Annotated in this window: 657 protein-coding genes, 6 tRNA genes, 2 other RNA genes, 3 pseudogenes, 1 CRISPR repeat array and 1 riboswitch (1 of these 670 running past the window's edge); of the genes and pseudogenes, 325 read left to right on the top strand and 343 right to left on the bottom strand. The window is 69.0% G+C overall.

Annotation, left to right across the window (positions count from 1 at the left end; translation table 11 throughout):
- On the bottom strand, nucleotides 1-428 hold the 5' end (the start) of the coding sequence (gene pheA, locus PIQ37_RS00510) for a prephenate dehydratase (RefSeq protein ID WP_017916069.1). 721 nt of this gene lie to the left of the window's left edge; the window shows 428 of its 1,149 coding nt (coding positions 1-428); it begins with the start codon at nucleotides 426-428; its stop codon lies off the left edge, out of view.
- 79 nt (nucleotides 429-507) lie between these two features.
- Complete coding sequence (gene serC, locus PIQ37_RS00515; protein WP_342071949.1) at nucleotides 508-1,593, bottom strand: 3-phosphoserine/phosphohydroxythreonine transaminase; 1,086 nt, start codon at nucleotides 1,591-1,593, stop codon at nucleotides 508-510.
- A 154-nt stretch (nucleotides 1,594-1,747) separates the two neighbouring features.
- Here serC and msrP point away from each other — a divergent pair, with 154 nt between their 5' ends.
- On the top strand, nucleotides 1,748-2,716 hold the full coding sequence (msrP, locus tag PIQ37_RS00520; RefSeq protein WP_342071950.1) for a protein-methionine-sulfoxide reductase catalytic subunit MsrP: 969 nt from the start codon (nucleotides 1,748-1,750) through the stop codon (nucleotides 2,714-2,716).
- A gap of 105 nt (nucleotides 2,717-2,821) precedes the next feature.
- Nucleotides 2,822-3,451, top strand: coding sequence for a protein-methionine-sulfoxide reductase heme-binding subunit MsrQ (msrQ, locus tag PIQ37_RS00525; protein WP_043092131.1), 630 nt, complete (start codon nucleotides 2,822-2,824; stop codon nucleotides 3,449-3,451).
- Here the strand turns inward: msrQ and PIQ37_RS00530 are convergent.
- A complete protein-coding gene (locus PIQ37_RS00530; RefSeq protein WP_342071951.1) occupies nucleotides 3,420-4,217 on the bottom strand; it encodes an FHA domain-containing protein in 798 nt (265 codons plus the stop codon). The genes msrQ and PIQ37_RS00530 overlap by 32 nt on opposite strands.
- A 116-nt stretch (nucleotides 4,218-4,333) precedes the next feature.
- On the opposite strand from PIQ37_RS00530, the gene PIQ37_RS00535 reads away from it, so the two are divergent.
- On the top strand, nucleotides 4,334-4,609 hold the full coding sequence (locus PIQ37_RS00535) for a polyhydroxyalkanoic acid system family protein (protein WP_342071952.1): 276 nt from the start codon (nucleotides 4,334-4,336) through the stop codon (nucleotides 4,607-4,609).
- A gap of 334 nt (nucleotides 4,610-4,943) precedes the next feature.
- Here PIQ37_RS00535 and PIQ37_RS00540 read toward each other — a convergent pair whose 3' ends face one another.
- Nucleotides 4,944-5,663 (bottom strand): FFLEELY motif protein, encoded by a 720-nt coding sequence (locus PIQ37_RS00540; protein ID WP_342071953.1) that lies wholly within the window; start codon nucleotides 5,661-5,663, stop codon nucleotides 4,944-4,946.
- A gap of 87 nt (nucleotides 5,664-5,750) precedes the next feature.
- On the opposite strand from PIQ37_RS00540, the gene PIQ37_RS00545 reads away from it, so the two are divergent.
- From PIQ37_RS00545 to PIQ37_RS00555, 3 genes are all read left to right on the top strand, one after another.
- On the top strand, nucleotides 5,751-7,016 hold the full coding sequence (locus tag PIQ37_RS00545; RefSeq protein WP_342071954.1) for a patatin-like phospholipase family protein: 1,266 nt from the start codon (nucleotides 5,751-5,753) through the stop codon (nucleotides 7,014-7,016).
- A gap of 127 nt (nucleotides 7,017-7,143) precedes the next feature.
- Nucleotides 7,144-7,794 (top strand): phasin family protein, encoded by a 651-nt coding sequence (locus tag PIQ37_RS00550; RefSeq protein WP_342071955.1) that lies wholly within the window; start codon nucleotides 7,144-7,146, stop codon nucleotides 7,792-7,794.
- Nucleotides 7,795-7,994: 200 nt separating this feature from the next.
- Nucleotides 7,995-8,993: a restriction endonuclease gene (locus PIQ37_RS00555; protein WP_342071956.1), complete on the top strand. Its 999-nt coding sequence runs from the start codon at nucleotides 7,995-7,997 to the stop codon at nucleotides 8,991-8,993.
- A gap of 103 nt (nucleotides 8,994-9,096) precedes the next feature.
- On the opposite strand, the gene PIQ37_RS00560 is transcribed toward PIQ37_RS00555, so the two are convergent.
- The 3 genes from PIQ37_RS00560 to PIQ37_RS00570 all read right to left on the bottom strand — a co-directional run bounded on the left by PIQ37_RS00560 (nucleotide 9,097) and on the right by PIQ37_RS00570 (nucleotide 13,567).
- Nucleotides 9,097-11,085, bottom strand: coding sequence for an SDR family oxidoreductase (locus PIQ37_RS00560; protein ID WP_017911925.1), 1,989 nt, complete (start codon nucleotides 11,083-11,085; stop codon nucleotides 9,097-9,099).
- Nucleotides 11,086-11,388: 303 nt separating this feature from the next.
- Nucleotides 11,389-12,120 carry a histidine utilization repressor gene (gene hutC, locus PIQ37_RS00565; protein ID WP_026144128.1) on the bottom strand — a complete coding sequence of 244 codons (732 nt, stop codon included), beginning with the start codon at nucleotides 12,118-12,120 and terminating at the stop codon, nucleotides 11,389-11,391.
- 49 nt (nucleotides 12,121-12,169) lie between these two features.
- Nucleotides 12,170-13,567: a formimidoylglutamate deiminase gene (locus PIQ37_RS00570; RefSeq protein WP_342071957.1), complete on the bottom strand. Its 1,398-nt coding sequence runs from the start codon at nucleotides 13,565-13,567 to the stop codon at nucleotides 12,170-12,172.
- 63 nt (nucleotides 13,568-13,630) lie between these two features.
- Between PIQ37_RS00570 and hutI the strand changes: the two genes are divergently transcribed.
- The 7 genes from hutI to PIQ37_RS00605 all read left to right on the top strand — a co-directional run bounded on the left by hutI (nucleotide 13,631) and on the right by PIQ37_RS00605 (nucleotide 21,021).
- Nucleotides 13,631-14,851 carry an imidazolonepropionase gene (gene hutI / locus PIQ37_RS00575; protein ID WP_342072404.1) on the top strand — a complete coding sequence of 407 codons (1,221 nt, stop codon included), beginning with the start codon at nucleotides 13,631-13,633 and terminating at the stop codon, nucleotides 14,849-14,851.
- Entirely contained in the window at nucleotides 14,848-16,386 is a 1,539-nt protein-coding gene (hutH, locus tag PIQ37_RS00580) for a histidine ammonia-lyase (protein WP_342071958.1), read from the top strand. The genes hutI and hutH overlap by 4 nt, the downstream gene beginning before the upstream one ends.
- Nucleotides 16,387-16,496: 110 nt before the next feature.
- Nucleotides 16,497-17,360 carry an N-formylglutamate deformylase gene (gene hutG, locus PIQ37_RS00585; protein WP_342071959.1) on the top strand — a complete coding sequence of 288 codons (864 nt, stop codon included), beginning with the start codon at nucleotides 16,497-16,499 and terminating at the stop codon, nucleotides 17,358-17,360.
- 51 nt (nucleotides 17,361-17,411) lie between these two features.
- Nucleotides 17,412-19,079 (top strand): urocanate hydratase, encoded by a 1,668-nt coding sequence (gene hutU, locus PIQ37_RS00590; protein ID WP_342071960.1) that lies wholly within the window; start codon nucleotides 17,412-17,414, stop codon nucleotides 19,077-19,079.
- 140 nt (nucleotides 19,080-19,219) lie between these two features.
- Nucleotides 19,220-20,044, top strand: coding sequence for a hypothetical protein (locus tag PIQ37_RS00595; RefSeq protein WP_342071961.1), 825 nt, complete (start codon nucleotides 19,220-19,222; stop codon nucleotides 20,042-20,044).
- A 93-nt stretch (nucleotides 20,045-20,137) separates the two neighbouring features.
- On the top strand, nucleotides 20,138-20,395 hold the full coding sequence (locus PIQ37_RS00600) for an acyl-CoA-binding protein (RefSeq protein ID WP_010342548.1): 258 nt from the start codon (nucleotides 20,138-20,140) through the stop codon (nucleotides 20,393-20,395).
- A complete protein-coding gene (locus tag PIQ37_RS00605) occupies nucleotides 20,395-21,021 on the top strand; it encodes a TetR/AcrR family transcriptional regulator (protein ID WP_152181377.1) in 627 nt (208 codons plus the stop codon). The genes PIQ37_RS00600 and PIQ37_RS00605 overlap by 1 nt, the downstream gene beginning before the upstream one ends.
- A gap of 42 nt (nucleotides 21,022-21,063) precedes the next feature.
- Here the strand turns inward: PIQ37_RS00605 and PIQ37_RS00610 are convergent, their stop codons facing one another.
- From PIQ37_RS00610 to PIQ37_RS00620, 3 genes are all read right to left on the bottom strand, one after another.
- Complete coding sequence (locus PIQ37_RS00610) at nucleotides 21,064-21,552, bottom strand: GNAT family N-acetyltransferase (protein ID WP_342071962.1); 489 nt, start codon at nucleotides 21,550-21,552, stop codon at nucleotides 21,064-21,066.
- A gap of 157 nt (nucleotides 21,553-21,709) precedes the next feature.
- Complete coding sequence (locus tag PIQ37_RS00615; RefSeq protein WP_342071963.1) at nucleotides 21,710-22,408, bottom strand: SGNH/GDSL hydrolase family protein; 699 nt, start codon at nucleotides 22,406-22,408, stop codon at nucleotides 21,710-21,712.
- Nucleotides 22,409-22,567: 159 nt separating this feature from the next.
- The gene (locus PIQ37_RS00620) at nucleotides 22,568-22,984 is read right to left on the bottom strand and encodes a hypothetical protein (RefSeq protein ID WP_342071964.1); all 417 of its coding nucleotides are present in this window, start codon (nucleotides 22,982-22,984) and stop codon (nucleotides 22,568-22,570) included.
- 162 nt (nucleotides 22,985-23,146) lie between these two features.
- Between PIQ37_RS00620 and PIQ37_RS00625 the strand changes: the two genes are divergently transcribed.
- Complete coding sequence (locus tag PIQ37_RS00625) at nucleotides 23,147-24,001, top strand: tetratricopeptide repeat protein (RefSeq protein WP_342071965.1); 855 nt, start codon at nucleotides 23,147-23,149, stop codon at nucleotides 23,999-24,001.
- Nucleotides 24,002-24,318: 317 nt separating this feature from the next.
- Here PIQ37_RS00625 and PIQ37_RS00630 read toward each other — a convergent pair whose 3' ends face one another.
- The 7 genes from PIQ37_RS00630 to ligA all read right to left on the bottom strand — a co-directional run bounded on the left by PIQ37_RS00630 (nucleotide 24,319) and on the right by ligA (nucleotide 35,992).
- A complete protein-coding gene (locus PIQ37_RS00630) occupies nucleotides 24,319-26,754 on the bottom strand; it encodes a membrane-bound PQQ-dependent dehydrogenase, glucose/quinate/shikimate family (protein WP_342071966.1) in 2,436 nt (811 codons plus the stop codon).
- 291 nt (nucleotides 26,755-27,045) lie between these two features.
- Nucleotides 27,046-29,862 carry a DNA gyrase subunit A gene (gyrA, locus tag PIQ37_RS00635; protein WP_342071967.1) on the bottom strand — a complete coding sequence of 939 codons (2,817 nt, stop codon included), beginning with the start codon at nucleotides 29,860-29,862 and terminating at the stop codon, nucleotides 27,046-27,048.
- A 211-nt stretch (nucleotides 29,863-30,073) separates the two neighbouring features.
- On the bottom strand, nucleotides 30,074-31,138 hold the full coding sequence (gene mtnA, locus PIQ37_RS00640; RefSeq protein WP_342071968.1) for an S-methyl-5-thioribose-1-phosphate isomerase: 1,065 nt from the start codon (nucleotides 31,136-31,138) through the stop codon (nucleotides 30,074-30,076).
- A gap of 61 nt (nucleotides 31,139-31,199) precedes the next feature.
- Entirely contained in the window at nucleotides 31,200-31,907 is a 708-nt protein-coding gene (locus PIQ37_RS00645; RefSeq protein ID WP_407136315.1) for a DUF3011 domain-containing protein, read from the bottom strand.
- Nucleotides 31,908-32,043: 136 nt separating this feature from the next.
- On the bottom strand, nucleotides 32,044-32,994 hold the full coding sequence (gene epmA, locus PIQ37_RS00650) for an EF-P lysine aminoacylase EpmA (RefSeq protein WP_342071969.1): 951 nt from the start codon (nucleotides 32,992-32,994) through the stop codon (nucleotides 32,044-32,046).
- Nucleotides 32,994-33,479 (bottom strand): GNAT family N-acetyltransferase, encoded by a 486-nt coding sequence (locus PIQ37_RS00655; RefSeq protein WP_342071970.1) that lies wholly within the window; start codon nucleotides 33,477-33,479, stop codon nucleotides 32,994-32,996. The genes epmA and PIQ37_RS00655 overlap by 1 nt, the downstream gene beginning before the upstream one ends.
- The gene (ligA, locus tag PIQ37_RS00660; RefSeq protein WP_342071971.1) at nucleotides 33,476-35,992 is read right to left on the bottom strand and encodes an NAD-dependent DNA ligase LigA; all 2,517 of its coding nucleotides are present in this window, start codon (nucleotides 35,990-35,992) and stop codon (nucleotides 33,476-33,478) included. The genes PIQ37_RS00655 and ligA overlap by 4 nt, the downstream gene beginning before the upstream one ends.
- Before the next feature lie 505 nt (nucleotides 35,993-36,497).
- On the opposite strand from ligA, the gene PIQ37_RS00665 reads away from it, so the two are divergent.
- Nucleotides 36,498-37,628, top strand: coding sequence for a pyridoxal phosphate-dependent aminotransferase (locus PIQ37_RS00665; RefSeq protein WP_342071972.1), 1,131 nt, complete (start codon nucleotides 36,498-36,500; stop codon nucleotides 37,626-37,628).
- Nucleotides 37,629-37,986: 358 nt separating this feature from the next.
- Here PIQ37_RS00665 and zipA read toward each other — a convergent pair whose 3' ends face one another.
- The 6 genes from zipA to PIQ37_RS00695 form a co-directional block, all read right to left on the bottom strand.
- Nucleotides 37,987-38,724, bottom strand: a complete 738-nt coding sequence (gene zipA, locus PIQ37_RS00670) for a cell division protein ZipA (RefSeq protein WP_152182579.1) — start codon at nucleotides 38,722-38,724, stop codon at nucleotides 37,987-37,989.
- A gap of 114 nt (nucleotides 38,725-38,838) precedes the next feature.
- A complete protein-coding gene (smc, locus tag PIQ37_RS00675; protein ID WP_342071973.1) occupies nucleotides 38,839-42,342 on the bottom strand; it encodes a chromosome segregation protein SMC in 3,504 nt (1,167 codons plus the stop codon).
- Nucleotides 42,343-42,673: 331 nt separating this feature from the next.
- Nucleotides 42,674-43,123: a 50S ribosomal protein L9 gene (rplI, locus tag PIQ37_RS00680; protein ID WP_342071974.1), complete on the bottom strand. Its 450-nt coding sequence runs from the start codon at nucleotides 43,121-43,123 to the stop codon at nucleotides 42,674-42,676.
- A 192-nt stretch (nucleotides 43,124-43,315) separates the two neighbouring features.
- Nucleotides 43,316-43,546, bottom strand: coding sequence for a 30S ribosomal protein S18 (gene rpsR / locus PIQ37_RS00685; protein WP_002804494.1), 231 nt, complete (start codon nucleotides 43,544-43,546; stop codon nucleotides 43,316-43,318).
- A gap of 11 nt (nucleotides 43,547-43,557) precedes the next feature.
- The gene (gene rpsF / locus PIQ37_RS00690; protein WP_010342529.1) at nucleotides 43,558-43,992 is read right to left on the bottom strand and encodes a 30S ribosomal protein S6; all 435 of its coding nucleotides are present in this window, start codon (nucleotides 43,990-43,992) and stop codon (nucleotides 43,558-43,560) included.
- Nucleotides 43,993-44,414: 422 nt separating this feature from the next.
- Nucleotides 44,415-44,762, bottom strand: a complete 348-nt coding sequence (locus PIQ37_RS00695; RefSeq protein WP_342071975.1) for a HesB/IscA family protein — start codon at nucleotides 44,760-44,762, stop codon at nucleotides 44,415-44,417.
- A gap of 137 nt (nucleotides 44,763-44,899) precedes the next feature.
- Between PIQ37_RS00695 and asnS the strand changes: the two genes are divergently transcribed.
- Genes asnS through PIQ37_RS00715 form a run of 4 tightly spaced genes read left to right on the top strand, consistent with a single transcriptional unit; the run spans nucleotide 44,900 to nucleotide 47,564 of the window.
- Entirely contained in the window at nucleotides 44,900-46,294 is a 1,395-nt protein-coding gene (asnS, locus tag PIQ37_RS00700; protein ID WP_017907179.1) for an asparagine--tRNA ligase, read from the top strand.
- Between the two features lie 22 nt (nucleotides 46,295-46,316).
- Nucleotides 46,317-46,622 (top strand): hypothetical protein, encoded by a 306-nt coding sequence (locus PIQ37_RS00705; protein WP_017907180.1) that lies wholly within the window; start codon nucleotides 46,317-46,319, stop codon nucleotides 46,620-46,622.
- A complete protein-coding gene (locus tag PIQ37_RS00710; protein WP_342071976.1) occupies nucleotides 46,619-46,933 on the top strand; it encodes a hypothetical protein in 315 nt (104 codons plus the stop codon). Before PIQ37_RS00705 ends, PIQ37_RS00710 begins: the two co-directional genes overlap by 4 nt.
- A gap of 10 nt (nucleotides 46,934-46,943) precedes the next feature.
- A complete protein-coding gene (locus PIQ37_RS00715; RefSeq protein WP_342071977.1) occupies nucleotides 46,944-47,564 on the top strand; it encodes an FMN-binding negative transcriptional regulator in 621 nt (206 codons plus the stop codon).
- 75 nt (nucleotides 47,565-47,639) lie between these two features.
- Here the strand turns inward: PIQ37_RS00715 and PIQ37_RS00720 are convergent, their stop codons facing one another.
- The 9 genes from PIQ37_RS00720 to PIQ37_RS00760 form a co-directional block, all read right to left on the bottom strand.
- Nucleotides 47,640-48,350, bottom strand: a complete 711-nt coding sequence (locus PIQ37_RS00720; RefSeq protein WP_148828588.1) for a response regulator — start codon at nucleotides 48,348-48,350, stop codon at nucleotides 47,640-47,642.
- 334 nt (nucleotides 48,351-48,684) lie between these two features.
- Nucleotides 48,685-49,605 carry a hypothetical protein gene (locus PIQ37_RS00725; protein ID WP_407136456.1) on the bottom strand — a complete coding sequence of 307 codons (921 nt, stop codon included), beginning with the start codon at nucleotides 49,603-49,605 and terminating at the stop codon, nucleotides 48,685-48,687.
- A 174-nt stretch (nucleotides 49,606-49,779) separates the two neighbouring features.
- Nucleotides 49,780-50,562, bottom strand: a complete 783-nt coding sequence (locus PIQ37_RS00730) for a hypothetical protein (protein ID WP_342071979.1) — start codon at nucleotides 50,560-50,562, stop codon at nucleotides 49,780-49,782.
- Between the two features lie 41 nt (nucleotides 50,563-50,603).
- Entirely contained in the window at nucleotides 50,604-50,792 is a 189-nt protein-coding gene (locus PIQ37_RS00735) for a hypothetical protein (protein WP_017910929.1), read from the bottom strand.
- The gene (locus tag PIQ37_RS00740; RefSeq protein WP_342071980.1) at nucleotides 50,785-51,243 is read right to left on the bottom strand and encodes a hypothetical protein; all 459 of its coding nucleotides are present in this window, start codon (nucleotides 51,241-51,243) and stop codon (nucleotides 50,785-50,787) included. The genes PIQ37_RS00735 and PIQ37_RS00740 overlap by 8 nt, the downstream gene beginning before the upstream one ends.
- Nucleotides 51,243-51,503 carry a hypothetical protein gene (locus tag PIQ37_RS00745; protein ID WP_048492013.1) on the bottom strand — a complete coding sequence of 87 codons (261 nt, stop codon included), beginning with the start codon at nucleotides 51,501-51,503 and terminating at the stop codon, nucleotides 51,243-51,245. Before PIQ37_RS00745 ends, PIQ37_RS00740 begins: the two co-directional genes overlap by 1 nt.
- A 46-nt stretch (nucleotides 51,504-51,549) precedes the next feature.
- The gene (locus PIQ37_RS00750) at nucleotides 51,550-52,176 is read right to left on the bottom strand and encodes a DUF2589 domain-containing protein (RefSeq protein WP_342071981.1); all 627 of its coding nucleotides are present in this window, start codon (nucleotides 52,174-52,176) and stop codon (nucleotides 51,550-51,552) included.
- Nucleotides 52,177-52,188: 12 nt separating this feature from the next.
- A complete protein-coding gene (locus PIQ37_RS00755; protein WP_342071982.1) occupies nucleotides 52,189-52,767 on the bottom strand; it encodes a DUF2589 domain-containing protein in 579 nt (192 codons plus the stop codon).
- Nucleotides 52,768-52,837: 70 nt separating this feature from the next.
- The gene (locus PIQ37_RS00760) at nucleotides 52,838-53,377 is read right to left on the bottom strand and encodes a glycoside hydrolase family 108 protein (protein ID WP_342071983.1); all 540 of its coding nucleotides are present in this window, start codon (nucleotides 53,375-53,377) and stop codon (nucleotides 52,838-52,840) included.
- Between the two features lie 194 nt (nucleotides 53,378-53,571).
- Between PIQ37_RS00760 and can the strand changes: the two genes are divergently transcribed.
- The 8 genes from can (at nucleotide 53,572) to PIQ37_RS00800 (ending at nucleotide 62,733) form a co-directional block, all read left to right on the top strand.
- Nucleotides 53,572-54,234 carry a carbonate dehydratase gene (gene can, locus PIQ37_RS00765; protein ID WP_342071984.1) on the top strand — a complete coding sequence of 221 codons (663 nt, stop codon included), beginning with the start codon at nucleotides 53,572-53,574 and terminating at the stop codon, nucleotides 54,232-54,234.
- 37 nt (nucleotides 54,235-54,271) lie between these two features.
- Nucleotides 54,272-54,793, top strand: coding sequence for a 3-hydroxyanthranilate 3,4-dioxygenase (locus PIQ37_RS00770; protein ID WP_342071985.1), 522 nt, complete (start codon nucleotides 54,272-54,274; stop codon nucleotides 54,791-54,793).
- 31 nt (nucleotides 54,794-54,824) lie between these two features.
- Nucleotides 54,825-56,948, top strand: coding sequence for an FUSC family protein (locus PIQ37_RS00775; RefSeq protein ID WP_342071986.1), 2,124 nt, complete (start codon nucleotides 54,825-54,827; stop codon nucleotides 56,946-56,948).
- 161 nt (nucleotides 56,949-57,109) lie between these two features.
- Nucleotides 57,110-58,381, top strand: coding sequence for a kynureninase (gene kynU, locus PIQ37_RS00780; RefSeq protein WP_342071987.1), 1,272 nt, complete (start codon nucleotides 57,110-57,112; stop codon nucleotides 58,379-58,381).
- Between the two features lie 46 nt (nucleotides 58,382-58,427).
- Nucleotides 58,428-59,792 carry an FAD-dependent oxidoreductase gene (locus PIQ37_RS00785; RefSeq protein ID WP_150409249.1) on the top strand — a complete coding sequence of 455 codons (1,365 nt, stop codon included), beginning with the start codon at nucleotides 58,428-58,430 and terminating at the stop codon, nucleotides 59,790-59,792.
- A gap of 169 nt (nucleotides 59,793-59,961) precedes the next feature.
- Nucleotides 59,962-61,401, top strand: a complete 1,440-nt coding sequence (sbcB, locus tag PIQ37_RS00790; RefSeq protein ID WP_342071988.1) for an exodeoxyribonuclease I — start codon at nucleotides 59,962-59,964, stop codon at nucleotides 61,399-61,401.
- Nucleotides 61,398-62,084 carry a DUF2461 domain-containing protein gene (locus PIQ37_RS00795; RefSeq protein WP_160960284.1) on the top strand — a complete coding sequence of 229 codons (687 nt, stop codon included), beginning with the start codon at nucleotides 61,398-61,400 and terminating at the stop codon, nucleotides 62,082-62,084. The genes sbcB and PIQ37_RS00795 overlap by 4 nt, the downstream gene beginning before the upstream one ends.
- A 112-nt stretch (nucleotides 62,085-62,196) precedes the next feature.
- Nucleotides 62,197-62,733: a DUF2939 domain-containing protein gene (locus PIQ37_RS00800; protein ID WP_342071989.1), complete on the top strand. Its 537-nt coding sequence runs from the start codon at nucleotides 62,197-62,199 to the stop codon at nucleotides 62,731-62,733.
- Nucleotides 62,734-62,871: 138 nt separating this feature from the next.
- Here PIQ37_RS00800 and PIQ37_RS00805 read toward each other — a convergent pair whose 3' ends face one another.
- The 5 genes from PIQ37_RS00805 to PIQ37_RS00825 form a co-directional block, all read right to left on the bottom strand.
- Nucleotides 62,872-63,684 (bottom strand): fused MFS/spermidine synthase, encoded by an 813-nt coding sequence (locus tag PIQ37_RS00805; protein ID WP_342071990.1) that lies wholly within the window; start codon nucleotides 63,682-63,684, stop codon nucleotides 62,872-62,874.
- The gene (locus PIQ37_RS00810; RefSeq protein ID WP_017907609.1) at nucleotides 63,681-64,646 is read right to left on the bottom strand and encodes a 5'-nucleotidase; all 966 of its coding nucleotides are present in this window, start codon (nucleotides 64,644-64,646) and stop codon (nucleotides 63,681-63,683) included. Before PIQ37_RS00810 ends, PIQ37_RS00805 begins: the two co-directional genes overlap by 4 nt.
- A gap of 134 nt (nucleotides 64,647-64,780) precedes the next feature.
- On the bottom strand, nucleotides 64,781-65,551 hold the full coding sequence (locus PIQ37_RS00815; protein ID WP_026143327.1) for an NAD kinase: 771 nt from the start codon (nucleotides 65,549-65,551) through the stop codon (nucleotides 64,781-64,783).
- Between the two features lie 201 nt (nucleotides 65,552-65,752).
- Entirely contained in the window at nucleotides 65,753-66,646 is an 894-nt protein-coding gene (locus PIQ37_RS00820; RefSeq protein WP_342071991.1) for a hypothetical protein, read from the bottom strand.
- A 12-nt stretch (nucleotides 66,647-66,658) separates the two neighbouring features.
- Entirely contained in the window at nucleotides 66,659-71,776 is a 5,118-nt protein-coding gene (locus PIQ37_RS00825) for an NAD-glutamate dehydrogenase (protein ID WP_342071992.1), read from the bottom strand.
- A 241-nt stretch (nucleotides 71,777-72,017) separates the two neighbouring features.
- Here PIQ37_RS00825 and PIQ37_RS00830 point away from each other — a divergent pair, with 241 nt between their 5' ends.
- From PIQ37_RS00830 to PIQ37_RS00840, 3 genes are read left to right on the top strand one after another with little or no spacing between them, the layout of a single operon-like run.
- Nucleotides 72,018-72,671 (top strand): TetR/AcrR family transcriptional regulator, encoded by a 654-nt coding sequence (locus PIQ37_RS00830; RefSeq protein WP_342071993.1) that lies wholly within the window; start codon nucleotides 72,018-72,020, stop codon nucleotides 72,669-72,671.
- Complete coding sequence (locus tag PIQ37_RS00835; protein ID WP_342071994.1) at nucleotides 72,668-73,951, top strand: efflux RND transporter periplasmic adaptor subunit; 1,284 nt, start codon at nucleotides 72,668-72,670, stop codon at nucleotides 73,949-73,951. Before PIQ37_RS00830 ends, PIQ37_RS00835 begins: the two co-directional genes overlap by 4 nt.
- A 12-nt stretch (nucleotides 73,952-73,963) precedes the next feature.
- Nucleotides 73,964-77,137 (top strand): multidrug efflux RND transporter permease subunit, encoded by a 3,174-nt coding sequence (locus PIQ37_RS00840; protein WP_342071995.1) that lies wholly within the window; start codon nucleotides 73,964-73,966, stop codon nucleotides 77,135-77,137.
- Between the two features lie 329 nt (nucleotides 77,138-77,466).
- On the opposite strand, the gene PIQ37_RS00845 is transcribed toward PIQ37_RS00840, so the two are convergent.
- Nucleotides 77,467-78,615 (bottom strand): acyl-CoA dehydrogenase family protein, encoded by a 1,149-nt coding sequence (locus tag PIQ37_RS00845; RefSeq protein WP_267094252.1) that lies wholly within the window; start codon nucleotides 78,613-78,615, stop codon nucleotides 77,467-77,469.
- A gap of 126 nt (nucleotides 78,616-78,741) precedes the next feature.
- Here PIQ37_RS00845 and PIQ37_RS00850 point away from each other — a divergent pair, with 126 nt between their 5' ends.
- From PIQ37_RS00850 to PIQ37_RS00865, 4 genes are all read left to right on the top strand, one after another.
- The gene (locus PIQ37_RS00850; RefSeq protein ID WP_342071996.1) at nucleotides 78,742-79,731 is read left to right on the top strand and encodes an ArsR/SmtB family transcription factor; all 990 of its coding nucleotides are present in this window, start codon (nucleotides 78,742-78,744) and stop codon (nucleotides 79,729-79,731) included.
- Complete coding sequence (locus tag PIQ37_RS00855; protein ID WP_342071997.1) at nucleotides 79,728-80,870, top strand: homocysteine S-methyltransferase family protein; 1,143 nt, start codon at nucleotides 79,728-79,730, stop codon at nucleotides 80,868-80,870. Before PIQ37_RS00850 ends, PIQ37_RS00855 begins: the two co-directional genes overlap by 4 nt.
- Before the next feature lie 103 nt (nucleotides 80,871-80,973).
- The gene (metH, locus tag PIQ37_RS00860) at nucleotides 80,974-83,739 is read left to right on the top strand and encodes a methionine synthase (protein ID WP_342071998.1); all 2,766 of its coding nucleotides are present in this window, start codon (nucleotides 80,974-80,976) and stop codon (nucleotides 83,737-83,739) included.
- Between the two features lie 74 nt (nucleotides 83,740-83,813).
- Nucleotides 83,814-84,725: an NAD-dependent epimerase/dehydratase family protein gene (locus tag PIQ37_RS00865; protein WP_342071999.1), complete on the top strand. Its 912-nt coding sequence runs from the start codon at nucleotides 83,814-83,816 to the stop codon at nucleotides 84,723-84,725.
- A 250-nt stretch (nucleotides 84,726-84,975) separates the two neighbouring features.
- A CRISPR array of direct repeats spans nucleotides 84,976-85,598; the repeat unit is 31 nt; unit sequence GTCGCGCCCTCACGGGCGCGTGGATTGAAAC.
- A gap of 121 nt (nucleotides 85,599-85,719) precedes the next feature.
- Here the strand turns inward: PIQ37_RS00865 and PIQ37_RS00870 are convergent.
- The 7 genes from PIQ37_RS00870 to PIQ37_RS00900 form a co-directional block, all read right to left on the bottom strand.
- Complete coding sequence (locus tag PIQ37_RS00870) at nucleotides 85,720-86,577, bottom strand: transporter (RefSeq protein WP_342072000.1); 858 nt, start codon at nucleotides 86,575-86,577, stop codon at nucleotides 85,720-85,722.
- 39 nt (nucleotides 86,578-86,616) lie between these two features.
- On the bottom strand, nucleotides 86,617-88,761 hold the full coding sequence (locus PIQ37_RS00875; RefSeq protein WP_342072001.1) for an acyltransferase family protein: 2,145 nt from the start codon (nucleotides 88,759-88,761) through the stop codon (nucleotides 86,617-86,619).
- Nucleotides 88,762-88,763: 2 nt separating this feature from the next.
- On the bottom strand, nucleotides 88,764-89,459 hold the full coding sequence (locus PIQ37_RS00880) for a DUF2058 domain-containing protein (protein ID WP_342072002.1): 696 nt from the start codon (nucleotides 89,457-89,459) through the stop codon (nucleotides 88,764-88,766).
- A gap of 27 nt (nucleotides 89,460-89,486) precedes the next feature.
- Complete coding sequence (locus PIQ37_RS00885) at nucleotides 89,487-89,723, bottom strand: SlyX family protein (RefSeq protein ID WP_017908102.1); 237 nt, start codon at nucleotides 89,721-89,723, stop codon at nucleotides 89,487-89,489.
- Nucleotides 89,713-91,059, bottom strand: coding sequence for a UDP-glucose dehydrogenase family protein (locus tag PIQ37_RS00890; RefSeq protein WP_342072003.1), 1,347 nt, complete (start codon nucleotides 91,057-91,059; stop codon nucleotides 89,713-89,715). Before PIQ37_RS00890 ends, PIQ37_RS00885 begins: the two co-directional genes overlap by 11 nt.
- A gap of 15 nt (nucleotides 91,060-91,074) precedes the next feature.
- Nucleotides 91,075-92,025 carry an FKBP-type peptidyl-prolyl cis-trans isomerase gene (locus PIQ37_RS00895; RefSeq protein WP_152237280.1) on the bottom strand — a complete coding sequence of 317 codons (951 nt, stop codon included), beginning with the start codon at nucleotides 92,023-92,025 and terminating at the stop codon, nucleotides 91,075-91,077.
- A 100-nt stretch (nucleotides 92,026-92,125) separates the two neighbouring features.
- Nucleotides 92,126-92,692 (bottom strand): glutathione peroxidase, encoded by a 567-nt coding sequence (locus tag PIQ37_RS00900; protein WP_342072004.1) that lies wholly within the window; start codon nucleotides 92,690-92,692, stop codon nucleotides 92,126-92,128.
- Nucleotides 92,693-92,821: 129 nt separating this feature from the next.
- Between PIQ37_RS00900 and PIQ37_RS00905 the strand changes: the two genes are divergently transcribed.
- The 7 genes from PIQ37_RS00905 (at nucleotide 92,822) to PIQ37_RS00935 (ending at nucleotide 97,352) form a co-directional block, all read left to right on the top strand.
- On the top strand, nucleotides 92,822-93,064 hold the full coding sequence (locus PIQ37_RS00905; protein WP_342072005.1) for a hypothetical protein: 243 nt from the start codon (nucleotides 92,822-92,824) through the stop codon (nucleotides 93,062-93,064).
- A gap of 2 nt (nucleotides 93,065-93,066) precedes the next feature.
- Nucleotides 93,067-93,429, top strand: a complete 363-nt coding sequence (locus tag PIQ37_RS00910) for a GntR family transcriptional regulator (protein ID WP_017908106.1) — start codon at nucleotides 93,067-93,069, stop codon at nucleotides 93,427-93,429.
- Complete coding sequence (locus PIQ37_RS00915) at nucleotides 93,426-94,307, top strand: ABC transporter ATP-binding protein (protein ID WP_017908107.1); 882 nt, start codon at nucleotides 93,426-93,428, stop codon at nucleotides 94,305-94,307. Before PIQ37_RS00910 ends, PIQ37_RS00915 begins: the two co-directional genes overlap by 4 nt.
- Nucleotides 94,304-95,296 carry an ABC transporter permease gene (locus PIQ37_RS00920; protein WP_342072006.1) on the top strand — a complete coding sequence of 331 codons (993 nt, stop codon included), beginning with the start codon at nucleotides 94,304-94,306 and terminating at the stop codon, nucleotides 95,294-95,296. The genes PIQ37_RS00915 and PIQ37_RS00920 overlap by 4 nt, the downstream gene beginning before the upstream one ends.
- A gap of 43 nt (nucleotides 95,297-95,339) precedes the next feature.
- Entirely contained in the window at nucleotides 95,340-96,161 is an 822-nt protein-coding gene (locus PIQ37_RS00925) for a DUF4097 family beta strand repeat-containing protein (RefSeq protein ID WP_342072007.1), read from the top strand.
- A 41-nt stretch (nucleotides 96,162-96,202) separates the two neighbouring features.
- The gene (locus PIQ37_RS00930; RefSeq protein WP_342072008.1) at nucleotides 96,203-96,757 is read left to right on the top strand and encodes a DUF2884 family protein; all 555 of its coding nucleotides are present in this window, start codon (nucleotides 96,203-96,205) and stop codon (nucleotides 96,755-96,757) included.
- A 154-nt stretch (nucleotides 96,758-96,911) separates the two neighbouring features.
- Complete coding sequence (locus PIQ37_RS00935; RefSeq protein WP_342072009.1) at nucleotides 96,912-97,352, top strand: hypothetical protein; 441 nt, start codon at nucleotides 96,912-96,914, stop codon at nucleotides 97,350-97,352.
- A gap of 261 nt (nucleotides 97,353-97,613) precedes the next feature.
- On the opposite strand, the gene PIQ37_RS00940 is transcribed toward PIQ37_RS00935, so the two are convergent.
- Nucleotides 97,614-99,047, bottom strand: coding sequence for a class II fumarate hydratase (locus PIQ37_RS00940; RefSeq protein ID WP_342072010.1), 1,434 nt, complete (start codon nucleotides 99,045-99,047; stop codon nucleotides 97,614-97,616).
- Between the two features lie 391 nt (nucleotides 99,048-99,438).
- Nucleotides 99,439-100,431, bottom strand: coding sequence for a YiiG family protein (locus tag PIQ37_RS00945; protein ID WP_342072011.1), 993 nt, complete (start codon nucleotides 100,429-100,431; stop codon nucleotides 99,439-99,441).
- Nucleotides 100,432-100,829: 398 nt separating this feature from the next.
- Here PIQ37_RS00945 and PIQ37_RS00950 point away from each other — a divergent pair, with 398 nt between their 5' ends.
- The 9 genes from PIQ37_RS00950 to PIQ37_RS00990 all read left to right on the top strand — a co-directional run bounded on the left by PIQ37_RS00950 (nucleotide 100,830) and on the right by PIQ37_RS00990 (nucleotide 113,510).
- Complete coding sequence (locus PIQ37_RS00950) at nucleotides 100,830-102,143, top strand: hemolysin family protein (protein WP_342072012.1); 1,314 nt, start codon at nucleotides 100,830-100,832, stop codon at nucleotides 102,141-102,143.
- Nucleotides 102,144-102,343: 200 nt separating this feature from the next.
- Nucleotides 102,344-103,711, top strand: a complete 1,368-nt coding sequence (gene purB / locus PIQ37_RS00955; protein ID WP_342072013.1) for an adenylosuccinate lyase — start codon at nucleotides 102,344-102,346, stop codon at nucleotides 103,709-103,711.
- Between the two features lie 66 nt (nucleotides 103,712-103,777).
- A complete protein-coding gene (locus PIQ37_RS00960; protein WP_052250739.1) occupies nucleotides 103,778-104,380 on the top strand; it encodes a DUF3060 domain-containing protein in 603 nt (200 codons plus the stop codon).
- A gap of 286 nt (nucleotides 104,381-104,666) precedes the next feature.
- Entirely contained in the window at nucleotides 104,667-105,908 is a 1,242-nt protein-coding gene (locus tag PIQ37_RS00965; RefSeq protein WP_342072014.1) for a ribosomal protein uL16 3-hydroxylase, read from the top strand.
- A gap of 7 nt (nucleotides 105,909-105,915) precedes the next feature.
- The gene (locus tag PIQ37_RS00970) at nucleotides 105,916-106,803 is read left to right on the top strand and encodes a GNAT family N-acetyltransferase (protein ID WP_342072015.1); all 888 of its coding nucleotides are present in this window, start codon (nucleotides 105,916-105,918) and stop codon (nucleotides 106,801-106,803) included.
- 185 nt (nucleotides 106,804-106,988) lie between these two features.
- The gene (locus PIQ37_RS00975) at nucleotides 106,989-109,814 is read left to right on the top strand and encodes a 2-oxoglutarate dehydrogenase E1 component (RefSeq protein ID WP_342072016.1); all 2,826 of its coding nucleotides are present in this window, start codon (nucleotides 106,989-106,991) and stop codon (nucleotides 109,812-109,814) included.
- A 47-nt stretch (nucleotides 109,815-109,861) separates the two neighbouring features.
- Nucleotides 109,862-111,076 carry a dihydrolipoyllysine-residue succinyltransferase gene (gene sucB, locus PIQ37_RS00980; protein WP_342072017.1) on the top strand — a complete coding sequence of 405 codons (1,215 nt, stop codon included), beginning with the start codon at nucleotides 109,862-109,864 and terminating at the stop codon, nucleotides 111,074-111,076.
- Nucleotides 111,077-111,261: 185 nt separating this feature from the next.
- Nucleotides 111,262-112,698, top strand: a complete 1,437-nt coding sequence (gene lpdA / locus PIQ37_RS00985; protein ID WP_342072018.1) for a dihydrolipoyl dehydrogenase — start codon at nucleotides 111,262-111,264, stop codon at nucleotides 112,696-112,698.
- Nucleotides 112,699-112,916: 218 nt separating this feature from the next.
- Nucleotides 112,917-113,510, top strand: coding sequence for an LOG family protein (locus PIQ37_RS00990; RefSeq protein ID WP_017913415.1), 594 nt, complete (start codon nucleotides 112,917-112,919; stop codon nucleotides 113,508-113,510).
- A gap of 492 nt (nucleotides 113,511-114,002) precedes the next feature.
- Here the strand turns inward: PIQ37_RS00990 and PIQ37_RS00995 are convergent, their stop codons facing one another.
- Complete coding sequence (locus PIQ37_RS00995; RefSeq protein ID WP_342072019.1) at nucleotides 114,003-116,888, bottom strand: bifunctional diguanylate cyclase/phosphodiesterase; 2,886 nt, start codon at nucleotides 116,886-116,888, stop codon at nucleotides 114,003-114,005.
- 217 nt (nucleotides 116,889-117,105) lie between these two features.
- Between PIQ37_RS00995 and PIQ37_RS01000 the strand changes: the two genes are divergently transcribed.
- From PIQ37_RS01000 to PIQ37_RS01020, 5 genes are all read left to right on the top strand, one after another.
- A complete protein-coding gene (locus tag PIQ37_RS01000; RefSeq protein WP_160946038.1) occupies nucleotides 117,106-117,660 on the top strand; it encodes an RNA polymerase sigma factor in 555 nt (184 codons plus the stop codon).
- A complete protein-coding gene (locus PIQ37_RS01005; RefSeq protein ID WP_342072020.1) occupies nucleotides 117,657-118,817 on the top strand; it encodes a hypothetical protein in 1,161 nt (386 codons plus the stop codon). The genes PIQ37_RS01000 and PIQ37_RS01005 overlap by 4 nt, the downstream gene beginning before the upstream one ends.
- Nucleotides 118,818-118,878: 61 nt before the next feature.
- Entirely contained in the window at nucleotides 118,879-119,472 is a 594-nt protein-coding gene (locus PIQ37_RS01010; RefSeq protein WP_342072021.1) for an IMPACT family protein, read from the top strand.
- Complete coding sequence (locus PIQ37_RS01015) at nucleotides 119,469-121,235, top strand: ABC transporter transmembrane domain-containing protein (RefSeq protein ID WP_342072022.1); 1,767 nt, start codon at nucleotides 119,469-119,471, stop codon at nucleotides 121,233-121,235. Before PIQ37_RS01010 ends, PIQ37_RS01015 begins: the two co-directional genes overlap by 4 nt.
- 118 nt (nucleotides 121,236-121,353) lie before the next feature.
- Nucleotides 121,354-121,566 (top strand): hypothetical protein, encoded by a 213-nt coding sequence (locus tag PIQ37_RS01020; protein ID WP_043092188.1) that lies wholly within the window; start codon nucleotides 121,354-121,356, stop codon nucleotides 121,564-121,566.
- Nucleotides 121,567-121,896: 330 nt separating this feature from the next.
- Here PIQ37_RS01020 and PIQ37_RS01025 read toward each other — a convergent pair whose 3' ends face one another.
- The 6 genes from PIQ37_RS01025 to hrcA all read right to left on the bottom strand — a co-directional run bounded on the left by PIQ37_RS01025 (nucleotide 121,897) and on the right by hrcA (nucleotide 129,433).
- Nucleotides 121,897-123,009: a prephenate dehydrogenase gene (locus PIQ37_RS01025; protein WP_342072023.1), complete on the bottom strand. Its 1,113-nt coding sequence runs from the start codon at nucleotides 123,007-123,009 to the stop codon at nucleotides 121,897-121,899.
- Nucleotides 123,006-123,926 (bottom strand): pyridoxal kinase, encoded by a 921-nt coding sequence (gene pdxY / locus PIQ37_RS01030; RefSeq protein WP_342072024.1) that lies wholly within the window; start codon nucleotides 123,924-123,926, stop codon nucleotides 123,006-123,008. The genes PIQ37_RS01025 and pdxY overlap by 4 nt, the downstream gene beginning before the upstream one ends.
- A 394-nt stretch (nucleotides 123,927-124,320) precedes the next feature.
- A complete protein-coding gene (gene dnaJ / locus PIQ37_RS01035; RefSeq protein WP_342072025.1) occupies nucleotides 124,321-125,451 on the bottom strand; it encodes a molecular chaperone DnaJ in 1,131 nt (376 codons plus the stop codon).
- A gap of 158 nt (nucleotides 125,452-125,609) precedes the next feature.
- Nucleotides 125,610-127,535 carry a molecular chaperone DnaK gene (dnaK, locus tag PIQ37_RS01040; RefSeq protein ID WP_342072026.1) on the bottom strand — a complete coding sequence of 642 codons (1,926 nt, stop codon included), beginning with the start codon at nucleotides 127,533-127,535 and terminating at the stop codon, nucleotides 125,610-125,612.
- A gap of 145 nt (nucleotides 127,536-127,680) precedes the next feature.
- Nucleotides 127,681-128,202 (bottom strand): nucleotide exchange factor GrpE, encoded by a 522-nt coding sequence (gene grpE / locus PIQ37_RS01045; protein WP_017913573.1) that lies wholly within the window; start codon nucleotides 128,200-128,202, stop codon nucleotides 127,681-127,683.
- A 172-nt stretch (nucleotides 128,203-128,374) separates the two neighbouring features.
- On the bottom strand, nucleotides 128,375-129,433 hold the full coding sequence (gene hrcA, locus PIQ37_RS01050; protein ID WP_342072027.1) for a heat-inducible transcriptional repressor HrcA: 1,059 nt from the start codon (nucleotides 129,431-129,433) through the stop codon (nucleotides 128,375-128,377).
- A 111-nt stretch (nucleotides 129,434-129,544) separates the two neighbouring features.
- On the opposite strand from hrcA, the gene recN reads away from it, so the two are divergent.
- On the top strand, nucleotides 129,545-131,206 hold the full coding sequence (gene recN, locus PIQ37_RS01055; RefSeq protein ID WP_342072028.1) for a DNA repair protein RecN: 1,662 nt from the start codon (nucleotides 129,545-129,547) through the stop codon (nucleotides 131,204-131,206).
- Between the two features lie 328 nt (nucleotides 131,207-131,534).
- On the opposite strand, the gene fur is transcribed toward recN, so the two are convergent.
- Complete coding sequence (gene fur / locus PIQ37_RS01060) at nucleotides 131,535-131,957, bottom strand: ferric iron uptake transcriptional regulator (protein ID WP_026143876.1); 423 nt, start codon at nucleotides 131,955-131,957, stop codon at nucleotides 131,535-131,537.
- A gap of 103 nt (nucleotides 131,958-132,060) precedes the next feature.
- Here fur and PIQ37_RS01065 point away from each other — a divergent pair, with 103 nt between their 5' ends.
- On the top strand, nucleotides 132,061-132,459 hold the full coding sequence (locus PIQ37_RS01065; protein ID WP_017908545.1) for an outer membrane protein assembly factor BamE: 399 nt from the start codon (nucleotides 132,061-132,063) through the stop codon (nucleotides 132,457-132,459).
- 27 nt (nucleotides 132,460-132,486) lie between these two features.
- Here PIQ37_RS01065 and PIQ37_RS01070 read toward each other — a convergent pair whose 3' ends face one another.
- Both PIQ37_RS01070 and PIQ37_RS01075 read right to left on the bottom strand, forming a co-directional pair.
- A complete protein-coding gene (locus PIQ37_RS01070) occupies nucleotides 132,487-132,741 on the bottom strand; it encodes an RnfH family protein (protein WP_267114402.1) in 255 nt (84 codons plus the stop codon).
- Nucleotides 132,742-132,746: 5 nt separating this feature from the next.
- Nucleotides 132,747-133,178 carry a type II toxin-antitoxin system RatA family toxin gene (locus PIQ37_RS01075; RefSeq protein ID WP_026144297.1) on the bottom strand — a complete coding sequence of 144 codons (432 nt, stop codon included), beginning with the start codon at nucleotides 133,176-133,178 and terminating at the stop codon, nucleotides 132,747-132,749.
- A gap of 59 nt (nucleotides 133,179-133,237) precedes the next feature.
- On the opposite strand from PIQ37_RS01075, the gene smpB reads away from it, so the two are divergent.
- Complete coding sequence (smpB, locus tag PIQ37_RS01080) at nucleotides 133,238-133,741, top strand: SsrA-binding protein SmpB (protein WP_017908548.1); 504 nt, start codon at nucleotides 133,238-133,240, stop codon at nucleotides 133,739-133,741.
- 620 nt (nucleotides 133,742-134,361) lie between these two features.
- On the opposite strand, the gene PIQ37_RS01085 is transcribed toward smpB, so the two are convergent.
- Complete coding sequence (locus PIQ37_RS01085) at nucleotides 134,362-136,611, bottom strand: S8 family peptidase (protein WP_342072406.1); 2,250 nt, start codon at nucleotides 136,609-136,611, stop codon at nucleotides 134,362-134,364.
- 579 nt (nucleotides 136,612-137,190) lie between these two features.
- Here PIQ37_RS01085 and ssrA point away from each other — a divergent pair.
- The 8 genes from ssrA (at nucleotide 137,191) to PIQ37_RS01125 (ending at nucleotide 149,227) form a co-directional block, all read left to right on the top strand.
- Nucleotides 137,191-137,542: a transfer-messenger RNA gene (gene ssrA, locus PIQ37_RS01090) on the top strand.
- A 249-nt stretch (nucleotides 137,543-137,791) separates the two neighbouring features.
- Nucleotides 137,792-140,209 carry a type I restriction-modification system subunit M gene (locus tag PIQ37_RS01095; RefSeq protein WP_342072029.1) on the top strand — a complete coding sequence of 806 codons (2,418 nt, stop codon included), beginning with the start codon at nucleotides 137,792-137,794 and terminating at the stop codon, nucleotides 140,207-140,209.
- A complete protein-coding gene (locus tag PIQ37_RS01100) occupies nucleotides 140,200-141,471 on the top strand; it encodes a restriction endonuclease subunit S (RefSeq protein ID WP_342072030.1) in 1,272 nt (423 codons plus the stop codon). The genes PIQ37_RS01095 and PIQ37_RS01100 overlap by 10 nt, the downstream gene beginning before the upstream one ends.
- Nucleotides 141,472-141,495: 24 nt before the next feature.
- A complete protein-coding gene (locus PIQ37_RS01105) occupies nucleotides 141,496-143,373 on the top strand; it encodes a DUF262 domain-containing protein (RefSeq protein WP_342072031.1) in 1,878 nt (625 codons plus the stop codon).
- Nucleotides 143,366-146,467: a type I restriction endonuclease subunit R gene (locus PIQ37_RS01110; protein WP_342072032.1), complete on the top strand. Its 3,102-nt coding sequence runs from the start codon at nucleotides 143,366-143,368 to the stop codon at nucleotides 146,465-146,467. The genes PIQ37_RS01105 and PIQ37_RS01110 overlap by 8 nt, the downstream gene beginning before the upstream one ends.
- Nucleotides 146,467-147,168 carry a M48 family metallopeptidase gene (locus PIQ37_RS01115; RefSeq protein WP_342072033.1) on the top strand — a complete coding sequence of 234 codons (702 nt, stop codon included), beginning with the start codon at nucleotides 146,467-146,469 and terminating at the stop codon, nucleotides 147,166-147,168. The genes PIQ37_RS01110 and PIQ37_RS01115 overlap by 1 nt, the downstream gene beginning before the upstream one ends.
- A 384-nt stretch (nucleotides 147,169-147,552) precedes the next feature.
- Entirely contained in the window at nucleotides 147,553-147,726 is a 174-nt protein-coding gene (locus PIQ37_RS01120; protein ID WP_342072034.1) for a hypothetical protein, read from the top strand.
- Between the two features lie 508 nt (nucleotides 147,727-148,234).
- Nucleotides 148,235-149,227 (top strand): GGDEF domain-containing protein, encoded by a 993-nt coding sequence (locus PIQ37_RS01125; protein WP_342072035.1) that lies wholly within the window; start codon nucleotides 148,235-148,237, stop codon nucleotides 149,225-149,227.
- A 379-nt stretch (nucleotides 149,228-149,606) separates the two neighbouring features.
- Here the strand turns inward: PIQ37_RS01125 and PIQ37_RS01130 are convergent, their stop codons facing one another.
- The 6 genes from PIQ37_RS01130 to PIQ37_RS01155 all read right to left on the bottom strand — a co-directional run bounded on the left by PIQ37_RS01130 (nucleotide 149,607) and on the right by PIQ37_RS01155 (nucleotide 157,331).
- Complete coding sequence (locus PIQ37_RS01130) at nucleotides 149,607-151,064, bottom strand: efflux transporter outer membrane subunit (RefSeq protein WP_342072036.1); 1,458 nt, start codon at nucleotides 151,062-151,064, stop codon at nucleotides 149,607-149,609.
- Nucleotides 151,058-151,792 (bottom strand): SDR family oxidoreductase, encoded by a 735-nt coding sequence (locus tag PIQ37_RS01135; RefSeq protein ID WP_342072037.1) that lies wholly within the window; start codon nucleotides 151,790-151,792, stop codon nucleotides 151,058-151,060. The genes PIQ37_RS01130 and PIQ37_RS01135 overlap by 7 nt, the downstream gene beginning before the upstream one ends.
- 31 nt (nucleotides 151,793-151,823) lie before the next feature.
- A complete protein-coding gene (locus PIQ37_RS01140; RefSeq protein ID WP_342072038.1) occupies nucleotides 151,824-154,994 on the bottom strand; it encodes an efflux RND transporter permease subunit in 3,171 nt (1,056 codons plus the stop codon).
- A gap of 140 nt (nucleotides 154,995-155,134) precedes the next feature.
- Nucleotides 155,135-156,325: an efflux RND transporter periplasmic adaptor subunit gene (locus PIQ37_RS01145; RefSeq protein WP_407136457.1), complete on the bottom strand. Its 1,191-nt coding sequence runs from the start codon at nucleotides 156,323-156,325 to the stop codon at nucleotides 155,135-155,137.
- 11 nt (nucleotides 156,326-156,336) lie between these two features.
- The gene (locus tag PIQ37_RS01150; RefSeq protein WP_342072039.1) at nucleotides 156,337-157,110 is read right to left on the bottom strand and encodes an SDR family oxidoreductase; all 774 of its coding nucleotides are present in this window, start codon (nucleotides 157,108-157,110) and stop codon (nucleotides 156,337-156,339) included.
- The gene (locus PIQ37_RS01155) at nucleotides 157,107-157,331 is read right to left on the bottom strand and encodes a hypothetical protein (protein ID WP_342072040.1); all 225 of its coding nucleotides are present in this window, start codon (nucleotides 157,329-157,331) and stop codon (nucleotides 157,107-157,109) included. The genes PIQ37_RS01150 and PIQ37_RS01155 overlap by 4 nt, the downstream gene beginning before the upstream one ends.
- Nucleotides 157,332-157,457: 126 nt before the next feature.
- On the opposite strand from PIQ37_RS01155, the gene PIQ37_RS01160 reads away from it, so the two are divergent.
- Nucleotides 157,458-158,561, top strand: coding sequence for a LysR family transcriptional regulator (locus tag PIQ37_RS01160; protein ID WP_342072041.1), 1,104 nt, complete (start codon nucleotides 157,458-157,460; stop codon nucleotides 158,559-158,561).
- Nucleotides 158,562-158,651: 90 nt separating this feature from the next.
- On the opposite strand, the gene PIQ37_RS01165 is transcribed toward PIQ37_RS01160, so the two are convergent.
- The 3 genes from PIQ37_RS01165 to PIQ37_RS01175 all read right to left on the bottom strand — a co-directional run bounded on the left by PIQ37_RS01165 (nucleotide 158,652) and on the right by PIQ37_RS01175 (nucleotide 162,423).
- Nucleotides 158,652-159,356, bottom strand: a complete 705-nt coding sequence (locus PIQ37_RS01165) for an OmpA family protein (RefSeq protein WP_026143200.1) — start codon at nucleotides 159,354-159,356, stop codon at nucleotides 158,652-158,654.
- A gap of 94 nt (nucleotides 159,357-159,450) precedes the next feature.
- Nucleotides 159,451-160,905, bottom strand: a complete 1,455-nt coding sequence (locus tag PIQ37_RS01170) for a WS/DGAT/MGAT family O-acyltransferase (RefSeq protein WP_017909015.1) — start codon at nucleotides 160,903-160,905, stop codon at nucleotides 159,451-159,453.
- Between the two features lie 96 nt (nucleotides 160,906-161,001).
- Nucleotides 161,002-162,423, bottom strand: a complete 1,422-nt coding sequence (locus tag PIQ37_RS01175; protein ID WP_342072042.1) for a cryptochrome/photolyase family protein — start codon at nucleotides 162,421-162,423, stop codon at nucleotides 161,002-161,004.
- Nucleotides 162,424-162,921: 498 nt separating this feature from the next.
- On the opposite strand from PIQ37_RS01175, the gene PIQ37_RS01180 reads away from it, so the two are divergent.
- Nucleotides 162,922-163,434, top strand: a complete 513-nt coding sequence (locus tag PIQ37_RS01180) for a hypothetical protein (protein ID WP_342072043.1) — start codon at nucleotides 162,922-162,924, stop codon at nucleotides 163,432-163,434.
- A gap of 82 nt (nucleotides 163,435-163,516) precedes the next feature.
- On the opposite strand, the gene PIQ37_RS01185 is transcribed toward PIQ37_RS01180, so the two are convergent.
- From PIQ37_RS01185 to PIQ37_RS01210, 6 genes are all read right to left on the bottom strand, one after another.
- On the bottom strand, nucleotides 163,517-164,935 hold the full coding sequence (locus tag PIQ37_RS01185; RefSeq protein WP_017909018.1) for a replicative DNA helicase: 1,419 nt from the start codon (nucleotides 164,933-164,935) through the stop codon (nucleotides 163,517-163,519).
- A 262-nt stretch (nucleotides 164,936-165,197) separates the two neighbouring features.
- On the bottom strand, nucleotides 165,198-165,752 hold the full coding sequence (locus PIQ37_RS01190) for an NADPH-dependent FMN reductase (RefSeq protein WP_017912795.1): 555 nt from the start codon (nucleotides 165,750-165,752) through the stop codon (nucleotides 165,198-165,200).
- A 52-nt stretch (nucleotides 165,753-165,804) separates the two neighbouring features.
- The gene (locus PIQ37_RS01195) at nucleotides 165,805-166,482 is read right to left on the bottom strand and encodes a glutathione S-transferase family protein (protein ID WP_342072044.1); all 678 of its coding nucleotides are present in this window, start codon (nucleotides 166,480-166,482) and stop codon (nucleotides 165,805-165,807) included.
- A gap of 37 nt (nucleotides 166,483-166,519) precedes the next feature.
- Complete coding sequence (locus PIQ37_RS01200; protein ID WP_342072045.1) at nucleotides 166,520-167,059, bottom strand: GNAT family N-acetyltransferase; 540 nt, start codon at nucleotides 167,057-167,059, stop codon at nucleotides 166,520-166,522.
- Nucleotides 167,060-167,107: 48 nt separating this feature from the next.
- Nucleotides 167,108-168,283, bottom strand: coding sequence for an acyl-CoA dehydrogenase family protein (locus tag PIQ37_RS01205; protein ID WP_342072046.1), 1,176 nt, complete (start codon nucleotides 168,281-168,283; stop codon nucleotides 167,108-167,110).
- 99 nt (nucleotides 168,284-168,382) lie between these two features.
- Complete coding sequence (locus PIQ37_RS01210) at nucleotides 168,383-169,198, bottom strand: glycine zipper 2TM domain-containing protein (protein WP_342072047.1); 816 nt, start codon at nucleotides 169,196-169,198, stop codon at nucleotides 168,383-168,385.
- Nucleotides 169,199-169,371: 173 nt separating this feature from the next.
- Between PIQ37_RS01210 and PIQ37_RS01215 the strand changes: the two genes are divergently transcribed.
- The 3 genes from PIQ37_RS01215 to PIQ37_RS01225 all read left to right on the top strand — a co-directional run bounded on the left by PIQ37_RS01215 (nucleotide 169,372) and on the right by PIQ37_RS01225 (nucleotide 172,319).
- Nucleotides 169,372-169,608: a DUF6116 family protein gene (locus tag PIQ37_RS01215; protein ID WP_017912800.1), complete on the top strand. Its 237-nt coding sequence runs from the start codon at nucleotides 169,372-169,374 to the stop codon at nucleotides 169,606-169,608.
- 6 nt (nucleotides 169,609-169,614) lie between these two features.
- Nucleotides 169,615-170,409, top strand: a complete 795-nt coding sequence (locus PIQ37_RS01220; RefSeq protein ID WP_342072048.1) for a TatD family hydrolase — start codon at nucleotides 169,615-169,617, stop codon at nucleotides 170,407-170,409.
- Nucleotides 170,410-170,882: 473 nt separating this feature from the next.
- On the top strand, nucleotides 170,883-172,319 hold the full coding sequence (locus PIQ37_RS01225) for a putative bifunctional diguanylate cyclase/phosphodiesterase (protein WP_342072049.1): 1,437 nt from the start codon (nucleotides 170,883-170,885) through the stop codon (nucleotides 172,317-172,319).
- On the opposite strand, the gene PIQ37_RS01230 is transcribed toward PIQ37_RS01225, so the two are convergent.
- Nucleotides 172,316-173,128, bottom strand: coding sequence for a tRNA threonylcarbamoyladenosine dehydratase (locus PIQ37_RS01230; RefSeq protein ID WP_342072050.1), 813 nt, complete (start codon nucleotides 173,126-173,128; stop codon nucleotides 172,316-172,318). The two genes, PIQ37_RS01225 and PIQ37_RS01230, sit on opposite strands and share 4 nt — an antisense overlap.
- Before the next feature lie 132 nt (nucleotides 173,129-173,260).
- On the opposite strand from PIQ37_RS01230, the gene PIQ37_RS01235 reads away from it, so the two are divergent.
- Both PIQ37_RS01235 and PIQ37_RS01240 read left to right on the top strand, forming a co-directional pair.
- Entirely contained in the window at nucleotides 173,261-173,695 is a 435-nt protein-coding gene (locus PIQ37_RS01235; protein WP_342072051.1) for a hypothetical protein, read from the top strand.
- Between the two features lie 251 nt (nucleotides 173,696-173,946).
- Entirely contained in the window at nucleotides 173,947-174,429 is a 483-nt protein-coding gene (locus PIQ37_RS01240; protein ID WP_342072052.1) for a glycine zipper 2TM domain-containing protein, read from the top strand.
- Nucleotides 174,430-174,514: 85 nt separating this feature from the next.
- Here PIQ37_RS01240 and PIQ37_RS01245 read toward each other — a convergent pair whose 3' ends face one another.
- Nucleotides 174,515-174,733: a cold-shock protein gene (locus PIQ37_RS01245; protein ID WP_017909030.1), complete on the bottom strand. Its 219-nt coding sequence runs from the start codon at nucleotides 174,731-174,733 to the stop codon at nucleotides 174,515-174,517.
- Between the two features lie 239 nt (nucleotides 174,734-174,972).
- Between PIQ37_RS01245 and PIQ37_RS01250 the strand changes: the two genes are divergently transcribed.
- Both PIQ37_RS01250 and PIQ37_RS01255 read left to right on the top strand, forming a co-directional pair.
- Nucleotides 174,973-175,458, top strand: a complete 486-nt coding sequence (locus tag PIQ37_RS01250) for a DUF456 domain-containing protein (protein WP_342072053.1) — start codon at nucleotides 174,973-174,975, stop codon at nucleotides 175,456-175,458.
- A gap of 142 nt (nucleotides 175,459-175,600) precedes the next feature.
- The gene (locus PIQ37_RS01255; RefSeq protein WP_026143478.1) at nucleotides 175,601-176,752 is read left to right on the top strand and encodes a phospholipase A; all 1,152 of its coding nucleotides are present in this window, start codon (nucleotides 175,601-175,603) and stop codon (nucleotides 176,750-176,752) included.
- A gap of 262 nt (nucleotides 176,753-177,014) precedes the next feature.
- On the opposite strand, the gene PIQ37_RS01260 is transcribed toward PIQ37_RS01255, so the two are convergent.
- From PIQ37_RS01260 to PIQ37_RS01275, 4 genes are all read right to left on the bottom strand, one after another.
- On the bottom strand, nucleotides 177,015-179,069 hold the full coding sequence (locus tag PIQ37_RS01260) for a TonB-dependent copper receptor (protein ID WP_342072054.1): 2,055 nt from the start codon (nucleotides 179,067-179,069) through the stop codon (nucleotides 177,015-177,017).
- 35 nt (nucleotides 179,070-179,104) lie between these two features.
- Nucleotides 179,105-179,503: a DUF2946 family protein gene (locus PIQ37_RS01265; RefSeq protein WP_407136340.1), complete on the bottom strand. Its 399-nt coding sequence runs from the start codon at nucleotides 179,501-179,503 to the stop codon at nucleotides 179,105-179,107.
- Nucleotides 179,504-179,879: 376 nt separating this feature from the next.
- On the bottom strand, nucleotides 179,880-180,515 hold the full coding sequence (locus PIQ37_RS01270) for a glutathione S-transferase family protein (RefSeq protein ID WP_017915531.1): 636 nt from the start codon (nucleotides 180,513-180,515) through the stop codon (nucleotides 179,880-179,882).
- A gap of 109 nt (nucleotides 180,516-180,624) precedes the next feature.
- Nucleotides 180,625-182,145, bottom strand: a complete 1,521-nt coding sequence (locus tag PIQ37_RS01275) for a fumarate hydratase (protein ID WP_342072055.1) — start codon at nucleotides 182,143-182,145, stop codon at nucleotides 180,625-180,627.
- Between the two features lie 101 nt (nucleotides 182,146-182,246).
- On the opposite strand from PIQ37_RS01275, the gene PIQ37_RS01280 reads away from it, so the two are divergent.
- The 3 genes from PIQ37_RS01280 to PIQ37_RS01290 all read left to right on the top strand — a co-directional run bounded on the left by PIQ37_RS01280 (nucleotide 182,247) and on the right by PIQ37_RS01290 (nucleotide 184,822).
- Nucleotides 182,247-183,128, top strand: a complete 882-nt coding sequence (locus tag PIQ37_RS01280; protein WP_342072056.1) for an RNA polymerase sigma-70 factor — start codon at nucleotides 182,247-182,249, stop codon at nucleotides 183,126-183,128.
- An 84-nt stretch (nucleotides 183,129-183,212) separates the two neighbouring features.
- Entirely contained in the window at nucleotides 183,213-183,653 is a 441-nt protein-coding gene (locus PIQ37_RS01285; RefSeq protein ID WP_342072057.1) for a carboxymuconolactone decarboxylase family protein, read from the top strand.
- A gap of 266 nt (nucleotides 183,654-183,919) precedes the next feature.
- The gene (locus PIQ37_RS01290; RefSeq protein WP_342072058.1) at nucleotides 183,920-184,822 is read left to right on the top strand and encodes a dimethylarginine dimethylaminohydrolase family protein; all 903 of its coding nucleotides are present in this window, start codon (nucleotides 183,920-183,922) and stop codon (nucleotides 184,820-184,822) included.
- A 269-nt stretch (nucleotides 184,823-185,091) separates the two neighbouring features.
- Here the strand turns inward: PIQ37_RS01290 and PIQ37_RS01295 are convergent, their stop codons facing one another.
- Entirely contained in the window at nucleotides 185,092-185,352 is a 261-nt protein-coding gene (locus PIQ37_RS01295; RefSeq protein ID WP_342072059.1) for a hypothetical protein, read from the bottom strand.
- 149 nt (nucleotides 185,353-185,501) lie between these two features.
- Between PIQ37_RS01295 and PIQ37_RS01300 the strand changes: the two genes are divergently transcribed.
- The 3 genes from PIQ37_RS01300 (at nucleotide 185,502) to PIQ37_RS01310 (ending at nucleotide 188,690) form a co-directional block, all read left to right on the top strand.
- On the top strand, nucleotides 185,502-187,385 hold the full coding sequence (locus PIQ37_RS01300; RefSeq protein ID WP_342072060.1) for an ABC transporter ATP-binding protein: 1,884 nt from the start codon (nucleotides 185,502-185,504) through the stop codon (nucleotides 187,383-187,385).
- 25 nt (nucleotides 187,386-187,410) lie between these two features.
- Nucleotides 187,411-187,809, top strand: a complete 399-nt coding sequence (locus tag PIQ37_RS01305; protein WP_342072061.1) for a hypothetical protein — start codon at nucleotides 187,411-187,413, stop codon at nucleotides 187,807-187,809.
- 101 nt (nucleotides 187,810-187,910) lie between these two features.
- On the top strand, nucleotides 187,911-188,690 hold the full coding sequence (locus tag PIQ37_RS01310; RefSeq protein ID WP_342072062.1) for a ferredoxin--NADP reductase: 780 nt from the start codon (nucleotides 187,911-187,913) through the stop codon (nucleotides 188,688-188,690).
- 238 nt (nucleotides 188,691-188,928) lie between these two features.
- Here PIQ37_RS01310 and PIQ37_RS01315 read toward each other — a convergent pair whose 3' ends face one another.
- On the bottom strand, nucleotides 188,929-189,420 hold the full coding sequence (locus tag PIQ37_RS01315; protein WP_342072063.1) for a glutathione peroxidase: 492 nt from the start codon (nucleotides 189,418-189,420) through the stop codon (nucleotides 188,929-188,931).
- Nucleotides 189,421-189,753: 333 nt separating this feature from the next.
- On the opposite strand from PIQ37_RS01315, the gene PIQ37_RS01320 reads away from it, so the two are divergent.
- On the top strand, nucleotides 189,754-191,943 hold the full coding sequence (locus PIQ37_RS01320) for a M3 family metallopeptidase (protein WP_342072064.1): 2,190 nt from the start codon (nucleotides 189,754-189,756) through the stop codon (nucleotides 191,941-191,943).
- Nucleotides 191,944-192,126: 183 nt separating this feature from the next.
- Here PIQ37_RS01320 and PIQ37_RS01325 read toward each other — a convergent pair whose 3' ends face one another.
- Both PIQ37_RS01325 and PIQ37_RS01330 read right to left on the bottom strand, forming a co-directional pair.
- Nucleotides 192,127-192,909, bottom strand: a complete 783-nt coding sequence (locus PIQ37_RS01325; RefSeq protein ID WP_342072065.1) for a hypothetical protein — start codon at nucleotides 192,907-192,909, stop codon at nucleotides 192,127-192,129.
- A gap of 104 nt (nucleotides 192,910-193,013) precedes the next feature.
- The gene (locus PIQ37_RS01330; protein WP_342072066.1) at nucleotides 193,014-194,309 is read right to left on the bottom strand and encodes a S8 family serine peptidase; all 1,296 of its coding nucleotides are present in this window, start codon (nucleotides 194,307-194,309) and stop codon (nucleotides 193,014-193,016) included.
- An 81-nt stretch (nucleotides 194,310-194,390) separates the two neighbouring features.
- Here PIQ37_RS01330 and PIQ37_RS01335 point away from each other — a divergent pair, with 81 nt between their 5' ends.
- Nucleotides 194,391-194,924 carry an RNA polymerase sigma factor gene (locus tag PIQ37_RS01335; RefSeq protein ID WP_017907990.1) on the top strand — a complete coding sequence of 178 codons (534 nt, stop codon included), beginning with the start codon at nucleotides 194,391-194,393 and terminating at the stop codon, nucleotides 194,922-194,924.
- On the top strand, nucleotides 194,921-195,703 hold the full coding sequence (locus PIQ37_RS01340; RefSeq protein WP_342072067.1) for an anti-sigma factor: 783 nt from the start codon (nucleotides 194,921-194,923) through the stop codon (nucleotides 195,701-195,703). Before PIQ37_RS01335 ends, PIQ37_RS01340 begins: the two co-directional genes overlap by 4 nt.
- A 263-nt stretch (nucleotides 195,704-195,966) precedes the next feature.
- On the opposite strand, the gene PIQ37_RS01345 is transcribed toward PIQ37_RS01340, so the two are convergent.
- The 3 genes from PIQ37_RS01345 to PIQ37_RS01355 all read right to left on the bottom strand — a co-directional run bounded on the left by PIQ37_RS01345 (nucleotide 195,967) and on the right by PIQ37_RS01355 (nucleotide 197,859).
- Nucleotides 195,967-196,500 carry a MarR family winged helix-turn-helix transcriptional regulator gene (locus PIQ37_RS01345; protein WP_342072068.1) on the bottom strand — a complete coding sequence of 178 codons (534 nt, stop codon included), beginning with the start codon at nucleotides 196,498-196,500 and terminating at the stop codon, nucleotides 195,967-195,969.
- Nucleotides 196,501-196,642: 142 nt separating this feature from the next.
- Nucleotides 196,643-197,470, bottom strand: coding sequence for a DUF3298 and DUF4163 domain-containing protein (locus PIQ37_RS01350; RefSeq protein ID WP_342072069.1), 828 nt, complete (start codon nucleotides 197,468-197,470; stop codon nucleotides 196,643-196,645).
- Between the two features lie 104 nt (nucleotides 197,471-197,574).
- Nucleotides 197,575-197,859 (bottom strand): GNAT family N-acetyltransferase, encoded by a 285-nt coding sequence (locus PIQ37_RS01355; RefSeq protein ID WP_342072070.1) that lies wholly within the window; start codon nucleotides 197,857-197,859, stop codon nucleotides 197,575-197,577.
- A gap of 216 nt (nucleotides 197,860-198,075) precedes the next feature.
- Between PIQ37_RS01355 and PIQ37_RS01360 the strand changes: the two genes are divergently transcribed.
- Nucleotides 198,076-198,282 (top strand): hypothetical protein, encoded by a 207-nt coding sequence (locus PIQ37_RS01360; RefSeq protein WP_017909505.1) that lies wholly within the window; start codon nucleotides 198,076-198,078, stop codon nucleotides 198,280-198,282.
- Nucleotides 198,283-198,433: 151 nt separating this feature from the next.
- Here PIQ37_RS01360 and PIQ37_RS01365 read toward each other — a convergent pair whose 3' ends face one another.
- Together PIQ37_RS01365 and PIQ37_RS01370 are read right to left on the bottom strand one after the other, a co-directional pair.
- Nucleotides 198,434-199,069: a rhomboid family intramembrane serine protease gene (locus PIQ37_RS01365; protein ID WP_017909504.1), complete on the bottom strand. Its 636-nt coding sequence runs from the start codon at nucleotides 199,067-199,069 to the stop codon at nucleotides 198,434-198,436.
- Nucleotides 199,070-199,077: 8 nt separating this feature from the next.
- Nucleotides 199,078-200,634 carry a POT-type proton-dependent oligopeptide transporter gene (locus PIQ37_RS01370; RefSeq protein ID WP_148829726.1) on the bottom strand — a complete coding sequence of 519 codons (1,557 nt, stop codon included), beginning with the start codon at nucleotides 200,632-200,634 and terminating at the stop codon, nucleotides 199,078-199,080.
- 214 nt (nucleotides 200,635-200,848) lie between these two features.
- Here PIQ37_RS01370 and PIQ37_RS01375 point away from each other — a divergent pair, with 214 nt between their 5' ends.
- The 3 genes from PIQ37_RS01375 to PIQ37_RS01385 all read left to right on the top strand — a co-directional run bounded on the left by PIQ37_RS01375 (nucleotide 200,849) and on the right by PIQ37_RS01385 (nucleotide 206,012).
- Nucleotides 200,849-202,621, top strand: a complete 1,773-nt coding sequence (locus tag PIQ37_RS01375; protein ID WP_342072071.1) for a M14 family metallopeptidase — start codon at nucleotides 200,849-200,851, stop codon at nucleotides 202,619-202,621.
- A 75-nt stretch (nucleotides 202,622-202,696) separates the two neighbouring features.
- Nucleotides 202,697-204,946, top strand: coding sequence for a beta-glucosidase family protein (locus PIQ37_RS01380; protein WP_342072072.1), 2,250 nt, complete (start codon nucleotides 202,697-202,699; stop codon nucleotides 204,944-204,946).
- Between the two features lie 178 nt (nucleotides 204,947-205,124).
- The gene (locus tag PIQ37_RS01385; protein ID WP_342072073.1) at nucleotides 205,125-206,012 is read left to right on the top strand and encodes an endonuclease/exonuclease/phosphatase family protein; all 888 of its coding nucleotides are present in this window, start codon (nucleotides 205,125-205,127) and stop codon (nucleotides 206,010-206,012) included.
- Between the two features lie 554 nt (nucleotides 206,013-206,566).
- On the opposite strand, the gene PIQ37_RS01390 is transcribed toward PIQ37_RS01385, so the two are convergent.
- Nucleotides 206,567-207,178 carry a superoxide dismutase gene (locus tag PIQ37_RS01390; protein WP_048492197.1) on the bottom strand — a complete coding sequence of 204 codons (612 nt, stop codon included), beginning with the start codon at nucleotides 207,176-207,178 and terminating at the stop codon, nucleotides 206,567-206,569.
- Nucleotides 207,179-207,473: 295 nt separating this feature from the next.
- Between PIQ37_RS01390 and PIQ37_RS01395 the strand changes: the two genes are divergently transcribed.
- Both PIQ37_RS01395 and PIQ37_RS01400 read left to right on the top strand, forming a co-directional pair.
- Entirely contained in the window at nucleotides 207,474-207,944 is a 471-nt protein-coding gene (locus PIQ37_RS01395; RefSeq protein ID WP_342072074.1) for a ribonuclease domain-containing protein, read from the top strand.
- Complete coding sequence (locus PIQ37_RS01400; protein ID WP_342072075.1) at nucleotides 207,941-208,384, top strand: barstar family protein; 444 nt, start codon at nucleotides 207,941-207,943, stop codon at nucleotides 208,382-208,384. The genes PIQ37_RS01395 and PIQ37_RS01400 overlap by 4 nt, the downstream gene beginning before the upstream one ends.
- A 278-nt stretch (nucleotides 208,385-208,662) precedes the next feature.
- Here PIQ37_RS01400 and PIQ37_RS01405 read toward each other — a convergent pair whose 3' ends face one another.
- Nucleotides 208,663-210,561, bottom strand: coding sequence for an ATP-binding cassette domain-containing protein (locus PIQ37_RS01405; protein WP_342072076.1), 1,899 nt, complete (start codon nucleotides 210,559-210,561; stop codon nucleotides 208,663-208,665).
- A 320-nt stretch (nucleotides 210,562-210,881) separates the two neighbouring features.
- On the opposite strand from PIQ37_RS01405, the gene dbpA reads away from it, so the two are divergent.
- Together dbpA and PIQ37_RS01415 are read left to right on the top strand one after the other, a co-directional pair.
- Nucleotides 210,882-212,258: an ATP-dependent RNA helicase DbpA gene (gene dbpA, locus PIQ37_RS01410; RefSeq protein ID WP_342072077.1), complete on the top strand. Its 1,377-nt coding sequence runs from the start codon at nucleotides 210,882-210,884 to the stop codon at nucleotides 212,256-212,258.
- Nucleotides 212,255-212,773, top strand: a complete 519-nt coding sequence (locus PIQ37_RS01415; protein WP_342072078.1) for a DUF6985 domain-containing protein — start codon at nucleotides 212,255-212,257, stop codon at nucleotides 212,771-212,773. The genes dbpA and PIQ37_RS01415 overlap by 4 nt, the downstream gene beginning before the upstream one ends.
- Before the next feature lie 133 nt (nucleotides 212,774-212,906).
- Here the strand turns inward: PIQ37_RS01415 and PIQ37_RS01420 are convergent, their stop codons facing one another.
- The 3 genes from PIQ37_RS01420 to PIQ37_RS01430 all read right to left on the bottom strand — a co-directional run bounded on the left by PIQ37_RS01420 (nucleotide 212,907) and on the right by PIQ37_RS01430 (nucleotide 217,837).
- Entirely contained in the window at nucleotides 212,907-213,464 is a 558-nt protein-coding gene (locus tag PIQ37_RS01420) for an adenine phosphoribosyltransferase (protein WP_342072079.1), read from the bottom strand.
- Between the two features lie 83 nt (nucleotides 213,465-213,547).
- A complete protein-coding gene (locus PIQ37_RS01425; RefSeq protein ID WP_342072080.1) occupies nucleotides 213,548-216,670 on the bottom strand; it encodes an efflux RND transporter permease subunit in 3,123 nt (1,040 codons plus the stop codon).
- Between the two features lie 6 nt (nucleotides 216,671-216,676).
- Complete coding sequence (locus tag PIQ37_RS01430; protein WP_267087049.1) at nucleotides 216,677-217,837, bottom strand: efflux RND transporter periplasmic adaptor subunit; 1,161 nt, start codon at nucleotides 217,835-217,837, stop codon at nucleotides 216,677-216,679.
- Between the two features lie 137 nt (nucleotides 217,838-217,974).
- Here PIQ37_RS01430 and PIQ37_RS01435 point away from each other — a divergent pair, with 137 nt between their 5' ends.
- Nucleotides 217,975-218,604: a TetR/AcrR family transcriptional regulator gene (locus PIQ37_RS01435; RefSeq protein ID WP_342072081.1), complete on the top strand. Its 630-nt coding sequence runs from the start codon at nucleotides 217,975-217,977 to the stop codon at nucleotides 218,602-218,604.
- Between the two features lie 19 nt (nucleotides 218,605-218,623).
- On the opposite strand, the gene PIQ37_RS01440 is transcribed toward PIQ37_RS01435, so the two are convergent.
- Nucleotides 218,624-220,195 (bottom strand): protein adenylyltransferase SelO, encoded by a 1,572-nt coding sequence (locus tag PIQ37_RS01440; RefSeq protein ID WP_342072082.1) that lies wholly within the window; start codon nucleotides 220,193-220,195, stop codon nucleotides 218,624-218,626.
- Nucleotides 220,196-220,771: 576 nt separating this feature from the next.
- On the opposite strand from PIQ37_RS01440, the gene PIQ37_RS01445 reads away from it, so the two are divergent.
- Nucleotides 220,772-221,665 (top strand): alpha/beta hydrolase, encoded by an 894-nt coding sequence (locus PIQ37_RS01445; RefSeq protein WP_342072083.1) that lies wholly within the window; start codon nucleotides 220,772-220,774, stop codon nucleotides 221,663-221,665.
- A gap of 21 nt (nucleotides 221,666-221,686) precedes the next feature.
- On the opposite strand, the gene PIQ37_RS01450 is transcribed toward PIQ37_RS01445, so the two are convergent.
- Together PIQ37_RS01450 and PIQ37_RS01455 are read right to left on the bottom strand one after the other, a co-directional pair.
- Nucleotides 221,687-222,379 (bottom strand): glutathione S-transferase family protein, encoded by a 693-nt coding sequence (locus PIQ37_RS01450; protein ID WP_017909326.1) that lies wholly within the window; start codon nucleotides 222,377-222,379, stop codon nucleotides 221,687-221,689.
- 204 nt (nucleotides 222,380-222,583) lie between these two features.
- A complete protein-coding gene (locus PIQ37_RS01455) occupies nucleotides 222,584-222,793 on the bottom strand; it encodes a cold-shock protein (protein WP_017909327.1) in 210 nt (69 codons plus the stop codon).
- 489 nt (nucleotides 222,794-223,282) lie between these two features.
- Here PIQ37_RS01455 and PIQ37_RS01460 point away from each other — a divergent pair, with 489 nt between their 5' ends.
- The 3 genes from PIQ37_RS01460 to PIQ37_RS01470 all read left to right on the top strand — a co-directional run bounded on the left by PIQ37_RS01460 (nucleotide 223,283) and on the right by PIQ37_RS01470 (nucleotide 227,285).
- On the top strand, nucleotides 223,283-223,828 hold the full coding sequence (locus PIQ37_RS01460; protein WP_342072084.1) for a YaeQ family protein: 546 nt from the start codon (nucleotides 223,283-223,285) through the stop codon (nucleotides 223,826-223,828).
- A complete protein-coding gene (locus PIQ37_RS01465) occupies nucleotides 223,825-225,021 on the top strand; it encodes a BaiN/RdsA family NAD(P)/FAD-dependent oxidoreductase (RefSeq protein ID WP_342072085.1) in 1,197 nt (398 codons plus the stop codon). Before PIQ37_RS01460 ends, PIQ37_RS01465 begins: the two co-directional genes overlap by 4 nt.
- Before the next feature lie 191 nt (nucleotides 225,022-225,212).
- Entirely contained in the window at nucleotides 225,213-227,285 is a 2,073-nt protein-coding gene (locus PIQ37_RS01470; RefSeq protein ID WP_342072086.1) for a GGDEF/EAL domain-containing response regulator, read from the top strand.
- Nucleotides 227,286-227,380: 95 nt separating this feature from the next.
- On the opposite strand, the gene htpX is transcribed toward PIQ37_RS01470, so the two are convergent.
- Nucleotides 227,381-228,268 carry a protease HtpX gene (gene htpX, locus PIQ37_RS01475; protein ID WP_342072087.1) on the bottom strand — a complete coding sequence of 296 codons (888 nt, stop codon included), beginning with the start codon at nucleotides 228,266-228,268 and terminating at the stop codon, nucleotides 227,381-227,383.
- Between the two features lie 103 nt (nucleotides 228,269-228,371).
- Here htpX and gluQRS point away from each other — a divergent pair, with 103 nt between their 5' ends.
- From gluQRS to phaR, 3 genes are all read left to right on the top strand, one after another.
- Nucleotides 228,372-229,298: a tRNA glutamyl-Q(34) synthetase GluQRS gene (gene gluQRS, locus PIQ37_RS01480; RefSeq protein ID WP_342072088.1), complete on the top strand. Its 927-nt coding sequence runs from the start codon at nucleotides 228,372-228,374 to the stop codon at nucleotides 229,296-229,298.
- A 62-nt stretch (nucleotides 229,299-229,360) separates the two neighbouring features.
- The gene (gene phbB, locus PIQ37_RS01485) at nucleotides 229,361-230,101 is read left to right on the top strand and encodes a beta-ketoacyl-ACP reductase (RefSeq protein WP_017909333.1); all 741 of its coding nucleotides are present in this window, start codon (nucleotides 229,361-229,363) and stop codon (nucleotides 230,099-230,101) included.
- Nucleotides 230,102-230,309: 208 nt separating this feature from the next.
- Nucleotides 230,310-230,828: a polyhydroxyalkanoate synthesis repressor PhaR gene (phaR, locus tag PIQ37_RS01490; RefSeq protein WP_017909334.1), complete on the top strand. Its 519-nt coding sequence runs from the start codon at nucleotides 230,310-230,312 to the stop codon at nucleotides 230,826-230,828.
- A 481-nt stretch (nucleotides 230,829-231,309) separates the two neighbouring features.
- On the opposite strand, the gene PIQ37_RS01495 is transcribed toward phaR, so the two are convergent.
- The 6 genes from PIQ37_RS01495 to PIQ37_RS01520 form a co-directional block, all read right to left on the bottom strand.
- Nucleotides 231,310-232,287, bottom strand: a complete 978-nt coding sequence (locus PIQ37_RS01495; protein WP_342072089.1) for a TraB/GumN family protein — start codon at nucleotides 232,285-232,287, stop codon at nucleotides 231,310-231,312.
- Nucleotides 232,288-232,300: 13 nt separating this feature from the next.
- A complete protein-coding gene (locus PIQ37_RS01500; protein ID WP_342072090.1) occupies nucleotides 232,301-233,230 on the bottom strand; it encodes a DUF1684 domain-containing protein in 930 nt (309 codons plus the stop codon).
- The gene (gene mutL / locus PIQ37_RS01505; protein WP_342072091.1) at nucleotides 233,230-235,110 is read right to left on the bottom strand and encodes a DNA mismatch repair endonuclease MutL; all 1,881 of its coding nucleotides are present in this window, start codon (nucleotides 235,108-235,110) and stop codon (nucleotides 233,230-233,232) included. The genes PIQ37_RS01500 and mutL overlap by 1 nt, the downstream gene beginning before the upstream one ends.
- A gap of 134 nt (nucleotides 235,111-235,244) precedes the next feature.
- Nucleotides 235,245-236,825, bottom strand: a complete 1,581-nt coding sequence (locus PIQ37_RS01510; RefSeq protein WP_342072092.1) for an N-acetylmuramoyl-L-alanine amidase — start codon at nucleotides 236,823-236,825, stop codon at nucleotides 235,245-235,247.
- A gap of 80 nt (nucleotides 236,826-236,905) precedes the next feature.
- The gene (gene tsaE / locus PIQ37_RS01515; RefSeq protein WP_342072093.1) at nucleotides 236,906-237,388 is read right to left on the bottom strand and encodes a tRNA (adenosine(37)-N6)-threonylcarbamoyltransferase complex ATPase subunit type 1 TsaE; all 483 of its coding nucleotides are present in this window, start codon (nucleotides 237,386-237,388) and stop codon (nucleotides 236,906-236,908) included.
- Nucleotides 237,385-238,872, bottom strand: a complete 1,488-nt coding sequence (locus tag PIQ37_RS01520; protein WP_342072094.1) for an NAD(P)H-hydrate dehydratase — start codon at nucleotides 238,870-238,872, stop codon at nucleotides 237,385-237,387. Before PIQ37_RS01520 ends, tsaE begins: the two co-directional genes overlap by 4 nt.
- Nucleotides 238,873-238,895: 23 nt before the next feature.
- Here PIQ37_RS01520 and queG point away from each other — a divergent pair, with 23 nt between their 5' ends.
- Genes queG through PIQ37_RS01535 form a run of 3 tightly spaced genes read left to right on the top strand, consistent with a single transcriptional unit; the run spans nucleotide 238,896 to nucleotide 241,802 of the window.
- The gene (gene queG, locus PIQ37_RS01525) at nucleotides 238,896-240,020 is read left to right on the top strand and encodes a tRNA epoxyqueuosine(34) reductase QueG (protein ID WP_342072095.1); all 1,125 of its coding nucleotides are present in this window, start codon (nucleotides 238,896-238,898) and stop codon (nucleotides 240,018-240,020) included.
- Between the two features lie 26 nt (nucleotides 240,021-240,046).
- Complete coding sequence (gene xseA, locus PIQ37_RS01530; RefSeq protein ID WP_342072096.1) at nucleotides 240,047-241,387, top strand: exodeoxyribonuclease VII large subunit; 1,341 nt, start codon at nucleotides 240,047-240,049, stop codon at nucleotides 241,385-241,387.
- Nucleotides 241,388-241,415: 28 nt separating this feature from the next.
- A complete protein-coding gene (locus tag PIQ37_RS01535) occupies nucleotides 241,416-241,802 on the top strand; it encodes a hypothetical protein (RefSeq protein ID WP_342072097.1) in 387 nt (128 codons plus the stop codon).
- A gap of 267 nt (nucleotides 241,803-242,069) precedes the next feature.
- Here the strand turns inward: PIQ37_RS01535 and PIQ37_RS01540 are convergent, their stop codons facing one another.
- The 3 genes from PIQ37_RS01540 to PIQ37_RS01550 form a co-directional block, all read right to left on the bottom strand.
- Nucleotides 242,070-242,615 carry a lipocalin family protein gene (locus tag PIQ37_RS01540; protein ID WP_342072098.1) on the bottom strand — a complete coding sequence of 182 codons (546 nt, stop codon included), beginning with the start codon at nucleotides 242,613-242,615 and terminating at the stop codon, nucleotides 242,070-242,072.
- Between the two features lie 95 nt (nucleotides 242,616-242,710).
- The gene (locus PIQ37_RS01545; RefSeq protein WP_342072099.1) at nucleotides 242,711-242,959 is read right to left on the bottom strand and encodes a hypothetical protein; all 249 of its coding nucleotides are present in this window, start codon (nucleotides 242,957-242,959) and stop codon (nucleotides 242,711-242,713) included.
- Between the two features lie 368 nt (nucleotides 242,960-243,327).
- Nucleotides 243,328-243,403, bottom strand: a tRNA-Phe gene (locus tag PIQ37_RS01550).
- Between the two features lie 698 nt (nucleotides 243,404-244,101).
- Between PIQ37_RS01550 and PIQ37_RS01555 the strand changes: the two genes are divergently transcribed.
- The 5 genes from PIQ37_RS01555 to PIQ37_RS01575 all read left to right on the top strand — a co-directional run bounded on the left by PIQ37_RS01555 (nucleotide 244,102) and on the right by PIQ37_RS01575 (nucleotide 248,723).
- Nucleotides 244,102-244,578 (top strand): NDR1/HIN1-like protein, encoded by a 477-nt coding sequence (locus tag PIQ37_RS01555; protein ID WP_017909054.1) that lies wholly within the window; start codon nucleotides 244,102-244,104, stop codon nucleotides 244,576-244,578.
- Nucleotides 244,579-244,860: 282 nt separating this feature from the next.
- Entirely contained in the window at nucleotides 244,861-245,358 is a 498-nt protein-coding gene (locus PIQ37_RS01560) for a MarR family winged helix-turn-helix transcriptional regulator (RefSeq protein ID WP_342072100.1), read from the top strand.
- A complete protein-coding gene (locus tag PIQ37_RS01565; RefSeq protein WP_342072101.1) occupies nucleotides 245,355-247,526 on the top strand; it encodes an FUSC family protein in 2,172 nt (723 codons plus the stop codon). The genes PIQ37_RS01560 and PIQ37_RS01565 overlap by 4 nt, the downstream gene beginning before the upstream one ends.
- Complete coding sequence (locus PIQ37_RS01570; protein WP_017916033.1) at nucleotides 247,510-247,716, top strand: DUF1656 domain-containing protein; 207 nt, start codon at nucleotides 247,510-247,512, stop codon at nucleotides 247,714-247,716. Before PIQ37_RS01565 ends, PIQ37_RS01570 begins: the two co-directional genes overlap by 17 nt.
- 8 nt (nucleotides 247,717-247,724) lie before the next feature.
- Nucleotides 247,725-248,723 carry an HlyD family secretion protein gene (locus PIQ37_RS01575; RefSeq protein WP_342072102.1) on the top strand — a complete coding sequence of 333 codons (999 nt, stop codon included), beginning with the start codon at nucleotides 247,725-247,727 and terminating at the stop codon, nucleotides 248,721-248,723.
- A gap of 298 nt (nucleotides 248,724-249,021) precedes the next feature.
- Here PIQ37_RS01575 and PIQ37_RS01580 read toward each other — a convergent pair whose 3' ends face one another.
- Nucleotides 249,022-251,502: a S8 family serine peptidase gene (locus PIQ37_RS01580; protein WP_342072103.1), complete on the bottom strand. Its 2,481-nt coding sequence runs from the start codon at nucleotides 251,500-251,502 to the stop codon at nucleotides 249,022-249,024.
- A 617-nt stretch (nucleotides 251,503-252,119) separates the two neighbouring features.
- A complete protein-coding gene (locus PIQ37_RS01585) occupies nucleotides 252,120-253,523 on the bottom strand; it encodes a S8 family serine peptidase (protein ID WP_342072104.1) in 1,404 nt (467 codons plus the stop codon).
- Between the two features lie 243 nt (nucleotides 253,524-253,766).
- On the opposite strand from PIQ37_RS01585, the gene PIQ37_RS01590 reads away from it, so the two are divergent.
- The 8 genes from PIQ37_RS01590 (at nucleotide 253,767) to dxs (ending at nucleotide 264,901) form a co-directional block, all read left to right on the top strand.
- The gene (locus PIQ37_RS01590) at nucleotides 253,767-254,594 is read left to right on the top strand and encodes a DUF6689 family protein (RefSeq protein WP_342072105.1); all 828 of its coding nucleotides are present in this window, start codon (nucleotides 253,767-253,769) and stop codon (nucleotides 254,592-254,594) included.
- A gap of 46 nt (nucleotides 254,595-254,640) precedes the next feature.
- Nucleotides 254,641-255,492 carry an FHA domain-containing protein gene (locus PIQ37_RS01595; RefSeq protein WP_342072106.1) on the top strand — a complete coding sequence of 284 codons (852 nt, stop codon included), beginning with the start codon at nucleotides 254,641-254,643 and terminating at the stop codon, nucleotides 255,490-255,492.
- Nucleotides 255,489-258,725, top strand: coding sequence for a protein kinase domain-containing protein (locus tag PIQ37_RS01600; protein WP_342072107.1), 3,237 nt, complete (start codon nucleotides 255,489-255,491; stop codon nucleotides 258,723-258,725). The genes PIQ37_RS01595 and PIQ37_RS01600 overlap by 4 nt, the downstream gene beginning before the upstream one ends.
- Nucleotides 258,722-259,441: a sensor histidine kinase gene (locus tag PIQ37_RS01605; protein WP_048489945.1), complete on the top strand. Its 720-nt coding sequence runs from the start codon at nucleotides 258,722-258,724 to the stop codon at nucleotides 259,439-259,441. Before PIQ37_RS01600 ends, PIQ37_RS01605 begins: the two co-directional genes overlap by 4 nt.
- A gap of 88 nt (nucleotides 259,442-259,529) precedes the next feature.
- Nucleotides 259,530-260,177 (top strand): response regulator, encoded by a 648-nt coding sequence (locus PIQ37_RS01610; protein ID WP_017911263.1) that lies wholly within the window; start codon nucleotides 259,530-259,532, stop codon nucleotides 260,175-260,177.
- 103 nt (nucleotides 260,178-260,280) lie between these two features.
- Nucleotides 260,281-262,065, top strand: a complete 1,785-nt coding sequence (locus PIQ37_RS01615; RefSeq protein WP_342072108.1) for an acyl-CoA dehydrogenase C-terminal domain-containing protein — start codon at nucleotides 260,281-260,283, stop codon at nucleotides 262,063-262,065.
- 112 nt (nucleotides 262,066-262,177) lie between these two features.
- Nucleotides 262,178-262,837 carry an HNH endonuclease gene (locus PIQ37_RS01620; protein ID WP_026143548.1) on the top strand — a complete coding sequence of 220 codons (660 nt, stop codon included), beginning with the start codon at nucleotides 262,178-262,180 and terminating at the stop codon, nucleotides 262,835-262,837.
- Between the two features lie 150 nt (nucleotides 262,838-262,987).
- Nucleotides 262,988-264,901: a 1-deoxy-D-xylulose-5-phosphate synthase gene (gene dxs / locus PIQ37_RS01625; RefSeq protein WP_342072109.1), complete on the top strand. Its 1,914-nt coding sequence runs from the start codon at nucleotides 262,988-262,990 to the stop codon at nucleotides 264,899-264,901.
- A gap of 123 nt (nucleotides 264,902-265,024) precedes the next feature.
- Here dxs and PIQ37_RS01630 read toward each other — a convergent pair whose 3' ends face one another.
- From PIQ37_RS01630 to thrS, 22 genes are all read right to left on the bottom strand, one after another.
- The gene (locus PIQ37_RS01630; RefSeq protein ID WP_342072110.1) at nucleotides 265,025-266,092 is read right to left on the bottom strand and encodes a TraB/GumN family protein; all 1,068 of its coding nucleotides are present in this window, start codon (nucleotides 266,090-266,092) and stop codon (nucleotides 265,025-265,027) included.
- Nucleotides 266,092-266,562 (bottom strand): cupin domain-containing protein, encoded by a 471-nt coding sequence (locus PIQ37_RS01635; RefSeq protein ID WP_048489941.1) that lies wholly within the window; start codon nucleotides 266,560-266,562, stop codon nucleotides 266,092-266,094. The genes PIQ37_RS01630 and PIQ37_RS01635 overlap by 1 nt, the downstream gene beginning before the upstream one ends.
- A 74-nt stretch (nucleotides 266,563-266,636) precedes the next feature.
- Nucleotides 266,637-267,428 (bottom strand): WecB/TagA/CpsF family glycosyltransferase, encoded by a 792-nt coding sequence (locus PIQ37_RS01640; RefSeq protein WP_342072111.1) that lies wholly within the window; start codon nucleotides 267,426-267,428, stop codon nucleotides 266,637-266,639.
- On the bottom strand, nucleotides 267,415-268,206 hold the full coding sequence (locus PIQ37_RS01645; protein ID WP_017910240.1) for a polysaccharide pyruvyl transferase family protein: 792 nt from the start codon (nucleotides 268,204-268,206) through the stop codon (nucleotides 267,415-267,417). The genes PIQ37_RS01640 and PIQ37_RS01645 overlap by 14 nt, the downstream gene beginning before the upstream one ends.
- A gap of 51 nt (nucleotides 268,207-268,257) precedes the next feature.
- Nucleotides 268,258-269,445 carry a GumK N-terminal domain-containing glycosyltransferase gene (locus tag PIQ37_RS01650; RefSeq protein WP_342072112.1) on the bottom strand — a complete coding sequence of 396 codons (1,188 nt, stop codon included), beginning with the start codon at nucleotides 269,443-269,445 and terminating at the stop codon, nucleotides 268,258-268,260.
- Nucleotides 269,446-269,497: 52 nt separating this feature from the next.
- Entirely contained in the window at nucleotides 269,498-271,000 is a 1,503-nt protein-coding gene (locus tag PIQ37_RS01655) for a lipopolysaccharide biosynthesis protein (protein WP_017910242.1), read from the bottom strand.
- Nucleotides 270,997-272,046, bottom strand: coding sequence for a glycosyltransferase (locus PIQ37_RS01660; protein ID WP_342072113.1), 1,050 nt, complete (start codon nucleotides 272,044-272,046; stop codon nucleotides 270,997-270,999). The genes PIQ37_RS01655 and PIQ37_RS01660 overlap by 4 nt, the downstream gene beginning before the upstream one ends.
- Nucleotides 272,043-273,176, bottom strand: a complete 1,134-nt coding sequence (locus PIQ37_RS01665) for a glycosyltransferase family 4 protein (protein ID WP_342072114.1) — start codon at nucleotides 273,174-273,176, stop codon at nucleotides 272,043-272,045. The genes PIQ37_RS01660 and PIQ37_RS01665 overlap by 4 nt, the downstream gene beginning before the upstream one ends.
- Nucleotides 273,177-273,219: 43 nt before the next feature.
- A complete protein-coding gene (locus PIQ37_RS01670; protein ID WP_342072115.1) occupies nucleotides 273,220-274,317 on the bottom strand; it encodes an acyltransferase family protein in 1,098 nt (365 codons plus the stop codon).
- Nucleotides 274,314-275,585, bottom strand: coding sequence for a polysaccharide biosynthesis protein GumE (locus PIQ37_RS01675; RefSeq protein ID WP_407136365.1), 1,272 nt, complete (start codon nucleotides 275,583-275,585; stop codon nucleotides 274,314-274,316). The genes PIQ37_RS01670 and PIQ37_RS01675 overlap by 4 nt, the downstream gene beginning before the upstream one ends.
- Nucleotides 275,586-275,760: 175 nt before the next feature.
- Nucleotides 275,761-277,221, bottom strand: a complete 1,461-nt coding sequence (locus PIQ37_RS01680; RefSeq protein WP_017916111.1) for an undecaprenyl-phosphate glucose phosphotransferase — start codon at nucleotides 277,219-277,221, stop codon at nucleotides 275,761-275,763.
- 309 nt (nucleotides 277,222-277,530) lie between these two features.
- Complete coding sequence (locus tag PIQ37_RS01685; protein ID WP_342072116.1) at nucleotides 277,531-278,967, bottom strand: GumC family protein; 1,437 nt, start codon at nucleotides 278,965-278,967, stop codon at nucleotides 277,531-277,533.
- Complete coding sequence (locus tag PIQ37_RS01690) at nucleotides 278,964-279,653, bottom strand: polysaccharide biosynthesis/export family protein (RefSeq protein WP_342072117.1); 690 nt, start codon at nucleotides 279,651-279,653, stop codon at nucleotides 278,964-278,966. The genes PIQ37_RS01685 and PIQ37_RS01690 overlap by 4 nt, the downstream gene beginning before the upstream one ends.
- 570 nt (nucleotides 279,654-280,223) lie before the next feature.
- A tRNA-Pro gene (locus PIQ37_RS01695) sits at nucleotides 280,224-280,300 on the bottom strand.
- Between the two features lie 103 nt (nucleotides 280,301-280,403).
- A complete protein-coding gene (locus tag PIQ37_RS01700; RefSeq protein ID WP_009597860.1) occupies nucleotides 280,404-280,760 on the bottom strand; it encodes a MerR family transcriptional regulator in 357 nt (118 codons plus the stop codon).
- Nucleotides 280,741-281,040, bottom strand: a complete 300-nt coding sequence (locus tag PIQ37_RS01705) for an integration host factor subunit alpha (protein ID WP_003466661.1) — start codon at nucleotides 281,038-281,040, stop codon at nucleotides 280,741-280,743. The genes PIQ37_RS01700 and PIQ37_RS01705 overlap by 20 nt, the downstream gene beginning before the upstream one ends.
- A 23-nt stretch (nucleotides 281,041-281,063) precedes the next feature.
- Nucleotides 281,064-283,442 carry a phenylalanine--tRNA ligase subunit beta gene (pheT, locus tag PIQ37_RS01710; RefSeq protein WP_342072118.1) on the bottom strand — a complete coding sequence of 793 codons (2,379 nt, stop codon included), beginning with the start codon at nucleotides 283,440-283,442 and terminating at the stop codon, nucleotides 281,064-281,066.
- A gap of 122 nt (nucleotides 283,443-283,564) precedes the next feature.
- Nucleotides 283,565-284,560, bottom strand: coding sequence for a phenylalanine--tRNA ligase subunit alpha (gene pheS / locus PIQ37_RS01715; protein WP_010342858.1), 996 nt, complete (start codon nucleotides 284,558-284,560; stop codon nucleotides 283,565-283,567).
- Between the two features lie 202 nt (nucleotides 284,561-284,762).
- Nucleotides 284,763-285,122 carry a 50S ribosomal protein L20 gene (gene rplT, locus PIQ37_RS01720; protein ID WP_010342859.1) on the bottom strand — a complete coding sequence of 120 codons (360 nt, stop codon included), beginning with the start codon at nucleotides 285,120-285,122 and terminating at the stop codon, nucleotides 284,763-284,765.
- Between the two features lie 10 nt (nucleotides 285,123-285,132).
- Entirely contained in the window at nucleotides 285,133-285,330 is a 198-nt protein-coding gene (gene rpmI, locus PIQ37_RS01725; RefSeq protein WP_010342861.1) for a 50S ribosomal protein L35, read from the bottom strand.
- 368 nt (nucleotides 285,331-285,698) lie between these two features.
- A complete protein-coding gene (infC, locus tag PIQ37_RS01730; protein ID WP_081613216.1) occupies nucleotides 285,699-286,238 on the bottom strand; it encodes a translation initiation factor IF-3 in 540 nt (179 codons plus the stop codon).
- A 48-nt stretch (nucleotides 286,239-286,286) separates the two neighbouring features.
- Nucleotides 286,287-288,191, bottom strand: coding sequence for a threonine--tRNA ligase (gene thrS / locus PIQ37_RS01735; RefSeq protein ID WP_017911219.1), 1,905 nt, complete (start codon nucleotides 288,189-288,191; stop codon nucleotides 286,287-286,289).
- Nucleotides 288,192-288,533: 342 nt separating this feature from the next.
- On the opposite strand from thrS, the gene PIQ37_RS01740 reads away from it, so the two are divergent.
- On the top strand, nucleotides 288,534-289,604 hold the full coding sequence (locus tag PIQ37_RS01740) for a LacI family DNA-binding transcriptional regulator (RefSeq protein WP_342072119.1): 1,071 nt from the start codon (nucleotides 288,534-288,536) through the stop codon (nucleotides 289,602-289,604).
- Between the two features lie 132 nt (nucleotides 289,605-289,736).
- Here PIQ37_RS01740 and PIQ37_RS01745 read toward each other — a convergent pair whose 3' ends face one another.
- From PIQ37_RS01745 to PIQ37_RS01755, 3 genes are read right to left on the bottom strand one after another with little or no spacing between them, the layout of a single operon-like run.
- Nucleotides 289,737-291,410 (bottom strand): alpha-amylase family glycosyl hydrolase, encoded by a 1,674-nt coding sequence (locus PIQ37_RS01745; protein ID WP_342072408.1) that lies wholly within the window; start codon nucleotides 291,408-291,410, stop codon nucleotides 289,737-289,739.
- Nucleotides 291,411-291,418: 8 nt separating this feature from the next.
- On the bottom strand, nucleotides 291,419-292,903 hold the full coding sequence (locus PIQ37_RS01750) for an MFS transporter (protein WP_342072120.1): 1,485 nt from the start codon (nucleotides 292,901-292,903) through the stop codon (nucleotides 291,419-291,421).
- On the bottom strand, nucleotides 292,900-295,092 hold the full coding sequence (locus PIQ37_RS01755; RefSeq protein WP_342072121.1) for an alpha-L-rhamnosidase-related protein: 2,193 nt from the start codon (nucleotides 295,090-295,092) through the stop codon (nucleotides 292,900-292,902). The genes PIQ37_RS01750 and PIQ37_RS01755 overlap by 4 nt, the downstream gene beginning before the upstream one ends.
- A 250-nt stretch (nucleotides 295,093-295,342) precedes the next feature.
- On the opposite strand from PIQ37_RS01755, the gene PIQ37_RS01760 reads away from it, so the two are divergent.
- The gene (locus tag PIQ37_RS01760; RefSeq protein ID WP_407136369.1) at nucleotides 295,343-297,451 is read left to right on the top strand and encodes a glycoside hydrolase family 97 protein; all 2,109 of its coding nucleotides are present in this window, start codon (nucleotides 295,343-295,345) and stop codon (nucleotides 297,449-297,451) included.
- A 485-nt stretch (nucleotides 297,452-297,936) separates the two neighbouring features.
- Nucleotides 297,937-300,687, top strand: a complete 2,751-nt coding sequence (locus PIQ37_RS01765; protein ID WP_342072122.1) for a TonB-dependent receptor — start codon at nucleotides 297,937-297,939, stop codon at nucleotides 300,685-300,687.
- Nucleotides 300,688-301,663: 976 nt separating this feature from the next.
- On the opposite strand, the gene PIQ37_RS01770 is transcribed toward PIQ37_RS01765, so the two are convergent.
- The 20 genes from PIQ37_RS01770 to uvrB form a co-directional block, all read right to left on the bottom strand.
- Nucleotides 301,664-303,274, bottom strand: coding sequence for an alpha-amylase family glycosyl hydrolase (locus tag PIQ37_RS01770; protein WP_342072123.1), 1,611 nt, complete (start codon nucleotides 303,272-303,274; stop codon nucleotides 301,664-301,666).
- A gap of 226 nt (nucleotides 303,275-303,500) precedes the next feature.
- Nucleotides 303,501-303,836 carry a hypothetical protein gene (locus tag PIQ37_RS01775; protein WP_342072124.1) on the bottom strand — a complete coding sequence of 112 codons (336 nt, stop codon included), beginning with the start codon at nucleotides 303,834-303,836 and terminating at the stop codon, nucleotides 303,501-303,503.
- A gap of 164 nt (nucleotides 303,837-304,000) precedes the next feature.
- A complete protein-coding gene (locus PIQ37_RS01780) occupies nucleotides 304,001-304,546 on the bottom strand; it encodes a DUF4189 domain-containing protein (RefSeq protein ID WP_342072125.1) in 546 nt (181 codons plus the stop codon).
- A gap of 124 nt (nucleotides 304,547-304,670) precedes the next feature.
- Complete coding sequence (locus PIQ37_RS20640; RefSeq protein WP_407136371.1) at nucleotides 304,671-305,075, bottom strand: DUF4189 domain-containing protein; 405 nt, start codon at nucleotides 305,073-305,075, stop codon at nucleotides 304,671-304,673.
- Nucleotides 305,076-305,281: 206 nt separating this feature from the next.
- A complete protein-coding gene (locus PIQ37_RS01785; RefSeq protein WP_342072126.1) occupies nucleotides 305,282-305,791 on the bottom strand; it encodes a DUF4189 domain-containing protein in 510 nt (169 codons plus the stop codon).
- Entirely contained in the window at nucleotides 305,788-306,861 is a 1,074-nt protein-coding gene (locus tag PIQ37_RS01790; protein WP_342072127.1) for a type IV secretion system protein, read from the bottom strand. The genes PIQ37_RS01785 and PIQ37_RS01790 overlap by 4 nt, the downstream gene beginning before the upstream one ends.
- A gap of 81 nt (nucleotides 306,862-306,942) precedes the next feature.
- On the bottom strand, nucleotides 306,943-307,719 hold the full coding sequence (locus PIQ37_RS01795) for a hypothetical protein (RefSeq protein ID WP_342072410.1): 777 nt from the start codon (nucleotides 307,717-307,719) through the stop codon (nucleotides 306,943-306,945).
- Between the two features lie 66 nt (nucleotides 307,720-307,785).
- A complete protein-coding gene (locus PIQ37_RS01800; RefSeq protein WP_342072411.1) occupies nucleotides 307,786-310,257 on the bottom strand; it encodes a VirB4 family type IV secretion/conjugal transfer ATPase in 2,472 nt (823 codons plus the stop codon).
- Between the two features lie 168 nt (nucleotides 310,258-310,425).
- Nucleotides 310,426-310,737 carry a type IV secretion system protein VirB3 gene (locus tag PIQ37_RS01805; protein WP_010340363.1) on the bottom strand — a complete coding sequence of 104 codons (312 nt, stop codon included), beginning with the start codon at nucleotides 310,735-310,737 and terminating at the stop codon, nucleotides 310,426-310,428.
- Nucleotides 310,730-311,125, bottom strand: coding sequence for a TrbC/VirB2 family protein (locus PIQ37_RS01810; RefSeq protein ID WP_342072128.1), 396 nt, complete (start codon nucleotides 311,123-311,125; stop codon nucleotides 310,730-310,732). Before PIQ37_RS01810 ends, PIQ37_RS01805 begins: the two co-directional genes overlap by 8 nt.
- 73 nt (nucleotides 311,126-311,198) lie before the next feature.
- Nucleotides 311,199-312,083 (bottom strand): lytic transglycosylase domain-containing protein, encoded by an 885-nt coding sequence (locus tag PIQ37_RS01815; RefSeq protein WP_407136372.1) that lies wholly within the window; start codon nucleotides 312,081-312,083, stop codon nucleotides 311,199-311,201.
- A 134-nt stretch (nucleotides 312,084-312,217) separates the two neighbouring features.
- The gene (gene virB11 / locus PIQ37_RS01820) at nucleotides 312,218-313,261 is read right to left on the bottom strand and encodes a P-type DNA transfer ATPase VirB11 (RefSeq protein ID WP_267111512.1); all 1,044 of its coding nucleotides are present in this window, start codon (nucleotides 313,259-313,261) and stop codon (nucleotides 312,218-312,220) included.
- A gap of 19 nt (nucleotides 313,262-313,280) precedes the next feature.
- A complete protein-coding gene (locus PIQ37_RS01825) occupies nucleotides 313,281-314,459 on the bottom strand; it encodes a TrbI/VirB10 family protein (RefSeq protein ID WP_342072130.1) in 1,179 nt (392 codons plus the stop codon).
- A complete protein-coding gene (locus PIQ37_RS01830) occupies nucleotides 314,456-315,217 on the bottom strand; it encodes a TrbG/VirB9 family P-type conjugative transfer protein (protein ID WP_017911235.1) in 762 nt (253 codons plus the stop codon). Before PIQ37_RS01830 ends, PIQ37_RS01825 begins: the two co-directional genes overlap by 4 nt.
- On the bottom strand, nucleotides 315,214-316,227 hold the full coding sequence (locus PIQ37_RS01835) for a virB8 family protein (protein WP_342072131.1): 1,014 nt from the start codon (nucleotides 316,225-316,227) through the stop codon (nucleotides 315,214-315,216). The genes PIQ37_RS01830 and PIQ37_RS01835 overlap by 4 nt, the downstream gene beginning before the upstream one ends.
- A 61-nt stretch (nucleotides 316,228-316,288) precedes the next feature.
- A complete protein-coding gene (locus tag PIQ37_RS01840) occupies nucleotides 316,289-316,711 on the bottom strand; it encodes a hypothetical protein (RefSeq protein ID WP_017916128.1) in 423 nt (140 codons plus the stop codon).
- Between the two features lie 400 nt (nucleotides 316,712-317,111).
- Nucleotides 317,112-318,746, bottom strand: a complete 1,635-nt coding sequence (locus PIQ37_RS01845; RefSeq protein WP_407136375.1) for a type IV secretory system conjugative DNA transfer family protein — start codon at nucleotides 318,744-318,746, stop codon at nucleotides 317,112-317,114.
- 294 nt (nucleotides 318,747-319,040) lie between these two features.
- Nucleotides 319,041-319,298, bottom strand: coding sequence for a hypothetical protein (locus PIQ37_RS01850; RefSeq protein WP_342072132.1), 258 nt, complete (start codon nucleotides 319,296-319,298; stop codon nucleotides 319,041-319,043).
- 152 nt (nucleotides 319,299-319,450) lie between these two features.
- Nucleotides 319,451-319,525 (bottom strand) — tRNA-Val (locus PIQ37_RS01855).
- Between the two features lie 98 nt (nucleotides 319,526-319,623).
- The gene (uvrB, locus tag PIQ37_RS01860) at nucleotides 319,624-321,654 is read right to left on the bottom strand and encodes an excinuclease ABC subunit UvrB (protein WP_342072133.1); all 2,031 of its coding nucleotides are present in this window, start codon (nucleotides 321,652-321,654) and stop codon (nucleotides 319,624-319,626) included.
- Between the two features lie 147 nt (nucleotides 321,655-321,801).
- On the opposite strand from uvrB, the gene PIQ37_RS01865 reads away from it, so the two are divergent.
- Entirely contained in the window at nucleotides 321,802-322,338 is a 537-nt protein-coding gene (locus tag PIQ37_RS01865; RefSeq protein WP_342072134.1) for a GspH/FimT family pseudopilin, read from the top strand.
- A gap of 44 nt (nucleotides 322,339-322,382) precedes the next feature.
- Here the strand turns inward: PIQ37_RS01865 and PIQ37_RS01870 are convergent.
- The 7 genes from PIQ37_RS01870 to PIQ37_RS01900 all read right to left on the bottom strand — a co-directional run bounded on the left by PIQ37_RS01870 (nucleotide 322,383) and on the right by PIQ37_RS01900 (nucleotide 329,308).
- A tRNA-Asn gene (locus PIQ37_RS01870) sits at nucleotides 322,383-322,459 on the bottom strand.
- 91 nt (nucleotides 322,460-322,550) lie between these two features.
- A complete protein-coding gene (locus tag PIQ37_RS01875) occupies nucleotides 322,551-322,973 on the bottom strand; it encodes a type IV pilin protein (protein WP_342072135.1) in 423 nt (140 codons plus the stop codon).
- Nucleotides 322,973-326,731 (bottom strand): pilus assembly protein, encoded by a 3,759-nt coding sequence (locus PIQ37_RS01880; RefSeq protein WP_342072136.1) that lies wholly within the window; start codon nucleotides 326,729-326,731, stop codon nucleotides 322,973-322,975. The genes PIQ37_RS01875 and PIQ37_RS01880 overlap by 1 nt, the downstream gene beginning before the upstream one ends.
- Before the next feature lie 10 nt (nucleotides 326,732-326,741).
- Nucleotides 326,742-327,320 (bottom strand): pilus assembly PilX family protein, encoded by a 579-nt coding sequence (locus PIQ37_RS01885; protein WP_342072137.1) that lies wholly within the window; start codon nucleotides 327,318-327,320, stop codon nucleotides 326,742-326,744.
- Complete coding sequence (locus tag PIQ37_RS01890) at nucleotides 327,317-328,285, bottom strand: PilW family protein (protein ID WP_342072138.1); 969 nt, start codon at nucleotides 328,283-328,285, stop codon at nucleotides 327,317-327,319. The genes PIQ37_RS01885 and PIQ37_RS01890 overlap by 4 nt, the downstream gene beginning before the upstream one ends.
- Nucleotides 328,282-328,758: a type IV pilus modification protein PilV gene (gene pilV, locus PIQ37_RS01895; RefSeq protein ID WP_017911244.1), complete on the bottom strand. Its 477-nt coding sequence runs from the start codon at nucleotides 328,756-328,758 to the stop codon at nucleotides 328,282-328,284. The genes PIQ37_RS01890 and pilV overlap by 4 nt, the downstream gene beginning before the upstream one ends.
- Nucleotides 328,759-328,783: 25 nt before the next feature.
- On the bottom strand, nucleotides 328,784-329,308 hold the full coding sequence (locus tag PIQ37_RS01900) for a GspH/FimT family pseudopilin (protein ID WP_342072139.1): 525 nt from the start codon (nucleotides 329,306-329,308) through the stop codon (nucleotides 328,784-328,786).
- Between the two features lie 197 nt (nucleotides 329,309-329,505).
- On the opposite strand from PIQ37_RS01900, the gene PIQ37_RS01905 reads away from it, so the two are divergent.
- Nucleotides 329,506-330,543, top strand: coding sequence for a sensor histidine kinase (locus PIQ37_RS01905; protein ID WP_342072140.1), 1,038 nt, complete (start codon nucleotides 329,506-329,508; stop codon nucleotides 330,541-330,543).
- Here PIQ37_RS01905 and ppnN read toward each other — a convergent pair.
- From ppnN to grxD, 5 genes are all read right to left on the bottom strand, one after another.
- Nucleotides 330,533-331,921 (bottom strand): nucleotide 5'-monophosphate nucleosidase PpnN, encoded by a 1,389-nt coding sequence (gene ppnN, locus PIQ37_RS01910; protein WP_342072141.1) that lies wholly within the window; start codon nucleotides 331,919-331,921, stop codon nucleotides 330,533-330,535. The genes PIQ37_RS01905 and ppnN overlap by 11 nt on opposite strands.
- Nucleotides 331,922-332,034: 113 nt before the next feature.
- A complete protein-coding gene (locus PIQ37_RS01915) occupies nucleotides 332,035-335,256 on the bottom strand; it encodes a TonB-dependent receptor (RefSeq protein WP_342072412.1) in 3,222 nt (1,073 codons plus the stop codon).
- Between the two features lie 406 nt (nucleotides 335,257-335,662).
- Complete coding sequence (locus PIQ37_RS01920) at nucleotides 335,663-336,262, bottom strand: MarC family protein (RefSeq protein ID WP_342072142.1); 600 nt, start codon at nucleotides 336,260-336,262, stop codon at nucleotides 335,663-335,665.
- A complete protein-coding gene (locus PIQ37_RS01925; protein ID WP_152182729.1) occupies nucleotides 336,259-336,999 on the bottom strand; it encodes an SDR family NAD(P)-dependent oxidoreductase in 741 nt (246 codons plus the stop codon). Before PIQ37_RS01925 ends, PIQ37_RS01920 begins: the two co-directional genes overlap by 4 nt.
- Complete coding sequence (grxD, locus tag PIQ37_RS01930) at nucleotides 336,996-337,316, bottom strand: Grx4 family monothiol glutaredoxin (RefSeq protein ID WP_010342114.1); 321 nt, start codon at nucleotides 337,314-337,316, stop codon at nucleotides 336,996-336,998. Before grxD ends, PIQ37_RS01925 begins: the two co-directional genes overlap by 4 nt.
- Before the next feature lie 125 nt (nucleotides 337,317-337,441).
- Between grxD and PIQ37_RS01935 the strand changes: the two genes are divergently transcribed.
- Nucleotides 337,442-338,020: a superoxide dismutase gene (locus PIQ37_RS01935; protein WP_342072143.1), complete on the top strand. Its 579-nt coding sequence runs from the start codon at nucleotides 337,442-337,444 to the stop codon at nucleotides 338,018-338,020.
- A gap of 96 nt (nucleotides 338,021-338,116) precedes the next feature.
- Here the strand turns inward: PIQ37_RS01935 and PIQ37_RS01940 are convergent, their stop codons facing one another.
- On the bottom strand, nucleotides 338,117-339,265 hold the full coding sequence (locus PIQ37_RS01940) for a 5-(carboxyamino)imidazole ribonucleotide synthase (protein WP_342072144.1): 1,149 nt from the start codon (nucleotides 339,263-339,265) through the stop codon (nucleotides 338,117-338,119).
- Nucleotides 339,262-339,765 (bottom strand): 5-(carboxyamino)imidazole ribonucleotide mutase, encoded by a 504-nt coding sequence (gene purE, locus PIQ37_RS01945; RefSeq protein ID WP_342072145.1) that lies wholly within the window; start codon nucleotides 339,763-339,765, stop codon nucleotides 339,262-339,264. The genes PIQ37_RS01940 and purE overlap by 4 nt, the downstream gene beginning before the upstream one ends.
- 58 nt (nucleotides 339,766-339,823) lie before the next feature.
- Here purE and PIQ37_RS01950 point away from each other — a divergent pair, with 58 nt between their 5' ends.
- From PIQ37_RS01950 to PIQ37_RS01965, 4 genes are all read left to right on the top strand, one after another.
- Nucleotides 339,824-340,093, top strand: coding sequence for a Trm112 family protein (locus tag PIQ37_RS01950; protein WP_010342118.1), 270 nt, complete (start codon nucleotides 339,824-339,826; stop codon nucleotides 340,091-340,093).
- Nucleotides 340,090-340,968: a carboxylating nicotinate-nucleotide diphosphorylase gene (gene nadC, locus PIQ37_RS01955; RefSeq protein ID WP_342072146.1), complete on the top strand. Its 879-nt coding sequence runs from the start codon at nucleotides 340,090-340,092 to the stop codon at nucleotides 340,966-340,968. The genes PIQ37_RS01950 and nadC overlap by 4 nt, the downstream gene beginning before the upstream one ends.
- Nucleotides 340,969-341,261: 293 nt before the next feature.
- The gene (locus PIQ37_RS01960; protein ID WP_342072147.1) at nucleotides 341,262-342,410 is read left to right on the top strand and encodes a DUF2272 domain-containing protein; all 1,149 of its coding nucleotides are present in this window, start codon (nucleotides 341,262-341,264) and stop codon (nucleotides 342,408-342,410) included.
- A gap of 259 nt (nucleotides 342,411-342,669) precedes the next feature.
- A complete protein-coding gene (locus PIQ37_RS01965) occupies nucleotides 342,670-343,014 on the top strand; it encodes a DUF3301 domain-containing protein (RefSeq protein ID WP_342072148.1) in 345 nt (114 codons plus the stop codon).
- A 267-nt stretch (nucleotides 343,015-343,281) separates the two neighbouring features.
- On the opposite strand, the gene PIQ37_RS01970 is transcribed toward PIQ37_RS01965, so the two are convergent.
- The 7 genes from PIQ37_RS01970 to PIQ37_RS02000 all read right to left on the bottom strand — a co-directional run bounded on the left by PIQ37_RS01970 (nucleotide 343,282) and on the right by PIQ37_RS02000 (nucleotide 349,395).
- Nucleotides 343,282-343,713, bottom strand: coding sequence for a ClpXP protease specificity-enhancing factor (locus PIQ37_RS01970; RefSeq protein WP_152236429.1), 432 nt, complete (start codon nucleotides 343,711-343,713; stop codon nucleotides 343,282-343,284).
- 73 nt (nucleotides 343,714-343,786) lie between these two features.
- Entirely contained in the window at nucleotides 343,787-344,422 is a 636-nt protein-coding gene (locus tag PIQ37_RS01975) for a glutathione S-transferase N-terminal domain-containing protein (protein ID WP_010342124.1), read from the bottom strand.
- A 170-nt stretch (nucleotides 344,423-344,592) separates the two neighbouring features.
- Nucleotides 344,593-345,339: a cytochrome c1 gene (locus PIQ37_RS01980; RefSeq protein WP_317845003.1), complete on the bottom strand. Its 747-nt coding sequence runs from the start codon at nucleotides 345,337-345,339 to the stop codon at nucleotides 344,593-344,595.
- On the bottom strand, nucleotides 345,332-346,594 hold the full coding sequence (locus PIQ37_RS01985) for a cytochrome b (RefSeq protein WP_342072149.1): 1,263 nt from the start codon (nucleotides 346,592-346,594) through the stop codon (nucleotides 345,332-345,334). The genes PIQ37_RS01980 and PIQ37_RS01985 overlap by 8 nt, the downstream gene beginning before the upstream one ends.
- A gap of 3 nt (nucleotides 346,595-346,597) precedes the next feature.
- Entirely contained in the window at nucleotides 346,598-347,227 is a 630-nt protein-coding gene (gene petA / locus PIQ37_RS01990; protein WP_026143542.1) for a ubiquinol-cytochrome c reductase iron-sulfur subunit, read from the bottom strand.
- A 146-nt stretch (nucleotides 347,228-347,373) separates the two neighbouring features.
- On the bottom strand, nucleotides 347,374-348,330 hold the full coding sequence (locus tag PIQ37_RS01995; protein ID WP_342072150.1) for a lytic transglycosylase domain-containing protein: 957 nt from the start codon (nucleotides 348,328-348,330) through the stop codon (nucleotides 347,374-347,376).
- Nucleotides 348,331-348,396: 66 nt separating this feature from the next.
- Nucleotides 348,397-349,395: a helix-turn-helix transcriptional regulator gene (locus tag PIQ37_RS02000; RefSeq protein ID WP_342072151.1), complete on the bottom strand. Its 999-nt coding sequence runs from the start codon at nucleotides 349,393-349,395 to the stop codon at nucleotides 348,397-348,399.
- A 76-nt stretch (nucleotides 349,396-349,471) separates the two neighbouring features.
- On the opposite strand from PIQ37_RS02000, the gene PIQ37_RS02005 reads away from it, so the two are divergent.
- Nucleotides 349,472-350,089, top strand: a complete 618-nt coding sequence (locus tag PIQ37_RS02005) for a glutathione S-transferase family protein (protein WP_342072152.1) — start codon at nucleotides 349,472-349,474, stop codon at nucleotides 350,087-350,089.
- 4 nt (nucleotides 350,090-350,093) lie between these two features.
- Here the strand turns inward: PIQ37_RS02005 and PIQ37_RS02010 are convergent.
- Nucleotides 350,094-350,168, bottom strand: a non-coding RNA gene (locus PIQ37_RS02010) — sX9 sRNA.
- Between the two features lie 132 nt (nucleotides 350,169-350,300).
- On the opposite strand from PIQ37_RS02010, the gene miaB reads away from it, so the two are divergent.
- Complete coding sequence (gene miaB / locus PIQ37_RS02015; RefSeq protein WP_342072153.1) at nucleotides 350,301-351,725, top strand: tRNA (N6-isopentenyl adenosine(37)-C2)-methylthiotransferase MiaB; 1,425 nt, start codon at nucleotides 350,301-350,303, stop codon at nucleotides 351,723-351,725.
- Nucleotides 351,726-351,742: 17 nt separating this feature from the next.
- Here miaB and PIQ37_RS02020 read toward each other — a convergent pair whose 3' ends face one another.
- Nucleotides 351,743-352,405 carry an ArsR/SmtB family transcription factor gene (locus PIQ37_RS02020; RefSeq protein ID WP_342072154.1) on the bottom strand — a complete coding sequence of 221 codons (663 nt, stop codon included), beginning with the start codon at nucleotides 352,403-352,405 and terminating at the stop codon, nucleotides 351,743-351,745.
- 71 nt (nucleotides 352,406-352,476) lie between these two features.
- Here PIQ37_RS02020 and PIQ37_RS02025 point away from each other — a divergent pair, with 71 nt between their 5' ends.
- The 10 genes from PIQ37_RS02025 to PIQ37_RS02070 all read left to right on the top strand — a co-directional run bounded on the left by PIQ37_RS02025 (nucleotide 352,477) and on the right by PIQ37_RS02070 (nucleotide 360,668).
- On the top strand, nucleotides 352,477-352,974 hold the full coding sequence (locus tag PIQ37_RS02025; protein ID WP_342072155.1) for an OsmC family protein: 498 nt from the start codon (nucleotides 352,477-352,479) through the stop codon (nucleotides 352,972-352,974).
- The gene (locus PIQ37_RS02030) at nucleotides 352,971-353,387 is read left to right on the top strand and encodes an ACT domain-containing protein (RefSeq protein ID WP_242160833.1); all 417 of its coding nucleotides are present in this window, start codon (nucleotides 352,971-352,973) and stop codon (nucleotides 353,385-353,387) included. The genes PIQ37_RS02025 and PIQ37_RS02030 overlap by 4 nt, the downstream gene beginning before the upstream one ends.
- Nucleotides 353,388-353,737: 350 nt before the next feature.
- The gene (locus PIQ37_RS02035) at nucleotides 353,738-354,724 is read left to right on the top strand and encodes a PhoH family protein (RefSeq protein ID WP_342072156.1); all 987 of its coding nucleotides are present in this window, start codon (nucleotides 353,738-353,740) and stop codon (nucleotides 354,722-354,724) included.
- A complete protein-coding gene (locus PIQ37_RS02040) occupies nucleotides 354,721-355,287 on the top strand; it encodes a hypothetical protein (protein WP_342072157.1) in 567 nt (188 codons plus the stop codon). Before PIQ37_RS02035 ends, PIQ37_RS02040 begins: the two co-directional genes overlap by 4 nt.
- A 195-nt stretch (nucleotides 355,288-355,482) precedes the next feature.
- Nucleotides 355,483-355,968, top strand: coding sequence for an rRNA maturation RNase YbeY (gene ybeY / locus PIQ37_RS02045; protein ID WP_342072158.1), 486 nt, complete (start codon nucleotides 355,483-355,485; stop codon nucleotides 355,966-355,968).
- A 53-nt stretch (nucleotides 355,969-356,021) separates the two neighbouring features.
- Nucleotides 356,022-356,516, top strand: a complete 495-nt coding sequence (locus PIQ37_RS02050) for a hypothetical protein (RefSeq protein WP_342072159.1) — start codon at nucleotides 356,022-356,024, stop codon at nucleotides 356,514-356,516.
- Nucleotides 356,517-356,735: 219 nt separating this feature from the next.
- Nucleotides 356,736-357,338 carry a hypothetical protein gene (locus PIQ37_RS02055; RefSeq protein WP_342072160.1) on the top strand — a complete coding sequence of 201 codons (603 nt, stop codon included), beginning with the start codon at nucleotides 356,736-356,738 and terminating at the stop codon, nucleotides 357,336-357,338.
- A 111-nt stretch (nucleotides 357,339-357,449) separates the two neighbouring features.
- Nucleotides 357,450-358,331: an HlyC/CorC family transporter gene (locus tag PIQ37_RS02060; RefSeq protein WP_267101400.1), complete on the top strand. Its 882-nt coding sequence runs from the start codon at nucleotides 357,450-357,452 to the stop codon at nucleotides 358,329-358,331.
- Nucleotides 358,332-358,351: 20 nt separating this feature from the next.
- Complete coding sequence (locus PIQ37_RS02065) at nucleotides 358,352-359,623, top strand: lipoprotein N-acyltransferase Lnb domain-containing protein (RefSeq protein WP_342072413.1); 1,272 nt, start codon at nucleotides 358,352-358,354, stop codon at nucleotides 359,621-359,623.
- Nucleotides 359,624-359,672: 49 nt separating this feature from the next.
- Nucleotides 359,673-360,668 (top strand): magnesium and cobalt transport protein CorA, encoded by a 996-nt coding sequence (locus tag PIQ37_RS02070; RefSeq protein WP_342072161.1) that lies wholly within the window; start codon nucleotides 359,673-359,675, stop codon nucleotides 360,666-360,668.
- 142 nt (nucleotides 360,669-360,810) lie between these two features.
- Here the strand turns inward: PIQ37_RS02070 and PIQ37_RS02075 are convergent, their stop codons facing one another.
- From PIQ37_RS02075 to PIQ37_RS02125, 11 genes are all read right to left on the bottom strand, one after another.
- Entirely contained in the window at nucleotides 360,811-362,175 is a 1,365-nt protein-coding gene (locus PIQ37_RS02075) for an NAD-dependent succinate-semialdehyde dehydrogenase (protein ID WP_342072162.1), read from the bottom strand.
- Nucleotides 362,176-362,384: 209 nt separating this feature from the next.
- Nucleotides 362,385-363,236: an ABC transporter permease subunit gene (locus PIQ37_RS02080; RefSeq protein ID WP_048489875.1), complete on the bottom strand. Its 852-nt coding sequence runs from the start codon at nucleotides 363,234-363,236 to the stop codon at nucleotides 362,385-362,387.
- Nucleotides 363,233-364,195, bottom strand: a complete 963-nt coding sequence (locus PIQ37_RS02085) for an ABC transporter permease subunit (RefSeq protein ID WP_152236417.1) — start codon at nucleotides 364,193-364,195, stop codon at nucleotides 363,233-363,235. Before PIQ37_RS02085 ends, PIQ37_RS02080 begins: the two co-directional genes overlap by 4 nt.
- Entirely contained in the window at nucleotides 364,192-365,334 is a 1,143-nt protein-coding gene (locus tag PIQ37_RS02090; protein ID WP_342072163.1) for an ABC transporter ATP-binding protein, read from the bottom strand. Before PIQ37_RS02090 ends, PIQ37_RS02085 begins: the two co-directional genes overlap by 4 nt.
- A 174-nt stretch (nucleotides 365,335-365,508) precedes the next feature.
- A complete protein-coding gene (locus tag PIQ37_RS02095) occupies nucleotides 365,509-367,011 on the bottom strand; it encodes an efflux transporter outer membrane subunit (protein WP_342072414.1) in 1,503 nt (500 codons plus the stop codon).
- 13 nt (nucleotides 367,012-367,024) lie between these two features.
- Nucleotides 367,025-368,602, bottom strand: coding sequence for a DHA2 family efflux MFS transporter permease subunit (locus PIQ37_RS02100; RefSeq protein WP_342072164.1), 1,578 nt, complete (start codon nucleotides 368,600-368,602; stop codon nucleotides 367,025-367,027).
- Entirely contained in the window at nucleotides 368,599-369,951 is a 1,353-nt protein-coding gene (locus PIQ37_RS02105; protein WP_455570444.1) for an HlyD family secretion protein, read from the bottom strand. Before PIQ37_RS02105 ends, PIQ37_RS02100 begins: the two co-directional genes overlap by 4 nt.
- 481 nt (nucleotides 369,952-370,432) lie before the next feature.
- Nucleotides 370,433-371,554, bottom strand: a complete 1,122-nt coding sequence (locus PIQ37_RS02110) for a polyamine ABC transporter substrate-binding protein (RefSeq protein WP_342072166.1) — start codon at nucleotides 371,552-371,554, stop codon at nucleotides 370,433-370,435.
- A 91-nt stretch (nucleotides 371,555-371,645) separates the two neighbouring features.
- The gene (locus PIQ37_RS02115; RefSeq protein ID WP_342072167.1) at nucleotides 371,646-373,010 is read right to left on the bottom strand and encodes an aspartate aminotransferase family protein; all 1,365 of its coding nucleotides are present in this window, start codon (nucleotides 373,008-373,010) and stop codon (nucleotides 371,646-371,648) included.
- Between the two features lie 923 nt (nucleotides 373,011-373,933).
- On the bottom strand, nucleotides 373,934-375,316 hold the full coding sequence (locus tag PIQ37_RS02120; protein ID WP_342072168.1) for a glutamine synthetase family protein: 1,383 nt from the start codon (nucleotides 375,314-375,316) through the stop codon (nucleotides 373,934-373,936).
- A 4-nt stretch (nucleotides 375,317-375,320) separates the two neighbouring features.
- Nucleotides 375,321-376,076 (bottom strand): gamma-glutamyl-gamma-aminobutyrate hydrolase family protein, encoded by a 756-nt coding sequence (locus PIQ37_RS02125; RefSeq protein WP_267092493.1) that lies wholly within the window; start codon nucleotides 376,074-376,076, stop codon nucleotides 375,321-375,323.
- A 268-nt stretch (nucleotides 376,077-376,344) separates the two neighbouring features.
- On the opposite strand from PIQ37_RS02125, the gene PIQ37_RS02130 reads away from it, so the two are divergent.
- The 3 genes from PIQ37_RS02130 (at nucleotide 376,345) to PIQ37_RS02140 (ending at nucleotide 380,531) form a co-directional block, all read left to right on the top strand.
- Nucleotides 376,345-377,724, top strand: coding sequence for a glutamine synthetase family protein (locus PIQ37_RS02130; protein WP_342072169.1), 1,380 nt, complete (start codon nucleotides 376,345-376,347; stop codon nucleotides 377,722-377,724).
- Between the two features lie 106 nt (nucleotides 377,725-377,830).
- On the top strand, nucleotides 377,831-379,105 hold the full coding sequence (locus tag PIQ37_RS02135) for an NAD(P)/FAD-dependent oxidoreductase (protein ID WP_342072170.1): 1,275 nt from the start codon (nucleotides 377,831-377,833) through the stop codon (nucleotides 379,103-379,105).
- Between the two features lie 88 nt (nucleotides 379,106-379,193).
- On the top strand, nucleotides 379,194-380,531 hold the full coding sequence (locus PIQ37_RS02140) for a GGDEF domain-containing response regulator (protein ID WP_342072171.1): 1,338 nt from the start codon (nucleotides 379,194-379,196) through the stop codon (nucleotides 380,529-380,531).
- Here PIQ37_RS02140 and PIQ37_RS02145 read toward each other — a convergent pair.
- From PIQ37_RS02145 to PIQ37_RS02175, 7 genes are all read right to left on the bottom strand, one after another.
- Nucleotides 380,512-381,792, bottom strand: a complete 1,281-nt coding sequence (locus PIQ37_RS02145; RefSeq protein WP_342072172.1) for an MFS transporter — start codon at nucleotides 381,790-381,792, stop codon at nucleotides 380,512-380,514. The two genes, PIQ37_RS02140 and PIQ37_RS02145, sit on opposite strands and share 20 nt — an antisense overlap.
- Nucleotides 381,793-381,886: 94 nt before the next feature.
- On the bottom strand, nucleotides 381,887-382,822 hold the full coding sequence (locus PIQ37_RS02150) for a diguanylate cyclase domain-containing protein (protein WP_342072173.1): 936 nt from the start codon (nucleotides 382,820-382,822) through the stop codon (nucleotides 381,887-381,889).
- Nucleotides 382,819-387,675 (bottom strand): PAS domain S-box protein, encoded by a 4,857-nt coding sequence (locus PIQ37_RS02155; RefSeq protein ID WP_342072174.1) that lies wholly within the window; start codon nucleotides 387,673-387,675, stop codon nucleotides 382,819-382,821. The genes PIQ37_RS02150 and PIQ37_RS02155 overlap by 4 nt, the downstream gene beginning before the upstream one ends.
- A 244-nt stretch (nucleotides 387,676-387,919) precedes the next feature.
- Nucleotides 387,920-388,186, bottom strand: a complete 267-nt coding sequence (locus tag PIQ37_RS02160) for a hypothetical protein (RefSeq protein WP_342072175.1) — start codon at nucleotides 388,184-388,186, stop codon at nucleotides 387,920-387,922.
- Complete coding sequence (locus PIQ37_RS02165; protein ID WP_342072176.1) at nucleotides 388,176-390,524, bottom strand: FdhF/YdeP family oxidoreductase; 2,349 nt, start codon at nucleotides 390,522-390,524, stop codon at nucleotides 388,176-388,178. The genes PIQ37_RS02160 and PIQ37_RS02165 overlap by 11 nt, the downstream gene beginning before the upstream one ends.
- Complete coding sequence (fdhD, locus tag PIQ37_RS02170; RefSeq protein WP_342072177.1) at nucleotides 390,521-391,375, bottom strand: formate dehydrogenase accessory sulfurtransferase FdhD; 855 nt, start codon at nucleotides 391,373-391,375, stop codon at nucleotides 390,521-390,523. Before fdhD ends, PIQ37_RS02165 begins: the two co-directional genes overlap by 4 nt.
- A 15-nt stretch (nucleotides 391,376-391,390) precedes the next feature.
- Nucleotides 391,391-393,073: an OFA family MFS transporter gene (locus tag PIQ37_RS02175; RefSeq protein ID WP_342072178.1), complete on the bottom strand. Its 1,683-nt coding sequence runs from the start codon at nucleotides 393,071-393,073 to the stop codon at nucleotides 391,391-391,393.
- A gap of 297 nt (nucleotides 393,074-393,370) precedes the next feature.
- Between PIQ37_RS02175 and PIQ37_RS02180 the strand changes: the two genes are divergently transcribed.
- Nucleotides 393,371-393,961, top strand: coding sequence for a hypothetical protein (locus PIQ37_RS02180; RefSeq protein ID WP_342072179.1), 591 nt, complete (start codon nucleotides 393,371-393,373; stop codon nucleotides 393,959-393,961).
- A gap of 62 nt (nucleotides 393,962-394,023) precedes the next feature.
- Here the strand turns inward: PIQ37_RS02180 and PIQ37_RS02185 are convergent, their stop codons facing one another.
- From PIQ37_RS02185 to PIQ37_RS02195, 3 genes are read right to left on the bottom strand one after another with little or no spacing between them, the layout of a single operon-like run.
- Complete coding sequence (locus PIQ37_RS02185; protein ID WP_342072180.1) at nucleotides 394,024-394,623, bottom strand: DNA-3-methyladenine glycosylase I; 600 nt, start codon at nucleotides 394,621-394,623, stop codon at nucleotides 394,024-394,026.
- A 31-nt stretch (nucleotides 394,624-394,654) separates the two neighbouring features.
- Entirely contained in the window at nucleotides 394,655-394,987 is a 333-nt protein-coding gene (locus PIQ37_RS02190) for a YciI family protein (protein WP_342072181.1), read from the bottom strand.
- Nucleotides 394,984-395,556, bottom strand: a complete 573-nt coding sequence (locus PIQ37_RS02195) for a TetR/AcrR family transcriptional regulator (protein WP_342072182.1) — start codon at nucleotides 395,554-395,556, stop codon at nucleotides 394,984-394,986. The genes PIQ37_RS02190 and PIQ37_RS02195 overlap by 4 nt, the downstream gene beginning before the upstream one ends.
- Before the next feature lie 388 nt (nucleotides 395,557-395,944).
- Here PIQ37_RS02195 and PIQ37_RS02200 point away from each other — a divergent pair, with 388 nt between their 5' ends.
- A complete protein-coding gene (locus PIQ37_RS02200; protein WP_342072183.1) occupies nucleotides 395,945-396,442 on the top strand; it encodes a DUF1203 domain-containing protein in 498 nt (165 codons plus the stop codon).
- 163 nt (nucleotides 396,443-396,605) lie between these two features.
- Here PIQ37_RS02200 and PIQ37_RS02205 read toward each other — a convergent pair whose 3' ends face one another.
- Together PIQ37_RS02205 and PIQ37_RS02210 are read right to left on the bottom strand one after the other, a co-directional pair.
- The gene (locus PIQ37_RS02205; RefSeq protein ID WP_342072184.1) at nucleotides 396,606-398,108 is read right to left on the bottom strand and encodes an aldehyde dehydrogenase; all 1,503 of its coding nucleotides are present in this window, start codon (nucleotides 398,106-398,108) and stop codon (nucleotides 396,606-396,608) included.
- Nucleotides 398,109-398,178: 70 nt separating this feature from the next.
- Nucleotides 398,179-398,727: a cupin domain-containing protein gene (locus PIQ37_RS02210; RefSeq protein ID WP_342072185.1), complete on the bottom strand. Its 549-nt coding sequence runs from the start codon at nucleotides 398,725-398,727 to the stop codon at nucleotides 398,179-398,181.
- A gap of 187 nt (nucleotides 398,728-398,914) precedes the next feature.
- Between PIQ37_RS02210 and PIQ37_RS02215 the strand changes: the two genes are divergently transcribed.
- The 8 genes from PIQ37_RS02215 to PIQ37_RS02250 all read left to right on the top strand — a co-directional run bounded on the left by PIQ37_RS02215 (nucleotide 398,915) and on the right by PIQ37_RS02250 (nucleotide 411,429).
- Complete coding sequence (locus PIQ37_RS02215) at nucleotides 398,915-400,303, top strand: aspartate aminotransferase family protein (RefSeq protein WP_407136387.1); 1,389 nt, start codon at nucleotides 398,915-398,917, stop codon at nucleotides 400,301-400,303.
- A 64-nt stretch (nucleotides 400,304-400,367) separates the two neighbouring features.
- Entirely contained in the window at nucleotides 400,368-401,480 is a 1,113-nt protein-coding gene (ald, locus tag PIQ37_RS02220; protein WP_342072187.1) for an alanine dehydrogenase, read from the top strand.
- Nucleotides 401,481-401,506: 26 nt separating this feature from the next.
- Nucleotides 401,507-403,015, top strand: coding sequence for a CoA-acylating methylmalonate-semialdehyde dehydrogenase (locus PIQ37_RS02225; protein WP_342072188.1), 1,509 nt, complete (start codon nucleotides 401,507-401,509; stop codon nucleotides 403,013-403,015).
- Nucleotides 403,016-403,258: 243 nt separating this feature from the next.
- Nucleotides 403,259-403,573 carry an EthD family reductase gene (locus PIQ37_RS02230; protein ID WP_342072189.1) on the top strand — a complete coding sequence of 105 codons (315 nt, stop codon included), beginning with the start codon at nucleotides 403,259-403,261 and terminating at the stop codon, nucleotides 403,571-403,573.
- Between the two features lie 148 nt (nucleotides 403,574-403,721).
- On the top strand, nucleotides 403,722-404,573 hold the full coding sequence (locus PIQ37_RS02235; RefSeq protein WP_342072190.1) for a ParB N-terminal domain-containing protein: 852 nt from the start codon (nucleotides 403,722-403,724) through the stop codon (nucleotides 404,571-404,573).
- A 91-nt stretch (nucleotides 404,574-404,664) separates the two neighbouring features.
- On the top strand, nucleotides 404,665-405,966 hold the full coding sequence (locus tag PIQ37_RS02240) for a DUF445 domain-containing protein (RefSeq protein WP_407136389.1): 1,302 nt from the start codon (nucleotides 404,665-404,667) through the stop codon (nucleotides 405,964-405,966).
- A gap of 297 nt (nucleotides 405,967-406,263) precedes the next feature.
- A complete protein-coding gene (locus PIQ37_RS02245) occupies nucleotides 406,264-410,340 on the top strand; it encodes a CHASE domain-containing hybrid sensor histidine kinase/response regulator (protein ID WP_342072191.1) in 4,077 nt (1,358 codons plus the stop codon).
- 45 nt (nucleotides 410,341-410,385) lie between these two features.
- The gene (locus PIQ37_RS02250; protein WP_342072192.1) at nucleotides 410,386-411,429 is read left to right on the top strand and encodes a response regulator; all 1,044 of its coding nucleotides are present in this window, start codon (nucleotides 410,386-410,388) and stop codon (nucleotides 411,427-411,429) included.
- 230 nt (nucleotides 411,430-411,659) lie between these two features.
- Here the strand turns inward: PIQ37_RS02250 and rlmKL are convergent, their stop codons facing one another.
- From rlmKL to PIQ37_RS02275, 5 genes are all read right to left on the bottom strand, one after another.
- The gene (gene rlmKL / locus PIQ37_RS02255; protein WP_342072193.1) at nucleotides 411,660-413,834 is read right to left on the bottom strand and encodes a bifunctional 23S rRNA (guanine(2069)-N(7))-methyltransferase RlmK/23S rRNA (guanine(2445)-N(2))-methyltransferase RlmL; all 2,175 of its coding nucleotides are present in this window, start codon (nucleotides 413,832-413,834) and stop codon (nucleotides 411,660-411,662) included.
- A gap of 412 nt (nucleotides 413,835-414,246) precedes the next feature.
- A complete protein-coding gene (locus tag PIQ37_RS02260) occupies nucleotides 414,247-415,860 on the bottom strand; it encodes an ABC-F family ATP-binding cassette domain-containing protein (RefSeq protein WP_342072194.1) in 1,614 nt (537 codons plus the stop codon).
- Nucleotides 415,861-416,031: 171 nt separating this feature from the next.
- Nucleotides 416,032-416,553: a GNAT family N-acetyltransferase gene (locus PIQ37_RS02265; RefSeq protein WP_342072195.1), complete on the bottom strand. Its 522-nt coding sequence runs from the start codon at nucleotides 416,551-416,553 to the stop codon at nucleotides 416,032-416,034.
- Nucleotides 416,550-417,077, bottom strand: coding sequence for an alpha/beta fold hydrolase (locus PIQ37_RS02270; protein ID WP_342072196.1), 528 nt, complete (start codon nucleotides 417,075-417,077; stop codon nucleotides 416,550-416,552). Before PIQ37_RS02270 ends, PIQ37_RS02265 begins: the two co-directional genes overlap by 4 nt.
- Complete coding sequence (locus PIQ37_RS02275) at nucleotides 417,074-417,565, bottom strand: MOSC domain-containing protein (RefSeq protein WP_342072197.1); 492 nt, start codon at nucleotides 417,563-417,565, stop codon at nucleotides 417,074-417,076. The genes PIQ37_RS02270 and PIQ37_RS02275 overlap by 4 nt, the downstream gene beginning before the upstream one ends.
- Nucleotides 417,566-417,587: 22 nt before the next feature.
- On the opposite strand from PIQ37_RS02275, the gene PIQ37_RS02280 reads away from it, so the two are divergent.
- On the top strand, nucleotides 417,588-418,163 hold the full coding sequence (locus PIQ37_RS02280) for an N-acetylmuramoyl-L-alanine amidase (protein ID WP_342072198.1): 576 nt from the start codon (nucleotides 417,588-417,590) through the stop codon (nucleotides 418,161-418,163).
- A 99-nt stretch (nucleotides 418,164-418,262) separates the two neighbouring features.
- Here PIQ37_RS02280 and PIQ37_RS02285 read toward each other — a convergent pair whose 3' ends face one another.
- The 4 genes from PIQ37_RS02285 to PIQ37_RS02300 form a co-directional block, all read right to left on the bottom strand.
- A complete protein-coding gene (locus tag PIQ37_RS02285) occupies nucleotides 418,263-419,198 on the bottom strand; it encodes a DUF1684 domain-containing protein (RefSeq protein WP_342072416.1) in 936 nt (311 codons plus the stop codon).
- Between the two features lie 57 nt (nucleotides 419,199-419,255).
- Complete coding sequence (locus PIQ37_RS02290; protein ID WP_342072199.1) at nucleotides 419,256-420,137, bottom strand: sulfurtransferase; 882 nt, start codon at nucleotides 420,135-420,137, stop codon at nucleotides 419,256-419,258.
- Nucleotides 420,134-420,934 (bottom strand): NUDIX hydrolase, encoded by an 801-nt coding sequence (locus PIQ37_RS02295; protein WP_017913753.1) that lies wholly within the window; start codon nucleotides 420,932-420,934, stop codon nucleotides 420,134-420,136. The genes PIQ37_RS02290 and PIQ37_RS02295 overlap by 4 nt, the downstream gene beginning before the upstream one ends.
- 113 nt (nucleotides 420,935-421,047) lie before the next feature.
- Nucleotides 421,048-421,749 carry an FKBP-type peptidyl-prolyl cis-trans isomerase N-terminal domain-containing protein gene (locus tag PIQ37_RS02300; protein WP_242159305.1) on the bottom strand — a complete coding sequence of 234 codons (702 nt, stop codon included), beginning with the start codon at nucleotides 421,747-421,749 and terminating at the stop codon, nucleotides 421,048-421,050.
- Nucleotides 421,750-421,909: 160 nt separating this feature from the next.
- Here PIQ37_RS02300 and PIQ37_RS02305 point away from each other — a divergent pair, with 160 nt between their 5' ends.
- Genes PIQ37_RS02305 through nth form a run of 3 tightly spaced genes read left to right on the top strand, consistent with a single transcriptional unit; the run spans nucleotide 421,910 to nucleotide 423,788 of the window.
- Nucleotides 421,910-422,692: an enoyl-CoA hydratase/isomerase family protein gene (locus PIQ37_RS02305; RefSeq protein ID WP_342072200.1), complete on the top strand. Its 783-nt coding sequence runs from the start codon at nucleotides 421,910-421,912 to the stop codon at nucleotides 422,690-422,692.
- Nucleotides 422,693-422,703: 11 nt separating this feature from the next.
- A complete protein-coding gene (locus PIQ37_RS02310; RefSeq protein ID WP_342072201.1) occupies nucleotides 422,704-423,102 on the top strand; it encodes a hypothetical protein in 399 nt (132 codons plus the stop codon).
- Nucleotides 423,099-423,788, top strand: a complete 690-nt coding sequence (nth, locus tag PIQ37_RS02315) for an endonuclease III (protein ID WP_342072202.1) — start codon at nucleotides 423,099-423,101, stop codon at nucleotides 423,786-423,788. The genes PIQ37_RS02310 and nth overlap by 4 nt, the downstream gene beginning before the upstream one ends.
- 467 nt (nucleotides 423,789-424,255) lie before the next feature.
- Here nth and PIQ37_RS02320 read toward each other — a convergent pair whose 3' ends face one another.
- From PIQ37_RS02320 to PIQ37_RS02335, 4 genes are all read right to left on the bottom strand, one after another.
- A complete protein-coding gene (locus PIQ37_RS02320; RefSeq protein WP_407136394.1) occupies nucleotides 424,256-425,830 on the bottom strand; it encodes a SulP family inorganic anion transporter in 1,575 nt (524 codons plus the stop codon).
- Between the two features lie 9 nt (nucleotides 425,831-425,839).
- Nucleotides 425,840-426,529, bottom strand: a complete 690-nt coding sequence (locus PIQ37_RS02325) for a carbonic anhydrase (RefSeq protein ID WP_019801843.1) — start codon at nucleotides 426,527-426,529, stop codon at nucleotides 425,840-425,842.
- Between the two features lie 104 nt (nucleotides 426,530-426,633).
- Nucleotides 426,634-426,951, bottom strand: coding sequence for a hypothetical protein (locus PIQ37_RS02330; protein WP_342072203.1), 318 nt, complete (start codon nucleotides 426,949-426,951; stop codon nucleotides 426,634-426,636).
- A gap of 196 nt (nucleotides 426,952-427,147) precedes the next feature.
- Nucleotides 427,148-428,398, bottom strand: a complete 1,251-nt coding sequence (locus PIQ37_RS02335) for a porin (protein ID WP_342072204.1) — start codon at nucleotides 428,396-428,398, stop codon at nucleotides 427,148-427,150.
- 258 nt (nucleotides 428,399-428,656) lie between these two features.
- Between PIQ37_RS02335 and pstS (PIQ37_RS02340) the strand changes: the two genes are divergently transcribed.
- The 13 genes from pstS (PIQ37_RS02340) to PIQ37_RS02400 all read left to right on the top strand — a co-directional run bounded on the left by pstS (PIQ37_RS02340) (nucleotide 428,657) and on the right by PIQ37_RS02400 (nucleotide 439,210).
- Entirely contained in the window at nucleotides 428,657-429,670 is a 1,014-nt protein-coding gene (gene pstS, locus PIQ37_RS02340) for a phosphate ABC transporter substrate-binding protein PstS (protein WP_342072205.1), read from the top strand.
- A 284-nt stretch (nucleotides 429,671-429,954) separates the two neighbouring features.
- Nucleotides 429,955-431,052 carry a phosphate ABC transporter substrate-binding protein PstS gene (gene pstS / locus PIQ37_RS02345; RefSeq protein ID WP_043092425.1) on the top strand — a complete coding sequence of 366 codons (1,098 nt, stop codon included), beginning with the start codon at nucleotides 429,955-429,957 and terminating at the stop codon, nucleotides 431,050-431,052.
- A 213-nt stretch (nucleotides 431,053-431,265) separates the two neighbouring features.
- Nucleotides 431,266-432,240, top strand: coding sequence for a phosphate ABC transporter permease subunit PstC (gene pstC / locus PIQ37_RS02350; RefSeq protein WP_342072206.1), 975 nt, complete (start codon nucleotides 431,266-431,268; stop codon nucleotides 432,238-432,240).
- Between the two features lies 1 nt (nucleotide 432,241).
- Complete coding sequence (gene pstA, locus PIQ37_RS02355; protein WP_342072207.1) at nucleotides 432,242-433,108, top strand: phosphate ABC transporter permease PstA; 867 nt, start codon at nucleotides 432,242-432,244, stop codon at nucleotides 433,106-433,108.
- A gap of 19 nt (nucleotides 433,109-433,127) precedes the next feature.
- Nucleotides 433,128-433,955 (top strand): phosphate ABC transporter ATP-binding protein PstB, encoded by an 828-nt coding sequence (gene pstB, locus PIQ37_RS02360; RefSeq protein WP_152247536.1) that lies wholly within the window; start codon nucleotides 433,128-433,130, stop codon nucleotides 433,953-433,955.
- 130 nt (nucleotides 433,956-434,085) lie between these two features.
- On the top strand, nucleotides 434,086-434,796 hold the full coding sequence (gene phoU, locus PIQ37_RS02365) for a phosphate signaling complex protein PhoU (protein ID WP_017914020.1): 711 nt from the start codon (nucleotides 434,086-434,088) through the stop codon (nucleotides 434,794-434,796).
- A 179-nt stretch (nucleotides 434,797-434,975) separates the two neighbouring features.
- Nucleotides 434,976-435,377 carry an HvfA family oxazolone/thioamide-modified RiPP metallophore gene (locus PIQ37_RS02370; RefSeq protein WP_342072208.1) on the top strand — a complete coding sequence of 134 codons (402 nt, stop codon included), beginning with the start codon at nucleotides 434,976-434,978 and terminating at the stop codon, nucleotides 435,375-435,377.
- Nucleotides 435,364-436,230, top strand: a complete 867-nt coding sequence (locus PIQ37_RS02375; RefSeq protein ID WP_342072209.1) for an HvfB family MNIO-type RiPP peptide maturase — start codon at nucleotides 435,364-435,366, stop codon at nucleotides 436,228-436,230. The genes PIQ37_RS02370 and PIQ37_RS02375 overlap by 14 nt, the downstream gene beginning before the upstream one ends.
- Entirely contained in the window at nucleotides 436,227-436,973 is a 747-nt protein-coding gene (locus PIQ37_RS02380) for an HvfC family RiPP maturation protein (RefSeq protein WP_342072210.1), read from the top strand. Before PIQ37_RS02375 ends, PIQ37_RS02380 begins: the two co-directional genes overlap by 4 nt.
- Before the next feature lie 41 nt (nucleotides 436,974-437,014).
- Nucleotides 437,015-437,668: a ribonuclease T gene (gene rnt, locus PIQ37_RS02385; protein WP_342072211.1), complete on the top strand. Its 654-nt coding sequence runs from the start codon at nucleotides 437,015-437,017 to the stop codon at nucleotides 437,666-437,668.
- 107 nt (nucleotides 437,669-437,775) lie between these two features.
- Nucleotides 437,776-438,108: a low molecular weight protein tyrosine phosphatase family protein gene (locus PIQ37_RS02390; RefSeq protein WP_342072212.1), complete on the top strand. Its 333-nt coding sequence runs from the start codon at nucleotides 437,776-437,778 to the stop codon at nucleotides 438,106-438,108.
- Nucleotides 438,109-438,183: 75 nt separating this feature from the next.
- Nucleotides 438,184-438,765 (top strand): hypothetical protein, encoded by a 582-nt coding sequence (locus PIQ37_RS02395; protein WP_342072213.1) that lies wholly within the window; start codon nucleotides 438,184-438,186, stop codon nucleotides 438,763-438,765.
- A 16-nt stretch (nucleotides 438,766-438,781) separates the two neighbouring features.
- Nucleotides 438,782-439,210: a hypothetical protein gene (locus PIQ37_RS02400; protein ID WP_342072214.1), complete on the top strand. Its 429-nt coding sequence runs from the start codon at nucleotides 438,782-438,784 to the stop codon at nucleotides 439,208-439,210.
- A gap of 70 nt (nucleotides 439,211-439,280) precedes the next feature.
- On the opposite strand, the gene PIQ37_RS02405 is transcribed toward PIQ37_RS02400, so the two are convergent.
- The 5 genes from PIQ37_RS02405 to PIQ37_RS02425 form a co-directional block, all read right to left on the bottom strand.
- Nucleotides 439,281-442,223, bottom strand: coding sequence for a ligand-binding sensor domain-containing diguanylate cyclase (locus PIQ37_RS02405; RefSeq protein WP_407136400.1), 2,943 nt, complete (start codon nucleotides 442,221-442,223; stop codon nucleotides 439,281-439,283).
- 952 nt (nucleotides 442,224-443,175) lie between these two features.
- Nucleotides 443,176-443,922: a 23S rRNA (guanosine(2251)-2'-O)-methyltransferase RlmB gene (rlmB, locus tag PIQ37_RS02410; protein ID WP_017913459.1), complete on the bottom strand. Its 747-nt coding sequence runs from the start codon at nucleotides 443,920-443,922 to the stop codon at nucleotides 443,176-443,178.
- A gap of 335 nt (nucleotides 443,923-444,257) precedes the next feature.
- Nucleotides 444,258-444,731, bottom strand: a complete 474-nt coding sequence (locus PIQ37_RS02415; protein WP_342072215.1) for a GFA family protein — start codon at nucleotides 444,729-444,731, stop codon at nucleotides 444,258-444,260.
- 101 nt (nucleotides 444,732-444,832) lie between these two features.
- Nucleotides 444,833-447,259, bottom strand: coding sequence for a ribonuclease R (gene rnr, locus PIQ37_RS02420; RefSeq protein WP_342072216.1), 2,427 nt, complete (start codon nucleotides 447,257-447,259; stop codon nucleotides 444,833-444,835).
- A gap of 139 nt (nucleotides 447,260-447,398) precedes the next feature.
- Nucleotides 447,399-447,483, bottom strand: a tRNA-Leu gene (locus PIQ37_RS02425).
- 354 nt (nucleotides 447,484-447,837) lie between these two features.
- On the opposite strand from PIQ37_RS02425, the gene PIQ37_RS02430 reads away from it, so the two are divergent.
- Nucleotides 447,838-448,287 (top strand): VirK family protein, encoded by a 450-nt coding sequence (locus PIQ37_RS02430; protein WP_152245914.1) that lies wholly within the window; start codon nucleotides 447,838-447,840, stop codon nucleotides 448,285-448,287.
- 96 nt (nucleotides 448,288-448,383) lie between these two features.
- Nucleotides 448,384-448,468: transfer RNA gene (locus tag PIQ37_RS02435), tRNA-Leu, on the top strand.
- A gap of 74 nt (nucleotides 448,469-448,542) precedes the next feature.
- On the opposite strand, the gene PIQ37_RS02440 is transcribed toward PIQ37_RS02435, so the two are convergent.
- Complete coding sequence (locus PIQ37_RS02440) at nucleotides 448,543-448,740, bottom strand: hypothetical protein (protein ID WP_010343993.1); 198 nt, start codon at nucleotides 448,738-448,740, stop codon at nucleotides 448,543-448,545.
- 248 nt (nucleotides 448,741-448,988) lie between these two features.
- Here PIQ37_RS02440 and PIQ37_RS02445 point away from each other — a divergent pair, with 248 nt between their 5' ends.
- Nucleotides 448,989-449,336, top strand: a complete 348-nt coding sequence (locus tag PIQ37_RS02445) for a helix-turn-helix domain-containing protein (protein ID WP_017910998.1) — start codon at nucleotides 448,989-448,991, stop codon at nucleotides 449,334-449,336.
- A 181-nt stretch (nucleotides 449,337-449,517) separates the two neighbouring features.
- Here PIQ37_RS02445 and PIQ37_RS02450 read toward each other — a convergent pair whose 3' ends face one another.
- The 5 genes from PIQ37_RS02450 to PIQ37_RS02470 form a co-directional block, all read right to left on the bottom strand.
- On the bottom strand, nucleotides 449,518-451,050 hold the full coding sequence (locus tag PIQ37_RS02450) for a GDSL-type esterase/lipase family protein (protein ID WP_342072217.1): 1,533 nt from the start codon (nucleotides 451,048-451,050) through the stop codon (nucleotides 449,518-449,520).
- A 241-nt stretch (nucleotides 451,051-451,291) separates the two neighbouring features.
- Nucleotides 451,292-452,869, bottom strand: a complete 1,578-nt coding sequence (locus PIQ37_RS02455; RefSeq protein ID WP_342072218.1) for a DHA2 family efflux MFS transporter permease subunit — start codon at nucleotides 452,867-452,869, stop codon at nucleotides 451,292-451,294.
- A gap of 8 nt (nucleotides 452,870-452,877) precedes the next feature.
- Nucleotides 452,878-454,059, bottom strand: coding sequence for an HlyD family secretion protein (locus PIQ37_RS02460; RefSeq protein WP_342072219.1), 1,182 nt, complete (start codon nucleotides 454,057-454,059; stop codon nucleotides 452,878-452,880).
- A 10-nt stretch (nucleotides 454,060-454,069) separates the two neighbouring features.
- On the bottom strand, nucleotides 454,070-455,557 hold the full coding sequence (locus tag PIQ37_RS02465) for an efflux transporter outer membrane subunit (RefSeq protein WP_342072220.1): 1,488 nt from the start codon (nucleotides 455,555-455,557) through the stop codon (nucleotides 454,070-454,072).
- Between the two features lie 10 nt (nucleotides 455,558-455,567).
- Nucleotides 455,568-456,017, bottom strand: coding sequence for a MarR family winged helix-turn-helix transcriptional regulator (locus PIQ37_RS02470; RefSeq protein ID WP_342072221.1), 450 nt, complete (start codon nucleotides 456,015-456,017; stop codon nucleotides 455,568-455,570).
- A 141-nt stretch (nucleotides 456,018-456,158) separates the two neighbouring features.
- Between PIQ37_RS02470 and PIQ37_RS02475 the strand changes: the two genes are divergently transcribed.
- The 3 genes from PIQ37_RS02475 to PIQ37_RS02485 all read left to right on the top strand — a co-directional run bounded on the left by PIQ37_RS02475 (nucleotide 456,159) and on the right by PIQ37_RS02485 (nucleotide 460,302).
- Nucleotides 456,159-457,043 carry an AraC family transcriptional regulator gene (locus tag PIQ37_RS02475; RefSeq protein ID WP_342072222.1) on the top strand — a complete coding sequence of 295 codons (885 nt, stop codon included), beginning with the start codon at nucleotides 456,159-456,161 and terminating at the stop codon, nucleotides 457,041-457,043.
- Between the two features lie 57 nt (nucleotides 457,044-457,100).
- Nucleotides 457,101-459,344 carry a DNA topoisomerase IV subunit A gene (parC, locus tag PIQ37_RS02480; RefSeq protein ID WP_342072223.1) on the top strand — a complete coding sequence of 748 codons (2,244 nt, stop codon included), beginning with the start codon at nucleotides 457,101-457,103 and terminating at the stop codon, nucleotides 459,342-459,344.
- A 64-nt stretch (nucleotides 459,345-459,408) separates the two neighbouring features.
- The gene (locus PIQ37_RS02485) at nucleotides 459,409-460,302 is read left to right on the top strand and encodes a hypothetical protein (protein ID WP_342072224.1); all 894 of its coding nucleotides are present in this window, start codon (nucleotides 459,409-459,411) and stop codon (nucleotides 460,300-460,302) included.
- A gap of 166 nt (nucleotides 460,303-460,468) precedes the next feature.
- Here the strand turns inward: PIQ37_RS02485 and PIQ37_RS02490 are convergent, their stop codons facing one another.
- From PIQ37_RS02490 to bfr, 11 genes are all read right to left on the bottom strand, one after another.
- Nucleotides 460,469-461,131 carry a TetR/AcrR family transcriptional regulator gene (locus PIQ37_RS02490; protein WP_017914915.1) on the bottom strand — a complete coding sequence of 221 codons (663 nt, stop codon included), beginning with the start codon at nucleotides 461,129-461,131 and terminating at the stop codon, nucleotides 460,469-460,471.
- A 165-nt stretch (nucleotides 461,132-461,296) separates the two neighbouring features.
- A complete protein-coding gene (locus PIQ37_RS02495; protein WP_342072225.1) occupies nucleotides 461,297-462,739 on the bottom strand; it encodes an aldehyde dehydrogenase family protein in 1,443 nt (480 codons plus the stop codon).
- A 125-nt stretch (nucleotides 462,740-462,864) separates the two neighbouring features.
- Nucleotides 462,865-464,016, bottom strand: coding sequence for an MFS transporter (locus PIQ37_RS02500; protein WP_342072226.1), 1,152 nt, complete (start codon nucleotides 464,014-464,016; stop codon nucleotides 462,865-462,867).
- An 84-nt stretch (nucleotides 464,017-464,100) separates the two neighbouring features.
- Nucleotides 464,101-464,739 (bottom strand): hypothetical protein, encoded by a 639-nt coding sequence (locus PIQ37_RS02505; protein WP_342072227.1) that lies wholly within the window; start codon nucleotides 464,737-464,739, stop codon nucleotides 464,101-464,103.
- 3 nt (nucleotides 464,740-464,742) lie between these two features.
- Nucleotides 464,743-466,191, bottom strand: a complete 1,449-nt coding sequence (locus PIQ37_RS02510) for an aspartate aminotransferase family protein (RefSeq protein WP_342072228.1) — start codon at nucleotides 466,189-466,191, stop codon at nucleotides 464,743-464,745.
- 49 nt (nucleotides 466,192-466,240) lie between these two features.
- Nucleotides 466,241-466,882, bottom strand: coding sequence for a class II aldolase/adducin family protein (locus PIQ37_RS02515; RefSeq protein WP_342072229.1), 642 nt, complete (start codon nucleotides 466,880-466,882; stop codon nucleotides 466,241-466,243).
- Nucleotides 466,869-468,512, bottom strand: coding sequence for a xylulokinase (locus tag PIQ37_RS02520; protein WP_342072230.1), 1,644 nt, complete (start codon nucleotides 468,510-468,512; stop codon nucleotides 466,869-466,871). Before PIQ37_RS02520 ends, PIQ37_RS02515 begins: the two co-directional genes overlap by 14 nt.
- A gap of 3 nt (nucleotides 468,513-468,515) precedes the next feature.
- Nucleotides 468,516-469,409: a TorF family putative porin gene (locus PIQ37_RS02525; RefSeq protein WP_342072419.1), complete on the bottom strand. Its 894-nt coding sequence runs from the start codon at nucleotides 469,407-469,409 to the stop codon at nucleotides 468,516-468,518.
- 117 nt (nucleotides 469,410-469,526) lie between these two features.
- Complete coding sequence (locus PIQ37_RS02530) at nucleotides 469,527-469,952, bottom strand: DUF2147 domain-containing protein (RefSeq protein WP_342072231.1); 426 nt, start codon at nucleotides 469,950-469,952, stop codon at nucleotides 469,527-469,529.
- A gap of 74 nt (nucleotides 469,953-470,026) precedes the next feature.
- On the bottom strand, nucleotides 470,027-470,245 hold the full coding sequence (locus PIQ37_RS02535; protein ID WP_342072232.1) for a hypothetical protein: 219 nt from the start codon (nucleotides 470,243-470,245) through the stop codon (nucleotides 470,027-470,029).
- Nucleotides 470,246-470,535: 290 nt separating this feature from the next.
- Complete coding sequence (bfr, locus tag PIQ37_RS02540; protein WP_026143459.1) at nucleotides 470,536-471,027, bottom strand: bacterioferritin; 492 nt, start codon at nucleotides 471,025-471,027, stop codon at nucleotides 470,536-470,538.
- Between the two features lie 191 nt (nucleotides 471,028-471,218).
- Between bfr and PIQ37_RS02545 the strand changes: the two genes are divergently transcribed.
- The 4 genes from PIQ37_RS02545 to PIQ37_RS02560 all read left to right on the top strand — a co-directional run bounded on the left by PIQ37_RS02545 (nucleotide 471,219) and on the right by PIQ37_RS02560 (nucleotide 477,462).
- Nucleotides 471,219-473,609, top strand: coding sequence for a penicillin acylase family protein (locus PIQ37_RS02545; protein WP_342072233.1), 2,391 nt, complete (start codon nucleotides 471,219-471,221; stop codon nucleotides 473,607-473,609).
- Between the two features lie 82 nt (nucleotides 473,610-473,691).
- Entirely contained in the window at nucleotides 473,692-474,738 is a 1,047-nt protein-coding gene (locus tag PIQ37_RS02550; RefSeq protein ID WP_342072234.1) for a right-handed parallel beta-helix repeat-containing protein, read from the top strand.
- A 294-nt stretch (nucleotides 474,739-475,032) separates the two neighbouring features.
- Nucleotides 475,033-476,109 (top strand): GGDEF domain-containing protein, encoded by a 1,077-nt coding sequence (locus PIQ37_RS02555; RefSeq protein WP_342072235.1) that lies wholly within the window; start codon nucleotides 475,033-475,035, stop codon nucleotides 476,107-476,109.
- A gap of 267 nt (nucleotides 476,110-476,376) precedes the next feature.
- Complete coding sequence (locus PIQ37_RS02560) at nucleotides 476,377-477,462, top strand: GGDEF domain-containing protein (protein WP_342072236.1); 1,086 nt, start codon at nucleotides 476,377-476,379, stop codon at nucleotides 477,460-477,462.
- A gap of 76 nt (nucleotides 477,463-477,538) precedes the next feature.
- Here PIQ37_RS02560 and PIQ37_RS02565 read toward each other — a convergent pair whose 3' ends face one another.
- From PIQ37_RS02565 to map, 9 genes are all read right to left on the bottom strand, one after another.
- Complete coding sequence (locus PIQ37_RS02565) at nucleotides 477,539-478,156, bottom strand: LysE family translocator (RefSeq protein ID WP_342072237.1); 618 nt, start codon at nucleotides 478,154-478,156, stop codon at nucleotides 477,539-477,541.
- Nucleotides 478,153-479,844: an asparagine synthase B gene (gene asnB, locus PIQ37_RS02570; RefSeq protein WP_342072238.1), complete on the bottom strand. Its 1,692-nt coding sequence runs from the start codon at nucleotides 479,842-479,844 to the stop codon at nucleotides 478,153-478,155. Before asnB ends, PIQ37_RS02565 begins: the two co-directional genes overlap by 4 nt.
- A gap of 282 nt (nucleotides 479,845-480,126) precedes the next feature.
- Entirely contained in the window at nucleotides 480,127-481,257 is a 1,131-nt protein-coding gene (gene dapE, locus PIQ37_RS02575) for a succinyl-diaminopimelate desuccinylase (RefSeq protein ID WP_342072239.1), read from the bottom strand.
- Nucleotides 481,258-481,416: 159 nt separating this feature from the next.
- Nucleotides 481,417-481,875: a GNAT family N-acetyltransferase gene (locus PIQ37_RS02580; RefSeq protein ID WP_342072240.1), complete on the bottom strand. Its 459-nt coding sequence runs from the start codon at nucleotides 481,873-481,875 to the stop codon at nucleotides 481,417-481,419.
- Nucleotides 481,872-482,228 (bottom strand): arsenate reductase, encoded by a 357-nt coding sequence (locus PIQ37_RS02585; protein ID WP_342072241.1) that lies wholly within the window; start codon nucleotides 482,226-482,228, stop codon nucleotides 481,872-481,874. The genes PIQ37_RS02580 and PIQ37_RS02585 overlap by 4 nt, the downstream gene beginning before the upstream one ends.
- A 229-nt stretch (nucleotides 482,229-482,457) precedes the next feature.
- Entirely contained in the window at nucleotides 482,458-483,240 is a 783-nt protein-coding gene (locus PIQ37_RS02590) for a hypothetical protein (RefSeq protein ID WP_342072242.1), read from the bottom strand.
- Nucleotides 483,241-483,906: 666 nt separating this feature from the next.
- Nucleotides 483,907-484,902: a 2,3,4,5-tetrahydropyridine-2,6-dicarboxylate N-succinyltransferase gene (dapD, locus tag PIQ37_RS02595; RefSeq protein WP_342072243.1), complete on the bottom strand. Its 996-nt coding sequence runs from the start codon at nucleotides 484,900-484,902 to the stop codon at nucleotides 483,907-483,909.
- On the bottom strand, nucleotides 484,902-487,502 hold the full coding sequence (locus tag PIQ37_RS02600) for a [protein-PII] uridylyltransferase (protein ID WP_342072420.1): 2,601 nt from the start codon (nucleotides 487,500-487,502) through the stop codon (nucleotides 484,902-484,904). Before PIQ37_RS02600 ends, dapD begins: the two co-directional genes overlap by 1 nt.
- 29 nt (nucleotides 487,503-487,531) lie before the next feature.
- A complete protein-coding gene (gene map, locus PIQ37_RS02605; protein WP_267083159.1) occupies nucleotides 487,532-488,308 on the bottom strand; it encodes a type I methionyl aminopeptidase in 777 nt (258 codons plus the stop codon).
- 226 nt (nucleotides 488,309-488,534) lie between these two features.
- On the opposite strand from map, the gene PIQ37_RS02610 reads away from it, so the two are divergent.
- The 24 genes from PIQ37_RS02610 (at nucleotide 488,535) to PIQ37_RS02725 (ending at nucleotide 516,783) form a co-directional block, all read left to right on the top strand.
- The gene (locus tag PIQ37_RS02610) at nucleotides 488,535-489,038 is read left to right on the top strand and encodes a Csu type fimbrial protein (RefSeq protein ID WP_342072244.1); all 504 of its coding nucleotides are present in this window, start codon (nucleotides 488,535-488,537) and stop codon (nucleotides 489,036-489,038) included.
- A 14-nt stretch (nucleotides 489,039-489,052) separates the two neighbouring features.
- Nucleotides 489,053-489,793 carry a fimbrial biogenesis chaperone gene (locus PIQ37_RS02615; protein ID WP_342072245.1) on the top strand — a complete coding sequence of 247 codons (741 nt, stop codon included), beginning with the start codon at nucleotides 489,053-489,055 and terminating at the stop codon, nucleotides 489,791-489,793.
- The gene (locus PIQ37_RS02620; RefSeq protein WP_342072246.1) at nucleotides 489,744-492,113 is read left to right on the top strand and encodes a fimbria/pilus outer membrane usher protein; all 2,370 of its coding nucleotides are present in this window, start codon (nucleotides 489,744-489,746) and stop codon (nucleotides 492,111-492,113) included. The genes PIQ37_RS02615 and PIQ37_RS02620 overlap by 50 nt, the downstream gene beginning before the upstream one ends.
- Nucleotides 492,110-493,132, top strand: coding sequence for a Csu type fimbrial protein (locus PIQ37_RS02625; RefSeq protein ID WP_342072247.1), 1,023 nt, complete (start codon nucleotides 492,110-492,112; stop codon nucleotides 493,130-493,132). Before PIQ37_RS02620 ends, PIQ37_RS02625 begins: the two co-directional genes overlap by 4 nt.
- A gap of 81 nt (nucleotides 493,133-493,213) precedes the next feature.
- Nucleotides 493,214-493,534 (top strand): hypothetical protein, encoded by a 321-nt coding sequence (locus tag PIQ37_RS02630; protein ID WP_342072248.1) that lies wholly within the window; start codon nucleotides 493,214-493,216, stop codon nucleotides 493,532-493,534.
- On the top strand, nucleotides 493,534-494,259 hold the full coding sequence (locus tag PIQ37_RS02635; protein WP_342072249.1) for a fimbrial biogenesis chaperone: 726 nt from the start codon (nucleotides 493,534-493,536) through the stop codon (nucleotides 494,257-494,259). The genes PIQ37_RS02630 and PIQ37_RS02635 overlap by 1 nt, the downstream gene beginning before the upstream one ends.
- A gap of 276 nt (nucleotides 494,260-494,535) precedes the next feature.
- On the top strand, nucleotides 494,536-495,333 hold the full coding sequence (rpsB, locus tag PIQ37_RS02640; RefSeq protein ID WP_017908839.1) for a 30S ribosomal protein S2: 798 nt from the start codon (nucleotides 494,536-494,538) through the stop codon (nucleotides 495,331-495,333).
- Between the two features lie 151 nt (nucleotides 495,334-495,484).
- Nucleotides 495,485-496,363 carry a translation elongation factor Ts gene (gene tsf / locus PIQ37_RS02645; RefSeq protein ID WP_267102341.1) on the top strand — a complete coding sequence of 293 codons (879 nt, stop codon included), beginning with the start codon at nucleotides 495,485-495,487 and terminating at the stop codon, nucleotides 496,361-496,363.
- A gap of 118 nt (nucleotides 496,364-496,481) precedes the next feature.
- Nucleotides 496,482-497,978, top strand: a complete 1,497-nt coding sequence (locus tag PIQ37_RS02650) for a GGDEF domain-containing protein (RefSeq protein ID WP_342072250.1) — start codon at nucleotides 496,482-496,484, stop codon at nucleotides 497,976-497,978.
- An 81-nt stretch (nucleotides 497,979-498,059) separates the two neighbouring features.
- Nucleotides 498,060-498,782 carry a UMP kinase gene (pyrH, locus tag PIQ37_RS02655; RefSeq protein ID WP_160970848.1) on the top strand — a complete coding sequence of 241 codons (723 nt, stop codon included), beginning with the start codon at nucleotides 498,060-498,062 and terminating at the stop codon, nucleotides 498,780-498,782.
- Between the two features lie 203 nt (nucleotides 498,783-498,985).
- Complete coding sequence (frr, locus tag PIQ37_RS02660; protein WP_048491231.1) at nucleotides 498,986-499,543, top strand: ribosome recycling factor; 558 nt, start codon at nucleotides 498,986-498,988, stop codon at nucleotides 499,541-499,543.
- Nucleotides 499,544-499,581: 38 nt separating this feature from the next.
- Complete coding sequence (gene uppS / locus PIQ37_RS02665) at nucleotides 499,582-500,322, top strand: polyprenyl diphosphate synthase (RefSeq protein WP_160970844.1); 741 nt, start codon at nucleotides 499,582-499,584, stop codon at nucleotides 500,320-500,322.
- The gene (locus PIQ37_RS02670; RefSeq protein WP_017911571.1) at nucleotides 500,319-501,143 is read left to right on the top strand and encodes a phosphatidate cytidylyltransferase; all 825 of its coding nucleotides are present in this window, start codon (nucleotides 500,319-500,321) and stop codon (nucleotides 501,141-501,143) included. The genes uppS and PIQ37_RS02670 overlap by 4 nt, the downstream gene beginning before the upstream one ends.
- Before the next feature lie 4 nt (nucleotides 501,144-501,147).
- Nucleotides 501,148-502,353: a 1-deoxy-D-xylulose-5-phosphate reductoisomerase gene (gene dxr / locus PIQ37_RS02675; RefSeq protein WP_150408999.1), complete on the top strand. Its 1,206-nt coding sequence runs from the start codon at nucleotides 501,148-501,150 to the stop codon at nucleotides 502,351-502,353.
- Nucleotides 502,354-502,379: 26 nt separating this feature from the next.
- Nucleotides 502,380-503,738 (top strand): RIP metalloprotease RseP, encoded by a 1,359-nt coding sequence (rseP, locus tag PIQ37_RS02680; RefSeq protein WP_342072251.1) that lies wholly within the window; start codon nucleotides 502,380-502,382, stop codon nucleotides 503,736-503,738.
- 80 nt (nucleotides 503,739-503,818) lie between these two features.
- Entirely contained in the window at nucleotides 503,819-506,239 is a 2,421-nt protein-coding gene (gene bamA / locus PIQ37_RS02685; RefSeq protein WP_342072252.1) for an outer membrane protein assembly factor BamA, read from the top strand.
- Between the two features lie 513 nt (nucleotides 506,240-506,752).
- Complete coding sequence (gene lpxD / locus PIQ37_RS02690) at nucleotides 506,753-507,775, top strand: UDP-3-O-(3-hydroxymyristoyl)glucosamine N-acyltransferase (protein WP_342072253.1); 1,023 nt, start codon at nucleotides 506,753-506,755, stop codon at nucleotides 507,773-507,775.
- Nucleotides 507,772-508,227 (top strand): 3-hydroxyacyl-ACP dehydratase FabZ, encoded by a 456-nt coding sequence (fabZ, locus tag PIQ37_RS02695; protein ID WP_242159360.1) that lies wholly within the window; start codon nucleotides 507,772-507,774, stop codon nucleotides 508,225-508,227. The genes lpxD and fabZ overlap by 4 nt, the downstream gene beginning before the upstream one ends.
- 19 nt (nucleotides 508,228-508,246) lie before the next feature.
- Entirely contained in the window at nucleotides 508,247-509,038 is a 792-nt protein-coding gene (gene lpxA / locus PIQ37_RS02700; RefSeq protein ID WP_017908793.1) for an acyl-ACP--UDP-N-acetylglucosamine O-acyltransferase, read from the top strand.
- The gene (gene lpxB, locus PIQ37_RS02705) at nucleotides 509,035-510,345 is read left to right on the top strand and encodes a lipid-A-disaccharide synthase (protein ID WP_342072254.1); all 1,311 of its coding nucleotides are present in this window, start codon (nucleotides 509,035-509,037) and stop codon (nucleotides 510,343-510,345) included. The genes lpxA and lpxB overlap by 4 nt, the downstream gene beginning before the upstream one ends.
- Nucleotides 510,342-511,034: a ribonuclease HII gene (locus tag PIQ37_RS02710; RefSeq protein WP_342072255.1), complete on the top strand. Its 693-nt coding sequence runs from the start codon at nucleotides 510,342-510,344 to the stop codon at nucleotides 511,032-511,034. The genes lpxB and PIQ37_RS02710 overlap by 4 nt, the downstream gene beginning before the upstream one ends.
- A 158-nt stretch (nucleotides 511,035-511,192) precedes the next feature.
- Nucleotides 511,193-514,783 carry a DNA polymerase III subunit alpha gene (gene dnaE / locus PIQ37_RS02715; RefSeq protein WP_342072256.1) on the top strand — a complete coding sequence of 1,197 codons (3,591 nt, stop codon included), beginning with the start codon at nucleotides 511,193-511,195 and terminating at the stop codon, nucleotides 514,781-514,783.
- Nucleotides 514,784-514,838: 55 nt separating this feature from the next.
- Nucleotides 514,839-515,708, top strand: a complete 870-nt coding sequence (locus tag PIQ37_RS02720) for a hypothetical protein (protein ID WP_342072257.1) — start codon at nucleotides 514,839-514,841, stop codon at nucleotides 515,706-515,708.
- A gap of 115 nt (nucleotides 515,709-515,823) precedes the next feature.
- Complete coding sequence (locus PIQ37_RS02725) at nucleotides 515,824-516,783, top strand: acetyl-CoA carboxylase carboxyltransferase subunit alpha (RefSeq protein WP_342072258.1); 960 nt, start codon at nucleotides 515,824-515,826, stop codon at nucleotides 516,781-516,783.
- Between the two features lie 155 nt (nucleotides 516,784-516,938).
- On the opposite strand, the gene PIQ37_RS02730 is transcribed toward PIQ37_RS02725, so the two are convergent.
- A complete protein-coding gene (locus tag PIQ37_RS02730) occupies nucleotides 516,939-517,394 on the bottom strand; it encodes a CopD family protein (protein WP_342072259.1) in 456 nt (151 codons plus the stop codon).
- 81 nt (nucleotides 517,395-517,475) lie between these two features.
- Between PIQ37_RS02730 and PIQ37_RS02735 the strand changes: the two genes are divergently transcribed.
- Together PIQ37_RS02735 and PIQ37_RS02740 are read left to right on the top strand one after the other, a co-directional pair.
- Nucleotides 517,476-518,081 (top strand): class I SAM-dependent DNA methyltransferase, encoded by a 606-nt coding sequence (locus tag PIQ37_RS02735; RefSeq protein WP_010344055.1) that lies wholly within the window; start codon nucleotides 517,476-517,478, stop codon nucleotides 518,079-518,081.
- A 63-nt stretch (nucleotides 518,082-518,144) separates the two neighbouring features.
- Nucleotides 518,145-519,455: a polyhydroxyalkanoate depolymerase gene (locus PIQ37_RS02740; protein ID WP_342072260.1), complete on the top strand. Its 1,311-nt coding sequence runs from the start codon at nucleotides 518,145-518,147 to the stop codon at nucleotides 519,453-519,455.
- Between the two features lie 67 nt (nucleotides 519,456-519,522).
- Here PIQ37_RS02740 and PIQ37_RS02745 read toward each other — a convergent pair.
- Together PIQ37_RS02745 and PIQ37_RS02750 are read right to left on the bottom strand one after the other, a co-directional pair.
- Nucleotides 519,523-520,437 (bottom strand): annotated as a pseudogene (locus PIQ37_RS02745) (sensor domain-containing protein); the annotation flags it as partial.
- Entirely contained in the window at nucleotides 520,434-520,799 is a 366-nt protein-coding gene (locus PIQ37_RS02750; protein WP_342072261.1) for a PadR family transcriptional regulator, read from the bottom strand. The pseudogene PIQ37_RS02745 and the gene PIQ37_RS02750, both read right to left, overlap by 4 nt.
- Nucleotides 520,800-520,970: 171 nt before the next feature.
- Here PIQ37_RS02750 and PIQ37_RS02755 point away from each other — a divergent pair, with 171 nt between their 5' ends.
- Both PIQ37_RS02755 and PIQ37_RS02760 read left to right on the top strand, forming a co-directional pair.
- The gene (locus PIQ37_RS02755; RefSeq protein WP_342072262.1) at nucleotides 520,971-522,740 is read left to right on the top strand and encodes an XVIPCD domain-containing protein; all 1,770 of its coding nucleotides are present in this window, start codon (nucleotides 520,971-520,973) and stop codon (nucleotides 522,738-522,740) included.
- A gap of 101 nt (nucleotides 522,741-522,841) precedes the next feature.
- Nucleotides 522,842-523,762: a peptidylprolyl isomerase gene (locus tag PIQ37_RS02760; RefSeq protein WP_342072263.1), complete on the top strand. Its 921-nt coding sequence runs from the start codon at nucleotides 522,842-522,844 to the stop codon at nucleotides 523,760-523,762.
- 25 nt (nucleotides 523,763-523,787) lie between these two features.
- Here PIQ37_RS02760 and PIQ37_RS02765 read toward each other — a convergent pair whose 3' ends face one another.
- Nucleotides 523,788-524,300 carry a DinB family protein gene (locus tag PIQ37_RS02765; protein WP_342072264.1) on the bottom strand — a complete coding sequence of 171 codons (513 nt, stop codon included), beginning with the start codon at nucleotides 524,298-524,300 and terminating at the stop codon, nucleotides 523,788-523,790.
- Between the two features lie 50 nt (nucleotides 524,301-524,350).
- Nucleotides 524,351-525,277 carry a DMT family transporter gene (locus PIQ37_RS02770; protein ID WP_295955746.1) on the bottom strand — a complete coding sequence of 309 codons (927 nt, stop codon included), beginning with the start codon at nucleotides 525,275-525,277 and terminating at the stop codon, nucleotides 524,351-524,353.
- Between the two features lie 222 nt (nucleotides 525,278-525,499).
- Between PIQ37_RS02770 and PIQ37_RS02775 the strand changes: the two genes are divergently transcribed.
- On the top strand, nucleotides 525,500-526,441 hold the full coding sequence (locus PIQ37_RS02775; protein WP_342072265.1) for a LysR substrate-binding domain-containing protein: 942 nt from the start codon (nucleotides 525,500-525,502) through the stop codon (nucleotides 526,439-526,441).
- Nucleotides 526,442-526,550: 109 nt separating this feature from the next.
- On the opposite strand, the gene PIQ37_RS02780 is transcribed toward PIQ37_RS02775, so the two are convergent.
- On the bottom strand, nucleotides 526,551-526,937 hold the full coding sequence (locus PIQ37_RS02780; protein WP_342072266.1) for a hypothetical protein: 387 nt from the start codon (nucleotides 526,935-526,937) through the stop codon (nucleotides 526,551-526,553).
- An 83-nt stretch (nucleotides 526,938-527,020) separates the two neighbouring features.
- Between PIQ37_RS02780 and PIQ37_RS02785 the strand changes: the two genes are divergently transcribed.
- The 5 genes from PIQ37_RS02785 to PIQ37_RS02805 all read left to right on the top strand — a co-directional run bounded on the left by PIQ37_RS02785 (nucleotide 527,021) and on the right by PIQ37_RS02805 (nucleotide 531,328).
- A complete protein-coding gene (locus PIQ37_RS02785) occupies nucleotides 527,021-528,256 on the top strand; it encodes a sensor histidine kinase (RefSeq protein ID WP_342072267.1) in 1,236 nt (411 codons plus the stop codon).
- Entirely contained in the window at nucleotides 528,253-529,032 is a 780-nt protein-coding gene (locus PIQ37_RS02790) for a LytR/AlgR family response regulator transcription factor (protein ID WP_342072268.1), read from the top strand. Before PIQ37_RS02785 ends, PIQ37_RS02790 begins: the two co-directional genes overlap by 4 nt.
- 157 nt (nucleotides 529,033-529,189) lie before the next feature.
- Nucleotides 529,190-529,504, top strand: a complete 315-nt coding sequence (locus PIQ37_RS02795; RefSeq protein WP_017909067.1) for a metalloregulator ArsR/SmtB family transcription factor — start codon at nucleotides 529,190-529,192, stop codon at nucleotides 529,502-529,504.
- Nucleotides 529,505-529,534: 30 nt separating this feature from the next.
- Nucleotides 529,535-530,968: a DUF2867 domain-containing protein gene (locus tag PIQ37_RS02800; protein ID WP_342072269.1), complete on the top strand. Its 1,434-nt coding sequence runs from the start codon at nucleotides 529,535-529,537 to the stop codon at nucleotides 530,966-530,968.
- Between the two features lie 66 nt (nucleotides 530,969-531,034).
- Nucleotides 531,035-531,328, top strand: coding sequence for a hypothetical protein (locus tag PIQ37_RS02805; protein WP_048492159.1), 294 nt, complete (start codon nucleotides 531,035-531,037; stop codon nucleotides 531,326-531,328).
- 482 nt (nucleotides 531,329-531,810) lie between these two features.
- On the opposite strand, the gene PIQ37_RS02810 is transcribed toward PIQ37_RS02805, so the two are convergent.
- Entirely contained in the window at nucleotides 531,811-532,641 is an 831-nt protein-coding gene (locus PIQ37_RS02810; RefSeq protein ID WP_342072270.1) for a DUF4349 domain-containing protein, read from the bottom strand.
- 312 nt (nucleotides 532,642-532,953) lie between these two features.
- Here PIQ37_RS02810 and PIQ37_RS02815 point away from each other — a divergent pair, with 312 nt between their 5' ends.
- Nucleotides 532,954-534,768: a DUF885 domain-containing protein gene (locus PIQ37_RS02815; protein WP_342072271.1), complete on the top strand. Its 1,815-nt coding sequence runs from the start codon at nucleotides 532,954-532,956 to the stop codon at nucleotides 534,766-534,768.
- A 481-nt stretch (nucleotides 534,769-535,249) separates the two neighbouring features.
- On the opposite strand, the gene queA is transcribed toward PIQ37_RS02815, so the two are convergent.
- Nucleotides 535,250-536,299, bottom strand: coding sequence for a tRNA preQ1(34) S-adenosylmethionine ribosyltransferase-isomerase QueA (gene queA / locus PIQ37_RS02820; RefSeq protein ID WP_342072272.1), 1,050 nt, complete (start codon nucleotides 536,297-536,299; stop codon nucleotides 535,250-535,252).
- Nucleotides 536,300-536,443: 144 nt separating this feature from the next.
- On the bottom strand, nucleotides 536,444-536,875 hold the full coding sequence (locus PIQ37_RS02825; RefSeq protein ID WP_017909210.1) for an Lrp/AsnC family transcriptional regulator: 432 nt from the start codon (nucleotides 536,873-536,875) through the stop codon (nucleotides 536,444-536,446).
- A 127-nt stretch (nucleotides 536,876-537,002) separates the two neighbouring features.
- Between PIQ37_RS02825 and PIQ37_RS02830 the strand changes: the two genes are divergently transcribed.
- The 5 genes from PIQ37_RS02830 to PIQ37_RS02850 all read left to right on the top strand — a co-directional run bounded on the left by PIQ37_RS02830 (nucleotide 537,003) and on the right by PIQ37_RS02850 (nucleotide 544,450).
- A complete protein-coding gene (locus PIQ37_RS02830) occupies nucleotides 537,003-538,499 on the top strand; it encodes an aminotransferase class III-fold pyridoxal phosphate-dependent enzyme (RefSeq protein ID WP_342072273.1) in 1,497 nt (498 codons plus the stop codon).
- Between the two features lie 225 nt (nucleotides 538,500-538,724).
- Nucleotides 538,725-539,768: a glycoside hydrolase family protein gene (locus tag PIQ37_RS02835; RefSeq protein WP_342072274.1), complete on the top strand. Its 1,044-nt coding sequence runs from the start codon at nucleotides 538,725-538,727 to the stop codon at nucleotides 539,766-539,768.
- A gap of 550 nt (nucleotides 539,769-540,318) precedes the next feature.
- Nucleotides 540,319-542,613 carry a catecholate siderophore receptor Fiu gene (locus tag PIQ37_RS02840; RefSeq protein ID WP_342072275.1) on the top strand — a complete coding sequence of 765 codons (2,295 nt, stop codon included), beginning with the start codon at nucleotides 540,319-540,321 and terminating at the stop codon, nucleotides 542,611-542,613.
- A gap of 63 nt (nucleotides 542,614-542,676) precedes the next feature.
- A complete protein-coding gene (locus tag PIQ37_RS02845; protein WP_342072276.1) occupies nucleotides 542,677-543,369 on the top strand; it encodes a Fe2+-dependent dioxygenase in 693 nt (230 codons plus the stop codon).
- A 160-nt stretch (nucleotides 543,370-543,529) separates the two neighbouring features.
- Nucleotides 543,530-544,450: an FAD:protein FMN transferase gene (locus PIQ37_RS02850; protein WP_342072421.1), complete on the top strand. Its 921-nt coding sequence runs from the start codon at nucleotides 543,530-543,532 to the stop codon at nucleotides 544,448-544,450.
- Nucleotides 544,451-544,612: 162 nt separating this feature from the next.
- Here the strand turns inward: PIQ37_RS02850 and PIQ37_RS02855 are convergent, their stop codons facing one another.
- The 3 genes from PIQ37_RS02855 to PIQ37_RS02865 form a co-directional block, all read right to left on the bottom strand.
- Nucleotides 544,613-545,305, bottom strand: coding sequence for a response regulator transcription factor (locus PIQ37_RS02855; protein ID WP_017909205.1), 693 nt, complete (start codon nucleotides 545,303-545,305; stop codon nucleotides 544,613-544,615).
- Nucleotides 545,306-545,437: 132 nt separating this feature from the next.
- Complete coding sequence (locus tag PIQ37_RS02860; RefSeq protein ID WP_267109371.1) at nucleotides 545,438-546,046, bottom strand: HutD/Ves family protein; 609 nt, start codon at nucleotides 546,044-546,046, stop codon at nucleotides 545,438-545,440.
- Between the two features lie 230 nt (nucleotides 546,047-546,276).
- Nucleotides 546,277-546,609, bottom strand: a complete 333-nt coding sequence (locus PIQ37_RS02865) for a ComEA family DNA-binding protein (protein WP_017909203.1) — start codon at nucleotides 546,607-546,609, stop codon at nucleotides 546,277-546,279.
- 204 nt (nucleotides 546,610-546,813) lie between these two features.
- Between PIQ37_RS02865 and PIQ37_RS02870 the strand changes: the two genes are divergently transcribed.
- From PIQ37_RS02870 to murU, 4 genes are all read left to right on the top strand, one after another.
- Nucleotides 546,814-548,304, top strand: a complete 1,491-nt coding sequence (locus PIQ37_RS02870) for a M20 family metallopeptidase (RefSeq protein ID WP_017909202.1) — start codon at nucleotides 546,814-546,816, stop codon at nucleotides 548,302-548,304.
- A 247-nt stretch (nucleotides 548,305-548,551) separates the two neighbouring features.
- The gene (locus tag PIQ37_RS02875) at nucleotides 548,552-548,821 is read left to right on the top strand and encodes a GlsB/YeaQ/YmgE family stress response membrane protein (RefSeq protein ID WP_342072277.1); all 270 of its coding nucleotides are present in this window, start codon (nucleotides 548,552-548,554) and stop codon (nucleotides 548,819-548,821) included.
- Between the two features lie 73 nt (nucleotides 548,822-548,894).
- Nucleotides 548,895-549,923 carry an aminoglycoside phosphotransferase family protein gene (locus tag PIQ37_RS02880; RefSeq protein WP_342072278.1) on the top strand — a complete coding sequence of 343 codons (1,029 nt, stop codon included), beginning with the start codon at nucleotides 548,895-548,897 and terminating at the stop codon, nucleotides 549,921-549,923.
- A complete protein-coding gene (gene murU / locus PIQ37_RS02885; protein ID WP_342072279.1) occupies nucleotides 549,920-550,651 on the top strand; it encodes an N-acetylmuramate alpha-1-phosphate uridylyltransferase MurU in 732 nt (243 codons plus the stop codon). The genes PIQ37_RS02880 and murU overlap by 4 nt, the downstream gene beginning before the upstream one ends.
- Before the next feature lie 104 nt (nucleotides 550,652-550,755).
- Here the strand turns inward: murU and hda are convergent, their stop codons facing one another.
- The 3 genes from hda to PIQ37_RS02900 are packed head-to-tail and all read right to left on the bottom strand — an operon-like array spanning nucleotide 550,756 to nucleotide 553,753.
- Nucleotides 550,756-551,487, bottom strand: a complete 732-nt coding sequence (hda, locus tag PIQ37_RS02890; protein ID WP_342072280.1) for a DnaA regulatory inactivator Hda — start codon at nucleotides 551,485-551,487, stop codon at nucleotides 550,756-550,758.
- A complete protein-coding gene (locus PIQ37_RS02895) occupies nucleotides 551,484-552,653 on the bottom strand; it encodes an AI-2E family transporter (RefSeq protein ID WP_342072281.1) in 1,170 nt (389 codons plus the stop codon). Before PIQ37_RS02895 ends, hda begins: the two co-directional genes overlap by 4 nt.
- On the bottom strand, nucleotides 552,650-553,753 hold the full coding sequence (locus PIQ37_RS02900) for a DUF2066 domain-containing protein (protein ID WP_342072282.1): 1,104 nt from the start codon (nucleotides 553,751-553,753) through the stop codon (nucleotides 552,650-552,652). Before PIQ37_RS02900 ends, PIQ37_RS02895 begins: the two co-directional genes overlap by 4 nt.
- 106 nt (nucleotides 553,754-553,859) lie before the next feature.
- Here PIQ37_RS02900 and purM point away from each other — a divergent pair, with 106 nt between their 5' ends.
- From purM to PIQ37_RS02930, 6 genes are all read left to right on the top strand, one after another.
- The gene (gene purM / locus PIQ37_RS02905) at nucleotides 553,860-554,918 is read left to right on the top strand and encodes a phosphoribosylformylglycinamidine cyclo-ligase (protein ID WP_342072283.1); all 1,059 of its coding nucleotides are present in this window, start codon (nucleotides 553,860-553,862) and stop codon (nucleotides 554,916-554,918) included.
- A gap of 5 nt (nucleotides 554,919-554,923) precedes the next feature.
- Nucleotides 554,924-555,553 (top strand): DUF2238 domain-containing protein, encoded by a 630-nt coding sequence (locus PIQ37_RS02910; RefSeq protein ID WP_342072284.1) that lies wholly within the window; start codon nucleotides 554,924-554,926, stop codon nucleotides 555,551-555,553.
- Between the two features lie 8 nt (nucleotides 555,554-555,561).
- On the top strand, nucleotides 555,562-556,008 hold the full coding sequence (locus tag PIQ37_RS02915; protein ID WP_342072285.1) for a hypothetical protein: 447 nt from the start codon (nucleotides 555,562-555,564) through the stop codon (nucleotides 556,006-556,008).
- Nucleotides 556,005-556,658: a phosphoribosylglycinamide formyltransferase gene (gene purN / locus PIQ37_RS02920; protein WP_342072286.1), complete on the top strand. Its 654-nt coding sequence runs from the start codon at nucleotides 556,005-556,007 to the stop codon at nucleotides 556,656-556,658. Before PIQ37_RS02915 ends, purN begins: the two co-directional genes overlap by 4 nt.
- A gap of 62 nt (nucleotides 556,659-556,720) precedes the next feature.
- A complete protein-coding gene (locus PIQ37_RS02925) occupies nucleotides 556,721-557,575 on the top strand; it encodes a DUF3108 domain-containing protein (protein WP_342072287.1) in 855 nt (284 codons plus the stop codon).
- 2 nt (nucleotides 557,576-557,577) lie between these two features.
- A complete protein-coding gene (locus PIQ37_RS02930; protein ID WP_017910671.1) occupies nucleotides 557,578-558,261 on the top strand; it encodes a DUF3108 domain-containing protein in 684 nt (227 codons plus the stop codon).
- A gap of 414 nt (nucleotides 558,262-558,675) precedes the next feature.
- Here the strand turns inward: PIQ37_RS02930 and PIQ37_RS02935 are convergent, their stop codons facing one another.
- Genes PIQ37_RS02935 through PIQ37_RS02945 form a run of 3 tightly spaced genes read right to left on the bottom strand, consistent with a single transcriptional unit; the run spans nucleotide 558,676 to nucleotide 560,549 of the window.
- Entirely contained in the window at nucleotides 558,676-558,990 is a 315-nt protein-coding gene (locus tag PIQ37_RS02935; RefSeq protein ID WP_010344096.1) for a hypothetical protein, read from the bottom strand.
- Nucleotides 558,987-560,261: a UDP-N-acetylglucosamine 1-carboxyvinyltransferase gene (gene murA, locus PIQ37_RS02940; protein ID WP_010344097.1), complete on the bottom strand. Its 1,275-nt coding sequence runs from the start codon at nucleotides 560,259-560,261 to the stop codon at nucleotides 558,987-558,989. Before murA ends, PIQ37_RS02935 begins: the two co-directional genes overlap by 4 nt.
- A 45-nt stretch (nucleotides 560,262-560,306) precedes the next feature.
- On the bottom strand, nucleotides 560,307-560,549 hold the full coding sequence (locus PIQ37_RS02945; RefSeq protein WP_010344098.1) for a BolA family protein: 243 nt from the start codon (nucleotides 560,547-560,549) through the stop codon (nucleotides 560,307-560,309).
- Between the two features lie 52 nt (nucleotides 560,550-560,601).
- Here PIQ37_RS02945 and PIQ37_RS02950 point away from each other — a divergent pair, with 52 nt between their 5' ends.
- The 5 genes from PIQ37_RS02950 to lptB all read left to right on the top strand — a co-directional run bounded on the left by PIQ37_RS02950 (nucleotide 560,602) and on the right by lptB (nucleotide 564,093).
- On the top strand, nucleotides 560,602-561,603 hold the full coding sequence (locus tag PIQ37_RS02950) for a KpsF/GutQ family sugar-phosphate isomerase (RefSeq protein WP_342072288.1): 1,002 nt from the start codon (nucleotides 560,602-560,604) through the stop codon (nucleotides 561,601-561,603).
- Nucleotides 561,604-561,691: 88 nt separating this feature from the next.
- Nucleotides 561,692-562,240: a KdsC family phosphatase gene (locus PIQ37_RS02955; protein ID WP_017910666.1), complete on the top strand. Its 549-nt coding sequence runs from the start codon at nucleotides 561,692-561,694 to the stop codon at nucleotides 562,238-562,240.
- Nucleotides 562,237-562,803 carry an LPS export ABC transporter periplasmic protein LptC gene (gene lptC, locus PIQ37_RS02960; protein ID WP_152182017.1) on the top strand — a complete coding sequence of 189 codons (567 nt, stop codon included), beginning with the start codon at nucleotides 562,237-562,239 and terminating at the stop codon, nucleotides 562,801-562,803. The genes PIQ37_RS02955 and lptC overlap by 4 nt, the downstream gene beginning before the upstream one ends.
- The gene (gene lptA / locus PIQ37_RS02965; RefSeq protein ID WP_043091258.1) at nucleotides 562,781-563,374 is read left to right on the top strand and encodes a lipopolysaccharide transport periplasmic protein LptA; all 594 of its coding nucleotides are present in this window, start codon (nucleotides 562,781-562,783) and stop codon (nucleotides 563,372-563,374) included. The genes lptC and lptA overlap by 23 nt, the downstream gene beginning before the upstream one ends.
- Nucleotides 563,374-564,093, top strand: coding sequence for an LPS export ABC transporter ATP-binding protein (lptB, locus tag PIQ37_RS02970; RefSeq protein ID WP_295919966.1), 720 nt, complete (start codon nucleotides 563,374-563,376; stop codon nucleotides 564,091-564,093). The genes lptA and lptB overlap by 1 nt, the downstream gene beginning before the upstream one ends.
- 2 nt (nucleotides 564,094-564,095) lie before the next feature.
- Here lptB and PIQ37_RS02975 read toward each other — a convergent pair whose 3' ends face one another.
- On the bottom strand, nucleotides 564,096-564,764 hold the full coding sequence (locus PIQ37_RS02975) for a hypothetical protein (RefSeq protein ID WP_342072289.1): 669 nt from the start codon (nucleotides 564,762-564,764) through the stop codon (nucleotides 564,096-564,098).
- A 530-nt stretch (nucleotides 564,765-565,294) separates the two neighbouring features.
- Between PIQ37_RS02975 and PIQ37_RS02980 the strand changes: the two genes are divergently transcribed.
- The 12 genes from PIQ37_RS02980 to PIQ37_RS03035 all read left to right on the top strand — a co-directional run bounded on the left by PIQ37_RS02980 (nucleotide 565,295) and on the right by PIQ37_RS03035 (nucleotide 577,119).
- Nucleotides 565,295-566,716 carry an RNA polymerase factor sigma-54 gene (locus PIQ37_RS02980; protein ID WP_407136424.1) on the top strand — a complete coding sequence of 474 codons (1,422 nt, stop codon included), beginning with the start codon at nucleotides 565,295-565,297 and terminating at the stop codon, nucleotides 566,714-566,716.
- A 48-nt stretch (nucleotides 566,717-566,764) separates the two neighbouring features.
- On the top strand, nucleotides 566,765-567,082 hold the full coding sequence (hpf, locus tag PIQ37_RS02985) for a ribosome hibernation-promoting factor, HPF/YfiA family (protein ID WP_152236581.1): 318 nt from the start codon (nucleotides 566,765-566,767) through the stop codon (nucleotides 567,080-567,082).
- A gap of 21 nt (nucleotides 567,083-567,103) precedes the next feature.
- Nucleotides 567,104-567,556 carry a PTS sugar transporter subunit IIA gene (locus PIQ37_RS02990; protein ID WP_017913815.1) on the top strand — a complete coding sequence of 151 codons (453 nt, stop codon included), beginning with the start codon at nucleotides 567,104-567,106 and terminating at the stop codon, nucleotides 567,554-567,556.
- Complete coding sequence (gene hprK / locus PIQ37_RS02995; protein ID WP_017910661.1) at nucleotides 567,553-568,503, top strand: HPr(Ser) kinase/phosphatase; 951 nt, start codon at nucleotides 567,553-567,555, stop codon at nucleotides 568,501-568,503. The genes PIQ37_RS02990 and hprK overlap by 4 nt, the downstream gene beginning before the upstream one ends.
- Nucleotides 568,500-569,378, top strand: coding sequence for an RNase adapter RapZ (rapZ, locus tag PIQ37_RS03000; protein WP_017915555.1), 879 nt, complete (start codon nucleotides 568,500-568,502; stop codon nucleotides 569,376-569,378). The genes hprK and rapZ overlap by 4 nt, the downstream gene beginning before the upstream one ends.
- Nucleotides 569,379-569,532: 154 nt before the next feature.
- Complete coding sequence (locus PIQ37_RS03005) at nucleotides 569,533-569,925, top strand: PTS sugar transporter subunit IIA (RefSeq protein WP_184645748.1); 393 nt, start codon at nucleotides 569,533-569,535, stop codon at nucleotides 569,923-569,925.
- Complete coding sequence (locus tag PIQ37_RS03010; protein ID WP_010344110.1) at nucleotides 569,918-570,187, top strand: HPr family phosphocarrier protein; 270 nt, start codon at nucleotides 569,918-569,920, stop codon at nucleotides 570,185-570,187. Before PIQ37_RS03005 ends, PIQ37_RS03010 begins: the two co-directional genes overlap by 8 nt.
- Before the next feature lie 58 nt (nucleotides 570,188-570,245).
- Nucleotides 570,246-571,964 carry a phosphoenolpyruvate--protein phosphotransferase gene (gene ptsP, locus PIQ37_RS03015; protein WP_342072291.1) on the top strand — a complete coding sequence of 573 codons (1,719 nt, stop codon included), beginning with the start codon at nucleotides 570,246-570,248 and terminating at the stop codon, nucleotides 571,962-571,964.
- Between the two features lie 614 nt (nucleotides 571,965-572,578).
- Nucleotides 572,579-573,937 (top strand): magnesium transporter, encoded by a 1,359-nt coding sequence (mgtE, locus tag PIQ37_RS03020; protein ID WP_017913818.1) that lies wholly within the window; start codon nucleotides 572,579-572,581, stop codon nucleotides 573,935-573,937.
- 211 nt (nucleotides 573,938-574,148) lie between these two features.
- Nucleotides 574,149-574,967 carry a carboxylesterase family protein gene (locus tag PIQ37_RS03025; RefSeq protein WP_017915553.1) on the top strand — a complete coding sequence of 273 codons (819 nt, stop codon included), beginning with the start codon at nucleotides 574,149-574,151 and terminating at the stop codon, nucleotides 574,965-574,967.
- Between the two features lie 174 nt (nucleotides 574,968-575,141).
- The gene (locus PIQ37_RS03030) at nucleotides 575,142-575,591 is read left to right on the top strand and encodes a hypothetical protein (RefSeq protein ID WP_342072292.1); all 450 of its coding nucleotides are present in this window, start codon (nucleotides 575,142-575,144) and stop codon (nucleotides 575,589-575,591) included.
- Between the two features lie 259 nt (nucleotides 575,592-575,850).
- Complete coding sequence (locus tag PIQ37_RS03035; RefSeq protein WP_342072293.1) at nucleotides 575,851-577,119, top strand: arsenic transporter; 1,269 nt, start codon at nucleotides 575,851-575,853, stop codon at nucleotides 577,117-577,119.
- A gap of 390 nt (nucleotides 577,120-577,509) precedes the next feature.
- On the opposite strand, the gene PIQ37_RS03040 is transcribed toward PIQ37_RS03035, so the two are convergent.
- Nucleotides 577,510-578,886, bottom strand: coding sequence for an amino acid permease (locus tag PIQ37_RS03040; protein WP_342072294.1), 1,377 nt, complete (start codon nucleotides 578,884-578,886; stop codon nucleotides 577,510-577,512).
- Between PIQ37_RS03040 and PIQ37_RS03045 the strand changes: the two genes are divergently transcribed.
- Together PIQ37_RS03045 and PIQ37_RS03050 are read left to right on the top strand one after the other, a co-directional pair.
- Complete coding sequence (locus PIQ37_RS03045; RefSeq protein WP_342072433.1) at nucleotides 578,807-579,190, top strand: hypothetical protein; 384 nt, start codon at nucleotides 578,807-578,809, stop codon at nucleotides 579,188-579,190. The genes PIQ37_RS03040 and PIQ37_RS03045 overlap by 80 nt on opposite strands.
- 213 nt (nucleotides 579,191-579,403) lie before the next feature.
- The gene (locus PIQ37_RS03050) at nucleotides 579,404-579,886 is read left to right on the top strand and encodes a hypothetical protein (protein ID WP_043095737.1); all 483 of its coding nucleotides are present in this window, start codon (nucleotides 579,404-579,406) and stop codon (nucleotides 579,884-579,886) included.
- 178 nt (nucleotides 579,887-580,064) lie between these two features.
- Here PIQ37_RS03050 and PIQ37_RS03055 read toward each other — a convergent pair whose 3' ends face one another.
- The 7 genes from PIQ37_RS03055 to PIQ37_RS03085 all read right to left on the bottom strand — a co-directional run bounded on the left by PIQ37_RS03055 (nucleotide 580,065) and on the right by PIQ37_RS03085 (nucleotide 591,567).
- On the bottom strand, nucleotides 580,065-582,317 hold the full coding sequence (locus tag PIQ37_RS03055; protein ID WP_342072295.1) for a methyl-accepting chemotaxis protein: 2,253 nt from the start codon (nucleotides 582,315-582,317) through the stop codon (nucleotides 580,065-580,067).
- 797 nt (nucleotides 582,318-583,114) lie between these two features.
- Entirely contained in the window at nucleotides 583,115-585,373 is a 2,259-nt protein-coding gene (locus PIQ37_RS03060; RefSeq protein ID WP_342072296.1) for a methyl-accepting chemotaxis protein, read from the bottom strand.
- Between the two features lie 449 nt (nucleotides 585,374-585,822).
- The gene (locus PIQ37_RS03065; protein WP_342072297.1) at nucleotides 585,823-586,887 is read right to left on the bottom strand and encodes a pectate lyase family protein; all 1,065 of its coding nucleotides are present in this window, start codon (nucleotides 586,885-586,887) and stop codon (nucleotides 585,823-585,825) included.
- Between the two features lie 420 nt (nucleotides 586,888-587,307).
- Nucleotides 587,308-589,317, bottom strand: a complete 2,010-nt coding sequence (locus PIQ37_RS03070) for a M1 family metallopeptidase (RefSeq protein ID WP_342072298.1) — start codon at nucleotides 589,315-589,317, stop codon at nucleotides 587,308-587,310.
- 211 nt (nucleotides 589,318-589,528) lie between these two features.
- On the bottom strand, nucleotides 589,529-590,476 hold the full coding sequence (locus PIQ37_RS03075) for an aspartate carbamoyltransferase catalytic subunit (RefSeq protein ID WP_342072299.1): 948 nt from the start codon (nucleotides 590,474-590,476) through the stop codon (nucleotides 589,529-589,531).
- Between the two features lie 19 nt (nucleotides 590,477-590,495).
- Entirely contained in the window at nucleotides 590,496-591,008 is a 513-nt protein-coding gene (ruvX, locus tag PIQ37_RS03080) for a Holliday junction resolvase RuvX (RefSeq protein WP_407136429.1), read from the bottom strand.
- Nucleotides 591,001-591,567 carry a YqgE/AlgH family protein gene (locus PIQ37_RS03085; protein WP_342072300.1) on the bottom strand — a complete coding sequence of 189 codons (567 nt, stop codon included), beginning with the start codon at nucleotides 591,565-591,567 and terminating at the stop codon, nucleotides 591,001-591,003. Before PIQ37_RS03085 ends, ruvX begins: the two co-directional genes overlap by 8 nt.
- 105 nt (nucleotides 591,568-591,672) lie before the next feature.
- Here PIQ37_RS03085 and PIQ37_RS03090 point away from each other — a divergent pair, with 105 nt between their 5' ends.
- The 3 genes from PIQ37_RS03090 (at nucleotide 591,673) to PIQ37_RS03100 (ending at nucleotide 595,041) form a co-directional block, all read left to right on the top strand.
- On the top strand, nucleotides 591,673-593,466 hold the full coding sequence (locus PIQ37_RS03090; RefSeq protein ID WP_342072301.1) for a DUF4153 domain-containing protein: 1,794 nt from the start codon (nucleotides 591,673-591,675) through the stop codon (nucleotides 593,464-593,466).
- Nucleotides 593,467-593,480: 14 nt separating this feature from the next.
- Nucleotides 593,481-594,020, top strand: coding sequence for a DNA-3-methyladenine glycosylase I (locus PIQ37_RS03095; protein ID WP_160959985.1), 540 nt, complete (start codon nucleotides 593,481-593,483; stop codon nucleotides 594,018-594,020).
- 85 nt (nucleotides 594,021-594,105) lie between these two features.
- Nucleotides 594,106-595,041, top strand: a complete 936-nt coding sequence (locus PIQ37_RS03100) for a DUF72 domain-containing protein (protein WP_342072302.1) — start codon at nucleotides 594,106-594,108, stop codon at nucleotides 595,039-595,041.
- 250 nt (nucleotides 595,042-595,291) lie between these two features.
- On the opposite strand, the gene PIQ37_RS03105 is transcribed toward PIQ37_RS03100, so the two are convergent.
- The 9 genes from PIQ37_RS03105 to PIQ37_RS03145 all read right to left on the bottom strand — a co-directional run bounded on the left by PIQ37_RS03105 (nucleotide 595,292) and on the right by PIQ37_RS03145 (nucleotide 607,674).
- Entirely contained in the window at nucleotides 595,292-596,434 is a 1,143-nt protein-coding gene (locus PIQ37_RS03105) for an FAD-dependent monooxygenase (protein WP_342072303.1), read from the bottom strand.
- On the bottom strand, nucleotides 596,421-598,523 hold the full coding sequence (locus PIQ37_RS03110) for a LodA/GoxA family CTQ-dependent oxidase (protein ID WP_342072304.1): 2,103 nt from the start codon (nucleotides 598,521-598,523) through the stop codon (nucleotides 596,421-596,423). Before PIQ37_RS03110 ends, PIQ37_RS03105 begins: the two co-directional genes overlap by 14 nt.
- Before the next feature lie 37 nt (nucleotides 598,524-598,560).
- Nucleotides 598,561-599,859 (bottom strand): hypothetical protein, encoded by a 1,299-nt coding sequence (locus PIQ37_RS03115; RefSeq protein ID WP_342072305.1) that lies wholly within the window; start codon nucleotides 599,857-599,859, stop codon nucleotides 598,561-598,563.
- Between the two features lie 617 nt (nucleotides 599,860-600,476).
- Nucleotides 600,477-601,151: a YitT family protein gene (locus PIQ37_RS03120; RefSeq protein WP_017913917.1), complete on the bottom strand. Its 675-nt coding sequence runs from the start codon at nucleotides 601,149-601,151 to the stop codon at nucleotides 600,477-600,479.
- A gap of 176 nt (nucleotides 601,152-601,327) precedes the next feature.
- On the bottom strand, nucleotides 601,328-601,927 hold the full coding sequence (locus tag PIQ37_RS03125) for an MFS transporter permease (protein WP_342072306.1): 600 nt from the start codon (nucleotides 601,925-601,927) through the stop codon (nucleotides 601,328-601,330).
- A 525-nt stretch (nucleotides 601,928-602,452) separates the two neighbouring features.
- The gene (locus tag PIQ37_RS03130) at nucleotides 602,453-603,952 is read right to left on the bottom strand and encodes a GGDEF domain-containing protein (protein WP_342072307.1); all 1,500 of its coding nucleotides are present in this window, start codon (nucleotides 603,950-603,952) and stop codon (nucleotides 602,453-602,455) included.
- Complete coding sequence (locus PIQ37_RS03135; protein WP_342072308.1) at nucleotides 603,949-605,226, bottom strand: WD40 repeat domain-containing protein; 1,278 nt, start codon at nucleotides 605,224-605,226, stop codon at nucleotides 603,949-603,951. Before PIQ37_RS03135 ends, PIQ37_RS03130 begins: the two co-directional genes overlap by 4 nt.
- A 159-nt stretch (nucleotides 605,227-605,385) precedes the next feature.
- Nucleotides 605,386-606,516 carry a PilT/PilU family type 4a pilus ATPase gene (locus PIQ37_RS03140; protein ID WP_010344137.1) on the bottom strand — a complete coding sequence of 377 codons (1,131 nt, stop codon included), beginning with the start codon at nucleotides 606,514-606,516 and terminating at the stop codon, nucleotides 605,386-605,388.
- A gap of 120 nt (nucleotides 606,517-606,636) precedes the next feature.
- Nucleotides 606,637-607,674: a type IV pilus twitching motility protein PilT gene (locus PIQ37_RS03145; RefSeq protein ID WP_010344138.1), complete on the bottom strand. Its 1,038-nt coding sequence runs from the start codon at nucleotides 607,672-607,674 to the stop codon at nucleotides 606,637-606,639.
- 121 nt (nucleotides 607,675-607,795) lie between these two features.
- Here PIQ37_RS03145 and PIQ37_RS03150 point away from each other — a divergent pair, with 121 nt between their 5' ends.
- The 4 genes from PIQ37_RS03150 to PIQ37_RS03165 all read left to right on the top strand — a co-directional run bounded on the left by PIQ37_RS03150 (nucleotide 607,796) and on the right by PIQ37_RS03165 (nucleotide 611,384).
- Entirely contained in the window at nucleotides 607,796-608,452 is a 657-nt protein-coding gene (locus tag PIQ37_RS03150; protein WP_407136458.1) for a YggS family pyridoxal phosphate-dependent enzyme, read from the top strand.
- Nucleotides 608,453-608,768: 316 nt separating this feature from the next.
- Entirely contained in the window at nucleotides 608,769-609,797 is a 1,029-nt protein-coding gene (locus tag PIQ37_RS03155) for a hypothetical protein (protein ID WP_017913913.1), read from the top strand.
- 131 nt (nucleotides 609,798-609,928) lie between these two features.
- Nucleotides 609,929-610,774 carry a pyrroline-5-carboxylate reductase gene (gene proC / locus PIQ37_RS03160; RefSeq protein WP_342072309.1) on the top strand — a complete coding sequence of 282 codons (846 nt, stop codon included), beginning with the start codon at nucleotides 609,929-609,931 and terminating at the stop codon, nucleotides 610,772-610,774.
- A gap of 157 nt (nucleotides 610,775-610,931) precedes the next feature.
- Nucleotides 610,932-611,384 carry a DUF4426 domain-containing protein gene (locus tag PIQ37_RS03165; protein ID WP_342072310.1) on the top strand — a complete coding sequence of 151 codons (453 nt, stop codon included), beginning with the start codon at nucleotides 610,932-610,934 and terminating at the stop codon, nucleotides 611,382-611,384.
- A gap of 875 nt (nucleotides 611,385-612,259) precedes the next feature.
- On the opposite strand, the gene soxR is transcribed toward PIQ37_RS03165, so the two are convergent.
- A complete protein-coding gene (gene soxR, locus PIQ37_RS03170) occupies nucleotides 612,260-612,697 on the bottom strand; it encodes a redox-sensitive transcriptional activator SoxR (RefSeq protein WP_267085740.1) in 438 nt (145 codons plus the stop codon).
- A 101-nt stretch (nucleotides 612,698-612,798) separates the two neighbouring features.
- Between soxR and PIQ37_RS03175 the strand changes: the two genes are divergently transcribed.
- Entirely contained in the window at nucleotides 612,799-614,184 is a 1,386-nt protein-coding gene (locus PIQ37_RS03175; protein WP_342072311.1) for an MFS transporter, read from the top strand.
- 259 nt (nucleotides 614,185-614,443) lie between these two features.
- Here the strand turns inward: PIQ37_RS03175 and PIQ37_RS03180 are convergent, their stop codons facing one another.
- Together PIQ37_RS03180 and pdxH are read right to left on the bottom strand one after the other, a co-directional pair.
- On the bottom strand, nucleotides 614,444-615,244 hold the full coding sequence (locus PIQ37_RS03180) for a cobalamin-binding protein (protein WP_342072423.1): 801 nt from the start codon (nucleotides 615,242-615,244) through the stop codon (nucleotides 614,444-614,446).
- A gap of 70 nt (nucleotides 615,245-615,314) precedes the next feature.
- A complete protein-coding gene (gene pdxH / locus PIQ37_RS03185; RefSeq protein ID WP_017910874.1) occupies nucleotides 615,315-615,914 on the bottom strand; it encodes a pyridoxamine 5'-phosphate oxidase in 600 nt (199 codons plus the stop codon).
- Nucleotides 615,915-616,048: 134 nt separating this feature from the next.
- On the opposite strand from pdxH, the gene PIQ37_RS03190 reads away from it, so the two are divergent.
- Complete coding sequence (locus PIQ37_RS03190; RefSeq protein WP_017910873.1) at nucleotides 616,049-616,591, top strand: shikimate kinase; 543 nt, start codon at nucleotides 616,049-616,051, stop codon at nucleotides 616,589-616,591.
- Nucleotides 616,588-617,697: a 3-dehydroquinate synthase gene (gene aroB / locus PIQ37_RS03195; protein WP_342072312.1), complete on the top strand. Its 1,110-nt coding sequence runs from the start codon at nucleotides 616,588-616,590 to the stop codon at nucleotides 617,695-617,697. The genes PIQ37_RS03190 and aroB overlap by 4 nt, the downstream gene beginning before the upstream one ends.
- 78 nt (nucleotides 617,698-617,775) lie before the next feature.
- On the opposite strand, the gene PIQ37_RS03200 is transcribed toward aroB, so the two are convergent.
- Nucleotides 617,776-618,594, bottom strand: a complete 819-nt coding sequence (locus tag PIQ37_RS03200; protein WP_342072313.1) for an AraC family transcriptional regulator — start codon at nucleotides 618,592-618,594, stop codon at nucleotides 617,776-617,778.
- A gap of 111 nt (nucleotides 618,595-618,705) precedes the next feature.
- Between PIQ37_RS03200 and PIQ37_RS03205 the strand changes: the two genes are divergently transcribed.
- A complete protein-coding gene (locus PIQ37_RS03205; RefSeq protein ID WP_342072314.1) occupies nucleotides 618,706-619,731 on the top strand; it encodes an alpha/beta hydrolase in 1,026 nt (341 codons plus the stop codon).
- Between the two features lie 71 nt (nucleotides 619,732-619,802).
- On the opposite strand, the gene PIQ37_RS03210 is transcribed toward PIQ37_RS03205, so the two are convergent.
- From PIQ37_RS03210 to PIQ37_RS03230, 5 genes are all read right to left on the bottom strand, one after another.
- The gene (locus tag PIQ37_RS03210; RefSeq protein WP_342072315.1) at nucleotides 619,803-621,248 is read right to left on the bottom strand and encodes an efflux transporter outer membrane subunit; all 1,446 of its coding nucleotides are present in this window, start codon (nucleotides 621,246-621,248) and stop codon (nucleotides 619,803-619,805) included.
- Nucleotides 621,248-624,448 carry an efflux RND transporter permease subunit gene (locus PIQ37_RS03215; protein WP_342072316.1) on the bottom strand — a complete coding sequence of 1,067 codons (3,201 nt, stop codon included), beginning with the start codon at nucleotides 624,446-624,448 and terminating at the stop codon, nucleotides 621,248-621,250. Before PIQ37_RS03215 ends, PIQ37_RS03210 begins: the two co-directional genes overlap by 1 nt.
- Complete coding sequence (locus PIQ37_RS03220) at nucleotides 624,445-625,476, bottom strand: efflux RND transporter periplasmic adaptor subunit (protein ID WP_342072424.1); 1,032 nt, start codon at nucleotides 625,474-625,476, stop codon at nucleotides 624,445-624,447. The genes PIQ37_RS03215 and PIQ37_RS03220 overlap by 4 nt, the downstream gene beginning before the upstream one ends.
- Nucleotides 625,477-625,984: 508 nt before the next feature.
- A complete protein-coding gene (locus PIQ37_RS03225) occupies nucleotides 625,985-626,308 on the bottom strand; it encodes a cupin domain-containing protein (protein ID WP_342072317.1) in 324 nt (107 codons plus the stop codon).
- The gene (locus tag PIQ37_RS03230) at nucleotides 626,305-626,928 is read right to left on the bottom strand and encodes a cysteine hydrolase family protein (protein WP_342072318.1); all 624 of its coding nucleotides are present in this window, start codon (nucleotides 626,926-626,928) and stop codon (nucleotides 626,305-626,307) included. The genes PIQ37_RS03225 and PIQ37_RS03230 overlap by 4 nt, the downstream gene beginning before the upstream one ends.
- 92 nt (nucleotides 626,929-627,020) lie before the next feature.
- On the opposite strand from PIQ37_RS03230, the gene PIQ37_RS03235 reads away from it, so the two are divergent.
- The 4 genes from PIQ37_RS03235 (at nucleotide 627,021) to mdtD (ending at nucleotide 631,087) form a co-directional block, all read left to right on the top strand.
- On the top strand, nucleotides 627,021-627,974 hold the full coding sequence (locus tag PIQ37_RS03235) for a GlxA family transcriptional regulator (protein ID WP_342072319.1): 954 nt from the start codon (nucleotides 627,021-627,023) through the stop codon (nucleotides 627,972-627,974).
- A 66-nt stretch (nucleotides 627,975-628,040) separates the two neighbouring features.
- Nucleotides 628,041-628,295, top strand: coding sequence for a WGR domain-containing protein (locus PIQ37_RS03240; RefSeq protein ID WP_254460865.1), 255 nt, complete (start codon nucleotides 628,041-628,043; stop codon nucleotides 628,293-628,295).
- Between the two features lie 10 nt (nucleotides 628,296-628,305).
- The gene (gene hemE / locus PIQ37_RS03245) at nucleotides 628,306-629,373 is read left to right on the top strand and encodes a uroporphyrinogen decarboxylase (RefSeq protein ID WP_267098238.1); all 1,068 of its coding nucleotides are present in this window, start codon (nucleotides 628,306-628,308) and stop codon (nucleotides 629,371-629,373) included.
- A 283-nt stretch (nucleotides 629,374-629,656) separates the two neighbouring features.
- Nucleotides 629,657-631,087: a multidrug transporter subunit MdtD gene (gene mdtD, locus PIQ37_RS03250; RefSeq protein WP_342072320.1), complete on the top strand. Its 1,431-nt coding sequence runs from the start codon at nucleotides 629,657-629,659 to the stop codon at nucleotides 631,085-631,087.
- A gap of 162 nt (nucleotides 631,088-631,249) precedes the next feature.
- On the opposite strand, the gene PIQ37_RS03255 is transcribed toward mdtD, so the two are convergent.
- Nucleotides 631,250-634,849 (bottom strand): hybrid sensor histidine kinase/response regulator, encoded by a 3,600-nt coding sequence (locus PIQ37_RS03255; protein WP_342072321.1) that lies wholly within the window; start codon nucleotides 634,847-634,849, stop codon nucleotides 631,250-631,252.
- Between the two features lie 68 nt (nucleotides 634,850-634,917).
- Nucleotides 634,918-638,484 carry a hybrid sensor histidine kinase/response regulator gene (locus PIQ37_RS03260; protein ID WP_342072322.1) on the bottom strand — a complete coding sequence of 1,189 codons (3,567 nt, stop codon included), beginning with the start codon at nucleotides 638,482-638,484 and terminating at the stop codon, nucleotides 634,918-634,920.
- A 231-nt stretch (nucleotides 638,485-638,715) separates the two neighbouring features.
- On the opposite strand from PIQ37_RS03260, the gene PIQ37_RS03265 reads away from it, so the two are divergent.
- The 3 genes from PIQ37_RS03265 to PIQ37_RS03275 are packed head-to-tail and all read left to right on the top strand — an operon-like array spanning nucleotide 638,716 to nucleotide 640,529.
- Nucleotides 638,716-639,384, top strand: coding sequence for a YceI family protein (locus PIQ37_RS03265; RefSeq protein WP_150409433.1), 669 nt, complete (start codon nucleotides 638,716-638,718; stop codon nucleotides 639,382-639,384).
- Entirely contained in the window at nucleotides 639,381-639,947 is a 567-nt protein-coding gene (locus PIQ37_RS03270) for a cytochrome b (RefSeq protein WP_342072323.1), read from the top strand. Before PIQ37_RS03265 ends, PIQ37_RS03270 begins: the two co-directional genes overlap by 4 nt.
- A gap of 12 nt (nucleotides 639,948-639,959) precedes the next feature.
- Entirely contained in the window at nucleotides 639,960-640,529 is a 570-nt protein-coding gene (locus tag PIQ37_RS03275; protein ID WP_342072324.1) for a YceI family protein, read from the top strand.
- Between the two features lie 76 nt (nucleotides 640,530-640,605).
- Here PIQ37_RS03275 and PIQ37_RS03280 read toward each other — a convergent pair whose 3' ends face one another.
- Nucleotides 640,606-640,845 carry a glutaredoxin family protein gene (locus PIQ37_RS03280; protein WP_342072325.1) on the bottom strand — a complete coding sequence of 80 codons (240 nt, stop codon included), beginning with the start codon at nucleotides 640,843-640,845 and terminating at the stop codon, nucleotides 640,606-640,608.
- 87 nt (nucleotides 640,846-640,932) lie between these two features.
- Here PIQ37_RS03280 and PIQ37_RS03285 point away from each other — a divergent pair, with 87 nt between their 5' ends.
- The 5 genes and pseudogenes from PIQ37_RS03285 (at nucleotide 640,933) to PIQ37_RS03305 (ending at nucleotide 648,976) form a co-directional block, all read left to right on the top strand.
- Nucleotides 640,933-642,315, top strand: coding sequence for an L-serine ammonia-lyase (locus tag PIQ37_RS03285; protein ID WP_150409435.1), 1,383 nt, complete (start codon nucleotides 640,933-640,935; stop codon nucleotides 642,313-642,315).
- A 195-nt stretch (nucleotides 642,316-642,510) separates the two neighbouring features.
- Nucleotides 642,511-645,516: a ligand-binding sensor domain-containing protein gene (locus PIQ37_RS03290; RefSeq protein ID WP_342072326.1), complete on the top strand. Its 3,006-nt coding sequence runs from the start codon at nucleotides 642,511-642,513 to the stop codon at nucleotides 645,514-645,516.
- Nucleotides 645,517-645,584: 68 nt separating this feature from the next.
- Nucleotides 645,585-646,589, top strand: a complete 1,005-nt coding sequence (locus PIQ37_RS03295) for an alpha/beta fold hydrolase (RefSeq protein WP_342072327.1) — start codon at nucleotides 645,585-645,587, stop codon at nucleotides 646,587-646,589.
- Between the two features lie 335 nt (nucleotides 646,590-646,924).
- Nucleotides 646,925-647,386: pseudogene (locus PIQ37_RS03300) on the top strand (Ig-like domain-containing protein); the annotation flags it as partial.
- 351 nt (nucleotides 647,387-647,737) lie between these two features.
- Nucleotides 647,738-648,976, top strand: a complete 1,239-nt coding sequence (locus PIQ37_RS03305) for a glycoside hydrolase family 18 protein (protein WP_342072425.1) — start codon at nucleotides 647,738-647,740, stop codon at nucleotides 648,974-648,976.
- Between the two features lie 60 nt (nucleotides 648,977-649,036).
- On the opposite strand, the gene PIQ37_RS03310 is transcribed toward PIQ37_RS03305, so the two are convergent.
- From PIQ37_RS03310 to metX, 3 genes are read right to left on the bottom strand one after another with little or no spacing between them, the layout of a single operon-like run.
- Nucleotides 649,037-650,086, bottom strand: a complete 1,050-nt coding sequence (locus PIQ37_RS03310) for a homoserine dehydrogenase family protein (RefSeq protein ID WP_342072426.1) — start codon at nucleotides 650,084-650,086, stop codon at nucleotides 649,037-649,039.
- A gap of 32 nt (nucleotides 650,087-650,118) precedes the next feature.
- Nucleotides 650,119-651,336, bottom strand: coding sequence for an O-succinylhomoserine (thiol)-lyase (locus tag PIQ37_RS03315; protein ID WP_017909760.1), 1,218 nt, complete (start codon nucleotides 651,334-651,336; stop codon nucleotides 650,119-650,121).
- Complete coding sequence (gene metX / locus PIQ37_RS03320) at nucleotides 651,333-652,370, bottom strand: homoserine O-succinyltransferase MetX (protein ID WP_152238177.1); 1,038 nt, start codon at nucleotides 652,368-652,370, stop codon at nucleotides 651,333-651,335. Before metX ends, PIQ37_RS03315 begins: the two co-directional genes overlap by 4 nt.
- Nucleotides 652,371-652,440: 70 nt before the next feature.
- Nucleotides 652,441-652,559: riboswitch (SAM riboswitch) on the bottom strand.
- A 148-nt stretch (nucleotides 652,560-652,707) separates the two neighbouring features.
- Between metX and PIQ37_RS03325 the strand changes: the two genes are divergently transcribed.
- From PIQ37_RS03325 to PIQ37_RS03355, 7 genes are all read left to right on the top strand, one after another.
- On the top strand, nucleotides 652,708-653,538 hold the full coding sequence (locus tag PIQ37_RS03325) for a M23 family metallopeptidase (protein ID WP_342072328.1): 831 nt from the start codon (nucleotides 652,708-652,710) through the stop codon (nucleotides 653,536-653,538).
- A gap of 67 nt (nucleotides 653,539-653,605) precedes the next feature.
- The gene (locus PIQ37_RS03330) at nucleotides 653,606-653,995 is read left to right on the top strand and encodes a GntR family transcriptional regulator (RefSeq protein WP_342072329.1); all 390 of its coding nucleotides are present in this window, start codon (nucleotides 653,606-653,608) and stop codon (nucleotides 653,993-653,995) included.
- Between the two features lie 7 nt (nucleotides 653,996-654,002).
- On the top strand, nucleotides 654,003-654,899 hold the full coding sequence (locus PIQ37_RS03335; protein WP_407136459.1) for an ABC transporter ATP-binding protein: 897 nt from the start codon (nucleotides 654,003-654,005) through the stop codon (nucleotides 654,897-654,899).
- A complete protein-coding gene (locus PIQ37_RS03340; protein WP_342072331.1) occupies nucleotides 654,896-656,284 on the top strand; it encodes a hypothetical protein in 1,389 nt (462 codons plus the stop codon). Before PIQ37_RS03335 ends, PIQ37_RS03340 begins: the two co-directional genes overlap by 4 nt.
- A gap of 75 nt (nucleotides 656,285-656,359) precedes the next feature.
- Nucleotides 656,360-657,964: a peptide chain release factor 3 gene (locus tag PIQ37_RS03345; protein ID WP_017912942.1), complete on the top strand. Its 1,605-nt coding sequence runs from the start codon at nucleotides 656,360-656,362 to the stop codon at nucleotides 657,962-657,964.
- A gap of 109 nt (nucleotides 657,965-658,073) precedes the next feature.
- The gene (gene trhA / locus PIQ37_RS03350) at nucleotides 658,074-658,745 is read left to right on the top strand and encodes a PAQR family membrane homeostasis protein TrhA (RefSeq protein WP_152181821.1); all 672 of its coding nucleotides are present in this window, start codon (nucleotides 658,074-658,076) and stop codon (nucleotides 658,743-658,745) included.
- Between the two features lie 51 nt (nucleotides 658,746-658,796).
- Nucleotides 658,797-660,755 (top strand): AsmA family protein, encoded by a 1,959-nt coding sequence (locus PIQ37_RS03355; RefSeq protein ID WP_342072332.1) that lies wholly within the window; start codon nucleotides 658,797-658,799, stop codon nucleotides 660,753-660,755.
- A gap of 139 nt (nucleotides 660,756-660,894) precedes the next feature.
- Here PIQ37_RS03355 and PIQ37_RS03360 read toward each other — a convergent pair whose 3' ends face one another.
- The 3 genes from PIQ37_RS03360 to mtgA form a co-directional block, all read right to left on the bottom strand.
- Complete coding sequence (locus PIQ37_RS03360) at nucleotides 660,895-661,323, bottom strand: CBS domain-containing protein (RefSeq protein WP_342072333.1); 429 nt, start codon at nucleotides 661,321-661,323, stop codon at nucleotides 660,895-660,897.
- The gene (locus PIQ37_RS03365; protein WP_342072334.1) at nucleotides 661,283-662,305 is read right to left on the bottom strand and encodes a glycosyltransferase family 2 protein; all 1,023 of its coding nucleotides are present in this window, start codon (nucleotides 662,303-662,305) and stop codon (nucleotides 661,283-661,285) included. The genes PIQ37_RS03360 and PIQ37_RS03365 overlap by 41 nt, the downstream gene beginning before the upstream one ends.
- 385 nt (nucleotides 662,306-662,690) lie before the next feature.
- Entirely contained in the window at nucleotides 662,691-663,443 is a 753-nt protein-coding gene (gene mtgA / locus PIQ37_RS03370; RefSeq protein ID WP_342072427.1) for a monofunctional biosynthetic peptidoglycan transglycosylase, read from the bottom strand.
- 81 nt (nucleotides 663,444-663,524) lie between these two features.
- Here mtgA and hslO point away from each other — a divergent pair, with 81 nt between their 5' ends.
- The 5 genes from hslO to PIQ37_RS03395 all read left to right on the top strand — a co-directional run bounded on the left by hslO (nucleotide 663,525) and on the right by PIQ37_RS03395 (nucleotide 670,987).
- Nucleotides 663,525-664,418: an Hsp33 family molecular chaperone HslO gene (gene hslO / locus PIQ37_RS03375; RefSeq protein WP_026144672.1), complete on the top strand. Its 894-nt coding sequence runs from the start codon at nucleotides 663,525-663,527 to the stop codon at nucleotides 664,416-664,418.
- A gap of 115 nt (nucleotides 664,419-664,533) precedes the next feature.
- Nucleotides 664,534-665,394: an XOO1806 family protein gene (locus tag PIQ37_RS03380; protein WP_148827644.1), complete on the top strand. Its 861-nt coding sequence runs from the start codon at nucleotides 664,534-664,536 to the stop codon at nucleotides 665,392-665,394.
- A gap of 227 nt (nucleotides 665,395-665,621) precedes the next feature.
- Nucleotides 665,622-668,507 (top strand): TonB-dependent receptor domain-containing protein, encoded by a 2,886-nt coding sequence (locus tag PIQ37_RS03385; RefSeq protein ID WP_342072335.1) that lies wholly within the window; start codon nucleotides 665,622-665,624, stop codon nucleotides 668,505-668,507.
- A 78-nt stretch (nucleotides 668,508-668,585) separates the two neighbouring features.
- Nucleotides 668,586-670,424 carry a tetratricopeptide repeat-containing sulfotransferase family protein gene (locus tag PIQ37_RS03390; RefSeq protein ID WP_342072336.1) on the top strand — a complete coding sequence of 613 codons (1,839 nt, stop codon included), beginning with the start codon at nucleotides 668,586-668,588 and terminating at the stop codon, nucleotides 670,422-670,424.
- The gene (locus PIQ37_RS03395; protein ID WP_148827641.1) at nucleotides 670,421-670,987 is read left to right on the top strand and encodes a 2OG-Fe(II) oxygenase; all 567 of its coding nucleotides are present in this window, start codon (nucleotides 670,421-670,423) and stop codon (nucleotides 670,985-670,987) included. The genes PIQ37_RS03390 and PIQ37_RS03395 overlap by 4 nt, the downstream gene beginning before the upstream one ends.
- A gap of 41 nt (nucleotides 670,988-671,028) precedes the next feature.
- Here the strand turns inward: PIQ37_RS03395 and PIQ37_RS03400 are convergent, their stop codons facing one another.
- Both PIQ37_RS03400 and PIQ37_RS03405 read right to left on the bottom strand, forming a co-directional pair.
- Complete coding sequence (locus PIQ37_RS03400; protein ID WP_342072337.1) at nucleotides 671,029-672,318, bottom strand: aspartyl/asparaginyl beta-hydroxylase domain-containing protein; 1,290 nt, start codon at nucleotides 672,316-672,318, stop codon at nucleotides 671,029-671,031.
- Nucleotides 672,318-672,929 carry a TetR/AcrR family transcriptional regulator gene (locus PIQ37_RS03405; RefSeq protein WP_017910473.1) on the bottom strand — a complete coding sequence of 204 codons (612 nt, stop codon included), beginning with the start codon at nucleotides 672,927-672,929 and terminating at the stop codon, nucleotides 672,318-672,320. Before PIQ37_RS03405 ends, PIQ37_RS03400 begins: the two co-directional genes overlap by 1 nt.
- Before the next feature lie 139 nt (nucleotides 672,930-673,068).
- Between PIQ37_RS03405 and PIQ37_RS03410 the strand changes: the two genes are divergently transcribed.
- The 3 genes from PIQ37_RS03410 to PIQ37_RS03420 all read left to right on the top strand — a co-directional run bounded on the left by PIQ37_RS03410 (nucleotide 673,069) and on the right by PIQ37_RS03420 (nucleotide 677,023).
- Complete coding sequence (locus PIQ37_RS03410) at nucleotides 673,069-673,989, top strand: alpha/beta fold hydrolase (RefSeq protein WP_342072338.1); 921 nt, start codon at nucleotides 673,069-673,071, stop codon at nucleotides 673,987-673,989.
- Nucleotides 673,986-676,472 (top strand): acyl-CoA dehydrogenase, encoded by a 2,487-nt coding sequence (locus PIQ37_RS03415; protein WP_342072339.1) that lies wholly within the window; start codon nucleotides 673,986-673,988, stop codon nucleotides 676,470-676,472. Before PIQ37_RS03410 ends, PIQ37_RS03415 begins: the two co-directional genes overlap by 4 nt.
- Nucleotides 676,473-676,540: 68 nt before the next feature.
- Entirely contained in the window at nucleotides 676,541-677,023 is a 483-nt protein-coding gene (locus PIQ37_RS03420) for a hotdog fold domain-containing protein (RefSeq protein WP_342072340.1), read from the top strand.
- A 35-nt stretch (nucleotides 677,024-677,058) separates the two neighbouring features.
- On the opposite strand, the gene PIQ37_RS03425 is transcribed toward PIQ37_RS03420, so the two are convergent.
- Together PIQ37_RS03425 and PIQ37_RS03430 are read right to left on the bottom strand one after the other, a co-directional pair.
- On the bottom strand, nucleotides 677,059-677,412 hold the full coding sequence (locus PIQ37_RS03425; RefSeq protein WP_342072341.1) for a DUF1304 domain-containing protein: 354 nt from the start codon (nucleotides 677,410-677,412) through the stop codon (nucleotides 677,059-677,061).
- A gap of 82 nt (nucleotides 677,413-677,494) precedes the next feature.
- Entirely contained in the window at nucleotides 677,495-678,841 is a 1,347-nt protein-coding gene (locus PIQ37_RS03430; RefSeq protein WP_342072342.1) for an NTP/NDP exchange transporter, read from the bottom strand.
- Between the two features lie 208 nt (nucleotides 678,842-679,049).
- Here PIQ37_RS03430 and PIQ37_RS03435 point away from each other — a divergent pair, with 208 nt between their 5' ends.
- Nucleotides 679,050-680,648 carry a GMC family oxidoreductase gene (locus PIQ37_RS03435; RefSeq protein ID WP_342072343.1) on the top strand — a complete coding sequence of 533 codons (1,599 nt, stop codon included), beginning with the start codon at nucleotides 679,050-679,052 and terminating at the stop codon, nucleotides 680,646-680,648.
- A 319-nt stretch (nucleotides 680,649-680,967) separates the two neighbouring features.
- On the top strand, nucleotides 680,968-682,356 hold the full coding sequence (locus tag PIQ37_RS03440) for a serine hydrolase domain-containing protein (protein WP_342072344.1): 1,389 nt from the start codon (nucleotides 680,968-680,970) through the stop codon (nucleotides 682,354-682,356).
- Between the two features lie 1,618 nt (nucleotides 682,357-683,974).
- On the opposite strand, the gene PIQ37_RS03445 is transcribed toward PIQ37_RS03440, so the two are convergent.
- The 11 genes from PIQ37_RS03445 to nudE form a co-directional block, all read right to left on the bottom strand.
- The gene (locus PIQ37_RS03445; RefSeq protein ID WP_010344200.1) at nucleotides 683,975-684,430 is read right to left on the bottom strand and encodes a hypothetical protein; all 456 of its coding nucleotides are present in this window, start codon (nucleotides 684,428-684,430) and stop codon (nucleotides 683,975-683,977) included.
- Between the two features lie 323 nt (nucleotides 684,431-684,753).
- Nucleotides 684,754-685,203: a hypothetical protein gene (locus PIQ37_RS03450; protein ID WP_342072345.1), complete on the bottom strand. Its 450-nt coding sequence runs from the start codon at nucleotides 685,201-685,203 to the stop codon at nucleotides 684,754-684,756.
- Nucleotides 685,204-685,653: 450 nt separating this feature from the next.
- Nucleotides 685,654-686,049, bottom strand: coding sequence for a glycine cleavage system protein GcvH (gcvH, locus tag PIQ37_RS03455; protein ID WP_017910465.1), 396 nt, complete (start codon nucleotides 686,047-686,049; stop codon nucleotides 685,654-685,656).
- Nucleotides 686,050-686,141: 92 nt separating this feature from the next.
- Entirely contained in the window at nucleotides 686,142-687,248 is a 1,107-nt protein-coding gene (gcvT, locus tag PIQ37_RS03460) for a glycine cleavage system aminomethyltransferase GcvT (protein WP_342072346.1), read from the bottom strand.
- 433 nt (nucleotides 687,249-687,681) lie between these two features.
- A complete protein-coding gene (locus tag PIQ37_RS03465; protein ID WP_342072347.1) occupies nucleotides 687,682-688,113 on the bottom strand; it encodes an NfeD family protein in 432 nt (143 codons plus the stop codon).
- Between the two features lie 3 nt (nucleotides 688,114-688,116).
- Nucleotides 688,117-689,082: an SPFH domain-containing protein gene (locus PIQ37_RS03470; protein ID WP_026144668.1), complete on the bottom strand. Its 966-nt coding sequence runs from the start codon at nucleotides 689,080-689,082 to the stop codon at nucleotides 688,117-688,119.
- A gap of 65 nt (nucleotides 689,083-689,147) precedes the next feature.
- Nucleotides 689,148-689,450 carry a DUF962 domain-containing protein gene (locus PIQ37_RS03475; RefSeq protein ID WP_017910461.1) on the bottom strand — a complete coding sequence of 101 codons (303 nt, stop codon included), beginning with the start codon at nucleotides 689,448-689,450 and terminating at the stop codon, nucleotides 689,148-689,150.
- A gap of 501 nt (nucleotides 689,451-689,951) precedes the next feature.
- Nucleotides 689,952-690,275 carry a YnfA family protein gene (locus PIQ37_RS03480; protein WP_017916569.1) on the bottom strand — a complete coding sequence of 108 codons (324 nt, stop codon included), beginning with the start codon at nucleotides 690,273-690,275 and terminating at the stop codon, nucleotides 689,952-689,954.
- Complete coding sequence (gene mazG / locus PIQ37_RS03485) at nucleotides 690,272-691,048, bottom strand: nucleoside triphosphate pyrophosphohydrolase (RefSeq protein ID WP_342072428.1); 777 nt, start codon at nucleotides 691,046-691,048, stop codon at nucleotides 690,272-690,274. The genes PIQ37_RS03480 and mazG overlap by 4 nt, the downstream gene beginning before the upstream one ends.
- Before the next feature lie 127 nt (nucleotides 691,049-691,175).
- On the bottom strand, nucleotides 691,176-691,976 hold the full coding sequence (cysQ, locus tag PIQ37_RS03490) for a 3'(2'),5'-bisphosphate nucleotidase CysQ (protein WP_342072348.1): 801 nt from the start codon (nucleotides 691,974-691,976) through the stop codon (nucleotides 691,176-691,178).
- The gene (gene nudE / locus PIQ37_RS03495) at nucleotides 691,973-692,527 is read right to left on the bottom strand and encodes an ADP compounds hydrolase NudE (protein ID WP_026143746.1); all 555 of its coding nucleotides are present in this window, start codon (nucleotides 692,525-692,527) and stop codon (nucleotides 691,973-691,975) included. The genes cysQ and nudE overlap by 4 nt, the downstream gene beginning before the upstream one ends.
- 74 nt (nucleotides 692,528-692,601) lie before the next feature.
- Here nudE and bioA point away from each other — a divergent pair, with 74 nt between their 5' ends.
- Both bioA and PIQ37_RS03505 read left to right on the top strand, forming a co-directional pair.
- Entirely contained in the window at nucleotides 692,602-693,993 is a 1,392-nt protein-coding gene (gene bioA / locus PIQ37_RS03500) for an adenosylmethionine--8-amino-7-oxononanoate transaminase (RefSeq protein ID WP_342072349.1), read from the top strand.
- Entirely contained in the window at nucleotides 693,984-694,715 is a 732-nt protein-coding gene (locus tag PIQ37_RS03505; RefSeq protein WP_152237210.1) for a 16S rRNA (uracil(1498)-N(3))-methyltransferase, read from the top strand. The genes bioA and PIQ37_RS03505 overlap by 10 nt, the downstream gene beginning before the upstream one ends.
- Before the next feature lie 139 nt (nucleotides 694,716-694,854).
- Here PIQ37_RS03505 and PIQ37_RS03510 read toward each other — a convergent pair whose 3' ends face one another.
- Nucleotides 694,855-695,877, bottom strand: coding sequence for a glucokinase family protein (locus PIQ37_RS03510; RefSeq protein ID WP_342072429.1), 1,023 nt, complete (start codon nucleotides 695,875-695,877; stop codon nucleotides 694,855-694,857).
- Nucleotides 695,878-696,750: 873 nt separating this feature from the next.
- On the opposite strand from PIQ37_RS03510, the gene PIQ37_RS03515 reads away from it, so the two are divergent.
- The 22 genes and pseudogenes from PIQ37_RS03515 to PIQ37_RS03620 all read left to right on the top strand — a co-directional run bounded on the left by PIQ37_RS03515 (nucleotide 696,751) and on the right by PIQ37_RS03620 (nucleotide 733,187).
- A complete protein-coding gene (locus PIQ37_RS03515; protein ID WP_026144664.1) occupies nucleotides 696,751-699,411 on the top strand; it encodes a TonB-dependent receptor in 2,661 nt (886 codons plus the stop codon).
- A 99-nt stretch (nucleotides 699,412-699,510) separates the two neighbouring features.
- On the top strand, nucleotides 699,511-701,205 hold the full coding sequence (locus tag PIQ37_RS03520) for an alpha-L-fucosidase (RefSeq protein WP_342072350.1): 1,695 nt from the start codon (nucleotides 699,511-699,513) through the stop codon (nucleotides 701,203-701,205).
- Nucleotides 701,205-702,257 (top strand): glycosyl hydrolase family 18 protein, encoded by a 1,053-nt coding sequence (locus PIQ37_RS03525; protein WP_342072351.1) that lies wholly within the window; start codon nucleotides 701,205-701,207, stop codon nucleotides 702,255-702,257. The genes PIQ37_RS03520 and PIQ37_RS03525 overlap by 1 nt, the downstream gene beginning before the upstream one ends.
- 161 nt (nucleotides 702,258-702,418) lie before the next feature.
- On the top strand, nucleotides 702,419-704,869 hold the full coding sequence (locus PIQ37_RS03530) for a family 20 glycosylhydrolase (RefSeq protein ID WP_407136444.1): 2,451 nt from the start codon (nucleotides 702,419-702,421) through the stop codon (nucleotides 704,867-704,869).
- A 16-nt stretch (nucleotides 704,870-704,885) separates the two neighbouring features.
- The gene (locus PIQ37_RS03535; RefSeq protein WP_342072353.1) at nucleotides 704,886-707,585 is read left to right on the top strand and encodes a beta-mannosidase; all 2,700 of its coding nucleotides are present in this window, start codon (nucleotides 704,886-704,888) and stop codon (nucleotides 707,583-707,585) included.
- 11 nt (nucleotides 707,586-707,596) lie between these two features.
- A complete protein-coding gene (locus PIQ37_RS03540) occupies nucleotides 707,597-710,272 on the top strand; it encodes a glycoside hydrolase family 3 C-terminal domain-containing protein (RefSeq protein ID WP_342072354.1) in 2,676 nt (891 codons plus the stop codon).
- A 632-nt stretch (nucleotides 710,273-710,904) separates the two neighbouring features.
- Nucleotides 710,905-713,877, top strand: a complete 2,973-nt coding sequence (locus tag PIQ37_RS03545; RefSeq protein WP_342072355.1) for a TonB-dependent receptor — start codon at nucleotides 710,905-710,907, stop codon at nucleotides 713,875-713,877.
- Between the two features lie 1,033 nt (nucleotides 713,878-714,910).
- On the top strand, nucleotides 714,911-716,830 hold the full coding sequence (locus PIQ37_RS03550) for a beta-galactosidase (RefSeq protein WP_342072356.1): 1,920 nt from the start codon (nucleotides 714,911-714,913) through the stop codon (nucleotides 716,828-716,830).
- Nucleotides 716,827-718,203: an APC family permease gene (locus PIQ37_RS03555; protein ID WP_342072357.1), complete on the top strand. Its 1,377-nt coding sequence runs from the start codon at nucleotides 716,827-716,829 to the stop codon at nucleotides 718,201-718,203. The genes PIQ37_RS03550 and PIQ37_RS03555 overlap by 4 nt, the downstream gene beginning before the upstream one ends.
- The gene (locus PIQ37_RS03560; RefSeq protein WP_342072358.1) at nucleotides 718,200-719,135 is read left to right on the top strand and encodes a carbohydrate kinase family protein; all 936 of its coding nucleotides are present in this window, start codon (nucleotides 718,200-718,202) and stop codon (nucleotides 719,133-719,135) included. The genes PIQ37_RS03555 and PIQ37_RS03560 overlap by 4 nt, the downstream gene beginning before the upstream one ends.
- Nucleotides 719,110-720,552 carry a 6-phospho-beta-glucosidase gene (locus PIQ37_RS03565; RefSeq protein WP_342072359.1) on the top strand — a complete coding sequence of 481 codons (1,443 nt, stop codon included), beginning with the start codon at nucleotides 719,110-719,112 and terminating at the stop codon, nucleotides 720,550-720,552. Before PIQ37_RS03560 ends, PIQ37_RS03565 begins: the two co-directional genes overlap by 26 nt.
- 171 nt (nucleotides 720,553-720,723) lie before the next feature.
- Complete coding sequence (locus PIQ37_RS03570) at nucleotides 720,724-722,163, top strand: glycoside hydrolase family 125 protein (RefSeq protein WP_342072360.1); 1,440 nt, start codon at nucleotides 720,724-720,726, stop codon at nucleotides 722,161-722,163.
- A 111-nt stretch (nucleotides 722,164-722,274) separates the two neighbouring features.
- A complete protein-coding gene (locus tag PIQ37_RS03575) occupies nucleotides 722,275-724,617 on the top strand; it encodes a GH92 family glycosyl hydrolase (protein WP_342072361.1) in 2,343 nt (780 codons plus the stop codon).
- Nucleotides 724,618-724,737: 120 nt separating this feature from the next.
- On the top strand, nucleotides 724,738-726,582 hold the full coding sequence (locus PIQ37_RS03580; RefSeq protein WP_342072362.1) for a glycoside hydrolase family 35 protein: 1,845 nt from the start codon (nucleotides 724,738-724,740) through the stop codon (nucleotides 726,580-726,582).
- 641 nt (nucleotides 726,583-727,223) lie between these two features.
- The gene (locus tag PIQ37_RS03585) at nucleotides 727,224-728,189 is read left to right on the top strand and encodes an ATP-binding protein (protein ID WP_342072363.1); all 966 of its coding nucleotides are present in this window, start codon (nucleotides 727,224-727,226) and stop codon (nucleotides 728,187-728,189) included.
- Nucleotides 728,190-728,254: 65 nt separating this feature from the next.
- Nucleotides 728,255-728,605 (top strand): hypothetical protein, encoded by a 351-nt coding sequence (locus tag PIQ37_RS03590; RefSeq protein ID WP_342072364.1) that lies wholly within the window; start codon nucleotides 728,255-728,257, stop codon nucleotides 728,603-728,605.
- 324 nt (nucleotides 728,606-728,929) lie between these two features.
- Nucleotides 728,930-729,064 (top strand): annotated as a pseudogene (locus tag PIQ37_RS03595) (ClpX C4-type zinc finger protein); the annotation flags it as partial.
- Nucleotides 729,065-730,698: 1,634 nt separating this feature from the next.
- Nucleotides 730,699-731,175, top strand: a complete 477-nt coding sequence (locus PIQ37_RS03600) for a YcxB family protein (protein WP_342072365.1) — start codon at nucleotides 730,699-730,701, stop codon at nucleotides 731,173-731,175.
- Nucleotides 731,176-731,232: 57 nt separating this feature from the next.
- A complete protein-coding gene (locus tag PIQ37_RS03605; RefSeq protein WP_342072366.1) occupies nucleotides 731,233-731,613 on the top strand; it encodes a hypothetical protein in 381 nt (126 codons plus the stop codon).
- A gap of 151 nt (nucleotides 731,614-731,764) precedes the next feature.
- A complete protein-coding gene (locus PIQ37_RS03610) occupies nucleotides 731,765-732,295 on the top strand; it encodes a hypothetical protein (protein WP_342072367.1) in 531 nt (176 codons plus the stop codon).
- Nucleotides 732,296-732,414: 119 nt separating this feature from the next.
- A complete protein-coding gene (locus PIQ37_RS03615; protein ID WP_342072368.1) occupies nucleotides 732,415-732,771 on the top strand; it encodes a hypothetical protein in 357 nt (118 codons plus the stop codon).
- Between the two features lie 20 nt (nucleotides 732,772-732,791).
- A complete protein-coding gene (locus PIQ37_RS03620) occupies nucleotides 732,792-733,187 on the top strand; it encodes a hypothetical protein (protein WP_342072369.1) in 396 nt (131 codons plus the stop codon).
- A 115-nt stretch (nucleotides 733,188-733,302) separates the two neighbouring features.
- On the opposite strand, the gene PIQ37_RS03625 is transcribed toward PIQ37_RS03620, so the two are convergent.
- Nucleotides 733,303-734,178, bottom strand: coding sequence for a hypothetical protein (locus tag PIQ37_RS03625; RefSeq protein WP_342072370.1), 876 nt, complete (start codon nucleotides 734,176-734,178; stop codon nucleotides 733,303-733,305).
- Nucleotides 734,179-734,409: 231 nt separating this feature from the next.
- Nucleotides 734,410-735,417, bottom strand: a complete 1,008-nt coding sequence (locus PIQ37_RS03630) for a zinc-dependent alcohol dehydrogenase family protein (RefSeq protein WP_342072371.1) — start codon at nucleotides 735,415-735,417, stop codon at nucleotides 734,410-734,412.
- Between the two features lie 148 nt (nucleotides 735,418-735,565).
- Here PIQ37_RS03630 and PIQ37_RS03635 point away from each other — a divergent pair, with 148 nt between their 5' ends.
- Nucleotides 735,566-735,952, top strand: a complete 387-nt coding sequence (locus tag PIQ37_RS03635) for a winged helix-turn-helix transcriptional regulator (protein WP_267083659.1) — start codon at nucleotides 735,566-735,568, stop codon at nucleotides 735,950-735,952.
- 225 nt (nucleotides 735,953-736,177) lie between these two features.
- On the opposite strand, the gene PIQ37_RS03640 is transcribed toward PIQ37_RS03635, so the two are convergent.
- The 5 genes from PIQ37_RS03640 to PIQ37_RS03660 form a co-directional block, all read right to left on the bottom strand.
- On the bottom strand, nucleotides 736,178-737,032 hold the full coding sequence (locus PIQ37_RS03640) for a Crp/Fnr family transcriptional regulator (protein WP_342072372.1): 855 nt from the start codon (nucleotides 737,030-737,032) through the stop codon (nucleotides 736,178-736,180).
- A gap of 216 nt (nucleotides 737,033-737,248) precedes the next feature.
- On the bottom strand, nucleotides 737,249-737,590 hold the full coding sequence (locus tag PIQ37_RS03645) for a RebB family R body protein (RefSeq protein ID WP_152237187.1): 342 nt from the start codon (nucleotides 737,588-737,590) through the stop codon (nucleotides 737,249-737,251).
- Between the two features lie 71 nt (nucleotides 737,591-737,661).
- Nucleotides 737,662-737,988 carry a RebB family R body protein gene (locus PIQ37_RS03650; protein ID WP_043091830.1) on the bottom strand — a complete coding sequence of 109 codons (327 nt, stop codon included), beginning with the start codon at nucleotides 737,986-737,988 and terminating at the stop codon, nucleotides 737,662-737,664.
- A gap of 491 nt (nucleotides 737,989-738,479) precedes the next feature.
- On the bottom strand, nucleotides 738,480-739,043 hold the full coding sequence (locus PIQ37_RS03655) for a hypothetical protein (protein ID WP_342072373.1): 564 nt from the start codon (nucleotides 739,041-739,043) through the stop codon (nucleotides 738,480-738,482).
- A gap of 44 nt (nucleotides 739,044-739,087) precedes the next feature.
- Nucleotides 739,088-739,561, bottom strand: a complete 474-nt coding sequence (locus PIQ37_RS03660) for a hypothetical protein (RefSeq protein ID WP_342072374.1) — start codon at nucleotides 739,559-739,561, stop codon at nucleotides 739,088-739,090.
- Between PIQ37_RS03660 and PIQ37_RS03665 the strand changes: the two genes are divergently transcribed.
- Entirely contained in the window at nucleotides 739,545-739,994 is a 450-nt protein-coding gene (locus PIQ37_RS03665; RefSeq protein ID WP_342072375.1) for a hypothetical protein, read from the top strand. The genes PIQ37_RS03660 and PIQ37_RS03665 overlap by 17 nt on opposite strands.
- Nucleotides 739,995-740,046: 52 nt before the next feature.
- Here PIQ37_RS03665 and PIQ37_RS03670 read toward each other — a convergent pair whose 3' ends face one another.
- The 4 genes from PIQ37_RS03670 to PIQ37_RS03685 form a co-directional block, all read right to left on the bottom strand.
- Nucleotides 740,047-740,280 (bottom strand): RebB family R body protein, encoded by a 234-nt coding sequence (locus tag PIQ37_RS03670; RefSeq protein ID WP_010343225.1) that lies wholly within the window; start codon nucleotides 740,278-740,280, stop codon nucleotides 740,047-740,049.
- 162 nt (nucleotides 740,281-740,442) lie between these two features.
- Entirely contained in the window at nucleotides 740,443-740,997 is a 555-nt protein-coding gene (locus PIQ37_RS03675; protein WP_152237184.1) for a sigma-70 family RNA polymerase sigma factor, read from the bottom strand.
- A 252-nt stretch (nucleotides 740,998-741,249) separates the two neighbouring features.
- Nucleotides 741,250-741,534, bottom strand: a complete 285-nt coding sequence (locus PIQ37_RS03680) for a hypothetical protein (protein WP_342072376.1) — start codon at nucleotides 741,532-741,534, stop codon at nucleotides 741,250-741,252.
- A 1,069-nt stretch (nucleotides 741,535-742,603) separates the two neighbouring features.
- Nucleotides 742,604-743,980 (bottom strand): alpha-L-fucosidase, encoded by a 1,377-nt coding sequence (locus tag PIQ37_RS03685; RefSeq protein ID WP_342072377.1) that lies wholly within the window; start codon nucleotides 743,978-743,980, stop codon nucleotides 742,604-742,606.
- A gap of 112 nt (nucleotides 743,981-744,092) precedes the next feature.
- Between PIQ37_RS03685 and PIQ37_RS03690 the strand changes: the two genes are divergently transcribed.
- Complete coding sequence (locus PIQ37_RS03690; protein WP_342072378.1) at nucleotides 744,093-745,181, top strand: sialidase family protein; 1,089 nt, start codon at nucleotides 744,093-744,095, stop codon at nucleotides 745,179-745,181.
- 260 nt (nucleotides 745,182-745,441) lie between these two features.
- Here the strand turns inward: PIQ37_RS03690 and PIQ37_RS03695 are convergent, their stop codons facing one another.
- The 12 genes from PIQ37_RS03695 to pilG all read right to left on the bottom strand — a co-directional run bounded on the left by PIQ37_RS03695 (nucleotide 745,442) and on the right by pilG (nucleotide 766,054).
- Nucleotides 745,442-746,161: a copper homeostasis protein CutC gene (locus PIQ37_RS03695; protein WP_342072430.1), complete on the bottom strand. Its 720-nt coding sequence runs from the start codon at nucleotides 746,159-746,161 to the stop codon at nucleotides 745,442-745,444.
- A 14-nt stretch (nucleotides 746,162-746,175) separates the two neighbouring features.
- Nucleotides 746,176-747,240: a N(4)-(beta-N-acetylglucosaminyl)-L-asparaginase gene (locus tag PIQ37_RS03700; RefSeq protein ID WP_342072379.1), complete on the bottom strand. Its 1,065-nt coding sequence runs from the start codon at nucleotides 747,238-747,240 to the stop codon at nucleotides 746,176-746,178.
- Nucleotides 747,241-747,471: 231 nt separating this feature from the next.
- Nucleotides 747,472-747,840 (bottom strand): hypothetical protein, encoded by a 369-nt coding sequence (locus PIQ37_RS03705; RefSeq protein ID WP_342072380.1) that lies wholly within the window; start codon nucleotides 747,838-747,840, stop codon nucleotides 747,472-747,474.
- Between the two features lie 298 nt (nucleotides 747,841-748,138).
- Nucleotides 748,139-748,651: a hypothetical protein gene (locus PIQ37_RS03710; protein ID WP_342072381.1), complete on the bottom strand. Its 513-nt coding sequence runs from the start codon at nucleotides 748,649-748,651 to the stop codon at nucleotides 748,139-748,141.
- A gap of 1 nt (nucleotide 748,652) precedes the next feature.
- Nucleotides 748,653-753,371, bottom strand: a complete 4,719-nt coding sequence (locus PIQ37_RS03715) for an RHS repeat-associated core domain-containing protein (RefSeq protein ID WP_342072382.1) — start codon at nucleotides 753,369-753,371, stop codon at nucleotides 748,653-748,655.
- 42 nt (nucleotides 753,372-753,413) lie between these two features.
- Nucleotides 753,414-753,890 (bottom strand): chemotaxis protein CheW, encoded by a 477-nt coding sequence (locus tag PIQ37_RS03720; RefSeq protein ID WP_342072383.1) that lies wholly within the window; start codon nucleotides 753,888-753,890, stop codon nucleotides 753,414-753,416.
- A gap of 72 nt (nucleotides 753,891-753,962) precedes the next feature.
- Nucleotides 753,963-755,300, bottom strand: coding sequence for a chemotaxis protein CheB (locus PIQ37_RS03725; protein ID WP_342072384.1), 1,338 nt, complete (start codon nucleotides 755,298-755,300; stop codon nucleotides 753,963-753,965).
- Nucleotides 755,287-762,552 carry an Hpt domain-containing protein gene (locus tag PIQ37_RS03730; RefSeq protein WP_342072385.1) on the bottom strand — a complete coding sequence of 2,422 codons (7,266 nt, stop codon included), beginning with the start codon at nucleotides 762,550-762,552 and terminating at the stop codon, nucleotides 755,287-755,289. The genes PIQ37_RS03725 and PIQ37_RS03730 overlap by 14 nt, the downstream gene beginning before the upstream one ends.
- A 111-nt stretch (nucleotides 762,553-762,663) precedes the next feature.
- Nucleotides 762,664-764,700 carry a methyl-accepting chemotaxis protein gene (locus PIQ37_RS03735; protein WP_150411104.1) on the bottom strand — a complete coding sequence of 679 codons (2,037 nt, stop codon included), beginning with the start codon at nucleotides 764,698-764,700 and terminating at the stop codon, nucleotides 762,664-762,666.
- Between the two features lie 40 nt (nucleotides 764,701-764,740).
- Nucleotides 764,741-765,271, bottom strand: a complete 531-nt coding sequence (locus PIQ37_RS03740; RefSeq protein ID WP_017914762.1) for a chemotaxis protein CheW — start codon at nucleotides 765,269-765,271, stop codon at nucleotides 764,741-764,743.
- Nucleotide 765,272: 1 nt separating this feature from the next.
- A complete protein-coding gene (locus PIQ37_RS03745; RefSeq protein ID WP_010343242.1) occupies nucleotides 765,273-765,635 on the bottom strand; it encodes a response regulator in 363 nt (120 codons plus the stop codon).
- 17 nt (nucleotides 765,636-765,652) lie between these two features.
- Complete coding sequence (pilG, locus tag PIQ37_RS03750) at nucleotides 765,653-766,054, bottom strand: twitching motility response regulator PilG (RefSeq protein ID WP_003472648.1); 402 nt, start codon at nucleotides 766,052-766,054, stop codon at nucleotides 765,653-765,655.
- Between the two features lie 242 nt (nucleotides 766,055-766,296).
- Between pilG and gshB the strand changes: the two genes are divergently transcribed.
- From gshB to PIQ37_RS03765, 3 genes are all read left to right on the top strand, one after another.
- The gene (gshB, locus tag PIQ37_RS03755) at nucleotides 766,297-767,247 is read left to right on the top strand and encodes a glutathione synthase (protein ID WP_342072386.1); all 951 of its coding nucleotides are present in this window, start codon (nucleotides 766,297-766,299) and stop codon (nucleotides 767,245-767,247) included.
- Entirely contained in the window at nucleotides 767,244-768,125 is an 882-nt protein-coding gene (locus PIQ37_RS03760) for an energy transducer TonB family protein (protein ID WP_342072387.1), read from the top strand. The genes gshB and PIQ37_RS03760 overlap by 4 nt, the downstream gene beginning before the upstream one ends.
- A gap of 680 nt (nucleotides 768,126-768,805) precedes the next feature.
- Nucleotides 768,806-771,805 carry a TonB-dependent receptor gene (locus PIQ37_RS03765; RefSeq protein ID WP_342072388.1) on the top strand — a complete coding sequence of 1,000 codons (3,000 nt, stop codon included), beginning with the start codon at nucleotides 768,806-768,808 and terminating at the stop codon, nucleotides 771,803-771,805.
- 59 nt (nucleotides 771,806-771,864) lie between these two features.
- On the opposite strand, the gene PIQ37_RS03770 is transcribed toward PIQ37_RS03765, so the two are convergent.
- The 5 genes from PIQ37_RS03770 to mrcB form a co-directional block, all read right to left on the bottom strand.
- The gene (locus PIQ37_RS03770; protein ID WP_342072389.1) at nucleotides 771,865-772,785 is read right to left on the bottom strand and encodes an ADP-ribosylglycohydrolase family protein; all 921 of its coding nucleotides are present in this window, start codon (nucleotides 772,783-772,785) and stop codon (nucleotides 771,865-771,867) included.
- Nucleotides 772,782-773,486, bottom strand: coding sequence for a tRNA (adenosine(37)-N6)-threonylcarbamoyltransferase complex dimerization subunit type 1 TsaB (gene tsaB / locus PIQ37_RS03775; RefSeq protein ID WP_342072390.1), 705 nt, complete (start codon nucleotides 773,484-773,486; stop codon nucleotides 772,782-772,784). The genes PIQ37_RS03770 and tsaB overlap by 4 nt, the downstream gene beginning before the upstream one ends.
- Before the next feature lie 61 nt (nucleotides 773,487-773,547).
- The gene (locus PIQ37_RS03780) at nucleotides 773,548-775,557 is read right to left on the bottom strand and encodes an ATP-dependent DNA helicase (protein ID WP_342072391.1); all 2,010 of its coding nucleotides are present in this window, start codon (nucleotides 775,555-775,557) and stop codon (nucleotides 773,548-773,550) included.
- 170 nt (nucleotides 775,558-775,727) lie between these two features.
- Nucleotides 775,728-776,249, bottom strand: coding sequence for a tetratricopeptide repeat protein (locus PIQ37_RS03785; protein WP_267100132.1), 522 nt, complete (start codon nucleotides 776,247-776,249; stop codon nucleotides 775,728-775,730).
- 23 nt (nucleotides 776,250-776,272) lie between these two features.
- A complete protein-coding gene (mrcB, locus tag PIQ37_RS03790) occupies nucleotides 776,273-778,705 on the bottom strand; it encodes a penicillin-binding protein 1B (RefSeq protein WP_342072392.1) in 2,433 nt (810 codons plus the stop codon).
- 93 nt (nucleotides 778,706-778,798) lie between these two features.
- On the opposite strand from mrcB, the gene PIQ37_RS03795 reads away from it, so the two are divergent.
- Entirely contained in the window at nucleotides 778,799-780,895 is a 2,097-nt protein-coding gene (locus PIQ37_RS03795; RefSeq protein WP_342072393.1) for a glycosyltransferase, read from the top strand.
- A gap of 427 nt (nucleotides 780,896-781,322) precedes the next feature.
- Here PIQ37_RS03795 and PIQ37_RS03800 read toward each other — a convergent pair whose 3' ends face one another.
- Both PIQ37_RS03800 and PIQ37_RS03805 read right to left on the bottom strand, forming a co-directional pair.
- Nucleotides 781,323-782,735 (bottom strand): hypothetical protein, encoded by a 1,413-nt coding sequence (locus PIQ37_RS03800; protein WP_407136460.1) that lies wholly within the window; start codon nucleotides 782,733-782,735, stop codon nucleotides 781,323-781,325.
- Between the two features lie 228 nt (nucleotides 782,736-782,963).
- Complete coding sequence (locus PIQ37_RS03805) at nucleotides 782,964-785,120, bottom strand: RelA/SpoT family protein (RefSeq protein WP_342072394.1); 2,157 nt, start codon at nucleotides 785,118-785,120, stop codon at nucleotides 782,964-782,966.
- Between the two features lie 181 nt (nucleotides 785,121-785,301).
- Here PIQ37_RS03805 and pqqA point away from each other — a divergent pair, with 181 nt between their 5' ends.
- The 7 genes from pqqA to PIQ37_RS03840 all read left to right on the top strand — a co-directional run bounded on the left by pqqA (nucleotide 785,302) and on the right by PIQ37_RS03840 (nucleotide 790,997).
- Nucleotides 785,302-785,463 (top strand): pyrroloquinoline quinone precursor peptide PqqA, encoded by a 162-nt coding sequence (gene pqqA / locus PIQ37_RS03810; protein WP_342072395.1) that lies wholly within the window; start codon nucleotides 785,302-785,304, stop codon nucleotides 785,461-785,463.
- A gap of 64 nt (nucleotides 785,464-785,527) precedes the next feature.
- Nucleotides 785,528-786,427, top strand: a complete 900-nt coding sequence (gene pqqB / locus PIQ37_RS03815) for a pyrroloquinoline quinone biosynthesis protein PqqB (RefSeq protein ID WP_342072396.1) — start codon at nucleotides 785,528-785,530, stop codon at nucleotides 786,425-786,427.
- Between the two features lie 34 nt (nucleotides 786,428-786,461).
- On the top strand, nucleotides 786,462-787,208 hold the full coding sequence (pqqC, locus tag PIQ37_RS03820) for a pyrroloquinoline-quinone synthase PqqC (protein WP_342072397.1): 747 nt from the start codon (nucleotides 786,462-786,464) through the stop codon (nucleotides 787,206-787,208).
- Nucleotides 787,205-787,483: a pyrroloquinoline quinone biosynthesis peptide chaperone PqqD gene (pqqD, locus tag PIQ37_RS03825; RefSeq protein WP_342072398.1), complete on the top strand. Its 279-nt coding sequence runs from the start codon at nucleotides 787,205-787,207 to the stop codon at nucleotides 787,481-787,483. The genes pqqC and pqqD overlap by 4 nt, the downstream gene beginning before the upstream one ends.
- Nucleotides 787,480-788,601 carry a pyrroloquinoline quinone biosynthesis protein PqqE gene (gene pqqE / locus PIQ37_RS03830; protein ID WP_342072399.1) on the top strand — a complete coding sequence of 374 codons (1,122 nt, stop codon included), beginning with the start codon at nucleotides 787,480-787,482 and terminating at the stop codon, nucleotides 788,599-788,601. Before pqqD ends, pqqE begins: the two co-directional genes overlap by 4 nt.
- A 96-nt stretch (nucleotides 788,602-788,697) precedes the next feature.
- Entirely contained in the window at nucleotides 788,698-789,210 is a 513-nt protein-coding gene (locus PIQ37_RS03835; RefSeq protein ID WP_342072400.1) for a hypothetical protein, read from the top strand.
- An 11-nt stretch (nucleotides 789,211-789,221) separates the two neighbouring features.
- On the top strand, nucleotides 789,222-790,997 hold the full coding sequence (locus tag PIQ37_RS03840; RefSeq protein ID WP_342072401.1) for a chloride channel protein: 1,776 nt from the start codon (nucleotides 789,222-789,224) through the stop codon (nucleotides 790,995-790,997).
- Nucleotides 790,998-791,448: the final 451 nt, after the last annotated feature.

The raw sequence follows: 791,448 nt of genomic DNA on the forward strand, positions 1-791,448 counted from the left end.
GTGGCCATCGGCAGGCCCACCGCCGAGCGGCCGAAGTGCTTGAGCACCGCCTGCTGGCTGAAGGTGCCCTCCGGCCCCAGGTAGCCGATCTTCAGCGGCTCCTGCTGCGCCAGGCACGCGGACATGATCTCGCGGAACACGTGCACCAGCACTTCGTCGCTGAGCGGGCCCTGGTTGCGGTCCACCACCATGCGCAGCACCTGCGCCTCGCGCTCGGGCCGGTAGTAGTCCACCGCCGCGGCAAGCTTGCCCTTGGCCTTGCCGACCTGGTGCGCGAACTGCGCACGCTCGGCGATCAACGCCTGGATGGTGCGGTCGATCTCGTCGATCTTGGCGCGCACATCGGCCAGGGCCGGCGTGGCAGCGGGTTTCGCGGACTTGGCCGGCTTGGCGTCGGCGGCGGGGGATTTCTTAGGCTTTGCGGCCATGGATCGGGGGTTCCTCGGTGGTCCGGATCGCCGGCGCGATCCGGTCGCGGCTGAAGCCGCTCCTACAAAAATCGGCGACTCAGCCGTGGCGCTGCTGGAAGTCGTGCATGAACGCGACCAGCGCCTGCGCGCCGGCCAGGGGCATGGCGTTGTACAGCGACGCGCGGATGCCGCCGACCGCCTTGTGGCCCTTCAGCGCCAGCAGGCCGGCCGCCTTGGACTCGGCGACGAAGCGCGTGGTCAGCGTCTCGTCCGGCAGGAAGAACGGGATGTTCATCCGCGAGCGCACCGCCGCCGCGACGTCGTTGCGGTAGAAACCGCCGGAGGCGTCGATCGCCGCATACACCAGCGCCGACTTGGCCTGGTTGCGCGCGGCGAACGCCTCCACGCCGCCCTCGGCCAGCATCCACTTGAACACCAGCCCGGCCAGGTACCAGTTCCAGGTCGGCGGGGTGTTGAGCATGGAGTCGCGCGCCACGTGCGAGCGGTAGTCGAAGATGTCCGCGCGCGGTTGGCCGGCGCGTTCGAGCAAGTCGCGGCGGATGATCACCACCGTGACGCCGACCGGGCCGAGGTTCTTCTGCGCGCCGGCATAGATCAGCGCGTACCTGGACACATCGATCGGCTCGGAGGCGATGCTGGAGCTGAAGTCGGCGAACAGCGGCACGTCGCCGACGTCCGGCGTGTCGCGGAACTCCACGCCGTGGATGGTCTCGTTGGCGGTGATGTGCACGTAGGCGGCATCGTCGCGCAACTGCCAGGCGGCGCGCGGCGGGATGTCGCGGAAGCCGTCGGCCTCGCTGCTGGCGGCCACGTGCACGTCGACGTACGGCCCGACCTGCTTGATCGCGGTCTTGCCCCAGTGCCCGGTCACCACGTAGTCGACGGTCTGCCCGGGCGCGGCGAAGTTCAGCGCCAGCAGCGCCTGCTGGGTGGTGGCGCCACCGGCCAGGAACAGCACCGCATAGTCGTCGGGAATGCCGATCAGCCGGCGCAGGTCGGCGTCGGCCTGCGCCGCCACTTCCATGAACTCGGCACCGCGGTGGCTCAGCTCCACGATCGAGGCGCCCACGCCGTTCCACTCCAACATCTCCGCCTGCGCCTGGCGCAGGACCGATTCCGGCAAGGCAGCGGGGCCGGCACTGAAATTGAACGCGCGCGTCATGGGGCACCTATCGGACAGGACCCCTAGTATGCCGCAGCGCAACAGCTTGCGGCCCGGGCAATTTAGGTTGCATTTGCATCCATTCGCCCTGCGCATGCGTAGTCTGTGTTGAAGTCCCCGCCACTGCTCGCCCCCTTCGCTCCAGGAGTCCGCCATGTCGTTGCACGATGCCCTCACCGTCCCCAGCCGCGATATCACCGACGAGGCGGTCTACCGCGACCGGCGGCGCCTGCTGCAGGCCCTGGCGCTGACCCCGCTGTCCGGCCTGGTCGGCTGCGCCGACGCCGAGCCGCCGGCCCCGCCGAAGACCGTGGTGACGCCGGAGCAGGCACGCAGCGGGTTCCGCACCAACGAGGAGCTGACCCGCTACGAGGACGTGACCAGCTACAACAACTTCTACGAGTTCGGCACCGACAAGACCGATCCGTCCAAGGCGGCCAAGACCCTGCGCACCTCGCCGTGGTCGGTGAAGGTCTCCGGCGAATGCGAGAAGCCCGGCACGCTGTCCCTGGACGACCTGCTCAAGGGCCATACGCCCGAGGAGCGGATCTACCGGCTGCGCTGCGTGGAAGGCTGGTCGATGGTGATCCCGTGGCTGGGCGTGCCGCTGGGCGACGTGCTCAAGCGCTTCGCGCCGACCTCCAAGGCCAAGTACGTCGCCTTCACCACCCTGGCCGATCCGCAGCAGATGCCCGGCATCCGCTACAGCTCGATCGACTGGCCGTACAAGGAAGGCCTGCGCATCGACGAGGCCATGCACCCGCTGACCCTGCTCGCCACCGGCCTGTACGGCAAGCCGCTGCCGCAGCAGAACGGCGCGCCGCTGCGGCTGGTGGTGCCGTGGAAGTACGGCTTCAAGAGCATCAAGTCGATCGTCGAGATCCGCTTCGTCGAGCGCATGCCGGAAACCGCCTGGCACGAGCTGCAACCCTCCGAGTACGGGTTCTTCTCCAACGTCAATCCGGCGGTGGACCACCCGCGCTGGAGCCAGAAGACCGAGCGCCGCATCGCCGGCAAGGCCAGCAAGCTGTTCGCCGAACGCATTCCCACCCGCCCGTTCAACGGCTATGCCGACCAGGTGGCGTCGCTGTATGCGGGGATGGATCTGAAGAAATGGTATTGAGCCGGGATTGGGGATTCGGGAGTGGGGATTCGTCGAGCGGTCGCTGCGCGCGGCGGGTTTGCGCGTCCTCCCTGGCATCGTTGGCGCGCATTGGTTTGAGACTGCATGGCTAAGACCTCCGCTTCGTTGATCGCTGCCAAGGCGGTGGTGCATGCGCTGGCGCTGGCGCCGATGGCGTACCTGGGCTGGCAGTTCTGGCAGGTGTGGCAGACCGGCAGCGATGCGCTCGGTGCCGATCCGGTGGCCGAGGTCGAGCACCGCACCGGGCTGTGGGCGCTGCGGCTGTTGCTGCTGACCCTGGCGATCACGCCGCTGCGGCAGTTGACCGGGCAATCGGTGCTGCTGCGTTTCCGGCGCATGCTCGGGCTGTACGCGTTCTTCTACGCGACCGTGCATCTGGCGGCCTATCTGGGGCTGGACCTGCGCGGCTACTGGACGCAGATCTTCGAGGAGATCGTCAAACGCCCGTACATCACCGTCGGTTTCCTCGCCTGGCTGCTACTAGTGCCGCTGGCGATCACCTCCACCCAGGGCTGGATGCGCCGGCTCAAGCGCAACTGGGGCAAGCTGCACAAGGCGATCTACGCGATCGGCGTGCTCGCCGTGCTGCACTTCTGGTGGCTGGTTAAATCGGACATCCGCGAACCGCTGCTGTACGCGGCGATCCTGGCGGTGCTGCTGGGCTGGCGCGGCTGGCGGGCGCTCAGCGCGCGCCGAACCACAGCAGGCCGCTGAGCGCGGCGGCCAGCAGCAAGGCGCTGAGCAACAGCCACGGCCAGCGCCGCGCGGTGGCCGGGCGCGGCGCCACCGCCGAGGTCAACGCCAACGCGGCCAAGGCCTGGTCGTCGCGCAGCGGCTCGGCACCGACGACCTGCGGCACTTCCAGCACGAACCGGTGCTGGGCATCGAACACCACCTGGTCGCCGGGCTGCAGCCAGCAGCTGCGCACGGCGACGCCGTTGACCTGGGTCTGCGCATCGCCGAAGCCGCGCAGCAACACCCGCTCGCCATGCCGTTCCAGGCGCGCATGCTGCTCGGCGCAGGCCGGATCGTCGATGCGGATGTCGCACTCGCGCAGGCGGCCGATGCTGCGTACGCGGTCCACGGTGAAACTGCGGCCATGGTGCGGACCGCCGACGCCGCGCAGCACCAGGCGCGGATCGTCGTGCTCGGCCTCGCTGACCTCGGGCAGCCGCTGCAGCGGCTCGCACTTGCCCTGCACCACCATTTCGACGCCGTCGGCGTAGACCGCGTCGCCGGCGCGCAGCAGGGCCATGCGCCGCACCGGGCGGCCGTTCACGTGGATGCCGCGGCTGCCATTGGCGACCTGCAGCCACAGGCCGCGCCGGTCCAGGCAGAACTGCGCCAGCAGCAACGCGCCCTGGGTGTCGTCGACCACGCTGACCTGGCCGGAGGCCAGCCGCACGATGCGATGCACGCCCGCGCGCAGGGGCCGGTCGGGATGTTGGCGGTTGCTGAAATGGACTTGCAGATCGAGCACGGCGGGCAGCCTAGCAGGTTGCCTGCGCGTGCAGAAGCGCGCGTGCTGGACAATGCACCGCGCATACGCACAATGCCTGATCGTTCACGCGGGCACCCGCCCGTACAGGAGCCAGCATGTCCAGCATCGACATCCGCCACGACCACACCAAGACCCCCGCGCAGGCCCGCAAGGCCATCGAAACCGCCGCCAAGAAACTGTCCGAGCGCTTCGACCTGGAATCGCACTGGGATGGCGATTCCCTGCTGTTCTCGCGCTCGGGCGTGGACGGACGCATCGAACTGCTGCCAAAGCAGGTGCACGTCACCGCCGAACTGGGCTTCCTGCTCTCGGCGATGAAGGGCACGGTGGAAAGCGAGATCCGTCGCGTGCTGGCGGAGAAGCTGGCGTAAGTGGATCTAGCCCCCTCCCGCTGGGAGAGGGGTTGGGGCGAGGGTGCGGCATCAAGCGCTAGCGCAATCGACTGCACGAGGCTTCGCCCGGACCCTCATCCGCCCCTGCGGGGCACCTTCTCCCGAGGGGAGAAGGGAGAAGCCGAAGCCCCTCTCCCACCGGGACAGGGGTTGGGGTGAGGGGGCGGCGTCAAGCGCTAGTGCAATCAACTGCACGAGGCTTCGCCCGGACCCTCATCCGCCCCTGCGGGGCACCTTCTCCCGAGGGGAGAAGGGAGAAGCAAAGCCCCTCTCCCATCGGGAGAGGGGTTGGGGTGAGGGTCCGACCGCTGACTCACTCCAACGCAAACGGATCCGGATCGCCCGCGAACAACCGCCGCGACACGGCACGTTCGGTGCTCTCGATATCGCCAATGAACCCCTCGGCATCGCCCAGGGTGGAAAACGCGTCGAAACCGCGCTCCAGAAACCCCTGCAGTTCCGACAATCCCGCCGCCTTGGCCGGGCCGCGGGCGAAGCGCAGCAGCATGCGCACGCCCGGTGTGTGTACCGCCTTGGCCAGGCCCAGGCCGACGCGGGCGATCAGGTCGATCTGGCGCTGGCGCAGCCGCGGCAAGCCGGTCTGCCGATAGGCCTCGGCATACAGCGCCTCGTCCAGGCGCTTGCGCCGCGGCGCCAGGGCCTGCAGCGCCTCGGCCATGCGCAGGTCCAGGGCGTGGGTCAGCGCGCCCAGTTCGATGCCGTCGGCGACCGTGTCCAGCAACGACGCCGGCATCAGCCGCTGCATCATCGGCAACACCTTGACGATGTCGGCGTCGCGGCGGCTGAAGTCGCGGTCGCCATAGACGTCGGTGAGAAAGAACATCGCCGCCGGACGCCGCTGCGGATCCTCCAGGAAATGCTCGAAGCTGTGCTCCAGCCGCTGCGACTGCCAGCGCCGCAGCTCCTGCAGCCAGCGCAGCGTGTTGCGCGGTTCGCGCGCGGGGTCGTGCAGCGCCTGGTGCCATGCCAGGCGGCGGCCGAGTCGTTCCAGGACGGGAGTGCTGCGCGCCATGGGCGCCGATGATGGTCGCAGCCCGGCACGACCGCAAGCGTCACGGCGCTCGGCTACACTCGCGCCACTGTCTCCTGCGGACCGCGCATGCTTTCCCTCCACAGCGCCTCGCCCCGTCCCCATTCCAACGGCCGCATCGGCCTGGCCATCGCCGGCGGCGGCCCGATCGGCGGCATGTACGGCCTCGGTGCGCTGCGTGCCCTGGACGAGGCGCTGGACGGACTGGACCTGACCCGCCTGGATTGCTACGTGGGCGTCAGCTCCGGTGCGTTCCTGACCGCCGGTCTGGCCAACCGCATCAGCAGTGCCGAGATCTGCCGGATCTTCGTCACCGGCAACAGCGACGATGCGCGGTTCCGCCCGGAAGACTTCCTGCGGCCCAACGTCTACGAATACCTGCGACGCGCCGCGACCCTGCCGGGGCTGGCCTACGGCTGGTGGCACGACCTGCTCACCGAACCGCGCAAGACCCGCTGGTCGGACCTGATCACCCGCTTCGGCGGACTGGTGCCCAGCGGCCTGTTCGACAACGCCGGGGTCGAGCGCTTCCTGCAGGACGTGTTCAGCCGCCGCGGCCGCAGCAACGATTTCCGCGACCTCGACGCCAATCTGTTCGTGGTCGCGGTGGACCTGGACAGCGGCGGCGCGGTGCGCTTCGGCGAGCCGGGCATGGACCACGTGCCGATCTCGCTGGCGATCCAGGCCAGCGCGGCGCTGCCGGGGCTGTATCCACCGGTGCAGATCGACGGCCGCCATTACGTGGACGGCGCGCTGCGCCGCACCATGCATGCCTCCACCCTGCTGGAGCGCGGCATCGACCTGATGATCGGGATCAACCCGCTGGTGCCCTACGACGCCACCCACGCGCCGCGCCGCAACGGCCACGTCGACCGCGCGCGACTGCTCGCCGGCGGCCTGCCGGCGGTGCTGTCGCAGACCTTCCGCACCCTGCTGCAATCGCGCATGCAGGTGGGGCTGGAGAAGTACGCGCGGCAGTACCCGCAGGTGGACCAACTGGTGTTCGAGCCCAACGCCGACAACGGCGAGCTGTTCTTCACCAATCTCTTCAGCTATGCCGCGCGCCACCGCGTGTGCCAGCTCGCCTACCGCAACACCCTGTCCGACCTGCGCCGCAACGCGCAGACGCTGGAACCGCTGCTGGCTGCGCACGGCATCGCGCTGCGCCACGATATCCTCAACGACCGCAAGCGCACCTTCCTCGATGGCGTGGACGTGCAGCCGCGGCGCATGACCGAGACCACCGCGCGGCTGCGGCGTGCGCTGGACGACGTCGACCAGGTCATCGCCGGCCGCCGTGCCACGCGCCGCACCCGCCGTTCGCCGGAGGCGTAGCGCGTGCCGCCCAGGCTGACGGCGCCATCGCACCCGGCGCACTTCCCGCGCACGCTGGTGTGATTACTCTAGTCACAGTCCCGAGTCTCGAACCCCGCCACTCACCCGCCGAAGGAACCGCACCGTCATGGCCACTCTGAAGAAGTCCGCCCGCAAGAAGCGCAGCACCGCCGCTGCCGACGACACCCTGCAGGCGCAGGCGGAAAAGCTGTCCAAGCGCCTGGGCGAATCGGCGCAGCAGGTCTGGCTGGCCGGGGTCGGCGCGTTCGGCCGTGCGCAGGCCGAGGGCGGCAAGCTGTTCGAGACCCTGGTGAAGGAAGGCCTGAGCCTGGAGCAGAGCACGCGCAAGCTGGCCGGCGGCGGCGTCGACGCAGTGCGCGATGCGGTGGAGAACCGGGTCGGCCAGGCCCGCGAGCGCGCTGCCGACACCTGGGACCGCCTGGAGAAGGTGTTCGAGGACCGCGTGCAGCGCGCCCTGCGCCGCCTGGAAGTCCCCAGCCGCGAGGACCTGGGCGCGCTGATCGAGCGCGTGGACGCGCTCAATGGCGAACTGCGCCATCTGCGCGGCGGCCGGGCGTCGCAGGCGGCGGGCAAGGCGCCGGCGGCGAAGAAGGCCGCCAAGAAGACCGCCGCGCCGCGCCCCGCCACGGCCAAGCGCGCGGCACCGGCGCGCCGCCGCGCCGGCCCGGTGGTCGCCAAGGTCGCGCCCGCCCAGCGCGCAACCGCGCCCAAGCGCGCCAGCCGCAAGCGCAGCGAGACGCCGACCACGGCCGAGTAACCGGATTGTTGCAAAGCAGCACGTTTTTCCAGACAATCGAAACGGACCCGCCAGTCCATCAGAAGACCGTTTGCTCCCCTCCCCTCTCGGCTTCGGACTGGCGGGTCTTTTTTGTCCGCCTTCCACCGCTGTCGCCTTGCCGGCGCCGTGACACGCTGGCGATACACTGACTTCCTTACGGCGCGTGTGCGGGTGCGAGCATGTTTTCCTGGATAGCGGCAGCGGTCTTGGCAGTCGCAGCATGGCTGGCGGCCAGCCTCTACCTGTGGCTGGTACGGCGCCGCGAGAATGAGGCCATGGCCGGGCTGCATGCGCTGGCCGGCCTGCACTGGCGCGATTTCTCCTACATGGTGCGGCGCGCGATGCGCGAACAGCGCGACCTGCAGGACGCCACCGTCGACGAGCACGCGAGCCAGGAACCGCAAAGCGACTTCGTGATGACCCGCGGCGACGCGCGCTGGCTGCTGTCGTGCAAGCACGGCCGGGCCTACCGGATCGGCTCGGCCGCGGTCAACGAACTGGGCGCGGCGGCACGGCTGATGGGCGCGCAGGGCGGCATCCTGATCACCGAAGGCAAGGTGCAGCGCGACGGCATCGCCGCGGCCGAGAAGCAGGCGGTGGAAATCCTCGACGGCCGGCGCATCTGGCCGATGCTCAAGCCCTACCTGCCCAGCGAACTGGAAGACGGGGTGATCGGCGCCAGCCGCCGCCGCGCACAGCGCCACATCGCCATCGCCGGCCTGGCCTCGCTCGCCCTGGGCGTGGTGACAGGCGTCGGTGCGCTGGCGTTGCAGCAGCCCGCAGAGCAGCCGGCAGCCGTGGCCGCGCCTGCGCCACCACCCATGCCCGCCGGCGCTGCCGCCCCCACACAGGCGCCAGCCACGCCGACGACGACCGCCGCCGCGCCCCAGCCGGAGCTCGACGACGCCGGCGACCTGGCCGACCCCGATCCCGCCACCGAACAGCGCAACCGCCAGGAACTCTCCAAGGCCCTCGCCGGCACTCCGGGCGTGATCCGCGGCATCTGGCAGACGCAGATGACCCTGGTGGTCGACCGCAGCGGCGACGACGCCCAGGTGTGGCCGCGCATCTGCCGCGAAGTGGAGCGCTACCCTTCCCTGCGCACCGTCCGCATCCAGCTCAACCCGCGCCCGGGCAAAGAGGAACCGGTGCGCTGGCGGCAATGTAGGACGTTTTGAGCGGGGATTGGGGAGTCGGGATTGGGGATTGGTAAAAGCGGATCAGCGCGCCGGATGTGCGCCTCTGCGAATCCCCAATCCCAACTCCCCAATCCCCGCCCCATCACCAATGGACGCCCCGCATCAGCGCGGCAAACGCGATCTGCTCCTGGCTGGGTTTGGTCTCGCGTAGCGCCTTGCGGTCGCCCTTGGCCGCGGCCGAGTCGGGGAACAGTTCGAAGGCGGTGTTCATCACCACCTCGTAGGCCTTCGGCGCCACGGCGTTGACCAGGGCGGCGAAGATGCCCAGGCGCGTGGCCACGCGGCTGGGGCGTTCGATGATCGCCTTGACCATCAGGTCGGCGGCCTCGTCCACGCTCAGCGTCGGCACGCTGTCGTACATCTTGGTCGGGGCGATCATCGGGGTCTTCACCAGCGGCATGTTGACCGTGGTGAAGCTGATGCCCTTGCCTGACAGCTCGCCCTGCGCGCAGCGGCTCCAGGCGTCCAGCGCGGCCTTGGAGGCGACGTAGGCGGAGAAGCGCGGCGAGTTGGCCAGCACGCCGATCGAGCTGACGTTGATGATGTGGCCCTTGCGCCGCGCGGTCATGCCCGGCAGCACGCCCATGATCAGGCGCAGGCTGCCGAAGTAGTTCAACTGCATGGTCCGCTCGAAATCGTGGAAGCGGTCGTAGCTGAGTTCGATCGAGCGACGGATCGAGCGGCCGGCGTTGTTGATCAGCACGTCGACGTGGCCATGCGCGTCCAGCACGGTCTTGAGCAGGCGGTCGCAGTCGGCCAGGTCCGACAGGTCGGCAGTATAGGCGAAGACCTTGCCGCCCTTGGCGTTCATCGCGTCGCGCGCGGCATGCAGTTCCTGCTCGCCGCGGGCGACGATGACGGTGATGGCGCCGGCCTCGGCGACGCGCTGCGCGGTGGCCAGGCCGATGCCCGAGGAACCGCCGGTGATCAGCACCACCTTGCCGCGGACCTTGCCCTTGAGCGAGCGGTCGACGAACAGGTCCGGATCCAGGTGCCGTTCCCAGTGGTCCCACAGGCGCCAGGCGTAGTCCTCCAGCCGCGGCACGGCGATGCCGCTGCCCTTGAGCGCGCGCTCGGTCTCGCGGCTGTCGAAGCGCGTGGGATAGGTGATGAACTTCAGCACCTCGCGCGGGATGCGGAAGTCGCGCAGCAGCATGCCGGTGAAACGACGGATCGGCGGCAGGCTGCCGACCGCGGCGCGGATGCTCGAGGGCACGAACGCGAACATGCGCGCGTCCACCCGCAGGGTCATCTCCGGGGCGTGGCCGGCGCGGCAGAACACGTTGAGCACCTCGCCCACGCGCAGCGGCTCGGGGTCGGTGAGGTGGAAGGTGTGGCCGTCGAGCTTGGGCTTGTGCGCGATGTGGTCCATCGCGTCGGCGACGAAGTCCACCGGCACCAGGTTGATCCGCCCGCCCTCGATGCCCAGCATCGGCGCCCACGGCGGCAGCAGCTGGCGCAGTTTCTTGATCAGCGGGAAGAAGTAGTACGGACCGTCGATCTTGTCGATGGCGCCGGTGCGCGAATCGCCGACCACCATCGCCGGGCGGTAGATGCGCCACTTGATCCGGGTCTCGGCGCGCACCAGCGCCTCGGCATCGTGCTTGGTGCGCAGGTAGGGATCGTCCAGGCCCTCGGCTTCCTCGAACATGTCCTCGCGGAAGATGCCCGGGTACAGCCCGGCCACTGCGATCGAACTGGTGTGGTGGAAGATGCCGGCGCCGAGCTGCGCGGCCAGCTCCAGCGCGTTGCGGGTGCCGTCGAGGTTGGCGATGCGCTGGTCCTCGGCCTTGGCGGTGAGGTCGTACAGCGCGGCCAGGTGGAAGAAATGCTTGACCTTGCCGTGCAGCGCCTTGCGCTGCGCCGCAGACAGCCCGCAGTACTCGGCACCGACGTCGCCGTGCAGCACCACCAGGCGCTTGGGATCCCAGCCCTGCTCGCGCACCAGCGCGTCGAACTTGCGCTGCGACTCCTTGCGCAGCAGGACATGCACGACGCCCTTGCGCCGCATCAGCTTGGCCATCAGGTAGCGGCCGATGAAACCGGTGGCGCCTGTCACGAAATACGTCATGCCGAACCATCCCTCGTTCCGCGGCCACGGCCCCTCGCCCGGCCCCGGCGCTAACTTGCCAGAGTGCGGCGGGCAGGACAAACGCACGCCGGCGTATGGCGAACGTGCGGCATCGCAGCATCGCGCAGCGCCAAGGCGACTGCCGGTGCCCCTCGTCGCCTGCACTCGTCGCGCGTCGTGTCGTCCGGAAAACGGCGTCAGCCGCAACGGCCTTCCACGGACAACGTCGTCGCGGCTGAAGCCGCTCCTGCACGATGCTTCCGGGAGTAAGTGAGTTACCTGCAGTGGCCGTGCGCGCCAGGCTCAGCGCGCGCCGGGCGAGAACCGCGCGACCAGGTCGTAGGTGTCGCCGAGGAACACCTGACGCACGAAGGTCACCGCCTGCTCGCCGCGCCAGGTGCGGCGGTCGATCAGTAGACACGCGGTGCCGGCCGGCACCTGCAGCCGTGCCGCCTGTGCGGCACTGGCCCCGACCGCGCTGATGCGGTGCTCGGCGCGGGTCCAGGGCACGTGCTGCAGCAGCCAACTGCCGGGCACGGTGACCGCGAAGTCCATCTGCAGGGCCTCCGGCACCGCCACCGGATTGATCACCCGCTCTTCCAGCGCGAACGGACGGCCGTCGGCGTAGTGCAGGCACTGAAGCGCCAGCAGGCTGCCGCCCGCGGCGACCTCGGCCTCCTGCGGCAGCGCCGCGCGCGGGGCGCGCTGCTGCCGCTCCAGCAGTTCGAAGCGATAGGCATGGCCACGCGCCGCGACCTCGACCGGGATGTCCGGGATCTCCAGCGCCACCTGCTCCATGTGCGGATGCGGCCGCGCCACGAACGAACCGGCGCGGCGCCGGCGCTCGATCATGCCGGCGTCGGCGAGCAGCGCCAGCACCTTGTTGACGGTCATCCGCGAGCAGCCGTACTGCGCCATCAGTTCGTGCTCGAACGGAATGCGGTGGCCAGGCGGCCACGCGCCGCTGCGGATGTGCGCCTCGATGTCGCGGCGGATGCGCTGGCTGAGCGGCAGCGTCGGCGCGGCCGGGGTCATCGGCAGTCCGTGCCACGGCAGGCAGCGCACAGCACGCGCGGGTCGCGGCTCATGCGTCCAGCAGCCGGGTCAGCGCACGCGCGTAGCGGGCGGCCACGCCCTCGCGCTGCAGGTGGCGGCCCTCGCGTACCAGCGCACGCCCATGGCGCCAGACCGAACGCACCGCGCCGCCGCGCGCGGCGAACAGCCAGCTGTCGAGCCAGGCGTCGCCGTCGCGCGCCTGCAAGGCCGGATGCGTGGCGTCCAGTTCGACCAGATCGGCCGACGCGCCCTCGCACAGGCCCTGGACGACGCCGAGCGCCTGCGCCGCGCCCTGTGCGGCGGACTGGAACAGGAAGCGGCCGCTGGACAGCGCGGTGTCGCCGGTGAGCACGTTGCGCCCGCGCAGACTCAGGCGCTGGCCGTACTCGAGCAGGCGCAGCTCTTCGGCCGCGTCGATCAGCACGTTGGAGTCCGACCCCACGCCGAAACGGCCGCCGGCGCGCAGGAAGTCCTGCATCGGGAACAGGCCGTCGCCGAGGTTGGCCTCGGTGATCGGGCACAGCCCGACCACCGCGCCGCTGGCGGCGATGCCCTGCACTTCAGCGGCGTCGACATGGGTGGCGTGCACCAGGCACCAGCGCGCATCCACCGGCGCGTGCGCCAGCAGCCACTGCACCGGCCGCTGCCCGCTCCAGGCCAGGCAGGCGTCGACTTCGCGGGTCTGCTCGGCGATATGGATGTGCACCGGGCCGTCGCACAGCGGCAGCAGCGCCGCCAGTTCGTCCGGGGTGACCGCGCGCAGGCTGTGCGGGGCCAGGCCCAGCACCGCGTCGTCCAGCCCCTGCAGGGCGCGGCGGCTGCCGTCCAGCAGTGCGGCGAACCCGTCGACGTCGTGCAGCAGGCGCTGCTGCGCCGGGTTCGGCGCGGCGCCGCCGAAGTCGGCATGCGCGTAGAACACCGGCAGCAGGGTCATGCCGATCCCGCTGGTCTGCGCCGCGGCAGCCAGGCGCTGCGCCATCTCGGCGCGGTCGGCATAGGGCCGGCCGTCGGCGGCGTGATGCACGTAATGGAATTCGCCGACCCGGGTGAAGCCGGCCTCGAGCATCTCCACATAGGCCTGCTCGGCGATGGCCTGCAGATCGTCGGGGCTCAGCCGCTGCAGGAAGCGGTACATCAGTTCGCGCCAGCTCCAGAAGCTGTCGCCGCTGCGCCCGCCGATCTCGGTCAGGCCGGCCATGCCGCGCTGGAAGGCGTGGCTGTGCAGATTGCCCAGCCCGGACACCACGATGTCCAGGCGCTGATCGCCCAGGGCCGCGGCCACGCCGCGCTCCACCGTGGCGATGCGGCCGCCGCGCACGCCGATGCGCACGTCGCGCGCCCAGCCCTGCGGCAGCAGCGCGTGCGCGCACCAGAAATCGCCAGATCCCGCGTTGCCGTTGGCCTGCTGCTGCGCCTGGGTCTGCACTGGACACCCTCTATCGACCACAATATTGTATATACAAAATAACCGACGAGCCTGCCCGTGACCATGCCCTGCGACACGCTCTGGCACAACGACACGCTCTGGCACAACGCGCACCTGATGACGCTGGACGCCGAGGACGGCGGATTGGGCCTGGTCCACGACGGCGTGGTGGCCTGCCGCGACGGCCGCATCGTCTACGCCGGCGCCGCCGCGCAGTTGCCCGGCCCGCTGTCGGCGCAGCGCAGCATCGATTGCGGCGGACGCTGGATCGGCCCCGGCCTGATCGATTGCCACACCCACCTGGTCTATGCCGGCAACCGCGCCGGCGAGTTCGAGCAGCGCCTGCTCGGCGCCAGCTACGCCGACATCGCCCGCGCCGGCGGCGGCATCGTCTCCACGGTGCGCGCCACCCGCGCCGCCGACGAGGACGCCCTGCTCGCCGCCAGCCTGCCGCGGCTGGACGCGCTGCTGGCCGAAGGCGTGACCACCGTGGAGATCAAGTCCGGCTATGGCCTGACCCTGGACGACGAACTGCGCCTGCTGCGCGTGGCGCGGCGCCTGGGCGAGCTGCGCCCTGTGGCGGTGTCGCCGACCTTCCTCGGCGCGCACGCGGTACCGCCCGGCGGCGAGGCCCAGGCCTACATCGACGAAGTCTGCGAGCGCATGATCCCGGCGGTGGCCGCACAGGGCCTGGCCGAGGCAGTGGACGTGTTCTGCGAGCACCTGGCGTTCACCCCGGCGCAGACCGAGCAGGTGTTCCAGGCCGCGCAACGCCATGGCCTGGCGCTGAAGATCCACGCCGAGCAGCTGTCCAACCAGGGCGGCGCGGCGCTGGCCGCACGCTACGGCGCGCGCTCGGCCGACCATGTCGAATACCTGGACGCCGCCGGCGTGGCCGCGATGGCCGCCGCCGGCACCGTCGCGGTGCTGCTGCCGGGCGCGTTCTATTTCACCCGCGACACCCAGTTGCCGCCGATCGCCGCGCTGCGCGCCGCCGGCGTGCCGCGCGCGCTGGCCACCGACTGCAACCCCGGCACTTCGCCGCTGACCAGCCCGCTGCTGGCGATGAACCTGGCGGCGACGCTGTTCCGGCTGACCGTGGCCGAGTGCATCGCCGGCTTCACCCGTGAGGCGGCGCGTGCGCTCGGGCGCCAGGACCAGGTCGGCCGGCTGCGCGCCGGGCTGGCCTGCGACCTGGCGATCTGGGACATCGCCGAACCGGCCGAATTGGTCTATCGCATGGGCTTCAACCCGCTGCATGCGCGTATCTGGAGAGGACAATGAGCGACGACGAGATCCTGCTGCGCCCCGGCGCGGTCAGCCTGGCGCAGTGGCGCGCCGTGTACCGCGGCGCCAGCGTGCGCCTGGACCCGGCCTGCGCCGACGCGGTGCTGCGCAGCGCGCGCACCGTGGAGGCGATCGTCGCCACCGGCGCGCCGGTGTACGGCATCAACACCGGCTTCGGCAAGCTGGCCAGCGTGCGCATCGAGCGCGAAGACCTGGAGGCCCTGCAGCGCAACATCGTGCTGTCGCACGCAGCCGGGGTCGGCGCGCCGATGCCGGTGCCGGTGGTGCGGCTGATGATGGCGCTGAAGCTGGCCAGCCTCGCCCAGGGCGCCTCCGGTGTGCGCCCGGAAACCTTGTCGATGCTGGAAGCGCTGCTGCAGCACGAGGTGATCCCGGTGGTGCCGTGCCAGGGCTCGGTCGGCGCCTCCGGCGATCTGGCGCCGCTGGCGCATCTGGCCACGGTGATGCTCGGCGTCGGCGAGGCCTTCGTCGGCGACGCACGCCTGCCGGCGGCGCAGGCGCTGGCGCAGGCCGGGCTGCAGCCGCTGACGCTGGGCGCCAAGGAGGGCCTGGCCCTGCTCAACGGCACCCAGTTCTCCACCGCCTACGCGCTGGCCGGGCTGTTCGAGATCGAGCGCGTGTTCCATGCCGCGCTGGTCGCCGGCGCGCTGTCCACCGAGGCCGCGAAAGGCTCGGACACCCCGTTCGATCCGCGCATCCATGCGCTGCGCGGCCAGCCCGGGCAGATCGCCACCGCCGCGGCGCTGCGCGATTTGATGCACGCCTCGGCGATCCGCGATTCGCACCGCGACAACGACGTGCGCGTGCAGGATCCGTACTGCCTGCGCTGCCAGCCGCAGGTGATGGGCGCGGCGCTGGACGTGATGCGCCAGGCCGCCACCACCCTGGCCACCGAGGCCAACGGCGTCTCCGACAACCCCCTGGTGTTCAGCGACACCGGCGAGGCGCTGTCCGGCGGCAACTTCCACGCCGAGCCGGTGGCCTTCGCCGCCGACATGCTGGCGCTGGCGGTGTGCGAGATCGGCTCGATCAGCGAGCGCCGCGTCGCCATGCTGGTGGATCCGGCGCTGTCCGGATTGCCGGCGTTCCTGACCCCCAAGCCCGGCCTCAACTCCGGCTTCATGATCCCGCAGGTCACCGCCGCGGCGCTGGTCTCGGAGAACAAGCAGCGCGCCTATCCGGCCAGCGTCGACTCGATCCCGACCTCGGCCAACCAGGAAGACCACGTGTCGATGGCCGCGCACGGCGCGCGCCGCCTGCTTGCGATGGCCGAGAACGCGGCCAACGTCGTCGGCATCGAACTGCTGGCGGCCGCGCAGGGTTGCGACTTCCACGCGCCGCTGCGCTCCAGCGCCGCCCTGGAAGCGGCACGCGCGCTGCTTCGCGCCCGCGTCCCGGCCCTGCAGGACGACCGTTACTTCCACCCGGACATGCTGGCCGCGACCGCGCTGGTGCGCGACGGCGCGCTGGCTGCGGCGGTGGGGATGCGGCTGCCCGAGGTGAGCGCCTGATCCGATGAACCCGTCGTAGGAGCGGCTTTAGCCGCGAACGAGGCTTTACCGGGTAATGCCCCGTTCGCGGCTGAAGCCGCTCCTACAGAACACGCACAACGCGAGGCCGTATGACATCCCTGCCCGACTGGCTCAGTGTGCACCGCGGCGATGCGCCGCTGATCCTCAGCTTCCCGCATACCGGCACCGAACTGCCGGAGGCGCTGGCCGACCGCTTCGTCTCGCCGTGGCTGGCGCAGCGCGATGCCGACTGGTGGGTGCACCTGCTGTACGACTTCGCCGAATCGCTCGGCGCGACCACCGTGCGCACCGCGATCTCGCGCTCGGTCATCGACGTCAACCGCGACCCGGCCGGGGTGTCGCTGTATCCCGGGCAGAACACCACCGGGTTGTGCCCGCTCACCACCTTCGACGCGCAGCCGCTGTACCGGCCCGGCGCCGAACCCGACGCTGACGAGATCGACGCGCGCCGCACGCGCTGGTTCGCGCCCTACCACGCCGCACTGGACGCGGAGATCGCGCGCCTGCGCGCGCTGCACCCGGCGATCGTGGTGTACGACGCGCATTCGATCCGCTCGCGCATCCCGCACCTGTTCGACGGCGAGTTGCCGCAGTTCAACATCGGCAGCGCCGGTGCCTCCGGCGCGGTGGACAGCAGTTGCGCGGCAGCGCTGACCGATGCGGTCGAACGCGTCTGCGCCGTCGGCGGCTTCAGCCACGTGCGCAACGGCCGCTTCAAGGGCGGCTGGAGCACCCGCCACCACGGCGCGCCGGCCGACGGCGTACACGCGATCCAGATGGAACTGGCCTGCCGCGGCTACATGCACGAGCCCGACACGGTAGACCCCAGCAACTGGCCCTCGCCGTGGCAACCCGACCACGCCGCGCCGTTGCGCGCGGTGCTGCAGCAGGTGCTGCAGGCCTGCCTCGACTTCGCCCGCCGCCCCGCCGCATCCAGCCGCGCCGCCGACTGACGCGCGCGCACCGCGCTTTCGCCTTCCGCGCATCCACCTGAGGATTCCCGCATGACCCGCCTCGACGCCACCCGCACCATCCAAGCGCCCACCGGCAGCACCCTCACCGCCAAGAGCTGGCTGACCGAGGCGCCGCTGCGCATGCTGATGAACAACCTGCATCCGGACGTGGCCGAGCGTCCGCAGGAACTGGTGGTGTACGGCGGCATCGGCCGCGCCGCGCGCGACTGGGAGAGCTTCGACGCCATCGTCGAGACGCTCAAGCGGCTGGACGACGACCAGACCCTGCTGGTGCAGTCGGGCAAGCCGGTCGGCGTGTTCCGCACCCATGCCGACGCGCCGCGGGTGCTGATCGCCAACTCCAACCTGGTGCCGCGCTGGGCCAACTGGGACCACTTCAACGAGTTGGACAAGAAGGGCCTGGCCATGTACGGGCAGATGACCGCCGGCAGTTGGATCTACATCGGCGCCCAGGGCATCGTGCAGGGCACCTACGAAACCTTCGTGGAAATGGGCCGGCAGCACTACGGCGGCGATCTGTCCGGCAAGTGGCTGTTCACCGGCGGCCTCGGCGGCATGGGCGGCGCGCAGCCGCTGGCCGCGGTGATGGCCGGCGCCTCGTGCCTGGCGGTGGAGTGCCGCAAGAGCAGCATCGACATGCGCCTGCGCACCGGCTACCTCGATACCTGGACCGATAATCTGGACGAGGCGCTGCGCCTGATCGCCGAATCGTGCACGGCGAAGACGCCGCTGTCGGTCGGCCTGCTCGGCAACGTCGCCGACGTGCTGGACGAACTGCTGGTGCGTGGCGTCAAGCCGGACCTGCTGACCGACCAGACCTCCGCGCACGACCCGGTCAACGGCTACCTGCCGCAGGGCTGGACGGTCGAGCAGTGGGACGCCAGGCGCGTCTCCGCACCGAAGGAGGTGGAACAGGCCGCGCGCGCCTCGATGGCCAACCACATCCGCGCCATGCTCGGCTTCCACGCCCTGGGCGTGCCGACCGTGGACTACGGCAACAACCTGCGGCAGATGGCGCTGGAGGAAGGCGTGGCCAATGCCTTCGACTTCCCGGGCTTCGTCCCCGCCTACATCCGCCCGCTGTTCTGCCGCGGCGTCGGCCCGTTCCGCTGGGCCGCGCTGAGCGGCGACCCGGAGGACATCGCCAGGACCGATGCCAAGGTCAAGGAACTGATTCCGGACGATGCCCACCTGCATCGCTGGCTGGACATGGCCGCCGAGAAGATCCAGTTCCAGGGCCTGCCTGCGCGCATCTGCTGGGTCGGCCTGGGCGACCGCGACCGCCTGGGGCTGGCGTTCAACGAGATGGTCGCCAACGGCGAACTGAAGGCGCCGGTGGTGATCGGCCGCGACCACCTGGACAGCGGCAGCGTCGCCTCGCCGAACCGCGAGACCGAGGCCATGGCCGATGGCTCCGACGCGGTCTCCGACTGGCCGCTGCTCAACGCCCTGCTCAACACCGCCAGCGGCGCCACCTGGGTCTCGCTGCATCACGGCGGCGGCGTCGGCATGGGCTTCTCGCAACACGCCGGCATGGTCATCGTCTGCGACGGCACCGAGGCGGCGGCCAAGCGCATCGCCCGTGTGCTGTGGAACGACCCCGCGACCGGCGTCATGCGTCATGCCGATGCGGGGTATGCCATCGCCCTCGACTGCGCCCGCGACAAGCACCTGGACCTGCCCGGCATCCTGCGCTGAGGCCGGCACCCGCCCGCCGCCTGCGCGCGGCGGGCGGGCGCACGACGCGGCAAAGCGGAACTGCGTCACCGCTCGCACGATGCAGCCTCAAGTTCGGCCGAGATGCGCCGACAAGGGATGCATCGTTTCAAGGAGCCTGCATGGGCATCCTGATCTACCTCACTCCTGCCGTGGCGCTGTGGGCTGCCGTTGCCACAGCGTTCGCGCATGGCTTGTTCCAGCGTCTGGGGCATGCCTATCGGCGCGACGCGACTGCGAAGGAGACGATCGCGCGGTATCAGGCGGCGCTGAGCCAGCTGAAGGCGCAGGCCGCCGCCAGCGCGCAGGAACTGGAAACGCTGCGCCAGGACCACGAGCGCCTGCGCGCGACCTACGAGTACGAGGCGGCGCCCGCGGCGGCGGCGTCCGCCACTGCCGCACCGGCCGCGGCGCCTTCGTCCGCCCCCCCGAAGCCGGCGCCGGCACCGGCGGCGTCGCCGGCCGCGCCGCCATCGACCATCGCCCTGGCGCAGATCGACATCGCCGACGAAGTCGGCACCCTGCTCGCCCACGTCGCCCGCGTGGCGCGCAGCATTCGCCGCTACAGCGCCTACAGCCGCGGCCACAACGGCCCGGAGCCGGCCAGCGCGCGCTACGACCTGCACTGGCTGTCCGACTGCCTGCACAACCTGGACCAGGTCGGCCATGCGCTGGCGCGCAACAACATGGAAACCCTCACCGCCGCCTGCACCGAACTGCTGACCATGTACGAGCAGTACCTGCGCGACGGCTCCGGCTACAACAGCCGCGACACCTTCCAGCGGCTCAGCACGCAGGTGCCGCTGGCCGAAGTCACCGACGCGATCCGTTCCATCGCGGCCAAGGCCTCGCTGGCGCGGCAGGCGCAGGCCGCGCACGAAGAGGCCGCGCATGCGCACGAACGCGTCGCCGACAGCCGCCAGGCCGACGCACTGTCGATGCTGTGACCACGGCATCCGCGCCGGCCACCGGCCGCGGCCCGCGTTGACCCGGCCTCCCGCCCGTGCTGTGATGCCTGCCGGTCAGGGCGGAGCGGGATCATGGCAGACAGCAAGGCGGCCTTCGAGAAAGCGGTCCAGGACATCAAGCAGCGGGCCGAGCGTCCCGACAACGACACCCTGTTGCGGCTGTACGCGCTGTACAAGCAAGGCTCCGAGGGCGACGTCAGCGGCGCCAAGCCGGGCTTCTTCGACTTCGTCGGCACCGCCAAGTACGAGGCCTGGGCCAAGCTCAAGGGCATGCCGCAGGCGGACGCGCAGAAGAAATACGTGGACCTGGTGAAGAAGCTGCTGGCCTGATGGCCCGCGACACCCGGCGGCGCATCCTCGAGACCGCCCTGGCGATGTTCAACGCGCAGGGCGAGCCGCACGTCACCACCAACCACATCGCCGACGAGCTGGAGATCAGCCCCGGCAACCTGTACTACCACTTCCGCAACAAGGACGACATCATCGAGCACCTGTTCGCGCGCTACGAGGAGCGCATGGACACGGCGCTGGCGCTGCCGAGCACGCGCCTGCCGGGGCTGGAGGATATCTGGCTGCAGTTGCACCTGGTGTTCGAGTGCATCTGGGACTACCGCTTCCTGTACCGCGACCTGGTCGAGATCCTCAGCCGCAGCCGGCGCCTGCGCCTGCGCTTCGCGCGCATCCTGCGCCGTGCCGACGCCAGCGTGCAGGCGGTGTTCGAGGGACTGGCGCAGACCGGCGCGATGCGCGCCAGCGCCCAGGAACGCGGCGGCGTGGCCACCAACGTGCTGGTGGTGGCCACGTTCTGGCTCAATTACGCGGCCGCGCGCGGCGAAAAGGACGAGCAAGTGGCGATCCGCCACGGCATCGTGCAGGTGATGCAACTGATCGCGCCGTTCCTGCGCGATGCCGAGCGCGCACACCTGGCCGCGCTGATGGACGCCTATCTGGACTGAAGCGCCCTACCCTGCGCGCAAGCACAGGCGGAGCGGTGCCGCTCAGTCGGCGGCGGCCTGCGCGGCTGGCCCGTCGAGCCGATAGACCTTGCAGACCAGGCCCGGCGGGGTGCGGTAGGTGCGAAAGCCGATGGCCTCGTAGTACGCCTGCCCGAGCGCATTGTCGGCGGCGATGCTGGCGTCGATCTGCACCAGCCCGGCGCTGCGCGCGGCCGCACAGGTGGCCCGGAACAGCGCGCTGCCGACCCCACGGCGCGCCGCGCGCGGATCGACGTGGGTGCCGATGATGCCCCAGCCCTCGGCCACGTCGTAGGCATTGCCGGGACGCGCGATGCGCAGCGACTGGAAGCCGAGGACACGCCCGTCGGCGTCCTCGGCCAGCACGCACTGGAGACGATCGGGATGTTGCAGATAGGTCGCGCGCACCGTCGCCAGATCGGTCGGCGCCTTGCGCAGCCCGGCGGCGAAGATCGCAGTCTGCACCGCGACCATCGCCTCGGCATCGTCAAGCGTGGCGGGCCGGATCTGCATGGCGTCGGCGTCTCGGGTCTGTGGTCGCCGGCAAGTATGCCCGAGCGCGGCCCGTCCTGCGCCGGCGCGAATCCGCACGCCAGGTCATGCGGGTGGAATGCCCAGCGGGAGTGACCGCAGGTTCCTAGGGCACAGCGGCAGCGCCGATCCGCAGCGGCTACTTGAGCAACTCGACCACTTTGTCGGCGATGAGCTGATGCCCCTTGGCATTCGGATGATTCGACTGCGCCATCAGATCTTGCCGATTCCCCTTGTAAGCCGCAAAGGCCGCGTAGGAATCGACCAACGAGACACCTTGCGTCTTCGCGAGCTTGCGGATCATGTCGACCTGTTCGAGCAAGGTCGACTTGGCTGCCGGCGGATCGCCCTTCAGATCGATGCTCGGCGTCATCAGCACCACGCACGCCTTCGCCGCACGCGCCTCACGGATCATCGCGGTGAGGTTGGAGCGCGCCTGCGCGACAGTCAAATTGCGGTCGTTGAGGCCATAGTCGATCGTGATCACTTTCGGCCGATGCCCCAGTCCTTCCGCGGCGAACCGGCTGATCCCCTGACTGGAATTCTCCCCGCCCACCGCCGAGGTGATCACGTTGATGACCGCGGTCGGGTAAAGCTGCTCCAGCGCATCCGCGACACGTTGCGGATACGCATCCTTGCTATGCACTGCCGGAACGACGAAATATCCAGCGGGTACGCTGTGCCCGAAGGTCACGATATTGATCGTCTGATTCTGCGGCCAAGCCAGTCTGAGCTCTTGCTTGACGGCGCCAAGACACGTTCCGCCATCCGCGGAAGTGGCGGCATGGGCAACAAAAGGAGCGGCCGCCAGGCAGCTCAACAGCAGAATCGTTTTCATCCCTTATTGTGATCAATAGGAACTGTTTTTGCGAGCATGCAACCGATCCCCGAACCGCATGCAAGGGCCAATGGCAGGACCCGCATGCAAGGCGCCGCGTGCGCCGCTGCAACACGGCGGCAGCCGCGCTGACACCATTCCATCTGCGCCTGTGCTCGGCTATCGCACCCCAGCGCTGCGCTTGCCGGCGCTGCGTGGGCGCCGCGCGACCACGCGCTTTTTGGCCGCAGGCTTGGCCGGCTTGGGCGCGGCCTTACGTTTGCGCGAGGTGGCGCGCGGCGCGGCCTGCAACCCCAGCTTGACCAGCACCGGCTGCAGGCGCGCCTCGACCTCGGCGCTCAGCGGCTGCACCTGGCCGCGCAACGCCGCGGCGCCCTCGCGCACGCTGCTCTCGGCCTCGTCGGCCAGCTGCGTGGCCAGCGCCTTGAGCGTGGCAGCGCCCTGCGCGGCATCGGCGGCGGCGGCCAGCGCGCGCTTGCGGGTCAGCGCGACCACGCCCAGCCCGGCCAGCCACAGGTGCCGCGGGTTCAGCCGGTCCGGCCGCAGCGCGGAGGTGGAACGCTTCTTGGTCGCCATCGCAGGATCTCCAGAGGGGGCCGGCAGTGGCCCCGATGCGCACCATGCTGGCGCCGGCGGCTTGAGCAAACACACTATCGGCGCCCCACCCTTGCCACGCGCCGGCAGCGGCGCCATGCTCGGCGCGGACGCCGTGGCCCGGCGCCGCACAGGGAGATCCGCATGGCAGCAAAATCGGGCGCGTGGGCGCCGTTTCCGTACGACGCCAAGGCCTACGCCTACGCCGGCGATACGCTGAAGAAAGCCTGGCCCAAGCTGCACGCCGGCGACCGCGAACCCTATCCGGACCCGGCGCGCGCTCAGGCGCTGCTGGATGCCGCCGGCAAGGCCGGCAAGGGCCACGACGCACAGACCCTGTCGGCCGCGCTGATCGAAGCCTGGCGGGCGTTCCACCACGGACAGTTCCAGCAGGCCTACGAGGCCGGCAAGGCGCTGGGCGTGTTCGGCGCCTCGGTTGCGGTCAAGGCGATCGGCATCCACGCCGGCTATCTGGTCGAGGACGAAAAAGAGCAGTTGCAGCGGCTGCAGCAGGCCGCAACGCTGGCCGAGGCGGCGATCGCCGCGCTGCCGGACGAGGCCAACAGCCACTACCGCCACGCCTTCGCGCTGGGTCGCTACAGCCAGGGCCTGAGCATCGTCAAGGCACTCAAGCAGGGCATCGCCAGCAAGGTGCGTGCCTCGCTGGAAGCGGCGCTGGAGCTGGAGCCCAAGCATGCCGAGGCGCACATGGCGCTGGCCCTGTACCACGCCGAGATCATCGGCAAGGTCGGCGCGATGATCGGCGGCCTGACCTACGGCGCCAAGGCCGCCGCCGCCGAACAGCACATCCAGCAGGCGCTGAAGTTGGTGCCGGATGCGCCGATCGCCCACGTCGAACACGCCAACGTGCTGCTGTTGCTGTACGGCGACAAGCGCGAGGAGGACGCCGCCGCGGCGTTCGAGAAGGCCGCCAAGCTCAAGCCGCGCGATGCGATGGAAGCGCTGGACGCGGGGTTTGCGCGCGACCAGTTGGAGTAAGCGCAACCCTGCGGATGGCAGCGTGACATGGGCGCGGGCAGACACGTCATTTGCCGCGCCTGCCTTTGCGATCGCAATGCGCCGCCGACACTATCGTGTCTCGCAGGAGCGGCTTCAGCCGCGACAGGTTTTACCGGGAAAGCCTGTCGCGGCTGAAGCCGCTCCTACGTGCAGCTTGCAAATCGCACACGCCTCGCACGGACAGCTCGCGACACAATGCTGCTCGCGGGCTCGGCAGGCGACCGAACACGCCCTTCCCACGCCCACCGCGTCCCGCCGCCGCGAAGCCGCATCGCGACCCGCAGCGGCAGCCCGCATCACCCTGCCGGCGGCAGCGCGTAGGCGATCACGTCGTCGCCGCGCTTGGTCTCCATGAAATGATGGCCAGCGGCGACGATGACCAGATACTCGCGACCGTCGACCGCATACACCATGGGCGTGGCCTGGCCGCCGGCCGGCAGCTTGGCCTGCCACAGGGTCTTGCCGCTGGCCAGATCGATCGCGCGGATCATGTCGTCGGTGGCCGCGGCGATGAAGATCAGGCCGCTGGCGCTGACCACCGCGCCGCCGTTGTTGGGCGTGCCGATCTCGATCGGCAATCCCGAGTGGATGCCGAACGGGCCATTGCCGCGCGCGCTGCCGAACGGACGGTCCCACAGGGTCTTGCCGCTGGCCAGGTCGATCGCACGGATGCCGCCGTAGGGCGGCTGCTTGCACAGCAGCCCGGTGAACGGCAGGCGCCAGCCGGCGTTGACGTTGATCGCGTACGGCGTGCCCGCCTGCGGATCGCCCGCGCCCTCGGCACCGCCGCTGTCGCCGCGCACCTGGTCGCGCGGCGCCCAGCCCAACTTGTCGGCCTTGGCCCGCGGCACCAGCCGGTTGTAGTTGGGCATGTCGTTATAGTTGGCGACGATCACCCCGCGCTGCGGGTCCACCGCCACGCTGCCCCAGTCAGAGCCGCCGTTGTAGCCGGGATACTCGATCGAATGGCGATCGGCCTCGGGCGGCGTGTAGATACCCTTGTAGCTGGCGCTGCGGAACTGGATGCGGCACACCAGCTGATCGATCGGGGTCATGCCCCACATGTCGCGCTCGGTCAGGTCGCGCTTGCGCAGCGAGTGATACAGCGAGAACGGCTGGGTCCTGGCGCGGCGCTGCGGTTCCACGCCGCCGCCGGGCACCGCACGTTCCTCGACCCCGACCAGCGGCTTGCCGGTGCGCCGGTCGAGCACGTACAGCTCGCCCTGCTTGCTCGGCAGCAGCACCGCCGGCACGGTCGTGCCGTCGTGCGGGAAATCCAGCAACGTCGGCTGCGAACCCAGGTCGTAGTCCCACACGTCGATGTGGGTGGTCTGGAAGTTCCACACCGGCTTGCCGGTGGCGACGTCCAGCGCGACCAGCGAGGTCGCGTAGCGATCCTCCTGCGGGGTGCGCGAACTGCTCCAGTAATCGGCCGAGGAATTGCCCATCGGCAGGTACACGTAGCCGAGCCGTTCATCGCCGGCGGCGCTGGTCCACATGTTCGGCGTGCCGCGGGTCCAGGTCTGCCCCGGCGGCGGCGCGCCGGTCCAGTCCGGATGGGTCATGTCCCAGGCCCAGCGCAGCGCGCCGGTGACCGCGTCGAAGCCCTGGATCACGCCGGACGGTTCGTAGCGCATCTGTCCATCCAGCACCTGGTGGCCGGTGACGACCACGCCGCGCACGATGGTCGGCGGCGAATTGATCGACACATAGCCGGGCGGCGTGGAACCCATGCCGACGGTGATGTCGACCTGGCCGTGCTGGCCGAAGTCCTCGCAGGGCTTGCCGTCGGCGGCATCGACCGCGATCAGGCGCCCGTCCAGCGTGCCTTCGATGATGCGATGGCGGCACGCGGTCGACGCCGTCGCCTCGGCCTCGGCCTCGGGCACCGCGTAATAGCTGACGCCGCGGCAGGCGGCGGTGTACGGGATCGCCTTGTCGGCCACCTTGGGATCGTAGCGCCAGCGCTCGCGGCCGCTGCGCGCATCCAGCGCGATCAGTTGGTTGCGCGCACTGCACAGATACAGGCTGTCGCCGATCTTCAACGGCGTGGTTTCCGCACCCCAGCGCTTGTCCGGCAAGTCGCCGGTGCGGAAGGTCCAGGCGGTGCGCAACTGCGCCACGTTGCCCGGGGCGATCTGCCGCAGCGGCGTGTAGCGGCTGCCGGCATTGTCGCGACCGTAGGCGGCCCAGTCGGCATCGGCGGGCGCGTCGGCCGGCTGCGCGCCGGTGCGCGGGGTCGCCAGCGCCGCGGCCATGCCGGCCGCATGCGCCAGCGTGCCGTCGGCCTCGGTCACGCCGTACGGCAGGAACGCCAGCGCGAACGCGCCGACGAACACCAGCGCCAGCACTGCGGCGAGCGTGCGCGACAGCGTGCGCGAGAATGGCCGGTCCAGCCGCGGCAGGAGTAGCGCCAACAGCAGCGCCAGGAACACCATCAGGCCCATGCGCGGCACCCAGCGCCAGTAGTCGGCGCCCGACTCCCATGCCGCCCACAACAGCGAGAGCAGGAAGGTCGCCGCAAACCACAGCGCACCATTGCGCCGCGCGCGCCACAGCTGCACGCCGGAGATCGTCAGGCCGAGGCCGGCGACCAGGTAGTACCAGGAGCCGCCTATCGCCAGCAGCCAGGCGCCACCGATCGCCAGCACCACGCCGATCAGCACGCAGGCGCCGCCGAGCAGGCGCAGCGGCCAGCCGCCGCGACGCTGCGTTCGTTCGAATTCGTTCATTGCCACTCCTTGCAGGACACGGCCACGCGGAACATCCGCCGTGGCAGCGGCGCATGCGCGCCGCGCATCCTTATCCCAAGCGGCCGGTGAATGCCGCGCGTTTCCTGCTGACACACGCTGACACGCAACCTTGTCGTCCCCGTGATCCAACGTCGACCTGGGCATCACGCGGCCTGTGTCGTCGAGAGCGACGACGACCCGACGGCATGTGCATCCGCATCGTCGCGGTGGCCATCCCTAAAAACGACGACGCCGGCACAAGGCCGGCGTCGTCGTTCGCTCAGGAGCGGATCACTCCTGTGGTGGTGCCGCCTCGCCAGCGCCTTCGGCGACGCCGTCCTCGCCCGGCAGCACGTCCTCCTCGACCAGCGAGCCATCCAGGCGTTCGACCGCCTGCAGCTTCTCGCCCTTGGACAGGCGGATCAGGGTCACGCCCTGGGTATTGCGGCCGACGCGGGAGATTTCCGAGGCGCGGGTCCGCACCAGCGTACCGCCGTCGGAGATCAGCAGCACTTCGTCGCGGGTGCTCAGCAGCACCGCACCGACCAACTTGCCGTTGCGCTCGCTGGTCTGGATGCCGATGACGCCCTGGGTGCCGCGGCCCTTGCGCGGATACTCGCCCAGCGGGGTGCGCTTGCCGTAGCCGTTCTCGGTCGCGGTGAGGATGTAGGCATCGGCCTCGTCGCCGTTGCGCGCCTCGGCATCGACCTCGGTGTCCGCTGCGGCGTCGACGTCCTCGGCGTCCTCGTCCTGGCCCACGGCCGGCTCGGCCACGATCAGGCTGACCACGTACTCGCTCTTGGCCAGGCGGATGCCGCGCACGCCGCGGCTGCTGCGCCCGGTCGGCTTGACACCGCCGCGGCTCTTGCGACGCGCGCCACGGGCGTCGTCGCCCTCCTCGCCCGCGGCCTCGTCGTCGGCCACGGCGCCGTCGTCGGCACCGGCCTCGTCGACGACCGCATCATCGGCCTCGTCGTCCTTGGGCCGTTCGGAGAAGCGCACGGTCTTGCCGTTTGAGGCGAACAGCAGCACGTCGCGCTCGCCGTCGGTGAGTGCCACGCCGACCAGGGCGTCGCCCTCGTCCAGATTGATCGCGATCTTGCCGATCTTGCGCTGGAACGCGAACTCGCTAAGCGGGGTCTTCTTGACCATGCCGTTGCGGGTGGCGAAGAACACGTAGCGGCCCTCGGCGTACTCGCGCACCGGCAGCACCGCCTGCACGCGCTCGCCGTTCTCCAGCGGAATCCAGTTGACGATCGGGCGGCCGCGCGCGTTCGGCCCGGCCTCGGGCAACTGGTGCACGGGCAGCCAGAACACCTTGCCGCTGCTGGTGAAGGTCAGCAGCGTGTCGTGGGTGTTGACCAGCCACAGCTGATCGATGAAATCCTCTTCCTTGGTCGCCGCCGCGCTGCGGCCGCGACCGCCGCGGCGCTGCGCGCGGTAGGCGCTGACCGGCTGGCGCTTGGCGTAGCCGGCATGCGACAGGGTCACCACCACGTCTTCCGGCGCGATCAGGTCGAGGATGTCCAGATCCTCTTCGCTGTGGCGGATCTCGGTACGGCGCGCATCGCCGTATTCCTCGCGGATGTTGACCAGTTCCTCGCGGATCACCTGCAGCAGCACGTCCGGGTTTTCCAGGATGCGGATCAGCCCGGCGATGGCGTCCAGCAGCTGCTTGTATTCCTCGGTCAGGCGCTCCTGCTCCAGGCCAGTCAGGCGGTGCAGGCGCATTTCCAGGATCTGCGTGGCCTGCACTTCGGTCAGCTGGTAGCCGCCGCCGACCAGGCCGACGCCGCTGGGCAGGTCTTCCGGGCGCGAGGCCTCGGCGCCGGCCGCATTGAGCAGCGCACCGACCAGGCCCGGCTGCCAGGTCTTGGCCAGCATGCGCTCGCGCGCTTCGTTCGGATTCGCCGAGGTCTTGATCAGCTCGATCATCTCGTCGATGTTGGCGAGCGCGACGGTCAGGCCTTCGAGGATGTGCGCGCGGGCGCGCGCCTTGCGCAGTTCGAAGATGGTGCGGCGGGTGACCACTTCGCGGCGGTGGCGGACGAACGCCTCCAGCATCTGCTTGAGGTTCATCAACTGCGGGCGGCCGTCGACCAGCGCCACCATGTTGATGCCGAACACCGACTCCATCTGGGTCTGCTGGTACAGGTTGTTCAGCACCACGTCGGCGGCTTCGCCGCGCTTGACCTCGATGTAGATGCGCATGCCGTCCTTGTCGGACTCGTCGCGCAGCTCACTGATGCCTTCGAGCTTCTTTTCCTTGACCAGCTCGGCGATCTTCTCGATCAGCCGCGCCTTGTTGACCTGGTACGGGATCTCGGTGACCACGATCGCTTCGCGGCCGTTGTCCTGGATCTCGATCTCGGCCTTGGCGCGCATGCGCACGCGGCCGCGGCCGGTGCGGTAGCCGGCGACGATGCCGGTGGTGCCGTTGATGATGCCGGCGGTCGGGAAATCCGGGCCGGGAATGTGCTCCATCAACCCGTCGACGTCGATCTGCGGGTTGTCGATCAGCGCCAGGCAGGCGTTGATCGACTCGGTCAGGTTGTGCGGCGGGATGTTGGTGGCCATGCCCACCGCGATACCGGCCGAGCCGTTGACCAGCAGGCTCGGGAAGCGCGTCGGCATCACCGACGGTTCCTGTTCCTTCTCGTCGTAGTTGGGCTGGAAATCGACGGTTTCCTTGTCGATGTCGGCCATCATCTCGTGCGCGAGCCGCGACATGCGCGCCTCGGTGTAACGCATCGCCGCCGCGGAGTCGCCGTCGACCGAACCGAAGTTACCCTGCCCGTCCACCATCAGGTAGCGCAGCGAGAACGGCTGCGCCATGCGCACCAGCGTGTCGTACACCGACTGGTCGCCGTGCGGGTGGTACTTACCGATGACGTCGCCGACGATACGCGCCGACTTGTAGTAGGGCTTGTTGCTGTGCGCGCCCAACTCGTTCATCGCGAACAACACGCGGCGATGCACCGGCTTGAGGCCGTCGCGCGCATCCGGGAGGGCACGCCCCACGATCACGCTCATGGCGTAATCGAGGTAGCTCTTGCGCATCTCGTCTTCCAGGTTGACCTGGATGATTTCCTTGGCGGATTCTGCCATTCGGGTTCCGTAAGTCTGGTGGCGGATCGACCACCACGCGGGCCCGCGACAGGCGGGTCCGCCGCGGCCGCACGCCTAGGGCGCACGGCGGTCGATCGAACCGCCGGATTCTAGCATGACGGGCGCCCGATTGCCCGGTTTTTGCCGGCGCGAACAAGCACTTGCGCGCCATCGGCAGCCTCTGCCGGGCGCGGCGGCGCCCCCCTGGAACTCAGCCGCCGAAGGCGGCGCGCATGCGTGCCGGGTCCGGCTGCTCGATCACCCCGCGCTCGGTGACGATGGCATCGATCAGCGCCGCCGGGGTCACGTCGAACACCGGGTTCCAGGCGGCGATGCCGTCGGCCACGGTGCGCGTGCCGCCGACGCCGAACAGTTCGCCCGGGTCGCGCTGCTCGATCTCGATCTGCGCGCCGTCGGCGGTGTCCATGTCCACGGTGGACGACGGCGCCACCACCATGAATTTGACGCCGTGATGGCGCGCGGCGATCGCCAGCTGGTAGGTGCCGATCTTGTTGGCGGTGTCGCCATTGGCGCAGATGCGGTCGGCGCCGACGATCACCCACTGCACCGCCCCGGTCTTCATCAGGTGCGAAGCCGCCGAATCGGCGATCAGGGTCGCATCGATGCCGTCCTGCTGCAGTTCCCACACGGTCAGCCGCGCGCCCTGCAGCCAGGGCCGGGTCTCGCCAGCGAACACCTTGGCGATGCGCTGCTGGGCGACGCCGGCGCGGATCACGCCCAGCGCGGTGCCGAAGCCGGCGGTGGCCAGCGAGCCGGTGTTGCAATGGGTCAGCACGCCGCTGCCCGGCACGATCAGGCCGGCACCGAGCGCGCCCATGTGCCGGTTGGCGGCCAGGTCCTCTTCGGCGATCGCCTGCGCCTCGCGCTCCAGCACGGACTGCCAGTCGCTGCCGGCCGCGCCCAGCGCGCCGCGCATGCGCGCCAGCGCCCAGGCCAGGTTGACCGCGGTCGGGCGCGCGGCATTGAGCCGCTGCAGGGCCGGCTCCAGCTTCAGCAGCGCCTCGGCGCCGTCCTCGGCCTGCACCTCGCGTGCGGCCAGCACCGTGCCCCAGCCGGCAGCGATGCCGATCGCCGGCGCGCCGCGCACGGCCAGGGCGTGGATCGCCGCGGCGACCTGGTCGCTGTCGGTGCAGCGCACGTGTTCGACCGCGAACGGCAGCTTGCGCTGGTCCAGCAGCTCCAGCGCGTCGCCGGTCCACAGGATCGGGCGGATATGGTCGTAGCGGGCGTAATCGATATCGAGGGCGGCGTTCATCGCGCCATTGTAAACGCCGGCGATTGCGGATTGAGGACGGCGCGCCACCGCGCCGGCGTGCTCAGTTGACGCCGAACTCGGCGCGGCATCCCTTGTCGACCCAGATGCCGTCGCGGTCCCAGCCCCAGCTGTCGTCCTGCACGCAGGGCGCGCCGGACAATTGTCGGCGCAGTTCGACACGCTCCTGCACGCTGACGCCGCAGCGGCGCCGCGCCTTGCCCTTGGATTCGCACAGCACCGGCCGCGGGCCGGCGGGAAAGCCGGAGCCATCGGCGGCGCCGATCTCGAACTCGCCGCGGCAACCGCGCGCGACCCAGATCTCGTTGCGGCGCACGCCCCAACTGCGCTCCTCGCGGCACGGCACCGACGACAGTTGCCGCATCAGCCGCACCGGCGCCCCGCGCAGCATCACCGGGCAGCTTTCGAGGCGTCCGTCGGACTCGCAGCGCAACACGCGGCGCATCGCGCTGCGCGGCGCTTCAACCGGATTCGGACGGAACTCGGCGCGACAGCCCAGGGTCACCCACACGCCGGTGGCGTCGGAGCCCCACTCGCTGCCGCGGATGCAGTCGTTGTCGGAGAGCTGCCGCACCAGTTGCACCCCCTGGTCGGTGGGCATCGGGCAGTGCACCCAGGTCATGTCGCGCGACTCGCAGCGCACCACCGCGGCGTCGTACGCGTCGGCGGTCTGCGCCGGCGATGGCATCGGCCACGCGCTTGCCGCCAATCCCAGCCAACACCAGCCACCGAGCCCGTACGCCCACTTCATGCTTGGCTCTGCCCCTATGCCTAGAACCTGAACAACGAAGACCTGCTGGCGCGCAGCGTGCGCTTGCCGTGCCCGATCAAACCATCATCGGTGTGGACAACGCAACAACGCGCCGCGGCGATTCGTGACGGCCCGTTCAGGCATGCGCGAAATCGTAGGCGAGCACCTCGCCGATCTGCGCAGTGCCGCGCATCGCCATCAGCAGCCGGTCCACGCCGACCGCGACGCCGGCGCAATCGGGCAAGGCAGGCAATGCCTGCAGCAGGTGTTCGTCCAGCGGCGGCAGCACTGCGCCGCGCGCCTGGCGCAGCGCATGGTCGCGCAGGAAGCGCCGGCGCTGCTCGGCCGCATCGTTGAGCTCGTGGTAGCCATTGGCCAGTTCGTAGCCGCCCAGGTACAGCTCGAAGCGCTCGGCCACCGGCGGATCGCCATCGCGAATGCGCGCCAGCGCGCACTGGCTGGCCGGCCAGTCGTGGACCACGGTGAGGCGGTCGGCCGGGAACCCCGGCTGCAGGCAGTGGGTCATCAGCAGGTCCAGCCAGTCGTCGCGGCCCAGACCGTCGCCATCGATGCGGATATCGCGTAGCGGCTGCTGCAGCGCCTCCAATGGCGCAGTGAATGGATCCAGGCCCAGCCCCTGCTGAAACAGCTCGCGGTAGCTGAGCACCTGCAGCGTGGCGCTGCGTTCGACCAGGGCCAGCGCGGTGCGCACCAACTCCACGGTCTCCTCGATCAACTGCCCGTGATCCCAGCCGACCCGGTACCACTCGAGCATGGTGAACTCGGGATTGTGACGGCCGCCGGCCTCGCCGTTGCGGAACACCCGCCCCAGTTCGTAGCAGTCGCCGATGCCGGCGGCGAGCAGCCGCTTCAGCGGGTACTCGGGCGAGGTGCGCAGCCAACGCAGCGCCGGACCGGCGTCGACGTGGCCGCTGAAACGGGTCTGGAAGCTGTCGATGTTCGGCTCGGTGTTGCCGGCCGCCGACAGCATCGGCGTCTCCACTTCCAGCACGCCGCGCGCGGCGAAGAAGCCGCGGATAGCGGCATTGAGCCGGGCGCGCAACTGGAGAGTTGCCAGTAGGTCCATCAGCGCGCCGTGTCGAGCCGGCGGCTCAGTTGGTCGCGCGCGTCGTCGCGGTAGCCCAGGCCCAGGTACAGGCGCTTGGCGGCGGCGTTGTGGTGATTGACCTCCATCCGCAGCACGTCCACGCCCAGCGCGCGGGCGCGCGCCTCGACCAGCGCCACCGCGCGCCGACCCCAGCCGCGGCCGCGTGCGGCCGGGCCCAGGTACAACTCGTCGAGCAGCAGATAGCGCCCGCCCAGTTCGACGCTGAAACAGGCGGTGATCAGCGCATAGCCGACCACCGCGCCGTCCGGCGCCAGCCACAGCAGCGCCTCGCCCAGTGCCGGCTGCGTCAGCAGCGCCTGCAGGCCGCGCGCTACGCGCTCGGCATCGAAGGCGATACCGTCTTCGGCGTAGAACGCCTGCAGCATCGCCAGCAGGGCCGGCTGATCGGCCGCGCCGGCAGTGCGCCAGCGCAGTTCCTCCTGCGTGGTGCCAAGCGCACTCATGCGCCCTGCCCCTGCGACTGCAGGAACGCCAGCAACTGCGCCTCGTCCCACACCGCCACGCCCAACTCCTGCGCCTTGTCGAGCTTGGAGCCGGCGGCCTCGCCGGCGACCACGAAGGCGGTCTTCTTCGACACGCTGCCGGCGACCTTGGCGCCCAGCGCCTCCAGTTGCGCCTTGGCCTCGTCGCGGGTCAGCGCGGTCAGGGTGCCGGTCAACACCACGGTCTGCCCATCCAGCGGGCCGGCGCGACGCTGCGTCTGCGCCGGCGCGGCATCGAGCAGGCGTTGCATCGCCGCCTCGGCGTCCAACAGCGCCTGCTTCTGTGCCGGATCGGCCAGATACGCGGCCAGGTTGGCGGCACCGGCCGTGGACAGGCCCGCCCCGGTCCAGCCGCTTTCGTTGGCGCGCAGCAGCGCGTCGAGGGTGCCGTAGGTGGCGGCCAGACGCTGCGCACTCTTGCCGCCGAGCTTGTCCACCGGCAGCGTGCCGAGCAGATGCGCCAGATCCAGGCGCTCGCGCAGTTCCGCCGGCGGCTTGCCCTCGTCGGAGAAGCCGATACCGGCATCGATCAGCGCATCGACCACCGCGGCGTTGCCGGGCTGCTCGAAGAAGGTCGCGATCGAGCGCGCCACTTCGCCGCCGATGTCCGGCAAGGCCTGCAGCAGCACCGCCGGGGTGCTGCGCACGAACGCCAGCGAGCCCAGCCAGTAGGCCAGCGCCTTGGCCGTGGTTTCGCCCAGGTGCGGAATGCCCAGCGCGAACAGGAAGCGCGGCAGCGTGGTGGCGCGGCTGGCGTCGATGCCGGCGACCAGGTTCTCGGCCCACTTGGTCGCCAGCTTGCCGCTCAGGTCCACCGACAGGTGCGCGCGCAGGAAGTCGGCGCGCCGCCACGACGTGGTCTCGTCCTCCAACGCGGCGCGTCCGGCCGCGTCCAGCGCCAGCGCGCCCTTGCTGTCCTCCACCGCCTGCAGCAGGTCGGCGGCGGTGGCCGCGTCCAGCGCGGCCTTCATCCGCACCAGGTCCTCCACGCTCAACGCGTACAGGTCGGCCAGCGACTGCACGAAACCGAACTCGACCAGGGCATCGGCCTGGCGCTCGCCCAGGCCTTCGATGTCCAGCGCGCGGCGCGAGGCGAAGTGACGCAAGGCTTCCTTGCGCTGCGCGGCGCAGGCCAGGCCACCGCTGCAGCGCCAGGCCACCGCGTCCTCCTCCTTGACCAGTTCCGAGCCGCACACCGGACACGCCGCCGGCATCGTCCACGGCACGGTGCCGGGCGGACGCCGTTCCTCGATCACCCGCACGACCTCCGGGATCACGTCGCCGGCGCGGCGCACGATCACGGTATCGCCCTCGCGCACGTCCAGCCGCGCGATCTGGTCGGCGTTGTGCAAGGTGGCGTTGGTGACGGTGACGCCAGCGACCTGCACCGGCTCCAGCCGCGCCACCGGGGTGACCGCGCCGGTGCGGCCGATCTGCACCTCGATCGCACGCAGCACGGTGGACTGCTCCTGCGCCGGGAACTTGTGCGCCAGCGCCCAGCGCGGCGCGCGCGAGACGAAGCCCATCGCCTGTTGCTGGTCGTAGTCGTCGAGCTTGTAGACCACGCCGTCGATGTCGTACGGCAAGGTATCGCGGGCGGCGCCGATGCGGCGGAAATAGGCGATCAGGCCATCGAAGCCGGTGGCGGTGTCCGCCTCCGGGGCGACGGGGAAGCCGTAGTCGCGCAGCAGTTGCAGGGTCTGCGAGTGGGTTTCGGGCAGTTCCAGGCCGCGCACCTCGCCCACCGAGTAGGCGAAGAACGCCAGCGGCCGGCGCCGGGTGACCGCTGGATCGAGCTGGCGCAGCGAGCCGGCGGCGCCATTGCGCGGGTTGGCCAGCAGCTTCTCGTTGCGCTCCAGCGCCTGCGCGTTCCAGGCGGCGAAGGCGGCGCGCGGCATGTAGATCTCGCCGCGCACCTCCAGCACCGCCGGCGGCGGCGCGCCGAGGTCGCGCAGCTTCAGCGGCACCGAACGCACCTGGCGCAGGTTGGCGGTGACGTCCTCGCCGGTGCTGCCGTCGCCGCGGGTGGCGCCCTGCACGAACACGCCATCCTCGTAGCGCAGGCTGATCGCCAGGCCGTCCAGCTTCGGCTCCACCGAGAACACCGGCGCGGCCAAGTCCAGTTCGCGCTCGATGCGGCGCTCGAAATCGGCGACCTCGGCGAAGCGCGTGCGATCGTCGGCGTCCTCGGCCACGCCAGGCGTTTCGAAGGCATTGGCCAGCGACAGCATCGGGATCGCATGGCGCACTTCCGGGAAGCCGCCGTCCGGCCGCGCACCGACCTTGCGCGTCGGCGAGTCCGCGCTGGCCAGCTCCGGGTGCGCGGCTTCCAGCGCCTCCAGCTCGCGCATCAGCGCGTCGTACTCGGCATCGGGAATCGTATTGTCGTCGAGCACGTAGTAGCGGTGATTGGCGTCGTCGATGCGCTGGCGCAGGTCGGCGGCACGCTGCTGGGGATCGGGAGTTGCGGTCATGCGCAGCGGAAATGGGGGTAACGGAGAGGGGGGCGATAGTAGCTTGAAGGCGGGATTGGGGAGTCGGGATTGGGGATTGGCTTGACGGCTGGGATTGGCGATTTGGGATTGGGGATTCGCTTGACGGCCGAGATTGGCGATTCGGGAGTGGGGATTCGCTTGATGGCCGAGATTGGCGATTCGGGAGTGGGGATTCGCAAGAGCCCAAGCTCGGACTTCTCGCGTTGTTGGCGGTCGTACCCTCATCCGCCCCTGCGGGGCACCTTCTCCCAAGGGGAGAAGGGAGAAGCCAAAGCCCCTCTCCCGCCGGGAGAGGGGTTGGGGTGAGGGTACGGGGCGCGCAGCGCCATCGACGTCACCACCCGGCTTTTCCCAATCCCCAATCCTCAATCCCGGCCTCAAGCCCATCCCGAAATCCCAAATCCCGAATCCCGGCCCCTCACTCCCTTGCCCCACCATTAACACCTCGTTAACGTGACATCCCCCGCCCGCTCTGGAGAGCTACGTGTCGCTACCGGTCTCGCGCCGTTCCTTCCTGTCCCTGGCTACCTCCGGTCTGGCGCTCGGCGCCGTGGGCCTGGCGCCCGTCGCCGAGGCGGCGCGGCGCAAGGCCGCCGACACTGCAGCGGCAACACCTGGCGTAGTGCCAGCAACCGGCACGGTGTACCTGAACTTCAACGAATGCCCGCTGGGCCCTTCGCCCGCGGCGCTGGCCGCGGCACAGGCGATCCTGCCGCGCAGCGGCCGCTACCTGTTCGAGCTGTCCGACGAGCTGAGCGCCGCCTTCGTCGGCCAGCAGCGCCTGCCGGCCGACCACGTCGCCGTGTATCCGGGCTCCAGCGAGCCGCTCGCGCGCGCCGCGCGCGCCTTCACCTCGCCGCGCGCCGGCGTGGTGGTGGCCGATCCGACCTTCGAGGCGGTGGCCGATGTGGCCGCCGCGCACGGCGCGCCGGTACGGCGGGTGCCGCTGCGCGCCGACGGCGCGCACGACGTCAAGGCCATGGCCAGCGCCGATCCGAATGCCGGCCTGATCTACCTGTGCAATCCCAATAACCCGACCGGCTCGATCACCAAGCGCGCCGACATCGAATGGCTGCTGGCCAACAAGCCGGCCTCCAGCGTGCTGCTGGTCGACGAGGCCTACCTGCACTACAGCGACGAGCCGTCGGTGATCGACCTGATCGGCCAGCGCCAGGACCTGCTGGTGCTGCGCACCTTCTCCAAGCTGTACGGCATGGCCGGGCTGCGCCTGGGCCTGGCAGTGGCCGCGCCGGGGCTGCAGACCAGGCTGGCCACGTTCGGCCAGAATCCGGTGTCGGTGCCTGCGCTGGCCGCCGGCATCGCCAGCCTGCAGGACCTGCAACTGGTGCCGACCCGCCGCGCCGAGAACGCGCGCATCCGCGACGCCACCATCGCCTGGCTGCAGAGCAAGGGCTACAAGTGCCTGCCGTCGCAGGCCAACTGCTTCATGGTCGACGTCAAGCGCGACGGCGCCGCGTTCGCCGCGGCGATGGCCAAGCAAGGCGTGATCGTCGGCCGCAGCTGGCCGATCTGGCCGAAACTGGTGCGCGTCACCGTCGGCACGGAGGCGGAGATGCTGCGGTTTCGGGAGGCGTTTGGGAAGGCGCGCAAATAGCGCGCGCCTGGGATTGGGGAGTCGGGATTGGGGATTCGTAAAAGCGGGGCTGCGGCGTCGCTGAAGCTTGGCTGGTTTTGCTCTGGCCTTCTCGTTCCCCATCAACACGATTCGCTAGTTCTGGCGCCAGCGCGCCAGGAGTGGGGAGCAGGAATTCGGAGATGAGAATTGGGGATTCGCGAGAGCCAAAGTCAGGCTTCTGGCGTCGGCGGCGGTCGTACCCTCATCCGCCCCTTCGGGGCACCTTCTCCCGAAGGGAGAAGGGAAAGGCACGCGGGGGAACCAGCACCAGGAACTCGCTTTTACGAATCCCCAATCCCGACTATCCAATCCCGGCGCCGCGCCACCGGCGCGGCGCTCACCAGCGCGGCGCCTTCGTCAATGGCGGCGCCTGGTGCTGGCGGTCGTAGGCGCGCAGGTCGTCGCGAATGTGGGCGATGCGCTGGCGTCCGAGGGCATTGCGGCTGTCGTCCAGGACCACGCCGTCGAGCAGTTCGCCCATGCGCTGCACGGTCGGCAGCATCTTCTCCCAGGCATCGAGCGCGGTCAGCGGCGCCGGCAGGGTCAGGAAGAAGGCGATCGCCGGGGTCTCCATCTCACGGATGTGCGCCATGTCGAAGCTGCCCGGCTTCATGATGCTGGCCATGCTGAAGATCGGGCCGCGCTCGGGATGCCCTTCCACCAGGCGGTGGAACACGTTCATGTGGCCGAAGGTCAGGCCGGTCTTCTCCGCGGCCACCACGATGTCCTCGCCGCGCAGTACCTGACCGGCGCGGGCGGCGACGTACAGCGAGACGATCTTGTCGAAATCCTGGCTCGGCCGCTTGCCGAGGTCGGCGCCGGGCGCCTCCGCCGCAGGCAGGCCCAGGTCGGGCTGGTGTGCTTCGCCGTCCGCGCCGGGCGCGACCAGCGCGTCATCGCCGGCGGCCGGGGCGGCGTCGCCCAGCGAGGGTTCGCGGCGCGGCGCGGCCGGATCGGCCGGCTCCACGCGCCGGCCCTGGCTCGGTTTCTTCGGGCGGCCGAACAGGAAGATCGCCGCAATCAACAGCAAGCCGGCGGCGAGGATGCCGATGCGTAGCATTGCCATGTCGGACATTCAGGGGTTACTCCGGCAAGGGTACACAGGGGGAAAACAACTGCTGGGTGCGCATCGGGTCCGCCAACGCGGGAACCAGGCCTCGACGCGCATCACGTCCTTTAGCATGTCACGTCAGGCCGCGCCCGCCAAACGCGCGGCCTCCTCGAGGTCCACGCTGACCAGGCGGCTGACGCCGGGCTCGCGCATGGTGACGCCACTGAGCTGATGCGCCGCCTCCATCGTCGCCTTGTTGTGGCTGACGAACAGGAACTGCACTTTCTCGCTCATTTCCTTGACCATCGCCGCCAGGCGGCCGACGTTGGCCTCGTCCAGCGGCGCGTCCACCTCGTCGAGCAGGCAGAACGGCGCCGGGTTGAGCTGGAAGATCGCGAACACCAGGGCAACCGCGGTCATCGCCTTCTCGCCACCGGACAGCAGCGAGATGCTGGACACGCGCTTGCCCGGGGGCCGCGCCATGATCGCCACGCCGGTGTCCAGCAGGTCCTCGCCGGTCAGCTCCAGGTAGGCGTGGCCGCCGCCGAACAGGCGCGGATACAGCGCCTGCACGCCGGAGTTGACCCGGTCGAAGGTGTCCTTGAAGCGGCCGCGGGTCTCGCGGTCGATCTTGCGGATGGCGTCTTCCAGGGTCTCCAGCGCGGTGTTCAGGTCGACGTCCTGCGCTTCCAGGTACTCGGCGCGCTGCGCGGCCTCGCCGTACTCGCTGATCGCCGCCAGGTTGACCGGCTCCAGCCGGCGCATGCGCCCATCGATCTGCTGCACCGCCTGCTCCCATTCGGCCGGGTCGGCGTGTTCGGGCAGGCCGTTGATCACGTCTTCGAGCACGAAGCCGGCCTTGACCACCGCCGCCGACAGCTGCTCGGCGCTGAGCACCAGCGCCTGCTGGTCGAGCCGGCGCTGGGCGATGCGTTCGCGCTGGGCCAGTGCCTGTTCGTCGCGCTGCTGGCGGGTCTGCTCGAGCGCGCGCAATTCGTTGTCGATGCCGTCCAGCAGCGCGCGCGCCTCGCCGAGCGCGCGGTCGGTGCGCACGCGCTCGCTCAGCGCGGCCTGGTGTTCGGCCTCCAGCGCCAGCACCGGCGAGTCGCCCTCGTTCAGTTGTGCGCTGAGTTCGCCCAGGCGCGCGTCCAGCTGTCCGCGCTGGTTGCCCATGCGCTCCAGCGCCTGGCTCAGCGAGGCGATCTGGGTGCGCTGCGATTCCAGGGTCAGCGCCAGGGCGTGCGAGGCCTCGCGCACCCGCCGCGCGGCGTCGCGGGCCAGGTCGCGGGCCTCGGTCAGCTGGCGGCGCTCGCTTTCCAGCGCATGCCGCACCGACTCCAGGTCGCCCATGCTGGTGACCGCGTCTTCCAGCTTGGAACGCGCCTCGCGCGCCTGCTCGCGGCTGCTGTCCAGGGTTTCCAGCAGTTGCGCGACCTCCAGCTCGATGCGCTCGATGCGGGTGCGAGCGGCGTCGACCTTGCCCTGCTGGCTCTGCAACTGCCCGGCCAGTTCCGACACGCTGCGGTGCGCCTGGTACAGCTGGCGCTGCGCGTCCTCGCGCTGCTGCTCGCCGGCCAGCAACTGCGCGCGCATCTCGCCGAGGCGGTGTTCGAGGTCGGCCTCGCGCTCCTGCAAGGTCTCGATCTGGCCGCGCAGGCTCTGGATCTCGCGCTCACGCAGCAGTGCGCCCTGCTTGGCCGCGCCGGAGCGCGACACCCGCAGCCAACCCTGGCCCAGGCGCGCGCCATCGCGGGTGACGATGGAATCGCCCTCGCCCAGTTGCGGCAGCAGCGCCCGTGCCGCAGTCAAATCCTCGGCCGCGTGCAGCCGCGCCAGCAGCCGGCGGATCGCGATCGGCCCCTGCACCTTGGCCGCGAGCGAGGTCGGCGCGAAGGTCTCGGCCGCCTCGGCGCCGCTGACCAGGGCGATGCGGCCTTCGCCGAGTTCGCCAAGGGCGTCGACCAGGGTTTCCGGCGCCTCCACCAGCACGCCTTCGATCAACTGCCCGAGCGCGCCTTCGACCGCGTTCTCCCAGCCGCTCTCCACGCTGAGCCGCTCGCCGACGCGCGCCGCCGAATCCAGCCCGCGCGCCTGCAGCCAGGCCACCGCCGCACCCTGCTCCTGGCCGAGCGCGGCCTGCTGCAGGGTCTCCAGCGACGACAGCCGGCCCCGCGCGGCCTGCGCCTGCTTGCGCACGTCGGCCAGTTCGGCCTGGGCGGTGCGCTGCTGGTCCTGCAGCGCCGCGACCGCCTGCTTGCGCGCCTCGACCTGCTCGTTCAGGCCGTCCAGCGCGGCGCGCTGGGTCTCGTGCTGCAGTTCCAGTTGCGCGAACGCCTCGGCCAGCGCGTCCAGGTCCAGCCCGGCGCGCTCTGCCACCAGCGCCTCGCGGCGGCGCTCGGCCTCCAGCGACTGCCGGTCCAGGTAATCGACGCGGGTGCGCTCCACTTCGCCGGCGCGCGAGGCTTCGGCGGTATTGCGCTGGTGCGATTCCCAGCGCTGCTGCCAGTCGGCCAGGCGTGCCTCGGCCTCGCGCAGCGCTTCCTGCTTGTATTCGTTGTCCTCCTGCAGCTGCTCCAGCTGCGGGCCGGCCACGTCGACCGATTCGCGCAACAGCGCCAGCTTGGCCTCGTCGGTGCCGATGTGCTGGCCGAGTTCGGCCAGCGCCAGCTGCGCCTCGTCGCGCGCCTTGTGCAGGCGCTGCGACAGGTCGCGCTGGTGCTGGATCTGCTGTTCGATCCGGGCCAGCGTGCTGCCGACCTTGTAGACCTCGGCCTGCGCGGTGCTCAGCGCTTCGGCGGCCTCCTCGCGACGCACGCGGCCGGTCTCGATGCGCGCCTCGGCATCGCGCTGCTCGGCGATCAGCTGCTGCAGGCGGGTCTCTTCCTGGCCCAGCGCCTCGCGCAGGCCCTGCAGGCGCCCGTCCAGGCCGCGGTATTCCAGCGCCTTCCACTGCGCGTCCTTGATCCGCCGCTCTTCCTGCAGCGCCTGGTACTGCTCGGCCTGCCGCGCCTGCCGCTTGAGGTGCTCGAGCTGCTTGCCGATCTCCTCGCGCAGGTCGCCCAGGCGCTCCAGGTTCTCGCGGGTGTGGCGGATGCGGGTCTCGGTCTCCTTGCGCCGCTCCTTGTACTTGGAGATGCCGGCGGCCTCTTCCAGGTACACGCGCAGGTCTTCCGGGCGCGCCTCGATGATCTGGCTGATCATGCCCTGCTCGATGATCGAGTAGCTGCGCGGGCCCAGGCCGGTGCCCAGGAACAGATCGGTGATGTCGCGGCGCCGGCACTTGGTGCCGTTGAGGTAATAGCTGCTGCTGCCGTCGCGGCTGACCTGGCGCTTGACCGAGATCTCGTTGAACGAGGCGTACTCGCCGGCGATGGTGTGGTCGGTGTTGTCGAAGATCAGCTCCACCGTGGCCTGCGACACCGGCTTGCGCGCCGAGGACCCGGAGAAGATCACGTCGGTCAGCGAATCGCCGCGCAGCCGGCTGGCCGAGCTTTCGCCCATCACCCAGCGCACCGCGTCGATGATGTTCGACTTGCCGCAGCCGTTCGGACCGACGATGCCGGTCATGTTGGTCGGCAGGTGCAGCGTGGTCGGATCGACGAAGGACTTGAAGCCGGACAGCTTGATGGTCGACAGGCGCATGGTGCGGGCAATCCATGGCAGACGCCGCCGGCATTCCGAGCTGCGCTGCCGCTAATGAAGATCCAGGTGAGGTCCTGCGTCCAACCCATTGATGCGGCTACACCGCCGGGCCGACATCGGACACGAGTCGCTGAGTATAGCGGCCCCCGCGCGGCACTGGGGCGGCCTGCGCCGGGCGGCGGTGATGCGACGGCGGTCGCACTCGCAGCCGACGGGTCTTGCGCCGGCCGCGCCCGACCAGGGCCGCATGGCCCGCCGAGGGCGGCGCCGGTCGGCAAAAACGACACGGGCACCTTGCGGTGCCCGTGTCGGTACAGCGATGACGCAGGGATCAGGCGTCGGCTTCGACCACGACCTTGACCGTGGTTTCCACGTCGGCGTGCAGGCGCACCAGCACCTCGTACTCGCCGATGTTGCGGAACGCGCCTTCGCCCAGCACCACTTCGCCCTTCTCCAGCGGCATGCCGGCGGCGGTGAAGGCCTCGGCGATGTCGCGGGGGCCGACCGAGCCGTACAGCTTGCCTTCGGTCGACGCGTTGGCCTTGACGGTCACGCTGGCGGCTTCCAGCTTGGCGGCGCGGGCTTCGGCGTCGTCGTGGATCGACTTGGCCTTGGCTTCGTACTCGGCGCGCTTGGCTTCGAACTCGGCGATGTTGGCGGCGGTGGCCGGCACGGCCTTGCCCTGCGGCACCAGGTAGTTGCGGCCATAGCCCGGCTTGACGTCGACCTTGTCGCCGAGGCCGCCCAGGTTGGTCACTTTCTGCAGAAGAATCAGTTGCATGGTCTTGCTCCGTTATTCGTTAGCGTCGGCACGCGGCCGCCGCAACGGGTGCTGTCCGAATAGGAGAAGCCGGGATTGGGGATTGGCGAGTCGGGATTGCGCCCGACCGACACCGCACTTTTCTAATCGCCAGACTTCGCTTGAATGCCCGCACCGGAGGGTGCGGGCCGTATCGCTCCGGGAGACCCGGAATTAGACGTCGTGGTTGTCCGTGTACGGGATCAGCGCCAGGAAACGCGCGCGCTTGACCGCCGTGGCCAGCTGACGCTGGTACTTGGACTTGGTGCCGGTCACGCGGCTCGGCACGATCTTGCCGTTCTCGGTGAGGTACTGGCGCAGGGTGTTGAGATCCTTGTAGTCGATCTCCTTGACGCCCTCGGCGGTGAACTTGCAGAACTTGCGACGACGGAAGAACTTGGACATGAGCGTGCTCCTTAGGCGGCTTCGGCGGCGTCGCCGTCGGTTTCGGTGGCGGCGGCGGGCGCATCGCCCTCTTCGTCGTCGCGACGACGGCGCTCACCGCGCTCGGGCTTGTCGGCCTTCTCGTCCTTGCTCTTCATGATCAGCGACTGCTCGGTGTCGGCGCCGTCGCGCTTGATCACCAGGTGGCGCAGCACGGCGTCGTTGAAGCGGAAGCTCTCGACCAGCTCGCTCAGCACGGCCTGGTCCACTTCGATGTTCAGCATGACGTAGTGGGCCTTCACCAGGTTCTGGATCGGGTACGCCAGCTGGCGGCGGCCCCAGTCTTCCAGACGGTGGATGGTGCCCTTGCCGTTCTCGACCAGCGACTTGTAGCGCTCGATCATGGCCGGGACCTGCTCGCTCTGATCCGGGTGGACCAGGAACACGATTTCGTAATGACGACTCATGGTGTTTACCTTTCGGATGTGGCCTTGCGGCCGGACAGCCCCCCGCGGTGCGACGGCGGTGGGGCAAGGACTCCTGCCGGGAAGGCAGGAAGCCGCACATTATGGCGCAGAAGTGCCGCTGCGGACAAGGTGCCGTGGCGGGCCGCCGGGTGATGTCCTGACTCGATGACGCCGGGACCCGGGACCCGGGGCCCGGAATAGCGAGACCGACCAGCGACTGCGGGCCATCGCCGGCGCAGCAGAACGGCCCCTCGTAGCGCCAGGCGCGGGGTCCGCCTCAGCAATCGCAGACGCCGTGTTCCTGCGCGAAGCACAGCGCTTAGGCATGTGGTGATGGAGGAACTCAGGCAGTGGCATGCGAAAACCGGACCGCCCCCCCCCGCGTCCTCCACAAGGAGGCCGCGCCGCCGCAGCGGCGACGCTCAGGCCGTGCCGGCGTGCGCGGCGTCGGTGGTGAAGCTCTCGCCGCAGCCGCACTCGGCGGTGGCATTCGGGTTGCGGAACACGAAGGTCTCGCCCAGGCCCTGCTTGGCGAAGTCGATCTCGGTGCCGTCCACCAGCGGCAGGCTGGTGGCATCGACATAGATGCGCACGCCGTCCTGCTCGAACACCGCGTCGTCCGGACGCGCCTCGCGCGCCAGGTCGGTGACGTGGCCCCACCCCGAACAGCCGGTGCGCTCCACGCCGAAACGCAAGCCCAGCGCGCCAGGCGTCTGCGCGACGAAGCGCTGCACGCGGGCGTGGGCGACGGGGGTGAGACGGATGGCCATGACGAACGACTCCGGCGACTGCGAGCGGACATTATAGGAAGGTTGGCGACCGATCGCCGCCACGCCTCGCAAGCGCTGCGCTCCAGCCAGTACACTTGCCCCTTCCATATCGAGTCGCTGCGGCGAGGATTCAAGTCATGACGGTGGTGAGCGTTGCACATGCGCTGGCCGGGAAGATCCCGGAAGGCGGCGAAGTCACGGTACGGGGATGGGTGCGCACGCTGCGCGGATCTGCCGGACTGGCTTTCATCAACGTGTCCGACGGCTCCTGCTTCGCCCCGATCCAGGTGGTGGCGACCGATGCCCTGCCCAACTTCGACGAGGTCAAGCGGCTCACCGGCAGCTGCTCGCTGATCGCCAAGGGCGTGCTGGTGAAGTCGCAGGGCAAGGGCCAGTCGTACGAGATCCAGGCCAGCGCGGTCGAGGTGGTGGGCTGGGTCGAGGACCCGCTGACCTACCCGATCCAGCCCAAGCCGATGTCGCCGGAGTTCCTGCGCGAGGTCGCGCACCTGCGCCCGCGCACCAACCTGTTCGGCGCGGTGACGCGCATCCGCAACTGCCTGGCGCAGGCGGTGCACCGCTATTTCCACCAGAACGGCTACAACTGGATCAGCACGCCGATCATCACCACCTCCGACGCCGAAGGCGCCGGGCAGATGTTCCGCGTCTCCACCCTGGACATGGCCAACCTGCCGCGCGACGCGCAGGGCCAGGTCGACTTCGGCCGCGACTTCTTCGGCAAGGAGACCTTCCTGACCGTGTCCGGCCAGCTCAACGTCGAGGCCTACTGCCTGGCGCTGAGCAAGGTCTACACCTTCGGCCCGACCTTCCGCGCCGAGAACAGCCACACCACCCGGCACCTGGCCGAGTTCTGGATGATCGAGCCGGAGATCGCCTTCGCCGACCTGGCCGAGGACGCGCGGGTCGCCGAGGACTTCCTCAAGTATCTGTTCCGCGCGGTGCTGGACGAGCGCGCCGACGACCTGGCGTTCATCGCCGAGCGCGTGGACAAGACCGCGATCAGCAAGCTGGAGACCTTCATCAACTCGCCGTTCGAGCGCATCGAGTACGGCGACGCAATCGGCCTGCTGCAGAAGTCCGGGCAGAAGTTCGAGTTCCCGGTGGAATGGGGCCTGGACCTGCAGACCGAGCACGAGCGCTGGCTGACCGAGCAGCACGTCGGCCGCCCGGTGGTGGTGACCAACTACCCCGAGCACATCAAGGCCTTCTACATGCGGCTGAACGACGACGGCAAGACCGTCGCGGCGATGGACGTGCTGGCCCCCGGCATCGGCGAGATCATCGGCGGCAGCCAGCGCGAGGAGCGCCTGGACGTGCTCGACGCGCGCATGCTGCAGTTCGGCCTGGATCCGCAGCACTACGGCTGGTACCGCGACTTCCGCCGCTACGGCACGGTGCCGCATGCCGGCTTCGGCCTCGGCTTCGAGCGGCTGGTGGTGTACGTGTGCGGGCTGAGCAACATCCGCGACGCCATCCCCTACCCGCGCGCCCCGGGCAGCGCCGAGTTCTGAGCGGGCACGGGGAGCGCGCGCCATGATCCTGTTCTTCGCGCTGTGCTTCGTCGGTGTGGCGATCGCCGGGGCCAGCGCGTTCCTGATCTTCTGGCCGCTGACCCTGGTGCACATCCGCGACCGCCATCCGCCGCTGGTGGCGGCGTTCGGCCCGGGCGCCTTCCTCAAGCCGGTCGCGCTCGGCTGGCTGCTGGCGCGGCGCTACCGTCCGCTCGGCGACCGCGGGCTCTCTGGGCTGGCGACGCCGGCCTGGCTGTCGCTGATGACCATCTTCTTCGGCCTGGGCATGGCCGCCCTGCTCTGGCTGCTTTCCCTGGTGATTCCATGACCTCAGATTCTCCCGCCCACGATCAGTGGTACCTGGCCAGCCTCGGCCGCCTGCTGGTGTGGGCACGCCTGCGCGTGCGCGAAGCTGGCACCGCCGAGGTGCTGGACAGCGACGGCAACACCCTCAGCTACGACAGCGAGGACACCGCCCGCGCGGCGCTGTTCGATGCCGAATTCGTCGCCTTCGATGGCCTGGACGAGGACGATGCGCGAGCGCGCGGCTTCTCGCTGGGCGAGGTGTCGCCGCCGCAGGCCGACGACGACGCCGGCCTGCGCGGGCGCATGACCCAGACCCTGGGCGCGCGCGCCTGATCCTGCTGCGATGCACGTTGCGCCCGCCTTCGCCGAACACGACCTGGGCGCGCTGGACGCGCTGATCGCGGACCACCCGTTCGCCACCCTGGTCACCGTCGCCGACGGCCTGCCCTGCGCCACGCCGTTGCCGGTGCTGTACCGGCGCGACAGTGAACGCATCCTGGTCGAAGGCCATTGGTCGCGGGCCAACCCGCAGGCGCGGCACGCCGGGCCGGCCTTGCTGATCGTGCACGGCCCGCATGCCTACGTCTCCCCGGGCTGGTATCCGGACAAGGAGACGATGGCGCGGGTGCCGACCTGGAACTACGCCACCGCGCACTTGCACGGACACCTGCAGCCCAGCGACGACGAAGCGATGCTGGCCGATGTGGTGGCGCGGCTGAGCGAACGCCACGAACGCGCGCTGGGCAGCGACTGGCGCTACGAGCCGGACAACGACGCGCACCGGCGCCAGTTGCGCGGCATCGTCGGCTTTCGCCTGGAGGTCGAGCGGGTCGAATTGAAGTTCAAGCTCAGCCAGAACCATCCGCCAGCGAACCAGGCCGCGGTACGCGAGGCGCTGCAGGCCCGGGCCGACACCGGCGCGCAGGCCGTCGCGGCGCTGATGCACGCGCGACGTCCGGACTGAACCACGCCGCCACGCAGCGCGGCCGACCATGCAGTTGTGCGCACCGCTACAGGGCCCGCGGCGGCGTGCGCCGCCTCACCCACAACGGCTGGCCGGTCCTTGCCGGTCGTGCCCGACATGGCGCGCACTGGCCCTGCCTCCCTCCAGCGGCGACAGACCTTCGCGGATCGCATAGCGCGTCAGTTGCGCGATGCTCTGCATGCCCAGCTTGAGCATGATGTGTTCGCGGTGGGTGCCGATGGTCTTGACGCTGATGTGCAGGCGCGCGGCGATCTCCTTGGTCGACAGGCCCTCGGACAGCAACTGCACGATCTCGCGTTCGCGCGAGGTCAGAAGCGTGTAGGCGGAGACGGCATCGCCGGGCGGACAGCGGTACTCGCTGACCAGCGACTGCGACAGTTGCGGGCTGATGTACAGCTGATCGTTGCCGACCTGCTGGATCGCACGCAGCAATTCGTGGAAGGTGCTGTTGCGCGCCAGGTAGCCCTTGGCGCCGGCATCGATGGCGGCGCGCACGTTGGCCGCGGCATCGGAGGCGGCGATGCAGATCGCCTTGCTGCGCGGGCTGCGCTGCAGCAGCCGGCGGGTGGCCTCGATGCCGTTGAGGCCCGGCAGCATCACGTCCATCAGCACGATATCCGGCTGCCGTCGGGTCACCAGTTGCACGCACTCCAGTCCGTCGACCGCGTGGCCGACCACGTCGATGTCCGGCGTGTTGTTGAGCAGGGCCACCATGCCCTCCAGCACGATGCTGCGTTCGGCGGCAATCACGATACGTGTGTTCATTCTCTACCTGTGTTGGCAATGGAACTCCCAACGCGCGACCGCGCGGCAACCCGCGTCCCCCTGCAGCGCGACGCGCCCCTTTTTCAATCGATGCGACAGCGCTGAACCTGCGCTTGCGCTACGTTCTCAGCTTGTCACGCCGTGTCATGGCGGCCATCGGCTTCAGGCTGATATGAATGGCGACGACGGCTGAACTTGTGCGGATTGCCGCATTCGTCTCGGTTCGTAGACAGAATCCCGTGCTACCGCGCACGCGCTGTGACGCAGAACGAAGTCCTGCGCCGACGCATGATGATGGGAACACCGGCGATGCGCCGGTACCGCGCCGTCGGGTTCAGTCCGCTGCCGGCGATGGCGATGGCGGCGGTGGCAGACGCGCGGCTTCCACCTGCAGCATCCCGCGGGCGAACTCGGCGAGCCGCTGCTGGATCGCCGCCGGCGGCGTGCCGGCCTCGATCGACTGCTGCAGCGCCATCAACTGCGCGGCCAACTCGCCTTGCCAGCGCATGCGCTCGGTGTCGTTGCTGGCGCGCTGCACTTCCAGCGACGCCTGCGCCTGCGCCGAGGTATCGCCGCGCACCAGCGTCTCCATCAGATCGACCAGACGCTGCAGCAGGCGGTACACCGCGGTCGCGGAGAAGCCGCCCAGCATCGCCAGGGTCGGCTTGCCGAAACTGCGCATGCTGCCGCTTTCGAACAGATCCGGCGGCAACACTTCGACCAGGATCAGCCCGGCGATCAGGCCCAGGATCATGCGCGCGCCGTAGGAGGCGTCGTACTTGGGGTCGTAGCTGGCGTCGGCGACATAGCGGTGCACCTGGAACAGCGAGGAGAACGAGGCGCCCAGGCCGGCGCAGAACAGCAGGAACAGCGCATTCCACAGCAACACGCTGCCCGAGGAATCCAGGAAGCCCAGGCGCACGTTGTCCGCGCTGACCTTGCTGGACAGGGCCGTCGCCACCACCGCGAACAGGAACAGCAGCGAGGTCGTGGTCAGCGCGCGCACCAGCGGCAGCGGGCCGAGCAGGGTCGCCCAGTGCGGGCGGCGGCGCTCGGCGTCGAGCAGGAACACCGCCTGCGGCGTGGCCGGGCGGATCAGTTGCGCCAACCGCCGGTGGGTGAGCGCCAGTTCGTGCGCGTGCACCTCGATGTCGCCGCCATCGGCGTCCGGCGTGCCGGCGCCCAGCAGCGCCGACAGACGGGCGATCAGCTCCGGCGGCACCGCCATGCCGTGCTCCAGCGCATAGCGCGCCATCGCTTCGCACTCGGCGCGCAGTTGCGGCAGGATGCCCGGCGGCGGCAGACGCGGTCCGGCACGACGGGCCGCGGTGAGCCGGCGCCACGCGGCGCCGGCCAGCGTCTTGATCCAGACGAGGTTCATCGCACGACTCCTGGATGGAAACGACGGCCGGCGCGTCTGCGCAGTGGATTAAGGGTTGGCGGGGACGCGTTCAAGCAGCGCGCTTTCCCGCCCCTTCCCGCCGCCGTCAACGGTCTGCAGTTCGAGCTCGCCGTCCGGCCTGGCGCGCAGGGTCAGCTGGCCGTCGCTCAAACGCGTGCAGACACCCTGATTGTTCATGTCCAACGCGTACAGCGCGTCTCCTTCGCGCATGCCGAGGTAGCGGCCCTGCACCCTGCACTCGCGCGGCGCGCCGTAGCGCAGCTGCACCGTGGCGCTGCCGGGAGCCTGAGGGGTTGCAGCGACACTCAGTTGCACGGCGACGACCCTATTGCTGTAGTCGGTATGAATCACTCCGCGCCACGTGCCCTGCAGCGGGCTAGGCTGGCCCGGATCGCCATGCAGCACCACCGGCAGGTCCTTGCCGTCGACGTTCAAGCGCAGGTCGTCGCCGCTGCGCTGCACGCGCAGCGGCTTGCCCATCAGCTTGTCGCAGTAGGCGCCGCCATTGATCGATTCCAGTGCGAAACCGGCGCCCGGTTGCGGCTTGACCAGCAAGGCGCAGTTCAACGGCGAGCCGAACATCAGCCTGGCCTTGTCGTCGCGCTGGGCCAGGCGCACGGCGGCCAGGCGCTGCGCATCCAGCGCCAGGGTGCCGCTCCATTCGCCGGGCGGCAGCGCGTCTGCGTTGGCCGCTGCGGCCGGCGCAGCAGGCGTCGGCGCCTGCGGTGCGGCACCGGCGGCGAACGGCATGGCCAGGCACAGCGCCAGCCAGAGCGGGAAACGCGCAACACCACGCGAACGGATACGCATGCGACTCTCCTGTTGGATACGAAAGGAAACGACGGGCGCGGTCAGGACAGACCGAACCAGAGCAGCGCCACCACGGCCGCCACCAGGCACAGTACGGCAAGCAGCCACAGCGCCCGGCGTCGACGCCGGCGCAGCCGCTGCGCGCGGGCCAGCGAGCGCAGGTCGATGTGCAGTTCTCGGCACCACAGGTCGGTGTCGTGCCGGGACAGGATGAAGCCGTGTCTACGCATGTGCGGTCTCCTGGGCGGGATCGTGCGGGGCGGGCGCATCGGACAGCTGCCACAGCTTCAGCCGCTGACCGTCGAACAGCACCTCGCCGACCGGGGTGTGGGTGCCGCGGAACAGGATCTGCAGGCGGTGCCCGGGCCGCCGCGGCCGGCGCGGCAACACTTGCAGCAGCAGACGCGGCGCCTCGTCCGGCACCTCCTCCACGTCCAGTTCGACGTCGAAGGCCAGGGCCAGTTCGCCGATCTGCGGCAATTGCCAGGCGCGCAGCTCCCACAACGGGATCTGCAGCGTCGGCGGCTCGGCCGCGTCCGAGGCCACCGGCAGCGTCTCGCCTGCGCCGAAGCAGGCGCGCAAGGCCTGTGCGTGACGCGCTCGGCAGCGCCGCTGCGCATCCAGCAGGGCCGCCGACAGCCCCTGCAGCAGCAGGTCGAACTCGCAGCGCAGGCTGGCCATCAGTCGTCCTTCAGCCAGCCGGGCTTGCGCGGGAAGCCGACGTGGTAGCACAGCCACTGCATCACCACCTGGTGCTCGCCGATCTGCAGCACGGCGAAATTCTTCTCGGTGCCGATGATCGCGCCCTTCGGCGAATCGCTCAGGCAGCGGTTGAGCAAGGCCCGCGCGGCTTCGATCTGCTCGGGCGATTGCATCTGCGTCGGGTTGTCGCTGCCGACCACGACCCGCTTGACGAACTTGACTTCAGTAAGGTCGAACATCGTTGACGAGTCCCCCGACGAGATGGTTCAACGGACCGCTATGGACTTACGCGGGAACCGGCTCGGGCTTGCCGATCTTGCGCGGCGCCACCGAGGTCTGCAGGATGTCCAGCACCCGCGCCAGACCTTCCGGCGGTCCCTTGTCCGCGGCATGCACCGAGACGTGGTACTTGGCCGAGTTGTCCGAACTGCGCGTGTTCTCCTTGCTGGTGGAGACCGAGCCCTGGATATGCACCTTGGCCTTGAACAGGCCGAAGCCGTATTCCACGTCCGCCGACATCGACGCCGAGGCATCGGTCTTCTCCTTCGAGGAGAAGGACGACTTCACTTCCATGTCGAAGGTGATGTCCACGGTCTGGATGCTCAGGCTGGGCACGTTGACGATGGCCAGCAGCGGCACTTCCAGTTCGACCTCTTCCTCGGCGATGCCGCCGGCCTTGTCCGGGTCGTCGACCGGCCGCTTGAAGCGGAAGCTGGCGGTGCGGGTCGCGCCGCTGCCCTGCGGATCCTTGGGATCGGTGGGCGGCAGGAAGCCGATGACGCGGATGAAATCGGCGGTGGCGCGGGCCAGCTTGACCTGCGCGTCGCAGGCCGCATCGAGCGGACCGCCGATCAGGTCGCCCATCGGCAGACCCTTGAATTGACTTGACATATTGACGAGTTCGTCAGCCATTGCAGTGACTCCTTAGTTGGTGGGATTGGTTACATCGTCCGTGCCCGCGACGTCCGGCTTGTCGGCCATGACCGTCTTGAACACGCCCTGCGTCTGCGCCAGATGGTTGAGCAATCTGGCCGCTCCGTCAGTCGGTTCGGTCCCCTCCACGCGCAACACGACGTGGACGGCACTCTGGCGCTGGCTCCGCGCGCTGGCGCTGGTATCCACGCGCACGCTGGAACGGGTGGCGGTGCGCTTGGCCTGCCAGACACCGCGCGGGCCGGGCGACTCCGGCGCGAAGAAGCCGTCGGCGGACTGCAGGCCGCCGAGGTCGCCGAGCTGCGCATCGAAGCTGATCTCCACGTCCTTGATCCGCAGCACGTTGGTCGAGACCAGCGGCAGCAGCGGCGCGCGGTAGTAGTCCTCGTCGCCTTCGGCGGCCTGCGGGTGCTGCGACGGCAGGCGGATGATCACGCTCTTGGGCCGGTGGAACTCGTCGAAGTAATCGCCGAGGTTGGCCATCTGGTGCTGCTCGATGCGGTCCTGCGCCTCGATCACGGCGCCGGCCAGCGCTTCGATCAGGTCGTTCAATGCGGTCGGTCCAGCCATGGTCGCTCCTGGGGAAAGAAGGCCGCCGTCGGCGACGGCAGCGGATCGGCGACGCTTGCCGCGCGCGCGCTCAGCTCAGGTCGGGGAAGGAGTCGGTGCGCGCCAGCCAGCCCTTGAGGAACTTGCCGAGCGGCGGCCTGGCCGCGACCAGGCGCTGGTAGTAGTCGCGCCGGCCCTGCTTGTAGCGGGCATAGAGATCGCGCTGGTCGGCCGCCAGCAACGCCGCCAGCGTGGCCGGGCCGAGCTTGCCGTCCTCCGGCAGCTGCAGCGTCGGGGTCTGCGCGTTGAGCACGCGCTGCAGCAGCTTGATCGCGTTGTTGCCGGCGTTGACCTGGAAGTCGAACAGGATGTTGGCCAGCGGCTGCACCGCGATCTCATCGCCATGCACCGCGTTCCAGTAGCAGGTCTTGTAGATCACCCCGGCCTGCGCGTCGGTGAGCGCACGCAGGTTGTCCAGGGTCGGCTCCAGTTGCAGCAGGCTCTTGGCGTAGACGCGGAACGTCGCAAGGGTGATGCCCTTGTTGGTGGCGCCGCCCGGGTCCACCGGATCGTTGACGAAGCCGCCCTCGTGCTTGAGCAGGGTCGGAAAGAACGCGTTGAAGTCGGCCATGGGATCCTCCGCTGATGCCCGGTGTGGGCGTGGAGGAAGTCTGCGCAGCGGGCCGCATCGGCGGGATCGGCAAAAGCCCGATCCGGCGGCGCCTGCGCACTGAGGCGCCGCGTGCATGCGGATCCCGGCGATCCGGGCAGCGGCGTCGGCGCGCGCCGCGCACCGGCCGCGGGCTTCTGGAATAATGCCGGGCTATGAGCAAAATCGAACAACTGCTGGACAACAACCGCTCCTGGTCCGAACGCATCAACCGCGAGGATCCGGAGTTCTTCAGCCGCCTGTCCAAGCAGCAGACCCCGGAGTACCTGTGGATCGGCTGCTCCGACTCGCGGGTGCCGGCGAACCAGATCATCGACATGGCGCCGGGCGAGGTGTTCGTCCACCGCAACATCGCCAACGTGGTCGTGCACACCGACCTGAACTGCCTGTCGGTGATCCAGTTCGCGGTCGAGGTGCTGAAGGTGCGGCACATCCTGGTGGTCGGCCACTACGGCTGCGGCGGCGTGCACGCGGGCCTGACCCGCGCGCGGCTGGGCCTGGTCGACAACTGGATCCGCCACGTCACCGACGTGGCCGAGAAGCACGAGCACTGCCTGCAGCAGGCCGGCGACCTCAACGTGCAGCACGCGCGCCTGTGCGAGCTCAACGTGCTCGAGCAGGTGGTCAACGTCAGCCGCACTTCGATCGTGCTCGACGCCTGGGCGCGCGGCCAGGAACTGACCGTGCACGGCTGGGTCTACAGTCTGCGCGACGGCCGCGTGCACGACCTGGGCATGGAACTTGGCCGCATCGACGACCTGGCGCCGCGCTACGATGCCGCCCTGGCGCGCATCAGCCAGGACCGCGAGGACCGCTGAGCGGCGCGCCGCTCCGCCATCTCGATCAAGGATCCGCATGCTCCCCGGCCCGCTCAACCTGCACGCCTGGATCGACGCCCACCGGCACCTGCTGAAGCCGCCGGTGGGCAACAAGTGCATCCACGCCGGCGACTTCATCGTGATGGTGGTCGGCGGGCCGAACGCGCGCAGCGACTACCACTACGACGAAGGCCCGGAGTGGTTCTACCAGCTCGAAGGCGAGATGGTGCTGAAGATCCAGGAGGACGGCGCGGTGCGCGAGATCCCGATCCGCGCCGGCGAGACCTTCCTGCTGCCGCCGAAGGTGCCGCACTCGCCGCAGCGCGGCGCGAACTCGGTCGGCCTGGTGATCGAGCGGCGGCGCCTGCCGCACGAGCAGGACGGCCTGCTGTGGTTCTGCGAGCGCTGCAACCACCTGCTGTACGAAGCCTACTTCCCGCTGCAGAACATCGAGACCGACTTCCCGCCGGTGTTCGCGCGCTTCTACGCCTCCGAATCGCTGCGCACCTGCGCCAACTGCGGCCACGTGCATCCGCGGCCGGCGGCCAACGCGCCGTGACCGCCCTGCCCCCGCGCCGTTCCGGCTCGCGATGCTGCGCAGCCTGATCGCGCTCAAGCCGCGCGACGTGCCGGTGCGCGTGGCCCTGCGCAACACCGCCGCGGTGGTCGCGCCGCTGGCGCTGGGCGTGGCCGCCGGCCATGCCGAACTGGGCCTGGCGGTGTCCACCGGCGCGCTCAACACCATATTCTCCGACCAGCCCGGCCCGTACCGGGCGCGGATGCAGCGCATGCTGATGGCCGCGCTGGCGGCGGGCGTGGCCGCGCTGCTGGGCATGCTGATCGGCGCGCACACCTTGGCGCTGGCGCTGAGCGCGCTGCTGCTCGGCCTGGGCGGCGGTCTGCTGGTGGCGCTGGGCCCGGTGGCGGCGCGGGTCGGGCTGACCAGCATGATCCTGCTGGTGGTCAGCGCCGACGTACGCCTGCCGCCGCTGCAGAGCGTGGGCGTGGCCACGCTGATCTTCGCCGGCGGCGTGCTGCAGATGCTGATGGCGCTGGCCGCCTGGCCGCTGCAGCGCTACCGCCCGGAACGCTTCGCCCTGGCCGACCTGATGCGGCAACTGGCCGGCATCGCCCGCCAGCGTCCCGGCGCGACCGCGGCGCCGCCGGCGACCGAAGCGGTGCTCGAGGCGATGGTGATGCTGCACGGCGAGCACCGCTCGCGTGGGCGTGCGGTGCAGGCGTTCCGGGTCATCGCCGAGCTGTGCGAACGCGCGCGGCTGGAGCTGCTGACCCTGGCCGACCTGCACGGACGCCTGGACCCGGCGTCGCCCGCGCGGCTGCCGATCGAGCGCGTGCTCGAACGCAGCGCGGTGGTGCTGGACCAGCTCGCGCACGCGCTGGACACTGCCGAGGACCCGGCCGCGGCCACCGCGTCGATGACCGGGTTCGACGATCTGGTCGACGCCCTCGCGCAGGTGCAGGCGCAGGCCGAGGACACCCGCGAACGCCGCCTGCTGCGCATCGCCGTGGCCCGCGCGCAGGGCCTGGGCGGCCAGCTGCGCGCGCTGGCGCGCAATGGCCGCTGGGCCAGCAGCCGCGGCGAGATCCAGGCCGAACTGGCCGAGGCGCAGTTGCCGGCGGCGCTGCGTCCGCTGGCGCCGTTGCAGACCTTGCGGGCGAATCTGAAGCTGTCCTCGGTGGCGTTCCGCCATGCGCTGCGCTGCGGCGTGTGTCTGGCGCTGGCGGTGCTGTTCGCCCGCTGGCAGGCGATCCCGCACGGCTACTGGATCCCGATGACCACGGCGATCGTGCTCAAGCCGGATTTCGGCGGCACCCTCAGCTTCGGCGCGCTGCGCGTGGCCGGCACCTTCGGCGGGCTGTTGCTGGCCACCGTGCTGGCGCACTTCGTGATGGACGGGGCGGTGGTGCGGCTGCTGTTGCTGACCGTGTTCTGCCTGGGGTTCCGCCTGCTGACCCAGGTCAACTACGGGCTCGGCGTGGCCTGCCTGACCGGCATGCTGGTGCTGCTGCTGTCGTTCGAGGGCATGGCCCCGGGCGAGGCGATCGGCGAGCGCATCCAGGCCACCGTGCTCGGCAGCGCGCTGGCGCTGGCGGCCTACGCGCTGTGGCCGACCTGGGAACGCAAGCACATCCGCGCGATCCTGGCGCAGTTGCTGCTCGCCTACCGCGACCATCTCGACGCGGTGCTGGAGGGCCGCCTGCAGGCGCTGCCGGAGACCCGCGCGGCCTCGCGCACCGCGCGCACCAACGCGCAGGCCTCGATCGAACGCCTGCGCGGCGAGCCGCGGCGCAAGCGCAACCTGCGCGAACTGACCCTGGCCGAATCGGTGCTGGCCAACGGCAACCGGCTGATCCGCGCCTCGCTGGCGCTGGAGGCCGTGCTGCGCGATGCACCGCCATTGCCGCCCCTGCCGGAGCTGCAGCAGTTCCGGCAACAGGCGCATGCCGCACTGACCGAACTGGCCGAGAGCCTGCGCACCGGCACGCCGCCGGCGCAGGCCAGCCTGCGCGCGGACGAGCGGCGCCTGGCCGAGGCGCTGGCCGCGCAGCCGCAGGACGGCAGCGACGGCGGCGCGCTGCCCGCGCTGGCCGACACCAGCGACCGCGTCGCCGACAGCATCGGTACCCTGACCCACCTGGTCCGCAGCGCCTTGCTGCCGGCTGCCGCAGCCGCCAAGGAACAATCGCCGTGACCGCGCACCGCAGCGGATGAACGTGCCATCGCCTCGCGCCGGCCCGCGCGGTCGCTGTTGCAGAGGGACACGCGGCCTCGCCCCGCGCCATGCCACGCACTCACCTTCCGTCGTCCTACACGCTCTAGACTCTCGCCCTGCTTTCCCGGAACCCAATGCCGATGAACGAGATCCTGTCCCGCCAGCACGCCATCGCCCTCGACGCCGCCGATCCGCTGCGGGCCCTGCGCCAGGAATTCCTGTTCCCGCAGCATCAGGGCGCCGACCAAGCCTATTTCGTCGGCAACTCGCTGGGCCTGCAGCCGCGCGGCGCGCGCGCCGCGGTGCAGGAGGTGCTGGACAAGTGGTCGTCGCTGGCAGTGGAAGGCCATTTCAACGGCGATACCCAGTGGATGACCTACCACGAACTGCTGGCCGCGCCGCTGGCGCGCTTGGTCGGCGCGCATCCGCACGAAGTGGTGGCGATGAACACGCTGACGGTGAACCTGCACCTGCTCATGGTCAGCTTCTACCGGCCCACCCGCGAGCGCCCGGCGATCCTGATCGAGGCCGGCGCGTTCCCCTCCGACCAGCATGCGGTGGCCTCGCAGATCCGTTTCCACGGCTTCGACCCGGCCACCGACCTGATCGAAGTGCAGCCCGACGGCGCCGACGGCACCGTGTCGCTGGCGGCGATTGAGCGCGCCATCGCCGAGCACGGCCCGCGCCTGGCGCTGGTGCTGTGGCCGGGCGTGCAGTACCGCACCGGCCAGGCCTTCGACCTGGCCGCGGTGGCGCGGCTGGCGCGCGGGGTCGGCGCCGCGGTCGGCTTCGACCTGGCCCACGCCATCGGCAACGTGCCGCTGCACCTGCACGATGCCGCCCCGGACTTCGCGGTGTGGTGCCACTACAAATATCTCAACGCCGGCCCCGGCGCGGTCGCCGGCGCCTTCGTGCACGAGCGCCACGGCCACGGCGAGACCCCACGCTTCGCCGGCTGGTGGGGCCACGACAAGCGCACCCGTTTCCGCATGGCGCCTAAGTTCGTCGCCGCGCCCGGCGCCGACGGCTGGCAGCTGAGCAATCCGCCGATCCTGAGCATGGCCCCGCTGCGCGCCTCGCTGGACCTGTTCGAGCGCGCCGGGCTGGACGCGCTGCGGCAGAAATCGCAGCAACTGACCGGCTACCTGGAGACGCTGATCCGCGCCCGCCTGGCCGATACCCTGCAGATCATCACCCCCTCCGACCCGGCGCAACGCGGCTGCCAGCTGTCGCTGCGCGTGGCCGGCGGGCGGGAGCGCGGTCGCGCCCTGTTCGAATACCTGCAATCGGTCGGCGTGCTCGGCGACTGGCGCGAGCCGGACGTGATCCGGATCAGCCCGGTGCCGCTGTACAACCGCTACCGCGACGTCTACCGCTTCGTCGAGGAAGTGGAAACCTGGGCCGGCGTCTGAGCCGCCTTCTTCGCGCGGCGGCCTGCCGCGCCTTCCGGACACCGCATTGAACGCATCCCCCCGCAGCATCACCCTGATCGGCGCCGGCCTGGCCGGCTCCCTGCTCGCCATCCTGCTCTCGCGCCAGGGCTGGCAGGTCACCGTCTACGAACGCCGTGGCGACCCGCGCGTGCACGATTACGAGCGCGGCCGCTCGATCAACCTGGCCCTGGCCGAACGCGGCCTGCACGTGCTGCGCCAGGCCGGCGCCGATGCCGCGGTGATGGCCAAGGCGGTGATGATGCGCGGGCGCATGGTGCATTTCGCCGACGGCCACCAGCAGCTGCAGCGTTATGGCCGCGACGACAGCGAGGTGATCTGGTCGGTACACCGCAACGATCTCAACATCACCCTGCTGCAGCTCGCCGAACAGGCCGGCGCGCGCATCCACTTCTACCGGCGCCTGCACACCGTGGATTTCGATGCCGGCTATGCGCGTTTCATCGACGACCGCGACGACCAGCCGCACGACATCCGCTTCGACAGCATGATCGGCGCCGACGGCGCCGGCTCGGCGCTGCGCGCGGCGATGCAGCGCAAGGCGCCGATGGCCGAGCACATCGAGTTCCTCGACCACTCGTACAAGGAACTGGAGATCCCGCCCGGCGCCGACGGCGGCTTCCGCATCGAAGCCAACGCCCTGCATATCTGGCCGCGCGGGCACTACATGTGCATCGCCCTGCCCAATCACGAAGGCACCTTCACCGTCACCCTGTTCCTGCCCAACAAGGGCGAGCCCAGCTTCGCCACCGTGCGCAGCGGCGAGGAGGCACTCGCCCTGTTCGCGCGCGATTTCGCCGATGCGCTGCCGCTGATGCCGCAATTGGCCGAGCATTGGGAGCAGCATCCGCCGGGCCTGCTCGGCACGCTGCGCCTGGAGCGCTGGCACCTGGACGGCCGCGCGGTGCTGCTGGGCGACGCCGCGCACGCGATGGTGCCGTTCCACGGGCAAGGCATGAACTGCGCGTTCGAGGATTGCGCGGCGCTGGCCGCGCACCTGCAGCGCGAGCCGGACCTGGCGCGCGCCTATGCCGCCTTCGAGGCCGAGCGCAAGCCCAACGCCGGCGCGATCCAGCAGATGGCGCTGGAGAACTACGTGGAAATGCGCGACCGCGTCGGCGATGCCGGCTTCCTGCTGCAGCGCGAACTCGGCCAGGCCCTGCAGGCGCGGCATCCGACCCGCTTCGTGCCGCACTACACCATGGTCACCTTCCTGCGCACGCCGTACGCGCAGGCGCTGGAACGCAGCGAGGTACAGCGCGACATCCTGGTCCAGGCCACGCAGGGCCACAGCGACCTGTCGCGGATCGACTGGCACTGGCTGGAGCGCATCGTGCACGCGCGGCTGGCGCCGCTGGAGGGGGCGCATTGAACCGGCGTACCCTGTCAGGGTGTCCGCATCGTCGTAGGAGTGGCTCTACGTGGCCTGGGGCCATCGGCCGCGACCGCATGACCGGTGACGCCCGTCGCGGCTGAAGCCGCTCCTACACGCACTCCCACGCTTCGTGCCTCGCCTGCCTTGCCCGCACCATTCGACCCACATGCCAGACAGCTTCCTCTTCTACGACCTGGAAACCTTCGGCGCCGATCCGCGGCGCACGCGCATCGCGCAGTTCGCCGCGGTGCGCACCGATGCCGAACTCAACGTGATCGAGGAGCCGATCAGTTTCTTCGTCAAGCCGGCCGACGACCTGCTGCCCTCGCCGGTCGCCACCCTGATCACCGGCATCACCCCGCAGCAGGCCTTGCGCGAGGGCGTCAGCGAAGCCGAGGCGTTCGCACGCATCGCCGAGCAGATGGCGCGGCCGCAGACCTGCACGCTGGGCTACAACTCGCTGCGTTTCGACGACGAGTTCGTGCGCCATGGCCTGTTCCGCAACTTCTACGATCCCTACGAACGCGAGTGGCGCAACGGCAACTCGCGCTGGGACCTGCTGGACATGCTGCGGCTGATGCACGCGCTGCGCCCGGAGGGCATCGTCTGGCCGCAGCGCGAGGACGGCGCCACCTCGTTCAAGCTGGAGCAACTGGCATTGGCCAACGGCGTGCGCGACGGCGATGCGCACGAGGCGCTGTCCGACGTCTACGCCACCATCGGCATGGCCCGGCACTTCCGCCGCAGCCAGCCGCGGCTGTGGGAGTACGCGCTGAAGCTGCGCGACAAGCGCTTCTGCGGCGGCCTGCTCGACGCGGTGGCGATGCAGCCGGTGCTGCACGTGTCGATGCGCTATCCGGCCGCGCGCCTGTGCGCGGCGCCGGTGCTGCCGCTGGCGCGGCATCCGCGCATCGACAGCCGGGTGCTGGTGTTCGACCTGGAAGGCGACATCGAGCCGCTGCTGCGCTATTCGCCGGAACAGATCGCCGACCGCCTGTACACCCCGCAGGCCGACCTGCCCGAGGGCGAACAGCGCATCCCGCTCAAGGAAGTGCATCTGAACAAGGCGCCGGCGCTGGTCGCCTGGGCGCACCTGCGCGAGGCGGATTTCGCCCGGCTGCATCTGGACCCGGTGCAGCTGCTGGCCAAGGCCGCGCGCCTGCGCGAGGCCGGCCCGGCGCTGGCGGAGAAGGTGCGGCGGGTGTTCGCCAGCGAGCGCGCCACGGCGCCGGCCGATGTCGACGCCTCGCTGTACGACGGCTTCCTCGCCGATGGCGACAAGCGCACGATGGCCCAGGTCCGCGCCACGCCGCCGGCGCAGCTGGCCGCGTTGGAAGGCCAGTTCCGCGATCCACGCCTGCCCGAACTGCTGTTCCGCTACCGCGCACGCAACTGGCCGCAGAGCCTGTCCATCGCCGAGCAGGCGCGCTGGGACGACTACCGTCGTCAGCGCCTGCAGCAGGACAGCGGCCTGTCCGAACTGAGCTTCGACGCCTTCTACGCGGAACTGGCCGGTTTACGCCTGGCTCACCCGCAGGATGCTACCAAGCAAGCCCTGCTCGACCAGTTGGCCGCCTGGGGCCACGACCTGCAACGCAGCCTATGACCAGCTACTTCAGCGACGCCAGCTTCAAGTTCCTGCGTGCCCTGGCGCGGCACAACGACAAGGCCTGGTTCAACGACAACCGGCACAAGTACGAAGAACACGTGCGCCAGCCGTTCCTGCGCCTGATCACCGACCTGCAGCCGGACCTGGCCCAGGTCAGCGAGCATTTCCGCGCCGACCCACGCGGCGTCGGCGGCTCGCTGTTCCGCATCCACCGCGACGCGCGCTTCTCCCACGACAAGTCGCCGTACAAGACCTGGCAGGGTGCGCGCCTGTTCCACGAGCGGCGCAAGCAGGTGCCGGCGCCCTCGTTCTACATCCACCTGCAGCCGGGCGAGAGCTTCGTCGGCGCCGGGCTGTGGCATCCGGAACCGGACACGCAGCGCAAGGTGCGCCAGTTCATCTTCGACAATCCCGGCAGCTGGAAGGCCGCCGCGCATGCGCCGGCGCTGCGTCGCCGCTTCGACTTCGAGGAAAGCGAGATGCTGGTGCGGCCACCGCGCGGTTTCCCGGCCGACTTCGACTACATCGACGACCTCAAGCACAAGAACTGGGTGTTCTGGCGCCAGCTCGACGACGCGACCATGACCGGCCCGCGGCTGCGTACGCAGATCGCCGCCGACCTGCAGACGCTGGGCCCGTTCGTGGACTATCTGTGCGCGGCGCTGGACCTGGAATTCTAGAGAGGCAACGCTCCCCCGTAGGAGCGGCTTCAGCCGCGACAGGCATCCCCGATAAGCGCGTCGCGGCTGAAGCCGCTCCTACAGAAGACCCACACGCGCAAGGAGACATGCGATGAAGAAATGGCTGGCCTTGCTGTTCCTCGCCCTGCTCGCCCTCGGCGGCTACGTCGTGGCCGGGCCCTACCTCGCCATCCGCGGCATCGACCAGGCGCTGCGCGAGCGCGATGCCGCGGCATTGGAGCGCTATGTCGACTTCCCCACCCTGCGGGTCAACCTCAAGGCCCAGGTGGACGATGCGCTGGTGCGCCGCGCCGGCCCGGACCTGCAGTCCAGCCTGTTCGGCGGTGCGCTGCTGTCGCTGGCCGGCGGCCTTGGCGGCATGAGCGTGGATGCGATGGTCACCCCGGCCGGCATCGGTGCACTGATGCAGGGCGACGCGTTGTGGAAACGTGCCAGCGGCGACACCGTCGGCGGCGACACCTACGCCGCGCCGCGCCCGCCGCAACCGTTGCGCCAGGCCGAACACCGCTTCGAATCGACCACGCGCTTCGTCGCCACCGTGCACACCGCCGACGGCACCGCCGTGCCCTTCGTGTTCACCCGCGACGGCCTGCGCTGGAAGCTCAGCAACATCCTGTTGCCGTTGTAGGCGACTTGCCATTGTCCTGGCGCGTGGTGTCGCCAGGGACCGCATGCAGTGTCTCCCCCCGTCGTGCTTGCACCGGCGGCGGCATGGCGTGGACTGAACCGTCTGGCCGACGCGGCCATCCCCCGGCAGCAGCCCTGGCTAACGCACCCCGTCCGCTCCCGTCCTGCCGGCCATCGCCTGCTGCACGCGCCGGAACGGCGTGCGCAGTTGCCAACGCGCCGACCACGGCAGGCGGGCCAAGGCCGCGTGCGCATCCAGCGCAGGCAGTGCGCCGGTCCAGGCGAACACCACGTGGTTATCCATCTGCGGCTCGTCCAGGCGCAGCACGCGGCCGCCGAACAGCGCGCGCAGATGCGCCAGGTGGCGGCGCGTGTCGGTGTCGTACAGGTTCACCGCCAGCACCCCGCCCGGCGCCAGCGCCGCATGGCAGTCCTCGTAGAAGCCGCGGCTGAGCAGCGCCGCCGGGATGCCCTCGGCGTCGTAGGCGTCGAGCAGCAGCAGGTCGTAGCGGTCGCGCCGCTGCGGCAACAGCCGCGCACCGTCGCCGTGCACGGCCTCGAAGCGCGCATCGTCGTCCGGGATACGGAAGGCGGCGCGCAAGGCCAGCACGTCGGCGTCGGCCTCGATCGCCTCGATCCGCGCCTGCGGCAGGTGCCGGTAGCAGAACTTGGCCTGCGAGCCGCCGCCGAGACCGACGATACCGATCCGTCGCGGATCCGGGCGCAGCAGCAGCGCGCCGAGCATGCTGCGGGTGTAGCCCACCTGCAGCACGTCCGGCCACCAGGTGTACATGCGGCTCTGGGTCACCTCGCCCTTGAACTGCAGGCTGGTGTAGCGCCAGCCTTGGCGCACGTAAGGCCGCCCGGGACGCAGGTCGGCGGGCGCGTCCGCTCCCTGCCGCAGCAGGCGACGCAGCGCGGCCCAGCGGCCGCCGCTGGGCGCCGCACTCACGGCTTGGCGATGTCGTTGGCGACCCCGTGCGGCACATGCCCGGCGGCGACGCGCTCGCGGGCGGCGCTGTCGATGTTGTGCTGCGAATCGTCGAAGAAGATGTCCGCGCCGAACGCCTGCAGGAACGGCCCCTTGTGGCGGCCGCCGAGGAACAGCGCCTCGTCCAGGCGCACGCCCCATTCGCGCAGGGTGCGGATCACCCGCTCATGGGCGGGCGCCGAGCGCGCGGTGACCAGCGCGGTGCGGATCGGCGAGGCCTCGCCGGCCGGGAAGGCGGACTGCAGCGCATGCAGCGCCGACAGGAAATTGCGGAACGGCCCGCCGGTCAGCGGCTCGCGCGCGTTCTCGCGCTCGTAGCGGCCGAACGCCTCCACGCCCTGCTCGCGCGAGAAGCGCTCGCCCTCGTCGCCGAAGATCACCGCATCGCCGTCGAAGGCGATGCGCAACTGGGTGGACAGGCGGTCGGCGTCGATCGCGCCGGCGGCGGCGGCCGCTTCCTGCGCATGCTCGCCGGGCGGCTTGGGCAGGATCGTCGCCGCGGCGATGCCGTGGCTGAGCGCGCGCCGCACCGACTCCGGATTGGCCGAGAGGAATAGATCGGTGCCGAACGGCTTGACGTAGGGCCAGGTCGCCTCGCCGGAGGTGAAGGTGGCACGGACGATGCCCAGCCCGTAGTGCTGGATCGAATTGAAGATGCGCAGCCCGGTGTCGGCGGAATTGCGCGACAGCAGGATCACCTCCACCGGCGGCGTCTCCGGCGGCGTGCCCTGGTTCAGCGCCAGCAGCTTGCGCACCACCGGGAACGCCACTCCGGGCGCCAGCACATCGTCCTCGCGCTCGCGCTGATACGCGCTGTACGCCTCCACCCCCTCCCGCTCGAACAGGGCATGGCCCTCTTCCAGATCGAACAGGGCGCGCGAGGTGACCGCGACGGTGAGCAGACGGGGGGAGTTGTCGGACATGAGAGCAGGGATTCGGCAGTGGGGATTGGGGATTGGCAAGAGCGGGCAAAGGGATCGGACAGTGGATGCAGGACTGGGCAAGAAAGCGGATGCGCCGTTGCGAATCCCCAATCCCCAATCACGAATCCCCGCCCCTACACCATAAATTGCTCGCTCAAGATTCGCTCCTCCAGATTGTGTTCCGGATCGAACAGCAGGGTGACCAGGCGGTCGCGGGATTCGCGGATGGTGACTTCGACCACGTCGCGGGTCTCGTGCGAGTCGGCGGTGACGCTGACCGGGCGCTTGTACGGGTCCAGCACGCGGAAGCGCACCTCGATGTCGGCCTTGAGGATCGCGCCGCGCCAGCGCCGCGGCCGGTACGGCGCGATCGGGGTCAGCGCCAGGGTGTGCGAGCCCAGCGGCAGGATCGGTCCGTGCGCGGAGGAGTTGTAGGCGGTGCTGCCGGCCGGGGTCGACACCAGCACGCCGTCGCAGATCAGTTCGTCGACCCGGGTCTGGCCGTTGAGATCGATGCTCACGTGCGCGGCCTGGCGGGTCTGCCGCAGCAGCGAGACCTCGTTGTAGGCCAGCGAGCCGGTGGTGGCGCCGGATTCGGTCTGCGCCAGCATTTCCAGCGGGCGCAGCTTGGCCGGCTCGGCCAGGGCCAGGCGCGCGACCAGATCGTCGTCGCGGAACTGGTTCATCAGGAAGCCGACCGTGCCCAGCTTCATGCCGAACACCGGCTTGCCCAGGCTGCCGTGGCGATGCAGGGTCTGCAGCATGAAGCCATCGCCGCCGAGCGCACACAGCACATCGGCGTCGGCCGGCTCGCAATCGCCGTAGCGCCCGACCAGTTGGGTGCGCGCGTGCTGCGCCTCCGGCGCGACGCTGGCGAGGAAACAGATGCGGGGCGAGGACGGCAGGACGGAAGCATTCATGGCCCCGATCATACCCGGGGCGCCATGACCGGCGCGCGGCGGCGAACCGGCGGCACGCGATTGCAGCCGAGGCAGCGGCCAATCCGCGGCAGTTGCATGCCGCGTCCGCACCGCGATGTGATGGGATCTGTGGCGACAGCCATTGCAGGCCGGTGCCCGGTACCGGGCCGAGTCGCTCCGCCCGCCTTATCTGCCGGACATGAAATCGCGGCACGCAGTCTCTGCCGCCTGCTCCTCCATCGCCTGGCGCACCGATGCCGGCACCAGCGGACCCAGATGCTCCCGCACCTGCTGCGCCAGTTCCACCGACCGGATCTCGCCCATTCCCTGCTGCTTGCGCGCATCGGCCAGACACAGCCAATACCAGGCGCGCGCCAGATCCCGGCACGCTTCCGGGCCGCAGGCCTGGATCCAGGCCAGTTCGGGTTCCCAGCCGGCACCCGAGCACCAGCCGGGACGGCTCCATTCGGCCAGCAGCGCGGCATGGTCCGGAATGGTGCCCACGCCCAGGAAGCGACGGCGGCCGTACGCGCGCATCGCCACGCTGCAGCCACGGATGTCCAGCCAGGTGCGGGCATAGACCGCACGCTTCAGTGCCGCCAGTGCCGCGGCCTGCTCGCCGTTGGCGTCCAGTTGCAGAAACAGCGCATAGGCGGCATCGCCCACCGATTTCCTGGCAAGTGCGCGCAAGCCTCGCAGGTCGCCCTGCCGTGCCTGCTGCAACGCCCGCTCCAGCCGCAGCTCCAGCGGAGGCTGCCGTGCCAGGAAGACGATCAACAACAGGAGCACCGCGGGGATGACCAGGTACAGCATGTGCGCCTCGAACTGCGGCGCTGCAGCCGTGTGCTCGCCCGATGGCGCGGATCGTATCAGCGCGGGCTGCCAGAATCCCGCGGCCTTGCAAGACGCGGTCGGTCGCCGCAGCGGTGCGCCGCCGACCTGGCTCCAACGGGGAAAGTGGGGCAAACGCGGGTCCCCCACCAAGGACGCGTGACAGCAATCGCCTGCCACGCGCCATGCGTCACCATCGGGCGACGCGGTACCGCTGTGGGCCAGGCCCGCACGCGCGGGCCTGGCCATCGGCGCGATCGGTCAGACGCCGTGCGCCGCCAGCTGGCCGAGTCGCTGCACCGCCACCGACACCGTCGGGTAGTCCAGCGTCTTCTGCGCAGCCAGTTCCTGCAGCATGCTCAGGGTGAAGCGCAGGCTACTGTCGTCGCGCTGCAGCCAGTGCTGCACCTTGGCCTCGGCGGTGCCGCCCGGCAGGCTCAGCGCCTGGCCGGCCAGCACGCCGTGGTGCTTGGCCAGTTCGTCGCGCAGCACGCCGCGGGCCACCGCATGCCAGCGGCCGTTGACCTCCAGCGCGTCGATCTGCTCGAACAGCCACGGCAACTGCAGCGCCTCGCCGAGGCGGAAGTGCACCTTCGACACCTCCACCGGCTTGAGCTTGCGGGTGCGCGCCATCTCGATGATGTCGAACGCCGGCTCCAGGAAGCGCAGTTCCGACAGCTGCTGGGCGAGCGCCGGCGGCAGGCCCTTGTCCTGCCACTCCTGCACCAGCGCCTCGTAGCGCGGACGCTGCGAATCGGGCAACACACCGGAGGCGACGCGGATGTCGTTGAACGGCTCGTAGTAGCGCTCCACCGCCGCGGTGATGCCCGGCATCGGGCCCGGGCGGAACAGCAGCCAGCGCACGAAGGCGCGCTGCAGCGTCCAGATCACCTCCAGCGCGTCGATCTGCACCGACTCGGGTACCTTGCCATCCAGCGCGTCGATCTGCGTCCACAGCGCGCGCGCATCCAGCGTCTCGCGGCTGATGGTGTAGGCCTTGGCGACCTCGGCGATGCTGCGGCCGGTGTCTTCCTGCATGCGCATCAGGAAGGTGGCGCCCATGCGGTTGATGGTGGTGTTGGTCACCGCGGTGGCGATGATCTCGCGCTTGAGGCGGTGCCGCTCCATCGCGTCGGCGTACTTCTTCTGCAGCGGCTGCGGGAAGTAGCGCTGCAGCTCCTTGGACAGGTACGGGTCCTCGGGGATGTCCGATTCCAGCAGTTGCTGGAACGCCACCAGCTTGGAATAGGACAGCAGCACCGCCAGTTCCGGCCGGGTCAGGCCCTGGCCACGCGCCTTGCGCGCAGAGATTTCCGCGTCCGAAGGCAGGTATTCGATCTGCCGGTCGAGCAGGCCCTGCGCTTCCAGGGTGCGGATGAAGTGCTGCTTGGAGCCCAGGCGGGTGACGCTCATCCGCTCCATCAGGCTCAGCGCCTGGTTCTGGCGGATGTTGTCCCACAGCACCAGCTCGGCCACTTCGTCGGTCATCGACGCCAGCAGCTTGTTGCGCGCGTCCAGGGTCAGCTTCTTGGCCTGCACCACGTCGTTGAGCAGGATCTTGATGTTGACCTCGTGGTCGGACGTATCCACGCCGGCCGAGTTGTCGATGAAGTCGGTGTTGAGCAGCACGCCGACCTGTGCGGCCTCGATGCGGCCGAGCTGGGTCAGGCCGAGGTTGCCGCCCTCACCCACGACCTTGCAGCGCAGCTCGCCGCCGTTGACGCGCAGGCCGTTGTTGGCGCGGTCGCCGACGTCGCCGTGGGTCTCGCTGGCGGCCTTGACGTAGGTGCCGATGCCGCCGTTCCAGAACAGGTCCACCGGCGCCTTGAGGATGGCGTTCATCAGGTCGTTCGGCGAGAGCTGCTTGACGCCCGGCTCCAGGCCCAGCGCCTCGCGTACCGGCGCGCTGATCTCGATCGACTTGAGCGTGCGCGGGTAGATGCCGCCGCCGGCGCTGATCAACTTGGCGTCGTAGTCGGCCCAGCTGGAGCGCGGCAGCTTGAACAGGCGCTCGCGCTCGGCGAAGGACGCCGCCGCGTCCGGGTTCGGGTCGAGGAAGATGTGGCGATGGTCGAACGCGGCCAGCAGACGGATGTGGCGCGACAGCAGCATGCCGTTGCCGAACACGTCGCCGGACATGTCGCCGATGCCCACGCAGGTGAAGTCCTCGCTCTGGCAGTCGCGGCCCAGTGCGCGGAAGTGGCGCTTGACCGACTCCCAGGCGCCGCGCGCGGTGATGCCCATGCCCTTGTGGTCGTAGCCGACCGAGCCGCCGGAGGCGAACGCATCGCCCAGCCAGAAGCCGTGGTCCAGCGCCAGGCCATTGGCGATGTCGGAGAAGGTGGCCGTGCCCTTGTCGGCGGCGACCACCAGGTACGGGTCGTCCTGGTCGTGGCGCACCACCTGCGGCGGCGGCACGATCTTGCCGCCGACGATGTTGTCGGTGATGTCCAGCAGGCCCTGGATGAACAGCTTGTAGCAGGCGATGCCTTCGGCCAGCACCGCGTCGCGGTCGCCGCCGACCGGCGGGCGCTTGCAGAAGAAGCCGCCCTTGGCGCCGACCGGCACGATCACCGTGTTCTTGACCATCTGCGCCTTGACCAGGCCCAGCACCTCGGTGCGGAAGTCCTCGCGCCGGTCGGACCAGCGCAGGCCGCCACGCGCCACCGCGCCGAAGCGCAGGTGCACGCCTTCCACGCGCGGGCCGTACACGAAGATCTCGCGGTACGGACGCGGCTTGGGCAGGTCCGGCACCTTGGCCGAATCCAGCTTGAAGCTGATGCAGTGGCCCAGTCCGCCATCGGCGGTGCGCTGGTAGTGGCTGGTGCGCAGGGTCGCCTCGATCACACCCTTGAAGCTGCGCAGGATGCGATCCTCGTCGAGGCTGGCGACCTGGTCGAACAGCTTCAGCAGGGCGGCCGAGACCGCCTCCAGCTGCGCGTCGCGGTTGCCGCTGCGCGCATCGATCACCGGCTGCAGCGCCTTCAGCGCCGCGGCATCGTCCTTGGCCAGCAGGTGCAGTTGCGCCGTCAGCGCAGCCTGTCCCTCGGCGATCTGCGCCTTGCTCTCGTTGCCGGTGGCCGGATCGAAGCGCGCCTCGAACAGTTCCACCAGCAGCCGCGCCAGCAGCGGATAGCGGTTGCAGGTCTCTTCCACGTAAGCCTGCGAGAACGGCACGCCGGTCTGCAGCAGGTACTTGCAGTAGCCGCGCAGCACCGCGACCTGGCGCCAGCTCAGGCTGGCGCCGACGATCAGGCGGTTGAAGCCGTCGTTCTCGGCGTCGCCGCGCCAGATCCGCACGAACGCCTCGCACAGCGGCGCATCGGCGGCGGCCACGTCGATGCTGCCGGCCAGCGGCTCGACCTCGAAGTCCTGGATCGACAGCGCGGTGCCATCGACCACCAGCCGGTACGGACGTTCGGAGATCACCCGCAGGCCCAGGTTCTCCATCATCGGCAGCACGTCCGACAGCGGCAGGTCGTCGTGCTGGCGGTACAGCTTCAGGCGCAGGCTGTCGGCGCCGTCGCGGCGCAGCGCCTGCAGGCTCAGGTGCAGGTCTTCCGGACCGCGCAGCGCGGCCAGGCGCTCGACGTCGCGCGCGGCGATCTGCGCGGTCGACTCCTCGATGTAGCCGGCCGGCAGCGCGCGGCCGTAGCCGGCGGCCAGGCGCAGGCCATCGCGCTCGCCGCAGCTGGCCACCAGCGCCTCGCGCAGGTCGTCGTGCCAGTTGCGCAGCAGGTGCGCCAGGCGCGATTCCAGTTCGGTGGTATCGAACTCCAGCGCCTCGCCCGGCTTGGGCCGCACGATCATGTGCAGCTGCGCCAGCGGCGATTCGCCCAGCACCACGTTGGAATCGATGTACTCGCCGTGCAGCGCGTCCTTGAGCAAGGCCTCGATGCGCAGGCGCACGTCGGTGTTGAAGCGCTCGCGCGGGATGTACACCAGCGCGGAAATGAAGCGGCCGTACTTGTCGCGGCGCAGGAACAGGCGGCTGCGCACCCGCTCCTGCAGGCCGAGAATGCCCATCGCGGTGCGGTACAGCTCTTCCTCGTTGGACTGGAACAGTTCCTCGCGCGGCAGCGTCTCCAGGATATGGCGCAGCGCCTTGCCGCTGTGGCTGCTCGGGGTCAGCTCGGACTTGCGCATCACGTAGTCGAAGCGCTCGCGCACCAGCGGGATCTCCCACGGGCGGCGGTTGTAGGCGCTGGAGGTGAACAGGCCGAGGAAGCGCTGTTCGGCGACGATGCGGCCCTTGGCGTCGAACTCCAGCACGCCGATGTAGTCCATGTAGCCGCTGCGGTGCACCCGCGAGCGCGCATTGGTCTTGGTCAGGATCAGCGCTTCCTTGGTGCCGGACTCGCTGAGACCGTGTGCGGCCAGCGTGCGCACCGGCCGCGCCGGCGACTTGTCCTGCCCGCGCAGCAGGCCCAGGCCGCTGTCTTCCAGCGGCGCCAGCACGTCTTCGCCGCCCTGCTTCTCCACCCGGTACTCGCGGTAGCCGAAGAAGGTGAAATGGTCGGCCGTGGCCCAGCGCAGGAATTCCTGCGCCTCGCGCCGGCCCTTGTCGTCCACCGGCAGGCGCCGCGTGGTCAGGTCGTCGGCCAGCGCCAGCATCTTCTCGCGCATGCCGCCCCAGTCGCGCACGATGTTGCGCACCTCGCCGAGGATGCGCCGGATCGCCGCTTCCACCTGCGCCATGTCTTCCGGCGGCTGGCGGTCGATCTCCAGCGCCATCAGCGATTCCGCCTTGCCCTCGCCCACGTTCTCCAGCGTGCCGCCCTTGTCGCGCTGCATGCGCAGCACCGGGTGGCCGAGCACGTGCACGCCGATGCCCAGCTCGGCCAGCGCCATGCTCACCGAATCGACCAGGAACGGCATGTCGTCGTTGACGATCTGCAGCACCGTGTGCGACGACTCCCAGCCGTCGTCCTTCAGGTTCGGATTGAACACCCGCACGTTGACCGTGCCCGGCTTGCGCTTGCGTGCGAACTCCAGCATCGACGCGGCCAGCGCCGCCCACTCCTGCGCGCTGTGGTGGGGGAACTCGTCCTCCTCCATGCGCTTGTAGAACTCTTCGGCGAAGGTCTGCGCCTCCTCCTGGCGCGCGGCCGGATAGCGCTTGCGCAGCGCCGCGAACACCGGTGCCAGGCTGAAGGCGCTGGCGGCGGGCGCCGCATCGATCACCTTGGCGGTCGCCGGCACGGTCGCGGCCAGCTTGGGCGGCGTCGCCGCCTTGCGCGGGGCGGCGGACTTGGCCGGAGGCTTGGCCGCCGCCTTGGTCTTGGCAGGCGCCTTGGCCGGCTTGGTGGCGGACGGGGTCGCGGAGGTGCGGGTGGCGGCCGAAGATTTGGAACGGGAAGCGGCGTGTTTGGGTTTCATGACGGAGAGCAGCAACGATGCTCGATGGGAAAGCCGGAATTGTACCGGTGCTCCGTTCAACTACCTTGCTGCATCGCAAACCGACGGCGCGGCCGCGGCGACGCGCCAGATCGCGCAAAGCGACCGCAACACCATCATCACGCGGCGGTCACCATGCTTTGCCGGCCACGCTGTTGTCAGCAAGAACACCCCTGTGTCAAGGCTGTTCTAATTCTAAACTGGACGGTATAGTCCACAATCGATGAGCACTCCCCTCGCCTCCGCCGCACAGCGCCAGGCGCGCGACCAGCGCGTGTACGCTGCCGTGCGCGAATTGCTGGCCGAGGAAGGCATGGGCCTGAGCATGGATGCGGTGGCGGCACGCGCCGGCTGCTCCAAGCAGACCCTTTACAGCCGCTACTGCAGCAAGCAGGGCCTGCTGCGGCGGGCGATGCAGGATCACCTCGATCTGGCCACCGCGCACCTGGAGCCGGTGCAGGACGACCTGCGCGGCAGCCTGCTGCGCTTCGCCTGCGAGTACCTGGAACAGCTGTCCGAACCCCGTGTACTGCAGAGTTGCCAGCTGATCGCCGCCGAGTCGCGGCACTTCCCCGAAGAAGCGCGCGCCCTGTTCCGCGACAGCGCCGGCGCGCTGATGCAGCGCCTGAGCGAGCGCCTGCGCGGCGCCATGGCGCGCGGCCAGCTCCGGCATGACGATCCGCACTTCATGGCCGAGCTGCTGTTGAGCATGATCGTCGGCATGGATTTCGAGCGTCAGCGCTTCCACAGCGCGCATCGCGGCGACGCCGCCGCGCAGCGCGCCTGGGCCGAGTTCGCCGTGGACGGCTTCTTGCGCGCGTTCGCCGCCGCCCCTTTCCTTCCTTCTACAAAACCAGACCGGAGTACCACCCGATGACCTCCCCGTTGCGTTCTCTCGCCCTGGCCTGCGCCGTCGTGGTGGTGTTGGCATCCTGCAAGAAACAGGAGCAGCAGCAGGCCATGCCGCCGCCGGAAGTGGGCGTGCTGCAGGCGCAGCCGCAGACCGTGCCGCTTGAGCGCGAACTGGTCGGCCGCCTGTCCGCGTTCCGTAGCGCCGACGTGCGCGCCCGCGTGCCCGGCGTGCTGGAAAAGCGCCTGTACACCGAAGGCACCGACGTCAAGGAAGGCCAGCCGCTGTTCCAGATCGACCCGGCGCCGCTGCGTGCGACCCTGGCCTCGGCGCAGGGCCAGCTGGCCGCGGCCGAAGCCACCTACGCCAACGCCAAGGCCGCCGCCGCCCGCGCCCGCAGCCTGGCGCCGCAGGCCTACGTGTCCAAGTCCGACCTGGACAACGCCGAGGCCACCGAACGCAGCTCCGCCGCGTCGGTGCAGCAGGCCCGTGCGGCGGTGGAAACCGCGCGCATCAACCTCGGCTACGCCACCGTCACTGCGCCGATCGCCGGCCGCGCCGGCAAGCAGCAGGTCACCGAGGGCGCGCTGGTCGGCCAGGGCGACAGCACGCTGCTGACCACGATCGACCAGCTGGACCCGCTGTACGTCAACTTCTCGATGAGTTCCGACGAACTGGCGCAGCTGCGCCAGGCGCAGACCGAAGGCAACGTCGCCCTCAACGCCGAGGACAAGTCCACCGTGCAGATCAAGCTCGGCGACGGCAGCACCTATGCGCATGCCGGCACCCTGGACTTCTCCGGCGCCGCGGTCGACCCGAGCACCGGCTCGGTGACGCTGCGCGCGCTGCTGCCCAATCCGGACCGGGTGCTGCTGCCCGGCGCCTTCGTCAGCTTCTCGGCCAACCTGGGCCAGCGCAAGGACGTGTACCTGATCCCGCAGGCGGCCGTGCTGCGCGACGCCAAGGGCGCCTATGCGATGGTCGTCGGCAAGGACAGCAAGGTGGTGCGCAAGGATCTGACCACGGCCGGCCAGCAGGGCGACAAGTGGATCGTCAGCGGCGGCCTGCAGAACGGCGACCAGGTGGTGGTCAGCGGCCTGCCCAAGGTCAAGGAAGGCGCACCGGCCGTGGCCAAGCCGTGGAATCCGAATGCCGCCGCCCAGGGCCAGGGCCCGGGTGCCGGCGCAGCGCCCGGCCAAGGTGCCCAAGGCGCCGCGGCGCCGGCCAAGGGCGCCGCCCCGGCGCAGGGCGCAGCGCACGGCGATGCGCCGAACGCCGCCTCGTCTTCCGACCAGCCGAAGCAGTAACGGACTCCCCCCATGCCTAAGTTCTTCATCGAACACCCGGTCTTCGCCTGGGTGGTGGCGATCCTGATCTCGCTCAGCGGCGTGATCGCCATCCTCAATCTCGGCGTCGAGTCGTATCCCTCGATCGCCCCACCCCAGGTCACCGTCACCGCCACCTATCCCGGCGCCAGCGCCAGCACCACCGAACGCTCGGTCACCCAGGTGATCGAGCAGCAGCTGACCGGCATCGACCACTTGCTGTACTTCAGCTCGTCGTCGTCCTCCAGCGGCAGCGCCACCATCACCCTGACCTTCGAGACCGGCACCGACCCGGACATCGCCCAGGTGCAGGTGCAGAACAAGGTGTCGCTGGCGACCCCGCGCCTGCCCTCGGAAGTGACCGCGCAGGGCGTGGTGGTGGCCAAGGCCAACGCCGGCTTCCTGAGCGTGATCGCGCTGCGTTCGGACAACCCGTCGATCGACCGCGACGCGCTCAACGACATCGTCGGGTCGCGCGTGCTGGAACAGATCTCGCGCGTGCCCGGCGTCGGCAGCACCCAGCAGTTCGGTGCCGAGTACGCCATGGACATCTGGTTGAACCCGGAGAAGCTGCAGGGTTACCACATGTCCGCCACCGACGTGTACAACGCGATCCGCGCGCAGAACGTGCAGTTCGCCGCCGGTTCGCTCGGTTCGGATCCGGCGCCGCAGGGCCAGTCGTTCACCGCCACGGTCAGCGCCGAGGGCCGCTTCACCTCGCCCGAGCAGTTCGAGAACATCATCCTTCGCGCCGACGGCAACGGCACCGTGGTGCGGCTGAAGGACGTGGCCCGGGTCGCGTTCGGCCCGACCAACTTCGGCTTCGATACCCAGTACAACGGCAAGCCGACCGGCGCCTTCGCCATCCAGCTGCTGCCGGGCGCCAATGCGCTGAGCGTGTCCGAGGCGGTCAAGGCCAAGATGGACGAGCTGCAGCCCAGCTTCCCGCAGGGCGTCACCTGGTTCACGCCTTACGAGAGCACCACCTTCGTCAAGATCTCGATCGAGGAAGTGGTCAAGACCCTGGCCGAGGCGATCGTGCTGGTGTTCCTGGTGATGCTGGTGTTCCTGCAGAACTTCCGCGCCACCATCATCCCCACCCTGGTCATCCCGGTGGCGCTGCTGGGCACCTTCCTGGGCATGTGGGCGATCGGCTTCACCATCAACCAGCTGACCCTGTTCGCGATGGTGCTGGCGATCGGCATCGTGGTCGACGACGCGATCGTGGTGATCGAGAACGTCGAACGCATCATGTCCGAGGAGCACCTGGCGCCGAAGGCGGCCACGCACAAGGCGATGACCCAGATCACCGGCGCGGTGGTGGCCATCACCGTGGTGCTGGCGGCGGTGTTCATTCCGTCGGCGATGCAGCCCGGCGCGGCCGGCGCGATCTACAAGCAGTTCGCGATCACCATCGCCATGTCGATGGCGTTCTCCGCCTTCCTGGCGCTGAGCTTCACCCCTGCGCTGTGTGCGGCGTTCCTCAAGCCCACCCACAACGACAACCCGAACTGGGTCTACCGCACCTTCAACAAGTACTACGACAAGCTGGCGCACCGCTACGTCGGCGCGGTGGGCAACACCATCCGCCGCGCGCCGCGCTGGATGGCGGTGTTCGCCCTGCTGGTGGTGCTGTGCGGCTTCCTGTTCACGCGCATGCCGGGCAGCTTCCTGCCGGAAGAGGACCAGGGCTTCGCGCTGGCGATCGTGCAGTTGCCGCCGGGTGCGACCAAGACCCGCACCAACGAGGTGTTCGCGCAGATGCGCGGCGTGCTGCAGCAGCAGAAGGCGGTCGAAGGCATGCTGCAGGTGGCCGGCTTCAGCTTCCTGGGCCGCGGCGAGAACGTGGGCATGGGCTTCATCCGGCTCAAGCCCTGGGACGAGCGCGACATCGCCGCCGGTGACCTGATCCAGCAGTTGAACGGGATGTTCTACGGCATCAAGGACGCGCAGATCTTCGTGGTCAACCTGCCCACGGTGAACGGCCTGGGCCAGTTCGGCGGCTTCGACATGTGGCTGCAGGACCGCAGCGGCCAGGGCGAGGAAGCCCTGCTGCAGGCACGCAACATCGTGCTCGGCAAGGCCGCGCAGCGCCAGGACACCCTGGCCGGCGTGCGTCCGAACGGCCTGGAGAACTCGCCGCAGCTGCAGTTGAAGGTGGACCGCGTGCAGGCGCAGTCGATGGGCCTGTCGGTCAACGACATCTACCAGTCGATCCAGCTGATGCTGGCGCCGGTGTACGTCAACGACTTCTTCTACGAAGGCCGCATCAAGCGCGTCAACATGCAGGCCGACGCGCCGTTCCGCACCGGTCCGGAGTCGCTGCGCAACTTCTACGTGCCCAGCAGCACCGCCTCCGATAGCAGCGGCCTGCCGCAGATGATCCCGCTGAGCACCGTGGTGAGCTCGGACTGGATCTACAGCTCGCCGTCGCTGAGCCGCTACAACGGCTACTCGGCGATCAACATCGTCGGCAACCCGGCGCCGGGCGGCAGTTCCGGCCAGGCGATGAGCGCGATGGAGGACATCGTCAACAACGACCTGCCGCCGGGCTTCGGCTTCGACTGGAGCGGCATGTCGTACCAGGAAATCATCGCCGGCAACACCGCCACGCTGCTGCTGGTGCTGTCGATCGTGGTGGTGTTCCTGTGCCTGGCGGCGCTGTACGAAAGCTGGTCGATCCCGGTGTCGGTGCTGCTGGTGGTGCCGATCGGCGTGCTCGGCGCGGTGGCCTTCTCGCTGCTGCGTGGCCTGCCGAACGACATCTACTTCAAGATCGGCCTGATCACGGTGATCGGCCTGGCCGCCAAGAACGCGATCCTGATCGTCGAGTTCGCGGTGGAGCAGCGGGCGATGGGCAAGACCCTGCGCGAGGCCGCGGCCGAGGCGGCGCACCTGCGCTTCCGCCCGATCCTGATGACCTCGTTCGCCTTCATCCTCGGCGTGCTGCCGATGGCGATCTCCACCGGTGCCGGCGCCAACGCCCGCCACGCCATCGGTACCGGCGTGATCGGCGGCATGCTGTTCGCCACCGTGCTGGGCGTGCTGTTCATCCCGCTGTTCTTCGTGATGGTGCGGCGCATGCTCGGCGACAAGCTGGACGAGCCGTCGAAGGAGTTCACGCAGATGCAGGAAGCCGGCCTGGCGCGGCATCAGCCGGATCGCTGAGCGGCGGGGAGTGGGGATTCGGGAGTGGGGATTCGTCAGTCGAGTCCCACTCCCGGTCCTGATGCCTCTCTGTAGAAATAGACAAAAAGCGGCCGCAAGGCCGCTTTTTGTTTGGGGGAATACTGGCAGGAAGCCGAACGAACTCCTTCAACAGGCAGCGCAAGCCTGGAGAACCCTTGTGGGAGGGACTTCAGTCCCGACGCATTGCAGCCCGACGCCACGCATCCCTTTTCCACAAAAAGAAAAAGCGGCCTTGCGGCCGCTTCTCCTGAATCCTCAACCGATTCGGGAACCGGCGAATCCCGACTCCCGAATCCCCACTCCCGGCCTCACCGCAACCCCGTCTCGTTGCGCGCGATCACCAGGCGCTGGATCTCACTGGTGCCCTCGTAGATCTCGGTGATCTTCGCATCGCGGAAGTAGCGCTCCAGCGGCATCTCCTTGGAATAGCCCATGCCGCCGTGGATCTGCACCGCCTGGTGGGTGATCCACATCGCTGCCTCGGAGGCGGTCAGCTTGGCCACCGAGGCTTCGGTGGTGAAGCGCTGGCCCTGCCCCTTCAGCCAGGCCGCGCGCAAGGTCAGCAGCAGCGCCGCGTCCAGCTTGCACTTCATGTCCGCGATCTTGGCCTGGGTCATCTGGAACGCGCCGATCGGCGAACCGAACGCCTTGCGCTCCTTCACGTACTCCAGGGTGGCCTCGTAGGCGGCGCGGGCCAGGCCGATCGCCTGCGAGGCGATGCCGATGCGGCCGGCGTCGAGCACGCTCATCGCGATCTTGAAGCCTTCGCCCGGCGTGCCCAGCACCTCGTCGGCGCTGGCCACGTAGTCCTGGAACTCGATCTCGCAGGTGGCCGAGGCGCGGATGCCCAGCTTGGGCTCGGTCTTGCCGCGGTGGAAGCCGGGCTTGTCGGTGTCGACGACGAAGGCGGTGATGCCGCGCGCGCCCTGCTCCGGCTCGCTCATCGCGAACAGCACGATGTACTTGGCGACCGGGCCGGAGGTGATCCAGCTCTTCTTGCCGTTGATGACGAAGCTGCCGTCGTCCTGGCGCACCGCGCGGCACCGCATCGCGGTGGCGTCGGAGCCGGACTGCGGCTCGGTCAGCGCGAAGGCGCCGATCTCGCGGCCCTCGGCGATGGCGCGCACGTATTTCTGCTTCTGCTCCTCGTTGCCGTTCTTGAGGATGCCGGCGCAGAACAGCGAGTTGTTGACCGACATGATGGTCGAATGCGCCGCATCGCCGGCGGCGATCTCGACCATCGCCAGCACATAGGCGATCGGGTCCATGCCGGCGCCGCCGTATTCTTCCGGCACCTCGATGCCCATCAGCCCGTTCTCGCCCAGCAGGCGGATGTTCTCCAGCGGGAATTCGCCGGCACGGTCGTGGTGCTCGGCGCTGGGGGCGATGCGCTCCTGGGCGATGCGCCGCGCCACGTCCTGGATCATCAATTGCTCTTCGGTAAAGCTGAAATCCACGTCGAACCCCTCCCGGGCATATTGGTCCGGCCATTGTAGCCGTGCCGACCATACGCCGGCGTGTGCAACTTGACCGGAACCGCCGCGCGGACCAAAATATCTCTATATCGCGATAGGAAGATATTTATGGATCTAGAGGACTGGTCGTCCCGGCTGAAGGTCTTCGCCGACGCCACCCGCGTGCGCCTGCTGGCACTGCTGGAACAGGAAGAACTGACCGTGGCCGAGTTGTCGGCCATCACCCGCCTGGCGCAGCCGCGGGTCTCGACCCACCTGGCCAAGCTCAAGGAGGCCGGGCTGGTGCGCGACCGCCGCGCCGGCGTGTCGGCCTATTATCGCTTCGACGAGACCCTGCTGGACCCGGCCCAGCGTGCGCTGTGGCTGGCGCTGAGCACCGGCAGCGACGACCCGCTGCTGCGCCAGGACGCCGAGCGCGTGGCCGCGGTGCTGGCCAACCGCGCCGCCGACCAGAACTGGGCCGACTCGGTGGCCGGCGACATGGAGCGCCACTATTCGCCCGGCCGCACCTGGGAAGCGCTGGCACGCACCGCCCTGCCGCTGCTGGAGACCGGCGACGTGCTCGACATCGCCTCCGGCGATGGCGTGCTGGCCGAACTGGTGGCGCCGCACGCACGCCGCTACGTCTGCATCGACACCAGCGCGCGGGTGGTGGCCGCGGCCAGCGAGCGCCTGCGCCGGCTCGGGAATGTGGAAGTGCGCGAGGGCGACATGCATGCCCTGCCCTTCGCCGATGCCAGCTTCGACCTGGTGGTGATGATGCACGCCCTGACCTATGCGACCAAGCCGGCGCAGGCGGTCTGCGAATCGGCGCGGGTGCTGCGCCCGGGCGGCCGCCTGCTGCTGTGCAGCCTGGCGCGCCACGAACACAAGGCCGCGGTGCAGGCCTACGGCCACGTCAACCTCGGCTTTTCGGCCAAGGAATTGCGCAAGTTCGTCGGCAAGGCCGGGCTCGAGGTCTCCAGCCTGGAAACCGTGACCCGCGAGAAGCGCCCGCCGCACTTCGAAGTGATTTCGTTGATTGCTGGGAAGCCGGGATTGGGGAGTGGGGATTCGGGATTTGATAAGGCAAAAGCCAAAGCAGGAGCCGACGCATGACCAGCGCTTCTCCACCAATCCCCAATCCCCAATCCCCAATCCCGGCCTCCAACTGGCTGCACCCCCAGCGCGCCGAAGCGCTGCTGCAGGCCCTGTCCGAGCGCATCCTGATCATCGACGGGGCGATGGGCACGATGATCCAGCGCCATGGGCTGCAGGAGGCCGACTATCGCGGCGAGCGCTTCGCCGAGGGCTACGACGCGCAGGCCGTGCACGTGCACGGCCCCGGCTGCGACCACGCGCCGCAGGGCCACGATCTGAAGGGCAACAACGACCTGTTGCTGCTGACCCGGCCGGAGGTGATCGCCGAGATCCACCGTGCCTATCTCGATGCCGGCGCCGACCTGCTCGAGACCAATACCTTCAACGCGACGTCGATCAGCCAGGCCGACTACCACCTGGAACACCTGGTCTACGAACTCAACAAGGCCGGCGCGCAGGTCGCGCGTGCCTGCTGCGACGCGGTCGAAGCGCTGACGCCGGACAGGCCGCGGTTCGTGATCGGCGTGCTCGGCCCGACCAGCCGCACCGCCTCGATCAGCCCGGACGTCAACGACCCCGGCTTCCGCAACACCAGCTTCGACGAGCTGCGCGCCACCTACCGCGAGGCGATCGACGGCCTGATCGACGGCGGCGCCGACACGCTGATGGTGGAGACCATCTTCGACACGCTCAACGCCAAGGCCGCGCTGTACGCGATCGAGGAGGTGTTCGACGCGCGCGGCGGGCGCCTGCCGGTGATGATCTCCGGCACCATCACCGATGCCTCCGGCCGCACTCTGTCCGGGCAGACCGCCGAAGCGTTCTATGCCTCGGTCGCGCACGGGCGGCCGCTCTCGGTCGGGCTGAACTGCGCGCTCGGCGCCAAGGACCTGCGGCCGCATGTGGAGACCCTGGCACGCATCGCCGACGGCTACGTCAGCGCGCATCCCAACGCCGGCCTGCCCAACGCCTTCGGCGAGTACGACGAGACCCCCGAGGAAATGGCGGCGACCCTGCGCGAGTTCGCCGAGTCCGGGCTGCTGAACCTGGTCGGCGGCTGCTGCGGCACCACCCCGGCGCACATCCGCGCCATCGCCGAGGCGGTGCGCGGGCTGCCGCCGCGCGTGCCGCTGGCGGCGCCGGCGCAGGCCGCCTGATGTCCGCCGCGCGCACGCCCGCCGCCCCCGACCGCGCAGTCCTGCGCGGGCACGCTGGCGCCTGCGCGTGCGCCGGCACCTCCCCGTTTCCGGAACGCTGACCATGTCCTCCGCCCGCCACACCCGCCTGTCCGGCCTGGAGCCGTTGCTGCTGACCCCGGACCTGCTGTTCGTCAATGTCGGCGAGCGCACCAACGTCACCGGCAGCGCGCAGTTCCGCAAGCTGATCAAGGAAGAGCGCTACGAGGAAGCGGTGGAGGTGGCGCGCCAGCAGGTCGCCAACGGCGCGCAGATCCTCGACGTCAACATGGACGAGGGACTGATCGACTCGGAGAAGGCGATGGTGCGCTTTCTCAACCTGATCATGTCCGAGCCGGACATCGCTCGCATCCCGGTGATGGTCGACTCCTCCAAGTGGAGCGTGATCGAGGCCGGGCTGAAGTGCCTGCAGGGCAAGAGCGTGGTCAACTCGATCTCGCTCAAGGAAGGCGAAGTGCCGTTCGTCGAGCACGCGCGCAAGGTGCTGCGCTACGGCGCCGCGGCGGTGGTGATGGCCTTCGACGAGGTCGGCCAGGCCGACACCTGCGCACGCAAGGTGGAGATCTGCACCCGCGCCTACCGCATCCTCACCGAGCAGGTCGGCTTCCCGCCGGAAGACATCATCTTCGATCCGAACATCTTCGCCGTGGCCACCGGCATCGAGGAACACGACAACTACGCGGTCGACTTCATCGAGGCGACCCGCGAGATCAAGCGCACCCTGCCGCACTGCCACGTCTCCGGCGGCGTCTCCAACGTGTCGTTCTCGTTCCGCGGCAACGAGACCGTGCGCCAGGCGATCCATTCGGTGTTCCTGTACCACGCCATCGCCGCCGGCATGGACATGGGCATCGTCAACGCCGGCGGCATGCCGATCTACGACGAGTTGGACCCGGAACTGCGCGAGCGCGTGGAGGACGTGATCCTCAACCGCCGCCGCGATGCCACCGAACGCCTGCTGGAAATCGCCGAACGCTACAAGAAAGCGGGGAATCGGGATTCGGGAATCGGGAACCGGGAAAAGCTGGCGTGGCGTGAGAAGACCGTGCGCGAGCGGTTGAGCCACGCGCTGGTGCACGGCATCGACGAGTTCGTCGAGGTCGATACCGAGGAGGCGCGGCAGCAGGCCGCGCGGCCGCTGGACGTGATCGAAGGCCCGCTGATGGACGGCATGAACGTGGTCGGCGACCTGTTCGGCGCCGGCAAGATGTTCCTGCCGCAGGTGGTGAAATCGGCGCGGGTGATGAAGAAGGCCGTGGCCTACCTGCTGCCCTACATCGAGGCGGAGAAGCTGCGCAGCGGCGACACCGGCAAGTCCAACGGCAAGATCGTCATGGCCACGGTCAAGGGCGACGTGCACGACATCGGCAAGAACATCGTCGGCGTGGTCCTGGCCTGCAACAACTTCGACGTGATCGACCTGGGGGTGATGGTGCCGACCCAGACCATCCTCGATCGCGCCCGCGCCGAGAACGCCGACATCATCGGCCTGTCGGGGCTGATCACCCCGTCGCTGGAAGAGATGACCCACGTCGCCCGCGAGATGCAGCGGCAGGGCTTCTCGATGCCGCTGCTGATCGGCGGCGCCACCACCTCACGCGCACACACCGCGCTGAAGATCGACCCGCACTACGCGGCGCCGACGGTCTGGGTCAAGGACGCCTCGCGCGCGGTGGGTGTGGCGCAATCGCTGATCTCGCGCGAACTGCGCGCGGCCTTCGTCGCCGCCAACGACGCCGACTACGCCGAGATCCGCCAGCGCCACAAGAACCGCGGCGACGCCAAGCGCCTGGTCTCGCTCGCGCACGCGCGCGGGCAGCGCTTCGACGGCGGCTGGGACGCCTACACCCCACCGGCGCCCAGGCAGCCCGGCCTGCACGTGTTCGAGGACTACCCGCTGGACGACCTGGTCCCGCTGATCGACTGGACCCCGTTCTTCCAGGCCTGGGAACTGGCCGGCAAGTTCCCGGCGATCCTCACCGACGAGATCGTCGGCCAGCAGGCCAGCGAGCTGTACCAGGACGCACGGGCGATGCTGCAGCGGATCGTCGCGGAGAAATGGCTGACCGCCAAGGCCGTGTTCGGGCTGTGGCCGGCGCAGTCGGTGGGGGATGATGTGGAGGTGGTCCTGGCGGACCAGCGGGAGTCGGGAATCGGGATTGGGGATTCGCACACGCAGAGCGACTCCCCACTCCCGAATCCTGAATCCCGGCACCTCCTGCACTTCCTGCGCCAACAGGTCGACAAGCCCGCCGAGCGCCCGGACTTCTGCCTGGCCGACTTCATCGCGCCGCGCGACAGCGGCAGGCAGGACTGGATCGGTGCGTTCGCGGTGACCGCCGGCATCGGCATCGAACCGCACGTGGCGCGCTTCGAGGCGGCGCACGACGACTACAACGCGATCCTGCTCAAGGCCCTGGCCGACCGCCTGGCCGAGGCGCTGGCCGAGCGCCTGCACCAGCGCGTGCGCACCGAGTTCTGGGGTTACGCCGACGACGAGGCGCTGGACAACGAGGCGCTGATCGCCGAGCGCTATCGCGGCATCCGTCCCGCGCCCGGCTATCCGGCCTGCCCCGACCACAGCGAGAAGCAGACCCTGTTCGCCCTGCTCGATGCCGGTCGCAACGCCGGCATGTCGCTGACCGAGAGCTTCGCGATGCTGCCGACCGCGGCGGTATCCGGCTACTACTTCAGCCACCCGCAGAGCCAGTACTTCGTGGTCGGCCGGCTGGGCAAGGACCAGCTCGCCGACTACGCCCGGCGCAAGGGCGTCTCGCTGCAACAGGCCGAACGCTGGCTGGCCTCGAACCTGGACTACGATCCGGAGTGAGCCCACGCCGCCCGCAGGCGTGCCCCATAGCGCCTGTGTCGCCCCGCGTGCCTTCGAGTCCATCGCCGATGCCCATGTCCACTCCGTCCCCGCTGAAGATCGTGGTCACCGGCAGTGCCGGCCGGGTCGGCCGCGCGATCCATATCCGGCTCGCGCGTGAGTACCGCGTCAGCGGCTTCGACCGGACGCCCTGCTCCACCGCCGACTGGGTCGGCGACCTCGACGATGCCGCACTGCTGACACGCGCACTGCAGGGCGTGGACGCCGTGATCCACACCGCCGCGCTGCATGCCCCGCACGTTGCGCATGTGCCGGCGGCGCGCTTCCGCCAGGTCAATGTCGACGGCACGCGCCGCGTCCTGGATGCCGCGGCGGCGGCCGGCGTGCGCCGCATCGTGTTCACCAGCACCACCGCGCTGTATGGCGACGCCGCCACTCCCGACGGCAGCGCCGGCTGGGTCGACGAGACGCTGACGCCGCAGCCGCACACCATCTACCACCACACCAAGCTGGAGGCCGAGGCGCTGCTGCGCGAAGCGGCCGACCAGGGCGGGCCGAGCGTGCGCATCCTGCGCATGTCGCGCTGCTTCCCGGAACCGGTCAACGTGATGGCGGCATTCCGCCTGCATCGCGGCATCGACGCGCGCGACGTCGCCGAGGCGCATGCCGCGGCTTTGCGGCATGCCGGGCCGGCGAGCGCGACGTTCGTGATTTCCGGGGCCACGCCGTTCCTGCGCGAGGATTGCGCCGAGCTGCACACCGCGGCACCAACGGTCCTGCACCGCCGCGCGCCGGTGCTGGTGGCGGCGTTCGCGCAACGCGGCTGGGCACTGCCGGAGCGGATCGACCGCGTCTATTCGCCGCAACGGGCGCTGGACGCGCTGGGCTGGCAACCGCGCCATGGTTTCGCGGAAGTGCTGCACCAATACGACACGCACGTGCCCGAGGTGCTGCCGCCCAACGACGGGCGCGCCGTCAGCGACTGAGCGCCTGGCTCTGATCGGCACACCGGGTTCGGATGGCGGAGCAAGGACGTGCGCCGTCGGCGCGAACCGGAAGCGCCCGGTGTTTTACCGGCCGGTTCGCGAATCCCGATAAGCACTTGATCGAAAAAGTGAAATGCCTTGGCACCATGAAACCGGGCAAGACAGCCCCGCCCCCTGCACGTCGCCGCACGCCTGTTTCGCGAAATCGGCACTTTTTCCTTAGTCCCGGCCGGCAGTTATGCTGAGGGCTGTCGCGCTCTCACGGGCGCGTGGATTGAAACCAGGATGTCGACTTCGCCCTTCGCCGCGTCGAGTGTCGCGCTCTCACGGGCGCGTGGATTGAAACCGAGTTGCACTCAGCACCGCATGCACGCTGCTGTCGTCGCGCTCTCACGGGCGCGTGGATTGAAACGGGGACTTCTCCTCGGTGGTGCGTGAGGAGGTGCGGTCGCGCCCTCACGGGCGCGTGGATTGAAACCCTAACGGCGCCACGCAGGCCACGCATCCGCGATTGTCGCGCCCTCACGGGCGCGTGGATTGAAACTCGTTCCTCACGCCGACGGATGAGGTCTGGGTTGGTCGCGCCCTCACGGGCGCGTGGATTGAAACGTCCATCCGGTGCACGGCTCCGGCCTTTACCAGTGTCGCGCCCTCACGGGCGCGTGGATTGAAACAGCGCATGCACTAGCGGATGCTGCAGCATCCTGCGTCGCGCCCTCACGGGCGCGTGGATTGAAACCCCGTGCGGGACAGCTATGACAAGTACCAGGTGTCGGTCGCGCCCTCGCGGGCGCGCGGATTGAAACGACGATAAACGGCACCCGTTCTAATAGCATTCCCTCGTCACGTCCTCACCGGCGTGTGGATTGAAACTCCTTGCAGGCAGGGACTCACTCACGCATGCCTGTCCCGACATCCAAGGCGCCTGGGTGAAACCGTGCCAGGCCCTTGGTTGCGCGGAGGCGCGATTCACGCCATCACCGCACCATGGACCTCAGCGCAGCAATACCGAAATGCCGAGGCCGCCCTGCCAGTCCGGGGTCTGCGACGACAGGCCGCGCAGCACCGACAGATCCAGTTGCACGCGGTTGGCGAACAGCCAGGTGACGCCGCTGCCGAGCGCGCGCATCTCGTCCTCGCCGCCGCCGATGCCGGCCTCGACGTAGGCGCTCAGCGTGTCGCCCGCGTAGAAGGTGTAGCTCGGCGAGACGCTCCAGCCGGAGCCGTCCTCGCTGTCGCTGACATTGCCGTACAGCGCCAGGCTGCGCCCTTCGGGCAGATCCCAGCCGGCGCTCACGCCCAGGTCGTAGCGGTGGCCGGCATCGCCATACGGCGCGCGCCCGACCGGCAGGCTGGCGCTGCCGAGCAAGGCCCAGCTGACGCGGTCGCTGGCGCTGGGCAACGCCTGCTTCAAGCCGATGCTGGCGTCGCCACCACTGTGCCCGCGCTGGTCCTGCCCGCCGCCACGCACGCGCTGCCACACCTGGCTGTCGATCGCCAGTTGCAACTCGGTGCGCGCGCTCAGGCCGAACCGCAGCCGGCTGTTAGCGACGTACTCGGTGCTGCGCACGTCGCCGTCGCGGTCATAGCTGCCATCGAAGAACGCCTGCTCCCAGGCCAGCTGGCCACGCTGCAGGGTGGTCGGGGCGAAGCCGATACCGGGCCGGTCGAACGCCGGCGCGTCCTCGGCGCAGGCCACGCCGGCAATGCCGCTAGTGGCGGCCAGCAGCAGCGCCCCGCGCAGCAGCACATCGCCGCGGCGGCGCAACTGCGGCCGGCGGCCATGGCGGGTGGCGACGGACGACGGCACCGCCCGCGATCGCTGCGGCGCGAGAAAAGGCAGAACAGGCATGCGCGAACTCCTTGCGATGCGGGAGCGGAGGGCTGCGCCTCAAGGCGCCGGCGGCGAGTGTGCCTGGATCGCCGCGATGTGCGATGTGAAGCCCGGCAGCAGCACCCGGTTGCCGTAGCCGCTGAGGTGATCGGCATCGAAGAACAGCGGGCGCCCGTCGCGGCTGCCACTGCAGTGCTGCGCGTCGCACAGCAGCGGCAACGGATCCCACACCGAGGCATGCGGCAGCTGCGCGGCGATGCGCTGCAGGCTCTGCAGGACCGGCGCACGGTAACGCTCCATGGTCGCGCGTGGGATCGGGATGCCGCGCGCGCAGATCGGATTGCCGCGGTTGAACCCGTCCGAACAGCGATACGGCGGCGCACGCAGCACCGGCTTGGGCGCTTCGAAGACGATGCGCACGCCGCGCTGCGCCAGCGGCTGCAGCAGCGCGACCGCAGCCGCTTCGCCAGCGCTGCGCGCGGCCTGCGCCTCGGCCCCCTCCTGCTCGGCCATCGCCGCGGTCTCGTCGAACAGGCGGTCCTGATCGGCCAGGCGCAGCACGCGCAGGGCGGGCAGAAACAGCACATCGCCGTCGCGCGCGTGCGCGGCGACGTCGGCCAGGGTGCTGCGTTCATAGGCCTGGCAGCCGGGATTGCTGGCCTGCCAGGCCTGCAGGCCGACGATCGGGCAACCGCCGACACCGTAAAGCCGCACCGGCATCCCGCTCTGCAACGCGAAACGCCGCAGCAGTTCGTTGTAGGCCAGCGCATGCGAGTCGCCGGCCACGAACACCTGGCCGCCACCGCGTTGGTGCAGCGTGCAGGCGCCACGCTCGAACAGCTTGGCGCTGCCCACCTGCACCGGCACCTGGCGGGTCTGCAGCGCGCACTGCGGAAACTCCCGACGCAGGCCCTTGGCATAGGCGTACCAGTCCAGCGGATGCCGGCTGACCGTGCTCAGCCCGTAGTAGCGCTGGGCGTTCTGCAGCAGCGCATGGGTGCCGCCGGCGAGCAGCACCAGGCCCAGCCCGGCGACGATGGTCCGCGCCGGCGTACGCGCGCGGCCGATGCGGCCATGCCGCCACGGCAGCTCCACCCAGCGGTACGAAGCCAGCGCCAGCAGGGTGACCAGCAGCAGCGCCGCGGCCCTGGTCGGCGCCGATTCCAGACCGACGGTCCAGCGGAACAGCACGAACACCGGCCAGTGCCACAGATACAGCGAGTACGACACGCGGCCGATCGCCACCGGGACGCGGTGCGCCAGCGCGCGCCGGGTCCAGCCGGCCGGGGCGCCATGCAGCAGCGCCAGCAGGCCGAGTGTGCCCAGCACCGGCCACAGTCCATCCGGCCACGGCGAATGGCCGGGACGCGCGCACCACAGGCCGACCACCACCGCCGCCAGCGCCATCGCCAGCAACGGCGAACGCCAGCTCCAGGCGCCCGGCGGCGGCGCCTGCGTCCCGGCCTCGAAGCGTCCGCGCAGCGCCAGCACCTGGTACAGCAGCACGCCGCTGCCCAGTTGCCAGAAACGTGCGGTGGTCAGGTAGAACGCGGCCGCCGCATCGCCGGCGTCGCGGCTATGCCGCCAGGCGAACGCCAGCGAGGCGGCCGAGGCCAGCGCCACCAGCAGCGTCGACCACACCCGGCCGCGGCCGCCACGGTTCCAGGCCAGGAACAGCAGCGGGAACAGCAGATAGAACTGCTCCTCCACGCCCAGCGACCAGGTATGCGTGTACGGATTGAATTCGGCCTTGGGCGAGAAGTAATCGTTGCCGGTCGCGGCCAGCACCCAGTTGCTGAGGCCGACGAAGGCCATGCGTCCGGTTTTGGCGCTGGTCTCACTGAGCCAGGACTCGGGAATGAACAGGCCGCTGGCCAGGGCCGTGACCAGCAGGCACACCACCAGGGCCGGCGCGATGCGGCGCAGGCGCCGCGCATAGAACTGCGCGAACACACCCAGCTGTCCGGCCGCCGGCAGGCGCTGCAACGACGCGCTGACCACGAAGCCGGAGATCACGAAGAACATGTCCACGCCGGTGAACCCGCCCGGCAGCCATGCCGGATCGAGGTGGTAGGCGATCACCGCCAGCACCGCGATCGCGCGCAGCCCGTCCACGTACGGCAGATAGCCGCCGCCGGCCTGCGCGTGCGGCGGCGTGTGGCCGCGCGCGGCGGCCAGCGTGCCCGTCCCTGGCAGCGCCACGTTTACCAGACCAGGTCGTCGGGGATCTGGTACTTGGGATCGGCGTAGGGGTCTTCTTCTGCCGTCGCGTTCGGATCGACCCGCAGCGCCACCGCCGCCGGGAAGATCGCTTCGGCCTGGTCCAGCAGCGCCGCGGTCACCAGCAGGTAGCGGCCGTTCTGCTGCAGCACGCCCAACTCGCCGGCGTTGAGCGCCTTGAGCTGGTCGGCGGTGACGTAGATGCGCTTGATCTTGCCGCCATAGGGGAAATGGCGGGCGATGTCGGCCTCGGCGCGGTTCAGCGCCTGGCCCTTGAGCAGTTCGTCGAGCTTGGCCCGCGCCTCGCGGCGCAGGCGCGCCTCTTCCTGCTTCTGCCGCTCGGCCTCGATGCGCTCGTCCTTCTCGCGCTGGGCGCGGATCGCATAGGCCTTGGCCAGGTCGATGTCCTCGCGGCTGCGCGGCGGCCGCCCCGGCTGCCCGCCCGCGCCCTGCGGCTTGCCCTGGCCAGGGCCATTGCCATGCGGACGGCCGCGCCCGCCGCCGGGCTTGCCGGCGTTGGGCGCACCGCCGGGAGCGCGCTCGCCGCGCGCCCCGGCCGGTGCCGGGCGCTGGCCCGGCCGTCCCTGCGGCCGCGGCGCGGCAGGCGGGGCTTTGCGTTCGGGTTTCGGCGCGGGCTTGAAGCCCAGGCCCAGCAACTGCTCGCGGAGGGTATCGCTCATCGGGACGGCATCGGTCGGTTCGGGGGATCAGTAATGCGGCGGCGGCGGTTCGTCGGCCGGATCGGCGTAGAGCGTGCTGCGCACCTTGCCCAGATCTTCGAGCAGGTGACGCAGCAACTCGGCGTTGCGCTGGCTTTCGATACGCGCTTCGGCCAGGGCATCGCTCATTTCCGACAGCGCCTGCTCCTGGAAGGAGAGGCGCGTTTCCAGCTCGATCAGGCGGTTTTCCAGCAACCGATCCTGGGTGGAAAAATCATGCTGCATGGATCGAACGTCCGCGGCCGATGCCGTAGTACGCCAGGCCGAAGCTCTCGATTTCCTGCGGATCGTAGAGATTGCGGCCGTCGAACACCACCGCATCGCCGATCAGCTCCTTCATGCGGGTGAAGTCGGGGCTGCGGAACTGCTTCCACTCGGTGACCACCGCCAGCGCATCGGCGCCTTCCAGCGCGTCGAAGGCATCGTCGCAGAAATGCAGGTCGGCGCGCTCGCCGAAGATGCGCTTGGCCTCCTCGGTCGCCTCCGGATCGTAGGCGCGCACCGTCGCGCCCGCCTCCCACAGTTGCGCCAGCAGACGGCGGCTGGAGGCGGCACGCATGTCGTCGGTGTTGGGCTTGAAGGCCAGGCCCCACACCGCGAAGGTCTTGCCCTTCAGCGACTGCGCCGCACCGTAGTGGCGCTGGATCAGTTCGTACAGATGGCCCTTCTGCGCCTCGTTGACCGCTTCCACCGCGTCCAGCAGCCTCGGCGCATGGCCGTACTGCTGCGCAGTGCGCGCCAGCGCCTGCACGTCCTTGGGGAAGCACGAGCCGCCGTAGCCGGCACCCGGGTAGATGAAGTGCCAGCCGATGCGCGGATCCGAGCCGATGCCCTGGCGCACCTTCTCCACGTCGGCACCGACCCGCTCGGCGATGTTGGCGATCTCGTTCATGAAACTGATCTTGGTCGCCAGCATCGCGTTGGCCGCGTACTTGGTCAGTTCGGCCGAGCGCACGTCCATCTCCACGATGCGGTCGTGGTTGCGGTTGAACGGCGCGTACAGGCGACGCAGGCGCGCGGCCGAGCCGGGCTTGCTGCTGCCGATGACGATGCGGTCCGGGCGCATGCAATCGGCGACCGCATCGCCTTCCTTCAGGAACTCCGGGTTGGAGACCACGTCGAACTCGATCGCCTCGCCGCGCGCTTCCAGCTCGGCGGCGATCGCCGCGCGCACCTTGTCGGCGGTGCCCACCGGCACCGTCGACTTGTTGACCACGATGGTCGGCCCCTGGATGTGCTGGCCGATGGTGCGGGCCACCGCCAGGACGTACTGCAGATCTGCGCTACCGTCCTCGTCCGGCGGCGTGCCGACGGCGATGAACACGATATCCCCATGCGCGATGGCGCTGGCCGCATCGGTGGTGAAGAACAGCCTCCGTGCGGCGTGATTGGCCTTGACCATCGGCGAGAGGCCAGGCTCGTAAATCGGGACCACGCCCTTGTTGAGCCCATCCACCTTGGCTTGGTCGATGTCTACGCACACCACATGGTGGCCGACTTCGGCCAGACAGGTTCCGGTGACGAGCCCGACATAGCCGGTGCCGAATATCGCTACGCGCATGTAATCTCCTTTCGGTTATTGAAGGATGTTCAAAAGTTCCACGTCGAAGGTCAACATCGCATCCGGGCCGATCGGGCTGCCCGGCATTCCCTGCGGGCCGTAGCCCAGATTGGACGGAATCCAGAAGCGGTACTTGGACCCCACCGGCATCAGCGCCACGCCCTCGCTCCAGCCCGGCACGACCTGGTTCAGCGCGAACTCGGCCGGCTGGCCATTCTTGTAGGAGCTGTCGAAGACGGTGCCGTCGAGCAGCTTGCCCTCGTAGTTCACCCGCACCTTGCTGCTGGACGTGGGCCGCGCGCCGCTGCCTTCGCGCAGCACCATGTACTGCAGGCCGGACGGGGTGGTGATCACGCCCTTCTGGTTCTTGTTCTGCGCCAGGAAGGCATTGCCTTCCTGCTTGTTCTTGGTCGCCACCGCGGCCTGCTTGGACGCACCGAAGGCCTGCAGCGTGGCCATCGCCTGCTCCTGGGTCATCGCGGTCTGGCCCTTGGCGAACACCGTGCGCACCGCGCCCATCAGCGTCGGCAGATCGATGTCGTTCTGGATCCGCGCCAGCGACGGACCGACCGCACGGTCGCCCAGCATCAGGCCCACGTTCTCCTTGGACACCGGCGGCGGCTGCGCGCCCGGCGCCATGCCCGGCACCGGCTGGCCGTTGCGCGCGGCCAGTTGCGTGCGCAGCGCGGTGTCGGTGGCCTGGGTCTGCTCATCGGACAGCAGCGGCTTGCCCTGCTTGAAGGCGTTCTCGATCGCGCGCTGCATCGCGTCCACGTCGATGTCCTGGGCGATGGGCTCGAACGAACGCGCCACATCCATGCCGATCGCGTAGCTGACCTTCTGCTTCTCGGTGCTCAGCGTCGTCGCCGTGCCGCCGGCAGCCGGCGCCTGCGCGGACGCGTGACCGGCGACCATCGCCATCCCCACCACCAGCGACGCCACGGCGCCGCGCATTCCCATCTTCATTCGCTACTTTCCCTGGAAGTGAACTGTGAACTGGACGCGCCGAGCTGGCGCAGACAGAGGCCGGCATTGTCGCATGCGCGGCCGAGATGTTGACCCGCTTTCAGTGCGACGCCGGCTGCGCTTTCAGTTCGCGTTCGATGGCACTGCGCAAGGCCGGATCGTCGGGCGTGACCTTGCTCGGGAATTGCGCGACCACGCGCCCATCGCGCGCGATCAAATACTTGTGGAAATTCCAGCCCGGCGCCACGCCGGTGGCCTGGGTCAGTTGCTTGTACAGCGGCGTCGCCTCGTCGCCGATCACGTGCACCTTCTCGAACATCGGGAACTTCACCCCGTAGGTGAGCGTGCAGAATTCCTGGATCTGCTTCTCCGATCCGGGCTCCTGGCCCTTGAAGTCGTTGGACGGGAAGCCGAGCACGCTGAAGCCCTGCGCCGCGTACTGCTGCTGCAGCTTCTCCAGGCCGTCGTACTGCGGGGTGTAGCCGCACTTGCTGGCGGTGTTGACCACCAGCAGCACCTTGCCGCCGTAGGCCTTGTTCAGGTTCACCTTCTCCTTGCCGGCCAGCGGACGGTAGTCCCGGTCCAGCAGGGAGCCGGCCCAGGCACTGCCGACGGTGCCGACAGCAGCCAGGATCGCGAGGAAAAACAGACGCTTGGGAAGTTTCATGGGGCACCGTCGAGAAGGAGAAGGAAGTGGCACGCGACCAGGTCGGAAGTTGGGTCCACAGCGTGTTGACATGCCGTGTAACGGTGTTATAGTTAAATACAACACCACTCACCCAGAGCAGGTCCCACGATGAATCTCAAACGCCTCCAGCGCAGTCTTCCGGCCCTGGTCATCGTCGGCACCCTGCTCTTCGCGAGCTGGATCGGCGCCCAACGCCACCAGGGACGGCCGCTGGATTATGGCGCCAGCACGCCGCACGACGACAGCGCCGCCGGCGCCGCACCTTCTACCGTCCCGGCGGTGCGGCGTCTGCGGGCTTCGCTGTCCGTGCCTTATTTCTCCTTCGCGCGCACCCTGCGCCCACGGAGCTGACCATGAGCGATATCCAATGGAGCGACGGCGCTCCGATCTACCGCCAGCTGAAGGAGCGCGTCATCGCGATGATGCTCGACGGCATCCTCAAGCCCGGCGATGCCCTGCCCTCGGTGCGCCAGGTGGCCGCCGAGTACCAGCTCAACCCGATCACCGTCTCGCGCGCCTACCAGGAACTGGCCGACGAGGCCCTGGTCGAGAAGCGCCGCGGGCTGGGCATGTTCATGACCGAGGAAGCGGCGCAGAAGCTGCGCGGCAGCGAGCGCGAGCGCTTCCTCAACGAAGAGTGGCCTCTGGTGCTGGAACGCATCCAGCGCCTGGGCCTGACACTGCAAGACTTGTTGCCACCGGGGAAAACGCCATGACTGCCGCTGTCGCCGCATCCGAATCCGTCGTCTACGCGCAGGGGTTGCGCAAGACCTACAACAACAAGCCGGCGCTGGCCGATGCGTCCTTCGCCATCGCGCCGGGCCGCATCGTCGGCCTGATCGGCCCCAACGGCGCCGGCAAGACCACCGCGCTGAAGGCGGTGCTGGGCCTGACCGCCGTGGAAGGCGAACTGCGCGTGCTGGGCATGGACCCGCGCAAGCAACGCGACGCGCTGATGAACGAAGTGTGCTTCATCGCCGACGTGGCGGTGCTGCCGCGCTGGATGCGGGTGAGCGAGGCGATCGACTTCGTCGCCGGCGTGCATCCGCGCTTCGATCGCGCCAAGTGCGAGCGCTTCCTGGCCAACACCAAGCTCTCGCCCAAGCTGCGGGTGCGCGAGATGTCCAAGGGCATGATCGTGCAGTTGCACCTGGCCCTGGTGATGGCGATCGACGCGCGCCTGCTGGTGCTGGACGAACCGACCCTGGGCCTGGACATCCTGTACCGCAAGGAGTTCTACCAGCGCCTGCTGGAAGACTACTTCGACGAACAGAAGACCATCATCATCACCACCCACCAGGTGGAGGAGATCGAGCACATCCTCACCGACGTGCTGTTCATCCGCGACGGCCGCATCGTGCTCAGCGCCGACATGGAGCACATGGCCACCCGCTACACCGAACTGCTGGTGCCGGCCGAGCGCATCGAGGCGGCGCGCGCGCTGCAGCCGATCGACGAACGCGGCCTGCCGTTCGGCAAGTCGGTATTCCTGTACGACGGCGTGCCGCAGGCGCAACTGGCCGCACTCGGCGAAACCCGCACCCCCGGCCTGGCCGACCTGTTCGTCGCCATCATGAAGGGCACCTACGCATGAACGCTCCCGCCAAATCGATCTCTCCCGTGTCCACGTTCACGTGGCTGCTCAAGCGCGAGTTCTGGGAACACCGCGGCGGTTTCCTGTGGGCCCCGGTCATCACCGGCGGCATCGTCGCCACCCTGTACACGGTGCTGTCGATCATCGGCAGCATCGCCGGCCGCAACCATGGCGGCGGCGTGCATCTGAACGATGTGCAATGGGAAGGCCAGGTCAACAACGCCCACCAGATCATCGGCGCGGTCGGCGACGGCACCATGCTCGCCGGCGTGATCCTGGCCTGCATCGTGGTCGGCTTCGTGGTGTTCTTCTACGCGCTGGGCGCGCTGTACGACGACCGCCGCGACCGCAGCGTGCTGTTCTGGAAGTCGCTGCCGCTGTCGGACACCGGCACCGTGCTGTCCAAGGCCGCCTGGGCGCTGCTGCTGGCGCCGCTGCTGGCGATCGGCATCGGCCTGCTGATCGGCCTGGCGCTGTGGGTGGTCACCGCCCTGACCCTGTCGGTCAACGGCATCCCGCAGAGCACCGCGGTCTTCACCGAATCGCACCCGCTGCGCATCATCGGCATGGTCCTGGCCGCGCTGCCAGTGCAGGTGATGTGGTCGCTGCCGGCGATCGGCTGGCTGATGCTGTGCTCGGCCTGGGCGCGCAGCAAGCCGTTCCTGTGGGCGGTGCTGATCCCGATCCTGGGCTGCGTGATGGCCAGCATGATGGGCATCCTGCCGATGCTCAACGTCAACCACAACCTGATCTGGTACACCGTGGTCTACCGCGGCCTGCTCAGCGTGCTGCCCGGCAGCTGGGGCCCGGTGCTGAACGAGCAGGTGGCCGAGACCCACATCAGCGGTCCGCAGGATCTGGTCAATGCGATCCATCTCGGCGACAGCTGGGTGCTGTTCCGCGACCCCGACATCTGGATCGGCGCCGCGGTCGGCGTGGCCTTCATCGTCGCCGCGATCTACGTGCGCCGCTGGCGCGACGAAGCCTGATCGCACCTCCGTCCCTCTTCCCTTTTCCGCAAGGAGTTTTCCGATGCGCAAGACCCTCGCCCTGTGTGCCCTGCTGTCGCTGCCGGCCGTCGCCCTGGCCGACGACTGCAAGTATTCCGAACCGCGCGAACTGAAGCTGGACCTGACCGGGGTCAAGTCGGTGCTGCTGGACGTGCAGCAGAACGACCTCAAGCTCAGCGGCGCCAGCGGCGACTCCACCCTGCGCGGCCGCGCCTGCGCCTCCGACGCGGACATGCTCAAGGAGCTGACCCTGCGCCAGCGCCACGACGGCGACACCCTGGTGGTGACACTGAAGCACGAGGGCAAGATCCACGGCATCAGCGTCGGCAACCGCTACGCCTACCTCAACGTGGCCGGCAGCATCCCGGCCAACCTGCCGGTGCAACTGCAACTGGGCTCCGGCGATGCCGAGATCAGCGGCGTGGCCTCGCTCGACGCCAAGGTCGGCTCCGGCGACCTGCACGCGCAGAACATTCGCGGCGCGGTCAGCGCCACGGTCGGCTCCGGCGACATCGAACTGCGCAATGTCGGCAGCGTGGCCCTGCCGACGCTGGGCTCGGGCGACGTCAAGGCCGACCAGGTCGGCGGCGACGTCAAGGTCGGCACCGTCGGCTCCGGCGACCTGACCGTGCACGGCGTGCGCGGCAGCGTGCAGGTCGACAGCGTCGGCTCCGGCGACGTGCAACTGCGCGACGTCGCCGGCAACGTCGCGGTGCAGACCGTGGGCTCCGGCGACCTGGATGTCGGCACCGTCGGCGGCAACCTGAGCGTGCAGAAGGTCGGCAGCGGCGACGTCACCCACCGCGGCGTGCGTGGCAGCGTCAACCTGCCCAAGCCGCGCTGATCCTCCGCTCCGCCTTTTCCCTTTCGCACGAGGACACGCCCATGCAGTACCGTTCCCTGCCCCTGGCCGGCGTCGCCCTGGCCGCCCTGCTCGCGCTCAGCGCCTGCCAGCGCTCGTCGAACGACCGCGTCGTGGTCGATCACGGTGGCGCGCAAAGCCTGACCTTCCTCAACGGCGACCTCACCCTGAAGGCCAATGGCCAGCCGCCGGCCACCATCACCCGCGACGGCAAGCTGTTGATCGACGGCAAGCCGGTCGCGCTGGACGCCGAGCAGCAGCGCCTGCTGCTGGCCTACCGCAGCCAGATCGAAGCGGTGGGCAAGCAAGGCGTGGAGGTCGGCAAGGCCGGTGCGGCGCTGGGCGTGAAAGCGGCCGGCGATGCGATCAGCGGCGTGCTCAGCGGCGACACCGACCATATCGGCGAGCGGGTCGAGGCGCAGGCCGACAAGATCAAGCAGGCCGCGCTGAAGATCTGCGACCAGGTCGCGGCGCTGCGCGCCGCGCAGGATGCGCTGATGGAGAAGGTGCCGGCGTTCCGTCCGTATTCCACGCTGGAAGACAGCGACGTGCGCGACTGCAAGCACTCGGCGGCGTAAGGCCGCCACGCCGACCCGGTGCGCGCGCGCGTGCCGGGCCGGCCTTGCATGGCCTCGGGCGAGCGGTGGGCTGGTCCCTGCGACATGCGGCCGCACGCCGCACCACAGCCACACGCTCTAGAATGGGCGGCACTCTCCCCGCTCCATCGCCGCCATGAAGAAGACGCTGTTCGCCTGGTTCTCGCTGCTGTCGCTGTGCCTGCTGCTCGCCGCCTGCGGCGGACGCGGCGGCGAGACCGCCTCCTCGCGCGCCGAGCGCAGCAAGCCGCGGGTGGCGGTGGACAGCATGAACGTGATGCTGCGCCGCGCCCCGGCCGCCAACGCCACCATCGGCCCCGATGGCAGCCTGCGCATCGACGACATCGAACTGCCGCTGCCGCCCGCGCAGCGCACCGAACTGCAGCAGTTGTTCATGCACCTGCAGATGCAGCGCCAGCGCACCCTGGAGACCGCGGCGCCGGACCCGAACATGCGCTCGGTCGGCTTCGCGACGACCCCGGAAATCACCGAAGCGCAGGCCGCGGTGCTGCGCGACATTCCGTCGCTGCAACCGTACCGCGACAGTTTCGGCAACCTGCAGGCCGAACGCCGCTGAGGGCTGCCGGCGTCGGCAAGCCCGGCACGAGCGAGCCTCGGGCAAGGATTGGAGGTGCCCCTGTAGGAGCGGCTTCAGCCGCGATGGGCTTTACCGGGAAGGCCCATCGCGGCTGAAGCCGCTCCTACGGAGGCTTGCGGCGAGGTGTCCGGGCGCAATGTGGGAGGGGCTTCAGTCCCGGCTGCTTTCACCGTGCGATCGTCTGTTGCGCCTGGCACGACCACACGGCCGTGCCAGGCCTGCGTGCAGCGCTGGCGCGGCTCAGCCGCCGCCGCCCGCACCGGCATGGATGCCGCCTTCGGTCAGTGCGGCAGGGTCCAGCAGCCGGCGCAGCTCGTCCTCGCCGAGGCCGCTGTCCTCCTTGGCCACCTCCAGCACCGGCCGGTTCTCCTTGTAGGCACGCTTGGCGATCGCCGCGGCCTTCTCGTAGCCGATGATCGGATTCAGCGCGGTCACCAGGATCGGATTGCGGTCGAGCGCCTCGCGCACCCGCTCCTCGCGCACCTTGAGGCCGGCGATCGCCGAATCGGCCAGCAACACCGACACATTGCCCAGCAACTGAATCGAGTCCAGCAGGTTCGCCGCGATCAACGGCAGGGTCACGTTCAACTGGAAGTTGCCGGTCTGCCCGGCCACGGTGATCGCGGTGTGGTGGCCGATGACCTGCGCGCAGGCCATCACCGTGGCTTCGGGGATCACCGGATTGACCTTGCCCGGCATGATCGAGCTGCCCGGCTGCAGCGCCGGCAACTCGATCTCGCCGAGGCCGGCCAGCGGCCCGGCGTTCATCCAGCGCAGGTCGTTGGCGATCTTGATCAGCGCCACCGCCAGCGCGTTGAGCTGGCCGGACAGTTCCACCGCATCGTCCTGCGCGGCCAGGCCTTCGAACTTGTTCTCGGCGCTCTCGAAGGTTTGGTGGGTCAGCGCCGACAACGCCTTGGCGACCTTGCCGCCGAAGCGCGGATCGGCGTTGATGCCGGTGCCGATCGCAGTGCCGCCCAGCGGCAGCCGGCGCAGGCGCTTGAGGCTGTCGTCGATGCGCGCCTGCGCCGATACCAGCTGCGCCGACCAGGCACCGAACTCCTGGCCAAAGGTCAGCGGCATCGCGTCCATCAGATGGGTGCGCCCGGTCTTGACCACGCCCTGCAGTTGCTTGGCGCGCTTGTCGATCGTCTTGCGCAGGTGCTTGAGCGACGGCAGCAGGTGCTCGCGCGCCGCCAGCAGCGCAGCGACGCGGATCGCAGTGGGGACCACGTCGTTGGAACTCTGGCCGAGGTTGACGTGGTCGTTGGGATGCACCGTCGGCAATGCCTTGCTGCCGTTCTTGCCCTCGCCCTTGGCGGCGCGGTTGGCCAGCGTGGCAATGACCTCGTTGGCGTTCATGTTCGACGAGGTGCCGGACCCGGTCTGGTAGATGTCGATCGGGAAGTGCGCGTCGTGGCGACCGTCGGCCACCTCCAGCGCCGCGGCTTGGATCGCCTTGGCGACGGCCTTGGGCAACAACTCCAGGTCGGCATTGACGCCGGCCGCGGCGGCCTTGATCAGGCCCAGCGCGCGGATGAAGCCGCGCGGCATCGGCTGCCCGGACACCGGAAAGTTCTGTACCGCACGCTGGGTCTGTGCCCCCCACAAGGCATCGGCGGGCACCTGCAGTTCGCCCATGCTGTCGTGTTCGACCCTGAATGTGTCACTCATTGCGCAATCTCCGCATCTGCAAAAGGGAATCCATCGGCGCCGTCGTCGGACGTCCGGGGAGGCAGGCTGGCGGGACTGCGGCTGGCGCGCGCATTATCCGTGGCGCAGCGCCCGGCGTCAGCAGTGTGCGCCGGCGGATGTTAGGAATGTCTGGAGGCGCGGGAAGCTAGCGGGCTGCCGAAGTCGGCAGGCAGACATGCTCGAGGATCGATCCACTGAGCCCCGCAACGTGTACGGGGAATGATGCTCGCCCTGCAAGCGCACCAGCGGCGTGCTGCGTAAGGAGCACACCGCGCTCGTTTGCCGGCGAAAGACGAGACGACGGCATGCCGTGCCGCGGTGGCGACGGCACGGCCGGGACCAGCGGCGTGCGCCGCCGGCCCCCGCACTCTCAGCGCTGACGGTTGCTCTGGAACACCAGGTCGTTGTAGCTCTTGAGCAAGCGTGCCGGCGAACCCTCCGGCGCGACGATCGGATTGTCCAGCGAGCGCTGCTCGAATTCGCTGTACGGAATCTTCTCCGCCACCCGCTTGATGCGTGCCTTGGATTCCTTGCGGAAGTTCTCCGCCGCGCTCTCGAAACCACTCCAATCGGACTTGCCCGGCTCCTGGTTGGCGACCTTGGCGTGCGCCTCGTCGGACAGGCTGTTGAAGCCGGCCACCAATGCCGTGGCCTTGGCGGTGTCGAAGTCGTCGTCCTGCATCAGGCCGACGATGTCCTTGGCCTCGAGCATCATCGACAGCCGATAGAAGTCGCGGGTGCGGCCCTCGGCCTTTTCCATCGCCTTCAGCTGCTCGCGCTGCGCGGCGTCGTTCTGCGCCTCCAGTTCGTGGCTGAAGGCCTCGCTGGCCTCGTGGAATTCGGACAGCGCGGCCATCAGCGGCGCATGCAGTTGCTTGCCCTTAGCGAAGTGGTCGTCCTGGTAGTCCTCGCGGTCGTAGTAGTCGCGCGCCTGGTTGGCCAGCGGCTGCAGCGTCTTCAAGGCGGCCAGATAGCGCTTCGCCGCGGCATCCAGCGCCGGCAACGACGGCTTGGCCGCGATCGCCTGGGTCATCGGCGCGTCGCACAGCTTCATCGCGTACTCGTCGATCGGGGCGGGCCCGTACACGCTGGTTTCCTTGCCGGTGGGGCCGGCCTTGGGGTCGGCCATCCAGCGCACGTACTGTTGCGCGCCTTCGTGGATGCGCCCATCGACCTTGTTGAAGCATTCGATGTAGGCGTTGAGCTTGCCGGTCAGCGCCTGGTCCGCGTCGCTGGCGCCGGCATCGGCGGATACATGGTTGGCATCGGAACCGGCTGGCGTCGCCGCAGGCTTGCCACCGCAGGCGGTGAGAAAAACGGACGCAGCGGCGGCCAGCGCCGCCAGACGCAAGGAAGATTTCATGGGGGAATATCGAGGTTGAAAACGGTTACAGAAAGTCTAGCAAACGAAAAGATCGTCGCGGCGTGATGGCTGGAGGGCTGGGATGATCAGCCATTCGGCTGCTGAAAGGCCGGGGAGTCGGGATTGGGGATTCGCAACAGCGGTTGCGCGTCCTTCCACGGTATTCGTTGGCGACACTCGCCTGTGACGGACTGCGCGAGATGGCGCGCGCCTGCGGCGGCGACGCAGTGCATCGGCTAGACTGCGGCGACGTATCACCGATGGAACTCTCACGCCGCCATGGGCGACGATTCAGACTGTAGATGCCGGCGCACGCTGCGCCGGACCACGCACCCCGCCGTTTCCACCCCTCCCGCCCGGCGCCATGACGCGCCAGCGGCGCGCGCCGGGGAACGCACATGATCGGCAACCTCCTGCTGCTGGCGCTGGCGATGCTGCTGGTGCTGCTCAACGGCTTCTTCGTCGCTGCCGAGTTCGCCCTGGTCAAGCTGCGCCACACGCAGGCCGTGGGCCTGGCCGAGCACCACGGCTGGCGCGGCCGCCTGCTGCTCAACGTGCACGGCCACCTCGACGCCTACCTGTCGGCCTGCCAGCTCGGCATCACCCTGTCCTCGCTGGGCCTGGGCTGGGTCGGCGAGCCAGCCTTCGCGCACCTGCTGCAGCCGCTGTTCGACCTGCTGGGGCTGAGCGAAGAGGCGGCGCGCCTGAGCGCCTTCGTCATCGCCTTCAGCGTCATCTCGTTCCTGCACATCGTGCTGGGCGAACTGGCCCCCAAGTCGATGGCGATCCGCCGCCCGGAGCGCATGTCGCTGTGGACCGCCGCACCGCTGTACCTGTTCTACTGGGCGATGTATCCGGCGATCTGGCTGCTCAACACCAGCGCCAACGGCCTGCTGAAGGCCGCGGGCTGGGGCGATGTGGAGCACACCTCGCACCGCTATTCGCGCGAGGAACTGAAGCTGATCGTCGGCCGCCAGCAACCCGTCGGCGGCGCCCCCGATCACGAGCTGACCCTGATGAGCCATGCCTTGGAGCTGCCGGAACTGGTGGCCGGCGACCTGATGCGCGCGCGCGACCATCTGCGCGGGTTCCGCGAGGGCATGGCGCTGGACGCGGTGATGGCCGAGTTCGCCGACAGCCGCTACAGCCGCTATCCGTGGTTCGACCGCGACGGCGAGCAGGTGCTGGGCATCCTGCACATGAAGGACCTGCTGGTGGAGATCGCGCGCGGCCGCCGCAGCGACGACCTGCGTCCGCTGCTGCGCCCGGCCAACCTGATCGCGCTGGAAACGCCGGTACCGCTGGTGCTGGAGCGCTTCCGCACCGGCACCACGCACATGGCGCTGTGCGTGGACGAACACGGCCGCATCCTCGGCTACTTCACCCTGGAAGACCTGCTGGAAGTGGTGGTCGGCGACATCGAGGACGAGCACCCGCACGTGGTCAAGGACGCGCCGACCCGCGGCGCCGACGGCAGTGTGCTGGTGGCCGGCTCGACCTCGATCTTCCGCCTCGAACGCCTGCTCGGCCGCGACCTGCGCGCGCCGGAGCACCTCAACTCGGTCGGCGGGCTGATCGTGCACCAGTTGCAGCGGCTGCCCGAGGAAGGCGAGCAGTTGGAGATCGACGGCCACCTGTTCACGGTCAAGCGCATGGCCGGGCACCGCATCCAGGCGGTCATGGTTCGGCTGGGGTCCGTCATCCCTTCCTGAGGGGCTTCCCGCTGGCGTTGCGTGGCGCAGCGCCTGACTGACGGTTGGGTCATGCCACGCGGCACCGGCGACGCGCCTGCCAGGCCCAAGCCGAAGGGCCGCGGCGCGGCATACTCAGGGAGGGATGGCACACCTGGCGGGCCGCCGAGGCCGCGCCGACGTAGAATGGCGCCCCCGCCGACGCCACCCCACGCCCCGCCATGTCCGATTCCGCCCTGCTCGCCCTGTCCCCGCTCGATGGCCGCTATGCCGGCAAGGTCGACGCCCTGCGGCCGATCTTCTCCGAATACGGCCTGATCAAGGCGCGGGTGAAGGTGGAGATCGAATGGTTGCTGGCGCTGGGCGCCGAACCGGGCATCGGCGAACTGGCCGCCTTCTCGCCGGCAGCGGCGCAGCGCCTGCGCGCGCTGGCCGACGGCTTCGGCGTGGAGCACGCGGCGCGGGTCAAGCAGATCGAGCGCACCACCAACCACGACGTCAAGGCGGTGGAGTACTTCATCAAGGAGCAGCTCAAGGACGACGCCGAACTCGGCCCGGCCCTGGAGTTCGTGCATTTCGCCTGCACCAGCGAGGACATCAACAACCTCAGCTACGGGCTGATGCTGGAGCAGGCCCGGCGCGAGGTGCTGCTGCCGACCCTGGATGCGGTGATCGCCACGCTGCGCGCGCTCGCCCATGCGCAGGCCGCGCAGCCGATGCTGTCGCGCACCCACGGCCAGACCGCCTCGCCGACCACCCTGGGCAAGGAAGTGGCCAACGTGGTCGCGCGCCTGCAGCGGCAGCGCCGGCAGATCGCCGCGGTCGAGCTGACCGGCAAGATCAACGGCGCGGTCGGCAACTACAACGCCCACGTCGCCAGCTACCCGGACGTCGACTGGCCGGGCTTCGCGCAGCGTTTCGTGGAAAGCCTGGGCCTGGTGTTCAACCCGTACACCACCCAGATCGAGCCGCACGACAACGTCGCCGAACTGGGCGACGCCACCCGCCGCGCCAACACCGTGCTGATCGACCTGGCGCGCGACATCTGGGGCTACATCTCGCTGGGCTACTTCAAGCAGAAGCTCAAGGAAGGCGAAGTCGGCTCCTCGACCATGCCGCACAAGGTCAACCCGATCGACTTCGAGAACGCCGAAGGCAACTTCGGCATCGCCAACGCCCTGTTCGAGCACTTCTCGGCCAAGCTGCCGATCAGCCGCTGGCAGCGCGACCTCACCGACTCCACCGTGCTCCGCGCGCTCGGCACCGCCTTCGGCCATACCCAGGTGGCGCTGGACTCGCTGGGCAAGGGCCTGGGCAAGCTGACCGTGAACCCGGAGCGCCTGGACGCCGACCTGGATGCCGCCTGGGAAGTGCTGGCCGAAGCCGTGCAGACGGTGATGCGCCGCCACGGCCTGCCCAATCCCTACGAGCAGCTCAAGGCGCTGACCCGCGGCCAGGGCATCACCGCCGACTCGATGCGCGCCTTCGTCGAGACCCTGGACCTGCCCGAGGACGCCAAGCAGCGCCTGCGCGACCTGACCCCGGGCGGCTACGTCGGCCTCGCCGAGCGGCTGGCGCGCGGCGTCTGAGCTAGGTCCGTCCATCCTGGGTTAATCGGCCCGGGGCATGCTGGTGGCTCACAGCAGAGCCCCGCGATGAGACCCACCCCGTTGTTTGTGTTGCCGCTGCTGGTCCTGGCCGGCTGCGCGCAGGCGCCACGCCCGCCGGCCGGCGATGGCGCGCACACCGCCGCCCCACGCACCGTGGTCATGCCGGCCGCGCCGCCGATCGCGGCGGCGCCGTCGGCCGGCGACATCGCCGATGGCGACGAGCGCGACGCCGAGGCGCCGATCCGCATGGCCGCCTCGGCCAGCGGCGACATCGACTGCGACGGTCGCGACCTGAACATCGTCGGCCGCGACGCCACCCTGGTGCTGCACGGCCACTGCGCCACCGTCAGCCTGTTCGGCCGCAACGGCAACCTGCAGATCGAGCGGGCCGACACCCTGCGCGTGCTCGGCGACAACGCCCAGATCGCGATGCGCGGCGATGCCGGGCAGGTCGCATTGTTCGGCCGCCATGGCCGGCTGCAGATGGCACGTATCGCGACACTGGACGTATCCGGCGACCAGAACCAGCTGCAGGCCAGCGAGATCGACACCATCGCCCTGCAGGGCAACGGCAATGCCATCGTCCAGCGCAGCGGCAGCGCCCAGGTCGACGACGGCGGCCGCGACAACCGCATCCTCGTCCAGTAGCGCGAGCGGCGCTGCGTCCCCACTGCCCTGACCTCCCCCGGGGCGTCGCCGTCATCGCCCAGCCCGGATGCGCCTGGCGCCGACCATGGCCTGCGCGCACGGGGTCACCCGCTATGCGCGGTCGCGACACACCGCCAGGGCCTCCGAATGGCCGCCCATCCGCGCACGGCGGCGCACACGAAGGCCAGCGCGATGGCCCCACGCACCAAACCGGCGGACAATGGCGGGGTCGGCCGGCGCCGCTGCGCCTGCCCTTTACCTTCCGCGTCGCAAGGACCCACCGCACATGGCTGCCCGCAAGACCGCCGCTCCCGCCTTCGAACTCCACGCCCGCCCCGGGCAACCGCTGGGCATGCCCGCGGCGACCTTCCTGCGCGACTACTGGCACAAGCGCCCGTTGCTGATCCGCAATGCCTTCCCCGGCTTCGTCTCGCCGATCGAGCCGGGCGACCTGGCCGGCCTGGCCTGCGAGGAAGCGGCGCTGTCGCGGCTGATCGAGCACGACCGCGCCAACGACCGCTGGCGCGTGCGCAGCGGCCCGTTCCAGGAGCACGAATTCCCCGGCATGCCCGACCACGACTGGACCCTGCTGGTGCAGGACGTGGACAAGTGGGACCCGGACATCCGCGCCCTGCTCGAGCAGTTCCGCTTCCTGCCGCGCTGGCGGGTGGACGACGTGATGGTCAGCTTCGCCGCGCGCGGCGGCTCGGTCGGCGCGCACGTGGACCACTACGACGTGTTCCTGCTGCAGGCCCACGGCCATCGCCGCTGGCAGATCGACGCCAGCGTCGCGCTGGGCCGCCCGGCGCCGCCAACCGACTTCCGCGACGACGTCGAGCTGAAGCTGCTGCGCCAGTTCGACCCGACCCACGACTGGGTGCTGGGGCCGGGCGACATGCTGTACCTGCCGCCCTTGGTGCCGCATCACGGCGTCGCCGAAGACGCCTGCCTGACCTTCTCGGTGGGCATGCGCGCACCGTCCTCGGCCGAGCTGATCGCCGATTACCTGGACACCCTGATCGACGGCGCCGACGAGGCATTGCGCTACCACGACGAAGACCTGCAGGCGCCGGCCGACCCCTACGAGATCGATGCGGCGGCGATGGGCCGCGTGGTCGAGGCGCTGAACGCGCTGCGCATGAACGACCCGGACAAGCTGGGCGCCTGGTTCGGCCGCTTCATCACCACCTACCGCGCCGCCGGCGACATCCTGCCGCCGGCTGGCCTGCCCCCGGCGGAGGAGATCGCCGCCGCGCTGGAGCAGGGCCTTGTCCTGCAGCGGCACCCGTGGGCGCGGCCGGCGTGGCGGCGTACCAGCCGCGGCGCCATGCTGTTCTGCAGCGGCCAGGAGTTCGCGCTGCCGGTCAAGGACGCCAAGCGCCTGGCCGCGGCCGAACACATCGACGGCACCGACTACGCGGCGCTCTCGGCGGCCGGCAGGCAGACCCTGCTGGAGCTGATCGAAGGCGGCTTCTACCAGCCGCTGGAGGCCGAGGACGCGCCCGACGAGGACGCCGACCCGGCCTGATCCGACCATGTCCGGCCCCGGTGTCCGCATCGCTGCGCTCGACCCCGTCCGCGACGGCGCCGAACTGCGCGCGCTGCGTGCCGCGGCCGGCACCGCCGTGGACCTGGCCGACGCCGCCGACGCGCTGGGCGAGCATCTGGTCGCGCGCAGCGAGGACGGCCACGCGGTGGGCGCGGCCCGGCTCGGCGCGGACCGGCGGATCGCCGCGCTGGCGGTGCTGCCGGACTGGCGCGGGCGCGGCGTCGGCAGCGCGTTGCTGCGCGGCCTGATCGAGGAAGCGCAGCGCCGGCACTGGCCGCAACTGGAACTGCAGGTGCCGGCCGCGGCACTGGCGTTCTGCGCCCGCCACGGCTTCCTGCCGCCGCCGGGCGACGTGGCCGCCACCGCGGAGGCCGTGCCGCTGCGCCGCCGCTTCGACGGCGCCGTGGCGGTGGAGGACGCGGCGATGGCCCTCGCCGCCAGCATCGCGGTGCTGGCGCAGGCCCGCCGCCAGGTGCTGATCCACAGCCGCGCACTGGATCCGGGCCTGCTCGACGATCCCTGCGTGCTGGAGCAACTGCGCCGCTTCGCGGTCGCCGGGCATGCCAAGCAGGTGCGCGTGCTGCTGCACGACGCGGCCGCGCCGCAGCGTGCCGGTGCGCCCTTGCTGGGGCTGGCGCAACGCCTGCCCAGCGTGTTCCAGTTCCGCGAAGTCAGCGATCCGGTGGACCGCAGCGACGCCACCGCCTACCTGGTCAACGAGGGCGGCGGCTACTACTTCCGTGGACTCGGTCACCGTTACGACGGCGAGACCGACCTGCTCGGTGGCGGCCGCGCACGCCAGTTGCGCGCCACCTTCGACCGGGTCTGGGAGCGTGCGCGCCCATGCAGCGAACTGCGCGCCCTGGGCTGGTGAGGCAGCCGGACCGACGCCGCTGCGCGCGCCACGGATGAACCGGGATCGGCCTTGCCCACGCCGAATGCACACCCCGGCTGGTTCATGGGGGTATAATTTTTGCGCTTGATTACGCCCGTGCGGCCCTCGCGTCCGCCGGTTCCTGCCGCAAGCCACCCCAAACAAAGCGACCGCACCCCACCATCGTGGACAATCTACTCAAGCAGTTTGCGCAGTCATCGCAACTCGCCGGCGGCAATGCCGCCTATATCGAAGACCTGTACGAGCAGTATCTGGTCTCTCCCGACAGCATCGATCCCAAGTGGAAAACCTACTTCGACGGCTTCCAGGGCCGCGATGCCGGTGACGTCCCCCACTCGGCGGTCATCGCCCACATCGCCAGCGCCGCGCGCCAGGCCGCCAACAGCGGCACCGGCCCGAGCGGCGACGAGCGCGAGCGCCATGTCGGCCGCCTGATCACCGCCTACCGTTCGCGCGGCCACCTCGGCGCGCGGCTGGATCCGCTGGGTCTGACCCCGCCGGTGAACCCGCCGGACCTGGGCCTGCCGTTCCACAGCCTGTCGGAAAGCGATCTGGGCAGCGAGTTCAGCACCGGCGGCCTCGGCGGCCAGCCGCGGATGAAACTGCGCGACCTGCTGGCGCGGCTGAAGGCGACCTACACCGGGTCGATCGGCAGCGAGTTCATGCACATCTCCGAGTTCGAACAGCGCCAGTGGATCTACCAGCGCCTGGAGAACGCGGGCGGCAACATCGCCGGCGACACCGCCAGCCGCCGCCGCACCCTGGAGCGGATCACCGCCGCCGAGGGCCTGGAGCGCTACCTGCACACCAAGTACGTCGGCCAGAAGCGCTTCTCGCTGGAAGGCGGCGACTCGCTGATCCCGATGATGGACGTGCTGGTGCAGCGCGCCGGCAGCGACACGGTCAAGGACATCGTGGTCGGCATGGCCCACCGCGGCCGCCTCAACGTGCTGGTCAACACCCTGGGCAAGAACCCGCGCAAGCTGTTCGACGAGTTCGAAGGCAAGTTCGAGCACGCCCACGACGACCGCGCCCACACCGGCGACGTGAAGTACCACATGGGTTTCTCCGCCGACGTGGCGGTGGCCGACGGCAAGTCGGTGCACCTGGCGCTGGCGTTCAACCCCTCGCACCTGGAGATCGTCGATCCGGTGGTGGTCGGCAGCGTGCGTTCGCGCCAGGAGCGCTACGGCGACGCCGCGCGCAAGTCGGTGCTGCCGGTGATCATCCACGGCGACGCCGCGTTCGCCGGCCAGGGCGTGGTCATGGAGCTGTTCCAGATGTCGCAGGCGCGCGGCTTCGCGGTCGGCGGCACCGTGCACATCGTGGTCAACAACCAGATCGGCTTCACCACCAGCGCCCGCGACGATGCCCGTTCCACGCTGTACTGCACCGACGTGGCCAAGATGATCGGCGCGCCGGTGTTCCATGTGAACGGCGACGATCCGGACGCGGTGGCGTTCGTGGCCAACCTGGCCTACGACTTCCGCCAGCAGTTCAACAAGGACGTGGTCATCGACCTGGTCTGCTACCGCCGCTGGGGCCACAACGAGGCCGACGAGCCGGCGGCCACCCAGCCGGTGATGTACCAGACCATCCGCAAGCACAAGACCACCCGCGAGCTGTACGCCGCCCAGCTGGAAAGCGAAGGCGTGCTGCAGGCCGGCGAGGCGCAGGCGCTGGTCGACGGCTACCGCAACAAGCTCGACTCGGGCGAGTACACCACCGAGCTGGCGACCCGCAAGCCCGACGAATTCGCCATCGACTGGTCCAAGTACCTGTCGGGCAAGCTGACGGACAAGGTCGACACCACGGTCAAGCGCAAGACCCTGGACCAGCTGGCCAAGATCATCACCACCATCCCGGGCGGCGTCGAGCTGCACCCGCGCGTGGCCAAGATCTACGAGGACCGGGTGAAGATGGCCGCCGGCGAACTGCCGGGCGACTGGGGCTTCGCCGAGAACCTGGCCTACGCCACCCTGCTGGGCGAAGGCCACAAGCTGCGCCTGGTCGGCCAGGACGCGGGCCGCGGTACGTTCTTCCACCGCCACGCGATCCTGCACGACCAGAAGACCGACAGCTACTACCTGCCGCTGCGCCAGCTGGTGGAGAACCCGGAAGACGCCACCGTGATCGACTCGCTGCTCAGCGAGGAGGCGGTGATGGGCTTCGAGTACGGCTACTCCACCACCGATCCCAATGCGCTGTGCATCTGGGAAGCGCAGTTCGGCGACTTCGCCAACGGCGCGCAGGTGGTGATCGACCAGTTCATCGCCGCCGGCGAAGCCAAGTGGGGCCGCATCTCCGGCCTGTCGCTGTTCCTGCCGCACGGCTACGAAGGCCAGGGCCCGGAGCACAGCTCCGCGCGCCTGGAGCGCTTCCTGCAGCTGTGCGCGCTGGAGAACATGCTGGTGTGCGTGCCCACCACCCCGGCGCAGGCCTTCCACATGATCCGCCGGCAGATGCGCATGTCCACGCGCAAGCCGCTGGTGGTGATGACGCCCAAGTCGCTGCTGCGCCACAAGCTGGCGGTGTCGACCCTGGAAGAACTGGCCGACGGCGAGTTCCAGCACCTGATCCCGGACGCCAAGGCCGACCCGAAGAAGGTCAAGCGCGTGGTCGCCTGCTCGGGCAAGGTCTACTACGACCTGCTCGAGGACCAGACCAAGCGTGGCCAGGACGACGTCGCCATCCTGCGCGTGGAGCAGCTGTATCCGTTCCCGCGCGAGCTGCTGTCGGCCGAACTGAAGCGCTACGGCAATGCCACCGACCTGGTCTGGTGCCAGGAAGAGCCGCAGAACCAGGGCGCCTGGTACCAGATCAAGCACCACCTGCAGGCCTGCCTGGCCGACGGACAGAGCCTGCACTACGCCGGCCGCGCCCGTTCGCCGTCTCCCGCCGCCGGCCATTTCGCCGAGCACGTGGAAGAGCAGCTGAAGCTGGTCGCCGATGCGCTGTTGAATCCGTTCAACGACCAAGTCGCTGAATAACCCCCCTTTCACACTTCAAAAAAGACACCACTAGGACGCCCCCTGCAATGGCCACCGAAGTCAAAGTTCCGGTACTGCCCGAATCCGTATCCGATGCCACCATCGCCAGCTGGCACAAGAAGGCCGGCGACGCGGTCAAGCGCGACGAGAACCTGGTGGACCTGGAGACCGACAAGGTCGTGCTGGAAGTGCCCTCGCCCGTCGATGGCGTGCTGAAGGAGATCAAGTTCGAGACCGGCGCCACCGTGACCAGCTCGCAGCTGCTGGCGATCATCGAGGAAGGCGCGACCGCCGCTGCGGCGCCGGCCGAGGCCAAGGTTGCCGATGCGCCGAAGGCCGAAGCGCCCAAGGCCGCCGCCGCGGAAGCGCCGAAGGCCGCCAAGGCCGATGCGCCGAAGGCTGCCGGCGACGTCTCCAGCCTGCCGCCGGGCGCGCGCTTCAGTGCCATCACCGAAGGCGTGGATCCGTCGCAGGTCGAAGGCACCGGCCGCCGCGGCGCGGTGACCAAGGAAGACATCCTCAACTACGCCAAGAACGGCGGCGCCGGCAAGGCCAGCGGTGCGCGTCCGGAAGAGCGCGTGCCGATGACCCGCGTGCGCAAGCGCATCGCCGAGCGTCTGATGCAGTCGAAGAACTCGACCGCGATGCTGACCACCTTCAACGAGGTCAACCTGGCCAAGGTCTCCGCCGCGCGCAAGGAACTGCAGGACGAGTTCCAGAAGGCCCACGGCATCAAGCTCGGCTTCATGAGCTTCTTCGTCAAGGCCGCGGCCAACGCGCTGCAGCGCTTTCCGCTGGTCAATGCCTCGATCGACGGCGACGACATCATCTACCACGGCTACAGCGACATCTCCATCGCCGTGTCCACCGACAAGGGCCTGGTCACGCCGGTGCTGCGCAACGTCGAGCGGCAGTCCTTCGCCGACATCGAACAGGGCATCGCCGACTACGCCAAGAAGGCGCGCGACGGCAAGCTGAGCCTGGAAGAACTGCAGGGCGGCACCTTCACCGTGACCAACGGCGGCACCTTCGGCTCGCTGCTGTCGACCCCGATCATCAACCCGCCGCAGAGCGCGATCCTGGGCATGCACGCGATCAAGGAGCGTCCGATCGCCGAGAACGGCCAGGTCGTGATCGCGCCGATGATGTACCTGGCGCTGTCCTACGACCACCGCATCATCGACGGCAAGGACTCGGTGCAGTTCCTGGTCGACATCAAGAACCAGCTGGAAAACCCGGGCCGGATGCTGTTCGGTCTGTAAGCGCCTGAAGCCCCTCTCCCACCGGGAGAGGGGTTGGGGTGAGGGTACGACCGCACTGGACAACGCCCAGCGCCCGCCCTCCAACCCTGCAAGCCACGGCAGCTCGCCCCGCTCCGCCGCACCCTCATCCGGCGCTACGCGCCACCTTCTCCCGGCGGGAGAAGGGAAAGGCAAAGGATTCTGAAATGGCTGAAAATTTCGACGTCGTCGTCATCGGTGCCGGTCCCGCCGGCTATCACGCGGCCATCCGTGCCGCCCAGTTGGGCCTGAAGACCGCGTGCATCGACGCGGCGCTCGGCAAGGACGGCAAGCCGGCGCTCGGCGGCACCTGCCTGCGCGTGGGCTGCATTCCGTCCAAGGCGCTGCTGGATTCCTCGCGCCAGTTCTGGAACATGGGCCACCTGTTCGGCGAGCACGGCATCAGCTTCAAGGACGCCAAGATCGACGTCGCGGCGATGGTCGGGCGCAAGGACAAGATCGTCAAGCAGTTCACCGGCGGCATCGCGATGCTGTTCAAGGCGAACAAGATCACCCCGTACTACGGCTTCGGCGAACTGCAGCCGGGCAACGTGGTCAAGGTCAAGCAGCACGACGGCAGCGAAGTCGAGCTGAAGGGCACCAACGTGATCCTGGCCGCCGGTTCGGATTCGATCGAACTGCCGTTCGCCAAGTTCGACGGCGAGACCATCGTCGACAACGTCGGCGCGCTGGACTTCACCGAGGTGCCCAAGCGCCTGGCGGTGATCGGCGCCGGCGTGATCGGCCTGGAACTGGGCAGCGTGTGGAAGCGCCTGGGCGCCGAGGTCACCATCCTCGAAGCGCTGCCGGACTTCCTGGCCCTGGCCGATGCCGAAGTGGCCAAGACCGCCTTGAAGGAATTCAAGAAGCAGGGCCTGGACATCAAGCTCGGCGCCAAGGTCTCCAAGACCGAGGTCACCGGCAAGGGCAAGAAGCAGGAAGTGGTCGTCACCTATAGCGACGGCGAAGGCGAGAAGACCCTCAACGTGGACAAGCTGCTGGTAGCCGTCGGCCGCCGCGCCGCCACCAAGGGCCTGCTGGCCGACGGCACCGGCGTCAAGGTCAACGAGCGCGGCCAGATCGAGGTCGATGCGCACTGCCACACCGGCGTCGACGGCGTGTGGGCGATCGGCGACTGCGTGCGTGGGCCGATGCTGGCGCACAAGGGTTTCGAGGAAGGCATCGCGGTCGCCGAACTGATCGCCGGCCTGCCCGGCCACGTCAACTTCGACACCATTCCGTGGGTCATCTACACCGAGCCGGAAATCGCCTGGGTCGGCAAGACCGAGCAGCAGCTCAAGGCCGAAGGCGTGCCGTACAAGGCCGGCAGCTTCCCGTTCGCGGCGATCGGCCGTGCGGTGGCGATGGGCGAGCCCGCGGGCTTCGTCAAGGTCATCGCCCACGCCGAGACCGACCGCGTCCTGGGCATGCACCTGGTCGGCGTCGGCGTCTCCGAACTGGTCCACGAAGGCGTGCTGACCATGGAGTTCAACGGCTCGGCCGACGACCTGGCGCGCATCTGCCACGCCCACCCCACCCTGTCCGAAGCGATCCACGACGCGGCCATGGCGGTGAGCAAGCGGGCGATCCATAAGGCTAACTGAGGCTGGGATTGGGGAGTCGGGATTGGGGATTCGCAAAAGCGTCCCTCTTCCTGCCCCGCCCGGCAATCGCACAGCGCCGGGCACATGCCCGGCGTTGTGCTTTGCGGATCGCCTCACGCGTGAAGCGATCAAGCGATGAACCGCGCCCGCTCCGTCAGCCTCAGCGCCCCGACGAACCCACCGCTTTTACGAATCCCCAATCCCAACTCCCGAATCCCATGAAAAGCATCTGCGTCTACTGCGGCTCCAACGCCGGCAACAAGCCCGCCTATGTCGAACGTGCCACCGCGCTGGGCACGCGCATCGCCGAGCAGGGGCTGCGCCTGGTCTATGGCGGCGGCAATGTCGGCCTGATGGGCACCGTTGCCAATGCGGTGCTCGCCGCCGGCGGCGAGGTCACCGGCGTGATTCCCAAGCAACTGGCGGACTGGGAAGTGGCGCACCGCGGCCTCACCGAGCTGGAGATCGTCGGCTCGATGCACGAGCGCAAGTCGCGCATGTTCGACCTGTCCGACGCCTTCGTCGCCCTGCCCGGCGGCTTCGGCACCATGGAAGAAATCTTCGAGATGCTGACCTGGCGCCAGCTCGGCATCGGCAACAAGCCCTGCGCCTTCCTCGACGTGGAAGGGTTCTACGCGCCGCTGATCGGCATGATCGATCGCATGGTCGAAGAGCGCTTCCTGCACCCGGACCAGCGCGCCGACCTGTGGTACGGCAGCGACATCGACACGATGCTGGGCTGGATGCGCGAGTACACGCCAGCGCAGGCGTCGAAGTGGATTGACGAGAAGCGCCGTAACGCGCTGCGCTGAGAGCATCTCTGATCGGCGGTAAGCATCTGGCGCGTGGCGACGCGTTACAGATTCCGGCGCCTCACTGCTTCCATGGCGCGGATTGATGAAAAGCGACGCAACGCGTTGCGCTAGGAGCGCCTGAGGGGCGGCGGGATCATGGCGTGGCGACGCGTTACCGACTCCGACGCCTCACCGCCACTGCGGCGCGGATCGACGAGAAGCGCCGCAACGCGTTGCGCTGAAACCTAAGGCAACGTGTCGGCGGCAAGCGCCGGGCGCTTGGCGTCACGACGGGAACAGTCCTGTAGGAGCGGCTTCAGCCGCGATGGGGCTTTACCAGGAACGCCCGGTCGCGGCTGACGCCGCTCCTACACGACAAGCTGCGATGACGAAATGCTCAGTCGCTCCAGCGGCTGGGGGATGACGGAGGCGCGCATCGAACAAACGCGCCGCAACGTCTCGCGCTGGGGGCCAACACGCGCATGCGGACGCGCTCGGCACGTGGCCGCCTCAGAGCGGTTGCGGCGCGGCGGCCGGGCGCCCAAGCAGATAGCCCTGCCCGTAGTCGCAACCCAGTTCGCGCAGGGTTGCCAGTTGCTGTTCGGTCTCGATGCCTTCGCCCACCGTTTCGATGCCCAGGGTGCTGGCCAGGGCGAGAATGCCGCGCACCAGCGCGTGGCTGCCGGTGCTGCCCTCGTCCTGCAGGCCGGCGACGAAGCTCTGGTCGATCTTCAGCACCGAGATCGGGAAGCGGTGCAGGTAGGACAGGGCCGAGAAGCCGGTACCAAAGTCGTCCAGTTGCGCCAGCACGCCGCGCTCGCGCAGCGCCTGCAGGATGGTCAGGGTGCGCGGTGCGTCGTCGAGCAGCGCCACCTCGGTGATCTCCACGCGCAGCCGGCGCGGATCGGCGCCGGCGGTGTCGATCAGCCCGAACAGCCGCTCGGTGAAATCCGGCGAGCGGAAGTGCCGCGGCGAGACGTTGACCGAGACGTAGCCGCCCTCGCTCTGCGCCAGGCGCCGGATCACCTGCGCGTACAGCAGCCAGTCCACCTGCTCGATCAGGCCGCTCTCCTCGCCCAGGTCGATGAACTGGCTCGGCACCAGCAAGCCACGACTTTCGTGGCGCCAGCGCAGCAGCGCTTCGTGGCCGATCACCTCGCCGTCGCGCAGGCGCACGATCGGTTGGTAGAACGGCTCGAAGTCGCGGTTGTTGATCGCCCGGCGCAGGTCCGCCTCCAGATCCAGGCTGCGCAGCGCCGCCTCGCGCATGGCCTCGTCGAACACCACGCAGCGATCCTGCGTCTGCGCCTTGGCCCGGTACATGGCCGCGTCGGCGTCGCGCAGCATCTCCTCGCCGTTGTGGTAGCGCGGATGCCAGGCGGCGATGCCCAGGCTGCCGGACGGGAACAATTCGCGGCCGGCCACCCACATCGGCTGGCCGAGCACGTGCAGCAGGCGCCGCGCCAATTCGCGCGCGCCGTCCAGGCCGTGCTCGCACGGCGTCAGCACCGCGAACTCGTCGCCGCCCAGGCGCGCCACCACGTCCTGGCCGCGGATCGTGGAGACGATGCGTTTGGCCACCTGCACCAGCATCTCGTCGCCGGCGGCGTGGCCGATGCTGTCGTTGACCAGCTTGAACCGGTCCAGATCCAGGAACAGCACGGCGAAGGTCCTGCCGCCGCCGCGGGCGCGGGAGATCGCCTCGCTGAGCCGGTCCAGCAGATGCGATCGGTTCGGCAACCCGGTCAGCGCATCGTGCAGCGCCTGATGGGTCAGGCGCTGCTCGGCACGCCAGCGTTCGGCGATCTGCGCCAGCAATTGCTCGTTGACCTCGGCCAGTTCGCGGGTGCGTTCTTCCACGCGCTGCTCCAGCTCCGCGTGCGCCAGCCGCAGCCGTTCCTGCGCGCGCTGCCGCGCCAGGCCACTGCCGACGTTGTGCGCGACGAAGGTCAGCAGGCGCTGGTCGTGCTCGGTGAACCGCACCTTGGCGATGTAGCTCTGCACCACGATCGCGCCGATCACCTCGCCTTCGTCGAACAGCGGCACGCCCAGCCAGCTGTAGGGGCGCTGGCCGTACTCCTGTACCTCGCCCTGCGCCAGCAAGGCGTCGATGTCGGGAAGTTCGAGCAGTTGCGGACGCCGCACCCGCATCACGTACTCGGTCAGTCCGCGGCCGCGGCGCCGTTGCGGCCGGTAGGGAGTGAACTCGTCCACCGAGTACACGAACTCCAGCATCGTGTCGTCGTCGGACAGCAGCGCGATGTACAGGTTGCGCGCGTCGATCAGCCCGCCGACGATGGCGTGCACCTCGGTGTAGAACTGCTGCAGGCTTTCCGAGCGGATCGCCAACTCGGCGATGCGGAACAGCGCCAGTTGCAGCGTCTCGGCGCGCTTGCGCTCCTGGATCTCGTCCTGCAGGTCGCGGTTGGCGCGCTGCAGTTCCTGGGTCCGCAGGTGCACCCGCCGCTCCAGTTGCACCTGCGCATGGCGCCGGTCCATCGCGGTCTGCACGTGTTGCGCCACGTAGGCCAGCAGCGCGCGGTCGGCGTCGGTGTAGCGCAGCGCGTAGTCGTAGTTCTGCACCACGATGGCGCCGCACACGCGGCCCTCGCGCAGCATCGGCACGCCCAGCCAGTCGCGGCTTTCCGGGCCGTGTTCGGCGTTGTAGCCCACCTGCAGGCGTTCGCGCACCTGCTCCGAGGGCCCGCGCACCGCGCGGCCGTGGCGCAGCAGTCCCACGGTGAGGCTGTGCGGCATGTCGCGCAGCAAGTAGGTCTGCTCCGGATCGGCGACGAAGTCGTCGTGGCGGTCGGAGAAGTACAGAAAGCGCATGCTCTGCTGATCTTCGTCGTATTCGACGATGTAGCAGTTCTCCGCGTACATCAGCGATTCCAGGACCGCATGCACGCGCTGCAGCATCTGACTCATTTCCAGATCGGCGCCGGCCAGGTCGGCGATCTCGTACAGCGCCTGCTGCAGCTGCTTGGATTTCTCCAGGCCCTCGATGCGCGCGCGCATGCGCTCGGTGTCGAGCAGGTTGAGGCCGAAGGCGACGGCGGCATCGCACCAGGCCGCGCGTTGCGCTGCGTCCAGGGGCTGCGCCAGCTCCGCGCCGATGGCCACGCAGGCGCCTTCGGCGGTGCGGTGCACGTGCAGCACTGCCGGCACCGTCGACGGCAGCGGCGCGGTGTCGACCAGCGCCTCCGCGACCAGCGCCTGCAACCACCCCGGCGCCTCTGCGCTGGCGCCGTGCAGGCGGCCAACCACTCCGTCGCCGCAGCCGATCGCCACGGCGCTGCCGGGCGGCAGCAGGCCGCACAGGGCCTGCGCCGTGCGCGCGGGGGCATGGCCGCCGGATGGGTCTTCGCGGACCGTGGTGGACGAATTGAACAGCATCGACGACAACTCCTGCAGGGCCCCCCGGAACTGCTCCACGCTCGCCCTTCACCACCAGCATACCCGTTGCATGAACCGATCGACGCCCGATCGACCCCGAAGTGTCGCGATAGGCGTTTGTCTACCCATGTTGTCCGAATTTCCGCCATCGACGCCCTCTCCCGGGCTCCCGCCTCCCGACTATGCGGCGGACCGGCGAACGCTTAGGCTTGCCGCCGTGGACGCCCCGGTCGAAGCGAGCGACGAAGCCCTGATGCTGGCCTATGCCGCCGGCGACGCACGCGCGTTCGAGACCCTGTACCTGCGCCACCGCGGCCGCCTGTACCAGTACCTGCTGCGGCAGCTGCGCGACCGGGCGCTGGCCGAAGAGCTGTTCCAGGACGTGTGGCAGCGGGTAATCGCCGCACGCCTGGACTGGCAGCCGCAGGCCGCATTCACCACCTGGCTGCTGCGCATCGCCCACAATCGGCTCGGCGACCATTGGCGCGCGGCCAAGCACCGCCCGCCGGCGCCGGCCGACGCCGACCTGCGCACCGCCCGCGTGCAGGACCCCGACACCCCGGAGCGGCAGTTGTCCGCCTTCGAACAACGGCGCCAGTTGCAACTGGCGCTGGATGCGCTTCCCGAGGAGCAACGCGACGTGCTGCTGCTGCGCCTGGAGCAGGAATTGAGCCTGGACGAGATCGGGCAGATCACCGGCGTCGGCCGCGAGACGGTCAAGTCGCGGCTGCGCTATGCGATGGACAAACTGCGCGCGAGGCTGGGCGGATGAGCGCCGACGAACCGCTGACCCCGGAAGAGCGCGCGCTCGCCGAACGCCTGCGCCTGGGCCGGCAGGCATTGCCGCCCCCGGCGCTGGATGCGGCGATCCTGGCTGCCGCCCGCGCAGCGGTCGCGCCGGGCGCCGTCGAGATCGCGGAGTATCCCAGCAGCGCCGCCGAACGGGCGCGGGCGCAGGCCACCGCCGCGATGCCAGCGTCCATCCCCCCCGCCCGCTCCACCTCGGCCGAACGAGACCCCGCGCCTGCATCGCGCACCGCCGCATCGGCGTCGCGGTCACGCTGGCCGACCTGGCTGGGCCTGGCGGCCTCGCTGGTGCTGGTGGCCGGCATCGCCTGGCGCGCACGCCCGCCGGTGCCCTCGGCGCCGATGCCGTCGGCAGCGCCTGCTCCAGCAGCGACGCCTGCCACCGACGCCCCCTCTGCACCAGCCGCATCGCCGGCACCGACCTCCGCGGAGCCGGCACCGGCTGCCACCGCGCCGGCGGCCCCCGAGGTCACAGCGCCCGCCCCTGTGGCCTCGGCGCGCAGGGAAGCCGAAGCACCTGCCGCGCCGCTGCTGGAGGCGCAGGCGCGCAAGCCGGTGCCCACGAAGAACCTGGCCCCTCCCGCGTCACCGGCGATGGTCGCGCCCGCTGCACCGCCGGCACCGGCACCGGCACCACCGCCACCGTCACCGGCGATCGCGGCAGACAACAGCGAGCCGGCTGCCGCACCGGCCACCGAACAGCAAGCCGCCCCCGCCGCCATGGCCTTGCGCGCACCGGCGCGCGCGGCAACGACGCAGGACACCTGGGCACGCAGCGCGCCCACCGACGACGCCCGCCAGGCCAAGCTGGCGGCCGCCGCGCGCGCGCAGGCCGCTGCCACCGGATCGTCGGAGGCGCTGTCGCTGCAACCTTCCACATCGTCTGCCGCGCCCGCCGCCGCATCGGCACAGCCCCGGTCCTTCGCTGGCGCCTCGGCGGCCGCAGTGGAAGTCGCCGTGGAGGCCGACGCGCAATTGCCCCCGCGGCGCTGGCTGCAACGGATCCGCGAGCGCCGCGACGGCGGCGAACTGGACGTCGCCCGCGCCAGCCTGCTGCGCTTCCAGCGCACCCACCCGCACCGCACGGTGCCCGCAGACCTGCGCACGCTGCTGCAGGACTGAGCCACGCGCTGCCGGCGCCTGCGCCGCAGGCCGGCAGCGCGCCTCGTCTACAATGCTGCCGATGCCCGATACGCTCCCGCACCCCGTCAGCCACAGCGTGGAGATCAAGCACAGCCGCTTCCTGGCCCACGCCGCGCCGATCGCCGACGCCGGCGCAGCGCTGGCGTTCGTGCAGCAGGTGATGGTGGCCGACGCCACCCACAATTGCTGGGCCTACCGCCACGGCGACGAGTACCGCTCCAGCGACGACGGCGAGCCCGCCGGCACCGCCGGCCGGCCGATCCTGGCGGCGATCGACGGCCAGGGCTTCGACCGCGTGGTGGTGGTGGTCACGCGCTGGTACGGCGGCATCAAGCTCGGCGCCGGCGGCCTGGTCCGCGCCTACGGCGGCAGCGCGGCCGAGTGCCTGCGCCTGGCGCCGCGGCAACCGCTGCTGGCCTTGAGCCTGCTGACCCTGCACTGCGGCTTCGACGACCTGGGTGCGGTGCATGCCGCGCTGAGCGCCTGCGCCGCGGAAAAACTCGATGAACGCTTCGATGCCGGCGGCGCCGAATTGCGCCTGCGCCTGCCCAGCGATCGCGTCGACGCCTTGAAAACCCGCCTGCGCGACGCCACTCGCAATCGGGTCCGCTGTTCGGAACCCGCCCCCGCATGAACACCCCGTCGGCCGACCAGGCCAAGTCGCTGCGCAGGCTCGGCAGCCTGCGCACCCTGTGGCCGTTCGTGCGTCGCCGGCGCGGCCTGCTCGTCGCCTGGCTGGTGGCGCTGGCGATCTCCTCCAGCGCCACGCTGAGCCTGCCGGTGGCGGTGCGGCAGATGATCGACCACGGCTTCAGCGACAGCAGCCGCATCAATCAGTCGTTTGCCCTGCTGTTCGCAGTCGCGCTGGTGCTGGCGGTGGCGACCGCCACGCGCTTCTACTTCGTGTCGCTGCTCGGCGAGAAAGTGGTCGCCGACCTGCGCGAGCGCCTGTACACGCACCTGATCGGCCTGCATGCCGGCTTCCACGACCGCAACCGCAGCGGCGAACTGGTCTCGCGCCTGTCGGCCGACAGCGAACTACTGCGCGGGGTGATCGGCAGCACCATGTCGGTGGCGCTGCGCAGCACGGTCACCGCGGTCGGCAGCGTGGTGATGCTGTGCGTCACCAGCCCGCACCTGGCCGCCTACACCCTGCTCGGCATCCCGCTGGCGGTCCTGCCGATCGTGCTCGGCGCCCGCCGCCTGCAGAAGATCTCGCGCGCCAGCCAGGACCGCGTCGCCGACGCCAACACCCTGGCCGCCGAGACCCTGGGCGCGGTGCGCACGGTGCAGGCATACGCGCGCGAAGGCTACGAACGCGGCCGCTTCGGCGAGGCGCTGGCGCAGACCGTGGCGGTGGCGCGGCGCCGCGTCGGCGCACAGGCATTGATCACCGCCGCGGCCATCGTGCTGATCTTCGGCGCCATCGTGCTGGTGCTGTGGTCGGGCGCGCACGAGGTCGCCGCCGGCGAACTGAGCGCCGGCGCGCTCGGCCAGTTCGTGCTGTACGCGATGTTCGGCGGCGGTTCGGTGGCCTCGCTGGCCGAGGTCTGGAACGACCTGCAGCGCGCGGCCGGTGGCATGGGCCGCATCGCCGAACTGTTCCAGGAGCGCCCCGAAATCGTCGCGCCGGCGCAGCCACGCGCGTTGCCGCAGCCGCTGCGCGGCGAGGTGCGCTTCGACAACGTCAGCTTCCGCTATCCGCAGCGCCCCGATCACCCGGCGCTGGACGGCTTCGACCTGCACGTGCGGCCTGGCGAAAGCGTGGCCCTGGTTGGCCCTTCCGGCGCCGGCAAGAGCACGGTGCTGGCGCTGCTGATGCGCTTCCACGACCCGCAATCGGGCAGCGTGCAGGTGGACGGCCTGGACCTGCGCACGCTGGACCCATCGCAGCTGCGCGCGGCGATCGGGCTGGTGCCGCAGCACCCGACCCTGTTTGCCGCCAGCGCCGCCGACAACATCCGCTATGGCCGGCTAGAGGCCAGCGAAGCCGAGGTCGAGGCCGCGGCGCGCGCGGCCGAAGCCGATGCCTTCCTGCGGCAGTTGCCCGACGGCTATGCCAGCGAACTGGGCGAGCGCGGCGCGCGCCTGTCCGGCGGCCAGCAGCAGCGCATCGCCATCGCCCGCGCCCTGCTCAAGGACGCGCCGATCCTGTTGCTGGACGAAGCCACCAGCGCCCTGGACGCGCAGAGCGAACATGCCGTGCAGCAGGCGCTGGAGCGGCTGATGGCCGGGCGCACCACCCTGGTGATCGCGCACCGCCTGGCCACCGTGCTCAAGGCCGACCGCATCGTGGTGATGGACCACGGCCGCATCGTCGCCCAGGGCACCCATGCCGAGCTGCTGGCGCAGGACGGGCTGTACGCCGAACTCGCTCGCCTGCAGTTCATCGACTGAGCACGCCGCGCTAACGGCGGCGGGACTACGGTCGAGCCGCGTCTGCTGCGGTCCGCGCGTGTCGCGAACGCCGCCCAGGCGCACCGCATTCGATGCAGCGTTCGACAGGAGGCTTCCGATGTCCTTTCGCCAATTGCCCGCCCTCGGTCCCGACGGCGAGACCTATCTGATCACCGAATTCCAGGACGATGCGCCGCGCCAGCAGCAGGCGCAGCACGACCCGCACGCCGACAGCGGACTGCGCTACGAACTGGCCGACGGCCGCAAGCTGATCCGCCGCGGCCAGCAGTTCGTCACCACCGGTGGCGAGTTGACCCTGACCGCGGTCTAGCACCACGACCACGGAGTGTCGCCTTGCCCTGTCATCGCCACTGGCGTTCGCGGCGCTGGCGGCAAGCTGGTGAATTTTTCGCCACGCCTCTTGACAGGCTTGCCGCGCAAGGCGCGCCGACAGTTATCCACATGTTTGCGCAGCGGCCATCCACATGCGCTGTGGATGAATTGCGAGGAGGAGGTGGTGGTGTCCCTCCACGCATCTCGGGAATCGCGCGGTCGCGGCTGAAGCCGCTCCTACGAGGGTCGCTTTCGGTTTTCGTAGGAGCGGCTTCAGCCGCGACCAAGTGAACTCAAGAAATTGGGTAATCGGCAAGCGCCGCGCCAATCAACCCGTCAACACACGCCCGATCCCGCTGGCATCGATCTCCGCCGCGGCCGCGCGCACGGCGGTTGCATCGCTGTCCGGATCGAAACCGAGCCGGAAATGCAGTTCGCCCGCCTGCGTGCGCGAGGAGTGGATCGAGGCCAGGTTGACGCCATGGCGCTCGAACACGTGCAACAGCGCGCGCAGCGAGCCGGCGCGGTCTTCCGGCAAGTACACGCTGAGCGTGGCCTGCTCGGTCAGATCGGCGAGCAAGTATCCCACCCGCTCGTAGCTGTAGTTGCCCTGCGCGATCGCCGCCTCGCCCAAGGCCTGCCGGTTGGCGTCGAGAAACTCGGCCCGGAACTGCGCGCGCGCCGCGTCGTCGCCACGGCCGACCTGAGCGCGCAGCCGCGACAGCTGCGCGATCAGCCCGTCCAGCACATCGCCGACATGCGGATTGCCGAACTGGATGTCTTCGTAGATGACCGGATTCAGGGCCAGGATGCGCGCGATGATCGCGGTATCCAGTTCGAACGAGGCCGAGCGGTACGGCAGTAGGGCCTGCAACGGCCCGAGCGCCGGCGCATGCTCGCGCAGCACCCCGGCCTGGGCCAGGTGCGTGGCGTGGACCATCGCCTGCACCAGCGCCATCACCCGGTCGTGGTGCTCTGGCGTGGTGCGCACGCACTCGCCTTCCAGCGCCGTGCACATCTTCTGCAGCCAGGGCTGCCACTGCGCCACCCGCGCCTCGCAGACCACCAGCACGCGGCCCTTGAGCGTGGGCGACTTCGGCGGCGCGGTCATCGGATGCAGGCCGGCCACTTCCGCCTGCGAGGCCAGCATCGCCGCCACCGGTGCGGCCTTGACCGAGGTGACGTCCAGCCACAGCTGGCCGCGTTCGCGGCCGCCGGCGCGCCGCACGTACTCGCCGATCAAGGCCGGCGTGTGCCGGATCGGCGCGGAGAAGATCAGCACCTGCGCCTGCTGCAGCAGCGCCTCCGGCGCCAGCGACTGCGGGTCGGCCGGATCGTGGCCGATCACCTCCAATTGCATGCGCTCGCGGAAGAAGCGGCTCAGCCAGCGGCCATAGGCGCCGGCGCTGCCGACGATGCCGACGACCGGGCGCAGGCTCACGCCAGGCGCTCGGCGACGAAGCGCAACGGCGTGGCCAACGCCGCCGGCGCCGCCGCCAGCACGTCCAGCTCTTCCACATCCGCGGCCAGGGTCGCCTCCAGCGCCGCATGCACGCCGGCGATGGCGCGACCGATCGCCGCCTCGAAGCTGTCGCCGCGCAACAGGAAGGCCACCAGCAGCGCCATCAGCACATCGCCGGTACCGGCGACATCCACGGGCAGCAATGGCGAACACCAGCGGTAGACCGCCTCGCGGCTCACCGCCAGCGTCACCAATTGCCCGGCATCGCCGCCGACGCTGTGCGCAAGCACCCACTGCGGGCCGCGCGCCAGCAACACGCGCGCCGCGGCGATCGCCTCGTCCTGGGCCAGTGCCGGCATGCCGGTCAGGCGGCCGAGTTCGAACGCATTCGGTGTCACCAGCCACGCGTGCGGCAGCAGGCGTTCGGCAAAGATCGCTTCCAGGCCCGGTTCCACGTAGGGACCGGTATGCGTATCGCCGATCACCGGGTCCAGGCAGTAGCGCAGCGTCGGGCACTGCGGCAGCGTGGCGTCCAGCCAGTCGGCGAAGGCGGCGCCATTGCCGACGCTGCCGAAGTAGCCGGACACCAGCATGCGTGCGCGTTGCGGCAGGCCGCGTTCGCTGGCGCCGAGCAACAGGTCGGCGAACCAGTCCGACGGCAGCACCTTGCCGCGCAAGGTCGCGTAGAACGGCGCATTACTCAGCAGCGTGGTCGGGATCTCGGCCACGCGCAGGCCCAGCGCGCGCAACGGCGGCACCGCCGCGCTATTGCCTGCATGGCCGTAAACCAGTTGCGACTGCACGGAAATGACGTCGACCGGCACCGGCCCGTCGGGGCGCTGGCGGCGGCCATGGATGAGATGATTTGCAGCGGAGCTGTCGGCGGAAGCGTTCATCGCCTTAGTGTAGCGCTGGCGCAAGGACGCTCAGCGGCGCGCGCATGCGCGGTGTTGCGGGGGCTTTCAGCAACAACGGCCTCAGCTGCGACGCTCCGACGAGAAAGCGTCGCGGCTGAAGCCGCTCCTACAACGGGGGCCAGGATGCGGGAGAAGTCCAAACAACATCCGGAATCAAGAATTTCTATTTCTCACTCCGCTCAGCGGCGAAGCATTCCACTTGTAGGAGCGGCTTCAGCCCCGACGCTTTAACGGTAAAGCGTCGGGGCTGAAGCCGCTCCCACAAAAGCGCTGCAGTGGCCAGCGATACCGAGGAAATCCCAATCCCGAATCCCAGCTTCCAACAGCCGCAGGCTGGTCATCCCTAATCCCGAATCCCTAATCCCGGCTCACCTCACGACGTCATCCGGTCCCAGAACCCCTTCACCCCATCGATGAAGGTCGCCGACTTCGGCGAATGCTTGCGCGCGTCCTCGCCGGTGAAGGTGGACTCGAACTGCTCCAGCAGCTTGCGCTGGTCGGCGGTGAGATTGATCGGCGTCTCCACCACTACCCGGCAGTACAGATCGCCTTCGCTGCGGCTGCGCACCGAGCGCACGCCCTTGCCGCGCAAGCGGAACAGCTTGCCGGTCTGGGTCTCGGCCGGAATGCGGATCTCCGCCTCGCCGCCGAGGGTGGCCACGCGCACGGTGTCGCCGAGGGCCGCCTGCGAGATGCGGATCGGCACCTCGCAGTGCAGGTCGTCGCCGTCGCGCTGGAAGATCGGGTGCTCGCGCACGCGCACTTCCACGTACAGATCGCCCGGCGGGGTGCCGGCCGGACCGGCCTCGCCCTCACCCGACAGGCGGATGCGGTCGCCGTTGTCCACGCCGGCGGGGATCTTCACCGACAGCACCTTGGTCTCTTCCACGCGCCCGGCGCCATGGCACACGCCGCACGGGTTCTGCACGATCTGGCCGCGGCCGGCGCACTGCGGGCAGGTCTGCTGCATGGCGAAGATGCCGCGCTGGATGCGCACCTGGCCGCGCCCGTGGCAGGTCACGCAGGTCTCGACCTTGCCGTCCTCCGAACCGCTGCCGTGGCAGTGCTCGCATTCGCTCAGGGTCGGAATCTCGATGCGGCGCTCGATGCCGGCCACCGCTTCTTCCAGGTCCAACTCCAGCACGTAGCCGATGTCGGCGCCACGCCGCGGCGCACGTCCGCCACCGCCGGCGCCACCGAAGATGTTGCCGAAGATGTCGCCGAAGATATCGCCCATGTCCGGGCCGCCCGGACCGCCGCCCATCCCGCCCATGCCGTGCTCGAACGCGGCGTGGCCGTGCGCGTCGTACATGCGCCGGCGGTTGCCGTCGGACAGCACCTCATAGGCTTCCTTGCATTCCTTGAACGCGGCCTCGGCGGCTTGGTCGCCGGGATTGCGGTCCGGGTGGTACTTCATCGCGCAACGGCGATAGGCCTTCTTCAGCTCGTCGTCGCTGGCGGTGCGGGCCACACCCAGCACTTCGTAATAGTCGCGTTTGCTCATGGGGCGGGGATTCGATATTCGGGAGTCGGGATTCGTTCAATGCAAAAGCGGAGAGCCTCGGCTCTTCCGCTTTTACAAACTTGATGGACAGGGATGGGAGTGGGAACCAACAGGCCAAGGCCTTCGCGAATCCCCAATCCCGAATCCCCAATCCCGGCTTACTTCTTGTCGTCCTTGACTTCGGTGAACTCGGCGTCGACCACGTCGTCGGCGTGGGCCGAGGACGCATGCGCGCCGCCGGCGTTGCCGCCCGGCTGCTGCTCGCCCGCCGCCGCGGCCGCGTACAGCGACTGACCGGCCTCTTCCAGCGCCTTGGTCTTGGCCTCGATCTGGCCCTTGTCGTCGCCCTTTATCGCGGTTTCCAGATCCGCCAGCGCCGACTCGACCTTGCCGATCACGTCGCCGCCGACCTTGCTGCCGTGCTCGGTGATCGCGCTGCGGGTGGCGTGGATCAGGCCGTCGGCCTGATTGCGCGCCTGCACCAGCTCGTGGAACTTCTTGTCTTCCTCGCGGTTGGCTTCCGCGTCGGCGACCATCCGCTGGATCTCGTCGTCCGACAAACCGGAGCCGGCCTTGATCTCGACCTTCTGTTCCTTGTTGGTCTTCTTGTCCTTGGCCGACACGTGCAGGATGCCGTTGGCGTCGATGTCGAAAGACACCTCCACCTGCGGCAGGCCGCGCGGCGCCGGCTCGATGCCGGACAGGTCGAACTTGGCCAGCGACTTGTTGTAGCGGGCCTGTTCGCGCTCGCCCTGCAGCACGTGCACGGTCACCGCTGACTGGTTGTCCTCGGCGGTGGAGAACACCTGCGAGGCCTTGGTCGGGATGGTGGTGTTCTTCTCGATGATCTTGGTGAACACGCCGCCCAGGGTCTCGATGCCCAGGCTCAGCGGGGTCACGTCGAGCAGCAGCACGTCCTTGACGTCGCCGGCCAGCACGCCGCCCTGGATCGCAGCGCCCAGCGCCACGGCCTCGTCGGGGTTGACGTCCTTGCGCGGCTCCTTGCCGAAGAACTCGGCCACCGCCTGCTGCACCTTCGGCATGCGGGTCTGGCCACCGACCAGGATCACCTCGGTGATGTCGCTGGCGCGCAGGCCGGCGTCGTTCAGCGCGGTGCGGCACGGATCGATGGTGCGCTTGACCAGGTCCTCCACCAGCGCCTCGAGCTTGGCCCGGGTCAGCTTGATGTTGAGGTGCTTCGGGCCCGACGCGTCGGCGGTGACGTACGGCAGGTTGACTTCGGTCTGCTGCGAGGACGACAGCTCGATCTTGGCGCGCTCGGCGGCGTCCTTCAGGCGCTGCAGCGCCAGCGGATCCTTGCGCAGGTCGATGCCCTGGTCCTTGTTGAACTCTTCCACCAGGTAGTCGATGACGCGCTTGTCGAAGTCTTCGCCGCCCAGGAAGGTGTCGCCGTTGGTGGCCAGCACTTCGAACTGCTTCTCGCCGTCGACGTTGGCGATCTCGATGATCGACACGTCGAAGGTGCCGCCGCCCAGGTCGTACACCGCGATCTTGCGGTCGCCGCCCTGGCCCTTGTCCAGGCCGTAGGCCAGCGCGGCCGCGGTCGGCTCGTTGATGATGCGCTTGACGTCCAGGCCGGCGATGCGGCCGGCGTCCTTGGTCGCCTGGCGCTGGCTGTCGTTGAAGTACGCCGGCACGGTGATGACCGCCTCGGTGACGGTCTCGCCCAGGAACGCCTCGGCGGTCTTCTTCATCTTCTCCAGCACCTGCGCGGAGATTTCCTGCGAGGCCAGCTTGCGCCCGTCGGCGGTGGCCACCCAGGCGTCGCCGTTGTCGTGCTGGACGATGCTGTACGGCACCAGGCCGATGTCCTTCTGGACTTCGGCGTCGGTGAACTTGCGGCCGATCAGGCGCTTGACCGCGTAGAAGGTGTTCTTGGGGTTGGTGACGGCCTGGCGCTTGGCCGAGGCGCCCACCAGGACTTCGCCGTCCTTGGTGTAGGCGACGATCGAAGGCGTGGTGCGGTCACCCTCGGAATTCTCGATGACGCGGGCCTTGCCGCCGTCCATGATCGCCACGCACGAATTGGTCGTGCCCAGGTCGATGCCGATGATCTTGCCCATTGCAATGACTCCTGAAAGGTCGTGTAGCCGGCCAGTGCCGGGATCTGGTTCGGATATAGGGATGGCTGCAGGTCATTCAAGCCATCGCCGCAAATTAGCGTTCCACCGCCGCCGCGCCGGGTTCAGGCGCGGGCGGCCGTCGCGCTCAGTCGTGCTTGGCCACGACCACCAGGGCGGGCCGCAGCAGGCGGTCGTTGAGCAGGTAGCCCTTCTGGAACACCTGGATCACGTGACCCGGGGCCACACCCTCGGCCTCGGCCTGGCTGATCGCCTGGTGATGCTCGGGGTTGAACGGCTCGCCCGTCGGGTCGAGCAGGGTCAGGCCATTGTCGGCGGCGACCTTGAGCAACTGCTTGTAGGTCAGTTCCAGGCCGTCGCGCAGCGGGCTGGGCTCGCTGCCGGCGGCGGTCAGCCCCGCGTCCAGACTGTCGAACACCGGCAGCAGGTCGCCGAGCAGGCGCTCGTTGGCGAACTTGCGCGCCTGCTCCACGTCGCGGGCGATGCGCTTGCGCTGGTTCTCCAGGTCGGCCCGCTCGCGCAGGGCGTCGGCCTTGACCAGGGCCAGTTCGCTGCGCAGCGTCTCGATCTCCGCCTGCAGCGGATCGGTCGAGGGCTGCTGCGCCTCGGTCAGGTGTTCGGAATCGAATTCGGGGTGCTCTTGCGTCATGTCCGTATCCCTGGCGGGGTACGTCCCGCCTTACCGGACCACCTATGTGGGCGGCGCGGGCGGATTCAAGTGAGGCTGGGATTGGGGATTGGGGATTGGAGATTGGCCCGGGCGCGGCTGGGTGGCCTGCTGGCGGATGAGGCGGCGGCGCTTCGACCAGCGCTGCGTGCGCTCAGCGGTCGCTGGGCGGGGATGGGTCCAGGCGGGCGCCGAGGACGTCGGCGGCGGTCTGCACCAGGGGGATGACCCGGTCGTAGTCCATGCGCTTGGGGCCGATCACCCCGAGCACGCCCAGCACCTGGCCGCCGGCCATGTACGGGGCGGTCACCAGCGACACGCTCTCCAGCGGCACCATGCCGGTCTCTTCGCCGATGAAGATCCGCACGCCGGGCGCGCGGATGGTGCGTTCGAGCAGTTGCAGGAGTTCGCGCTTGCTGGCGAAGACCTCGAACAGCTCACGCAGCCGCTCCAGGTCCGACAGGTCCTGCACGCCCATCAATTTGGTCTGCCCGGCCAGCACCATGTCGTCGCCGGCCGGGGCCAGCGCCTGCTCGGCCAGCTCGACGCTGTGCGCCAGCAACCGCTCCATCTCGTCGCGCGCATGGCGCAGGTCGCGCAGCAGACTGGCGCGGATGTCGGCCAGGGCGCGCCCGGCGAAATGCCGGTTCAGATAGTTGGCCACCCGCTCCAGCTCGCCCGGCTCGTAGGCCTTGCGTGGCTCGATGACCCGGTTCTGCACCTCGTTGTCGGCGAACACCAGGATCGCCAGCACCCGCCGCGCGTCCAGCGGCACGAAGTCGATGTGCCGGAAGGCGAACTGCTCGCGCTTGGGCGCGCTGACCACGCCGACGAAATGGGTCATCGCCGACAACAGTTCCGAGGCGCTGCCCAGCAAGGCCTGGGTGCCGGCGGCGTTGGCCATCTCCGCGCGCAGCCGCGCCACCTCGCCCTCGGCCGGCGGGCGCATCTGCACCAGGCTGTCGACGAACACGCGGTAGCCAGTGGCGGTGGGCACGCGCCCGGCCGAGGTGTGCGGCGAGCTCAGCAGCCCGGCGTCCTCCAGGTCGGCCAGGATGTTGCGGATCGTCGCCGGGCTCACGTCCAGCCCTGCATGCCGGGCCAGGGTCTGCGAGCCGACCGGCTCGCCGTCGCGGATGTAGCGCGAGATCAGCGTGCGCAGCAGCTGCCGGGCACGCGGATCGAGGCTGGAATGGACCGGGGAAGCGCGCATGGAATCAACCCGTGAGACTGGTCCTTAGATAATGTCTGCACGCCGGCTTGGCAAGTCATTGGCCCACCTACCCGCGCATGCTAGCGTTGCGCGGCCCCGGATGCAGACCCCATGCTCAGACATCTTTCGATCAAGGATTTCGCCGTCGTACGCGGCACCGAACTGGAATTCGGCCCAGGCATGACCGTGGTGTCCGGCGAAACCGGCGCCGGCAAGTCGCTGATGGTGGACGCGCTCGGCTTCCTGTCTGGGTTGCGCGCCGACAGCGGCGTGGTCCGCCACGGCGCCGACCGGGCCGAGCTGTCGGCCGAGTTCGTCGCCCCCGCCCAGGCCCGCGCCTGGCTGCGCGAGAACGAACTCGACGACGAAGACCACTGCCAGTTGCGGCGGGTGATCCGCGCCGACGGCGGCTCGCGCGCCTGGATCAACGGGCGCCCGGTGACCCTGTCGCAACTGGCGGAACTGGCCGGCCACCTGGTCGAGATCCATGGCCAGCACGAACACCAGGCCCTGCTCTCGCGCGGCAGCCAGCTCGGCCTGCTCGACGCCTATGCCCGCAACGACGCCGAGCGCGCCGCGGTGCGCGCCGCCGCCGCCCGCTGGCAGGGCCTGCTCAGCGAGCGCGAGACCCTGCTGGCGCAGGGCGACGTCAGCGACCGCATCGGTTTCCTGCAGCACCAGTTGGCCGAACTGCAGCGCGAGGACCTGGACCCGGCGGCGATCGCCGCCCTCGACGCCAACCACCGCCGCCAGGCCCACGCCGCCGCACTGATCGGCGCCTGCGAAGGCGCGGCGCAGCGGCTCAACGGCGACGAGGCGCCGGCAGTGCTGGACCTGCTGCAGCAGACCCGCCACGAACTCGGCAAGGTCGGCGAGTACGACCCGCGCCTGGCCGAAGTACAGGCGCTGATCGACAGCGCCAGCATCCAGTTGGAGGAAGCGCTGGCGCTGATCGACCGGGTCCGCGACGACCTGGACGCCGACCCGGCGCAGTTCGACGAGATGGAACGCAAGCTCGGCCGCCTGCACGACCTGGCGCGCAAGCACCGGATCGGCGTGGACGCGCTGGCCGACCACCGCGACGCCCTGCTCGCCGAAGTGGAGAGCCTGCGCGGCGCCGGCGAGCGGCTGGACGTGCTCGACGCCGAGATCGCCCAGGCCACCCAGGCCTGGCGCGACGCCGCGGCCGCACTGACCGCCACCCGCGACCGTGGCGCGCAAGCGCTGTCGCACGACACCACCGCCCTGATCGGTCAACTGGGCATGGGCGGCGGCCGCTTCCTGATCCAGCTCGAGCCGCACGACACCGAACGGCCGGACCCGGCCGGCGCCGAGCGGGTCGAGTTCCTGGTCGCCGCCAACGCCGGGCAGCCGCCGCGCGCGCTGCGCAAGGTCGCCTCCGGCGGCGAACTGTCGCGCATCTCGCTGGCGATCGAGGTCGCCGCGCTGGGCCTGGACGCGGTCCCGACCATGGTCTTCGACGAAGTGGACTCGGGCATCGGCGGCGCCGTCGCCGACATCGTCGGCAAGAAGCTGCGCGCGCTCGGCGAGCAGCGCCAGGTGCTGTGCGTGACCCACCTGCCGCAGGTCGCCGCCCAGGGCCACGCCCACTACCGGGTCAGCAAGGCGCCGGTCGAAGGCATGACCCAGAGCTCGGTGGAATTGCTGGCGCCGCGCCAGCGCGAGGAAGAACTGGCACGGATGCTGGGCGGGGTCGAGGTCAGCAAGGAAGCCCGCGCCGCCGCCAAGCGGCTGCTGCTCAGCGCGGGCTGAGCGGCTGGCGATCGGGCAGCGCTGCCAGCGCCTGGCCGTGCAACCCTACCCAGGCGCCGCAGGTCATTGAAAGCATCAAAGGCCCCTCTCCCACCGGGAGAGGGGTTGGGGTGAGGGTTCGGCGCGGAGCGACCCGCTGACGTGATCCACGCGGCGACACCCGAACCCTCATCCCGCCCCTGCGGGGCACCTTCTCTCGATGGGAGAAGGAAGAAGCCTTAGCCCCTCTCCCGCCGGGAGAGGGGTTGGGGTGAGGGTACGTGGCGAAGCCCCAGCGCGCTTGCGCCGAGGGGGACACAGGCCGGCAAGGCCGACCCGGCCGCCAGCCTCACCCCTTCTTGCCGCTCGGCCGCTTGCTGCGCACGTACAGCACCAGCGAGTGCTCTTCCAGCTCGTAGCCGTGATCGGCGGCGATCTTTCGCTGCAACTCTTCGATCTCCGCGCTTTCGAACTCGATGATCTTGCCGGTGTCCACGTCCACCATGTGGTCGTGGTGGCCGCCGCGGTCCAGTTCGTACACCGCCTGGCCGCCCTCGAAGTTGTGCTTGAGCACCAGCCCGGCCGCCTCGAACTGGGTCAGCACGCGGTACACGGTGGCCAGGCCGATCTCGTCGCCGTGATCCAGCAACTGCCGATAGATCTCCTCGGCGGTCATGTGGTGCCGCGCCGACTTCTGCTCCAGCAGCTCGAGGATGCGCATCCGGGGGTGCGTGACCTTCAGGCCGACTTTGCGCAGATCGTGGGATTCCATGGCGTCTCCGTTCATAGCTGGTTTATCGCCAGCTGCCTGGGAATGGGTCGCGGCGGTCGCCGGGAGTGTATCATCGACGTGATTTCATTCAGCCCTGTCCCCGATGCGCAATCTCTTGCTGGTCGCCGCTGTTGCCCTGTCCACCGCTGGCTGCGGCATCATTTACAAGCAGCCCATCTATCAGGGCAATCTGATCAAGCCGTCGGCCGTCGAACAGCTGAAGGTCGGACAGAGCAAGCAGCAGGTCAGCGCGCTGCTGGGCAGCCCCTCGATCCCGGATCCGTTCCATGCGCAGCGCTGGGACTACACCTCCACCGAGCGTGTCGATCGCGTTGGCCGTACCGAGATCAAGAATTTCGTCGTGTTCTTCGACAACGACATGGTCACCCGCTGGGAAGGCGACTACTTCCCGGACCAGGACGAAGAACTGGCCAAGAACAGCGTGCGCCAGTTCGGCCGCAACCTGGCCAAGGACAAGAAGAAGCAGCGCCGCGGCGAATGAGCCGGCGGCCGCGTCGCGCCCCGCCGCTCAGCGCGGCTTGGCGCGGCGTCGCCTGGCGTCCTTGGGGTCGATCAGCAACGGCCTGAGCAGTTCCACCCGGTCGCCGTCCTGCAGCAGCCGCGTCGGTGCGGCGACTTCGCCATAGACCGCGCATGGCATGCCGGGCGTCGCTTCGGGTAAGGCAGCGGCGGCCAGCGCATCGGCCACGGTCGCGCCTTCCGGCAGCTCCAGCCGCTGCGACACGAAGCGCTCCGGCCAGGCCAGCACCACCTCCACCTGCATGGCGGCTAGGCCTGTTCCCGGTCGGCCACGCGCACGAAGTCGTTGACCATGCGGTCGGCCAGGCTCTGGAAGCCCAGCGCCAGCGCCGGCCCCAGCAGGCGCGAGGCGGGTTCGAAGTCGAGCATCAGGCTGACCTTGCTGGCGTGCTCGTTGAAGCCCTGGAAGGTCCACTGCCCCTGCAGGCGCTTGAACGGACCGTCGCGCAGCTGCATATCGATGCGATCCGGGCGCTGCAGGCTGTTCTCGGTGGTGAACCAGGTGCGGAACGAGCCCAGCCCCAGGTCCAGCCGCGCCACCAGCACGCGGTCGTTCTGCTCGAGGATATGGGCCGCGTCGCACCAGGCGAACCGGCGCGGATAGGCGGCGACGTCGTTGACCAGATCGAACATGCGCGTTGCGGCGTGTTCGACCAGAGCGCTGCGGCGGATGATAGGCATTCGGGACGGGAAGTGGGACCAAGACGTTCGGGAGGCCCCGAATCGGAGACAATAGCAAGATGAGCAAGAAACCCGTCAAGGATAAAGCAAACGGCGCGACGGCCAACAAGACCATCGCCCTGAACAAGCGCGCGCGCCACGAGTATCACCTGGAGGACCGCTACGAGGCGGGCCTGGCCCTGCAGGGCTGGGAGGTGAAGTCGATCCGCGCCGGCCGCGCCAACATCGGCGAGAGCTACGCGTTCGTGCGCCAGGGCGAGCTGTTCCTGTTCGGCGCGCAGATCACCCCGTTGATCCAGGCCTCCACCCACGTGGTCGCCGACGACCGGCGCACGCGCAAGCTGCTGCTGCACCGGAACGAGATCGACAAGCTGATCGGCCGCGTCGAACGCGACGGCTACACCCTCGTGCCCACCGCGATGTACTGGAGCAAGAACAAGATCAAGCTCGAGATCGCACTGGCCAAGGGCAAGCAGGACCACGACAAGCGCAACGCGGCCAAGGACCGCGACTGGGCCCGCGACAAACAGCGCATCATGCGTCGGCACAACAAGAATGCCTGAGAGGCCGGGATTTGGGAGTCGGGATTGGGGATTCGCAACAGCGGATCTCCTGCCCGCCCCAGCTGCCCTGCCCGCCTCGCCTCTCCCGTAGGAGCGGCTTCAGCCTCGACGCGGTGGAGCCGGGATTGGGGATTGGGGAGTCGCAACGGCGGCTCCCATTTCCACAAGCTCAGCCGCAAGTGCGACGCCGTAACGCCATGGCACGCACGGCAGCCGCAACAACGCACCGCGATGCATGGATGCCCTTGTGGGAGCGGCTTCAGCCGCGACGCGATGAAGTCGGAACGCGACGTGATTCGGTCGCACCGATTGCGGCGAAAGCAGACTCCGACATGAAAGGCGATGCGGCCCCTGAGCCTGTTCCGCCCCTCGATCGCCGCCCGTCCCCAATCCCGGCCTCACCGCGTCGCGGCTGAAGCCGCTCCCACACGGGAGACCGTGCTGCCCAGGAAGCCGCCGTTCGAATCCCAAATTCCGAATCCCCGGCTTTTCAGCAGCCGAATGGCTGATCATCCCAGCCCTAGCGCCTCGCGGCTGAGACTGCCCTAGCGAAACGCCCGGGCGACGCGGGAAGCCGCTGTTGCGAATCCCCACTCCCAAATCCCCCATCCCAGCCCCACTCACGTCCCCCCAAGCATCCGCATCAGGCTCGGCAGCCCACTGCCCTGCATGTAGCGATCGCGCTGCAGGTCCAGGCACTGCGCCAACACCAGTTGCTTGACCCGATCCGGCGCACCGATGAACTCGCGGCGTACCGACAGGAAGGCGGCGATCAACCCCGACACATGCGCCGCGGCCATGCTGGTGCCGCTCATCTCCACCATCCAGGTGCGGGGATCCTTGAGCGCATAGCCGTGGTGCGCCGACAGGATCTTTTCGCCCGGCGCGACCAGGTCGGGCTTGTAGCGACCATCGGCGGTCGGGCCGCGCGAGGAGAAATACGAAATGCCGTAGCTGTGCGGGCTGCTCTTGTGCACCGAGCCCACCGCCAGCGACTCCTCCAGGTTGGCGGGGTCGCCGATGCTCAGGTCCAGGTTCAGCGGGTAGGCCTCGCCATCGCCCTGCATCAGCCAGGCCAGGCCGTCGTTGCCGGCCGCGATCACCACCACCACGCCCTGCCGCCACAGCCGGCGCAGTTCGTTGCACAGTGGGGTGAAGCCGCAGCCGTAGCTCTCGGCGTCGAAGTAGCCGCCCAGGCTCAGGTTGACCCCGTGCACCACCAGTTCGCCGGCGCGCTCGTTGAGCTCGGCCACCTGCTGCACGCCCTTGATGATCCACGAGTCGCGCCCGTTGCCATCGTCGTCCAGCACCTTCAGCCCATACAGCCGCGCCAGCGGCGCCATGCCGGCGAACTGCAGCGGTGCCGTGGTCGGCACGCCCGGCAGCGGCGCCTCGCACTGCCCGGCGATGATGCCGGCTACGTGGGTGCCGTGGCCGTTGCCATCGAGCGCGTCGAAGCCGGCCTCACCCGGGCGGAAAGCGCGCGGGCGCCCGCGCTGGGTGCAGTCCCACTGGGCGAGCACCGTCGCCGGTTGCCCGGCGGTGTGGAAGTGCGGATGCGCCGCGGCGATGCCGCTGTCCAGCACCGCCCAGCCGATGCCGCTGCCGAGCGCGCGATAGGCCACCTGCGCCGCGTCCACCTGGATCGTGCTGCGCGACTGGTAGATCAGCGCGCGCTTGCCGGCATCGCGCCACAAACGCTTGAGGTTGAGGTCGCGATAGCGCTCGCGCAGGCTCTCGATCTCGAACCGGGTCAACCGCGCCGACACGTAGCGCTGCAGGGTGTCCTCCAGTTCGATCTGCGCATCCAGCGCCTCGCCATGCAGGCCGGTGGAGGCCTCGGTGAGCGTGCGCAACGCGGCGATCAGCTCATGCTTGCGCTGCGCCGGATCGCCAGCCTCGGACAGCCGCTCCAGTTCGATCAGCACCTCATGCCGATAATCCGGCGCGCGCGCCTCCAACTGGTCGGACAGGTCCTTGATCAGCACCGGATGCGCGATCGGCTGATCGAAGCCCACGCCCACCGCGCGCCGCACCTCGGCGCGCACGTCGGGAATAGAGAGGTAGCCGGCGGCCGAATGCGGGTTGTGCTGCCAATCCGGGTTGATCTTCGACCCGGCGATGTTCTGGAAGCGCCCGCCGGCATCGGCGATGTCGTCGCTGAGATCAGCGTCCAGCGCCACCGGATCGCGCCGCTCGGCGACGTTGACCCAGCGCGCCACGCAGGGCGGAAACGGCAGCTTCGGCGTGCCGGTCCACTCCTTGAACATGCTGCGCACCACCGGCAGCCCCAGCGGCGAACCAAGCGTGAGCAGCAGCGACACCTCGCAGTCCTGCGGCTGCAGCTCGCGCAGCACGTCGTAGGCGATCAGCGAGCCCTGGCTGTGCGCGATGATCACGAACGGGCCGCCACCGGCGCGGATGCGCTGCAGCAGGCTCTCGCGCATCTGCGTGCGCCTCGCCGGCACAAAGAAGAAGTCGTGCACGTCCTGTAGCAGCGCCGCGGAGATCAGCTTCAGCAGTGCGCGGTTGAGCACGTCGACCACGCCCTGCGCGTGCACGTCGGCGGCTGCAGCCGCCGGTGCCGGCGCCGCCGCCTCCACCTCGTCCAGCACTTGGTGCAGCCGTGCGCGCTCGGCCTCGCTGGCGGCGAGCGTGTCGGCGAGTTGGCGCAGATCGGCCAGTTGCGGGGCCACGCCGAGTGCGCTGAGCACACGCTGCTCGGCCTGGTTCAACACCGGGCCGCGGTCCTGGTCCTGGCAATCGCCCGGTTCCGGCGACGGATAGCGTTCGCGGTTGACCCAGTAGGCCATGCGCGTGCGCTCGCCCATCGCGCGACCGAACAGCGCGCGATCCCATTGGCAGCGCAACACCTCGGCCGGCGGCTTGTTGCCGATGCCATGGATGTAGACGACCGTGCGTGCCCGCCCCTGCGCCAGCGAACCTTCGCCAGTGGCCTTGGGCCGCAGCGCGTTGCTCGCCGGCGGCGTGGCGGCGGGCGTCGCCAAGGCAGGCTTGCTGGCGCTGGGAGCCGCGGCGTGAGACCTGGACGGTACTGCGAGCCTTGCCGACGCAGATGCCTTCGTGGATGGAGCTGCCGATGCCGGCGTCGTCTTCTTCACTGCCTTGGCAGCACGCGCGCCACTCGCTGGCGTCTTGCGCGTTGTTGCTGCCGGCTTGGCGGCAGATCTCGCCTGCGCCTTGGCCGGCGCCTTGCCGGGCGTGGAAGTCGAGGACGTGACGGGTGCCTTGGGCGCACGCCCGCTGCTGCGGCCACGCGGCTGTCTGCTTGCCATTGCGCTGCTCCATGCCTGGGGGAATGCCTGGGGGACGGCGGCGTGACAGGGCCGGCGTCGCAGTGAAGCCAGCTTAAGCGGGGCCTGTCTCAAGACTTGTGACTGGCCCCCCCGATCCCTACACTGTGCAGGTCAGCGTTTGACGTTGTCCCCGGGGGTGCACTGGTTTCGACGGGGGTTGCAAAATCGCTTGGCGCATGCCGAGGGGGCAGCTTTCCTCGTAAATCCAGCCGCAAACTTATAGTTGCCAACGACGACAACTACGCACTGGCCGCTTAAGGCCTAGCCCCGAAATCGCTTGTGTCCGTGCTCGCGACGTAGGGTCATTATCACGGAATCGCCGGTGGTGGCTGCCTGTCAGCCATTGGCTAAATCAAGCAGGCTGGTCCCGGGATGCGCTTCGCACATCGTGCTGTTCCGGGGCGAGATCCAACGATGAGCTAAGCATGTAGTGCCGGGGATGGAGTGCCTTCGGACGGCGGTTCGATTCCGCCCACCTCCACCATATAAAAGGTACCGCGAGGTACCGGAAAGGCCCAAAACCCCCGAGAAATCGGGGGTTTTTCTTTGTCTTCTGCCCAAGAACATCCTTACAGATCACTGACGACCACCCAGCATGCCCGGGATGGCGAAAAACAGTTCGACATAGCATCCTTGGCGCCCGCGCTTGCGTCGGTGAAGGCCTGAACCGACGCGTTGCATCAAACCGACCCGCCCACTCAGGGCGGGCTTTGCATTCCAGCCTTAATTAGCTATGCCCATCAAAAAATCTGATCTCTATTCCTCACTCTGGGCCAGCTGCGACGAGCTGCGCGGCGGCATGGAGCCGTCCGAGTACAAGGACTATGTCCTGTTCATGCTGTTCATCAAGTACATCAGCGACAAGTACGCTGGCGACGACCTCGCGCCGCTGGTGATCCCAGCTGGTGCCAGCTTTGCTGACATGAAAGCCCTCAAGGGCAAGCCGGACATCGGTGAGTGCATCAACACCCAAGTCATCCAGCCACTGATCGAGGCCAACAGCAGCAGCCTTTCGCAAAGCGACTTCCCTGACTTCAACGACCCCAAGAAGCTGGGAGAAGGCAAGGAGCGCCAGGAAAAGCTGACCAATCTGGTCGCCATCTTCGAAGACCCGGCGCTGGACTTCTCCGACAACCGGGCCGAGCACGACGACATCCTCGGCGACGCCTACGAATACCTGATGCGCCACTTCGCCCAGGATTCGGGCAAGAGCAAGGGCCAGTTCTACACGCCTGCCGAAGTCAGCCGCACCATTGCCCAGTTGATCGGGATCGGCCCGCACAACACCAATCGCCAGACCACAGCTTATGACCCGACGTGCGGCTCCGGCTCGCTACTGCTGAAGGTAGCCGCTGAAGCGGTCAACAAGATCACTCTCTACGGCCAGGAGATCTCGGCCACCACCGCCGGCCTGGCGCGCATGAACATGATCCTGCACGACTTCCCGGATGCGTCCGTGCAGTCGGGCAATACCCTGGCCGCCCCAAAGTTCAAGGACGGCCCGCGGCTCAGGACCTTCGACTACGTAGTGGCGAATCCGCCCTTTTCGGACAAGGCCTGGAGCACAGGACTTACGCCCGATAGCGATCCCTTCCAGCGCTTTGCCTGGGGCGTGCCACCAGCCAAGCAGGGCGACTACGCCTACCTGCTGCACATCATCCGTAGCCTCAAGGCCAGCGGCAAGGGCGCCTGCATCCTACCGCACGGCGTGCTGTTCCGCGGCAATGCCGAGGCCGCCATCCGCCGCCAATTGGTGGACAGCGGCTACCTGGCCGGTGTCATCGGGCTGCCGGCCAATCTGTTCTACGGCACAGGCATCCCGGCCTGCATCCTGGTACTGGACAAGGAAAATGCGACCGCCCGTCGCGGCATCTTCATGATTGATGCCAGCAAGGGATTCTTGAAGGACGGCAACAAGAACCGCCTGCGCGAGCAGGACATCCACCGCATCGTCGATACCTTCCGCAAGAAACAGGACGTACCGGGCTACGCGCGCTTGGTCGGTTTCGAAGAAATCCGCGGCAAGAAGAACGACTACAACCTCAATCTTCCCCGCTACATCGATAGCAGCGCCGCAGAGGACCTGCAAGACATCGAAGGCCATCTGCTCGGCGGCATCCCGCAGCGCGACGTGGATGCATTGGCCAAGTACTGGGAAAAGATGCCCGCGTTGCGTAATGCCTTGTTCGAGGATGCGGGCCGCCCCGGCTACCTGCAAGTGAAGCTGCGGCATTCGGAGGTGAAGCCGGCCATCCTCGGCCATGCCGAGTTCAAGGCCTTCCAGGCCAAGGTGGCTGGCCTACATGCCGACTGGGAGCAGGCGATCAGGCCCAAGTTGGTTGGCTTCGGCCAGGGCAGCCATCCCAAGCAGTTCATCCACGAGGTTTCCGAAAGCCTGCTGGCCGCCTACGCCAAGGCGCCGCTGCTCGATGCTTATGCCATCTACCAGCACCTGATGGATTACTGGGCGCAGACCCTACAGGACGATGCCTACCTGCTATCTGCCGACGGCTGGAAGGCGGAACCCGAACGCATCATCGAGACCAACAAGAAAGGCCAGCGCAAGGACAAGGGCTGGACCTGCGAGCTGGTACCCAAATCGCTGGTTGTGGCGCGTTACTTCGCAGCCGAACAGAAAGCGCTCGATGAGGCCAGCGCCGCGCTGGACAGCGCCAGCAGCGCGCTGGAAGCGCTGGAAGAAGAACACAGCGGCGAGGACATGGCCTTCGCCGGGTTCGACAGGATCACCACCGCGCAGGTGAAGGATCGTATCCGGGAAATCGGCAAGGACGTGGAAGCCGCCGAGGAGCTTGCGGTACTGAAGCAGTGGTTGGCGTTGGCGGAGACGGCGGCCGAGGCGAAGAAGCGGCTCAAGACGCTGGACGAAGAACTGGATGCCAAGGCGTTGGCCAAATACTCAACGCTATCGGTTGCTGACATCCAGACCCTGGTGGTGGACGACAAGTGGCTGGCTACGCTGTCGGCCGCCGTACACGGCGAGGTGGAACGCGTATCACAGGTCCTGACCCGGAGGGTGAAGGAGCTGGCCGAGCGCTATGAAGCACCACTGCCGCAGTTGGCGGCTATTGTGTCGGAGCTGGAAGGAAAGGTGGCCGGACATCTCGCAAAGATGGGGTTTGCGTGGAAGTGACCTCAGGCATTCCCAACGGGTGGCAAGAACTTTCGCTTTTTGAGCTCGCAGACAAGCAGAAGGCGCGGTTCGATGATGGGGACTGGGTTGAAGCCCGGCACATCACTGACGACGGCATAAGGTTGATTCAGACCGGCAATATCGGCATTGGCTGTTACGTTGAAAAGGACGTCAAGAAGTATATATTCGAAGATTCTTTTACCTCCCTAAAATGCAAATCCCTTGAGGTCGGCGATCTATTGATCTGCCGCTTGGCAGAGCCTGCTGGTCGTGCCTGCATTCTTCCCGAAATCGGAGACAAAAGGATTATAACTTCCGTTGATGTAAGTATCTTTCGACCCGACCCAGCGAAATTTGATCGGAGATACCTAAATCAATATTTTTCGACTTCAGATTGGTTTGAATCCGTTGCTGAGAGTGTCGGCGGGACAACACATAAGAGAATTTCACGCAGTGCTTTGGGAAGGATCAAGCTTCCCATCCCGACGGACAGGTTCGAACAATCCGCGATTGCCAACGCTCTCGGCGATGTCGATACGCTTTGGGCCGCGCAGAACGCGCTTATCGCCAAAAAGCGCGCCATTAAACAAGGCGCGACGCAGGAACTACTCACCGGCAAGCGCCGCCTGCCGGGGTTCAGTGGAAAGTGGGAGGCACGGCTCCTCGGTGACCATCTGAAATTCCTGAACAACGGTGCCAACCCACGCGCCGAACTTATGAGCGACGGCAAAGTGAGATACTTGCACTATGGAGATATCCACAGCGCCAGTAACGTGCTGCTCGATCCAAAAGCTGTCGCAATGCCCTTCCTGCCTGAAGTAAAGGCCAAACGACTGGACAGACTCCAGGACGGAGACGTCGTCTTTGCGGATGCGTCCGAAGACTTGGATGGTGTCGCAAAGGCTATCGAACTTCGGAATGTCGAAGGGCTTGAAGTGGTAGCAGGGATGCACACAATCGCTGTCCGCTTCGATAAGGGCGTTCTAGTTGATGGCTATAAAGCCTACTTGCAAATGATCCCATCGTTCCGCGAGCACCTTTGCCGCCTCGCATCGGGAACAAAAGTGTATGCCACTAACATGGCGCATATCTCATCCGCAGAAGTGATGCTTCCTGGCCCTGATGAGCAAATTGCCATCGCGGAGGCGTTGAACGAAATGGACGCTGAAATCATTGCGCTCGAAGCCCAACGCGCCAAAACCGCGCAGCTCAAGCAAGGCATGATGCAGGCACTGCTGACCGGCCGTATCCGACTGGTCTGAATAAAAAAGGAAACAGGGGAAGCCATGTCGGCCATCACACCGCATTACCGGACCATCCAGCAGCTGCTGCAGGGCCGTTCGTTTGCCATTGACGAGTACCAGCGCGAGTACAAGTGGGAGAAGAAGAACATCGAGGACCTGCTGAACGACCTGCAGGCCAAGTTTTTCGCCCACTACCAGCCTGGCCACGAGACCAGTGCAGTCAATGGTTATGGCGAGTACTTCCTCGGCTCGATCATCGTCAGCCAGCGCAACGGCAAGAACTATCTGGTGGATGGCCAGCAACGCACGACCTCGCTGACCCTGCTGTTGATCCATCTGTATCGTGCCGCCAGCGAGAAGCAACTGGGGGTCGCCGCCACCATGGCGCCGCTGATCCACAGCGACGACATGGGCGTGACCAAGTTCAACCTGGATATCCCCGAGCGCCTGGACATCATCCGTGCGCTGTACGAAGGCAAGCCTTTCGTGCCGAACGACAAGGATGAATCCATCCAGACCATGTACGCCCGCTACCAGGAGATAGAGGCCAGTGGGTTGGTGGACGAACTGGGCGAAGGGCTGCCGCACTTCATCTACTGGTTGATGCGCAAGGTCGGCCTGATCGAGATCGCCACCGACAACGATGCCTACGCCAACGTCATCTTCGAATCGATGAACGACCGCGGCAAACCACTGGGCCCGATGGACATGCTCAAGGCCTACCTGCTGGCCCCGATCACCGATGCCGCCTCACGGTCCGAGGTGAACATGGCCTGGCGCAACCAGGTGCTGGAGCTGATCACGGTGGACCAGGAGCACCAGCACGATCGCGACGGCGAATTCATGCGCGACTGGCTGCGTGCCCAATACGCCGAAAGCATCCGCGAGCGCGTTGCCAACGCCACCGAGAGGGACTGGGAGCTGGTGGGCAGCATGTTCCATCGCTGGGTTCGCGACAACCACACCCGGCTGGGGCTGGGCAAGGCTGAGGCCAATATCGCCTTCGTCAAGGACAGCTTCCGCTTCTTCGCCAGGGCCTGGCTGCTGGTCCAGAAAGCCAGCGCGGCTTACACCCCCGGGCTTGAATCCATCTACTACAACGCACGCAACGGCCTGACGCTGCAGAACACCGTGCTGTTGGCGCCGCTGGTTGAATCGGACGATCCGGCGACCGTTCGCCGCAAGCTGGCCGTGACGGCGACATACCTGGATATCTGGATGATGCGGCGCAAGGTCAACAACATCCGTACCGGCTATTCGTCGATCTACTACGCGATGCATCTGCTGAACCGGAAGATTCGCCGCCAGTCCCTCCACGAACTGGTGCAACTGCTGAGCAACGAACTGGCCAATGACGAGGTGACCGTGCAGGGCAGCGCGGCCCAGAAGTGGCGCAAAGGACTCGCTGGCTTCGGGCTGAACCAGCACAGCAAGTCATACATCTACCACCTGCTGGCGCGGGTCACGGCCTTCACCGAGGTGCACTCCGGGCGCGGCGACAACTTTCCATCCTTGATGGACCGTGCAACGAAGAATCCGTACGACATCGAACACATCTTCGCCGACGATTTCGCCATGTACGCGGACCTGTTCGCCAACGAACAGGAGTTCGAGGACGTCCGCAACAATGTCGCTTCGTTGCTGCTGCTGCCGCAGGATGTCAACCGCAGCCTGAAAGCCAAGCCGTTCGGCGACAAGCGCAAGACCTACGCGCAGCAGAACTTCTACGCAGCCAGCCTGAGCGATGCGATCTATCAGCACCAGCCGCAGTTCCGGCAGTTCAAGGACACCCACCAGCTGCCATTCGAAGCCTATGCCGATTTCACCAAGGTCGAACAGGGCAAGCGTGGCTTGCTATTGATGGCGCTGGCCGAAGTCATCTGGTCACCGGCAAGGCTGGAGGCCGCCGCCCATGTCTAACCTTCCCCGTGCCGAACGCACCACCCAGAACCGTGTGACCAAGCTGTTCACCGACCGGTCGCGTGCGGACTGTCTCGGTTACGCGAGCCTCGGCGACTGGAGCAAACGCGAAGGCAATCGCTGCATCGAGCCAGAGTACCTAGCCACCAACCTCAAGCGACGCGGGTACACCGATGCGCAGGTTTCAGCGGCCTTGCGCCAGCTGCAAGCCGCTGCGGAGATCAGCGGCAACACCCTGTACGACGCCAACTTCAAGACTTACGGCCTGCTGCGCTATGGCGCCGATGTGCAGACCGCGCTGGGCGAGCAGACGCTGAAGGTCCACTTCGTCGACTGGTCCAATCCGGACAACAACGACTTTGCGCTGGCCGAGGAAGTCACCGTGCGTGGCGGCTTCGATCGTCGCCCCGACATCGTGCTGTACATCAACGGCATCGCCATTGCCGTGATCGAGCTCAAGCGCAGCAGCAAGGACAAGGCGGAGGGCATCCGCCAGTTGATCAGCAACCAGGAAAAGCAATTCAACCAGGGCTTCTTCAGCACGGTGCAGCTGCTGCTGGCCGGTAACGACGCGCAAGGTCTGTATTACGGCACCGTGAGCAGCCGGGAGGAATTCTATGTGCAGTGGAAGGACGAGGCTGGCCTGGCCGCTGGGGAAGCCGGTGTACTGCTGGACCGCCCGCTTGCGCAAATGTTCGACAAGGCGCGGCTGCTGGATTTTCTCTACCACTTCGTGATCTTCGACGCGGGCATCAAAAAGGTGCCGAGGCAGCACCAGTACGCCGGCATCAAGGCTGCGCAGGAACGTACCCGCAAACGCGAAGGCGGCGTGATCTGGCACACGCAGGGCAGCGGCAAGAGCATCCTGATGGTGTTGCTGGCCAAATGGCTGCTGGAGGACGACCCGACCGCGCGCATCCTTGTCATTACCGACCGCGACGAGTTGGATGACCAGATCACGAAGGTATTGAAGAACTCAGGACTGGATTCCACCAGAGTGACTTCCCGCGCCGACCTTCTGTCCAGGCTGGGCGCAACCACACCACGGTTGCTATGCGCGCTGATCCACAAGTTCGACACCACCAACCTCAGCGGCCTGCCACCATCGGCATATGGGCGCTTTTATGTGTTTGTGGACGAAGCCCATCGGACTCAGGGGGGCGACATGAACAAGCAGATGAAGCGATGGCTGAGGGATGCGATCTTCATCGGCTTTACGGGCACGCCGCTGCTGCGCAAGGACAAGCAGACCACGCACGCGGTATTCGGCACCTACATCCACACCTACAAGTTCCCCGAGGCCGTTGCCGACAAGGTGGTGCTGGACCTGAAGTACGAGGCGCGCGAGGTGCCGCAGAGGCTAGGTAACCAGAAGAAGATCGAAGAGTACTTCGCCAACAAGACCAAGCGTCTCAACAACTTCCAGAAGGCCGCACTGCGCAAGCGTTGGGCCACGATGGAGGAGCTGCTCAGCTCGGGCGAGCGCAAGGACCGCATCATCGGCAGCATCCTGGAGGACTTCGACACGCGCCGCCGCCTGAGCGACGGGCGTGGCACCGCGATCCTGGTCGCCGACGAGATCTACGACGCCTGCCACTATTTCCGCCTGTTTCAGAACACCAATTTCAGCGGGTATGTCGGCATCATCACCTCCTTCGAGCAGGACAAGAGCCGGTATTCGAAGGAACCCGCGGGCAGCGATTATCGCTACAAGTACGATACCTACCGAGATTGGGTGCTCAAGGATTTCAACAGTATCGACAAATACGAAACCGAGATGAAGCGGCGCTTCAGAGACGAACCGGCCAACTGCAAGCTGCTGATCGTGGTCAGCAAACTATTGACCGGCTTCGACGCGCCCAGCTGCACCTACATTTACCTGGATCGCAACCTGCGCGACCACGACCTGTTCCAGGCGATCTGCCGTACCAATCGCCTCGATGGCGACGACAAGGATTTCGGCTACATCGTCGATTTCAAGGAGTTGTTCGGCAAGGTGGAGGAGGCCATTTCGGTTTACAGCTCCGATCAATTGGCGGTGGATAGCAAGGATGGACAGGATGGCAATGTCACCCTGAAGAACTGGATCACCGAAGGCGTAAAGAAGTTGGAGGAAAGCCGCGAGGCGCTGCTGCACCTATGCGAACCGGTACTGGCGCCGCGCGACCTGGAGCAGTTCATCGCCTATTTCTGCGGCCAAGCACAGGACGCCGAGGTGCTGGAGCAGACCGAGCCGCTGCGTATTTCCTTCTACAAGCTGGTGACGGCATTCGTACGGGCCTGGGCCGACATTGGCAGCGAGTTGCCGAGCGCCGGCTATGATGAGACCACGATCGTCCGGCTGGAGCGGGAAGTGGCCTTCTACGCCGACATGCGCGCGGCCATCAAGAACCATTCCGGCGAGGAGTTCGACATCAAGCCCTTCGAAGGGGACATGCGCGACCTACTCAACCGCTACGTGCGCGCCGAGGAAGCACGTGGCGTGGGTGACATGGGCGACCTGTCGCTGGTGGACCTGATCGTCAAGAGCGGCATCCACGATGCCATCGCACAGAAACTCAATGCCAAAGGCTCCAGCAACAAGGCGGTGGCCGAGGGCATCATCAACAACATGCGCAAGGCAATCATCCAGGAGCGCCTGACCGATCCTCGCTTCTTCAAGGAAATGTCGAGCCTGCTGGATGAGCTGATCAAGCAGGCGCGTGCCGATGCCAAAAGCTACGAGGAATTCTTGAAGCAGGCCGAAGCATTGGCAAATAAGCTGGCGGTGCATGCGACCGGTAGCGAGGAGGTGCCTGAGGCGTTGCGGGACAAACCCGAGGTCAGCGTGATCTACCGCAACCTTCCGGACATTCTAGCCAAGCCAATCGATGCCGCGCATATTACTGATGATCGCACCCTGCACGGGAGCGAGCTGATCAGCATGGCTGTGAAAATCGACCGCATCATGCGTACGGACGTACCTGCCGATTGGAAGGGTGACACCATCAAGGAGCGCGCCGTGCAACGCGCCCTGCTTGCCGTGGTCGCCGGCAACCGTGATGCCATGCTCAAGCTGTTTGACCTGATCAGGAACCAGGCTGGCTACCGCTGATGGACACGCTGCACATCGGTGAGATCGAGATCGTGGTGACACGCAAGGACGTAAAGCACGTGCACCTGACAGTGCATCCCCCGGAAGGTAGGGTTACGCTTGTCGCACCAACGCGGTCGCGCATGGATGTGCTTCGTGCCTATGCCATCACCCGGCTCGGCTGGATCCGGAAACAGCAGGCCGAGTTTCGCGCACAGGCACGTGAGACCCCGCGCCGTCATATCACCCGGGAAAGCCACAGTCTTTGGGGACGTCGCTACCTGCTCGACGTGCAATACGTGGATGCCAGGCCCGGAATCCGACTCGACCACAAACGCATCACGCTCATGGTTCGCCCCGGTGCCGACGCGGTAAAACGCGCGGAAGTGATGCACGCATGGCACAAGGCGCAGTTGCATGCCGTGCTGCCGGATCTCATCGACAAATGGGAGCTTCGGCTCGGCGTCAAGGTGCGCGGGTATTACCTGCAGCGCATGAAGACCCGCTGGGGTAGCTGCAACCATGCACGCGGCCATATTCGCTTGAATACGGAACTGGTGAAAAAACCGCGGCACCTGCTTGAATATGTGGTGGCCCACGAAATGGCGCACCTCATCGCACCAACCCACGACGAGTGTTTTATCGCACTGCTTGATGAACATTTCCGACATTGGCGGGAAGCGCGCGCAGAGCTCAACAGTCTTCCCCTCGCTGCGCACTGATGGGCCGGCAATAAGGCCAATGAAGCTAAAGCCTGCTCCCCGACGCCACCTACACGCAAACGCACCGGCAAGCCAGATACCTGCCGGAGCGCGAATTTGGTCCAGCCGCGGATGCCTGCATCCTTGAAGCAGCCCCAGGCATCGCCCCGGCCGCACAGCTGGTAGGCGCATCATGCGTGGGCGCCCGTTACGCCGGCGTCCTTGAGGCGTTGCGAAATGATGTCGGCGGCGTCGAGGGCGTGCGACGAGAGCCCACTTACCCATCCAGCGATCGCCACGATCGCGTCACGGCGGTGGTGTGATTGCGCATTGCGGTAACGAACAGACATGCCCGTCACCACCAGCCTGTACGGTGAGGAGCCCTCCACGCTTCGGACATCCGCCATGCCATTGACCCAGGAACAACTGCGCATCCTGCAGGACATCCATGCCACCACCCCGGTCAGCGAAGCCGAGGCGACCTGGGCGGTGCGCGAGAACTACGCGGCGCAAGGCGAGGACGGCGATCTCGCACTCAGCCAGAAGGGCCTGAAGGCCATCGACGGCAGCGAAGCGTAACCCGCCTCCTGGCAGGCGCATCTTGCTCATCCCATTGTGCCGGCGACGGTAGCGGTGCTGAGATAGCCCCGTCAGGGCAGCGCTGCGTCCATTTGCGCACCGCGCCGCCCCCACGCGACGACAGTACGGTTTGCCCGGCTAGCGCCCCGCTTCGCCCGTGCCCTCATCCGGTTCTGCGCGCCACCTTCTCCCGCGGGTCAGAGGCAGGCGCGAGCGTCCTCGCATCAGCGCCGCCCTACCCACCGCCAGACAACGTCTGCCGCGTGGCGCAGGTTGATCGGCGCGACGCCGATCCCTCCGCCAATGCGACGTCGTCGTGATGCCGTGCGTGTCGGCAATCCCGCTGCGCCCCGGTCAGCTTCGGGATATTCACCACAAAAGAACCTCAGGCATGGAACTTGCCTCTGCCACCGCAACGCCTCTCCGCCATCCTGACGTCGCCATGCTCGTTGCCCGCCCTCGCAAGCCTGCCCGCAATGGGCCGTGCGCCGCTCCGGAGTCCAGCCCCGTGAGCGCCGGATTGACCCTGCGTCGGCACTTCCGGCTCGGCATCATCAAGGCACTCGGTCCGTCCACGGCCGGGGTGCTGCTGCTGTTCGCCGTCTATCAGATGGCGATCGGCGCGCCGTTGACCGCCCTGGCCGGCGCCGCGCTGGCCGGCTTGGCCGCGCTGGCGACCTGGCTGGCGCTGCACCGTGGCGACGGCCGCATGGATCCGCTGCTGTCGCTGAGCTGGTTGCTGGGCAGCGCCCTGGCCTGCCATGCACTGCGCCACGCCGCGGTGCCGTGGCTGTACCTGGTGATGATGAGCAATTTCTTCGTGGTGACGCGCCATGTCGCGCTGGCCTGCAATGCCACGCTGATCGCGGTGCTGCTGGTGGTGACCCCGAGCACTCTGGGTGCCGAGCACTTCTTCTCGATGATCTCGGTGTCGTTGCTGATCACCGGGCTGGGCTACATGCTCGCGTTACGGGTGGAAGGCGATCGCGTGCAACTGGAGCAACTGGCGTCGCACGATTCGCTGACCGGGCTGCCGAACCGTCGCATGCTCGAGCGCAGCCTGTCGCAACGAGTGGCCGATCCGCGCCGCGCGACCCGCCGACACGGACTGATCGTGCTCGACATCGATCACTTCAAGGAGGTCAACGACCTCTACGGCCATGCCGAGGGCGACCGGGTGCTGGCCGAGCTGGCTGCGCTGCTGCGCGCGCAGGTACGTGCGCCGGACGAGGTGTTCCGGTTCGGCGGCGAGGAGTTCGTGGTGGTGGCACGGCTGCAGTCCGCGACCGAGCTCTCCGCCTTCGCCAGGCGCCTGCACGATGCCACCCGCTCTGCGCTGCGCGGCCCCAATGGCACCATCACCGTGTCGCTGGGCGCGGCGATGCTGTGCGACGAGGTGCAGTGGCACGACTGGTTCTCGCGCGCCGACACCGCGCTGTACCAGGCCAAGAACAACGGTCGCGACCGTTATGTGATCGCCGAGGACGTGGCGCAGGACTGAGTGTCCAGCACCCGCAGCGATCTGCCGCGTGCCCTGCTGGTCTTCGGTCCGGTCGCCGTCCCCAGGGGGGCGCTGATGACGGGAGGCATCCTGTGGGCATCGACTGTCATGCCTGGCGAAGTGGTGTGCGTTCCGATGGCGCAATGCGTCGGGACTGAAGTCCCTCCCACAGTGCACCCGCAGGGTTCGCCGCAAGCCATTGGGGGAGTCGCCCGTCATGCAGCCGCGACGGGCTGCACCGGGAACGCCCGTCGCGGCTGAAGCCGCTCCTACGCAAACCCGCACCGGCCTGATGCTGACAAAAAGCAGATGAAGTGAGGTGCCGAGAAGGCCACGGTGCGTGCAGTCGGCCCGCACCGCGGTCTTCGCGGCCTGCCGGTCAGCGCGCCTGCACCGCAGACGCCGCCACCGCGGTGGTCGCGACATCCCTGCCAGCCTCAGTGCCCGCGTCCTGCCCCCAACCACCAAGCGCCTTGTACACCCGCACCACGCCGATGTTCACCGCCGCTTCGGCGTCGGCCAGGGCCGCCTCCGCGGTCAGTTGCGTGCGCTGCGCATCGAGCAGGGTCAGGAAATCCTCCGAGCCTTCGCGGTACCGGATCTGGGCCAACGCCTCGGCACGCTGCGCCGCCTGCGTCTGTTCGGCCACGATCGCCAGCCGTGCCTGTTCGTGGGCATAGGCGGTCAAGGCGTTCTCGGTGTCCTCCAGTGCGCCGAGCACGGCCTTCTCGTAGTCGGCCGCGGCACCGTCGGCCTGCGCCTCGCTCGCGCGCAGGCGTGCCCGCACGCTGCCGATGTCGAATGCCGCCCACTGGATCGACGGGGTCAGCGACCAGGCCTTGCTGCGGCCGTGCAGCAAGGCGCCGGCATCGCCGGACAGGAAGCCGACGAAACCGGACAGACTGATCCGCGGGAACAGGTCGGCGGTGGCCACGCCGACGCGCGCGGTCGCCGCCGCCAGACGGCGTTCGGCGATGCGCACGTCCGGACGCCGGCGCAGCAACTGCGTGGTATCGCCCAGCGGCAAGGCCCGTGCATAGGCCGGGGTCGGCTGCGGCGCCAGCAGTGCATCGAGCGCGCCCGGCGGCTTGCCCAGCAGCACCGCCAGCCGGTGCCGCGCCTGTGCGGCATCGACTTCCAGCAGCGGGATGTCGGCCTCGATCGCCTTCAGCCGCGCGCGGCTGCTCTGCACGTCCAGTTCGCTGCCGGCGCCCAGTCGCCAACGGGTCTCGGTCAGCCGCTGGGTGTCGCGCAGGTTGTCCAGCGTGGTCCGCGCCAGGGCGATGCGCTTCTGCGTGCCGCGCAGGGCGAAGTAGTTGCGTGCCACCTCCGCGGCCACGGTGACCTGGGCGTCGGCCAGGCCGGCCTGTTCGGCTTCCAGGTTCGCACGCGCCGCTTCGCTGGCGCGGCGCTGGCGCCCGAACAGGTCCAGCTCCCAGCCGGCATCGAAGCCCAGCCGGTAGCTTTCGGTGAGCACGCGCGCGCCGCCGGCGTCCGCGTCCGGGGCCTTGCCGCGGGTGTAGTCGCCGCCGGCGGTGACATGCGGCGCCTGGTCCAGGCGCTGCTCGGCGAAGACCGCGCGCGCTTCGTGCACGCGCGCCAGGGCGAGGCGCAGGTCCAGGTTGGCGACCAGGCCGTCGTGCACCAGCTGTTCCAGCACCGGGTCGTCGAACTGCGCCCACCAGGAGGCGACCGGCGAGTCGGTCGCGAACACCGGCGACGCGGCGCCCTGCAGGGCCACCGGCGGCTGCGCCGGTGCGTGGTAGTCGGGGCCGACGCTGGCGCAGGCACTGAGCAGCGCCAGCGCCAGTGCGCCGAAGAGGGGACGGATCACCATGGCAGCACCTGTCCGACATGGGTGTAGCTGCCGGTCGGGCCGTCGGCGTCGAGCAGCGCCATCATCACGCTGCTGCGCGCGCCGTCGGCCACCTCCAGCTCGCCCTCGCCCGCGTTCATGTCGGTCTTCACGTAGCCGGGGTGGATGGTGTTGACCTTGATCGGGGTCTCGCGCAGTTCGTAGGCCAACTGGATGGTCCAGGCATTCACCGCGCTCTTGGACACGTTGTAGGCCGGCACCTTGAAGTCGTAGATCGGCGACCCGGGCTGGCTGTGCAGCGCCAGCGAACCGAGCACGCTGGAGACGTTGACGATGCGCGCGGCCGGCGCTTCGCGCAGCAGCGGCAGGAACGCCTGGGTGACCGCGATCAGGCCGAACAGGTTGGTGTCGAAGGTCTCGCGCCAGGTCTCCAGGCTCTGCTGCGACACGCTCAGGCGCAGGTCGTCGCGCAGGATGCCGGCGTTGTTGACCAGGATGTCCAGCCGCCCATGGCGTGCGCGCACCGTCTCCACCGCGGCGGCGATGCTGGCGGCGTCGGTGACGTCCAAGGTCAGCGGCTCCACCGGCAGGCCCTCGCCCTGCAGTTCCAGGGCCGCGGCGCTGGCGCGGGTCGCGTCGCGCCCGGCCAGCAGGGTGTGCACGCCGGCTTCGGCCAGTTGCCGCACGGTGTGCAGGCCGATGCCGCGGGTGGCGCCGGTGACCAGGGCGATCTTGTGTGCTGCGTTCATTGCGAAACTCCTGAAAAGGATGGGAAAAGGATCAGCCGTGCGCCGGCGCGTCGGCATGGGCCGGCGCATGCGAGACCAGCGGCCGTCCGGCCAGCTTGCGCAGGGCGACATAGAACACGGGGGTGAGGAACAGACCGAACAGGGTCACGCCCAGCATGCCGGCGAACACGGTGATGCCGGTGGCAGAGCGCACTTCCGCGCCCGCGCCATGCGAGAACACCAGCGGCACCGTGCCGGCGATGAAGGCGATGGAGGTCATCACGATCGGGCGCAGGCGCAGGCGGCAGGCCTGCAGCGCCGATTCGACGATGCCCTTGCCCTGCAGTTCCAGTTCGCGGGCGAACTCGACGATCAGGATCGCGTTCTTGCACGCCAGGCCCATCAGCACCACCAGGCCGACCTGCACGAACACGTTGTTGTCGCCGCCGCTCAACCACACCCCGAACAGCGCCGACAGCAGGGTCATCGGCACGATCAGGATCACCGCCAGTGGCAGCGTCCAGCTCTCGTACAGCGCGGCCAGCACCAGGAACGCCAGCAGCACCGCCAGCGGGAACACCACCAGCGCCGCATTGCCCTGGGTGGCCTGCTGGTAGCTCAGGTCGGTCCACTCGATTTCCATGCCGTTGGGCAGCACCTGCTTGGCGATCTGGGTGATCTTGGCCATCGCCTCGGCCGAGGACAGCGATCGCGCATCCGCTTCGCCGGCCAGGTCGGCGGCCGGATAGCCGTTGTAGCGCAGCACCGGGTCCGGGCCGTAGGTCTGCTTGATCGTCACCATCGAGCCGATCGGCACCATCTCGCCCTGCGCATTGCGGGTGCGCAGCCGGGCGATGTCCTCCACGCTCTCGCGGAACGGCGCATCGGCCTGGGCGATCACCTGCCAGGTGCGGCCGAACTGGTTGAAGTCGTTGACGTAGGTCGAGCCCAGGTAGGTCTGCAAGGTGTCGAACAGATCGGTCAGGGCCACGCCCTGGGCCTTGGCCTTGACCCGGTCGACCTCGGCGTCGAGCTGCGGCACATTGGCCTGGTAGGTGCCGATCGGGAAGCTCATGCCCGGGGTCTGCGCCACCGCGCCCTGCATGGTGCTGACCGCGTTCTGCAGCGCGCCGTAGCCGAGGTTGGCGCGGTCCTCGATGAACAGCTGGTAGCCGTTGCCGTTGCCCAGGCCGAGGATCGGCGGCGGCATGAAGGCGAACGACATGCCCTCGCCCAGTTGCGAGATGCGCTGGTTGATCTCGGCATTGATCTCCAGCGCGCTGCGGTGGCGCTCGGCGAACGGCTTCAGCGGCAGGAACACCACGCCGGTGTTGGGCGTGTTGGTGAACTGCAGCGCGTTGAGGCCCGGGAACGAGATCGCATGCGCCACGCCGTCGGTCTGCATGGCGATGGTGGCGACCTTGCGCAGCATCGCATCGGTGCGCTCGATCGAGGCGCCTTCCGGCAGCTTCACACCGGCGATCAGGTACATCTTGTCCTGGGTCGGGATGAAGCCGCCCGGCACCGCCTTGAACATCAGTCCGGTCACCAGCAGCAGCGCCACGTACACCGCGAACACCGCGCCGCGGCGGCCGAGGATGCGCGACACCGCGCCTTGGTAGCGGTCGGAGCTACGGTGGAAGAAGCGGTTGAACGGACGGAACAGCCAGCCGCCGAACAGCCGCTCCATGCCGCGCGACAGGCGGTCCTTGGGCGCATCGTGGCCTTGCAGCAGGCGCGCGGCCAGCGCCGGCGACAGGGTCAGCGAGTTGATCGCCGAGATCACCGTCGAAATGGCGATGGTCACCGCGAACTGCTTGTAGAACTGCCCAGTGACCCCGGACAGGAACGCCATCGGCACGAACACGGCGCACAGCACCAGCGCGATCGCGATGATCGGGCCGGACACCTCGCGCATGGCCTGGTGGGCGGCCGCCAGCGGGGTCAGCCCCTCCTCGATGTTGCGCTCCACGTTCTCCACCACCACGATCGCATCGTCGACCACGATGCCGATCGCCAGCACCAACCCGAACAGGGTCAGCGTGTTGATCGAGAAGCCCAGCAGATACAGCGCGGCGAAGGTGCCGACCACCGACACCGGCACCGCGATCAGCGGAATGATCGAGGCACGCCAGGTCTGCAGGAACAGGATCACCACCAGCACCACCAGCAACACCGCCTCCAGCAGGGTGTGGACCACCGCGCTGATCGAGTCGCGCACGAAGATGGTGGTGTCGTACACCGCCTCGTACTTCACGTCGCCGGGGAACTGCTTGGTCAACTCGTCCATCTTGGCGATGACCTGGTCGCGGATCTGCAGCGCATTGGCGCCGGGCGCCTGGAAGATGCCGATGCCGACCGCGTTCTTGCCGTCCAGCTGCGCACGCAGGGTGTAGTCGCCGGCGCCCAGCTGCAGGCGGGCGACGTCGGACAGGCGCACGGTCTGGCCGTCGGCGCCGACCTTGAGCACGATGTCGCCGAACTCCTGTTCGGTACGCAGGCGGCCCTGCGCGTTGATCAGGGTCAGGAACTTGCTCTCCGGCATCGGCTCGGCGCCGAGCTGGCCGGCGGAGACCTGCACGTTCTGCTCGCGCATCGCCGCGACCACGTCGCTGGCGGTGAGCCCGCGGGAGGCCACCCGCTCCGGGTCCAGCCAGGCGCGCATCGCATAGTCGCCGCCGCCGAACACCTGCGCATCGCCCACGCCCTGGATCCGCGCCAGCGCGTCCTTGACGTGCAGGCGCGCGTAGTTGCGCAGGTACAGGGTGTCGTACTTGCCCTTAGGCGAGGTCAGGTGCACCACCATCAGGAAGGTCGGCGACTGCTTCTGCGTGGTCACGCCCTGCCGGCGCACGTCCTCGGGCAGGCGCGCCTGCGCCTGCGCCACGCGGTTCTGCACCTTGACCGCGGCATCGTCCGGATCGGTGCCCGGGCGGAAGGTCACGGTCATCTGCAGCACGCCGTCGGAACCGGCGACCGACTTGATGTACATCATGTTCTCCACGCCGTTGATCGCTTCCTCCAGCGGCGTGGCGACGGTCTCGGCGATGACCTTGGGGTTGGCGCCCGGATACACCGTGCGCACCACCACCGAAGGCGGCACCACGTCCGGGTATTCGCCGATGGGCAGCAGCGGGATGGCGATCAGGCCCGCGGCGAAGATGACGATCGACAGCACGGCGGCGAAGATCGGCCGGTCGATGAAGAATCTGGAAAAGTCCATGGGTGGTGGTCCTGGAAACGGATGAAACGGAGGGCCGGGCGCGGACGCAGGCATGCCGGTGGCGACGCCGGGCCATCACGGGCCCGGCGGGCGCGGCCGGCAGGTCATGACCCGGCCGGTACTGCGTCGGCGCCCGCGACTCAGTCGAGGGCGACGGCCTGGCGCGGTGCGGCAGGCGACGCGGTCTGCGCGATCGGCTTGGCCTGCACCGGCATGCCGGGCATGAACACCTTCTGCACGCCGTCGACGATGACCTTGTCGCCGGCGGACAAGCCGCTCTGCACGATGCGCAGGCCATCGGCGCTGCGGCCGAGCTGCACGTCGCGCCGCTGCGCCTTGCCGTCCTTGTCGACCACGTAGACGTACTTGCGATCCTGGTCGGTGAGCACCGCGCGGTCGTCGATCAGCACCGCGTCGAAGCGGCCGCTGCCGAGCAGCCGCACCCGCGCGAACAGGCCGGGGGTGAAGCGGCGGTCGGCGTTGTCCAGCAGCGCGCGCACGTGGATGGTGCCGGTGCTGCGCACCAGTTGGTTGTCGAGGAAATCGACCTTGCCGGCATGCGGATAGCCGTCCTCGCCGACCAGGCCGACCTGCACCGGCAGGCTGCCGTCGCGCTCGCTCGGGCGCTGGCCGTCGCGCGCCATCTGCGCATAGCGCAGGAAGGTGCCTTCGTCGGCGTCGAAGTACACGTGCACCTTGTCCAGCGACACCAGCGTGGTCAGCACGCTGGCGCTGTCGCCGGCGCTGACCAGGTTGCCGGCGGTGACCATCGCGCGGCCGGCGCGACCGGCGATCGGCGCACGCACCTGGGTCCATTCCAGGTTCAGGCGTGCGCTGTCCACCGCCGCCTGCGCGGCCAGCACGTCGGCCTGCGCCTGCTCGGCCGCGGCGCGCCGCTGCTCCCAGCTCTCGGTGGAGATGGCCTGCTGTTCGGACAGGGTCTTGGCCCGCGCGGCCTCGCTGGCGCTGAGCTTGGCCTGGGTGCGTGCGCGCGCCAGGTCGGCCTCGGCGCGGGCCAGGTCGGCGCGGTAGCTGCGCGCGTCGATGGTGAACAGCACATCGCCCTTCTTCACCTCCTGCCCTTCGACGTAATTGACCTTGTCGATGTAGCCGGACACGCGCGGGCGCAGGTCGACGTGCTCGACCGCCTCGACGCGGCCACTGAACTCGTCCCACTGACTGATCTGCTTCTGCAGCGCAGGCGCCACGCCCACGCTCGGCGGCGGCGGCGCGCCCTGTTCGTTGGCCTTGCCGCCGCAGGCGGCGAGCGTGGCGACCAGCAGCGCCACCGCCAGCGGGCGCAAGGCGCCCGGCAGCAGGCGCGACGGCATCGGAATCGGATTCATGGAGAGACCTCGTGGGTGGAGAAGGAAAACGGCAAGGGGGTGAGCAAGGCGCTGCGCGGCTGGGTGAAGTGGCGGCGGTCGATCTCGACCAGGGCGCGGTCGGGCCGCTGCGGATCGGCGAGCAGGTGGACCACGGCACGGCCGACGCCGAGGGTGGTGAACCACTCCGGGCAGTCGCCGATGGCGTCGTCGCTGCGGCACACCGGCTCGGACAGCGACAGCAGGTGCACGTGCACGCCCAGCGGCTTGGCTTCCTCGTGCAGCACCTGCGCGAGCATGCGGATCGCGGAGGCCGCGACCGAACTGTCGCCGTGCCCGGACCAGGCGCGCAGCGCGCAGGGACTGCCGAGCAGCACGTAGCGCGCGCCGCGCTCGTGCTGCGCCAGCAGCGGCAGCAGATGCCGGGCCGCGGCCAGGTGCGGCAGCAAATCGGCATCCAGGCGCTTGCGCAATGCGCCCAGCGGCCGCTCCAGCAGGCGCCCCGGCCGCAGCGGGCTGCCCAGGGCGGCGACCACCGCGGCCAGCGGCCGCGGCCGCTGCGCGATCTCGGCGACCAGGGCCGCGGCCGCCGCGTCGGTGCCGACCGAGCCGCACAGCACGTCCAGCCCGGGTTCGTCGCGGTGGCGATCGCGCAGCGCGTCCAGGCGGGCGCGGTCGCGCGCCACCGCCAGCACCGGGCTGCCCGCTTCCAGCAGGGCCTGGACCACGCCCTGCCCGACCGTGCCGCTGCCCCCGAGGACCAGGACCTCGGGGGTCAACATCCCGCTCACGGGACTTTTCCTCCCGCGGACGGGACAATCGCGATCCGACCCAAGCGGTCATGACCGGACGCGCCCAGGCGCAGGCTGCTGCCGCCCTGCCGCCGCGGCGGCGGCGTGAACTCGCGAAACGCTTTCGGGTAAAGGGATTGCGCCGGCGCCACCGGCGCGGAACGGCGCCGCAGCTGGCGATCGGGGCAGGCGAAAAACTGGAACAGAGTGCGCATCGACATGGGCAAAGCTCGTCGGTGATGGCGAATGCGGACAAATTAGGCGCCAAAGCCGCACTTGATTAGTCCGAATTAAGGGGAATAATCGTCCCGCTATCGGTCCAATCATCTCCACCCCAAGGAACCGTCATGAGCCACGATCTGAACGACACCCTGATCTTCGTCAAGGTGGTCGAGCAAGGCAGCTTCATCGCCGCGGCCAATGCCCTCGGCCTGCCCAAGACCACCGTCAGCCGCAAGGTGCAGGACCTGGAGGCGCGGCTGGGCGCGCGCCTGCTGCACCGGACCACGCGCCGGCTCGGGCTGACCGAGGCCGGCGCGGTCTACCACGAGCATTGCCAGCGCATCGCCCGCGAACTGGAGGAAGCCGAGAGCGCGGTGGGCCAGCTGCAGGCCGGCCCGCGCGGCTGGCTGCGCTTCAGCGTGCCCTACTCGGCCGGCATTTCCTGGGTGGCGCCGATCCTGGGCGAGTTCCACCGCCAGCACCCGGAAGTGCGGCTGGAGATGATCATGACCAGCGACAAGGTCGACCCGATCGCCGAAGGCGTGGACGTGGCCCTGCACATGGGCACGCTGCCGGATTCGACCATGGTCGCGCGCAAGCTCGCCACCTTCCGCACCCAGGTCTTCGCCAGCCCGTATTACATCGAGCGCCACGGCGAACCGCTGCATCCGGACGATCTGCAGCACCACCGCACGCTGGCGCTGAGCAACGGCCGCGGCGGCGGCAACCGGCTGTGCTGGCCTCTGCGCAACGGCAAGCAGAGCGGCGAATTCCTGGTCCAGCCGATCCTGCTGGCCAACGATTCGGCGGCGCTGATCGGCGGCCTGGTCTGCGGCGAAGGCCTGGTGCTGGCCAGCGATGCGACGATCAAGCCGCTGATCGAGGCCGGCAAGGCGCGGCGCGTGCTCGGCGGCTGGGTCGGGCCGGACCTGGACTTCAACGCGGTGTTCCCGGGCGGGCGCATGCTCTCGCCGAAGGTGCGCGCCTTCGTCGACTTCCTGGTCGACAAGCTCAACTTCGACGTCAGCTACATGATGGCGCAGTGCCCGGCCAAGCTGGCCACACAGCAGGCCGAGGACGGCGCCGAGTTCACCCTGTGCAGCGGCGTGGCGATGAACACGCAGTCGCTGACCAGCCTGCCGCGCGTGGCCGCCGCGCCGGTGCCCGTTCCTGCGGACGCGGCACTGGAAGCGGAAGCCGAGGACGAAGAGGACGCGGCGCTGGTCTGAGCCGCGCCGCGCACAACGCGTCGCAGCAGCAGCGCAGAAACGCGAACGGGCCGCAGTGCGGCCCGTTCGTCGTTGCGGTCGGCGGATCGGTCAGCCGGCCGAGGCGCGCAGCGGCACCACGCGGATCTCCACGCGGCGGTTCTGCGCGCGACCGGCCTCGGTGCTGTTGTCGGCGATCGGGTACTTCTTTCCCGCGCCCAGGGTCTGGATGCGCTCGGGCTGCACGCCCTGCGCGGTCAGGTAGGCGGCCACCGAGGACGCGCGCTGTTCGGACAGGCGCTGGTTGACCGCATCGCTGCCGATGCTGTCGGTGTGCCCGACCACCTCGATCATGGTCTGGTTGTATTCGCCCAGGGTCTGGGCCACGCCGTTGAGCGCCGAATAGAACTGCGGCTTGAGCGTGGACTGGTTGAAGTCGAAGGTGATGCCGTCGGGCAGGTTCAAGGTGATGTTGTCGCCGTCGCGGCGCACGTCGATGCCGGTGTTGGCGGTGCGCTCGCGCAGCGCGCGCTCCTGCCGATCCTGGTAGTTGCCGATCGCCGCGCCGCTGAGCGCGCCGATGCCGGCGCCGATCATCGCGTGCTGGCGGCGCTCGGTGGCGCTGCTGCCGCTGAGCAGGCCGGCGGCGACGCCGACCGCGGTGCCGATCAGCGCGCCGCGGCCGGTGCGGTTCTGCTGCTCGGTGGGATTGCCGTATTGGTCGCGCTGCACGTAGGAGCCGCCGGTGGCGCAGGCGGACAGCACCAGCGCACTGGCCAGGGCCACGGACACGCCGCGAAGGGTGGTCGTTTTCATCATGTTCTCTCCGAACCTGGTTTGACGTGGCCGCAGCATAAACAGGGCCACGCGAGGCGCGGATGAACGCAGCCCGGCACGCGATGTGCCCGGTTCAGGAAGACGGCAGCAGGTCTTCGGCGTCGGCCGCGCGCAGCGGCTGCTCCCAATCGCCCATCAGCGCCAGGTACAGCAGCTTTTCGAACTCGGCGCCGACCCGGCGCATCACCGCGTCCGGATCGGGAATCAGCCGCGCATCGCCGATCAAGCCGAAATGCACGCGGTGGTTGTAGCTCATGATCGACACGCCGACGCCGATCGAGCCGGTCTGCGGCACCCAGAACATCATCTCGCGCACGCGGCTGCCGGCCAGGTACAGCGGTTGCTGCGGGCCCGGCACGTTGGTCGCCACGGTAGTGGCCTTGCGACTGAACAGGTCCAGCGCCGCCGACTGCAGCGCCGCCGGCGCCATGCCCACCGCCGCCAGCAGGCCGAACACCACCATCGCCTGGCGCGACTGCTTGAGCTGCTGCATCGACTCGGCCACGCACTGCAGCCGCCGCACCGGGTTGGCCTCGCCCACCGGCAGGTCCAGGAACACCAGGCCGAAGTGGTTGCCGAGCTTGCGCGCGTGCTCCAGCGGGCGCAGGTTGACCGGCACGGTGGCGCGCAGGGTCACCCCGTCCAGGCGTTCGCCGCGTTCGAGCATGTAGTCGCGCAGGGCGCCGGCCATGGTCGCCATCAGCACGTCGTTGACCGTGCAGTCGCAGGCGCGGCCCACCGCCTTGACCTCGTCCAGGTCCAGCGGCTCGGCCCAGGCCACGCGCTTGCTGACGCCGAGACGGCCGCGCAGCAGCGTCGGCGGATCGTCGGCCAGCAACAGCGCATTGACCAGTTCGCGGCCGATCAGCCCGCCTTCGCGCGCCAGCATCTGCGGCAGGTTTGGGTCCTGCGCCATCGCCCGGCCCTTGTCGAGCATGCGCCCGCCGAGCTTGAGGTAGCGGTCCACCGCACCGACCCGGCGCACCACCTCCTTGCCGTCGTCCTTGAGCCAGGCGCGCCCGAGCTGCGCCGACGGCTCCGGGGTGCGCTGGGTATCGGTCAGCGACAGCAGCACCTGCACCAGCGCGATGCCGTCGGCATAGCTGTGGTGGATCCGCGCCACCAGCGCCGAGCCGCCTTCGTAGCGTTCGATGAGGTGGAACTGCCACAGCGGCTTGGTCTTGTCCAAGGGCGTGGACGCCATCTGCCCGGCGAAGCGCTCCAGCGCCTTCTTCTGCCCGCGCCCGGGCAAGGCCGACAGGCGCACGTGCCAGTCCAGATCGAAATCGTCGTCGCGCTGCCAGTAGGCGCCGGTGGCGGTCTCCACCGGCTTCTGCAGGAAGCGCGGGAAGGCCAGGAAGCGCTTGCGCACCAGTTGCTTGAGCGCAGGCAGGGTCAGCGGCTCGTCGAACATCAGCACGCCGGTGATCATCATCGGATTGGTCGGCCGGTCCATCCGCAACCAGGCGGTGTCCACGCGCGACATCGGTTCGCGCTGCGGCTTGCGGCGAGCTGAGCTGGTGGCCATGCGGGCTCCTGTCCGAGCCCGGAGTGAATCATGGCCCCGCGAAGGGCGTCAATCGCGCCAGCGGCTGTGCTGCGCCGCGCAATACGGCGCCCGTGCTCAGCCGGCGGCGGTCTCGCGATAGGCGGCCAGCGCCGCATCGCGGCCGGCAGCCAGGTCCACGATCGGCTGCCGCGGATACTGCGGCGCGGCGTGCGCCAGTCGCTGCGGCGCCTGCCAGGGCGCGAAGCGGTCGGCCACCGGCAGCGCCGCCAGTTCCGGCACCCAACGCGCGATGTACTCGCCCTTCGGATCGAACTTCTGCGCCTGGGTCACCGGATTGAACACGCGAAAATACGGCGCGGCATCGGCGCCGGTGCCGGCCACCCACTGCCAGCCCAGCGTGTTGTTGGCCAGGTCGGCATCGACCAGGGTGTCCCAGAACCAGCGCGCGCCTTCGGACCAATGCACGCGCAGGTGCTTGCACAGGTAGCTGGCGACGATCATGCGCACGCGGTTGTGCATCCAGCCGGTGTGCCACAGCTCGCGCAGGCCGGCATCGACGATCGGCACACCGGTGCGTCCGCTCTGCCAGGCGTGCAATGTCGCCGCATCGGGCCTGGCCCAGCGGAAGCGCTCGAAGCGCGGATTGAGGTTGCGCTCCGGCGTGTCCGGGAAATGGTGCAGCAGGTGGTGGGCGAAATCGCGCCAGCCGAGCTGGCGAATGTAGCCGTCGATCGCCGCGGCGGTGGCGGCGCGGCGCTGCTGTTCCAGCGTCGCGACGATGCGCCACGGCGCGATCTCGCCGAAATGCAGGTGCGGCGACAGCCGCGAGGTGCCGACCTGGTCGGGGCGGTCGCGGCCATCGAGATAGTCGCGCAGCGCGCCGTCGACGAACACGTCCAGCGCCTCGTGCGCGCCCGCCTCGCCCGGCTGCCAGACCTCCCAGAAGCCGCGATCCCAGGCCAGCGCCGTGGCAAGACCGAGTCGTTCCAGCGGCAGGCTGTCCAGATCCTTGGGCGGCGCAGGCAGCGTCTTCGGCGCGGCCTGCAACGCGGGCACCTGCCAATGGCTCAAGGCGCTGCGCCAGAACGGGGTGAACACCTTGTACGGGCCGCCCTGCTGCGTCGCCAGTTGCCAGGGTTCGAACAGCAGCGCGCTGTTGTGGCTGTGCACCTCCAGGCCCTGCTCGCGCAGTTCGCGCTTGAGCCGCGCATCGCGCGGTTGCGTGGCCGGCTCGTAGCGCCGGTTCCAGTACACGGCCACCGCGCCGCAGTCGGCGATCACCTGGCGCAAGGCGGTCTCGGCCGGGCCCTGGCGCAGGATCAGGCGCGAACCGCGCGCGCGCAGTTGCGCGTCCAGCGCCGCCAGCGAGCGCTGCAGCCAGCTGCGCGAAGCCGCGCCGGCGGCCCAGGCGCCCTCGTCCTCCGGGCTGTGCAGGTACACCGGCACCGGCGTATGCCCGGCATCCAGGGCGGCCTGCAGGGCGGGTTGATCGTGCAGGCGCAGGTCGCGCCGGAACCAGACGATGGCGTAGCTCATGCGAGGGGACGCAGTGAAGGACGCGCCATGATACGGATCGGGTGCAGCGGCCAGGTGAGCATGCGGCGCGAGTCGCACATGCTTCGACGCTGCCGATCCTGACGCGACGCGGGCCGCGCTGGCCGGATTTCGTAGACATCGCCGCGCGCCGCGCACGTGCGCCTCGTCCGCCCTGCTATAACGCCGTGGCGGGCGCCGTCATGTCGAAGCGGCGCCGCGACCGCTGCTGATGGATGACGTTCCGGGGAAGGACGTCGTCCGTGCTTTCGCTGCACCGCGCACGACACGGCCACGGCCGTCTCGCGCGCACGGGGGAACATCCGCCATCGCCTCTGCGATCTCACGGCCATCACCGCCGGCGAGCGCGGTTGCGTGCGCCCCGAACCGCCCGCGCCCGGACCTGCATCGACAGGGCCGCGACGCGCTGCGGACAGCGAATGGCGCAGCACGGCCACGCCCATCGCCGACATCCGCAATGATTTCAGGAGAGCAAGACCCATGGACAAGCGCATCGCAAAAGCCGCCCTCACCCTCGCACTGAGCCTCGCCGCCCCGCTGGCGATGGCCTGCACCACCGAACCGGGCCAATTCCAGAACGAAGTCGGCATCGACAATGGCGTCGAATGTGGCGGTGGCGGTGGTGGCGGCGGAAGCACGCCGGTCTACACGCTGCAGGGCGTGATCCAGAACCAGGGCTACGAGTCCGACGGACGTCCGGCCGGCGGCAAGCGCCTGAAGATCCGCGCGTACTCGCGCTTCGCCAACGCCAACAACGACCGCGTCGACGCCAACTACATCAACGTGCGCTGCAACGCCTACGACCAGATCGGCAACGGCTACACCACCGACTACGACGAGGAAGGCAACGGCGCACTGGTCGACGTGCACTTCAAGTCGAACTTCGTCTACGGCATCTATCGCAAGATCACCGTGGTCTGCACCCACCACGCCGAGTACGGCGCCAACACCTACGACGCCACCAGCAACGCCGAGATCGAGATTCCCTACTGATCGCTGCGTCGCGCCCTCACGCCGGCGCCCGGAACGTACCGGGCGCCGCACTCGCAAGATGATGTGCGTATAGCGCGCAGGCTTACTCGAACGCACCCACCGAATCGTGGGCGAGGTTGTCGAAGCGGGTGTATTCGCCGAAGAACTTGAGCTTGCACGACCCGGTCGGGCCGCCGCGGTGCTTGCCGATGATGATTTCGGCCAGGCCCTTGTCCGGCGAATTTTCCTTGTTGTAGTAGTCGTCGCGGTAGATGAACACGATCATGTCCGCGTCCTGCTCGATCGCGCCCGATTCGCGCAGGTCGGCCATCACCGGGCGCTTGTCGGTACGGGTTTCCAGCGAGCGGTTGAGCTGCGACAGCGCGATCACCGGCACGCCGAGTTCCTTGGCCAGGCCCTTGAGCGAGCGCGAGATCTCCGAGATCTCGGTGGCGCGGTTTTCGCTGTTGCCGGGCACCGACATCAGCTGCAGGTAGTCGATCACGATCAGGCCCAGGTCGTGCTCGCGCTTGAGCCGGCGCGCCTTGGAGCGCAGCACTTCCGGCGACACGCCCGGCGTGTCGTCGATGAAGATCTTGGTCTCCTTGAGCATCTTGATCGCGCCGGTGACCCGCGCCCAGTCCTCGTCCTCGAGCTGGCCGGTGCGCAGGCGCTGCGCGTTGATGCGGCCGTTGGAGGAGATCAGGCGCATCGCCAGCTGCGAGGCCGACATTTCCATCGAGAACACCGCCACCGCCTTCTTCGACTTGATCGCCGCGTACTCGGCGATGTTCAGCGCGAAGGTGGTCTTGCCCATCGCCGGACGCGCGGCGAGGATGATCAGGTCGGTCGGCTGCAGGCCGGCGGTCATCGCGTCGAAATCGTTGTAGCCGGTCGGCAGGCCGGTGATGTTGCCGCCGTTCTCGAAGCGGTTGCGCAGTTCCTCGAACGCGTCCTTCAACGCGCCGGGCATCGCCACGAAGTCGCTGCGTCCGCGCGCACCGGCCTCAGCGATCTGGAACACGGCCTTTTCCGCCGATGCCAGCAGTTCCGAACTCTCGCGCCCTTCCGGCTGGAAGCCGTCGTTGACGATGGTGGTGCCGACCTCGATCAACTGCCGCAGCACCGCCTTGTCGCGGACGATTTCCGCGTAGGCGACGATGTTGGCGGCCGACGGCGTGGTGCTGGCCAGTTCGATCAGGTAGGCGCCGTCGCCGACCATCTCCAGCTTGCCCTGCGATTCGAACCACTCGCCCAGGGTCACCGCGTCGAACGGGCGCCCCTTCTCGGCCAGCTCGCGAATCGCGCGGTAGATCAACTGGTGATCGCGCCGGTAGAAGTCGTTCTCGGTGAGCTGGTCGTTGACCCGGTCGTAGGCGTCCGGCGCCAGCATCAGGCCGCCGAGCACGGCCTGTTCGGCCTCGATCGAGTGCGGCGGCACGCGCAACTGGTCGAGACGCGGCTCGCTGCGTTCGCTGCGCTCGCTTTTGCGATCGCCGCGGTAGCCGGGACGGGCGGACATAGGCTGGGTCTTCTCTGTGGGGCGCGGGCGCCGGGCGCGGCCTCACCGCGGCCCGGGCGCCGATTTTAGTCGCCGCGCCCGGCCGGGGCTAGGGCGACGCTTAACACAGGGCGCCTGCCTGAGCGGCGGCACCTGCGTCGTCCCGCCTAGCCAGAGGCTGGGGACAAGTCTGGGGACAAGCGGTTGAGAACCTCGCCGAGGCCGCGTCGCGCAAGGCCCGCCCTGCCCCATCGGCGCACCACGGCACGCGCCGGGATAGCGCTCAGGCCTGCAGTTCGTCGATCCAGGCGATGAACTTGTCGACGAAGCCGGCGAGGAACTTGCGCGTGCGCTCGTCGTCGATCGCGCCGTCCTCGGCAATCAGGCCCTCCTTGAACTGCAGAAAGATCTCCGGCTGCCCCAGCACCGGCATGTCCAGGTAGGCCAACACGTTGCGCAGGTGCTGCTGCGCCATGGCGGTGCCGATCGCCCCCGGCGAGGTCCCGCACACCGCCGCCGGCTTGCCGGCGAATGCGCTCTCGCCATACGGCCGCGAGCCCAGGTCGATGGCGTTTTTGAGCACGCCGGGGATGGAACGGTTGTATTCGGGGGTGACGAACAGCACCGCGTCGGCGCCGCTGACCTGCGTCTTCAGGCGCCGGCCCTGCGCCGGATAGTCGTGGTCGTGGTCCTGGTTGTACAGCGGCAGGTCGCCGATCTCGACGTACTCGAAACGGGCACGGTCGCCGGCAAGTCGCTCCAGCGCGTGCGCCAGGCGCCGATTGAACGATTCCTTGCGCAGGCTGCCGACGAACACGGCGATGCGGTACTGGCTCATGGCGTAGCTCCTGACTGAATGGATCTTCAGGCTAGCCGCCGGCGCGCGGCAGTCAGGTGAACGCCGTTGACGTCCCGGTCTGCGCCAAACGTGCCTGCACGTCCTCCGGCAGCGGCGGCAGCGCCACGAAACCCGGCGTCGCGCGCACCCGCTGCAGCCAGTCGCACAGCGCCGGATACTGCGTAAGCGCGATGCCGGCATCGCCGGCGCAGTGTGTATAGGCGAACAGCGCGATATCGGCGACGCCGTAGGCCGGCCCGGTGAACCAGGCCTGCGCCTGAAGGTGCTGCTCCATCACCGCCAGCGCCCGCAGCGCGCCCTCGCGCAGGCGCGGCAGTTCGGCACGGCGCGGCGAGTCGGGCGGCGTCCAGCCGCAGACGAAGCGCGCCACCGCCACGTAGGGTTCGTGGCTGTACTGCTCGAAGAACAGCCAGCTCAGCGCCTGCGCGCGCTGCCAGGGATCGGCGGGCAGATAGCCGGTGCCCTCGGCCAACCAGCACAGGATGGCGTTGGATTCGGCCAGCACACGGCCGTCCTCGCGCTCCAGCAGCGGCACCTTGCCGTTGGGATTCTTGGCCAGGAACGCCGGGGTGCGGGTCTGGCCGTTGGCGCTGTCGACCTCGACCCAGCGGTAGCCGCAGCCGAGCTGGTCCAGCAACAGCCGCACCTTGTAGCAATTGCCGGACAGCGCCATGCCGTACACGGTCAGGGGAAAACGTTCGGATGCCATGCGCCGCTCCTGAGTCGAATGCTGCCGTCGTCGTGGCTCAGCCCCGCGCCTGCCACTGCGCGCGCGACTGGCCCCACACTTCCACCTCGAATGCCTGCAGCGGCTCGGGCAGGCGATCCTGGCGCTGGTAGCGCGACCCGAGCTTGCCCGCCACCGCCTTGGAGTTGGCGTTGTCCGGCACGATGGTGTGGATCACCTCGGTCCAGCCCAACTGCGCGAACGCCCAGTCGATCGACGCCGTGGCCGCCTCCGGCGCATAGCCCTGGCCCCAGAACGGACGGGCGATGCCCCAGCCGACTTCCGGACCCGGCCAGCCGTGCGGCTGCCAGGGGCCGACCCGGCCGATCCACTGCCCGCTGCGCTTCTCGATCACCGAGAACATCGCAAACCCCTGCAACTGCCAGCTGCCGACCAGCGAGGTCAGGCTGCGCCAGACCACCGATGGCGCCTGCACGCCGCCGAGGTGATGCATGGTCTCGGCGTCGGCGGAAAAGGCGCAGAACGCCGCGAAATCCTCGGCAGTGGGCGGGCGCAGCACCAGGCGCTCGGTTTCCACGCGCACATCGAAGATGCTCATCGTCGGTTCTCCTGTGAACAGGCCCGCGGCCGGCCGCGGGCCTTGGCTTCAAAACGCATTGATACCGGTGAGTTCGCGGCCGACCACCAGTTGGTGCACGGTCTCGGTGCCCTCGTAGGTGATCACCGATTCCAGGTTCAGCGCATGCCGGATCGCGCCGTAGTCGGTGGTGATGCCGGCGCCGCCGAGCAGGTCGCGGCATTCGCGGGCGATGTCCAGGGCCATGCGCACGTTGTTCCACTTGGCCAGCGACACCTGCGCCGGCTGCAGCGTGCCGGCGTCCTTGAGCCGGCCCAGTTGCAGCGCCAGCAACTGCGCGCTGGCGATGCGCCGTGCCATGTCGGCCAGCTTGATCTGCGCGCTCTGGGTGGCCGCCAGCGGCCGCCCGAACAGCATGCGCTCGCCGGCATAGGCCAGCGCCTCGCGCAGGCAGGCGATGGCCGCGCCGATCGCGCCCCAGCTGATGCCGTAGCGGGCCTGGGTCAGGCAGCCCAGCGGACCCTTCAGGCCGCGCACGCCGGGCAGGCGCTGGCTGTCGGGCAGGCGCACGTCGTCGAAGAACAGCGCCGAGGTCACCGAGGCGCGCAGGCTCATCTTGTGCGCGATGTCCTGGGTGCCGAAGCCCGGGGTGCCGGCCTCGACCAGGAAGCCCTGGATGCCGTCGTCGGTCTGCGCCCACACGATCGCCACGTCGGCGATGCTGCCGTTGGTGATCCACATCTTGCTGCCGCTCAGGCGCCAACCGTCGCCGTCGCGCACCGCACGGGTCTGCATCGCCGCCGGGTCGGAGCCGCCCTGGGACTCGGTCAGGCCGAAGCAGCCGATCGCCGTGCCGGCGGCCATCGCCGGCAACCAGCGCTGGCGTTGCGCGTCACTGCCGTAGGCATGGATCGGGTACATGCACAGCGAGGACTGCACGCTGACGAAGCTGCGCAGGCCGCTGTCGCCGCGCTCCAGTTCCTGGCAGATCAGGCCATAGCAGACCGCGTTGAGGCCGCCACCACCCTGCCCGGCCGGCAGGCTCGCCCCGAGCAGGCCCAATTGCGCCAGCTCCGGCACCAGTTCGCGCGGGAACCGCGCCTGGTCGAAGGCCTCGCCGATCACCGGCAGCACCTTCGCATCGACGAAGCGCGCCACCGCCTGCTGGATCGCGCGCTCCTCCTCGCTGAGCAGCGTGGCTACGTTGAACAGGTCGTCGCAAGGCAGGGGCATGGCGGCATCCACGGCGAAAACCGCATTGTATCGGCCCCGCCCGCGCCGCCGCCCGCAGATAGACGAAGGCCGGCGCAAGCGCCGGCCTCCGGAGGTGCAACCGACTGCGACTCAGCGCTGGCTGACGGCGACGTCGCCGGCCGATGCGGTTTGGGTGACCAGGCGGCCGTCCAGCACCGGCAGGCGGTCGCTGTTCGGGCGGTCGTCCATGCGCACGGTCTTTTCCTGGCCGTCGTAGCGGTAGGTCACGTCGTAGCCCTTGACCACGTCCTGCGTGCCCATGGCGATGCGGCTGCCCGGCTTGCTGTCCATGCGCATGGTGCCGGTGGTGCCGTCGTCGTTGCGGTAGGTCACGTTGTAGCCGGTGACGGTCGAGGACTGCGCGGTGCTGTTCTCGGTGTGGCACTGGCGCTCGGTGCGGTCGACCACGCGGCCGCCGACATGGTTCTGGTCGATGCGGTTGCCGATGAAGCCACCGGCCACCGCGCCGGCCGCGGTCGCGGCCTTGCGGCCGTTGCCATGGCCGATCTGGTTGCCGAGCAGGCCACCGACCACGGCACCGACCACGGTGCCGCCGACATTGCCGTCGCGCTCGGGCAGGCGCTCCTGTACCACCACGTCGTTGCACACCTGGCGCGGCGTGGTGGTGGTGGAGGTCTGGCGCAGCGGTTCGGTGCCGATCACCTCGGCGTAGCGCTGCTGCTTCTGGGTGATCGGGTCGACCCGCACCACATCGGCGTACTCGAGCTTGCCGCCGACGCTGTTGTCCATCGCGCTGTCGCCGCGGGTATTGTCCAGGGCCGGGCGCACGTCGCTGCTGGCGACGTCCACGGGTTTGTCGCGATTGTTCATGAAGGCCGCGGTGGCGACGCCGCCGACCAGCAAGGCGCCAGCCGCGACCAGAACGGTTGTCGTAGTGCTTTTCATGTGTGCTCTCCTGCGGGCTGACCGCGTTGTCTACGGTGCTGTGATTACCATGCCGAAGCTGAACCGATCCGCTCCCTATTCAGTAACGCGCCATGCCCTCGACTGGTAACGCCGCTGGAACGTCGCCATATCAAAGCTGTTAGCGTTTCCACCACTGCCCCGGAGCACCTGACATGCCCAACCCGATCGTCTATCCGCTGCTGCGCTGGGCGGGCAAATTGCGCTACCCGACGCTGTTCAAGATCACCGCCGGGCTGTTCGTGCTGAGCGTGCTGCTGCCCGATCCGGTGCCCTTCATCGACGAGATCGTGTTCGGCCTGGGCACCCTGCTGCTGGCCAACTGGAAGACCCGCACCCCGGCGCCGGCCACCGAGCCGTTGAACTCCACCGCGCAGCGCGTGCGCCGCTGAGCGCCGATGCCGTTGATCGATAGCCATTGCCATCTCGACGCGGAGGAGTTCGATCCGGACCGCGACGCGGTGATCGCGCGCGCGCAGGCGGCGGGCGTGCAGGCGCAGGTGGTGCCGGCGGTGACCGCGGCGTCCTGGGCGAAGCTGCGTGCGGTCTGCGCGGCCGCGCCCGGCCTGTACCCGGCGTATGGCCTGCATCCGCTGTTCCTGGACCAGCACCGCCCCGAGCACCTGCCCTTACTCGGCGAGTGGATCGAACGCGAGCGCCCCTGCGCCATCGGCGAATGCGGCCTGGACTTCTTCGTCGAAGGCTTGAACGAAGCCGAGCAGCAGCGCTACTTCGTTGGCCAACTGCAACTGGCACGAGAGTTCGACCTGCCGGTGATCGTGCATGCGCGACGTGCGGTGGACGCAGTGATCCTGGCGATCCGCAAGGTCGGGCGCCTGCGCGGCGTGGTGCACAGTTTCGCCGGCAGCGCCGAACAGGCCGCGCAGTTGCGCTCGCTGGATTTCCTGGTCGGTCTCGGCGGGCCGGTCACCTACGAACGGGCGCAGCGCCTGCGCCGGCTCGCCGCCACGGTGCCGTTGCAACAGCTGCTGCTGGAAACCGATGCGCCGGACCAGCCGGATGCGGCGATCCGCGGCCAGCGCAACGAACCGGCGCGGCTGCGCACGGTACTGGACACCATTTCCGAGCTGCGCGACGCGCCTGCCGCCTCCATCGCCGCGCAGACCACGGCCAATGCGCGGCGGCTGTTCGGCCTGCCCGACGCGAGCGCCGCAACACCCGTCACACCCTGACGCGGCACGTCGCTGCGAACAGCACGCTTGGACACTGCGCGTCGCTTACTGACGCGCCGACACCGGAAGCGCGATGCCAGCCATCGACCGCGCATGGCGCGGCTGCACAGTGCTTGGCGCGGCACATCGCCTGCCGAAGCAGCTTTCGTACGAAACTGTGAACTGAGCAGGTGGATGCCTGCCTTTTGACCGGGTTTCGGCGCGCTTGCTTCTGCTACTGTGCACCGCGCTGAACGGCGAGCGAATCTTTTGTCCGCCAGGCACCGGAGTGTGAACCCGTTCGCTCTCAGCAAAAGGCTCGGCGGCCGGCTCGATGGCACGCGTTCTGGCAGATCGGATCATCCTGGCGTGAAACAACCGGCAAGCCGTATCCCCTACCCGCTTCTCCACAGCGCGCGGCGCACGCGTGCGATCGCCTCCTCCGCGGCCGCCCCGGCGCGAGCGGTGCCATCGCGCATGCGAGCGCCACGACGATGAAAAGCGGCGCGAGTTCGGAGAAACACGTCTCCAACGGCGAAAGCTGGGTCTCCCTGAAATTCCGCGACAGCAATCGCAGCCGCAAGATGCGCAGCACCCTGACCCTGGCCGGGGTCTCGTGCACCACGCTCGGCGCCTTGTGGACCGTGTGCTACCTCTACTACGGCCGGCCGGAACTGGCGCTCGCCTTCGTCGGGCTCACGGCGGTCGGCCTGCTCGCGCTGGGCCGCCGCCGCCATTGCGACGAGGCTTCGTTGTCGCTGGTGGCGCATGGCGTGTTCGTGGTGGTGCTGGTGATCTCGATCATCGATGCGCCGATCGGCACGGTGCCGCGTTCGGTGCACACCTTCTTCCTGCCGCTGGCGGCCGGCGCGCTGTTCGTGTTCGACCGCAGCCGCCGCTACCGCGCGCTGGTGTTCCCGCTGGCGTGCCTGGGCGCCTTCGTCGCGTTCGGTTCGGGCGAACTGGACTGGCTGGCGCCGACGTCCTCGCCGCCGCTGGGGATGCGCCGGCTCGGCGCGATCTCCAACATGGCGTGCGCGGCCGGCCTACTCGCGGCGATCCTGCACATCTACCGCAACGACGTGAACGCGCGCATTTCGATGGAGCGGGAACTGGCGCGTGCAGTCGGCAACGGCGAGATCGAGGTGCTGTACCAGCCGCAGGTGAGTGCGAACGGCAGCATGCTCGGCGCCGAGGCGCTGGTGCGCTGGCGCCATCCCAGCGGCAAGCTGCTGACCCCGGACAAATTCATCCCGCTGGCCGAAGAGAGCCAACTGATCCGGGACGTGGGACTGGAAGTGCTGCGTCAGGTCTGCAGCACGCTGCGGCGCTGGTCGCACGAGCAGGATCTGCGTGCGCTGGTGGTCGCGGTGAACGTCAGCCCGGTGCAGTTGCTCGATCCCAACTTCGTGGCGTCGGTGAAGCAGGTGATCACCAGCGAGGGCGTGGCGCCTTCGTCGCTGGAATTCGAACTGACCGAATCGGCGCTGTACGTGGACACCGCCGGGGTGCGCGCCAAGATGCACGAACTCAAGGCGTTCGGCATCGGCTGGGCGCTGGACGATTTCGGCACCGGCTTCTCGTCGCTGGCCATGCTCAGGACGCTGCCGGTCACCAAGCTCAAGATCGACCGGCAGTTCGTCAACGACGCCAAGGCCGACGAGTCCTCGCGGCGCCTGCTGGCCAAGATCGTGGAGATCTCGGAGGTGATGGGCATGGTCGCGCTCGCCGAAGGCATCGAGGATGCGCAGCAGTGCGAGATGCTCTCGGCGATGGGTTGCCGGCACTTCCAGGGCTTCCTGTTCGGCCGGCCGCAGCCGGCGCACGACCTGGAACGGCTGGCCTTCCTGCAGGCCGGCACCGAGCGCAACCTGATGAGCGGTGCGGCCACGCGCGCACCGGACGCGCCGCCGCCGTCCGGCGCGCGCTAGGCGGCCGCCGCCTCGCGCGCCACCGCGCGTTTCAACAGCATCTCCAGCGCCTTGCCGACCGCGGCGAAGGCGAAGGCACCGGTGATGTGGGTAGCCGCGCCCAGCCCGGCGCCGCAGTCCAGGTTCAAGGCCGCGTCAGGCCCCAGCACCGGCCGCAGTCCGCAGACACTGCCATCGGCCTGCGGATAGCGCACGTTCTCCAGCGAGTACACCGCCGGCACGCCGAAATAGCGCTGCGGGTTCTTTGGGAAATTGAATTCGCTGCGCAGCTTCTTGCGGATCAGCGCCAGCATGGCGTCGTGCTCGGTGCGCGACACGTCGCGGATCCGCACCAGGGTCGGATCGGTGCGCCCACCGGCCGAGCCCACGGTCAGCAGCGGCAGCTTGCGCCGCCGGCACCAGGCGATGGTCTCGACCTTGACCCGAAAGCTGTCGCAGGCATCGATCACCAGGTCGAAGCCGGCATCGAGCACCTCGGCGATGTTGGTCGGGGTGAGGAAGGCCGCGACCGCCACCGCCTCGATCTGCGGATTGATCGCCACGCAGCGCTCGGCCATCGCCACCGCCTTGTTGCGCCCGTACTGACCGGCCAGTGCCGGCAACTGCCGGTTGGTGTTGGACACGCAGATGTCGTCGGCGTCGATCAGGGTCAGATGCCCGACGGCCGAGCGCGCCAGCGCCTCGACCACCCACGAGCCGACCCCGCCCATGCCCACCACCGCCACCCGGCACCGCGCCAGCCGCGCGATCGTGCCTTGCCCGTAGAGCCGGTCGATGCCGGCGAAGCGTTCGCGCCATTGTTCGTTCATCCGCGCATTTTAGGGGATTGCCTGGGGAGCCGGGATTGGGGATTGGGGATTCGCGGCGTAGCTTGGCCGCCCGTGCGCGCCGCGTCGCCGCAGGCGTACCATCGGCGCTCCATCCCGCTGCGCATGCCTGCCATGTCCAAGCCGCCCTCATCCCCGCCCGCCTCCACCTCACGCTATCTGTTCGTGCTGCTGGCCGGCCTGTTGCTTGGCCTGGTGCTGACGGTGATGGCGCTGCGCGCGGTGCAGGCGCGGCAGGATCCGTTCCCGCGCAGCCTGATGCAGGTCATGGGCAAGCAACTGGCGCTGCTCGAACGCGACACCGCGCACCGGCAATGCAGCGGCGCGGGTCCGCAGGCGCGGCTGCGCACGCTGCGCCTGCTCGGCGACGAGCTGGGCACGGCGTTTCCCGACCTGGCCGACGACAGCCGCTTCCGCGAGCACGCCGATGCGCTGCGCGCCGGCGTGGACGCGGCGCTGGCACAGCCGCCGGCCGACTGCGCGGCGCTGGCGCAGGCGCGCCAGCAGATCGACGAACGCTGCGACGCCTGCCACCGCGATTTCCGCTGAGCGCGCGGCGAGAGCGGCGCCGAGCTTGCTGCAGGGGGTTCGCTGACGGACCGACGCAGGTCTCGATGCGCCGGCGGCGTGGCCTCGCCGCGAACGTGTCGGTGCGCGTCTCGATGAATTGCTGCTGACGCCGGCCGGCGCGAGGCTGAACGGTACCTGCCAGGGTTGGCGTTTCATTCACGCAGGGGTGAACAGGATGCGTGCGAACGCGGCGCTGCCGCCGCGCTCCATCACTGTCGAGGAGAGCACCCATGAAGATTCAACTGATGGCCACCGCTGCCGTGGCGACCCTGGCGCTGGCAGGCTGCGCCACGTCCCCGGGCTATGGCGGCGGTTACGGCGGCGGCTACAACCAGCCGGCGCGCGGCGGTTACACCCAGACCCGCTGCGCCGACTGCGGCATCGTCACCCGCATCGACACCGTGCCGTCCGGCCGCACCGCGCCGTCGGCCACGGGCGCGATTCTGGGCGGCATCGTCGGCGCGGTTGCCGGCCACGAGATTTCCGACCACACCGGCGGCAGCAAGGGCAACCAGAACGTGTCGGCGGTGGCCGGTGCGGCGGCCGGTGCGCTGGCCGGCAACCAGATCCAGAAGAACGTCACCAGCGACACCTACGACGTGCATGTGCAGATGGACGACGGCCGGGTGATCGTGGTCAACCAGCGCGACCTGGCCGGTGTGCGCGAGAACACCTACGTGCGCGTGGTCAACGGGCGCGTCGTGCCGCGCTGATCGGCCTCGCCGAACTGCCCTGAAACGCAAAAAGGCCCGCAGCGCGGGCCTTTTTGCTGCGCGCGGCGCCGCGCGCGACAACGCCTCAGAGCGGCTGCACCGCGTCGGCCTGCAGGCCCTTCTGGCCCTGGACCACGGTGAAGCTGACCTTCTGGCCTTCCTTCAGACTCTTGAAGCCCTGGGTCTGGATCGCCCGGAAGTGCACGAACACGTCCTCGCCGTTTTCGCGGCTGATGAAACCGAAACCCTTGGCATCGTTGAACCACTTCACGGTGCCGTTTTCGCGATTGCCAGTGCCGTTCATGATCGACTTACTCCTTGGAACACGTCTCAGGGGTGGGTACGCCGTGGGGTGCGGCGGCTGGTTGCAAGGAGGAAGCGAGGTATAACGATGTAGCGGATCGGTGGATCTACCGCATCAGGCCACGATTCACGGTGACCTTTGCAAACGCAGCGGCTGCAACTTACCCCGGTCAAAATGAAAATGCAATCAGCAAAAAGACCCCATCTGTCAACCCCCAAATCTCCCCCGCGGTGAGCCACATGGACCCTGCGTTCATCTATTACGTCTGTGCCGGTCTCCTGGTTCTGGTCGGGCTGGCAGGGGTGCTGCTGCCGGCCCTGCCCGGCACGCCGCTGATGTTCGCCGGAATGCTGCTGGCGGCCTGGGCCGACGGCTTCCAGCGGCTGGGCTGGCCGACGCTGACCGTGCTGGGCGTGCTCACCGCGCTGTCGCTGCTGGTCGACCTGTTGGCGACCGCGTTCGGTGCGCAGCGCGTCGGCGCCAGCCGCAAGGCGCTGTGGGGGTCGGTGCTGGGCGGGATCGCCGGCATGTTCTTCATGCCCATCGGGCTGTTCGTTGGCCCCTTCGTCGGCGCCCTGGCCGGGGAGTACTGGCACGGCCGCGAACTGCGCCAGGCGACCCGCGTCGGCGTCGGCACCTGGCTGGGCATCGTCCTGGGTACCGCCGCCAAGCTCGGCCTGGCCCTGGCGATGCTCGCGGTGTTCGCGGTGGCCTGGGTGGTCTGACGCAGCCCTCCTGAAGACGGCGTCGCGGCGGCAGCATGAACGTGTGATGACCCTGTTGTCGTCACTTCCTGTATTTTCCCTGCCGGCCATTCACCCCGGCAGCGCACCACCCGCCCGCGCCGCCCGTTGCAGCGAGAACCGCATGTCCCATCGTCAGGTCCGTCCCCTGTTGCTGCTGTCGATCGCGGCCGTGCCGCTTGCGCACGCGCAGGAAGTCCTGCCCACCCCCGCCTCGCCGGAAGCCTGCGTGGCGATTTCCAGCGACGCCGCCCGCCTGGCCTGCTACGACCAGGCGCTGTCGCGCCGCACCGCCGATCCGCAGGCCGCCGATGCCGCGGCAAAGGCTGCCAGCGAACGCCAGAAGCAACAGTTGGACGCCAGCGTGCCGGAGGATGCCGGCGTCGCCGAGCGCACCCGCCAGCGCGCCGCCGCGATCTTCAAGCAGGACCGCTACGACAGCACCATCGCCAATGCCGGCAAGGGCTCGCTGCTGGACAGCCGCTGGGAACTGGCCAAGGACTCCAAGCTGGGCACCTTCCAGTTGCGCGCCTACAAGCCGGTGTACCTGCTGCCGGCGTTCTGGACCAGCAAGAAGAACGAGCTGCCGTCCTCGCCGAACCCGGTCAACACGGTGACCACCGCCGAGCCGCTGGACAGCGTGGAGGCGAAGTTCCAGCTGAGCTTCAAGACCAAGATCGTGGAGAACATCTTCGGCGACAACGGCGACCTGTGGGGCGCGTATACCCAGAGCTCGCGCTGGCAGGTCTACAACGCGGAGCAGTCGCGACCGTTCCGCGAGACCAACTACGAGCCGGAACTGATGCTGGTGTTCCGCAACAACTATAGCCTGTTCGGCTGGAAGGGCCGGATGACCGGCATCCAGCTGACCCACCAGTCCAACGGCCGCAGCGATCCGCTGTCGCGCAGCTGGAACCGGGCGATGCTCAACATCGGCCTGGACCGCGACAACTGGGCGCTGGTGCTGCGCCCCTGGTACCGCATCCCGGAGAGCCGCAAGCAGGACAACAATCCGGACATCGAGGACTACATGGGCCGCGGCGACGCGACCCTGATCTACAACCGCAACGGTCACGAGGTGGCGCTGATGGCGCGGCATTCGCTGCGCGGCGGCGACCGCTCGCACGGCGCGGTGCAGCTGGACTGGGGCTTCCCGATCAGCAACCTGCTGCGTGGCCATGTGCAGGTGTTCGACGGATACGGCGAGAGCATGATCGACTACAACCACCGCGCCACCTATGTGGGCGTCGGCATCTCGCTGCTGGAATGGTTCTGATCGGCCGGCACCTGAGTCACACGCGCGGCGCCCGCCTGGCGGACGTCGCGCGTGCTGGTCACGCGTTGGACGCGCACGCCGCGTGGACGTCTGGATTGCTGCAGTCACGGCGCGCGCGGACAGCGTCGAAGTTTCCTGCATGCAATGCCGCATCGCTGCGAACTGCATACGAGGAGTTGCCCTGGGCACATCGCCGGGCCTCACCGCGACGGCGGCGCGGCCGCCACGCGACCGCGCCCACTGATCAACTGGCGCCGATCGCTCAGAACCGGTAGTTGCCCTTCAGCCAGAGATTGCGGCCGGGTTCGGCGATGCGCACCGGGTCGGCCGGGAAGCCGAAGTCGGCGCTGCCGGCCAGGTTGAGATGTTCGCTGTAGCGCCGGTCGAACACGTTGTCGATGCCGGCACTCAGCCGCAGTGCCTCACTGACCCGGTAGCCGCCGCTCAGCCCCAGCGTGGCGAAACCGGCGCTGCGGCCGAGGTCGCGGCCGACCACGTTGCCCTGGTCCAACGCCACCCGACCCTGTCGCGCGACCGCGCGCAGCAGCGCCCCGGCCGACCAGCGCTGCCCTTCCCACTCGATCCGCAGCCGCGATTCCAGCGGCGGCATCTGCGGCAACGGCGTGCCGTCGCTGCGGTTCTCGCCCCAGGCGTAGGCCAGCGTGCCGCCAAGGGTCAGGCCGTGCAGCGGCTGCCAATCCAGTCCCGCCTCGGCGCCGGCGATGCGCGCGTCGACGTTGTCGACGCGGGTGGTGGTGCCCATCATGCCGCCGTCGGCATAGGTGAACAGGATGAAGTCCTGCACCCGCCCGGCGTAGGCGGAGACCCAACCCTGCACGGTCGCGCCGCGGTACTGCAGGCCGAGATCGAGCTGGGTGGTGCGTTCCGGGCGCAGCCCGGCGAAGGCGTTGGCCGCGCCCATCGGGCCCATGTCGGCGGAGAACAGTTCCCAGTAGTCCGGCATGCGTGCGCTGCGGCCGAGGCCGGCATACCAGACGGTGTCGGCCGAGAGGTTGCGCTCCACGCGCAGGAAGCCACTGCCCAGGTCTTCGCTGCGCGTCTGCCCGGCGGTGGGATTGGGCATGCCCATCATGCCGATGCTGCGGCGGGTGTCCTCGACCTGCGCGCGATCCAGGCGCAGGCCGGCGATCCAGCGTTGCGCCGTGCCGGCGCCGAAGGTCGCCTCGGCGAAGGCGCCAAGATTGTCGAACCGCGCGTCGGTGCGCCACGGCACGGTCCGGTATGCGCCCTCGCCGCTGGCGCTGCGGTCGCGGTGGCGGCTTTGCTGGGTGTCGACGCCGGCCTGGACCACGACCTGGTCCCAGCGCCACTCCGATTCCACGCGCCCGCCGCGGGTGCGTCGGTCCACGTTGGCGGCCATCGGCATCGGCATCGCCGACTGCGGGTTGGGCCGGCGCAACGTGTAGTTGTCCATGACGTGGTCGGCGTCGTTGACGTAGGCGTTGGCGCGCAGTGCTTCCCAGGCGCCGGGCAGGTCGGTGCGCTCGAAGCGCGCGGCGTAGCTGGTGCGACGGAACTGGGTGCCGTCCATGCTGCGCCCGGCGTAGCGGGCCAGGCCGTCGCCGCTGCCGGCGGAGAGTTCCAGCACGGTGTCCGGGTCCGGGGTCCAGCCCACCGCGGCGTCGGCATTCCACTTGCGCCAGCGCGAGGGCACCACTGCGCCGTCGCCGTCGCGGTAGTCGCCGGACTCGGAGCGGTTGGCGTCCACGCGCGCATAACCGCTGCGGTTGCCGCCGCGCAGGTCCAGGTTCTGGTCGTTGCGGTTCCAGGACCCGACCAGCGCGCTGGCCTCGCCTTCCAGCGTCGGTGCCGCGTAATGCGGGGTGTCGCGCTCGAAGCGTACGGTGCCGGCGGAGGCGCCGGGGCCCCAGCGCACGGTCTGCGGGCCCTTGACGATGGTGAGCCGGTCGAAGGTCTCCGGCGCGATGTAGGACAGGGCGTTGTCCATCCGCGCCGGGCACGCGCCGACCAGGGTGCCGTCGTTGCTGAGCACGTTGAGCCGCGAGCCGAACATGCCGCGCAGGACCGGATCGCCGTTGGTGCCGCCGTTACGGATCGCGGCGAAGCCCGGCACGGTCTTCAGATAGTCGGCACCGTCGCTGGCCGGCACCGGCTGCCGCGGCAGCTTCGGATCGACCGTCCAGGTCAGCGGCGCGACCGGCGCGGTGGCGGTCACCTGCATCCGGTCGAGGGTGGTGGCATCGGGCGCCTCGGCGTGGCCGGAAGCGGGAAACAGACTGACAAGAATGCAGCACGACAACGCCGCCCGCGCGGGCGACGGCAGGAACTGAGGCATGAGGTGAACTCCAGAAAAGAACGGCGCCGGCGCGCCTAGCGCACCGGAAACAGGAGAGCGTTCTGGAGATTCAGCGGCGGCCCGCGCGCGGCGTGCGCCCGCCAGCGCACGGCGGCATGGACGCGATGGCGCAGCGGCGTCGCGGCCCTCGGCGCCGGCAAGGCCGCAGCCAGCAGCAGGACGATCGCCAGCCATGGCAGCAGCCGCGCGGCGAGCAGGCAGTAATCGCAGGCGGCATGCGCCGGGCCATGGTCGCGCTGTGCGCCCGACGCCTCGTGGTGATCGGCGTGGATCGTGTGCGCGGCACCGTGTTCCGGTGGCGGTTCCGGCATCGTCTGCAATCCGGCGGTCGTGCACATCGGCACCGACAGGCTCGCGGTCTCCAGCAGCCGGCTGGCCACCGGCGCGACCACCAGCAGCAGCGCGGCCAGCAAGGCGGGCCAGCGCATCAGGCGGCGCAGTCGGGCGGGAGCACGGAGGACGGACACCGCGTCATTCTAGGCGGCCGCGTCGGCAGCGGGTCGGCCGCAGTGGCGGGTGCGACAACGTGACGCAGGAGGGGGCGCCGCTGACTACTCAGCGACGCGCGATGCTTCCGTACGAGTGAGCGCAAACCACGTGAACGGTCAGCACACGTGCTTGTGAATCAGCGCTTTGCTGATTCGGCTCTCATGTCAAAAGCCAGAAAAAGCGGACGAGTAAGCTTCCGCGAACCATCTTCGTTGTCCGGGGAAGCTGCCGGAACCCCGACAGCCGACGCCACACGACGTAGCCGCCGTTGCTTCCGGATCCGCGCTTCCGCGCCGCTGCTCACGCCCAGTCAGTAATGCCTTCCCGCCGATAGGTCTCGTGGAACGCCGGGCGCGCCTTCATCCGCTCGGCCAGTGCCTTGAGCGCCGGCCAGCTGTCGGTGGGCCGCGGCATGTTGCGCGACCAGCGCATCAGCATGACCAGCACGAAGTCGGCGGCGCTGCAGTGCTCGCCCAGCAGGTAGGGGCCGCCCTGCTCCAGGTGCGTGGCCACCTCGTCCCAGGCCTTTTCCAGGAACGCGCGGGCACTGGCGCGCACGCGCTCGGCATTGTCGGCGCCGGCCGGTTCGTCGGGATAGAACCAGTCGCGGTAGGCCGGCATCAGGGTGTAGGCGCCGAACAGCATCCAGCGGTAATAGGCCGCGCGCTCATGGGTACCGGGCGGCGGCGCCAGGCCGGCGTGCGGATACAGGTCGGCCAGGTGCATGGCGATGGCGACCGATTCGGTCAGCACCTGCCCGTCCAGCACCAGGGTCGGTACCCGCCCCTGCGGGTTGAGCGCCAGGTACTCGGGGCTCTTTTGCTCCTGGCGCTCGAAATCGAGCATGCGCAGTTCGAAATCGACCTGCAGTTCGATCAGCAACCAGTGCACGACGAACGAGGCGGTACTGGGCGAGCCGTAAAGCACGATGGACACGACGCTTTCCCCGGAGGCGGAACCAGCGCCGATTATTGCCGCGGCGCCGGCGCACCGCCAGCGCCGCGCACGACGCCGGCGACTTCGCTGGCGTTCGCGCTGCGGCCGATCAGGCCTCGACCACCACCGGGATCTTGCCGATGCGCGCCTGCCACTCGCGCGGGCCGGTCTTGTGCACCGACTCGCCGCTGGAATCGACCGCCACGGTCACCGGCATGTCCTTGACCTCGAACTCGTAGATCGCCTCCATGCCCAGGTCTTCGAACGCCAGCACCTTGCTGGCCTTGATCGCCTTGGACACCAGGTAGGCCGAGCCGCCGACCGCCATCAGGTACACCGCCTTGTTGTCGCGGATCGCGGCGATCGCCGCATCGCCGCGCTCGGACTTGCCGACCATGCCCAGCAGGCCGGTCTGCTCCAGCATCTGCCGGGTGAACTTGTCCATGCGCGTGGCGGTGGTGGGGCCGGCCGGGCCGACCACTTCGTCGCGCACCGGATCGACCGGGCCGACGTAGTAGATGAAGCGGTTGGTGAAGTCCACCGGCAGCGTCTCGCCGCGGTTGAGCATGTCGATCATGCGCTTGTGCGCGGCGTCGCGGCCGGTCAGCAGCTTGCCGTTGAGCAGGATCGTCTCGCCCGGCTTGAAGCTGGCCACTTCCTCGCGGGTGATGGTGTCCAGGTTCACCCGGCGCGCGTTGGTCGGGTTGTAGGTGAGCGTGGGCCAGTCTTCCAACGACGGCGGATCCAGCATCACCGCGCCGCTGCCGTCCAGGGTGAAGTGCGCATGGCGGGTGGCCGCGCAATTGGGGATCAGCGCCACCGGCAGGTTGGCGGCGTGGGTCGGGTAGTCCTTGACCTTGATGTCCAGCACCGTGGTCAGACCGCCCAGGCCCTGCGCGCCGATGCCCAGCGCGTTGACCTTCTCGTACAGCTCCAGGCGCAGTTCCTCGGCACGATTGGACGCGCCGCGGGCCTGCAGGTCGACGATGTCGATCGGCTCCATCAGCGCTTCCTTGGCCAGCAGCATCGCCTTCTCGGCGGTGCCGCCGATGCCGATGCCGAGCATGCCCGGCGGGCACCAGCCGGCGCCCATGGTCGGCACGGTCTTGAGCACCCAGTCGACGATGGAATCGGACGGATTGAGCATGGCGAACTTGCTCTTGGCCTCCGAGCCGCCGCCCTTGGCCGCGACGATGACGTCGACGGTGTTGCCGGGGACCACCTTCACGTTGACCACCGCCGGGGTGTTGTCCTTGGTGTTCTGGCGCTTGCCGGCCGGATCGGCCAGCACCGAGGCGCGCAGCTTGTTGTCCGGATGGTTGTAGGCGCGGCGCACGCCCTCGTTGACCATGTCCTCCACGCCCATGGTGGCGTCGTCCCAGCGCACGTTCATGCCGATCTCGAGGAACACGGTGACGATGCCGGTGTCCTGGCAGATCGGCCGGTGGCCCTCGGCGCACATGCGCGAATTGATCAGGATCTGCGCGATGGCGTCCTTGGCCGCCGGCGACTGCTCGCGCTCGTAGGCCGCGGACAGGTTCTTGATGTAGTCGACCGGGTGGTAGTAGCTGATGTACTGCAGCGCGTCGGCGACGGACTGGATGAGGTCTTCCTGCTTGATCGAGGTCACGGCTGGCTCTGCGGCTGGCGGGGGGAAACCCGCCCATTTTAGGGCAAAGTGGCGGGCCCGCCCGCTGTCACGCCGGCACGCCCTGTTCCGTCCTGGTCGTCATGACCCACGATCCGACCTTCGAATCCCACCGCGCCCGGCTGTTCGGCCTGGCCTACCGCCTGCTCGGCAGCCGCGCCGACGCCGAGGACACCGTGCAGGACGCCTGGCTGCGCTGGCAGGCCAGCGACCGCCGCGCGATCCGCGACCCCGCAGCCTGGCTGGTGACCGCCACCACCCGGCTCGGCCTGGACCGCCTGCGCGCGGCGCGCAACACCCGTGTCCACTACGTCGGCCCGTGGCTGCCCGAGCCGCTGGAGATCGCCGACGACGCCGACCCGGCCGAGCGCCACGACCGCGCCGAGCAGGTGTCGGTGGCGTTCCTGGCATTGCTGGAGCGGCTGAACCCGCACGAGCGCGCGGCGTTCCTGCTGAAGGAGGCGTTCGACTACGACTACGCGCAGATCGGCCGCACCCTGGAGCGCAGCGAGGCCGGCTGCCGGCAACTGGTGCACCGGGCGCGCGAGCGGCTCGGCCAGGGCCAGGCGCGCTTCGCGGTCACGCCCGAGCGCCACCGCCAGTTGCTGGAGCGCTTCCTGCACGCCTCGCAGCGCGGCGACCGCGCCGCCATCGCCGCCTTGCTGCATGCCGATGCGCAGTTGCTGTCCGACGGCGGTGGCAAGGTCACCGCCAGCCTGCGCCCCTTGCACGGCGCCGAGCGCATCGGCCGGCTGTACTGGGCCGTGGCGCGGCGCGGCCTGGGCCTGCAGGCGCGGATCGGCACGGTCAACGGCGAACCGGCGATCCTGCGCTTCCTGGGGCCGAGGCTGCAGTCGGCGACGCTGCTGGTGATCGACGGCGAGCGCATCGCCGAAGTGCTGACCCTGATGAATCCGGACAAGTTGCCGGCGCCGACGGCGAAATCTGCAGCCAGCGACGACTGAGCTGCTGCGACGCTGTCACGCCGACACACGCCGCCGCGTCCTGGAGGGGAAGGCGGCCATGGTGGCCGCCATGCACGAACCGCCATGCACTTCCATCGCATCGACTACACCCGCCACGAACCCGACGCATTCCGCGCCTTGCTCGGCGCCAGTCAGCAGGTCCACGACGGCACCCTCGGCAGCGCCCTCACCGAACTGGTGTTCCTGCGCGTGTCCCAGCTCAACGGCTGCGCCTACTGCATGGACATGCACGCCAGCGCCCTGCGCAGCGCCGGCACCGAGCCACGCAAGCTCGACACCCTCGCCGCCTGGCGCGACAGCCGCTTCTTCGACGCCCGCGAGCGCGCCGCGCTGGACTGGGCCGAAGCGCTGACCACGCTGCCTGCCGGGGCACCGCCGCAGGCCGTCTACGACGCACTGGCGACGCAGTTCGACCCGGCCGGGATCAGTGCGCTGACCATGGCCGTGGCCGTGATCAACGCCTGGAACCGGCTGGGCGTGGGGCTGCAGCCGGCGCTGCCGTAAGGGCGCTGCGCGCCGGGATTGGGGATTCGGGATTCGGGATTCGGAGGCAGGATCGCGTAGTCGGCAATTGCGCGACACCTCCCGAATCCCGAGTGCTCGCCGCTGGACGCACTCCCCACACACCAACGCCAGGCAGACCCCCAGCGCGCGCGGTTCTGCTTGCACGAATCCCCAATCCCGAATCGCCACTCCCGCCACCAAGACCGACATGTCCCCGCAACACGCCGCCGCTAGCGTGGCGCGCATCGCAGACGTGGAGCGCGCGCATGATCGAGAACGCCCTTGCTGTCGGCCTGGCCGACGAGACCGACCTGGCCCTCGCCTCCCCCGAGCCGCACTCCCGCACCGGCGCCGCGCATGGCCACCGCCTGCTGATGTGCGCGCCGCAGCACTTCGCGGTGGACTACGTGATCAACCCGTGGATGGAAGGCAACGTCCACGCCGCCAGCCGCGAGCGCGCGCAGGCGCAATGGAACGCGCTGGTGGCCGCCGCCGAGGCAGCAGGCGCCCGCGTCGACTGCATCGCTGCGGCGCCGGGCCTGCCGGACATGGTGTTCAGCGCCAACGCCGGCCTGGTGCTCGGCGATCGTTTCGTGCCCAGCCGCTTCCGCCACGCCGAACGCCGTGGCGAGGAAGCCTTGTTCACCGCCTGGTGCCGCCAGGCCGGCCTGCGCATCTGCGAACTGCCCGAGCAGGTGTATTTCGAAGGCGCCGGCGATGCACTGCTGGACCGTGGCGCACGCCGGCTGTGGATGGGCCACGGCCACCGCAGCGACCTGGCCGCCGCGCACGAACTGACCGACCTGCTGGACATCGAGGTGGTGCCGCTGCGCCTGGTCGACGCACGCTTCTATCACCTGGACACCTGCTTCTGCCCGCTGCGCGACGGCCACCTGCTGTACTACCCGGCCGCGTTCGACGCCGACGCGCAGCAGGCGATCGCCCAGCACGTCCCGGCCTCGCGGCGCATCGTCGTCGGCGAGGCCGATGCCCTCGCCTTCGCCTGCAATGCGGTGGACCTGGACGACACCCTGCTGCTCAACCGCGCCTCGCCCGCGCTGTGCGCCGCCCTGGCCGCGATCGGCTACCGCGTGGTGCAGACCCCGCTGGACGAATTCCTCAAGGCCGGCGGCGCCGCCAAGTGCCTGACGCTGCGGCTGGACGAATAAGCCGAAAGAAGCTCCAGCCAGACGCCTCCATCAGCCCCTCTCCCACCGGGAGAGGGGTTGGGGTGAGGGTACGGCCGCCATGGAACGCCTGGCGGTAGCAAGCAGTTCGAGGCTTCGCCCGTACCCTCATCCGCCCCTTCGGGGCACCTTCTCCCGCAGGGAGAAGGGAAGCGCTCGCCCCTCTCCCCGGGATAGAGGTTGGGGTGAGGGTGCGACACGCCGCATGACACAGCCGTCGCGCCGGGCTGCCCACGCCGCTACGAACCCCATCAGCACAGACCGAGGACCGCATTGAGCACCTCGCGCCACAACTGCTCGAGGTCGATGCCGCCACGACCGCCGAACAAACGGAACAGGCTGTAGCCGATCGCGAAGACTCCATACGACAGCGTCAGCACCAGCATGGTCGCGTCGCCCCACCGCAACAGCGCAGCGGCAAGCAGGACGAGAATCGTGCAGCCGAGCAGTTCGCGCCACGACGGCAGATGCGCACGCAGGCGGGCGAACACAGAGACGGCAGGGACGGACATGGCAACGGCCTTGGCTGGACATCGACGAGGCTAACCCATGCCTCGCCCTCAGCAAGCGCGCGCCCGCCACCGGCGTCAGCCCCGGTGCAGCCTGCGTCCCGATGCAGCCCACACTCCCCGCGCACACCCTGCCCCGGCACAATGCGCCGATGGCATCCACCTCCCCTTCCCATGGCGGCGCCCGCGCCGCGCCCCGCACCGGCCCCAGCCTGCGCGAGCGCTTCGATGCGATGCGCAACCTGCCGCCGTTCCTGCGCCAGATCTGGCAGACCAGCCGCTGGCTGACCCTCAGCAGCATCGGCCTGCGCGTGATCCGCGCGCTGCTGCCGGTGGCCGCGCTGTACGTCGGCAAGCTGATCATCGACGAGGCCATCCACCTGGTCGGGCAATCGCCCGGCTTCGACACGCTGGGCCAGGCCCTGGCCAGCGGCCGCCTGAACCGGCTGCTGGAACTGCTGGGCCTGGAGCTGGCGCTGGCGATCGCCTCGGACCTGCTTGGGCGGCTGGTCAGCTATGCCGACACGCTGCTGTCGGAGCTGTTCAACAACACCACCAGCGTGCAGTTGATGGAGCACGCCGCGCAGCTGGATCTGGAGGATTTCGAGGATCCGGAACAACAGGACCGCCTCGACCGCGCGCGGCGCCAGACCATGGGCCGCATGAACCTGATGAGCCAGTTGTTCGGCCAGGTGCAGGACGCGATCACCGTGGTCAGCTTCGCGGTCGGCCTGCTGGTGTACGCGCCGTGGCTCATCGCCCTGCTGGCGGTGGCGCTGGTGCCGGCCTTCATCGGCGAGGCGCACTTCAACGCGCTGGGCTACTCGCTCAACTTCCAGTGGACGGCCGAGCGCCGCCAGCTCGACTACCTGCGCCAGCTCGGCGCCAGCGTCGAGACAGCCAAGGAAGTGAAGATCTTCAACCTGCACAACTTCCTGATCGCGCGCTACCGCGCCCTGGCCGACCGCTATTTCCAGGCCAACCGCGCGCTGGCGCGCAAGCGCATGCTGTGGGGCACGGTGCTGGCGGCGCTGGGCACGCTGGGCTACTACGGCGCCTATGGCTACATCGCCTGGCGTACGGTTCGCGGCGACTTCAGCATCGGCGACCTGACCTTCCTGGCCGGCAGCTTCCTGCGCCTGCGGCAGTTGCTGGAAGGCCTGCTGATCGGCTTCTCGCAGGTGGCCGGACAGGCGCTGTACCTGGACGATCTGTACTCGTTCTTCCGCATCGTCCCGGAGATCCGCACCCGCCCGGGCGCGGTGCCGGTACCGCGGCCGATCGTGCAGGGCTTCGTGTTCGAGAACGTCGGCTTCCGCTACCCGGACGCCGAGCAGTGGGCGGTGCGGCACCTGGACTTCGCGCTGCGCGCCGGCGAGGTGCTGGCCCTGGTCGGCGAGAACGGCGCCGGCAAGACCACCTTGGTCAAGCTGCTGGCGCGGCTGTACGACCCGGACGAAGGCCGCATCCTGCTCGACGGCCGCGACCTGCGCGACTACGACCTGGACGACCTGCGCGCCAACCTCGGGGTGATCTTCCAGGATTTCGTGCGTTATCACTTCAGTGCGGGCGAGAACATCGGCGTCGGCCAGGTCGACGCGCTGGACGACGCGCCGCGGATCCGCGCCGCCGCGCAGCGGGCGATGGCCGCCGAGTTGATCGACAGCCTGCCGCAGGGCTACGCGCAGGTGATCGGGCGCCGCTTCAAGACCGGCGTGGACCTGTCCGGCGGGCAGTGGCAGAAGATCGCCATCGCCCGCGCCTACATGCGCGACGCCCAGGTGATGATCCTCGACGAACCGACCGCCGCACTGGACGCACGCAGCGAGTTCGAGGTGTTCCAGCGCTTCAAGGAGCTGTCCGACAACCGCACCGCGGTGCTGATCTCGCACCGCTTCTCCAGCGTGCGCATGGCCGACCGCATCCTGGTCCTGGCCGACGGCCGGATCGAGGCCAGCGGCACCCACGACGAACTCATAGCGCAGGGCGGCCGCTACGCGGAACTGTTCGAACTGCAGGCCGCTGGGTATCGTTAGCCGGTCCGCCCCTTCCGACACCGCCATGCTCCGCACCCTGCCCTGCCTGTTCGCCGCCGCCCTCGCCGTCCCGGCGCTCGCCGCTCCCGCCGCGGACACGCCGGCGCCCTCCGACTACGCCGCGGCCAAGGCCCTGGCCGACCGCGACGAGGCCGGCCTGCCAGCGGCCATGCAGGAGCGCCTGCAGACCCTGCAGCGCGCGGCGCTGGACGAGGGCGTGGCCAGTTGCGCCACGCCGCGTCCGGACACCTCGCCATTCACCGTGGTGGTGCAGGTGCAGGCCGACGGCAGCGTCGGCGCCAGCTGGCGCAACGGCACCACCCCGCTGGCCCTGTGCCTGGAGCGTTTCCTGCGCCAGCGCGCGCTGCTGGCGCCACCGCAGGCACCGTTGTACCTGTCCTACGAGGTGTCGTTCGAGAAGTGAGCCATCGTCGTGATCGGCTCGACCCTCAAATGAGAGTTGATCTCATTTGAATCGGCATGGGGTAGAATGGCCGCCGTTCCTTCCCCATCACGATCAACGGCATGTCTTCCGCTTTTGGCCCCGAAACGGTGCTCGATGTCCGCCACTGGACCGAGGACTACTTCAGCTTCACCACCACCCGCAACGACGGCTTCCGCTTCGACAACGGCCAGTTCGTGATGATCGGCCTGGAGACGGAAACGCGGCCGCTGCTGCGCGCCTACTCCATCGCCAGCGCCAACTGGGAAGAGCAACTGGAGTTCTTCAGCATCAAGGTGCCGGACGGCCCGCTGACCTCGCGCCTGCAGCACATCAAGCCGGGCGATTTGGTGCTGGTCGGCAAGAAGCCCACCGGCACCCTGCTGATCAGCGACCTGCACCCGGGCCGCCACCTGTACCTGCTGGGCACCGGCACCGGCCTGGCACCGTGGCTGTCGGTGATCAAGGATCCGGAAACCTACGAGCGCTTCGACAAGGTGATCCTCACCCACGGCGTGCGCTTCGAGAAGGACCTGGCCTACCGCGACTATTTCGAGAAGGAACTGCCGCAGCACGAGTTCCTCGGCGAGACGATCCGCGAGAAGCTGCTGTACTACCCGGCGGTGACCCGCGAGGACTTCCGCAACCGCGGCCGCCTCACCGAGTTGCTAGAAAGCGGCGAAATGCAGCGCACCCTCGGCCTGCCGCCGCTGAACCCGGAACACGACCGCGCGATGATCTGCGGCAGCCCGCAGATGCTGGCCGACCTGCGCCACACCCTGGACGCCCGCGGCTTCGTCGCCTCGCCGCGCATCGGCTCGCCGGGGCACTATGTGTTCGAGCGCGCCTTCGTCGAGAAGTGACGGCGCTGCGCGTCTCCCGTCGTAGGAGCGGCTTCAGCCGCGACGGGCGTTACCGGTAAAGCATCGCGGCTGAAGCCGCTCCTACCGGCATAAGCGACACGGCGGCAGATCAAAGCGAACAGTGGCGAAATAGTGTGGGAGGGACTTCAGTCCCGACGCGTTTGACTTGAAGGCGTCGGGACTGAAGTCCCTCCCACAAGAGCAGTATCCGAGCAGCCTGGACTAACCGGTTGCCTACTCACCCCAGCGCCCGCTCGATCTCGTCGGCCAGCGCTTCCGGCTTGTCGGTCGGCGCATAGCGCGCCAGCACCTGGCCGTCGCGGCCGACCAGGAACTTGCTGAAATTCCACTTGATCGCGGCGATGCCGAGCAGCCCGGATTTCTGCTGCTTGAGCCAGCGCCACAGCGGATGCGCGCCGTCGCCATTGACCTGCACCTTGGCGAACATCGGGAAATCGACGTCGTAGCTGAGCGAACAGAACTGGCGGATCTCCGCCGCATCGCCCGGTTCCTGGTGGCCGAACTGGTCGCAGGGAAAGCCCAGCACCACCAGCCCGCGCTCGCGATAGCGCTGCCACAGCGCCTGCAGCCCGGCGTACTGCGGGGTGAAGCCGCACTTGGAGGCGACGTTGACGATCAGCAGCACCTTGCCGGCGTACTCGGCGAGCGATTGCTCCTGCCCGTCCAAGGTGGTCGCGGTGAAGGCGTAGGCGGTGGTCGGCTTGTCCATGGGTCCTCGTGGCGCGGCGCGCCGCAGCGGCGCTGGTTCGAGGCGATGCTACGCGGTGGCCGCACGCCTCGCCAGCGAACCGGGGCCGATGCGCGAGGCCGCGTCGCAGAGGTCGGCGCGAACGCGCCGACACACACCGCCAGCGCACCACCGATGCGTGGCCGCACCGGCGACGCCACGCGCGAGAGCGCACTGCATCAAGGTTCACGCCAAATGCCGCAAAGCCTTGCGAAACAAGCGTCGATGCTGCAGCGCTCCCATGGCTTTCGTCACGGGTCACGCCTGCCGGCCTGGGGTAGCCTGCCCGATCACCATGATTGCGGATACCGCTTGATGACCTCTCGCCTCGCCCTTGCCCTCGCCGCCACGCTCGGACTCGCCATGCCCGCCTACGCCGCTCCGGCCACCACGCCCACCGCTGCTGCAACCGCCGCCACGCAGGCCAACCCGTTCTTCGCCGAAAGCCCGCTGCCGCTGCACTACCCGCAGTTCGACAAGATCAAGGACAGCGATTTCGCGCCCGCGTTCGACGCCGGCATGGCGCAGCAGCTGAAGGAAGTGCAGGCCATCGCCGACCAGACCGCCAAGCCCACTTTCGACAACACCATCGTGGCGATGGAGAAGAGCGGACAGGTCCTGGACCGCGCCACCACCGTGTTCTTCAACCTGGTCGGTGCCGACACCAACGACACCCGCAAGAAACTGCAGGCCGACTATTCGACCAAGCTGGCCGCGCACCGCGATGCGATCGCGCTCAATCCCAAGCTGTTCGCGCGCATCCAGACGCTGTACGACACCCGCAACCAGCTCGGCCTGGACGCCGAGGGCGTGCGCCTGATCGAGAAGTACCACAGCGACTTCGTCCGCGACGGCGCCAAGCTCAACGACGCCGACAAGGCCAAGCTCAAGGCGATGAACGCCGAACTGGCCGAACTGGGCACCAAGTTCAGCCAGAACGTGCTGGCCGAAGTGAACGCCGCCGCGGTGGTGGTGGACGACGTCAAGCAGCTCGACGGCCTGTCCGACGCGCAGATCGCCGCGGCCGCCGAAGCGGCCAAGGCGCGCAAGCTCGACGGCAAGTACGTGATCGCCCTGCTCAACACCACCGGCCAGCCGCCGCTGGCGCAGCTCAAGGACCGCGCCCTGCGGCAGAAGATCTACGAAGCCTCGGTGTCGCGCGGCAGCCACGGCGGCCCCTACGACAACACCGCGCTGGTGTCGCGGATCATGACCCTGCGCGCCGACCGCGCCAAGCTGCTCGGCTATCCGAACCACGCCACCTACTCGCTGGAAACCCAGACCGCCAAGACCCCCGAAGCGGTCAACGCCATGCTCGGCAAGCTGGCCCCGGCCGCGGTGGCCAACGCCAAGCGCGAGGCCGCCGACCTGCAGGCGATGATCGACCAGGAGCAGAAGGCCGCCGGCAAGCCCAGCTTCAAGCTCGAAGCCTGGGACTGGGCCTACTACACCGAGAAGGTGCGCCAGGCCAAGTACGACTTCGACGAGGCGCAGCTCAAGCCCTACTTCGAACTTAAGAACGTGCTGGAGAACGGCGTGTTCTACGCTGCCAACCAGGAGTACGGGCTGACCTTCAAGCAGCGCACCGACCTGCCCACCTACCGCGACGACGTGCTGGTCTACGACGTGTTCGACGCCGACGGCAGCCAGCTGGCGATCTTCATCGCCGACATGTACGCGCGCGAATCCAAGCGCGGCGGCGCCTGGATGAGTTCCTACGTGTCGCAGTCGGCGCTGACCGGCGACAAGCCGGTGGTCGCCAACCACCTCAACATCCCCAAGCCGCCGGCCGGGCAACCGACCCTGCTGACCTGGGACGAGGTCACCACCGCCTTCCACGAGTTCGGCCATGCGCTGCACGGCATGTTTTCGAACGTGAAGTACCCGTACTTCTCCGGCACCAGCGTGCCGCGCGACTTCGTCGAGTTCCCCTCGCAGGTCAACGAGATGTGGGCCGACGATCCGGCCATCCTCAAGCACTACGCCAAGCACTACCAGAGCGGCGCGCCGATGCCGCAGGCGCTGCTGGACAAGGTGGTGGCCACCGCCAAGTTCAACCAGGGCTTCGCCACCACCGAGTACCTGGGCGCGGCGATGCTGGACCAGCGCTGGCACCAGCTGAGCGCCGGCCAGGTGCCGCCGGCATCGGGCGTGATGGACTTCGAGGCCAAGGCGCTGGCCGCCGACGGCATCGCCTATGCGCCGGTGCCGCCGCGCTACCGCACGCCGTACTTCAGCCACATCATGGGCGGCTACGCGGCCGGCTACTACGCCTACATCTGGGCCGAAGTGCTGGACGCCAACACCCAGCAGTGGTTCAAGCAGCATGGCGGGCTGAGCCGCGCCAACGGCGACCGCTTCCGCAAGACCCTGCTCTCGCGCGGCGGCAGCGTCGATGCGATGCAGTTGTTCCAGGACTTCGCCGGGCACGCGCCGCAGATCGAGCCCTTGCTGGAGAAGCGCGGCCTCAACGCCACGCCGGCGTCGACGCCGAGCGCACGCTGAGGCGCAGCGCGGCACGGCCCATGCGGCCGTGCCGCCACGTCGCGGCGACGTCGCGGCGGAACACACCCGCGACCGACCGCAGGACGCAACACGCACGACGCCCGGCTCAGCCGGGCGTCGTGTTTTTTCAGCCTGCGTTTTCAGCGGCGACGCGTGGTGCGTCGCGCCTCGCCCGCAGCTGGCTTACTGGCCGTTGCCGGAGGCATCGACGCTGACGCCCAGCGACGCCGCGCCGCCGGCCTGCCCCTGCGCCTGACCGCTACCGGCCTGCGCACCGCCCTGGCCGCCCGCGCCCGCCTGGCCCGACACCGACCCGCCGTGCGTGCCCGCGCTGTGCGAGGCACTGCCGCTGGCCGCGCCACTGGCATTCCCGTTGCCGGACAGCGCCGGCACCGTGGGCAGGCCACCAGCGCTGGCGGCGCCGTTGCCGCTGCCGTTACCGGCCGCACTCGACGCAGCACCGTTACCGGTCACGCCATTGACTGCACCGGCGGCATTGCCGGCCGTCGACAGCGCCGCGGCGGGATTGGCCGCGCTGGCCGCCGCGCCGAGCGCGCCGTTGGCCTGACCGACTGCGCTGCCGGCCGCGTTGCGTGCCGCCGCACTGCCGCTGGCGGCGGCATTGCCGGCCAGCGTGCGGCCCTCGTTCACCGCAGTGCCGGCGGTCTGCACCGCGCCGTCAGCGGTAGCCGCGCCACGCGCCGCCGCCCGCTGCGCCGCCATCCGCGCACGCTGCGAGGACTGCTCGATGCCGCTGCGGGCGCGATCCAGCGGCACTCCGGCGTCCAGGCGGCCTGCGCCCATGCCGTTACCGCCGAGGCTGCCGCCGCCCAGGCCGCCCAGGGTGCCGTTGACCGCACCACCCACGCTGCCCGCACCGCCCAGCACCTGCGCGCCGGCCACGCCCGGGGTCAGCGCCACCGTCGCCACCAGCACCGCGCTCGCCAACAGAGTCTTGCCGTTCATCGCGTTCTCCTCGTGTCGCCGCAGGCCATCTGCGGCTCTCATGTTTCCCTACGAATCGAGCGACGCAGAACATCCCGTGCAGGCGGGACGCAGACAGAATGCGTTCAGCCGCCCGGCGCGCGCTGCAGCGGCAGGTCCGCGCCGAGCAGGCCGGCGCCGTACACCGGATCGGTGCCGGGCGCACCGAGATCGCGCGCCCGCGCCTGCAACTGCGCGCGTACCTGCGCGGCCGCCTGCGGATCCGGCTGCGGCAGGGCCTGCGCCGCCAGCCGCGCCACCAGCGGCGCGGCGAAGGAGGTGCCGCGCTGCGTCTGCCAGCGGCCCTGCGGTGCTGCGGCGATCAGTTCGCCGACCGCGGCGAAGGCCACCTGCGGCCCACGTCCGGCCTCCGGCAACACCCGCGCGCGCGCATCCACCGCGGTGACGCCGATCACCCCGGGATAGGACGCGGGATACAGTGGCGGTGCCGCCGGGCCGTCGTTGCCGACCGCCGCGACCAGCACGTGGCCGCGCGCGAGCATGCGCTGCACGGCGAGCTGCAATGCGCGGTTGGGCCCACCGATCAGGCTGATGTTGATCACCGGCACTTGCTGCTGTGCCATCCATGCCAGAGCCCCGACCAGCTCGACCACGGTGCCGCCGTCGGCCTGTCCGCAATAGATGTCGGCCGCATACAGGGTGCGCGCGAACGGCCCGTGCGCCACCGCGCGTCCGGCCAGCAGCGAGGCGACGGCGGTGCCATGCGGCTGCGCGCGCACCTGCCCGTCGCAGCCCCAGGATTGCACCTGCACGCCGGCCAGGGCCGGATGCGCCGCGTCCACGCCGCTGTCGATCAGGCCGACCACGAAGCCGCCCGCCGCGGCCCCTGCGGCGGCCGGAGCGGCGGATGCGCTGGCAGGTGCCGGCGGCGGCGCTGCCGATCCGCTGTAGACGTGGTTGTAGTCGTAATCGCCCTGCGGATCGCGCTCGCGCAGCTGCTGCAGCGCGCGGCGCGTGGACAGGCCCGACGGCACCTGCAGCACCACCAGGCGCAGGCCGAATTCGCCGAAGCTGCGCTGCTCCAGCACGGCGAAGCCGGCCGCCTGCGCCGCCTGCAGCGCAGCCGGGTCCGGCTCCAGTGCCACCACCTGCCCGCGCATCACCACGGCGCCGCCCTCGTCGCGCTCCAGCCCGCGCGGATCGCTGCGCAGCAGCGCCTGCAGGCGTTTCAGGCGCAGCCGTTCGACCTGGCCGCGCGCGTCCTGCAGCGACTCTCCCACCCGATTCATGCCGCCCTGCACGCCCTGGGTGACGTCCTGCACCAGCCCGCCGGCCGACGGCAGCGCCAACTGCGCCAACGCCGGTGTCGCCACCGCCAGCCATGCCACGGCCACCCAGCGCACTCGCCTGCCCGTCGCCATGCCCCGCTCCGTTGTCCGCCCCTGTTGGCGTGCCACACTAATCCTGCCATCCCGACACGCGGTGAACGCCGCGCCGCGCCCATGGAAGAAAACCCCTCCGCCGAACGTATCACCGACATGCACGCCGATCCCACGGCCGCCGTCGGCGACGGCATCTGTACCCTGCTGCCGCAATTGCGGCGATTCGCGCGTGCCGTCGCCGGCCATCGCGAGGACGCCGACGACCTGCTGCAGATCGCGATCGAGCGCGCGCTGCGCCGCGCCGGGCAATGGCGGCCGGAGACGCCGCTGCAGTACTGGCTGTACGGCATCATCCGCCACGCCTGGATCGACGAGGTGCGGGCGCAGCGGCGACGGCGGCAGGTCTTCGTCGATGCGGCCGAGGGCGAACACGTCGGCGACACGCCGCTGGAGCGGCAGCAGGACTGGATGGCCGTGCAGGCCGCGATGGCCGGCCTGCCCGAGGAACAACGCCTGGCGATCGCACTGGTGCTGATCGAAGGCCTGTCCTACAAGGATGCCGCGGCGGTGCTGGAGATTCCGCTCGGCACACTCACCAGCCGGCTCGCGCGTGGGCGCGAAGCCCTGCAGGCGTCACTGGAGGCGACCGCATGAACACCACGATCGACGCACTCACGCTGCAGGCCTATGCCGACGGCGAACTGGATGCGGCGCAGGCCGCCCAGGTGGAAGCGGCGTTGCGCAGCGACCCGCAGCTGGCACAGGCCCTGGAGCGGCTGCGCAGCCTGCAGGCGCGGTTGCGCGCCGGCTTCGCCCCGGTGCTGGACGAAGCGGTGCCCGCGCGCCTGCTCGCCGCCGCGCGTGCACGGGCGACCGGCGCGCCCGGCCAGCACGCCGATGTCGCAGCGCTGCCGTCCTCGCCCGTCCCGGTGACGGCGCAAGCCAGCCGACCGACGCCGCTGCGGCCGCGTGCGCGCCGCCGCTGGGCGCTGCCGGCGGCCTTGGCCGCGGCGCTGTTGCTGGGGCTGTGGATCGCGCAGCGGCAATTGCCGCCGGGCGATGCGCACGGCCCGACGGTCGCGGCGGCCCAGGGGGGCGTGGCCGAGGGCGCGCTGGCACAGGCACTGACGCAGCAGTTGTCCGGCCAGTCCCAGGGAAACGTGCGCATCGGCCTGAGCTTCCGCGATCGCGACGGCCATTACTGCCGCACCTTCGCCTTGCCGAGTGCAAGCGCCGGCCTGGCCTGCCAACGCAACGGCGCATGGCGGGTGGAACTGCTGGTGCCCGCCGGCGAACGCGAAGACGGCGGCGGCATGCGCATGGCGGCCAGCCCGATGCCGCCCGCCGTGCTGCAGGCGGTGGATGCGCGGATCGCCGGCGAGGCGCTGGATGCCGACGGCGAACAGCGCGCGCGCGCGCGCGGCTGGCGCTAGCAACAGGACGATGCCCCGCTTGCTTTGGGATGGACAACGCGCCTTGGCGCACCTCCGAAGCACGCCGGAACGCGTCCGGTAGGAGCGGCTTCAGCCGCGGCGGGCGTTACCGGGAACGCCCGTCGCGGCTGAAGCCGCTCCTACAATCGAGAAAGGACATCATGCCGAGCCGCGGCAATAACGCGTTATTAGAGACGTCCTGACGCTCCTACAGCACATCGATTCACGCTCGATGCCGCGGACGCACCTTCTTCGAGGTGCCCTCAGGGCAACGCCGCCTGCGTCTTCGACTCGGCGGCAGCGTCGAGGCCATCGATGCCGGCCAGCATCTTCTTCAGCAATATCTCCAGCTGCTGCTGCTCGCCGGCATCCAGCGCCGCGGTTTCCGTCTCCAGGAACGCACACACGTCCGGCAGCAAGCGTTCGATCAGGGCGATGCCGGCCGGCTGCAGGGTCAGCGCGACCTTGCGCCGGTCTTCCGGACTGGCCGTGCGCGACAGCAGCCCCTTGCTGCACAGGCTATCGGTGAGACGGGTGATGTTGGCCGGCTTCTCACTGGCGGCCTCGGCCACCTCGGTGGGGGTGATGCACTGCTCGGGCGTGCCGTACAGCATCATCAGGATCTCGTACTCCGGCGGGCTGATGCCGTACTCCTTGAGCACGCCGCTGGCGTTGGCATGCACGCGCTTGTACAGGTGTTTGACCAGCCGGACCAGGACGGCGGGTTCGCGCGGGAAGGCCGGATAGCGCGCGCAGGTATGCGCCACGCGCCGCTCGGTCTGATCGAAACTGCCCATAAGAAATCGATTGCAAGTGGGGTAGCCGCCAATGCTACCCATTGCGCAGCGTCCCGACGAGGGCATGCGTTGCGTTCCCGCATGCTGTCGACGCCGTGCACCGCACGCCGACGCCGACGCGCACTGGCGCGCCGGCCATCGCTCAGGCGGCAAACAGCGGCGCGTACTCCGGTGCCACCAGCTCGCGCAGCACGCTGGCCGGCACGTCCACCGTCTGCGTGCCATCGGCGTACGGCCCCACCTGGTACGGCGGGAACACGAAGCGCAAGGCGGTGATCTTGCCTGCCGCGTCGACCAACGGCTGGAACTGGCTGAAGTTGCCGGGCTGCGGCTCGGTGCCTTCGGCGATCATCTTGCTAGCGCTGCGCACCTGCTCGTCCTGGTCCTCCGGCGGCACCTGTTCGGCATCCACCCGCGTCTGCACCGCCTGGCGCAGTTGCGCAGCGACGTAACCGGCCACCTGCTTCCAGTGCGACGCATCCGGGATCAGCGTCTCGGCCGTCAGCATGCGCTGCTGCTGCGGCAGCCACACCCAACGCGCCACCAGCGGTTCGCCGTGCGCACCGCCGGTGTAGCGGCTGCCATCGGCGCTCAGCGCGACCAAGTCCGGACGCTCCAGCAACATCTCGAACTGCAGCGAAAGTTCGTAGGGCGCGCGCGGGCGATCGTTGCCGAGCCCGTCCACCGCTTCCATCAGCTCGCTGCGCGCGCTCTGCGCATAGCGGTTGGCCGCCTCGGCCAGTCCGGGATAGCGGTTGATCGACGGCGGGAAAGTGATGCCGACCACATAGCTGGGGCTGTGTTCGACGATGTCCTTCAGTTCCGGCGGCGTGGCCTGCGCCGGCTCCGGCGCCGCGGCGGCCTCGCTTTGTGCCGGTGCCGCGGCGGGCGCCGGTGCGGCGGCCGGTTCCTCGCGTTTGCAGCCGGCCAGTGCCAGCGCCGCCGCGACCGCCAGTGCCGTCCATGCCATCCGCCCGTTGCCCATCGTCTCTGCCCTGCTCACGTCGACTGCCCCTGTTCCTGCGATGCCTGTAAAAGTGGCGCGCATTATCGCGCCGTTGCGATGCCCAATGCTCAATCGAGCAGCGCCGCGTACTGCGGATGCCGCTGGATGAACACGGCCGCGTACGAACACGCCGGCACCACCTTCCAGCCCTGTGCCTGCGCATGGTCCAACGCGGCGGCGACCAGTCGCGCCGCCAGCCCGCGCCCGCCGATCGGGCCAGGCACCCCGGTATGGGTGATGACCATGCGCCCCTGCTCCAGCACGTAGTCGAGCTCGGCGCGGTGGCCGTCGACCTGCAGGCTGAAACGGTGCTGCTGCGGATCGTGCGCGATCGGGACGTTCGGTGCGGACATGGGCAAGTAGATGTGTCGCGGAGCATGCAGTGTCCGCTGCGGCTTGCCGCGGCGATGTGAAACACCTGCCCCAGGGCGTCACGCCGCCGACGCGGCGCGTCAGCCATATGCCGCTCAAGTCGTGCCGCACGCGGCCGATACCACCAGGACAGGCCGAAAACCTGGCATGGGAGTTGCAGCTCCCATCACGCAGCGATCCAACAGGGAACCACGCGCATGAGCGAGACCGAGAGCAAATACGACCAGGGCGACCACAACGCCTCCCTGCTGGAAGGGCTGTTCCAACTGTCGGTCAGCGGCGACCACCAGGGCGGCGAGTTCCAGCAGCTCGACGACGAGGTCTACCAGCGCCTCAAGCGCACCTACGAAAACGCCGCCATCGGCAGCGCCAAGGTGCAGTTGCGCGGTCAGCAGACCCGCTGAACACAGAGGGCGGCCTGACGGACCGCCACCTGCCCCATGCGCGATGCGTGCCCACGACCGCATCGGCGCCATGGCGCATACCCAGCGCCGCGAATGAGAGAGGTGCCGATCGCGGCGCCGCACGCCCGTGCGGACGCCACCGCATCGCGGATCAGCCGCGCCCGAAGCGCGGGTTCGCCAGCTCGCCCAGGAAGTGCTGCAGCACCGACGGCTCCATGATCAGCAGGAACATCACGCCGAACGCCGCGCCGGCCAGGTGCGCGCTGTGGTTGACGTTGTCGCCGCCGCGGCGGTCCATCCAGATGCTGTAGCCGACGTAGAACACGGCATACAGGATCGCCGGGATCGGAATCGGGATGAAGAAGAAGAAGATCCCGGTCCACGGCGCCATCAGGATGAAGGCGAACAGCACCGCCGACACCGCGCCGGATGCTCCCAGGCTCATGTAGTTGGGGTTCTTCTGGTTCTTCAGGTAGCTGGGCAGGATCGAGACCACCAGCGCCGACAGGTAGAACAGCGGGTACACCAGCATGTTGCCGGTCATCCGCTCCATCAGCACCTCGATCGGGCCGCCGAAGAAGTACAGCGTGACCATGTTGAACAGCAGGTGCGGGAAATCGGCATGGATGAAGCCGTAGGTCACCAGCCGGTCGTACTGCTTGTGGCGGTCGATCGCCGGCGGCCACAGGATCAGCCGGTCGAGCAGCCGGCGATTGTTGAACGCCGCCCACGACACCAGCACGGTGAGGACGATCAGGATCAGGTTGACGGGGGTGACGGAGGGCATGCGGGGTCTCAGGCGGGGCGGTAGTGGTCGACCATGCGGTAGCGGCGCGCGTACAGCCCGAACAGCAGTGCGGCGACGAATGCGAAGGCGGCGAAGAAGAACATCAGGAACGCGGTCTCGCTGAGCCCGGTGCTGCCGATGTGCGCGGTGACGCGGTCGTTGCGCACCGCCGCGTTGGACAGCAGCACCCACAGGTTGCCGACGGTGGTGGTGAGGTTCCAGAAACTCATCACCACGCCCTTCATCGACTGCGGCGCCTGGCTGTAGGCGAATTCCAGGCCCGTCGCCGAGACCAGCACTTCGCCGAAGGTCAGCAGCGCATACGGCAGGATCTGCCAGGCGATGGACAGGGCGTCGCCGCCGTCCATCATCACCTGCAGCGTGCCGACCACGATCCAGGCCAGGCCGCTGAAGGCGATGCCCGCGGTCATCCGCCGCAGCGCGGTCGGCTCGTAGCCGCGCCGGCGCAGCAGCGGATACAGCACCAGGTTGTTGAACGGGATCAGCAGCATCACCAGCGCCGGATTCAGCGCCTGCATCTGCGAGGCGCTGAACCACGCCGGCATCTGCATCTGCTGGCCCTGCAGCACCCAGGTCGAGGCCTTCTGGTCGAACAGCGAGAAGAACGGGGTGACCAGCGCGAACACCACCAGCACCCGCAGCACCGCACGCACGCCGTCCACCGCCGCGTCCGGATGCAGCGCGCGGGCGCGCTCCAGTTGCCACCAGGTACCGCCACCGATGCCGGCCAGCAGCAGCACCAGCGCCAGGCACAGGCAGATCACCAGGCCCAGGGTCGGCACGAGGGCGAACGTCGCCAGCGCCAGCAGCACCGCCACACCGGCCAGGGCCAGGCCAGGACGCCCCTGCCCCGGCGCCTGCCGCAGCAGCGCGGTGCGCACCACCTGGGCGAAACCATGCGGATCCTTCGGCGGCAGCGGCACGCGCACGTAGCGGTGGCGCCCGGCCCAGAACACCAGGGTCGCCACCAGCATCAGGATGCCGGGGATGCCGAACGCCCACGCCGGCCCCAGGTTCTTCAGCGCCAGCGGGATCAGTAGCGAGGCGAACAGCGAGCCGAAGTTGATGATCCAGTAGAAGGCGTCGAACACCACCTTGGCCAAGTGCTTGTTGCCCTGGTCGAACTGGTCGCCCATGAACGAGGCCACCAGCGGCTTGATCCCGCCCGCGCCCAGCGCGATCAGGCCCAGGCCGAGGAAGAAGCCGTTGCGATGGCCCTCGAACAGCGCCAGGCACAGGTGGCCCACGCAGTAGATCAGGCTGAACCACAGGATGGTGCTGTACTTGCCGAAGAAGCGATCGGCCAGCCAGCCGCCGAGCAGCGGGAAGAAGTACACGCCGATCATGAAGCTGTGCATGATGTGCTTGGCTTCGGCCTCGCGGCCGGGCGCCGTCACTTCCTGCAGCAGCAGCGAGGTGATCAGGAACTGCACCAGGATGTTGCGCATGCCGTAGAAGCTGAAGCGCTCGCAGGCCTCGTTGCCGATGATGTACGGAATCTGCCGCGGCATGCGCGCAGTGGCGCGCTCTTGCGCCGCGCTCATGCGGCGTTCCTCGTGGTGGCTTGGCTGCTCACGGGCCCTCGTCCAGGCAAAATTTTCAGAAGGTTACCCGATCGTTCCGGCGAATCGAACCGCCAGGGCGTGTCACCCGTTCCCGAGTATGCCGCGTGCTCGGGAATGGGTGACACGCCCCAGGGTGCTTTCGCAATCGGCGCGCTGCCCGCATCATGGGGGCCTGTCCCGAGACGGTGCCGAGATGATCCGACCCTGGCTGGCCACCCTGTTGCTGCCGATGCTGCTGTGCAGCATGCCGTCGCTGGCCAGCGAGGCGGGCCTGTCCACCGAAGCGGAGCGCAGCGGATTCGCGCGCACCGGCCGCTACGCCGAAACCATCGCGCTGTGCGATGCGTTCGCGCAGCGCTATCCGCACGCGGTGCGCTGTTTCGACTTCGGCACCACCCCGGAAGGCCGGCCGATGAAGGCGCTGGCCGTGTCGACCTCGGGTGCGCTGGATCCGGCGGCCGCACAGGCGCGCAAGCTGCCGGTGGTGCTGATCCAGGGCGGCATCCACGCCGGCGAGATCGACGGCAAGGACGCCGGCTTCCTGGCGCTGCGCCAACTGCTCGACGGCCAGGCCGCGCGTGGCGCGCTGGACAGGCAGGTGTGGCTGTTCGTGCCGGTGTTCAACGTCGACGGGCACGAGCGCTTCGGCGCCTGGAACCGGCCCAACCAGCGTGGTCCGGAACAGATGGGCTGGCGCACCACCGCACAGAACCTCAACCTCAACCGCGACTACGTCAAGGCCGACGCGCCGGAGATGCAGGCGATGCTGCGCCTGGTCGAGCAGTGGGACCCGCTCGTGTATGTGGACCTGCACGTCACCGACGGCGCGCAGTTCGAGCACGACGTGTCGATCCAGGTGGAACCGCTGCACGCCGGCGATACCGCACTGCGCGGCGACGGCCTGCGCCTGCGCGACGGCGTGCTCGCCGACCTGAAGCGGCAGGGCTCGCTGCCGCTGCCCTACTACCCTTCGTTCGTGGTCAACGACGACCCCGCCTCCGGCTTCGAGGACGGCGTGCCGACGCCGCGCTTCTCGCACGGCTATTTCCAGCTGCGCAACCGCTTCGGCATGCTGGTGGAAACGCATTCCTGGAAGCGCTACCCCGAGCGCGTGCGCATCACCCGCAACACCATCGTCTCGGTGCTGCAGCAGGTGGCGCGGCATGGTGCGCAGTGGCGCGCCGACGCGCTGGCGGCGGACATCCGCGCGCAAGCCCTGGGCGGCAAGACCGTGGCGCTGGACTACCGCACCACCGACGCCTCGCACCTGGTGGACTTCCGCGGCTACGCCTACACGCGCACGCCCTCGCCGGTGTCCGGCGCGCTGATGACCCGTTACGACGAGCGCACCCCACAGATCTGGCGGGTGCCATTGCGCGATCAGATCGTGCCCAGCGTGGAAGTCGCCGCGCCGCGCGCCGGCTACCTGGTGCCGGCGGCGCAGGCCGCCCTGGTCGGCGCCAAGCTGCGCCAGCACGGCATCGCCTTCCGCACGCTGGAGCACGACGCCACCCTGCCGGTACAGACCTTCCGTGCCGACGACGCCAGCTTCGCCGCCCGCTCGTCCGAAGGCCACCAGCGGCTCACCGTCACCGGCGTCTGGAAGCCGGAGACCCGCCCCGTCGGCGCCGGCGCGCTGTTCGTGCCGATCGCCCAGCGCAAGGCGCGGCTGCTGATGGCGCTGCTGGAACCGCAGGCACCAGACTCGCTGCTGCAATGGGGCGAGTTCAACAGCGCGTTCGAGCGCGCCGAGTACATGGAAGACTACGTCGCCGAGGACGTGGCGCGGCAGATGCTGGCCAACGACCCGGCGCTGAAAGCCGAGTTCGAGGATAGGCTCGAACACGACGCGGCCTTCGCCAAGGATCCGCAGGCGCGGCTGGAGTTCTTCTACCGCCGCCACAGTTCCTGGGACGAGCGCTACCGCCTGTACCCGGTCATGCGCAGCGACGAAGCACCGTCCTGACGCGCGGTTCTACCCTCCCCCGACTCCCCCCGATGCGCCTTCCCGTCATCTGCTGAAGAGGCTGTTCGCCCCGATATGAAAACGTTTACAGGATCCCTTTGCCTGACCCTCGCGCTGGCCTCGCCTGCCGTCGCCGCGCCGCCGGCGGCGGCCGCGGGCACGGCGTCCACGCCGAACGCCGCCGCTGCGCAGCGCCCGTGGAACGACCGCAGCCTGTCGCCGGACCGGCGCGCCGCGCTGCTGGTGCAGGCGATGACCCCGGACGAGAAATTCCAGATGCTGCACAGCTACTTCGGCCTGGGCAAGGACGGCGGCCCGCGTCCGTCCGGCGCGCTCGGCTCGGCCGGCTACGTGCCGGCGATCGACCGTTTGGGCATTCCGTCGCAGCAACTGGCCGATGCCGGCCTCGGCGTGACCAACCCCGGCAACATCCGCCCCGGCGACCACGCCACCGCGCTGCCCTCCGGCCCGGCCACCGCCGCCACTTGGAACCGCGCACTGGCCTTCGCCGGCGGCGCCACCATGGGCCGCGAGGCCTGGCAGCAGGGTTTCAACGTGCTGCTGGCCGGCAGCGTCAACCTGCAGCGCGACCCGCGCAATGGCCGCAACTTCGAGTACGCCGGCGAGGATCCGCTGCTGGCCGGCACGATGGTCGGCGAATCGATCCGCGGCGTGCAGAGCCAGCACGTGGTCTCGACCATGAAGCATTTCGCGATGAACGACCTGGAGACCGGGCGCAACACCCACAGCGCCGACATCGGCGAACAGGCCATGCACGAGTCGGACCTGCTGGCCTTCGAGCTGGCGCTGAAGATCGGCCAGCCCGGCTCGGTGATGTGCTCGTACAACCGCATCAACGGCGTGTACGGCTGCGAGCACGACTACCTGCTCAACCAGGTGCTGAAGCAGGAGTGGAAGTTCCCCGGCTACGTGATGTCCGACTGGGGCGGCGTGCACAGCGGCTCCAAGGCGGCGCTGGCCGGCCTGGACCAGCAGTCGGCCGGCGAAGTGTTCGACAAGGCGGTGTACTTCGACCAGCCGCTGCGCATGGCGGTGTCCGCCGGCACCGTGCCGCAGGCGCGCCTGGACGACATGGTCAAGCGCATCCTGCGCGCCTTCATCGCCACCGACAGCTTCGACAACCCGCCGCAGCACCAGCCGATCGACGATGCCGCCGGCGGCCTGGCCGCGCAGCGCGTGGTCGAGGAAGGCACGGTGCTGCTGCGCAACGAGGGCAAGCTGCTGCCGCTGTCGCGCAACCTGCGCCGCATCGCGGTGATCGGCGGGCATGCCGACAAGGGCGTGATCGGCGGCGGCGGTTCCTCGATGGTCGGCATCACCGTCAACGGCGGCAACGCGGTGCCGGGGATCGCCCCGACCACCTGGCCGGGCCCGGTGATGTTCCATCCATCCTCGCCGCTGCAGGCGCTGCGCAAGGCGCTGCCGGATGCGCAGATCGACTACGCCAGCGGCGACGACCCGGCCGCGGCGGCCAAGCTCGCGCGCGAGGCCGAGGTGGCCATCGTATTCGCCACGCAATGGTCGGCCGAGTCGGTGGACCTGCCGGACATCACCCTGCCCGACAGGCAGGACGCGCTGATCGCGGCGGTGGCCAAGGCCAACCCGAAGACGGCGGTGGTGCTGGAGACCAACGGCCCGGTGGCGATGCCGTGGCTGCAGCAGGTACCGGCGGTGCTGGAGGCCTGGTACCCGGGCATCCGCGGCGGCGAAGGCCTTGCGCGGCTGCTGCTGGGCGAAGTCAATCCGTCCGGCCGCCTGCCGGTGACCTGGCTGCGCGACGTGTCGCAACTGCCGCGGCCGTCGATTCCCGGCCTGGGCTTCAAGCCGGCGCAACCGGCCGGCAGCAACGTCGACTACAGCATCGAAGGCGCGAATGTCGGCTACCGCTGGTTCGCCGCACGCGGCCTGGAGCCGGTGTATCCGTTCGGCTACGGCCTGTCCTACACCACGTTCGCCTACAGCAACTTCAAGGTGCAGGCCGACGGTCACCGTGTCGTCGCCAGCTTCGACGTGCGCAACACCGGCGATCGCGAAGGTGCCGACGTGCCGCAGCTGTACCTGCGCCTGCCGCAGGGCCACCACACGCCGATCCGCCTGGTCGGCTGGGACAAGCTGACGCTCAAGCCGGGCGAGAGCCGCCACGTCAGCATCGTCGCCGAGCCCAAGACCCTGGCCGACTACGACCCGAAGCAGCGTCACTGGCACATTGCCGCCGGCGACTACGAACTGCTGCTGGGCCGTTCGGCGACGCAGGTGGAGGCGCGCGCGCCACTGCACCTGAAGGACGGCGTGCTGCAGCATTGACCGAGGGCCGCGGCGCACGCGCGCCGTGTCCCGGTCCCCGCCCCGCCTCCGCGCCTTTGCGCGCGGCGGCGGGGCGATGTTCGCGATCGCGACGTGCGCAGCACCGATTGTGTGGCGGACGCCGCAGCACCACCGGCTGTATACGCAACCCTGAGACCCTGCGCCGTAGCATCGCCACATGACTCCCCGCGTCTTCCGATGGCATCGCACCGGCTGGCTGTTGCTGGCCGTGGCGGCATTGGCGCAGGCGCACGTCGCGGCGGACGCGGTGCGGCCGGTCTCCGCAGCGCCTGACAGTTCCCTCACCGTGGTCACGCTCACGCTCGCCCCGGATCCGCGCGCCACGCAGGACGGCGACGACTGGATCGCGCGCCGCGAGCGCATCGTCGCGGCCCTGCAGCGCCTGCATCCCGACGCCATCGCCCTGCAGGAAGTGCTGCAGACGCCGGAAATGCCGAACCAGGCGCAATGGCTGGCCGCGCGCCTGGGCTACCACTGCCACTTCATCAGCCCCGATCCGCCGAGCCGGCCGCAACGTCGCGGCAACGCGCTGCTGACCCGCCTGCCGGTGCTGGAAGAAGCCGAGACCTTGCTGCATCCGCTGGAGGACTACAGCGTGGCCGGCCTGGTGCGGGTGGACCTGCACGGGCAGCCGGTGAACCTGTACTTCACCCGCCTGCACGCGGCGCGCGACGGCGGCGCCAGCCGCCGCGAACAGGCCGAGGACCTGATGGCCTGGATCGATGCCACCGCCGAGGGCGTGCCCTCGCTGCTGGCCGGTGGCTTCTTTGCGGCGGCGCGCGCGCCCGAGCTGGCACCGTTGGCGGTGCGCTTCGAGGACGGCAGCGTGCGCGGCGAAGCGGCGCGCAACCGGATCGACGTGCGTGCACCCGGCACGGCGCCGACCGCCGACCACGTGTTCTTCGAACGCGGCCACTTCCGCCCGCTGCACGGCGCCCGCCTGTTCGCGCCGGCACCGGACCTGCCCGCGGCCGGCACGCGCGGCCTGCTGATGGCGCTGCAACCGCTGGACCCGATACCGACATCGCTGCAACCGGCGCCATAGCGGACAGCCTGGCGGGCGCGTTCGCGCGCGATGCGATCACCGCCGTGCGATGCGGCACATGGGGATGGATCGGCATCGGCATGCCATCGGCCCAGGACGATCGGGCACCGCTGATCCCCTGCTTTCGTCACGCATCACCGCATCTGCTGTAGGAGCGGCTTCAGCCGCGAGGCCTTCCACGGAAAGCCTCGGCGCGGCTTTAGGGCACCTCTAATAACGCGTTACTGCCGCAGCTCGGCATGATGTATCGCCGCGATTGTAGGAGCGGCTTCAGCCGCGACAGGCATTCCCGGGAATGCCCATCGCGGCTGAAGCCGCTCCTACGCGTGCGCCCCTAGCTTTCTAGAGACGCCCTGGCGACGCACCGGCGCAAGCGGCGGCCAATGCGGCGTAGGCCGCCATCGCTGCCGAAGCACGCTGATCACGCGCGCAAGGGCAGCGTACCAACCTGGCAGCCACGCCCCACCCGCACTTCCAGCGCGTCTGCCCTGGCATCCACACAAAAAAAGGCCGGGCGAACCCGGCCTTCTTCATGGTGCAGCGCTGGCGCGCGATCAGCCGATCGCGGCGTGGTAGCGGCGCTCCACTTCCTTCCAGTCGACCACGTTGAAGAACGCGCCGATGTAGTCAGGACGGCGGTTCTGGTACTTCAGGTAGTAGGCGTGTTCCCACACGTCCAGGCCCAGGATCGGGGTATTGCCCTCGAACAGCGGGCTGTCCTGGTTGGCAGTGCTCTCGACCACCAGCTTCTTGTCGGGGGTGACGCTCAGCCAGGCCCAGCCGCTGCCGAAGCGGGTCAGCGCCGCCTTGGTGAAGGCTTCCTTGAACTTGTCGAAGCCGCCCAGTTCGCTGTCGATCGCCTTGCCGACGTCGCCGCTGGGGGTGCCGCCGGCGTTGGGCGCCATCACCGTCCAGAACAGCGAGTGGTTGGCATGGCCGCCACCGTTGTTGCGCACCGGGCCCTGCAGGTTCTCCGGCAGCGACTTCAGCTTGGACACCAGCGCCTCGATCGGCAGATCGGCGTACTCGGTGCCTTCCAGCGCGGCGTTGACGTTGTTGATGTAGGTCTGGTGATGCTTGGTGTGATGGATCTCCATCGTCTGCGCATCGATGTGCGGTTCCAGCGCGTCGTAGGCGTAGGGCAACTTGGGGAGGGTGTAGGCCATGCGGTTCTCCTGGACTTTCGCCGTCGAAAGGACGAGCGTTGCGTGAGCAATGGTAGGGACGGTCGGCGACCTTACCAAGGGCGCGGCTGGGGAAACATCGTCCCATCCCGCGGCGGCGGTGCCGGCCGGCCTTGCGAATCGGCGCCTACCATGCCCCACGCCCCGGTTAGTCGGATGTGAATCGCCTGGGTCACGGCGGTGACCGGCGGCGTTTAGAGCGGGAACAGGCAGGCCGGCCCATACTGTGCGCGATGGCGCCATGCTGCGCGCCGCCGCCGTTCCTGCAGGAGAGTCCATGCGCAAGCCCATGCTGTTGATCGCCGCCATCGTGTTGCTGGTGGGCGGGCTGTGGGGCATCCGTGGGCTGCAGCATCCGCCGCACCAGCAGTTCGCGCCCTCGCTCGAGGCGGCCACGCAGGCGCCGTACACCGCGCCCGGCAAGGCAGCCGCCGCATCGGATGCCGCGGCGCCGGAGCTGCCCGCATTCCTGCCGCCCGAAGCGCGCGCCACAGTGGCATTGATCCAGCGTGGCGGCCCGTTCCCGCACCGCCAGGACGGCAGCGTGTTCGGCAACCGCGAGAACCGGCTGCCGGCGCAACCGCGCGGCTACTACCGCGAATACACCGTCGACACGCCAGGACTGTCGCATCGCGGCACGCGCCGCATCGTCACCGGCGGCACGCCGCCGCAGGTCTGGTACTACAGCGACGACCACTACGACAGTTTCCGCAGCTTCCAGGTCGGCGGCACGGGGCCGGCGCGATGAGCGGCTTCCCGTTCGCGCTGAACCTGGCCGAGCCGGCTGCCTCCGGCGTCTACCGCGTCGCCAACCGCGACCTGGACAGCGTCGCCGCCCTGGCCCGCGACGCCGGTCTGCGGCTTTGCCGGATCGACCTGCACGGCTGCACCGGCAAGGCCATGCTGCTGATGCGGCTGGCCGCGCAGCTCGACTTCCCGCCCGGCTTCGGCCGCAACTGGGACGCGCTGACCGACGGCCTGCGCGACCTGTCCTGGCTGCCCTCGCCGCGTGGCTACGCGCTGCTGCTGGAGGACGCCGGGCAGTTGCAGGCGGTGGCGCAGCCGGCCTTCGACGTGCTGCTGGACATCCTCGACGACGTCGCCCGCGAATGGGCGCAGGACGGCGTCAGCTTCGTCGCGTTCGTGGGCGGCAGCGAGGAACCGGAAGCGCCTGCGGAGTCCGACTGAGCGCAATGCGTAGGAGCGGCTTCAGCCGCGACCGGCCGTCGGAGCGATCGCCATCGCGACCGGCGTGCGAACTGATGCCATCGCTCACTATTGGTGGCACAGGCACATCCGTGGACGCGAGCCCGCGCGCACCGAGTAAGAACGGCGTCAGCCGCGACCGTATTCACCGGGAACGCCCGTCGCGGCTGAAGCCGCTCCTACGACGAGCGCACACGCGGCGCTCCAGCGGAGCCGCCTAGCTGTGGCGGCTGCCGTTCCGGGTCCCGGGTCCCGGCCTTTCAGCCGTCCAGCTCGCTCCAGCGCGCATACGCCGTATCCAGGTCCGCCTGCGCCTGGCTCAAGGCCTGCGTGTGCGCGGTCACCGCCGCCGCGTCGCGCTGGTAGAACGCCGGGTCGGCCATCGCCTCGGTCAGCGCCGCGACCTGCTGTTCCAGCGCTTCGATCCGCGCCGGCAACTGCTCCAGTTCGCGCGCATCCTTGTAGCTGAGCTTGCGCTTGGCCTGCGCGGGCGCAGGCGCCGCTGCAGCGGCCGCCACCGGCGTGGTCGCCGCCGCGGTGGCCGAGGCCTTGGCTACCGCCATCGCGCTGGCCGGCGCCGACGGGCGCTGGCGCACCCAGTCGCTGTAGCCGCCGACGTACTCGCCGATGCGGCCGTCGCCTTCCATGACCATGGTCGAGGTGACCACGTTGTCGATGAAGTCGCGGTCGTGGCTGACCAACAACAAGGTGCCGCTGTAGTCGCCCAGCAGTTCTTCCAGCAACTCCAGGGTTTCCACGTCGAGGTCGTTGGTCGGTTCGTCCATCACCAGCAGGTTGGACGGCTGCGCGAACAGCCGCGCCAGCAGCAGGCGGTTGCGCTCCCCACCGGACAGGCGGGTGATCGGCGCGCGCGCACGCTCCGGGGTGAACAGGAAGTCCTGCAGGTAGGCGTGCACGTGCTTGCGCTTGCCGTTGACCTCGATGAAGTCGCGGCCCTCGGCCACGTTCTCGATCGCGCTCCAGTCCTCGCGCAGGGTGGCGCGGTACTGGTCAAAATACGCCACCTGCAGATTGGTGCCGGCGCGCACTTCGCCCTGGTCCGGGCTCAGTTCGCCCAGCAGCAGCTTCAGCAACGTGGTCTTGCCGCTGCCGTTGGGGCCGATCAGGCCGATGCGGTCGCCGCGCAGGATGGTGGTGGAGAAGTCGCGCACCATGCTGCGCGCGCCGAAGGCGAAGCTCAGGTCCTTGGCCTCGATCACCTTCTTGCCGGAGGACTCGCCCTGCGCCGCTTCCATGCGTACGTTGCCGCCGAGTTCGCGGCGCTGGGTGCGCTCGCGGCGCATCGCTTCCAGTCGCCGTACCCGGCCCTCGTCGCGGGTGCGCCGGGCCTTGATGCCCTGGCGGATCCACACTTCTTCCTGCGCCAGCAGCTTGTCGAAGCGCGCGTTCTCCTGCGCCTGCGCGTTGAGCCGCTCCTCGCGGCGGCGCTCGTAGTTGGCCCAGTCGCCCGGCCAACTGCTGACCTGGCCGCGGTCGATCTCGACGATACGGGTGGCCAGGGCACGCAGGAACCGCCGGTCGTGGGTCACGAACACCACGCTGCCGTTCCAGCCCTTGAGGAAGCCTTCGAGCCAGTCGATGGCCTCGATGTCGAGGTGGTTGGTGGGCTCGTCCAGCAACAACAGGTCCGGCGCCGACACCAGCGCGCGCGCCAGCAGCACGCGGCGCTTCATGCCGCCGGACAGCCGCGCGAACTCGGCGTCGCCGTCCAGTTCCAGGCGGGTCAGGGTCTCGTTGACCCGCTGATCCAGGGCCCAGCCATTGGCGCCATCGATCTTGGACTGCACCGCGCCCAGCGCATCGCCGTCGAACTCGGCGGCATGGCTGAGCCGATGGAACTCGGCCAGCCAATGGCCGAGCTCGCCCAGGCCGTCGGCGACCACGTCGAACACGCTGCCGGCGGCGCCATGCGGCACCTCCTGTTCCAGCCGGGCGATGCGCACGCCCTGCTGCACGCGGACCTCGCCGTCGTCGGGCTTGAGCTCGCCGGCGATCAGTTTCATCAGGGTGGATTTGCCGGCGCCGTTGCGGCCGATCAGGGCCATGCGTTCGCCCGGCTCGATCGACAGGTCGGTCTTTTCCAGCAACAAGGGGCCGCCGACGCTGTAGTCGAGGTTTTGAAGAGTGATAAGAGGCATCGCGCTATTGTACGGGAGCGCACTGTTCCGGTTCGGGATTGGGGATTGGGGATTGGGGATTGGGGATTGGGGATTGGGGATTGGGGATTGGCAGCATCTCGCGAGCGCTGGGCACTGCGCTCGCCTGTTGTGGGAGCGGCTTCAGCCGCAACGCATCGCTCTCAAGGCGTCGCGGCTGAACCCGCTCCTACAAAAACACGGATTGTGGTGACCTCTCGATCCCAGCGCTCGGCAGCGACACTCATCCGGCCCACGGGCCGCCTTTGCGAATCCCCAATCCCCACTCCCGACTCCCAGCCGTCAACCAGCTAAAATGCCGCATGAACGATTTCGCCACCCTCTCCCTTTCCCCGGCGCTCGCGCCCGGCATCGACGCGCTCGGCTACACCAGCATGACACCGGTGCAGGCGCAGAGCCTGCCGCCGATCCTGGCCGGCCAGGACGTCATCGCGCAGGCGCCCACCGGCAGCGGCAAGACCGCGGCGTTCGGCCTGGGCCTGCTGCACAAGCTGGATCCGGCGCTGAGCCGCGCGCAGGCGCTGGTGCTGTGCCCGACCCGCGAACTGGCCGACCAGGTCGGCAAGCAGTTGCGCAAGCTGGCCACCGGCATTCCCAACATGAAACTGGTGGTGCTGACCGGCGGCATGCCGCTGGCCCCGCAACTGGCCTCGCTGGAGGCGCACGATCCGCAGGTGGTGGTCGGCACGCCCGGCCGGATCCAGGAGCTGGCGCGCAAGCGGGCGCTGCATCTGGGCGGCGTGCGCACGCTGGTGCTGGACGAGGCCGACCGCATGCTCGACATGGGCTTCGAGGAGCCGATCCGCGAGATCGCCAGCCGCTGCGACAAGCATCGGCAGAGCCTGCTGTTCTCGGCCACCTTCCCCGAGGAAATCCGCGCATTGGCGCGCGACCTGCTGAAGGAACCGGCGGAAATCACCGTCGAAGGCGCCGACAGCGCGCCGGAGATCGACCAGCAGTTCTTCGAGGTCGACCCCACCTACCGGCAGAAGGCGGTGGCCGGCCTGCTGCTGCGCTTCACCCCCGAATCCAGCGTGGTGTTCTGCAACACCCGCAAGGAGGTCGACGAGGTCGCCGGCTCGCTGCAGCAATTCGGCTTCTCCGCGCTGGCGCTGCATGGCGACATGGAACAGCGCGACCGCGACGAGGTGCTGGTGCGCTTCGTCAACCGCAGCTGCAACGTGCTGGTCGCCAGCGACGTGGCCGCGCGCGGGCTGGACGTGGAAGACCTGGCGGCGGTGATCAACTACGAACTGCCGACCGACACCGAGACCTACCGCCACCGCATCGGCCGCACCGCGCGCGCCGGCAAGCACGGCCTGGCGCTGAGCCTGGTGGCACCACGCGAGACCGCGCGCGCGCAGGCGCTGGAAACCGAGCAGGGCCAGCCGCTGCGCTGGTCGCGCGCGCCGCTGGCCACCGCACGGCCGGCGCAGCTGCCGCAGGCGGCGATGGTCACCCTGCGCATCGACGGCGGCAAGACCGACAAGCTGCGCCCCGGCGACATCCTCGGCGCGCTGACCGGCGATGCCGGGCTGTCCGGCGCGGCGATCGGCAAGATCGCGATCTACGCCACCCGCTCCTACGTCGCCATCGCCCGCGCCCACGCCGGAAAGGCGCTGGCGCAGCTGCAGGCCGGCAAGATCAAGGGCCGCCGGTTCCGGATCGCCAAGCTGTGAGCGCGGCGCAGCAGGTCCTGGCGTCGCTGCGCCCGGACGAGGACGGCAGCCTGTGGAGCGACGCGGTCCCGGTGGCCTGGATGCACCACACCTGCTGCTTCATCCTGGAGGACTGCGCCGCCGGCGACATCCCGGCCGACGCCGCGTCCGCCATCGCGACGTTCCTGCAGCTCGACGCCGCGGTATTCGCCGCCGCCGCGCCGCACGTGTTCGCCTACTACCGGCACACGCAGGCGCTGTGCGCCAAGTACGGATGGCCGTCCCCGGACATCGCCGGCCCCGACGAAATATGGGCGCACGTGCAGTTCGGCAGCGAAGCCTACGTCAGCCGCTATCGCGATGGCCGCCTGCGCATCAGCCTGGAATGCAGCTGCGACTGGGAAGCCGAACACGGGCTGCAGCTGGTGTTCGCCGACGACGGCCGGATCTGCAAGGTCGGTCCGTTCGATGGCCATTTGAGCCATGCCGCCGCGCATGCCGACCCCAGCCTGGAAACGGTGATCTACCCGACCTGACCCGGTGCCTGCGGTTGCGGCGTCAGGCATCGCCCGCACCATGCGCGATCGCCACGCCGCATGCGCGCCGCGGCGTCGCCTGCGCTTCGCCCCCCGGCCGCGCCACTGACGCCGCCCGCGTCTGTGGCCGTGCTCAGTAAGTCAGTGTCGCCAGCAGCGGCAAGGCTTCGCTCCAGCGATCGCGTCCACGCAGCGCCTGCAGTTCCACCAGCACCGCGGCGCCGACCACTTCCAGTTCCAGTTGCTGCGCCAATGCCAGGGCCGCGCGCAAGGTGCCGCCGGTGGCGAGCACGTCATCGACCAGCAGCACGCGCGCGCCGGCAGGTAGCGCATCGGCGTGCATTTCGATGCGATCGCTGCCGTACTCCAGTGCGTACTCCTGGGTCACCGTCCTGCCCGGCAGCTTGCCCGGCTTGCGCACCGGCACGAAGCCCGTGCGCAGTTCGTGCGCCAGCGCCGCGCCCAGGATGAAGCCGCGCGACTCGATGCCCAGCACCGCCTGCAGCGGCGTGGTGCGCCACGGACGCGCCATTTCGTCCAGCGCCGAGGCGAAATCCGGGCCGTCGGCCAGCAGCGGGGTGATGTCCTTGAACACGATGCCCGGCTTCGGGAAATCGGCGATATCGCGGATGCGGCCGGACCAGTGGGCCGGTGCGTCGCTGGGCGCGCCGCAGCAGGAGAAATCGTTCATCGCACAGTCGTATGGCGTAGGGGAACGCAAAGTCTAGTCGCAAGGCGGCACCGCGTCGCGGGGCCGCCTCGTCGGTCTACGACTTACGCCGCCGCAGCGCTCGCGTCCTGCCGCGCGGAACCGCGAAACAGGCCGCGCACCAGCACGAAGAACAACGGCACCAGCAACACTGCCAGCACGGTGCCGGTGACCATGCCCCCGATCACGCACACGCCGATCTCGCGGCGGCTGGAAGCGCCGGCGCCGGTGGACAGCGCCAGCGGCAGCACGCCGGCGACGAACGCCAGCGAGGTCATCACGATCGGCCGCAGGCGCAGCCGCGCGCCTTCCAGCGTCGCCTCCAGCAACGGTCGCCCGGCACGCTGCCGCGCCTCGGCGAATTCGACGATCAGGATCGCGTTCTTCGCCGACAGGCCGATCGTGGTCAGCAGGCCAACCTGGAAGTAGATGTCGTTGACGAACCCGGCCAGAGTGGTCGCCAGCACGGTGCCGACCACGCCCAGCGGAATCACCAGCAGCACCGCCACCGGGATCGACCAGCTTTCGTACAGCGCCGCCAGGCACAGGAAAATGAACAGGATCGAGGCCGTGTACAGCCACAGCGTCTGGTTGCTGGACAACTGCTCCTGGTAGGACAGCCCGCTCCACTGCAGATCGAAGCCCTCCTGCTTGGCCACCAGCGCCTGCATCCGCTGCATCGCCTCGCCGGAACTGCTGCCGGCCGCCGCACCGCCCTGGATCTGCGACGCCGGCAGGCCGTTGAAGCGCTGCTGCAACTGCGGGCCGCGGGTCCAGTGGGTGCTGGCGAAACTGGCAAACGGCGCCATCTGCCCGCCGCTGCCGCGCACGTACCACTGCGCGATGTCCTCCGGCAGTGCGCGGTACGGCGCATCGCCCTGCACGTACACGCGCTTGACCCGGCCGCGGTCGATGAAGTCGTTGACGTAGCTGCCGCCCCAGGCGGTGGCCAGGGTCGCGTTGATGTCGCTCTGCGCCAGTCCCAGCGCGCTGGCCTGGGCGTGGTCGATGTCCACCTGCAGTTGCGCCTTGTCGCCCAGACCGTTGAGCCGCACCGCGGTCAGCTGCGGATCGTCGCCGGCCTCCTTGAGCACCTGCTGCTGCGCCTTCAGCAGCGCCGCGCGGCCGGCGCCGTCGCTGTCGCGGATCCACAGCTCGAAGCCGCTGGACTGGCCCAGGCCGCGCACCGCCGGCGGCGACAGCACGCTGATCTTGGCGTCGCCGACATCGCGGAAATGCGCATTGGCACGGTCGATGATGGCCTGCGCGGTGTTGTCGCGGTTGCGCTCGCCCCACGGCGTGAGCGCCACGAACGCCTGGCCGGCATTCTGCCCGGTACCGGCGTTGTTGCGGCCGACCACCATGAAGATCGCGGTGAGATTGGCCTTCTCGTGGGTCATGAAGTAATCGCTGATGCGCTTGCCCAGCGCCTGGGTCTTGGCCAGTGGCGTGCCTTCCGGGGTGGTGAACTGGATCTGCACCTGGCCCTGGTCTTCCACCGGCAGGAAGCCGGTCGGCATGCGCATGTACAGCACCATCATCGCCAGCACCACCAGCGCATACAGCGCCATCCAGCGCCGCGGCCGCTGCAGCACCGTGCCGAGACGGCGCTGGTACGCCTGCTGGCCGCGCTCGACGCTGCGGTTGAACCACTGGAAGAAACGGCCGAGCTTGCGCTCCTGCTCCACCGGCTTGAGCAGGGTCGCGCACAGCGCCGGGGTCAGGGTCAGCGCGACCAGCGCCGACAGCGCCATCGCCGACGCGATGGTGATGGAGAACTGCCGGTAGATGATGCCGGTGGAGCCGCCGAAGAACGCCATCGGCAGGAACACCGCGCCCAGCACCACGGTGATGCCGATCAGCGCGCCGGTGATCTCGCCCATCGAGCGCTCGGTGGCCTCGCGCGGCGGCAGGTGCTCCTCGTGCATGATGCGTTCGACGTTCTCCACCACCACGATGGCGTCGTCGACCAGCAGGCCGATCGCCAGCACCATCGCGAACAGGGTCAGCGTGTTGATGGTGAAGCCGGCCGCGGCGAGGATGCCGAAGGTGCCCAGCAGCACCACCGGCACGGTGATCGCCGGGATCAGCGTGGCGCGGGCGTTCTGCAGGAACAGGAACATCACCACCACCACCAGCACGATCGCCTCGGCCAGGGTGTGCACCACGTTCTCGATCGAGATGCGCACGAACGGCGTGCTGTCGCGCGGATAGGCCACGTCCAGGCCCGGCGGGAAGGTCGGCTTGAGCCGTTCGATGGTGGCGTGGATCGCGTCGGAGGTGGCGATCGCATTGGCGCCGGCCGACAGCGTCACCGAGAAGCCGGACGCCGGGTGGCCGTTGAGCGTGGCGTTGTTCTGGTAGTTCTCCGCGCCGATCTCCACCCGCGCCACATCGCCCAGGCGCACGCTGGAGCCGTCCGCGCGCGTGGCCAGGATGATCTGCCGGAACTGTTCCGGCGTCTGCAGCCGCGACTGCGCGGTGACCGTGGCGTTGAGTTCCTGCTCGGCGCCGGTGGGCAGCGCACCGAGTTCGCCGGCGGTGACCTGGGTGTTCTGCGCCAGGATCGCGCTGCGCACGTCGCCGGGCATCAGTTGGTAAGCGTTGAGCTTGTGCGGGTCCAGCCACACCCGCATCGCGTACTGCGCGCCGAACACGTTGATCTCGCCGACGCCGTTGATGCGGCTGATCGGGTCCTGCAGGGTGCTGACCAGGTAGTCGGAGATGTCGACGTTGTCCATGCGGTCGGTGCGGTCGTAGATCGCCACCGCCATCAGGCTGTCGCCCTGCGACTTGGCCACGGTCACGCCCTGCTGCTGCACTTCCTGCGGCAGCCGGTTGAGCGCCTGGTTGACCGCGTTCTGCACCTGCACCTGGGCGATGTCGGGATTGGCCGCCTGGTCGAAGGTGATGCTGATCCGCGCCTGCCCGGACGAGGAACTGGTCGAGGAGAAGTACAGCAGGTGGTCGATGCCCTTGATCTGCTGTTCGATCACCTGGGTGACGCTGTCCTCCACGGTCTGCGCCGAGGCGCCGTTGTAGGTGGCGGTGACGTTCACCGACGGCGGCGCGATGTCCGGGTACTGCTCGATCGGCAGGGTGAACACGGCGATGGCGCCGGCGGCCATGATGCAGATGGCTAGGACCCAGGCGAAGATCGGGCGGTGGATGAAGAAACGCGGCAGCATGCCGGCTCAGCCCTGGCCGGCGGCAGGCGCGGCCGCGGCGGCGGTCTTCACCGTCACCTTGGCACCGTCGCTGAGGCCCTGCCGGCCCGCCACCACCACCCGTTCGCCCGGCTTGAGGCCATCGCCGACCAGCCAGCGGTCGCCGACCGCACGCAGCGTGGTGAACTCGCGCTGGCGCACCACGTCGTCGGCGCCCACCACCCAGGCCACCGCCTCGCCGCGCGGGGTGCGGTCCACCGCCGCCTGCGGCACCAGCAAGGCCTGCTGGCGCACGCCCTGCCCGACCAGCGCGCGCACGTACATGCCCGGCAGCAGTTGCGCATCGGGATTGGGGAAGCGCGCGCGCAGGGTCACCGCACCGGTGGTCTCCTCCACGTCGAGGTCGGCGAACTCCAGCGTGCCCGGCAGTGGATACGCGGTACCGTCGGACAGGGTCAGCCGCACCTGCGTGCTGGCCGGCTGCACGCCGCCGGCCGCGATCGCCCGGCGCAGCGCCAGGAACTGGTTGCCGGACTGGGTGATGTCCACGTTCATCGGATCCAGTTGCTGGATCTTGGCGATGGCATCGGTCTGGTTGGCGGTGACCAGCGCGCCGGGGGTCACCCGCGCGCGGCCGATGCGCCCGCCGATCGGCGCCAGCACCGTGGCGAAGCGCAGCTGCGTGCGCGCGGTGTCCAGCGCCGCGCGTTGCGCGTCGCGACTGGCCAGCGCCTGCTTGTAGGCGGCCTGCGCATCGTCCACGTCCTGCTGCGCGGCCAGCCGGGTCTTGCCCAGGGTGCGATAGCGCTCTGCGCGCAGCGTGGCGGCGGCGAGCGTGGCCTCGGCGGTGGCCAGGTTGGCCTGCGCCTGGTTGGCGGCGGCCTGGTACAGGGTCGGCTCGATCTGGAACAGCGGCTGCCCGGCCCGCACCGTGGCGCCCTCCTCGAACAGCCGCTGGCGCAGGATGCCGCTGACCTGCGGCCGCACCTCCGATTCTTCCGAGGCCACGGTGCGTCCGGCCAGTTCCACGCTCAGCGGCACGCTCTGCGGCTGCAGGGTCACCACCTCCACCGTCTTCGCTGCCGGCGCCGGCGCCTTGCCTCCCCCCTTGCAGCCGGCGAACGCGAGCACGACGACGGACAGCAGCAACGGCAGCGCGCGGCGGCGCTGGACGAAAGGCGCGGGCATGCGCTTGATCCTGGGGACGGCGGGGAGGATCATTTAATTTACTCAAAGACAAAAAAACAATCATGAAGGGAAGCACAACCCTTCGCCGCCAGGATGCGCAAACTGCGACGGCGACGGCCGAGCCGGCGACAACGGGCGTGCCCGCGCGCCCGCGTGGACGGCCGGCACTGGCGCGGCCGCGCCTGCTGGCGGCGGCACGCACCCTGCTGCTGGAGCACGGGCTGGACGTGTCGCTGGAGCAGATCGCCAGCCAGGCCGGGCTCACCCGGCAGAGCCTGTACAACCATTTTTCCAGCAAGGCCGAGCTGATGATGCAGGTGTTCGAGGCACTGGGCGAGGAGTTGCAGACCCGGCTGGAGAACATCGGCAGCGCCACCGCACAGGACCTGCCCGCGACCCTGCGGCAGATCGCGCTGACCGTGCCGGCGCACCTGTACGCGCCCGACGCCCTGCGCCTGCATCGCCTGCTGGTGCAGGCCAGCGCGCAGATGCCGGACCTGCTGCAGTCGCTGCACCAGCGCCGCGCCGGCCGCCTGCGCGAGCGCCTGAGCGCCTTGCTGCGGACCCTGCACGCGCGCGGCGACGTGCAGGTCGCACGCCCCACCCTCGCCGCCACCGCGTTCATCGGCGCCACCTTCGGCTATGCGTATCCCGGCGCGATGCTCAACGGACAGGCACCGGACGCGGCCGCGCAGCAGGCGCTGGCGGAGGAAGTGGTGGCGACCTTCCTGGCCGCCTGGCGCTATTGCGGCGCGACCGCGCCCTGAGCGCACGCGCCGCCCCTGCTCAGGAACTGCACGACAGCATCGAACAACCAGCCCGGCTGCGCGCCCAGTCCGGACGCTTCGCCGCGAAGGCCTCGCGCCCGGGCTGCTCGTCGTACGGATGGCGCATCACCTCCAGCAGCTCGTCGATGCCGCCGGTGTCGCCCTGCTCGGCGCGGTCGATCGCCTGCTGCGCCAGGTAGTTGCGCAGCACGTAGCGCGGGTTGGCCGCGCGCATCCGCGCGGCGCGGGCGGCCGCGGGCAACGGATCCTGCTGCAGGCGCTGCGCATAGCGGGCCAGCCAGGCCTCGAACGCCGGCGCCTGCGCCGCCAGCTTGTCCGGGTCGTAGAACGCCTCGGCCAGCGCCGCCAGGGCCTGCGCCGGCGTCCACGGCGTCAACGGCAGCGCGCTCAAGCCGCGGAACCACAGGGTCATGTCGACCTCGCCCTGCTGCAGCAGATCCAGCAGGTCGCGCATCAGCGCGACATCCTCGTCGCCGCAGCTCTCCAGGCCGAGCTTGGCCGCGATGTTGTCGCGCTCGGCCTGCGCATACTCGGCGCGGAACCGCTCCAGGCCGTCGTGCAACGGCGCGACGTCGTCGAACAGCGGTGCCAGCGCCTGCGCGAGCCGGCCGAGGTTCCAGTACGCAACCTGCGGCTGCGTACCGAAGCGGTAGCGGCGGCCCTGCGCATCGGTGGTGTTGGGGGTCCAGTCCGGATCGTAGTCGTCGATCCAGCCGTAGGGGCCGTAGTCGATGGTCAGGCCCAGGATCGACATGTTGTCGGTGTTCATCACCCCGTGCACGAAACCGACCCGCATCCAGTGCGCCACCATGCGTGCGGTGCGCGCACAGATCTCGGCGAACCAGGCCGCATCGCGTGCGCCACCGGTGCCGGACAGCTCAGGGAAATCGCGTGCGATCACCAGATCGGCCAGGCGCCGCAGCAAGGCGGTGTCGCCGCGCGCGGCCGGCAGTTCGAAACTGCCGAAGCGCACGAACGACGGCGCCACCCGGCACACCACCGCGCCCGGTTCGGCGCGCGGATGGCCGTCGTAGAACATGTCGCGCACCACTGTCTCGCCGGTGCCGACCAGACTCAGCGCACGCGTGGTCGGCACGCCCAGGTGATGCATGGCCTCGCTGCACAGGAACTCGCGGATCGAGGAACGCAGCACGGCGCGGCCATCGGCACCGCGCGAATACGGCGTGGGCCCGGCGCCCTTGAGCTGCAGCTCCCAGCGCCGCCCGTCCACGCCCAGGGCCTCGCCCAGCGAGATCGCGCGGCCGTCGCCGAGTTGCCCGGCCCAATGCCCGAACTGATGACCCCCATAGTTCGCCGCATAGGGCTGCATGCCCGGATAGCGCGCATTGCCGGCGAACACCGCGGCGAACTCCGGCGCTTGCACCTCCTGCTCGGACAGCCCAAGCAAGGCGGCCACCTCCGGCGAGTACGCCAGCAGCCGCGGCGCCGCGACCGGCGTCGGCTCGACCGGCGACCACAGCGCGCCCAGCACCTCGCGGCGCCGCGGACCGGTTTCCGGGTCGCCAGGCAGCTCGGCGACGAAGCGATTGTCGAAACGCAAGAAAGGCATGGGCAAGAGCGTAGAAGTCGCAGGCTTCATTGGAAAGGCCACAGGGTGAGCACAAGGTGCACGCTTCGTGCAACGCAAGCATGCCCCCTTCGTCCCCGCGGGCACGCTAAGCCCCTCTCCTCCCGGGAGAGAGGCTGGGGTGAGGATCGGGGCGCAAAGCGCATGCAGTGCTGCAACTGCACCAGGCGGCGCCCGCACCCTCATCCGCCCCTTCGCGGCACCTTCTCCCGGAGGGAGAAGGGCGTGCAAGCCCCTCTCCCCCGGGAGAGGGGTTGGGGTGAGGGTCGGGGCGCGAATCGCATGCAGTGCTTCAACTGCACCAGGCGGCGCCCGTACCCTCATCCGCCCCTTCGGGGCACCTTCTCCCAGAGGGAGACGGGGGTGCAAGCCCCTCTCCCCCCGGGAGAGGGGTTGGGGTGAGGGTGCGGCGCCGCAAAAGCACCACAGCGCCGATGCTGGCACCGCAAGCCCACGCTTCTACCAATCCCCACTCCCGAATCCCCATTCCCCGCCCCACCTCCACTCGCCGCCGACATGGCCATCCGGCATGCTCCGCGCTCCTCTCAGGGATCGCCCATGTCCGACCGACCGTCTTCGCCCCGCTGGCCCCGCAACGCCCTGATCGCCCTGTCCTCGCTGCTGGTCTCGGCCTGCAGCAGCCTGTTCTTCGGCGGCCTCAACGCCAGTTCCTCGCGGCATGGCCTCCACGAGCAACGCGGGATCGTCTACGACGCGGCGCATGGCCTGGCACTGGACGTGTATCGCCCCGCCGGGGTGGAACACGCGCCGGTGGTGGTGTTCTTCCACGGCGGTACCTGGAAGACCGGCAACCGCCAGAACTACCGCTGGGCCGGCGAAGCGCTGGCGCGGCACGGCGTGGTCGCGATCGTGCCGGACTACCGCAAATATCCGCAGGTGACCCTGGACGGCTTCATGCGCGATGCCGCCACGGCGGTGGCCTGGAGCCAGCGCCATGCCGCCGACTACGGCGGCGATCCGCAACGGCTGGTGCTGATGGGCCACTCCGCCGGCGCGCACATCGCCGCGCTGCTGGCCACCGACGGTCATTGGCTGCAGGCGCAGGGCCTGTCGCCGCGGCAACTGTGCGGCCTGGTCGGGCTGGCTGGCCCCTACGACTTCCTGCCGCTGACCGATCCGGACCTGATCGGCATGTTCGGCCAGGACCCGGCGCAACAGCGGCGCTCGCAGCCGGTGAACTTCGTCGACGGCGACGAGCCGCCGGCGCTGCTGCTGCACGGCGACGCCGACACCGTGGTGGAGCCGCACAACAGCCAGTCGCTGCAGGCCGCACTGCAGCGCGTCGGGGTACCGGCCGAACTGAAGACCTATCCCGGCGTCGGCCACATGCGGCTGGTGCTGGCGCTGCGCAAGGACGACCCGGCGCTGCCGGTCATGGCCGACAGCATCGCCTTCGTGCGTGCCTGCCCGGCACGTCCCGCCGCCCGCTGATCCGGACGATGCGGACCGAACTCAACCGTCCGCGCTGCCGAGCAGCTCGAACGGACCGCCCTGCTGCAGCGCGCGCTGATAGGCGGGGCGCTGCTCGATCCGCTGCACGAATCCGGCCAGGTTCGGATGCGTCTGCAGGCCGATGCGCGCCGCGGCGGCCTGCACCGGGAAGCTCATCTGCACGTCCGCGGCGGTGAAGCGGTCGCCGGCGAACCAGCCGGTCTCGGCCAGCTCGCGCTCCATCCAGTCCAGGTGCAGGCGCACCTGCGGCCCGACGAAACCATGCATCGCCTTGTCGACGATGGCCTTGGCGATCGGCCGCGCGAAGAACGGCATCTTCGCCGAGCGGATCCGCCCGAACACCAGGCTCATCAGCAGCGGCGGCATCGCCGAACCCTCGGCGTAATGCATCCAGTAGCGGTAGCGCAGGCGCTCGGGCGAATCCAGCGGCTGCGGCGCCGGCGACAGCGTGCTGCCGGTGTCGTAGCGGTCCACCAGATAGTCGAGGATGGCCCCGGACTCGGCGAGGACGTGGCCGTCGTCCACCAGCACCGGCGACTTGCCCAGCGGATGGATCGCGCGCAGCTCCGGCGGCGCCAGCATGGTCTTGGGGTCGCGCTGGTACTTGATCACCTGGTACGGCAGCGCCAGTTCCTCCAGCAACCACAGCACGCGCTGCGACCGGGACTGGTTGAGGTGATGCACGGTGATCATGGCGACGGCTCCGGAGCTCGGGGGCCGCCATGGTAGCCGGATGCAGGTGTGAACCCGCGCATGCAGGGCATCGTCGCTGCGTCTGGCGCCATGGCAATGGCGCCGCCATCAGCGGAAGTTCGCTGCCCGAAAAAAGAAACGCCCAAACAAAAACGCCGGAAGCTTGCGCTCCCGGCGTTCGGCACCTTGCGGTGGCAGACGTCCTTAGACGGCCTGCACCTGGTCAGCCTGCATACCCTTCTGGCCCTGCACGGCGACGAAGGTCACCTTCTGGCCTTCCTGCAGCGACTTGAAGCCGGTGCCCTGGATCGCGCGGAAATGCACGAACAGGTCCGGGCCGCTTTCCGGGGTGATGAAGCCGAAGCCCTTGGCATCGTTGAACCACTTCACGGTACCGTTCTGACGCTCAGACATTTGCTAACTCCTGAAACATTGAATTGAAGAAATCGCAGCCATCGGAAATCGAGGCCGAGACTGAGTTGCAGGCGTTAGTAAAGCGAGCGGAACGATGAAGTGGATCGTGAGATCTACTGCACCAAGCCACGATTCACGGTGACTCTAGCAAACACAGTGGGGCCACCATACGCGGGTCGTGATCAAAAAGCGACATGTTTGTGTAGACAAACCGGGATCCACCACAAGGAAGCTGAACCCAACCCTAAAGTTAACGCCGGCGCTGCCGATCCGCCTGCCGATCCGCAGAAACTGCGCAAATCCGCCATGGACCGGACAACGGCGACTGAGCCTGCGACCACGCCGGAGGTGGCCGTAGCTCCCCCTCCCCCCGCCCCGGCCCCGGGTCGGACACGCGCCCCCGGTCTCGATTCTCCCGCTCCCCCACAAGTCCCCGGCCAGCGACGGCCCCACACCGTATCCTAGTGCGCCCTCGATCCCGGTAGCCGCATGGCCCTCACCGCCACCCTCCGCAAGGCGGAGCTGCAGATTTCCGACATGGACCGCGGCTACTACGCCGCCCATTCCCTGACCCTGGCGCAACACCCGTCCGAGACCGATCAGCGGCTGATGGCGCGCCTGCTGACCTTCGCCCTGTACGCCGAGGAGCGCCTGCTGTTCGGCAAGGGCCTGAGCAGCGACGACGAACCCGACCTGTGGCGGATGGACTACACCGGCGCGATCGAGCAATGGATCGAGGTCGGCCAGCCCGACGAGTCGCGGGTACGCAAGGCCTGCCGCCGGGCGCGCTCGGTGGTGGTCGCCAACTACGGCGGCCGCGCCGCGGACATCTGGTGGGACAAGAATGCCTCCGCCCTAGGCAAGCTCAAGCAGGTGCAGGTGATCGACCTGCCGGCCGACGCCGTGGCCGCGGCGGCCGAGCTGATCCAGCGCAGCATGCGCTTCGACGTAGTGATCCAGGACGGCGAGGTGCAGTGGCTGGGCGACAGCGGCAGCTTTGCCTTCACCCCCACGGTGCGCAAAGCCGCGGCATGAGCGCCGGGACCGCCCCCCTCCGCACCGATGTCGTGGTACTCGGCGCCGGCGCCGCCGGGCTGATGTGCGCGATCGCCGCCGGCCAGCGCGGGCGCCGGGTGCGGGTGATCGACCATGCCAACAAGGTCGGCAAGAAGATCCTGATGTCCGGCGGCGGCCGCTGCAACTTCACCAATACCGGCACCGGGCCGGGCAACTTTCTGTCGGCCAACCCGCACTTCTGCAAGTCGGCACTGGCCCGCTACCGCCCCACCGATTTCATCGATCTGGTCGAACGCCACCACATCGCCTACCACGAGAAGGAACTGGGGCAGTTGTTCTGCGACGTGTCCTCCAAGCAGATCGTGCGCATGCTGGTGGACGAGTGCGCCGCGGCGGGGGTGACGGTGCGCACCGACTGCAGCGTGCGCGCGGTGGAACGCGGCAGCGAAGGGTTCCGCCTGGATACCGACGATGGCCCGGTGCATGCGGCCTCGCTGGTGGTGGCGACCGGCGGCCTGTCGATCCCCAGCCTCGGCGCCAGCGGCTTCGGCTACGAGCTGGCGCGGCAGTTCGGCCATGCGGTGCTGCCGACCCGCGCCGGGCTGGTGCCGCTGACCCTGAGCGGCAAGCACCAGGAACGCCTGCACGACCTGTCCGGCCTGGCGCTGCCGGTGGAGGCCAGTTGTAACGGCGCGCGCTTCCGCAACTTCATGCTGATCACCCACCGCGGCGTCAGCGGCCCGGCGATCCTGCAGATCTCCTCGTACTGGCAACCGGGCGACGACCTGCGCCTGGACCTGCTGCCGGGACAGGACGCGGCGACCTGGCTGCGCGAACAGAAACGCCTGCGCGGCGCTGCCGAACTGCGCACGGTGCTCGGCGAGGCACTGCCGCGCCGCTTCGCGCAACGCCTGTGCGAGGTTTGGCTACCGGACAAGCCGGTGCGCCAGCTGGACGAGCCGCAGCTGCGCGCCGCCGCCGAGCTGCTCGGCGCCTGGCCGCTGGTGGCCAGCGGCACCGAGGGCTACCGCACCGCCGAGGTCACCCTGGGCGGCGTGGACACCGACCAGGTGTCGTCCTCGACCATGGAATCGCGGCGCGTGCCCGGCCTGTACTTCGTCGGCGAAGTGCTCGACGTCACCGGCTGGCTGGGCGGCTACAACTTCCAGTGGGCCTGGGCCTCGGGCCATGCCGCTGGTTTGGCGGCGTGACCCTGCCGCCGGGATTGGGGATTCGCCAAGGCCTACTCCGCTCATCTTGGTCGGCCTTGGCTAACACGCGAACCTTCAGACATCGCGAACCCGCTTTTGCCAATCCCCAATCCCGAATCCCCAATCCCCGCCCCCCATCCATGGACGCGACAGCGGCCATCGTGTATTAAACCCCGTCCCCGGGAGGCTTCATGCACACAGGCAAAGACATCACCCTCCGCCTGATGATCGTCGACGACAGCGGCGAAGACGCCGAGGCGATCGTCAGCAGCCTGCGCAACAGCGGCATCGCGGTGCGCCCGTCGCGGCCGCAGCACGCCGAGGAGTTGTCGGCGATGCTGACCGCACAGCCGATCGACCTGGTGCTCAGCGCGCAGGCACAGTCGATCCCGCTGCCGCAGGTGCTGCAACGGGTCGCCGCCAGCGGCAAGGACATCCCGGTCATCGTGCTGGCCGAGCGCATCGACGAACAGGAATGGCTGGAGGCCGTGGCCGGCGGCGCGCGCGCGATCGCGCTGCGGCAGCGACCCGAGCATTTGCTGGCAGTGGTCCGCACCACCTGGGCCGACCTGCAGGCGCGGCGCGGCCTGCGCCGGATCGAAGCGCAGATGCGCGAGACCGAGCGCCGCTGCGACGCGCTGATCGCCTCCTCGCGCGATCCGATCGCCTACATCCACGAGGGCATGCACATCCGCGCCAACGACGCCTACCTGGAGATGTTCGGGTTCGCGTCGTTCGACGACGTCGAAGGCGTGTCGCTGCTGGACATGGTCGCCCCGCAGCACGTGGAAGGTTTCAAGCAGTTGCTGAAGTCGCTGGGCAAGGGCGAACCGCCGCCGGCGCAGTACCAGGTGGACGCACGCACCCTGGAAGGCGACAGCTTTCCGGCGACGATGGAATTCGCCACCGCCAGCTACGAGGGCGAGGCCTGCGTGCAGGTGGTGTTCCGCCGCCGCGAGGAGTTCGACCCGGAACTGGCGCGCGAGGTCGAAGACCTGCGCCAGCGCGACCAGGTCACCGGCCTGCTCAATCGTCCGACCTTCATGCTGGCGCTGGAAACCGCGGTGGCCCAGGTCGGTCGCGGCGAGGGCCAGTACGGCTTCCTGCTGGTCGAGCCCGATCATTACGCACGCCTGTTGGCCGACATCGGCCTGGATTCGGCCGACGCGCTGGTCGCCGCATTGGCCCAGCACCTGGCTGCCGCCATCGACGGCGACGTGCAGGCCGCGCGCTTCGGCGAGCACAATTTCGCGCTGTTGCTGGAAGGCGACTATGCGCGCACCGCGGCGCTGGCCGAGCGCCTGTTGCAGGCCTACGCCAGCCACGTGTTCAGCGTCGGCGAGCGCTCGGCCACGGTCACCGTCAGCATCGGCGGCGTGCAGATCGGCGAGAAGATCGCCAGCGTCGGCCAGGTCCTGGCCCGCGCCAGCGAGAACGTGCAGGCGACCGTGGAACTGGGCGGCAACGCCTGCAAGATCTTCGACCCGGGCGCGGCCGACCGACTCGAGGAAGAGCGCGTGCAGCGCTGGGTCCAGCACCTGCGCGAGGCCCTGGCCGGCGACGGCTTCCTGCTGCACTACCAGCCGGTGCTGAACCTGCAGGGCGAACCGCACGAGCTGTACGAGGCCTATTTGCGCCTGGAGCGCAACGACGAACTGATCGGCCCGTCGACCTTCCTCGGCATCGCCGCCGAGCATGGCCTGACCGCCGAGATCGACCGCTGGGTGGTCGCGCGTGCGATCGCCGTCATCGGCGAACGCCAGCGCGCCGGCCACGCCACCAGCCTGCTGGTCAAGGTCAGCCCGGAAGCCTTCGCCGACACCCAGATGGTCGACCTGATCCGCCGCGAACTGGCGACGCACGGCGTGCCCGGCGACCGCCTGTGGCTGCAGACGCCGGAGGCCAAGGTGTTCACCCACCTGCGCAACGCGCAGCAGTTCCTGGCCGACGCCACCGCCCTGGGCTGCAAGGTCGGGCTGGAACAGTTCGGTTCGGGCCTGGACTCGTTCCAGTTGCTGGCGCACTTCCAGCCCTCGTTCCTGAAGCTGGACCGCGGCTTCACCCAGGACCTGACCCAGACCCGCGAACACCAGGACAAGATCCGCGAGATCACCGCACGCGCGCAGTCGGCGAGCATCCGCACCATCGCCGAGTTCGTGTCCGACGCGACCTCGATGAGCCTGCTGTTCAGCGCCGGCGTCGACTACGTGCAGGGCGAATTCGTCGGCCTGGCCGCGCCGGGGATGACGTTCGATTTTGCCTGAGGGGCCGCGATTCGGGATTGGGGATTGGGGATTCGCAAAAGCAACGGCCGGCGGAGCCTGCGCTCCGCCGGCCGGCGTGTCGATCTAGCGAACTATCAGCTCACCGTCGCGTTGACGTGCGAGGCGCGCAGGGTGGCGATGCGCTCGGACAGCGGCGGGTGGCTCATGAACAGCTTGCGCAGGCCCTGGCCCAGACCACCGGCGATGCCGAAGGCCTGCACCTGCGACGGCAAGGTGCTCTGCCCGTGGTTGAGTTCCAGCCGCTGTAGCGCCGCGATCATCTTGGCGCGGCCGGCCAGGCTGGCGCCGCCGGCGTCGGCACGGAACTCACGGTAGCGCGAGAACCACATCGCGATCATCGTCGCGAACAGGCCGAACACCATCTCCAGCACCATCACGATCGCGTAGTAGGCCAGGCCGCGGCGGCCGTCGCGGTTGCCGCCGGACAGGTAGCTGTCCACCACACCACCGACCACGCGCGCCAGCACGATCACAAAGGTGTTGAGCACGCCCTGCAGCAATGCCATGGTCACCATGTCGCCGTTGGCGATGTGGCTGATTTCATGACCCAGCACCGCCTCGGCCTCGTCCTCGGTCATGTTCTGCAGCAGGCCGGTGGAGACCGCGACCAGCGCGTTGTTGCGGTTGGCGCCGGTGGCGAAGGCGTTGATCTCCGGGCCGTCGTACACGGCAACCTCGGGCATGCCGATGCCGGCGGCCTGCGCCTGGCGCTGCACGGTCTGCAGCAACCAGCGCTCGGTGTGGTTGCGCGGTTCGGTGATCACCTGCGCGCCGGTGGCGCGCTTGGCCATGAACTTGGACAGCAGCAGCGACACCAGCGAGCCGCCGAAGCCGAAGATCGCGGCCATCACCAGCAGGCCGCCCATCTGGTTGGGATTGACCCCGAACACGGACATGACAATGCCGGCCAGCACCAGCACCGCCAGGTTGGTGATGAGGAACAGGACGATACGATTGAACATGTGAGCGTGGGCTCCGCACAGATTAAATGGAAGGATTGGCTCGAATCTGCGGTGTCGCCCGCTTGAATTCAAGCGCGTACCTGACCGAGGATTCAGCTTGCCCATGTCTTCGCCTCCCTACCGCGGCCGCTTTGCGCCCTCGCCCACCGGCCCGCTGCACCTGGGATCCCTGCTCGCCGCCTTCGGCAGTTGGCTGTTGGCGCGCCACGCCGGCGGCGAATGGCTGCTGCGCATCGAGGACGTGGACCGCCCGCGCAGCGTGCCCGGCGCTGCCGAGCGGCAACTGGCCAGCCTGCGCGCCTGTGGCCTGGAGGCCGACGGCCCGGTGCTGCGGCAGAGCGAGCGCGACCCGGTCTACCGCGACGCCCTGCAGCGGCTGCTGCAGGCCGGCCTTGCCTTTCCCTGCAGTTGCAGCCGCAGCGTGCTGGCGGCGCAGGGCGGCGTGCACCATGCCTGCGTCGCCACCGCGCCGCGCGCGCAGCCGGCCATCCGCCTGCGCGTGCCACCCGGCGCGGCCAGCGTGGTCGCCTTCGACGACGGCGTGCGCGGCCGGCTGAGCCAGGACGTCCATGCCGAGGTCGGCGATGTGGTGCTGCTGCGCGCCGACGGCTGCTGGGCGTACCAACTGGCCGTGGTGGTCGACGATGCCGCACAAGGCATCACCGACGTGGTGCGCGGCGCCGACCTGCTGGACTCCACGCCGCGGCAGATCCTGCTGCAGCGTGCGCTGGGCCTGCCCACGCCGCGCTACCTGCACCTGCCGCTGCTGCTCGACGCCGATGGCCGCAAGCTGTCCAAGTCGCACGCGGCGCTGCCGCTGGACGATGCCGATCCGCTGCCGGCGCTGCGCCTGGCCTGGGCCACGCTGGGCCAGCCACCGGCAGCGTTGGCCGGCGTCGGGTCGGTGCCGGCGCTGCTCGCCGCCGCGCTGCGCGCCTTCGACCCGACGCGGTTGCCGGCACAGGACCGACGCGTGGACGATGCGGCGCCAGTCGCGCCCGCTATCCCCAGCGACATCAAGGCTGACTAGAATCGGACCCTGGGCCGCGCCGCGGCCGTCCTTTCCCACCATTTCTATCCGGAGCGACATCCATGACATCACGCGTTGCGCTGGTCACCGGCGGCACCGGCGGCATCGGAACCGCGATCTGCGAGCGGCTGGCCGCGCAGGGCCACCGCGTGGCCAGCAACTACCGCGACCAGGCCAAGGCCCTGGCCTGGCAGCAGCGCATGCGCGAGCGTGGCCACGACGTCGCCATCGTGCCCGGCGACGTCGCCTCGCCCGAGCACGCGCAGACCCTGGTGCGTGAGGTCGAACGCCAGCTCGGCCCGGTCGAGATCCTGGTCAACAACGCCGGCATCACCCGCGACACCACCTTCCACAAGATGACCGCCGAACAGTGGCACGAGGTCATCAACACCAACCTCAACTCGGTGTTCAATGTCACCCGTCCGGTGATCGAGGGCATGCGCCAGAAGCGTTGGGGGCGGGTCATCCAGATCAGCTCGATCAACGGCCTCAAGGGCCAGTACGGCCAGGCCAACTACGCCGCGGCCAAGGCCGGCATGCACGGCTTCACCATTTCCCTGGCGCGCGAGAACGCCAGCTACGGCATCACCGTCAACACGGTTTCGCCGGGCTATGTCGCCACCGACATGGTGATGGCGGTACCGGAGGAAGTGCGCGCCAAGATCGCCGCCGACATCCCCACCGGGCGCCTCGGCAAGCCGGAAGAGATCGCCTACGCCGTGGCGTTCCTGGTCGCCGAAGAGGCCGCGTGGATCACCGGCTCGAACCTGGACATCAACGGCGGCCACCACATGGGGTGGTGATCGGCTGAATCGCTCAGGCGGCGGCGTTCGCGCGAGGTAACGCTACCCTCCAGCGGCCGTCGTGGGCGGTCTGGCGCCCGTCGTTGCGCCGCAAATGTTGCGCAGCATGATTTTTTTGCTGCACCCGCGTGTTCAGGTACTTTCGGCGGTTGCAAGCCCTGCTGCGCTGCGCCATGCTGCGCGCCTACCGTCACAGAGCGATCGCTTCATGGCTGAGATTCGCATCATCAAGAAGTATCCCAATCGCCGCCTCTACGACACCGAGATCTCCAGTTACATCACCATCGAAGACGTTCGCCAGCTGATCATCGACGGCGAGGAATTCGAAGTCCGCGACGCCAAGACCGGCGAAGACCTCAGCCGCGCGGTCCTGCTGCAGATCATCGCCGACCAGGAACAGGACGGCGAACCGATGCTGTCCACGCAGTTGCTCAGCCAGATCATCCGCTTTTATGGCGACTCGCTGCAGGGCTTCATGGGCAACTACCTGGAGCGCAGCATGCAGGTGTTCCTCGACCAGCAGCAGCAGTTCCGCCAGCAGATGGGCAATCTGCTGGGGCAGACTCCGTGGACCATGATGAACCAGCTCACCGAGCGCAACCTGGAGCTGTGGCAGGAATTCCAGCGCAACCTCGGCGCCGGCTTCGGCCGCCCGGCCGCTGGCGCGGGCACCGGCAAGCCCGGCGAACCGCCGGCGGGTGCAGCGCCGAAGTCGCGTCCGCGCTGAGTATCGCGACAGGGTGAGGTTCGGCGGGGCGCTTCGCGCCCTTACCCTCACCCCAACCCCTCTCCCGGCGGCAGAGGGGCTCTGGCTTCTCCCTTCTCCCATTGGGACCACGGCCCCCTTTTTGGGGGAAGGTGCCCCGCAGGGGCGGATGAGGGTACGGGCGAAGCCTCGTGGATTTGATTCGATGGAGCGCTTCGCGCCCTACCCTCACCCCAACCCCTCTCCCTGCGGGAGAGGGGCTCTAGCGTCTCCCTTCTCCCCTCGGGAGAAGGTGCCCCGAAGGGGCGGATGAGGGTACGGGCGAAGCCTCGCGGATTTGATTCAACGGAGCGCTTCGCGCCCTACCCTCACCCCAACCCCTCTCCCGGTGGGAGAGGGGCTCTGGCTTCTCCCTTCTCCCGCTGGGACCACGGCCCCCTTTTGGGGGGAAGGTGCCCCGCAGGGGCGGATGAGGGTACGGGCGAAGCCTCGCAGGCGTGTGTCAGCGCGACTTCGCCGGCTTGCAGTTCCCGCAGATCCGCTCGACCTTGTAGCCGCGCGCACGCAGGCCATCGACCACGCCGTCCGGCCCGAGCAGGTGCAACGCACCGACCACCACCAGGGTATCGCCGCCGCCATCCTTCAGGCGCTGCTCCAGGCGCGGCAGCCAGGCCTGGTTGCGCTCCACGTCGATGCGCTGGTACAGCCGCGGGTAGTCGCGCTTCATCTGCGCGCCGATCTCCTGCCACAGCTGGCGCTCGTCGCCGCGGCGCCAGGCGTCGTGCAGGCGCAGGGTCTGCGCCGCGCCCTGCTCGGCATCGTCCAGCGCCTCGGTCAGCATCTGCTTCTGCTCCACCGGGTCCATGCCGTCGAGCAGGTCGATCTGCGCCTGTGCGGTCTCCAGGCCCTCGGCACTCTTGCCGTCCTGCACGGCCAGTGTCATGAAATGACGATCCAGCCCGGCATCGGCCTCCAGGCCCTGCGCCTTCATGTCGGCGATGCTGATGCTGAGGCCGACGAACCACGGCTCGAAGCCGCTCATCTGCGCCAGCGGCAGGCCGTGGCCGGCGGCATAGCGGCGCAGTCGCTCCCAGGTCGCCGGATCCAGATCGTCCTGCAGCCGCTTGCCGTCGTGGCGCTGCGCCGCCTGCAGCATCTGCGCACCCAACTGCGGCGCATCCACGTCCTTCGGCGCCAGTTCGAACAGCAGCCGCGGCGACACCGCGTAGGCCGCATCGACTTCGCGCGCCAGCGGGTAGTCGTCGGCCTTGAGCATGTGGAACGAGCCCAGCAGGTACAGCGTGCCGCGCGGGCCGCTGACCTTCCACAACAGCGGCGTGGGCGGTACCACCGTGGGCGCTGCAGCGGGAGCGACAGGCGTCGCGGCCACCGGCGGCGGCGTGCGGGCCAGTGCCGGCAGCACCAGGCACAGCGACAGGCCCAGCAGCAGACGGCGCAACAGGCGCGGGAACGGGGTCATCGGCATCCTCGGGTCAATGGGCAGCGGCATAGGCCTTCTCGCCGGCATTCACCGCCAGGTCGAGGCGGTTCTCCGGCGGCGGCAACGGACAGGTGGCGAACGGGGTGAACGCGCACGGCGGGTCGTAGGCACGGTTGAAATCCAGCACCACGCTGCCGTCGGCCGCGGGTGGGTCCACGTCCAGGAAGCGCCCGGCGGGGTAGCTGCCGTGGCCGCTGGTGCGGTCGGCGAACACCACGAACAGCGACTGGCCGGGTTCGCCGATCGCCTGCAGGCGGTAGCGCTTGCCGCCGCGCTCGAACTCCAGCGCGCCGGGATTGGGCGATGGCGTGGTGACGCCGATGATGTCGACGATGGGCAGGGTCGTGCCCGGCGGATTGGGCACGAAACGCCCGTGCACGCGCCAGGATTCGGCCAGCGGCCAGTACGGCACGCCAGCGAAGCCGAGCCGGGTCGGGGCATCGGCGTGCTTGACCCGCAGCGCATAGCGGCCGCCACGTTCGATCAGGCTGAGCTTGCCCTTGCCGTCGTCGAAGTCGATCACCGTGGGCTGCGGATCGTGGTCGCTGTACAGGCGGATCCGCCCCTGCACCGGCGCGCCGGCGACGCTGAGCGCGGCGCCGCGCTCGGGGGTCAGGTACACCTCGCGCTGCGCCTGCGACACCAGCGCCATCCGCGCCGGCCCCACCGCCAGGCGGATGCCGCTGTCCGGACCGCTGCCGATGTAGTGCTCCTTCAGTTCCAGCCAGTGCAGGCCGACCAGGCTGGTCCAGCCGTCCGGCGCCTGCAGTTCGTGCTGGCGCTGCGCGCGCCAGGCCTGCTCGTCGGCCACGAACCGCGCGTCCATCGCCTTCGGCGCGGCCGGTGCCGGCGCCTGCTTGCCGCAGCCACTCAAGGCGACGAGCGCCGCCAGCAGCGCCGTCGTCCACATCCGCTTGTCCATCATCGCCCCCGCAAGAACCAACGATCGATCTCGCCCAGGGTGAACCGCGCCCAGGTCGGACGCCCATGATTGCATTGTCCGGAGCGCTCGGTGGCTTCCATGTCGCGCAGCAAGGCGTTCATTTCCGGAATGGTGAGGCGACGGTTGGCGCGCACCGCGCCGTGGCAGGCCATGGTCGACAGCAGCGCATCGCGCGCGCCGGCGACGCGGCCGCTGTGGCCGTGTTCGCGCAGGTCGGTCAGCACGTCGCGCAGCAAGGCCTCCGGCTCTGCCTGCGCGAGCAGTGCGGGAATGCTGCGCACGTGCAGCGATTGCGGTCCGCTGCGAGTGATCTCGAACCCGAGCGCGGCCAGCGTCTCCGCCTCGCGCTCGGCGGTGTCGGCATCGCGTTCGCCGACCGCCAGGGTGATCGGCACCAGCAGCGGCTGCGCATGCAGGCCGATGCCGTCGTGCGCGGTCTTCAGGCGCTCGTAGCCGATACGTTCGTGCGCAGCGTGCATGTCGACCACGATCAGGCCGTCGGCGTTCTCGGCCAGGATGTAGATGCCGTGCAATTGCGCGATGGCGTAGCCGAGCGGCGGCACGCCGCTGTCGGCGGCAGTCGGCGGCAGGCCGCCGGCCGGATCCTGGGTCTGCCGCGGCAGGCCGGCGGCGCTTCCCGCCTCCGCGGCGGGCGCGTACAGCGCCGCATACGCGGCCGGCGCTTCTTCCACGCGCAAGCCCAACGGCGATTGCGCCGGGCGCCACTGCGCGCCGTAACCATAGCCCTGCCCGCCGCCACCTGCGCCACTCCCACTGCTCTGCATGCCCGCGGGCGCCCAGGCCGCAGCACCCGCGGCAGGCGCCGCTGGCGCCGCTTCGGCACCGAGCGTGCCCGGCAGGCTGCCGGCACGGGTCTGCGCCAGCGCATCCTGCAGCGTGCGGTAGACGAAATCATGGATCAGCCGCGCATCGCGGAAACGCACCTCGTGCTTGGCCGGATGCACGTTGACGTCCACCCGCGCCGGTTCCAGTTCCAAGAACAGCACATAGGCCGGCTGCCGCCCATGGAACAGCACGTCGCCGTAGGCCATCTTCACCGCATGGGCGACGCTGCGATCGCGCACCGAGCGGCCGTTGACGTAGAGGTATTGCTGATCGGCGCTGGCGCGCGAGTAATGCGGCTGCGCAATCCAGCCATGCAGGCGCAGGCCGGCACCGCTGTGGTCCACGCGCAGCGCCTGCCTTGCGAAGTCTTCGCCCAGGGTCTCGCCCAGGCGCGCGTCCGAATACAGGTCGCCCGGCTTGTAGCGCCGCGACGGCTTGCCGTTGTGCGAGACGCGCAGTTCCACGTCCGGGCGCGCCAGCGCCAGCGAACGCAGCCACTCCTCGATGTGGCCGAGCTCGGTGCGTTCGGCGCGCAGGAACTTGCGCCGCGCCGGCACGTTGTAGAACAGCTCGCGGACCTCGACCAGGGTACCCGGCGGCAACGCGCGCGGCTGCACCTCGCCGACCTTGCCGCCTTCGACCTCCAGGGCCGCACCGTGCTCGTCGCCGGCACGGCGCGAAGCCAGGGTGAAGCGGCTGACCGAGGCGATCGACGGCAACGCTTCGCCACGGAACCCGAGCGTGCCCACCGATTCCAGGTCGTCCAGCGACGCAATCTTGCTGGTCGCGTGCCGCGAGATGGCCAGCGGCAGTTCCTCGGGCGCGATGCCGCCACCGTCGTCGCGGATGCGGATCAGGCGCACGCCGCCCTCTTCCAGATCGATGTCGACGCGGTGCGCGCCGGCGTCCAGCGCGTTCTCCACCAATTCCTTGACGACAGAAGCCGGACGCTCGACCACTTCGCCGGCGGCGATCTGGTTGATCAGGATCTCGGGCAGCTGACGGATGCTCATGCCGTCTTCGCTCCATGCACGCACAGACGCGCGCCGGTCGTGGCGACAGGACGGAAACGACAGCAGGAAAAGGACATCGGCACGGCTCGCGGCGCGGACGCCGTCATCGAGGATCAGCCGTTAATGATAGCGCCTCAGCGGCTGCCGCCGGCCACCGTGCTGGCCGCTTCCGCCTCGGCCTGCGCGCGCGCGGCGAACAGCGTGCCCGGCGGCGGCTGCCGGGTGAAGAACGTGCTGACGCCGTCGAGCACGGCACCGGCGATGCGGCGCTGGTAGGCCGGATCGGTCAGCCGGCGTTCTTCGTCCGGGTTGGAGATGAAGGCGGTCTCGACCAGCATCGCCGGCATGTCCGAGGTGCGCAGCACCGCGAAGTTGGCGCGCTCGATGTCCGGCTTGTGGTTGTTGCCGATCCGCTTCAGCCCGCCCAGCACATGCCCGGCCGCATCTTCGGAGGCCTTCATGTGGCCGCTCTGGGCCAGGTCCAGCAAGACGTTGGCCAGGGTACTGTCGGTCTTCTGCAGGCGCACGCCACCGATCAGGTCGGCGGCGTTTTCCTTGTCCGCCAGCCAGCGCGCGCGCTGCGAGGACGCGCCCTTGGTCGACAGCACGTACACCGACGAGCCGGTCGCACTGCGATTCTCGGCCGCGTCGGCGTGGATCGAGATGAAGATGTCGGCCTTGGCCGCACGCGCCTTCTGCGCGCGCATCGGCAGGGGAATGAACACGTCCGTGGTGCGGGTCATGTAGGCCTTCATGCCCGGCGTGGCGTTGATCTGGCGCGCCAGTTCGCGGCCGATCGCCAGGGTCACGTCCTTCTCATGCTTGCCGGTCGGACCACTGGCACCGGGATCTTGGCCGCCATGGCCGGGATCGATGGCCACGATCAGCGGACGCATGCCCGGCGCCATCTTCACCCGCGAGGCCGCGCTCGGCATCACCGGCCGCGCTTCGGCGGCAGCAGCCACCGCCGCATCGTCGTCCGCGTCGTCACGCTCGGACGGCGCGTTCGCCGGCGGCGTGACCGCGGTGGGCGAAGGCATCGGCACGACGTTCGGTGCGGGACGGCCGGCCACCGCGGCAGCGACGCTCGGCGCAGAGGCAACGACGGTCGGCGCGGGCGTGGGCGCGGCAGGCGGCGGCACCGGAGCCGGCGCTGGCTGGCTGGCACGCTGCACCACCGACGAGGTCAGCGCCGCAGTCGCACGCGCCGCTTCGGCACGCGCATCCACTGCCGGCCTGGGCGCCGCAACAGGCGCGGCCTGCGGCAGCGGGGCCACGGCTGCCGGCGCGTCGCCGACGACCGCCTTGCCCGCCGGTGCCTCGCCCGGCCACTCGATCACCAGCACCGAACTGCCGCCAATGGTCTGCATCTGCGGCTTGAACGCCACCACCGAACTGCTCAGGTCGAACACGATACGCAGGGTGCCCGGGACCGGATGCCCGGTGCGCACTGCGCTGACCACGCCGCCGCCGGCCGGCAGCTTCAGGCCCTTGGCGGCAGAGGAGTCGGGAAGATCGACGACCAGACGATTCGGGTTGGCCAGCGACAGCGTGCTGAAGCCGCCACTGCCCTGCAGGCGGATCTCGGCGCGGGTGCCGGTGGCACCGTTATCGAGCGAGACCGACTGTACCTGCCCGGCAAACGCCGTCTGCGCCGCCAGGCACCAGCCTGCGGCAGCGGCGAAACTGGCGAAAAAACGGGTCCCCGGGCGCATAACGCGATTCAAACATCGCCGGGAGCCAAAGGCAAGCGGTTTTCCCTTAATAATCCATAACCTGCCTTCACTTTCTAGCGTCAGCCGGCAAAAAGTCCCTGCAAGTCGGCCTGCTGGGCCAGTTGCGCCAGCCAGGCGGTGCCCACCTCGGTGCGCGCCTGCAGGGCGACACGACGCCCGTCGCCGTGCACCGCCAGGCGCACGTCCAGATCGGCGGGCGCCAGCACGTCGCCGCCGCGCTCCGGCCATTCCACCAGCCACAGCGTGGCCCCACCCTCGTCCAGCCCGAGGAAATCCAGCTCGCCCGCCGCGCCGATGCGATACAGATCCAGGTGCCAGGCCTCGCCATCGGCCAGCGGGTATCGCTCCACCAGGGTGTAGGTGGGGCTGCGAATTGCGCCCTGCACCCCGAGCGCGCGCAGCAGCGCCCGTGCCAGGGTGGATTTGCCGGCACCCAGATCCCCGTGCAGATGCACCGCGGCCTGCGCCGGGCGGGTCGCGGCCAACGCGCGGCCGAGGCGTTCGGTGGCCTCGCTGTCGGGCAGGAACAAGGTGAGGCTCATGGGGTGGATTCCGGATTGGACAGGCGTCGCAGCGCCGGCAACAGATCGGTGGGCAGCAGCCCGCGCTGGCCCGCAGCGGCCGCGTGGTCGCCGGCACCGGCATGCAGCAGGGCGCCGACGCTGGCCGCCTCGAACGCCGGCAGGCCTTGTGCGCGCAGCGCGGCGATCACCCCGGTCAACAGATCGCCCATGCCGCCGACCGCCATGCCGGGATTGCCGGCGGCGATCACCCGCGGCGTTTGCCCAGGCGCGGCGACCAGGCTGCCGGCCCCCTTCAGCACCACCGCGGCCTGGTAGCGCTCGGCCAATGCCGCGGCGGCCGCAAAGCGATCGCGCTGCACCTCGGCGGTCGCGAGGCCGAGCAGGCGCCCGGCCTCGCCCGGATGTGGGGTCAGCACCGCCTGCGGCACCGCGCGCGGCGCCTGTGCGAGCAGATTCAATGCGTCGGCATCCAGCACCAGCGCGCGATCCTCATCGGCCAGGACCGTTTGCCACAGCGCCTGCGCCCAGGCGTCCTGGCCCAGCCCGGGACCGAGCGCAACCACGCTGGCCTTGCGCAGCGATGGCGCCAACGCCGCCGCTTCGTCGACCGCATGCGCCATCGCCTCCGGGCAGCGCGCCAGCAGCGGCGCCACGTGCGCGCTGCGGGTCGCCACGCTGACCAGGCCAGCGCCGCTGCGCAGGGCCGATTCGGCACTGAGCATCACCGCACCGCCGCTGCCGAGATTGCCGCCGACGCACAGCACATGCCCGGAATCGCCTTTGTGGCTGTCCTGTCGGCGCGGCGCCAGGTGGCGGCGCAAGGCGCCGACGGCCCAGGCCTGCGCGCGCGGCGCACAGTCGGCGAACGCGGCGGGCGGCACCTCCAGCGTCGCCAGCGCGCGCTCGCCGACATGGCTCAGGGCCGCACCGGTATGCAAGCCGGCGTGGGCGACGATGAACTGCAACGTCAATGACGCCGACAACACCGCGCCGGGCACGCTGCCGGTCTCGGCATCCACGCCGCTTGGCACGTCCAGCGCCAGCACCGGCGTGCCAAGCCCGCCCAGTGCGCCCAGCAGTGCCGCCAGTTCGGCATCCGGCGCGCGATTGAGGCCGATGCCGAGCAGCGCATCGACCACCACGTCGGCCGGCGCCAGTGCCGCGTCGAACTCCTCGATGCGACCGCCGACGCCGATGTAGTCGGTGCAGGCACGCTGCGCCAGCGGCGATTGCGGGCCACGTCCGGGCAACTGCAGCACGCGCACCTGGCGCCCGGCGCGGTGCGCCAGCCGCGCCAGCACGTAGCCATCGCCGCCGTTGTTGCCGCTGCCGCACGCCACCAGGATGCGCTGCGCCTGCGGCCAGCGCTGCAGCAGCGTCTGCCAGGCCGCCTGGCCGGCACGCTGCATCAAGGTGTAGCCGTCGCCGCCGAGCAGCGCCGTGGCCTGCGCATCGATGCGGCGCGCGGCCGCGGTGGCGTAGAGATCGAAGCAGTCGTACATGCACGGGATTCTATACTTGCGCGATGTCCGCCCGCCTCGACATCGCCGATCCCCACGCCGCGGCCGCACGCATCCGCGCGCTGGCGCGCACGTTCGGCTTCCAGCGCTGCGGCATCGCCGGGATCGAACTGCAACAGGACGAGGCGCATCTGCGCGATTGGCTGGAACAGGGTCTGTACGGGACGATGCACTGGATGGCCCAGCATGGCGACAAGCGTTCCCGCCCGGCCGAACTCATCCCCGGCACCTTGCGGGTGATCTCGGTGGGCCTGGACTACGGCCGCAACGACGACGACTCGGCCTGGGACACGCTGCGCGACGGCGAGCGCGCCTATGTCGCGCGCTATGCACTGGGCCGCGACTACCACAAGCTGATGCGCAACCGCCTGCAGAAGCTGGCCGAGCGCATCCAGGACGAGATCGGCCCGTTCGGCCACCGCGTGTTCGTCGATTCGGCACCGGTGCTCGAACGCGCCCTGGCGCGCGACGCCGGCCTGGGCTGGATCGGCAAGCACACCTGCCTGATCGACCGCAACGGCGGTTCCTGGTTCTTCCTCGGCGAGATCTACGTCGATCTGCCGCTGCCGATCGATCCGCCGGCCAGCGCCCACTGCGGCACCTGCACGCGCTGCATCGACGTCTGCCCGACCCAGGCGATCGTCGCGCCGTACCGGCTCGATGCGCGCCGCTGCATCGCCTACCTGACCATCGAGCACGACGGCGCGATTCCCGAGGACCTGCGCCCGGCGATCGGCAACCGCATCTTCGGCTGCGACGATTGCCAACTGATCTGCCCCTGGAACAAGTTCGCCAAACGCAGCGACGAACCGGACTTCCGTGCGCGCAACGACCTGGACAAGGCCACGCTGGCGCAGCTGTTCGCCTGGGAGGAAGACGAGTTCCTGCGCCGCACCGAAGGCAGCGCGATCCGCCGCAGCGGCCACGAACGCTGGCTGCGCAATCTCGCGGTGGCGCTGGGCAATGCGCCGACCACACCGCAGGTACTGGCTGCGCTCGGCGCGCGCGCACAGCATCCCTCGCCGCTGGTGCGCGAGCACGTGCAGTGGGCGCTGGCCCGGCATGCACAAGCACCGACCGACGTGGCAGCGGCGGCATCACCGGCGCCGAAAGCGGACGTGCGAGGATAGGCGCCCGTACGCCCTGCACTGCCCGCATGTCCGATCGCGCCGACCAGATCCTCAGCCCCAGCCAGCTCAACACGCTGGCCCGCGACCTGCTGGAGAGCGCCTTCCCGCTGGCCTGGGTGGAAGGCGAACTGGGCAACGTCACCCGCCCCTCGTCCGGCCACCTCTACTTCACCCTGAAGGATGCGCGCGCGCAGGTGCGCTGCGCGATGTTCAAGCCCAAGAGCCAATGGCTGCGGTTCGTGCCGCGCGAAGGCCTGCGCGTACTGGCGCGCGGGCGCCTGACCCTGTACGAAGCGCGCGGCGACTACCAGTTGGTGCTGGATCACCTGGAGGAAGCCGGCGAAGGCGCGTTGCGCCGAGCGTTCGAGGAACTCAAGGCCCGGCTCGCCGCCGAAGGCCTGTTCGCCAGCGAGCGCAAGCGCGCCCTGCCCGGCTTCGTGCGGCGCCTGGCGGTCATCACCTCGCCCAGCGGCGCCGCCGTGCGCGACGTGTTGAGCGTGCTCGGCCGGCGCATGCCGCTGCTGCAGGTGGACATCCTGCCGAGCCTGGTCCAGGGCGACAGCGCCGCGGCGCAGATCGCCGCCTTGCTGCGCCAGGCCGACGCCAGCGGCCGCTACGACGCGATCCTGCTGACCCGCGGCGGCGGCTCACTGGAGGACCTGTGGGCGTTCAACGACGAACACCTGGCACGCACCATCGCCGCGGCAGTCACCCCGGTGGTGTCGGCCGTCGGCCACGAGACCGACGTGACCCTGGCCGATTTCGCCGCCGACCTGCGCGCCCCCACTCCATCGGTCGCCGCCGAATTGCTGGTCCCCGACCAGCGCGATCTTGGCGCGCGCCTGCATTCCCAACATGCCGCGCTGCTGCGCTGGCAGCAGCACCGGCTGCGGCAAGCGCAGCAACGCGCCGACCGCGCCCTGCTGCGCCTGCAGGCGCAGAGCCCGCAAGTGCGCCTGCAGTTGCTGCAGCGCCGCCAGCACGAGATCGGACGACGGCTGGCGGCGGTGTGGCGGCAGCAGCAGGAACGCCGGCATGCCCAGTTGCGCCATGCCGCCGCGGTGCTGCGCGCCGCGCAGCCGCAACGGCGGCTGGCGATGCTGCGGGTGCGCCTGCTGGCACTGGGCCGACGTCCGCAGGCGGCGATGGTGCGGCAACTGCAGGCCGATGCACAGCGCCTGCGTGCGCTGGCGCGTGCACTGGAGACGGTCAGCCCGCTGGCGACCGTGGCGCGCGGCTACAGCATCCTGACCCGCGTCGACGACGGCAGCGTGGTGCGCTCGGCCGCTCAGGTCGCCCCCGGCGATCGGCTGCGCGCACGCCTGGCCGACGGCGAACTGCAACTGCTTGCCGAGCGCGCAGAGTGACCCTTCCAGCCGCATCGCCTCGCCGCCCATGACCGACAGCATTCACGAAGGAAGGATCAAGGCGATCCTGCAGGGCATGCGTCGCGCCGAACGGCGCCGGGCCGAGCGGCGCGCCGACAGCAGCGACCTGCTGTCGCTGATCGACGGCGCCGCCTATGGCGCACCGGAGGATGCGCAACGCGCACTCGCCTGGCTGGCGCATGACGGCACCCTGGAGCATCTGAACCAGGCCGACCTGCACAATGTCGGTGACACCATCTGCGTGGCCTGGAACGGCTGCGGCAGCGATCTGGCGACGCTGTCGCAATGGCTGCGGGAGGTGCGTCTGGCCGATGGCCGCAACGCCCTGCAGGCGCTGCGCGACGGCGACAGCGCAGACCTGCTGGCCGCGGCCCTGACGGCATTTCCCGGCTGACGCCGAGCGGTTGCAGCGTCCGCCACACACCGTGGCCCGCGTCGCGCTTCCCCGACATGCACGATGCCCCGCCAGACAGCAGGCGCCAATGCGCATCTTCCAGGGCAACGGCCACCGCCGGCGGAAGCAGCCGGCCACAGCGAACTGCAAGTCACTGCCCCACGCTGGCGTACAGCGCGCGGCAAAGCCCCAGCGATGGCCCGGTCTTCAGCGCCTGTGGCCCATGTGGCACCGATCCGCCCGCAACGACGCGCCGGCAGCGCCCACTCAGTCCAGCGGCGCGACCACCAGCAGCGGGTCGAGGTCGTACCCCATCGCCACCGCCTTGGCCTTGATGCCCTCGAACACGCTGCGCTGCATGCGCGGCGAGCGCGACAGCACCCACAGGTACTTGCGCCCAGGTTCGCCGATCAGCGCCCATTGATAATCCGGGTCGAGCGCGATCACCCAGTAGTCGGCCCACACCATCGGCAGCCAGGCCAGCCAATCCGGCGCGAAGCGCACCTGCAGCCGCCCGGGATGGCCCTCGACCCGCCGGGCCACGCCATCGGCCGCCAGCGTGTCGCCGCTGGCGGTGCGGCAGGCGTTGCGCACGCCCACCTGACCATCGTCGCGCAGCACATAGGCCGCGGTGACGTCGCCGACGCATTTCTTCTGGAAGGAGACCGGCAGATGCGCGATCTCGTGCCAATGCCCGGCATAACGGCCGAGATCGAACGCGGCGACCGAGGTCACCGGCTGCGCGGCGCGCAGCGGCGGTGCGAGGCACAACAGGCACGCCAGCAACAGCAGCGCGATCGGCGAAAGGCGCATGCGCAGGTTCCGATGGACGGGAAGCAGCAGCTTATGCAGGAGCGGCGCAGCGATGTAAAGCGCGGCGCGGGACGCCGGCCGTCATGGCGCGGCGGTCAGTTGCTCAGATCGGCCATGGAGCGCTGGTCCGGCCGGCTGGCGCACTGCACCGGCTCGCGCAGCACCACGCGCTCGACCACCCCGTCGCGTCGCTGCAGATAGGTATTGACCATCACGCACTCGGAGCCGACCTGCTCGATGTAGGGCGCATCGGCACCGGGACCACCGCCCTGCTCGCCTGCGTGCTCGGTCCGGTCCGGAGGGGCTGCCACGGCGTTGCCGGCCATGGCCAACAGCAAGGCCACGCCGCCACATATCCGTCCGAATCCGCTGGTCATTGGCAGGTTCCCCCGATTGCCCGTGCCTATGATTACGACAGGCAGCACCATTGATTGAGCGGAAGATCCCGAAAAACCGTGAACTGGGTGCAGTTGTCTACGAACGTGGACACGCCTTCTTCACACCCGATCAGGGCAAAGAACAGTCGCAACAGGCCTCGCGCATGCGGAAATCTGCATAGCGCAGGAGATCGGCCAGGACGCCGACTGGCGACGCCGTACGGCACGTTCGAGGGTAGCGACCAAGGCAGCACAACACGCCGCCAAGGCCCGCAGATGCCGCAAAACCTTGCAGCAAAAGAAAAGGGCCTGCATTGCTGCAAGCCCTGAAAGAGTGGTGGCCGAGGACGGAATCGAACCGCCGACACGGGGATTTTCAATCCCCTGCTCTACCAACTGAGCTACTCGGCCACTGCGCAACGCGGCAGGACCGGTGCGAGGACGCGCATCATAGCGAGATGATCGGGATTGGGCAAGCGCAATGTTGCAGAATTTTCCTACCGACCGCCGCGGCCTGCCCCGACTGCGTCCGATCCGAGGGGGCGCGATGCTGGACACGTCCTCGGCATCCGGCCGGCGCACGGCAGGGACGCCTTGGTGATGGCCGCTGGCCGGATCGCCGAGGACACCGCCTGGACGCCAGACCAGCCGCGGTTATTCCGCCATACCTGAACGTCCGCAGGCACGTGCGGGGCAGCCTCGTCGGATGATCTGGTGGGTTGCGCTAAGGACGATTGGAGGAGGAGGAACGGAGGCTGATGGCATAACGGAACGGGGTAACGGCGGGCCCACAGGCAGTCCGCATACCGGATTGAGGGCTGACGGCAGGTGGAACGCCGCAGACGACGCCATCGCGCAGCTACGTTGGGCGGGCTTGCCATTCCAGTGGCGGAAGCGCACGACACCAAGCGAAGGCGCATGCAGAGCGTGTTAGCTGTCCACCTTGCGCTGTGTCGTGTCGCGTCGCGTCGCGTCGCGCCGGCGACCGCCGGCATGCCGCCAGCTTCCGCAGCCCACGCAATCCGGGGAGGCTCGCCATCGCTGCGCCACCACGGCAGACAGGGGTGTGGTGTAGTCTTCGCCGGTCTTCCTTTCCGTGGATTCCGCCCATGCGTCACCCGCTCCGCCTCGGCTTGCTCGTGTTGTGCACCGCATTGCTCGGCGCCTGCAGCGACGGCATCGTGCGGCGTGTGTCCGACCCGGCCGCCAGCGTGCAGCAACTGACGGTCAACATGGACGGCAGTTGGAAGGTAGACCTGCGCCTGCAGAACTACAGCAGCATCCCAATGCGCTACGACACCCTGCGCCTGGACCTGGGTGTGGGCGGCGAAGCGGCCGGCAGCCTGCAGGCCGCGCCCGGCATTTCGATCGGCCCGGAGACGGCGGACGTGGTGAGCGTCGCGCTGAAGCCCAGTTCGAGCGCACGCATGGCCGTCGCCGACGCCCTGGCCGGCCGCCGCAGCCTGGAGTACACCCTGAAGGGCAGCATCGCCGCGACGCCGGAAGACAAGAAGCCGCGCAGCTTCGAGATCGACACCCGCAACATGCTCTCGCCCGCGCCCGGCCTGGACGGCGTGCTGCGTTGACCCGGCGGTGGCGCTGAGGCGCCACCTGCCCCCGCTCCCTCGAACGCGACGTCCCGGCTTCCGGGGCGCGGAAGGTGCCTGCGCGTCGACCTGCGCTTCACCGGACACAAGCGCTGCCTCGACCTGCCGCCCGGCACGCTAACGCACTGCGCCCTCGGCGCAGGCCTGTCCGCGCGTTTTTTCTGAGGCACACCTCCTCCAGCGGGCCGCGTTCAGCCGGCGTTACCGTAAAATTAATACATAAATGTATTATTTACACATGTACAAATTATCGAGCCGCGCATGAGCCGCTTCGCCGCCACCGAGCAGCGCCTGGACGTGACCGCCCGCAAGCATCCGCACTTCCCGCGGCAAGCCGCGCTGGTCCTGCGGCTGATCAAGCTGCTGCACAAGCTCAGCCTGGACCAGAGCAACGAGGTGTTGCGGCCCTATGGCCTGAGCTATGCCGAATACAACGTGCTGATGATGATCGACGCCAGCCCCGACGGAACCTTGAACCCGTCCCAGCTGAGCGACGCGGCGGGCGAGAAGTCGGCCAACATCACCCGTCTGACCAGTCAGCTGGTCGACAAGGGCCTGATCCAGCGCATGCCCAGTGCCGAGGATCGGCGCATGCTGCTGCTGCGCCTGACCGAGGCCGGCGAGCGCCTGATCGAGGCACTGATCCCCGACCTCTCCGCCCAGCTCGACACGTATGTGCGGCACCTGGATCCGGCGGCGCTGGCGCAGTTGCAGGCGCTGCTGAAGACCCTGCTGCGCGGGGTCGAGGACGCCGCATGAGCGCGCAGCAACCCAACGCCGCCGCCGCTGCCGAGGCAGCGCCAGGCCTGCGCACCCTGCTGGCCGACGCCCTGCGCGGCGAAGGCGAGGCCTGGCTGTTCGTGCTGCGCACGCTGCTGTCGATCTATCTGGCCGGCTGGATCGCGCTGCGCCTGGACCTGGCCTCGCCGATGACCGCGATGATCACCGTGGTGGTGGTGATGCACCGGCAGACCGGCATGGTCTTCGCCAAGGGCTTCTACCGGGTGCTGGGCACGCTGATCGGCAGCGTCGCCGCGCTGACGATGGTGGCGCTGTTCCCGCAGGAGCCGGTGTTGTTCGTGCTGGCACTGTCGCTGTGGATCGGCGCCTGCACCGGCGGCGCGCTGCTGTACCGCAACTTCAAGGCCTATGCCTTCGTGCTGTCCGGCTACACGGTGGCGCTGATCGCGCTGCCGGCGGTGAACCAGCCGCAGAACGTGTTCAACCTGGTGGTGGCGCGGGTGACCGAGGTGGTGCTGGGCCTGCTGGTGACCGGCATCGTCAGCGACGTGGTGTTTCCCAGCCGGCTGCGCCAGACCCTGCGCGACACCGTGCGCCGCGCGTCCGACGGCTTCCTGGACTTCGTCCGCGACGCCACCGGCGGCCAGTTGCCGCGCGAAGCGATGGAGCAGGCGCACCTGCGCTTCGTGCGCGACGCGGTGACCATCGAGGACCTGCGCAGTTCGGTGGTGTTCGAGGATCCGGAGGCACGGGTGCGCAGCGGCCGCCTGCGCCTGCTCAACCAGCGCTTCATGGCGGTGTCGACCAGCTTCCAGGCGCTGCATCACTACGTCAACCGGCTGTTGCGCAGCGGCGATGCCGAGGTGGCCGAGGCGCTGATCGGCCTGTATCGGCCGCTGAAGGCCGCACTCAGCGACCGCGGCGGACGCGAGGGCGCGGCCGCGACCGCGCGCAAGCTGGCGGCGTGCCGCGATGCGCTGGCGACGCGTGCGGCCGAGGCACGCGTGGTCCTGCCGGCGGCACGGCACGAGGGATTCGACACCGGCGTTTCGTTGCTGCAGCGGTTCTTCGCCGACCTGCACGACTACGTGGCCACCGAGGCGACCCTGGTCGCGCCGCAGCAGTGGCGCACGCCGCAGGACCGCGGCGACACCGCGGTGTTCGTGCGCGGCAACGACTACGCCGCAGCCGCACTGACCGCGCTGCGCAGCGCGTTGCTGGTGGCGACGATGTGCTGGCTGTGGATCCAGGCCGGCTGGATCAGCGGCGCCACCGCGGTGTTCCAGGCAGTGGCGCTGAGCGCGATCCTGTCGTCCAGCGCCAACGCGCCCGCTGCCGCGCGCTCGCTGTTCAAGGGGTTCGTGTTCGGCATCGTGCTCGGCGTGATCTGCCAGTTGCTGGTGCTGCCGCAGATGGACGGCTATGTGCTGTTCGTCGCCGGCACCCTGCCGTTCCTGCTGGTGACCCTGTACCTGGCCTCGAAACCGGCGCTGTATGGCTTCGCCACCGGCGCCAACCTGGCCTTCGTTTCGATCCTGGCGGTCCAGCCGACGCCGAGCTTCAATGCCGCGGCCACCTTCAACAGCGTGGTGCCGCTGCTGCTGGGGACGCTGGCGGTGAGCGCGACGTTCGTATTCGTGCCGCCGGTGATCGGCACCCGCTGGCAGCGCCGGCGCCTGCTGGAGCGGCTGCGGCGGCAGACCACGCTGGCCGCGCGTGCGCCGCTGCCGGGGCTGGCGCTGCAACTGGAGAGCGTCAACCGCGACCTGTTCCAGCAGATCTTCGCGCACACCCCGCCGGGCAGCGACGAACTGCGCGACCTGCTCGGCTGGGCGCTGTCGGTGCACGAAACCGGGCGCACCCTGGTCGAACTGCGCCGCGATGCGGCCGAAGGCACGCTGCCGCCGGTCTTGGCCACCGCGGTGGAGGCCGTCGTGCAGGCGCTGGCCGACCTGTATCTCGACCCCAGCCCGCAACGGCACCGACACGCCTTGCAGCGTGTGGAGGCAGCGCTGGCCGCCAGCCAGGTGGAGGGCGCGGTACCGCTGCGCTGGAAGCCCACCCGCGAGCACCTGTTGCTGCTGCGCGGCGCGCTGCTCGACGCCGATTCCGTTCTCGCCGCGCTGGCCGATACGCCTGCGCCGACCACCGCCATCCCAGGAGCCGACGATGCTGTTGCCCGCTGAACTCTCGATCGCCGGGGTGTACGTGCCCGGCCTGCTGGTGCTGGGCCTGGCCCTGCTGCTGGTGGCCTGGGCGCTGGACGCGGTCGCCGGCCGCGCCGGCCTGTACCGCTATGCCTGGCATCCCTCCCTGTTCCGTCTGGCCATCTACGTCGGCGCATTCGCCGCGCTCGGCCTGCTCCTTCTTCCGTGAGTCCCGCCATGAAGACCCCTGCCCTGATCCGTTTCGCCCTGACCGCCCTCGTGGTGCTGGTCGCTGCCCTGCTGGCGCATGCGCTGTGGCGCCACTACATGCTCTCGCCCTGGACCCGCGACGGCCGCGTGCGCGCGGAAGTGGTGCGCATCGCGCCGGACGTGTCCGGCCTGGTCGATGCGGTCGCCGTGCGCGACAACCAGCACGTCAAGCGCGGCGACCTGCTGTTCAGCGTGGACCGCAAGCGCTACGAGCTGGCCCTGGAAAAGGCCCGCGCCAACCTTGCGGTCGCGCAGGCGCAGGCGCGTGCGGCCGGCGCCAGCCTGTCGGCGGCGGCCGCCACCCAGGCGGCCAGCGAGGCGGAATTCCAGATGCGCCGCGCCCAGGCCGAACGGCGCGCGCGCGCCGCCGCGGTCATCTCCGCCGAGGCGCGCTCGGACGCCGAAGCGACCGCGCGTTCGGCACAGGCCGACGTGCACCGCAGCGCGGCGCTGCGCGGCCAGGCCACCGCGGCGCAGGCGCAGGCGGTGGCATCGGTGGAACAGGCGCAGGCCGCGCTCGACCTGGCCGAGCTGGATCTGCAGCGCACCCAGGTCCGCGCCACCGCCGACGGCTACATCACCAATCTGGAAGTGCGCGTGGGCGACTACGCCCAGGCCGGCAGTGCGCGCCTGGCGCTGGTCCGCGACGATGCGATGTGGGTCTACGGCTATTTCGAGGAAACCAAGCTGCCGCGGGTCCACGTCGGCGACCGCGCCGACATCCGCCTGATGAGCGGCGGCCTGATGCTGCACGGCCAGGTCGAGGGCATCGCCCGCGGCATCTCCGACAGCGACAATCCGACCGGCACCTCGCTGCTGGCCGACGTCAGCCCCACCTTCAACTGGATCCGCCTGGCGCAGCGCGTGCCGGTGCGCATCCGCATCGATCCGGCCAGCGTGCCGCAGGGCACCCTGCTCGCGGCCGGCATGACCGCAACGGTGAGCGTGCATCCGCGGAAAAACTGATGCCGCGCCTATGGGGCCCCTAGCGACCAGGGAGGCTCACATATGGGAGCGGCTTTCGGGGCTCCAGCAACGACGAAACACCATTTGTAGGAGCGGCTTCAGCCGCGACGCGCGTTCCTGCTGAACCGCGTCACGGCTTAAGCCGCTCCTACACGTTGCATGGACAGCTCCTGCCGAGCCGCGGCAACAACGCGTTGCCAGGGAGGCGCTCATGGCGGAACCAGACGCCTGCCGCCGGAATCACCACGGCGCAGGCCTTGCACCTGCGCGCATGCTGGCGCCGTGGTCACCGCAACCCTCAGTCCTTGGCCTGCCGATTGACGCCGAGGAAGCGCCCGGCGATCACCGCATAGCCGCTGCGCGACACCGTGCTGCCCGGATCGAAGTACGCATGCAGGGTCGGCGACAGATCCTGCGGTCCCTGGGTCACCGCGAAGCGCGCGTTGAGGATGCCGGCATCCAGCGCCAACTGCACATAGCCACGCAGGTTGCTCGGGATCGCCGCCACGTCCTCGATCGGCAGGCGCTGGTTGTTGTAGCTCACCGCCAGCGTGTCGTCGAAGGCCAGCGCCTGCGTCTGCAGGCCCAGCGCCTGCACCAGCGAATACGCCAGCTGCAGCTTGCTGACGGCGTCGTTGGGACGGAAATCGCCGGCGACCAGTCCCATCACCGCCGCCTGGTTCTGCTGCAGGTCGCGCAGCACCCCGCCCTTGCCCACGGCCGCCTCGGCGAACGGATAGGCCGGATCGTTGCGGCCGAGCCCGCTGAAGCTGGGCGTGGCCGGCAGTGCCTGGCGCACGCCGGCGCCCATCACCAGGTAACGCGCCAACTCGGCACGCTTGAGCGGATTCTGCGGGCGGAACAAGCCATCGGCATAACCGTCGATCAGACGGTTGGCGACCGCGTACTCCACCGCGCCGCGATCGCGATCGCCGCTGGCGACGTCGTTGAGGCCGGTGTAGCCGCCGCTGCGCAGGAAATCCAGGGTACCGCGCACCGTGCCCGGCGCCGCGATGCCGTTGCTGCCCTTGGGCGCGACCGGCACGCCGCTGATCGAGCCGATGCCGCGCACACTGATGGTCCAGGTGCCCGGCTTGCCCGGCGCACCGACACTGACCGTGCTGCCCAGCAACGGCAGCGCCACCGGCGAGCCGTGGCTGACGCCGTCCGGATCGGTCAGCACCAGTGCCTGGGTGTTGGCGTCGATGGTGGCCCTGGCGCTGACCCAGGCGACGTCCTTGCCGACGGTGAACGCCTGCGTCTGCGGCGTCCCCACCGGCGAGAAGGCCACCTCGAACGGCTGGCTGCCGCCGGGCAGCACCAGCGCATTGCTGTTGAACGGATGCAGCGCATTGACGGTCTTGCCGAAGCCGCTGCGCTTCTTGCTCGCGTCCAACAGCGCGGCGTAGGCATTCACGTAGCCCGCGCCAGCCTCCCAGTACGTGCGCCCGGGGATGTTGGTGGCGGTGCGTTCGAGCAGGTCCTTGACCTGGTCCGGGGTCAGGTCCGGGTTGGCCTCCAGCAGCAGCGCGACGATGCCGGCCACGTGCGGGGTGGCCATCGAGGTACCGCTCATGGTGGTGTAGAACGGCAGTTGCGCCGGGGCGATCAGCTTGCTGTCCTTGTCCGCGGCCAACGGCGGCAGCGCGCCGGTGGAATCGCGGGTGGAGACGATATCCACGCCGGGCGCGGTGATCGTCGGCTCGTTGAGATAGGTCCAGGTCTTGCCGTCGGCCATGGTGAAGCTGCCGCTCTCGCCGCGCTTGCCGCGCGAGGAGAAGTCGGCCAGCGTGCCGTCCTTCTCGCCCGCGGCCACCGAGATCACCCACGGCGCCTGCGCGTAAGGATTGTGGGTGTCCTCGTTGGGGCCGTCGTTGCCGGCGGCGAACACGCTGACGATGCCGCGCTTGTACAGCTCGTAGGTAGCGACGTTGACCGGATTCTGCGGATCGAACTTGCCGGAGGAGCCCCAGGAATTGCTGGTGACGCGGATCGGATCCTTGAAGCTGAACTGATGCGTGGCCGCATAGTCGAGGCCGCCGACCGCATCCAGGATCAGCAGCACCGCGCCGGATCCGTAGCCGACCAGACTGGCGCCGGTCGCCACGCCGCGATAGGCGCCGTTGGACTGCGCGCCGGTGCCGCCGACCGTGCCGGCGCAGTGCGTGCCATGGCCGGAGCCGAGGTCGGTGTTGGGCACGCCCTCCGCATAGGTGATCGGCAGCATCGCATCGACGTTGGCCAGGTTGGTGGTGCCCAGCACGTTCTGCACGACGCGGGTGCCGTAGGCGAGATCGCGGTGGGTGGCATCGATGCCGGAGTCGTTGATCATCACCCCGACGCCGCGGCCGCTGTACGGCAGCGCGCGACCGAAGTCGCCGGGATTGCCTTGCGCGCGGTCCACGCCGGTCAGCTCGCGCGCTTCCTTGTTGAAATAGCGCAGCGGTGCGTTGTAGTAGATCGAGGCGACGTCGTCGCGCTGCGCCAGCGCGCGGATCTCGGCCGGCGTGGCCAGCGCGCCGGCGATCGGCAGCGTGCGCATGGTGATCCCGCGGGTGATGCCCAGCGCATGCAGCGCGGTGAGTTGCGAGGCCGAGACCGGCCCGGACTGATCGTAGGTGATCACGATCTGCAGTGCGTCGCCGGCCGGCGCAGCGGCGAGCTTGGCTTCCAGCACCTGGTCGAGATGCGCGGCGGCCAGGGCGTCGCCGCCGGCGAACACACCGCCGGCAAGGACGGCGCAGATACCGACGGCAAGAACGGGACGGCGAATGGACATTGCGGAATCTCCGGATCGTCGAAGCCCGTGGCGGGCGGTCAGCGCAGCGTGCCGGGCGCACCGATGCGCGGCCAATCCGGTATCGCACCCAGGCCGGCCGGGTGGAAACACTCAGCCAGGCATGTCCGACGACCAGGTGTGGAGCGACGACGGATTACCGGCAGTTCGGGCCGGCACCTCGTGCGATCGAGACTGGAGTGCGGGTGGCATGGGACCGCCAGCACGCGCCGAACCAGACGGCCCGGACTGCGTCGCTGCAGACGGGTATCGACCTGCAGGAAAGACGGGAACCGGCAGTAGGGGAACGGCCGACGCATGCGGCGCGAAGCTGCCGACACAAAAAAATGCGGGACGTGCGGGGCCCACCGATCCCGGACGCCATTCCGGGGCGATGGAACCCCGCACGCCCCAGCACGGGGGGCCGCGGAGGCCGACCGAGTGCGCTGCCGAACGGCGACAGCGTGCTCGAAGGCAGCCGCGGAGGCGTCGACGACGCCAGTCATGCGGGCGGAGCGGGACGACGCCAGCGAACGAGGGCGTCCCGACTGCAACGCAAGCGCCGCCACCGAGGCTGCGCCTGCGGGGATCGAGCGGACGTCGGCGTCCGCCCGGCCCGGTTACTTCTTGCTTGCCTCGCGCAGCGCCGAGTAGGCGTTGAGATAGCCGGCGCCCACTTCCCAGGACGCACGTCCCGCCATCGGCGTGGCGGTGCGCTCGATCAGGTCCTTGACCTGGTCCGGGGTCAGGTTCGGATTGGCCTCCAGCACCAGCGCCACCACACCGGCCACATGCGGCGTGGCCATCGAGGTGCCGCTCATGGTGGTGTAGAACGGCAGCTGTGCCGGCGCGATCAGCTTTTCGTCCTTCTGCGCGGCCAGCGGCGGCAACAGGCCGGTGGAGGCGCGGGTGGAGATGATGTCCACGCCCGGCGCGGTGATGCTGGGCTGGTTGATGTGGGTCCAGCTCTTGCCGTCGGCGGTCGTGAAGGTATCGCGCTCGCCGGCCTTGCCGCGCGAGGAGAAGTCGGCCAGCGTGCCGTCGACATTGCCGGCGGCGACCGAGATCACCCACGGTGCCTGTGCGTACGGGTTGTGGGTGTCCTCCTTGGGACCGTCGTTGCCGGCGGCGAACACGCTGACGATGCCGCGCTTGTACAGCTCGTAGGTGGCGACGTTGACCGGGTCGGCCGGATCGAACTTGCCGGAGGTGCCCCAGGAGTTGCTGACGACGCGGATCGGATCCTTGAAGCTGTTCTGGTGCGAGGCCGCGTAGTCCAGGCCGCCCACCGCATCCAGCACCAGCAGCACGCCGCTGGAACCGTAGCCGAACAGGCTGGCGCCGGTCGCCACGCCGCGGTACTTGCCGCCGGACTGCGCGCCGCTGCCGCCGACCGTGCCGGCGCAATGGGTGCCATGGCCGGAACCGGCGTCGGTGTTCGGCACGCCCTCCAGGTAGGTGACCGGCAGCATCGAATTCAGATTGTGCAGGTTGGTGTTGGCCAGCACGTTCTGCACCACGCGGTCGCCATAGGCCAGGTCGCGGTGGGTGGCGTCGATGCCCGAGTCGTTGATCAGCACGCCGACGCCGCGGCCGGTGTACGGCACGGTGCGGCCGAAGTCGCCCGGATTGCTCTGCGCGCGGTCGACCCCGGTGGCCTGGCGCGCGTCCTGGTTGAAGTAGCGCAGCGGGGCGTTGTAGTAGATCGAGGCGACGTCGTCGCGCTCGGCCAGCGCCAGGATCTCCTCCGGCGTGGCCAGCGCACCGGCGATCGGCAGGGTCTGCATGCTGACGCCGCGGGTGATGCCCAGGTCGTGCAACACGGTCAGCTGCGCCGCCGAGACCGGCTTGGACTGCTTGTAGGTGATGACGATCTGCAGCTCGTCGGTCAGCGGCGTGCTGGCCAGCTTGGACTCCAGCAGGCTGTCCAGATGCGCGGCGGCTTCGGCCTTGCCGCCAGCGAAGACGCCGCTGGCGAGAACGGCGCAAATGCCGATGGCGAGTGCGGGACGACGGATAGGCATCTGGAATCTCCGGTTGGTGGGCCCGGGACGGGCGGGTGACTGCAGCCTGACGCGGCCGCGCGGTGGCGCCTATCCGGGATCGCCCCTAGCGCGCGTGGGTGGAAACACCCAGGGCCGCGTGCATCGCCCGTACGGATCGGTATGATCGGGACGAAGGCCGCTGCCGCGCGCCGCGGTGCCGGGCGGAACGCAGGCGCGGTGCGCGGTGCCGGCACATGCAACAGGGGGTTTCAGATGCACACGATGTTCGCAAGGGTTTGCCTGCTGTTCTGCGCCGTCGCGGCGTCCGGCGGGCTCGCCGCGCAACCGCTGCCGGTGCAGGTGGACGTGAGCGGCAATGTGGCGACGGCGGCAATCGGCGCCGGCCCGCATCCGCTCGCGGAACTGACGCTGGAGTTCGACAACGCCAGCGACCTCAGCCCGGCCAGCCTCGGTCTGAGCGCGGAACTGCTGACCCCGGCCCAGGTCACGGCCTTGCTGCCGCGGCTGCCCAGCACGCAAACCGGCCAGGTGCCGTCGCAGTTGCCGCTGCTGATCACGGTGACACCGCCACCGAGCGGCGGCCTGACCTTCCGGCGCGTCGTGCATGTGGAGCTGCACACGCATGCGCTGGCCTATACCGCCGACAGCACCCTGCGCCTGTTCAAGGCCCCGGAGGGCGGCAATTTCCGCGACATCACCGACGAGATCGCCCCCGGCAGCGTCCGCGCCCGCGGCACCACCGGCGGCTTCTCGCAGTTCATCGTGCTCCACGACCTGCGCCCGACCGCCAACGTGGTGGCCGCCAAGCTGAGCCGGCTGCAGGCGCTGGTGGCGCAGCTGCCCGCCAATGAGGCGGCGCCGCTGGCCGCGATGCTGAACAGCGTACAGAGCGCCCTGGCCAATGCCGACTACACCGCCGCCACGGTCGCGCTGGACGGGTTCCGCGAGCAGGTGTCGTCACGCGCCGGCCATGGCATCGCGCAAACCTGGAACGCCGGGATGAGCGCAGGCAACCCCGCCGGCGAGCTGCTGGCCGGCGCCGCGACGCTGCGCTTCTCCATCGACTACCAACGTCTCTACGCGCCTTGAGCGCTGCGGGACCGGTCGCACGCACGGCGACGGAGGACACGCCGCGATGCCCGCGCGCCTGACTGCCTACCTGCCCGACGCGCCGGCACCGACGCTGCTGCTCGCCGCCGGGCAGACCCTGGCGATCGGCCGCGCGGCCGACAACGCGCTGGCGCTGGAACACCCTTCGGTGTCGCGCTGGCACGCGCAACTGCAGCCGCAGGCCGACGGCCACTGGCAGTTGCACGACCTGGGCAGCAAGAACGGCAGCTTCCGCGATGGCGTGCGCGTGGCCGCGCCGATCGCGCTGGAGACCGCGACCTGGCTGCGCTTTGGCGACATCTACGCCGAGTTCGCCCCGCTCAGCCCGGCCGATGCGGAACTGGCCGAACGCCGCCAGCGCGCCCGCTGCGATCGCGCCACCGCCCTCACCCAAGGGCTCGCCCAGATCGGCGGACTCGACGATCTGCTCGGCGCCAGCCTGGACGCGGTGGTCGAACTGGCCCAGGCCGAACGCGGCCTGCTGGTCCTGGCCGAGGCGCACGGCCAGCGCGTCGCGGCCAGCCACGGGATCGGGCCGCTGCCGCTGCAGCACAGCCTCCCCGGCAGCGAGGGCGCCCTGCACCGCGCCCTGCGCGACGGCCAGGCCACCGTGGCCCACGACGTCGGCGGCGTGCCGTGGCTGGCCGAGCGCGCCTCGGTCTGCGCCGCCGGCCTGCGCACCCTGCTGTGCCTGCCGCTGCGCGACGGCGCCCGCGTGCTCGGCGCGATCTATGCCGACAGCCGCCGCGCCGGCAGCGCCATCGGTGCGCTGGACATGCAATTGCTCGAAGCCTTCTGCGAGCGCGCCGCGCTGTGGATCGCCGCACGCCAGGCGCTGCGCGACACCGGGGCGGAACAGGGGCCTGGGCCGGCATGAGCGACGCGGCCACCGCCACCGGCCTGTACGCGCAGGAGAGCCTGACCCCGGGCGACGTGCTGGCCGGCCGCTTCCGCATCGAGCGTTTGCTCGGCATCGGCGGCATGGGCCTGGTGTACCTGGCCCACGACCAGGCGCTGGGCATCGATGTCGCGGTCAAGCTGCTGCGCCCGGAACTGGCGCAGCGGCCGCAGGCGTTCGCCCGCTTCCGCCAGGAACTGCTGCTGGCGCGGCAGGTGTCCAGCCCGCACGTGGTGCGGATCCACGATCTGGCCGAACACGCCGGGCGCTGGCTGATCAGCATGGACTACGTGGACGGCGAGTCGCTGGAGGCGCGGCTGCAGCGCGAGGAACGGCTGGACGTCGACACCGCCTTGTGCATTGCCGGCGACATCGCCCGCGGTCTGCAGGCGGCGCATGCGCGCGGCGTCGTGCACCGCGACCTCAAGCCGGCCAACATCCTGCTGCAGCGGGGCGGCGATGCGCTGATCAGCGACTTCGGCGTGGCCTGCTCGATGGCCAGCAGCGGTCTCGGCGCGACCCTGGGCAACGTCATCGGCACGCCCGCCTACCTGTCGCCGGAACAGGCGCGCGGCGACGCGCTCGACCCGCGCAGCGACCTCTACGCACTGGGCCTGATCCTCTACGAAATGCTCGCCGGGCAGGTGCCGTTCGCCGGCGGCACCCTGTCCGAGACGCTGGCCCAGCGCATGCTGCGCGAGCCGCCGCCGGTGGACCGGCTGCGCGCGGACGTGCCGGGCTGGCTGGTGCGGCTGCTGCAGCGGCTGTTGCGCCCGCAGCCGCGCGACCGCTTGCAGCACGCCGGCGAAGTCATCGTGGCGATCGAGCGCCGGCAGCTGCCGCGCGATCGGCGGCGCTGGCGCCGGCTCGGCCTGGGCCTGGCCGCGACGCTCGCCGGTGTTGCCCTGCTTGGCGTGGGTGCCTGGCAGTGGCAGGCGCAACGCGCCAGCGTCCCGCCGCCGGTGGTCGCCACGCAACCGCTGCCGCGCCTGCTGGTCCTGCCACTGGCCGGCGACCCGGGCAGCGCCGAGCAACGCCTGGCGCTCGGCACCTGGCTGCGCGGCAGCCTCGGCGAAACGCTGACCGTGGTCGATGACGCGCGCACCCGGCAAGCGTTGCGCCAGTACGACCCCACCGGCCAGGCGCCGCTGGACGTGGCGGCGCTGCGCCGGCTCGCTTCGGCGCAGCGCGTGCTGCAGCCGAGTCTGCAACACCAGGGCGCCGGCTGGCGCCTGCAGGCGCTGCTGCACCCGGCCAGCGGCGCGGCGCAACACATCGACGGACCGACCGCCGCCGATCCGGCCGCGGCCTACGCCGCCTGGTTGCCGATCGCGTCCAGGGCGCTGCTCGGCGAAGGCGCCACCCTGCCCGACGACCTGCCCCCACCCGCCGCGCTGCAGGCGTATGCGCGCGGCCTGGCAGCGCAGCAGCACGACGACAGCGCGCAGGCACTGCAGCAGTTGGCCGAGGCCAGCGCGCAGGCGCCGCAGTCCGCGCCGTTGCGCCTGGCCGAGGTGGTCGCGGCGCAAGCCATCGGCGAAGAACAGAAGGCGCGCGAGGCGCTGGATGCGCGCGCGCCCGCGGCGCCGGCGCGGCCGCGCACCCTGGCCCTGCTGGCGGCGCTGCGCCTGGAAGCCGAAGACGATCTCGCCGCTGCCGACCGCGCCTGGCAGGCGTTGGCCACGGCCCGGCCCGACGACAGCGAGGTGCAGCTGCAGGTCGCGCGCATCCAGGCGCAGGCCGGCCACCTGGACGCGGCACGCGATCGCCTGCGCGCGCTGGCGCAGCGCGATCCCGACGACCCGCGGCTGTGGCTGGCGCTGGGCAAGCTGGCGATCCTCAGCGGCAACGCCGCCACCGCGGTGGACGACGACCTGCTGCGCGCGCAACTGCTGTTCCGCCGCGGCCGCGACCTCTATGGCGAAGCGGAGACGGTGAACGCAATGGGCGTGGGCTACGGCCGGCTCGGCCTGGCCCAGCAGGCACAGGCGCAGTACCTGCGCGCGGTGGAACTGCGCCGCCAGGTCGGCAATCGCCGCGGCGTCGCCACCAGCCTGCGCAACCTGGCCGGCACGCTGAGCATCGGCGGCGCCTTCGCCGAGGCCGAACAGAAACTGCAGCAGGCGCAGGCGCTGTACGTCGAACTCGGCGACCGTGACGGCCAGGCCGCCGCCGCCAACGAACTCGGCCTGCTGGCCGAGGAGCGCGGCGACTACCCGCAGGCGCTGCAGGCGTTCCGCGGCGCGCTGACCGCCTGGCGCGCGATCGGCGATGCGCACGGCGTCGCCGAGACGCTCAACAACATCGGCTTCGCGCATTTCCAGTTGGGCGACCTGGACAGCGCGCAGGCGTTCTGGGAACAGGCCGCGCGCGCCTATGCCGACCTCAACGACGCCACCGGCCGCGTGCGCACCGCGCAGAACCTCGGCCTGCTGGCCACCGCACGCGGCCACTGGACGCAGGCGCAGACCCTGCTGAGTCAAGCGCTGCGCGAGGCCGAGCGCCACCAGATGCTCGAGGAAGTGGCGGTGAGCCGGCGCAACCTGGCCGAACTGGCGTTCTGGCAAGGCCAGCGCGCGGCGGCACTCACCCAACTGGACCAGGCGCAACGGCTGTTCCAGCAGAGCCGCGACCAGCGCGGGCAGACCGACATCGCCCTGCTGCGCGCGCAGGTGTGGCTGGCGTTGGGTGACTCGGCGCAAGCGCGGCTGGCGCTGCAGCAGGTGCAGCGGCAAGCGCCCGCCTCGGTGTCCAGCGAACAGCGCGCGAGTGCGGCGCTGCTGCAGGCGCAACTGGCCGAACGCGACGGCGATGACACCGCGGCCGCCGCCGCGCTGCGCCAGGCCGAGGCGCTGGCGCGCGCCAGCGGCACCCGCCTGCTGCAACTGCAGGTGCAGGTGCAGGCGGCGCACGACGAACCTGCCCTGGCCGCGCTGGAAACCGACGTCGCCCGCCTGGGCAATGCCGGGCTGCGCCTGCGCTATCTGCAGCAGGCGCTGCGCTACGGCGCGGCCGACCAGGTCGCGGCGCGCTATGCGCAGGTGCAGACCCTGCTGCTGCGCGGCAGCCCGCTGTTCGCCGCCGCCCTGCACACGCAGGCCGCGCAGCGCCTGGACGCGCTCGGCGACCACGCCGCCGCGCAACGTGCCCGCCGCGCCGCGGCGCAGGCCACCGACGGTTCCGCTGTCGCGCGCGCACAGACCACGCCATGAACGACGCCGCCACGACCGCCGCGGAACGCTACCGCCTGCTGCTGCAGCGACTGGAGGCCAACGAGCGCGAGTTCCGCCGCCTCGGCCGCGCCGTGGTCAAGGTCCAGGAGGACGAGCGCCGGCGCCTGGCCCGCGAGCTGCACGACGGCGTCGGCCAGAACCTCACCGTGCTCAAGCATCGGCTGGCGCAACTGGGCGCGGCGCTCGGCGCGGCCGACGCCGCGTTGCGCGCGCCGCTGGAGGACGCCATCCAGTTGTGCACGCAGGCGCTGGAAGACACCCGGCAGATGTCGCGCTTGCTGCGCCCGCCGATCCTCGACGATCTGGGACTGGAAGCCGCCCTGGGCTGGCTGGGCCGCAGCCAGTCCGCCGCCGGCGCTACTCCGGTCAGCGTCGAGATCGGCCCGCTGCCGACGCTGGACGAAGCGCTGCAGACCCTGCTGTTCCGCAGCGCGCAGGAAGCGCTGACCAATGCGCTCAAGCACGCCGGCGCGCAGTCGGTGCTGCTGCGGCTGGTGGCCCGCGACGGCTGGGCGCATCTGCAGGTGCTCGACGACGGCCGCGGCTGCGACCCGCAGCAGGCGCTGGTGGCCGGCGGCAGCGGCCTGAGCGGCCTGCGCGAACGCCTGCGCCTGAGCGGCGGCAGCCTGCGCCTGCAATCGTCCCCGGGCGAGGGTTGCTGCGTGCAGATCCGGGTCCCGCTGGAGGCCGATTGAACGTGATCGCCCTGCCCCGCCCCGACACCCGCGCGGCGCTGCACGCGCCGCGAGATCCCGCCTGTCGGCGCGATTGGAGCGCACCGGCATGAGCGCGCCGATCCGGGTCCTCATTGCCGACGACCACACCCTGGTGCGCGAAAGCCTGGTCGCCGTGCTCGACGCGATCGACGGCATCCAGGTGGTGGCGCAGGCCGCCGACGGCATCGAGGCGCTGGCCAAGGCCGAGGCGACCAGCCCGGATGTGGCGATCGTGGACATCTCGATGCCGCGGCTCAACGGCATCGACGTGGTCCGGCGGCTGTGCGAGACCGTGCCGCTGGCGCGGATCCTGGTGCTGACCATGCACGAGGAACACGAATACGTGCTGCACGCGGTGCGCGCCGGCGCCTCCGGCTATCTGCTCAAGGACAGCGCCAGCGCCGACCTGATCGCCGCGGTGCGCAACCTGCACGCCGGCCGCGGCCACTTCTCGCCGCAGGCCGCGCAGGCACTGGTCGCGCAGATGCAGCAGCCGCAGGCACTGCCGCCCGATCCCTACCGCAGCCTGACCGCGCGCGAACGCGAGGTGTTCCACCTGATCGTGGAGGGCCGCACCACCAAGGAGATCGCGCGGGTGCTGCAGATCAGCGTCAAGACCGCCGAGAACCACCGCTTCCGCGTGCTCAACAAGCTGGGCATGCGCAATACCGCCGAACTGGTGCGCTACGCGGTCCGCCACGGCCTGCTCGACTGAACGGCGCCGCGCACCGGCGGGTTCGGCACGGCTGCGCATACTCCATACGCCATAGTATCCTGGGCGCCTCGGCCGCGCCGCGGCCCTCGTCACGAGCGATCGCATGAGCACCTATCAAGCCCCGTTGACCGATCTCCGCTTCGCGCTGCACGACGTGCTGCAGGTGGAGGCCTTGTTCGCCCGCCTCGGCCATGCCGACGCCAATGCCGAACTGATCGACGCGGTGCTGGAGGAAGCGGCGCGCTTCACCGGCACCGTGCTGGCGCCGCTGAACCGGGTCGGCGACGAGCACGGCTGCACCCTGGACAAGGCCACCGGCGCGGTGACCACCGCGCCCGGCTTCCGCGAGGCCTACCGGCAGTTCGCCGAGGGCGGCTGGACCGGGCTGACCGCCGCCGCCGAGTTCGGCGGCCAGGGCCTGCCGCACACCCTCGGCGTGCCGCTCAACGAAATGGTCAACGCCGCCAACCTGGCCTGGGGCAACTTCCCGCTGCTGTCGCACGGCGCGGTCGAGGCGCTCAAGCAGCACGGCGAGGCCTGGCAGCAGGAGGTGTTCCTGAAGCCGCTGGTGGATGGCCGCTGGACCGGCACCATGTGCCTGACCGAACCGCACTGCGGCACCGACCTAGGCCTGCTCAAGACCCGCGCCGAACCCAACGCCGACGGCAGCTGGTCGGTCAGCGGCACCAAGATCTTCATCACCGCTGGCGAGCACGACTTCACCGACAACATCGTGCACCTGGTGCTGGCGCGGCTGCCGGACGCGCCGGCCGGCGCCAAGGGCATCTCGCTGCTGGTGGTGCCGAAGTTCAAGGTCGCCCGCGACGGCAGCGTCGGCGAGCGCAACGCGCTGCGCTGCGGCTCTCTGGAGCACAAGATGGGCATCCACGGCTCGGCCACCTGCGTGATGAACTTCGATGGCGCCGAGGGCTACCTGGTCGGGCAGCCGCACAAGGGCCTGCAGGCCATGTTCACTATGATGAACACCGCCCGCCTCGGCGTCGGCCTGCAGGGCATCGGCCTGTCCGAGCGCGCCTACCAGAACGCGCTGCACTACGCCCGCGAGCGCCTGCAGTCGCGCTCGCTGAGCGGCGCCAAACTGCCGGAGAAGCCGGCCGACCCGATCCTGGTGCACCCGGACGTGCGCCGCATGCTGCTGACGGTGAAGGCGCTGACCGAAGGCAGCCGCCTGCTGGCGCTGCATGCCGCCACCCTGATCGACATCGCGCACAGCGCGCAGGACCCGGCCGAGCGCGAGCGGGCCGACGTGCTGGTCAGCTTCCTCACCCCGATCTCCAAGGCCTGCCAGACAGAGTGGGCGGTGGAGAACACCTATCACGCCCTGCAGTGCTTCGGCGGCCACGGCTACATCCACGAACACGGCATGGAGCAGCTGGCGCGCGACGCCCGCATCACCACCCTGTACGAAGGCACCACCGGCATCCAGGCGCTGGACCTGATCGGGCGCAAGACCGCGTCCAGCCAGGGCGCGGGGCTGAAGCTGTTCCTGGCGCAGATCGAGGCCTTCCTGACCGAGCACGCCGACAACCCGGCGGTGGCCGAATTCGTCGCGCCGCTGCGCGAGAAGGCCACCGAGTGGGCGGCGCTGACCAAGCGCATCCTGCAGCGCGCCGCCGGCAATCCCGAGGAACTGGGCGCGGCCAGCTACGACTACGTGTTCTATTCCGGCTACGTGGTGCTGGCCTACTGGTGGGCGCGCAGCGTCGCCGCGGCCGAGGCCTCGGCGCATGGCGAGGCGTTCAAGCAGTCCAAGCGCGAGACCGCGCGCTTCTACTACGCCCGCCTGCTGCCGCGCACGCTGACCCACGCCGCGGCCATCGACAGCGGCGCCGCGCCGCTGATGACGCTGGCCGACGCGCAGTTCTGAGTCGCACATCCACGTCCGAACACAGCCCCGGCATGCACGCCGTGCCGGGGCCGCACGGCCCGCCGCGACCGATACACAAACCGTCACCAATCGGGTATAAGCTGTCTTCCCGATGGAGACAGACACAACAACGCTTGGTCTGATCGATACCGGGGCCTGCGGCGCCTCGGCCGCGGTCCCGTCGCCTGCGGCGTCCCCTTCCCACCTGCCTTCGGTCCGGCTGCTGTCGCTGGACGCGCATGGCCGCGTGCTGGACTGGATCAACTGGCAGGACGCCGCCTGCCTGTACGCACGCGGCGCGGTGGCATGGACCCTCGGCGAGCCGTGCCTGCACATCCACGGTGGCATCTGTCGCGCCAGCGGCGAGCGCAGCGTGCTGGAGCTGCATCCGATCATCGCCGCGCGCGGCCACGCGCATGCGCGTGCGCTCGACCCCACGCCAACCCTGACCAACACCGCGCTGTTCGCCCGCGACGCGCAACTGTGCCTGTACTGCGGCCAGCAGTTCAGCCGCCCACAACTGACCCGCGACCATGTGCTGCCGGTGTCCAAGGGCGGCCGCGACATCTGGGAGAACGTGGTCACCGCCTGCTTCCATTGCAATTCGCGCAAGGGCAACCGCACCCCGCAGCAGGCGTCGATGCCGCTGCTGGCGGTGCCGTACCGGCCGAGCTGGATCGAGCACCTGATCCTGTCCAACCGCAACATCCTGGCCGACCAGATGTCGTTCCTGAAGGCGCAGTTGCCGAAGCGTTCGAAGCTCTCGCTGTAGCCGCGCGGCCTCACGCCGCCCTCACACCCGCTGCGACGGATTGCCGCACCCCGGCCGAAACCGGCCATCCACGCGCCCGCGGATGAACGGGTTGATTGCGCGTGCCCGGAATGGAGAGGAAAATGACAGGTCCGCTGAACCTCCATTCCGATGATCGACCCCACCCGCTATCCGCGCCTCTCGCGCATCCAGGTCCCCGAAGAACTGCGTCGCTTCGATGAATCGGAGCTGCCGACCATCGCCGAGGAACTGCGTGCCTTTCTGATCGAGTGCGTCGGCAAGAGCGGCGGCCACTTCGGCGCCGGACTGGGCGTGATCGAACTCACCGTCGCCCTGCACTACCTCTACGACACGCCGGTCGATCAGCTGGTGTGGGACGTCGGCCACCAGACCTACCCGCACAAGATCCTCACCGGGCGCCGCGACCGCATCCACACGGTCAAGCAGGCGGACGGCGTGGCGCCGTTCCCCAAGCGCGAGGAAAGCGAGTACGACACCTTCGGCGTCGGCCATTCCTCCACCTCGATCTCGGCCGCGCTGGGCATGGCGGTGGCGCTGCAGCGCATGGGCGACGAGCGCAAGGTGGTGGCGGTGATCGGCGACGGCGCGATGACCGCGGGCATGGCCTACGAGGCGCTGAACCACGCCGGCGGCATGGACCCGGAACCGAACCTGCTGGTGATCCTCAACGACAACCGCATGTCGATCTCCGAGGCGGTCGGCGGGGTCACCAAGATGCTGGGGCGGATGAGCGGCAGCAAGACCCTCAACGCCATCCGCGAAGGCGGCAAGAAGATCCTCGGCGACAAGAAGAGCAACCCCACCGCGCGCTTCGTGCGCCGCTGGGAGGAGCACTGGAAGGGCATGTTCGTGCCGTCCACGCTGTTCGAGGAAATGGGCTTCCACTACACCGGCCCGATCGACGGCCACGACCTGCCGGCGCTGCTCGGCGCGCTGAAGACGCTCAAGACCCTGAAGGGTCCGCAGCTGCTGCATGTCATCACCACCAAGGGCAAGGGCTACGAACTGGCCGAGGGCGACCAGATCGGCTACCACGCCGTGGGCCCGTTCGATCCGAGCAAGGGCCTTGTGGCCAAGCCGGGCGCCAAGGCGCCGACCTACACCGACGTGTTCGGCGACTGGATCTGCGACATGGCCGCCGCCGAGCCGGCGCTGCTGGCGATCACCCCGGCGATGCGCGAGGGCTCGGGCCTGGTGCGCTTCAGCAAGGAATACCCGCAGCGCTACTTCGACGTGGCCATCGCCGAGCAGCACGCGGTGACCCTGGCCGCGGGCATGGCCGTGCACGGCGCCAAGCCCGTGGTGGCGATCTATTCCACCTTCCTGCAGCGCGGCTACGACCAGTTGGTGCACGACGTGGCGGTGCAGCAGCTCGACGTGCTGTTCGCGATCGATCGCGGCGGCGTGGTCGGCCCGGATGGCGCCACCCATGCCGGCAACCTGGACCTGAGTTTCCTGCGCTGCGTGCCGCACTTGGTGGTGATGGCGCCGGCCGACGAAGCCGAGTGCCGGCAACTGCTCAGCACCGGCCTGCGCCATGCCGGCCCGGCCGCGGTGCGCTACCCGCGCGGCACCGGCCCCGGGATCGCCCCCGGGACCACGCTGGAACCCCTGCCGATCGGCAAGGCGCAAGTGCGCGCGCAGGGCCACACGGTGGCGCTGCTGGCGTTCGGCGCGCCCCTGGCAGCGGCCGAACAGGTCGGCCACGAGCTGGGCCTGAGCGTGGTCAACATGCGCTTCGTCAAGCCGCTGGACCGCGCCCTGCTGCTGGAGCTTGCGCAGAGCCACGAAGGCTTCGTGACCATCGAGGACAACGTGGTGGCCGGCGGCGCCGGTTCAGGCGTGGCCGAGCTGCTCAACGCCGAAGGCGTGCTGCGCCCGGTGCTGCACCTGGGCCTGCCCGATGCGTTCCAGCACCACGCCAGCCGCGAGCAACTGCTGGCCGAAGCCGGCATCGACGCCGCCGGCATCCGCGCCGCGGTGCTGAAGCGCTGGCCGCAACTGGACACCAGCGCCAGCGCACCGCGTACCGCGGCGGGCTGACCCGCCGCGATTGCGGGTAACGGCACGGCGGTTGGCGCATGCCGTGCCTGCTTGCGGCATTGCGCACGATGCTTGATGTGCCTCATGTCGCTTCCGATTGCGCCGGCGCCTCCAGCGCGTGACCTAAGGCGCGATCACCTCGGCGCCGCTGGCGCGTAGCCGATCCAGCGGCCCGCCCGGCTCCTGCAGGGTCTGCATCGGCAACGCCGCGAAACTGGAGCGGTTCTGCGCCAGCGCCCGCTCGGCCGCCTGCAACCAGGCCGCCTGCGCACGCTGGCGCACATCGCCCAGGCCCAACTTGCGCGCGATCGCCGCTTCGCCGACCGCGTCCAGGCAGACCCGGTACTGATCGTTGGCGGGCAGCGCGGCCAGCGTGTCCAGATCGCCTTCGGACCACGCATTGGCGCGCTGGCGCATCGTCTCCAGGTCGCGATCGATGACCTGCAGGGTGCGCGCGAAACAGGCGCTGTCGTTGAGCGAGGTCGCCCGGAACTCCTGCAGCGCACGCTTGGCGTCGGGCACCTTGACCTCCACCACCACCGGCACGATCGGCACCCTGGCGCGCTTGGCCGCACGCTCGATCACCGGCTGCACGACGCTGCCCAGGCTCAGGCCGGAGGTGCGCATCGCCGCTTCGTACAGCTCCTGCGCCGCGAACACCGGCCGCCAGCGTTCCACGCTGCCGTCGCGGCCCAGGTAGCGCGCCTTCAGCGGCAGCCAACGCGCATACAGCTCCGGCGGCAGCACCTGCTGCAAGGTGCGGTCGTCGGGATTGCGCCGCGCCTTGAGCAAGGACGGCAGCAGCATCAGGCTGCGGAACATGCCCAGGCCCGAGTCAAGGGTGAGGGTCGGCGCCGCGATCACCTGTTGCGATTGGGCGATCACCCGCTCCACTTCGCCCGACTCCCACTGCATGCGCCTGGGCAGCGGCGACACCGTGCCGAGGATCCACAGCACGTGATCGCCGCGGCGGACCTGCCACAGCCCCGGGCCGGGCTGGCGCCCGCTCACCAGCACCGCCTCCAGGTCGACCACCGGCGGATGAGCTGGTGCGGCCGGCATCGCGGTCTGCGCCTGCACGGCGGGCACGCCCGCTGCCAGCAACGCCGCCGCCAGGCACAACGCCGAGCCGAGCCTGCGCGCCACGGTCCCCGGCGCGGTCGCCGCGCGCACCCCGCGCCGCCCCGGCATCAGTCCGCCAGCTTCGGCAGGTGCGTGGCCAGCGGATCGGTGTCCGCCAGCAGTTCGAAGCGCTCCCACAGGAACCCCGGCGCCACCACGCAGCGCACCAGGCAGTAGTCGGCCAGCGGACGCGCAGCCTGCCAGGTGCCGGCCGCGATCACCACCGACGGCATGCCACCGCGCTCGCTGGCATCCAGGCGGTAGCGCTGCAGGCCATGCTGCGGATCGAAGCCCAGCAGTTCCAGTGCCCCGCCCTCTTCCCATTGCCAGGTCTCGTCGGCATCGATGCGGTGCCAATTGCTGACTTCGCCCTGCGCCAGCAGGAAGCGGATGGCGGTACAGGCCGGGCGCAGCGTCTGCTCGTGCTGCACGGTCAAGGCCGAGGTATGCACGCGCGCGTAGCGCCCGCCTTCCGGGTGCGGCAGCAGCGACAGGTCGCGCACCAAGGCGGCGATTCGGAAAGCGGCGGCGCTGGACATGCCTCCAGTCTAATCCGGCGCGTGGCCGTGCGGATGTCAGGCCGCGCCATTTCCTCGGCGGCGGCCGCTCGACATCACGAGGGGCGCAGCGAGTCCCGTGCAGGCGGCGTGGCGCCCAGCCGCCTGCCATGCCGCAGGCACAGCGCGAAGAACACCATCAGATCCCAGCTGTACCGCTTGAGCAGGCGCCGCGGCTCGCGCAGCAGGCGGTAGATCCATTCCAGGCGCAGCCGGCGCACCCAGGCCGGGGCACGCCGCGCGGTGCCGGACAGGAAGTCCAGCAGCGCGCCCACGCCGAACGCCAGCGGCACCTGCAATTGCCCCGCCTGCTGCAGCAGCCAGCGCTCCTGCAGCGGATTGCCGAACGCCACCAGCAGCACGTCGGCGCCACTGGCGTTGATGCGCGCGGCCAGCCCGTCGCCGGCCGCGGCAAACTCGGCATAGCCGTCGCAGGTACCGACCACCTGCTGCCCCAGCGACTGCCGCAAGGTCTGCGCCGCGGCGTCGGCCACGCCGGGACGGCCGCCGAGCAGGAAGAAGCGCAGCGGACGCGGACTCTGCCGGCACAGCGCCGGAATCAGATCGGTGCCGTTGAGATTGCCGGCAAAGCGGCGGCCGTGCACCAGCAGCGCGCCCAGGTCCATGCCGATGCCGTCGTTGACGATGCACACGTCCGCCGCGGCCAGGCGCTCGCGCAGGGCCTGGCACTGCACCACGAAATTGGTGTTGGCGAAGAACACCTGGCGGCGCTCGCCGCGCGCCAGCGCCTGCAGCAACGCGGCAACGAACTCGGCCTCGGTGCTGCGCAGGATCGGATAACCGCCCAGCGCCAGCACCTCGCCGGTCGCGCGCTCACCAGAGGTCATGCGGAAAGCTCTCCAGCAGGCCGCGTTGCACCGCGGCCAGGTCGAACACGGTATTGCCGCCCAGCGCCACGCATTCCTCCACCGTGTGCCCGGCATGCCAGCGGCCGCGGCCGGTACCGGCGTAGTAGTCGTCGTACTTGAAGCGGTCCTCGCCGTTGCCCCAGTCCAGGTACACCGACGGCACGCCGTAGGCCTCGGCCAGGATCAGTCCGTGCAGGGAACTGGACACGACCAGGTCGGCGCCGAGCAATTGCCGCACGAAGGCGGCCGGCTGGCGATTCGGCAGCACCAGGTGGTCCTTGTACTGCGCATACTTGTCCAACGGTTCGTTGAAATGCGGCACCACCAGGAACGGCTGCCGCGCCGATGGCGCCAACAGCGCCTCGCGCGGGAAGAACAACGGCATCAGCAGACCCGGATCGCCGTAGACCTCCGGCACCTGCAGGCCGCGCTCGCGCAGGAACGCGCGGGTCTTGGGGCCGCGCACCGCACGCACGTCGAGCTGGCGGAAGGTATGGCGGTCGGCGGGAATCTTGCCATTGACGCCGCTGCCCCACACGGTGTCGCCATCGCGGGCGAAATGCAGCACCGACCCGATCGCGATCAGCCGCGTGCGCTTGTCGCGCTTGTCCAGCAAGGTGCGGTCGCGCTGGCCGAGCACGTTGGAGACGATGATCTTGGAGAGGTGATCGCCGACGTTGATCTCGCCGTTCTTCGGCTTCCACCAGAACAGCGCCCGGCGCTCTTCGTAATCGATCCATTTTTGCAATGCGGACATCGGTCCTCCTTGGTTGCGCGGGGTGTACGGCGGACAAGCCGGGGCGTGGACTCAGGCCACGCCGTCGGCGAACAGACGGGTCTCCGGGTAGGCGGCCGGGTCCAGCACCCGGTCGGTGGTGTCGGACCAGCTCAGGCACTGCCGATGGCGCACGTGCGGCGCCTGCAGCGCCTGCCCGATCGCCGTGACGATCGACGCCTCGTCGCCGGGCGTGTAACCGAAGCGCGACGGATAGCGGCCGACCACGGCATTGGGGCAGACGGCCGGCAGGCCAAAGAAGTCGTACTGCAGCAGCTTCATCGAACTGTCGGCCAGATACGCCGGCACCTGCTCGGACGCGTACGGGGCGATGCCGAAGCGGGCGTGCTTGATGTAGCGGATGGTCTCGGCGTGCTTCATCTCGCCGTACACCACCACGTTGTCGCCATAGCCCGGCGCACGCCCCATGCCCGAGCCGATCACGTGGAAGGTGACCTGCGGGAAGGCGCGGCTGGCGGCGACGAAGAAATCAGGATCGAACAGCATCGACCCCACCGCCACCGCATGGATGCCCTCGCCGTACGGCGACGGGTCGCCCAACGTGTGCAGGTCGTGGTCCACGCCGTGGCCGACGTGGTACACGTTGTGACGGCTGGCGACCTCCTCGGCCATCGCCGGCGACACCAGCGCGATCACGTCCAGGCTCGGCGCCACGCGGTCGAACTCGCGCTCGATGTAGTCGGCGACGTTGATCGTGCTCAAGCCGTCGGAGGCGCGGTACACCTTGCGTGCGGTCGGGTTGATCCGCGCCGCCAGCGCGATGAACGCCACCGCGATGCCGCTCTCGAACACGATCACATCGGCCTCGCGCATCCAGCGGATCAGCGTGGCCGGCGCGCGCGCCGCGTACAGCTTGAACATCAGGTCTTCCAGCGGCCGCAGCCAGCGCCGCCGGGTGTTGAACGGATGCAGCAGCGCGCGCCACAGATAGCAGTCCACGCCGTTGTGGCGAACCACCTGGTTGGCGGTGGCATCCAGCGACAGGCGCAGGTCGCCCTTGAGTCGCGACAGCAGGCTGTAGCGCAGCGAGAAGAAGCGCGTGGGGCCGCGCTTGGCCAGCTCGTCGGCAATGAAGTGGATGTTGGCGCGGCGCGGCGTGCGGTAGTCGTGCGCCGACAGCACCAGGTAGCACGGCGGCCGGCCGGTGGCGGCTGCGCTCGGCGCTGACGTGGGCAGCGCCGCTGCGGAAGAATCGCTCATGCGCTCGCTCCTAGGCGGATGGAAGGGAAAGAAAGACGCGGCAGTCCGGCGTTCATCGCGGTCCCCGCGCCTGGCGCAGCAGCGTGCGCATCTGCAGGATCGCCAGCACGTCGCGGCGGAACGCCGGCCACAGCGCGAACACCAGCAGGCAGCCCAGCGCCATCGCCACCGCGCCGACGATCAGTTGCAGCCACAACGACGCGCCACCCCACTGCTGTGCGGCGAAGTACGCGGCAACGCCGCAGACGCCGTAGCCGAGCACCGCGCGCAGGGCGTTGTTGAACAACTCCCAGGCCGGGATCTGCGGCGCGATGCGCGCGATCCAGATCACCGACAGCGGCCACATCACCAGCAAGCCCAGCGTGTAGCCCACGGTCACGCCCATCACGCCCCACAGCGAGCCGGCGAAGATGCAGGCGATCAGCATCACCCGCCCCACCACCGAGTACACCAGCTGCTGGCGCATCAGGCCCAGCGCCAGGAACACCCAGTACGTGGCGTAGGAGGCGGTCTGGAAGATGCCGCCGAGCGTCAGTACCTGGAACAGCGGCACCGCCGGCCGCCACTGTTCGCCGAGCACCAGCACGATCAACGGCATCGCCAGCGCGCAGGCGAAGGAGAACAGCGCGACGATCAGGTGCACCATCACCGTCTGCCCGCGCAGCAGGAAGTTGCCGAAGCGCGGCGGATCGTCCTGCAGCTGCGACAGCACCGGCAAGGCCACCGAGGTCGCCGGCGCGTTGATCTGGTTCAGCGGCATCATCAGCAGCTGGAACGCGCGGTTGTACAGGCCCAGCGCCTCGGCGCCGATGCGGTGGCCGATGATCACCTGGCCGACGTTGCGGCTGGCATAGCCGAGCAACTGCGCCGCCATCAGGTTCCAACCGAAGCTCAGGAAGGTGCGCATCGGCGCATCGCGCCGGTAGCCGCGCGGCAGCCAGCGCGCACAGGCGCCGGCGATCAACAAATTGACCAGCGCCTGCACCACCTGTTGCCAGACCAGCGCCCAGTAGCCGTAGCCGGCCAGGGCCACGCCGACGCCGGCCAGCAGGCCCAGCACCTGCGCGCCGACATCGCTCAGCGAGACCTGGCCGAAGCGCAGCGCGCGGCTCAGGTGCGCGCGGTATTGCGTGGTCATGCCGTTGAACAGGAAGGTCACCGCCAGCGCCTGCGAGATGCCGAGCAAGGCCGGCTCGCGGTAGAAGTGCGCGATCCACGACGAGGACAGGAACACTACGATCGCCAACGCCAGGCCGATGCCGCTGTTGATCCAGAACAGGTTGTCGCGCTGTTCGCGGCTGACGTGCTTGGCCTGGATCGCCGCCGAGGACAGGCCGAAGTCGCGCAGGATCTCGGCCATGCCGACGATCGCCGTCACCATCGCCATCAGGCCGTAGTCGTAGGGCGTCAGCAGCCGCGCCAACAGAATGATGCCGCCGAACTGCACCACCATTTTGGCCAGCTGCCCGGCCATGGTCACCGCCGCGCCGCCTGCCGCGCGCGCGCCCAGCCCGGGTTGCGGCGCCGCCGGCCGCGGGGTCTCGGCGCTGCTCATGCGCCCTCCCCGCGGCGCGCGGTCAGCGCCTGCAGATAGCTGCGGTAGTGCTGCAGGCCGATGCCGTTCCAGTCGCGCCGCGACAGGTCCGGCACGGCGTCGGCCGGCAACTGCTGCGCCTGCGCCAGGGCCTGCGCCAGTTGCGCCGCATCCAGCTCGCCCCGGTACAACTGCACCCACTGCGCGCCGACCTCGTCGGCGATGGCCGCATTGGCCTCGCTCCACGGCGCCAGCACCGGGCGCGCCAGCGACAGCGCCAGCAGCAAGGTGCCGGAGTTGTGCATCTGCCGGTACGGCAGCACCACCAGTTCGGCCTCGCAGACCTCCTGCGCCAGCACCGCGTCCTCCACGTACTGCAGGCGCGCGCTGATCCGCGGATCCTCGGCGCAGGCGCGCTCGACCACACCGCGGATCTGCGCATCGATCGGATTGCCGGCGATGCGCAGGCTGAGTTGCGGATCGGGCAGCGCGCCGAACGTCGCGATCAGCGTCTCCACGCCCTTGTACGGGCGCAGCAGCCCGAAGTGCAGCAGGCGCCCGGGAACGCGCGGCGGTTGCGGCAGCGGCGCGTACCAGTCGCGGTAATGGCCGTGCAGGATGGTGTCGGTGGCCGGCGCGCGTTCGGGCGTGGTCGCGTTGATGCGGATCCAGCGCGCGGTCTGACGGTCGATCCAGCGCAGCAACAGGCGTTCGCGCCAGCCCTTGTCCTCGTGCGGCGCCACGTTGTGCAGGGTGCGCACCAGCGGCACCCCGGCAAGGCGCAGCCGCAGCAGCAGAACGGCGACACAGAGCTGCTTGGCGAGGGTGCCGAGCGCGGTGCGATGCCGCAGCAGGTACTCCGGCCAGTGCAGGTGCAGCACGTCGTAGCGCGACAGCAGCGCCGCGCGCATCGAGAAGAAGCGCAGCTGCACCTGCGGCGGCAGCGCCGCATAGAGCTGGGTCAGGTAGGGATTGGTGGTCGCGGTCGGGCGCTCGGTGGACAGCAGCACGGTGACCGCCGGCGCGGCCTGCTGCGACGTACCGTGGCGCTGGCTCTCGCCGCTCATCGTCCGCCCTCCGCGCCGCCCAGCGCCAGGCGGTATTCGTCCAGATAGGCGCCGACCACGCGGTCCCAGTCGTAGCGATGCGCGTAGGCCATCGCCGCCGCGCGCTGCGCGGCGAAGTCCGCATCGGTGGCGGCGGCGAAGGCGCGCACCGTGGCCGCGGCCGCCTGCGCATCGGCCGGGTCGACCAGCACGCCCTGCCCCGACTCGCGGTGCAGGCGCGCGAACGGCGGGATGTCGCTGAGGATCGGCAGCAGCCCCGCGCTCATCGCTTCCACCGCGGCCAGGCCGAACCCCTCGTGCCGCGACAGGCACACGAAGTACTGCGCGCTGCCGAGCAACTGCGCCAGTTGCGCCTGGGTCGGCGCCACCTGCAGGCGTACCCGCTGCTGCAGGCCGCGCTCGGCGATCGCCTGCTGCAGGTCGGCCACGCTGAAGTCGTACTCGCGCCCGGCCACGATCAATTGCCAGGCCGGATCCTGCGCGGCCAGCGCGCGCAAAAGGTCCAACGTCTCCAGCAGGCCCTTGTTGACAGACCAGCGCCCGAAGTAGATCAACGTGCGCCCCGGCACGGCACTGCCCTGCCCGGCGAACTTGTCCACGTCCACCCCGTTCTCGATCACCCGCAGCCGCCGCGGCGCGACCACCTGCGAGAACAGTTGGCCGTCGTTCTCGCTGGTCGCCACCACCCGCGCGTAGGCGAGTGCCGAGGCCCGGGTGAGGGTCTTGAACCAGAGCATCTTCAGGCGCGAGGCATAGGTCGTATGGAAAAAGCCGCCATGGGTGGACACGATCATCGGCACACGGTGCAGCGGCCGGGTCAGGGCCAGGAAGTCGTAGAAGAAGTCGATGCCATGCACGTGCAGCAGATCGGCGCCGCGCACCGCCGCCAGCACCGACGGCGCCAGCGGATAGCGCGAGGAGCCGCGGTACGGCAAGCGCACGATCGGCACGCCCTGGTGGCTGTCGCGCGGCGCCAGGCGCTGCTGCGGATCGGTGAACACCCGGTCCAGGCTCACCACCTCGACCTGGTCGCGGCCCTGCTGCAGATGGCGGCGCGCGATGTTCAGCACCACCTCCTCCATGCCGCCCACCGACGGATGGAACTGGCGCACCACATGCACCACCTTCATGCCCGGCCTCCATCGCGCCCGTGCGCGGCCCGCAGCGCCGCCGTCATGCCGTCGCTCCCGCGACCGCACTGCGACGCACGCCGATCATCCACGGCGCGATCCGTACCAGCACCACGCGGATCGGCACGCTGATCAGTACCGCCAGCACGCTCACCGACACCGCCCAGGCCGGTCCCCAGGCATCGCCGCGGACCAGGCCGGTGCGGGCGGCGACGCCGGCCATCACCGAGAACAGCAAGGTGTGCGTGCACAGGATCAGCAAGGTGTTGCGCCCGATCCACTGCAGCCAGGCCCAGTGCCGCACCAGCCCGGCGACGCACAAGGCCATGGCGCTGCCGAGCAGGCTGGCGGCGAGGAACCCCAGCGGGGAATCGCCGAACTTGAGCATGTTCACGTCCACGCGGCCGTTGTGCCAGGCGATCGCGAACCAGACCGCGCCCAGCAGCACCGCCGCCAGCGCATTGCCGGCCGGCCGTGCCGGCCACCACTGCGCCCGCGTCGCGGCGAGCGCGCCGATCGCGAAGAAGCACAACGCCACCGGCAGCACGTCCAGCGAGAACGGCAGGCGCATGTCCTGCCCCGGAAACCAGCAGGCCCAGCCCCACGCGAGCGGCAGCGACAGCGCGGCCAGGGCCGGCACCGACAGCGTCCGCCGCAGCGCCAGATAGACCAGCGTGGTCACGAACAGCGCGGGCAAGAACCATAGCGCAGGCATCACGTAGAGCTTGGGCCCGATGCCGCTGACCAGGCCCAGCAGCGGCTCCCACCACGGCCGGTCGCCCCACAGTTGCGCCTTGCTGCCGATATGCCGGGTCAGCATCCAGTACGCGTAGGCGACGAAGAAGAACGCCACGTACGGCAGCAGCAGGCTGCGCGCCAGCTTGCCGACCGTGGCCAGGGTCAGCGGGCGGTTGCCGAAGGCCTCGCCGACCCAGCCCGACAACAGGAAGAACATCGGCACGTGGAAGCTGTAGGCGAGGATCACGTAGGCGTGCGGAATGCCCTTGGCATGCCCGAACACCACCAGCAGGATCGCGATCGCCTTGGCCGCATCGATGCGCATGTCGCGCGGCGCGCTCGCTCGCGCGCTGCGGCCCTGCGCGGGCACGGATGCGGAGACGGCCGTGGCGGGCGCACTCATGCCGGCACCGCCGGGATGCGGGGAGCCGGCGCCGCAGACACTGCGGCTGACTCGCGCAGGCGCGGCGCCATCTGCCACAGGCAGCCGCACACGAACCACCACAGCGCCGCGGTCTTGATCGAGAAGTAGCCGTTGGAAACCAGCAGGCTCAGCGAGAAGGCGAAGATCAGCAGGTTCTTGAACAACTGCCCTTCGATGGTGCGCATCAGCATCGCGAACGAGTACGCCAGCAGGAACGCCAGCACCAGCAGCACCGACTGCGAGGAGATGAAGTAGGCGATGCCGCTGTCGAAGTAGCGGTACGGCTGGTCCACGTCCAGCCCCATCCACGCATCGGCGCTCATCCTGCGGATCGAATCGACGGTGAAGAACACTCGTCCCAGCGTGGTGTCCTCATAGCTCTGGATGCCGGAGGCCCACACCAGCAGCCACGCCCCGCCCATCACCGCGAAGAAGATCAAGAAGCCCAGGCGCTGGTCCATGCGCAGCAGCAGCGGACTCAGCAGCGCCATCATCACGCAGGTACCGGCGGCCAGGCGCCCGTCCGAGGCCACGATCAGGAAGCCGATCATCGCCACCGAGGCGACGATCGCCAACGGCCGCATCCAGCGCCAGAACGTCAGCAGGATCGCGGTGAAGAAGATGATGAAGTTGCCCATCGTCACCGGCTCGATGAATACCGAGGAGGCGCGCGGCAGGTTCGAGGACGGCAGGAAGTTGCGCGCGCCCGGGCGTGTCGCACTGACGAACAGGTTGCTGTCCTGGTTCCAGAAGCTCGACGCGCTGGCGCCGCGCGCGTTGACGAAATAGCTCTTGGGGTTGACCACGTCGCCATAGACCTTGGGCAGCGCCAGTTCGAACACCGCCACCAGCGACACCAGCAGCGCCATGCGCACGAACGTGCGCGGCAGCGAGCCGGTGTAGGCCGCGCCCAGCAGCAGGAAGGCGAACGGGATCAGCGCATCGCGGAAGAACTTCGGATCCAGCGTCCACGCCATGAACAGGCGCACCAGCATCAGCAGCGCCAGCAGCGCGATGCCGGTGAACACCATCGCCATGCGCTTGCGGTCCAGCGCGCGCAGGCCGAGCAGGAAGCAGGCGGCGTACACCGCCAGTTCCACCGCGTAGGTCATCGCCGGGCTGACCCGGAACACCTTGGCGTTGATCACCGCCAGCACGAAGTTGTAGCCGACCGCGAACAGCAGCACCAGCTCGATCAGCAGGTTGCGGCGCTGCTCGCGCAGCGGCATGTCCGGCACGCTCAGCATGCGCACCTCGCTGCGGCGGCGCGCTGCACGCCAACGCGTCGATACGCTGCCGTCATTTGCGGCAGCAACGTGTCGCGCGCCACGCCGTTCGGCGCAGGCAGGACGGGAACGACGGCGACGCGGAAGCGACGCCGGCGCTGTTCACGGTCGGCGGGAAGAAGACGCATCGGGCGCATCAGTAGGCGGTCTTCTGCCCAAGCACCTTGAACGCGGTCAGCACGATGATCCGCGTGTCCAGCCACAACGACCAGCGGCGGATGTAGTCCAGGTCGTACTGGATGCGCTTCTTCATCGTGCGCAGTTCCGGCGTCTCGCCGCGGAAGCCGTTGACCTGCGCCCAGCCGGTAATGCCCGGTTTGACGTAGTGCCGCTGCATGTAATGGTGGATCAGCTTCTCGTAGTGGGTGTTGTGCTGCGCCGCGTGCGGACGCGGCCCCACCACCGACATGCTGCCGCCGAGCACGTTGAACAGCTGCGGCAGCTCGTCCAGGCTGGTGCGGCGCAGGAACGCGCCGAAGCGGGTCACCCGGCTGTCGCCGCGCGTGGCCTGCACCACCACGTCGCTGGGCTCCTGCTGCACACGCATGGAGCGGAACTTGTACATGTAGAACTCGCGCCCGCCCAGGCCATGGCGGCGCTGGCGGAAGAACACCGGGCCCGGCGAGCTCAGCTTCACGCCCACCGCGATCGCCAGCATCAGCGGCCACAGCACGGCCAGCGCGGCCAGCGCCACCAGCTTGTCCTGCAGCGCCTTGGCGACCACGAAGTAGGTGTTGCGGTCCACACCGCCCTGGCGCAGGTTGATCACCGGCACGTTGCCGATCTGGTCGCCGGACTGGTTGAGCATGCCGAAGTCGAACAGGTCCGGGATCAGCCTGACCTGGATCGGATAGCGGTCCATGCGCTGCAGCAGCTGCTTGATGTGGTCGCGCTCGCCCAGCGGCAGCGAGATCCACACCTGCTCGACCTGGTGGTCGTCGAGGTAGTCGATCAGCGCGTCGGCGGTGCCCTCGCCCAGGCACTGCAGCTTCTGCGGATGATCGGCCACCGACAGGTCGTAGTCGCTGCTGAAGTAGCCCACCACCTGCATGCCCACCCAGGGATTGCGGCTCAGGTAGTTGTGGATCTTCACCACCGGATGGCGCAGGCCGACCACGACCACGCGCTGCACGTCCACGCCTTCCGAGCGCAGCCGGTTGAGTACGCCACGCACCAGCGTGCGCGAGAGCAGCAGCGTTCCCAGGCTGGTGACGAACCAGGTGCCGATCCACAGGCGCGAGACCTGCTGGCCGAACTGCACCACGAAGGCATGCATGGCGAACAGGGCGAACACGCCGCCACAGGCCAGGCTCAACACCATCATCTCGCGCAGCAGGCCACGCCCGCGCCAGCTGCGGTACAGCGGGAACAACGCGAAGCAGATCACCGCGTACAGCAGGGTGGTGCCGATCGCCACCCGGTAGGCCGGTTCCGGCATCCAGGTGCCGAACAGCAACCGGTGGGTGAGCAACGCGCCGCCGACCATGACGGTCAGGTCGGACACGCGCAACAGGATGTCTGCCGCGGCCGCGTACTTGGACAACATGCGCGGCGAGGAGGTCGTATAGGTGGCGCTACTCAGGTCTGCCAAAAGCATGATCGGGATTCCTATCCAAACCCGGTCGGTCGGCATGCGGGGGAACATGCGACGCCGCCGGGCCTCGATTTCGCCTGCCTGTGGACCGCTGCGGCGCCTCCCTCGCCGACCCCAGGTCCACGGCAGCCCGTGATTACTTCAACAGAACAACGTCTTCGTACAACCGCGCTGGAAAATAATGGAGCACCTCATTGCCTAGCTGAACCACGTATCACCTCACTGAAGACTGTGCGTCGAACCGATGCCGTTGTGTGCGGTGCGGCACGCACCCGCGTCTCGCGCGGTGCGGCGCGCCATGACACCGCGACATCACGCCGATGCCGCCGCCGCGGCTTCGGCCTCGCGGATGAAGTAGCGCACCAGCGCCACCGCCACCGCCAGGAACAGGCCGAACACGAAGGCCAGCGCCAGGCCGAGCAGCTTCTTCGGCGAGCTCGGCTTGCCCGGCACATCGGCGCGGTCGACGATCGAAATGTTGTTGGTGCCCACGTTGCCGACCACGCCGATCTCCTTGTAGCGCTGCAGCAGCGCGTCGTAGAGCTGGCGGTTGGTATCGGCCTCGCGGCGCAGCATGGTGTAGCGGATGCTGCGGGTCTGCAGGTCCAGTTCGTCGTTCTTCAGGGCCGCGATGCGGTCGCTGAGCAGGGTCTCCTGCTGCCGCGCCGCCTCGTAGTCGTTCTTCAGCGCGCTGCGGATATTGGCGATCTCGTTGGCGATCTGCCGCTTGGTCTCGGCGATCTGGTTCTGCAGGCGCTGCATTTCCGGGTAGCCGGGCTGGAACGTGGCCAGCTTCTGCTGGTAGTCGGCGGTCAGCTTGGCCTGTTCGGTGCGCAGGCTCTGGATCAATGGACTGCTGACCACCTGCGGCAGGCCCATGCCGTCGCCGATGCCGGCCTGGCGCCAGGCCGCCTCGGCCTTGATCCGCGCATCCTGCGCCGCGGCCAGGCGCACATTCAGCTCGCTCATGTTCTGCGTCGGCAGGGAAGGCTTGTCCTCGCCCATCGACACGATCTGTTCCTGGCTGGAATAGTCGACCGCGTTCTTCTCCGACTCCTCGACCTTGTCGCGCAGTTGCGCCAGGCGTTCGGACAGGTAGCGCGCGGCGAACGAGGACGCCTGCAGCCGGCGTTCCTGGGTCGAGGCGATGAACATCTTGGCGTAGGTGTTGGCCACCCGCGTGGCCAGCACGCGGTCGGGCGAATCGAAGTTGATCCGCACCAGGCGCGAGTCGCGGACCGGCTCGATGGTCAAGGCATCCAGCACCGGGCCGACCAGCGCGTTCTCCGCCGCGGCAGCGCGTGCCTGCGGCGTCGGCGCACGCCCGTCGCCGTTGTCCTGCAGCTTCTCCAGGGCTTCGTCGACCAGCGGCTTGAACGCCGGCGCCTCGGTCAGCTTGGCCTCGCGGATCACCTGCCGCGCCAGCGAACGACTGCCGAGCAGTTCGTACTGGGTCTGGTAGAAGTCGCGATCCTGCGGCGATTCCACCGGCATCAGGTTGGCGACGTTGGCGACGTTGAGTGATTCGCGCTCGATCTGCAGCACGCTGGTGGCGCGGTACTTGGGGGTCATCAGCAGGATGACCAGCAACGCCAGCAGGACGACTGCCCCGGTGATGCCGACGATCAGCCAACGCTGCCGGTACAGCGCATTCCAGTAATCCAGCAGTCCGATGTCGGCCGGGCTTAGCGGGGCACCCACAGGACGCGGGCGCGGCGCGGAAGCGGGAGGCAAGGTGGAGGCGCTCATCGGTAGGCCCTCCAGACCATCACGAACGGGGTCAGCTGCACCACGGTGCGCAGCAATACCAGCGCATCGGAGCGGTACACCACCACGATGTCGCCGCCGTAGATCGCCGGATCGGGCGCGGCGCCCTTCTGGATATCGCGCAGATCGAAACGCGCCAGCATCTTCTGCCCGCCGACGGTGCGGAACACCACCACGTTGCCGCGGCTGGCCACGTCGCTGACGCCCTTGCCCAGCGACAGCGCCTGCTGCAAGGTCAAGGCGGAGCCCTGGATGGGATAGATGCCCGGCTCGCTGACGGCGCCGGTGACCGTGACCCGGTTGCCGGTGAACTCGTCGACCAGCACCGACACCTGCGGGTTCTGCAGATAGCCGTTGCGGTAGCGGTCGGCGATCTCCTTCTGCAGCGCATTGACGCTGGAGCCGGCGGCCTTCACGTCGCCGATCAGCGGCAACGAGATGCGGCCCTCGTTGTCGACCCGCACCTGGCGCTCCAGATCGTCGACCTGGAACACCTTGACCGTGAGCAGGTCGCCGGGGCCGAGCAGGTACTCCGGCTTGCCCATGGAGGCAGCCAGCGGATCGCCCGGCGGCAGGTCCGACCGCATCGCCGGCCCACTGCAGGCCGACAGCAGCGCCAGACAGGAAAGGGCCAGCGCCCAGTGGAAGGTCACGGAAAGTTTACCCATGCGCGATGCTGATGCCCTCTGTCGATTGGTTTTCGAAGCGCCGCACTCCCCCAGCCGGCCAGGGTTCCGTTCCCGGTCGGAGGATGATTACGGTGTCAATTCCTGCCTGGGACGAACGGCCCTGGCCAACAGCGAAGCTTCGTGTTGCAACGCACTATGGCACAGCCATCTGCCGTCACCAAGGCGTTACCCGACATTTTTTTGACGCAGTAACGCGAGGGTTCAACTACATGTCCAGCGATTCAGCGTAGCAAGGACCCGTGAACGTTCCATCGACGCGATGTTAACGTGATCAATGTCAACGCATTGACGCTGCGTAGCTCTCAGTTCCCATGGGGCTTTCCGCTCTGGCGGGGCGACGACGACGTCGCGGGACAGCGCAATCCCGCGCATTTTGTCTACGGCGACGCGCCAGCCTCCCTGTGCCGATACAGATCGCCATACATCGAGATACCGACACGCGTTGGCATCCCGGCGGGCGGCCCATTCCCGACATCGGCCATACGTGCGCCGCCGATCCAACGCCCCCAAACAAAAAGGCCCATGTCGCAGACATGGGCCTTCGAAAGATGGTCGGGGTAGCCGGATTCGAACCGACGACCACTAGTCCCCCAGACTAGTGCGCTACCAGGCTGCGCTATACCCCGGTGTGTTGCGTCTCCGCCGTCATGGCGGACCCGCCTTGCGGCGAGCTGGCGATTATAGCGGGTTTGCCGCGGCCATTCCTAGCGGCAGCAGCGCCGCCGTGGCTCACCGCCGCAGCAACTGCAGGACTTCTTCCAGCTCCTGCCGCACCTGCTTGATGATCTGATTGCTCAGCGCCGATTCCTGGCGGGCACCCTCGCCTTCCAGGCGCAGGCGTGCGCCGCCGATGGTATAGCCCTGTTCGTACAGCAGGCTGCGGATCTGCCGCACCATCAGCACGTCGTGGCGCTGGTAGTAGCGCCGGTTGCCGCGCCGCTTGACCGGTTCCAGGCTGGGGAATTCGGTCTCCCAGTAGCGCAGCACGTGCGGTTTGACGTCGCACAGCTCGCTGACCTCACCGATGGTGAAGTAGCGCTTGGCCGGAATCGGCGGAAGTTCGCGGTTACTGCCCGGGTCCAGCATAAGCCTCCACTCGCTCCTTGAGCTTCTGTCCGGGGCGGAAGGTCACCACCGTCCGCGCCGAAATCGGGATCTCTTCGCCGGTCTTGGGATTGCGGCCGGGCCGTTGGTTCTTGCGGCGCAGGTCGAAGTTGCCGAAACCGGACAGCTTCACCTGCCGCCCCTGCTCGAGCGCATCGCGCAGCACGTCGAAGAACGCATCGACGAATTCCTTGGCCTCGCGCTTGTTCAGCCCGACTTCGTCGAACAACCGCTCGGCCATTTCCGCTTTGGTCAACGCCATCGCCCTGCTATCCCCTGTCCTTCTCAACCACGCATCCGCGCGTCGTGTTCCCGCGCCAGCGCGGCCACCGCATCGGCGACCACCGCCTCCACGTCGCGGTCTGTCAGAGTGCGCGTGTTGTCCTGCAAAATCAAGCCCATAGCGAGACTCTTGCAACCAGCCTCGACCCCCGCGCCGACGTAGCGGTCGAACAGCACGACCTCGCGCAGCAAGGGCCCCACCGCCGCGCGCACGCTGCGCGCCAGCGCCGCCCAACTCACCGCGTCCGGCACCACGAAGGCCAGGTCGCGACGCACCGATGGGAACCGCGACAGCTCGGCGGCGCGCGGCAGGACACGCGCGGCCAGCGGCGCCAGGTCCAGCTCGAACGCCAACACATCGACGTCGATCTGCATCGCCTGCAGCAGCCGCGGGTGCAGTTGGCCGATCCAGCCGATCCGCACGTCGTCGCGATAGACGTCGGCCGAACGGGCCGGGTGCGCGAACGGATGCGTCGACGCCCGGTAATCCAGGCGTGCGCCGGAGGCCGCGGCCAAGGCGTCCAGGTCGCCCTTGAGGTCGTGGAAATCGACCTTGCGCGCCGGCAGGCCCCATTGCAGGGCGTCGGCATCGCCGCACACCGCCGCCGCCACCCGCTGGGTTTCGGTCGGCGCGGCGCCGGCTTCCGCCGCCGCGGCGAACACCTTGCCCAGCTCGAACAGGCGCACGCGCCCGGCCTGGCGCGCGGCGTTGCGGCCCAGCGCGGCGACCAGCCCCGGCAGCAGCGACGGACGCATCACCGCCAGTTCGGCGCTGAGCGGATTGGCCAGGGCCACGCGCCCGTCGTGCAGGCCCCACTGGTCCAGCAGCGCGGCATCGACGAAGGCGTAGTTGATGGTTTCCAGCAGGTCGCGCGCCAGCAACTGGCGGCGCACGCTGCGCTCGTCCAGTTGGGTCTCGCTGTCCATGGCGATGCGCGTGGCGCCGCCCGGCAAGGTGGTCGGCAGGCGGTCGTACCCGTGGATGCGGGCCAGTTCCTCGATCAGGTCCTCTTCGATGGCGATGTCGAAGCGGCGGCTCGGCGCGGTGACCTGCCAGCCATCGGCCGAGGCGACCACGTCCATGCCCAGCGCGCGCAGGATGCGCTCGACGTCGGCGTCGGCGATCTCGATGCCGAGCACGCGCAGGATGCGCGCGCGGCGCAGCGCGATCGGTGCCGGTGCCGGCAGGAATTCGGGCAAGGCGGCCTCGACCACCGGACCGGCGCGCCCGCCGGCCAGCTCCAGCACCAGCCGCGTCGCCAGCTCCAGCGCCTGTCGCGGCAATGCCGGATCCACGCCACGCTCGAAACGGTGGCCGGCATCGGTGTGCAGGCCGAGCTTGCGCCCGCGGCCCATGATCGCGGCCGGGGCGAAATGCGCCGCCTCCAGGAACACGTGCCGGGTGGTCTCGGTGACGCGGGTGGCGTGGCCGCCCATCAGCCCGGCCAGCGCCACCGGCCGATCGGCATCGGTGATCAGCAGGAACGCCGGATCCAGCGCGGCCTCGCGGCCATCGAGCAGGGTCAGGGTCTCGCCGGCGCGCGCGTGGCGCACGCCGACCGGGCCCTGCAACGTGTCGAGGTCGAACGCATGCATCGGCTGGCCCAGTTCCAGCATCACGTACTGGGTGATGTCCACCAGCAGCGACAGCGGACGCACGCCGCTGCGGCGCAGGCGCTCGGCCATCCACAGCGGCGTCTTCGCCGCCGGATCCAGGTCCTCGACCACGCGACCGCAGTAACGCGGCGCGTCGGCGCCCGCGTCCAGCGCGACGGTCAGCGTGCGCTCGCTGCTCACCGCGGCCGGCGTCACCGCCAGCGGCAGCACGTCGCTGCCGCAGGCCGCGGCGACGTCGTAGGCGATGCCGCGTACGCCGAAGCAGTCGGCACGGTTGGGCGTGAGCTTGATCTCGATGCTGGCGTCGGGCAGGCCGAGATACTCGATCAGCGCCTGGCCGATCGGCGCATCGTCGGGCAGTTCGAACAGGCCGGACGCGTCGCTGTCCAGGCCCAGCTCCTTGGCCGAGCACAGCATGCCGTTGGACGCGACCCCGCGCAGCTTGGCCGGTTTGATCGCGATGCCGCCGACCTGGGCGCCCACCAGCGCCAGCGGCGCGACCAGGCCCGCGCGCGCATTGGGCGCACCGCAGACGATCTGCAGCAGTTCGCCCTGCCCGGCATCGACCCGGCACACCTGCAACCGGTCGGCCTCGGGATGCGGCGCGGCCTCGACGATCCGCGCCACCACCACCTGCTGCAGGCCGTCGCCGAGCGGCACGACCTCCTCGACCTCCAGGCCGATGGCGGTCAGGGTCGCGGTGAGCTGCTCACGCGTGGCCTGGGTCGGGACGTGGCTGCGCAGCCAGTTTTCGCTGAATTTCATTGGGGAGCCGGGATTGGGGATTCGGGAGTGGGGATTCGCAGGAGCGGTTACGCGTGGGACCGGAAGATTGGAAGGGAACTCGCTTCAACGAATCCCCAATCCCCACTCCCGAATCCCCGCCCTCAAGCAAACTGCCGCAGGAACCGCACGTCGTTCTCGAAGAAGGCGCGCAGGTCGTTGACGCCGTAGCGCAGCATCGCGAAGCGCTCCACGCCCATGCCGAAGGCGAAGCCGGTGTAGCGTTCCGGGTCGATGCCGACGTTGCGCAGCACGTTCGGGTGCACCATGCCGCAGCCGAGCACTTCCAGCCAGCGGGTGCTGCCGTCGGGCTGCTGCCAGGCGATGTCGACCTCGGCGCCGGGCTCGACGAAGGGGAAATAGCTGGGGCGGAAGCGCATCTGGAAATCGCGCTCGAAGAACGCGCGCACGAACTCGGCCAGGGTGCCCTTGAGATCGGCGAAGGTCGCGTGCTCGTCGACCAGCAGGCCTTCGACCTGATGGAACATCGGCGAGTGGGTCTGGTCGCTGTCGCTGCGGTAGACCTTGCCGGCGGCGATCATGCGCAGCGGCGGCGCATGCTCGCCCATGTAGCGCACCTGCACGCCCGAGGTGTGGGTGCGCAGCAGGCGGCCGTCGCCGAAATAGAAGGTGTCGTGCATCGCCCGCGCCGGATGGTGCGGCGGGAAGTTCAGCGCCTCGAAGTTGTGCCAGTCGTCCTCGATCTCGGGGCCGTCGGACAGTTCGTAGCCCAGCCGCGCGAAGATCTCGGTGATGCGCTCCAGGGTGCGGGTGACCGGATGCAGCCCGCCGCGTTCGCCGCGCCGCCCTGGCAGGGTCACGTCGATGCGCTCGGCGGCCAGGCGTGCGTCCAGCGCCGCGGTTTCCAGCAGCGTGCGGCGCTCGGCCAGCGCGGCGGACACCGTGTCGCGCGCGCGGTTGATCGCCTCGCCGGCCAGCTTGCGCTGCTCCGGCGCCAGCGCGCCGAGCTGCTTGAGCTGGGCGGTGATGCTGCCGCTCTTGCCGAGCAGCGCGACCCGCAGTTGCTCCAGCGCCTCCGGACTCTGCGCCGCGGCGATGTCCGCCAGCGCCTGCCCGCTCAGGGAATCGATCTCACTCATTGCACTCGCGCCTCACTGCTCCGGCCGAACCCGTGGCCACCGTGTCCCGCCGATGCGGAACCTCCCTACCCGGCAGGCGCCCCGTCGCCGGGACGCCCAAAACGCAAAAGGGGAAGGACTTGCGCCCTTCCCCTGCATGCCTGCGATTGCTCCCGCCGAACCCCGCACTTGTACGCGCGGGTTCCTGCGGGGATTCGCAAACTTATGCCGCCAGCGCGCCCTTCGCCTTCTCCGCCAGGGCGGCAAAGCCCTGCGCGTCGTGCACGGCGATGTCCGCCAGCACCTTGCGGTCGAGGGTGATGCCGGCCTTGAGCAGGCCGTTCATGAAACGGCTGTAGCTCATGCCGTTGATGCGGGCCGCCGCATTGATGCGGGTGATCCACAGCGAACGGAAATTGCGCTTCTTCTGCTTGCGGCCGATGTAGGCGTACTGCTGTGCCTTGATCACCGCCTGCTTGGCGACGCGGAAGACCTTGCGACGGGCGTTGTAGTAGCCCTTGGCGAGGTTCAGAACTTTCTTGTGACGACGGCGCGCCTGGACGCCACGCTTGACTCGAGCCATGGTTCAGTCCTCAGAGGTAGGGAAGCATACGGTCCAGACGGCCTGCGTCCTCGGCACGGACGTGGTTCGTCTGCCGCAGGTTGCGCTTCCGCTTGGTCGCTTTCTTGGTGAGGATGTGGCTACGGTTGGCGTGGCCGGCCTTGTACTTGCCGGAGGCGGTCTTGCGGAAACGCTTGGCCGCCGCCCGGTTGGTCTTGATCTTGGGCATTGCAATGTCCTTGATGGTGTTTTGTCACTGGTCAGGGCGGTGGCTGCGCCACACTTTCCGTCCGTGCCCTTACCTGCTTGTAAGCCCTTGATCCACTGAGGATCCGGGCGGGTCCTATTGCCGCGCGAGCGGCAAACCCGATGAACTGGGCCGCGCATTATGCCAGGGCTTGGAATGCCTTGCAAATCATGCAGTTCGACGGGCGCTTGCGCGCCGGGATTCGGGATCGCGCAGGCTGGGCGGCGCACGGGCACGCCGCAACGGCGCAGCCGCGCTACACCCGGAACGTCAAGAAGAAGCTGGCCACAGAGACCGGAGAACCGCGCGCCTGCCGTTGGCGGGGCGCGATCCCGTGCTGCGGCGGCGGATCAGCGCTTCTTCGGCGCGATCATCATCACCATCTGCCGGCCTTCCAGGCGCGGACGCGATTCGATGACGATGTCCTCGCCCAGATCGGCCTCGATCCGCGCGGCCATTTCGCGACCGAGCTCCTGATGGCTCATCTCGCGGCCGCGGAAGCGGATGTTGACCTTGACCTTGTCGCCTTCCTCGATGAAGCGGCGCATGTTGCGCAGCTTGATCTGGTAATCGCCTTCGTCCGTGACCGGACGGAACTTGATTTCCTTGATCTCGACCTGCTTGGTCTTCTTCTTGGCTTCGTTGGCCTTTTTCTGCTGCTCGAACTTGAACTTGCCGAAGTCCATGATCTTGCAGACCGGCGGATCCGCCTGCGGCTGGATCTCGACCAGGTCGAGCCCGTCCTCTTCGGCCAGCGCCAGCGCTTCGTCGCGGGTCAACACGCCGACCATCTCGCCGTCCGCGCCGATCACGCGCACGCGCGGCACGCGGATCTCTTGGTTCTTGCGGTTCTGTTTGTTGTCAGGGGTACTGATGTTGCAATCTCCCAGGGGAATCGGACTGGTGCGGACGGAGGCTCCGCCCGCACCAGGGTGGTGTCACGCCAACTGCTCGGCGCGCAGCCGTTCGGCGAAGGCGGCGACCGACATGGTGCCCAGATCCTCCCCCGATCGCGTACGGACCGCAATCGCGCCGTTTTCCGTCTCGCGGTCGCCCGCGACCAACAGGTACGGCACCCGCTGCAGCGTGTGTTCGCGAATCTTATAACCGATTTTTTCGTTCCGCAAATCGGCCTCGATGCGGAAGCCTTGATTTGCAAGGAGTTTCCGCACGTTGTCTACATAGTCTGCCTGCGCGTCCGTGATGTTCATGACCACGGCCTGCACCGGCGCCAGCCAGGCCGGGAACATGCCGGCGTGGTGCTCGATCAGGATGCCGATGAACCGCTCCATCGAACCGACGATGGCCCGGTGCAGCATCACCGGATGCTTCTTCTGGCTGTGCTCGTCCACGTACTCGGCACCGAGGCGGCCGGGCATCATGAAATCCACCTGCATGGTGCCGAGCTGCCAGGTGCGGCCGATCGCGTCCTTCAGGTGGTACTCGATCTTCGGGCCGTAGAAGGCGCCCTCGCCCGGCAGTTCCTGCCACTCCACCCCGCAGGCACCGAGCGCGGCGCGCAGCGCGGCCTCGGCCTTGTCCCAGGTGGCGTCGTCGCCGAGGCGCTTTTCCGGGCGCAGGGCGATCTTGATCTGGATGTCGTCGAAACCGAAGTCGCCGTACACCTTCAGCGCCTGCTGGTGAAAGGCGGTGACCTCGGCCTCGATCTGCTGCTCGGTGCAGAAGATGTGGCCGTCGTCCTGGGTGAAGCCGCGCACGCGCAGGATGCCGTGCAGCGCGCCGGACGGCTCGTTGCGATGGCAGGCGCCGAACTCGCCGTAGCGGATCGGCAGGTCTCGGTAGCTGTGCAGGCCCTGGTTGAACACCTGCACGTGGCCGGGGCAGTTCATCGGCTTGACCGCGTAGGTGCGCTTCTCCGACTCGGTGAAGAACATGTTGTCCTGGTAGTTGTCCCAGTGGCCGGACTTCTGCCACAGCGACACGTCCAGGATCTGCGGGCAGCGCACCTCGCCGTAGCCGCTGTCGCGGTAGACCTTGCGCATGTACTGCTCGACCACCTGCCAGATCGACCAGCCCTTGGGGTGCCAGAACACCAGGCCCGGGCCCTCTTCCTGCAGGTGGAACAGGTCCTGCTGCTTGCCGATCTTGCGGTGGTCGCGCTTGTCGGCTTCCTCCATGCGCAGGATGTAGGCCTCGAGCTGCTTCTTGTCGGCCCAGGCGGTGCCGTAGATGCGCTGCAGTTGCTCGTTCTTGGCGTCGCCGCGCCAGTAGGCGCCGGAGATGCGGGTCAGCTTGAAGGCCTTGAGGAAGCGCGTGTTCGGCACGTGCGGGCCGCGGCACATGTCCACGTATTCCTGGTGGTAGTACAGGCCCATCGCGGTGACGTCGTCGGGCATGTCCTCGATCAAGCGCAGCTTGTAGTCCTCGCCGCGCTGCTTGAACAGCTCGATCACCTCGGCGCGCGGGGTGACCTTCTTGATCACGTCGTAGTCCTGCGCGATCAGCTCCTGCATGCGCTTCTCGATCGCCGCCATGTCCTCGGGGGTGAACGGGCGCTCGCTGTAGATGTCGTAGTAGAAGCCTTCGGCGATGACCGGGCCGATCACCATCTTGACCTCGGGATACAGCTGCTTGACCGCGTGGCCGACCAGGTGCGCGCAGGAGTGGCGGATGATCTCCACGCCCTCGGCATCCTTGGCGGTGATTAGGCGCAGGCTGGCGTCGTGGTCGATGAGGTCGCAGGCATCGACCAGGCGGCCGTCGACCTGGCCGGCGATGGTCGCCTTGGCCAGGCCTGGTCCGATGGACTGGGCCACGTCCATGGGGCTGACGGGGTGTTCGAATTCGCGGCGGCTGCCGTCGGGGAGCGTAATCGTGATCATGGGAGTCGGCGGAAAGGGAAACGGGGGGACGGCGTCCGCGCCACTTCGGCGGCAGGCCAGCCTGGGCGCGGGACAGAAAGAAGGCGCCACAAGGGCGCCTGCTCGGACAGCCTTGGGCGGGAACTCAAGCGAGGGCGGTGGTAGTGCTCATGTCGCACGCTCGGCCGGCGTCGCCGCGGGCCACCCATGTCCGGATCTTGTGGTGGGGCAAGATGGTAAACCAATCTTTACCAAAACGGTAAACATCGGCATTGACCGATATTGAAGACACAACGGAGAGAACAGGTCACGCCGCAACCCTCCCCGCTTCGCTGCGCCGCAGCAAGAGCTACAGCAGCCGCCATGGCATGCTTCGCCGACGTTTTCCCCGCACCCGGACGCGCCGTCATCAAAGGCAAGGCCACATCGCTGGACATCGCCTACCTGGCAGGCGTATCGCAACCCACGGTCTCGCGCGCACTGCGCGGCAGTCCGGCGGTCAACGAGCAGACCCGGCGCAAGATCCTGGCGATCGCGCGCGAGTTGAACTACAAGGTCGACAAGCACGCCTCCAGCCTGCGCCTGCGCAATGCCGGCACCCTGGCGCTGCTGTTCTTCGAAGATCCGACCACCGACGACTCGCTGATCAACCCGTTCTTCCACTCGATGCTGGGCTCGATCACCCGCGCCTGCGCCCGCCATGGCTACGACCTGCTGGTGTCGTTCCAGCAGTTGTCGGACAACTGGCGTGCCGACTACGGCGACAGCCAGAAGGCCGACGGGCTGATCCTGCTCGGCTACGGCGATTACCTGCAGGCGCAGCAGCGGCTGCAGCACCTGGTCGACCAGGGCACCCATTTCGTGCGTTGGGGCGCGGTGCTGCCCGGGCAGCCGGGCGTGTCGATCGGCAGCGACAACTTCCAGGGCGGGCACGACATCACCGCGCACCTGCTGGCGCAGGGCCGCCGCCGTGTCGCCTTCCTCGGCGACGCCTCCAATCATTACCCCGAGTTCCTGGAACGCTATCGCGGCCACCTGCAGGCACTGCGCGTGGCCGGCGCCGAGGCCACGCCGGCACTGCAGGTCGATGCGATCACCACCGAGCAATCCGGCTACGAGGCCGCCCTGGCCCTGCTCGGGCGCGGCGAGCGCTTCGATGCGCTGTTCGCCGCCAGCGACCTGATCGCGATCGGCGCACTGAAGGCCTTGCGCGAGCATGGTCTGCGCGTACCCGAGGACGTGGCCCTGGCCGGCTTCGACGATATCCCGGTGGCCGCCAGCGTCGATCCGGCGCTGTCGACGGTGCAGCAGGACACCAAGCTGGCCGGTGCGGTGCTGGTGGACACCCTGCTGGCGCAGATCGCCGGACAGCCGGTGAGCAGCCGCACCTTGCCGGTCACGCTGGCGCTGCGCGGCTCCTCGCTGCGCGGCTGACGCGGCCGGCCTGCGTCACGGCAGCGCCACGGCCTGTCATTGGCCGGAGACACCAGGAACCTGACGCAGCGTGCTCGCCGCACGCCGAGTCCCGCAGCCCTGCGCGACCCCGCAACGCCTGCCGCGCCGCGTTCAGTGCGCCGGCGCCACCCCGTCCTTGGCCGCCATCAGCCAGCGCAGCCGCGCGCGCAGGTCCGGGCGCACGATCGGCGCATCGGACAGGAAGACCCGCACGCCGTGTGCCGGCACCTTGGCGCGCAGGACATCGGTCACCTCGATGGCGCTGCCGTCGAAGCCGTCGTGCCAGGTGCCCGGCTGCAGGTAGCGGCGCGCCTCCAGCGTGCGTGGCGCATCGCTCTTGTTCAGCAGCACCAGCGCGGTCTGGGTGCTGCCCGCATGCTGGACCACCCGGTAGAACACCGCCTCGTCGCCGGACAACTGCAGGTTGAGCTGCAGGCCACGCTGCAGCGCCGGGCTGCGCTGACGCAGCGTGGCGATGCGCCGCAGCGGCGCGAAGATCGGGCTGGACGGGGCGGCGTTCACCCGCTCCTGGCCGAAGTAGTTGCGGTTGCCGGCGTGCTCGGCACGGCCGCGCATGAAGCCGGTCTCCGAGCCGTAGTAGATCACCGGGATGCCACGCGCGGTGAACAGCCAGTTGTGCGCGTCGATGAAGCCGGCGTCGCTGGCGTCCAGCCGCGCCATGTCGTGGTTGTCGTAGAAGGTCATCAGCTCGTACGGATTGGCGTACGGGCCGCGCTCCAGGTACAGCGCCGGCTGCAGTGTTTCGTAGCCGCGCTGGGCGTGGCCGAAGGTTGCCGCCAGCGCCTGCTTGAGCGGGAAATCCAGCACGCTGACGCCGGCGTTGTCGGCCCAGGTGTGGCCGGCGATCTTGTGCGCGTTGTAGTCGAAGTCCTCGCCGAACATGAACATGCCCGGACGCTGCGCGCGGATGCGGCGCACGAATTCGTGCCAGAAGCTGTCGGGCATCCAGCCGATGGTGTCGATCCGGAACGCATCGGCGCCCTGCCCCAGCCACTGCGAATAGGCACCGACCAGATACTCCATCACCGCCGGGTTGCGCTCGTTGAAATCGGACAACTGCGCCAGGTTGCCGCCGGTGTTGTAGAACGCGTGCAGCGGGTTGTGCGCCGGGTCCAGCTTGGACGGCGGCAGGTTCTGGTGGTCGGCGATCAGTTTGCCGTCGCGGTCGAACACCTGGCCGAACATCGGCTGCCGCTTGGGCATGGTCCAGGCCGGCGAGCCGTGGTTGCCGACGATGTCCAGCACCACCTTCAACTGCTGCGCGTGCATGGCCTGGGTGAAGCCGGCGAAATCCAGTCCGGGACTCGGCAGATGTTCGTCGAGCTTGTAGAAATTGACGCCCCAGTAGCCGTGGTAGCCGGTCTTGCCGCGGTCGCTCAGCGAGCTGCCCCAGGTGATCGGCTTGCCGCCGGTGAAGGCCTCGTCCGGGTTGTCGACGATCGGCGTGATCCACACCGCGCCGAAGCCGAGGTCACGGATGTAGCCGGCGTTGTCGACCACGCCCTTGAAGTCGCCGCCGAGGTAGCCGATGTTGTCGCTCTCGCCCGGTGGCGCCGGGATCGGGATGTCGAAGGTGCGATGCGCACCGCCCTGGTCGCGATGATCGTTGCCCGGATCACCATTGACGAAGCGATCGGTGACCACGAAGTACACCGCTTCGTTGGCGAACGGCTCCAGCGTGCCGTAGAACTCCTCCTGTGCAGGCGCCTGGGCCTGTGCCGACCCAGCGCAGGCACCCAGCAGGGCCAGCGCCAACAACGACATCCGATCGATCATGCGTTCGCTCCCGAATCCGACGGCACCCACAGCACGCACAGCGCCGCCACCAGCAGGCTGCCGCCGCCGATCGCCAGCGCGTACAGCGGCCGGCCGCCGAGCCAGTGCGTGAGCACGAAGCCCAGCACGCTGACCGCGACCAACTGCGGGATCACGATGAAGAAATTGAAGATGCCCATGTACACGCCCATCTTCGCCGCCGGCACGCTGTCCGACAGCAGCGCGTAGGGCAGCGACAGGATCGACGCCCAGGCGAAGCCCACCCCGACCATCGACAGCAGCAGCCACTGCGGATCGCGGATCCACAGGAACGACAGCAGGCCGACCGCGCCCAGGCACAGGTTGAGCAGATGGCTCATGCGCAGCCCGCAGGCGCGCACCAGCAGCGGAATGGCGATCGCGGCCAATGCGGCGAAGCCGTTGTAGGCGGCGAACAGCACGCCGACCCAGTTTGCCCCGTCGTTGTAGGCAGCCGAGGTGGCATCGTGGGTGCCATAGTGGGTCTGGGTGACCGCCGCGGTGGTGTAGATCCACATCGCGAACAGCGCGAACCAGGAGAAGAACTGGACCCATGCCAGCCGCCGCATCGCCCGCGGCATGGTCTGCAGATCGCAGACGATCGCCGCCAGCATGTGGCCTCGACGCAGGCGCGGCGCCACGCCCTGCAGCACGCCGTAAGCGATGCACAGGCCGGCCAACACGTACAGCATGCGGTCGCCGCGGCACCAGGCGATGGCCACCGCGCCGGCAATGCCCACCGCACAACACAGCGCAGCGGCACCATCGACACGGCGCGGTTGCGCCGCCGTGGCGGCTGGCGTGGCGACGTCGAAGCCGTGCAGGTCTTCAGGCGGATACTCGCGGGTGCGCAGCACGGTCCAGCCGATGGACAGGAACAGCACCGCGCCGCCGAAATAGAACGCGTAGCGCACCGTCGCCGGCACCTCGCCGGGCCCCGCAGTGTTGCTGACGCCCCAGTGCGCCAGCAGCCACGGCAGCATGCTCGCCACCACTGCGCCGACACCGATGAAGAAACTCTGCATGGCGTAGCCGGTGGCGCGCTGGCGTGTCGGCAACTGGTCGCCGACGAAGGCGCGGAACGGCTCCATCGAGATGTTGATCGAGGCGTCCAGCACCCACAGCGTCCCGGCCGCCACCCACAGTGCCGGCGAGTTCGGCATGACCAGCAGGGCCAGCGTGGTGAACAGCGCGCCGACCATGAAGTACGGGCGACGCCGGCCGAAGCGGTTCCAGGTGCGGTCGGACAGGTAACCGACGATCGGCTGCACGATCAGTCCGGTGAGCGGTGCGGCGATCCACAGTCCCGGCACCTGCTCCATGTCCGCGCCGAGGGTCTGGAAGATGCGGCTGGCGTTGGCGTTCTGCAGCGCGAAGCCGAACTGGATGCCCAGGAAGCCGAAGCACATGTTCCAGATCTGCCAGAACGACAGCGCCGGCTTGGCGCGTGGCAAGGCGCTCATGGGCGCTCCTCCGTTGGGCCGGCCGGTGCGATCAGCAGCGCGGCGACATCGGCGGCATTGACCACGCCATCGGCGCCGCCCTGGCCGCCGGTGTAGCGCGCAAAGTGCTGCAGCGCGCTCATGTTCGCCGCCGGCAGCAACCGCGCGACGCAACGCTGCCCGGCCTGCAGCGCGAACAGCGCCGCCGTGGAGGTCTGCTCACCGACGCTGTGCGGCATCACCAGCGGCTGCGACTGCGGCGACGCCGCGCCGCACTGCACCTGCAGGCGTTTGACCGCGGCGGTGACGCCGGTGTTGATCGGGCCATGTGCGTTGACGTAACGCAGGCTCAGCCGATACACGCCATCGTGCGGCGCCGTCCACGTCCAACCGTCTGCGCCCTCCACGCGGGCGACGTCGCCGACGCAGACAGTGGGGCTGTGCAGCGACTCCCAACGCTTGCCCTGCCGGGTCAGGCTCAGGCATTGCACGCGCTCGGCCAGCGGCAGCAGCGCGCCGTCCGCGCTGCCCGTGCGTGCCTGCCCATCGACGTACAACACCGTGTCCGCAGCCGCCTGCACCCGCCAGCCCCCGGTCTCGCGCCGCAGCTGCGGCGCCGGCGGCGCCAGCGGCGCGAAGGCGTCCGTGGCCGTGAGCATTTGCAATGGCGTGCTGCCGCTGTGGCGCGCCACCAGGTCGATGGTCGTCACGCCGTCCTGGTTATGGGTCTTGCCGGCGACCAGCAGGTCGCCCTGCAGTTGCGCCGGACGTCGCAACACGATGCGCCGGTCCTGCAGCTGCAACGCGATCTCCTGGCGCTCGCCGAACAACAGCGGCACCAGGCTGGTCGGCAGCTTGGGCAGCACGCGGCCGTCGTCCTCCACGCCGAACACGCCCTCCATCACCATCGCCAGATAGCCGGCCACCGACCACAGCTGCCGCGGCGAATTGACCACCGGGCCGCTGAGCGGACCGTCGTCGACATGTGCGGCCTGGCTCAGGAACTCGTAGTTCTCCATGTTCGAGCCGGCCAGCGCGGCGCCCCGCAGCAGCGAGCGCACTTCCAGGTCGATGCGCGCGCTGTCGTCGGTCTGCCGCGCCGCGCGCAGCGCATAGGCGCTGACGAACGGCCAGATCGCCCGGTTGTGGTAGATCGGCACCTCGCGCTGCTGCGGCCACACCACCGGGCTGCCCGCCTCCACCGCGGGATAGCGCGCCAGCGCCTGGCGCGCGCGCTCGGCCGGCAGCACGTCGGCCAGCACTGCCAGCGACAGGCCCAGCAGATCGTAGCTTTCGTAGCGCACCGGGTGTTCGGCCGTGCCGATGTAGCCGACATAGGTACCGCGGTCCTCGCGCCAGAAACGCTGCGCGATCGCCTGGCGCAGCGCATCGGCCCAGCCGGCATAGCGCGCGGCCGCCTGCGTGTCGCCCTGCTCACGGGCCAGGCGCTCGCCCAGGCGCAGCGCCTGGTAATGCAGCACGTTGGTCGACAGCGCGAAGGAACTGGCGATGAAGCCGACGTCCTCGCGGGTCCAGGCCGGATAGGTCTGCTCGCGCCAGTCCAGGAACGAGGTCTCGCCGCGGTACAGGCCGATGCGCGGGTCGAACGCGAACGCGCGATCCTGCGCCAGCGTGGCAGTGAGTGCGGCGCGGGTGTCGGCGGCGAAGGCCGGGTCGTCCAGCAGGTGGCGCGCGGCCAGGAACCACACCACGCGGTCGCTGCTCACCGGCCAGCTGCCGCCGGAGCCGGTGTCCTGCGCCACGAACAGCCCCGGCAGCGCGTCGGCGCCGCGCATCGGCGACAGCTTGAAGCGCAGCGAGCGGCGCGTGCGCTCGGGATCCAGCCGCGCCAGGGCCAGGTCGGCGGCATAGCTGACGTCGCGGGTCCACACGTAGGGCCAGCGCTCGCCGGTCTGGTAGCAATCGCAAGGCAACGGCTTGCCGTGATCGAACGCCGGATCGCGGATCGCCTGGACCTGGTCGTCGCGCAGTTCCTGTTGCGCCAGCGCGAACAGCGCATCGAACAACGGGCTATCGGTCTCGCTGCGCAACGGCTGCGCCGGCACCGTGCGTGTGCCTTGGGCCGCGTGCAGCACGAAGCCGCCGTCGGCGGTGGCCTCGGCCTGCGCGGTCTGGCCGCGCCACTGCAATGACGTCTGTCCAGCAGACGCCGACGCCGCAGCACCCAAGGTGGCGGCCAAGCAAATCATCTTCAGCATCGAAGCGGCAGACCGGCTCGCACCGATCGACCTCCCTCCCTCTTTGCCTGCATGGTGGAAGCGCAGGCTGGCATGCCGGCGCTGCGGTCGCCGCCTCCGCATCGCGGGGGCGCTGCGGACATGGTAGACGGGCGGCACCGCGGCGCGTGCAGTTGCATACGTATTCATCGTACGGGCCTCCGGCGGCCAGGAACCGCCTCGCTATAGTCGTTGCGATGCCACGGTCGCCCTGGGAGGGGACATGCCGCTGCCGCTTCACGCCTCATCGCGCCTGCGCCCGACGCGGCACCTGCCGTCGTGGCTGGCGACGCTGCTCCTGTGCATCGCGCCCGGACTGCGCGCCGCACCGCAGACCGTGGCCAGCATCGCATCGCCCGACAGGATCCTGCGGGTGTCCGTGCAACTGGACGACGGCCGCCCCAGTTATCGCGTGCAGCGCCTGGGCGAGCCGGTGATCGGCGAATCGCGGCTCGGCTTCCAGTTGCGCGACGGCAGCCTGGATCGCGACCTCGCGCTGCTGGACCAGCGCAGCCGCAGCGTCGACGAAACCTGGGAGCAGCCCTGGGGCGAGCGCCGCTACGTGCGCAATCACTACAACGAACTGCGCGTGGAGCTGGGCGAGCGCGGTGGCCGCCAGCGCCGCTTCGCGGTGGTGTTCCGCGTCTACGACGACGGGCTCGGCTTCCGCTACAGCTTTCCGCAACAGGCCGGCATGCAGGAAGCGATCATCGACGAAGAACTCACCGAGTTCGACATCGTCCCCGAGGCGACCGCCTGGTGGATTCCCGCCGGCGCGCCCATCCATTACGAATACCTGTACCGGCGCACGCCGCTGCGCGAAGTGCCGCTGGCGCACACGCCGTTCACCCTGCGCAGCCAGGACGGCCTGCACCTGGCCATCCACGAGGCCGCCCTGGTCGACTACGCCGGCATGTGGCTGCGCCGCGGCGAAAGCCAGCGCCTGCATGCGCAACTGTCGCCGTCGGCGGAAGGCTGGAAGGTCCGCCGCGCCCTGCCCTTCGACACGCCGTGGCGGACGCTGCAGATCAGCGACACCGCCGGCGGTCTGGTCGATTCCAACCTGATCCTCAACCTCAACGAACCCAACGCGCTGGGCGACGTGAGCTGGGTGCATCCGGCCAAGTACATCGGCGTGTGGTGGTCGATGCACCTGAACCAGGAAACCTGGGCGCGCGGCCCCAGACACGCCGCCACCACCGCCAATACCCGCCGCTACATCGACTTCGCCGCGGCGCACGGTTTTCGCGGCGTTCTGGTGGAAGGCTGGAATCCCGGCTGGGACGGCAACTGGGTCGGCAACGGCGACGACTTCGACTTCACCCGCGCCACCGCGGACTTCGACATCGATGCGCTCAGCGCCTACGCGGCGAAGAAGGGCGTGCACCTGATCGGCCACCACGAGACCGGCTGTGCGGTGGAGCACTACGAAGATCAGCTCGATGCGGCGCTGGATCTGTATGCGCGCTTGGGCGTGGACACCTTCAAGACCGGCTACGTCTGCGACGACGGCCAGGTGGACCGGCGCAATCCCGCCGGCGGCCCGCTGTGGCGCGAATGGCACGACGGCCAGTTCATGGCCCGCCACCATCTCAAGGTGGTGCAGGAAGCCGCCAGGCGCCACCTGTCGGTCAACGCCCACGAGCCGATCAAGGACACCGGCCTGCGCCGCACCTACCCGAGCTGGCTCTCGCGCGAAGGCGCACGCGGCATGGAGTACAACGCCTGGGGCGAACCGCCGAACCCGCCGGAGCACGAAGTGAACTTGGTGTTCACGCGGATGCTGGCCGGGCCGATGGACTACACCCCCGGCATCCTCAGCCTGACGGGCCGCGGCGGACGCGCGATTCCGAGTACGCTGGCGCGGCAACTGGCGCTGTACGTGACCCTGTACAGCCCGATCCAGATGGCGGCCGACCTGCCCGAGCACTACCTGCAGCACCGCGACGCCTTCCGCTTCATCGAGGACGTGGCGGTGGACTGGGACGACAGCCGCGTGCTCGACGGCGAAATTGGCGACTACGTGACCATCGTGCGCAAGGACCGCCACAGCCGCGACTGGTTCCTCGGCAGCATCACCGACGAGCACGGCCGCGTGCTGCCGATCGCGCTGGGCTTCCTTGAGCCCGGCGTGCGCTACCGTGCCGAGATCTACCGCGACGGCGACGCCGCCGACTACCAGCACAATCCGTTCGACTTCGTGCGCGAGCAGCGCGTGATCACCAGCCGCGATCAATTGCAGGTGAAGTTGGCACCCGGCGGCGGCCAGGCGATCCGTTTCGTCCCACTGGACCCGGCGCCGGCCTCCGCAGGCACTGCTGCCTCGCGCTGACGCCCCACCATGCAGCACGCAGCACCGCCGGCACAGCGGCGGTGGGATGCACTCGCCATGCCGGACCACGATTCTCGCCCCTGCGGCACCGCGCCATCGTGCGCGGCAGGTCAGCGGTGCTGCGCGCAGCGTCGGCCAGACCAAGCCGTGCCACTGCAAGCTCGCCCGAAGTACGCATGCCGGCGTACTCCCTGGCATTAATTCAGTGCAGCACCCGCGTGTTCATGCCAGGCGACGTCAGTTGCATGAAGCACGCGCATGCTCGCCGCGGCACCGGCGTAGCGGCGCGCGCACGACATTGCGATCCTGAAAGCGCTTCCAATGCGATGCAGGCCAGTGAATACGTATGCAGCGGACGTTCGCGACGAAGCCGCGTGTCTACCATACAGCGCAATCGCGACACCGCCCTGCGGCTACGCGACACGCACATCCGGCCGCCTCGCCGGTTCAGACATTCGCAAGACAACATTGCCTGGGAGGGGAAAATGTTGAACCACAAGCGCAACGCGCTGACGCTGGCGCTAGCCGTCGCGATGACGCCGATGCTGGCTGCTGCACAGTCCGATACCACCGCCACCACGTCCAAGGATCCGGTCACCGAACTGGACAAGGTCCAGGTGACCGGCATCCGCCGCGGCATCGAGAACGCCATCGCGATCAAGCAGGACGCGACGTCCATCGTCGAAGCGATCTCGGCCGAGGACATCGGCAAGCTGCCGGACGTGAGCATCGCCGAATCGCTCGGCCGCCTGCCCGGCCTGGCCGCGCAGCGCGTCGCCGGCCGCGCCCAGGTGATCAGCGTGCGCGGCCTGTCGCCCGACTTCGCCACCACCCTGCTCAACGGCCGCGAAGTGGTCAGCACCGGCGACAACCGCAGCGTCGAGTTCGACCAGTACCCCTCGGAACTGGTCAACGGCGTGACCGTGTACAAGACGCCCGACGCCGGCCTGGTCGGCCAGGGACTGTCCGGCACCATCGACATGCAGACCGTGCGCCCGCTGAGCTTCCCGGACCGGGTGATCGCCGTCAGCGGCCGCCTGCAGAAGAGCTCGCTCGGCAAGGCCGCCGACGTCGACGCTTTCGGCAATCGCTTCAGCGCCAGCTACATCGACCAGTTCCTGGACAACACCCTGGGATTCTCGATCGGCTACGCCCACAGCGACATGCCGATCCAGGAAAACCAGGTCGGCCTGTACGAGCCGTGGACCACGCAGAACACCGACAGCGGCAGCCGCCCCGGCGTGGCCCCGGGCACCTACTTCTCCGACGGCATCAAGGCGCTGCGCCGCACCGGCAACAACAAGCGCGACGGCGTGATGGCGACCGTGCAGTTCCGTCCGTCCAGCAGTTGGACCAGCACCTTCGACGCATTCCATACCGAAGCCGAGCAGATCGACACCGCCAATCAGTTCGAGGTCAATCTCAGCAACTACAACGGCGGCTACACGCCCGGCCTGCTGATCACCAATCCGCAAGTCGACGCCAACGGCAGCTTCACCGGCGGCACCGCCAGCGGCGTGTATCCGCTGGTGCGCGGCATGTACAACAAGCGCAAGGACAAGATCGACGCATTCGGCTGGAACAACGAGTTCAACCTCGGCAGCGTGCGCCTGATGGCCGACCTGAACTACTCCAAGGCCACCCGCAAGGAGCTGAACCTGGAGAACAACCTGCAGTTGGTGCCGATGCCGCAGCTGGACACGGTCGGTCTCGTGGTCAAGCCGAATGGCTTCTCGCAGATCACCCCCGGCCGCGACTACTCCGACCCGAACAACCTGTTCCTGACCAACACCATCTACGGCTCCGGCTACGGCAAGGTGCCGGAGGTCGAGGATCGCCTGAAAGGCGGCCGCCTGGCGGCGACCCTGCCGGCACCGCAGGCGCTGACCTGGTTCTCGGACATCGACGTGGGCGTGAACTACGCCGACCGCCGCAAGCAGAAGACCCAGGCCGAGGGCAATATCCTGCTCGGCGCGCAGGGCGACACCAGCATCGCCAGCGACCTGCAGTACGACCCGGTCAACCTCGGCTTCGCCGGCATCGGCACCATCCCGGCCTGGAACGTGCCGGCGGCGGTCTCGCGCTACATGACCTTCAACCCGGTCACCAACCTGGACTACCTGATTCCGAAGTCCTGGACGGTGCAGGAGAAGATCACCACGGCCTGGCTGCGCGCCAACATCAACACCGACATCGGCGAGGTCGGCGTGCGCGGCAACATCGGCGTGCAGTTGCAGCACGCCGACCAGAGCTCGCAGTCCAGCTACTTCGACCAGTCCCGTCCGGCCGGCCAGAACGTGCTGCCGATCGACGCGGGCAAGACCTACAACGACTGGCTGCCGAGCCTCAACCTGGCCTTCCTGTTCCCGCACCAGCAGACCCTGCGCTTTGCCGCGGCGAAGCAGGTGGCGCGGCCGCGCGTGGACCAGATGCGCGCCGGCCTGGACTTCGGCGTTGACACCTCGACCGGCAAGCCCGGCGGCAGCGGCGGCAATCCCCTGCTCGACCCGTGGCGCGCCAACGCGCTGGACCTGTCGTACGAAAAGTACTTCGGCGAGAAGGCCTACGTGGCTGCTGCGGTGTTCTACAAGGACCTGAAGAGCTACATCTACACGCAGTCGCGCGACGATTACGACTTCTCCGCCCTGCTCGCCAGCTACGTGCGCCCGCCCAACATGACCGTGCCAGTGCAGACCACCGGTACCTTCTCCTCGCCGCAGAACGGCAAGGGCGGCACCTTGCGCGGGCTCGAACTAACCGCCTCGCTGCCGCTGGACATGTTCACCGACAGCCTGCGCGGCTTCGGCATCCAGGCCAGTGCCACGTTCAACGACAGCGACATCAAGATCGTCGATCCAGAAAGCGCGTCCAGCGTGGGCTCGGCGCCGATCGACCTGCCCGGCCTGTCCAAGCGCGTGTACAACTTCACCGCCTACTACGAGCGCAACGGCTTCGAAGCACGCGTCAGCCAGCGGCGGCGTTCGGACTTCATCGGCGAGATTGGCAACTTCAACGGCAACCGCACGCTGCGCTATGTGGTCGGCGAGAACGTCACCGACGCGCAGGTCAGCTACACCTTTGCCGACGGCAGCACCCTGGCCGGGCTGAGCCTGCTGCTGCAGGCGAGCAACCTGACCAACTCGCCCTACCGCACCTACGCCGGCACCAAGGATCGCCCGCTGGAGTACGTCGAATGGGGCCGCACCTACATGCTGGGCGTGAACTACAAGTTCTGAGCACAGCGTAGAGCACGCAGACGACGCCCGCCGGCGCACCCGGCGGGTGTTTTCGTTGGGGAGGTTGCCGCGTACGGGTATGTCAAATGTCGGGGTGGCCGGAGAGAAAACGATGAGATCAGGAGCGAGCAGCGGCGGCGATCTGGTTTGCCGATCGGATCAAGACGAGGGGATGTGAGGGCGCACACCAACCTCTTCGCCTGCAAGAAGATCCACAGAAGGCGATCGTGCGGGAACTGATGGAGATCTCGCCGCGCCTGTGAAGTTCCCGACAAAAAAGCCGCGGGCGCGCGAAATGGCCGCGTCGCTGAAAAGGATCTGTACTTCAGGAGCGCATGGCCCAAGCCCTCTACGTGGCAGAAAGCGCCATGCCTGGACATTCAACGCTGAACTCCGAACTGACCGGCCCGACCGCGCCACGGACCATGCATCCGCGCCGACGCGATGCTGCGGTAGCTGATCGAGGTCAACACCACCATCGTTGACGACAGGTCTCAGCCAGGAGGCCGCGAGATCGAGACCTGGTGGCATCGCTGGAAAAGCGGCGTCTTCAGATCACAAAGGCCGGCGTGCAGACATGGTGACATTGCCGCGATGGACGCAGCGATGACGGCGGATTCGTGGCCGCGTCGCCTGGCCCACGCCGGCAGCGACGCAGCAGTCTGTTGTGTGTGCCAGCAAGGCAAGTCTCCGAGCTGGCCCTGGTTCCAGGACGGCGTGATTGTCGGCGACGACGCGTGCCCTGATTGCCGGGCACGCCAAACCGCGAAGACGGCAAGGCCACCGCAACATGCCACCACGGACACTGAAATTCCGGAGACATCAGTGTCGTCCAACAAGCGCCAAGGCCCTCGGCAGGCATGAGGCTCATCCGACGCGATGCACGCTGGACTGTCTCTCCCAAATGCCATCCTGGCAGCGCCGTAGTCACACAGCAGGATGCGACGCTGCCGTCGCAGCAATCACTTGGCCGCGTTCACGCGCCTTGCAGGCACACCATCGCATAGCCGGGCAAACGCAAGCGCTCTCCGGCCGCGCCCGCGACCACGCCCGGCACCTGCAGCGCCTGCCAGCTGCCCTCAGGCAACGCCACGTCGACGGCGTCGGCGGACAGATTGAACGCCAGCAGCAAGCGCTGCGTGGCGTGGCGACGCTGGAACATCAGCACGGGCTCAGCCGTCTCGTGGAACACGATGTCGCCCTCACGCAGGGCCGGATGGCGCTTGCGCCAGGCCAGGAACTGGCGAATCGCATGCAGGACCGACTGCGGGTCGGCCTCCTGTGCCGCCACCGATTGTGCGCGATGCGCCGCCGCGATCGGCAACCAAGGCGTCCCGGTGCTGAAACCGGCTTGATCGCTGGCATCCCATGGCAGCGGCGTCCGGCACCCATCGCGGCCCTTGAAGTTCGGCCAGAACGCGATGCCATAGGGATCCTGCAGCGCCTCGAACGGCACCTCTGACTCACCCAGGCCCAGCTCTTCGCCCTGGTAGACGCAGACCGAGCCGCGCAGCGAACACAGCATCGCGATCAGCAGCCGCGCGAAGGCCGGCGTCTCGGCGCCCTGCCCCCAACGCGTGACCGCGCGTTGCACGTCATGATTGGAAATCGCCCAGCACGGCCAGCCTTCGGTCATCGCCGCTTCCAGACGCGAGACCGTCTCGCGGATGTAGGCGGCGCTGAAATCGTCGGTCAGCAGTTCGAAGCTGTAGCCCATGTGCAGGTGCCCGGCGCGGGTGTATTCGGCCGTGGTCGCCAGCGAATCCTCCGACGAGATCTCGCCCAGGCTCACCGTGCCCGGATAGCGGTCGAGCAGACTGCGCAACTTCTGCAGGAACGGCAGATTCTCCGCCTGCGTGTTGTTGTAGTAGTGGTACTGGAAGGCGTACGGATTGTCCGGGCTGAAGCCGCGGCCGACGCGTTTTTCCGGCGGCTTGGGCGGGTTGTCGCGCAGTTGCGGATCGTGGAAGCAGAAATTGATCGCGTCCAGCCGGAAGCCGTCGACGCCGCGCGCCAGCCAGAACTCCACATTGTCCAGCGTCGCCTGCTGCACCTGCGGATTGTGGAAATTTAGATCCGGCTGCGAGGCCAGGAAATTGTGCAGATAGTACTGCCCGCGGCGCGGCTCCCACTGCCACGCCACGCCACCGAAGATCGACAGCCAGTTGTTCGGCGGCGCCCCGTCTTCGCGCGCATCGGCCCACACGTACCAATCCGCCTTCGGATTGTCGCGGCTCTGCCGGCTTTCCTTGAACCAGTCGTGCTCCACCGAGGTGTGGCTGAGCACCTGGTCGATCATCACCTTCAGGCCCAGCGCATGCGCCTTGGCCAGCAGCGCATCGAAGTCGGCCATGGTGCCGAACAGGGGATCGACCTCACGATAGTCGGCGATGTCGTAGCCGAAATCGGCCATCGGCGACTTGAAGAACGGCGAGATCCAGATCGCATCCACGCCCAACGCCGCGATGTAGTCCAGCTTGCGCACGATGCCGGGCAAGTCGCCGATACCGTCGCCGTTGGCGTCGAGAAAACTACGCGGATAGATCTGATAGATGACGGCACCGCGCCACCATGGAGCCTGAGACATGCAACGCCCCCCTTCGGGCAGAGATTGCGCGTGCGACGGGCACGCGAAACGCTGCGTTAGAGTAGCGTTGATGCAGGAATCTCAGCGGTGCTTGCATACGTATTCAGCACTGCGCCGCCATCGGCTTGAATCGTCAGTTTTGGCGCCTGGATCGTCTCGACATCCCTGATCGCCGACGGCAATTCGGTTCAGCCGAGGAAAAACACCTCAGCATGCATGCCCTCGCTCAGTGTTCCGTTGGCGACATATTTGCAGGCTTCTTCCCCGTCCAGCCACCGGACTTCAACGCCAGCGGACAGACGCGCTGATACTGCCCGAGCGAATCGTAGTCTTGCGGCGTCCAAGGCTTTCCGTACGGATCGATAGGCTGACAGTAGGGCATCGTCATGTAGGCTCCCGTGGTATAGGGAGGCAGCGGCACCCAACACTTGCCGGGGTCCTTCTGGCCCTCGGTACAGAACACGAACGGATCGTCGTTCCGATAGCGAAGATGCTCCTGGGGCGATTGAGCCATCGCACTCCAAGCCGTGGAACAGAGCATCACCAGCAGCAACTTTTTCATGGACTTGCTCCTCTCAAAACTTCATTCCGATACTCGTCGTCTTCGACGACGGCGCAACCCATCAACTCTGTCGAAGCTGGATTATCTTTAAACTTATCAACCATCTCGAGCGCACACAATAAATACCTGAATGGCACGCACAAATATCACGCAAAAATAAAGCCCTAATACCTTCTAAAAACAGGATCCGTACACTCATTTACCTTAATCTTGCAATGACGCCCAACTATCTCTTTTTCACAATCAACAACTGCCAACTTCACTGCATCATCAACAGTCTTCCCTGTACGAAAAAAGCCACCCGCACTACCCACTGGGTATGCGAGAGCAGCGCATTGATTGTAGTAGACGAAGTTAACCTTGCAGTGATCGGCACCAGTCGCTCTACAGTTCTGCAGAGCGACATTCTCAGCATCCACCTTGGACAACTGCCCTGAACTTACCCCACCCTCCCCATTTGGGGCACTAGCAATGCCACCCCATGTTTTAATCCATTCCCCCGTAGGACGAGCAGATGAGGAGCTTTCTTCATCAGGGAGACACTGAGCGCTTCCAGCAAGCCCCCCAACCGGACAACGTGTTTGGGCAAACAGAGTTGCTGGAAGAAAAGCTCCAACAAAAAAAGCAACAAGGCTACGCATCGAAACACTACACATTTCGACCCTAAGAGGCCTGGAAACATCAATTTCAAAATCGACAATTTTTCTCATGCCCCCGCCCACCCGGTCGCGATCCAGATCGCCCGCACCACCTAGTCGCCATCTGTTGGTTACCCTACTAAGCTGGAAGCGTCTAACGCACAGCCAAAAGCTTTCTTGCCATCACAACTAGGCATTAAAATTTCCTGAAGAATGGCTCAGTGCAGTCGGAAAATTTCACTTCGCACTGCCGCCCTCCTCTCTGCTGGCAATCAGCAGATGCAGCACTTTTTGCTATAGACTCGTTCTTCGCCTTGGAAATTGATAGTCCTATCTTATCGGGCGAACCGACAACCGCCACGCATTGATTAAAATAAGTCGAATCAATATGACAATCGGGAGCGCCGGTAGCTTGACATCTACCTAAAGCATCACTAACGGCATCATCCTTGGAGAATTTCCCTTTGGATGTCCACGCTCCTTGTGCCGTATTTGAGCTGACCAGTGCACCCCAAGTTTTGATCCATTCACCAGTAGGGCGTGGAGGCGCCTCACCCGCATCATCTGGAAGACATTGTGCACTCCCGGCTTGGGCGCCCACTGGACAACGGGCCTGGCCGTAGGCGCCGAAAGAAAGGAAAAAAAAGAAAAAGACGAGATAAATAAAAATATCTTCTTATTCACAAATCAATCATTGCCCCTTAATCACTAAAACCACCAAGGCTGCAACTTAACTCTGGCCTTTTGCGCCGCCACATCCATCGTACAATTATCCAATTGGCCAGATGCAAAAAGCCCCAAAAAAACCTAGAATTTCTTAAAAACAGGTTCTGAACATTCACTGTAAATCACAGAGCATCCAGAGCCACCATTTTTCTTACATATACCCACAGCCGAAGATTTCGCTTTTGCCAAATCCGCCCTACCCGCTATTCCTCCTTGAGTCGCACCGCCACTTGGCGATGAGATGGCAACGCATTGATTTCGATAAGTGAAGGTTACAGTGCAACCCTTGTAACCAGCGGACCTACACTGATCCAGCGCGTCATCTTCTGCCTGCTCTTTCGATAGCATTCTGGACGATGCCCAAGCCTCTTGCGTGCTATCGGCATTGACAATAGCTCCCCATGTTTTAATCCACTCCCCTGTTGGCCTCGGTGGGGGGGCAGACATTTCATCATCAGGTAAGCACTGTGCGCTTCCAGCCTGAGCACCGACAGGACAACGCGTTTGCGAATGTGCGACGCCGACACATCCCAATAGCAAAAGGGCGAATGAGATGCGCAGAATTCTCATTTCTTGATACTTCGCCATCATGATGCATTACCACGCGAACCAGGGTTTGTAACAACATCAGCGTGACCGCCAACATTTCTAGCATTAACGTGAGCAGTATTTGTATTCACATTAGTTTCGGCGTTATCACGAACAGGCGCTTGCGGGGTATAGGGCCGGCCACTGGCGGGATCTCGCCCGATCTGCCCGAACGCCGAATACGCACTGAATTGACCCAGGGTGCCTTGGAAGAACGAAGCCGCCATCGGTGGTGCAGTGATGATCAAGGTGCTCAGTACCAAGCCGATCCCACCCTGCTGCAAGGACATACTGGTCACGCCCTCGCTTGAGCCATTCGACGCTGCCCAGGCCGCGATGAACCCCGATGCCACCGCCGTGGTCACCTTTGTCGAAAGCGCAACGGTGAACGTCAGCACAGACAAAGAGAACACCGTTCCGATCCCGTACAAGAGCCACCTCTGAAACAAGGACTTCGTGGCATCGAATAGCAGACACAGGATGAACAACGGCCCAAAACCGACGAACAGCGCCATCGCCAACTTGTTCAACAAGAGCAACGACCCACCGACGATCGCCGGGCCCGCCATGCCGATGCCAGTGAACATGCGCGCCCGATCCTTCTCGCTCTGGCGCTCCGAATTGCCGGCCGTATTGATCTGGTCGATGACCGTCATGCCCACCTGCATGAGCGCCAGGTTCTTGTCGATTTCCTTGTAGGGACTCTGTGAACTGCCTGTGACCGTCTTCACGATGGCACTGCTCAATCCATCGGTGAGACGCCAATAGAGGCTATTCGTGTCGCCCTCTCCTGAAGGGTTGCTCGCGGAGACCATGCTCATCGCCGCACCGACGATCAACGCCGAACGCAGCGACGTCACCACCAGATCCATCGCGAACTCACGCGACTGGCCGGTCGCCACGCGATAGCCCTTGTAAAGCACCCACAGCGTCAGTGCGCTCATCGCCGTCACGGACACCCACCAGGACATCCGCATCAGCAGTGACCATTGGAAGTAGTCGATTTCGTCGCGCAGGAAGTCGTTGATGCGGGTGAATACTAAATAATTCCCCAAATCCGTTAAGAAATTCATAAACACTCCATCGCGCGGGCGCCCGCATCGCCAAACATCATTGCCACAAACCGACCCTTTAGAAACTGAAAGAGATTCAAGTTAATCGTCGATACTCAACCTATGAATCTTGCCGTCCGACTTGATCGCCTGCAGCGCGCCTAGCACCACCGCACCGCCAACCGCCTTGCTCGCGATATCGCCAAGACCGCTCCACCCCGGAAACAAGCCACCGCCACCGGTATCCGTGGCCGATGGCGCCGTCTGCCCGGTCATGGCCGCCTTGGCTCCCGCCGACTGCACTTCGGTCAGGAACGCGAGCCGCTTCTCGTAGGCGAACATGGCCGACTCGGTCTGCTGGCGATCGATATCCATCAACGTCTTGAGCGCAATCAGCTTGTTGGTGTTGTCTTCCAGCAAGCCAACCTGCTCGGGCTTGATGCTCTGACGTTCATTTTCGATCTCCCGCAACCGCTTCAAGCGTTTGTCGGTAATGTCGTACATTGCCACCATGTAGTTGTACTGCGAATTGCGCGTGCGCTGAATGAGCTCACACGTCTTTTGCTGTTCGCTTGAAACGGGCGTGCTGGATGTCGTGCTGGCACAGGTTGAAACGCCGTAATTGTCGTCGACCTTCTGGAGCTTCTCTTTCGGCTTGTCGACTTCTTCGCCACTGGGCTTCTCCCCGGTGCTCTTGCTGATGAAACCGGACTTGTAGATCTCATCGAGCTTGTCGTGGAGTTTTTCGGTGTTTTTCCCGTTCTCGTCGATTTGCTTGTTGTCGACTACTTCCCATTGCGCAAACGCGGTTGCCGGCAGCAAGAAGGCAAGCAAGGCAACCGCGCCAACAATGCGAATACGGGTGAAGGATTTCGTCATCTTGTTCATAAATACCTCAACACAGATCTGGTAGAAAAACCGCCATGCGTGATTTGGGCAAAGCGGTCAGGTGACCGCTGCCGCCCCGCGATTATCCGAAGACACCGACCTCGCCGGACCCGATTTTCCTGAGCCCTTGCGACGTGCGTAGAACTCGTTCAACCACTGCTCGGGCGTCAGATCGTCCGGCGCGACACCGTGCTCCTTGGCCTTGCGCTCCAGCACCTGGTGCATGATTTCGATATTGTCGGTCGATGCCGAGATGACCGACAGCGCATCGTCCATGCCGCGCAGATTGAGCTGGCACACCGACGACCCGTGGCCCTGCTTGACCAGGAAGCAGCGCGAGCGCTCGTCCAGGCTGACCACGACCTGGTACTCGGCCTCGGTGAGTTTGAGGCCGTCCATGTAGTCTTCCTTGCTTGCATTGGGATTGGGCAGCAGAATCATCGTCGCGGTCTGTTCGACCAGCGCCGCGGAAATGTCGCTGGCAAGCGCATCCTCCGGGCTCTGGGTGGCGAAGATGCCCAGGCCGTTCTGTTTACGGATGGTCTTCTGCTTGTTCTTGGCGAATTCCTTCAGGCCACCCTTGCCATCGAGGATCTTCCAGAACTCGTCCATCACGTAGATGAGCGGCCGGCCGTCGATCAGGGCTTCCAGCCGATGCAGCAGGTAGTTGATGACCGGAACCCGCACTTCCGGATTGTCGATGACGTCGGTGTAGTCGAAGCCGATGATGCTGGCCTTCTCGAGGTCGATCGTATCGACCGGATTGTCGAACACCCAGCCGTGCGAGTTGCCTGCCGTCCACTTGCGCATGCGCGCGTACAGACCGTCGTCGCCCATGTTGGGCAGGCTCTTGCGGAAGTTGGTCATGCTGCGCAGATGCATGGGCGTATCGAGCATGCCTTCCACGCCGCGGAAGATGTCCTCCTCCTCGCGCGAGGTGTACTCGATCTTGCCGGCCAGGACCTTGATCAGGTCCGCCAGGAACTGCACGTTCGCCTCGGTGCGCTCGCACTGGAACGGGTTGAAGCCGGTAGGCTGGCCGTTCTCCATCGCCAGGTAGTTACCACCGCAGGCACGCACGAAGATTTCGGCGCCACGGTCCTTGTCGAAGAAGAAGATGGTCGGGACCGGATCGAACTTCTGCACCTGGCTGAGCAGGAAGTTGATCAACGCGGTCTTACCGGTACCCGACTTGCCGATCACCATGGTGTTGGCGATCGCCTTCTCGCCGAGCGAGTTCTCCGCGGGATGCGTGGCGTGGAAATTGAAGTAGTACGGCTGGCCGTTGGTGGTCTGCAAGGTGGTGACGCACTCGCCCCAAGGGTTGTTGTCGCGCTTGCCCTGGGCGAAGTTGTGCAGCGGCGACAGGCCAAGGAAGTTCAACGAACTGACATTGGCCAGACGCGTGCGATAGCGCCAGTTGCCGGGCAGCTGAGCGTAGAAGGAAGAAGCGACCGCCAGATCCTCCTTTGTCGAAACGAAACCCGCGTTGGACAGCTCTGCGCGCGTTGTCGCCACCTGCTGCGCGAGCTTTTCTTGCGTCTCGGCATACACCGCGATGGTGAAGTGGTATTCGCCCAAGACGAAATTGCCCGACGACAGCTGATCCATCGCCAGATCAAGTTCGTGGATCTGGCTCACAGCCTTGTCGCCAGAGGACACCATCATGCCCTTGGTGCGATCGAGCACCTTCAACGCGTCGTGCCGGCCCATCGGACTGAAGGAGTGGGTCACCACATACTCGAAGTCGAGATACTTCAGGCCATTGAGGATCCCGGGATAGGTTCCGTCGGTGTATTCCTTGATGTTCAGAATGGCGCCGAAATGATTGACGCCCTCCGGGGTCTTGATCACGTAATCGCCGGTTTTGTTGGCGAACATGTGCTTGCTGACCGGCAGATACGCCGGCACCGGCGCCTGCAGCACCGGCACCGGCTCGTCGATGCGGTTGATCAGATAGCCGAAGAACTCAAGCGCCTCGGAGAACACCACGCCGTTGCTGGCTTCGTACATGCTTAGCCGGTAGGGCGAGTAGTCTTTCAGCACGGCTTCGACGTTGCCGGCGAGCTCAAGCATCTTGGCGATCGCCTGGTCCTGCTCGGACTGCAGTTGCGGAATGCTCGACGACTTGTCCATGAGCCGCTTGCCCGTCACCACCGGGCGATAGATCATGGTCAGGTAAAGTTCGTTCTGCATGATCTTCTGCGAGGACAAGGCACTGTAGTACTGGTCCGACAGCTCCTGGTTGAACGCCTGCTTGAACTTGTTGGCGTTCTTGATGCGGCGGCGGCGACGCACGTCGTGCACCCAGAACGCCACGTTGGCGAAGTCCGGGGCGCGCAGAGTCTGCAGCATACGATTGAAGGTGTTGTGCCGGTGTTCGATCTCCCACTCTTCGCGGCCCACGAACGGCAGCCCGCCCAAGTGCCAGATCAGCATGAAATCTCCCCCCGTCGTCTTCAGCACGGACGGCGCCACATGCGTGGAGATGGAGATGAATTCGCTGATCGAAGTATCCGGGATGAACATAATGGAATAACTCAGAATCCGTTTCGTCTTGCAAAGGCCCGGCGCGCATGCCCCGGGAACCGCCGACTGCACTCACACCAACATCGCGCGTCGACACGAAAAACCGAACAACCCCATGCACGACACAGGCGTCGTGCATGAGGTCGAGATCCGGTGCCCGGTTCCAAGCTAGCGCTTGGCGCCCGGCACCTCTTTCCTGTACTCATTCGGCGAGAAAACCCACATGCCGGAATAGCGCTGCAGGTTGCGCACGCGCATCCGCATCATCCAGCGCAACCCGAGCATGCGGAAGATCATCTCGTCCCGCTTGGTCATCTGCTGCATGACGAAGACGATGACCGGAATGAGCAGGAGCAGCCACATATCGAAATAGATACCCATCAGGAAGCCGCCACCCGCGCCGATGAAGAACGGGATGTACGGCACCCCGAAAAACATCGCCGGTCGGGTGCAGCCCCGGAAAAGTACGTTCTTATGCATAGTGCAGAACGTGCTGGATCATATCGATCGCCGCAGTGGCCGTGCACTGCTTCTGGCCAGTGTCGCCGATCAGCATCTTGGCCAACTGGCCGGCCGCGCCGATCAGCACACCACCCAGCAGCACCGGCGCCACTTCGGCAACGCGCTTGTGTGCGAACGCGATCTGGTAACCGGCGAAGACGACCGCGATCGTCACCACGACGATGGATGCCATGTTCAGGATGTTGTTGGTCTTGCCGAGGAAGCCACAGACCTTGGTGTCGACATCTGCATATTCCTGCGCCATCGCGAAGTTGGACGCGAGCAATGCCACGACAAACACTGTCGCCTGCAACGCCGCCGTGCCGATGACCTTGGCGTTCGACTTCATCTGATTGTTCTTGAACATCGTGAGTATCTCCTTGACTGGAAAACAGGGGGTGATCAAAAAGCCATTTGCATGGCCGCGCTACTGCATCTGGCTAGAATACGAAGGCCCCGTCGCCAGGCGTCGGCGGCGGCGTACTTGCGCCAGGAACGGCCGCTCCCGCCACGGCCTGAGGCGCGTGTGCGGCAACGTGCGGAGCTGGGGGCGCTCCGCCACCTGCAGGAACCGCCACTCCTTTGCCGGCGCCTGTCGGTCGTATGATGTAGAGATCGGAATCTGCAGCCGCCGCCTGCGCCGAGGTGGCAACCATAGCACCCGCTATTGGCTGCACAGGCGCCGCAATGGCAGCCTGGGAACGTACTGATGATTGAGCTTGCGTCGCAAGATCGCTGGCGAGTCGATTGGCCGCCGCGTCGATGCGCCGCGACACGATCGAATCGACTTCGCGCACCGCCGCGGCCCTCACCGAGTCGTTGACCACCCGACGCACGCTTCCCGCCGGGATCACCGGGATCGCACCCGCGGTGGACGCGGCGAGCGCCCTGCCCTGGTTGATCGACGCGTAGACCTTCTGCACGTAACCGTGGCGGTACCCGGTCTCGAAGTTGCCGGAGTAGTAACAGCTGAACGACTTGCCCCAGTTACCGCCAGAGCGGCTATAGCACTCGGCCAGGATCTTCGAGGCCGCCTGCAGATTGGGACAGGTCTTGAAAGCTTTTTCGTAGGTATCCAGGCCGTACTTGATCAGGTTGTAGCGATTGACCTGCCCCAGGCCGAGAGAAAAATTGTAGCCCTTCTCTTCCAGCATCCGCGCCGTGGCCACCGCTTCGGACAGGTTCTGCGGCTGACGCACCAGGCGACCGCCGACCACACCGATCGCGAACGGATTGTGCGACGACTCGACGCGCACAACGTGCTGCATGACTTCAGCCGGAACCGCCATTTCGGGACAGCTGAGTAGTTCCATGCCTGGCAACATGCCGTGGTTACTCCCTATGCATCGGCGTCGTGGCAAATCGCCCAGAACGCCGCAGATGTCGCAAATCAATCGTGTTGGAAGAAAAATTCAAAGTCAATCGGCGCCGTTTCGCCTTATCACCTTAATGAACATATTCATCCCCCACCCGACTGCATGCGTTCCGGATCGAAATCGATACCGGTGATATAGCGCCGGCCCGCGTGCGATTTGATGTGGACAACGATGTCGATGGTCATCATCAACAACCGCTTGATGACGGCGAACTCCAGGCCCGACCCTTCGGCCGACGCCTTGACCATCAGTGCCAACTGATCCCAGGTCTGCCCGATGCTGCCAGCATGGCAGCTGGTGATGGAACCGGGATGACCGGAGGCGCAGTTGCGGATGAAGTAGAACGACTCGTCGCCACGCAACTCCGCAAGAATGATGCGGTCGGGCTTCATGCGCAGGCATGCTTCCATGCAGCTCTTCGCGGTGACGTTGCTCGTGCTTTGTCCGCCTTTCGAGTAGAGCAAATGCACGGAATTGGGCTGGCTGATGAAGAGCTCGCGCGCGTCCTCGATCGTCACCAGCCGCTCTTCGTGCGGGATGTGATTCACGAGCGACTTCATGAAGGTGGTCTTGCCGCTACCGGTGGCGCCGGCAACCACCACATTCTTCTTGAACAGTACCGCCTTCTTGAAGAACTCTGCGTAATCGCGCTGCCGCCGCAGCTCGAGAAGCTCGCGATCCTGCTCGCTCAGACCCGACTGCACCTCCAGGATTTCCTGGAAGAAGCCGTCTTCCTTGTACTGCTCAAGGGTCTTGGTGTGCTTGGACGGCAGACGGATGGTGATCGACACCTTGCCGGCGTCGCAGGCCGGCGGGATCACGAACTGCGCGCGCTGTCCGGTCGGAAAGGTCAGCGACACCACCGGATCGGCATCGGTGATGCGCTGGCCGGTATTGCTCTCGTTGACCACCGCCGTACAGAACTGCCGCGCGCGCTCGAACGTCAGCGATGGGATATCCATTCGCTGCCAGCCACGCAGGGTCTCCAGGTACAGCTCGCCTGGACGGTTGATGCAGATTTCCGTCACGTCCGGCGAGTTGAGGTAATCCAGGATGCCCAATACCGAGTACTGGTAATCCAGGAAATCCGTGGAGATCTGCGCGGTCGGAGAGTCGTCGAACGTCACGTCGCTGTCTCGATCTCGGTCAACGCGGCAGCACGGCCGTGAAGTCGACGTCCTTGGCGACGTAGACGTTCACGATGGTGCCCTGGTTGATGGTCACGGTGGCGGGACGGCGGCGATCCAGTGCCTGGTCGGCCAGACGCTGGATGGACTGCGCCGTGTTGCTCTCGTACGGCTGCTCGGTGACCACGCCGGAATTGATGCCGGTGGTCGTGGTCTTCGGCCCGTTCTCGGCCGCCGCCCACTTGAAGGCGTCGCTGAGCAAGCTGATCATCAGCGCGGACGAGATGCGGCTCGCCCAATGCGCACTGTATTGGCCCGGATGGCCGGCGCTGCCGAGGTTGTCGACGCCGGGTCCGACCAGGGTCACATCAATGCCGGTGGGGGTGGTGATGCGGTCCCAGACCACCTGCATGCGCGGGCCGTTCGGTTCCGCGGAACCGTACTGGCCGAGGATCTTCGATCCCTTCGGCAGCAACAGGCGACGACCGTTGATGGAGTACACCGGCTCGGTGATGATGCAGGAGGTGAAGCCTGGGAAATCGGTGATGATCCGGGTTTCCAGCACGCAACGGATATAGGTGCCGCGCACCAGCAAACCGTCCGGGTTGGCGATCGGCTTGGCGGACGTCACCTGGTCCTGCTGCTGCAAGCCTCCCTGCTCCTGACCCTGCGGCATGCCAATACCCTGCCCGCCCATGCCTGCGTCCTGTTGCATGCCGGCCATGCGCCGCTCCAGGAGGGACGGCCCGCGGTCCTGCCGAGACGACGACTGCACCATGGGGTCATTGTCGGTGGGCATCGGCGGCAGCGGCGGAAGGCTAGGCTGCTCGGCCAGCGGTACCGGCTCGGCCGGCTGCACCGGCGGCGGCGGGGCCGTCTGCGGCAGCGCAGGCGCCACCACCGCTTCCTGGCGCGGCTTCGGTGCCGGCTCAGGCGTGCTGCTGCCGCTCACCAGCCAGAAGATCGCCAGGATCAATAGCGCGGCGATGCCGCCCAGGAACACCAGCGCCTTGCGATTGAGCTTCTTCAGATCGCTGGAGCGGAGCACCGGCTCGTTGGCGTCCAGATCCGGGTCAGCGGTCTGCTGCTGGCGAGCGAAATAGGGATTCTCGCGCGGCGCATCGTCCGCATGCGGGGAACGCGGCTGACCGTGGTCGTTGCCGTAGTTTTCGTCAGACGGGGGTAGATTCGAGTTCACTTTTGCTTGTTCCTACGCAAGCCGACAACATTCTTGCCGTGGCGGATGACCAGGAAGGGATAGGTCCCATGGACAATCAGGGTGTTGCCCTCGACTGTCGTATTGACCAGGAAATCCTCATCGCTCTCCTTCTCACGACCGAACACGGCCGGGAAGTTGCCAGTGGGGAAACGCGTCAGATCCATTTTGATGTAGGTGAACTTGCCATCGTCGTAGACGCTGCTCGGCACGATCCACATTTGCTTGGAACGCGTGGAATAGTCGTAGTCGAAGTAGTAATGACGATCCTTGGTCAAGCGCGTGTCGAGCTGCGACTCGTCCTTCACCTCGTCGCTGGCTGCGGCAAAGCTGGTGTCCTTCGGATAGGTGAAGGTCACCTTGTATTGCACGCCGGCCTGCTTGGCCTGCTCCAGCCGCTGCCAATCCGTCGCTACCACCTTCAATTCGAGGATGTAGGAGTGGGTGGCGGTGCGGATCATCATGTTGGTGTCGACGTCGACGTTCTTCGGCTTCAGGTAGAAGACGTTCTCGCGACGGCTGAGTTCCCAGCCACTGGTGAAACCGGTGCTGTAATCGAGGATCTTCTCGTTCGGGCTCAGTTCGATCTGCGTGGTGATGCCCAGGCCGGTACGTACCTGATAGATCTTGTCAGGCTCGTACTCGTACTGCTGAACCACCTGGGCCGACGCGATCGGCGCGAACAGGCCCAGAGCCAGCAACGCAAGATGCGCCGAACCGGTTTTCGTCAGGAAACTCATCGAACGTTCGCTCCATTACCGTTGTGCTGAGGTGCAACGTTGGGTGCAGGGGACGCCGCAGCCGGCTGCGCCCCTGGATAGACAGGCGGGCTCGCCGGGTTGGGCATCGGCGCCTGCTGCGGGAACGGCATGGAGCCGTTCGCGTCCGGCGCCATCGGCTGCCCTGGTACCTGCTGCTGCCCTGGTACCTGCTGCTGCCCCGGTACCTGCTGCTGCCCCGTCATCGGCTGCTGAGCCGCACCTGTTGCAGGCGCCTGCACGGCGGCCGACGGAGGAACTGGCATGGCCGAATAGTCGTTGTCGACCCGGTAGTCGGTTACCTGGAAGCCGAGCGGATTCTGCACGCGCAGATTTTCTTCCATCGCAAGATTGTTGTTGTAGCGGAAGCCAAGAATGGCGAACTTGTTGTCCAGAAACGTGGACTGGCCGTTCTTCTTGTCGTAAATACTGCGCTGGAAGCGAACATTGGCACCAGTGTAGGGTTTGCCGCCTCCACCCAGCAGGTTGATGCTCAAGATCTTCACCCGAATGGCTCGAGCCTTACCGTAAGTGTTATATGGCGAACTCGGATTACCTACATTCAAGTTGTAGTACTCGGCGCCCACCGCCGTGGACTTTGGCGCCATCGAGAACACCGTATCCCAGTCGTTGAGTCCCATCATCTCGAAATCATAGGACTCTCTGGCGGTGATGAACCTTGCCACATTGCTTCTGGCCAACGCTTCGCTTGTCGTGATGCTGTGCATATCGCTGATGTCGCGCAGCACCGACACCGTCGAATTGCCGGTGTACGCATCCGCCATCACCAGATACGGCACTTTCTGCTTCAACGGCAGCATGTAGTAGTAACCGCCACCGAGAAGCAAACACAAAATGATCGCCCCGAACGCGACCCACCACGCACGGCGCTCGCTGCGGCGAGCCAGATCCGCAATGCTGATTTCGTAGTTGACCGCCTTCGCTACCGCTTTGTTGACGTTTTCGCTTTCGACCGGCTTTTTACCGAACATCAGACTTCACCAGGTTTCGTAATGTGGCTGTCGGCGCACAGCGTGCAGGCCGACGGTGACGTCACTTCGCGCTGCCGCTGGCTGCCGGCGCGCCGCTCAGCGACGACGACGGCTGCACCAGGATGCGATTGCCCGCCGCGGTCACGCTCAGCCCTTCCTGCGCATAGACCACGCTCAGCTCGGCGACCGCCTGCTGGATGCTGGTGGTGTTGATCTTGGCGACCGGGGCATACAGCGTGTAATCGGACTGGATGCCGTAGGACAGTTGCATGTTCGAATCCTTGGCCCAGCGCTCGAGCATCGTCTTGAGCGTGCCGTCCATCGGGATCGCCTGATACACGTACGACGAGTACAGCGGGATCTCCATGGTCGACTCGGAGAAACGGTTGACCGGCTTCCACTTGCCGCGGAAGTCGGGTGCCGGCCTGGTTGCACAGGCGCTCAACAGCGCGACGGCACTCAACGTAGCGATCAGCCGAAACATATGCGTTCTTTTCACGCGAGCCTCTGAATTGCGGAAACGTATAGAGAGCGGGCGGCGCGCACGCGGCCCACTGCTGGATGGCGAAGTTCGACGCGACGGCACGACACGCGCGTCGCGGCAAGGAAGGCGCCGGAAACGGCGCGGGCACGGATCTGCGGCAGACAACGGGACGTATCCGAGGCCGCGCGATCAGCGCCGAAGAAAACGGAATTTGACAGCAAACCTTCCATGTCACCCCTTACGTGCGCCGTTCGGCCCACGCCCCTGTTCCTGTTTCTGTTACCAACGCACCGCCATACTCGCGAGAATGTGCCGCAGGGGCATGCCCACGTCAAGCATTTGGCAAAAAAACGTTCAAATGATAAGTACGCCCAAAAAATAGGTGTTTTTCGTCACACTTTCAGATCGAGAGCGTCGGAATGTCGACTTTGGGACGCAGCCGCGCGGTGAAGTAGCGATCCTTGTAGTACTTGATCTTGTCGCACTTCACCGGGTGCGGAATGCCCTCGTACAAGAACACCTCTTGATCGTTGCCCATCGCCTTCAACTCCTGCGGCAGCATCAGCGCCCGCTTCTCCTCCGACACGCTTCGGGTCACATCCTTGCCGCGGGTGACGTTCTTCTTGCGGAAGGTGGTGTAGCCGAGCATCTCGGAGTAGTCGTTGGCATCCTGCTGCTCGCGCGGAGCGTAGAGAATCTGCAGTGCATGATTCGTGATGATGGTCCGCGAGATGTCCTTGCCATAGGTGGCATCGAGCTGGGCCATGCTCTGGATGATCGGCAGAAGGCGGACATTGTAGCCAGCCATATATGACACTGCCGAGGCGATGATGTCGACCTTGCCGATCGCGGTGAACTCGTCCATCAGCAGCAGGCACTGATACTTCAACGCCGGATTGCTCTTGGGCAGTTCCTTGGTGTTGAGGTTGATGATCTGACTGAAGAACAGGTTGATGATCAGGCGGCTCTCGGCCAGCTTGTTGGGCTGGATGCCGATGTAGATGGTCATCTTCTTCTTGCGCAGGTCGGTCAGCAGGAAGTCGTTGTCGCTGGTGGCCGCATCCAGCACAGGATTGATCCAGGCATTGAGCGGCTCCTTCAGCGTGCCCATGATCGAGGCGAAGGTCTCGTCCGCCTGCGACAGCAGGTTGGAGAACGCCGACTTGGCGTTGCCGCTCAGGAAACGCCGCTCCGACAGCGACTTCAGGTACTTCTTCAGGTCGGTGCCGTCGCCGGAAGACAGGCGGTAGATCGCACCCAGCGTCGGCGTGCCGAGACCGCCGGGGAAGCCGATGTTGCGCTCGTCGTCCCAGTTCTCGAACAGGTACAGCGAGAACGCCATGAACGCATTGCGCGCCTGGCTGACCCAGAACTTCTGGTCGTCGGAGCCATCCGGATACAGCATGGCGGCGATGCTCATCAGGTCCGAGACGCGGAACGCCGGATCGTCGGAGACGTAGCTGAGCGGATTCCAGCGATGCGTGCGGCGGTCCTCGGCGAACGGATTGAACAGGAATACCTCCTGGCCCTGGCTGGCGCGCCAGCCGCTGGTCAGATCGAAGTTCTCCTGCTTGATGTCAAGGACCACCACCGATTCCTGGTACTCCAGCAGGTTCGGAATGACCACGCCGACGCCCTTGCCCGACCGGGTCGGGGCCGCCAGAATCACGAACTGCTGGCCGCTCAGGCGCACCAGCTTGCCGCGGAACTTGCCGACCACGATGCCGTCGCCGCTGGTCTTGAACAGTCCATGCTTGGACAGGTCGGCCGCGCCGGCGAAGCGCGCGTCGCCATGCAGGCTGCGCTTGGGCGGCTTGAACATCAGCACCAGGATCAGCAGGGCCACCAGGCCGGGCAAGCCGAAGCCGAGGTAGCCGGCCCATTTGATCTTGCCGACGTACGGAGCGACCTCCGGCAAGCCGATGGCGTGAACGTACTGGTAGTAGGTGCCTAGCCCGAACATCCGCGTGTCCAGCTTCAGCAGCAGCAGGACCAGGTAGCCGGACAGGAAATAGCCGCAGACGGCCGTGAGCACGACGACGAGCGCCGCCGCAACGAGTTTACGATTCGACAAGCCCTATCCTCCCTGATCCATCCTGGCCAACATTCTAGAGCGAGTTCCGCGCTTTGAGAGGAGTTGCGTCGGTGGTGTGCGCGGCAGGAGGACCTGCCAACACGGCGTCAACCGGAAACGGCGCTCGGCCAGGAAGGTCGGCCCGTCACAAGCGCCAGGCCCCAGATGGCGCCTGCGCAATGCCCGGGACTCCGGCATGTCCTGCGGAGCGATCGCTGCCGGCGGGTCTGCGCCCGCCCAGACGCGCATGGCGCGCTAGCGACGCTGCCGCGTGCTCGGCTTGCTGCGCGACGGCTTCTTCTCCGCGCTGACCGCGTCCCGATCGCGCTCGATCAGGGTGTCCAGGAAGACACGCGCCTCGTCCCAGGACATGTCGTGCGGATCCACCCGCGCACCGCCGTCGGTGGTGACCGTATAGCCCACCACGTTGGCCGGGCTGTACTCCGGCTCCCGGGTCAACGCCACGAGCTGGTAGCGTCCTTTGACTTGCACCGTATGATGGTATTCCACCATGCGCCTGGCCTCCTCGCCTGATCGTCCGCTCGGATGCTAAAGCAAGCCCGGCCGCGCGGCCAGCATCCGAGCGCCCCCGCTGGCGGGAGCGCAGACACAAAAAAGCCGGCGTCTGCCGGCTTTGTCGTTTCCACGTTCGCTTTTTCGCGTCGTGGTGGGCGGTACAGGGTTCGAACCTGTGACCCCTACCATGTCAAGGTAGTGCTCTACCGCTGAGCTAACCGCCCTTCTCCGCCGCGGCGCACCGCTGCAGGGGCGCGAATCTTAGCCCACCTGGCGGACAAGAACAATACCCACCTTCCGATCGGGCGCCGCAGCGGCCCGCCTAGCCGACCAGAGTGGCATCGCGCAGCTTCTTGATCTGGTCGCGCACCCGCGCCGCGTCCTCGAACTCCAGGTCCCGCGCGTGCTGGTACATCTCCTGCTCCAGCGCCTTGAGCCGCGAGGCGATCTCCGCCGGCGCCAGGGTCCGGTAGTCGGCCGGCTCTTCCGCGACCCGGCGCGCCTTGCCCTTGCCTTTGCCCTTGCCCGACTTGGCCTCGGTCGCGTCCTCGCGCGCCCCCTCCAGGATGTCCACGATCGGGCGCGCCACCGACTTCGGGACGATCCCGTGTTCCAGGTTGTACTCCACCTGCTTCTCGCGGCGGCGCCCGGTTTCGTCGATCGCGGCCTGCATCGAACGCGTCATCTTGTCCGCATACAGGATCGCCTTGCCGCGCAGGTTGCGCGCGGCACGGCCGATGGTCTGGATCAACGAGCCGGTGGAGCGCAGGAAGCCTTCCTTGTCGGCGTCGAGGATCGCGACCAGCGAGACCTCCGGCATGTCCAGGCCCTCGCGCAGCAGGTTGATGCCGACCAGCACGTCGAACTTGCCCAGGCGCAGGTCGCGGATGATCTCCACGCGCTCGACCGTGTCGATGTCCGAGTGCAAGTAGCGCACCTTCACCCCGTGCTCGCCAAGGTACTCGGTGAGGTTCTCGGCCATGCGCTTGGTCAGCGTGGTGACCAGGACGCGGTCGCCATCGGCCACGCGCAGGTTGATCTCCGACAGCAGATCGTCGACCTGGGTCGCCACCGGGCGGATCTCCACTTCCGGATCGATCAGCCCGGTCGGGCGCACCACCAGTTCGGTGATCTCGCCGGCAGACTCGCGCAACTCGTAGGGCCCCGGCGTGGCCGACACGTAGATGCTGCGCGGCGAGCGCGCCTCCCATTCCTCGAAGCGCAGCGGCCGGTTGTCCAGCGCCGACGGCAGGCGGAAGCCGAATTCCACCAGGGTTTCCTTGCGCGAGCGGTCGCCTTTGTACATCGCGCCGATCTGCGGCACGGTGACGTGCGACTCGTCCACCACCAGCAAGGCGTCCGGCGGCAGATAGTCGAACAGGGTCGGCGGCGGCTCGCCCGGCGCCTTGCCGGTGAGATGCCGCGAGTAGTTCTCGATGCCGTTGCAGAAGCCGACCTCGGCCATCATTTCCAGGTCGAACTGGGTGCGCTGCGCCAGCCGCTGCGCCTCCACCAGCTTGTTCTGTGCATACAGCTGTTCGAGCCGGTCCTTCAGCTCCAGCTTGATCGTGTCCACCGCGCTGAGCGTGCGCTCGCGGGTGGTGGCGTAGTGGGTCTTGGGGTAGATCGTGTAGCGCTGCAGCTTGCGCAGGGTCTCGCCGGTCAGCGGATCGAACAGGGTCAGCTGCTCCACGTCTCCGTCGAACAGTTCGATGCGCAAAGCCTCGCTGTCGGATTCGGCCGGGAACACATCGATGACCTCGCCGCGCACGCGGAAACTGCCGCGGTGCAGTTCGTACTCGTTGCGGGTGTACTGCAGATCGGTCAGGTGGCGGATCAGCTGGCGCTGCTCGACATGCTCGCCGATCGACAGGATCAGCCGCAGCGACAGGTAGTCCTCCGGCGCGCCCAGACCATAGATCGCCGAGACCGTGGCCACCACCAGCGCATCGCGCCGCGACAGCAGGGTCTTGGTCGCGGCCAGACGCATCTGCTCGATGTGCTCGTTGATCGAACTGTCCTTCTCGATGAAGGTGTCCGAAGACGGCACGTAGGCCTCGGGCTGGTAGTAGTCGTAGTAGCTGACGAAGTACTCGACCGCGTTGTTGGGGAAGAACGCCTTGAATTCGCCGTACAGCTGCGCCGCCAGGGTCTTGTTCGGCGCCATCACCAGGGTCGGCTTCTGGATCGCCTGGACCACGTTGGCGATGGTGTAGGTCTTGCCCGACCCGGTCACGCCGAGCAGGGTCTGCTTGGCCAGGCCGGCTTCGAAGCCGGCCACCAGCTTCTCGATCGCCTGCGGCTGGTCGCCGGCCGGCGAATACGGCGATACGAGTTGGAAACGGTCGGACATGCACAAGCCTCAAGGTGAAGAGCGAGGCCGACAGTGTCGGCCGACCCCGCGCCGGGGAGATTTCCTACATGGGAACGCACAACCCCCTCATTCAAGCCCTGCCGCCCGGCCGCGAGACTGGCGACCTCGCACCGGGAGACGACGGACATGCGGAACGCTGAAACCAAAGGCTACACATTGCTCGAGGCCATGATCGTGATGGCGGTGATCTGCCTGCTCGTCGGCATCGGCCTGCCGGCGTTCCGGGAACTGCTGGCGAACCAGCGCTTGACGGCCGCCACGCACCAGCTGAGCGCGCACTTCGCCCTGGCACGCAGCAGCGCCATCAGCTTCGGCGTCCCGGTCAGCGCCTGCCCGTCCAACGGAGACGGCAGTTGCCGCAGCGACAGCGACTGGAGCCACGGCTGGCTGGTGTTCCGCGACCCGGAGCGACAAGGCCAGCCGATCGCGCCGGACAGCATCCTCAGCGAAGGCAGCGCACCGGGCGCCGGCGACCTGGTCCTGCGCTCCAACCAAGGCCGGCCCTCGATCCGCTTCCTGCCCGACGGACGCAGCGCCGGCAGCAACCTGACCGTCAACATCTGCGAGCGGGGCCGGCTACGCGCAGCGGTGGTGGTGAACAACACCGGACGCATCCGCACGCGAAAAGCGACCGAACCGATGCCCTGCCGGACGCCGGACTGACGCGCAAAAGCAAAGGCCGCGATCGCTCGCGGCCTTTGCGGATTTGGCGCCCGAAGTTGGACTCGAACCAACGACCCCCTGATTAACAGTCAAGTGCTCTAACCGGCTGAGCTATTCGGGCGGGGAGGCGCATTGTATAGAGGCCTCATGCCGACCGCAAGGGGGTGAACACACGCCTGTACGGACTGTAGCTATGCCCTATCCGCCCAGTCTCACCAGCAGGTGCCCTCGCCAGCGCCGGTAGACGTCGTACGCGTCCCCTTCTGATCGATGCTGAGCGCGCCGCATTGGGTGTCCTTGGCCTGAGGGCTGTCCGCACGAGGCGTCGCGGTCAACTTGAACGCATTCGCAGTCGGAGGGACGCTGAACGAAAGATCATAGAACTGCACCGCATCGCTCGGACACGTCGGCAGCGGCACCTTGGCATACGACATGTTGATCGTGTAGTACCGCTCGATGAGCTGCACCCCCTGCTGCAGACAGACAGACGCGGCCGAGCGGCGTGCCTTGATGACGTGCGACTGATAGCTGGCGAACGCGATCGCCGCCAGAACGCCCACGATCGCGACCACGATCATCAGTTCGATCAGGGTGAAGCCGCGCTGCCGGCGGGACGGAAGGGAAGAAAATCGCATCAATTGTTCCTCAGGAGTTCGCGCCAGGACACGCGCTTCATGCTGAGCGCGCTGCTGTTGGTGCCGAGCGTTGTCGTGCTCGCATTATCCAATGCGATCTGCATCTGGTTGCCGATGAAGATCGGACTGTTGGGACTGCTGTCCAGGCCGATGCCGGAGACAGGGGTGCCATTGAGTGTATCGCCGGTGCTGGATCCGCCGCTGCCGTCCAGGTCGAAGAAGGATTGCGACAACCGGCCGCCGGTGAACGGGTTGATCGCCATCACGAAGCCCTTGCCGCTAGGGCTGCACACGTCACCCGAATCCGGGATGCGCGTGGTGCCGATCAGCGCCGTGCCCTGGAAGAAGTTGGACACCACCATGCGCTCGCCCTGCGGCGTGCCGGGAGGCGACAGCAGGTCCATGTACCAGCCATCCTGCCCGGCGCTGGGCTTGTCCTCGATCACCCGCACGGCAAAGCCGTTGACGGTGCCTTCCTGCAGGATGTTGACCTTGTTCAGGGTGGAGCGACTGGAAGGAATGGTGCTGCCGCGGTCGATCAGACCGTACCAGCTCTGCACGTCCTTGTTGCCCAGATCGCCGCTGGACAGATACTTGCCGGTTCCGAAGAACACCCAGGTCAAGCCCGTCGCCGGGTCCTTTGCCGCCGTGGGCGCGGCGGTGATCGGCTGCGCCTTGGCTCCATAGCTGGCGGAGAACAGCCTTCGCACCGTCCCGGTCGCGCCGGACATGTCGAACCGCCAGACGTTCCCGTTGAGGTCGCCGGCATACAGGCGATCGACGATGAAATCGTTGTTGGACGACCAGGCCAGGACACCGGACAGGCCATTGTTGCCGCTCGACCCCGTCGGGATGCGGCTCGACGCACCACTGATGGCGTTCACCAGGATGAGATCCGCCGAATCGCCACTGCTGTTAGGACCATTGCCGAGCATCGCGTACCACTGGCCGTTGGCGAGCTGCCCGATGATCGGCTTGCCGAGATTGTTGCCCAGCCCGACGAGGTCGGTGGTCGTGGAGGTCTTGTCCCACAGCAGAGTGATGTTGTTGGGATCGGTGACGTCCAGCGCGAACATGCCCTTTCCGCCCCGCCCCATGGTGCCGATCAGCACCGAGCGCCAGCTGCCCCCGGAGTAGACGTCCGACACGGTGAGTTCGCCATCCACGTAATAGCGGTGCTCGTAGTTCGGATCGGTGTAGTTGAGCAGTCCGCTCATCGCTGCTCTCGGCACGAAGGCAAACTTCTCCGCACCGGTGCTGGCATCGAACCCATGCAGCATGCCGTCATTGGCACCGACATAGATCATCGGCGCGCGCGTGGACTTGGCCGCCGCGAAGGAGGCATAAGTGCTGGCGCCATTGAACGTCGCCGTCGTGTACAGCCGTGGGTTGGGTGCTCCCACATAGACCGGCTGCGAATTGACGATGTCGCCCAGGATGCCACTACGGGTACGCAGGACGCCACCGTTGGCCTTCTCCTGCGAACGATCACCACGCAGATAGTTGATCTGGTTCTGCGTCGCGGACGACAACGGCGTTCCGGCGAGCTTGCCGTAGGCGAAATTGTCCAGATTCCCATTCGAGTTGACGAACTTGATCGTCCGGGTATCCCAGGCCGGGAACTGCGCGCCAGCGCTCCACGCCTGCGTCAGCGCGCCGGTGGTCTGGTTGACGTCGTACGCCACCACATCGCCACGCCAGGTGCCGCTGTAGAACACCGACTGGTATGTGCGGGCTCCGGCCTCGAGCTTGGTCGTATTGCTGGCGAGGGAGGCTGCAGACCCCTTCATCTCCTCCAGAATGCGCTCGAACGCCTGCCGCAGGCTGGCCACCATCTTTTCCGCGTCGGCGGCGAGGTAGTAATTGTCCGGTTTCTTGTAGCCGGTATTGCCGTTGACATAGGAACTGCCGTCCCACCAGGTGGAGTCCGCCAAGGCGCTGATATTGGTCTCCGGATCGTAGCCTTCCGGCACCCGGAAACCGCCGTACTTCGTGGTCAGCCAATACTGGTTGGTGTTCGGCGACTTGTAATCGCCATATTCCACCACGTCGACCCAATGCGTGGACAACGTCTGCTTACCAGGCAAGCCATCGCTGGCGTTGTCGGGCCGCAGATCCTTGGTGTGCGCGTCGTAGGCGAGCGCGGCAATGTAGGCGGAATTGCCGTTGCCGTTGAACGAACTGGCGGTTGCCCGATTCGCCGCATCGGTCGCGTTGAAGCCTTCCTTGAGCCAGATCTGGCGCATGCGCGCAAGTACGTCGACCGAGGTGTCGTTCGTCACTTCCTGCGGCTTGCTCGGTTCGCCACTGAGATTGCTGCTGTTGCCCGGCAGATTCTTGTCGTAATGCGTGTTGGTATCACCGATCCCGAGGATCACGTTGACCTGGCACCGATAGGAGATCGGATCGTTCCAGTTGGTGATGACCGGGAAACCGTCGGCCTGCTGGTACCTGGTCTGCGCGCTTCCGCTCAGCGCCGAGTAGGCGGCGATATTGCCCTGGTGCTTGAAGTAGCGGATCGCGGCGTAGTACAGCTCGCTGACATCGTCGTACGACTTCACGTTCTTGCCGGTCTTGAGCTGACCGAACTTGTTGAGGTAATTGATGACGCCGCTGTTGACGATCTGATAGTTCGGATCGGTTCCGATCAACGCCGACGTCGCAGCCGCATCCGCAGTATCCGGATTCTGATAGATGACGCCGGTCTGGGGATCCCATTCGCTCGCCGCATTGGCCAGCCGCCCCTCGTCGGGATTGTAGGTAAACGGGCCGACGAACTTCTGCTTGGCGCGCAGAATGCCGCTATCGGCACCGGCACCCTGCTGGATGTCGACGTTCTTGTAGCCGAAGATGCTGTAGCGGATTCGCTTGGAATACTGCTGGATCAGGCCTTCCGGCTTGTAGTAGCCGCTGGGATAAGCGACGCAGTTATCTTCCAGGTAGGCGGTTCCGAGGCTGGCATCGCATACCTTGACCCGCACCGAGACCTGGAACGTCAGCGTCGTATCGCGCACGCAGCCGAGATTGAAAAGCGTGTCGCAAGGGGAGCCATCCGGTTTGAGAAAGCTGCCATTCAAGGCATGCTTGCTTGGATCGTAGGCAATCTGCTGATTCGAAGAGGGATCGACCAGGTTGCCGTTGGCAAAGAACATCTGGTTGCCCAGCCCGTCGATGCGCATGTTGAAGTTCTGCCACTGCGCACCCGTCCCTCCCGCAATCAGGGTGGCATTGTTGCTGATCGAACGGCGCGGGAAATTGCTGGTCGCCACGCGATCGGCGACCGCCTTTTCCAGCAGCGTCTCGCTCGCCGTGTCGCGCGAACGATAGCCGCCCGTCAATGCCGAGCGGAACGGATCGATGGTCTGGGTTGCGGCCCAGTTGAGGAAGTTGCCTGCCCACACGCCCGCCCCAGCGCAGGCATAGCTGCTCGGATTGTTGCCCAGCAAGCTGACGGGATAGAAATAACGATCGCTCTCCGTGGCGCTGTAGTGGTATCTGTAGCACTTCTCGGAATCGAAATAGCCAACAAACCTGCTTGACGCCGAATAGGTATCGGACAGATTCGCCTTGCTGATCACCGTCGGGAACTCCACCGACGGCACGAAGGTCAGGTTGCCCGGCACGTCGCTGCCCACATATAACGGCGACTGCGAGACATCCACATCCGCACCGGCCCCGCCTACAGTACCGATGAATAGACCGGCCACCACGGCAAGGAGCCAGTCCCGGCACGTCGTCTTCTTCGCTCGACTGGTCATAGTGGGATCCCTACTTGACGGTGACGTTAGTCTGCAGCACGACGATGGCCCGGCCATTGGACGCGGCCGGGTTGCCGCTGCGCGCGATGACGCGGTAATAGTGCTCCAGCGAGGTGCCGCCGGTGCCGCCGTACTGGTTCTGATTGATGCTCGACCCCAGGCCCAGCTGATCCTCGCTGGTGCGCTGGCCCAGATACTGGATGTAGTACTGGGCCGGGACGGCCTGGCCCGTCGGCGTCACCGTGCCGTCCACCCAGCACTCCTGGGTGCCCAGCGCACAGCCGCTGGAGGCATTGCCGGTATACGTGTTGCTGGGAACGGCCGGGCATACCGTCGTTCCCGACGAACAATTGAAGCCAATGGTGTTGCCGGACTTGGCGGCGTTCTGAATGGCCTTCTCCGCATCGCGCAAGGCGCCTTCGGCGGCCTGGAACCCCAGGCTGCGGTCGTACATGTTGGAGGACATGCGCTCCTGCAGCAGCGTCCCGCGCAAGACGGCAAGCCCCAGCAGGGTCATCACCAGCAACAGCAGCAGGACGACGATGAGCGAGATGCCGGACTGCCGGCGAAGCGATGGCGACGTGTTCACGGGTTCCGGTTCCTGATGCTCACGATCGTGCTGAATGTCCGCGTCACCGGCTGCTTGTTGGCGCCGGCCGCCGTATCGGCGCTGACGGTCATGTCGATCTTCACCGCAATCACGTTGGCCCAGTTGCCCACGCCGCTGGCATCGGCATAGTCGGTGCCGCCGGTGGACAGATACTTGAACTGCAGGCCGGTGACGCCATCGGCGATTTCGTTCTTCTGGCTCGTGCCGCCCGGCAAGGCCACTTGCTGATACAAGGAGGTGCCGCCCGTTCCTCCGCTGCTGGCCGCGACATACCACCGCACCGCCCGCACTTCGGTCAGGATGGAGTTGATCTCGTAGGTGTAATTGTTCGAGCCGGCGACGCACACGCCCGGCAGGCGTCCGAGCCGTGTGCAGGTATTGAGGCCGCCGCTCGCGTAACTGGCCGTGGTGCCGGAAACGCTGTTGACCTGCAACACCGCCAGTTGCTGGCGATCGCACAGCAGCATGATCGCGTTGCTGTGCAGGTCCGGCGCTGCCGCGTTGAGCGTCAGCGTCTGGTTCGCGGGGTTGTGCGCGGTCACGGTGGCACCGCCGGTGCCGGCGGAGAGGATCTGGATCGCGTCGGTGCCTGACGTGACGGTGAGACCGGATGGGCTGCTGTTCTCGTAGCCGGTCAGCGGCAGCGCCCAATTCATCCACCAGCTCGCCGTTGGATTGCTCAGCACGTTCGCGACCGGCAATCCGGAATCGCAAGGATTGCCGCCGGCCTCGCGGATATCCTGCGCCATCATCTCGAAACCGGTCCGGGCCGACTCCTGGAGCCGACTGAGGCCTTCGGTCGCCGCATAGGTCTGGCGGTTGGAGAGAAAGATGCCGATCGCCGCACCGACCACCAGCAGGCCGAGCAGCATCGAGATCATCAGCTCGATCAGGTTGAAGCCGGATTGGCGCCGTGGCAGCGCCCGCGCGATCAGTGTGTTCACAGTTGGGCCGTCGTGCTCAGGGTCTGGGTCGCGCTGCCGCTGGTGTTGCCGCCAGCACTGGAGTTCACGCCGCGGCTGTCGTCCCATTGCACGGTGATCGTGCAATTGCCGTCGTTGCAGGCGATGGAGCCGCACGTGGTGGCCGGGTCGCCCCCGATCGCCGCCTTCAACCCGCTGAGCCAGACCGCCTTGTCGTTCGCCACCAGGTCGCCCGCCGCCGGCGCCGTGCAGAGCATGCTGCCGGTGTTGTAGGCCCCCAGCATCGCCGCGCTGCGGTTGGCCCGCATCGCATCGAGGATGGTGTAGGTCTGCATGACGATCTGGCTGCGCTGCAGCGCACTCTGGTTGTTGCGCAGCGCCGTGGTCTGCATCGCCGCCACGCCCAGCATCCCCACCCCCAGGATCAGCACCGAGATCATCACCTCGATGAGGGTGACGCCCGCCATGTGTCTGCCGCTCTCGAACCGTTTCATGGTGTCTCCGCTTGCCGGAACCGGCTCAACCGGTGGTGGTGCAGCTGCCGCCGTCGGATGTCGATGTGACCTGGGCGCGGCTGCCGCCCATCAGTTTGACGCTCCGGACATTGTTGGATGGATTGGTAACCGCCATGCAGACGACGATGCCTCCTGTCACTGGCGTACCGCTGCTGTTGCGCGCGATGCCGTCTGCCCCGAAGGTCAGCTTGTCGCCCATGGCATCCAGGGTCGTACTGGTGACGACCAGGCCAGTGCGCAGGGTGGTGCTGCGCAGCACGGTGCCGTCGCGGGCGACGGTCAGGTAGCGGGTCCAGTTGCCGCCGCTGGCGCAGGTCGCGCCGTCGTCGCTGCGGCACAGGCTGACGCCACCGTTCAGGCGCACCGCCTCCGAGCGCGTCAACTGCACCGCGGCGATCAGTTCGTTGGCGGCGCCGGTCAAGCGGTTGCTGCGGATCAGACCGGTGAAACTGGGCACCGCCAGCGCCATGATGATCGCCAGTACCGCCACGGTGACCATCAATTCCACCAGCGTGAAACCACGCTGCATCCGTTCGGCAAGGTCACGCGCGCAAGGAACAGCCATATCCTTCCCCAGATTCTCCCGCCGGCCACGCTAGCGGCCGGACCGCCACCGCGCCAGCCGTTGCCGACGGATGGCGGATATTGGGGAGTGGACGGATCGTGCGCGGCAGGGCGCCAGCCGGCATGATGCACCTCGGCCCTGCCCCACCGCCTTCCGCCCCGATGCCCGCCTCCGCCTACTCCAAGGACCAGCTCCAGGTCCTCAAGCAACCCTCGACCCTGATCTGGATCGTGATGGCCGGCGAGTGCATCGCGGCCATCCTGGCCCTGACCCCGGTCCCGGGCGCAGGCATGGCAGGGAGCCGCTGGGTCTACTTCGGGCTGGCGTCGCTGGGCATCCAGTGGGTCGCGCTGCTGACCCTGGCGAGCCTGCTGCTGTTGCGCCGGGCGCTGGCCGGATGCGGCTTCCTGTCCATCACCGTGGCCACACTGGGCCTGATGCAGGCGCTGACCTGGCTGATCAGCGGCGTGATTCTCTATGCCTTCGGCGACTACTGGCAGCTCTCCGACCGCGCATGGCTGACGCTGTCGCTGCAGTTGTCCGGCATCGCCCTGCTGATCGGCCTGCTCGGCATGGCCGCGCTGCACAACCACGTGCGCATCAAGCAACTGGTCGAACGCGCCAAGCAGGCCGAGATCGACGCACTGACCGCGCGCGTGCAGCCGCACTTCCTGTTCAACACGCTCAACACCGCGGTGATGCTGGTGCACCGGCAACCGCAACAGGTGGAACAACTGCTGATGGATCTGTCGGATCTGTTCCGCGCCGCGCTGGCCGCGCCGGACCTGGTCGACCTACAGGACGAGATCGACCTGGCCAGGCGTTACCTGGACATCGAGGCGATCCGCTTCGGGCCACGCCTGCGCGTACATTGGGATATACCCGAGGCGCCGGCGCCGGTGCGGATTCCGCGGCTGTCGCTGCAACCGCTGCTGGAGAACGCCGTGCACCACGGCATCGAATGCAGTGCCGAGGGCGGCGAGATCGGCATCGCCATCGGCGAACGCGATGGCGCCCTGGAGATCAGCGTGCGCAACCCGGTGCCGACAGGCGGCCTGTCGCCGCATATCGGCCGCGGTCACCGCGTCGGCCTGTCGGCGCTGCGCACGCGCCTGGACAGCCTGGAAGGCGCCTCGCTGCACACCGCCAGCGATGGCGCCTGGTTCGTCGCGACGATCCGGATCGGACTCAGGCCATGACCCGGTAGCAAGGCCGATACTCGCCGGAGATCTTCATGCGGCGCTGTTCGACGAAGGCGCGCAGCAATTCGTCCAGGGCCTGCATCATGTCCGCATCGCCGTGGATCTCGAACGGGCCATGCTGCTCGATCCGGCGCATGCCGTCTTCCTTGACGTTGCCGGCGACGATGCCGGAGAAGGCGCGGCGCAGGTCCGCGGCCAGCGCATGCGGCGGACGGCCATGGTGCAGATCCAGCGCGGCCATCGCCTCGTGGGTCGGCTCGAACGGACGCTGATACTCCAGCGGAATGTCCACCGACCAGTTGAAGTAGAACGCGTCCTTCTGCTCCTTGCGGTGCGTGCGCACGTGCTGGATGCCGGCGGCCATCTTGCGCGCCACCGCCACCGGATCGCCGATCACGATCTCGTAGCGCGAGGTGGCCACTTCGCCCAGGGTCAGGCGCAGGAAGCGGTCGATCTGCTCGAAATACGGCGCGGCGATGGTCGGGCCGGTGAGGATCAGCGGGAACGGCAGGTCGCGGTTCTCCTCGCGCAGCAGGATGCCGAGCAGATACAGGATCTCCTCGGCGGTGCCGACACCGCCGGGGAACACGATGATGCCGTGGCCGATGCGGACGAAGGCCTCCAGGCGCTTCTCGATGTCCGGCATGATCACCAGGTGATTGACGATCGGGTTCGGCGACTCGGCGGCGATGATGCCCGGCTCGGTCACGCCGATGTAGCGGTTGTCGTGCTTGCGTTGCTTGGCATGGGCGATGGTGGCGCCCTTCATCGGCCCCTTCATCGCGCCCGGGCCGCAACCGGTGCAGATGTCCAGCCCGCGCAGGCCCAGCTCGTAGCCGACCTGCTTGGTGTACAGGTACTCGTCGCGCGAGATCGAATGGCCGCCCCAGCACACCACCAGCTTGGGATCGGTCGGCTGCAGGATGCGCGCATTGCGCAACTGGCCGAACACCGCATTGGTGATGCCTTCGCTGGACTGCAGGTCGGTGCTGGATTCGGGGCCCAGCTCGATGGCCATGTAGGCCAGGTCGCGGACCACGGCGAACAGCAGCTCGGCCACGCCATTGATGATCTCGCCGTCGACGAAGGCCATCGCCGGCGCATTGAGCAGGTCGATGCGCACGCCACGGTCGCGCTGCACCACCTGGATGTCGAAGTCGGGATACAGATCGCGCGCCGCGCGCGGGTCGTCCGAGGCGCTGCCGCTGGTCAGCACCGCCAGCGCGCAGCGCCGCAGCAGTTCGTGCAGGCCGCCGCTGGAGGCGTCGCGCAGGCGCGCCACTTCCACGCGCGAGAGGATGTCCAGGCCGCCGCGCGGGTAGATCCGCGCATCCACTACCGGCAGCGCGCGCGCCGCCGTATTGCTGGTCGTCATATCGAATGTCTTGTCGGTGTCGTCAGCCGGCGACTTTAACGTCAGCCCCCATAAAAAGAAAACGGCCGGGTCGCCCCGGCCGTTTCCAACGCTTCAGCTAGCGTGCGCCGCGATCAGAACTGATAGCGGAAGCCCAGCTGCAGCGACCACTGCGACACGCCGGTGTTGAAACCGTCGGCGTCGGCATTGGCGGCCGTCGGCTGGTCGGTGTACAGGGTGTTGTACACGTACTTGCCCTGGTAGATGCCCTGCAGGTTGGCGACGCGGGCGTCGGCGTAGAAGCCGTAGTCGTAGATCCGGCCCCACTTCTTGTTCAGCAGGTTGCCCACGTTCTGGATGTCCAGCCAGACCTCGGACTTGTGGCCCTTGAAGAAGCCCGGCAGCTGCTGGGTGATGCGCACGTCGAAGGTGTTGATCCAGCCGGAACGGAAGCCGTTGGCCGGGGCGTAGCTGCCGGCGTACTTGGCCAGCTGCGGGTTCTTGGCCAGCCAGTCGAAGAACTGCTGCTGCAGCGCCGGGTTGGCGGTGAACGCACCGGTGTTGCTCAGCGTGCCGAACAGCACGTCGCCCGGGCCCTTCGGCACGTAGAACAGGTCGTTGGTCGAACGACCGTCGCCGTTGGCGTCGCCGTTGAACACGTAGCTGTACGGACGGCCGCTGCGGCCTTCGTAGACCAGACCCACGCGGGTCTCGTAGTCGCCGAAGAACATGTGCTTCCAGTCCAGCGAGCCGGAGATCCGGTCCTTGATCTCGTAGCGCGAGGTGTTCTCGGTTTCCGAGTTGGCGTTGAAGGCGTACTGGTAGCCCCAGCCCGAGCTGGCGGTGGAGCTGGTCAGCGAACCGACTTCGGTAGCGTGGGTGTAGGTGTAGCCCAGGGTCCAGGACCAGTCGCCGCCTTCGCTGAACGGCTTGGACAGCGACACGGTGAACTGCTGGGTCTTGCCCTTGTCAGTGTTGTCGATCAGGTAGACGTCGCTATACGCCTGGTTGCGGTTGTAGCGGTTGTTGCCGGTGGCCCACGGACGACCGGTCTGCGCCGGGTTCCAGTACAGCGCGCGGCCGTCCGGACCGTAGTAGGCCGGGCTCGGATCCTGACCCGGGCTGTTGACGCGACCGATGTTCAGGCTCTTGTAGTACAGGCCGTTGTTGACCTTGGTCACCAGCAGCTCGGCCGAGGCCACGATGCCGTACCACGGCAGTTCGTGATCCAGGGCCAGGTTGGCCTTGTACAGCGACGGCAGCTTGAAGTCGTTGCCGACGAAGCTCACGCCCTGGGTCGCGGAACCCGGCGTGGTCGGGACCGGCTGGGTGTCCTTGTTGGCGCTGAACGGCAGGGCCGGGTTGTAGGCGGTGTAGCTGTAGGCGTTGTAGTTGAAGCCGGTGTTGGAGTAGCTGTTGCCGATCCACACCTGCGGCGCATCGCCCTGGAACAGGCCCACGCCACCGCGCAGCTGGGTCGGACGGTCGGTGTCGAAGGTGTAGTTGAAGCCGACGCGCGGCTGGATCAGGAAATCGCCGTTGAAGACCTTGCTGTTGTCGTAGCCGAAGTAGGCCTGCGCCGCGGCGTTGTAGGTCGGATCCGGGCTCACCTTCGCGCGATCGCCACGCAGACCCAGGGTCAGGGTCAGGTTGTTGTTGACGTACCAGGTGTCCTGCACGAACAGGCCGAGGTTGCTGTTCTTGTAGTCGGCCGCGATCGAACCCGGGCTACGCTCCTGGTTGAGCTGGTACGAGCTCCAGCGGCCGCTGGCGAAGTTGTCCAGGCCGAAGAAGGTGTACACGCCCCAGGTGTTGCGGCCGTAGAGGTTGTAGATGTCGTTGGTGCTGTAGTCGACGCCAAACTTCAGGTTGTGGTTGTCCAGGGTCAGGGTGCCCGCACCGTAGTAGTTCCAGGTCTTGGTGGTGAGGATGTTGCCCTGCGAGTTGGTCTCGGTGCCCAGGTACAGCACGTCGCCGGTCGGGTTGGCGACCGAACCGTCGAAGTACACGGCGATGCTCGGCGCATTGGTCGGCACCACGCGGATCGCGGAGTAGTCGCGGTAGGACACCTTGAACTCGGTGGAGAAGTTCTCGGACCAGTCGCTGAACAGCTGGCCGACGTAGCTCTCGACCGACTTCTCGTGCTGGTACCAGTACGAGCTCAGCGAGGCCTGGCTGGAGCTGCCGGCGCCGTTGATGCGCAGCTTGCTCTGGTCGAGCTTGCTGTAGCGGAAGCTGGCGCGGTGGTTGTCGCTGATGTTCCAGTCGAGCTTGAGCGCGTATTCCTTCAGGTCGGTGTTGCCGTCGCTGTCCAGGGTGCCGGCGTCGAAGCCGTAGTTCTTGGCGATCTGCTGGGCGCGGGTCACGTCGGCCATGCCGTACTTGGCGTTGGCCTTGCCCAGCGCGGTGCTGCCCAGGTCGAGGCCCGGCGCATCCTGCTGGAACTTCTCGTAGTTGGCGAAGAAGAACAGCTTGTCCTTGACGATCGGGCCGCCGAAGGTCGCGCCGTAGGTCTTCTCCTTGGTGAAGCCATTGAACTTGCTGCCGTCCGGGTTGTCGCCGAACCAGTCGCCATCGCGATAGCTGCCGTACACCGAACCGTGGAACTCGTTGGTACCGGACTTGGTCACCGCGTTGACGGTGGCGCCGGCGGCGCTGGCGATGCTGACGTCGTAGTTGGACAGGTTGACGTCGATGGCTTCGATCGCCTCCATGGACACCGGCTGACGCCGGGTGGTCATGTTGTTGCCTTCCAGGCCGAAGGTGTCGCTGGCCGAGACGCCGTCGATGTTGATCGAGTTGTAGCGCGGATTCAGGCCGCCGGCGCTGATCGTGCCCGAGGCGCGATCGACGAAGGCCACGCGCGGATCCAGGCGCATGTAGTCCTGGATGTTGCCGTTGATCGACGGCAGCGCTTCGATCTGCTCGCGGCCGACGTTGGTGCCCGAGCCCATCTTGGTGGCGCTGAACACTTCCGAGCCGGTGGCGATGGCGACCGCGTTGACCGTCTCCAGCGTGGTCGGCGCAGCCATGTCGCCGGTCAGGTCGGCGTTGATGGTGGCGTTCTGGTTGACGCTCAGGTACACGCCGTCTTCGGTCTTGGTGCCGTCGCCCGACTTGGTGATGGTGATGCTGTACGGACCGCCGACGCGCAGGCCGCGCGCGTTGTAGCGACCGGCGGCATCGGTGGTGGCGCGGCTGACCGTGCCCGACTCGACGTGGGTGATGGTCACCTCGGCGCCGGCGACCGGCTGGCCGCCGTGGGTCACCACACCGCCGACACCGGCGGAGGTGCTCTGGGCGAACACCGGCGCCGCGGCCAGCGCCGCAACGAGGCCCAGAGTGAGCTTGGACATCCGCAGACGGGGTTGAATCATTGCAATAGCCTCGATGGAGTTTGACGAAATGCGCATGGCAGGCCGTGCGGGGTACGGACGCACGGCCGCGGAATGAGGGGGCTGGTCACCCTTGCCGATTCCCCGCAAGGGTTAACATGAGTTTAACACCATAGGGCCAATTTGTTGCCAAACCGTGACAACGCGGCACAAGCGGACATCAGAAGACGTCGATCCCAGTCCTGGCGGGCATCGGCGACAACGCCGGGACAGGCGCGAAGGGTCGCCCGGGACGGCTGTCGGCCGCAGACCCCTACCCGTGCCGCGTGACGGAGGCCGCCTCAGGCGACCTAGTGCGCTGCGAACTACAGTGCGCCCAGGGCCGGCGCCGTCCCCACGGCACCCGTCACTTGCCCACGCCGCAACCTCAGCCGGCGACCGGCGACTTCAGGTAGGCCGTCAGCCCGTCCAGGAACATCTGCACCGAGATCGCCACCAGCAGCATGCCCATCAGCCGCTCGACCGCGGTCAGCACGCGCATGCCGAGCAGCTTGTACAGCAGCGTGCCGGAGAACAGCAGGGCCGAGGTCGCCAGCCAGGCCAGGATCAGCGCCAGGCTCCACTCGCCCAGCCGGGTCGGCTCGTTGCTGCCCATCAGCATCACCGCGGCCATGCCGGAGGGGCCGGCGACCAGCGGGATGGCCAGCGGCACGATGAAGGGCTCGCCATCGGGAATTTCGCCCATCAGCCCTTCCGGGCGCGGGAAGATCATGCGGATGCCGATCAGGAACAGCACGATGCCGCCGGCGATCGCCACCGACTCCTGGCGCAGGTGCATCACTTCCAGGGCGTACTTGCCGCCCCACAGGAAGCCCATCAGCACGCCCAGCGCGATCAGCAGTTCGCGCGCCAGCACGACGCGCTGGCGCCGCGCCGGCAGCGGCTTGAGCACGCTGAGGAACACCGGGATATTGCCCAGCGGGTCGAGGATCAGAAACAGCAGCAGCGCTGCCGACAGGATGGTCATGCCAGGGGATTCCAGATTGCGCCGCGGTGCGCGGCGCCGGCGGGCGACAGCAGGTCGACGCAGGCGCCGGCGTAGCGCGCCGGATCGACCGCGTCGCGGTCTTCTTGATGGGTGTAGGCACGGGCGCGCAAGGCGGTGCGCATCGGCCCCGGCTGCAGCCCGGCCACGCGCACGCGCGAGGCGGCCAGCTCGCCGTGCAGGCTCGCCAGCAGCCCGCGGCGGCCGTGCTGGGCCGCGCCGTAGCCGCCCCAGTAGGCCTGGCCGACCCGCGCCGGATCGTCCACCGCGAACACGATCGCGGCATCCTCGGCCTGCCGCAGCAACGGCAGGCAGGCCTGGGTCAGCCAGGCCGCGGCAGTCAGGTTGACGTGGATCGCGCGCGCGAACTGGGCCGGATCGGCATGCTCGAACGGGGTCAGCCCGGCGAAGTCGGCGGCGCAGTGCAGCAGCCCGTCCAGGCGGCCGAGCTCGCCCTGCAGGCGCTCGGCCAGGGTCGCGTAGTCCGGCGGAGTGGCGCCGAGCAGGTCCAGCGGGTACAGCAGCGGCGCGGCGCCGACCGCGGCGATCGCGTCGTAGACGCGGTTCAAGCGTGCCGGCTTGTGCCCGAGCAGGACCACGGTGGCCCCCGCCTGGGCGCAGGCCAGCGCCGCAGCGCTGCCGAGCCCGCCGGCGGCGCCGCTGACCAGGACCACCCGCTGCGCCAGCGCGCCGGCCTGCGGCGACGCAGGCGCACTCACGACTGGTAGGCCTCGGTCACGATGCGCTGCAACTCGCCGGACTCGAACAGTTCCATGGTGATGTCGCAGCCACCGATCAACTCGCCATGGATGAACAGCTGCGGGAACGTCGGCCAGTTCGAATAGCGCGGCAGATTGGCGCGGATCTCCGGCTCGTCGAGCACGTTGACGGTGTGCAGGCGGTCGGCGCCGGCGGCCAGCAGCGCCTGCAACGCGCGGCTGGAAAAGCCGCACATCGGGTACTGCGGCGTGCCCTTCATGAACAACACGATGGGATGGCGTTCGACGTCGGCCTGGATGCGCTCCATCACCTGCATGCGGGTTCTCTCCTGCTGGGGCGAAAGAACGACCTTGGCGGTCGGCTAGACTCTCGCGTAGCCGCATAGTGTAAGCCCTGCGCGCGGCAGTACCGCGACGCGCGCCCGAAACCGCCAGAGGATCCATGCCCATCGAACTCGCTCCCCTGCCCTACGCCGCTGCGGCGCTGGCCCCGCACCTGTCCGCCGCCGCGGTGGAACAGCACCACGGCCAGCACCAGCGCGCCTTGGTGGAACGGCTCAATGCGCGGCTCGCCGGCAGCGACCTGGCCGAGCTGGCGCTGCCGGACCTGCTGCGGCGCGCGCAGGGCCGGCTGTTCCAGGAGGCGGCCGAGGTCTGGAATCACGAGTTCTACTGGCGCGGCCTGCGCCCGCGCGGCGGCGGCGAACCGGGCGGCGCGCTCGGCGAGCGCCTGACCAGGAGTTTCGGCGACGTGGCCCGGTTCAAGGCCGAGTTCGAGCGCATGGCCCTGGCGCTGTTCGGTTCGGGCTGGGTGTGGCTGGTGCAGCGTCCCGACGGCAACCTGGCCGTGGTCAGCACCGCCAACGCCGGCACTCCGCTGACCGGCGACGACACGCCGCTGCTCGGCTGCGACGTCTGGGAACACGCTTACTACATCGACTATTCCGGCGACCGCGCGCGCTATCTGCAGGCGTTCTGGAAGCTGGTCAATTGGGAGTTCGCGGCGTCCAATCTGCGGTGAGCGGGGATTGGGGAGTGGGGATTTGGGATTCGCAGAAGCGGCGGCAGTGGCCGCTGCTGTCTGGCCCAGGTGGCGCCTGGGCTTGGTGCAGCTGGTTCAGCGCTCGCCGCGCAGGGCGGCGATCACCGGGGCGACCTGGGGCTCGCGCTGCAACTGTGCGCCCACGGTCTGCAGAGCCTGCGCCAGCGCCTCCGGCGTGTCCTCGCGCAGGGTGGCGTGGCCGACCTTGCGGCCCTCGCGCGGCTGCTTGCCGTAGTCGTGCCAGTGTCCGCCGGGCTGCGCCAGGAACGGCGCGGCATCGGGCATGGCACCGATCCAGTTGAGCATGCAGGCATGGCCGCGCATGCGGGTGGATCCCAAGGGCAGCCCCAGCACCGCGCGCAGGTGGTTCTCGAACTGCGAGGTCTCCGCACCTTCGATGGTCCAGTGGCCGGAGTTGTGCACGCGCGGGGCCATCTCGTTGGCCAGCAGTTCGCCGTCGCGGCAGAACAGTTCCAGCGCGAACACGCCCACGTACTGCAACCGCTCGGCCAGGGCACGCGCATGCGCCACCGCCGCTTGTTCAAGCGCGGCATCGGCCTGCGCCGGCGCCAGGCTGGCCGACAGCACGCCATGCACGTGCCAGTTCTCGGTCAGCGGCCAGGTGCGGAACTCGCCGTCGCGGCCGCGTACCGCCACCACGCTGACCTCGCGCTGGAACGGCACGAACGCCTCGGCGATCAGGCCGACGCTGGCGGCCTGCGCGCCCAGCGCCGCCCAGGCCGCATCGGCGTCGGCGGCGGAGGCGATGCGGAACTGGCCCTTGCCGTCGTAGCCGAGCCGGCGGGTCTTGAGGATGCACGGCGTGCCGACCTGCGCCAGCGCTGCGTCCAGATCGGCGCGGGTGTCGATCGCGGCGAACGCCGGCACGGGAATGCCGAGCTCGCGGAACAGGGTCTTCTCGGCCAGGCGATCCTGCGCCACGGCCAGCGCATCCGGGCTCGGGAACACCGGCAACTGCCCAGCCAGGGCAGCCGCGCTATCCGCCGGCACGTTCTCGAAATCGAAGGTCGCCACGTCGACCGCGTCCGCGAACGCGGCCAGCGCGGCTCGATCGGCATAGTCGCCGACCCGCAGCGGCGCCACCTGCCCGGCGCAGGCATCGGCCGCCGGATCCAGCAGCGCGAAGCGTAGGCCCAGCGGCACGCCCGCCACCGCCATCATCCGTGCCAACTGCCCCGCCCCCAGAATGCCGACGGTGGTCATTGGCGCGGATCGTCCTTGGCCATCACGTCGTCGGTCTGGCGCTGGCGGAACTCGCCCAGCGCGGTGCCGATCCCGGCGTGGTCGTGGGCCAGCATCGCCGCGGCGAACAGCGCGGCGTTGGCCGCGCCGGCATTGCCGATCGCGAAGGTGGCCACCGGGATGCCGGCCGGCATCTGCACGATCGACAGCAGCGAGTCCATGCCGTTGAGCGCCTTGGACTGCACCGGCACGCCCAGCACCGGCACTGCGGTCTTGGCTGCGAGCATGCCCGGCAGGTGCGCGGCGCCACCGGCGCCGGCCACGATCGCGCGCAGGCCGCGCCCAGCCGCCTGCTCGGCATAGGAGAACAGCACGTCCGGGGTGCGGTGCGCCGACACCACCTTCACTTCATAGGGCACACCCAGCGCATCGAGTTTCTGCGCCGCATGCTGCATGGTCTCCCAGTCGGAGCGGGAACCCATCACGATGCCGACGAGCGGCGCGGTTTGCTTGGAGGTCATGGCCGTCCCCTGCCTTAAAGACGTATTCTAGCCGTCTTCCACGCAAGACGAAGACCGGATGGACCGCAAACTGCTCGACCTGCTGTGCTCGCCCGACACCCGCCAACCGCTGGCGCTGCTGGAGGCGCGCGGCCTGGAGGCATTGAACCGCGCCATCGCCGCCGGCGGCGTGCAGCGCGCCGATGGCAGTGCGCAGGCGCAACCGCTGCGCGAAGCCCTGATCACCCGCGACCGCAAGCAGGTGTTCCGCGTCGACGACGGCATTCCGGTGCTGCTGGCCGAAGAGGCCATCGGCACCGCCCAGCTCGCCGACTTCCCGGCCAAATGAGCCACGACACGGCGCCGCCGCAGGCGCCCGCCGCGGAGTTGATCGCCGCCGACGTGGCGCGTGCGCTGGCCGAGGACCTCGGCAGCGGCGACGTCACCGCCGCGCTGCTGCCCGACCGCGCCGACAGCGCCTACCTGCTGTGCAAGCAGGACGCCGTGATCGCCGGCCGCCCCTGGTTCGACGCCTGCCACCAGGCGCTGGATCCGCAGGTCCGCATCGATTGGCAGGTGGCCGAAGGCCAGCGCGTGGCCGCCGGCACCGTGCTGGCCCTGCTGCACGGGCGCAGCCGCGCCCTGGTCAGCGCCGAGCGCGCCTCGCTGAACTTCCTGCAGACCCTGTCGGCCACCGCCACCGCCACCGCCGCCTACGTGGCCGCGGTCGCCGGCACCGGCGCGCGCATCCTGGATACGCGCAAGACCCTGCCCGGCCTGCGCCTGGCGCAGAAGTACGCGGTGCGCTGCGGCGGCGGCAGCAATCACCGCATGGGCCTGTACGACACGGTGATGCTCAAGGAAAACCACATCCACGCCGCTGGCTCGCTGCCTGCGGCGGTGGCTGCCGCGCGCGCGCAGTGGCCGGCGCTGCCGCTGGTGGTCGAGGTGGAAACCCTGGAGCAACTGCGCGAAGCGCTGGAAGCCGGCTGCGATCGCATCCTGATCGACGACTTCACCGCAGAACAGCGCCGCGACGCGGTGGCGATCGCCGCGGCTGCGCCATTCAATCGCGCAATTCCGCTGGAAGTCTCCGGCGGTGTCGACCTGGACGCGGTGCGCGCGATCGCGCAGGACGGCGTCGACTGCATCTCCATCGGCGCCTTGACCAAGCACGTGCAGGCGGTGGATCTGTCGCTGAAACTCGGCACGCCGCCGCAGTAGCGGCCAGTCCGCGTGTAACTAGGCGACCGCGCGGCGAACCCACACGCGGCGAACGCGGATACATCCCATGCGTGCATGTCCGCACGCATGGCCCAGTCGCGACGTTGATCGTCTCCACCCCGTTGGGTGAGTCCCACCACCCCAAGGGCAATCGCGAAGCGCCTGATCCGCCCGGAACGCGCTAGCCAGCACGGCGCGATCTGCCTGGATCGCGCGGCACGCCCTACACTTCACGGCCTCGCCAATGCCGCTCTGCGACGCTGCGCGCTTCCCCGTCCCCACCGAGTTCGCCGATGTTCCGCCCCTGGTTCGCGCTGCTGTGTGTCGCCGCCCTGTTTCCCGCCGGCCGCGCCGCGGCCGCGGAAGTCTGCGATCTGCCGCCACGCTTCGGCCTGACCCCGGCGGCGGTGGCGATCGTGCGCACCGCCTGCAACGAGCACCGGCTGTGGTGGCGCCCGTTCATCGATCGCGACGGCCGCCTGGCCGGCCTGCGCGTCACCGAGGCCGAGCGCGCCGACCTTGCCGACGACGGCATCGAAGCCTGGCAGCGCGTGGCCGCCTACTGGCGCGACAGCGGAACGCTGGGCGCGATGGGCCGCTTCGACGGCGCGGAGAGCTGCCAGCAGCTGGACGGGTCGCGCTACCGCGAAAACGACTGCCGCGCCTTCATCGTCGACAACCCATGGTCGGCGGCCTTCGTGTCCTACGTGATGGTGCGCGCCGGTGTGGCCGGCTTCCACACCTCGATCCGGCATATCGACTACATCCGTGCCGCCTACCAGGCCGGTGCCGACGGCCTGCCCTATCGCTTCGCCGACCCGCGGCAGGAAAAGCCTGCCCCCGGCGACCTGCTGTGCTTCCTGCGCGGACGTCGGCAACCGGTCGGCACCGCCGGCCTGCGCGAGGCGCTGGCGCGCGGCCGCCCGCTGCCGTGGGAATCGCATTGCGACATCGTGGTCGCGGCCAATGTCGGCGGCGACCAGACCCTGTACCTGATCGGCGGCAACGTGTTCAACGCGGTGACCATGCGCAAGCTCAAGCTGGACCGCAGCGGGCGCCTGCAACTGGATGCGCCGCTGGCGCAGGACCAGAACGACGAAGGCGCCGCACTCGAATGCACGCCCGGCCACGAGGAACTGTGCGACTTCAATCGCCAGGACTGGTCGGCCCTGCTGAAGCTGCAACCGCAGGCGCAGGTGCTGCTGCCGACCGCCCCGACCGATCCCGCCGCCGCGCCGATGACGACGCCCGCCGCGCCCGCGGCCAGCGCGGCCCCCGGCACGCCCGCCGCCCCGCCGGCACCGCCCGCACCACCCACCGGCCCGAACACGCCGGCGGCGGTATCCCCCGTCCCCACCGCAGCACCAGCGCCGCCGCAACCCACCGCGCCCACCAGCAACCAGGCACCCAAGACCGAACCGCAGTCACAGCCACAGCGCTAAGGCGTTTCGTCCAATCACAACGCCAGGGCGCTTCTCACACCGGGATTCCGGTGGACGCACACCGCGCGTCATCAATGCATGCAGGTGCCTCGCTCAGGACCATGGCGGGGGCTTGGAGGCGTCCGTCAGCCGCGGCACCTCACCCCAAGACATCTACGAGCAGCGCGCGACACCGCCCAAGGGCGCAGCTCTTGCCAATCCCCAATCCCCAATCCCAAGCAAGGTTGCCCGCCCACCGGCGCCTCGCTACAGTGGCGCAATGCCCAGCCTGATCCTGTTGATGATCGCCGGCGCCGCGGTGTTCGCGTTCTGGAACGCCTCGCGTGCGGCCGCCGAACGCGCCGAAATCCTCGGCCGCAACGCCTGCAAGGCCGCCGACGTGCAGTGGCTGGACCAGAGCGTGCACGGCACCGGCCTGCGCGTACGGCGCCTGCCCAACGGCTGGCTCGGCTTCGAGCGCAGTTTCCGCTTCGACTATTCCTACGATGGCACCGACCGCCACAGCGGGCGCCTGGTACTGCTCGGCGATCAGCTGATCGCGTTCACCGGGCCGTCGGTCGCCAGCGTGAGCAGCCTGCAGGAAGCGCGCGCGCAGCGCGACTGAGCCGCGCGCGACGGCCGCGCACCGATGCCGATACCGATGGCGTGCGGCGTGTCGGGCGACAGCGAAGCTGAGTGCGCGGGCGATGCGCATGCCACCTGAAATGGACGGGCGAATGTAGCAGTGGCTTCAGCCGCCATGGGCGTTACCGGCAATGCCCGTCGCGGCTGAAGCCGCTCCTACGACAGAACAACGCGGTACGCGGCGCACGAACACCAAAAACGCCAACGCTTGGATGGGTGAAGCGCGGCCACCGAGGCCGCGCATCGGCTACTTAACCACGCGCAGGCGTGGTCGCTTGCCGGCGTCGTCGGAACCGCCCGGCCGCGGCGGTGGCGGGGTGTCGTCGCCCGGCGGCTCGCTGGCGCCGTGGATGTCGTCCGGAAGCGCCATGCCCTGCCCGGTTTCGCGTGCATAGACCGCCAGCACCGCGGACATCGGCACCTGCACCGGGTAGCTGACGCCACCGAAGCGGGCGGTGAAGCTGACCCCCTCGTTGTCGATCTGCAGCCGCACCACCGCACGCTCGGCGATGTTCAGCACCACCCGCCCATCCTTGACCGCGCTCGGCGGCACCTGGACGCCGGGCAGGCCCGCATCCACCAGGATGTGCGGCGTCATGCCGTTGTCGTTGATCCATTCCACCAGCGCCCGCAGCAGGTACGGGCGATGGCTGGTCATGCGGGAAGTGTCGTCGCTCATGCGCCCATTCTACGTGCCGGCGCGCAATGCCGGTACAGCTCGGAAGACAATGGAGACGGGGCGGCGGACAGCATCATGCCGGCAGGTCGCGCAGTTTCTTTTCCTGATCGGTCAGGCTGCGGATGAACCCCGGATTGCGGAAGATGCGGTTGCCGTAATCCTCGATCGCCTTGCCGTCCTTCGGCAGCGGGATATCCAGCGCCTGCAGGCGCCAGATGATCGGCGCCATCGCGCAGTCGGCCAGGCTCATCTCCGGATTGAGGAAGAACTTGCTGGCCTTGAACAACGGCACCGACGCGGTCAGCAGTTCCTTCAGGCGCTTGCGCCCCGCTTCGGCCTGGGCCTTGTTGCCGAGCTGGATCGCCTGCACCTGCGGTACCCAGTCGTGCTCGATGCGCAGCATCGCCAGGCGCAGCCGCGCGCGAGAGAGCGGGTCGACCGGCATCAGCGGCGGATGCGGATAGCGCTCGTCCAGGTACTCGCTGACCACCGAGGCGGCGTACAGCACCAGCTCGCGCTCGACCAGGGTCGGCACCGAGTGGTAGGGATTCAGGTCGATCAGGTCTTCCGGCGGATTCTGCGGATCCACCGCCACGAAATCGTAGGTCACGCCCTTGGCCGCGAGCACCAGGCGGACGCGGTGGCACAGGACATCATCCGTGGAGGAAAACAACGTCAAGGTATTTCGCATGCGCAAACTCGCCGCCATTCAAGGCTCTCCGACGGCCGGAATCCGCCGGCCGCATCGACGCCGCCCGCACATTGCGGACGGTCGTCACGGCCCCTGAGTGTGCAACCCTCGCTCACAAAAGCCAATAGGATGAACAGGGGATCGGATCAGCAACGGTGCAGCCGGGACGCGGCCGAAACGGCCGCCGCTCAATGCACGTCCTTCCAGTATTCCTTCTTCAGCAGATAGGCCAGGAAGGTCAGCAGCGCCAGGAACAGCACCACCCACACGCCCAGGCTCTGCCGCTTCAGCGCCGCCGGCTCGCCGGCGTATTCGAGGAAATTGCTGATGTCGCGCACCGTCTGGTCGAACTCGACCGGGCTCTGCTTGCCCGGCGTGGCCAGTTGCAGCCGCTCCACCGGCTTGTCCACGCCCGGCTGCTCGGCCTTGCCGTAGACCGGCTGTTGCAGGCCCTGCAGATCCCACAGCGGATTGGGCATGGAGGCGTTGGCGAACAGCTTGTTGTTCCAGCCCAACGGCCGCGACTGGTCGAGATAGAACGACTTGAGGTAGGTGTAGACCCAGTCGGTGCCGCGCACGCGGGCGATCAGGCTCAGGTCCGGCGGCGCCTTGCCGAACCACTTGGTCGCCGCATCGTGCGGCATCGCCGTCTCGATGTGTTCGCCGATCTTGGCGCCGGTGAAGTTGAGGTTGTGCATCACCTCGTCCTCGCTCAGGCCCAGATCCTCGGCCATGCGCTGGTAGCGCAGGTACTTCAGCGAATGGCAGCCGGAACAGTAGTTCATGAACAGCTTGGCGCCGCGCTGCAGCGAGGCGCGGTCGCCCAGGTCGTTGCCGGCCTGCAGGGTAGCGGCACCCTCGGCGGCCATGGCCGAGGCGGACAGCAGCAGCGCCGACGCGACGCCGGCGAGCACAGCGATCAGGCGCTTAGTCATGGCTGCTCACCCGCTCCGGCACCGGCTTGGTTCGATCCAGCGAGGTCCATATCGGCATCGTCAGGAAGAAGGCGAAATACAGCACGGTCAGCACGCGGCCGATGTAGGTCTCGATGATCTCGGTGCCCGGGCCGGAACCGATCACGCCGAGCCAGACGAAGCACACCGCAAGCATCCCCAGCATCACCCGCGAGATCCAGCCGCGGTAGCGGATCGACTTGACCTTGGCGCGATCCAGCCACGGCACCAGGAACAGGATCGCGATGGCCGAGAACATCACCAGCACGCCGCCGAGCTTGTTCGGCACCACCCGCAACATCGCGTAGTACGGGGTGTAGTACCAGACCGGCTTGATGTGCTCCGGCGTCACCAGGCGGTTGGCCTCGGTGAAGTTGTCGTGCTCCAGGAACAGGCCGCCGAAGCCGGGCGCGAAGAAGATGATGAAGGCGCCGATCATCAGCAGGAAACCGACGCCGACCAGATCCTTGACCGTGTAGTACGGATGGAACGGGATGCCGTCGGCCGGCTTGATCGGGCTCCAGCGATTGCCCTTGGGCCCCTTCTTGATGTCCACGCCGTCGGGATTGTTGGAACCGACCTCGTGCAGCGCGCCCAGGTGCAGCACCACCAGCAACAGCAGCACCAGCGGCAGGGCGATCACGTGCAGGGCGAAGAAGCGGTTGAGGGTGGCATCGGACGGCAGGTAGTCGCCCATGATCCACTCGGTCAGGCCGTTGCCGATCACCGGGATCGCGCCGAACAGCGAGATGATCACCTTGGCGCCCCAGAACGACATCTGCCCCCAGGGCAGCACGTAGCCCATGAAGGCTTCGGCCATCAGCACCAGGTAGATCAGCATGCCCAGGATCCACACCAGCTCGCGCGGCTTCTTGTAGCTGCCGTACATCAGCCCGCGGAACATGTGCAGGTACACCACGATGAAGAACAGCGAGGCGCCAGTGGAGTGCATGTAGCGGATCAGCCAGCCCCACTCGACGTCGCGCATGATGTACTCGACCGAGTTGAACGCCTCGGCCGCGCTGGTCTTGTAGTGCATCGTCAGGAAGATGCCGGTGACGATCTGGTTGACCAGCACCACCATCGCCAGCGAGCCGAAGTAGTACCAGAGGTTGAAGTTCTTCGGCGCGTAGTACTCGGTGACGTGCTTGCGGTAGAACGGCATCAGCCCGGGGGCGCGCTCGTTGACCCAGTCGAACACGTTGCCCGCGGTGCGGGTGAGGATGTTGTCGGCCATGACTTACGCCCCTCCCTTCGCGGACGCGCTCGGGTCCACGCCGATCACCAGCGTGTTGTCGTCCTGGTAGTGGTGCGGCGGCACCAGCAGGTTGATCGGCGCCGGCACGCCCTGGAACACGCGGCCGGACATGTCGAAGCGCGACTTGTGGCAGGGGCAGAAGTAGCCGCCCTTCCAGTCGGGGTCGTAGGGTTCGGGGCGGATCTCGGCGACCATTTCCGGCGAGCAGCCCAGATGGGTGCACAGACCGACCAGCACCGAGACGTCGGGCTTGATCGAGCGGTACTCCGGATTCTTCAGCACGTAGTCCGGCTGCTGGTCCTTGTTGGTGGACTCCGGATCCTTGAGCCGGCTGTCCAGCGACGGCAACGCATCGAGCATCGCCTTGGAGCGCTTGACGATCCAGATCGGCTGGCCGCGCCATTCCAGGATCAGGCGTTGGCCTTCCTGCAGCGCACTGATGTCGGCGGTGACCGGCGCGCCGGCCAGCTTGGCCTTTGCGCTCGGATTCCAGGACTTGATGAAAGGAACCGCGACGAACCCCGCACCGACCGCGCCCACGACGGACGTGGTGGCGGTGAGAAAGCGGCGGCGTCCTACATTTACAGAATCGTTGACCCCATCGTTGGCCATCCGGCACTCCGATCTGTGATTGGGTAGCGTGAGGCTGCCAGCAGCTCGGTGGGGGTCGAGCCGCACTGAATCCACTGCAGTGTAGCGGAACCCTTAACGCGCCGACAATGGACGCGCAACGCCTCCTGCCGGGCCGCGGCGATGGCTCAATGCGCGGTCGCCAGCACGCCGCGGTAGCGCTCGGCGAGCACGCCGACCCGTTGCACGTAGCGTTGGGTCTCGCTGTACGGCGGCACCCCGCCGTGTTTGTCTACCGCGCCTTCGCCGGCGTTGTAGCCGGCCGCGGCCAGGCTGAGATTGCCGTTGAAGCGCTTCAGCAGCCACGCCAGGTACTGCACGCCGCCGCGAATGTTTTGCGCTGCATCAAACGAATCGCTGACACCGAAGCGGCGTGCGGTCGGCGGCATCAACTGCATCAGCCCCTGCGCGCCGGCGCGGCTGAGCGCCGTCGGGTTGTAGGCGGACTCGGCGTGGATGATGGCGCGCACCACCGCTTCGTCGACGCCGTACTCGCGCGCGGCGGCGGCGATCTCGCTCTGGTAGGCGGTGGTGTTCAGGCGCACCGCACCGAAGTTGACCCCCGGGTTGGCGCAGGCGTAGCAGGTTTCCATGAAGCTGTAGCGGATCGTGCGCACCGCACCGAGATTGGCGACCTGGGTCGGACGCGCACTGGTGTAGTGGCGCACGCCGTCCTTCATGTACGAATACAGCTGGCCGCTGACCAGGCGCCGCGGTGCGCCGCTGCTGCCGGGCGGCACCGGCGCCACCCGGTTGGGCACGGCGTTGGCGGTCACCGGGGCCGGGGCGGCGACCGGCGCGCTGATCACGGTGGCGGGCGCCACGGTGCCGGCGGTGGCGATGACGCCGCGGCTGGGCGGCCGCTCGGTGCCGGCCTTGGCCGGCGCAGGCGCCGGGGCGGTCCGCGCGGCGCGGCGATCGGGGGTGTAGCGGCCGATCACGCTGCAGTTGGCGCCGGACACGCGCTTGCTGCCGTAGCTGGGCACGCCGTCGCTGCCGGTGCACTTGTACAGGGTGCCGGCGCTGGCCGGCGCAGCCGTCAACGTGGCGAGTCCCAGCCCCAGGAGCCACAGCATCCCCTTCATGGCGGCGAGTGTCCCAACTTCCCCGACGCTTGCCAAGTGCGCGCCACCCCAGGACGGCATGGCGACCTAGGCGGAGGCAGGTCCAGGCACCTGTTCCGCAGGCACGGGCGCCGGCACCTGTTCCAGCAACGCGTTCAGCACCGCGCGCAACGCCGTCCGCACCTCGGGCGTGGCCTCCAGGTCGGCGAACGGCACGCCGATGGTCAGCAACTGCGCCGCCAGCCACGGCACCGCATCGGCCAGCAGCGACAGCCGGCAATGGCCGTCGGCCTCGTCCTGCAGGGTGCCGCACCATAGCGGAATACGCGCCCCCAGCTCGGCGGCACTGCCGCGCAGCCGCACGCTGACGGCGTAGCCCAGCGCCTGCGGGCTGTAGCGGATCGCCGCGTCGACCATGGCCGCCGCGTCCTGCGGCGGCAGGCGCAACGCCACCGCCGCCCCAAGCTGCAAGGGCGGCACGATGCGCTCGGCGCGGAAGGTGCGCCAGTCGGCACGGTCGCGGTCCCAGGCCAGCAGGTACCAGCGGCGGCCGGCGTTGACCAGGCGCAAGGGTTCGACCAGGCGTTGGCTGGCGCGGCCGCCGTGGTCGCGGTAGGCGAAACCGAGCAGGCGCCGGTCCCGGCAGGCGCTGGCGACGCCGATCAGCACCCGCGTGTCCGGCCGCAGCGGGTCCTGGCCCAGCGCCAGTGTCGCGCCCTGCAAGGCCTCGGCGCGCTGGCGCACCCGCGCCGGCAGCAGCGGCTCGAGCTTGGCCAATACCCGCACCGCGGTGTCCTCCAGGCCGGCCATGCTGGCGCAGGCGGCGCGCAGCGCCACCGCGACCGCCACCGCCTCGTCCTCCTCGAACAGCAGCGGCAGCATCTGCGCGCCGGCGGCCAGCCGGTAACCGCCGCCCACCCCGGCCGCCGCCTCCACCGCATAGCCCAGCGCACGCAGCCGCTCCACGTCGCGGCGCAGGCTGCGCCGGTCCACGCCCAGCCGCGCGGCCAACTCGGCGCCGGACCACAGCCGGCGGGTCTGCAGCAGAGCGATCAGGCGCAGCAGGCGGGCGGCGGGCGAGGACATCGGGACACGCTATTGCGGACAGAATCTGTCCGCAATGGGGCCTAGGCTGTCCGTACCGATCCGCCAGGAGCCGCCCATGACCGCCGACCGCCACATCACCCTGTTCCACAATCCGCAATCGCGCTCGCGCGGCGTGCTGATCCTGCTCGAGGAGCTGGGCGCCGACTACGCCATCGAACGCATCGACTTCGATCGGCAGGCGCAACTGGCGCCGGCGTACCTGGCGATCAACCCGATGGGCAAGGTGCCGGCGATCGTGCACGCCGGCGCGGTGGTCACCGAGCAGGGCGCGATCTACCCCTACCTGGCCGACCTGTATCCCGAAGCCGGGCTGGCGCCACCGATCGGCGACCCGCTGCGCGGCCCCTATCTGCGCTGGCTGGCGTTCTACGGCGCCTGCTTCGAACCGGCGCTGGTCGACCGCGCGCTCAAGCGCGAACCGCCGCCGCGGGCGATGTCGCCCTATGCCGACTGCGACACCGTGCTGGCGGTGGTGGACGCGCAACTGGCGCGCGGCGACTACCTGCTCGGCGCGCGCTGCAGCGCCGCCGACGTGCTGTGGGGCAGCGCGCTGGGCTGGATGCTGCAGTTCGGCCTGCTCGATTCGCCGGCGCCGACCCGCGCCTACGCCGCGCGGATGGCCGAGCGGCCAGCGGTGCAGCGCGCGCTGGCGGTGGATGCCGCAGCGAGCTAAGAGTGGCTGACACAACGTCGCGCGCGGTCGCCAGGTGAGTACGGACGGCGCGGAGGAACCGCAGTGAACGTGTGGTACTGAGGACTCCGGGCACCGTCCGCGCCCGCCTGGCGGCTGCCCAGTGGTTTTGTCGGCCACGCTTAGACCTGCGCCCGCGCGCCGGCACGAGTAAACTAACCGGCTTCCTTTCCACCCGCCTGGATTAAGCGCCATGCCCGGGACCGTCCTGCATCCCCTGCCCTCCGCCGGCCCCGCCGCCGCACCCGCGCCGGTGCGCGGCAAGCTGTACATCAAGACCCACGGTTGCCAGATGAACGAGTACGACTCGGCCAAGATGGCCGACGTGCTCGCCGCATCCGAGGGCCTGGAGCTGACCGACAACCCCGAAGAAGCGGACGTGGTCCTGGTCAACACCTGCTCGATCCGCGAGAAGGCGCAGGAGAAGGTGTTCAGCCAGCTCGGCCGCTGGAAGGCGCTGAAGGCCGGCGGCAAGCCGGTGATCATCGGCGTCGGCGGCTGCGTGGCGTCGCAGGAAGGCGAGGCCATCGTCAAGCGCGCGCCCTACGTGGACCTGGTGTTCGGCCCACAGACCCTGCACCGGCTGCCGGAACTGATCCGCGCGCGGCGCGAATCGGGCAAGTCGCAGGTGGACATCAGCTTCCCCGAAGTCGAGAAGTTCGACCGCCTGCCGGAGCCGCGCGCCGAAGGCCCGTCGGCCTTCGTGTCGATCATGGAAGGCTGCTCCAAGTACTGCTCGTTCTGCGTGGTGCCCTACACCCGCGGCGAGGAGATCAGCCGGCCGTTCGAGGACGTGCTGGTGGAAGTGGCGCAACTGGCCGCGCAGGGCGTGCGCGAGATCAACCTGCTCGGCCAGAACGTCAACGCCTACCGCGGCCCCTACGCCGACGCCGAGGCCGGCGAGGAAGCGCAGCATGCCGACCTGGGCCTGCTGATCCGCAGCATCGCGCAGATCGAAGGCATCGGCCGCATCCGCTTCACCACCTCGCATCCGCTGGAGTTCAGCGACTCGCTGGTGGAGGCCTACCGCGACGTGCCGCAGTTGGCGAACTACCTGCACCTGCCGGTGCAGGCCGGCAGCGACCGCATCCTCAGCGCGATGAAGCGCGGCTACACCGCGCTGGAGTTCAAGCAGAAGATCCGCAAGCTGCGCGCGGTGCGGCCGGACATCTCGATCAGCTCGGACTTCATCGTCGGCTTCCCCGGCGAGACCGATGCCGACTTCGACAAGACCATGAAGCTGATCGAGGACGTGGGCTTCGACCAGAGCTTCTCCTTCATCTATTCGCGGCGCCCGGGCACGCCCGCCGCCGATCTGGAAGACGACATCCCCGAGGCGGTCAAGCATGCGCGGCTGGCGCGGCTGCAGGCGCACATCAACGCGCATGCGCAGCAGATCTCGCAGAGCATGATCGGCAGCGTGCAGACCGTGCTGGTGGAAGGGCCGTCGAAGAAGAACCCGGCCGAACTGACCGGCAAGACCGAGAACATGCGCTCGGTGAACTTCCCCGGCCATCCGCGCCTGATCGGCCAGTTCGTCGAGGTGACGATCACCGAGGCGCTGAGCAATTCGCTGCGCGGCCGCCTGCACCTGGCCGAGGACGACGCCGCGGCCTGAGCGGCGCCGGGCGCGCGCTAGTCGAGCGCGCTGAGGAAGCGCTCGCCGCGCGGACCGATCTGCACCACCCGCGAATCCGGCACGCGCCGGGCCAGGCCGGTGTCGAGGAGATACCGGAGCAAGGCACTGCCCAGCGCACCGGCCACATGATCGCGGCGCTCGCTCCAGTCCAGGCACGGCCGGCACACTGGCCGCCGCGACGCACGCAGCGCCGCCACGTCGATGCCGATCGCCGCGCACCAGGCGGCACCGGATGCGCTCAGGACCATGCCGTCGCTGCACAGCAGATGCCCACGCGCTTCCATCTGTTGGCGCCAGCGGATCGCCAATTCGCCGGCAAGGTGGTCGTAGCACACCCGCGCCCGGCGCAGGCCGGGATCCGCCGGGCCGACCCGCCGCGTCGGCGGCGGCGCCAGTCCCATCATCGCCTCGACTGCCGCGGCGACCTGCGCATCGGCCACGCGGAAATAGCGGTGCCGGCCTTGGCGCACCACGGCGAGCAGGCCGGCCTCGACCAGTTGCGTCAGATGCCGGCTGGCGGTGGACGGCGCCACCCCACCATCCAGGGCCAGTTCCGTGGCGGTGCGCGCCTGCCCGCCCATCAACGCCGCCAGCATGCGGCTGCGCGCGGCGTCGCCCAGCAGGAAGGCGACACGGGACAGCGGCGTGGCTTCGCTCATGCTTCGATTCTAGACGAAGCATGGCGCCACGCTGGCGCCTACCGTGCCTGCTCCCACACGAGGCAGGCACCATGACCGACACGCTCCACCACTACGCTTCGCAGCTGCACTGGACCGGCAACCGCGGCGGCGGCACCGCCGACTACGCCGGCTACGGCCGCGACTACACCCTGCAGGTTCCCGGCAAGCCGCGACTGCCCGGCAGCGCCGATCCCGCGTTCCGTGGCGACCCGGCGCTGCACAATCCGGAAGACCTGTTCGTCGGCGCCCTCGCCGCCTGCCACATGCTCACCTACCTGGCGCTGTGCGCACATGCCGGCATCCGGGTGTTGGCCTACGACGACCAGGCGCAGGGCTGGCTGGAGCTGCATCCCGGCCGGGGCGGACGCTTCCGCGAGGTGGCGCTGGCGCCGCGGGTGACCATTGCCGCGGACAGCGATGCGACCCGCGCGCACGCGCTGCACGCACAGGCGCACGCGCAGTGCTTCATCGCCAACAGCTGCGCGGTGGCGGTGCGCTGCGAGGCGACGGTCGTGCACGGCGAGGCGCCGGCGGAGGCGCTGCGATGAAGGATGTGGAGATCCATCTCGACGATCGCCCCGGCGCACTGGCGGCGATGGCCCAGGCACTGGGCGCGGCCGGCATCAGCATCGAAGGCGGCGGCGCATGGCGCGTGGAGGGCCATGCGGTCGCGCACTTCCTGTTCGATGCTGCCGCGCCGGTGCGCGACGCGCTGCAGGCGCACGGTATCCGCGTCGCCGCCGAGCGCCCCGCGGTGCTGCTGCGCCTGGACCAGCAAACGCCGGGACAACTCGGCCTGCTGACTGGCCTATTGGGCGCCGCCGGCATCGACATCGCCGTGCAGTACAGCGATCACCACGGTCAGCTGGTGCTGGTGGTGGACGATCTTGCCGGCGCACGGGCGATCGCGGACGCGTGGATGCAGGAACGCGCCGCACGCCGCGACGGTGCGCAGCGATAAGGCCCGCCGCGACCTTCCGAACCGCACGCGCGCCGCGGCCACGCGCGAGGCGCCGGCCGGATCGCTGCGGTTTTTTTCGCCACCACAGGGCAGCGCCTTGCGTGGCAAGGCGTTCGCACGGTTGTCCACAGGCTTTTGGACAATCGATCCACATCCGTTGTGGACAACGTTGCCATCGCCGCGTCGTGCGGGTCGCGGCGGCACTCACAGGCCCGCAGGGCGCAGTCGATCGCGTCGGCGTGCACGCGCCGACGCCGTCGCCGCGCGCCCTTCACTGGCCCGGCTACGCGCTGCGCGCTACCCTTTGCGCCCCTTGTTTTCGACGCTGCCGCTGGCGGCGTGCGCCCGCCATGACCACCCCTGCGCAACGCGACTTCACCCTGGATCCCGCCGACACCGAGCGCCTGGCCAACCTGGCCGGTCCGTTCGATGCGCACCTGCGGCAGATCGAACTGCGCCTGGGCGTGGAGATCTCCAACCGTGGCAACGTGTACCGGGTGACCGGGCCGGAGCAGGCGGTGGCCGCGGCGGAGCGGCTGCTGCAGGCGCTGTACGCCGAGGCCGACCACGTCGTCTTCGACGACCAGGAAATCCACCTGCGGCTCAACCAGTCCAATGTCGACCAGGTGGCGCAGCGCGCCTACCAACCGCAGGAGGTGGCGATCAAGGTCAAGCGTGGCACGGTGCGCGGCCGCGGCGCCAACCAGGCAAAGTACCTGCACCAGATCGCCACCCACGACATCAACTTCGGCATCGGCCCGGCCGGCACCGGCAAGACCTTCCTGGCCGTGGCCAGCGCGGTGGAAGCGCTGAACGAATCGCGGGTGCAGCGGCTGATCCTGGTGCGCCCGGCGGTGGAGGCCGGCGAGAAGCTCGGCTTTCTGCCCGGCGACCTCAGCCAGAAGGTCGACCCCTACCTGCGCCCGCTGTACGACGCGCTGTACGAGATGCTGGGCGTGGAGAAGGTGGTCAAGCTGCTGGAGAAGAACGTCATCGAGATCGCGCCGCTGGCGTACATGCGCGGACGCACCCTCAACGACGCCTACGTGATCCTGGACGAAGCGCAGAACACCACCATCGAACAGATGAAGATGTTCCTGACCCGCCTCGGCTTCGGCAGCACCGCCGTGGTCACCGGCGACCTGACCCAGATCGACCTGCCCAAGCACGTCAAGTCCGGCCTACGCGATGCCATCGAGGTGCTGCACGAGGTGGACGGGGTCAGCTTCACCTTCTTCGAGGCGCGCGACGTGGTCCGGCATCCGCTGGTGGCGCGCATCGTCAACGCCTACGAGAAGCGCGACGTCGTCGACCGCGCCAGCGGCCCGTCGTCGTGATCCGCACCTGGCCGGCGCTGCTGGGAACGCTGCTCGGCGTGGCCGGCAGTGCCGGCGGCCACACGCCCGAGCGGACGCCAGCGCAGGACCCGGCGCCGCAACGCGTCGCCCTGGCGCAATCGCTGACCGCGCCGTGCGTGTCGATCCTGCAGGACAGCGCCGTCATCGGCCTGCCGCGCGATGTGCTCGAGCGCGCCGCGGCGATCGCCCGCACTTCGCCGACTGCGCCGCGCGGCAACGAAGCGCAACGCCTGGCCTGGATCGCCGGCACCCGGGCGCAGGCGCTGCTCGATGCGGCCGAAGCCACCGGCGCGACGCGCGACCGCTTCGGCTGCAACGCGCTGGCCTACGCAAAGGTGCCGGCGGACAGCCTCTACCTCGTAGGCCAACTGCTCGAACACGGCCAGGCCGCGGTGTGGCTGCCCGCGTCGGGGCGCTTCGCCGCAGCGGTAGAAATTCGACGCGACAATCCGCAGTGCCAGCGAGGCCCGATGGGCAGCCTGGCCTACCGCATCGACGACGAAAAACCCCCGCTGCTGTTCCTGGTCGCATGCGTGACTTGAACCTGCCTTAGCGCACCTGCCGCGGCAGGGCAAGGCGTGCGACGGCCGCAACTCCGCCGCGGACGCCGGCATCGATCGCACCACAGGCAACGCCGCTGTGATCGAGATCGCCTACGACGCCGGCGACTGGGCGTCGCCCTGAGCGTGCGTTAGCGCGATACTGTGGCCCCCACCGCTGCACCCGGCCGTTCCGCCATGACCAAAGGTCCCGTCCGCCTCGATGTCGGCGTCAGCTACGCCCTGCCCCGCGCCGGGCTGCCGGCGGCGCCGAGCTTCCGCAAGTGGGTCGCCGCGGCACTGAAGGGCCGCATCCGCGAGGCCGATCTGGCGATCCGCCTGGTCGACGACCGCGAAGGCCGCGCCCTCAACCTGCACTACCGCGGCAAGGACTACGCCACCAACGTGCTCAGCTTCCCGGCCGAATTGCCGGAGGGGCTGCCGAAGGGCGTGAAGCTGCCGCTGCTCGGCGACCTGGTGATCTGCGCACCGGTGGTGGCGCGCGAAGCCGCCGAACAGGACAAGCCGCTCAGCGCGCACTACGCGCACCTGACCGTGCACGGCGTGCTGCACCTGCTCGGCTGGGACCACGAGGACGACAAGGAAGCCGAGGCGATGGAGCAACTGGAGCGCGAGATCCTGGCCGACCTCGGCGTGTCCGACCCCTACGCCGGCGAACGTTGATCCGGCGCCGCGGACGCGGCACGCTGGCGGCATTCCGCAGGAGATCGCCACGCATGGATGCCACCACCGCCCCGCAATCCCGACAGACACGCGCAGCCCAGCACTGGCAAGGCCTCGCGGCCCTGGTCTGGGCGATCGGCCTGTGCTGCCACGTCTACCTAGGCCTGATCCGGCCAGCGCCCGCGTTCGGCGGCAGCGGCGGCCTGCCCACGTCCACCCAGGCGGCATTGGGCCTGTTGACCCTGTTGGTGCTGGCGACCACGCCCAGCGCCTGGCGCTGGCTCTACCGGCGCCGGCACCGCACAGTCGCCGCACCAGTCCGCATCCCGGTGCGCGCCGGACGCGTGGCTCTGCTGTGCCCCCTGGCATTCGCGGCCTGGCTGTGCCTGTCCGGCCTGCGCCGGCACGTCGATGCGAACAACACACTGCTTGCGCTGTCCCTGCTGTTTCTGGCCGCCGGGTTGCTGACCCTGCCCAACGCCTGGCATTGGCTGCGGCAGGCGCGGCGCTCCACCAACGTATCCGAACCGAATTCCTCGGCCAGGTAATCGGGCTCGTCCGTCCTGCCTTCGCCAATACCAGCCGCACGCTGCCCATCTGGAGTGGACAAAAGCGCCGTTGCGACGCCGCGGCAACACCCTCGCAAAGGCGCGACCACAGCAGCGTCCCGACCCCGTGTCGTCCCGCGCTGGTCAAGCGCGGGCACCGGCGGTAACGTGGCCGCGCGGCGATCGCCGCAGCCCCGTTCTGCTTCGAGGTTCCGTGCGTTGATCCGTCCCTCGCTCGTCCTACTCGCGCTCGCCTGCGTCGTCCCCGCGGCGCTCGCCGCACCTGCTGCGCCTTCCGCCGCTGCTGCGACTGATCCGGCCATCGACCTGCCGGCCCTGCTGGAATGCCGCCAGCACGTGGCCGACTTCACCGCGCTGGCGCCGCTGCTGGCCGATCCGCTGAAGGCGGTCGCGCACGGCTGGCGACCGCTGCCGCAGTCCAACCTGTTCATGACCGAGTACGCGCTGACCCGGCCGATCCAGGTGTTCGGCTACAGCAGCGAGCGCATCGCCTTCTCCGGCGCCAGCGTGATGGCGATCCTGGACCTGCCCGACCCGCGGCCGCTGGCCAAGCGCCTGAATCTGGAAGCGGCGGTGGACACCCCGGAGAAGGCCATGTTCGGCCGCGAAGTGCTCAGCCGCGACGTGCACGATCCCAAGACCGGCGAGCCGATGATCGAGTCGATCATCCTCAGCGTGTCCACGGTGAAATCGCACCCCGGCAAGACCCTGGCCGGCTGCAGCTACAGCCTGGACCTGCCCGAGGAGCCGGGCGCGGCACCGGCACCGGACGCGCTGCACACGCCGGCCAAGGGCGGCTGAACCCGCGCCGGGGGGCCGAACGGTACCGGCCGCCGACGTCGCGATGCTGTCGCGACCGCCCTGCTAGACTTGCGGTTACCGCCCGTTCGACCGGGCGCCTACCCACAGAACATGTCAGAAGACGGACCGAGTAGTACCTCCCCGGAATCCCACGAAAAACGTCGCGGCTGGCTGGAACGCCTGACCTCGGTGTTCTCCGGCGACCCGCACACCCGCGACGATCTGGTCGAGGTGCTGCGCGACGCGCAGCACGATGGCCTGATCGCCGCCGACACGCTGCGCATGATGGAGGGCGCGCTGTCGGTCTCCGAACTCACCGTCGGCGACGTGATGGTCTCGCGCGCGCAGATGGTGTCGCTGCCGGTGGAGTCGCGCTTCCTCGACCTGATGAAGCAGGTGGTCGAATCCGGCCACTCGCGCTTCCCGGTGCATGGCGAGAACAAGGACGACATCCTCGGCATCCTGCTGGCCAAGGACCTGCTGCGCGGCGTGGTCGCCGACCACGGTCCCGGCACGGTGCGCGAACTGCTGCGTCCGGCGGTGCTGATTCCCGAGTCGAAGAAGCTCAACGTGCTGCTCAAGGAGTTCCGGCTCTCGCGCAACCACATGGCGATCGTGGTCGACGAGTACGGCGGCGTGGCCGGGCTGGTGACCATCGAGGACGTGCTGGAGCAGATCGTCGGCGACATCGACGACGAGCACGACGACGCCGAGGACGAGGCCTCGCTGATCGCGGCGCAGGCCGACGGCCAGTACGTGGTGGATGCGCTGACCCCGATCGAGGATTTCAACGAGCGCTTCGGCGCCGACTTCCCGGACGACGACTACGACACCGTCGGCGGGCTGGTCACCGAGGCGATCGGGCACCTGCCCGAGACCGGCGAGGAACTGACCCTTGGGCGGTTCGCGTTCCGCGTGGCGCGGGCCGACGCGCGCCGGGTGCAGGCCTTCCACGTCACCATCCTGCCGCCTCCCGCGCAGGACGGCGCTTGAGCACGCACCGCGTGCCGCGCATGCGCGCGGCCTGCTGGCTGGGAATGCTGCTGGCCCTGTGGACCGGGCTGGCCTTTGCGCAGGCCGCGCCTGCGGATCCGGCGGCACCGCCGCCGCTGGCCGCAGCGGCGCCCGCAGCGCCCGACGCGGCTGCGACCACCGCCGCCGGCGCCAGCGACCCCGCGCCGCGCATCGGCGTGGCGACGATGCAGCCCGGCGAAGTGTTCTTCGAGCGCTTCGGCCACGACGCCATCGTGGTGCTCGACCCGCGCACGGGCCAGGCCACCTCGTACAACTTCGGTTTCTTCGACCCCAGCGAACCGGGCTTCGTCGGCCGCTTCGCCGCCGGCGACATGCGCTACTACCTGGTCGCGCTGCCGCTGCAGGAGGATATGGAGCAGTACCGCGAGGCCGGCCGCGGCGTGGATATCCAGTGGCTGGACCTGGCGCCCGCGCAGGCGCGTGCGCTGCAGCAGGCGCTGGCCTGGCGCGCGCGCCCGGAAAACGCGCGCTACCGCTACGACTACTACACCGCCAACTGCGCCACGATGGTCCGCGACGCGCTGGACCGGGCCATGGGCGGCGCGCTGCATGCGCAGCTGTCCGGCCGCTCGCGCGGCAACACCTACCGCAGCGAATCGGTGCGCCTGGCCTCGCCGGCACCGTGGATGTGGCTGGGCTTCGACCTGGGCCTGGGCCCGTACGCGGACAAGCCGCTGTCGCGCTGGGAAGAGGCGTTCGTGCCGATGCGCCTGGCCGAGAGCCTGAGCGAGGTGCGCAACAGCGAAGGCCGCCCGCTGGTGCAGGCGCGCCAGCAGTTGCTGCCGCAGCGGCTGCCGCCGGAACCGCCGGAACAGCTGCGGCACTGGTGGCCGTGGCTGCTGGTGGGGCTGGTCGCGGCGGCCGGGGTGCTGACGCTGGGCCGCCGCCCGCGCTGGCTGGCCGCGCTGGCGCTGCCGTTCTGGCTGCTGTGCGCGCTCGGCGGCGCGGTCCTGCTGTACCTGTGGGGCTTCAGCGAACATCGTGCCGCCTGGGGCAACCGCAACCTGTTGCTGCTGGATCCGCTGTGCCTGCCGCTGCTGGTCGGCGGCTTTGCGGTGCTGCGCGGGCGCCGCCCCGGGCGCTGGTTCGACGTGCTGCTGTGGCTGGTGGTGGCGCTGGCCGGCGCCGCACTGCTGATCCACTGGCTGTCGATGCTGCAGCCGCAGTTCAACCTGCAATGGATCGCATTGCTGCTGCCGGTGCACGCGGCGCTGGCCTGGGCGCTCACCCGCCCTCGCCCGCAGCCCTGATACCGTCGCGCCACTCGCCACGCGCGCCTCCGCCGAACACGATCCTGCCATGGCCTCCGCGATCGCCAATCCCGCCTGCGTCATCAACTGCGTGCACTACGACGGCCATGGCCGCCGCCACGACATCGCCCTGGAGCAGATCAGCGATGTGCTGGCCGGCCACGACGATGGCTTCGTCTGGGTCGGCATGTACGAACCCGGCGACGCCGTGCTGCAGCAGCTCAAGGAAGAATTCCAGCTGCACGAACTGGCGATCGAGGACACCCGCAAGGCGCACCAGCGACCGAAAGTCGAGGCCTTCGGCAATTCGCTGTTCCTGGCGGTGCACACCGCGCAGGTGATCGACGAACGCATCGTCTACGGCGAAACCCACGCCTTTCTCGGCGCGCGCTTCCTGCTGACCGTGCGCCACGGCGCCTCGCTGCCCTACGCGCCGGTGCGCGAGCGGCTGGAACGCGAGGCCTCGCTGATGAAACTCGGCCCGTCCTACGCGCTCTACGCGGTGCTGGACTATGTGGTGGACAACTACCAGCCGATCCTCGACGCCTTTCGGCAGAGCCTGGAGCGGCTGGAGGCCGACATCTTCGCCGAGTCGTACCGCCGCGACACCGCCATCCGTCTGTACGAACTCAAGCGCGAACTCAACCAGATGCGCCTGGCGGTGGCACCGCTGCAGGACGTGCTGGCGCACCTCAAGCGCCACCCCGGCCCGCTGATCGCCGAGGAAGTGCGCCTGTACGTGCGCGACGTGCTCGACCATGCGGTGCGCACCAACGACGCCATCGACACTCTGCGCGAGATGCTGGGCACCGCGCTGAGCGTGAACCTGTCGCTGGTCACCCTGGCCCAGGGCGAGACGGTCAAGCGCCTCGGCGCCTGGGCCGCCCTGCTTGCCGCCCCGACCCTGATCACCAGTTGGTACGGCATGAACTTCAAGCAGATGCCGGAATTGGAATGGCCCTGGGCCTACCCGCTGATGGTCGGCGGCGTCGCCGCGGTGTGCGTGGCGCTGTATGTGGCGTTCAAGCGGGCGAGGTGGCTGTGAAGCCGGGATTGGAGATTGGAGAGTGGGGATTCGTTGAAGCGGCGCGCTGCGTCTGATGGTTTAAAGCCCGGGTTGCACGGGATGCATCAGCGGAGGGGATCCGCAGTTGCGAATCCCCAATCCCCACTCCCGAATCCCCGCCTCACCCAACATACACCGACTTGATGTTCATGAACTCATGGATGCCGTGTTCGGCCAGTTCGCGGCCGAAGCCGGAGCGCTTGATGCCGCCGAACGGCAGGCGCACGTCGCTCTTGACGATGGCGTTGACGAAGGCGGCGCCGCACTGCAGTTGGCAGGCCACGCGCTCGCCACGGGCAGGGTCGGTGGTCCAGACGCTGCCGCCGAGGCCGAAGGTGGTGTCGTTGGCCACGCGCACCGCCTCTGCTTCGTCGGCCACGCGCAGAATTGCGGCAACCGGGCCGAACAGTTCTTCGTCGTAGGCCGGCATCCCCGGCGCCACGTGGTCGAGGATCGACGCCGGATAGCCGGCGTGGCTGCCGCGCTCGGGTTCGCACCCAAGCAGCGGCTTCGCGCCCTTGGCGATGCTGGTCTGCACCTGCTTGTGCAGTTCGTCGCGCAGGTCCTGGCGCGCCATCGGCGCCAGCGTGGTCGCCTCGTCCTGCGGGTCGCCGAGGCGGCGCTCGGCGGCGGCGGCGACGAAGCGGCGCACGAATTCGTCGGCGATCGCCTCCACCACCACGAAACGCTTGGCCGCGATACAGGTCTGCCCGGCGTTGTCGAAGCGGGACTTCACCGCCGCGGCCACGGTGGCGTCGAGGTCGGCGTCGTCCAGCACCACGAAGGCGTCGCTGCCGCCCAGTTCCATCACGCACTTCTTCAGCTGCCCACCGGCATTGGCGGCGATGGAGCGGCCGGCACGCTCGCTGCCGGTGAGCGTGACTGCAGCCACGCGTGCATCGCGCAGCACCTCGGCGGCCTGGTCGTTGTCGATGTGCAGCACGTCGAACACCCCGTCCGGCACGCCGGCGTCGGCCAGCACCTTGCGGATCGCGTCGGCGCAGCGCGGCACGTTGCTGGCGTGCTTGAGCAGGGCGACGTTGCCGGCCATCAGCGCCGGCGCCAGGAAGCGGAACACCTGCCAGATCGGGAAGTTCCACGGCATCACCGCCAGCACGCAGCCCAGCGGTTCGTAGCGCACGTAGCTGCGCTGCGCATCGGTGGCCACCGCCTGCTCGCGCAGGTAATCGGCCGCATGCTCGGCGTAGTAGTCGCAGGCGGCGGCGCACTTGTCGAGTTCGGCCAGGGCCTCCTTGCGCAGCTTGCCCATTTCCGCGGTCATCACCCGCTGGATCGCGTCGCGCTGCTCGCGCAGCTGCGCACCGACCTTGCGCACCAGCGCGCCGCGCTGCTCCAGCGGCGTCGCCGCCCAGCCTGGGAACGCCTGCGCCGCAGCGGCCAGGCGCTGTTCGACGGCGGCGGCATCCATCAGCTCGAGACTGTATTCGACCTGGCCGTTGGCCGGATTGACGGTGTCGTAAGGCATCGCGCGGACTCCTGGAAAAATGTGCGATCAGCCTAGCGCTGTGGACGTTGCGGCGACGTGGCGATGCTGTCGAATGCGATGGCTCACAGTGTTCCGCGAGCCTGGTAGGCGCGGTGCTTGTCCCCTTTTCGGGATCAGCCGCGACCTGGCCTCATCCGACACTGCTTGGTCGCGGCTGAAGCCGCTCCTACGTGGAGCAACGCAACGCCCTAGCCCGCTTGCTGCTGGGCAAGCTGGATATCGCGCTGGCGGCGCTTCTCGCTGCGCGCCATCAGCCACCAGCCGACGACGGCGGCGATCGACACCGCCAGCACCATCAGCGTGGCCAGTGCGTTGATCTTGGGCTTCAGGCCCATGCGCACCGAGGAGAAGACGGTCATCGGCAGCGTGGTCGAATCCGGGCCGGCGACGAAGTTGGCGATTACCACATCGTCCAGCGACAGGGTGAACGCCAGCAGCCAGCCCGACACCAGCGCCGGGGCGATGATCGGCACGGTGATCAGGAAGAACACCTTGAGCCGGTTGGCGCCCAGGTCCATCGCCGCTTCTTCCAGCGAGCGGTCCAGTTCCTGCAGGCGCGAGGACACCACCACGGTGACGAAGGACAGGGTGAAGGTGACATGCGCGGCCCAGATCGCCATCACGCCCTTGGGCGGGATGCCGAGCACGCCGCCCATCGATACCAGCATCATCATGATCGACAGGCCGATGATCACCTCCGGCATCACCAGCGGCGCGGTCACCAGCGCGCCGAACAGGCTCTTGCTGGGAAAGCGGCGGAAGCGGGTCATCGCCATCGCCGCCAGCGTGCCGAGCACCATCGACGCGGTGGCGGTCCAGAACGCCACCTTCAGGCTGATCCACGCCGCCTGCAGGATCTGCCGGTCGCGCAGCAGTTCGCCGTACCACTTGGTGGAGAAGCCGGCCCACACCGTCGCCAGCTTGGAGGCGTTGAACGAATACACCATCAACAGCAGGATCGGCAGGTACAGGAAGGCGAAGCCGGCGCCCAGCACCGTCCAGCGCAACACCGTGCCCATGCCGCCGCGCGCGCCGCTCATGCCTGCCCGCCTTCGAGCTGGCGCTGCTGGTAACGGTTGAAGATCAGGATCGGCACCATCAGCAATGCCAGCATCGCGATCGCCACCGCCGAGGCGGTCGGCCAGTCGCGGTTGTTGAAGAATTCGCCCCACAGCACCCGGCCGATCATCAGCGTGTCCGGGCCGCCGAGCATCTCCGGAATCACGAACTCGCCCACCGCCGGGATCATCACCAGCATGCAGCCGGCGACGATGCCCGGCCGCGACAGCGGCAGGGTCACGGTCAGGAACGCCTTCCACGGTGGCGCGCCGAGATCGTAGGCGGCCTCGAGCAGGCGCTGGTCGAGCTTGACCAGGGTCGCGTACAGCGGCAGCACCATGAACGGCAGGTAGCAGTAGACGATGCCGATGTAGGCGGCGACCGGGGTGTAGAGGATGTGCAGCGGCGCATCGATCAGGCCCAGCGCCAGCAGCGCCCGGTTGAGCACGCCGTTGCTGTCGAGGATGCCGATCCAGGCATAGACGCGAATCAGGAACGAGGTCCACGACGGCAGCACCACCAGCATCATCGCGATGTTGCGCGCCGACGGCGACAGCCGCGCGATCGCGTAGGCCATCGGGTAGCCGATCAGCAGGGTCAGCGCGGTGGAGATGCCGGCGATCTTGATCGACCCCCAGTAGGCCTCGATGTACTGGTGGTCGCGCAGCAGCGCCAGGTAGTTCTGCAGGGTCAGCTTCAGCGTCAGCACGCCGTCGCGGACCTGCAGCAGTTCGCTGTACGGCGGGCTGCGGATCGCCTGTTCGGCGAAGGAGATGCGCAGCACGATCAGGAACGGGATCGCGAAGAACAGCAGCAGCCACAGGTACGGCGCGGCGATCACCAGCCAGCGCAGCGCCGGCAGCGAGCCCAGGCGCAACCGCTGCTGCAGGCGCAGCCGCGGCGTCGGTTGCGGCGGCACCGGGACGACGGGCGCGCTCATGCGGTCAGCACCACGCCGTCGTTGTCGTCCCACGACACCCATACCGTGTCGCCCCAGGTCATGCCTTCGCTGTCCCAGCGCTTCTGGTTGGCGAAGTTGGACTGCACGCGGATGCCGCTGGGCAGGCGCACGTGGAAGATCGAGTGGCTGCCGAAATAGGCGATGTCCTCGATGGTGCCAGGCGCCTTGTTGTAGGTCTGCTCGGGTTCGCCCTTGGTGATCCAGACCTTTTCCGGACGCACCGCGAACGCCACCTCCTGCCCTTCCACGCCGGTGATGCCGTGGCTGATGTAGATCGGCACCGGGAACTGTGGGCAGAGCACGGTCACGTGATCGGGGTGGTCTTCGCCGATGCGGCCCTCGAACATGTTCACCGAGCCGATGAACTCGGCGACGAAACGGCTGTTCGGCGACTCGTAGATGTCGCCCGGCGTGCCGACCTGGCGGATGCGGCCATGCTCCATCAGCGCGATGCGCGTGGCCATGGTCATCGCCTCCTCCTGGTCGTGGGTGACCATCACGCAGGTCACCCCCGAGGTCTCGATGATCGAGACCAGTTCCAGTTGCATCTGCGAGCGCAGCTTCTTGTCCAGCGCGCCCATCGGCTCGTCCAGCAGCAGCAGTTTCGGCCGCTTGGCCAGCGAGCGCGCCAGCGCCACGCGCTGCTGCTGGCCGCCGGAGAGCTGGTGCGGCTTGCGCTTGCCGAGCGTGCCCAGCCGTACCAGCTCCAGCATCTCGCCGACGCGGCTGGCGATGGCGCTGCGCGACAGGCCGTCCTGCTTCAGCCCGAAGGCGATGTTCTGCTCCACGCTCATGTGCGGGAACAGCGCATAGGACTGGAACATCATGTTGAGCGGGCGCTGGTACGGCGGCAGCCCATCCAGCGGCTGGCCGTCGAGCACGATGCGGCCGCGGCTGGGCTGCTCGAATCCACCCAGGCAGCGCAGCAGCGTCGACTTGCCGCTGCCGGAACCGCCCAGCAGCGCGAAGATCTCGCCCTGGCCGATATCCAGGTCGATGTCGTCCAGCGCGACGAACCCGTCGAACTCCTTGCGCAGGCCGGCGATGGACACATAGCCGGCACCCTTGGCCGGCGGCGGTGCCGGCAGATGGTCGGTTCTCGCTTCGCTCAACGCCATCGGTGATTCCCCGTGAAGCACGCCGTCGTGCGGAGCGCCGCTGCGGCGGCGACCGCGGCGCGGTGAGCCTCAGTGTAGCCGTGGGCGCCGCGTCGGCGATACCGCGGCGGCCACGCCGCGCGGCGGCGCGGGATTCGGGAGTCGGGATTGGGGATTCGTCAAAGCAGCACGCGCTTACTGCGCCGTGGCTGGCGCTGGCGCGGACGCCGGCGCCTCCGGCGCCGCCCAGCCCAGTCCCAGGCTCTTCTGCAAGGCCACGTAGCGCAGCAGCACCTGGGTATGCGCCTGCAGCGCACTGTCCTGGGCCGAGGCCTGCTGGCGCTGCACGTCCAGCGCATCGATCAGCGACGAGGCGCCGGCGGCATAGCGTTGTTGCAGCAACGCTGCGGAACGATCGGCCGAGGCGGCGGCCTTGTCCGCGGCCAGCGCCTGCTGGCGCGCAGCGCCGAACCGCGCCAGCGCGCCGTTGGCGTCCTGCAGCGCGGCCAGCACCGTGCCTTCGTAGGCGGCCAGCCGCGCGGCGTTGCCGGCGCGGGCCTGCTCGACCTTGGCGCGGGTGCCGCCGAAATCGAAGATCGACCAGCGCAGGAACGGCGCCACCACGCTGTTGACGGCATCGCGGCCGAGATCGCCCGGCGAGGTCGCGGCCATGCCGATGTTGCCCAGCAGCGTGACCTGCGGGAAGTACGCGGTCAGCGCTTCGCCGATCTTCGCCGACGAGGCGGCCAGCTGGCGCTCGGCGCGGCGCACGTCCGGGCGCCGGCGGATCAGCGCGCCGGCATCGTCCACCGGCACCGTCGCCGGCAGCGTCGGCAACGGCCGGTCGGCGGCCAGTTCGGCATCGAGCGCGCCGGGCTCGCGGCCGATCATCAGCGCCAACTGGTCCAGCGCCACCTGCGCCTGCGCCTGCAGGTCCGGCAGCACCGCTTCCTGTTGCTGGAGTTGCGCCTGCGCGCGTTCCACCTGCAGGTCGGCGTCGGCGCCGCGCTCGCGGCGCTGCCGGGTCAACTGCAGGGTCTGCCGGGCAGCCTCCAGGTTGCGCTGGGCCACGGCCATGCGCGCACGCGTGCTGCGGTAGCCCAGGTAGGCCTGCCCCACTTCGGCGGCGATCTGCACCTGGGTGTCGGCAAGGTCGGCCTCGTCGGCCTGGGCATCGGCCAGTGCGCCTTCGCTGGCGCGGCGGCGGCGGCCGAAGAAATCCAGTTCCCAGCTGGCATCGATGCCGACGCTGTAGAGCTGGGCGCGCGGATCGATCTCCACCGGCTGGCCGGTGCCGGCGGCGATGCTGCCCAGGCGGTCGGTCAGCGCATCCGGCGCGCGCGCGTTGAGATAGGCGGCCGTCGCCCCGACGCTGGGCAACTGCTCGGCGTGGCGCTGGTCGACCAGCGCGCGCGAGGCGCGCAGGCGCGCCTGCGCCACGCGCAGGTTCGGGCTGTGCTGCAGCGCCTGCTCGACCAGCATGGTCAATTGCGGATCCTGCAGGGTGTCCCACCAGCGCTGCGGCGGCGGTGCCGGCACCACGCCGGCGGCGGCGGCCGTGGCATCGGCGCGGTGCAGCCGCGGCTGCGCCAGCGCCGCCTCGGCCACCGGCGGCGGCTTCACGTAGTCCGGGCCGAGCATGCAGGCCGACAGCAGCGAGGGCAGCGCGGCGGCGACGAGAACGCGGGAGAGACGCAGGGCCATGGAATCCTCAATGCATCGCGAGCGGAGCGCCGCCCTTGGGCAGCGGCTTGAGCAGGAACGCCAGCGGGATCGTGCAGACCACGATCACCCCGAAGATCCAGAACAGGTCGTTGTAGGTCATCACCAGCGCCTGCTGCTGCACCAGCCGCGCCAGTTGCGCCAGCGACTGCATCGCCGCGCCGGCGCCGGACACCGACTGCAGTTGCGCGGCGATGCCGTGCAGGTAGTCCTGCGCCAGCGGCGAATTGGCGGTGGTGCCGCTGCCGAGCATCTGCGTATGGAACACCATGCGCCGCTCCTGGAAGGTGGAGATCAGCGCCAGGCCGATCGAGCCGCCCATGTTGCGCGCGGCATTGAACAGGCCCGAGGCGTCGCCGGCCAGGTCCGGCGGCACCGAGGAGATCGCCGCCTGGTTGAGCGACATCATCGCCAGCGCCAGCCCGCAGCCCTGCAGCAGCTGCCCGGCGACGAAATGCATGCCCACCGACTCGGCGGTGAGGTGCATGTTGACGAAGCAGGCCGCGGCGAAGCAGCTCAACCCGCCGAGCACCAGCACGCGCACGTCCACCGTGGTCAGCAGCTTGGGCATCATCGGCATCAGCAGCACCGTGGGGATGCCCGACAGCAGCACCACGTAGCCGGACTGCTCGGTGTTGTAGCCGGAGATCACCGCCAGGAACTGCGGGATCATGTACATGACCCCGAACAGGATCATGCCCACCGCCATCACCATCACGAACACCGCGCCGAAACTGCGCTGCAGCAGGATCGACAGGCGGATCACCGGCTGCCGGCTGAAGAACTGCGAGGCCACCAGGGCGATGAAGCCGACCAGCGAGACCACGCTCAGCAGCACGATCTCGGTGGATTCGAACCAGCGCTCGCGCTGGCCTTCTTCCAGCACCACGGTCAGCGCGCCCAGGCCCGCGGTCAGGCCGAAGATGCCGAGCCAGTCCGCGTCCAGCAGCCCGCGCAGGTACATGCGCTCGTGCGGCAGCCCGAGCAGCAGCAGCGCCACCAGGCCGGCGCAGACCGGCACGTTGAGGAAGAACGCGTAGTGCCAGCTGACGTTCTCAGTGAGCCAGCCGCCCAGCAGCGGCCCGATCACCGGGCCCAGGATCACGGTCATGCCGAACAGCGCCGTGCCCAGGGTCTGCTGCGCCGGCGGCAGGCGCGTGGCGACGATGGTCAGCGCGGTGGGGATCAGCGCGCCGCCGGCGAAACCCTGGCCGACGCGGCCGAGGATCATCATGGTCAGGCTGTTGGACAGCCCGCACACCACCGAGAAGAAGGTGAACAGCAGCGCGCAGATCAGCAGGAAGTTGCGCAGCCCGAGGGTGCGCACGAACCAGCCGGTCAGCGGGATCATCACGATCTCGGCGACCAGGTAGGAGGTCGAGATCCAGGTGCCCTCGGTGCCGCTGGCGCCGACCTCGCCCTGGATGGTCGGCAGCGCGGCGTTGACGATGGAGATGTCCAGCGTCGCCATGAACGAGCCGATGGTGCCGGCGGCCACCGCCAGCCAGGCCCCGGTGTCGGCCTTGCCCGGCGCCTGCGCACCAGCCGCCGCGGCCGCTTCGCTCACGGGGTGCGCCCGCGCGGGGCGACGGCATCCTGGCCCTGCGCGTCCTCTTCCTCCACGCGCTCCTTGGCGTCCTTGGCGCTGCGCGTATCGACCGTCACCGTCACCGACATGCCCGGCACCAGCACCTTGCGCGCCTCGGCACCGGCCTTGAGGCGGATGCGCACCGGCACCCGCTGCACCACCTTGGTGAAGTTGCCGGTGGCGTTCTCCGGCGGCAGCAGCGCGAACTGCGACCCGGTGCCCGGGGCGATACTCTCGACCACGCCGTCCAGTTCCACCCCGGACAGCGCGTCGACCTCGATCCGCGCCGGCTGCCCCGGCCGCATCAGCCCGACCTGGGTTTCCTTGAAGTTGGCGCTCAGGTACAGCGCGTCCACCGGCACCACGCTCATCAGCCGGGTGCCGGCCGCGACGAACTGGCCGACCTGCACGGTCTTGTCGCCGATGCGGCCGGCGATGCGCGCGGTCAGGCGGGTGTCTTCCACCGCCACCTGCGCCTGCGCGGCGTCGGCCTGCGCCTGCACCAGCCCGGCGCGGGCCTGGTCGAGCTTGGCGCTGGTGCCCTGCACCTGGCTCTCGGCGGCGGCGACCTGGGCCTTGGCCGCGTCGAACTGCGCCTGCGCGCGGTCGCGGTCGTGGACGATGCTTTCGTAGTGTTCGTGCGTGTCGGCGCCGGACGCGGCCAGCGGCCCGAAGCGCTTGGCCTCGCCCTGGGCGAAGCGCAGGCTCGCGGCGGCGGCAGTGACCTGGGTGCGCGCCTGCAGCAGGCTGGCGCGCTGCGCCTGCAGCCCGGCCTCGGCGGCGGCGATGTCGGCCTGGCGTACCGCGATCGCCGCCTGCGCCTGCTCCAGGGTGGCGCGATAGGTGCGGGGGTCGATCTCCAGCAGCGGCTGCCCGGCGGCCACGGTCTGGTTGTCGCGCACGTACACCGCGGTCACGTAGCCGTTGACCCGCGGCGCCACCGCCACCGTATCGGCCTGCAGATAGGCGTTGTTGGTCTCCTGCAGGTAGCGGCCGGTGGTGAGGTAATAGATCAGCCACACCACCAGGCCGATCACCACCAGCAGGCCGATCAGCAGCAGGGTCCATTTGACCTTGGGGTTCTTCAGCGGCGACGGGGTATCGGACTTGCCGTCGTCGGCTTGGCCCTTGCCGTCATGGCCCTTGTCGTCCCGGGGCGAGCCGGACTGGCCCTGGCCGGCATGGGCGTCGCGCGCGGCGCCCTGCCGCGGCGCCTGTGAGGAGTCTGGGTGGTGGTTGCTCAAGTCGCTGATTCCTGGGGAGAGGAAGAACGTCGCCGGGTCGGAACGGCGGCGCCACCAAACGGTAGCGTACGCCGGCCGGCGCATTATTTGTACCGGTGAGTACAGAGTGTGTGAGCATCGCGTGGCGGTGGCGATGCGGCGTCGCCGCGATGGCGGGCGCTGTGCGGCGCCCGACCCGGCCGCTTGGGTCGAGGGAGCGATGTTCCCGGTCTCTCATCCCGATGGGGGGAGCGATGTGTCGGGGCGCCCTTCAGCCGCGCGACAGGGCGCGGTCGGGAAGGCCCGTCGCGGCTGAAGCCGCTCCTACGGGAGACGGTGTTGCCGGCTCCGATCTCAACCGGGAGAGCGTGCCGGCGCGGTGCCTGCGTGCACCGGTAAAAGGGGTAGGAGCGGCTTCAGCCGCGACGGGCGAAGACGCGATGCGTCCCAGGCAGCATCGCGTCGGGACTGAAGTCCCTCCCACAACAGGTGCTAGCGTCCGCGGTGGCCGGTTTGGACAAGTGCGGCGCTCACTGCCTGCTGGTTCAACGGCAAGGCGCTACCAGAGACCGCGAACACCACCGGCTCAACGGCCGGTCTTGATCTCCGTCCACAGGCGGGTGTACAGCTTGTCCACCTCGGGCGGGTTGATCGAATAGGTGAACATCTTCGCGGCCACTTCCGGCGGCGGATAGATGGTCGGGTCGTTGCGGATCGCCGCGTCCACCAGCGGGGTCGCCTGCGGCACCGGGTTGGCGTAGTGGATGAAGTCGGTATTGGCCGCGGCCACCTTCGGCGTCAGCAGGTAGTTGATGAACGCGTAGGCGTTCTCCGGATGCTTGGCGTCCTTGGGAATGGCCAGCATGTCGAACCACTGCGGCGCGCCTTCCTTGGGAATCGAATAGGCCACGTGCACGCCGTTCTTGGCTTCCTCGGCACGGTCGCGGGCCTGGATGATGTCGCCGGACCAGCCCACCGCCAGGCAGGTACTGCCGTTGGCCAGCGAGGTCACGTACTGCGAGGAGTGGAAGTTCTGCACGTACGGGCGGATGCGCTTGATCAGCGCCGCGGCCTGCTCGATCTTGGCCGGATCGGTGCTGTGCGGATCCTCGCCCAGGTAGTGCAGCGCGATCGGGATCAGGTCCGAGGGCGTGTCCAGCAGGGTCACGCCGCAGTCCTTGAGCTTGGACAGGTTCTCCGGCTTGAACACCAGGTCCCAGCTGTTGGCGATGTCGGTGCTGCCGAACGCGGCCTTGACCTTGTCCACGTTGTAGCCGATGCCGGTGGTGCCGACCATGTACGGCACGCCGTACTTGTTGCCCGGATCCTGCTGCGCGATGCGCTGCATGATCTGCGGATCGAGATTGGCCAGGTTCGGGATCTTGCTCTTGTCCAGCGGCAGGAACACGCCGGCCTGGATCTGCCGGCCGAAGAAGTTCAGCGTCGGCACCACCACGTCGTAGCCGCTGCCGCCGGCCAGCAGCTTGGTCTCCACCATCTCGTCGCTGTCGAAGACGTCGTAGGTGACCTTGATGCCGCTCTGCTTCTCGAAGTCGGGAATCGTGTTCTCGGCGATGTAGTCCGAGTAGTTGTAGACGTTGAGGACCTTCGCCTCGCCCTGCCCCGCCTTGTCCGCATCGCTGCCGGAGCCGCCGCAGCCGGCGAGCAGCGCCGTGGCCAGGGAAAGAGTGAGCAGTCGCAAGGTCATGGCAGGTCTCCGCAGGTCCATGGGCAAGAGGGGGAGGATCGGCGCCGCGCGCCGGATCCGGGGTGGACGTTCCAGACTACCCAGCGCCGGGCTATTTGCCCAGCGCCTGCGCCGTATCCTCCAGCGCCAGCCAGGCCTTGTCGAACAGTTCGTCGACCTGGGCACGGCTGAGGATCAGCGGCGGCGACAGCAGCATCGCGTCGTTGGTGGCGCGCAGGATCAGGCCGCGACGCAGCGCGTTGTCGCGGCACAATGCGCCGACCTTGCCGCGCTCGGGGAAGTAGTGCCGGCGCGGCTTGTCCGGCACCAGTTCCAGCGCACCGATCATGCCGACGATGCGCGCCTCGCCGACCAGCCGGTGCTCGCCCAGCTCGGCCCAGCGTTGCGCCAGGTACGGCGCGATCTCGCTGCGCGCGCGTTCGACGATGCCCTCGTCCTGCAGCAGGCGCAGGTTCTCCAGCGCCACCGCCGCGCACACCGGGTGCCCGGAATAGGTGCAGCCATGCGCCAGTTCGCCGCCCTGCTCCTTCAGCACCGTGGCCACGCGCGTGCCGAACATGGCCGCGCCGAGCGGGATGTAGCCGGAGGTGATGCCCTTGGCGATGGTCATCACGTCCGGCTGGAAGCCGAAGTGCTGCGACCCGAACCATTCGCCGGTGCGGCCGAAGCCGCAGATCACCTCGTCGGCGACCAGCAGCACGTCGTAGCGGCGGCAGATGCGCTCGATCTCCGGCCAGTAGCTGCGCGGCGGGATGTACACGCCGATCGCGCCCATGATCGGCTCGCCGATGAACGCGGCCACCCGCTCCGGCCCCAGTTCCAGGATCTTGTCCTCCAGCCGCCGCGCGGCCAGCAACCCGTACTCGTCCGGATCCATGTCGCCACCGTCGCCGAAACCGTACGGTGGATCGATGTGGTGGATGTCCGGGATCGGCAGGCCGCCCTGGCGGTGCATGCCCTTCATCCCGCCGAGGCTGGCACCGGCCATGGTGGTGCCGTGGTAGCCGTCGTGGCGGCCGATGAAGATGCTCTTCTGCGGCTGGTCCTGCACCGCCCAGAAGTGCCGCACCAGGCGCAGGATGGTGTCGTTGGCCTCGGAGCCGGAGTTGGTGAAGAAGGCATGGTCGAGGTCGCCCGGCGCCAGTTCGGCGAGTTTGGCGGCCAGCCGGATGGTGGGTTCGGTGGTGCACTGGAAGAAGCTGTTGTAGTACGCCAGCTGCTCCATCTGCCGCGCGGCGGCCTGGCCGAGCTCCTTGCGCCCGTAGCCGACGTTGACGCACCACAGGCCGGCGAAGGCATCCAGCAACTGGTTGCCGTCGGCATCCCAGACGTAGGCGCCGTCGCCGCGGGTGAGGATGCGGGTGCCTTTCTGCGCCAGGGCGGCGTTGTCGTTGAACGGGTGCAGGTGGTGCGCGGCATCCAGGTCCTGCAGGGCGCGCGTGTCGATTCGGTCCATGTCCACTCCAATGTCGGTACCAAGGCCGCTACCGCGGCCAAGCTTTGCTCTTGCTGTTGCTGCTGCTCTTGCTGTTGCTGTTGTTGCCTTTGTTGTTGCCTTTGCCTTTGCCGTTGCTTTTGATTTACCGGGTTCCCTTCCGAAGCGGCGGCCGGCCCGGGGAAAAACCCCGAAGGGGCGGCGCACATGGACGTGCGCCGTTCGCGGCAGGGGCAGGATGCCCCTTCCGCGAATCCCCGGGTTGGACGCGGACCCGGAGCGCGTTAGCGCGGAGGGCGCGAGGCAGGGTGTGCTTTCTTTTGGTTACTTTTCTTTGCACAAGCAAAGAAGCGCTTCTCAGCAGCCGAAGGCTGATCAAAGTGACTCGCCGCCAGGCGAAAGCTTTGCTCTTGCACCTGCTCCTACGGCGGCCGCCGCTGGATTGTAGGAGCGGCTTCAGCCGCGACAGCGAAAGTCCATTGTGGCTGTCGCGGCTAAAGCCGCTCCTACAGACCTTCTCGCCTGACACGCAAACATCAAGCAACAGCAAGAGCTTTCGCCCTTGCGGGCGAGTTACTTTTCTTTGCTCGCGCAAAGAAAAGGTAACCAAAAGAAAGCGCGCCCTGCCTTCGCGCCCTCCGCGCTGCGCGCTCCGGGTCCGCGTCCATCACGGGGATCCGCGGAAGGGGCATCCTGCCCCTGCTGCGGACGGCGTACATCCATGTACGCCGCCCTTCGGGTTTTTCCCCGCGATGGCCGCCGCTTCGGAAGGGAACCCGGCAAGTCAAAAGCAACAACCGAAGCAACAGCAACAGCAACGGCAACAGCAACAGCAACAGCAAAGGCAAAGGCAAAGGCAAAGGCAGGATCGAATCTGCTGCAGAGCGCGTAGGCAACTCCGTCGCAAACGACGAGTCACGCAAGCTACGAAGGCCGCCAGGAACTCACACGTTCAACAACAAGAACTCCCGCTCCCACGAACTGATCACCCGGAAGAACGTCTCGTACTCCTTGCGCTTGACCGAAATGTACGCCCGCACGAAGCGCGGCCCCAGCAATTCCTGCAATGGCCCACACCGCTCCAGCTCGTCCAGCGCCTCGCCCAGCGAACGCGGCAACTGATAGCCCATCTCCTTGCCGCTGCCCGTGGTCGGCTCGGTCGGCTCGAGCTTCTCGCGGATCCCGAGCAGGCCGCAGGCCAGCGTCGCCGCCATCGCCAGGTACGGGTTGGCGTCGGAACCGGCGAAGCGGCTCTCCACACGCATGTTCTCGATCGTGTCGATCGGCACGCGCAGGCCGCAGGTGCGGTTGTCGAAGCCCCATAGCACGTTGCTCGGCGACACCTCGCCGAACATCAGCCGGCGGTAGGAATTGACGTTGGGCGCGAAGAACGCCATCGCCATCGGCACGTACTTCTGCAGGCCCGCCAGGTAATGGGCGAAGGTGCGGCTGTACTCGCCGGCGCGGCGGCCGCTGAAGACGTTCTTGCCGTGCTTGTCCACCAGGCTCTGGTGGATGTGCATCGCACTGCCCGGCTCGTTCTCCATCGGCTTGGCCAAGAAGGTGGCGTAGACGCCATGGCGCAGCGCCGCCTCGCGCATGGTGCGCTTGAACAGGAACACCTGGTCGGCGCGCGACAGCGCGTCGTCGTGGGTGAAGTTGACCTCCAGCTGAGCCGCGCCGGATTCGTGGATCAGCGTGTCCACGTCCAGTTCCATCGCGTCGCAATAGTCATACATCAGGTCCAGGATCGGATCGAACTCGTTGACCGCGTCGATCGAGTACGACTGCCGTGCCGTCTCCGGCCGGCCCGAGCGGCCGGCCGGCGGCAGCAACGGAAAGTCCGGGTCAGTGTTCTTCTGCACCAGGAAGAACTCCAGCTCCGGCGCCACCACCGGTTTGCAGCCGATCGCCGCATACGCCTCCAGCACCCGGCGCAGCACGTTGCGCGGCGCCAGTTCGTGGGGTTGGCCTTCCTTGGTATAGCAATCGTGGATCACCTGCGCGGTCGGGTCGGCGGCCCACGGCACCATGCGCACCGTGTCCGGGTCCGGGCGCAGTTGCATGTCCGAATCCGACGGCGACGTCAGGTCGTAGTAGTCGTCCGGATAGTCGCCGGTAACCGTGGTGGCGAAGATGCCCTCGGGCAGGCGCGTGCCGTAGTCGTGCGAGAACTTGGCGGCGGGAATGATCTTGCCGCGCGCGTTGCCGGTGATGTCCGGCACCAGGCACTCTACCTCGGTGATGTGGCGTTCCTTGAGCCAGCGCCGCAGCGAGCTTTCCTGCTGTTCCGGGGTGTGCTTGCGCGATCGGGGTCGACTGGCCATGGGATCAGTGCCTGCGGCTGGCCGCATAGTGGCGACAGGCGTCGCCGAAGGATTGGAAGATGCCGAGATAGAACGGGTCGTCGAGAACCCGCCACTCCGGATGCCATTGCACACCGAGCAGGAAACCGGGGCCGATGCCGCGGAAGGCCTCGATCAGCCCGTCCGGCGCCAGCGCCTCGACGATCAGGTCGCCGCCGAGGCGGGCCACGCCCTGTCCGTGCAGCGAGTTGACCCGCACCCGCCCGCGGCCGGCGATCTCCTCCAGCCAGCCGCCTTCGCTCAGCGCCACCTCGTGCGCCGGCGCGTACTGCGCCTCCAGCGTCGCCTGCGGATCCTCGCGGTGATCGGACAGCCCCGGCTGCGCATGCACCTTCTGGTGCAGGGTGCCGCCGAGGGCGACGTTGACTTCCTGGAAGCCGCGGCAGATCGCCAGGATCGGCAGGCCCAGCGAGATCGCCTGCGGAATCAGGTCCAGCGTGTTGGCGTCGCGCGCCGGGTCATGCAGGTTGCCGAGCCAGCTCGGCTCGTCGCTGTAATGATGTGGCTCGATGTTGCTGACCGCGCCGGTCAGCAGCAGGCCGTCGAGCCTCGTCAGCCAGGCGCGGGCGTCGACCGGCGGCTGCAGCGACGGCAGCAGCACCGGGGTCACCCCGGCGCCATCGACGGCGGCACGCAGATACTTTTCGCCCGCGGCCAGGAACGGATGATGGCCGATGAGCTTGCGGTCGGTCGGCACGCCGACCAAGGGCGATACGGCCATGCGAAGAACTCGTGTGGCGTCCTCGCAAGTTACCGCGAGCGTTTTATTTTTACAACACGACACGCAGTGGGACACGGCGCACAACACGCTTGCAGACGCGCCAACCGGCTTGCACCATGCCGTAAAATCTCCTCCGCCATGCCGCAAAAGCGCAACACGGCCAGCGTGCCGCGCGAGCGAGCGTCGGCACGTCACCTCCTGCCGCTGTTGAGTATTCTTGACGCCATGGCGCTCTGCTAAGCTCCAAGCACTCCCGCCGTCCGCCGCGATGACCCGCATGCACGACGCCCCGCTGCTGCCCCCGGACGATGCCCAGACCCTGCAGCGTATCGCCGGCTGCGAGCAGATCGACCTGCTGCTGCCGGACTGCAACGGCCTGCTGCGCGGCAAGCGCATCGCCCGCGACGCGTTGGACAAGGTCTACCGCGACGGGGTGTGCCTGCCGATGTCGCTGATCGCCACCGACATCACCGGCAATACCGTCGAGGAAACCGGGCTGGGCTACGACATCGGCGACGAGGATCGGCTGTGCTTCCCGGTGCCGGGCAGTCTGCGGCCGGTGCCGTGGGCGCCGGTGCCGTCGGCGCAACTGCTGCTGGCGATGCAGGACGGCGCCGGCGGCGCGCTCGACTTCGCCCCGCGCCAGGTACTGGCGCAGGTGCTGGCGCGCCTGCAGGCACGCGGGCTGACCCCGGTGATCGCGGCGGAGCTGGAGTTCTACCTGTTCGACCCGCACGCCGACACGCACGGCCGCCCGCAGCCGCCGCTGCACGCCCACAGCGGACTGCGCAACGACAGCACCCAGGTCTATTACATGCAGGAACTGGACGACCAGCGCGGCTTCACCGACGCGGTCGCGCAGGCCTGCCGCGCGCAGGGCATCCCGGCCGACACCGCAGTCGCCGAATATGCGCCCGGCCAGTTCGAGATCAACCTCAAGCACCGCGCCGATGCGCTGGCCGCCTGCGACGATGCGGTGCTGCTCAAGCGCGCGATCAAGGCGATCGCGCAGCAGCAGGGCCTGCTCGCCAGCTTCATGGCCAAGCCGTTCGCCGCGCAGTCCGGCAGCGGTCTGCACGTGCACGTGAGCCTGCTCGATGGCGCCGGCCACAACGTGTTCGCCTGCACCCCGCAGGCGCCGGCCGCGCCGCTGCGCCATGCCATCGGCGGATTGCAGCACAGCGCCGAGGACTGCCTGCTGCTGTTCGCGCCGCACGCCAACAGCTATCGGCGCTTCGTTGCCAATGCCTTCGTCCCGCTCAACGACAGCTGGGGCTTCAACAACCGCACCGTGGCGATGCGCGTGCCGCACAGCGACCCGGCCAACACCCGCATCGAACACCGCATCGCCGGCGCCGACGCCAATCCCTACCTGGTTGTCGCGGCGGTGCTGGCCGGCATCGAACACGGCCTGGCGCAGAGCCTCGACCCCGGCCCGCCGACCCAGGGCAACGCCTACGCGCAACAGGCCGCACGCGAGCCGGACTGGCGCAGCGCGATCGCCCGCTTCCTGGACAGCGACTTCGCCGCCACCGCGTTCAGCACGCGCTTCCGGCATATCTACGGCCAGCAGAAGCGCCGCGAGCTGCTGGATTTCCAGGCGCAGGTCAGCGATGTGGACTATCGCTGGTATTTGCGGACGGTGTGAGGAGCGGGGATTGGGCATTCGGGATTGGGGATTCGTTACAAGCAGATTTACGCCCGCCAAAGGTCCATCACACGATCGCTGATCTCAATCCCCAATCCCGAATCCCATGCCTGCTTCCGCCCGCAACTGGTACACCGACAGCGCCGCACCGTTCCCCGCGCAGGAACCGCTGCGCGGACGCGTGCAGGCGGATGTGTGCATCCTCGGCGCCGGCTATACCGGGCTGAGTGCGGCGCTGGCCCTGGCCGAGGCCGGATATCGGGTGGCGGTGCTGGAGGCGCAGCGGGTCGGCTGGGGTGCGTCCGGGCGCAACGGCGGCCAGGCCATCGTCGGCTACGGCTGCGAGCAGCACACCCTGGAAGCCCTGCTCGGCCAGGACGATGCGCGGCTGCTGTTCGATTTCTCCCGGGACGGCATGCAGTTGCTGCGCACCCGCATCGCCCGCCATGGCATCGCCTGCGACTGGCGCGACGGCCATGCGCACGTGGCGATCAAGCCGCGCCAGGAACGCGCGTTGCGCGCCGGCATCATCGAGATGGCGCAGCGCTACGACTATCCGCTGCAATGGTGGGACCGCGCGCAGCTGCAGTCGCAGTTGCGCAGCCCACGCTACCTGGGCGCGATGTACGACGCGGCCAGCGGGCACCTGCATCCGCTGGACTACGCGCGTGGCCTGGCGCGGGCGGCGCTGGCTGCTGGCGTGCGCATTTACGAGCAGACGCCGGTCACGCAACTGGTGCGCGGCGCGCGGCCGATCCTGCGCAGCGCGCACGGCGAGGTCGAGGGTGAGTTCGCCATCCTCGCCGGCAATGCCTGGCTGCGCGGCATCGCTCCGGAGCTGGAATCGCGGATCATGCCGGTCGGCACCTACATCGGCGCCAGCGCGCCGCTGGGCGAGGCGCTGGCGCGTGAGCTGATCGGCAACGACATGGCGGTGGCCGACGTCAACTGGGCGTTGGACTACTTCCGCCTCAGCCGCGACCACCGGCTGCTGTTCGGCGGTCGCGCCAGCTATTCGTCGCTGCCGCCGCCCGGCCTGCGCGGGGTGATGACCCGGCGCATGCGCCGGGTGTTCCCGCAGCTGCGCCAGGTCGAGATGGACGCGGTGTGGGGCGGCTACGTCGACATCACCCGCAACCGCGCCCCGCATTGGGGCCGGTTGACCCCGAACGTGTATTTCGCGCAGGGCTTCTCCGGCCATGGGGTGGCCGCCACCGGCCTGGCCGGGGCGGTCATCGCTGCGGCGATCGCCGGGCAGGCACAGCGGCTGGACGTGTTCGCGCGGATCCCGCACGCGCCCTTTCCCGGCGGGCGCCTGCTGCGCACGCCGCTGCTGGTGGCGGCGATGTCCTGGTACAAGCTGCGCGACGCGCTCTGGTAGCCGGCGACGCACCCGCGCCGCCCTCAAGTTTGTGCGCACTCGGCCGCTAACCGGGTTCCACCCCTGGATTGCCGCCCGCGAGGCATGCATGTCGCACCCGTTGTCGATCGCCCCGATCGCCCCCGACGGCAGCCCCGCACAGCAGCGCATCCTGCTGGTGGAAAACTCGCGCACCTTCACCGACCTGCTGCGCGCGGCGATCGAGCAACGGGTCGAACTGCCGGTCGTGGTGGTCTCCACCCTGGCCGAGGCCGCCGCCGCCCTGGATGACGGCGGTCCCTGGTTCCTGGCGCTGACCGGGCTGGTGCTGGCCGACGGCGACCGCGACACCGTGGTGGACTTCTTCGTCGCGCGCGGGCTGCCCACGGTGGTGGTCAGCGGGGTCTACGACGAGGGCCTGCGCAAGCGCATCCTGACCCAGCAGATCATCGACTTCGTCCTGAAGAACGCGCCGGACAGCATCGACTACCTGGCCTGGCTGGTGCAGCGGCTGGCGCGCAACCGCTCCATCACCGCGCTGGTGGTGGACGACTCGCCGTCGGCGCGCGCCTATGCCGCCTCCCTGCTGTCGATGTACGGCTACCGCGTGGTCGAGGCCGCCGACGGCGCCGCCGGGCTGCGCGCGATCGAGGCCAATCCGTCCATCCGCCTGGCGGTGGTGGACCAGGAAATGCCGGGCATGGAAGGCGTGGAATTCACCCGCCGGCTGCGCGCATTGCGCGCGCGCGACATGCTGGCGGTGATCGGCCTGTCCGGCAACAACGACCCGTCGCTGGTGCCGCGCTTCCTCAAGAACGGCGCCAACGACTTCCTGCGCAAGCCCTTCTCGCGCGAGGAATTCTTCTGCCGGGTCTCGCAGAACGTGGATCAGCTGGAGCTGATCGGCACCCTGCAGGACCTGGCGACACGCGACTTCCTCACCAGCCTGCCCAACCGCCGGCACTTCCTCGAACAGAGCCAGCGCGTCCTGGCGAAGTGGCTGGCGCGGCAGGAGCCGGTCGGCGTGGCGATGCTCGACATCGACCATTTCAAGCACATCAACGACACCTTCGGCCACGAGGCCGGCGACGAAGCGCTGCGCGCGGTGGCGGCGACCCTGGCCGCGCACGCGCGCCCGCAGGACATGGTGGCGCGCTTCGGCGGCGAGGAATTCTGCATGCTGGTGCCGGGCCTGGACCCCGCCGCGGCCGCCGATTACTTCGAAACCCTGCGCGCGCGCATCGCCGACCTCGCGATTCCGCTGGGCACGCAGACCCTGCGCCTCACCATCAGCATCGGCGTCAGCAGCAGCGGTCCGCAGCGGCAGACCCTGCATCCGCTGCTGACCGAGGCCGACAAGTACCTGTACCTGGCCAAGGCCGGCGGCCGCAACCGGGTCGAACACGCACCGCCGGCGGAGCCGGCGCTCAGCGACGCGGCCGCCTGATCGCCAGCAGGGCCAGCAAGGTCAGCAGCGCCGCCGCGCTGAGGTAGTAGCCCACCCACGGCAGGCCGTACTGCTTGGCCAGCCACACCGCGACATACGGCGCCGGCGCCGCACCGACGATGCCGGCCAGGTTGAACGCCAGCGAGGCGCCGGTGTAGCGCACCGGCACCGGGAACAGTTCGGCCAGCAGCGTGCCGCAGGGGCCGTAGGTCAGGCCCATGAAGAAGAACCCCAGCGCCAGGAAGCCCAGCACCTGCCAGGGCTGCCCGGCCTGGAACAGCGGCGCGAACAGCAGCCCGAACGCGACGATGGCCACGCTGGCCACCAGCATCGCCGGGCGCGTGCCGCGACGGTCGCCGTACCAGGCCGACAACGGGATGCCGGCGGCGAAGAACAGGATGCCGACCATCTGCAGCAGCAGGAACTGCTCGCGGCTGTAGTGCAGCGTGGTCGTGCCGTAGCCCAGCGCGAACACCGTCATCAGGTAGAACAGCACGAAGGTCGCCAGCACCGCGAACGTGCCCAGCAGCGTCGCGCCGATGTGCTGCGAGAGCACCGTCTGCATCGGCAGGCGCACGCGTTCGTTGCGGTCCAGGGCGCGCTGGAAGTCCGGGGTCTCGTGGATGCGCAGGCGCACCCACAGCCCGGTGATCACCAGCAGGGCGCTGGCGACGAACGGAGTGCGCCAGCCCCAGCGCAGGAACTGCGCCTCGTCCAGCAACGCGCCCAGCAGCAGGAAGATGCCCGAACACAGCAGAAAGCCCAGCGGCGCGCCCAACTGCGGGAACATGCCGTACCAGGCGCGCTTGCCCGGCGGCGCGTTCTCGGTGGCCAGCAGCACCGCCCCGCCCCACTCCCCGCCCAGGCCCAGGCCTTGGCCGAAGCGGCACAGCACCAGCAGCGCCGGCGCCCACAGGCCGATCCGGTCGTAGCCGGGCAGCAGGCCGATCAGCACGGTGGACAGGCCCATGGTCAGCAGCGCCGCGACCAGGGTGGCCTTGCGGCCGATGCGGTCGCCGAAATGGCCGAACAGCGCCGATCCCAACGGCCGCGCGACGAAGGCCACGGCGAAGGTCGCCAGCGACTGCAGCTGCGCCGCATCGGCATCGCCTTCGGGGAAGAACAGCTTGGGGAACACCAGCACCGCGGCGGTGGCGTAGATGTAGAAGTCGAAGAACTCGATGGTGGTGCCGACCAGGCTGGCCAGCAGCACGCGACGCGGCGAGTTGACGGGCGGAACGGGAGACGCGGCAACGGTCATGGAGGCGACATCGACAGGCAATCGGCCGATTCTGGCAGATCGGCGCCGAGGCGACGCGCTTGGTTGCGCCGGCAACGATCGCCGGCGCGGCGCCTCACCCCACGCAGGCCCGCGCGCGCCCGCCCTGCTTGGCCAGATACAACTGCGCGTCGGCCTGCGCCAGCAGTTGTGCGGCGCTGGCGTCGGCCTGGGGGACCGCCACCGCGCCGCCCAGGCTAATGCTCACGCATGGCCCCAGCGGCGAGGCGTCGTGCGCCAGTTGCAGGTCGGCGACCCGCTGCAGCATGCGCTGCGCCACTTCGCGCACGCCGTCGGCATCGCTGCCCGGCAGCAACGCCACGAACTCCTCGCCGCCATAGCGGGCGAGCAGATCGTGCGGGCGCAGCACGCAGCCGGCCAGCGCCTGGGCGACGGCGCGCAGGCAGCCGTCGCCGAGCTGATGGCCATAGTGATCGTTGTAGCGCTTGAAGTAGTCCACGTCGATCATCAGCGCCCCGCAGGGCTTGCCTTCGCGCAGGCAGGCCTGCCAGTGCGTGGCCAGGGCGTCGTCGAAACGGCGGCGGTTGGCGACCCCGGTCAGCCCATCCAGCAACGCGACTTCGCGCAGCAGGTCGCTCTGCAGCTTCATGATCAGATGATTCTGCACCCGCGCCCGCACCACCACCGGCTGCACCGGCTTGCTGATGAAATCGGCGCCGCCGGCTTCCAGCGCGGCCACCTCGTCCTCCGGCGCATCCTGCCCGGTGACGAACACCACCGGGATGTCCGCCGTCGCCGGGTCGGCCTTGAGCCGGCGGCAGACCTGCAGGCCGTCCAGCTCCGGCATCATCACGTCCAGCAGCACCAGGTCCGGCGGCTGCTGCTGGCACAAGGCCAGTGCACGCGTGCCATCCAGCGCCATGCTGACTTCGCAGGCGTCGCGCAGCAGTTCGTGCAGCGCGTGGATGTTGATCGGCTGGTCGTCCACGATCAGCACGCGCGGGCGCCGTCCCTGCGGGGCGAGGCGACGATAGGCAGCGAAATCGCTCATCGGGAAGCGGTCCCCAACAAGTTGTTCAACGTGACCAGGGCATCGTCGAAGCGCAGCGTCTGCACCTGCTCGCGCAGGCGCAGCGCGTCGCCAGCCTGGGCGCCAGCGATGGCCGGCGGGGCCTGCTCCAGCAGGGTCAAGGCGGCCAGGTCGGACTGGCGCAGCAGCGGCTCCAGCGCGCGCAACCACGGCAGCAGGGCGTCTTCGGCCATGGCGTCCGTGCCGGCAGGTGGTGCGGGCGCGCGCAGCGGCGCGGCCGCGGTGCGCAGCGCCTCCAGATCCTGCGCGGCCGCCGCGCGCAGCGCCGCCAGCGTCGCCGCGACGTCGGGCAGGCGTCCGCCGCGGGCGTCCTGCTCCAGCACTGCAGCGGCCTGCGCCAGGGTGGCGGCGCCCAGCGTCGCGGCGCTGCCTTTCAAAGCGTGTGCGGCATCGGCACTGGCACCGGCATCGCCCTGCCGCAAGGCCGCCTCGACCCGCTGCAGCAGCGTGCGGTGCTCCTCGGCGAAGGCGTCCAGCATGCGCACGAACAGGCCGGCGTTGTTGCCGAACCGGGCCAGGATCGCATCGAGCGCAGCCGGCGCCGCCGGCGCGGACGGCGCCGGCTGCGGGGCCACCGATGCCGCCGCGGTGCGGCCACTCAGGCGCAGCAGCGCCTCCACCATCTGTTCCAGATCGATCGGCTTGCCGATATGCGCGTCCATGCCCGCCGCCAGGCAGGCGTCGACGTCGTCCTGCGCCGCATTGGCGGTCATCGCCAGGATCGGCAATCGCGCGAAACGCGCGTCGGCACGGATGCGCCGGGTCGCCTCCAGGCCATCCACGCGCGGCATCTGCATGTCCATCACCACCACGTCGAAGACCTGGCCGCTGTCGCGCACGCACTGCACGCCGGACAAGCCGTCCTCGGCCAGCGCCACCTGCGCGCCCTCCGCGCACAGCAATTCCTCGGCCACCTGCCGGTTCAGCGCATTGTCCTCGACCACCAGCACGCGCAACCCGGGCAGGCGTGCCACGCGCTGCGACGCCGGCATTGGCGCAGCGATCCTGGCACCCCCGCTCCAGGCCCGCTCCAGGGCTTCGATCACCTGGCACGGCGTCACCGGCTTGACCAGGTGATCGGCGAACGGCGGCGACACGTGGCGCTGGGTCTGGCCCAGCAGTTCGCTCTGGTAGGCGGTCAGCATCAGCACCAACGGCGGCGCGGCGCACACCGCGCGCAGTTGCGCCGCCGCGGTGACGCCATCGATGCCGGGCAGGCGCCAATCCATCAACACGGCGTCGAAGCGTGCGCCCTCGCGCTCGGCCGCGACCGCACGCGCCACCGCGTCCTCGCCACTGGCGACGCCCTCCACCTGCCAGCCGCAGGCGCCCAGCGCGTCGGTCAGTACCTCGCGCACCAGCGCACTGTCGTCGACCACCAGCACATGCCGCGGATGCACGCCGCCGCATCCAGCCGCCGCCTCGCCGTTGGCATCCAGCATCAGCGGCAGATCGAACCAGAACCGGCTGCCCTCGCCGAGCACGCTGTGCACCTGCAGCTCGCCGCCCATCATGCCGATCAGGCGCCGGCTGATCACCAGGCCCAGGCCGCTGCCGCCGAAGCGGCGGCTGATCGAGGCCTCGGCCTGGGTGAAGCTGTGGAAGATGCGCTGTTGCTGTTCGGCGCTGATGCCGATGCCGGTGTCCTCCACGATCATCCGTAGGGTCACCGCCTGCGCCTGCCGCTGCAGCAGTTCCACGCGCAAGCGCACATGCCCGTGCTCGGTGAACTTGAGCGCGTTGCCGGCCAGGTTGATCAGCACCTGCTGCAGGCGCAGCGCATCGCCGATCACCCGGTCGGGGATACCACGGTCGAGCTGGTACACGATCTCCACTTCCGGCCGCTGGTGATTGCCGGCCAGCACCACCGCCAGGTCGCGCAGCAACTCCTCGATGCGGAACGGATGCAGGTCCAGCTGCAGCTTGCCGGCCTCGATCTTGGAGTAGTCGAGGATGTCGTTGAGCAGGCTCAGCAGCGACTTGCCGGCCTTCTGCGCCTTGCCCACGTAATCGTCCTGGCGCGCATCCAGCGCGGTACGCTGCAGCAGTTGCAGCATGCCCAGCACCGCATTCATCGGCGTGCGGATCTCGTGGCTCATGTTGGCCAGGAACGAGGATTTGGCCTGGCTGGCCTCGTCCGCGCGCGCCTTGGCCTGGCGCAGGTCCTGCTCGGCCTGCAGTTGCGCGCTGATGTCGCGGTTGATGCCGATGACGCGGGTGACCCGGCCCTGCGCATCGCGTTCGGTGTGTGCGCCGGCCTGGATATGCCGCAGGCCGCCGTCGCTGCACTGCACCCGGAACACCGGGTCGTAGACCGTCCCGTGCGCCACCGCCGAGTGCAGGCTGGCCTCGGTCATCGCGATGTCGTCGGGATGCACCTTCACCCGCCAGTCGGCATAGCGCAAGCCGCGTTCGCGCAGGGCCACAGGCCACTCGTACAGGTCGTACATGCGCTCGTTGCATTCCAGCGCGTCATCGCCCGGGGTCCAGGTCCAGATGCCGAGTTCGGCGGTGTCGGCCGCCATCGCCAGCTGGTCGTGCGCGCGGGTCAGCGCCTGGCGCTGGCGATGCCGCTCGGTGATGTCGGCGATGACGCCGACCACCAGGCACTCGCCGTCCATCCACATCGTACCGAGACTGATCTCGATCGCGAACGCGTCGCCGTTCTTGCGCACTGCCTGCAGTTCGCGGGCATTGTCGACGCGTTCCGGCCACGCACCCGTCGGCGGCACGTCGGCCGCCATCGCCGCATGCAGGCTGGAAGCTGCCTCGGGCATCAGCCGGCTCACGTCCTCACCGACGATCTCCTCGGCGCCGTACCCGAACACGCGCTCGCCGGCGCGATTGACCGAGCGCACCTTGCCGCGCGCATCGAAGGTAATGATGGGATTGACCGCCGTGTCCAGGATCGCCTGGGTCAGGGCCATGCTGCGCGCCAGCGAGCGCTCGGCGGCCTGCCGTTCGCTGATGTCCAGGGCGATGCCCAGGTAGCCGGAGAGTTCGCCCTGTGCGGTGCGGATCGCCGTGACCACCAGGCTCACCTGGCGGGTCGCGCCGTCGCGGCGCACATACGTCCACTCGCAGGTATCGGCGCCATCGCGCTCGGCCTTTTCCACGAACACGCGGAAGCCTTCCACCGGATGCCCGAGTTCGGCGGCCAGCATCGCGCCGCGGGCGGCTACCTCCTCGGCCCGATGGAACGCAGCGGGAGTCAGCGTGCCGACCACGTCCTCGCGGCGATAGCCGAGCAGACGCTCGGCGCCGGTGTTGAACAGGGTGATGGTGCCGTCGCGGTCGGTGGCGATGATCGCCACTTCCGACGCGGCGCTCAGCACGCCTTCGAGCATCGCGGTGCTGCGGCTCAACTCGGCGGTCCGCGCCGCCACCTGGCTTTCCAGGGTGGCGTTCAGGGCCAGGATCTGCGCACGTACCGCCTTCTGCTCGGAGATGTCGCGCACCGTCTTGGACGCGCCGATCGGCCGGCCTTCGGCGCTGTAGATCGGCGAGACGCTGACCAGCACGTCGATCAGGCGTCCGTCGGCATGCCGGCGCACGGTCTCGAAATACGGCACGTCCTCGCCGCGCCCGATCCGCCGCAGTACCGACTCCTCCTCGTGCATCAGTTCCGGCGGCACGATCAGCTCGCCCAGGCGCCGGCCCACCGCCTCGGCCTCGCTGAAACCGAACAGTTGTTCCGCAGCGCGGTTCCAGCTGGTGACCACGCCCTCCAGGGTCTTGCCGATGATGCCGTCGGCCGAGCTCTGCACCACCGCGACCAGGTTCGCCTGGTCGCGGGCGATCTGCCGGCGCCGCAGGTGATTGCTGCACAGCGCGAACGCCAGTGCGGACGCCAGCACGCTGAGCAGCGCGCCACCCAACACCGCGGCGTGCACCGACCAGCGCGCGCTGGCGGCGACGAAGGCCGGGCTGGCGACCATGTCCATCCGCCAGTGCCGCCCCATCACGTCGCGCCGCAATTCGGCACGCGGCGCCTGCGCGAGCGTGGCCTGCGGCACATTGCGATAGAACGGCGTCGCGCCAGCATCCGCGTTCTCGTCGCTCAGCGTCAATTCGATCCGCTGCGGATCCAGATCCAGCGCCTGCATCACCTGCGGCATCAGCAGCGGCGCATAGGTCCAGCCCCGCAGCTCGCGTAGGCGTTGCGCCGCCGCTGGCGGCGTGGTGGCGCTGCGGTAGACCGGCAGCAACAACAGGAACGACTGCGCATGCTGCGCGCCGGCCTGCACCAGCGTGATCGGCCCGGTCAAACGCGACTCGCCGCTCAGCGCCGCCGCCAAGGCCGCGCCACGGCGCGACGACTCCGAGGCGATGTCCAGGCCCAGCGCCGCGGCGTTGCTGTCCACCGGCTCGATGTACTGGATGACGAAGCGGTCGCCACCGTGCGGCGCCAACTGCCGGATGTCGAAGTCCTTGCGCCCCAGCGCGCGTTCGGTGGCGACGAAGCGTTCCTGCTCGGCCGCCGCGACACGGCGGATGAAGCCGAAGCCGCGCGCGCCCGGAAACTCGCGGCGCAGATCGCGGCTCTGGCTGTAGCGCAGCACTTGATCGCCGTGCAATTCGTCGCCGGCGGTGACGATCATGCCGCGCATGCCGCGCAAGCCGTGGTCGTAGTTGGACAGCAGCTCTTCGATGCGATCGAAGGCGACGTGGGCTTTCGCGTCCAGTTGCGCTTGCGTGTGCCGCGCGTTGGCCCGTTGCAGTTGCAACGCCACCACGGTGGTGAGCGCCGCGCCGATCAGCAGCGTCGCCAACGACCAATAGAACGGACTGCGCTTGAACAACAACCTGGACATCCTCAGGCCCCTCCCCGGAGCGCCGTGTCGGTGGATCGGGCCCTGCACGCGTTGTCGCAGTGCCGGTGTCCTGCCCTGGCGAACACGACACGACACCCGCGATGCGTGATCGCCTCATCGGCATGGTGGAAGCAAACTTGACCGCGTGCGGCGCGGACACGGCGAAAAAATGCGCCATGTGCTGGCAGGCTCGGTGCATCCCGTGGTGCGCATCACAGGCCAGGCCCGACGGCCACCGCCGGACTCAGGACGAGGCAGTACCCGCCGCCTGCGCAGCGGCTCGGCCTGCGTCGGCAAGCACCGCGATCTCGCGTTCGCCGCGCCGCTCCACCCGCACCCAACCCGGCCCCGCCTGCCCGGCCAGTTCGGCATCGCCGAGCCAGGCCAGCGTGCGCAACAGCACGCTCATGCGCACGTCCAGGCGCTTGCACACGCGCGCCAGCGCCATGCCGTCCGGCGCCTCGGCCAGCAATTGCAACAGACGCGCGGTCAGCAGCGGATCAGCGGACAAGCGCCACACCGATGTCGCGCGGGGACGCCGCGGCGGCGTCGGCCAGATGCGCGGTGACCACCACCGGAATCGACTTGGAGGTCGGCGTGCGCGCCTCGTCGGCGAAGCTGGACAAGGGCACCAGCGCATTGGTCTCCGGGTAGTAGGCCGCCAGGCAACCGCGCGGGATGTTGTATTCGACCAGCATGAAGCGCTTGGCCTGACGCGGCACGCCATCCTCGCAGAGGCTGTGCAGGTCCACCCAGTCGCCGGCGCGCATGCCCAGGTCGGCGATGTCGGCGGCGTTGATGAACAGCACCCGGCGCTCGCCGAACACGCCGCGGTAGCGGTCGTCCAGGCCGTAGATGGTGGTGTTGTACTGGTCGTGCGAGCGCGTGGTCGCCAAGGTGAACACCAATTGCCCCGGGTGCTGACGGCGCGCGCGGTGGATCGGGTTGTCGGTGGGCACCGCATGCACCTTGAACACCGCGCGGCCCTCCGGCGTGTCCCATTCGCGGTCGCGCGCGCCGTTGGACAGGCGGAAGCCGCCCGGCACCCGCACCCGCGCGTTGAAGTCGGCGAAGTCGTCGAACATCTGCCCGATCAGGTCGCGGATGCGGTCGTAGTCAGCCACCAGCCAGCGCCAGCGTATCGCGCTGCGCGCACCCAGCGTGGCCTCGGCCAGCCGCGCCACGATCGCCGGCTCGGACAGCAACTGCGGCGAGGCCGGCGGATTGATGCCGCCGGACAGGTGCACCATGCTCATCGAATCCTCGACGCTCACGTGCTGCGGCCCGCCCTCCTGGATGTCGATCTCGGTGCGGCCCAGGCACGGCAGGATCAGCGCGTCGCGACCGTGCACCAGGTGGCTGCGGTTGAGCTTGGTGGTGACGTGCACGGTGAGATCGCAGCGGCGCAGCGCGCGATGGGTCGCGTCGGTATCGGGGGTGGCGGTGGCGAAATTGCCGCCCATGGCGAAGAACACCTTGGCGCGGCCATCGGCCATTGCCTCGATCGCACCGACCGTGTCGTAACCGGGCGCGCGCGGCGGCGCGAAGCCGAACACCGCCTGCAGCCGGTCCAGGAACGCCTCCGGCGGCTTCTCGTAGATCATCATGGTGCGGTCGCCCTGCACGTTGCTGTGGCCGCGCACCGGACAGGCGCCGGCGCCGGGACGGCCGAGATGGCCGCGCAGCAGCAGCAGGTTGGCGATCATCTGGATGGTCGCCACCGAATGCTTGTGCTGGGTGATGCCCATGCCCCAGCAGGCGATCAGCCGCTCGGCCTTGAGGTAGATCTCGCCGGCCTTGCGCAGTTCGGCCTCGCTCAGCCCCGATTCCTCGACGATGGTGTCCCACGGCTCGGCCGCGACCTCGGCGGCGAAAGCCTCGAAGCCGACGGTATGGCCGGCGATGAACTCCAGGTCCAGCAGCCGCGGCTGGCCACTGCTGGCCGCCTCGGCGTCGCGCTCCAGCACATGCTTGATGATGCCCTTCACCGCCGCCAGGTCGCCGCCGATCTTGAGCTGGAAATAGTCCGAGGAGATGCGCGTGGAACCGTTGTGCAGCATCTGCAGCTTGTCCTGCGGATCGGCGAACTTCTCCAGGCCGCGTTCGCGCAGCGGATTGAACGAGACGATCGCCGCACCGCGCTTGGCCGCCTGGCGCAGTTCGCCGAGCATGCGCGGATGGTTGGTGCCGGGGTTCTGGCCGAAGATGAAGATCGCATCGGCCAGCTCGAAATCCTGCAGCGACACCGTGCCCTTGCCGACCCCGATCTGCGCCTTGAGCGCGGTGCCGGACGGCTCGTGGCACATGTTGGAGCAGTCCGGGAAGTTGTTGGTGCCGAACTCGCGCACGAACAACTGGTACAGGAACGCGGCTTCGTTACTGGTGCGGCCGGAGGTGTAGAAGATCGCCTCGTTCGGCGAGGCCAGGCCGTTGAGGTGCTGGGCGATCAGCGCGAACGCGTCGTCCCAGTCGATCGGCACGTAGTGGTCGGTGTCGGCGTCGTAGCGCAGCGGCTGGGTCAGCCGGCCCTGCCCTTCCAGCCAGTAGTCGCTGTAGCGGGCCAGTTGCGCGACGCTGTGCTGGGCGAACAGCTCGGGGGTGGCGCGGCGCGCGGTGGATTCGGCCGCCACCGCCTTGGCGCCGTTCTCGCAGAACTCGAAGGTGGAGGTGTGGTCGCGGTCGGGCCAGGCGCAACCGGGGCAGTCGAAGCCATCGGGCTGGTTGGCGTGCAGCAGGGTCTTGGCGCCCTGCACCGCCACGTCCTGCTCCATCAGGTGCTTGGCCACGGCGCGCAAGGCGCCCCAACCGCCGGCCGGTTGCGTGTACGGCTGGATGGTCTTCTTGCTCATGCGGGCTCTCCGGCGGGTTCGGTCTGCGGTGGGACGTGCTGCCCCAGGCGCTGCGGATGGCTGTAGACGACGTAATCGTGATCGCGGGCGAAACCGATCAGGGTGAGGCCGGCGCTGTCGGCGAGCGCGATGGCCAGCGCGGTCGGCGCGGAAATGGCGGCCAGCAACGGGATGCCGGCCTGCGTGGCCTTCATCGCCATTTCGTAGCTGGCACGGCTGGTGACCACCACGAAGCCGGCGGCCGGATCGAGGCCGGCGCCGGCCAGCGCGCCGATCAGCTTGTCCAGCGCGTTGTGGCGGCCGACGTCCTCGCGGATCAGCTGCAGCTCGCCGCGCGCGTCGGCCCAGGCCGCGGCATGGGTGGCGCCGGTCAGCGCGTTGAGGGTCTGCTGCGCGCGCAGCGCGCGCAGGGCCTGGGCCAGCGCCTCGGGCGCGATCGGGGTACCGGCCGACACCGGCCGCGGCGCGCGCAACACCGCCTCCAGCGACTCGCTGCCGCACACGCCGCAGCCGCTGCGCCCGTCCAGGTTGCGGCGCCGCGCCTGTAATGCCGCCGCCTGCGTCGGCGGAATCCGCAGGCGCAGGGACACACCTTCCAGATACGTTTCGACCGCTTCGATGCGCAACTGCGCCGGCGCCTCGACGATGCCCTCGCTGAGCGAGAAGCCGAGCGCGAAATCCTCCAGGTCTTCCGGCGTGGCCATCATCACCACGAAGGGCGTGCCGTTGTAGGCGAACGCCACCGGCACCTCGGCGGCCACCAGGTCCTGGGCGAGGGTCGTGCGCCCGTCGCGGTGGCGACGCACGCCGCGCGCGACCGCACCTGGCCTGGATGACGCACCCGAATACATCGCGACCCTCCGGACTCAGTGGAACAGCACGAACGCCTTCTGCAGGGTGACCCAGATGCCCCACAGCATCGGCGCCCCGACCGCCAGCCAGGCCAGTATCAGCCACAACGGGTTGCCGCCGCGGCCGACCTGCGCCAGCTGTGCCGCGTCCAGCGCCGCCTGGCCGCTGCCGCCGACCCGCTCGTGCGCCAGCCGCTTCTCCGCCGCCAGTTCCTCCGGCGTCATGAAATGCCTGGCCGCGACCGGCCGTACCAGCAGGTTGCAGATCAGGCCCAGCACCAGCATCCCGGCAAGGATGTACATGGTGGTGTTGTACACCTGTGACGGCGGCACGCCCATGCCCAACTGGTACTCGCGCATGTAACCCACCACCACCGGGCCGAGGATGCCGGCGGTGGCCCAGGCGGTCAGCAGGCGGCCGTGGATGGCGCCGACCATCTGCGTGCCGAACAGGTCGGCCAGGTAGGCCGGGATGGTGGCGAAGCCGCCGCCGTACATCGACACGATCACGCAGAAGATGCCGACGAACAGCGCACTGCCGCCGAACTTGCCGGCCCACGGCGCGGCCGCGTACAGGGCGATGCCGAGCACGAAGAACAGCGAGTAGGTGTGCTTGCGGCCGAGCTTGTCGGACATGCTGGCCCAGAAGAAGCGCCCGCCGATGTTGAACAGGCTCAGCAGGCCGGTGAAGCCGGCGGCGATGGCGGCGATGGCCGCCAGTTGCGCGGTGTCGAGGCTGGCGAAGCCGGCATCGACGCCGATCAGGCGGCCGCCGAACACCTCCTGCAGCATCGGCGAGGCCATGCCGATCACGCCGATGCCGGCCGACACGTTCAGGCACAGCACGCCCCACAGCAGCCAGAACTGCGGGATGCCCCAGACCTTGCGCACGTGCACGTGATGGGCGGTGATCATGGCGTTGGCGCTGGCCGTCGGCGCGGTCCAGCCGGCCGGGGTCCAGCCGCTCGGGGGCACCCGGTAACCGAACGCGCCAGCCATCATGAACACGAAATACAGCCCGGCCATGACCAGGAAGGTTTCCTTCACGCCCACCGAGTCGGGGCCGGCGAAATGCCGCATCAGCGCGTCGGCCAGCGGGCTGCCGATCATCGCGCCGCCGCCGAAGCCCATGATCGCCATGCCGGTGGCCATGCCGCGGCGGTCCGGGAACCACTTGATCAGCGTCGACACCGGCGAGATGTAGCCCAGTCCCAGGCCGATGCCGCCGATCACGCCCGAGCCCAGCCACAGCAGCCAGATCTGGTGCAGGTGGATGCCCAGCGCCGAGATCACCAAGCCGCCGCACCAGCACAGCGCCGCGACCACGCCGGCCTTGCGCGGGCCGGCGCGTTCCAGCCAGCCGCCCCACAGCGCCGCCGAGCAGCCCAGCAACACGAAGAACAGCGTGTACATCCACTGCAGTTCGCTGATCTTCCAGTCGCAACTGGCCGAGACGATGCGCGCCAGGAAACCCATGTCGGGCGGACAGGCCACCGCCGCGGTGACGCCCAGCGCCTTGGACAGCGGCAACCAGAACACGCTGAAGCCGTAGGCCATGCCGATGCACAGATGGATGGCCAGCGCCGCCGGCGGCACCAGCCAGCGGTTGAACCCGGGCTGGGCGACGATGCGTTCCTTCGAGAGCACGCCAGCGTGATCGGCCGGCACGGAGCCAACGATGCGATGCGTTTCATTCATGCAGTTCTTTCCTCCGAGACCTGGCCCCCTGGTGGCGGTGGAGCGCCTGCGGCAGCCTCACCGTCCCATTCGCTGAACGGCGCCGGAACGGACGACCGGACGAGCCGAGGGTATTACAAAACGCGCGCCGCCGCCGCGCCCCCCAGCACACGCCTCCGTGCGCTGGCGCTGCTCTGGCGTGGGACGGCCGGACGCGCGCCCCACGATCCACCAGCGCACAGGACGCCGGTGGATGCGTGATGCCGCTCCCGCGACCCGGTCGGTTAGGCTTGCGCCCCCTTCGCCTGCGAAACGCCCATGCCCACCCCGTCCCGCCTCGGCGTCGCCGCCGCCCTGCTGCTCGGCAGCCATCTCGCCCATGCAGCCGACCTTCCCGCCGATGTGCTGCGCCAGGTGCCGGCCGGCTATCAGCCGCTGGCGCAGTTGCAGGCCGATCTCGATGGCGACGGCCGCGCCGATTATCTGGTCGCGCTGCAGCAGCGCGGCGAGGCGCAGCGCGATCCGGCCCCGGCGCGACCGCTGCTGATCTTCGTGCAGCAGGGCGACGGCCACTACCGGCTGGCGGCGCGCAACGACCGGGTGATCCTCAAGCGCGACGAGGGCGGCCAGTGCGATCCGTTCACCGATGGCGACGAACCGTTCGCGGCCAAGGGTCGCTACTTCACCGTGCAGAACGGGGTCTCCTGCGGCCAGCACTGGACCGACTTCATCACCTTCCGCTACGACGCGCAGCGCAAGCAGTGGCTGTTCCACAAGCGCATCCAGCAGCGCTGGGAGATGAACCCAAATCCTTCGCCCGACGCCGAGGCCCTGGTCAAGGACGCCGACCAGGTGCAATCGGCCGATCCACGGCACGCGGTCGCCTTCGCCGATTACCTGCCGCGCTGAGGCGCGGACGCGCCGCGATCGCGGCCCGCCCGGCACGATCGGGCGGCCCGCGCATCCGCCGCTCACGGGCGGCGGAAACGCGCCCGCGCCCGTTCCACCTGCGCACGCACCACGCAGTCCTCGGCGTGATCGTTGACCAGGCCCATGGCCTGCATGAAGGCATACACCGTGGTCGGCCCGACGAACTTCCAGCCGCGCGCCTTCAGCGCCTTCGACAACGCCACCGATTCGGGCGAGGTCGCACGCGTTTGCGCGGTGTCCGCCGCCGGCGCCTCGTAGCGCCAGACGAACGCCGCCAGCGACCCTTCCTGCCGCACCAGCGCCTGGGCCATGCGCGCATTGTGGATGGCCGCCTCGATCTTGCCGCGGTGGCGGACGATCCCGGGATCCTGCAGCAGCCGCGCCACGTCGCCGTCGTCGAATAAGGCAAGGCGCTGGTAATCGAAGTCGAGGAAGGCCGCGCGGAAGTTCTCGCGCTTGGCCAGGATGGTGCGCCAACTCAACCCGGACTGGAATCCCTCCAGGCACAGCTTCTCGAACAGGCGGCGGTCGTCGTCGACCGGAAACCCCCACTCGCTGTCGTGGTAGTGGAAGAACTCCGGCGCCGCCGCGCACCAGCGGCAACGCGGGCGACCGTCGGGGCCGGGAATGGTGGCGTTCATGCGCAGGTCCTGTCGATGCCGCGACGCCGGCTCATGCCAGCAGGAATTCGAGGCCGGGTGCGGCCTTGGCCGGCGCCACCTCGACGATTTCACTGCGCACCACGCCGGCCGCGACGAACGGATCCGCCTGCAGCCGGCGCTCGAGGTCGGCGCGGCTCAGGCCATGCGCCAGGATCGCGCCGCCGGCCTGCGGCGGCAGGCTCCCGGCCAGCGCGAACACGCCATCGTCAAAGCCCTGCTGCAACCACTGCACATGCGCCTGCAGCAACGGCCCGGCCTGACTGCGATCGGCGGCAAAACGCAACAACACGATGAACATGAGCACGCTCCTGCGAGTGAGAAAGAGGAAAACGACGCCGATCACGTGGCTGCCGGCGCGGCGGCAACCGCGTCGAGCCAGGCTTGCATGCGCGCGACCTCGCGCTGGACGAAATCCGCATCGCCGAACGCCTGCGCCAGCACCGCCACGCCCTGGCTGAAGGCCAGCACGTGCATGGCCAGCGCATCGGCCTCGGCGCTGCGCCCGAGGCGTTCGAACTGCCGGCGCAGCCACTGGCGGAACAGGCCGAACAGCTGCGTGGCCTGCGCCTGCGCAGGGTGCTCGAGCTTGGACAGCTCGCCGCACAAGCTTCCGACCGGGCAGCCATGGCGCATGATCGACGCCTGGTTGCGCACCACGATCTGGATGAATTGGCGAATGCCGTCGGCGGGTGCTGCCGCTGCGTCTTCCCAGCCCTGCAGCATCGTCCGGGTCCGTTCCAGACGCAGCGCGATCACCGCATCCAGGATCGCGTCCTTGCTCTTGAAGTGGTGGTAGAAGTTGCCGCGGGAGATGCCGACCGCATCGGCGACATCGGCGAACGAGGTGGCCGCATAGCCCTGCGTGTAGAACAGGCGGTCGGCCTCGGCAACGATGCGTGCACGCGTGTCCATCCTCATCCCCCCGATCAGGCCAAGCCCATTAGGACAACCATCCTAATGCCGGCAATGCGACTAGGTCAATCGACCTAGAACGGCCGCCCGCCGCCGGTTGCCGCAGCGCTGCCATCGATCCGCCTGGCGCCGACGCGGACCGCCACGCACGCAAGGCCTGCGTGCTCGTGCGCGTAGCGTCGCCATCCGGGCCGACGCGTAGGGCGACCCTCGCACGTACGTCGCGCCCCTCACCCGCCGCCGCGCGCTGCGAACGCCGCCACCGCGACGCCAGGCGCCACCGCCTCCATGCCGGATGCCAGGCGTGACCAGTGCCGTGTCCGAATGCGGCCGGCACGGCGGCACGCCGACCGGCACGCTGCGCGCTCCATCCGTTCCTGGAGCGCCCATGTCCAGCTTCCGTTGCGTCGGCCTGCCGGCCGCGCCGTTCGCCCTGCTGTTCGACCTCGACGACGCACAGCTGCAGGCACGTCACGCGCGGCGCCTCCGCGCCGACAGCGCGCTCGGCTATCCCTGCCGGATCAGCCTGGAGGACGCGCGGCCCGGCGAGGAACTGCTGTTGCTGCACTACCTGCACCAACCCGCGCAGACCCCGTACCGCGCCGCCGGCCCGATCTACGTGCGCCGCCACGTCGCCACCGCCACACCGGCGCCGGGCGAAGTGCCCGATGCCATCGTCCGCCGCTTGATCTCGCTGCGCGGCTACGACGCCCACGACATGCTGATCGCCGCCGACGTGCAGCCGGGCGAACGCATCGCCACCGCGATCGCCTGCGCCTTCGCCGATCCGCAGGTGCGCTACCTGCATCTGCATCATGCGCGGCAGGGCTGTTTCGCGTGCCGGGTGGAGCGGGAGCCGGGATTGGGGAGTCGGGATTGGGGATGAGTGGCTGCACCGCGATCTGAAACGCCGCCGTTGCCGTCGTAGGAGCGGCTTCAGCCGCGATGGCCTTCCCGGGAAGGCCTGTCGCGGCTGAAGCCGCTCCTACGACATCCGCAGCCGCAACCCCGCTTTTCACCAATCCCCACTCCCAAATCCCCAATCCCGGCTACTCACCCAGATTGATCCACGTCGCCTTCATCTCCGTGTACTTGTCGAAGGCGTGCAGCGACTTGTCGCGGCCGTTGCCCGATTGCTTGTAGCCGCCGAACGGGGCGGTCATGTCGCCGCCGTCCCAGTAGTTCACCCACACGCTGCCGGCGCGCAGCTTGCGCGCCACGCGGTGCGCGCGGCCGATGTCGCGGGTCCACACGCCCGCCGCCAGGCCGTAGTCGCTGTCGTTGGCCATGCGCAGGGCGTGCGCCTCGTCGTCGAAGGCGATCACCGACAGCACCGGGCCGAAGATCTCCTCGCGGGCGATGGTGTGTTCGTGGCCGACCTCGTCGAAGATGGTCGGCTCCACGTAGCAGCCGCCGGGCACCACCTCCACGCGCTTGCCGCCGAGCAGCAGGCGCGCGCCCTCGGCGTTGCCGCGGGCGATGTAGTCGAGCACGCGGTGGGTCTGGGTCTCGTCGACCAGCGCGCCCATCGCCGCATCGTCGTCGAACGGATGCCGCGGCTGCAGCGCGCGGCCGGCGGCGACCACGCGTTCGACGAAGCTGTCCTTGATCGAACGCTCCACCAGCAGCCGCGAGGCCGCGGTGCAGACCTCGCCCTGGTTGTAGAAGATCGCCATCGCCGCCGCCTGCGCCGCCTGTTCCAGGTCCGGCGCATCGGCGAACACCAGGTTCGGGCTCTTGCCGCCGCATTCCATGTACGCGCGTTTCATGTTCGACAGCCCCGCGCACTGCAGCAGGCGCCGGCCGACCGCGGTGGAGCCGGTGAACACCAGCCCGTCCACGTCCATGTGCAGCGCCAGCGGCTCGCCGGCGCCCTTGCCGAAGCCCGGCACCACGTTGAACACGCCGTCGGGAATGCCCGCCTCGGCGACGAGTTCGGCCAGGCGCAACGCGCTCAGCGGCGATTTCTCCGAAGGCTTGAGCACCACCGAGTTGCCCGCGGCCAGCGCCGGGGCGATCTTCCACGCCGCCATCAGCAGCGGGAAATTCCACGGCACGATCGCGCCGACCACGCCCAGCGGCTCGCGGGTGATCAGGCCCAGTTCGTCCTGTCCGGTCGGCGCCACTTCGCCGTACAGCTTGTCCACCGCCTCGGCGGTCCAGGACAGGCAGCGCACCGTCGCCGCCAGGTCGACCCGCCGCGCATCGCGCACGGGCTTGCCCATGTCCAGCGACTCCAGCAAGGCCAGTTCGTCGGCATGGCGTTCGACCAGGTGCGCCAGCGCCAACAAGCGCTTCTTGCGCTGCGCCGGCTTGGCCTGCGACCAGTGCCCGGCCTCGAAGCTGCGCCGCGCCGCGGCGACCGCGCGGTCGATGTCCGCGGCCTCGCCCTCGGCCACGCGACCCAGCAGGCGGCCGTCGATCGGGCTGATGCAGTCGAAGGTCTTGCCACTGGCCGCATCGACGTAGCGGCCGTCGATGAAGGCCTGGGTCCGCGGACGCAGCGTGTCGGCCAGCGCCTGCCAGGCGTCGCGGGTGCGGGGTGCGGTCATCGGGAACTCCTGCTGCGGAGGAAGGATCGGAGGGACGCGACGGCCAACGGTGGCGCGCTGCGCATGCGGCTCAGAACGTGGCCGGCGTATTGGCGCTGACCAGCACCGCGGTCTCGCGGCCGACGTTGCGGAACCGGTGCGGCACCCGGCTTTCGAAATAGTAGCCCTCGCCGGCGCGCAGCACCCGCACCTGGCTGCCGACGGTGATCTCCACCTCGCCGGCCACCACCACCCCGCCCTCTTCGCCATCGTGCACCAGCATCGCGCTGCCGGTGTCGCTGCCGGGCGGCATCACCTCGCGCAGGATGCACATCTGCCGCTGCGGGCGATGCCGGCCGACGAGGTAATAATGGATGCCGTCGCTGCCGACGTCGGGCAGTTCGTCGGCGCGATAGAACGGCGCATCGGCCCCGCCGGCGTCCAGGTCCTGGGTGAAGAATTCGGCCAGCGAGATCGGGATGCCGTCCAGCACCTTCTTCAGCGAACTGACCGACGGGCTGACCTTGTTCTGCTCGATCAGCGAGATGGTGCTGTTGGTCACGCCCACGCGCTTGGCCAGCTCGCGCTGGCTCAGGCCGTGGGCGGTGCGAACCCGATGCAGGCGGGCGCCGATATCCATCGCGAATGGGAACGCCGGTGGCGGTGTTGCCGGATACTTTACACACCCGCCCCGGACGGTCAATTTCGCGCCGCGCGCCCGTGTTGCGGCGCAACCAGGAAAAGCCCGCCCGATTCGCGCGAACTGCGACACGCCGGGTCACACCCGGCGCAGCGGCATGGTGTAAAGTTTTTTCAACATCCCTCGCGTGGAGCCTGCGATGCGCCCTCAGCCGCCCCTCTCGTCCCAGGCGCTGTCCGACCACTACGCTGCGCAGGCCACCCGCGCGCCGGACACGCTGGAGGCGTTCTGGATGCCGTTCACCGCCAACCGCCAGTTCAAGGCGCGGCCGCGGCTGCTGGCCTCGGCCGAGGGCATGCACTACCGCAGCGTGGACGGGCGCCAGATCCTCGACGGCACCGCCGGGCTGTGGTGCTGCAACGCCGGCCACGCGCGGCCACGCATCGTCGAGGCGGTGGCGCGGCAGATCGCCACGCTGGATTTCGCGCCGACCTTCCAGATGGGCTCGCCGTTGCCGTTCGTGCTGGCCGAGCGGCTGGTGGAACTGGCGCCGCCGGGCCTGGACCACGTGTTCTACACCAACTCCGGCTCCGAGTCGGTGGACACCGCGCTGAAGATCGCGCTGGCCTATCACCGCGCCCGCGGAGAGGGCCAGCGTACCCGCTTCATCGGCCGCGAGAAGGGCTACCACGGGGTCGGCTTCGGCGGTATCTCGGTGGGCGGCCTGCCGAACAACCGCAAGGCATTCGGCCCGCTGCTACCGGGCGTGGACCATCTTCGGCACACGCTCGACCTGGAACGCAACGCATTCTCGCGCGGCCTGCCGACGCATGGCGCGGAACTGGCCGAGGACCTGGAGCGGCTGGTCACCCTGCACGATGCCTCCACCATCGCCGCAGTGATCATCGAACCCATCTCCGGTTCGGCCGGGGTGGTGCTGCCGCCGCACGGCTATCTGCAGCGCATCCGCGAACTGTGCGACAAGCACGGCATCCTGCTGATCTTCGACGAGGTCATCACCGGCTACGGCCGCGTCGGCCACGCCTTCGCCGCGCAGCGCTTCGGCGTGACCCCGGACATGATCACCACCGCCAAGGGCCTGACCAACGGCTGCGTGCCGATGGGCGCGGTGTTCGTGTCCCACGCCATCCACGAGGCGTTCGCGCACGGCCCGGCCAACGCCATCGACCTGTTCCACGGCTACACCTATTCCGGCCATCCGCTGGCCTGCGCCGCCGCGCTGGCGACGCTGGACACCTATGCCGAGGAACAGTTGTTCGACAAGGCGATCGAACTGGGCCCGGTGTGGGAGGAGGCCATCCACCGGCTGCGCGATCTGCCGCACGTCATCGACATCCGCAACTTCGGCCTGATCGGCGCGATCGAACTGGCGCCGCGCAAGGGTGTGCCCGGCGCGCGCGCCTACGAGATCTTCGAGCGCTGCTTCCACGAAGGCGACCTGCTGATCCGCGTCACCGGCGACACCATCGCGCTGTCGCCGCCGCTGATCGTGGAAGCCACGCACATCGAGCGCATCTTCGCGATGCTGGCGGACATGATCCGCAGCACACCCTGATCCTTCCCTCACCCAACCCACCGCCCGCGCTCCCCACGCGCCGCGTCTGCCTGGAGAACCGCACATGCTGGTCGGCGTTCCGAAAGAGATCAAGAACCACGAGTACCGGATCGGGCTGACCCCGTCCGGGGTCCGCGAACTGGTGGTGCACGGCCACCAGGTGCTGGTGCAGCGCGGCGGCGGCCAGTCCATCGGTCTGACCGATGCCGAGTACGAGCGCGCCGGCGCACGCATCGCCGAGGATGCGGCCAGCGTGTTCGCGCAGGCCGAGATGATCGTCAAGGTCAAGGAACCGCAGCCGGAGGAATGCGCGATGCTGCGCCCCGGGCAATTGCTGTTCACCTATCTGCACCTGGCGCCGGATCCGCAGCAGGCGGCGGCGCTGCAGCGCTCCGGCTGCACCGCCATCGCCTACGAGACCGTCACCGATGGCCACGGCGGCCTGCCGCTGCTGGCGCCGATGAGCGAGGTCGCCGGGCGCATGGCGATCCAGGCCGGCGCGCATGCGCTGGAGAAGGCGCAGGGCGGCTCCGGCGTGTTGCTCGGCGGCGTGCCCGGGGTCAAGCCGGCGCAGGTGCTGGTGATCGGCGGCGGCGTGGTCGGCATCAACGCCGCGCGCATGGCGATGGGGTTGCACGCGCGGGTGACCGTGCTGGACCGCTCGCTGGAGCGGCTCAAGTACCTGGACGAGCTCTACGGCCAGCAACTGACCACGCTGTACTCCACCCGCGATGCGATCGAGCAGTGCCTGCCGCACACCGACCTGGTGATCGGCGCGGTGCTGATCCCCGGCGCGGCCGCGCCCAAGCTGGTGTCGCGCGACCAACTGGCGCTGCTGCGGCCCGGCTCGGTGCTGGTGGACGTGGCGATCGACCAGGGCGGCTGCTTCGAGACCAGCCGCCCGACCACGCACCAGCAGCCGACCTACGAGGTCGACGGTATCGTGCATTACTGCGTGGCCAACATGCCCGGCGGCGTGGCCCGCACCTCCACCTTCGCCCTGACCAACGCCACCCTGCCGTTCGTGCTGCTGCTGGCCGAACACGGACTGCAGGCGCTGCGCGACGACCAGGACCTGCGCAACGGCCTCAACGTGCACGCCGGCAAGCTCACCCACCGCGCGGTGGCGCAGGCGCTGGGCCAGGAGTTCGTGCGGCCGCTGGACGCGCTGGGCTGACCCTGTCCATCCGAGGATCGAGCACGATGCGCGACACCCTGTCCCACTACATCGACGGCCAGCCCGTCGCCTTCCGCGGCGACGACCACGCCGAGGTCTTCGACCCGGCGACCGGCGTCGTCCAGCGCCACGTGCCGCTGGGCGCCGCGCATGCGGTGGAGATGGCGGTGCACGCCGCCAGTGCGGCCTTCCCCGGCTGGGCGGCGACGCCGCCGCTGCAGCGCGCGCGGGTGCTGTTCCGCTTCCGCGAGCTGCTGGAACGCAATGCTGATGCACTGGCACGCTGCATCAGCGCCGAGCACGGCAAGACCGTGACCGACGCGCGCGGCGAAGTGGTCCGCGGCATGGAGGTGGTGGAGTTCGCCTGCGGCATCCCGCACCTGCTCAAGGGCGAGCATTCGCACGACGTCGGCCGCGGCGTGGACGCCTGGAGCGAATACGCGCCGCTGGGCGTGGTGGCCGGCGTCACCCCGTTCAACTTCCCGGCGATGGTGCCGCTGTGGATGCTGCCGGTGGCATTGGCCTGCGGCAACAGCTTCGTGCTCAAGCCCTCCGAACACGCGCCCTCGGCGTCGCTGCTCCTGGCCGAATGGCTGCACGAGGCCGGATTGCCGGCCGGCGTGTGCAACGTGGTGCACGGCGCCAAGCCGGCGGTGGACGCGCTGCTGGCGCACCCGCAGGTGCAGGCCCTCAGCTTCGTCGGCTCCACCGCGGTGGCCGCCGACCTGTACGCGCGCGGCAGTGCGCTGGGCAAGCGCGTGCAGGCGCTGGGCGGGGCCAAGAATCACCTGGTGGTGCTGCCCGACGCCGACCTGGACGATGTCGCCGACGCCCTGCTCGGTGCCGGCTACGGCTCGGCGGGCGAACGCTGCATGGCGATCTCGGTGGCGGTGTGCGTGGGCGACGCGCTGGCCGATGCGCTGGTGGCCAAGCTGGCGCCGCGTGTGGCCGCGCTGCGCCTGGGCGCGGGCCAGGCCGACGCCGGCCGCGACGAGCCGGACATGGGCCCGCTGGTCAGCGCCGCGCACCGGGAGCGCGTGCTCGGCTACATCCACAGCGGCGTGGCCGAGGGCGCGCGCCTGGTGGTCGACGGCCGCCCGGCGGGTGCGCCCGACCACCCGCAGGGCTTCTTCCTCGGCGGCAGCCTGTTCGACCACGTGCGCAGCGACATGCGCATCTACCGCGAAGAGATCTTCGGCCCGGTGCTGTGCGTGGTGCGGGTGGCCGACGCCGCCGCCGCGTTGCGCCTGATCGCCGACCACGACTACGGCAACGGCGCGGCGGTGTTCACCCGCGACGGCGGCGCCGCGCGCGCGTTCGCGCGGCAGGTGCAGGCCGGCATGGTCGGCATCAACGTGCCGATCCCGGTGCCGATGGCCTTCCACAGCTTCGGCGGCTGGAAGCGCTCGCTGTTCGGGCCGCTGCATGTGCACGGCCCGGACGGGGTGCGCTTCTACACCCGGCTCAAGACCGTCACCGCGCGCTGGCCGGAGGCCGCGGGCGGCGCCGAGTTCACGATGCCGACGATGCGGTAGAGGGCTAGGAATGGGGAATCGGGAATAGGGAATCGCAAAAGCGCCGCGGCGCCCGCATCGGACAACCCGGCAACCGCATCACTTGCTGTTGCTGTTGCTCTTGCTGTTGCGATTCCCCAATCCCGATTCCCCATTCCCGGCCCTGCGCCCACCGCAGCGCAACACGCGCCGGCCGAGGGCCGGGTGTAGCCTTGCGCCACCCCGGCGCCCGGCCGGGTCCGCCGCCGCCACAGGAGCCGCTCCATGATCAAGGTCAGCGTGATGTACCCGTACACGCCAGGCGCCCGTTTCGACCATGCCTACTACCGCGACACGCACATGCCGCTGGTGCAGGCGCGCATGGGCGCGACCTGCCTGCGCTACACCGTGGACAAGGGCCTGTCCGGCGGCACCCCCGGCAGCGACCCGATCTACGTCGGCATGTGCCACATCTTCTGCGACTCGGTGGAGTCCTTCCAGGCCGGCTTCGGCCCGCATGCGGAGGAGATCCTCGGCGACATCAAGAACTACACCGACCTGACGCCGGTGATGCAGATCAGTGAGGTGGTTGTCGGGTAAGGCTCGCTGCGCGAGCCGGGATTGGGCATTCGGGATTGGGGATTGGCAACAGCACGCAGATTTGCGCATTTGCGAATCCCGAATCCGCCAATCTCCAATCCCGGCCCTCTACAATGCCGCCCCCGTCGCCACGCCGCACCGCCCGTTGATGAACATCGTTGTCAAAGAAGACCTCAAGGCCTACATCGATCCGCTGACCGCCGACGAATACGCTGCCCTGGAACGCAGCCTGCTGGCCGAGGGCTGCCGCGACGCGCTGGTGCTGTGGGGCGACATCCTGGTCGACGGGCACAACCGCTACGGCATCTGCCAGAAGCACGGCCTGCCGTTCCAGACCGTACAGAACACCCGCTTCCAGTCGCTGCAGGACGTGCACCTGTGGATGATCGACCAGCATCTGGGCCGGCGCAGCGTCTCCGACTTCCAGCGTGGTGTGCTGGCGCTGCGCAAGCGCGAGATCCTCGCCGAGCGGCGCGCCAGCGCAGCCGCCGCGGACACCCCCGCTGCCGACGTCGCCGACACCGACCGTGCCGCCGCCGATTCCGCCGATGCCGTCAACGACGCCGATACGCCGCCCTGGGCGGACGCGCCGGCACCGCTGAGCCGCGCCGAGCTGGCGCGCGTGGCGCGGCTCAGCAACAGCCAGGTGGTGCAGATCGAGAAGATCCAGAAGCAGGCCGCGGCCGAGGTGGTGGAAGCGGTCAAGTCCGGTGCGATCTCGATCAATGCCGCCGCGGCGGTGGCCAGCCTGCCTGAGGAGGAACAGCGCGCCGCGGCGATGGCCGGCAAGGACGAACTGAAGCAGGCCGCCAAGCGCGCCCGCGAGTCCAAGCGCAAGCCCAAACCGGCCCCACCGGCCGCCGCCGAGGACGCGGCGTCCGCAGCGGACGCCGAGGGCGACGCCACGCTTGCGTTGCGCCAGCGCGTGGCCGAACTCGAGGCCGAGAACCAGGCGCTGCGCGAGGAAGTGGCGGCGCTGCGCGCGCAGTTGCCGGGCTGATCCACGCATACACGTCATCCATGCCCCGGCCGGATGACCTGGCCGCCGCGCATGCAACCGCGCTCACCGCGCACTGCGTAGACTCGGCCGCATGAGCGTGTCTTCCGGCCCTGCCCTGCCCCCCGATCCGCGCCGCGCGCAGTTGCGGCGCATGAAGCTGCTGGCGGCGCTGTTGCTGCTGGCGATGCTGTGCGGCTTCCTGCTCAGCCATGCCATGGGCCTGCACGGGGTGTGGGCCTGGGTCGGCGCGTTCTGCGAAGCGGCCACGGTCGGCGCGCTGGCCGACTGGTTCGCGGTGGTGGCGCTGTTCCGGCATCCGCTGGGCCTGCCGATTCCGCACACCGCGATCATCCCGCACGGCAAGGCGCGCATCGCCGACAGCCTGGCGGTGTTCGTGCGCGATCAGTTCCTGGAACCGGGCGCGCTGCTGGCCAAGCTCAGCGCGTTCGATCCCGCGGCGCGGCTGGGCCAGTGGCTGGCCGAGCCGGCGCAGTCCGCACGGCTGGCCGATCTGGCCCGCGGCTGGGCGTTGCAGGCGCTGGACTTGCTGGACGAAGCCGCGGTGCGGCGCCGCATCCATGGTTTCGTGGTGGCGCGGCTGCGCGACTGGGACGCCGCCGCCACCGCCGGCGAACTGCTCGGCCTGCTCACCGCCGACAGCCGCCACCACGCACTGCTCGACGAAGCGCTGACCCGGCTCGGCCGGCACCTGGACGATGCCGCGGTCAAGCAGCGGGTGTCGGCAATGATCGTCAAGTACGCGCGGCGCGAATGGCCCAAGCTGGTCGGCACCGTGGAATGGGTGAAGCCGGTGGAAGGCATCGCCGACACCCTTGCCGAGCGCCTGGCGCACGCGCTGCTGGAAGAACTGCAGGACGTGCTGTCGCAGCCGCAGCATCCGCTGCGCCAGGATTACGAGCGCTGGCTCGGCGGTTACGTGCAACGGCTGCGCGCCGATCCCGCCACCGCCGAGAAAGTGCAGGCGCTGAAGCAGCGGCTGATCGACCACCCCGGCGTGCAGGAGTACGTGCAGGGCCTGTGGGATCAGATCCACGGCGCGCTGCGCGAGGACCTGTCGCGCCAGGACGGTGCGCTGGTGCAGCACCTGCAGTGCGCCCTCGGCGCGCTCGGCCAGTCGCTGGCGCAGGATCCCGCCCTGCGCGAGGCGCTCAACCAGCACCTGCTCGGCGGCGCCGAGCGGCTGACCCAGCGCCTGCGCAGCGGCGTCACCGAGCACATCGCGCAGACCGTGAAGGGCTGGGACGAACGCCACCTGGTCGAGCAACTGGAGCTGAGCGTGGGCCGCGACCTGCAGTACATCCGTTTCAACGGCACTCTGGTCGGCGGATTGATCGGGCTGGCACTGCACGCTGCCGTCACGCTGCTTGGCTGAGCGTGCATGGCAAGGATGCACTGCGCCGCTGGCGCGGCCGGCCCCGCTGCCGACGCACGATGCGACGCACGCACCCCACGACGGACCGCTGACCCGCGGCACCCGGTGCCACCCACACAGCAAGGTGTAGACACGCCTCGACTCTTTGCACCGAAGGGCTGGCGCGACAGCCACGCCCGCGCTAGCGTTGGGGGACGACCTGCGGGGCCTGCGTCGCCGCTGTGAACGCCATCCCGCAACCGGTCGGGGGAAGCCGATGCGCGTGCCGAACGCGCGTTCGCCAGAGGAAGGGGGAGCATGTCGAAGAAACGCCGGACACCCATCGCCGGCCCTGCGCGGCTTGCGCGGCTCGCCGCCCTGGCCGTGCTGGCCGTCGGGCTGCTCGCCGCGCTGCTGATCGCGCATGGCGTGCAGCAGCGCAACCGCGCGCAGGCGCAGGCGCGCTTCCAGCAACTGGCCTCGCACGTCGCCAACGATCTGCGGCAGCGCCTGGACATGTACGAGCACGGCCTGCGCGGCGCGCGCGGTGCGGTGATCGCGGCCGGCGGCGACCGCATCTCGCGCGAGCGCTTCGCCCGCTATAGCGCCTCGCGCGACTATCTGCGCGAGTTCCCCGGGGTGCGCGGCTTCGGCTACATCCAGCGGGTGCCGCGCGCCGAGGAGGCGGCGTTCCTGCAGCAGGCCCGCGCCGACGGCGCACCGTCGCTGCAGATCAGTGAGCTGGGGCCGCACGACGGCGATCGCTTCGTCATCGTCTACATCCAGCCGACGCAGTCCAACACGCCGGCACAGGGCTTCGACATCGCCTCCGAACCGGCGCGACGCGACGCGGCGATCGCCGCCGCGCACTCGGGCAAGCCCACCATCACCGCGCCGATCCGCCTGGTGCAGCGGCCGGGGCTGGGCAAGAGCGGCTTTCTGCTGTTGTTGCCGGTGTATCGCGAAGGCCTGCCGCTGCAGACCCCGGAACAGCGCTGGCAGGCCACCAGCGGCTGGGCATACGCCCCATTGAGCATCGCCGAGGTACTGGCCTCCTCCGACGACCACCGCAACGAACTGCATCTGAGCCTGGCCGACAGCCAGACCCCGGCGCAGCCGTTCTATCGCGACAGCGCCACACCGATCCTGGCCGGAGGCCCCACCGCCGAACGCACCCTGGCGGTCTATGGACGCCAGTGGCGCATCGGCGCACACGCCACGCCGGGCTTCATGCGCTCGCTCGACCAGACCTCGCCGCTGTTCGCCGGCGCCCTGGCCGCCGGCATCGCGCTGTTGCTGGCCACCCTGCTGTACGTGTTCCTGACCAGCCTGCGCCGCCGCGACCTGATCCTCAGCGAGCAGAGCCAACTGGCCGCCCTGGTCGCCGGCACCAGCGAAGCGATCGTCGCCGAAGACCTGAGCGGCCGCGTGACCCACTGGAATCCCGCGGCCACGCGCATCTTCGGCTACACCCCCGAGCAGGCCATCGGCCAGCCGCTGCAGCGGTTGCTGGGCGCGCACGTCCGCGATCCCATCGACAGCGGCGACGGCGTCCGCGAACTGCGCCACCGCGATGGTCACACCGTCAGCGTCCTGGCCAGCGTCTCGCCGATCGCCGGCACCCGCGGCGGCACCATCGGCCATTCGCACCTGCTGCACGACGTCACCGAACAGGTGCGCGCGCAGGCGCGGGTGCTGGAGCTCAACGCCACGCTGGAGCAGCAGGTGGCCGAGCGCACCAGCGAACTGGTGACCTATTCGGCGCTGCAGCGCGCGATCCTGGCCAATGCCGGCTACGCGATCGTCGCCACCGATCCGGACGGCGTCATCACCCTGTTCAATCCGGCCGCAGAACTGCTGCTCGGCTACGCCGCGCACGAGTTGATCGGGCGCAAGGCCACGGGCCTGTTCCTGGACCCGGAACAGCTGAGTGCACGCGCCGAGCGCATGGCCGCGCAATCGGGCATGCCGGTGCAGCCCTCGTTCGAGTCGGTGGCCGCGCTGTCCACGCTGGGACGCAGCGACACCCGCGAGTGGACCTACCTGAGCAAGGATGGCCACGCCTTCCCGGTCTTGCTCACCCTGAGCACGCTGCGCGACGACGACGACCGGGTGATCGGCTACCTCGGCATCGCGGTCGATCTGACCGAGCAGAAGCGGCGCGAGCGCGAGCTGCGCCTGGCGATCGACGCGGCCGAAAGCGCCAACCAGTCCAAGAGCGATTTCCTGGCCAACATGAGCCACGAGATCCGCACGCCGATGAACGCGATCCTGGGCATGCTGTACCTGCTGCGGCACAGCGCGCTGTCGCAGGCGGCGCAGGACATGATCCAGAAGATCGAGCTGTCCGCACGCAACCTGCTGGAGATCATCAACGACATCCTCGACTTCTCCAAGATCGAGTCCGGGCGCATCGACCTGGAATCGGCGCCGTTCGATCTCAACGAGTTGCTGGAGAACATCGCCGCGCTGATGACCTCGGCGACCAGCGCCAAGCCGGTGGAGATGATCGTCGAGCCGCTGCCGCCGGGCTGCCGCTGGCTGCGCGGCGACGCGCTGCGCCTGAACCAGGTGTTGATCAACCTGGTGGGCAACGCCATCAAGTTCACCGAACAGGGCGAGGTGGCGCTGTCGGTGCGTGCCTTCCCCGGCGCCGAACCCGGCAAGCTCAAGCTGCTGTTCTCGGTGCGCGACACCGGCATCGGCATCCCGCGCGAGAAGCAGAGCCTGATCTTCTCGCCGTTCCTGCAGGCCGACACCTCCACCAGCCGCCGCTACGGCGGCAGCGGCCTGGGCCTGACCATCAGCCGGCGCCTGGTGGAGCTGATGGGCGGGCAACTGGAAGTGCAGAGCGCTCCCGGCCAGGGCAGCGATTTCTACTTCGTCATTCCGTTCGCGGTGGCGCCGGCACCGGCCGCCGACGCCGAACCGGCGCAGGCGCGGCGGGTGTTGATCGCCGACGACCACGACCTGGTGAGACGCAGCCTGACCGACATCGCCAACGGCTTCGGCTGGCAGGTGGAAGCGGTGTCCAGCGGCACCGCCGCGTTGGCCGCGGCCGCGCCGGAACGGGCCGAATTCGACGTGATCCTGCTGGACTGGCGCATGCCCGACCTGGACGGGTTGAGCGTGGCCCAGCGCATCCGCGCGCAATCGGCGCCGGACCGGCAGCCCATCATCGTCATGGTCACCGCCTACGAGCGGCGCATGATCCAGGAGCAGCAGCCTGGCGTCGCCGACGTGGATGCGGTGATGACCAAGCCGGTCACCGCCTCGGCCCTGCAGCGCACCATCGCCATGCTGCTGGCGCGCCGCAACGGCGAGCTGCCCGCGCCAGCGCACGGCGACGGCGTCGCACGCCTGGCCGGGGCCCGCTTGCTGGTGGTCGACGACAGCGACATCAACCGCGAGGTCGCGCAGCGCATCCTCGAAGGCGAAGGCGCGCTGGTCGACCTGGCGCAGGACGGCGCGCAGGCGCTGCAGCGGCTACGCCGCGATCCCGGCCGCTTCCACGTCGTGCTGATGGACGTGCAGATGCCGACCATGGACGGCTACGAAGCCACCCGGCAACTGCGTGCCGATCCGGACCTGGCCGCCGTGCCGGTGATCGCCCTCACCGCCGGCGCCTATCGCCAGCAGCAGGAGATGGCGCTGTCCAGCGGCATGAACGGCTTCATCGCCAAACCGTTCCAGGTCGAGGACCTGATCGCGATCATCCGCCGGTTCCTGCCGCCGGACCTGACCGCGCTGCCCCTGCTGCCGCTGGCGGCGCCACCGTCGGCGCTGCCGGCGGACGAGTGGCCGGTCAGCGATCCTGCGTTGCTCGATACCGTCCAGGCGCAGCGGCTCTGGGGCGAGCGCGATCCGTATCGGCGCTATCTGCTGAAGCTGTTGCAGGAGCATCCGGACCCGGCGGCCAGCGTCCGCACCCTGCTGGAAGCGCAACGGCCCGCCGAGGCCGTCTCGCTGGTGCACAAGTTGCGCGGCTCAGCCGGATCGCTGGCCTTGCCGGCGTTGAGCATCGCCAGCGCCGCCCTCGAAGAACGCTTGAGCACGGCGCCGACGCAGGCCGACGCCGAGATCGCCGCGCTGGCCGCGGCGATGGCCGACACCGCTGCCGAAGTGCTGCGCTTCGCCGACGCCACCCAGGTTGCGACGCCACCTGCGGCAGCGAACATCGCCGCGGTCGATCCGGCGACGCTGCAGGCCTCCTGGTATCAGGTGCTGCAGGTGCTGGACAGCGACGATCCGGACCGCATCGACCGTACGCTGCGGCAACTGGCGCCTGTCCTGCCGGCGGCGCAGGCCGCCGAACTGCAACAGTTGCTGGAGAATTTTTCCTTCCGCGAAGCCGAGGCTCAAGTCAGGCGATGGCTGGCCGATGCACGCGATTGAGAGAGCGCCGCCCGCGCGGCGGCGCGTGTCCGACGGGAACCCACCATGACCCAGCCTTGCATCCTCTGTGTCGATGACGAACCCAGCAACCTGGCGCTGATCCGCCAGCTCCTGCGCGAGGACTATGCGCTGGTGTTCGCCAAGAACGGCGCCGAAGCCCTGCGTGGGGTGGCCAAGCACCGCCCGGCGCTGATCCTGCTGGACGTCGACCTGCCCGACATCGACGGCTACACCCTCGCCCGCACCCTGAAGGAAGACGCGCGCAGCGCGGCGATCCCGATCATCTTCGTCACCGGCAAGGACAAGGACACCGACGAGAGCATCGGGTTCGACGCCGGCGGCGTCGACTACATCACCAAGCCCTACTCGCCGAGCATCCTGCGCGCGCGGGTGCGTACCCACCTGTCGCTGGTCAGCGCCACCAGCCTGGCCGACAGCCACCGCGACGCGATCGAGATGCTGGGCATGGCCGGCCACTACAGCGACTCGGACACCGGCACGCATATCTGGCGCATGGCCGCCTACGCCCGCGCGCTCGCGCTGGCCGCCGGCTGGTCGCGCGAGGACGCCGACCTGCTGGAGCAGGCCGCGCCGATGCACGACACCGGCAAGATCGGCATCCCCGATGCGGTGCTGAAGAAGCCCGGGCCGCTGGACGCCGCCGAGTGGCAGGTCATGAAGCGGCACCCGAGGATCGGCTACGACATCCTCAGCCGCAGCAGCGCGCCGCTGTTCCGGCTCGCCGCCGAGGTCTCCCTGTACCACCACGAGCACTGGGACGGCGGCGGTTACCCGGCCGGCGTCTCCGGCACGCAGATCCCCGAATCGGCACGGATCGTGGCGCTGGCCGACGTGTTCGACGCGCTCACTTCACCGCGCCCGTACAAGGACGCCTGGCCGCTGGAACAGGCGATGGCGCTGTTCCGCGACAAGGCCGGCAGCCAGTTCGAGCCGCGCCTGGTGCAGCTGTTCGAGGCGATCCTGCCGCAGATCCTGCAGATCCAGGCGTACTGGAACGAGCGCGAGACCGAGGATGACCCGCCGCCACGCGGCAAGGCGCAGGCCGCGCTCGGGCAGCACGGCGGCTGATACAAGCCCCTCTCCCCCCGGGAGAGGGGTTGGGGTGAGGTGAGGGGACGGCGCGAAGCGACTCGCAGAGATCGAGGACACGCGGCTTCGCCCGCACCCTCACCCGCCCCTTCGGCGCACCTTCTCCCGGATGGAGAAGGAACAGCGCACTACGCTCCGCGACGGGCGTGACCGGTCACGCCCATCGCGGCTGAAGCCGCTCCTACGAAAGACACACGATGCACCGCTTCTCAGCGCCGCTGCAGACGCCAGGCGCGGTGGATGCGCGGGTTGCGCTCGAAATCGACGTCGATGGTCTGCGCGCTGATCTCCTCGCACACCGCGAATTCGGCCAGCGCGCTCTCGTCCAGCTTGAAGCGGCGGAAGTTGTTGGAGAAGTACAGCACGCCCTCGGGCATCAGCCGCGCCACCGCCGCGCGCAACAGCCGCACGTGCTCGCGCTGGATATCGAAATCCTCGGCGCGCGCGGAGTTGGAAAAGGTCGGCGGGTCGCAGAAGATCACGTCGTAGCGGTTCTTCTCCGCCTCCAGCCAGCTCAGCGCGTCGGCCTGCACCAGCCGGTGCTGGGCGCCGCCCTTGCCGTTGAAGGCCAGGTTGTCGGCGCACCACTGCAGATAGGTGCCGGACAGGTCCACGCTGGTGGTGGAATCGGCGCCGGCCACCGCCGCCTGCACGCTGGCCACGCCGGTGTAGCAGAACAGGTTGAGGAAACGCTTGCCGCGCGCCTGCTGCGCCATCACCCCGCGCAGCGGGCGGTGGTCGAGGAACAGCCCGGTATCCAGGTAGTCGAACAGGTTCACCCGCAGCAGCGCATCGTGCTCGCGCACCACCAGGAACTCGCCACGCTGCTCGAAACGGCCGTACTTGCTGCCGCCCTTGCCGCGTTCGCGGGTCTTCAACGCCACCTGCTCGGCCGGCACCGCGAACACCTCGCGCGCCGCCGCCAGCAGTTCGTTGCGGCGGCGGCGCACGTCCACATCGGGAATGCTGTCCGGCGCCGCGTACTCCTGCACGTGCAGGAAGGTGCGTGCCTGGCCGCCGTCTTCCTGGTACACGTCGATCGCCGCCGCGTACTCGGGCAGGTCGGCATCGTAGGCGCGGTAGCAGCCGATCCGCTCGCGCGTGCGCCAGGTCTTGAACTTGCGCAGGTTCTTGCGCAGGCGGTTGGCGACCATCTGTGCGCCGTCGCTGAGCGCGCGCGGCTCCTCGCTGGCACCCGCACGCGGCGCGACCGCGATCGGGTCGCAGACGATCAACGGGCACTCCAGCGCACCGTTGAACATCTGGTACTTCTTGGCCGCGCGCAGGCCGGTGGCGTAGGCCAGTTCGTCGCTGCCGCACAGCAGGCTGGCGCGCCACTGCGGTACCGCGCGCTTGAGCGCATCGCCCAGGCGCCGGTACAGCGCCGCGTCGGCGGCCAGGCGCTCGTCGTAGGGGGGATTGCACACCACCGTGCCCAACGCCTGCGCCGGAACAGGCAGCGCCGCGACGTCGTGCGCGGCGAAGGCGATCGCCTCGACCACGCCGGCTGCCAGCGCGTTCTGGCGCGCCGCGCGCAGCGCATGCGGGTCGATGTCGCTGCCGTACAGCACCGGCCGCAATGCGGCGCGGCCGGCCTGGGCGCGCTGCCGCGCCTCGGCCAGCAGCGTCCGCCAGGCCGCCACATCGAACCCCAGCCAGCGACTCGGCGCGGCATCGGCATCGGTGTCGCCGCGCTGCTGCGCCGCCAGTTCGCCGCGCAGCAGGCCCGGCGCGACATCGGCGGCCATCAGCGCGCCTTCGATCAGCAGCGTGCCGCTGCCGCACATCGGATCCAGCAGGCCACCGCCCTGCGCATACAGCGCCGGCCACTGCCCGCGCAGCAGCACCGCCGCGGCCAGGTTCTCCTTCAGCGGCGCCTCGTTCTGCGCCTGGCGCCAGCCGCGCCGGTGCAGCGAGCCGCCGCCCAGGTCCACCGACAGCGTCGCGCGCCCCTTGCGCAGCGACAGGTTCAGGCGCAGGTCCGGGTGCTCCACGTCCACCGACGGTCGCTCCAGGCCCTCGCCGCGCAGCGTGTCCACCACCGCATCCTTGACCCGCTGGGCGGCGAAGCGCGCATGAGTGATGCCGGTGCCGGACACATGCGCGTCCACCGCCAGGGTGTGCTGCGGCGCCAGATGGCTGCGCCACGGCAGCGTGGCCACGCCGGCGTACAGCGCCGCCTCGTCGGGGCAGTCGAAGGACTGCAGCGGCCACAGCACCCGGCTGGCCAGGCGCGACCACAGCACCGCGCGCTGCGCGTCCTGCAGGCTGCCTTCGGCATTGACCCCGGCGACGGTGGCGGTGGCCTGCGCCGCGCCGAGCGCGAGCAGTTCATCGACAAGCAGGTATTCCAGGCCCTTGGCGCAGGAGACGAAGAATTTCACGGAAGGCGGACCAGGACGGACGGGAGGGAGGCACGGCGGACGCCGCGCGCGTGGCGCATCGCCGGCGCCGGATCCGGCGTTGCCGCGGCCGCGGCCGCGGATCGGGGATGAGCACGCGAACGCACCGCACCGGAACGGCGCGCAGAATACCACAGGGTCCGTGCGCCCCTGCCCGCTGCGCGGTGTCCTGACGCAGGGTGCGCCGCGGCCGTCACTGGCCTCGTGTGACGGGTACAGTGACGTCGCCCGTCGGCGTTAGCTTCGCGACCAGCCCGCGCCGTGGCAGATGAAGCTGGCGCTGCAGACACGCCCTCCTGCCGCCTTGGTGCGCGACGCGCCGCGCAATGCGAGGCCACGAATCCGGCGCTGGGCATGCCCGGCGGCCGCCCCCGTCGACGGCAGCGTACGCCGCTCACCACGGCGTCAGCCGCCACGCCTCGGCATCGGCCTGCAAGCGCTGCTGCAGGCGCAGCATGTCCAGGAAATCCGCATCGTGCGAGACCACCAGCAGCGCGCCGGGATACTGCAGCAGCACCGCGCGCAGCGCGTCGCGGGCCTCGCGGTCCAGGTGGTTGTCCGGCTCGTCCAGCAACAGCAGTTCGGCCGGCGGCGTGCGATAGAAGGCGCAGGCCAGCGCGGTCTTCAGCCGTTCGCCGCCGCTGAGCTGGCCGCAGGGCACGCCGATGCGCTGCGCGTCCAGGCCGAGCAAGGCCAATCGCGTGCGCAGCTCGGCGAGCGCCATGCCGGGCGCGGCGGCCTGCACCTGCGCCAGCGCGGTGGCAGCCGGGTCCAGCGACACCAGCGACTGATCCAGGTAGGCGCTGGCGGCGCGCACCCGGCAACTGCCGGACAGCGCCGCCACCTGCCCGGCCAGCGCACGCAGCAGGGTCGACTTGCCGCTGCCGTTGGCCCCGACCACGCCGATCCGTGCGCCGCCCTGCACCACCAGATCCAGCGGCTGCCGCGTCGCCGGCGCGAACGGCAGCCGCAGCGCCTGCAGTTCGACCAGGCGCCGGGTGGCCGCATCGGCCGGCGGCGGCGCGAACAGCGCCACCGGCGCGTCGGGCTGCGCCTGGCGCGCGGCCTCGGCGATCCGCGCCAGGCTGCGCGCCTGCGTGGCCTGATGATCGCGCACCCGCTTGCCGGCGCTGTCCTGGCTGCGCTGCTTCTGCCGGCCGAGCAGGATCGGCGCCTGGTTGGCCGCGCCGGCCTGCTGCCGCCCGCGCGCACTGCGCCGCTGCTGTCGATCGTGCTGCGCCTGCCAGGCGGCGCTGTCGCGCGCGTGCTGCAGCTTGTGCTGCGCCAGTTCGGCCTGCGCAGCCTCGCGCTCGCGCGCCCGGCACTGCAGGTAGAACGCGTAGTCGCCGCCGTAGTCGCGCAGCCCGCTTGGCGACAGTTCCAGCGTGCGCTGCATGTCCTGCAGCAGCAGCGCATCGTGGCTGATCACCAGCAGGCCGCCCGGCCAGCGCTGCAGCGCCTCGCGCAGGCGCTGCCGCTGCGCCGCGTCAAGGTGCAGGGTCGGCTCGTCCAGGATCAGCGCATCGGCATCGGCCAGCCAGGCGCCGACCAGCGCCACCCGCATCGCTTCGCCGCCGCTGAGCGTGGCCGCCAGGCGTTGCGGCTCCAGCGCACCGAGGTCGTGCGCGTGCAGCTGCGCCTGCAGGCGCTGGACGATGTCCCAGCGTTCGCCGAGCGCGTCGAAATCGGCCACGTCGGCACTGCCGGCCTCGATCCGCGCCAGCGCCCGCAACGCCGCGCCCACCCCCGCCAGGTCGGCGACGGTGGCGTGCGGTGCCGGCGCGATCTGCTGCGGCACGTAATGCAGGCGGCCATGGCGCACGCAGCGTCCGGCGCTGGGCGTCAGTTCGCCGGCGAGCAGGCGTGCGAACACGCTCTTGCCGACGCCGTTGCGGCCGACCAGGCCGGTGCGGCGCGCATCGAGCGCGAAGTGCAGATCGGAGAACAGGATCCTGCCATCGGGCAGGACATGGGTCGCGCTGTCCAGCGCAAGCAGCGGATGCGTCATGGGAACCTCCATGGATGCCGGTCGTGCCCGCCGATCGCTCGGCAGGAAGGACGAAGGCCGTCGCGAAGACGGCGGCATCAATGGCGCATCGGCGTGAATCCTCGATCGGGGTGGACGCGGGACGATGCTAACGCACCCCGGCCGTGACGGGCCAAGGTGCGCCGCGCTGGCTCAGGCCGCGGACAGGAACGCCGGGTGGTAGGCCACCTCGGCCATCGGCGGCAGGCGCTCGCCGAAGGCCAACGCCTGGAAGGCCTCGACCGGCACACCCGGCAGGGTCAACCCGGGTTCCGGGCGGAAGCCGAAACGCGCGTAGTAGGCCGGGTCGCCCAGCACCACGCAGCCGGCCGCGCCCAGCGCCTGCAACTGCGCCAGCGCCTCGCGCATCAGGCGCGTGCCCAGGCCCTGGCGCTGGTGGCCCGGCCCCACCGACAGCGGTCCCAGCCCGTACCAGCCGCGGCTGTCGTCGGACAGGCTCACTGGCGACACTGCGACATGGCCGACGATGTAGCCCTCGTGCTCGATCACCAGCGACAGGGTCAGCGCGCCGTCCGCGCGCAGCCGTTCGATGATGTCCTGCTCGTCGTGGCGGCTGTGCGCGACGCGGAAGAAGGCGACCAGGGTCAGCGCCTCGATCGCCGCCGCGTCGGCCGGCCGCTCGGCGCGCAACAGCAGCTCATCGGATGCGCTCACAGGCGCTCCAGCAGCTCGGCGAAGGCCTGCGCCGAGGTCGCCACGTGCTCGCCCAGGCGGTGCGTGTCGTCGACCAGCAGCAGCCGCGCGGCACGCGCCTGCGCCCAGGCGATCACCTCGGCGGCGGGAATCAGTTCGTCGCGCCAGGCATGCACCACCGAGGTCGGCACCGGTGCCGCGTCCAGCGCCGGCATGTGCCCCATCCGCGTCGGCGGTACCATCAGGAACAGGCCGCGCACCGGCACGTGCAGCGACACCTGCGCGGCGATGTAGGCGCCGAGGCTGGAACCGGCCAGCACGACCGGCCCGCGCTGCGCCGCCGCCTGCGCCAGTTCCAGCAGGCGCTGCAGGCGCGTCGGCACGTCGCCCAGCGGGCTGATGTCGCGGCGCGCATCCAGGTCGGTGTAGTCCGGGCGCGAATGGCTCCAGCCCAGGCGTTCCGCCACCTCGGCCAATGCGGTCACCTTGATCGCGTCCGGCCCACTCTCGAAGCCGTGCGAGAGGATGCAGTGGCCGCGGCTCACAGCGCCACCACCGCATCGCCCAGCCGCAGCGTGCCGCCCTGCACGATGCGCGCGCACAGGCCGCCGTGGCCGCGCATGGCGTTGTAGCCGCCCGGCCCCAGCGCCTGCTCCATGCGCGAGCACGGATCGCACGGCGCGATGCCTTCCAGCTCGACGTCGCCAATGCGGAAGCGGCGCCCCTTCAGCGCGATCAGCGGAATGCCCGAGACCACCACGTTGCGCCGCAGGGTCGCCGGCGCCACCGCCGCATGCCCGGCCAGCGCGGCGATCGCCGGCAGGTGTTCGGCCTGGATCAGGGTGACGCCGCGCTTGCCGTTGCGGCCGGCGTAGCGGTCGCCGTGCAGGCCGCCATCGGTCTGCGCCGCAGCGGCGTCGACTTCGTGCATCGGCACGTCGCGGGCCGGGCGCAGGCCGATCCATTCCACGCGTCCGGCGCGCGGCAGTGTGGCCAGCAGGGTCGCCAGCGGGCTTTCGGAATTCAGGGTCATCGGCGAATGCTAGCATCCGCGCATGCCGCCCACCTCGCCGTTGCCGATCCACGATGCGCCCCTGCCCTACGTCGGACTGCTGGAGGAGCGCGCGCCGGACAGCATCACGCTGGCGGTGATCCACTGCACTGAGCTGCCGGACCTGGCCAGTGCGCGCCTCTACGGCGAACGCGTGCTGTATCCGTCGGGCACCGGCAACAGCGGCCATTTCTACATCGACCGCGACGGCAGCGTGCATCGCTACGTGCCGCTGCAGCGGATCGCGCACCACGTGCGCGGCTACAACCGGCAATCGCTTGGCATCGAACTGGTCAACCGCGGACGCTATCCGCTGTGGCTGGATTCGCGCCACCAGGCGATGCGCGAGGACTACCCGCCGACGCAAGTGCAGGCGCTGATCCGGCTGCTGCAGCAGTTGCGCGCGGAACTGCCGCAGCTGCGCCACATCGCCGGACACGACGCGCTGGACCGCAGCCTGGAACCGGCCAGCGACGATCCGACGCGGCAGGTGCAGCGCAAGCGCGATCCGGGACCGCGCTTCCCGTGGCCGCAGGTGCTGGAGGCGGTGGCGCTGGCGCCGTATGCGCCGTCGCCTTGACCACCTTGGAGGCGGTTAATTGAAACGGTCGATTCGGGCCGCGATGGAGTAGCAGCCAGCGTCGCATTCGCACGCTCCTACGGAAATTCCTGAGCGCGCTCAGTGCACGCCGACGTAGTTCTTCTCGCCCGCGGTCACCGCCACGTCCAGGCGATTGCCGACCGGCGCCAGCGGACACACCACGTGCGGGGTGAACGCGCACGGCGGGTTCTGCGCCAGGTTGAAATCCAGCACGATGCGGCCACCCTGCGGCGCCGGCACGAACAGATAGCGGGCGCCGCCATAGCTCTCGCGGCCGCTGGTGCGGTCGGAGAACGGCAGGAACAGACGCTGGCCGGCGCCGTCGCGCAGTACCTGCAGGCGGTAGTGCCGCCCCTGCAGCACGAAGTCGGCGCTGCCGACCAGGGCCAGCGGCTGCGGCGTGCCGATCGAGGTGAGCAGCACCATCGCCTGCGGCGCCGGCACCGGATGCCAGTCGGCCACCACCCGCCACTGCGGATCGATCGGGAAGTAGTCGATGCCGCGGAAGCGCGCGCGCGCCGGCGCCTGCGGATCGCGGAAGCGCCAGCCGAACAGGTTGCCGGTGCGCACCACGTAGAACTCCTGCGTCCCCAGCATCACCCGGGTCTCGGTGCCGTGCGCCGCGTCGGTCTCCAGGCGGCCGCCGGCGAACGGCTGGCCGTTCACCTGCACCGGCGCGTCCGCTGCGGGCTGGAACTGCACGCCCTCCTGCGTATCCACCTGCAGCACGCCCAGATGCGCCGGACCGGCCGGCAACTGCACGTCGTTGTCGGGTGCGCTGCCGACCCGGTGCAGGCCGCTGTGCAGGCGGCCAGAGCCGGTATAGCTCAACCAGCCGGACGGCGCCCGCAACGTCGCCAGGCGCTGCGCGCGGCCACGCTGCACCGCCTCGCGATAGTGCGTGGCCGATTGCGCGCGCGGCGAGGCGTCGGCGCCATCGGCCGCCGCGCGGCGGTCGCCGCAGGCGGCCAGGCCCAGCAGCATCGCCAGCCCGCAGGCCTCACGCCAGCGCATGGTGCCGCCCCTGTCGCGTGCCATCGTGCATGCGTTCCGTGTGGACCGGCGCCGGCCCTAGCCGATGGCGCGCGGCCGCGCCGGATCGGCGATCCAGCCGCTCCAGGAGCCGGCATAAACGCGCGCGCCGTGCAGGCCGGCATGCTCCAGCGCCAGCAGCAGATGGCAGGCGGTGACGCCGGAGCCGCACATCAGCACCACCTCGCGCGGATCGCGCCCCTGCAGCAGCGGCTGCAGTTCCGCGCGCAGCTCCTGCGCCGGACGCAGGCGGCCGTCGCGCAGGTTCTGCGCCAGCGGCCGGTTGAGCGCGCCGGGCACGTGCCCGGGCAGCGGGTCGATCGGCTCCACCTCGCCACGGAAGCGCTCGCCGGGGCGCGCATCCAGCAACCAGCCCGGCGCCTCGTGCAGGCGTGCGGCGACCTCCTCGGCGGAGACGATGCGCGCCGCATCGAAGACCTGCGGATACGGCGGCAGCGGCGACGGCACGGAGGCCGCGTCGGTTTCCGGCAGGCCGAGCCGGCGCCATTCGGCCAGGCCGCCGTCGAGCACGGCGACCCGGCGATGGCCGAGCAGGCCCAGCATCCACCACAACCGCGCCGCGGCCATGCTGCCGTCGCCGGCGTCGTACACCACCACCTGGTGCTGTGGGCCGATGCCCCATTGGCCGAGCGTGCGCGCAAAGGCCGCGTCGTCCGGCAGCGGGTGCCGGCCCAGGCCGGGACGGCCGAGATCGGACAGATCCGCGTTCAGATCGGCGTACACCGCGCCGGGCAGGTGCGATTGCGCATAGGCCTCGCGCGCGGCCGCCGCCGCCGCAGGATCGAGCAGCGCCGCCGGCACGAACCGCGCATCGACCAGGCGCAGCAAGGGATCGCCGAGCGCCGCGGCCAGCGTCGGCGCCTCGACCAGGGTGTGCCATTCGGGGGACGTTGCGGTCATGCGGCTTGCTCCAGTCGGCGGCGCAGGTTGAGCAGGATCGCCGCGGTCGCGCCCCAGATCCGCTGGCCGGGCCAGCCGTACTCCAGCACGACGCGCGGGCGTCCGCGGTAATCGGTTTCGATGCTGCGCAGGTTGTCCGGCGCCATCAGGTAGGCCAGCGGCACCTCGAACACCTCGGCCACCTCGCCCGGATGCGGCTGCGGCACGAAGCGCGGATCGATCGCCGCGACCACCGGCATCACCCGGAAGCCGCTGATGGTGACGAACGGATCCAGGTAGCCCAACGGCTCCGCCTGCGACGCCGCCAGCGCGATCTCCTCCTCGCTCTCGCGCAGCGCCGCGGCCACCGCATCGGCATCGCTGGCCTCGATGCGGCCGCCGGGAAAGCTGACCTGGCCGCCGTGGTGACGCAGGCTGTCAGTGCGCCGGGTCAACAGTACATGGGTGCCATCGGCACGCGGCACCAGGCCGGCCAGCACCGCCGCTTCCACCGGCGCGCCGTCCGGCAGCAGATCCTGCAATTCGTGGTGGTTCCAGCCCGGCCCCGCCGGCGGCTGCTGCAGCGGGTGCAGTGCGCGCAGCAGATGCGCGCGTTCGGCCAGGCGCTGCCCCGGCGACGGCGACCAGCCGCGGCCCGGCAGGACTTCGTCCATGTAGCGGCGGCGTTCGGCGTCGCTCATGCCGCGCCAGCGTGCGATCTCGTCGCCGCTGCGCAGGCAGCCGGCGCAATAGCCCTGCGCATCGAGACGGCAGAGACCGATGCAGGGCGTGAGCAGGGCATGCGGAACGGGATCCATCGGATTCGACACCTTGCCAGCCTAGCGCGATTCGTCGGCGCCGTCGTTGCCTGCCAAAAAAAATTGCGCCGGCATCGCTGCCGGCGCAATCGTCGTGCACTGGAACGGCGTGCTTACTTGACGCTGACCAGCTTGATCTCGAACTGCACCGCCACGTTCGGCGGGAACGGCGTACGCGGGTCGGCACCGTAGGCCTTGTCCGGCGGCAGGGTCACTTCCCACTTGGAGCCGGCCGGCATCTGCAGCAGCGTGTCGCGCATGGCCTGCATCTCGACTTCGCTGACCTTGATCGCCGGGATCTGCTGCGCCGGACGCGCCTGCGCCGGACGCTGGCCGAACGGGTACGGACCGGCCACTTCCAGCTGCACGGTGCTGGCCTGGGTCGGCTTGGCACCCTTGCCGGCCTCGATCACGCGGTACTGCACGCCGCTCGGCAGGGTCTGCACTCCAGCCTTGGCCTTGTTCTGGGCCATGAACTGGTCGCTCTTGGTCTTGTTCTCGGCAGCGGCCTTCTCGTAGTCGGCCTTGGCCTGCTGGGCGCGGGCCTGCTCGCGCTTCTGGAACGCTTCCACCGCCGGCTTCAGCTGGTCGGCGCTGACCGCCGGCTGCTTCTTGGCGTAGGCGTCCTGCAAGCCCTTCACCACCGCATTGATATCGAGCTGCTCGCCGCGGCCGGTGAGTTCGGCAAGGTTGTTGCCGTAGTCGTAGCCGAAGTAATAGCTCAGCTTGCCCTTCTCGGACGAGGTGTCCTGGGCGAACGCATTGCCGCTCAGGGCGAGGGCCGCGACAGCGACCGCAATAGAACGCAACTTCATCAAACAATTCTCCAGGGTGGTGGCACAGGGCGGCCCGTGCCGCCTGAGATGACGCGTTAGGATAGCCGCCGCGGCGCGTAACCGCTACCGACGACGCTGCTCTGACTGGTACGGCCCGCCCAGAGTTCCCATTACTTTTTTTTAACAACCAGGAATGCACATGTCCGGCACGCCGGTCCTCGCCGATACCCAGGGTGCGATCCGCATCCTCACCGTGAATCGAGCCGACAAGCTCAACGCCTTGAATCGCCAGGTTTTGCAGGCGCTGGATGCGGCCTTCGCCGCGGCCGCGGACGACCCGCAGATCCGCGTGGTGGTACTGACCGGCGCCGGCGAGAAAGCTTTCGTGGCCGGCGCCGACATCGCCGAAATGAACGAACTGACACCGGTGCAGGGCCGCGATTTCTCGCAACTGGGCCAGCGCCTGATGCGCCGGATCGAGCGCATGCCCAAGCCGGTGCTGGCGATGGTCAACGGCTTCGCCCTCGGCGGCGGGCTGGAACTGGCGATGGCCTGCCACCTGCGCGTGGCCGCCGAAGGCGCGCGCCTGGGCCAGCCGGAGATCAATCTTGGGCTGATTCCCGGCTTCGGCGGTACCCAGCGCCTGCTGCGGCTGGTCGGCCGCGCCGCGGCGCTGGAACTGTGCCTGCTCGGCGCGCCGATCGACGCGGCGCGCGCAATGCAGCTGGGCCTGGTCAACCGCGTGGTGGCCGCAGGCGAACTGCAGGCGACCACGCTGAAATTGGCGCAGCAACTGGCCGACGCCGCACCGCTGGCGCTGCGCGGCATCCTCGACGCGATCCAGATCGGTGGCGAAAGCGCGATCGAACAGGGGCTTGAGTACGAGACCGCGCAGTTCGGCCTGCTGTTCTCCAGCGAGGACATGCGCGAAGGCACCCGCGCCTTCCTGGAGCGGCGCCCGCCGCAGTTCCGCAACCGCTGAGCCCGCACACGATGTCGCACGCCCCCGCTCCCGCCACGCCGCTGCAGTTGCTGCGCTGGATCCTGGACGACGATCTGGATGCCGCGATCGACGGCGGCCTGATGGACTACCGCGGCACCGATCCGGACGACGATCGCCTGGACCCGGCGCATCCGCAGTTGCGCGCGCAGGTGCTGGCCGCGCAGCAGCGCCTGCGCGATGCGTGGGACGCGCGTGCGCGCTACCGGGCGCGCAGCGCGCGCCTGGAGCGACGCGCCAATGCGCGCCAGGCGCGACGTGCGGCAGCGATACCGACCACCTCGAGCGCGACCTCGACAACGGCCGCGCCTAGCGCACCGGCCCTGCCCGCAGCCGCCGCGGCGATCCTGGCCCGCGCCAAGGCCAAGGCCGCGCAGCGAGGCGGCCAATGAGCGCGACCGCGAGCACGGGCGCAAGCCCGCCTGCGCGGCGCGGACGCCTGCTGAGCAAGGACGAGATCCACGAGCTGTTCTCGCGCCTGTCCGAACTCAACCCCAGCCCGACCACCGAGCTGGAATACGACAGCCCGTTCGAACTGCTGATCGCGGTGATCCTCTCGGCGCAGGCCACCGACGTCGGCGTCAACAAGGCCACGCGGCGCCTGTATCCGGTGGCGAACACGCCGGCGGCGATCCTGGCGCTGGGCGAGGACGGCCTGAAGCGCTACATCTCCACCATCGGCCTGTTCAACGCCAAGGCCAAGAACGTCATCGCCACCTGCCGCATCCTGGTCGAGCAGCACGGCGGCGAGGTGCCGCGCTCGCGCGCCGCGCTGGAAGCGCTGCCCGGGGTCGGCCGCAAGACCGCCAACGTGGTGCTCAACACCGCCTTCGGCGAACCGACCATGGCGGTGGACACGCACATCTTCCGCGTCGCCAACCGCACTGGGCTTGCCCCGGGCAAGGACGTGCGCGCGGTCGAAGATTCGCTGCTCAAGCGCGTGCCGGCGCAGTTCCTGCACGACGCGCACCACTGGCTGATCCTGCACGGCCGCTACGTGTGCAAGGCACGCAAGCCCGACTGCCCGCAGTGTGCGATCCGCGACCTGTGCAGATACAAGGACAAGACGCCGGGTTGAGTGGCCTGTCGCAATGCCGGCCGGTACACCGCCGGGATGTCGGCTTCGGCAACTTGCGCGGCGCATGTGGTCCGCCGCTGCGCCCGTCGCGGTTGAAACCGCTCCTACAGTTCTCCACGAGATGCCACCGAGCCACTGTAGGAGCGGCTTCAGCCGCGAAAATCTCCGCCACCGGCAGCGCTCGCCACGGGCGAAACCGCTCATACGACGCCATCACAGATCGCTCCGGCTGCATTGTAGGAGCGGCTTCAGCCGCGACAGTTTCCCTAGCCGACACCGCGCATCCGCGCTCGCTTCGGTCGAAACCGCTCCCACGGCTCCGCCCGAAACGCCCGGCTCCCCGGTAGGAGCGGCTTCAGCCGCGACGCTCCGCGCAGCCAACACTGCCCACCTACGTTCGTCGCGGTCGAATCCGCTCCTGCCGGTGTTCGCATGACCAACGGGCGACTGCCGGCCACACCCACCGACTATGCCGCGCGTTGCCCTTCCACACGCCGGTCCAGTTCCTTCCAGTCCACCACCAGCGCGCAACCGCGGGACGCGGCGTTGCGGCTCCAGTCGCGCAACAGTTCCAGGCACGCATGGTCGACGTGGCGCAGCCGCGCCACGTCCAGGTGCAGCTCGGTGTTGGGCGGCAGCCGCTCCAGGGTCCGCGCCATCGTCGGCACGCGCAGGAAGGTGGCCGAGCCCTCCAGCGACAGGCGCAGCTTGCCCGCACCGGCACCAGCGCTCTCTGCGCCGGCGTCCTCGTGCGCATGCACGTCGACCGTCAGCCGCGACTGCTGCAGCGCCAGCCGCAGCAGCGACAACGCGAAACCGATCAGCACACCGGTCAGCAGGTCGGTGGCGACGATGGCGAAGGTCGTCGCCAGGTAGATCGCGGCGGTGCCGCGGCCGTACGCGGCCAGTTCGCGCACCTGCCCCAGCTTGACCATCTTCAGCCCGGTGTAGACCAGGATGCCGGCCAGGCACGCCACTGGCGTCATCCGCAGCAGCCACGGCAGCAGCAGCGCGAACACCAGCAGCCAGCCCGCGTGCAGCATGGTGGAGACGCGGGTGGCCGCGCCGGCCTGCACGTTGGCCGCACTGCGCACGATCACGCCGGTCATCGGCAACGCGCCAAGCAGACCGCACAGCATGTTGCCCACGCCCTGCGCCGCCAGTTCGCGGTCGTACCGGGTCCGCGGCCCCTGGTGCATGCGGTCCACGGCCGCCGCCGACAGCAGGGTCTCGGCGCTGGCGATGAAGGCGAAGGTCAGCGCCGACAGCAGCAGCGTGGCATCGAACACGCCGAGCATGTCGTCCAGGCTCGGCACCCGGATCGCCGAGAGCAGGTTGGCCGGCACGTCGACCTTGCGCACATCCAGCCCCTGCACCTGCACCAGTGCGGTCATCGCCACCACCGCCAGCAACGCGCCCGGGACGAAGCGCAGGCGCTGCGGACGCAAGCGCTCCCACGCCAGCATGATCGCGATGGTGCCCAGGCCGACCAGCAAGGCGGCACGCCCCACGCCGGCGTCCAGCGCGCGCCACAGCACCGCCGGCAACGCGGCGAAGTTCTCCAGGCCGCGCGCCTTCGGTGCCGCATCCAGCAGCACGTGCGACTGCGAGGCGACGATCAGGATGCCGATGCCCGAGAGCATGCCAGCGACCACCGCCGGCGAGGTCATGCGGAACCACACGCCGGCGCGACACAACCCGGCCAGCAGTTGGATCGCACCGGCCAGCAGGATCACCGGCCCCAGCGCCGCCACGCCGTGCGCGCGGACCAGTTCGAACACCAGCACCGCCAAGCCCGCGGCCGGGCCGCTGACCTGCAGCGGCGAGCCGGCGATCAGGCCGACCACCAGGCCGCCGACGATGCCGGTGATCAGGCCGGCGGCCGGCGGCATGCCCGATGCGATCGCGATGCCCATGCACAGCGGCAAGGCGACCAGGAAGACCACCACCGAAGCCAGCAGGTCGCGGCCGAAGGCGCCGCCGCGCAGGTAACGGGCCAGCGCGGAAGCGCCGGCCGGAGCGTGCTCTGTCATGGTGTGCATGGCGGCTCCTCAGACGGCGACGTTGCGCAGGACCGGCGCCAGGCGCGGCGGCGGCGTGGCATCGGGCGGGCGCCGACCGGCTTCCGGCAGCAACGGCAGGAAGCGCCCCTGCTCCGCGTCGAAGGCGCGGATCTCGCCATGGCCGATGTCGTAGATCCAGCCATGGATGCGCAGCGCGCCGCGCGCCAGCCGCGCCGCCACCACCGGTTGCGTGCGCAGGTGATCCAACTGCGCCACCACGTTTTCCTCGGTCAGGCAGTGCAGCGCATCCTCGGCATGGGCGGCATGGCCGTGTTGCGCGGCGACCTGGCGCGCGCTGTCGGTGTGCTTGAGCCAGGCCGCCACGGTCGGCACATCCTGCAGGGAGGCGGGATTGAGCACCGCCTTCATCGCGCCGCAATCGGTATGGCCGCAGATCACGATGTGTTCGACCTGAAGCACCGCCACGGCGTACTCGATCGCCGCGACCACGCCACTGACGTGCTGCGAGTACGGCGGCACCACGTTGCCGATGTTGCGGTAGACGAACAGCTCGCCGGGCTGTGCGGCGAACATCAGTTCCGGCATCACCCGCGAATCGGCACAGGTGATGAACAGCGTGTGCGGGGTCTGGCCGGCGGCGAGCTGCCGGAACAGCCCGCGTTGGCGGGGATAGACCTCGTTGCGGAAGTGGCGGAAGCCGTCGAGCAAACGTTGCATGGGGGATCTCCAGGCACAGGGGGAGAGCGGCCGTACCGCACTGGGCACGACGCAGACGCAAACAACAGAGGAGGATCGGCATCGCCACTGCGGCGATGCAGGCGTCAGGCCCGGGATGGAGGACGCAGTGCGGGACGGCGATAGCTGCGGCGAGGCGCTGCCGCGCGCGCAGCCAAGACAGGCCGGATCAGGAGAGCCGGCGGAAACAACGCGGGCGCGACCGCGAGCGGTGCATCGTGTGGATCGAGATCGGCGGCTGGCGCGTCCAGCTCGGGCGGCACCCCATCGCGGTCGGCGTCGACATCGCTGGCACAGGCGCTCGCACACAGCGCCACCGGTGCCGCCGCCGCGGCCGATCCTGCACGGATCGCGGACAGCGCCAGCAACGCAGTCAACAACAGCATGGACAGGCGAGCGAGCATGCCTCGACAGTAGGAAGGCACTTCGGTGATGACAAGTGCTGCGCCGCACAATTCACAGCATCGTCCACGGCCGTCGACGCGAAGCGTGAAAGGCACCCCGGCCCGCGCCCCATCGCGCGCCTCGGCGATCACGCCGCAAAAAAGAAAGGCGGCGCAATGCGCCGCCTTTCGTACAACCTGCGGGAATCTCCGCGAATCAGAACGACAGGTCGCCCCAGACGCCGAATTCCTTGGTTTCCACGTCGGTCTTCTTGCTGGCGTTGTCCTGGTGCGTGTACTTGTACACGGTGGCCAGCTTCAGGTTCTTCAGCACCGGGAACTCGACGCCGACGTTCCAGTACTTGTCGGCCAGGGTCGGGTCGAGGGTCTTGCTCAGGTCGGTCTTGTCGTAGCGAGCGAAGGCGTTGATGCCGCCGTCGGTCAGCGCCACGCTGCCCCACACCGACCAGCCGCTGGACTTGTCGGTCGCCGCGGTCAGCACATTGTTGAGGTTCTTGGCCTGGAAGTACTCGCCGCCCAGACGGAAGTTGGAATCGGCGTAGGCGACCATCGCATCGGCGCGGGTGTAGTCGTGCTGCGCGTCGAGGATGTCGGTTTCCTTGCCCAACTTGCCCGAGTAGGCGCCGACGGCGATGGCCAGGTTCTGCATCGGCATGTAGGCGACGCGGCCTTCCACGTCCATGCCCTTGCCGCGGGTCGGGTTCTTGTAGCCGGCGCCGTTGACCACCGACATCGCGTAGTTGACCTGCGAGCCCAGGTCGCCGAAGGCGTGCAGGCCCCAGTCGGAGGAGTTGGCGTACTTCAGGCGGTCGGTCAGGGTGTTCTCGACGTAGCGGTAGCCGTAGAACTTCTCGACGAACGGCACCCACGGCATGTCGGCGGCACCGATGCGCAGCGCGAAGGCGTCGTCGAACTTGCCCTGCACGTAGGCCTTCTTGACGAACAGCTGGGTGTTGGACAGCGCCGAGCTGTACTGGAAGTCGGTGGTCAGGTTGGCCGACCAGATCTCGTTGAAGCTGTGGTCGACGGTCAGGTAGAAGCGCTTGACGTCCAGACCGGTGCCGCTGGCGGCGGTCTTGGCGCCGCCGCTGGTGCGGTCGATGTTGGTCAGGTCGAAGAACATGCGACCGCCGATCTTGTTGTCGTTGACCAGCTTGGCGAGCTTGTCGACCTTGGCGGCGCTGGCCTGCGCCGTTTCGGTCGCCTGGGCCTGCACGACATTCACTTCCGACTGCGCGTCGGACTGCGCCTGCAGGGCTTTCGACTGCGCCTGCAGCTGCTGGACCTGGGTCTGCAGCGCTTCGATCTGGGCCTGCAGCTGCTGCAGCTGGGCAGCGCTGACGGCGGGCGGGTTGCTGCTGGCCTTGGCCTTCGCCGCGAACGCCTGCGGCGCCGACGCGAGGCCGAGGCTGGCGAGGATCGCCGTGGCGAGAAGATGGGAACGCATTAGAATCTCTCCGATGGGTGGTGGCAGGGTGGTATGGGTGCGGTGCGGCCCCAGTGCGATGGCCCGACCATTTGTAAAGATTCCGTCAAAGACATGACGGTTTTGAGTCAGCTTCGTTTCGAAACGAAGGCAACCCCGTCCGGGAAGGCTGTCACCGGACTGACATCTGATTTTCTTCAGACGTTCATGAAAAAGTCTTGGAATGCAGCCGATGCCGGCCGGGGTGCCGGCATTCCACCTATTTCAGGAGTTTTCCCGATGCGTTCCCTCAAGCTCCGACTGCTGGCAGCCGCCGCGGTCGCTACGTTTTCGCTCGCGGCGCAAGCCACCGACGTCACTGGCGCAGGCTCCAGCTTCGTCTACCCGGTGCTGTCGAAGTGGTCGGCTGCCTATGCTGAGAAAAGCGGCAACCGCGTCAACTACCAGTCGATCGGTTCCGGCGGCGGCATCGCGCAGATCCAGGCGGCCACGGTCGATTTCGGCGCCTCCGACAAGCCGCTGAGCGGCGCGGAGCTGGAAAAGTTCGGCCTGGGCCAGTTCCCGGTCGTGATCGGCGGCATCGTGCCGGTGTTCAACGTGGCGGGCGTGGCCCCGGGCGCGATGAAGCTCGACGGCACCGTGCTGGCCAACATCTTCCTCGGCAAGATCACCAAGTGGAACGACCCGGCGATCGCCGCGCTGAACCCGGGCCTGGCCCTGCCCGACCTGAAGATCACCATCGTGCACCGCTCCGACGGTTCGGGCACCAGCTTCAACTTCACCAACTACCTGTCCAAGGTCAGCCCGGAGTGGAAGAGCAAGGTCGGTGAAGGCACCGCCGTGCAGTGGCCGGCCGGCATCGGCGGCAAGGGCAACGAAGGCGTGGCCGCCTACGTCAAGCAGATCCGCGGCGGCATCGGCTACGTCGAGTACGCCTACGCGCTGCAGAACAAGCTCAGCTACGCCGGCATGAAGAACGCCGCCGGCCATTTCGTGATGCCGGACGACAAGACCTTCTCCGCCGCCGCCGCCACCGCGGACTGGAAGTCGGCCAAGGACTTCAACCTGATCATGACCAACGCGCCGGGCCAGGACGCGTGGCCGATCACCGCCACCACCTGGGCCATCATGTACAAGAAGGCCAAGAAGCCGGCGTCGTCGAAGGCCGCGCTGGACTTCTTCAAGTGGTCGTTCGAGCAGGGCCAGCCGCAGGCCAAGGCGCTGGACTACGTGCCGCTTCCGGAGCCGCTGGTCAAGCAGATCGAAGCCTACTGGGCGCAGAACATGAAGTAAGCCGGCGTCTCGCCCATCCGGCGCTCGCGCGCCGGCACGGCGATGTCCCGAAGGCGCGGACCGCAGGGTCCGCGTCTTTTTTTGTCCCCGCTGGCGGAGCCGTGCGGAGGCCCAGCGGGGGCACGCCGCCCTGCCCCGCCACGGTCACGGAAGGCGGCGCCAGCGCCGCATCCCGTGATGGCGTCCGCCAACCAGTCCGCAAGTCATCTCGCTGTAACAAAAATATCATTTCATAGCGAGCATCCGCCGGATGTCCCGGCGCTCTTCGCTACGGAGTGACCCCCATGAAACTGCAGCCGGCGCGCATTGCCGTCCTGTCCCTCGCCCTGGCCTTCGCCGTCACCGCCTGCCAGCCCGGCAACGGCGACAAGCAGGGCGCCGCCGATGCGGCAGGCGGGACGCCCGCTGCCGCGCCGGCCGCCGGCGCCAAGACCGCGGCGGAGATTTCCGGCGCCGGTGCCTCCTTCATCTACCCGCTGATCTCCAAGTGGTCGGCCGACTACAACGCGGCCACCGGCAACAAGATCAACTACCAGTCGATCGGTTCCGGCGGCGGCATCGCCCAGATCAAGGCCGGCACGGTCGATTTCGGCTCTTCCGACAAGCCGCTGGACAGCGCCGAACTGGCCGCGGCCGGCCTCGGCCAGTTCCCCTCGGCGATTGGGGGGGTGGTGCCGGTGGTCAACCTCGACGGCATGGACGCGGGCAAGCTGCGGCTGACCGGCCCGGTGCTGGCGGACATCTTCCTGGGCAAGATCAGCAAGTGGAACGACCCGGCGCTGACCGCGCTGAACCCGGGCGTGACCCTGCCCGACACCAAGATCAACCTGGTGCACCGCTCCGACGGCTCGGGCACCAGCTTCAACTTCACCAACTACCTGTCCAAGGTCAGCCCGGAGTGGAAGGGCAAGGTCGGCGAAGGCACCTCGGTGCAGTGGCCGGGCGGCGTCGGCGGCAAGGGCAACGAAGGCGTGGCCTCGTACGTGCAGCAGATCAAGGGCTCGATCGGCTACGTCGAACTGGCCTACGCGCTGCAGAACAAGATGCCGTACGCGTCGATGCAGAACGCCGCCGGCAACTGGGTGCAGCCCAATGCCGAGAGCTTCGCCGCGGCCGCCGCGTCGGCCGACTGGGCCAACGCCAAGGACTTCAACCTGGTCATCACCAACGCCGCGGGCGCGCAGGCGTGGCCGATCACCGCCACCAACTTCATGCTGATGCACAAGCAGGCCAAGGACCCGGCGCGCAGCAAGGCGACCCTGGACTTCTTCAAGTGGGCCTTCGAGAAGGGCCAGCCGCAGGCCGACGCCCTGCACTACGTGCCGCTGCCGCCGGAACTGGTGCAGCAGATCGAATCCTACTGGAGCAAGGAATTCAAGTAAGCGCCACTGCGGTGCGCATTGCGCGCACCGCGGCGGCAACCGGCGACCGGCGGTGCAGTCCAGGCGCCGCCGGTCGCCGTCTCGGCAACTTGTGATCCGGACTTTCGGGTTCCCGCCTGTGCGGGAGCGATGCAACCACCCACCGCGCGCGGTCATCCCCGCCGCGGCCACGATCGGAGCGCGCAGGCGCGTGCTCCGGCGACGACCGAGCCCATGAACAGCACTGTCCTTCCCGAAGCGATGTCGGCGCCACGCGGACGCGACCTGCGTGACGCCCGCGCCGACCGATTGTTCCGCTGGATCCTCACCGCCACCGTCGTGCTGGTACTCGTCGCCCTGGGCAGCGCTGCGCTGTCGATGCTGTGGGGCGGCCGTCATGCCCTGCAGCTGCAGGGCCTGAGCTTCTTCTACTCCAGCGAGTGGAACCCGGTCGAGAACAAGTACGGCGCACTGGCGCCGATCTACGGCACCCTGGTGACCGCCTTGATCGCCATGCTGATCGCGGTGCCGGTGAGTTTCGGCATCGCCTTCTTCCTGACCGAAGTGGCGCCACGCTGGCTGCGCGGCCCGGTCGGGACCGCGATCGAACTGCTGGCCGGCATCCCGTCGATCATCTACGGCATGTGGGGCCTGTTCGTGCTGATCCCGATCATGTCCGAGTACGTCACGCCCTGGCTCAACGACCACCTCGGCACGTTGCCGGTGATCGGCCCGATCTTCCAGGGACCACCGATCGGCATCGGCCTGCTCACCGCCGGCTTCGTGCTGGCGATCATGGTGATTCCCTTCATCTCTTCGGTGATGCGCGAAGTGTTCCTGACCGTGCCGACCCGGCTCAAGGAGTCGGCCTATGCGCTCGGCTCCACGCGCTGGGAGGTGAGCTGGGACATCGTGCTGCCCTACACCCGCTCGGCGGTGATCGGCGGCATCTTCCTGGGCCTGGGCCGCGCGCTCGGCGAGACCATGGCGGTGGCCTTCGTGGTCGGCAACACGGTGCGCCTGTCGCCCTCGCTGCTGGAGCCGGGCACCACCATCGCCGCGCTGATCGCCAACGACTTCGGCGAATCCACCGGCGATTACCGCTCGGCACTGCTGCTGCTGGGCTTCGTCCTGTTCCTGGTGACCTTCGTCGTGCTGGCGATCGCCCGCCTGATGCTGGCGCAACTGTCGCGCAAGGAGGGCAACTGAGATGGCCGCCGACGTCGCACACCGCCTGTACAACCGCCGCCGCGTGGTCAACTTCGTGGCGCTCACCCTGTCCTGCCTGACCGCGCTGTTCGGGCTGGTGTTCCTGGCCTGGATCCTGTGGACCCTGCTGGCCAAGGGCATCTCCGGCATCAACCTGGATCTGTTCACCCGCATGACCCCGCCGCCCGGCGAGGACGGCGGCCTGGCCAACGCGTTCTTCGGCAGCGCGGTGATGTGCGGCCTGGCACTGCTGATCGGCACGCCGCTGGGCGTGGCCGCCGGCACCTGGCTGGCCGAGTACGGCAACGCGCGCAAGACCGGCCAGGTGGTGCGCTTCGTCAACGACATCCTGCTGTCGGCGCCGTCGATCGTGCTCGGCCTGTTCGTCTACACCCTGTACGTGATGCAGACCGGCGGCAATTTCTCGGCGCTGGCCGGCGCGCTGTCGCTGGCCTTCATCGTGCTGCCGGTGGTGGTCCGCACCACCGACGAGATGCTGCGGCTGGTGCCGGCGCAGATGCGCGAGGCCGCGCTGTCGCTGGGCATCCCGCAATGGAAGGTGACCATCCAGGTGCTGTACCGCAGCGCCTCGGCCGGCATCGTCACCGGCGTGATGCTGGCGCTGGCGCGCATCAGCGGCGAGACCGCGCCGCTGCTGTTCACCTCCTTCGGCAACCTGTACTGGAACAACAACATCCTCAAGCCGATGGCCAGCGTGCCGGTGGTGATGAACAACTTCGCCGGCAGCCCCTACCCGACCTGGCAGCAACTGGCCTGGTCCGGCGCGCTGGTGCTCACCGTCTTCGTCCTGCTGGTCAGCCTCGGCGCGCGCGCCCTGCTGGTGCGCAACAAGATCTCCAACGATTGATTCCCCTATGGACCCGGCCATGAACGATCACCACAACGCCGCCCCGATGCACCGCATCGCCATGCCCAACGGGCACACCGCGCTGGCGCCGTCGCCGGTCAAGATCGCCGCGCGCGGCCTGGACTTCTACTACGACAAGTACCACGCGCTGAAGGGCATCAACCTGGAGGTGCCGGAGAAGCGCGTCACCGCGCTGATCGGCCCCTCCGGCTGCGGCAAGTCCACCCTGCTGCGCATCTTCAACCGCATCTACGCGCTGTACCCGAAGCTGGAAGCGCGCGGCGAGGTGCTGCTGGACGGCGAGAACATCCTCTCGCCGAAGTACCCGATGAACCGCCTGCGCAGCAAGGTCGGCATGGTGTTCCAGAAGCCGGTGCCGTTCCCGATGACCATCTTCGAGAACGTCGCCTACGGCATCCGCCACCACGAAAAGCTGTCCAAGGCCGACATGGCCGACCGCGTCGAGCACGCGCTGCGCCAGGGCGCGCTGTGGGACGAGGTCAAGGACAAGCTCGGGCAGAGCGCGCTGGGCCTGTCCGGCGGCCAGCAGCAGCGCCTGTGCATCGCCCGCGCGGTGGCGCTGCGTCCGGACGTGCTGCTGCTCGACGAACCGACCTCGGCGCTGGACCCGATCTCGACCAGCCGCATCGAGCAACTGGTGGAAGAGCTGAAGAACGACTACACCATCGTCATCGTCACCCACAACATGCAGCAGGCCGCGCGCGTGTCCGACTACACCGCCTTCATGTACCTGGGCGACCTGATCGAGCACGACCGCACCGAAATCATCTTCTCGCAGCCGAACAAGCAGCAGACCGAAGACTACATCACCGGCCGTTTCGGCTGAGCCGCTGCGGCCGCCGCTGCCTCGTCGCAGCGGCCGCGCCCGCCGCCCCTCGGGCGGGCGCCCGGCGACGCCAGCACCGCACCGCCAGGCATGGCCGCGGCGACACCAACGCACCTATTGGACCTACGACATGAACACTCAGCCCAACGAGCACATCGTGAAGAGCTACGACGAAGAACAGCATCGCCTCGCCGCCGAGATCGTGCGCATGGGCGAAACCGCGGTGGCGCAGTTGGAAGCGGCGCTGGACGTGGTCGAACGCCGCGACGACAACGCCGCGCTGCGCATCGTCGTCAACGACGAAGCGATCGACGCGCTCGAGCACTCCATCAGCCACGACGTCATGCGCCTGGCGCTGCGCGGGCCGATGGCGCGCGACCTGCGCGAGATCCTGGCCGGCCTGCGCATTCCCGCCGACGTCGAACGCATCGGCGACTACGCCGCCAACGTCGCCAAGCGCTCGATCGCGCTGAACATGTCCCCGCCGATGCCGCAGACCCTGGGCCTGCGCCAGCTCGGCAAGCTCGCCGCCGAACAGGTGCGCGCGGCGCTGGCCGCCTACCAGAACAACGACGCCGACGCCGCACTGCTGGTGCGCCAGGGCGACGCGCAGCTCGATGCGCAGTACACCGCGCTGTTCCGCGAGCTGCTGACCTACATGATGGAAGACCCGCGCAACATCACCCCGTGTACGCACCTGCTGTTCATGGCCAAGAACCTGGAGCGGATCGGCGACCACGCCACCAACATCGCCGAGAACGTGTGGTTCCTGGTGCACGGCGACGAGCCGCTGCCGCCGCGCGACAAGCGCGACGAGACCAGCTCCACCAGCGGCATCTGACCCCCGGCGTGCGGACCGGCCATGCGCCGTTCCGCCGCCCTGGCGTCCCCGGGCTCCGTGCGCAACGGAGCCTTTTTTGTTGTCACGCAGCGCCGCATGCAGCGCGGTGCGGCAGCGGGTAGGCTTGGCGCACTGCCGGCCTCCCCGACCGGCCCCCGTCCATCGCCAGGAGCCTGCGCATGTCCACGTCGTCCCGTCCGTCCTCTGCCCTCGCCGGTGCGGTCCTGCTTGGCGGGATCGGCCTGTCCGCCTCCGCGCTGGCGATGACCGACCTCGCCCAGGGCTATGCGCTGGGCGCGCAGGCTGCCGTCACCCCGCCGCAAAGCACCGAGGCGAGCGCGTCGGCAACGCCGACGCCCGCGCCGCCGGCGCAGGCCAGGCAGGCCGCCGATCCGGCCAAGGCCAGCGAAGGCGGCTGCGGCGCCAAGGCCGGCGACGGCAGTTGCGGCGCGCACGCCCCGGCGGCGACGCCGGCCAAGCCCGAGGCGGCCGCTCGCGCCGCCACGCCCCAGGCCAAGCACGACGACAAGGCCATGGCCGAAGGCAAGTGCGGCGAGGGCAAATGCGGTGGCAGCCTCTGAACCACCCCGGTACGACGCCCGGCCGCTGGCCGCGGCCAGCGCCGGCCTTGGGCTGCGCCGCGGCCTGCTCCAGGACCTGCTGCAGGCACCGGCGGACGCGTTCGATTTCCTCGAATGCGCACCGGACAACTGGATCGGCGTCGGTGGCCGCCCCGGGGAACTGCTGCAGACGCTGAGCGCGCGGCATCCGCTCAGCTGCCACGGCCTGTCGCTGTCGCTGGGCGGCGTGGCGGCGCTGGATACCACCCTGCTGCAGCAGACCCGGGAGTTTCTCGACCGGCACCGGGTCGCGCTGTACAGCGAGCACCTCAGCTACAGCGCCGACGACGGCCACCTCTACGAACTGCTGCCGCTGCCGTTCACCGACGAGGCGGTGCGCCACGTCGGCGCGCGCATCGCCCAGGTGCAGGACGTTCTGGGCCGGCGCATCGCGGTGGAGAACGTCTCCTACTACGCCGCACCGGGCCAGGCGATGAGCGAGGCCGCCTTCGTGACCGCGGTGCTGGCCGAGGCTGACTGCGACCTGCTGCTGGACGTCAACAACGTGCACGTCAATGCCTGCAACCACGGCGACGACGCGCTGGCCTTCCTCGCCGCCCTGCCCAGCGCGCGCATCGTCTCGTATCACGTCGCCGGACACCGCGACGACCCGGCCAGCGGGCTGAAGATCGACACCCACGCCGCGCCGGTGGCCGACCCGGTGTGGACCCTGCTCGCCGCCGCCTACCGCCTGCACGGCGTGCGTCCCACCGTGCTCGAGCGCGACGGCCAGTTCCCGCCGCTGGGCGAGCTGCTGGACGAAGTGCAGTGCATCCGCGCCGCGCAGGCGCGTGCGCAGTCGCCCGACGCATGAGCGAGACGCTGCGCGCGCAGCAGTTCGCGCTGACCCTGCATCTGCGCGATCCGCAGCGACACCCGCCGCCCGCTGACATCCCGCCGCAGCGCCTGGCGGTGTACCGCGCCCTGTTCTTCGACAACCTGGCGCAGCTGCTGGGCGGCCAGTTTCCGGTGCTGCGCGCCACCCTCGGCGACACCAACTGGACGGCGCTGCTGCGCGCGTTCTGCGCCGAACACCGCGCCCACACACCGCTGTTCCCGCGCCTGGGCGACGAGCTGGTGGCGTTCCTGGCGCAGCGCGCGCCCGATCCGCAGCGCCCCTGGATGGCGGAACTGGCGCACTACGAGACCGTGGAACTGCAGGTGCAGATCGACGATGCGGCGCTGCCGCCGCATGCGCCGCATGGCGACCTGCTCGACGGCATCCCGCTGCTGTCGCCCTGGCTGCGCCTGCTGCGCTACCGCTGGCCGGTGCAGCGCATCGGCCCGGCCTGGCAACCGGACACGGCGCCGGCGCAGCCGACCTGCCTGCTGGCGCGGCGCGAGGCCGACGGCCAGGTGCGCTTCGCCGAACTGGCGCCGCTGGCCTATGACGTGCTGGCGGCGCTGCAGTCCGGCACGCGCAGCGGACGCGCACTGCTGCTGGAGCTGGCCGCCGCGCACGGCCTTGCGCCCGCCGCCCTGCTGGACGAGGGCGCGGCCCTGCTGGAACGGCTGCGCGCGCAGGGCAGCGTGCTCGGCACGCGCTTGCCGGAGTGACGCCGCGGTGGCCGGCGGCCGCGCTCTGCTAACCTTGGCGGATGAACGATTCGGTCGACAGTCCCTCGCAACCCCTGGTCATCACCCCGATGTCGCGGCGTTTCCGCGGCTACCTGCCCGTGGTGGTGGACGTGGAAACCGGCGGTTTCGACTGGAACAAGCATGCACTGCTGGAGATCGCGGTGGTGCCGATCGAAATGGACGATTTCGGCCAGCTGTATCCCGGCGTCACCGCCAGCGCGCACGTGGTGCCGGCGCCCGGCACGTTGATCGATCCGAAATCGCTGGAAGTCACCGGCATCGTCCTGGACCATCCGTTCCGCTTCGCCAAGCCCGAACGCGAGGCGCTGGACCACGTGTTCGCGCCGGTGCGCGCGGCGGTGAAGAAGTACGGGTGCCAGCGCGCCATCCTGGTCGGCCACAACGCCCATTTCGATCTCAACTTCCTCAACGCCACGGTCGCCCGCTGCGGCCACAAGCGCAATCCGTTCCATCCCTTCAGCGTGTTCGACACCGTCACCCTGGCCGGCATCGCCTACGGCCAGACCGTGCTGGCGCGCGCGGTGCAGGCCGCCGGCTTCGACTGGAACGCCGCCGACGCGCACAGCGCGGTCTACGACACCGAGCAGACCGCGCGCCTGTTCTGCAAGATCGCCAACGCCTGGCCGGCCCCGCCGGTCGGCGCGGCGCTATAGCCGCGGCATGGATTGCACGACACGTGCGCGCCGCCGGCGCGTTGGCCCGGCGCCATGGCGGCCGAACCACCCGTGATAGCGCCGCGCACACGCCGGCAGCGGCTCGCATGACCCGCCACCTGCTGTTCGTCTGCAGCCGCAACCGGCTGCGCAGCCCCACCGCGGAACAGGTGTTCGCCACCTGGCCCGGCGTGGACACCGCCTCGGCCGGCGTCGACCACGACGCGGATACCCCAATCACCCCGGAACTGCTGGAGTGGGCGGACATCGTCTTCGTCATGGAACCGGCGCATCGCACCAAGCTGTCGCGCCGGTTCAAGCGCCATCTCGGCCGCGCACGCATCGTCTGCCTCGACATCCCCGACGACTACGGCTACATGGATCCGGCGCTGGTGCAGCTGCTGACCGCGAAGGTAGCGCGCCACCTGGCTGCGCGCTGATCCTGGTCCTCGGCCGCCACTTCGAGGCGTGCATTCGCACAAGCACGACCGCCATCCCGAGACACGCCGGCACGCGTGCTACGCTCGCCGCCGCGCCGGCCAAGGCGCCCCCACCAGGATGACCGCGTCATGCAAGCATGGAAGCGCCGCAGCATCGGCATTCTCGACATCGGCGGCGCGGGCATCGGCTTTCTTGCCATCGTCAGCCAGGTGCCGAATCTGCGGCAGCCGGCCGACTGGATCATCTGCGCCGCGTTCGCCGCGCTCTACAGCTGGGGTATCTACTGCGGCATCCAGTTGCTGGAAGGCCGGCCCAACGCGATCCGCGTCAACCGGGCGTTCTGGCTGGCGCAGGTGCCGGCCTTCAACAGTCCTTGGGTCAGCTACATGTTCGCCTGCGGATTTCATCTCACCGCCGGCGTCCAGTTCGCCCCGCTCAAGACCGGCGCAAACTTCATGCTCGGCAGCCACTTCTTGTTCACCCTGCTCCGCCCGGAGGGCGCGAGCTTCCTTGGGCTGAACCTGTTCGCGCTGGCGGTCGCCTTGATCCTGCTGCAGCAATTGCGCCGCAACCGCGCTGACGCCGCGATTGATGCCGCGGCGACCGAAGCAGGCGCTGCGCCACCGCACGACAACGCGCATCATGGCGCGCCATGAAGATAAACGCGCTCTAGTGAACAAGACCGACGCGATGGTGTTCCTGCGCGCGCACCAGCCGCTGCCCGACGACGACCAGCTCACCCAGGCGCTGATCGATGCCTATGACGCGGCGAGACGGCTGTTCCTGGCCGATCCGGGCCGCGACGTGCTGCCGCTGTTCCTGCGCTCCTTCGGCCACGGCGATGGCTGGGGTATCTATCCGCTGGTCGAGGACGTGTTCCATGCCTGCGACCGCAGCGACGCCATTGCCGCGATCCGGGAGGCGCTCGACGATCCCGCGCTACCTGACGGCAGCCGCTACTGGGTCACGCAGTCGGCCGCCGCCTTTGCCGATCCGACCTTGCGCGCGGGGCTGGCCCTATCGTTGCAGTCGGAACACCCAGACACCCGTGAGGCGGCGGAGATGGCGCTGGAGAGGCTGGACCAGCACGCCACACGCTGAACCGCGCGCGTCTGCGATCACGCGACAAGGCAGAACGACAACACCGAGCCGCATGCCCGAACGCATGCACTCAGCCCACGCACACCCGATCGCGCCCCATGCCCTTGGCCCGGTACAGCGCGCCATCAGCGCGCTCCAGCCACTGGCTCGGCGTGTCGTCCGGGCGCAGCGCGACCAGGCCGGCGCTGAAGGTAACGCGCAGCGCCGGCGCCTCGGGCGCCCACTGCAGGCGTGCATGGAATAGGTCGCGCAGGCGCGTGGCCAGGCGCTCGGCGTCGGCCAGCGGCGTGTCGCCGAGCAGCACCGCGAACTCTTCGCCGCCCAGACGCGCCGGCAGGTCGGAGGCGCGGCAGGCGCTCAGCAGCAGTTGCCCGACCTCGCGCAGCACCGCATCGCCGGTGGCATGCGAGTAGCCGTCGTTGATCTGCTTGAAGCGGTCGATGTCCATCACCAACAGGCACAGCGGCGCGCCACTGCGTTGCGCGCGCTGCATGCTGTGCACCAGCACCTCGTCGAAGTGACGCCGGTTGGGCAACGCGGTCAGCGCATCCTCGTGCGCCAGGCGCTCGAACGCGGTGGCCTGCCGCTGCAGTTCCGCCAGCAGCTGGCTCTTCTCGGCATCGGCCTGCAGCAGGCGCTCGGTCTGCAGCCGCAGCGCGCTGGTGCGCCGCGCCACCAACCGCTCCAGGCGCAGGGCGCGACGCTTGTAGCGCGCGATCAGGTAGCGGTACAGCAGCACCAGCGCCAGCAGCAGCGCCACCACGGCCGCCGCATGGACGCTGTGTCGCTGCCACCACAGCGGCGCCACGCTGAAACGCCACACGGCTTCGCGCGTGCTCCAGGCGCCGTCCGGATGCGCCGCGGCCACGTGCAGGGTGTAGTCGCCCGGCGGCAGCCCGATGAACTCCACGCTGCGCTGGTTGCCGCGGTCGATCCAACCGGTGTCCAGGCCGTCGAGCCGGGTGCGGTAGCGGATGCGCTCGGGCAGCAGATAGCTGAGGCCGACGTAGGACACGGTGATGCGCTTGGCGCCGGGCAGTTGCGACGTGTTCTGCCACGGGAAGGGCTGGCCATCCAGCAGCACGCTCTCGATCGCCGCCGGCGGCGGCAAACGATCGCGGAAGCGCGCCAGGCGCCGCGGATCGACCATGCTGACGCCGCCGGCGGTGACCAGCCACACCGTACCGTCGTGGCGCAGGATCATCGACGGCCCGGAGCTGCCATTGCCCTGGGCGTTGGACATGCCGTCGATCTCGTCGTAACGGCTCACCTGCAACCGCGCCTGGCGGCCGTCGGCGACCGCGTCCAGCGCCGCCGCGGTGGTCCGCAGCACGCCGCGATTGCTGCTGATCCAGACGTTGCCGAGGCGGTCTCGGACCAGTTGGAACACCGTGTCCACCGGCATGCCCTGCTCCAGCCCCACCCGCGCCAGCTGGCCGTCGCGGTCGCGGTGCAGGCCGCGGTCGGTGGAAATCCACACATCGCGGCCCAGCGCCTGGAATCCGAACACGGTGCGCGCACCGCCCAGCGGTTCCAGCGCCAGCTTCCGCACCCGGCCGTCACGCAGTACCGCCGCGCCTTCGACCGAGCCGATCCACAGCGCGCCGTCGACGCTGGCCAGGGCGGTGATCAGGCCGTGCGGCAAGCCGGGCACGTCCGGCACCGACAGCCGGTCGCCGTCGATGCGCATCACCCCGCTGCGCGTGCCGATCCAGACCGTGCCGGCCGCATCGACACTGAGCGCACGCACCTGCCCGCTGGGCAAGCCCTCGTTGGTTCCGTAGTGGCGCACGACGCGGCCGTCGCGCAGGCGGAACACGCCGTCGGCGTAGGTACCCATCCACAGGTCGCCGTCGCTGCCGCGCGCCAGACTCAGGACCGATGGCGCGTCGCGCAGCGCAACCGGGGCGATGCGGCCATCCGGCGCCATCCGGTCCAGCCCGGCGGCGCTGCCGATCCACAGCGCGCCATCGGGCGTCTCCAGCAGCGCGCGCACGTAGTCGCCACTGAGTCCGTCGCGGCGGGTGTAGCCGGCGAACAGCGTCTCGCGCAGCCGGAACAGGCCGCCATTGGCGCCGATCCAGATGCTGCCCTCGGCGTCCTGCAGCAGGCTGACGATGCGCCCGTTGGGCAGCACGTCGCCCGGCAGCATGCGCTCGATGCCGTGCACACTGATCCGCAGCAGTCCCTGGTTCTCGGTGCCCAGCCAGATCGCGCCATCGCGGTCGCGCAGCATCGAGGTGAAATGGCCATAGCCCGGCAGATGCTGCACGAGCACCGCCTGCTCGCCCTGCAATCGATACAGGTTCTCGCCGGCCACCACCCACAGCGAGCCGTCCGGTGCCCGATACGGCCAGGCCAGCCCCGGCGGCAGGCCGAACGCGGCCGGCGCGCGCCGCAGCACACCCTGCGGGTCGCGGTACAGCAGGCCATCGAGACTGCCGATCCAGATGCGCCCCTGATCGTCGGCGGCCAGGTGCGGGAAGCTCGCCGCCAACGGCAGGTCGCGCGGCGCCGGCTGGTAATCGAAGCGACCGTCCGGCCACAGGCAGCCCAGGCCGTTGCCTTCGAACAGCAGCCACATGCGGCCGTCGCGGTCCTGGGTCATGGCGTGGATCAGCGCATGCGGCCAGCCCGGCGGCTGCCGCCAGAAGCGCCAGTTGCCGGCCGCATCGTGGCGGCCGAGATTGCCGCGCGAATCGCTGAGCCACAGCGCGCCGGCGCGGTCCACGTACAGCGAGCCCACGCCGTTGTCGGGCAGGCCCGGCCGGGTGCTGCGGTCGATGACGGTGAAGTCCTGGCCGTTGTAGCGCACCAGCCCTTCCCAGGTGGCGAACCACAGGCGGCCGTCCGGGGTCTGCGCCAGATCGCGCAGGGAGTTGTGCGGCAGGCCGTTGCGCGAGGTCCAGGAATCGATCGCGTAGTCGCGTAGCGGCGGCACCCCGTCTGCTCCACCATCGGCGGCAACGGCGCGCCACGCCACGCCCAATGCCAGCAGCAAGAACAGCAGCACCGGCCAGGCGACCGGCCAGGCGCGCCCGCGGTCGCGTGCGAGCGCCGTCTCCCCCCTCCCCCTGGCGACGTTCACTGTCCCGACCCGATCCGACGCAGGCGGGGCGCGACAGGACCCTGGCGCGGGGGGCCAGCGTCAAGGGGACGGGGGCGACACAGACTCATTACCGGAGCGGAACACGGGACGAGCGCCCATGGTAGGCAAAAAAGCGTCGCTGCGGGTGTAGGCGGTAGCAGGCTGCGGGAAAAGGACGCGTGAAGATTGCGCGGCGGTTAAGCCGGAGCGGCCTTTGCAGAGAACGGCACCACCAGAATTCCATCGCGGCACGCTCCCTTCTCCCACCGGGAGAAGGTGCCCCGAAGGGGCGGATGAGGGTACGGGCGAAGCCTGGGAAGACATCGATCGCGGCGGCGGACAAGGGGGCGGGCGAAGCCTGGTGTCGTTTTGATGCGCGAAGGCTCCGCCCCGTACCCTCACCCCAACCCCTCTCCCGGGGGGAGAGGGGCTACAGCCGCGGCACGCTCCCTTCTCCCATCGGGAGAAGGTGCCCCGAAGGGCGGATGAGCGTACGGGCGCAGCCTGGGGAGACATCGATCGCGGCGGCGACAAGCGTGCGGGCGAAGTCTGGTGTCGTCCTGATGCGCGAAGGCTTCGCCCCGTACCCTCACCCCAACCCCTCTCCCGGGGGGAGAGGGGCTCCAGGCGCAACGCGCTCCCCTTCTCCCATCGGGAGAAGGTGCCCCGAAGGGGCGGATGAGGGTACGGGCGCAGCCTGGGAAGACATCGATCGCAGCGGCGACAAGGGTGCGGGCGAAGCCTGGTGTCGTTTTGATGCGCGAAGGCTTCGCCCCGTACCCTCACCCCAACCCCTCTCCCGGGGGGAGAGGGGCTTACGTTGCTCCCGGCGATGACGGAGCAGTGCCGACGTCGCCGAATGGGGGCGGCACCGCGCTCAGCCCAGGCGCTGCCGCACCGCCTCGAACAGGGTCACGCCGGCGGCGACCGAGACGTTGAGGCTCTCGATCTCGCCCGGCATCGGGATCCGCACCAGGCCGTCGCAATGCTCCCGGGTCAGCCGGCGCAGGCCGTCGGACTCGCCGCCCAGCACCAGCGCCACGTTGCCACGCAGGTCCTGCGCGTACAGCGAGGTCTCGGCCTCGCCGGCCAGGCCGTAGATCCACACGCCCTGCTTCTGCAGCTCGCGCAGGCAGCGCGCCAGGTTGGTCACCGCCACGATCGGCAGGCGATCGGCGGCGCCGGCCGAGGTCTTGCGCACTGTGGCGTTGACCGGCGCCGATTTGTCCTTGGGAATCACCACCGCGGTCACCCCGGCCGCGGCGGCGCTGCGCAGGCAGGCGCCGAGGTTGTGCGGGTCCTGCACGCCGTCCAGCACCAGCAGCAGGGCGCGGCCCTCGGCGGCGCTGACCAGGCCTTCCAGCTCGCTCTCGGCCCAGGTCCGTGCCGCGGCATAACGCGCGGCCACGCCCTGGTGACGCACGGAGCCGCCGACGCCGTCCAGCGCCTGCGTGTTCACCCGCCGCACGTCGATGCCCTTGCGCCGCGCGTTCTCCTCGATCTCCTGCAGGCGCGGATTCTTGCTGCCCGCTTCCACCAGCACCTCGCGCACATTGTCCGCGTCGTTCTCGATCGACGACGCCACGGCGTTGACGCCGACGATCCACTGGTTCTGCTTGCTCATGAGGCGGGACTACGCGTAAGGAAAGCGGGCATGGTAGGGGTTGTGGCCGCTGGCGTCATGCCTGGGGGGCTGGGATTGGGGAATGGGGAGTCGGGATTGGCAGAAGCGGCTTGGCCGTGACGTCGTGCTTTCCTGCGATGCCCGGGGCGTGCGTGTCGCGGCGGCAAGACCACCGATGCAGCGCCATCCAGTCTGGGCGCGACGGGGCCTTGTGGGAGGGACTTCAGTCCCGACGCGGTGACCTGGGGAACCCCGGCCTGCTGCGTGGCGCGCCGATTACCCGAGGTTACCGGCACCGACACGCTCCGCTCGCCGTCGGCACTGCCCATCGCAGCTCAGACCGGCCAGTGCTCGGTGTCGTGGTCCGGATGCTGGCGCGAGACCACATCGGCCAGGAACGGCGCGGCGGCCAGATCGCCCTCGGTGCGGACCGCCGACAGCCGATGCAGCGCGTCCACGAACCGCAGCTTCGCTTCGATGCCGTACTGGATGGTCGGCGGCACTGCCTCCGGATGGTCGAAAGCGCCGGCGGCCACCGCGATGCCGTCCGGCGCTTCGTAGGTCAGCGGCGTGCCGCAGTCGGCGCAGAAGCCGCGCTGCACCAGGTTGGACGAGGCGAAGCGCCTGGGCGTGCCGCGGGTCCAGGTCAGGTCCGCGCCGCGTGTGGAGACCAGCGGCGCGTAGTAGGCGCCGAACGCCTTCTGGCACATCCGGCAATGGCAGATCGAGGCGTCGTGCAGCCGTCCGCGCACGCGGAACCGCACCGCCCCGCACTGGCAACCGCCGCTGTACTCCTGCTCCTGCTCCATATCCGCTCTCCGCTGCGAACCGCATCGCGCAGGGCTCCCGCACGACGTACGGGAAGCGCGATCGCGGCGGCCGCCAGGCGGTTCGCCGCGACGCTGCGCCGTCAGTACTTCTTTTTCTTGCGCTTGGCCGGCTGCCCACGCGGTGGCGGCGGCGGCAACTCGTCGTGTGCCGACGAGCCTTCCTCGACCAGGCGGAAGTCGATCTTGCGCTCTTCCATGCTCGCCTTCAGCACCAGGATGCGCACGCGGTCGCCCAGGCGGAACTCGCGCCCGCGGCGCTCGCCGGTCAGGGTCTTGCGGGTCGCGTCGAACTGGTAATAGTCCTGCGGCAACTGGGTCACGTGGATCAGGCCGTTGACCTTGGACTGGTCCAGCTCGACGAACAGGCCGAAGCTGGTGACGCCGCTGACCACGCCGTCGAACTGCCCGCCGACGTGCTTCTCCATCCACGCGGCGCGGTAGCGCTCGTCGACCTCGCGCTCGGCCTCGTCGGCACGGCGCTCGCGCTCGGAGCACTGCAGCGCCAGCGCCGCCATCGCGCGCGGCGCGTAAAGGTACTTGTCCGGCGCACCGCGGGTCAGTGCGTACTTGATCGCGCGGTGCACCAGCAGGTCCGGATAGCGGCGGATCGGCGAGGTGAAGTGCGCGTACGCCTCCAGCGCCAGGCCGAAGTGGCCGGCGTTGTCGGGCGAGTACACCGCCATGCTCTGGCTGCGCAGCAGCACCGATTCCAGCAGCGCCGCGTCCGGGCGCTCGCGCACCTTCTTCAGCAGCTTGGTGTAGTCGCCCGGCACCACCTTGCTCCATGCCGGCAGGCTCAGCTTGAACTCCTTGAGGAACTCCAGCAGGTCGGCGTACTTGGATTCCGGCGGGCGCTCGTGCACGCGGAACGGCGCGGGAATATGCGTCTCCAGCAGGTAGCGCGCCGCGGCCACGTTGGCGGCGATCATGCATTCCTCGATCAGCTTGTGCGCGTCGTTGCGCACCAGCATGCCAGCCTGGGTCACCTCGCCGGTGTTGTCGAGCACGAAGCGCACTTCCGCGGTCTCGAACTCGATCGCGCCGCGGCGCGCACGCGCCTTGGCCAGGATCTGGTACAGCTGATGCAGCCGCTCCAGCTGCGGCAGCACCGCCGCCACGTCCTTGCGCACTTGCTCGTCTTTTTCGCCCACCGCCTGCCACACCTGCTCGTAGGTGAGCCGCGCGTGCGAATTCATCACCGCCTCGTAGAAGCGCGCACCGGCCACCTCGCCCTGGCGGTCGATCTGCATGTCGCAGACGAAGCACATGCGGTCGACCTTGGGGTTGAGCGAGCAGATGCCGTTGGACAGCGTCTCCGGCAGCATCGGCACCACGAAACCGGGGAAGTACACCGACGTCGCGCGCTTGACCGCTTCGGTATCCAGCGGCGTGCCCGGACGCACGTAGTGCGACACGTCGGCGATCGCCACCACCAGGCGGAACCCGTCGGCGTTGGACTCGCAGAACACCGCGTCGTCGAAGTCCTTAGCGTCGGCACCGTCGATGGTCACCAGCGGCGTCTGCCGCAGGTCCACGCGGCCCTTGATCGCCGCCGGCTCCACCGTCAGCGGTACCGCCGCGGCTTCGTCCAGCACCTCCTGCGGGAATTCGTAGGGCAATTCGTGGCCGTGGATCGCCGCCTCCACCAGCAGCGACGGGGTCAGCTTGTCGCCCAGCACGGCGATGATCTTGCCGATCGGCGGGCGCCGCGCGTCCGGCGCGGAGGTGAGTTCGCACACCACCAGTTGCCCGTCGCGGGCCTCGCCGACGGCATCGGCGGGGATCTGCACGTTGCGCTGGATGCGCTTGTCGTCCGGCACCACGAAAGCGATGCCGGCTTCCAGGCTGAAGCGGCCGATCAGGCGGGTCAGGCCGCGCTCGAGCACGCGCGCGATGCTGCCCTCGCGGCGGCCGCGGCGGTCGATGCCGGTGACGTTGGCCAGCGCGCGGTCGCCATGCAGCACCTTGCGCATTTCGTACGGCGGCAGGAACAGGTCGTCGCCGCCCTCGTCCGGGCGCAGGAAGCCGAAGCCGTCGGGATTGGCGATCACCACGCCGGGGATCAGGTTGGTCTGCTGCAGCGGCGCGTAGCCGCCGCGGCGGTTCTGCACCACCTGGGCTTCGCGCAGCATCGCACCCAGGCGCTTGCTCAGCGCTTCCTTGCGGGTCGGCTCGGTCAGGCCGAGCTGCTCGGCCAGTTCGTCCAGGGTCTGCGGGCCGTCGCAGCGTTCGAGCAGTTGCAGGATCGCCTCGCGGCTGGCGATCGGCTGCGCGTAGCGCTCGGCCTCGCGTGCGGCATACGGATCCTGGATCGGCGCGGCGGTGTCGGGCGCGGCCGCCGGCGGTGGCGACGGTGGGTGCAGCGGTTGCAGCGGCGGCTTGGGGCCACGGCGCAGGAAGCTGGGCATCCAGGCGGGCAGACGCGATTTCTTCGGCGTATCAGAGGTGGGCGCGTCGCCAGACGCGGATTTGCCGGGCTTGCCGGACTTGCTTTTGCGAGTTGTCATCCGCGCATGGTACTCCCATGCAGGTGGCCGTCACCCGAACCGGGCGGCGCGCCGCGGCGAACGTGCGCCCCAGAAACGACGAAGCCCGCGTCAGCGGGCCGGTCGGTGCGAGAGTTCAGCGCTCTCGCGATGTTGCCTGTGGTGCCCAGGAGAGGACTCGAACCTCCACGGTTTTACCCGCTAGTACCTGAAACTAGTGCGTCTACCAATTCCGCCACCTGGGCGCTGAAGGCCGCGAATTCTGCGGTGCCGCCGCGACCTTGTCAACGCCTATTTTTGCGCCGGTCTCGATTGCCGGCATCGATGACGCGATCCGACCGCGGCACGCAGCGGTGCCGCGCACATCCCAAGCGCCGCGCGGCTGTGCACCCGCGCACGCTTCGACGGCGCGCGGATTCGGCGGAAAACAGCATGCGCGATGCCGATTCCGACACAGCGCTGTCACAAGCGGACCTGCTTCGAAGATGCGCCGTGACGGCAGCGGAAGTTCGCGATTTTGTCGGTTGACCCGATTCGGCGCCTCGCTAGTTTGCATCCGGCAATCCGTCGCCCTCCCCCACGCTCCGGAGCCTTCCCCCATGCACAGCCTGTCCGCTTCCCTGCTCGCCGCCGCCCTGTTCGCCAGCGCCGGCAGCGCTTCCGCCGCCACTGCCGACGACGCCTCGCTCGGCTCGCTCACCGAGATCCAGCGCGCCCTGGACAGCGGCGCCTCGGTCGCCGTGGCGATCGACCTGAGCCAGTGCACGCCGACCTCCGGCGGCGCCACCCCGAGCCAGACCCGTGGCGGCCTGCGCATCGGCGCCTACCGCGTCACCGCCGACGGCACCCTGTCCTTCGCCGACGAACACGTCACCGTCGGCCGCGACGGCAAGCCGATCCAGCAGTTCCTGCGCTACCAGGTGCATCCCGACAACACCGTGGACTTCACCATGTTCGTGTTCGCCCTGCCCAGCTACCAGCAGACCGGCAGCACCCTCGGCTACCGCTGCGCGATCAACCAGGGCTTGCGCTTCAACGTCGGCTACTGAGGTCGCCACCGACGCGTCCGCGACGGCGCTGCACTGCCGCCGTCGTAAAACGCTTGACAGTGCCCGCTGCCACGCGCACAATTCTCGTTCTGAGTTGCCCAGGTGGCGGAATTGGTAGACGCACTAGTTTCAGGTACTAGCGGGTAAAACCGTGGAGGTTCGAGTCCTCTCCTGGGCACCACGACCGACAGGTCGAGCACGATCTCAAAACCCGCTTCGGCGGGTTTTTTGTTGGCTGCGCGCAGGCCGCGGCGCTCAGCGCTGCGGCGGACGCAACGGACCGATGTCCACGCGCACGCCCTTCACCCACACCGCCACCTTGTAGGCACGGTAGCCCGGGTTGTGGCGTTCGGCCGCACGCGCGGCCAGGTAGGCATTGGCGGCATGCACCAGCACCTGCAAGGACGGCTCCAGTTGCGCGACGCGCCGGAGTCTCACTTCGTAGGTGGCCATGCGCCCTCCCCCACGTGCCGGCAGGCGCCGCGTGCCGCGATCGGCCAACGCATGACGGCGGCGCACCGCGGCGCCGACACCCTCGTGTCCACAACATCCATGTCCTGCATGCGCATCCTCGCGCGTCCGTGCATTCCGCACCGCACGAGTATTGAATCTCCGAACAATTGGAGTCAAGCGTGACTGTACGACAAGCCGGCGGATGCTCCATATCTTGGTAGGCCCGCCGTCCCCCAAGGCCCACCGCGATGAATAGCTTCGGCGAGCGTTTGCGCGAAGCCAGAAAAGCCGCCGGGCTCACCCAGGAGCAGTTGGGCTTCGCGCTGGACGTCACCAAGTCCTCGGTGTCGGCCTGGGAGAACGACCGCGAAACGCCGAGCTTCCGCCTGCTGCCGACGCTGCGCAGCGTGCTGAACCGCTCGCTCGACGAACTGGTGTGCGGCGTCGGTCCCGGCAAGCGCGTGCAGGACCTGCCCGCCGACTATCCGTTGCTGGCGCAGGACGCGCAGGAGCGCGCCTTGCTCGCGCGCTATCGCAACGCCTCGGTGCGGCGCCGCGAAGCCGTGCTGGAACTGCTCAAGCCCGATAACGGCTGAGGTCGCATCGGCTGCTCTGTTGCTTCCGGTACTTCGAGCAACGACGAATGCCATTCGTAGGAGCGGCTTCAGCCGCGACGAGGCGCTACCGATAACGCCCCGTCGCGGCTGAAGCCGCTCCTACGAGGACGACCACGTGTCCCGCTGAGCCACGGCAACGCGCGTTGTTCGAGACGCCCTTTCAGCCGCCGACGCCGAGCTTGCGCAGCGCCTCGCCCCAGATCGCGTAGCCCGCTTCGCTGGGATGGGTGCCATCGGGCATCAGCGCCGCCGGCAGCGTGCCGTCCGGCTGCAGGAAGCGCGCGCCGATGTCGAGCCAGTGCACCTGCGGGTCGTGGGCGAAGCGCGCGGCCAGCAGGCGGTTGGTCTCCAGGATCGGCGCACGCTGCGGCGCATCGGCGGCGAAGCCGCGCGGGAAGATGCCCATCAGCACGATCCGGCTGCGCGGCAGGCGCCGCCGGACCTCGGCGACCACCGCCGCCACCCCGTCGGCGGTCTCCCGCGGCGTGTTGGTGCGCGCATGCTCGGTGCCGGCGAGATTGTTGGTGCCGAGGTTGATCACCACCCAGCGCGGCGCCAGACCGTCCACCTCGCCCTGGCGCAGCCGCCACAGCACGTTCTGGGTGCGGTCCCAGCCGAAGCCCAGGTTCAGCACCCGCGCGTCGCCGAAGGTGCGCTGCCAGGCCTGCGCGCCATTCACCCGGATCGCCTGGGGCGCGCCCGCCCAGAAATGGGTGATCGAGTCGCCAAGCATCACCACCTGCGGCTGCAACTGCCGCGCGGCGTCCAGTGCGGCATGGTGGCGTCCGTACCAGTCGTAGGAATCCTGCTCCAGCCAGGGCACCGCGATGCGTGCGGTGTCGACGTCGGTCATCGCGTCCAGCGGCAGCCGCGGCGCCTCGTCGAGCAGCCGCGCCAGGGTCGGCTCGATGGCCTCGGCCATGCGCCGCTGCCCGCGCGTGTCCGGGTGCAGCGCGCCACTGCCGGGACGCTGCCGCGGATCGTAGAACAGGCTCGGGTCCAGCGTGCCGTCGGCGCGCTGGAACACCGTGCCGATGTCCAGGTAGGCCACGCGCGGGTTGTCGCCGTAGCGCACTGCCAGCGCGCGGTTGACCTCGGCATCGCGCGCACTCTTCTGCGCCGACAGTCCGCTGGGCAGCACGCCGAGCAACAGGATGCGCGTGCGCGGCAGGCGCTGCTCCAGCGTGGCCACCACCGCATCGATGCCGCGCACCGTGTCCGCCGCGCCTTGCCCTTCGTGGCCGGTGTTGTTGGTGCCGATCAGCAGGACCGCGACCTTGGGCCGCAGGCCGTCGATCTCGCCGTGCTGCAGGCGCCACAGCACGTGTTCGGTGGCGTCGCCGCTGAAGCCGAGGTTGAGCGCGCCGCGGCTGCCGTAGAAGGTCTGCCAGGTCGACTGGAAGTCTTCGTCCGGTGCCTGCGCCTTCTCGTAGTTCTGGGTGATCGAATCGCCGATCAGCAGCAGCGGCGCATCGGGGTGCGCACGTCCCTGCGCCAACACCTGTTGGTGGCGCTCGGCCCACCAGGTTTCGTGCAGGCGATCGGCCGGGGTCACCGGCACTGGCGAGGGCGCCGGCGGCGGTGCGGCCTGCGCATGGCCCGGGTGCGCGCCAAGGCACAGCAGTACGAGGACGGCCGCGCGCGGAAGCGATGCGGCGAAGCGGGCGCCGAAGGCGCGGAGAAAGCGCTGCATGTGCGGGGCTGCCGAAGCCTGCGAAGAGCCGCATTCTGGTGCGCAGGCCGCGGCAGCGGCAAGTGTCCCGGCGCTGGAGCGCGACGCCGGACGCGCATGCCACTTGGCACGCCCGGGTGCGGCGCGCCGGACGGCACGCCATCAGGCAATGGGGTGCATGCGCCGCTATCGCACCACCATTGCAGCGGCACGGACGGCACCGGGCGTGGTGCCGTCCGTGCCGACGTGCCGCCGTCGAGGCTCAGTGGCCGCCAGCCGCCGCCGCGCCACCACCGCCGCCGAACGGCGGCTTGGCCAGCCACAGGAAGAAGATGATCCCGAGGAAGGTCCAGCCCAGCAGGTAGAAGATGTCGTTGAAGCCCATCTGCGAGGCCTGGTGGTTGATGGTGTTGTTGAGCAACGCCGCGCCGTTCTGCAGGCTGCCGTTGCCCATCATCTGCACCTGTTCCTGCATGCCCGGCGTGTAGGTGGAGATGTGCTCGGTCAGATGCGCATGGTGCAGCTGCGTGCGCTTGGCCCACAGGTAGGTGGTCAGCGACGCGGCGAAGCTGCCGCCCAGCGTGCGCAGGAACGTGGCCAGGCCGGAGCCGGCGGCGATCTCGCGTCCGTCCAGGTCCGACAGCAGGATCTGCAGCACCGGCATGAAGAATAGCGCCACGCCCACGCCCATCAGCAACTGCACGCCGGCCACATGCGGGAAATCCACCTGCAGGTTGAAGTCCGAGCGCATGAAGCTGGTGGTGGCCATGAAGATGAAGGCGATGCTGGCCAGCATCCGCAGGTCGAAGCGCGAGGCGTACTTGCCGACGAACGGGGTCATGATCACCGGCAGGATGCCGATCGGCGCGGTGGCCAGGCCGGCCCAGATCGCGGTGTAGCCCATGTCGCGCTGCAGCCACTGCGGGATCAGCAGCGACACGCTGAAGAACGCGGCGTAGGCGACGATCAGCGCCATGGTGCCGGCGCGGAAGTTGCGGTGGCGGAACAGCCGCAGGTCGACGATCGGATCCTTGTCGGTCAGCTCCCAGATCAGGAACACCGCCAGCGCCACCGCCGAGATCGCGGCCAGCACGACGATCTTGGTCGAACTGAACCAGTCCTCGTCGTTGCCCAGATCCAGCACCACCTGCAGGCAGCCGACGCCGATGATCAGGGTGATCAGGCCGACGTAGTCCATGCGCGGGCGCTCGATCGGTTCGGGACGGTCGCGCAGCTGCGAGCCGACCACGGTCGCGGCGATGATGCCCAGCGGCACGTTGATCAGGAAGATCCATTCCCAGCTGTAGTTGTCGGTGATCCAGCCGCCGAGGATCGGCCCGGCGATGGGCGCGACCACGGTGATCATCGCCAGCAAGGCCAACGCCTGCCCGCGTTTCTCGCGCGGGTAGATCGACACCAGCAGGCTCTGGGTGATCGGGTACATCGGGCCGCAGACGAAGCCCTGCAGCGCGCGCGACACCACCAGCATGCCCATGCTCTGGGCCAGGCCGCACAGCAGCGAGGCCGCGGTGAAGGCCAGCGTGGCCCACACGAACAGCTTGGTCTCGCCGAAACGGCGGCTGAGGAAGCCGGTCAGCGGCAGCGCGATGGCGTTGCTGACCGCGAACGAGGTGATGACCCAGGTCGCCTGCTGCGAACTGGCGCCGAGGTTGCCGGCGATGGTGGGCAGCGAGACGTTGGCGATGGTGGTGTCGAGCACCTGCATGAACGAGGCCATCGCCAGGCCCACCGTGCACAACGCCACACTGGCCGGGCGGAACCCGGCGGCCGGTGCGCCCGGAACCCCGGGCGCGGCGGGAGCGGCAGCTTGGTTGGACATGACCGGGCTCAGTTCGCCTTGGCGGCGTCGGGCAGGTTGGCGTGGATGATCTGCTTCACGGCCGCATCGGCCTGCTGCAGCTGCTGCGCATACACATCGGTATCCAGCAGCACGCCGCTGGCCGGCTTGGTCGGCAGCACCGAGCCGTTCTGGTCATGCAGGTTGACGTTGGCCTTCATCGACAGGCCGATGCGCAGCGGATGCTGCTCCAGCTGCTTGGCGTCGATGGCGATGCGCACCGGCACGCGCTGCACGATCTTGATCCAGTTGCCGCTGGCGTTCTGCGCCGGCAGCAGCGAGAACGCACTGCCGGTGCCGATGCCCAGGCTCTGCACGGTGCCGTGGTAGGTCACCGCGCTGCCGTACACATCCGACTCCAGTTCCACCGGCTGGCCCAGGCGCATGTGCTTGAGCTGGGTTTCCTTGAAGTTGGCGTCCACCCACACCTGGTTCAGCGGCACCACCGCCATCAGCGCGGTGCCGGGCTGCACGCGCTGGCCGACCTGCACCGAGCGCCGCGCCACATAACCGGCCACCGGCGCGACGATGGCGCTGCGGGCGTTGTTGAGGAAGGCCTGGCGCACCTGCGCGGCGGCGCCCTGCACGTCGGGCTGGTCGGCCACGCCGTTCTCGTCGATCAACGCGCGGTTGCGCGCCAGGGTCTCGCGCGAGCCGCTGACCGCGGCCTCGGCGGCGGCCAGCTGATCGCGGGCATGCGCCAGTTCTTCGGCGGAGATCGCCCCGGTGGCGACCAGGCTGGCACGGCGGGCGACGTCGGCGCGGGCGCGCTGCAGGGTCACCTGCTGCGCGGACAGTTCGGCCTGGGCGCCCTCGACCGAGCGGTACAGACCGCGCACCTGGCGCACGGTGCGCGCCAGATTGGCCTCGGCCTGCTGCAGCGCGACCTCGGTGTCGGCCGGGTCGAGCTTGACCAGCGGCTGGCCGCGCTCCACGCGCATGCCGTCGTCGGCGTCGATGCGCACCACGGTGCCGGCCACCATCGGGGTGATCTGCACCAGGTTGCCCTGCACGTAGGCGTCGTCGGTGTCCTCGTGCCAGCGGCCGACCAGGAAGTACCAGATCGCCAGCGCGATCAGCACCAGCACCACTACCACGGCCAGGCCGCGCAGCAGCTTGCCGCGCCGGCTGGGGGCGGGAGCGGAGGAAGCGGGGGTCGTTGTCTGATTCATTGCAGCGATCTCAGGAATGCGAAGGTGCGGAAGAAGAAGAGCTCGGCGCATCGGCGGCGGAGGTGGCGTCGTAGCCACCGCCCAGCGCCTGATTCAGGCGCACCGAGACCAGGATCTGATTGGATTGCAGCGACGCCAGGCGCTGCTGCGCGTCGAGCAACTGCTGTTGCGCGCTAAGCACGTCCAGGTAGTTGCCGATGCCGGCGCGGTAGCGCTGCTGGGACAGGTCGAAGGCGGCCTGCGCCGTCTCCAGCGCCTGCGCCTGCTGCTGCGCCTGCTCGGCCAGCGAACGCGCGGCGTTGACCTGATCGGCCACCTCGCGCAGCGCCGCCACCAGGGTCTGGTTGTAGTTGGCCACCGCCAGGTCGTACTGCGCATCGCGCTCGGCCAGTTGGCTGCGCAGCCGCCCGCTGTCGAACAGCGGCAGGCTCACGCCCGGGCTGAGCAGGCCCAGCACCGACGAACTCTTGAACAGGTCGCCCGGGTTGGTCGCGGCGACGCCGCCCAGCAGGCTCAGGTTGATGCTGGGATAGAACTGCGCCTTGGCCGCATGGATGCCCTGCGAGGCGGCTTCCACCCGCCAGCGCGCGGCGACAACGTCGGGCCGGCGGCCGAGCAGGTCGCTGGGCAGCACCGACGGCACCCGCGCGGCCTGCGGGTCGAGCAGGCGCGGCCGCTCGATCTGCAGCCCGCGGTCCGGGCCGCGGCCGAGCAAGGCCGCCAGCGCAGTGCGCGCTTCGTCGATCTGCTGCTGCGCCGCCGCCTGCTGCTGGCGCGCCGCCGGCACGCGCGCCTCGGCCTGGCGCAGCTGCAGGTTGTTGTCGATGCCGGCATCGCGGCGCTGCCGCACCAGCTTGAGGCTGTTCTCCGAGCGCGCCAGTTCGGCGCCGGCCAGGTCGTACAGATGCCAGGCGTAGCCCAGTTGCGCGTAGGCGCGGGCGACGCCGGCCGACAGGTCCAGGCGCGCGGCCTGCGCGTCGACCTCGGCCGCATGCGCCTGGTCCACTGCCGCCTCCCACGAGGCGCGCTTGCCGCCCCACAGGTCGAAGCCGTAGCTGAAGTTCAGCAGCGCCTGTTCGTTGTGGATGTACTTGCCGCCGATCTCGTCGCCGGCCAGGCCCTTGGGCAGTTGCAGGCCGGTGTAGCCGGCCGACAGCGACAGCTTGGCGCCGCGGTCGGCATCGGCCGCGCCGGCCTGCGCCTGCGCCAGGCGCAGCCGCGCATCGGCGGCGTCCAGGCTGGGCGTGCCCTGCAGGGCCTCGGCGATCAGCGCGTCGAGCTGCGGATCGCCCAGCGCCTTCCACCAGTCCTGCTGCGGCCACGGCGCCGGCGCCAGCGCGTCCGCGGCCAGGGTCTTGCCGATGTGCAGCTGGCGGTCGGCATCGAGCCGGCGCCCCTGCGGTTCCAGGCCACGGCTGCTGGCGCAGGCCGCCAGTGCCAGGGTGAGGGCCGCGACCGCGAACGGGCGCAGGCGGGAGGGAGAAGAAGACAGAGTCATGTGGGCGGGTTCAGGGCGAATTGAGGGAATCGCGGACGCGGACCAACAGCGAAAACAAGTGCTCGCGCTCGTCGGCGGACAGATCGCGCAAGGCATCGGCGATGGCGTCGTCGCCGCGCTGCTTGAGCTGCTGCCACAGCGCCTGGCCTTCGTCGGTCAGCACCAGGCGCAGCGCGCGGCGGTCCTGCGCGTGCGCCTCGCGGCGCACCCAGCCCAGGTCTTCCAGCTTGTCCAGCAGGCGCGTCACCGCGCTGGGGTTCTGGTCGATGGCCTGGGCCAGTTCGTTGGCGGTGCACGGCGCCATGTGGGCCAGGGCCTTCATGCCGATGTAGTGGCTGAAGCCCAGGTCCGGCTCCAGCCCGGCCATGGCCTGGTCGAGGCGGCGCATCAGGCCGTCACGCACCTGGCGCAGCAGCAGGCCGAACGAGGGTTGGCCAGGGAAGGAGGGAGCGCAGTTCATGGGCGCCTATTATTTTCATTTAGAAATATATGTCAAGAAAATATCCCCAAGGAAAGTAGATGCTGCGTTGCAGCGAAGGAACGCTGACGGCGAGCGCACTGTAGCGGCGCGCGGCCATGGCTCGGTATTACAATCCGGACAATGGATATCGAAATCGCGCCAACCCACCCGGCCGACGCTCCGGCCAGTGCCGGCTCCGACAGCGCACTGGACCCGCGCGCCATGGAGTGGTTCGAGCGCGCCGATGGCCCGCCCGCGCTGGCCTTCATCGCGCATTCGCCGGTGTCGCTGCGGCGCGAGGTGGACTGGCACCGCCACGTGCGCGGGCAATTGATCTACGTGGAGGACGGTGTGCTGGGCACCCGCACCGCGCACGGCCAGTGGTCGCTGCCGCCGGGCTGCGCCGGCTGGATGCCGCCGCAGGAACTGCACACGGTGCAGGTGTCCGGGCGGGTGCGCAGCTACCTGGTGCTGATCCGCCCCGACGTCTGCGCCGATCTGCCGCCGCGGACCTGCGTGATCGGCATGAACGGCCTGTTCCGGGAAGTGCTGCGGCGGATGAGCCAATGGGGGGTGCCGCCGGCGCTCGCGGCCGAGCAGCAGCGCCTGTGCGCGGTGCTGCTGGACGAGGTGCGCAATGCCCCGGTCGAGCATCTGCACCTGCCGATGCCGCGCGACCGCCGGCTGCTGCGCATCGCCACCCAGTTGCTGGAAACCCCCGCCGACGACCGCTCGCTGGCGCAGTGGGCGCACTGGGCCGGGCTGTCGGCGCGCAGCCTGAGCCGCCACTTCCGCGACGAGACCGGCTTCGGCTTCGCCGGCTGGCGCCAGCAGGCGCGGCTGGCCGAGGCGTTGCGCCGGCTCAGCGACGGCGCCAGCGTCGCCGACACCGCCTTCCGGCTGGGCTACAGCAGCCCCAGCGCCTTCGTCACCGCCTTTCGCGGCCGCTTCGGCCATCCTCCGGCCCGTTACCTGGCCAGCGCCGGCGGCACGCGCGGCTTGGCATCGCCGGCCGCATCCGGATAATCGACCGGCTGACCTGCGGCGCCTGGCGCCGCGTTCCCCTATAGGTATTTCCCGCGCATGACCGATCTCGCCCGCCCCGCCTTCCATGGTTTCGAACAGCTGCCGCTGCGCGAATACGCCGAACGCGCCTATCTCGACTACTCCATGTACGTGGTGCTGGACCGCGCCCTGCCCTTCCTCGGCGACGGGCTCAAGCCGGTGCAGCGGCGCATCATCTATGCGATGAGCGAGCTGGGCCTGAACGCGACGGCCAAGCCGAAGAAATCCGCGCGCACCGTCGGCGACGTGATCGGCAAGTACCACCCGCATGGCGACAGCGCCTGCTACGAAGCGCTGGTGCTGATGGCGCAGCCGTTCTCCTACCGCTACCCGCTGATCGAGGGCCAGGGCAACTTCGGCTCCACCGACGACCCGAAGTCGTTCGCGGCCATGCGCTACACCGAGTCCAAGCTGACCCCGATCGCCGAAGTGCTACTGGGCGAACTCGGCCAGGGCACGGTGGACTGGTCGCCGAACTTCGACGGCACCCTGGACGAGCCGACCTGGATGCCGGCGCGGCTGCCGCACCTGCTGCTCAATGGCACCACGGGCATCGCCGTGGGCATGGCCACCGACGTGCCGCCGCACAACCTCAACGAGATCGTCAGCGCGCTGATCCGCCTGCTCGACGACCCCGATGCCAGCGTCGGCGACCTGTGCGAGCACGTGCGCGGCCCGGACTACCCGACCACCGCCGAGATCATCACCCCGGCCGCCGACCTGCGCGCGATCTACGAGACCGGCCATGGCAGCGTGCGCGCCCGCGCCACCTACCAGAAGGAAAACGCCAACATCGTGGTCACGGCGCTGCCGTACCAGGTGTCGCCGTCCAAGGTGATCGAGCAGATCGCGCAGCAGATGCGCGCCAAGAAGCTGCCGTGGCTGGAAGACATCCGCGACGAGTCCGACCACGCCAACCCGGTGCGGGTGGTGCTGGTGCCGCGCTCCAACCGGGTCGACGCCGAGCAGCTGATGGGCCACCTGTTCGCCACCACCGACCTGGAGCGCAGCTACCGGGTCAATCTCAACGTGATCGGCCTGGACGGCCGCCCGCAGGTCAAGAACCTCAAGACCCTGCTGGAGGAGTGGCTGCGCTTCCGCAGCGACACCGTGGTGCGCCGCCTCAACCACCGGCTGGAGAAGGTCGAGCGCCGCCTGCACCTGTTGGAAGGCCTGCTGACCGCGTTCCTCAACCTGGATGAGGTGATCCGCATCATCCGCACCGAGGACGAGCCGAAGCCGGCGCTGATCGCGCGCTTCGGACTCAGCGAGGAACAGGCCGACTACATCCTGGAAACGCGCCTGCGCCAGCTGGCGCGGCTGGAAGAGATGAAGATCCGTGGCGAGCAGGACGCGCTGGCCAAGGAACGCGAGCAACTGCAGGCGGTGCTGGCCAGCAAGACCAAGCTGAAGAAGCTGATCAAGGACGAGCTGATGGCCGACGCCAAGAAGTTCGGCGATGCGCGGCGTTCGCCGCTGGTGCAGCGTGGCGCGGCCCAGGCCATCGACGAGACCGAGCTGGTGCCGAGCGAGCCGATGACCGTGGTGATGTCGGAGAAGGGCTGGATCCGCGCGGCCAAGGGCCACGACGTGGATCCGGCGGCGCTGTCCTACCGCGACGGCGACGGCCTGCTGGCGGCGGTACGCGGGCGCAGCACGCAGCAGGTGGCGTTCCTGGATTCGGAAGGCCGCGCCTACTCGACCCTGGTGCATACCCTGCCCTCGGCACGCGGCAACGGCGAACCGCTGACCGGACGCTTCGCGCCCGCGGCCGGCGCCTCGTTCCAGGCCATCGCCAGCGGCGAGAACGACAGCCGCCTGGTGCTGGCGTCCTCGCACGGCTATGGCTTCGTCACCCGCTTCGAGAACCTGACCAGCCGCAACAAGGCCGGCAAGGCCATGCTCAACCTGACCCCGAACGCCAAGGTGCTGCCGCCGGCACCGGTGAGCGGCGCCGGCAGCGACCGCATCGTCGCGGTCACCAGCGCCGGCCACCTGCTGGCCTTCCCGGTCGCCGACCTGCCCGAGCTGGACAAGGGCAAGGGCAACAAGATCATCGACATCCCCAAGGCCAAGCTCAGCACCGAACGGGTGGTGGCGATCGCCGCGGTGGCGCCGGGCAACACGCTGCTGGTGAAGAGCGGCCAGCGCACCATGTCGCTGTCGTTCAAGGACCTGGGCGCCTACCTCGGCGCCCGCGCCAGCCGCGGCGGGTTGCTGCCGCGCGGGTGGCAGAAGGTGGACGATCTGGCGGTGGAGTAAGCGTGCCTCGCTGGACATCCGTCCAGCCCCGGCTTGTCAGTCATCTCAACGAAGGACCGCAACGATGAACGAGAACGTGAGCAATGCCGGCAATGACGCTTCCTTGATTGCCAGGGTGGAGCGGCTGGAGCAACAACTCCAGGCGAAGGACCAACGCCTGCGCCGTGCCGTGACGGTCAACCGGGTGCTGCTGTTCGGCGTCGCCGCCCTGGTGGTCGCCAGCGCCGGCGCCATCACCAGCGTCGGCGAACAACTGAGCCAGTTCATGGAGTTCTCCAGCACGCCGGTGTCCGCGCCTGCGCTGGACACCTCGGTGCGCTGGGGCCGGCGCGATGCGTCCAATGTCGGCCCGGGCTACACCAATGAGATCCTGTCGCTGATCTCCGAGTCCGACCAGCAGAACTCCTTCAGTTGGCCGCTGTACATCCAGCTCAACGCGACCAAACATCCCAACGCGACCCAGGACAGTTCGCAGAGCGTGGGCGCCACGGTCCGCGCGTTCCAGCGCAGCACCGGTTCGCCATGGCTGGCGGGTTTCCACAGCGAACTGTTCCATGGCTACGACGGCATCGCGGGGCAAAACGTCGCAACGCACGGCACCAGCATCCTGTTCAACGGCGAATTGACCTCCTACACCAACGGCGGGTCGACGATCGGCCTCAATCTGTTGAACACGCCTGGCTCGAGCGTTGCCGGCACGCATGCGATCCAGATCCAGCCAGGCACGCACGGCTGGCAGAACGGCATTCACTTCGACAGCGGCGCGCTAGGCAATGTCGGCATCAACTTCGACCAGTCCACCTACAACATGGGCATCGATCTGGGCGACAACAGCCTGAGGATGAATGCCAATCAGCGCATCATTCTTGAGAAGTACGGCAGCGTTTATCTGCGCTACAACAGTACGAGCGACAAGGTGGAAGTGGTCAAGAAGGGCAGCGTCGTCGCTTCCTGGTGAGACATCCGCGGGATCGGAATCTACGGGGATACCGAAGTGGATCCGCTTCTATCGTAGGAGCGGCTTCAGCCGCGACACCTCAGCGTGTCGCGGCTTGCGCCGGCCGCTCCGGCGATAAGAAGCACAATGGTCTGCGCGCCCGTTCCCGAGTGCGGGGATATTCTCGCTAAGCCGCATCGCGCAACTGCTCGATATGGCTGGCGATCATCGCCGCCACCGTATCGGCCACAGCGCGCGCGCTCAGGCGGGTGTCGAACAGCAACTCCACGGTCGCATAGATCAGGTCGACCACAATGCGGCTGACCAGCCGCAACTGGCGCGGGTCGGCGTCGGGGAAGGCCTCGCTGAGGAAGCGCACCTGGCCCTTGGTCACCTGCGCATGCGACTCCAGGCGCACCTGCTGCAATGCCGGCACCGCGCGCAGCGCGCGCAGCACCCACACCCCGCCCTCGGTCGCCTTGGTGACGCGGTAGGTATCCAGCACCAGCCCGGCGAGGGCGCGCTGCAATTCCTCGCGCGTGCCGCTCATCGCCTGCAGCGTGATCCACTTGGGGACGAGCTGGTTCTGCCGCTCCATCAGCCGCCGGCCCAGTTCCGACAGCAGCGCGTACTTGTTGGGGAAATAGCGATACAGCGCCGGCGGCGTCAGCCCGGCACGTGCGCACACCAGGTTGGTAGACAGCCGCTCCACGCCGACGTCGCCGAGCAGTTGCGCGGTGACCGAGAGGATCTGTTCGTAGGTCTCGGTGGCGCGATGCTGGGCCGGCACCTTGTTCCCGGTCAGGCGCGGGCGGTGCGGTGCGGAGGGACGCGGCGTGTCGGCGGGCATGGGATCTCGATGGTGGTGAAGCAGCAGGCGCCGCGGTGGCGGCACGACGCCAGCCTGACGGCACGCATCGCCGCGGCAATGGGTGCGCGGGCTGCGCCGCGACGTCGCGGCACGCGCCGACATCGCATCTTACCGCGCCCGCCGCTGGCACACCGGCAGCGTCGCTCAGCGCCGTGCCAGCCATCCGCTGAGGCCGGCCGCCAAGCGCCGCTGCAACGTGGTGTACGGAGGAAAGAACGCCTTGACGATCGGCAGGCGGCCGCCCCGCAGCAGCGCGCGTTCGTGCGAGAAGGTGCGGAAGCCGTGCACGCCGTGCGCGCTGCCGAATCCCGAGGCGCCCACCCCTCCGAACGGCAAACCGCTGTGCACGAACTGCTGCAGGCAGTGGTTGACCACCGCGCTGCCGGAACTGGTGCGCGCCAGCACCTGGGCGATGCCGGCACGGTCGCGGCTCCACAGGTACAGCGCCAGCGGCTTGGGCGCGGCGTCGAGCCGGTCGAGCACCTCGTCGAGGCGCGCGAACTCGACCACCGGCAGTACCGGACCGAAGATCTCTTCCTGCGCGATCCGCGCCTGCGCCGGCACCTGCGCCAGCAGCGTCGGCGCCACGTAGCAGCTCTCCGCGTCGTGCTCGCCACCGGCCAGCAACTGCGCGCCGCCGGCGCGCGCCTCGTCGATCAGGGCGGCCACCCGCGCGGCATGCGCCGGGTGGATCATGCGCGCCAGGTGCGGACTGGCGGCGACCGTCTGCGCGTCGGCACCGTAGCGCTGCGCCAGCAGGGCGCGGCAGTGCTCAAGCAGGCGCGCGCTGACATCGCGATGCACGAACAAGGTATCCGGCGCGATGCAGGTCTGCCCGGCGTTGACCAGCTTGGCCCAGACGATCACCTCGGCGGCAAGACGCAGGTCGGCGCTGCGGTCGACGATCACCGGCGACTTGCCGCCCAGTTCCAGCGTCACCGGCGTCAACTGCCGCGCCGCCGCGGCCATCACCTGCCGGCCGACCGACGCCGAACCGGTGAAGAACACATGGTCGAACGGACACGCCAGCAAGGCCTGCGCGGTCGCCGCGCCGCCCTGCACCAGGGCCACCTCTTCCGGCGCGAACGCCTCCTCCAGCACCGCCTGCAGCACCGCGTTGACCTGCGGGGTGAATTCGGAGGGCTTGATCATCGCCGTGTTGCCGGCGGCCAGTGCCGACACCAACGGCCCCAGCACGGTGGCCACCGGGTAGTTCCAGGGCCCGATGATCAGGCAGCGCCCCTTGGGCTGGAACGCGATGCGCGCGCGCGTGCCCAGGGCCAGCAGGGTCGGCGCGACCTTGCGCGGACGCATCCAGCGCGGCAGCTGCGCGATGGCGGTGGCGATCTCGTCGACCACCGGCAGCAGCTCGGTCAATTCCACTTCCAGTGCGGGCTTGGCGAAATCGGTAGCGAAGGCGGCGATCAGCGCCTGCCGTCGCGCCAGCAAGGCATCGCGCAGTGCACGCAGATGTGCGCGCCGCGTGTTCGCCGAGGAGCCGCGCCAGGCCAGCGCAGTGGCCTGCTGCGCGGCGAACAGCGCCGCGACCGTCTCCGGTGGGGTGTCTGGCACGGGCTCAGGCGCCATCGCCGCGCTCCTGCTTGGCGGACGCCGGCCAACGCCCGATGCTTGGCAGTCCCCTGCCCTGCGCCATGCGCGGCCGACGGAAGCGCGTCACCGCAACGACCAGCGCGCTCGCACGGCCACCACCATCAGCCCGCATGCGAGCCCGCCTCCACGACAGCCGGACGGCGCTGCCGCCGGCTGATCCACAGCGCCAGCAGCGCCGCAGCCAGCGCAAAGCCCAGACCGACCAGCGGCACCGGCGCGGGATCGTCGGCGTGCAGCAGCAGCGAGGCCAACAACGGCCCGCAGGCCGACCCGATCAACTGCGCGGCCGGCACCAGCACCGCCACCCGCCCCTGCGCATCGGCGCGCAGCGCCAGGCCGACATGGAACGGCATCAGGAACATCCAGGCGAAGCCGAACGCCACGCACACCGCGGCAAAGCCCAGCGCCGCATTGCCCGGAACCCGGTACATCGCCGCGGCCACCAGGCACAGCGCCACGCTGCCCAGGGTCAGGGTCGCCGTCACCGAAAGCCGGCGCACCCAGTAGATCGCCGCCAGGCCACCGACGATCTGCATGCCCAGCACCCACGAGGTCTGCAGTTGCGCCGCATGCGCGTCCAGCCCCGCGCGCAACGCCAGCGGCTCCAGGTACGCCCACAGCGCGCCGATCGCCGACATCTGCAGGAACGCCACCAGCAATGGCGCCAGCGTCGCCGGCGACCAGCGCAGCCTGGCGGTGGCGGTCACCGCGCACTGCGCATCGGCGGCGGGAGCCAGGCTTGCCGGCACCGACAGTGCCACCGCCAGCGGCAGCACCAGCAGGCAGGTCGCGGCCATGGCGACGAAACCGCCCTTCCAGCCGGCCGCCGGCAACACCCACAGCGCCAGCGCCGCCGCCAGCGCGATCTGCGCCAGCGCCTGCAGCACCATGAACACTGCGGTGATCCGGTCCGGCGTGGCGGCGCGCACGATGCTGACGGTGGCCACCCAGACCAGCAGGCCCTCGGCCAGGCCAGCGACGGCGCGCAGCGCGACGAAAGCCGCATCGCCCTGCGCCTGCACGGTTGCCAGGTTCAGCGCCGCGGCCAGCAACGCCGCCACGACCGCCGTGGCACGCTGCCAGGACACCGGCAGCAGCGCATCGCCCAGCGCCACGCCGATCCCCAGCGCGATGATCTCGCCCATCGCCACCACGCCCACGCCTGGCAGCGTGATCAGGTGCTGCTCGACCAGTGCGCCGAGCACGATCGGCTGCACGCCGAGGATCAGCAGCGCGATGGCGCCGATCGACAAGGCCGCGGCGAGCGGACGTGTCGCCTGGACGGCGGTTGATGCGACGGAAGACGTTGATGGCGTGGCGGTCATTGCGATGGACCCTCAATAGCCTTTGCTTTCGGCCGGCAATTCGCCCGCGGCGAAGGCCGCGGCGGCCCGCATCTGGTCCTTGCGCAGCCGCCCGTTGGCGATGCGCCGCACCCACCAGGGCAGTTCCCGCACCTGCCCGCCGGTGGCCGCGGCAAGCACATAGGCCTTGGCGCATTTCTCGAACAACTCCACGTTCAATGCCAGCCGCTGCGCGGTGATGCCAAGACACAGCGGGCGTCCGCCGAACAGCAGGACGCTGCCGACGCCCGGCGCGGCCGTCGCCAACGCGTCGAGCGCAGGAAACGGCGGCGGCATCGGCCCGATGTGCCGGGCCTGTTCGTCGAACACCTGCGGCAGCACGCCGCCGACATTGGCCAGAAGGTGGCCGAACGCGCCGGCCGACCAGGCGCTGGCACCGACATCGGGACGCTGCAGGTACACCTGCGCGTGCACCTGCGCCCATGCCGGCAGCGCCGGGTCGCGCCAGTCCAGCCACTGCGGCCGCTCCGCCTCGAGCGCGCCACAGCACATCGCCGTGCTGCCCGGACAGCGCAGCGCCAGGGCTGCCGCGTCGTCGCCGAGCAGGCGCTTGGCCACGAGCCGCTCGCGGGTGTGCAGCCAGAGTGCTTCGATCTGCGGGACGGTGGGCATGCGCTACACCAGCTTGAACACGTCGTCGAAGCGGTTCAGCGCCTCGTCGACCACCGCATCGGTATCGGCGCGGCTGGTGTAGATGCGGCTGCCGGCCAGGGTGATCAGCCCGTGCGCCGAATACGCCGCGCCCATCTCCTCCATCATGTGCTTGCGCTCCTTGGCTTCGTTGCGCACGCGCCACAGCTTGTACAGGTTGCCGGTGTCCAGCAGCAGCACGCCAGAGGTCTGCAGGTGCACGATCGAGCCCATGTTGTAGACCACGTATGGCAGGCCGAGACGGCGGATGATCGCCTCCAGGCCCTGCCGCAGGCGATCGCCGGCGCGGCCGGCCTGGCCGGCGGCATCGCTGCGCTGCGCTTCCAGCAAGGCGTGGTAGCCGGCCACGCAGGACAGCGGATTGGCCGACAGCGTGCCGCCGACGAAGGCACGCCGCGCCGTGGTGCCGATGCCGCCGACCAGGCTCATCATCACCTCGCGGCGGCCGCCGATCGCGCCGGCCATCGGATAGCCGCCGGCCAGGCACTTGCCGAGCACGGTGATGTCCGGCAGGACCCCGAAGTAGCCCTGCGCACCGCCCGGGCCGAGCCGGAAGCCGGTGACCACTTCGTCGAAGATCAGCAGCGCGCCGAACTCGTCGCATAACTTGCGCACCTGCCGGTTGTAGTCGTGGTGCACCGGCCGCGTGCCGCTTTCCGGCCCCAGCGGTTCCAGCAGCACCGCCGCGGTGCCGCCGCGCAGGCGATTGAACTGCAGCTTGCGCCGCAATGCCTCCAGATCGTTGGGATGGCATTCCTGGGTGTAGGCGGTGGCGCCGCGCGGAATGCCGATCGCCTCCATGCGCCCGGTGCCCGGCAGGCGCATGCCGTACACCAGCTGGTCGCTCCAGCCGTGGTAGGCGCCGCCGATCTTGATGATCCATTTCTTGCGGGTGTGGGTCCGCGCCAGGCGCACCGCGCCCATCACCGCCTCGGTGCCGGAGCCGAGCAGGCGCAGCATCTCCACTGCCGGCATGCTGGCGCAGACCAGTTCGGCCAGCTTGACCTCGTACTCGTGCAGCAAGCCGGTCACCGGGCCGCACTGGTCCAGTACCGCCTGCACGTGCTCGCGCAGTTCCGGCGGATTGGACCCGAGCAGGGTCGGGCCGCCGGCCTGCAGGAAGTCGATGTAGCGGTTGCCGTCCACATCGGTCAGGTACGCGCCATCGGCGCTGTGCATGGCCAGCGGGAACGGATGGTTGAACGCCAGGTTGTGCTGCACGCCACCGGGGATCACCTGCTTGGCCGCCTCGCCCAGGCGCTTGGAGCCCTGGCAGCGCTCGTCGAAATAGCGCATCACCTTGGACATGCCGGCGGCGCCGATCGGCCGCATCGGCTGGTTCACCAGGGCATGGAAGCGTGCGTACAGCTGGTCCACATCGGGCCACTGTGAAATGGCGGGGGTCTGGCTCATGGTCGGTGCCGGGCTCGGGGGAACGGAAGCGGAAAACGCGTGCATGGGGTCAGGCCTCCAGTGCGGTGAGGACGGCGCGCAACGGCGCGGCCAGGCCGGCGTCGTGCAGGAAGCGGCGTTCGATGCGGCGCGCCAGGTGATCGCGCGCCACCTGCTCCAGCGCATCGACCGCCGCCACCGCCTGCTCCAGGCTGCGGCCGCAGCACAGCACGCCGTGGTTGCGCATCAGGTAGGCGTTGCTCGACGGGCGCAGTTGCCGCGCCAGCAGCCAGGCCAGCAGCCCGGTGCCGGACGGGAAATAACCGACCATCGGCACGCGGGCACCGATCGTTGCCTGCAACGCCGGATCCTCCACCGGCAGCGCCGCCCCCAGCAGCGCGCAGGCGCTGGCCACCGGCTGGTGGGTGTGGATGCTGCAGGCCACGTCGGGCCGGCGGCGCAGCACCTGCGCATGCAGGCCGGTCTCCACCGACGGCGTGGCGGCGCCGTCCAGTTGCCGCAGGTCGGCCAGGCGCACCACGCAGATGTCCTCGGCGCGCATCGCCAGGTAATCGATGGCCGACGGTGTCACCGCGAAGCGTTCGGCATCCAGGCGCAGCGCGACGTTGCCGCCGGTGCCGGCCAGGTAGCCGCGCCGCGACAGCTCCACGCACAGCGCGACCACACGCGTGCGTTGTTCATGGGCAAACATGCTGGGGAACCTCCGGCACGCATTCGGGAACGGGATTCATGCGCCGGTAGATCGGCGCGAGCGTGCGCTGCAATTCGCGGAACATCGCATAGCGATCGTCGTACAGCGCGCGGGTGAGCGGCGACGGCTCGTACACCCGGCGCGCGCGTTGCAGCGCCGGCAGGTCGGCGAAGCGCAGCCGGCCCAGGCCGACGCCGGCGATGAAGGTGGCGCCGATCGCATTGGCCTGGATCGGGTTGTGCAGTTGCCGGATCGGCTGGCCGCTGACGTCGGCGATGATCTGGCACCACAGGTCCGACTGCGCGCCGCCGCCGACCGCGGCGATCACGCCGGGATCGCGGCCGAGCAGGCGCGCGAACGGCTCCATCATCCAACGCGTGTTCAGCGCCACGCCTTCCATGAAGGCACGGATGATGTCCTCGCGGGTATGCATCAGCGACAGGTTGACCAGCCCGGCGCGCAGGCTGTGGTCCTCCACCGGGGTGCGCTCGCCGAACAGCCACGGCATGTACACCAGGCCGTTGGCCCCAGGCGGCACGCGCGCGGCGATGACGTTGAGCACCTCGTACACGTCCGGGCGTTCCTCGTCGCGCAGCAGTTCGTCGGGATGGAACAGGATGCGGTCGCGCAGGAACGACAGGTTGGCGCCGGCGGTGGACTGCAGCGCGGTGGCCAGGTAGCGCCCGCTGACCGCGCACGGCACCGCGGCGATGTTGCTGAACACATCGGTCTTCATCCGCGGCACGTGCGCGCCCAGCCACGACGACGTGCCCAGGTACAGATGCGCGGCGTAGTCCTCGACCGCCGCAGCCACCGCCACCGCCGAGTTGTCGATGGCGCCGGCGATCACCCGGGTCTGCGGCGACAGCCCCAGCTGCGCCGCCACCTGCGGCAGCAGCGGCCCCAGCACCTCGGTGGAGGCCACCAGTTCCGGCAGCTTGTCGCGTTCGATGCCGAGCAGCCGCAGCAAGCCGTCGTCGTAGCGGATGCGCATCGGGTCGCGGTTGTCGGTGACCCAGGTGGTGAGCACCGAGTCGGCGGTGGCGCAGAAGCGCCCGGTCAGGCGCAGGTTGAGATAGTCCAGCGCGTTGAGGAACTTGTGCGTGCGCTGGTAGCGCAGCGGTTCGTGGTCGCGCAGGTAGGCGATGTGGCCGGCGCAGTCCTTGCCGCTACCGGCCGGCGCGCCGCCGCTCAGGCGCAACCAGCGCAGCAGCTTCAGCGGCGCATAGCCGCGCACGTTGAGCCAACGACCGCGCAGACGCCGCGCGATCGCGGCCTGCCCGCGCATGTCCAGCCACAGCATGGCGTTGCCCAGCGCGCGGCCGTCGCGGTCCACGCACACCGTGCACTCGCCCTGGGTCGAGCAGCACACCGCGGTCACCCGCCGGCGCAACGACTCGCCGCCTTGCAGCACCGCCGCCGCGGTGACCAGCAAGGCGTTCCACCAGTCGCGCGGATCCTGCTCGGCGCAGACCCCGTGCACGTGCAGCGGCACCGGTTCGAACGCCCAGGCGATCACCTGGCCGTCCAGGGTGACCAGCGCGCACTTGCAGCCGGAGGTTCCCAGGTCCACCGCCAGCACCAGCGGCTGGTCGCCGCCCCGGTCGGCATCGAGCAGTTCGCTGCGCATGGGTCAGAACGTGTAGCCGATCGAGGCCACCAGGGTGTCGCCGTCGGTCTTGCGGACGCGCGCGCCGTCCTGCACCCAGTACAGCTCGTGCGCGTTGACCCGGGTGCTGACCCAGTCCAGGTTCCAGTCCAGGCCCCAGCGCTTGTGGGTGACGCCGATCTGGTAGTCGGCGAAGCTGCCCTCGCTGAAATTGCGCAGCTTCTGGTAGCCGGCGTGCAGGCGCAGCGTGGTCGACGGCAGCACCGACGGCAGCAGCGGGGTCTGGTAGTTGAGATCGCCCAGCAGGGTACCGCGCGAATCGTGCTCGCCACGGGCGAAGCAGCGCAGCGCCACCGTCGGGTCGGCGGCGAACTGCAGGATCTGCGCGCACACCCCGCCGGTATCGGCGCCGCGGTAGGTCTTGGAGAACACGTACAGCACGCGGCCCTCGACCGCGCCGTAGCCGAGTTCGAGCACGCCGAAATTGCTGTCGTAATCGGTACGGCGCACATCCGCCGGGGTGCCGGTCTGCAGATCGATCTGGTGCGGGGCCAGGAAGCTGGCGCCGGGGAAGCGCTCGGTAGCCAGGCCGACGCCGGCATGCCAGGCATCGGGATTGCCGAAACGGTAGCCGGCCGCGGCGGTGATGCCCAGCCCATCGCCATCGAGGAACTGCTTCTTGCTGACCTTGGCTACCTCCAGCAGCGCGACGAACCCGCTGGCGTGCACGAACTGGGTGGTCCACTTGAGCGATGGGCGCATCAGCGAGTCGGACACACCGCGCGTGCGCTGCTCGCTCATCAGCTTGATCTGGTTTTGGAACTCGTAATTGACCATGCCATCGGTGTCGGCCTGCTGGGCCTGGGCCCGGGCACAGCACGCGCCGTGCAGGGCCAGTGCACCCGCGAGGGTCGCCATGAAGCGGACTGCGGTCATCTCAATCTCCCCTGTTCGCTGAGGAAGGTGGGACGCGCGGCGGCCGTCGCCGGCCCCGCACATCGATGGCGCCGGCGCGTTGCGCGCGCGGCGGGTGGATCACTTCGCGCAGACCGGCGTGCTGGGCAGCGCCTGCACGCGGGTGAAGCGTTCGGTCTCGCCGAGCACTTCCACGCCGACGAAGGCGCGCAGGTCCAGCGCCTTGCCGCTGGCGCGCAGCGTGGCCTTGTAGCGCTTGCCGCTGCGCGGATCGAAGGCCCAGCCGTCGCGCCAGATATCGCCGTCCTCGCGCCCCAGACGCGCGATCTGCACGCCGCAGGTATCGGTGGCGGTGCCGGCGTCCTTGTCCCAGACGATGCGCCCGCACAAGGCCGTGGCCGCATCCGCGCACGGCGCGAACTCCACCACCGCGTCCTTGGCCGCGGTCAGCCACAGCCCCTGCGCCGCGGCCGGCGCCGCACACGCCGTCGCGCTCGCCAGCAGCCATCCCGCGACCACCACACCGACCGCGCCGTACCGCTTCATTCCCGGACTCGCCTGCATCGAACGCCCCCTCGCCATCGCGCAATTAAGTAGTGAAAACTACCGTATAGCGATCACTACCGTTTTGCAAGCGTTGTCCGCACGACCTTCACCGCGGACGTGGCGAGGCGCGCAAACGCCTGGATTTCAAGGGTTCGCGTGTGCAGCAGCATGCGTGCGACGGTCGATTTTTGCGGCGTTGCAACAGTCATCGGCGAGGACGGCGACGACAGATCGGATCGCCCGATCGCCATGGCGTCGCACTGCGAACCGAGCGAATGCGCCAGCCACGGCATCCAGCCACGCAGCCGCGCGCGGTCAAACCCGATCGGCGGCGTCAGGAAACGATGAGGGCAGAAGGCGTGTCAGCAGTCGCTGCCGCCTTGCTGCAGCAGCAACCGCTGCGACACCGCGATGCGCACTGTCGCCCACGAGGGTCGGCAGCGCCGGTGCGGACCAGCGAGAGCGGTGGCGACCGGCACGATCGGCGGGTCAGAAGCGGCCGGCGATGGCACGGCCGCGATGGCGGGGATGGGCCCCGCTCAGTGCATCGGCGCCTCCCGCAAGCGGGAAGCGCATGGAGGGATCAGGCGTCCTTGCCGGACACGTGCCCGTCGATCTTCGACGTCTGGTACAGCGCCATGCCGATGCGCTTGATCAGGCCGAGCTGCTGCTCCAGCCACCAGGCATGGTCTTCCTCGGTGTCGCGCAGCTGCGCCAGCAGCACGTCGCGGCTGACGTAGTCGCCGTGCTGCTCGCACAGCTTCATGCCCGCGGCCAGATTGGCGCGCACTTCGTACTCGACCTTCAGATCCTTCTCCAGCATCTCCTCGACCGTGCGCCCCGGTTCGAAGGCATGCGGGCGCATGTCCGGGTCACCCTCCAGGAACAGGATGCGCCGCAGCAGCGCATCGGCGTGCTCGGTTTCCTCTTCCATCTCGTGGTTGATGCGTTCGTACAGCGCCAGCAGGCCCTGGTCCTCGTAACGCCGCGAGTGGATGAAATACTGGTCGCGCGCGGCCAGTTCGCCGCGCAGCAGCTCCTTGAGGCATTGCACAACGTCGGGGTGTCCCTTCATGGGGCGGGCTCCGTGGGGTCGACTGAGGGCGCCATAGTGCCCGATGCGGCCGCGCCGCGTTCCAATCGGAATCATTCACATCCCGACTCGCACATCCGCGATGCGTGACCCCGCGCACAGCGCGCCGCGCCTACGCGGGAACGACACGCAGTCGTGTCTAGAATCGGAGACTTGCCCACCGGAGAGAGACGATGCGCGGTCGATGGAAACGCCTGCTGCTGGGGACGCTGCTGCTGACGGCGGCCGTGGCGCTGGGCATCTGGCTGCTGCTGCGCGGCAGCCTGGCCACGCTCGACGGCAAGGCCCCGCTGCAAGGCCTGCGCGCGCCGGCAAGCATCCAGCGCGACGCGCTGGGCGTGGTCACCATCGATGCCGCCGACGAGGCCGATGCGATGCGCGCGCTCGGCTACGTGCACGCGCAGGAACGCTTCTTCGAAATGGACCTGCTGCGCCGCGCCGCCGCCGGCGAACTGTCCGAGCTGGTCGGTCCGCACGCGCTGGACGTGGACAAGGCACGGCGGGCGCATCGCCTGCGCGCGCGCAGCAGCGCGCAGCTGGCCGCATTCGCCGGCCAGCACGCGGCGGCCTTGCAGGCCTACAGCGCCGGCGTCAACCAGGGCCTGCACGCGTTGCGGGTACGGCCGTGGCCTTACCTGATGCTGTTCGCCGCACCGCGCGACTGGCAGCCGGTGGATTCGGCGCTGGCCGGCCAGGCGATGTACTTCGACCTGCAGGGCAAGCAGCTCGAACGCAAGCTGGCCCTGTACCGCCTGCAGCAGCGCTTGCCGGCGCCGCTGTACGCCCTGCTGCGCCACGAGGGCAGCAGTTGGGACGCGACACTGGACGGCAGCGTGCGCGGCGACGCAGAGCTGCCCTCCGCCGATCAGGTCGATCTGCGCCGCCTGGCAGGCGCGCCCGCCCCCGCCGCGACCGACGCGGTCGCCACCAGCGCGCCCGGCAGCAACAACTGGGCGATCGCCGGCAGCCGCACCGCCGACGGCCGCGCCATCGTCGCCAACGACATGCATCTGGGCCTGCGCGCGCCCAGCCTGTGGTTCCGCGTGCGCCTGCGCTACGCCGATGCGCAGGCGCCGGGCGGCCGCGTGGACGTGTCCGGATTCTCGCTGCCCGGCCTGCCGGCGGTGATCGTCGGCAGCAACGGTCACGTCGCCTGGGGGTTCACCAACAGCTATGCCGATACCGCCGACTGGTACCGGCTCACCCCATGCGCCGCGGTGGCGCAGCCCGGCTGCACGCCGGTCACCGTGCACCGCGAACGGATCAAGGTCTCTGGCGCCCCCGACACCGAACTGCAGGTCGAAGACACCGCCTATGGCCCGATCCTGCAACACGAACCCGATGGCAGCGCGCTGGCGTTGCGCTGGGCCGCGCAGTTGCCGGGCGCACTGAATCTGGGGCTGGCCGACTTCGCCCGCGCCGATACCCTGCCCAATGCCTTCGCCCGTGCGCAGCACATCGCCACGCCGGCGCAGAACCTGGTGCTGGCCGACCGCGACGGCCACATCGGCTGGCGCGTGCTCGGCCCGCTGCCGCTGCGCGGCCCGCACTGCGCAGCCGATGCGGTGATGCACGACGTGCGTGCGACGGTGCCGGCGGATGCCCGCTGCGCGCCATGGCCGCTGTCCACCAGCCAGTCGCCGCAGCGCATCGATCCCGCCGACGGACAATTGTGGACCGCCAATGCCCGCGTGGTCGGCGGCGCCGAACTGGCACCGCTCGGCGACGGCGGCTACGCGCTGGGCGCGCGCGCGCAGCAGATCCGCGACGACCTGCGCCTGCACCCGCATCTCAACGAACAGCAGTTGCTGGCGATCCAGCTCGACGACCGCGCACTGTTCCTGCAGCGCTGGTGGGCGCTGCTGCAGCAACGCGACGCGGGCGCGGCCACGCCGGCGCTGCACGCCGTGTCGCAGGCGGCCGCGCACTGGGAGGGCCGCGCCAGCACCGGATCGGTGAGCTATACCCTGGTCCGCGCGTGGCGCCTGGCGGTGCTGACCCGGATCCGCGATGGCCTGATCGCGCCGGCCCGTACCGGATCGAACGCAGATGCCGCACCCGCGCCACCGCCGCTGCCGCAACTGGAAGGCGTGGCCTGGCCGCTGCTGCAGCAACAGCCGCTGCACCTGTTGCCGCGCCGCTACGGCAGCTGGCAGGCGCTGCTGGAAGACGCCGCCGCCGAGGTGCGCACGCACCTGCAGGCCGAAGGCCCGCTGGACACGCGCCGCTGGGGCCAGGAGAACCGTGCAGCGATCTGCCATCCGCTGGCGCAGGGCCTGCCGGCGCCGCTGCGCGGCTGGCTGTGCATGCCGGACACGCCACTGCCCGGCGACGACGACATGCCGCGGGTGCAGCGCCCGGCGTTCGGCGCCTCCGAGCGCATGGTGGTGGCACCGGGCCATGAGGCCGACGGCATCGTGCACATGCCCGGCGGCCAGAGCGGCCACCCGCTGTCGCCGTTCTGGGGCGCCGGCCACGCCGACTGGGTGCAGGGCCGCGCCACAAAGTTCCTGCCCGGCCCGACCCGGCACACGCTGACATTAAGCCCGTCCGCACCACAATGACCCGCGATCGGCTCCGCGCCGGCGTCCGACCGCAGACGCCGGCCTGCCTTCCCCCTTCCCCCACTGCCGAGTCTGCCTACCGATGAAGCGCCCTCCCCTGCTTGCCCTGTTGCTGCCGCTTGCCGCGGCCGTGTCGTTTTCCGCCTGTGCCACGCCGGCTGCCGACGCGCCCGCGGCCGCCTCCGACTGCAGCGTGCGCGCCCAACCCGGCGACGATCTGCAGGCCGCGATCGACCGCGTCCCCAACGACGGCAAACCCGCCACCGTGTGTCTGAGCGCCGGCGAGTTCCCGGTCAGCAAGCTGATCTCGATCCAGCGCGACGGCCTGCGCCTGCGCGGCCAGGGCAACAGCACCGTGCTGCGCATGCGCGACCACGTGCAGCAACCGACCATCGTGATCGGCGACTACCAGAACGAGCGCCCCATGCGGACGATCCGCGACGTGCGCGTGGAGCAGTTGCAGATCGTCGGCGGCACCATCGACAAGGAGTTCATGCCCGAGCGCCCGTACCTCAGCAACAGCCTGGTGGTGGTGCGCAACGGCCAGAACATCCAGCTGACCCACCTGCGGGTGAGCAAGTGCCGCAGCGCCTGCCTGCTGAGCGAGTTCGACAGCCGCGACCTGCTGATCGCGCACAACGACGTCTCCGGCGCGACCTGGGATGGGGTGTCGTTCAACCGCACCGCCAAGGTCAAGCTGATCGACAACGTGATCCACGACAACGTCGCCGCCGGCATCACCACCGAGCACCTGGAAGACAGCGAGATCCGCGACAACCGCCTGGAGCGCAACGGCAGCCAGGGCGTGTACCTGGCCGACGCGCGGCGCAACCTGTTCGCGGGCAACCAGTTCATCGACAACAAGGGCGCCGGGCTCTACCTGACCTGCTCGATCCGCCAGCGCACGCCGCAGATCCTGTGCTGGGACAACAGCATGAGCCAGGACAACACGTTCGAGAACAACACCTTCCGCGGCAATCCCTACACCTACACCATCGGCGTGGACAGCGCGGCCAACTGCACCGGCCCGGAGTTCCGCCCCAACCTGTGGCGCAAGAGCAACCAGGCCGATGCCTCGGGCATCGACATCCAGCCCGAACGCTACGGCCACTGCGTGCGCTTCGAGTAAGCGCGCGCGGGCGCGGCGCCTGCGTACGCCACCCGGCCGGCCTTGAACAGGTCGGCCGGGGCGCGCCCGCCCGCGCATGGCGGCAGAACCGGGGTGACCGGCAGGCCCGGCGCGTCCAGTCGGGTGCCGGACCACCACCTAGGCGGGCGACACGCACGCCGCGACACATCCATTAAAGCTCTGCCTGCAGCGGCCGCTAACCGGTGACGACGCCCCAGCGACCGACGGACCGCGCTGGACCACCGACCGGCCGTGCCGCAGACGCTGGAGTGCCGCGGCGCTCTGGGAGAGCAGATGAACTACCACCTTCATGTCCGCCGCACCCTCGACACGCCGATCCTGGCGATCCAGGGCCTGACCCTGTGCGTGTGGCTGGCGCTGCTGCTGTGCAACCCTTACCTGAGCCACCCACTGGACGCGCGCTATGCGCTGGCGTTCGTCGCCATGCTCGGCAGCGGCCTGGTCATGCGCATGGCCAGGCGGTCCTGGCAATGGCGGCTGGGCGCCTTCCTGTCGGTGATCGCATTCGATGCCGCGTTCCGGCTGCAGTTGCATCACATGGGCGGCGCCAGCACGACCTGGATGCTGCCGGTGGCGGTGACCCTGAGCCTGGGCTACAGCGTGCTGTTCTGCCACGCGCGCGACTATCTGCTGGCGCTGGCCTGCACCTGGGCGATCATGCTCGGCTGGCACGACAGCCTGGTACCGGCGTCCACCGACCTGCCGCTGCTGGAGATCCTGGTGGCGGCGGTGACCATGGTCGGGTTCGCGCTGAACCGCATCTTCGTCACCTCCATGCGCAGCAACCACGCGCTGAAGGAAGGCTATCGGCGCCTGGCCGCGACCGACGCACTGACCGGCATCCCCAACCGGCGCGCGCTGATGGCCGACCTACAGGCAGCGGTCGGCACCCAGCACGCCGTGCGGTTGGCCATGCTGGACATCGACGACTTCGAGCGGATCGGCACCGAGCACGGCCACCACGTCGGCGATGCGGTACTGCAGGCGCTGGCGACGGAACTGGTACGGCTGGACCCGCGTTGCCGCGTCGGCCGCCTCGGCGGCGAGGAGTTCGGCCTGCTGTTCGAGGGCGTGTCGCAGGACAAGGCGAGCGCACTGGTGCAGCGCCTGCAGCAGCGCATCCGCGGCCTGCGCGTGGACGGCGCCAGCTTCACCTGCAGCGTCGGCATGGCCGCGTTGCCCGCCGGCGGCGAACTGTCCGACCTGCTCGCCCGCGCCGACCGCGCACTGTCCGCTGCCCGGCAGGCGGGCAACGGCAGCCTTCGCCTGGACGGCGCCATGCCGGTGTCGGCCGGCACGTCCGCGGCGTTCGCGCGCGATCCCGCGCTGCCGGCCGCCACGTCGCTGTAGCACGCAGCACCAACGGCCCCTCGGGGCGGCGCATGCCGCCGCCCCGCAGCGCACTCGCTCGTGGCGTACGCGCATCAGCCCGACGCAGACAGCGCAGACGCCCACCCCGCTCCACCGCCGCTGCGTGCGGCACCAACAGGCTGAACCGCAGGCGCTGCGGTCACTCAAGCCGCCACGCCGGCATGCCGATACGCTGCCATCGATCCATTGCGTGCGCGTCGGCGTCCGCACATCACGAACCGGCCGGGACGCGCCGTTGGGCAGCACATGACGTACCCGGAGCACATCCGCCACCTGCTGAGCCGGTCGACCACGGCCATCCAAGCGCTGACCCTGTCGATCTGGGTCGCGACGCTGCTGTTCAATCCGTATCTGCAGCGCCCCTGGGGCCTGGTCAATTTGATCCTGCTGGCCGCGCTGCTCGGCGCCGCCGCCTGCACCCTGCTGGTCCGCCGCTTCTGGCACTGGCGCATGAGCGGCGCGCTGTACGTGCTGCTGCTGTCGTGGGCGTACCAGATCGAACTGCGGCACATGGGCGCACATGGCGAATTCTGGTGGCTGCCGACCACGGTCACTCTGTGCCTGGGCATCAATCTGCTGTTCCCGTTCACGCGCGACTACCTGCTGGCGCTGGCATACACCTGGACGATCATGCTGACCGGTCGGGCACTGCCACCGGCGGCCGCCAGCGACCCGATGCTGCTGGGGCTGCTGGTCGTCGCGGTGTCGCTGATCGGCCTGGCCATGAACCGCACCTTCGCGCGCAGCATGCTGATCACCTACCGCCTGAAGGAAGACTACCGGCGCATCTCCGAGACCGATGCGCTGACCGGGCTGGCCAACCGGCGCGCCCTGATGGCGCAACTGCATGCGCTGGCGGCCGAGCGCGGTCGCCGCGGCACGCTGCAGTTCGCGATGCTGGACATCGACGATTTCAAGCAGGTCAACGACCGCCATGGCCACGATGTCGGCGATGCGGTGTTGCTGGCGCTGGCCGCCGAACTGACCGGGCTTGAGCACGGCTGCCGGGTCGGCCGACTCGGCGGCGAGGAATTCGGCATCGTGCTCGACGGCATGAGCGACGCGCAGACCGATGCCCTGCTGCAGCGGCTGCTGGAACGCGTGCGACAGACCCGCGCCAAGGGCGTGGCCTTCACGTTCAGCGCCGGGGTCGCGCGCATGCATCCCGACGGCGACGTCTCGGATCTGCTCAAGCGTGCCGACCGTGCGCTGTATGCCGCCAAGCGCGACGGCAAGAGCCGGATCTGCCTGGACAGCGCCACAGGGCCCGCCCCCATGGCGGCCGTGCACGGCGCCCTCGACAGCGCGGCGCCGACCGCGGATCCGGCATAGCGGAAGGCGCACGGCACGCATCGCCGGCGTCGAACACGCACGCTACCGGAGCAGCACGACGCGCCTGCGCTTGCGGCTACACCGCCCGCCACAGCAGGCGCAGGCCCAGGCCACTCATCAGCACCGCGCTGAGCCGGTCCAGCGGCCGCCGCGCGCGCAGCCACCAGCGCCGCGGCGCCGACGCGGACAGCAACCCGGCCACCAGCGCGAACCAGGCCGCATCGATGGCGAAGGCCAGCAATGGCAGCGCCACGTACTCGGCGGGCACGCGCTGCGCCGGCAGCAGCGCGGCGAACAGGCCGGCGAACACCAGCGCGGTCTGCGGGTTGCCGAGCTGGGTCGCCAGGCCCATGACGAAGGCCGAGCGCACGGCCGGCACCTGCTGTTCCGGCGCGATGGCGGCCACCGACGCCGGCGTCCGCCACGCCCGCCAGGCCAGCCACAGCAGGTAGGCGGCACCGGCGACCGACAACGCGCGATGCAGCGCCGGCACCCGCTCCAGCAACGCCTGCAGGCCGAACAAGGCCGCCAACGCGAACAGCGCGCAGCCCACGCCCATGCCCAGTGCCGCGGCGAACCCGGCCGCACGCGAGCGCCCCGCGGCCAGCCGCGCCACCAGCAGGAAGCTGGCGCCGGGGCTGATCGCCCCCAGCGTCAGCACCCCGGCGATCGCCAGCAGGCTGGCGCCGGTCACCCCAGCGCCTGCGCGTGCACCCCGGCCACCGCCCGACCGGAGGGATCGGCCATCGTCGCGAAGCTGGCATCCCAGGCGATTGCCGCCGGCGAGGAACAGGCGATCGACTTGCCGCCGGGCACGGTCTCGGCCGCGGCAGGCGTCGGGAACACCCGCTCGAACAGGCTGCGGTAGTAATAGGCTTCCTTGGTCTGCGGCGGGTTCACCGGGAAGCGCTTGTCGGCCGCGGCCAGTTCGCGGTCGCTGACCTGGGCCTCGGCATGCGCCTTCAGCCCGTCGATCCAGCCATAGCCGACGCCGTCGCTGAACTGCTCCTTCTGCCGCCACAGGATCGACTCGGGCAGATAGCCCTCGAAGGCTTCGCGCAGCACCGCCTTCTCGATGCGCTTGCTGCCGTCGGCGCGGGTGCCGGCCATCTTGTACTGGGCGTCCATGCGCATGGCCACGTCCAGGAACTCCACGTCCAGGAACGGCACGCGCGGCTCCACGCCCCACGCCATCATCGACTTGTTGGCGCGCAGGCAATCGTAGTTGTACAGCGCGTCGAGCTTGCGGATCAGTTCCTCGTGGAATTCGCGGGCGTTCGGCGCCTTGTGGAAGTACAGGTAGCCGCCGAAGATCTCGTCGCTGCCCTCGCCGGACAGCACCATCTTCACTCCCATCGCCTTGATCCGCCGCGCCAGCAGGAACATCGGCGTGGAAGCGCGGATGGTGGTGACGTCGTAGGTCTCGATGTGCCGGATCACTTCCGGCAACGCGTCCAGGCCTTCCTCGAAGGTGTACTCGAAGCCGTGGTGCACGGTGCCCAGCGCCTCGCCGGCGATCGCCGCGGCGGCCAGATCCGGCGAGCCCTTCAGGCCGATCGCGAACGAGTGCAGGCGCGGCCACCAGGCCTCGGCCTCGTCGTTCTCCTCGATGCGCTTGCGTGCGAAGCGCGCCGCCACCGCCGCGACCAGCGAGGAATCCAGGCCGCCGGAGAGCAGCACGCCGTACGGTACGTCGGTCATCAGCTGGCGGTGCACGGCGCGCTCGAAGGCCTCGCGCAGTTCCTGCTTGCCAACCTCCACGCCCTGCACCGCGGCGTAGTCGCGCCACGGCTTGCGGTAGTACTGCACGAGTTCGCCGCTGGCGCTGTCGTAATAGTGGCCCGGCGGGAACTGGGCGACGTCGGCGCAACTGTCGGCCAGCGACTTCATCTCCGAGGCCACGCGCAGCCGGCCCTGCGCGTCATGGCCCCAGTACAGCGGGCACACGCCCATCGGATCGCGGGCGATCAGCACGCGCCCGGCGGCCTTGTCCCACAGCGCGAAGGCGAAAATGCCGTTGAGGCGGTTCAGCAGCACGTCCGGCGTGGTTTCGCGGTACAGCGCGTTGATCACCTCGCAGTCCGAGCCCGTCTGGAAGGCGTAGGGCTGGGCGAGTTCTTTCTTCAGCTCACGATGGTTGTAGATCTCGCCGTTGACCGCCAGCGCCAGTTGCCCATCGTCGGAGAGCAGCGGCTGCGAGCCGCCGGCCGGGTCGACGATGGCCAGGCGCTCATGGACGAGGATCGCGCCGTCGTCGACATACACGCCGCTCCAGTCCGGGCCGCGGTGGCGCTGCCGCTGCGAGCAGTCCAGCGCCTGCCGCCGCAGCGCCTGCAGGTCGTCGCACGGTTGCAGGCCGAAGATGCCGAAGATCGAACACATGGGAAAGCTCCTGATCGTGGGGTGGTGGTGCGATCCCGGCCATCGATGGCCGGGCTGTCGTGGAGGGCCCCACACCAGCAGGCACAAAAAAACCCGCATCGGCCGATGCGGGTTTTCTGGTGGCTGGGCGTGGTGTTTCTGGTAGCGCCTAGTCGCAGACCCGCATCGGCCGCGCACGATTATTCGCCAGCGCATTATTGCGGCCGTTGGCGTTGATCGAGCGGAGGGCGGACAGCGAGGTCATGGGGCGACCGTAACCCGGCGTGCGGGCCGGCGCAACTGTTACCGCAGCAACCGTTCGATCAGGCGCAGGTATAGATCCGGCAGCGCCTCCAGGTCGGCCACGCGCACGTGCTCGTCGACCTGGTGGATGCTGGCGTTGACCGGGCCGACCTCGATGCATTGCGCACCCAGCGGCGCGATGAAGCGCGCATCGGAGGTACCGCCGCCGGTGCTCTCCTCCGGCGGCGCGCCGGCGACCTCGCCCAGCACCTCGCGCGCCACCCGGCGCAGCGTGCCTTCCGGGGTGTAGAACGGCTCACCGCTGCGGTGCCAGCGCAGGTCGTAGTCCAGGCCATGGCGATCGAACAGCGCGGCGATTTCCGTTTCCAGCCGCGGCGCATCCCAGTGCGGGGTGTAGCGCAGGTTGAAGGCGACCTGCAGTTCGCCGGGGATGACGTTGTTGGCGCCGGTGCCGGCATGCACGTTGGAGATCTGCAGGCTGGTCGGCGGGAAGCTCTCGTAGCCGTCGTCCCAATGCCGCGCGACCAGGTCGGCCAGCGCCGGCGCGGCCAGATGGATCGGGTTGCGCGCCTTGTGCGGATAGGCCACGTGCCCCTGCACGCCGCGCACGCGCAGCGCACCGGAAAGGCTGCCGCGACGGCCGACCCGCAGCAGGTCGCCGAGCCGTTCGGTGGACGAGGGCTCGCCGGTGATGCACCAGTCGATGCGTTCGCCGCGCTCGGCGAACACGCGCGCCACGTGGCGCACGCCGTCGATCGCATCGCCTTCCTCGTCGCTGGTCAGCAGCAGCGCCAGCGTGCCCGAGTGCTGCGGATGCGCGGCCACGAACCGTTCGGCGGCGAGCACGAAGGCGGCCACGCTGCCCTTCATGTCGGCGGCGCCGCGCCCGTACAGCACGCCATCGCGCACCTGCGGCGCGAACGGATCGCTGCTCCAGGCCTCGCGCGGCCCCGGCGGCACCACGTCGGTATGGCCGAGCAGCGCCAGCACCGGACCGTCGCCGCCACGGTGCGTCGCCCACAGGTTGTCGACCTGGCCGCAGCGCAGCCGCTCGATGGCGAAACCGGCGCGCTGCAGCCGCTGCGCGATCAGTTCCTGGCACCCGGCATCGTCGGGGGTGACCGACGGGCGGGCGATCAGGTCACAGGCGAGTTCAAGGACATCGGACATGCAGGACACCATTGGAAAACACGAGGGAGACGCTGCGGATCGGCGGCGGCAGCGTCGCGAGCGGGCGACACCGGAAACGCAGTGTACGAGCGGGACTGGCGGATTCGAAGCATCGGCCGGGATCGCCGGGCGGGTGCGCGGTCGCGGCGTCGGCCGTCGCTACGGCGCGATGCCCGGCCAGCGCATGCATTGCACGCGCACCGCGAAAGCTTCGTTGCCAGGCATGCGCCCGCCGTGCGTGCCGGTCTCGACGAAACCGCAGGCGCGGTAGAACGCCAGCGCCGCGGCGTTGCCTTCCAGCAGTTCCAGCGTCAGGCCGGCCGAGCTGGCACCCTGCACTGCGGCCACCAGCGCCTGACCGACGCCGCGCCGGCGCGCGGCCGGATCCACGTACAGCCAGGCCAGTTCCTCGCCATCGTCGGCGACGAAGCCGAGCACCTGGCCCTGCGCTTCTGCGACCAGCACGCGGTAGTCGAACAGGCCTTCGCGCTCGGCCGCGATCGGCAGCGGCAGGAACGCCTCCGGCAGCCCCGCCGCCTGCAGTTCCTCCAGGCGCGCGGCATCGTGGATGGCGCACAGGCGCGCCCAGTCGTCGGCCCGGTACGGGCGAATGTTCACGCGATCCCGAATCGCTGCTTGAAGCCGTTGTCGGAAAAGCCCTGGCTGAGCTTGCCGTCGTCGGTCACCACCACCGGCCGCCGGATCAGTTGCGGATACTCGCGCAGCAGCAGCTTCCACTCGGCATCGGAGCCGGGTGTCTTCTTGTTGTCGGGCAGTTGCCGCCAGGTGGTGGAGGACTTGTTGACCAGCGCATCGAATCCACCGGTCTGGCCGGCCCAGTCCAGCAGGGTGTCCGGGGTCGGCTTGTGCTCGCGGTAATCGACGAAGCTGTAGGCCACGCCAAAGCGGTCCAGCCACTTGGTCGCCTTCTTGCAGGTGTCGCAGTTCTTCAATCCGTACAACGTCGTCATCGAAACATCCCTTCAAGCGAATGAAGCCCCTCTCCCACCGGGAGAGGGATTGGGGTGAGGGTCGGTCGGCCCAGGACGGATCGCACCCAAAACGCCGCGCACGGCCTTTCGGCGGGCGATGCCATCAGCAGACGAACCGGGCATGCCGTCATCGACAGCCAGCAGCGCGCGTGATCTTACGCGCCGCGTGCGCCATCGGCCTCCCAGGCCCAAGAAGAAGCCCCAGGCCTCACAGCGCCGGCACTTCCTGGAGCTTGGCCGAGTCGATCCGCCAGCGCAGCTGTGCCGCAGAAGCGCCGTCCACGCCGTTGACCCGGCGCAGGACGTAGTCGCCGCGGAAGCGTTGCCGCGTGCCGTCGGCCAGCGTCGCCTCCACGCTGACCGGCACCGGCTGGTACACCGAACCGGCGGCGCCATCGCTGGCGCCCAGCGTGCCGATCGTCGCCTTCACCGCACGCGTCTGCGCGAAGCCGGCCTCGAAGGCCTCGTAGGACTGCCCCGGGCGCCCGTCCTCGCCCCACTGCTGCCAGGCCGTGGCGTAGTCGCGCGCGTTGATCGCCGCGTAGTAGCGCCGCACCACGTCGGCCGCGGCCTGCGGGCTGTCGGCAGCCGGGCCGCACCCGGCGGTGGCCGGCCCGTCGCGGCCGAGCAGCGCGCAGCTGCGCGCGATCTCGTCGTCGATCATGGCGCAGCTGTTGGCGGCATTGCAGGGCGGGTGCGTGGCCGGCGACACCGAGCGACAGGTGGCCGCACGCGCCGCCGCGGCGTCGGCGCCGATCTCGTCGGCGCAGGCCAGCGGCGCGCCCGCCGCGCCGGCAGTCCCCGCCGTCGTCGTAGGCGCTTGCGCAGGCGCAGGCGCAGGTGTCGCGGCCGGCGCCGGATTGGGCGCAGCGGCTGTCGCCGCAGGCGTGTCGCCCTGCTTGGGTGCCGTCGGCGTCGGTGCGCTCTCACGGCCGCACCCGGACAGCGCGAACGCCGCGGTCATCCAGCAAGCCCACATGATCGTACGCATCGGTCTCTCCTGTCGTGGCAGTGGCAGCACCCGGCGACGGTCTGCACCGGACATCGGGTCCGATACGCGCCGCCGCAACAGCGCCCAGACCTGCGTGCGGCAGCATATCCAGGCGCCGATGTACGCCGGGTGTGCGCCCTTCCCTGGCCGCGAGATCGCGGACCCTGCTAGGCAACCGCGTAGCACCGTGCGACGACCACATGATGTGCCCGGCCTACCCGCAGATAGGGCACTGGCGTTGGATTCGCAGGAGGTTCGGCATGTCAGCATGCCGATGACGACGGAAGCCACCGCGTGCTTTACCGCCGTTGCGTTTGCTTTTGATCTACCGGGTTCCCTTCCGCGGACCCGGAGCGCGTAGCGCGGAGGGCGCAAGGCAGGGCGCGCTTTCTTTTGGTTACCTTTTCTTTGCGCGAGCAAAGAAAAGTAACTCGCCCAACAGGGCGAAAGCCTTTGCTGTTGCCTAAAGCTCAAGACATGTAAAGCGGCTTCAACGTCAACGCGATGCGGTGTCGCGGTGCAGCGCGTCTCCGCGAATGTCACGCCCTACGCACCAGACACCAGCACGCACAGTAACCGCGCAACACAAAGGCTTCCGCCTGACCACGAAGTCGACAGGAAGCAGCAAACCAGAGCGAGACCGGGGTGGACCCGGTCTCACGATCTTCAGTCGGCCAGGCCGCGCAGCAAGTCGTTGACGCTGGTCTTGCTGCGGGTCTTGGCGTCGACCTGTTTGACGATCACCGCACAGTACAGCGAGTGCGAGCCGTCCTTGGACGGCAACTGCCCGGACACCACCACGCTGTACGGCGGCACGTAGCCGTAGGAGATCTCGCCGGTGGCGCGGTTGTAGATGCGCGTGCTCTGGCCCAGGAACACGCCCATGCCGATCACGCTGTGGTGGCCGACCACCACGCCCTCCACCACTTCCGAGCGCGCGCCGATGAAGCAGTGGTCCTCGATGATGGTGGGGCTGGCCTGCAGCGGCTCGAGCACGCCGCCGATGCCGGCGCCGCCGGACAGGTGGCAGTGCTTGCCGATCTGCGCGCAGGAACCGACCGTGGCCCAGGTGTCGACCATCGTGCCCTCGCCCACGTGCGCGCCGATGTTGGTGAAGCTCGGCATCAGCACCACGTCCTTGCCGAAGTAGCTGCCGCGGCGCGCCACCGCGCCCGGCACCACGCGCACGCCGGCCTTGCGGAACTCGGCTTCGTGATAGCCGGCGAAGCGGGCTTCCACCTTGTCCCAGAACGGCGCCGGCTGCGCTTCCACCACGGCCATCTCGTTGACCCGGAAGTACAGCAGCACCGCCTTCTTCAGCCACTCGTTGACCTTCCAGCCGCCGTGCCCGTCCGGCTCGGCGACGCGGAACTCGCCGCTCTCCAGGCCATCGATGACGCGGTTGACCACCGGCCGGGTCGACCCCTCGATCTCGTCGAGCGTCAGCGTGGCGCGGCGCTCGAAGGCGCTGTCGATGGTGAACTTCAGCTCGTCGGCGCTGGGCACGGCCACCGGCTTGGCGCGCAGCGGCTTCGGCGCGGGCTTGGCGGGCTTGCTCGCCGCGGTCGGCGCCGCAGGCTTTGCGGCAACCGGCTTGGCCGTCTTCTTGGGGGCCGCCGTCTTGGCAGCGGACTTCTTGGCGGCAGGCTTCTTGGTGGCCATCAGCGGGGGTCTCCAGGCGGGGTATCGGGGTCCAGGCAGGCCTGCAGCGCGGCCTGCAACGCCTGGCGGGCGGCGTCGGGCAACGGCAGGTTGTGCTCGTCGGTGATGTGGAACAGATCCTCGGCGCGCTCGCCGAAGGTGGCGATGCGCGCGTCGTGCACGCGCAGGTGCTGCCGGCGCAGCACCTGGGCCACGTCCGACAGCAGCCCGGGGCGGTCCGGCGCGACCAGGCTGAGCCGGGTCAGGCGGCCATCGAGGCTTTCGCGGAATTCGATGCGCGGGGCGAAGCGGAAATGCCGCAGCTGGCGCGGCACCACGCGCCGCGCCGGGCGCAGCCGCGCCAGGTCGCCGGCCAGCGCCTCGCGCAGTCCGGCCTGCAGCTGCGCGATGTCGCCGCTGGCGAAGGCGTCGGCCGGCATCACCTCGAAGGTGTCGAAGATCGCCCCGTGCGGCGCGTCGAGCACGCGCGCGCGATGGATGCCGTAGCCGAGCCGGTCCAGGGTCATCACGATCGCGGCGAACAGGCCGTCGCGATCCGGCGAGTACACGAACACTTCCAGCGCCGCGTCGTCGGGGGTGACCGGGCGCACCTTGACCAGGGTGCCGCCGAGTTCCACCTCCATCAGCGAGGTCGCCTGCCAGGCCAGTTGCTCGGGACGGAAGCGCAGGAAGCTCTCGTCCGGCATGCCGGCGAACTGGCGGTCGATGATGGCGTCGTCGTGGCCCTGGATGTGCATCAGCGCGCGCGTGGCCTCGCGCGCCTCCTGCAGGCGCTCGGCCACCGGCAGCGGATGCTCCAGGCCTTCGCGCAGGGCGCGGCGTGCGGCGAAGTACAGGTCGGCCAGCAGCCGGTCCTTCCACGCGTTCCACAGCTTGGGGCTGGTGCCGGCGATGTCGGCGCAGGTCAGCAGGTACAGATAATCCAGGCGCTCGCGGTCGCCGACCAGGCTGGCGAAGCGATGGATCACCTCCGGATCGGCGATGTCCTGCTTCTGCGCGGTCACCGACATGCGCAGATGCTGCTCGACCAGCCAGGCGACCAGCTCGGTGTCGGCGGCGCTGAGCGCGTGCGCGGCGCAGAACGCGCGCGCATCCACCGCGCCCAGCTCCGAATGGTCGCCGCCGCGGCCCTTGGCGATGTCGTGGAACAGGCCGGCCAGCAGCAGCAGTTCCGGCTTGCGCAGCCGCGGCCAGACTTCGTGGGCGATGGAGAAGCGCTCGTCGGCGCGCGCGTTGGCGAACACCGCCATGTTCTTCAACACCATCAGCGTGTGCTGGTCGACCGTGTACACGTGGAACAGGTCGAACTGCATGCGCCCGGACACCTGCGCGAACGCCGGGATCCATTGCCCGAGCACGCCCAGCCGCGCCATCCGGGTCAGCGTCTGCACCGCGCGCGGGCCGCGCAACAGCGCCAGGAAGCGCTCGCGCGCGGTCGGGCTGGCGCTGGCGTAGGCCGGCAGATGCGGCAGCGCCTCGGCCAGCGCGCGCGCGGTCAGCGAATGCAGGCCGCGGATCTCGCCGTGCGCGGCCCAGGTGGCGAACAGCGCGAACACCTGCACCGGGTCGGCCTGCGGCCAATGCTCGTCGTCGGCGGCCAGGTAGCCGCGGCGCAGCGAGAAGCCGCCGTCCAGCGGCTGCGGCTGCGCTTCGCCGTCGAACTGTTCCTCGAAGCGCTGCAGCAGCCGGTCGCTGAGCCGGCGCACGATCGCCGCGCTGCGGTAGAAGCGCTGCATCATCTTTTCGACGCCCAGGCTCTCGACGTCGTCGGAGAAGCCCAGGCGCTGCGCCAGGGTCTTCTGGTAATCGAAGCGCAGGCGCTCTTCCGGGCGGTTGGCGACCAGGTGCAGCCCGTAGCGCAAGCGCGCCAGTTCGCGGCGCTCGCGGCGCAGCGCGGCGGCTTCGTCGCCGCCGACATGGCCCAGCCCGATCAACGGCTCCAGGTCGCGCACGCCGAACGCGCGCAGCGCCATCCAGCCCAGCGTATGCAGGTCGCGCAGGCCGCCGGGGCCGTCCTTGATGTCCGGCTCCAGGTTGTCGGCGGTATCGCCGAAGCGCTGGTGGCGGGCCTGCAGTTCCTCGCGCTTGGCCATGAAGAATTCGCGCGGCGGCCACACCCGTTGCGGGGCGATGGCCGCCGCCAGCGCCGCCTTGGCGGCGGCGTCGGCCTGCAGCGGGCGCGCCTCGATCAGCGCGGTCAGCACGGTCTGGTCGGCGCAGGCCGCGGTGCACTGCGCGGCCGAGCGCACCGCATGGCTCACCGGCACGCCGGCGTCCCACAGCAGCGGGAACAGCCGTGCCAGCGCCGGTTCGTACGCGGGATCGAGGTCGCCGAACACCAGCAGGTCGATGTCCGAGCGTGGGAACAGTTCGCCACGGCCATAGCCGCCGACCGCGAACAGGGCCAGCCCGGCCTCGCGCGGCACGCAGCGGCTCCAGGCGTGGCGGATCAACTGGTCCAGCGCGCGCGCGCGCAGCGCCAGCAGGCGATCGATGTCATCGCCCTGGTCGAAGCGCTTGCTCAGCCGCGCATCGGTCTGCGCCAGCAGTTGCCGGACCGCGGCGGCCCAACCGGCGTCGTCGACGCCGGCAGCGGGCATGCCGGCATCGGCACCGGCCGGCAGCAGGCTCACGGTTCGCCGAGGCCGCCCGGCGACAGGGTCAGGACCTCCACCCCATCCTCGGTGACGGCGACCATGTGCTCCCATTGCGCGGAGAGCTTGCGGTCCTTGGTCACCACGGTCCAGCCGTCCGGCAGCACGCGGGTGTAGCGCGTGCCCTCGTTGATCATCGGTTCGATGGTGAAGGTCATGCCCGGCTTCAGCACCAGGCCATCGCCCGGCCGGCCGTAGTGCAGCACCTGCGGTTCGTCGTGGTAGACCTTGCCGATGCCGTGGCCGCAGTACTCGCGCACCACGCTGAAGCGCTCGCTCTCGGCGTACTGCTGGATGGCATGGCCGACGTCGCCGAGCGTGGCGCCCGGCTTCACCGCGCGGATGCCGCGCCACATCGCCTCGTAGGTGGCCTCGATCAGGCGCCGCGCCATCACCGACGGCGTGCCCGCGCAGTACATGCGGCTGGTGTCGCCATGCCAGCCGTCCTTGATCACGGTGACGTCGATGTTGACGATGTCGCCGTCCTTCAGGACCTTGCCCTCGCTGGGGATGCCGTGGCAGATGACGTTGTTCACCGACGTGCACACGGTCTTCGGAAAGCCGCGATAGCCGACGTTGGCCGGCACCGCCTGCTGCACCTTGACGATATGGTCGTGGCAGATGCGGTCCAGCTCGGCGGTGGTGACGCCGGGCTTCACGTACGGGCCGATCAGGTCCAGTACCTCGGCGGCCAGGCGGCCGGCCACGCGCATCTTCTCGATGTCCTGCGGAGTTTTCAGATTGACGGTCATGGGCGTCATTATCGCTCATCCCGGCGCTGGCTGAACGCGCCGGCCGCGTTGCCGGGTTTTTGGCACGCCGGCACGGTCGCCGCCGCCTTCATCGCACTGAACGCGGCGTCCTGTGGTCGTCATCCCATGTGAAAACTGGATAACGATCCATAAAAATGTGAAATGGCGCGCATTTTGCACTAACGGTGACACCGGCGGTTGTCCGCCCTCACCGAAGAACCCTGCCATGTACCTCTTCCATCGCGTTCTCGCCTTCCTCGTGCTGTTCGCCGCCGGGACCGGCCTGGCCTGGGGCCAGTCCGACTCGCGCACCTTCAACGTCAAGATCCAGATCACCAGCGTCTGCGACATCCAGACCGCGCCCACCGATGTCGATTTCGGCAGCGTCAATTCCACCCAGACCGCGATCAACAGCACCGGTACCTTGAACGTGCGCTGCACCTCGGGCACCCCGTACAACATCGCGCTCAACGCCGGTTCCGGCTCCGGCGCCACGGTCACCACCCGCACCATGGGCAGCGCCGACGTCAGCAACACCGCACGCGTGCCGTACGCGCTGTACCGCAATGCCGCGCGCACCCAGAACTGGGGCTCCACCATCGGCACCGACACCCAGGCCGGCACCGGCAATGGTGCAGTGCAACCGATCACCGTCTACGGCCAGGTCGCCAGCACCAACTACCCTGCCGGTTCGTACAGCGACGTGGTCACCGCCACCGTCACCTGGTAACCGGAGCCGCCTGCATGCGTTCGCGACTGCATCCCTTCCTGCGCCTGCCGGCGCTTGCCGCGCTGTGGCTGGCGGCGGCCGGCACGGCCTTCGCGGCGAGCCTGCAGGTGGCGCCGACCTCGGTCTCGCTGCGCGCCGAGGAGACCGCGCAGGGCGTCTGGCTGAGCAACAGTGGCGACGTGCCGCTGCGCGCGCAGGTGCGCGTGTTCCGCTGGCAGCAGCGCGACGGCGAGGATGTGCTCGACCTCAGCGAGCGCATCGCGCTCAGCCCGCCGATGCTGCAACTGGCGCCGCATTCGCGGCAGTTGGTCCGGGTGATCCGCCTGGATCCCGCACCCACCGCGGGCGAGGACGCCTATCGCATCCTGGTCGACGAATTGCCCAGCCAGGATGCCGGCGGCAGCGCTAGCGCCGGGCTGCAGTTCGTGCTGCGCTATTCGGTGCCGGTGTTCCTCAAGCCGGCCGTGACCACGGCGCCGGCACTGCGTGCGCGGCTGGTCCGCGACGGCGCGGGCACGGCGCTGGAAGTGCGCAATGAGGGCAACGGCCACGCGCAGTTGGTGGACCTGCACTTCGTCGCCGGCGACGGCCGCCGCAGCGCCATCGCCGAGGGCCTGGCCGGCTACGTGCTGCCGGGCCAACGCAAGCGCTGGCCGCTGCCGGCAGCGCTGGCGCAGACCCAGGGAACGTTCGAGGCAAGGATCAATGGCGAGCCGCGCACGCAGTCGCTGGTCGTGGACGCCGCGGCGCCCTGAACTGCTGCTGGCGCTGTGGGCCGGCAGCGCCGCGCTCGCCGTCGCCCAGCCGCAGCCCCCGCTCCAGCCCGAGGCGACGGCGCCGGCGCAGGAGACCCTGTACCTGGAGGTCACCCTGAACCAGACCCGCCAGCCCGGCCTGTTCCAGTTCCAGCGCGACGGCGAACAACTGCGCGCCAGCGCCGCCACCCTGCGCCAGCTCGGCCTGCGCGTGGACGGCAGTGACGCCAGCGCGGCGATCGCCCTGGGCGACCTGGACGGCGTGCGCTTCCGTTACGACGCCGGCCTGCAGCAGGTGACGATCGACGCGCCGGTGGCGCTGCTGGACGTCGCCACCACCCGGATCGACGCGCGCGGCGGCGTGCCGTCGCTGCCGGCGACCAGCTCGCCCGGCGCCCTGCTCGACTACGACCTCTACGCCAGCCGCCAGGGCGGCGCCAGCAATCTCACCGCCAGCGGCGAGCTGCGCGTGTTCGGCCTGGGCCAGGGCCTGCTGCGGCAGTCCTTCGTCGGCCGCCTGTACCGCGAGCCGCAGCAGGACTGGCGTGCCCAGGCGATCCGGCTGGACACGCAATGGCAGTGGTCGCTGCCCGAGCGCATGACCAGCGTGGTGCTGGGCGACACCTTCAGCAGCAGCACCAGTTGGAGCCGCACCCTGCGTTTGGGCGGGGTGCGGGTAGGCAGCGACTTCGGCCTGCAGCCGTATCGCGCGATCACCCCGTTGCCGGAATTCCTCGGCGAGGTGGCGGTGCCGTCCAGCGTGGACCTGTACGTCAACGGCATCCGCCAGTACGGCGCGCAGCTGCCGGCCGGGCCGTTCCAGCTGTCCGCCGCGCCGGGCGTGGACGGCGCCGGCAACGCCCAGGTGGTGATCACCGACGCCTACGGCCGCACCCGCTCGCTGGCGTTTCCGTTCTATGCGACCCAGGATCTGCTGGCCAGCGGCCTGACCGACTGGTCGCTGGCGCTGGGCCGGGTCCGCGAGGACTACGGCGTCGCCAATTTCGCCTATGCCGGCGACACCGTCGGCAGCGCCAGCTGGCGGCGCGGCATCGGCCCGCGCTTCACCGCCGAGGCGCATGCCGAGGCCGGCGCCGGCGTGCGCAACGCCGGCGTCGGCGGCCTGTGGCTGTTGCCGCGCGCCGGCGTGTTCGGCGCCTCGCTGGCGCACGGCGGTGCGGCCGGCCAGCAAGGCCTGCAGTACGCGTTGAGCTACCGCTGGAACAACGGCCGTTTCAACCTGGCGATGGACACCCAGCGCGCGCAGGCCGGCTACCGCGACGTGGCCGCGCGCTACGGCGCCGCGCCGCCGCGGATCAGCGAACGCGCCCTGTTCGGCAGCACCTGGGACGGCGTCGGCAACATCGCCCTGAGCTACGTGCGCCTGGCCTACCCCGACAGCGGCGACCAACGCTACGCCAGCCTGTTCTGGACCCGCGCCCTGCCGCGGCAGTCGTCGTTGAACCTGAGCATCAACCAGAACCTGGACCAGGCCCGCGACCGCAGCGTGTACCTGGGCTGGTCGATCGCGCTGGACGGCCGCCGCCAGGCCGGCGTCGCCGTGCAACGCATCGGCGAACGCATCAGTGCGACGGCCGAGCTCAGCCAGGCGGCGGCCGCCGACGGCGGCAGCGGCTGGCGGCTGCAGGCGCGCGGCGGGCAGGACGGCGGCGGCGGTCTGGCCGAGGCCAGCTGGCGTGGCGACAGCGCCCGCTACGCCGGTGGCATCGCCAGCGCCGGCGGCCAGCGCTACGGCTATGCGGAAGCGTCGGGCGGCGTGGCCTGGATCGGCGGCGGCTGGTTCCCTGGCCGCGATCTCGACCAGGCCTTCGCCCTGGTCTCCACCGGCGGCGTCGCCGACGTGCCGGTGCTGCTGGAAAACCGGCCGATCGGCCGCACCGATGCGCGCGGCTTCCTGCTGGTCACACCGCTGCTGGCCTGGCAGCACAACCGGCTGTCGATCGATCCGATGCGCCTGCCGCCCGAGTTGCGGCCGGAGCAGGTCGACCAGATCGTGGTGCCGCGCGACCGCGCCGGAGTGGTGGTGGCGTTCCCGATCCGCCGCAGCGATGGCGTGCTGGTGCAGTTGCAGGATGCCGACGGCGTGCCGCTGCCGGTCGGCAGCCGGGTGCATGGACCGGGCGTCGACACCGTGGTCGGCTACGATGGCCAGGCCTACGTGGAAGGGCTCGAACCCGGCCGCAACGACCTGGAGGTGGAGATGCAAGGAAGCCGCTGCCGGTTGCGGATCGAGCGCCCGACGCAGGCGCCGCCCACCCGGCTGGGTCCGCTGCGCTGCCTGCCGGAGCGCACGCCGTGAGCGCGCGCGCCTGGCGGATATGGCTGCCGGCGCTGCTGCTGGTGGCCGCGGCGCTGCTGCCGCAGCGCGCTGCCGCGACCACCACCTGTACCGCGCAGGCCACGGCGGTGAGCTTCGGCACCCTCTCCGACACCGCCGCCACCGACGCCACCGCACAGATCCTGGTGACCTGCCAGACCGGCGCGATCAGCGTGCTGGGCACGATCTACGTGCGTATGTGCCTGAACATCGGCGAAGGCGCGCAGGGTGCCGGCCTCGGCATCACCCCGCGGCGCATGCTCAACCCGCTCAACGACAGCCTCGGCTTTCAGCTCTACCGCGACAGCGCGCGCAGCCTGATCTGGGGCAGCGCGCTGAGCGGCTCCACCCCACTGCAGGTGGACCTGACCTATTCGTCGCTGGCGACCGGCGGCACCGGCACCGCCACCTACACCATCTATGCGCGCGTCCCGCTGCAGAGCGGCATCGCCACCGGGCTGTACCAGAACAGCTTCAGCGGCGTGTACACCAACCTGCAGTACCGCTACGACGAGCCGTTGATCGGCAACCCCGCGGTGATTCCCGCCTCCTGCACCACCGGCGGCAAGGGCGGCGGCACCTCGGTGCAGTTCCCGTTCGTGGCCAGCGCCACCGCCGCACCGACCTGCACCATCGCCAGCATCGCCGACCTGGACTTCGGCACCCAGTCCGGCCTGATCGACAACCCGCTGAACTACACCACCGTGCTCAGCATGAACTGCCGCTACCGCACCGCCTGGCAGGTGAGCCTGGACAATGGCCAGAACGCCAGCGGCAACGTGCGCCGCATGCGCAGCGCCAGCGGCCAGTACCTGACCTATGAGCTGTACCGCGACGCTGCGCGCACCCAACGCTGGGGCAGCACCCTGAATACCGATACCCAGACCGGCACCGGGACCGGCAGCGCACAGGCGCTGACCCTGTACGGACAGGTCCCGGCCCGGCAGACGCCCGCCCCGGGCAGCTACAGCGACGTGGTCAAGGTCACCGTCACCTACTGAGGCCTGAACGGCGCCAGCGTGCCGGTCAAGTTGTCGTGGCGAGGGCCGCTATTGGCTGTGTCCTCCCCGGAGTCCCGCTTGATGACTGCGCCGTTCCTGCGACCGCTGCTGCTGGCGAGCCTGTGCGTGGCCGGCGTCGACGCGGCGGCGCAACCCGCCGTCGGCACCGGCGGCGCGATGTTGCGGATCGGTATCCGCATCGAACGCAGTTGCGAGGTCGGCGCCCCGGCGCGTCCGCAGCCCGGAGCATTGCCGATGGTCGCCTGCAACCGCCCGCTGGCCTACCAGGTCAGCATCGACGGCACACCCGCGCCCGGCGCCGGCATGGCGTTGGCCTTGAGCCTGCCCGCCGCCGGCATCACGCCGCGCACGTCGGCGGGCTACGCCACGGTCGCGTTCTGATGGGCCGCGCCCGCGGCTCGCGCGCGCGCCTGCTGCCGGTGCTGCTGCTGGCGCTGGCCGGCAATGCCGGCGCGGCCGGGGTGCGGATCAGCCCGACCCTGGTGCAACTGGCACCCGGCGAGACCAGCACCGACATCTGGCTGAGCAATACCCAGGACCGCCGCTGGCAGGCGCAGGTCACGGTGTACCGCTGGCAGCAGACCGACGGGATGGACGACCTGGAGAGCACCGACGAGGTCCGCGCCAGCCCGCAATCGATCGACATCCCCGCGCAGGGGCGGCAACTGCTGCGGCTGGTACGTACCGGCCCTGCGAGCGCCGACGAAGGCGCCTACCGCCTGGTGCTGGAGGAACGCACCGCCCCACCCGACGCTGGCGCGCCCGCCGCGCAGGCGGCACCCTTGTTGCTGCGCTATTCCACGCCGGTGTTCCTGAGCCCCGCGGACCCGGCAGCCGCGCCGCGCCTCAGCGCCCACCTGATCGCCGGCGCGCGCGGGCCGGAGCTGGTGGTGCACAACCGCGGCAGCGCCCATGCCCGGCTCAGCGACCTGAGTTTCATCGGCGCCGACGGCCGCACCCAGATCCTGTTCCCCAGCCTCGCCGGCTACATCCTGGCCGGCGACTACAAGCGCTGGCCGCTGCCGGCCGCCGCGGCCGCGCCCGGCGGCCGCTTCGCGGCACGGCTCGACGACCAGGCGCCACTGCAGCCGCTGCCGGCCGAGTGAACCGCCCGGCGCATTGCGCCACCGCCCTCCGCCAGGTATAGTGCGCGGCTTCGTCGTGCCTGCCATGGGCCGATGAACCGTCCACGCCGGACGCACCGGCGAATTCACACCTGCTGCCATCGCCCGTGCCGGGGTGCTCCGCAAGGAGTTCGGCCACGGAGACAGCAGGGAGGCCCAACCCCGGAATCGTCGTGCGGCCCCATAAGGCCGCCGTCATGCGCGCGCTTCACCCATTCCTGCCCGCGCACGGCCGGTTCCCCATCAGGAGTCACTGCAATGCCCCAGGTCACCATGCGTCAGATGCTGGAAGCCGGCGTCCACTTCGGCCACCAGACCCGCTACTGGAACCCCAAGATGGCGCCGTACATCTTCGGCGCGCGCGGCAAGATCCACATCATCAACCTCGAGAAGACGGTTCCGCTGTTCAACGACGCGATGAACTTCATCTCCAGCGTCGCGCAGAAGCGCGGCACCATCCTGTTCCTGGGCACCAAGCGCAGCGCCCGCGACGCGGTGAAGGAAGAAGCCGAGCGTTGCGGCCAGCCGTTCATGACCCAGCGCTGGCTGGGCGGCACGCTGACCAACTTCCGCACCGTCAAGCAGTCGGTGGCGCGCCTGAAGGAGCTGGAAGCGGCCGAGACCGACGGCACCTTCGACAAGCTGGTCAAGCACGAAGTGCTGACCCTGCGCCGCGAGCGCGACAAGCTGGAAGCCTCGCTGGGCGGCATCAAGGAAATGAACCGTCTGCCCGACGCCCTGTTCGTCATCGACATCGGCCATGAAGACATCGCCATCAAGGAAGCCAAGAAGCTCGGCATCCCGGTGATCGCGGTGGTCGACACCAACTACAACCCGGACCTGGTCGACTACGCCATCCCGGGCAACGACGACGCCATCCGCGCCGTGCAGCTGTACGCCCGTGCCGCCGCCGACGCCGTGCTGGAAGGCAAGGCCGCTGCGCCGAACGCCGCCAGCGTGCGCGAGGAAGAGTTCGCCGAGGGCGGCGACGACAAGGGCCGCGGCCCGCGCAAGAACGGCAAGAAGGCCGAAGAGACCGCTCCCGCCGCCGAGTAACCGGCGCGCCATGCGGCTGCGCGATCATGCGCAGCCGCCGCCCGGCGCGTTCGGCGCGCCCGGCTTCGCGAGCGCCGCCTGCGGCGCCCGCTTCCCAGATCTACCGGCCGGCCGCAAGCCGGCCTTTTCCCACCTTTCGTGAGGACATCCCGTGGAAATCACTGCTTCCCTGGTCAAGGAACTGCGCGAGCGCACCGGCGCCGGCATGATGGAGTGCAAGAAGGCACTCACCGAGAACGCCGGCAACATCGACAACGCCGCCGAGTGGCTGCGCAAGTCGGGCCTGGCCAAGGCCGACAAGAAGGCCGACCGCGTCGCTGCCGAAGGCCGCATCGCGATGGCCCAGGACGGCGGCAAGGCGGTCCTGGTCGAAATCAACTCCGAGACCGACTTCGTCGCCAAGGACAACAACTTCCTGGCCTTCACCGACGCCGTCGTCCAGGCCGCCCTGGCCTCCGGCGCCGCCGACGTCGAAGCGCTGAAGAGCGCCAAGCTGCCCGGCGGCGAGACCGTCGAGGAAGCCCGCGCCGCGGTCATCGCCAAGGTCGGCGAGAATGTGCAGGTGCGCCGCCTGGTGCGCATCGACAGCGCCAACAACGTCGCCGCCTACGTGCACGGCGGCCGCATCGGCGTGCTGGTCGAGGTCAAGGGCGGCGACGCCGACCTGGCCCGCGGCATCGCCATGCACATCGCGGCGATGAACCCGCCGCACGTCAAGGCGTCCGACGTCCCGGCCGAGTTCGTGGCCAAGGAAAAGGAAATCGAGCTGGCCAAGATGTCGGAGAAGGACAAGGCCAAGCCGGCCGACATCCTGGAGAAGATCATCAGCGGCAAGATCGCCAAGATCGTCAACGAGGTCACCCTGTACGGCCAGCCCTACGTGCTGAACACCGACCAGACCGTGGAGCAGGCGGTGAAGGCCGCCGGCGCCGACGTGGTCGGCTTCCAGCGCCTGGCGGTGGGCGAAGGCATCGAGAAGGTGGTGGAAGACTACGCCGCCGAAGTGATGAAGCAGGCCGGCCTGGCCTGATCCCGCTCCCGGGAAGAAAAGAGCCGCGCTTGTCGCGGCTTTTTTTTTACGGGTGTACGCTGCGCAGGCCGGGACAGGCCGCTCCCCCACCTCTCATTCCATGCCGTATCGGAAGTGCATGCATCCTGAACTCGAAGCGATCCTGAGTCACTCCCGCGACCTGCCCTCGCCCCCCGGCGTTGCCTTGCGCATCATCGAACTGGCGCAGGATGCGGACGTGGACCTGGCCGCGACCGCCGATGCGATCGCCATGGACATGGCATTGAGCGCGCGCATGCTGCGCATCGCCAATTCCCCGCTGTACGCCAGCCGGCGCCGCGTCGACAACCTCGGCCAGGCGCTGACCATGCTCGGCCTCAACGCCGCGCTGAGCCTGGCCCTGGGCTTCTCGATGGTGCAGAGCCTGCGCGGCGGCAGCGGCGAGCCGCAGGAACGGCTGTGGCGGCGCAGCGTGCTGGCGGCACTGGCCAGCCGCCTGCTCGGCCAGGCCGCGGGGCTACGCAAGCACGAGGAACTGATGCTGGCCGGGCTGCTGCAGGACATGGGCGCACTGGCCCTGCTGCACGTGTGCCACGACCAGTACGCCGCCCTGTTGCACGAGGCGGCCGGCGATCCGCAACGGCTGAGCGCGCTGGAGCGCGAGCACCTGGGCGCCGACCGCGCCGAGGTCGGCGCCTGGCTGGCGCAGAAATGGAAGCTGCCCGCCTACCTGCAGCGCAGTATCGGCGGCGGCGGCACTGCCGGCGCCGCGACCGAACCCTTCGACATCTGCGTGCGCCTGTCCGGCGCCGTCGCCGACATCTGGCTCAGCGACGATCCCGAAGCCGCGCGCACCCACGCCATGCAGTGCGCCTATCGCGACCTGCAACTGGACAGCCGCCGTTTCGACGAGGTGGTGGGCCACATCGCCGAGGCGCTGCCGGCGGTCAGCCCGATCTTCGACGTGCGCATCGCGCAGCCGGAACGGGTCGACGCGATCATCAGCCATGCCCGCGAACTGATGGTGCTGCGCAACCTGCGCGAAGTGCAGGAAGCCAACCGCGTGCGCCAGCGCGCCGACGAGTACGAGCAGCATGCGCGGCGCCTGGCCGAACAGGCCAGCCGCGACGCCCTCACCGGCGTGTTCAACCGGCACCAGCTGGACACCCTGCTCAAGCAGCAGTTCGAACTGGCCAATCGCCACGACTGGCCGCTGTCGGTGGCCTTCATCGATCTGGACGATTTCAAGAAGATCAACGACGCCCACGGCCACCTGGTCGGCGACCAGGTGCTGCGCGCGTTCGCGCAGACCCTGCAGCCGCTGCTGCGCAGCAGCGACACCGTGGCGCGCTTCGGCGGCGAGGAATTCCTGGTGCTGTTGCCCAACACCGGCGAGGAAGCCGCGCTCGGGGTGATGCGGCGCATCCTCGCCGAGATCGCGCAGCGGCCGATGGCCGAGACCAAGCAGGGGCCGCTGCACATCAGCTTCTCCGCCGGCGTGGCCACCCAGGGCGGCCGCGAGCGCTTCAACAGCGCGCAGGAACTGCTGCAGGCGGCCGACGACATGCTGTACAGCGCCAAGCACGGCGGCCGCAACCGCGTCACCGCGCGTTCGTGCGGCGAGGCGCAACGCTGAAGCATCGCCAGCGGCACAGACGCGCTGGCGCGCATCGGCTAAAATCGTGTGGTTTGCCCGTCATCCCCCAACGAGGTCGCCATGTCCCAGCTCGCCTATCGCCGTATCCTGTTGAAACTGTCCGGCGAAGCGCTGATGGGAGACGGGGACTACGGCATCGACCCCAAGATCATCAATCGCCTCGCCCATGAGGTGATCGAGGCGCAGCAGGCAGGCGCGGAAGTGGCGCTGGTGATCGGCGGCGGCAACATCTTCCGCGGCGCCGGCCTGGCCGCCGGCGGCATGGACCGGGTCACCGGCGACCACATGGGCATGCTGGCCACCGTCATCAACGCACTGGCGATGCAGGACGCGCTGGAGAAGCTCGGCGCCAAGGTGCGGGTGATGAGCGCGATCAAGATCAACGACGTGTGCGAGGACTTCATCCGCCGCCGCGCGATCCGCCACCTGGAAAAGGGCCGCATCGCGATCTTCGCCGCCGGCACCGGCAACCCGTTCTTCACCACCGACTCCGGCGCGGCGCTGCGCGCGATCGAGATCGGCGCCGACCTGCTGCTGAAGGCGACCAAGGTCGACGGCGTGTACGACAAGGACCCGAAGAAGCACGCCGACGCGGTGCGCTTCGACAGCCTGACCTACGACGAAGTCATCGCCCGCAACCTGGAAGTGATGGACACCGCCGCCTTCGCCCTGGCCCGCGACAGCGACCTGCCGCTGCGCATCTTCAACATGGGCCAGCCCGGCGAACTGCTGAAGATCCTGCGCGGCGCCGAGATCGGCACGTTGGTGAAGGGTCGGGGCTGATGCCCCGACCCGGGATTGGGGATTCGGGATTGGGGATTCGCGAAGGCGTTGCGCGCTGCAGCATTGCGGGCGCAGGCGCGTTATCGCATCTCATTGCGCCTGAAGCGCCGCTTTTGCGAATCCCCAATCCCGAATCCCCAATCCCGGCCCCACGCCTTTCCCGGCTATAATCGTCCGATTCAGATTCAGTACGGACACCGGCGATGCTCAACGAAATCAAGCAAGACGCACAGACCCGCATGGCCAAGAGCATCGACGCGCTGCGTCATACGCTCGTCAAGGTGCGCACCGGCCGCGCGTCGACCGCCTTGGTCGAGCACCTGAAGGTCAACTACTACGGCTCGGACATGCCGCTGAGCCAGGTCGCCAGCGTCGCCGTCGCCGACGCCCGCTCGCTGACCATCACCCCGTGGGAAAAGCAGATGGTCGGCGCGGTCGAGAAGGCGATCCTGGCCTCGGACCTGGGCCTGACCCCGAACACCGCCGGCACCACCATCCGCCTCAACCTGCCCGCGCTCACTGAAGAGCGCCGCCGCGAGCTGTCCAAGGTCGTGCACGGCGAAGGCGAGGACACCAAGGTGGCGATCCGCAACATCCGCCGCGACGCCAACCAGCAGGTCAAGGATCTGCTGAAGGACAAGAAGGTCACCGAGGACGAGGCCCGCGCCAGCGAGGACGACATCCAGAAGCTGACCGACAAGGCGATCAAGGACGTGGACGACGTGGTCAAGGGCAAGGAACAGGAACTGATGGCGGTCTGAGCCTGCGCCTGCCGGCCATGCCTTCCGACCCCGCCCCCATGTCCCTGCCCCGCCACCTGGCCATCATCATGGATGGCAACGGCCGCTGGGCGCAGCGCCGCCGCCGGCCGCGCGTGATCGGCCACCGTGCCGGCGCGCGCGCGGTCAACCGCACCATCGACTTCTGCCTGGAACGCGGCATCGGCGCGCTGACCCTGTTCGCCTTTTCCAGCGAGAACTGGGGGCGTCCGCAGGAGGAAGTGGACGCGCTGATGAAGCTGTTCCTGCACGCGCTCGACCGCGAGGTCGAGGAGCTGCAGCGGCGCGGCGTGCGCGTGCGCTTCATCGGCGACCGCTCGCGCTTTGCGCCATCGCTGTGCGAGCGCATGGCCCAGGCCGAGGCGCGCACCCGCGACAACCAGGCCCTGCACCTGTCGATCGCCGCCAGCTACGGCGGCCGCCAGGACATCGCCCTGGCCGCGCGCGCGCTGGCCGAGGACGTCGCCGCCGGACGCCTGCGCCCGGAGCAGATCGACGAGGACGCGCTGTCGGCGCGCATGGCGCTGGCCGACCTGCCGCCGCCGGACCTGTTCATCCGCACCGGCGGCGACCTGCGCATCAGCAACTTCCTGCTGTGGCAGCTGGCCTATACCGAACTGTGGTTCACCGAGACCCTCTGGCCCGAGTTCGGCCCCGAGGTGCTGCAACAAGCCCTGGACGACTACGCCCGCCGCGAGCGGCGTTTCGGCCTCACCAGCGCGCAGGTCGCCGAAGCGGCGACGGAGAACGTTTCCGCATGACCCGTACCCGCGTCATCGCCGCGCTGATCATGGCCCCGCTGGCCATCTGCGCCATCCTGCTGCTGCCGACCCAGTGGCTGGTCGCACTGGCCGCGTTGATCTTCCTGATCGGCCTGTGGGAATGGCTGAAGCTGGCCGAGGTCGACGACACCCTGCCGCGCACCATCCTGCTGATGCTCAACCTGCTGCTGATGGTGCTGCTGGTGTGGGCCTCGGCCGGCTCGCTGGTGCTGTTCCAACTGACCACCCTGATCGGCGTCGGCTGGTGGTGCGTGGCCTTGCTGTGGCTGGGCTTCTACCGCTTCGGCTCCGACCACGCCACCTATGCGCGGGTGTTCAAGCTCGCCGCCGGCACCCTGGCGATCGTGCCCGCCTGGGCCGCCCTGGGCCTGATCCACGCCAGCGAGCCCAACGGCCACCGCTGGCTGCTGACCGCCCTGGCCACGGTATGGGCCGCCGATTCCGGCGCCTATTTCGCCGGCCGCCAGTTCGGCAAGCACAAGCTGGCGCCGCGGATCAGCCCCAACAAGACCGTGGAAGGCCTGGTCGGCGGCCTGCTGGCCGGCCTGATCGTGGCCGCCGGTTTCGGCTGGCTGGCCGGGGTGACCCTGCCGCACCTACCCGGGCTGCTGATCGTGGCCGCGGTCAGCGTGCTGGCCTCGGTGGTCGGCGACCTGTTCGAGAGCCTGCTCAAGCGCCACGTCGGCGCCAAGGATTCGGGCAACGTGATTCCCGGTCACGGCGGCGTGCTGGACCGGATCGACGGCGTGCTGGCGGCGCTGCCGATCTTCGCGCTGGGCAAGGACATCTTCGGGTTCTGAGCCAGTGAACACGCAACGCAGCAAGACCCCCGCGGTCCGCACCATCGCCGTGCTCGGCGCCACCGGCTCGATCGGCGCCTCGGCGCTGGACGTGATCGCGCGCCATCCGCAGCGCCTGCGCGCCGGCGTGCTGGCCGCCGGGCGCAACGTCGACGCGCTGCTGGCGCTGTGCGCCACTCACCGTCCCGCGCACGCGGTGATCGCCGATCCGGCGCTGTACCCGGCGCTGCGCGACGGCCTGCGCGCGGCCGGGCTGTCGACCCAGGCGCATGCCGGCGACGCCGCGCTGGACCAGCTGGTGGCCAGCGACGCCTGCGACAGCGTGGTCGCCGCCATCGTCGGCGCGGCCGGCCTGGCCTCGACCCTGGCCGCGGCCCGCGCCGGCAAGCGCCTGCTGCTGGCCAACAAGGAAGCGCTGGTGCTAGCCGGCGAACTGGTCACCGCCGCGGCGGCCGCGGCCGGCGCCGAGATCATCCCGATCGACAGCGAGCACAACGCCATCTTCCAGTGCCTGCGCTCGCGCCAGACCGGCGCCGAGGTACGGCGGGTACTGCTGACCGCCTCCGGCGGCCCGTTCCGCGGCTGGGACCGCGCGCGCCTGCAGGCGGTGACCCCGGCGCAGGCCGTGGCGCACCCGAAGTGGTCGATGGGGCCGAAGATCTCCGTCGATTCGGCGACGTTGATGAACAAGGGCCTGGAGGTGATCGAGGCCCATCACCTGTTCGCGCTGGCGCCTGAGCGCATCGAGGTGCTGGTGCACCCGCAGAGCCTGGTGCACTCGCTGGTCGAGTTCATCGACGGTTCGACCCTGGCGCAGATGGGCCTGCCGGACATGCGCACCACTCTGGCGGTGGGCCTGGGCTGGCCGGACCGCATCGCCTCCGGGGTCGCCGGGCTGGACCTGCTGACGCAGGGCCGGCTGGATTTCGAGGCGCCGGACCTGGACGCCTTCCCCTGCCTGGGCCTGGCCTGGCGCGCGATGCAGGCCGGCGGCAGCGCCCCGGCGATCCTGAACGCGGCGAACGAAGTGGCTGTTTCAGCCTTTCTTCAGGGCCGGATCGGTTTCCTATCGATTCCTGCGCTGGTCGAGAACGCCCTGACCGAGCTGCCTGCGGTCGCGGCCGATTCCCTGGACGCATTGCTGGCGGCGGATGCGCACTCGCGCAAGATCACCGAACTCGCCATTGCCCGCCACTTCGCCCATGCTTGATCCCCACGCCGCCATGAGCCACGCGCATGGGTAATGTCGTCGGCTCCATCTGGTGGATGCTGGTCAGCCTGGGCATCCTGGTGACCTTCCACGAGTTCGGCCATTTCTGGGTCGCCCGCCGCTGCGGGGTCAAGGTGCTGCGCTTCTCGGTCGGCTTCGGCAAGCCGCTGTGGTCGCGCTACGACCGCCACGGCACCGAGTTCGCGATCGCCGCGATCCCGCTCGGCGGCTACGTGAAGATGCTCGACGAACGCGAGGGCGAGGTCGCCCCGGCCGAGCGCGCACAGGCCTTCAACAACAAGAGCGTGTGGCGGCGCATCGCCATCGTCGCCGCCGGCCCGATCGCCAACCTGATCCTGTGCGTGGCGTTGCTTTGGGCGATGTTCGTGATCGGCAAGCAGGACTACGCGCCCATCGTCGGCCGCGCCGAGGGCCTGGCGCAGCAGGCCGGGTTCCAGCCCGGTGAGCGCATCGTCCGCGTCGGCGACCGCGACGTCGCCACCTGGAGCGAGGCCGCCATGCAGCTGACCGTCGCCGCCATGGACCGCGAGGACGTGCCGGTGCAGACCGAGGACGGGCAGGACAGCGCCAGCCATACCCGGACCCTGCGCCTGTCGCAGCTGCCGGTCGGCTTCGACGAGCAGCAGGTGCCGGCCCTGGCCGGCCTAACCTGGCGCTTCACCCTGCAGCCGGCGGTCATCGCCAGCGTCACCGCCGGCTCGCCCGCCGACGGCATGCTGCGCCCCGGCGACCGCGTGCTGGCGGTGGACGGCACCCCGATCACCAGCGCCGACCAGGTGGCGCCGCAGGTGCAGGCCCTGGGCCGCGACGGCGGCAACGGCCTGATCGAGGTCGAGCGCAACGGCGAGCGCCTGGCCCTGGACGTCCATCTCAAGCAGGCCGCCGGCCCCGGAGCGCCGCGCTGGACGCTGGGCGTGGCCATCGGCGAGCAGCGCCGCCCGGCCTACGACGCTACCCTGCGCTACGGCCCGCTGGCGGCGATCCCGGTCGCCTTCCGCGAGACCGGCCGGATGGCCGGCGACACGCTCGGCATCCTGCGCCGCATGCTGACCGGCGAGGCCTCGCTGAAGAACGTGTCCGGCCCGATCACCATCGCCAAGGTCGCCAACGTCTCGGCCAAGCAGGGCCCGGACTGGTTCCTGAATTTCCTGGCGCTGCTGTCGCTGAGCCTGGCGATCATGAACCTGCTGCCGATCCCGATCTTGGACGGCGGGCACTTGCTGTATTACCTTATCGAGTTGGTCAAGGGCAGCCCGCTGAGCGAGCGCGCCATGGCGGCGGGGCAATTCGTGGGCCTGACGTTGCTGGCAGGACTGATGGGGTTGGCGTTCTACAACGACCTCTTCGGCCAGGCCCTGCGATGACCCGCGCCGATCCACTCGACCCGCTGTCGTCTTGCGCCGGCGCCCATGCAACAACGATATCGACCTCTACCGGACGTGACATGACGAGATTTCCCACTCGCCGCCTGCTTGCCCTCGCCCTCGCCGCCAGCCTCAGCCTGCCGGCCCTGGCCCAGGTAGCGGAGCCCTTCACCGCCAGCGACATCCGCGTCGACGGGCTGCAACGCATTTCGTCCGGCACCGTGTTCACCTACCTGCCGGTGGAACGCGGCGACACCGTGGACGAGGCCAAGGTCGCCGAGGCGATCCGTGCCCTGTACCGCACCGGCTTCTTCGAGGACGTGCGCGTCGACCGCCAGGGCAACATCCTGGTGGTCACGGTCAAGGAGCGTCCGGCGATCAACAAGCTGACCGTCACCGGCAACAAGGACATCAAGAGCGAGGAACTGCTCAAGGGCCTGTCCGACATCGGCCTCAGCGAAGGCGGCACCTTCGACCGGCTGAGCCTGGACCGGGTGACCCAGGAGCTGACCCGCCAGTACAACAACCGCGGCAAGTACAACGTCGAGATCACCCCGACGGTGAGCCCGCTGGACCGCAACCGCGTCGACGTGGCCATCGCGATCAAGGAAGGCAAGGCGGCCAAGATCCGCCACGTCAACCTGATCGGCACCGAGAAGTTCCTCAACCAGGACATCCTGGAGAACTGGGAGTCGCGCGAGCACAACTGGCTGTCCTGGTACCGCCGCGACGACCAGTACTCCAAGGAAAAGCTGTCCGGCGACCTGGAGAAGCTCAACTCCTGGTACCTGGACCGCGGCTACGTCGACTTCAGCGTCGACTCCACCCAGGTGGCGATCAGCCCCGACAAGCGCGACATGTACCTGACCGCCGGCATCACCGAAGGCGAGCAGTACAAGATCTCCGACATCAAGGTCACCGGCGACACCATCCTGCCCCAGGAAGAGATCGAGAAGCTGGTGATCCCCAAGCCGGGCGACACCTTCTCGCGCGCGCTGCTGGAATACAGCTCCGACGCGATCACCAATACCCTGAGCAACATCGGCTACGCCTTCGCCAAGGTCACCCCGATCCCGACCACCGACCGCGAGAAGCGCACGGTGGCGGTGAACCTGCAGGTGACGCCGGGCCCGCGCGTGGCGGTGCGGCGCATCGTGTTCCGCGGCAACACCCGCACCTCCGACGAAGTGCTGCGCCGCGAAATGCGCCAGTTCGAGGACACCTGGTACTCGCAGGCGGCGATCGACCGCTCCAAGGTCCGCCTGCAGCGCCTGGGCTACTTCGAGTCGGTGGACGTGGAAACGCCGCCGGTGCCGGGCAGCAACGACAAGGTCGACGTGGTCTACAACGTCAAGGAGACCACCTCGGGCAGCTTCACCTTCGGCCTGGGCTATTCGCAGACCTACGGCGTCACCACCTCGGTGCAGTTGTCGCAGAACAACTTCCTCGGCGGCGGCAACCGCGTCGCGGTGGACGCCTCGCGCAGCAGCTACCAGGAGCGCTACGCGTTCTCCTACACCAACCCGTTCTTCACCGACGACGGCGTGTCGCTGGGCTACAACCTGTCGTGGCGCAAGCTGGACTACTCCGACTTCGGCACCGCGCAGTACAACAGCACCAACGGCGCGGCGCAGGTGATCTTCGGCGTGCCGATCACCGAGACCGACAGCGTCTCGCTGATGTTCGGCGTGGACAGCAACCAGATCACCACCTATCCGGGCTTCACCCCGCAGGCGATCATCAACTACATCGACGCGATCGGGACCAAGACCTTCCACGCCTGGCGCAGCGAACTCGGCTGGGCGCGCGACACCCGCAACGACTACTTCATGCCGACCCGCGGCATGTACCAGCGTGTGGGCCTGGAAGCCACCCTGCCCGGTTCGACCGTGGAGTACTGGAAGCTCAACTACCAGATCTCCAAGTACTGGCCGATCTCGCCGGCGCTGGTGCTCAACACCCGCGCGGAGTTCGGCTACGGCGACAGCTACGGCAGCGACGTGTCGCGCGACATCTGCGGCACCTACACCAGCGATGCGCAAGGCACGACGACCTACAACCCGCAGGCCTGCAACGGCTCCAACCTGATCCGCAGCGTCACCGCCTCGGGCCTGCCGTTCTACGAGAACTTCTACGCCGGCGGCACCAACTCGGTCCGCGGCTTCGAGGACAACACCCTCGGCCCGCGCTCGGAGGCCACCGCCTCGTACCGTCGCGGCCAGCCGCTGGGCGGCTCGTTCAAGACCGTGGGCTCGGCGGAAATGTACTTCCCGAAGCTGTTCGACAGCCCGTCGGCGCGCATTTCGGCGTTCGTGGACGTCGGCAACGTGTTCAATGGCGTGGACAACTTCAAGTCCAACCAGTTGCGCGCTTCCACCGGTATCGCCCTGCTGTGGCGGGCCCCGGTTGGCCCGATCTCGATCAGCTATGCGATTCCGTTGAAGAAGGAAGACAACGACGAAATCGAGCGCCTGCAGTTCACCTTTGGTGGGCAGTTCTAAAGAACTGCCCACCCGCTGCCAGGGCGTTGCCCTGGCAGCCAGGTTTTCGCGGCGCGAAAACCTGCTGGGGCTTGGCTTGCCTAATCCCCGCGCCTGTCGGCGCGCCCCCTTTAACAAAAAGGGGGCTTTGCTCCAGTCGGTTGATCGTTCCTGATAGGTGGTCCTGGCCTGTTGCGTGGCCGCGTGCGATCGCCCTACGCGGCCGGACGACTACCGACCCGATGCCGGGGCTTGGCCTTCCAAATCGCTGCGCCTGTCGGCGCGCCCCTCGCGTTGCGAATCGCAAGCCATGGTTCATTGCCTTCCGAATCCTGCACCTGGGAGTGTGTCGCTTGTGGCCGTCCCCTCACCCCAACCCCTCTCCCGGTGGGAGAGGGGCTGACGCGACTCCCTTCTCCCATCGGGAGAAGGTGCCCCGTAGGGGCGGATGAGGGCGGGCAGTGCACGCTGTATCAGCGCGCCCTACGCGGCCGTACGTATGACCGTGCTGGTGGCACACGGTAGAATCCCCCGGTGAATACTTCGACCTATACCGCTGACGAGATCGCCGAGCGTTTCGGCCTGCAGGTGCATGGCGACGGCAGCGTCGCGGTGCGCGGCGTGGCCACGCTGGCGCAGGCCGGCCCGGGACAGCTCAGCTTCCTGGCCAATCCCCGCTATCGTGCGCAACTGGCCGACAGCACTGCGGCGATCGTGGTACTGCGTGCCGACGATGCCGAGGCGGCGCCGGGAACCGCGCTGATCGCGCGCGATCCGTACGTCGCCTTCGCCAAGATCGCCGCGCTGTTCGACGTGGCCCCGCTGCGGCCGCCCGGCATCCATCCCAGCGCCAGCATCGATCCCACTGCGCAGGTCGCGTCCAGCGCGCACATCGGCGCGTTCGTCAGCATCGGCGCGCGCAGCGTGGTCGGCGAGGGGTGCGTGATCGGTCCCGGCTGCGTGATCGGCGAGGACTGCCAGGTCGGCGCCGGCAGCGAACTGATCGCCCGCGTCACCCTGGTCACCCGGGTGCGCCTGGGCCAGCGCGTGCGCGTGCATCCCGGTGCGGTGCTCGGCGCCGACGGCTTCGGCCTGGCGATGGACGCCGGCCGCTGGATCAAGGTGCCGCAGTTGGGCGGCGTCAGCATCGGCGACGATTGCGAGATCGGCGCCAACACCTGCGTGGACCGCGGCGCGCTGGAAGACACCACCCTCGAAGAAGACGTGCGCCTGGACAACCTGGTGCAGGTCGCGCACAACGTGCACATCGGCGCGCACAGCGCCATCGCCGGCTGCACCGGCATCGCCGGCAGCGCCAAGATCGGCCGCTACGTGATGCTCGGCGGCGCGGTCGGCGTGGTCGGCCACCTGGAGATCTGCGACAAGGTCGTGGTCACCGGCAAGTCGGTCGTGCGCAACTCCATCCACGAGCCGGGCGAGTACTCGTCCGGCACCCCATTGACCGACAACCGCACGTGGCGCAAGAACGCCGCGCGCTTCAAACAGCTCGATGCCCTGGCCCGTCGCATCCTGTCTGTCAGCAAGGAGAAGGAATGAGCCACGATCAGCCCCTGCCGGACATCGCCCAGATCCGCGCACTGCTCCCGCACCGCTACCCGTTCCTGCTGGTGGACAAGGTGGTCTCGCTGGATTTCGAGAACCGCCGGATCGTCGCGCACAAGAACGTCAGCATCAACGAGCCGTACTTCCAGGGCCATTTCCCGGGCCAGCCGATCATGCCGGGCGTGCTGATCATCGAGGCGCTGGCGCAGGCCGGCGGCATCCTGACCCAGCTGGCGATGGGCCGCGACGCGCAGTCCAAGCTGTTCTACATGGTCAAGGTCGACAACGCCCGCTTCAACAGCCAGGTGGTGCCCGGCGACGTGCTGGAGCTGCATGTGGAGATCAAGCGGGTGATCCGCAACATGGCGGTGTACTACGGCGAGGCCAAGGTCAACGGCAAGGTCGTGGCCTGCGCCGAAGTGCTGTGCGCCGGCACCCGCGAATGACCCTGGCAGGAGACCTGCGATGAGCGCCAACGCTCCCCTGATTCACCCCTCCGCGATCATCGATCCCGGCGCGAAACTCGCCGCCGACGTGCGCGTCGGCGCCTTCACCGTGATCGGTGCCGAGGTGGAGATCGGCGAAGGCTGCGAGATCGGCTCGCATTGCAGCATCGTCGGCCCGACCCGGCTCGGCCGCGACAACCGCCTGGTCGGCCACGTCGCGCTCGGCGGCGACCCGCAGGACAAGAAGTTCGCCGGCGAACGCACCGAACTGGTGATCGGCGACCGCAACGTGATCCGCGAGTTCGTCACCGTCAGCCGCGGCACCGGCAGCGGCGGCGGCATCACCCGGGTCGGCAGCGACAACTGGTTCCTGGCCTACACCCACGTCGCCCACGACTGCATCGTCGGCAACCACTGCGTGTTCTCCAACAACACCACCCTGGCCGGGCACGTGGAAGTGGGCGATCACGTGATCATCAGCGGCTTCGCCGGCGCGCACCAGTTCTGCCGCATCGGCGATCACGCCTTCCTCGGCATGGGCGCGCTGATCAACGGCGACGTGCCGCCGTTCACCATGGTCGGCGGCAATTCGCTGGGGCGCCCGCGCGGCATCAACAGCGAAGGCCTGAAGCGCCGCGGCTTCGACCCCGAGCGCGTGGCCGCGATCAAGCGCGCCTACCGCGCGCTGTACGTGGCCGGTCTGCCGCTGGCCGAAGCCAAGCACCAGTTGGCGGTGCTGGCCGAAGGCAGCGAGGACGTCCGCGCGATGCTGGAGTTCATTGAATCCAGCGAGCGGCCGTTGTTGCGATGAACGCCGGGATTCGGGAGTCGGGAGTCGGGATTGGCAACGGCAGCATTGCCGGTGCCGATAGCGCCGCTTCCGCTGTTGCGAATCCCCAATCCCCAATCCCCACTCCCCGCGCAGCCAAGCTGCGCATCGCCCTGGTCGCCGGCGAAGCCTCCGGCGACCTGCTGGGTGCGGGGCTGATCGAGGCGCTGCGTGCGCGCTACCCCGACGCGGAGTTCGCCGGGGTCGGTGGCGAGGCGATGCGCCAGGCCGGGTGCCAGACCTGGTTCGACGCCAGCGAACTGGCGGTGATGGGCCTGCTGGAAGTGCTGCGGCACCTGCCGCGCCTGCTGAAGCTGCGCCGCGCGCTGCGCGAGCGGCTGCTGGCCTGGCGCCCGGACGTGTTCGTCGGCATCGACGCGCCCGACTTCAACCTGGGCGTGGAGCGCTGGCTGAAGCAGCGCGGGCTGCGCACCGTGCATTACGTCAGTCCGTCGGTGTGGGCCTGGCGCGAGCAGCGCGCGGCCAAGATCGGCGCCAGCGCCGACCGGGTGCTGTGCCTGTTCCCGATGGAGCCGCCGATCTACGCCAAGCACGGCGTGGACGCGCGCTTCGTCGGCCACCCGATGGCCGACGCGATCGCGCTGCACGCCGATCGCGACGCCGCGCGCACCGCCCTCGGCGTGCACACCGAGGTGCCGGTGCTGGCGGTCCTGCCCGGCAGCCGCCTGGGCGAGATCGGCAAACTCGGCGACACCTTCTTCGCCGCCGCCGCGCAGGTGCTGCAGCAGCTTCCGGACGCGCGCGTGCTGGTGCCGGCCGCCAATGCCGCGTGCAAGGCGCTGATCGAAGAAAAACTCGCGCGCTCGGCCCTGCCGGCGGCCGCCACCCAGGTGCTGGACGGCCACGCGCGCACCGCGCTGCTCGCCGCCGATGCGGTGCTGCTGGCCTCCGGCACCGCGACCCTGGAAGCCATGCTGGTGAAGCGGCCGATGGTGGTCGGCTACAAGGTCGCCCCGCTCACCTACCGCATCGTCAAGGCGCTGGGCCTGCTGAAGGTGGACCGCTACGCCCTGCCCAACATCCTCGCCGGCCGCGACCTGGCACCGGAGCTGATGCAGGACGCCTGCACCCCCGACGCCCTGGCCGCCGCGCTGCTGCACTGGCTGCGCAACCCGCAGGCGGTGGCGGCCTTGCAGCCCGAATACGAACGCCTGCATCTGCTGCTGCGCCAGGACGCCTCGGCGCGCGCGGCCGATGCGGTGCTCGAATTGCTCGGGAGCCGGGATTCGGGAGTAGGGATTCGGGATTCGGGAGAAGCAAAAGCATGAAGCGCTGCGATCCGACATCGCCGCAGCAGGAACTGCTCTGCGACTCCCCAATCCCCAATCCCCAATCCCGGCTTTACGCCGGCGTCGACGAAGCCGGCCGCGGTCCCCTGGCCGGGCCGGTGGCGGTGGCGGCGGTGGTGTTCGATCCGGCGCGCACCCGCATCAACGGGCTGGACGATTCCAAGCAGCTGACCGCGGCGCGGCGCGAGACGCTGTATGCGCGCATCGTCGAGCGTGCGCTGGCCTGGCAGGTGGTGCTGATCGAGGCCGAGGAGATCGACCGGTTGAACATCTACCAGGCGACCATGCTGGGCATGCGCCGCGCGGTCGAGGGCGTGGCCCACGTGGCCGGGTTCGCCCGCATCGACGGCAACCGCGTGCCCAAGGGCCTGCCCTGCGCCGCCGAGGCGCTGGTCGGCGGCGACGGCCTGGACCGCGCGATCATGGCAGCGTCGATCGTCGCCAAGGTCACCCGCGACCGGATCATGCAGCGCCTGCACGACGAACACCCGCACTACGGCTTCGACCTGCACAAGGGCTACGCCACCCCGGCGCACCTGGCCGCATTGGCCGCGCACGGCCCCTGCATCCACCACCGGCGCAGCTTCGCGCCCGTGCGGTTGGCCCTGGCAGGCCGGGATTCGGGAGTCGGGATTGGGGATTCGCTGGAATCGCTGCAGCTCGCGTAGGACGTTCAGTGGGATAGGCGGGCAATCACGCGCACTCACCGCCCAGTGAGACCGCAACCACTCCCCAATCCCGACTCCCGAATCCCCGCCCCCACCTGTCAAGCCTTGCCCGGCTCGCCCCCCGCCGCTACCCTGCCCGGGCATCGCTCTGGTTTCGCATGTCCACTTCCCGCTTCGCCCATCTGCACATCCACACCGAGTTCTCGCTGGCGGATTCGACCATCCGTGTGCCCGAGAAACCGGATCAGGCTGACCCGAAGAAAGCCAAGCAGGCCAACCTGCTCAGCCGCGCGGTGGAGCTGGACCTGCCCGCGCTGGCGGTCACCGACCTCAACAACCTGTTCGCGCTGGTCAAGTTCTACAAGGCCGCCGAAGGCGTGGGCATCAAGCCGATCGCCGGCGCCGACCTGCTGATCGCCGACGGCACCCAGGCGCCGTGGCGGCTGACCGTGCTGTGCCGCAACCGCGACGGCTACCTGAGCCTGTCGCGGTTGCTGACCCGCGCGTGGCTGGAAGGCCATCGCAGCGAAGGCGGCGTGGCGCTGCGCCCGGAATGGCTGCAGACCGGCAGCGACAACCTGTTCGCGCTGGCCGGCCGCGAGAGCCTGGCCGGGCGCCTGGCCAGCGAAGGCCGCCACGACCTGGCCGAGCAGCAACTGGCCGACTGGCAGCGCATCTTCGGCGACGGCCTGCACCTGGAACTGACCCGCACCGGCCGCGATGGCGAGGAGGCGTTCAACCAGTTCGCCCTGCACGCCGCCGGCACCCGCGGCCTGCCGGTGATCGCCAGCAACGACGTGCGCTTCCTGTACGCCAGCGACTTCGCCGCGCACGAGGCGCGCGTGTGCATCTCCTCCGGTCGCGTGCTCGACGATCCCAAGCGACCGCGCGACTACAGCGACCAGCAGTACCTGAAGTCGGCCGAAGAGATGGCCGCGCTGTTCGCCGACATCCCCGACGCGATCGACAACACCCTGGCGCTGGCGCAACGCTGCAACATCGAGATGCAGCTGGGCACCTACTTCCTGCCCGCCTACCCGGTGCCCGACGACGAGACGCTGGACAGCTGGATCCGCAGCCAGTCGCGCGACGGCCTGGCCGCGCGCCTGGAAAAGAACCCGCTGGCGCCCGGCAAGACCCGCCAGGACTACGTGGACCGGCTCGAGTTCGAGCTGGACACCATCATCAAGATGGGTTTCCCCGGCTACTTCCTGATCGTGGCCGACTTCATCCAGTGGGGCAAGAACCAGGGCATCCCGATCGGCCCGGGCCGCGGTTCCGGCGCCGGTTCGCTGGTGGCGTGGGCGCTGCAGATCACCGACCTGGATCCGCTGCCGTACAACCTGCTGTTCGAGCGCTTCCTCAACCCGGAACGCGTGTCGATGCCCGACTTCGACATCGACTTCTGCATGGATCGCCGCGACGAGGTGATCGACTATGTGGCGCGCAAGTACGGCCGCGACCGGGTCAGCCAGATCATCACCTACGGCACCATGGCCGCGAAGGCGGTGGTGCGCGACTGCGGCCGCGTGCTCGGCTTCCCGTATGGCCTGGTCGACGGCGTCGCCAAGCTGATCCCCAACATCCTCGGCATCACGCTCAAGGATGCGATGGGCGAAGGCAAGGACAGCGAGATGGCCTCGCCGGAGCTGATCCAGCGCTACCAGGCCGAGGACGACGTCCGCGACCTGATGGACCTGGCGCGGCAGCTCGAGGACCTGACCCGCAACGCCGGCAAGCACGCCGGCGGCGTGGTGATCGCGCCAACGCCGCTGTCCGACTTCTGCCCGCTGTTCGCCGAACACGACGTCGACACCTTCGGCAAGAACCCGGTCACCCAGTTCGACAAGGACGACGTCGAGCAGGTCGGCCTGGTCAAGTTCGACTTCCTCGGCCTGCGCACCCTGACCATCATCGACTGGGCGGTGAAGGCGATCAACGTGCGCCATGCGCGCGCCGGCATTCCGCCGGTGGAGATCGCCGCGATCCCGCTCGACGATGCGCCGACCTACAAGGGCATCTTCGCCTCGGGCAACACCGGCGCGGTGTTCCAGTTCGAATCCTCGGGCATGCGCCGGCTGCTGAAGGACGCCCGCCCCGACCGCTTCGAGGACCTGATCGCGCTGGTGTCGCTGTACCGCCCCGGCCCGATGGACCTGATCCCCTCGTTCAACGCGCGCAAGCACGGCCAGGAGGAGATCGTCTATCCCGATCCGCGCACCGAAGCGATCCTGAAGGACACCTACGGGATCATGGTGTACCAGGAGCAGGTGATGCAGATGGCGCAGATCGTCGGCGGCTACTCGCTGGGCGGCGCCGACCTGCTGCGCCGTGCGATGGGCAAGAAGGTGCCGGCGGAAATGGCCAAGCACCGCGAGATCTTCCGCGAGGGTGCGGCCAAGGGCGGCGTCGGCGAGGCCAAGGCCGACGAAATCTTCGACCTGATGGAGAAGTTCGCCGGCTACGGCTTCAACAAGTCGCACGCCGCCGCCTACGCGCTGGTCAGCTACCAGACCGCGTGGCTGAAACGCCATTACCCGGCCGAGTTCATGGCGGCCACGCTGTCCTCGGACATGGACAACACCGACAAGGTGGTCGGCTTCCTCGACGAGGTGCGCAACCTCGGCCTGACCGTGCTGCCGCCGCGCATCAACGCCTCGGCGTACATGTTCGAGGCGGCCACCCCGGACACCATCCAGTACGGCCTGGGCGCGATCAAGGGCGTGGGCCGCGGCGCCTGCGAGGCGATCGTGGCCGAGCGCGAGCGCGGCGGCGAGTACGCCTCGCTGCTGGATTTCTGCACCCGCGTGGAATCGGCCAAGCTCAACAAGCGCACGCTGGAAGCGATGATCAACGCCGGCGCGATGGACGGGCTGGGCAGCAACCGCGCCACGCTGATGCTGCAGTTGCCGGAGGTGATGAAGGCCACCGAGCAGATGGCGCGCGAGCGCGCCTCCGGGCAGAACTCGCTGTTCGGCGGCGCCGACACCAGCGCCCCGGCGCTGCGCCTGGACCTGCCGGAGAGCAAGGAATGGCCGCTGGGCCAGTTGCTGGCCGGCGAGCGCGAGACGCTGGGCTTCTACCTCAGCGGCCATCCGTTCGATCCGTACCGCGACGAAGTGCGCGAACTGGTCGGCTGCGACCTGAGCGCGCTGGAGAAGATCTGCGCGCAATCCGGCGGCGGCCGCGGCGGTGGCGGCGACGGCGAGAAGCGCGCCTGGCGCCCGGAGGTCAGCGCGATCCTCGCCGGCCAGGTGGTCGGCGTACGCCGCAAGGGCGACAGCCAGGTGTTCGTGCAACTGGAGGACGGCTGCGGCCGCATCGAGTGCAGCGCATTCTCCGACGCCATCGCCGAGTTCGGCCACCTCCTGACCCGCGACCGCATCCTCATCGTCAAGGGCGGCGTGCGCGAGGACGAATTCAACGGCGGCTACGCGATGCGCATCCGCCAGTGCTGGGACTACGAACAGATCTGCACGCACCACGCGCAGCGCCTGTCGCTGCGCCTGGACCTGCGCCAGCGCAGCGCCTGGCCGCGCATCGACGGCCTGCTCGCCCGCCACCGCCCGGGCAAGACGCCATTGCGCCTGGACCTGCTGCTGCAGTCGGCACAGGGCGGCATCGCCGGCATGCTCGACCTCAACGGCAGCCATTCGGTGCGCGTGGACCCGCAATTGCTGGACGCCCTGCGCGGCGACCCGGCGGTGCGTGCGGTGAAGGTCAAATACAACCCGCCATGGGCGAACTGAGCCTGGCGCGCAGCGCGGCGCGCCCGTTGCAAATGGCCGAAGGAAGGAGGCCGCGATGAAGACCGTGCTGTTCCCGTTCGCTGCCGCGCTCGCGCTGGCGGCGTGTTCCTCGTCCAAGGTCGACTTCCAGATCGACAACCCCACCGCCGCGCCGCTGTCGATCACGCTCGACGGCAAGACCCTGCAGGTGCCGGCGCAGCAGGCGCAGCCGGTGACGTTGGCAGCCGGCGAGCACCACCTGCACAGCGAACGCCTGGGCGATGTGCGCTTCATCGTCTACGCCGATACCAGGGGCGGACTGATCAATCCGACCCTGAGCGAGTACGTGACCGCGAACGCGATCTACCTCACCGGCCCGGACAAGGCGAAGAATTTCGGTTCGATCAACGCGCGGATCGAACTGAACGGCGTCACCTTCGAAGGCCCGTTCAAACAGACCCACGACCTGTTCATCGACAAGGACTGGACCTTCGGCGTGCGCGAGCCGTTCCCGGACGAGCAGGTCGTCGCGCATGTCGATGCCAGCGGCGGCAAGATCTCCAGCAAGATCTTCACTGCGCCGGACTTCATCGCCTACGTCGAGACCGGCATGGGCCAGCCCGGCGCGTTCGAGCGCGCGCGGCCGGGCCGTTACGTGACGCCGCGCTTCGCGCTGGAGAAGGCCCCGGCGACGTTGCCGCCGCTGGACCCGGCCTACGAGGCCCATGCCGGCCCGCTGCGCGCGCTCTACGCGCGCCACCTGCGCGCGACCGGCGCCGACACGCAGCGTGCCCTGCGCAAGGAAACCTTCCAGGCGCAGATGGCGTTCACCGCCGCCACCGCGACGCTGGGCGCCTCGCTGCCGCCCTCGGCCAACGAGGCCTGCAACACCTTCGTGCACGCCTTCGGCGAGCTGACCGGGCGCAGTGCGCTGGTCGTTCCCTGAACCGCCGCCGCCCCCGGCCAGCCGCGCCCCGCCGGCCTTTCCACACCGGAGCGTACGGGCAGTTGCCGTACATTCGGCTAAGCTTCCCCACCTTTGATCCATCCGACGGCTTCCAATGAACCCGAATTACCTCGACTTCGAGCAACCCATCGCCGATCTGGAAGCCAAGATCCAGGAACTGCGCAACGCCAGCACCGGCCCGGCGGTCAACGTCGACGCCGAGGTGGGTGCGCTGGAGGACAAGCTGCGGGTGCGCACCGCGCAGATCTTCCGCGACCTGTCCTCGTGGCAGATCTCGCAGCTGGCGCGGCATCCGCAGCGCCCGTACACGCTGGACTACATCAACGTGTTCTGCGACGAGTTCCAGGAACTGGCCGGCGACCGCGCGTTCGCCGACGACAAGGCCATCGTCGGCGGCCTCGGCCGCATCGATGGCCGCGCGGTGGTGATCATCGGCCACCAGAAGGGCCGCGACACCAAGAGCAAGATCGCGCGCAATTTCGGCATGCCGCGCCCGGAGGGCTACCGCAAGGCGCTGCGCCTGATGAAGCTGGCCGAGCGCTTCAAGCTGCCGCTGCTGACCTTCATCGACACCCCCGGCGCCTACCCCGGCATCGGCGCCGAGGAGCGCGGCCAGAGCGAGGCGATCGCACGCAACCTGCTGGAGATGGCCGAGCTGAAGGTGCCGGTGATCTGCACCGTGATCGGCGAAGGCGGCTCCGGCGGCGCGCTGGCGATCGGCGTGGGCGACCGCACCCTGATGCTGGAATACGGCACCTATTCGGTGATCTCGCCGGAAGGCTGCGCCTCGATCCTGTGGAAGGACGCCTCCAAGGCCAAGGACGCCGCCGAACAGCTCGGCCTGACCGCCAAGCGCCTGTCCGCGCTGGGCCTGGTCGACAAGGTGATCCGCGAACCGATCGGCGGCGCCCACCGCAACCCCACGCAGATGGCCAAGCGCCTGAAGGCGGTCCTGCTCAACGAACTGGACGCGCTGGAACAGCTGCCGATCGAGCAACTGCTGCAGAAGCGCTACGCGCGCCTGCGCAGCTACGGCGCGTACGAGACGGCCTGAGGCGCCGGGCGGCGCCTCGGGATTGGGGAGTCGGGATTGGGGATTCGCAAGAGCGAATCCCATGGGCACCGAACTGCTATGGGTTGCTCCGCGATGCAACACGGAGCACGGGACCCGCTTTTACGAATCCCTAATCCCCACTCCCCAATCCCCGCTCAAAACGGCTTCGCCAGCACCAACCAGATCACCACCAGCAGCGCCAGCACCGGCACCTCGTTGAACAGGCGCAGGGCGCGCGAGGATGGCAGGGGCTGCGCCTGGCCGACGCGCTTGAGCCAGCGGCCGGTGAAGATGTAGTAGGCCAGCATCAGTGCCACCAGGCCGAGCTTGGCGTGCAGCCAGCCGCTGTGGCCGGGTGCGACCATGGTCGGAAAGTCCGGCAGCACCTTGTAGCCCAGCCACAGGGTCAGCCCCAGCAGCAGCGCCAGGCCGAACATCATGTGGCCGAAGCGGTACAGGCGCCGCCCCATCAGCGCCAGGCGCTCCTGCACCTGCGACTGGCCCGCGCTCTCGGCGACGTTGACCAGGATCCGCGGCAGGTAGAACACCGCCGCCATCCATGCGATCACGAACAGCAGATGCAGGGACTTGATCCACAGATAGAGTTGCATGCGCTGGCTCCGTGTCGCTGGCGTAGGATGTGCGGCCATTTTCGCCGATTCGTCCGGCGCCCGCACGGATCACACGCCCGCATGGACAAACAGTACGACGCCGACTACTTCCAGCGCTGGTATCGCCGCGACGGCATCGGCGATGCCGCGCGCCTGGCGCGCAAGGTCGCGCTCGCCGTGGCCCAGGCCGAGTACTACCTGGAACGGCCGATCCGCAGCGTGCTCGACATCGGCTGCGGCGAAGGCGCCTGGCGCGCGCCGCTGCTGAAGCTGCGGCCGAAACTGCGCTATCTCGGCTTCGACAGCAGCGACTACGCGGTCGCCCGCTATGGCCGCCACCGCAACCTGCACCCGGCACGCTTCGGCGATTTCGCCTGGTTGCGGCCGTGCGCACCGGTGGACCTGCTGGTGTGTTCGGACGTGCTGCACTACGTGCCCAGCCGCGAGTTGCGCCAGGGCCTGCCCGGCCTGGTGGAGCTGTGCGGTGGCGTGGCGTTCCTGGAGACCTTCGCCGCCGAGGACGATTTCGACGGCGACCACGCCGGCTTCCAGCCCCGCGCGGCGCGCTGGTACCGGCGCCAGTTCGGTGCGCTCGGGCTGCGCCCGGTCGGCAGTCATTGCTGGCTGGCGCCAGCGCTGGCGGGGGATGCGGCGGCCCTGGAGACGATTGGTCTGGTGCCCCATTAAGGTGCAAACAGCACGGATGCGTTATGCTGCACGGCAGCATACGCTCAGGATGGAAACACCGGCATGCTCTACCAGTGGCACGAACTGACCCGTAACCTGCTCGCCCCCTGGGTGCACCAGGCCGAAGCCAACGCCAAGATCTTCTCCGACCCCAACAGCCTGTGGTCGACGCTGCCCGGCGCCGAGCGCCTGGCCGCCAGCAACGAGTTGATGCACCGCCTGGGCAAGGACTACGAGAAGCCGGCCTGGGCGCTGGACCATGTCGAGGTCGACGGCCACGCGCTGCCGATCGTCGAGCAGGAAGTGCTGCGCAAGCCATTCTGCCGCCTGCTGCGTTTCAAGCGCTTCAGCGACGACGCCAAGGTCGTGGACGGCCTCAAGAAGCAGCCGGCGGTGCTGGTGGTGGCGCCGCTGTCCGGCCACCACGCCACGCTGCTGCGCGACACCGTGCGCACCCTGCTGCGCGACCACAAGGTCTACGTCACCGACTGGATCGACGCGCGCATGGTGCCGCAGGCCGAGGGCGACTTCGGCCTGGACGACTACGTGCGCTACGTGCAGGACTTCATCCGCCACATCGGCGCCGAGTCGCTGCACGTGATGAGCGTGTGCCAGCCGACCGTGCCGGTGCTGGCGGCGGTGTCGCTGATGGCCGGGCGCGGCGAGACCACGCCGCGCTCGCTGGTGATGATGGGCGGGCCGATCGACGCGCGCCGCAGCCCCACCGAAGTCAACAACCTGGCCACGCGCAATCCGCTGTCCTGGTTCGAGCACAACGTCATCCACACCGTGCCGCCGGCCTACCCCGGCCACGGCCGCGCCGTCTACCCGGGCTTCCTGCAGCACATCGGCTTTCTGGCGATGAACCCGAGCCGGCACTTCATGTCGCACTGGGATTTCTACGCCAACCTGGTCAAGGGCGACCTGCAGGACGCCGAGGCGCACCGCCGCTTCTACGACGAGTACAACGCGGTGCTGGACATGCCGGCCACCTACTACCTGGACACCATCCGCGTGGTGTTCCAGGAGTTCCTGCTGCCGCGCGGCGAATGGGTGATCGACGGCGAACGGGTCGACCCGGCGGCGATCCGCGACACCGCGCTGCTCAGCATCGAAGGCGAACTGGACGACATCTCCGGCCTGGGCCAGACCGCCGCCGCGCAGGACCTGTGCACCGGCATCCCCGCCGCGCGCCGCCAGCACCTGGAAGTGCAAGGCGCCGGCCATTACGGCATCTTCAGCGGCCGTCGCTGGCGCGACATCGTGTATCCGCAGGTGCGCAGCTTCATCGCCGCCAACGCCGGCGCCAGCCGCGCGCCGGCGGCCGGCAACGTCACCCCGCTCAAGCGCCGCGGCAGCCGCAAGGCCGGCTGAGCGACGGATCGCCTGCGGCAACACGCCGCGGGCGATCCAGCCTCAGCACATCAGGGCGCCGCGCACTGCGCACCAGCAGGTGCTTGGCCAGCAGGCCATGCGCCTTGCCGAAGCCGCGCGACAGGTGCAGGGTGACGAAGAACAGCAGGCCACCGAGCACGCTCATCAGCACCAGCGGCAACCAGGTTTCGCCGCCGCTCCACTGCGTACTCCCCATGTTGATCGTCAGGTGCGCGATGTCCGGGTCCAGCAAGGCCGCCGGCGAGAACAGCAGGGCGAAGGACGTGCTCAGCAAGGCCGCGAACACCGTGAAGTAGACGATGCCCAGCGGCAGCATCAGCAGGAAGTACAGCATCGTGGTCCAGGTGCGCGCATCGGTGAACATCTGCCCGATGCGCTGCAGCCACGGCTGTTGCGGCGCGCTGTACAGCGGCCGCCGCGGCATGCGCTCGCCCAGCAGCACTTCCACCATGCGCCCTTCCACCAGCGACAGCAGCCGCACCGACCCGAAGAACAGCACCAGCAGCGGCACGCCGACGATCAGGATCAGCATGCCCGCCGACACGCTGGCCCCGGTGACCACCCAGGTGAAGTAGAAGATGCCGGTGACCAGCGCCAACAACATGTAGAACAGGCTGCCGTAGGCGCGCGGGTCGGCGGCCACGCCAAAGAAGCGGCCGAGCAGCGACTTGCGCTTGGGCGGCGCCGGCGGCTTCAGCGCGCGGTTCACCGTCACTTCGGTATCGCGGTAGATCTCGGCCACCTCGTCCGGTGCGCCGTAGCTGCCGGCCACGCCAGCGATGACCTCGGCTTCGCTCTTGCCTGGCTGCTCGGCCAGTTCCGAACGCAGGTATTCCTCCGCGTCGTACAGCGCGTCCTGGACCAGCGCCGGGTCGGCGCCGGCCAGTGCCGCGCGCAGTTGCGCCAGGTAGTCGGGAATGGTGGTCGGCAAGGGCCGCGGTGCGGTGTGTGCGCTGCTCATTCTGAAATCCCCTTCAGCACGGAATCGACGGAATCGCGGGTGGCGCGCCACGCCGCGGCCCACTGCCGCAGCGTGGCCAAGCCCGCCGCGGTGATACGGTAGTAACGCCGTGGCGGCCCGGCCACCGACGGCTCGACATGACTGGACAGGAGCCCCGCCGCCTCCAGGTTGCGCAGCACCGGGTACAGCGCGCTCTGCTTGCCGCTGAGCACGCCCTCGCCCACCTGCTCCAGGCGCTTGGCGATCAGGTAGCCGTACAGCGGCGCATCGGCCGCGGCCAGCACCGCCAGCAGGGCCAGCGACACGGTGCCGGCGCTCAGCTCCTTCTGGAATTTCTTCAGTTGCGCATCCGGCTCGACCATGGCGCCCTCGCTAGGTTGAGCTAGATACTAGTACCGAGTTCGACATAGCCACTGTGCCGTTGGTCATGTGCGCCCGCCCTGGCCGGCGCAGCGGCGACAAACGTTTCGACAACGTGGCGCTGACTACACTGCCCGCCGATCCGTTTCCGCATGCCATCCAGGAGGTCACGCATGAGTTCCACGCCCGCTACCCCACAGCCCGGACAGGCCACCGAGGCCAGCTTCGCCAGTTCCGGCAACCAGTTCTCAGTCGGCGGGGTCAAGCGCGACCCGGAGGCCGGCTCGGGTTCGGTCGAGTACAGCCGCACCGCCGTGGAGGCCAAGCGTGGCCCGCTGGAGTACGCCTTGGTGCACACCGGCAAGGTCGGCGCCGGCAGCAAACAGGAAGACGGCAAGACCGTGTTCAACGTGGAGATGGAGTTCACCCAGGGCCATCGCATCGAGGGCGCATTCAAGGCCGGGCGCCTGGCCGCCGACGGCAGCCTGACCCAGGCGGTCGGCGAGCGCGGCCGCTACGAGGTGCGCCTGCCCGGCGAGGCCAAGGCCGAAGCCGCTGCCCAGGTGAATCCGTTCGACCCGCAGACCATCCCGGTGGACGGCAGCGTCAAGCTCGACGGCCAGGCCTTCGCCAAGACCTCGATGGAGGCGACGTTTCGCGGCTTGGCCACCTCCAGCGAGCGCACCGATGCGGCCGGCATGAGCTACGCCGTGCAGCGCGTGGACGAGCACAGCGTGCGCGTGGCGGTCGGCCCGACCCAGGCGCTGGAGCGGCTGGAGGCGGTCGGATTCAAGACCGACATCGCCCAGGCCATGCTCGGCCGCCAGGACGCGCTCGGCCAGGCGACCATGCGCACCGCCACCTTCGACCTGCGCGAACCGCAGGCACAAGGCGCCTATCGCGACTTCCTGGCCAGCGGCAAGCTTGCCGCCAACGTACCCGGCGTCAGCGACGTACAGAAGGTCGAAAGCCTCACGATGAGTTCGGAAACCCGCGCCCAACTCGCGGTAGGCCCGTTCAAGGCCGAGCTGGGCGGCCAGCGCAACACCGGCGAGAACGTGCGCACCACCTATGCCGACGGCAGCTACAGCCTGGTCGGCAAGGTGCAGTACGCCGGCAACGTGCCGATGACCATGACCCGCCAGTTCGACGCCGCGGGCAACGAGCGCGTGGACGAACGCAGCTACCAGTTCAAGTTCGACAAGGTCGACGAGAACCAGGCGCAACTGCTCAACTCGGTGCTCGCCGGCAAGGCCGGTGCCGCGGGTCCGGCGAAGGCCGGCCAGGACCTCACCCTGCACTTCTCCGAGCGGCAGATGGATGCGCTGCGCCAGCAGTACCAGCGCGCGGCGCAGGCCAGCCCGATGACCGCGCACGAGGCGGCGCAGTACGCCAAGCAAAGTCCGCAGGACTTCGCGATCGGCCTGGCGCGCAACCTGGGCAATTCCCAGTACGGCCTGAGCGAGCGCCTGTTCCGCGTGGCCGACAGCGCCGGCGGCACGCCGGGCGGCGATCTGCAACGCATCGACGCCAAGGCCGAAACGCCAGAGCAGAAGTCGCCGACGGCGCCGACACGCGCCACCGGCAGCGGGCCGGAGCCGCACGCCGCTGCCGCCGCCGACCCGCAGCAACAGGCGATGCAGCAGGCGATCGAGCGCAAGCTCACCCCGTACGACGCCAACGTTGCCAGCAACTTGCTGCTGGCGGCCAGGCGCGACGGCCTGACCCAGGTCGATCACGTGCTGCGCAACGAGAACGGCCGCGTGTTCGCGGTGCAGGGCGACCCCAGCGCCGGCGACAAGCGCGTGGCCTACGTGGATGCCGCGCAGGCGGCCACCATCCCGGCAGCGGAAAGCGCCAGGCAACTGGCCGCGCTGCCGCCGACGCAGCACCAGGCGCCGGCGCAGGACGCGCAGGAACCGCAGAAGCGCGCGCTGTCGTAGGCGGCGCTGCCGGCGGCAGGGCGGTCGCGCCATGCCGCCGGCACATTGGCAGCGGCCGCCGCTTCGGTGAGAATCGGGCGCTCACCGACCGGGCCGCCCTCATGCCGCTGCGCACCTCCCTGCTCGCCCTCGCGTTGTCGCTGTCCACCTTCGCCGCGTCGGCAGGGGCACCGCCGCCGGCCGTGCCCTACCGCAGCCCGCAACAGATCCTGGATGCGTCCAAGCCCAGCGACTGGCGCACGCTGGATCCGGCGAACACGCTGTACCTCGAACTGGACACCGGCCGGGTGATCATCGAACTGGCGCCGGCGTTCGCGCCGCAGCATGTCGGCAACATCCGCACCCTGGCCCACGAGCACTTCTGGGACGGCCTGAGCATCTACCGCGCGCAGGACAACTTCGTGGTGCAGTTCGGCGACCCCGACGGCGAGGAGCCGGGCAAGGCCAGGTCGCTGGGCAGCGCCAAGACCCACCTTCCCGCCGAATTCCAGCGCCCGGCCGCGGGCCTGGCGTTCCAGCCCCTGCCCGACCGGGACGGCTGGGCGCCGCAGGTGGGCTTCGTCGACGGCTTTCCGGTGGCGCGCGATCCCAAGGCCGGCACCGCCTGGCTGGCGCACTGCTACGGCACGCTCGGCGCCGGCCGCAACAACGACGAGGACAGCAGCATCGGTGCCGAACTGTACGTGGTCACCGGGCAATCGCCGCGGCAACTGGACCGCAACATCACCGTGGTCGGCCGCGTGGTCAAGGGCATGGAACTGCTCAGCGTGATCCCGCGCGGGCCGGACCCGATGGGCTTCTACGAAAAACCCGAACAGCGCACCCCGATCCGCGCCATCCGCCTGGCCAGCGACGTACCGGAGAACGAACGCACCCCGCTGCAATTGCTGCGAACGGATACGCGCACCTTCCGCGAGGTCGTCGAGGCGCGACGCAACCGCCGCGACGAGTTCTACAAGCGTCCGGCCGGGCACATCGACCTGTGCAACGTGCCGCTGCCGGTGCGCATGCCGCCGAAGTAGTCGCGACAGGCGCGACCGCGCGCGCTCAGGCGCCCTCGGCGGCCCGCCGCTGCGGCTGCTGAGCGTGCAGGAAGCGGGTGAACAGTTCGCGCGGCTGCTCCACGCCGCATTCGGTCAGCAGCATGGCGATGTTGCCGCGGTGGAAGGCGCCGTGCGCGAGCACGTGGAACAGCATCTCCTGCCGGCTCATGCGGCCGGCATCGCCATCGGTGAAACGGAACGCGAGCGTCTGCTGCAGGGCGGCCGCGTCGAGCCGGACGACGTAGTCCGCATACCATCGGTCCGATTCGATCACCGCCGCGCGCAAGGCGTCCAGTTCCGGCGTCTGCGGCGTATTGCTCGCTGTGAACGCATGCGTGCCGCCGTCCAGGTGCGCGGCGAAGATCCGGTCCACCACGTAGGTGTGGTTCAACAGCCGGATCGCACGCTCCCGCTGCGCCGGAAACGCGGCGCCATCGATCTGCGCCAGCGCCTGCAGCAGTTCGGCGTTGGCCCAGGCCTTGAACGCGAACTGCGATGCGAGCAGGGAATCGGTCATTGCGTCGTTCTCCAGGCGAAGGGGGACACGGCGATTGCGGTGGCCGCACCCTACCGCGCGCGCTGGCTGAAAGCGACGCTGCCCAGGATCAGCATGCCGGCCAGCAACATGGTCCAGGTCAGCGGCTCGCCGAGGATCGCCCAGGCCAGCAGCGCGCCGAACACCGGCACCAGATAGGTCACTGTCGACGCGCGCGCCGGGCCGATGCGCTGGATCAGCCGGTAGTACAACAGGAACGCCAGGCCGGTGCAGAGCACGCCCAGGCCGCCGGCGCAGGCCCAGGCCACCGCCGGCACCGGTGCGGCCGGCCAATGCGTCCAGGCCAGCGGCGCCAGCAGCAACGCGCTACAGCCAAGGGTTGACGCGGCCGCCGCGGCCGGCGGCAGATCGCTCATATGCCGCTTCACCAGGCTGTAGCCGATGCCGTACAGCAAGGAGGCAGTGGTGCCGGCCAGCGCGGCGGGACCCACGCTGATGCCTGCCGACTTGCCGGTGGCCAGCACCACGATGCCGGCGAATCCGATCAACAACGCCAGCGCGCGGCGCGTGCCGATCTTCTCGCCGAAGAACAGGAAGGCGATCAAGGCAGTGAACAGCACGGTCATCGCGTTGCAGATCGCGCCGATCGCCGCCGGCGCATGTTGCGCGCCCCAGGCGAAGAGCAGGAACGGCAGCGCCGAGTTGAGCAAGCCGATCGCGGCCAGGGTCGGCCAGCGCCGCAGCGGGAAGCGCGCCCGCGCCAGCCACAGGAACGGCAGCAGCACCGCCGCGCCCAGCGCCAGGCGCAGTTCCACCAGCGCATAGGCGCCGAACTGCGGCGCGGCCACGCGCATGAACAGGAACGAGCAGCCCCAGACGACGCCGAGGAAACCCAGTTCCAGCGGCGTGCGCCAGTCGCGGGCGGGCGCGCCGTCGGATGCGGACGCAACAGGGGCGGAGGCGATGGCCGGCTGCAGGGAGGGATCGGAGGTGGGCATGGAAGAGGCTCGCGGTCGATCGGACACGCGCCGCAGCGGTCGTGCGACGCCACGCATCCGCTGCCGGCTGAGGACGCCGGGCGGCGCGTCCGCGCCGACTCCGCATCCGCATCACTGCTGCCCGCCGCACATGTCGTGTTCGGCTGCCAGCATCGCCCTACGCCACGGGGCCGACAAGCGCGTAGTATCGTCGCGAGCCACAAATCTGCCGCGTGCCTGCTCATGCAACTGCGTCCGTCCCTGCTGCCCGCGCTCGGCGTGTTCGCCGCCGCCGCGCGCCACCAGAACTTCGCCCATGCCGCGGAGGAACTGCATCTCACCGCCAGTGCGGTCAGCCACCATGTGCGGCGCCTGGAAGCCCTGCTCGGCGCCACGCTGTTCCAGCGCCACGCGCGCGGGGTCAAGCTGACCGCCGAAGGCCGGCAACTGGCCGATGCCGCCAGCGCGGCGCTGGCCGACATCGCCGCGGTCGCCGGCAACCTGCATCCGCAGGCCGACACCGCGCCGCTGCGCCTCACCACACTGCGCTCGCTCTCGTACTGCTGGCTGCTGCCACGCCTGCCACGCTTCTGCCAGGCCTACCCGCACGTGCGGCTGGACATCCAGACCGACGCGGCGTTCTCGCGCTTCGAGGAGGGCGGCCCGGATCTGGGCATCCGCTACGGCCAAGGCGCCTGGCCGGGCCTGACCTCGCACCACCTGATGGACGACGAACTGTTCCCGGTCGCCTCGCCCGCCCTGCCGCAACTGGCGACGCTGCGCCGGCCGGAGCAGATCGCGCAGCTGCCGCTGCTCACCGACATGTCGCCACAGGGTTGGCGCGACTGGTTCCGCGCCGCCGGCGTGCGCGGCGTGGCGCTGCCGCCCATGCACACCTTCAACGACAGCACCGATGCGATGCGCGCGGCGGTATACGGCGTGGGCGCGGTGCTGGCACGCAAGCACATCGCCCAGCCCTACCTGCAGCGTTACGAACTGGTACGCCTGCCCGGCCCGGCGCTGACCGCGCGCTATTCCTACTACATCGTGCATCCGACCCACCGCCTGCTCAGCCCGACCGCCAGCCACTTCGTCGACTGGCTCAAGCGCGAGGCGCTGGACGAGCGCACGCCGATGCCGGCGCTGCCGGCGGAACTGCTCGGGTTGCCGCCGAAGGCGGGCTAGCGCATCTCCCCGCACGCATTCGCAGGCGCGGCGTCCGCCGCGACGGACGCGACGGAGAGCGCCTTGCGACGACGCAGTCGCACGGCGGTGAAGCCGAACGCAGCGCGCGTCAGGGCGACGTTCCTGCGGCTCCTGCGACCTGCACCGCACGCGCGCCCGGCTTCTGGCGCGGCAACGGCCGGATGCGCACGCGGTGGGCACAGACGTCCACATCCGGATACAGCATCGAACGTCCGTTGCGAAAGGTGAAGCGGAGGTCGTAGCGGCATGCGGCGCCTGCGAGCGGGAAGGTCGCTGCGTCGCCGCCACCCCGCAGCGGCGCACCGAGCGCGACGTCACGGAAGGCATGGCTGCCTGGCGCAGCGACTGCCAGCGCCGTCAGCGCGTCGTAGGCGCGGTTGCTCAATTCCAGATAGCGAACCGGCTCGGCGGCGGCCGCCGCTGCGGTCGCGACGGACAGGGAAAGGGTCAAGGCAAGGACACGGATCGAGGGCATGACGGAGCTCCGATGGGAAGGATTCGCCAGCCGCGAGGGAACAGATTCCCTTGGTGCTGACGTGCCCATCAGGCCGTGTGGCCGTGCGGCTGCAAATCGATTTGGGACGAATCGTCGTTCTCGCGCTCCCAATCGTAGTGCGCGCGCATCGGCGCTTTCCATGGCGTGTCGCTGCGCCTAGGATGCGCCCGTCACCCTTCGGCCATCGCTGGATGAACGTCCGACTCGGCAGTACCGAAATCAGCCTGTGGCGCTATGTCGCGCTGTGGACGCTGGTGGCCATGGTGTTCATGCTCCAGAACATCATCAACAACGGTGCGTCTGCCGGCAGGTGGCCTCTGGAGGTGCTCATCCGGTGGTCGCTGATCCAGTGGTACAGCTGGGCCCTCCTGGCGCCCACCGTCTTCCGGCTCGCCGAACGTTTCCCTGTCCGCGGCGCCCAGCGCTTCCATGGGCTTGGCGCGCAGGCAGCCGCAAGCCTGTGCGTGACGTTTGCCGCGATGGTCATCGGCGCGCTGGTCTCCACCCTGTTCGAGCCCAGCGGTTTCGCTGAACAACTGGGGTATTTCCTGGAGCAGCACTTCGCCATCGGGTTGCTGACCTACTGGACCTTGTTCGCGATCCAGCAAGCGCTGCACTTCCACGCCGAGAAGGCCCGGCGCGAGGTGGAAGCCAGCCGTCTGGCCGCCGAACTCGCGCAGTCGCGCCTGCAAGCGCTGAAGAGCCAACTGCAACCGCATTTCCTGTTCAACACGCTGCATGCCATCGTCACCCTGCTGGATGAAGACACCGTCGCCGCCGAGGACATGCTGCTGCGGTTGAGCGAACTGCTGCGCGCCTTCCTGGAAGACTACGACGGCCAGGAAATCACCCTGGAACGCGAACTGGCCCTGCTCGACCTGTATCTCGGCATCCAGCGCAAGCGCTATGGCGAGCGCCTGAGCACGAAGCTCTATGTTGCGCCCGGCACGCTGCACTGCGCAGTGCCCAGCCTGCTGCTGCAACCGCTGGTGGAGAATGCGATCCGCCATGGCATCGGCCAACGTGTCGGCAGCGACCGCATCGAGATCGAGTGCCGACGCGAAGGCGAAACGCTGTCCATCGAAGTGCGCAACGGCAACAGCACGCTGCAGGACAACAGCAGTGCGGGTGGACACGGCATCGGTTTCTCCAATAGCCGCCTGCGGCTGAAGGAACTCTACGGCGACAACGCCGACATTCGGCTCGACATGCTCTATCCGCAGGGCGTGTCCTGCCGTATCCGGCTGCCGTTCCGCGAACTGGACGCCGAGGATGCCCCGGAGCACGTCGCTGCATGAGCATCACGGCGCTGGTCATCGACGACGAGCCGATCGCGCGCCACGCCATCGTGCGACTGCTGCGCGCCGATCCGGATATCGCGCTGCTGGGCGAATGCGGCGATGGCGCCTCCGCGGTGATCGCGATCCGCAGCCAGTCGCCCGACCTGGTGTTCCTGGACATCCAGATGCCGGCCATGACCGGCATGGACGTCGTCGCCACGATCGGCGCGGCCAACATGCCGGCGACGATCTTCGTCACCGCCTACGAGCAGTACGCGGTCCGTGCGTTCGAGGCCAATGCGGTGGACTATCTGGTCAAGCCCTTCAGCCGCGAACGCTTCGCCGAGACGTTGCACCGCGCCAAACGACGACTGTCCTTCAGCAGCGGCGCGGGTTCCTTTGTCGAGGCACGCATTCTGCAAACCCTGGATGCGCTGCGCCAACGCGACGACTATCTTCAACGGATTCCGGTGCGCGTCGACGAAGCGGTGGTGCTGGTCGCGGTCGAGGACATCGTCTGGATCAAGGCCAGTCGCAACACGGTGCTGATTCACCTGGCCGACCGCACCCATGAACTGCGCGAGACCATGGCCACGCTGGCCGCGCGGCTGGACCCGCGCCACTTCGCCCGCGTGCATCGATCGGCGATCGTCAACCTGCGTCGGGTGAGGGCGATCCACCCCTGGTTCAACGGCCACCACGTGGTCACCATGGAGACGGGGCAGCAACTGCGGATGAGCCGCTACCAGCACGAAGCCTTCCTGCGCCTGGTGACGACGCACAAGGAAGGTTGACGAACGGGGAGACTGCGCCCGTCACCTCTCCAACACGGCTCCTCTCATGGATGGCGAACCTCCTTTGGGGAAACCGCGTCACCGCGTCGATTCGGCACTTGACATAGACGAGGCAACACGTCATTAATTAACTAATTCGTTAATTAGCTAATCCCCGATGTCCATCGACCGCGTCTTCGAAGCCCTCGCCTCGCGCCCGCGCCGCGAGATCCTGGCCTACCTGTCGGCACAGGAACTCACGGCCGGCGAGATCGGGCAGCGCTTCGCGATGAGCGCGCCGGCGATCTCGCGGCATCTGTCCGTGCTGGAAGCGGCCGGGCTGGTGGCGAGCGAGCGCCGCGGCCAGTTCGTGGTCTACCGGCTCACCCCCGACAACCTGGTCAACACCCTCAGCGGTTTCGCCTTCGAGATCTGCCCCAGCGCCGGCCCGCTCAAACGCGAGTCGCGCAGGCAGGCCAAGCGCACCGCCTGATCCTTCCGCCACGGCAACAGGAGTCCGCCGATGACCGCCGCACCGCTCAGCGAACACGCCGCCGCACAGACCGGATTCCCCTCGGTGCGCCTGCCCTCCTACAGCGGTGGCTTGCCGGTGGAGGTCATCCTGATCGCCCAGCTCGGTGTCGGCGCCGGCGATCCGCTGATCGCCCAGGCCTGCCTGCGCCAGCGCGCGCATCCGCAGTTCCGCGACGCGCTGGACGAACCCTCGGCGCGCCTGGCCGGCACCGATTTCGGCAACGGCGAATCCACCGCGCTGTACTCGTTCGCGGTCGGCAGCGGCGGCCATCCGTTCCATTGCCATGCCGGGCATCGCATGTTCACCGCGATCACCGGCAGCGGCGGCGCGCTGCTGCGCTTCAGCACCGCCTCGCCGGCGCAACTGGCGCAGGATCCGCAGCATTTCCTCGCCGCGCTGCGCCATGTCGAATTGCCCGCCGACTGCCTGTTCAGTGTGCGCTTCGGCGGCGGCACCTGGCACCAGTTCGCGCCGCTGCGTGCGCAGTCCGGGCATCCGGCGTTCTTCGCCCTGTCCTGCCACAGCGACGAAGCCGGCGGCGCGCTGGCCGAGGACGTACGCGCGCAGGTGCTGGCCGGCACTGCCGATATCGCCACGCTCACCGAATTGCTGCCGGCACCGGTCGCGACCTTGCTGGCATCGCCGCAGGCGCAGGGGCTGGCCGTACCGACCGTGCGATTGTCGCTGGCGGCCTCGCCGGGCAGCCGGCGCCTGGCCTGGTGTGCCGGCCTGCGCGCCCTCAGCGGTCGCCTGCGGCAGCGGCTGGGTGCCTGGCGGCATCCGGCCGGCTTCGCGGCGCTGGCGCCGCGCCTGTCGCTGGCGCGGGTGACGCCGCAGTTGCTGCCCGGCTCGCTGCTCGAACCGCAGCTGCCCGCGCACCATCACCAGGACAGCGTGCGGCTGACGGTGCCGGCGCAGGCGCTGCGGCCGCTGGGTGCGCATGCGCTGATGACGGCGTTGCTGGACGGCTTCCTGCAGCACCCGCCGCGCGGCGTGACCTGGCTGATGCGCCTGCGCAACGTGCTGGTGGCGCCGCTGCGGCTGCGCACCTCGCCGCTGGGCTGCCCGGTGTCCTCGCTGCTGTCGCCGCAGCGCGATCAACTGTTTGCCGGGCGGTTCCCGGTGCTGGCGCAGGCCTCGTCCGCGCAGGCGCGGCGCGTGCAGGTGCTGCTCGGTGCCGACGATCGCCACCTGGTGTTCCGCAGTTGCGTCGGGGTGACGCTGCGCGACGACGGCAGCGCCGAACTGAGCCTGGAAACGCGAGTGGCCTGCCGCAACCGCTTCGGACACCTGTACATGGCGCTGATCGCCGCCGCGCACCGCCGCTACATCGCCCCGACGCTGCTGCGCGCGGCCGCCGAGGCGCTACTGCAGCCAGTCGCCGAACATGCCGGGCCGGATGCAGTCGCGCCGATGCATTGAGCGCGTCATCACCCCGCCTTAGCCGATGCCTGCCTAGCCTGCGCCTTCCCCCTAAGAGGAAGGCCCATGCCCCAGCTCCGCATCCGCATCACCGGCAGCGAGGACGACGCCCGCGCCATCATCAACCTGCTGTCGAGCCTGGACGGCATCGAGCACGTCGAGGAAATCGACGACCTGATGCCGCATATGGACGACGACGATTCCAGCTCCGCCGGTCTGCCCGACGACCAGGGACCCGGCACCCACGAAGTGGAAGTGGACGCCGGCAACGCCGCCACCGCCCAGAAGGTGCGCGAGGCGGTGGAAGCGCTGGCGTTCGAGCTGGACGTGATCGTGGAGTTCGAACAGGACGAAGGCTGAGGACCTGCATCCGGGACGTTGCGCCGCATGGCGCAGCGTCCTGGCGTGCCCATGGCCAGCATCCTGGCTTTCCAGCGGCGCCAGCCGTGCCTCATGGTTCGGCCACGCCGCGGCCGCGCGACGGAATTGCAGCACCGACAGTGCCGCCACTGCGCGCGCGCGTCGCAGTCAACTGCCAAGCAACCGCGACGACGACGCCTACACAGGCACCCGACTGTGAGGCGTCGGGACTGAAGTCCCTCCCACAGTGCTCCCAGCCAATGTATCGCGCGCCCCGGCAGGCGTCGTTTTGCTGTTGCTCAAGCTTGAGTGTCAGACGAGAGGAACGGTAGGAGCGGCTTCAGCCGCGACCCGCCACCCATCATCGTTCACGGCGGCTGGATGACGTGCCACCGTTCCGTCGGCAACGCGTGGCAACACCGCGCGTACTCACCGCCATCCGCTCCCGCCCAATCCCATCGGACGGGAACAGCGCCTGTCTCCTAGGCCGAACGACGCCGGCGTCGGCGCCAGGCGATCAGCCGCCACAGCGCATAGCCCAGCAGCACGAACGGGGTCAGCCCCACCACCGCGCGAATCGCCCAGGCGATCGATCCGGCAAAGATTTCGCCACTGTCGCGCAGCGCATCGCCGATGTCGCTGCGACTCCGCTCGGCGGTCGGCGCGGCGAAGCTCAGCGTCACCCGCTGCGTATCCAGGCGCCGGCGCTGCTGCGCGGCTTCCTGGCTGGTGGCGAGCAACTGCGTCTCCACGGCGGCCAGTTTCTCCGACAACGCGATCATGTCGGCCACGCTGAGATCGCGGCGTTGCTGGAACTCCTGCAGGCGCCGCTGCTCTGACTGCAGGCGCTGACGCTGCGCGTCGTTGTCCTGCACCGCCTGCGCCAGATCCTCGGCATGGGTGGTACGGCTTTCGATCTGGCCGTCCTGGCCCGCCTGCGCGATCAACGGCTCGACCCCGGCCGGCGCGATCCGTACGCTGAGTTCGCCGCGCGGCTGCTCGCCGCCGCGCTGTTCGACCTGCAACACCGTGCATGCGCCGAAACTCGATTTCAGGCAGCTTTCCTGGAGTTGCTTGAGGCGTGCGGGAATCTGCGCCGCCGGCAATGCCACGCTGACCTCGTGCTCGTAGGCCAGCGCCGCCATGGCACGATGCTCTTCGCCAGGCGCGCCGGCGGCAAAGGACGCGTCTGCCGCCTGCGCCGCGGCCTCGGTGGCCGTTGCAGCACTGCCGGCGGCATCGCTGGCGTAGAGGTCGGCGGCCGGCAACCGCGCGCTCTCGCCGTCGCGGCTGCAGGCAGCGATCGACATCATCAGTGCGAAAGATGCGCCCCAGCGACGCCAGCCACGACGCGCAGACAGCAGACCGGGGCGAGCGCCTGCGAGCGTGGCGCGCCCTGCTACAGCTGTGGCTGCAGCAGGCAATGCGGCATCGACCGCACCAGCCGCCGCGGCAATCTCCAGCTCGAACGCGGTATCGCGTGCGACACGGCCACGATCGCGACGTCCCTTGTCCTGCATTGCGGTACTCCTGAATGGCGAAAGCGCCCAGGGTAATCCAATGGCAGGGGCGCCGGCAGCCGTGGTGGCGTTACCCTGGTGGATCGACCCACTCCAGGAACCCCGATGCGCAAGCACCTGCTCGCCGCCGCCCTGCTCGCCGCCCTCGCCGGCTGCCAGAAACCCGCCGACGCGCCTGCCGCCAGCACTGCCGCCCCCGGCTCGGCCGCCGCCGCGGCGGACCCGGCCGCCGACACCGCGTTCGCCGCGCTCTCCAAGCGCGCCGTCGACACCTGGATGCAACTGTCCCCGGTGGGCGCCACCCAGACCGGCGATCACCGCTACGACAGCGAACTGGACGACCTCAGCGCCGCAGGCCGGCAGAAGAGCCTGGACGCGAGCAAGCAGTTGCTGGCCGAGCTGGACAAGCTCGACGTCACCAAGCTCTCGCGCGAGAACCAGGTGGATGCGGCGATCCTGCGCAACCAGTTGCAGTCGGACATCTGGAACAGCGAGGTAGCGCAGGGCTGGGCGACCGACCCGCAGGTCTACAACGGCCTGGCCGGCGGCGCGATCTACGGGCTGATGGCGCGCGAGTTCGCGCCGCTGCCGGAGCGACTGAAGTCGGCCACCGCGCGCATGGAGAAGATCCCGGCGCTGTTCGCGCAGGCGCGCGCCAACCTGGACCCGGCCCGCGTGTCGGAAATCAGCGCCAAGACCGTGGCCAAGCAGAACCGCGGCATCCTCAGCATCGTCGACAGCTTCATCGTCCCGCACATCCAGGAACTGCCGCAGGCCGACGCGCAGCTCCTGCAGGCGGCGATCGACGGCCTGAAGAAGGCCGTGGCAGAGCAGCAGACCTGGCTGGACCAGACCCTGGTGCCCAACGCCAAGGGCGATTTCCGCCTCGGCGCGGAGAAGTACGACCAGAAGCTGAAGTTCGCGCTCAACTCCTCGCTGTCGCGCGCCGACATCAAACAGCGCGCCCAAGCCGAGCTCACGCGCGTGCGCCAGGACATGTACGGCATCGCCCGGACCGTGCTGAAAGACAAGCCCGGCGCGCCGGCACTGGTCGATGCGCCCAGCGACGAACAACAGCAGAAGGCGATCGAGGCGGCGCTGGAGCTGGCCTATGCGCAACATCCGGCGCGCGACAAGGTGGTCGACGACGCCAAGGCCTCGCTGGCCGATGCCACCGACTTCGTGCGCAAGAAGGATCTGGTGACGTTGCCCGACGCGCCGGTGGACATCATCCTGATGCCCGAGTTCCAGCGCGGCGTGGCGGTGGCCTACTGCGATTCGCCCGGCCCGCTGGACAAGAACCTGAAGACCTTCTACGCGGTGTCACCGATCCCCGACGACTGGAACGCGCAACAGGCCGACTCGTTCCTGCGCGAATACAACAGCCGCATGATCCACCTGCTGAGCATCCACGAGGGCGTGCCCGGGCATTACGTGGAAGGCTGGCACTCGGCCAAGTTCCCCTCCACGCTGCGCGGCGTGCTGCGCTCGGGCGTGTTCGCCGAAGGCTGGGCGGTGTACACCGAGCGGATGATGCAGGAGCAGGGCTACCTGGACAACGATCCGCTGTTCCACCTGGTGCAGCTGAAGTTCTACCTGCGCAGCATCGCCAACGCGCTGCTCGACCAGGGCGTGCACGTGGACGGCTGGAGCAAGGAACAGGCGCTGCACCTGATGGTCCACGACACCTTCCAGCAGCAGAGCGAAGCCGAGGGCAAGTGGGTGCGCGCGCAGCTGACCTCGGCGCAGCTGCCGACCTACTTCGTCGGCGTGCAGGAGCACCTGGACCTGCGCAAGGCGATGCAGGACAAGCTCGGCGACAAATTCAACCTCAAGGCCTACCACGACCAGGTGCTGTCCTACGGCGCCCCGCCGGTGCGGTTCGTGCGCGAACTGATGCTGGACGAGCCGATCAAGTAGTCGGGATTGGGGAGTCGGGATTGGGGATTGGCAACGGCGGCGATGCTGATGCCCCCAGGGAAAAGCCCCCTCGCGGGAGGGGGCTGCTGCAGGCGGCGAAAGACCCGAGAGCCGGACTGCATGGCTGCAGGTGATGGTCGCAGCGAAAAGCGGCGATCTTGCTGCGATCACCCCCGGCCGCACCAGTCCGAGGCGGGACAAGTCGCGGAAAAAGTGCATCGCCAGGTGCCGCTGCGGTCTGCAGGGCCTGCTTGCGCACGCGCCGCAGACCTCGGTTTCCGGGAAGCCAACCACGAGTGCAGGTTGTTCGCCGCGAGCTTCAGCGACTGGACGGCGCTACCGTCAAGCGATGCACGCCGGCGCCAGGTCCGAGCGGCATCGACGCGGCGATGCAATCACCCGCACACGGACGGCACACGTCGTACGCATATATGTCAAAACGCGCTGCACCTCATGCAGGCGGGCGCGGCAACGCGGCGCATCACACCGCGCGGTCTGCCGACGTCTCGCTGCTCCACAACAACATCGCGTCGCCGTAGCTGAAAAAGCGGTAGCGCTCGGCGATGGCGTGGCGATAGGCGGCGAAGATGCGCTCGCGGCCGGCGAAGGCCGAGACCATCATCAGCAGCGTACTTTCCGGCAGATGGAAGTTGGTCACCATCGCGTCGACACTGCGAATGCGATAGCCCGGCAGGATGAAGATCTGCGTCTCGCCGGCGAACGGATGCAGCTCGCCGTCCTTGGAGGCGCTCTCCAGCGCGCGCACCACCGTGGTCCCGACCGCAATCACGCGGCCGCCGGCCGCGCGCGTGCGCCGCACCTGCTCGACCAGGCTGGCGCCGACGTTGAGCCACTCGCGATGCATCTGGTGCTGCTCCAGCGCTTCCACCCGCACCGGCTGGAAGGTGCCGGCGCCCACGTGCAGGGTCACATGCCCGACCTCGACCCCGCGCTGCTGCAGCGCCTGCAGCAGCGGCGCATCGAAATGCAGCCCCGCGGTCGGCGCCGCGACCGCGCCGGCCTCGCGCGCGAACACGGTCTGATAGCGCTCGCGGTCGTCCAGGCCCGGCTCGCGGCGGATGTACGGCGGCAACGGCAGCCGCCCGGCCTGCTGCAGCCAGTGCTCCAGCGCGCCGTCCACATGGAACTGCAACTGGTAGAACTCGCCGTCGCGGCCCAGCACCTCGGCCTCGCCGCCGGCATCCAGGGCGATGCGCGCGCCGGCCTTGGGCGACTTGCTTACGCCCAGCTGCGCCCGCGCGCGCTGGCCGCCGAGCAGCCGCTCGATCAGGATCTCGACCCGCCCGCCGGTGCTCTTCTGCCCGAACAGCCGCGCCGGGATCACCCGCGTGTCGTTGAAGATCAGCAGATCGCCGGCACGCAGCAGCGCCGGCAGGTCGCGCACGTGCCGATCGGCGAAGGCCGCCGGCGCCGGCGGCACCAGCAGCAGCCTGCTGGCCGAGCGCTCGGCCAGCGGCGCCTGCGCGATCAGGTCTTCAGGCAGGTCGTAGTGGAAATCGGACTTTTTCAAGGCGCCGGGGAGATCGGGAATAGGGCCGGCCATTGTAGCGGCGCCGGGATTGGGCATTCGGGATTGGGGATTGGCTGAAGCAGAAGCGGGATCGCGCTCTTGCCAATCCCCAATGCCCAATGCCCAATCCCGAATCCCAACTCTTCACCGCTCGAATTTTGTGGACAGAATGATCGACGAGGTCGTGCGCTCCACCCCGTCCAGCGCGCCGATGCGGTCGGTCAGTTCGTCCATGTCGTTGACGCCCGGCACCACGCCGAGCGCGATCAGGTCGAAGGAGCCGCTGACCGAATGCAGCACGCGCACCGCATCGATCTCGCGCAGTGCCTTGACCACCGAGGTCATCTTCTTCGGCAGCACGGTGATCAGGATGTGCGCGCGGATATGGCCCTGTTCGTAGTCGTCGCGGGTGCGCACGGTGTAGCCGCAGATCACGCCCTCGCGCTCCAGGCGCTCGATCCGGCTCTGCACGGTGGTCCGCGACACGCCCAGGCGACGGGCGATCTGGGCGGTGGAGGCGCGCGCGTCCTCGCGCAGCAGCGACAGCAGGGCGTCGTCGGAGGCGGTGATCTTCATGACCGCCGATTTTCGTCGAATCGACGAAAATGCGTCAATTCCTGCACGGATTCACGCTGCCATTCGACGATCCTGTCCCGATAATAGAGAGGATCGTCGCCAGACAGCCCGCCTTCAGGAGATCTCCATGACCGTACTCGGCCCCCTCGCCCCGCTCCGTGCCCACGCCGGCGATCGCCTGACCCAGGGCCTGGACGACGCCAGCATCGAGCGCCTGGCGGCCTCGCATCCGTCGCTGCGCGCGGCGATCGACGCGGCCGGTGCGGACTACGCGCGCATCGCCGTGGAGTTCGGCGACCTGCTCGACCTCGACGAGGCCGAGCAGATCCGCCGCCTGCAGGCCGGGTTCGTCAATTTCTACGCCGACGACGCGGTGACCCCGTACGTGGCGCTGAGCGCGCGCGGCCCGTGGGTGGTCACGCTGAAGGGCGCGGTGCTGTACGACGCCGGCGGCTACGGCATGCTCGGCTTCGGCCACACCCCGGAGGCAGTGCTGGAGGCGATGGCGCGGCCGCAGGTGATGGCCAACGTAATGACCCCCAACCTGTCGCAGCTGCGCTTCGAGCGCGCGCTGCGTGCGGAGATCGGCCACCGCCGCGGCGGCTGTCCGTACGCCCGCTTCATGTGCCTCAATTCCGGTTCCGAATCGGTGGGCCTGGCCGCACGCATCGTCGACATCAACGCCAAGCTGCAGACCGATCCGGGCGCGCGCCACGCCGGCGCCAAGATCAAGCGTCTGGTGGTCAAGGGCAGCTTCCACGGCCGCACCGACCGGCCCGGCATGTACTCCGACTCCAGCCGCAAGACCTATCTGCAGCACCTGGCCAGCTACCGCGGCGACGATGGGCTGATCGCCATCGCGCCCTACGACGTGGAGGCGCTGCGCCGCGCCTTTGCCGAGGCCGAGCAGCACGGCTGGTTCATCGAGGCGGTGTTCCTGGAGCCGGTGATGGGCGAAGGCGACCCCGGCCGCGCGCTGCCGCCGGCGTTCTATGCCGCCGCGCGCGAACTGACCCGCAACCACGGCAGCCTGCTGCTGGTCGACTCGATCCAGGCCGGCCTGCGCGCGCACGGCGTGCTGTCGGTGGTGGACTATCCCGGCTTCGAGCAGCTCGACCCGCCGGACCTGGAAACCTATTCGAAGGCGCTCAACGCCGCGCAGTACCCGCTGTCGGTGCTGGCAGTGACCGAGCATGCGGCGCAGGTGTACCGCAAGGGCACCTACGGCAACACCATGACCAGCAACCCGCGCGCGCTGGACGTGGCGACCGCAACCCTGGCGCAGCTGACCCCGCAGGTGCGCGCCAACATCCGCGAGCGCGGCGCCGAGGCGGTGCAGAAGCTGGAGAAGCTCAAGGCCGAACTCGGCGGCGCCATCACCCAGGTCCAGGGCACCGGCCTGCTGTTCTCCTGCGCGCTGGCGCCGCAGTACAAATGCTACGGCGCCGGCTCCACCGAGGAGTGGCTGCGCCAGCACGGCGTCAACGTGATCCACGGCGGCGAGAACTCGCTGCGCTTCACCCCGCACTTCGCGATGGACGGCGAAGAACTCGACCTGCTGGTCGGGCTGATCGGCCGCGCCCTGCGCGAAGGCCCGCGCGTGGCACAGGCCGCGGCGGCCTGAGTCCACTCGACGCTGCAAGCATTGCGGCACAACGAACCGGCATCATGGGGGCGATTCGCTCGCCCCCCCAATACACGCGCATGCGCGACCGCCACGCGCTTGTTTCGCGGCTTCGCGAACCACGACAATCGCAAGACATCCGCAGCGAATCGAATTGGCTGGTTCGCCAGCCTTCGCTGGCGCCGAGTCGCCTATACTGATTCGACTTCAGCGATGGCCCTGCGAATGCGTACTCCCCTTCTCCTTTCCATGGGCCTGCTCTTCGCGGCCGCTCATCCCACGGCGTATGCCGCTGCTTTTTCCGAAGGCGAACTGCTATTCGACCAGCCCGGATGGGACTACTCCCCCAGCTCGCTCATCGATCTGGATGGAAAAGAGAAAGTGTGGTGGTGCGGCCACCTGAATGGCCATGACGTCGTCAAATATCGCGAGCGCACGGGAACGGGCAGTTGGAGCGCTCCCGTGATTGTCCTTCAAGCCAATCAGTTCTTGCGCGGCGCACGTCCGCTCACCTGGGAGGGCGTCCACACCTGCGACCCCACGGTGACGCGCGGACGGTGGAATTACCAAGGCCAGGACTACACCTACGTGATGTACTACACCACGGAGCGGCCTGGCAGCAACGGCATCGACAATCGCATCGCCGTGGCGTTTTCCAACGATGGCATCAACTGGAAGAAGCACGACGCGCCCGTGATCCATGACGGCGACCCCGGCACCTATGGCACAGGACAATCCGTTGCCTGGAGCGCGGACGGCGCAGCCGGCATCAGAACCATCTACACCTACGTGGATGGCAACGGCGACATCACTTACTTTTACCGGGAGTCGCCGGACGCGATCAACTTCGGCGAGAAGCGAAAGCTCAGCCAGAAAGGCCTCACCTTGAACGGGCAAAGCGGCATATCGCATGCCAAGCCCGCGCTCGGCTTTGCGCCAGGATCCTATAACGGGCACTATTTTTACTACATGGCCAGCGTCTGCGAGGCGCATCTGGACTCCAGCTATGGCCCCGCCTATCCCGAGTGGGGTACGGCAAAGGGCATCTGCGTGTATCGCGCAGAAGGCGAGGACGCGTTTACCGGCACCTGGACCAAGGTGCTGGACAGCGCGCACATCAAGCCGGTGGAAGTCGAACCCGGCTTTCTGACCAACATTTACGGCAGTCTGGACGGAATCCTGCCCACGATTTCCATTCGCTATGGGTGCAGCGGATCCGGCGACCCGAACACCTGGGAGATCTGCTGGTCCGAGGGAAAACTCGACTAGGCTTTTTCGCCTTGAGACCGCGTTCGGGTCGAGGTGATCGACCCGATGGCGCATCCCGAGGCTGCGTCATGCCGGCATCTTCCGGTCACCGCGCGTCGCCGGCGCGCATTTCGCCCCGACACGCCTGCGTACTCTGACGCCGGCGGTGTCGTCGGCCATCCTCGCGGCCACGCGCCTTCTCTGCGGCGTTCGCACCTTGGCCCCGCCCCGCTGTCGAGCGTAGGGCGAACATCGCCACGGACACGCTGTCCGGCCTCGCCCTTCCGGGCAGCAATCCATCCGCCGACCGAACCCGAACCGAGCACCCCAACCGACCGGGCAGCGGCCCCCTGTTCGAGCCCCAACGAGCATGTGGCAGTGAAATCGCCGGTGCAGGACGACAAAGAGATTGCAAACAATTCGCATTTGCATGGAAAATGAACGCACTGCCTGCATCGCATGCGCGGCAGACACCGTTTCGCCCAGCTGCCCGATCTCGGCGGCCGCTCCCACTGGGGGACGGCCGCTGCCCGCGATCGGGGTGCCGCCCCTCCTGCAAATCGAACCGCCCATGACCTCTCCGATCAAGCGCCGCAAACACGCCGTGACCCGCCAGGCCGCCGCACCGACCCTTACCACCGCCGTGCTGCTGGGCGGGCTGAGCCTGCTTTCCCCCGCGCATGCGGACACCGGCGACCAGCCCACCACCCTGGACAAGGTCGACGTGCAGGCCCAGCGCGCCAAGCGCTACCTGGTGGAAGCGCCGGATTCGCCGAAGTTCACCCAGCCGCTGATCGATACCCCGCAGACCCTCAACATCATCGGCAAGGACCTGTTCAACGAGCAGGGCGCCACCACCCTCACCGAAGCGCTGCGCAACAGCCCGGGCGTGGGCACGTTCTATGTCGGCGAGAACGGCAACACCAGCACCGGCGATGCGATCTACATGCGCGGCTTCGACAGCTCCAGCAGCATCTTCGTCGACGGGTTGCGCGACCTCGGCTCGATCTCGCGCGACGTGTTCAACATCGAGCAGATCGAGGTCGAGAAAGGACCGGCCGGCACCGACAACGGCCGCAGCGCGCCGACCGGCGCGATCAACCTGGTGAGCAAGCAGGCGCACCTGGACAACGCCAGCAGCGCCACCCTGTCCGGCGGCGACCATGGCCAGCGCCGCGCGACCGCGGACTGGAACCAGGCGCTGGGCGCCAGCAGCGCGCTGCGGTTGAACCTGATGGGCCAGGACAGCGACGCCATCGGCCGCGACCACGTCGCCAACCAGCGCTGGGGCCTGGCCTCGTCGCTCGCGTTCGGCCTGGGCACCGATACGCGCTACCTGCTCGACCTGCTGTACGTGAAGCAGGACAACGTGCCCGACGGCGGCGTGCCCACCCTCGGCCTGCCCGGCTACAGCTCGCCCGACCCCGCACGGCCGTGGCTCGGCGGCGCGGCGCGCGTGGACAGCAGCAACTTCTACGGCACCCGCGACGACCACGACGACGTGACCGCGAAGATGGCCACCTTCCGCATCGAGCACGATGTCTCCGACTCGGTCAAGCTGACCAATACCGCGCGCTGGGGCCGCAACGACCAGAACTACCTGCTGTTCGCGTTCATGCCCAACGCCGCCAACCTGCGCACGCCGAATCCGGCGGATCCTGCGACCTGGACGGTGCTGCGCAGCCTGCCGACCTTCAAGGACCAGCAGTACACCATCCTCGCCGATCAATTGAACCTGCGCGTGGACTTCGCCACCGGCGCGGTGCAGCACAACCTCAGCACCGGCGTGGAAGCCTCGCGCGAGGAACTGCGCAGTTGGGGCCACAACATCGTCGACCGCGCCGCCTGGCTGGCGGCCAATCCGGCCAACCTGTATGCGCCGGACTGGAACGCCACGCCGCTGCGCACCGCACGCAACGGCGCGCGCAGCCATGGCACCACCACCACCTACTCGGCCTATGCCTTCGACACGCTGAAGTTCGGCGACAGCTTCCTGATCACCGCCGGAGTGCGCGCGGATCGCTACAAGACCGACTTCGACAGCCTGGTCTGCAGTTCCGCCACCTCCACCGCCGCGCCCTGCACCACCGTGGTTGGCCTGGACACCGACATCGCCGACACGCTGTTCAGCTGGAAGCTCGGCGCGGTCTACAAGGCCAACGAGGACGTGAGCGTGTACGCCAACTTCGCCACCTCGCAGCAGCCGCCCGGCGGCAGTACGCTGGAACTGAGCACGTCGGCCAACAACGCCAACAACCCGCGCTTCGATCCGCAGAAGGCCAAGACCGCCGAGGTCGGCACGAAATGGAACTTCTTCGACGATGCGCTGTTCGCGACGCTGGCGCTGTTCCGTACCGACGTGAACAACGAGATCGTGCAGGGCAGCGACGGGCTGTACTACCAGAGCGGTGCGAAGCGCGTGCAGGGCATCGAACTGTCGGCGGTCGGCAAGCTGACCGAGCGCTGGTCACTGTCCAGCGGCTACACCAAGCTGGATGCGCGGGTGCGCCAGGGCACGACGGTCTCGCAGGACGGCAGCCAGGACCTGGCCTACACGCCGGACAGCGCGTTCACTGCCTGGACCACCTACACCCTGCCGTTCGGGCTGACCGTCGGCGGCGGCGTGCGCTACTCGGGCGAGATGAAGCGCGGCCGCGACGGCGCGGTCGGCACGCCGGCGTTCGTGAAGTCCTACACCGTGTGGGATGCGGTGCTGAGCTACCCGGTCAACGACCACGTGGCGCTGCGCCTGAATGCCTACAACCTGTTCGACAAGGACTACGTCGCCGCCATCAACAAGAGCGGCTTCCGCTACACGCCCGGCGCGCCGCGTTCGGTGCTGCTGACTGCCGAGGTCCGGTTCTGAGCGACCGCGCCTGCCAACGCGCGGTGGACGCCCTATCCTGGGCGTCCACCGCCGGAGCGCCCGATGCTGCTGCACATTCCCGACATCCTCACCGCCGCTGAGGTCGCGCGGTTTCGCCAGGCATTGGAGACCGCCGACTGGGTGGACGGCCGCGAAACCGTCGGCGCGCAGGGCGCGCAGGTCAAGCGCAACCTGCAACTGGCCGACGCCTCGCCGCTGAAGCAGGACCTCGGCCAGGCGGTGCTGAGCGCACTGGCGCGCAGCCCGCTGTACTTCGCCGCGGCGCTGCCGCTGCGCACCATCCCGCCGCGCTTCAACCGCTACAGCGGCGGCGGCAGCTACGGCCTGCACGTCGACGGCGCCGTGATGACCCAGGCCGCCAGCGCCGCGCAGCCGGCGCTGACCGTGCGCAGCGACCTGTCCTGCACCCTGTTCCTGAGTGCGCCGGAGGAGTACGACGGCGGCGAACTGCTGATCCACGACACCTACGGCGAACACGAGGTCAAGCTGCCCGCGGGCGACCTGATCCTGTATCCGTCCAGCAGCCTGCACCGGGTGGCGCCGGTGACCCGTGGCGCCCGGCTGGCCTCGTTCTTCTGGGTGCAGAGTCTGGTGCGCGACGCCGGCCGGCGGCAGACCCTGTTCGACCTGGACACCGCGATCCAGGCGCTGACCGCAAGCGGCGCGGATGCGGCGGCGCTGCTGCGCCTGACCAACGTCTACCACAACCTGCTGCGCGACTGGTCGGAGACATGAGCGCACGCGGGGACCGACATGCCGCCGGCACACGGTCGCGCAGCGTAGGGCACCTGCGCGCTGCCGTTGTACGGTCGCGCTGGGTCGACACGTGAGTCGCCCCGCTTCACCGACCGCACTCCGCGCCAGCGCCGGCATCGCCACGCTGCACGGCAGCAGCATGGGCACGCGCTGGAGCGCCAGGCTGCTGCCGCCGCACGGCAGCGACCTGCACACGCTGCGCGACGCGATCCAGGCGCAGCTCGATCTGGTCGTCGCGCAGATGAGCACGTGGGACGCGCAATCGGATCTCAGCCGCTACAACCGCGCCGACGCCGATACCTGGCATGCCTTGCCCGCCGCGTTCGACACGGTGCTGCGCTGCGCGCTGGAGGTGGCGCATCGCAGCGGCGGCGCTTTCGATCCCACGATCGGCGCCGTGGTCGGCGCGTGGGGTTTCGGTGCCACCGCCGGAGATCGGCGGGTGCCGGAGCCCGCCGCACTGCAACAGGCACGCGCCGCGGGCGACTGGCGCCGACTGACCGTCGACGACACAGGCCGCTGGCACCAGCCGGGCGGGCTGCATCTGGATCTGTCGGCGATCGCCAAGGGCTACGGCGTCGACCTGGCGGCGACGGCGCTGCGCGCGCATGGCGTGGAAAGCGCACTGGTCGAGGTCGGCGGCGATCTCTATGGCTACGGCCGCAAGCCGGACGCGCAGCCGTGGCGGGTGTTGATCGAGGCTGCTGCGGACGAGGAGGTGCATGGCACTGCATCGCCGCGCGCGCTCGCGGTCGACGGCCTGGCGGTGGCCACCTCCGGCGACCGCTGGCACCACTTCGAACAGGACGGACGGCGCTACGGACACCTGCTGGATCCGCGTAGCGGCCGCCCGATCGCCGCGACGTTGGCCGCGGTCACGGTAGTGGCCGCCGATGCCATGCGTGCCGATGCCTGGGCAACCGCCCTGAGCGTGCTCGGTGTCGAGGCCGGACTGGCCTGCGCCGAGCGCGAAGGACTGGCGGTGCGCTTCCTGGTGCGCCACGACGGCGCAGTGCAGGAGCGGCTCAGCAGCGGCTTCGCGGCGTTAGCGCGTGGCTGAGCGCGGCGCGCTGCTCGATGAGCCGCGGCCAGGGAGAACACCAGGGCACCGCGCGAGACGACGCGCCGGCGTGTTCCGGACGCCGCGCCGCGACCCCGGCCGCCGCGGCTACGGTTACGGCTTCGGCCGCGGCGACGCCAGGAACGCCACGCCGTCACGCCATCAGCGCGAAGCCGGCAGCCCCATGCGCTGCAGCTCGAACACATAGCCCTTGCCGCGTACCGTGCGGATCCATTGCGGCACCAGCGGGTCGTCGCCGAGCTTCTGGCGCAGCCGCGAGACCTGCAGATCGATGCCGCGGCTGCCCGCAGGCATGCTGGCCTCGCCGTCGCCCAGCGCGGTGCGCAGCGTCTCGCGCGTGAGCACCTCGCCCGGCTGCTCCAGGAACACCGCCATCAGCCGCAGTTCACCGGGCGACAGCGGGATCGTCCGCCCGTCCGGCGCCACCGCCTGGTGACGTGCGGCATCGACCTGCCAGCCGCCATGCGCCACTGCCGGCGGCTGGGTCGCACGCACCCGACGCAGCACCGCGTTGAGCCGCGCCACCAGTTCGCGCAGGTCGGGCGGCCGCACCAGGAAGTCGTCCGCGCCCAGATCCAGCCCGATCACCCGGTCCACCGGCTCGGCGCGGTCGGCCATCATCACGATGGCGATGTCGCCGCGGTCGCGCAGTTGCCTGCACAAGCGCAGGCCCTCGGCACCGTCGAGGCCGGCATCGAGCACCACCGCGTCGTAATGCCCGGCCGCCAGTTGCGCCTGCAGGTGCGGCGCACTGTCGGCGTCGTGGGCCTGCAGGTTGAAACACGCCAGGTAATCGCGAATCCGGTCGCGCAAGACCGCGTCCGCGTCCGCCACCAGAATTTTCGCCAACCACCTGTTGTCCGAGAGCACCTGTCGGCTTCCGCTGTACGGCCCGGATGGCCGCGTTCGCGCATTGGACGCGGTCGGCGTCGACGCTGCAAGAGCCGCGCGCGTGGTGGAGCGGGCTCAGTCCGCGGGCGTCGGCAGGGCCTCGATGCGCATCGCCAACACCTCCCCGCCCCCGCTCAAAGCGAAGCGGCGCCTGGCATCGGCGGCCAACCAGGCGCTGTCGCCGGCCGCCAATGGCGGCAGTCCGCTGGCCGCATCGAACTGCGCTTGCCCTGCCAGAAGATGAACGGCCCAGGCGACAGCGGGTTCGGCGAAGAACAGCATCGGCCCGACCAGCGGCCGGTGCAGCAGTTGCGTGCGTAGCCGGTCACGTCGCCACATGAGGTTGAAATCGTGGGTCGGCCCGTCCAGCAACTCGCCACGCAGCGGCCGCTCGCCGGCGAAGCGCAGGCGCGCGCAAGGATCCTGCAGCACCTGTTCCTCGCCGTCGTCGAAACGCAGGCGCACGCCGTTGCCACGCAGCAGGACCAGTTCGCGGTCGATCCCGGGGAAAGGTGAGAAGGCGGCATCCTGCTCGATCTCGGCGATGGACAGGCGCAGCAGCCAGTCATCGCCGGCGGCCGGCAGACGCAGGATCTCCCGGGTCCAGCCCAGGCCGTTGCGCCAGCGTTCGCGGCGATACTCATTGGCGGGGATCACCCGCGCGGGCAGCGTGCACCAGTCCATGCGCGCATTCTGCACGATCAGGGCAAGGGACCTGTCCTTGGCCAGCCCGAATATGCGACGCAGGAGGCGCCATGGCGCCCAAAAAAACATCGCCCGGCTGCACGTCACTGTGCAACGCCGGGCGACGATGTACCTCCCTGTCGGCTTCCTGCCTTCCCCCTTCGCATCCTGCTCAGTGAGGCTGCGGCCGCGCGTCCAGCGCCGGCCCTATCCTTTCGTTGCAAATCCCTTTAACGCCTTTCCACCGGCTTGGCAGCTGCCTGCTTGGCGGCTGTCGGTGCGGGTGCCTTCGTGGCGCCCACATCGATCCGGTCGCGGTTCCGCTCGACCGTCTTGAGTCCGATGCCTTTCACCAGTGCCAGTTCCTCGGCGCTCTTGAAAGGTCCGTGCGCCTGCCGGTAGTCGACGATCGCCTGGGCCTTGGAGGCCCCCACGTTCACCAACACCTGGTCGATTTCCTCCGCTCCAGCGGAGTTGATGTTGACTTTGTCCGCAGCGAGCGCGGAACCGGACAGCATCAGGGCAACGACCAGCGACTTCAGGACCACGATAAAAGACTGCATGGCAACGCTCCTTGTGACTTGGATGGGGACATCGCCGGCCTTTCCTGCCGGCGTTGTCAGCATCGCTCGCCACATGGGTACAGCCTATCGTCGGAACGCGTCACAAACAGCAGGTAAACGGCGCGTCGCCGTGTAGGAAAAACCCTACACGGGCACCGGGGCGTAGAATGGCTGCACACGTGTGCAATCACTTCGGAGCTTTTCATGGACAGTGCCAAGATCGACCGTTTCCTGAGCGAAAAGTGGGATGACGACATCGTCCCGCAACTGGTCGATTACATCCGCATCCCCAACAAATCGCCGATGTTCGACGCCGATTGGGTCGCGCATGGCTACATGGCCGATGCGGTGGCGCTGATGGAGCGCTGGGCGCGCGCGCAGGCGATCCCAGGCCTGCAGGTAGAGGTGGTGCAACTGGAAGGCCGCACCCCGTTGATCTACCTGGAGGTGCCGGCCAGCAGCGACGCGACCGGCGAGGACACCGTGCTGCTGTACGGGCACCTGGACAAGCAGCCGGAAATGACCGGCTGGGACGCCGACCTGGGCCCGTGGACGCCGGTGCTCAAGGGCGACCGCCTGTACGGCCGCGGCGGCGCCGACGACGGCTACGCCCTGTTCGGTTCGCTGGCGGCGATCCAGGCGCTGCAGGACCAGGGCATCCCGCACGCGCGCTGCGTGGTGCTGATCGAGGCCTGCGAGGAATCGGGCAGCTACGACCTGCCCGCCTACGTCGACCACCTGGCGGCGCGGATCGGCAAGCCGTCGCTGGTGGTGTGCCTGGATTCGGGCTGCGGCAACTACGAGCAACTGTGGTGCACGACCTCGCTGCGCGGCCTGGCCGGCGGCAACTTCAGCGTCAAGGTGCTCAGCGAAGGCGTGCATTCGGGCGACGCTTCCGGCGTGGTGCCGTCGAGCTTCCGCGTGCTGCGCGACCTGCTGTCGCGGCTGGAGGACGAGGCCACCGGCAAGATCAAGGTCGACGGCCTGTACGCCGACATCCCCGAGGAGCGACTGGCGCAGGCGCGCAAGGTCGCCGAGGTGCTGGGCGACGAGGTCTACAGCAAGTTCCCGTTCCTGCCCGGCATGCGGCCGATGCACGAGGACCTGTCCGAATTGGTACTCAACCGCACCTGGCGCCCGGCGCTGTCGGTGACCGGTGCCGACGGCCTGCCGCCGCTGGCCTCGGCCGGCAACGTGTTGCGCCCGGAAACCGCGGTGAAGCTGTCGCTGCGCCTGCCGCCGACGCTGGACGGCAAGCACGCCGGCGAACTGCTCAAGGACGTGCTGCTGCGCGATCCGCCGTACGGCGCCGAGGTGTCGCTGGCGCTGGAGAAGTCCTCCTCCGGCTGGAATGCACCGGCGCAGTCGCCGTGGCTGACGGATGCGATCGAAGCGGCCTCGCAGGCGGCGTTCGGCAAGCCGGCGATGTACATGGGCGAAGGCGGCTCGATTCCGTTCATGGGCATGCTTGGCGAGAAGTTCCCCGGTGCGCAGTTCATGATCACCGGCGTGCTCGGCCCGCATTCCAACGCGCACGGCCCGAACGAGTTCCTGCATATCCCGATGGGCAAGCGGGTCACCGCCTGCGTATCGCGGGTGATCGCCGCCCACCATGCCGCCAGCCTGCGCGGCGAGACCACCGGCAGCGCGGCGGTGGCCGGCGGCGAGCAGCATGGCGGGCATGGGTGCTGCTGAGGAGCCGGGATTAGGGAGTCGGGATTGGGGATTGGCGAAGCCGGCTTCCTGAGTACCTGACTACCCGGGTTACTGCTGGAGAGGCGTCGATCCAGATGCGACGCCTCTCCGTGGCGTGATCGCTGGGTACGTGAGCGGCCAGCCTCGAGGGCTGGGCCGCCTGCGCTGCACACGCAAGCATCGACGCCATCACAGTCGATCTGGCACGATCCGACGCTGATTCCCTTCCGCGTCCGGAACGCTCTCCATGCACACTCTGTTCGGCAGCGACAGTTGGCTCTACATCATCCTGGTGGGCTTCGTGGTCGGCCTGCTGGCGCGTTTCCTCGGCCCCAGCAGCGGGCGCTCCGGCTGCCTGTTCACCGTGCTGCTGGGCATCGCCGGCGCGCTGCTGGCCGACTGGTTCGGCCACTACATGGGCTGGTACAGCCGTGGCGAGCCGGCCGGCTTCCTCGGCGCGCTGCTCGGCGCCATCGCCCTGCTCGCCCTGTTGCGGCTGTTCTCCAGCAAGCGTTGAGGCACGCGGCGCCGCTCGCCACGGCGGCGGCGCCCGTTTACGCTGTGCGGCTCGTTTCCGCCGCAGCCTGCCGATGAGCGCCAGCCCGATGGTTCCCGATGTCCTTGCGGCACGCGCCGCGCAACGCCTGGCCTGGGCGCGCACGGCCCTGGACGACGCACAGGCGACGCTGCAGCGCGCCTCGGTGGACGCCGGCCAGCGCAGCTACTGGCGCAGCCACGGCCACGGCGTCAGCCGCATCGTGATGGATTCGCCGCCGGACCTGGAAGACGTGCGGCCGTGGCTGCGCATGCACGCGCTGCTGCGCGGCGGCGGCGTGCGGGTCCCGGAAATCCTGGCGCAGGACGCGGAGGCCGGCTTCCTGCTGCTGGAAGACCTGGGCCAACCGACCCTGGCGCAGAGCCTGGACACGAACACGGCGGACGCGCACTTCGACGCCGCGCTCGGCCAGTTGCTGCGGCTGCAGGTGATCGCGCCGCCGCCGGGCATGGGCGTGTTCGGCGAGGCGCTGCTGCAACGCGACGCGGGACTGTTCGAGGACTGGTTCCTGCAGCGCCACCTGGGCATCACCCTGGATACCGACGAACGCGCAGCCCTGCACGGGGTGCAGCGCCAACTCATGGACAACGCGCTGACCCAGCCGCAGGTGCTGGTGCACCGCGACTTCATGCCGCGCAACCTGATGCCGGCGGCCGACGGCCCGGCGGTGCTGGATTTCCAGGACTGCGTGATCGGACCGGTGGCCTACGACCCGATCAGCCTGTTCAAGGACACCACGGTCAGCTGGCCTTTGGCGCAGGTCGACGCCTGGCTCGCCAGCTATCACGCGCGTGCGCTGCAGGCCGGGATCCCGGTGCCGCCGCTGGCGCAGTTCCTGCGCGACGCCGAGTGGATGGGCGTGCAGCGCCACCTGAAGAACCTGGGCATCTTCGCGCGGCTGAACTACCGCGACGGCAAGGCCTGGTACCTGGACAACGTGCCGCGCTTCATCGCCTACCTCGACGAGGCGCTGCCGCGACACCCGACCCTGCAGCCGCTGGCGCAGCTGCTGCAGGCGCGGATCAAGCCGGCCCTGGCGCAGCGCGCGGCGGCCGGCGCATGAAGGCGCTGATCTTCGCCGCCGGCCTCGGCGAGCGCATGCGTCCGCTGACCGCGCACACGCCCAAGCCGCTGCTGGCGGTGGGCGGCACGCCGCTGATCGTCTGGCACCTGCGCAAGCTCGCCGCGCTGGGCGTGCGCGAGGTGGTGATCAACACGTCCTGGCTGGCCGAACAGTTTCCGCAGACGCTCGGCGACGGCAGCGCGTTCGGGCTGCGCATCGCCTATTCCTACGAAGGCGCCACGCCGCTGGAAACCGGCGGCGGCATGCTGCACGCGCTGCCGCTGCTCGGCGAGGCGCCGTTCCTGCTGGTCAACGGCGACATCTGGACCGACTTCGATTTCGCCCGACTGGCGCCCGAGCCGCCAGGCCTGGCGCAACTGGTGCTGGTGGACCCGCCGGCCTATGCCGCGCACGGCGATTTCGCCCTGCAGGACGACGGACACGTGCACAACGCCGGCGACCGCTTGCTGACCTACGCCGGCATCGGCATGTACCGCCCCGCCCTGCTGAGCGACTGGCAGACCATCGCCGCCCCGGCGCCCACCGCGCCGGGCGCGCCACCCCGCTTCTCGGTGGTGCCGCTGCTGCGCGCGCAGGCCGAGCAGGGCCAGCTTCATGGTCTACATCATCACGGCCGCTGGACCGACGTGGGGACGCCGCAGCGGTTGGCGGAGTTGGATGAAGTGCTGGGAGTGGAGATTCGGGATTCGGGATTGGCGAAAAGCTAGGCCGTCACTGCCGTCCAACAGGCGCACACCGCATCAGGATGGGCGTTCGGATCGAGCAATCGGCTTTTGACCAGCTCCACTCCCAATCACCAATCCCGGCTCTTTCAGCTCTTCTCGAATCCCGAATCCCCACTCCCCACTCCCCGCCCCTCCAGCACCCGCCGCAAGAACGGCACGGTCACCCGCCGCTGCGCCGCCAGCGATTCGCGATCCAGACGCTCCAGCAAGCCGATCAGACCGGCCAGGTCGCGTCCGGCGTGGGTCAGCAGCCAGTCGATGGCCGCGTCTTCCAGCACCAGGCCGCGGCGCTGGGCGCGTTCGCGCAGCACCGCGGCGCGGCCGGCGTCGTCCAATGGCGCCAGGGCGATGCGGGTGCACTGCGACAGCCGCGAGCGCAGATCCGGCAGGCTGAGCGCCAGGCCGTCGGGCATGGCCTGCGCGGTGTACAGCAAGGTCACCCCGGCGCTGCGCGCACGGTTGTGGAAATCGAACAGCGCCACTTCGTCCTCGCGCTGCCCGGCGATCGCCTCCAGGCCGTCGAGCGCGACCAGGTCGCGGCCTTCCAGCGCTTCCAGCGCATCGCGCAGGCGGCCTGCGGCGGCCTGCAGCGGCAGATAGGCGGCGCTGCGTCCGGCCTGTTCGGCGGCCGCGCACAGCGCCAGGGCCAGATGGGTCTTGCCGGTGCCGGCGGGGCCGGACAGGTACACCCAGTCGTCGGCGGCGCCGTCGGCGACCGCCTGCAGCTGCGCCAGCAGCCCGTCCGGCGCGCCCAGATAGCGGTCCAGGCGCTGCTCCGGCGGATAGCGCAGGGCCAGCGGCAGTTGCGGCACGCTCACGGCTGGTCGGGGCTGCGCGGCGGCAGTTCGATGATGGTGGTGCGCTCGGTAACCGTATCCAGCAGGATCGCCGACTTCTCGCCCGCGTACAGGTCGCTCTGCCGGTACTGCTCATGCAGGTAGTGCAGCAGCACGTTGGCCACCGCCGCCACCGGCAGCGCCAACAGCATGCCGAGGAAGCCGAACAGCTGGCCGCCGGCCATCACCGCGAAGATCACCGCCACCGGATGCAGCCCGATCTTGTCGCCGACGATGCGCGGAGTCAGCACGTAGCTTTCCAGCAGCTGGCCGACGGTGAACACCACGCCGACCAGGATCAGCAACTGCAGGTCGAAGCCCTTGGCCTGCACCAGGGCGGCCAGCACCGCCAGCAGGATGCCGGTGGTCGCGCCCAGGTACGGGATGAAGCTGATCAGGCCGGCGACGATGCCGATCAACAGGCCGAGCTTGAGGCCAACCAGGGTCAGGCCGCCGGCGTAGATCACGCCCAGCGCCAGCATCACCAGGAACTGGCCGCGGATGAACGCACCCAGCACCTCGTTGGATTGCTGCGCCAGGCGGGTGATGGTGCCGACGTGGTTGCGCGGGATGGTGGCGGCCACGCGCGCGACCAGCAGGTCCCAGTCGCGCAGGAAGTAGAAGGTCAGGATCGGCAGCAGCACCAGGTTGACCACCCAGGTCACCATCGCGAAGCCCGAGCGCGACAGGTAGCCGAAGAAGGTCGCGGCGACGCCGCCGGCCTGCTGCCAGTGCCCGCGGATCCAGTCGATCAGCCGCTCCGGATCCAGCCAGGCCATCAGCTCCAGTCCGGTCTTCTGCTCGGCCCACGGGATCGCGGTGCCGATGAACCAGTCGCGCGCCTGCGGCAGCACGTCGATGAAGGTGACGATCTGCCGCTCCAGCATCGGCACCAGGATCACCAGCGCCAGCACCAGCAGCAGCACCATCAGCACGAACACCAGGGTCACCGCCATGTTGCGCGAGCGCCCGGCGCGCTCCAGGCGGTCCACCAGCGGGTCGCCGAGCCAGCCGAGCAACAGCGCCAGCACGAACGGGGTCAGGATCGGCGCCAGCAGCCACACCACCCACAGCACGCCGACGATCACCGCCGTCCATTTCAGGCGGCGCAGGAACAGCGCGATCTCGGCTTCGGGCGACAGCGTCATTTCAGGCGGTACTCCGTCGGCTCGCTGTTGAGGATCACCGGACCCTCGACCGGCGCGACCACCGGCTGCAGCGCGCCGTCCGGGCCGAGCATGCGGTTCAGGCCGGACACGCCGCTGAGCAGATCCAGATCCAGTTCCAGGCGATCGCCGTCGGCGCGGACCGGCACGATGCGCCGCACCACCGAGGCGTTCTGCAGCGCGGCGGAGGCGCGCAGGTAGTCGTCGGCGCTGCGGATGCCGGTGATCACCACCCGGTAGATCCCGGCCGGGCCGGCGCTGACCGCCTTGGCGTAGCGCTTGACCAGGGCATCGGCGGCGCCGTCGGCACCGCTGGCCATGGCGCGGCGCGCGTCGGCGTCGCTGGACGACCAGGTCGACAACACTTTGCCGCTATCGACGAAGGTCCAGTCCGCGGTCCAGCCGCCGGCCTTGCCGCGGTACAGCTTGCCGATCAGTTGCATCGGCGGGCTGTAGCGCGACGAGGCGCTGGCCACCGCGGCGGTGTCCTGGCGCCAGATCGCGCCGGCCAAGGCCTGCTCGGCGGCGTTGCCGGTGGGCAGGCCGAGGCGGAAGCCACGCTCGATCGCGCGGTCGAGCAGGCTGCGCGCGGCGTTGGACTGCTGCACGCCGACCAGGCGCGGGCCGCTGCCGTCGTCGATGGCCAGCCACACCACCGGCTTGGGCCGCGGCTGCGGCCACACCGGCAGGCCCAGGGCCGCGGCCAGGCCGTCCACGTCCTGCGGGCGGAAGCGCGCCACCAGGATGGTGCGGAAGGTCGGCGCGCCGCTCGGCGAGGTGCCCTGGTCCTGGCGGTAGTCGAAGGTGTCGACCAGATTCTTGGCATTGCGCAGCGCCTGGGTCACCCCGGGCCGCGACATCACGCCCTTGTCGCCGGAGATCTTGCCCAGCACCACGCCGAGCGCACGGGCCAGGGCGCCGTTGCGGTCGCCCTCGCTCTGGCTGTTGACCGGCACCTCGGCATCGTAGGGGCCGGTGGCGCCGGCCACGTCGCCCTCGGTGCGCAGCTCGGCCTGGGCCAGGGCGGTCGCGACGGGCAGGCACAGCGCGAAAGACAGGAGGAAGGCAAGGCTGCGGCGCATGAAGGGTCCAGTACTCGGCGTATCCGGGGCGAATTGTTGCCCGAATGCGGGCCTAGCGCCAATGCGGCCTGTTAAAATCGCCGCCTTTCCGCCGACCCCGCCGCCCGTGACCACTTCCCAGCCCCCCGCCGCCGCCCCGTTGACCTACCGCGACGCCGGCGTCGACATCGATGCCGGCAACGCCGTCGTCGAACGCATCAAGCCCCTGGTCAAGCGCAGTTTCCGCCCCGAGGTGATGGGCGGGCTGGGCGGCTTCGGCGCCCTGTTCGACCTGTCCGGCAAGTACCGCGAGCCGGTGCTGGTGTCCGGCACCGACGGCGTCGGCACCAAGCTGAAGCTGGCGCAGCAGCTCGGCCGCCACGACACCATCGGCATCGACCTGGTGGGCATGTGCGTCAACGACGTGCTGGTGCAGGGCGCCGAGCCGCTGTTCTTTCTGGACTACTTCGCCACCGGCAAGCTCGACGTGGAGACCACCGTGGCGGTGGTCGGCGGCATCGCCCGCGGCTGCGAACTGGCCGGCTGCGCGCTGATCGGCGGCGAAACCGCGGAAATGCCCGACATGTACCCGCCGGGCGAGTACGACCTGGCCGGTTTCACCGTCGGCGCGGTGGAGAAGTCGCAGTTGCTCGACGGCGCCCGGGTGCGCGCGGGCGACGTACTGATCGGCATTGCCTCCTCCGGCCCGCATTCCAACGGCTACTCGCTGATCCGCCGCATCTACGACCGCGCCGGGCGCCCGGACGCGCTGCAGGTCGGTGGCGTGGCCCTGGCCGACGCGCTGATGGCGCCGACCGCGCTGTACGTCAAGCCGATTCTGTCGCTGCTGCGCGAACAGGGCGAAGCCATCCACGCCATGGCGCACATCACCGGCGGCGGCCTGACCGAGAACATCATCCGGGTCATCCCCGACGGCCTGGGCCTGGACATCCGCGCCAGCGCCTGGACCCTGCCGCCGGTGTTCGACTGGCTGCAGCGCGAAGGCGCGGTGGCCGACAGCGAGATGTGGCGCACCTTCAACTGCGGCATCGGCTTCGTGCTGGTCGCCGCGCCGGAGCAGGTGGCCGCGCTGGAGCGCAGCCTGGACAGCCTGGGCCTGGCGCACTGGCAGATCGGCGCGGTGGTGGCCGCTGCGGACGCCGGCGAACGCGTGCACATCGGCTGAGCCGCATGGCGGCGGCCAAGCGCGCCTGGCTGACGCTGGCGCTGGCGGTGTTCGCCGCCAGCTGGATACGGCCGCTGTGGCCGGCGGAACAGGCCATGCACAGCTCCCTGGCAGTGCTGGGCCTGGCCTGGCTGGTCTGGCACGACCGGCGCTGGCCGCTGCGCACCGGCCAGTTCGCGGCCATCTGCGTCTTCATCAGCGTGCACAACGTCGCCGCGCACTGGCTGTATTCCAACGTGCCCTACGACCAGTGGCTGCGCGCGATGACCGGCGGCTGGTCGCCGAACGCGGCCTTCGGCTGGCAGCGCAACCACACCGACCGGCTGATCCACCTGCTGTTCGGGGTGTGCTTCGCGCCGGCATTGCGCGATCACGCGCGCCAGCGCTGGCCGGCGCTGTCGGCGCGGCAGGCCTTCGTCCTGGCGACGATGGCGATCATGTGCGCCAGCCTGGTCTACGAATGGCTGGAATGGCTGATCGCGCTGCTGCTGTCGCCGGAGCAGGCCGAGTCCTACAACGGCCAGCAGGGCGATCCCTGGGATGCGCACATGGACATGCTGCTGGCCACGCTGGGCTGCGCCAGCGCCTGGCCGTGGCGGCGCACCGCGCGCCCGCTTCCCTCCACCCCGCGCTGAGACAGACGATGTCGCTGCCACCGCCCCTCCCCGTCCCCGGCGGCCATGCCGCCGATGTGGTACGTGCCACCTCCGACCTGAACACCCTGGCGACGCTGTATGCCGTCATGGCGGGGCTGCAGGTCTTCGTGGTGCTGCTGGTGGGCGCCGTGCTGGCCTACGGCGTGCACGAGGAGGCGCAGCTCAACGCCGTCGGCCAGAGCCCGGATCAGGCGCAGAGCGGCGTCATCGCGATCGTGATGCTGTCGATCCTGCTCGGCTTCGGCCTGCTCGCGCTGCTGCTCAAGGTGCTGGTTGCGCGCGCCTTGCGCCACCGCCGCCAGCTGGGGCTGTGCTACGCCGGCGCCGTGATCACCTGCCTGGGCTTCCCGCTGGGCACCGCGCTGGGCATCGCCACCCTGCTGACATTGCAGCGCCCGGCCGTGGGCGCCCTGTTCCGGACCCCCGCCCGATGACGCTCCGCCTCGCTGTCCTCGCCTCCGGGCGCGGCTCCAACCTGCAGGCCATCCTCGCCGCGATCGCCGCCGGCACCCTCGATGCCGAGGTGGTCGGCGTGTTCGGCGATCGTCCGGAGGCGCCGGCGCTGGCGATGGTGGCGCTGGACCGGCGCTGGTCGGCGCGGCCCAAGGACTTCCCCGATCGCGCCGCCTTCGAGCAGGCGCTGGGCGACGCGGTCGCCGCGGCGCGGCCGGACTGGGTGGTCTGCGCCGGCTACATGCGCATTCTCGGCGCAGGCATCGTGCAGCGCTTCGGTGGGCGCCTGCTCAACATCCACCCCTCGCTGCTGCCCAAGTACCGCGGCCTGCACACGCATGCCCAGGCCCTGGCGGCCAGCGACGCCGAGCACGGCGCCAGCGTGCATTTCGTGGTGCCGGAACTGGACGCCGGCGCGGTCATCGCGCAGGTGCGGGTGCCGGTGCAGCCCGGCGACGGTCCCGACGACCTGGCGCAGCGTCTGCTGCCGTGCGAACACCGGCTGCTGTGCGCGGTGCTGCGGCTGGCCGCGGCGGGCCGTCTGGCTGAACGGGACGGCAAGGTCTGGCTGGACGGTCAGTGCCGGTTTAGTCCGCTGCGCCTAGATTGCGACGACGTGCTGCTTCCCTGAATGCGCTGCCGCACCTTCCGCGGCCCCTCCCCTCTTCCCTCCCGCTCACGCCAGCCGATCCCATGAAGCTCGCTCCGCGTCCGTTCGCCTTCCTCGTCGCGTCCGGCCTCGGCCTGCTGGCGCCCATCGTCGGTGCGCAGGTCGCGCCGGCGCCCGCCGCGCAGCCGGCGCCGCAGACCGCCCCTGCTCCGACCGCGCCCGCCACCGGCGCACCTGCACCTGCCGCCTCGGCGTCGCCAGCGCTGCCAGCCGAGGCCTGGACGCCGCCGCCGCTGCAGCCGTTCGTGGCCACCTACGACGCGCTGTACAAGGGCAAGCCGGCCGGCGACGCGCGCATGGACGTGGTACATACCGGCGGCGACCAGTGGCGGGTCGACCTGGGCGTGCATGGCCGCAGCGGCTTCGCCAGCATCCTCGGCCTCAACATCGAACAGAGCACGGTGTTCACCGTGCAGGACGGCCGCTACGTTCCGCAGAGCCAGAGCACGGTCAAGAAGGCGGTGTTCTTCGGCAAGAAGGTCACCGGCGTGTACGACTGGAAGCAGGGCGTGGCGCGCTGGGACGGCGACCTGAAGAAGGACCGGCAGGCGCCGATCCCGCTGCAGCCCGGCGACCAGAGCGCGCTGCTGCTCAACCTCTCGCTGATGCGCGACGCGCAGCCCGGCAAGACCATGACCTACCGCTTCGTCGACGTCGGCCGGGTGCGCGAACATGTCTACCGTGCCGCCGACCAGACCGAGACCGTGCAGGTCGGCGACATCAGCTACGACGCGTTGCGGGTGTCGCGCACCAATGGCGGCCGCAATGAGACCATCCTGTGGATCGCCAACGGCGTGCCGACGCCGGTGCGCATCCTGCAGCGCGAAGACGGCGAAGACCGCATCGACCTGCGCCTGACCGAATACCAAGGAGCCTGACCATGACCCGCATCGCCCGCCCGCTGACCGCCCTCGCCGCCGCCCTGCTGGCCACGGCGAGCCTGCCCGCCCTGGCCCTGGAGCCGTTCACCGCGGACTACCAGGCCAGCTACATGGGCATGCAGGCCAACGGCGTGATGACCCTGGCCAAGCAAGGCGCCGACCGCTGGCGCTACAGCCTGGCGATCAAGAACCAGGTCGCCGACCTCAGCCAGAGCACCGTGTTCGAGGAAAAGGGCGGGCAGCTGCGTCCGCTCAGCAGCGACGACCGCTCGGTGTTCCTGATCAAGAAGAAGGCGGTGACCGCCAACTACGACTGGAGCACCGGCCAGGCGACCTGGGGCGGCGACCTCAAGGCCGACCGCCGCGGCCCGGTGAAGCTGCAGCCGGGCGACATGGACGCGCTGCTGATCAACCTGGCGATCGCGCGCGACGTCAACGCCGGCAAGACCCCGAGCTACCGCATGGTCGACGAGGGCCGCGCCAAGCCGATGACCTACCGCGTCGCCGGCAAGGAAGCGGTCACCGTCAACGGCAAGACCGAGCAGGCGACCAAGGTCAGCCGCACCGACGGCTCCAAGGAAATCATCGCCTGGATCGTGCCGGACATGCCGGTGCCGGTGCGCATCCTGCAGCGCGAGAACGGCCAGGACGCGCTGGACCTGACGATCAAGGCGTTGCGGTAAGGCCGGGATTGGGGAATCGGGATTGGGGAATCGTGAAAGCAGTTCCCCGCCCGTGATCGTTTCCGTGTCAGGGCTGGGATTGGGGAGTCGGATTGGGGAATCGCAACGGCGGCTCCCCCGCCGGGGTTTTTCCCATGTAGGAGCGGCTTCAGCCGCGACGCGCTGAGCCGGGATTCGGGATTCGGGATTCGCAACAGCAATTCCCTGCCCGTGGTGCTTCCCATGTGGGAGGGGCTTCAGCCCCGACGCGAGGGTGCGAATCGTCTTGCGGAAACCAGCTGGCGACTTGCAGCAGAACCAAAGCGGCGCGCGTCGACTCCCATCCATGGGATATGGAGCGTGGCAACCGGCCGTGCCTCTCACTACCGCACTCCCAACGCGGGCGCTGGCTAAGCAGCGCCCTGCCCCACGCCCTTACTTCTTCTCCGCCGGCGCGGCCTTGAAGGTGGTGCGGCAATCCACGCGGATCTGCGCGCCGGTGCTGCGCCAGTAGAACGTGCTGCATTCGCGCGGGCCGTTCTGGGTGCGGCTGACGCCGACCGCATAGAACGACTGCCAGATCTCGTCGCGGGTGACCTGACCGTCGCCGTTCCAATCCATGTCGCGCTCCTCGATGCCCTGGGTGATGGCGATGCCGGTGTACCAGGCATAGCCCACCCAGGCCAGCAGCACCACCACGATCGCCAGCAATACCTTGCGCCGGCGGCTGAAGCGGCCGCTGAGGATCATGCGACGCGCCGGATGGACGCGCCCAGCGCCCCCAGCTTCTCCTCGATGTTCTCGTATCCCCGGTCCAGGTGGTAGATGCGGTCGATGGTGGTGTCGCCGTCGGCGACCAGGCCGGCCAGGATCAGCGAGGCCGAGGCGCGCAGGTCGGTGGCCATCACCGGTGCGCCGCTGAGTCGCTCGGCGCCGCGCACGATCGCCGTATGCCCTTCGATCTGGATGTCCGCGCCCAGGCGCAGCAGTTCGTTGACGTGCATGAAACGGTTCTCGAAGATCGTTTCGTTGATCACGCCGACGCCGTCGGCCACGCAGTTGAGCGCCATGAACTGCGCCTGCATGTCGGTGGGGAACGCCGGATACGGCGCGGTGGTCAGGCTGACCGCGCGCGGGCGCTTGCCGTGCATGTCCAGGCGGATCCAGTCCTCGCCGGTCTCGATGCTGGCGCCGGCCTCGGTGAGCTTGTCCAGCACCGCGTCGAGGGTGTCGGCGCGCGCGCGGCGCACGGTCACGCTGCCGCCGGTCATCGCCGCGGCGACCAGGAAGGTACCGGTCTCGATGCGGTCCGGCAGCACCGCGTGGCGACCGCCGGACAGGCGCTCCACGCCGTGCACGACGATGCGCGAAGTGCCGGCGCCTTCGATCTTCGCGCCCAGCGCGATCAGGCAGTCGGCCAGGTCGCTGACCTCCGGTTCCATCGCCGCGTTTTCCAGCACGGTGGTGCCGTCGGCCAGGGCCGCGGCCATCAGCACGTTCTCGGTGCCGGTGACGCTGACCATGTCGAACACGTAGCGGCCGCCCTTGAGCCGGCCGTTGCTGCTGGCCTTGATGTAGCCGTTCTCGACACTGATCTCCGCGCCCAGCGCCTGCAGGCCCTTGATGTGCTGGTCGACCGGCCGCGAGCCGATCGCGCAGCCGCCCGGCAGCGACACTTCGGCCGCGCCGAACTTGGCCAGCAACGGGCCCAGCACCAGGATCGAGGCGCGCATGGTGCGCACCAGTTCGTACGGGGCGACGTGCTGGTGGACCTTGCGCGGGTCGACGGTGATCGCGCTGCCGCGCGACAGCGTGCCTTCGTCGATGGTGACTTCCGCGCCCAGCTCGCCGAGCAGCTTCACCGTGGTGATCACGTCGTGCAGCTGCGGCACGTTGGTGATCTCCACCGGCGCATCGGCCAGCAGGGTTGCGCAGAGGATCGGCAGCACGGCGTTCTTGGCGCCGGAAATATTGACTTCACCGTGCAGCGCATTGCCGCCGGTCACTACGATTTTGGCCATGGGTCTCGTGGGGGAAGGGAAAGGGAAAAACGGGCGCGCCGCGGCTCAGCCGGCGGCGCGCTCGGCCTGTTCGGGGGTCAGGGTGTTCAGCGCCAGCGCGTGGATCGCGCCGCCCATCAGCTCGCCCAGGGTGGCGTAGACCATGCGGTGGCGGGCCAGCGGCAACTTGCCGGCGAAGGCGGCGCTGACCACGGTGGCCTCGAAGTGCACGCCGTCGTCGCCCTGCACCTGCACCTGCGCGTCCGGCAGGCCGGCCTCGATGAGTTTACGGATGGTTTCGGCGTCCACCGGGCTTTCCTAATAAAATGATCGGCCATTCTACCCTCCGACCGGCACCCGCATGGATGTATCGCCCCTGTCTCCCACGACGCCCGACGACGCCGGCCTGGTCGTCAGCGGCCGTCGCGTGGTCGAGATCGAGCAGGCCGCGCTGGCGGCGGTCGGCGCGCGCATCGGCGCCGAGTTCGCGGCCGCCTGCCGGCTGATCCTGGGTTCGCGCGGGCGCGTGGTCGCCACCGGCATGGGCAAGTCCGGCCATGTGGCGCGCAAGATCGCCGCCACTCTCGCCTCCACCGGCACCCCGGCGTTCTTCGTGCACCCGGGCGAGGCCGGGCATGGCGACCTGGGCATGATCACCGACGCCGATGTGGTCCTGGCGTTGTCCTATTCCGGCGAGTCCGACGAGATCCTGATGCTGCTGCCGGTGCTCAAGCGCCAGGGCAACGCGGTGATCGCGATGACCGGGCGCGCGCAGTCCACGCTGGCGCGCGAAGCCGACCTGCACCTGGACGTCAGCGTGCCGGCCGAGGCCTGCCCGCTGGACCTGGCGCCGACCTCCAGCACCACCGCCTCGCTGGCGCTGGGCGATGCGCTGGCGGTGGCGTTGCTGGACGCGCGCGGCTTCACCGCCGACGACTTTGCCCGCTCGCACCCGGCCGGCAGCCTCGGCCGCCGCCTGCTGCTGCACATCACCGACGTCATGCACCACGGCGACGAACTGCCCAAGGTGCGCGAGGACGCCAGCCTCAGCGAGGCGCTGGTGGAGATGAGCCGCAAGCGCCTGGGCATGACCGCGGTGGTGGACGCCGACGACCGCCTGCTCGGCCTGTTCACCGACGGCGACCTGCGCCGCGCCCTGGACAGCGCGCTGGACGTGCGCCAGACCCGCATCGCCGAGGTGATGACCCGGCAGCCGCGTACCATCGGCGCCGACCAACTCGCCGCCGAGGCCGCACGGTTGATGGAAACCCACCAGATCAATGGCCTGATCGTGGTCGACACGGCCGGCCGCGCGGTCGGCGCGCTCAACATTCACGACCTGTTGCGCGCCAGAGTGGTTTAACAGGCTGAACCCGTTCACCGCCAGTGGCGCTCCACGCCGCTGGCCCTGGCCGCTGGAAAGCCGGCCTCCCCGCCCCGATATCCCGAACATGCCCTATTCCCCGCTGGCCGACCTTCCCGCCGACCTGATCGACCGCGCCGCCCGGATCCGCCTGGCGTGCTTCGATGTGGACGGCACGCTGACCGACGGCCGCCTGTATTACGACCGCGACGGCAACGAGAGCAAGGCCTTCAACGTGCTCGACGGCCAGGGCCTGGTGCAGTTGCGCCGGCACGGCATCGACGTGGCGCTGATCACCGCGCGGCCCAGCCTGGCCGCGGAGAAGCGCGGCCAGGAGCTGGGCCTGCTGGTGCAGATCGGGGTCAAGGACAAGCGCGCCGGGGTGCAGGCGCTGTGCGACGAGCGCGGCATCGGCCTGGAGCAGGTCTGCTTCATGGGCGACGACCTGCCCGACCTGGCGCCGCTGCGCGTGGTCGGCCTGGCGGTGGCACCGGCCAACGCCCATCCCTGGACCGCCGAACACGTGCACTGGACCACCCGCGCCCGCGGCGGCGAAGGCGCCGCCCGCGAACTGTGCGACGTGCTGCTGGCGGCGCAAGGCCACGTCCCGTCCCTGCTGCAGGAGCATGGCGCATGAACTGGCGTACCACTCTCGGCGGCCTGCTGCTGGTCGGCGCCCTGATCAGCGGCTGGTCGGCCTGGAACCAGCGCAGCAAGCCCAGCCGCAATCCGTCCGACGAAGCCAGCGTGGACTACATCGCCCGCGACTTCGAGATCGTCAGCCTGGACAAGCAGGGCAAGGAAGCGATGACCCTGCGCGCGCCGCAGATGGAACGCAGCCGCGCCGACCAGACGATGTCGATCGTGACCCCGCTGTTCCTGCTGCCCGACGCCAACGGCCAGCACTGGGAAATGCGCAGCAAGACCGGCTGGGTCAGCGCCAACGGCGACGAACTGCGCCTGCGCGACGACGTCGCCGGCGACAGCCCCAAGGTGCCCAGCATCCCGCCCACCACCTTCCGTACCCAGAGCCTGGACGTCTTCCCGCAGACCAACAGCGCACGCACCGCCGACCCGGTCACCATGACCCGGCCCGGTATGATGCAGACCGGCGTCGGCTTCCAGGTCGACTTGAAATCCCGGCAGTACAAGCTCCTTTCACAGGTCAAGTCCCGTTATGAACCGAATGCTGCCCGCTAAGCTCGCCCTGCTCGCCCTGCTGCTGCCGACCCTGGCACTGGCCAAGTCGACCGACCGCAACCAGCCGATGGACATCAAGTCCGACGCGCAGGACGGCAACATGATGGCCGACGACGGCAAGGTCCGTTTCTTCGGCAATGTCGTCATCATCCAGGGCACGCTGGAGATCCATGCCGATACTGCCGACCTGTTCCGCAAGAACGGCGACATCGACCGTGTCGTGCTCACCGGCAAGCAGGCCACCCTGAAGCAGGAACTGGACGACGGCTCGCCGATGGACGCGGTCGCCGACAACATCGACTACAAGGTGCCCACCGACACGGTGATCCTCACCGGAAACTACCGCATGACCTCGCCCAAGGGCACCAACGCCGGCCAGCGCATGGTCTACAACACCAAGACCGGCGACATGCAAGGCGGCGGCGACGGCACCCGCGTGCACACGGTGATCCAGCCGAAGAACGCTGGCGCTGCTCCGGCCGGCACGCCTGCGAACGGCGCGAAGCCTGCCGCCAAACCGGCCGCGACGCCAGCCAAGCCGGCCAAGCCTGCGAAACAAGGAGGCCAGTGATGCTGCTCGCCGAAGGCCTGCGCAAGCGCTACAAGCAGCGCGAAGTGGTGCGTGATTTTGCGCTGACTCTGGAGGCCGGCGAAGTGGTCGGCCTGCTCGGCCCCAACGGTGCCGGCAAGACCACCTGCTTCTACATGATCGTCGGCCTGGTCGACGCCGATGCCGGGCGCATCGTGCTCGACGGCAACGACATCACCGCGCTGCCGATGTACAAGCGCGCCAAGCTCGGCGTCGGCTACCTGCCGCAGGAGCCGTCGGTGTTCCGCAAGCTCAGCGTCGCCGACAACATCCGCCTGGTGCTGGAACTGCGCGAGGATCTGGACAACGCCGGCCAGGAACGCGAACTGGTGGCGCTGCTGGACGAACTGCAGATCAGCCACGTCGCCGACCAGCTCGGCGCCAGCCTCTCCGGCGGCGAGCGCCGCCGCTGCGAAATCGCCCGCGCGCTGGCGGCCAAGCCGCGGCTGATGCTGCTCGACGAGCCCTTCGCCGGCGTCGACCCGATCTCGGTCGGCGAAATCCAGCGCATCGTCACCCACCTCAAGCAACGCGGCATCGGCGTGCTCATCACCGACCACAACGTGCGCGAAACCTTGGGAATCTGCGACCGGGCGTATATCCTCAACGAGGGCAGCGTGTTGGCGCAGGGCTCCCCAGAAATGCTTCTTGCAAACTCAGAGGTAAGACGAGTTTACCTCGGCGAAACATTCAAGCTGTGATTTTAGTTTGAGGATATTGCATTGACCTTAGGGTCGGTGGAAAAAACAAACCTTTTTTCCACCACCCCTCCAACGACCTCAGACGTTTCCAGCAAACCATAAGCCGGAGTAGGAGGGCCAAAAATCCCAGAAACAAGACCCTCATCGTCTTTATTTCCAGACATATTCACCTCGCCGACACACACAGAGGTGCCACACTCAAAATCGATACCACTAACATCATTGCGTACCGCAAGCTTCTCCTTCATCGTAGACAGATAAATTTTCTTTAATTCCTGAGCCTCCGGATCGCCAGCATACTTACCCGCGAAACCGCGTAGCAGCACCGGGAAATTATCTTTATCTAGAAGCTTTTTTGCCTTACTTAAAGACAGAGCATCGCCGGAGAGCACAGCATTCTCACCGATCGGCACTTCCGCTTTATTTTCCTTACTCCCGCCATCAACAGCATTGAGTCCCTCCCCAACTACGGGATTACTAGGAACTCCAGCTCGAATTCCACCTGAATCATCCCCCGCATTAACTGCATCAACGGACTGCCGCAGTCGGGCAGCCGACCCAGGCGTGTCGCCAATGCTTCCAACAGACAGCAAAGAAGATCCAAAAAAATAAAATACCCCAAAAACAAGGAGCGCGATGGAAGAGAAAAACAAAAGCCGCTTCTTTTTCATCGCACTCCCGATTGGCACAAGACGTATAGGCACCCCATTTCAGGGGCGCAACTGTTTATTAATTCCCAGGCTTAGGAGTGCCCGGAGTATTGAACCGCATCGTTACTTGACCGCCACAACAATCGGCGACATGAACATTACTGCCACTGATAGTAACGACACAACTATTGGTACAACTATAATTAACCCCATTGATGCTAACGGAGTCTGCAAACGCTGTCGTCGTAACCGCAAGCAATAAAACACCTGCAAGCTTCTTAGCAAAAACTGGCACGGCCATAGTAAACAAACTCCTTTTGTATTAGCCATTGATTATCCGCGCAAACTCCATTGCAAAGCTCGCGCCCGTGATACATATCACACCAATTAATCCATCGTCAACAAAAATGTTAAGTGCGATCACAGGAGCCCCTACCGCCAAGCGCAGGTAACTTCTCTGAGACAACGCTAAGATTCAGAACCGCTTCACTGCTGAGTACACACGACGGATGAAAGCACGGCTGCAGACATCGCTGGGACAGCACCTGGTCATGACGCCGCAGTTGCGGCAGGCGATCAAGCTGTTGCAGATGTCCAGCGCCGAGCTGGAGGTGGAGATCGCCGAGGCGGTGGAGAGCAATCCGCTGCTGGAGTGGTCCGAGGACGCCGCACCGGCGTTCGAACGCAGCGAAGGTGCCGACCACGGCCTTGACCGCGACCACGCGGCAGGCGAGACACGTAGCGACGGCGATGGCGACCGCGGCGAAGCCACGCAGGCCGCCGACGGCGCCGACTGGGCCGACGCCGAACCGGCCTGGGCCGGCAGCAGCGGCGGGTCGTTCGACGACGACGACCTGGGCAGCGCGGCCGAGCGCGTGGCCGAGCCGGATACCCTGATCGATCACCTGCTGTGGCAGTTGCACCTGTCGCCCCTGTCGGCGCGCGACCGCAGCATCGGCGCGGCGCTGATCGACGCCTTGGACGACGACGGCTATCTGCGCGAGCCGCTGGCCGCGATCGCCGAGACGCTGCGCCCGGACATCGCCGCTGAGGAGGACGAGATCCTCACCGTGCTGCACCAGATCCAGCGCTTCGACCCGGCCGGCATCGCCGCGCGCAGCCTGGGCGAATGCCTGACCCTGCAATTGGACACCCTGCCCGAGGACACGCAGGGGCTGGCGCTGGCGCGCACCATCGCCAACGGCCCGCTGGAGCGGTTGCCGCGCAGCGGCGTGGCCGGGCTGGCCCACGAACTCAAGCGTCCGGCGGCGGAGGTCGACACCGCGGTCGCGCTGCTGCGCTCGCTGGACCCGCGCCCGGGCAAGCAGATCGGCGAGCTGGGCAGCGACACCTACGTGGTACCGGACTGCGTGGTCTGGCGCCAGCGCGGGGTCTGGCATGCGGCGCTGTCCGCGCACGCGCAACCCAAGGTCACCATCCACCGTGGCTACGAGCGACTGATCCGCCAGTGCGGCGAAAGCGACGCCGGCTACCTGCGCGGGCAACTGCAGGAAGCACGCTGGCTGCTGAAGAGCCTGGAGGCGCGCGGCGAGACCCTGCTCAAGGTGACCCGCTGTCTGCTCAAGCAGCAGGCCGGCTTCCTGGAGTTCGGCGAACAGGCGCTGCGGCCACTGACCCTGCGCGAGATCGCTGGCGAACTGGGCCTGCACGAGAGCACCATCTCGCGCGCCATCGCCCGCAAGTACGTGCGCACCCCGCGCGGCACCATTCCGCTGCGCGCCTTCTTCGCCTCGGGCATCGATACCGACAGCGGCGGCGAGGCCTCCAGCACCGCGATCCAGGCGATGATCCGGCGGCTGATCGATGCGGAAAACCCGCGCAAGCCGCTTTCTGACGCCAAGCTGGCCGACCTGCTGAAAAGTGCCGGCGTGCCTGTAGCGCGCCGCACCGTGGCGAAGTATCGTGAGGCCATGAACATTTCCGCCTCCCACGAACGCGTCCGGATCGGCTAGCGGCGGCGGCAATGGTTCATAGCTGAAACCCGAACCAAGGAGTATCCGATGCGTATCGAGACCTACGGCCAGCAGATCGAAGTCACCCCCGCCCTGCGCGAGTATGTGGAGACCAAGCTGCAACGGCTGAAGCGACACTACGAGGAAACCATCGAGGTCCGCGCCCAGCTGGCGCTGCGCAAGCCCGACCATCATGTCGAGGCCACGGTCAATGTCCCCGGCCGCACCCTGCACGCCGACGCCACCGCGCAGACCATGTACGCGGCGATCGACCTGCTCGCCGACAAGCTGGACCGGCTGATCATCAAGCACAAGGAAAAGAAGCACGACCACCATGCGGCCGAGGTGCGCGACAATCTCGCGTGATCCTCCCCACGTTGCGCCGCCATGCCCTTGACCGATCTGATGGCGGCCGTCAGCACCCAGGTGCTTCCGGCCGCCGATCGCGACACCCTGCTGCACACCGCCGCCGGTCTGCTGGCCTGCCAGCAGGCCGGCGCCGATGAACTCTTCGCCAGCCTGCGCGAGCGCGAGCAGCTCGGCAGCACCGCCATCGGCCACGGCATCGCCATCCCGCACGGCCGCGCGCCGGACCTGGACGCCCCACGTGGCGCGCTGCTGCGCCTGCAACAGCCGATCGATTTCGACGGCCAGGGCACCCTGGTCGACCTGATCTTCGCCATGGCCGTCCCGGCGCACTACACCCACCAACACCTGATGCTGCTGTCCGAACTGGCCGAGCAGTTCTCCATCGAGGAATTCCGCGACGCCCTGCGCAATGCGCCGGACGCCGCCGCACTGTATGCGCTGCTCGGCGGCGCGCCACGGGCCGCCGCATGAACACCAGCATCGACGCACGCGAGCTGTTCGACCAGCAGCGCGACCGCCTGGGCCTGCGCTGGATCGCCGGGCACAAGGGCGAGCATCGGGTACTGGAGGCCGGCAACGCGGTCTCCCGGCGCCCGTCGCTCGCCGGCTATCTCAACACCATCTACCCCAACAAGGTGCAGATCCTCGGCACCGAGGAACTGGCCTGGCTGGACTCGCTGGACGCGCGCCAGCGCTGGGAGACCATCGAGAAGATCGTGCAGGTGCGGCCGCTGGCGCTGGTGGTCACCAAGAACCAGTCGTGCCCGGAAGACCTGCGCGCGGCCGCCGACGAATCCGACACGCCGCTGTGGGTCTCGCCCAAGCGCGGCCACGAACTGCTCAATCACCTGTCCTACCACCTGGCACGCACGCTGGCGCCGCGGGTGATCCTGCATGGCGTGTTCATGGAGATCTACTCGATCGGCGTGCTGATCACCGGCGAGGCGGGTTCGGGCAAGAGCGAACTGGCGCTGGAACTGCTCAGCCGCGGCCACCGCCTGGTCGCCGACGACGCCCCCGAATTCACCCAGATCGCCCCCGACGTGCTCGACGGCACCTGCCCGGAACTGCTGCAGGACCTGCTGGAAGTGCGCGGGCTCGGCGTGCTCAACGTGCGCGAGATGTTCGGCGACACGGCTGTAAAGAAGAACAAGTACCTTCGGCTCATCGTGCACCTGACCCGGCCCATGACCGAGCCCACGCCCCATGGCTACGAGCGCCTCACCGGCGATTCCGGGACCCGCCACGTGCTGGACCTGGACGTGCCGCTGATCACCCTGCCGGTGATGCCCGGCCGCAACCTGGCGGTGCTGACCGAGGCCGCCACGCGCCTGCACATCCTGCGCACCAAGGGCATCGATCCGGCGGCGATGTTCATCGCCCGCCACAGCAACCTGCTGGAGCGGCGCAGCCCATGACCGACGGCGCCCCCACCTCCACCCTGGTCATCGTCAGCGGCCTGTCCGGCTCCGGCAAGTCGGTGGCACTGAAGACCTTCGAGGACCTGGACTACTACTGCGTCGACAACCTGCCGGTGGAACTGCTGCCGGCCTTCGTCAAGAGCCTGGTGCGCGAGGATGCCGGCCCCAGCAAGCTGGCGGTGGGCATCGACGTGCGCAGCCGCCACAGCGACCTGAGCCAGCTCTCGCGCTGGCGCGAGGCGGTGGCGCAGTTCGGCCTGGATGCGCGGCTGTTGTTCTTCGACGCCAACGACGAGGCGCTGATCAAGCGCTACGCCGACACCCGCCGGCGCCATCCGCTATCGCGCCAGGGCCTGTCGCTGCCGGAAGCGATCGAGCGCGAGCGCGCCCTCACCGAGCCGCTGCGCGAGGCGGCCGATGCGGTGATCGACACCAGCACGCTCAACGTGCACCAGTTGCGCCGGCGGGTCACCACCGAGTTCGCACTGTCCGCCGAGAACACCTTGTCGCTGCTGTTCGAGTCGTTCGCCTACAAGCGCGGCGTCCCGGCCGAGGCGGATTTCGTGTTCGATGCGCGGGTGCTGCCGAATCCGCACTGGGACCCGGAGCTGCGGCCGATGACCGGCCGCGACAGCGGTGTGCGCGAGTACCTGGACGCGCAACCGGACGTGCAGCGCTACACCGCGCAGCTGATCGACTTCCTCGACACCTGGCTGCCGCGGCTGCGCAACGACACCCGCAGCTACGTGACCATCGCCTTCGGCTGCACCGGCGGCAAGCACCGCTCGGTCTACCTGGCAGAACGCTTGGCCCGCCACGCCCGCGAACAGGGCTGGCCGGAAGTGGCGACCTTCCATCGCGAGCAGGATTGATCGAAGGCGGGGATTGGGGATTCGGGATTCGGGATTGGGGATTCGCAAGACCCAGAGCAACGCCCCCGCTTTTGCCAATCTCCAATCCCGAATCCCCAATCCCAGCTCCCTACAGGCATTCCCTGCGCCCTGCCTGACCTGTTAACGTTCTCCCATGGCCTGTGGCATTCTCCTCATCACTCATCCCGGGATCGGCGCGGCGCTGTTGAGCGTGGCGACCCGGCTGTTGCGGCAGTTGCCGCTGAAGACCGAAGCGTTCGAAGTGCCGTTCGATGCCGACCTGGAGGCGCTGCTGCCGCAGGCGTCGGCCGCGTTGCGGCGGGTGGACGACGGCGATGGCGTGCTGGTGGTGACGGATCTGTACGGCGCCAGCCCGAGCAATCTCGCCGCGCGGCTGGCGCGCCTGGGCACGCCGGTGCGGCGCGTCTCGGCGTTGAGCCTGCCGATGCTGCTGCGGATCATGAACTACCCCGAACAAGGACTGGAGCAGTTGCCCGCGACCGCCGCCGCCGGCTCGCGCAACGGCGTGGTGATCGACGATGCTTGAACGCGAACTGCTGGTCTCCAACCGCCTCGGCCTGCACGCCCGCGCCACTGCCAAACTGGTGCAGACGCTGTCCTCGTTCCGCTGCAACGCCACGCTGGCGGCCAAGGGCCGCGAGGTCAACGCCAAGAGCATCATGGGCGTGATGCTGCTGGCCGCCGCGCAGGGCACGCCGGTGACGGTGCGGGTGGACGGCGCCGACGAAGCCGAGGCGCTCAAGGCCGTGGTCGACCTGTTCGAGCGGCGCTTCGACGAGGACAGCTGAGCATGCGCCGCCGGCGGCCGCAGGCAGGGACGCGGTGCCGCCGCACGGGGCACGCGCGGTGAGCGTGCGCATCGCCGGCCATGGCGCCTCGCGCGGCAATGCCCTGGGCCGGGCGCGGGTGCGCCTGCCGCATGCGCTGGAGGTGGCCGAGCAACGCATCGGCGCCGCGCAGATTCCCGAAGAACTCGATCGCCTGCACCGTGCGGTGGACGCCGCGCGCGAGGAGATGCACGGCCTGCGCCAGCGCCTGCACGGTGCCCTGGCCAAGGAGGTCGGCGAATTCCTCGACCTGCACGCGCTGCTGCTCGACGACCCGGAACTGCTGCACGGCCTGGACGAACTGATCCGCACCGGCCGCTACAGCGCCGACTACGCGCTGCGCCTGCAGCGCGACCGCCTGGCGACCGTGTTTGACGACATGGAAGACGCCTACCTCAAGAGCCGCATGGACGATCTGGACCATGTGATCGGGCGGATCCATGCATTCCTGCAGAAGCGCCAGCCGGACAGCGAAGGCCTGGCCGGCGAGATCCTGGTGTGCGAGAACGTGGCGCCGTCGGAACTGGCGCAACTGCAGGCGCAGGGCGTGGTCGGCATCGTCACCAGCGCCGGCAGCACCCTCTCGCACAGCGCGATCCTGGCGCGCAGCCTGCACCTGCCGCTGGTGGTCGGCGTCGCCGACGCGCTGCAGAAGATCAATGACGGCGACGTGCTGATCATCGACGGCACCCAGGGCGCGGTGCTGGTCGACCCGACTCCCGACGACCTGCGCGACTACCGCAGCCGCGTGCGCGAGCAGGCCAAGCTGCAGCGCAGCCTGGGCAAGCTGCGCTCCAAGCCCAGCCGCACCCGCGACGGCGTCGACATCACCCTGCTGGCCAATGCCGAGTCGCGCGACGACGTCACCCGCGCGCACGCGCTCGGCGCCGACGGTCTGGGCCTGTACCGCACCGAATTCCTGTTCCTGCAGCGCGATGCGCTGCCCGACGAGGAAGAACAGTTCCACACCTACCGCGACGCGGTGCTGGGCATGAGCGGCCGGCCGGTGACCATCCGTACCCTGGACCTGGGCGCGGACAAGGCCGATCGCACCGGCCTGACCATGAGCAATGAAGAAAACCCGGCGCTGGGGCTGCGCGGCGTGCGCCTGTCGCTGGCCCGGCCCAAGGTCTCCGACACCCAGTTGCGCGCGCTGCTGCGCGCCTCCGCCTACGGCCCGGTGCGGGTGCTGGTGCCGATGGTCAGCACGCGCGAGGAACTGCTGGCGATGCGCCGGCATCTCAAGCGCATCGCCGCGCAGTTGCGCCGCGACGGTCATGCCATCGCCGAGCAGGTGCAACTCGGCGCGATGATCGAGGTGCCGGCCGCAGCGCTGGCCCTGGATACCTTCATCGACACGATCGACTTCCTCTCGATCGGCACCAACGACCTGGTGCAGTACCTGCTCGCCGCCGACCGCAACAACGAAGCGGTGGCCGCGCTGTATTCGCCGCTGCATCCGGCGGTGCTGCGGCTGATCGCGCAGGTGATCGCCACCGGCCAGGCCCATGGCAAACCGGTGGCGGTGTGCGGCGAGATCGCCGGCGACCCGACATTGACGCCGATGCTGCTCGCGCTGGGGCTGCGCGAGTTCAGCCTGCACCCGGCAACGATGCTGGAAGTACGCCAGGTGATCCGCGACACCGACCTGCAGACCCTGCGCCAGCGCGGCGCCAAGCTGCTGCAGGCGCGCGACCGCAAAGGCATCGAGCGCTGGCTGGGTTGCGCGATCGGGTGACGTCCGCGCGCGTTGCGGCATTGCATCGCGGAGGCGCGGCTTCAGCCGCGACAAGTTCAAGCATCACAAGCTTGGCCGGCACCACCTGTCGCGGCTGAAGCCGCTCCTACAGAAAACCGGGTCGCCGCGCGCACAGGCCGGGGCCAATCAACGTTGCACCCTTGTGGGAGGGACTTCAGTCCCGACGCCCGAACCCTTATCGCGTCGGGACTGAAGTCCCTCCCACAAAAAACCGTCGCCCGCGTGCCGGCGTAGATGCATCATCCCCACATCGACATCCCTCTCCCTGGCTTTCTGCCTTCTTTTTTCCTGCCTTCTGCACTGCTCTCTGCTTCCTTCTCGGTGCTACCTATTCCCCTGCTCCCCTGTTCCTGCACCCTGCCCTTTGCCTTTCGCCCACCTCCCCAAGAGCAAGCTGGTCGCTTCCTGCTCCCTCGCTTTTCTCCGAGCGCACTGACCCTGCTTCGCTCTGCACTTGCGATTCCCGATTCCCGATTCCCCAATCCCGGCCCCACCAACACTGTGCTTCCCGCAACATGCAGGCGATAATGTTGGGATGAACATCTGACCGACCGCGTTTCTCCGGAGCGCGGCCTCACCCAAGGGAGCAGCGCATGGCCGACGCCGTCCGCCACGACAAGACCGCGCGGCAGCTGCGCATGCTGTCCGATGCGCTGGACAGCGGGCGCCTGGGCCCGGTGCGGCGGCTGGTCAATACGCTGGCGCCGGCCGAGATCGGCAACCTGCTGGAGTCGCTGCCGCCGGGCAAGCGCGAGGTGGTGTGGGGGCTGGTCGATCCGGAGGACGACGGCGAGGTGCTGGTCCACGTCGGCGAGGAAGTGCGCGAGAGCCTGCTCGCGGACATGGACCCGGACGAAATCGTCGCCGCGGTCGAAGACTTGGACATCGACGACCTGGCGAACCTGGTCGAGGACTTGCCGGACACGGTCATCGACGAAGTGCTCAAGTCGATGGACCGCGAGAACCGCGAGCGGCTCGAGCAGGTGCTGTCGTATCCCGAGGACAGCGCCGGCCGCCTGATGAACCCGGACGTGGTCACCGTGCGCGCCGACGTCAACGTCGACGTGGTGCTGCGCTACCTGCGCCTGCGCGGCGAACTGCCGGACCACACCGACCACCTGTTCGTGGTCAGCCGCCGCCACCAGTACCTGGGGCGGGTGTCGCTGGCGGCGCTGGTGACCCACGAGGACTCCACCCCGATCAACCGGCTGATCGACGACGAGCAGCCGGCGATCGACGTCGGCGAAGGCGCCGACGAGGTCGCGCGGCAGTTCTCCGACCACGACTGGATCTCCGCGCCGGTGGTGGACGACAACAACATCCTGCTCGGCCGCATCACCATCGACGACGTGGTCGACATCATCCGCGACCAGGCCGAGCACCAGGCGATGAGCGCCGCCGGCCTGGACGAGGACGAAGACCTGTTCAGCCCGGTGCGGCGCGCGTTCCGGCGCCGCCTGCTGTGGCTGACGATCAACCTCGGCACCGCCTTCATCGCCTCCAGCGTGGTCGGCCAGTTCGAGGGCACCATCGCCAAGCTGGTGGCGCTGGCCGCGCTGATGCCGATCGTGGCCGGCATGGGCGGCAACGCCGGCACCCAGGTGCTGGCGCTGATGGTGCGCGGCCTGGCGCTGGGCCAGATCGGCGCCTCCAACGTGATCGTGCTGCTGCGCAAGGAGCTGGCGGTGGCGCTGATCAACGGCCTGGCGCTGGGCATCGGCCTGGGCCTGATCGTGCTGCTGTGGTTCAAGCAGCCGCTGCTGTCGCTGGTGATCGGCTCGGCGCTGACCATCAACCTGCTCACCGCCGCGCTGGGCGGCGTGCTGGTACCGCTGACGCTCAAGCGCCTGGGCTTCGATCCGGCGCTGGCCGGCGGGGTGATCCTGACCACGCTGACCGACGTGATGGGCTTCCTCAGCTTCCTCGGCCTGGCCACGTTGGTCCTGCTGTAGGGCGTGTCCATGCGGCGGGCGCGGTTCCCGCCAGCGCGCCGCACGGAGCGGCAGCAGCGCGCGTCGCCGCATCCACCGGCGCACGACGGGCACGCCACGCCAGCACGCGCCTTGGCCGCCGGCTGACTGGCGCATGTCCGCGGCCCCTGCCCGGGTTGTCGTGGAGACGTCCCGCCCACGATACTGCGGCCTTCCCATCCGAGGGCCGGCCATGTCGATGCGTTCGTTGCTGCTTCTGCTGTGCCTGTCGATGGTCGGATGCAGCAGCTTGCCCAGCGACCCGGCCACCGGCCACTTCGTCAGCCGCCAGCTCAGCCTCGACGGGCGCGTCTATCGCTACCAGGTGTTCGTGCCGGCGCCGGCGCATCGCCAAGGCCCGGTGCCGGTGGTGCTGTTCCTGCACGGCTCCGGCGAGCGCGGCGACGATGGCCGCGACCAGACCACGGCCGGGCTGGGCCCGTACCTGCGCCGCCACCTGGCCGATTTCCCGGCCCTGGTGGTGATGCCGCAGGCGCCCGACGGCGAGGAATGGAACGGCGCCAACGCGACCATGGCGCTGCAGGCGCTGGACGACAGCAGTGCCGAGTTCAACGGCGACCCACAGCGCACCTACCTGACCGGCATGTCGATGGGCGGCTACGGCACCTGGGAGATCGCCCTGAAGCAGCCGCAGCGCTTCGCTGCGCTGGTGCCGATCTGCGGCGCGATCCTGTCCCCGCACGAAGACCGCGAATACCTGGTGGTGACGCCGGTGGCCTATCTGGCCGATCCCTACAGCGCCCTGGCGCAGCGCCTGCGGCACGTGCCGGTGTGGATCTTCCACGGCGCCCAGGACGACGTGGTGCTGCCGCACGACGACCGCAAGATCGTCCGTGCATTCAAGAACCTCGACGCCGACGTGCGCTACACCGAATACCCGCAGGGCAACCACAACGCCTGGGATGCCACCTACCGCGATCCGAAGATGTGGCAGTGGCTGTTCGCGCAGAAGCGCAGCGACGCCGCCACGCAGACGACCGCCGACAACTGAGCGCGACTACACCAATGGCGCGTGCTCGGGCATGCGCCGCGCGTTAGGGAGACGCACTGAAACGGCACGTGTCAGCCGGAGGCTGGCCGCGACGTCGCTACCGCTGCAACGCCAATCGCTGCGCAACGTTGCGTGAAACCGCGTACAGTCCGCGCTTTCGTGCATAGGCCTGGCATGGCGACCGTCCCCTTTTCATCGCAAACCGCGTTCCATGCCCGCCTGCGCGCCCTGGAACCGAGCGCAGCGGTGGTCGCCGGCGCGGCGATTCCGCCACTGCTGGTACCGGCACACGACGACGCCGCTGCGTTGCAACTCAGCGACAGCGGACGCTGGCTGTTGCAGGTGCTGGACGCGCTGGACGCGTTGCACCAGGCAAGCCAGGCCAACAGCCTGTCCGCCGATGCGCTGCGCCGCGACCAGAAGTTCGCGCCGCCGGGGCGGCCGTCGCTGCACCTGGTGCAGTTGCGCCAGCAGCAGGCGGCCGCGCAGCAGGCCGTGCGTCGCGCCAACCAGGCGCTGGCGCAGGCCGCCGCCGGCTTCGTGCGCAGCGCCGGGCTGACGCCACCGCCGCGGACCGGGCCGGTGGCGTTCGTGCAAGGATGGCTCGCACGCCATCTGGGGTAGCGGCACCGCGGTGCCGCGCGGCCCAGGCGTGCATCGATATGCGGGCGACCACGCCGCGCGTGTCTACGCAAGCTAAACCGCGGGCGCCGGAGCGCCCATGCCCGCCCGGCCTGCACCTGCCCCGCTGCTATCCTGCACGCCCCTCGGACTCCGCTGCCCGACGCCCCATGCCCGTGCCCGCTCTCGCTGCCCTCCCCTGCCCTGCCCCCGCGGCCTCCTCGCGCACGCGCCTTGGCGCCCGTGCCACGGCCGCGGCGGCATGAGCATGCCCGGCGCGCATACCGCGAATTTCGCCACCTGGGGCATCTGCGCGCTGGCGACCGCCGGGGTGATCGCGCGGCCGTTCAAGCTGCCCGAGGCGTGCTGGGCGGTGGGCGGAGCGCTGCTGCTGATGGCGCTGGGGCTGATGCCCGGCGGCGAAGCCTGGCAGGCGGTACTGAAGGGCCTGGACGTCTATCTGTTCCTGATCGGCATGATGCTGCTGTCGGAAACCGCGCGCGCCGAGGGTCTGTTCGACTGGGTGGCGATGCATGCGGTGAACCTGGCCAAGGGCTCGACCCAGCGCCTGTTCGCGCTGGTGTTCGGCGTCGGCATCGTGGTCACCGCGTTCCTGTCCAACGACGCCACCGCGGTGGTGCTGACCCCGGCGGTGTACGCGGCCGCGCGCAAGGCCGGCGCCAAGCCGCTGCCGCTGCTGTTCGCCTGCGCGCTGATCGCCAACGCGGCCAGCTTCGTGCTGCCGATCTCCAACCCCGCCAACCTGGTGCTGTACGGCGGCAAGATGCCGACCCTGGGCGCGTGGATGGCCGCGTTCGCGCTGCCGTCGCTGCTGGCGATCGGGGTGACCTTCGTGATGCTGCGCTGGGCCGAGCGCAAGGACCTGACCGGCCACTGCGCCGCGCGCGTGGACACGGTACCGCTGACCCGCGGCGGCACCTTCGCCCTGGTCGGCATCCTCGCCACCGCCGCGCTGCTGGTCGGCGTCTCCGCGCTCGGTCTGGACCTGGGTCTGCCGACCTGTCTGGCCGGCCTGGCGACGCTGGGCGTGGTCTGCCTGGGTGGCCGGCAATCGCCGCTGCCGATGGCCAAGGCCGTGTCGTGGTCGGTGCTGCCGCTGGTCGCCGGCCTGTTCGTGCTGGTGGAGGCGCTGTCGCGCACCGGCGTGATCGGCCTGCTCGCGCGCACCCTGGCCGACGCCGCCGCGCACTCGCCGCAGGCCACCGCCGGCATCGCCGGTACCCTGCTGGCGTTCGGCTCCAACCTGATGAACAACCTGCCTGCGGGGCTGATCGCCAGCACCACCGTGGCCCAGGCGCAGCCGCCGCAGCTGGTGGTGGACGCGCTGCTGATCGGCGTGGACCTGGGCCCGAACCTGTCGATCACCGGCTCGCTGGCGACCATCCTGTGGCTCACCGCGATCCGCCGCGAAGGCGAGGACGTGGGCTTCTGGCGCTTCCTCAAGGTCGGCGCGCTGGTGATGCCGCCGGCGCTGCTGTGTGCGCTTGGGGCGCGGCTGCTGCTGGGCTGAGTCGCGCGCGTGCGCTTCGCGGATTGCCCATGGCGGCCAAGCCCGCGGGATGGGCACCCAGGCCCGGCCTATAGCGACCGCGGGTCGGCCACGACGGCTTCTACCGCACCGCGTCGCGGCTGAAGCCGCTCCTACGCCGGCATCGACAGCCCGCAGAATTCCCCTGTAGGAGCGGCTTCAGCCGCGACAGGCCTTACCGCGGATACCTGCCGCGGTTGCTCCATGAAAAGCAACAAGCGCTGCCGCTACGGCAGCACACGTGACGCGCGCTAAGCCCCCCATTGTGGGAGCGACTTCAGCCGCGACGCGCAAGGCCATCGGCCATTGCCCCCCTCGTCGGGACTGAAGTCCCTCCCACAAAGGCCCGACGCTCCCGCTGCTACGCGCGCCCTACCCCGCGCGCAGCCGCCGCGCCACGCCGCTGACCAGGGCGATGGCCGCCGTCAGCGCTGCCATCGACAGGAACTGCATACGGGTGTCCGGCGAGGCGACCAGCAGGCCGAAGATCAGCGCCAGGATCGCCAGCGCCAGCACGGTGAGCACCGGATAGCCGCGCATGCGGAACGGCAGGCGGGTGCCGGCGCGGTCGGCGCGCGCGCGCAGGATCAGCTGCGACAGCAGCGAGATCGTCCACACCAGCAGGCAGGTGGCGCCGACGATGTTCAGCAGCACCGGCAGCACGCGGTTGGGATACAGCAGTTCCAGCACCGCGGCGACGAAGCCGAACAGCACGCTGGCCAGCACCGCCATCCACGGTACCTGCTGGCGGCTGGACGCGGCCAGGGCGCGCGGCGCTTCGCCGCGCTGGGCCAGCGAGAAGATCATCCGCGAGGCGCCGTACAGATTGGCGTTGAGCGCCGACAGCAGCGCGATCACCGCGATCAGGGTGATGCCGGTGGCGGCGCCGGGAATCCGGGCCACCTGCAGCACCGCGGCGAACGGCGAACTCAGCGCCTCGCTCTGCCACGGCACCACCGCGATGATCACGCTCAGCGAGCCGATGTAGAACACCAGGATGCGCCAGGCGACGGTGCGGATGGCGCGGGCGATGCTGCGCTCCGGGTCGGCGGTCTCGGCCGCGGCCACCGCCACGATCTCGGTGCCGCCGAACGCGAACACCACCACCAGCAGCGCGGCACCGATACCAGCCAGGCCCTTCGGCGCGAAGCCGCCGTTGCCGGTGACGTTGGACAGCCCCGGCGAGGCCACCCCGGGCAGCCAGCCGGCCAGCAAGGCGATGCCGACCAGGATGAAGCCGACGATCGCCGCCACCTTGAGGATGGCGAACCAGAATTCGAACTCGCCGAAGTTGCGCACGCCCAGCAGGTTGATCGCGGTGAACGCGGCCATGAACGCGATCGCGGCCAGCGGTACCGGCAGGCCCGGCCATACCGTCGCCAGCAGGCCGGCGGCGCCCACCGCCTCGGCGGCGATCACGATCACCAGCTGCAGCCACCACAGCCAGCCCACGGTGGCGCCGGCGGTCGGCCCCATCGCGTCGGCGGCGTACACCGAGAACGCGCCGCTGGCCGGCTTGGCCGCCGCCATCTCGCCCAGCGCGTTCATCACGATGATCACCAGCGCGCCGGCGACCAGGTAGGAAATCAGCACCGCGGGCCCTGCCGCGTGCACGCCGACGCCGGAGCCCAGGAACAGGCCGGCGCCGATCGCGCTGCCCAATCCCATCATGATCAATTGCCGCGGTTTCAGCGCATGGCGCAAGGCGGGTGCGGCGGCAGGCGGGACAGGCGCGGACGGATGCGGCATCGGCTCGGTCGGGTGCGGAAAACGCGACACGATACAGGCTGGCGACGATGCCGTGCGGCTGCGCGCGCGTTTGGCCGCCTGCGAGCGCGGATCGGCGCACAGCGGCGGCATGGCTGCTGCAACGCAGCGCGGATCCGCGCACGCGGCCGCGATGCACACCGCGACGGCGGACATCGAGCGCCTTGCGAGCCGCCCTCCCACGTCCGGCAAGACGATGGCGTCGCTCGATGCCCGACAGGTACGGAAATGCCTTACCTGCAACCATCACGAGCTTTCGCTCCATCTCGTTGATTTTGCATATTGACAGCGATACTAACGTCAGAAATACTGAACTCGACGCCAGCCGAATCTCCTATCTCCGTACCAGCCGATGAGGGCATGCACGCGGAGCCAGGAGGACGGCAGGCGACGACGGACCGGGAGACGGCCCGTTGCGGGCGCTCCGGCCGGAAAGGACCACGGCTGCCGCTCGTCCCATGGCGTACAGGTCCGTACCATCCAGACAAGGAGAGACACCATGATCAAACCGTTGCTGACCCTGACGGTGCTGGCAGCCGCGCTGGCCGTGCCCTGCCTGCAGGCAGCCGAACGCGCACCACTCAACGCCGCCGATGCCATCCAGGGCATGGGCGAACGCCTGCCCATCGGCAAGAAGAACGTCAGCCTGTCGCCGCTGTTCAAGGTCTACACGTTCGAGAAGGCCGGGCTGCGCTTCGTGCAGATCAACTCGTTGCGGGACGAGGTCATCACCGTGCTCACCGCCACGCCGGGCACCGAGGCACGGCTGCCGATCGGCAGCGCCGCCGAGGAGCAGATGATCGCGGTCAACGACGCGAAGAACCAGCCGCTGGGCATGGTCACCGCCGCGGCGAGTTGCCCGTGCAACGCCACCGTGGTCTACCGCGACGCCAACACCACCATCGTGGTGGTCTACGGGTCCAATGGCGAGTACATCACCTCGTACGTGATCAAGAGCCCGCAGACCAAGCCGCCGCAATAAGTGCCGACCGCGCTGCGGCCGCACTCGGCGGCCGCAGCGTGACCCGCCGCCGTCGATCGGCGGACGCGGGTGCCCGGCTCGGTCCATATCGCCCAGCGACCGATCGGCAAACGCATGCGGCCGCCTTCCGAGGAAGGCGGCCGCACCGAAGGCGGTCCGGCGACCGGACCGCAACGACTCAGAACTCCTGCCAGTCCTTGTCCAGCGCTACCGCCGCAGCGAACGACGGCGCGCGGCGTGCCGGTGCGGCCGCGACCTGCGGGCGCGGACTGCGCGTCATCGTCTGCGTCGCGTGCCTGCCGCGCGGCAACGGCGCCGGCATCGGCGCCGCGGCCGGCGCGCCGTCCAGCTTGAACAGCGCCACGGCCTGGGTCAGCTCCACCGACTGCTGCTCCATCGAGCGCGCCGCCGCGGTGGCTTCTTCCACCAGCGCCGCGTTCTGCTGCGTGCTTTCGTCCATCTGGGTGACGGTCTGGTTGACCTGCTCGATACCCGCCGACTGCTCCTGCGAGGCCGCCGAAATCTCGCCCATGATGTCGGTGACGCGCTGCACCGAGGCCACGATCTCCTGCATGGTGCTGCCGGCCCGGTCGACCAGCGCCGAGCCTTCGGCGACGCGGGTCACCGAATCGTCGATCAGCGTCTTGATCTCCTTGGCGGCATTGGCCGAACGCTGCGCCAGGGTGCGCACTTCGCTGGCAACGACCGCGAACCCGCGGCCCTGCTCGCCGGCACGCGCGGCTTCCACCGCGGCATTGAGCGCCAGGATGTTGGTCTGGAAGGCGATGCCGTCGATGACGCCGATGATGTCGGCGATCTTCTTCGACGAGGCCTCGATCCCGCTCATGGTCTCGACCACCTGGCCGACCACCGCACCGCCCTGGGACGCGACCGACGCCGCGCCGCTGGCGAGCTGGTTGGCCTGGCGGGCGTGCTCGGCGTTCTGCTTCACCGTGGAGGTCAGTTCCTCCATCGACGCGGCGGTTTCTTCGAGGCTCGCGGCCTGCTGTTCGGTGCGGCGCGACAGGTCGTCGTTGCCGGTGGCGATCTCGCTGGCGGCGGCATTGATGCTGACCGCGGCGGTCTGGATGCGGCCGACGATGCCGGTCAGCTGGTCGGCGGTGGCGTTGGCGTCGTCGCGCATCCGCGCGAACACGCCGTGGAAGTCGCCATGCATGCGTGCAGTGAGGTCGCCGGCGGCGATGGCCTGCAGCAGGGCGGACAGCTTGCCCAGGTTGCGGTCGCTGACCTCCATCATCGCGTTGAGGTCCTGCACCATCAGCCGGAAGTCGTGCTGGAAACTGGCCGCATCGCCGCGGGCGCTGAAGTCGCCGGCCGCAGCCGCCGCAGCCAGACGCTTGATCTCGGTATTGATCGCCAGCAGACTGGCCTTGGCCGCATCCATCGATTCGTGCAGCACCGCACGGCTGCCGGGCAGCCGGCGCGCGTCGCGGCGCAGGTCGCCGTTGGCGTACTCGTTGAGGATCTCGACCGCCTCGACGATGGCGTCCAGGTGCTCGAACATCATGGTGTTGATGCCCTTGCTCAGTTCGCCGTACACGCCGGGGAAGTCCTGCGGCATGCGATGGCTGATGTCCTTGTCGGCGTGCAGCTCGATCATCAGCACGGTCTCGCGGGAGAAGCGTTGCAACTGGTTCTGCATGCGGCCCATCGCCTGCAGCAGGCGGCCGGGCTCGTCGCGCGCGTCGGTGGCCACGTCGTTGTCCAGGCGGCCGTCGGCGATGGCCTCGGCGGCGCGGGTGGCACGGGCCAGCGGCACGGTGAGGCTGCGGGTGATCATCCACGCCAGCAGGCTGCTGACCAGCACCACCGCCAGGCCGCCGGCGATGAGCATGGCGCGCCCGCGCGCCATCGCCGCCGTCGCTTCCGCATAGGCCTCGTTGCTGCGGGTGGCCTGCAGATCGGCATAGCGGGCGATGGCGTCCTGCCATTTCTGCGTCAGCGGCGCGGACTCCCCCATCAGCAGGGCCAGCGCCGCATCCGGCTTGTCGTGCATGCCCAGATCCATCACCCGGTTGTTGACGTCCACGGTCATCTGCCGCGCGCGATCGACTTCCTCCAGCACGGCCTGGCTCTGCGCACCGCTGGGGATGGCGCCCGCCCGCTTGCGCGCCTCCTGGTAGCGTGCGCGCTGCTCGGCGACGATCTTGGCGAAGCGGATGTTGTCTTCCTGGGAAGTCGGCAACACGATGTTGCGGACATTGATGGCCACGACCGAACTGGCGTTGAGCATGTCGCTGGACGCGCGGATGGCGGCGATGTTGCGGTTGACGATGCCGTCCAGTCGCTCGCGCGCCTGGAACAGGGTCAGCAGCCCGGCGACGACCAGCGCCGAGGACAGCAGGATGAGGATGCCGAACGCGGTGGCGAGCCGGGCACCGACGTTGTAGCGCTGAAGGAATGCAATCATGGAATGGCCTTTGGGGGAATGAGAGGGGCGATGCAACGCCCCGGACCACGCACGCCGACCAGCCGCCGTTGTGCGCGCCCGCATCGAAACAAGATGAATGAGTCGTGAAAAAGCGTTTTGAATCAGACGCTTGATGACGCATCCCGCTCGATGTGCGGGCGATGTAACGGCGCCCTGTGCGGGGACTTGAGAGGCAATCGCACGGAATTTATTGAACGTCCTCAGGCACATCACAGGGATGTGGAGAGCCCATTCGCGCGGCGTCCGGATCGGCGCTTTTGCGTGAAGAGCGCGTGCACGCCGTGTTGCAACGGCCGGCACGGTGCTTGCTTGCGGCGCGAGGTCGCAGCAAGGAAGAATTTTTCCGGTTGGCCGTAGAGCGGCCACCTCGATACGCCGTGCGAAGACCAGGAATGCGATCGCGGTCACTTCGCAGCGTCAGCCGGGAACCCGCGGCCGGAGCCACGGCGGCAGCGATGCTTTCGAAAAGGGACGCGTCGCGTCACGCGCACGGCGTCTGCCGCACCGCGGCGGCGCACGTGACGACTTGCTGGATGCTCACGCGGGCAACACGCGCGTAAGCCCTACGCAGGCGTGAGGGCGGAGCAGGACGCCCACGCGCACGGCGTGGGCGTCGACCAGAAACAGCGTGCCGCGCCAAGGCAGGCACGGCATCGCGACCGCAGTGGAGCGTCCTCGGATCGGCGGGACGCGGCACTGGCAGCCGCAAGGCAACCGCCACGCGACAGGCAAGCGACGCGCATTGCGCCGCTCGCCGATGACAGGCGCCGTACAGCTCAGAACTCCTGCCAATCCTTGTCCAGCGCCATCGCCGCCGCCGGCTGCGCCGCACGCCGCGCAGGTACGGCCTTGGCCGCTGCCGGACGGACGCTGCGCTTGCCAGAGGGCGTTGCCGTGGCCTGGTGCCGCGGCGCCTGCGCTACCGGCGTGGCCGCCGATGCGTCGAGCTTGAACAGCGCCACCGCCTGGCTCAGCTCCACCGCCTGCTGCTCCATCGAGCGCGCCGCCGCACTGGCCTCTTCCACCAAGGCCGCGTTCTGCTGGGTGCTCTCGTCCATCTGCGTCACGGTCTGGTTGACCTGTTCGATGCCGGCCGACTGCTCCTGCGAGGCCGCGGAGATTTCTCCCATGATGTCGGTGACACGCTGCACCGAGGTCACGATCTCGGTCATGGTCTTGCCGGCCTGGTCGACCAGCACCGAGCCTTCGGCGACGCGGCTCACTGAATCGTCGATCAGGCTCTTGATCTCCTTGGCCGCGCTGGCCGAGCGCTGCGCCAGCGTACGCACCTCGCTGGCGACCACGGCGAAACCGCGGCCCTGGTCGCCGGCACGCGCGGCTTCCACCGCCGCGTTGAGTGCCAGGATATTGGTCTGGAAGGCGATGCCGTCGATCACCGAGATGATGTCGGCGATGCGCCGCGACGCATCCTCGATGCCGCTCATGGTGGTCACCACCTGGCCGACCACGTCACCGCCCTGCGAGGCGACCGAGGCCGCACCGGCGGCGAGCTGATTGGCCTGGCGCGCGTGCTCGGCGTTCTGGCGAACGGTGGAGGTCAGTTCCTCCATCGACGCCGCGGTTTCTTCCAGGCTCGCGGCCTGCTGCTCGGTGCGGCGCGACAGATCGTCGTTGCCGGCGGCGATCTCGCTGGCCGCGGCATTGATCGACACCGCCGAGTGCTTGATGCGGCCGACGATGCCGGCCAGTTGCTCGGCGGTGGCATTGGCGTCGTCGCGCATCTGCGCGAACACGCCGCGGAAATCGCCGTGCATGCGCGCGGTCAGATCGCCCGCGGCGATCGCCTGCAGCAGGGTCGACAGCGCCTGCAGGTTGCCATCGGCGGTGGCCATCAGCTGGTTCAGGCTGTCCACCATCACCCGGAAGTCGTACTGGAAGCGCTCGGCGTCGCCGCGCGCGCTGAAGTCGCCGTCGGCCGCGGACGTCGCCAGCTGCTTGATCTGCCCGTTCATCGCCGACAGGTTGGCCTTGACCTCGTCCATGGTCTGGCTCAGCACCGCCTCCTCGCCAGGCAGGCGGTCCATGTCCTGCGACAGGTCGCCGATCGCGTAGCGGCCCATGATCTGCGCCAGGCGCGTCTTCACCGCCAGGTGCGAGGACACCAGCGCATTGGTCTCTGCCGCCATGCGCCCGTAGTCGCCCGGGAAGGCCTGCGCTTCGATGCGATGGCTGACCTCGCCGGCATCGTGGCGCTTGGCCATCTCCAGCTGCGCGCCGATCAGATTGCTGACCTGCTGCTGCATGCCCTGCATCGCAACCAGCAGACGTCCGGTTTCGTCGCGGGCGTCGGTGCGTACGTCGTTGTCGAGCTTGCCGCTGGCGATGGCCTCGGCGACACGCGTGGCGCGGGTCAGCGGCACGGTCAGGCTGCGGGTGATCAGCCAGGCCAGCAGGCCGCTGACCAGCACCACGAGCACGCCACCGGCCACCAGCAGGCTGCGGCCGCGGTCCATCGCGACGTTGGCGCTGGCGTAGGCTTCGGCGCCGCGCGTACGTTGCCGGTCGGCATAGGTATTGATCGCTTCCTGCCATTGCTGCGTCGCCGGTCCGGCCTGCGTCATCAGCACCTTCAACGCCTCGTCGGGCCTGTTGGCCATGCCCAGATCCAGCACCTGCTGGTTGGCGACGCGCGTCCGCTCGTAAGCCTGGTCGATGGCCTGGCGCATCTGCGCGCCGGTGGCGTCGGTGACCGGGATCGTATAGAGCTTGTCGTGGACCTCGCCGTAGTAGCGGCGCTGTTGGTCGACGACCTTGGCGAACCGCTCGTTCTCTTCCTGCGTGGTCGGCAGCACGATGTTGCGCAGGTTGATTGCCACCTGTGCGCTGGCATTGCGCATTTCGCCGGTGTAATCGAGGATCTGCATGCGCCGGTTGACGATGGTGTCCATCATCTCGCGCGCCTGTTTCAACGTCAGCAACCCGGCGACGACGAGCGCACAGGAGAGCAGGATGAGGACGCCGAAGGCGGACGCGAGCCGCGTCCCGACGTTGTAGCGTTGCAGGATTCCGATCATGAGGGGCCACCAAGTAAGAAAAGGAGAGCAGCCCGCGCCACGACCTGGATCGCGCAGGACACCCTCGGGCCAACGGCCTGGGCGCGATGCGACGGAGAAGAAGGAAAAGACACTTCCAGCACCGACCGCATCGGGGGTGTCCCATGCGGGTACTCGTACTAGGTAACGGCGATCCGCCCGGAATCTTGATGCGCAACTGCGCACAGTTTTCTAAATCCCCTCAGCATCGTGACTACGATGTACACGTTGCGTGCCTCCCTCACGTCACCTTTTCGCGCCCGTAAAATCCATGTGAAACAAAGACTGGAAGGTGCCTTATCAGCGCTGTCGCGCGTCACACTTGCCGCCGAAGACGCCGACACGCGCACACCCAAAATGTCGTAAACGGCATATATCCGCTACCGCCTGAGCAACCGCCTCCGCGCCGTCGGGCGCGGAGGCGGCGTGCCTTACTCGGCCAGGTTGGTGCCGGCACCGGCAGTGGCAATGACCTTGGCCTTGACCTGCGCGGCAGGGATCGCCGTGTACATGTAGCCCAGCGGCTCGGGATAGGTCTTGGACGAGATCCAGGTGGTGGCGTTGGCGTAGGGCTTGCTGGTGCTCTCCGGCACCGTCCAGGTGATGCCGCTGCCGACGTAGTTGTTGATCAGGTCCCAGTAGCCGATCTCGCTGCTGTCGCGCGAGGTCACCGGGTTCTTGATGTTCTCGAAGTAGTTGGCTTCGATCAGCGCCACCCCGCCCATGCGCACGTTGATGCCGGAGGTGAAGACGTTGTTGAAGTAGTTGTTGTAGATGTGGCTCAACCCGCGCCGCTGCAGCGGCAGGCGCGATTCCACGTTCTCGAAGCGGTTGTGATGGTAGGTGGTGCGCGCGGCGGCATTCTGGGTATCGCTGTCGCTGTAGCCGTTGAGCGCGACCTTCTGGTAGTCGTGGATGTAGTTGTACGACACGGTGACGTGGTTGACGCCCTTCTTCATGTCGATGCCGCCGTCGAAGGAGGCATCGCCGGCGCCGGGGCACTTGGTCAGCGAGGCGAAGATGGTGTTGTGGTCCACCCAGATGTTGGACGGCTGGCCGCTGGAATTGCCTTCCAGCGAGATCGAATCGGCGTCCTCGCCGCCGGGCAGCAGGCCGATGGTCATGTTGCGGATGATGACGTTGTGCGCATTGCCGACCACGCGCACGCCGAAGTTGGCAGACGAGCCGTTCGCACCCTTGATGGTGATGTCGCGCTTGTTCTTGATCTGCACGGTCTTGGCCGGCAGCTTCCATTGCGTGCATACGTCGGTGATGCTGGCGTAGTTGAAGCTGCCGGTGTAGTTGAGCACCAGGCCGCCGGAGCCGGCGTAGTTGTCGATCGCCGCCTGCATCGCCTCCATCGTGGCGACGTTGACCGGAATGGCACTGCCGCCACCGGTGGTGTTGGCACCGTAGCCGACCGGGCCGGCGAAGGCCGGGGTGGCGCCGACGGCCAGCGCGAGCGCCAGTGCGCCCCTGCGGAACTGCTGCTGCATGATGTCTCTCCCATCTGTCGCGATGAGTGCAGGACGCATGACAGTGCATGCATGCGCCGGCACGGGGGCGTGGGGGCCGGCGGCATTCTTGGAATGCGCGCGGCGGCCCGCGCAATCGCCGCGACGCCGAACTGGAACACTGCGCTCCGTTCGCCGCGCGAGACAGGACAAGCGGACACGCACGGTCCGCAGGAGACAGACAGCGACAGTCGGGGACAGGCTGTCTACACGCGCGCCGCGTGGGGCACAGGTCGTGGGCAACGACGGCGAAAGCACGCGCATCGCACGCAGCGCGATCGACGCCGGCGCACTGGGCAGGGACAAGCAGACGCCGGCGCTGCGCGGCCGCGAATGTTGCGGCCGCAGCACGTTTGCGCGGACCATCCGACGCCGAACAGGCGCCGGATGGCCGCGACGCGCTCAGCTCACCGTGTCGAGGCGGTTGTCGCTGCGGTCGGCGTCGGGCAGCACGTGGTCCGGATCCAGGGTCACGTGCAGCACCTTCTGCTTGCTCGGCACCCGGATCTGCGGCTCGGTCTGCTGAATCCAGGTCTCCACCGGCACGCGCTGATCCAGATGGCTGCCGTCGGCGAAGTCGATGCGCAAGGTCGCCGGCATCACCAGCTTCTGGCGGCTGCCCAAGGTCACCAGCATGCCCTTGGCCGGATCATGATCGACGTACGCGGCCGCGCGCACGCCCATGTCCAGTTGCCAGTTGTTGAGGTACCAGCCGCGCCACCACCAGCTCAGGTCCTCGCCGGCCTCGCTCTCCATCAGCCGGAAGAAATCCGACGGCGTCGGGTGCTTGTAGGCCCAACTGGCGATGTACTTGCGGAACGCCGGATCGAAGCGCGCCGGGCCGAGGATCTGTTCGCGCAGCAGCACCAGGCCCAGCGCACCCTTGAAGTAGGTCAGCGGATGCCGGTATTTCTCGCTGGTGGCGTCGGCGCGATCGAGCAGGGTCGGCGCCTGCGCGTCGGCCAGCAGCGGCAGGATCTCGTCCACCGGGTTGCCGCCGCCGGGCGCGTACTCGCCATCGCGCTTGGGTGCGAATTCGCCATGGTTGATCGCGTCGGAGGCGTAGACGTCGATGAAGGTGTTGAAGCCCTCGTCCATGAACGCATGGCGGCGCTCGTTGGAGCCAACGATCATCGGGAACCAGCCGTGGCCCAGTTCGTGCGCGGTGATCCAGAACAGTTGCTTGCCGCCGTCCTCCATGTCGTCGAAGACGATGCCCGGATACTCCATGCCGGCGCCGTGGCCGCCGAGGTTCACCGCTGCCGGCCAGGGATACGGATACCACTGCGAGAAGTGCTCGATCGAGGCTTTGACGAACTCGGTGGAGCGGCCCCACTTGTCGCTGCCGACCGCGCTACGCGGATACACCGACATCGCCAGCGCATGCTTGCCTTCGGGCAGGTTGATCCGCGCCGCATCCCACACGAACGCCGGCGAGGCGGCGAAGGCGACGTCGCGGGTGTGGTCCATGTGGAACCGCCAGGTCTGGGTGCCGCTGGCGCTGGGCCGGCTGGCCGGCTTGCCCACCTCATCGGCGCCGCGGATGGTCACCGTGCTGTCGCTGGCGGCGGCTTGCGCCAGGCGCTGGCGCTGGGTGGCGGTCAGCACCTGCGCCGGGTTCACCAGCTCGCCGGACCCGGCCACCAGGTAGTCCCACGGCACGGTCACCGCGTAGTCGAAATCGCCGTACTCCAGGTAGAACTCCGCGCCCAGGTAGGGCTGGGTGTCCCAGCCGCGCAGGTCGTCGTACACCGCCATGCGCGGATACCACTGCGCGATCTCGTAGATCTCGCCATCGGCGGTGGGCGTGACCGCGGTGCGGCCGCCCCAGGTGCCGGGCACGGTGTAGGCGTAGTCGATGTGCAGCTTCAGCGCCTTGCCGCTGGCCAGCGGCTGCGGCAGGTCCACACGCATGCGCGTGTCGTCGATCAGGAAGGTCGCCGCCACGCGCTTGCCGCCCTGCTCCAGTTCCACCTTGGCGATGCGGTAGCCCTCGGTGCTCTGCGGTGCGGGCCGGTCGGCACGCGCGGCGCGCAGGGTGCGGGCGCGGGCATCGCCACGGTATAGGTTCTGGTCCAGTTGCAGCCACAGCACGTCCAGCGTGTCCGGGCTGCGGTTGCTGTAGGTGATGGTCTCCTGGCCGCGCAGGGTGTGCGTGGCCGGCTCCAGGGTGGCATGCAGATCGTAGTCGGCGCGGTTCTGCCAGTACTGCGGGCCGGGCACGCCGCCGCCGCTGCGGTAGGCGTTGGCCGGCTGCGGCAACTGCAGCGGCGCGAACAGCGCCTGCGGATCGTAGCCGCCCTGACGGTCGGCAGCGGCGACGGTGGCAGCGGCGGCGCCGGCCTGGGCGGCGGCGGCGACAAGCGGGAGGCAGGCCGCGGCGAACGCGGCGCGGCGCAGGACAAGGATCATGGTGGCGTCCGTGGGGAGGATCGCCGCCGATGGTAGGCCGATTGGGGGTGGCGCGAATGTGCCGTTCGCCACCTTCGGCAGCGGATGCTCGGCAAGACGGGGCGGGAGCGGCTTCAGCCGCGATGGGCATTACCGGGAACACCCGTCGCGGCTGATCCCCAAAAAGGGGACAAGCGCCGCTCCTACGACACCAGGAAGACGCGCGCCGGGCTCAGCCCAGCAAGGTCTCCAGCACCGCCATGCGCACCGCCACGCCGTTGGCGACCTGGCGCAGGATGCACGACTGCGCGCCGTCGGCGACCTCGTCGGTGATCTCCACGCCGCGGTTGATCGGGCCCGGGTGCAGCACCACCGCGTCCTTGGACGCGCGGCGCAGGCGCTCGGCGGTGAGGCCGTACTGGCCGTGGTAGTCCTCCAGCGAGGTCACCAGGCCTTCCTCCATGCGCTCGCGCTGCAGGCGCAGCATCATCACCGCGTCCACGCCGTCGAGCATGGCGTCGAAGTCCTCGCCGACCACGCAGCCGTCCAGGGTGTCGTCGTCGGGCAGCAGTGCGCGCGGGCCGCACACGCGCACTTCGCCGGCCCCGAGGGTGCGCAGCGCGTGCAGGTCCGAGCGCGCCACCCGCGAGTGCTTGACGTCGCCGACGATGACCAGCTTGAGCTTGGAGAAGTCGCCGCCCTTGGCGTGGCGCAGGGTGAGCATGTCGAGCAGGCCCTGGGTGGGATGCGCGCTGCGGCCGTCGCCGGCGTTGATCAGCGCGGTGCCCTCGCCCGCCGCCTCGGCCAGGCGCTCCACCGCACCGTCCTCGGGGTGGCGCACGACGAAGCCGCGCACGCCCATCGCTTCCAGGTTCTTCAGCGTGTCGCGCGCGGTCTCGCCCTTGCGCGTGGACGAGGTGGAGGCGTCGAAGTTCAGCACGTCGGCGCCGAGTCGCTGTGCGGCCAAGTGGAACGAACTGCGGGTGCGCGTGGACGGTTCGAAGAACAGCGTGCACACCGCGGTGCCGGCCAGCACGCTGCGCTTGCCGACCCGACCCACCGCCGCGTCGCGGATCTGCCCGGCGCGGTCCAGCAGTTGCAGCAGGGTCGCGCGCGGCAGCCCTTCCAGGGTCAGCAGGTGGCGCAGGCGCCCGTTCGAATCGAGTTGCGGATCAGTCATGGCGGGTCCGGGCAGTGGATCAGGGAGGGGGAATGGCGTCGTCGGGCGCGGCCAGCCAGCGCTCCACGATCACCGCGGCGGCCACCGCGTCCAGCGCGGCGGCGTCGCGACGGCGCTTGCGGCCGGCGGCACGGTCCACCGCGAAGCGTTGCGCGGCCTCGACCGAACTGGAGCGTTCGTCGACCAGCACCACCGGCAGGCGGTAGCGCGCGCCGAGTTCGCGGGCGAAGGCGTGCGCGCGCTTGCGGTTGGGCTGGTCGGCACCGTCGAGGGTGAGCGGATCGCCGACCACCAGGCCATGCGGCCGCCATTCGGCATGCAGGCGGTCCAGCGCCGGCCAGTCGGGCCCCTGCGCATGCACGTCGATCACCGCCAGCGCGCGCGCGCCGTTGCCGAAACAACTGCCCACGGCCACGCCGATGCGGCGGTGGCCGACGTCGAAACCGAGCACGGTGCCGTCGCGGCGGATCGTCGCGGGCGCGGCGCTGGTGGGCGCGGGTGCGCCAGGCGCAGGCAGGCCGGACTCAGGCATGCCCGCTGTAGTCGGTGAGGCGGAACAGGTCCACGCCGATGCGCCCGGCCGCGGTCTGCCAGCGCCGCTCCAGCGGCAGCTCGAACAGCAGCTCGGCATCGGCCGGCGCGGTCAGCCAGCTGTTCTCGCCCAGTTCGTATTCGAGCTGGCCGGCGCCCCAGCCGGCACAACCCAGCGCGACCACCGCGTTGCGCGGCCCTTCGCCGCGCGCCATCGCCTCAAGCACGTCGCGCGAGGTGGTCAGGAACAGGCCGTCGGCAAACGCCAGGCTGGAATCCCAGCCGTGCGCGCCGTCGTGGATGACGAAGCCGCGCTCCGGATGCACCGGCCCGCCGCTGAGCACCACCTGCTCGCGCAGCGTGGCGTCGATGGTCTCGATGCCCATCTGCTCCAGCACTTCGCCCAGGGTGTATTCGGAGGCGCGGTTGACCACCACGCCCATCGCGCCGTTCTCGTCGTGCTGGCAGATCAGCGCCACGCTGCGGGCGAAGTTGGGATCGGACAGCGCCGGCAGCGCGATCAGCAGTTGGTTGGCCAGAGGCGTGGGCAAAGCGGACATGGCCCCATTCTATCGTCCCTCCCGCGTGCGCGCTGCCCGGGCTGCGGCGGGCTGCCATAATCCGCCCGATCGCGGCCCCGACCGGTCGCCCAGGAGCACGTACGCATGGACACGCCCCCCGACCTGCCACGCCAGACCCGCGCCTTCATCGTGCTGGTGGCCCTGCTGCAGGGCGCGCTGCTGTACCTGGCGCAGCGCGGCGCCGAGAGCGGCCTGTGGCCGTTCGGCTCCCTGGGCGGACAGGTGTGCTGGTACACCCTGGTGCTGACCGTGCCGACCATGACCCTGCTGTCGGTGCGGCACCTGGGCGCGCTGCGCCTGTGGCAGCACACCATCGCGCTGGCGGTGCTGGTGGCGGCCCTGTCCGCCTGGGCGGTGTGGAACGCCACCGGCGCGCCCGGCCTGCGCGCCGGCCAGGTGCTGGGCCCGTTCGCTGCGACCCTGGCGCTGGCGATGTTCGTGCTGCTGCCGTGGCTGCAGTGCCGGCTCCAGCACGGGCGCTGGCAGGCGCCGTACCGCGACCTGTTCGAGCATGCCTGGCAGAACGCGCTGACCCTGGCGCTGGCGCTGCTGTTCGTGGGGATCTGCTGGCTGGTGCTGTGGCTGTGGGGCGCGCTGTTCGCGCTGGTCAAGCTGACCCTGTTCCGCGACCTGTTCCGGCAGACCGCCTTCGTCTACCTGGCCACCGGCACCATGTTCGGCCTGGGCCTGCTGATCGGCCGCACCCAGCAGCGCGCGGTGCAGGTGATGCGGCAGATCCTGTTCGCGATCTGCACCGGGCTGCTGCCGCTGCTGGCGTTCGTGGCGGTGCTGTTCGCGCTGAGCCTGCCGTTCACCGGCCTGCAGCCGCTGTGGGAGACCCGGGCCGCGGCCAGCATCCTGATCGCGGTGGTGGCCACGTTGGTGGTCTTCGTCAATGCGGTGTATCAGGACGGCACCGCCGACGCGCCCTACCCGGCCTGGCTGCAACGGGTGATCGACGCCGGGCTGCTGAGCCTGCCGCTGTATGCGGGGCTGGCGCTGTACGCGCTGTGGCTGCGCATCGCGCAGTACGGCTGGAGTACCGAGCGCTTTGCCGGGGTCCTGGTCGCGGTGGTCGCCTGCGGTTACGCATGCGGTTATGCCTGGGCAGTGCTGCGACCGGGCGCGCGCTGGCTGCAGCCGCTGGCGCCGGTGAACCGGGTGCTGTCGTGGGTGGTGATCGGCCTGGCGCTGGCGGCCAGCTCGCCGCTGCTGGACCCGTACCGCCTCGTCGTCGGCGACCAGTTGCAGCGCCTGGCCGATGGCCGCACCAGCGCCGCGCAACTGGACCTGGCCTACCTGCGCTTCGACAGCGGCCGCCGCGGCTACCGCGCGGTGCAGGCGCTGCGCGAGGTGCCCGCGTTCGCCGACGACCCGGTGCAGCGCGAACGCCTGCAGCAGATGCTGCAGCGCCAGCAGCGCTGGGGCGGCGACAACGAGGATGCGCCGCGCAGCACCGATCCGCTGCAGGTGCGCCAGCGCATCGTGCCGGCCGCCGGCAGCGCCGAGCCCGACGCCGCCTGGTGGCAGGCGCTGCTGGCCGGAAAGATCGAGGACGGCAACTGCCGGCGCGAGGGCGCGCAGTGCGTGGCGCTGCGCCGCGATCTGGACGGCGATGGCCACGACGACGTGCTGCTGTGCAATGCCAGCGCCGGCTACGGCGTCGAATGCCGGATCCACAGCGACCTGGGCAGCGGCTGGCGCGACGTGGCGCGGACCCACTTCTTCCCGCGCCGCGGCGACAACGCCGACGCGCTCTACCAGGCGCTGCGCGAGGGCAAGCTGCAGTTGCTGCCGCGGCGCTGGCCCGACCTGCAGTTGCCGGGCGCGCGGCGGACCGAGGTGTACCCCGCCGACCCCAACGAGCAGACCGACTGACGGATACCCGCCGCATGAGCAGCTACTGCGATATCGCCCCCGGGCACCCGGTGCACGGCCACTACCACGACCACGAGTACGGCGTGCCGCAACGCGCCGAAGCCGACCTATTCGAGCGGCTGGTGCTGGAGATCAACCAGGCCGGGCTGAGCTGGGAGCTGATGCTGAAGAAGCGCGCCGGCTTCCGCGCCGCCTACGCCGGGTTCGACGTGGACACGGTGGCGGCCTTCGGCGAGGCCGACGTGCTGCGCCTGCTCGGCGATGCCGGGATCATCCGCAACCGGCTCAAGGTGCAGGCGGCGATCCACAACGCGCAGGTGATCCAGGGCCTGCGCGCCAGCCACGGCAGCTTCGCCGCCTGGCTGGACGCGCAGCATCCGCGCAGCAAGGCGGAATGGATCAAGCTGTTCAAGCGCACCTTCCGCTTCACCGGCGGCGAGATCACCGGCGAGTTCCTGATGAGCCTGGGCTACCTGCCCGGCGCGCACCGCGAAGATTGCCCGGCGTTCGCGCGCATCGCGCAGCTGGATCCGCCGTGGATGCGCGCCGGCTGAAGCTGCCGGTGCGCGAGGAGCGGCACGACGCCACCTTGGCGCGGCCTGCACGAACGCTGCACGCCGCCGCCGGCATGGTCGGCACATGGCATTGCGCATCGGCATTTCCGGCTGGCGCTACCCGCGCTGGCGTGGCGTGTTCTATCCGTCCGGGCTGACCCAGCGGCGGGAGCTGGAGTATGCCGCGCACTGCTTCCGCTCGGTGGAACTCAACGGCTCGTTCTATTCGTTGCAGACCCCGAAAAGCTATGCCGCCTGGCACGACGCCACCCCGCGCGGCTTCGTGTTCGCGGTCAAGGGGCCGCGCTTCGTCACCCACCTGAAACGGCTGCGCGACTGCGAGCAGCCGCTGGCGAATTTCTTCGCCTCCGGCCTGCTCGCGCTGGGGCCGAAGCTGGGGCCGTTGCTGTGGCAGTTGCCGCCGTCATTGGCCTTCGATCACGAGCTGCTGGATGCGTTCCTTTCGCTGCTGCCGCGTACCAGCGAGAGCGCACTGGCGCTGGCGCGCAAGCGCGACGCTGCACGCATGCGCGATCGCAGCGTGCTGCGGATCGACCGCAACCGGCGCCTGCGCCACGCGCTGGAAGTGCGCCATCCCAGCTTCGCCACGCCGGAAGCGGTGGCCTTGCTGCGCAAGCACCGGGTGGCGCTGGTGCAGGCCGACACCGCCGGCAAGTGGCCGTACCTGGAAGACGTGACCGCCGACTTCCTGTACCTGCGCCTGCACGGCGATGCGCAGCTCTACGCCAGCGGCTACGACGACAAGGCGCTCGACGCCTGGGCCAGGCGCATCGACGCCTGGCATCGCGGCAGCGAACCGGCCGATGCGCAGCGGGTCGGCCCGCGTGCAACGGCGCGCGCGCGACGCGACGTGTACTGCTACTTCGACAACGACATGAAGGTGCATGCGCCGTTCGATGCGCGACGCCTGGCGCAACGGCTGGGCGTGCCGACGCCGTGCCCGGCGCGCGGCGACGAAAACGACAGCGACAGCGACAGCGACAGCGACAGCGAGGATTGAACGGCAGCTCGCCGCATGCGGTATTCCGGGATTGAGCCTCGCGCCATGACATCGCCCCGTCGCAGCGGCCTCCGCCACGTCGCGGCGCTACCGGCCATCCCCGTCGCGGCTGAAGCCGCTCCTACGGCTTGCCTGTCGTCGTGATCAAGGGATCGCTGACGTCACCCCACGCGTGCATGCGTCTACCGTGCTCGAAGACGCGCTGCCGACGCACTGGGCGGACCAGGCGTCGCGCTCCGGCACTGCCGTATCACCCCGCCAGCCGCGCCTGCCAGAACGGTGCCTGCGCCCAACGCCGCTCGCGCGCGTACAGGGCCCCGCGTTCGCGCAGGTAGGCGCGGAAGCGCGCGAAGACGCCGTCCTGGTACGCCGCCAGCGGTGCCGGGCCGGCGCCGTGCAGATGCGCTGTCAGTGCGTGCGCGGCGGCCTCGCCGTCGTGCAGGGCCTTGACGATGCCGTGCGCGGTCAGTGGATCGTAGGCGCTGGCCGCGTCGCCCACCGCCAACCAATCCTCGCCCACCACGCGGCTGAGGATCGCCGACGGCCCCAGCGCGGCGATCAGGCCATCGGCCTCGGGTGCACGCGCCCCGCCCTGCGCCAACCACTGCGCGACATGCCGGGTCTGGTGCGCCGCCGCCAGCCACACGTCGCGGTCCAGGTACTGACGTTGCCGGCGCGGGTCCAGCGCCAGGGCCAGCATCAAGCGCTCATGCGGCAGCTTCGCCGCATACCACCAGCCGTCGGCGCAGGCCTCCAGCAAGGCCTGCGACGGAATCGCCTCGGCGTGCTCCAGCGCGAACACACCGGCGACGAAGGCCAGGCAATCCACCTCGTTGCGGGCAACGCCCAGCCGCCGCACCGCCGCGGCGGCGATGCCGCTGGCGTCCACCAGGAACCCGGCGCGCAGCCGGCGCACGCCGCCCTGCTCTTCGTGCAGTTCCAGCACGTGATCGCCATCGGTGGCACGGCCGACCGCGCCCAGGCGCAGGCCGCGCAGCAGCGTGCCGCCCTGCGCCGGCACCGCGGCGGCCAGCATCGCATCGAAGGCGGCGCGGTCCACGTGCCAGCCCTTGCCGAGGCCGGCGACGATGAAATCGTTGTAGCCCAGCTCCGGTCGGCCCCAACTGGCGCAACTGCCGGCCGAGGCCAGCGGCTGCTGCGCCAGGAACGCGTCCCACACGCCCAGCCGCTGCAGCGCCGCACTGGCCGTCGGCGCCAGCGCCTCGCCCAGCCGCCAGCCCGCGGCGCGGCCCATGTCGACCACGACCACGTCCTCGACCCCGCGCGCGGCCAGCGCCAGCGCCGTGGCGCAGCCGGCCGCGCCGCCGCCGACGATGGCGACGGCGCAGCGGTCGTCCGAGGTCAGCGCAGCCGCCGGCTCAGGCAAGGCCATCGCTGTCGGCGCGCGCCTTGGCCGATCCCGACGAATAGGCCGGAATGTTCGCCATCGGCCAGGGGGCGACGAACTCCTGTCCCACCTCGAACTCGCTGGCCACTTCCAGGAACAGGTCGGGCGGGTATGGCGGCAGCCCCGTCGCCTGCGGGATCTGCGCGCCGCTGATGATGAAGCCGACCTTGGCCCAGTTGGCCACGAAGTCCTCGTACTCCTGAAAGCGGCCGGCCTGCGCCGGGTAGTCGGTATCGGTGCCGTTGCCGCGCACCGAATACACCTGCTGCCTCACGTACCACGTCTGCTCCTGCTCGTCGAACTGGCACAACTCCAGCGGGTAGACCGCGAATGGCCGCTCCGCCGGCCACGACCAGAACAGGGTGTTGTTCGGATTGACCGTCTGCTGCCCGGGATTGGGATCGGGCAGATGGGTGGCGCAGGAGTTGTAGTCGGTGTGCCAGGGCACCGACATGAACTTGGACAGATCGCCCGGCTCCACCGGATGCGTTTGCAGCGGCACATAGCCGAAGCTCAGGAACGCGCTGTCCTTGCTCGCCTTGCTGTAGTCCAGCGGCGCCTGGTTGATGCGGAACGGACCACAGTCCTTGGCCTGCCAGTCCTGCACGTAGAGATTGACGTCGCGGATCGGGAACGACACCTCGATGCCCGGGCTGTAGCGGCCGCCCAGGCAGTTCTGCAGGGTGACCCGGTCCAGCGCTTCGCCCGGCCCCAGCGTCGGCGCGCCCACCTGCACGTAGTTGTTGCCGTGCCACTGGCTCAGCAGGAAGTACTGGGTGGAACTGACGCTGAGGAAGCTCTTCTGCGCATCACCCAGCGACAGCGGCATCATCGGCGGGCCGGTCTCGGTGTCCGCGGCGGAAGCCGGATCGCGGATCAGCGTCTTCAGGTTGGGAATCTTGGCGCTCGGATCGTCGGTCGGCAGGATCTGCCCGATCGTGTCGTGGCCCTTGACCGCCCCCGACGGCAGGTTGGTGTTCCAGCGCTGCAGCATCGCCGCGTGGAAGATCGGCTGGATGTCGTCGCTGAAGGACGGCTGATAGGTCGGCAGAAACCCGCCGTTGGCGTACAGCGACGGCACCAGGCCCAGTGTACGTACCCACACGTCGTAGACATCGTCCCAGGTGGACACCACGTTGCGGGTCTGCGGCGCATAGCCCGGATCGCCGGTGACGTACCACGCGCCCTGCACGCTGGCGGTGCTGCCGTCGGTGAAGAGCAAAACGGCATTGACCGGGCCATCGGCGGCATCGTCGTACCACAGGCCGTTCTCGGTCGGGTCGCCCAACTCCGGATACTTGCCATCGGCCCCGATCACCGCCGAGGTCCGGGCGAAGCCGCCGGCGACGATCAGCGCGCCGTTGGCCTCCACGCGCATGTCGCCCAACGAATCGAGCTTGCCGAGCGGTTCGTGCAGCGTATGGAACATCGAGGGGAAGCTGACCGGATAGGCCGGCTGCTGGATCGTGCCGCCGGCATCTGCGTAGCTGGCGGTGGTGGTCATGTCGAAGGCGACCACGCTGCTGCCCGCGGCGGCGGCGCTGAGCGCGCGCGGGCCTGCATCGATCACCAACTGCCGCAACCGTGTCGGATCGTTGGGATCGGCCGGATTGGCCGCATCGGGATAGTTTGGGTTGCGCAGTTCCAGCAGCCCGGGCGACTCGTAGGCGCCGATACCACGGAACTGGCCGCCCTGGCTCACCGTCGAATAGTTGTTGAGCTTCTTGTTGGCCAGATGCACGGTCCACACGATGTCCTTGACCGTCTTGCCGTCGATCGTGCTGCCCACGTCCACGCGCACGCCGCCACCGTTGGGATACGTGCCGGAACTGCCGCTGGGGTAGGCGTAGATGTGGAAGCGCGCGGCCTGGCGCTTGACGTTGCCGTCGGCGTCGCGGAACTGCGCGGCGGTGATCGGCGTGGATTCGGTGCCCGGCTGCACCGGCAGTCCGCCGAACAGGCCGTCGGCACCGCGGGTACCGGCCGCGGTGACCGGCGCGAGATAGAACTCCTGGCTGTCGCCGACGCGGCCGATGCCGATCGCCGGATGCACGCGAAACACGTTGCTGGTCATGGTGACTTGCTCCTGATCCGGGTGAGAGGGACGCGCCTCAGCGCGGCGTGGCCGGCCGCGCCGCCGGCGGTGCCTTCTGCGGCAGCTGCGCCTGGAAGTAGTCGTTGATCACCACGTGGCTGATGTTGACGTTCAGCCCCGGCAACGACTGCGCGCGTGGATCGGGCGAGATCACCTGGGTGGTGTTGTGGCAGGCGAAGCAGTTGTTCTGCGTGCTCTGCACCTGGGTGAAGGTCTCGATGGTGGAATTGGACAGCTTGATCGAGCCGGTGAGCAGCGGCGGTGCGCCTGCGGGTGTCGGCGTGGGAATGCATTCCAGGGCCGAACCCGGTTGGAACGTGCAGTTGGGCGCCAACGCATCCTCGGCGACGAACCAGATCGCGCCGACCTCGAAGTAGTTCTTCCACACGTCGTTCAACTGGCCCTGCACTGACGTGTTCATCGACTGGATGTTGGCGATGTTGCAGTCCTGACCGCTCGGGCACGGCTTCTGCCCGCCAAACGGCACCATGCGGCACACCTGCGTGACCGGGCTCAGGGTCTGCGTCTGCGCGTTCAAGGTCAGCGCACCGGCACCGGCCGCGTTGACGTTGCATTGCTTCATCGGCGTGCCTGCCTGGTAGAACGTCCAGTCCTTTGCGGAAACGACGTCGTTGGGCAGCATCTCCTCCGCAGGCTTCGGCAGGTCCGGCGCGTTGTCCTGGTGCTCGAACGTGGCCCAGATCATCTCCGGATGGCCGGCGACCGTGCCGCCGATGTGGAAACCGACCAGCGCCACGGTCTGGGTTTCGGTATCGCCGGTGGCGATGAGCTTGCCCTTGCGCATGGCCAGCTTGGCGATCGTGGCCTGCCGGGTATAGAACGTGGACACGTCCTCGCCCGGCTGCACCACCTTCCATGCCGCCTTCAGGGTCATGCTGCCGACCGGAAAGGGCGTCTTCGGATCGAAGGCACGCAATGCCTTGGGATCCTGCAGGTGATTGCTGGCCATGAACTGGCCGAACACGTCGTTGGAATGGATCGAGTAATAGACCGCGCGCCCATGCCGATCCACCAGCACGCCGTCCGGGCCCGCCTGATCGATCAGTTCGACGGTGCGCGCCTGCTGCGAGCGGCCGATCAACGGATCGAGGACGCCGTCGGCCACGCCGCCGATGCCATCGCTGGACATGCTCAGGAAGCGCGGCTGCCCGCCCACGTCCTGGGTCAGCCACAGGAACGTATTCCACGACCACTGATGGAACTCGCAATTGCTGCTGGACGCGAAGCCCGCCGAATCCGGCGCCGGCGTTTGCGCATGCGGGAACCACGACGGCGCCGGCGGCCCCGGCGGCATGCAGTCGGTTGCGCCTGGCGCGGGCCCCGATCCGGATCCCGCCACGGGCGTGGGTGTCGGCGTGACCGTCCCGCCACCGCTGCCGGGCTTCGATCCCGACCCAGGATTCACGGCAGAGCATGCCGCGACCACCACACAGACCAATGCCGCGAATCCCATCGCACGTTTCATCGCACTGCCCCTCGTTCCGTGGAAAAGCTGTAAGCGCCGGCATCCGTCGCGACGCGCCGGACAGGCAGCACCGCGTCGCCGCGCAGGCGCGGCGTCGAACATCGTGGTGAACGTCATGCAGGTGGGATCGCGCTCCCCGCGATCGCGTTGCGCCGTCCGTGCGCACTCATCCTTTCTTCGACAGCAGCATGCGCTGCGTCACACTTGGACAGCAAGACCGTTTCGTAGACACCACGGCAATTCCGTAGACAGTTGCCGTCATGCACGGGCGATGCCGTGCCCAGCACAGTGCAGCGGCACGCCGATGGACGGCGGGCATTGCGTGCATGTCCTGCATGACCAAGCGCAGCACGCGCGGATCGCGCGACGTTCGCGCTTCCGCAAGGAACACGCGCCTGCTGCAATGCGCACGTCGCCGATCGCGCGACGGCGACCGGCGGCGGACCTCACACGCCCATGTAGCGGCCGGCGCGGTGGTTGAACATCAGCACCAGGCTCAGCACCACCGCGCCGATCGCCGAGTACAGCACCTGCTGCGGCGCCAGCAGCCAGAACGCCACCGCCATCAGCGCCGCATCGAAGCTCATCTGCACCTTGCCCGCACTCCAGCCGCGGCTGCGCTGCAGGTAGACCGCGAGGATGCCGACGCCGCCGAGGCTGGCGCGGTGGCGGATGAAGAACAGGATGCCCAGGCCGACCAGCGCACCACCGACCAGTGCCGAGAACAGCGGCGTCATCGTCGCCCACTGCGCCCAGCGCGGCAGCAGGTCGGTCAGCAGGCCGCAGGCGGCGACCGCGACGAAGGTCTTGAGGGTGAACTCCCAGCCCATGCGCCGCACCGCCAGCCAGTAGAACGGCAGGTTGACCAGCACGAACATCAGGCCGAAGTTCCAGCCCAGCGCGTAGTGCAACAGGAAGGCCACGCCGGCCATGCCGCCGATCATCAGCCCGCCATGGGCGAACACCGCCAGCCCAAGCGAGGCCACCAGGGTCGCCAGCAGCATGCCCTGCACGTCCTCGGCCACGCTGTGGCGCAGCGCGCGCGCATCCTGCACGGTGCCGGCCGAATCCGGCGGCGGGGTCAGCGGTCCGGCGGTGACGACAGTGCCGTCGTCGGGCAACGGGTCCAGGTCCGGACGCAGATCGGAATCGGGAAGGCTCACGGGAGGGGGGGCACAGCGTGGGGGGCGGTATTAGACACCAGCCGCGAGTCTGTTGCACATGAAACTTTGATGGCCGTGTGCAGTTGGCGAATGCAGGAACACCGTGCAACCCGCCCCAGCAGCGCACCGCGCTCCTATCGAGTCGGCAACTTGACCTGGATCTCGTGCTGCGCCACCACAATCGTCATCACCATCCCAACCAGTATCACCAGTGCCAACGGCCCGGCGATCGCCAGCCACGCCCAGGTCCAGGCAGTGAAGCGCTCCGCCGCGCTCTGCGGCAGGCCGCGCGCCTGCTTGAACCGCACCAGGCGCTGGTTGACCAGCAGGACCGGCGTCCAGGTCAGCAGCGCCAACAGCGACAGCGCCGAGGGCCACACGCCAAGCAGGCTCAGGCAGACATAGGCCAACGCCGGCCCCAGCCAGCCGACCAGGGCGCCACGCTGCGCGCCGATGGTGCGTTCCAGCCCGCGAAAGCAGGCGAATACCCAAAGCAGCGAGAACACCGAGCGCCACACCGGCGAGATGCGCCGGCGCCCGGACAGCAGGCGCAAGGCGCGCCAGTTGCGATAGAACCAGTACAACGCATACCAGCCGAAGCTGGTCGCGCACAGCAGCGCCAGCTTGGCCGCCGGGGGCGCGAACAGCGTGGACAGCGGGTCGGCGGGTGCCGCAGCGGTCGCGGTGTCGGGCAGCGCGGCGACGGGGGCGGCGTAGGGGTTGTCGGTTTGCATGGCTCGCATTCTGGCGCACCGTACCCTCATCCGCCCCTGCGGGGCACCTTCTCCCGAGGGGAGAAGGAAGCACAAAGCCCCTCTCCCATCGGGGCGACAGGACGCGGCCTGCGCGCCACTGGCGCGCGCACCCTGGAGCGCCCGCGCCGCAAGCGCGGGCCGGGGCGCGGAGCGGGGGTTGGGTGAGGGTACGGCGCGAAGCGTCTCGCGGAGTTCGAGTGCACGAGGCTGCGCCCGTACCCTCATCCGCCCCTTCGGGGCACCTTCTCCCTAGGGGAGAAGGGAGCAAAAAGCCCCTCTCCCACCGGGGCGACAGGGTGCGGCCTGCGCGCCACTGGCGCGCGCACACTGGAGCGCCCGCGCCGCAAGCGCGGGCCGGGGCGCGGAGCGGGGGTTGGGGTGAGGGTCCGGCGCGAAGCGTCCCGCCAAAACAGAAACACGAGGTTCCGCCCTACCCTCATCCGCTTTTTCGGGGACCCGTTCCCCGAGAAGGACACCATGGTCCCGACCGGAGACGCGGAACACTCAGCGCACCGCCACCGCGCGGCGCTGCCGCTTGTCCGCGTACATCTCCGCATCGGCGCGTTCGAGAAGTTCCTCCAGCGCCTCCGCGTCCAGATCCCGGCGGTGGCACAGGGCCAGGCCGAAGCTGGCCGACAGGGCGGTCGCGAATCCGTCGTCGTCGCCGGGCTTGGCAAGCGCACCGCGCAGCGCGTCGATCAGCCCCTGCGCCTTCTCCGGCGTGGTCAGCGGCAGGTAGAGCGCGAACTCGTCGCCGCCCCGGCGCCCCAGCAACTGGCCCGGCCGCAGGCAGCGCCGGCAGCGCTTGACGAAGGCACGCAGGGCGGCATCCCCGGCGGCGTGTCCGAACTGGTCGTTGATCGCCTTGAGGTTGTCCATGTCGGCGACGATCACCGCCAGCGGACGCGGGTCCTGCGCGGCCAGTTGCAGATCGTTGAGCACCTGCTCCAGGAATCCGGTGCGCGACAGCGCCGCGGTCACCGGATCGCGCACCAGCGCATGGCGCAGCCGCGTGTTGTCGGCATAGAGCCCAGGGACGGCCAGGCCGAAGTAGCTGTTCGCCGCCAGGCTGATCATGGCGAACTGCAGCGCGAGCGCCTGCGCCTCGAGCCGCAACAGCGGCGTGGCCACGGCGATCAGCAGGCTGAAGGCCGCGATCGCCACCAGCGCCTGCAGCATCCCGTGGGTATGCACGATCCACAACTGGATCACCACCACCACGAACAGCGCGAACACCACGGCCGGCTGCCGCGGCAACGCCGCCGCCAGCGCCATCACCACCAGGGTGACGCCGAGCAGCAACGCGAGCTTGACCAGGTAGGCAGAGACGCTTCCAGCCGGCGCGACCATCCCCGACAGGCGCGGGATACCCGGCTGCGGCACGATCTGCAGCCACTCGGCCAGGCGCAGCACCCCGACGATCGCCAGCGGGCCGAGCGCCAGCAAGCCGGCGTAGTCGCCGATCGCCCACGGGATCAGCTGCGCCAGCATGCTGGGCAAGTCGATGGCGCCGGTGACGGCCAGTCCCGCGCCGCCCAGACAGGCAGACAGCAGCGACGCCACACCGCCCCCCAGGATGAAGCAGGTGACCACACGTGGCAGGCTGCTCGAGGACACCCCGCGGCCGACCAGGCGCAGCAGCCAGGCCAGCCCACCCCAGACGCAGAACTGCTGGGCGGTGAACAACAGCGCGTATCCCAGCACCGCCCGACCGGGGACCACGGGGTGGCCGCTGGTGCGATAGAAGCTGAGCAGCGTGGCCAGCACGCAGGCGCTGGCGATCGCCGGCGCACCGCGCCAGCCCAGCACCATGAAGGTGGCCAGCGTCACCGCCACCGGCGGAAACCACAGGCTCGCATGCGGCTGGTAGTCCAGGACCCGCGCCAACTCGAAGACCGCCAGCCACGCCGCCACCAGCACCACCGACAGCACCAGCAGCGCGCCGGGACGGCGCGGCGCCGCGACGCGCGTACGCAACGGCGCCTCGGCGTCCCTGCCTGTCATCCATCCGACTCCGCGCGGCCACGGCCGATGGCCGAACCGGGGCCGGCGAAGGCGGTGACCGCGCTGTCGTCGCTGCCGCCCACCACTACCGTGGCACCGCTGTTCAGACGGATCGGCCAGCTCATGTTGTCCGTGCCATAGGACCATTGCTGCGTCCCGTCGCCCGCGTTCCAGAGGGTGAACGCGCCGGGCGTCCCATCGGGATGGCCATCGGCCAGCCCCAACCACTGCCCGTCCGGGTCGAACGCCAGGTCGTTGGGCGAGTGCGCGCTGTGCGCGGTCCACTGCGGCGTCGCGGCGGTACCGGCATCGGCGTACACGGCGATGACGCCACCGCCCTTGAGATTGCCGGCGATCGCGACCTTGTTGCCGGCGCGATCGCAGGCCACCCCGTAGATGGTCGTGGCGCCCTCGGGCACCGTCTCGGTCCAGGCCGGCCCAGGCGTTTTCTGGAACGCCGCCACGTCGAACGCGTACAGCGTGCCGTCGCTGGCACCGGCATAGGCGCGGCGGCCATCGCCCGACAGCGCCGCGGCATGGACGCGGGCCTGCTTGGGCAACTGCCAGCGCGTCAGCGTCCCCGGTTGTCCCGATGCGATCGAAAACAGGATGATCTCGCCCTGTGCGCTGGCCACCAGTCCGACCGTGCCATCGGCGGCGAGGCCGGTGGCGATGACGCTGTCGGCGCTGTCGCCGGTGCCACCGGCGCTCAGCGCGATGCACACGGGCGCACCGAAGGACGCGTCGCTGTCGCGGCAGAACAGATAGCCCTGCTCGGCACCGGCCAGCAACGTGCGCCCACGCGCATCCAGCGCCACCATGTTGCCGCGGACAGGGAGCGCATGGGACAGCAGCTCCTTTCCGCCCGGGACCGCCCAGGCACTGATGAAGCCCGCATACGGTTGCTGGCTCTTCCAGCCGCAACTGGCCACGGTGCTCCCGTCCGCTGCCACGTCGACCCAGTACACGCCCTGCCAACCTTGGAATTCCTGCGTCAGCAGGCGGTTGCCGGCGCGATCCCACGCATAGGTGCCGAAGCACCCTTGCTGGTCGTCGCCCACATCGCTGCGCGTGGCCGCGGGTGCGATGCGTTCGAAGATCTTGCGTTGCTCGAGCGGCACCGCATCCAGCCCAGGAACCTGCGACAGACCGCCGTACTGGTGGAAAAAGGTGCCGGCGACGATGACATTGCCATCGCCGGACACCGCCACGGAATTGATGTAGTAGCCGGCATGCGGCTGTGTCGACCAGAGCACCTCGGGCACGTCGTTCATGGCGGCTTCCTTCTCTTCGGCTGAACAGTCCGCGATGGATCTCGGCGGACAGTTGACTGAAAACACGACATCCATGGACGCAACTGAAGCAGCCGCTACGACGTGGGCCGCCCCTCAACGTATCCTGCACCCCACCTTGCGCTCGCCTGCCAAGCCGGCTCAGCGCACCTCGGCGATCTCGACCCCGTCCAGGCCCTGCGCCAGGGTGCGCGCGTCGCCGCCCTGCGCCAGCTTGATGCGCAGACGCACCTCGTTCTGCGAATCGGCGTGGCGCAGCGCATCCTCGTAGCTGATCTCGCCGGCCTGGTACAGCTCGAACAGGCTCTGGTCGAAGGTCTTCATGCCCAGGTTGGTGGACTCCTTCATCACGTCCTTGAGCTTGTGGATCTCGCCCTCGCGGATGTAGTCCTGCACCAGCGGCGTGCCGAGCATGATCTCCATGGCCACGCGGCGGCCCTTGCCGTCCGGGGTCGGGATCAGCTGCTGCGCGACCACGCCGCGCAGGTTCAGCGACAGGTCCATCAGCAGCTGGCTGCGGCGGTCCTCGGGGAAGAAGTTGATGACGCGGTCCATCGCCTGGTTGGCGTTGTTGGCGTGCAGGGTGCACAGCACCAGGTGGCCGGTCTCGGCGAAGGAGATGGCGTGGTCCATGCCCTCGCGGGTGCGCACCTCGCCGATCATGATCACGTCCGGCGCCTGGCGCAGGGTGTTCTTCAGCGCGTTCTCCCAGCTGTCGGTGTCGATGCCGACCTCGCGCTGGGTGATGATGCAGCCCTCGTGCTTGTGCACGAACTCGATCGGGTCCTCGATGGTGATGATGTGCCCGGTGGAGTTCTGGTTGCGGTAACCGATCATCGCCGCCAGCGAGGTCGACTTGCCGGTGCCGGTGGCGCCGACGAAGATGATGATGCCGCGCTTGGTCATCGCCAGGGTCTTGATCACCGGCGGCAGGTTCAGCTCGTCCACGCTGGGAATGCGCGTCTCGATCCGGCGCAGCACCATGCCGACCTGGTTGCGCTGGTAGAAGCAGCTGACGCGGAAGCGCCCCACCCCGGCCACGCCGATGGCGAAGTTGCACTCGTGGGTCTTCTCGAACTCCTCGCGCTGCGCCGGCGTCATCACGTTCAGCACCAGGTCGCGGCTCTGCTGCGGGGTCAACGGCGTCTGCGTGATCGGGGTGATCTTGCCGTGCACCTTGATCGCCGGCGGCATGCCCGAGGTGATGAACAGGTCCGACGCCTTCTGGTGCGCCATCAGTTTCAGGAAGGAGGTGAAGTCGATGGTGCTCATGGCGTGCTCCTTCGGAGCGGGGATTGGGGAGTCGGGATTGGGGATTGGTCAGAGCGGGCATCCTAGGATCGGTGGGATAACTGCTTTCGCGAATCCCCAATCCCGAATCCCCAATCCCCGCTACTCGAACAACCGCTTGTCCTTGGCGTACTCGCGGGCCTGGTTGCGGGTGATCAGGCTGCGCTTGACCAGGTCCTGCAGGTGCTGGTCCAGGGTCTGCATGCCGTTCTGCTGGCCGGTCTGGATCGCCGAGTACATCTGCGCGACCTTGTCCTCGCGGATCAGGTTGCGGATGGCGGGGGTGCCGACCATGATCTCCCAGGCCGCGGTGCGGCCGCCGCCGACCTTCTTCAGCAGCGCCTGCGAGATCACCGCGCGCAGCGATTCGGACAGCATCGAGCGCACCATCGGCTTCTCGCCGGCGGGGAACACGTCGATGATGCGGTCGATGGTCTTGGCCGCCGAGCTGGTGTGCAGGGTGCCGAACACCAGGTGGCCGGTTTCCGCCGCGGTCAGCGCCAGGCGGATGGTTTCCAGGTCGCGCAACTCGCCGACCAGGATGATGTCCGGGTCTTCGCGCAACGCCGAGCGCAGCGCCTCGTTGAAGCCGTGGGTGTCGCGGTGCACCTCGCGCTGGTTGATCAGGCACTTCTGCGAGGTGTGCACGAATTCGATCGGATCCTCGACGGTGAGGATGTGGCCGTATTCGTTCTTGTTGATGTAGTCGATCATGCCGGCGAGCGTGGTCGACTTGCCCGAGCCGGTCGGCCCGGTGACCAGGATCAGGCCCTGCGGCTGGTCGATCAACTGGCGGAAGATCGGCGGGCAGCCGAGGTCTTCCAGGGTCAGCACTTCCGAGGGAATGGTGCGGAACACCGCGCCGGCGCCGCGGTTCTGGTTGAACGCGTTGACGCGGAAGCGCGCCAGGCTGGGAATCTCGAAGGAGAAGTCGACCTCGAGGAATTCCTCGTAGTCGCGGCGCTGCTTGTCCGACATGATGTCGTAGACAAGCGCATGCACCTGCTTGTGGTCCAGCGCCGGAATGTTGATGCGGCGGACGTCGCCATCGACCCGGATCATCGGCGGCAGGCCCGCAGACAGGTGCAGGTCGGACGCCTTGTTCTTGACCGAGAACGCCAATAGTTCAGCGATATCCATACGCTGCTTTTCCCCTTGGGCTGCGACTGGAAGGATGATTCCCCGGCCGGCAGTATAGCGCCCTTCCCTTTGCCGGAACGCCGCCGTGCCCCTCTCTCCGCTGCAACAGATTCGCCTGGACATGGACCGTGCCGCCGACGCCGCAGGGCGCCCGCACGCGCAGTTGCTGGCGGTGTCCAAGACCCAGCCGGCCGAGGCCGTGGCGGCGCTGGCCGCGCAGGGGCAGCGCGCGTTCGGCGAGAACTACGTGCAGGAAGCGGCGGCCAAGATCGCCGCGCTGGCCGCGGCCGGACTGGAATGGCATCTGATCGGCCACCTGCAGTCGAACAAGGCCGAACAGGCGGCGACGCTGTTCGACTGGGTGCAGACCGTGGACCGTCCCAAGCTGGTCGCCGCCCTCGCCAAGGGTCGCGCGGCAGCACCCGAACGCGCGCCGCTGAACGTGCTGATCCAGGTCAACATCGACGACGAGGCCAGCAAGCATGGCTGCCAGCCCGACGCCGTGGACGTGCTGGCCGCGGCCATCGCCGCGCAGCCGGCGCTGACGCTGCGCGGGCTGATGGCCATTCCCGCGCCGTGGCCGGAAGCCGAACGCCGCATCGACGCGTTCGCGCGCATGCACGCCCTGTTCGCGCGGCTGCGCACCGCCCATCCGCAGGTCGACACCTTGTCGATGGGCATGAGCGGCGACTTCGCCGACGCCATCGCCGCCGGCGCCACCATGGTGCGGGTCGGCACCGCCCTGTTCGGGGCGCGCGGCCCGCGCGCTTCCGGCTGAACCGGCTGCTGCCGCGCCGCATTACCGCAGTGCCCGTGACACCGTGATGATTTGTCTACGGCCGCTTCAAAATCGATTCACCAACATCGGAATTCTGTCGTAGGCGATCTCGTTGAAAACCATAGAGTTTCGGGATGAATGAAAGGTTCGCGCCGACAGCGCTTCCTGAACCATGCGACACGGTTGCAAACCGTTAATTCAGTCACGTTTCAGACGCACGCGCTTCGCTTCCATGTCGGCCGACCGCGGGTACTCCGCAGTCCATTGCCGAATGCGCTCGGCTCGAACGAGGTCACAGATGCAAGCATCCACCCGATTGCTGTTCGCCTCCTGCGTCATTGGTCTGCTGCACGTCCCCGCGGCCATGGCCGCGCCGACGGCGACGCCGGCCTGGACCAACGAAGAAGCGATGATGTCGCCCGCGGAAGTCCAGGCACGCACCGCCTGGCGCGAAACCATGGCGCATCAACCGACGCCGGCGGAAGGCTGCTTCCATGCCAACTTCCCCGATACGCAGTGGCAAACGGACGTCTGCAAGACCCTGACCCGCCGCGTGCATCCGATCCCGCACAAGATCTTGTTCGGCGCCACCGAAACCACCGGCAACGGCTACGACTACGCGCTGCGTTCCAGCAGCCTGATCAGCAAGGTCGTGGGCAGCTTCCCGCAGGTGACCGGCGTGACCTCGGAGAAAGGCGTGGGCGTGGCCTCCTTCGGCGGCGGCGGCATCCTCGGCCCGAACGAGTACTCGCTGCAGATCAACTCCAACTACAACGCCACCACCAGCGTCTGCGGCGGCCGCTCCGGCTGCACCGTGTGGCAGCAGTTCGTCTACGCCACCGACTACGAGACCCAGGGCCAGGCGGCGGTGTTCATGCAGTACTGGCTGATCGGCTACGGCAGCAGCTGCCCGAGCGGCTGGATGAGCGGCGGCGGTTCGGACTGCTACCGCAACAGCAATGCGGTCAGCGCGCCGGACGTGCCGGCCACGCAACTGGCCAACCTCAAGCTGACCGGTTCGGCCACCGCCAACGGCAACGACACCATCACCTTCACCAACAACGGCACCGCCTACAGCGTCAGCGCCAGGGACAGCGTGGTCAAGCTGGCCACCGTGTGGAAGGACGCCGAGTTCAACGTGGTCGGCAACGCCGGCGGTTCCAGTGCCAACTTCAACTCCGGCTCGTCGATCACGGTGAAGGTGGCCGCCACCAACGGCTCCACCGCCGCCCCGACCTGCGCAGCCAATGCCGGCAGCACCGGCGAGACCAACAACCTCAACCTGGGCAGTTGCTCGACGGCCGGCGGCAGCACGCCGTCGATCACCTTCACCGAGTCCAACTGAGCCCGCCGCGCCAGACCGCACGCAGCGGCTGGCGCGTTCTCGTCCGACACCATCCGGTTGCGCCGCACCGCAGCACTGCGGCGCGGCGCAGCCGCTACCATGACGCTCCCTCTTCGCGACGGTGTTGCGCCATGGCTTCCGCTTCCCCCGATTCCCACGCCGCCGACATCGCCTTCATCGGCGGCGGCAACATGGCGCGCAGCCTGATCGCCGGCCTGGTCCGGCAGGGCGCCGATCCGCGCCGCATCCGCGTGGCCGAGCCGGGGGCGGCGCTGCGCGAAGCCCTGGTCGCCGAGTACGGCGTCCACGCCGTCGCCTCCGCGGCCGAGGCCGCCGACGGCGCGGCGCTGTGGATGTTCGCGGTCAAGCCGCAGGTGCTGCGCGGGGTCTGCACCGAGCTGGCCACGCTGGCACTGGCGCAGCGGCCGCTGCTGGTGTCCATCGCCGCCGGCATCACCACCGCGCAACTGGACCGCTGGCTCGGCGGTGGCCACGCCCTGGTCCGCGCGATGCCGAACACCCCGGCCCTGCTCGGCGCCGGCGTCACCGGCCTGTTCGCCAGCGCCGGCGTCGACGCCGGGCAGCGCGCCCACGCCGAGCGTGTGCTGGCCGCGGCCGGGGTCACCGTGTGGGTCGAGGACGAAGCGCTGATCGATGCGGTCACCGCCGTCTCCGGCAGCGGACCTGCCTATGTCTTCCTGCTCGCCGAGGCGATGGAAGCGGCCGGCATCGCGCAGGGCCTGCCCGCCGACACCGCGCGTACCCTGACCCTGCAGACCGTGCTCGGCGCGGCGCGCATGCTCACCGAGTCCGGCGAGGCGCCGAGCGAACTGCGCCGCCGGGTGACCTCGCCCAACGGCACCACCCAGGCCGCGATCGAGACCTTCCAGCGCGGCGGCTTCGAGGCGCTGACTGAAGCCGCGATCGCCGCGGCGGCGCAACGCGGCCGTGCCCTGTCCGCCGCCAACGACGACTGAGCGCGGCTGACGCCATGCTGCGCTGCCGCCAGGCGGGCGCGGACGGTACTCGGCATCGGTGCCGCCCCCTCGTACACTGCGGTTGCTGCGCGCCGTCCGCATCCCGCTGGCGACGGCGCACGACGTGTTGTTCGCCACGCCAACCCGGAGAACGCCGATGCGTGTCCTGCCCGTTGCGCTGCTGTGCCTGGCCCTGGCCGCCTGCTCGGACCAGGACACCCCACGCCCGGCGACGCTGCTCGCCGCCACGCCGGCGCAGGCAGATTTCGGCACGCTGCGCGTGCACTACAACGCCTTGCCCACCCTGGCGATGAGCGAAGACGTGGCACGCCGCTACGGCATCGCCCGCGAGGCCGACACCGCGTTGGTGATGATCGCGTTGCGCACCCTGCATGGCGGCGAGGAAGCGCCGGCGGTGGGCACGGTCGAGGCGGTGGCGACCGACCTCAGCGGCCAGCGCCAGCCGGTGGCGCTGCGCGCCGTCCGCACCGACGTCTACACCGACTACGTCGGCACGGTGCGCAGCAGCGCCCACGACCAGCTGCGCTTCGTGGTGCAGGTGCGCAGCGCCGACGGCACCGGCACGGTGCGCTTCACCCGCAATTTCTAGCGCGCGCAGTGTAATGCGCGCCGTCCCACATGCGCCGTCCCATCTGTAGGAGCGGCTTCAGCCGCGACCGGGCGTTACCGGGAAGGCCCGGTCGCGGCTGAAGCCGCTCCTACGGGCACACCGACATAGGGACACCGATCAAGGTGATTACAGGTACGCGTTGTGGGAGGGACTTCAGTCCCGACTGCATGCAGCGTCAGGGGCCCTTTCCTTTTCGCTAGTGCGACTGAGAGCACGATGAAGGAACCTACGTCTTCATCATCTCGAAAAGTTCTGTACCCGCGCCGCGCTCAAGACAATCACTCTGCGCATCACCTGAGCGCGCAAAAGCGGCCATACCGCGACGGCCACCGGCATCGCGTCGGGACTGAAGTCCCTCCCACATCCTCTACGTTCCACATCGCGGCGCTGTCGCGTGCCGTAGGAGCGGCTTCAGCCGCGACCGGGCTTACCGTTAACGACCAGTCGCGGCTGAAGCCGCTCCTACGGACAGATCGACAGACCGATCTATGCAAACGAGCGCGGTGACCACAGGCGCCCGTTGTGGGAGGGACTTCAGTCCCGACTGCATGCAGCGTCAGGCCCCTTTCCTCCTCGCCCGTCGGGACGGAAGCCCACGGTAAAGCGCCACGTCTCCACTCTTCTTCTCGATGAGCTCGGCAACCGCGACGTCCACCGGCATCGCGCCGGGACTGAAAGTCCCTCCCACACCGTCTCGATCCCACATCGCGGCGCCGTCGCTTGCCGTAGGAGCGGCTTCAGCCGCGACCGGGCGTTACCGGTGAGGCATGTCGCGGCTGAAGCCGCTCCTACGGACAAACCGACGTAAGCACGAGCAAGGCAATCACAGAAGTCGCCACGCACAGAGGCGCCGCTCACTCCTCCGCCCAGCGCTGCGGCCCATCGCCGTGCGCGGCCAGGGTGTCGGCCGGATTGCTGAGCCGGCAGCGGCGCAGCGACAGGCAGCCGCAGCCGATGCAGTCGGTGAGCTGGTGGCGCAGGCGGGTCAGCTGCAGGATGCGCGCGTCCAGCTCCTCGCGCCACACCGCCGACATCCGTGCCCACTCGGCGCGGGTCGGGGTGCGCGCGTCGGGCAACTGCGCGAAAGCGGCCCTGACGCTGTCCAGCGGCACGCCGACGCGTTGCGCCACGCGGATCACCGCCAGCCGGCGCAGCACGTCGCGCGTGTAGCGGCGCTGGTTGCCGGCGGTGCGCATGCTGCGGATCAGGCCCTTGCTCTCGTAGAAATGCAGCGCCGACACGGCCACCCCGCTGCGCGCGGCGACCTGACCGACGCTCAGTTCCTCCTGCATCGCTTGACCTCGAGTCCGGTTGAGGTTGCATGCTGCACGGGCTGCACGCGCCCACGCAAGTCGCCGCCGGCAGACGTCCACCCGCTTTCCCAGGTACGCCGATGCAAGACCACGCCACCACCGCCGCCGCTCCATCCGCCCCTGCTGCTAGCGGCTCCGTGCTGGCGCCGGCCTACCGCGCCACCACCATCGGCATGGTCGCGCTGGTCTCGCTGATCGCCTTCGAGGCGCTGGCGGTGGCCGCGGCGATGCCGACCGTGGCCCGCGAACTGGACGGCCTGCGGCTGTACGCGCTGGCCTTCGGCGGCACCCTGGCCACCAGCGTGATCGGCATGACCGTGGCCGGGCGCTGGAGCGACCTGCATGGACCGGCGGCGCCGCTGTGGACCGGCCTGGCCTGCTTCGTCTGCGGCCTGCTGCTGGCCGGTTTCGCGCCCTCGATGGGATTCCTGCTGGCCGGCCGGCTGGTGCAGGGCCTGGGCGCCGGCGCGATCTCGGTGGTGCTGTACGTGCTGGTCGCGCGGCTGTATCCGCAGGCGATCCGCCCGCGCATGTTCGCCGCGTTCTCCGCAGGCTGGGTGGTGCCGTCGCTGATCGGTCCCAGCATCAGCGGGTTGATCGTCGAGCATGTCGGCTGGCGCTGGGTGTTCTTGGCGGTGCCGCTGCTGGCGCTGCCGGCAGCGGCGCTGCTGTGGCCGTCACTGCGGCGCCTGCCGCCCGCCGCAAGCGCGGACGGTGCCAGCGGTACGGCGCGGCTATGGTCGCTGGGCGCCGCGGCCGGCGTCTGCCTGCTGTATCTGGGCGGCCAGCAGCGCGGGCTGTGGGCGGCACTGCTGTTGCCATCGGCGCTGGCGCTGTTGGCGCTGTGCACCTGGCGGCTGCTGCCGGCCGGCACCCTGCGCGCCGCGCGCGGCCTGCCCAGTGTGATCGCGCTGCGCGGCATCGCCGGCTCGGCGTTCTTCGGCTGCGAGGCGTTCCTGCCGCTGCTGCTGTCGCGCGAACGCGGGCTGTCGCCGGTGTGGGCCGGCGTGGCGTTGAGCGCTGGCGCGCTGGGCTGGTTTGCCGGCTCCTGGTACCAGGGCCACTACGGCCGCGACGCGACCCGGCTGCGGCGGCTGCGGCTGGGCTGCACGCTGATGGCGCTGGGCATCGCGACCACCACGCTTGCGCTGCTGCCGGCAGTGCCGGCGGCGCTGGCGATCGGCGGCTGGACCGCGACCGGCCTGGGCATGGGCCTGATCTACCCGACCCTGGCGGTGCTGACCCTGACCCTGTCGCCGCCGGCGCGGCAGGGCCGCAACAGTTCGGCGCTGCAGTTGAGCGAGGCGATCGCGGTGGCGACCACGCTGGCGGTCGGCGGCTCGCTGTTCGCCGCGCTGCTGGCGTACTCGGCCGCCGCGGCCTACCTGTCGACCTTCGCCGTCGCCGCGCTGATGGCCTTGCTCGGCCTGGCCATCGCCGGCCGCACCCAGCCGGAGCGTGGCTAGGCCGTGTCCTCCATCCCCGCGCACATCGCGCCATGGTGACGCACACGCGCGGCAGAGACGCGCGAGGCGACGATCCTCTGTCCGCGTCCGAACGCTGACGCGGCCATGGATGCGGGGATCGCGGCGCTTCCGGTGGGCCCTGTCCGGTGTGCCGCCGACGCCGCGCGGCGTGCGCCGACCGCCAGCCAGGCCCTGCGCCACGCAACGCTGCCGACGCACCGGCCAGACCACGCGGCGTGCCCGGGGATCGAGAAAAGCCCTACCTCGCGCCCACGCCCCTGGCCCAGGCCTGGATGATGTCGGCGATGGCGCGCACGCCGTCGGTGAGCGCGGCCGGCCCCGGCTGCAGGATCAGTGGCGACTTGATCTCGAACAATTGCCCGTCGCGCACCGCCGGCATCGCCGCCCAGCCCGGCCGCGCGGCGACGCGCTCGGGACGGAAGCGCTTGCCGCACCAGGAGCCGAGGATGATGTCCGGCGCGCGCCGCACCACCTCGTCGCCGTTGGCCAGGATCCGCGCCTTGGCCAGCGGCTGCACCGACAGTTCCGGGAACACGTCGTCGCCGCCGGCGATGCCCACCAGTTCGGCCACCCAGCGGATGCCGGTGATGATCGGCTCGTCCCATTCCTCCAGGTACACCCGCGGCCGCCGCGGCAAGGTGGCGGCCTGCGAGGCGATGGCGTCGAGCCCGCGCTGCAGTTCGTCGGCATAGGCCACGGCGCGCGGCCCGGCACCGACCAGCGCGCCGAGCCGGCGGATGTAGTCGAGGATGCCGTCGACGCTGCGATGGTTGGCGATCCACACCTCCACGCCATGCCGCACCAGTTCGGCGGCGATGTCGGCCTGGATGTCGGAGAAGCCGATGGCCAGGTCCGGCTGCAGCTTGAGGATCTCGCCGATCTTGGCGCTGGTGAAGGCGCTGACCTTGGGCTTGTCGCGGCGCGCCTGCGGCGGACGCACGGTGAAGCCGCTGATGCCGACGATGCGCTGTTGTTCGCCGAGCGCGTACAGCGTCTCGGTCGGCTCCTCGGTCAGGCAGACGATGCGCTGCGGGCCCACGCTCAGTGCGCCTCGCTCGAGCACGCGCGCACCGCGGCGGCGGTGCTGCGGCAGGCCAGGCCGGCGCCGCTCACGGGAACAGCATCCGCTTGCTCCAGTGGCCGGCGGCATCGGCTTCGTAGCGCCAGCGCTCGTGCAGGCGGTACTTGGCGCCGTACCAGAACTCGAAGCTGCGCGGCACCACGCGGAACCCGCCCCAGCCATCCGGACGCGGCACCTCGCGGCCCTCGAAGGTGGCCTCGGCCTTGGCCACGCGCTCCTCGAACTCCTCGCGCGATGCCAAGGTGCGCGACTGCGCCGAGGCCCAGGCGCCGATCTGGCTCATGCGCGGGCGCGAGGCGAAATAGGCGTCGGCCTCGGCCGCGGCGACCAGTTGCACCTCGCCATCGATGCGCACCTGCACCCCGTCCTCGCGCATGCGCCGCCACAGGAACAGCAGCGAGGCCTGCGGATTGGCCTGCAACTCGCGGCCCTTCTGGCTGTCCAGGTGGGTGTAGAACACGAAGCCCCGCGCGTCGTAGGCCTTCAGCAGCACCACCCGCGACGACGGCCGCGCCTCCAGCGTGGCCGAGGACACGACCATGGCGTTGTATTCGGCCTCGTCGCTGGTGCGCGCCTCGGCGAACAGGTCGGCGAACGTGGACAGGGCTTCGGCGTAGAGATCGGGCATGGCGACAGGCACTCGGCGGACGATCCCCCATTGTCGCGCCATGCACCGCGCGACGCACGCCTCGCCGCGCAAGGTCCCGCGCGCGGCGCCTGCGCGGCGCGCGAGGCGGCGCCGGTCTCTGCTAGCATCGGCGGATGAATCCCGCCCCCAACCTGGTGCTGGTCGGCCCGATGGGTGCCGGCAAGAGCGTCATCGGCCGCCGCCTGGCCGAGCGCTTCGGCCTGGTCTTCGTCGACAGCGACCAGACCATCGTCGAGCGCACCGGCGCCAGCATCGCCTCGCTGTTCGAACACGCCGGCGAGGCCGGCTTCCGCGAGCACGAGCGCGCGGTGCTGGAAAGCATCCTGAGCACGCCCGGCCACCTGATCTCCACCGGCGGTGGCGCCGTGCTCAATGCCGACAGCCGCCGCGAGATGCGCGAACACGGCTTCGTGGTGTACCTGCGGGTCGGCGTGGCAGCGCAACTGCAGCGCCTGCACCGCGACCGCAGCCGCCCGCTGCTGCAGCGCGGCGACCGCGAGCAGGTGCTGCGCGACCTGCACGCGGTACGCGAACCGCTGTACCGCGAGGTCGCCGACCTGATCCTGGACACCGACCACTTCACCCCGGCCGAGGCCACCGCGCAGCTGGTCGTGCGCCTGGCCGCGTCGTGGAAACTTCCGGAACCCACTGCATGACCGCAGCATCGCGCACGGTCCAGGTCGCTGGCGACCCGGCCTACACCATCCACATCGGCCCCGGCCTGCTCGACGACGGCGCCGCCCTCGCCGCGCACGTGCGCGGCCGCCACGTCCTGCTGCTCAGCGACAGCCAGGTGGCGCCGCTGTATGCCGCGCAGGTCCGCAGCGCGCTGCTGGCGGCACGCCCGGAGCTGCAGATCGGCGACTTCGTGATCCCCGCCGGCGAGGCCTCCAAGACCCTGGACCACTTCGCCGCGGCGATCGCCGCGCTGGCCGCCCTGGGCGCCACCCGCGACGCCTGCGTGCTGGCGCTGGGCGGCGGCGTGGTCGGCGACCTGGCCGGCTTCGCCGCTGCCTGCTGGATGCGCGGCGTGGACTGCGTGCAACTGCCGACCACGCTGCTGGCGATGGTCGATTCCTCGGTCGGCGGCAAGACCGCGGTGGACATCCCACAGGGCAAGAACCTGGTCGGCGCGTTCCATCCGCCGCGCGCGGTGCTGGCCGATACCGCCACGCTGCGCAGCCTGCCGCCGCGCGAACTGCGCGCCGGGCTGGCCGAGGTGATCAAGTACGGCGCCATCCGCGACCCGCTGTTCTTCGAATGGCTGCATGCCGAACGCCGCGCGCTGCTGGCCGGCGAGCCGGCCGCGCTGGCGCAGGCGATCGCGCGCAGCTGCGAACACAAGGCAGAGATCGTCGCCCGCGATCCGCTGGAGAAGGGCGAGCGCGCCCTGCTCAACCTCGGCCACACCTTCGGCCACGCCATCGAGACCGAACAGGGCTACGGCGCCCCGGACAACGCCAACCTCAACCACGGCGAAGCGGTGGCGGTGGGCATGGTGCTGGCCGCCGCGCTGTCGGCGCGGCTGGGCATGGCCAGCGCGCAGGACACGGAGAAACTGCGTGCGCTGCTGCACGACTTCGGCCTGCCGACCGCGCTGCCGGCCGGGCTGGCGCCGGAGGCGCTGCTGGCGCGCATGCGCCTGGACAAGAAGAACCTGGCCGGACGCCTGCGGCTGGTGCTGTGGCGCGGCATCGGCCACGCCGAGATCGTCCCCGACGTGGACGAGGCCGAGGTGCTGGCGGTGCTGGCCGCCGGCTGAGCCGGCGCAGCGCTTAGGCGACAGTCGCCCCCACGCGCGCCGGTGGTGCTGGCGCGCCTGCATACGCCCCACCCGCACTCAGCGTGCCTGCCGCCACGCGCGCGGGCTCTGCCCCACCTGCGCCTTGAACACGCGCGACACCGCGGCCTCGCTGCCGTAGCCCACTTCGTCGGCAAGCTGCTTCAGCGGCCGTCCTTCGCGCAGGCCGCGCTGCACCAGGGCGATGCGCCAGTCCTGCAGGTACTGGCCCGGCGTACAGCCGAGGGTCTCGCGGAAGCTGCGCGCGAACGCGCTGCGCGACATGCCGGCACGCGCGGCCAGGCTCTCCAGCGTCCACGGCTGCGCCGGGGCGTCGTGGATGCCGGTCAGCGCCAGCCGCAGCCGCGCATCGGCCATGCCGGCGAGCATGCCGCTGTCGGCGAGTCCCTGCTCCATCAGTTCGCGGATCACGTGCACCAGCACCACTTCGAACAGCCGGTTCAACACCGCCTGGCGCCCGCAATGCTGCGCGAACGCTTCTTCGAACAGGAGGTGCAGCAGCGCCTCGCCCTGCCGCAGCGCATCCAGCGGCAGGCAGATGCAGGCCGGCAAGGCGCGCACCAGCGGATTGGCCGCACCGCCACCGAAGCGCAGGTGCGCGCAAGCGAAATCCGCGCCGCGTTGCGCATCGGTCTCGAAATGGTGCGGCATGGCCTGCGGGTACAGCAGCAGGCTGGGCCGGTCGATTCGCAGCACGCTGCCATCGCCGTTGTGGACGACGACGCTGCCCTGGCGCAACAGGTGCAGCTGGCCGCGGTCGCCGTCGTCGAGCCGGTGCAGGCCGCACAACGTGCCGGCGTGGAAGACCTCGGCGCTGACCGAGAAGTGGGTCAACAAGGCGGCTAGGCGATCGGTCACTCAGGACTCCAGGTAAAGTTTTTTGGACGATTCTCCACCTATCGTATCGCCTTGGCGCGCAAAGTCACCCCTGTCGCCGGCACCCCGCCCGGCATGCCACAGGAAACCGCCATGAAGACCCTGCTTCCCTTGCTCGCCACCTCGGTACTGGCCGGTGCGATCGGCACCGCCGCCGCCGCAACGCCGGCCGACCAGCCCGCGCCGTTGCGCCCGGTCGCGCAGTTCCTTGATGCGCTCAACGGCAGCGGCGGCAAGCCGATCGAGCAGCTCACGCCGGCACAGGCGCGGCAGGTGCTGCGCGATGCCCAGTCCAATACGCCGCTGCCGCCGGCCGAGGTCAGCCGCACCACCATCCAGGCCGACGGCAAGCCGCTGAACCTGGTGATCGTGCGGCCGCCGCACACGGAAGGCCAGGTGTTGCCGGCCTTCATGTTCTTCCACGGCGGCGGCTGGGTGCTGGGCGACTTCCCGACCCACGAACGCCTGATCCGCGACCTGGTCAACGCATCGGGCGCGGTGGCGGTCTACGTGGACTACACGCCGTCGCCGGAAGCGCAGTATCCGGTCGCCATCCACCAGGCCTATGCCGCCACCCGCTGGGTCGCCGAGCACGGCGCGCAGATCGGCGTGGACGGCAAGCGCCTGGCGCTGGCCGGCAACAGCGTCGGCGGCAACATGGTCGCGGCCGTGGCGCTGCAGGCCAAGGCCGCCGGCACACCGGCGCTACGCTACGACCTGATGCTGTGGCCGGTGACCGACGCCCGCTTCGACGATGGGTCGTACCAGCAATTCCAGAGCGGCTATTTCCTCACCCGCAACATGATGACCTGGTTCTGGGACAACTACACCACCGACCCCAAGGCCCGCGCCGAGATCACCGCCTCGCCACTGCGCGCCACCCCGGCGCAGCTCGCCGGCCTGCCGCCGACGCTGATCCAGACCGCCGAGCTGGACGTGTTGCGCGACGAGGGCGAAGCCTTCGGCCGCAAGCTGGACCAGGCCGGGGTGACGGTCACGGTGACCCGCTACAACGGCTTGATTCACGATTTCGGCCTGCTCAATGCCCTGCGCGACGTGCCCGCAGTGCGGACCGCGATCCAGCAGGCCGGCGACGGACTGCGCGAACACCTGAAGTAAGCGCACAACGGGGCCGCACGCCATGCAGCGCGTTCCGGCTGCAGCGTGCCGCCCACCCGCGCCGAACGCACTCAGGGCTGGGCAGCCTCCAGCGACGCGTCCCCGCCCAGGGTGCGGTAGAGCGTCACCCGATTGGTGGCCGCGGTCAGTTCCACCGCGACCAGGCTGCGCTGCGCCGCGTAATAGCTGCGCTGCGCATCCAGGTTGGACAGCGCGCTCTCCACGCCGACGCGGTAGCGCTGGGCGCTGGCATCGTAGGTATTGGCGGCATCGGCGAGCAAAGCGTGTTGCGCGCGCAATTGCGCATCGATGGTGCCGCGCCGGGCCAGCGCATCGGCCACTTCGCCGAAGGCGGTCTGCACGGTCTTCTCGTAACCGGCCACGGCGGCATCGCGCTGCGCCTCGGTGTAGCGCACGTTGGCGCGCGCCGCACCGCCATCGAACAGGGTGTAGGCGGCGCCCGCACCCACCGAGCCGTTGAACGCGTCGTGGGTGAACAGGTCCGACAGCGCGGTGCTGGTCAGCCCGAGCAGGCCGCTCAGGCTGATGCGCGGAAACAACGCGGCGCGGGCGGCGCCGATCTCGGCATTGACCGCGCGCAGTTCGTATTCGGCCTGCACCACGTCGGGCCGGCGCAGCAGGATGCTCGTGTCCAGGCTGGCAGGCGGATCGCCGATGTGTGCAGCGGCCTCCTCGATCGAGGCCGGCAGCAGCGCCGGATCGACCGGAGCGCCCACCAGCAACTGCAAGGCATTGACGTCCTGCGCCACTGCCGTGGTCTGTGCGGCCAGGTCGGACTGCGCGGCATGCAGCACCTGGTTGGCCTGGTCCAGCGCCGAGTGCGGCACGATGCCGCCGTCCACCCGCTGCGCGGTCAGCGCCGCGCTGGCGCCAGCGCTGCGTTCGGTGTCCTGCGCGAGCGTCAGCAGGCTGCGATCGCTGGCATAGGTCAGCCAGGCCGTGGCGATGTCGCCGACCAGGGTCAGGCGCGTGGCGCGTGCCGCCGCCTCCTGTTCCAGGTAGCGCTGCTGCGCGGCCGCGGTCAGCGCGTGCAGCCGGCCGAACAGGTCGACTTCGAAGGCGGTGACGCCCAGGCCTAGGTCGTAATTGCTGGCATAGCCCGCCGCCGGCGCGGCCGCTGCGTTGCCGCCCTGCGTCGCGTCGTTGGCCGGCGCCGCGCCCTTGCCGCGATAGGAGCGCGCATAGGTCGCGCTGGTCCCCACCTCCGGCAGCAGGGCCGCGCGCTGGATCCGGTACTGCGCCCGCGCCTGGGCGATATCGGCGAGCGCGATCCGCAGATCGCGGTTGTTGTCCAGCGCCTGGGCGATCAGCGCCTGCAGCCGCGGGTCGCCGAACACCTGCCGGTAGCCCAGCGACGGCAGCGTGGCCTCGTGTTGCGCCAGGTAGGCGTCGCCCACCGGCCACGACGGCGGGATCGGTGCAGTGGGCCGCACATAGGCCGGCGTCAGGCTGCACGCCGACAGCAGGCACGCGGCACCGAGTGCGAGCGCGCGCATCAGGCCGGCTCCGGCAGCGTCGGTGCCGACGGCGGCGCGGTGCCGTCGCGATGTGCGCGACGGCGTGCCAGCCACTCGGCCATCGCGATGTGGAAGGCCGGGGTCAGGTACAGGGTCAGCGCCTGCGAGAACAGCAGGCCGCCGACCACGGCGATGCCGAGCGGGCGGCGTGCTTCGGCGCCGGCGCCGACGCCCAGCGCGATCGGCAGCGAGCCCAGTACCGCCGCCAGGGTGGTCATCATGATCGGGCGGAAGCGCACGGTCGCCGCTTCCAGCATCGCCGCGCGCGGCTGCTGCCAGCGCGCATCGCCCGAGCGCTCCAGGTCCAGCGCGTAATCCACCATCATGATGCCGTTCTTCTTGACCAGCCCGACCAGCAGGATCAGGCCGACGAAGCTGAAGAGATTGAGCTCCTGGCGGAACAGCACCAGCATGAAGATGGCGCCGAATCCGGCCAGCGGCAGCGAGGTCAGGATGGTGATCGGATGCAGCGCGTTCTCGTACAGGATCGCCAGCACGCCGTAGATCAGCAGCACGGTGATCAGCAGCAGCATCGGCAGGGTCTTCATCGAATTCTCGAAGGCCTGCGCCGAACCGGCGAACTGGCCGCTGATGGCGCGCGCGTCGCCCTTGCCCAGGGTCTGCGCCATCAGGTTGCCGATGCCGGCGGCGGCATCGCCCAGCGACACGCCGGGCGCCAGGTTCATCGACAGCGTCACCGCCGGCAGACCGGCGTAATGGTTGATCGCCACCGGCCCCACGCCCATGCGCACGTCGGCCACCGCGCGCAGCGGCACCATCGGGCCGCCGGCCGCGGTCAGCACCGCGCTGGTGCCGGAACTGCTGTTGGAGGTCTGCGTGCCGATCGCGGTGATGCCCGGGTTCTGGTTGCCGTTGAACGACAGCGCATCCAGGCCGTTGAGGTCGGCCTGCGCCGCCGGGTCCACCTGCAGCAGCACTTCGTACTGATCGGTGTCGCCGTAGATGGTGCTGATCTTGCGCCCGCCGTAGGCGCTGGCCAGGGTGTCCTGCAGGCCGGCGGCGGTGACGCCCAGCGCGGCGGCCTGTTCGCGGTGCAGCACCACCTCGATCTCCGGGTTCTTGAGCTGCAGGTCGCTCTGCGGATCCTGCACGTCGCGCAGTTGCCGCAGGCGTTGCAGGATGCTGTCGGACTGGGCGTACAGCGCCTTCTGGTCGGTGGACTGCAGCACGTACTGCAGCGATCCGTTCGAGGCCGTCGGCCCCATGTCGATCGCCGGCGGATTGCGCATGTTGAGGGTGATGCCCTGGATCGCGGCGACCTGCTTGCGCACGTCCTGGATCACCTCCTCCGCGCTGCCGCTGCGCTCGGACAGCGGCTTAAGCCCGATCAGCAGGCGCCCGCTGTTGCTGAGCGAATTGTCCGAGCCGATCACCGACTCCACGTTGGCCACGTTGGGATTGCGCTGGATGATCTTCACCACCGCCGCCTGCTTGGCCACGAAGTCGGCGAAGGCGGTACCCTCGGGAACGCGGGTATCGCCGTCGATCTTTCCCGAGTCGACCTGCGGGATGAAGCCCTTCTCGACCACCGCGTAGACGCCGGCGGTGCCGACCAGGGTGGCCAGGCCGATGACACACATCAGGCCGATGCGCTCGGTCGCCCAGGCCAGCGAGCGGGCGTAGCCGCGTTCGCTGGCGTCGACCAGCCGGTCGAAGCGCTCGAACACCCAGCCCGTGCTCTTCTTCGGGTCGAGCCAGCGGCTGGCGAGCATCGGTGTCAGCGTCAGCGAGACGATGCCGGACAGGATCACCGCGATCGCGATCACCATGCCGAACTCGGAGAACAGCCGCCCGACCAGCCCGCCCATGAACACAATCGGCAGGAACACCGCCGACAGCGACACCGTCATCGACAGCACGGTGAAGCCGATCTCGCGCGAGGCGGCGATGGCCGCGTCCATGCGGCTGGCGCCCTGCTCGGCGTGGCGGACAATGTTTTCGATGACCACGATGGCATCGTCGACCACGAAGCCGACCGACAGGGTGAGCGCCAGCATCGAGATGTTGTCCAGGCTGAAGTGCAGCAGGCGCATCACCGCGAAGGTGCCGATCAGCGAGGTCGGCAGCACCAGCCCCACGATCAGGGTCGCCATCCAGCTGCGCAGGAACAGCAGGATCACCACGATCACCAGCACCAGCGAGCCGACCAGGGTCCACTCCACGTCTTCCACCGACGCGCCGATGTAGTCGCCGCGGTCGTAGAGCACGTCGAGCTGGGCGTCGCCGGGCAACTGCGCGCGAATTCCCGGCAACGCCGCCTGGATGCCCTGGGTCACCGACAGCGTGTTGGCGCCGGGCTGGCGATGGATGTTGATCTCGATCGCGCGCTGGCCGTTGAGCGAGGCGGCGGTCTGCAGGTTCTCGACGCTGTCCTCGGCATGACCGACGTCGCGCAAACGCACCGGCGCGCCGTCGGCATAGGTCAGCACCATGGCATCGAAATCGGCCGCGCGCTTGAGCTGGCCGTCGGCGCGCACGGTGTAGGACCGCGCGCGCCCCATCAGCGTGCCGGCCGGGGCGTTGCTGTTGCCCGCCTGCACCGCCGAGACCACCTGGTCGAAGCCCAGGTGGCGGGCGGCGAGCAGGTGCGGGTTGACGAACAGGCGTACCGCGTACTTCTGCGCGCCGTTGACATCGATCTGGCCGGCGCCCGGCACCGAGGCCAGGCGCAACGCCACGCGGTCCTTGGCGAACTGGTTGAGCAGCGGCAGCGCGATGGTCTTGGAGCGCAGGATCAGGTGCATGATCGGCGCGGCGCTGGGATCCTCCTTCTGGATCTGCGCCGGATTGATCTCGCGCGGCAGCAGGCCGGCCGCCTGCGAGACCGCGTTCTGTACGTCCTGCGCGGCCGCATCGACATTGCGGCTCAGCGCGAACTGCAACACGATGCGGGTGCTGCCGACGCTGCTGGTCGAGCTCATCGTGTCCAGCCCCGGCAGGCCGCTGAACTGGCGCTCCAGCGGCGTCGCCACCGCTGCGGCCATGGTCTCGGGATTGGCACCGGGCAGCGACATGTTGACGGTGATGGTCGGGAAGCTGACGTCGGGCAGCTCGCTCACCGGCAGCGCGAAGTAGGCCATGCCGCCGGCCAGCACCAGGCCGATCATCAGCACCGAGGTCATCACCGCGCGGCGGATGAACAGCGCCGACAGGTTCACGCATGCCGTCCGGTCGCCGCCGCGGTCGGCGTGGCGTGCGGGTTGCCGGATTGCACCGCGGTGCCGTCGCGCAGTTCGTTGGGCACGGTGAGGATGACGCGATCACCCGCGCGCAGGCCCTTGGCGATCACCGCCTGCCCGTCGACCATCCGCGCCACGGTCAGCGGCCGCGACACGGCATGGCCATCGACCACGCAGTACACGTACGGCCCCTGCTGTCCCTGCTGCAAGGCGCTCTCGGGCACCGACAGCGCCTGCGGGTCCTCCGCCAGGATCACCCGCACGGTGACGAACTGCCCCGGCCACAGCGTGGCGCCGGCGTTGGCGAAGCGTGCGCGCAGCTCCAGCGTGCCGCTGCTCGTGTCGAAGGCGTTGTCGAGAAACGCCACCTCGCCGCGATCGAGCAGCGTGCCGTTCACCGCATCCAGCGCAAGTACCGGCAGCCCCAGGCCCTGGTGCCCCAGCGGCGCGGCGCGCACGGCGTCGACCTGCACATGCGCCAGCGCGAAACGCACTTCGATCGGGGTGCTGACGTTGAGCGTCACCAGCGCGGTGCTGGACCCGCTGGACACCAGGTTGCCCGGCTTGACCGCGATGGCACCGGCGCGGCCGTCGATCGGTGCACGCACCTGGGTGTAGGCCAGCGACAGTTGGGTCTGCTCGACCTGCGCCTGGTCGGCGGCGACGGTGCCGCGCAGCGAGCGCAACGTGTCGGCCGCGGTGGTGTAGGTCTTGGGATCGACCGCGCCGGTCCTGGACAGCTTGGCGTAGCGCGCCTCGGTGTCGGCCGCATCCGCCGCCAGCGCCTGGTCGCGGGCCAGGGTGGCGCGCGCCTGCGTCAACGCCGCCCGCAGCGGCCGCGGATCGATGGTGAACAGCAGTTGCCCGGCGTGCACCTGCTCGCCGTCATGGATCAGCACCGACTGCAGCACCCCGTCGGCCTGCGCGCGTACTTCCACGGTCTGCGGCGACAGCAGCGTGCCGGAGGTCTCGATGATGTCCGGGACCCGGTGCGGCGCGACGGTCATGGTCTGCACGCGCAAGGGCTCGGGCGCCGGCGCGGGCTGCTGGCGGTGTGCGCGCCAAACCCAGCCGCCGAGGATGAGCACGCACAGCACCGCCAATCCGGCGAAGACAGTGACCCGACCCAGGCCGCACGCCCTGCGTGGCGTTTGATAAGCGCTCGCGCGACGACGTGGCGCGCGCAACGACATGACATCGTCGGAAATGGCAGCAGGCCGCGCGAGATCCCGTCCCGCGCTAACCTCGGGGTGCTGCCCAGGGAACCGCCCATCGCTCTGGCTTCGCATACCGGCCGCGTCCGCACTCGTGGTGAATGGCGATGCCGTGACACCAGGATCTCTGTGCGCACGCAGCGGCATAGCCTGTTCCAATGACGCCAGATCGCCAGTGATGGCTCCGTGATAGAACGCACATCAGAACGCGCAGTGTGCGTCGCCCTGTACACACGTCATCGACAGCGGCACGTCCCGGGCACCATCGCGGCGCTCGCCGGTCAGGAGCGGATCCCGGCGCTCACGGACTGCCGTCGCGCTCCACCACCAGCACCCGCGCCGGGCCCCGCGGGTGCGCCACGTGCTCGGTGCCTTCCGGCGCATGGAACACGTCGCCGGCCTGCAGCAGCGCCGCCTGCTCGATGCCGTGCACGCGCCAGCGCATCTGCACCTGTCCGTCCAGCACCACGAACACCTCCTGCCCGTCGTTGACGTGCCAGACGTAGGGCTGGTCGGTCCAGTGGATGCGCACGCCGATGCCATCCAGCAGCGCCACCGGCAGCGCCTCCCAGGGGCGGCTGCCGGTGAAGTCGCGTGCGCGCAGCACCCGCGGCGCGGCGCTCATGCCAGGCCGCGCGCGCGGCGGTTGGACTGCAACACATTGTCGCGCGGCAGCGGCAGCCCCGCCTGCACCGCCGCGATCCACTGCGCGGTGTCGGCGACCGCGGCGAAGTTGCTGTGGAACACCACGCCGAACACCCGATGGATCTCCTCGGCACTGGCCTGGCCGGCGGCGTTGGCGTACGGGAGCGCGCCGCTGGCGTCGCCCAGCACTTCCACCGCCAGCCCGCGGTGGAAGGCCTCGTACACGGTGGAGGCGTTGCAGTTGTGGGTCATGTAGCCGACCACGGTGAGGGTGTCGATCGCCTGCGCCTGCAGCCAGGCGGCCAGGTCGGTGTCGGCGAACACACTGGGCCGGGTCTTGCGCAGCAGCCGCGTGTGCGGCCGCGCGGCGACCTGCGGGTGCAACGCCCAGCCAGCGCTGCCGTCGGCGAACACCGGTGACTGCGCCGGCGCGGTGTGCTGCACCACCAGCACCGGCAGGCCGTGCGCCTGTGCCGCATCCATCGCCTGCAGGATGTGGGGCAGCGACTGCGCCACCGGCGGATGCGCGATCGGCAGCCCACCATCGAAGTATTCGTTCTGGACATCGATGACCAGCAGGGCGCGGCGGGGAGAAGGCATGCGGTGGCTCCAGGGCGAAGAGGCGGCCAGTGTCGGCGGCCGGAGGCGCGGCGACGAGTGGCCCGAAACACCGTTTTCGCTAAAATCGGGCCATGTCATCGCATCGCATCGCCGTGGTCGCCTTCGACCGCATCAGCCCCTTCCATCTCGCGGTGCCCTGCCAAGTGTTCGAGGCGCGGCCGGACACCGACCTGCCGGCCTTCGACCTGCGCGTGTGCGCCGCCGAGCCGGGGCTGCTGCGCACCGATGCCGGCTTCGCCATCCAGGTGCAGCACGGCCTGGAGGCGCTGGACGGTGCCGACACGGTGATCGTGCCGTCCTGGCGCGACGCCGCCGAGCCGGCCCCGGCGGCCCTGTGCCAGGCGCTGCGCCGCGCCCACGCCGCCGGCGCACAGGTGGTGGGCCTGTGCCTGGGCACCTTCGTGCTGGCCGACGCCGGTCTGCTCGACGGCCGCCCCGCCACCACCCACTGGGCGGCGCTGGAGCGCTTCGCGCAGCGCCACCCGCAAGTGCGGTTGCAGCCGGACGTGCTGTACGTGGACGACGGCGACGTGCTGACCTCGGCCGGCACCGTGGCCGGCATCGATTGCTGCCTGCACCTGGTGCGCCGCCACCACGGCGCCGAGGTCGCCAACCGCATCGCTCGGCGGCTGGTGGTGGCGCCGCACCGCCAGGGCGGGCAGGCGCAGTACGTCGAACAGCCGCTGCCGGCCAGCCGCCGCGACGCCCTGCTCGGCCCGACCCTGGACTGGATGCTGCAGCGGCTGGAGCAGCCGCTGCGCCTGGACGCGCTGGCCGCGCACGCGCGGATGAGCCGGCGCAGCTTCACCCGCCAGTTCCGCCAGGTGACCGGGACCACCGTGGTGCAGTGGTTGGCGCACCAGCGCCTGGTCCGCGCCCAGCAGCTGCTGGAGAGCACCGACCTGGCGCTGGAGCGGATCGCCGCCAGCTGCGGCTTCGGCAGCGCCGGCGCGCTGCGCCAGCAGTTCGCCCGCGCCCTGGGCGTGCCGCCCTCGGTCTACCGCCGCGGCTTTCGCGCCGGCTGAAGCCGGCCCGCTGCGTTCCGCCAGTCGCGCCACGTCGCCCGCGCCGGCACCCGCTACAATCGGCGCATGCGCGTCTTCCTCCAGCAACGCCCCGACGGCAACGAGCCGCCACGCTACCTGCAGTTGACCCTGCAGCCGGACCTGTTCGGCGGCTGGGAGCTGTTGCGCGAAAGCGGCCAGATCGGCGGCCGCGCGCAACTGCGGCGCGAGCTGTACCTGCAGCAGGACGATGCCCACGCCGCCTTCGAGAAAGCCCGCGACGCCCAGCTCAAGCGCGGCTTCCAGGTCATGTTCACCCGTGGCGCCGACGCGCCGCGCTAAGGAATCCCCCATGCTCAAGAACGACCGCCTGCTGCGCGCGCTGCGCCGCGAGCCCGTGGACCAGACCCCCGTGTGGCTGATGCGCCAGGCCGGGCGCTACCTGCCGGAGTACCGCGCCACGCGCGCCCGCGCCGGCAGCTTCCTGGCCATGGCCAAGACCCCGGAGCTGGCCTGCGAAGTGACCCTGCAGCCGCTGGCGCGGTTCCCGCTGGACGCGGCGATCCTGTTCTCCGACATCCTCACCATTCCCGATGCGATGGGCCTGGAGCTGTACTTCGTCGAAGGCGAAGGCCCCAAGTTCCGCCACCCGGTGCGCGACGCCGCGGCGATCGCCCGGCTCGGCGTGCCGGACATGGAGACCGAGCTGCGCTACGTGATGGACGCGGTGCGGGTGATCCGCCGCGAACTGGACGGCAGCGTGCCGCTGATCGGCTTCTCCGGCAGCCCCTGGACCCTGGCCTGCTACATGGTCGAGGGCGGCGGCAGCGACAACTACGCGCGGATCAAGGCGCTGGCGCTGAACGACCCGGCGGCGCTGCACCAGCTGCTGTCGGTCAACACCGACGCGGTGATCGCCTACCTGGCGGCGCAGCGCGCGGCCGGCGCGCAGGCGCTGCAGGTGTTCGACACCTGGGGCGGTGTGCTGAGCCCGGCGATGTACCGCGAGTTCTCCCTGCCCTACCTGCAGCGCATCGCCCGCGAACTGGCGCGCGGCGACGGCGCCGAGCGCACCCCGCTGATCCTGTTCGGCAAGGGCAATGCGCCCTACCTGGAGGAGCTGGCCGGCTCCGGCGCCGAAGGCGTGGGCGTGGACTGGACCATCGACCTGGCCGACGCCGCGCGCCGCACCGGCGGCCGCGTCGCCCTGCAGGGCAACCTGGACCCGGCGATGCTGTACGGCGCGCCGGAGGCGATCGACCGCGAAGTGCAGCGCGTGCTGCGCAGCTATGCCGACGGCAATGGCGGCTCGCTGGATGGACACGTGTTCAACCTCGGCCACGGGCTGTCGCCGGACATGCAGCCGGAGCACGTCGGCGCGCTGGTGGAGGCGGTGCAGCGGCATAGTCGGCGCGCTTAAGAGCCGGGATTGGGGATTCGGGAGTCGGGATGCACCGCCGACGCTCGGCGTGCGCTCGATCTCCTGCGTAGGAGCGGCTTCAGCCGCGACAGGGCGTCGCGCGAAGCCTGTCGCGGCTGAAGCCCCTCCTACGCGAGCGTCTGCAAGGCGCCGTCCACCCCTGCGTCGACCGCGCTGATCGCTGAGCGCGCGCTGCATCGCAAGCGCGCAACGCGCGCAACTGCACGACACGGCGACGCGATCTGCGCGATCCTATCGCCCCCTCGCGTCGCCCTGCGTGCCGATGTCCGCGCCCTCCTCCGATCCGATCGCCGTTCCCGACGCGCGCAGTTTCCGTCCGCTGCTGTGGCTGGTGTCGCTGGCCATCTTCATGCAGATGCTCGATGCGACCATCGTCAACACCGCCCTGCCGGCGATGGCGCGCAGCCTCGGCGAGAGCCCGCTGCAGATGCAGTCGGTGGTGTTCAGCTACGCGCTGGCGGTGGCGATGTTCATTCCCGCGTCCGGCTGGATCGCCGACCGCTACGGCACCCGCCGCACCTTCCTGGCCGCGATCGTGCTGTTCACCCTCGGCTCGCTGCTGTGCGCGGCGGCGCCGCGGCTGCCGTATCTGGTGGCCGCGCGGGTGCTGCAGGGCATCGGCGGCGCGATGCTGCTGCCGGTGGGCCGGCTGGCGGTGATGCGCTCGGTGTCGCGCGCGCAGTTCCTCAGCGCGATGAGCTTCATCGCCATCCCCGCGCTGATCGGGCCGCTGGTCGGGCCGACCCTGGGCGGCTGGCTGGTGCAGGTGGCGTCCTGGCACTGGGTGTTCCTGATCAACCTGCCGATCGGCGCGATCGGCTTCGCCGCCGCGCTCAGGATCATGCCGGACTTCTACGGCGAGCAACGCACCCGCTTCGACCTGGTCGGCTACGCGATGCTGGCCTTCGGCATGGTCGCGCTGTCGCTGGCGCTGGACGGCATCTCCGAGCTGGGCCTGCGCCACGCCTTCGTGATGCTGCTGGCGATCGCCGGGCTGGCGGCGCTGATCGGCTACTGGCTGCACGCGGCCAACGCGGCGGCGCCGCTGTTCCCGCTGCACCTGTTCAAGGTTATCAGCTTCCGCATCGGCATCCTCGGCAATCTGTTCTCGCGCGTGGGCAGCGGCAGCATGCCGTTCCTGATCCCGCTGCTGCTGCAGGTGGGCCTGGGCATGAGCCCGATGAACGCCGGGCTGATGATGATCCCGGTGGCGCTGGCCGGCATGGCCTCCAAGCGCGCGGCGGTGAAGCTGGTGGAGCGCTTCGGCTACCGCCGCGTGCTGATGACCAACACCGTGCTGGTCGGCACCGCGATGGCCAGCTTCCTGCTGTTCGATGCCGGCCAGCCGCTGGGCTGGCGGCTGCTGCAGCTGGCGCTGTTCGGCGCGGTCAACTCGCTGCAGTTCACCGTCATGAATACCGTGACCCTGCGCGACCTGGACCGCGACCAGGCCAGCGCGGGCAACAGCCTGCTGTCGATGGTGATGATGCTGGCCACCGGCTTCGGCGCCGCGGCGGCCGGCAGCCTGCTGGCGGCATTCAACACCCACCTCGGCGATACCCATGGCGCCACCGCGGCGCTGCACGCGACCTTCGTCTGCGTCGGCGCCATCACCCTGACCTCGACGCTGATCTTCTGGCAGCTGCCGGATACCCGACCGCATCCGAAGCAGGTGGAGGAGGTGGCCGAGTAGCCGGGATTAGGGAGTTGGGATTGGGGATTCGCAACGGCGGCGGCGTTGCGGTCTGTACGGTCCCTGGGCTCTTGTAGGAGCGGCTTTAGCCGCGACCGGGCATTGCCCATGACGCGCGGTCGCGGCTGAAGCCCCTCCTACAGAGGCGGCGCAGCGCGCAGGCTAAGCGCGATCGTCGCTGCCCTCGCGCTCCCCGGAACCCGGCGCTTCTTCCAGGCCCGGCTTCCCCTCCACTGCCTCGGCCAGCATCTCGCCGGTCACCGGCTTGCGCAGGAAGCCGCTGAAGCCCGCAGCGCGGGCCTGCGGCTCGGCGTCGGCGTCGGCACGGGCGGTGACCGCGATCAGCGGCATGCCGTAGCCGAAGGCGCGCAACTGCCGCGCCAGCGCCAGGCCGTCCAAGCCGGGCAGGTCCAGATCGAGCAAGGCGATGTCGAACGCGCTGGCCGCCGCTTCGGTCAGTGCGGCCAACGCGTGCGCGGCGTGGGTGACGTGGTGGCCGCGGGCGCGCAGCAGGCCACCGACCACTTCGGCCACGGTCGGATCGTCTTCGACCAGCAGGATCCGCCGCGGCGCCGCGGCACTGGCGGATGCGCGAGCGTCGCGTGGCGCCTGCGGCAGCGGCTCGGGCAACCACGGCAACGGCAGGTCGACCACGAAGCGGGTGCCGGCGCCGAGGCGACTGCGCAGTTCGATGCGCCCGCCCATCGCCACCGCCAGTTCCTGGCTGATCGCCAGGCCCAGGCCGCTGCCGCCGTAGCGTGCGGCGGTCCGCGGTCCGTCGGCCTGCTCGAAGCGCTGGAACAATCGCGCCTGCTGTTCGGCGTTGATGCCCGGCCCGGTGTCGGCGACCTCGAAGCGCACGCCCTGCTGCGGCTGCAGCGGCGCCACCCGCAACTGCACGCTGCCGTGCTCGGTGAACTTGATGGCGTTGTTGAGCAGGTTCAGCAGGATCTGCCGCACCCGCGTGGCGTCGCCACGCGCGGTGACCTGCGGCGGCATGGCGTTGTCCAGGGCGAAGGCGAGGTCGCGGCTGCGCGCCATCGGCCCCATCATGGCCTCCAGTTCGGCGATCAGCCGGCCCAGGTCGAACGGCTGCTGTTCCAGTTCCAGGCGCCCGGCCTCGATCCGCGCCAGGTCCAGCGCATCGTTGACCAGGCGCAGCAGGTGCGAGCCCGCGTCGCGGATCGATTCGGTGTAGCGGCGCTGCTTGGTGTCCAGCGGCGTGGACAGCAGCAGTTCGCTCATGCCCAGCACCCCGGTCATCGGCGTGCGCACCTCGTGGCCGAGCGTGGCCAGGAAGCGGGTCTTGGCCAGCGAGGCCTGCTCGGCCACCTCTTGCTTGTGCACCGCCAGTTGCCAGGCGGCGCGCCGGCGCAGCCGCCGCCGGTACAGGTACGCGAGCAGCCACAGCGCCAGCACCGCCAGCACCGCCAGCCCGGCGATGCCCCAGGGGCTGCGCCACCACGGCGGCAGCACGCGGAAGTGCAGGCTGACCACGTTCGACCACACCTTGTCGGCGGTACGCGCCTGCATCTCCAGGGTGTAGTGGCCCGACGGCAGCCGCGAGAACAGACGCTCGCCGCTGGCGCCCACATCGACCCAATCCGGGTCGTAGCCGCTGAGGCGGAAGCGGTAGGTGTTGGCGTCGGTGTCGGAGAACGACAGCAGGCGCGCGACCACGTGCAGATCGCGGTCGCCTTCCTGCAGCACGATGCGATCGGCATGCAGCAGGTCCAGCCCGCGCTCGCCGCGGCGCACGCCGATGCGCTCGATCACCAGCGGCGGCTGCCGCCGCGACGGCACCACCTGCGCCGGCTCGAACAGCACCACGCCGTCCGGGGTGCCGCCGAGGATCTGCCCGCTGCGCGCCTGCACCAGGGTACGGATCTGGAACTCCTGGTTGGGCAGGCCATCGTGCACGCCGTAGGAGCGGATCGCCTTGCTCGCCGGATCGACCCGGATCAGCCCGCGCACGCTGCTCAGCCAGGCCACGCCGCTGGCATCGACCACCAGGCCGTTCGGCGCCAGCGCCGGGAACTCCTGCTCGGCGTCGATGCGGTCGAGCAGGCTCAGCCGGCTGCCGTCCCACAGATAACGCTCCAGGCAGCCGACGCTGGCCAGCCAGACCACGTTGCCGTCGCTGATCGCCAGGGCGCTCAGCGGGCGCTGCGGTGCGCCGGGCACCGCTTCGAACCGCGCGCGCTCCGAGCTCCAGGCGAGCAGCCCGTGCTGCCCCAGCAACCACGGCTGGCCCTGCGGCCCGAGGCTGGCCTCCTGCACGGTCAGATCCGCAGGCAGACCGGCGCTTCCCGGCGCCATGGTGCGCAGCACGTGACCATCGAGGTCGCGCACCTGCACGCCGGTGATGTCGCTGAAGATCCAGACGTGGCGGTCGCTGCTGAAGACGATCCGATCCACCTGGTCCATCATCGGCGCATCGGCCCCGGCGTCCTTGCCCCAGCGCCGGACCTCGCCGCTGGCCGGGTCGTAGCGCAGCACCGCCCCCGCCGCTGCCGCCCACAGCCGGCCCTGCGGGTCTTCGGCGATCGCCCGCGCCCAGTCCAGGCCGAACATCGCGCGCATGTGCCGATGCACGGCGCCGGTGGCCGGATCGAGCTTGTCCAGCACGCCACGCGTGCCGGCCAGCCACACGCCGCCGTCGCGGGACGCGGCGGTGGCCAGCACGTAGGGATTGCCCATCGACTCCGGGTCGTCCACCCGGTAGGACAGCACCGAGAACTGCTGCCAGTTGGCCGGCAGGTGCCACAGGCCGGCATTGGTACTGGCGAACCACAGCCCGCCCTCGCGATCCTCGAAGGCCAGCGACCAGTTCGGCTTGACCAGCCCGTGCGCGGAATTGCTGTACAGCGGCACGTTGCGGATCACCCCGGACTCGCTCTCGCGGCCCAGCCCGTCCATGGTGTCGAACCAGCGCGTGCCGTGGCGGTCGTGGACCAGCATGCCCAGCACGCTGTCGCCGGGCATGTTGCGCCAGTACGGCTCCACCACGCTGGCGTCGGCGCGCAGCAGGCGCATCCCGCCCAGGGTCGAAACCCACAGCGTATCGTCGCGTTCGGGCGTCAGCCCCTGCACGTCCGGCCGCGGCAGCGCGTCGGCGGCGACGCGCTGGAAATCGTGGCCGGTCCAGCGCGCCAGGCCGCCGCGGGTGCCCACCCACAGCGTGCCGTCCGGCGTGGTCGCCAGGTGGGCGACGCTGGCCGAAGGCAGGCTGCGCGCGTCGCCGGGGATCGGCATGAAGCGGCGCAGGCGGCCGTCCGGCTGCAGCTGGTGCAGGCCGCCGGCGGAGGTCCCGAACCAGACGCTGCCGTCCGGCGTGGACGCGATGGCCCACACGGTGGTGGAGCCGATCTGCGGATAGGTGCTGCGATCGTAGTAGCGGAACTGCCGGCGATCGGCCGAGAGCATGCCCAGGCCGGCGCCGTCGGTCCCGAACCAGACCCGGTTCTGCGCATCGACGTGCACCGACCAGATCTTGTTGTGGTGCAGGCCGTCCTCGATCCGCCAGATGCGGTAGCCGCGTCCGTCGAAGCGCGCCAGGCCATCGCTGCTGGCCAGCCACAGGTAGCCGAGCTTGTCCTCGGCGAAGCCATTGATGCTGTTGGACGGCAAGCCGTCGGCCACGGTCAGTTGGCGCGGCTGCGGCGTCGGCGGCACTGCCGCGCCGGCGACCGCGGACCACGCCAGCAGCAGCCATCCCAAGATCCGTCTCGACCGCATCGCCTCTGTCTCCCCGACGGGCATCCGTCCCGCGCCACCGCCGCCATCGTCGGCGATAAGCGCCGGCGCTGGCAACCGCGTCCCGCATCGACTCAGAGCGGCGGCGGCGCCCCGTCCAGCACCGCGTCGATGGCCCCTTCCAGCATCTGCCCGGTGACCGGCTTGCGCACGAACCCGGCGAATCCGGCGGCGCGCGCGGCGGCCTCGGCCTCGCCGTCGGAGCGCGCGGTCACCGCCAGCAGCGGGAAGCCATGGCCCAGCGCACGCAACTGCCGCGCCAGCGCCAGGCCGTCGAGCGCCGGCAGGTCCAGGTCGAGCAGGCCGATGTCGAAGCTGCCCTGGCTGGCTTCGGTCAGCGCCTCCAGGCCGTGCGCGGCCCAGGTCACCTGATGGCCGCGGCCGCGCAGCAGTTCGACCATCACCTGGGCCACGGTCGGTTCGTCCTCGACCAGCAGGATGCGCAGCGCGGTGCGCGCCCGCGGTGCCGGCGCCGGTACCGCCGCCGGTTCCTGCGCCGGACGCCAGCGCAGCGGCAGGCCCACGCGGAAACGCGCGCCGTGCCCCAGCCGGCTCTCGACCTGGATGCGCCCGCCCATCGCCATCGCCAGTTCCTGGCTGATCGCCAGGCCCAGGCCGCTGCCGCCCTGGCGCACCGCGGTACGCGGGCCGTCGCCCTGTTCGAAGCGCTGGAACAGCCGCGCCTGCTGCTCGCTGCCGATGCCCGGGCCGGTGTCGGCCACCTCGATGCACAACCCCTGGCCGTCCTGCCCCGGCGCCACCTTCAGCGCCACCGAGCCGCTGCTGGTGAACTTGATCGCGTTGCCGAGCAGGTTCAGCAGGATCTGCCGCACCCGCAGCGCATCGCCTTCCACCGTGGTCGCGCCGGGCATGCCGTCGTGCAGATCGAAGCGCAGCCCGCGCGCCTGCGCCAGCGGCGCCATCAGGTTGACCACTTCGGCGATCAGCGCCTGCAGCGCGAACGGCTGCGACTCCAGGCGCAGGCGCCCGGCCTCGATCCGCGCCAGGTCCAGCGCATCGTTGACCAGGTGCAGCAGGTGGGTGCCGGCGCGGCGGATCGACTCGGTGTACCCACGCTGCTTCGGATCCAGCGGCGTGGCCAGCAGCAGTTCGCTCATGCCCAGCACCCCGGTCAGCGGCGTGCGCACCTCGTGGCCGAGCGTGGCCAGGAAGCGGGTCTTGGCCAGCGAGGCCTGCTCGGCCAGTTCCTGCTTGTGCAGGGCCAGTTCCCAGGCGTGCTGGCGGCCCAGGCGCCGCCGGTAGGCGCGCAGCGACATCAGCAGCAGCAGGCCGGCCGCGGCGAGCAGCCCGACGATGCCCCAGACGCTGCGCCACCACGGCGGCTGCACCCGGAACGGCAGGCGCAGCGTCGGCGACCAGGCGCCGTTGCGGGTGCGCGCCTGGATCTCCAGCACCTGCGCGCCGTCGGGCAGCTGCGGCAGGGTGCGTTCGCCGCTGGCGCCGGTGCTGACCCAGTCGCGGTCGTAACCCGGCAGGCGGAACCGGTAGACGATGTGTTCCGGATCGATGTAGGACAGCAGCCGCACCGCCACGCGCAGGTCGCGGTCGTCCGAGCGCAGGGTGAAGTCGCCGCGCGTCGGCAGCGTCAGCAGTTGTGGGCCGCGCCGCACCTGCACGCTCTCCATGCTCAGCGCCAGCGGCACCGGCACCGGATCCGGCTGCTGCGTGTCCAGCAGCGCCACGCTGCCGTCCGCGGCGGCCGCCACCAGCACGCCGTCGGCGGTCATCAGCAGGCCGCGCCGCACCAGTTCCTGACTGCCGAGCCCGTCGCGGGTGCCGAACGCGCGCACCGCCGGCGTGCGCCGCGGATCGACCCGGAACAGGCCACGGCGCATGCCCAGCCAGGCGCGCCCCTGCGAATCGGCGACCAGCGCGCTGGACTCGGTGGCCGGCAGGCCGTCGGCCACCGCGTAGCGCTGGCTGCGCTGCCAGTGCGCGCCGGTGCGCCGCCACAGTTCCAGCCCGGACAGCCGGTGCACCCACAGCGTGCGCGCGTCGGCGAAGGCGAACGACTGCACCTTCTCGCCGGCCAGCTCCGGCGGCGTGCGGAACTGCCCGGCCGCGCCGTCCCAGTGCTGGAACTGTTCGGCGGCCACCCACGGCGTGCCGTCCGGCGCCATCGCGAACGCCGCGATGTCGGTGCCGGCGAGGCCGTGCTGGCCGCCGGGAAGGTTCTGCAGCACGTGGCCGTCGCCATCGCGCACCTGCACGCCATAGCCCGGCGCGGCGATCCACAGCCGCTGGCGTGCGTCCAGTTGCAGCCAGGCGAGCGTGCCGTCCGGAATCGGATCCGCCTCGCCGGCGGCGCGGGTCCAGCGCTGCAGGCTGCCCCCGTCCAGCGGGCCGCGCAGCAGCGTGCTGCTGCCCCCCATCCACAACGCCCCGCGCGGGTCGTCCAGCACCGACAGCAAGCGCCCGCTCGGCGCACCGTTGGCCCACTGCGGCGCGCTCAGCGCACCGCTGGTGGTGTCGAGGCGAAACACGCTGGCGCCGGAGCCGAGCAGCCACACGCCGCCGGCGCGCGCCGGCGCCAGGCCGACATACTGGTCGGCGGGCAGGCCCTGCGCGGTGCCCAGCACCGCCAGGCGGCGCCAATCCGGACGCAGGTAGCCCAGGCCGCGCGTCGGCAGCGGCACCCACAGGCCGCCCTCGCGATCGCGCAGCACGGTCTCCACCACGCTGGCGCCGGACACCGCCGCGCCGCCGGTGTCCACCCGCCGCGCCGGCCCGTCGGCCGGCTTGTGCCACAGGCCTTCGCCGTTGCCGAGCCAGTAGCCGCCGGCGCCGTCCTCGGCGATCGCGTTGGCCGCGCGATGCAGCGCGCCGATCCAGTCCGCACGCAACCAGCGCCCGGCGCGGTCGCGGCGGAACAGGCCGGTGTTGCCGCTGAACCACAGGCCATCGCTGAGCCGGGTGATCGACATGATCACCTGCTCCTCCTGCGGCATGCCGTCGTCGATGCGGTAGGCGCTGGCGTGGCGGCCGTCGTAGCGCACCAGACCCTTGAAAGTGCCCACCCACAGCACCCCGGCATCGTCGAAGGCCAGGGTCAGCACGGCGCTGTCGAGCAGCGCGTCCACCGCCGGATCGCCGGCGCGGATGCGCTGCACGCGGCCGTCGCCGCCCAGCCGGTACAGGCCGCCGCGGTAGGTGCCGAAGTACACCGCGTCGCCGCGGCTGGCGATGGCGAACACGTCGTCGCTGCGCATCGCCGGCTGCGTGGCCATGTTGAAGTGGCGGAAGCCGCGCCGGTCCGCGCCGAGCATGCTCAGGCCGCCGCCCTCGCAGGCTACCCAGATGCGGTCGCGCGCATCGATGTGCAGGTCCTGCACGTAGTTGCAGCGCAAGGAGGCGGGATCGGCCGGATCGTGGCGCCAGACCCGGAACTCGCGCCCGTCATAGCGGGCCAGGCCGTCGCCGCTGGCGATCCACAGATAGCCGTCGCGGTCCAGCTGCAACCCGGAGATATCGCTGGACGGCAGCCCCTGCTCGCCGGAGAACACCCGGAAGCGCGGCAGTTCCGGCACCGCGGCGCTGGCATCGGCGCACACGGCGGCCAGCGCCAACAGGCAGGCCAGCCCCCAGCAGCGCCACCGGCGTGGGGGATGCGGGATGGGCATGGACATCGGCTCCGGCAAAGGACGTCGGCGGATGAACACCGGCGCACTGCCGGGGCCGGACGCGCGGCGCGCCCGCTCCGTGTGCCGCTCGCCGCGGCAGCGTTCTTATACCCCGCGGCCGCGGAAAAATCACACCTGCCACCGCGCGCAACGAACCGTTACGCGCCGCAGGTACGCAGCCGGCCCGGACTGTGACTAGAATCCGGCGACCTCCCAGCGCGGCCTCGCTCCATGTTCAGACCCTCTCTCGTGGCCCTCCTGCTGGCCTTGCCGGGCGCCGCCCTGGCCGCGCCGGCGCAGTACGCGCTGGACCCGGTGCACACCCGGGTGCTGTTCGCGATCGAGCACGCCGGCTTCTCCAAGGCGCTGGGCACCGTGTCCGGCAGTACCGGCACCCTGGTGTTCGACCCGGACGACTGGCGCAGCGCACGGCTGCAGGCGCGGGTGCCGTTGCAGCGGCTGGACCTGGGCGACGAGAAGTGGAACCGCGCCGCGCTGGCGCACAACCTGCTCGACGGCGAGCACTACCCGGAAGCGCAGTTCGTCTCCACCCGCGTCGAGCCGATCGACGCGCAGCACGCCAAGGTGATCGGGCAGCTGACGCTGCACGGCGTGACCCGCGAGGTGACCCTGGACGTGACCCTGAACGCAGTGAAGCGTCATCCGCTGCCGCCGTTCCGTCGCACCGCCGGCTTCTCCGCCACCACCACGCTGCAGCGCGCCGACTTCGGCATCAGTTCCTGGCCGTCGGTGATCGGCGGCACGGTGGAGCTGCGCATCGAGGCCGAGGCCACCCGCGAGGGCGGCGCCAAGGCCGAACCGGATCCGGCGCCGGGCACTCCGCCTGCCGCTCCCACCGACACCCCCACCGCGCCGGCGGCGCAGGATGGCACGCCATGAGCGCCCGCAACACGCCCGACCGCTGGGGCAGCGTCAGCCAGACCCTGCACTGGCTGATCGCCGCCCTGATCCTGTTGCTCGGCGTGGTCGGCCTGACCATGGGCGAACTGCCGAAGACGCCCAAGTATTTCTGGGTCTACACCGCGCACAAGTCGCTGGGCCTGACCGTGCTGGCGCTGGTGATCGTGCGGCTGGGCTGGCGCCTGTACGCCGGCGCGCCCAAGCCGGTGCCCGGCACCCCCGCCTGGCAGGAACGCATCGCCGACGCCACCCACGCACTGCTCTACGTGATGATCTTCGCCATCCCGCTGTCCGGCTGGCTGTACGACTCCGCCAGCGGCCTGCGCCCGTTCCGCTGGTTCGGCCTGGTCGCGGTGCCCAAGCTCAGCGCCCCGAACGAGCACCTGCGCGATCTGTCGCACACCGTGCACGAATGGGGCTTCTGGCTGCTGATCGCGGTGGTCCTGGCGCATGCCGGCGCGGCCTTCTATCACCACCTGTTCCAACGCGATGCCACCCTGGCGCGGATGTTGCCGCGCGGCTGGCTCACCCCCAAGTCCTGAGGAGCTGTTTCGATGTCGACCCGTTTCGCATCCCCCGCCGCCGTCGCCGCCAGCCTGGTGGCCCTGCTCGCCGCTGCCCCCGCAGTGCAGGCCGCCGACTACGTGCAGGCCCCCGGTTCCACCCTGGTGTTCGCCAGCAAGTACGACGGCGAAGTGTTCACCGGCCAGTTCCCCGGCTTCGACACCAAGCTCAGCTTCGACCCGGCCAACCTGACCGGCGCCAAGCTCGACGTCACCATCCCGCTGGCCGGCGCCAAGAGCGGCAACAACGACCGCGACTCCACCCTGCAGGGCGCGGACTTCTTCGACGTCGCCAAGTTCGCCACCGCGCACTACCGCGCCGACAAGTTCCGCGCGCTGGGCAACAACCAGTTCGCCGCCGACGGCACCCTGGAGCTGCGCGGCGTGTCCAAGCCGGTGACCCTGACCTTCACCTGGACCCCGGGCGCGCAGCCGGTGCTGGCCGGCAAGGCCACCGTGAAGCGCCTGGACTTCGGCGTGGGCGGCGGCGACTGGGCCGATACCAAGACCATTCCCAACGAAACCGCGATCAGCACCAAGGTGGTGTTCAAGGCGAAGTGATTCGCCACAGGCCGCGGCGCGCGGCCGCTGAGCGGCGGATTTCCTCGTCGGGTCCGCCGCTTTTTTTATGCGCGGCTCACGCGCATTTGGCCGAGGCCGCCAGCCAGGCGCGCACGCCGTCCGCATCGAACGGCCAGTCCAGCTCGCGCCCGTCCGCAGCGCGCAGCACCGGCACCCGCACCCCGTAGCGCGCCTCCAGCGTCGCGTCGTCGTCGATGAACACGCTGTCCGGCTCGGCCACGCGCGCCTGCGCCAGCACCTGCAGGGCCTGGTCGCACAGATGGCAGTCGTCGCGCTGGTACAGGGTCAGGGACATGCTCGCGTCCTATGCTGCGCTGCGGACCTGGGCCGCGCGCCGGAAGCATAGAATAGACGGTCTTTCGCCCACCCCTTCGGCACGCGCATGGCTGTCAGCACCTTCGACCTGTTCAAGATCGGCATCGGGCCGAGCTCCTCGCATACCGTGGGGCCGATGCGCGCCGCCGAGCGCTTCGTGCACCGCTGGCTGTTCGACCAGGGCCGCCTGCAGGACGTGGTGCGCCTGCGCGCCGAAGTGTTCGGCTCGCTGGCCCTGACCGGGCGCGGCCACGGCACCGACAAGGCAGTGCTGCTGGGCCTGGAAGGCCAGCGCCCGAACCTGATCGATCCGGACATCATCCCCGGCGCGCTGGAACGCATCCGCGGCAGCAAGCGCATCAACCTGCTCGGCCGGCACGAGATCGCCTTCGACGAGAAGCGCGACCTGGCGATGAACAAGCGGCAGAAGCTGCCGTACCACACCAACGGCATGCGCTTCACCGCCTACGCCGCCAACGACGAAGTCATCGCCACGCGCGACTATTACTCGGTCGGCGGCGGGTTCGTGGTCAACCAGGACGACGCCGCCGACGACCGCATCGTCGCCGACGAGACGCCGCTGCCCTACCCGTTCAAGAGCGGCGACGAACTGCTGGCGCAGGCCGCGCGCAGCGGCCTGAGCATCGCCGCGCTGATGTTCGAGAACGAGAAGTGCTGGCGCAGCGAGGACGAGATCCGCGCCGGGTTGCGCGAGATCTGGGGCGCGATGCAGGCCTGCGTGACCCGCGGCATCCGCGAGGAAGGCACCCTGCCCGGCGGCCTGCACGTGTCGCGGCGCGCGCCGGCGCTGTACCGCGAGCTGTCGTCCAAGCCGGAAGCGGCGATGCGCGATCCGCTGACCACGCTGGACTGGGTCAACCTGTACGCGCTGGCGGTCAACGAAGAGAACGCCGCCGGCGGCCGCGTGGTCACCGCGCCCACCAACGGCGCGGCCGGGATCATCCCGGCGGTGCTGCACTACTTCGACCGGTTCTGCCCCGGCGCCGACGAACAGCGCGTGTTCGACTTCCTGCTCACCGCCGCGGCGATCGGCATCCTGTACAAGGAAAACGCCTCCATCTCCGGCGCCGAGGTCGGCTGCCAGGGCGAGGTCGGCGTGGCCTGCTCGATGGCCGCCGGCGGCCTGGTCGCCGCGCTCGGCGGCAAGCCGGGGCAGATCGAGAACGCCGCCGAGATCGGCATGGAGCACAACCTCGGCCTGACCTGCGACCCGATCGGCGGCCTGGTGCAGATCCCGTGCATCGAGCGCAACGCGATGGGCGCGGTCAAGGCGATCAACGCCAGCCGCATGGCCATGCGCGGCGACGGCAAGCACAAGGTGTCGCTGGACAAGGTGATCCGCACCATGCGCGACACCGGCCGCGATATGCAGGACAAGTACAAGGAAACCAGCCGCGGCGGGCTGGCGGTGAACGTCATCGAGTGCTGAGCCAGCCCGATGGACGCTGGCCCGGATGATCACCAGCGTCCTCGCTGCCGCGCGCATCAAGATCCGCGCGGCGATGCCGCTAACGACAGAGACGTCGGCCGATCCGGCATGGGCATGCGCTTGCGGTTTCCACACGCCTCCTGGCGCCTGCTGGCGCTACAGCTGGCCATGCTCTCGACAGCGTGGAGCGCATGCGTGCCGCAGGCACGGGCACTGCAGCCGGACAAGCAGTTCAATCACTACGAGCGCGAAGGCTGGGGGCTGGACCAGGGCCTGCCGCAGCTGAGCGTGCAGGCGTTCGCCCAGGACCATCAGGGCTATCTGTGGATCGGCACGATGGGCGGGCTGACCCGCTTCGACGGCGTGCGCATGACCTCGTTCAACGAGGGCGCGCCGGCGCACCTGCCCGGCAACCTGATCAAGGCGCTGCACGTGGATGCCGCCGGCACGCTGTGGATCGGCACCTACCGCGGCCTGTCGCGCTACCGCGATGGACGCTTCACCACGCTGCTGCCGCAGGACCCGCAGGCGCCGTTGCTCAACATCGAGGCGATCGCGACCGACGCGCACGGCAGCGTGCTGGTCGCGGCGCAGGATGGCGTCTACGCGGTGCAGGGCGATCGCCTGCACCTGCGTCACCGCATCGCCGGCGGCGCCTACGCGCTGTTGCCGCGCGCCGACGCGCTGTGGGTGGGCACGCGCGGCGCGGTGCTGCGGTTCGTCGCCGGCCGGGACGCGCCGGAGTCGCTGACACTGCCGCAGGAGGCCGGCGCGACGCCGGTGCAGCACCTGCTGGAGGCGCAAGGCACGCTCTGGGCCGGCACCCGCGACGGCCTGCTGTTGCGCCGCGACGGGCGCTGGCAATGGCTGCCCGATACCGCCGGGACGAGCCGGCGCGCGGTGCAGGCCCTGTTCGAGGACAGCGACCGCAATCTGTGGGTGGGACAGCCCGGCGCGCTGCTGCGCGTGCGCGATGGCGCCATCGTCGAACGCAACCCGGAAAACAAGCCGAACGTCGGCGTCAACGCCATCTTCGAGGACCGCGAGCGCAACCTGTGGCTGGGCAGCAGCTGGAACGGCGCCACCCGGCTGTGGAACGGCTGGACCCGGCGCTACAGCACGCACGAAGGGCTGGACGACGCACTGGTGTGGACCCTGGCGCGCGATCCGGATGGATCGCTGTGGGTCGGCACCGACAGCGGCCTGTCGCAGCTGCGCGATGGCCGCTACCAGCCGCGCCTGAATCTGGCGCAGTTGCACAACGAGGCGCCCTACACCTTGCTGGCCGAACCCGGCCAGCTGTGGATCGGCACCCGCCATGGCGCCGCCCTGTACCGCGACGGCCGGCTCAGCCAGCCGGACTGGCTGGCGCCGCTGCGCGACCTGCAGATCAGCGGCATCGCCCGCGACCGCGCGCAGCGACTGTGGTTCGCCAGCGACGACGGCCTGTTCCGCGCCGACGGCGCGCGGCTGCGCCGCTACGGCACGGCCGAGGGCCTGCGCGATCCGCGCATCCGCCTGCTCCACGAGACCCGCGACGGGCGCCTGCTGGTCGGCGCGCAGTCGGGCCTGTACGAATTGCGCGGCGAGCGCCTGGTCGCGCTGGCGCCGCCGGGCTCGGCGCTGGCCAGCGCCGACGTCACCGCGATCCACGAGCTGCCCGGCGGGCAGTGGCTGGTCGGCACCCTCAACGAGCAGTTGTGGCTGTTCGACGGCACGCACTGGTATGCGTACGGGGAACAGGACGGGCTGCCGGTGAACGCCGCGTTCTTCATCGCCGACGACGGCCGCGGCGCGATCTGGGTGGCCGGCCTGCGCGGGGTCTACCGCGTGCGCCTGGCCGACCTGCTTCGCCATGCGGCGTCGCCGCAGGCGCCGCTGAACGCCGAACTGATGCTCACCGAGCGCGCGCAGCGCCATGGCGGCGTGCAGGGCATGTGCTGCAACGGCGCCGGCAACGGCAAGGGCTTCATCGAGCACGGCGCGCTGTGGCTGCCCAGCCGCGATGGCGTGGTCGCGCTGGACACCGCCGGCATCGTCAAGAATCCGGTGGCGCCGCAGCCGGTGGTGGAGCGGGTGCGCGCGCTGGGCCAGTGGCTGACGCCGCAGGCGCTGCCGGCACCGCTGCCGGAAGCCGCGCGCGACCTCGACTTCGAGTTCACCGCCGCCTCGTTCCAGGCACCGCAGAACGTCGAGCTGCGCTACCGCCTGCTCGGCTACGACCGCGGCTGGCGCACCCTCGACGACATCCGCCAACGCGCGGTCAGCTACACAAACCTGCCCGGCGGCGACTACGTCTTCGAAGTCACCGGCAGCAACAACGCCGGCGTGTGGGCAGCCGCGCCGGCGCGGCTGCCGCTGCGGATCGCGCTGCGCTTCCAGGAAACGCCGTTCTACAGGCTGCTGCTGACACTGGGCGCGTTCACCCTGCTGCTGTGCGCGGTGGCCCTGGCGCGGCTGCACAACCGGCGCCAGCGCGACATCCTCGAACGCCAGGTGCGCGAGCGCACCCAGGCGCTGCAGGCGGCCAACCAGCGCCTGCAGGAGGCCAGCTTCACCGACGAACTGACCCAGTTGCGCAACCGCCGCTACCTGTCGCTGCACATCCCCAGCGACATCGCGCTGTACCGGCGCATGGCCGCCAACGACGAGGACATGCTGTCCTCGGGCATGCTGTTCGCGCTGATCGACATCGACCACTTCAAATCGATCAACGACAGCGGCGGCCACCACACCGGCGACGCGGTGCTGCAGCAGATGGCGCAGTTGCTGGTGCGGCTGACCCGCGAAAGCGACTACGTGGTGCGCTGGGGCGGCGAGGAGTTCCTGCTGGTGCTGCGTTCGGCGCCGCGCGAGAACCTCACCATGGCCGCCGAACGGCTGTGCCGCTCGGTCGCCGCCCACCCCTTCGTGCTCGACCACGGCCGCCAGGGCCGGGTCACCTGCTCGATCGGGCTGGCCGAGTTCCCGTTCGTGCACGACCCGGACAACCTGCTCGGCTGGGAACAACTGCTGGTGCTGGCCGACCGTGCGCTGTACCAGGCCAAGGCCAAGGGCCGCAACGGCTGGGCGGCGTACCGGCCGGTACTCGGTGCGCAGGCCGAACAGGTGCTAGCCGCGCTGCAGGAACCGCTCGCGCGGATGCAGCACCACGCCTGCCTGACCCTGGTGCACAACGGCGGCAGCCTGCCGCCCGTGTAACGCGTTGACGCCTGGCAAGCGCAGGCCGGGCTAAGGTCGTGGTCCATCACGCCTGTCGCCCTGCTCCCATGCGCCACTGCCTGCTGCTCGCCGCCCTCGCCCTGTCGCCGCTCGCCTCCGCCACCGATGCGCCGCCACGCTACGGCGCGCAACTGGAAGGCTTCGCCTATCCCTATCCGGTGCACTGGTACCGCTTCGAGTCGCAGCGCCAGCCACTGCAGATGGCGTACATGGACGTGGCCCCGACCGGCACGCCGAACGGCCGCACCGTGGTGCTGCTGCACGGCAAGAACTTCTGCGCGGCGACCTGGGAATCGACCATCGCCGCGCTAGTGGCACAGGGGTATCGGGTGCTGGCGCCGGACCAGATCGGCTTCTGCAAGTCGAGCAAGCCGCAGGCCTACCAGTTCAGCTTCGCGCAACTGGCGGCCAATACCCATGCGTTGCTGCAGCAGGCCGGGGTGACCCGCGCCGCGATCGTCGGCCATTCGATGGGCGGCATGCTCGCCGCGCACTACGCGCTGCAGTATCCGCAGGACGTGAGCCAATTGCTGCTGGTCAACCCGATCGGGCTGGAGGACTGGAAGGCCGCCGGCGTGCCGTGGCGCAGCGTCGACGACTGGTACGCCAAGGAGCGCAAGACCGACGCGGCTTCGATCAAGCAGTACCAGCAGACCGTCTACTACGGCGGACAGTGGAAGCCCGAGTACGACCGCTGGGTGAGCATGCAGGCCGGCCTGTACGCCGGCCCCGGTGGCGACCGCGTGGCCTGGAACCAGGCGCTGACCTCGGACATGGTGTTCAACCAGCCGGTGGTGCAGCGCTTCCCGCAACTGCACGTGCCGACCACCCTGTTCATCGGCCAACGCGACCGTACCGCGATCGGCAAGGATCTGGCGCCGCCGGCGCTGGCGGCGACCCTGGGCGATTATCCGGCGCTGGGCAAGCGCGCGGCCGCGGCGATTCCGGGCGCGCGCCTGGTCGCCTTCGACGACCTCGGCCATTCGCCGCAGGTGGAAGCGCCGCAACGGTTCAATGCGGCCTTGCTCGAGGCGCTGGGCACGGCGCCCTGAGCGAACGCGCGCTGCACGCACCCGCTCGGCAGCGTGCCTCTCGCCCTGCACCACTCGCGCTTCGTCGCCCTCGACACACCCGCACTGCACCGCAGCATCGGACAACCATGAAAACGTTGTCATCGCAGTAATCCTGGATCTGTCTCGCATTCGTCGGATTTGTCGGTTGACAACGTTGTCTTCTCATTCGAACCCTGCGCGTGCCCGGTCCGCGTGCGAGTCAAACGACGTCGGCGCCACGCGTCTCCAAGCCCCGGGTGATCGGACTCAAGGAACCAGATAGCGGCTCACCACCGCTCCTCAGTCGCGCTACCTACCGCATCGGAGGCGTCACCATGAACACGAAATCCGCTGGATCGTGGTTGTTGTTCTGTTGTCTTGCCCTGGCCGGCCTCGCGCCCGGCCAGACCTGGGCCGCCGCGTGCACCGGCGTCGCCGCCTGGAACCCGGCCACCATCTACGCCGCCGGCGATACCCTGACCTACGCCGGCCACCTGTACCGCGCCAATGGGCCGATCTGGAACACCGCGCCGACCTACTGCACCAGTTGCGGCTGGTACCAGGACCTGGGCACCTGCGATGGCAGTTCGAGCAACCAGCCACCGAGCGTGGCGCTGACCGCGCCCACGACCGGCACGCGCTTCGTGGTCGGCAACACCATCACGTTGCAGGCGTCGGCCAGCGATCCGGACGGCAGCGTCGCGCGGGTCGAATTCTTCCGCGGCAGCACCTCGCTGGGCAGCGTGAGCGGCACGCCGTACACGCTGGCCTGGAGCGGCGCGGCGGCCGGCGACTACAGCCTGACCGCGGTGGCCACCGACAACGCCGGCGCCCGCACCACCTCGGCCGCGGTCGCGATCAGCATCGCGGCGCCGTCGACCGACACGACCGCCCCGAGCGTGCCGACCGGCCTGGCCGCGGCCACGCGCGCCAGCAACGCCATCACCCTGACCTGGAATGCCGCCTCCGACAACGCCGGCGGCAGCGGCCTGGCCGGCTACGACATCCTCCGCGACGGCATTCGCGTAGGCACCTCCAGCACCACCGGTTACACCGACTCGGCGCTGACCGCCGACACCGCGTACACCTACGCGGTCCGTGCCCGCGACAACGCCGGCAACGTCTCGGCCAGCAGCGCCACGCTCAGCGTGCGCACCCTGCCCGCCAGCGCCGGCGGCGGCAAGCGCGTGATCGGCTACTTCACCCAATGGGGGATCTACGGCCGCAACTACCAGGTGCGCGACATCCAGGCCAGCGGCGCCGCCGGCTACCTGACCCACATCAACTACGCCTTCGGCAATGTCCGCAACAACCGCTGCGAAGTCGGCGTCACCCAGCCCTCCGACAGCAGCACCGGCGCCGGCGGCGATGCCTTCGCCGACTACACCAAGGCATTCTCGGCCGCGCAGAGCGTGGACGGCGTGGGCGATACCTGGGACCAGCCGCTACGCGGCAACTGGAACCAGCTGAAGAAACTCAAGGCCGCGCATCCGGGGCTGAAGGTGCTGATCTCGCTGGGCGGCTGGACCTGGTCGCGCGGCTTCTCCAGCGCCGCGCGCGCCGAGAACCGCCAGGCCTTCGTCGCCTCGTGCATCGACGCCTACATCCGCGGCAACCTGCCGGTCACCGACGGCGCCGGCGGCAGCGCCGCCGCGGCCGGCGTGTTCGACGGCATCGACATCGACTGGGAATATCCGGTGGCCTGCGGCATCGCGTGCGGCAGTGCGGAAGACCGGCAGAACTTCACCGCGCTGCTGGCCGAGTTCCGCCGCCAGCTCGACCAGGTGCGGCCGGGGCTGCTGCTGACCGTGGCGGTCGGCGCCGGCATCGACAAGATCCGCGTCACCGACCCGAACCTGTACGCGCAATACCTGGACTACCTCAACGTGATGACCTACGACTTCCACGGCGCCTGGGATCCGCAGACCAATCACCACTCGGCGCTGTTCGAGTCGCCGGCCGACCCGTCCAGCGGCGACCAGCGTTACTACAACAGCAACGATGCCATCCAGGCCTTCCTCGACCGTGGCGTGCCCGCCGCCAAGCTCAACCTCGGCATCGGCTTCTACGGGCGCGGCTGGACCAACGTGCCCAACGTCAACCACGGCCTGTACCAGAGCGGCAGCGCCGCGCCGGGCACCTACGAGGCGGGCATCGAGGACTACAAGGTGCTGCGCAGCCGCGCCGGCACCAGCTATGTCGACGCGCAGGCGCATGCGCACTGGAAGTACGACGGCAGCACCTTCTGGAGCTACGACAACCCGGCGCTGGTCACCGAGAAGATGAACTACGTCAAGACCCAGGGCCTGGGCGGCGCGTTCTTCTGGGAATTCAGCGGCGACTACCAGGGCGAGTTGCTGAAGACCATGGGCCAGGGGCTGCAATGAGCTGAGGCGCCAGCCCGCACCGCGACGCCCGCAACGGATGGCGGGCGTCGCTTGCGGCGCTCAGCGCACCGCGATCCGCAGCACGTCGTCGAGCAAGGCCGCGGCGGTGACGTCGGCACCGGCGCCCGGCCCCTGGATCAGCAGCGGCTGCTGCAGGTAGCGGTCGCTATGGATGGCGACGCGATTGTCGGTGCCGGCACCGCTGGCCAGCGGATGCGTCAGCGGCAGCGCGCGCAGCCCCACCGAGGCGCCGTGCGCATCGAAGCGGCCGACGAAGCGCAGGCAGGCACCGGCGGCCTGCACCTGCGCCAGGCGCGCCGCCAGCGGCGCGTCCAGTTGTGCCAGCGCGGCATCCAGTTGCGCCAGCGGCACCGTGGCCAGCGCGGCCGGCACCAGCGATTCAACCTGCACCTGCTCGGCACGCAACGGCAGGCCGGCGGCGCGGGCCAGGATCAGCAGCTTGCGCCGCACGTCCTCGCCGGACAGGTCCTCGCGCGGATCGGGTTCGGTGTAGCCGGCGGCCACGGCCTCGCGCACGCACTCGGAGAAGGCGCGGCGGCCGTCGTAGCGATGCAGCAGCCAGGCCAGTGACCCGGACAGCACGCCTTCCACCGCGTGGATATGGTCGCCGCCGGCCACCAGCGCGCGCAGGCTGCTGAGCAACGGCAATCCCGCGCCGACCGTGGCGCTGTCGCCGTAGTGGGTGCTGGCGGCATGCCGCGCGGCATGGATCTGTTCGGCCCGCGCCAGCGCGGCGCCCTGGCCGAGCTTGTTGGCGGTGACCACGTGCACGCCGCGCCGCAACCACTCGGCATGGCGCTGCGCGACCGCCTCGCTGGCGGTGGCATCGACCACGATGTCGCCCTGGCCCAGGTCGTCCGGCAGCGTCACCGCCTGCGTTCCGCGCGCGGCGGCATTGGCCGCGGCCAGCGCCTGCGCCGGCGTCAGCGCGCAGTCGGCGACGGTGCGCGAATTGGCCAGCCAGGCGAAGGTCGGCAAGCCTGGGCGGCGCTGCTGCAGCGCCTGGTAGCGCGCGACGAAGGCGCGGCCGACGGTGCCGGTGCCGAGCAGGCCCAGCCGCGCGGTTGCCACGGCCGGCGCCGCACGCAGCGGCGCCGACGGCGCATCGGCCAACCCGCTGCTCACGCGTCCACCCGTTTGCGGGCCAGCGCCTCGCCGGCGCGCTGCGCGCGCTGCAGGCCGGCCTGCAGATCGGCGACCAGGTCCGCACTGGATTCGATACCCACCGACAGGCGCAGCAGGCCGTCGGAAATGCCGGCCTTGGCGCGCGCCTCGGCGGTCATCGCCGCATGGGTCATGGTCGCCGGATGCGCGATCAGGCTCTCCACGCCGCCCAGCGATTCGGCCAGGGTGAAGTAGCGCAGGCCGTCGACGAAGGCGCGTACCTCGGCCTCGCCGCCGGCCAGTTCGAAACTGATCATCGCGCCGAAGCCGCGCTGCTGCCGCGCCGCCACCGCGTGGCCCGGATGCGAGGCCAGGCCCGGGTAGTACACCTGGCGCACCGCGGCGTGCGTGGTCAGCAGTTCCACCACCGCCTGTGCGTTCTCCTGGTGCGCGCGCAGGCGCGCGTCCAGCGTGCGCAGGCCGCGCAGGGTCAGGAACGCGTCGAACGGCGAGCCGGTCAGGCCCAGCGCATTGGCCCACCACACCAGTTGCTGGTGCAGTTCGGCATCGGCGGCGATCACCGCGCCGCCGACCACGTCGCTGTGGCCGTTGACGTACTTGGTGGTGGAGTGGATCACCAGATCGGCACCGAAGGCGATCGGGGTCTGCAGCGCCGGCGACAGGAAGGTGTTGTCGACCACCGCCAGCGCGCCGGCCTTGTGCGTGGCGTCGATGACGAAGCGCAGGTCGGTGATGCGCAGCAGCGGGTTGGACGGGGTCTCGATCAGCACCAGCTTCGGCGCCTGCGCCAACGCATCGGCCAGCGAGCGCGGATCGGTCAGGTCGGCGGTGATCAGCTCGAAGTGGCCCTTCTTCGCCAACGCATTGAACAGCCGCCAGCTGCCGCCGTACGCATCGTGCGGCACCACCAGCTTGTCGCCGGGCTGCAGCAGCGCATTGAGCACCAGGTTGATCGCGCCCATGCCGGTGGCGGTGATCACCCCGCCGGCGCCGCCTTCCAGTTCCGCCAGCGCTTCGCCGAGCAGGTCGCGGGTGGGGTTGCCGCTGCGGGTGTAGTCGTACTGGCGCTTGTTGCCGAAGCCGTCGAAGCTGAAGTTCGACGACAGCACGATCGGCGGGGTCACCGCGCCGTAGGCGGTGTCGCGGTCGATGCCGGCGCGGACCGCGGCGGTGGCGGCACTACAGGGCAGATCGGTGTCGTGGGCAGTGCTCATGCGGCAACTCCGGTGGGGCGAAGGGCGGTGGCGAGAATCGCGTCGATGCGATCGGTTTCTTTCAGGAAGGCGTCGTGGCCGTAGGGCGAACGCAGTACGCGCAGGCTGCCGCGCGGTCCGAGTCCTTCGACCAGGGTGACCAGGTCCGACAGCGGCACCAGGCGGTCGCCCTCGACCGCCACCACCACGGTGGGCACGGCGACGGCGGCCGGCTCGATGCGGTGCAGGTCGATGGATTCGGACAGGCGCAGGTAGGCGTTGACCTGGGTGCGCGCCACATACTGCGCGCCGGCGGCGTCCAGATAGTCTTCGGCGGCGACGCGGACGCGGCCGTTGATCACTTCCGGCGCCGCGTCGAAGCGTTCGCCGAATTCCTCCGGAGTGCGGTAGCTGAGCATCGCGAACTGCCGCGCCAGCGACAGCCCGTGGCTCTCGGCGCATTGCAGCTGGCCCAGTGCCACGGCGCGGCGCTGCAGCGCACGCCAGGCGGCGGCATACGGATGCGCGCGGTGCGCGCCGCTGACCGCGATCAGCTTCTGCAGGCGCTGCGGATGCCGCACCGCCAGTTGCAGGCCGACCAGCGCGCCGTAGGAGTAGCCGACGAATCCGTGCAGCTGCGCGATGTCCAGCGCGTCCAGCAGCGCGGCAATGGCATCGGCCTGGTCGGCACTGTCGATGGGCGCGTCCAGGCTGCCATCGGCACCGACGAAATCGAACGCCAGCAGCCGCCGCTGGGTGGGATCCAGCGCCCGCCCCGGCCCGACCAGGCCTTCGGCCCAGCCCTTCTCGGGAAAACTGGCGTTGGCGGCGAGGTGGCGGTGCGCGGAGATGCCGCCGGCAACGAACACCACCGGCGCGGCGGCGGGGCCGCTCAGTTCGTAGCGCAGGCGCAGCAGTTGCACGCCGGCATGGCGCAACGGCAGCGCGACCGCGATCTCGCCGCGCATCGCATGCACGCCGTCGGCCGGCGCGGCAACGCGGTCGTGGGACGGAATGGCGGAGGTGGGGCGATCAGGCGAGTTCACGAGGCGCATGGCGGTATCCGGAGAGGAACGGCCATCGAGCTTCGCGGAGCTCGCGTTCGCCATGCAGAGGGCATGGATCGAACCATCTTTCGGCGGACGCGGTGGTCCCCGCAGGATTTGGCACCTACACGGTCGCTTGCGCGTCCGCTGGCTGCCCCGGCATCAAAGGGCCTGTCCCTCCGCCGGTCTCGATGGTGGAGCCACGATGCCAGCGATTTTCGGCCATGTCAATCTCTTTATTCGGATGAAGCGATATGATTTTTCGATCCCTGGCCTCGGCGATACTCCGTTTCCCCCATCGCCCCCCTCCTCCGTGCGCCGACGCCGTCCCCGCCGCTGGCTTGCCATGGTCCTGTCGCTGGCGGCGGCCGCAGCCGCGTCCGCGCAGCCGCTGCTGCGCTGGAATGCGCCACGGCCCGTGGCGGCACCGGCGCCGGCCTGGCTGCAGGTGAGCGCCCGCGACAGCGGCCTGCGCGAGGTCGCACTGGGCAATCCGCTCGGCGGCCCGGTGCAGATCCGCCTGCTCGGCGACAGCGCCGGCTTCACCGCCGTCCCCGCGCTGCCGCTGACCGTGGAGTTGGCCGCCGGCGAGCGCCGCGTGGTCGCGCGCCTGTATCCGCCCGGCGACCTCGCCGAGGCCGGCGGCGACGGCGCCCGACTGCGCATCGAGGCGATCCCCGGTTCGCCGCGCGCCCATGCCGACGCGGTGCTGTATGCCCTGCCGTTCGCCGATCGCCCGGTGCGCATCGACCAGGGCTTCGGCGGCGCTTTCAGCCATCGCGACCCGGCCAACGCCTATGCGCTGGACTTCGCCTTGCCCGAAGGCACGCCGGTGCTGGCGGCGCGCGCGGGCGTGGTGATGGAGGTGCGTGACGACTTCCGCGAGTCCGGCACCGACCCGCGCCTGGGACAGGCCGCCAACCTGGTGCGGGTGCTGCACGCCGACGGCAGCATGGCGATCTACGCGCACCTGGCCCCCGGCGGCGTGCAGGTGCGGGTGGGTCAGGCGGTGCAGCGTGGCGACCGCCTCGGCCTGTCCGGCAACACCGGCCTGAGCAGCGGCCCGCACCTGCATTTCGCCATCCAGCTCAACCGCGGCCTGCGCCTGGAATCGGTGCCGTTCCGGATGGCCGGCCCGCTGGGCGAACTGCGCTTCGCCCACCCCGCCGCACCCTGAGCGCGTCGCCTGCCGTTCGTCGGCAGAAGCCTTGACAGGCGCCATGTGTATTGATGTATTAATACACATGGATGCAAGCCACCTCCACGTGCAACCCAGCGCCCCCGAGCCGATCTACCGGCAGATCGCCGAGCAGATCCGCCGCCTGGTCGCCGCCGGGCAACTGCGCCCGGGCGACGGCCTGCCCTCGGTGCGCGACGTCGCCGCGGTCCACGCGGTGAACCCGATGACGGTCTCGCGCGCCTACAGCCAGCTCGAGGCCGAGGGCGTGCTGGAACGCCTGCGCGGCCGCGGCATGGCGGTAGCCGCGACCGCCGCCGCACCGCAACGGCAGCGCCTGGAGTTGATCGAACCGCGGCTGCAGGAACTGGTCCGGCATTGCCGCGAACTGGGCCTGCCCGCGCCTCCCGTGATCGAACGTCTTGAACAGTTGTTTGGAGAACCTGGCGATGAGTAGCGTGGTGATGCAGAGCGCAATCCAGACCGACCTGGACATGGACCTGCCGCTGGCGGCGCACGACCTGCACCTGGCGTTCGGTGCCAGCGACGTGCTGCGGGGTGTGGGCCTGCAGATCGGGCGCGGCGAGGTCGTCGGGCTGATCGGCCGCAACGGCGCCGGCAAGAGCACCCTGCTGGCCTGCCTGCTCGGCCTGCTGCAGCCGCAGCGCGGCCAGGCGCGCGTATTCGGCGGTCCGGCGCTGCGCCTGGACGACGCGCGCAAGGCGCAGGTGGGCTTCGTGCCGCAGCAGCCGCAGGCCTTCGGCTGGATGCGCGTGGAGGAACTGCTCGCCTTCGCCGCGCAGCTCTATCCGCACTGGGACGCGCAGCGCGCCGACACGCTGCTGCGCCGCTGGGAACTGGACCGCACCCAGAGCATCGGCAAGCTCTCGCCCGGCCAGGCCCAGCGCCTGGCCCTGGTCCGGGCGCTGGCCGCACGGCCGGCGTTGCTCGTCCTCGACGAACCGGCCTCGGCGCTGGACCCGGTCGCGCGCCGCGACCTGATGCGCGAGATCGTCACCGAAACCTGCGACGCCGGCACCACCGTGCTGTTCTCCAGCCACATCGTCAGCGACCTGGAACGCGTGGCCTCGCGCGTGGCCTTCCTCAACCAGGGCCAGTTGCTGCTGGACCAGCCGCTGGACGAACTCAAGGACCGGGTCCTGCGCATCGGCATCCCGGCGTCGGCGGCCGCGACGCTGGGCGCGCCGTTGCGCGGCGAACTGGCGCGCCGCCACGCCGCCGACGGCGGTGTCGTGGTGGTGCTGCATGCCAACGAGCTGCCGTCCGCGCTATTGACCGTCCCCGGCATCCGCATCGACCGGCTGGGCCTGGAAGACCTGTTCATCGAGGTGGTCGGATGAACCGTCTTCCTGCAGATCTGCGCCTGCTCTGCCGCGCATCGGGCGTGACCGGATGGCTGTATCCGCCAGCCCTCGCCGCCGCCTTCGCCTGCACCTGGCTGCCTGAAAAAGCCGCCAACCTGCTGCCGCCAATGCTCACAGCCATCATGGGGATGTTCGTCTGGATGCTGCTCGGCGCTCGCCTGCTGAGTCTGCTCGAACAAGGGCGCCAACTCCGTCTGCCGTCCATGGCAGCGCGCTTCGTCACTCTGTTCGGTGCCGCACTGGCCTTGACGGTGCTGCTGCCGACGCTGCTGTTCGCCGTGCGCGGTGTCGATCCCGGCCTCTCGCTCTCTGTCCTGCTGCTCAGCGCAAGCTTCGGCATGTTGGTCGCCACCCTGCCAGCCTGGTGTGCCCCCTTGATCGGCATCTTGCCGGGGACGCTGGGCGGCTTTTTGCCCGAGGGCAGCTTCGTGCCACTGACCCTGCATCCACGCGCCAGCATGCTGCTCGCTGCGCTCACCTGCGCGCTGATCAGCCTGTGGTCGTACCGGTACTTGCGTGGTCGCCCGGCCGATGCGCTGTCGGCATGGTCGCGCCCGATGTGGATCGGCCTGCAGCAGCGCCAGCCCGGCGATGGCACAACCAAGCAGGCGGTCGAGTCGCAGGGCGGACGCTTGGGCTGGATCCAGGGTATCGCCCGCCCCGCCTTTCCGACCGAACTTCGTCATCAACCGGAACGCGCCATGCGCTATGCGCTAGGCCCGGGCTTCGCTCCCGGCAGCACCGCCGGCACCCTTCTGGCCGCAGTGGTCACACCGGCGCTGCTGCTGGTGTTGTGGACGCCCCTGTTGCTGCGCACGCAATCGCCGACGCTGCCGCTGGTCATGGCCAACGTCATGACCAACCTGTCCAGCCTGAAGTTCCTGCAGCGCTTATGGCTGTGGCGCAAACACGGCAACCTGGGACTGATGGAGAGCGCGCTGCTACCCGGCCTGGGCGCGCCCGGACAGGCCGGCAAGCTGTTCAACCAGGTGATCCTGAAGCGCGCGATCGCGGCGATGCTGCCCTGGCTTGGCCTGTCCTGGCTGATCGGCGCACTCAACCATGCGCCGACGGCCTATTACCCGCTGACCGTGTCGATCACCCTGACCGCAACACTGGCCGCCAGCAGCTTGCTGCTGGCCTGCATGCGCTGGCCGCGCGGCGCGCTGTTGCTGACCGTGACCCAATTCGTCCTGGCCATGCTCGGTGGGATCAGCATCGGCCAGGTCGGCCTGCCCGGCGCGGTGGCACCGCACTGGCTGGCACCGGCCTGGAGCGTGCTGCTGCTCGGCATGGTCATCGTCTACAACCTGGTGGCACGCCAATCCAGCAAGCGCCCGCACCCCTGGCTGCTCAACTGAACGGCCGCAGCGGGAAGCCCGCTATAATCGCGGGCTTCCTCCGTTGCCGATGACGCCCTTCCGGGCGTGCCGCCCATGTCCGAAGTCGCCACCGAAGCTGCGCGCCGCCGCACCTTCGCCATCATTTCCCACCCCGACGCCGGCAAGACCACGCTGACCGAAAAGCTGCTGCTGTTCGGCGGGGCGATCCAGATGGCCGGCTCGGTGAAGGGCCGCAAGGCCGCCCGCCACGCCACCTCGGACTGGATGGCGCTGGAAAAGGAGCGCGGCATCTCGGTGACCTCGTCGGTGATGCAGTTCCCGTACGAAGGCAAGATCATCAACCTGCTCGACACCCCCGGCCACGCCGACTTCGGCGAGGACACCTACCGCGTGCTCACCGCGGTGGACTCGGCGCTGATGGTGATCGACGTGGCCAAGGGCGTGGAAGAACGCACCATCAAGCTGATGGAAGTCTGCCGGCTGCGCGACACGCCGATCATGACCTTCATCAACAAGCTCGACCGCGAGGGCAAGGATCCGATCGACCTGCTCGACGAGGTCGAGACCGTGCTCGGCATCGAGTGCGCGCCGGTGACCTGGCCAATCGGCATGGGCCAGCGCCTGAAGGGCGTGGTGCACCTGGTGACCGGCGAAGTGCACCTGTACGAGCCGGGCCGCAACTTCACCCGCCAGGATTCGACCATCTTCCCGTCGCTGGACGCGCCCGGCCTGGCCGAGAAGATCGGAGAACAGATGCTGGCCGACCTGCGCGAGGAACTGGAACTGGTGCAGGGCGCCAGCCACGCCTTCGACCTGGACGCTTACCGCGCCGGCAAGCAGACCCCGGTGTTCTTCGGCTCGGGCGTCAACAACTTCGGCGTGCAGCCGCTGCTGGACTTCTTCGCCGAGCACGCACCGCCGCCGCAGCCGCGCGCCACCACCGGCCGCCAGGTGCAGGCCGGCGAGGACAAGCTCACCGGTTTCGTGTTCAAGATCCAGGCCAACATGGATCCGCAGCACCGCGACCGTGTCGCGTTCATGCGCATCTGTTCGGGCCGCTTCGCCGCCGGCATGAAGACCCTGCACGTGCGCACCGGCAAGGAGGTCAAGCTGGCCAACGCGCTGACCTTCATGGCCAGCGACCGCGAGATCGCCGCCGAGGCCTACCCCGGCGACGTCATCGGCATCCACAACCACGGCACCATCTCCATCGGCGACACCTTCACCGAGGGCGAGTCGCTGTCGTTCACCGGCATCCCCAACTTCGCCCCGGAACTGTTCCGCCGCGCGCGCCTGCGCGACCCGCTCAAGCTCAAGCAGCTGCAGAAGGGTCTGGCGCAGCTGTCCGAAGAAGGCGCCACCCAGTTCTTCCGCCCGCTGATGAGCAACGACCTGATCCTCGGTGCGGTCGGCACCCTGCAGTTCGACGTGGTCGCCTACCGGCTCAAGGACGAATACGGCGTGGACGCCAGCTTCGAACCGGTCGGCGTGGTCACCGCGCGCTGGGTACACTGCGACAACCCCAAGAAGCTGGAAGAGTTCCGCGAGAAGAACGCGATGAACCTCGGCATCGACGCCGCCGGCGAACTGGTCTACCTGGCGCCGACCCGGGTCAACCTGCAACTGGCGCAGGAACGCGCGCCGGACGTGCGCTTCGCGGCTACGCGCGAACACGCGCACAGCGTGGCGGTGGAATGACCGCCATGTGACCGCGGGCGTGCGCCGGCTGAGCGCACGCCCAACCGGCGGCGCAGTGTTGCGCCGCAGCGGATGCGAACCGCTCGCAATTGCGGTACCTTGCGGGCCCATGGATGCAGACCGGTCGCCCGCCTACTCGAACGCCGACGCGCAGCCTTCCACGGACTGGCGCGACGAACTCGCCAGTGCGCTGACCCACGGCCTCGGCGCCATCGCCGCGCTGGCCGGCGGCTCGGTGCTGATCACCCTGGCGGCCATCTACGGCGACGGCTGGCAGCTCGCCACCGCCATCGTGTTCAGCGTCACCTTGCTGCTGCTGTACGTGGCCTCGACCCTGTACCACGCCATCCCGCACCCCGGCGCCAAGGCGCGCCTGCAGATCTTCGACCACTGCGCGATCTACCTGCTGATCGCCGGCACCTACACCCCGTTCACCCTGATCGGCCTGCGCGGCCCATGGGGCTGGGGCCTGTTCGCGGCGATCTGGACCATCGCCGTGGCCGGGGTGATCTTCAAGCTGTTCTTCACCGGCCGCTTCCGCCTGCTGTCGACCATCCTGTACATCGCGATGGGCTGGCTGATCGTGGTGGCGATCGAACCGCTGCTGCGCTCCGTCGACGCCTGGACCCTGGGCTGGCTGCTGGCCGGCGGCCTGTTCTACACCCTCGGCACGTATTTCTACCAGCGCGACACCGTGCGTTACTTCCACGCCATCTGGCATCTGTTCGTGCTCGCCGGCAGCGTCTGCCACTTCGTGGCGGTGACCAGTCAGGTGCTCTGAGGCGGCGATCGCTTTCGCACCCCGTGCACGGCGGCCGCCTAGGATGGCCGCATGGCTCTCGACCCTGCTTCCGCATCCCGCTCCTGGCCCTGGCGGCGCAACGACGGCCGCCTGCGGCGCTGGCCGTTCGTGCTCGGCGCGCTGGTGCTGCTCCTGCTCGTCATCATCCTGATCTTCGACTGGAACTGGTTCAAGGCGCCGGTGGAACGCGCAGTGCAGGCGCGCACTGGCCGCGCCTTCCATATCGACGGCAACCTGGACGTGGACCTGGGCCGCATCGTCACCGTGCGTGGCGATCGCCTGCGCTTCGCCAACGCTGATTGGTCAAAGCAGGCGCAGATGGCCAGCGCCGACCGCGCCGAACTGGACATCGCGCTGTGGCCACTGCTGCGCGGACGCGTGCGTATCCCCGAGATCCGCCTGACCAAGCCCGACCTGCTGCTGGAAACCGGACCGAACGGACAGCCCGGCAATTGGGTGTTCGGCCAGTCCGACGGCGGCCGTCCGGTCGTGCTCGGCGCCCTGCTGGTGCAGCAGGGCCACCTGCGCTTCCAGGATCCGGACGGGCGCACCGAGATCGACATCGCCGTCGACAGCCAGGTCGGGCAGCGCCGCCGTGGCGATGCCGCCCCGCCGATCGCGGTCAGCGGCGACGGCCGCTGGCGCGGCAATCCCTTCACCCTGAAAGGCAGTACCGCCTCGCCGCTGGAACTGAGCGAGAGCGACCACCCTTTCCGCGTCGACCTGCGCGGCAGCGCCGGCAGCACCCGCGCGCACATGCGCGGCACCCTCACCAATCCGTTCCAGTTGCGCGTGTTCGACCTGCAACTGCAACTGGCCGGCACCGACATGGCCCACCTGTATCCGCTGCTGGGCATCGCCATTCCCTCCACCCCGCCCTACCAGTTGGACGGACGCCTGCAGCGCGACGGCGATCGCTGGCGCTACCAGGACTTCCGCGGCCGCGCCGGCGACAGCGACCTGGCCGGCACGGTGCAGATCGACACTGCGGGCCAGCGCCCGTTCCTGCGCGCCGACCTGCGTTCGCAGCGGCTGGATTTCGACGACCTGGCCGGCTTCGTCGGCGCGCCGCCGCGCACCGGCGCCGGCGAGACCGCCAATGCCGAGCAGAAGGCGCAGGCAGCCAAGCTCGCCGCCACCGACAAGGTGCTGCCGTCCACCCCATACGACCTCGGCAAGCTGCGCGCGATGGACGCCGACGTGCGCTGGAAGGCGCAGCGCATCAATGCGCCGTCGCTGCCGCTGGACGACATGGACGCGCACCTGAAGCTCGACGACGGCGTCCTGCTGCTGCAACCGCTGAACTTCGGCGTGGCTGGCGGAGACCTGCGCTCGGACATCCGCATGGATGCGCGCAAGCCCACCCTGTTCACTCGGGCGCAGGTGTCGATCCGCGGCGTGCAACTGGGCAAGCTGTTCCCCGACGGCAAGCTGGCCAAGGAAGCCGCCGGCGCGATCGGCGGCGAGATCGCGCTGGCCGGCAGCGGCAACTCGATCGCGCAGATGCTCGGCAGCGCCGACGGCAACGTCGCCGTCGGCATGGGCAAGGGCCGGATCAGCAACCTGGTGATGGAACTGGCCGGCCTGGACATCGCCGAATCGCTGAAGTACCTGGTGACCAAGGACCGCGAGATCCCGGTGCGCTGCGCGTTCGGCGACTTCGGCGTGCAGCGTGGAGTGATGACGTCGCGCGCCCTGGCCTTCGACAGCACCGACACCCTGCTGGTCGGCAGCGGCAGCATCGACCTCGGCCAGGAACGCCTGGACCTGCTGCTGAAGGCGCAACCCAAGGACCACAGCATCCTCGCCCTGCGCTCGCCGCTGCGCGTCGGCGGCACCTTCAAGGACCCGAGCTTCCGCCCCGACTTCAAGGCCCTGGGCTTGCGCGGCGCCATCGCCGTCGCCCTGGGCAGCATCGCCCCGCCAGCCGCGCTGCTGGCCACCATCGAGACCGGGCCGGGCAAGGATATTCAGTGCGGCGGCAAGTAGCCGCGGGATTCGGGATTAGGGATTGGGGATTCGCAAAAGCGGCTACCTGAGCGCCGTCAATTCAGATGCATGATGCGCTCAGCGAGCATAGGTGCATGCGCCGCCGCTCTTGCGAATCCCCAATCCCGACTCCCCAATCTCAGCTCCTGATGTACTCCTGCAACTGATCCAGTTCCTCGCGCTGCTCTTCGATCACCGCCTTGACCAAGTCGCCGATCGAGATCACGCCGATCACGGTGCCGGCATCCACCACGGGCAGGTGGCGGATGCGTTGCCCGGTCATCAGTTCCATGCACTGCTGCACGCTCTGCGACGGATCCACGGTGTGCACCTTGCTGCTCATGATGTCGCGCACCGGCGTGGTCGCCGAGGAGCGGTCCTGCAGGACCACCTTGCGTGCGTAGTCGCGCTCGGACAGGATCCCGGACAGCTGTCCGTCCTGCAGCACCAGCACCGCGCCGATGCCCTTGGCGGCCATCAGCCGCAGCGCCTCGATCACCGCCGTGTCCGGCGCGACCGCGTGGATCTCATTGCCCTTTTCGCTCAAGACCTGCCGTACCGTCCGCATCGCTGCCTCCCGGTTCGCTGGATCGCACGGCCGAGCATACTCCTTCGCCCGGTGCATGCCAGGTCTCCACCAGGTACAGCGGACGTTGCTTGGATTCCTCGTACAGCCGGCCCAGGTATTCGCCGATCAGGCCCAGCGCGATCAACTGCACGCCGCCCAGGAACAGGATGACCGCCATCATCGTCGGCCAGCCGGCCACCGGGTCGCCCCACAGCGCCGCCTTGACTACCACCCAGATCGCGAACAGGAAGGCGCCGACCGCCGTCGCCAGGCCCAGGTAGGTGGCCACCCGCAACGGCGCGGTGGAGAAGCCGGTGATGCCGTCCAGGGCGAAGTTCCACAATCGCCACAGGCTGAACTTGCTGCGTCCGGCCAGGCGCGGCGCTCGCCGGTACGGCACCGCCAGGCGGCGGAAGCCGATCCAGCCGAACAGGCCCTTCATGAAACGGTGACGCTCGCGCAATTGCCGCAGCGCAGCCAGCGCGCGCGGCGACAGCAGGCGGAAATCGCCGGTATCGGCGGGGATCGGCGTCTTCGACAAGCGCCCGATCACCCGATAAAACAGCGCCGCGGTGCCGCGCTTGAGCCAACCCTCGCCTTCGCGCACCAGGCGCGTGCCGTAGATGTCGTCGTAGCCGGCGCGCCAGTGCGCGACGAACTGCGCGATCAGCTCCGGCGGATCCTGCCCATCGGCGTCCAGCAGCATCGCCGCGCCGCGGTCGACGCAGTCCAGCCCTGCGGTCAGCGCCAGTTCCTTGCCGAAATTGCGCGACAGGCGCAGCGCGCCGACCCGCGGATCGGACGCGGCCAGCGCCTGGATCGTCTCCCAGGTGGCATCGCGGCTGCCGTCGTCCACGTACAGCACCCGCCCCTCCAATCCCGGCACGGCGTCGAGCGCGGCGACGATGCGCGGGTGCAACAGCGGCAGGGTCTGCGCCTCGTTGAACGCAGTGACGACGACGGTAAGACGTTCGGATTCCATCGGCGGATGGTACGGAGCCGCCTGCGGGTTCACCAGCAGCCCGCGCACTGCGCGACAAAAGCGGGAGCTCCTCCCTTCTCCCACCGGGAGAAGGTGCCCCGCAGGGGCGGATGAGGGTACGGGTACCGCCGAGCCCAATTCGCACGTGCCAGCCGTACCCTCACCCCAACCCCTCTCCCGAGGGGAGAGGGGCTCAACCTAGCCCACGGCGCCTATAGGTAGGCCAGCCCACTCGGCGGCGCGCGCCATCTGCCTGTCCCTTCTCCCATCGGGAGAAGGTGCCCCGCAGGGGCGGATGAGGGTACGGGTACCGCCGAGCCCGATTCGCGCGTGCCAGCCGTACCCTCACCCCAACCCCTCTCCCGGCGGGAGAGGGGCTTCAAGCCTACGGCGCCTGCAGGTAGGCGGGCCCGCCCAGTTGCCGGGTCTGGCGCTGGATCCAGTTGGCGCGGCTCTGCACGTACGGGCCGGGACGCGCGGCGTTGTAGCGCTGCGGCGCCGGCAGCACCGCCGCCAGCAGTGCGCTCTGCGCCGGCGTCAGCTGCGCCGCGTCCTTGCCCCAGAAGCTGCGCGCCGCCGCCTGCGCGCCATACACACCGTCGCCGAACTCGGCGACGTTGGCGTACACCTCCAGAATGCGCTGCTTCGACCACAGCGCCTCGATCAGCACCGTGTACCAGGCCTCCAGGCCCTTGCGCAGCCAACTGCGGCCTTGCCACAGGAACACGTTCTTGGCGACCTGCTGGCTGATCGTGCTGGCGCCGCGCAGACGGCCGCCGCGTGCGTTGTGGTCGCGCGCCTTCTCGATCGCGTCCAGATCGAAGCCGTGATGGCTGGGGAAGCGCTGGTCCTCCGCGGCCACCAGGGAGATCGGCAGGCTCGGGGCGATCTGCGCGGTGTCGCGCCAGTCGTAGGCGATGCGGTACGACCAGTCGCCACTGGCCCAGGCGCCGAGCTGGCGCTCCAGCATCATCGCCGAGAACGGCGGGTCGACGAAGCGCAGCAACAGCACCTGCGACACGCTCGCCAGCACGAACAGCAACGGCGCCAGCAGCAGCCAGCGCCGCCAGCGCCGCCAGCGCCTGGCCCGTGGACGCGCCGGCAGGACGCCACTTGCATCGCGGCGCCCCGCCCCCATTCCTATGCTTTCTTCGATCTGGTCCACCGTGACGATCCACTCTCGTGCGGTCGCCATCTTCCCATGCGCAGCGAGGCCGCAATGCATTCTTCCGACGATCGTCTGACCCGCTTCCTGCTACCCGGCGCCGGCGTGCGCGGCGTGCACGTGCGCCTGCACGACACCTGGCGCGAGATCCTGGCGCCGGCCAGCTATCCCGCCGCGGCCACCGAACTGCTGGGCGAGGCCTGCGTCGCCGCGGCCCTGTTCACCGGCCACACCAAGGTCGACGGACGCCTGTCGGTGCAGTTGCGCAGCCAGGGCGCGCTGCGCACCCTGTTCGCCGAGTGCACCGCCGCCGGCACGCTGCGCGGCATCGTCCAATTGGGCGAAGGCCAGGACGCGCCGCGCGACCTGCGCGCGCTCGGCGACGATGCCCTGTTGGCGATCACCATCGAGAACCCCGGCCTGGACCCGCGCGAACCGCAGCGCTACCAGAGTCTTGTGGCGATGTCCTCGGCCGAGCTGGACGAAGCCTTCGAGGACTACTTCCGCCAGTCCGAGCAGTTGCCGACGCGGCTGATCCTGGCCGCCGACGGTACGCACGCCGCCGGCCTGCTGCTGCAGAAGCTGCCGGGCGACGCCGGCGACGAGGACGGCTGGAACCGCGCCGGCGCGCTGTTCGAGACCGTGGGCGAGGCCGAACTGCTGGCGACGCCGGCCGAGACCCTGCTGCACCGGCTGTTCCACGAGGAGACCCCGGAGCTGCTGGGCGACCGCCCGCTGCGCTTCGGCTGCTCGTGCTCGCGCGAGCGGGTCGCGGCGATGCTGCGCTCGCTCGGCGAGGAGGAAGCGCGGGCGGCGGCCGAGGCGACCGGCCAAGTTGAGATCCGCTGCGAGTTCTGCGGCCGTCACTATGACTTCCCCTTGACGGAATTCGGAGTATTGTTTGCCGTAACGCAGGCTGAACCGACGTCCTCGGAGCGCTTGCACTAGCTGAAATGCGCGTCGCGACCGGGGAGTCCGACTTGTTAAAGAAACATAAACCCTCTAGCATCGACCACCCTGTCCGGCGGGAACTTTCGTGCCCGCCCCAAGTCTCAGATTGCTGATGCGACCCTTCCTGCGCCTACCGCTCGCCCTGCTGATCGCCCTTGCGGCGAGCACGGGCGCGCACGCGCAGAGCAAGCCAGCCACTGGCCACGACCGCACCGTGCTGCCGGTCTGGAACAAGGGCAGCGGCAAGGTCGAGGCGCTGTTGTACCTGGAGCCCACCGGCGAACAGGCGGTCGGCGCGCGCTGGCACTTCGGCCGCAACTCCCTGGATGCCGCGTTCGGCCTGTCCTCCGGCGACTCGCTGGGCCTGCTCTGCAACAGCGCCAGCGGCGGCAGCATCAGCGGCTTGGCCAGCCACTGCATGCTGGCCAGCCTGGGCGACGACGATGGCACCACCGGCCACCATGTCGCCGCCACCACCACCTTCAATCGCCCCGGCGGGCGCCTGTCGCTGTCGGCGGGCACCGGCCGCGAGAACCTCCCCGCCTGGCTGGCCGGCGCCAACAAGACGCCGTCGATGCGGATGGAGCAGAACGACCTGACCGTCTTCGCGCAGCAGAACATCGGCCGCGAGGGCTTCGTCTCGATCGGCGGCACCTACGCCAAGGCACGCCTGGTGCCGATCGCCGACGCCACCCCGGCCATGCTCGACCGCTGGGACAGCAAGAGCCTGAGCATCGGCGGCGGCTACGGCTCGTTCAGCGCCAACGTCATCGGCCGCGTCGTCGACGCCCCCGGCCAGCCCGGCAAATGGACCGGCCTGGGCGTGGGCCTGACCTGGCGCACGCCGTGGAGCGGCCAGCTGACCGTGGGCGCCGAGAACGTCATCACCCGCGGCAAGAACCCGTTCTCGCCGAACAACATCAGCACCGAAGAGGGGACCATCCCCTACGTGCGCTACGAGCAGGATCTGTAGCGACTAATCGCAACCTGTTGTCAGGCAAAGAAAAAGCCTCCGCATGGAGGCTTTTTTATTGCCTGAACGAGCGTGATATACATCACTCAAATTGCACCCTCATTAACGACTCTTTAATTTCTCTGAAGACAAAGTTAACATCGGCTCACCCCGCGGTTTTTGGCATCGCATTTCGGCGCCTCCGCAGGCGAACTTCAGCTGACATACACCTTTCGGAGAGAGAGCCAATGAATTGCAAGACCCATCGCTTGCGCGACGCGATCGCGTTCGCACTCGCTGCCGGCACCACCGCGCTGCTGAGCACCGGCGCGGCCGCGGCCCAGGACAGCTCCTCCAACGATGCGTCCAAGACCCTGGACACCATCCAGGTCACCGGCTCGCGCGTTGCCCGCGTTGAAACCGAAACCGCCAGCCCGGTGGTCGTGATCGACCGCGCCGCGATCGAGCAGACCGGCAAGCTGACCCTCGGCGATCTGGTGCAGGAACTGCCGGCGATGTCCGGTGCGCCGGCCAGCCCGGCGGTCAACAACGGCGGCGGCGACGGCAAGTCCTCGGTCGACCTGCGCGGCCTCGGCGACGAGCGCACCCTGCTGCTGGTCAACGGCCGTCGCGTCGTCAACAACGACGTCAACTCGATCCCCGCCAGCGCCGTGGAGCGCATCGAAGTGCTGACCAGCGGCGCCTCGGCGGTGTACGGCTCCGATGCCGTGGCCGGCGTGGTCAACTTCATCCTGCGCAAGGACTTCGAAGGCCTGGCGGTCACCCTCGACTACGGTCAGGCGACGCACCTGAGCGACGGCGCGCGCAGCGGCGGCTCGCTGACCTTCGGTCAGGTCGGCGATCGCGGCAACATCATGGTCGGCCTGAACTACAACAAGTTCGATGGCATCTCCTCCGCCGACCGCAAGTACTCCAAGGACGCGACCTACCTGTACAGCGGCGCGGTCACCGTGCTCGGCTCCAGCCGCAATCCGCGCGGCCGCATCACCGTGCCGGCCGCCCTGCGTCCCCAGTACGGCGGCTGCTCGACCGTCACCCTGAAGCCCGGCGCGTCCGGCGCCTCGCAGGGGGATTACCGCTGCTACTCCGGCGCGACCGACTCCTTCAACTACCAGGCCACCAACCTGATCATGACGCCGCAGGAGCGCACCAACGCGTTCTTCCTGGCCAACTATCAGATCACCGACAGCATCAACGCCTTCGCCCAGGTCTACCACAACAAGACCAGCTCCAACTTCGCGATCGCGCCGCTGCCGTTCGACGCCCGTGGCGACAAGGTGGTGATCTCCGCCAACAACTTCTACAACCCGTTCGGCACCGATTTCGGCGCGGACAACGGCGGCAACCAGTACAACCAGCTGCTGACCCGCTTCACCTCGCTGGGCCAGCGCCGCTCCTACTACAGCACCGTGACCGACCAGGTCGTGGCCGGCCTCGAAGGCTTCGTCGGCGACAGCACCTGGAAGTGGGACGCGGCCATGAACTACGGCCACTACACCCGCGAGAACACCAGCTACGGCTACGTGTACTACGCCGGCCTGCGCGACGCGCTGGGCCCGTCGTTCCGCGACACCGATGGCGTGGTCAAGTGCGGCAGCGCCGGTGCGGTGATCGCCGGCTGCACCCCGTTGAACATCTTCAACATCAACGACCCGCAGACGATCGCGACGCTCGGCAAGTACGAAGCGCGCCCGACCTACTCCAACACCTACCAGATGCGCAGCTTCGAAGCCAACGCCAACGGCGAGCTGTTCACGCTGCCGGCCGGCGCCTCGCAGCTGGCGGTGGGCGTGTCCTGGCGCGAGGAGTACCAGAAGAACGCGGTCGACTACATCGCCATCGCCAATGCGAACGGCAACTGCTTTATCTCGCAGGAAGCCTGCGGTACCCCGCTGAGCGGCAAGTACAACGTCAAGGAGCTGTACGCCGAACTGTACGTCCCGCTGCTGTCCGAGGTCCCGTTCGCGCACCTGCTGGCGCTGACCCTGGGCTCGCGCTATTCGGACTACAACACCTTCGGCAACACCACCAACAGCAAGGTCCAGCTGGAGTGGCGTCCGATCCAGAACCTGCTGCTGCGCGGCACGGTCGCCGAGGTGTTCCGCGCCCCGACGATCGAGAACCTGTACGCCGGCGCCAGCGGCGATGCGCCGAACTTCGCCGACCCCTGCCTCGGCTACGGCCGTACCGGCACGGCGCGCAACCACGAAGCGGCGTGCGGCGCGGGCGCGGGTGCGACCGCCATTCCGGGCGCCACCGGCATCACCCCGAGCGGCATGTCGCAGACCACTGGCGTGTGGTCGGGCTCTGTCGCTGCCGGCTTCACCCTGAAGCCGGAACAGGGCAAGTCGTTCGACTGGGGTGTGGTCTATGACCCGGAATGGCTGCCGGGCTTCTCGGCCAGCCTGGACTACTGGCGCCTGTACCTGAACGACACGATCAACCGCGCCGATGCGCAGACCGTGGCCGACATCTGCTACAGCGACAACAACAGCCCGTTCTGCGGCTTCATCAACCGTTACTCCGACGGGCAGGTGAACTTCATCCGCGAGCCGATCGTCAACCTGGGCCGCCTGGATACCAAGGGCTGGGACCTGGCGCTGCGCTATCGCCTGCCCGACACCGCCTGGGGTAGCTACACCTTCGGCCTGGACGGCACCTACATCGCGCGCTACGACAACAAGACCAACCCGGACGATCCGGCGGGCGTGGTGACCCATGTGGCCGGCACGTACAACAAGAGCTACGGCCTGTACTCGCGTGTCCGCGGCCGCCTGTTCGTGAACTGGCAGAAGGGCGACTTCGGCGCGAGCTGGCGCGTGCGTTACGTCGGTCCGTTCGACGTCGGCAGCGCCGATCCGGCGCAGAACCGCAGCGCCGACGCCGGCCTGCCGTACGTGGTGGTCCCCTACGGCTCCTACTTCCTGCACAGCGTCAGCGTGAACTACGCGCTGCCGTGGTTCAATTCGAAGGTGGAAGTGGGCCTGGACAACGTGTTCGACAAGCAGCCGCCCATGCTGTATCAGAACAACGTGCTGAACGCCAACACGGACGTGAACAGCTTCGACACCGTTGGCCGCTACCTGTGGGCTCGCTACAGCATGAGCTTCTGAGTTCGCTCAGTCCGCTCCTGACGTGGCGACGAGGGCCGCGCGACGCATTCGCGCGGCCCTCTTTTTTGGCAGACCCGAATGAACGCACCACAGCTGCAACACGCGATCCATCTCATCGAACAAGGCAGCGCGGAAACGGCCGCCGAACTGTGTCGGCAGGCGTTGGCCGCCACGCCGCACGATCCCGCCTGGCACACGCTGCTGGCGATGGCGCTGCAACAGCGCGGCGACGTGGCCGGAGCGGCCGGGCACTACCGCACCCTGACCCGCCTGCAGCCGCACGAGTCGGCGCACTGGGCCAATCTCGGCATGGCGCTGCGCACTCTTGGTGAACATGCCGACGCCGACCAGGCCTACCGCCAGGCGCTCGCCCTGGCGCCGCAGACCTATCACTATCTCGTCGACCATGGTCTGCTGCTGCTGGACATGGGCGACATCGCGCGCGCACGGCACCGCCTGCTCGACGCGGTCGACCTGGATCCGGCGCAACCGGAGGCGCGCATCCACGCCGCCATCGCCTGCTTCGAATGCGGCGATGCGCAGCGCGCCGCCGCCCTGCTCCCGCCGCCCGCAGTCTGGCCGCACTTGCCCGACGACCTGCGCGAGGACCTCGCAGGCGCACTGATCCAGGTCGGCAGAACCGACGAAGCCGAGGCCTTGCTGTCGCAGACGCAGCACGGTCAGGCGCCGTCGCTCTCCAACCTGATCCGCCTGGCGCAATTGCACGAGCGCACCAATCGCATCGCCCAGGCCGAGACGCTGTGGCAGCAGGCGAGCGCCATTGCCATGCAGGACGACAGGCAGACCCGCATCGACCTGCTGCAACTGCAGTCGGCGCTGGCGCTGCGCCGCAAGGACTACGCCGCGGCACGCAGCGCCACGACCGAACTGCTGGCCCTGCGGCCGCAGGTGCAGATCGAGGCCAATGCCTACTTTGCGCTGGCCGGCATCGACGACAAGCAGGGCAAGCCCGCCGCGGCGATGGCCATGCTGGAGAAGGCGCACGCCCTCCAGTTCAAGCTCGCCGCCGAGACCGTGCCGGAGATCGCCCACTCCGGCGAAGAGCCGCTGCAGATCTCCAGCCTGTGGCTGGAGACGCCATTCGCGACGGACGCGCGCGGTACGGCGCCGGACAGCGACGCGTCGCCGGTGTTCATCGTCGGCTTCCCCCGCTCGGGCACCACCATGCTGGAACAGATGCTCGACGCGCATCCGCGCTATGCGTCGATGGACGAGCGCGCGATCCTGCAGCGCTGCATCGAATGGATGGAAGCGCAGGGCCAGCGCTACCCGTACGACCTGGATGCGCTGGACCAGACCCAGGTCGCGGCGATGCGCCAGGTGTACTGGGCGGAAGTCGCCAAGGTCGTGGCCCTGGCCCCAGGCCAGCAACTGGTCGACAAGAATCCGCTCAACATGTTGCGCCTGCCGGTGATCATGCGCATGTTCCCCGACGCGAAGATCATCCTGGCCCTTCGCCATCCCTGCGATGTGCTGTTGAGCTGCTACATGCAGAATTTCCGCTCGCCCGCCTTCATGGTGCTGTGCTCCACGCTCGAGCGCCTGGCCAGGAGCTACGTGAACGCGATGCGCTTCTGGATCCACCATCAGGCGCTGCTGCAACCGCAGCTGCTGATTCTCAAGTACGAGGAAACGGTGGCCGATTTCCCTGCGCAAGTGCAACGCATCGGCGACTTCTTGGGCATCGACCAGGCCGGGTTCCTGGCCGATTTCGCGCAACACGCCGCGCGCAAGGGCTACATCAGCACCCCCAGTTACGCGCAAGTGGTGGAACCGGTGAACCAGCGCGCGGTGGGACGCTGGCATCCCTACGCGCCCTGGCTGGCCGGCGCGCTGCCGATCCTGCAGCCGGTGGCCGCGCACTGGGGCTACGACCTGGGAACTGCTACGCCATGAAAGCGCTGAGCGACTACATCCGCACCTACGACGACGCCCTGCCCGCCGCGTTCTGCCAACAGTTGATCGACGGGTTCGAATCTTCCCGCGCGCATCACCTGCGCAACGGCAGCAATACGCATGCGGCGCTGGGCGAGAGCAACTGGACCGAACTGGACGTCGGCAAGCTGGCCGACCCGGCCTTCCTGGGCTTCTTCCTGGACCGGATCGAACACTACCTGGCCCGCTACAACCAGGCGCTGGGCCTGACCCTGCCCATTCCGTACCGGCCGACCATCGACCGACTGATCCTGAAGAAATACCAGGTGGGCGGCACCGATCGCTTCCAGCCGCACTTCGACTCGGTCGACGCGGTCTCGGAACGCTACATGGTGTTCCTGTGGTATCTCAACGACGTCAGCGAAGGGGGGACCACCCGCTTCTGCGACCTCGACGTGGAAACCGCGCCCCGCGCCGGCAGGTTGCTGATGTTCCCTCCTTACTGGATGTACCAGCACGTCGGCGAGCCGCCGGTGTCCAACGACAAGTACATCCTGTCGACCTACCTCATGTTCAAGCGCTGAGCGTCGCCGCGAACTCCAACGCGCGCCGCGCCGGGCACGGCTCAGACGCCGGCGCGCAGATTGAACGCGCCGATCGTCTCCACCAGTTGTCGCAGCGCCAGCGTCTCGGCCTCGTCCAGATCCGGGTGCCAGGTGTCCAGGATCGTCACCACCCGCACCCGGTCGCTGTGGTTCCAGGCCTGGTGCAGGCAGGTGTCGTTGAACGTGACCAGGCGCCCGACCTCCCAGGCATGGGCGATGCCGGCGACCTCGAGCGCACAGTCCGGCGGCACGATCAAGGGCAAGTGGGTCACGACGCGCGCGTTGGTCACGCCGTAATGCGGCTTGATCGTGGTGCCGGGCGCCAGGATCGAGAACAACACCTCCGGCGCATGCCCATCGATCCGGGTCAACGGCACCTGCGCCAACGCGGCCGCCGTGCGCGGGCAGCGCTGCAGGTTGTCCGGATAGGCCTGCCCATGCCGGTAGAAGAAATACGCATCCCAGGCGCCGTCGCCGCGCTGGCCGACGAGATAGTCCTGGGGCGAACTGCCATTGCTGAAATCCAGGAACGGTTGCACCGACTGCCGCGACGCCAGGACCTGATGGGCTTCCTCGACGATGCCGGCGGCGGCATCCTGCAGCCGCTCGTACCAGGGGAATCGCGCCGCTCCCAGATAGGGCGACGGATCCAGATCGGGAATGTAGAGGAAGGTCGGATGCTGGTCATCGTCCGCCGGCCGCGGTTGCAGCCCGAGATAGATGCGCAAGGCCGCCATCACCCGGCGCAGCGCGGTCTCGCCGAAGCGATCGAGCAAGGGCTGTATCGCGGCGACGAACACGGCGTGCCGCCCCTGATCGATCCGCTGCATCGCGGCGACCACGCGTGTCCGCAGTTCGGGCGCGGTCGTGTCCTGATCGAGCCAGCGCCCCTTGGCCTGCGCCGTCCGCACCGCCGCGAAGTACATCGGCAGCGCGTCATCGTGGCGCGCCAGCGCATCGAGGCTTTCGGCATACCACAGCCGCACCAGGAACGCGTCGGCGGCCAGTTGCAAGGCGCGCTCGAACGCCGGCAGCGCCTGCGCATGCTCGCCGAGCCGGGCCAGGCAGATCGCGCTGCGGCTCCATGCCTCCACGCTGGGGTCGGCGGCGGCCACCAGCGCCCAGGCCTGGGCGGCGCGCGCGAACGCGCCGCTGTCCATCAGCAGCAGCGCATGTGCGCGGCGCAACGCCAGATCGGCGGGCGCCGCGTCCAGGGCACGTTCGCACAACGCATCGGCCGCGCGGTAGTCGCCGTTGGCCACGTGCCGCTGCACGGCCTCCAGCGCGTCGGCAGCCGGCACCTGCGCCATCAGCCGGGAATCAAGGTCACGATGACGTGTTCGACGTAGGCCTCGAAGTCCTCGCGCGCCTGCTTGGGCTGGTGCAATTGCAGCGACAGCTGCAGGAAGCCGACGTAGGCGGCATAGGCCAGGCGTGCGCGATGTTGCGCATCGGTCCGGCTGAGCCCGGCCTGGCGGAACGAGGCGATCAGATACTCCATGCGCCGCTGCGAGACCCGGTCGATCACCGGCCGCACCGCAGGATGATCGAGCGCCTTCAGCAACTCACTGTAGATGATGTGCGGCTTGACCTCGTGCGCGACCAGTTGGAACAGCGCGCGTAGCCGCGTGCGCGGATCCGGTACCTCTTCCAGGCTGCCGAACACCTGCTGTTGCTCGACCAGTTCCCAGCGCTCCAGCGCAGCCTGCAGCAATGCATCGCGCGAGGGGAAATGCCAGTAGAAGCTGCCCTTGGTAACGCCCAGGCGCCGCGCCAGCGGTTCCACCGCCACCGCGCTCACGCCCTGTTCGGCGATCAGGTCCAGGGCGGCCTGCGCCCAGTCTTCGGCGCTGAGCCGGTTGTTGCGGCCACCGCCGGAAGCGGCGCCGTCGTCGGAGGAAGGAGCGGGCGCGGTATTCATCCGTGGATTTAACCATACGGGGACGTCGGTTGCAGTATGTGGCCTTCACGAGGGCGGCGCAAATGCCCGGCAGCATTGGCTTTTCGCACCCATACTGCATCGTATTGACATGCCGCGCAGAGCAACCATACTATCTCGTATGGTTTCCGCCTCCGCCACCGACCCGCATGCCGCCTCGGCCACCCTCTCGGGTTCCGGCGAGCTGGCGCTGGCCGCGACCGTCACCGGTCCCGGCGAAGCAGGATCGGTGCTGTTCGCGCATGGCTTCGGCCAGACCCGGCATGCCTGGTCGGCGACCGCCACGGCGCTGCAGGCGCATGGCTACCACAGCGTCGCCTATGACGCGCGCGGCCATGGCGATTCGGCGCGCAACCCGGCGGACCTGCCCTATCGCGGCGAGCAGTTCACCGACGACCTGATCGTGGTCGCCGGCGAGATGTCGCCGCCGCCGGTGCTGGTCGCCGCGTCGATGGGCGGGCTGTTCGGGCTGATCGCCGAATCGCGCTGGCCGGGCCTGTTCCGCGCGATGGTGCTGGTGGACATCACCCCGCGCTGGCAGCCGGCCGGGGTCGAACGCATCCTCGCTTTCATGACCGCGCATCCGCAGGGCTTCGCCAGCCTGGACGAGGCCGGCGACGCGATCGCCGCCTACCTGCCGCAGCGCGCGCGCAAGTCGCCCGAGGCGCTGCGCAGCGTCCTGCGGCAACACGCCGACGGCCGCTGGTACTGGCACTGGGATCCGCGCCTGGTCGAAGAGCTGGCGCGCGACAGCGACCAGCACCAGGGCGCGATCGCGCAGGCCGCCGCGCACGTGCAGTGCCCGCTGCTACTGATCAGCGGCGGCCGCAGCGACCTGGTCACGCCGCAGACCATCGAAGAGTTCCTGTCGCTGGTGCCGCATGCGCAGCATGCGCATCTTCCCGAAGCCACGCATATGCTGGCCGGCGACGACAACGCCGCATTTACCGCCACTGTGTTGCACTACCTGGACGCCCTGCCACCGGCCTGCGCCGGCGCATCGTCCGCCGTCACCGAGTACCTCCCCGGAGCACGCCCATGAGCATCATTGCCCCCTTCCTCGTGTTGTTGCTGGCCGGCGCGTTCGCCGCCTATCACCGCATGCGGCTCGCCGTCTGGGCCGCGTTGAGCGCCACGTTGCTGGTCGCGTGCTGGCTGCTCGGCGCCAACCACGTCGCCACCATCGTCGCGGCCGTCGTGTTGGCGGTGGTCGCGGTGCCGCTGCTGTTGCCGTTCGTGCGCAAGCCGCTGCTCACCGCGCCGATGCTGAAGGTGTTCCGCAAGGTGCTGCCGCCGCTGTCGCAGACCGAGCGCATCGCCCTGGAGACCGGCTCGGTCGGCTTCGAAGGCGAGCTGTTCACCGGCGACCCGGACTGGCAGAAGCTGCTGAACTATCCCAAGCCGCAGCTGACCGCCGAAGAGCAGGCCTTCCTCGATGGTCCGGTGGAAGAACTGTGCCGGATGACCAACGACTGGGAAATCACCCACGTCCATGCCGACCTGCCGCCGGAGATCTGGAGCTTCATCAAGAAGAACAAGTTCTTCGGCATGATCATTCCGAAGGAATACGGCGGCCTGGGCTTCTCCGCACTGGCCCACCACAAGGTGATCCAGAAGATCGCCTCGGTCTCGAGCGTGGTCAGCTCCACCGTCGGCGTGCCCAACTCGCTGGGCCCGGGCGAACTGCTGCTGCACTACGGCTCCAAGGAGCAGAAGGACTACTACCTGCCGCGTCTGGCGGTGGGCCAGGAAGTGCCCTGCTTCGGCCTGACCGGTCCGTTCGCCGGCTCCGACGCCACCTCGATCCCCGACTACGGCATCGTCTGCAAGGGCGAGTGGAACGGCGCCAACGTGCTCGGCGTCAAGCTGACCTTCGACAAGCGCTACATCACCCTGGCGCCGGTCGCGACCCTGGTCGGCCTGGCGTTCCGCATGTACGACCCGGAAGGCCTGATCGGCGACACCAAGGACATCGGCATCACCCTGGCGCTGCTGCCGCGCGAGACCCCGGGGGTCGAGATCGGCCGCCGCCACTTCCCGCTCAACTCGCCGTTCCAGAACGGCCCGATTCATGGCCGCGAAGTGTTCATCCCGCTGAGCCAGCTGATCGGCGGCGTGGAGATGGTCGGCAAGGGCTGGAACATGCTCAACGAGTGCCTGGCCGTGGGCCGCTCGATCACCCTGCCCTCCACCGCCAGCGGCGGTGCCAAGTTCGGCGCGGTCGTCACCGGTGCGTATGCGCGCATCCGCAAGCAGTTCGGCCTGTCGGTCGGCCGCTTCGAAGGCGTGGAAGAGGCGCTGGCGCGGATCGGCGGCAAGGCCTATGCGATCAGCGCGCTGTCGCAGGCCACCGCCGCGGCGGTGGACCGCGGCGACGTGCCGTCGGTGCCGTCGGCGATCGCCAAGTATCACTGCACCACGATGAGCCGCGAGGTCATCAGCGACGTGATGGACGTGGTCGGCGGCAAGGGCATCATCCTGGGGCCGCGCAACTTCGCCGGCCGCAGCTGGCAGGCCGCGCCGATCGCGATCACCGTGGAAGGCGCCAACATCATGACCCGCAGCCTGCTGATCTTCGGCCAGGGCGCGATCCTGTGCCATCCGTGGGTGATGAAGGAGATGAAGGCCGCCGGCAACCCGGACCACAAGGCCGGCGTCGACGAGTTCGACCGCAACCTGTTCGGCCACATCGGCTTCGCCATCTCCAACGCGGTGCGTTCGCTGTGGTTCGGCCTGACCGCCGCGCGCATCGGCGCCGCACCGGGCGACGCCTACACCCGCCGCTATTTCCGCAAGCTGGACCGCTACTCGGCGAACCTGGCGCTGATGGCCGACGTATCGATGCTGATGCTCGGCGGCAAGCTGAAGTTCAAGGAGTCGCTGTCCGGGCGCCTGGGCGACGTGCTGAGCCACATCTACATGACCAGCGCCATGCTCAAGCGCTACCACGACGACGGCGCGCCGGCCACCGACCAGCCGCTGCTGGCCTGGGCCTTCCACGACAGCGTGCACAAGATCGAGCTGGCGCTGTCGGCGGCGCTGCGCAACTTCCCGATCCGTCCGGTCGGCTGGCTGATGTGGGCGCTGATCTTCCCGTGGGGCCGCCGCGCGGAAGCGCCGGGCGACCGGCTGGGCCACCGCGTCGCCGCGCTGCTGATGACGCCGAACGAAGCCCGCGATCGCCTGGGCCAGGGCGTGTTCCTGACACCGTGCGAGAACAACCCCGGCGGCCGCATCGCCAGCTACCTGACCAAGGCGGTACTGGCCGAGCCGGTGGAGCGCAAGTTCCTGAAGGCGCTCAAGAGCAAGGGCATCGCGTCGCTGGACTTCGCCTCGCAGCTGGACGAGGCGGTGCGCGAAGGCGTGCTGTCGGCCGACGAGCGCCGTCAGCTGGAGGAGCTGCGCGAGATCACCATGGACACGATCAGCGTCGACGACTTCGACACCGACGAACTGCGCTCGGCGAGCTACTACCAGCGTGCCGCGGCGGCGGCCGACGACGGGCATTCGCGCGAAGCGGCCTGATCGTCCCGACCATGCGACACCCACGACGGCGGACTTCGGTCCGCCGTCGTGCGTTCGGGGGAACTGCAATGAGCCGACTGCTCTCGCTCTACCGCCGCATGCAAGGCTGGCCCGGGGGATCCTGGCTGTTCTCGCGCGCGGTGTGCTTCAAGGCGCCCTACTTCGCCAGCATCGCCCCGCGCATCACCGTCCTGGAGCCGGGCCGCTGCGAGGCGCGCATCGCGCACCGGCGGCTGGTCAGCAACCACATCGGCACGGTGCACGCGATTGCCCTGTGCAACCTGGCGGAGCTGGCGGGTGGAGTGATGGTCGACGCCAGCCTGCCGCCATCGATGCGCTGGATCCCCAAGGGCATGCAGGTGGAATACCGCAGCAAGGCGCTCGGCCCGATGCATGCGGTGGCCACGCCGGACGTGGCGATCGTCGCCGCCGAGCGCGGCTACGACCTGCCGGTCAGCGTGGAGATCCGCGACGCGCGCGCGCAGGTGGTGTGCTTCGCGCGCATCGCCATGTGGGTGTCGCCACGCGCACCGGCCACGGCCTCGCCCTGATCGCAGCGTCGCGTGTGCGGTGTGCGATACGCGGCTCAGTACGCCAGCAGCACGGCCGCGATCGCCAGCGCGGCCGGCAGCGCCTGTACGAACACGATGCGGCGGCTGACGCTCCAGCCGCCATACAGGCCGGCCACGACCACGCAGCCGAGGAAGAACAGCATCACGTCGACCCGCTGCGCGACCAGGCCCCAGGCCAGGCCGGCGGCAAGGAAGCCGTTGTACAGCCCCTGGTTGGCCGCCAGCACGCGCGTGGCCTGCGCCTTCTCCGGCGAATTGCGGAACACCTTCATGCCCAGCGGACGCGTCCACAGGACCATCTCCAGCAGCAGGATGTACACGTGCAGCAGCGCGACCGCGCCGACCAGGATCGAAGCCAACAGGATCATCGTGCTATCCGGCACAGGAGACAGGACGCCAGCATAGCCAGCGGCCCGATGGGCGGCCAGTCCCCCGCCACGCGGCGCCGGCTCAGCGCGTTGGCGGCGTGCGTTCCGGCGGCAGCTTGGCCGCCTCGCGCAGCAGCCGCCACGCGCCCAGGGTCATGCCGGAGGCGGCCAGCAGGCCCGCGACGAACACCACCTGCGAGCCGAACCCCGACAGTAGCTTGTACAGCCACGCGAAGCTGAGGTCGCTGCCACGATAGATCACCGTATCGATCGCCGCGCCGGCCTTGTAGCGCCATTCGCGGCCGACCCGGGTATACAGGGTCTCGCGGGCCGGCTTGGCCAGGGAGAACTCGCCGGCGCGGGTCACCACCTGCACCACCGCCACCAGCATCGGCAGCGGCGACACCGCCAGCACCGAATAGCCGAGCAGGATCGCGCAGCCGGGGATCAGCAGCGCCGGCCCGATCCCGAAGCGCGACAGCAGCGCACGGGTGACCAGCAACTGCAGCACCAGGGTCACCGCATTCACCGCCAGGTCGATGCCGGCGTAGAAGGCGGTGCTGGCCGCCGCATCCGTGTACAGGCGGCGCACGATCGCGGCCTGTTCGTTGTACAGCAGGGTGCCCACGCCCACGCCGAACACCGACATCAGCGCGAGCCAGCGCAGCAGCGGCTCGCGCGCGATCAGCTTCAGCCCGGCCAGCACGTCGCCGCCCATCGGCGCCTCGCCGCCGACCACGCCGCGCTCGCGCTCGCGGGCGACCGCCCACAGCCGCAGGCGCAGCAGGCACACCACGCTGACCACAAGGAAGCCGGCCGACACCAGCATCAGGTTGGCGATGCCGATGCGTTCGACCAGGCTGCTGGCGATCACCGGCCCCAGGAACGCGCCGAGCGTGCCGGCGGCGCCGATGTAGCCGTAGCAAGCGCGCGCTTCGGTGTTGCTGAAGACATCGGCCATGAAGCTCCAGAACACCGCCACCGCGAACAGGTTGAACACCGAGATCCACAGGAAGAAGGCCATGCCGCGCCCAGGCACGCCGCTATCGAACAGCACGTAGAACAGCAGCAGCGTGGCGATGAAGAAGCCGTACACCACCGGCAGGAACACCCGCCGCGGATAGCGGCTGACCAGCGCGCCGTAGACCGGCTGCAGCAACAGCATGATCAGGAAGGTGCAGGTGAACAGCACCTGCAGCGCGAACTCCTTCAGCGGCATGCCGTGCGCGGCGAAGAACGCGATCATCGCCGGCGGAAACACCGCCGCCACGTCGGCGGAGGCGCCCATCGCCTCGCGCACCGGCCGCAGCACGTAATAGCCGCTGAGCAGCGAGAAGAAGTACAGGAACGCCCACGCCAGCGGCGGCGAATCGCGCAACGCACCGCGCAACCGCGCCAGCGCACCGGGGGCATGCGGGGCGGCGCTCATCGGCGGCGGACCCTGGCGCAGGAACGGGACATGGCGATTTTCGGGGGCGGAAAACGCGCACGGTAGCTGATGCACCGCAACACCGCCAGCGCGCGCGCCAGTCGCCCCCCACGCTGCACGTGCATCGCGTCCGGCGGCGGGTCGCGCCGAGCATATGCTCTATCCTCGGCGACTAGCGTCGGCGCCAGGAACTCAGGGGACACTGCGGGTGTACGACTACATCATCATCGGCGCAGGCTCGGCCGGCTGCGTGCTCGCCAACCGCCTGAGCGAGGACCGCGACTGCAAGGTGCTGCTGATCGAGGCCGGGCCGCGCGACCGCAATCCCTTCATCCACATGCCCGCCGGCCTGGCGCGCCTGGCGACCAACCGCCGCATCAACTGGAACTACCTGACCGAGGCCGAGCCGGCCTTGAACGACCGCCGCCTGTGGTGGCCGCGCGGCAAGGTGCTGGGCGGCTCCAGTTCGATCAACGCGATGTGCTACGTGCGCGGCGTGCCCGCCGACTACGACGACTGGTCGGCCGATGGCGCCGACGGCTGGGACTGGCGCGGTGTGCTGCCCTACTTCCGCCGCAGCGAATGCAACAGCCGCGGCGGCGATGCGCTGCATGGCGGCGACGGCCCGCTGCACGTTTCCGACCTGCGCTACCACAACCCGCTCTCGGACGTGTTCATCGCGGCCGCGAAGGAAGCGGGCTTCCCGCACAACCCCGATTTCAATGGTCCGCAGCAACAGGGCGTGGGCCTGTACCAGGTCACCCAGAAGGACGGCGCACGCTGCTCGGCCGCGGTCGCCTACCTGGCGCCGGCGCGCGCGCGGGACAACCTGCAGGTGGTCACCGACGCGCTGGTGCTGCGCCTGCTGATCGAAGGCGGACGCGTGGTGGGCGTGGCCTATGCGCAGGACGGCCGCGAGGTGCAGGCGCGCGCCGCGCGCGAGGTGCTGCTCAGCGCCGGCGCGGTGAACTCGCCGCACTTGCTGATGCTTTCGGGCATCGGCCCGGCCGATGCGCTGCGCCGCCATGGCATCGCGGTGCAGCTGGACCAGCCGCAGGTCGGCGCCAACCTGCAGGATCACCTGGACGTGTGCACGCTGTACCGCACCCGCCCGGGCATCAGCTACGACCGCCGCAACCAGGCCAAGATCGCCTTCGACTATTTCCTGCGTGGGCACCGCGGCGCCGGCAGCAGCAACATCGCCGAGGCCGGCGGGTTCATCCGCTCGCCGTTGGCGCCGGACGCGCGCGCCGACATCCAGTTGCACTTCGTGCCGGCCATGCTCGACGACCACGGCCGCAACCGCCTGCCCGGCGACGGCTTCACCCTGCACGCCTGCCACCTGCAGCCACGCAGCCGCGGCCGCATCGCGCTCAACGACGCCGATCCGCGCACGCCGGCGCGGATCCAGGCCAACTACCTGAGCGATCCCGACGGCTTCGACCTGCGCATGCTGGTGGAATGCGCGCGCCTGGCGCGGCACATCCTGCAGCAGCCGGCATTCGATGCATGGCGCGGCGCGCCGCTGCTGCCGGCGCGCGAGGACCTGGACGAGGCCGGGCTGGTCGCCTTCATCCGCGCCAAGGCCGAAACCATCTATCACCCCATCGGCACCTGCCGGATGGGCAGCGATGCGCAGGCGGTGGTCGACCCGCAGCTGCGCCTGCGCGGTCTCGACGGCCTGCGCGTGGTCGACGCCTCGGTGATGCCGCGCCTGGTCAGCGGCAACACCAACGGCCCGACGATGATGATCGCCGAGCGCGCCGCGGATCTGATCCGTGGGCGGGCTGTGCTGCGGGAGGGGTGAGGCGGTTGTTGCGCGCCGCTGCGCGGAGGAGGCGAGCGAACGAGTATCGCGGCGGTAGATCCGCTGCTGCGCGACCGACCCTCACCCCAACCCCTCTCCCGGGGGGAGAGGGGCTAAGCACCGGCACGGCGATTGCATGTCCATCGGCATCCGCCGCAGTCCTCGCCGCCCCTCGCTGGCGGGCCTGCATAGCCCCCGTCCGAGGCGGGAAATCCCCAGCAGGATCAAGGCGATGCCTATTCATCTTCTCCCAGTTTGTGCATTCGAGAAATCCGGCGCTAGAATCGTGGCCGGCAGCACCTCACAGGCCTCAGGCGCAATGACACAGAACAGCAGGCACCGGCTCCTTCGACCGGTGGCAACCGGGTTGCTCGGGGCATTGTTGCCCTTTGCGATGTCCTCCACCGCACAGACGCCGGCGCCCGCACAACCGCTGCCGCCGCCGCTGCACACCGAAGCCACGCGCTACACCTCGCCGACCCAGCCGCTGCCCTACCGCGCTTCGCTCACCCAGAGCCAGGTGATGCCGCTGGCCAAGGACTTCGACGTCGCCGCGCTGGAATCGGTCGCCGAACAGTTGACCTATGGCGAGCGCGTGCCCGGTCTGGCGATGGCCATCGTGCACAACGGCCAGGTGCTCAGCGCGCGCGGCTACGGCGTCACCGACGTCAACCGCCCCGAGCAGGTCGATGCGCACACCGTGTTCCGCCTGGCCTCGCTGTCCAAGGCGTTCGCCGGCACGATGGCCGGCCTGCTGGTCAACGACGGCACCCTGCGCTGGGACAGCAAGGTCGTCGACTACGTGCCCGGCTTCCAGCTCAGCGACCCGGTCGCCACGCGCCAGTTGAACGTCGCCGATCTGCTCAGCCACCGCGTCGGCCTCACCTACAACGCCTACGACCGCGACGTCGAATCCAACATCGACTACTACACGCTCAGCCACAAGCTGGCCTATGCGCCGCTGAAGTGCGCGCCGGGCGAGTGCTACGCCTACCAGAACGTCGCCTTCAGCCTGATCGGCGACGTGGTGTTCGCCGCGTCCGGCAGCTTCTACGAGCAGTCGGTGGAGCGCCGCATCTTCAAGCCGCTGGGCATGAACGACGCCAGCATGGGCTTGGCCGGCATCCAGGCCAGCCCGCGCTGGGCGCGCCCGCATGTGCGCAGCCGCAACGGCTGGGTCTCGCTGACGCCCAAGCCGACCTACTACCGCCTGGCGCCGGCCGCCGGCGTCAACGCCAGCATCAGCGACATGGCGCAGTGGCTGATCGCGCAGACCGGGCATCGTCCCGACGTGCTGCCGGAGCCGCTGCTGGCGACCCTGCACGCGCCGCTGATCCTCACCCCCGGCGAAATGCGCTCGGGCTGGCGCCGCGCGCGGGTCAACTCGGCCAGCTACGCGCTGGGCTGGCGCGTGTTCGACTACTCCGGTCACCAAGTGATCTTCCATGCCGGCGCGGTGCAGGGCTACCGCGGCCTGATCGCGCTGGTGCCGGAACGCGACCTCGGCGTGGCCATCCTGTGGAACGGCGAAAGCGGCCTGCCCTCGGGCCTGCTGCCGACCGTGCTCGACCGCGCGATCGGTCTGCCGGCGCAGCGCTGGCTGGACGTGGACACCGACTTCGGCAGCGACAACCTGATGGCCGAGCGTCCGGACCCGAAGGACAAGAAGGGCGCGTCCTCCTCCAAGTCGGTGGCCTCGCCGCACTGAGCGCGGCCTCCCGCGGCATCCTCGCAGAGGGCGGCGCAAGCCGCCTTTCTGCTGTCTGCAGCGCCGACCTGCACTGCGTGTGCCCCTTCCCGGCTGGGACGCGGTGCCGTTCCCGCAGCAACGACACGGTGCGGTCTCCGCCGCACTGAGCGCGCACTCGCGCAGCATCCTCGCGAACGGGCGCGCGAACCGCCTTTCCGCTGTTTACAGCGCTGACCTGCGCTGCGTGCGCCCTTCTTCCCGGCGCGGGGACGCAGTCCTGTCCCGGCTGCGGCGATGCGCTGGCACGAGCGCGTCACAAAGTGTGGCCGCAACGCCGACGTCGTGCCTGCACGAACGATCGGCGACTGCGTCGCCCCAGCGGCAGCAGGCGCTCGGAGCGCCCGCGTACGGCCGCGGTGAGGGTGGTGGCGCACCGTCGCTTGCAAGATCGCGCACAGGGCACACACCGCGCCCTCTCGGCATTGTTCGCGATCCGGCATCTGGTGTCGCTGCGCCCCGCATCGCCACAAGCTGCTGTTGGCGTGCTGGCAACTCGGTGCACCAAGCCGAAGTGCGCTCGGCAGCGCGCGAGGCGCGACTGCAGGACACCTCCGATCACGACCGACGAGAAGCATCCTGGGGGAGTCGACTGTCATGCAACCGCGACGCGCGAAGTGGTGGGTGCTTTCCGATGGCCCAATGCGTCGGGACTGAAGCCCCTCCCACAGTCACCCGCCGAGCTCGGAAGCCACTGTGGGAGTCGCTTCAGCAGCGACGGGCATTCCAGACAAAGCCCGTCGTGGCTGAATCCGCTCCCACAGGGGTTTGCGGCGAACCCGCCGGGTGCACTGTGGGAGGGACTTCAGTCCCGACGACGGAGGGTGTCAGCCGGCTTTCGGCTTCGCTTGTCGCGGCTGCACGACAGTCGACTCCCACAGGACAGACTGCATCCGGCCTGAGTGTGGCGAAAGCAGGCGGCCGGAGACTCCCCTCAGTCCACGGATACGCGGGAAAAACCGGTGCTGCGGAGTCGACCGGCGGACAAGGCGCGCTGACGCGCTGCAAGTGCGCACGCAACGCCTTGGCTGGGTCGGCGAATGCCAGGCGTTCCGGCTGCTGTAGCGGCCCCGATCCCGACGGTCGGTCCACGCCAGGGGCGATCCATTGAGCGCGATATGACGGCCTTTGCTGCCGCCTACCGTCGTGTCGTTGCCGGAGTAGCTGCCGCGCAAATGGCACGCCGAGGATAACTGCCCGCGCCTCCCGGTACTCGCGTGGCTGCCCAGGCCGCACGTGCATGCCAGGGAGATCAGATGGATGCGTGGCCCTGCCCGCAGGCGCCGACCGTGGCACGGAGGCGACGCGTCTTGCCGCGTCCGTTACCGATGCGACAGGCACAGGCGCGATGTCCACGTCGCAGCCTGGCAAGCAGGGCACAGGGAACGGCCAGCGTGGATCGAGAAGACGGACGCCGCGGGGATCGTCGGACGGAGGCACCACGGAGGTACTCTCGGGTCGGGACTGAAGTCCCTCCCACAACCGGGACTGCGGGCACGCGCGGCAGGATGCCGCACATAAAAAACTCCCTCCCCGCTGGGCACCGGGGAGAGAGTCTAGGAACAGCGATCGGGATGGATCAGATCAGCGGCGCGGGCGTGGCCGGCAGCGCGACCGGAGCGGCCTTCTTCTTGCGAGCGGCCGGCTTCTTCTTCGCCACGGTCTTCTTGGCGGTGGCCTTCTTCGCAGTTGCCTTCTTCGCGGCCGGCTTCTTGGCAGCCGACTTCTTCACCGTCTTCTTGGCAGCGGTCTTCTTGGTCGCAGCCTTCTTCGCGGTCTTCTTCACCGCCTTCTTGGCGACGGCCTTCTTCGCGGTCTTCTTGGTGGCGGCCTTCTTTGCCGTCTTCTTCACTGCCTTCTTGGCAACGGCCTTCTTGACCGCCTTCTTCACCTTGGCGACCTTCTTGGCCACCTTCTTGGCGACCTTCTTGACCGCCTTCTTTACCGAAACCTTCTTCGCTGCCGGCTTCTTGGCGGCAGTCTTCTTGACCGCCTTCTTAGCGGCCGGCTTTTTCGCAGCTTTTTTCGTCGCCATGGGATGGCTCCTCGTCAGTGAACTATGGATTGAAAATGCCCAGTTAAAGCAACCTCGCGGCGATGCTCCGCCTGCGGGAACCGCCGGCGCGCGCTGCGGGCCGGATCGGATACAGAAACACCCGTACCGGAAGTCGATACGGGTGCGATGCCAGGGGAGACGTTGCGTTTCTCGGAGGGAAGCGACTCCAACTCCACCATCTTCGGGTTCCTGGCGGATGTCCAAGTTGTGCTTCGCGTTTTGATGTCGATCCGATTCACTCGCTTGCGCAGCAACGTCTGCTGGGCGAAACCTAATCACGGTTTTTTTTACTGTCAACACTTCTACGCAATTTTTTTTTCGATGGCGCGCATGCCACGACCGCCGCATGCCGCACTGGCCGCCTTGCCGACGCCGCCGATCGCCGACGCCGACACCGCAAGGAAAACGGCGCACGCAAAAAAAGCAGGGAAATTTCCGTGTTTTCTGCAACGACACGCTGCCGCGATCGCGTTGAGGGCAGGCAGCGGCGAAGCGTCGGCGGGAACCGCGGCGATGCACGCCAGCCTGTCCGCTAGCTGAAAAAAAATTTCGCGACCGCGCGCGGTTCCGGCATCGCACAAGTGCAAATGCGCAAAAGTGCGCAAACTTTTTTGCGTCGTGCGGCGCTCACGACGCGTGCGATGCATGCGTGCCGCGTCGCCGGGTCGTGCCACATCGCGCCACCGCGACACGACCTGCACGCACGTCGCCGACACACCGCGACGCGCACGACTGACCTCGCCCAGCTCCATGCCAAGTCGCCAACGCGTCCTCCGGCGATGCCGTTGCACGGTCGTGTCGACCGGCACAGCTCGCAGAGGTGATCGACTGGCGCCGGCACGCACCGCGCCGCCATGCATCGGCGACGCGAGCAGCGCACACCGCATCGCCGATGCCCCCGCGTCGCCGACCCACGTTGCACCTCCATGCCACGCTTCACCTGCGCCGCGTCGGAAAACCGGCACCGGCCGATGCGCGGGTCGTCGGCATCGGTCACCGCCAGACGCGACGGACACGCTGCGCTCGTGGCGCGCCCGGCGGCGATATCACATGGTCTTCGCAGCGACGCACGCGGCGACGCCAGCGACGCGCGTTCCGGGATCGCCATGCAAAGAATGGCGCTGCCGAACGCGCCGAGCCCCGCCCAAAAAGAAACCGGCCGCACTGGGCGGCCGGTTCGGGTGTCGCGATGGGCGGTCGGCTCAGTGGCCGTCGTCCTCGAGCAGTTCGGCGTACTCGTCGGGTGACAGCAGTTCGTTCAACTGCTCGGCATCGTCCGCTTCCAGCACCAGGATCCAGCCTTCGCCATAAGCGTCCTCGTTGATCGTTTCCGGCTTGTCGCTCAACGCGGTGTTGACCTCGACGACCTTGCCGCTGAGCGGGCTGTACACGTCCGAGGCGGCCTTGACCGACTCGACCACGGCCACGCCGTTGCCGGCTTCGACGTGATCGCCGACGTTCGGCAGCTCGACGTAGACCAGGTCGCCGAGCAGGCCCTGGGCGTGGTCGGAGATGCCGATGGTCACGCGACCGTTACCTTCGACGCGGGCCCACTCGTGGGACTTGAGGAATTTGAGGTCGCCAGGGATCTCGCTCATGGGGCTGCTCCGGAAGAAGACGGTATCGAGGATGGGAGTCTAGTGTAGCGAACCGCGCGCTTGGGGAAGAAGTCGCGCGCGGCGGACAGGACTCAGCCGAGCAAGCCGGGCTGGACCTGGCCTTCGCGCACGAACGGGAACTTGACCACGCGCACCGGCACTTCCTTGCCGCGGATGTCCACGCGCACCGCACCCGGCTCGCCGGCCGGCACCCGCGCGAAGGCGATGGCCTTGCCCAGCGTCGGCGAGAAGGTGCCGGACAGGATCTCGCCGTCACCGTTCGCGGTCAGCACCTTCTGCCCGTGGCGCAGCACGCCCTTCTCGTCCATCACCAGGCCGATCATCTGCCGCGGCGCGCCGCCGGCCTTCTGCGCTTCCAGCACAGCGCGGCCGATGAAGTCGCGGCCCTCGTCGAGGGTCACCGTCCAGGCCAGCGCGGCCTCGTAAGGCGAGACGCTGTCGTCCATGTCCTGACCGTAGAGGTTCATGCCCGCCTCCAGGCGCAGCGTATCGCGCGCACCCAGGCCGGCCGGCTTCACCCCCGCACCGATCAGCGCCTCCCAGAACGCCGGCGCCTGCGCTTGCGGCAGCACGATCTCGAACCCGTCTTCGCCGGTGTAGCCGGTGCGCGCGACGAACAGCGGCACGCCCGCGTCCGAGGTGGCCTCGATCGCGGCGAAGCGGCCGAGCTTCTGCGCCGCGGCACGATCCTGCTCGCGCAGCAGGCCGATCGCCTTGGCGCGCGCGTTCGGCCCCTGCACCGCGATCATCGCGAAGTCGTCGCGCTCGCGCACCTGCACGCCGAACGCCTGCGCCTGCTCGCCGATCCAGGCCAGATCCTTGGCGCGGGTGGCGGCGTTGACCACCAGGCGGAAGAACGTCTCGGACATGTAATAAACGATCAGATCGTCGATCACCCCGCCCTGCGGGTTGAGCATGCAGGTGTACAGCGCCTTGCCCGGCACCTTCAGCTTGTCCACCGAATTGGCCAGCAGATGGCGCAGGAACGCGCGGACCTGCTCGCCGTGCAGATCGACCACGGTCATGTGGCTGACGTCGAACATGCCGGCGTCGCGGCGCACCTGGTGGTGCTCGTCGATCTGCGAGCCGTAGTGGATCGGCATGTCCCAGCCGCCGAAGTCGACCATCTTGGCGCCGAGGGCGCGGTGGCTGTCGTTGAGGATGGTCTTCTGGGTCATGGCGCGGGTCCGTGAGAAAAGTCCCCCATTATCGCTGGGTGGGGCAGGGATTGGAGAGTCGGGATTGGGGATTCGCAGGAGCGGCTTTCCTGGATCCGAAGGACTGGCGCTCGATCGCGCAGTGCCATAGGAGCGGCCTCAGCGAAGGCCGGGATTGGGGAGTCGGGAGTGGGGATTCGCAGGAGCGGCCGTCTTGAGCCGGAACGTTGGCGCTTGATCGCGCAGTGCCGTAGGAGCGGCTTCAGCCGCGACCCACCGAAGGCCGGGGATTGGAGAATCGGGATTTGGGATTCGCAGGAGCGGCCGTCTGAGCCGAAGGGCTCGCGCTCGATCGCGCAGTGCCAGCGGCTTCAGCCGCAACCCGTCATCGGTCCCAGGTCGCGGCTGAAGCCGCTCCTACGAATCCCCACTCCCGACTCCCCAATCCCGGCGTTCAAGCCGCCTGGACCAGCAGCGTCATGCCATCCACGCCGACGATGCGCACTGTGCTGCCGGCCGGCAGGTCGGGGCCGCCGACCACCCAGAAGGCGTCGTCGACCTTGGCGCGACCGCGGCCGCCCTGGATCGGCTGGTCCAGGGTCACCATGCGGCCGATCAGTTGCTCGGCGCGGCGGTTGAGCAGCGGCTGGTCGCTGGTCCGGCCGCGGTGGCGGAACCAGGTGCGGTACACCTGGATCGAGACGAAGCTCAGCACCACGAACGCGCCGACCTGCAGCAGCAGGGAGATGTCCGGGAACACCAGCACGGCGAGGAACACCGCCGCGGCGGCGAAGCCCATCCACAGCATGAAGGCGCCCGGCGCCAGCGATTCGGCCGCGAACAGCAACAAGGTCAGGGCACCCCAGGCCACTACCTCAATGCGCATGGCTCAGACTCCGTTGCGCGGCGGCACGCGCGGCACTGCCGGCGGGGTGGCCTGCTTGTTCAGCGCCTCGCGCGCCAGTTCGGCGATGCCGGCGATCGAACCGATGATGCCGCTGGACTCCATCGGCATCAGCACGAACTTCTGGTTCGGCGCGGTGGCCAGTTCCTTGAACGCCTCCACGTACTTCTGCGCGACGAAGTAGTTGATCGCCTGCACGTCGCCTTCGGCGATCGCCTTTGACACCATCGCCGTCGCCCGCGCTTCGGCCTCGGCCAGGCGCTCACGTGCCTCGGCATCGCGGAACGCGGCCTCCTTGCGGCCTTCGGCTTCCAGCACCGCCGCCTGCTTCTCGCCGTCGGCGCGCAGGATCTCCGACTGCCGCGAGCCCTCCGCCTCGAGGATCTGCGCGCGCTTCTCGCGCTCGGCCTTCATCTGCCGGGCCATCGCATCGACCAGGTCGCGCGGCGGCTGGATATCGCGGATCTCGATGCGGGTGACCTTGATGCCCCACGGATTGGTGGCATGGTCGACCACGTTCAACAACTGCGCGTTGATGGTCTCGCGCTGGCTCAGCGACTCGTCCAGGTCCATCGAACCGATCACGGTGCGGATGTTGGTCTGCACCAGGGCAATGGTGGCGATCTCCAGATTCGACACTTCATACGCGGCCTTGGCGGCATCCAGCACCTGGAAGAACACCACGCCGTCCACGCGCACCACTGCGTTGTCCTTGGTGATGACGTCCTGGCTGGGCACGTCCAGCACCTGTTCCATCATGTTGACCTTGCGGCCCACCCCGTACATCACCGGAATCAGGAAATGCAGGCCGGGCGACAGCGTGTGGGTATAGCGGCCGAAGCACTCGACCGTCCACTGGTAGCCCTGCGGCACCATGCGCACGGCCTTGAACAGCAGGATCACGCCGGCGACCAGCAGGACCATGGCGAGGAAGAAGGAAGACGGCATCAGGTTGCTCCATTAACCAGAAGAAGGAATCGAATCCGCAGTATAGCCAGCGCACGCGCACGTGCCGGTCACCAGCGGATGCGGCCCAGCAGCATGTCCTTGAACATGACCCAGTCGCCGGCCAGCGAGTACAGCGGATGCTTGAAGGTGGCAGGGCGGTTCTTCTCGAACACGAAGTGGCCGATCCAGGCGCAGCCGTAGCCACAGACCGGTGCCGCCCACAGCCAGCGCGGCTGGCCGGTGCACAGCGCCAGCAGCAGGCTCGCCAGCACGCCGAGGCTGCCGACGAAATGCAGCCGTCGCGACACCCGATGCCGGTGCTCGCTCAGATAGAACGGATAGAACTCGCGGAAACTGGAGAAGCGACGCATGCGATGGCCCTCCCGAGGCGACGCAGGCGTCCAGCATACGCTGGGAGCGCGGGTGTCGCGCGCTGCGCACGGACGCGACGCGCAGGCGCGGTCGCCGGATGTGCTCACGCAGCAGACCGCAGCGCCGCACCAGGCATGTCTGCGATTCGGTAACCGCATGGAAACCGCCCACCTGCAAAGAACTGCGGCGGGGCACAACGCCTCGGAAGGCGGGACACGTCATCGCGTTGCGGGCAAGGCGTCGGGGCATTTCCATTCACGCGCTGCGCAGCGCCAACGCAGCGGGACGTGCGGTGAGTTTCGCGGGAACGGATTCAGCCGCTACACGAATCGCCGATGGCATGTGGCGCCGCTGCAGAGCACCGCCAATCGCAACGAAATGTATCCTGCAGGAGCGGCTTCAGCCGCGAAGGGCTTTACCGGGAACGCCCGTCGCGGCTGATGCCGCTCCCACGCGCGGGCCGGCCTCTCGTCGTCGCAAGACAGCCTGCCGCGCAGCCCTCAGCCCTGCCGCGGCGCGAACATGATCACCGCCATGCCGGCCAGGCACAGGCCGGCGCCGAGCAGGTCCCAGCGCGTGGGGCGCATGCCCTGCACCGTCCACAGCCACAGCAAGGCGACGGCGACATAGACGCCGCCGTAGGCAGCATAGACGCGGCCGCTGGCGGCGGGATGCAGGGTCAGCAGCCAGACGAAGGCCGCCAGGCTGCCCGCGGCCGGCAACAGCAGCCAGGCGCTGCGCTGTTCGCGCAGCCAGAGATAAGGCAGGTAGCAGCCGACGATTTCCGCGACGGCAGTCAGCACGAACAGCAGCAGGGTCTTCATCCGGCCGCGGCGCGCTCTTCGTCCTTGGCGCGCTGCCAGTACGTCTCCTGCTGCGCCAGGGTCAGGCCGTCCAGCGCGCCACCGTCCTGCTGCGCAAGCCGCTCCATCGCGCGGAAGCGGCGCTCGAACTTGAGGTTGGCGTGGCGCAGCGCAGCGCCGACGTCGACCTTGGCATGCCGCGCCAGATTGGCGCAGACGAACAGCAGGTCGCCGATCTCGTCCTGCAGGCGTGCCGGATCGACTGCGGCGCCATGCGCCAGTTCCGCACGCACTTCCTCCAGTTCTTCCTGCACCTTGTCCAGCACCGGCGCGGGGCCGGGCCAGTCGAAGCCGACCCGCGCCGCACGCGACTGCAGCTTCAGCGCGCGCTGCCATTCCGGCAGGCCACGGGCGATGCCGGCCAGTGCCGAGCCGTCGCGCTCGCCGGCGGCGGCGCGCTCGGCGCGTTTGATCTCTTCCCACTTCAGCGTCTGCTGTTCGGCATCGGCCACCTGACTGTCGCCGAACACGTGCGGATGGCGGCGCACCATCTTGTCGCAGATCGCCGCGACCACGTCGTCGAAGCCGAACGCGCCCTGCTCGCGCGCCATCTGCGCATGGAACACCACCTGCAGCAGCAGATCGCCGAGTTCGTCCTTCAGCCCGGCCAGGTCCTGGCGGTCGATCGCGTCGGCCACTTCGTAGGCCTCTTCGATCGTGTACGCGGCGATGCTGGCGAAGTCCTGCTCCAGGTCCCAGGGGCAGCCCTGCGCGGGGTCGCGCAGGCGCGCCATGATGTCGAGCAGGGCAGGAAGGTCGTAGCGGGCTGGAGTCACGGGCGGGTTCCGGTGCGACGGCACCGCTGCCGCCTGCCGCCTAGTGTGGCAGAGCGCGCGCCATGCGGCGCGCGCGTGGCGCTGCTCAGCCCAGCCAGTCGCGCCAGGGCAGCGCCGCATCGCCCAGCGCCACGAAGTCGCCGTTGAGCAACGATTCGCGGCGGTTGTAGCGGAACGGCTTGCCGGTCGCGGCGGCCAGCAGCGCGCCGCCAGCGGCCTGCAGCACGCACTGCCCGGCGGCGGTGTCCCATTCGGAGGTCGGGCCGAAGCGCGGGTACACGTCCAGGTCGCCGTCGGCGATCCGGCAGAACTTCAGCGACGACCCCTGCGCGACCAGTTCGATCTCGCCCATGCGCTGCAGCAGCGCGTCGGTACGCGGGTCGCGGTGCGAACGGCTCGCCGCCACCCGCAGCGGCGCGGTGGCCGGACGTCGCGTGTTCAACGCGGTGTCGCGGAAGCCCTCGCGGCGGTACGCCTGCTCGCCGCGCACCGCGTGCCAGACGCGGCCATCGACCGGCGCCTGGACCACGCCGAACACCGGCGCGCCCTGGTGGATCAGCGCGATGTTGACGCTGAATTCGCCGTTGCGCTTGACGAACTCACGGGTGCCGTCGAGCGGGTCGACCAGCCAATAGGTGGTCCAGTGCTCGCGCACCTCCCACGGGATCTGCGCCGATTCCTCGGACAGCACCGGCAGGTCCGGGGTCAGCCGCTCCAGGCCTTCGACGATGATCTGGTGCGCAGCCAGGTCGGCCTGGGTCAACGGACTGGTATCGGCCTTGTGCTCCACCTCGAAGCCGGTGGCATAGACGGACATGATGGCCGCGGCGGCATCGATGGCGATGGCGATCACGGTTTCGCGCAAATCACTGGTCAGACGGATCATTCGGCCCGACCCAGCCACTCGCGGGCGATGAACAGCGCCGCCAGCGAACGCCCCTCGGAAAAATCTTCACGCAACATCAGTTGATCCAGTTCAGCCAGTTTCCAGGGCACCACTTCCAATTCCTCCGGCTCGTCGCCGGTCAGTCGTTCGGGATAGAGATCTTGTGCAAGCACCAGCCACGACTGGTGGCTCATGTAGGTCGGCGCCAGGGTCATCGCGCGCAGCACGCGCAACTGCCGTGCGCCGTAGCCGGCCTCTTCCTTGAGTTCGCGGTCGGCCGCCTGCAGCGGGGTCTCGCCGGCGTCGATGCGGCCCTTGACCAGGCCCAGTTCGTAGCGGTGCACGCCGGCGGCGTATTCGCGCACCAGCAGCACGGTCTGCGCATCCAGCATCGGCACCACCACCACCGCGCCATGGCCCGGCGCCTTGAGCCGGTGGAACACGCGGCGCTCGCCGTTGCTGAACTCCAGGTCCAGCTCCTCGACCCGGCGCTCGGCGGCGGACTCGCTGCGCTCGCGCACGGCGTGGATGACCGGCAACCGACGGGTCACGCCGGCACCCTGCGGCGCCGGACGGCGTCGGTCGATAGAATGCGCGGAGCGAAGAACCTGTTCATGAGCGCGAAATGCTATCAGACCTGACCGCAGCACAGATGGCCGACGCGTGGCGCACGCGTGATCTGGCCGTGCTCTGGCACCCGTGCACGCAGATGCGCGAGCACCCCGACACCCTGCCCCTGGTCCCGATCGCCCGTGGCGAAGGCGCCTGGCTGATCGACCACGGCGGCCGCCGCTACCTGGATGCGGTGAGCAGTTGGTGGACCAACCTGTTCGGCCACGGCGAGCCGCGCATCGCCGCGGCCATCGCCGCCCAGGCCACCCAGCTGGAGCAGGTGATGCTGGCCGGCTTCAGCCACGAACCGGCGGTCCTGCTGGCCGAGCAGTTGCTGGCGCTGGCGCCGCGCCAGGACGGGCGTGCGCCGCTGGCCAAGGTGTTCTATGCCGACAACGGCTCGGCCGGCGTGGAAGTGGCGCTGAAGATGGCCTTCCACTATTTCCAGAACCGCGGCGAACCGGGGCGCACCCGCTTCGTCGCGCTGGAGAACGGCTACCACGGCGAGACCATCGGCGCACTGGCGGTCGGCGACATCCCGCTGTACCGGCGGGTGTACGCGCCCCTGCTGGCCGAGGCGCTGTTCGCGCCTTCGCCCGACGCGTACCAGGCAGCACCGGGACAGAGCGCGCGCGAACGCGCCGATGTCGCCGCCGATGCGCTGGCCGACCTGTTCGACCGCCATCCCGGCGAGATCTGCGCGGTGATCCTGGAACCGCGCCTGCAATGCGCCGGCGGCATGCGCATGCACGATCCGGCCTATCTGCGGCGGGCGCGCGAACTGTGCGACGCCAACGGCGCCTTCCTGATCGCCGACGAGATCGCCACCGGCTTCGGCCGCACCGGCACCCTGTTCGCCTGCGAGCAGGCCGGGGTGATGCCGGATCTGCTGTGCCTGTCCAAGGGCCTGACCGGCGGCTTCCTGCCGCTGTCGGCGGTGCTGGCCACCCAGCATCTGTACGACGCCTTCCTCGACGACAGCCGCGAGCGCGCCTTCCTGCACTCGCACAGCTACACCGGCAACCCGCTGGCCTGCGCCGCGGCGCTGGCCTCGCTGCGGATCCTGCAGGAGGACGACGTGATCGCACGCAACCGCAGCACCGCCGAGACCATGCGCGCGCTGTCGGCGCCGTTCGCCGAGCATCCGCACGTGGCCGACGTGCGCCAGGCCGGCATGGTGGTGGCGTTCGAACTCACCCGCAATGGCGACAAGCGCACGCCCTTCCCTGCGTCCGCACGCATCGGCCTGCACGCGTACCGTGCCGCGCTGCAACGCGGTGTGGTGCTGCGCCCACTGGGCGACGTGCTGTACTGGATGCCGCCGTACTGCGTGGACGCCGAGCAGTTGACGCTGCTGGCGGAGACCACGCTGGCGGCGATCGACGAGGCGGTGGCATGCGCCTGACCCGCTGCCATGTGGAGTTGCCGCTGCACGCCGGCGCCGAGCTGAGCCTGCCGGAAGACGTCGCCAACCACCTGCTGCGCGTGCTGCGGCTGCGCGAAGGCGATCCTTGCGTGCTGTTCAACGGCGACGGATGCGATTACCCCGCCGAACTGCTGCAGGCCGGCAAGCGCAACGCCAGCGTGCGCATCGGCGCGGCGCAGCCGGTCGACAACGAGTCGCCACTGGCGATCACCCTGCTGCAGGGCGTGGCGCGCGGCGAGAAGATGGACCTGATCCTGCAGAAGGCCACCGAGCTCGGCGTCGCCGCAATCGTGCCGGTGTGGGCCGAACGCACCGAAGTGAAGCTGGATGCGGCGCGAGTGGACAAGCGCGTGGCGCACTGGCGCAGCGTGGTGATCTCGGCCTGCGAACAGTCCGGCCGCGCGCGCGTGCCGCAGCTGAGCGCGCCGCTGGCGCTGGCCGATGCGGCGCGCGCCGCGGCGGACAGCCCATGCCGGTTGATCCTGGATCCGCAGGGCGAACACCGCCTGCGGTCGCTGGCCATCGGCGGCGCTGCGGCGACGATCGCGATCGGCCCGGAAGGCGGCTGGTCGCCGCGCGACCGCGCCACGCTGGAGGCCGCCGGCTTCGTCGGCCTGCGCCTGGGGCCGCGCATCCTGCGCACCGAAACCGCCGGCCTGGCCGCGATCGCGGCGCTGCAGGCCCACCACGGCGACCTGTGAGTTCAGGCAAGCGATGACGCTGTAGACAGCGGCGCCGCAACGCAGGCGCCGCTGGCATGGGACATATATATGTGTCGACGCGCTCCGGTACGCCAGGCGCGCCGCGCCCGCATCGCGGGACGCCGCCGCGCCGGGCCGCTCAGTGGCGCTGCTGCAGGAACCAGTTCGCCGCGCCGATCACCCCGAGCTGGCCATGCTCGACCAGCTTCACCGGGATCTGCTCCAGCGCCGGACGCATCGCGCCCTTGTTCAAGTAGCGCTCGACGAAGCTGCTGGCGGACAGGAACGCGCCGATCTGCGGCAGGAAGCCGCCGGCCAGATAGATGCCGCCCTGCACGCCGTACAGCAGCGCCATGTCGCCGACCACGCTGCCGAGCAGGCCGCAGAACGCGGACAGTGCCTCGTGCGCGAGCGCATCGTCGCCGGCCAGTGCAGCCGCGGTGATGTCGCTCGGTGCGGCATGCGCAGGCGTGGCGCCACGCAGCTCGCACAGCACGCGATAGAGATTGAGCAGGCCCGGGCCGGACAGGAAATGCTCCATCGGCACATAGGAGCGATCGCGCAACAACCGCTGCGCCAGCGCCAGTTCCAGATCGTTGCCGATCGGCAGCGCGGCATGGCCGGCCTCGGTGGCCAGCACCATCGCGCCGCCCTGGGTCGGAATCCACACCGCGGCGCCGAGACCGGTGCCCGGACCGATCACCAGCGCAGGCCCACGCTGCGCCTTGCGCGGCCCCGTCAGATGCAGCACTTCGCTGGCGTCCATCGACGCGGCCGCATACGCCACCGCTTCGAAATCGTTGACCAGATGCAGTGCCTTCATGCCCAGGCGTTCGCGAATTTCCGGCGGCGACAGCGTCCACGGCAGATTGGTCGTGATGACGCGACCATCTTCGAGCGCGTAACCGGCGCTGGCGATCACTCCACGGGTCGGCTTCGGCCCCTGCACCTGGTCCAGGAACTCGCCGATGATCTCGGCCAGACCGGGATAGTCGGCGCAGCGGTATTTGCGATAGTCCAGCACATCGACGGACGGCGCCGGGCCGGCACCGGCAGCGCGTGCGACCAGGCCGATCCGGACATGGGTTCCGCCGACATCGGCAGCAATGAAGGGCTCGGCGCGCGGCACGGCCGCTGCCACTGATGAACTGCTTGCGGACACATCTTCTCCCGTTGCGCCAGAGCAGGCGCACGCCGATTCGGCAGATTGATCGATCGAGTGTCGGACCACCTTGACAACGTTGTCAAGGTGAATTTCACCCGTTTGTCGTTTTGTCTTCACCACTGCGACTTCGTCGGCCGGATCGCCCGGCCGTTCGAATGGTCGATCGCATGGCGCGTTGCATGGGTGAACATCCGTCGCAAAATTTCGCCGCATTGCACAAATTTCTGCCACACGCCCGATCAACCGGCAGCGCCTGCCGCACCAAGGCCTCGCGGCTACCACGGGCACACCGCCGCCCTCCGCGGGCATGTTTTCTTTTGTAGACAAGCACCTAGGAGGCGCCACGGGAGGGCCGCGAAAGCCTCCGGAAAGATGCCGCGGCGAGCCTTGCTTGCATTCGTCAAAACCACGTGAAACGGGTGTTGACAACGCTGTCAGCGCTACGACAGACTCGGCTCACACAAGTTTTACAACTTCAAGACATGCCACGTTCAGGGGATTCAGACACAGCGACGCATCGCCGCTCCTCCCGCGCCAAGTGGCAGGACGCGCACTGACGCTGCGACCGGCACCCCCGAACCGACGAAACCACGCCCCGAGCCGGGCCGGACGCAGCGGCGTCCGGATCAGGCGACAAGGTGCACTGCTGTATTGCTGGACTTGGTTGTTACCTGCAGGAACACAGGAAGGACTGGCGCCCTCGATGCCGCCGGTTGGCTACTTCCGCGTCAGCGACCGGACGACGCGCATCGAGATGCGATCCGCGCAGCGCCACCAGGCGCGGCGCCATCCACAAGGCCGGGCAGCGGCCAGCACGCCGGAACATCGGTTGGCACCTCATGCCCAAGTACTCACCCAGAGGTTTAGCCAATGAATAGCCGCACCACTACCTTAGCCCTCAGCATCATGGCCGCGCTGTACCTGTCCGGTAACGCCGCCGCGCAGGAAGCGCCCGCTTCCGCCAACGCGGATTCCAAGAACGTCCAGCAGCTGGATGCCATCACCGTCACCGGTTACCGCGCCTCGCTGGAGAAGAGCCAGTCGGTGAAGCGCTCGGCCAACTCCATCGTCGATGCGATCAGCGCCGAGGACATCGGCAAGTTCCCGGACACCAATGCCGCCGAGTCGCTGGCGCACCTGCCGGGCATCAGCGTGGACCGCCAGTTCGGCGAAGGCGAGAAGGTCAGCATCAACGGCACCGACCCGGCGCTGAACCGCGTGCTGCTCAATGGCCAGACCATCGCCTCGGGCGATTGGGGCGGCAACCCGACCGACACCAGCGGCCGCACCTTCAACTACACCCTGCTGTCGCCGGAAATCATCGGCCTGATGGAGGTCTACAAGACCCCGGAAGCCCGCATCGACGAAGGCTCGATCGGCGGCACCGTGATCGTGCACACCCGCAAGCCGCTGGACCTGCCGAAGAACACCATCCGCGGCTCGATCGGCTACAACTACAACGACCGTTCGGAAGAAGGCAATCCGCGCGGCTCGGCGCTGTGGAGCTGGAAGAACGACGACGAGACCTTCGGTGCGTTGATCTCCGCCACCCACGACAAGCAGGACCTGTCGCGCGCCGGCATCGAGTTCTTCGGCTACAACACCGGCGCCGGCATCCCGCCGACCGCGCGCATCTCCGGCGACGGTGGTAACGTCGCGACCGCCAAGATCCCGGTCGGCATCAACAGCGCCTTCTTCCAGCAGACCCGCGAGCGCAACGGCCTGCAGGGCGCACTGCAGTGGAAGCCGAACGATCAGAACGAGTTCAACCTGACCGGCATCTACATCAAGGGCAAGTACAACAACTTCAGCGAATCGCGCTACGTCTGCCCGGGCTGCGGCGACCAGGACAAGATCACCAGCGCGACCGTGCAGAACGGTTACATCACCCAGGCCACGGTCACCGATGGCGCCGGCAACGGCAAGCAGCCGTATGCGCAGCTGGACACCAACTACCGCGAAAGCACCGTCACCACCAAGAGCCTGAACCTGCGCCACGACTTCTACGGCGACAAGTGGGTGTTCACCTCGCAGGTCGGCACCACCGAGGCCACCGGCGGCAAGAACCCCGAATACCTGATGAAGTTCCTTCTGAAGGACGGTGGCTACAACTTCGGTTACGACGGCAGCCACACCGACGTCAACTACGACAACGCCAGTGCCGCCAACTGGGGTCTGGTCGGTTCGCCGGCCGGCCTGGCGCCCGGTTCCACCGCCGCTTCAGCGATGCAGGCCGGCGGCATCTACTACGCCAAGAGCACGGACAAGGAGAAGTACTTCCAGTTCGACGCCGCCCGCGATCTGGACTGGGGCCCGCTGAACAAGCTGCAGCTCGGCTACAAGTACATCAACCACGACAACGGCGTCGACGCCCGCGGCAACCGCATCAACACCACCAATGCGATTTCGCTGACCGACTTCAGCCCCGGCACCACCCCGAGCGGCCTGTACGACGGCCTGGGCGCCAGCGGCGACCTGACCAACTGGCCGACCGCCAACCTCAACTCGGTGATCAGCTACCTGCGCGGCCAGCCGCAGGGTCCGTACAACCGCGACTACGGCTCCTCGTTCGACGTCAAGGAAATCACCAGCGACCTGTACGCGCAGCTGAACTTCGAGTCCGGCGCGTGGCGCGGCAACCTGGGCGTGCGTTATGTCGACACCAAGGACAAGTCGCTGTACTGGCAGAGCGCCGATGGCGGCGCCACCTACAACCAGACCCAGGTGAGCAAGCAGTACTACAAGCCGCTGCCGAGCTTCAACCTGGCCTATGATCTGGACACCGACAAGGTGCTGCGCTTCTCCGTGGCCAAGGTGATGGCACGTCCGCGCTACGGCGACCTGGCCGGCTCGTTCACCATCAACAGCAGCAACGGCAACCTGACCGCCAGCGGCGGCAACCCGGACCTGAAGCCCTACGAGTCGACCAACTACGATCTGGCCGCCGAGTGGTACTTCGCCCCGTCCAGCATGCTGTCGGCGGAACTGTTCTATCGCGACATCAGCTCGTACATCGTCACCACCACCTCGCAGCAGCAGCTGACCGATGCGGTGAGCGGCGTGAGCGGCCTGTTCACGGTGACCTCGCCGATCAACGCCTCCGACGCCAAGGTCAAGGGCGCCTCGCTGAACTACCAGCAGGCCTTCGGCTACGGCTTCGGTCTGCAGGCGAACTACACCTACGCCACCGCCGACGCCAGCACCGGCCTGAACCTGCCGTACCTGTCGAAGAACACCTACAACGTGATCCCCTACTGGGAAAACGGCCCGTGGATGGTGCGCCTGAACTACAGCTACCGCTCCAAGTACTTCACCCAGGTCGGCCGCCTGAACTCGCAGGTGTTCACCGACGAGTACAAGCAGCTGGATCTGACCGCCTCGTACGAGATCAACGACTGGATGAGCGTGAGCTTCAGCGCGACCAACCTGCTCGACTCGACCTACTACTGGTACAACGAGGTCAAGTACGCGCCGATCGGCATGTACAAGAACGGCCGCGGCTACCAGGCGCAGCTGAACTTCAAGTTCTGATGTAGCACCGGCGCGCCACCGTCCCTCCACGGTGGCGCGCTTTTTCGTGTCCGGCGCGGCGGCGCCGGCATCGTCTTCTGCAACAAGGAGTGCCGTTCCATGACGACCGAGACCCGCCCCCGTGCGGACCGATCCCGCCACGCCGGAGCCGCACGCCAGACCCTGGCCAGCGCGCTGGCCCTCATGCTCGCGCTGACGGCCCTGCCCGCCGGCGCCGCGGACGCGCCGTCGCCGACGGCGCCCACCGCCACCACCCTCAGTCCGGAACAGATCGACCAGCAGTGGCTGCAGGCCACCGCCAAGTACGCGCCCGAACGCGCGCGGCTGGTGCGCGAAGCCAACGATGGCGCGCGCGGCGGACCGTTCCGACCCGACTGGACCTCGCTCAAGCAGTACCGCTCGCCGTCCTGGTACGACAACGCCAAGTTCGGCATCTTCATCCATTGGGGCGTGTTCTCGGTGCCGGCCTTCGGCAACGAGTGGTACTCGCGCAACATGTACCAGCAGGACAGCAAGGACTACCTGCACCACCGCGAGACCTACGGCCCGCAGTCGCGCTTCGGCTACAAGGACCTGATCCCGCTGTTCACCGCGCCCAAGTTCGATCCGCAGGCCTGGGCCACCCTGTTCCGCGATGCCGGCGCACGCTACGTGGTGCCGGTGGCCGAACACCACGACGGCTTCGCGATGTACGACTCGCAGCTGTCGGACTGGACCGCGGTCAAGATGGGTCCCAAGCGCGACGTGCTCGGCGAGCTGTCCAAGGCGATCCGCGCACAGGGCCTGCATTTCGGCCTGTCCTCGCACCGCGCCGAGCACGACTGGTTCTTCGACGGCGGCCGCCAGTTCGACTCGGACGTCAACGACCCGCGCTACGCCGGCCTGTACGGCCCGGCGCAGGTGCGCCTGCCGGGCAAGGACGACGCCGACGTGCACAACGACTGGACCCCGGTCTCGCAGGCCTGGCTGGACGACTGGCTGGCGCGCACCACCGAGCTGATCGACCGCTACGACCCGGACCTGATCTATTTCGACTGGTGGATCGCGCACCCGACCTTCCGCGGCACGCTGCCGACCATGCTCTCGTACTACTACAACCACGGCGCGGCCAAGGGCGGCGTGGTGGTGAACTACAAGCTCGGCGCCTTCCCCGAGGGCGCGGGCACCCTGGACATCGAGCGCGGCCAGCTCACCGGCATCCATCCCACGCACTGGCAGACCGACACCTCGGTCAGCAACGCCTCGTGGGGTTATGTCGAGAACGACACCTACAAGACGCCGACCTTCATCATCCACATGCTGGTGGACGTGGTCAGCAAGAACGGCAACCTGATGCTCAACATCGGACCGCGCGCCGACGGCTCGATCCCGGAGACCGAACGCGCGATCCTGCTGTCGATCGGCCAGTGGCTCAAGACCAACGGCGAGGCGATCTACGACAGCACGCCCTGGCGCAGCTACGGCGAAGGCCCGACGGAAGTGGTCGGCGGCACCTTCCAGGACACCAAGACCAAGCCGTACACGCCCGAGGATTTCCGCTTCACCACCGGCCACGGCGCGCTGTACGCGATCGAGCTGGGCTGGCCGGCCGACGGCCAGGCGCTGATCCGCTCGCTGAAGCCGGCCGACGGCGTCCGCGGCGTCACCCTGCTCGCCGACGGCAAGCCGGTGCCGTTCGAGCAACGCGCCGACGGCCTGCACCTGCGCCTGCCGGCCAAGCCGGTGGGCGACCACGCCTACGTGTTCCGCATCGACCTGTCCTCCCCCACCCCGCCAACGGATCCCTCCCGATGATGAAGCGTTTCGCAGGGCTGCTGTTCGCCCTCGCCCTGGCCTGCGGGCCGGCCATGGCCAAGAACCCGACCGCGCTGTTCTATCTGATGAACACGCAGAAATCGACCAATTCGTTCCTGGCCCACCTCGACAAGATCGACGTGGTGGTGCCGACCTGGTACGGCGTCGACCAGAACGGCCTGGTCAACGGCACCCCGAACATGTACCTGTACGAGATCGCCAAGCAGCACAAGCTGCGGGTGATGCCGATCCTGTCGATGACCGCCGGGCGCGAGGGCTTCCACAAGCTGCTGCACGACGAGGACGCCAAGCAGCGCATGATCCAGGCGCTGCTGATCCACGGCCGCAAGCACGGCTACTACGGCTTCCAGTTCGATTTCGAGAGCATCGCCTGGACCGACCGCGACGCCTACTCGCTGATGGTCAAGCAGACCGCCGAGGCGCTGCACAAGGCCGGCTTCAAGCTGTCAGTGGCGGTGGTGCCCAACGCCCCGGGCTATGCCGAAGGCGGCGCCTTCTCCAAGTGGATGTGGGAGTACTGGCGCGGCGCCTACGACCTCAAGGCGCTGAGCGCCTCGGCCGACCTGATCAGCCTGATGACCTACGACCAGCACACCCGCTGGACCACGCCCGGCCCGGTCGACGGCATGGTGTGGATGAAGAAGCACCTGGACTACGCGCTGACCCAGGTGCCCAAGGACAAGCTGTCGCTGGGCATCGCCACCTACGGCTACCGCTGGTACACCGGCAATCCGGTCAAGGCCGACGGCACCGAGGCCTCGAACATCAGCGCCGACTACATCGACGCCGACGAGTCGTTCCCGCTGGCCGAGGAGCAGCACGCCACCGTGCAGTGGGACCCGGTGGAGCAGGAGTCGTGGTTCTACTTCTACCGCGACGACATGCGCGAGTGGGTGTTCCGCCCGGACGCGCGCAGCTTCCGCGCCCGCTACGAGCTGACCAAGCAGTACGGCCTGGAAGGCTTCAGCTGCTGGGTGCTGGGCGCCGAAGATCCCAAGGTCTGGGACGAACTGCCGACCGCGGCGCGCTGAGCGGCCACACGACCGAGATGCGACACGAGGGGCACGCGGCGCGCAGCGAACGCGCCGCGCTCACCCCAGGCTACCTCACAGCCTCTACGATACGCATCTCGATCGCTTGAGGTAGACCGATGACTGGAGTGGGTGCACACCCCCGATTGCCGCACCGCCCGATGCCCGCCACCGCGCGCATCGCGGCGGCCTCCCGCAACGCCTGGCTGGGGTTGTCCCTGCTCGCCTGTGGCAGCCTGCTCGGTGGCTGCGACCGCACTCCGCCGCCAGCGCCGGCGCCTGCGGCCAAGCCTGCCGCAGCGCCGCCGCCGGCACCGAAACACGATGACGACGACGACAAGACGCCGCTTCCGTTGATCCCGGCGCCGGCCAAGGCCGAGCGCGATGGCGGCACCCTAACCATCGGCACCGGCGCCGTGCTGTCGGTGCCCACCGACGACCCCGGCGCGCAGCGCGTGGCCGGGCAACTGTCGCAGTTGCTGAGCAAGACCCGCGGCCTGTCGCTGGAAGTGCGTGCGGAGACCATTCCCGCCAACGGCAGCATCCGCCTGCAGCTCAATCCCAATACCGAGGTCACGCAGGCCGAGGGCTACACGCTGGACGTGGACCCGCGCACCATGCTGATCCAGGCGCGTGAGGAACGCGGCCTGTTCTACGGCGCGATCAGTGCGTGGCAGCTGATGACCCCGGACGCCGGCAAGGGCGAGGTGGACGTGCCGCAGGTGCATATCCGCGACTGGCCGCGCTTCGGCTGGCGCGGCGTGCTGCTCGACGTGGCGCGGCACTTCCACAGCCCCGATACGGTCAAGCGCCTGCTCGACGCGATGGCCCAGCACAAGCTCAACGTGCTGCACCTGCACCTGACCGACGACCAGGGCTGGCGCATCGAGATCAAGCGCTATCCCAAGCTCACCGAGATCGGCGCCTGGCGCACCCCGCCCGGCGCCGGGACCCACGGCCTGCCCGATCGCTACGGCGGCTTCTACACCCAGGACCAGATCCGCGACCTGGTGGCCTACGCCGCCGAACGCCACATCACCATCGTGCCGGAACTGGACATGCCCGGGCACGCGCAGGCGGCGGTGGCGGCCTATCCGGAACTGGTCGGGGTGACCCGGCAGCGGCCCAAGGTGTCGGTGGACTGGGGCGTCAATCCGTATCTGTTCAACACCAACGACAAGAGCATGACCTTCATCCAGGGCGTGCTCGACGAGGTGCTGCAGTTGTTCCCCTCGCCGTACATCCACATCGGCGGCGACGAAGCGGTCAAGGACCAGTGGGAACGCTCGCCGGCGGTGCGCGCGCAGATGCGCAAGCTCGGCATCAAGGATGCGCATGCGCTGCAGGGCTGGTTCAACCAGCAACTGGCCGACTACCTGACCCAGCACAAGCGGCGCCTGATCGGCTGGGACGAGATCCTGGAAGGCGGGCTGCCGGCGAGCGCGTCGGTGATGTCCTGGCGCGGCGTGGACGGCGCGGTCGCCGCCGCCAAGCAAGGCCACGACGTGGTGCTGGCGCCGGCCGGCTGGATGTACCTGGACAACCTGCAGAGCGCGCGCAACGACGAGCCCAACGGCCGCCTGGCGACGCTGCCGCTGCAGAAGGTCTATGGCTTCGACCCGGTACCGGCGGCGCTCAGCGCCGAGGAGAGCAAGCACGTGCTTGGCGTGCAGGCGGCGCTGTGGAGCGAGTACATCCCCTCCACCTGGCATATCGACCATGCGCTGTTCCCGCGGCTGAGCGCGGTGGCCGAGGCCGGCTGGTCGCCGATGGCCGCGCGCGACTGGAACGGTTTCCTGCAGCGCCTGCCGGCGCAGCTGGACCGCTACCGCAGCGAGGGCATCGCCTACGGCGACGGCGCCTTCGCCCCGGACATCGTCGTGCAGGGCGGCGACAACGCCGCGCTGGACAGCGGCCAGGCCACCGTGGTGCTGGGCAACCAGGCCAAGTTCGGCAGCTTCCGCTACACCACCGACGGCAGCGAGCCCAAGGCCGACTCGCCGCGCTACACCGCGCCGTTCGCGGTGACCCTGCCGGTCACCGTGCGCGCGGCGACCTTCTCCGACGACGGCCGCCTGCTGGCCGCGCCGCGCAGCCGCATCCTCGACCGCGCCAACCTGCTCAGCCGCGACACCCAGGGCCTGGCCTCGTGCGAAGGCGGCGAGCTAGGCCTGCGCGTGCCGCTGCTGCCGGACCTGGCGGACCAGGACACGCCGGTGTTCAACATCGACCTGTTCACCAGTTGCTGGCGCTACGCCGACGCGCGCCTGGACGGCATCGACCGCATCCGCATCGACGCCGCACGGCTGGCGCGCAACTACGGGCTGGCGCACGACCAGGCCAAGGTCAAGCGCTACCCGGCTCACAGCCCGCGCGGCGAGTTCGAAGTGCGGCTGGGCGACTGCAAGGGCAAGCTGCTGGCGCGGCTGCCGCTGCCCGCCGGCAAGACCCTGGGCGACCAGTTCGCGCTGGAAGCGCGGCTGCCCAAGCAGACCGGCGTGCACGACCTGTGCCTGCGCTCCACCGCGCCCATCGCCGGCCCGTACTACGCCATCGGCGCCGTCCATCTGATCGACACCGCGGCGCAGGCGCCCCCCGCCGCCGCGCACTGACCCCGGAGACCCTCGCATGATCCAGCCGCCCCGCCGCCCCCGTTCCGCGCCGCGCACGCGCCTTCCTGCCCGCCTCGGGCTGCTGCTGGCGCTGGCCTTGCCGGCGCTGGGCCAGGCGGCGGCGCCGGCGACGCTGTCGCTGCAACAGGGCTGGCAGGTGCGGCTGGCGCCGGGCGATGCCAACGCCAAGGCGCATCCGAAGGCGGCGCAGTGGCTGCCGGCACAGGTGCCGGGCACGGTGCAGACCGACCTGATCGCCGCCGGGGTGGTACCCGATCCGTTCTATCGCGACAACGAAGCGCAGATCCAGTGGGCCGGGCTCAGCGACTGGCAGTACCAGACCCATTTCCAGGTCGACGCCGCCCTGCTGGCGCACCCGCACCTGGAACTGGTGTTCGACGGGCTGGACACCTTCGCCGAGGTCTACCTCAACGGCAAGAAGCTGCTCGCCGCCGACAACATGTTCCGGCAGTGGCGGGTCGACGCCAAACCGCTGCTCAAGCGTGGCGACAACGTGCTGGAAGTGCGCATCGCTTCGCCGATCAAGAAGATCCAGCCGTGGCTGTCCAAGCAGCCGTACGCGCTGCCCGGCGCCTACGACTCGGCGTTCGGCGACGAGCCGGTGGCGCGGCACAGCTCCACCTACGTGCGCAAGGCCCCGTACAACTTCGGCTGGGACTGGGGCCCGCGCATCGTCACCGCCGGCATCTGGCAGGGCGTGCGCCTGGAAGCCTGGGACGCGCTGCGCGTGGACGGCCTGCGCATCGCCCAGCAGCGCGTCGACGCCGACGCGGCGCAATTGCTGGCACAGCTGCAGGTGCAGGCCGGCCGCAGCGGCGAGGTGCAACTGGACCTGGAGGTGCTCGGCCCCGACGGCCAGCGCGTCGGCCAGTTCAGCCAGCGCGCCGTCGTCGATCCGGGCGCCAACACCCTGACCGTGCCGGTGCGCATCGCCAAGCCGCAGCGCTGGTTCCCGGCCGGCTACGGCCGCCAGGATCTGTACACGTTCAAGGCGCAGCTGCGCGATGCCGCCGGCGAGCGCCTGGACGTGCAGCGCGTCACCGGCCTGCGCAGCGTCGAGCTGCGCCGCGAGAAGGACCAGTGGGGCAAGAGTTTCGCCCTGGTGGTCAACGGCATCCCGGTGTTCGCCAAAGGCGCCAACCTGATTCCGTTCGACAGCTTCCCCACCCGCGTCGACGCCGCGCGCATGCGCGGCTTCCTGCAGTCCGCGCGCGACGCCAACATGAACATGCTGCGCATGTGGGGCGGCGGCCATTACCAGCCGGACAGCTTCTACGAGGACGCCGACCGCCTGGGCATCATGATCTGGCAGGACTTCATGTTCGGCGGCGCCATCCCGCCCTACGACGTCGCCTTCCGCGAGAACACCCGCGCCGAGGCCGAGGAGCAGGTGCGGCGCCTCGGCGACCACCCCAGCATCGTCATCTGGTGCGGCAACAACGAAGTGCAGACCGGCTGGGAGAACTGGGGCGACCGGGTCAAGTTCAAGCAGTCGATCGACCCGGAAGAGCGCGAGCGCATCGTCCGCGGCATGACCACGCTGTTCGGCACGGTGCTGCGCGAGGCGGTGCAGAAGTACGACAGCGACACCCCGTACTGGGCGACCTCGCCGGGTACCGATTTCGACGGCGCCGCCGACCAGCCCGACGACGGCGACATGCACTACTGGAAGGTCTGGGGCGGCCCGGCGCTGCCGGTCACCGAATACCTCAACGTGACCCCGCGCTTCATGTCCGAATACGGCCTGCAGTCGTTCCCCGAGATGCGCACCATCCGCGCCTTTGCCGAACCCGGCGACCTGCAGCCGGAATCGCCGGTGATGCGCGCGCACCAGAAATTCGACAAGGGCAACGGCAACCAGCGCCTGCTGCTGTACATCCGCCGCGCCTTCGGCGAGCCCAAGGATTTCGCCAGCTTCGTCTACCTGAGCCAGATCATGCAGGCCGAGGGCATCACCCTGGCCGCCGAACACCTGCGCGCCTCGCGGCCGCAATCGATGGGGTCGCTGTACTGGCAACTCAACGACGTCTGGCCCGGCGCGTCGTGGTCGAGCCTGGACTACTTCGGCCGCTGGAAGGCGCTGCAATACCACGCGCGCCGCTTCTACGCGCCGGAACTGATCGCCGCGCTGCGCAACGACAAGGGCCAGACCGAGGTATCGCTGGTCTCCGACCGCACCACCCCGCTGGCCGCGCGCTGGCGCATGCGGGTCATGGACCTGTCCGGCAAGGTGCTGAGCAAGACCGAGAAGCCGGTGACGCTGGCGCCGCTGTCCAGCGTGCGCGTGGGCAGCTTCAGCGATGCGCAGCTGCTGCGCCGCGCCGATCCGCGCCGCAGCGTCGCGGTGTTTGAGCTGCTCGACGGCGAGCGCGTGCTGTCGCGCACCCTGGTGTACTTCGACGCGGCCAAGCGCCTGCAGTGGCCGCAGGCCGAGATCCGCAGCGAGTTGCGCGCCGACGGCGACGGCTATGCGCTGACCCTGAGCAGCGCCACTCTCGCCGCGCAGGTATGGCTGAGCTTCGGCGACCTCGACGTGACCCTGTCCGACAACGCCTTCGACCTGCTGCCGGGCGAACCGCTGACCGTGCGCGTGCACAGCAGCGCCACGCTGGAGCAGGTGCGCGCGGCGCTGCAGGTGCGTGACCTGGGCGGGACCATGGCTGGCGCGCCGGCCGAGCCGGCGGAGGCGAAGTGATGGGCCGGGAGATGCTCCGTAGATCGGCCGGCGCGCGGTCGCGGCTGAAGCCGCTCCTACAGCCGCTGGCACAGGCGCTGTGCGCACTCGGCCTGCTCGCCGCCCCGCTCGCCCATGCCGACGAGGCCGAGGACCGCGCCGCCGCGCTGGTGGCGAAGATGACCCGCGCCGAAAAGATCGCGCAGGCCATGAACGCTGCGCCGGCGATCCCGCGCCTGGGCGTGCCCGCCTACGAGTGGTGGAGCGAGGGCCTGCATGGCATCGCCCGCAACGGCGAGGCCACGGTGTTCCCGCAGGCGATCGGCCTGGCCGCGACCTGGAACCCCGACCTGCTGCACGACGTCGGCACCGTCACCTCCACCGAGGCGCGGGCCAAGTTCAATCTCGCCGGCGGCCCCGGCAAGGACCATCCGCGCTACGCCGGGCTGACCATCTGGTCGCCCAACATCAACATCTTCCGCGACCCGCGCTGGGGCCGCGGCATGGAGACCTACGGCGAGGATCCCTACCTCACCGGACGGCTCGCGGTCGGCTTCATCCACGGCCTGCAGGGCGACGATCCGGCGCATCCGCGCACCATCGCCACGCCCAAGCACCTGGCCGTGCACAGCGGGCCGGAACCGGGCCGCCACGGCTTCGACGTGGACGTGTCGCCGCACGATTTCGAGGCGACCTACTCGCCGGCGTTCCGCGCCGCCATCGTCGACGGCCAGGCCGGCTCGGTGATGTGCGCGTACAACTCGCTGCATGGCACGCCCGCCTGCGCCGCCGACTGGCTGCTCGACGGCCGCGTGCGCGGCGACTGGGGCTTCAAGGGCTTCGTGGTGTCCGATTGCGATGCGATCGACGACATGACCCAGTTCCACTACTACCGCGCCGACAACGCCGGCTCGTCCGCGGCCGCGCTCAAGGCCGGGCACGATCTGAACTGCGGCTACGCCTATCGCGAGCTCGGCCTGGCCTTCGACCGCGGCGAGGCCGACGAAGCCCTGCTCGACCGCTCGCTGGTGCGCCTGTTCGCCGCGCGCTACCGGCTCGGCGAGCTGCAGCCGCCGCGCAACGATCCGTATGCGCGGCTGGGCGCCAGGGATATCGACAGCGCCGCGCACCGCGCGCTGGCGCTGCAGGCCGCGCAGCAATCGCTGGTGCTGCTGAAGAACGCCAACGCCACCTTGCCGCTGCGCCCGGGCCTGCGCCTGGCCGTGCTCGGACCCAACGCCGACGCGCTGGCCGCGCTGGAAGCCAATTACCAAGGCACCTCGGTGCAGCCGGTGACGCCGCTGCAAGGGCTGCGCACGCGCTTCGGCGCCGCCCAGGTCGCCTATGCGCAGGGCGCGCCGCTGGCCGCCGGCGTGCCCGGCATGATTCCCGAGACCGCCCTGCGCAGCGACGGCAAGCCAGGGCTGCGCGGCGAGTATTTCGACAACCTGGATCTGGCCGGCACCCCGCGCGTGCAGCGCCAGGACCGCGTGGTCGGCTTCAACTGGGACCACGTGGCCCCGGCCAAGGGCGTGGACAAGGACCGTTACTCGGTGCGCTGGAGCGGCGAACTGCTGCCGCCCGGCCCGGGCGACTACACCCTGGCGGTGCGGGTGGCGCGCTGCTTCGATTGCGCCGGCCACGACCCGGTGCGCCTGTATATCGACGACCAGTTGGTGGTCGCCGGCAACGCCGAGGACAAGCACGTGCCAGCCGGCATGCACAACGCCGACGGCCGCAACGTCGAGACCGTGCTGCATTTCGACGACGCGACGCCGCGGCGCATCCGCCTGGAACTGGAACACCGCGGCCAGGACCAGGGCCTGCGCCTGGAGTGGCTGGCGCCGCCGGCGCTGCAACTGGCCGAGGCCGAACGCGCGGTGGCGCAGGCCGACGCGGTGGTGGCCTTCGTCGGCCTGTCGCCGGACGTGGAAGGCGAGGAACTGCGCATCGACGTGCCCGGCTTCGACGGCGGCGACCGCAACGACCTGGCCCTGCCGGCGGCGCAGCAGGCGTTGCTGGAACGGGCCAAGGCCAGCGGCAAGCCGTTGGTGGTGGTGCTGATGAGCGGCAGCGCGGTGGCGTTGAACTGGGCCAAGCAGCATGCCGACGCGATCATCGCCGCCTGGTATCCCGGCCAGTCCGGCGGCACCGCGATCGCCCAGGCGCTGGCCGGCGACATCAACCCCGGCGGGCGCCTGCCGGTGACCTTCTACCGCTCGACCAAGGACCTGCCGCCCTACGTCAGCTACGACATGAAGGGCCGCACCTACCGCTACTTCAAGGGCGAGCCGCTGTTCCCGTTCGGCTACGGGCTGAGCTACACCCAGTTCGCCTACGACGCGCCGCAGCTGTCGACCGCGACGCTGCAGGCCGGCCAGCCGCTGCAGGTGAGCACCACCGTGCGCAACACCGGCGCGCGCGCCGGCGACGAGGTGGTGCAGCTGTACCTGCAATATCCGCAGCGCGCGCAGTCGCCGCTGCGCAGCCTGGTCGGCTTCCAGCGCGTGCACCTGCAGCCGGGCGAGGCGCGCACGCTGCGCTTCGCGCTGGACCCGCGCCAGCTCAGCGACGTCGACCGCAGCGGCCAGCGCGCGGTGGAGGCCGGCGACTACCGGCTGTTCGTCGGTGGTGGCCAGCCTGGCACCGGCGCCCCCGGCGAGGACGCGGCGTTCTCGATCAGCGGGCGCATGGCCCTGCCGAAGTGAGCGACGGGGCCGCCCACGGCCCCTGTCTACGAAATGCGCCAGCGCATGCGGCGGTGCAGCGTAACCGCCCGGCGCGCTCCCGCCACCGGGCGCCATCCGCCCACGTTCCAGCGCCCTGCTAATTTATTTTTCACGACCTATTGACAGTCTTCCGGGACAGAGGTATCGATAACACGTCGGTGCCACGCATCGACGATGCCAGACGCGCCGAACGCCGCAGCACCTGCGGCGTTTTCCAGGGCAGTTCCAGGGGTGATGTGCCATGTCATGCAGTCGTCGCAGCCAGGATCGATGCCTCGCCGGAGTTCCGGCGCCCTGCCTGTCGTCCGCGCGCCGCGCGGGCACGCACGGGGGCCGCTGCGCATGACCCGTCGCTACAAGCTGAGCGCGCTGCGTTCGCGCTCCAAGTGCATCGCCGGCTACTCGCCGCCACGCCACTGATCGCCGTTTAACGGTCCGCCCAGCCGGCAGACGCCTCGCGTCGGTCGCCGTTCGCTCTGTCCTGTTCGCACGCCCTCCGGCGTGCGGTCCGAGCGTGCGCGCCTTCCGCCCACCGTGTCTGCCTTCCAGGAACGCAGCGGCGCGTCGCCTTCGGCACGTGCCCGCACCGATCACGATCAGCGAGGTGTCACGTGGCAACCCATCCCCATTGCAAGCGCAAGGCGCTGTGCGCCGCCATCCTGGCCATCACCGGCCTTGCCGCCACCGCACCGGCGCTGGCCGGCACCGTGCAGGGCGAACTCAAGGAGCGCAGCAGCGGCAAGCCGGCCGCGCACGCGAAGGTCGCCATCGCCGGCACCGCGCTCAGCGCCGTCACCGACGCCCAGGGCCGCTTCGTCATCGCCGACGTGCCGGCCGGGCAGTACGCACTGCAACTGGACTATCCCGGTTTCAGCGCGCCGGAAACCACCGTGCAGGTCGCCGACAGCGGCGCCGCCACGGTGTCGATCGCGCTGGACGAGGCCAAGCAGTTGCAGACGATCAGCGTGGCGGCCAACCGCTACGACGCCAGCACGCTGAAGATGAATTCCTCGAACACGGTGGACGTGCTGTCGGCCAACGATCTCGAGCACACCGCCGTGCACAACGTCGCCGAGGCGCTGGGCCTGATCGCCGGCATCAACATCACCTACAGCGGCTCGGGCTACTTCGGCGGCGTCGACGGCGCCGCGCGCGGCGAAGGCATGTTCGCCTCGGTGCGCGGCCTGCCCTCCGAGTACAACGTCAACCTGATCGACGGCGTCACCGTCGCCCAGGGCATGCCGTACAGCCGCAGCGTGCAGTTGAGCCTGCTGCCGCCTTCCGGCCTGCAGACCATCGTCGCCAACAAGACCTCCACCGCCGACATGGACGGCGACGCGATCGGCGGCACATTGGATTTCCGCACGCCCACCGCCTACGACTACAAGGACACCACGAGCGGCAGCGTCACCGTCAGCGGCCGCGTGGAAAGCCGCGCCCGCGACTACGGCGGCGACGGCCTCGGCGGCGGCCTGGCCGGCGAGTTTCAGCACAAGTTCGGCGACGAGCAGCAGTTCGGCTTCTACGCCAGCGCCTATTACGACTACCGCACCTCGACCAACAGCGAGGTGGCCGCGGCCACCAGCGCGCTCAACGACGGCTCATGGAAGTTCCTGCATGCCAATGCCGACGGCAGCAACGCCGCCGGTTACGCACCGCAGGACAACCTGACCAGCACCGGCATGAACGTCGGCGTGGTCGCCGGCTGGGAGCGCCGCTACGGCGGCAACGCCGCCTTCGACTGGAACGTGGACGACACCCTGTCGGTGTACGCACGCGCCACCTACGCCTACGCCAAGACCGACCAGGGCACCACCTTCGTGCAGTTGCTGCCGCAGGACGTCAGCTTCGTGCCGACCACCACACCGGGCGTGTATTCGCCCAACATCAACCGCATCGCCGCGCGCTTCTGGTACGAGACCAACCCGGAAATCGCCGACCTGGCCACGTTCCAGGTGGGCGCGCGCAAGACCGCCGGCAACTGGACGCTGTCGCCGAACCTGTTCTACAGCTTCGGCGACAACGACCGCCCCGACCACATCGAGATCGACGGGCGCGAGGACAAGTTCAGCCAGGCCAACTTCGCCTACTCCGGCAGCAGCCTGATGCGCTACGGCAGCGGCGCCTTCCCCTACCCGCAGCTGACCCCGGCGCTGCTGGCGCAGGTCAACAACATCCCCTCGCTGTACGCCAGCAGCTACGGCGAATCGACCAAGATCTACTCGGGGCAGAAGAAGGGCGGCGCCAAGTTCGACGCGCGCTACGACTTCAGCGACGGCGCGCTGACCACGCTGCAGTTCGGCGTGAAGTACAGCAAGAGCAGCCGTCACTACAGCAACCGCGACTGGTGGACCGGCCCGGTGCCGGACACCAGCACGCTGGGCGACCTGGGCATCTTCAACGGCGGCTACGCGGCGATCTTCCCCGGCAAGTACCACTGGGCCACGCCGCGGGTCAGCGAGGGCGCGGTGGCGCAGGTCATCGCCAACCACCTCACCGACGACGACCTGGACACCTGCGGCAGCGCGTTCTACGTCAACAACTGGAACTGCAACACGATGCGCGGCACCGAGGCGGTCAGCGCCGCCTACGCGATGGCGACCTTCTCCTTCGGCAGCCTGGAAGTGGTGCCCGGCGTGCGCTTCGAGCACACCAGCATCCACAACACCTTCTGGACCACGCCCACCGACAGCGACGGCAACCAGCAGGTCGGCTATTTCGCCGCCAACAGCACGCACTACGACCAGCCACTGCCGAGCGTGTTCCTGACCTGGCGCCCGGACAGCGCCACCACCTACCGCGCGGCGCTGTGGACCAGCTATACGCGGCCGGCGTTCGTGCAGTTGGGCGGCGGCAGCCAGATCAACATTTCCAACGGCATCACCACCATCAGCCAGGGCAACCCGGACCTGAAGGCGATCACCTCGACCAACCTGGACCTGTCCGGCGAGTGGGCGACCGACCATGGCGGGTTCTTCTCGGTGGCCGGCTTCTACAAGCGCCTGCACCACTACATCTACGATGCGGGTTCCGGCCAGGCCAATTCGGGCACCAGCGGCAGCGGCACGGTGTTCTACCAGATGCCGACCAACGGCGGCGACGGCCGCGTGTACGGCGTGGAGGTCAGCGCGCGGCAGCGCTTCCAGGATCTGCCGGCGCCGTTCGACGGGCTCGGCGTCAGCGCCAATGCCACGCGCCAGCATGCGCATGCCGATCTGGGCATGGTCGGCTTCGAAGACGAGCAGATGCAGTCGGCGCCGAATGCGATGGCGAATCTGGAGTTGTTCTACGAGCGCTCGAAGTTCTCGGTGAACCTGAGCTATCACTTCAGCAGTTCGTATCTGCTGAACTACGATTTTCTGCACCAGAACGCGCCGTGGGACGACCTGTGGGCGCGGCCGACGCGGCGGGTGGATCTGCATGCGGGCTATCGGTTCGACAACGGGGTGAATGTGGATCTGTCGATCTCCAATCTCACCAAGGAATACAGTTACTGGGGCCATGTGGGCCGGCACAATCTGGCGGTGTCGGACATCGTGGATGCCGGCATGATGACGCTGTTGACCGTCAAGTACGCGTTCTAGGCCGCGGCGGCGTGCGCACTGGGATGCCATCGCGGAGCGTTGCCACGCTGTCTGTGGGAGGGACTTCGGCCCCGGCGGGCCTTACTGACTCCGCCTGGATCAGGCCGTTTGTGGGAGGGACTTCAGTCCCTTCGGGCTTCACCGGTGCGACCTGGATCAGGCCGCACCGGCAGCCCGCCCGATCAACGCGCGAAGCGGCTGTCGTAGGAGCGGCTTCAGCCGCGACAGGCCTTACCGACACGGTCTGGGCCACGGCTTTTGTGGGAGGGACTTCGGTCCCGACGGGCTTTACCGGTGCTGTTTGGAGCAGGCTGCATCGGCAAGCGGCTGGAGCAAAGCGCGCCTGGGCTGTCGTAGGAGCGGCTTCAGCCGCGATAGGCTCCACCGACAAAGCTTGGGCCAGGGCTTTTGTGGGAGGGACTTCAGTCCCGACGGGCTTTACCCGTGCTGTTTGGAGCAAGCTGCATCGGCAAGTGGCTGGAGCAAAGCGCGCCTTGGCTGTCGTAGGAGCGGCTTCAGCCGCGACAGGCTCCACCGACAAAGCCTGGACTATGGCTCTTGTGGGAGGGACTTCAGTCCCGACGGGCTTTACTGGGAATATTGGAAAGCAAAACCAACAGCTTTCGCCTGACGGCGAGTCACTTTTCTTTGCTTGTGCAAAGAAAAGTAACCAAAAGAAAGCACACCCCGCCGCAGCGCCCGCTGCGCGGGTTCGCTCCGCTAGCGGGATTTTCGGACGGGGCATCCTGCCCCGGCCGAAAACGGCGCACGTCCCTGTGCGCCGCCCCCCTGCGGGGGGTTTTACCCGCCAGCTCAGCCGCTGCGGAGGGGGCCCGAGAAAAGCAACAGCTGAAGAGCAACAGCAACAGCAACAGCAAAATCAGCATCAGCAATACGAAGTCCCTTCGTGGATCGACACCGTCGATGCACGCGGCAGCACTACGCCGCGCGTTACTTCCTGCATCCAACACCGCTCCCGTCGCTTCGGGACTCTGGCCGCAGCTGAGGGTCGCCAAACCTCCTGGAGCGCGCATTGAAACGCCGCGCCTTCTGCCGGTTCGGGTTGCTGGCGCCATTGGGCTTGGCGGCGATGCCGATGCTGCGCGCAGCGGTGCCGGCATCAGCGCCGGTGCCGGACGGGCGGCCGCACACATTCGGTTTCGCGCAAGGGCGCTTCACGCTGGACGGGCAGCCCTGGCAGATCCGTAGCGGCGAACTGCATCCGCTGCGGATCGCAAAAGCGGATTGGCTGCATCGCATCCGCATGGCCAAGGCGATGGGACTGAACACCATCGCGCTGTATCTGATGTGGAATGCGCTGGAAACGGCGCCGGGGCAGTTCGATCTGGACAGTGGCGAGCGCGATTTCGTCGGATTCATCCGGCTGTGCCAGCAGGAAGGGTTGTGGGTGTATCTGCGCCCTGGTCCGTACGTGTGCGCGGAGTGGACGCTGGGCGGGTTGCCGCCGTATCTGCTGCGCGAGGCGAACATCCGTCTGCGCGATCGCCACGATGCGCGCTACATGGCGGCGGTGGAACGCTATATCGGCGCGATCGCGCCGCGCATCGCGCCGTTGATGGCCAGCGCCGGGGGACCGGTGCTGATGCTGCAGATCGAGAACGAGTATTCGATGCACGGCAGCGACGTCGGTTACCTGCAGGCGCTGGCCGCGCTGTGGCGGGCGCATGGGGTCGAGGGGCCGTTCTCGCTGGCCGAAGGGCTCAAGGATCTGCGTCGGCGCCAGGCCATGTTGCCCGGCGCCGCGCTGGGACTCGATGGTCCCGATCTGCATGACCTGCAGGCGGCCACGGCCTTTGCCGGGCAGGCGCCGGTGTGGGTGTCCGAAGGCTATCCCGGCTGGCTCACGCACTGGGGCGAGCCGCAGTTCGCGCACCGCGACTATGCGCCGCTGCTGCGCCGCATCGCCGCCGCCGGCTATTCGTTCAATCTGTACGTGGTGCACGGCGGCACCAACTTCGGCCTCAGCGCCGGGGCCAATGCCGAGGACGACGGCTCGCAGTTCCAGCCGGCGCTGACCAGCTACGACTACGGCGCGCCGATCGACGAGGCCGGCCGTGCCACGCCGGTGTACTTCGCGCTGCGCAAGATCATCGCCGCGCATGCCGACGCGCCACCGCCGCCGGTACCGGCCGCACCGCGGCGCGCGCAGTTCGACGCAGTGCGGGCCACACCCGTCGCCGCGCTGTGGGACAACCTCGGTCCCGCGCTGCAGACCGACACGCCGATGGACAACCAGCGCCTGCTCGGCCAGGACCAGGGACTGGTGCTGTATCGGCGGCGGATCGGCGCGGGCAAGGCGCTGCACCTGGGACAGGTCCACGACTACGCGGTGGTGCATGTGGACGGGCGCGAGCTGGACCACGTGTCGCGGATGCGGCACCCGCGCCTGCACAGCGCGCTGCAGCTGCACCTGCCCGATGCAGCGAAGGACATGCGCGATCTGGACGTGCTGGTCGACAGTTTCGGACACATCAACTTCGGCCCGGCGCTGGGCGATCGCAAGGGCCTGCTCGGTCCGGTGCGGCTCGATGGCCAGGAGCTGCACGGCTGGGAGGTGCGCGGGCTGGCGCTGGACACGGACCCGACACCGTCGCTGCGCCCGCTGCAGGCGCCGCCGCAGCGCCCGGGCCTGTTCTTCGCCACCGAATTCACCCTGGACCAGCCGGGCGACGTGCACCTGGACATGCGCGACTGGCGCAAGGGCTATCTGTGGGTCAACGGGCGCCTGCTCGGCCGCTACTGGGACATCGGCCCGCAGCAATGCCTGTACTGCCCCGGCGCCTGGCTCCGCGCCGGGGCCAACCAGGTGCTGATCCTCGATCTGCATCGCCTGCAACCGGGCGTGGTGCGCTGCGCCAACGCTCTCGTCCCCACGCCTGCAATGCAGTCCGTCGCTTCCCTTCCCTCCCCGCAGGATCGCGCATGCACATGACGTCGCTCGCCGCCCCCGTCGCGTCCTCTTCGTCCGCCGCGGACCAGGGCGCGCCGCCGCGCACGCTGGGGTTCTGGAGCGCGCTGTCGGCCAACCTGCTCAACATGATCGGCATCGGTCCGTTCATCACCATCCCGCTGGCGCTGTCGGCGCTGGCCGGGCCGGCGGTGCTGCTGGGCTGGGTGGTCGGCGCACTGCTGTGTCTGTGCGATGGTCTGGTGTGGGCCGAACTCGGCTCGGCGATTCCGCGCTCGGGCGGGCCCTACCACTACCTGCGCGAGGCCTACGGCCGCGACCGTGCCGGGCGCCTGTTCGGCTTCCTGTACCTGTGGCAGACGCTGCTGACCGCACCGCTGTCGGTGGCCGCGGCCGCGGTCGGCTGCGCGCAGTACCTGGCCTACCTGATGCCCGGGCTGAGCCACACCGCGCTCACCGGCATCGCCATGGCGCTGTGCCTGTTCAACACCGCGCTGCTGTACCGGCAGGTGCGCTCGGTGCAGTTGCTGTCGCTGCTGGTCAGCGCGGTGGTGATCGCCGCCTGTCTGTGGATCGTGCTCAGCGGCGCGCTGCATTTCGACATGGCGCTGGCGCGCGAATTTCTGCAGGCGCGGCCGGCCTCGCCGCACGGCTTCTGGCTGGGCTTCGGCGCGGTGGCGCTGATCGCGGTGTACGACTACGGCGGCTACAACAACGTGTGCATGCTCGGCGGCGAAATCCGCAAGCCGCGCCGCACGATTCCGCGTGCGGTGCTGTGGTCGATCCCGATCGTGGCGGTGCTGTACCTGGGTTTGAACGTGACCCTGCTGGGCGTGCTGCCGTGGCAACAGGCCGCGCAGTCCAAGGCAGTGGTCGCCGACTTCATGCAGGCCATCTATGGCCCGGTGGGCAGCACCGTGGCGGTGGCGCTGATCGTGCTCGCCAGTTGGGGCTCGGCGCTGGTGGTGCTGCTGGGCTATTCGCGGGTGCCGTATGCGGCAGCGGCCTCCGGCCAGTTCTTCGGCGTGTTCGCGCGGCTGCACCCGCGCGGGCGCTTTCCCAACGTGTCGCTGCTGTTCGTCGGCATCACCTCGGCGCTGGCCTGTCCGCTGTCGCTGGACGACCTGATCGCCACGCTGATGATCATCCAGATCCTGTTCCAGTTCCTGGCGCAATGCCTGGCGGTGGTGCTGCTGCGGCGGCAGCCGCGGCGCCGCGCGCGCTTCGCCATGCCGCTGTATCCGTGGCCGCTGCTCATCAGCGTCTGCGGCTGGCTGGCGCTGCTGGCCACCAGTCCGCTGCCGCGGTTGCTGGCGGCGGTGCTGGCGCTGTGCGCGGGCACCGCGCTCTATCTCATCCAGGCCAAACGCGAGGCAGCATGGCCCTTCCAGCAATGAAAACCCACGACGTCGCGGTGGTCGGCGAGGTCTATCTCGACCACATCTTCAGCGGCTTCGCCACCTGGCCCGGGCCGGGCGAGGAAGCGATGGCACGGCACTACCATCGCGACCTCGGCGGCGGCACCGTCAACACCGCCTGCGGGCTGGCGCGGCTCGGGCGCAAGGTCACGCTGATCGGCGCGATCGGCGCCGGCGACCGCGCCTGGTTCGCGCAGCGCCTGGGCGCGTTCGGCGTCGGCACAGAAGGCTTGGTCGACCATCCCGCCGGCACCGGCGTCACCGCCAGCGTGTCGCTGCACGGCGACCGCTCGTTCTTCACCTATCCCGGCGCCAATGCCGAGCTGGAACCGCTGCTGGGCAGCGCCGCCGCGCTGGAGGCTATGTGTGCCGCGCGCCATGTGCACTTCGCCCTGCCGCTGCCGGCGACGCTGGCGCGCACGCTGCTGCCGGCGCTGCGCGCGGCCGGCTGCAGCACCTCGCTGGACGTGGGCTTCAACCCCGCGTGGCTGGCCGATCCCGACAACCACGCCACCTGCCGCGCGGTCGATCACTTCCTGCCCAACCAGAAGGAAGCGGCGCTGGCCGGCTGCAGCGGCGACGATGCCGCGTCCTGCCGCGCCTGGGCGCAGGCGCTGGGCCTGGCGCAGGTGACGATCAAGCTCGGCGGCGCCGGTGCCTGCGTGGTGGATGCGGCCGGCGCGCGATTGGTCGCCGCGCCCGTCGTCGCCGTGCAGGACACCACCGGCGCCGGCGATGCCTTCGATGCCGGCTTCATCGACGCGCTGCTGGACCACCTTCCCCTCGATGCCTGCGCGCAGCGCGGCTGCCTGTGCGGCGCCGCCTGCTGCACCGCGCTCGGCGCGCTCGACGGCCTTCCCGATCTCCCACGTCTCAGGAGTCTCCATGAGCAGTTCCTTTCCCAACCGTAAACTCGCCCTGATCGGCGGCGGTGGCGTGCGTGCGCCGCTGGTGGTGTACGGCGTCAACGATGCCGCCGAAGCGCTCGGTGCGCGCGAGATCGTGCTCTACGATCCGGACCAGGAGCGGCTGGCGCTGATGGTCGCGCTCGGCCGCGCGGTCGTCGCCGAGTTCGGTGGCGAGTTGCAGGTCAACGCGGCAAGTTCGGCGGAAGCGGCGATCGACGGCGCGCACTTCGTGCTCAACAGCATCCGCATCGGCGGCATCCACCAGCGCGCCACCGACGAGCACACCATCATCCGCCATGGCTACGCCGGGCAGGAAACCACCGGCCCCGGCGGCGTCGCCAAGGCGCTGCGCACGGTGCCGGTGGCGATCGAGCAGGCGCGCATGGTGGAGCGGCTCAGCCCCGACGCCTGGCTGGTCAGCTTCACCAACCCGGCCGGGCTGATCACCCAGGCCATCAGCCGCCACACCCGCGCGCGCGTGGTCGGCATCTGCGATACGCCGGTGGAACTGTTCCACAACATCGCCCGCGCGCTCGGCGAGCCCCCGGCGGACGTGGACTGCGAGTACGTCGGCCTCAACCACCTGGGCTGGATCCGCGCGGTGCGCGTGCGCGGCGAGGACGTGCTCGACCGGATCCTCGCCGACGACGCGATCCTGCGCCAGCTGTACCTGGCGCCGCTGTTCGACTTCGACATGCTGCGCACGCTGCGGCTGATCCCCACCGAATACCTGTACTTCTACTACGAGCGCAGCCGCGCCCTGGAGAACCAGCGCGCCAGCGGCGCCAGCCGCGGCAGCGAGATCGAGCGGCTCAATCACACCCTGATCGCCGACCTGCGCAGCCGCCTCAACGCCGGCGACGGCAGCGGCGCGGTACAGACCTACGCCGCCTACCTGCAGCAGCGCTCCGGCTCCTACATGCGGCTGGAAGCCGAGGCCGGCTCGGCCTTCGCCGACGACCTCGCGCCGCAGCCGGACCCGTTCCGCGCCAGCACCGGCTACCACCGCATCGCCGTGGACGTGATGAGTTCACTGACCGGCGCGCTGCCCGGGCGACACGTGGTCAACGTGCGCAACCAGGGCTGCATGCCGGAACTGGCCGACGACGACATCGTCGAGATCTCCTCCACCATCGAGCGCGACCGCATCACCCCGCTGCCGGCGCGGCCGCTGCCCGAGGCGATCCAGGGCCTGGTGCGCACGGTCAAGGCCTACGAGCACGCCGCCATCGACGCCGCGCTCAGCGGCAGCCACCTGGACGCCTGCAAGGCGATGCTGATCCACCCGGCCATCGGCGAGTGGAGCCCGTCGCGGCGGCTGCTGGAGGCCTTGTTCGGCCATGCCGGCAACGGCGACGACGACGGCGAGTGCGTGTGCTCGGGACCGATGCACTGGCACGGCGCGCACCACCACCACTGAGCCGGCCGGTTGTGCGGTCGCAGGATGCATCGGACGGCCACACGTTGTAAGGTCGTCGTAAATTGGTCCGTCATAGGTACCATCAACCTGCCCTCCCGGCCGCGGCCGGCGCCTCCCCCGGTGCCGGCCCGCGCCGGGAGCGTTCGTCGATTCCACGGAGCGTTCCAGGCCATGCCCACCCGCCGCGACATCCTCCACTTCCTCGGCGCCAGCGCCGGCGCCGCGCTGCTGAGCGGGGCGCTGCCGGCCGCCGCCGCGGCCTCGGCCTCCACCGCGCTGCCCAGCAAGCGGCCGCCGCCGAGCAAGCGCCGCTTCGTCAGCGCCGCGGTCGAGCGCCAGTTGCGCACGGTCAAGGCCGGCATCGCCGATCCGCGCCTGGCCTGGCTGTTCGAGAACTGCTACCCCAACACGCTCGACACCACCGTCGAGACCGGCACCCGCAACGGCAAGCCGGACACCTTCGTCATCACCGGCGACATCGAGGCGATGTGGCTGCGCGATTCCTCCGCGCAGGTGCATCCCTACGTACCGCTGGCCAAGCGCGACCCGGCACTGCGGCGCATGTTCCATGGGCTGATCCAGCGCCAGGCCGCCTGCATCCGCCTGGATCCCTACGCCAACGCCTTCCTGCCCGACGGCACCAGCCAGCGCCTGAAGTGGTCGGTGGCCGACATCACCGAGATGAAGCCCGGCGTCGGCGAGCGCAAATGGGAAGTGGATTCGCTGTGCTACCCGATCCGCCTGGCGCACGAGTACTGGCGCGCCGGCGGCGATACCGCGCCGTTCGACGACGACTGGCGCGACGCCATGCACGTGGTGGTGCGCACCTTCCGCGAGCAGCAGCGCCTGCACGGCCGCGGCCCGTACAGTTTCCAGCGGCCCTCGCCGCTGGCGACCGAAACCCTGGTGCTGGACGGCTACGGGCAGCCGACCCGGCCCAACGGCATGATCCACTCGATGTTCCGCCCGTCCGACGACGCCTGCCTGTATCCGCTGTTCGTCCCCGCCAACCTGTTCGCGGTGACGTCGCTGCGGCAATTGGCGACGATGAGCGAGGCGCTGCACCACGACGCCGCCTTCGCCGGCGAGTGCCGTGCGCTGGCCGACGAGGTCGAGACCGCCACCCGAAAGTTCGGGCAGATGCGCGACGCCGACGGCCAGCCGTTCTGGGCCTATGAGGTGGACGGCTACGGCAACCAGTTGTTCATCGACGACGCCAACGCACCCGGCCTGCTGAGTCTGGCCTACCTGGGCTGCTGCGACCGTCGCGATCCCGTGTTCCTGCGCACCCGGCAACTGGCCTGGAGCGAGCGCAACCCCTACTTCTATCGCGGCCGCGCCGCCGAAGGCGTGGGCAGCCCGCACAGCGGCCTGGGCACGATCTGGCCGATGTCGCTGATGCAGTACGCCCTGGCCAGCGACGACGACGCGCAGATCCGCCAGTGCCTGCAGTGGCTCAAGACCACCGATGCCGGCAGCGGCTTCATGCACGAAGCCTTCGACAAGGACAACCCGAGCACCTTCACCCGCGACTGGTTCGCCTGGGCCAACACCTTGTTCGGCGAACTGATCATCGATTTGCACCAGCGCAAGCCGCAGTTGCTGTCGTAGGAGCGGCTTCAGCCGCGACCGGGCTTTACCGGTAATGCCCCATCGCGGCTGAAGCCGCTCCTACAAATACACACACCCCACCGCACCGCCGCACACCCCGAGGACAGCACCATGGCCACACGACGCGGTTTCCTGCAGGGCGCCATCGCCCTGGCCCTGTTCGGCAGCAGCGGCATCGCGCGCCTGGCGCAGGCACGCGCCGGCAGCTACGCGCTGCCGGCCGATGCGCACGCCAAGGCCGAGCTCACCCGCAACGTCGACGTGTTCATCGGCACCGGCGGCCACGGCCACACCTTCCCCGGCGCCACGCTGCCGTTCGGCATGGTGCAACTGAGCCCGGACACCTACAACGCCGACTGGGACGCCTGCTCCGGCTACCACGCCGACGACGGCTCGATCATGGGCTTCTCGCACACCCACCTGTCCGGCACCGGCATCGGCGACATGCTCGATTTCCTGGTGGTACCGGCCACCGGCCCGGTGAAGCTGCAGCCCGGCACGCGCGAAAACCCAGATGCCGGCTACCGCTCGCGCTACGACCACGCCGACGAAGCCGCCTCGCCCGGCTACTACCGCGTGCGCCTGAAGGACAGCGGCGTGCATGCCGAACTCACCGCCACCGCGCGCGCCGGCCTGCACCGCTACCACTTCCCCAAGGGCAAGCCGGCGCACCTGCTGCTGGACCTGTGCCACGGCATGCAGGACAAGCCGGAGATCCCCGCCCGCGTCGAAGACGCCAGCCTGCGCCTGGTCGACGCGCAGACCGTCACCGGCGGCCGCCGTGTCTATCAATGGGCCAAGGGCCGCTACATCTACTTCGCCATGCGCCTGTCGCGACCGTTCGCCAGCGCGCAGCTGTATGCCGACGACCAGCCGCTGGCCGCGAGCGCGCGCAGTGCCGACGGCAACCGGCTGAAACTGGCCCTGCACTACTCCGATGCGGCCGACGCGCCGCTGCTGGTCAAGGTCGGCATCTCCGCGGTCAGCGCCGACAACGCCCTGGCCAACCTCGACGCGGAACTGCCCGACTTCGACTTCGCCCGCGTGCACGCCGCCGCCGTGGCCGAATGGGAAAAGGAACTGGGACGGGTGCGCATCGACAGCGACGACGAGGCGCAGCGCCGCATCTTCTACACCGCGCTGTACCACAGCCTGATCGCACCGACCCTGTTCAGCGACACCGACGGCCGCTACCGCGGCATGGACCTGCAGGTGCACCAGGCGCCGGCCGGCTACCACAACTACAGCACGTACTCGCTGTGGGACACCTACCGCGCCCTGCATCCCTTGCTGACCCTGGTGCAGCCCGAGCGCGTGCCCGACCTGGTGCAGTGCCTGGTGCGCGGCGCCCACGAATGCCCGCAAGGCGTCGCCATCTGGCCGCTGCAGGGCGTGGAGACCGACTGCATGATCGGCTACCACTCCGCGGTGGTGCTGGCCGAGGCGCATGCCAAGGGCTTCACCGGCATCGACTGGAAGGCCGCGTACCCGGCCTGGCGCAAGCGCGCGATGGACGACGACGTGCATGGCCTGGCGCTGTACCGGAAGCTGGGCTACATCCCCTGCGACAAGGTCGACGAGTCGGTCAGCCGCACCCTGGAATTCGCCTACGACGACTGGGCGGTGGCGCACCTGGCGCAGGCGGTCGGCGCCGCCGACGACGCCAAGCACCTGCGCGAACGCTCGCGCCAGTACCGCAACGTGTTCAACCGCGAAAGCACCTTCGTGCAGCCGCGCCTGAGCGACGGCCAGTGGGCCACTCCGTTCGATCCGCGCGCGATGGGCCACAGCGCGCAGTGGCGCGACTTCACCGAGTCCAACGCCTGGCAGGCCACCTTCCTCAACCAGCACGACCTGTACGGCTACATGGACCTGTTCGGCGGCCGCGACCACTTTGTCGCCAAGCTCGACGAACTGTTCACCACCAGCTCCGAACTGCCGGCGGACGCACCGCCGGACATCGACGGCATGGTCGGCCAGTACGCGCACGGCAACGAACCCAGCCACCACGTCGCCTACCTCTACGCCTACGCCGGGCAGCCGTACAAGACCCAGGCGATGGTGCGGCGGCTGCTGCGCGAGCAGTACCACGACGCGCGCAACGGCCTGTCCGGCAACGAGGACTGCGGGCAGATGAGCGCCTGGTTCGTGCTCAGCGCGCTGGGCCTGTACGCGGTGGACCCGGTCAGCGCCAACTATGTGCTGGGCAGCCCGCTGTTCAAGCGCGCCGAACTGGACGTGGGCAACGGCCGCACCCTGCGCATCGTCGCCCACGGCAACAGCCCGGCCAACGTCTACATCCAACGCGCCCGCTGGAACGGCAAGCCGTACACCCGCAGTTGGCTGCGCCATGCCGACCTCGCCGCCGGCGGTACGCTGGAGCTGGAGATGGGGCCCAAGCCCAACACCGCGTTCGGCGCGGGCAAGGACGATCTGCCGCCCTCTTTCAGCTGACGCCCCGTTGCCTCGTAGGAGCGGCTTTAGCCGCGACCGAGCCTTCCCCGGAAGCCCCGGTCGCGGCTGAAGCCGCTCCTACAGGTAAAGCCCGAACTCGCTACCGGAAGAAACCCCCACATGCTGCGTCGCTCCCTGTCCGCCCTTGCCCTGTCGCTCCTGCTGTCGCTCCCGGCAGCCGCGCAGCCGGCTCCAACCACCGCCTGGCCCGCCTTCGCCACCCAGGGCGATCACTTCATCCGCGACGGCAAGCCGTACCAGGTCATTTCCGGCGCCATCCACTTCCAGCGCATCCCCCGCGCCTACTGGAAGGACCGCCTGCAGAAGGCGCGCGCGATGGGCCTGAACACGGTGGAGACCTACGTGTTCTGGAACCTGGTGGAACCGCGGCCGGGACAGTTCGACTTCACTGGCAACAACGACATCGCCGCCTTCGTCGACGAAGCCGCCGCGCAAGGCCTCAACGTGATCCTGCGCCCCGGCCCGTACGTGTGCGCCGAGTGGGAAGCCGGCGGCTACCCGGCGTGGCTGTTCGCCGAACCCGGCATGCGCGTGCGCAGCCAGGACCCGCGCTTCCTCGCCGCCAGCCAGGCCTACCTCGACGCCCTCGCCGCGCAGGTCAAGCCGCGGCTCAACGGCAACGGCGGCCCGATCGTCGCCGTGCAGGTGGAGAACGAATACGGCTCCTACGGCGACGACCACGCCTACATGCGCCGCAACCGCGCCATGTTCGTCCAGGCCGGCTTCGACAAGGCGCTGCTGTTCACCGCCGACGGCCCCGACGTACTCGCCAACGGCACCCTGCCCGACACCCTGGCCGTGGTGAACTTCGCCCCAGGCGACGCCAAGAACGCGTTCGAGACCCTGGCCAAGTACCGCCCCGGGCAGCCGCAGATGGTCGGCGAATACTGGGCCGGCTGGTTCGACCAGTGGGGCAGCCAGCACGCCGTCACCGACGGCGCCAAACAGGCCAGCGAATTCGAATGGATTCTGCGCCAGGGCCACTCCGCGAACCTCTACATGTTCGTCGGCGGCACCAGCTTCGGCTTCATGAATGGCGCCAACTTCCAGAAGAACCCCAGCGACCACTACGCCCCGCAGACCACCAGCTACGACTACGACGCAGTGCTCGACGAAGCCGGCCGCCCCACCCCCAAGTTCACCCTGTTCCGCGATGCCATCCAGCGCGTCACCGGCATCGCCCCACCGGCGCTGCCCAAGCCGATCCGCTTCGCCGAACTCCCCGTCACGCCGCTGCGCGAATCCGCCTCGCTGTGGGACAACCTGCCCGCCCCGGCCGCCACCACCGACACCCCGCAGCCGATGGAGCGCTACGGCCAGGCCTACGGCTACATCCTCTACCGCACCACCGTCACCGGCCCGCGCAAGGGCAGCCTGTACCTGGGCGACGTGCGCGACTACGCCCGCGTCTATGTCGACCGGAAGCTGGCAGGCAGCGCCGAGCGCCGCCTGCAGCAAGTGGCGGTGGACGTGGACATCCCCGCCGGCCCCCACACCCTCGACGTGCTGGTGGAGAACACCGGCCGCATCAACTACGGCGCCCACCTCCCCGACGGCCACGCCGGCCTGGTCGACCCCGTGCTGCTCGACGGCAAACCCCTCACCGGCTGGCAGACCTTCCCCCTGCCGATGGACGACCCGAGCAAGCTCATCGGCTGGACCACCGCCAAGATCGACGGCCCCGCCTTTCACCGCGGGACGGTGAAGATCGGCTCGCCTGCCGATACGTTCCTGGACATGCAGGCCTTCGGCAAAGGTTTCGCCTGGGCCAACGGCCACAATCTGGGACGGCACTGGAAGATTGGGCCGCAGCGGGCGTTGTATTTTCCGGCGCCGTGGCAGCGGAAGGGCGGGAATAGCGTGATTGTGTTTGATTTGGATAGCGCTGCGGATGCCAGCGTGCGCGGGGTTAAGGGGCAGGTTTGGAGTACGCCCAGTAACTGACTTCTCCGCGGAGCGCGCCGTCCGGTAAATCCGGATGGCGCGGGATCAAACAACTTGTCTACAAATTAAGGCCGCCGGCGGTTCCGCCGAGCGGCCTTTAACTTGTGACGCGCGTCAACAAGTGGTAGCGTCAGCCTTGTGAGGGGATGCACTTGGGGGAACGGCTGTGAGTTTAGACGCAAGGATTTAGGCGACGGCTCGAACCACGAAAGATCGAAACTGCAACACGTGCTGGCAAGAAAAGCGACTGTATCGGCACGCTACACACCTGTTTTACACACCATTTTTTCGCCGAATAGTAGTTAGACACTACAGCGGAAAGGCCATGGCTCTTTTTTTTATCGACTACGATCTTCGTAAAGCTCGCAATTACCAGCCACTCTACGATGAGCTGGCCAAGTTCAAGGCCGTTAGAGTCCTTGAATCATCTTGGTGCTTCAACCGGTTCAACATTACGTGCGCAGGCCTCCGTGACCACTTCAAGCAGTTCATTGATTCTGATGACGGCCTGAGCGTAGTTGAGGTAACAGGTTGGGCCACGTACAAGGCGCTTGGTACACCCAATGGCCTGTAGTGCCTAACAATTCATTCAAGCCAACGCTGCTTCGCGGCGTGACTTAATTCAGGCGTTAGAAGTCACAATGATAGATCTTAACGAGCGCGGCCATGTACGTCAGCGCGAGTGTCAGACGCTAGAATTCAAAGAGACATTTCGCCTCGGTGATACGCTTATTGAGTACGCGAGAACGCTGGTCGGAATGGCCAACAACCAGGGTGGGCATCTAGTTTTTGGCATTACCAACAGCCCAAGAATTCCAGCTGGTCTGCGGGACGACCGCTTCTCCAACTTCGACACAAAAGATTTGAATCGCGTCATTCTTGGTCACTTCTCATCTGACGTCGACTGGAGCATGGAGACCTTCGTTGTGGCTGGCGTGACGCTTGGGAAGATTGAGGTCAATCGCGCGCCTCTCCGCCCAATCGTGTGCACTCGTGGCAATCAGCAGAAGAATCTTCGTGAAGGGGCTATCTATTTCCGCTATCGCGGCGAGACGAGAGAAATCCGCGCCGCGGAACTTGTGGCGATGCTCGCACATGAGCGAGACATGGAGCGACAGTTGTGGATGAAGCACATCCAATCAATCGCTACTGTTGGACCGCAAGCGGCCCACATTCTCGACCTGTCACGCAAGCGAATCGATTTCGGGTCATCGAAAGTACTTATAGATGAGTCACTTGTCGGCAAGCTCAAGCTTATAAAGGAAGGGCACTTTACCGAGCGAGAGGGTGCGCCTGCTCTGCGCCTTGTGGGAGACATTGACGGAGTACTTGGTCCCGACCATGTCGTTGTGAATGAGGCGACCTATCCATACACAGAATCAACATTGCTTGAGCACCTTTCAATCGGCCAGCATGCGTTTCGTGCACTAATCTGGCACCTTGACATCAAAGGCAACTCAGAATACCACATGGAAATCCAGACCGGCCGAACGGGTGTCGTGCACAAGTACTCAAATAGACTTCTCGCTCGTGTCAGGGAGATCGTGCGCTCAGAGCCTGCGGTTCTAAAAGAAGCAATCGCGGCTTACAGGACGCGCCCTCGTTGACTTCCAAAAAATCATTCACGCCGACGCCGCTTCGCGGCGCGGCTTAACTCTACAGTTAGATGGCCATGGAAGAACTCAGCGCGTATGAGCGACGAGCAATCGAAACCATAGCGGCTTCGGACCAGCAGCGCGATGTGATTCTGGCTCAACTAGCTACGAGCAAATGTGCGTCCCGGAACTACACGGGCGTCGGACTCTACACAGATCTTGTAGTCGACTCCTGCGCGGCGCTGCTGGACCAGGCTCGCTGGAAGATCGAGGATATGCCCAAGGGTCACGCCCAGCACCCAGAACTGCCGGATGGCGCCGGACTCATCTTGTGGATCAAGGACGGCTATATAAGTCGCCTGGAGTCGTACACATATGTGGGTAGCTGGCCGCAGGACGAGTCACTATTCCGGCTGGCCATCCAATGAGAAACGGGGTCTGGTTGACTCTCCAAGTGAAAAACACTTTCCAAGCCGACATCCGGTGCTTCTCAGGCTTAGGCACGCATGCCGCCCACGCAAAGTATCCAACCCATTCGACAAGTGAACCCGACCCCGTTAGTCCGCCTAGCAATTCATTCATTTCGACACAGCTTAATTCAAGCGCTATCACCTAGCCCCTTGCATTAGCGCTAGCAAAACTAGGAATATCGAAAACTGATGTAATGGAGTTAAACTTTGACCTCGGCTTGCACTGAATCCCTTTTTGCAACAAACACTTAACTCCCAACTTAATGACTTGTCAAACCTCTCATGCCAAATCAAGACTCGTCCAAAATTCTGTACTGCAGCTTCTGCGGCAAGAATCAATTTGAAGTCATCAAGCTGATCGCGGGACCGTCCGTCTACGTGTGCGATGAATGTGTCGATTTATGCGTAGATATCATTTATGACGCGGACGGAAACGCCCGAATCAAACGCACCATAGTATTCGAGCCAGAGCATGCTCAGGCCGGCGTATCAATCCTCGCGAACTTCTCTCGAATTATTTCGCAAAAATATCCCGGAATTCCTGTTGAAGTTACTATCGAGCAGACCGGGCTGATGGTTTCTATGCTAATCATTACTCCATCTGGCGAGGAAGAACGCGTTCTAGAAACGCTCGAAGGCTATGGGATGGTTCTAAAGGGGGAGATGCGCCCCGAGCAGCTCCTTTCCGACCCCATGCAGATCATAGAGCTAAATAATAAGCTTCAGCTCGCTGCTCTCGAAGTGAAGATGACGCGAGACATGATGGAACAGGCACGTCTTCTATCGTCTGATCGCATTAGCAGTCTTGAGAATCAGGTCGCCGCACTACAGTCACTAATCGGAACGAGCCTGAGCTGTATTGCTTCACCAACTACCGTGATTGATGCGCTGTACCGGTATCAGACAACAGACCTTGAGCTCAAGTCGGCAGTCGCAACCCTAATTAGAGCGCACTCAAGAAAGTTGCAAGGCACCGATCCTGCAGTCAAACTTGCTCTAGAAGTTGTTCGCAATAAAGACTCATCGCTTTATTCAGACATTAAAGACGTAACAAAGGACGTTATTGCTGGCGTCGCAGTAAGCGCAAGTAGTGGACTGCTAGCAACGGTCATCGGAGCACTTCCGAAGTAATACCACCGAATAACAAGATTGGTGCACTTACAGGCTCATGTTCGCTAAAGCCAAAAGCAGCAATTGACAACGTAAAAAGCCAGTAGCACCATCCCCGTCAAGGAGCTTAGAACTCCTCACGTAGCGGCACCCACCTCCGTCAAACCGGTGGGTTTTTTGTGCCTGTTCGCAGGCGCACTCCCACGCGCCGTCTGCGTCGCGAGGGCGGCGAGTACAATAACCTTCGGGGAAATAAGCCCGCCGGCTACGTGCGGTTTCTAACCTCCCGACATCCCGTAGCCGTTCGGCGCGGGTTCCTGTCTGCCAAGGAGGCTGTGCCATGCATCCGAGAAACGGGGTTAGGTTGACTTTCTAAGTGAAACACACGGTCCAAGTCAAAACCCCGAACGGGTAACGGGGTCAGGTTCATTTTCCGCTACTACTTCTACTTCTACTACCGAACTGAACTTCCGCGGCCGCCCGAGTCGAGCAGGGCCGGCTCGACGGCCAAGCTGGCGTTCAATCGCCTCAAGAAAACGGCCGTTGCCCAGCGCGGGGCTGCCGCTGCAAGTTGAGGCGGCTAATTGCTGTCTCGTCCGGGTCCATCGCATCCAGCACGAAGTGTTGATAATGGTCTACACGCCGTCCGGCTGGGGAGCAATGGGCTAGATAGCACGGATGGGATTGTGCCAACGCTTTACCCTGCGAGAGGCTATTGCAGGATGGGTCGACCACAGAGGGTCCGCCGGGGCAGTGACCACCTCGGAGAATCCCTGCAACCTACGTAGGAAAGTGCACTTCACCCCTGGGTTGATCGGGTACCATCGGAGAACCGTGAATGGGGATGCATCCTGACCTCCTGACTCTCTTGGACCGCCTCGCGCACCGGCTTCACCAGGCAACAGAGCAATTCAGAAAATTCGGGGGAATCGCAAAATTACATGAAAATTAAATATTCGAACCGCTTTTTCGATATCGTGCTCTTCCAAAGCCTCCACCAATTCCTATCGCCGATCACACAAGTGCTTTTTGCAACACTTTCGGCCGCCATATTCTATTCACGCATCCAGGCAGGATTTGGCGTCGCACTTTTGTCGACACTCTTCATCTACGTGGCATTCTGGGTAGCCCAATCCCTCTTTAGCATAGTGCACCAATTCTCGACACGCAGCAGAACCGTTCTAACCGAGCACGTTATTGAGCTAGAAAACGAGCACCTGCTTGAGCAGACAAAGTTCAACAAATCTTTGTTTTACTGGCCAGGCATTGAGAAGGCCGTTTCGCGCCCCGGATTTGTTGCGATCTATGTGACGCCTCAGATGGCGCACGTCATTCCAAACCGCTTTTTCTCATCCAAGGAAGAGAGGAGGCGTTTTTTGACCATGGCTCGCGATAAAATTCGTATGACCAGGATCTGACGATAAGCTTATGGCCCGGCTCGACTACAGCGCAGCTTAACTCAGGCGTTAGAGCATATGATATTTGCCCTCGCGACTGACGAAAGAACTCTGATGTCATTTAATGACTTGAATGAAGCCATCTCCTATTGCGAGGCGATTGACATTGAAGCGGGCGGCTGGGAGTTCTGGGGGCAAAATGGGGAAGCCCTGGTCGCTATCTTTCTTGAACCGAACGAAGGCTCTCGCTGGCATGCTTCGAACGGCACCTATTCGTTGCAGCCCAGCGCTAATGGGCCAGATCTTCTGGCATCGCTGCCACGGGTTCGGCAATTGGATGCCAATCCGCACTTCGCTTCCCTAGCTGCCCTGGCAGACTATCTTGCCAAGGGCCAACCACATGGCGCAGATCAGAACGAAGAAACGGGTAAGACGCACCCTCCGTTCCCATTGATCTGACCTTCGGCGACAAGTCCATTCGCGCCGCTGCCCTCTGGGTTGGCACTACGCGGACGCGGCTTCTGCCTTAAGCTTTGCGGAGGCTCACCATCCACCTGATCCAGATCTGGATCGCCGGCGCACTCTACCCACATCGCATCGCAGCCACCGCATGATCGCGCTCCTGCTTCCCCTGCTGGTGCTTGCCGCCCTCGGCTTCGTCCTCAGCCTCATCGTCCACGTGATGGCGCTTGCCGGGTATGTGCCGCCAGGCGGCGAGGCCGTCTTCGCCATGCACTTCGGCGTCTTCATCGTCTGGTTGCCGACCGTGCTGCTTTCCCTGCCGCTCAACCACACCCTGAAATCCCGCCATAGCTGGAAGCGCTCGCTCGCGGGATCTCCGCGATGGATGCGCTACGCCACCTACGGCCTGTTCGCCTACGCGGTCGTGAACTTCTTGATCGTCGCCCACCTGACGGGCAACCACCCGAAAGCGCCAGGCGTGTCACCCACCCTGCTGCGCGGATTCTCCGGGCATTGGATGTTCTTCTATGGCATGGCCTTCTCGATGCTGTATTCCGTGTACCGCAAACCGTGGCTGCTCAGCGTCGCCAAGTGCCCGTCGGGCCACCCCGTGGACCACGCGGATCGTTTCTGCTCGTCCTGCGGTGCCGCACTTCCGCAGCGCAATGCGGGCACCTGATTGCGCGCCCGCGCCTACAGCCTCCAAGCAATGACACCAGGGCATCGCGGGCTGTCGCGCGCCTGATGTCGCCAAGCCCTAGACTTCGACCAGCACATCTACATCCGGACAGGGCATCCATGCACCTCACGCCCCAACAGTTGAACGACCTCTATCCCTACCTCTTCGGGTTCTGGGCCGCGATCGGGCTTGTGGCGCTGGCGTTCTTCAACTTCAACAAGAATGCGCCGCTGAAGCGGCGGGTGTTCATTGTTGCTAGCATCGCCACCGATGTGATGCTGCTGGTCTTCTTCTGGGTAGCTGACGCGCCGCCTCTTTTCCTGGCCGCTGCCGTCGGCTTCATGGCATACGGGCTCTGGCAGACCATTCACTTGATACGCTTCTGCGACGCCTGTGCCGCGCTCAACGCGCCACAAGGCCATCGACAGGCCCGCACGGAATGCCGGAAGTGCGGCGCTGCGCTCGCGAAACCATGACGACACGCGGCGCTACTCCCATGACGATCCTGAAAGCCACCATCTGCTTCGCACTGCTGTCGCCGATCGGCGCTCTCGCCGGTACACCGCATCCCAAGCTCCCGAAGAACGCGAGCGCGGCCATCGCCGCCGTGCATCGAGCCGCGGCGCACCGCGATCTGCAGGCGCTTCGCAGGCTGATGGTGCAGGAGTTCGTCTGGAGCTTCGGTGGGGACGGCGATGCCGACCAGGCCATCCAGAACTGGCGCGCATCGCCGTCCGAGTTGCATACGCTTGCCAGGCTCACGGCGCACGCATGCGGATATGTCGACAAGAACCTGATTCAATGCCCGACGCACGCCGGTATCGACTACCGCGCAGGCTTCTCCAAGACGGACCAAGGCTGGCACATGGTCTACTTCGTGGCGGGCGACTAGCCCATCAGGCCGAGCCGGCGCCGTTTCGTGGCGAAACTTACGCAAACAACAGGTAGCGCACGATGCCCCCATCCCCACTTTGCGAAGGCGAAACCCCATCAATTGGGCGGGGCGGTCATTTCCGACCAAGCAGAGAATTTATGCGCGCTATGTTTCTGTCCAACCGCTCGCCCTCTCCCTTGGGCAGCAGATCATTGCGAACCAACTGTTCGTAATTCGAGGCGCAGGCACCATTCAAGCAAGACCCTTCAATGACCGCCGATCCAGCACCACAATCCGCGCCCATCCGACACGCGACGATTCCCCAGGCATATGCGGATGCCTCATCTCCAGCAACGGTCTCGAACGGCCCCAGATCTGCATCGGGTGACTGAGTCGACAGCAGATCCGCAAGTTCGAACATCGCTTCAGCATCCCGCTTCTCGATCGCCGCCTGTACCAGATCGGCAACACTCTGCCCTGCCTCGCCTGCATATCTCACTTGAAATCTTATTTTTGCAGCGAGATTTCCTGAAGCCGCAGATGCCTTCAACCATTCCTTTGTCGCATCAAGCGGAATGGGGGAACCACCTTCAACCAAAGCGCAGTCATCTGCAATGCGCCTGGCAGTTGCCTTCATGGCGGCTGCGGGCTCGCCCGCCTGCGCTGCCATGGCATCCACACTGGAGAGATACTTGCCGCGAGACATGCTGACGGAAAAGCATCGATCGTACATCCGGGACAGCTCCAATTGAGCAGCAGCATCCCCACGCAGCGCCTTATCCTTTACAGCTTCAAACTTAGCCAGATACTCGGCCGATCGCGATTTAGCGACACCAGATCCAACATGGACACCGTCACTTGGCGCTCCCCTTGGTTCAACCGGAGAGGGAATCGACACCTCATCTCCCCTGAGATCGCCGACCCGTTTCTCGCCGCCGAAAACACCGCGCGCTATCAGTCCTGCGACGAGGACAACAATGACCAGAGAAATGGCAAGGTACTTTTTCACGCCAGCCCCAGATATAGCGCGCAATGGCAAGAACATTGAGGATGGCGCTACGCGCTGCCGTCACCAGACATCACCCGTGACTCCCCGGGCCCCGATGCGCGTGAAGCCTACCACCACGAGCAGCGATCCATGCTGCTCGTCGACCAAGATACCGCCATCGAATATCGCCATGGCCGTGCAACGGCGTTGGCAACCTCTTGCCTCGGCCCTGTCTTCTTTCGCCCGCGCGATTCAGATGGACAAGCACAACTTCCCAAAATGCTTCCCCGCCGCCTGATGCGCAAACGCATCGGCGATGTCTTCCAGCGCGAAGGTCTGGTCGATCACCGGCTTGATGCCGGTGGCGTCGAGGGCGCGGACCATGTCGCGCTGGTGGCTGCGGCTGCCGACGATCAGGCCCTGCAGGGTCTGGTGGCGTTGCATTAGCGCCACCGTCGGCACCTGGCCGGCAATGCCGGTCAGGACGCCGATCAGGGCGATGTGGCCGCCGATGCGGCAGGCCTGGATGGATTGCCCCAGCGTATCGGGGCCGCCCACTTCGATCACCACGTCGACGCCGCGGCCGTTGGTGCAGTCGAGCACCTTGGCCGCCCAGTCGGTGTCGCGGCGGTAGTTGATGGTGAAATCGGCGCCCAGTGCCTGCGCGCGTGCCAGCTTCTCGTCGGAGGACGAGGTGGCGATCACGGCGGCGCCCATGTGCTTGGCGAACTGCAGGGCGAAGATCGACACGCCGCCGGTGCCGAGTACCAGCACGGTGTCGCCGGCCTTCAGCCGCGCGTCCACCACCAGCGCGCGCCATGCGGTGAGCCCGGCGGTGGTCAGCGTCGCCGCTTCGGCATGGCTGTAGCCGCGCGGCGCGTGCGTGAACCAATGCGCGGGGCGCACCACGGTCTCGCGTGCGTAGCCGTCGACGCCGTCGCCAGGCACGGTCGCGAAATCGGCGATGGTCGGCCCGCCCTCCAGCCAGGTCGGGAAGAACGTCGAGACGACCGCATCGCCCACGGCGAACTCGTCCACGCCCTCTCCCACCGCCTCCACCACGCCAGCGCCGTCGGACATCGGGATGCGGCCGTCGGCGCTGGGCATCCGTCCGGTCACCACGCCCAAGTCGTGGAAGTTGAGCGAGCTGGCATGCACGCGCACACGGAGTTCGCCGGCGCCCGGCTGGCCGGGATCGGGCAGATCGACGAGGCGGAGGTTCTCGAGGCCAGCGGGCTGGCGCAGGGTGATGGCTTTCATGGGCAACATCCTTAGCGGAAAAGTGGCGAGGGGCAGCGCCGCATCGGTTGCAGCGAAACCGCATTGCAGGCATTGTCGGGATGAACTTCCTGCATCGCAAGAACGTACAATTTTCGCAGGTACTATCAATTTTGTAGGTACAAAGACCATGCGTCTGAAACGTCTGGATGGCAAGAGCGGCTGCGCGGTCGAGGTCACGCTTTCGGTGATCGGCGGGGTGTGGAAGCCGGTGATCCTGTTCCACCTGCTCTCCGGCAAGAAGCGCTTCATGGAACTGACGCGCCTGGTTCCCAATGCCACGCAGCGCATGCTGACGCTGCAGTTGCGCGAGCTCGAGGAGGACGGCGTCATCGTGCGGCACGTCTATCCGCAGGTGCCGCCCAAGGTCGAATATGCGCTGACGCCGCTTGGCCACTCCCTGGCACCGGTGCTGATCAGTTTGCGCGAATGGGGCGAGTCGTATCGCACCCGCGAGCTGTCGCGCGCACCGGCTGACGCTGCGGAATGCGCGCATAGCGAGGCAATGGCGACGTGACGCCACACAGGTTCATGCAGGAAAGCAGGCGAGCATCCGCATAGCGGCCTTCTTGCATGCCGAGATCGGCAGCCATCGGAATCAAGGCGCACTCCTGACCCGGGTGCGTCGCGTCTGCCAGCCATCGCGTTGCGAGACGCGGACAGAAGGTTCGATCAGCTGAGAGCAAGTGCGGAGCGCAATCGGCAGGCTGCAGCACGCAATCCCTACACTGCAGCACGCACGTCACTCGGCGCGGCGATCCGTCCACGCCGTACACGCAGCGCGCGATGGCAGGTCCTCGCCGTCCGGTGACGGCATCGCCGGCCCCTGCAGGTTGGCCTTGGCATACAGCGCGCCGAGGTCGTGCACGCGCAACAGATGGCGGCGGCGGCTGACCAGGCCGCTTCGCACCCAGCGCTGCAACTGGGCGTTGAGCTTGGAGCGGCTGGCGTTGAGCATCGCGGCGAGGATGCTCTGGTTCGGCGGCAGGGCGATCGCGCCATCGCTCCCGTGTTGCGACGCCTGCAGTTCGAGCTGGCGCAGCACGTAGCGCGCCAGGCGCACTTCCAGGCGGTGCAGGCAGATGCTTTCCAGGCTGTCCAGGGTCTGCCGCAGGCGCAGGCGCAGCAGGGCGTGGAGGCGCTGCTGCAGCAGCGGCGGGTCCAGCAGGACGTTGAAGTGGCGCCGCGGCAGTTTCAGCACCACGCTGGCGCCGAAGGCGATGGCGGTGAAGCTGCGCCCATGCGGCTCCAGCAGCGCGGCCTCGTCCACCAGCCCGCCGGGCTCGACCGCACCGACGATCAGTTCCTGCCCGTCCGGGCCGTACAGCACCTTGTACACGCGACCGCGCACGACCACGCCGACGAAGCTGCTGGGGTCGTGCTTGAAGAACAGCACGCTGCCCGCGCCGAGTGCGCATTCGCTGGCATGGGCCAGCAGGTCGTCCAGCACCGAGTCCGGCAGTCCCTGGAACAGCGGCGCGCGCTCGAGAAGGCGCCGATGCGCCTGGCCGGCGTTGTCCGTGCAGGCAGCGTCGCCATCGTGGTCGCGCACGATGCGCTCGATCGCCTCCGGTTGGACGCTGGCTGGAACCTCCATACTCCCTCTTCTCGGACGCAGGACGTACGACGCCGGGCGTCGAACGCGCCAGGCCAGGATGGAAGGCCGGTGCGTACGCCAGGCACGGGTGGGCAATGGTGCAGGCGAGGCGCGCGCAGCGCGCGGCCTGCGGAGTGACGCGGATGCTGGCATCGACCGTCGCAACGAGGAACGGCGAGACCCGACGGGTTCGCCGTTCCGGACCGGTGCGCGGACTCAGAGGCCGGCCGGCTTGCCGCTGCGGAAGGCCTGCAGCACGGTCATCAGGCTGGTCAGGTTGTCCGACACGCCGGTCTGGGCAATCTTCTCCGACGCGCCCGCGGCGGCGGTGGTATCCAGGCTGTAGATCTGCATGACGCCCTGGTTGTTCGCCGCCTGCGCCAGCGTGTTCTGCTGCTGCTGCGAGGCGACCGCGTTCTCGTACAGGATGCCGCTGGAGTGCGCCAGGCTCTGGTAGATCGAGCCCATCGCGAAGGCCGGCGCCTCGCCGATGACCTTGACGTTGGACTGGGTGACGGCGTCGGTGATCTGGTTGTTGACTGCGGTGGGATAGGCCATGGAACGGTCCTCGTTAGGAAGGATGGGCGTGGCTAGCGCCGCTGCCCTGCAGCGGCGTTAGCGCGCGTGGCTCAGGACTGCTTGAACGCGTTGAGCACGGTCAGCAGGCTGGTGAGGTTGTCGGAGACGCCGGTCTGCGCGACCTTCTCGGTGGCGCCGGCAGCAGCCGTGGTGTCCAGGCTGTAGATCTGCATGACGCCCTGGTTGGCCGCCGCCTGCGCCAGGGTGTTCTGCTGCTGCTGCGCGGAGACGGCGTTCTCGAACAGGATGCCGGTCGAGTGCGCCATGCTCTGGTAGATCGACGCCATCGCGAAGGCCGGCGCTTCGCCGATGACCTTGACGTTGGACTGGGTGACCGCATCGGTGATCTGGTCGTTGACCGCGGTGGGAAATGCCATGTGTTCGCTCCTGGGTTGGGGTACGGCCCACGCCGTACGATCTCTGAAAACGGGACAGTGCAGAACCTGTGAAACCATGTGCGGCGTTTGTCTCGCCAGCCTCGCCGCGCTGTGCGCGCGACGAGGGAACATCGGCCACGATGCGCCGCGACGTCGGCCGATGCGTGTTGCTACTGCCGTGGGGTGTGTTCTCTCGCGACATCCGCCGCCATGCAATGCGATCCACCAGCACTGCAAGCGAACGCGCTCCTGTCCACGACGTGGCGCCAGACTGTCTCGCTGATGGCACGCAGCCACTCGCGCTGCATCGGCACGACGCAAGCCCTTGGCGCGCGCCGCAAGCACGCCATGCGCGTACCGAACGCACCACGCACTTGACCGCACGCCACGACCGCGATGCGGTGCCGGGCACGCCTGCGCGTGCAACGACACACGCACGGCGGCGCAACTTCGCGCGGACACGCGAAGGCGCTGCCGTGCGGCGGAACGGCTCAGGCAGCGGGAGGCGGCGTTGGCGCTCCCGGCTCCGCCGCCGGCGCATCCGCGATGAGTCCCTGCGCGCGCGCCGCCTCGACCACCGCCTGCATCTGCTGCGCCAGGCTGCCGAACTCGCGCTCGAAGCACGCGCGCACTTCGGCCTGCACGAGATTGGCCAGGCGATCGGCGATCTGCGACATCACCATGTGGTTGCTGCCGCCCTCGCCGCTCTGCGGTGGCCGCAACTGGCCCGGCCGCAGTTGATCGAGCGCGTTGGCGGACTCGATCGCCTTCAGCACAGCCGCTTCGCTGGCTGCGGTGGCGCCGTTCAGCGCCCCCCGGCTGTTCTGCATCGTCTGCTGCATCTGCTGGATCAAGCCTTTCACACGCTCGCGCTCGGCATCGATCAACGACGGCGAGGCGCCTGCCGTTTCGGCGGTAGGGACTGCCGGCGGTGGGGCCGTTTCCGACGCGAAGCGCCGCAGTTGCTCTTCCTCGAGAGAAAGTAGTGGGCGACGCAACCAGCTCTCGGCGAACTGGCGCAGTGTGGCGAAATCGGATGCCTGGTTGTCTTGCATGGTGCTCCCCCTGTGATTGTGGTGAAACCGGTGGTGCGAACGGCCTACGTGGACGCGGCCTTGCGGCCGCGCATCAGGTCCGCGTACTTGGCGATGCTCTGGTCGATCTTGTCGATGGCGAAGCCGGCCGATTCGGCCTCAAGCGCGCCGGCGGCGGCCGCGACCGCCGCGGCGGCACCGACCAGCACGTCGGTGGCCAGCACGCCCAGCGCATCCTCGGCGGCTTGCTCCAGCTTGTTCTCGGCCAGGTTCTCGGTCATCTGCTTGAGCAGCACGCCCTGGCTGGCCAGCGCCATCTTGCTGACGCCGTCGAAGTACACCGCCGCCGATTGCGCGATCAGGCCCGAGGCCTGACTGATCAGCATGTTCGAGCCGACCACGATCTGCGACGGCGCATAGGCCATGGTCTCGGCGTTGCTGAGCTGCACTGCCTGCACGATCTTGCTGTTGAGCGCGTCGCTGGCCGGCCGCGCCGCCGAGGCCTGCGCGAGCATGTGCGTGTTGAGCGTCTTCAGCATGGACGGCGGTAGCGGTGGCGGTGGCGGTGGCGACACCGGCGCGGCGGGCGGTGCCGACGGTGGCGAAGCGCCTGCGCCATCGCCACCTGTCGCTGGCGCGGCGTCGGCGGCGGACGCGGCGGCGCGGGGCGCCGCTGCGCCTGCTGCAGCGGCGGGCGCGCTGTCGCCCTCGCCGGCTTCGCTGCGCGCCGGCGCCGTTGCCGACGCGGAACTCGCCGCAGCCGGTGCCGCAGCCGCGGGGTCACCGGCCGCTGACGATGGCGATGCATCCGTGGTCACCGGTGCCGTCGACGGTGCCGTCGCAGGCACGTCAGGCGTCTGCGCCGCAGCCGCGGCGGATGCAGGCGCCGATGCCGTGCCGGCCGGCGTCGCCGCGGCCGTCGGGGATCCTGGGGTCTTCTTGCTTGCGAAAGGCCACATGCCACTCTCCTGATGGATGGATCGGTGCCCGCGTCAGCCGCTGCGGCGCGGGCCACGGCACTGCATCACTTCTCGCCGATCGCCATGATCAGGGCCACTGCCTTGGACACCACGGCATTGGAGACTTGGTTCAGTGCCTGCTGGCTGTGCACCGCGTTCTGCAGCGCCAGCCCGGTGGAGTGGCTGGAGACCTGGTATAGCGAAGCGATCGCCTGGGCGGGCGCCTCGGCCACCACCTTGACGTTGGTCTGGGTGACCGCGTCGGTGATCTGCGAATTGACGAGCGTGTTGTCTGCCATGAGCCTGGTTCCTTGATGGGTCGCCTGCCGGGGAGGGGCCGCGACGGGGGTGGCCTGTACCGCGCCCCGTCGCGGCGCCCGCGATGCCGCGGCCCTGTGCGGCCCGGCGTGGAGGGAAAACGCCGCCGTGGGCAGCTTGTGAAACCGTGGCGGCCGGCCTGCTCATTCGGCCACCAGCGCCAGCCGCAGCCGCTTGCGCAGCAGTTCCACACGCTTGCGCGCCAGCGGCTGGTTGATGTGCAGCAGGTTGGCGATGGCCGGATACGGCAACTCCTCGACGAAGCGATAGGCGAACAGGCGGCGCTGCTCCCGACTCAGCGCCGCCACCGCCGTCACCACGCGCTCCATCTGCTCCTCCAGTTCGGCGCGTTGCAGGGCGGTCATTGCTTGATCGGCCACGGCGTCCACTTCCTTAGCCTCGGAGGGACGGTCCAGCGGTTCGCCGCCGCCGCGGCGGCGCCGCACCAGGTCCAGGAACACGTGGCGCAGCACCACGAACAGAAATCCCTGCGGGTCGGTCATCGCCTCCGGCGAGCGGCGCATGAACAACAGCGCCTTCACCGCGGTATCCGAGAGCAGATCCTCGGCCGCGTCCGCGCGCCCGTTGGCCAGCCGCAGCGCGCGCCGCCGCAGATCCGGCAAGGTGGCGCGCCAGGCGCGGGTGAACATCTCGTCGGCCTCGGCGAATCGCGCGGCGGTCACGCCTGCCTTTTCCATTGCCATCTCCATCGCATGCTCCGAAATCCCCTTGTGCGGCGAGTCTCTGTGGGGGTCGGCGGCAATAGCTGTTCCCTGGGTGACAACGGCGGCGACGAGGCACGCACAACCGCGCGGCAGATGGCATGCGCCTGTGCTTTGTCTACGCACGCATACGGCAAAAGCGCTTGTGCGGCGGTTGTGTGCGTCAGTCGCGCAAAAAAACGGGCCCGCTGCACAGACAGCGAGCCCGGTTCGTGTGTTTCGATCGGCTCAGCGCAGCAACTCGACCTGCGCCTCCGGCACCGTGTTGTCGCGCAGCGCGTGCGGCACCTGCTGGATGTCCGACGCAGCGTCCGCTGCCGGTGGCACAGGTGCCGGTGGTGGCGGCACCCGGGCTGGCGGCGCGCTGCGGGCATCCCACGACGGCGCCAGGGCCACCGCGAGGCAGGCCAGGGTGACGCAGAGACCCTGGCGCAGCCGCGCCCACCGCCGCAGCCGCCTGCGCCGTTCGAACCGCAACGGGCGGAACCCGGATGCATCTGCGCTGTCGGGCATGGCCTTGCTCCACGATGACGGAACACCCCGGCCACCTGGCCACGCCGCGCCCGCGACACGGCGCGCAGCTCGATGGAGGGCGACGACCGTGTAAACGTGGCGGCGGCGGTGCCGTGAATGCGGATGGCGCCGCATGCAGCTGCGCACGCGATCCAGCGTGTGTGCCCTCTTCTCGCCAAGGCCGCTTCGAGGGCCGCCCCGCTGCAGCTGCGCCGGCGATAGCATGCGATGCCACACCATCGGGCGATGTTGCGCAGTGCAGGCGATCGTCGGAAAGACGCGTGTCACTCGGTGGCTTCCGGATCAGGCGAGCGCGACGTGGCGCCTGCGTCGCACCAGGCTACACGCAGGCGCTGCTGCATTCGGACGAGCGCGAGCTGCAGCCGATGGTCGCAGCTGGCGACGAACCACAGAAACGCGGCATGCGCACGCGGTGCATGCCTCCAGATCGGCAATTTATGCAAGTCGTTTTCAGGCGCCTGTCGGGTTCTTTCGTGCACCTTGCAGCGCGGGGACATGCAGACATCACAGCCGTAGGAGCGGCTTCAGCCGCGACAGGCATTACCGGGATTGCCTGTCGCGGCTGAAGCCGCTCCTACGAGCGCTATGCAGTGCTGGGGTGCTGCCCCGCCGCAGCACCGCGCAGCCGTGGCGCATTGCCACGGCGCCGTCTCGTCGTTTGCATTCGGCAGCATCGCGTTCTCCTCGCACGGGATGGCACGGCGACATCGATCGCAGGGACGCGTGGGTCACGGCGACCGGCGGTACGCGGGCATGGCGTTGCAGCGTACAGCGCTGGATGCTTGCGCCATCGACTGGCGCTTATGCATTGCGTGGAGCGGCTGCGCTCGTGCCTCAGGATTACGTGCCGCCGCACCCTCACCCCCGACCCCTCTCCTGGGGGGAGAGGGGAGTGACGCTTCGTCGCCGCGTCTGGAACCACCGTCCGTCCGGAACCGCCGTGCATGCACGACGACGCGCTCGCCGCAAATGCGGCGCATCGCGCCAATGAAAAAAGCCGCGCCCGGCATCGCCGGGCACGGCTTCGGTTGCACGCCGCAGGCAGGGATCAGCGCGCGGCAGCAGCACCCACGTTGAACAACTGGAACTCGCGGATGTGCGCGGCGTCGACGCTGGACAGGATGTTCAGGCGCACGCGCGAAGCGGTGACCGCGGGAAAGTGGTCGATCTTCATGTGGCCGATCGCCTGCGCCTGCGCCACCTTGACCCAGGCGCCGTCGCGGAACACTTCCACTGCGTACTTCTGCACCAGTTGGCCGTCGTTGAGCCATTCCATCGACAACGCGGTGTCGAAGGTCACCGGCTGCTTGAACTGCAGTTCCAGGGTGGCGTGATGCGAGCCGTCCGGCGCGCTCCAGAAGGTGTCGCGGTCGCCGTCCACCGCCGCGGCGATGCTGTCGTCGCTCTTGAGCCGGCCGCGTACCAGGTTGCGGTCGGCGCCGTAGCGCGCCTGCAGCGCCTGGCCCATTTCCTCCAGCCGCTTGACGTCGGCCTCGGGCAGCAGGCCACGCTTGTCCGGGGCGATGCCCAGCACCAGCTGGCCGCCACGGCCAACGCTGTCTTCCCAGATCTGCACCAGCTCGTCGACGCTCTTCAGCGTCTGGTCGCTGTTCGGATGCCAGAACCACTGCAGCTTGTGCAGCGGCGTGTCCACCTCGACCGGGCGCCAGCGCAGGTAGCCGTGGCGGTCGATAGCATTCCAGTTCTCGCCTTCGATCACGCCGGCCTCGTTGCCGACCCAGCGCACGTCGCCGTATTCGAACAGCGCGGTGTCGGCGAAGACCATCGCGTTGGACTGGTAGGTGCGCAACTCTTCCATGTACTTGTCGAAGTTGTACACATGGCCGGCGCTGCCGGCACCGTCCAGCCACCACTCGGTGAGCGGGCCGTAGTGCGAGGCCAGGTCCACCAGTTGTGCAGCGTAGAACTTGTCGTAGGCCTTGGGGTCGGCGTACTTGGGCTCGTGGCGGTCCCAAGGCGACAGGTAGATGCCGAAGCCCATGCCTTCCTTGCGCACGGCCTCGCTGGTCATCTTCACCAGGTCGCCCTTGCCGCCGAGCCACGGGCTGTTCTTCACCGAGTAGGCGCTTTCCTCGGTGGGCCACAGCGCGAAGCCGTCATGGTGCTTGGCGACCAGGATCAGGTACTTGGCGCCGGCCGCCTTGGAGGCGCGGGCCCACTGCGCCGGGTCCACCTGGTCCGGTGCAAAGACCTTGGGACTGGCGGTGCCGTCGCCCCATTCGCGGTCCAGGAAGGTGTTGGTGCCGAAATGCACGATCACGCCGAATTCCAGGTCCTGCCAGGCCACTTGCTGCGGCGAGGGTTTGACCTCGGCGAAGTTCTCGGCGAGCAGCGGCGGCGCGGCCAGGGCGGTCAGGCCGAGCGCGGCCAACCAGCGGAGCGGAGAGAGCGGGCGGTTCGGCATGGCGGATCCTCGCAATCGTCGGTCGGGCAGGCGGCGCTGCCGGTGGTGTCAGCATATGGTATTTAATTGATGATAAATAGGTATCCCCGTTTGCGGGCCAGGACCGTACCACATGATGTCGCCTTCGCTGTTTCCCCTGCTGTCGCTGTTCGCGGTGCGCGCCATCGCCGGCCCGGCCGCCGTCGCCCCGCCGCCGGTGCCGCCCTCGCCCATCGTCTACAGCGAATTCGTCAACGCGCAGGCGCCGACCGCGCAGTGCCATGCCTCGACTCTGGTGGAAACCCGCGACGGCCTGCTCGCGGCCTGGTTCGGCGGCCGCCACGAAGGCGCCGACGATGTCGCCATCTGGGTGGCGCGCCGCGACACGCACGGCTGGCAACCGGCACAGCGCGTGGCCGATGGCGCGCAGGCACAGGGCAAGCCGTTGCCGACCTGGAACCCGGTACTGTTCCAGCCCGCGCAAGGGCCGCTGCGGCTGTTCTACAAGGTGGGCCCCGATCCGAAGCGCTGGTGGGGCATGCAGACCACGTCCAGCGACGGCGGCCAGCACTGGTCCACGCCCGAGCGCCTGCCCGACGGCATCCTCGGCCCGATCAAGAACAAGCCGGTGCAGTTGCCGGGCGGCCGCATCCTCAGCCCCAGCAGCAGCGAGGACACCGGCTGGGTGGCGCGCATGGAATGGTCCGACGACAACGGCGCACACTGGACCCGCGGCCCGGCGATGAACGACCCGGCCAGGATCGGCGCGATCCAGCCCAGCGTGCTGCTGCACCAGGACGGACGCCTGCAGGCGGTGGGCCGCAGCCAGCAGAACCACGTGTTCAGCACCTGGTCGCGCGACCAGGGCCGCACCTGGGAGCCGATGACCCTGCTCGACCTGGCCAACCCGAATTCCGGCACCGACGCCGTGGTGCTGGCCGACGGCCGCTCGCTGCTGGTCTACAACCCGACCGAAGCCGGCAAGGACTGGTGGGACGGCCGCGGCGTGCTCGCCGTCGCCCTGTCCAACGACGGCCTGCACTGGACCCGCGTGCTGACCCTGGAAGACAGCCCCAAGGACGAGTTTTCCTATCCCGCGGTGATCCAGACCCGCGACGGCCAGGTGCACATCAGCTACACCTGGAAGCGCACGCGCATCAAGCATGTGGTGCTGGATCCGAAGCGGTTGACCGGCACGCTCGCAGCGGGCGCGTCACGCTGACCGCGCTGCGGTAGCGCGCGCCGCGCGTCACCCATCAGCGGTGGTCTGTGCGGTGCAGCCTCCCCCAACCGCCGCCCCTCGTAGGAGCGGCTTCAGCCGCGACCCATCGGCGCCCAACAACGCAACCGCTGAAGCACGCGGCCCGACAGCCGCCCCGCAGTCTCATGTGGGAGCGGCTTCAGCCGCGACGCGCGAATCCCGTCACCGCGCCGCGGCACTGCGCCCCAATCTCCACCGACACCACCCGCATTGGCGACGCCCTACTCCGCCAGTATGGCCACCATCCGCCGCACCCGCGCCACATCGGTCTGCATGCGGTCGCCACCCAGACTGCGCACATGCGGATGCGGCGCCAGCGCCCGCGACGCCAGCGGCCCACGCGCTGAGCCATGGAACTCGCGTGCGCCGGTGCGTGCACGCAACTGCGCCAGGTTGGCCTCGGTCACCCCAGACCCCGGCATCACGCTCAACCGCGTACCGGCCTGCTGCACCAGCGCGGCGATCAGTTCCGCGCCCTCTTCCGCCGTCTCGCGCGCACCGGAGGTCAGCACGCGCTCGCAGCCCAGCGCGATCACGTCTTCCAACGCGCGCCGCGGATCGGCACTGACATCGAAGGCGCGATGGAAGGTGACGCCGAGCGAACCGGCCGCGGCGATCAGCTCGCGCATCGTCGCCGTGTCCACCTCGCCGTCCGCGGTCAGCGCGCCGAGCACCACGCCGTCGCATCCCAGGCGCACGCACTGCTCCACGTCACGGCGCATCGCCTCCACTTCCGCCGCGTCGAACACGAAATCGCCGACACGTGGACGGATCAGCACGTACAGCGGAATCTGCAACCGATCGCGCACCGCCGCCAGCGTGCCGAACGACGGCGTCAGCCCACCGCCATCCAGGCCGCCGCACAGTTCCACCCGCGTCGCCCCGCCCTCCTGCGCGGCCAGCGCCGAGCCGATCGCATCGGCGGCCACTTCCAAGCCCATCGGCACGCTCCCGCTCATGCCGCCGGCGCCGCGAAGTGGCTCTGCCCCGGCAGCAGCAGATCCTGTTTCTGCGCATCGCAGACCGCATAACTGAAACCGGGCTGGATCGCGAACGCACCGACCTCGCCGCGCTTGTTCATCGCCAGGAACCCCACCTGCAGATCGCGGGTGAGCTGCGGCTTGCGCCGCACGATGCGCATCACCACCTCGCGGCAGGCCTCGGCCGGACTCTTGCCCTGCCGCATCATCTCCACCACCGCGAAACTGCCGACGTTGCGGATCACCTCTTCGCCGACGCCGGTGGAGGTCGCCCCGCCCACCTCGTTGTCCACGTACAGCCCGGCACCGATGATCGGGCTGTCGCCGACCCGGCCGTGCATCTTCCAGGCCATGCCGCTGGTGGTGCAGGCCCCCGACAGATTGCCGTGCGCATCCAGCGCCAGCATGCCGATCGTGTCGTGGTTGTCCTTGCCGCCGGGCAGCGTGCCGCGGCGATAGGCACGGTTCTCGATATTGGCCTCGGGTGCGTAGTGGGAGGTCTTCAGCCACTCCTTCCACGCCTGTTCCGATTCGGGCGTCAGCAACTTGGTCCGTTCGAAGCCCTGCGCCAGCGCGAACTGCAGCGCGCCGTCGCCGACCAGCATCACATGCGGCGTCTTCTCCATCACCCGCCGCGCCACCGAGATCGCATGCACGATGTCCTCCAGCGCCGCGACCGACCCGCAGCCGCCGGTGTGATCCATGATGCAGGCATCCAGCGTGACCCGCCCATCCCGGTCGGGATACCCGCCCAGCCCCACCGTGTGATTGTCCGGATCCGCCTCCGGCACCCGCACCCCGGCCTCCACCGCATCCAGCGCCGCGCCACCGCGCGACAGCACCTGCCATGCCGCCTGGTTGGCGGCGACACCGAAGTCCCAAGTCGAGATCACCCGTGCTGCGCCGCGCGGCAAGGGGCCGACGCCGGCCTTGGCTTGCGCCTTGGCCACGGCGGCACGTGCGCCAGGAAGCACACCGCCCAACCCGGCGGCCAGGGCGCCGAAGGCGGCGGTTTTCAGGAAGTGGCGGCGTTGCGGCATGGGAGGCTCCGGCGTTGGGAGATGAGCGAAATGGAGCGTGCGTAGCCTTACATCATGCGGCAGGGTACGAAGGGATTGAATACCTGCTTGCGTCAGAAAGCGCTTTTTTTGTTCACACGCTCCTACAGTAGCGCGCAAAAGCACGCTAGGCCTATTATCAAGTTCATCGGCGTGTTCCCATAGCCGCCCTGCAATGTCACATCGGCGCTACACCTCAAAAACGCCGTATAATCAGTACTCATCCATCGAAATGATGATGGTCCGCGTATAGCCCTCAAAATCAAGATAGAGATGCGCTGGCCCTGGATGCCGGGAGAGTTGGCCGATGAGGTCGGAAAGGTGACGGGCAGCATCCTCGCCGATGCGCCATAGGGCGCCAGGAAGCGAATCGCTCGCCATTTTGGCATGCGGCGAGCCGTGTGGCTGCAACGTAATTTCTACACCCTCGCATGCAGGCAGCATCGAGGACAAAAGCACTTCGCTTGGGCATGTGCTCCATGCAGACAGCCCTGTACTCAGCGCCCGCATATCCTGCATCGCGCCCATCAGCATCAATACATCATCGCCTTTGAAGTCGTCTCGAAATTCAATTCGCATCATGGCACTGACCACTCCTTAGTTAAGAAAAATATTCCTCCTGCGCTTTTTTGGGTAAAACTTTTAGCGATAGGCGAGCAACGTTAAGGCAACAGTGCCAGACCTTCGACGTATGCATTCGTTAGCCCTACCCGAGCCGTCGGCTGCGCGCATTGGAGGCGATATTTTCAAAAAAGTGAAGCATTAGCAGCGTGCGGTATGGCACGGCGTTGGAGGAGCGCGCGCAGCTCGCAGCAAGCGAACATGATCGAAAAATCCGACTCAGCACAGATGAAGCTATGAATTATAGAAAATCCATAAATTAATTAATAAAATTTAGCGAATTTTTAATTTCCGCCCAGTCATTAAAGAATTTCCTTAACTCAATAGATTCAGAATAATTTTCATCGGCAACAGAAATGCTTTGAGAAAAACCTTCAACCAACCGATCGCAATGCAGAGGCTTAATTCCGGAAAAGAAAATCATAAGCTCAATGGCAAATCTCCGAATATACCATTCAAAAAAAATCAGCAATTCACTGTTTTCAGAAAAGAATTTAGATTTTAAATTGAATCCGTAAATGTTATTTTTGTACTGCTCTAACTGCTTGACAAGCACAAAGAAAAAATCCTCAATTTCTTCTCCGTTTTGAACATCCAACTTATATTCCTCAATCGCATGAACGGCGCTCGCAGCACTAAAATCATCTGCAACAGTGGCCTCATAGACTTCAATAACCTCACCAGAACGAATAGAAATTGCGTGTATCGCAAAAAAAGAGCTATTTAAAAAATCTAACGAAAACTTAAAATCACACCCAATGATAATATTCATTCTAATACCGCGACGTAGGATGATTAGGCCCCAGATTAATTTCCTTGTCAGCATCTGGATTGTAGGGACAACCACGAGCTTTAGCAGCAATAACCAACCTAATTAAATCAGCCTTTACTTTATTATAAAAGGTTACGTGCCCCGGATCTAATCGTTCACCCGGCCTCAGAGCATATCGCTGCATATCCCATCGCCTGAACCTCATGTCACGCAATAATATCTCAATACTGAGAGCCAGGGTTTCGCAATCTCCACCTTCGCTTGGGCATTTACGAGCATCCATAACTTCATCTTTCTCAGGATGAGTTACACCGGGCCGAGGCTCCCACACCGGCACAGAACAGTAACTCAACTGCCACAGAGGCGTAGAGAAGTAAACTTTGCACCCATAAAGACCAAACGGATCAATATTATTAGTTGGGGCATTATCTATATACACATAACTTGCCATCCCACCTTGCAATCCAATCGGATCACTCTGCACATACCGCCCAGTACCCGGCTCGTAGTCGCGGAAGTAGTTCTGATTGAGCCCGCTCAGCGCGTCGTAGCGCTGGCCCGGGAACCGCATATCGAACACGAAGACCGTGCCGTCCTTGTCCGGATCCTGATCCGGCGCGGTGGTGCCGAACGCTTCGCCCTTCAGGTCCCAACGCCAGATTGCGACATCACGGACCGGGTCGATCACCGCGCGCGGCGTACCCAGGTGATCGGGCTGCACATAACGCAGCGTGGTCTTGGCCAGCACGCCCACCGGCAGGTCGTCCAGCCAGATCGCCTGCTGTACGACGGCGCCGTTGTTGTCGTAGTCGCCCAGCCAGTGGCCGCTCTCGTCGTACAGCGTGTAGACGTTGGTCTTGCCCACCCGCCGCACCTGCTCGCCGCGGCCGTTGTAGGCATAGTTCGCCACGGTGGTGCCACTGCGCTTGACCTGTGTCAGCCGGCCATTGGCGCCGTATACATACTGCACGGCGGTGCCGCCGATCGCGGTGGTGTTGCCGGCCGCGTCGTAGCTGCGTGCGGTACCGGCCACGCTGCTGAGGCGGTGGCTGGTGGTCGGATAGGTGTAGGTCTGCGTGGTGGTGTTGACCTTGGCGCTGAGGCGGTTGCCGGTGGCGTCGTAGGTATAGCCGTCGATCACCGTATCGGTAGGGCCGTCCTTGAACGCGGTCAGCCGGCCCAGCGGGTCGTAGTCCAGTTTGATGACCGGCGCGGTGTTGCCCGGTGCGGTCAGCGCGCTGAGATTGCCGACCGGGTCGAAGGCAAAGCCCACCGCCAGGCCGTCGCTGCGGGTGTCGTTGACCGCCAACGGGCGATAGTCCTGATCCAGCACGCGCTGCATCGGACGGCCGTTGCCGTAGGTCCAGCCGGCGACCGGGCCGAACGGATAGTAGGTGGCTTGATTCAGCAGCACCTGGCGGGTGCCGCCAGGTGGGGTCACGCCGACCTCGGTCGTCTGGCCCTGGGCGTTGCGCACGTAGTCCACCACCGCCCCATCCGGGTAGGTCAGGCGGCTCAACTGCCCGGCCTTGGTGTACGCGTAGCGGACCACGAACACCTTGCCGTTGGTGGTCTGCACCTTGCGCACCAGATCGCCGAAGCGGTCATAGCAATAGTCGGTGCTGCCGCTGCCGTCCTGCATCCGTGTCAGGCGGCCGATGCCGTAGGTCTCGCCGCTGGCGCAGGTCGTCTGACTGACGTCGTAGGTGTAGCTGACGTTGAGGCTGGTGGTCGGATAGGTGACCTGGGTCAGGCGGTTCAGCGCGTCGTAGCCGTAGCTGGTCTTGATGTTGCGCGCGTCGGTCTGGGTGGCGCGGTTGCCGGCGCTGTCGTAGGTGTACGTGGTGCTGCCGGTGTCCGGGCTGGTGAGCTTGGTCAGGTCGCCCAGGCCGTTGTAGGCATAAGTAGTGTCCAGGCCCTTGGGGTCGGTGACCTTGGTCAGGTTGTCCAGCGCGTCGTAGCCGAACTTGGTCTCGGCGGCGATGCCGCCCACGTCCTGCAGGGTCCGCGCCAGGCGGTTGAGCGGGTCGTAGTCGTTCTGGGTGGCATGCCCGAGCGCGTCGGTGACGGTCTTGGTGTTGCCGTTGGAATCGTAGCCGAAGTCGGTCGGATCGCCCTGCGCGGTGGCCTGCGTCGCCAATTGGCCGAGCTGGTTGTATACCCGCGAGAGCGTGCGCTTGAGCGTGCCCGAGGCGTCCTTGGTGTCTTCCTTGAATCGGTTGCCGGCGTTGTCCAGGGTGTAGTGGATGGTATTGCCGGCGCTATCGGCGATATCGGTCAACCGATGCGCCGCATCGTAGGTGAAGCGGGTGAACGCGCCATCGGGCTGCGTCACCTGCTTGACCAGCCCGGTCGGCCAATAGTCGATCGCAGTAATGCGGTCGTCGCTCTCACTGCTGTCGTCTGACCCACGCACCTTGCTGGCGGTCAGCCAGCCGCGTGGGTGATACGTGTAGTCGGTGACCACGCCGTTGGCGTCCTTCACCGACAGCACGCGGCCGGCGCCGTCGTAAGCCAGGTACTCGGTGACCTGGCCGAGCGCGTTGGTCACCTTCCACAGGTCGCCCTTGCGGTGCGGGCAGGTCGCCGCGGACGTGGCGCAGGTGCTGTCGTCGGTGGGGTAGTAGGTGTAGGTAGAAACGTCAGAGACACCGACAGCCGGGCCATCTACCCTTTTGATCAAGCCAGCAAATGGACAGACATCTGGAGAATCCGCAGCATCTGCGTCTGTACAATACTCAAAGCCGACTTGTCGAACTCCCGATGGTGCGGAACCTTGAGATCCGCACTGATAGGCAAGAGCGGAACTGCCTTCAGGTGTATATCGGCATTCATAAGCACGCAAGCCGAGCGCGTTGTAGGCAAACTTTCTGAGCGACGCTGTGCCCTGCGGGGTAGCAATCTCTTCGATCACCACATGATTCTGATTGTCCCGTGTCACCTTAGCAGAGCGCTCTTGTGGCGTCTGAATAGCTGTGGTCGAGGTCACCACCCAGTCAGAATAATCATAACTTGATGCAACGCCACGCCTATCTACTGAAGAAATAAGCCTACCGAATTGATCGAAGCCACTGGTCTTTGTGCCAGCACTGCTTGAGATGCCAGTCACCTGCTTATATGCACCATTCGAAAGCTTGTAAGAAAGAGAGTCACCCAGCGGAGTGGTGATAAGCGCATCTTCGCTTCCTACATAGCTGACCTTGGTTTCTGCAACCTTTGCGCCAGCCGCATGTAGCGCACTACTTGCAACGAATCCACGACTGTCGTAGGTAAACGTCGCATAACGCTCGCCGTCATCGGCAATGCCTGTCAGCAAGTGACGGACATCAGAAGGACCCAACCCAGCCTCATTGTAAAAATAAGAGCGCGAAGAACCGTCCACGCGTGCAGCGGAAACGAGATTTCTCTCGCCATCGTATTGATAGTCGACATAGTCTCCGCCACTCTGAGTGACGCGACTAAGCAGCCCATCCGTATAAGTGAACTTCAATGTCCGCCCAAGACCATCGGTAGCAAGCACGAGTTGTCCGCGCTGATAAGTCAGCGCGACGTTGTATAACGCCCCATTGGCAGCAACAATATTCAGCAACTTGCCATCGACAGCATATGAGCGCTTTTCGCCATTTGCTTTTGTTAACAAGTATGAGCCATCATCCAGAATCACCAAGAGGTCATCAGCATTCTGCTCTCCGCGATAAGTCTGACCACTGATTTGCTTGAAGAACCTAAAAAATCCATCCTCGGTAGTAATATAAGGACGAGCTGATCCACCAGCTCTTTCCAAGAAGGTGTGCCCCCACCCGCTCCCCACCGAATCGACCTGCTGAATTTCCTGCAACGAATGGTAGTACCGAGAAAAGGGTTTACCTGCAAACCACAAGTCTGGCTCAGTACGCATCTTGTCACCCGTCGCAGGGAAGCAAGGATTTTCATTTGCTGGACATGATGGTGTCTGGCTTGGCCCGCCGATGGTGCGCTTTGAAATTCGATGCTCAGGCTTCCCAGCCGTACAGAGATAAGGCCAAATTACGATATAATCAGGATTTCCTGTGTTGTTATAAGCTGGATTGTATCCCCAGATCGGCGAAAAACTAGCAGGACACTCATACGTCTGCATTTTGACCAACTCAAACTGCCCATGATCAGGATAATCCTGACCCCATGCAGGACACCAAATGTCGTACTTAAGCCACCTATCTTCGGGGGTCATAAAATCCAAATATCCAGCCTTTCCATAGGCACGACTGGACACAAAGGGATCACCATAAATCCCTTCAACGTGGACATTGGTAAAACTGCAATCAGGATAAGTACGCTGATAATAAGCCATCATGCTCTGAATTATTTCAGACTCATCAGCGCAGCGAGAAGGCATGTTTGGATCAGATGTCTGCTTACAAAACCCTGGAACAGTTTCATACGCCCACCCACCAATTGAATAGCTTGGAGCATTGAAACGAACAGGGGGCTGATCTGGCGCCACATACACGAAATCTATAGACGGCGATGCACTTTGTGCATCAACCTCCGTCCTGGAACGTATCAGCTGCGCCCCATAACCAAAATGAGAACGCATTTCGGCCTCAGCCTCCTGGAGAGATGCGAAGCATGTACTCTCAAAGCAATATTGGCTGGACTGAACGGCTTTCGCATTGCCGCAGATGAACGCGCAAGCAACCACCATGAAAACGACAAAAAACTTCAACGAAAAATTCGGCATACAAACTCCTTCTCATAGCCGCTTTAAGTTAATCGCCAGACATCACATTGCCGCCGCAAACCGCTCCACCACCATCCCCTCGATCGCCTCCAGATCCGGCAGCAACGCGCTCTGCTCGCCCAGCAGCACACGCATGTGCACGCCGGGCGGGAGGGTTTCTTCGGAGGCGTCGGCGAGCAGGCCGTCGCGGGGGACGGAGATCAGCTGCGGGAAGGATTGGGTGAGCAGTGCCACGTAGGGCAGGTCGGGGTTGCCGCCCAGGGCCTTGAGCACGACGATCTTGTTGTTGGCGGCCACGATCTCGGCGCCCAGGCCGGTCAGGCGGGCGAAGGAGACCAGCGGCACTTTCCAGCCGTACCAGGCGATCTGGCCGAGCAGCCAGTGCGGGGCGTCGGGCAGCGGTTCGACCGGCACGCGCGACATCACTTCGGCGATGGTGGCGTTGGGCAGCAGCACGCGCTCGCTGCCGGCCAGGATGAGGACACCGCGGATTTCGTCGTTGCTGGCGTAGCTGCTCATGGATTGACTTCGTCCTGAAACCGGAAAAAACGCGCGATGAAACTCAGCGGGAAATGGCGTGGGTTACCGCGCTCAGCCGCTCCACCGCGCGGTCAAGGCCTGGGCCAGTTGCGCCGGATCGCCGCCAGGATGGCCCTGCAGGATCAGTTGCGCGCCGGCGGCGGGGTCGTAGCAGCCGTCGCCGGATTGTCCGGCCACCCAGGCGCCCTGCGCGGCCAGCGCCAGCACCGCATCCACTTGCTGCGGATCGCTGCCGCTGAGCAGCAGCACCGCGCTGTGCGCGGCCGGCAGGCCGGCGACCACGGAGGCGCCGGCGTCCTGGGCGACGAAGCGCAAGCCGGCGGTGCCCTGCACGCCGACGTCGTCGGGCAGGATGTAGACGTTGCCGGGGGCGACCGGCTCGCCGGCCTCGGCCAGCAGCACCGGCAGCGCGGACACGCGGGCGATCTGCTTGACCAGGTTGCCGTAGCGGCCGCCGTCCAGGCGCAACTGCACCAGCAGCGGTAGCGGGAAGCTCTCCGGCAGTGCGGCGAGCAGGCGGCGGATCGCGTCGGGGCCGCCAATGCCGGCCATCACCAGCACCGCACCGCGCGCGGCGGTGCCTGCACCGGCACCGCTCGTGGACGCGGGCTCTTCCGACTCCAGCGCGACCAGCGACAGGCCTTCGGTGGAGAACTGCGGGACGTGTTGCGACGCGCGTGGCGCAGCGGCAAGCAAGGGCGCGTCGTCGTCGACCAGCGACCAGGCACTGGCCGGCAGCGCCGCGGGTGCGGCTGTGGGCGCAGCCGGTGTGGCATCGGCCTGCGGTGCGGCCGGCGCCGCAGGCGCTTCGCTTGCAGCAGCCTCGGCACGCGCGAACTGCAGTTCCTCGAAACCCGGCGCGACGTCGGCAGGCGGCTGCCAGGTATAGACGCCGTCTTCCGGCACGGCCGCGGCGAAGCCGGCGGCTTCGTCGACATGCAGGCCGATCGGCGCGTCCTCGTGCAACTGCGCCGGTGTCGCCGGCAGGCCCGGCTCCGGCTGCAGACCGGTCTCGGTCTCGCGGCCGGGCGGCAGCACGTCCTGATGGCCTTGCAGCTTGGCCGCCAGATGCCGCGCCCAGCGCTGCGCTTCCCAACCCTCGCGGCGCGCGGCCAGCTCGGCCTCGTCGAAGATCACAGTGACGCCGGGCAGCGCCAGCGCCGCATCCAGCCGCTCCAGTGCGTCCTCGATCGCCGGTTCCAGCGCGATCAGCACCGCGCTGGGGGCAGCATCGGCCAGGGTCTGCGCGTCGATCGCGCCCGGGTCGTCTTCCAGCACGATCGCCGCGCCGACCAGGTGCAGCGCTTCGCGCAGGCGCTCGCGCGCCTTGCCGGGACGTGCCAGCAACGCGACCGGCGTGGAGGTGGCGTCGCCGTCATTCGCGAACACGGGCGATCCCCAGCAGGTCGTAGACGTTGCGCATCAGATCCAACTCTTGGTAAGGCTTGCCGAGGTAGCGCTGCACGCCCAGTTCGAAGGCGCGCTGGCGGTGCTTTTCGCCGCTGCGCGAGGTGATCATCACGATCGGCACGGCGGCATAACGCGGATCGGCGCGCATCGCCGTCGCCAGTTCGTAGCCGTCCATGCGCGGCATCTCGATGTCCAGCAGCATCAGGTCGGGCACGCGCTCTTCCAGGCGCTCCAGCGCCTCGACGCCATCGCGCGCGGACACCACGTCGAAGTTGTGCCGTTCCAGCACGCGGCCGGTGACCTTGCGCATGGTCAGCGAGTCGTCGACCACCATCACCAGCGGCACGCGGCGCTGTTCGGTCGGCGCGGCCTCCACCACCGGCCGCAACGGCTGCGCCAGGAAGCGACGCACCAGCGGAGCGATGTCGAGGATCACCACCACGCGGCCGTCGCCGGTGATGGTGGCGCCGTAGATGCCGGGCACCGAGGCGATCTGCAGGCCGACCGGCTTGACCACGATTTCGCGGTTGCCGAGCACCTGGTCGATCGCCACTGCCGCGCGCAGATCGCCCGCGCGCACCAGCAGCAGCGGCACCTGCGCCTGACCTTCGGCCCGTGCCGGCGCCTGCCCGACCAGCGAGCCGAGGTCGTGCAGCGCGTATTCCTCGCCGCTGTAGCGGTAGCCGCCGGTGCCGGCCTCGAAGCGCTCGCGGCCGATGCGGCCGATGCCGCTGACCGATGCCACCGGCACCGCGAAGGTGGTCTCGCCGATCTGCACGAACACCGCCTGGGTGACCGCCAGGGTCTGCGGCAGGCGCAGGGTGAAGGTGACGCCCTGGCCGCGCACGGAGTGGATGTCCACCGAGCCGCCGAGCTGGCGCACTTCGTTGCGCACCACATCCATGCCCACGCCGCGGCCGGCCAGCTGGCTGACCTGGTCGTAGGTACTGAACCCGGGCGCGAAGATCAGCGCATCCAGTTCGTCGTCGGACAACACCGCGTCGGCGGCGATCAGGCCGCGCTGCTCGGCGCGGCGACGGATCGCCTCGCGGTCGAGCCCGGCGCCATCGTCGGCCACTTCCAGCACGATTTCCGAGCCTTCGCGGCGCAGGCGGATGGCGATGTTGCCCTCCTCCGCCTTGCCCGCGGCACGCCGCTGTTCCGGCGCCTCCAGGCCATGCGCGACCGAGTTGCGCAGCATGTGCTCCAGCGGCGCGACCATGCGGTCGAGCACGTTGCGGTCGAGTTCGCCGTGGGTGCCTTCCAGGCTCAGATGCACCTGCTTGCCGGTTTCGCTGGCGGCCTGGCGCACCACGCGCCGCAGCCGTGGCACCAGGCCGTCGAACGGCACCATGCGCGCGCGCATCAGCCCGTCCTGCAACTCCGAACTGACGCGCGACTGCTGCTGCAGCAGACCGTCGTACTGCCGCGCCAGGTCGTCGAGCACGCCCTGCAGGCCGCCGAGGTCGGCCGCGGACTCGTTGAGCGCGCGGCTGAGCTGTTGCAGCGTGGAGAAGCGGTCCAGTTCCAGCGGGTCGAAGCTCTGCTCGGCCTGGTCCTGTTCGCGCTGGTAGCGGGCGACGATCTGCGCCTCGGTTTCCAGATCCAGGCGCCGCAGCTGGTCGCGCAGACGTGCGTTGGTGCGGTCCAGTTCGGCCATCGCGCCGCGGAACGCGCCCAACTGCTGCTCCAGCCGCGAGCGGTAGATCGCCACTTCGCCGGCGTGGTTGACCAGGCGATCGAGCAGGTCGGCGCGCACGCGCACCTGTTCCTGCATCGGCCGCGCGATCGTCGACTCTTCGTCGGGCGTGCCCTCCACCGGCAGCGGTGCCGACAGCGGCGCCGCCACGGCGGCCAGTGCCGCGGCAGCCAGCGCGTCATCTGCCACCGCGACCGGCACCGTAGCGGCGGTCGCGGCATCGCCGGCGGCGGCGAACCGTTGCCCGTGCGTGCGCGCGTCGAACGCGCCGATCAGGTCCTGCGGCATCGCCACCGCACGGTGGTTGCCGGTCAGGGTCAACAACTGGTGCAGGCGATCGAAGCCGCGCTCCAGCAACTGCACGTCCTGGCGATCGAGCTCGGTGCGATGGGCGGCGACCGCTTCCAGCAAGGACTCGATGCCATGGCCGAGGTCGCCGATGGCGTTGATGCCGGCCATGCGCGCACCGCCCTTGAGCGTATGCAGGTCGCGCTGCAGGCCGCCGAGCACGTCGCGGTCCTGCGGCGCGGCGCGCAGCTCGGCGATCAGGCGATCGCAGTGGTCGAGCAGGTCCTTGCCTTCGTCGACGAAGATATCGACCAGCTCGCGATCGAGGTCGGCGAAGTCCAGCGGCCCCAGATCGACGGCCGACAGATCGGTGCGCGCGGCATCGGCCGCGGCATGCGCGGCGTCGACGTCGGGCTGCGCGGGTGCGGCTGCCGCCGGCGCGTGCTGATCGGCTTCTTCGTGCGCTTCGTCGGCCGATGCCGTCGCGTCCGTCTCGGTCGCCGCGGTCGTGTCGTCGTGACCGGCGTCGCTCCGCGGCGCGTCGGGCGCTTCGTCGAACGCCGCATGATGCGCGTCCGTCGTTTCATCGGCATCGGACGGCGACTTGTGCGCGGCATCGTCCGCTTCGGCGGCGACATCCTGCAGCGCGCTCTCGCCTGCATCGCTGGTCGGCTCGACGGGTTCTGCGTCCGCGTCGGTGTCGGCGTGCTCGCCCACGGTGTCGGTGGCGGGGGGATTCGCACCGCCCTCGCCCGTCCCCTCGTGCAGAGGCGAAGCGGCATCCAGCGCAACGTCGCTGTGCTCGGCGGCGGCCTCGGTATCGTCGTTGGCCGAGGCCACGCCGTCGTGGCGCCAGCCGCTCGACGGCGCCAACGGGTGCTGGCGCAGGCCGATCGCAGGGGCGTCCTCGTTGAGCTGCTGCTCGTGCGCTTCAGCGGTGTCGTCGGTCGACGCATCGGCGTCGCCGTGCGCGGCATCCTGATCCGATGCCTGCGCATCCTGGCCGTGTGCGGACGCGTCCTGGCTGTCGTTCGCCTGCGCGTCGGGCGCATGGGCTTCGACATCGTGGTCCGCTGCCGACTGATCCGTTGCCTGCGCTTCGGTCGCGTCGGCGTCGGCGTCGCGGTCGGCTGCCGAATGATCCGGCACCTGCGACTCCGTCGCATGCACGGACGCATCCTGGGCCGCCCCGTCCTGCGCTTCGATTGCGTGAGCCTCGGCGCCCTGCGACTCGCCAGCATGCTCCGGCGCCTGCAGTTCCTGCGCGTTCATCGGCGTATCGGACGCAGCATCGGCGATGACCGCATCGACCGCCGCGTCCTGCGCCGCCGCCGGATCCAACGCTTCCGGAGCCGGGTCCAACATCTGCTCGGCGCTCAGCGGCGCCTCGACCGTCAGCTCGTCGAGCTGGCCGTCCTGCGCCAGGGCCGCCTGTTCGTCGGCGTCGTGTTCGTCATGCGGTGCCGCCGCCTCGTCTTCCGCTGCTGCGTCATGGCGCTGCGCATGGTCCTGTACGGCCGTCTGCTCAACAGCAAGCGACTCATCCTCGCTCGCCGACGCCAGCGTGGCCGCATCCGCGTCGGTGGTGGCGTCGCTGTCTGTCGGCGTGGACGCCGCCGCTCCGTCCGAGGACGGAGCGTACGCAGCGTCCGCGTGGACGTCGATGCGATGCTGGTCGGCGTCGACCGCGTCGGACTGCCCGGCAACGTCATCTGTCGGCAACGTCTCATGCAGGTGCGCGGCATCGCCCAGGAATGCCGACAGGTCGTCGGCGGCGGTGAGTTCCATCGCCTGCACGGCCTGCGTATCCAGGCCAGCCTCGGCCGGTGCCGACGCGGACAGGTCTTCGTCGTCCTCGTCGTGCGCGATGGGCGGCCACTGCACTTCCGGCAAGGTCTCCACCAGCGCGCGCAGGCGCTGCGCCAGGTCGGTGAACGGCGGAATCACCGGCGACGGCGCCTGCAGTTCCGCAATGGTGGCGGCGATGGCGCGTGCCGCGTCCTCGAGCGCACGCACGCCCTCGGCGCTCGGCACGCTGCCGGCGGCCAGCGCGCGCTTGACGTAGCTCTCGGCCGGCCCGGTGACCGCGGTGATCTCCGGCACGTCGGTCATCGCGAACGCGCCGCTCATGGTGTGCACTGCGCGCAGCAGCGCTTCGGTCGCCGGCTGCGGTGCGTCCTGCAGCCAGGCGTGCACGGTCTCCAGATGGGTGGCGACCTCGGCTTCGAGGATCTCGCGCAGCACGCTGTCCACCGACGCCGGTGTGCCCGCGCGCGGCGCGACGGTCGCCTGCGGGGTGGCGAAATAGAACGCCTCCTCGCCGGCGGCGATACGTTCGGCCACCGCCTGGATCGCGTCCAGGTCGGCCTGCACCGCACCGTCGCCGCGCAGCGCGGCATTGAGTTGCGGCAGCACCGCGTAGGCCTGCTCGACCATCGCCACCACCGCCGGGCTGGCGGGGCGCGAGCCATCGAGCACGCGGTTGAGCATGCTCTCGATCTTCCAGCTGAACTCGCCGAGCACGCGCGCGCCGACCAGGCGGCCGCTGCCCTTCAGGGTGTGGAACACGCGGCGGATCGGCCGCAGGCTTTCCAGGTGGCCAGGCGCGGCGCGCCAGGCCGGCAGCAGCGTGCCGAGATTGACCAGTTCCTCGTCGAATTCCTCGAGGAACACCGCGCGGATCTCTTCGTCGATCTCGCCATCGCCGTCGATGAAGCCGGTCTCGGCGGCAGGCGCAGCGGCGGCAGGCGCAGCGCTCGCCTCCGCGCTGGCGGATGCTGCGGCCACAGGCTCGCCGCTGTGGGCGGCCGCGGTCACGTCGAACTGCGCGGCAGCAGCCTCCAGGTCGGCCAGGAACGCGGCTTCGGCGTCCGACACCGGTGCAGCGTGTTCCCGTACTGGCTCGGGCGTTGCATGCTCCTCGGATTCCAGCGCGGCATGCTCCGGCGCCGATGGCGCATCGGCCACGGCATCGGCGTGCTCCGCCTCGTCGATGGCGGCAAGGCCGGCATCGGTCTGCGCCGAGCCATCCATGGGCGCGTGCGAATCGGTCTCACGTGCGGCGTCGGTGGCCTCCGCGGCCTCCGTCGGGATCGCGTGCGCGGCGTCTTCGGCGTCGGCACCGGCGTCTGCTGGCTCGGCTTCCCCTGCCGCGTCGAGGCGTTCGCCGTGGGCGATGTGAGCGCCAGCGTCGGCCAGCGCGGCCGCATTCGGCGACAGCGCGGACGCGGCCTGCTCGTCCTGCGCGACCGGGGTGGCGTGCCAGTCGAGCGTGTGCACCTCGTCGGCGGACGCGCCAGGCACGTCGGCGAACGCCGACGCGTCTTCCAGTTCGATGACCAGCGGCGGCGTGGATGGGTCGGCGTCTTCTGCAGCAGCAGGCGTGTCGACGATGATCAGGTTGGGATCGTCGTGTTCGTCCAGGCCAGCGAACGCAGCCGGCACATCGGTCTGCGCCTGCTCCGGATACTCGGCGGCCACCGGATCGAAACCGGCGACATCGGAGGCGGACGCCGCGGAAGCGGCTGCGGCCTCGTCTTCCTGGGCGAGCGTGGATGGCGTCTGCGACCGCAGTGCATCCTGCTCCAGCTCCAGGGAATCGAGGCTGATGTGCAGCGGTTCGGTGGTGCCGGTCCAGTTGTCCTGTTCGGCCGCGACCGGATCGAAGCTGAGTGCCTGCGACGGTGCCGTGGGCTCCTGCTCGTCGCGCGCAGCGCCTTCGCCGGCGGGCGCGGAGGCGTGTTCGGCCGCGGTGTCGGATTCGTCCGTCGCCAGGCTCCACTGCGGCGCCTGCGGTGCGGACGGCGCGGCGTCATGCGTGCGCGGCGTGGTCTCGAGCGTGTCCTCGGCCGGCGCCAGATCCCAGGCCGGCACGGCCGGCGCGGCGATGGACGGGGGCGCCGACGCGTCGACGCGATCAGCGGCCACCGGCGGCAGCGGCGCAACCGATTCGGTCGCCTCGCTTCCGCTCGGCAACACGCCCGGCGCGGCCGGCGCGGTGTCGGGCAACGGCCAGTAGCGCAGCGCTTCCAGGCTGCTGCGGGTGATGTCGAGGATCTCCTCGCGCCCGGGGCGGCGCTCGCGCAGCGCTTCCAGGTAGTACTCGAGGCTGGCCATCGCGTCGGCCAGGGTGTCGAGCTGGCGGCCGCTGGGCACGCGGCGCTTGCCGATCAGCTCGGTGGCGACGTAGCGGCGCACGCCTTCCAGGTAGTCGGCCGGCTGCGGCAGTTCCAGCATGCGCAGGGCACCGGCGACCTCGCCAAGCAGGCGCGGTACCTCGTCCAGGCGCACATGGTCCCAGTTGGTCTCGATGAAGGCGACGAAATGCTCGCGGGCGCTGCCGAAATTGGCGATGGCCTCGTGCGCCAGCACTTCCACCGTGCGCCGCGCCTCGGCGGCGCTGGCGTCGTCGTGCACGTCGCCGCCGGCGCCGAGATAGGCGACCTGGTCATCGAGCGAGGCGTCCACGTACAGCAGCGCACCGGCGATATCCAGCAGCAGGCCTTCGTCGGCCGCGCGGGCGCCGTCGACGATGCTGCGCAGCGCGTCGCGCTGCTGCACCACAACGCTGCGCGCCACGCCCAGGCCCATCACGCCCAGGGTATCGGCGACGCTGCCCAGCTCGTCGACCTGGGTCTGCAGCGCCGCGACGTCGCCGCCGGTCCGCAGATGCAGGTCCAGCGCGTCCTTGACCCGCAGCAGTTCTTCCTTGATCGCGGTGCCGACGGTGTCGAGCAGCTCGCGGTTGCGCCCGGCGAGACTGCCGCGCGCATGGTCCAGCTCGGCCTCGGTGGCGGCGGCAGCGTCAGGCGCCAGCGCGAACAGCGCGCCCTCGCTGAGGCCGGCTTCGCCGCGCGCGGCGCGGATCTCGTTGAGCAAGGGCAGCAATACGATCGGAATGTCGCGGTGGCCGTCCTGCAGGCGCTCCAGGTAATCCGGCAGCAGCACGGTACCGCGCATCAGCGTGGCGCAGGCCTCGTCGCGGTCGGCCGCCTGGCCGTTCTGCACCGCGATCGCCAGCAGTTCCAGTTCCTCGGCGACCATCGCCGGCGCGTACAGCTCGACCATGCGCAAGGTGCCCTGCACCTGGTGCAGGTAGCCGGCGCAGAAACGCATGCGGCCGGTGTCGGCCGGTTCCTCGACGAAGGCCTCGATCTCGCCGCGCACCTGGCGCAGGGTCTCGTCCAGTTCCGGCTTGACCCAGCCCAGCGCGGCATGGCTCATCGCATCGCGCAGCGCGCTCATCGCCGCGTCTCCACGGCCGGGCACGCGCCGTGCCGCGCGAGCGCGGCGACGGGATGCGGGAGTTGTTCACGGTACGTCATGTGCGCTTCCTTCCACCCGGTTCCGGCCCGCTTACGCCGGCAGCTTGAAGTCGGCGACCGAGCGCCGCAGGTCCGCCGCCAGTTGCGCCAGGCGGCCGATCGATTCGGCGGTCTGTCCCGCGCCTTGCGAGGTCTGTCCGGTGATCTGCCGGATCACGTCCATCGTCTGGGTGATGTCGATCGCCGCCGCCGACTGCTGGTGCGCGGCGATGGAGATGTTCTTGATGAGGGTGTTGAGCGCGTTGGACACGCGTTCGATCTCGGTCAGCGCGGTGCCGGCGTCCTCGGCCAGGCGCGCGCCTGACACCACTTCGGAGGTGGTCTGCTCCATCGAGCTGACCGCTTCGTTGGTATCGGCCTGAATGGTCTGCACCAGGCCTTCGATGCGGCGGGTGGCGCCGGAGGTGCGTTCGGCCAGGCGCTGCACTTCGTCGGCGACCAGCGCGAAACCGCGGCCGGCCTCGCCGGCCGAGGCGGCCTGCACCGCGGCGTTGAGCGCCAGGATGTTGGTCTGCTCGGAAATGTCGTTGATCAGTTCCACGATCGAGCCGATTTCCTGGGTCGACTCGCCCAGGCGCTTGATGCGCTTGGAGGTCTCCTGGATCTGGTCGCGGATCTGGTCCATGCCCTGGATGGTCTCGCGGACCACGCCAGCGCCCTCGGCCGCGATCACCACCGAGCGCTGCGCCACTTCCGCCGATTCGGTGGAGTTGCGCGACACCTGCTCGATGCTGGCGGCGATTTCGTTGATGCGCACGGAGGCCGAGCCGATCTGCTCGGCCTGGTGCCCCGCCGCCTCGGCCAGTTGGCGCGCGGTGGCCTGGGTTTCCTCGGTGGACACGGCGACCTTGGCCGAGGTGTCGTTGATGGTGGTCACCAGGTGGCGCAGCTCGTCGACGGCGTAGTTGATCGCGTCGGCGATGGCGCCGGTCATGTCCTCGGTGACCGAGGCCTTGACCGTCAGGTCGCCTTCGCCGAGCGAGCTGATTTCGTCGAGCAGGCGCATGATCGCCTGCTGGTTGCGGCTGTTGTATTCGACCTGGGTCTGCAGGCGGATTTCCTGCTCGCGGCTGCGGCTGCGCACCGTGGTCCAGACGAAGCCGACGATCGACAGCAGCGCCAGCAGGCCGGAGATCACGCCCAGCCAGAAGTTCGGGAACAGGCGGGTGTCGCGGGTGGAGCCGAACGCGGAGAAGGCGTCGAACAGCTTCTTGCTGTCCTCGAGCATCTTGCCCGAGCCGGCGGTCAGCGCCGCGGCGGCGGACTGTGCGGCGAACAGGCTGCGCGAGCTGGCCTGCAGCGCGTCCAGGTCCTTCTTCATTTCCGCCCACTGCGCCTGCGACTGCTCCAGCGCGGCCAATGCGGCAGCGTTGCGCACCGGGGCGATGCCCAGTTCCTCGTTGCCGTTACGCAGGCCCTCGAGCATCTGCCCGAACACCACCGCGTCGCGCGCCAGCGCGTCGCCGGCGCTGGCCGCACCGCGGCCGCCGGCGCGCATTTCGGTGACGCGGCGGGCCATGGTGCCGGCCACCACCACCTGCTGCAGGGTGTTGTAGATCTGCGCGGCGGGCGCGCCGCCGACCGTCATCGCGCGCACCACCTCGTTCAACTGCGCCTGCAGCTGCGGCACGCCGCCGACGAAGCGGTCGGCGTTGCCGGCCAGCGCCAGCACCGCCGGTTCGCTGTCCACCACCTGCTGCGCGTTCTTGGCCAGCGGCGCCCAGGTGCCGTTGAGGGTCTGCAGCGGCCCGGACACGCCGGCTTCGTTGGCGTAGCGGGCGTTGAGCTCGGCGACGGTGCTCTCCACCTTCGCCTTGGTCTGCTTGAACTGCTTGAAGGTCTCGGCGTTGCCGGACACCGCGTCGCGGGCCTGGTTGGCCAGCTGTTGCGACAGCACCTGCAGGTCGGCCGCGCCGGTGCTGGCGCCGGCCAGGCGGTTGCCCTGCCAGGTGGCCACGCCGGTGTTGGCGCCGAACACGACCAGCGACAACGCCAGCAGGCCCAGCCAGAAACTCGTGCCCACGCTGCCGAGCTTGCTGGCCTTGCGGGCGTCCGGAGCAGTACTCATGATGCGACCTCGGTCTTCGATGCGGAGGCAGCGCGCGCGCTCAGGCGGCGGCTTGCCGGAATTCGGGAGTGCGCGACAGCAGCGACAGCGAGAACACGCCCCAGTCCTGGGCGTCGCCGCGGAAGGCGCGGTCGATGAAGTGCGCGTAGCGGCCCTGGGCCAGATCGCCCGGCTCCACCGCCTGCGTCTCTGTGAAACTGCGCTGGCCGAACAGCTCGTCGATGGTCAGGGCCACGTCGCCGCCGCTCTGGCGCATGATCAGCACGCGCTGGCCTTCCTGCAGCGCGGTGCGCTCGCCTTCCAGGAACTGCTTCAGGTCGACCACCGGGAACAGGTTGCCGCGCAGGTTGCCCACGCCCAGCAGCCACGGCTGCGCGCCCGGCACCGGGGTGACCGGCGGCATGCGCACGATCTCCACCACTTCGCGGAAGTCCGAGACCAGGTGGCGCTTGCCGACGCGATAGCCGACCCCGCGCCAGACGTCGTCGTCGAAGGCGCGTTCGGGCATCTGCACGGCGTGCGCCAGGCTGCGCCGCTCGTAGGCCTCGAGGATGTCGAAGGGCGAGCGCATGTCAGCCCACCAGTTGGTTGATGCGGGCGATCAGCTCGTCTTCCCGCGGCGGCTTGACGATGTAGTCGGTGGCGCCCTGGCGCATGCCCCAGACCTTGTCGGTCTCCATGCTCTTGGTGCTGATGATCAGCACCGGGATGTGCCGGGTGGCCTCGTCGCGCGACAGCGCGCGGGTGGCCTGGAAGCCGCTCATGCCCGGCAGCACCACGTCCATCAGCACCAGGCTCGGCGCCTGCTCGCGCACCAGCTTGATCCCGTCCTCCGCGTTGTCGGTGGACAGGACCTGGTGCCCGGCTTTTTCCAGCCATTGCGTGAACACCGCCCGGTCGGTCGGTGAGTCCTCGATCAACAAGATACGGGCCATGCTGCCTTTCCCCCTGGTCAGGCGTTGACGTATGTACGGATCGCGCCCAGCAGCTCTTCGCGTGTAAAGGGTTTGGTGAGGTACTGCTCGGACCCGACGATGCGCCCGCGCGCCTTGTCGAACAGGCCGTCCTTGGAGGACAGCATGATCACCGGCGTGGCCTTGAACAGCTGGTTGCCCTTGATCAGCGCGCAGGTCTGATAGCCGTCCAGCCGCGGCATCATGATGTCCACGAAGATGATCTGCGGCTGCTGGTCGGCGATCTTGGCCAGCGCCTCGAAGCCGTCGGTCGCCGTCACCACTTCGCACCCTTCGCGCTTCAGCAACGTTTCGGCAGTACGACGGATCGTTTTCGAATCGTCGATCACCATGACCCGCAAGCCTGCGAGTTCCCCACCCGCAGTCGTGTTTTCACTCATCACTTGCCCCCAAGCGCGCGACGCTTCATCGGATCCGGCTTCGCTGCGAAACGCCATGTATCCCAAGACCCGCTGCGACTGTCAAGGCCGCCGCTGCCGGTCTGCGTTGAACCACGTAACAGCACAAACTATGTCACAGTTTGGCGGATAACGTGCGACACCGCGCGGCCGTGCCCGACACCCGGTGCGCGGCGCCCCCGCCGACCCGCTACCATCTTCCGCTCAGTCTCTCAGGTGCCCCCATGCCGTTCGATGTCATCGTGGTGATGGACCCCATCGCCAGCATCAAGATCGCCAAAGACACGACCTTCGCGATGCTGCTGGAAGCGCAGCGCCGCGGGCACCGGCTGCACTACGTGCGTCCCGGCGGATTGACCCTGCGCGACGGCCGCGCGACCGCCCAGGCCGCGCCGCTGCGGGTGCGCGACGACAAGGCCGGCTGGTTCGAGCTGGACGCGTTCGCCGACCTGACCTTCGGCCCCGGCCAGGTCGTGCTGATGCGCAAGGACCCGCCGTTCGATGCGGAGTTCCTGTACGACACCCACGTGCTCAGCGTGGCCCAGCGCACCGGCGCGCAGGTGGTCAACGACCCGCAGGGCCTGCGCGACTTCAACGAGAAGCTGGCCGCCCTGCTGTTTCCGCAATGCTGTCCGCCGACGCTGGTCAGCCGCGACGCCGCCACGCTCAAGGCCTTCGTGCTCGAGCATGGCCAGGCGGTACTGAAGCCGCTGGACGGCATGGGCGGGCGGTCGATCTTCCGCAGCGGCACCGGCGACCCCAACCTCAACGTGATCCTGGAGACGCTGACCGACGGCGGCCGCAAGCTGGCGCTGGCGCAGCGCTTCATCCCGGACATCAGCGCCGGCGACAAGCGCATCCTGCTGGTCGACGGCGTGGCCGTGGACTACTGCCTGGCGCGGATCCCGCAGGGCGACGAGTTCCGCGGCAACCTGGCCGCCGGCGGCCGCGGCGAAGGCCGCCCGCTGAGCGAGCGCGACCGCTGGATCGCCGCCCAGGTCGGCCCGGAAATGAAGCGGCGCGGCATGCGCTTCGTCGGCCTGGACGTGATCGGCGACTACCTCACCGAAGTCAACGTGACCAGCCCCACCTGCGTGCGCGAGCTGGACGCGCAGTTCGAGCTCAACATCGCCGGGCTGCTGTTCGACGCCATCGAGGCCTATCCGGCGCGATGAGCGCGGCCGCCGCGACGCCCGCGCCGCGCATCGGCGAGCGCGAACGGCTCAGCGCCACCCTGGTGCTGTCGCTGATCGTGCACGGGTTGCTGATCCTGGGCGTGGGCTTCGCGATCGACGACGATGCACCGCTGGTGCCGACGCTGGACGTGATCTTCAGCCAGACCAGCACGCCGCTGACACCGAAACAGGCCGACTTCCTGGCCCAGGCCAACCAGCAGGGCGGCGGCGACCACGACAAGCCGCAACGTCCGCGCGACAGCCAGCCGGGCGTGGTGCCACAGCGCCAGGATGGGCTGGCGCCGCAGGCGTTGCGTGCGCAGACCGCGGCCGCGGCACCGGAACCGACCCCGCGCGTGGTCAGCAGCGCGCGCGGCGAGCAGCCACTGCCGGCAGCGCAGACACAGCCGCGGACGGATGAACCGCAACGGCCGGTGGACGCGCAGCGCGAACAGCGCGATGCCGAGATGGCGCGGCTGGCCGCCGAGGTGCACCTGCGCTCGGAGCAGTACGCCAAGCGCCCCAACCGCAAGTTCGTCTCCGCCAGCACCCGCGAGTACGCGTATGCCAACTATCTGCGCGCCTGGGTCGACCGTGCCGAGCGCGTCGGCAACCTCAACTATCCCGACGAAGCGCGGCGGCGCCGGCTCGGCGGCCAGGTGGTGATCAGCGTCGGCGTGCGCCGCGACGGCAGCCTGGAGAGCAGCCGCATCCTGCGCTCCAGCGGCGTGCCGATGCTCGACGCCGCCGCACTGCGGATCGTGCAACTCGCGCAGCCGTTCCCGCCACTGCCGCGCACCGACGACAACGTCGACATCCTGCAGGTCACCCGCACCTGGGTGTTCCTGCCCGGCGGCAGCCTGGTCGACGACCGCTGAGCCGCCAGCACAAACGCTAGCCCCTCTCCCGTCGGGAGAGGGGTTGGGGTGAGGGTGCGGTTGCCACGCAGCGCCTGGCGGTAGCAAACAGTTCGAGGCTTCGCCCCGGACCCTCATCCGCCCCTTCGGGGCACCTTCTCCCGGCGGGAGAAGGGAGAGCGCCAGCCCCTCTCCCACCGGGAGAGGGGTTGGGGTGAGGGTACGACCGCCCACAACGCCGCCGGTCGCAACAGGTCGAGGCTTCGCCCCGGACCCTCATCCGCCCCTTCGGGGCACCTTCTCCCGGTGGGAGAAGGGAGAGCGCTAGCCCCTCTCCCATCGGGAGAGGGGTTGGGGTGAGGGTACGGCCGCCCACGACGCCTGCCGGTCGCAACAGTTCGAGGCTTCGCCCGTACCCTCGTCCGCCCCTTCGGGGCACCTTCTCCCGGTGGGAGAAGGAGAGCGCTGCCTCTCTCCCATCGGGAGAGGGGTTGGGGTGAGGGTACGACCGCCCACAACGTCCAACGGCCGACATAACCATTGGTACCGCAGACATAACGACGCGGCATTTCTGTGATGGCGGCCCATTAAGGTTAATGGAGCGGGGGAACGTTACCGCGCACACCGCATCATCCAGGACGGGCGGGTTCGAGTCGGCGCGGCGTGCCCCCGCCCCACCACCACCCGAGCCGTCCCCCCACATGCACAACCATCGTTCCCTCCGCAGGCCCGCCCTGCTCGCCCTGGCACTCAGTGCCGCCCTCGCCCTCCCGCCGGCCCAGGCCCAGTCCACCACCGGCGCCGTCGCCGGCCAGGCGCCCGCCGATGCCCAGCGCATCCTGGTCCGCAGCGACAGCGGCCTCAGCCGCGAGGTCGCCGTGGATGCGCGCGGCCGCTACAGCATCGGCCAGTTGCCGCTGGGCACCTACACCATCATCGCCAAAGGTGCCGACGGCAGCGTGCTGGGCAGCCGCGACGGCGTCGGCCTCACCGTCGGTGCCGTCACCGACGTTTCCTTCAGCCCCGCCACCACCAGCCTGGCCGGCGTCCAGGTCAGTGCCGACCGCGCCGCCGCCGCGATCGACGTGAGCAGCGTGGACTCGCGCACCGTGATCAATGCCGAACAGCTGCAGCGCCTGCCCCTGGGCCGCTCGGCCGAGGCCATCGCGCAACTGGCGCCCGGCGTGGCCGGCAACAGCGGCAGCGGCACCTACATCGGCCCGACTGGGGCGCAGTTGCTCAGCTTCGGCGGCTCTTCGGCCGCGGAGAACGCCTATTACATCAACGGCTTCAATACCACCGACCCGCTGCGCGGGCTGGGCGGGCTGACCCTGCCCTACGGCAGCATCGACCAGTTGGAGGTCTACACCGGCGGCTACAGCGCCAAGTACGGCCGTTCCGACGGCGGCGTGATCAACGCGGTCGGCAAGCGCGGCAGCAACGAATGGCATTTCGGCGGCCAGGCGACCTGGGAGCCGGACGGGCTGCGCTCCTCGCAGAAGGACGTCTACGCGCCTGGCGACGGCAGCCTTTACCGACCGGACAGCAAGAGCGGTTCCACGCTCAGCACCCAGAGCGTCTACGCCGGCGGCCCGCTGATCCAGGACAAGCTGTTCTTCTTCGGCGCCTACGAACTGCAGCGCCAGGACGGCGATCGCTTCTACGGCGCGCGCGAGACCACTCCGGGAACCTACTACTACGACTACCAGTACCGCCGGCCGAGCTGGTACGCCAAGCTCGACTGGAACATCAGCGACAGCCAACTGCTGGAGATCACCGGCGCCTCCAGCCGCTACATCACCCGCGGCAAGTACTACGACTACAGCGGTTACGACATCGGCAGCCTGCGCGGCGACGCCAACACCACCAAGACCGGCGGCGACCTGTGGACCGCCAAGTACACCGGCTATCTCACCGACCGCCTGACCTTCAGCGCCCAGTACGGCCAGCAGCGCACCGACGACTACACCGGCAATCCCAGCTACAACAGCGCGCTGACCTACCTCAGCGGCACCTCGTTCCAGAACCCGGCCTACACCGGCGGCACCCCGATCACCAACGCGCAGACCACCTCGCTGCTGGTCGATCCCGCGCGCGGCAACCGCACCGACAACCTGCGCCTGGACCTCAACTACGCCATCGGCGCGCACAGCATCACGGTCGGCATCGACAACCAGAACGCACGCGCGCTCAACCGCGGCTCGGTGGCCTCGGGCGACGGCTACTACTGGATCTACGGCCAGGCCAACCCCAACGTGCCGATCAACACCGGGCTCGGCGTCCCGGCCACCGGCGGCTACCCCAACGGCCAGGGCGGCTACTACGTACGCAAGTACATCTACAGCGCGCTGGCCTCGGTGCGCTCGGCACAGCGCGCGCAGTACGTGGAGGACAACTGGCAGGTCAACGACCGGCTGTTGCTCAACCTCGGCCTGCGCCTGGACCAGTTCACCAACTACAACCGCGACGGCGCGCCGTACATCAAGCAGACCAGCGGGCAATGGGCGCCACGGCTGGGTTTCAGCTGGGACGTCGACGGCGATGCGCGCTTCAAGGTGTACGGCAACGCCGGCCGCTACTACCTGGCGCTGCCGCTGAACCCGGCATTCAACGCCGCCGGCGCCACCCTGGCCACCTCGACCTACTACACCTACGGCGGCATCGACGCCAACGGCTACCCGACCGGCCTGACCCAGATCTCCGGTGCGGTCTCGTCCAACAACAACTACGGCATCCTGCCCGATCCCAAGACCGTCGCCACCCAGGGCATCAAGCCCTCGTTCCAGGACGAGTTCATCCTCGGCTTCACCAAGGCCTGGGGCGATAGCTGGGTCTACGGCGCCAAGGGCACCTACCGCGTCCTGCGCAGCGGCGTGGACGACTACTGCGACAGCGATACCGTGTTCGCCGCCGCCGCGGCGCAAGGGCACACGGTGACCCTGGCCAGCAATCCGGTCAGCTGCTGGCTGATCAACCCGGGCCGGGCCAACACCTTCACCCTGGTCGACACCTCGGGCAACTACGTCAAGGTGCCGCTGAGCAACGCGCAGTTCGGCTTCCCGGAATTCAAGCGCAACTACTACGGACTCAACCTGTCGCTGGAGCATCCGTTCGACCAGCGCTGGTACGGCCGCCTCGACTACACCTGGTCGCGCAGCTACGGCACCACTGAGGGCCAGTTGCTGTCGGGCATCGGCCAGACCGCGGTGTCCACCACCCAGGCCTGGGACTTCGCGCAGTTGATGGAGCACACCAACGGCCCGCAGAGCAACGACCACACACATCAGTTCAAGTTCTACGGCTACTACCAGCTCAACCCCGCATGGCTGGTGTCGGCCAACCTCAAGTTGATCTCCGGTTCGCCGTTCAGTGCGCTGGGCTCCTACGGCCCCGACCACAGCGACCCCTCCGGCTACGGCATCGCCTATCACTACTACCAGGGCCAGCCGGCGCCTCCGGGCAGCCAGGGCCGCCTGCCGTGGCTGCAGCAACTGGATCTCGGCGTGTCGTGGCGGCCGGCCTACGCCGACCGCAAACTGGCCTTCACCCTGGACGTGTTCAACGTCTTCAACGGCCAGGCCACGCTGTGGAAGTACCCGTACTCGGAGTCGGACCCGGGTAACGCGGACCCGGTGTATGGCGCGGCCCTGCTGCGCCAGGCGCCGCGGTCGCTGCGCTTGAGCGTCAGCTACGACTACTGATCCGCTGCACAGCGACGCCAAGGACGCCGGCCACGCAAGGCCGGCGTCCGCGTCGGCCTTCAGCCGGCGACACTTGCGGCGTGCAGCCGATCGGCCAGCGCCACGATCTCCGTCGCATCCTGGACCCGCGCGCGCCATGCCGCGGGAATGCCTTCGACGCCATAGAAAGCACCGGCCAACTGCCCGCAGATCGCGGCCGTGGTGTCGGCGTCGTCACCCAGATTGGCCGCGCGCAGCACCGCATCGGCGAAGCACTCGGTAGTGGCGAAACACCACAGCGCCGCAGACAGCGCATCGACCACGTAGCCTGTGCCGCGGATCTGCGTTGCCGGCACCACGGCGTGGTCGCGGATAGCCAGCGCACGCAGCGCCGGGGTCTGCATCGGCGGCGTGCCCGTCGGCTGCAGTACCTGCGCACGGTCCTCGCCTAACAAGGCGGCACGCAACTGGAAGGCGAACAACCGGCTGGCATCCAGCACCTCGGCCGCGGCATGCGTGGTGCGGGAACTGTCGGCGGCGCGCTCGGCCAGTTCGTCGGGGCGCTGCGCATAGAACATCGCCACCGGCGCCAGTCGCATTAGCGCGCCGTTGCCGGCCGCGCGCGGATCGTCGCTGCCGCTGAACGCCGGCCCGCCCTGCATGTAGCGCTCCAGCGCCGCGCGCACCGTGTTGCCGATGTCGAAGCACGTGCCAGTGCTGCTCAGGTAACCGTGCCGGTACCAGTTGCAGTAGCGGTTCATCTGATCGGCGGCGTCGACGCCCTGCCGGTACAGCAGGCTGTGCGCCAGGCACAGCGCCATCGAGGTGTCGTCGGTCCACTGCCCCGGCTGCAGCTCGAACGGGCCGCCGCCGACCATGTCCTCGATCGGCGTAAAGCTGCCGGGCGCCTTGAATTCCAGGGTGGTCCCCAGTGCGTCGCCCACCGCCAACCCGAGCAGGCAACCGCGAAAGCGGTCACCGGGCGTCACTGCGGCGCTCATCGCGCGGCCCGCTGCGCCTGTTGCTCGGCCAGGGTCAGGGCGACGTTGTCGCGCAGGTAGGCCGGTTCGGCGCGTTCCGGCGCGATCCCTTCGCCGCGCGCGTACGCGGCCGCGGCAAGGGTCAGTACGTCCGCGGCATGCGGCAGCGCCTGCGCATCGGCGCTGCGCCAGTGCGCGCCGAAGCGCCGCTGCAAGGTGCCATCGACCGCCGCCAGTCCGGTGCCGACCGCAGCCCAGGCCGCGTCCGGCTCCGGCAATACGAAGGCCTCCGGACTCAACACCTGCTCGGCGGTCAGCGCCTGCAGGCCGCCGTCGGCCTGCCGCGCGTAGGCCGCGGTGTAGACCTCACCCATGCGTGCATCGATTGCCGCCAGCACCCGCGGCGCGTCGGCCGGCGCGCGCAGCGCCAGCACCTGCAGCGTGGACACCGGCAGCACCGGCAGGTCCAGGGCCAGGGCGATGCCCTGCGCGACCGCGATCGCCAGGCGCACGCCGGTGAACGCGCCGGGGCCGCGACTGAAGGCCACCGCATCGAGCTGGCGGCGGCCGATGCCGGCCTCGGCCAGCAATTGCTCGGCCCACGGCAGCGCCAGTTCGGCATGCCGCCGCGGCGCCAGGTCGAAGCGCTCCAGCACGCGGTCGCCGACCATGACGGCGACGGAGCAGGCTTCGGTGGAGGTTTCGAAGGCGAGGAGGTTCATGGGGGAGCCGGGATTGGGGATTCGGGAGTTGGGATTCGCAAAAGCAAGAGCGACGCGCCGGCTAGTTTGACGAGGCTGGTGACGTCACGGCCTCGGGATTATCGCCCGGCGGCGGGGCCTCGGCGGCGAAGAACTGGCGTACGTCCTCCACGTCGCGGGTGCGGGCGAACGGTGGCAGCGAGTCCAGGAAGGTGCGGCCGTAGGACTTGCTCAGCAGGCGCGGGTCGCACAGCACCAGCACGCCGCGGTCGCGCTCGCTGCGGATCAGCCGGCCCACACCCTGCTTCAGCGCGATCACCGCCTGCGGCAACTGCTCGTCGCGGAACGGGTTGCCGCCGTCGCGGCGGATCGCCTCCAGGCGCGCTTCGAACACCGGATCGTCGGGCGCGGCGAACGGCAGCTTGTCGATCACCACCACGCTCAGCGCATCGCCGACCACGTCCACGCCCTCGCGGAAACTGGCCGAGCCGAGCAGCACGCCATTGCCGGAGGCGCGGAAGCGTTGCAGCAAGGTCGCGCGCGGCGCCTCGCCCTGCACGAACAGCGGCCAGGGGCCGTCGCGCAGCGCCTCGGCCGCCTCGCGCAGCGCCCGGTGCGAGGCGAACAGCAGGAAGGCGCGGCCCTGCGAGGCCTCCAGCACCGGCTGCAGCGCGGCGATCAATGCGGTGCCGAAGCCGCGCGCGGCGGGATCGGGCAGCGCCGGCAGGTAGCACAGCGCCTGCCGTGCCCAGTCGAACGGGCTGGGCTGCAGCAAGGTCATCGGGTCGCTCAGGCCCAGGCGCGTGGCGATGTGCTCGAACTCGCCCTTCACCGCCAGCGTCGCCGAGGTGAACACCCAGGCCGCGCGCGACGCCTCGCGGTGCGCGCGCAGCGGCCCGGACACGTCCAGCGGCGTGCGCTGGCAGCGGAAACCGCGCGGCGTCAGTTCGTACCACAGCACGTCGTTGGACGGCACGTCCGCTTCCGGCTCGGCCTCGAAATCCGGAATCGGCGCATCCTCGCCGAGCCAGCGGCCAAGCCGCGTGCGCAGCTCGCGCGCGCGCGCCGCGCAGGCATCGAAGCCGGGCGAGGCCTCGCGCAACACCGCCAGCGGCTCCTGCAGCCGCGCCAGATCGGCCAGCAGCGCATCGAAACCGTCGCGCACCTGCGGCTTGGCCAACAGCCGCCATTGCGTGCCGCGCGCCGGCAGTCCCTCCATCGCCGCGCGCAATTCGCGCAGGGTCTGTTCCAGCGCCTGCGCCGGCGCCTGCAGGCTGGCCAGCGCGCCGGCGACCTGGCGGCTCTCGGCCACACAGTCGCGCGCCAGTTCCTGCAGCGGGCGCATGCCGAAGCCTTCGCCGAAGAAGTTGGCCGCCAGCTCCGGCAACTGGTGCGCCTCGTCGATCACGAAGGCCTGCGCGCCAGGCAGTATTTCGCCGAAGCCCTCCTGCTTCAGCGCCAGGTCGGCCAGCAGCAGGTGATGGTTGACCACCACCAGGTCGGCCGCCTGCGCGCGCTGCCGCGCCTGCACCACGAAGCACTTGCCCCAGAACGGGCACTCGGTGCCCAGGCAGTTGTCGACGGTGGAGGTGACCAGCGGCAGCAGCGGCGAATCGTCGGCCAGCGCGTCCAGCTCGGCGATGTCGCCGAAGCGGGTGCGCCCGCTCCAGGCGACGATGCGCTGGAACTGCGCGACCTGCTCGCGCGCGGTGAAGCGCGGCTCGCCGCGCGCCTGCTGCAGGCGGTACTTGCACAGGTAGTTGGCGCGCCCCTTCAACAGCGCGCTGCTGAGACCCACGCCCAGCGCCGCGCGCACCCGCGGCAGATCGCGGTGGTAGAGCTGGTCCTGCAGCGCGCGCGTCCCGGTGGACACGATGGTCTTCAGCCCCGACAGCAACGCCGGCACCAGATACGCATAGGTCTTGCCGGTGCCGGTCCCGGCCTCGGCCAGCAGCACGTCGCGCTGCTCGAACGCCTCGGCGATCGCCGCGGTCAACCGCAACTGCGCCGGCCGCGGCACGAAGGCGTCTAGCTGACGCGCAAGCGCACCGCCTTCGCTGAGCGCTTCGGTGCTGGCGTGGGCTAAAGACATGGGGAATGGAGAACCGGGAATGGGGAATGGTTAAAGCAGCACCGCTACCCGCTCACTGTCACGGCCGCCGGCAGAGCGGGAAGACCGAGCGCCGCCAGCGTGACGAGCCGCCAGAAACGCAGCTTTTACCCATTCCCCATTCCCCATTCCCGACTCCCCATTCCCAGCCCTCAGTACCTCTTAATCCCCGGCACCGTGCACCCCGCGATCTGGGCGTGCGCCGAGGCGGCGTTTTCCTTCTGCCCGCGGGCCAGGCGCGCCTGTTCGATGGTCGCCCAGTGGCGGCGGCACAGCGGGCCAGTCTGCGAGCCCAGGTCGATGGCGCGCTTGGCGAAGGCTTCGGCCTGCGCGTCGTCCTTCTGCAGCAGCGCCACTTCGGCGCGGTCCTGCAGCAGCGCCGGATCCTCCGGCACCAGCTTCAGCGCCTGGTCCAGCGCGGCGGCGGCACCGGCCAGGTCGCCGGCGCTGCGCTTGCGCTTGGCGCTCTCGCGCAGGTCTTCGACTTCCGGATCGCGCAGCGGCTGCACGCTCAGTTCGGTGTCGTCGGCACCGCCGCTGGCGTCGATCGCGGCGATGCGCTGCGCCGGCGTGGTGGTGTCCACCGGCGCGGCCGGGGGCGGCGGCGGCGGTGCGCTGACGCAGGAGGCGAGCAGCAGGCTGAGGGCGGCGATGGCGGGAAGACGTGGGGTCATGAGCGGTATCCGGGATCCGGGAATCAATGCGCCGGCGGCGGCGCGGCCGCGTCGGCAGGCGGGTCTTTCTTCTTGTCCAGGCCGAACCAGCTGCGCCAGCCGCCGCCCTGATGTTCGCCCTCGGCGGGCGCGATCTCTTCCGGCAGCGCCTGCGGCGGCGTGCACGCGGCATACGCCGGTACGAAGCCGACCACGAACGGGAACTGGCGCGCGCCGGGGCAGGTCGGGTCGGTGCTGTTGTACCCCACCGGGTCCATCCACTGCCAGTCGATGCCCTTGCCCTGCACCTGCAGCGGTGCGCTCGGCAGCCGCGAGAAGATGCCCGACCACACCCGCATCGCACCGGTGGCGCCGTACAGGCCGGTCTGCTTGTTCTGGTCGTTGCCGATCCAGATCACCGCCAGGTGGTCGCCGGTGTAGCCGGCATACCAACTGTCCACGCCATCGTTGCTGGTACCGGTCTTGCCGGCCGGCGACAGCTTGCCCAGCCCATCGCTGAGCAGTTGCCGCGCGGTGCCGTTGCTGACCACCTGCTGCAGCGCCATGCCGACCAGGTTGGCGGCGATGGAGTCGCCCTCCTGCGCCGGCGCCGGGGTCTTGTCGTAGCGCTTGAGCAGCTTGCCCTGCGGATCGAGCACGCCACGCACCGCATGCAGCGGCTGGATTTCGCCACCGGAGGCCAGGAACTGGTACAGCTGCGCCATCGCGTACGGACTCTGGTCGGTCGCGCCGAGGATCAGCGAGGGATTGACCTCGGCCTCGATGCCGGCCAGCACCTTCACCAGTTGCGCCACGCGCTCCGGCCCGACCTGCATGCCGATGCGCACCGTGGCCTGGTTGTAGGAGTGCGCCAGCGCATCGACCACGCGCACCGTGCCGTGGCTGCGGCCATCGGAATTGCCCGGGCTCCAGGTGCGGCCGCGGCCCAGCTGCACGGTGACCGGGGTGTCGTCGACCCAACTGGCCAGCGAGTAGCGGTCCGGCTGCGCCAGCGCCAGCAGGTACACGAACGGCTTGAGCAGCGAGCCGACCTGGCGCTGCGCCTCGATCGCGCGGTTGAAGCCCGGCTGGGCCACGTCGCGGCTGCCGACCACCGCCAGCACCTCGCCGTTATGGGTGTCGGTGAGCACCAGGCCGGCCTGCAGTGGCGGGCGCTTCTTGTTGGTCTCCAGCGCGGTGATGGTGCGCGTCACCGCGCCCTCGGCATAGGCCTGCGCCGACGGCGACATGCCGGTGAGCACGCTCAGGCCGGCGCCCTGCAGCGCGCTCTCGGGGTAATCGCGCGCCAGCTGGCGCCGCACCAGGTCGACATAGGCGGGGAACCGGTTGGCGGCGACCAGGCCGGGATTGGCCGGTACGCCCAGCGGCGCGGCCAGCGCCTTGCGATAGGTCGGCTCGTCGATCAGTTCGCTCTCGCGCAGCTTGCCGAGCACGAAGTTGCGCCGGTCCAGCGCGCGCTCGGGATAGCGCCGCGGGTCGTAGTAGGACGGCCCCTTGACCAGGCCGATCAGCAGCGCCACCTGCTCCGGCGCCAGCGCATCGAGTTCGCGGCCGAACCAGAACTCCGCGCCCGAGGCCACGCCATGCACCGCCTGGCTGCCGCGCTGGCCCAGGTACACCTGGTTGAGATACGCCTCCAGGATGGTGCGCTTGTCGTAGCGCGCCTCCATGATCAGCGCGTACAGGATCTCGTTGAACTTGCGGGTGACGGTCTGTTCCTTGCCGATGCCGAGCAGACCGCTGCGCGCCAGCTGCTGGGTCAGGGTGCTGGCGCCCTGCCGGCTCTTGCCGCCGGAGCGCACCATCACCCAGGCCGCGCGGACCATGCCGCTGAGGTCGATGCCGTGGTGCGAGTTGAAATCGCGGTCCTCGACCGCCTGCAGGCCGGTGACCAGCAGTTCCGGCACCTCGTCCACGCGCACCAGGCGCCGCTCTTCCTGCTTCTGCCCGTACAGCGTGGCGATGCGCGCCGGATCCAGGCGCGCGGCCTTGAGCGACTTGCGGGTCTGCGCATCGCGCAACGCCACCACGCGGCCACCGGCCAACGCGACCTCGATGCGGCGCGGCGCGACCCGCCCGTCGACGTCGATGTAGCCGCGGCTGGTGATGGTGAAGCGGCTGCCGTCCTGCTGGTAGCTGCCGGGACGCTCGGCGCCGGCGTCGGCGCGGTAGCTGGCCGCATCCAGTTCGGTCTTCAGCGTCTGCGGGTCCATCGCCGTGTCAGGCGCCAGCATCAGCGGCCGCGCATACACACGGGTGGGGATCTGCCAGCGCAGTTCGCCGAACCGCTGGGTGACCTGCTTGTTCAGATAGACCGTGTACGGAATCAGGAAGCCCAGGCCGAGTGCGGCGGCGGCCAGGCCCCAGGTGAGCAGACGGCGGCGCCATACCGTGGCGGGGCTGTCCAGGGCGTCGTCCTGATCGTCGTTGTCGTGATCGTCGTAGCGTCGGGGCACGGGAATGCGAGAATGTAAATTCCGCCGAGTCTAGCGCAGCCCAGCGGGCAGCGCGGCGCGGCGGCCTCTTCGTTTAAGTTGGAGTGGTACCGGATGTCGATGTCGTGGGCGAATGCGCGCTACGCCCTGAACCGCCTGGCCGGCCTGGTCCGGCGCGGCCTGATCAGCCTGCGCACGCGCGGCTGGCGCAGCACCTGGGAGCGCCTGCGCGTACATGCGCAACCGCTGCCGCCGCCGCAGCGCGCGCTGTTCGCGGTGGAACCTGCACCGTTCGCGCCGTTCGCGGTGCCGAACAGCCCTGCACCGCTGGTCAGCATCGTGATCCCGGTCTACAACCACGTCGACCATACCCTCGCCTGCCTGCGCGCGCTGGCCGCGCATCCGCCGGCCGCACCATGCGAGATCCTGGTGATCGACGACGGCAGCAGCGACGCCACCGCGCAGTGGCTGCCGCAGGTGGTCGGCCTGCACTACCACGTGCGCGAGCACAACGGCGGCTTCATCGCCACCTGCAACGACGGCGCCGCGCGCGCGCAGGGCCGCTACCTGGTGTTCCTCAACAACGACACCGTGCCGCAGCCGGGCTGGCTGGACGCGCTGCTGGACACCTTCGCGCAGTTGCCGCAGGCCGGTCTGGTCAGCGCGCAACTGCTGTATCCCGACGGCCGCCTGCAGGATGCCGGCGGCGTGGTCTTCGCCGATGGCAGCGCCTGGAGCTACGGCCGCTTCGAGTCGCCCGACGATCCGCGCTACGCCTACCTGCGCGACGTCGATTACGGCAGCGGCGCGGCGCTGGCGATCGAGCGCGCACGCTTCCTGGCGCTGGGCGGCTTCGACACCCGCTACATGCCGGCCTACTACGAAGATACCGATCTGGCCTTCGCGGTACGTGCCGCCGGCTTGCGCACGCTGGTGCAGCCGGCCAGCCGCGTGGTGCACGACGAAGGCACCAGCAACGGCACCGATACCGGCAGCGGCATCAAGGCCTACCAGGTGCGCAACCGCGCGGTCTTCGCCGCCAAGTGGGCCGAGGTGTTGCCGCGGCACCTGGCACCCGGCGAGGTGCCGACACCGGCGCTGCTGCACCGCCAGCAGCGCCAGGTGCTGATCCTCGACGAAGCGCTGCCGCAGCCGGACCGCGACTCCGCCTCGCTGCGCCAGCTCAACCTGATCCGCCTGCTGCTGGAGGAAGGCGCACACGTGGTGTTCTTGCCCAGCGAGCGCAGCTATGCCAGCCGCCACAGCGAAATCCTGCAGCGGCTCGGCGTGGAGGTGTGGTACGCGCCCTACCTGAAGAATCTGACGTGGTTCCTGCAGCAGCACGGCGCGCGGTTCCACAGCGTGCTGCTGGTGCGTCACCACGTCGCCCACGCCTGCCTGCCGCTGCTGCGCCGGTTCGCGCCACAGGCGCGGCGCTTGTTCGACACCGTGGACCTGCACTACCTGCGCGAGCGCCGCGGCGCCGAACTGGCAGGCGACGCACGCCTGCTGCGCGAGGCCGAACGCACCCGCGCGCGCGAGCTGGAGGTGATGGCGCAGGTCGACGTGACGGTGCTGGTCAGCGCGGTCGAACGCGAACAGTTGCAGCGCGAGGCGCCACAGGTGCGCACGGCGCTGATCTCGAACCTGCACGAGGTCGCCGGCCCCGGCCTGCCGTGGGCGCAGCGCCGCGACCTGGTGTTCGTCGGCGGCTTCCGCCATGCGCCCAACGTGGACGCGGTGCGCTGGTTCCTGCAGGAGGTATTTCCCGCCGTGCGCACGCGTCTGCCGGAGGTGCGCTTCCACTGCATCGGCGCGGACATGCCGGAGGACATCCGCCGCCTCGGCGAGGCCACCGCGGGCGTCGAGTTGCTCGGGCACGTGCCGGACATCGCCGCCTACATGGACGGCATGCGCATCGCCGTGGCGCCGCTGCGCTTCGGCGCGGGCGTCAAGGGCAAGGTCAACCTGAGCATGGCCCATGGCCAGCCGGTGGTGGCCACCGCGTGCGCGGTGGAGGGCATGCACCTGCGCGACGGCGAGGACGTGCTGATCGCCGACGACCCCGCCGCGTTCGCCGACGCCATCGCGCAGCTCTACGCCGATCCGGCGCTGTGGCAGCGGCTGGCCGACAACGGCCTGCGCAACATCGAGACCCACTTCTCGCTGGACGCCGCCCGCGCCACGGTGCGCGAGGCGTTCCTGGCCTGAGCTGCGTTGGCGCACCGTTGTCTATCGCGTCGGGACTGAAGTCCCTCCCACACATGCAACTGGCATCGCGTCCGGCTCGGACATGCCAGCGCGGGGACGGCAAGCGCGTCGTGCACCACGCAGGAACGGCACACGCCGCCGCGTCGTAGGAGCGGCTTCAGCCGCGACCAGGCGTTACCGGTGATGCCGCATCGCGGCTGAAGCCGCTCCTACGCGTGCAACGGTCCTCGCGATTCGGAGTTACCCTCTGTCCCGCTGCATGCATCGCAACAAGCGCTTCCGCGACGACGTAGACGGGCGGTACCGCCCGGTGCCACAGACGCACACAGATTGCCGAAATTTCTGAGCACCCCTGTGGGAGGGACTTCAGTCCCGACGCGCCGCGCCATCAGCCGAGGGCAGGCTCCCCTGAACGTCACCGCCCGCACTAGCGCCCCGGATTGAGACTACGCAAGCGGCGCTCGAAGGCGGCGAGTTCCGGGGTCGCCGGATCGATCGCGCGGGCGCGCTGCAGCGCCTGCCGCGCGAAGGCGGCATCGCCGCCGCTCAGGCGCTCGTCGCCGACCGCCAGCCAGCGCTGCGCCAGGCGTCGCCGCGCAGTGGCCAGGCCATTGCCGCCCGGCGCCAGCGCGCGCCAGGCGTCGTAGCAGGCGCTCGCCGCCAGCACCCGGTTGCCGCGCATGGCATCGTCGAAACAGCGTCGCAGCGCCGCCAGCACGCGCTGCTCGGCCGCGCGCACCCGCGCATCGCGCGGCGCCAGGGTCTGCGCCGCCAGCAAGGTGTCGTAGGCGCTGGCGCCGGGCGGGGTCAGCCAGGCGCCACGCGCCTCGGCGGCCTGCAGATCGGCCAGCAGGCGCTGCAGGCGGCGCTCGCGCTCGGCCGGCGACATCCGCGAGGGCGGCGTGGCCTGGCTCTGCCGGGCGCGCTGCAGCGCCTGCCGGGCATCGGCCAGGGCGCGACTATCCGGCGCAAGGGCCTGGCCCTTGCGCAAGGCGCGCTCAGCCTCGCCAAACCGGAAATCGGCGGCGGCGCGGCTCGCTTGCACGGCGTAGGCCGCCGCCACCCGCTCCAGCCCGTCGCTGGCGCCGGGCGCATCCGGCACCGCCGCGTGCCACTGCGCAAACGCGTGTGCCGCCGCGTCCAGGCGCTGCCGGCGCAGGGCCTGCTCGGCCTCGCGCTGCAGGCGCTCCAGCGCCCGATTCAGTTCCGCCTGCGTCTCGGGCAGGTCGACATGGCCGGGGTCGTAGCCACGCGCGCGCTCCACCAGCGCCGCGGCGGCGGCCAGGTCGCCGCGCGCCAGGTCGCCGCGCGCGTGCTGCAGCAATTCCGACAATGCATCCTCGCGGCCTTCCAGCGCCGCGGTACGTTCCGGCGCGTACTCCAGGACACGCTGGTACAGCGGCAAGGCCGCGTCCGGGCCATCGTCCAGATGCCCGTCGCGGCGCGCCTGCGCCGCCCGTTGCAGCAGTTGATCGATGCCGGCGTGCGCGGCCTCGCGCGCGCGCAATGCTGCCTCGATGCGATCGGCATCGGCGCGCGGCACCTGCAGCGCGCGCGCCAGCGCCAGCGCCTCGCGCGCCTGCGGAAAGCGGCCGGCGGCCAGCGCCGCCCGCGCCTGCCCCAGCGCTGCGCGCCCGGTCGCGGCCAGCCCGACGCGTGCCTGCATGCGGTCGCTGTCCAGCGCCAGCGCGGCCTCGAAGCGCTCGCGCGCACCGCTGCCGTCGGCGGCGCTGAGCCGGCCCGCACGCAACGCCGCATGCCCCTGGTCGAGTAGTTGCTGGATGCGCGGCTCCGGCCAGATCAGGTCGGCCAGCGGGCGGCGGAACACCACCACGGTCATGCCCAGCACCAGCAGCACCGCCAGCGCCCAGCGCCAGGCACGGCGGTCGCGCCACAGCGGCACCGGCCGCTGCCTGCGCTTGGGTTCGTCCCTGACCTGATCCGGCGGCATGCTCACCGCACAAGCTTAGCGTTGCCCCGATGACGAACAGCTGTGCGTCGCGCCGGCCGCGCGCACGGTGGGCGGCCCACCCGCTGGCAGGCCTCCCGGCCGGCGTGCCGCCGCCCCTCAGCCCAGCCGCCGCGCCTCGTGCACGCCCGGCAGCGCGTCGAGCTTGCCGAGCAAGGTGGACAGCTGCCCGTAATCGCCGACCTTCAGCCGCAGCCGCAGTTGCGCCAGGCCGCTGTCGCGCACGTTCTCGCTGTTGATTTCCAGCACGTGCGCCTCTTCCTGGGCGATCAGGTTGGTGATGTCCTTGAGCAGCCAGCGCCGGTCCACCGCGCGCACCAGCACGTCGACCTCGTAGCCACCGCCGGCCTGGCCCCACTCCACCGGCAGCACCCGCTGCGGATGGCTGGCGGCCAGCCGCGCGAACGCGGCGCAGTCGCTGCGATGCACGGTGACGCCGCGGGTGCGGGTCAGGTAGCCGGCGATCGGCTCGCCGGCCACCGGCTGGCAGCAGCGCGCCAGTTGCACCAGCAGATTGCCCACGCCCTGCACGGTGAACTTGGACTTGCCCAGGCCGGTGCGGCGGGCGGTCGGCCGTGGCATGGCCGGCGCGGCCGGCTGCGCCGCGGCGCGCTCGGCCTCGTGCAGCGCGCGCCCGACCTGGCTGGGGCCGACGTCGCCCAGCGCCACCTGGATGTACAGCTCCTCCACGCCGTCGGCATGGAACTTCTTCGCCGCCGGCAAAAGGTCGGCGTGCTGCAGCCCCAGGCGCTTGAGCTCGCGCTCCAGCAACTCCTTGCCGGCCTGCACGTTGCGCGCGCGGTCCAGCTTGTGGAACCAGGCACGCACCTTGTCGCGCGAACGCCCGCTGGCCAGATAGCCGTTGGCCGGCAGCAGCCAGTCGCGGCGCGGTTCGGCCTCCTTGCCGGTGAGGATCTCCACCCGGTCGCCGCTGCGCAGCTTGTGGGTCAGCGGCACGATGCGGTTGTTGACCTTGGCGCCGCGGCAGCGGTGCCCGACCATGGTGTGCACGTGGTAGGCGAAATCCAGCGGGGTGGCGCCCTGCGGCAGGTCGATCACCTCGCCCATCGGGGTCAAGGCATAGACCCGGTCCTCGACCAGTTCGGCGTCCAGCGCCCCGGCCAGCCCGCCCTGCTCGCCGTCCTGCGACTGCTCCAGCAACTGGCGCATCCAGGTGATCTTGCGGTCGAAGGCCTTCTCCGCGCCCTTGCCGCCTTCCTTGTACTTCCAGTGCGCGGCCACGCCCAGCTCGGCCTGCGCGTGCATGTCGTGGGTACGGATCTGCACCTCGATCGTGCGCCCTTCCGGGCCGACCACGGCGGTATGCAGCGAGCGGTAATCGTTGGCCTTGGGCCGGGCGATGTAGTCGTCGAACTCGCTGGGCACCGGCGCCCACAGCGCGTGCACCACGCCGAGCGCCGCATAGCAGGCGGCGACGTCGTCGACCATCACCCGCACCGCACGCAGGTCGTACAGTTGGTCGAAGGCCAGGCGCTTCTTCTGCATCTTCCGCCAGATGCTGTAGATGTGCTTGGGCCGCCCGCTGATCTCCGCGCGCAGGCCCTGCTCGGCCAGCGCCTTGGACAGGATCTTCTTGACCGCCTCGATGTAGCGCTCGCGCGCCACCCGGCTCTCGTCGACCTCGCGGGCGATGCGCCGGTAGGTGTCCGGCTCCAGGTGCCGGAACGCCAGGTCCTCCAGCTCCCACTTCAACTGCCAGATGCCCAGGCGGTTGGCCAGCGGCGCGTGGATGTCGCGGGTCAGCTGCGCCAGCGCGCGGCGCTGCGCCTCCGGCGCCTTGTCGGCCACGCGCATCTGCGCCAATTGCCGCGCCAGCAGGATCGGCACCACCCGCAGGTCCTGCACGATCGACAGCAGCAGCCGGCGCAGGCCCTCGCTGTTGCGCCCGGCCTCGCGCCCGGCGTGCAGCGCCCACACCGGGTCGGCGGCGTCCTGCGCCTCCAGCAGGCCGGCCACCGCCTGCGCCCGCGCCGGCGGGACGATCGGCAGCTGCGGCAACTGCGCGCGCAGCTCCGGCAGATCGAACAGCAGCGCGGCCAGCAGCGACGCCTCGTCGGCGGACAGCAGCGCCAGCGCGTCCAGGGTGTCGGCCAGCACCGGCCACGGCAGCCGCGGCGGTGGCTCGGCCTGCGCCTGCCAGGCCTGCAGCAGCGCCGCGCGCAGGGCGGGCGCCAGAGTCGCGGCCGCCGGGCGCTGCAGCAACGCCTCCAGGCCGGAGTGGACGGTGTGGTTCAAGGACGGACGCAGTCGACGAAACGGTGCCGCCTACACTAACGCGCTTGTGCGCGTTCTCACAATTGCGCCGGTAGCGCGCCGGGAGGCGCTCCGCGGATACGCACCGCCGCGTCACTGTGATCCGGTTGCGACTTGCGCCGCTTTTTACCGGAATTTCACAACCGCCCCAAGGCCCGCGCCTATGCTCGAACGCGACGGCGACCCGCTGCTGTCCGCATGCGCCGACGCCGTCGTCCCTAGTCCGACTCCAAGAGGAACGCACATGAAAAAGTGGAACAAGCCTGTGATCCGCGAAATCTGCGTCGGCGCGGAAATCAACTGCTACGCCTCCGGCGAGCTCTGACCCGCGCACTCCTCCCTTCCCACGACCGAAGCGCGACCGGCCAGGCGCTAAAGACGGAGACCGGATGCACCTCATCGTATTGGGATCGGCGGCAGGCGGAGGGCATCCGCAGTGGAATTGCCACACGCCGGCAAGCCAGCGCGCGTGGCAGCAACACCCGGGTGCCCAACGCCGTACCCAGGCCAGCATCGCGGTCAGCGTCGATGGCCAGCGCTGGCTGCTGATCAACGCCTCACCCGATTTCCGCCAGCAGGTGCTGGCCACGCCGGCGCTGTGGCCGCAGCGCGACCAGCGCCATTCGCCGATCGAGGCGGTGCTGCTGACCAGCGGCGAGATCGACCATATCGCCGGGCTGCTGTCGATGCGCGAGAGCCAGCGCTTCGACCTGTACGCGAGTAGCCGCGTCCTCGACCTGCTGGCACAGAACCCGGTGTTCGACGCACTGCACCCGGCCTACGTGCATCGTCACCCCTTCGCCCTGGACACGCCGCTGTCGCTGCTCGGCCTGCAGGTCACCCCGTTCGCGGTGCCCGGCAAGGTGCCGCTGTTCATGGAATCCCGCCACAGCGGCGACCTGGCCGGCTCGGCCGAGGAGACGCTGGGCCTGACCATCGACGACGGCCGGCACCGCCTGCACTACATCCCCGGCTGCGCGGCGCTGACCGAGGCCCTGCGCGAGCGCCTGCGCGGCGCCGAACTGGTGTTCTTCGACGGCACCCTGTGGCGCGACGACGAACTGGTGCAGCTCGGCGTCAGCGCCAAGACCGGCCAGCGCATGGGCCACATGAGCATCGACGGCGAAGCCGGCACCCTGCGCGCCTTCGCCGACCTGCAGGTGGCGCGCAAGGTCTTCATCCACATCAACACCACCAACCCGATCCTCGACGCCGGTTCTCCCGAACGCGCCACGGTCGCCGCGCATGGCTGGGACGTGGCCCACGACGGCATGGAGATCGCGCTGTGACCCGCCTTCCCGCATCACCCGCGAGACCCAGCCCGTGAGCGCATTGCTGAGCCCCGAGCAACTGGAAACCGCGCTGCGCGCGATCGGCGCGCGGCTGTACCACGACCAGCACCCGTTCCACGCCCTGCTGCACAGCGGGCGCCTGAACCGCGGCCAGGTCCAGGCCTGGGCGCTGAACCGCTACGAGTACCAGCGCTGCATCCCGCTCAAGGACGCGGCGATCCTGGCGCGGATGGACGACCCGGCACTGCGCCGGATCTGGCGCCAGCGCATCGTCGACCACGACGGCAGCGCCGATGGCGAAGGCGGCATCGCCCGCTGGCTGCACCTGACCGACGCGCTCGGGCTGGACCGCGACCTGGTGCAGTCCGGCCGCGGCCTGCTGCCCGGCACCCGCTTCGCGGTGCAGGCCTACCTGCATTTCGTGCGCGAAAAGAGCCTGCTGGAGGCGATCGCCTCGTCGCTGACCGAACTGTTCGCGCCAGGCATCATCGGCCACCGCGTCGCCGGCATGCTGCAGCACTACGACTTCGTCTCCCGCGAAGCGCTGGCGTACTTCGAGCATCGCCTGCACGAGGCGCCGCGCGATTCGGACTTCGCCCTGGACTACGTCAAGCGCCACGCCGACAGCGTGGAAAAGCAGCAACTGGTGCAGGACGCGCTGCGCTTCAAGTGCGGGGTGCTGTGGTCGCAACTGGATGCGCTGCACTTCGCCTACGTGCAGCCGGGCGTAGCCTGGCCGGACGCGTTCGTGCCGGACGCCGCGCAGGCCGCGGCATGAGCGCGCTGGACGCCAGCAGCCAGCCGCGACTCGCCGCCGGCGTGCGCCTGCAGCACGACCGCGCCCGCGACCAGTGGGTGCTGCTGGCGCCGGAGCGGGTGATCGAACTGGACGAGATCGCCCATGCCATCGTCTCGCGCTGCGACGGCGCCCGCAGCCTGGCGACGATCGCCGCGGAACTGGCCGCAGCATTCGAGGCCGACCCGGACGAGGTCGAACGCGACGTGCGCGAGCTGGCGCAGCAGTTGCACGCCAAGCGGTTGTTGCGCGCATGACCGCGCCGGTGCCGCCGCCGCTGTCGATCCTGCTGGAACTGACCCACCGCTGCCCGCTGGCCTGCCCCTACTGCTCCAACCCCATCGCACTGGCCGGCCTGCGCGAGGAACTGGACACCGCCGGCTGGCGCTCGGCGCTGGACCAGGCCGCGGCGATGGGGGTGCTGCAGGCGCACTTCTCCGGCGGCGAACCGATGCTGCGCAAGGACCTGCCCGAGCTGGTCGCGCATGCGCGCGCGCTGGGCCTGTACAGCAACCTGATCACCTCCGGCGTGGCCGGCGGCGCGCCGATGCTGGCCGCCCTGGCCGCGGCCGGGCTGGAGCACGTGCAGTTGAGCATCCAGGACGCCGACGCCGCCGGCGCCGACCGCATCGCCGGCTACCGCGACAGCCTGGCGAAGAAGCGCGCGTTCGCCGCGGCGGTGCGCGCGCTCGACCTGCCGCTGACGATCAATGCGGTGATCCACCGCCACAACGCCGAACGCGTCCCGGCGATGATCGAGCTGGCGCTGGACCTCGGCGCCGAACGCCTGGAAGTGGCCCATACCCAGTACTACGGCTGGGGCCTGCGCAATCGCGCCGCGCTGATGCCCAGCCGCGCGCAGATCGACGCCACCGTGGCCGCGGTGGACGCCGCGCGCCTGCGGCTGCAGGACCGCCTGCACATCGATTTCGTCACCCCCGACTACTACGCGCACCGGCCCAAGGCCTGCATGGGCGGCTGGGGCCAGCGCTTCGTCAACATCTCCCCGCGCGGCGACGTGCTGCCCTGCCACGCCGCCGAAACCCTGCCGGACATGCGCTTCGAGAACCTGCGCTCGCGCCCGCTGGCGGCGATCTGGGAAGACGGCGAGGCCTTCGTGCGCTTCCGCGGCAGCGCCTGGATGCCCGAGGTGTGCCAGGGCTGCCCGAAACGCGAGGTCGACTGGGGCGGCTGCCGTTGCCAGGCGCTGGCGCTCAGCGGCGATGCCGCGACCCTGGACCCGGTCTGCGAACGCGCCCCGGCGCACGCGGCGCTGCAGGCGCTGGCGCAGCGCGAAGCCGCCGCGCCGGCGCCGGACTTCGTGTACCGGCGCCCGCCGCGCACGTCGGGCGTGCCCGCCGCCGCCGAGGACTGAACCGGGCGCCGGCGCGGTCCCGGCACGCCCGGTATCCCGTGCGCGGTCACCGCTTGCGACTACACTACGGCGCATCCCACTGCCCGGATCCTCGCCATGTCCTTCGCGCGTCTCGCTCCCCTGGTCCTGTGCGCGGCGCTCGCCGTGTCCGCCGCCCCGGCGCTCGCCCAGCGCACCGTCTCCGGCGATCTGCAGACGCAGATGTCGCCGCAGGAGTTCAAGGCGGCCGGGCTGGACAAGCTGTCGCCGCAGGAACTGACCGCGCTGAACGACTGGCTGCAGGGCAAGGTCGCCAAGGAAACCGCAGTGGCGCTGGAGAAGGCCAAGGAAGAGGGCCGCCGCGAGGTGATCACCAAGAATCGCGGCTTCTTCGACTTCGGCAGCGCCGAGCCGATCGAGAGCACCCTGGTCGGCGAGTTCACCGGCTTCGGCAAGGGCCGCCACTACGTGCTGGCCAACGGCCAGGAATGGGAGCAGACCGAGGCGGCGAGCCTGTCCAGCGTGCACCTCACTGCGCCCAAGGTGAAGATCACCCCCGGCATCGTCGGCGTGTGGTACATGCAGGTCGGCAACTACAACACCCGCGCCAAGGTCCGTCGCGTCAAATAGGATCGTCTGTCGTGCACCTGCGTCCGCGGCCGGGACTGGCCGACGCCTCGCACAGCCTCGCCGATGCCCTGCGTCGGCGCCTGCGCGCCAGCGATGTCTGGTTCATCGCCCTGGCCCTGCTGGTCGGCGTGATCGCCGGCCTGCTGACCCTGTTGCAGAGCAGCCTGGCGCATGGCGCGCAGGCCCTGCTGTATGGCCTGGAGGCCGACGAGCGGCTCAGCGCCATGTCCGAACTGAGCGTGCAGCAGTTGCTGGTGCTGCCGCTGGGCGGACTGCTGGTCGGCCTGCTCGGCATGGCCGCGCGCGCGCGCAAGCGGCAACTGGTCGACGCCGTCGAAGCCAACGCGCTGTATGGCGGACGCATGTCGATGCGCGACAACCTGATCGTCTCCGTGCAGACCCTGTTCTCCAACGGCGTCGGCGCCTCGGTCGGCCTGGAAGCGGCGTACACGCAGATGGGCGCCGGCAGCGGCTCGCACCTGGGCCGGGTGCTGCGCCTGCGCCGCGCCGACATCCGTACCCTGGTCGGCGCCGGTGCCGGCGCGGCCATCGCCGCGGCCTTCGGCGCGCCGTTGGCCGGTGCGTTCTATGCGTTCGAGATCGTGATCGGCGCGTACTCGCCATCGGCGCTGGCGCCGGTGGCGGTGGCCTCGCTGGGCGCGGTGTTCGTGTCGCAGCTGGCCGGAGTGCAGCCGTACCTGCTGCCGGCCTCGGCGGCCTCGGCGCTGGAGGCGCGCGACTACGTGCTGTACGCGCTGCTCGGCGTGCTCTGCGCGCTGCTGGCGGTGGCGGTGATGCGCCTGATCGGCGCGATCGAACAGGCGATCAACCGCAGCCCGCTGCCGCGCTGGGCGCGCCCGGTGGCCGGCGGCCTGCTGCTGATCCCGCTGGCGTTGATCACCCCGCAGGTGCTGTCCTCCGGACACGGCGCGCTGCACCTGGACCTGACCAGCCCGACCTCGCTGCGCTGGCTGGGCATCCTGCTGCTGCTCAAGTGCCTGGGCTCGGCGATCTCGCTGGGCTTCGGCTTCCGCGGCGGCCTGTTCTTCGCCTCGCTGTTCATGGGTTCGCTGGTCGGCGGGCTGTTCGCCGGCGTGCTGAATCTCGGCAGCGGCATGGCCCTGGTCGACGGCACCGCCGCCTCGCTGGCCGGCATGGCGGCGATGGCCGCTGCGGTGATCGGCGCGCCGATGACGATGGCGATGCTGGTGCTCGAAGGCACCCACGATTTCGTGCTGGCCAGCGCGGTGATGGTGGCGGTGCTGGTCGCCAACACCATCGTCCGCCAGATCTTCGGCTACTCGTTCTCCACCTGGCGCCTGCACCTGCGCGGCGAGACCATCAAGAGCGCGCGCGACGTCGGCTGGGTCAAGCACCTCAGCGCCGGGCGGATGATGCAGAAGGACGTGCATCCGCTGGCCGCCACCACCAGCGTGGCCGAATTCCGCCGCCGCTTCCCGCTCGGCTCGGGCACCCGCGTGGTGCTGGAGGACGAGAGCGGCCACTACGCCGGCCTGGTCACCCTGGCCGCCGCCTATGCCGACGGCGTCAACGCCGACGCGGCCATCGTCGACTACGCCGGCAACCGCGACGTGGCCCTGCCCGCCGACACCGACGTGGTCACCGCCATGCGCCAGTTCGACCTGACCCAGAGCGACGAACTGGCCGTGGTCGACGACCAGGGCAAGGTCGTGGGCGTGCTCAGCGAAAGCTTCGTGCGCAAGCGCTACGCCGAGGAACTGGACAAGCGCCAGCGCGAGCTGATGGGCGAGCGGGTGGATGACTGAGCGGCGGGGATTGGGGAGTGGGGATTCGGGATTCGTTGGATTGCTGCGAGCTGAAACGTTGAGGGCCGTGATCGCATGTCGTAGGAGCGGCTGCTGTGGGAGGGGCTTCAGCCCCGACGCATGAACGCCAGAGCAGCGGGAATGCAGGGCACCTCCAATAGCCCTGGAGCGTACGCGTAGGAGCGGCTTCAGCCGCGACGCATGGCGCCACGACGGTCGCGGCTGAAGCCGCTCCTACGGCAAACAGGTGAGCTGGCTGGGCAAGGCCAGGCAACGTCGAATCACCACCGCGCTGTTCGCCCGCGAGGCATAGCGCATGGTGCACGCGCCGGAGCGGCTGCTGTGGGAGGAGCTTCAGCCCCGACGCATGAACACCAGAGCAGCGGGAATGCAGGGCACCTCCAATAGCCCTGGAGCGTACGCGTAGGAGCGGCTTCAGCCGCGACGCATG

Origin of the sequence: Xanthomonas protegens (assembly GCF_038442435.1) — a bacterium.
Taxonomy (GTDB): domain Bacteria; phylum Pseudomonadota; class Gammaproteobacteria; order Xanthomonadales; family Xanthomonadaceae; genus Xanthomonas_A; species Xanthomonas_A sontii.

Excerpts from the sequence above, each read along its gene's own strand:
- serC (WP_342071949.1), bottom strand. The coding sequence starts at position 1,593 with ATGACGCGCGCGTTCAATTTCAGTGCCGGCCCCGCTGCCTTGCCGGAA.
- msrP (WP_342071950.1), top strand. The coding sequence starts at position 1,748 with ATGTCGTTGCACGATGCCCTCACCGTCCCCAGCCGCGATATCACCGAC.
- msrQ (WP_043092131.1), top strand. The coding sequence starts at position 2,822 with ATGGCTAAGACCTCCGCTTCGTTGATCGCTGCCAAGGCGGTGGTGCAT.
- PIQ37_RS00535 (WP_342071952.1), top strand. The coding sequence starts at position 4,334 with ATGTCCAGCATCGACATCCGCCACGACCACACCAAGACCCCCGCGCAG.
- PIQ37_RS00540 (WP_342071953.1), bottom strand. The coding sequence starts at position 5,663 with ATGGCGCGCAGCACTCCCGTCCTGGAACGACTCGGCCGCCGCCTGGCA.
- PIQ37_RS00545 (WP_342071954.1), top strand. The coding sequence starts at position 5,751 with ATGCTTTCCCTCCACAGCGCCTCGCCCCGTCCCCATTCCAACGGCCGC.
- PIQ37_RS00550 (WP_342071955.1), top strand. The coding sequence starts at position 7,144 with ATGGCCACTCTGAAGAAGTCCGCCCGCAAGAAGCGCAGCACCGCCGCT.
- PIQ37_RS00555 (WP_342071956.1), top strand. The coding sequence starts at position 7,995 with ATGTTTTCCTGGATAGCGGCAGCGGTCTTGGCAGTCGCAGCATGGCTG.
- PIQ37_RS00560 (WP_017911925.1), bottom strand. The coding sequence starts at position 11,085 with ATGACGTATTTCGTGACAGGCGCCACCGGTTTCATCGGCCGCTACCTG.
- hutC (WP_026144128.1), bottom strand. The coding sequence starts at position 12,120 with ATGACCCCGGCCGCGCCGACGCTGCCGCTCAGCCAGCGCATCCGCCGC.
- hutI (WP_342072404.1), top strand. The coding sequence starts at position 13,631 with ATGCCCTGCGACACGCTCTGGCACAACGACACGCTCTGGCACAACGCG.
- hutH (WP_342071958.1), top strand. The coding sequence starts at position 14,848 with ATGAGCGACGACGAGATCCTGCTGCGCCCCGGCGCGGTCAGCCTGGCG.
- hutG (WP_342071959.1), top strand. The coding sequence starts at position 16,497 with ATGACATCCCTGCCCGACTGGCTCAGTGTGCACCGCGGCGATGCGCCG.
- hutU (WP_342071960.1), top strand. The coding sequence starts at position 17,412 with ATGACCCGCCTCGACGCCACCCGCACCATCCAAGCGCCCACCGGCAGC.
- PIQ37_RS00595 (WP_342071961.1), top strand. The coding sequence starts at position 19,220 with ATGGGCATCCTGATCTACCTCACTCCTGCCGTGGCGCTGTGGGCTGCC.
- PIQ37_RS00600 (WP_010342548.1), top strand. The coding sequence starts at position 20,138 with ATGGCAGACAGCAAGGCGGCCTTCGAGAAAGCGGTCCAGGACATCAAG.
- PIQ37_RS00605 (WP_152181377.1), top strand. The coding sequence starts at position 20,395 with ATGGCCCGCGACACCCGGCGGCGCATCCTCGAGACCGCCCTGGCGATG.
- PIQ37_RS00610 (WP_342071962.1), bottom strand. The coding sequence starts at position 21,552 with ATGCAGATCCGGCCCGCCACGCTTGACGATGCCGAGGCGATGGTCGCG.
- PIQ37_RS00615 (WP_342071963.1), bottom strand. The coding sequence starts at position 22,408 with ATGAAAACGATTCTGCTGTTGAGCTGCCTGGCGGCCGCTCCTTTTGTT.
- PIQ37_RS00620 (WP_342071964.1), bottom strand. The coding sequence starts at position 22,984 with ATGGCGACCAAGAAGCGTTCCACCTCCGCGCTGCGGCCGGACCGGCTG.
- PIQ37_RS00625 (WP_342071965.1), top strand. The coding sequence starts at position 23,147 with ATGGCAGCAAAATCGGGCGCGTGGGCGCCGTTTCCGTACGACGCCAAG.
- PIQ37_RS00630 (WP_342071966.1), bottom strand. The coding sequence starts at position 26,754 with ATGAACGAATTCGAACGAACGCAGCGTCGCGGCGGCTGGCCGCTGCGC.
- gyrA (WP_342071967.1), bottom strand. The coding sequence starts at position 29,862 with ATGGCAGAATCCGCCAAGGAAATCATCCAGGTCAACCTGGAAGACGAG.
- mtnA (WP_342071968.1), bottom strand. The coding sequence starts at position 31,138 with ATGAACGCCGCCCTCGATATCGATTACGCCCGCTACGACCATATCCGC.
- PIQ37_RS00645 (WP_407136315.1), bottom strand. The coding sequence starts at position 31,907 with ATGAAGTGGGCGTACGGGCTCGGTGGCTGGTGTTGGCTGGGATTGGCG.
- epmA (WP_342071969.1), bottom strand. The coding sequence starts at position 32,994 with ATGGACCTACTGGCAACTCTCCAGTTGCGCGCCCGGCTCAATGCCGCT.
- PIQ37_RS00655 (WP_342071970.1), bottom strand. The coding sequence starts at position 33,479 with ATGAGTGCGCTTGGCACCACGCAGGAGGAACTGCGCTGGCGCACTGCC.
- ligA (WP_342071971.1), bottom strand. The coding sequence starts at position 35,992 with ATGACCGCAACTCCCGATCCCCAGCAGCGTGCCGCCGACCTGCGCCAG.
- zipA (WP_152182579.1), bottom strand. The coding sequence starts at position 38,724 with ATGTCCGACATGGCAATGCTACGCATCGGCATCCTCGCCGCCGGCTTG.
- smc (WP_342071973.1), bottom strand. The coding sequence starts at position 42,342 with ATGCGCCTGTCGACCATCAAGCTGTCCGGCTTCAAGTCCTTCGTCGAT.
- rplI (WP_342071974.1), bottom strand. The coding sequence starts at position 43,123 with ATGCAACTGATTCTTCTGCAGAAAGTGACCAACCTGGGCGGCCTCGGC.
- rpsR (WP_002804494.1), bottom strand. The coding sequence starts at position 43,546 with ATGTCCAAGTTCTTCCGTCGTCGCAAGTTCTGCAAGTTCACCGCCGAG.
- rpsF (WP_010342529.1), bottom strand. The coding sequence starts at position 43,992 with ATGAGTCGTCATTACGAAATCGTGTTCCTGGTCCACCCGGATCAGAGC.
- PIQ37_RS00695 (WP_342071975.1), bottom strand. The coding sequence starts at position 44,762 with ATGGCCATCCGTCTCACCCCCGTCGCCCACGCCCGCGTGCAGCGCTTC.
- asnS (WP_017907179.1), top strand. The coding sequence starts at position 44,900 with ATGACGGTGGTGAGCGTTGCACATGCGCTGGCCGGGAAGATCCCGGAA.
- PIQ37_RS00705 (WP_017907180.1), top strand. The coding sequence starts at position 46,317 with ATGATCCTGTTCTTCGCGCTGTGCTTCGTCGGTGTGGCGATCGCCGGG.
- PIQ37_RS00710 (WP_342071976.1), top strand. The coding sequence starts at position 46,619 with ATGACCTCAGATTCTCCCGCCCACGATCAGTGGTACCTGGCCAGCCTC.
- PIQ37_RS00715 (WP_342071977.1), top strand. The coding sequence starts at position 46,944 with ATGCACGTTGCGCCCGCCTTCGCCGAACACGACCTGGGCGCGCTGGAC.
- PIQ37_RS00720 (WP_148828588.1), bottom strand. The coding sequence starts at position 48,350 with ATGAACACACGTATCGTGATTGCCGCCGAACGCAGCATCGTGCTGGAG.
- PIQ37_RS00725 (WP_407136456.1), bottom strand. The coding sequence starts at position 49,605 with ATGGCGCGCTATGCGCTGGAGCACGGCATGGCGGTGCCGCCGGAGCTG.
- PIQ37_RS00730 (WP_342071979.1), bottom strand. The coding sequence starts at position 50,562 with ATGCGTATCCGTTCGCGTGGTGTTGCGCGTTTCCCGCTCTGGCTGGCG.
- PIQ37_RS00735 (WP_017910929.1), bottom strand. The coding sequence starts at position 50,792 with ATGCGTAGACACGGCTTCATCCTGTCCCGGCACGACACCGACCTGTGG.
- PIQ37_RS00740 (WP_342071980.1), bottom strand. The coding sequence starts at position 51,243 with ATGGCCAGCCTGCGCTGCGAGTTCGACCTGCTGCTGCAGGGGCTGTCG.
- PIQ37_RS00745 (WP_048492013.1), bottom strand. The coding sequence starts at position 51,503 with ATGTTCGACCTTACTGAAGTCAAGTTCGTCAAGCGGGTCGTGGTCGGC.
- PIQ37_RS00750 (WP_342071981.1), bottom strand. The coding sequence starts at position 52,176 with ATGGCTGACGAACTCGTCAATATGTCAAGTCAATTCAAGGGTCTGCCG.
- PIQ37_RS00755 (WP_342071982.1), bottom strand. The coding sequence starts at position 52,767 with ATGGCTGGACCGACCGCATTGAACGACCTGATCGAAGCGCTGGCCGGC.
- PIQ37_RS00760 (WP_342071983.1), bottom strand. The coding sequence starts at position 53,377 with ATGGCCGACTTCAACGCGTTCTTTCCGACCCTGCTCAAGCACGAGGGC.
- can (WP_342071984.1), top strand. The coding sequence starts at position 53,572 with ATGAGCAAAATCGAACAACTGCTGGACAACAACCGCTCCTGGTCCGAA.
- PIQ37_RS00770 (WP_342071985.1), top strand. The coding sequence starts at position 54,272 with ATGCTCCCCGGCCCGCTCAACCTGCACGCCTGGATCGACGCCCACCGG.
- PIQ37_RS00775 (WP_342071986.1), top strand. The coding sequence starts at position 54,825 with ATGCTGCGCAGCCTGATCGCGCTCAAGCCGCGCGACGTGCCGGTGCGC.
- kynU (WP_342071987.1), top strand. The coding sequence starts at position 57,110 with ATGAACGAGATCCTGTCCCGCCAGCACGCCATCGCCCTCGACGCCGCC.
- sbcB (WP_342071988.1), top strand. The coding sequence starts at position 59,962 with ATGCCAGACAGCTTCCTCTTCTACGACCTGGAAACCTTCGGCGCCGAT.
- PIQ37_RS00795 (WP_160960284.1), top strand. The coding sequence starts at position 61,398 with ATGACCAGCTACTTCAGCGACGCCAGCTTCAAGTTCCTGCGTGCCCTG.
- PIQ37_RS00800 (WP_342071989.1), top strand. The coding sequence starts at position 62,197 with ATGAAGAAATGGCTGGCCTTGCTGTTCCTCGCCCTGCTCGCCCTCGGC.
- PIQ37_RS00810 (WP_017907609.1), bottom strand. The coding sequence starts at position 64,646 with ATGTCCGACAACTCCCCCCGTCTGCTCACCGTCGCGGTCACCTCGCGC.
- PIQ37_RS00820 (WP_342071991.1), bottom strand. The coding sequence starts at position 66,646 with ATGGCCAGGCCCGCGCGTGCGGGCCTGGCCCACAGCGGTACCGCGTCG.
- PIQ37_RS00825 (WP_342071992.1), bottom strand. The coding sequence starts at position 71,776 with ATGAAACCCAAACACGCCGCTTCCCGTTCCAAATCTTCGGCCGCCACC.
- PIQ37_RS00830 (WP_342071993.1), top strand. The coding sequence starts at position 72,018 with ATGAGCACTCCCCTCGCCTCCGCCGCACAGCGCCAGGCGCGCGACCAG.
- PIQ37_RS00835 (WP_342071994.1), top strand. The coding sequence starts at position 72,668 with ATGACCTCCCCGTTGCGTTCTCTCGCCCTGGCCTGCGCCGTCGTGGTG.
- PIQ37_RS00840 (WP_342071995.1), top strand. The coding sequence starts at position 73,964 with ATGCCTAAGTTCTTCATCGAACACCCGGTCTTCGCCTGGGTGGTGGCG.
- PIQ37_RS00850 (WP_342071996.1), top strand. The coding sequence starts at position 78,742 with ATGGATCTAGAGGACTGGTCGTCCCGGCTGAAGGTCTTCGCCGACGCC.
- PIQ37_RS00855 (WP_342071997.1), top strand. The coding sequence starts at position 79,728 with ATGACCAGCGCTTCTCCACCAATCCCCAATCCCCAATCCCCAATCCCG.
- metH (WP_342071998.1), top strand. The coding sequence starts at position 80,974 with ATGTCCTCCGCCCGCCACACCCGCCTGTCCGGCCTGGAGCCGTTGCTG.
- PIQ37_RS00865 (WP_342071999.1), top strand. The coding sequence starts at position 83,814 with ATGTCCACTCCGTCCCCGCTGAAGATCGTGGTCACCGGCAGTGCCGGC.
- PIQ37_RS00870 (WP_342072000.1), bottom strand. The coding sequence starts at position 86,577 with ATGCCTGTTCTGCCTTTTCTCGCGCCGCAGCGATCGCGGGCGGTGCCG.
- PIQ37_RS00880 (WP_342072002.1), bottom strand. The coding sequence starts at position 89,459 with ATGAGCGATACCCTCCGCGAGCAGTTGCTGGGCCTGGGCTTCAAGCCC.
- PIQ37_RS00885 (WP_017908102.1), bottom strand. The coding sequence starts at position 89,723 with ATGCAGCATGATTTTTCCACCCAGGATCGGTTGCTGGAAAACCGCCTG.
- PIQ37_RS00890 (WP_342072003.1), bottom strand. The coding sequence starts at position 91,059 with ATGCGCGTAGCGATATTCGGCACCGGCTATGTCGGGCTCGTCACCGGA.
- PIQ37_RS00895 (WP_152237280.1), bottom strand. The coding sequence starts at position 92,025 with ATGAAGATGGGAATGCGCGGCGCCGTGGCGTCGCTGGTGGTGGGGATG.
- PIQ37_RS00900 (WP_342072004.1), bottom strand. The coding sequence starts at position 92,692 with ATGAAACTTCCCAAGCGTCTGTTTTTCCTCGCGATCCTGGCTGCTGTC.
- PIQ37_RS00905 (WP_342072005.1), top strand. The coding sequence starts at position 92,822 with ATGAATCTCAAACGCCTCCAGCGCAGTCTTCCGGCCCTGGTCATCGTC.
- PIQ37_RS00910 (WP_017908106.1), top strand. The coding sequence starts at position 93,067 with ATGAGCGATATCCAATGGAGCGACGGCGCTCCGATCTACCGCCAGCTG.
- PIQ37_RS00915 (WP_017908107.1), top strand. The coding sequence starts at position 93,426 with ATGACTGCCGCTGTCGCCGCATCCGAATCCGTCGTCTACGCGCAGGGG.
- PIQ37_RS00920 (WP_342072006.1), top strand. The coding sequence starts at position 94,304 with ATGAACGCTCCCGCCAAATCGATCTCTCCCGTGTCCACGTTCACGTGG.
- PIQ37_RS00925 (WP_342072007.1), top strand. The coding sequence starts at position 95,340 with ATGCGCAAGACCCTCGCCCTGTGTGCCCTGCTGTCGCTGCCGGCCGTC.
- PIQ37_RS00930 (WP_342072008.1), top strand. The coding sequence starts at position 96,203 with ATGCAGTACCGTTCCCTGCCCCTGGCCGGCGTCGCCCTGGCCGCCCTG.
- PIQ37_RS00935 (WP_342072009.1), top strand. The coding sequence starts at position 96,912 with ATGAAGAAGACGCTGTTCGCCTGGTTCTCGCTGCTGTCGCTGTGCCTG.
- PIQ37_RS00940 (WP_342072010.1), bottom strand. The coding sequence starts at position 99,047 with ATGAGTGACACATTCAGGGTCGAACACGACAGCATGGGCGAACTGCAG.
- PIQ37_RS00945 (WP_342072011.1), bottom strand. The coding sequence starts at position 100,431 with ATGAAATCTTCCTTGCGTCTGGCGGCGCTGGCCGCCGCTGCGTCCGTT.
- PIQ37_RS00950 (WP_342072012.1), top strand. The coding sequence starts at position 100,830 with ATGATCGGCAACCTCCTGCTGCTGGCGCTGGCGATGCTGCTGGTGCTG.
- purB (WP_342072013.1), top strand. The coding sequence starts at position 102,344 with ATGTCCGATTCCGCCCTGCTCGCCCTGTCCCCGCTCGATGGCCGCTAT.
- PIQ37_RS00960 (WP_052250739.1), top strand. The coding sequence starts at position 103,778 with ATGAGACCCACCCCGTTGTTTGTGTTGCCGCTGCTGGTCCTGGCCGGC.
- PIQ37_RS00965 (WP_342072014.1), top strand. The coding sequence starts at position 104,667 with ATGGCTGCCCGCAAGACCGCCGCTCCCGCCTTCGAACTCCACGCCCGC.
- PIQ37_RS00970 (WP_342072015.1), top strand. The coding sequence starts at position 105,916 with ATGTCCGGCCCCGGTGTCCGCATCGCTGCGCTCGACCCCGTCCGCGAC.
- sucB (WP_342072017.1), top strand. The coding sequence starts at position 109,862 with ATGGCCACCGAAGTCAAAGTTCCGGTACTGCCCGAATCCGTATCCGAT.
- lpdA (WP_342072018.1), top strand. The coding sequence starts at position 111,262 with ATGGCTGAAAATTTCGACGTCGTCGTCATCGGTGCCGGTCCCGCCGGC.
- PIQ37_RS00990 (WP_017913415.1), top strand. The coding sequence starts at position 112,917 with ATGAAAAGCATCTGCGTCTACTGCGGCTCCAACGCCGGCAACAAGCCC.
- PIQ37_RS00995 (WP_342072019.1), bottom strand. The coding sequence starts at position 116,888 with ATGCTGTTCAATTCGTCCACCACGGTCCGCGAAGACCCATCCGGCGGC.
- PIQ37_RS01005 (WP_342072020.1), top strand. The coding sequence starts at position 117,657 with ATGAGCGCCGACGAACCGCTGACCCCGGAAGAGCGCGCGCTCGCCGAA.
- PIQ37_RS01010 (WP_342072021.1), top strand. The coding sequence starts at position 118,879 with ATGCCCGATACGCTCCCGCACCCCGTCAGCCACAGCGTGGAGATCAAG.
- PIQ37_RS01015 (WP_342072022.1), top strand. The coding sequence starts at position 119,469 with ATGAACACCCCGTCGGCCGACCAGGCCAAGTCGCTGCGCAGGCTCGGC.
- PIQ37_RS01020 (WP_043092188.1), top strand. The coding sequence starts at position 121,354 with ATGTCCTTTCGCCAATTGCCCGCCCTCGGTCCCGACGGCGAGACCTAT.
- pdxY (WP_342072024.1), bottom strand. The coding sequence starts at position 123,926 with ATGAACGCTTCCGCCGACAGCTCCGCTGCAAATCATCTCATCCATGGC.
- dnaJ (WP_342072025.1), bottom strand. The coding sequence starts at position 125,451 with ATGAGCAAACGCGACTATTACGAAGTGCTGGGTGTGGCCCGCACCGCC.
- dnaK (WP_342072026.1), bottom strand. The coding sequence starts at position 127,535 with ATGGGCAAGATCATCGGCATCGACCTGGGCACGACCAATTCGTGCGTG.
- grpE (WP_017913573.1), bottom strand. The coding sequence starts at position 128,202 with ATGACGCAAGAGCACCCCGAATTCGATTCCGAACACCTGACCGAGGCG.
- hrcA (WP_342072027.1), bottom strand. The coding sequence starts at position 129,433 with ATGCGCGCTTCCCCGGTCCATTCCAGCCTCGATCCGCGTGCCCGGCAG.
- recN (WP_342072028.1), top strand. The coding sequence starts at position 129,545 with ATGCTCAGACATCTTTCGATCAAGGATTTCGCCGTCGTACGCGGCACC.
- fur (WP_026143876.1), bottom strand. The coding sequence starts at position 131,957 with ATGGAATCCCACGATCTGCGCAAAGTCGGCCTGAAGGTCACGCACCCC.
- PIQ37_RS01065 (WP_017908545.1), top strand. The coding sequence starts at position 132,061 with ATGCGCAATCTCTTGCTGGTCGCCGCTGTTGCCCTGTCCACCGCTGGC.
- PIQ37_RS01070 (WP_267114402.1), bottom strand. The coding sequence starts at position 132,741 with ATGCAGGTGGAGGTGGTGCTGGCCTGGCCGGAGCGCTTCGTGTCGCAG.
- PIQ37_RS01075 (WP_026144297.1), bottom strand. The coding sequence starts at position 133,178 with ATGCCTATCATCCGCCGCAGCGCTCTGGTCGAACACGCCGCAACGCGC.
- smpB (WP_017908548.1), top strand. The coding sequence starts at position 133,238 with ATGAGCAAGAAACCCGTCAAGGATAAAGCAAACGGCGCGACGGCCAAC.
- PIQ37_RS01095 (WP_342072029.1), top strand. The coding sequence starts at position 137,792 with ATGCCCATCAAAAAATCTGATCTCTATTCCTCACTCTGGGCCAGCTGC.
- PIQ37_RS01105 (WP_342072031.1), top strand. The coding sequence starts at position 141,496 with ATGTCGGCCATCACACCGCATTACCGGACCATCCAGCAGCTGCTGCAG.
- PIQ37_RS01110 (WP_342072032.1), top strand. The coding sequence starts at position 143,366 with ATGTCTAACCTTCCCCGTGCCGAACGCACCACCCAGAACCGTGTGACC.
- PIQ37_RS01115 (WP_342072033.1), top strand. The coding sequence starts at position 146,467 with ATGGACACGCTGCACATCGGTGAGATCGAGATCGTGGTGACACGCAAG.
- PIQ37_RS01120 (WP_342072034.1), top strand. The coding sequence starts at position 147,553 with ATGCCATTGACCCAGGAACAACTGCGCATCCTGCAGGACATCCATGCC.
- PIQ37_RS01130 (WP_342072036.1), bottom strand. The coding sequence starts at position 151,064 with ATGGTGATCCGTCCCCTCTTCGGCGCACTGGCGCTGGCGCTGCTCAGT.
- PIQ37_RS01135 (WP_342072037.1), bottom strand. The coding sequence starts at position 151,792 with ATGAACGCAGCACACAAGATCGCCCTGGTCACCGGCGCCACCCGCGGC.
- PIQ37_RS01140 (WP_342072038.1), bottom strand. The coding sequence starts at position 154,994 with ATGGACTTTTCCAGATTCTTCATCGACCGGCCGATCTTCGCCGCCGTG.
- PIQ37_RS01145 (WP_407136457.1), bottom strand. The coding sequence starts at position 156,325 with ATGCCGTCGCGCCTGCTGCCGGGCGCCTTGCGCCCGCTGGCGGTGGCG.
- PIQ37_RS01155 (WP_342072040.1), bottom strand. The coding sequence starts at position 157,331 with ATGTCGATGCGCACTCTGTTCCAGTTTTTCGCCTGCCCCGATCGCCAG.
- PIQ37_RS01160 (WP_342072041.1), top strand. The coding sequence starts at position 157,458 with ATGAGCCACGATCTGAACGACACCCTGATCTTCGTCAAGGTGGTCGAG.
- PIQ37_RS01165 (WP_026143200.1), bottom strand. The coding sequence starts at position 159,356 with ATGAAAACGACCACCCTTCGCGGCGTGTCCGTGGCCCTGGCCAGTGCG.
- PIQ37_RS01170 (WP_017909015.1), bottom strand. The coding sequence starts at position 160,905 with ATGGCCACCAGCTCAGCTCGCCGCAAGCCGCAGCGCGAACCGATGTCG.
- PIQ37_RS01175 (WP_342072042.1), bottom strand. The coding sequence starts at position 162,423 with ATGAGCTACGCCATCGTCTGGTTCCGGCGCGACCTGCGCCTGCACGAT.
- PIQ37_RS01180 (WP_342072043.1), top strand. The coding sequence starts at position 162,922 with ATGGACAAGCGCATCGCAAAAGCCGCCCTCACCCTCGCACTGAGCCTC.
- PIQ37_RS01185 (WP_017909018.1), bottom strand. The coding sequence starts at position 164,935 with ATGTCCGCCCGTCCCGGCTACCGCGGCGATCGCAAAAGCGAGCGCAGC.
- PIQ37_RS01190 (WP_017912795.1), bottom strand. The coding sequence starts at position 165,752 with ATGAGCCAGTACCGCATCGCCGTGTTCGTCGGCAGCCTGCGCAAGGAA.
- PIQ37_RS01195 (WP_342072044.1), bottom strand. The coding sequence starts at position 166,482 with ATGGCATCCGAACGTTTTCCCCTGACCGTGTACGGCATGGCGCTGTCC.
- PIQ37_RS01200 (WP_342072045.1), bottom strand. The coding sequence starts at position 167,059 with ATGAGCATCTTCGATGTGCGCGTGGAAACCGAGCGCCTGGTGCTGCGC.
- PIQ37_RS01210 (WP_342072047.1), bottom strand. The coding sequence starts at position 169,198 with ATGAAAAGCACTACGACAACCGTTCTGGTCGCGGCTGGCGCCTTGCTG.
- PIQ37_RS01215 (WP_017912800.1), top strand. The coding sequence starts at position 169,372 with ATGCCCAACCCGATCGTCTATCCGCTGCTGCGCTGGGCGGGCAAATTG.
- PIQ37_RS01220 (WP_342072048.1), top strand. The coding sequence starts at position 169,615 with ATGCCGTTGATCGATAGCCATTGCCATCTCGACGCGGAGGAGTTCGAT.
- PIQ37_RS01225 (WP_342072049.1), top strand. The coding sequence starts at position 170,883 with ATGAAAAGCGGCGCGAGTTCGGAGAAACACGTCTCCAACGGCGAAAGC.
- PIQ37_RS01230 (WP_342072050.1), bottom strand. The coding sequence starts at position 173,128 with ATGAACGAACAATGGCGCGAACGCTTCGCCGGCATCGACCGGCTCTAC.
- PIQ37_RS01235 (WP_342072051.1), top strand. The coding sequence starts at position 173,261 with ATGTCCAAGCCGCCCTCATCCCCGCCCGCCTCCACCTCACGCTATCTG.
- PIQ37_RS01240 (WP_342072052.1), top strand. The coding sequence starts at position 173,947 with ATGAAGATTCAACTGATGGCCACCGCTGCCGTGGCGACCCTGGCGCTG.
- PIQ37_RS01245 (WP_017909030.1), bottom strand. The coding sequence starts at position 174,733 with ATGAACGGCACTGGCAATCGCGAAAACGGCACCGTGAAGTGGTTCAAC.
- PIQ37_RS01250 (WP_342072053.1), top strand. The coding sequence starts at position 174,973 with ATGGACCCTGCGTTCATCTATTACGTCTGTGCCGGTCTCCTGGTTCTG.
- PIQ37_RS01255 (WP_026143478.1), top strand. The coding sequence starts at position 175,601 with ATGTCCCATCGTCAGGTCCGTCCCCTGTTGCTGCTGTCGATCGCGGCC.
- PIQ37_RS01260 (WP_342072054.1), bottom strand. The coding sequence starts at position 179,069 with ATGCCTCAGTTCCTGCCGTCGCCCGCGCGGGCGGCGTTGTCGTGCTGC.
- PIQ37_RS01280 (WP_342072056.1), top strand. The coding sequence starts at position 182,247 with ATGACCCACGATCCGACCTTCGAATCCCACCGCGCCCGGCTGTTCGGC.
- PIQ37_RS01285 (WP_342072057.1), top strand. The coding sequence starts at position 183,213 with ATGCACTTCCATCGCATCGACTACACCCGCCACGAACCCGACGCATTC.
- PIQ37_RS01290 (WP_342072058.1), top strand. The coding sequence starts at position 183,920 with ATGATCGAGAACGCCCTTGCTGTCGGCCTGGCCGACGAGACCGACCTG.
- PIQ37_RS01295 (WP_342072059.1), bottom strand. The coding sequence starts at position 185,352 with ATGTCCGTCCCTGCCGTCTCTGTGTTCGCCCGCCTGCGTGCGCATCTG.
- PIQ37_RS01300 (WP_342072060.1), top strand. The coding sequence starts at position 185,502 with ATGGCATCCACCTCCCCTTCCCATGGCGGCGCCCGCGCCGCGCCCCGC.
- PIQ37_RS01305 (WP_342072061.1), top strand. The coding sequence starts at position 187,411 with ATGCTCCGCACCCTGCCCTGCCTGTTCGCCGCCGCCCTCGCCGTCCCG.
- PIQ37_RS01310 (WP_342072062.1), top strand. The coding sequence starts at position 187,911 with ATGTCTTCCGCTTTTGGCCCCGAAACGGTGCTCGATGTCCGCCACTGG.
- PIQ37_RS01315 (WP_342072063.1), bottom strand. The coding sequence starts at position 189,420 with ATGGACAAGCCGACCACCGCCTACGCCTTCACCGCGACCACCTTGGAC.
- PIQ37_RS01320 (WP_342072064.1), top strand. The coding sequence starts at position 189,754 with ATGACCTCTCGCCTCGCCCTTGCCCTCGCCGCCACGCTCGGACTCGCC.
- PIQ37_RS01325 (WP_342072065.1), bottom strand. The coding sequence starts at position 192,909 with ATGAACGGCAAGACTCTGTTGGCGAGCGCGGTGCTGGTGGCGACGGTG.
- PIQ37_RS01330 (WP_342072066.1), bottom strand. The coding sequence starts at position 194,309 with ATGGCGACGGGCAGGCGAGTGCGCTGGGTGGCCGTGGCATGGCTGGCG.
- PIQ37_RS01335 (WP_017907990.1), top strand. The coding sequence starts at position 194,391 with ATGGAAGAAAACCCCTCCGCCGAACGTATCACCGACATGCACGCCGAT.
- PIQ37_RS01340 (WP_342072067.1), top strand. The coding sequence starts at position 194,921 with ATGAACACCACGATCGACGCACTCACGCTGCAGGCCTATGCCGACGGC.
- PIQ37_RS01345 (WP_342072068.1), bottom strand. The coding sequence starts at position 196,500 with ATGGGCAGTTTCGATCAGACCGAGCGGCGCGTGGCGCATACCTGCGCG.
- PIQ37_RS01350 (WP_342072069.1), bottom strand. The coding sequence starts at position 197,470 with ATGGCATGGACGGCACTGGCGGTCGCGGCGGCGCTGGCACTGGCCGGC.
- PIQ37_RS01355 (WP_342072070.1), bottom strand. The coding sequence starts at position 197,859 with ATGTCCGCACCGAACGTCCCGATCGCGCACGATCCGCAGCAGCACCGT.
- PIQ37_RS01360 (WP_017909505.1), top strand. The coding sequence starts at position 198,076 with ATGAGCGAGACCGAGAGCAAATACGACCAGGGCGACCACAACGCCTCC.
- PIQ37_RS01365 (WP_017909504.1), bottom strand. The coding sequence starts at position 199,069 with ATGCCCTCCGTCACCCCCGTCAACCTGATCCTGATCGTCCTCACCGTG.
- PIQ37_RS01370 (WP_148829726.1), bottom strand. The coding sequence starts at position 200,634 with ATGAGCGCGGCGCAAGAGCGCGCCACTGCGCGCATGCCGCGGCAGATT.
- PIQ37_RS01375 (WP_342072071.1), top strand. The coding sequence starts at position 200,849 with ATGATCCGACCCTGGCTGGCCACCCTGTTGCTGCCGATGCTGCTGTGC.
- PIQ37_RS01380 (WP_342072072.1), top strand. The coding sequence starts at position 202,697 with ATGAAAACGTTTACAGGATCCCTTTGCCTGACCCTCGCGCTGGCCTCG.
- PIQ37_RS01385 (WP_342072073.1), top strand. The coding sequence starts at position 205,125 with ATGACTCCCCGCGTCTTCCGATGGCATCGCACCGGCTGGCTGTTGCTG.
- PIQ37_RS01390 (WP_048492197.1), bottom strand. The coding sequence starts at position 207,178 with ATGGCCTACACCCTCCCCAAGTTGCCCTACGCCTACGACGCGCTGGAA.
- PIQ37_RS01395 (WP_342072074.1), top strand. The coding sequence starts at position 207,474 with ATGCGCAAGCCCATGCTGTTGATCGCCGCCATCGTGTTGCTGGTGGGC.
- PIQ37_RS01400 (WP_342072075.1), top strand. The coding sequence starts at position 207,941 with ATGAGCGGCTTCCCGTTCGCGCTGAACCTGGCCGAGCCGGCTGCCTCC.
- PIQ37_RS01405 (WP_342072076.1), bottom strand. The coding sequence starts at position 210,561 with ATGCCTCTTATCACTCTTCAAAACCTCGACTACAGCGTCGGCGGCCCC.
- dbpA (WP_342072077.1), top strand. The coding sequence starts at position 210,882 with ATGAACGATTTCGCCACCCTCTCCCTTTCCCCGGCGCTCGCGCCCGGC.
- PIQ37_RS01420 (WP_342072079.1), bottom strand. The coding sequence starts at position 213,464 with ATGAACGATTTCTCCTGCTGCGGCGCGCCCAGCGACGCACCGGCCCAC.
- PIQ37_RS01425 (WP_342072080.1), bottom strand. The coding sequence starts at position 216,670 with ATGCTGCCGCGTTTCTTCATCCACCGCCCGATCTTCGCCTGGGTCCTA.
- PIQ37_RS01430 (WP_267087049.1), bottom strand. The coding sequence starts at position 217,837 with ATGCCCGCGCCTTTCGTCCAGCGCCGCCGCGCGCTGCCGTTGCTGCTG.
- PIQ37_RS01440 (WP_342072082.1), bottom strand. The coding sequence starts at position 220,195 with ATGCCTTTCTTGCGTTTCGACAATCGCTTCGTCGCCGAGCTGCCTGGC.
- PIQ37_RS01445 (WP_342072083.1), top strand. The coding sequence starts at position 220,772 with ATGTCCGACCGACCGTCTTCGCCCCGCTGGCCCCGCAACGCCCTGATC.
- PIQ37_RS01450 (WP_017909326.1), bottom strand. The coding sequence starts at position 222,379 with ATGATCACCGTGCATCACCTCAACCAGTCCCGGTCGCAGCGCGTGCTG.
- PIQ37_RS01455 (WP_017909327.1), bottom strand. The coding sequence starts at position 222,793 with ATGTCTGAGCGTCAGAACGGTACCGTGAAGTGGTTCAACGATGCCAAG.
- PIQ37_RS01460 (WP_342072084.1), top strand. The coding sequence starts at position 223,283 with ATGGCCCTCACCGCCACCCTCCGCAAGGCGGAGCTGCAGATTTCCGAC.
- PIQ37_RS01465 (WP_342072085.1), top strand. The coding sequence starts at position 223,825 with ATGAGCGCCGGGACCGCCCCCCTCCGCACCGATGTCGTGGTACTCGGC.
- PIQ37_RS01470 (WP_342072086.1), top strand. The coding sequence starts at position 225,213 with ATGCACACAGGCAAAGACATCACCCTCCGCCTGATGATCGTCGACGAC.
- htpX (WP_342072087.1), bottom strand. The coding sequence starts at position 228,268 with ATGTTCAATCGTATCGTCCTGTTCCTCATCACCAACCTGGCGGTGCTG.
- gluQRS (WP_342072088.1), top strand. The coding sequence starts at position 228,372 with ATGTCTTCGCCTCCCTACCGCGGCCGCTTTGCGCCCTCGCCCACCGGC.
- phbB (WP_017909333.1), top strand. The coding sequence starts at position 229,361 with ATGACATCACGCGTTGCGCTGGTCACCGGCGGCACCGGCGGCATCGGA.
- phaR (WP_017909334.1), top strand. The coding sequence starts at position 230,310 with ATGGCTGAGATTCGCATCATCAAGAAGTATCCCAATCGCCGCCTCTAC.
- PIQ37_RS01495 (WP_342072089.1), bottom strand. The coding sequence starts at position 232,287 with ATGACCCCGTTCCCGCGCCTGTTGCGCCGTCTGCTGCTGGGCCTGTCG.
- PIQ37_RS01500 (WP_342072090.1), bottom strand. The coding sequence starts at position 233,230 with ATGGACAAGCGGATGTGGACGACGGCGCTGCTGGCGGCGCTCGTCGCC.
- mutL (WP_342072091.1), bottom strand. The coding sequence starts at position 235,110 with ATGAGCATCCGTCAGCTGCCCGAGATCCTGATCAACCAGATCGCCGCC.
- PIQ37_RS01510 (WP_342072092.1), bottom strand. The coding sequence starts at position 236,825 with ATGCGCCCGGGGACCCGTTTTTTCGCCAGTTTCGCCGCTGCCGCAGGC.
- tsaE (WP_342072093.1), bottom strand. The coding sequence starts at position 237,388 with ATGAGCCTCACCTTGTTCCTGCCCGACAGCGAGGCCACCGAACGCCTC.
- PIQ37_RS01520 (WP_342072094.1), bottom strand. The coding sequence starts at position 238,872 with ATGTACGACTGCTTCGATCTCTACGCCACCGCGGCCGCGCGCCGCATC.
- queG (WP_342072095.1), top strand. The coding sequence starts at position 238,896 with ATGTCCGCCCGCCTCGACATCGCCGATCCCCACGCCGCGGCCGCACGC.
- xseA (WP_342072096.1), top strand. The coding sequence starts at position 240,047 with ATGTCCGATCGCGCCGACCAGATCCTCAGCCCCAGCCAGCTCAACACG.
- PIQ37_RS01535 (WP_342072097.1), top strand. The coding sequence starts at position 241,416 with ATGACCGACAGCATTCACGAAGGAAGGATCAAGGCGATCCTGCAGGGC.
- PIQ37_RS01540 (WP_342072098.1), bottom strand. The coding sequence starts at position 242,615 with ATGCGCCTTTCGCCGATCGCGCTGCTGTTGCTGGCGTGCCTGTTGTGC.
- PIQ37_RS01555 (WP_017909054.1), top strand. The coding sequence starts at position 244,102 with ATGCGTCACCCGCTCCGCCTCGGCTTGCTCGTGTTGTGCACCGCATTG.
- PIQ37_RS01560 (WP_342072100.1), top strand. The coding sequence starts at position 244,861 with ATGAGCCGCTTCGCCGCCACCGAGCAGCGCCTGGACGTGACCGCCCGC.
- PIQ37_RS01565 (WP_342072101.1), top strand. The coding sequence starts at position 245,355 with ATGAGCGCGCAGCAACCCAACGCCGCCGCCGCTGCCGAGGCAGCGCCA.
- PIQ37_RS01570 (WP_017916033.1), top strand. The coding sequence starts at position 247,510 with ATGCTGTTGCCCGCTGAACTCTCGATCGCCGGGGTGTACGTGCCCGGC.
- PIQ37_RS01575 (WP_342072102.1), top strand. The coding sequence starts at position 247,725 with ATGAAGACCCCTGCCCTGATCCGTTTCGCCCTGACCGCCCTCGTGGTG.
- PIQ37_RS01580 (WP_342072103.1), bottom strand. The coding sequence starts at position 251,502 with ATGTCCATTCGCCGTCCCGTTCTTGCCGTCGGTATCTGCGCCGTCCTT.
- PIQ37_RS01585 (WP_342072104.1), bottom strand. The coding sequence starts at position 253,523 with ATGCCTATCCGTCGTCCCGCACTCGCCATCGGCATTTGCGCCGTTCTC.
- PIQ37_RS01590 (WP_342072105.1), top strand. The coding sequence starts at position 253,767 with ATGTTCGCAAGGGTTTGCCTGCTGTTCTGCGCCGTCGCGGCGTCCGGC.
- PIQ37_RS01595 (WP_342072106.1), top strand. The coding sequence starts at position 254,641 with ATGCCCGCGCGCCTGACTGCCTACCTGCCCGACGCGCCGGCACCGACG.
- PIQ37_RS01600 (WP_342072107.1), top strand. The coding sequence starts at position 255,489 with ATGAGCGACGCGGCCACCGCCACCGGCCTGTACGCGCAGGAGAGCCTG.
- PIQ37_RS01605 (WP_048489945.1), top strand. The coding sequence starts at position 258,722 with ATGAACGACGCCGCCACGACCGCCGCGGAACGCTACCGCCTGCTGCTG.
- PIQ37_RS01610 (WP_017911263.1), top strand. The coding sequence starts at position 259,530 with ATGAGCGCGCCGATCCGGGTCCTCATTGCCGACGACCACACCCTGGTG.
- PIQ37_RS01615 (WP_342072108.1), top strand. The coding sequence starts at position 260,281 with ATGAGCACCTATCAAGCCCCGTTGACCGATCTCCGCTTCGCGCTGCAC.
- PIQ37_RS01620 (WP_026143548.1), top strand. The coding sequence starts at position 262,178 with ATGGAGACAGACACAACAACGCTTGGTCTGATCGATACCGGGGCCTGC.
- dxs (WP_342072109.1), top strand. The coding sequence starts at position 262,988 with ATGATCGACCCCACCCGCTATCCGCGCCTCTCGCGCATCCAGGTCCCC.
- PIQ37_RS01630 (WP_342072110.1), bottom strand. The coding sequence starts at position 266,092 with ATGCCGGGGCGGCGCGGGGTGCGCGCGGCGACCGCGCCGGGGACCGTG.
- PIQ37_RS01635 (WP_048489941.1), bottom strand. The coding sequence starts at position 266,562 with ATGTCCAGCGCCGCCGCTTTCCGAATCGCCGCCTTGGTGCGCGACCTG.
- PIQ37_RS01640 (WP_342072111.1), bottom strand. The coding sequence starts at position 267,428 with ATGACCTCTGGTGAGCGCGCGACCGGCGAGGTGCTGGCGCTGGGCGGT.
- PIQ37_RS01645 (WP_017910240.1), bottom strand. The coding sequence starts at position 268,206 with ATGTCCGCATTGCAAAAATGGATCGATTACGAAGAGCGCCGGGCGCTG.
- PIQ37_RS01650 (WP_342072112.1), bottom strand. The coding sequence starts at position 269,445 with ATGAGCGATTCTTCCGCAGCGGCGCTGCCCACGTCAGCGCCGAGCGCA.
- PIQ37_RS01655 (WP_017910242.1), bottom strand. The coding sequence starts at position 271,000 with ATGAGCAGCGCCGAGACCCCGCGGCCGGCGGCGCCGCAACCCGGGCTG.
- PIQ37_RS01660 (WP_342072113.1), bottom strand. The coding sequence starts at position 272,046 with ATGAGCGGCGAGAGCCAGCGCCACGGTACGTCGCAGCAGGCCGCGCCG.
- PIQ37_RS01665 (WP_342072114.1), bottom strand. The coding sequence starts at position 273,176 with ATGAAGGTGGTGCATGTGGTGCGCCAGTTCCATCCGTCGGTGGGCGGC.
- PIQ37_RS01670 (WP_342072115.1), bottom strand. The coding sequence starts at position 274,317 with ATGAGTGCGCCCGCCACGGCCGTCTCCGCATCCGTGCCCGCGCAGGGC.
- PIQ37_RS01675 (WP_407136365.1), bottom strand. The coding sequence starts at position 275,585 with ATGCTGAGCGTGCCGGACATGCCGCTGCGCGAGCAGCGCCGCAACCTG.
- PIQ37_RS01680 (WP_017916111.1), bottom strand. The coding sequence starts at position 277,221 with ATGCTTTTGGCAGACCTGAGTAGCGCCACCTATACGACCTCCTCGCCG.
- PIQ37_RS01685 (WP_342072116.1), bottom strand. The coding sequence starts at position 278,967 with ATGAGCGCCTCCACCTTGCCTCCCGCTTCCGCGCCGCGCCCGCGTCCT.
- PIQ37_RS01690 (WP_342072117.1), bottom strand. The coding sequence starts at position 279,653 with ATGGGTAAACTTTCCGTGACCTTCCACTGGGCGCTGGCCCTTTCCTGT.
- PIQ37_RS01700 (WP_009597860.1), bottom strand. The coding sequence starts at position 280,760 with ATGCTGGACCCGGGCAGTAACCGCGAACTTCCGCCGATTCCGGCCAAG.
- PIQ37_RS01705 (WP_003466661.1), bottom strand. The coding sequence starts at position 281,040 with ATGGCGTTGACCAAAGCGGAAATGGCCGAGCGGTTGTTCGACGAAGTC.
- pheT (WP_342072118.1), bottom strand. The coding sequence starts at position 283,442 with ATGAAATTCAGCGAAAACTGGCTGCGCAGCCACGTCCCGACCCAGGCC.
- pheS (WP_010342858.1), bottom strand. The coding sequence starts at position 284,560 with ATGAGTGAGATCGATTCCCTGAGCGGGCAGGCGCTGGCGGACATCGCC.
- rplT (WP_010342859.1), bottom strand. The coding sequence starts at position 285,122 with ATGGCTCGAGTCAAGCGTGGCGTCCAGGCGCGCCGTCGTCACAAGAAA.
- rpmI (WP_010342861.1), bottom strand. The coding sequence starts at position 285,330 with ATGCCCAAGATCAAGACCAACCGGGCGGCGGCCAAGCGTTTCCGCAAG.
- thrS (WP_017911219.1), bottom strand. The coding sequence starts at position 288,191 with ATGATCACGATTACGCTCCCCGACGGCAGCCGCCGCGAATTCGAACAC.
- PIQ37_RS01740 (WP_342072119.1), top strand. The coding sequence starts at position 288,534 with ATGGCATGCTTCGCCGACGTTTTCCCCGCACCCGGACGCGCCGTCATC.
- PIQ37_RS01745 (WP_342072408.1), bottom strand. The coding sequence starts at position 291,410 with ATGTCGTTGTTGGCGCTGGCCCTGCTGGGTGCCTGCGCTGGGTCGGCA.
- PIQ37_RS01750 (WP_342072120.1), bottom strand. The coding sequence starts at position 292,903 with ATGAGCGCCTTGCCACGCGCCAAGCCGGCGCTGTCGTTCTGGCAGATC.
- PIQ37_RS01755 (WP_342072121.1), bottom strand. The coding sequence starts at position 295,092 with ATGATTTGCTTGGCCGCCACCTTGGGTGCTGCGGCGTCGGCGTCTGCT.
- PIQ37_RS01760 (WP_407136369.1), top strand. The coding sequence starts at position 295,343 with ATGCCGCTGCCGCTTCACGCCTCATCGCGCCTGCGCCCGACGCGGCAC.
- PIQ37_RS01765 (WP_342072122.1), top strand. The coding sequence starts at position 297,937 with ATGTTGAACCACAAGCGCAACGCGCTGACGCTGGCGCTAGCCGTCGCG.
- PIQ37_RS01770 (WP_342072123.1), bottom strand. The coding sequence starts at position 303,274 with ATGTCTCAGGCTCCATGGTGGCGCGGTGCCGTCATCTATCAGATCTAT.
- PIQ37_RS01775 (WP_342072124.1), bottom strand. The coding sequence starts at position 303,836 with ATGAAAAAGTTGCTGCTGGTGATGCTCTGTTCCACGGCTTGGAGTGCG.
- PIQ37_RS01780 (WP_342072125.1), bottom strand. The coding sequence starts at position 304,546 with ATGAGAAAAATTGTCGATTTTGAAATTGATGTTTCCAGGCCTCTTAGG.
- PIQ37_RS01785 (WP_342072126.1), bottom strand. The coding sequence starts at position 305,791 with ATGATGGCGAAGTATCAAGAAATGAGAATTCTGCGCATCTCATTCGCC.
- PIQ37_RS01790 (WP_342072127.1), bottom strand. The coding sequence starts at position 306,861 with ATGAATTTCTTAACGGATTTGGGGAATTATTTAGTATTCACCCGCATC.
- PIQ37_RS01795 (WP_342072410.1), bottom strand. The coding sequence starts at position 307,719 with ATGACGAAATCCTTCACCCGTATTCGCATTGTTGGCGCGGTTGCCTTG.
- PIQ37_RS01800 (WP_342072411.1), bottom strand. The coding sequence starts at position 310,257 with ATGTTCATCCCGGATACTTCGATCAGCGAATTCATCTCCATCTCCACG.
- PIQ37_RS01805 (WP_010340363.1), bottom strand. The coding sequence starts at position 310,737 with ATGCATAAGAACGTACTTTTCCGGGGCTGCACCCGACCGGCGATGTTT.
- PIQ37_RS01810 (WP_342072128.1), bottom strand. The coding sequence starts at position 311,125 with ATGTTCAAGAACAATCAGATGAAGTCGAACGCCAAGGTCATCGGCACG.
- PIQ37_RS01815 (WP_407136372.1), bottom strand. The coding sequence starts at position 312,083 with ATGTTGCCAGGCATGGAACTACTCAGCTGTCCCGAAATGGCGGTTCCG.
- PIQ37_RS01830 (WP_017911235.1), bottom strand. The coding sequence starts at position 315,217 with ATGAGTTTCCTGACGAAAACCGGTTCGGCGCATCTTGCGTTGCTGGCT.
- PIQ37_RS01835 (WP_342072131.1), bottom strand. The coding sequence starts at position 316,227 with ATGTTCGGTAAAAAGCCGGTCGAAAGCGAAAACGTCAACAAAGCGGTA.
- PIQ37_RS01840 (WP_017916128.1), bottom strand. The coding sequence starts at position 316,711 with ATGTTTCGGCTGATCGCTACGTTGAGTGCCGTCGCGCTGTTGAGCGCC.
- PIQ37_RS01850 (WP_342072132.1), bottom strand. The coding sequence starts at position 319,298 with ATGGTGGAATACCATCATACGGTGCAAGTCAAAGGACGCTACCAGCTC.
- uvrB (WP_342072133.1), bottom strand. The coding sequence starts at position 321,654 with ATGTCCGACCGTTTCCAACTCGTATCGCCGTATTCGCCGGCCGGCGAC.
- PIQ37_RS01865 (WP_342072134.1), top strand. The coding sequence starts at position 321,802 with ATGCGGAACGCTGAAACCAAAGGCTACACATTGCTCGAGGCCATGATC.
- PIQ37_RS01875 (WP_342072135.1), bottom strand. The coding sequence starts at position 322,973 with ATGCGATTTTCTTCCCTTCCGTCCCGCCGGCAGCGCGGCTTCACCCTG.
- PIQ37_RS01880 (WP_342072136.1), bottom strand. The coding sequence starts at position 326,731 with ATGACCAGTCGAGCGAAGAAGACGACGTGCCGGGACTGGCTCCTTGCC.
- pilV (WP_017911244.1), bottom strand. The coding sequence starts at position 328,758 with ATGAAACGGTTCGAGAGCGGCAGACACATGGCGGGCGTCACCCTCATC.
- PIQ37_RS01900 (WP_342072139.1), bottom strand. The coding sequence starts at position 329,308 with ATGCAGCGTGGTTTCACGCTGGTGGAATTGATGGTCACCGTGGCGGTA.
- PIQ37_RS01905 (WP_342072140.1), top strand. The coding sequence starts at position 329,506 with ATGCCCGCCTCCGCCTACTCCAAGGACCAGCTCCAGGTCCTCAAGCAA.
- ppnN (WP_342072141.1), bottom strand. The coding sequence starts at position 331,921 with ATGACGACCAGCAATACGGCGGCGCGCGCGCTGCCGGTAGTGGATGCG.
- PIQ37_RS01915 (WP_342072412.1), bottom strand. The coding sequence starts at position 335,256 with ATGTCCAAGCTCACTCTGGGCCTCGTTGCGGCGCTGGCCGCGGCGCCG.
- PIQ37_RS01920 (WP_342072142.1), bottom strand. The coding sequence starts at position 336,262 with ATGACCATCCTGTCGGCAGCGCTGCTGCTGTTTCTGATCCTCGACCCG.
- grxD (WP_010342114.1), bottom strand. The coding sequence starts at position 337,316 with ATGCAGGTGATGGAGCGCATCCAGGCCGACGTCGAACGCCATCCCATC.
- PIQ37_RS01935 (WP_342072143.1), top strand. The coding sequence starts at position 337,442 with ATGCCCATCGAACTCGCTCCCCTGCCCTACGCCGCTGCGGCGCTGGCC.
- PIQ37_RS01940 (WP_342072144.1), bottom strand. The coding sequence starts at position 339,265 with ATGACCACCGTCGGCATTCTGGGGGCGGGGCAGTTGGCACGGATGATG.
- purE (WP_342072145.1), bottom strand. The coding sequence starts at position 339,765 with ATGACCTCCAAGCAAACCGCGCCGCTCGTCGGCATCGTGATGGGTTCC.
- PIQ37_RS01950 (WP_010342118.1), top strand. The coding sequence starts at position 339,824 with ATGGACCGCAAACTGCTCGACCTGCTGTGCTCGCCCGACACCCGCCAA.
- nadC (WP_342072146.1), top strand. The coding sequence starts at position 340,090 with ATGAGCCACGACACGGCGCCGCCGCAGGCGCCCGCCGCGGAGTTGATC.
- PIQ37_RS01960 (WP_342072147.1), top strand. The coding sequence starts at position 341,262 with ATGTTCCGCCCCTGGTTCGCGCTGCTGTGTGTCGCCGCCCTGTTTCCC.
- PIQ37_RS01965 (WP_342072148.1), top strand. The coding sequence starts at position 342,670 with ATGCCCAGCCTGATCCTGTTGATGATCGCCGGCGCCGCGGTGTTCGCG.
- PIQ37_RS01970 (WP_152236429.1), bottom strand. The coding sequence starts at position 343,713 with ATGAGCGACGACACTTCCCGCATGACCAGCCATCGCCCGTACCTGCTG.
- PIQ37_RS01975 (WP_010342124.1), bottom strand. The coding sequence starts at position 344,422 with ATGGCGGCGAGTTTGCGCATGCGAAATACCTTGACGTTGTTTTCCTCC.
- PIQ37_RS01980 (WP_317845003.1), bottom strand. The coding sequence starts at position 345,339 with ATGACTAAGCGCCTGATCGCTGTGCTCGCCGGCGTCGCGTCGGCGCTG.
- PIQ37_RS01985 (WP_342072149.1), bottom strand. The coding sequence starts at position 346,594 with ATGGCCGACAACATCCTCACCCGCACCGCGGGCAACGTGTTCGACTGG.
- petA (WP_026143542.1), bottom strand. The coding sequence starts at position 347,227 with ATGGCCAACGATGGGGTCAACGATTCTGTAAATGTAGGACGCCGCCGC.
- PIQ37_RS01995 (WP_342072150.1), bottom strand. The coding sequence starts at position 348,330 with ATGAAGGGGATGCTGTGGCTCCTGGGGCTGGGACTCGCCACGTTGACG.
- PIQ37_RS02000 (WP_342072151.1), bottom strand. The coding sequence starts at position 349,395 with ATGTCCTCGCCCGCCGCCCGCCTGCTGCGCCTGATCGCTCTGCTGCAG.
- PIQ37_RS02005 (WP_342072152.1), top strand. The coding sequence starts at position 349,472 with ATGACCGCCGACCGCCACATCACCCTGTTCCACAATCCGCAATCGCGC.
- miaB (WP_342072153.1), top strand. The coding sequence starts at position 350,301 with ATGCCCGGGACCGTCCTGCATCCCCTGCCCTCCGCCGGCCCCGCCGCC.
- PIQ37_RS02020 (WP_342072154.1), bottom strand. The coding sequence starts at position 352,405 with ATGAGCGAAGCCACGCCGCTGTCCCGTGTCGCCTTCCTGCTGGGCGAC.
- PIQ37_RS02025 (WP_342072155.1), top strand. The coding sequence starts at position 352,477 with ATGACCGACACGCTCCACCACTACGCTTCGCAGCTGCACTGGACCGGC.
- PIQ37_RS02030 (WP_242160833.1), top strand. The coding sequence starts at position 352,971 with ATGAAGGATGTGGAGATCCATCTCGACGATCGCCCCGGCGCACTGGCG.
- PIQ37_RS02035 (WP_342072156.1), top strand. The coding sequence starts at position 353,738 with ATGACCACCCCTGCGCAACGCGACTTCACCCTGGATCCCGCCGACACC.
- ybeY (WP_342072158.1), top strand. The coding sequence starts at position 355,483 with ATGACCAAAGGTCCCGTCCGCCTCGATGTCGGCGTCAGCTACGCCCTG.
- PIQ37_RS02050 (WP_342072159.1), top strand. The coding sequence starts at position 356,022 with ATGGATGCCACCACCGCCCCGCAATCCCGACAGACACGCGCAGCCCAG.
- PIQ37_RS02060 (WP_267101400.1), top strand. The coding sequence starts at position 357,450 with ATGTCAGAAGACGGACCGAGTAGTACCTCCCCGGAATCCCACGAAAAA.
- PIQ37_RS02065 (WP_342072413.1), top strand. The coding sequence starts at position 358,352 with ATGCGCGCGGCCTGCTGGCTGGGAATGCTGCTGGCCCTGTGGACCGGG.
- PIQ37_RS02070 (WP_342072161.1), top strand. The coding sequence starts at position 359,673 with ATGGCCTCCGCGATCGCCAATCCCGCCTGCGTCATCAACTGCGTGCAC.
- PIQ37_RS02075 (WP_342072162.1), bottom strand. The coding sequence starts at position 362,175 with ATGCCTTACGACACCGTCAATCCGGCCAACGGCCAGGTCGAATACAGT.
- PIQ37_RS02080 (WP_048489875.1), bottom strand. The coding sequence starts at position 363,236 with ATGAGCGGCGCGCGCGGCGGCATGGGCACGGTGTTGCGCTGGACGGTG.
- PIQ37_RS02085 (WP_152236417.1), bottom strand. The coding sequence starts at position 364,195 with ATGAGCGCGCCCGTCGTCCCGGTGCCGCCGCAACCGACGCCGCGGCTG.
- PIQ37_RS02090 (WP_342072163.1), bottom strand. The coding sequence starts at position 365,334 with ATGGCGTTGAGCGAAGCGAGAACCGACCATCTGCCGGCACCGCCGCCG.
- PIQ37_RS02105 (WP_455570444.1), bottom strand. The coding sequence starts at position 369,951 with ATGCGCCGGCCGGCGTACGCTACCGTTTGGTGGCGCCGCCGTTCCGAC.
- PIQ37_RS02110 (WP_342072166.1), bottom strand. The coding sequence starts at position 371,554 with ATGACCTTGCGACTGCTCACTCTTTCCCTGGCCACGGCGCTGCTCGCC.
- PIQ37_RS02115 (WP_342072167.1), bottom strand. The coding sequence starts at position 373,010 with ATGGACCGAATCGACACGCGCGCCCTGCAGGACCTGGATGCCGCGCAC.
- PIQ37_RS02120 (WP_342072168.1), bottom strand. The coding sequence starts at position 375,316 with ATGGCCAGTCGACCCCGATCGCGCAAGCACACCCCGGAACAGCAGGAA.
- PIQ37_RS02125 (WP_267092493.1), bottom strand. The coding sequence starts at position 376,076 with ATGGCCGTATCGCCCTTGGTCGGCGTGCCGACCGACCGCAAGCTCATC.
- PIQ37_RS02130 (WP_342072169.1), top strand. The coding sequence starts at position 376,345 with ATGACCCGCATGCACGACGCCCCGCTGCTGCCCCCGGACGATGCCCAG.
- PIQ37_RS02135 (WP_342072170.1), top strand. The coding sequence starts at position 377,831 with ATGCCTGCTTCCGCCCGCAACTGGTACACCGACAGCGCCGCACCGTTC.
- PIQ37_RS02140 (WP_342072171.1), top strand. The coding sequence starts at position 379,194 with ATGTCGCACCCGTTGTCGATCGCCCCGATCGCCCCCGACGGCAGCCCC.
- PIQ37_RS02145 (WP_342072172.1), bottom strand. The coding sequence starts at position 381,792 with ATGACCGTTGCCGCGTCTCCCGTTCCGCCCGTCAACTCGCCGCGTCGC.
- PIQ37_RS02150 (WP_342072173.1), bottom strand. The coding sequence starts at position 382,822 with ATGAGCGATTTCGCTGCCTATCGTCGCCTCGCCCCGCAGGGACGGCGC.
- PIQ37_RS02155 (WP_342072174.1), bottom strand. The coding sequence starts at position 387,675 with ATGTCCAGGTTGTTGTTCAAGCGCAGTCCGTTCTATTGGTCGTTGGCG.
- PIQ37_RS02165 (WP_342072176.1), bottom strand. The coding sequence starts at position 390,524 with ATGAGCAAGAAGACCATCCAGCCGTACACGCAACCGGCCGGCGGTTGG.
- fdhD (WP_342072177.1), bottom strand. The coding sequence starts at position 391,375 with ATGTATTCGGGTGCGTCATCCAGGCCAGGTGCGGTCGCGCGCGGCGTG.
- PIQ37_RS02175 (WP_342072178.1), bottom strand. The coding sequence starts at position 393,073 with ATGAATGAAACGCATCGCATCGTTGGCTCCGTGCCGGCCGATCACGCT.
- PIQ37_RS02180 (WP_342072179.1), top strand. The coding sequence starts at position 393,371 with ATGCCCACCCCGTCCCGCCTCGGCGTCGCCGCCGCCCTGCTGCTCGGC.
- PIQ37_RS02185 (WP_342072180.1), bottom strand. The coding sequence starts at position 394,623 with ATGAACGCCACCATTCCCGGCCCCGACGGTCGCCCGCGTTGCCGCTGG.
- PIQ37_RS02195 (WP_342072182.1), bottom strand. The coding sequence starts at position 395,556 with ATGGACACGCGTGCACGCATCGTTGCCGAGGCCGACCGCCTGTTCTAC.
- PIQ37_RS02200 (WP_342072183.1), top strand. The coding sequence starts at position 395,945 with ATGTCCAGCTTCCGTTGCGTCGGCCTGCCGGCCGCGCCGTTCGCCCTG.
- PIQ37_RS02205 (WP_342072184.1), bottom strand. The coding sequence starts at position 398,108 with ATGACCGCACCCCGCACCCGCGACGCCTGGCAGGCGCTGGCCGACACG.
- PIQ37_RS02210 (WP_342072185.1), bottom strand. The coding sequence starts at position 398,727 with ATGGATATCGGCGCCCGCCTGCATCGGGTTCGCACCGCCCACGGCCTG.
- ald (WP_342072187.1), top strand. The coding sequence starts at position 400,368 with ATGCTGGTCGGCGTTCCGAAAGAGATCAAGAACCACGAGTACCGGATC.
- PIQ37_RS02225 (WP_342072188.1), top strand. The coding sequence starts at position 401,507 with ATGCGCGACACCCTGTCCCACTACATCGACGGCCAGCCCGTCGCCTTC.
- PIQ37_RS02230 (WP_342072189.1), top strand. The coding sequence starts at position 403,259 with ATGATCAAGGTCAGCGTGATGTACCCGTACACGCCAGGCGCCCGTTTC.
- PIQ37_RS02235 (WP_342072190.1), top strand. The coding sequence starts at position 403,722 with ATGAACATCGTTGTCAAAGAAGACCTCAAGGCCTACATCGATCCGCTG.
- PIQ37_RS02240 (WP_407136389.1), top strand. The coding sequence starts at position 404,665 with ATGAGCGTGTCTTCCGGCCCTGCCCTGCCCCCCGATCCGCGCCGCGCG.
- PIQ37_RS02245 (WP_342072191.1), top strand. The coding sequence starts at position 406,264 with ATGTCGAAGAAACGCCGGACACCCATCGCCGGCCCTGCGCGGCTTGCG.
- PIQ37_RS02250 (WP_342072192.1), top strand. The coding sequence starts at position 410,386 with ATGACCCAGCCTTGCATCCTCTGTGTCGATGACGAACCCAGCAACCTG.
- PIQ37_RS02260 (WP_342072194.1), bottom strand. The coding sequence starts at position 415,860 with ATGACGCATCCGCTGCTTGCGCTGGACAGCGCGACCCATGTCCTGCCC.
- PIQ37_RS02275 (WP_342072197.1), bottom strand. The coding sequence starts at position 417,565 with ATGACCCTGAATTCCGAAAGCCCGCTGGCGACCCTGCTGGCCACACTG.
- PIQ37_RS02280 (WP_342072198.1), top strand. The coding sequence starts at position 417,588 with ATGCCGCCCACCTCGCCGTTGCCGATCCACGATGCGCCCCTGCCCTAC.
- PIQ37_RS02285 (WP_342072416.1), bottom strand. The coding sequence starts at position 419,198 with ATGCGCTGGCGTGAGGCCTGCGGGCTGGCGATGCTGCTGGGCCTGGCC.
- PIQ37_RS02290 (WP_342072199.1), bottom strand. The coding sequence starts at position 420,137 with ATGACCGCAACGTCCCCCGAATGGCACACCCTGGTCGAGGCGCCGACG.
- PIQ37_RS02295 (WP_017913753.1), bottom strand. The coding sequence starts at position 420,934 with ATGGATCCCGTTCCGCATGCCCTGCTCACGCCCTGCATCGGTCTCTGC.
- PIQ37_RS02300 (WP_242159305.1), bottom strand. The coding sequence starts at position 421,749 with ATGAAGTTGCGTTCTATTGCGGTCGCTGTCGCGGCCCTCGCCCTGAGC.
- PIQ37_RS02305 (WP_342072200.1), top strand. The coding sequence starts at position 421,910 with ATGTCCGGCACGCCGGTCCTCGCCGATACCCAGGGTGCGATCCGCATC.
- PIQ37_RS02310 (WP_342072201.1), top strand. The coding sequence starts at position 422,704 with ATGTCGCACGCCCCCGCTCCCGCCACGCCGCTGCAGTTGCTGCGCTGG.
- nth (WP_342072202.1), top strand. The coding sequence starts at position 423,099 with ATGAGCGCGACCGCGAGCACGGGCGCAAGCCCGCCTGCGCGGCGCGGA.
- PIQ37_RS02320 (WP_407136394.1), bottom strand. The coding sequence starts at position 425,830 with ATGCACACCATGACAGAGCACGCTCCGGCCGGCGCTTCCGCGCTGGCC.
- PIQ37_RS02325 (WP_019801843.1), bottom strand. The coding sequence starts at position 426,529 with ATGCAACGTTTGCTCGACGGCTTCCGCCACTTCCGCAACGAGGTCTAT.
- PIQ37_RS02330 (WP_342072203.1), bottom strand. The coding sequence starts at position 426,951 with ATGCTCGCTCGCCTGTCCATGCTGTTGTTGACTGCGTTGCTGGCGCTG.
- PIQ37_RS02335 (WP_342072204.1), bottom strand. The coding sequence starts at position 428,398 with ATGCGTTCCCATCTTCTCGCCACGGCGATCCTCGCCAGCCTCGGCCTC.
- pstS (WP_342072205.1), top strand. The coding sequence starts at position 428,657 with ATGCGTTCCCTCAAGCTCCGACTGCTGGCAGCCGCCGCGGTCGCTACG.
- pstS (WP_043092425.1), top strand. The coding sequence starts at position 429,955 with ATGAAACTGCAGCCGGCGCGCATTGCCGTCCTGTCCCTCGCCCTGGCC.
- pstC (WP_342072206.1), top strand. The coding sequence starts at position 431,266 with ATGAACAGCACTGTCCTTCCCGAAGCGATGTCGGCGCCACGCGGACGC.
- pstA (WP_342072207.1), top strand. The coding sequence starts at position 432,242 with ATGGCCGCCGACGTCGCACACCGCCTGTACAACCGCCGCCGCGTGGTC.
- pstB (WP_152247536.1), top strand. The coding sequence starts at position 433,128 with ATGAACGATCACCACAACGCCGCCCCGATGCACCGCATCGCCATGCCC.
- phoU (WP_017914020.1), top strand. The coding sequence starts at position 434,086 with ATGAACACTCAGCCCAACGAGCACATCGTGAAGAGCTACGACGAAGAA.
- PIQ37_RS02370 (WP_342072208.1), top strand. The coding sequence starts at position 434,976 with ATGTCCACGTCGTCCCGTCCGTCCTCTGCCCTCGCCGGTGCGGTCCTG.
- PIQ37_RS02380 (WP_342072210.1), top strand. The coding sequence starts at position 436,227 with ATGAGCGAGACGCTGCGCGCGCAGCAGTTCGCGCTGACCCTGCATCTG.
- rnt (WP_342072211.1), top strand. The coding sequence starts at position 437,015 with ATGAACGATTCGGTCGACAGTCCCTCGCAACCCCTGGTCATCACCCCG.
- PIQ37_RS02390 (WP_342072212.1), top strand. The coding sequence starts at position 437,776 with ATGACCCGCCACCTGCTGTTCGTCTGCAGCCGCAACCGGCTGCGCAGC.
- rlmB (WP_017913459.1), bottom strand. The coding sequence starts at position 443,922 with ATGAGCAAGCAGAACCAGTGGATCGTCGGCGTCAACGCCGTGGCGTCG.
- PIQ37_RS02415 (WP_342072215.1), bottom strand. The coding sequence starts at position 444,731 with ATGGAGCAGGAGCAGGAGTACAGCGGCGGTTGCCAGTGCGGGGCGGTG.
- rnr (WP_342072216.1), bottom strand. The coding sequence starts at position 447,259 with ATGACAACTCGCAAAAGCAAGTCCGGCAAGCCCGGCAAATCCGCGTCT.
- PIQ37_RS02430 (WP_152245914.1), top strand. The coding sequence starts at position 447,838 with ATGCACAGCCTGTCCGCTTCCCTGCTCGCCGCCGCCCTGTTCGCCAGC.
- PIQ37_RS02440 (WP_010343993.1), bottom strand. The coding sequence starts at position 448,740 with ATGGCCACCTACGAAGTGAGACTCCGGCGCGTCGCGCAACTGGAGCCG.
- PIQ37_RS02445 (WP_017910998.1), top strand. The coding sequence starts at position 448,989 with ATGAATAGCTTCGGCGAGCGTTTGCGCGAAGCCAGAAAAGCCGCCGGG.
- PIQ37_RS02450 (WP_342072217.1), bottom strand. The coding sequence starts at position 451,050 with ATGCAGCGCTTTCTCCGCGCCTTCGGCGCCCGCTTCGCCGCATCGCTT.
- PIQ37_RS02455 (WP_342072218.1), bottom strand. The coding sequence starts at position 452,869 with ATGTCCAACCAAGCTGCCGCTCCCGCCGCGCCCGGGGTTCCGGGCGCA.
- PIQ37_RS02460 (WP_342072219.1), bottom strand. The coding sequence starts at position 454,059 with ATGAATCAGACAACGACCCCCGCTTCCTCCGCTCCCGCCCCCAGCCGG.
- PIQ37_RS02465 (WP_342072220.1), bottom strand. The coding sequence starts at position 455,557 with ATGACTCTGTCTTCTTCTCCCTCCCGCCTGCGCCCGTTCGCGGTCGCG.
- PIQ37_RS02470 (WP_342072221.1), bottom strand. The coding sequence starts at position 456,017 with ATGAACTGCGCTCCCTCCTTCCCTGGCCAACCCTCGTTCGGCCTGCTG.
- PIQ37_RS02475 (WP_342072222.1), top strand. The coding sequence starts at position 456,159 with ATGGATATCGAAATCGCGCCAACCCACCCGGCCGACGCTCCGGCCAGT.
- parC (WP_342072223.1), top strand. The coding sequence starts at position 457,101 with ATGACCGATCTCGCCCGCCCCGCCTTCCATGGTTTCGAACAGCTGCCG.
- PIQ37_RS02485 (WP_342072224.1), top strand. The coding sequence starts at position 459,409 with ATGAACGAGAACGTGAGCAATGCCGGCAATGACGCTTCCTTGATTGCC.
- PIQ37_RS02490 (WP_017914915.1), bottom strand. The coding sequence starts at position 461,131 with ATGCCCGCCGACACGCCGCGTCCCTCCGCACCGCACCGCCCGCGCCTG.
- PIQ37_RS02495 (WP_342072225.1), bottom strand. The coding sequence starts at position 462,739 with ATGGCGCCTGAGCCCGTGCCAGACACCCCACCGGAGACGGTCGCGGCG.
- PIQ37_RS02505 (WP_342072227.1), bottom strand. The coding sequence starts at position 464,739 with ATGCCCACCGTCCCGCAGATCGAAGCACTCTGGCTGCACACCCGCGAG.
- PIQ37_RS02510 (WP_342072228.1), bottom strand. The coding sequence starts at position 466,191 with ATGAGCCAGACCCCCGCCATTTCACAGTGGCCCGATGTGGACCAGCTG.
- PIQ37_RS02515 (WP_342072229.1), bottom strand. The coding sequence starts at position 466,882 with ATGTTTGCCCATGAACAACGCACGCGTGTGGTCGCGCTGTGCGTGGAG.
- PIQ37_RS02520 (WP_342072230.1), bottom strand. The coding sequence starts at position 468,512 with ATGCGCAGCGAACTGCTCGATGCCGACCGGGGCGGCGACCAGCCGCTG.
- PIQ37_RS02525 (WP_342072419.1), bottom strand. The coding sequence starts at position 469,409 with ATGGCGACCCTCGCGGGTGCACTGGCCCTGCACGGCGCGTGCTGTGCC.
- PIQ37_RS02530 (WP_342072231.1), bottom strand. The coding sequence starts at position 469,952 with ATGAAGCGGTACGGCGCGGTCGGTGTGGTGGTCGCGGGATGGCTGCTG.
- PIQ37_RS02535 (WP_342072232.1), bottom strand. The coding sequence starts at position 470,245 with ATGCCGTGGCTGGCGCATTCGCTCGGTTCGCAGTGCGACGCCATGGCG.
- bfr (WP_026143459.1), bottom strand. The coding sequence starts at position 471,027 with ATGAAGGGACACCCCGACGTTGTGCAATGCCTCAAGGAGCTGCTGCGC.
- PIQ37_RS02545 (WP_342072233.1), top strand. The coding sequence starts at position 471,219 with ATGCGCGGTCGATGGAAACGCCTGCTGCTGGGGACGCTGCTGCTGACG.
- PIQ37_RS02550 (WP_342072234.1), top strand. The coding sequence starts at position 473,692 with ATGAAGCGCCCTCCCCTGCTTGCCCTGTTGCTGCCGCTTGCCGCGGCC.
- PIQ37_RS02555 (WP_342072235.1), top strand. The coding sequence starts at position 475,033 with ATGAACTACCACCTTCATGTCCGCCGCACCCTCGACACGCCGATCCTG.
- PIQ37_RS02560 (WP_342072236.1), top strand. The coding sequence starts at position 476,377 with ATGACGTACCCGGAGCACATCCGCCACCTGCTGAGCCGGTCGACCACG.
- asnB (WP_342072238.1), bottom strand. The coding sequence starts at position 479,844 with ATGTGTTCGATCTTCGGCATCTTCGGCCTGCAACCGTGCGACGACCTG.
- dapE (WP_342072239.1), bottom strand. The coding sequence starts at position 481,257 with ATGTCCGATGTCCTTGAACTCGCCTGTGACCTGATCGCCCGCCCGTCG.
- PIQ37_RS02585 (WP_342072241.1), bottom strand. The coding sequence starts at position 482,228 with ATGACGACGTTGTACGGATTGAAGAACTGCGACACCTGCAAGAAGGCG.
- PIQ37_RS02590 (WP_342072242.1), bottom strand. The coding sequence starts at position 483,240 with ATGCGTACGATCATGTGGGCTTGCTGGATGACCGCGGCGTTCGCGCTG.
- dapD (WP_342072243.1), bottom strand. The coding sequence starts at position 484,902 with ATGGCCACCAAGAAGCCTGCCGCCAAGAAGTCCGCTGCCAAGACGGCG.
- PIQ37_RS02600 (WP_342072420.1), bottom strand. The coding sequence starts at position 487,502 with ATGCCCGCTGCCGGCGTCGACGACGCCGGTTGGGCCGCCGCGGTCCGG.
- map (WP_267083159.1), bottom strand. The coding sequence starts at position 488,308 with ATGACCGTCAATCTGAAAACTCCGCAGGACATCGAGAAGATGCGCGTG.
- PIQ37_RS02610 (WP_342072244.1), top strand. The coding sequence starts at position 488,535 with ATGTACCTCTTCCATCGCGTTCTCGCCTTCCTCGTGCTGTTCGCCGCC.
- PIQ37_RS02615 (WP_342072245.1), top strand. The coding sequence starts at position 489,053 with ATGCGTTCGCGACTGCATCCCTTCCTGCGCCTGCCGGCGCTTGCCGCG.
- PIQ37_RS02620 (WP_342072246.1), top strand. The coding sequence starts at position 489,744 with ATGGCGAGCCGCGCACGCAGTCGCTGGTCGTGGACGCCGCGGCGCCCT.
- PIQ37_RS02630 (WP_342072248.1), top strand. The coding sequence starts at position 493,214 with ATGACTGCGCCGTTCCTGCGACCGCTGCTGCTGGCGAGCCTGTGCGTG.
- PIQ37_RS02635 (WP_342072249.1), top strand. The coding sequence starts at position 493,534 with ATGGGCCGCGCCCGCGGCTCGCGCGCGCGCCTGCTGCCGGTGCTGCTG.
- rpsB (WP_017908839.1), top strand. The coding sequence starts at position 494,536 with ATGCCCCAGGTCACCATGCGTCAGATGCTGGAAGCCGGCGTCCACTTC.
- PIQ37_RS02650 (WP_342072250.1), top strand. The coding sequence starts at position 496,482 with ATGCATCCTGAACTCGAAGCGATCCTGAGTCACTCCCGCGACCTGCCC.
- pyrH (WP_160970848.1), top strand. The coding sequence starts at position 498,060 with ATGTCCCAGCTCGCCTATCGCCGTATCCTGTTGAAACTGTCCGGCGAA.
- frr (WP_048491231.1), top strand. The coding sequence starts at position 498,986 with ATGCTCAACGAAATCAAGCAAGACGCACAGACCCGCATGGCCAAGAGC.
- uppS (WP_160970844.1), top strand. The coding sequence starts at position 499,582 with ATGTCCCTGCCCCGCCACCTGGCCATCATCATGGATGGCAACGGCCGC.
- PIQ37_RS02670 (WP_017911571.1), top strand. The coding sequence starts at position 500,319 with ATGACCCGTACCCGCGTCATCGCCGCGCTGATCATGGCCCCGCTGGCC.
- rseP (WP_342072251.1), top strand. The coding sequence starts at position 502,380 with ATGGGTAATGTCGTCGGCTCCATCTGGTGGATGCTGGTCAGCCTGGGC.
- bamA (WP_342072252.1), top strand. The coding sequence starts at position 503,819 with ATGACGAGATTTCCCACTCGCCGCCTGCTTGCCCTCGCCCTCGCCGCC.
- fabZ (WP_242159360.1), top strand. The coding sequence starts at position 507,772 with ATGAGCCACGATCAGCCCCTGCCGGACATCGCCCAGATCCGCGCACTG.
- lpxA (WP_017908793.1), top strand. The coding sequence starts at position 508,247 with ATGAGCGCCAACGCTCCCCTGATTCACCCCTCCGCGATCATCGATCCC.
- lpxB (WP_342072254.1), top strand. The coding sequence starts at position 509,035 with ATGAACGCCGGGATTCGGGAGTCGGGAGTCGGGATTGGCAACGGCAGC.
- PIQ37_RS02710 (WP_342072255.1), top strand. The coding sequence starts at position 510,342 with ATGAAGCGCTGCGATCCGACATCGCCGCAGCAGGAACTGCTCTGCGAC.
- dnaE (WP_342072256.1), top strand. The coding sequence starts at position 511,193 with ATGTCCACTTCCCGCTTCGCCCATCTGCACATCCACACCGAGTTCTCG.
- PIQ37_RS02720 (WP_342072257.1), top strand. The coding sequence starts at position 514,839 with ATGAAGACCGTGCTGTTCCCGTTCGCTGCCGCGCTCGCGCTGGCGGCG.
- PIQ37_RS02725 (WP_342072258.1), top strand. The coding sequence starts at position 515,824 with ATGAACCCGAATTACCTCGACTTCGAGCAACCCATCGCCGATCTGGAA.
- PIQ37_RS02730 (WP_342072259.1), bottom strand. The coding sequence starts at position 517,394 with ATGCAACTCTATCTGTGGATCAAGTCCCTGCATCTGCTGTTCGTGATC.
- PIQ37_RS02735 (WP_010344055.1), top strand. The coding sequence starts at position 517,476 with ATGGACAAACAGTACGACGCCGACTACTTCCAGCGCTGGTATCGCCGC.
- PIQ37_RS02740 (WP_342072260.1), top strand. The coding sequence starts at position 518,145 with ATGCTCTACCAGTGGCACGAACTGACCCGTAACCTGCTCGCCCCCTGG.
- PIQ37_RS02750 (WP_342072261.1), bottom strand. The coding sequence starts at position 520,799 with ATGGTCGAGCCGGATGCGCAACTGAAGAAATTCCAGAAGGAGCTGAGC.
- PIQ37_RS02755 (WP_342072262.1), top strand. The coding sequence starts at position 520,971 with ATGAGTTCCACGCCCGCTACCCCACAGCCCGGACAGGCCACCGAGGCC.
- PIQ37_RS02760 (WP_342072263.1), top strand. The coding sequence starts at position 522,842 with ATGCCGCTGCGCACCTCCCTGCTCGCCCTCGCGTTGTCGCTGTCCACC.
- PIQ37_RS02765 (WP_342072264.1), bottom strand. The coding sequence starts at position 524,300 with ATGACCGATTCCCTGCTCGCATCGCAGTTCGCGTTCAAGGCCTGGGCC.
- PIQ37_RS02770 (WP_295955746.1), bottom strand. The coding sequence starts at position 525,277 with ATGCCCACCTCCGATCCCTCCCTGCAGCCGGCCATCGCCTCCGCCCCT.
- PIQ37_RS02775 (WP_342072265.1), top strand. The coding sequence starts at position 525,500 with ATGCAACTGCGTCCGTCCCTGCTGCCCGCGCTCGGCGTGTTCGCCGCC.
- PIQ37_RS02780 (WP_342072266.1), bottom strand. The coding sequence starts at position 526,937 with ATGCCCTCGATCCGTGTCCTTGCCTTGACCCTTTCCCTGTCCGTCGCG.
- PIQ37_RS02790 (WP_342072268.1), top strand. The coding sequence starts at position 528,253 with ATGAGCATCACGGCGCTGGTCATCGACGACGAGCCGATCGCGCGCCAC.
- PIQ37_RS02795 (WP_017909067.1), top strand. The coding sequence starts at position 529,190 with ATGTCCATCGACCGCGTCTTCGAAGCCCTCGCCTCGCGCCCGCGCCGC.
- PIQ37_RS02800 (WP_342072269.1), top strand. The coding sequence starts at position 529,535 with ATGACCGCCGCACCGCTCAGCGAACACGCCGCCGCACAGACCGGATTC.
- PIQ37_RS02805 (WP_048492159.1), top strand. The coding sequence starts at position 531,035 with ATGCCCCAGCTCCGCATCCGCATCACCGGCAGCGAGGACGACGCCCGC.
- PIQ37_RS02810 (WP_342072270.1), bottom strand. The coding sequence starts at position 532,641 with ATGATGTCGATCGCTGCCTGCAGCCGCGACGGCGAGAGCGCGCGGTTG.
- PIQ37_RS02815 (WP_342072271.1), top strand. The coding sequence starts at position 532,954 with ATGCGCAAGCACCTGCTCGCCGCCGCCCTGCTCGCCGCCCTCGCCGGC.
- PIQ37_RS02825 (WP_017909210.1), bottom strand. The coding sequence starts at position 536,875 with ATGAAGATCACCGCCTCCGACGACGCCCTGCTGTCGCTGCTGCGCGAG.
- PIQ37_RS02830 (WP_342072273.1), top strand. The coding sequence starts at position 537,003 with ATGACCGTACTCGGCCCCCTCGCCCCGCTCCGTGCCCACGCCGGCGAT.
- PIQ37_RS02835 (WP_342072274.1), top strand. The coding sequence starts at position 538,725 with ATGCGTACTCCCCTTCTCCTTTCCATGGGCCTGCTCTTCGCGGCCGCT.
- PIQ37_RS02840 (WP_342072275.1), top strand. The coding sequence starts at position 540,319 with ATGACCTCTCCGATCAAGCGCCGCAAACACGCCGTGACCCGCCAGGCC.
- PIQ37_RS02845 (WP_342072276.1), top strand. The coding sequence starts at position 542,677 with ATGCTGCTGCACATTCCCGACATCCTCACCGCCGCTGAGGTCGCGCGG.
- PIQ37_RS02850 (WP_342072421.1), top strand. The coding sequence starts at position 543,530 with ATGGGCACGCGCTGGAGCGCCAGGCTGCTGCCGCCGCACGGCAGCGAC.
- PIQ37_RS02860 (WP_267109371.1), bottom strand. The coding sequence starts at position 546,046 with ATGGACTGGTGCACGCTGCCCGCGCGGGTGATCCCCGCCAATGAGTAT.
- PIQ37_RS02865 (WP_017909203.1), bottom strand. The coding sequence starts at position 546,609 with ATGCAGTCTTTTATCGTGGTCCTGAAGTCGCTGGTCGTTGCCCTGATG.
- PIQ37_RS02870 (WP_017909202.1), top strand. The coding sequence starts at position 546,814 with ATGGACAGTGCCAAGATCGACCGTTTCCTGAGCGAAAAGTGGGATGAC.
- PIQ37_RS02875 (WP_342072277.1), top strand. The coding sequence starts at position 548,552 with ATGCACACTCTGTTCGGCAGCGACAGTTGGCTCTACATCATCCTGGTG.
- PIQ37_RS02880 (WP_342072278.1), top strand. The coding sequence starts at position 548,895 with ATGAGCGCCAGCCCGATGGTTCCCGATGTCCTTGCGGCACGCGCCGCG.
- murU (WP_342072279.1), top strand. The coding sequence starts at position 549,920 with ATGAAGGCGCTGATCTTCGCCGCCGGCCTCGGCGAGCGCATGCGTCCG.
- PIQ37_RS02895 (WP_342072281.1), bottom strand. The coding sequence starts at position 552,653 with ATGACGCTGTCGCCCGAAGCCGAGATCGCGCTGTTCCTGCGCCGCCTG.
- PIQ37_RS02900 (WP_342072282.1), bottom strand. The coding sequence starts at position 553,753 with ATGCGCCGCAGCCTTGCCTTCCTCCTGTCTTTCGCGCTGTGCCTGCCC.
- PIQ37_RS02910 (WP_342072284.1), top strand. The coding sequence starts at position 554,924 with ATGGCGGCGGCCAAGCGCGCCTGGCTGACGCTGGCGCTGGCGGTGTTC.
- PIQ37_RS02915 (WP_342072285.1), top strand. The coding sequence starts at position 555,562 with ATGTCGCTGCCACCGCCCCTCCCCGTCCCCGGCGGCCATGCCGCCGAT.
- purN (WP_342072286.1), top strand. The coding sequence starts at position 556,005 with ATGACGCTCCGCCTCGCTGTCCTCGCCTCCGGGCGCGGCTCCAACCTG.
- PIQ37_RS02925 (WP_342072287.1), top strand. The coding sequence starts at position 556,721 with ATGAAGCTCGCTCCGCGTCCGTTCGCCTTCCTCGTCGCGTCCGGCCTC.
- PIQ37_RS02930 (WP_017910671.1), top strand. The coding sequence starts at position 557,578 with ATGACCCGCATCGCCCGCCCGCTGACCGCCCTCGCCGCCGCCCTGCTG.
- PIQ37_RS02935 (WP_010344096.1), bottom strand. The coding sequence starts at position 558,990 with ATGATCCTCAGCGGCCGCTTCAGCCGCCGGCGCAAGGTATTGCTGGCG.
- murA (WP_010344097.1), bottom strand. The coding sequence starts at position 560,261 with ATGGCCAAAATCGTAGTGACCGGCGGCAATGCGCTGCACGGTGAAGTC.
- PIQ37_RS02950 (WP_342072288.1), top strand. The coding sequence starts at position 560,602 with ATGGATGTATCGCCCCTGTCTCCCACGACGCCCGACGACGCCGGCCTG.
- PIQ37_RS02955 (WP_017910666.1), top strand. The coding sequence starts at position 561,692 with ATGCCCTATTCCCCGCTGGCCGACCTTCCCGCCGACCTGATCGACCGC.
- lptC (WP_152182017.1), top strand. The coding sequence starts at position 562,237 with ATGAACTGGCGTACCACTCTCGGCGGCCTGCTGCTGGTCGGCGCCCTG.
- lptA (WP_043091258.1), top strand. The coding sequence starts at position 562,781 with ATGAACCGAATGCTGCCCGCTAAGCTCGCCCTGCTCGCCCTGCTGCTG.
- lptB (WP_295919966.1), top strand. The coding sequence starts at position 563,374 with ATGCTGCTCGCCGAAGGCCTGCGCAAGCGCTACAAGCAGCGCGAAGTG.
- PIQ37_RS02975 (WP_342072289.1), bottom strand. The coding sequence starts at position 564,764 with ATGAAAAAGAAGCGGCTTTTGTTTTTCTCTTCCATCGCGCTCCTTGTT.
- PIQ37_RS02980 (WP_407136424.1), top strand. The coding sequence starts at position 565,295 with ATGACGCCGCAGTTGCGGCAGGCGATCAAGCTGTTGCAGATGTCCAGC.
- hpf (WP_152236581.1), top strand. The coding sequence starts at position 566,765 with ATGCGTATCGAGACCTACGGCCAGCAGATCGAAGTCACCCCCGCCCTG.
- PIQ37_RS02990 (WP_017913815.1), top strand. The coding sequence starts at position 567,104 with ATGCCCTTGACCGATCTGATGGCGGCCGTCAGCACCCAGGTGCTTCCG.
- hprK (WP_017910661.1), top strand. The coding sequence starts at position 567,553 with ATGAACACCAGCATCGACGCACGCGAGCTGTTCGACCAGCAGCGCGAC.
- rapZ (WP_017915555.1), top strand. The coding sequence starts at position 568,500 with ATGACCGACGGCGCCCCCACCTCCACCCTGGTCATCGTCAGCGGCCTG.
- PIQ37_RS03005 (WP_184645748.1), top strand. The coding sequence starts at position 569,533 with ATGGCCTGTGGCATTCTCCTCATCACTCATCCCGGGATCGGCGCGGCG.
- PIQ37_RS03010 (WP_010344110.1), top strand. The coding sequence starts at position 569,918 with ATGCTTGAACGCGAACTGCTGGTCTCCAACCGCCTCGGCCTGCACGCC.
- mgtE (WP_017913818.1), top strand. The coding sequence starts at position 572,579 with ATGGCCGACGCCGTCCGCCACGACAAGACCGCGCGGCAGCTGCGCATG.
- PIQ37_RS03025 (WP_017915553.1), top strand. The coding sequence starts at position 574,149 with ATGTCGATGCGTTCGTTGCTGCTTCTGCTGTGCCTGTCGATGGTCGGA.
- PIQ37_RS03030 (WP_342072292.1), top strand. The coding sequence starts at position 575,142 with ATGGCGACCGTCCCCTTTTCATCGCAAACCGCGTTCCATGCCCGCCTG.
- PIQ37_RS03035 (WP_342072293.1), top strand. The coding sequence starts at position 575,851 with ATGAGCATGCCCGGCGCGCATACCGCGAATTTCGCCACCTGGGGCATC.
- PIQ37_RS03045 (WP_342072433.1), top strand. The coding sequence starts at position 578,807 with ATGATCAATTGCCGCGGTTTCAGCGCATGGCGCAAGGCGGGTGCGGCG.
- PIQ37_RS03040 (WP_342072294.1), bottom strand. The coding sequence starts at position 578,886 with ATGCCGCATCCGTCCGCGCCTGTCCCGCCTGCCGCCGCACCCGCCTTG.
- PIQ37_RS03050 (WP_043095737.1), top strand. The coding sequence starts at position 579,404 with ATGATCAAACCGTTGCTGACCCTGACGGTGCTGGCAGCCGCGCTGGCC.
- PIQ37_RS03055 (WP_342072295.1), bottom strand. The coding sequence starts at position 582,317 with ATGATTGCATTCCTTCAGCGCTACAACGTCGGTGCCCGGCTCGCCACC.
- PIQ37_RS03060 (WP_342072296.1), bottom strand. The coding sequence starts at position 585,373 with ATGATCGGAATCCTGCAACGCTACAACGTCGGGACGCGGCTCGCGTCC.
- PIQ37_RS03065 (WP_342072297.1), bottom strand. The coding sequence starts at position 586,887 with ATGCAGCAGCAGTTCCGCAGGGGCGCACTGGCGCTCGCGCTGGCCGTC.
- PIQ37_RS03070 (WP_342072298.1), bottom strand. The coding sequence starts at position 589,317 with ATGATCCTTGTCCTGCGCCGCGCCGCGTTCGCCGCGGCCTGCCTCCCG.
- PIQ37_RS03075 (WP_342072299.1), bottom strand. The coding sequence starts at position 590,476 with ATGACTGATCCGCAACTCGATTCGAACGGGCGCCTGCGCCACCTGCTG.
- ruvX (WP_407136429.1), bottom strand. The coding sequence starts at position 591,008 with ATGCCTGAGTCCGGCCTGCCTGCGCCTGGCGCACCCGCGCCCACCAGC.
- PIQ37_RS03085 (WP_342072300.1), bottom strand. The coding sequence starts at position 591,567 with ATGTCCGCTTTGCCCACGCCTCTGGCCAACCAACTGCTGATCGCGCTG.
- PIQ37_RS03090 (WP_342072301.1), top strand. The coding sequence starts at position 591,673 with ATGGACACGCCCCCCGACCTGCCACGCCAGACCCGCGCCTTCATCGTG.
- PIQ37_RS03095 (WP_160959985.1), top strand. The coding sequence starts at position 593,481 with ATGAGCAGCTACTGCGATATCGCCCCCGGGCACCCGGTGCACGGCCAC.
- PIQ37_RS03100 (WP_342072302.1), top strand. The coding sequence starts at position 594,106 with ATGGCATTGCGCATCGGCATTTCCGGCTGGCGCTACCCGCGCTGGCGT.
- PIQ37_RS03105 (WP_342072303.1), bottom strand. The coding sequence starts at position 596,434 with ATGGCCTTGCCTGAGCCGGCGGCTGCGCTGACCTCGGACGACCGCTGC.
- PIQ37_RS03110 (WP_342072304.1), bottom strand. The coding sequence starts at position 598,523 with ATGACCAGCAACGTGTTTCGCGTGCATCCGGCGATCGGCATCGGCCGC.
- PIQ37_RS03115 (WP_342072305.1), bottom strand. The coding sequence starts at position 599,859 with ATGCCGCCGGGGCCGCCGGCGCCGTCGTGGTTCCCGCATGCGCAAACG.
- PIQ37_RS03125 (WP_342072306.1), bottom strand. The coding sequence starts at position 601,927 with ATGCAAACCGACAACCCCTACGCCGCCCCCGTCGCCGCGCTGCCCGAC.
- PIQ37_RS03130 (WP_342072307.1), bottom strand. The coding sequence starts at position 603,952 with ATGACAGGCAGGGACGCCGAGGCGCCGTTGCGTACGCGCGTCGCGGCG.
- PIQ37_RS03135 (WP_342072308.1), bottom strand. The coding sequence starts at position 605,226 with ATGAACGACGTGCCCGAGGTGCTCTGGTCGACACAGCCGCATGCCGGC.
- PIQ37_RS03140 (WP_010344137.1), bottom strand. The coding sequence starts at position 606,516 with ATGAGCACCATCGACTTCACCTCCTTCCTGAAACTGATGGCGCACCAG.
- PIQ37_RS03145 (WP_010344138.1), bottom strand. The coding sequence starts at position 607,674 with ATGGATATCGCTGAACTATTGGCGTTCTCGGTCAAGAACAAGGCGTCC.
- PIQ37_RS03150 (WP_407136458.1), top strand. The coding sequence starts at position 607,796 with ATGGACCGTGCCGCCGACGCCGCAGGGCGCCCGCACGCGCAGTTGCTG.
- proC (WP_342072309.1), top strand. The coding sequence starts at position 609,929 with ATGGCTTCCGCTTCCCCCGATTCCCACGCCGCCGACATCGCCTTCATC.
- PIQ37_RS03165 (WP_342072310.1), top strand. The coding sequence starts at position 610,932 with ATGCGTGTCCTGCCCGTTGCGCTGCTGTGCCTGGCCCTGGCCGCCTGC.
- soxR (WP_267085740.1), bottom strand. The coding sequence starts at position 612,697 with ATGCAGGAGGAACTGAGCGTCGGTCAGGTCGCCGCGCGCAGCGGGGTG.
- PIQ37_RS03175 (WP_342072311.1), top strand. The coding sequence starts at position 612,799 with ATGCAAGACCACGCCACCACCGCCGCCGCTCCATCCGCCCCTGCTGCT.
- pdxH (WP_017910874.1), bottom strand. The coding sequence starts at position 615,914 with ATGCCCGATCTCTACGCCGAAGCCCTGTCCACGTTCGCCGACCTGTTC.
- PIQ37_RS03190 (WP_017910873.1), top strand. The coding sequence starts at position 616,049 with ATGAATCCCGCCCCCAACCTGGTGCTGGTCGGCCCGATGGGTGCCGGC.
- aroB (WP_342072312.1), top strand. The coding sequence starts at position 616,588 with ATGACCGCAGCATCGCGCACGGTCCAGGTCGCTGGCGACCCGGCCTAC.
- PIQ37_RS03205 (WP_342072314.1), top strand. The coding sequence starts at position 618,706 with ATGAAGACCCTGCTTCCCTTGCTCGCCACCTCGGTACTGGCCGGTGCG.
- PIQ37_RS03210 (WP_342072315.1), bottom strand. The coding sequence starts at position 621,248 with ATGCGCGCGCTCGCACTCGGTGCCGCGTGCCTGCTGTCGGCGTGCAGC.
- PIQ37_RS03220 (WP_342072424.1), bottom strand. The coding sequence starts at position 625,476 with ATGACCGTCGCGCCGCACCGGGTCCCGGACATCATCGAGACCTCCGGC.
- PIQ37_RS03225 (WP_342072317.1), bottom strand. The coding sequence starts at position 626,308 with ATGAGCGCCGCGCCGCGGGTGCTGCGCGCACGCGACTTCACCGGCAGC.
- PIQ37_RS03230 (WP_342072318.1), bottom strand. The coding sequence starts at position 626,928 with ATGCCTTCTCCCCGCCGCGCCCTGCTGGTCATCGATGTCCAGAACGAA.
- PIQ37_RS03235 (WP_342072319.1), top strand. The coding sequence starts at position 627,021 with ATGTCATCGCATCGCATCGCCGTGGTCGCCTTCGACCGCATCAGCCCC.
- PIQ37_RS03240 (WP_254460865.1), top strand. The coding sequence starts at position 628,041 with ATGCGCGTCTTCCTCCAGCAACGCCCCGACGGCAACGAGCCGCCACGC.
- hemE (WP_267098238.1), top strand. The coding sequence starts at position 628,306 with ATGCTCAAGAACGACCGCCTGCTGCGCGCGCTGCGCCGCGAGCCCGTG.
- mdtD (WP_342072320.1), top strand. The coding sequence starts at position 629,657 with ATGTCCGCGCCCTCCTCCGATCCGATCGCCGTTCCCGACGCGCGCAGT.
- PIQ37_RS03255 (WP_342072321.1), bottom strand. The coding sequence starts at position 634,849 with ATGCCCGTCGGGGAGACAGAGGCGATGCGGTCGAGACGGATCTTGGGA.
- PIQ37_RS03260 (WP_342072322.1), bottom strand. The coding sequence starts at position 638,484 with ATGCCCATCCCGCATCCCCCACGCCGGTGGCGCTGCTGGGGGCTGGCC.
- PIQ37_RS03265 (WP_150409433.1), top strand. The coding sequence starts at position 638,716 with ATGTTCAGACCCTCTCTCGTGGCCCTCCTGCTGGCCTTGCCGGGCGCC.
- PIQ37_RS03270 (WP_342072323.1), top strand. The coding sequence starts at position 639,381 with ATGAGCGCCCGCAACACGCCCGACCGCTGGGGCAGCGTCAGCCAGACC.
- PIQ37_RS03275 (WP_342072324.1), top strand. The coding sequence starts at position 639,960 with ATGTCGACCCGTTTCGCATCCCCCGCCGCCGTCGCCGCCAGCCTGGTG.
- PIQ37_RS03280 (WP_342072325.1), bottom strand. The coding sequence starts at position 640,845 with ATGTCCCTGACCCTGTACCAGCGCGACGACTGCCATCTGTGCGACCAG.
- PIQ37_RS03285 (WP_150409435.1), top strand. The coding sequence starts at position 640,933 with ATGGCTGTCAGCACCTTCGACCTGTTCAAGATCGGCATCGGGCCGAGC.
- PIQ37_RS03295 (WP_342072327.1), top strand. The coding sequence starts at position 645,585 with ATGCGCCACTGCCTGCTGCTCGCCGCCCTCGCCCTGTCGCCGCTCGCC.
- PIQ37_RS03315 (WP_017909760.1), bottom strand. The coding sequence starts at position 651,336 with ATGAGCACTGCCCACGACACCGATCTGCCCTGTAGTGCCGCCACCGCC.
- metX (WP_152238177.1), bottom strand. The coding sequence starts at position 652,370 with ATGCGCCTCGTGAACTCGCCTGATCGCCCCACCTCCGCCATTCCGTCC.
- PIQ37_RS03325 (WP_342072328.1), top strand. The coding sequence starts at position 652,708 with ATGGTCCTGTCGCTGGCGGCGGCCGCAGCCGCGTCCGCGCAGCCGCTG.
- PIQ37_RS03330 (WP_342072329.1), top strand. The coding sequence starts at position 653,606 with ATGGATGCAAGCCACCTCCACGTGCAACCCAGCGCCCCCGAGCCGATC.
- PIQ37_RS03335 (WP_407136459.1), top strand. The coding sequence starts at position 654,003 with ATGCAGAGCGCAATCCAGACCGACCTGGACATGGACCTGCCGCTGGCG.
- PIQ37_RS03340 (WP_342072331.1), top strand. The coding sequence starts at position 654,896 with ATGAACCGTCTTCCTGCAGATCTGCGCCTGCTCTGCCGCGCATCGGGC.
- PIQ37_RS03345 (WP_017912942.1), top strand. The coding sequence starts at position 656,360 with ATGTCCGAAGTCGCCACCGAAGCTGCGCGCCGCCGCACCTTCGCCATC.
- trhA (WP_152181821.1), top strand. The coding sequence starts at position 658,074 with ATGGATGCAGACCGGTCGCCCGCCTACTCGAACGCCGACGCGCAGCCT.
- PIQ37_RS03355 (WP_342072332.1), top strand. The coding sequence starts at position 658,797 with ATGGCTCTCGACCCTGCTTCCGCATCCCGCTCCTGGCCCTGGCGGCGC.
- PIQ37_RS03360 (WP_342072333.1), bottom strand. The coding sequence starts at position 661,323 with ATGCGGACGGTACGGCAGGTCTTGAGCGAAAAGGGCAATGAGATCCAC.
- PIQ37_RS03365 (WP_342072334.1), bottom strand. The coding sequence starts at position 662,305 with ATGGAATCCGAACGTCTTACCGTCGTCGTCACTGCGTTCAACGAGGCG.
- mtgA (WP_342072427.1), bottom strand. The coding sequence starts at position 663,443 with ATGGGGGCGGGGCGCCGCGATGCAAGTGGCGTCCTGCCGGCGCGTCCA.
- hslO (WP_026144672.1), top strand. The coding sequence starts at position 663,525 with ATGCATTCTTCCGACGATCGTCTGACCCGCTTCCTGCTACCCGGCGCC.
- PIQ37_RS03380 (WP_148827644.1), top strand. The coding sequence starts at position 664,534 with ATGCGACCCTTCCTGCGCCTACCGCTCGCCCTGCTGATCGCCCTTGCG.
- PIQ37_RS03385 (WP_342072335.1), top strand. The coding sequence starts at position 665,622 with ATGAATTGCAAGACCCATCGCTTGCGCGACGCGATCGCGTTCGCACTC.
- PIQ37_RS03390 (WP_342072336.1), top strand. The coding sequence starts at position 668,586 with ATGAACGCACCACAGCTGCAACACGCGATCCATCTCATCGAACAAGGC.
- PIQ37_RS03395 (WP_148827641.1), top strand. The coding sequence starts at position 670,421 with ATGAAAGCGCTGAGCGACTACATCCGCACCTACGACGACGCCCTGCCC.
- PIQ37_RS03400 (WP_342072337.1), bottom strand. The coding sequence starts at position 672,318 with ATGGCGCAGGTGCCGGCTGCCGACGCGCTGGAGGCCGTGCAGCGGCAC.
- PIQ37_RS03405 (WP_017910473.1), bottom strand. The coding sequence starts at position 672,929 with ATGAATACCGCGCCCGCTCCTTCCTCCGACGACGGCGCCGCTTCCGGC.
- PIQ37_RS03410 (WP_342072338.1), top strand. The coding sequence starts at position 673,069 with ATGGTTTCCGCCTCCGCCACCGACCCGCATGCCGCCTCGGCCACCCTC.
- PIQ37_RS03415 (WP_342072339.1), top strand. The coding sequence starts at position 673,986 with ATGAGCATCATTGCCCCCTTCCTCGTGTTGTTGCTGGCCGGCGCGTTC.
- PIQ37_RS03420 (WP_342072340.1), top strand. The coding sequence starts at position 676,541 with ATGAGCCGACTGCTCTCGCTCTACCGCCGCATGCAAGGCTGGCCCGGG.
- PIQ37_RS03425 (WP_342072341.1), bottom strand. The coding sequence starts at position 677,412 with ATGATCCTGTTGGCTTCGATCCTGGTCGGCGCGGTCGCGCTGCTGCAC.
- PIQ37_RS03430 (WP_342072342.1), bottom strand. The coding sequence starts at position 678,841 with ATGAGCGCCGCCCCGCATGCCCCCGGTGCGCTGGCGCGGTTGCGCGGT.
- PIQ37_RS03440 (WP_342072344.1), top strand. The coding sequence starts at position 680,968 with ATGACACAGAACAGCAGGCACCGGCTCCTTCGACCGGTGGCAACCGGG.
- PIQ37_RS03445 (WP_010344200.1), bottom strand. The coding sequence starts at position 684,430 with ATGGCGACGAAAAAAGCTGCGAAAAAGCCGGCCGCTAAGAAGGCGGTC.
- PIQ37_RS03450 (WP_342072345.1), bottom strand. The coding sequence starts at position 685,203 with ATGGAGCTGGGCGAGGTCAGTCGTGCGCGTCGCGGTGTGTCGGCGACG.
- gcvH (WP_017910465.1), bottom strand. The coding sequence starts at position 686,049 with ATGAGCGAGATCCCTGGCGACCTCAAATTCCTCAAGTCCCACGAGTGG.
- gcvT (WP_342072346.1), bottom strand. The coding sequence starts at position 687,248 with ATGACCCAGAAGACCATCCTCAACGACAGCCACCGCGCCCTCGGCGCC.
- PIQ37_RS03465 (WP_342072347.1), bottom strand. The coding sequence starts at position 688,113 with ATGCGCATTGAGGTAGTGGCCTGGGGTGCCCTGACCTTGTTGCTGTTC.
- PIQ37_RS03475 (WP_017910461.1), bottom strand. The coding sequence starts at position 689,450 with ATGCGTCGCTTCTCCAGTTTCCGCGAGTTCTATCCGTTCTATCTGAGC.
- PIQ37_RS03480 (WP_017916569.1), bottom strand. The coding sequence starts at position 690,275 with ATGAAGACCCTGCTGCTGTTCGTGCTGACTGCCGTCGCGGAAATCGTC.
- mazG (WP_342072428.1), bottom strand. The coding sequence starts at position 691,048 with ATGGCGCGCCTGCGCGACCCCGCGCAGGGCTGCCCCTGGGACCTGGAG.
- cysQ (WP_342072348.1), bottom strand. The coding sequence starts at position 691,976 with ATGATCCGTCTGACCAGTGATTTGCGCGAAACCGTGATCGCCATCGCC.
- bioA (WP_342072349.1), top strand. The coding sequence starts at position 692,602 with ATGCTATCAGACCTGACCGCAGCACAGATGGCCGACGCGTGGCGCACG.
- PIQ37_RS03505 (WP_152237210.1), top strand. The coding sequence starts at position 693,984 with ATGCGCCTGACCCGCTGCCATGTGGAGTTGCCGCTGCACGCCGGCGCC.
- PIQ37_RS03515 (WP_026144664.1), top strand. The coding sequence starts at position 696,751 with ATGAATAGCCGCACCACTACCTTAGCCCTCAGCATCATGGCCGCGCTG.
- PIQ37_RS03520 (WP_342072350.1), top strand. The coding sequence starts at position 699,511 with ATGACGACCGAGACCCGCCCCCGTGCGGACCGATCCCGCCACGCCGGA.
- PIQ37_RS03525 (WP_342072351.1), top strand. The coding sequence starts at position 701,205 with ATGAAGCGTTTCGCAGGGCTGCTGTTCGCCCTCGCCCTGGCCTGCGGG.
- PIQ37_RS03530 (WP_407136444.1), top strand. The coding sequence starts at position 702,419 with ATGCCCGCCACCGCGCGCATCGCGGCGGCCTCCCGCAACGCCTGGCTG.
- PIQ37_RS03535 (WP_342072353.1), top strand. The coding sequence starts at position 704,886 with ATGATCCAGCCGCCCCGCCGCCCCCGTTCCGCGCCGCGCACGCGCCTT.
- PIQ37_RS03540 (WP_342072354.1), top strand. The coding sequence starts at position 707,597 with ATGCTCCGTAGATCGGCCGGCGCGCGGTCGCGGCTGAAGCCGCTCCTA.
- PIQ37_RS03555 (WP_342072357.1), top strand. The coding sequence starts at position 716,827 with ATGACGTCGCTCGCCGCCCCCGTCGCGTCCTCTTCGTCCGCCGCGGAC.
- PIQ37_RS03560 (WP_342072358.1), top strand. The coding sequence starts at position 718,200 with ATGAAAACCCACGACGTCGCGGTGGTCGGCGAGGTCTATCTCGACCAC.
- PIQ37_RS03565 (WP_342072359.1), top strand. The coding sequence starts at position 719,110 with ATGAGCAGTTCCTTTCCCAACCGTAAACTCGCCCTGATCGGCGGCGGT.
- PIQ37_RS03570 (WP_342072360.1), top strand. The coding sequence starts at position 720,724 with ATGCCCACCCGCCGCGACATCCTCCACTTCCTCGGCGCCAGCGCCGGC.
- PIQ37_RS03575 (WP_342072361.1), top strand. The coding sequence starts at position 722,275 with ATGGCCACACGACGCGGTTTCCTGCAGGGCGCCATCGCCCTGGCCCTG.
- PIQ37_RS03580 (WP_342072362.1), top strand. The coding sequence starts at position 724,738 with ATGCTGCGTCGCTCCCTGTCCGCCCTTGCCCTGTCGCTCCTGCTGTCG.
- PIQ37_RS03585 (WP_342072363.1), top strand. The coding sequence starts at position 727,224 with ATGATAGATCTTAACGAGCGCGGCCATGTACGTCAGCGCGAGTGTCAG.
- PIQ37_RS03590 (WP_342072364.1), top strand. The coding sequence starts at position 728,255 with ATGGAAGAACTCAGCGCGTATGAGCGACGAGCAATCGAAACCATAGCG.
- PIQ37_RS03600 (WP_342072365.1), top strand. The coding sequence starts at position 730,699 with ATGAAAATTAAATATTCGAACCGCTTTTTCGATATCGTGCTCTTCCAA.
- PIQ37_RS03605 (WP_342072366.1), top strand. The coding sequence starts at position 731,233 with ATGATATTTGCCCTCGCGACTGACGAAAGAACTCTGATGTCATTTAAT.
- PIQ37_RS03610 (WP_342072367.1), top strand. The coding sequence starts at position 731,765 with ATGATCGCGCTCCTGCTTCCCCTGCTGGTGCTTGCCGCCCTCGGCTTC.
- PIQ37_RS03615 (WP_342072368.1), top strand. The coding sequence starts at position 732,415 with ATGCACCTCACGCCCCAACAGTTGAACGACCTCTATCCCTACCTCTTC.
- PIQ37_RS03620 (WP_342072369.1), top strand. The coding sequence starts at position 732,792 with ATGACGATCCTGAAAGCCACCATCTGCTTCGCACTGCTGTCGCCGATC.
- PIQ37_RS03630 (WP_342072371.1), bottom strand. The coding sequence starts at position 735,417 with ATGAAAGCCATCACCCTGCGCCAGCCCGCTGGCCTCGAGAACCTCCGC.
- PIQ37_RS03635 (WP_267083659.1), top strand. The coding sequence starts at position 735,566 with ATGCGTCTGAAACGTCTGGATGGCAAGAGCGGCTGCGCGGTCGAGGTC.
- PIQ37_RS03640 (WP_342072372.1), bottom strand. The coding sequence starts at position 737,032 with ATGGAGGTTCCAGCCAGCGTCCAACCGGAGGCGATCGAGCGCATCGTG.
- PIQ37_RS03645 (WP_152237187.1), bottom strand. The coding sequence starts at position 737,590 with ATGGCCTATCCCACCGCAGTCAACAACCAGATCACCGACGCCGTCACC.
- PIQ37_RS03650 (WP_043091830.1), bottom strand. The coding sequence starts at position 737,988 with ATGGCATTTCCCACCGCGGTCAACGACCAGATCACCGATGCGGTCACC.
- PIQ37_RS03655 (WP_342072373.1), bottom strand. The coding sequence starts at position 739,043 with ATGCAAGACAACCAGGCATCCGATTTCGCCACACTGCGCCAGTTCGCC.
- PIQ37_RS03660 (WP_342072374.1), bottom strand. The coding sequence starts at position 739,561 with ATGCTGAAGACGCTCAACACGCACATGCTCGCGCAGGCCTCGGCGGCG.
- PIQ37_RS03670 (WP_010343225.1), bottom strand. The coding sequence starts at position 740,280 with ATGGCAGACAACACGCTCGTCAATTCGCAGATCACCGACGCGGTCACC.
- PIQ37_RS03675 (WP_152237184.1), bottom strand. The coding sequence starts at position 740,997 with ATGGAAAAGGCAGGCGTGACCGCCGCGCGATTCGCCGAGGCCGACGAG.
- PIQ37_RS03680 (WP_342072376.1), bottom strand. The coding sequence starts at position 741,534 with ATGCCCGACAGCGCAGATGCATCCGGGTTCCGCCCGTTGCGGTTCGAA.
- PIQ37_RS03685 (WP_342072377.1), bottom strand. The coding sequence starts at position 743,980 with ATGCCGAACCGCCCGCTCTCTCCGCTCCGCTGGTTGGCCGCGCTCGGC.
- PIQ37_RS03690 (WP_342072378.1), top strand. The coding sequence starts at position 744,093 with ATGATGTCGCCTTCGCTGTTTCCCCTGCTGTCGCTGTTCGCGGTGCGC.
- PIQ37_RS03695 (WP_342072430.1), bottom strand. The coding sequence starts at position 746,161 with ATGGGCTTGGAAGTGGCCGCCGATGCGATCGGCTCGGCGCTGGCCGCG.
- PIQ37_RS03700 (WP_342072379.1), bottom strand. The coding sequence starts at position 747,240 with ATGCCGCAACGCCGCCACTTCCTGAAAACCGCCGCCTTCGGCGCCCTG.
- PIQ37_RS03705 (WP_342072380.1), bottom strand. The coding sequence starts at position 747,840 with ATGATGCGAATTGAATTTCGAGACGACTTCAAAGGCGATGATGTATTG.
- PIQ37_RS03710 (WP_342072381.1), bottom strand. The coding sequence starts at position 748,651 with ATGAATATTATCATTGGGTGTGATTTTAAGTTTTCGTTAGATTTTTTA.
- PIQ37_RS03715 (WP_342072382.1), bottom strand. The coding sequence starts at position 753,371 with ATGCCGAATTTTTCGTTGAAGTTTTTTGTCGTTTTCATGGTGGTTGCT.
- PIQ37_RS03720 (WP_342072383.1), bottom strand. The coding sequence starts at position 753,890 with ATGAGCAGCTACGCCAGCAACGACGAAATCCGCGGTGTCCTCATCCTG.
- PIQ37_RS03730 (WP_342072385.1), bottom strand. The coding sequence starts at position 762,552 with ATGAGCGCGCTGCGCGATGCGATGAGCCATGCCGCGCTGGGCTGGGTC.
- PIQ37_RS03735 (WP_150411104.1), bottom strand. The coding sequence starts at position 764,700 with ATGAGTACTGCTCCGGACGCCCGCAAGGCCAGCAAGCTCGGCAGCGTG.
- PIQ37_RS03740 (WP_017914762.1), bottom strand. The coding sequence starts at position 765,271 with ATGCGCTCGCCCTTCGACATCCTCGAGGCCTACGAGCGGCGCAGCCTG.
- PIQ37_RS03745 (WP_010343242.1), bottom strand. The coding sequence starts at position 765,635 with ATGGCCCGTATCTTGTTGATCGAGGACTCACCGACCGACCGGGCGGTG.
- pilG (WP_003472648.1), bottom strand. The coding sequence starts at position 766,054 with ATGAGTGAAAACACGACTGCGGGTGGGGAACTCGCAGGCTTGCGGGTC.
- gshB (WP_342072386.1), top strand. The coding sequence starts at position 766,297 with ATGCCGTTCGATGTCATCGTGGTGATGGACCCCATCGCCAGCATCAAG.
- PIQ37_RS03760 (WP_342072387.1), top strand. The coding sequence starts at position 767,244 with ATGAGCGCGGCCGCCGCGACGCCCGCGCCGCGCATCGGCGAGCGCGAA.
- PIQ37_RS03765 (WP_342072388.1), top strand. The coding sequence starts at position 768,806 with ATGCACAACCATCGTTCCCTCCGCAGGCCCGCCCTGCTCGCCCTGGCA.
- PIQ37_RS03770 (WP_342072389.1), bottom strand. The coding sequence starts at position 772,785 with ATGAGCGCCGCAGTGACGCCCGGTGACCGCTTTCGCGGTTGCCTGCTC.
- tsaB (WP_342072390.1), bottom strand. The coding sequence starts at position 773,486 with ATGAACCTCCTCGCCTTCGAAACCTCCACCGAAGCCTGCTCCGTCGCC.
- PIQ37_RS03780 (WP_342072391.1), bottom strand. The coding sequence starts at position 775,557 with ATGTCTTTAGCCCACGCCAGCACCGAAGCGCTCAGCGAAGGCGGTGCG.
- PIQ37_RS03785 (WP_267100132.1), bottom strand. The coding sequence starts at position 776,249 with ATGACCCCACGTCTTCCCGCCATCGCCGCCCTCAGCCTGCTGCTCGCC.
- PIQ37_RS03795 (WP_342072393.1), top strand. The coding sequence starts at position 778,799 with ATGTCGATGTCGTGGGCGAATGCGCGCTACGCCCTGAACCGCCTGGCC.
- PIQ37_RS03800 (WP_407136460.1), bottom strand. The coding sequence starts at position 782,735 with ATGACCGTGGTGGTGTTCCGCCGCCCGCTGGCCGACCTGATCTGGCCG.
- pqqA (WP_342072395.1), top strand. The coding sequence starts at position 785,302 with ATGCTCGAACGCGACGGCGACCCGCTGCTGTCCGCATGCGCCGACGCC.
- pqqB (WP_342072396.1), top strand. The coding sequence starts at position 785,528 with ATGCACCTCATCGTATTGGGATCGGCGGCAGGCGGAGGGCATCCGCAG.
- pqqD (WP_342072398.1), top strand. The coding sequence starts at position 787,205 with ATGAGCGCGCTGGACGCCAGCAGCCAGCCGCGACTCGCCGCCGGCGTG.
- pqqE (WP_342072399.1), top strand. The coding sequence starts at position 787,480 with ATGACCGCGCCGGTGCCGCCGCCGCTGTCGATCCTGCTGGAACTGACC.
- PIQ37_RS03835 (WP_342072400.1), top strand. The coding sequence starts at position 788,698 with ATGTCCTTCGCGCGTCTCGCTCCCCTGGTCCTGTGCGCGGCGCTCGCC.